We start from the raw sequence: 906,082 nt of genomic DNA, 5'->3' as shown, positions 1-906,082 counted from the left end.
AGCAGGGCGACGACCGGTGCGCCCTCGGCGAGACGGACGTGCACGCACGCCGGCAGGTAGCGCAGCACGTTGCGCTCGGCGGCCAGGCCCGACACGTCGGCGGCGGTGCCGAAGAGGTCGCGCCACGCCACGGCGTCGCTGGTGAGGGCGCGCTCCAGGTCGAGCCCGTCGGCGGCGGACCGCAGATCGCGCGAGGCGGCGAGCAGCTTCTCGGCCTGCGGGGCCAGCGCCGTCGATGCCTGGGTCGCCGGGGCTGACGTCCACGAGCCGAGGCCGACCAGGTAGTTCGGACCACCGGCCTTGTAGCCTGCGCCGACCGCCGACTTCTTCCACCCGCCGAAGGGCTGACGCCGCACGACGGCCCCCGTGATGCCGCGGTTCACGTAGAGGTTGCCCGCCTCGACCTGCCCGAGCCAGGCGCCCACCTCGCCGGGGTCGAGCGAGTGCAGGCCCGCCGTGAGCCCGTAGTCGACGTCGTTCTGGATCGCGATCGCCTCGTCGAGCGACGCGGCCGTCATGATCGCCAGCACCGGCCCGAAGAATTCGGTCAGGTGCGCGGTGGCCCCGCGCCGGACGCCCTCGCGGATGCCGGGCGACCACAGACGTCCGTCGTCGTCGAGGCGGCGCGGCTCGACGAGCCAGCTCTCGCCCGGCGCCAGGGTCGTCAGAGCCTCGAGCAGCTTTCCGCGGGCCGGCTCGACCAGCGGACCGACCTGGGTGGTCGGGTCGGACGGCAGGCCGACCCGCATCGAGGTGACGGCGTCGACGAGCTGGTTGCGGAAGCGCTGCGACGTCGCGACGCTGCCCACCAGGATCACGAGCGAGGCGGCCGAGCACTTCTGCCCGGCATGGCCGAACGCGGAGTGGGCGACGTCCTTCGCGGCGAGGTCGAGGTCGGCGCTCGGGGTCACGACGATGGCGTTCTTGCCGCTCGTCTCGGCCAGCAGCGGCAGGTCGGGACGGAACGACCGGAACAGCGCGGCGGTCTCGTAGGCGCCGGTGAGCACGACCCGGTCGACCCGCGGGTCGGAGACCAGCCGGGTGCCGAGGTCGTCCTCGCTCAGGTGCGCCAGGTGCAGGACGTCGCGGGGCACGCCGGCCTGCCACAGCGTCTCGACCATCACCGAGCCGCAGCGGGCTGCCTGTGGCGCGGGCTTGACGACGACGGCCGAGCCGGCGGCGAGCGCCGCCAGGGTCGAGCCGGTCGGGATCGCCACCGGGAAGTTCCAGGGCGGCGTCACGACGGTCAGGCGGGCCGGCACGAACCGAGCCCCGTCGACGTCGTCGAGCTCGCGCGCCAGGTGGGCGTAGTAGCGGGCGAAGTCGATCGCCTCGGAGATCTCGGGATCCGACTGGTCGAGCGTCTTGCCGGTCTCCGAGGCCATCACCTCGGCCAGGTCGGCGCGGCGCTCCTCGAGGCGCTGGGCGACGCGCTCCAGCACGTCGGCTCGCTGCGCCCCGGTGAGCGCCCCCCAGGCCGCGCCGGCCGAGGTGGCGGTCGCGACGACCCGGTCGAGGGCGTCCGCAGTGGTCACCGTGTGCGCGTCGACCAGGCCGGCGCCGAGCGTGGAGTCGGCGATGCGCGAGATGATCGCCCGTCCCCAGCGGCGGTTGGCCGGCAGCGACGAGTCGGTGTCGGGAGCGTTCTCGAAGTCCGGGCCGGACGGCGGGGTGGGGGCCGCGAGGCGGTCCTGCGTGCGTCGGGGGAGCGGCACCGAGTCGTCGAGCGCCGCCAGCGACGCCAGGAAGCGTCCCTTCTCGCGCTCGAACAGCGTGGCGTCCTCGTGCAGGTCGAACACCGCCGACATGAAGTTGTCGTGGCTGGCACCCTCTTCGAGGCGGCGGATCAGGTAGGCGATCGCGACGTCGAACTCGCCGGGGTGCACGACCGGCGTGTAGAGCAGCAGGCCGCCGACGTCGCGGCGGATGACCTCGGCCTGACCCTGGGCCATGCCCAGCAGCATCTCGAACTCGATGCCGTCGCGGACCCCGCGGCGGCCGGCCAGCAGCCAGGCGAAGGCCAGGTCGAACAGGTTGTGCCCCGCGACGCCGATGCGGACGTTCTGGACGCGCTCGGGCGTCAGCGCGTAGTCGATGACGCGCTTGTAGTTGGTGTCGGAGTCCTGCTTCGAGCCCCAGGTCGCCAGCGGCCAGTCGTGCAGCGACGCCTCGACGCGCTCCATCGGCAGGTTGGCGCCCTTGACGACGCGCACCTTGATGCCGGCGCCGCCTGCCGCCCGGCGCTCGGCCGCCCAGGTCTGCAGCCGCATCATCGCGTCGACCGCGTCGGGGAGGTAGGCCTGCAGCACGATGCCGGCCCCGAGGCCTCGCAGGTGCGGCTCGTCGAGGATCGTGGTGAACACCGCGATCGTGAGGTCGAGGTCGCGGTACTCCTCCATGTCGAGGTTGATGAACTTGGGCGTCGGGTACGACGCGGCCCGCTCGAACAGCGGGGTCAGGCGGTCGACGACGTGCGCGACGGCCTCGTCGAAGGCCCACACCGAGTGGGGCGCGACGGTCGACGACACCTTGATCGAGACGTAGTCGACGTCGGGACGGGCCAGCAGCCGATGGGTGCCCTCGAGCCGTCGAGCCGCCTCGTGCTCGCCGAGCACGGCCTCGCCGAGGAGGTTGAGGTTGAGCCGCACGCCGCGGCGGCGGATCGCGTCGATCGCGCGACCGAGCCGGCGGTCGCGGGCGTCGACGATCAGGTGGCCGACCATCGAGCGCAGCGCGCGACGGACGATCGGGATGACCAGGCCCGGTGCGACGCGGCCGACCGCCGCGCCGACCCGGACGCCCGCGCGCAGGTGCCACGGCAGGAAGCCGGGGACGTCCTTGGCGAGGGCGGCGAAGTTGCGGGCGGCCACGGCGTCGTCCTCGGGCCGGATGACGCCGTCGATGAAGCCGACCGTGAACGGCAGGCCGCGCGGATCCTTCAGCAGGCCCGCGAGCTGGGCGGCCGAGGAGTCGGCGGGCACCTGGGCGGCATCGGCGAGCCACCGGCGGACGAGCTCGACGGTCTCGTCGGCCAGGTCGTGCACGGACTCGAGCGACGGGGTGGTGCCAGCGGTGTGGGTCATGTCCTGCCTTGCGGGTCGGGGCCTCGGTGACGTCCAGTCTGCGGAACCGATCGGTTAAGGTAAAGCGATGTTTTTCGACGAATAATGATCAGATCTGCTGACCGAAAGGCCGCACATGCTCGACGTCCGTCGGCTCCGTCTGCTGCGCGAGGTCGAGGTCCGCGGCACCTTGGCCGGGGTGGCCGCTGCGCTGCACCAGAGCCCGTCCTCGATCTCGCAGCAGCTGACCCTTCTCGAGCGCGAGGTCGGCGTCGAGCTGCTGCGCAAGTCCGGTCGCGGCGTCCAGCTGACGCCACAGGCCCAGATCCTCGTCGAGCACACGAGCGCGGTGCTGCAGCGGCTCGAGCAGGCCGAGACCGACCTGGCGGCATCGCTCGACGAGGCCACCGGCACGGTGCGCATCGCGGTCTTCCAGACGGCGGCGCTGGCCCTGATGCCCCAGACGCTCACCCGGCTGGCCCTCGACCACCCTCGGCTGCGCGTGACGATGACGCAGCGCGAGCCGGAGTCGGCCCTGCACGAGACGTGGGCGCGCGACTTCGACCTCGTGGTCGCCGAGCAGTACCCCGGGCACGCGGCACCTCGCCACGACGAGCTCGACCGTGTCGCGCTCACGACGGACGCCGTCCGGCTGGCCGTCCCGCCGGTCTCGGTCGCCGGGCCCGAGATCGTCGACCTGGCCGGGGCCTCGCAGCTGCCGTGGGTCATGGAGCCGCCCGGGGTCGCTTCACGACACTTCGCCGAGCAGGCGTGCCGGGTGGCGGGCTTCGAGCCCGACGTCCGCTACGAGACGGCCGACCTGCAGGCCCAGATCCGCCTGGTCGAGTCGGGCAACGCCGTCGCCCTCCTGCCCGACCTGCTCTGGACGGGGCGCGAGCCGGCGGTGCGGCTGATCGACCTCGAGGGTGCGCCGCGGCGGACGATCTTCACGTCGGCGCGACGGGCGTCCGCGCAGCAACCGGCGATCGTCGCCTGCCGCGCCGCGCTGCAGGCGGTGGCCGAGGCGGGCACGGCACCGCCGGCTTAGGCCCGACGCGGGTGGGTACGGCAACAGCTCACTCCCGACCGACGACCCAGGAGCACCTGTGATCCCCACCATCGTCAAGATTCCCGTCTCCCTCGCCCAGCAGCTGGCCGGCGGCGCCCTGCGCGCCGGCGTCGGGCTGGCGTCCGGTGTGCTGCACCGGGTTCTCCCCGGTGGCGAGGGCGCGGACGGCCCCGAGGCGCGCACGTCCTCAGAGCGTCCTGACGCGTCGGCCGACGCCACCGTCATCGACATCACGCCGCCCAGGCCGACGGTCGACGCCGAGCCCGTGCGGCAGCCCGCAGCCCCCGAGCCGTCGCCCACCCCCGGAGCCACGACGACGATCGCCGACCCTGCTCCGGCGACGGCCAACCCCGCCACCCGCTCGACCGCCAAGCGAGCCACGGCACGGCAGGGCCCTGCCAAGAAGGCGACGGCCAAGAAGCCCGCCAGCGGTGCGACGGCCGCCAAGAAGGCCGTCGACAAGAAGACCCCCGCCACCAAGGTCAAGCCCACCAAGCCGGCGTCCACGCTGGACGAGCCCGCCGCCCCGGTCGACGACGACCCCGTCGTCTACAGCACCGGCCCCGAGTAGCCCCCGAGCCCCCGGGTCCCCGGTCCCCGGTCCCCGGTCTTGCGAGTGGTGCGCACTGGACGTTCTGGGACGGCGTGTCTGTCCGCTGCGCACCACTCGCGGCTCGGTTCGCACCACTCGTCGGGCACCGGCCGTCTGGAGCGACCCCCGAACGCACCGAAGTCCCCGACCGGGTGGTGACGGCGGGGACTTCTGCGTGCACCGGAGGCTGCGTTGCCCTCCGACTCGTGACCGACTCTAGACCGGCCGGACGGACGCCGAGGCAACCACAGGCCAACACCGGGTGAACGATCGGACGAGGCGCTAGCGTGGCGCTGTGTCCGTCCTCGAGATCGTGCTGGCCGTGCTGTGCGGCGCGCTCGCGGTGCTCGTGGTCGTGCTGCGGGCGATGCTGGGTCGTGCCCGCAGGCGCATCCGCTGGCTCGAGGACGAGTCGTCGCGTCCGCGCCTGAGCGTGCCGACGCCGTCCGAGGCGGTGCGGGGCGTGGTGGGCACGGCGATCAAGATGCGCGACCACGGCGTCAAGGGAGTGATCCGCAGCTCGATCGACGACCTGGCGCTGTGGGCCGACGTCGAGCGCCCCGACCTCGCTCGTCTGGCGGCCGGCGACGGCACCGTGACCGTCATGTTCTCCGACATCGAGGGCTCGACCGAGCTCAACCACCGTCTGGGCGACCGCGGCTGGGTGCAGCTGCTCGCCAAGCACGACCGCATCCTCACCCGGGCGATCGAGCGGCACGGCGGTCAGGTCGTCAAGACCCAGGGCGACGGTTTCATGGTGGCGTTCGCCGAGGCGTCCGAGGCCGTCGCCGCCGCGTGCGACATCCAGCGCGCCCTGGCGAAGGTCGGACGCGGCAGGCTGGCCGGGGTGCGGGTGCGCATCGGTGCCCACCGGGGCTCGGCGGTGCACCGTGACGGCGACCTGTTCGGCCGCAACGTGGCCTTCGCCGCCCGCGTCGCGGCGCAGGCCGACGGGGGCGAGGTGCTCGTGAGCGATGCCGTGATGGACGCGCTGGACGACGACGTCGCGACGGTGGTCGAGGTGCGCGAGGCCGAGCTGAAGGGCGTCCCGGGAACCCAGCGGCTGCACGTGCTCGACTGGGCCTGATCGACTAGGCCTGACCGGCTAGGGCCGTCGGCGGCGCCGCGGCGCGGGATGACCGAAGTCGCAGGCGCCGGCCACCGACCCGGAGCCGTGCCCGTCGCTGACCAGGGTCGGCACCGCCAGGCCCGACCGGACGACGATCGGCCGCAGCGCGGCGTCGTGCACGAGCAGCTGAACCCCCTCGCGCCGCGCGACGGCGCCGAGCCGGTCGGGGGTCGCGTCGATGTCGACCAGCACCAGGCGCGCGTCCACCCACTGGACGGCCAGTGCCGCCTGGGCGAAGCCGGCGTGATCGCTGCACAGCAGCCCGACGGTGCTGCCACGCCCGATGCCGCGTGCGTGCAGGACGCCGGCCAGCAGCCGCACCCGCGCGTACAGCTCGGCTGCCGTGACGACCTGGGCGCCGTCCGTCGCGGCCGGGCTGTCGGGCGTGCGACGGGCGGCGCGCACCAGCTGGGCCAGGGGCGATCGGTCGCGCGCGAGGCGGGCCCACAGGCGTCCGGCGCCGGGCGTGCGCATCGGCAGGGTCAGCGGCTGGCCGCCGAGGGGCAGTGTGGCGTAGGTCACGTCCATCCCCGGACGGTACCGGCTATCGGGCTAGCCGCGCCAGGGGTCGCGGCCCGCGGTCACGGCACGATCGAGTCGACGTAGCCGCCGTCGACCCGCACCGCGGCCCCCGTCGTGGCCGAGGCCAGGGGCGAGCTGAGGTAGGCCACGAGGTTGGCGATCTCCTCGGGCTCGATGAGCCGCTGGATCAGCGACTGCGGGCGGTGCGTGCGCATGAACTCGCGCTGCGCCTCGTCCCAGGGCAGGTCGTCGCCGACGAGCGAGCGCACGAAGTCCTCGACGCCGCCGGTGTGCGTGGGCCCCGCGATGACGGAGTTGACCGTGACGCCGGTGCCCGCCGCCTCCTTGGCGAAGCCTCGCGACACCGAGAGCAGCGCCGTCTTGGACGTGCCGTAGTGGATCATCTCGTGGGGGATGACGATGGCCGAGTCGCTCGCGATGTTCTGGATGCGTCCCCACCCGCGCTCCGTCATGCCGGGCAGGTAGGTGCGGATGAGTCGGACGGCGCTCAGCACGTTGACGTCGAAGTAGCGGCGCCAGTCGTCGTCGGTGATCTCGAGGGCGGGCTTGGCCTCGAAGATGCCGAGGTTGTTGACGAGCACGTCGACCGCGGGCAGCGCCTCGGCGGCAGCCGCCGCGCCGTCCTCGGTCGTCACGTCGGCCACGACCGCCACGAGGTCGGCGTCCGGCCACGCCGAACGGATCTCGTCGATCGCGGCGTCGACCCGGGCGGCACCGCGTCCGTTGATCCCGACCCGCGCGCCGGCTCCGGCGAGCGTCGAGGCGATCGCCAGGCCGATGCCCTGGGTCGAGCCGGTCACGAGGGCGGTCCTGCCGGTGAGGTCGATGCGCATGACGCCCACTCTGGCAGGGGGCACCGAACCGCCGGTCAGAACTCGGGCAGCCTCGGCACGTAGGGGGACTCGAGGGCCGCGAGCTCGTCGGCGTCGAGCACGAGGTCGACCGACGCGATCGCGTCGTCGAGGTGCAGCGGCTTGGTGGCGCCGACGATCGGGGCGGTGACGACCTCCTGCTGGCGCACCCAGGCGAGGGCCACCTGGGCCCGCGAGACTCCGCGTGCGGCGGCGACCGAGCCGACGGCCGCCGCGATGGCGCGGTCGGACTCCTCGGCCTGCCGGTAGAACCTCTGCGTGACCTGGTCGGACCCGCTGCGCTCCGTGCTGAGGTCGTCCCACTCGCGGGTCAGCCGCCCCCGCGCGAGCGGGCTCCACGGGATGACGCCGATGCCCTCGTCGAGGCAGAACGGGTGCATCTCCCGCTCGTCCTCGCGCTGCACGAGGTTGTACTGGTCCTGCATCGACACGAAGGGCGTCCAGCCGTTGAGGTCGGCGGCGTGCTGGGCCTGGGCCAGCTGCCACGCCCACATCGACGACGCCCCGATGAAGCGGGCCTTGCCCGACCGCACGACGAGGTCGAGCGCCTCCATCGTCTCCTCGATCGGGACCTCGGGATCCCAGCGGTGGATCTGGTAGAGGTCGATGTAGTCGGTGCCGAGGCGGCGCAGGCTCTCGTCGATCTGCCGGGCGATCGCCGCCGCCGACAGGCCGCCCGAGGCAGGATCGCCGCCCATCGGGAAGTACACCTTCGTCGCGATCTCGACGTCCTCGCGGCGTGCGAGGTCGGCCAGCGCTCGCCCCAGGATCTCCTCGCTCGACCCGTCGGAGTACATGTTGGCGGTGTCGAACGTCGTGATGCCGGCCTCGAGAGCCCGACGGATGAACGGACGGCTGTCGTCCTCGGTCAACGACCACGGATGCGTGCCGCGGCCAGGATCGCCGTAGCTCATGCAGCCGAGGATGATCTCCGAGACCTCGAGGTCGCTGTCGCCCATCGCCGTGCGTCGCATGGGCTCATCATGCCGGTCGCCGGACGGCTCGGCCGGCTGCCGGTGCGCAGGTCGGCCGAAAAGGTGCCGCCGGGCCCCCGTTCCACTAGAGTGCGCAAAGTCAGAGGGAGCTGCAGCACCTGCAATCACGGTCGCACTCATCGATGGGAGCCCGCCGCGGCGGAGTTCGATGAGCACGTGACGTGAGTCGGCACGACAAGGGGTCGCGGTCGACGAAGAGGGGCTGTTCGGTACGAGGTTCTCCTGGCAGTGATCTGTCGACAGGGGAGCAGCAGATGCACCGCACAGAAGAGGTTCGTCCGTTCTCGGATGCTTCCGGTCGCCGCGAGGCGACGTCGTGGTGTGGTCCGCTCCTGCGACTCGTCGCCGTCTCGGTGGTCGCGACGGCGCTGATCGTCGGACCCGACACGCTGTCGACGCCCGTCGACGCCGCTCCGTCGCCCGTCACCATCCGGACGATCCCCGCCAAGGTCGTCGCTCCCGGCGCAGCCGCCGTCGTCCGGCCGATGTTCACCAAGCGCTCCGGTGTGTCGGTGCGCAAGACCTCGATCGACGTCCGTCGCGGGGCGTCGTGGGTCGGCCGGGGGATGCGGTCGGCGCATCTGACGGCGGGCAGCTATCGGGTGACGACCAAGGTCACGTACCGTGACCGCGGCACGAGTCGCCAGCGCACCGCGCGGCGCACGCAGGTCGTCCGCGTCACGACGGCAGCGGCGTCCTCGGGAGCACCGGTGTCGGTGCCCACCCCCGCACCGGTCGTCAGCCCCACCCCCGACGTCACGCCCAGCCTGGCGCGCACCAGCACCGCCTGCGACGACACCCAGCTCGTCAAGCCCGACGGCACGCCCTGGACCTGCACGTTCTCCGACGAGTTCGGCGGCACCCGGCTCGACCGCACCAAGTGGCTCCCCCAGACGACGGCCGCGAGCGGCTACCAGATCGGCGCCGACTGCTACGTCGACGATCCGGACAACATCTCGGTCGGTGGCGGCAGCCTCGCGCTCACGGTGCGCAAGGAGGCCGAGCCCGTCGCGTGCCCCGGAGCGCGCAAGGGCGACGAGACCGTCGACTACACCGCCGGATCGGTCAGCACCTGGGGACTGTTCACGCAGGCCCGCGGCCGGTTCGAGTTCCGTGCGGCGTTCCCTGCCATGAAGAAGGCCCTCGACGACGGCGTCGCGGGTCCGCACAGCGCGCTGTGGCTGTTCCCGGCCGAGGCCGCCAGCACCTTCCCGTTCTCGGGCGAGATCGACGTCCTCGAGCGCTACCCGCAGTGGCCCGACCACGGCGTCCCGTACATCCACTACCAGCCCGACGCGTCCGATCAGTCGGTCACCAACGCCTGCCGCATCACCGATCCGTCGCAGTTCCACACCTACACGCTCGAGTGGACGCCCACGACGTTGTCGATCGCGTACGACGGCGTGACCTGCGTGTCGCACGTCATCAAGAAGCTCGATCCCGCGTACGGCCCTGCACCGTTCGACCGGGCCTTCATGCTCGTCCTGACCCAGGGGCTCGAGGCCGGCGCCGCGACGTCCGCGACCCCCACCACCGGCACCACCAAGGTCGACTACGTCCGGGTCTGGAAGTAGGCGGCGGAATATCCCGCGCCGGGGCCTGATTGACCTTGGTATGACTTCGACACCCTCGGCCACCCCGTCCGGAACCTTCCAGCTCGGCGGTGACCTGCCCGTCACGCGCTTGGGCTACGGCGCGATGCAGATCACCGGCGACGGCGTGTGGGGCGAGCCCCGAGACCGCGCCGAGGCGATCGCCGTGCTGCGTCGTGCCGTCGAGCTGGGTGTCACCTTCATCGACACCGCCGACTCCTACGGCCCGAACGTCTCCGAGGAGATCATCCGCGAGGCGCTGCACCCCTACGCCGACGACGTCGTCATCGCGACCAAGGCGGGCCTGACGCGCACCGGCCCGGGGGAGTGGATTCCCGTCGGTCGTCCGGCGTACCTCAAGCAGCAGGTCGAGCTGAGCCTGCGCAAGCTCGACGTCGAGCGCATCGACCTGATCCAGCTGCACCGCATCGACGCCGAGGTGCCGGTCGCCGAGCAGGTCGGTGCGTTCAAGGAGCTGCAGGACGCCGGCAAGGTGCGCCACATCGGCCTCAGCGAGGTCAGCGTCGCCGAGCTGAAGCAGGCGCAGGAGACCGCCGAGATCGTGTCGGTCCAGAACCTGTTCAACCTGACCGACCGCTCGGCCGAGCAGCTGCTCGACCACGCGACGTCCGAGGGCATCGCCTTCATCCCGTGGTTCCCGCTCGCGACCGGCGGCCTGGTCAAGGACGGCGGCCCGCTCGAGAAGCTCGCCGCCGAGCACGACGCGACACCGTCGCAGCTGGCGCTGGCCTGGCTGCTCAAGCGTTCGCCGGTCATGCTGCCGATCCCCGGCACGTCGACCGTCTCGCACCTCGAGGACAACGTCGGTGCCGCCGGCATCGAGCTGACCGACGAGCAGTTCGCGGCACTCGACGCGATCGCCTGATCGGGTCGACGGCAGGTGGACGACGATGCACGGTGAGTACAAGGTCCCGGGCGGCAAGCTCGTGGTGGCCGACCTGGAGGTCGTCGACGGAGCCATCCGCGACGTCGTCCTGAGTGGCGACTTCTTCCTGGAGCCCGACGAGGCACTGGGTCACATGTCCGATGCGCTCGAGGGCCTGCCCGCGGACGCGAGCCTCGGCTCGTTGGTCGAGGCGGTCGACCACGCACGGGGCGACGCCGTCATGGTGGGCTTCGATCCGCCCGCCGTGGCCCATGCGGTGCTGCGGGCGCTCGGACGTTCGACGGCGTGGCACGACCACTCGTTCGAGCTGCTCGAGGCCGGACACCAGCACCCGGCGATGCAGATGGCGATCGACGAGGTCGTCGCGCGCCAGGTCGGTGACGGCCTGCGGAGCCCGACGCTCCGGGTCTGGGAGTGGGCGTCGAACGCGGTCATCATCGGCTCGTTCCAGTCGTTGTCCAACGAGGTCGACGTCGACGCGGCGACCCGCCACCAGGCGACGGTCGTGCGGCGGATCTCCGGTGGCGGCGCGATGTTCGTCGAGCCCGGCAACACCATCACGTACTCGCTGTACGTGCCGGCGACCTTGGTCGAGGGGCTGTCATTCGCCGACTCGTACGCCTTTCTCGACGCCTGGGTCATCCGGGCCCTGCGTGAGCTCGGGGTCGAGGCGACCTACGTCCCGCTCAACGACATCGCATCGCCGCTGGGCAAGATCGGCGGGGCCGCGCAGAAGCGGCTCGCGAGCGGTGTCGTCCTTCATCACGTGACCATGTCGTACGACATGGACGCAGCCGCGATGCTCGACATCTTGCGCATCGGCCGTGAGAAGCTCAGCGACAAGGGGCACGTCAGCGCCGCCAAGCGGGTCGACCCGATCCGCAGCCAGACCGGCATGAGCCGCGAGTCCGTCGTGTCGGCGATGCTCGGCCACTTCGAGGCCAGCTACGGTCTGACCACGGTGCAGATCGACGACACCACGTTGGAACAGGCGAGCGCGCTCGCCGTGTCGAAGTACCAGGACCCGAGCTGGACGGCCCGAGTCCCCTGACGTCTCCCGCAGGCTGCCGGCTCAGTCGATGAGCTGGGTCTCGAGCACCGAGTTGGGGTGGAAGGCGACGGGGTCTCCCCGGCGGGTCGGACGGATGAGGTCGAAGCCGCCCGTCGTGACGAGCGCCCACGTCAGCGGTGCCTCGACGTGCCCGAGGTGGCGTCCACCGATCGGTGCGAACACCTCGAGCGCCTCGTGGGCGCACTCGAGGTGCACGGGCGGGAATGCGAACAGCTCGGCATCGGCCTCGTCCGAGCCGCCGATGAAGGCGACCGGACGCGTCAACGGATCGCCACAGATGCCGCACACGCGGCTCAGGGCGCACCGGATGGCGCGACGCTTGACCACGACGGAGTGGTCGAGCGCACCCCCGTCGTCCTCGCAGGCGAACGGCACGGGGAGCCCACCGAGCGACGGACGCCCGGCGAGCCCCGCCGTCACACCGACGCCGCGCCCGACCACTTGCCCAGCTCCGAGCGCCGGGTCGGACGCTCGTCGTCGCGCAGGCGTCGCTTCTCGCGAGGCGTCACCGGTGCCGGGTTGTCGCTGGTGCGACGGTTCGGCAGCGACAGCTTCATGATCGTGCGCAGGGTCTGGCCGTACTGCTTGTAGAGCGGTCCGGTCGTGTACGGGATGTCGTACCGCTGGCAGATGTCCTTGACCTTCACGGAGATGGCCGCGTAGCGGTTGCTGGGCAGGTCGGGGAACAGGTGGTGCTCGATCTGGTAGCCCAGCTGGCCGCTCATCAGGTGCAGCAGCTTGCCGCCCTCGAAGTTGGCGGAGCCGAGCATCTGGCGCAGGTACCACTCGGCGCGCGTCTCGTCCTCGAGCTCCTCCTCCGTGAAGTGCACGGCGCCGTCGGGGAAGTGCCCGCAGAAGATGATCATGTACGACCAGACGTTGCGCATGATGTTGGCCGTGAAGTTGGCCGTCAGCGTCTGCAGGAAGAACGGTCCGGTCAGGGCCGGGAACATGACGTAGTCCTTGAGCGCCTGCTTGCCGATCTTGTCGCCGATCTGCTTGAGCTGCTTCTTCAGCAGCTTCGGGTCCTTCTCGCCCTTGCGGATCGACTCGATGTCGAGGTCGTGCAGCGCGACCCCGTACTCGAAGAAGGCCGCGAGCATGAAGTTGTAGATCGGCTGGCCGAGGTTGTACGGCGTCCACTTCTGGTCGCGCGACATGCGCAGGATGCCGTAGCCCACGTCGTTGTCGTGGCCGAGCACGTTGGTGAACTGGTGGTGGATGTAGTTGTGCGAGTGCTTCCACTGCTCGGCGGGCTGGGTCGTGTCCCACTCCCAGTTGGAGGAGTGGATCTCGGGGTCGTTCATCCAGTCCCACTGGCCGTGCATCGTGTTGTGGCCGATCTCCATGTTCTCGAGGATCTTGGCCGAGCCGAGCATCAGCGTGCCGAGCAGCCACGCCGGCGGGAAGAAGCTGGCGAACAGCGTGATGCGACCGGCCGCGGCCAGGCGACGCTGCAGCGTGATGACGCGCGTGACGTAGTCGCGGTCGTCCTGCCCGCGTGAGGCCTCGATCTCGCGGCGGATCTCGTCGAGCTCGGCGCCGATGGCCTCGATCTCGTCGTCGGTCAGGTGGGTGTACTCGCGGACGTCTGAGAACGCCATGATGTGGTTCTCCTTCGGTGGGTGGGAGTGCGGTCGTGCGTGAAGTGGGGGAGGGAGCCGGTCAGAGCGACAGCGTGCAGTCGCCGGCGGCGACCGAGATGCAGGTCTGGATGTACTCGCCCGGCTCGCCGTGCTCGTCGCCGCTGCGCAGGTCGCGGACGCGGCCGGACGCGAGCGGCACGTCGCAGGTGTGGCAGATGCCCATGCGGCAGCCGAAGAGCATGTTGACGCCGGCCTTCTCGCCGGCCTCGAGCAGCGTCGTGGCGCCGTCGACGTCGACCGTGGGCCCGCCGACGCCGAACGTGACCTCGCCGCCGGCCGCGGAGCCGCCGGCCGCGGCGAGCGTGAAGCGCTCGACGTGGATGCGCTCGGCGAGCCCGTATGTCTCGTAGTGCTGCGTGAAGGCGTCGAGCATGCCCGCGGGGCCGCACGCCCAGGTGGTGCGGTCGGCCCAGTCGGGGCACACGTCGTCGAGCTGGTCGGGGGTCAGGATGCCGTCGGCGTCGGTGAACCGCTCGTAGAACGTGAAGCTGGCGTAGCGCAGGGCCAGCACGCGCAGCTCGTGGACGAACATCATGTCGTCCTCGTTGCGCGCGGAGTAGACCAGCACGGCGTCGGGGATCGAGTCGCGGCGGTCGAGCGTGCGCAGGATCGACATGACGGGCGTGATGCCGCTGCCGCCGACGAGGAACAGCATCTTCTCGGGCGGCGGGTCGGGCACCGTGAAGTCACCCTGCGGCGCGGCCAGGCGCACGATGGTGCCCGGCTCGAGGCCGTTGACGAGGTGGTCGGACAAGAAGCCCTCGGGCATGGCCTTGACCGTGATGCTCACGGTCTTGCCCTCGACGAGGGGCACCGACGACAGCGAGTACGAGCGCCAGTGGAAGCGTCCGTCGATCTCGACGCCGATGCCGATGTACTGGCCCGGTGCGTGGTCGAACGTCCAGCCCCAGCCGGGACGGATCACGAGTGTCGCGGCGTTCTCGGTCTCGGGGACGACCTTCTCGACGCGGCCGCGCAGCTCGCGCTGCGACCACAGCGGGTTGACGAGCGCCAGGTAGTCGTCGGGCAGCAACGGCGTCGTCATCGCCTTGCCCAGGCGGCGCAGCTGCCGGAGCGCCGACGAACGCTCGATGAGTGGTTCGGTCATGGGCGCCTCCTTCGGTGCACAAGTGTTCACTGATTCTGTAACTCAGAGTGACACTTTGGTCATGGGGATGCAACAGGACCTGGGTCACGTTTGAGGGCGATGATGGAATCATGCGCTCGCCCCACCCCCTCCGCGACCTGAACGAGCAAACTCTTCGCCGTCGTACCAGCGTCAAGTGGCAGGAGCACCCCGCCGACGTGCTGCCGCTCTGGGTGGCCGAGATGGACGTCGTCCCCGCCGAGGCGATCAGGACCGCCCTCACCGCCGCCATCGAGTCGGGCGACACCGGCTACCCCCATGGCAACGACTACGCCGAGGCGCTGGCCGAGTTCGCCGCCGCCCGGTGGGGCTGGCACGGCCTCGACCCCGCCCGCACGGCCTACGCGGCCGACGTCATGACCGGCATCGCCGAGGTCGTGCGCCTGGTGTCGGGGCCCGGCGACCCCGTCGTGGTCAACCCGCCGGTCTACCCGCCGTTCTTCGACGTCGTCGAGCACGTGGGACGGGTCGTCGTCGAGGCGCCCCTGGGCGAGGACGGCCGGCTCGACCTCGACGCGCTGCAGGAGGCCTTCGTGCGGGCACGGTCGACGGGTGGCTCGGTCACGTACCTGCTGTGCAACCCCCACAACCCGACCGCCGTGGCGCACACGCGCGACGAGCTCGGGGCCGTGGCGGCACTGGCTCACGAGCACGGGGTGCGCGTGGTCGTCGACGAGATCCACGGGCCGCTCGTGCCGCAGGGGTTCGTCCCCTACCTGAGCGTGGACGGCGCCGAGGACGCCTTCGTGGTCACGTCGTCGGCCAAGGCCTGGAACCTGGCGGGGCTCAAGGCGGCGGTCGTCGTCGCGGGGGAGGGGGCAGCGGCAGACCTGCGGCGCCTGCCCGAGATCGTCTCGCACGGGCCGAGCCATCTCGGGATGCTGGCGCACACGGTCGCCCTGCGCGAGGGGGGCGCCTGGCTCGACGCCGTGCTGGCCGATCTCGCCGACAATCGGCGGCTCCTGGGCGACCTGCTCGGCGAGCACCTGCCGCAGGTGCGTTGGCGGCACGGATCGGCCACCTACCTGGCCTGGCTCGACTGCCGCGAGCTGGGTCTGGGTGACGACCCGGCGGCGGTGTTCCTGCAGCGCGGTCGGGTCGCCGTCAACTCGGGGCCGACGTTCGGAATCGGTGGTGCAGGTCACGTCCGACTCAACTTTGCGACGTCGCCGAGCATCCTGACCGACGCGATCAGCCGAATTGCTCACGCGGTGGACGTCACTTCGGACTAGCCCTCCTGGCCCGGACGGGTCATTTGGGCGGAACTCCTCCCGTCAGGCGCCGGAACGCTCCTAGGATCGGTGCAGGGAGAGATGCATGGAGCTGATGTTGTCGCGGCTGGTCACGTCGCTGCGCGAGCTGCCACCGCTGACCGCGGCCACGGCGGCGATGTACGGCAGTGGTGCCGTGCTGCTTCTGGCGGGTGCCGCGACCTGGGAGCCGGGCAAGAACCCCCGGTGGGTGATCACCTCGCTGGCGGTGCTCGCGACAGCGATGTTCGTCTGGACCTTGGCGAGGGGGTCGCGGTTCACCCCGCGCGAGGCGCTGGCGATGACGGTCGTCCAGCTGTTCGTCGTCGGGTGCCTGACGTGGACGACTCACCTGATGCTCGGCGCGTTCGCCAACGGCACCGTGCTGCCCATCGCGGGCGTGTACGTGATCTGGTTCCTGCACCCCGTCGCCGGCAGGGTCGTGCTGTACCTGGGCGCGTCGTGGTGGATCGTCGCGATCGTGCACCACGAGCGGGCCAGCCTCGTGACGTTCGCTGCCTCGGTGGTCGCGCAGACCGTCGTCGCCACCGAGGTGTTCGCTCGCATCAAGCAGCGCATGGACCGCGTGGCGCGCACCGACCCGCTGACCGGCACCCTCAACCGCCGCGGCATCACCGAGGTGCTGCAGCGTGAGCTCGAGCGTGCCCAGCGGCGCGACCGCCCGATCTCGGTGGTCGCGATCGACATCGACGGCCTGCGCGAGGTCAACAACACGCGAGGTCATCGGGCGGGTGACGAGATGCTCGCGTCGGTGAGTCGCCACTGGATCGAAGGCGTCCGGCGACACGACGCGATCGGTCGCACCGGAGGCGACGAGTTCCTGCTCGTCCTGCCCGGCACGTCGCTGGAGCAGGCTCGAGCGATCGTCCGCCGCCTGATCGACGAGTCGCCGGGCCGCTGGTCGGCGGGTGTCGCGATGGCCAAGCCGCAGGACTCGGCCGAGTCGATGCTCGACCGGGCCGACACCCGCCTGTACGAGGCCAAGTCGGCGCGGCAAGGCGTCTGAGGTGCCCCGGCCGGCGAACCGGCCTAGCGTGAAGGCATGAGCGACGGACCCGATGCGCGGCACGTACGACCCCCCGACGTCAGCGATGCGACGGTCGAGGCCCTCGGCAAGCTGAGCGAGGCGCTGGAGACCGTCGAGGAGGCCCGCGGGCACCTGTACGCCTTCCACCGCCGTTGCGGTACGGCCGACCTGGCTCTCGGCGAGGCCGTCGACCTGCTGCGCGAGGCCGGGCACGATGCGATCGCCGACGCCGTCGAGACCGATCTGGTCGGCCGCAACATCCTCGAGGGGCGCTGGTCGTTCCAGGTCGTCGAGGAGTACGACGCCGGCTACTACGCCGCCTTCAAGGACCACGAGCGCTCCGCGCGCGACGAGCTGGTCGGCGGTCGTCCCCACCTGTTCGAGGCCGAGATGAAGGAGGACCGGCGCACGTACGGGCGCCGGCACCACGAGGCCACCCCGGGGGATCCGACCCCGCCGTCCTGAGAGCGTGGTCTCGGGCCACGGTTTCTCGAAGCCCGTCTTCTTGGGCAAAATCTCAGGAAACGGCGTGCATGACGTCGAGCACGAGGGGTACCCGCCGGACAGTCGACGAAAGGAGCCCCCCATGGGACTCGGAGACAAGATCAGCAACGCGGCCGAAGATGCCAAGGGCAAGATCAAGGAAGCCACGGGCAAGGCGACCGACGACGAGTCGCTCGAGGCCGAGGGCAAGGGCGACCAGACCAAGTCCGACCTGAAGAGCGCCGGCGAGAACGTCAAGGACGCCTTCAAGCACTGAGCACGATCCCGCGAGGGGCGCGCCGACCACACGCTGGTCGACGCGCCCCTCGTGCGTCCAGCCCCCCTCAGCGGGTGCGGAGCGTCTCGAGCAGCTGCAGGGTGAGCGACCACGCACGCGAGCTCGGGTCGATGACGACGAAGTGGTCGCCCTCGACCGCGGTCAGCTCGGCATCGGCGCCGGCGGCCCGGGCCCGGGCGACGTAGTCGGTCGACTGGCTCAGCGGCACGGTGGTGTCGGACGTCCCGTGCACGCAGCGGACCGGCACCGACAGGGGGATCGCAGCACTGGGGTCGGCCAGCGCGTAGCGGTCGTCGACCGTGCCGCCCATGAAGCGCTGCACGGCGCCGTCGCCCAGGTCTGCGGCGATCGCCGCTGCGAGGTCGAGCACCCCGGCGTGCGAGACGGCTGCCGTCACGGGGACGGCGGGGGACGCCCACGGCGAGCCGGAGAGCTGAGGACGTGCTGCCGCCCACACCGCGAGGTGGCCGCCTGCGGAATGCCCCAGCGTCACCACGGTCGACGTGTCGAGGTCGTCGACGTCGGCCAGGGCGTCGATCGCCGCGGCGACGTCGTCGAAGGTCTGCGGCCAGCCGCCGCCGTTGCCGACGCGGCGGTACTCGATGTTGAACGCCGTCCAGCCCTCGTCGGCCAGCGACGCCGCCAGCGGACGGCCGAGCGACAGGTCGTACTGGTCGCGCCAGAAGCCGCCGTGGATGACCACCACGACACCCTTGGACGTGCCGGCGGGGCGGGTGAGCTCGCCTTGCTGCGACGGGTCGTCGCCGTACCGGATCGTCTCCACGCCGTCCTCCTGTCGCTCCGGGTCCGCGTCGCCCCGGGCGGTCTGCTGCTCGCGCGTCGTGCACGCGGCCAGCACGCCGGCCGCCATGAGGGTCAGTGCGCTGCGTCGGTCCACGATGCCAGCCAATCCGAGGGCCGTGCCCACCGCCACTCGAACCGGTCGGGGGGAGGCGGTGCGACCGATAGAATCGGGGCTCGGTCGAGCCCACGGAAGGAGTCTCAGTGGACGTCCATGATCTCGACCGGTACCTCCTGGTCGGCTCGGGGGTGCTGATCCTCGCGATCCTCGCGGTCCGCCTGTCCGTCAGCATCGGCCTGCCGTCGCTGCTGGTGTACCTGGGTCTCGGCCTGCTGCTGGGCAGCTCTGGCCTGGGCATCGAGTTCGCCGACGTCGAGCTGGCGCACGCCCTGGGCTTCGGCGGCCTCGTGCTGATCCTGGCCGAGGGCGGTCTGACGACCAAGTGGGAGCACGTCAGGCCCAACCTGGGCTACGGGCTGCTGCTGGCGACCCTCGGCTCGGCGATCAGCGTGCTCGTGGTCGCGCTCGGCGCCCATCTGCTGCTCGGGATGGAGTGGGAGCTGGCCGTGCTGATCGCGGCCGTGCTGACCCCCACCGACGCTGCCGCGGTGTTCTCGGTGCTGCGCACGGTGCCGCTCAAGTCGTCGGTGACCGGATCGCTCGAGGCCGAGTCGGGGCTCAACGACGCGCCCATCGTGGTGCTGGTCGTGGCGATCAGCGCCGGCGAGGTCGCCGACAAGGGCGTCGGGTACCTCGCCGGGCTGATCGTCTTCGAGCTGGTCGTGGGCGCGCTCATCGGCATCGCGATCGGCTGGCTGGGGGCCTACCTGCTGCGGCAGGTCGCTCTCCCGGCCTCGGGCCTCTACCCGCTCGTGGTCTTCGCGTTCACGGTGCTCGCCTACGGCGCCGCCGCCGGGGTCCACGCCAGCGGCTTCGCGGCGGTGTACGTCGCGGCCCTCATCCTCGGCAACGCCGAGCTGCCCCACCGCACCGCCACCCGGTCGTTCGTCGAGGGCATCGGCTGGCTGGCGCAGATCGGGCTGTTCGTGATGCTCGGCCTGCTGGCGAGCCCCGACGAGCTGCAGTGGTGGCACGTCTGGCACGGGCTCGTGGTGGGCGCGATCCTGACCTTCGTCGCCCGGCCCCTGACCGTCATGGCCTGTGCGGTGTGGTTCGGACGCAGCGCTCGCGAGCAGGTCTTCGTGGGCTGGGCCGGCCTGCGCGGTGCGGTGCCGATCGTCCTGGCCACCATCCCGCTCTCGGCCAGCGTGGCGGGCTCGCGCGACCTGTTCAACGTGGTGTTCGTGGCGGTCGTGATCTACACGCTCCTCCAGGCGGCTCCGCTGGCGCAGCTGGCCGCGGCCTGCGGCGTGCTCACCGACGCCGCGCGTGACGTCGAGGTCGAGGCGGCACCGCTCGAGCGGGTGTCCGCCGACCTGCTGCAGATCCGGGTGCCGGCGGGGTCCCGCCTGGCGGGGGTCGAGGTCGGCGAGCTGCGGCTGCCGGTGGGCGCGTCCATCTCGCTGATCGTGCGGGACGACCGCACCTTCGTGCCGCACCGCACCGACCGCATCGCGGTCCGTGACGACCTGCTGATCGTGGCCGAGCGGTCGGTGCGCGAGGAGGCCGAGGCCCGGCTGCGCGCCGTCGGCCGGTTCGGCCGGCTGGCCGGCTGGGGCCGCGACTCCCGCTAGCGGCCCTCCGGCCGCGCGTGGGGGCTAGGCGGCGGGGACGGCCGGGACGACCGGCACGCAGACCGTGATGTCCTTGTCGCTGGTGGTCGAGGTGGTGGCGTCGGTCTTGACGCCGCGGTACTCGTCGCCGACCACGACGACGATGCCGTCGGCGACCGAGATGTCGGGGGCGGCGTACTGCACCTTGTCCTTGAACTGCGAGGCGACGAGCGCCACGCGGGGATCGTTCGGGTCGTTGGTGAGGATCGCGACGCGTCGCGGCTTGGTGGCGCTCTCGCTGTTGCCGATCTGCCCGCCGCGGAAGCCGTTCTTCTGCAGGTCGAGCTGGGCGCGGTTGGCCAGGCCCGAGCGCGCCGAGGCGTTGAACACGTTGATCGTGACGACGTTGCTGGGGATCGGGCTGCCGGCCGCGATGACCTCGTCCTTGCAACCCGGTGTCGCCGGGGCAGTCTCACCCGTGCCGGCCGTCAGCAGGTTGAAGCCGACCACACCGCCGACCAGGAACACGGCGAACGCGACGGCCAGCGTCAGGAGCCTCATGCCAGTCCTCATGCGTGCTTGCCGATCGTGTGCACGCGGGCGTGGAGCATGTTGCGCTGCTGCAGGGCGGCTCGCAGCGCGCGGTGCAGCCCGTCCTCGAGGAAGAGCTCGCCGCGCCAGCTGACGACGTGCGCGAACAGGTCGCCGAAGTAGGTCGAGTCGTCGTCGAGCAGGTGCTCGAGGTCGAGCGTGGTCTTGGTGGTCGTGAGGTCGTCCAGACGCACCTGGGAGGGGGAGATCTCGGCCCACGAGCTCTGTGCCAGCCCGTGCTCCGGATAGGGGCGCCCCTCGCTCACCCTCCTGAAGATCACCGGATCAGTGTAAGCAGTCGCCACCGCGTCCGGCGGTAGCCTGACGACATGACCACGAGCGACGACGCAAGGGCCGCTGCGGACGAGGCGGCGCGGGCGGCCGCAGAAGCGCTGGCGGCGGCGCAGGCGGCCCAGCAGCGCGCCGACGAGCTGGCGGCCGTGGCCGCGGACGCCGCCCGGGCCTCGTCCGCCGCCCCGGCCGAGGTGGCTCCCCCTGCCGACGCGGGCCCCCGCAGCGAGATCGTCGACGTCGTCACCGCCGGGTACGCCTTCGAGGGGGCGGTCATCGAGATGGGCGCCCTGCTCGACGGCACCCCGCCCGATCTCGCACCCGTGCCCTCGGCCCAGATCCGCATCCCGCTCGCGATGCTCAACCGGCACGGGCTGGTGGCCGGGGCCACCGGCACCGGGAAGACCAAGACCCTCCAGGTGCTCGCCGAGCAGATCTCGGCCCACGGGGTGCCGGTGTTCGCCGCCGACATCAAGGGCGACCTGTCGGGCATCGCCACGGCAGGCGTCGCCGACGACAAGCTGCTGGCGCGCACCAGCAGCATCGGCCAGCAGTGGCAGCCGGCCGCCTCGCCCACCGAGTACTACGCCCTCGGCGGCATCGGCACGGGCCTGCCCGTCCGCGCCACGGTCGAGGCGTTCGGGCCCACCCTGCTGGCCAAGGTGCTGGGCCTCAACGCGACGCAGGAGTCGTCGCTGGGGCTCGTGTTCCACTACGCCCGCACCGCGTCGCTGCCACTGGTCGACCTGGCCGACCTGCGGGCCGTCCTCACCCACCTCACGAGCGATGCGGGCAAGGCCGAGCTGAAGGGTCTCGGCGGGCTGTCGTCGGCGACGGTCGGCGTCATCCTGCGCGAGCTGATCGGCTTCGCCGACGAGGGCGCCGACGAGTTCTTCGGCCTGCCCGCGATCGAGGTGTCCGACTTCCTGCGCACCGCGCCCGACGGACGCGGCATCGTCTCGCTGCTCGAGGTCCCCGGCGTGCAGGACAAGCCTGCCCTGTTCTCGACCTTCCTGATGTACCTCCTGCGGCGGCTGTTCGACGAGCTGCCCGAGGTCGGCGACGCCGACAAGCCGCGGCTGGTCTTCTTCTTCGACGAGGCGCACCTGCTGTTCGCCGATGCGTCCGACGACTTCCTCGAGACGATCACGCAGACCGTCCGGCTGATCCGCTCCAAGGGCGTCGGCATCTTCTTCGTGACCCAGACCCCCAAGGACGTCCCGGGCGACGTGCTCGCCCAGCTCGGCTCCCGGGTGCAGCACCAGCTGAGGGCCCACACGCCCGACGCGGCCAAGGCGCTACGGGCGACCGTCTCGACCTATCCCACGACCACGTACGACCTCGAGGAGGTGCTGACGTCGCTCGGCATCGGTGAGGCGATCGTCACAGTGATGAGCGACAAGGGTGCCCCCACGCCGGTGGCCTGGACCCGCCTGCGGGCGCCGCAGGGGTCGATGGAGCCGACCCCGTCCGCGCAGATGGACGCCGCGGTGGCCGGGTCCCCGCTGGCCGCCAAGTACGGCTCGGCCACCGACCCGCGCTCCGCCAGCGAGATCCTGGCCGAGCGGGATGCCGCCGATTCCGCCGCGTCACAGCAGGCTGCCGACGACGCTCGCGTCCGCAAGGAGGCCGAGCGGATCGAGAAGCAGGCCCCTCGCCGGGCGCCCCGCACGACCCGACGTTCGCAGAAGATGTCGCCGGTCGATCGCGCTGTCGGCGAGGCCAGCCGGACGCTCGCCCGCGAGCTCGTCAAGAATCTCTTCCGCCGTCGGAGGTGACAGGCAGTATCGTGTCCGGAGTCGCGGCTCCTGAGGCCTCAGGGAAGAATTCAGGGTGAACACTGGTTGCGACAGCCGAGCAGTGATCCGGACAATGACACCGGGCGGTCTACCTGGACGCCGTCCGACGGTGATGACCAGGAGCCCACAGGAGGTGCGATGACGCGGACGACGCAGGTGACGCAGCAGGCCGAGCGCGTCGACCGTTCCCGCGCGGCGGCGCTGCTGCCGGTCGTCGGACGCGCCGGTGTCGAGATCGCCCTCATCGCCATCCTCTACGTCGGCTACGTGGTCTCGCGGACCTTCGCCGACACGGCCTTCGCGCCGGCGCGCGGCCGTGCGCTCGACATCCTGACGTTCGAGAAGTCGTGGCGCATCGACATCGAGTCGTGGCTCAACCAGATCTTCTTCGACCACCAGTGGATCGGCGTCGCGAGCAGCTACTGGTACGCCACGACCCACTACTTCGTCACCCTGGGCGTGCTGGTCTGGCTCTACCGCCGCAGCCGCCCGCAGTACGTGACGGCTCGTCGGGCCCTGGTGGGGGCCTCGCTGATCGGCCTCGCGTTCTACCTGCTGATGCCCACGGCACCGCCGCGCCTGGTGCAGTACGGCTACCACGACATCCTGAGCATCCACTCCAACATCGGCTGGTGGAGCGCCAACGGCTCGGCCCCCAAGGGCATGGGCGACATCACCAACGACCTGGCGGCCTTCCCGTCGCTGCACGCCGGGTGGTCGTTGTGGGTCGCGATCGTGCTGATCCTGGCCGGTGTGCCCAAGATCGTCCAGCTGATGGGGCTCGGCTACGCCTTCATGATGTCGGTCGTGATCATCGGCACCGGCAACCACTGGGTCGTCGACGCCGTCGTCGGCTGGATGGTCGTCCTTGTCGCGTTCGGCCTCGTCATCGCGTGGGAGCGCGGTCGCTCGAGCGGCACCCACGAGGACGTGGCGCCTACGTGAGCTCTGCCGTTAGGCTGTCTCATTCCTGCCAGTCGATGAGAGAGCACTTGTGCGCATAGCTGTTGTCAACAATTTCTTCCCTCCTCGACCCGGCGGATCCTCACACCTGTCCGACCACCTCGCACGGCGGTACTCGCAAGCCGGTCACGAGGTGCTGGTGCTCACGGCTGGCTACAAGGACGCACCCGACGACGAGACCGTCGACGGGGTCCGCATCGTACGGGTGCCGGCGTGGACCCTGCCCAAGACCCGCTTCGCTGCCAACTTCGACATCGGTTTCACCATGTCGCCCGGTGTGCGCCGCCAGGTGTTCCGGCTGCTCGACGACTTCGCTCCCGACGTGGTCCACCAGCACGGCCAGTTCTTCGACCTGACCTGGTTGAGCGGGTGGTGGGCCCGCAAGCGTGGCGTGCCCACCCTGCTCAGCATCCACACTCGGCTCGAGAGCCCGCTGAGCCGGTTCAACTCGTTCGTCTACGCGACAGCCGACCGCTTGCTGGTGCGTCCGCTCATGCGGCTGCACCGCCCACGCCTGGTGGTCATGGACCGACTCATGAACGACTACATCAAGGCCCGCTACACCGGCGCGCACCGCGACACCGTCGCGATCCCCGTCGGTATCGACCCGACCACGATGGACGGCGGCACACGGTCGGTCGTGCGCGACCAGCTGGGCCTCGGCGACCGACCGATGGTCGTGTCGATCGGACACGTCATCCCGCAGCGAAGCCGTATCGCGCTGGCGCGCGCCCTGCCGACGATCCTGGCCGCGGTCCCCGATCTGGCCGTCGTGGTGGTCGGTGGTCTCTACCACGACGAGTTCCTCCACATCGCCGACGAGCTGGGCGTCCGCTCGAGCATCATCACGGTCGGCGCGCAGCCGCAGAGCTCGATCCCCGACTACCTGGCGGCAGCGGACGTCGAGGTGCACGAGCTCGAGGGAGAGGGCTTCGGCACCGCGAGCCTCGAGGCGCTGGCGGTCGGTACGCCGGTCGTGGCGCGCGTCGAGACCGAGAACTTCATCGGGCTCCACCTGGTCGACGGCGTCCACATCTTCCAGACGCCGCCGATCAGCTCGTCGGACCCGAAGGCCGAGCCCGCGGCGCTGGCAGCCACGCTGATCTCCGTGCTGTCCGACCCCGAAGCCGCCCGTGCTCGCGTGTCCGACAACGCTCGCGAGCTGGTCGCCGGGCACTTCACGATCGAGGCCGTCGCGGCCAGGCACCTCGAGGTGCTGGCCGAGATGGCCGGCGAGCGGCCGACCGTCAGCTGACCGTGCCGGCGGCGTCGGCGATGTGGGTCGCGATCTCGAGCGCGCTCGTGGCCGCGGGCGACGGCGCGTTCAGCACGTGCACCTGGCGCGGTGCCTTCTGGATGATGAAGTCGTCGGCCAGCGAGCCGTCACGCCGCACGGCCTGGGCGCGGACGCCCGAGCCGGAACGCACGATGTCGTCCTTGGTGATCGCCGGCACCAGCTGGGCCAGGCTGGCCGCGAAGCGTCGGCGGGAGAACGAGCGCAGCACCTCTTGGGTACCGGTGCGCACGTTCTTGCGGGCCAGGCGGGCCAGGCCCGGGTACAGCACCGACTCGCGGGTGTCGCGCCACGAGACGTCCCGCCAGGAGTAGCCCTCGCGGGCCAGGGCCAGGACGGCGTTCGGCCCGGCGTGCACCGAGCCGTCGATCATCTTCGTCAGGTGGACGCCCAGGAAGGGCAGGTCGGGGTCGGGGACGGGGTAGATCAGGCCCTTGACCAGCGACGAGCGCTGCGGTGTCAGCTCGTAGTACTCGCCGCGGAACGGGATGATGCGCACCTCGGGGACGAGGCCGGCCAGCGCGGCGATGCGATCGCTGTGCAGGCCGGCGCAGTTGACCAGGACGTCCGCCTCGACCCGTCCGCGGGTGTGCTCGACGGTGACCCGCCCGGACGTGCTCGAGACGGCCGTGACCTCGCTGTCCAGCACGAGCTCGGCTCCTGCGCTCTCGGCGAGCTCGGCGAGCCTGGCCGAGACCGCGGAGTAGTCGATGATGCCGGTCGACTCGACCCGCATCGCCTGCACGGCGCGGACGTTCGGCTCGTACTCCTTGGCCTCGGCGGCGGACACGAGCCGCGCCGGGGTGCCGTTGGCCTCGGCGAAGGACATCAAGCGGTGGAGGCGCGGGATCTCGTCCTCGGACGTCGCGACGATCAGCTTGCCGCAGATGTCGTGCGCGATGCCGTGCTCCTGCGCGAAGCGGGTCATGGACGTGTTGCCGGCCAGGCACATCGTCGCCTTGAGCGAGCCGGGCTTGTAGTAGGGGCCGGCATGGATGACGCCGGAGTTGTGGCCGGTCTGGTGAGCGGCCCACCTCGGTGACTTCTCGATGACGGTCACCTGATGGCCGCGGGAGGTCATCTCGCGCGCGGTGGCGAGGCCGACGATCCCTCCTCCGATGATGACGACACGCGGAGAGGTTGTCATGAAACGGCCTGTCCTCGACCGTCGCAAGTGCGCGGACGATAGTTCTGTGCGTGAGCACGGGGGTCGGGCATGGGAATCCGGCCGGGTCGAAGCGGTAGGGTGTCCAACGGCGCACACAGGCGCAGACAACCGCACTCTCGATCGAACGAGGCCTAGACGTGACCGACACCGTAGCACTGGGGCAGCCGACCGTAGGGGCGGAGGAGCTCAGGGCGATCGAGGCGGTGTTCGCCTCGGGATGGCTCTCGGGCGCGGGGCCGACGTGCAACGCCTTCGAAGAGCGGTTTGCCGCCGTCGCGGGCACGCAGCACGCGTTGGCGACGAGCAACTGTGGCGCGGCACTGCACCTCGGCCTGACGGTGCTGGGCGCCGGAGCCGGCGACGAGGTCATCGTCGGCGACTACACGTTCCCGGCCACGGGTCACTCGGTCATGTGGACGGGCGCACAGCCGGTCTTCGCCGACATCCGCCCCGACATCTGGAGCATCGACCCGGCCGTCGTCGAGTCGCTCATCACGCCGCGCACCGTGGGCATCCTGGCGGTCGACGTGTTCGGCCAGCCGGCCGACTACGCCGAGCTGCGCGCCATCGCCGACCGTCACGGACTGTGGCTCATGGAGGACGCCGCGTGCTCGTCGGGCGCCTCCTACCAAGGACGTCCCGCCGGCAGCCTCGCCGACGTGGCGACCTTCAGCTTCCACGGCCGCAAGGGCATCACGGCCGGCGAGGGTGGCGCCCTGACCACCGACGACGCCGCCTTGGCCGAGCGCGCCCGCAAGCTGCACACCTACGGCATCCTCCCGGCCATCACGCGTGAGGGCAGCACCGATCTTCCGCTCCCGAGCTTCGACGAGGCCGGGTACAACTACCGTCTCTCCGACGTCGCCGCGGCCATCATGCTGGCCCAGCTCGACCGCCTGCCCCAGCTGCTGGCCAACCGCCGGGCCAGCGCCCAGCACTACGCCGAGCGTCTCGCCGAGATCGAGCGCGTCACCGCACCCGTCGCCCTCGACGACCGCGAGCACCCCTGGCAGTCGTACGTCGTGACGCTCGACGAGGACGTCGACCGCGGCGCGGTCGCCACCTACCTGAAGGCGCACGGCGTCCAGTGCAACTTCGGCACGTACGCATCGCACCAGCAGCCCGTGTACGGCGGCCGGCAGCAGCTCTCGGTGTCGGCCGACCTGTTCCGGCGTCACCTGGCCATCCCGATGCACGCCAACCTGACCGTCGACGAGACCGATCGCGTCGTCGACACCCTCGCTGACGCCCTCGCCTCCCTCTGACCGGGTCGTCCACGCGGACGGCCTTCATCGACCCTGCAAGGAGAACTACACCTATGACTGCCAAGAAGGTCTTCATCACCGGCGGCGCCGGCTTCATCGGCCACCACGTCGTCACGCAGCTGCTCGAGAAGGACTACGAGGTCGTCATCTTCGACAACATGGTCCGCGGCGACCGTGACCGCGCCAACGCGCTGGTCTCGACCGGACGGGTCACCGTCATCGACCAGGACGTGCGCTACGGCGGCGCGGTGCACGCGGCGATGGCCGGCTGCGAGTACGTCGTCCATCTCGCGGCCGACTCGATCAACAAGAGCCAGGCCGATCCGTACGGCTCGGTGTCGGTCAACATGGACGGCGCCCACAACGTGTTCGCCGCCGCCGCCGATCATGGCGTCAAGCGCGTGGTCTTCGCCTCGAGCGCCTCGGTCTACGGCGATCCCGAGAAGCTCCCCATGCACGAGGACGACAAGCTCAGCCCGCTGACGCCCTACTGCATCGGCAAGCGCACGGGCGAAGACCTGCTGGGGTACTACCAGCGCAAGACCGGCCTGTCGTGGATCGCGCTGCGCTTCTTCAACGTGTACGGCGAGGGCCAGAAGGTCACGGCGTACTACACGTCGGTCATCAATCACTTCGTCAACCGGCTCAAGAACGGCGAGGCGCCCGTCATCGACGGCGAGGGCAAGCAGTCGATGGACTTCATCCACGTCGTCGACATCGCGCGTGCCGTCGTCATGGCGCTGGAGTCGGAGCAGGCGAACGTCCCGATCAACGTCGGCACCGGCATCGACACGTCGATCGCCGAGCTCGCCGAGATCCTCATCGACGCGGTGGGCGTCGACGTCAAGCCGCAGTTCAACCCGCGTGATGTGCTGGTGTCTCGTCGTGCCGCCGACGTCACCCGTTCGCGGGAGATTCTGGGCTTCGAGCCGACCATCGCCGTCGGCCCGGGCATGAAGCGCCTGATCGAGAACTCCTGATCGGTGGGCGTCAACGCCTCGGGGCTTCCGGAGAATCCGTACCACCAGCTGGCATGGATCATCGGTGAGCCCGAGATCGGCGAGGGCACCTGGATCGGTGCCTTCGCCCTCGTCGACGGGTCCGGCGGCCTCACCATCGGTGCCGGTTGCGACGTCTCCGCCGGCGCCCACATCTACACGCACTCCAGCGCGATGCGATGCGTCAGCGGACGACGGTACGACGCCGTCGACCGCAGCCCGGTGACGATAGGCGACCGCGTCTTCATCGGCGCCAACGCGGTCGTGCAGATGGGTGTCACCATCGGCGACGAGGCGGTCGTCGGTGCCGGTGCGGTCGTGACCAAGGACGTCCCGCCCCGCACCGTCGTTGCCGGTAACCCGGCACGTCCGATCGGGAGGGTCGTCCTGGACGACCCTCAGCGTCCCACCGTCGACCGATCTGTCTGAGGCCCTGCTGCCGGTCGGCGGTCCTCAGCGGTGCTTGACAGCGTCGACGATGCGGTGGGCCGGCAGGATCGAGCGCCGCTCTGCCTCGGCGTCCACACGGCCCTCGATGAGGCCGACGAAGTGTTCGAGCTGACCCACCAAGGGCTCAGTGCCCGTCACCAGCTCGGGGATCTCGATGACTGTCTGGTGACGGTACCCGCGGCCCTCGACGTCAGCAGGCTGGTCCGACACGTGGCGATAGACCGTGACGTCACGCCTGAGCAGATCGACCTCGACGAGCTTCTCGGAGTCGTGGATCGACATCTCGCGGATCTTGCGCTGACCGATGCGGCTGGCCGAGACACGCGCGATCTTGCCGCCGGGGTACTCGATCAGAGCCTCGACGACGTCCTCGGCGCCGGCCAGGGACGACGGGTGGTACTGCCCGAGCTTGCCGGTGATGGACGTCGGGTCGCCGCCGAGGAACATCGAGGCGAGGTCGACGTCGTGCACCAGCAGGTCCCAGCTCACGCCGGTCTTGATGCGTGGAGCGTAGGGGGAATGGCGGGTGCACGTGACGTAGAAGGGGTCGTCGACGAGGGCCTTCGCGGTCAGGACGGCTGAGTTGAAGCGCTCGAGCAGCCCGCACATCACGGGGACGTCCTTGGCCGACGAGGCCGCCAAGATCTCCTGGGTGCGCTCGAGGCTGTCGGCGAGCGGCTTCTCGACCAGCACCGGCACACCTGCCTGGATGACCGACATGGCCAGTGCGTGGTGCGCCTCGGTCGCGGCGGCGATGACGACGCCTTGGATGTCCGTCAGGTCGTCGGGTACGTCGGCGAGCCACCGAGTGCCATGCTTGCGCGCAAGCGCCTGACCCTCGTCAGGGCGAGGATCGACGATGGCGGCCAGCTCGGCCTGGGGTGATTGCGCGATGACGCGAGCATGGAGCGCGCCCATGTTGCCGGCGCCGATGAGCAGGATGTTGGGGTTGGTCACGCGTGGTCCTTCCGGACTGGATCAGCCACGTGCAGCGGCACTGGCCACCGCCGCGACGATGTGGTCGAGCTGGTCGGAGGTCAGGTGCGGGTGCACGGGTAGCGACACGACCTCGCGCACGACCCGCTCGGCGACCGGGTACGTGCCGATGTGCACGTCGTCGCGCCCGCGGTAGCAGTCGTAGTCGAACACCAGCTTGGGGTAGTAGATGCCGGCGCCGACGCCTTCGCTGTGCAGGTGCTCGACGAAGGCCTCACGGTCGATGCCTGACGTGCTGTCGACTCGGATCGTGTACTGGTGCCAGACGTGCTTGCGGCCGTCGGCGACGGCGGGAGGCGTGATGCCCTCGATGCCGGACAATCCCTCGCTCAGGCGAGCCGCGTTCGCCTGACGGCGGGCCACGACGTCGGCGTACCGGTCGAGCTGCGGGAGCACGAGGGCCGCCTGCAGGTCGGTCAGTCGGTAGTTGTGGCCGGCGACCTCGTACTGGTAGCGCGCGCGCATGCCCTGGTTGCGCAGGACACGGAGACGATCGGCGAGATCGTCGTCATCGGTCGTGATCATGCCTCCTTCGCCGGTCGTCAGGTTCTTGGTCGCATAGAACGAGAAGGTGCCGATGCCGAAGCTGCCCGCGGCCTTGCCCTCGACGGTCGCGCCGTGGCTCTGCGCGGTGTCCTCGACGAGTGCGAGCCCGCGCTGGCGAGCGAGTGCAGCGATCGGCGCGGTGTCGGCGGCCTGACCGTAGAGGTGGACCGGGAGAAGCACCTTGGTGCGGTCGGTGAGGGCCTCGGACAGCGTGGCGGCGGTGACGTTGTAGTCGGTCTCGTCGATGTCCGCGAACGTCGCGGTGGCCCCAGCTTCCAGGATCGCGTTCAGCGTGGCCACGAACGTGAAGGGGCTCGTGAGGACTTCATCGCCGGGGCGGAGGTCGAGGACCTCCATCGCCGCAACCAGGGCCGTGGTGCCGTTGTTGACCGCGATGGCGTGCTTGGTGCCGATCAGCGAGGCGAAAGCCTCCTCGAACCGTGCGACCACGGGCCCCTGAGCCACGCTGCCGGACCGAAGGACCTGCAGGACCAGCTCTTCCTCCTCGGTTCCGAACTCGACAACGGTGATAGGTATCATGTGACTCGCTTAGTCTTGAAGTGTCGGGGCTGGCGCTCGTCGACGCGCTGGGACGTTCAGCATGCTATCAATGGTCCGGCCGTCCTCTCGCGGTGATGTTGACGGGCTGTCCGAGCACGAGGTCAACCAACGAGACGAGGTCATGGGTGAGCATCCGCCGTCCGAGCCTGCCCACCTTGATCCTGCTGGTCCGGTACCTCCTGGTCCTTGCCGTCGTCGCGTTCGCGGTCTACTACCTGCAGTCCCAGTGGGACGAGGTCTCCGAAGCCATCTCGACGATATCGGCCTTGTCGATCGTGGTGTCGTTCCTCGTCCTGCTCCTCGGACTGGCGGCCGGCACGATGAGCTGGGTCTCGCTGCTCAACGGACTCGGGCCCCGAGTCACGGTGCCGCGCGCTGCGCAGGTGATGCTCGTCGGCCAGCTCGGCAAGTACGTGCCGGGCTCGGTGTGGTCGTACCTGCTGCAGATGGAGCTGGGACGGCAGTACGGCATCTCTCGTCCGAGGGTGCTCATCTCCAGCCTCTACGTGGCCGGCATCGGGGTGGTCTCGTCCTTGGTGCTCGGTGGCCTGGCCCTTCCAACGGTTCTCCGCGGCCACCGAGAGCTGTTGTGGCTCTTTCCCCTCCTGCCGATCGGTCTGATCTGCCTCCACCCCCGGGTGATGACCGCTGTCGCTGACGTGGTCCTGCGCATCTTTCGGCGTCCGCCCCTCGACCACGTGGTGTCCTCTCGGGCCGTCGCCCAGTCCTTGCTGTGGTCCGTAGCGTCCTACCTCCTGTACGGCTTCCACCTCTGGCTGCTGGTGAACTCTCTGATCGACCCCAGCCTGAAGTCCTTGATCCTGCTGACCGGCGCCATGTCGCTGGGGTTCTCGGCGGGCCTGTTCGCGTTCATCTTCCCGTCGGGCGTGGGCGTGCGTGAGGCCGTGCTGATCGGTGCGATGACCGTGCTCGTCACAGTTCCCCAAGCCACGGCGCTGAGCGTCGTCTCACGCGTGATGTTCACCGTGGCCGACCTGGTGGCTGCCGGTGGCGCGGTCCTGATCGTCATGGTGCTCCGCAGGGCTCACGTCGAGCCTCCTGTGGTGGAGGATCCGACGCTGACCGAATCGACGCACCGCCCGTGAACGCGATCCACCCGAGCGCGGTCGTCGGTCCCGAGGTCACCATGGGCACCGGCAACGTCATCGGGCCGTTCGCGGTCCTGGTGGGCCGGGTCGAGCTGGGTGACCACAACTGGATCGGATCGGGAGTCACCATCGGCGCACCCCCCGAGGTGCGTGGCTGGGATCATCCCACGAGCTGGGACAGCGTCGATGGCGGTGGCGTCCAGATCGGGCACCGCAACGTGCTGCGGGAGGGTTGCCAGATCCACCAGGGGTGGAAGGCGGTCACGAAGCTCGGCGACGACGGCTTCATCATGAACCAGGTCTACGTCGCCCACGACTGTCGTCTGGGCAGCCACGTCACGATGGCCTCGGGTGCGCGGCTCGCCGGCCATGTCGTGGTGCAGGACAGAGCCAACCTGGGCATGGGAGCACTCGTGCACCAGCGAAGGGTCATCGGGGCCGGCGTCATGGTGGGGATGGGGTCCGTGGTCACCCGCGACGTCCCGCCGCTGGCGCTGGTCATGGGCAATCCGTCCCGCATCTCTCGCTCGAACAGGTATCAGGCCGAACGCATCGGGTTGTCCGCCGAGGACTGCGACCGGCTGGACGCCGCCTACCGCTCGGATCTGTCGGGCGTCGTCGCCGTCGAGCTGCTCGCCTCGACGGCGGGCGCGTCGTCGCTCGTCGAGGAGTGGGTCAGCGCCCGAGGTTGATCCGTGATCCGCTCGTCGCGCGCTCGACGATCATGCTGGCGGACTGGCACGACGACGTCGTCGTCCCTCATGGACAGGGCGATGACGACCACGACTGCGAACGCCAGGGTGCCGACGGCCCAGACCATCATGGGGCCGACGGAGGTGTCCCACCACCACTCCTTGCGTGCGTCCAGGTTGAGTCCGCCGACGTCATTGCCAGTCACGTAGCGGCGCAGGTTGACGTGCAGCGCCAGAGACTGTGCGCCGATGAGAGCAGCTCCGACCAGGCAGCGCTGCGAGAGATTGAGTGCACGTGCGCGCCCATCCACCTTGAGCAGGCTGATGCCCGCCAGCAGGACGATGATCGGCAGCACGTACCTCGGCTGGACCGCGACGCCCACCGCGTTGCGATTCTGCGCGAGGATGGCCAGCGGAAAGGCGACCAAGCACAGGGCGACCCCTGCGAGGGCAACCGCTTTCGGACGGCTCATGCTCGACAGTCCCGCGAAGACAGCCACCGCGGCGGCCAGGAGCGATGTGTAGAAGGCGAGGGCCGGCATGGGTGTGTCGAGCCAACCCAGCCCGCCTGCTCCGGGCGCGCCGAAGACGCCGAGCAGCAGCGTCGGGAGCTCGAGGACGTTGTGGACGGTCACGGCCAGATTCGAGACCTCGGGGCCGAAGGAAGGCGGGGTAGGAAGGCCCTGCGACGCGGTGTTGGCCTGTCCGGAGGACAGGAACAGGGCTGCTGAGGCAGCGATCACCCCGGCGCCGATCAGGACCGGACCTCGGTTGCGTCGTAGGGTGCCCCAGCGCAGCACCAGCACGGCGGTGATGGCGAGCGCCGAGTACAGGCACGCATCGCCGCGGGCCCCCGAGCCCATGAGCGCCGTCACCGCGACGGCCACGCCCAAGGCCACCCGCCGCCGGCCACTCGCCTCGAACAAGGCGTAGTACGCAACCCACAACGTGCCGGCACTGAGGATGGCCCATGCGCTCGGGTTGTCGGATGCGAGCACGAACATCGTCAGGGGAACGCAGGTAAGCACCATGGCCCACACCATCGTCCGTCTCAAGGCAGCCGGGACGAGCAGCGCGACAGCGCCCATGACGAGCACGGCGAGAGCGGCGTTGACCGCTCGTATGGTCAGCACCGACGTCGTGACGTCGTCAGTGACGAAGGCGCGCATCGTCGCGTAGTAGACCGGGGGGTACAGGCCGACGAAGTTGCCCCAGCGGGAGACGTCCGTGCTGGGCTGACGTGCGAGGTCTGCCTTGCACGTTCCGGACTTGTTGCTGTCGAAGGCGAAGCACGAGGGGTGAGTCACCTCGAAAGGGACGCGTCGAGCGTCTGGCTCGGCGACCTTCTCGCACAGGTTGCCGCTGTTGCCCCAGGCGCACCAGATGCTCGACAGGTGGAAGTCGTCGTCGGGGCTCGATCCCACGGGCGATGAGACGGCCCAGGCGAGAAGACTGACGAAGGACGCGACCGCCAGGACGATGCCGGCTGTGCGCCGTCCCTTGTGCGACCTGGGCGAGCGAAGAGGCGGTATCACGCGATGACTCTACTGGTCGGGCTGCTGGCGCCCGTCGATCGGCGCGTCACCACGTGATGCCTCTGGTCACGTCGCGGTCGCAGCGTGGCACATCCACCGACCGAGCCACTCGGTAGACGGTGACGCCATTTTGGTCGAAGACCGGGGTGAACTGGCGGTGTCGATCGAGCACCGCCTTCTCGATGCGTCGCTCACCCTCCAGGATGCGGGCATCGTCGTAGTACACGTAGCCGACGCGGTACTTCGCCAGCAAGGCGTCGACGCAGGGATCGTCCGCGACGTCATCGAGGTGCCGGATCAGCCACAGCCTCTCCTTCCACGACTTCGGCGCAGCGCCCAGGTAGGGGGAGTTGCCGAACAGGGGCGGCACCCCGTAGTCGTCGTACATCCACAGCGACCCGGAGGCCCGGCGGTCGTCCATGACGACCTCGCCGGGCCGGATGTCCTCTTGGAGGTACTCGAAAGCAGCGCGCGAGTCGGCGTCGGCCGGTCCGAACAACACGTGGAGCTCGAGATTGGTGCGTGCCGTGTCGGGGAGGGCCGTGAGAATCAGACCGCACGCTGCGGCGACGGTCACCACCGCAAGACCTGTCCGGCTGTAGTCGCGTCGGACGGCCCGGTGGCGACGGTGCCGGCCGATGGCGCCTGCGAGCCGGCCCACGCATTCCGCGACCGCAACCACCGCGACGGCAGCCGGGATCGCGGTCAGCACGGGGAAGGTCCACGCGAGGCGGTTGAGGTCTCCGTACCAAGGTGAGGCGACGACCTGCAGAGGGCCGAGCGACTGTGTGAACAGTCCCACCATGAGAGCTGCGATCAGGCCGTAGGCAAGCGTGGTGGAGAGGTAGGCGCGGAAGCCAGGGAGCAGCAGCGTGGCCAGCAGGCCGATGCCCAGCAGGATCTGCAGCACGGGCAGAGAGTGCGCATTCCGGTCCCATCCCAGCGTCAGCATCTGCGAGACAGCATCGCGAAGATCGATGCCGGGGCCGGCAGTGCCGATCGCTCCCTCGCGCGAGGACGATGCGGAGAGAATGGTCGGCTCGAGCACCACCAGGCAGACGATCGCCGCGACGACGGACGCCGCGACCACCACGATTCGGCACCGGAACACGTCGAGCCTGCGGGAACGGACCACGTCGACCACGGCGATGCTGGCCGCCATGATCAGGGCGACGGGCATCTCGGACGTGTGGATGCCGATGATGCCCACGACCCCCAAGGCGCCGACGGCCACACCCGCCCGGGTGCGGGCTGCCAACAGGGCCAGCGCCGTGCCCAGGGTCAGTGCCAGGCCGAGGACGGTGTTGTCGCGCCCCGTCCCGATCAGTGCATAGGTCGACAGGGACAGGGGGGCAATGAATGCCGCCAGGCCAGCCACGAGCGGCCGGCCGGGATCGATGCGTCGAGCGAGCGCGTAGACCGTGACAGGGAGGAACACGGCGCCTGTCGTCGCGATGCCGGCGAACATCACCTGCGAGACCGCCGTCCCGCTGACCTGCTCGATGACCGCGATGCAGAGGTTGAACAGCAGTGGGTAGAAGCTGTCGGGCGCTGTCTCGCCGGAGGCGGACGGTGCGAGCACGACCGACCCGTCCAAGGTCTGGTGGTCCAAGATCTGCCGCGTGAAGTACCCGTGGTGCATCGCGTCCCAGCCAGGTGGGAACGCGAGGCCCTTCATCGTGGCAATCCAGGTCATGGCGCCGAGAACGACGGCGCCGCCGAGGAGTGCGTACGACACCCAGTGGGGCATCGAGAGGGCGGCGAGACGGACGCGCGCCTCGCGCGCAGCTGCTCGAGTCGCGGTGCGCCGCCTACAGAGACGAACGACCTCGGCGATCGCCCCGAGGCAGGTCACGACGACCACGGCGGCGACGGCCACGTCGACCACGGGAGCGCCGAGCCTGCTGGCAGCAAGGCCAACGACGTAGAGCGCCCCGAGTCCGACGGTCGGCGCTGCGGCGAGAGTCGTCCAGAAGCCCCACCGGCACCCGGCAGTCCGTATGAGGACCGTGCCCGGGACGATCGCCAAGCCGAGCCACAACAGCACAGCGGTGATCACGGATGAGCAACTCTCGGATTCGTCCTCGTCGTCGCCCTCTGTGGCTCACACGACCCAGAGATCCTACCTCACCGCCGTGCCGGCTCCCGTGCGCGCGATGAGACCCCACCGGGCTGACGCCGGGTGGGGTCTCGCGTCTGGTGTCGTGGCGGAGGCGCTGGGACGGTATTCCAACCCCGGTGAGACAGGGGCGAAGGTGCGATCGATGCGAGACCAAGTGGCCAAGGATGTTCGAGACGAGCCTTGGAAGGTGCCCGAGCTAACGGGTAGGAGCCGGACTCGATGGGTCCTGTCGGGGCATGAGTCTTCCGTCCGCGCCGACTACGAAGCCGGCATGGGATCGGTGTCTTTGTCGACGAAGTACGGCGTCCCAATGAGCACCCTGTTGGACTGGCTGCGACGGGAGGGCATCGAAATCCGAAGCGGCGGGAAGCTCTCGACCGAAGACATGCTCGAGGTCAGACGGCTTCGCTCGGATGGTTGGAGCCACCAGCGGATCGCTGAACAGTTCGGAGTGACTCGGTCGGCGGTGTCGCTGCGGTTGAGTCGTGAGCGATGACCCAAGGTAGATCCCTGAACGATGTCGGGAGTCCGCGAGGTCACCTCGCGAACGAAAGAACCCATCTCGCCTGGATGCGGACGGCGCTGACTGTCGTCGTGCTCGGACTTGCCGTGGCCCGCTTCGGAGACGACGGCACTGTGTCTGCCGGTAGCGTCCTGGCGGGCGGGATTCTTGTGATCGCCGGTGGGGCGTCGTGGTGTACGGCAGCTTCAGGTATCGAGCCACTGCGTGAGAGCTGGAAGATGGGCGCTTCGAGACAGGGCGGTCGACCTCCGGTCCGGTGATGGCGGCCGCCGTACTGACCATCTCCATCCTCCTCACGCTGCTCATTCTGCTGCTCGTCGATCTCTGATCTAGGCAGTTCAGGCTGACGTGAGGAGGCGGCAAGGTCCTCGACGCCGTGCCCTCAGTCGGACTCCTCGCTGGTGCCGCCCGAGGTGATGTCGGCTTCGGCGATAGCCAGAGCCATTCCGATGACGGCGCTCAAGCCGGCCAGGGCGAGCCCGATATAGGTCCACGGGAGGGCTTGGAGCGTGTCGTTCTGCGCCAGGACTAGGAGCATGAGTCCGCAGATGAACATGGCGGCGACGACCACGACGCCGACGGACCATTCGATCGTGCTCTTACGGGGCGTCTTCATCAGGGCTTCCCTTTCATCGGAGGTATGGGCCTGCCGGAGTTCAGGGCTTCTTGAGCAGCTTCCCAGAGTGCACGCCGCGAAGGGTGCGGACGGCAACGACGGCCCAGGCGCTGAGAAGGAGGACGAACAGTGCGCCGGCCGCGACCTGGAGCACGTGGTTGCCGGTCAGCTGAGCCAGCCCCGAGGTGCCGGTGACCACGGTGCCGACCGGGAAGGTGAAGGACCACCACGTCAGGCTGAATGGAAGTCCTTCCTTGGCGGTGCGGGCGGTGAGGGTGGCGGCGATCGCCAACCACAGCATCGCGAATCCCCACATGGGAATGCCGTAGACGAGGGCGAAGGCGTGGAACGCGGTGCCGTAGGGGCTGTCCAGCACGTCGGGGGTCACGTTGCCGAGGTGGTGGGCCGCAGTGATCGACTGACCGACGGGACCGAGGACGATCCAGAGGGTGGGCACGGCGCCGGCGGCTCCGATGCCGTGGCGCAGAAGCCGGTTCCAGATGAACGCGATCATGACGATGCTGCACATGAGAGTGAGGCCGAAGAACATGTAGCAGGCCAGCAGCATGGTCTGCTGGGCCTGGCCGGCCGGCAGGTGCGGGATGAGGGCAGCGCCGGTGGCGGCACTGACCATGGGCGGGACCACGGGCATGAGCCAGCCGCCGAAGGCGGAGTCCTCGTGGACCTCGTGCGAGGTGAAGGCGCGGATCGGCACCAGCACGGCCGTGGTCAGACCGAGCAGGGTCCCAGCGGTCCACAGCACCCAGTCCAGCGTCAGCGCGGCAGTCATGCCGATCAGGTGGTGTCCCACCAGCACTGCGCCGGCACCAACGGTCATGAGTCCCATCGCGGGCGCGCCGTAGAAGTGCGACATCACCGGATCGTCCAGGTGACCGCGGGCCACCTCGCCATGCAACGTCCAGTGGCCGGCAGTCGCCACGACCACGACGACGAGCAGCAGGAGGGCGAGGACCCAGACGGTGGTGGCGAAGACCGTGATCCCCGGGACGGAGAAGGGCAGGGAGGCGGCGGCGACTGCGACGATGCCGGTGCCCATGACCGAGGCAAACCAGTTGGGTCCGATGAAGCCGAGAGCCGGAGCGCCCTCGAGCTCGCGGAGCCGGCCCGTTCGGTCGCGGGTGCTGCGGGCGGCGTGCTCGCTGGTCGTCGTGAGGTGTGCGGTGGTCATGACTCCACTGTGGTCTCGATGCGGGGTTGCCGGTAGAACCCGTCACCCTGTGGCTCCACAGGGCAGACCTGTGGAGGACGGGTAGTCTAGGCAGATGCGCAACATCCCCGATCTGGCTGCTCTTCAGCTGCTGGTCGACGTGGCCACTCATGGCAGCATCGGCGCTGCGGGCCGAGCGAACGGCATCACCCAGCAATCGGCATCCGAACGGCTCAGAGCCGTCGAGGCCCAGACGGGACTGACCCTCCTGCGTCGTGCTGCCGGAGGATCGACGCTCACCGAGTCCGGTGTCCTGATGGTCGGCTGGGCCGCACGTCTGATCGATCTCGCTCAGGAGATCGACGAGTCGATCGCGACCTTGCGCGAGGGCCGGACGCACCAGCTGAGCATCGTGGCGAGCATGACCGTGGCCGAGTACCTGCTTCCCCTGTGGCTGGTCCGGCTTCGCCAGCAGCACGACACCGTCGTCAGCCTGATCGCCACCAACAGCGAGCACGTGCGGACGGCCGTGGCGGACGGGTCGGCCGACATCGGTTTCGTCGAGGACGGTGCGGACCCCGGCGACCTGGCGTCACTGGTCGTCGCTCGCGACGAACTGGGCCTGTACTCGGCACCGCACGACCCGTGGGCCAAGCAGGACTCGCCGCTGACTCCAGATGAGCTCGTCACACGGCCTCTGACGTGGCGTGAGCAAGGGTCAGGCTCCCGTCGCGTCGTCGACGACGCGCTCGCAGGGCTAGGCTTGACCGCCATGGCGCCAGCCGTCGAGCTGACCACCACGTCCGGCATCCGATCGGCGGTCAGCGCCGGAAGCCCGCCAGCGTTCATGAGCCGACGTTCGGTGCGCAGCGACGTGGAGGCGGGCCGGCTCGTCGAGGTACCGATCACCGGGTTGGACCTTTCGCGCGACCTCACCGCGCTGTGGGTCGGCAGCGGCCGCCCGCCGGCCGGTCCGGTCCGCGATCTGCTGGCAATCGCCACGAAGGCCCGCACAAGATGAGCACCGATCGCCGGTCGCGAGTTGACGAGCCGCACGTCTTCGCGCTCAATGCGCTGGTCCGTGCGTGGCGTGCGGCGGTCGACGAGCAGCGGTTCGTCCCGTGGTTCGACCCGGACGGTCCTGGCGTGAACGCGAGGATCCTGGTGCTGATGGAGTCGCCCGGCCCTCGCACGGTTGCCGCAGGTGACCTCGGGTTCAGCACCGAGGACAACGACGACCCGACCGCGGCCGCGCTCCGTGCAGCGCGAACTTCTGCGGGCATGGCCCGTGACGGGTACGTGAGATGGAACGTGGTGCCGTGGCCCACATACGACGCTACCGGCCATCGAAGGCCGCCACTGGTGCGAGACCTTGAGGAGGCGCGTCCGGCAATGAAGGAGCTGTGGGCGGCTCTGCCCGACCTCCAAGTCGTCGTCGCCGTCGGCATGCCGGCACTTCAAGGTGTTATGCGGCTGATGACGATCGATGAGACAGCCCGGGTTGTTCCCGTGCTGGCTGTCCCGCACCCGTCACCACGCAACGCCCACGCCCGCGCAGAAGCAGTCAGGCGCCTGCGTGTGGCTCTCGAGCGGTCCCAGAAGATCGCCCGTTTGAGAGCGTGAAGACGGCCTCGATTCATGTCCGCCACCGACCCTGTCGCACCCGGTCCACGCCCAGCTGTCGTTGCGCCGTGCTGCAGGCCGGACCTGGAACACGGACGTTCTGGGTCTTGCCGCGCAGATCATCGCCGCCCAGCAACCGGAGATCGACACCATGTCGGGTTGGTTGAAGTCCTGGGACAAGGAGGTCCCGGCTGATTCCAGCGACATGGGCGAGATGGAAGGGATGGACCACGGATCGTCGTCGGACATGCCCGGAATGATGAGCGATGAGGACATGGCGTCTCTCGAAGCATCGTCCGGCTCGGCGTTCGACGAGCAGTTCCTCACGATGATGTTCGCGCACCACAAGGGCGCCATCGAGATGGCGTCCCAGGAGGAGGTCGACGGAACGTACAACCACGCCGTCGATCTGGCGAAGAGGATTCGGGCGGATCAGACGGCCGAGATCTCGACGATGCAGAAGCTGCTCAGTTCCTGATGCCCGGCAGCCCGTCGCTGTTCTTCGTCGCCGCTGCCCTCCAGCCGCGTTCCTTCACTGGCTCTGCTGTGACGAGCCATCCGAGCCGAGCAGTTTCTCGACAATCGTCAAGTGCCCAGTGCTGGACACCGGGAGGAACTCGGTCAGCCCCTCGACTGCTCCCAGTAGTGCTGTCTGCAAGATGTCCATGAGGCCAATTCCTTCGTGAGCGGGAGGGTCGGATCGCGCGCCTGCCCATGGCATCCCACACAGTTCGCCGGTATCATCGACCTTGGCGATGGACCCCGCCTGAGTCTCAGACTCGAACCGCATTGCGCTGATGGCTCCTGCTATTCGCAGGAGAAGTGTGTCTATATTCGATGACCAGCCCATCGATCCGGACGTCGAACCGTCTGGTCGTCTCGTCGGTTCAATCGGGACAGTGCATCACGTGCGCTTGGTCGCGCAGGTGCTCCGTGAGCGATGGGACATCCTGAGCGTGATCGCCGCCGGCGGCGCTGCAGGCGCGGCAGGGCGATGGTCGTTGCTGGATTTGTTCCCGCACCGGCTCGGTGAGCTGCCGTGGACGACGGTGGCGATCAACGCGAGCGGATCGCTGTTATTGGGCGTCCTCATGGTCGTGGTGGTCGATGTGCTGCCGGATCAGCGCCTGCTGCGACCGTTCCTGGGCGTCGGCGTCCTGGGCGGGTACACGACTTTCTCGACCGCAGCGTTGGACGTGCACGAACTGCTGCGGACTGGGCATGTGGCAGCTGCCGCTACCTATCTGGCGTTGAGCGTCTCCTTGTCGTTGCTGGCGGTATGGGTCAGTCTTGTCTCCACCCGATCGCTCGTCCGCCGAATGGATCGCGTGGTCTCGCGATGACGGTTCTCGTGGTGGCCCTGGGCGCAGCGGTAGGAGCGCCGACCCGGTACCTGGTCGATCTGTTCGTCCAGTCTCGCCATTCGTCGTCGTTGCCATGGGGCACTATCACCGCCAACGCGACAGGTTCACTCGTCATCGGCTTCATCGCTGGACTCGCGGCCGGCTCGGATTTCGACCAAGCAGTAGTGGCTCTGATCAGCACCGGCTTCTGCGGGGCGCTTACGACGTTCTCCACGTTCAGCTTCGAGACGGTCAGACTCATCGAGCAACAGCACCTGACAGCGGCCGTGCTCAACCTCGGTCTGAGTCTCGTGCTCACTATCGTCTTGTGCCTTGGTGGGTATGAGCTTGCCGCGTACCTCATCACGGCCCCATGAAAGGGAGATTTTCCATGAACGACAATTCACCCGAAATTCCCAGCAGGCGCCTCCAGCTTCGTGACGGCGATACCTCCACCGGCGGGTTGGTCGTCGGATTCGACCGACGTGAGGCGTCCACAGCCGCACTGAAGAGCGCGGCAACGTTGGCAACCCGGCTGTCGATCATCGTCCATGTCGTGCACGCGGTCGATCTTCGCGACTACCCGATCGATCCAGACGGTCCCGACTGGGAGGAGGAGGCAAGAGCGACGTTGCGGGACGAAGAGCGCACCGTCCAGGATGTCCTCGACCCCTTCGGCTGCGCATGGACCTACCAAGCCGGACGACATGACCCGGCCGATCTTCTGACGGCGGTCGCGGTGGAGACCAAGGCCCTGATGATCGTCGTCGGCAGCCACGGCCAAGGCATGGGCAATGCTCTGGCTCACCTGTTCGAGGGTTCGATCGAGCACCGGCTGCTCAGCGGAAGACCACCCTGCGGGGTGCTCGTCGTACCGAGCAGATGAGGGACTAGCCGAGCCTCGATCATGAGGCATCCCGCGCGTCGCCAGGTTGGAATAGCATCTTCAAGGGGTCAGATTGGCGGAGGATAGGGGATTCGAACCCCTGAGAGCTTTCACTCAACCCGCTTTCCAAGCGAGCGCACTAGGCCACTATGCGAATCCTCCGTCGTCGAGGTTACCGGTCGTGCCCGGCTTGGGTCTCACCGGGCCACGTCCGTATGATGTGAGGCAGCCCCTCGCGTGGCGACACATCACCCAACTCCCCCAGGGCCGGAAGGCAGCAAGGGTCAGTGAGCTCTGTCGGGTACGCGAGGGGTCCTTCGCGTCCGGACCCACCGACGACGAGGGGCGGTGCGCCAGCGTCCACCCCGGTCGAGCAGGTGGACGCCGGCGCACCGCCCCAGGCGGTCGCGCTCGGATCAGGGCAGCGGCTCGAGCACCTCGTGGTCGTCGAGGGTCTCCGAGAGCGCCGAGAGGTGGTAGCGACCGTCGCCGAGGGCGTGGTCGATCGCGGTGAGCCGGCTCGTGTAGTGACCGACGCTGTACTCGGCGGTCATGCCGATGCCGCCGTGCAGCTGGATGGCCTCCTGGCCGATGTGACGGCCCGCCTTGCTGACCTGCAGCTTGGCGCGTGAGGCGGCCTCGAGGGTCGCGTCGGCGTCGGCGTCGAGCAGCACCAGCGTCGCCCAGGTGACGGTGCTGCGCGCCAGCTCGAGCGACACGTACATGTCGGCCGCGCGGAAGGTCAGCGCCTGGAACGTCATCAGCGGGACGCCGAACTGCTTGCGCGACTTGAGGTACTCCGTCGTGGTCTCGAGCGCGAACGCCATCGCGCCCAGCGACTCGTGGCCGTAGGCGATCTGCGCCGCGGCGACGACCTGCGCGATGACGGCCGACTGGTCGGCGCCGGGCTCGCCCAGGGGCGTGGCGGGCGTCGAGTCGAATGCCGCGTGCGCCGCGCGTCCGCCGTCGAACGTCGTGTACGACGTGCGCGTCAGGCCCGAGGCGTCGGGCTGGACGAGGAACAGTGCCGTGGCGCCGTCGACGTCGGCACTGACGACGAGCAGATCGGCCCGCGCGCCACCCAGCACGGGCTCCTTGACGCCCGAGAGCGTCCAGGCGTCGCCGTCCTTGGTCGCCGTGACGGCGTACGCGCGCTGACCGTAGCGGCCCTGTGCCTCGGTGTGCGCGAAGGCCGGCACGAGGGTGCCCTCGGCCAGGGCGCCGATGATCTCGGCACGCTGCTCGGCGGTGCCGGCGGCGGCGACGAGCCCACCGGCGAGCACCACGGCCTCGACGTAGGGCTCGGGCGCGATGACGCGTCCGATCTCCTCGGCGACGATCGAGACCTCGACGGGGCCGGCGCCGAAGCCGCCGTCCTCCTCGGCGAACGGGAGCCCGAGGGCACCCATCTCGGCCAGTCGCTGCCAGGTCTTCTCGTCCCAGCCCGGATCGGTCTTGGTGACGGTGCGGCGGTCCTCGGACGAGCCGTAGGCCTTGCCCAGCAGGCCGCGGACGGCGTCGCGCAGCGCGGTCTGCTCGGAGTCGAGTGTGAAGTCCATGTCAGCCCCTCAGTCCCAGGATCGTCCCGGCGATGATCTGTCGTTGCACCTCGTTGGAACCGCCGTAGATCGACGCCTTCCGGTAGTTGAGGTAGTTGGTGGTGGCGGTGCGGGCGAGGTCGGGGACGTCCGAGCCGTCGCCGGCGCCGGTGGCCAGGGCGTTGGGCCCGGCCAGGTCGACCCAGAGCTCGGTGACGGCCTGCTGCAGCACGGTGCCCTGCAGCTTGAGCACCGACGACGCCGGGTGCGGCTTGCCGTCGGCGGAGTTGGCGACGACGCGCAGCGCCGTCAGCTCGAGCGCGAGGAGGTCGTTCTCGAGCTCGACGATCTGGGCCGCCACGAGCGGGTCGTCCAGCAGCGAGGTACCGCCGGGGCCGGCCGTCTTGGCGTACTCCTTGGCCTGCGCGAGCGTGCGCTTGGTCGAGCCGACCGGGGCGACGCCGACGCGCTCGTTGCCGAGCAGGAACTTGGCGTAGTCCCAGCCCTTGTTCTCCTCGCCGACGAGGTTCTCGGCCGGCACGCGGACGTTGTCGAAGAAGACCTCGTTGACCTCGTGGCCGCCGTCGATCAGCTCGATGGGCCGCACCGTCAGGCCGGGCGACGTCATGTCGATCAGCAGGAACGAGATGCCCGCCTGCTTCTTGACGTTCGGGTCGGTGCGGACGAGCGTGAAGATCCAGTCGCCGTACTGGCCGAGGGTCGTCCACGTCTTCTGGCCGTTGACGACGTACTCGTCACCTTCGCGGACGGCGGTGGTGCGCAGCGAGGCGAGGTCGGAGCCGGCATCGGGCTCGGAGAATCCCTGCGACCACCAGATGTCGAGGTTGGCGGTCTTGGGCAGGAAGCGCTCCTTGATCTCCTGCGAGCCGAAGGCGGCGATGACCGGTCCGACCATCGAGGCGTTGAAGGCCAGCGGCGGCATGACGCCGGCCAGCTGCATCTCCTCGTGCCAGATGTGGCGCTGGAGGGGGGTCCAGTCCTTGCCGCCCCACTCGACGGGCCAGTTGGGGACGGCGATGCCGGCGGCGTTCATCGCCTGCATCGAGCGGACGATCTGGTCCTTGGACAGCTCGCGACGGGCCGTGACCGTGTCGCGGATGTCCTGCGGGATCTGGGTGGTGAAGAACGTGCGCATCTCATCGCGGAATGCCACGTCCTCGTCGGACAGCTGCAGCTTCATGGGTCTCCTCGGCCTACTGGCAGGTAACAGCCCATTCCTACCACCCGAGTGGACACGCGGCCCGTCAAGGACGCAGCAACGACGAGCGGTGGACTACTTGCGCTTGGCGCGGGCGCGGGCGCGCAGCGGGCCGACGAGTCGCGGGCCGGCCAGGCGCTGCTCGAGGCGGCGGGCCTCGCGTCGCAGCGGCTGGGCGACGTACTCGCCGAGGATGACGCCGGCGGCCAACGAGATCGCGACGGCGATCGCCGTGATCATCGCGAGGATGCCGGCGAGGTCGTCGGCCGCCAGCAGCCCCAGACCGCGGTAGATCGAGACGCCCGGCAGCAGGGGCACGATCGCCGCCGTCACGATCACGAGCGGGGGGACGTTGACGCGTCCGGCCACGCTGTAGCTGATCAGACCGATGAAGATCGCGGCGACGGCGGCCGGCCAGGCTCGTCCGACGTCGCGCTCGGCGATCAGCAGGTAGATGGCGGCGGCGGCGCCCGCGATGGCGGCGATGGGCAGCAGCACGCGGCGCGGCGCGTACGCGGCGAAGGCGAACGCAGCGGCGGCGATGGCGGCGCCCGCGACCATCAGGGGCAGCCGCGACAGACCGGACGCTCCCGGCTCGACCGTCAGCTCGATCCCGACGAGGCGGCCGAACGTGAGTCCGCCGCTGACCCCGACGATCACGCCGATCGTCGACATCATCACCTCGAGCACGCGGGCGTTGGCCGTCACGTAGAAGTTGGTCAGCGCGTCCTGGATGGCACCGATGAGCCCCAGCCCGGCCAGCAGCATCACGATGCTGGCGGTGATGACCAGCGACGAGTCGGCCTGGACGTGCGAGGCGGCCACGCCGACGGCGAGCAGGGACGCGAACAGACCGCCCGCCGCCTGGGCGTAGAAGTGCGGCAGGCGCAGGCGGGAGATGTACCGCTGCAGCACCTCGATGCCCATCGCCGCGACGGCAGCGATCAGGGTGACCGTGAGGTCTCCGCCGATGAGCAGGGCGATGCCGGCACCGACGACGCCGGACGCCAGCGTGACCGCCCAGCGGGGCGCCCGGTGGCCCGTCGACGAGATCTGCGCCAGCCGGATGCGGGCCTCGTCGAGGTCGATCTCGTCGTCGAGCAGGTCGGCGACGAGATGGTCGACGCGGGTCAGGTCGTCGAAGTCGGTCTCGCGGTGGGTGACGTGGCGCGTCAACGACAGGGGAGGCTCGTCGAAGGACTCCTGGTGGCTCAGCGTCAGCGTGGTGAACGTGACGTCGACCGTCACCTGGCGCATGCCCAGGTGGTGCGCGACCGACGACATCGTGGCGGTGACGTCGGCGGCTCCGGCCCCGTTCGACAGCAGCATCTCGCCCACGCGCAGGGCGAGGTCGAGGGTCTGGTGCATCTGGCGCAGGCTCGTCACACCCCCATGATGGAGGTCGGCAGCCGCGGACCCAACCGCGCGTCCGCCGAGGTACCCGTAGGGTTCGGATGTCGGCCCGCGAGCGCAGGAGAAGCACATGACACGGTGGGAGCCAGACCTCCTCGGTGACGGATACGAGCGGCGCACGATCCCGCTCGGCGACGACCCGGACGGCGAGGGCGTCGTCGAGGCGACGCTGGTGCGTCGCACGGCACCGGCCGACGTCCGCGGGGCCGTGATCTACGTGCACGGCTTCAGCGACTACTTCTTCCAGAAGGAGATGGCCGAGTTCTTCACCGAGCGCGGTCACGCCTTCTACGCGCTCGACCTGCGCAAGTGCGGGCGGTCGCGGCGCGAGGGGCAGACCGGGCACTACGTGTCCGACCTCGCGCTCTACGACCGCGAGCTCGACGAGGCGCTGGCGATCGTCCGCGACGAGACGGGCGACGTGCCGGTGCTGCTCTCGGCGCACTCCACGGGCGGGCTGATCCTGCCGCTGTGGCTCGACCGGCTCAATCGGCGTCCGGGCGGCTCACGGGGCGCGGGCATCGCCGGGCTGGTGCTCAACAGCCCGTGGTTCGACCTGCAGGGCAAGCCGTGGATGCGGACGATCGGCACGCAGGTCATCGCCGCGGTGGCCAAGGTCAAGCCGACGACCATGATGAAGCTGCCCGCCACCGACGCCTACGGCACGAGCCTGCACGTCAGCGGGCACGGCGAGTGGGAGTTCGACACGGTCTTCAAGCCGCTCAACGGGTTCCCGGTGTCGTACGGATGGCTGACGGCGGTGCGCCGGGGCCACGCCCAGCTGCACCGCGGCCTCGACGTGGGCGTGCCCTCGCTCGTCCTGCGGTCGACGAAGTCGTGGTTCGCCCGCGAGTGGTCGCCGCAGGTCGACGAGGCCGATGCTGTGCTCGACGTCAAGCAGATCGCCCGGTGGTCCGGATGCCTGGGCGACGCCGTGACGGTCGTCCCGATCGACAAGGCCCGGCACGACGTCTTCATCTCAAAGCTCGAGCCGCGCGAGGCGGCGTACGCCACGGTCGACGCCTGGATGGGGGCCCAGGGCCTGCTCGGGGGTTGACCGGCGGGTCTCCCGGCCATATATTCATCACGTGTTGAATATTCCTGCTGTCGAGGTCGCCGCGCTGTCGGTCGTGCGGGGCGGCCGGTCCGTCCTCTCCGACGTCACGTTCTCGGTCCCCACCGGACAGATCGTGGGGCTGCTCGGGCCCAGCGGCTGCGGCAAGTCGACGCTGATCCGTGCCGTCGTGGGTGCCCAGCGCATCGAGGCGGGTGACGTCCGGGTGCTGGGAGAGCCTGCAGGGTCGGCCTGCACCCGGAGGTCCGTCGGATACGTCACCCAGGCCAGCTCGGTCTATCCCGACCTGACCGTCCGGCAGAACCTGCGCTACTTCGCCTCGCTGTCGGACGCCGACGACGAGGCGACGGAGGGGGCTCTCGACGAGGTGGGCCTGCGCGCCCGCGCCGACGCCCTGGTGCGTGACCTGTCCGGCGGTCAGCGCACCCGCGTGTCGCTGGCCGCCGCGCTGCTGGGCGATCCCGACGTCTACCTCCTCGACGAGCCGACCGTGGGTCTCGACCCGGTGCTGCGACGCGATCTGTGGAAGCTCTTCGCGCGGCTGGCCGACGACGGCCGCACGATCCTCGTGTCCAGCCACGTCATGGACGAGGCGGGACGCTGCGACCGGGTCCTGCTGATGCGAGAGGGGCGGATCATCGCCGACGCGACGCCTGACGAGCTACGCCGGCGGACAGGGCAGGACGACCTCGAACAGGCGTTCCTGGTGCTCGCCGAGGAGGTCGCGGCATGAGCCGGACCCTGGCCACCGCCAAGCGGGTGCTGCAGCAGCTGAGCCACGACCCGCGCAGCGTCGCCCTGATCGTCGTGCTGCCGTCCCTCCTCCTGCTGCTCTTCCGGTACGTCTACGACGGCAGCCCCGCCGTCTTCGATCGCGTGGGGCCGCAGATGCTCGGCATCTTCCCGTTCATCATCATGTTCCTCGTGACGTCGGTGACCATGGTGCGCGAACGGACGTCCGGCATGCTCGAGCGTCTGCTCACGACGCCGCTGCGGCGCGGCGAGCTGATCGCCGGATACGGGCTGGCCTTCGGCGCCGCGGCGCTGCTGCAGTCGCTCGTCAGCTCGGCGATGGCGATCTGGTGGCTCGAGCTGGACGTCAGCTCCCCGTCGGCCGTCGTGATCCTCGCCGTGACCGACGCGGTGCTCGGGACGGCGCTGGGCCTGATGATGTCGGCCTTCGCGGCCACCGAGTTCCAGGCCGTCCAGTTCATGCCGCTCGTGGTCATCCCCCAGCTGCTGCTGTGCGGTCTGCTCGCCCCGCGCGCCTCGATGCCCGAGGTGCTCGAGCGGGTCTCGGACGTCCTGCCGCTCAGCTACGCGACCGACGCCTTCTCCGACCTCGGTACCGGAGCGACCAGCACGGGCTTCCTGGCCGCCGATCTCGGGGTGCTGGTCGGCTGTTCGGCGCTGGCCCTCGTCGGCGCCTCGCTGACGCTCCGTCGGAGGACGTCGTGAGCGACGCCCGTGCCCGGGGCCGCCCTCGCCGTGCCGATGCCGTCGACCGGCGCGCGGCGATCCTCGGCGTCGCCCGCGGCGAGTTCGCGGCGAAGGGCTTCGCCGGTGTGTCGATGCGTGCCGTCGCGCGAGCCGCAGGGGTCGATGCCAGCCTCGTGAGCCACTACTTCGGCAGCAAGGAGGGACTGCTCGTCGCGACGATGGACCTGCCGGTCGACCCGGTCGCCAAGATCGCCGCGGTGGTCGCGAGTGGGCCCGACGGTCTCGGGGAGCGGCTCGTGCGCACGTTCGCGACCTCGTGGGACCCGCACCGGGACGTCTTCAGCTCGCTGGTGCGCACCTCGCTCGGCTCGGGCGACGGCGACACGCCCGTGGCGCAGGTGGCCCGTGAGGTGCTCGGCACGCAGCTGGTCGACGTGCTCGCCGGTGACGATCGCGAGCTGCGAGCGGCGCTCGTCGCGAGCCAGCTGATCGGTATGGCCACGTTCCGCTACGTGGTCCGTCTGCCGGCGGTCGCCGACGCCAGCGTCGACGACCTCGTCCGCTGGTACGCACCGGCCGTGCAGCGGCTCGTCGACTCCTGACCGCCCGCACCGATGGGTTCACCGCGCGATCCACGATGTCGGGATGGGTGGCTAGTCTCTACGTGTGGATGCCCCCCTCGCGCTGTACCGCCGCTACCGGCCGGAGACCTTCGCCGAGGTGATCGGCCAGGAGCACGTCACCGATCCGCTGCGTCACGCCCTGGCCGCCAACAAGGTCAACCACGCCTACCTGTTCTCGGGCCCGCGCGGCTGCGGCAAGACCACCAGCGCGCGCATCCTCGCCCGCGCCCTCAACTGCGAGAAGGCGCCGATCTCCGACCCGTGCGGCGAGTGCCAGAGCTGCCGCGACCTCGCGCGGGGCGGCCCGGGCAGCATCGACGTCATCGAGATCGACGCGGCCAGCCACGGCGGCGTCGACGACGCCCGCGACCTGCGCGAGCGCGCGTTCTTCGCGCCCGTCAGCAGCCGCTACAAGGTCTACATCATCGACGAGGCCCACATGGTCTCGCCGCAGGGCTTCAACGCGCTGCTCAAGCTCGTCGAGGAGCCTCCGCCGCACCTCAAGTTCATCTTCGCGACGACCGAGCCCGACAAGGTCATCGGCACCATCCGGTCGCGCACCCACCACTACCCGTTCCGCCTCGTCCCGCCCAAGGCCCTCGGCGACTACCTCATGCAGCTGTGCGCGGCCGAGGGTGTCGCGCTCGCCCCCACCGCGCTGCCGCTGGTCGTCCGGGCGGGCCAGGGGTCGGTGCGTGACACGCTCAGCGTGCTCGACCAGCTGCTCGGCGGCGCCGGGCCCGAGGGCGTCACCTACGAGCTCGCCGTGGCCCTGCTCGGCTACACCCCCGACTCCCTGCTCGACGAGGCCATCGACGCCTTCGCGGCAGCCGACGGCTCGACGGTGTTCGGCGTCGTCGACAAGGTCATCGAGTCGGGGCAGGATCCCCGCCGCTTCGCCGAGGACTTGCTGCAGCGCCTGCGCGACCTCGTGATCGTCGCCGCGGTGCCCGATGCCCTCGACAAGGGCCTCCTCGACGTGCCGGGCGACCGCGCCGAGCGGCTCGTGACGCAGTCCAACGGCTTCGGGCCGTCCGAGCTGACCCGCGCGGCCGACATCGTCAACGCGGCGCTCATGGAGTTCCGCGGAGCCACCGCCCCGCGTCTGCTGCTCGAGCTGATGTGCGCGCGCATCCTCGTGCCCGGCGCCGATAACTCCACGCAGGGCTTCCAGGCGCGGCTCGACCGCGTCGAGCGGCGGCTCTCGATGGATCATGAACGTCCCGCCGGGCCGCTGCCGACCGCCCCCGCGCCTGCGGCTGCTCCGCCCGTCGAACCGGCCCCGCCCGTCCAGCCTGCTCCGCCCGTCGAGCCTGTCGAGGCGCCGGCCCCTCCGACAAGCTCACGGGGCGAAGCGCCGGTCGAGCCCCCTGTGCCGGTCGAGCCTGTTGAAACCCCCACCCCGTCCGTCGAGGCCCCGGTCCCGCCGGTCGAGACCCCGACCCCTTCGACAAGCTCGAGGGGCGAGGTGCCCGGCTCGAGGGGCGAGGCTCCGGCCGCGCCCGTCGAGACACCCGCTCCGGCCGGTCAGCTGACGATCGCCGACGTCCGCCGGCTGTGGCCCGAGATCCTCGACAAGATCCGCGACATGCGGCGCTTCGCCTGGATCATGCTCAGCCAGAACGCCCAGGTCATGGCCCTCGACGGCCAGGTGCTCACGATCGCGCTGGTCAACACCGGTGCCCGCGACTCCTTCCTGAGCAGCGGCTCCGACGACTACGTGCAGCGCGCGCTGCACGAGGTGCTCGGCGTCACGTGGCGCATCGAGGCGATCGTCGACCCGGGCGCGCAGCCCGGGGTCCCCGACGACCGCGACGACGAGCGCCCACCGGCGCCCGCCCCCGCGGCGCCGTCCGCTCCGGCGGTCGCGGTGCCCGACTCGGTCCGCGCGGCGCTGCGCGAGTCGCACTCGCCCGAGCGCCGCGAAGACCCCGACGCCTCGGCCGACCGCGACGACCCGGTCGTCGAGGTCGAAGAGCTCGACGCCGAGGCGCTGCTGAGTCGCGAGCTGGGCGCCGAGATCATTGATACGCCACGCGGCGACTGACATCGCGAGGCGGCGCCTCGACCTCACGGCCGACCCTCTCGACGTCCTGCGCCGGTTCCGCGACCGAGACCGTCTGGTCGCGCTCACGGGTGCCTGGCACCACGGCGAGGCCCTGATCGCCTTCGACCCCGTCGAGGTGCTCGAGGGCGATCCCTTCGCCGGCATCGACGTCGACGCGATCCCGGCCGGGCAGGGCTTCGGCGGCGGATGGATCGGCGCGTGGGGCTATCAGCTCGGCCGGCTCGTCGAGCGGCTGCCCGAGCCGCCGCACCGTCCGTCTCCGCAGCCCGATCACCGGCTGGCGTTCTACGACCACGTGCTGCGGCTGTGCGACGGCACGTGGTGGCTCGAGTCGCTGACGCCCGACGCCGGCCGTGACCGACGGATCCTCGACGCCCTGGCCGAGCCGGCACCCGCGCCCCGCCACCACGAGGTCGGCACCTTCGAGATGACACCGTCGCCCGGCGAGCACCGGGCGGCCGTCGCACGCGTGCTCGAGCACGTCGCAGCCGGCGACATCTTCCAGGCCAATGTCTGCGCGCGGCTCGAGGCGCCGTTCGCAGGTGATCCGCTCGACGCCTTCTGCGCCGGGGTCGAGCGGCTCCGGCCTGCCTACGCGGCCTACGTCGCCAGCCCGGAGGGGGCGCTGGTGAGCTTCTCGCCCGAGCTGTTCCTGCGGCGCACGGGCGACGACGTGCTGACGTCGCCGATCAAGGGCACGTCGCCGCTCGACGCCGATCCCGACGAGCTCGTCGCCTCGGCCAAGGACCGCGCCGAGAACGTCATGATCGTCGACCTCATGCGCAACGACCTGGGGCGGGTCTGCGTGCCGGGCTCGGTGCGCGTGCCGTCGCTCGCCCGCGCCGAGCGCCACGCGGTGTGGCACCTGGTGTCGGACGTCGTCGGGTGTCTCGACGCGGGCGTGCGCGACTCCGACCTGCTGCGCGCCACCTTCCCGCCCGGGTCGGTGACGGGTGCCCCGAAGGTGCGCGCGATGCAGATCATCAACGAGGTCGAGGCCACGGGTCGCGAGGCCTACACCGGAGCGATCGGGCACGTCAGCCCCTCAGCCGGGCTCGAGCTCAGCGTCGTCATCCGGACGTTCGAGTTCTCGGCGGGCCTCGACCGCGTCTGGCTCGGCGTCGGCGGCGGCATCGTGGCCGACTCGACGCCCGAGGCCGAGTACGCCGAGTGCCTGGTCAAGGCGCGGCCCCTGGTCGACGCGATCGGCGGCGTGCTCGACCTGCGCGCCGACGTCCCCGCCACCGAAGGGGATGTGCCGGTCCGCGTGGTGCCCGACGCGCCGGAGGCCGACGAGCGGCTGGGCGTCTACGACACGTTGCTCGTGGTCGACGGTCGCGTCGTCGACCTCGATGCCCACCTGGCACGGCTCGACGCGAGCGTCCGCGCGGTCTACGGCCACCCCCTGCGCGGCGGTCTCGACCAGGCGGTGGTCCGGCGCGTCGCGGGCCTGCGCGGCCGCCACCGGTTGCGCATCGACGCGGTGCCGGCCGATGGCGACGTGACCGTCTCGATGGCCGTCCGTCCCGTCGACGACGCCGGCGACACGTGGACGCTCGCTCCGCGGGCGATGCCCCGAGGGCTCGGGCAGCACAAGTGGGCCGACCGTCGGGCGGTGGCGCACGAGGGGCCGCCCGACCACGACCTGCTGCTCGTCGCCGACGACGGCGCGGTGCTCGAGACGGCCCGCGCGTCGGTGTTCGTGGTGCACGACGACGCCGTCCTGACGCCGCCCACCGACGGTCGCATCCTGCCCGGCACGGCCCGCGAGCGAGTCGTCGAGCTGTTGCGCGAGGCGGCGGTCCCGGTGTTCCAGCGCCGCGTGACGCTCGACGACGTCGCAGCCGCCACCGAGGTCTTCGCGACCAACGCGGTGCGGGGCGTCGTGCCGGTCAGGTCGGTCGAGGGCGTCGGGTCCTGGCCCGTCGGCCGCACGACGACCTGGCTCCGCGACGCGCTGCAGACCCTCTGGGGCGGTGACCCTGCGACCCATCAGGGGCCGCGACAGGTCGCAGGCTCACCGCCCAGCCCGGCGCGGGTGCTGTTCATCGACAACTACGACTCGTTCGTCTACAACCTGGTGCAGTACGTCGGCGAGCTGGGCGCGACGGCCGAGGTCGTCCGCAACGATGCCGTGGCGGTCGACGAGCTCGTCGCGGCCCGTGCCCGCGGCGACTTCACGCACCTGGTCGTCTCTCCCGGCCCGGGCACCCCCGCCGACGCGGGCATCAGCACGGAGGCCATCCGCCGACTCGGCCCGTCGACCCCGACGCTCGGTGTGTGCCTCGGTCATCAGGCCATCGCCGAGGTCTTCGGCGCCGAGGTCGTGCGCGCCGCCGAGGTCGTCCACGGCAAGCCCTCGCTGGTGCACCACGACGGGCTGGGCGTCTATGCGGGGCTGCCCACGCCGCTGGTGTGCGCGCGCTACCACTCGCTCGTCGTCGACCCGGCGACCGTGCCAGACCAGCTCGAGGTGACGGCCCGCACGGCATCGGGCGTCGTCATGGGCCTGCGGCACCGGCAGCACCCCGTCGAAGGGGTGCAGATGCACCCCGAGTCGGTGCTGACGTCCCACGGCCACCAGATGCTGCGGTCGTTCCTCGAGCAACCACGCCCCTGAGCCTCGCGCCGACCGCGAGTGGTGCGTCGTGGTCTTTCCGAGACGGCGTGTCGGTCCGATCCGCACCACTCGCGACCGGGTCTGCGCCACTCGGTGGTCCGGACCCCTGGACATAGCGAGTGATCGCTCGCTATGTTCGACGTCAACGTGACGGAGGCCACATGAACGAGCTCGATCTCATCATCCGCGGCGGCACCTACTTCGACGGCACGGGCGCTCCCGGCGTGGTCGCCGACGTCGGCGTGACGGACGGACGTGTCACGGTCGTCAGCCCCACCGCCCTGACGCCGGGCCCCGGCACGCGTGTCGTCGAGGCGGCCGGGCAGTGGGTCATGCCGGGTTTCGTCGACGCCCACACCCACTACGACGCCGAGGTGCAGGTCGCGCCGGGGCTCAACGAGTCGGTGCGCCACGGCGTCACCACGGTGCTGGTCGGCAACTGCTCGCTGTCGACCGTCTACTCGACCCCGCTCGACATCGCCGACCTGTTCAGCCGGGTCGAGGCGCTGCCGCGGACCCACGTGCTGGGCGCGCTCGAGGAGGCCAAGACCTGGTCGACGCCGCAAGGGTGGGTCGACGCCCTCGAGCGGCTGCCGCTCGGCCCCCACGTCGCCTCGTTCCTGGGGCACTCCGACGTCCGCGCGAGCGTCATGGGCATGGGTCGCTCGACCGATCCGGCGCAGTCGGCGTCGCGCGGCGAGCAGGCCGAGATCGAGCGCCGGCTCGAGGACGCCCTCGACGCCGGCTTCCTCGGCATCTCCACCATGACCAATCCCTGGGACAAGCTGGACGGCGACCGCTACCGCTCGCGCTCCCTGCCGTCCACCTACTCCAGCTGGAAGGAGTTCCGCGGTCTCAGTCGGGTGCTGCGGCGGCGGGGGCGGGTGCTGCAGGGCGTGCCCAACCTCAACAAGAAGTACGACATCGCCTTCTACCTCGCGACCGCGATGGGTCGCGTCCGCAAGCCCCTCAAGGTCTCGCTGCTCGCGGCGGCCGACACCAAGGCCGAGCCGTGGGTGCAGCGCATCTTCGCGCCGCTCGCGTTCATCGCCAACAAGATCGGCGGCGGGCAGTTCACCTGGCAGCACCTGCCGACGACGTTCCGCGTGTGGGCCGACGGCATCGACCTCGTGGTGTTCGAGGAGTTCGGCTCCGGACGCGAGGCGCTGCACCTGCGCGAGGAGATGGGTCGCAACGAGCTGCTGGACGACGAGGCGTACCGCCGCTGGTTCCGCCACGACTTCGACAAGCGCTTCAGCCCTCGGGTCTGGCACCGCGACTTCGACGACGCCGAGATCACCGAGTGCCCCGATACCGAGCTGATCGGGATGATGATCGGCCAGGTCGCCCGCGACCGTGGCGTGCATCCCGTCGACTGCTACCTCGACCTGGTCGTCGAGCACGGCACGAAGCTGCGCTGGAAGACCAACATCGCCAACACGCGCCCGAAGGTGCAGGACCAGCTGGTCAACCGCTACGGCATCACGATCGGCTTCTCCGACGCCGGCGCGCACCTGCGCAACATGGCGTTCTACAACTTCGGCATCCGGCTGCTCAACCGCGTCCACCAGGCGCAGGTCACGGGCAAGCCGTTCATGACGGTCGAGAAGGCCGTCTTCAAGCTGACCGGCGAGCTCGGCGACTTCTACGGCATCGACGCCGGACGCATCCAGGTCGGCGACCGTGCCGACATCGTCGTGGTCGATCCGGCCGGGCTGAGCGACGACGTCGACGGCTATCACGAGGCGCTGATGCCGGCGTTCGGCGACATGAGTCGCATGGTCAACCGAAACGACGCGGCGGTGACGGCCACGATCGTCTCGGGCGAGCCGGTCTTCGAGCGCGGAGAGTTCGTCGAGGGCTACGGCACGACGCTGGGCACCGGACGCTTCCTGCGCGCGGGCGAGCCCCGCGGGACGGTCGCGCCCGTGCGGCGGGCCGAGCAGCTGGTGGCACAGTAGGGGCGTGACCGCACCCGCCCGACGCACGCAGGCCGAGCGCCGGGAGGGCACGATGACCGCGGTCGTCGATGCGGCCGTCGAGGTGCTGGGCGAGGTCGGCTACGCCCGGGCGACCACGGCCGAGATCGCGCGGCGTGCGGGGGTGTCGCAGGGTGGGTTGTTCCGGCACTTCGGCGCGCGGCTCGACGTCATGCTGGCCGCGGCCGATCGCATCAGGTCGCGTCAGCTGGTCGACTTCAGCGAGGGGCTGGGCTCGCTCGACGGCACCGACCTGACCGAGGTCGTGCACCGGCTGCGCCGAGCGACCCGGGCCCCGATCAACGCCGCCTGGTACGAGCTGGTGCTCGCCGCACGGGCCGACGCCGAGCTGCGGGCGGTGCTCGAGCCGCTGGCCGAGCGCTACCACGGCGAGATCCTGGCGCTGGGTCGTGCGCTGCCGATCGCCGAGCGTCTCGCGCCGGTCGAGCTCGACACCATCGTGCTGAGCATCGTGCACCTGCTCGACGGCGAGGCACTGATGGCCTCGCTGCTGCCCCACCCCGAGCACGAGGACGTCCGGGTCGAGCAGCTCGTGCGCATCCTGTCGGGGAGGCCGCTCTACTGACCCGAGTGGTGCGTTCCCGTGCCCGCGTGGTGCGGAGTGGACCGACACGCCGTCCCATAACGTCCAGACCGCACCACTCGCGGGTTGGGGCGAGTCGCCGAGGCGGGACGTGGACGCACGACATAGGTTGATCCCTGTGTATGACGGCGTGATCCAGGATCTGATCGATGAGCTCGGGCAGCTGCCCGGCATCGGTCCCAAGAGCGCGCAACGCATCGCCTTCCACCTGCTCGACGCCGACCCCGAGGACGTCCGCCGGTTCGCCGCGACGCTCGTCGAGGTCAAGTCGAAGGTCCACTTCTGCTCGATCTGCGGCAACGTCACGGTCGACACCGAGTGCCGCATCTGTGCCGACCCGCGGCGCGACCTCAGCGTGCTGTGCGTCGTCGAGGAGTCCAAGGACGTCGTCGCGATCGAGCGCACGCGGGAGTTCCGCGGCCGCTACCACGTGCTGGGCGGCGCGATCTCGCCCATCGCCGGCGTCGGGCCCGACCAGCTGCGCATCAAGGAGCTGCTGCAGCGGCTGCAGGACGGGGTCGTCACCGAGGTCATCATCGCGACCGATCCCAACCTCGAGGGCGAGGCCACCGCGACCTACCTCATCCGGATGCTGTCGCCGTACGGCCTGCGGGTCAGCAAGCTGGCGAGCGGCCTGCCCGTCGGCGGCGACCTCGAGTACGCCGACGAGCTCACGCTCGGCCGGGCCTTCGAAGGACGCACGACGATCGGCTGAGGCTCGTCGAGCACGTCCCGCACGATTCGAGACGCGCCGTATCCTCTGATACCTTCGCGGCATCGAGGGCGGCTGACCGACGGTCGCTCATCACCTATCTGGGGGAACAGATGAAGACTCGTTCACGCATGTCCGGCGTCGCGCTGGCGCTGGCGCTCTCGCTCGGCGGCACGCTGGCGGCCTGCGGCGGAAGCGACGGCAGCGACGGCAGCAGCGACAAGGCCGAGTCGACGCCGTCGGCGACCGCCTCCGAGCCTGCCGCCACCGAAGAGCCCACCGCCTCGGCCGCGCCCGAGGGCGACACCGGCGACAAGCCCAGCAAGGAGGACGTGGTCGCGGGCTACACCAAGGTCCTCAAGTCGACGGCCGGCGCCAACCTGCCCGAGGACATCGTCAACAAGGTCGTCACCTGCTTCGCCGACGAGCTGTACGACACGGCCTCGACCCAGACCCTGCAGGCCATCGCCGACGCCCAGCCGACCAACGTCAACCCCGCCGACATGCAGGCGTTCACCGACGCGTCGACGGCGTGCACCAAGAAGATCTCCGGACAGTAGGTCCGTCCGCAGCGCGGCCCCGCACCCCGACGGGTGCGGGGCCGTCGTGCTGTCCAGGGAGCCGTTCGCATACTCGCGGTATCCTCCCGGGATGGAGCTCGAGCTGCGCCATCTGAAGGTCGTGTGCGCCCTCGCCGACGAGGGCAGCGTCACGAAGGCGGCTGCGAGCCTCGGCCTGGCGCAGCCGGCCCTCACGGCCCAGCTCAACCGCATCGAGAAGTCGCTCGGCGGCACGTTGTTCGAGCGCGACCACCGGGGCGTGCGCTCCACCGCGCTCGGTGATCTCGTGCTGGCGCGCGCCCGGGTCATGCTGCCGGCCATGTCAGGCCTCAAGGAGGAGGCGGCCCGGCTCGCCAGCAACGAGCGCCGTTGCGGCGGCACGCCGTCGCACGTCAGCATCGGCTCGTCGACCAGCGTCGTGCTGGGCCGGCTGATCAGGTCACTCGCGCTGGAGCATCCCGACGTGCAGGTGACGACGCACGCCACGTGGTCGTCCGACGGGCTCGCCGAGATGGTCGTCGACGGACGGGTCGACTTCGCGGTGGTGGGCGTGTGCGCCGACGCCCCGCCGCCGGCCCAGCACGGGCTGTCGTGGCACGTCGTCACCAGCGACCCCGTGTTCGTGCTGCTCCCCGAGCAGCACCGCCTGGCCTCCTGTGCGGAGGTCGATCTGTCCGAGCTGGCGCACGAGGACTGGGCGGCCATCCCGGTCGACGGTTGCTTCACCGGATGCTTCGCCGCCGCCTGCGCCCGGGCGGGCTTCACGCCCCGGACGCTCTACGAGGCCGACGCAGCCAGCTGCATCGACCGGGTGGCCTCGGACCACGCCGTCGCGCTGTGCCAGGCCACCCGCGACCTGCCCGGTCTCGTGACGGTGCCGATCGCCGACGCGCCCCTGCGCTGGAACCATGTCGTCGGCTGGCGCCCCGACGCCGCGGCGGCAGGGTTCGCGAGCGAGATCGTCCGGCTGACGACCGACGCCTTCGCCGGGCTGATCGTCGAGAGCCTGGTCTACGCCGCGTGGTTGCAGGGCAAGAAGGGCTTCGGCATTCAGCCGCTTCCGCCGGTCAGCCCCGCGGTATGACGCAATTGGTATGCCCCTGGCCGGCGTCGCCGGCACTAGGTTTCTGGCATCCCCTCGGGGGGATCACGACGACTAGGGGGATCACATGGAACGACGGATGCGTGTCTTGACCGGTGCCGCGGCCGTGGCGGCCGCTGCCGCTGCGGTGTTCGGGCAGCAGGCCGGAGCCGCTGAGCCGGGGCCGGGCACCACGCCCGACCGGACGTCGATGGCCGGCGCGATGCAGCGCGACCTCGGCCTCAGCGCGTCCGAGGTGGACGCCCGGCTGGCTGACGAGAAGGCCGCGACCCGGAGCGAGAAGAAGGCGCGTGAGCAGCTCGGCGCCAGCTTCGGCGGTGCCTGGTTCGACGCCGCGAGCGGCAGGCTGGTCGTCGGCACGACGGGTGAGGCGGCCTCGTCGCTGTCGTCGTCCAGCACCCAGGTGCGGCAGGTGGCCCGGTCGGAGCAGCAGCTGACCGGCTACCAGGCCAAGCTGGACGCCACCAAGGCGAGCGCTCCGGCCAGTGTGCCGGGTTGGTACGTCGACGTGACGACCAACAAGGTCGTCGTGCAGTCGCGCGCAGCCGGTGTCGCCCAGGCGAAGGCCTTCGTGAAGAAGGCCGGCGTGCCTGCCAGTGCGGTGACGGTCGAGGTGTCGTCCGAGGCGCCGCGTGCCCTCGACGTCGTGGGCGGCAACGCCTACTACATCGGCGGCGCGCGCTGCTCGGTCGGCTTCGCGGTGACCGGCGGCTTCGTGACGGCCGGCCACTGCGGGACGACCGGCAGCACCACCAGCTCGCCCAGCGGCACCTTCGCCGGCTCGAGCTTCCCGGGCAACGACTACGCCTACGTCAAGACCCCGGGCCAGGCGCTGATCGGGGCGGTCAACGACTACGCGGGCGGCACGGTGCGCGTGCAGGGATCGTCCGACGCGCCCGTCGGCTCGTCGATCTGCCGCTCCGGCTCCACCACGGGTTGGCGCTGCGGCACGATCCAGGCCCGCAACGCGTCGGTGACGTACGTCGAGGGCACCATCACCGGGCTGATCCGCACCAGCGCCTGCGCCGAGCCCGGTGACTCGGGCGGCTCGGCGATCTCGGGCACCCAGGCGCAGGGCGTGACGTCCGGCGGATCGGGCAACTGCTCGGTCGGCGGCACGACGTACTTCCAGCCCGTCAACGAGATCCTCGGCGCGTACGGCGTGAGCCTGATCACGAGCTGATCTGGACGGCTTCCGATCCGGCGCTGCGCGACCGCTAGACTTGCGGTCGCGCAGCGTCGCGCGTCCGTACGTCTCCACAGGTAGGAACTAACCGTGGGCATTGTCGTCCAGAAGTACGGCGGCTCCTCGGTAGCCGACGCCACCAGCGTCAAGAGGGTCGCCCAGCGAGTCGTCGCGACCAAGAAGGCCGGTCACGACGTCGTCGTCGTGGTCTCGGCCATGGGCGACACCACCGATGACCTCATCGACCTGGCCAACCAGGTCTCGCCGCTGCCGCCCGCCCGCGAGCTCGACATGCTGCTGACCGCCGGCGAGCGCATCAGCATGGCGGTGCTGGCGATGGCGATCGGCAACCTCGGCCAGGAGGCGCGCTCGTTCACGGGCTCGCAGGCCGGTGTCATCACCGACTCCGAGCACGGTCGCGCCAAGATCATCGACGTCACGCCGGGCCGCATCGAGACGGCGCTCGCCGAGGGCGCCATCGCGATCGTCGCCGGCTTCCAGGGCGTCTCGCAGACCACGAAGGACATCACGACGCTCGGTCGCGGCGGATCCGACACCACCGCCGTCGCCCTGGCCGCAGCGCTGGGCGCCGACGTCTGCGAGATCTACACCGACGTCGACGGCATCTTCACCGCCGATCCGCGCATCGTGCCGAACGCCCGCCAGGTCCCACGCATCTCGTACGAGGAGATGCTCGAGATGGCCGCCAACGGCGCCAAGATCCTGCACCTGCGGTGCGTCGAGTACGCCCGCCGCAACGACATGCCCATCCACGTCCGCTCGTCCTTCTCCGACAAGGTCGGCACGTGGGTCGTGCGAAGCGAAGACGTCACCCTGGAAGGCCAGCCCATGGAACAAGCGATCATCTCCGGCGTCGCGCACGACCGCAGCGAGTCCAAGATCACCGTGGTCGGCGTGCCCGACAAGGTGGGCTTCGCCGCCGCCATCCTGCAGGCGCTCGCCGATGCCCAGATCAACATCGACATGGTCGTGCAGAACGTCTCGGCCGCCGCGACCAACCTGACCGACATCTCGTTCACGCTGCCGCGCGCCGACGGCCAGACCGCCATGACCGCCCTGGCACGGCTCAAGGACGAGGTCGGATACGAGCGGCTGCAGTACGACGACAGCGTCGGCAAGGTCTCGATCGTGGGCGCCGGCATGCGCTCCGAGCCCGGCATCACGGCCAGGTTCTTCCGCGCGCTGGCCGATGCGGGCATCAACATCGAGATGATCTCGACGTCCGAGATCCGCATCTCGGTGGTCGTCACCGAGAGCCAGGTCGACGCCGCCGTCAACGCCGCCCACACCGCCTTCGACCTCGGCACCGACGAGGTCGAGGCGGTCGTCTACGGAGGTACCGGACGATGACTCGGTCCACGACCCTTGCCGTCGTCGGCGCCACCGGCCAGGTCGGCGTCGCCATGCGCAGCATCCTCGAGGAGCGGAGCTTCCCGGCCGACCGGGTGCGCTTCTTCGCATCGCCGCGATCGGCGGGCAAGACGTTGCCGTTCCGCGGCGAGGACGTCGTCATCGAAGACGCCGACACCGCTGACCTCTCGGGCATCGACATCGCCCTGTTCTCGGCCGGCGCCACGACGTCGCGCGCCCAGGTGCCTCGGTTCGCCGAGGCCGGCGCGATGGTCATCGACAACTCGTCGGCGTTCCGCAAGGACCCCGAGATCCCGCTGATCGTCAGCGAGGTCAACCCCGAGGACATCGCGCTCGCGCACCGCCGCATCATCGCCAACCCCAACTGCACCACGATGGCCGCGATGCCGGTGCTCAAGCCGCTGCACGACGAGGCCGGCCTCGTCCGCCTCGTGGTGAGCAGCTACCAGGCGGTCTCGGGCTCCGGCATCGCCGGCGTCCGCGAGCTGCACGGCCAGGCACAGGCCGTCGTCGAGAAGGCCGACGAGCTGGCCTATGACGGCTCGGCCCTCGAGTTCCCGGCTCCGCAGGTCTACGTCGACTCGATCGCGTTCAACGTGCTCCCGATGGCCGGCTCGGTCGTCGACGACGGCTCGTTCGAGACCGACGAGGAGCAGAAGCTGCGCAACGAGAGCCGCAAGATCCTGCACATCCCCGACCTGCGGGTCGCGGGCACGTGCGTGCGCGTGCCGGTGTTCACGGGGCACTCGCTGTCGATCAACGCCGAGTTCTCGTCCGAGATCACGCCGCAGCGCGCCACCGAGATCCTCGGCACGGCCGCCGGTGTGCGCCTCGTCGACGTGCCCACGCCGTTGCAGGCCGCCGGCACCGACCCGAGCCTCGTCGGACGCATCCGCCAGGACCAGTCGGTCGAGGGCAACCGCGGCCTGGTGCTGTTCGTCAGCGGCGACAACCTGCGCAAGGGTGCCGCGCTCAACACGATCCAGATCGCCGAGCTGCTGGTCTGACGTCGCGGGCCGCGACGGGACGCACGATCCGCCGACGTCTGAGAACTTGTCACGAGCATGACAAGTTCTCACGGATTCTCTCAGGGCCCCTGTCCGCGGGTCGCTAGGTCGCGTTAGTTTCCGAGGGAGACGACGCTACGAGCGAGGGGGCGGCAGCATGCCGAGAGCGATCCGTAGACCGACCCGTCGGCATCGACGAGCAGGCATCGCAGCCGTGATCGGGGCGACGGCGGTGCTTGCGAGCGTCTCCGTCGCCGACGGAGACGGGCTCGACGTCACGGGTACGACCACCACCTCTGGAGCGGTGCGGCTGTCCGCTGGCCGGCACACGTTCGGTTGCACGTCGGTCAAGCTTGACTATGCGCTCGACCCGGGCGCCAAGACGCCTACCGGCATGGTGCTGGGACGAGTGAGCTCATCCACCTGGAACGGGTGCACCGGACCCGGCGGAAGTCTTCCACTGAAGCAGGTGGGGGTGTGGTCGGTCGAGGCTCGATCGGGCCTGGTCGGCGGGTCCGGAAGCGTCGCCGTCGGCGACATCGTGGTGACGTTGACGTCTCCTGCGTGCAAGCTCGAGGTCAGGGGCTCGGCGCGGGCGACGTTGAACGTCGACGACAAGACGGTCACGGTCGCCAGCCCGGAGTCCGATCTCGTGACGTCCAACGTGGTCGGTTGTCTCGGACAGGTCAAGAACGGCGACGCAGCAGCGCTCGGCGGGACGTTCGCCCTGTCGTAGGCGGTCTTGCGGCTCAGGCGCTGGTGCCCACCAGCGCTGACGCGACGACGACGCAGACGCCCACGACGGCGGCGGCCACGGGTCCGCCCAGGCCCGTGGCTGCCACCGCGAGGCCCGCGATCCCCAGGGCCGCGGTGACCGTGCGTGCGCGGCGGATGCGCCCGACCGTGCCGCGCCCCAGCGAGAGCGCGTCGGCGATGCGAGCGGGGGAGCAGTCGTCGACGACGATGGCCGGGCGGTCGCCGGCGGAAGTGGTCAGGGCCAGCGCCTCGTCGTGACCGGGCGTCAGGCCGGCCGTCGCCACCCGGCGGCCGGCGTGCGTGAGCTCGCGCACGACCGCGGCGGCGTCGTCGGTGACGTGGACCGTCTCGATGCCGGCCAGCTGGGCCACGTGATGCGTGCGCGCCTCGCTGTCGGCCGAGACCAGCACGAGCTCGAGACCCAGCGCGCGCAGGCGTCCGACGTCGCGGACGAGGTCGGGCCGGACGTCGTCGGCGACCGTGATGCTGCCGAGCCGGCGACCGTCGACCTCGACACCCACTGTCGTCCAGATCGTCGGCTCGGCCTCGAAGCCGATCCAGTGCGGCGAGCCGACGCGCACCGGATGCCGGTCGACCGATCCGCTCACCCCGAGCCCGTCGACGACCTCGACGTCGGTGAGCCGTCCGCGCGCCGACAGGGTCGCGACGGCCCGGTCGACGCGCTGGTCGGAGGCCTTGGCGAGGGCGCCGGCGAACCACCGCAGGTTGCGGTCGTGATCGGGCTCGACGGGGTCGACCGAGATGACGGTGAGGTCGCCGGTGGTGACGGTTCCGTCCTTGGCCAGCACGAGGGTGTCGACGACCGTCGTGGCCTCGAGGACGGCGAGCTCGGTCACCTGCACGCCCGAGCGCGCGGCCCGGGACGCTCCGGTGCGAAACGCCAGCGGCACCGCCAGCATCGCCGCGGCCGGCCCGGAGGCGACGAGAGCGGCCACCCCCACCCCGGCGCCGTCTGCGGGGTGGTCGACCACGCCCCACCAGACCGCTGCTGCGGCCGCGCCCAGCAGCACGACGGGCACGAACCACGGCGGCAGCACGGGGGTGCGCGACGGCAGCCCGCTGCGCGAGCGGACGATGGCAGCGGCGATCGTGAGCACGACCGTGGACGCGGCGGGCACGGCCTCGAGCGCCGAGCGCCCGTCGACCAGCGAGGCGACGGCCCACGCGGTCGACACGACGACGGTCAGGCCGACCAGCAGGTCGGGCCCGACCAGCCACCACGGCGACGGCCGGGTCGAACGCTCCATCAGGCGCTCTCCTCCTCGCGGAACCGCTCGAAGTCGCTCTGGTCGCCGGCCTGCCACAGCGGCACGCTGGCCTTGAGCAGCATCGTGATCTGCACGATGAACTCGGGGTCGTGCAGGTCGTCGCCGAACAGCTCGTTGATGCGCTTCCAGCGGTAGCGCACGGTCTGCGCGTGCACGCCCAGGTGGGCCGCGATGGCCGGAGCGCTGTCGCGGGTCTCGAGCCACACGAGGAGCGTCTGCGAGAGGATCTCGCGCGAGTTGGGGGTCTCGGCCAGCAGGGGCTTGAGCATGTCCTGGCACATCCGCTGCCTCAGGGCCGGCTCGGAGTGCAGCCAGATCTGGGTGCGGTGGTCGCGGCACTCGATCAGCGGCTGCTCGGGGATGACGCCGCGGCGCACGAGGTCGAGCGCCCGGCGCGCCCACCGGTACGCGGACGGGACGAGCTTCGGGCCGACCGGCCAGCTCACGGCGGCCCGCGTGCCAGCGGCCTCGAACGCGGCCGTGACGGCGAGGGTCTGCTTGGCGTCGGCGATGACCGCGACCCGCTGGTCGTGGCGCACCACGAGGTGGTCGAGCGCCAGCGTCGCGACGTCGATGCTGCGCTGCTCGTCGGGCTCGGAGACGACGACCACGACCCACTCGGGTGGCGCCCAGACCTGCGGATCGACGGCGTCGAGCGGGCCGCGATGGCGACCCGTGAGCAGCTTGTCGGCGAGGCGGGCCCGCGCCTGCCCACGGTCGTTCTGGATGGCCCGGCGCCCCGCAGCGAAGCCCTTCTCGGCCTGCTCGACCAGGTGGTCGATGTAGCCGAAGAGGCCGTCGGCCAGCTGACCCCGCGTCTCGTCGGTCAGGGGTTGCTCGGGATTGGCCCGGCGCAGGTTGTCCCACGTGACGGTGGCCGCCAGTCGCAGGGCGGCGCGCATCGCGGCGAGGTCGCCGGAGTCGGATGCCTCGGCCCGGCCCATGGCCTGGAACATCTCGTCGACGCCCCGGTCGCGGTGCGGCAGACCGTCGAGGGTGTCGAGGAACCGGTGCGTGGCCTGCTCGACGGCGTGGGCGATGACGTCGCGGCGGCGGCCGTCGGGCTCACCGGCGTAGGCCGGGACGTCGGTCTGGATGCGGTCGGCCACGTCGGTGGCGAACGCCGCGACCAGGGGCCGGAGCGCTCGCGCATGATCCTGCACCGACATCGGCCGGCCCGGTGGAGTCCGGTCGGTCACGTCGCCGACGAGTGACCGGAGCCACGCTCCCTCATCCCCCATGCGCCCCCCTCAAGGCTGGTGATGTGTGAGCGCATCGTACCTGTCCTTGGGTCGGGGGGAAGGGGTCGCGGACGACAGGAGGATCGCCGACGGTCGGGATCGGGTGGAGGGAGACCCCGGCCGCCGGCGAGTGTGGCTACCGTGACACGCGCGCTCGGCGAACACCATCGAATCGGGACGTATACCGGTCGCGACAGGCATGGATTGTCATGCGCGTGACAACTTTTCCGACTCACGGCGGCAGAGCCACGATCGACCTCGGTCAACGGCACGTCGTCGGGTGCTCGGTCCCAGTCGACCGTCGAGTGACCGACGGAATCGGCTGTCAACGATGCCGACCGGTGCTGGGTTATCACCCGCATGACAATTTTTGGGCCTCTTTCAGGTTTCTCGGCCTCAACGGTTGCCCGTCCGTCGCTCGGTAGGACTCAATGGCGACGTCATCGCGATTGTGTCCCACGTCACCACCCGGGTCGGGTCGCGTCAGCTCGAACCGCAGGGGAGTCCCATGAACACACTCAACGCGTCGCGTCGGCGGCGGACCACGATCGGAGGCCTCGCTGCCGCTCTCGTCGCCGTGGCCGTGTCGGCCGGATCGCCCGCCCAGGCCGCCGATCCCGACCCGAACCACCTGACGGTCATCTACGACGTGGCCGGCTCGGCGCACATCGGCGCGCAGATCAACTCCGACCTCGAGCTCGGCCCGACCACCATCAAGGTCACGATCGACACCGCCGCCGCGCTCCCGACGCCGATCATCGACGGCTCGATGGTGATCCCGCCCAAGGTGCTCAACTTCAGCATCCTCGGCATCCCCGCCCGCGCGAAGGTCACGATGACGCAGGTCGGCCCGATCACCGGCACGCTGACGAAGCTCCCCGCCCCGCGGCAGGCGCTCGACCTGAAGTCGAAGGTCAAGTACGACATCAGGCTCAGCGACGTCGAGGTGAAGATCGGCGCATGGTTCCCGCTGGCGGTGGGCAGCAGGTGCCACACCAAGGACCCGGTCACGATCAACGTCGGCAGCCCGCTCAGCGACACCACGCCGCCGACCGGCTTCTTCACGATCAACGCAGGCGGCCCGGCCACCGGCAACTTCACGATCGGCCAGTTCACCGGATGCGCCGCGCTCAACTTCCTCGACATCCCGGGGTTCTTCCCCTGGTTCGGGTCCATTCCGATCAACTCGCTGGTGCCCGGCAGCAACAACTCGGTCAGCCTCACCCTGAGCAACCCTCAGCCCGGCAACTGACCCGCACGTCCTTCTCCACCCTTCATCACCATCACTCACAGAGGAGCAACTCATGAAGAAGTTCAACAAGGGAATGTTCGCCAGCGCCGCCCTCGCGGCAGCGGTCATCGGTGGCACGGCCGTGGCAGCCCAGGCGGCCACCACCTACACGCCGACCGGCACGTCGCTCAACTTCGTCAAGACCACGGGTCTCACGGCTGTCAGCTTCACCGACATCGAGGCAGGACAGACACTGTCCTGCTCGACCTTCTCGCTGGCCAATGCCAGCTCGACCGCGGTCATCAGCTCCGGCACGAGTCGGGCCTACGGCGCGGCCGGCGCCACCCTCCCGACGATCACGTCCAGCGGATGCACCAACCCGCTCGCGGGCGCCACCACGGTCACCCCGACCGGCACCTGGGGCGTGACGGTCACGGGTGACAAGGTTGGGACGGTCGTTCCCGCCCGTCTCACGAGCGTTGCTGCGAACCTGAGCGCGGCCAACTGCAACTTCTCGATCGGCGGCGTGGTCAACGGCAAGTTCGACACGTCGAACCAGAGGTTCACCCCCAACACGGGTGCTTCCGGCCTGACCATCACCAACATCCCGGCGGGCACCCCGTCGGCGCCGCAGACCATGTGCACCACGCTCGACCTGGTGGTGGGCGACACCATCTCGGTCAGCGGCTCGTGGACCAACAGCGGTGGTGCGCTGGCCGTCACGACTCCGTGATGCCGGTCGCCGGCTGAGCCTGTGCCGGTGGTGTCGGTCGCCTCGTGCGATCGACACCACCGGCCTTGGGCGTTGAGTGGCATATCGCTCACTCACTGCTTGCTCGATACCGGCACCTCGACACAGCCCTTGTCTCGATCCGCGTCGCCTGAAGAGGAGAAACACATGAAGCTCCGCAGAAAGCTGGTTGCTGGTTTGATCGCCGCGACCGCAATCATCGGCAGCGCGACGGTGGCGGCTCAGGCAGCGACCGCCTACACGCCGACCGGGTCGACGGTCACCTTCGCCAAGACCGCCGGTCTGAGCAACATCACCTTGACTGAGATCGAAGCGAACCAGATGTTCCCCTGCTCGACGTTCAGCATGGCTGGCTCGGTCGTCAGCTCTGGCACGAGCCGCTCCTACGGGGCGAACGGACTCGCGCTGCCATCGACGACGACCGGTGGCTGCACGAACTGGTGGTCGGCCTTCACGGTCACCGCGTCGGGTAGCTGGGGCATGACGGTCGTGGGCGACACGGTGGGAACAGTCGCGCCCAGTCGTCTGACCAACGTCTTGTTGACGGTGACCATGCCCCAGTGCACGTTCTCGATCGGTGGCGTGGTCAACGGCACGTTCGACACCGCCACTCAGCGATTCACCCCCGTTTCGGGGGCCTCGGGTCTGACGCTCACCAACATCCCCGCCCCGACTCCCAGCCGGCCACAGACCCTCTGTGCGACCCTCGACTTCCAGGTGACCGACACCATCGCCGTCGGGGGATCGTGGACCAACACGGGTCCGGCCGTCGGTGTCGCCAACCCATGACCGCGTCGAGTCACGGCGCAACGGCGCCATCAGTCTTCACTCAGTTCTCTCGGAGGTCCTAGATCATGATGTATGTCCGCCGTCGGCCCGTCGGCCCGCACAGGCGCCGCGCCGTTGCCGCCTCGTTGTTGGCTGCAGCGTTGTCCCTGCTGCTGATCGCGCCGAGCAGCAGTGCACCGGGCGATCCGGTCCCCGGTCAGGACGATCTGCCAGCAGCGCAGTCGATCAGCCTCACCGAAGGTGCTGTCTCGCTGGCGCAGGTAGCCACAGTCCGTGGATCAAAGATGTTCATCAACATCGGCGGTGACGGCCACCCGGCGTTCGGAGTGCTCTACAACAACCTGTTCAACACGCCGGCTGCCGACCCGACCTCGTACGTGGCTCAGTGCATCCGCAACCGCCCGTGTGTCCCGGACCCGTTCCACCAACCTGAGTGCGCCACCGACGATCCGGCCACGCGTCACTCGGCGGCCTTCTTCAAGGCCAGGATGTACCCAGCCACCCAGCTGAAGGACGGGGGCGCGGACGTCGGCCTGCTGGCCGAGCTACCAGTGAGGATGGTGGCTTTCGGATCCATTCCCGCCGTTGCGACCCTCACGTTGCGCGCCTCACGAGTCGACGGCAAGGTCAAGCCGTTCGAAGCGTACGTCTGGGACACCAAGAGCAACGGGTGCGACCCGGAGGCGCCGCAGCATGCCGATACGGTCGTCGTGGGACAGATCGACGTCGCTCTCAGCAACTTGACCGTGGACGGCGTCCCTGTCGACATCGGTTCCGCGTGCCGCACTGTCCGGTCGGCCGACATACAGCTTCGCAACACGTCGGTCTACACCCCGGCCGGTGGCGGCACGTTGGGGGCTTACGACGGTCTCGGCCCAGCGTCGCTTGGCCCGCTGCCGTCTTCGCCGTTGTACGGAGACCTGAGCGGCTGGCAGATTCCCGCGACGACAGGCATCACCATTCCGCCGTTCGAAGGCTGCGGAAATGGCAGTGACGACTTGAGCCCGCTGGTCACCGCCATGGCGTCGGGTCCCAACAACCCCGTCACCGTTCGGCAGAGCCCCCTCTTCCAGCACTATCCGGGTGTGGACCTGGACCAGCTGGGCACCATCTGCACGCCGGAGCCACCGTCGTGCCCGTTGCCTGGGCCGGACCTTCCTGAGCGCCCCCCGTTGCCCGCGGGGGATGAGTAGTCAGATGGTCGTCACCATCGTGTCGTCGCGCAGCGACGCGCAGGACCCGCCAGACTGAGGAGAGCACCATCGTGAAGATGCCCAGGAGAGCGACCGCGGCGATGGCCGCGTCGTGCGCGATGCTGGCGGTGACGGCGGTCGACGCACAGGCATCGACGACCTACAGGCCGACCGGCACGACGATCAACCTTGCCAAGACGTCGGGGTTGGTCGCTATCGGCCTGACCGACATCGAGGCGGGGCAGACGTGGTCCTGTGCGCAGTTCGGCATGGGCGGGTCGGTGGTGGGCTCAGGCGCGTCACGCGCATACGGATCGGCGGCGAGCGCCCTGTCCGGGGTGTCGATCACCGGCTGCAGCAATCCGGTCATGGGATGGATGACGACGACCACGAGCGGCAGCTGGTCGCTGGACGTCGTGGGAGACCCCACGGGCACGAGCTACCCAGCTCGTATCAGTGGTGTCCAGATCGCCGTGGGCATGGCCAACTGCGATCTCACCGTGTCGGGATCGATCAGCGGCTCCTTCGACACCGCCACGCAGAGCTTCACGCCGGTCTCCGGCGCCAGCGGCTTGACCATCAACGACATCCCCGGGCCCACACCGGGGCATCCCCAGACGATGTGCCTGACGCTCGACTGGTTGGAGGGCGACACCATCGCGGTGGGCGGCAGCTGGACCAACACGGGACCGGCGGTCGCCATCGCCAACCCGTAAGGGGGAACCGGAGCTGATCTGTCAGCGCCGCAGGTGGTCGCGCAGCACGTGCAGGGCCTGCATGAGCTCGAGGGCGTGCTCGGGCTGGTCGAGCGTATCGCCGAACATCGCGCGGATGCGGCGCAGGCGGTTGCGCACCGTCTGGTCGTGCACCCCGAGCTGAGCCGCCAGGGCCGGGGCGCTGCCGCGGGTCTGCAGCCACAGCAGCATGGTCTGGCTGAGGGCCTCGCGCTGCGCGGGCGTCTCGGCCAGCAGGGGAGCGAGGACGTCGATCATCAGCTGCCGGCCCAGCACCGGGTCGGCGTGGCGCAGCAGCTCGGTGCGGTAGTCGTGACATCGCACGACGCGCGACGCCGGCACCTCGATCTCGTGACGACGGGCGAGGCGCAGCGCGCGGGTCGTCCAGCGCCAGGCATGCGACGCCTCGGTGGGCTCGACGCCCCAGCTGACGGCCACGGGGGAGAGCGTGTGTCTCGCCAGCTCGACGGCGATCTCGTCGATGACGGCCGCGTCGGCGACCACGACCAAGCGGTCGTGGCGCACGCCGCTGACCGCTCCGCGGATGGCGGTCGCGCACTCCAGCGCGGCGTGGGTCGACTCGGTCGTCGCCACGGCGACCCGCCCGGGGATCGGCCACCGGCTGCCGGCCAGCTGCCGGAGCCGGGCCAGGGGCGCGCCGCCGAGCAGCGCGTCCAGCAGGGGTGCCTGAGGGTCGGGACCCTTCTGTGCCTCGACGAAGCCGGCAGCGGCTCGGTCCTGCAGCGACTTCTGGTACTGCATGACGGCGTGAGCGAGGCGGTGGTGGGCCGTGGGCGACAGCCCGAGATCGACGACCAGCGTGTCGAGCTCGGACCACACCTCCTGGGTCGCGACGTGGTGGGCCGCGCGCATCGCATCGAGGTCGTGACCGGACTGGGCCTCGGCCCGACCGAGCCACCAGTAGTAGTCCGACACGGTGTGTCCGCGCGCGGGGGCACCGGCCAGTGCGTCGACGAACAGGTCGACCGCGGCCCCGATGGCGCGGCTGACCAGGCCCGCGAGGCCCGGGTCGGCGAAGCCGGCCACCTCGTGGCAGACGCGATCGGCGATCCGCCGCACCAAGGCGTCCTTGCGGGGGCGGTAGGTGCGCACGAGCTGCGGCGTCAGACCGGGCACGGGGCTGGGCAGCACCAGGTGCTCAGGGCCCGGCCGGGCCTCGTGGCCGGCGGCCGCGCGGACGTGCTCGTGGTTCAGCGACGTCACGACATGCCTCCCTACAGCCCGGTGCTCCCTCCCGGCTGACCACAGTCAAGGCGCGCAGGCAGGCTGCGTCCAGACGATGGCCGCCGTCGGTGGTCTTGGGGCGCCGAAGTTGTGACGTGGGTGACAACTTCCGCCTGCGCGAGGAGCCGCCGGGTCAGTCGCGCAGCAGGTCGAGCGCCGGCACGCCGAGGCTCGCGGCGAGCTGCTCGACCGACGCGAGGGTCAGGTTGCGCTCGCCGCGCTCGACCGACCCCAGGAAGGTGCGGTGGTAGCCCAGGCGCTCGGCCATGGCCTCCTGGCTGAGCCCGAGCGACTCGCGCTGCTCGCGGAGTCGCCGGCCCACGATCTTCTGCAGCTCGGACGTCACACGAGCCACTGTGACGGACGTGCTACTCATCGGTCTACACACTGATGAGTAGCAGGAGGAGCGTCAGCCGGACTGGGTGAGCAGCGCCGTGAGTGCGCCGGTGACGCGGGCCGCGCTGTCGCGCGTCAGGTAGAGGTGCTGGCCGTCGCGCTCGGGCTCGCCGACCAGCACCCAGTCGTCGAGCTCGCCGCAGCGGCGTGACATCACCAGCACCAGGTCGGTGCTGTCGGCATGGCTCGGGCCGGGCCCGAGCGTCGCCGGGACGTGCATCGTGATGCTGTCGTGATACCGGTCGTCGACCGGATCGCCCTCGGCGTGCTCGACGACGCACCAGGGCGGGCAGGTGTCGCGCTGCCACGAGGGGCGCGAGGTCGAGTGTGCAGTCATGGGATCCCTTCATCGCACGGCGTGCGACTTCTCAATCCGACGGTAGGGACAGCCCCGGACACGACCGGAGGGGCAGAGGAGGCTCTGTGGACGACCACAGTATTGCGACTCATGAGTAGCGGCGGAAGCGCCCCGGGCCGAGAGAGCGAGAACTTGTCAGGCGCATGACAAGAAACCGAGAAGATTGCGCTCGATCGCGCTCGATCCGGGCCAAGGGGTGGCGTCGTGACGCGCAACACACCTAGGTTCTGCGGAGGCACCCCCGCCAGGGGACGGGCGGTGCCGCGAGCCGAACCAGCGAACGCGAGGGACATCATGGGTGGAAGTGTCGAGGTCAGCGGACTGACCAAGAGCTACGGACGTCAGAACATCTGGCGCGACGTCTCGCTGACGTTCCCGCCCGGCGAGATCACGGCCCTGCTGGGTCCGTCGGGCACCGGCAAGTCGGTGTTCCTGAAGTCGATCATGGGCATCGTCGAGCCCGAGGCGGGCACGATCCTGATCGACGGCGAGGACATGGTCGCGGCCAAGGAGTCGCACCGCCTCGAGATGCGCAAGAAGTTCGGCGTCCTGTTCCAGGACGGCGCGCTGTTCGGCTCGATGAACGTCTACGACAACGTCGCCTTCCCGCTGCGCGAGCACACCCGCAAGAACGAGACCGAGATCCGCGAGATCGTCATGGAGAAGCTCGAGATGGTCGGCCTCGTCGGCCAGCACCACAAGGTGCCGGGCGAGATCTCCGGCGGCATGAAGAAGCGTGCCGGCCTGGCCCGCTCGCTCGTGACCGACCCCGAGATCATCCTGATCGACGAGCCCGACTCGGGCCTCGACCCCGTCCGCACCTCCAACCTCGCCCAGCTGCTGGTCGAGGTCAACACCGCCACGGACGCGACGATGCTGGTGGTCACCCACAACATCGAGCTCGCCCGCACGATGCCCGACAACCTGGGCATGCTCTACCGCCGCGAGCTCGTGATGTTCGGTCCGCGCGAGGAGTTCCTGCTCACCGACCACCCCGTCGTCTCGCAGTTCATGAGCGGCGACCCGGACGGACCGATCGGCATGAGCGAGGAGACCGATCACCGCAGCAGCGAGCTGTTCGACGCCCCCGTCGACTACTCCGCCGGCCCCAGCGGCACGGCGGTCATGTCCCGGCACGCCGGAGCGCGTGCCATCGAGGTGCTGCCTCGCCAGCTCGAACCGCGCTCGGGGGCGGTTCGAGCCGGGCAGCAGCGGCACCGCGAGCGGGTCGCCTCGGGCGGCGCGCGGCTCTACGTCGCCGATGACGACGACAAGGAGCGAGTGGCGGGCGTACCGCTCCTGGGAATGCTCGCTCGAGGCCTGACCATCGTCGGCGACGTCTTCGCCCTCGGCCTCGACACCGCACGGGCGTCCGTCCGGCGTCCGTTCGCGGCCCGCGAGGTGCTCGAGCAGTTCTGGTTCGTCGTCAGCGTCTCGTGGATCCCCGCGATCCTCGTCGCGATCCCGTTCGGCGCCGTCATCGCGCTGCAGCTCGGCACGCTCACGGTGCAGGTGGGCGCGCAGTCGTTCACCGGCGCGGCCAGCGTGCTGGCGGTCATCCAGCAGGCGGCACCGATCGTCACGACCCTTGTCATCGCCGGAGCCGGTGGTGCCGCGATCTGCGCCGACCTCGGCTCCCGGCGCATCCGCGACGAGATCGACGCGATGCGGGTCATGGGCGTCTCGCCCGTGCAGCGGCTGGTCGTGCCACGCGTGCTGGCCTGCATCGGCGCCGCGGTGCTGCTCAACGGCCTGGTCTCGGTCGTGGGCGTGCTGGGCGGCTACTTCTTCAACGTCATCGTGCAGGGCGGCACGCCCGGTGCCTACCTGGCCAGCTTCACGGCCCTCGCGCAGATCCAGGACCTCTACGTCGGCGAGTTCAAGGCCGTCATCTTCGGCTTCATCGCCGGTGTCGTGGCCTGCCACCGTGGGCTCAACACGGCCCCCGGCCCGAAGGGCGTCGGCGACTCGGTCAACCAGTCGGTCGTCGTGACGTTCCTGATGCTGTTCTTCGTCAACTTCGTGATCACCACGCTGTACCTCCAGCTGGTGCCGGGCAAGGGAGCCTGACATGACCGACATCGCACCCCGCGACCCTCACTGGTACGACAAGCCCATCGACTCGCTGGCCGGCATGGGCGAGGACATCCGCTTCCACGGACGCGTGCTGGCCTGGATCCCCGCGACGCTGCGGCGGTACCCCAAGGACGTCCTGCGCCTGCTCTCGGAGGTCAGCTTCGGCTCCGGTGCGCTGGCCGTCATCGGCGGCACGATCGGCGTCATGCTCGGCATGACGCTGTTCGTCGGCAGCGTCGTCGGCATGCAGGGCTACGCGGCCCTCGACCAGATCGGCACCGCGACTCTCAACGGCTTCATCTCGGCGTACTTCAACACCCGCGAGATCGCCCCGCTGGTGGCGGCGCTGGCGCTGTCGGCCACGGTCGGCTCGGGGTTCACCGCCCAGCTCGGCGCGATGCGCATCAACGAGGAGGTCGACGCGCTCACCGTCATGGCCGTGCCGAGCGTCCCGTACCTCGTGACCACCCGCGTCATCGCCGGCTTCATCGCGATCATCCCGCTGTACGTCATCGGCCTGCTGACGTCGTACGCCGGGGCGCGCTTCGTCACGATCTTCCTCTACGGGCAGTCGCCGGGCACGTACGACCACTACTTCAACCTGTTCCTGCCGCCGATCGACATCCTGCTGTCGTTCATCAAGGTGCTGATCTTCTCGGTGCTGATCATCCTGATCCACTGCCGGCTGGGCTTCAAGGCGTCGGGCGGTCCCGCGGGCGTGGGCATCGCGGTGGGCACGGCCGTCCGTCGCAGCATCGTGACCGTCGCGGTGCTCGACCTGCTGCTGTCGATGGCGCTGTGGGGCACCACGACGACCGTCAGGATCGCCGGATGAGCCGACGCCTCGTCGACGCCGTCCTCGGCGTGGGCTACCTGGCGCTCGCCGTGGGTCTCGTCGCGGTGGCGCTGCTGACCTACAACCGCACCTTCGTGTCGAGCACCGACGTCGACCTGCGCACCGGCCCGGTCGGCAACGCGCTGCAGAAGGGGTCGGACGTCAAGCTCAACGGCGTGCCCGTCGGCACCGTCGCCCAGGTGTCGTCCGACAAGGACGGCGCCGTCATCAGGCTGGCACTCGACCCCGACACGTCCAAGAAGCTGCCGCGCGACACCACGGCCCGGCTGCTCCCCAAGACGCTGTTCGGCGAGCGGTACGTCTCGCTGGTCACCCCGGCGTCGGCTCCCGAGACGGGCCTGTCGTCGGGCGACACGATCGTGCAGGACACCAGCGACGAGTCGGTCGAGCTCGAGCAGGTCTTCGACCAGCTGCTGCCCGTCCTCAACTCGATCCAGCCCGAGAAGCTGTCGGCGACGCTGGGCGAGCTGTCGACGACGTTGCGCGGCCGGGGCGAGCAGATCGGCGACACGCTCACGACCTTCGGCGACTACGTCGAGAAGCTCAACCCGCTCGTGCCGCAGATGACCGACGACCTGGCCTCGCTCGGCCGGGTGGCGGACGTCTACAGCGACGCGGCGCCCGATCTGCTCGACGCCCTCGACACGCTGACCACGACGTCGCGCACGCTGGTCGACCAGCAGACGACGCTCAAGGACGTCTACGCCACGGTCATCGGCTCGGCCGACGCCACGCGCGGCTTCGTCGGCGACAACCAGCAGACGATCGAGGTGCTGGCCGACGAGAGTCGCGACGCCCTCGAGGCGGTCGCGCCGTACGCCAAGCAGTTCCCGTGCCTGTTCAAGTCGGCGCGCGAGTTCATCCCCGCGATGGACAAGGTGCTCGGCAAGGGCACCGACGAGCCGGGCCTGCACGTGCGGCTCAACGTCGTGCCGAGCCGGGGCAAGTACCTCGCCGGCAAGGACGCCGTGAAGTTCGCATCGGGCAAGACCGCGCGCTGCCCGTACGTCACGGGTCGCGTCGGCACCACGCCGGTCAAGAGCACCGACGCCGACGCCGGCGCCGCGACGTCCGCCGCGAGCGACGAGCCCGAGACGATCGCGCCCCCGCGCAGCAACCTGCCCGAGCGCATCGGCACGGGTGACGGGCTCGGCCAGGCCAACTCGCCGGCCGAGAACCAGCTCGTGGCCGAGATCGTCGCCCCGTCGCAGGGGCTCGCCCCCGACGACTACCCCTCATGGAGCAGCCTGCTGCTCGGACCGTCGCTCCGCGGCACTCAGGTGGTGCTGAAATGACCAAGCTGCTGATCAAGAGCATCACGTTCATCCTCGTGACGGTGCTGGCCACCGTCGCGCTGGCGGCCACGATCCGCAACGACACGGGCGGCTCCACGCGTCAGTTCCACGCCGTCTTCACCGACGCCACGAGCCTCAACAAGGGCGACGACGTGCGCATGTCGGGCGTCAAGGTCGGCACGGTCACCGACGTCGCCGTCACCAAGAAGCGGCTCGCCCGGGTCACGTTCACGGCCTCGCGCACCGCGCCGCTGGTCGACGGGACGATCGCCGAGCTGCGCTTCCGCAACCTGATCGGACAGCGCTACATCTCGCTCGAGCCGCCGACCGGTTCTGCGCCGGCCCTGCGCCCGGGCTACACCTTCGACACCGACCACACCAAGCCGGCGCTCGACCTGACGATGCTGTTCAACGGGTTCCAGCCGCTGCTGCAGCTGCTGTCGCCCGAGGACGTCAACAACCTGAGCGGCCAGATCGTGGCGGTCTTCCAGGGCGAGGACGCGACGGTCGACGGACTGCTGTCGAGCACCGCGAGCCTGACGTCGACCCTCGCCGCCAAGGACGAGGTCATCGGCAAGCTCATCACGAGCCTCAGCTCGGTGCTGCAGGTCGTCAACGACCGGTCGAGCCAGCTCGACACGACGATCGTGACGCTCCAGCAGCTGGTCAGCGGGTTGGCCGCCGACCGCAAGACGATCGGCAGCACGCTCGACGGGCTCGGCGACCTGACGACGTCCGTCGCCGATCTGCTCGACGACGGACGCGAGCCGCTCAAGGGCTCGATCACGGCGCTCGACGGGCTGGCCGGCAACCTCTCGAAGGCCGAGCCGCAGCTCGACTCGTTCTTCGAGCAGCTGCCCACGAAGCTCGACCGCATCGGCCGCACGGGGTCGTACGGATCGTGGATCAACTTCTACGCCTGCTCGATCGAGGGCAAGATCCCCCGGCCCGAGGGCTACTACGGAGACCTGGGCGCCCAGCCCATAGCGCAGAGGTGCCGCTGATGACCAAGACGTTCCCCACCGCCTTCGCCGAGCGCAACAAGATCGCGATCGCGCTGATCGGCATGACCGCCATGGCCGTGCTGTGCCTGCTGACGTTCAACGCCGCCTCGTTGCCCTTCATCGGCGGCGGCAAGGTCTACTCGGCGCAGTTCGCCGAGGCCGGCGGGCTCAAGGAGGGCAACGAGGTGCGCGTCGCGGGCGTCAAGGTCGGCAAGGTCACCGACATCTCGCTCGACGGCGCCGTCGTCACCGTGAAGTTCCGCGCCAAGGTCGACGAGCTCGGCAACCAGACGACCGCCTCGGTCAAGGTCAAGACGATGCTCGGCCAGAAGTTCCTGGCCGTCGACCCGCTGGGCTCCCGGCAGCTCGACGGTCCCATCCCGCTGGCCCGCACCACCACGCCGTACGACGTCAACGAGGCGTTCTCCGACCTGTCGGACTCGATCGAGACGATCGACACCGATCAGCTCGAGGCCAGCTTCACCGCGCTGAGCGACGCGTTCCGCAACACCCCCGACTCGGTGCGCACGATGGTGACGGGGCTGACCGACCTGTCGCGCACCATCTCCAGCCGCGACGACGAGTTGACGCAGCTGTTCGCCGCGGCGAGCAAGGTCAGCGGCACGCTGAAGGACCGCAACGCCGAGTTCGCCAAGATCATCACCGACGGCAGCTCGCTGCTCGACGAGCTCGAGCAGCGACGCGACACGGTCTCCAAGATGCTCGACGGCACGGCGCGTCTCGGCGTCCAGCTGCAGGGGCTGGTCAAGGACAACGAGAAGGCGCTCAAGCCGGCCCTGGCCAAGCTCGACGACGTCTCGCGCATCCTCCAGGACAACCAGGACAACCTCGACGCCGCGCTCAAGCGGCTCGGACCCTACTACCGGGTGCTCTCGTCGGCGCTCGGCAACGGCACCTGGGTCGACTCGTACGTCTGCGGACTGTTCGGCGACGACAAGAAGCCGTTGCTCGAGAACGACGTCGCCAGGAACTGTGCACCGGCCAAGGGAGGCGGACGATGATCTCGACACGCAGGACGCTCGGAGCCGCCGTGGTGGCGCTGCTGGTGGTCGCGGCCATCCTGGCCTGGCGCTCGTCCACGGGCGGTGCCACCAAGGTCGACGCGCTGTTCGAGTCGACGGTCGGCCTGTACCCGGGCTCGGAGGTGCAGGTGCTGGGCGTCAAGGTCGGCAAGGTCACCGAGGTGCAGCCCGAGGGGCCCGTCGTCCGGGTCTCGATGGAGCTCGAGCGCGGTCAGCACGTCGAGGCCGACACGGCCGCGGTGATCGTCGCCCCCACCCTCGTCAGCGACCGCTTCGTGCAGCTGACCAAGCCCGACACCGGCGGTGCCAGGCTCAAGGACGGGGCCGAGATCCCGCGTGACCGCACCGCCGTGCCGGTCGAGATCGACGACCTCTACAAGAGCCTCACCGACGTCTCGACCCAGCTCGGGCCAGACGGAGCCAACCGCAAGGGGGCGCTGTCCGACCTGCTCGATGTCGCCGCGCGCAACCTCGACGGCAACGGCGAGGGCATCAACCGCACGATCGACGAGTTCGGCCGCGCCACCGGCACGCTCGCCTCGTCCAGCGACGACCTGTTCGCCACGATCGCGAACTTCAAGGAGTTCAACGACATGCTCGTCGCCAACGACCAGAGCGTCGCCGACGTCAACCGGCAGTTCGCCGCGGTCACCGACTACCTCGCCGACGACCGCGAGGACCTTGCCGACGCGATCACGAACCTCGGCGACGCGCTGGCGATCGTCGACGACTTCATCGCCGACAACCGCACCAACATCAAGACCAGCGTCGACAACCTGCTGGGCCCCACGCAGGTGCTGGTCAAGCAGAAGGACTCGCTGGAGGAGTCGGTGCGCCTGGTGCCGGTCGTGCTGCAGAACTTCCTGCGCTCGTACAACGCGCAGAACAACACGATCGACGGACGCGCCAACCTCAACGAGACCTCGATCTGGGCCGACAACGGCCTGTCGAAGAAGTCGTCGGAGTCGGCTCCGCCGCTGCTGCTGCCGGGCGCGGGGAGCGACCGATGAGGCGCGTCGCGGCGTACGCCGTCGTGTCGGCCGCGGCGCTCGCGCTCAGCGGGTGCGGGTTGCTGTCCGGAGGCGTCTACGAGACGCCGCTGCCCGGCGGCGCCGACGTCGGCTCCAAGCCGATGCGCATCACCGCCGACTTCGAGGACGTCCTCGACCTCGTGCCCCAGTCGAGCGTCAAGGTCGACAACGTGTCGGTGGGCCGGGTCCAGAAGATCACGCTGAACAAGGACGGCCGCAGCGCGCGCGTCGAGCTCGTCGTGAACCGCTCGGCCGATCTTCCGGCCGGCACCACGGCCCGCCTGCAGCAGACGTCGCTGCTCGGCGAGAAGTACGTCGGCCTCGTGCGTCCCGAGACGCCGGTCGCCGGCCCCCGCATCGAGTCGGGCGCCCGGCTCGGCCTCGCCGACACGTCGCAGGCCGCCCAGGTCGAGCAGGTGCTCGGATCGCTGTCGATGGTGCTCAACGGAGGCGGCATCGGGCAGTTCCAGGAGATCTCGCGCGAGCTGCAGAAGGTCTCGGCCGGACGCACCAGCGACGTCAAGAAGTCGTTGCGGCAGATCGAGACCTTCGTCTCCAGCCTCGACGACCGCAAGGAGTCGATCACGGCGGCGCTCGACGGGCTCGCCCGGCTGTCGACGACGCTCGACGCCGACAAGACCAAGATTGCCTCGGCCCTCGACGGGCTCAGCCCCGGCATGCAGGTGCTGGTCGACCAGCGCAAGCAGCTGGTGTCGATGCTGCGGTCGCTCGACCGGCTGTCCTCGGTCACGGTCGACACCCTCGACGCGGCGCAGGACGACATCGTGGCCGATCTCAAGGCACTCGAGCCGATCCTCCAGCAGCTCGCGAAGTCGGGTCAGGACCTGCCGGACTCGCTGCAGATCCTGTTGACGTACCCGTTCCCCGACTCCGTGATGGGGGCCATCAAGGGCGACTACCTCAACGTCTTCATCGAGACCAACTTCCGCACCCTGCCCAGCGGTTGCGACGCCATCGGCTGCTCGTGGCCCCAGGTCGAGAACCCGAACGGCTCGGCTCCCACAGGGCAGAGCCGCCGGCTGCCGTCCGCCAAGGCGCCGTCGCCGTCGTTCCTGCCGCCGACCGACTCGGCCATCCCGGGGCTCCCGACGCCGACCGTCCCGGTGCCGTCGACGTCGGCGCCCACGGGCTCGCCGTCGACGCCCAAGCCGACGCCCACCCAGCCGTCGCCGTCCGCCTCGCCATCGGCGTCCCCGACTCCCACCCGTGAGGAGCCGGGCTCGACCCCGACCTCCACCCCGACACCGAAGGATGGTGGTGAGTGATGCTGACGACCGGTATCAAGGCCAAGCTCATGGTGTTCGTGGTGGTGGCGCTGCTCGCGACCGCCTATCTCGGCGCACGCTACGTCGGCATCGACTTCACCCGGTCGAGCTACTCGGTGACGGTCGACCTGCCCGACGCCGCCGGCTCGTTCGAGAACGGCGAGGTCACCTACCGCGGCGTGCCGGTGGGTCGCATCGCGTCGCTCACCGCGACCCCGGAGGGCGCCGAGGCGGTGCTGCGCATCGACGGCGGTGCGGCCGACATCCCGGCCGACGTGTCCGTCAAGGTCGCCGACCGATCGGCGATCGGCGAGCAGTACATCGACCTGCGCAGCGACTCGAAGGGCGGTCCGAAGCTCGCCGACGGCGACCGGCTGACCGCGGGCGGCGACTCATCGCCGCCGCCGGTCGAGGACGTCCTGCGCAGTGCCCGCGACTTCGCAGGATCGGTCGACACCGACTCGTTGAAGACCGTCATCGACGAGTCGTACGACGCGACGCAGGGCGCGGGGCAGAACCTGTCACGGCTCCTCGACACCTCGCAGACGTTCATCAAGGCCGCCGACACGAACTTCCTGGTGACGTCGCAGCTGATCCAGAACTCCAGCCGGGTGCTGGCCACGCAGGAGGCTGCGGCCGGCAGCATCCGCGGGTTCAGCCAGGACCTGAAGACCATCGCCTCGACGCTCAAGAGCTCCGACGGCGACCTGCGAGCCCTCATCGAGAGCACGCCCGCCGCGGCACGCGAGATCGACAAGCTCTTCACGCAGGTCGGCACCCCGCTGGGCATGCTGATGGGCAACCTCGTCTCGACGGCACAGATCTTCGGCACCAACGCTGGCGGCGTCGAGGACGCCCTCATCACGATCCCGACGGCGTTCAGCATCGGGTGGGCCGTCAACGGGTCCCAAGGCCTCAACCTGGGCCTGGCGCAGTCATACTTCGACCCGCTGCCGTGCACCAGCGGCTACGGAGGCACCTCGGTGCGGCCCGGCCTCGAGACCAGTGGCGGCAGCCCGTTCAACACCAAGGCCGGCTGCACGGCGTCGCCGTCGTCGGGCACCAACGTCCGCGGGCCGGGCAGCGTGCCCAAGAAGCCGGGATCGACGGCGCCCGTGGGTGACACGTCGGTGGGCGACAATGGGCGCGCCGGCGCGGCACCGACCAAGGTCGGGGTGGCCGACTCGCTGAGCGATCTCATGGGGGGAGCACGATGACGAGCCAGGTGGAAGCGCCGGTCGAGACGGCCGAGAGCGACGAACCGCAGGTGCCGTCCGACACGGAACCGACGACGACGGCCCGCAGCCGGGGGCCATGGGTGCTGCTGCTCGTGGCGGCGCTCGTGGCCGCCTCGGGAGCCTTCATGTGGTGGCAGGCCGACCACGACCCCGACCGGGCCGCCGCGCAGACCCGCGACACGGTGCTGATCGAGGCCCGTCAGGCCATCGAGACGATGAACACGCTCGACTACCGGTCGGTCGACAAGGGAGTGAAGGCGTGGTCGCAGGTCACGACGGGCACGTTGCGCGACCAGCTCGCCGGTGTCAGCGCCGACGACCGCACGCTGCTGGCCGAGCAGAAGAAGATCTCCACGGGGCGGGTGGTCGATGCGGCGGTGATCGATGTCGACGACGGCTCGGCCACCGTGATCGCCGCGGTCGAGGTGACGGTGCGCGACGCCGCGAAGCCCAACAGCGAGCCGACCGTCAAGCGCAACCGCTTCTCGGCCGACCTGGTCAAGGTCGGCGGGCGCTGGAAGCTCGAGTCGCTGCAGCAGGTGGCGGTGAGCCTCTCATGACGACATCGACATCGACATCGACTCCTACGGCGTCCCGCCGCACGGCGATCGTCCGCCGTGCCGTGCCGCTGGCGCTGGCCACGATCCTGCTGGCGGTGGGGCTCGTCGGATGGTGGACCTGGTTCGACCTGCGGTCCGACGATCCGTCCGACAACGGCGCGATCATCGACAGCAAGGTCACCGCCCAGGTGCAGACGAGCGTCTCGCAGGCGCTCGGACGCGTCCTGACGTACGACTACCAGGACCCGGCCACGACCGAGGCCGCCGCCGACGACGTGCTCGCGGGCAAGGCTCGCACGGAGTACGACACGCTGTTCGCCTCGCTGCAGCAACGTGCGCCGGGGCAGCAGCTGAAGCTCACGGCGCAGGTCCAGGCGATCGGCGTCAAGGAGCTGCGCGGCGACAAGGCCACGCTGCTGGTCTTCCTCGACCAGTCGAGCCAGCGGGCCGCCGACCAGGAGTCCAGCGTCTCGGCCGCGCAGCTCGCGGTCACCGCCGAGAAGAAGGGCAGCACCTGGAAGATCACCGGCCTCAAGCCGTTGTGAGGCGGACGCCGGTACGCCACGCGGTACCGTGCCGGTGTGCTCCAGAAGGCCGATGCCCGCGATCCGCGCCACGTCGCGGTCCCGTTCGCGGGCTTCGTCCACGCCCTGGTGGCCGAGGGAGACGTCGTCGCGGCGGGCCAGCCCGTCGCGACGATCGAGGCGATGAAGATGGAGGCTGCCGTCACCGCGCCGATGGCCGGGACCGTCGCCCGCCTCGCCATCGCCGGCCCGCAGAACGCCGAGGGCGGCGACCTCCTGCTCGTCCTGGAGTAGGCGCGACCTTCTCACGAAGTTCACGGTCTTCGGCCGCCCGCGGAGGTCTCGGTCGTGTCACACTCGAAGGGCACGTCTCGCCGCGGCCGTTCCGGTCCTTCGAGCGACCAGCCCGAGAGGGGCGGCCGATGACGACTCAAGCGGACTCCGCGACCACCGAACGAGCGACGCGACCTGACGTCTACGTCAGCCACTTCACCGATCTCATGCGGACGGTGAAGGACGAGGGTCTTCTCGAGCGCAAGCACGGTTACTACTGGTGGCAGATCGCGGTGCACGTCGGTGCGTTCTTCGCGATCTGGGCTGGCTTCTTCTGGCTGGGCAACTCCTGGTTCCAGCTGATCCTCGCTGCGGCCTTGGGCGTCATCGTGACGCAGTTCGGCTTCCTCGGCCACGACGCGGCCCACCGCCAGATGTTCGCGTCGGCGTCGTGGAACTCGTGGACCGCGCGCATCCTGGCGGGCGGCTTCGCCGGGCTGAGCTTCGCGTGGTGGCGCGCCAAGCACAACATGCACCACAAGGGTCCCAACCTCGAGGGCTACGACCCCGACATCGGTCCAGGCGCCATCGCCTTCACCCCGGGCATCGTCGCGCAGCGCACGACCGGGTTCGCGGGCTGGTTCGTCAAGCGTCAGGGGTGGCTGTTCTTCCCACTGCTGACGCTCGAGGGCCTCAACCTGCACGCCGAGAGCATCCGCGCCGCGCGCGACAAGACCTCCAACCAGCCGTGGCGCCGCACCGAGCTGTGGCTCGTGGTGGTGCGATTGGCCGCGTACGTCGCGGTGCTGCTGGCGTTCCTGCCGATCGGCAAGGCGGCCGCGTTCTTCGCCGTGCAGATGGCGGTGTTCGGCTTCTGCCTCGGCGCCTCGTTCGCGCCGGCGCACAAGGGCATGCCGATCATCCCGCCCGAGATGAAGCTCGACTTCCTGCGCCGCCAGGTGATGGTGTCGCGCAACGTGCGGGGCAACCCCGTCGTCGACTGGGCGATGGGCGGGCTGAACTACCAGATCGAGCACCACCTGTTCCCGAACATGCCACGGTGCAACCTGCGCAAGGCGCAGCCGTTCGTCAAGGCGCACTGCGAGAAGATCGGCGTCGACTACATGGAGGTCGGGCTCTTCCAGTCCTACGCCATCGTGGTCGACTACCTCAACAACGTCGGCATCCGCGCCCGCGACCCGTTCGACTGCCCGCTGGCCGCGCAGCTGCGCGGCTGAGAGCCCGCCGTTGCACGGGCGGTGGCTCGAGAACGCGGCGCGGCGCGGCGTCGCCCGCGCGACGATCGACGACATCGTCCGACGCCACGACATCGGACCGGCCGACTTCGCGGTGCTGGACGGGCTCGACGAGATCACCGACCCTCTCGGCGCGTCGTTCTTCGTGCTGCCGGCCGACATCGGACCCGTCGACGCCCGGCGTGCCGTCCTGATGACGTACGTGCTCGACGCCGGCACCGGCTACGGCGCGACCAGCCCGGTCAACGACGTCGAGGAGACCCCGTACTCGGCCGCCGAGGTGCAGCGCATCCTCGAGCGCCAGGCGGTCAACGACTGGACGTACGCACGCCTCGTGCCACTCGTGCACCGCGCCGGCGGACGCATGGTCACGACGCCTCACGGGACGCTGATGGGCCTGGGCGGCAACCGGTTGCTGGGGCTCTTCGCCCAGAGGGGCGGCACGACGTACGGCGACCTCTTCCTGCTCAACATCCGCGGCCTCGACGACCCCGTGGCGGAGCTGCGCGAGGTGGTCGTGTCCGGAAGGTCTCGCCACCAGCGCAAGGACAGCACGACGTACGCGGGCCGGCTCGCCCTCGGCCGGTTGCTGCACCACGAGGAGCGCCACTCGCAGCAGTGGGGCGACGCGGGTCCCATCCGCTTCGTCGTCTCGTACGCGTGGGAGCGCGTCAGGCGCAGGAACGACACCGAGGAGGATGCCGGTCTGGGCGACGGCGGCTACCGGTGAGCTGACCGCGCGGGACGACGACCAGGGCACCTCGCCCAGTACGGTGGCGTGGTGTCGAGCTCGAGCGTGACCAGCAAGGTGTTGGCGATGCTCGGCGCCTTCGACGCCGATCACGCCGAGCTGACGCTCAGCGAGCTCGCGCGCCGCGCCGGCATCAGCGTCCCCACGGCGCACCGTCGGGCGGCGGAGCTGGTCGAGTGGGGCGCCCTGGAGCGCGTCGGGTCGGGTCGCTACCGGATCGGCCTGCGCCTGTGGGAGGTCGGCTCGTTGGCCCCGCGGGCCCCGGGCCTGCGCGAGTCGGCCCTGCCGTTCATGGAGGACCTGTACGTCGTCACCCGGCAGAACGTGCAGCTGGCGGTCCGCGACGACCTCGAGCTGGTGTTCGTCGAGCGCATCGCCGGGCGCCAGGCGGTGCCCGTGCTGACACGGGTGGGCGGACGCTTCCACCTGCACGCCACGGGGGTCGGCCTGGTGCTGCTGGCCCACGCGCCGGCCGAGATCCAGGAGCAGGTGCTGGCCGGACCCCTGCCGCGCTACACCGCCGGCACGGTGGTCGAGCCCGATCGCCTGCGGCGGGTGCTCGCCGACGTGCGCCGCCGCGGCTACGCGGTCTCCGAGCAGGCCGTCACCGACGACGCCACCTCGGTCGCGGCCCCGGTCCGCGACCGGGCCGGCGACGTCGTCGCCGCGGTCTCGATCGTGGTGCAGGCCCGATCGGCCAAGCCGCGCGAGCTGGCACCGTACGTGCTGACCGCCGCGCAGGGCATCTCCCGTGCGCTCGGCGCGGGTCCGCCGTCCACTGAGTGACGATCCTTCCAGTCAATGAAAAACGCGTGGTCCGTGTCACACGCGCGGAAGGAGACTGAGGAGCCGATTGAAGGAGGCCCCATGTCGCTCGAGACCCACGAGACCGTCACCGCCAAGATCTTCCCCCACCCGCTCAACGCCTGGTACGCCGTGGCGTGGGACCACGAGGTGACGGCGAAGGAGCCGATGTCGCGGACGATCGCCGGGAAGTCGATGGTGCTCTACCGCACGACCGACAACCGTCCCGTGGCCCTCGCCGACGCCTGCTGGCACCGCCTGGCGCCCCTCTCGATGGGCACGCTCGTCGGCTCCGACGAGATCCAGTGCCCGTACCACGGGCTGCGCTACAACTCCACGGGTCGGTGCACCTCGATGCCGGCGCAGCAGACGGTCAACCCCAGCGCGATGGTGCCGTCGTACCCCGTGGTCGAGCGCTACCGCTACCTGTGGGTGTGGCCGGGCGACATGACCCTGGCCGATCCGGACCTCATCCCCGACATGAGCCAGATGTCGTCGCCGGAGTGGGCGGGTGACGGTGAGACGATCCACGCCGCCTGCAACTACCAGCTGATCCTCGACAACCTGATGGACCTGACGCACGAGGAGTTCGTGCACGGCGCGAGCCTCGGCCAGGCCGAGCTGAGCGAGTCGGGCTTCCACACCAAGCTCGAGGACGACGGCAGCGTCACCGTGACCCGGTGGATGCACGAGGTCGAGCCGCCGCCGTTCTGGCGCAGGAACATGCGCGACAAGTTCCCCGATTTCGACGGCCTGGTCGACCGGTGGCAGATCATCCACTACTACGCCCCGTCGACGATCTGCATCGACGTCGGCGTCGCCAAGGCCGGCACGGGCGCCGACCAGGGCGACCGCAGCCAGGGCGTCAACGGCTACGTCATGAACACCATCACGCCCGAGACCGACCGGTCGTCGCACTACTTCTGGGCCTTCATGCGCAACTACAGGCTCGAGAGCCAGACCATCACGACCCAGCTGCGCAACGGCGTCCACGGGGTGTTCGGCGAGGACGAGGTCATGCTCCAGGCGCAGCAGGCGGCGATCGACGCCAACCCGGACCACGAGTTCTACAGCCTCAACATCGACGCGGGCGGCATGTGGGTGCGCCGCATCCTCGACCGGATGCTGGCGGCCGAGGAGCGGGGCGAGGATCCGCTCAGCGCCCGTGACCTGACCGGCATCGGAGCGGCCGAGCGATGAGCTCCGACCCCCGTCCTGCCTGGACCACGGCACGGGTCGTGGAGTCCCGTCCGGTCACCGACCGCATCCGGCGCGTGACGTTCGAGCGACCGGCTGGCCGCAGGGCCGCCCCCGGCACCCATGTCGACGTCCGCGTGCGCACGCCCAAGGGCGAGGACGTCCGCTCGTACTCGATCGTGGAGTCCAGCGCCGACGGCTCGCGCCTGACGGTGTCGGTCATGCGTGCGCAGGCCTCGCGTGGCGGGTCGGTCTTCATGCACGGACTCGTCGAGGGCGACGAGATCGAGTGCACGCAGCCGCTGCAGAACTTCGAGCTGCGGCACGGCGCGCACCGCTACGTGGTGCTGGCCGCAGGCGTCGGCATCACCGCCGTCATCGAGATGGGCCGGGTGCTCCACCGCCTGGGGCAGGACTACCGCTTCGTGTACGTGGGGCGCTCGCGCGCTCAGATGGCGTACGTGGACGAGCTCGCCGCGCTGCACGGAGACCGGCTCGAGCTGCGGGTCGACGACGAGGGCACGGGGCTCGACGTCGAGTCGCTCGTGGCGGACCTGCCGGACGACGGCCGCGCCGAGGTCTACATGTGCGGCCCGATCCGGCTCATGGATGCCGTGCGACGCTCCTGGCTCTCGCACGGCAGGCCGATCGCCGACCTGCGGTTCGAGACGTTCGGCAGCAGCGGGTGGTTCGAGCCCGAGGCGTTCGAGGTCGAGATCCCCGAGCTCGGGCTCAGCACGGTGGTGGCGTCCGACGCCAGCCTGCTCGAGGCGCTGGCGGCCGCCGGCGCCGACATGATGTACGACTGCCGCAAGGGTGAGTGCGGTCTCTGCGAGGTCACGATCTCGTCGGTGCGAGGCCGCGTCGACCACCGCGACGTCTTCCTCAGCGACGACGAGAAGGCCACCGACGAGACGCTGTGCATCTGCGTCTCGCGGATCGCCGCACCCGAGGACGGCGACGCCGGGACGGGGCGTCTGACGCTCACGCTCTGACCTCGACCAGCGTGGGGGCGCGTGTGGAGGCGACCCTCAGCCGGTGACGTCCTGCGCGGCCAGGTCGGCGCCGATCGCGGCGGCGCTCTCCAGCAGCGGGGTCGTGGCCGCGGCGATCTGCGGGGTGCCGTCGACGGTCGCCGTCGAGACGTTGAGCGCCGCGACGGTGCGCCCGGTGCCGTCGACCACGGGGGCGGCCAACGACGTGAGACCGCGCTCGAGCTCCTGGTCGACCAGGGCCCACCCCTGGGCGCGCACGTGGTCGATCTCGCGTCGCAGCGCCGCGGGGTCGTGGATCGTGCGGGGGGTGAGCGGCCGCAGGTCGGCCGCGGAGAGATAGGCCTCGAGGTCGTCGCCGTCGAGCGCCGCCAGCAGCACGCGGCCCATCGACGTGGCGTACGCCGGGAAGCGGGTGCCCACCGCGATGCCGACGCTCATGATGCGCCGGGTCGCGACGCGGGCGATGTAGACGATGTCCGTGCCGTCGAGCACGGCGGCCGAGGTCGACTCGCCGAGCCGGGCGGACAGTCGTTCGAGGTGTGGCTGGGCGATCTGGGGCAGGCCCAGGCCCGACAGGTACGCGGTGCCGAGCCGCAGCACCTGCGGGGTGAGGCTGAAGGTCTTGCCGTCGGTGCGCATGTAGCCGAGCTCGACCAGCGTGTGCAGGAAGCGCCGGGCCGTGGCCCGGCTGTAGCCCGTGCGCGTCGCGACCTGGGCCAGCGTCATCTCGGGGTGCTCGTCGTCGAACGAGACGATGACCTCGAGGCCACGTGCGAGCGACTGCACGAACTGGTCGCCCGGCGCGGCTCGTTCGGTCATGGGATCACCGTAGTGAGGTGAGTCATGCGTCGCCGGTCTCGGCGAGCACCTCTTGGGCGATGCGGAAGGCGCTGTTCGCATCGGGAACGCCGCAGTAGATCGCCGTCTGGAGCAGCAGCTCGCCGATCTCGTCGGGGGTGAGCCCGTTGCGCCGGGCCGCGCGGACGTGCATCGCCAGCTCGTCGTGATGCCCTCGGGCGACGAGCGCCGTGAGGGTGATGAGCGACCGGCTGCGACGGTCGAGGCCGGGACGCGTCCAGATGCTGCCCCACGCGTACTGCGTGATGAGCTCTTGGAAGTCGGCCGTGAACGGCGTGGTGGCGGCCACCGCGCGGTCGACGTGCGCGTCGCCGAGCACCTCGCGGCGGACGACCATGCCGGCGTCGTGGACCTCTCGGGTCGTGCGCGGCTGCTCCGTCGCGGGCTCGTTCGTGGGCTGCTCAGTCATGGGTGCGTCCGCCTCCGGCGTGGTCGATCAGGAGCCGGGCCACCTCGTGGGGGGCCTCGGCAGGGGCGAGGTGGGCGACGTCGTCGAGCACGACGAGTCGGCCGTGCCGCACGCCGTCGGCGACGGTGCGAAGGCTCGACGGCGGCGTGGGCACGTCGCGCTCGCCGGCGACGGCCAGCACGGGCGCGGAGATCTCGGGCAACCGCTCGGTCACGTCGAAGGCGGCCAGCGCCTCGCACACCAGCGCGTACGACTCCGCGTCGGCGCCCTGCAGGGCGTGGAGCAGGGCCGAGCCGCGAGCGGGCTCGCGGTCGAGGAAGCCGGGTGCGAACCACCGCTGGGCCGAGCCGGCCACGACGGCACCGGTGCCAGAAGCGCGCACCGTGGCCGCGCGCTCGTGCCAGGTGTCGGGGGATCCGATGCGGGCGCCGGAGCACAGCACCGCCGCGGTGAGCACGCGTGAGGGCGCGTCGAGCGCGAGCTGCAGCGTGACGGCACCTCCGACCGAGTCGCCGGCGAGGTGGAACGCACTGTCGCCGGCGAGCTCGTCGGCCAGCGCGAGCACGCCCCGGGCCAGGTCGGCCATCGTGAAGGGGACGGAGGTGGGCGCCCCGTGACCGTGACCGGGGAGCTCCCAGCCGACGACCCGGAAGTCGGCTGCCAGCGCGTCGGCGGCTGCTGCCCACAGGGTCGTGGCCGAGGTGCCGAGGGACGGGCCGAGCAGCAGCAGCGGCGCGTCTGCCCGTCCGCCGAGGGCGACGCCGGTGATCGTCGGGATGCTCATGCTCCCTCCTCCGGTGCGGGGCGCACGGCCTGCCGGGCCCGGGTCACGGCGGCGTCGACGACGTGGTGGGCGGCGCCGAGGTAGTCCGGCGCCGGGGCCCGACCGGTGAGCGCGGCCATGCTCTGCTGCTCGGCGTCGGTGCCCTGCGCCGCGGCGAGCGTGCGCGACATGGCGCCGGGGTCGACCTGCAGGCCTGCGAGCAGCTCCGATGCCTGTCCCGCCGCGACGACGCTGCGACGTCCGAGGTCGCGCAGCGTGGCCCACTCGGCGTGCCAGGCGCCGTCCGGACGCTCGTCGACCGCGGCGCCGGCCGCGACGTGAAGGGTCGAGGACAGCCCAGGCGCGGCGAAGGCATGACGCCGCAGCAGCACCGACAGCACGGGATTGCTCTTGTGCGGCATGGTGGACGACCCGCCGCCAACGCCCTCGCGCACCTCGCCGATCTCAGGCCTCGAGAGCGTCGCGACATCGGCGGCGAGATGGCCCCACGCGTCCGCCAGCGTGGTGAGGGCGTCGCCGGTGCGAGTCATACGGGTGCGCGAGGTGTGCCACGCCGGCGCCGGCGGCAGATCGAGCGCCGCGGCGGTGCGGTCGACGAGGTCGAGTGCGGTGTCGATCGACCCGGTCAGCTCGACGGAGGCCGCGAGCGTCCCGGCGGCTCCGCCGACCTGCACCGCGAGGCCGTCGCGGGCGCCCACGACGGCGGTGCGGGCGTCCACCAGGCCGTCGATCCACGAGGCCGCCTTGGTGCCGAACGTGATGGGGACGGCGTGCTGGGTGAGCGTGCGGCCGACCATGACGGTGTCGCGGTGGTGGTGCGCGAGGTCGGCGAGCAGGACGAGCTGCCGGTCGAGATCGGTCAGCACGCGGTCGACGGCCTCGCGCAGGCACAGCACGAGAGCGGTGTCGACGACGTCCTGGCTGGTCAGGCCGCGGTGCAGCCACCGTGAGGTCTCGCCGGTCGTGCGGTCTCGCAGCAGGGCCACGAGACCGATCGCGGGATTGCCGCCGGCTTCGGCGCCGGCCGACAGCGCGGACGCATCGGCGGCCCCGACCGCGCCCGTCAGGTCGGCGGCCGCCGACGCCGGGGCGACCTGCGCCGACACGAGGGCGTCCAGCCACGCCTGCTCGACCGCGACCATCGCCGTGAGCAGTGCGCCGTCGTCGAGCAGGCCGTCGGCGCGCTCGTCGCCGGGCCAGAACAGGTCAGCCATGCGATCAGTGTCCTGGATAGGTCAGGAACACGGTCTCGTCGGCTCCTTGTAGACGGACGTCGAACCGGTATCCCGTGGGCTCGGCAGCCGCGATCAAGGTGCTGCGACGCTCGGCGGGCACACCGGCCAGCAGCCGGTCGCCCTCGAGCGCCGCCTGGTCGTGGGGCAGGTAGGCGCGCGTGAAGAGGCGGTTGGTCAGCCCGCGGGCGAACACCGTGATCAGGAAGAACGGCGCCGCTCCCGGTTCGGTGGCCCCCGGCCGGACCGTCGTGAACGAGTAGCCGCCGGCGTCGTCGGTCGCGCACCGGCCCCACCCCGTGAACGTCCAGCCGTCGCGCCGCAGCGAGCCCGGCCTCTGGGGCACCGAGCCGTCGGCGTCGGCCTGCCACACCTCGAGCAGCGCGTCGGGGACGGGGGAGCCGGCGCCGTCGGTGACGACGCCGTGCAGGCGCACCGCATCGGGACGACCTGGGGGGACGAGGTCGGCATCGGCCTCGAACGGCAGCGCGTAGCCGTAGAAGGGGCCGATGGTCTGGCCCGGCGTCGCGGTCAGGTGGGGCATCAGTGGTCGTCTCCCAGGTCGTCCTCGTGGGGCGTGCGGTGGCTGCCGGTGAGCACGATGTCCCAGCGGTACCCGGTGGCCCACTCGTGCGTCGTGACGTCGTGGTCGTAGGTGGCCACGAGGCGCTCGCGGGCTCGCGCGTCGGTGATCGACTGGTAGATCGGGTCGAGCGCGAAGAGCGGATCCCCCGGGAAGTACATCTGGGTGATCATGCGCTGCGTGAAGTCGGTGCCGAACAGCGAGAAGTGGATGTGCGCGGGGCGCCAGGCGTTGTGGTGGTTCTTCCACGGGTAGGGGCCGGGCTTGATGGTCGTGAAGCGGTAGGTGCCCTCGTCGTCGGTCAGGCAACGCCCGACGCCGGTGAAGGCCGGATCGAGCGGAGCGGGGTGCTGGTCGCGCTGGTGCATGTAGCGGCCGCCCGCATTGGCCTGCCAGATCTCGACGAGCTGCCGCCGGACGGGACGGCCGTCGCCGTCGACGACGCGTCCGGTCACGACAGTGCGCTCGCCGATCGGCTCGCCGACGTGCTGGATCGTCAGGTCCGCCTCGAGCGAGCTGACGTCGCGCTCGCCGAAGCAGGGCGCCCACCGCTCGATCGTCTCGGGGTCGGCGAGCTGCAGGGCCTTGGTCGGGTGGCGCAGCAGGCTGCTGCGGTACGGCGGGTAGTCGAGCCGTGGTTGCGTCTCCTCGTGGTCGGAGGCTCGGTAGGCGGACTCGATCGCGGCGATCTCCGCGCTGAGCTCCGCCTGGCTCGCGGCCGCGGAGTCGGCGTGCTGGTTGGTCGTTCCCATGGTCGTGGAACGTACGTGCCCTCAGCTCGCGTGTGGAACACTGGACTTTCGCCCAGCGGAAGGATCTCATGGCCGGCAACACCTCCGCGCCCGGCGTCACCGTGACGTCGCGCGTCCTGGCCCTGCTCGGTGCGTTCGACGAGCACCACCGCGCGCTGACCCTCACCGATCTGGCCCGGCGCGCGGGCGTCCCCGTCCCGACGGCCCACCGGCTGGTTGCCGAGCTCGTCGCGGGAGGTGCGCTGGCCCGTCGTCCGTCGGGGGAGTACGTCGTCGGCCGCCGGCTGTGGGACGTCGGCCTGCTCGCGCCCGTCGAGATCGGCCTGCGCCGCGTGGCCGAGCCTTTCTTGCACGACATCCACGCCGCGACCCGGGCGACGGTCCACCTGGCGGTGCGCGACGGCAGCGAGGTGCTCTACCTCGAGCGCATGCGCGGACGCGCCTCGGTGCCGGTGGTCAGCCAGATCGGCTCGACCCTGCCGATGCACTGCACCGGCGTCGGAAAGGTGCTGCTCGCCCACGCCCCGGACGAGGTGCAGCGCCAGGTGCTGCAGTCGCTGCAGCGCGTCACCCGCTACACCGTCACGCAGCCCGGGCTGCTGCAGCAGCAGCTCGAGGGCGTGCGGCGTGACGGGGTCGCCACCACCAGCGAGGAGATGACGTTGGGCGCGTGCTCGGTCGCCGTGCCGGTGATGCGCGACGACGAGGTCGTCGCCGCGATCGGCGTGGTGGTGCGCAGCCTCAAGCGCGACCGCGCCGGGCTCGTGGCGGCGCTGCAGGTCGCGGCCCAGGGCATCGGCCGCTCCCTCGGCTGACGCCCTACAGCGGGTAGGCGCCCGGCTCGGCCTGCATCGTGATCCACCGGGTCTCGGTGAACGCGTCGATGTTGGCCGCGGCCCCGCCGTGACGAGAACCCGTGCCGGACGAGCCGACGCCTCCGAAGGGGCTGTTGGCCTCGTCGTCGACCGTCTGGTCGTTGATGTGGACGATGCCGGACGGGATGCGGTCGGCGAGCGCCAGGCCCCGCATGGGCTGCCGGGTGACGATGCCCAGCGACAGGCCGTAGTCGCCGGCCCCGGCCAGCTTGACCGCCTCGTCGTCGTCGGCGAACGGCACGACCGAGGCCACCGGGCCGAAGACCTCCTCGCAGTAGGCGGGGGCGTCGAGCGGCGGCGACGCGAGGACCGTCGGTCGCACGAACAACCCCTCGGCGGTGCCGCCCGCGCGCAGGTCGGCGCCCATCTCGACGCTGCGCTGGATCAGGTCGAGGATGCGGCCGCGCTGCCCCGCGTCGATGACCGGTCCGAGGTGCACCTGACCGGCGGCCGGGTCGCCGACGACCATCGAGTCGGCCTTCGCCGCGAGCTTCTCGACGTACTCGGCGTAGAGGCTCTCGTGGACGAGGTGGCGTCCGATCGACATGCAGATCTGACCCTGGTGCAGGAAGGCGCCCCAGGTCGCGAGGTTGACGGCCTGGTCGACGTCCGCGTCGTCGAGCACGAGGAAGGCCGAGTTGCCGCCCAGCTCGAGGTGGGCCCGCTTGAGGTGGCGGCCGGCGAGCTCGCCGACGCTGCGGCCGGCCCGGGTGGAGCCCGTGAACGCGATGACCTGGATCTCGGGGTCGGTCACCATCGCCTCGCCGACGTCCGCCCCGCCGGGCAGCATCTGCAACAGGCCGGCCGGCAGTCCGGCCTCCTCGAAGATGCGCACCATGGCGACACCGCCCGTGACGGCGGTGCGCGGATCGGGCTTGAGGATCACGGCGTTGCCCAGCGCCAGGGCCGGCGCGACCGCGCGGATGCCCAGGATGATCGGCACGTTGAACGGCGAGATGACCCCGACGACGCCGACCGGTACGCGTGACGCGAACGCCAGGCGCGGCTTCTCGCTGGCCAGCAGCTCGCCGCGCGGCGCGGACGGCAGGGCCCCGGCCTCGCGGCACTCGGCCGATGCGACGTGCACCGCGAATCCGGCCATGGGGCCGATCGCCCCGACCTCGCGGGTGTTCCAGTCCATGATCTCGGCGGCGTGCTGCTCCCACAGGTCGGCGGCGCGGTGCAGGACGGCAGCGCGCTCGGGGTGTGGCAGCGCGGCCCAGGCGCGCTGGGCCACGGCGGCGGTCTGGGCCGCGTCGTGGACGTCCTCGGGCGAGGCGCCGCCGATGCGTCCGAGGACCTGGCCCGTGGCGGGCTCCGTGACGTCGATCGACGCGCCTCGTCCGGGGACCCAGGCGCCATCGCGATAGACGGCGTTGTCGAACTGGTGGGCGTCGATGAGCGTCATGGGGGTCTCCTCGGTGAAGTGCGGTCCTCCGACGGTAGGTGATGGGGGTCACGCATCTCAGCACCGGCTTTCGTCCAGTGGAAGACTTTATTTCCCTCGCGGGTGCCTCGCCGGTCCAATGAGCCCATGACCTCACCCAGCCACACGCTCCGCACCGATGTCGTCATCGTCGGAGGCGGCCCCGCCGGCATGCTGCTGTCCCACCTCCTCGCCGCGGACGGCGTCGAGTCGATCGTCGTCGAGGCGCGCTCCCAGGAGTACGTGGGTGCGCGCGTGCGGGCCGGGATCCTCGAGCACTCGAGCGTCGAGCTGCTGCGCGGCGCCGGCCTCGGCGAGCGGCTCGACCGCGAGGGCGACGAGCACCGCGGCATCTACCTGCAGTGGCCGGACGAGCGGCACCACCTCGACTTCGTCGACCTGACGGGCCGCAGCGTGTGGGTCTACGGGCAGACCGAGGTGCAGAAGGACCTCGTCTCGGCACGTTCGGCAGCCGGGCAGGAGGTGTACTACGAGTGCGCCGACGTGGCTCTCCACGAGGTGGAGTCGGACCGGCCGGCCGTCACCTTCACGCACGAGGGACGGCCGGTGCGGATCGAGGCGCGCGCCGTCGCGGGCTGCGACGGATCGTTCGGTCCGAGCCGTGGTGCCGTGCCGGACGCCGTGCGCAGCATCTGGGAGCGCGTCTACCCGTACTCCTGGCTGGGCATCCTCGCCGACGTCGCGCCCTCGACCGACGAGCTGATCTACGCCTGGCACCCCGACGGCTTCGCGATGCACTCGATGCGGTCGGCCAGCGTCAGCCGGTTGTACCTGCAGGTGCCCAACGGCACCCCCGTGGAGGAGTGGAGCGACGACCGCATCTGGGACGCGCTCGCGACCCGGCTCGGGCACGGCCAGGACGGCTGGCGGCTCGAGCCCGGCCCGATCACCGAGAAGAGCGTGCTGCCGATGCGCAGCTACGTGCAGACGCCGATGCGGCACGGCTCGTTGTTCCTGGCCGGCGACTCGGCCCACATCGTCCCGCCCACCGGGGCGAAGGGTCTCAACCTGGCGATCGCCGACGTCGCCCTGCTGGCCCCGGCCCTGGCGGACCTGGTGCGCCGCGACGACCGGATGCTAGCGGAGGCGTACTCGGACACCGCGCTGCGCCGCGTGTGGCGGTGCACCCACTTCTCGTGGTGGATGACCACGATGCTGCACACCAGCGAGGATCCGTTCGACGCCCAGCTCCAGCTCTCGCAGCTGCGGTGGGTCGCGTCGAGCGAGGCCGGGCGGACGGGGCTGGCCGAGAACTACGCGGGGTTGCCGATCGGGTTCTGAGCTCGCACGCGGGTAGCGTCGGGGGTAGGTTCCTCGTCGAGCCGCACGTCGGCACGCACCTCCGAAAGGACGGACCCATGGCACGGCTCGGTCTCGGCCTCGCGGCCCTCGGACGTCCGGAGTACCTGACGACAGGGCACGCGGACGCCGTGGCGGGACGCTTCGACCCGGCCGAGCTCGAGCGTCACTGCCATGCGGTGCTCGACGCCGCCTGGCACGGGGGAGTGCGGCACCTCGACGCCGCCCGCTCGTACGGTGCGGCCGAGCGGTTCCTCGGCAGCTGGCTGGCGCAGCATCCCGGTCGCCGCGACGAGCTGGTGATCGGGTCGAAGTGGGGTTACGCCTACGTGGCGGACTTCCAGCGGGGGGCCGAGGTGCACGAGGTCAAGGAGCACTCGACCGCCCGGTTGGCCGAGCAGTGGCCGCAGACCCTGCGCGACCTGGGTGGACTGCCCGACCACTACCTGGCGCACAGCGTCACGCCCGACAGCCCGGCCCTGCACGACGCCGAGCTGCTCGACCGCCTGCGGTCGCTGGCCGGCGAGGGCGTGCGCGTCGGCATCAGCACGAGCGGGCCGCAGCAGGCGCAGGTCGTGCGTGCCGCGCTCGATCTCGACGTGTTCACGTCGGTGCAGTCGACCTGGAACCCGCTCGAGCCGTCCGTCGGTCCTGCCCTGGCCGAGGCGCACGCTGCCGGCTGGTTCGTGGTGGTCAAGGAGGGGATGGCCAACGGCCGGCTCGTGGTCGACGACACTCCCCTGGGCACCGCGGCCGATGCGGCCGGGGTCGGCCGGGACGCCCTGGCGCTCTCCGCGGCCCTCGCCCAGCCGTGGGCCGACGTCGTGCTGTCGGGTGCGGCCTCGGTGGCGCAGCTGGAGCAGAACCTGGCCGCGCTCGAGGTGGGTGCCGACGTCGTCGCCGGCCTGGAGCCGATGGCGGAGCCAGCCGAGCAGTACTGGGCCGCCCGATCGCGCATGGCGTGGACGTAGCTCGACTTCTGTAGACCTTCGGGTCGTCCTGGCGACCCGAAGGTCTCAGGCTCCGACAGCCTCGGCCACGGCCTCGAGCCAGATGACCACGGCGCGCGCGCCCGGGTCGGGGGTGCCGAGCGCGCGGTCGCCCACGTAGCTCGAGCGGCCCACGCGCGCGGTGACCGAGGCGGTGCCGGCCGTACCCTCGCGGGCTGCCTCGAGCGCCTCGGCGACCGAGCCGCCGTTCGTCCACGCGCGGGAGAACGGGATCAGGGCGTCCAGCATGGTGCGGTCGCCCTCGGACGCGCCGCCGACCTCGCTGATGCCGGCGATGCCGGCGGCCAGCGCCTCGGCCCAGGGCTGCTCGCCGTCGGCGTCGTCCCACGCAGCGGCCGCCCGCAGGAACAGGATCGAGTAGAGCGGGCCGGACGTGCCACCGATGACCCGGCGCAGGATCGCGGCGACGTGGCGCAGCGCCTCGGCCGGTTCGGCGGGAAGGCGGTCGAGCTCGGCGAGCACGGCCTGCGAGCCGCGGTCGAGGCTGGTGCCGAGGTCGCCGTCGCCGACGGCGGTGTCCATCTCGGTGAGCTCCGGCTCGGCGGCACGCAGCGCCTCGCACGCCGCACGGACGGCGCTCGCCACGGGGGAGTCGGCCGCGGCGAACGGGCCGTCCGACCCGGCATCCTCGACGGCCGGCGCGGGCAGGTGCGCGCCGTCTCCGGGACGTCCTCGGCCGTCGGCAGGCCAGGCGCTCGTGCTGGTCGCGGCGTCGAGCGCGGTGAGGCGATCGTCGTCGACCGACATCAGCGAGATCGAGCACCCGGGCATGTCGAGCGCGGTCAGGAAGGTGCCGCACCAGAGCCGCTCCACCACGAGCCCCCGTCGCTCGGCCGCGCCCACGGCCTCGGCCGCGACGATGTCGAGCTCGCTCGGCGGGGTCGCACCGAGGTTGTTGACGAGCAGGGCCACGCGGTCGCCCGAGGTGAGGCCGAGATCGTCGCTCACGGTCGCGACGAGCCGCTCGGCGACGTCGTGCGCCGGCACGATGGTCGAGCGCTCGATGCCCGACTCGCCGTGGATGCCGAGACCCCACTCGATCTCGTCGTCGTCGAGGTGGAAGCCGGGCTTGCCGACGGCCGGAACCGTGCACGCGCCGAGCGCCACGCCCATCGTGCCGACGGACGCTGCCGCGCGCCGCCCGGCCTCGGCGACCTCGGCCAGCGATGCGCCGGACGCCGCTGCGGCGCCGACCACCTTGTGGACGAGGACGGTGCCGGCGATGCCGCGACGTCCGGCGTGCTGCCCGTCGCTCGCGAGGGCGACGTCGTCGCTCACGACGACCATCTCGACGGCGTGCCCGCGCGCGCGGGCGATCTCGGCGGCGAGCCCGAAGTTCAGCCGGTCGCCGGTGTAGTTCTTGACGACCAGCAGCACACCGGCCGGTCCGCCGACGGCCTCGATCGCGGTGAGCACGGCATCCGTGGACGGCGACGTGAACATGTCGCCGACGACGGCGGCGGTCAGCATCCCGTCGCCGACGTAGCCCGCGTGTGCGGGCTCGTGCCCCGCGCCTCCGCCCGAGATGATCGCGACGGTGCCACGCTCGGCGAGGTCACGGTGGTCGCGGCGGGCAACGATGGTCTGCCCGTCGAGCACGGCGATGCCGGGGTTGGCGCGCACCAGCCCCTCGAGCATCTCGGGCACCACCGTGCCGACGGCGTTGATCAGCTTCTTCATCGCGTTCTCCCTCGTCCGGCAGGTCGAGTCGCGGCTGCCCGTCTCGACGGTCGCGCCTGCGCTTGCGACGATACCCGCGCGACGCAGTGGGTCACGGGGCGAAGCGGGCCGCCTCGGCGGAGTCGAAGTACTCGTCCAGGCGGGTGATGCGACCGTCCTGGACCGCGATGACGACGCACGCGTGCAGCGCGACCTGCTCGCCCGTCGACCGGCGGGTGCCGCGCAGGACGTGCTGCTGCACCGCACCGCCGTCGAACGCCGTCACGCGGCGGTCGGTGTAGCGGCGGTCGGTCACGAAGCGGTCCATCGCCTCGAGCACCTTGGCGTTGCGCGCGACGTCCTGCGTGCGGTCGTCGGTGTTGTGCCAGATGAGGGCGTCCTCGGCGTAGATGTCGAACAGGTCCGAGGCGTCTCCGGCCTCGGCGGCGGCGATGATGCGGTCGAGCAGCTGGACGTTGGGGTGGTCGTGGTCGATGGTCATGGTGGTCCTCCGTGGGTGGTGGTGGGGCGGGTCAGAGTGGTTTGACGAGCGCTTCCTGCGCGACGTGGCCGAGGCTCGTACGGTGCTCGTCGAACACCGCGGCCTCGATGAGGGCGCGCCCCGACTGCGCCATCGGGGTGGTGTGCTCGAAGAGCATCCACCCGTCGGCGCGGGGCGTGCCGCGGAACCACACGGCGTGGTCGAGCGAGACGGCGTTCCAGGTGCGGGCCAGCGAGCGCTCGTGGCCCGACACGTGGCCGTGGGGCGTGACCGCGGTCGACATGAGCATCAGGTCGCTGGCGTAGGCCAGGGCGGCGCGGTGGACGACGGGGTCGTCGGGCAGCGGGTGCACCGACCGCATCCAGACGCCGTTGGCCGGCGACGCGGAATGGGCGATCGGGCCGGGAACGTCGGGCGCGAGACGGACCTCGATCGAGGCGAAGTCGTCCCAGAACTCGCCCAGCCCGCCGTCCGCGGCGGCGACCTCGCGGATGTCGGGGCATGCGTCCGGGTCGGGCGTCGACGGCGCGGGCCGGCTGTGCGACAGGCCCTCGGCCGGCGCGGCGCACGACACGACCGACCGGCACAGCAGCCGGTCGCCCTGCCACGCGTTGACCTCGCGGGTCGAGATCTGCCGGCCGTCCCGCAGCCGCTCGACGCGGAGGGTGACGGGCACGCCCGACGCGCCCGCGCGCAGGAACGTCGTGTGGACCGAGTGGACGTCCTTGTCGTCAACGCTGTGACCCGCCGCGACGACCGACTGCGCGACGAGCTGGCCGCCGAACAGCTGGGGCAGGCGCACGCCGTCGGTGCGACCGACCCAGGTGTCGTCGTCCTGGCGGTCGAGGTCGAACAGCTCGGCCAGGCCGATCAGGCCCTGCATCAGGACGCGGTGCCGGCCCCGGAGGGCTGGCGCTTGGGGGGCAGCGGGAAGAAGCCGCTGGTCTTGGCGACGTAGGCGTCGTAGGCCTCGCCCTTGCTGCGGCGCATGCCCCGCTCGAGCAGCGCCTTGCCGCTGAAGCTGACGAGCAGCTTGGTCATGATGATCGGCGAGACGATCGTCAGCAGGCCCCAGGCCGAGCCGAGCGCCAGGACGAACAGGCCGGTCCAGACCGCGGCGTCGCCGAAGTAGTTGGGGTGGCGGGTCCAGGCCCACAGGCCGCGGTCCATGACCTTGCCGGCGTTGGCGGGGTCGGCCTTGAAACGGGCCAGCTGCCAGTCGCCGACGGCCTCGAACAGGAAGCCGATCAGCCAGATCGCGATGCCGATCGCACCGATGACGCCCAGCGGCTCGCTCTCGTACATCGCGAGCTGCACGGGGATCGAGATGACGATCATGAGCCCGCCCTGGAGGCCGTAGATCTTGCGGATCAGGAAGCCGATCAGCGAGCCCTGCTGGTGCCGCATCAGGGCGGTGTACCGCTTGTCCTGGCCGTGGCCCCGGTTGCGGTTGCCGATGTAGAGACCGAGTCGCAGGCCCCAGACCGACGTCAGTGCCAGCACGACGAGGCGGCGCGTGTCGTCGCCTCCGGAGCCGGACGAGACGAGGTACGAGACGACGGCTGCGACGACGAAGCCGGGGCCCCAGAAGATGTCGATGATCGACTGGTTCTGGATCTTGATCGCTGCGGCCATGATCAGGCCGATGAACACGATGATCGCCGCGGTGACGGCGACGACGTTGAGGGCGATGTCGCCCCAGGGCAGGTCGTTCATGGAGGGTCCTTGGGTGAGGGGTGGCAGAGGAGGAGGATCAGGCGAGCTCGGCGGCGAAGTCCTGGAAGGCTTCTTGCGCGTGCTCGTACGTGTGGAAGGGGCCCGATCGGCTGCGGCCGAGCAGCTCGGCGAGCTGGGCGCCCGTCAGGGTCGGTGAGTCGGGCAGCAGGACGGTGCCGCCCTCGACGGCATCGGCCACCCGGAGCCCCGCCCCGGCGGCGACGACGACCTGGCCGTTGAGGGTCGACGCCGGGTCGACCAGTGCGCCGACCACGGGCGCGACGAGCTCGGCGCGCATCGACGCGGCGAAGCGGGGGTCCATGTTCTGCTCGGTCATCTGCGTGGTCGCGTAGGGGAGCAGGACGTTGGTGAGCACGCCGCGCCGGGCACCCTCGGCGGCAGCGGTGCGGCCCAGCGCGATGACGGCGCCCTTGCTGGCGGCGTACGCCGACACCGTCGGCTCGCCGTGCAGGCCCGCGGTCGACGCGACCATGACGATGCGTCCGTGGCCGGCCGCGCGCATCACGCGCATCGCGGCACCGGCGACCAGCGCCGTCCCCGTCACGTTGATCGCCATGACCTGGGCGAAGTTCTCGGCCGTGGTGCTGTGGAACATCTGCGGCGCGCTGACGGCAGCGCTCGTGACGCAGATGTCGAGCCTGCCCCACGTGTCGAGCGCGGCGGCGACCAGCGCCTCCGACGTCGCAGGGTCGGACACGTCGCCGTGGTCGGCCACGGCACGTCCGCCGGCGGCGACGATCTCGTCGACGACGTGGTCGGACGCACTGCGGCCGTCGGCGTCCACGACGCGGTGGCGGTTGTTGACCACGACGGCCGCCCCGAGCGAGGCCAGGTGCAGGGCGAAGGTGCGCCCGAGCCCCTTGCCGCCTCCCGTGACGATCGCGACCTGCCCGTCCAGGCGCTCGCTCATGACGCCACTCCCGCAGGAGAGCAACGGTACGAGAGCGGCGACATGATGATCTGTTGATTCGCTCGCTGGCGCTCGCTCATGACGCGATCCGCTCGACCAGCACCGCGACGCCCAGCCCGGCGGCGCCGCTGACCGCGGCGACGCCGTAGCGTCCGTCGCGGCGCTCGAGCTCCTCGACGCAGCTGCCGACGAGGATCGCGCCGGTCGCGCCGAAGGCGTGGCCCATCGCCATCGTGCCGCCGTTGGGGTTCATGCGGTCGGGGCCGGCGTCGAGGTCGCGGCGGAACCGCATGCACAGCGCCGAGAAGGCCTCGGCGAACTCGAAGACGTCGATGTCGTTCGCGGTGAGCCCGGCGCGGGCGATGACCTGCTCGACGGCGCTCTGCCCGGCGGTCAGCATCACGACGGGGTTGACCGACGTCGAGGCCGATCCGATGATGCGGGCCCGCGGGGCCAGCCCCGCGCGCTCGGCCGCCTCGGCGTTGCCGAGCAGCAGGAGGGCCGACGCGTCGGCCATCGCCGGCGACGTGCCGACGGTGTGCAGGTGGTCGATGGACGGCACGCCCTCTCCGGGGCTCGCTGCCAGTGCGCCGAGCGCGATGGCGTCCTGCCCGCCCGCACCCAGCTCGGCGAAGGCGGGAGGCAGCGCGGCGAGACCCTCGAGGGTCGTGTCGGGACGGACGAGCTCGTCGTGGTCGAGCCCGGGACCGTCGCCCTTCGGGGGCACCGGCACGAGCGAGCGCGCGAACGCCCCGTCGGCGCGGGCCTTGGCCGCCTTGAGCTGAGTCTCGAGCCCGTAGGCGTCGAGCTGCTCGCGGGTGAAGCCGTCCATCGTGGCGTTGAGGTCGGCGGCGATGCCCATGTGCACCGAGCCGATCGTCCGGATGATCTCGGCATCGGCCCACAGGGGGCCGCGGTCGACGAACATCGGCACCCGCGAGACGCTCTCGACGCCACCGGCGACCGCCAGCCGCAGGTCGTCGGCACGGATGCGTGCGGCGGTCTGGCCCACGGCGTCGACTCCCGAGGCGCAGAAGCGGTTGATCGTCCCGCCGGGCACGCTGTCGCCCCAGCCGGCGAGCAGCGCGGCGGTGCGGGCGATGTTGGAGCCCTGCTCGTCGACCTGCGAGGCGCAGCCCAGCGTGACGTCGTCGATGGCCTCGACGTCGAGGCCGTTGCGCTCGACGAGGGCGTTCTGCAGGTGCACGACCAGGTCGAGCGGCGAGTGCGACGACAGCGAGCCCTTGCGGCTGGCCTTGCCGCGCGGCGTGCGCACGTAGTCGAGGACGAAGGCTTCGGACGGTGCTGGCATGGGGTTTCCTCATTCAGCTGGTGGAGATACTCTGTTAGTTGTAGTACGTTTCGTGTGACCTACGCAACCCCCACGACGATCAGGAGAGCAGCGATGAGCGAGAACATCTGGGTGCTCGGCGGGTACCAGAGCGACTTCGCCCGCAACCTGACCCGCGAGGGCAAGGACTTCGCCGACCTCACGTCCGAGGTCGTCGACCACACCCTCGAGAGCTCGTCGGTCGACGGCTCCGACATCGGCGTCGTGCACGTCGCCAACGCCTTCGGCCAGCTGTTCGCGGGGCAGGGGCAGCTCGGCGCGATGCCCGCCACCGTCCGCGACGACCTGTGGGGCCTGCCCTCCTCGCGCCACGAGGCCGCCTGCGCGTCGGGCAGCATCGCGGTGCTCGCCGCGATGGCCGATCTACGCGCCGGCAACTACGACAGCGCGCTGGTCGTGGGCATCGAGCTGGAGAAGACCGTCAGCGGCGACCAGGCCGCCGCCCACCTCGGTGCCGCCGCGTGGGTGGGGCACGAGGGGCAGGACGCGACGTTCATGTGGCCGCACATGTTCAGCGAGGTCGCCGACGAGTACGACGAGCGCTACGGCCTCGACGACGTGCACCTGCGGGCGATCGCCCAGATCAACTTCGCCAACGGCCGCCGCAACCCCAACGCCCAGACGCGCGGGTGGGACATCCCCGACCTCGTCGGCGGCGTGGGCCGCGACGGCGCGATCAACCCCGTCGTCGAGGGACGCATGCGGCGCTTCGACTGCAGCCAGGTGACCGACGGCGGCGCCGGCGTCGTCCTCGTCAACGACACGTGGCTGCGCGACCACCCCGGCGCCGCGGTGACCCCGCTGGCCCAGGTGCTCGGCTGGGGCCACCGCACGGTCGGCCTCGGGCTCGACCAGAAGATCGAGCGCGACCGCGGCAACCCCTACGTCCTGCCGCACCTGCGCCAGGCCGTGCTCGACGCCTTCGGCCGTGCCGAGGTCACGCTCGACGACCTCGACGGTCTCGAGACGCACGACTGCTTCACGCCGAGCGAGTACGTCGCGATCGACCACATCGGGCTGACCGGCCCGGGGGAGTCGTGGAAGGCGATCGAGAACGGCGAGATCGAGATGGGCGGCACGCTGCCGATCAATCCCAGCGGCGGGCTCATCGGCGGAGGCCACCCCGTCGGGGCCAGCGGCGTCCGGATGCTGCTCGACGCCTCCAAGCAGGTCAGCGGCACCGCGGGCGACTACCAGGTCGAGGGTGCCTCGACCTTCGGCACGCTCAACTTCGGCGGCAGCACCGCCACGACCGTCAGCCTCGTGGTCGGCGCGGCGCCCGCCGCCTGACCACCCACCCTCTCCAGCACAGTCCCTTCAGCACAGCCCCAGCAGAGCACCAGGAGACCACCCATGGACGTTGAAGTCGTCGGAAGACTGTTGTCGACGCTGCCCGCGGACGACGACCACCCCTACCGCACCGGGCCCTGGCAGCCGCAGACGACCGAGTGGAAGGCCGACGACCTGCAGGTCGTCGAGGGCGAGATCCCGACCGACCTCGACGGCGTCTACCTGCGCAACACCGAGAACCCCGTGCACCCGTCGCTGAAGAACTACCACCCGTTCGACGGCGACGGCATGATCCACGTGGTCGGCTTCCGCGACGGCAAGGCCTTCTACCGCAACCGCTTCATCCGCACCGACGGCTTCCTGGCCGAGCAGGAGGCCGGTCAGGCGTTGTGGGCCGGGCTCGCCGAGCGTCCGTCGAGCTCGAAGCGCGACGAGGGCTGGGGCGCGCGCACCCGCATGAAGGACGCGTCGAGCACCGATGTCATCGTGCACCGCGGCCAGGCGCTGTCGACGTTCTACCAGTGCGGCGACATGTACCGCATCGACCCGATGTCGGCCGAGACGATGGGCAAGGAGACGTGGAACGGCAAGTTCCCGTTCGAGTGGGGCGTCTCGGCGCACCCCAAGGTCGACGACCGCACCGGCGAGATGCTGTTCTTCAACTACAGCAAGGAGGCGCCGTACATGCACTACGGCGTCGTCGACGCCAACAACGACCTGTCGCACTACATCGACGTCCCGCTGCCCGGACCGCGCCTGCCGCACGACATGGCGTTCACCGAGAACTACGCGATCCTCAACGACTGCCCGCTCTACTGGGACCCCGAGGCGCTCAAGGCAGACGCCCACATCGCGCGCTTCCACCCCGAGACCCCGCTGCGCTTCGCGGTCATCCCGCGCAAGGGACAGACGTCCGACATCCGGTGGTTCGAGGCCGAGTCGACGTACGTGCTGCACTTCGTCAACGCGTACGAGGAGGGCGACGAGATCGTCGTCGACGGCTTCTTCCAGGGCGATCCCGAGCCCGCCGACAACGGCATGGGCAACCACTGGCAGCGGGCGTTCCGCTTCCTCGCCCTCGACCGCATGCAGTCGCGGCTGCACCGCTGGCGCCTCAACCTGGTCACCGGTCAGGTCAAGGAGGAGCAGCTCAGCGACTCGATCACCGAGTTCGGCATGATGAACGGCTCCCACGCCGGTCAGAAGTACCGCTACGCGTACGCCGCCACCGGCAAGCCGTCGTGGTTCCTGTTCGACGGCCTGGTCAAGCACGACCTCGAGGACGGCACCGAGGAGCGCTACTCCTTCGGTGACGGCGTCTACGGCAGCGAGACCGCGATGGCCCCGCGCGTCGGCAGCACCGCCGAGGACGACGGCTACCTCATCACGCTGACCACCGACATGAACGACGACGCCTCGTACGCCGTGATCTTCGACGCGGCCCGCGTCGGCGACGGCCCGGTGTGCAAGCTGAGGCTGCCCGAGCGCATCTCCAGCGGCACCCACTCCACGTGGGCGCCGGGTGCCGACCTGCGGCGCTGGCAGACCGCCGACACGGCCGCGGACGCGGTGGGGCTGTAGCCATCGACGTCCCCGACGTCTCCTCCGAGCGGGAGACCCGACCCACCGAGCTCGAGCCGGGCGCGACCAACGCGATCGGCCGGACGCTCGGGCTGCTCGGCGACGAGTGGACGCTGCTCATCGTCCAGCAGGCGTTGCAGGGCGTCGGGCGGTTCGGGCAGCTCATGGCAGCACTGCCGATCTCCAACTCGGTGCTGACGAGCCGGCTCAACCTGCTGGTGCGTGAGGGCCTGCTGCGCCGGCACATCTACCAGACCAACCCCCTGCGGGCCGAGTACGTCGTGACCGACCGCAGCCGCGCGCTGTGGCCGTTCATGCTCGCGATCTGGGAGTGGGAACGGCGCTGGGTGGCCGAGCACGCCGAGCACCTGCCGACGATGCACCACGAGGCGTGCGGCCACGACTTCGCGCCGGTGCTGTCGTGCGGCGCGTGCGGCAAGCCCGTCGAGGCCAAGGACATCGACGGCGACTGGGGGCCGAGCGGCTCGTGGGAGCGGTCGGTGCCGGAGTCGGTGACGCGTCGACGGTCGGACTCCGACGCGGCGCGGTCGTCGGCGGGTCTGTTCCCCGAGACGATGATGGTCTTCGGCAACCGCTGGGCGTCGGCCCTGCTCGGGGCGGCCTTCCGCGGCGTGACCCGCTTCTCCGACTTCGAGGCCAACCTGGGCGCACCGCCGACGCTCGTGGCCGAGCGCCTGCGGGCGTTCGTCGCGATCGACGTGCTGGTGGCCACGCAGAACGCGCAGCGTCCCGACTGGGCCGAGTACCGGCTGACCGAGAAGGGCCGCGCGTTCTACCCGGTCATCGCGGCATCGCTGCAGTGGGGGCAGGAGTGGTTCCGGGCGCCCGAGGGGCCGGCGATCGTGCAGCACCACCGTGCGTGCGGCGAGCCGTTCGAGGCGACGTTCCGCTGCGACCAGTGCCACGAGGTCCTCACGGGCCACGACATCACCATCGTCGGTCGGTCCGACCGCACGACCGCTGGAGAGGAAGACCGATGACCACCACCCCCGTCCCCGCCGCCACGCGCACGACCTTGGCGGACGTCATCCGCACGAACGGCGCCGACTTCGCCGACGTCCCCGCGATCGTGGGCGAGGGACGCACGACGACGTACGGCGAGCTGTCGTCGCGGTCGGACGCCGTCGCGAGCGGGCTGGTCGCCGCCGGGCTGGGCGTCGGCGACCGCGTGGCGTACCTGGCGCGCAACGCGACCGAGTACTGGGAGCTGTTCTTCGCCGCGGCCAAGGCCGGCGTCGTCATCGTCCCCCTCAACTTCCGGCTGTCGGCCGAGGAGATCGGCTGGATCCTCGGCGACGCCGATCCGTCGGCGATCCTGGTCGAGGACCACCTGACGTCGCTGGTGCCCGCCGAGTGGCGCGGCCTGCGGCTCGTGTTCTCGCAGGAGGGTGATCCGTCGGTGCCGGCCGGCTGGCAGGCCTACGAGCAGTGGGCGGCCTCGCAGCCAGGCGACGACCCGCGCCGCGACCTGGGCGGCGACGCGCTGGCGTCGATGATGTACTCGTCCGGCACGACGGGGCGGCCCAAGGGAGTCACCACGACGGTCGGCGGCTTCCTGTGGGCGGTCGACGCGTTCGGTGCGCTGTTCGACGTCTCGCCGGCCTCGGTGAGCCTGGTGCCGACGCCGTACTACCACATCGCGGCCGGGGGCTGGTCGCTCATCGCCCTGGCCGCGGGCGGGCGGATCGTGCAGTTCACCGAGGTCACGCCCCAGAACATGCTGGGCCAGCTGGTGGGCTTCAAGGCCACCCACGTGATCATGGTGCCGACCGTGATGCAGCTGTTCATCACGAGCCCCGAGGCGTCGGCGGCCGACTACTCCAGCGTCGAGCACGTCGTCTACGGCGGGTCGCCGATCTCCGAGACGGTCATGCTCGGGGCGCAGAAGACGTTCGGCGCCCAGCTGTCGCAGAGCTACGGCCTCACCGAGACCGTCGGCGTCACGACCTTCCTGCGTCCCGAGGACCACGTCGTCGGACCCGACAGCAAGCTGCGCTCGGCCGGACGCGCCGTGCCCGGTCTCGAGGTCGCGATCTTCGACCCCGACACCGGCGCGGAGTGCGCGACCGGCGAGGTCGGCGAGGTCGTCACGCGGGGCCCCGGCGTCACCACGGCCTACTGGCGCAACCCCGAGGCCACCGCGGCCGCGTTCTGGCCCGGCGGCTGGTTCCGCACCGGCGACGCCGGCTACATGGACGCCGAGGGCTACGTGTTCCTCAAGGACCGCATCAAGGACCTGCTCATGAGCGGCGGCGAGAACATCTACCCCGCCGAGGTCGAGAACGCGATCATGGCGCACCCGGCCGTGCAGGAGGTCGCCGTCATCGGCGTGCCGTCCGAGCGGTGGGGCGAGACGCCGCTGGCGGTGGTCGTGCCCAAGGCCGGCCAGACCGTCGACGGCGACGAGCTCATCGCCTTCACCCGCGAACGGCTGGCGCACTACAAGTGCCCCACGGCCGTGCAGGTGATCCACCAGCTGCCCCGGAACCCGTCCGGGAAGGTGCTCAAGCGCGAGCTGCGCGCTCCGCACTGGGCAGGACACGACAGGAGCATCGGATGAAGCACGGAACGTTCCCCATCATTCGCCAGGTCATCATCGGCGCCGGTGACATGGAGAAGGCAGGCCAGCAGATGCGCGAGGCCTTCGGCCTGGCCAGGGGCTTCGCTGACCCCCTGCTCGAGGGCATCAACATGGACGACGAGACCTTCCGCGTCGGAGGCGAGTCGCACCTCGAGCTGGTGGGCGCGCTGACGCCCGAGGCGCCGATCGCGAAGTGGTGCGAGAAGGTCGGCGGCGGTGGCGGCTACGGCCTGGCCATCCAGGTGCCCGCGCTGGGGCCGTTCATGGAGCGTGCCGAGTCGATCGGCGCGCGCACGATCGAGGACATCGTGGTCTACGACCGTCGCATCGTGCAGCTGCACCCGGGCGACCTGGGCATCCTGGTCGAGCTCGACGAGATCCCCGAGGCCGAGCAGTGGTTCTGGGACGACGTCGAGGCCGACGTGTCCGAGAACCCCGTGATCGACGACGTCCTCGCGGTCGAGATCAGCAACCCCGATCCGTCGGCGCTGGCCCAGAAGTGGTCGACGCTCTTCGACGTCCCGGTCGAGACGGTCGACGGCGTGCTGCAGGTCTCGATCGGCGCCCGCACGGCCCGCTTCGTCGAGGGCGACGTCAAGATGATGACCGGTTGCGAGGTGCAGGTCGCCGAGGGTGTCTTGCCCGACGCCCGCGAGGTCACGGTCAGCGGAGTGGCGTTCACCCTGGTGTGAGCGGGGCCGGGCGGTTCGGATGGACCTGTGGGCGCTCACGTCGCGCGTGCTGGGCGTTTACAGCAACGATGCGCCCAGCAGCACGATCACGATGACCAGCACGGCGACGGCCGGGAGTGTCCAGCGTCGACGGGGTTGCTCCTCGACGACGGCCGCGCGCATGCGGCGGCCGAGCTCGGCGACGTCGTCGGGGTCCATCCGTCCAGCCTAGGCGTCGAGGCCCTGGGCGCCGAACGCGACGATCCGGCTCCAAGGCCAGTCGCTGCTGGTGATCCATGTACCCGCGGACGTGTCGTGGGCGGCTCGCAGGAACATGGCAGCGAGGCTACTGATCGAGCGAACGGAGCCGGGACTCGTCGTCGGATCTCGGCTCGGCCGTGTAGACGATCAGGCGGACGTCCGAGCCGGCGGGCACGAACACGTCGCCGTCCAAGGTCATGGGGCCGACGACGGGGTGGTCGATGTGCTTGCGTGCGCCTGCGTAAACCGCGGGTCGTGCGCTGCGCCAGCGCTCGGTGAATTCGTCGCCGGTGTCGTGCAGCGCCGCGACGAGGTCGTCGAGCTCGGGGTCGCCGGGGTGCGCGAGGTGGGCCAGGCGGAGGTCGGCGACGAGAGCATCGCGGAACTGCTCGCGCTGGAGCGGGTCGAGCCACACGTCGGACGTGTCTTCGGTCATTTCGAAGTAGGCCTGGTTGCGCGACCAGCCGTCGAGCCGGAGGGGGTCGCCGAAGAGGGCGGCCCAGGCCGGGTTCCAGCGCAGCAGCCACCAGTCGGCGGCGTAGACCGCGGCCGGCCAGCCGTCCGCCCTGGCCAGCAGGCGCTCGACGCCGGGGGGCACCTCGCGGTCGACCGCGGAGGCGGGCGCGGCGAGCCCCGCCGACTGGTGCAGCACAGCGGCGTCAGCGCGCTTGAGACCCATGGCGCGCACCAGTGCCGCGACGACGGAGCCGGATGGATTGGCGGCGCGGCCCTGCTCGAGCTGCACCAGGTAGTCGACCGAGATACCGGCCATGATCGCGAGCTCTTCGCGGCGCAGGCCGGGGGAGCGGCGCGAGCGGGTGCCCGTGCGGCCCGGCACGGGGGCGCTGCGGTCGCGCCACTCGCGCAGCAGCGCGCCGAAGCCGGGTGGCTGGGCGCGATCGGCGGCTCGCTGGTCGACGGACATCCGTCCAGTCTGCCCCTCGCGGGCGACGGTCGGGAGGGTGGCGCTGTCAGTCCTACCGACCAACGGCATCTTCCGCAGTGCTCCCGCGCGTCCTAGCGTCGAGGGCATGGACACCATCACCCTGATCACCGGAGCCAACAAGGGTCTCGGCCGCGAGACCGCCCGCAGCCTGCACGAGCTGGGCCACACCGTCGTCATCGGCGCCCGAGACCCCGAGCGCGGCCAGGCGGCCGCCGACGGGCTGGGCGTCGACTTCGTCCAGCTCGACGTCACCGACCAGGCCAGCGTCGACGCCGCGGCCGAGCACGTGCGCACGACGTTCGGACGGCTCGACGTGCTGGTCAACAACGCCGGCATCACCGGCACGTTCGCACCGCTCGAGCAGACGACCGCCGTCGACGCCCAGCAGGTCATCGACACCAACGTGCTCGGCGTCCTGCGGGTGACCAACGCCTTCGTGCCCCTGCTCGAGCTCTCGGACCACGCCCGCATCGTCAACGTCTCGTCGGGGGTGTCGTCGCTGCACGACACGATCGAGAACGACTACTTCGACTGGACGATCATCCCGCCGATCTACGCGATGTCGAAGACCGCTCTCAACATGCTGACCCTCAAGTACTCCCGCGCCCTGCCCGGCATGCGCGTCAACGCCGCCGACCCCGGTTACACCCGCACCGACCTCAATGCCGGCAACGGCGCGCACGACGTGAGCGAGGGTGCCGAGGAGATCGTCCGGTTGGCGACTCTTGCTGCCGGTGGTCCGACCGGTGTCGTGAGCAACAGTGCGGGCCCGCTGAGCTGGTGAGGGTGGCGCGGACTCGGCGATCGTGTCACTCCGCTCGGGCCATTCCACCGCGAATGACCGACACGGTCCGACGCCCTGTGCTTCTCTCGCAGAGATCTCGCACCGTACGACGACAGATTCGAGTTGCGCTTGCTGCTCGGCGGTCATGATCATGGGCACGGAACCGCCACCAGTCCGTCGTACAGGAGATGCCCGTGACCGAGAACGAGTGGCCGGAGTTTCCCGACGGGGACGACCTGCCGAAGTACGACCAGTACATGACGCGCGACGAGGCCCGGGCGGTGTTCGAGTCCCACCTCGACCTGATCCGTCCGTTCGCCGACCACCCGAACCCTGAGGTGCGGGCGGTGGTTGCCGAGCGCACCGCCGCTGCCGAAGCGGCCTTCCAGAACATCGACGGGTTCTACGAGATCGGTGCACTGCCGCGGCACCGCGACCTGCCGGACACCGCGCACCGGGAGATCCGCGCCCGCAACCTGGGGCACGCGCCCCCGAAGCCCTCCTTGTGGGCTCGCCTCACCGGCAAGGCCTGACACGGATGTCGGGCCTGACTGGCCAGCCGTCCACGACGGAGTGCGGGTGCACCCCGGACGAGCTGGTCTGCGCGCACCACCTGAACCTGCTCGCCTACAAGCGGGCGTTCGCCGGCACAGCGACCTCCGCCTTGCCGCCCCTCGTCCTGCGGCCCACGCTCAAGACGTTCTGGTCCGAGTTCGACGCGTGGCGCAAGCTCTACCTCGCGATCCTCGTCATCGGTCTGCCGGCCGGTGCCTACTTCGGCGGTGCTGAGGGCAAGTGGGTGCTGCTGTTCGCCGCCGTGCTCGTCGGGCTGTGCGGGGTGATCGTGCTGACGATGTTGGTGAAGACGGTGACGCTCGACCCGGCCGACCGTGTGGTCAGGGCTCGAAGCTGGCGCGGAAGGACCGCCACGCTGCACGTGGACGACGAGATGCGCGCTGCGGCGTTCCAGTACCTCGGGTACGGCGTGACCTCGTTCACCGCCAACCTCGTGCTCTGGACTCCCACGGCGCACACGCGACTCGACTCGCGACAGTGGGGCGTCGACCAGCTCGACTCGATCGCGTTCGTGCTGGGCGTCCACGTCGGTGGTCTCTACGGCGACGCCGACATCGCCGAGGCATTCCCCGGTGTGGTTCCGAAGTCGGTCAAGCACCCCGTGAGGACGGCGCTGGTGATCCTGGGCGTGCTGCTTGCCCTGGTGATCGGCCTCGCCGCGCTGTTCATCATGCTGACGCAGGACGACGACGATGACGCCGGCGACGAGAGACCCCAGCTCACGTCCGTCGAGGTCAACGGCCCGAAGCCGTCGTCGCTGCCCGCCGACGTGACGGCCAGGCAGGACGCCCTCGACGAGTCGCTCAAGAAGGTCTTCGCGTCCGACGTGGCGTGGACGTCCGCGAGCACGATCCGGCCGTGTGACGAGCAGCCGGGATGGCAGCGGGAGAACTCGTACTCCGTGCAGGAGGGTGCACGACTGCCGGACGACGCACTGGCCGACGCGTTCGACACGACCGTCGAGAAGTTCGGCCTCGTGCCGGTCGCCGATGACCGGGCGAGCGGTCTCCGCCTCGAGCCGCGCACGGAATACGGGAGCAGGAGTGGTGCCGGCGCGCGGGCCTACATCCGGGGCTTCGAGGCGACCGATTCGTATGCCGCGTTCGCGTCGGCCAGCATCTACACGCAGAGCGACTGCGTCATCACCACGGGCTGACCATGCCCCGGTGCATGACCCGGTCCCCGACGACGCCGTCGTGGTCGGCCCGGTGCATGACGCAGCGGTTGTCCCACATCACGACGTCGCCGGGCGACCAAGCGTGACGCAGCAGGTTGGCCTCGGTCGTCGAGTGGTCGACCAGGTACTGGACGAGGTCGACGGCATCCGACTCCGACATCCCGCTGATGCCGGCGCAGCGCGCAGGTGTCGTCACGAACAGCGCGGTCCGGCCGGAGATCGGGTGCACTGCGAGCAGGGGGTGCTTCGCCGACGAGTCCTGGTCGGAGTCCACGCCGGTGACGCGATGGGTCATGGTCCGCCCGGCGAGGTCGTTCTTGACGTCGTCCGGAAGGGTCTCGAACGCCGTGTACTGGTTCGAGAACACGGTCTGCCCGCCGACCTCGGGCACCTGCACGGCGAGGAGTGCCGTGTACGCCGGCGGCGACGTCACGTAGGTCGTGTCGACGTGGAACGACGACTTCGGCGGGGTCGTCCGGCCGACGTTGCTGATGATGTTGAGATCCGGGAAGCCGGGCACCGGCGTCTCGCCCTCGGTGAACGTCAGCCGTCCGAACGACTCGAGGAAGCCCACGAACGTCGCGTCGTCGACCTCCTGGTCGGGCAGCACGACGACGCCGTGCTCGGCGAGCACGGCCGGCAGGCCGGACGTGTCGGACCACGCGATGTCCAGGTTCGTGACACGCGCGCCGACCGGGGCGAGGGGTTCGATTCTCACAGCAGCTCCTTCAAGGCGATGTCGAACAGGTCCACGACGTCGATCCCGGCGGCCGCAGCCATGACGGCCACGACGCTCGACGGCGAGTACGAGCAGTAGAGGCTCGCCTCGAGGAAGAACGGCACGCCCTCGGGATCGATCCGGAAGTCGAAGAGGCTGTAGTGCCGGCAGCCGAGCGCCTCGTGGCACGCCCGGGCAGCCGCCCACACGCGCTCGGTCAGCGGATCGTCCACCGGCACGATCCAGGCGCGCGTCCGCTCCTTCGCGACCAGGTAGAGGTCGCCGTCGTCGGTGCGGTCGAGCTTGTCGGCGGGCGTGCGGATGTCGTCGACCGCGTACTCCTCGAGCGGCAGGCAGACGAGCTCACCGTCGCGGACGAGGATGCCGCAGCGCACCTCCCGCCCGAGCGGCACGAACGACTCGACCAGCGCAGCGTCCGAGTGCTGCAGGGCTCCGGCGACCGCCCGGTCGAGGTCGGCCGCGTCGGGCACGAGCGTGACGCCCGCCGAGTTGTCGGCGTCCAGCGGCTTGACGACGGCGGGGAGCAGGTCCGTGTCGACCGGATCGCCACGACGGACGACGACACCCCTCGGCACGTCGACCCCTGCGGCGGAGACGATCGCGCGAGCGCGGCTCTTGTCCGCCGTCAGCGCCATGAGATCGGGCCCGTTGCCGACGTACGGGATGCCGATCAGGTCGAACAGGCTCCGGTAGGTGGTCATGCCCGGCAGGCAGAACATCTGCGGCACCATGACGTCGAAGCCTCCCTCGGCCATGGTGCGGACGGCCTCGGCGACCGGGACGGCCGGCGCCGCCGCGACGTCGGCCGGCTCGAGCCCGTCCGGGAAGCGCCAGTCTCCTCCCGGATCGACCCAGGCGACCTGGAACCGGTGAGAGGTGCCGGACATGGCCGAGAGGAAGCCCGATGCGTAGACCCGCGAGAGGTCGCCGTGGAACTCGTCGACGGGAGAGCCGGCGAGCACGAGGACGGACAGGGACGCGGACATCAGTCGCCACCGTCCTCGACGAGCTTGCCGATGTTGAAGTCGATGCGTGACCACGTCGCGCGCCGGCGGAGGCTGTCGACCAGCAGCGACGGGATCTGGAGGTGGTGGACCAGCAGGTAGGGCATCGGGTCCCAGCCGGTGAGGATCGCGTCCTTGCCGGACCAGATCGTGCGGAGCCGTTCGGCGCGTGCTGGTTCGGTGAGCAGCCGCCATGCCTCGTGGTACGTCCAGTACGTCGGCCGCGACCCGGCGAGCGGCTCGATGACCGGGTGCCCGTCGTCGAGGTACGCCGCCGCGACGTCCGGGTGGTCGTGGAACATCGTGATCGCCGAGTGGGTCCGCGGGTTGCACTCGATCGCGTAGACCTCGCCGTCCCGCGCCGACTCGATGAAGTCGAACGACAGCTGTCCGCTGACGCCGAGGGCGCCCACGAACTCCGTTACCCATGCGCGGATGCCCGGGTGGTCGACCATCTCGTAGTTGACCTGGAACGCCGACGACTCGCAGCAGCCGTACACCTGCAGGTGGCCGTCCCGCACCGTGCCGTGCGTGCAGTACTCACGACCTGCGATGAACTCCTGCAGGATGAACGGGTCGTCCTCGCTGATGCCACGACTGCGTGCGGTGGCGCTGTTGCGCTCGGGCGTCTCGGCGGTCAGCCGGGTGAGGTCCATCCGCCCGACCGGGTCGTACGCGATGCGCTTCAGGATGTACTCGCGTCCGGGCAGGAACTCGAACTCCTCGACCTGGCGCGGATCGGTGACGCGGAGCCAGTCGGGCACGCGGAGGCCCAGCGATGCCGCGTACTCGGAGAACTGCGACTTGTCGTCGAGCAGACGGACGACGTCACCGTCGCCGTGCAGCACCTCGCAGTACCCGTCGAGCACCTGTCGCGCGTCGGCGTCGTGGATGCTCGCCGCCGGGCTCGCGACCGGCACGAGGACGTCGACCTGCTCGTGGAGCACGACGTCGAGCAGTGCGTGGGCGTAACCCGGGTCGTCGGGGTCGGGGACGACGTGGAAGGCGTCGACCGCTCGCGAGAACCGGTGTCCGGTCCAGCGGTACCGGGCAGACTCGACCAGCACGACGCGGTGCCCCGCGAGGTGGAACGACCGGGCGAGCTGCAGTGCCTTGGTCATCTTGCCGCCGGTGAGCAGCACCGTGCGGGGGTGCGGAGACGGCTTCGTCGCGGGCCGGCCGCCCCAGGCCGCCACGACGGCGACGGCCGCGAGGTCGAGCGGTGCCGTGGCGGCCAGGCCTGCGAGGGCCGCCACGGTGCGCAAGGTCCCGGGCATCGTCACGTCCTGCGGATCAGGGTCACGCCGTCCCGCAGCGGCACGAGCACCTGCTCCACGCGCGGGTCGTCGGCGACGACCTGGTTGAACTCCGCGACCGCCGCCCCGTTCACGGTCGGGTCGGCGGCCCACGGCTGCCCCTGCAGCAGCGTGTTGTCGACCGCGATGACACCGCCGTCGGCCAGCAGGTCCGAGGCGAGCAGGAATCGGTAGTAGTCGAGGTACCCGGTCTTGTCGGCGTCGATGAAGACGAGGTCGAAGGGCCCGTCCAGCCGTTCCAACGTCTCGAGCGCCGGGCCGACCTCGATCATCACCGTTGCGCCGGCCGTGGAGCGGCTCAACCAGTCGAATGCGAGCCCGGCGACGTAGGGGTCGACCTCGCACGCGACGACCTCGCCGCCGGGGGGCAGGGCCTCGGCCATCGCGAGGGCCGAGTACCCCGTGAACATCCCGATCTCCAGCACGCGGCGGGCCTTCAGCATGCGCACGAGGAAGGCGAGGAAACGTCCCTCGACGTGACCCGAGAGCATCTCCTGCTCCAGCGGTCCCGATCCGGAGACGACCTCGCGGGACGCCCACGGCGCCTCCTGCGTCCGGCGTGCGACCTCGGCGAGCGCCGGTGACTCCGGTGAGGTGCACGCGGCGACGTACGGGTCGAGGCCTGCGGCAAGGGCGGTGACCCGCCGCAGGCGCTCGGCCAGCTCAGGCTCCACGGACGGACCGATCAGCTCGGCGACCTCGGCCAGCTCGCGCGCGAGGATCGTCGTCGGCGTGACCGGCCGCGGCGACGACACGACGGCGTCCGTCACGAGACCGCCGTGAACATGTCGAGACCGGCGCCCTCGCGCGGGAGTCCCTGGCAGACCTTCTTGTGCAGCGACAGCGCATCCGCGAGCTCGCTGACGTCGAGGTCGTTGAGGAAGCGGCACGCGCCGATCGGGTCGGGGACGGCCGCTCGCAGCAGGCCGTCGCGCGTCTTGAGGATCGACGCCGTGGCCTCCTCCAGCAGCTCGACGGTCAGGTACGGGCTGTCGAGCGCGAGGCCGAGGTTGCTCATGACGCTCAGCACCCGGTCGCGGTCGGCCGTCGACAGCAGGCCGCGGTGCTCGGCGACGGTCGTCGACAGCGCCATGTCGATGTTGATCGCGTGGCCGTGGAAGAACGGCTCCGGCGGAGTCAGCTCGAGCGTGGGGCTCCACGTGTGGCCGAACGCGATGACGCGGTCGAGGTCGATCTCGTGCAGGTTGGGCGACTCCAGCTCCAGCATCGTCTCGATCGCCGCGTACGTCAGCCGGTGCGAGACCTCGCGCAGCCTCTCGGTGCCGTCGAGGTGGCCGAAGCGCGTGCGGAGCAGCTCGGGTCCGTGCTGCTCGAGCAGCTCGAAGATCTCGCGGTTCCCGACGACGGCGATCTTGATGAGCTCGGCCATCCCGTTGCGGACCTGGTCCTCCGGGAGCGTCGCCAGGAAGGAGAAGTCGAGCAGCACCGACGACGACGCGTGGTACGCGCCGAGCCGGTTCTTGTGCTTGCCGAAGTTGACCGCGACCTTGATCGACACGCTGGCGTCGATCAGACCGATCAGCGTGGTCGGGATGCGGATGTACGGGGTGTTGCGCCGGTAGCTCGCGCACGCGTACCCCGCGACGTCCGTCGTGAGTCCGCCGCCGACGACGAGGACGGGCTCGGTGCGGACGAGCCCGAACCGATCGAACGCCGCGACGATCTGCTCGAAGGTCTCGAGCGACTTGGCGGTCTCGCGGATCTGCACGGGGACGAGGGTCAGCTCGATGTCGTGGTGCGCGAAGTAGGCGTCGATCCGGTCGCGGTACAGCTCGAGCACGGTCTCGTCGACGACCATGAGGGTGCGGCCGTACGGGCGGTAGGCGTCGGCGAGCTGGGGGTTGGCGACGTCGAAGACGCCGTCGACGTAGACGAGGTCGTACTCGATGCGCTCGTAGCCCTCGACGCGGAACGAGCGGTCGTCCGCGGTCACGCGGGCCTGGAGGTTGCTCATGAGGATTCCTTCCGGAGGGCGTCAGCCGGCGATCAGGGCGCGGACGCCGGCAGGGTCGAGGGTGGACACGGTCTCGGCCACGGGACCGAAGTCCGCGTCGGCGGTGTTCTCGTTCGGGAAGGCCACGCAGGTCACGTCGGCCGCTGCCGCCGCGCGGGCGCCGCCCGGGTTGTCCTCGATCGCGACGCAGTCGGAGGCGCTCTCGCCGAGGGCCTCCAGCGCGTGGACGTACGAGGCGGGGTCGGGCTTGCCGGCCGGGACCGACGAGGCGTCGACGATGACGTCGAACGAGTCCGCGGTCACCGCGGGCGCGAGTGCGCCGAGCAGCGCGTCGATGTTGTCGCGCGACGTGGTCGTCACGAAGCCGACCTTGACGCCGTCAGCCCTGGCGGCCTCGATCGTCTCGGTGACGCCCGGACGTGCCTCGACGCCGGACTCGCCGAGCAGGCGCTGGAAGACCTCGGACTTCGTCGCGTGGACGGCGTCGGCGTCGACCTCGACGCCGCGCGAGGCCGCGTACTGGGCGATGCGGTCGGCACCGCCATTGGAGCCGAGCATCGCGACGTAGTCGTCGCGACCCCAGGTCCAGTCGAGGTCGTGGGCGCTGAAGGCCTCGTTGAACGAGCGGCGCTGCAGCTCGGAGGTGTCGGCGAGCGTGCTGATGGATCCGAACAAGATGGCGGACATGGTGGCCTTTCGGTGGCGTGGAGCCGGGTCGCTGGACTTTAAGTACGCAACTGAACGATATGTCCACTAGGGGATGACGGCATGTTCTAGTAACTTCACTCGGACGAGCCGTCCGGAGGTGGAGCGAGACATGGCCCAGGAGCCGCAGTCAGCGTCGGACGACGACGTCCGCGTCGCGCGCACACGTCGCGACGTCGGTCGGGCCGCGCTGCGGGTCCTCACCGAGGCCGGCGGACGGTCGTTCAGCCACGCCGAGGTCGCTGCCGAGGCCGGCTACTCCAGGACCACGCTCTACACGCACTGGCCCACGAAGGTCGACCTCGTCACGCTCGCCCTCGAATCCGTCGGCCGGATGCCGCACGGCGAGCCGACCGGCGATGCCAAAACCGATCTTGTCCGAGAGCTCCGTGCCTTCCGGCAGGCGTTCGTCGACGTCAAGCTCGACCAGATCCTGATGGCGCTGGCGCAGTGGGGCACCACGGTCGACGAGATCGCTGCGATCCGCGACAGCATCGTCGAGGACGGCGAGGGGGTGGCGCGCGCGATCCTCGCCGACGTCGCGTCGGGTGACGAGCTCGAGGCGGCGGTCGCGATGCTGTCGGGCGTCGTGGTGTGCCCGGCGCTGATGTACGGCCGCGTGCCGTCGGACGACGTGATCGACCAGGCCGTCACGATCGTCCTGAGGGCCTTCGGCGTCCCGAGCGAGGGCTAGAGCATGAATCGACGAAGGATGTCCACCAGCGCCGCGGGCTGCTCGAGGGGGATGATGTGGCCGCAGTCGTCGACGGACGCCTGGTGCAGGTCGTCGGCGACGGTCGTCAGCTGCGCGCCGATGGCGGCCCCCACGACGCCTCCGCTGACGGCGAGGGTGGGCATCGTCAGTCGTGACGTCCGCAGTGCGGCGGAGACGGCCTGCGCATTGGCCGATCCTGCCCGGTAGAGCTCGAAGCCGGCCCGCAGCGCGGCCCGTCCGGTGTAGGCCTGCGTGAACGCATCGCGCGCATCCGCCCCGATGTCGCGGCGGATGCTCGGCCCGGTCAGGAAGTAGGCGAGGTACTCGGCCTCGCGGCCTTCGAGGACGGTCTCGGCGAGCTCGGGGACGGAGTGGAATCCGAACCACCACGGCGGTCCGTTCCCGAGGAACTCCTCGGCGCCGCTCACGCCCGGCAGGAGGCCCTCCATCAGCACCAGGCGACTGACCCGCTCGGGGTGGGTCAGTGCCGCGAGGAAGGCAGGCGCCACGCCGGCGTCGATCGCGACGACGCCGGCGTGCGGCAGCCCGAGGGCGTCGAGCACGCCGATGACGTCGCCCGCGAGCGTCGCGGCGTCGCGCCCGCCGTCGGTCGGCTCGCTCGCCCCGATCCCGCGCATGTCCGGCGCGAGAACGGTGAACTGGTCGGCCAGGCCCGCAGCGACCTCGTGCCAGACGAATGATGTGTGGGGCCAGCCGTGCAGCAGCAGGACAGGCGGGCCGTCGCCGCTGACCTCGACGTTCACGCGAGCTCCGGGCACCGAGACGAGCATGGTTCCGACCTTTCACCAGGTATACGTTGGTTACCTTCACCGTGGTCCATCGACGCCACAGTCACAAGGAGGCACTTTCGTGAAAGAAGGTGAGCGCCAGGTGACCGTCCCCGATCGCCGGGGGGATCTGTTCAGCCCGGACTGCCCGACGCGTCAGCTCCTGGACCGCATCGGCGACAAGTGGACGTCGATGGTGATCAAGGTCCTGGCCGAGCGCCATCCCGAGACGGTCAGGTTCGCGGACCTGCGTCGGGCGATGCCGGGCATCAGCCACAAGATGCTGTCTCAGACCCTCCGGAAGCTCGCGGCAGACGGGCTGGTCACCAGGCGCGTCGACGACACTCTTCCGCCGTCGGTGCACTACGGGCTGACGTCGCTCGGTCGCTCCCTGGAGGAACCGCTCGCAGGCCTGCGCGAGTGGGCCGAGTCGCACATGGCCGAGATCGACGACCACCGGGTCTCGTCCGAGCCGCACGCTTCCTGACGAGACGACGCCGCCGTCACCGGGCTACGGGACGATGACGACCTTGCCGCGCAGGGTCCCGTCGGCTGCAGCGGCGTGAACGGCCGGCAGCTCGCGCAGCGGCACGCGGTGGGCGACGTCGACGGTCAGCTCGCCGCGGTCGACGCGCTCGACCAGTCCGGCCAGCTGGGCGGCGTCGCTGGCGACGTACATGTCGACGCCCCGCACGCCGCGGGCCTCGTCACTGGGGGCCGGCATCCACACGGTCGTGTTGACCACCACGCCGCCGTCGCGGACGTTCGTCGCCAGGGCCGCGAACGTCTCGGGGTCGATCGGAGCCAGGTTGAGCAGCGCGTCGACCGGCTCGCCGACCACTGCGGTCGCGCCGGCGGTGACCTGCCCGACGACCTCGTGCGCGCCGTGCGTCCGGGCCTGGTCGGCGCCGCCTGCACTGGTGGAGGCGATCACGTGCGCCCCGGCTGCCGCGGCGAGCTGCACCGCGTAGCCGCCCACCGCTCCCGCAGCGCCGGTGACGAGGATGCGCTGACCGGCCTTCAGGTCGGCGTGGACGAACAGGGCCTGCCAGGCCGTGAGCCCGACGAGCGGGAGGGCGGCGGCGTCGGCGAGCGGGATGGACCTCGGTGCTCGTGCCAGGCCGTCCGCGGCGGCCAGCACGTACTCTGCCGCCGCGCCGTCGACGGTGAAGGGCAGGAAGCCGACGACCTCGTCACCCGCTGCCCAGTCGGTGAACCCGTCGCCCACCTCGTCGACGGTCCCTGCGACGTCGAGGCCGGGTGTGTGCGGCAGCGTCAGCGGCATCGGCTCCTGCATGAAGCCGGCGCGGATGTTGCCGTCGACGCTGTTGAACGACGTGCCCGCCACGCGGATGCGGACCTGGCCCGCGGCGGGGGTCGGAAGGTCGACGTCTGCGTACTGCAGGACGTCGGGGGTGCCGTACTCGTGGAACTGGATGGCCTTCATGGCGGACTCGCTCTCGGTCAGGTGATTCGAATGTGAAGCACACGAGAAAAGTAGCAGTGCTTTGAATCCGAAGCAAGTGCTTCGAAGATGAATTACTAGGTAGGCTGGAGGCATGGCCAAGAACCCGTCCGGACTGGACGCCGCTCAGCTCCGTGCCTACTTCGCCCTCATGGACGTCGCAGGACTGCTCAAGCACGGCGTCGAGCAGCAGCTGCGCGACGCCGGTGACCTCAGCTACGTCCAGTTCCAGCTGCTGGCGCGCCTGGCCCTGAACTCGGAGACGGGCAGCGAGCGGATGACCGACCTCGCCGACGGCGTCGTCTACAGCCGCAGTGGTCTGACCTACCAGGCCGGACTGCTCGAGAAGGCCGGCCTCGTCAGCCGGGCTCCGTCCGTCGAGGACGAGCGGGGTGTCACGGTCAGCATCACCGACGCCGGACGCGAGCGGATCGCGACGGTGCTGCCCGGCCACGGCGAGGTCATCAGGCAGCAGCTGTTCGAGCCGTTGTCGGCCGCCGATGCCGAGACCCTCGCCGACCTGCTGTCGCCGGTGCGCGACCACATGCGGTCGGCACCTCCGCGGTCGGCGGCCCCGCGCAAGAAGCGCTGAGGACGCTCAGGTCAGACCCGCAGCACCCGCCGCCAACCCGAGTGCTGCCGAGGCGAGCACGGGGAGGATGCCTGGCGTGCTGGCGCTCGTCCGGGCCTCGATCCACCCCGCGATGGAGATGTAGCCCCACGACGCAACGCCGAACAGGATCGCCAGGGGCAGGATGTCGTCCGCGAACCACCACGAGCTCTGGAACACTGCCCGGGCCACCCAGTACCCCACCAGTGACACGCAGAGCCCGCCGCCGATGTCGACCCACGACCCGAGGTCGGCCTTGTCGTCGGCATCGTCGAACCGGGGCCGGACGAGGGCGAACGCCGCCATGTGGGCGATGGCGGCGGCGACGCCGATGATGGCGAGCACTACGGCGGTCGGCGCCATGTCATCCTCTCGTCGGTGTGGACGCGCCGTCAGAACGAGCGGTCGCGCTGGGTCTGGGGGAGCGACTGGTAGGCGGTCCAGTCGGTGGTGATGGCCTCGGCGGCGGCGAGCAGCAGCGGCAGGTAGTCGTCGAGCAGGGTCGACACGGGCGTCTCGGCGGCGTGCACCGTCACGTTGAGCGAGGCGAACGCACGTCCGTCGCGCCCGCGCACGGGGGCGGCGATCGACCGGATGCCCGGTGCCAGCTGCTCGTCGGTGAGGGCCCAGCCCTGGGCGCGCACCTCGTCGAGGGCCGCGACGAGCTCGTCGTGGCTGGGGTGCCAGCGCGGGGTGACGCCCGACCGGCTCGGCTCGGCCAGCACCGCGCGCAGCTCGTCGTCGGACAGATCGGCCAGCAGCGCCTTGCCGAGCGAGGTCTGCGGCGCCGGGAACCGGGTGCCGATCGAGACGCCCAGCGCGATGATCTTGGGCACCGCCGCGCGGGCGACGTAGACGATGTCGGAGCCGTCGAGCTGGGCCATCGACGACGAGTTGCCGGTGGCCGCCGAGAGGCCCTCCATGTGCGGACGCGCGATGTCCCACAGGTTCATCGCCTGCAGGTAGGTCATGCCGAGCTCGAGCACGCGCGGGGTCAGGGCGTAGCTGCCGTCGCTCGATCGCACGTAGCCGAGGCTCTCGAGCGTGTAGAGGATGCGGCTGGCCGTCGGACGGGCGAGGTCGGACGACTCGGCGATCTCACGCAGCGTCATGGTCGGACGCGCCGAGCTGAACGCGCGCAGGACGTCGAGACCGCGGGCGATGGCCTCGATGAAGTCCCGACTCTCGTCGCGGCGTGCCATGGACGTCCTCTCGTGGGCTGGCTCTCCGGGACCGGTGAGCACCTCACCCTAGTTGTTCGACGGCAGGTGACGGCGGTCACAGGTCGTGCTACATTGAAGCAGTTGCGGACAGGTGTCCGCACAGCGGACAGGAGAAATGTGCAGCAGCAGAACAGTGCAGGCCCGCTCGCCGGACTTGTCGTGGCCGACTTCTCGCGCATCCTCGCGGGCCCGTACGCGACGATGCTGCTCGCCGACATGGGCGCCGAGGTCATCAAGGTCGAGAGCCCCATCGGCGACGACACGCGCACCTGGATGCCGCCGGTCCGCGACGAGGTGTCGACCTACTACCTGAGCATCAACCGCAACAAGAAGTCGATCGTCCTCGACCTGAAGGACGCCGACGACCTGGCCGCGGCGCAGCGCCTCGCCGCACGCGCCGACATCGTCATCGAGAACTTTCGTCCCGGCCTGATGGCGCGCTTCGGCCTCGACTACGAGACCGTGTCGGCTGCCAACCCCGCCGTCGTCTACGCCTCGATCAGCGGCTTCGGCACCGGCGCGGGCAAGGACTACCCGGGCTACGACCTCATGGTGCAGGCCATCTCCGGGCTCATGAGCCTCACGGGATCGCCCGACGGACAGCCCTACCGCGCCGGCATCTCGGTGTTCGACGTCATGACCGGCATGCACGCGACGGTCGGCATCCTGGCCGCCATCAACGCACGGCACGCATCGGGCGAGGGCCAGCACGTCGAGGTCAACCTGCTGGCGTCCGCGCTGTCGGGGCTCGTCAACCAGACCGGCGCCTACGTCGCGGGCGACGTCGTGCCGACGCGCATGGGCAACGCCCACCCCAGCCTGTTCCCGTACGAGCCGCTGCCGGCGTCCGACGGCGACATCATCATCATCGCCGGCAACGACGTGCAGTTCGCGCGCCTGTGCACGGCCCTCGGCGTCCCCGAGCTGATCGACGACGAGCGCTTCGCGGGCAATGCCGACCGCACGAAGAACCGCGAAGAGCTGCGGCCCCTGCTCGAGGCCGAGCTGGCCAAGCGCACCAAGGCCGAGTGGTTCGAGGTGCTGCTCGCCGCCGGCGTGGCGTCCGGCCCCATCAACACGATCGCCGAGGGCGTCCAGTTCGCCGAGGGGCTCGGGCTCGAGCCCGTCGTCGAGGTGGGCGAGGGCGACGCGATGGTGCCGTCGGTGCGCAACCCGATCACCTTCTCGTCCAGCGAGGTGCGCTACGACCTGCCGCCGCCGACGCTCGGCGAGCACACCGACGAGATCCGCGCCTGGCTCGAGGCGGCCGACGACCGGAAGGACGACGCATGAGTGACAACGAGATCAGCTACCCGTCCTCGCTGGGGCGCTCGACGCGCACCACCATCACGCTGTTCGACGAGCAGATCCAAGACCTGATGGGCAACGTCGGCTTCGGCGAGCTCGCCTTCTGGCTGGCGGCCCGCAGGCGTCCGACGCCCGAGCAGGTGACGCTGTTCGAGGCCTGCCTCGTGGCGCTGGCCGACCACGGCTTCACGCCCACGGCGATCGCGACGCGCATGACGTACCTCAGCGCGCCCGACTCGATCCAGGGCGCGTTGGCGTCCGGTCTGCTCGGTGGCGGCTCGCGCTTCCTCGGCGTCACGGAGGACTGCGGCAGCTACCTCGCCGCGGCCGTCGACGCGTCGGGGCTGGGCCCCGACTCGACCGACGACGACTGGGACGAGCTGGCGCGCCGGCTCGTCACCGAGGCGCGCGAGACCAAGCGCTTCATCCCCGGCCTCGGCCACCCCAACCACAAGGACGGCGATCCGCGCACCCCGCGCATCTACGAGATCGCCGAGCAGACGGGCACGTACGGGCCGCACCTGGCGCTGTTCGCCGCGATCGGCCGCGTCCACCCCGACATCATGGGCCGCACCCTGCCGCTCAACGGGGCGGGCGTCTGCGGTGCCGCGCTCGCCGACCTCGGCCTGCCCGTCGACCTGCTGCGCGGATTCGCGCTGCTGGCCCGCACCGCGGGGCTCGTCGGCCAGATCGCCGAGGAGAAGCTGCACCCGATGGCGATGGACGCGTACCTGCACATCGACCGTCACTCCACGTACATCGACCCCGCGACAGATCCGCAGTAGGAGGCACGCCATGGCATACGCGACCGAGGACAACATCACCCAGCTGGCCGTCGAGCGCTGGGCGACGGCGAAGGACCCGCGCCTGGCCGAGCTGATGACCGGCCTGGTCACGCACCTGCACGACTTCGCCCGCGAGGTGCGCCTCACCGAGCAGGAGTGGATCACCGCGATCGGCTGGCTCACCCAGACCGGCCAGATCAGCGACGAGAAGCGCGAGGAGTTCATCCTGGCATCCGACGTGCTGGGGCTCAGCATGCTCGTGGTGCAGATGAACAACAGCTTCGTCCCCGAGGCCACGCCCGCGACGGTGCTCGGCCCGTTCCACATCGACGGCTCGCCCGCGGCGCCGTACGGGTGGGACATGTCGGACGACATCGCCGGCACGCCGTTCTTCATCGGCGGCACCGTCCGATCGACCGAGGGCACGCCCGTCCCCAACGCCGTGCTCGACGTCTGGCAGGCCGACGCCGACGGCAACTACGAGGCCCAGCTCGGCTTCGACGAGGCACGGCTGCGGGCCAAGTACCAGGCGCGCGAGGACGGCACCTACCTGCTGCGCAGCATCGTGCCGCTGGGCTACGCCATCCCGATGGACGGGCCGGTCGGCGACCTGATCGCGCGCACCGACATCAGCTACTTCCGTCCGGCGCACATCCACTTCCTGTTCGAGGAGCCCGGCTACGAGCGGCTCGTCACGCACCTGTTCGCCGAGGGCACGCAGTACCTCGAGGACGACGTCGTGTTCGGCACCAAGGCCGAGCTGATCACCCCGTTCGTCCTGCACGACGGTGGGGTGGCCCCCGACGGCACGACGATCGACGGTCCGTTCGTCACCGCCGAGTACGACTTCGTCCTGCAGCCGGTCTGACCATGGACCAGACGGACGTCGGCCTTCTGCTGCTGAGGATCGTGCTCGGCGGGCTCATCGCGGGGCACGCGCTGCAGAAGAGCGCCGGCTGGTTCGGTGGCGGCGGACGCAGCCAGACCGCGCCGGTCTTCGAGTCGTGGGGCTTCCGTCCGGGCCACGTCATGGTCGCCGTCGCGGCCGTCTCCGAGCTCGCCGGCGCGATCTTGATCGTCACCGGCCTCGCGTTTCCCTTGGGGTGCGCCATCGTGCTCGGGACGATGATCGTCGCCGCCTCGCCCAACGCCAAGAACGGCCTGTGGGCGCAGCAGGGCGGGTGCGAGGTGCCGGTGTTCTACGGCCTGCTCGCCGCCTGCCTGGCCGTCACGGGCCCGGGCGAGGCATCGCTCGACCACGTCCTCGACGTCCCCCTCGACCACTGGTGGGTGCCCGTGGCAGCCATCGTCCTCGGCGTCGTTGCCGCCGTCCCACCCATCGTGCGCAGCCGCCGGCTGCTGTCACCGATCGCAAAGGATCCATCGTGAACCAGCCCGCTCCGAGCCAGCCCATCGTCTTCCGGGGCGGCACCGTCCTGACCATGGACGACGCCGGCACCGTCCTGACCAATGCCGACGTGCTCGTCGTCGACGACGCGATCGTCGCGATCGGCGAGGGCATCGAGGTGCCCGAGAACGCGTTCGAGATCGATGCCACGGGCGGCATCGTCATGCCCGGCATGATCGACACGCACCGCCACATGTGGCAGACGGCGATGCGCGGCTACGGCGCCGACTGGACGCTGACGCAGTACTTCGTCTGGAACTACCTCGAGCACGGCAAGCACTTCCGTCCGCAGGACATCTACGCCGGCAACGTGCTCGGCGCGCTCGAGGCGCTCGACGCGGGTGTCACCACGACGGTCGACTGGTCGCACGGCCTGCAGACCATCGAGCACGCCGAGGCGGCCGTCGACGGCCTGCTCGAGACGGGCGGACGGTTCGTGCTCGGCTACGGCAACATCCACCAGGCGCCGTGGGAGTGGGCGACGTCGCCCGACCTGCGCTCGTTCGTGGAGCGCCGCATCCCGCGCAACGACATGCTGGGCTTCCAGCTGGCGTTCGACGTGACGGGCGACCCCGAGTTCCCCGAGAAGGCGGCGTTCGAGGCGGCCCGTGAGCTGGGCGTCTCGGTGACGACCCACGCCGGCGTGTGGGGCGCGACGGACGACGGCTCGATCAAGCTGATGGCCGACAACGACTGCATGGCGCCCGGCACGGTCTACGTCCACGCGGCGACGCTGTCGGAGGACTCGTACCACCGCATCGCAGCGTCGGGCGGCGTCGCGTCGGTGTCGGCCGAGAGCGAGTCGACCTGCGGCCAGGGCTACCCGTCGAGCTGGGCGCTGCGCCGCCACGGCATCCCGATCTCGCTGTCGATGGACACCAGCGTCTGGTGGAGCGCCGACATGTTCTCGGCGATGCGCGCGACCCTCGCGTCCGACCGCGCCCGCGAGCACCAGATCGCGCACGAGTCGGGCGACACGGTCACCAACATCGGCCTGCGCTGCGAGGAGGTCGTCCGCTGGGCGACCCGCGGCGGCGCGGACGCCCTGGGCCTCGGCTCGACGGTCGGCCAGCTGAAGCCTGGCATGAAAGCCGACATCGTCCTGATCAAGAACGATCACTCGCCCGTCATGCTGCCGATCCTCAACACCTACGGCCACGTCGCCTTCCAGGCCCAGCGCGCCGACGTCCAGACCGTCGTCGTCAACGGCAAGCTCGTCAAGCACGACCACAAGCTGATCGGCGACGCCCTCACCAAGGCCCGCACGGCCGTCGAGCAGACCGTCGAGCACCTCGAGTCGACCCTCGGCCCCGACGAGTGGGAAGCCGGCAAGCACCCCGACATCCCCGAGTCCAAGGTCCTCGACAACCCGTACATGTACACCGACTACGTGGGGGAGTAGGGCTTCGGCTCCTGCGCCCGATCAACAACGCAACGTCCGACCTGCCTCTGAAGGCTGGTCGGACGTTGCCGTGTCACCTGGGGCATTCCGCCAAATTGACACACTGGTGCTGGCGCCGCCTAGGTGGATTTCACGCCCCTTGGCGTCACACGGTTCCCGTGGATAACGATGGTGACTACGCGGCGGGGCTTGCCTCCGGAGATGGGCACCTCTTGAACCCAGACGGACTCATCCAGGGAAGGTGTACCGCGGGACTGGTCTGTCAGGTCCAGAACCATCTCGAGCGAGACGGAAGGGCCCGTAATTGAGTACGCGGCGGCTTGCCCTCCGTACGCCTTTAGAAGCGCGGCGCGTGAGACATCGACGAGGTCGCGCTTCACCTCGATGGTGAACTTGTGGGTCTGCGTGACGGTGACGTCGGCCCGGCCGGCCGCGACGTCATGCTGCTCCATCGCGACAAAGGTGCGTAGGGGTGTTGCCTTGAGCCAGGTTGCTACGTCGCGTTGGAGGAAGTCCTCGGTGAAGGCTTTCCCGTCTTCCGGCTCGAAGAGGTAGTAGACAGTGGGACCGCCGTTCATCCGTCCGATGTTGGCGCGATCGGCCGCGAACTTCAGGATGCAGGTCAGCATCTCGATGAATTCGGCCAATGCGGTGCCATCCAATCCGGGGCACCCGTCGAGGCCGGTCATGACTCGGCCAAGGAGCCTGTCAACGATTGGGTCGGATTCTCGTGCCTTGAGTCGTGCTCGAGTTTTCGCTTCGCTGTTCAGTGCTCGGAGCAGGTTGGGTGAACTATCGCTGGCCGCGACCAGTTCCGCGGCGATCACGGCGTCGAGGTCTTCACCAAGTTCTGCGGCTAGGTCGGGCGCCGCCGCCCGGGCTTTTCCCGACACATCACCGCCGGCGGGACTACTGCGCGTGGTGATGACGTCAATGAGGTGGCGCGCGACCTCAAGGTCTTCGGCCGGGAGCCCTTCGTCCGCGACAAGTCCTCGGAGGTGGTAAACGAGTCCTTCGTAGCGGAGGAACGCGGCCTCCACGGTGGGTTCAAGCACTACGTGGAGGCCGTCGCCGGTCATCACAGTGACGGACCGGGATGCTCGGTAGGCGGCGAGGACTCGTGACAGGGTCTCGCCGGGGGCGTTCCACGAGGGTTCTTGGAGCGGGAGGGTGGCTGACCGCAGAGTTCGTGCAAGTGCGTACCACTCCACCTCGGCCTGTCGACGGGGCGCCGCCCAGCTCCCGAGGTCGCTGCGCGTGGTCATCGCAGCGCGGTGGTCGATGGCTGTGGTCAGCGCCTTCACAGTCGCGGTTTCTTCTATGCTGTCGCCGCCGGCGACGAAGGAGACGGTGAGGTCGAGGGCGCACCGGTACAGGGTCGCGTCCTCGCGCGCCTCTTCGAGGCTCTCAACGGTCGTGAACTGGTCCCGGGCGGAGGTCAGCCCAGCGAGCACGTCGTCGAAGGTCGATGCTTGGAGTGCGTCGCGAAGGGTCAGTTGAGCGAGCTCGTACGCGGCGTCAGCGCGGGTTGCGTCGTGCTCGAGGAGCATGCTGAGTCGGTCCCGGAGGCCGCCCTCGTTCCAGCAGTCGAGAGCGAGCCCGATGAGCTTAGGTAGGCGTTCCAAGAGGTCATCGGGGTCGTCGAGGCCGAGGGTGCTGAGGTGCTCCAGCGCTCGGTATCGAGCGGTGTCGTCGGTGAACCCGAGCCTGGTCAGAGTCTCTAGATATGCGTAGGCCTGGAGGCCGGAGGTGTCCTTCGTTTCCCCTACGCGGTCGTAAAGGGCGAGGGCAAGGGTGCGTCCCTTGGTTCTTAGCAGGAGGGGGCTGTTGAGCGCCACGTCCGCTGAGTCGAGGAAGACGAGATTAGTGAGCGTTGGCAATGCCGCGGTTGCTGCTTCGAGCAGAGCGTCGGCGTGGGTGTTGTCTGCGCGAGCGGCGGCCTCTGCGAGCGCGATGAACTCGGGAGAACACTCGGTGGCTGCCTTAGTGACGGCTGCGGCGTCGTTGAGGTCGGCGAGGTCTACTGACGCGAGGAGTTGGTCTCCGTATGCCTCAAGTTCTCCGGGAAGGCTCGCGTCGGGAACGCCGAGTGCGCTCAGGGCTTCTAGTAGTCCGGGCATTGGCGGCCTCCTCTAGTGGCTGGTCACGAACCTTGGCTCATCTCAACAGCAATTGGGTGTCTATCCCAGAACCATCGGGGTCGTGAGGGTGATGTTCCTTCGGACCGCAGACAGGTACTTGGGAGGGGGCGGGCGGCGTGCGGGTCACCAGAGCGGAGTTCCGTCGACGCTTGCGTAAATGTGGTCTTCAGGAAGGTGGCCCTGCACAGCCCTCGGCTCGTCGGATGCGACGAGCACTTGGAGGGTGGGGAGTTCGTCCTTGAGGGAGTCGAGCTCGGTCAGGAGCGTGGATTCGGCTTCGACGGTGAGTTCGTCGCCGGGCGAGTCGAGGAGGATCAGCCCGGGGTGGCTTCCTACGCCTGAGCGGTGTCCTACACGCAGAAGCGCCGCGATGACGGCGACGCGGAGGCGGACGCGTTCGCCTCCGCTGAGGTTCTTGAAGGCTTCTTCGACACCGGCGGTGACGACACTCATGCCGCCGTTGCGGTTGAGTTCGACGGAGTCGAGGTTGTCGATGCCGAGCTTGCGGCCAATTGTGAGGATCTCGTCGTCGAGTTCGGTGAAAAGCTGGCCGGCCGCTTCTACCGTGACGTCCTTAAGCACTTCGAGCGCAGCTTCTAGGACTCGGACGGTTTCGCTGGGTTCGGAGGTGATTTGCCCATCCGGGAAGTTCTCAAGGCGCCCGCTGAGTCGAGACTGCTCAAGTTGGATCTGGAGTCGATCGGTGAACTCGTCGGCTTGGCTTGCGGTGGTGAGTTCGGCCGCAAGGGCGACGACTAGGTCGCGGGAGTCCGTTGCTGCATTCGAGGCGGCGGAGGCAGATTCCTTCGCTGCGTCCTCTGCTGTTTGGAGTGCTTCGAGGGCGTCGGCAGCGTCTTCGTTGTCGTCGGTGCCGTCGTCGTCGTGTTCCTTGCCACTTGGGATGTCCTTGGTGCAAACGGCGCATTCGTGATCGCTGAGTTCACGTTCGGTGCGTTTGGCCTCGAACTTCTGCTCGCATCGGGGGCAGTGGGCCGGGTTGAGGCCTTGGAAGAGGACTTCGGCAAGCTCTGTTTCGCGTTCGCGGCTGGCGCGGAGAACTTCTTCCTGTCGTGCTGCCCTGGCTTCCTCGTAGGTGCGCCCGGCCTCGCGGCTCTCAGCAATGGCGGTGTCGAGGTCCCGTTCTGCTTGACGCAATTCGGCGGAGACGACGGCAAAGGAGCGACCGGTCTCCGAGGGGAGGGCGTCTAGCTTGATGACGAGCGCGTCGAGTTCGGCCTGGATTGTGGCCCGTTCACCGGCGCGAGCGGTGGCGTCTTCGGTCGCTCGGCGGGCAATGTTGGCTTCGTCTTGGCGTTGGACACGTGTGAGGGTGTTGATGCGGATGTAGGTGCCCATTAGGGGGACGTTGCAGTACATCTGGAGGATGCGGGCAGGGAGGCCGGCGAACACAGTGTCGCCGAAGAGGAGGTCGGAGTTCCTGGGGAGATGGATGCCGCCGTAGTACGCGGGCCAGGTATTTGTTCGTGCTGCGCCTTGGTCGCTCCCCTTGTGCTTCTGGAAGTTGGTAATCGGGTCGAAGCCGAGGAGCGACATCATCGTTTCGTCCTGGAATGCGGCGAACTGATTCTCGGAGAGTCCGGAAGCGACGACGTTGACGACGGCCGGGTCAGCCTTTCCGGTGAGGTAGGAGCGCAGGGTTGTTGCGTCTGTGGCGCGGATGACGTCTGCGACGAAGCCGGTTTCCTCCCTAGTGAGAATGACGGCCATCGGGATGCCGTTGATGGCGTACTCGAGGGTGACGCGGTCGAACCAAGGTTGAACGTCGCTACGGAGGTCCCTGGGTTTGCCGCGCAATGCCCAGGTGACCAGTTCGAGGACAGATGACTTGCCGCGGAGGTTCTCGTTGGTGATGAACGCCGTCACCCCGTAGGAGAAGTCGATGGTTTTATCGAACGGTCCGTCCCATTCGGTGTTCGTTCGGGTGCCGTTGAACGTGAGTCGGGTGATGTCGATGGACCGATTTACCGGCGGAACGGGCACGAGAGAGACGCCTTGACCGGTGAGCACTTCTTCCACCTTGGTCAGGGACAGTCCGGCCTTCTCGGCGATGGTGGACTTCAGCTCGTCTTGGGTCGGAACGCTCATGCCTGCTGCCCTTCCAGGGTCGCCCTGATGTCAGCCAACCGGCGGCGTGCTCGGTTGGTGATGCTGGGGATGCGGACGCCGTGTTTGGTGTTGATGTACTCATCGACGAGGTACTGGCGGTCCTTGAGGGTGGTAGCGCCTTGACCGTCGGCGAGGAGCACTACAAGTGCCGCACGGGTGGAATACCAGGCGAGGTCGGGGTAGTCCTTGCGGATGCGGGCGGCAATGTCTTGTCCCGCTCGGGTCAGGTAGTAGTCGGTGCGGGTGACGTAGCCAGGTCGTCCCTTCTTGCGGCGGATGACAAGGTCGGCCTGCCGGAGTACGGACAGTGCGTCCTCAAGGTCTTCGTAGGCACCGAAGAGGTACCGGAGCATGGGATACCTACGAATCTCCGGCTCTTCGCTGTCGAGGATTTCACCTGCCATCTGGAGCAGCGAGGGATCCTGGTCGCCGTCCTCGTAGTCGTTGAGGAGTTCGTTGGCGAGGTAGTCAGGGTTTCGCACCCAAAAGTCGAGCTTCTGCAGGCGCACCTGCGTACGGACCACGCCGACAGCGGTTGCGAGCGGCGGGTCGGCGGCAGCCAAAGTTGTTCCATCGACAGGCTCGGCAGCCTGGTCGATCAGCATGAGGATGCGCACTGCATCTTGCATTCGCGTCGTAGGTTTGGACATCACTCGCTCTCTGTCGCACAAGATCACCTCGACGACGCCCCCGCGATCATCACAGTTGGATACATGAAACCAGAAGGTTCGCCGCTCGGGCGTCCACCAACACGGCCGTGCGCCGTTCCGCCGCGGTTCTAGCGATGTCCGTCGAGATCTCCGTGCGGAGTTAGACGGCGAGCTTCAGGCCACTGCGAGCGAGGACCTGCACTTGACTGAGGTACTCCTCTTCGTGGCGCATCAGGATGCCAAGTCGGACAGTTAGAGCGGCCTGTTCGGCGGGTGTCCACAGGAGGTCCAGGCGATAAATGGCGTCGATGGCCGTGAGTCGAGTCGTGCCGACCGTGCGGACCTGAACCTCCCTCACGTCGAGGAGGCTAGGTGTGACGTCGGCCGTCCTTTCACGGGGAGCCAGTCCTGGCGGTTCCCAGTCCCAAAGATCGCGCCGAAGGTCATGGTCAGGGTCGCCGCCTCCGTAAGAGGCGGTTTGCGCGATCGCATTGAGTACGTCATCGCTGCCGGCGACATCGGGGGCCGCGTCCGCGTGGGAGCTGAGTCGGTCGATGACCGCCGCCACTGAGGGTAGGTAGCGAAGGTTCGGCGGCGCTTCTGCCATCAGTTCGGCATGGAGCCCAGAGGTGTCCTCGTATCGGAAGGTGCGATCTGCGCTGACGAAGAATAATTGCGAAGGTGCGATGCGACGGGCCTGAGCTGTGGCCGTGAGCCAGATGACAACGTCGCGCCCTTCGCCTCCAGTGGTTGATGCGGGCCGGAGGCGGTTCACTTCCCGCCGGTGAGCTTCATCAGATGCGCCTTCGGGGCTTGGCAAGATGCCGAACACCTTCCGAAGGGCAGCATCTCGGTACTTCAAAGCCGTTGTGAGGTTCGGCATGTCGGTGCTGGTGCCCTGGACGACATCGACTCGCCCGAGCCAGGACGGTACGACGGTCAAGATTTTGTCCGTCGCACCGGCATCAAGGTGTTTCTGTACCGACCGACCGTAATTGGCCAGGTCCTCCTCGAGGACCAGTTGAGGAAGAGCCAACGGGTGACCGCACGCGGATGAGAGTCCGCGCAGCAGGCTGGCGTTGCACGAGGCACCAAAACCTTCGCCGCGCAGAGCGTTCGTGTCGAGAACTATCACGCCGGAAGCGTAGTTGCCCCGGTTTCCCCTAATGACGTGTGTCACTTGACCACTTCGCCTCGCACTACGCCGCAGGCAGCGCAGACTGGCGTCCGTCGTCCCACCTAGCCGCCAGAGAACTGCGTGCCTGCTAGCTCCTTGGCCGGGGGGCCTAGTTCAAGCCGTTGAGGTACTCGAGCATCGGTGCGTTGCCTCGAAGCCAACCTGCGGCGCCTGTCATGCCGACCCGCGGACTACCGAGCATTACGATCGGGCGCGCAACAATCCCGATCGTCACGGTGTCCACCTTCTCACGGCGTACGTCGCTGGTGTCTGAACGATGCCACCTCTTTGCGCCACTTGACGGAAGGGGATCTGATCGGCTCGTGGCGATCTGGAGGCCACTAATACACCCTTGACCACCTCGACGAAGACGCACCAAAGGGCCAACGGGCAGCGACAGTCGACTGTGTCATCATCGTCTGATGGAACTAGTAACGACGAAGGGGCCCCGGCATTGCCCGACGTGCAGTGCTGTGACCACCCACGACCTCATCACGAAGGTCCTGCCCGACGGTGGGTACGAGGAGGATTCGGTCTGTTGCGAGGACTGCGGGACACGCAGGCTGCCTGACCATCGCCCCCACGAGTGACGCAGCTGGCGTCGGCACGCCGCTAGGCATACTGCGCCCTTGCGGCGAAACACTGCGGTAGGGCCCAGCCTGCGGTGGCGAGAGTGTCGGCCGTTTCAACTAGTTTTACGGCATGGCGATGTTCATCACCGGAATCCATCATTGTCCGGATGGGACTGCTGCACGATCAGGTGACATCTGAACTGTGGTGCTGAGTGCGCCACTGGAAGGATGTTCATATGCCCAAGCCATTTCCCCGTGAGTTTCGCGAGGACGTTGTTCGTGTGGCCCGTAACCGTGAGTCAGGCCGGCGCCTGGCCGATATCGCCAAGGACTTCGGAATCAGCGAGACGTGCCTGTCGAACTGGTTGAGGACCGCTGACGTCGAGGACGGGATCAAGCCCGGCGTGACGAGAGAACAGAACGCTGAGCTGCGTGAAGCCAAGAAGCGGATCCGTCTGCTCGAGCAGGAGAACGAGGTGCTGCGCCGTGCAGCGGCGTATCTGTCCCAAGCCAATCTGCCGGGAAAAGGCTCTACCCACTCGTGAGCGACCTGGCCGGCGACAAGATCCCGGTCACCGTCAGCTGCCGCGTGCTGGGGCTGGCCCGCCAGCCTTACTACCGGTGGCTGGCCGAGCCAGTCACTGGCGGCGAGTGGGACGAAGCCCTGTTGTGGGATGCGATCTTCGACGCCCACCGAGACGACCCGGAATTCGGTTACCGCTTCGTCGTTGACGAGGTCCGCGCCGCCGGGTTCGCGGTGGCCGAGCGGACGGTGTGGAAGATCTGTTCCACCAACGGCTGGTGGTCGGTGTTCGGCAAGAAGCGCGGCCGCAACGGCAAGAAGCCCGGGCCACCGGTCCACGACGATCTCGTTGAACGGAACTTCACCGCCGACCAGCCCGATCAGCTGTGGCTGGCCGACATCACCGAGCATTGGACGGCCGAGGGCAAGCTGTATCTCTGCGCGATCAAAGACGTCTGGTCCAACCGGATCGTCGGCTACTCGATCGACTCACGGATGAAGTCCTCACTGGCCGTGGCGGCCTTGGAGAATGCCGTCAGGCGACGTGATGACGTGGCCGGCACGATCTGTCACAGCGACCGCGGAAGCCAGTTTCGATCCCGCAAATTCGTCCGCGCCCTCAATCGCCACGACATGGTCGGATCGATGGGCAAAGTCGGCGCCTGCGGCGACAACGCAGCCATGGAATCGTTCTTCGCGCTGCTGCAAAAGAACGTCCTCGACAGGCGCGCCTGGAGAACACGCGAGGAGCTCCGGATCGCGATCGTGACCTGGATCGAGCGGACCTATCACCGACGCCGAAGGCAAGCAGCCCTCGGACGTTTGACCCCCATCGAGTACGAGACCATCATGACCCCACAGGCAGCGTCTGCTGCCTAACCCGATCTGTCACCTGATCGTGCAGCAGTCCCTGCTCGGTTAAGGCTGTACTCTGCCGCGGCAATGATGTGGGTCCCGCTTTACCCACCGCCAAAGTCTGGTCTGAGGTCGTGTTCGATGCGGTCGTACTTTCCAATTGCCCGGTAGCGCTTCTGTCGTATCGGCGTCAGGGTGGATCAAACTCAGGGCTCGTCCGAGACTCTAGTGGGTCAGCTGCAGGCACTCGGGCCCTACGCAAAGAGTGTCGAAGACGCGACGCGTACTTACGTCATTCCGCCGCCAAAGACGCCCTCATTGAGGCGACCGCGGCGTGCCGAGCTCCGCGTCATCCATTCCACACATACAGCGGCATAGCTTTTGGTGCCTCCGGATGGGCACCCTCGTCCGCCTCCTGTAAATGCTCCTCCCAGCCGTGCTGCTTGCGCCAGAAGCCCTCAGCCTTCTCATTCTTGGCGAGTGCAATGATCGGGGCCCCGTATTCGGCGACAAGCAGTGCGAGCGCCTGGCCGCCGATTCCTCCTCCCCGGAGGCTGTCCTTCACAGCGATCAGGTCGATCTCGGTGACACCCCCTTCCCGCCGGTCCCAAGTGGGGTACGCCGACCCTGTTCGAGATCTCAACTTGATCTGGGCACGTGCTACCTCGCCATCGCCGTCCCGAACGAACGACGCGAACGCGACGGGACCAGCACACTGGCCAACCCACCATGTGCGGTCGAATGCTTCGGTATCCACGAATGGCTTCTCGACCCACTCGTGGCCCAAGGGGGTCCCATCGACGAAATTGAGAGTCAAGTTCACAGGAACATACTCCCAGGCTGCAGCAACGAGGTCGGTTAGTCACGGCTCGCATGCGACGGGCCACGGGTCGGTCGCCTTGCTGAGCGACGTGACCCCCGCGATCGAGATTCACGATTGAAGCCACAGTGGCGCAGTAAGTCACTGCCGACCCTCTGTAGTCATCCACCCAGATTTGGTTTGCGACGGATCAAGGCTGCCTTGCACGCCAGTTTCTGACGAGCCGCGCCATGTTGGCCTCAAGCGCCGCCGAGCCTACGCCGCCAGGGATGCTGTCGTCGAAACATTCACTCGATCGTCGAGCAAGCAATCTCATCAGGTTCGTTGCCCCCGTGGACGGGAAGGCCAAGGAAGACTTGGGATGACCAAGCTCCGTTGCCAGCCCAATAAAGCTTCGTCCAATGCCGATACCGGGTGATGCGGAGTAGTTTTTTGCCTCAACCGAGGCGATAACTCCAGACTTCCGCGGGTGCACGGTCCCGGTCCTGCTGCGCTGCGCTTCGCGTTCCTCGAGTATCGCGATGTCGCACTCGTGAGCGACCCCGGACTCGCCGACGACTTTCACACCTAGGTGGATTTCGCACCGTCGCCGAGTCGTAGCAAAGCGGACCTCCGCGTAGGTGAAATCGCCAATCCAAAGACTCCCTGGATGCCGGCGAAAGGTTGGAAGCGGTGCCCCATTCGCAGCCGTGGGCCCCCGAAGATCGACGCTAGTGGCTCCAGCAACTCTTGTGGCATCGGTCGCCAACACCCATAAGGCCGCTTCATAGAGATCAGAAGGTGCGGCAGATGCCTGGTACGTCGCACTGAGCATCCCAATTTGTGTCGTCAGGTGGTTGATCAAATCAGTTGTATTCATCTTCGCCGTCTAATGCAGCTAGGGCCGCGTCGATCGCTTCTCGATTGATGGGCTCACTCTCATAGCGAACATCGAAGAACGAACTTCGTGATCGACTATCGCTGCGCTCTTCGTCAAGAGGTACGTTTTGGGCGCTCGTCCGCTCGGTCCGAAACTCTTCGCCAGGGTTGATGAAAGTAAAGTGGTCTGCGCCGTACTCGCTGGCAAATCGAGACAGGATCCCAGCGGATCCGTTGTACGTGTCCGTCTCAACACTGATGGCGCGAACTAGCACCATCAGACGTTCCTCGGGCGTTAACTCCACAGACGCGAGGTCGGCGTCCGAAAGTTTCCCGAGACGCTGACTGGTCAGGTCGCGGTCTCGTCTTGCCTTCTCGCTGCCAAATATCTCGCTTGCGTTGAGTTCGCGCCCTCTCTCAACCTCAGCAATTACCTGTGCAGACAAACTAGGCAGCTCACTCTGAAGTTGGGCTAGCACGGTCTCGTACGCCACCTCCGCGTCAATTTCGGACACTAGACGCCCCTAATATGTTTGCCAGCGCGAAGTCGGATTGTAGCGCTACGCAGTCTACCTTTGTATAGGTTTCTAATTTAAAACGTCGCGCTGCGTAGTCTGTGACTAGACCAGCCGCAGAAGGATCCAGCCGAGCGGACGCGTTCGGCTCGACCGTATCGCGGTCGATGACTCGCGGTTGATGATCGGGGTCCTCACGCTTGAGTCGCCCCGTGGGCAATCACGCCCGCCAACCCTTGCGTCTTTGCCCGCTGAGAGAACCGGGCCACCAGATTGCACAGTGGAGACTCGCACTCGCAACGTTCTGCAAGGCAGGCAGTGAGGCGCGTCATTCCACCGCAAGTGACGTGACGCTTCCGCGATGCGTCGAGCTACCTCCATTCGGCGAGCTCCTTGAGGTGGAGAAGTTGCTTGCGCGCCATGACGAGGTCGCCGACTGCGAAGAGCGGTCCGAGGACGCGGCCGTTGCGGGCGGCGAGCTTCAGGAGGAGTCGGGTGGACTGGCCGGCGTCCACCAGGACGTATGACATGTACGCGCCGGCGAGCTTCGCCGTCAGGTGGACTCCGGCCTCGACGGACACGACCTTGCCGATCGGGCGTCCGGCGGTGGCGGTGAACGGGTCGCCAACCCGGGGGTCGGGCAGTCCTTGGAGCTCGCGGGGTGAGCGTCGTCCGAGGTTGTCGATCCAGTCGTACGAGTAGGGCGCCAGGCGGAGCTGGACGATCCACGGCCACACCGCGTCCGGAGGGGCGTCGACGGTGACTCCGCGCCAGGCCTGCCACGCGGGTTTGGGGACGAAGTCGTCGCACGGGTAGTGCAGGCGCGTCTCGGCGTCCGTCGCGCCCCAGCGGTCACCGATCATCTGTCGAGCGTAGGCGTGCCCCGTCCCCGTGTGCGGCTGAGATGGTGCGTACCGCAGCCCTATCTAAGCTGTCGCGACGCGAGTACGGTGGCGATCCATGAGGACGATCAAGGTCGGCCTCGTCGCCGATCCCGCATTCCCGTCCGAGGTCGCTCGCAGCCTGGGTGACCTCGACCCACCGCGCGAGGACGGTCATGACGCGTGGTCCGTCGAGATGGTCAGCGAGCCCTTCACGACGGGCAGCGAAGACGTCGAGACAGCGATGTCGCGCCTGCGTGACGCGGCCCGCCAGCACGAGTGGGACCTCGTGCTGGGGCTCACCGAGCTGCCGCTGCAGGACGTTGACGGTCGGCACCTCCTGGCCAAGACGGACGACGACCAGCGGGTGGCCGTGGTGTCGCTGCCCGCGCTCGGCGGTGTGCGGGTGCGCGCCCGTGCCCGCGGCGTCGTGCGATCGCTCGTCGAGGGGATGGCCGATCCGGACGCCGCGGTCGACAGTCGCGTCACCATCTCCCGAAGCGCCGCGCGGTGGCGGTTGCTGATGGGCATGGTGATCGCCAATCGTCCGTGGCTCCTGGTGCCCGGCCTCAAGTCCGCACTCGTGGCGGCGCTGGCCACGGGAGCGGTCGCCACCGTCAACTCGACCGTGTGGGAGCTCGCCGCGTCCCTCTCAACCTGGCGGCTCGTGGTGGCGACGGTGGTCTCGATCGCGCTGGTCGTGGGCTGGCTGATCATCGACGGCAACCTCTGGGACCGCCGCGACGACGACTCGGCCGAGGCTCGACAGAGATCTCGGCTCTACAACGCCTCGACGTTCGTGACGCTCACCGTCGGGGTGCTCATCTGCTACCTGGTGCTGTACGTGGTCAACGTCGTCTGGGCGTTCTTCGTGCTCGACCCCTCGGTGATGGCCGGCTCCGTGCGCTCACCGCTCGACCACAGCGACCTTTTTTTGCTCGCGTGGTTCGTGGCCTCGGCAGCGACGGTCGGGGGAGGGCTCGGGTCAGGCCTGGAGTCCGACGAGGCGATCCGCGCCGCGGCCTACTCCAAGCGCGAGGAGGAGCGCCGCAACCGCATCGCGGACGAGCAGGCCTAGGGGCTCCGCCTTCTAGCTGGCGGGCCAGGCCGCGCCGGTCACCTGGCGAACCCGAAGTGGATCGTGCCGGTGCGCACCTCGTGCCACCGCTGCCGGCAGGTGCGGGGCTGTGAGTAGCGAACCATCCACGAGAGAGTCCTCAGCAGGTGGCCGCGGTAGTAGTTCTCGTTCGTCATCAGGCGCGACTGAAGCTCCAGGTGAGCGGCCGACCACGGCACGCCATGTGTGTTGCTGATGTGTCGCAGCTGGCCCTTCACCTCGCGGTAGGGGAGGTCCGAGGCTCGTGCCTGCAGCGCCGCGACCGCCGCGTTGTACTCCTTCATCGGCCCTTTCGGATCGGCGGCGATCTCCTCGGCGACGCGACGGCGATCCGCTTCGTACTCCCTCTCGAACTCGGCATCGGCCTCATCTGCGCGTGCCACCAGCTCAGGGGTGCGCTCGAACGGTTGCCAGTCGGGGTCGCGGGCTTCCTGCTTCCGGGGCGCGCGGACGTTGCCCTCGCGCTGGTTGTAGGGACGATCATCAGACAGGTACGCGTGCTGGGCGTGGACGAGCGTCTGCCCGTTGGGGCCGCTGAACTCCCAGGGCTCGAGACCTTCGTCCTCCCAGCAGCACACAGGGCACAGGTCGTAGTCGCGTCGACCAGGCAAGGTCCGGTAGCCGCAGCACGGGCACGGGTGCATGGACACGATTCTGTCCCCCCAACCCTTATAACCCACCACCCGCCGACCGAGCGGGATCGGGGAAGACGGCCGGTGCCGCCTCGTCGGGCTCCTCGTCTCACGAGTGCGAGTGCAGCAGGCATCGCGGCCGTCCCCCGAGGCGTCAGGATGACGTCGGGAAGGACGTGCCGGTCATCTCCTCCGACAGAGCCCAGAGGCGCTCTGCGTCCTCGGCACTGCGGAAGGGCTTCCACAGCTTGTGCTCCCCGGGCCGTCCCGAGGTGTTGCCGAGCCCTTGCGGTCCGTAGAACCGACCGGCGCCCGTCGGCGCGGTGGACGCCATGAGGCCGGGCAGCGCCGCGCTGTCGACGGTGCCGACGAGCATGCCGCGCCTGGAGAGCCAGCGGATGACCCGGACCTCGCGGGTGTCCTCGGCCCTGCCCACCTCGGGGCGCGCGGCGAGCAGGCTGGTGGGGGCGACACCGGGGTGCGAGATGTTGCTGGTGATGCCCCAGGCAGCCTCCTTGCTTCGCCGGTCCAGCTCCAGCCCGAAGAGGCCGACAGCGATCTTCGACTGCTTGTAGGCGGGCATGACGTCGTAGGTCTGCTCCCAGTTCAGGTCGTCCCAGTTGAGGGAGCCGGAACGCGCGGCGACGCTGGTCTGTGACGTCACCCGGGCCTGCCCCGCCCTGAGCAACGGCAGGAGATGACTCGTGAGCGCGAAGTGCCCGAGGTGATTGGTGCCGAGCTGGATCTCGAATCCGTCAGCGGTGGTCTGACGCTGCGGTGGGCTCATGACGCCGGCGTTGTTCACCAGCAGGTGGATCGGTGCCCCCTCGGCGCGCAGCACCTCGCCGAGCTCTGCCACCGACGCGAGGGACGACAGATCGAGGTCGTGCGTCGTCACCTTCGCCTGGGGATGGTGCTCGCGGATCTGCTGCGCGGCCCGTTCGCCCTTGGCACGGTTGCGAACCGGCATCATCACCTCGGCGCCTGCCGCAGCCAGACGCGTCGCGATCGCGAGTCCGATGCCGTCGCTCGCGCCGGTCACCACCGCGCGACGGCCGGTGAGGTCAGGGACGGTGATGTCGACGTTCTTGCGTGGCATGGGCTGATTCCTTCGTCGTGTGGCGTGGCTCCGGACCGGAGCACGTGACGACCATCGCGCGTGTGTGGATCGTTATCCACGGCCTGACGATCCGTGGATAAACGACGCGCCGTCGGTCAGGATGGGCGCATGATCGATCGGGCCGGGCTGGCACAGTTCCTGCGCGCCAGGCGGGAGTCGTTGCAGCCGGAGGACGTCGGGATGCCTCGGGGGCAGCGTCGGCGGACCAGCGGTCTGCGGCGCGAAGAGGTCGCGGTGCTGTGTCACATGTCGACCGACTACTACGCGCGGCTCGAGCGCGAACGCGGCCCGCAACCGTCGGAGCAGATGATCGCGTCGATCGCGCAGGGCCTGCACATGACGCTGGACGAGCGGGACCACCTCTTCCGGCTCGCCGGCCATCGGCCCCCGGTCCGTGGCGTCGACAGCGACCATGTCAGCCCAGGCATGCTGCGGATCTTCGACCGGCTCGGTGACACTCCCGCCGAGATCGTCACGGAGCTGGGCGAGTCGCTGCGCCAGACACCGCTTGGTGCCGCGCTGGTCGGCGACATGAGTGAGCGCGTCGGACCGTCGCGGAGCCTCGGATATCGGTGGTTCACCGAGCCGAGTGCCCGCGAGCTACACCCGCCCGAGGACCACGACTTCTACTCGCGCATGTACGTCTCCGGCCTGCGCGCCATCGCAACCCTCCGTGGGCCTGGGTCGCGTGCCCAGCACCTGGTCGACCTCCTCGCGGAGTCCAACGTCGAGTTCCGCAGCCTGTGGAGCGAGCACCAGGTCGGCATCCGGCCCAAGACGGTCAAGCGGTACCAGCACCCGGCCGTGGGCCTGCTCGAGCTCAACTGCCAGATCCTGCAGGATCCCGAGCAGTCCCACTCGTTGCTCGTCTACACGGCCGAGCCCGGGTCGGAGAGCTACCAACGGCTCCAGCTGTTGTCAGTCGTGGGCGTCGGGGCCTGAAGGTCGTGGGTCGGCTGCTTCGCCGCACCCAGTAACCTCACCGATGGTCATCCCACCCGAGCGAGAGGTACCCCCACCCATGAAGAACGTGTTCACCGAAGGCGGTCACGACAACCTCCACGCGGCTCTCGTCGGTCTGGCCCTGGCGTTGTTCGTGGTCGGCATCCTTGCCGGCTTCCACCTGTTCATCAAGGGCAACTCGCGCGCGGCGGGGGCGGTGGCGTCGCTGGCGATCGCCGGAGCCGTGGTCTCGTTCATCTGCTCGACCGACGCCGTGCTGGTCGACTCGGACGCCCGGGTCGACGCCTTCGTCAGCGCTGCCAAGTCCTCGTACGGCGTACCTCTCACGCACGCGGATGGCGAGAAGGCCTACCGCGCCTACCGCTCGGGCGACGACAAGTTCGAGGCGAACATCCAGGGCAGCGAGTACCTTTTCGGCCTGTCGAAGAAGGGCGACAACCTCGTGCTGCTGATCCTCGGCGCCGAGCCCCGCACCAGCTGACGTTCGATCTGAACCACACGAAGGCCGGGATCTTCACGATCTCGGCCCTTCGTGATGGTACTGTCATTGATTGGCTAACTGTGTTAGCGTAAGGCTAAGAGAGTTAGCCAAGCGGAGGACGACATGACCGAGCACCTGACCATCGATGGCGGCACCCTCGCCTACGACCTGACCGGAACCACCGGCCCGCTGGTCGTGCTCGCGCACGGCATGGGCGACAGCCGCGAGGCCTACCGGTTCCTGACGCCGTTGCTGGTGGACGCGGGCTACCGCGTGGCGGCGGTCGACCTGCGCGGCTGCGGCGAGTCGAGCGTCGACTGGGCGTCGTACTCGCGCACCGACATCGCCGGCGACCTCGTCGCCCTGGTGCGGCACCTGGGTGGCCCGGCGGCGCTGGTCGGTCACTCGATCGCCGGCGGCGCCGTCACGATCGCGGCGGCAACCGCCCCCGAGCTGGTCACGGCTGCCGTCGAGCTCGCGCCCTTCACGCGCAAGCAGTCGGTCGGCCTGGGCGACCTCCGTTCAGCCCCCTTCCGCCGAGGCATGACCCGGTTGCTGGGGACGGCCGTGCTGGGCAGCACGAAGCAGTGGGCCAAGTACCTCGACCTCGCCTACCCCGGCATCAAGCCCGCCGATTGGGACGTGCGCCTGGCGCAGGTGACCGCGATGCTCGAGCAGCCCGGACGCATGAAGGTGCTGCAGAAGATGGGCAGGACCACCCCGATCGACGCCGGTGAGCAGCTGGCCAACGTCCGCTGCCCCGTGCTGGTGGTGCAGGGCAGCGCCGACCCCGACTGGGCCTCGCCGCTGGCCGAGGGCGAGGCGGTCGTCGCCGACCTGCCGGACGGACTCGGCCGGCTCGACGTCATCGACGGCGCCGGCCACTACCCCCACGTCCAGTACCCTGCCGAGGTGGCTGCCTCGATGCTGACGTTCCTGGAGGGCGTCCGTGCCTAGGGTCGGGCTCGACACCGACACGGTCGTCGCTGCTGGAGCCGACCTCGCCGACGAGATCGGCTTCGCCCACCTCACGATGGCCCGGCTGGCCGAACGGGTCGGCGTCCGCACCCCGTCGCTCTACAAGCACGTCGCCAGCCAGGACGACCTCGTCCGTCGCATCGCCGCACTCGGCATGAGTGGCGCCGGCGACGCGATCGGCTCAGCCATCCAGGGCCGCTCCGGTCGTGACGCCCTGAGCGCCGCGGCCCGCGCCCTGCGCGACTTCGTCCTGGCGCACCCCGGCCGCTACGCCGCCACGATCGGCCTCGAGCCCACCGGCCCGGACGACCCGCTCGCCGTCGCCGCCGTCAAGGGCATGGAGCCGTTCACCGCCGTGCTGCGCGGCTACGACATCGCGCCGGACGACATGACCCACGCTCTCCGTGCCCTCCGCAGCGCCTTCCACGGCTTCGCCACGATCGAGTCGGCCGGCGGCTTCCAGTGGTCGACGGGCACCGACGAGAGCTTCGAGTGGCTCGTCGACCTCATCGACACCGGTCTGCGCGCGAAGCCTGCGGGGTAGGCCCGGTCGGACGTCATCCGACGCCGAGGGCGCGAAGGATGGCGGTAGTGCCCGCTGCGACCACGACGACGACCACCAGTGGAGCGCGCAGCGCGGCGGCAGCCGTCCCGGCCGACACTCCCGCCACGCGAGCCCACCCAGCGAGATCGGCCCCGTCGTAGAGCATCGCCGTCGAGCCGACTCCAGCCAGCAGGGTGATGACCGCCAGGTTGCTCTAGTGCTCTGCCCGTGGCGAGATGTGGGTTCCGCCGAGCTGCACGCCGACGAGGCGGAACGCGAACGTGCCGGCGGCGAGGAGGAAGACTGCCAGGAGCAGATCGCTGTCAGGCACGCTTCTCTCCGTTCGTGCTGGCGGCGAGTCCGAGGAGGCTCAACACAGGTGCCAGGCCGGCCGCCACCACAGGTGTCGCCGCGATGGCGATGAGGGCTCCTGACGCCGCCGGCACCGCGCTCCTGCGGTTGACGAGGCCTAGCAGGATCGCCATGAAGACCGTCGGGAACGCGGCGTCGAGCCCCAGGCGGTCGGGGTCGGGCACGATGTGGCCGAGGAGTGCACCGACGGCAGCACCGGTCGGCCACGCCACGAGGATCGCGAAGCCGACGAGCCGGAACGCGCGCAGTCGCTCAGCCGGGTCGTGTTCCGCCATCGCGAAGGCGACGCTCTCGTCGTTGACGAGGTGCGCGTGCAGCGGCCGGGCCAGAGGGCCGCGGGGGAGGAAGGCACCGACGGAGAGGCCATAGAGGATATTCCGCACGTTCACGATGAGCGCTGCGCCAGCCGCCACGAGCGGCAGCCCGCCCGCGGCGATCACCGCGATGAACAACAGCTCGGCCGAGGCGCCGAGGGCTGTGACGGCTGTCAGCACGATGAGCCACCCCGGAACACCGGCAGCCGCGGCGGCCGTGCCGTAGGCGACGCCGACCACCGCGACGGCCGCGCCGATCGCCGCCGCGGCGGACGGGGATCCCGATGATCGTTGTGGTGAACGCATGGTCGTTATGGTGAACGCCGCGCCCGCGTTCTGTCAAACCGATCAAGCGTTCTGTATGGTGAACGTTGTGGACGACATGGCCGTCAGGATCGGCGCAGCGGTGCGCCGCGAGCGCTCGGGGCTGGGCCTGACCATCTCCGAGCTCGCCCGTCAGGCAGGGGTCTCGAAGGCGACGATCTCGCAGCTCGAGGCGGGCGTCGGCAATCCCAGCGTGGAGACGATGTGGGCGCTCGCGGGCGCCTTGGGAGTCCCGTTCGCCTACCTGGTCGATGAGCCCCCCAGTCCGTTGACGGTGATCCGGGCGGGTGACGCGCCCGGCATCGCCGCATCGGCCGGCAGCTACACGGCAGCGTTGCTCGCAGCCAGCCCTCCCCATGCCCGACGAGACCTCTATGTGGTCCACGCCGATCCGGGCGTCGTCAAGACGTCGGACCCTCACACCAGGGGCACCGTCGAGCACGTCGTCCTCATCGCCGGCTCTGCGCGAGTGGGACCGGTGGCGACGCCTGTCGAGCTGGCTCCGGGCGACTACGTCGCCTACGCGGGCGACGCGTCCCACGTCTTCGAAGCGCTGCAACCGCAGACGAGTGCCGTGCTGATATCGGAGATTCGGTGAGCGCCGACGAGACGTGACCGGCTGAGCATGACGTATTCGGGATGTTCTCCACAGCCTCTGATTGCAGTCAAAAGGGGTGTCGGTGGTGGTGTCTAGGTTGGATGTATGGCCACCACGACAACCGATCCGATCGACGTCTTGACCGACGTTGCGCGGGCTCGTGCGCGGGGTGAGTTTCGTGAGCTGGCGGCGATGCTGGAGTTCCGTGATGCCGAGCTGGAGCGGATCGAGGCCGAGGGTGAGTCGCCGGTGAGGCGGTTCTTCGAGCGGGGTGCGATCGCGTTGGCGGTCGGTGAGGCCATGGGGTTCAGCGAGGGGCAGGTGCAGCACCGGTTGTCGTTCGCCGACACGGTCCGCGACCAGTCACCGACCACGTGGGCTGCGTTCGGTGAGGGACGTGTCGATCTGGCGCGGGTGCGCGAGATCGGGCACACGATCGGTCAGCTGAAGCGGGCCGAGTCCGTGCACCGCCTGGATCGCCGGGTGGTCGAGTACGCGCAGACGCACACGGTGGCTGAGCTGCGGGCCTGGTTGAAGCAGTTCGTGCGGCGGGTCGAGGCCGATCTCGCAGTTGAGCGAGCCGAGGACGAGCGGGCCAAACGGCACGTGAGCTTTCAGCACGGTGATGACTCGATGGGATTCATGGGCGCCTACGCCCCTTCGCACGAGATCGCTGCTGTTGAAGACCGCATCCGCAAAGCCGCCCGCAGGCCTGTCGACGCCGATGATCAGCGCACGGTCGCCCAGCGTGAGGCCGACCTGCTGATGGCGTGGCTCCTTTCGACAAGCTCAAGGGGCGAGGGCGTGATCGACGCCAACATCGCCGTCACCGTCGACGCGGACGTGCTCGCGGGCGCGAACCCGGGGTTCGCGGAGTCCTCGGACGGGCGCTGGGGCGTCCCGGCCACCTGGATCGCCGATGTCGTCGGGTCGGGCAGCACCTTCTGGCACCGGATCGTGGTCGACCCGGTCGGCGACGACATCCTGGCTCACGAATACGTCGGCAGATTCGCGCCGGATGTCTTGAACATCGCCCTCAGATTCCTCTACGGAACGTGCCAAGGCCCCGGATGCATGGTCCCCGCAGAACGGTGCGACATCGACCACCGAACACCATTCCCCGAAGGCCCCACCCGGGGCGACAACCTCGGACCACTGTGCCGAAGACACCACACCTACAAAGGCCACGGCATCCTGCACTGGAGCACCAGACCCGAGCCGGCCACCCCGGCAGCCTGAACGACGACTTCCACCGCAGCGCGAGGTGGAGAGCTCGGCCGTGCCGACTCGCCGGCGACACGGTGGTGTCATTTGCTAGCGTCGGCAGTGAGGGCCACCGCGCCGACCCCACCGACGAGCACCGCCTCCGACGTGATCGCGAACAAGAGGTCTGTCATGTCCCACCCCACCCCCTCACCGGCGGCTCCTGGTCGCATCGCGGCGACCATCCCGGTCACGGACGTCGATCGCTCGCTCGAGTTCTACCGGAGGTTCCTCGGCCTGGAGGCCACGTTCGTCAACGGTCAGCCCGTGGGCTTCGCCATCGTGCGGAACGGGCCCGCCGAGCTGCACCTCACCCTGGTCAAGCAGCATCGTCCCGCAGCCCACAACGTCGCCCACGTGCTGGTGGACGATGCGACCGGCCTCTACGAGGCGATGGATGCGGCAGGCGTCCGGATCGTGAAGGGGCTGCGCGACGCCGACTACGGCCTGCGGGGCTTCGTGTTCTGCGACCCGGACGGGAACCGGATCGACGTGGGGCAGGCCCTCAGCTGAACTGCTCGCGCAGGCTCCGCTTCAGCAGCTTGCCGCTCGCGTTCAGCGGGAGGGCATCGACGAAGGCGACGGCGGTCGGGCACTTGTAGTGCGCGAGGCGCTCGCGGGCCCATGAGATCAGCTCGGCCTCGGTCACCTCGGCGTCCGGAGCCTTCACCACCACGGCGAGGGGCGATTCGCCCCAGCGCTCGGACGGGACGCCGACGACGGCGACCTGCGCGACGGCGGGATGCTCGGTCAGCAGGCTCTCGACCTCGGCGGGGAAGATGTTCTCGCCGCCGGAGACGATCATGTCCTTGATGCGGTCGTGCAGGTAGAGGTAGCCGTCAGCGTCGATCGAGCCGCCGTCGCCCGAGCGCAACCACCCGTCCGGGGTGATCGCGGCGTCCGTCGCCTCCTCGTTGCGCCAGTAGCGCTTCATGACGTGGGCGCCGCCGATCCACACCTCGCCGCGCTCGCCGACGGCCTTGTCCTCCAGCGTCACCGGGTCGACGATGCGGATCGGGATGTTCGGCATCGGACGTCCGACCGAGCGGAGTCGCTGTGCCGTCTCGGGCGTTGGACGGTGGTCGTCGGGGGTCAGCATCGTGACGCCGCCGGTCGACTCGGTCAGCCCATAGCTCTGCAAGAACTTGCAGCCCAGCAGCGCGGTGGCCTCGCGCAGCACGGGCTCGGGCATGGGCGACGAGCCGTAGACCATGTACTTCAGCGCCGACCAGTCCGCCGTCTGTGCCTCGGGGATCGCGATCAGGAACTGGATGACGGTCGGCACCGCGACGGCGTGCGTGACCTTCTCCTCTTGCAGGATCTGGCAGAGGTCGGCCGGCGACGTCGGGTTGCGCAGCAGCAGCGCGCTGCCGTTGACGTTGCTGACCAGCGCGAGCCCCAGGCCCGAGACGTGGAAGAACGGCACGGGCGCGAGCGCGATCGACGTGGTGTCGAGCTCGAGCACGTAGTGCATCGCCGCGATGGCCTTGCCGAGGTTGGGCCCGGTCAGCTCGATGCCCTTGGGGCGCCCGGTCGTGCCGGACGTGTAGAACATCAGCGCCGTCTCGTCGGGCCCGCGCGAGTAGCCGGGGTCGTCGTCGGAGACGCCGTCGAGCCACGCGTCGTACGCGACGCTGTGGGGGCCGGCCTCGACCGTCACGACCGTGCGGACGCTCGGCACCGCGGCAGCCGCCTCGGCGAGGCGCTCCTCGCCGCGTCCGAGCACCACGACCGCGGGCTCGCCGTTGCCGAGGATGTACTCGATCTCGGGCACCGCCAGACGGAAGTTGAGGGCCGTCGGCACGGCGCCCATCTTGGACGCGCCGTAGAGGACGGCGAGGAACGACGGCGCGTTCTCGCCGATGTAGGCCACCCGGTCGCCGGCCTGCACACCGTCGCGCAGCAGTGCCTGGCCGACGCGGCTGGCGTGCCGGTCGAGCTCGGCGAACGACGTCACCCCGGACGGCTGGATGATCGCGGGCAGGTCGGGCGTCGCCGCCGCGCGTCGTCGCGGGACGTCCTCGAGCCGCTCGACCCGCGAGCCGTCGGCGTGCAGGGCGTACTCGGGGTCGCGGTACTCCGGCGGGACGGGGACCGTGACCTGACCGACCTGCTCGTGCGTGGGAGTGCTCATCAGTCCTCCATCCTGAACGGCGCGAACACCGGCGGCTCGAAGATGCCGGGCGGCGCCTCGACGACCGGTCGGATGGCGCGCAGCGCGGGCCCGGCGGTGACGTACTGACCCGCGGTGGTGCGGCTGCCGGGCTCGTCCGGCTCGACCAGGTTGAGCGTCACGACCATCTCGGGCTTGCCGTAGAAGTGGATCGTCCACTCGTCGCGACCGGCGTACTCCGGCAGGTCGGGCTCCATGGTCCAGATGATCGCGAGCGTCAGGAACGGCTTGCCGCCGACCATCGCGTGCCAGCGCCACTCGGTGCTGCCGACCGTGCCGGCCGGGATGTGGCCGGCGGCGACCTCGAGGTCGCGGCTGGCGGGGACGACGCGGTGGTCGGGCACGACCTCGTCGTACGTGACGCCCATGCGCTCGCACATGAACGCGATGGTCTCGAGGTAGAGCGACGCGTACAGCGTCGGCAGCGGCCCCGACCCGTCGAGCTTGGCGGGGTCGGAGCCCATGCCCATGACGGTGAACGCGAAGTCGGGATCGGGCATCTTGCGGGCGTCGAGCACCTCGTCGATCGTGATGGCGTCGAGCTGCATCGAGGCGCCGGTCAGGCCCAGCGCGAGTCGCTCGCCGATGATGCCGGGGCTGACGCCGATGCCGAACAGCGTGCTGCCGCCCTCCTCGCACGCGTCGAGGAACATCCGCTCGCGCTTGCTGCCGTGAGCGCGCGGGAAGTGCTGGCCCGCGGTCGTGATGACGTTTATGCCGGCGCGCAGCAGCTTCGTGAGGTCGGCGTCGTGCTTCTCGTACGGCACCTGCAGGCGCGGCGCGTGCATCAGCACGTCGGGGCGCGTGGCGATCAGCTCGTCGACGTCGCGCGTCGCGACGACGCCCGTGGGGTCCCGGCGGGCGATGTCGCCGGCGTCGCGTCCGACCTTCTTGTCGCCGTAGACGTACAGGCCCACCAGCTCGAGGTCGGGACGGTCGATGATGCCGCGCAGGATCGTCTTGCCGACGGCTCCCGTCGCCCACTGCGCGACGCGGATGCGCTCGGTCATGCCTTGGTGCTCAGGTCGGACATGAACAGGAGCTTGCCGAGGCCGGTCTCGTACCGCACCGGGTCCATGGCCAGGCGGGCCCGCGACTCGACGGCCATCCGGTCGGTGTCGCACGTCCACTCGCCGCGCTCCATCGCCTTGAGGCCGGCCTTCGCGATGTCGAGCGGGTCCTCCTTCTTGCCCTCGACGTGCGAGGCCATGCGCGTGTCGACCGAGCCGACGATCAGCGACGTGCAGGTGATGCCGTCGGGCCCGAGCTCGGCGCGGGTGATGCCGCCGAGGTAGAGCGTGGCGGCCTTGGCGGGGGAGTAGCCCCCCATGAAGGCGGTCGGCGCGATGGCCGCGACCGACAGGACGTTGACGATCGAGCCGCCGCCGTTGGCCGCGATGACCGGGGCGAAGGCGCGGGTCAGGGCGAGCGGGGCGAAGTAGTTGACCTCCATCTCGCGGCGGGCGGCATCGGGATCGGTGGCCTTGACCAGCCGGTCCTGGGCGTGGAGCCCGGCGTTGTTGACCAGCACCGTGGCGTCGGTGCAGTGCGCGGCGGCCGCGGCGATGTCGTCGGCGCTGGTCACCTCGAGCGCGATGATCTCGGCGCCGGTCTGGCGCAGCTCGTCGGTGACGTCGTCGACGTCGCGCACGCCGGCGTAGACCTTGGCGGCGCCGCGGCTCAACGCCTCGCGCACGAAGGCGAGACCGATGCCGCGGTTGGCGCCGGTGACGACGACGACGGAGCCCTCGACGCGGGCCCCTCTCAGCTGACTCATGTGGTGCTCCGATCGAGGTCCTGCGGGGGTGGTCCGAGCGTTGACGACTCGCTCTGTTTACTGTAGTAATGTGTATCACACTGTTAACTGAAGTGTCACGAGGTGAGCACGAGATGGCAAGTACCCGCGGGCTGCATCCGGCCGACAAGGTCGAGGACTACACGTCGAGGGGATGGTGGACCGACGAGACCGTCGACCAGCTCTTCGCGCACCAGGTCGCCACGCGCGGCGACGAGCTCGCGATCGTCGACCCGGCCAACCGGCAGGCGCTCACCGGCGGCGCTCCGCGACGTCTCACCTGGAACGAGGTCGACGCCGAGGCGACGGCCCTCGCCGACCGGCTGCTCGGGCTCGGACTGAGGCGCGGCGACGTGCTCGGCGTCCAGATGCCCAATGCGATCGAGCTCGCCGAGGTCTACGTCGCGGCCTGGATGGTCGGCATCATCATCTCGCCGCTGCCGATGCAGTACCGCGAGAACGAGATCGTCGGCATGGCCAACCAGGCCGAGTTCGCGGCGTTCGTGACCGTCCCGACGTTCGGCGGCCGGTCGCCGGTCGCCGACGTGCACGACGCGCTCGACCGCCTGCCCTCGCTGAACTACCTGATCGCCTACGGCCCGGACGAGGAGGCGAGTGGCGGCCTTCCCGAGGGAGTGCTGAGCATCGCGCCCACCCCGGCCACGGCCGAGCAGCGCGACCGCGTCGCCGCCCGGATGGCCGCCGACCCGAACGACCCCAACGACTGCCTCACGATCTGCTGGACGTCGGGCACCGAGAGCGAGCCCAAGGGCGTCCCGCGGTGCCACTACGACTGGATCGCCGTCAGCTGGGCCACCGTCGAGCTGCCGTCGATCACCCACGACGACGTGCTGCTCAACCCGTTCCCGATGGTCAACATGGCCGGCATCAACGGGATGTTCCTGCCGTGGCTGCGCAGCGGGTCGGTGCTCGTCCAGCACCACCCGTTCGACCTGCCGACGTTCCTCGCGCAGATCGCCGACGAGAGGGTCACCTACACCGTCGCGCCGCCCGCCCTGCTGTGGACGCTCCTGCACAACGAGGCCCTGCTCGCCCAGACCGACCTCACGAGCCTGACCCGGCTGGGCTCCGGCTCCGTCCCGCTGCAGCCCGTCATGGTGCGCGGCTGGCAGGAGAAGTTCGGCATCGGCGTCATCAACTTCTTCGGCTCCAACGAGGGCATCGGCCTGCTGTCGAGCCCCGAGGACTTCCCCGATCCCGACGAGCGCGCCCAGTACTTCCCGCGGTACGGCACGCCCGGTGTCACGTGGTCGGGACGCATCGCCGACTGGATGCGGGTGCGCCTGGTCGACGTCGTCACCGGCGAGGACATCGAGGAGCCCGGACGCAGCGGAGAGCTCTACATCACCGGGCCGTCGGTGTTCGCCGGCTACCTGCACGGCGAGCGACGTCCGAGCCCGTTCGACGAGCAGGGCTACCTGAAGACCGGCGACCTGTTCGAGATCGCCGGCGACAAGAACCAGTACCTGCACTACCTCGACCGGGCCAAGGACCTCATCATCCGCGGCGGCATGAACATCGCCCCCGTCGAGCTCGAGGGCCTCATCGGCGACCACCCCGCGGTCGTCGACGTCGCCGTGATCGGCGACCCCGACGAGGTGCTGGGCGAGCGCATCGCCGCGATCGTCACGCTCGCGGCGGGCACCAGCCTGACGCTCGACGAGCTCGTCGAGTTCCTGCGGGCCAAGAAGATCGCGTCGTTCAAGCTGCCCGAGCGCCTGCAGGTGCTCGACGCGATGCCGCGCAACCCCGTCGGCAAGATCCTCAAGCGCGAGCTGCGCCTGACCACCCAGAGCCCGACCACCCCAGAAGGAGCCACCGCGTGAGCACCATGACCGACGACCAGAAGCTCGACCTCGCCCGCCGCATGTTCGAGGCTTGGGACACGATGGACTGGGACGGCGTCGTCGACATGTTCGCCGACGACGGGGTGCTGCACAGCGTCATGCAGGAGCCCGTGGTCGGCCGTGCCGCGATCGCCGAGCGCATGGCCATCCTCGGCAGCAAGGCCGAGCGCATCACGCTGCACATCAAGGCCCTCGGCATCATCGACGGGCGTGTGTTCGTCGAGCGGGTCGACGACTTCGACTTCGACGGCCACCACGGCGAGGTGCCGGTCGTCGGCATCCTGCGCATGGCCGACGGCACGATCACCGAGTGGCTCGAGTACTACGACCGCCCGACCCTGCTGGCCGGCATGGGCATCACCGACGACTTCGGCCACTGACGGCGGTCAGAACTCCGGCTCGGTCCACCAGGGGTAGGAGGCGGGGGCGTCGGCGGGGAGCGTGCCGGGGAACCGGGGCGGACGCTTCTCGAGGAACGAGGTGATGCCCTCGACGACGTCGGGGGTGGTGCCGAGCTCGTAGTTGAGGCGCGAGTCGACGCGGTGGGCGTCCATCGGGTGGTCCGTGCCGGCGAAGCGCCACAGCATCTGACGGATCATGCCGACCGCGACCGGCGAGGTGTTCTCGACGATCTCGCGCGCCAGCGCGTAGGCCGCCGGCAGCAGCTCGTCGGCGGGGTGGACGCTGCGCACCAGCCCGGCGTCGAGCGCCTCGGACGACGAGACCATGCGGCCGGTGTAGAACCACTCGGCAGCCTTCGACAGGCCGACCTTCTTGGGCAGGAACCACGTCGAGCACGCCTCGGGCACGATGCCGCGCTTGGCGAACACGAAGCCGAAACGGGCCGACTCCGCGGCCAGGATGAAGTCCATCGGCAGCAGCATCGTGGCGCCGAGGCCGGCCGCGACGCCGTTGACGGCGCCGATCACGGGCTTGGTCGACGCGAAGATGTTGAGGGTGATGAGGCCGCCGCCGTCGCGGAAGTCGTCGACCTCCTCGGCCCAGCCGCGCTCCTCGGCGTCGAGGGACTTCGATCCGCCCGAGAGGTCGGCACCGGCGCAGTAGGCCTTGCCGCGGCCGGTGACGACGACGGCGCGGACGTCGGGGTCGTCGTTGGTCTGGGCGAACACCGCGACCAGCTCGTCGACCATCAGGCTGGTGATCGAGTTGAGCTGCTCGGGCCGGTTCAGCTCGATCGTCGCGACGTGGTCGTCGACGGTGAGGACGAGCGTCTCGTAGGTCATGGTGCTCCTGGGGTGAGGGCGGCGAATCGGTCGCCCGCCGCACGGTACTCGCGCTCGAGCCGGTCGACGACGGCACGGACTGGCTCGATCTCGCGGATGGTCTGCAAGCCCTGCCCGGCGGCCCAGATGTCCTTCCACTTCTTGTTGGGCGATGCCGACGAGTCGTAGTTGCGCTCGGTCGGGGCTGTCATGTGGTCGGGGTCGAAGCCGTTGGCGACCAGGCTGGGGCGCAGCCACGACGCATCGGTGCCGGTGACGCCGGAGCTGACGACCAGGTCGTCCGGGCCGTGGTCGACGACCATCTGCTTGTAGGCCTCGGGCGCCAGGCTCTCGGTCGTCGGCAGGAAGCGGGTGCCCATGTAGACCAGGTCGGCGCCGGACGCGATCGCGCCCGCGACGCCGTAACCGTCGCTGATGCCACCGCCGACCGTCACGATGCCGTCGAAGAACTCGCGCACCGCCGAGACGAAGGCGAACGGCGACAGGTGCCCGGTGTGGCCGCCCGCTCCGCTCGACACGCAGGCCAGGCCGTCGACGCCCAGGCTCGCGGCCTTGTGGGCGAGCTTGAGGCTGACGACATCGGCCACGACGATGCCGCCGTAGCCCTTGACGACGTCCATGACCGGCGCCGGCGAGCCGAGGGCCGTGATGACGATGGGCGGCCGGTGCTCGGCCACGAGGGCGAGGTCGTCGGCCAGCCGCGCATTGGTGCGGTGGGTGACCAGGTTCAGGGCCCAGGGGGCGATGATCGCGCTCGGGTCCGAGTCGGCGGCGTTGCGCAGCGCGTCGTTGATCGTGCCCATCCACCGGTCGAGCTCGTCGGTGGTGCGGCAGTTGGGCGCCGGGAAGGAGCCGACCACGCCGGACGTGCACGCCGCGACGACGAGCTCGGTGCCGGAGATCAGGAACATGGGCGCCGCCACGACGGGCAGGCGGAGCGGCTGGATCGAGGGGCGGGTCATCGTGTCCTTCGGGAGGAGGGGCTAGAGCGGGTGGGAGAGCCCGCGGAAGTGCGGGGTGCGTCGTTCGACGAAGCTGGCGACGCCCTCGCGGAAGTCGTCGGACGACAAGAAGTCGTCCAGCACCGCGTCGACCTCGACGACGGTCTCGTCGAGGGTGCGGCTGCGGCTCGTCCAGAGCCGCTGCTTGATGTGGGCCATCGACGTGGGCGAGCAGCGCGCGGCCATGTCGTGGGCGAGCTCGAGGGCGCGGGCCAGGGGAGCGTCGACGGCCTCGTGGGCGACGCCGAGCCGCAGGGCCTCGGTGCCGTCGAAGGTGCGCCCCGTCAGCAGCAGCTCGTGGGCGGTGGCTGCGCCGGCGATGCGCTCGAGCAGCCACTCGCCGCCGTGCATGGCCGGCAGCCCCCGCCGGACGAAGGCGGTCGACAGGCGGGCGTCGGGCGCGACGACGCGGATGTCGCACATCAGCGCCTGGACGAGGCCGATGCCGGCGCACGGGCCCTCGACGGCCGCGATCATCGGCTTCGGCACGGTGCTCGGGAACCATTCGGGCTGCTCGATCCGTGCCGCGAGCGGATTGGTCGTGCCGGTCTGGGAGTACGTGTCGAGGGCCTGGGTGTCGGCTCCTGGGCAGAACGAGCCGCCTGCCCCGGTCACCACGACGACGCGCACGTCGGGGTCGGCCGACGCGGACGCGAGGGCGTCGTAGTAGCCGGCCTGCATCTCGACGGTCCAGGCGTTGCGACGCTCGGGGCGGTGGAGCGTGATGATCGCGACGCCGTCGTCGCGCTCGGTGTGCACCACCGACGAGGTGCCACTATCTCTGTTGAAGAGACTCACGCTTGCTCCTTGCCGATCCGAGGGGTGAAGTGATGTCACATGGGCTGTGAGGTGACCATTGTGCCGGGACGGACGAGAAATGAACAGTCACTTGCTATCTAGTAGTTTTGAGATCTCTGTTCTACGATGAGCCGCGTGCAGCTGTTCCCAGAAGAGGTCGCCGAGAGCTTCCGTGCCGATGGGTGGTGGACCGGCACGACGTGGTCCGACCTCCTGACCGGGCACCGGGGCGCCATCGGCCACCGGCTCTCGTTGGTCGACGCCCCCAACCGCTCCTCCTTCATGGCCGGCGAGCCGCGCCGGCTCACCTGGGACGAGGTCGGCGACCAGGTCGACCGCATCTCGCGGGTGCTGTTCGACCACGGGGTGCGGCGCGACGTCGTCGTCGGCGTGCAGCTGCCCAACAGCGTCGAGCTGCCGCTGGTGCTGCTTGCCGTGGCCCGGCTGGGCGCCATCGTGACGCCGTTCCCGGTGCAGTACCGGCGGCACGAGCTGAGCGGCATGGGGACGGCCGCCGGCGCTCAGGTGTTCGTGACGGCCACGCAGGCCGTCGGTCGTCCGCTCGCCGCCGACGCCGTCGGGCTGCGCGACGACGTGCCGACGCTGCAGGCCGTGCTGGCGTTCGGGCCGGACGCGGTGGACGGCGTCGAGCCGCTCGACGACCTCGTCGCGTCCGCCGACGCCGACTCGTCCGAGCTCACCGAGCACCTCGCCTCCCTCGACCTGGGCTCCAACGACTGCGTGACCCTGGTCTGGACGTCGGGCACCGAGGGGACGCCGAAGGGCGTGCCGCGGGCCTACGGCGACTGGGAGGTGCTGGGCACGGCCTGCGCCCAGGCGCCGCGGCTGGGCGCCGACGACGTGCTGCTCAACCCGTTCCCGATGGTCAACGGCGGCGGGCTGGCCGGCATGTTCATGCCCTGGATCGCCTTGGGTGCCACGCTGGCGCAGCACCACCCGTTCGACCTCGACGTCTTCGTCGGGCAGGTCGAGAGCGAGCGCGTCACGTACACGTGCGCGCCTCCGCTGGTGCTCGACACCCTCGTCGCCGACGACACGGCCTTCGAGCAGCACGACCTGTCGACCTTGCGCGCGGTCGGCTCGGGGTCCGCGCCCCTCTCGGGCTGGATGATCGCCCGCTGGGAGCGCGACCACGGCGTCGAGGTGCTCAACCTGTTCGGCTCCAACGAGGGCGGCGTGCTGTTCGGCGATCCCGAGACCGTCCCCGAGCCGGCCGATCGAGGACGCCTCTTCCCGCGGTACGGCGTCGACGACATGCCGTACCGCGTCGACGTCGCGCACGCGATGCAGGCCCGACTCGTGAGCCTCGACGACGGCGACGAGGTCACCACCCCGGGCCGGGCGGGCGAGCTGCGGCTGAAGGGCCCGACGATCTTCGCGGGCTACTGGAACCGGGGCCGGCACGGATTCGACGCCGACGGCTGGTTCTGCACCGGTGACGTCTTCGAGATCAGCGCCGACAGCCCGTCGTACCTGACGCACGTCGACCGGGCCAAGGACCTGATCATCCGCGGCGGCTTCAAGATCTCGGCCGCCGAGGTCGAGGCGCTCGTGATCGCCGACGACCGCGTCGCCGAGGTGGCCGCCGTCGCGATGCCCGACGACCGGCTCGGCGAGCGGGTCTGCCTGTTCGTGGTGCCGCGGGACGCCGCCGACGCACCCACGCTCGACCAGCTCGTCGGACGCCTGCGCGACCAGCAGGTCGCCACGTTCAAGTGGCCCGAGCGTCTCGAGGTCGTCGAGGCGCTGCCGCGCAACGCGATCGGCAAGATCCTCAAGCGCGAGCTGCGCGCCCAGCTGTCCGCGACCGTCCCAGCGCCCTAGGAGAGACATGTCCGTCCTGCCCCGTATCCGTCAGGTCGTCCTGCTGGTCCCCGAGCTCGACGAGGCGATCGCGCAGTGCCGCGACGCCTTCGGCAACACCAGCGGCACCCGCGACCCCGAGTCGATGGCCGAGCTGGGGTTCGAGCACGAGGTGCTGACGTTCGGCGACACCTTCCTCGAGCTGTGCGCACCGATGACGGCGGACTCCTCGCACGGACGGCTGGTCGAGCGCAAGGGCGCCGTCGGCTACATGCTCGTCGTGCAGGTCGCCGACCAGCAGGCCGTCATCGACCGCGCCGCCGGCCTGGGCATCGAGCCCCTGTTCGCGCAGGACTTCGAGGGAAACCGCATCTCGCAGTGGCACCCCAGGTCGCTGGGCACCCTGGCCGAGGTCGACCAGGTCGACCCGCCCGAGAGCTGGCACTTCGCGCCACGGGTCTTCGACGCCGCCTGCACCGACGTCGTCCGCGACATCGTGGGGGCCGAGCTCGCCTCGCCCGACCCCGAGGCACTGGCCCGCACCTGGTCGCAGGTGCTCGACGTGCCGCTGACCGACGCGACCACCCTCGACCTGCACGACACCGTGCTGCGGTTCGTCCCCTCGCACGACACCGCCGGTCTCGTGGCCTTCGACGTCTCCGCCGCCGACCCGGCTCGCGTGGGCGAGAGCCTGCGCCTGTGCGGCGTCGACGTCCGCTTCGTCGCCGACGCGACGGCGGCGACGGCATGAGCGACCTGGTCCGCTACGCGGTGCAGGACGGGGTCGGCATCATCACGATCGACCGCCCCGAGAAGCGCAACGCCCTCAGCTACGTGATGCTCGCGACCATCCGCGACCTCACGCTGGCGGCGCAGGCCGATGCCGCCGTGAAGGCCATCGTCCTCACGGGCACGCCCGGTCAGTTCTGTGCCGGCACCGACCTCACCGAGCTGCACGACGTCGAGCCCGGCACGAGGGGCGAGGACCGCACGCAGCACACCGATGGCCAGCACTGGTTCCTGCACGACGCGAGCAAGCCGGTCATCGCCGCCGTCGACGGTCCGGCGGCAGGTCTCGGCATCGAGCTGGCCACGCAGTGCGACTTCCGCATCGCCTCGACGCGCGCCCGGTTCTCGTGGATCTTCGTGCAGCGCGGGCTCGTGCCCGACACGGGCGCCGGCACCTGGCTGCTACCGCAGCTCGTCGGCCTGCAGACCGCCAAGCGGCTGGTGTTCTCGGGCGAGTTCATCGACGCCGCCGAGGCCGAGCGCATCGGCTTCGTGCTCGACGTCACCTCGCCGGACGACCTGATGGACGCCGCCCTGGCGCTGGCCGCCCGGGTCTCGAGCGGGTCGCCGTTCGCGATCGAGCGGGCCAAGCGGCTGCTCAACGCGTCCAGCGCCCTGTCGCGCGACGAGCACCTGGTCGCGCACGTCGCCGCGATGACTGAGTGCCAGCTGTCGGACGATCACCGCGAAGGCGTCGCGGCCTTCCTCGAGAAGCGGTCCGCGGTGTTCACGGGGCGGTGAGGTACCTGTCGCGGAGGCGGCGCTTGTAGAGCTTGCCGGCGGGGGAGCGGGGCATCTCGTCGATGACGTCGATGCTGCGGGGCACCTTGTGACGCGCGAGGCGACTGCGCGCGAAGTCGCGCAGCGCGGTCGTGACGAGCCCGTGGTCGTCGGTCGGGTCGGTCAGCTGCACCACGGCCTTGACCTGCTGGCCGAACTCGTCGTCGGGGATGCCGAACACGGCCACGTCCATCACGGCGGGATGCTCGATCAGGACGTCCTCGACCTCCTGGGGCGAGATGTTCACGCCGCCGGAGATGATCAGGTAGTCGGTGCGGTCGGTCAGGTACAGGTAGCCCTCGCGGTCGAGGTGCCCCACGTCGCCCAGCGTCGTCCACGTCGGGTGGTCCGGGTGCCGGGCGCCGGCGGGGGTGCCGGCTGTCTCGAAGTAGACGACGCCGTCGACGCCCGCGGGCCGCTCGTGCCCCGCGACGTCGCAGACGTGGACGGTGCAGCCGGGGCTGGCGGTGCCGACCGAGCCGGGGTGCTCGAGCCACTCGTGCGAGTCGATGAGCGTCGATCCGTTGTCCTCGCTGCCGGCGTAGTACTCGTGGATCACCGGCCCCCACCACTCGATCATCGACCGCTTCACGCTGGTGGGGCACGGGCTGGCGCCATGGATGACGTAGCGCAGCGAGCTCACGTCGGCCGCGGCCCGGGTGGCGTCGTCGAGCCGCAGCAGCCGGATGAACATCGTCGGCACCATCAGGGCGTGCGACGGCCGGTGACGTGCGACGGCGTCGAGCGCTGCCGCGGCCTCGAACGTCTCCATCAGCACGATCGTGCCGCCGATCGACGAGATCGCGGCGCACAGCGACAGGGGTGCCGAGTGGTAGAGCGGCGCCGGGCTGAGGCACACCGTGTCGGGGGTGACGTCGTAGACGGCGTGGATCCAGGCCCGGAGCGCCTCGTTGCCCTCCGAGACGTGCTTGCCGCTGAGGCTGCGGGTGATGGCCTTGGGCTTGCCGGTGCTGCCCGAGCTGTAGAGCATGTGCGCGCCCAGCGGCTCATCGGCCAGCGGCTCGGCCGGGTGGCCCGCGACGGCGGTCGCGTAGTCGTCGTAGCCGGGCAGCGCGCCGTCGAGGCTGAGCCGTACCCGCAGCGGGACGTCGGCGAGGGCCGCCGCGGTCTCGGCGAGCCGTGCGTCGACCACGAGCGCGGACGCCTCACAGCTCTCGACGACGTAGCGAGCCTCGGAGCCGGTCAGGTAGGCGTTGACGGGCGTGAAGTACAGGCCCGACCGCATCGCCGCCCAGTAGATCTCGAGGAACGACAGGTGGTTGCCCAGCACGACCGCGAGGTGGTCGCCGGGGCGCAGACCGGCGGCGTGGAGCAGGCGGGCCAGCCGCATCGAGCCCTCGTCGAGCTCGCGATAGGTCATCGAGTCGCCCGAGCCCGCCATCACGACGGCCGCCTTGTCGGGGAACGACCGTGCGTGCGTGGCCGGGTAGGTCACAGCCCCACGGTGGTGGCGGGGTCGTCGACCTGGTCCCACTGCGGCAGGTCGGCGCCGGCGGCCCACGTCGAGTGCGTCCCGCTGGAGATGCGCTCGGGCAGCCGCAGCGTGCAGACCGGTCCGGCCGTGATGTCGGCCGCGTCGAGGACGACGCAGAACGAGGCGTCCTGGTTCATGTCGGTGGTCAGCGTGATGAGGTAGCCGTCGTCCTCGGCGGCGCTCCCGACGCGCGGGGCCATCGCGGACTCGCTGCCGTAGACGTTCTCCTCGAAGCGGAAGTGCTGCTCCTGGCCCGTCCACGTGTCGTGCTTGACGAGCCCGTCGAACAGGAACCATGCGGGCTTGCTCGTGGCGGCGTACGCGTAGCGGTACTTCCGGCCGGCGTGGGAGCCGTTCATCATGCCGAACTCGCTGATGGTGTCGGTGAGCGTCTCCTCCTTGACCAGGCCGGTGACCATGTTCAGGCGCCAGCGGTGCAGGCGCGGCTGCATGCGGTCGTTGGCGAGGAACCGGAACGCCCGCTGCCACTTGTCGCCCATGCCGTTGTCGGCCGGCGACGGATCGCTCTCGAAGAAGCCGTCGACGACGACCTCGTCGCCGTCCTCGTAGGCGTTGACCCAGTGCAGGACGAACGTCGACTCGCAGTCGAACCACCGGATGTCGTCCGGGCCGCCGCGGCGCGGGATGACGCCGAGGCGCATCGGCATGTCGCGGTGGAACCGGGCGGCGTACGCGCCCTGCGCAAGGCCCTCCGGCTCCCAGAACAGCGGGCAGTCGTTGAGGATCGCGTAGTTCTCGGTGAACGCCATGTCGTGGGGCAGGCGGGGACCGGGCAGCGGGACGGGCGTGTAGTGGACGAGCTCGTTGTTCGCGTCGACCACGCCGTAGTTCATGTACGGGGCCTCGGTGCTGTAGTTGAAGAACAGCATCTCGCCGGTCGCGTCATCGATCTTGGGGTGGGCCGACACGCCCCAGTCGAACGGGAACGCCCCGCCCCAGGTCTCCTTGCCGAGCGTCCGGGTCGTCATCGGGTCGACCCGGTAGAGGTCGCCGCACTGGTAGAACGACGTCAGGGCGACGCCGTTGTGCACGACGACGTCAGTGCTCGACGCGTCCTTCATGCGTCCGCGCGCACCCCACCCGTGGTCCATCAGCGACTGGCTGGGGCGCTCGGCCAGGCCCGCCCACAGGCTCCGGCCGGCGTCCTGCTCGGCCACCAGCCCGTCGGTGCGCACGAAGCTGTTGCGGTAGAAGGCCGTGCCGTCGCGGAAGCCGACGACGTGCACCATGCCGTCGCCGTCGAACGGGTGGTAGTTCTGGATCGCCGGGTGCAGCGGGTTCTCGGTGTTGCGCAGGTAGACGCCGTCGAGGTCGGCGGGGATCTCGCCCTGCACGACCTGCAGGTCGTCGGCCTTCCACTCCGTGGTCTGCGGCTGCCACGGACCCGTGCGGTACGGGTGGTCGTCGTCGGCGGGCAGCGTCGACAGCATGCGTCCGACGACGTCGAGGTCCATCGCGCTCACGCCCCCGTCTCGACGACGAACGCGACGGCGGTGGTGAACGAGCCGCCGACGTTGACGGTCACCACCCGGCGTGCACCGTCGACCTGGACGGCCCCGGCGCGCCCGGTCACCTGACGGGTCGCGTCGAGCACCATGCGGACGCCGGTCGCGCCGACAGGATGGCCCGCGGCGAGCAGCCCGCCGCCGGGGTTGACGGGCAGCCGCCCGGTGCGCTCGATCGTGCCGTCGTGGACCACCTCGCCGCCCTTGCCGCCGGCGACCAGGCCGAGGTGCTCGAGGGTGACGAGCCCCGTGATGCTGAAGCAGTCGTGCATCTCGACGACGTCGACGTCGTCGATGCCCGACAGGCCCGCGCGCCGGTACGCGTCGTGGATCGTGCCGTGCAGGTGCGGGAACAGGTGGTCGGTGCCGCGGGACGCGTCGAGCTTGTCGGCCAGCAGCAGCGTGTCGGTGCGGTGGCCGAAGCCCGAGAGGCGCGGGATCTGCTCGAGGTCGAGGCCGCGGGCGGCCGCCCACTCGGCGGCGTAGTCGGGGCCGGCGAGGACGACGGCCGCCGCGCCGTCGGTGATGCGGCCGCAGTCGGTCTTGCGGAGCCGTCCCTCGACGAGCGGGTTGACGTCGTCGTCCTCGGCGAACGAGCCGGCGGGGAACGCCCAGTCGCGAGCCTGCGCGAGCGGGTTGTCGGCGCCGTTGGCGAAGGCGATCTCGGCGAAGCGTCCGAGCACGGCGTGGTCGAGGCCGTAGCGGGCCTCGTACTCGTCGGCGACCTCGGCGAAGAGCGCGGGCCAGGCGTACTCGGCGTCGACGGCCTCACGCCCTGCCCACGCCGCGGTGCCCAGGTGGTCGGCGGCCTGCTTGGCCGACACGTTGCGCATCAGCTCGAGGCCGACGACCAGCGCGACGTCGTAGCGTCCGGAGGCGATGTCGGCGCCGGCGGCCACGAGGGCCGTGCTTCCCGAGGCGCACGCGGCCTCGTGGCGGGTCGAGGGCAGCCCGACCAGGCCGGGATCGGCGGCGGCGACCAGGCCGCCGAGCTGGGCCTGTCCGGCGAACAGCTCGCCGGCGAGGTTGCCGACGTGCACGACCTGCACCTCGGACGACTGCACCTGGGCGTCGGCGAAGGCCGCCGGGAGCACCTCGGTGAGCATGTCGAGCAGGCCGAGACCCTCTTTCGCCCAGTTGCGGGCGAAATCGGTCTGGGCGCCGCCGAGCACGTACAGGTCGTGGGCCATGGGTTCCTCCGGGGTCGGTCGCGGGCAGTCGCTGCCACTTCATTACTACAACGTGAAAAGTGACCTGTCAACGGATATGCGCTGTGCTGCGGGCGCTCCGGCCGGCTGTACTACGCTGAGCGGCGTGACCGAGACCGCCTCCCCGCTCGGTCGTGCGCTCGTGCTCCTCGGCGACATGTGGACGGTGCGCCTGGTCCGCGCGATCTTCACCGAACAGCGCCGCTTCCAAGACCTGCGCGACTCGCTCAACATCTCCGATCCCGTCCTGTCGCGCCGCCTGCGCGGCCTCGTCGACGACGGCATCCTGCGCACCCGCGCCTACCAGTCCAACCCGCCCCGGCACGAGTACCTGCTCACCGACGCCGGCATCGACCTGTGGCGCGTGATGATCGCGCTGTGGGCGTGGGACCGCACCTGGGCCGGGCCGCACCACGCGAATGCGTCGCTCCGCCTGCGCCACCACACGTGCGGGCAGTCGACCCGGCCCGTCTTCGGCTGCGGGCGCTGCGGGGCGATCGGTCTGACGGCGCGCGACGTCAAGGGGAGCGTCGACGACCGTCTGCTGCTCGACGTCGTCAGCCGGCGGTCGCGCCGGTCGCCGGCGATGAGCTCGCCGATCGACGCCTCGGGCGTGCTGGGCGACCGGTGGTCGACCATGATCCTGTCGGACGCCCTGATGGGCAGTCGCCGGTTCGGCGAGTTCCAGTCGCACCTGCAGATCTCGCCGGTCACCCTCACGCACCGGCTCGAGCTGTTCGTCGGCACCGGCATGCTCAGCCGTGAGTCCGTCTCGGTCGGCGGCAAGCGCCAGGAGTACCGGCTCACGCCGAAGGGCATCGACTTCTTCTCGGTGACCGCGACGATCAACAGCTGGGCCGGCACCTGGCTGTCCGCCGACGGGCAGTCGGGTCTCTCGCTGGTCCACTCCGCGTGCGGCGCCGAGCTCGAGCCCCGCTTCACCTGCAACTCGTGCAACGGCGCGCTGGCCCGCCGCGAGATCTCCTTCGAGGGCGCCTAGGACTGCACGGTCTCGATCGCGTGGCCGCGCAGCGGCTCGTGGCACTCGCTGCAGGTGAGCAGGACGTGCAGCGGTGACGAGCACGTCATGTGCTCCATGACGAGCGCCGGTCCGTCGGGAGCCCGGAACCACCGGTGGCCCCACTGGATCATGAGCAGCACCACCGGCAGGAAGGCCAGGCCCTTGGCCGTCAGGTGGTACTCCATCCAGTCGGCCCGCTCGCGGGTCGGCACCTGCTCGAGCACGCCGAGGTCGGCGAACGCCTTGAGCCGGTCGGCGATGATCGTCGGCGAGGCCGAGAGCCTCTTCTGGAACTCGCTGAAGCGCGTGACCCCCAGGAACGACGCACCGAGGATCGCGATCGACCACCGGTTGCCGATCAGCTCCATGGTCTCGTTGACCACCTCGCTGGGGCGCTTGTCGTTGCGGGAGCGTTGGCGCCGGGCCGTGATCTGCAGGTTGCGGGACCAGTCGCCGCTGGGGCCCATCTCGCCCTTGACGTCGCGCCAGCGGATGGTCTCGCGGCACGACCCGCAGGTGAGGACGGGGTCGAAGAATCCGCCGCAGGTGGTGTGCAGCATGCGGGGCAGGTCGACCTCGGGATCGTCGACCCAGCCCTTCTCCCACGACCACATCGAGATCAGGATCGGCCACACCTGGCGGCCGCGGTCGGTCAGCAGGTACTCGTGGCGCACCGGCCGGTCGCTGTACTGGTGCTTGGACAGCACGCCGGCCGTGACCAGCGCCGAGAGGCGCGTCGTGAGGGCTGATCCCGGGATCGGGCCGAGGTTGAGCCAGTCGGTGTAGTGGGTCGCGCCGCGCAGCGCCTGCCGCACGATCCACAGCGACCACTCGTCGGCCAGCACGCCGTTGGCGACGGCGATCGAGTTGGGCCCACCGGCCTCGAGGGCGGTCACCCCGTCGTCGCCGACCGGGCCCTGGACGTGGCTGGTCATGGGTCATCCCTATCAGGTCGGACGGTCATGAATCAGGCCTCTCCAGGCCGTTGACCGGCCGATCCCGATGGGGTATAACTTAGTCACGTTGCTAACTATAGTGACGGGGATCACGCCTGGCAAGAGGCTGTGATCCCAGGCAATTCGAGCAGGAAGAGAGGGCCGAACGGTGCTGGAGATATCCGATCTGGTCATGCGCTTCGGCGGCGTGACGGCACTGGACCGCGTGGGCTTCACGGTGGCCGACAACGAGATCTGCGGGCTCATCGGCCCCAACGGAGCCGGCAAGACCTCGCTCTTCAACTGCATCACCCGCATCTACCGCCCCGAGGAGGGAGCGGTCCGCTTCAACGGCACCGACCTGCTCTCCCTGCGGAGGCACCAGATCGTGCGGCACGGCATCGTCCGCACCTTCCAGAACCTCGCACTGTTCCCGACCTTGTCGGTGCTCGACAACACCGTCGTCGGCGCCCACAGCACCAGCACGCCGCACCTCGTCCCGTCGCTGCTCGGCTGGCCGACGACGCGTGCGGCGCGCCGCCGGGTCGAGGCCGACGCATGGGAGCTGCTCGAACGACTCGAGCTCACCGACCTGGCGTTCCACCCGGCGGCCGGCCTGCCCTTCGGCACGCTCAAGCGCGTCGAGCTGGCGCGTGCGCTCATCAGTCGTCCGTCCCTGCTGCTGCTCGACGAGCCGGCCGGTGGCCTGACGCACTCCGAGGTCAACGAGCTCGGTCAGCTGATCCTCGGGCTTCGCGACGACTACGGCTTCAGCGCCCTGCTGGTCGAGCACCACATGGGACTCGTCATGGGCATCTCCGACCACGTGGTCGCCATGGACTTCGGTCGCACCATCGCCGACGGATCACCGGCCGAGGTCCAGCGCGACCCGGCCGTGGCCGAGGCCTACCTCGGGAGGACCGCATGACCGACGCACCGCTGCTGGAGGTGCGCGGACTGCGCGCCGGCTACGGCCAGGTCAACGTGCTCCACGACATCGACCTGTCGGTCGGGACGGGTGAGGTCGTCGTCGTGCTGGGCGCCAACGGCGCCGGCAAGTCGACGCTCATGAGCGCGATGTCCGGTCTCATCCCGCACTCCGGCGAGATCCTCGTCGACGGCTCGCCCGTCGGCCACCCCCGCCCCGACCAGATGCTAGCCCGCGGCATCAGCCTCGTGCCGCAGGGCCGCGGCACGCTCACCGCGCTCGACGTCACCGACAACCTCCGCGTCGGCGGCACGGGCCTCGGCAGCAAGAAGGACGTCGACGAGGAGATCGACCGGTGGTTCGGCATCTTCCCGCGGCTCGCCGAGCGCGCCGACCAGATCGCCGGCACGCTCTCGGGCGGCGAGCAGCAGATGCTTGCGATCGCCCGGGCGCTCATGAGCCGCCCGCGCCTCCTGCTGTGCGACGAGATCAGCCTCGGTCTGGCGCCGCTCATCGTGCAGGAGCTCTTCGGCACGTTGCGCAGGGTCAGTGCCGAGTCGGGCACCGCGCTGCTGCTGGTCGAGCAGAACGCCGAGCTCGCGCTCGACATCGCGTCGCGCGTCTACCTGCTCGAGGTCGGCGCGGTCGCCTCCTCCGGCACGGCCGACTCGTTCCGCGAGAACAACAACATCCGCCAGGCGTACCTAGGCTATTAGGACTCATTCGATGGACATCTTCCTGTCACGGCTCTTCTCCGGCATGACCGCCGGGTCGATCTACGTGCTGATCGCCCTCGCCCTCGTGGTGGTGTTCCGCAGCTCGTCGACGATCAACTTCGCCCAAGGCGAGTTCGCGCTCTTCACGACGTACGTCGCGTGGTGGCTCACCGAGCGGGGGCTCAACATCTGGGTCGCGATCCCGCCGATCATCGTCCTCGGCTTCGTCATGGGCGCCCTGGCCGAGCGCTTCCTCATCCGGCCGGTGCGCAAGCGCGACGAGACGGCGATCCTGATCGTCGCGCTAGGCCTGTTCACGGGCCTCAACGGCCTGGACGGCTGGATATGGGGCTCGGACGAGAAGGTCTTCCCGGCGATGTTCCCGTCCGGCGAGGACGACTACGTCTCGGTCCTCGGTGCACGCCTGCACTACGACTCGATCCTGGTGTGGATCTTCGCCGCGGCGGTCGTGATCGGGCTGACGGTGCTGTTCAAGCGCACGAGCCTCGGCCTCGAGATGCGGGCCGTCGCCACCAACCCCGAGTCCGCGGCCCTGTGCGGCATCAAGGTCGGTCGCATCCTGACGATCAGCTGGGGCCTGTCGGCCGCGATCGGCTCGCTCGCCGGCGTGATGCTGGTGCCGACCATCCCCCCGGGGCAGCTCAACCTCGCCTCGATGTTCCAGGTGCTCATCTTCGCCTCGGCAGCAGCACTGCTCGGCGGGCTCGACAGCGTGAAGGGTGCCGTCGTGGGCGGGATGGTCATGGGCATCGGCCTGGCGATGATCAACGGCTACGCGACCTTCATCGGCGGCTCGTTCTCGTTGACGTTCGCGCTGATCCTCATCGTCGTGGTGCTGGTCGTGAGGCCCACCGGACTCTACGGAACGCGTCGACTGGAGCGAGTGTGAGTACCGAGATGCTGGAGCCCAAGACCACGCCCGCGCAGGCGCCTGCCTCGACCAAGCGGGGCCCCCGGGTCATCCGGCGCGGCGGCCGCGAGCACACCGTCCTCCTGGGCATCGGTGCCGTCCTCGCCGTGCTCGTCATCCTGTGGGGCGGCCAGCTCGACCCCTTCAACCAGGGCCAGCTCACCCGCGTCGCGATCTTCGCGATCGCGATCGTGGGGCTCAACATCGCGACGGGCTACATCGGGCTGCTGTCGGTGGGGCACTCGGCCTTCTTCGGTCTCGGCGCGTACACGACCGGCGTGCTGGTCGTGAAGTACGAGTGGGACCCGCTCATGACCATCCCGGCCGCGCTCGTCGTGTGCCTGGTCGTCGGCCTGCTGGTCGGCCTGCCCGCCCTGCGTATCCGAGGGCTGTACCTCGCGATGGTGACGCTGGCGTTCGGCGTCGCGTTCCCCGAGATCGTGGCCCACTTCGACGACCTCACGGGCGGTGCCGAGGGCATGACGATCCGTCGTCAGCAGCTGCGACCGCCCGAGTGGTCGGGCTTCACGCTGGGCGAGCGGAGCCAGTGGGTCTACTGGCTGTGCGTCGTCGTGCTGCTGATCGTCATGTGGATCGCCCACAACATGGTGCGCGGCCGCTACGGGATGGCGATGATCGCCGTCCGCGAGAACGAGATCGCCGCGGCGTCGTCCGGCATCAACATCGCGGTCATGAAGGTCACGGCGTTCGGTGTCTCGGGCGCCGTCACCGGAGTCGCCGGCAGCCTGTTCGCGATGTACATCGGCAGCCTGTTCGCTGAGGGGTCGTTCACGCTCCTCGCCGGCATCACGTTGCTGATCGGCCTGGTCATCGGCGGCGAGGCGACCCGCAGCGGGCCGCTCGTCGGAGCGTTGGCCGTCGTGTTCGTGCCGTACTACGCCGCAGAGCTCGGACAGGGGCAGGTGGCAGCGGTCCTGTTCGCCGTCGTCCTGATCTTCGTGATCTTCGTGGCGCCGGCCGGAATCGTCGGGGGAATCGCCAAGGCGGTGCGCAAGGTCGTGGTCGTCACGCCTCGCATCCCGCGCAAGCCGGAAGGAACGCAGCAGAGCTAGACGACCACCACCCGCACTTCATCTAGAAAGGCACGTCATGAAGATCAACCACGTGGCCGGCGCCCGGCGCCTCGCCCTCCCGCTCGTCGCAGCCGCAGCACTCACGCTCGGCGCCTGTGGCGGCGGGGGAAGCAGCTCGGACGGCAGCGCCGACACCGCCTCCGACCCGTCGAAGTTCAGCATCAACCTCGACGACTGCAACGACCCCGCATCGGTCACCAAGCCGATCAAGGGCACCTTCGACATCGGCTACAGCGCGCCGCTGTCCGGTCCCGTCGCCGGTGCCGTCGAGCTCGCCACCGCGGGCTACGACGCCCGCATCGCGGCCGAGAACGAGAAGGGCGGCGTCGACGGCGTCAAGATCAAGGTCACCTACAAGGACGACGCCTTCCAGCCCGACAAGGCCAAGGCCAACGGCACGGAGTTCATCGACAGCCTCAAGGTCGACGCCCTCGCGACGTTCGGCACCGGCCCGCTGAGCGCGATGGTCGACGACCAGAACGCCGCCTGCGTCCCGATGCTCTACCCGAGCTCGTCGACGGCCGACTACGTCGACGTCGAGCAGTTCCCGTGGACGACCACGATCCTGCCGCTGGCCTCGAACGAGGCCAAGTTCCTCGTCAGCCTGATCCAGCAGAAGTTCCCCGACGGCGTCAAGGTCGGCGTCGCCGAGAACCAGACGGCGTCCGGCAAGGTGCAGAGCGAGGCCTTCCAGGCCGCGGCCAAGAAGGCCGACCTGCCGATCGAGGAGGTCACCTCCGACGCCGACCCGGTCGCCGCGGCGACGACGCTGAAGGCCAAGGGCGTCGAGGTCGTCTACCACGGTGGCGTCACCGGCACCTGTGGTGCGTTCGACACCGCCCGCGGCCGCGTCGGCTACCAGCCGAAGCTGGTCCTCAAGCCCAGCAACTGCGTCAACGCGGTCGAGTACATCGCGGCCGGCCAGGCCGCCGACGGTGTCGAGCTGGGCGCCTTCGGCAAGGACCCCAACGCCCCGGAGAACAAGGACGACGCGGGTGTCAAGGAGTACACGGCTCAGATGAAGGCCGCCGGCGTCCCCGACGAGGTGGCCGGCAACGCCGTCGCCGTCTCGGGCTGGACGCAGGCCGACCTGATCATCAACACGATGAAGCAGGCCGCCAAGTCCGAGGACGGGATGACGCGCCTCAGCATCATGGAGGCCGCTCGCGACCAGGACTACGCCTCGCCGATGCTGATCAACGGCATCAAGTGGTACAGCACGCCCAAGCTGCTGACCGGTATCGACGGCTTCCGCCCGATCACGTGGAACGCCTCCGAGAAGCGCTTCGCCCCGGCGGGTGACGTCATCAGCATCAGGCCCTGACACCTCCGAGGGTCTGGACGAGCCGGCCGGCTCGGGAGCATCGCTCCCGGGTCGGCCGGTCTCGTCGGTGGTCCTCGGTCGGTCGTCCACAGCCTCTGATTGCAGTCAAAACGGGTGTCGGTGGCGGCCTCTAGGTTGGATGTATGGCCACCACTGCGGATGCTGCGATCGACGTCTTGACCGACGTCGCTCGGGCTCGTGCGCGGGGTGAGTTTCGTGAGCTGGCTGCGATGCTGGAGTTCCGCGACCTGGAGCTGGAGCGGATCGATGAGCAGCACGAGTCTGCGATCAAGCGGTTCAACGAACGTGGCGCGATTGCTTTGGAGATCGGTGAGGCCATGGGCTTCAGCGAGGGTCAGGTGCAGCACCGGTTGTCATTCGCCGACACCGTCCGCGACCACTCACCGACTACGTGGGCTGCTTTCGGTGAGGGACGTGTCGACCTGGCCCGGGTGCGCGAGATCGGGCACACGATCAGCCAGCTGAAGCGGGCCGAGTCCGTCCACCGCCTGGATCGACGGGTGGTCGAGTACGCCGAGACTCACACGGTTGCTGAGCTGCGGGCCTGGCTGAAGCGGTTCGTGCGGCGGGTCGAGGCCGATCTCGCAGTTGAGCGGGCCGATGATGAGCGGGCCAAGCGGCACGTGAGCTTTCAGCACGGTGACGACTCGATGGGATTCATGGGCGCCTATGCGCCCTCGCACGAGATCGCTGCGGTCGAGGACCGCATCCGCAGAGCAGCACGCAGGCCTGTCGACGCCGATGATCAACGCACGGTCGCTCAGCGTGAGGCGGACCTGTTGATGGCGTGGCTCCTTTCGACAAGCTCAAGGGGCGAGGGCGTGATCGACGCCAACATCGCCGTGACCGTCGACGCGGACGTGCTCGCTGGTGCGAACCCGGGGTTCGCGGAGTCCGCGGACGGACGCTGGGGCGTGCCGGCCCAGTGGATCGCCGACGTCGTCGGCTCCGGCAGCACCTTCTGGCACCGGATCGTGGTCGACCCGGTCGACGATGACGTCCTCGCCCACGAGTATGTCGGCCGATTCGCGCCCGACGTCCTCAACATCGCCCTCAGATTCTTGTACGGAACGTGTCAAGGCCCCGGATGCATGGTGCCGGCCGAACGGTGCGACATCGACCACCGAACACCATTCCCCGAAGGCCCCACCCGGGGCGACAACCTCGGACCCCTCTGCCGAAGACACCACACCTACAAGGGCCACGGCATCCTGCACTGGAGCACCAGACCCGAGCCGGCCACCCCGGCAGCCTGACCGACGTAGACCGTCACGTGTGGCGGTCTACGCCGGAGCGCGCTCGGATGTGTCGGTGGCACGATCAGCATGACCAGTGCAGCCGCAGCGGCGGGGACCGTCAACCACAGCGAGCCCAGCGGCCGGATCAGACCCAAAGTGAAGAAGACGCCGACGAGCGCGTGCTGCTTCCACGACCCTAACCACAGCCACGAAGGATCCTCGTCCCGCGGGCCGGTCATGACCCGCACGTCATCGGCATGCGGGGGCGTCCGGTCGCTTTCGACTAGCTCAGGAGACGGGAGCCGGCTCCCAGCTGGCGAGCAGGGGGACGAGTCGTGCGGTCGTCGAGTCGGGCTGCGAGGTGTAGACGACGAGTCGCTGGTCGGGCTCGTGGGGAGCGCCGACGATCTCGATGTCGAACTGCAGGCGGCCGATCGCCGGGTGGTCGATCATCTTGGCCACCGAGGAGTAGTCGCGGACGCCGTGGTCGTCCCACCAGCGCGCCACGTCGGGGTCGGCCTCGCGCAGCTCGGCGACCAGCAGCTGCAGCCGGCGGTCGTCGGGGTGCTGGCCGCTCTCGCGCCGCAAGGCACCGACCGACGCCTGGGCGAAGTGCTCCCAGTTGACGATGCGCTCGCGGGCCAGTGGGTCGAGGAACAGGTAACGCACCAGCGAGGAGCCCTCGACCAGCGGACGGCCCAGCACGGCGCGCAGCAGGTGGTTGCTGGCAAGGATCTCTCCGCTGCGGCCGAGCAGCAGCACCGGCACGTGCTCCAACATCGTCATCATGCGCAGCAGCCCGCCGTCCGGTCGCTGGGTCGCGAGCGGCGGGGAGGACCGACGAGTGGGTGGAGCCGCCAGCTGGTGCAGGTGGGCACGCTCGACATCGTCCAGCCGCAGGGCGCGGGCCAGTGCGTCGAGCACCTGGGTGGAGACCGTGGCCTGCCGGCCCTGCTCGACGCGGCTGTAGTAGTCGGGGCTCAGCCCGGCGAGCACCGCGAGCTCCTCGCGGCGCAGCCCCGGCACGCGACGCGGACCCGGAAACGCCGTCATGCCGGCCTGGGCAGGGCTCAGGCGGTCACGGCGACTGCGCAGGAACGCCCCGAGGGCGGCGCGGTCGGCAGGCATGTGCCCATCGTAGGAGCGATCGGCCGGGCCTGGCTGGTCATGTCATGCCCAGGTCGAGCGTGATCTGGTGCGGTGCGACAGCCGAGCCCTAGACAGGACACATGACAACCACACGCTCCACTTCCGGACGCCTCGCGTCCCGCACAGCCCTCGTGACCGGATCGACCAGCGGCATCGGCGAGGCGACGGCTCACGCCCTCGCGGCCGAGGGTGCCCACGTGCTCGTCAGCGGACGTGACGCCGAGCGCGGGCAGGCGGTTGTCGACGCGATCCGCTCGGACGGCGGTCGGGCCGACTTCGTCAGGGTCGACCTGGGCGGCTCGTACGACGAGATCCGTGCCTTCGCGGCGGCGGCGACCGAGGTGCTCGGGCACGTCGACATCCTGGTCAACAACGCCGGCATCTACCCCGCCACGGCGACGGCCGACCTCGCGGACGCCGACCTCGACGCGATGCTCGCGGTGAACGTCCGGGCGCCGCACGTGCTGGTCGCGGCCCTCGCCCCCGCCATGGCCGGGCGTGGCAGGGGTGCGATCGTCACGATCGGCTCGTGGATGGCGCAGGTCGGCGTGCCCTTCGCCGCGATGTACGCCGCGACGAAGGCCGCCGACGAGCAGCTGACCCGCTCGTGGGCGGCCGAGTTCGGTCCGCAGGGCGTCCGTGTCAACACCGTCGCACCCGGTGCGACACTCACTCCCGGCAACGAGGACAGCCGCGAGGTGCTCGACGCGATGACGGCCGGCACGCCCGCCGGTGTGGTGGTGCGCCCGGCCGACATCGCCCGCGGCGTGCTCTACCTGGTGTCGGACGACGCCGCGATGGTCCACGGCGTCACGCTCTACGTCGACGGCGGCATCTCGACCACGCGCATGGGGTGAGCGCCTAGGTGCCGAACCGGCGCCTGAGCTCGACGACCGCCGGGTCGCTGGCGAGGCCACGGCCGGTCAGGACGATCGGGCTGTCGCGGGTGACGATGCCGAGTCCCTTGCCGGTGATGACCGACATCTTCGACAGGGGCTCGAGGGCCAGCACGGCGTCGAGGGAGATCGTCGCTGGGGCGGCGCCACCCCCGGCGTCCGTGATCGTCAGGACGTCGCCCTGGAGCACCAGGTCGACCCGTCGTGACGGTGACTGCAGCACCGAGCGACCGCTGCCGTCGAGCGGGTAGACGCGCACGCCGCGACCGTGCCACCAGGCCCGGCCGACCACGATCGCCGTGACGGCCACGACGATCGCAGCGGCCACCAGCACGGCCAGGCTGCTCGACGTGCGCACCCGTGTGGCCAGGATGCCGAGGCCGCCGGACGCGAGCACGGCCACCACCACCTGCGCGACCACGGGACGTCCCAGCGCCTCCGGCTCGGGCGCTCCGGTCAGGTGGTGGCGACGGATCGCGTAGAGCCGACGTTCGGTGCCGGTGCGGGTGAACTCGGCGGCCCGCTGCACCTGTGCGTGCCACATGTCGCCGACCACCTGCACGAAGGGGGCGAACGTGACGAGCCCCGCCACGCCGACCGCCACGGCCCACGGGAGATCGCCGCCCGCACCGAGCGCGGCGGCGATCGCGGCCCCGAGCCCGACCAGCCCGGTGAGCATCAGCACGAACGTCGGCACGACGACCGGCAGTGTCTGCTGCCTCATCTGGTGCCGGAAGGCGATGTCGGACGCTGCCGACTCGTAGTCGGCCCGGTCGCGGACGTCGTGCACCGTGGCGGTCTCAAGGACGACGTCACCGTCGTCGAGCAGGCGCAGCGCGGGGTCTCGGCGCGCGTCGACCCAGGCGTCGACCCGGGCGCCGAGTCGCCGGTTCTCGGCGCAGTACTGCCAGACGCGCAGCGCGCAGATCGCCACCACCGCTGCCCACAGCGCCGTGAACGCGATGCGCGCCGCCGTGTCGTCGACGTTGCCCTCGACGGACGGCATCGCGGTCAGCACCAGCAGGGCGATCGACCAGGCGACGACCGTCAGCGGACGACGGGCGGAGAAGAGATCGCGCTCCGCCTCGGCGATGCCGGCGTCGGCCGCCTGCAGGAGATGGCCTCGGGTGCGTGTCGTGGCCGCGTCCTGGGGCATCACCCGACCCTAGTTCACCTGGCGGTCGTGACCCTTCCAGAACTCCTCGCGCAGCTTGAACTTCTGCAGCTTGCCGGTGGCCGTGCGGGCCAGCTCGTCGCGGAAGTCGATGCGCTTGGGGCACTTGTAGCCGGCCAGGTGAGTGCGGCAGTGCGCGATCAGACCGGCCTGGTCGACGGCGTCCTCGTCGGGGTCGAGCACGACGAGGGCGGTGATGAGCTCGCCCCACTTCTCGTCGGGGATGCCGATGACGGCGACCTCCTTGACCGACGGGTGCGACATGAGGGCGTCCTCGACCTCGATCGACGAGACGTTCTCGCCGCCGGTGATGATGACGTCCTTCTTGCGGTCGGCGATCGTGACGTAGCCGTCCTCGATCGTGCCGCCGTCGCCGGTGTGGAACCAGTTGCCGGCCTGCGCGTCGGCCGTCGCCTCGGGGTTGTCCCAGTACGACGCGAGGTTGTGGTTGGACTGCGCCAGCACCTCGCCGGAGTCGTCGACCATCATCCTCACGCCGACCGCGGGAGCCCCCGCGCGTCCGAGGTTGACGGCCTGCTGGTGCGGGTCGAGGTCGTCCCACTCGGCGCGCATCCGGCTCATCGTGAGCAGGGGAGAGGTCTCGGTGAGGCCGTAGATCTGGATGAACTCCCACCCCAGCTCGTCGCGCACCCGCTCGATCGTGCGGGTCGGCGGCGGCGCGCCGGCCACGATGATGCGCACCCGGTCGCGCCCGGGCACCTCGCCCTCCCACGTCTTGGCGGCGTCGAGCGCGGCCGCCACGACGGCGGGCGCGGCGCACAGGTAGGTGACGCCGTGCCGCTCGATGCGGCGCAGGATCTCGGCGCCGTCGATCTGCCGGATCACGACGTGCGTCGCGCCCATGCCCGTGGCGGTGAACGGGTGGCCCCAGCCGTTGGCGTGGAACATCGGCAGCGTGTGCAGGTAGACGTCGCGGTCGTCGACCGAGGCCTGCCAGCCGAACACCGTCGCGTTGAGCCACAGGTTGCGGTGCGTCAGCTGGACGCCCTTGGGCCGGGCGGTCGTGCCGGACGTGTAGTTGATCGTGGCGGTCGCGTTCTCGTCGCCGTCCCATCGCCGCGGCTCGGCCGACGAGCCCCAGATCTTGTCGTCGTCCTCGCCCAGCACGAAGATGTGCGGGCAGTCGATCTCGTCGACGAGGTGCCGCAGGTCGGGGTCGACCAGCATGACCTCGGCTCCGGAGTGCTCGATGATGTAGCGGATCTCGGCGACCGCGAGCCGGAAGTTGACCGGCACCAGCACGCGTCCCCACCCCGAGACGCCGTAGAAGGACGTCAGCAGACGGGCCGAGTTGTGCGACACGATCGCGACCCGTCCACCGACCGGCACGCCCAGCTCGTCAAGCGTCGCGGCCTTCGCACGGGCGCGCCGGCCCAGCTCGGCGTAGGTGATCTGCCCCCACGAGTCGGCGGGCTGGTCGGGCTCGTCGATCACCGCGACACGATCGGGGTAGACCGTGGTCGCGCGGTCGAGGAAGTCCATGACGGTCAGGGGGTAGAACACGGCGTCCTCCTGCTGTGGCGTGAGTCACCCCATTCTTACCCGCACGACGAATCGCGGGGGAGGGCGGGCGTGCCTACGCTCGGCCCATGGGTCCGTCCGTGTCGCGGGAGATCGCCATTCCGCCCGAGGTGGCGTGGCGGCTGTTGACGCACGTGGCCGAGTGGCCGCGGTGGGGCCCGACGGTCGCAGGAGGCGAGGTGCCCGGCGGCGTCATCGACCCCGGGGCCCGCGGCACCGTGCGCACGGTGGTGGGCGTGAGCCTGCCGTTCGAGATCACCGACTTCGTCCCCGGACGGTCATGGGCGTGGTCGGTGGCGGGGGTGCCGGCCACCCGGCACCGCGTGGCGCCGACGGCGGGCGGTTGCGTCGTGACCTTCGAGGTGCCGTGGTGGGCGCCGGGCTACCTTGCGGTGTGCGCGCTCGCCCTGCTGCGGATCGAGCGTCTGGCCGCCGCGTCGTAGGGTGGGTCGCATGGCCATCATCGCGACGCTCGACCTTCGATTCGACCCGACCAAGCTGGACGACGCGCGGACGGTGATCAACCGGGTGCTGACCGAGACCCGTGCCTTCGACGGCAACCTCGGAGTCGACGTGCTCGTGGACGCGAACGATCCCGCGCACTGGGTCGCGCACGAGACGTGGCAGTCGCCCGAGCACGACGCCGCCTACCGCGAGTTCCGCGCCGGACCGGGGCAGGTCACCGACATGGCGCCCCTGCTGGCCGCCGCGCCCGTGCTGACCTGGTTCGCCGTCGACGACTCGCTCTAGCCTCGGCTCAGTCGTCCTCGGGCGTGGAGACGCGGACGGCCTCGGCCTCGGGGTCCTCGACGCCGCGGAACCGCCTGAAGCTGTAGACGATCGTGGCGAGGGCGATCAGCGACGAGCCGATGAGCGTCGCGCCCGTGCCCCAGCCGCCGACGAGCCACCACTTGTCGGCCAGCGGCCACCACTCGGGCACGTCGGTGCCGATGCCCCAGAAGACGCCGACGGCTGCGAGGGCCAGTGCGCCCGTGACGCTCGCGAGGATGCGCGGCCAGGTCTGCACGCTCTGCGCGGCCGACTTGAGCGCCATGACCTCGACCGGACGCACGCGGCGCTCGGCCCACTCGTACTGCTGCGACAGGATCGCGAGGCCGGCGAACAGGGAGAGCAGGCCCGGCCCCGGCAGGAAGATCGCCGCGATGCCGATCAGCACGAGCCCCCACCCGGCGACCTCGATCGCGATGCGTCGGGCGAACCGGTTCGTCGTCATGCGAAGACGCTACAGGGGGGCGCGTGCCTGCGCCGCGCGGAACGCGGCGCGTGATGGGATGGGCAGATGCGATTCGTGGCCGTGGCTCTGCTGGTCGTCCTGGCAGCGTGCAGCGGGGGCTCGTCCGAGCCGTCGGGGCCCGCCACGTCAACGCCTGCCCCCGGTGTCGTGGTGCCGACCAACCCGCCGCCGACCGGCACGCCCGTGCCCGAGGCGCTCTCGGACTTCCGGTGCGAGGCAGACGGTGCCGGCACCTACACCGCTACCGGTGCGGTCACCAACCGCACCAAGGCCACCGTGACCTTCCAGGTCACGGTCAACGTGGGTCAGCCGTCCGGCACCCCTCAGGCGGCGATGACCAAGCAGCTGGCCAAGGTCGGGGCGGGCGGGTCGGCGACCTTCGAGATCGTCAAGATCCCGGTCGCCGCCGAGGGCGGCACCTGCCACGTGCAGGTCGTCACGACGAAGTAGCGACGTCCGCCTCGGGTCCGCGGGCGATGGTGGCGAGCACGTCGAGGAGCAGCTCGCGGTCGGCGGCACTGACGCCGTCGAGCGCACGGGCCTCGGCGGCGTCGCGGGCGGCTGCGAAGGTCGCGTAGACCTCGCGGCCCTTGTCGGTGATCTGCGGGATGCGGACGCGGCGGTCGGACGGGTCGACGGTGCGGACCACGAGACCCTGCTTCTCGAGCCGGTCGAGCACGGTGATGAGGGTCGTCTTGTCGACGCAGACCACGCGGCTCAGCTCGAGCTGGGTGAGCTGCTGGCCGTCGTCGAGCACCGCGAGCACGAGCCAGTCGCGGGCGTCGTTGAGGCCCATGTCGACGGCAGCGCGGTCGAGGTAGATGGTCACCTGGTTGACGGCCGCGTGCAGCAGCAGCGTGAGGTCCTTCGGGAAGGCGGTGCACATCGCCATGGGTCCTGCCGCCGGCTGATCGGTCCGCAGTACTCCCATGCCCGCACGATATCCGGTCGCCCCCGAACGGTCAACGTCGGATTAGTCACATTCAGATCATCTGGACTCGGACGATCTGGACTCATACGTTGTCGGCATGACTTCTCCCTCCCTCACGACGTCCACGGACGTCGATCCGCGGCGGTGGCTGGCGCTCGTCGTCATCGCCGTCGCCCAGCTGATGGTGGTGCTGGACGCCAGCATCGTCAACATCGCCCTGCCCTCGGCCCAGGAGGCGCTCGGCATCTCCGACGCCAACCGCCAGTGGGTCGTGACCGCGTACGCCCTCGCCTTCGGCGGGCTGCTGCTGCTCGGCGGGCGCATCGCCGACTTCGTCGGCCGCAAGCGTGCCTTCATCATCGGTCTCGTCGGCTTCGGCGTGGCCTCGGCCGTCGGCGGGCTCGCGCAGAACCAGATCGAGCTGTTCGGCGCCCGCGCGCTGCAGGGCGCGTTCGCCGCGCTCATGGCTCCGGCGGCCCTGTCGCTCATCACCGTCACGTTCACCGAGCCCAAGGAGCGGGCCAAGGCCTTCGGCGTCTATGGCGGCATCTCCGGCGGCGGTGCGGCCCTCGGGCTGATCCTCGGCGGCGTGCTCACCGAGTACGCGTCGTGGCGCTGGACGCTGCTCGTCAACACCCCCATCGCCATCGCGACGGCCTTCGCCGCCTTCGTGCTGGTGCGCGAGAGCCGCGCCGAGGGCAAGGCTCGCTACGACATCCCGGGTGTCGTCACCAGCACGCTGGGCCTCGTCGCCCTCGTGTACGGGTTCACCAAGGCGTCCGAGAGCGGCTGGTCGGCCGCGAGCACGATCTCGCTGCTCGTCGCCGCCGTCGTCCTGCTGGTCGCCTTCGTGGTCATCGAGATGAACACGGCCGAGCCCCTGCTGCCGCCGCGTGTGTTCACCGAGCGCAACCGGGCCGCCGCGTTCCTCGTGTCGCTGCTGCTGGGGCTCGCACTGTTCGGCATGTTCTTGTTCCTCGTCTACTACATGCAGGGCACGCTGGAGTACTCCGCCGTGAAGTCCGGGCTCGCCTTCCTGCCGTTCAGCGTCGGCGTCGTCGTCGGTGCCGGAGCGGCGAGCGGGCTGCTGCCGCGCATCGGCCCGCGTCCGCTGATGGTCGGCGGCACGGCGATGGCGGCGATCGGCATGGCGATGTTCACCCAGATCTCGGTCGACGGCAGCTACCTCACGGTCGTGCTGCCCGCGCAGATCGTCATGAGCGTGGGCATGGGCCTGGCCTTCGTCGCGCTCTCGAGCACCGCGCTGGTCGGGGTCGAGGACCACGACGCCGGCGTGGCCAGCGCGCTGGTCAACACCACGCAGCAGGTCGGCGGATCGCTGGGCACCGCGCTGCTCAACACCATCGCCGCGTCCGCGACGGCGGGCTACATCACGGCCAACGGCGTCGCGAGGACGTCCGAGGGGCTCGTGCACGGCTACACCGTCGCGTTCACCTGGGGGCTCGGCGCGCTGATCCTGGCGGCCGTGCTGTCGCTGGTGCTGGTCACCAAGCAGCGTCCCCCCGTCGTGGACGAGGGTGACGAGACGCCCTTCGAGCACGCCGAGGAGCTCGTCGTCATCTGACGAGCGCCCGCGGATCGGGCAGCACGTCGCGCCACGAGTGCTGCGGCTCCCAGCCGAGCACGCCGCGGGCCTTGTCGATGGCGTAGAACGTCTCGTCGCGGCCCATCGGGCGCCGGACCTCGACGCCCGGGTAGAACTCCTCGATGATCTCCTGGGTCGTCGATGCGACAGACACGTCGGCGTTGGCGACGTTGAAGATCTCGAAGCCGAGTCCGTCGACCTCGAGGCAGCGCTGCACCAGCTGCCCGAGGTCGCGGACGTCGATGTACGCGAACAGGTTGCGGCGGCGCTGGGCCGGGTCGTCGAGGAACGACGGGAAGAGCTCCTCGTACTCGTGGGGCTCGATGACGTTGTTGATGCGCAGGCCGTAGATGTCCGCCCCGGTGCGGGCGTGGAACGATCGCGCGGTCGTCTCCGACGCGACCTTCGACATCGCGTACGAGTCCTCCGGCACCGTCGGGTGCTCCTCGTCGACGGGCACGTAGAGAGGCTTGCGCTCTCCCTGCGCGAAGCAGATGCCGTACGTCGTCTCGGACGACGCGAACACGATCTTGCCGATGCCGAGCCGGGTAGCCGCCTCCAGCACGTGGTAGGTGCTCAGCGTGTTGGTCGCGTACGTCGACGCGTCGGACCGCAGACCGATGCGGGGAATCGCGGCGAAGTGCACGACGGCGTCGTACGTGGGCGGCTCGGCGAGGTCGAGCTCGTCGAGATCGGCGGTCCCCGCCATCGCGGAGTAGACGTCGCCCGCGTCAGTGAGGTCGACCGTCAGGTCGACGACCCCAGGATGGCCCAGCGGTGCGAGATCGGCGTTGGTGACGTGGTGCCCGCGGTCGGCGAGATGGGCGACGACGTGCTGGCCGGCCTTGCCGCTGCCGCCCGTGAAGAAGATGCGCATGGGGGTGCCGTACCCCGATCGCGCCGTCCTACGGCTGGACGAGGATGCGGACGGGGCTGCCCTCGCGCTCGTGCAGGATGCGGATGCCCTCGGCGACGTCCTCGAGCGGCACGATGCCGCTGATCGAGCGGCTGAGGTCGAGGCGGCCGGTCGAGACGAGCCGAGCCAGGGTGCCGATGTCGGCCGGCTCGTAGCCGAGGTGGCCCAGCACCTTCTTGCGGCTCAGGTTGAACCACATGCTGGCGCCGAGGCCCCACTCCTCGCCGCTCATGCCGACGCCGACCAGGCGCCCACCGTTGCCGAGCGACGCCATCGCCTGGTCGAAGGTCACCTTGAGGCCGACGGCGTCGAAGGCCACGTCGAGGCCCACGCCGCCGGTGATCTCGAGGATCTTGGCCGCGAGATCGGGATCGCGGGAGTCGAGGGCCAGGTCGGCACCGAGGTCGAGGGCCCGCTGCCGCACGGTCTCGTCGAGGTCGACCGCGACGATCGGGCTCGCGCCGACCAGGCGGGCCAGCTGGACCACGTGGGTGCCGACGCCGCCGGCACCCCAGACGCCGACCGACTCGCCGACCCGCACCTCGCCGGTGTGGACGACCGCGCCGTACGGGGTCGAGACGGCGTCGGCCAGGATCGCCGCCTGCTCCATCGAGACGTTGTCGGGGATGCGCGTCAGGCCGGGCGCCTGGGCGACGGTGTACTCGGCCCAGGCCCCGTCGTACGCGAAGGCCATCAGCTGCAGCGCCGTGCAGTGGCCGTAGTCGGCCCGCAGGCAGGAGTGGCACCGGCCGCACGGCCGTCCGGCTGCCGGCACGACCCGGTCGCCGACGGACCAGCCGTCGACGTCGGGCCCGAGCTCGGCGATCGTGCCCGAGGCCTCGTGCCCCTGCGTGATGACCTGCGGTCCCATCGCCGGGAACGTCCCGTCGAGCAGGGAGAGATCGGAGTGGCAGATGCCGCAGAACGCCACCTTGATCAGCACCTCGCCCGGCCCGGGCGACGGCACGGGGACGTCGGTGACCTCCAACGTCAGGGTCGAGGTGTCGAGGCGCTGGGCCCGCATCGTCCGCGCGGTCACGAGGCCACCTTCTCGGAGCGCGCGGGGGTGACGGGCTTGAGCGTCCTGGCCAGGTCGGTGCGCATCGTCGTGAGCGAGTCGAGCACGTAGTTCTGACGCACGCGCCACGGGCCGCTGTCGCCCTGCCGCGGGAACGCGTCGATCGAGCGCTGGACGTAGCCGGCCGCCAGGTCGAGCAGCGGACGCTCCGTGAGCGGACGGTCGGGGCTCGGCGCGACCGCCGGGTAGCCCTTCTCGTCCATCCAGCCCAGCACCTTGCAGACCAGGCGGTGCGAGAGGTCGGCGCGCAGCGTCCACGACGCGTTCGTGTAGCCGATGCAGACCGCGAAGTTCGGCACGCCGGTCATCATCGCGCCCTGCCAGACGAACTGCTCGGACAACGGCACGGTCTCGCCGTCGACCTGCGGCTTGATGCCGCCGAAGGCCAGCAGCTTGAGGCCCGTCGCGGTCACCACGACGTCCGCCTCGAGCACGCGACCGGACGTCAGGCGGATGCCGTCGGGCACGAACGACTCGATCGTGTCGGTGACGATCTCGGCGTCGCCCTTCTTCAGGCTCTTGAACAGGTCGCCGCTGGGCACGGCGCACAGGCGCTGGTCCCAGGGGTCGTAGGACGGCGTGAAGTGGTCGGCCACCATCTGCTCGTCGCCGAGGATCTTGGTCGTCATGCCGAGCAGCACCTTGCGTGCCTGCTGGGGCCGGCGACGGCAGAACTGGTAGACCGCGGTGCCGAAGGCGATGTTCTTGGCGCGGACGATCCTGTGGGCGACATCGGCCGGCAGGTGGTCGCGCAGCCAGTCGGCCTTCGTGTCGCGGCTCGGCACCGCGCTGATCCAGGTGGGGCTGCGCTGCAGCATCGTGACGTGCTCGGCGCGGCCCGACTGCTCGCTGTCGGACGTCATCGACGGCACGAGCGTCACGGCCGTCGCACCGCTGCCGATGACGACGACGCGCTTGCCGGCGTAGTCGAGGTCCTCGGGCCAGTACTGCGGGTGGACGACCTGGCCCGCGAAGTCGTCGATGCCGGGGAAGTCGGGGCGGTACGTGTCGTCGTAGTCGTAGTAGCCCGCGCAGGAGTAGAGGAAGCCGCACGTCATGGTGGTCTCGACGCCGCCGCGCGCGAGGGTCAGCGTCCAGAGCGAGTCGGCGGTCGAGAAGTCGGCCGACACGACGCGGGTGCCGTAGCGGATGTGCTCGTCGATCCCGAACTCGTCGGCGGTGTCGCGGATGTACTGCAGGATCGTCGGTCCGTCCGCGATCGACTTCGCGTCGCGCCAGGGCTTGAACTGGTAGCCGAGCGTGAACATGTCGCTGTCGGAGCGGACGCCGGGATAGCGGAACAGGTCCCAGGTGCCGCCCATCGTGTCGCGCGACTCGAGGATCAGGTAGCTCTGGTCGGGGCACTCGGTCTGCAGCCGGTAGCCGGCGCCGATCCCGGACAGGCCCGCACCGACGACGACGACGTCGACGTGCTGGGGCAGTGGCAGGGCGGTGGGGTCAACGGTGCTCATGACTCCAGTCTGCTCCGGTGCGCGCCGCAGAACTTGACTCTGCACGACAACTGTTTGATCTTTGACGACATGCCCGTCATCCGCTCAGCCGGCATCCGAGGGTTCCGCGACGTGGTCGTCCAGCTCGGCGGCGACCCGATCGCGATCGCCCGCCGCGCGGACGTCCCAGAGGCCGCGCTCGACGCCGACGACGTCCTGGTCGAGGACGTCGCCCTCGCCCGCGTGCTCGAGATCGCGGCCGCCGAGCTCGGCTGCCCCGACCTCGGGCTGCGGGTCGCGGCACGGCAGGACGTCTCGCTGCTCGGGCCGCTCGCCCTGGCGATCCAGAACGCGCCGTCGATCGGCGACGCGCTCGAGGCCACCTCGCGCTACCTGTTCGTGCACGCGCCCGGCATGCGCATCTGGCTGCACCCCGATCCCGACGGCGTGCGCGGGGTCGACGCGCTGCGCTACGACGTCACACCGGCCGGCATCGACCCGCCCCGGCAGGGCACCGACGTCAGCCTGGGCTCGCTGCACCGGGCGATCGTCTCGCTCGTGGGCGGCTCCTACGGCTTGCGCACCGTCGACCTGCCGCACCAGCCCTTGGCCCCGCGCTCGGCGTACGAGGAGTTCTTCGGCGTGCCGGTGCGGTTCGGCCGGCCCGCGGCGCTGCTGCGCCTGCCGTCGAGCCTCGGTGACCTGCCGCTGGCCGCGCGCGACGAGTCGGTGCGTCAGATGGCGCTCGACTTCCTCGCCCGCCAGTCGCCGGCCGGCGACGTGCTGCTGACGTCGCGGACGCAGGGCGCGCTGCAGCAGCTGCTCGGCACGAGCGCCCCCGGCATCGAGGCGGTCGCGCGGCTGCTCGACCTGCACCCCCGCACGCTCCAGCGCCGGCTCGCCGACGAGGGCACGACGTTCGCGGCGGTGCTCAATGACGTCCGTCGCACCGCAGCGCGTCGCTACCTCGTCACGACCGACCTGCCGCTCAGCCAGGTGGCCGGTCTGCTGGGCTTCTCCGAGCAGGCGGTGCTGAGTCGGGCCTGCCGCCGGTGGTGGGGCCTGACGCCGCGCGAGGTGCGCGGGGGCGAACCGGCGGTGTGACAAGGCCGACGTCACTAGGGTCTGGGGCTGCGGGACCCCTCGAGCGCGTGTTGCATGGAGAGGTCGGACGCCACCGCGTCCGCGCCCCCGACTCCGAAGGACGACCTCCATGCGCGTCAACGCCTATGCCGCCCCCGCCGCCGGCGAGCCCCTCGCCCCCATCACGATCGAGCGCCGCGAGGTCGGCGCCGACGACGTGCTGATCGAGATCGCCTTCGCCGGCATCTGCCACTCCGACATCCACACCGTGCAGGGCGACTGGGGGCCGCAGCAGTACCCGTTGGCCCCCGGTCACGAGATCGTCGGCACTGTCGCCGAGATCGGCTCGAACGTCACCCGCCACGCCGTCGGCGACCTCGTGGGCGTCGGCTGCATGGTCAACTCGTGCGGCGAGTGCGCCAGCTGCACGGGCGGCGACGAGCAGTTCTGCGTCAAGGGGATGGTGGGCACCTACGGCGCCACCGACCGCGACGGCACCGTCACGCAGGGAGGCTACTCGACCCACGTCGTGGTCGACGCCGACTTCGTCCTCTCGGTGCCGGACGGCATCGACCCGGCGGCGGCCGCGCCCCTGCTGTGCGCCGGCATCACGACGTACTCGCCCCTGCGCCACTGGGGTGCCAGCCCGGGCAAGAAGGTCGCCGTCGTCGGGCTCGGGGGCCTCGGGCACATGGCGGTCAAGATCGCCCACGCGCTCGGTGCCGAGGTCACGGTGCTGTCGCAGTCGCTCAAGAAGCAGGAGGACGGTCTGCGCCTCGGTGCCGACAGCTACTTCGCGACCAGCGACCCCGACACCTTCGACCAGCTCGCCGCCCGCTTCGACCTCATCGTCAACACCGTGAGCGCGTCGGTCGACTTCAACGACTACCTCGGCCTGCTCGCGGTCGGCGGCACGATGGTCAACGTCGGCGCGCCGCCCAAGCCGATCGAGATCAACGCGATGTCGCTCATCTCGGGTCGCAAGTCGGTCGCCGGCTCGATGATCGGCGGCATCGCCGAGACGCAGGAGATGCTCGACTTCTGTGGCGAGCACGGCATCGGCTCCGAGGTCGAGGTCATCGGTGCCGAGGGCATCAACGAGGCGTACGAGCGCGTGCTCGCCTCGGACGTGCGCTACCGCTTCGTGATCGACGCGTCGACGTTCGGCGACGCCTGACGGTCGCGCCACTCCTCGGCGAGCAGGGCGTAGACGTACTCGTCCTGCCAGCCTCGCGTGCGGTGGAGCGAGTCGCGGACGTGGTGGGCCTCCCGCCGCATCCCGACCCGCTCCATCAGCCGCCACGACGGACCGTTGGCCGCGAAGCACTCGGCGATCACGCGGCGCAGCCCGAGGTCGTCGAAGGCGAGGCGCAGCAGCTCGCGCACGGCCTCGGTGGCGAGGCCTCGGCCGCCGACGTCGGGGTGCATGGTCCAGCCGAGCACCCCGACCGTGGCCTTCGCCTGCTCGACGACGTCGCGCTGGGCCCACGCGTCCTGCACGCGCAGCATCAGGTCGCCGACGACCCCGCCCTCGTGCAGGATCGTCAGCTGGGTGAGGCCGTCGCCCGGCTCGGCGAACCGCTTCAGCGTCTCGTCGGGGTCGAGCGACCCGCCCAGCCACTGGTTGACGTCCGGGAGCCGCCGGTACGACCAGATGGCGTCGAAGTCGTCGGGCTCGAACGGACGCAGCGCGAGCCGTTCGGTGGTCAGCGGCCACGTCGTCATGGGCCGAGCCTAGGTCAGCGGGTGAGCGCGGGCCCACGCGTCGACGTCGAGCGGCAGATCGTCGCGCGGCACCCGCGCAGCGGCGGCTGCGTGAGCCAGCACGTGCGGGTCGAGCTCGGCGTCCGCCGTGCCGAGGACGCGTCGGTAGTCGGCCGCGAGGGCGTCGGCGACCTGCTGGGTCGTGACGTGCGGGGCGACGTCGGCGATCCCTGCGATCGTCGACTCCTCGAGCTCGTAGCCCAGGGCGGCCGAGACGTCGGCGATCACCTGGCGCACCCGGTCGCCGACGACGACCTGCACCACGGTGCTGAACAGGGCGCCGGTGCCGGTGATGCGCTGGGCCGAGCCGACGACCTTGACGCGTCCGCCGACGTTGACGCTGAACTCGCCGGGGCAGTACTCGCCCTCCACCTCGCCGACCCGGGCGTCGACGTCGCCCAGCGAGCGGATCACGGCCGCGTGCTGCTGCGCGTTGCGCTCGAAGGTGCCGTGACGGTCGGCGGCGCGCGTGAGGTGGTCGACGATCACGGCGCCCGCGTCGTAGGCGACCATCCGGCCGCCGGGGGAGCGGACCGCGGTCTCGAACCCGGCCGCCCGGGCGACCGCCGTGGCCCGCACGATGCCGGGCGAGCGCAGGTCGCGCCGGGTGAACGCGACCGTCGGGCCGTGCGCGACGTAGACGTGCACCAGCTCGGACCAGGGTGCGCCGTCCGCTCGTAGCTGGACGGCGGGGACGGCGAGGTCGGCCGCCGCCGAGCGCACCGCGTCGTCGGGGTGGCCGGTCACCAGCAGCGAGGCGTCGTCACGGGGCACGCGACCAGTCTGCCGGTCGTGGGCCCGGTGCGAGAGACTCGCACCCATGACTGTCGAGACGATCGGCCGCCTGCGCGGCGGCGAGGACGTGCACGTGGTGACCATCGGCCGCGCGCCCGGCCCCGAGCTGCAGGTGCTCGACCTCGGGGCGACGGTGCACCGGCTCGACGTCACGGGCGGTGACGGCGTCCGCCGCAACATCGTGCTGGGGCACCCGACCCCCGAGGACTACCTCGACTCGACCTTCTACCTCGGCGGGACGATCGGGCGCTATGCCAACCGCATCGCCGCCGGCCGCTTCACGCTCGACGGCAGCGAGGTGGCGGTCGGCACGAACGACCGCGGCAACCACCTGCACGGTGGGCCGGACGGCTTCGACCGCCGGATCTGGAGCATCGAGCGCCACGACGAGACGTCGGTCGAGCTGGCGCTGACGAGCCCCGACGGCGATCAGGGCTTCCCGGGCGAGGTGCGTGCCACGGTGACGTACACCGTGCGCGGCGACGGTGTGGACATCGTCATGACGGCCACGACCTCCGCGCCGACCGTGGTCAACATGACCAACCACGCCTACTTCAACCTCACGGGCGAGGGATCGGGCACCGTCGACGGGCACGAGCTGACGGTCCACGCCCAGCGGTACACCCCGGTCGACGACACCGGCATCCCCCTGGGCGACCACGCCGCGGTCGACGGCACGCCCTTCGACCTGCGCGAGCCGGCCGTCGTCGGCGAGGTCGTCCGGTCCGCCCACCCGCAGGTCGTGTCGGCGTCCGGCATCGACCACGACCTCGTGCTCGACGGCGAGGGTCTGCGTCCCGTCGCGCGGCTCGACTGCCCGGCCACCGGCACCCGTCTCGACGTCTCGAGCGACCAGCCGGGCCTGCAGGTCTACACCGGCAACTTCCTCGACGGACGGCACCGCTCGACCTCTGGCGTCCTGCTGCGCCAGGGTGACGGCATCGCCCTCGAGCCCCAGCTGTTCCCCGACTCGCCCAACCACCCCGAATGGCCGTCGGCGACGCTGCGCCCGGGTGAGACCTACACGTCCCGCATCGCCTGGACGGTGTCCGCCCTCGGCTGACCCCGCCCGCGCCGGGCCTCATCGCACTCGAGGGGCCAGGATCACAGGGGATCCCGATATCGATCGTCGGGGGTGATCGGGTGATCGTGCCGCGATGAGCGGGGCATGATCACTCTCTCCGCCCTGTCCCACCTGCTCGCAGGAACCGTGCTCGTCGCATCGGCGGCCGGCGGCCCTGCCGTGTCCAGCACCGACACGCCCCTCATGCGCGCGAGGTCGGACTGTCCGTCCGGCTCCTTCTGCGTCTGGTCGGGCACCAGCTTCACGGGGTCGTTCAAGAAGCTCTCCACGACGAACGCCTACCTGGCGATCGACCTGTCGTCGACCCGCTCGTACTACAACCACCGCTCCCAGCGGACCTGGTTCCACGAGCAGTCGGACGGCTCGGGATCGAAGATCTGCGTCGACCCGGGGGTGAGCCGTGCCAGCACGTCCGGGTGGGCGACCTCCGCGGAGGCGGCCTACCTGGCGACCGTGACGAGCTGTTGAGACACCTTGTGGCGGTACTCTTCAGCGGTGGACGACGAGGAGTTCGGGGCCCTCTACGACGCGCTCAAGCGTCCCGTCCACGCGTTCGCCGCTCGGCGGGTGGGGCCGGAGGCCGCCAAGGACGTGGTGTCCGAGACGTTCGAGGTGGTGTGGCGCAAGCGGGACGAGTTCCCGCCCGACCGCGCGGCCTGGCCCGCATGGGTCGTGGGCATCGCGAAGAACAAGGTGCTCCAAGAGCTGCAGCGGCGCACCCGCAAGCACCACGACAACCGCTTCGCCCAGGACTGGACGGTCGAGCCGGTGACCGACGACACCTCTCACTCCGTCCTCGACAGCGTCGAGAGCCAGCAGATCTACCGCGAGCTCACCCCGGCGGAGAAGCACCTGTTCGACGTCGCCTTCTTCCGCGACCTGCCACCGTCCCAGGCGGCCGCCGTGCTGGGCATCTCGACCAGCGCCTTCACGACCCGCGTCAGCAGGCTGCGCCAGCGCCTCCGCGACCTGAGCGAGGCCACTGGCGTCCCCGGGCCCCGTCCGGTGGCCGACACCGAGGAGAGGATCTCATGAGCACCGGAGGTCGTGACGACCACGCGCACGTGGACGAGCTCGAGGCCTTCCGGCGCGAGGCGGCCGCCCTCGGCTTCGACGACGGCCAGGACGTCGACGAGGCGCGCCTCGAGTCCGCCGACGACTTCATCGCGCGCATGCGCTCCGCGGCGGGCGACGAACGGCCGTCGTCGCGGCGGCGGGCACGCCGGGTCGTCGCGGCGGTCCTGGCCGTGGCCGCGGGGGTCGCGGTGTTCTTCGGCGTGGCCCACCGGCAGGACGCCGCCGTGGCCGAGAGCCTGCCCAGCCTCGACTACGAGTTCGCGTCCGCGGTGCGCATCGCCTACGCGGGGGGAGAAGATCCCCGCACGACGCTCGACTCGCTCGCGGCGGCTGCCGACGCGGACGCCGCCGACCCGGACGAGGGCAGCGGAGCGGTGCAGTACAAGCAGTCCGACAGCTGGTTCGCCGAGGTCGACGAGGACGGCTCGTCGAGCATCGTCCCGCGGGTCAGGGAGGCATGGCTGGCGCCCGATGGATCGCTCACCACGCGCGAGACGCTCGGCGCTCCCCTGAGAGCCGACGGTCGTGGGGCGGCACCCGTCCGGCCCGATCGACCGGACGCCGTCGACGAGCGGCTCCCGGCGGGCACCGTCGACGCCGACTTCGCCCGCTCCCTGCCGACGTCACCGGCCCGGCTCGCCGACGCGCTGCTCGACCACATCGAGTGCGAGTCGCGGGCCGTCGGTCCGGTCCGCTCGATGTGCCTCTACCGCGAGGTCGTCTCGCTGTTCGAGACCCACGTCGTGAGTCCCGAGCTGGCGGCCGCGACGTGGCGGATGCTGCGCGACGAGCAGGGTTTCGTGTCGCTCGGCTCGGTCAAGGACAGGGCGGGACGCGCCGGCCTCGGCCTGTCGATCATCGACCCCGAGAACGGTCGCTACCGCTACATCCTGATCGGCGATCCGAGCGACGGCCAGATGCTTGGAGTCGAGGAGATCCTGATCAAGGACGACCCCTCGCTCGATGCGAAGGCGCCCACGGTGACGGCCTTCACCGCCTTCCTCGAGTCGCGCTACGTCAAGGACGTCCCCGCGGGCTGACGGTGGCGGCGGCGACGCCCGCCGCGGCCAGCACGACGGCGACCGCCGCCTGCGCGACGGTCGCTCCCGGGAAGGTGGCCCGGTCGTCGACGGCGTGCAGGGCTTGGCAGACCACGGCGCCCACCGCGCAGGCGACGAGCCCGAGTGACAGCAACGGCACGCCGGTGACCCAGACGTGCACGGCTGCGACCTGCCGGCGGGAGGCCCCCAGGCGCTCGAGGCCGCGGTAGCGACCGCGGCGGTCGCGGGCGTCGCCGAGGGTGCCGGCGAGCACCGCGAGGACGCCGAGCGCCATGCCGCCGATCGTCGCCACCGTGATCCATTCGGCCTGGGCAGGGAACTGCTGGGCGTCGGGGTTGCCCCGGTCGGTCTCGCCCAGGTCGAGCTGCGCGGTCGGGTCGGCCGCGCTGATCCGTGCCAGCGACTCGTCGACGGACCGACCGTCGACGACGACGAAGAACGTCGAGCCGTCCCGGGAGGGACCTGTGCCGGTCGACGAGGGCACGAACAGCGCGCCGTCGAGAGCCGGCGGGAGGTTCGTCGCCTCGATCGCGGCGCCGTCGGACGGGACGACGTCGGCGTCGCCCACGCGCACGGTGCCGACGGGGTGACGGGTCGGGTCGGCGCCGCGGCCCACGTGGACCCATCGAGGCTGAGCGTCGCAGGCGGTGGCCGGCTCGCCGGACAGCCGCCGCAGGTCGTCGCACGACCCCGTCGCCACCTGCACGGGGCGGCCGTCGCTCGCCTTCGTGCTGCGCACCTGCACCACCGGGGCGCTCCGGACGGCCTCGCGGACGGCGGGCAGCACGAGCTGGCCGCCCAGGTCTGTGACGGTGACGGGCAGGCCGCGCGCGGAGTGCGCCGTCTCGAGCCAGGCCGTCGTCGAGCCCCCGTTGAGGATGTTGAGGAACGAGCGACCGCCCAGCAGGACGATCACCAGGACGCACAGCAGGCTCCCCAGGCGCAGGGGGGTCGAGCTGCCGGCCGCCGTCATCCTCAGCCCGACCAGGGTCGACGCCCTGGCCGCTTGGGGGGCACGTGAGGTCGCGACGCGGGCCACCAGGCCGGGGCCGCTCAGCGCCAGACCGACGGCGACGGCCGCGCAGCCCAGCCACAGCAGGTAGTTGGCCACGGGGCCGACCAGCTCGCGCAGCACCGGGATGCCCAGCAGCGTCGCCAGCCCGGTCACGAGCAGTGCCAACCCCACGGGTGTCGCCCTGCGGCTCAGGCGGGGCGCACGTGACGGTGGGGCGTCGGGCGACATGGCGACGCCGAGGGCGGCGACGACGGCGAGGGCGGCGACGACGGCCGCCACGACGCCTGCTCGTGCCGCCCACGGGAGGGCGGCGTCGGCGGCGAAGAAGGCGATGTCGGTGCCGGGCACGCGTTGGCGGGACGCCAGGAGCGCCGCGACGGCCGTGCCGGCGAGCGCTGCGGGCACGATCACGAGCAGTGCGCCGGACATCTCGATCAGCCGCACCTGCCAGCGGGTCAGCCCCATGAGGCGCAGGGCTCGGGCCCGAGCCTGGTGGGTGCGTCCGCCGAGCCGGGTGACGACCACGAGGAGGGCCAGGGCGGGCAGCCACACGAGGCTCAGCGCCAGCAGCGTCACGACACCGTCGAGCGTGGCTCGGTCGTCGGCCGCGGCGCTGTGCCCCGGAGGGCCGCCGCCGAAGCCCAGCACCTCGGCGAGCAAGGGAGCATCGGGACGCACCCCGACGACGGCCCGCGCCTCGCAGGGGTCGAGGAGCCCGTCGGGTGAGATCGTGCCCACGAGCTCGCGCCCGGTGAAGAGGGCCCTCACCACCGCGTCGTCGGCGATGGCGTCCTGCAGCGCGGGCGAGGCGACGTACTGGCCCGGCGACGGCAGCCGCGCGACGCCGGGCACGTGTCCGCGTCCGGACACGTAGGTGCGGACGACCGGCATCCCGTTCCATCGGCGCTGGGGGACGATCGACGGGTCCGTCATCAGCAACGAGGTGTCGGGCGGGTCGTCGGCGAAACGCAGGGACGGCGTGAGCGCGGCGCGGCGCTCGTCGCGGTGCTCGACCACGCCGAACGAGGCGGCCGTGGCCAGCGCGACGACCGTCGTCAGGGCCACGCCGAGTGCCAGGACGACGTCGAGTCGCACGTCGCGGCCCGCCCGTCGAGCACCGAGCCTGAGTGCGAGCAGCACGGCCCGGCCGGTGTCAGCGATCACGAGGGGTGAGCCGTCCGTCCGACAGCGAGTAGGTGGTCTCGGCCATGTCGGCCACGGACGCGTCGTGGGTGACCACCAGCACCGCGGCGCCCTCGGCCGAGGCCGTCGTCAGGAGCAGGGCCATGGCCTCGCGGGCCGTGGCCTCGTCGAGGGCGGCCGTCGGCTCGTCGGCGAGCACGAGGGCGGGCCGGTGGACGAGCGCTCGCGCGATCGCCGCGCGTTGAAGCTGGCCGCCCGAGACCTCGTCGGTCCCGCGACCGGCCAGGTCGCCGATGTCGAGCAGGCCCAGCACCTCGGCGACCCGGGCCGACGAGTCGGCCGCCGCCGCACCAGACAGGCGCAACGGAAGGGAGACGTTCTCGCCGATGGTGAGCTCGGGCAGCAGCTCGTCGCGCTGGAACACGAGCCCCACGTCGCGCAGACGCGTGCGGGAGCGCAGGGCGTCGCGGGCGTCGTCGAGTCGCACGCCGTTGACCACCACGGCGCCGGAGTCCGGCCTCACGAGACCACAGGCGACCTCCAGCAGGGTCGTCTTGCCGACCCCGCTGCGGCCCATGACGGCCGCGGTCCGGCCGGGACCGAGCGTGAGCTCGATCCCGGCGAGGACGGCGACGCCTCGGCGGGTCAGGACGACGTGGTCGAGGCTGAGCGTTGTCATGGTGATGCCTCTGTAGATGACGGCACCCCGGTGGCGACGTCCTTGAAGACCCGTCACATCCGGAGGCGTTGGATCACCCCGACGGCACGAAAAGTTCTTGACGTCGTGATTGACGTCACAAGCCGATGGCCCTATGTTGAACTGAACAAGGTTCAATTTAGGAGACCGAATGAGGAAATCAGTTCTGCGGCTCGGGGCGCTCGCAGTTGGTGCGGCTCTGACGATGTCGGCCTGCGGTGGAGGCGGGAGCGACAGCGCCAAGGGTCCGGTGAAGGGCGACTGGAAGGCCGTCGTCGCGGCGGCCGACAAGGAGGGCAGCGTGCTGCTGTACTCCAGCCAGAACCCGGTGCGTCTCGACGCGCTCAAGGCGGCGTTCACGAAGAAGTACCCCAAGATCAAGATGGAGTACATCCGTGGCACCGACGCCGAGCTGAACCCCAAGATCGAGGTGGAGAACCGGACGGGCAAGGGCTCGGCCGACGTCCACATGGTCACCGACCCGTCGTGGATCGAGAACGCCGCGGATTCCGGCACGTTCTCGACCGACATCGTCGGCCCCGACTTCGACGCGAAGGAGTTCGACCGCTCGAAGAACGTCATCAAGGACAAGTTCTTCCTCACGAGCGCCGCGGTCTTCGCGATGGGCTGGAACACCAAGGACGTCCCGGACGGATTCGCGACTCCGCAGGACATGCTCGACCCGAAGTACTCGGGCAAGATCGGCATCGTCAACCCGCAGGGCATCGCTGCCTACGTCGACTTCTTCACGTTCTACGAGAAGAACTTCGGTCCCGACTTCCTCGAGAAGCTCGCCAAGCTCAAGCCGCGCATCTACCCCAGCGCCCTCGGCATCGCGCAGGCGCTGACGTCCGGAGAGGTCGCGGCGGCACCGGGAGTCCAGCCGCTCGTCGCCGAGGTCGAGTCCGGTGCGCCGGTCGACTGGAAGCTGCCCGATCCCGCCTGGGGGACGCCCTGGTACTCCCACGTCCTCAGCGCAGCGCCCCACCCCAACGCTGCGCAGGTGCTGGCCGACTTCATGATCACCCCTGAGGGGCAGTCAGCGCTCAACACCGGCTACGCCTCGGTGTTCGGCAAGACCGACGGCGCGGTCGCCGACGCGTCCGACGTGAAGCTGCCCGACCCCAAGGAGCTGACGGCGGAGAAGATCGCCAGCTACCAGCAGAAGTGGGAGAAGCTCTTCCTGAAGTGACTCGACGCAGGCTGCTCGACCGGCGGCGCCGGTGGGATCGATCCCGCCGGCGCCGCCGTGCGTGTCAGTGGTCGAGTGCGATGAAGGCCGCCGAGACGAGGCACATCGCGATGACGATGCCCGTCAGGGCACACGGGGCGATCAGTGGCGCCGTGCCGGAGTGCATCGCGGCAGCGCGTCGAGCGTGCAGACGGGGCAGCACGGTCACCATGAAGCCGGCTAGGCAGACGGAGGTGGCCGCCAGCAGGACGAGGGCCGCGGTCTGGGCGTGCAGGGCGCGGACCGCGAGGACGGTCGTGGCCTCGACTGCCAGGGCGGTCCTGACCCAGGCCATCGTGGTGCGCTCGGCCTGCAGCCCGCGATCGGCGGACGCCCCCGAGTCGCTCACGACAGGATGATCCAGCTGCTCGTCGCGACCGCGACGAGCAGCAGGGCCGCGACCGGCAGCGCGATGAAGGGGATCGGCAGCGGTCGGCGCTGCCTCATCGCGACCTGGACGGCATACCAGCGCTGCAGCGATGCGCCGGTGACGAGGGCCGCCGCCAGCAGCATGGTCAGGGCGACGGGCTTGACGAGATGATGGGGGATCGAGTCCTGGCCGAACGCGTAGACCGCCAGGCCGCCGGCGACGAATCCCAGTGCCGTGCGCACCCATGCGAGGAGGGTCCGCTCGTTCGCCAGGGTGAAGCGAGGATCGGGTTCGTCGCCCGTGCGCAGGGCGCGCACGAAGCGGGTGGTCACCTCGTCGACCCGGCCGGTCGGACCGGGCGGACGGGTGCGGGGATCCAGTCGCCGCTGACGACGTCGGGGCCGGGGGAGTACACCCGCAGCACGAGGAAGAACTCCCCTGCGGGAGCGGGCAGCCAGGTCCCGCCGGCCGGACGCTCATGACTGATCGTGATGGAGTCGCCGGCCGACGTGTCGCGTCCTCCCGACAGGCTGCCCACGCTGTAGCGCCCCTCGGGCGCGTCCCAGAGGTGCCCGGTCGACGCCTCGTAGAGCGTCACGCTCCAGAAGGCGTCCGTCGTCGGCGGCGGGTCGAGCACGAGGCGGTACGAGGCGCCGGCACGTCCGTCCAGCCGGACGCCGTGCTCGTCCACGTAGGTGTTGAAGGAGGTGTTCTCGTCGACGACGTTGGCGGCGAGGCCGACGAAGTTCATGACGGCGCGGTTGAGGTAGTTGTACCCGTGCCGGCCCTTGTCGGCGACGCGCGTCCATCCGGACCCGGTGCGGGTGCCGAGGAGGGGGCGGCTCGCGTCGAGGAGGGCGAGGGCCTCGCGGTAGCCCCGCTCGACGCCGCGGCGGGCGGGCTCGTCGTCGATCGCCGCCAGCTGGCGGAGGCGCATGACGAGTGCGGTCTCCTCGAGCCGATGTCCTTGCAGCCGCAGGGCGGAGTCGAGGGTGGTGAGGAAGGCGTCGGCGTCGTCCTCGACGTCACCGGCGGCGGGCTCGACGGTGAGGACCGACGGGCCGCCGAGCGGCACGAGGGCCACGGCGTCCTGCAGGGCTCGGACCTCGGCGAGGTCGTGGGTGCCGACCTGGATGCGCATGAGCGCCCACGTGACGGGCGAGCCCACGGGCATGGTCACGACTCCGTCCTCGTCGGGAACGTCGGGGCTCCCCGGGCTCTCGGGACTCACGAGCCGGATGCGACGCGCGGCTCCGATCGTCCGGCGGCTGATGTTCTGGGTGTTGCTGGCTGCGTCGAGCAGCTGCACCGTGAAGTAGCGGTCGCCGAAGTCGGGCAGGCAGACGTCGACCGGGCCGGACGTCAGGTCGATCCAGGCGCTGGAGTAGAGCGTGTCGACGTTCGGCACGCGAAAGGCCGCGAAGCCCGGCCGTGCCAGGTCGCGCTCGTGCGAGAACGTGCTCATCGGACGTTCGGCGGCCTCGCGCTGGAGCAGGGCGTGCTGCCACACGATCGGCAGTCCGAAGACGGTCGCCTGGTGTGCGAGGTCGCGGAACCACTGCTCGCGCGCGTCGTCGTCGGCGGGCACCGAGTCGCGCCGGGGGGAGGGCTCCCACGGGGCGTCGGGCTGCCTGCCTGCCGTGCGTCGATCCATCCCGCGCTCCTCGTGTGCTTCGCTACAGTTCCTAATTGAACTTAGTTCAATCTGCGAGGAGGGGCAATGACGACGACTTCGCCGTCGACGGACGACGTCGAGCAGGCGGCTGCGCGGCTGCAGATCTGGGGATTCCCTCTGGTGTTCGCGCAGCGCGTGCGGCTCAACTTCACGCAGCCGGCGGCGCCGGCTGCTCCGCGCCCGCCGACCTCGGCAGGCGCAGCCGTCGGCACGTTCGGGCACCAGCGCGAGCTGTCGAGCCCCGAGCTGCGCGTGGGGGTGGCCCCCAACGTCGACACCCTCTACTCGGTGGCGTGGATCGACCTGGACGCCGGCCCGAGACGACTCGTCATGCCGGACCTCGGCGACCGCTACTACAGCGTGCAGGTGGCGCTGGCCGACGCCAGCAGCCCGTGGGCGCTGGGGCGACGGACCCACGGTGGGCAGCTGCCCCCGGTGACGCTCCGGCGCGGGCCCCTCGCTCGGCGGGAGGGCGACGACGGCGTCGAGCTCACGACGCCGCACCGCTTCCTCATGCTGTGCGTCCGCATCCTCGTCGAGCCCGGCGATCCGTCCGACCTGGAGCGCGTCCACGCGCTGCAGGGCGCGATCGCGCTGACCGACCTCGCGGGCGTGGACGGGCGCGTGTCGTCGACGGGCCAGCGGGACATCGCTCTCGCCGCCGTCGACCGGGCTGCCGAGACCGTCGAACCCTCCGCCTTCGGGAGGGCCATCTCCGCGGTGGTCGCCGACACCGATCCGGGCTCGGTCCCCGCGATCGTGCGTACCGATCTCGTGACCTGCGAGCAGGGGCGAGACGCTGCGGTCGTCGCCGGCCTGCGGTCCGGTCTGGCGCGCATCGACGCCCACGTGCGCACCATGGGCGAGACGGTCAACGGCTGGGCGGTCAACTGGCGGGGGCCCGACTTCGGGGACGACGTGCTGCTGCGGGCCGCGGTCGCCTACTCGCAGATCTTCGTCAACCCGGCGGTCGAGGCGGTCTACCCCGTGTGCGAGACCGATGCCGACGGAGCGCCTCTCGACGCGTCGAGTGCCGACTACGAGATCGTCCTCGACGGAGCGGACCTCCCGCCGGTCCGCTCCTTCTGGTCGTTGACGATGTACCACGCAGCCGGCCTGCTGGTCGCCAACGACGCTGCCCGGTACTCCATCGGCGATCGGACGCCGGGCCTCCGGCGCTCGGACGACGGCTCGATCGTGGTGCACCTGTCGTCGTCGCGACCGTCGCACGCGGGGACGAACTGGCTGCCGGCACCGGACGGCCCGTTCCGGCTGATGCTGCGGCTCTACGGGCCGACGGACGACTCCTGGAGACCGCCACCGGTGCGCCGTCTGACCCGTGACCGGTGATTGACGTCACATGACGGCGTCCGTACACTGAACTGAGATCGGTTCATTTAGGAGAGACACGATGTCGAGCTTCACGGGACGCACCGCGCTCGTCACCGGCGCCGCCAGCGGCATCGGTGCGGCCGCGGCGACCCTGCTCGCCCGGCGGGGCGCGCGGGTGGTGCTGACGGACGTCGACGGTGAGGCCGGCACGCGGCTGGCGGCCGAGCTCGGCTCCGGAGCGCGGTTCGAGGTGCTCGACGTGACGTCCGAGGCCGACTGGGACCTCGTGTGCGACGGCATGACCACCGACGGATCGTTCGACCTCCTCGTCCACTCGGCCGGAGCCGCGTCGAGGTCGACCCTGGTCGACACCTCGCTCGACGAGTTCCGTCGCATGGTCGACCTCAACCTCGTGTCGACGTTCCTGGCGCTCCGCGCCGCCGCACGGTCCATGGCGTCCGGTGGAGCGGTGGTGACGTTGTCATCGCTGCGCGGTGTGCTGGCGACCACCGGGCTCGGTGCCTACGGTGCGTCCAAGTTCGGCGTCCGGGCGCTCTCGCGGGTCGCCTCGCTCGAGCTGGCCGAGCGCGGCATCCGGGTCAACGCCGTGTGCCCCGGCAGCATCGACACGCCGATCACCGACGGCCCCGGCTTCGACCAGACCGACATGGACGCGTACGTCCGCTCCATCCCGCTGGGCCGACGCGGCACCCCGGACGAGGTGGCCTCGGCGATCGCGTTCCTGCTGAGCGACGAGGCGGCGTACGTGACCGGCACCGACTTCATCATCGACGGCGGCACCGCAGCCGGCCGCTCGACCCCGACCAAGACCACGACCTGACCGAAGGTGACACAGATGTCCGGAATCACGATCTCCAACCTGACCAAGCGGTTCGGGAGCAACACCATCGTGGACGATCTCGAGCTGACGATCGACGAGGGCGAGTTCGTCGTGCTGCTCGGCCCCAGCGGCTGCGGCAAGACGACGACGCTGCGCTGCCTGGCCGGGCTCGAGACCCCTGAGGGCGGCACCATCTCGTTCGGCGACCGGACGGTCTTCGACGCCAAGACCCACACCGACGTCGCCACCCATCGACGCAACATCGGCATGATCTTCCAGTCGTACGCGCTGTGGCCGCACATGACCGTCCGCGACAACATCGGCTACCCGCTCAAGGTGCGTCGCAAGAAGGAGGCGCTGCGCAGCGGCGCCGTCGACAAGGCGGCCGCGATGGTCGACACCGGCCACCTGCTCGACCGGTACCCGTCGCAGCTCAGCGGCGGCCAGCAGCAGCGGGTCGCCGTCGCGCGAGGCCTGGTCGCCGAGCCCGACCTGGTGCTGTTCGACGAGCCCCTCAGCAACCTCGACGCCCGCCTGCGCGACCAGGTGCGCACGCAGATCCACCAGCTGCACCAGCGCCTGGGCTTCAGCGCGGTCTTCGTGACCCACGACCAGTCCGAGGCCTTCGCCTTGGGCGACCGCCTGGCCATCATGAAGGACGGACGTCTCGAGCAGTGCGACACGCCTCAGCGCGTGTTCGACGAGCCCGGGTCCGACTACGTGGCTGCCTTCATCGGGATGGGCAACCGCCTCGTCCTGACCCGTCACCACGAGGGATGGCAGACCGCGAACGGCGACGTGCTCGACCTCGGCTCGCGCTCGCCCGAGCGGGGAGGAGCCGACGAGATCATCGCGCGGCTGCGGCCCGCCGACCTGCACCTGCACCGGGCGGTCGAGGACGCACCGCACGGCTCCACCGTCCTGCACGCCACGCTCGTCACCACCGAGTTCGGCGGACGTCACTACGACGTGCTCGTCGACGTCGCCGGCGAGCGGCTGACCCTGCAGGCCGATACCCGCGAGCACGGCGCGTGGCTGCCGACCGCCGAGGAGGGAGCGCCGGTCGTGGTGAGCTTCAACCCCACCGACGTGCGCACCTACGCCGCCGACCCGGCCCGGTCGGCCGAGCGCGAGTCGGTGGCCGTCTGATGGCCGCGGTGCTCGCCGCGCCGATGAGCCGCATCCGCTCGCGGGGATGGGGCGGCCGGATCGGCTACCTGGTGCTCGCCGCCGCGCTGATCTACATGATCGTGCTGCCGCTGTACCGCCTGCAGTCGCTGGCGTTCGCCGACGGGGCCCGGGGATACACGTCGCAGTACGGCCGCGACGACATCGGCGAGGTCATCTGGACGACGGTGCAGCTGGCGTTCTTCTCGCTGGTCATCGCGATGGTGCTCGGCACGATCCTGGCGTTCGCGACCAGCCGCCTGCCGCGGAAGTTCGCCTTCCTGCGCATCGTCCCGGTGCTGCCGATCGTGCTGCCCGCCGTCGCCAACGTCGTGGGCTGGGCCTTCCTGCTCTCACCGGGGCCCGGCTACCTCAACGCCGCGATGCGTCACCTCCCGTGGTGGAACCACCTCGAGAGCGGCCCGATCGACATCTACACGCCCACCTGGATCATCATCCTGACGGGGTTCGGGCTCACCTCGTTCGTCTACCTCTTCGTCAGCGCCGGCATGGCGTCCATCAGCGCCGAGCACCTCGAGGCCGCCCAGACGAGCGGCTCGTCGACGATCGGCGTGTTCTTCCGCGTCGTGCTGCCGCTGCTGCGGCCGTCCCTCATCTACGGCGGCGGCGTGGCACTGCTGCTGGGTCTCGGCCAGTTCACGGGGCCCCTCCTGCTGGGGTCCAACACCGGCGTCAAGGTGCTCACGACCGAGATGTACCGGCGCGTCTCGGAGTCGCCGTCCGACTTCGCGGCCGCCGCGGCAGCCGGCTCGCCCCTCGTGGTGCTGGGCCTGGTCGTGGTGCTCGGGCAGAAGCTGCTGCTGGGCGACCAGACCCGCTTCGTCACGCACGGAGGCAAGGCGTTCAAGTCGGCGCCGGTCCGCTCGCGCTGGGCCGTGGCGACGATCGTCGTCTACGGCATCGTCGCGCTCGTGCTGCCGCTGATCGGCCTGATCCTGGTCGCGCTGACGCCGTACTGGTCATCGTCGATCAGCTGGGGCCTGCTGACGCTCGACAACTTCCGCACGCTCTTCCAGACGTCCGACATCATGGACTCAGTCGTGACGAGCGTCGTGGCGTCGTCCATCGCGGTGCTGTTCTGCGTGCCGATCGGCTTCATGATCGCCAACCTGCTGGTCCGGGGGCGCCGCTATCCCGTGATCCGCCTGGTGGCCGACCTCGTGTCGGCGCTGCCGCTGGGCATCCCCGCCGTGATCTTCGGCGTCGGCTTCCTGCTGACCTACACCGAGCCCCCGATCATCCTCTACGGCACACGGACCGTCATCGTGCTGGTCTACATCGTGCTGATGATCCCGTTCGCGACACGTCTGCAGATGACGGCGCTGCTCGCCCTCGGCGAGACCTACATCGAGGCGTCGGCGACGAGCGGGGCCAGCTCGTTCACGACGAACGTCCGGATCATCCTGCCGCTGATGCGGCCCGCGATCCTGAGCGCGGTCGCGCTCATGTTCATCCTGCTCACCCACGAGTTCGCAGCCTCGCTCTTGGTGCGATCTCCCACGACGCAGGTGATGGGCACCCGCCTGTACGACCTGTGGGCCAACGGCTCGTACCCGCTGGTCGCGGCGATGGCGCTGCTGATGACCGCGGTCACGGGCCTCGGCGTCGCGCTGGCGATGCTGATCGGCGGACGCAACGTGCTCGACAACCTCTGACATGTTCGACCACGCGTTCTCGGGCTTCCGGCTCCGCGGGCTCGAGCTGCGCAACCGGCTCGTCTCGCTGCCGGCCGGGACGAGCCTGGTCGAGGGCGGGTTGCCGACCTCCGGCGACGTCGAGCACGTCGAGCGGCTGGCTGAGGGCGGCGTCGGCCTCATCATCACCGGTGCGGCCGTCGTCCATCCCTCGTCGTACCCGCGGGGCGGCAAGCTCGTCGCGGCCTACCTCGAGGAGGTGGTGCCGCCCATGCGCCACAAGGCCGAGGCCGCCCACCGTCACGGCGCGTTCATGATCGGGCAGCTGGTGCACCTCGGCCGGGAGGGCATCGGAGCCGAGGCCGACGTCCCGTCGGTGGCACCGTCGGCCGTCCGCACCGCTCGTGACGCGTACCCGCCGCACGTCCTGACGTCCGACGAGATCCGCGACCAGGTGGATGCGTGGGGCCTGTCGGCACGTCACCTCGAGCGGGCGGGGCTCGATGGCGTCGAGATCCACGCCGCGCACGGATACCTCGTCGCCCAGTTCATGTCGTCCGCCACCAACCTGCGCACCGACGAGCACGGCGGCGATCTCGCGGGACGCCTGCGGTTCCTCGACGAGGTGATCGACGCGATCCGCCGCGAGACGGGACCCGACTTCGTCCTGGGCGTGCGCCTGAGCGCCGAGGAGGAGGTGTCGGGCGGTACCGGCATCGACCACTGCCTGCTGGTGGCCGAGCACCTGGCGGCCCGCGGAGACGTCGACTACCTGAGCATCACCCACGGCACGCGCGGCTCCTACGTCAAGGACTCGACCGGCCCCGACGCGGTCGCCGTCGAGTCGGCGGCCCGGGTGCGCGCCGCGACGGGGCTGCCCGTGCTGGTGGGGCAGCGCATCCGCGACGCGGGCACGGCCGACACCGTGGTGCGGACGGGCAAGGCCGATCTCGTCGGCATGGCCCGGGCGCTGATCGCCGACCCCGAGCTGCCTGCCAAGTCGCGGGACAGCCGGCTCGACGAGGTGCGCAGCTGCATCGGCGTCAACCAGGACTGCCGTGCCTTCGACCCCCACCTGCACTGCGCCGTCAACGCCGAGGTCGGTCGTGGGCGACACCCGGGGCTGACCACGCCGATCGACCGCCCGCGGGAGGTCCACGTGGTCGGCGCGGGTCCTGCCGGTCTGGAGGCGGCTCGTGTCGCCGCGCTGCGGGGGCACCGGGTCACGTTGTACGAAGCAGCGACCAGCACCGGGGGAGCGCTGCGGCTCGCCGCTGCTGCCCCGCACCGCGCCGCCCTGCTCGACGTCGTCGACCACCTCGAGCGCGAGGTGCGGCGCCTGAGGGTCGACGTCCACCTCGGCGCTCCGATCTCGCGCGACGACCTCGTCGAGATCCACGGCATCGCCGACGACGTCGTCCTGGCGACCGGTGCGGTGCCGGGCCCTGCGCCGGATGCGGCAGCGGGGCGCCGGGTCCTGTCGGTCGAGGACGTCCTCGCGGGCGCGCCGGTCCCCGTCGGCCGTGGCACTGCGCTGGTCTACGACGAGTCGGACGGCTTCTGGCCGGTGTTCAACGCGGCGGAATCGCTGGCGCGGTCAGGATGGTCGGTGCACGTGGCGACGGCGCTGACGGCCTGCGCACCGAGGGTGCCGCACGAGAGCCAGGGGCCTCTGCTGACGCGGTTGGCCTCCGGCGGTGCACGCGTGACGATCGGTCACCGTCTCGAGGCGAGCGGTGACGGCTGGGCCTTGGCGCCGGTGTTCGGCGGTCCACCGGTGGGCGTCGAGCCGGACCTCGTCGTGTGGCACCGCGACCGGGCCGTCACCGACTCGTTCGGCAGCGCCGGTCTGGTGCGCATCGGCGACTGCGTCGCGCCGCGACGCATCGGGCACGCGATCGCCGACGGCTACCGCGTGGGTGCCTCCCTCGGGCTCACTCGAAGCTGATCTCCGGCGTGCGGCAGATCAGCAGGCGACGCAGGTGCCCCGTCGCGGGGTCGATCTGGGCCGTCGCGGTGAACTGTGCCTCGAACTCGCCGTCGCGGGTGGTGCGACCGAGGCACATCTCGACGTCGTCGACCGTGGCGGACGACTGCACCTCGTGCACCAGCACGCTCTTCTCGCGCTGCTGCAGGTAGGCGACCAGCCCGTCCCGGTCGCCGCGGAACTCGGCACTCTGGCCCCCGCCCTTGGAGAACTGGATGGACATCACGAAGTCGTCGGTGATCTGGTCGAGCACGTGGTCGGGGTCGTCGGAGTCCATCGTGGCGAACCAGCGGTCGAGGTGGGGTGTGGCGGTCATGATCGTCCTCGGGTCAGGGGAGCAGGGAGAAGTCGGTGGCGAAGACGACCTGGTAGCGGGCGATGAGTCCGTCGGCCGTCTTGCTCACGGCCGCGGTGAAGTGCCCCGTGGTCGTGACGCCGTCGTCGACGACGGCGCCGTGCACGAACTCGACGTCGTCGACCATCGAGACGCGCAGCGGGACGTGCGCCCGGACGACGTCGCCGCGACCCGTCAGGTAGGCGCGCAGTCCTTCGCGCCCGTGTCCGCGGTTGGTCGTGGCGGGCAGGTGCATCGCGAACTCGACGTGGGGGTCGAGCAGGGACATCGCCTGGTCGAAGTCGCCCGCGTCGACGGCCGCGTAGTACGCGACGAGCGTGGAATCGGTCATGCGACTGAATCTAGTTCACTTTGCATCGAGCGTCCATGGGTGGTCGCGCCTTGTCAGGCGTGGCCGGGCGTCGTAACCTGAAGTGACTTCACTTCTGCCACGGAGGACCATCATGACCGCACTCGTCGCACCCTGGCCGGAGGCCGACCCCTCGATCATGACGCCGTTGGCCGAGCACGCCGACCTGCGCGACATCGCCCGTTCCCTGCTCTCGCGCGCCGCCGACCACGAGCAGGTCCGCGCCGCGGCCGCGTCGAGCCGCGGGTGGTCGGAGGCCCTGTGGTCGAGGCTCAACGACGAGCTCGCCGTCGGCGCCATGCTCGTGCCGGAAACGCTCGGTGGTGCTGGTTTCGGGCTGCGTGACGTCGTCGTGATCCTCGAGGAGGCCGGGGCGGCGTTGCTGCCCGAACCGATCCTGTTCTCGGCCGTGCTGGCCGCCTCGGCGCTCGCTGCGGCCGAGGACCCGGCGAGCGTGGGCGACCTCCTGGCAGGTGTCGTGGCCGGCAGCACCATCGGGACGGTGTGCCTCGGTGCGGTCGACCTGACGGTGGAGGGGCGTCATCTGACCGGGACCCTGCCGCGGGTCGTGGCCGGGGCGGAGGCCGACGTGGTCGTCCTGCGCTCCGGCGAGGGCGTCCACGCCGTGGCCCTGGACGGTGCCGGGGTCGCGGTCCGTCCGCTCGAGGTCATGGACTCCACGCGCCGACAGGCCGAGATCGTGCTCGACGGAGCGGAGTCGGTGCTGCTGTCGGACGGCGCCGGGGCCGAGCGCGAGTGGGGCAGGCTCGCGCGCACCGCGACGATCTCCTCCGCCGCCGAGCACGTCGGCATCATCGGCCGGCAGCTGGCGTCCACGGTCGAGTACGTGGGCCAGCGCCAGCAGTTCGGTCGCGCGATCGGCTCCTTCCAGGCCGTCAAGCACCGGTTGGCCGATCTCGCGGTCGACCTCGAGCGCGCTCGCTCGGCCGTCGCCTACGCCGCAGCCCTGCACGACGAGGACCCGGACGCCGAGCTGCCCGCTGCCGTCGCCGGTGCCGTGGCCACCGATGCGGTGGTCCGCGCGGTCCACGAGGCCGTCCAGCTGCACGGCGGCATCGGCTTCACCTGGGAGCACCCGGCGCACCTCTACGTCCGGAGGGCTCTCGGCGACGAAGGACTGTTCGGAAGCGCGCGTCGCAGACGCGAAGACGTGGCCGCCTTGGTGCTGGGCCGATGAGCGCCTACGTGCTCGTGCACGGAGCCGGCATGGGCGGCGACTGCTGGGACCGCCTGAGCCCCCTGCTCGACGGCGACGTGGTGGCGGTCGACCTGCCGGGCCGTGGGTCGCGCTCGGACGTCGACGTCGCGACGGTGTCGTTGGCGGACTGCGCCGCGGCCCTCGAGGACGAGATCGTCTCGCGCGACCTGCGGGACGTCGTGCTGGTCGCCCACTCGTTCGCGGGGGTCACGGTCCCGCGGGTCATGGAGTCGCTGGCCGGCAGGCTGCGCCACGTCGTCTTCCTGTCGGCGGTCGTGCCCGAGGACGGGACGGCGGTCATCGACCAGATCGACCCGGCCGTGCGGGATGCCGTCATGGAGTCGATCGAGGACGGTGTCTACCACCAGACGCCCGAGGGCGTGCGGTTCATGCTGTGCAACGACATGACGCCGGAGCAGACCGAGTGGACGCTCGGACTGGTCTCGGACGAGTCCGCGGCGCTGCTGATGGAACCGGTGGACCTCTCGGGGCTGGGTGCGGGGGTGCCGCGGACCTACGTGCGACTGTCCGAGGACGCCTGCTACCCACCGGAGCTCCAGGAGCGTTCCGCGCACCGCGTGGGCGGCAACGTCGCACACATCGCCTCGGGTCACATGGCGATGGTGACGCGGGCCGACGAGGTCGCCGCGCTGCTCGGCCAGCTCGGTCGCTGACACATATTTTGAAGTCAGTTCAGTTTGGTCCTTGACGCCGTCCGGGTCGGTGCGCATACTGAATTGAATCCAGTTCACTTGCTTTGCCGAAAGGACCCTCCCATGGTTGTCGAGACCGATCACGTCCTCCTCGAGAAGGATGGCGACGTCGCCCGCGTCTGGCTGAACCGCCCGCACAAGAAGAACGCCGTCACCGTCGAGCTGCTGCACCGCCTCGACGAGATCATCAAGGAGGTCGACGCCGATCCCGATCTCAAGGTGCTCGTGCTCCGCGGTGTCGAGAACCAGTTCTGCTCGGGCTTCGACCTCGACGAGCTGCTCTCGGACTTCATCGGCACCACGACCGCGATGGACGTCGCCGTGCTGTCCGCCGAGGTCTGCGACCGCCTCTACCAGATGAAGACCCCGTCGGTCGCCGTGCTTGAGGGCTACGTCACCGCCGGCGGTTTCGAGCTCATGATCTCGTGCGACTTCGCGGTCGCCTCGGACGACGCCAAGATCGGCGACTTCCACATCCGTCGCGCGCTGTTCGGCGGCGCCGGACCGATCTACCGCCTGCCCCGCATGATCGGTCTGCGCAAGACCAAGGAGCTCATGCTCACGGGAAAGCTGCTCTCGGGCCAGGAGGCCGTCGACTTCGACCTCATCAACGCCTCGGCCCCGGCCGACGAGCTCGACAAGGCCGTCGAGGAGTTCATCGCTCCGCTCGTCGACAAGAGCCCGTACATGATGCGCCTGACCAAGATGGCCATCAACCAGGGTCTCGACGCCGACGTCCGCTCGCTCATGGTCATGGAGCACCTCGCGGTCGGCAACGCCCTGCAGTCAGAAGACGGCAAGGAGGGCGTCCAGGCCTTCCTCGAGAAGCGCGAGCCCAAGTGGGTCGGACGCTGACCGGACGTTGACGAGGAGAGCGAAGTGACTGACGTGCAGCCCCCCGTGCTCGAAGGAAGTCGTTGCGGCGTCTGCGACAACGTGGCCTTTCCCCGGTCGCGGGGCTGTCAGCGGTGCGGCGCCGAGGCGATGCAGGTCATCGACCTCGGCCGCCGCGGAACCGTCTGGGGCTTCACGGTCCAGCGCTTCGCACCCAAGTCGCCGCCGTACGTCCCGCCCGCGGACGGGTTCGTGCCGTTCGCCGTCGGATACGTCGAGCTGCCAGAGGGGGTCAAGGTCGAGGCCGTCCTCGACTGCGACGACGTCGCCGACCTCGAGGACGAGGCGGTCGTCGAGCTGGTCGCGACGACGCCCGTCCCTCGCTTCACCACCACCCGCGTCTTCCAGGAGGTCTGATGTCCGACGTCTCGATCATCGGGGCCGGTCTGTCCGCCTTCGGGCGGCAGCCGGGTGTCAGCGGCCGCGAGATGGCGGTCTCCGCCATCCGCAGCGCCCTCGCCGACGCCCAGCTGCAGTGGGGCGACGTGCAGGTCGCCTTCGGCGGCAGCGACGGCGCGGGCCTGGCCGACACGCTCGTCGCCGACCTCGGGCTGACGGGCATCCCGTTCACGAACGTCAAGAACGGCTGCGCGACCGGCGGCAGCGCGCTCGTCTCGGCGGTCAACGCCATCCGTTCCGGGCAGGCGCAGATCGCCCTCGCCGTCGGCTTCGACAAGCACCCGCGGGGCGCGTTCGACCCCCGTGCCGAGGACTGGGGCCTCGACGCCGGGTACGGCGACGCGGGCCTGATGGTCACCACGCAGTTCTTCGCGATCAAGATCGCGCGCTACATGCGCCGGCACGGCATCACGGACCAGACGTTGGCGCGGGTCGCGGCCAAGGCGTACCGCAACGGCGTGCTCAACCCGAACGCCTGGCGGCGCGAGGCCATCAGCGAGCACGACATCCTCACCGCCGACATGGTCAACGACCCCCTCACGCGCTACATGTTCTGCTCGCCGGGCGAGGGTGGCGCGGCGATCATCGTGGCGTCCGAGGACGTCGCGCGGTCGACGGGACTGCGGCCGGTCCAGCTGCTGTCGGTCGCGACCAAGACCCGCCGCTTCGGCTCGTTCGAGGTGTTCAGCCCGGCGGTCCAGGGCACCGGCGAACCCACCAGCGTCAGCAGCGACGCGGCGGCCGAGGCCTTCCAGACGGCGGGCGTCCGACCTGACGAGATCGGCGTCGCGCAGCTGCAGGACACCGAGAGCGGCGCGGAGATCATGCACCTGGCCGAGTGCGGCTTCTGCGAGCACGGCGAGCAGGAGGAGCTCATCGCCTCCGGCGCCACCGAGATCGGCGGACGCATCCCCGTCAACACCGACGGCGGCTGCATCGCCAACGGTGAGCCCATCGGCGCCTCGGGTCTGCGGCAGGTGCACGAGATCGTCACCCAGCTGCGCGGCGAGGCCGGCGACCGGCAGGTCGCCGGTGCGCCGAAGCTCGGCTTCACCCACGTCTACGGCGCGCCGGGCATCAGCGCCTGCACCGTGCTGGGGGTGTGACATGACCATCGCGATGGACGCGTTCCTGACCGACGCGCGAGCCTGGCTCGACGACGTAGCCACTCCGCGCACGGCGAACGCCTGGGGCGAGGGCTCGGACTCGGTGGCGGTCTTCGAGAGCTGGACCGCCGAGCAGGAGCGGGCCGAGACCGACCGCATCCGGGCCTACGAGCAGGCCAAGTTCGACGCCGGGTTCGGCGCGATCACGTGGTCGTCCGAGTTCGGCGGGCGTGACCTCCCCGTCGCCTACCTCCTGGCCTTCCGCCGCCTGGAGTCCGAGTACGACGTGCCACGGCGCACCGAGATGTTCCCCGTCACGCAGCAGCTCATCGCGCCGACGATCGCGCAGTGGGGCACGCCGGAGCAGCAGGCCACCTACGTCCGAGCGATGCTGCGGACCGACCTGATCGCCTGCCAGCTGTTCTCCGAGACCGAGGCGGGCTCCGACCTCGCGGCCGTGCGCACGAAGGCGGTCCAGCAGGACGACGGCACCTGGCGCCTCGACGGCCACAAGGTCTGGACGTCGGGCGCGCTCGTGGCCGACCACGGCGTCGCCGTGACACGCACCGACGCGACCGTCGCGAAGCATGCCGGCCTGACGGTCTTCATCGTGCCGATGGACGCAGAGGGTGTGACGATCCGGCCGATCCGCCAGATGACGGGCGGTGCGTCGTTCAACGAGGTCTACCTCGACGGGGTCGTGCTGGGCGACGAGCACCGGCTCGGTCCGGTGGGCCAGGGCTGGAAGGTCGCTCTGACGGTGCTCGCGTCCGAGCGGCTCGACTCCGGCTCGCTCGGCCTCGAGAACGCCGACCAGGCCGTCGAGCTGGCCCGCAACCTGGGTCGCGAGCTCGATGCCGTGGAGCGCGACCAGGTCGCCGACCTGGTGACCCGCAGCTACGTGCAGCGGCTCACCGGGATGCGGGTGGCCGCGGCGATCGTCTCCGGGCAGGACCCCGGGCCCGAGGCGTCGGCGGGCAAGCTGCTCGCCACCGACACGATGGCGCGCACGTCCGAGGTGGCCCGCGCGCTGCTCGGACCCGAGCTGACCGCCGACTCCGGCCGGTGGGGCACCTGGGCGTGGGGAGAGCACGTGCTCGGAGCGCCGGGCTACCGGATCGCCGGCGGAACCGACGAGATACAGCACAACATCATCGCCGAGCGCGTGCTCGGCCTGCCGAGGGAGCCGCGCGCATGAGTACGGAGCTCGACGAGACGGTGCCCTACGAGCAGGAGCTCGGCCTGCGCATCGCGGACCACCTGCGCCGCGAGGCGGGCCTGACGGACGTCGGCGACCTCGCCGTCCTGCCGGGGGGACACTCCGGGCTGACCTACCGGCTCAGCACCGCCCCCGGGCGCGAAGCCGTCGTCAAGGCCGTGCCGCGCGGCCAGCGGTCGGTGGGCCGGCACGACATGCTCAAGCAGGCGCGCATCCTCGCCGCCCTCGCCGGCACGGACGTGCCCGTCCCGGCGGTCGTCGCCGTCGACGAGACCGAGCCGGCCTGGTTCGCGGTCGACTTCGTGACGGGCGAGTCCCTCGAGCCCACGCTCGACGACCCGGCGATCGCCCCCGACGTCGCCGCGGCCCGGATGGTCCGGGCGGCCGAGATCCTGCCGCGCCTCCATCGCGTCCCGCTCGACTCGCTGCCGTCCGGCGCCTCGACCTTCTCGCCGGCCGAGGAGCTGGCTCGATGGGCCAGGACCATGGGGGCCGTCCCGGCCGAGCTCGTGCCCGGGGCTGCGATGCTCCAGGCCCGCCTCGAGGCGTCGATCCCCAGCTCGCTCGCGCCGACGCTGGTGCACGGCGACTACCGCCTGGGCAACATCATCTGCGCCGGCCTCGAGCCGGTGGCCGTGATCGACTGGGAGATCTGGAGCATCGGCGACCCACGGGTCGAGCTGGGCTGGTTCCTGGTGTTCGCCGACGGGTCCAACTTCCCGGGCGTGGGCCGTGAGGTGCCCGGCCTGCCGTCCGAGGCCGACCTCCTCGCCGTCTACGCCGACGGCGCGGCCCCGCCCGCCATGGACTGGTTCAACGCCCTCGGCCGCTTCAAGATGGCCGCGATCATGGGCCACAACCTGCGTCGCCATCGCGAGGGACGTCACGACGACCCCGACCAGGAGAAGCTCCCCGACACGATCGTCCGACTCATCACCAGCGGACAGGAACGGCTCGGCTGAGCCGGGCCAGGAGGAACACGATGGACTTCGCACTCTCACCCCGCACGATCGAGCTCAAGGCCGAGCTCGAGCGGTTCATGGACGAGCACGTCTTCCCGGCCGAGGCCGTGTACGACGCGCAGATCGCCGCGAACGACAACCCCCACGAGCAGCCGCAGGTCATGCGCGACCTGCAGGCGATCGCTCGTGAGAAGGGTCTGTGGAACCTGTTCATGGCGCACGGCTCGTGGGGCGCCGGGCTGACCAACCTCGAGTACGCGCCGCTCGCCGAGGTCGTCGGACGCTCGATGATCGGCAACGAGGCGATCAACTGCTCGGCGCCCGACACCGGCAACATGGAGATCCTCGCGATGTTCGGCTCGCCCGAGCAGCAGGAGCGGTGGCTCGAGCCGCTCCTCGCCTGCGAGATCCGCTCGGCCTTCGCGATGACCGAGCCCGACGTCGCCAGCTCCGATGCCACCAACATCACGTCGACCATCCGGCGTGACGGCGACGAGTACGTGCTGAACGGTCGCAAGTGGTACACCTCGGGCATCCTCGACCCCGACTGCAAGCTCATCATCTTCATGGGTCGCTCAGCGCCCACCGACTCGACGTACCGCCAGCAGAGCATGATCCTGGTGCCGGCGGACGCCCCCGGCATCGAGGTGCTGCGCGACCTGCCGATGTTCGGCTACCGCGACCGGCTCGGGCACGGCGAGGTGCAGTTCACCGACGTCCGGGTGCCCGTGTCGAACATGCTCGGCGAGGAGGGTGACGGCTTCGCCATCGCTCAGGGACGGCTCGGGCCGGGACGCATGCACTACGCGATGCGCGCGATCGGCATCGCCGAGCGTGCCCTCGAGCTGCTGTGCCGCCGAGCCACGACCCGCATCGCCTTCGGCGAGCCGCTGGCCCAGCGCGGCGTCGTGCGTGAGTGGATCGCCCGCAGCCGCATGGAGATCGACCAGATCCGCCTGCTGACGTTCCGCGCCGCCTGGCTGATGGACACCCAGGGCAACCGCGCGGCACGGTCCGACGTCGCGGCGATCAAGATCGCTGCCATGGAGACAGCGCACCAGGTGGTCGACCGCGCCGTCCAGGCGCACGGGGCGCAGGGCGTCAGCGACGACACCGTGCTGTCGCGGCTCTACGCCATCACCCGTGCGCTCCAGATCGCGGACGGCCCCACCGAGGTGCACCTGCGGACGATGGCGCGCATCGAGCTCAAGAAGTACGAGGTGAAGGCATGACACGCGAGCTGGACGGCAAGGTCGCCCTGGTCACCGGCGCGACCCGTGGGCTCGGCCTCGCCATCGCCCGCGGCCTCGCCGAGGCCGGTGCTTCCGTCGTGGTCTCGAGCCGCAAGGCCGAGGCATGCGAGACGGTGGCCGCGGAGATCGCCGGCGAGTTCGGTGTCCCGACGCTCGCGCTGCCGCTGCACGTCGGCCAGTGGGACGCGATCGAGCCGGCCGTGTCGCACGTCGTCGAGCAGCTGGGACAGCTCGACATCGTGGTCAACAACGCGGGCATCGCGCCCCTGGCCCCCTCGCTGCTCGAGGTCGGCGAGTCGCTGTTCGACAAGACGATGGACGTCGACCTGAAGGGCCCGTTCCGGCTCATGGCCGTCGCGGGTGCCCACATGCGCGACCGCGGAACCGGCTCGATCGTCAACATCTCCAGCATCGGCGCCCACCGGCCCAGCCCGGCCGAGGCGATGTACGCCGCGGCCAAGAACGGCCTCAACGCGCTCACGCAGGCCTTCGCGCAGGAGTACGCACCTCACGTGCGCGTCAACTGCATCATGCCGGGCGCCTTCGCGACCGCCATGGCCGCCGACTGGGACGATGACTTCATCGGCCTCGTCACGCGCGGCCTGCCGGCACAGAGGCTCGGTCGTCCCGACGAGATCGTCGGGATGGTCGTTCACCTGGCCGGTGACCGTGCCGGGTACACGACCGGGTCGATCATCGCGGTCGACGGCGGCCGCACGGCGGTCTACTGACCGATGGCGACAGGGAGAAGCGCGATGGATCCACGGCAGATGTTCGACCTCACCGGGCGCACCGCGATCGTCACCGGTGCCTCGTCGGGCCTGGGGGAGGGATTCGCCCGCACCCTGGCCGCGGCGGGAGCGACGGTGTTCGCCGCCGCCAGGCGTGTCGACCGGCTGGAGAGCCTCTCGAGCGAGGTGCCGGGCGTCGTCGCGGTGCGCTGCGACGTCACGAGCGCCGACGACCGGGCGGCCCTGGTCGCCAGGGCCTCGGAGTCCGGGCCGATCGACGTGCTGGTCAACAACGCCGGTGCTCCCGGCGCGCCGGACGCCCTGACCGAGCCGCCGGAGGACGTGGAGTCGCTGCTGCGGCTCAACCTCGTCGCCGGACTCGCGCTGGCCACCGAGGTGGTCCGGTCGCTGCCGGAGGACCACCCGGCCTCGATCATCAACGTCTCGTCGGTGATCGGGCTGGTGTCCACCTCGCCGATCGGCGGCGCGGGCTACGCGGCCTCGAAGGCCGGGCTGATCGGCGTCACCCGCGAGCTGGCGGGTCAGTGGGGACGTCGCGGTGTGCGGGTCAACGCCGTGGTGCCCGGCTGGTTCGACACCGAGATGACCGACGGCCTGTTCACCAACGAGCGGTCGGCGACCTGGGTGCGCCGCAACACGATGCTCAACCGTGGGGGCCAGGAGGGTGAGGTCGACGGAGCGCTGCTGTTCCTCGCCTCCGACGCCTCCTCGTACGTGACGGGCCACTCCCTGGTGGTCGACGGGGGCTGGACCGCGCGATGACCGAGACCACGACGTCCGGCACCATGACGGCTCTGCGCCTCGAGGCGTGGGGGCAGGCCCCCGTGCTGCGGCAGGTCCCGGTGCCCGTTCCCGGCGCCGAGGGCGTGCTGCTGCGGGTGACCGCGGCCGGCATGTGCCACTCCGACCTGCACGTCATGGACGCGTCCGCCGGGCAGCTGCCCATGGAGCCGCCCTTCACGCTCGGGCACGAGGTCGCCGGTACGGTCGAGTCCGTCGGCGAGCTGGTCGACGCGGCGTGGATCGGTCGTCCGGTCGTCGTCCACGGCGTGTGGGGCTGTGGACGGTGCCGGCGGTGCCTGAACGGCCGCGGCAACTACTGCCTCGACCGTGGTGCCGCGATCGGCAACGGCCTCGGACGTGACGGCGGCCTGGCCGACTTCATGGCGGTGCCGTCCACGCGCTTCCTCGTGCCGGCCGACGGCATCGATCCCGTGCAGGCCGCACCTCTGACGGACGCGGCGCTGACGGCCTTCCACGCGATCCGCCCGCACCTCGACGGCCTGGCTGCCGGTGCTCCGGTGCTCGTGGTCGGCGCGGGCGGGCTGGGTCACTTCGCGGTGCAGCTGCTGGCGGCCCACGGAGTGTCGCCGGTCGTGGTCGACCCCAAGCCCGAGGCGCGCGATCTCGCCTCCCGCCTGGGTGCGTCGAGGACCGTGGCTGACCTCGCCGAGCTCGCGGCCGGGGACGTCCGCTTCGACCTGGTGCTCGACTTCGTCGGCGCCCAGCCCACGATGGACGCTGCCATCGCGCTCGTGGCGATCGGCGGCGACCTGGTCGTCGTCGGCGGTGCCGGCGGGGTGCTGAGCGTCGGCAAGACGCTCGGGCTGCCCCAGGGGTGGTCGGTCTCGGCGCCCTTCTGGGGACCACGCGAGGACCTCGAGGCAGTCGTCGACCTCGCCCGCGCGGGACGGCTGACGGCGCACACCCAGACCTTCGCCCTGAGCGACGTCCTGGCGGCCTACGACCGTCTGCGTGCTGGCGAGATCGCCGGACGTGCGGTCGTCGTGCCCGGACCGAGCGCGACGTGAACCCCATGCGATCCAGACTCGGCCGACCCAGGAAGGTGCTCCCATGCGTCTACTAGCCCAGGAGTTCGCGGCCCGTGCCGTCGAGCGACCCGATCACGTCGCCGTCGTCGACGCCGACGGGTCCCACACCGCCGGCGACGTGTGGGCGGCCGCCGTCGAGCTGGCCGACGTCGTCGGTGCAGCGGTCGACGGCGAGCCCACCGTGCTGGTGCAGGCCGACAACAGCTGGCGCACCCTCGTGACGACCTTGGCCGTCGGACGGCTCGGTGGCTTCGTCGCCGTCATGAGCGGGCACGCCACCGAGCACGAGCTCGACCTGGCGCTCGAGGACGTCCGGCCCGACGTCGTCATCGCCTCGCCCGAGCTGGCAGGCACGTGGTCGGTCGCGTCCAAGGGCTTCTCCACCGACCTCTCGGTGCTGCGCGGATGGTCGATGCACGCCGTCCCGGGGCCCACCCGGGGCATGGCGCGCTGGAACGGCGGCGTCGCGGTCGCGATGACGTCCGGCTCCACCGGGCGGCCCAAGTGCGTCGTCCAGTCCGAGCAGGCGCTGCGCTTCGCGGGACAGGCCACGATCGCCGCGGTCGGGCTGCGCGAGGGCGACCCGGTCGGTGCGTTCGTGCCGCTCTCGTCGGTGGCCGCGCTGTGCTTCGGCCTCTACCTGCCGGCGATGCTCGGCGGCACCATGGTGTGCCTGCCCCGCTGGAAGCCCACCGACGCGCTCGAGCTGATCCGTGCCGAGCAGGTGCGCTGGACGATGCTGGTGCCCACGATGGCCCTGCAGTTCGCCATGGTGGACGACGCCGAGGGCGGTCTGTCGTCGATGGTGGCGATGACGGTCGGCGGCGGGCCCATGGACGCCGGGGCGTTGCAGCGCGCCGAGGAGTATCTCGGCACGAGGTTCTTGCGGGTCTTCGGCATGTCGGAGTGCCTCGGGCACACGACGCCGCTGCCGAGCGATCCTCCCGAGGTCCGGGTGGGTCGCGACGGTCGACCGTTCCCCGGCATCGACGTGCGCGTCGTCGACGAGTCGGGTGCGCGGCTGCCCGTCGGCCAGGTGGGCAAGGCCCAGGTGAAGGGGCCGTCGCTGTTCACGGGGTACGCCCGCCTCGGCACACCGACGCCGCCGGAGCTCACCGACGACGGCTACTTCGCAACGGGCGACCTGGCTCGCCTCAACGACGACGGCACCATCAACATCATGGGCCGCGAGAAGCAGATCATCATCCGCGGCGGCCGCAACATCGACATCAACGAGGTCGAGGCAGCGGTCGCGTCGGTGCCCGGGGTCGTCCAGGTGTGCGTGGTCCCGGTCCCCGATCCGCTGCTCGGCGAGCGGGCGGCCGCGCTGGTCGTCTCGAAGGAGTCGTCCGTCGACCTCGACGCGGTGCGGGCGCACCTGGACCAGACCGGGGTGCCCAAGCACCAGTGGCCCGAGCTCGTCTTCGCGGTCGACGACCTGCCGCAGAACCGGGTGGGCAAGCTGTCGCGCGACGCCGCAGCGCAGCTGGCGTCCCGGCTGGCGCACCAGGACACCTCGGCCTGAACTGAGGTCAGATCCATTAGAGTCGGTCGTACCGACCGAGGAGGAGCAGTGATGAGCACGCAGACGGTCACCACCGAGGGACCCCGCTCGAAGCGGGCCCTGATCCTGCGCGCCGCCATCGAGAGCTTCGGCGACGACGGCTTCGAGCACACCAAGTGGGCCTCGGTAGCCGACAAGGTCGGCATCGGGCAGACGGCGCTCTACCACTACTTCGAGTCCAAGGTGCACTGCCTGCTCACGATCATGAGCTCCGAGCTCGAGCGCTCCGCCACGGCGTTCGCCGCCGCCGTCGAGGGCCAGGCGACACCCACGGACGAGCTGCGCGCCGCGGTCAAGGCCGCCCTCGACGTCGGGCCCCGTGAGGTGCTCCAGGCGCGGATCCTCCAGAGCCACATGGACCTGCTCGCCTCGCCGCGCCAGTCCGAGCGCGAGGAGGCCGAGCGGCAGCACGCTCGCGAGCTGGTGCGCCAGGTCGAGCACAACTGGCTCGACCTGGTCGAGCGGGGCATCGCCTCCGGCGACTTCGCCGCCCGCGACGCCTTCCAGACCAGCCACATGATGCTCGCGATGATCCTGAGCGTGTGGCGGTGGTACCGCGAGGGCGGGGCGTTGAGCAACGAGGACGTCCGCGAGTTCACGACCGAGGCCCTGCTGAGGCTCGTCCGCGCCTGACACGGCGGGACGATCCCCATCGCAGTCGTGTACCTACCACAGCCAAACCTGATTCAGTTCAAGGAGATGACATGCACAACCTCATCCTGATGGCGTCCAAGCCCGACGACTGGACGCACGAGCAGTTCATCGAGTGGTGGCGCGGCGAGCACGCCGAGATGACCTACCCGCTGCCCGGCCTGCGCCGCTGGCTCCACACGGAGGTGACCGGCGCCTTCGAGGACGCCTCGGCCGGGTGGGACGGAGTCTCGATCCTGAGCTTCGACGACAAGGAGGCGCTCGACGCGGCCCTGGCCAGCGACGAGTGGGCCGCCGCGGTCAAGCACGTCGGCAGGATGCGCGGCCGGCGGATCGCTGTCACCGGCGACGAGCGGGTCATGGTCGGTCCATGACGACGGGGGGCGCCTGGTGGGGTGATCCGGGCTGCTACCCGGTGGCTCGCGGCGTGCACCGCGTCCCGTTGAGCATGCCCAACGACGGCCTCCGGGCCGTCAACGTCTACGTCCTCGAGGGGGCGGACGGTCTGGTGCTGATCGACGGTGGCTGGGCGGTGCCGTCGGCGATGGGCGAGCTCGACGCGGCCCTGGCCACGATCGGACGCTCGGTCGACGAGATCCGCGACGTCCTCGTGACCCACATCCACCAGGACCACTACACGTTCGCGGTCCGGCTGCGCGAGGCCGTGGGGGCGCGGGTGCGCCTCGGACGAGGTGAACGTCCGGGGCTCGCGGCCGTGCGAGAGGTCGCGTCCGCGGTGCCCATCAGCTCCTTGCGAGAGCTGCGTCGCTCCGGGGCTGCCGACCTCGCGGCCGAGATCGAGACGTCCACCGCTCTGCTGCCGTTCGACGCCGACGACTGGGCCGACCCGGACGAGTGGATCGACCCGGGCGTGATCGATCTGGGCGACCGCCGCCTCGAGGCGGTGCCGACGCCCGGCCACACCAAGGGACACATGGTGTTCCACGACGTCGACAACGGCCTGCTGTTCTCCGGCGACCACGTGCTGCCGACCATCACCCCGTCGATCGGCTTCGAGCTGGGGGAGTGGGACCTGCCGCTCGCGAGGTACCTGACGTCCCTCGAGCTCCTGCTCGAGCGACCCGACGCGCAGCTGGTGCCGGCGCACGGCCTGGTCACCCCGTCGGTGCACGAGCGGGTCACCGCCCTGCTGCGTCACCACCACGTGAGGTTCGGGCAGGTGCACGAGGTGCTGCTCCGCGAGGGCGGCGCGCCTGCCCTCGACGTCGCCGCGGGGCTGAGGTGGACACGTCGCGAGACGCCGTTCTCCGCGCTCGACCCGTTCAACCGGATGATCGCGGTGTGCGAGACGATCGCGCACCTCGACGTCATGGCAGCGCGCGGCGAGGTGGCCGTCAGCGACCAGGACGGCGTCGCGCTCTTCGTGCCGTGACGAGCGACCGGCTCAGCGCGCCGTCCAGCCTCCGTCGACCCGGAGCTCGCTGCCGGTCATGTACGACGACTCGTCGCTGACGAGGAACGCGACCACCGAGGCGACCTCCTCGGGACGGCCCAGGCGCCTCATCGGGGTGTTGTCGACCATCGCGCGATGACGTTCCGTGCCCTCGAAGCGCTCGAGCAGCGGCCGGGTGCCGATGAAGCCCGGGTGCACCGAGTTGACGCGCACGCCTCGGTCGGCCCAGTGCAGGGCGGCGTTCTTCGTCAGGTTGGTGACGGCGCCCTTGGCAGCGGCGTAGGCGGCGCTGTTGCCCAGTCCGCCGCCGATGCCCAGGATCGAGCTGATGTTGACGATCGAGCCGCCGGTCTCCTCGACGAAGGCCCCACCGTGCTTCATGCCGAGCCAGACGCCGGTCTGGTCGACGGCCACGACGCGGTCCCAGGTCTCGACCTTCTCCTCGGTGACGTGGCCGAGGCTTCCGATGCCGGCGTTGTTGACGACGGCATCCAGGCGTCCGTAGTGCGAGCGGACGGCGGACACGACGTCGGTCCACGCGTCTTCAGACGTGACGTCGAGCGCCAGAGCGAGGTGGCGGTCGGCTCCGTCGAGCGAGTCGACGAGCGTCGAGCACGCAGCGAGCTCCTGGTCGGTCGCGATGATCGAGGCGCCCTCGGACGCCAGGCGATGGCAGATCGCCTCGCCGAGCCCCCCGGTGGCACCGGTGACCAGGGCGATGGTGTCGTCGAGTCGGGGCATGGTTCCTCCTGCGTGAGCATGGCCTTCGCGTCCTCGTCACTGTACATTGAAGTGAACTCACTTTGAATGCAGCGGAGGTTTGGTTGATGGACGACGTCGTCCCCGAGCGATTCGCCGGCGCCGTCGCTCTCGTCATCGGGGGTGGCTCCGGCATCGGGGCTGCCGTGTCCCGCCGGCTCGCTGCGGAGGGTGCGACCGTGGTGGTCGCCGACCTGACGGATGCCGCGGTGCGCGTCGACGTCGCCGACTCGGGAGACGTCGACGAGATGTTCGCCCGGGTGGTGGCCGAGCACAAACGGGTCGACGTCGTGGTCGTGACGGCAGGCATCGACGATCCTGTCGCGAAGCAGGACATCGGTGCCGCAGCGGCGGCAGGACGCCCCGTCGACGTGCTGACCACGCTCGACGACGTCCGGTGGCGACGGGTCATGTCGGTCAACCTCGACGGCGCCTTTCACGTGCTGCGCGCGGCGGCCCGCGTCATGGTCGGTCAGCGGTCGGGCTCGATCGTCCTCACCGGGTCGTCCGCGGCGTTCGACACCCTCGTCGGGTACCCGCACTACGCGGCCTCGAAGGCGGGGGTGCATGCCCTGGCGCAGGCCGCGGCCAAGGAGCTCGCGCCGCACGGGGTGCGGGTCAACGTCGTGGCGCCCGGACCGGTCGACACGCCCATGGCCGGTCGGACACCCGCTGCGGTGCGGGAGTCGCTGGGGTCCGGCTTCGCCTCGGCCGAGCAGATCGCGGACAACATCCTCTACCTCGCGTCGCCGGGCGCGTCCAACGTCGTCGGAGCCGTGCTGCTGAGCAACGGCGGAAGGTTCACGGTGTGATCATGAGCAACGAGGCGTACGCCCTCCAGGTGTCGAGGTACCCGGTCGGGCAGGTGGGCGCGGACGACTTCGAGCTCGTGCCCGTCGACCTGCCCGAGGTCGCGGACGGGCAGGTGCTCGTCCGCACCACCTGGACGTCGGTGGACCCCGGCCTGCGGCTGAGGCTGAGGGCCGATGCGCCGGAGGGGTACTTCCCGGCCTTCCCGCTCCACCAGCCCATGGACGGGATCGTGACGATCGGCGTGATCGAGGAGTCGCGCGCCGAGGGGTTCCCGGTCGGCGCGACGGTCTGGCACTCGTACGGGTGGCGCACCCACGCCGTGGTCGACGCCGGCGAGGTGGCGATGAACGGCCTGGCGTCGCTGCGGGTGCTCGACGTCGACGGCATCGCGCCCCAGACGTACCTGGGTCCGATGGGTCCGATGGGCCTGACGGCCTACGCGGGGCTCCACGTGATCGGAGCGATCGACGACGAGCCGCGCACCATCTGGGTCTCGGCCGCCGCCGGTGCGGTGGGCGTGCTGGTGTGCCAGATGGCGCGTCAGCTCGGCCATCGCGTCGTCGCCAGTGCCGGCACTGACGAGAAGGTGCGCTGGCTGCTCGACGAGATCGGCGTCGACGCTGCCTTCGACCGGCACGACGGCCCGTTGGGCGAGTCACTGGCCCAGGCGGCACCCGAGGGCATCGACCTCTACTTCGACGCCGTCGGTGGCGACCACCTCGAGGCCGCCCTCGCTGCGATGCGTCCGTTCGGACGGATCGCGCTGTGCGGATCGGTCGGCGACTACGAGCGCGAGCCGGCCGGACCGCGCAACCTGTTCCTGGCGACGTCCAAGAACCTCACGATGCGCGGCTACCGCGGCAGCTCCTACGTCGACCTGCTCGACGAGATGCAGCGGCGTGTCCGAGCGTGGATCCAGGACGGCTCCGTGACAGTGAAGGAGACCGTCTACGACGGTCTCGACCAGGCGCCGCGGGCGCTGGCCGACCTGATGGCCGGCCGCACCACCGGCAAGACCTTGGTGCGCGTCGGCGACTGACCGCCTCGCGGCCGACTCAGCCGAACGTGGCGACGAGGCGTCCGACGACCTCGCCCCGCTCGAGCCGTCCGATGCCCTCGCCGATCTCGTCGAAGCCGATCGTGGTGATCCGCGACGACAGCTTCGCGTCGCGGACGAGGTCGAGCACGGCGGCGCAGTCCTCCTTCGTCCCGGCCTGCGACCCGACGACCTCGATCTCGTTGAGCGTCAACGCCTGCAGGTCGATCTCGCCACGAGCCTCCCCGAGACCGACGAGCACGAGGCGACCGCCGCGCCGCAGAGCACGCATCGCGCCGTCGATCGTCGCGCCGAAGCCGGCGAAATCGAGGACGACGTCGAGGTCTGAGCCAGCCAGCTCGTCCACATCGGCGACGACGCGGTCGACCCCGAGGTCGCGGGCGAATTCGCGTGCGTGCTCGTTCCGCTCGGCGACCACCACCGAGGCCCCGAGCGCGAGGGCGGCCTGTGCGCCGAGCGAGCCGAGCCCGCCGAAGCCCACGATGCCGACGCGAGTGCCGCTCGTGACCTGTCCCTGGACGGCGACGGCGTGGTAGGACGTCAGGCCCGCGTCGGTCGCCGCAGCGGCCTGGTCGAAGGGGACGCCGTCGGGCATGGCGACGACCAGGCGCTCGAGGACCACGACCTCGTCGGCGAAGCCGCCGTTCTTCGAGGTGCCGGGACCCTCGATCGCTGCGGGGACCACGACCTTCTGGCCGACCTCGAAGTCGGTGACGTCCGCTCCTGCAGCCGACACGACGCCCGCGATCTCGTGACCGAGCGTGATGGGACGGAACGGCAGCAGGGGAGTCAGGGTGCCGTCGAGGAATCCCACGTCGCTGTGGCACAGCCCGGCGGCGCGCACGCTGATGCGCACCTCGTCACCGGCCGGGACCGGGGTGGGCGTCTCGGTCAGTGTCAGAGGTGCTCCGAGGTCGGTGAACTGCCATGCGTGCATGCGGAAGGTCTCCTTGCGCTCTCGATGAGGGCAGGAGTGCCCTCCGCCTTTATGGTACGCCGTACCGAAATGATGGTGGCCTACGCTCGCGTCATGACGACCGCCCCTCGCCGCCGTGGTCGTCCGCCGCGGTCGTCGCCGGCAGCGGTCGAGGCGGTCGCTCTCGGGCTCATGCTTCGAGACGGCTACGAGGCCGCGACCGTCGAGGCGATCAGCGACGCCGCCGGCGTGGGTCGCACGACCTTCTTCCGCTACTTCGGTTCCAAGTCCGGGGTGGTGTGGGCGGAGTTCGAACGAGCCATCGAGCGGCTGCGCAACGGACTGGAGGTCCCTGGTGCAGCGACCATCATGAGGACCGTGCAGGCCGCCGTCGTGGAGTCGACCGTGGAGGCGCGTGACGCGTCGGACTCGTGGTTGGCCCGATTCGTCCTGCTGGACCGCGACCCCGCCCTCACGGGCGAGGCCGCCGCCCACTGGCAGGCCTGGGCGGCGACGATCGCGGCCTACGTCGAGGACCGAGGAGCTGCGGCCTCGACCCGCGCCCTGGCCGCGGCCATCGGCGGGGCCGTGCAGGCCGTCTACGTCGTCGTGTTGCGCGACTGGAGCTCATCGTCGCTCGCAGAGGTGGACGTCGACGACCTGAGACTGGCACTGGAGCCCTTGGTGAAGGCCTTCGACGACCTGCTGCGGTCCTAGGGCGTCGCTACAGCGTCGACTGGATGCCGGCCAGCAGCTGCCGTGCCATCACGACCCGCTGCACCTGGTTGGTGCCCTCGTAGATCTGCGTGATCTTGGCGTCGCGCATCATCCGCTCGAGCGGGTAGTCGGACGTGAAGCCGTAGCCGCCGAGCAGCTGGACGGCGTCGGTCGTCACCTGCATCGCGGTGTCGGACGCGAACGCCTTGGCGGCGGCGCCGAAGAACGTGAGGTCCTTGTCGCCGCGCTCGGAGCGTCCGGCGGCCGCGTAGGTCAGCTGGCGGGCGGCCTCGATCTTCATGCCCATGTCGGCGACCATGAACTGCAGGCCCTGGAAGTCGCTGATCGGGTGGCCGAACTGCTTGCGCTCCTGGATGTAGCCCAGGGCGTAGTCGAGCGCGCCCTGCGCGACGCCGACGGCCTGCGCGGCGATCGTGACGCGCGTGTGGTCGAGCGTCTTCATCGCGATCGAGAAGCCCTCGCCGACCTCGCCGATGATGCGGTCGCCAGGGATGCGGACGTTGTCGAGGTAGACCTCGCGGGTCGGCGAGCCCTTGATGCCGAGCTTCTTCTCGGGGGCGCCGAACGACACGCCCTCGTCGGACTTCTCGACGACGAAGGCGGTGATGCCCTTGGAGCGCTTCTCGGGGTCGGTCTGCGCGAGCACCGTGTAGTACTCGGACACGCCGGCGTTGGTGATCCAGCGCTTGACGCCGTTGAGCACCCAGTCGTCGCCGTCGCGGACGGCGCGGGTCTTCTGGTTGGCGGCGTCGGAGCCGGCGTCGGGCTCGGACAGGCAGTACGAGAAGCCCCCCTCGCCGCGGGCGAGCTTGCCGAGGTACTTGGCCTTGATCTCCTCGTTGCCGCCGATCTGCACGGGCAGCGAGCCGAGCTTGTTGACGGCCGGGATCAGCGACGCGGAGACGTCGACGCGGGCGACCTCCTCGATGACCAGCACGGTCGCGAGCGCGTCGGCACCGGCTCCGCCGTACTGCTCGGGCACGTGCGGGGCGTGGAAGTCCGACGCCAGCAGCGCGTCGGCGGCCTCCTGCGGGAACCGGGCCTGCGCGTCGACCTCGGCGGCGAAGGGCGCGATCTTGTTCTCGGCGACGGCCCGGACGGCCTCGCGGATGGCCTGGTGCTCCTCGGAGAGCACGAACATGTCGGCAGCTTCAGTCATCGTCGTTCCGTTCGTCATGGGTGATCAGCCTTCGTATCCGTAGAAGCCCTGGCCGGACTTCTTGCCCAGCAGGCCGGCGTCGACCATGCGGTCGAGCAGCGGCGGGGGCGAGTAGAGGGGCTCCTTGAACTCGTCGTACATCGACGTGCCGATGGCCTTGATGGTGTCGAGCCCGATGAGGTCGGAGAGTGCCAGCGGCCCCATGGGGTGGCCGCAGCCCAGCACCATGCCGCGGTCGATGTCGGCGGCCGAGGCGTAGCCGGCCTCGTACATGCGGATCGCGCTGAGCAGGTACGGCACGAGCAGGCTGTTGACGACGAAGCCGGCGCGGTCGGTGGCGTCGATGGGCTTCTTGCCGAGCGTCTCGGTGACCCAGCCGCGCATGCGGTCGAGCGTCTGCTCCGACGTGGTCAGCGACGGGATCAGCTCGACGAGCTGCATGACGGGGGCGGGGTTGAAGAAGTGCACGCCCATGACGTGCCCGGCGCGGCCGGAGACGGCCCCGAGCTTGACGATGGGGATCGACGAGGTGTTGGACGCCAGGATCGCGTCGTCCTTGTCGAGCACCTGGCCGAGGGTGCGGAACAGCTCGAGCTTGATCTGCTCGTCCTCGCTGGCGGCCTCGACGACGAGATCGCGGTCGGCGAGCGTCTGCAGGTCGGTCTCGAACCGGACCCGACCGAGCACGGCGTCGACCTCGGCCGACTCGATCTTGCCGCGGGACTCGGCCTTGCGCAGCGACGCCTCGACCCGCTGGGCGGCGGCCTTCGCGGCGTCGTCGTTGACCTCGATGCCGATGACGTCGAGGCCGGCGCGGGCCGCGACCTCGATGATGCCCGAGCCCATCAGCCCTCCGCCGATGACTCCGACCTGCTGGATGCCGCTCATGTGATGCCTCCGTGCCGACGCCGCGATTGCCTGGGCGTCACTGATTACTTGGACGTAAAAAGGATTGGTACTCAGTACCGTACTCGCCAGACTCGATACCAACAAGTAGCCTCGGCGCATGTCCACCGTCCCGGCGTCCGCGCGCGACCGGCTCGTGGCCGCGGCGTTCGACCTGTTCGACGTGCGCGGCTTCGACGAGACGACGGTCGACGACATCGCGCGGGCCGCCGGCGTCGGTCGCACGACCTTCTTCCGGCACTTCGGGTCCAAGGAAGCCGTGATCTTCCCCGAGCACGACGAGCTGCTGGCGCGCATCGCCGCGCGGCTCGACGCGGGCGACGCCGACTCGCGCGACTCGGCCGTCACCGAGGCTGCGCGCCTGGTGCTGCGCTACTACGTCGGCGAGGGCGACCGGGCCCGCATCCGCTACCGGCTGATCTCGTCGGTTCCGGTGCTCAAGACGCGCGAGATCGCCAGCATCCGCCAGTACCAGAGCCTGTTCGCGCGGGCCCTGTCCGGTTGGACGGCCGACGACCCCGATGCGGTGCTGCGCGCCGAGCTGCTGGCGTCGGCGATCGTGACGGCCCACAATCACGTGCTGCGTCGCTGGTTGCGCGGCGAGGTCGACGATCCCGAGGACGCCTTCGGCCACGCGATGTCGGTCGTGCTCGAGCCCGTCACCCAGGCCGGGGGCGAGACGACCGTCGTGGTGGTGCGGACGGGCGCGGCTCCCGATCAGGTCGCCGCGGCGGTGCAGCGCGCCCTGCGCAGCTCCTGACGGCGGAACCGCTTCACGACCGCTCGCGTCGCTGCAGCGGCGGCGAAGGCTGCGGCGACACCAGCCAGCACCCAGGGGTGACCGAGGATGCCGCTGGCCCCGATGCCTGCGCCCGCCCCGACCCACAGCGACGCCCAGGCCGCGCCGCCGATGACGGACGCGGCGAGGAACGAGCGGTAGCGCAGGCCCGCCGCACCCGCCACGACCGGCATCACGGTGCGGACGAACGGCAGCATCCGGCTCGCCAGCACGGCCCAGAAGCCGTGGCGCTGCACGAGGTCGGCGGCGCGGTCCCACCGGTCGACGCCGGCACGGGCGATGAGTCGCGACTCGCGCAGTCGTCCGCCGCCGAGACGGCCGATGGTCAGTCCGAGGTGGTCGCCGGCGACGGCGCCGAGCATCACGGCCAGGCCCAGGGAGAGGGTCGGCAGCAGGCCGTCGACGCTCGCCGCCAGCCCCGAGATCGCGACCTCGCCGGGCACGACGGCGCCCAGACCGAGGCCCGACTCGGCCAGGGCGAAGGCGAAGGCGAGCAGCAGGCGTGTCACGAGGACGGCCGTGCTCGGGCGGCGATCCGCCCGGAGACCACGATGCCGACGGCGATCACGACGGCGCCCGCCACGGCGTCCAGCACCCAGTGGTTGCCGGTGGCCACGACGACGATCGCGGTGCCGAGCGCGTAGAGCACGCTGAGCGTCCTGCCCACGACGCCGACGTGACGCCACAGGGCCCACGCGACCCACACCGTCCAGCCGACGTGCAGCGACGGCATCGCGGCCAGCTCGTTGGCCATCTGGCCCAGTCCGTTGGGCAGCGAGGTCTGGCCGCTCCACCAGCCCACGTCCGACGTACTGACGAGCGTGTCGAGATAGGCGCCGCCGGGCATCAGGCGAGGCGGTGCCGTGGGCCACAGGACGTAGCAGACCAGGCCGATCGCCGAGCCGATCACGATCGCGTTGCGCGCGCGGACGTACTCGCCGCGGTGGCGGACGAACAGGAAGACCAGCACCGCCGGGGTCACGAGGTAGTGCAGCGACGCGTACCAGAACGACATGGGCACGGCGATCTGCGAGATCGGCGTCACCGCGTGGTTGAGCCACGACTCGACGTCGAGGTGCAGCAGGCTCTCGAGGTGCAGCAGGTCGGCGGCGCGAGCGCGCGCTGCCGCGAGGTCGTCGCTGGCCACGACGCGGCTGATGGCGTAGGTCGTCCAGAGTGCAGCCAGCAGGATGATCTCGCGCAGTCCGGGCGCCACGACGCCGGACCAGCGCGACGAGGTCGTCGTCGCGCCGGCCCGGCGCTGCAGCTGCCCGCTGTGGATGGACACGGTCAGGTTCTCGTCTCAGTGCGCGAGGACGGGTGCGTCCGGGTTGACGGCGACGGGGCCGGGACGGAACAGGGCCCCGCAGATGACGGCGCCGACGACGAAGACGCCGGCGGCCCACCAGAAGACCGTCGTGTAGCCGTCGACGGCGGCGAGGGCCTGGTCGGCCTTCGAGGGGGCGCGGCCGAGGCCACTCAGGTAGTCGCTGGTCGCCGACGCCGCGAAGGCGCTCAGTACCGCGGTGCCGATCGATCCGCCGATCTGCTGAAACGTGTTGACCGAGGCCGAGGCGACGCCCGCGTGCTCGGCGTCGACGCCCGAGGTGGCGGCGCTGAACGCCGGCGCGATCGACAGGCCGATGCCGAGGCCCGTGATGATCAGGCCGGGCAGGATGTGCAGCGCGTAGGTGCTGTCGACCTCGAGCTGGGCGAACAGCACCATGCCGATCGCGGCGAGCATCATGCCGACGAACACCGGGATCTTCGGTCCGATGCGCGCGACGAGTCCGGCCGAGCCGGTGGCCGTGGCCATGATGCCGAGGATCATCGGGACGAACGAGAAGCCCGTCTTGAGCGGGGAGTAGCCGAGCGTCAGCGACACGTAGTACGTGAGGAACAGGAACACCGCGAACAGGCCGATGCCGACGAAGGCGACGACGAGGAACGAGGCGCCGCGGGTGCGGTCCCACACGATGTGCAGCGGCAGCAGGGGATCGCTCACCCGGCTCTCGATGACGGCGAAGACCGCGAGCAGCGCCAGTCCGGCGCCGATGCAGACCAGGGTCGTGGCGGCGCCCCAGCCGTCCGACTCGGCGCTGGCCAGCCCGTAGACGAACGACACCAGGCCGGCGACGACGACGAGGCTGCCCGGCACGTCGATGCCCTTGACGTCGTCCGGGCGGTGCTGCTTCTTCAGCAGCAGCGCGGCGCCGATCACCGCGATGATCGCGAGGGGGACGTTGACGTACAGGCACCAGCGCCACGAGAGGTACTCGGTGAGCGCTCCGCCGAGAATCAGGCCGATGGCGCCGCCAGCGCCGGAGATCGCACCGAAGATCGCGAACGCCTTGGCGCGCTCGGCGGCGTCGGTGAACGTCACGGTGAGCAGCGAGAGGGCGGCGGGGGCGAGCAGGGCGCCGAAGACGCCCTGAGCGACGCGGGCGCCGACCAGCACCTCGAAGTTCTGTGCGGCACCGCCGACCGCGGACGCCGCGGCGAAGCCGATCAGGCCCGTCACGAACATCGAGCGGCGTCCGACGAGGTCGCTGAGGCGTCCGCCCACCAGCAAGAGGGAGCCGAACGCGAGGGCGTAGCCGGTGACGATCCACTGGCGGTTGTCGTTGGAGAAGCCGAGGGCCTCCTGGGCCGTCGGCAGCGCGATGTTCACGATCGTCGCGTCGAGGACCACGATCAGCTGCGCCAGGGCGATGACGCCGAGGATGAGCCAGCGCGTGGCGTGGTGCGGGTTGTCCGCCGGGCCGGGGGCGGACGGTTCGCGCACCCCGTCCATGGTCGTCGTCTGTGCCATGGGGACCTCAAGATCTGAAAGTGGAAAGAAAGTTCCGTTTCACTCTAGACCCTTAAGCGGAGGCGCTCTTCCGGATCGCATGTGATCTCCCGCACTAACCGGAAACTCTTCTCCGTTCCTGTACCGTGGGCCCCATGACAGCCGAAGCGGACGCGATCGAGGGCGAGCGTCCTCTGCGCGCCGACGCCGCTCGCAACCGCGAGCTGATCCTCGAGACGGCGGCCGAGGTGTTCGCCGAGCAGGGCCTCGAGGCCGGCTACGACGAGATCGCACGACGCGCGGGCATCGGTGTGGGGACGGTCTACCGGCGCTTCCCCCGCCGCGCCGAGCTCATCCAGGCGCTGTTCGAGTCGCGCGTCGCCGAGATGGTCGAGATCGCCGAGCGTGCTGCCGAGCGTGCCGATGCGTGGGACGGGCTCGTGTGGTTCCTCGAGCGGGCGCTCGAGCGGCAGGTCGCCGACAAGGGCCTCAAGGAGGTGATGGCGCGCACGGTCTCCGGCGAGGTCCACAAGGTCATCGGCCGCGAGCGGCTCGAGCCGATCATCCGAGGCATCATCGATCGCGCGCAGGCCGACGGCTCGCTGCGGTCCGACATCGGCCCGACCGACCTCGGCGTGAACCTCATGGTCATCAGCTCGATGACCACCGCCGCCCAGCCCGATCTCTGGCGGCGCTACCTCGCCCTGCTCGTCGAGGGGCTGCGGGCGCGTCCCGGTCAGCGGCCCCTGCCCCTGGCTGCGCCCGGCGACGAGGCGATGCACGACCTGATGTGCAACCTGCAGGGCCGCGATCCCGACTGACCCGCCCCCCTGGGGGCGTCAGGACGTCGAGCGGCGCAGCTGGTCGACCACGACGGGACGCTGGCGCCGGATGGCGTACGAGCTGAACACCAACGTCCGCCGGCCATCGATGACGACCTCGTTGAGCCTGAGCAGGTCGCCGTCCCACTGCTCGACCTGCATGTGCGGGATGCCGTGCACCTCGACGGCCAGGTTGAACGCCGCCCACCAGACGTCGAGGTAGTAGCGTCCGTCCGGCCGCCGCACGACGGCCTGGCGCTCGGGTGGCGGCAGGCCGACCTCGCGTCGGATCTCGTCGAACGAGCGCTCGGGCAGCGACTGGATGCCGCCGGCGGCATCGAGGTACGACTCGACGATCAACGCGCGGTGCCGGCACATGCCACGACGGGCGACCGCCTCGCGGAGGGTGCGCGGCGCGACCACCCGTTTCTGGGCGGCCGACAGGACGATCTCGCGAGCGCGCTTGTCGCGGTGCTCCCACGACGCGACGTCGATGACGCTGCGCGCGGGACGGGTTCGCGGTGGTGTGCGCAGTGGGTGGACGTCGCGCTCATCGAGGTAGACCGACCAGTGGAGGTCGAGGTCGTCGTACGCGACGGGGGTGGCGCTCATCGGTGCCACCATGACCGGCCGCGACGGCCTGGTCGTCACGAAGCCGTCGTGGGCCGGTGTGGCTGACGAACACGCCTCGCGCCGGGCGTGCCCACCGGCCGGACGACACCAGGCGGTAGAGCTGGTGCCGGGTCATGAGCGTCAGCGCCTGCGCTCGGGTCATGACGCCGTGCTGCGCGGCGACGAAGGGGCTTCGGTGGTGGCGAGGAGGGCGGACACCCGGTGAGCCCGCGTCGTCCGCACGGATGCTCGCGACGTCCGTGCCCGACCCTGTGGACAGCGCAACCGCCACGCGGCCCTGTGGACCGACGAACCCCGATTCGTGCGTCCGTTGCGTCAGCTACGCGAGATGCGGACCATCTCGTCGCGGGGGACGACCTTGATGCGGGTGCGGCCCGCGGACTCGCCGAGGTCGATCTCGTGCTGGTCGAGCTTCTCCCAGCCCTCCCACGTGGTGAACTCGATGCCGCGTCCCTCGAGGTAGGCGTCGACGTCCTCGCGGGCCGGGTTGGGCGGGGTCGCGAGACGGTCGACGTCCTCGAGCAGCAGGCGGACGGTCTCGGCGGCGTCGGACTTGGTGTGCCCGATGAGGCCCACGGGCCCGCGCTTGATCCAGCCGGTGACGTACGCGCCGGGCAGCGGCTGGCCGTCGATGTCCATGACGCGGCCGCCGTCGTTGGGGACCGTCGCCGAGTTGTTGTCGAACGGGATGCCCGCCAGGTTGTCGGACCGGTAGCCGACGGCGCGGTAGACCGCTTGCACGGGCCAGTCGACGAACTCGCCGGTGCCGCGGACGTTGCCCGTGCCGTCGAGCTCGGTCACCTCGGTGCGCAGGCCAACGACCTGCCCGTCCTCGCCGAGCACCTCGACGGGGCTCTGGCAGAAGTGGATGTGGATGCGGTGGTCGGCGCCCGTGGGCTCCTTGGCCAGGTAGTTCTGCAGCACGTCGACGACCAGCTTGACGCTCTTGGAGGCGCGGATCGAGTCCATCGACCCCTCGTCGAGCTCGAAGCCCTCGGGGTGGACGATGACGTCGACGTTGGGGGAGTGCGACAGCTCGCGCAGCTCCATCGGCGTGAACTTGACCTGGGCGGGGCCGCGACGCGCGAACACGTGGACGTCCTTGGCGGCATTGGCCTTGAGCCCGTCGTAGACGTTCTGCGGGATCTCGGTGACGAGCTGCTCGTCGGCGGTCTTGGCGAGCATGCGGGCGACGTCGAGGCCGACGTTGCCGACACCCAGGACCGCGACCGACTCGGCGTGGGGCTGGAAGTCCCAGTCGCGCGGGGCGTCGGGGTGGCCGTCGTACCAGTAGACGAAGTCGGCGGCGCCGAACGAGCCCTTCAGGTCGATGCCGGGGATGTCGAGGTCGCGGTCGGCGCGAGCGCCCGTCGCGAAGATCACGGCGTCGTAGAACTGCTGCAGGTGGTCGAGCTTGAGGTCGGCGCCGTAGTTGACGTTGCCGAAGAAGCGGATGTCGTCGTTGGACAGGACGCGCTTGAGCGCCTTGACGATCTCCTTGATGCGCGGGTGGTCGGGTGCGACGCCGTAGCGGATGAGACCGAACGGCGTGGGGTCGCGGTCGAGGATGTCGATCGTGACGCCGGTGACGTCGTCGCCGAGCTCTGACTTGGTGAGGATGTCGGCGGCGTAGATGCCCGCCGGACCCGCGCCGATCACGGCGACTCGCAACTGCCTGCTCATGTGAATGCTCCTGGAGAAGGGCGCTCCCTGGGAGGGAGCCACGCTCTTAGGCAAGCCTAAAGCACCGCGCCACAGGCGCTGAACCGTCAACCGACCCCCGTCCAGCATCCGAACGCGGTACAGGTGACGTGGGTCACTCGACGAGCGGGGTGACGGCTGCGGACTAGGTTGAGGGCATGACCTCTGCCGTCGTGGTGGGCTCCGGGCCAAACGGGCTCTCCGCCGCTGTCGTGCTGGCTCGCGCGGGCGTCGACGTCACGGTGCTCGAGGCCGAGGACGAGATCGGGGGCGGCACCCGCTCGGCCGAGCTCACCGTGCCCGGGGTGCTGCACGACATCTGCTCGGCGGCGCACCCGACCGGCGTCGCGTCCCCGTTCTTCCGGTCGCTGGGCCTCGAGCGCCACGGACTCGAGTGGCTGTGGCCCGAGGTCGACGCCGCCCACCCCCTCGACGGCGGCCGCGCGGGAGTGCTGTTCCGCGACCTCGACCGCACGGTCGAGGCGCTGGGCGACGACGGGCCCGCGTGGCGACGTCTGTTCGGTCCGCTCGCCCGCCACGCCGACGAGCTGATCGGCGAGATCTTCGGCCCGATCATCCACGTGCCCCGCCACCCGCTCCTCCTCGCCGGCTTCGGCCTGCGCGCACTGCTCCCCGCCTCGGTGATCGCCCGCCGGTGGACGACCGACGAGGCCCGGGCCCTGTTCGCCGGCATGGCCGCCCACGCGATCCAGCCGCTCCAGCGGCCCACCACGGGCGGGCTGGGGCTGATGTTCGGCATGACGGGCCACGCCTACGGGTGGCCCGTCGCCAAGGGCGGGTCGCAGGCCATCGCCGCGGCCCTCGCCGCCGACCTGGTCGAGCACGGCGGTCGCATCGAGACCGGCCACCGGGTCACCGAGATGCCGCAGGCCGACATCGTCGTCTTCGACACCACGCCCGCCACGGCGCTCGAGGTGGCCGGCGACCGCATCCCCGCGCGCGTGCGGCGGCCGCTGTCGCGCTGGCGCACGGGTCCGGCGATCTTCAAGGTCGACTTCGCGGTCGAGGGTGGAGTGCCCTGGCAGAACGAGTGGGCGCGCAAGGCCGGCACGGTCCACGTCGGCGGCACGTTCGAGCAGGTCAACGCGGCCGAGAACGAGGTGCACGCCGGTCGCATGCCGACTCGTCCGTTCGTGCTGGTGTGCCAGCAGTACCTGGCCGATCCGCAGCGCTCGGCCGGCGACGTCCACCCGGTCTGGTCGTACGCGCACGTGCCCACGGGCTTCGGCGGGGACGCGACCGAGGCGATCATCGCGCAGATCGAGCGGTTCGCCCCTGGCTTCCGCGACCGCATCGTGGCCCGGACGGTCTCCGGCCCCGCACAGCTCGAGGCGCACAACGCCAACTACGTCGGCGGCGACATCGCCGGCGGCTCCAACGACCCCTGGCAGCTGGTGATGCGGCCGCGGATGTCGCCGAACCCCTACTCGCTGGGGGCCAAGGGCCTCTATCTCTGCTCGGCGTCCACGCCGCCCGGCGGGGGCGTGCACGGCATGGGCGGCTTCCACGCCGCCACGCGTGCGCTCGCCGACCTGTGACCTGTGCGCAGCCTGTGAACGACCGGCCCGGGGAACCTAGCCCGACCGCCGTCCGTTGGTCGTGTTGAACCTTCATCCATCTCGCCGAGCTCAGGAGCCCGACCGATGAACCTGCCTGCCCACAAGAAGATGCTCTCGGCGGCCGCCGCCGTGTCCGTCATGCTCATCACCGCCGCCTGTGGCTCCAGCGAGGGGTCGGACGGCGGATCCACCACGCCTGCCGCCACCTCCGCCGCGCCCACCTCGGACGCACCGTCCGCCGATCCCGCGACCCCCGACGCCGGCGTCGGTGCCGAGGAGGCCGGCTACGCCGACGGCGACTACAGCGCCGAGGGCAGCTACAGCAACCCGGGCGGCGAGTCGACCGTCAAGGTCGCGCTCACCATCTCGGACGGCACGATCTCGAAGGTCGACGTCACCCCCGAGGCGACCAACGGCACGTCGAAGCAGTACCAGACCCAGTTCGCCGGCGGCATCGCCGACCAGGTCGTCGGCAAGAGCCTCGACGACCTCGACGTCTCCAAGGTCGCGGGCTCGTCGCTGACCTCGAAGGGCTTCAACGACGCGATCGACCAGATCAAGGCCGAAGCGGGCGCCTGACGTGCACGCCTGGGGGTTCGAGGCGATCGGCACCGCGTGGCAGATCGACACGCCGGAGCCGCTCGCCTCGGACGTCCGGGCGGCCGTGCTCGACCGCATCGACGCGTTCGACCAGGTCTGGTCGCGCTTCCGTCCCGACTCGCTGGTCAGCCAGATCGCGAGCGAGGACGGGCCGTGGGCGATGCCCGCAGAGGCCGACCGCCTCCTCGGCCTCTACGCCGCCCTGGCCGACGCCACCGACGGGGCCGTCAACCCGTTGGTCGGACGCACGCTGTCCGACCTGGGCTACGACGCCGCCTACTCGCTCGTCGCCGCTGACGCCCCGGCCGACGTCCCCCCGTGGTCGACGCTCGAGCTGGTCGCCGGGAGCCTCCGCACGTCCGAGCCCGTCCTGATCGACGTCGGCGCGGCGGGCAAGGGCCTGCTGGTCGACGAGGTCTCGCGCATCGTCGACCGTCAGACCCACCAGTTCACGATCGACGCCAGCGGCGACCTGCTGCACAGCGGCGTCGCGCCGTTGCGCATCGCGCTCGAGCACCCGCTCGACGCGAGCCGCGCGATCGGCATCGCCGAGATCGCCCCGGGCGACGCGCTGTGCGCCTCGGCCACCAACCGGCGCTCGTGGGGCGACGGGCTGCACCACGTCGTCGACGCCCGCACCGGACGTCCGACCGACGACGTCGTGGCCACCTGGGTCGTGGCCGACTCCTGCATGCTCGCCGACGGCCTCGCCACGGCCCACTTCTTCGGCGACCCCGCCCTCTTGATGGAGCGGTTCGAGCACCAGTTCGTCCGCATGCACGCCGACGGCCGCGTCCAGTGGTCGCCCGACTTTCCCGGAGAGATCTTCACATGAACCCTGTCGCCCCCGTCCGCGACGTCCTCGACCGTCAGCTCGGTCGGGTCACGATGTACCGCCTGGTCACGATCGTGCTGACCCTGCTCGTGGTGGTCTACGCGGTCTTCACGGCCACCGGCGTGATCGAGGGCCTCTCCACCGGCGACAACCTGCTGTCGCTGGCGGTGCTGCTCGTCGCGTCGTACGCCAGCAGCCGTCTGCTGGGCCTGGCCTTCCGCGTGCGGCCGCACGCGGAGTCGGCGATCATCACGGCCCTGCTCCTGTTCTTCCTGTTCGTCCCGATCGTGCCGGTCGGCACCGCCGACCTCGTCTGGCTCGCGATCGCGGCCGTGCTCGCGCAGGCGTCCAAGTACGTCCTGGCCTGGCGTGGGCGGCACGTCTTCAACCCCGCGGCGGCCGGGGCCTTCCTGGTGCTGCTCGCGCAGGAGCTCGTCGGCCGCGAGGACCGCATCAACGCGATCTGGCAGACCGCGGCCACCGAGAAGCTCTTCCCGTTCGTGGTGGTCGGCGCGCTCCTGGTGCTGTGGCGCACCCGGCGGCTCGACATCGGTCTCGTGTTCGTGGTCGTCGCGACCGTGCTGATCATGGTGCGCCTGCTCGACCTGGCCGCCCCCGACCAGTCGTTCGTCGACGTCCTCAAGCTGGCCGCCTACTCCTATCCCATCGTCTTCGTCGCGGGATTCATGCTGAGCGAGCCGCTGACGCTGCCGCCGCGCCGCCGCCAGCAGCTGGCCGTCGCCGCCGTCACGGCCGTCGTGTTCGCCTACCCGACCTGGATCTTCCTGGTCACGGACTCGCCGCCGGACCTGGGCGTCCTCGCGATCTCGCCCGAGCTGGCCCTGCTGATCGGCAACCTCGTGGCCTTCGCCTTCGCGCGCCGCTCCGGCCTCGACCTCGAGCTGGAGGGCAGTCGGCAGGTGGCCGGCGACACGCACGAGCTGACCTTCCGGTCGAGGCGCTCGGTGTCCTTCGTCCCGGGCCAGTATCTCGAGCTGTCGCTGCCCCACTCCGGCATGGACAGCCGAGGTGCACGGCGCACCTTCAGCATCAGCTCGCCGCCGGAGGCCGGACGGGTCGCGGTGACGCTGCGGGTGCCGCAGCAGAAGTCGTCGAGCTTCAAGAAGGCGCTGCTGTCGCTCGAGCCCGGCGCGAGGGTCCGCGGCACGGGCATCGGCGGCGACTTCGTGTGGCCGGCCGATCCGCAGACCCCGCTGCTGCTGGTCGCGGGCGGCATCGGCATCACGCCGTTCCTCAGCCAGCTGCGCCACGAGGGCTCGCGCGACGCCGTCCTCGTGTACGGCGCGGCGTCGGCGGACGAGGTGCCGTTCGCCGAGGAGCTCGCGGGCGTGCGCGTCGTCCTGGTGTGCCCCGGACACCCGACAGACCTGCCGGAGGGCTGGACGCACGTCGAGGCGCCGTACCTGTCCGACCAGATCATCGCCGAGGCCGTGCCCGACCTGGGTGGCCGGCGGGCGTACGTCTCGGGGCCGCCGGCGATGGTGAACGCCGTGCGGTCGGGTCTGCGCAAGCGCGCCAAGAGCCTGAAGACGGACTATTTCTCAGGCTACTGACGGGTAGGGGGCCTTTAGTCCTGCGGGCCCGTGATTCCGGGGCTATTCTCGAAGAACCCTGGTGGGCTGGCGTGCTCTGGCGCCCAGCCGGGGACGGTACCCGGCAGCCCCGATCCGAAGCTCGATCTGGCTGCGCGAGGTGCGTCCGCCCTGGGAGGGTCGCGGCCGCACCGCCCGGCGTCTCAGGGTGAGACGCGTCCACCAAGCGCATCAGCGTCCTCAGATCATTGGAACGGTCGGCTGAGACCTGCGTCGAGGATCCTCACCCACATGCCCGGCTCCGGCTGCGGCTACCGAAGGATCGACCATGATCGCCTCGCACGTCCCTGCGCCTACGCGCCTCGTCCGTCACCACCTCCCCCTGGCCGGTGCCGCGGCCGGGCTCGCCGCCGTCATCGCCGTCGCCGCCGTCTCGATGGCCGGCCCCGCCCGCGCCGCCGGCCCGCCCGACCCGGTCCTCGGCTCGGCTCTCGACTACTCGGTGCTCGCCGGCGAGGGCGTCACCAACACCGGGCCGACGACGGTCGTGGGTCTCGTGGCCTCGGCCGGCATCCAGACCACCGTGACCGACAACGGCGCCATCAGCCCGCCCGGCAACGTGCGCAACGGTGCGAACGCGGCCGTCACGGCAGCGAAGGCCGAGCTGTTGATCGGCTACGGCCAGGCGGCTGCGGCCCCCGTGAGCCCGAAGACGCCGCTCCTGGGCGAGATCGGCGGCCAGACCCTCACCGGGGGCACCTACACGCGGGCCGGCTCGCTCAACTTCACCAGCACGCTGACCCTTGACGGGGAGAACGACCCGAGCTCGGTCTTCATCATCCAGGTCGCGCAGGACTTCGACGTCGCGTCGAGCGCCCAGGTGGTGTTCACGCGCGGTGCGCAGGCCTGCCACCTGTACTGGCAGATCGGCAACGACGCCGTGATCGGGACCGACACGGCCTTCAAGGGCACGATCCTCGCCAGCAACGACATCTCGGCCAAGACCAACGCCACCTTCGCGGGACGCCTGCTGTCGAACGTCGGGGCCATCACGCTCGACTCCAACACGTTCACCGATCCGACGTGCGCCGCCTCCACGCCGTCGACGTCCGCCCCGACCTCGTCGGCCCCGGTGGCTCCCGCACCGACCGCGACGAAGAAGCCCACCCCCAAGCCCAGCAAGAGCACGGGCTCGGACAAGAGCAAGGGCGGCCGTGGCGACGACTCGTCCGACGGCGGCTCGTCAGACGGCGCCGGCGACAGCGACGGCTCGGACGGTGGCGCCGGAGACGCGGGCGGCGGCTCGGACTCGGACGCCGACGGCACGACGTCCACCTCGACCGGCATCCCCAACGCGGGTGGACCGCCGATGTTCCTGGCCCCGGTCGGCGCGATCGCCGTCCTCGCCGGAGCCGGGCTGGTCGTCGCCAGCCGTCGTCGCCGCCCCGGAGCCCACCGGTCCTGATCCGCTCCCGCGGCTTACCACGCCGGCAAGGCGTAGGTGATCCGGGCGCGGCAAACCGGTTCGGGACGCGGCATGCTTGCCGCGCCCCGGACCGGTTTGCCCTGCCGGCGTGGTAAACCGCACCATCGGGAAAGTTGACAGGAATGGACTCAACTTTGTAGGCGTTATATCTGGTGACATCGTTCACACGTCAGGAGCACACCATGGACCTTGCGAAGTTCACGACGCGCAGCCAGCAGGCGCTGGGCAGCGCGATCTCGTCCGCCGCCGCGGCGGGCAACCCGGCCGTCGAGCCGGCCCACCTGCTGCACGCCCTGCTGACGCAGGACGGCGGCACGGCAGCGCCCCTCGTCCAGGCCGCGGGTGTCGCCCCCCAGACCATCACCGCGGGCCTCGCGACCGCCCTGGCACAGCTGCCGAGCGCGTCGGGCAGCAGCGTGCAGAACCCCGGCCTGAGCCGGTCCAGCCACGAGGTGCTCCAGCGCGCCCAAGACCTCGCCGACCAGCTCGGCGACGACTTCGTGTCGACCGAGCACCTGACCGTCGGCATCGCCACCGTCGCCTCGCCCGCCCAGTCGCTGCTGGTCGATGCCGGCGCGACCCCCGACGCCCTGCAGGCCGCCTTCGCCGCCGTGCGGGGCACGTCGCGGGTCACGAGCCCCGATGCCGAGGACACCTATCAGTCGCTCGAGAAGTACGGGGTCGACCTCACCGCGGTCGCCCGCGAGGGCAAGCTCGACCCCGTCATCGGGCGCGACAGCGAGATCCGTCGCGTGGTGCAGGTGCTCAGCCGCCGCACCAAGAACAACCCCGTGCTGATCGGCGAGCCCGGCGTCGGCAAGACGGCCGTCGTCGAGGGCCTCGCGCAGCGCATCGTGGCCGGCGACGTGCCGGAGTCGCTGCGCGGACGCCGTCTCATCTCGCTCGACCTCGCGGCCATGGTCGCCGGCGCGAAGTACCGCGGCGAGTTCGAGGAGCGGCTCAAGGCCGTCCTCACCGAGATCAAGGAGTCCGAGGGTCAGGTCATCACCTTCATCGACGAGCTGCACACGGTCGTCGGCGCCGGCGCGGGCGGCGACAGCGCCATGGATGCCGGCAACATGCTCAAGCCCATGTTGGCGCGCGGCGAGCTGCGGATGATCGGCGCGACGACGCTCGACGAGTACCGCGAGCGCATCGAGAAGGACCCCGCGCTCGAGCGCCGCTTCCAGCAGGTGCTGGTCGACGAGCCGAGCCCCGAAGACACCATCGCGATCCTGCGCGGCCTCAAGGAGCGCTACTCCGCCCACCACGGCGTGCGCATCTCGGACGCCGCGCTGGTGGCTGCTGCGACGCTGTCCGACCGCTACATCCCCGGCCGTCAGCTGCCCGACAAGGCGATCGACCTGATCGACGAGGCCGGCAGCCGCCTGCGCATGGAGATCGACTCCAGCCCGATCGAGATCGACGAGCTGCGCCGCTCGGTCGACCGCCTGCGCATGGAGGAGCTGCACCTCGACAAGGAGTCCGACGACGCCAGCCGCGAACGGCTCGAGAAGCTGCGCGTCGAGCTCGCCGACAAGCAGGAGGCCCTGCGCGGCCTCGAGCAGCGGTGGGAGCGCGAGAAGCAGTCGCTCAACGCCGTCGGCGAGATCACCAAGCGCATCGACGAGGTGCGCAGCGCGGCCGAGAAGGCGCAGCGCGAGGGCGACCTCGAGACGTCCAGCCGCCTGCTCTACAGCGAGATCCCCGGCCTGGAGCGCCAGCTGGTCGAGGCGCAGGCCGCCGAGGCCAACCGCGACGAGGACTCGATGGTGCACGAGGAGGTCGGCGCCGACGACATCGCCGAGGTCGTCGCCGCGTGGACGGGCATCCCGACGGGACGCCTGCTCGAGGGCGAGACCGGCAAGCTCCTGCGCATGGAGGACGAGCTGGGCAAGCGGCTCATCGGCCAGCGTCAGGCCGTCACCGCGGTCTCCGACGCCGTGCGCCGCTCGCGGGCCGGCATCTCCGACCCCGACCGGCCCACCGGCTCGTTCCTGTTCCTCGGTCCCACGGGCGTCGGCAAGACCGAGCTGGCCAAGACCCTCGCGGAGTTCCTGTTCGACGACGAGCGGGCCATCATCCGCATCGACATGAGCGAGTACTCCGAGAAGCACTCGGTCAGCCGTCTGGTGGGCGCGCCCCCGGGCTACGTCGGCTACGACGAGGGCGGCCAGCTCACCGAGGCGGTGCGTCGCCGGCCCTACTCGGTGGTGCTGCTCGACGAGGTCGAGAAGGCCCACCCCGAGGTCTTCGACATCCTGCTGCAGGTGCTCGACGACGGACGCCTGACCGACGGACAGGGACGCACGGTCGACTTCCGCAACGTCATCCTGATCCTGACGTCCAACCTGGGCTCGCGGTTCCTGATCGATCCGCTGCTCGACGACGACGCCAAGCGGGCGGCCGTCATGGACGTCGTGCAGGCCTCGTTCAAGCCCGAGTTCCTCAACCGGCTCGACGAGATCGTCACGTTCGACGCCCTCGGCACCGACGAGCTGGCGCACATCGTCGACCTGCAGGTCGACGCCGTCGCCAAGCGGCTGCAGGCCCGTCGCATCACCCTCGACGTCACGGCGGCGGCTCGCGAGTGGCTGGCCCTCACGGGATGGGACACGGCCTACGGTGCCCGTCCGCTGCGCCGCCTGGTGCAGCAGGCGATCGGCGACCGGCTTGCCCGGGCGCTGCTGGCCGGCGAGGTGCGAGACGGCGACACCGTCGTGGTCGACCGCGACGGCGACGAGCTGACGGTCCGGCCCGCCTAGCGGCCCGGACCGGCGGCTTGCCGGAGCATGGTTCGATGGGGCCCATGAACGACGCCCCCGTGAAGCGCCCGCCGATCCTCGCAGGGGCCTGTTTCTACCTCGGTCTGCTCTCCGCCGTGATCGCGGTGCGCGCCATCACGATGGTGTCGACGTGGAACTCCGAGAACCGTGCGGCCGACGTCGCGCCGGCGCTGCGGGCCCTGCGCGACGCGGGCCTCAGCGCCGACGGGGCCGCCACGTCCTACCGCACGTTCGTGACGGCCGTGGCCGTGCTGGCCGCAGCGGGCGTGGTCTTCGCGATCTTCACCGCGCGCGGAGACCGGGCCAGCCGGGTCGGCATGACGGTCGCGATCGGCATCGCGGGGCTCGCGACGTTCGCCGGCGCGCTCGGGGCCACCTTCTTCATGGCGATGCTGGGCGCGCTGGCGGTCGTGTTCACCCTCCGCCTGTGGACCGGCGAGACCCGCACCTACTTCAGGACGTTGGCCGGCCACCCGCCCCCGCCGCCCAAGACTCCTGCCGTCGGGTCGCCCGCCGTCACGTCGCCGACGCCCGAACCGATCGTGCCGCCGTCGCCGCCGTCCGTGCAGCCGGATCCGTACGCGGCGCAGCGCACCGTGAGCTTCCCCCAGCCACCGGCCGGCCATCCGGGGTGGGCGCCTCGCCGCGAGCCGCTGCCCAAGCCCGTCAGCATCGCCGTCTGGTCGACGCTGGTCGGCTCGGCCCTGGTGGCGACCGTCGCCGGCTTCGTCGTGCTGGGACTGGCGCTGCTGGGCAGCGACGACTACGAGCAGCTGGTGCGCGACAACCCCTTCAGCCAGTCGATGGCCGACCAGTCGGGAGGCGACTTCGACCGGCTGTACCGCGTGTCGCTGACCTTCTTCGCGCTGTTCCTGGCCCTGGGTCTGGCCGGGGTCGCGGCGGCGGTGATCGCCCTGGTCAGGCGGCGGCGCGGCGGCGTGTTCCTGTTCGTCATGACGGTCGTCACGCTCATCACGTCGGCGATCATGTTCCCCGTCGGACTGCCATGGGTCGCGCTGACCATCGTGGTCTGGGTGCAGCTGCGAAAGCCCGAGGCGAAGGCCTGGTTCGCGGAGGTCTGACGCCCTCGGTATGTCCTGACAATCACGGTCGGCGGATGTGCATCGGCCAGGGCCGGAGGACTAGACTGAAGGCATGTCCGAGACCACCGCGTCCGTCCTGAAGCGCCCCCACGTCGTCGTCGTCGGAGGTGGCTTCGGCGGCATCGCAGCCGTCCGCAAGCTCAAGCGCGCCGACGTCGACGTGACGCTCATCGACCGTCACAACTACAACACCTTCAACCCGCTGCTGTACCAGGTCGCGACCGCCAGCCTCAACCCCGGCGACATCACCTGGTTCCTGCGCGCGATCCGCGCCAAGCAGAGCAACGTCCGCTTCCTCAAGGGCACGGTCGAGTCGATGGACCACACGAGCAAGACGCTGCACCTCGACGGTGGGCTCGACGTCAAGTACGACAGCTTGGTCATCGCCGTGGGCGTCACCGCCAACTTCTTCGGCATCCCGGGTGCCCCCGAGCACTCGATGCCGCTCTACCGGCGCTCGCAGGCCCTCGCCGTCCGCGACCGCATGTTCGCCAACCTCGAGGACGCGGCGATCAACGGGCAGGACCGCGACCTGCGCATCATCGTCGTGGGCGGTGGCGCGACGGGCGTCGAGACCGCCGGTGCCTTCGCCGAGCTGCGCAACAACGACATGCCGACGACCTACCCCGAGCTCGACACCAAGCGCATCCACATCACGCTGGTCGAGATGCTCCCGCACGTGCTCGGACCGTTCCACCCCAAGCTGCGCGACTACGCCAAGAAGTCGCTCGAGAAGCGCGACGTCGAGCTGCGCCTCGAGACCGCCGTCAAGGAGGTCCGCGCTGACGGGGTGCTCGTCGAGCACGACGGTCAGCAGGAGTTCCTCGAGTCGTCGATGGTCGTCTGGGCGTCCGGGGTCACGGCTCACGGCACTGTCAAGGAGTGGGGCGTGCCCCAGGGCCGCGGCGGCCGCATCGAGACCGACGAGCACCTGCGCGTCAAGGGGGTCGACGACGTCTACGCCATCGGCGACGTCTCGGTCAGCCCCGACGAGCCCCTGCCGCAGCTGGCCCAGCCGGCCATCCAGGGCGGCAAGCACGTCGCCAAGGTCATCGCCGCGGGCATCAAGGGCAAGGCGCTGCCCAAGCCCTTCAAGTACAAGGACAAGGGCACGATGGCCACGATCGGCCGCAACTCGGCCATCGCCGAGATCAAGTTCCTGCCGCGCCTCAAGGGCTTCCCGGCCTGGATCATCTGGGTCGCGCTGCACGTCGCGACGCTGCTCGGCAACCGCAACCGCTTCGCGACGCTGATCAACCTGACCGCCAAGTACCTGCTCGGCGGCACGCACAACGCGATCGTCGGCGAGACGCCGCCGATCGTGGCGCTCAAGCCCGTCATGGTCGAGGCGCGCTCGACCATCAAGGCGCCGGCCAAGAAGACTCCCGCCAAGAAGACTCCCGCCAAGAAGGCCGCTGCCAAGAAGGCGCCGGTGGGTGCCATGGCCGTCGAGGACGCTCCGGGGCAGAAGTCGTCGACGCCGCCCACCGCCCTCGACCAGTAGCAGGAGCGTCCCATGGCTGCAGTGACCCATGATCTCGTCGACGGCGTCGGACGTCTGGTGCTCTCGCGCGCCGAGCAGTCGAACTCCTTCGACCTCCCGGCGGCCCGCGACATGGCGCTGGCCGTCGAGGCGGTGTCGGCCGACGAGGTGCGGGCGATCACGCTGACGGCCGAGGGCAAGCGGTTCTGCGCCGGCGGCGACGTGACGTCGTTCCTCGCGTCGGACGATGCAGCGGCGTACCTGCTCGAGCTGGCCACCGTGCTCGAAGGCGCGCTGCGAACGCTGGCCGAGCTGGCGACGCCGGTCGTCGCGGGTGTGCGCGGTGCCGTCGCGGGGGCAGGGCTCGCGGTCATGCTGAGCGCCGACGTCATCGTGGCGTCCCGGTCGACCAAGTTCGTGATGGCCTACCCGGGCATCGGGCTGACGCCTGACTGCGGTGCCTCGTACCTCGTGCCACGGGCGATCGGCCAGCAGCGGGCGCTCGACTTCGCGCTCACCGGACGCGTGCTGAGCGCCGACGAGGCGTGCGACTGGGGGTTGGTCTCGTACGTCGTCGACGACGACGAGGTCGAGCAGAAGGTCGACCAGATCGCGCGCACCTGGGCCGACACCGCGCCGCTCGCGCTGGGCCAGGCGCGCCGGCTCATCCGCGGCTCGTGGGACACCACGGCGGCCGAGCAGGGAGCCGACGAGTCGGCGACGATCGCCGCCGCAGTGACGGGCGCCGAAGCACAGCGTCTGGTGGCGGCCTTCACCAGCCGATGAGACCGCCGTTCTCCATGCGCTAAGGTGAGGCTTCCCTTAGCGAGAGGCAGAACGGTCGTGACGAAGAGAGTGCGCTGGCGCGCCGGCATGGCCGTGGTGGCCGCGATGATCGCGCTGGCCGGGTGCGGCGGCGAGTCCGACGACCAGGCCGAGACGAAGACGTCCGGGGGCGCGTTCCCCGTCGAGGTCGACCACGAGTTCGGCTCCACCACGGTGAAGGCGGAGCCGAAGCGCATCGTCGTCGCCGGTCTCACCGAGCAGGACACCGTGCTGCAGCTCGGGTTCACCCCGATCGCCACCACCGAGTGGTACGGCGAGCAGCCCTACGCCGTCTGGCCCTGGGCGCAGGACATGCTGGGCGACGCCGAGCCGGTCGTCCTGAAGCAGACCGACGGGCCCGAGTACGAGAAGATCGCCGGCCTCAAGCCCGACCTGATCATCGCCGTCAACGCCGGGCTCGACCGCGAGATGTACGACAAGCTCTCGAAGATCGCCCCCACCGTCGCGCAGCCGAAGGGCGGCAGCCAGTACTTCTCGCCCTGGGACGAGCAGGCCATCCAGACCGCCAAGGCCCTCGGCAAGGAGGAGGAAGGCCGCAAGCTCGTCGCCGACACCAAGGCCGCATACGCCCAGGTGGCCGCCGAGCACCCCGAGTTCAAGGGCAAGACCGCGACGTTCTCCCAAGGGTTGTCCTACGACGGTCTGCTCTACGTCTACCAGGACGGGCTGAGCACCGAGTTCTTGACCTACCTCGGCTTCACGATCACCCCCGGCCTCGAGAAGTACAGCGAGGGACCGGGCATCCAGGCGGCGATCCCGGAGGAGAAGCTCGACGTCATCGACGCCGACGTCATCGTCTTCGCCACCGAGGAGGCCAAGAACCTCGACAACCTCAGAGCGATGCCGACCTTCGGCACGCTCAAGGCGGTCCAGGACAAGAGAGCCGTCTACACCGACGGAACCGTCGCCGGAGCGCTCTACTTCATCACGCCCAAGAGCCTGATGTACGCCCTCGACAAGCTCACGCCGCAGCTCGAGCGTGCGGTCAAGGGCGAGTCACCGCAGAAGGTGGGCGGCTAGCTCATCCCTGGCGGTGAGCATCGAGGGGCCGTACCAGGTCAGCGAGCGGCCGGAGACGAGGACGGTCGGGGTGCTGGCGAAGGCTTCGGGGCCGTCGTCGGCGGTGAACACGTACGGCTCGTCGGGCAGCAGCACCAAGTCGGCGGCTGCGTCGATGTCGGCGAGCTCGACGTGGGGGTAGCGGTCGGCCGCGTCGCCGAAGGCGTTGACCAGGCCGAGCCGCTCGACGAGGTCGCCGGTGAAGGTGCGGGACCCGACGACCATCCACGGATCGCGCCAGATCGGGATCGCGACGCGGCGACCGTCATCGCGCGGCGGCTCGGCCCACACCCGCTCGGCCTCGACCAGCCACGCGGGCACGTCCCAGCCGAGTGCGTCGACGAACATCCGCCGCATCGACGCGAACGCCTCGTCGACGGTCTCGATGACCGTGACCCACACCGTGACGCCGGCGTCGCGGAGCCGGGTGATGTCGAGCTCGCGGTTCTCCTCGCGGTTGGCGATGACCACATCGGGAGCGAGTGCCTGGATCGCGCCGCGATCGGGGTTCTTGGTGCCGCGCACGCGCGTCACGTCGAGGTCGACCGGGTGCGTGCACCAGTCGGTGGCCCCGACGAGAGCGCCGGGACGGGTCGCCGCGATCGCCTCGGTGAGCGACGGGACGAGCGAGACGACGCGCTGCGCCGGGTGACGCACCTCGACGAGGTGCCCGAGGTCGTCGTTCACCGCCGACGGACCCCCATCGCGCCGCACAGCGGAGCCGGCCAGGGGCGATCGTCCGCTGCGAGCCCGGCGTCGATCAGGGCGGCGACGTCGTCGGGGAAGTCGACCGGACGCCGCTCGGTCATGTCCATGTGGACGGCCGTCGTCTCCATCGTGCAGGCGAGGCGCCGGTTGGTCTCGTCGACGATCAGGCACACCGCGTGCAGCACCTTGGCCGACCGGGCCACGAGCCGCACGCGCACCGACACGTCGTCGCCCTCGAGCAGCTCGGAGTGGTACGTCAGGTGGTGCTCGGCGGTGAACGTCGAGAAGCCGCGCCGCTCGATGTAGTCCTCCGGCATGCCGAGCTCACGCTGGCAGCGCTGCCACAGGGCCTTGCCGCCCAGCTCGAGGTAGCGGCCGATGTTCATGTGGCCGTTGTCGTCGATGAACTCGGCGGGCACCGTGCGCGCGAGGTGGCGGGGCAGCTGGTCGAGCTCGTCGTAGGTCGGCACCCTCACGCGGAGGCCCTGGCGAGCTCGGCACCCATGTGCTCGATCAGCACCTGCATCCCCTTGGTCGGCCGGGCCATGACCGTGAACTCGGTGATGCGCAGGTCGTCGTCCCACTCGATCATGTCGATGCCGTGCACCTCGATGTCGGCGATGGTGGTGGTGAACTCGAGCACGGCCGAGCGCTCACGCCGCCACTCGCGGTGGTATGCCAGGCCCGGGCCGAGCACCGCCAAGGCAGCCGACAGATAGGCCTTGGTGCGCTCGCGACCGACCTGCGGCGTGTGCACGGCCGGCGAGCGGAACACGACGGCGTCGGCCAGCAGGTCGTCGAGCAGGCCGGGATCCTGCGCACGGACGATGTCGTGCCATCGGGCGATAGGGTCGGTGTCGGTCACCCTGCGACCCTATCGCCGCGCCGGTCGCGTCAGGACCGGTGATCCCGGTCGGCGTCCAGCTGGACGTCCGGGTCGACGCGATCGGCCTCGACCAGACGCTCGTCGACCGCGCTGCGGGTGCGGTCGGCCTCGGCCCGGTGCTCCTGGGCCTGGCGCTCGAGCTCGTCGGCGGCCAGGCGCGCCTGCTCGGCGTCGGCAGCAGCGGCGAGGGCGTCGGCCTCGCGACGCTTGACGTCGACGCTCGTGTGAGCCGCGTCCTCGCGCAGCATGGCCGCCTTCTCACGCTGCTTCTCGTCGTGCTCGATGCGGGCCTGCTCCTTCTTGCGGCGCGCTGCACGCGAGCCCGACAGTGCTGCGACGACGACCACGACGACGGCGAGGGCGATCAGGACCCATACCCACCACTGGATGTCCGACATGATGTTCTCCACTCCGGGAGCCGGCGGCACGACCCGGCGGGCCGTGCGCGACTTCCTCGGGGCCGGGTACCCACAACGGCCGCGCCGACGCGTCGTCGCACGTGGCCGGCTCGGTCAGCCGGGGAGGGGACCGAACCGTGCGGCGACGTGGCCGGCGAGCGCGGTGTCGACGCGCCCTCGCATGTCGGCCGACATCTCCGGCAGATCGTCACGGCCGAACCAGCGCGCATCGGTGTTCTCGCCGTCGGCGGGGTAGGGCACGCCCGCGGTCCAGCGCAGGCCGAAGACGAGGTCGACGTACTGCGAGCGGTCGCCGTTGTCGTAGGTGAACATGTCGGTGACGTGCACCCAGGCCAGGCGTTCGACGGTGGCGTGGACGTCGGCCTCCTCGAGAACCTCGCGCACGGCGGCGTCGGACGGCTCCTCGCCGGGGTCGACGATCCCGCACACCGGTGACCACTCGCCCGTGTCGGAGCGCTTGACCAGCAGCACGTCGTCATCGCGCGTCACGACGGCGGTGACGCCGCACAGCCACAGGGGCATGGTGCCGATCTTCTCGCGCAGCGCGAGGATGAACTCCGGGGTCGCCATGGGCCCACGCTAGCCGGACGGGCTCAGGCGCGGTCGTGGAGCGTGACGTGGTAGCCGTCGGGGTCGGCGAAGGTGAACGTCCGGCCGAAGGGGCCGTCGAACGGCGTGGTGACGATGGTGTGGCCGTCGGCCACGAGGGCGTCGTGGATGTGCTGGACGTCCGTCGCGTGCATCCAGATCGCGGCACCGATGCCGGGTTGCGGGGCGGCGTCGAGGTCGGTGCCGGCGACGACGTCGCGCAGCGCGAAGGCGATCGGCGTCGTCTCGAAGACGACGGCGTGCGGGGGACCGGCTGGTGAGCGGACGAGGCCGAGGTAGGTCTCGTAGAACGCCTGGGACGCGTCGAGGTCGCGCGCCTGCAGGGAGATGAAGTCGGGTCCGGTGACGGGCATGGTGGTGGTCCTTCGAGTCGTGTCAGTTGTCTGACACGGCAACGGTATGTCAGGATACTGACATGAGTCAAGACGGAGTCGCCCTGGAGACCTCGCTCGGCTACCTGCTCAAGGAGGCTGCGAGCGCGCTGCGCGCCGCGATGGAGGACGCGCTGCGTCCGCTCGGGCTGACCGTGACGCAGTACGCGTGCCTCGAGCTGCTCGCCCAGTGTCCCGGGCTGTCGGGGTCCGAGCTGGCCCGAGGGGCCTTCGTGACGCGGCAGTCGATGAACGTGCTGCTGCAGGCCATGGAGCGGGACGGCTACGTGACCCGGCCGGCCGAGGCGCCGGTCGGCAAGGTGCTGCCGACGCGCCTCGCGCCGGACGGTCGACGCATCCTCGAGAAGGCCTCCGCGGAGGTCCGCGCCGTCGAGGTCAGGATGCTCGAAGGCATGACGGCCACCGAGCAGTCGGCGACCTTCGCGGCGTTGAGGAGCATGGTGGACTCCCTGCGCGCCGACGGGACCTGACCCACCGGCGCGCAGGAGTCAGACGTTGCGGCGGTACTGCCCGCCCACCTCGAAGAACGCCTCGGTGACCTGCTGCAGCGAGCACACGCGGGCGGCGTCCATCAGCACCGCGAAGACGTTCTCGTCGTTGATCGCCGCGAGCCGCAGGCGCTCGAGCGCCTCGGTCGCCTCGCGGCTGTGCGACTCCTGCCATCCGCGCACGCGTGACAGCTGCGACTCCTTCTCGGACTCCGTCGCCCGCGCCAGCTCGACCGTCGCCGGCTCCTCGCCCTCGACGTGCGGCTTGCGGAACGTGTTGACGCCGATGATCGGCAGCGAGCCGTCGTGCTTGCGGTGCTCGTAGAGCATCGACTCGTCCTGGATGCGCCCGCGCTGGTAGCCGGTCTCCATCGCGCCGAGCACGCCGCCGCGCTCGTTGATCGCGTCGAACTCGGCCAGCACGGCCTTCTCGACCAGGTCGGTCAGCTCGTCGGTGATGAACGCCCCCTGCGTGGGGTTCTCGTTCATCGCCAGGCCCCACTCCTTGTTGATGATCATCTGGATCGCCAGGGCGCGGCGCACCGACTCCTCGGACGGGGTCGTGACGGCCTCGTCGTACGCGTTGGTGTGCAGGCTGCTGGCGTTGTCGTAGATCGCGATGAGGGCCTGCAGCGTCGTGCGGATGTCGTTGAAGTCCATCTCCTGCGCGTGCAGCGAGCGGCCGGACGTCTGCACGTGGTACTTCATCTTCTGCGAGCGCTCGTTGGCGCCGTACTTCTCCTTCATGGCGATCGCCCAGATGCGGCGAGCCACCCGGCCGAGGACGGAGTACTCGGGGTCCATGCCGTTGGAGAAGAAGAACGACAGGTTGGGCGCGAAGTCGTCGATGTCCATGCCACGTGCGAGGTACGACTCGACGTACGTGAAGCCGTTCGACAGCGTGAACGCGAGCTGGCTGATGGGGTTGGCCCCGGCCTCGGCGATGTGATAGCCCGAGATGCTGACGGAGTAGAAGTTCCGGACGCCCTCGTCGATGAAGTACTGCTGGATGTCGCCCATCATCCGCAGGCTGAACTCGGTCGAGAACAGGCACGTGTTCTGGCCTTGGTCCTCCTTGAGGATGTCGGCCTGCACCGTGCCGCGGACGTTCTTGAGCGCGTACGACCGCAGCTCGGCGTGCTCGGCCTCGGACGGCTCGCGACCCTCGCGCTCGCGGAAGGCGTCGACCTGCTGGTCGATCACGGTGTTCAGGAAGAAGGCCAGCACGGTCGGGGCCGGCCCGTTGATGGTCATCGACACCGACGTCGTGGGCGCGACCAGGTCGAAGCCGTCGTACAGCGCCTTCATGTCGTCGAGCGTCGCGATCGAGACGCCGGACGTGCCGACCTTGCCGTACACGTCGGGGCGCGGGTCGGGATCGCGGCCGTAGAGCGTCACGGAGTCGAACGCGGTGGACAGGCGGGTCGCGTCGCCGTCGGACGACAGCAGCTTGAAGCGGCGGTTGGTGCGGAACGGATCGCCCTCACCGGCGAACATGCGGGCCGGGTCCTCGCCGTCGCGCTTGAACGGGAACACGCCGGCGGTGAACGGGAAGTAGCCGGGCAGGTTCTCCTTGCGCCAGAAGCGCACGAGGTCGCCGTGGTCGGTGTAGCGGGGCAGCGAGACGCGGGGCACCTTGTTGCCCGACAGCGACTCGCGGGTCAGCTGCGTGCGGATCTCCTTGTCGCGCACCGTCACGACCATCTCGTCGCCGGAGTACGACTCGACGATCGACGGCCAGGCCTCGATGCGGTCGGTGATCTCGGCGGGGACGGCCTTGCGGGCCTCGGTGACGAGCTCGCCCAGCTCGTCCCTCGAGCCTGTCGAGAGGGTCGCTTCGTCAGCCACCGACGCGATCCGCTGCGCCCGGCTCGCGGCGCCGGCCAGCTTCTCGGTGTCGGCGTGGAAGCCGCGGATGGTCTCGGTGATCTCGGCGAGGTAGCGCACGCGGTCGGACGGCACCACCTGCCGGATGCCGCTGGAGAAGCGGACGTCGACGGGAGGCAGGACTCCCTCGCCGACGGGCAGTCCGCGCTCGGCCAGCGTGTCGCGCAGGTGCTGGTAGAGCGCCGTGACGCCATCGTCGTTGAACGTCGCGGCCGACGTGCCGAAGATCGGCATGTCCTCCGGCTTCTTGCCGAAGGCCTCGCGGTTGCGGACCATCTGGCGTCCGACGTCGCGCAGGGCGTCCTTGGCCCCGCGGCGCTCGAACTTGTTGATCGCGACGGTGTCGGCGAAGTCGAGCATGTCGATCTTCTCCAGCTGCGAGGCGGCACCGAACTCGGGCGTCATGACGTACATCGACATGTCGACATAGGGCACGATCGCTGCGTCGCCCTGGCCGATGCCGGGGGTCTCGACGATGACGAGGTCGAAGCCGGCGGCCTTCACGACGTCGATGACGTCGGACAGCGACTCGGGCAGCTCGTGCGACCCGCGGGTGGCCAGCGAGCGGAAGTACGCCCGCTCGCCGTCGAGGGAGTTCATGCGGATGCGGTCGCCCAGCAGCGCGCCGCCGCCGCGGCGACGGGTCGGGTCGACCGCGATGACCGCGACGCGCAGCTTGTCCTGCTGGTCGACGCGGAAGCGCCGGACCAGCTCGTCGGTGAGCGACGACTTGCCGGAGCCGCCCGTGCCGGTGATGCCGAGCACGGGTGAGCTGTGCGCCGACGCGGCCGCGCGGATGCGCTCGCGGTGGGCGTCGCTGAGCGCGCCCTGCTCGGCGAAGGTGATGGCGCGGGCGATCGCGGCGCGGTCGCCCGCGACGACCGCCTCGACGTCGAGCTCGCCGACGGCCTTCAGGTCGAAGTCGCAATCCGCGACGACCGAGTTGATCATGCCGACCAGGCCGAGGCGCTGACCGTCCTCGGGGGAGAAGATCGTGACGCCGCTGCCCCGCAGGCGCGCGATCTCGTCGGGCACGATGACGCCGCCGCCGCCGCCCACGACGTGGATGTGCCCCGCGCCCTGCTCGCGCAACGACTCGACGAGGTACTCGAAGTACTCGACGTGACCGCCCTGGTACGACGAGACGGCGATGCCCTGCACGTCCTCCTCGATCGCGGCGTCGACGACCTCCTTGACCGAGCGGTTGTGCCCGAGGTGGATCACCTCGGCGCCCTGCGACTGGAAGATGCGCCGCATGATGTTGATCGACGCGTCGTGACCGTCGAACAGGGCCGAGGCGGTGACGAAGCGCACCGGATTGGTGGGGACGTGCAGATCGGGAGCGCTCATGAGACCTCTGTCGTCGCGGGCCGGCAGTTACTAGGAATTAAAATAGTCGCATGTCCAAGTAATTACCAGTCCCGGAGCTGGTGCCCCTACGATGAACGCATGTCCGACGCGCACAGGCTCGAGTTCGACCCGATCGAGCGGGCGGGTCAGATCTGGTCCCGTCGCATCGGCGACCCGACGTCGATGCGGCTCGCGACGTCGATCATGCGCGTGCAGCAGCTCATCAGCTCAGAGCTCGACGCAGTGCTCAAGCCGCTCGGCATCACCTTCGCCCGCTACGAGGTGCTGCAGCTGCTGTCGTTCAGTGCCACCGGCCAGCTGCCGCTGAGCAAGATCGGCGAGCGGCTCATGGTGCACCCCACCTCGGTGACCAACGCGATGGACCGGCTCGAGTCGCAGGGCCTGGTGCGGCGCGTGGCCGACGAGAAGGACCGCCGCCGCACGTTCGCCGAGCTGACCGACGAGGGCGTGCAGGTGCTCGAGCAGGCCACCGCGGCGATCACCGAGATCGACTTCGCCGTGCCGGGGCTCACCCGCGAGCAGCAGGACCAGACGTACGAGCTGCTGCGGCACCTGCGCTCGTCCGCCGGCGACTTCGCCTGAGCGGGACGGTCGTCAGATCCGTCGCGTCTTGATCGTGTAGAACTGCGTCGTGCTCGACGTGCGGGGCACGTAGAGGCGGTAGCGGTACTTCTTCTTGATCGAGGTCGAGTAGGAGCCGTTGCCGCGCGAGTTGAGCTTGATGTTCTTGATGGTCCTCCACTTGCCGCGCTTGAGCTGCTGCAGCTTGACCCGTCGGGCCGAGTCGAAGCGGCCCGAGCCGGGGTTGACCACGACGACCTGGCGGGCCCGGAACTTCATCGTGTTGTTGCGGCGGTTGATCTTCAGCGCGTACCCGTCGCGGCGCGACGTCGTGACCTGCTTGCGCGCGTAGAAGATGTTGCTGACCGCGGGGTCGACGGTGCCGTCGGCGAAGTAGGAGGGACCGACCTGCAGCTGGCCCGGGCCCCACTGGCGAGGGAGCTCGACGCCGCCGTTGCCGACGCCCGGGTACAGCGTGACCCTGCCCATCGGCACGCCGTTGAGCCGGACGTCGGTCTGCACCTGGGTGCCGGCGGGCGCGGAGCCGGTGACGGTTCCGACGAACTGGGTGAGCGGACGCTGGGTGATGATGCCATCGCCCAGCTGCAGCGCCGAGATCGTGCCGGCCGCGCTGACGCCGGACCCGGCGCCGAAGGTGCTGCTGGAGGCCTCGGTGCTGACGGCCCGGCCGGTGGCCGCGCCGGTGTCGTCGGCCGCGGCGGGCCCGACGCCGAGGCCGAGGGTCAGGGCCGAGGCCGTCAGCAGCGTGGCTGCGCGGGCAGAGATGGACATGCGCATAGAGATCCCCCCGGAACGTCGTGATGGTGGGCTCATCCTCCCACAGCGCAGCACGGTGCGGGCTAACGGCCAGAGGCCCCCACCCGACGGGGTGGAGGCCTCTGTGAGGATCGGGATCCGGTGGGATCAGATCTTGTTGCGGGTCTGGAAGACCGTGCCGGCGTACGTCGGCGTGGTGGCGACCACGATGCGGTAGTTGCGCTTCTTCTTGTCGGAGAGCTTGACCGTGCGGGTGCCGTTCTTCTTCAGCTTGACGTTCTTGACGGTCCGCCACTTGCTGCCCTTCTTGGCCTGCAGCTTGGCCTTGCGGACGCCGGTGAGGCCGCCCGCGGCGTTGATGTAGCGAACCTTGACCTTGAACGTGAGCTTCTTGCCACGCTTCTTGATCTGCGCGCCGTCGGACACGTTGACGCCGTATCGCACCGTGAACGCGTTGGACCCGCCCGCGACGGCCTGGCCGGTGGGACCACTGCGGTCCTTGAGCCCGGTCAGCGTCACGACGCCCGCGCCCCACGCCTGCTGGTAGATGAACCCGCTGGACGACACGAAGACGTCTCCGGCCACCGGGACGCCGTTGACGTTGACGGTCGCGTAGACGTACGTGCGGTTGGAGCTGAGTGCGACCGGGATGACCTTCGACGTGGTGCCCTTGTAGCCGTTGAGCGCAGCGTCCTGGACTCCGATGTTGGCGACGTCGCCGGGTGCTGCCTGGGCGCCGGTGACGGTGCCTCCTGCGACGAGAGCAGTCGAGGCCACGGCGATGGCCGCGGCGCGCAACAGGTTCTTCATGTGGTGTCCCCCTGGAACGAGTGTGGATTGGTGGGGACATCTAACCAGATCCTCGCCGCTCTCAGACAATTGTCCCAAGAACGTGGACAGCCCCCGCCCGGACGGGGCGGGGGCTGTCGATCAGCGACGGTGAGTCGTCAGATCTTGGCGGTGCGGGTGTGGAAGCCCTGGTACAGGCTCGTGGGCTTCACGAGCATGCGGTACTTGCGCTTCTTGCCGTCGGTGCGCTTGAACGCGGCACGGCCCTTCGAGTTGAGCTTGACGTTCTTGAGCGTGCGCCACTTGCCCTTCTTGTGGACCTGCACCGTGGCCTTGCGGATGCCGACGGGCTTGCCGATGGTGTCGTCGAAGTAGCGCGCCGTGAGACGGATCGTGAGCTTCTTGCCGACCTTGCGGATGCGGATCTTGGAGGCCGCGTCGGGCCCGTACGGGGCGGCCGCGGCCGAGACGCTGCTCGACGACGAGACGGCGGCAGCGGGAGCGGACGGTGCCGCGTTGGCGACCGTCGCGCCTCCGGCGACGAGAGCGGTGGAGGCGACGGAGACAGCGGCCGCGCGCAACAGGTTCTTCATGGGTGATTCCCCCCGAGGTGTGGTGGACATGATCGGATCTGGCCGCCGGTCCCTGACGGGACGAGGCGACCGGTGAGCCGTCATCGATCGTGACACGGGCCTCCTAGTCGAGCAACATCGCGGCGCCGAGCGTCTCCTCCGGCACGCCGAATCCCTCGATCAGCGTCAGCGTGTGCGGACGCAGCTTGTCGAGCAGGTCGTTGATGAGCGACGTGACGGTCTTGGCGCGGGCGTCCGAGAGGCGGTTGTGGCCCATGAACCAGGCCAGGTCCTCCTCGATCGCCGTGAGCGCGTAGAGCGAGCACACGTCGCGCAGCAGCTCCTGCGCCTCGGGGTCGTCGCAGCGGGCGATGCCGGCCGTGAAGGCCTCGAGCACGATGCGCTCGATGTGCACGCGGCCGGCGCGGATGACGTGGTCCTGGGCGGCGTTGAACACCTCGAACGCCTTGACCTTGTCATCGCCGGCGCGGCGGAGGCGGCGGGCAGCCGTCTCCAGCACGTGCTGCTCGCGGTCCTCGAACAGGTTGAGCTGCGTGCCGCGGTCGAGCAGGTCGTGGTCGTCGTCGCCGCTGCCGGGACGCGCGTCGATGAGGCGCTGGATGAGCTGTGACGCGGCCGTGCGCTCCTTGACGACGTCGGCGACGGTGCCGGCGGCGAACTTGACCATGCCGACGGGGTCGAGCCCGCCGACCTCCTGCGCGTACGACGTCAGCAGCTCCTTGGCGACGAGCTGGAACAGCACGTGGTTGTCGCCCTCGAACGTCGTGAAGACGTCGGTGTCGCCCTTGAGCGTCGTCAGGCGGTTCTCGGCGAGGTAGCCCGCGCCGCCGCAGGCCTCACGGGCCTCCTGGATGGCCTTCGTGGCGTGCCAGGTCTGGGCGGCCTTGAGCCCGGCGGCCCGGCTCTCGAGCTCGCGCTGCTGGTGGGGCGGGGGCGGCTCCTCCGAGCTCTGCACGCGGTCCATGCGGGCCACCAGCTGGTTCTGGGCGAAGCGCATCGCGTACGACTTCGCGATCAGGGGCAGCAACCGGCGCTGGTGCATCCGGTAGTCCATCAGCAGGATCTCGTGGTCGGCGTCGGGCCCGAACTGACGTCGCTTGAGCGCGTACCGGCCGGCGATGCTGAGCGCGACCTCGGTCGCGGCGCTCGCGGACCCGCCGACGCTGATGCGTCCGCGGATCAACGTGCCGAGCATCGTGAAGAACCGGGCGTTGGAGCTCTCGATGGGTGAGGAGTACGTGCCTCCGGCGTCGACCTGCCCGTACTTGTTGAGCAGGTTGTCGCGCGGGATGCGCACGTGGTCGAAGACGATGCGTCCGTTGTCGACCGCGCCCAGGCCGCCCTTGTGCTTGTCGTCGGACGTCGTGATGCCCGGCAGGTCGTTGCCGTCCTCGTCGCGGATCGGCACGACGAAGCAGTGCACGCCGTACGACTCGCCCTTGGTGACGAGCTGCGCGAACACCGCGGCCACGCGGGCGTGCGCCGCGGCGCCGCCGATGTAGTCCTTGCGGGCCGACGGGGTGGGGGAGTGGACGACGAACTCCTCGGTGGCCGGATCATAGGTCGCGGTCGTCTCGAGGCTCTGGACGTCGCTGCCGTGCCCCGTCTCGCTCATGGCGAAGCAGCCGAGGATGTCGAGGTTGATCAGGCCGGGGATGTACTGCTGGTGGTGCTTGTCGGTGCCGAGGTTCTCGATGGCCCCGCCGAACAGTCCCCACTGCACGCCGGCCTTGACCATCAGCGAGAGGTCGAACTGGGCCAGCATCTCGATGCCCGTCACCGATGCGCCGGGATCGCCCGTGCCGCCGCTGGAGACCTTGAACCCGGCCGCCGGGATGCCCGTCGGCACGAGCTTCTTCATCTGCTCGAGCACGCGATCACGTGCCTCGTCGAGCGTCAGGTCGTGGTCGTAGGCCAGGTCGAAGGTGGCCAGCTCCTTGCGGGACTGCTCACGGATGTGGCGCCACTTGCCGTCGAGGGAGATGCGGAGTTCGTCGCTGAGCGTCATGTCCCAACGGTACTGGCGGGACGGGGCTGCGGCAGGTCGATACGGTGGACGGCACCCATCGAGAGGACATCGCGTGTTCACGACTCCTGACCTGTGCGACGACCATCCCGACGAGGTGCGGGTGCTCGCACCCGTGCTGCGGACGTACGGAGGGCGCGAGGCCTTCTGCGGCCGGGCCGTCACGGTGCGGTGCCACGAGGACAACTCCCGGGTCAAGGACCTGGTCGGCACCCCGGGCGAGGGGCGGGTCATCGTCGTCGACGGCGGCGGGTCGACCCGCAAGGCCCTGCTCGGCGACATGCTGGCCCAGACCGCGTCCGACAACGGCTGGTCGGGCCTCGTGGTCTTCGGCGCGGTGCGCGACGTCGAGATCCTGCGCACCATCGACTTGGGCGTGCAGGCGCTGGCCGCGATCCCGCTCAAGACCGAGAAGCTCGGCGTCGGCGACGTGGGGGTGACGGTGACGATCGCCGACGTCACGGTCGAGCCCGGCGACTGGGTCTACGCCGACGCCAACGGCGTCGTGGTGTCGTCCGAGGCCCTCCACGGCGACGCGTGATGTGGGGGGTGTCGCTCTTTCGGGCAATCACCGGTAGGGTTGATCCCAGTTGCACGACGTTGGGCTGTACGAACGAATGAAGTTCCTTCACTGGTGTTGATTTCTTCTCGGTTGGATGTGTGTCGCGACGGCTGCTCACGACAAGCGTGGGTGGCAATTCGCTGAAGGAGAAACATCATGGCTACTGGAACTGTCAAGTGGTTCAACGCTGACAAGGGCTTCGGATTCATCGCGCCCGACGATGGCAGCGAGGACGTGTTCGCGCACTTCTCGGCCATCGCCTCGAGCGGCTACCGCTCGCTCGACGAGAACCAGAAGGTCGAGTTCGACGTCGAGCAGGGCCAGAAGGGTCTGCAGGCGACGAACATCCGTCCCCTCTGATCTACCTGATCTGAACTAGATCTCGCACGTCGCCCCCGGAGCCTGGCTCCGGGGGCTTCGTCGTTCTCGCAGCCGCCTAGGCTTCAGGCATGACCGGACCCGTCACCGTCTCCATCACGCGACGCGTCGACCCCTCGCAGGAAGACCAGATGCTGGCCTGGCTCCGCGCCGGCACCGAGCTGGCCGAGCGCTTCGCCGGCTTCCTCGGCTCGGGCTGGGTGCGCCCCACGCAGGGATCGTCCGACTGGCACATGCTCTACCGCTTCGCCTCGCCCGACGCGCTCGAGGCGTGGGAGCTGTCGGCGCAGCGACGCTGGTGGCTCGACTCGGCGCAGGGCTTCGTCGCCGAGGCGTCGCGTGAGCACCGCACCGGCATCGAGGGCTGGTTCGACGAGCCGTCGAGCATCGACGTGCAGGACCTGCGGCCGGCCGTGCCGCCGCCTCCGCGCTGGAAGCAGATGTGCTCGATCTTCATCGTCTTCTTCCCCCTCAGCCTCGTGGCCAACGAGCTCGGCCGCATCTACCTGAGCGACTGGTGGCTGCCCGCTCGCGTGCTGCTGACGGTGTGCCTGATGACCCCGCTGATGACGTACGTCCTGCTGCCGTGGATCACCCGGCTGCTGGCGCCGTGGCTGCACAAGGCGCGGGCATGACCGGCTCGCTGCTGGTCGCCGGCACCACGTCCGACGCCGGCAAGAGCATCCTGACGACGGGGCTGTGCCGGGCCTTCGCGCGTCGCGGCCTGAAGGTCGCGCCCTACAAGGCGCAGAACATGTCGAACAACTCGATGGTGTGCCTCGGCCCCGACGGCATCGGCGCCGAGATCGGACGCGCGCAGTGGATCCAGGCCCTGGCGGCGCGCGCCACCCCCGAGGCCGCCATGAACCCGGTGCTGCTCAAGCCCGGCGGCGATCGTGCCAGCCACGTCGTGGTGATGGGCCACCCGGCCGGCGAGATCACGTCGGCGGAGTTCATCGGCGGGCGCACGCACCTCGCCGAGGCCGCCCACGCGGCCTACGACGACCTGGCCTCGCGCTACGACGTCGTGGTGTGCGAGGGGGCCGGCAGCCCGGCCGAGATCAACCTTCGCGCCGGCGACTACGTCAACATGGGCCTGGCGCGACACGCCGACATCCCGACGATCGTCGTGGGCGACATCGACCGCGGGGGCGTGTTCGCGGCGATGTTCGGCACCGTCGCGCTGCTCGAGCCGGCCGACCAGCGGCTCGTCGCCGGCTTCGTGGTCAACAAGTTCCGGGGCGACGAGGGACTGCTGGCACCGGGCCTCCAGCAGCTCGAGCGGCTGACCGGGCGCCGCGTGTTCGGCGTGCTGCCGTGGAGCTCTGACCTGTGGCTCGACTCCGAGGACGCCCTCGACCTCGACGGCCGGCGGGCCGTCGATCGCGATGCCGCGCTGCGGGTCGCGGTCATCCGCCTGCCGCGCATCAGCAACTTCACCGACGTCGACGCGCTGGGGCTCGAGCCCGGCGTCGACGTGCTGTTCGCCAGCGACCCCCGCGACGTCACCGATGCCGACGTCGTCGTGCTGCCGGGCACCCGGGCGACGATCTCCGACCTGCGGTGGCTGCGGTCGCGGGGCCTCGACCGGGCGATCCTCGACCACGCCGCCGCCGGACGTCCGGTGCTCGGCATCTGCGGCGGCTTCCAGATGCTGGGTCGCACCGTCAGCGACCCCGACGGGGTGGAGGGCGATGCGGGCGCCGAGGTCGAGGGGCTCGGCCTGCTCGACGTCACGACGACGTTCGAGGTCGACAAGGTGCTGCGGCTGCCGGTCGGCGAGGCGCTGGGCGCATCTGCGGCGGGCTACGAGATCCACCACGGACGCATCGCCAGGGGCGGCGACGAGGAGTTCCTCGGCGGCGCACGGGCCGGGCACGTCTTCGGCACGATGTGGCACGGCAGCCTCGAGTCCGACGGTCTGCGCCGTGCCTTCCTCGCGGCGGCGTCCGAGGTGCTGGGCCGGCCCTACGAGGCGTCCGACGTCAGCTTCGCCGAGCGTCGCGACGCCCGTCTCGACCTGCTGGGCGACCTGGTCGAGCAGAAGCTCGACGTCGAGGCCCTGCTGGCGCTGGCCGAGCACGGCGCTCCCGCAGGCCTCGCCGTCCTGCCGCCGGGTGTCGGATGATCCTGCTGCTGGGCGGCACCGCCGAGGCCCGCGAGCTGGCCGTGCTGCTCGACCGGGCCGGCGTCCGGTTCGTCTCGACGCTGGCCGGACGCGTCGCCCGTCCGCGGCTGCCCGTCGGAGCCGTCCAGATCGGCGGGTTCGGGGGCGTGCGTGGACTGCGGTCGTACCTCGCCGAGCACCGCGTCACGGCGGTCGTCGACGCGACGCACCCGTTCGCGGCCGGCATGAGCGCCCACGCGGCCGAGGCCTGTGCGGCCGACGGCGTCCCGCTGCTGCGCCTCGAGCGTCCGGGCTGGTCCGAGGCACCCGGAGCCGCTCGCTGGCACTGGGTCGACAGCCACGACCAGGCCGCTGAGCTCGCCGCGACGCTCGGCGAGCGTCCGTTCCTCACGGTCGGTCGTCAGTCGCTCGACCGGTTCGTCGGGCCCCTCGCGCACCACCGCGCCGTCGCGCGTGTCGTCGACCCTCCCGGCTTCGTGCTGCCGGAGTCGTGGACGCTCCTGCTGAGCCGGGGTCCGTACGACCTCGACGGCGAGCGCTCGCTCATGGCTCCGCTCGACGTGCTCGTGACCAAGGACTCCGGCGGTGCGCACACGTGGCCGAAGATGAGGGTCGCCGACGAGATGGGCATCCCGGTGGTGGTGGTGCGCCGGGCCGCGCCGGCCGTCGGTGTCGAGATCGTCACCGACGCCGAGGCGGCCGCAGCCTGGGTCACGTCCCGCCGGTGACCCGGATCGTCGTGGCGGTCAGGTACGAGGCGTCCGGCTCGAACAGCCACGCCACCACGCCGCTGATGTCGGCGGGCAGGCCGGCCCGTCCGAGCGGCACGCGCTCGGCGACCCGGTCGGGCCGGCCCGCGTCGCCCGCGTCGGCGTGGATGTCGGTGCGGATCGTGCCGGGGGCCACGCCGACCACCCTGATGCCCTGCGCGGCCACCTCGCGGCCGAGCCCGAGGGTCAAGGCGTCGACGCCCGCCTTGGCCGCCGCGTAGTGCACGTACTCGCCCGGGGAGCCGGTCGTCGCAGCGCCTGACGAGATGTTGACGATCGTGCCACCGGGTGCCATTTGCTGGACGGCACGCTGTGCGCACAGGATCGCGGCGGTCAGGTTGAGGTCGACGACGTCGCGGACGATCTCGGGATCGGTCTGCGCGAGCGGCCCGATGTGCCGCGTCGCCCCCGCGTTGTTGACCAGGCCCGTGAGCGGCCCCAGCCGGGCCGCGGTGTCGAAGAGGACGTCGCGACCGGGGGCCGTGGTGATGTCGGCTGCCACGACGGTCAGCCCCTCGAGCTCGTGCTCGAGGGCACGGGCTGACGCGCGGTCGCGCACGTACGACGCGACCACCTGGTGGCCCTTCGTGACCAGCGCCCGGCTGACGGCCTCGCCGATCCCGCGGGTTCCTCCGGTGACGATGGTGATCATGGGTTCCTCCTGGGGGCGAGTCGGGCGGCGACCACGGCGCTGACCGTCAGCGCGCCCAGGGCGACGGCGTCGGCCAGCCGCACGGAGCGGCCGATGTCGTCGACGACCGGGGCGCGGCCGCTGCCCAGCGTGGGGCGGTGCTCGACGCGCGAGCCGTAGACGTTGGTGCCGCCGAGCTGCACGCCCAAGGCGCCGGCGAAGGCCGCCTCGACGGGTCCGGCGTTGGGGCTGGGGTGGCGGCGGGAGTCGCGGGTCCAGGCCTCGAAGGCGTCGGTGCGGCGTCCGCCGACCACAGGGGCCAGCGCCGCGGCGAGCAGCGCGGACAGTCGGGCCGGTGCGAGGTTGAGGACGTCGTCGAGGCGTGCGGACGCCCAGCCGAACCGCTCGTAGCGCGGGCTGCGGTGGCCCACCATGGCGTCGAGGGTGTTGGCGGCGCGGTAGGCGACGAGCCCGCCGATGCCGCCGACCGCCCCGGCCAGCAGCGGGGCCACGACGGCGTCGGAGGTGTTCTCGGCGACCGACTCGACGGTCGCGCGCGAGATCTCGGCCGCATCGAGCTGCGACGGGTCGCGTCCGACCAGGTGGGTCAGCTGCTGCCGGGCGGCCGGGAGGTCGCCGCGCACGAGGTGCGACTCGACCCGGACGGCCTCGCGGCCCAAGGAGCGTCCGCCGACCACCGCCCAGGTGGCGGCGGCAGTCAGCAGCGACTGGGCGACCGGACGTTGCCGGGTCGCGCGGTCGGCGAGCAGGCCGAGGGTGCCGGTGCCTGCCACCAGCACGGCGGCGTGCCGTGCCCCCGCGGCGCGGTCGTCGGCCCACGTCCTGCGCTCGAGGGCGCCGGCGACGCGTCCGAAGCCGGCCACGGGGTGCAGGCGGGCCGGGTCTCCGAGCAGGCGGTCGGCGGCGAAGCCGAGGACGAGGCCGATCGCACGCGCTCGCATACAGGGCTCCTTCGGGGCTAGGCTCTCGTCGACACTAGCGAGGTGCCATGAAGGTTCTGGTCACGGGCGGCGTGCGCTCGGGCAAGTCGTTCCACGCCGAGTCCCTGCTCGTCGCCGAGCCGCACGTCACGTACGTGGCGCCGGGGCCGCAGGCCGATGTCGACGCCGATCCCGAGTGGGCCGCGCGGGTCGCCGTCCACCGGGCCCGACGTCCCGACCACTGGGGCACCATCGAGACCCACGACCTCGCCGGCGCCCTGCGCGCGTCCGACGGTGCCGTGCTGATCGACTGCCTGGGCACGTGGCTGACGTCCGTCATCGACGAGCTCGACGGGTGGGACCAGCTGCGCGACGACTGGGAGCCGGTGCTGCTCGACCGGCTGGCCGAGACCGCTGCGGCGATCTCGGAGCACCGCGGCACGGTCGTCGCGGTCACCAACGAGGTCGGCATGAGCGTCGTGCCCGAGCACCGGTCGGGCCGGGTGTTCCGCGACCTGCTCGGCGTCGTCAACCAGCGCATCGCCCAGGAGTGCGACGACGTCCTGCTCGTCGTCGCCGGCCGGGCGCTGCGCCTCTGACCCCCCCGGGGCTGCTGGTCTCCCATGAGGCCGTGGGATCCCGGCACGGGTCAGGCGAAGAGGTGGGCCCAGGGGGCGGGGTCGACGTCGGCGAGGCGGGCGGGAGACCAGCGCGGGGAGCGGTCCTTGTCGATGACCTGGGCGCGGATGCCCTCGGCCATGTCGGGCACGCCCAGCAGGTAGGTCGACACGGCGAGGTCCTGGTCGAGGGCGCTGCGCAGGTCGGGCAGGGTCGCCGCCCGGCGGAGGGCCGCCAGGGTCAGGGTGACCGCCGTGGGCGACCGGGCCTCGATGTCGTCCGCGGCCTGACGGGCGTCGTCGTGGTCGGACGCGCGCAGGCGGGCGACGATCGCGGGCACGTCGTCACCCGCGTAGGCGGCATCGACCCACGCGCCGGCCGCGACGAGCGACGACGCGGGCGGATCGACCGACAGGCGGGCCAGGACGTCGTCGGGCGCCTCGGTCTCGAGCGCCTGCTCGAGAGCAGGCAGGCGGTCGCTCGGCACCAGCACGTCGGCCATGCCCAGCGCGATCGTGTCGGCGCCGTCGGCATTCGACGCCGTGAGCGCCAGGTGCGTGCCCAGCTCGCCCGGGGCACGCGCCAGCAGCCAGGGCCCGCCGACGTCGGGCACGAAGCCGATGCGGGTCTCGGGCATCCCCACGGACGTCCTCTCGGTGACGACGCGGTGCGAGGCGTGCGCCGACACCCCCACCCCGCCGCCGAGCACGATGCCGTCCATCAGCGCCACGACGGGCTTGGCGTACGTCGCGATGGCGTGGTCGAGCGCGTACTCCTCGCGCCAGAACTCGACGGAGTCGGCGGTGCCCTCGCGCGCCGAGCGGTACATGCCCTGCAGGTCGCCCCCGGCGCACAGCCCGCGGTCGCCGGCGCCCGTCACCAGCACGGTGGTGACCGAGTCGTCGTCGGCCCACCGGTCGAGCGCCCGCTGAGCGGTGCGGACCATCTCGAGGTCGAGCGCGTTGATGGCGCGCGGACGGTTGAGCGTCAGGACGCCGAGTCGGCCCCGCTGCTCGACGAGCACGGTGTCGGACGGTGAGGTGCTCATGATGCTCCTAGGAGAAGGACGGCCAGCGTGACCTCGATGGCCGCGCCGAAGACGTCGCCCGTGACGCCGCCGAAGCGCCGGACGCACCGCACGGTCAGTGCCGCGCCGACCAGCAGGGCGGCCGCCGCGACGACCGGGCCGCGCCACCACTCGTAGCCGGCCCAGTCGAGCACCCCGTAGGCGGCCGCGCCGGCCACGAGCCAGACGAGCAGGGCAGCGAGCGGGGCCACGGTGCCGGCGTACGACGCCGCCAACCCGTCGCTGCGAGCCGCCGGGACGCCGCGCGCACAGGTGACCACCAGGATCGCCCGCGAGACGCACACGAGCACGGCGGCCACCACGGGGCCGCGCGAGGACGACAGCACCGCGGCGAGGGCGGCGACCTGCACGCCGAGCACCAGCACGAGCGCCGCGGAGCCTGCCGGGCCGGACGTCCCGCCCTTCATGACGTCGAGCGAGCGCCTGGGGTCGTACGAGACCGTCAGCGCGTCGGCGACGTCCGAGAGCCCGTCGAGGTGCAGGGCGCGGCTGCCCATCGCCAGCGCGCCGACCGCGACCGCCGACACAGCCAGGGGTGCCAGCTCGAGCTCGCGCCCGGCCCAGCAGAGCAGGCCGACCAGCACGCCCAGCGGCACGACGGCCAGGGGAGCGAGCAGCATCGCCAGCCCGGTCGTACGGCGATCGACGGTCGACGGGTGCCCGACGCGGACCGCGGTCAGGGTGCCGACCGCCAAGCGCCAGGCGTCGAGCATCACCCGAGGTCGGACAGCAGGGCGACCTCGGCCAGCAGCAGCGCCGCGGACCGGACGACGGGCACGGCCGCGACGGCCCCGCTGCCCTCGCCGAGCCGCATGCCGAGGTCGAGCAGTGGCTCGAGCCCGAGCTTGTCGAGGGCCAGCGACTGGGCCGGCTCGGTCGAGCGGTGACCGGCGACGAACCAGGCGGACGCCCCGGGTGCGAGGCGGTCGGCCATGACGGCGGCCGCGACGGAGATGACGCCGTCGAGCAGGACGGGCACGCCGGACCGTGCGGCGGCCGCCAAGAACCCGGCCGACGCGGCCAGGTCGGCGCTGCCGAGCGCCGTGAGCGTCTCGAGGGCGTCGGACGTCCGGTCGCCGGCGCGGTCGAGGGCCTGCTGCACCACGGCGGTCTTGTGCGCGAGGCCGGACTCGTCGATGCCGGTGCCGCGGCCCGTGACCTCGGAGGCGGGCAGCCCGAACGAGGCGGCGATGAGCGCCGCGGCGGGCGTCGTGTTGCCGATGCCCATGTCGCCGCTGACCAGCAGCTGCGCTCCGGCAGCGATCTCCTCGGCCGCGACAGCCTCGCCCGCCGCGACGGCCCTCAGGGCCTCGTCGCACGTCAGTGCGTCCTCGAGGTGGATCGCGCCGGAGCCACGCCGCACCTTGAAGGCGGTGACGTCGGCGGGCACGCCCTCGAGGTCGTCGTCGACACCCAGGTCGAGCACCCGGACCGCGACGTCGTGCTGCCTGGCCAGCACCGACACGCCGGCGCGGCCCGCGAGGAACGTGCGGACCATGGCGGGCGTGATGGCCTTCGGGAAGGCCGAGACGCCGTGGTCGGAGACGCCGTGGTCGCCAGCGAAGATGACGGCGCGGACGCACTCGACCGGTGCGGGCGGCACCTGCCCCTGCATCGCGGCCAGACGGACGGCCAGGTCGCCCAGGCGCCCGAGGGCGCCGGGGGGCGTGGCGAGCTGACCCAGCCGGGCCGCCGCCGCGTCGCGGGCGGTCACGGACGGCGGAGCGACGGGCGTGCCGGGCGTCGTCACAGGCTCGCCGCCAGGTCGCGGCGTGCGGTCTTCGCGGTCTCCTGCTCGTACAACCTGCCGACCAGGCCGGCCAGGATGATGCCGAGGGCGGCCCACAGGGTCAGGTTGGTCATCAGCGACGCACGCCGGAAGTACCAGAGCGTGTCGCCCGGGAACGTGCCGATCTCGTTGACGGTCGGCAGCAGCAGTCCCGTGACGACCACGATCGCGAGGAACGTGCCGCCGCACACCAGCAGCGTGCGGTAGGTGCCGAGGCCGCTCAGCAGGCGGCGGGCCAGCAGCACCACGCCGATCATCGCGAGGATCGAGACGGCCTGGATGGTGAAGTAGTAGAGCGTCCGGTCGGCCAGGGTGTCCTCGTTGCCGACGGCCGGGGGCGTCGCCGGGTACTTGGTGAACGGCACGAGCCACGCGGCGACGAAGCCCAGCAGCGCGATCACCGCGGTCGACTGGCTGGGGCGCAGGCGTCCGAGGCGTCCGACGGCGAAGGCCGAGATGAGACCGACGACGCCGCCGAACGCGGTGCTGACGGCGAAGATGCCGGTCGCGAGCCCCCAGGTGGACTGGTTGTCGCGCGACACGACGGTGCCGCCCTCGTCGTGCGAGTGCGAGTGGGTGTGGCCGTCGTCGGCCGGGGCTGCGTCGGCGGGAGCCGCGGCGGTGCCGGCCTCCTCGACGGCGATGGCCGCGTCGACCTGCGGCTCACCGACGGTGTACGAGACGGCGAAGGCGAAGATGCCGGCCAGGAAGCCCGCGAGCAGGCCGCGGACCAGGAAGTTGCGTGGGGTCATGAGTGCTGTTCCAGACTGCGCCGCCGTCGCAGAGGCGTCCCGGCGTAGCGCGAGATGACCGGCCGCCGTCAGGCGAGCCGGTTGTGGACGAGGGGGTGTCAGTGGCAGGGGAAGCCGAGCAGGTGGCGTCCGTCGTGGACCCACTCGTGGACGGCGTTGCCCGACGGGATCGACACGATGCCCTGGTCGGCGCTGATGAAGAACAGCACGATGGCGGCGATGAGGAAGACGAAAGCGGCCCAGGGGGCGAGCTGGGCGACCGGGATGGTCGGGATCTCGACCTCGGGGGAGGCGACGGCCTGTGACATGTGAGCTCCTTGTGGGATGAGTGCGTCCCGTGAATGGATGAGTCGCCACTCCGTCGGGTCTGGCTTCGCCTGGTGCAGGGTCTGCAGGAGGCGTCACAGTAGCGCGACTGCGCCGGATTCTCACCGGCTTCCTCGGGGGTGGTGCTGTCATCCTAGGGACGAGTCGTTGCAACGGTCAACGACGGGGCAGGGTGACGGCCACCTCGCGGGTCTCCGGGTCGACGCTCGTGACCGATCCGTTGGCGGCCGGCTCGGGCCTCTGACCGCTCAGCAGGCCCACCGCCAGGCCGATCGTGTCGCCGTGGCTGACGGCGACGGTGTGGTCGGGCAGGTCGCGGTCCAAGACCTGCTGCACGCGGACGAGGACGTTGGTGTAGTTCTCGTCGAGGCCCTTCTCGAGCAGCAGGGGCTCGACCTCGACCTCCAGGCCCAGGTGCGCGGCGATGACCTCCGCGGTCTCGAGAGCCCGGGTGGCCGGAGAGCTCAGCAGCCGGACGACACCACGGTCGGCGAGCGACTCGGCGGCGTCCTGCGCCTGCTCGCGGCCGAGATCGGTCAGCGGGGGACTGAGCTCGTGGCCCTGCAGGCGGTCGAGGACGTTCCAGGTCGACTGGCCGTGCCGCACCCAGAGGATCATCGGCTCGTCCCGTCCGCGTCGTCGACCAGGCCGTCAATGTCGGCGACGTCGCCGATGACGGCGACGGCGGGCGGACGCACGCCGGCGGCGTGGGCGGCGATCGTCGACACGGTCGCCCGGACGACGTGCTGGCTCGACAGGCTGCCGTCGGCGACCACGGCGGCGGGCGTGGAGGGAGCGAGTCCGCCGGTGACCAGGGCGGCGCAGATGGCCTCGAGCGTCCGCACGCCCATCAGCACCACGATCGTGGTGCCGGAGCGGGCGAGCGCCGCGTAGTCGAGGGTGCTGTCGGGGTGGTCGGGCGGCACGTGACCCGAGATGACGGTGAACCCCTGCGTGAGCCCGCGGTGCGTCACCGGGACGCCGGCGAGCGCGGGCGCGGCGATCGCCGAGCTGACGCCGGGGATGACGCGCGTCGCGATGCCGGCGGCGTGGCACGCCAGCAGCTCTTCGCCGCCGCGGCCGAAGACGAAGTTGTCGCCACCCTTGAAGCGGACGACGTGGCGGCCGGCCTTGGCGTGCTCGACGAGCAGCTGGTTGATGTCGTCCTGGCTGGTCGAGCGTCCGCCGGGGATCTTGGCGACGTCAATCAGCTCGACGTCGGGGCGGGCCCAGGCCAGGGCGGCGATCGGCGCCAGGCGGTCGGTCACGATGACGTCGGCCTGCTGGATCGCCTCGCGGCCCGCGACCGTCACGAGGCCTGGGTCGCCGGGTCCTCCGCCGACGAGGGTGACGGAGCCGATGCCGAGGATGCGGTCGGGCTCGGGCGCCCGCGGACGTCCCCTCAGCACGAGGTCGAACCGGTCGAGGTCGGCCGGCTCGACGTCGCGGACCCAGGTGACGAGACCGCGGCCCACGAGGTCATCGATCGTCGCGGTCAGCTCGGGGGCGACGACGGTGACGCTGGAGCCGCCGTCGAGCAGGGCGGCGACCTGCGCCGCGGCCCGGGTGTCGCCGCCGATCACGACGGCGTCGAGACCGGCGACGTCGAACGGCGTCACAGCTCGACCCTCAGGGCGGCGAGCAGCTTGCGCGTCGTGTCGGGGCGGCGCACCGCGATGCGCACCCAGGCGTCGTCCAGGCCCGGGAAGGTGTCGGCGCGGCGCAGCGCGTATCCGGCAGCCCGCAGTTGCTCGTGGGCTCCGCGGCCCAGCTCGGCCAGCACGAACGGGGCCGCGGGAGCCGTGAAGCGCACGCCGAGCTCGGTGAGACCGTCGGTCAGCACGGCGCGGTGCTGCGCGATGCGGGTGACGCGGGTGGCGGCCTCGGCCAGCGCCTGGTCGGACGTCGTGGCGGTCATCGCGGCGATCGCCTGGGCCGACACCGACCACGGCGACTGCTGCGCGCGCAGCTCGGCCAGCAGCTGCTGGCCGCCGATGACGTAGCCCGCCCGCACGCCCGGGATCGACCAGAGCTTCGTGAGGCTGCGGACGACCAGCAGGCCGGGCACGGGCTGCCCGGCCAGGGAGTGCCGCTCGCCGGGCACGGAGTCCATGAACGCCTCGTCGACCACGACGACGCGGTCCGGGCGCAGCAGCATCCGGACGGTCTGCGCGGGGTGCAGGACGCTGGTGGGGTTGGTCGGGTTGCCGATCATCACCAGGTCGGCGTCCGACGGCACCAGGGTGGGGTCGAGCGCGAAGCCGTTGGCGGGGTCGCACAGCACGTGGTGGGGGGTGTGACCCGCGGCGAGCAGAGCGGCGTCGGGCTCGGTGAACTGCGGGTGCACCACGACGGGGCGCTTCCACGGGCGGGCGCGGGCGATCAGGCTGAACGCCTCGGCCGCTCCTGCTGTCGCGAGCACCTCGTCGGTGGCGCGGCCGTGACGTCGCGCGATCGCGTGCTCGGCCTCGCGGGCGTCGGGGTAGGCGCCGACGTCGTCCACGCTCGCGTGCAGGGCGTCGACGAGCCAGGTGGGTCGTGCGTCGTCGTGGATGTTGACCGCGAAGTCGACCAGGCCCTCGCCCAGCTCGGCATCCCCATGGAACGCAAGACCGTTCGCCAGTGACGAGCTCTGCGAGGAACGTGAGGGAGCGCCAGCGACCGAGGCGTCCACGAGAAGTGAGGTCGCCTCGTCTCGCTCACGGTCGCTGCGCTCCGTGTTGCCCGGCTCGTAGGCGTGGACGGCGTCGGCGAAGCGCTGGGCGATGCGAGGGTGGCCGGCCCAGTGGGTGTGCAGGTACGAGGCGTGCAGCGTCTCGGAGCCGATGCCGTGGCCCTCGCCGTCCAGCAACCACGAGGCCGTGCCCTGGTCGACGGCGTCGACGAGCTTGGTGCGGTGAAACTCGTGGCCCGTCACCCGGGTGCCGGCCACGCCCATCAGCTGGTCGGTCGGCACGACGACCGAGCGGTACGACAGCGTCAGCCGCGGGCTCATGACGGCGTCGGCGTCGACCGCGCCCACCATGGGGATGCCGTCGACCGAGCGGCACAGGTAGAGCAGGCCGGCGCACTCGGCGACGGTGGGCATCCCCGACTGCACCGCCTCGCGCAGCGCGGTGCGCAAGGGGGCGTTGGCGGCCAGTCCGGCAGCGTGCACCTCGGGGAACCCGCCGCCCAGGTACAGGCCCGCGGTGCCCTCGGGCAGTCGCTCGTCCGAGAGGGGGTCGAACGTGACGACGTCGCAGCCCGCCGCGCGCAGCAGCTCCTCGGTCTCGGCGTAGCGGAACGTGAAGGCTCGCCCGCCGGCCATCGCGACGAGCGGACGTCGCTCGGACGGCGGGTGCACCTCGGCGGACGGGTCCCACGGCGCCGCGTCGAGATCGGGAGCGGTGCGGGCCAGGGCCAGCAGGTGGTCGAGGTCGATGCGCTCGGCGATCTGGTCGGCGAGCCGGTCGAGGGCGTGCGCGGCATCGTCGCGCTCGTCGGCGGGCACGAGGCCCAGGTGGCGCGACGGGGCCACGATGCCGTCGTCGCGCTGCAGCACGCCGAGCACCGGCACGCCGGTCGACTCGAGCGCGGAGACCACCTCGGTGGCGTGCCGCGCCGAGCCGGCCTTGTTGACGATGACGCCGACGATGCGCACCGACGGGTCGAACGCGACCATGCCCTGCACGACCGCGGCGATCGAGCGGGACGCGTGCGAGATGTCGACCACGAGCACGACGGGGGTCTGGGTGACGGTCGCGACGTGCGCCGTCGACGAGAACCCGTTGCCGCCGATCTGCCCGTCGTAGAGCCCCATGACGCCCTCGACGATCGCGACGTCGGCGGGCCGGTCGCCGCCCACACCGGCTCCGTGCAGCAGCAGCGGGGCGAGCCGGTGCTCGCCGACCATGTGCGGATCGAGGTTGCGGCCGGGCTTGCCCGTGGCCAGCGCGTGGTAGCCCGGGTCGATGTAGTCGGGTCCGACCTTGTGGCACGAGACGTCGTGGCCGGCCCGTGTGAGGGCGGCCATCAGCCCTGTCGCGATGGTCGTCTTGCCGTGACCGGACGCCGGCGCGGCGATCACGAGTCTTGGAAGGCTGACCGCAGCCGGATGATCTTTGCCTACCATTCGATGCCTCGCTGACCCTTCTGACCGTTGTCGAAGGGATGCTTGACGTGCTGCATCTCGGTGACCAGGTCGGCGATCTCGACGAGCTTGGGATCGGCGTGACGTCCCGTGATGACGACGTACTGCCGGCCCGGGCGGTTGCTCAGCGTCTCGACGACGTCGTCGACGTCGACCCAGCCCCACTTCATGGGGTAGGTGAACTCGTCGAGCACGTAGAGGTCGTGGCGCTCCTCGGCGATGCGGCGCTTGACCTCCGCCCATCCCTCGGCGGCGTCGGCGGCGTGGTCGTCGTCCGAGCCCTCCTTGCGCGACCAGCTCCAGCCGGAGCCCATCTTGTGCCACTCGACCGGGCCGCCGACGCCGGTCGTGTCGTGCAGCTCGGCGAGGCGCTCGAGCACGGTCTGCTCGCCGATGCGCCACTTGGCGGACTTGACGAACTGGAACACGCCGATGTCCCAGCCCTGGTTCCACGCGCGCATGGCCATGCCGAACGCGGCCGTCGACTTGCCCTTGCCGGCGCCGGTGTGGACCATCACCAGCGGACGGTTGCGCCGCTGCTTGGTGGTGAGCCCGTCGTCGGGGACGGTGAGGGGGACGCCTTGGGGCATCAGGCCGCTCCCTTCACGACATCGGTGAGGGCCGAGGCGCTGACCTCGCCCAGCGGCACGTACTCGGCCATCAGGTGGTCGGCCAGCTGGAGCGCGAGGCCCATCTTGAACTTGCCGGTCTCGCAGTCGATGACCAGGCTCGCGACGCCCGTCGCGCCCAGGTGCGCGGCCACGCGGTGCGCGCGGCCGATCGCGTCGTCGCCGAACGTCGCGCGACCGTCGGTGATGACGACGAGCAGCGGGCGGCGGCGGGGGTCGCGCACCCGCTCGAGGCGCAGGACGTCGGCGGTCTTGAGCAGCGCCTCGGCCAGCGGGGTGCGCCCGCCCGCGGGCAGGTCGGCGAGGCGGGACGCGGCGATGTCGATCGAGCCGGTGGGCGGCAGGGCCAGCTCGGCCCCGTCCTGGCGGAAGGTGATGAGCCCGACCTTGTCGCGACGCTGGTAGGCGTCCATGAGCAGCGAGAGGATCGCGGTCTTGACCTGCTCCATGCGCCGGCGTGCTGCCATCGAGCCGGAGGCGTCGACGCAGAACAGGATCAGGTTGGACTCGTGGCCCTCCTTGATCGCGAGGCGCAGGTCGGACGCGCGGAAGTCGAGCCCGCGCGAGCCGAGGGCCCGGCCCCGGGCGATCTGGTGCGGTGCCGCGGCGCGGATGGTCTCGGTGAGGTGGATCGAGCCGCCCTGGCCCGTGCGCGGCGCGGCGCCGACGCGGCGGCCGGTCTCGGTGATGGCGCGCGACCGACGTCCGGACTCGCCCGCTCCAGTGCCGCCGACCGTGAACAGCTTGGGACGGAACGGCTGCTGGGCGCCGGCGACGGTGACCTCGTCGGTGCCACCGGGCGTCGAGGTGTCCTCGCTCGTCGAGGTGTCGGTCTCGCTGGTCTCGCTGGTCTCGCTCGTTGAGCTTGTCGAGCCCGTCGAAGCGTCCGACGTCCCTTCGGCAGGCGCCGGGGGCGTGCTCGACTCGTCGCCGGCTGAGCCCTCGCCGGCTGAGCCCGTCGAAGCCTCGCCGCCCTCGTCCTCGTCCCCGTCGGTGCCGTCCGGCGTCGGCGGCTCGGGCTCGTCGTCGCCGAGGATGCGTTCGAGGAGGTCCTCGTCGATGCCGGGCGCGTCGAACGGGTTGCGGCGGCGGCGGTGCGGCAGGGCCAGGCGGGCCGCGGCGCGGATGTCGTCACGCGTGACGGCGGTGCGTCCGTTCCAGGCCGCGTGGGCCGAGGCCGCCCGGGCTGTGACGATGTCGGCGCGCATGCCGTCGACCTCGAACGCGGCGCAGACCTCGGCGATCTTGAGCATGGCCCAGTCGCTGAGGTCGACCTGCTCGACGAGCTTCTGCGCGGCCTGGATGCGGTCGGTCAGCGCAGCCTCGTCGTCGGCGAAGCGTGCCGCGAAGGCATCGGGGTCGGTCTCGTAGGCGAGGCGGCGGCGGACGACCTCGACGCGGACGGCGGGGTCACGCGGCGCGGCGACCTCGACCGTCAGCCCGAAGCGGTCGAGCAGCTGGGGGCGCAGCTCGCCCTCCTCGGGGTTCATCGTCCCGACGAGCACGAAGCGGGCGGCGTGCTCGACCGAGACGCCGTCGCGCTCGACCGTCGAGCGTCCCATCGCGGCGGCGTCGAGCAGCAGGTCGACGAGGTGGTCGTGCAGCAGGTTGACCTCGTCGACGTAGAGGATGCCGCGGTGGGCGCGGGCCAGCAGCCCGGGCTCGTACTCGGTGACGCCCTCGGACAGCGCCTTCTCGAGGTGCAGAGAGCCGAGCACGCGGTCCTCGGTGGCGCCGACGGGCAGCTCGACGAGGCGCACGGCGCGCGTCTCGACGTCCGCGTCGGGGCCGAACGGGCCATCGGGCGAGAGCGGCTGGGCCTCACGCGGGTCGGACGAGAACCGGTCGCCCGCGATGACGTCGATCGGGGGAAGGATCGAGGCGAGGGCGCGCACCATCGTCGACTTGGCGGTGCCCTTCTCGCCGCGCACCAGCACGCCGCCGATGGCCGGCGAGATGGTCGAGAGGGTCAGGGCCAGCGCCATGTCGTCAGATCCGACGACGGCGCTGAAGGGGTAGTGCTGTGGCATGTGGGGCTCCCGCTCGTCTGCCGACGGACGACGGGCACGGCTGCACCCACCGATCAGGCGCGAGGCCGGTCTTCGGACTTCCGGGGTCTGTGCCTCGGTCACCGCAGCGGGCCCTGTGCCGGATTCTCACCGGCTTCCCGATTCTCCCCTCGCGGGGCACCTCGAGCCTTCTGCCCTCAGCCTAACGGTCGTGGTGCTCGGCGCCCCGAGAGGCGCACTCCGGTCCCCGAGTGGCGCACTCCGGTCCCCGAGCGGCGCACTTTCGTGAGACACGCCGTCTCAGTTTCACCGAACTGCGCCACTCGCGGGGTGGGGGCGGCGGGGTGGGAGCGGACGGGCTCGGGCGGGAGGGCGTGGGCGGGATAGCGTAGATGCCCGTGAGCACACGGGTGACGGTCGTCGGAATCGGCGCGGACGGCTGGTCGGGGTTGAGCGAGACGGCGCGAGAGCTGGTCGACGGGGCCCCGGTGGTGCTGGGCGGCCAGCGGCACCTGGCGATGCTGCCGGACGTCCCGGATCAGATCCGCGAGGCCTGGCCGTCGCCACTGCGCGACGCGCTGCCCGCGCTGCTCGCGAGGTTCGACGGCCACGACGTCGTGGCGCTCGCCTCGGGCGACCCCCTCGTCTCGGGCATCGCGACGACGTTGGTCGAGCTGCTGGGCCGCGAGTCGGTCACCGTCGTGCCCGCACTGTCGTCGGTCGCGCTGGCGCGCGCCCGCATGCGCTGGTCGGCCGAGTCGACCGAGGTCGTGACGCTGGTCGGACGCGACCCGCACCTCGTGGCCCGCTCGCTGGCCCCCGGCCTGCGGCTGCTCGTGCTGTCGTCGGACGGCTCGACCCCGGCCGAGGTCGCCGCGCTGCTCACGGCGGCGGGGTACGGCGCGAGCCCCATGAGCGTCCTGTCCGACCTGGGATCGGCCGACGAGGCCCGCGTCGACGGGGTCGCCGCGTCGTGGCGCGACCAGGCGTCGCCCGACCTCAACGTCATCGCGGTCGAGCTCGCCAGCTCGGGCGCCCGTCCGCTGGGATTCGTCGCCGGCCTGCCCGATGACGCGTTCGAGCACGACGGGCAGATCACCAAGCGGGACGTCCGTGCGTCCGCCCTCGCCCGCCTGGCCCCCGTGCCCGGCCAGCTGCTGTGGGACGTCGGCGCGGGCGCCGGCTCGGTCGGCATCGAGTGGCTTCGAGCCCATCCCACGTGCCGGGCCATCGCGGTCGAGGCGCGCGAGGAGCGCGCGGCTCGCATCGCGCGCAACGCCTCGACGCTGGGCGTCCCGGCCCTGGACGTCGTGACCGGGCGGGCCCCCGAGGCCCTCGACGGTCTGGAGGCCCCGCACGCGATCTTCATCGGCGGAGGTGCGACCGAGGACGGCCTGCTCGACGCGTGCTGGGACGCTCTGCTGCCCGGCGGGCGGCTCGTCGTCCACGGCGTCACCCTCGAGACCGAGTCGCTGCTGGCTCACCGCTACGCCGCGCTGGGCGGCGAGCTGACCCGGCTGCACGTCGAGCACGCCGCACCCATCGGCACCTTCACGGGGTGGACGCCGTCGCGCGCCATCATGCAGTGGGCCGTGACGAAGGCGGCGTCATGACCGTCCACTTCGTGGGGGCCGGGCCGGGGGCGGCTGACCTGTTGACCCTGCGGGCGGTCGCGCTGCTCAACCGGGCGGACGTCTGCGTCTACGCCGGCACCTACATCGACGAGGCCGTGCTGGGTCACTGTCCCGAGGGCGCCGACCTGGTCGACACCCAGCACCTGGACCTCGACCAGATCACGGCGCGGCTCGTCGACGCGCACGCCGCCGGGCACGAGGTCGTCCGGCTGTGCTCGGGCGATCCGTCGATCTACTCGGCGATCCACGAGATGACCAAGCGGCTGGACGCCCACGGGGTGCCGTGGGACGTCACGCCCGGCGTGCCCGCCTACGCCGCCGCAGCCGCGCTGCTGGGGGCCGAGCTGACCGTCCCCGAGGTCGTCCAGTCGGTCGTGCTGACTCGCACCCAGGCGCGGTCGACCGCGATGCCCGAGGGTGAGTCGCTGGCCCACTTCGCAGCCTCCGGGGCGACCCTCGTGCTGCACCTGGCGATCACGCGCACCCGGGTGCTGGCCGACGAGCTCGCCGCGTCGTATGGCGCCGACTGCCCCGTCGCGGTCGTCGCCAACGCGACCCAGCCCAGCGAGGTGGTGCTGCGCGGCACGCTCGGCGACATCGCCGACCAGGTCGAGGCGGCCGGTCTGCGTCAGGCGGCCGTCATCCTGGTCGGGCGAGCGCTGGCACCGGACGTCCGGGGTGCCGAGTCGTACCTCTACGACGCGTCCCGCGACAGGTCGGCCAAGCGCGGCATCACCCGACCGTGACGTCGGTCAGTCGGTGACGCCCTGGGCATCGAGCAGCGTCTCGACGGCGCCAAGGGCGGCGTCCGTGGTGCCTCCGCGGACGACGCTGTAGGCGCAGGCCCCGTCGAACATCATGGTCAGCTGCACGCCGAGCGCCTGCGGGTCGGCCGCGCCGCCCGACCGCGCCTGGTCCTCGAAGAACCGGTTGAGCTCCAGCTTGTACCCGAGCGCCGCGACGTTCGCCGGGTGCTCGCGGTCCTTCAGCTCGGTGGCGACGTTGACGAACGGGCACCCGTGGAAGTCGGGTGAGGCCGACATCTCGCGCACCGAGTCGAACACCGCGAGGATGCGGGCTCGCGGTGTGCGGCCCTCGCTGCTCGACCACGCCGCCGCCAGCCGGCCGGCGCGTGCGCGCAGCATCTCGACGATGACGTCGTCCTTGCCGCCGAAGTGCTGGTACATCGATCGCTTGGAGACCTCGGCGACGGCGCACAGCCGGTCGACGCCGATGTGGATGCCCTCGTCGTAGAACAGCGTCTCGGCCGCGGCGAGCAGCCGCTCGCGGGGTGCGGGCTTCGGGACGGTCGTGGGGGGCATGGATCGAGTCTAGGACGGCGCTTGCCAGAAGTAAACCGATCTGTGTACCGTAGCAGAGTACACAGATCGGTGTACCACTCGACCAAGGATGTCGCCATGACCAGCATCGACCAGCAGATCGCCTTCGTGACCGGAGCCAGCCGCGGGCTCGGAAAGGAGCTGGTGACGCAGCTGCTCGAGCGCGGGGCGCGCAAGGTCTACGCAACGGCACGCGACGCGTCGACGATCAACACGACCGACGGTCGCGTGGTCGCCCTTCAGCTCGACGTGACCGACGCGGGGTCGGTGCGACGCGCCGCCGAGGCCGCGCCCGACGTGACCATGCTGGTCAACAACGCCGGCATCGTGACGGGTGCCCGCGTGCTCGACGTCGACCAGACCGACATCCGTCGCGAGTTCGAGACCAACTTCTTCGGCCCGCTGCAGGTCACGTCGGCGCTCGCCCCCGCGATCGTCGCCAACGGCGGCGGCGTGGTGCTCGACATCCACTCGGCGCTGTCGTGGGTCTCGTTCGGCGGGGCCTACGAGACCACCAAGGCTGCCTTCTGGAGTGCGACCAACGCGTTCCGCCTGGCGCTGGCACCGCAGGGCGTGCAGGTCGTCGGCCTGCACGTGGGCTACATGGACACCGACATGGTCGCTGCGATCGACGCTCCGAAGGCGTCGCCCGTCGACGTGGTCCGCCAGGCGCTCGACGCGATCGAGGCCGGTCAGCTCGAGGTGCTGGCCGACGACGTCAGTCGTCAGGTCAAGGCGGGGCTGAGCGCCCCGATCGAGGCGATGTACCCGCAGGTGGCGCCGGCGGTCTGACCGGGCGGGCGAGCCGGGGTCGGCTCTCCGTGACGAGGGACGCCAGCTCGGCCCACCAAGAGAGTCGGTCGGGGCGTCCCCCGTGGTCACGTCGCTGGTTCGCCCCACTGCTGCTGGGCAGGACGAAGGCGTGCGCCCCTGCGAGCGTCCAGCGCTGGCGTCCGAGCGACGGGCGGGGCTCGCCCAGGGCTCGGGCCACGGCGTCGGCACCGACGCGGCCGTTGAAGGCGACCCATCCGGGACCGACCTGCTCGAGCACGCGGAGCAACCCGGCGACGTCGAAGGGGTCGGGGGGCGGGAGCCGCTTGACCAGGTCGACGAGCCCGACGCCGTGCCGGGTCAAGAGGGCCTCGTCGTCCGGCCGGAGCAGCGCGGTCGTCAGTCCGCTGTCGTGCAGGAGCCTCCACGCGGCGTCGCCGCGCTGCGCGTAGTGGTGCCCGCGCTCGGCGGCGCACGGTCCGACCGCCGTGCCGCACAGCACGAGGTCGAGCCCGGGCTCCCAGACGTCCGCCAGCACTCTCACGGGTGGGACGTACCCACGGAGGTGCGCGGCTACCGGCCCATGATCGAGCGGGCGGCGGTCGTGAGCTCGTCGGCGACCTGCTGGGGGGCGAGCCCGAGGTAGCCCGACACCATCGCGCCGTCGCGCAGCATCATGATCTGCTCGGCCCGCGACGCCGCGTGCTCGACGCCGAGCTGGTCGAGCAGCTCGCGCACCTGGCCCGTGAGCCACGCCCGGTGCTCGCGGATGATCGTCCGGCCGGGGTGGTCGGGGTCGGTGATCTCGGCCGCGGCGTTGATGAACGGGCATCCGCGGAAGCCGGGCGTGCACGCGGCCACGCCGACCACCGAGGCGTACCAGCGCAGCACCGCCGCGGGATCGTCCGGCAGCTCCTCGCGCTTGGCCGACACGGCGTCGCGCTCGTCCTCGGCCCGCACGGCGACGTAGGCCGCGACGAGGTCGTCCTTGGTCGGGAAGTGGCGGTAGAACGTCACCTTCGAGACGTGGGCGGCGGCGATCAGCTTGTCGGCGCTGACGGCGCGGATGCCGTCGGAGTAGTACAGCTCGACCGCTGCGTCGAGGATGCGTTCGCGGACCGGCTTCATCTCAATGACGCTCATGGCGCTCCTCTCAGGGGTGGGGTGCTCGGGCTTGGCTGCCTGTGCCACCATGTAGACGTACTAGTCAGTCTACGTCATTTCGAGGAGCATGCCATGCCTGAGTCCATCGCCTACACCGCTGTCGCCACGTCCGACGGCGACGGCCGCAACGGTCACGTCCGCTCGAACGACGGTCTGATCGACACCGACGTCCGCGCGCCCAAGGAGATGGGTGGTGCCGGCGGTGCGACTAACCCCGAACAGCTGTTCGCCGCGGGCTACGCCGCGTGCTTCCACTCCGCGCTGAAGGCCACGAGCAAGGTGCACGGCGTCGACGTCGTCGACTCGGCCGTCACGGCCGAGGTGGGCATCGGCCCCGACGGCAAGGGCGGCTTCGAGCTGGCCGTGACGCTGCACGTCGAGCTCGGCGGCGGCGTCTCGCAGGAGGACGCGCAGAAGGCCGTCGAGGTCGCGCACCAGGTGTGCCCCTACTCGAACGCCACCCGCGGCAACGTCGACGTCAAGCTCGAGGTCGAGACCGCCTAGGTCTCCCGCCCCGGCTGTCCTGCCCGTGAGTCGATCGCCGACTCACGGGCAGATGTGCGAGATACGCTATGCCGTGCGTGGTGCGTCGGCGCACTTTCTCATGCTGGGAGCACATCGATGGATCTTCGTGTCCTGCGCAACTTCGTGGTCGTCGCGCGCACGGGGTCGGTGAGTCGCGCCGCCGACGAGGTGCTCATCACCCAGCCCGCGCTGTCGCGCCAGATGCAGTCGCTCGAGGCCGAGCTCAAGGTCGACCTGTTCGAGCGGTCGCGAGGTCGTCTCGCCGTGAGCGCATCGGGCCGCGAGCTGTTGCCGCACGTCGTCGAGCTGCTGGCCGCCGACGACCGTCTGCGGTCGGTCGCCCGGTCGCTGTCAGCGGGACGACTCGACCAGATGACGATCGCGGCGCCCGCCACGACCGAGGCGGACGTCATCGCGCCGTTCGTCGCCACCCTGGGCCTGTCCGACCCGGTGCCGAGCATCGTCGACCTCGCCGGGCTCAGCGACAGCGCCGCCCTGGGCTCGGGAGCCGACCTCGTCGTCGGCGGAGATCCGCGGAGCCAAGGGCTCTCCCGCATCCGGCTGTGCGAGCTGCCGGTCTGGGCCTACGTGCCCGCCTCGCACGCGTGGTCGTCGCGCACGTCGGTGACGGTGGCCGAGCTGAGTGCCCAGCCGATCCTGGCGCTGGCGCCGCCGTTCCGGGCCCGTCGCATCCTCGACGACGTCGCCCGCGAGCACGACCTGCTGCTGGCGGACGTCATCGAGTGCACGGGCCCGCAGATCGCCCAGGCGCTCGCGGCGGCGGGCCGCGGCGTCGCGGTGCTGACCGACGACCCACGCTTCGACCTGCACGCGCTGCAGATCATGGGGCGCGACGGCCCGATCACCACGACCCTGACGGCCTCGTGGTCGCCCACCCACCACGCCGCCGGCGCCCTGCGCGACGTGGCCACGCGCCTGCAGGCGTTCTGCGTGTCGCGGTACGGGACCAGCTCCTCAGGGTGAGCCGTCGGCGTCGTCGCGGTCGGCCCACTCGAGCAGCGGCGCGAGGTCGAACGGGGCGTCGTCGATCGAGGCGTGCAGGTCGCCGATGCGCGCCAGCCGCTCCGGCACCGTCGCGATCGTGAAGTCGTGCGGATCGAGGTCGTCGATCTCGTGCCACTCGACCGGCGTCGACACGCGGCCGTCGGCGAAGCCCCGCACCGAGTACGCCGCGGCGATCGTGTGGTCGCGGGCGTTCTGGTTGTAGTCGACGAACACCTGCGACGGATCGCGGTCCTTGCGCCACCACGCGGTCGTCACCTCGTCGGTGCGCCGCTCGACCTCGTGCGCGAACGCCAAGGCAGCGCGGCGGACGTCGTCGAAGCCGTGGTCGGGCGGGATGCGCACGTACACGTGCAGCCCCGACCCGCCGGACGTCTTCGGGAACCCGGTGGCACCCAGCTCGTCCAGCACCTCGTGGACGACGTGCGAGACGCGTTGCACCGTGGCGAAGTCGCAGGCGTCGCCTGGGTCCAGGTCGATGCGCCACTCGTCGGGTTGCTCGACGTGACCGCGGCGGCTGTTCCAGGGGTGGAACTCGACGGTCGACATCTGCACCGCCCAGATGACCGCGGCGACCTCGGTGACGCACACCTCGTCGACGTCGCGATCGAACCGGGGGAAGTGGATGCTCACGGTCTCGAGCCACGGAGGCGCCCCGTTCGGCACCTTCTTCTGGTGCACCTTCTCGCCGTCGACGCCCTTGGGGAAGCGGTGCAGCATGCACGGTCGCTCGTACAGGGCGTTGACCAGCGGCTCGCCGACGGCGAGGTAGTACTCGACGAGGTCGAGCTTGGTCCAGCCGTGGTCGGGGAAGTACACGCGGTCGGGGTTGGACACGCGCACGGTGCGTCCACCGACCTCGATCTCGACCGCGGGTGATGCCATGGATCCACGCTAGACCCAGTCACCGGCTCCCGCCTGGCCCAGCAGCACGGGGATCGCGCGACGCCACCGGTCGAGCAGCACCTGCTGCGTGCCGCCGTCGCCGAGCAGCGTCGTCATCGCCGAGCCCGTCAGCAGGTCGATCGTGAACTGCACCAGCGTCGGCACGCGGGGATCGTCGTCGGCGACCACGGCGGCGACGGCGCGGTGCACCGCCTCGAACACCGTCCGCTCGACGGGTGCCAGGGCCGCGCGCAGGTCGGGATCGGTGCGCGCTGCGACCCACAGCTCGAGGACGGCCAGGAACGCGGGGCTCTGCAGGTCGCGCCACACCAGGTCGACCGCGGCGTCCCACCCGCCGGTGCCTGGCGCTTCGGCCAGGACGTGCAGCCGCCGGCTCGCGACGTCCTCGACCACCGCGACCAGCAGGTCGGCGCGGTGCGGGAAGTGGTGCAGCAGCGTGCCGCGGGCGACGCCGGCACGCTCCTGGACCCGCGAGATCGTCGTCGCCGCGTAGCCCAGCTCGATCAGCGACGCGACGGTCGCATCGACGACGCGGGTGCGGGTCGCGGCCGAGCGCTCCTGCTGCGTGCGACGGGGCGACGGGGTCGGCATGGTCACACCTTGCCAGACGGTCGGCGGTCGGCGAGACTTCTCACGCCACAAACAGTCCGATCGTACGGAAAGTTGCCATGAGCCCGAAGAAGTCCGTCCGCCGCCGCGCCCAGCAGGTCACCGGGACGGCGTCCGCCTTGGCCGGGATGGCCCGCAACCCCGAGACGCGCAAGGCGTTGTTGGGGACTCTGCCTTTCGACAGGCTCAAGGGGCGGGGCGCCGGCACGGGGCGGGACGGCTCCGACGTCGTGGCGTCGGTGGAGATCGTCGCACCCGAGGGGCTGGACGACTACGGGCGTCGCAGCGTCGCGGTGGCGTCGTCGCCGACACCGGCGACCGAGCTGGTCGCGGCCCTGGTCGACTTCTCGCGCGCCCCCGACTGGTTCTCGCTGCACTCGGCCTGGCGAGGTGACCCACCCGGAGTCCTGCGGCCCGGCAGCACCTTCGCGCAGCAGATCCTGCTGATGGACATCCCGGCCGAGGTGCGCTGGACCGTCGAGACCGTCACCCGCACGGGCCTGTCGCTGCGCGGCACCGGGCCGATGGGCATCGTGCTGGGCCTGTGGTGCACCGTCGCCCCCGACGGATCGGGCTCGGTCGTGCGGGTCGACGTCGGCATGGACGGCCCCCCGCTGCGGGGCCCCATCGGCACCACGGTCGTGCGCAGCATCGACGCCGCGCTCGCCGCGTCGGTGGCCCGCCTCGCAGGTCTGGCAAGTGGCGGCTCGCGGCCTGGCTGGACGGTGCGCGACGAGCCCGTGCGGCACGAGGCGACCGGCGTGGTGCTCGACCCGACCACCCCGGTCGTCGTGGGCGTCGGTCAGGTCGTCCAGCACGTGGCCGACCCCGACTGCGACCCAGTCGCACTGGCGGCGCGGGCCCTCCGGTCGGCTGCCGACGACGCCGGACCGGGAGAGGCCCTGCTGCAGGCGGCCGATGCCGTCTACGCCGTCCCGAGCGCGTCGTGGACGTACCGCGACCAGGCGGCCCTCGTGGCCGAGGCGGTGGGCGCGACGCCGGGCGAGCGCGTGCAGTCGACCCCTTACGGCGGCGACGGCTCGCAGCTGCTGGTCAACGAGGCCGCAGCCGCGATCGTCAGCGGACGCTCGCGCATCGTGCTGGTCGCCGGTGCCGAGGCGGGCTCCACGCTGGCGGCGCTGCAGAAGGACGGACGGACGCCGCAGTGGCCCGAGCAGGACGCCGACGCGGCGCCCGACCGGGTCGTCGGCGTCGACCGCGTCGCCAACCACGAGGCCGAGACCGCCGTCGGGCTCGGCGCCCCCGTGTTCATGTACTCGCTGATGGAGTCGGCGGTGCGGCGGCGCCTCGGCCACGACGTCGCGACGCACCGGGCAGCGATCGCGCGCCTGTGGTCGGGGTTCTCGCGCATCGCCGCGGCCAACCCGTTCGCGTGGAGCCCGACCGCCGTCGACCCGGACGAGCTGGCGACGCCGACGCCTGGCAACCGCGCGATCAGCGAGCCGTACACCAAGCTGATGTGCGCCAACCTGCAGGTCGACCTGGCGTCGGGGCTGATCGTGACGAGCGTTGCCGCCGCACACGCGGCGGGCATCCCGCAGGAGAAGTGGGTCTTCGTGCTGGCTGGTGCGTCGGCCAGCGACGAGTGGTTCGTCTCGCAGCGTGCCGACTTCTCGCGGTCGCCGGCGATCCGCGCCGCGGGGCGGGCCGCGCTCGACCACGCCGGGCTGACGATCGACGACGTGCGCCACGTGGATCTCTACTCGTGCTTCCCGGCCGCGGTGCAGATCGCGGCGGACGCGCTCGACCTGCCCGTCGACGACCCGGGCCGTCCGCTGTCGGTCACGGGCGGGCTGACGTTCGCCGGCGGGCCCGGCAACGGCTACGGCAGCCACGCGATCGCCACGATGGTGCCGATCCTGCGCGACGACCCGATGAGCACGGGCCTGTCGACGTCGCTCGGGTGGTACGCCACCAAGCACGCGGTGGGGCTCTACTCGGCCACGCCGCCCGACACGGCCTTCGCCCACCTGCGTCCGATGGTGGAGCGGCCGCCGGCGCGCCGGGTGCTGCGCCGGTACGAGGGCGACGTCGTGGTGGAGGCGACGACGGTCCCGTACGGCCGCGACGGCGCCCCGGAGGCGGCGATCCTCAGCACGCTGACCTCGGACGGCGACCGCGTGCTGGTGCGTACCGATGACGCTGACGTCCTCGCGCTCGTGCTGGAGGGTGACCCGGTCGGGCGCACGGTGCGTCTGGTCGGCGGCGCCGTCGAGGTGCTGGACGACGACGTCCGCGCGCTGCCCGACCCTCCGCGTCCCTCGGTCGTGGTCGAGCGTGAGGGTGCCGTCGCCGTCGTGACGCTCGACCGGCCCGAGGTGCGCAACGCGATCGACGTCCGCACCGCCACCGCGCTCGAGCAGGCGATCGACGACGCCGAGGCCGACGTGACGATCCGCGCGATCGTGCTGACGGGCGCCGGGGGAACGTTCTGTGCCGGCATGGACCTCAAGGCCGCCGCCCGTGGAGAGCTCCCCGTGACCGAGCGGAGGGGGCCGCTCGGCCTGACGGGCCAGCCGCCGACCAAGCCGCTGATCGTCGCGATCGAGGGCAGCGCGCTCGCCGGCGGGTGCGAGCTCGCCCTGGCCGCCGACCTGGTCGTCGCAGCCGACGACGCCGTGCTGGGCATCCCCGAGGTGCGCCGCGGCCTGATCGCGGCGGCGGGCGGTGTGGCGCGGCTGCGCGACCGGCTGCCCCGCAACATCGCGATGGAGCTGACGCTGCTGGGCGAACCGATGTCGGCCGGGCGCCTGGCCGAGCTGGGCCTGGTCAACCGCGTCGTCGCACCGGGCACGGCCCTCGAGGTCGCCCTGGGTCTCGCGCACCAGATCGCGGCCAACGCCCCGCTCAGCGTCGCGGTCGGCAAGCAGATCGTCGACGAAGCGCCGGGCTGGAGCCCGGACGAGGCCTTCGAGCGCCAGAGCGTCATGGCCTCGCCGGTGATCCTGTCCGACGACTCCCGCGAGGGCGTCGCAGCCTTCGCGGAGGGACGCGAGCCCGTCTGGACGGGCCGCTGACCCCACCCCCGCGGGGATGTCATCACGGATGCTGCATCGCAGGTACTGATGTGATGACGTCCCCAGAGGACTGTCGGGACGTCATCACGTCGGTCGCGACCTAGGTACTGATGTGATGACGTCCGGAAGCCGCCGAGCGACGGCTCAGTGACCGGTGGGGTCGATGCCTGCCGCGACGATCTGCTTGGACGCCGTCACGGCCAGGTGGGCCACCGATGCCAGGTGCGAGGTGGCCTCGGCGCTGATGCCCGCGGCGGTCGCGCGGTCGGTGTCGGTCTCGATCTGGGTTCGGGCGATGATGCCGGCCTCGGTGATCGCGTCGTCGGCGCCGATCCAGCCCCGCGAGCGCAGCCTCTCGGCCCCGGCCGACCACTCGTCGTCGGTCCAGCCGCGCAGCTGCTGCTGCCCATCCATCGCCATGCCCGCCGCGACCGCCAGGACGTTGGCGGCGACGCCGTCGATGCCGGCGGCGGTCAGCACGGCCAGGTGCGAGTCGCCGCGGTACTCGCGCAGCGCCGAGGCCGCGTGCCAGACCGCGCCGAGGTCGTCTCCCGGCACCGGCAGGGCGACGTGGCCGGCGGCCAGTGGACGCCCGGCCAGGTCGAGACCCGGCAGGCCGGCCTGCAGGCCCGCCGCGAGTACCGACACGTCGACGTCCGCGAAGCCCGGCGCGATCGTCTCGCGAGCCAGCGCGTAGCGGGCGGTCAGGATGTCGTCGCGCGAGGCGAGCTGCCAGGCCGCCGGCAGGGCGCGGTGCACCATGCGCGGCGCGAAGCCGTGGAACGTCGCGACGACGACCTCGGGCGGGGGCGTGCCCAAGGCGACGGCGCGGGATGCGAAGTAGCCCATCCAGGTGCCCTTGAGCCCGACCGCCTCGAACGCGCCCTTCGCGCCGGGGCTGAAGTAGACGACGTGGTGGATGGTCTCGACGGCGTGCCAGAAGCTTCTGCGGAGGGTCACGGCCCCAGTGTGCCTGCCCCCGTGCGCCTGTTCCGGCTCAGGGGCGGGGGACCGCGGTCGGGTTGGGGTACGAGATCGCCCCGGTGTGCTCGAGGGCCCGAGCGAGGCCGACGACGGATGCCTCGACGGTGATCGCGCGGCCCGTCGCCCGCTGGTCGAGGCCGGCGGCGCAGACGCGGTCGGTGGTGTCCTCGATCTGCGCCCGGGCCGCCCGACCGGTGTCGGTGGCCGTCCCGGACGCGTCGACCCAGCCGCGGGTGCCGAGCCGGCCCAGGGCGCGGTCCCACTCGTCGTCGGTCCAGCCGCGGAACGTGCGCTGCTCGGCGGGTGCCAGGCCGGTCGCAACGGCGAGGGCGTTGGCGGCGGCCCCGTCGAGGCCTGCGGCCGTCAGCACCGCGACGTGGCAGTCGCCGCGGTACTCGCGGATGATCGTCGCCGCGTGCCACAGGCGTCCGAGGTCGTCGGCGGGGGCGGGCAGGTCGGCGTGTGCTGCCGCGAGCGGCTTGCCGGCCAGGTCGAGGCCGGCGACCACCTGGGTCAGCTCTCGCGCCACCTGCGCGACGTCGAGGTCGGTCGCGGCGGGCGCGAGGGCGTCGCGAGCCAGCGCCAGGCGGGTGTCGAGGACGTCGTCGCGCGACGCGAGCGCCCACGCGTCCGGTACGGCGCGGCCGATCGGCGACGGGGCGAATCCGTGGAACATGGCCGTGACGAGGTTCGCCGACGGTGTGCCGGCGGCGGCCGAGCGGGACGCGACGTAGCCCATCCAGTAACCCTTGAGCCCGATCGCCTCGTACCGCGCCTTGGCGTCCGGCCGGAAGTAGACGACGTCGTGGATGGCCTCGACCGAGCGCCAGAACGCCCTGCTCTGCGTCATGGCCCCAGTCTCGCCCGTGGAGTCGCCGTGGTCGCGGGTGGGTAGGGTCGGACACGATGACAGACACGACGCACGCCACCCGCATCCTGCTCGCCTCGCGCCCCCACGGCGAGCCCACGTCCGAGAACTTCGAGGTGCAGACCGGGCCGCTGCCCGAGCCCGCGGAGGGCGAGGTGCTGCTGCGCACGATCTACCTGTCGCTCGACCCCTACATGCGCGGACGCATGAGCGCCGCCAAGTCGTACGCGGCCCCGGTCGAGGTCGGCGCGGTCATGGAGGGCGGCACGGTCTCCGAGGTCGTCGAGTCGCGCGATCCCTCGCTCGCGCCGGGCGACTTCGTCCTGGCCTACGGCGGCTGGCAGTCGCACAGCGTCCATTCCGCCGGCCAGGTGCGCAAGCTCGACCCCTCCCGAGCACCCCTCTCCACCGCCGTCGGCGTGCTGGGCATGCCGGGCTTCACGGCCTACGCCGGCCTGCTCGAGATCGGCCGCCCGCAGCCCGGCGAGACCGTCGTCGTGGCCGCCGCGGCCGGGCCCGTCGGCTCGGCGGTCGGCCAGATCGCCCGTCTCAAGGGCGCCCGCGCCATCGGCATCGCCGGTGGTCCCGACAAGGTCGCGTTCCTGCGCGAGATCGGCTTCGACGAGGCCCTCGACCACCGCTCACCCACCTTCAAGGACGATCTCGCCGCCGTCGTGCCGGACGGCATCGACGTCTACTTCGAGAACGTCGGTGGCCACGTCTGGGACGCCGTGCTGCCGCGCCTCAACACCTACGCCCGCGTGCCGGTGTGCGGACTCGTCGCGCACTACAACGACACCGAGCTGCCGCCGGGGCCCGACCGCTCGTCGCGCCTGATGCAGACCATCTTGACCAAGAGCCTGACGGTGCGCGGATTCATCCAGACCGAGTTCGTCAAGACGCACTACAAGGACTTCCAGCGCGACGTCGCGCAGTGGATCGCCGACGGGTCGTTGCAGTACAAGGAGGACGTCGTCGAGGGGCTCGAGAACGCCCCGGAGGCCTTCTTCGGCCTGCTGAAGGGCAAGAGCTTCGGCAAGCTGCTGGTGAGGGTCGGCGACGACCCCACCCTCTGAGGCCCCGATGAGCGACGCGATCGACGCGGACGGTCGCGTCCTCGTCATCGTCCCCACGTACGACGAGCGCGACAACATCGTGTCGATCATCGACCGGACGCTGGCGGCCTCCGAGCGGCACCACGTGCTGGTTGTCGACGACGGCAGCCCCGACGGCACGGGCGACCTGGTTGAGACGATCGCCGCGAGCAACGATCGCGTCGACGTGCTGCACCGCACCGGCAAGCTCGGGCTGGGCTCGGCCTACATCCTGGGCTTCGGCTGGGGGCTCGAGCGTGGCTTCGAGCTGCTGGTCGAGATGGACGCCGACGGCTCCCACGCCCCCGAGTCGCTGCCGGGCATGGTGCAACGCCTCGGCCCCGAGGGCGCGCTGGTCATCGGCTCGCGCTGGGTGAGCGGTGGAGCGGTCGTCGACTGGCCGCTCAGCCGGCAGCTGCTCAGCCGGGGCGGCAACGCCTACGCGCGGCTGGCTCTCGGCATCCACGTCAAGGACGCCACGGCTGGGTTCCGGGTGTACCGCGCAGACGTCCTGCGCCGCATCGACCTGGGGTCGATCGACTCCAAGGGCTACTGCTTCCAGGTCGACATGACGTTGAGGGTCCTCGACGCGGGCGGCTCGATCGTCGAGCACCCGATCACCTTCCGCGAGCGCGAGCGCGGCGAGTCCAAGATGAGCAGGGGCATCGTCGCCGAGGCGATGTGGAAGGTGACGCTGTGGGGCATCGCGCGCCGGTTCAGGCGTCTCGTGCGCCGGCGCTGACGATCCTCAGTCGACGAAGCGCGGCGTCCAGGCCTGACCGGCCGGGGTCGTCCGCGTGCCGCTGGCGCCCACGATGAGCAGGCACTTCATGTCGATCGACTCGGGGTCGAGGTCGCCCAGCGTCGTGACGACCAGCGACTCCTCGGCGCGCCCGACGTCGCGCCCGACGACGACGACGGTCTCGGCAGCACGGTGCTCGAGCAGCACGCGCTGCATGTCGGCCACCTGCGTGGTGCGTGAGCGGGACCGCGGGTTGTAGACCGCCAGGACGAGGTCGGCCTGGGCGACCGCACGCAGTCGCGTCTCGATGAGCTCCCAGGGCTTGAGCCGGTCGGACAGGCTCATGACGGCGAAGTCGCCGCCTATCGGGGCGCCGGCGCGGGCCGCGACGACCTGCACGGCCGACAGGCCCGGCAGCACGCGGATCGGCACCCCTGCGTACGCGGGGTCCTCGGCGGCCTCGAAGACGGCCGCGGCCATGCCGAAGATGCCGGAGTCGCCGCCGGAGACGACTGCGACGCGCTGGCCGTCCAGCGCCAGGTCGAGGGCCGCGCGGGCGCGATCGACCTCGACGGTGTTGCCCGAGGCGTGACGGGTGAGGCCCTCGCGCTGCGGCACGCGGTCGACGTAGGGGGCGTAGCCGATGACGTGCTCGACCTCGGCGAGCGCCTCGGCGACCTCGGGGGTGATCCACCGGTCGGGCCCGGGGCCGAGCCCGACGACGAGCACCTCCGCGGCGGTTGCTCCTCGAGCCTGTCGAAAGGACGTCCCTTCGACAGGCTCAGGGAGCGCTCGGCGGGGCTTGGTGTCGCCGGGGACGACGATGAGCGAGAAGTACGGCACCGAGGTCGGGTCGACGTCGGCGACCGGCATCCACCGCTGCTCGGGCATCGAGGCGCGCTCGACGTAGAGCGCGCCGTCGAGGCGGCCGGCCTGGCGCAGGGCCGAGACGACGGCCGGGAACGTGCGACCCAGCTTCATGATGATGGCGCCGTCGGTGTCGGCCAGGCGGCGCGCGAGCTCGGGCTCGGGCAGCGTGCCCGGCAGGATCGTCAGGACGTCGGTCAGCCGCACGAGCGGCGACGCGACTGCCGCGGTCGCGGCGGCGAAGGCCGGCACACCGGGCACGACCTCGGTCTCGAACCGGTCGGCGAGACGGTCGTGCATGTACATGTACGAGCCGTAGAACAGCGGATCGCCCTCGGCCAGGATGACGACGTCGCGACCCGCCTCGAGATGGTCGCCCAGCCGCGTGGCGCACTCCTCGTAGAACTCGGCCATCGCACCCGCGTAGCCGCCGGGGTGATCGGTGGTGCCGGTCGTGACGGGGTACTGCAGTACCTCCTCGACGACGTCGGCGGGGAACAGCCCGACGGCGATGCGGCGGGCGTTCGACTGCTTGCCGACGCCCTGGTGGTAGGCGATGACGTCGGCCGACTCGATCAGCCGGGCGGCCTTCAGCGTGATCAGCTCGGGATCGCCGGGCCCGAGCCCGACGCCCCAGAGACGTCCGGCGCTCACTCCTTCTCCTGCGCGAGGGCGTTGATCGCCGAGGCGGCCATCGCCGATCCGCCGCGTCGTCCGCGCACCGTCAGGAACGGGAGGTCGAGCCGGCTGTCGACCTCGACGAGGGCCGCGAGCGCGTCCTTCGACTCCGCGGCGCCGATGAAGCCAACCGGCGTGCCGATGATCGCGGCGGGCCGGGGAGCGCCGTCGAGCAGCATCTCGAGCAGGTGGAACAGCGCGGTGGGCGCGTTGCCGAACGCGACGACGGCACCCTCCAGGTGCTCCTCCCACAGCGAGACGGCGGCGGCGGAGCGGGTCGTGCTCCACGCCGCGGCCAGCCCGGGCACGCGCTCGTCGCGCAGGAAGCACATGACGTCGTTGTCCTTGGGCAGGCGGGCGCGGGTGACGCCGGACGCGACCATCGTGGCGTCGGTGATGATCGGGGCGCCCGACTGCAGGGCGCCGCGGGCGGCGGTGACGAGGTGGTCGTGGATCACCAGGTCGGAGGTCAGGTCGACCTGGCCGCACGCGTGGACCATCCGCACTGCCACCTTCTCGGCATCGGCCGGCAGGTGCGACAGATCGGCCTCGGCGCGGATCGTGGCGAAGGAGTCGACGTAGATGGCGCCGCCGTCGTCGACGTAGTCGAAGTGGCGCGAGGGTCGTGTGAGGGTCACTCGGTCTCCAGGTCGGGGATGATGATGCTGCGCCACGGGGTCACGACGACCTCGTCGGCCCAGTGCAGGGCCATGGCGTCGACGAGGTCGCGGGTCAGCAGGCCGTCGGGGACGTCCAGGTGGATGGCCTCGGTGCCGTCCTCCTGCGCGATCATGCCGTGCGGCAGGGGGAGCGAGCGGACGTGGGTGCGTGCGTCGCGGGCGAACGGCCTCGCCACGAGCTCGGCGCCGTGTCGCGGCAGCTCGTCGACGTGCCACGCCGCGGTGTCTCCCGATCCGGCCGACGCGACGAAGGCCAGGGCGAGGTCTACGAGGGCCGGTGCGGCGTCGTCGAGCGGGACGACGGGCCCCCACAGCGTGGCGCCGATGCGCAGCTGGACGTGCCCCGCGTCGACCGCCGTCGCACCGAGGTCGAGGCTGCGGTGGCCGACGTCGCCCCGGCCGTCGTCGAGCACGAACAGGAAGCGGCCGGCGAGCCGCGACAGCTCGGGCTCGGCGCACATCAACCGGTCGAGCAGGCGGGCCGTCGGGCGCAGGTCGGCCAGGCCTCCGGCGCGACCGGTCAACGGCGACACCATGATGTTGCGCACCAGCTCGTGGCTGGGCGAGGGCAGGAAGCCCGCCTCGCCGAGCGCCTCGACGAGGTCGGCCGGGACGCAGCCGTCGTGGTGCGGGATGCCTCGCAGCTGCAGGTTGGTGCGCTTGGTCAGCAGCACGGTGCCGTCGGCGTGCTGCTCGGCGATCTCGACCAGGCGCGACAGAGCCGTGGTGGGCAGGGCGCCGCCCACGAGCCGCAGCCGGACGATCGCGCCGTCGTCGGCGATCCACGGGCGCAGCACCCCGGGGCAGCGGTCGGCGTGGGTGCGCGAGGTCATCCGGTCATGATTTCACGCGGCGGCGACGGGTGCGTCAGTCGCCTGTCGCCTCATCGGACGACGTCAGTCGACCCCGGGCGCGCGCGACGCGGGCCTTGACCCGCTTGGCCTCGTGCTCCTCGGACGTCACGGCGGCACTGAGGTCGGCGTCCTTGAGCAGCACGGGCAGCTCGACGTCGACCGGTGGGTAGGCCTCGACGGGCTCGCCGTGGGCCAGCACGACGTGGACGGGCTCGCCGGCATGGATGAGGCGGACGACCGAGCCCTCGACGACGGTCGCAGCCTTCGCGAACGCCTTGCGGCGCTGCAGCTGCGTCTGCGCCTTCTTGGCGGCGATCTCGGCGGCCGGCCGCCCGGCCTTGTCCCAGGCGACCTTGGCCTGCGGGCCGTACTTGACCGCCTTCTTGGCAGCGGGACCGATCCAGCTCAACGGGACTCCTCAGGTGGTGGTGCCGCCATCGTCCCACCGGACGTCGAGGGTGGCCGATCGGACGGGCTTACTTCTTGCGGGCGGCCTTCTTCGGCTTGGCGCCGGGGCGGACGACCAGCACCGGGCAGGTCGCGCTGTTGAGCACGCGGTGGGCAACCGATCCCATGAGGACGGCTGAGGCCCGCGAGCTCTGGCTCGCCACGACGATCAGGCCGGCGTCCTTGGCCTTGGCGGCCTTGACGATCTCGGAGGCCGGCGATCCGCTGCGGATCTGCTGCGTGACCTTGGGGCCCCAGCCGTCCAGTACCTCGGCCACCTGGGCGGTGGCCGCCTGGGCGGCGGTGCGGAAGGAGAGCTCCTCGATGTCCTTGTGCCCGCTGTCGCTCTCGGTGGCGAACGGCACGGCTGCGAGCGGGCTGATGACCGCCAGCACGCTGACCGAGGTGACCGACTCCGGATCGGCGAACGAGCGCAGGTACTGGGCGGCGTTGAGCGACTGCTTCGATCCGTCGGTGGCGATGACGACGTGCATGGTGGTCCCCCTAGGGCCGAACGGTGAGTCGAACGATGGGTCGATCAGGCGAGGTCGTCCGCCCATGGTTGCGTCGACCACGGATCACCGCAACCCCTGTCTCGTCAGCAGCAGCGGGCCATCGGGGCGTGCTCCACCTGGTCGGCGCGATGACGCTCGAACTCCCTGCGGCTCGCGGGCGTGACGCCGTCGCGCGCACACGCGGCCAGGTAGTCGTCCCAGCGGGACTCGCCGCTGAACGTCCGCAGGTACCACCGCAGGCCCTGCCAGCCCCGCGCGAGCGCGCTCATCGTCCGCTCCTCGCCGGCCGGCGGTCGCGGTGCTCGGCCTCCCACTCCTCGACGGCCCGCTTCTCGTCGGCGGTCGCGATGAAGTCGGCGGGCGCCACGATCTCGGACGGTGTGTGCGGCACCTCGGTGGTGGGCAGGGAGCCGGCGCGGATCGCCCGCACCCAGATGACGACGGCGTTGGCGACCACGATGATCACCAGCACCGCGAACGCCGACTGCAGCACGCCGTTGGTCGTGGAGTTGGTGATGACCTGGTTCATCTGGTCCCGGTCGGCGGCCGGGGCCAGCAGCTCACCGGCGTCGCGGGCATCGCGGTAGCGCGACGCCTGCGCGAAGTAACCGAGTGCCGGGTTGTCGGAGAAGATCTTCTGCCAGCTCGCGGTCATCGTGACGACGAGGTCCCACGCCAGCGGGATGCCGGGCACCCACGCGTAGCGCAGCTTGCCGTGCTTGATCAGCAGCGTGACGCACAACGTCAGGGCGATCGCGGCGAGCAGCTGGTTGGCGATGCCGAACAGCGGGAAGAGCTGGTTGATGCCGCCCAGCGGATCGGTCACGCCGATGTAGAGCATGTAGCCCCATGCGCCCACCGTGATCGCGCTGGCCGACCAGGCGGCGGGACGCCACGAGACGTCGCCGTAGCGCTTCCAGACGTTGCCGATCGTGTCCTGCAGCATGAAGCGCCCGACGCGGGTGCCGGCGTCGACGGCCGTGAGGATGAACAGGGCCTCGAACATGATCGCGAAGTGGTACCAGAACGCCTGCAGGTTGCCGCCGAACGCCTCGTGGAAGACCTGCGAGAGGCCGAACGCCAAGGTCGGTGCGCCACCGGTGCGCGAGACGAGGGTCTGCTCCTCGATCGCGGCGGCTGCTGCGTTGAGCTGGTCCGGCGTGATGGTGTAGCCGAGCGTGCCGACGAACTGGGCCGCGCCCTCGGCCGTCCCGCCGGTCATGGCGGCCGGGGCGTTCATCGAGAAGTACAGCCCCTGGTCGATGACGACGGCGGCGATCAGGGCGCTGATCGCGACGAACGACTCCATCAGCATGCCGCCGTAGCCGATCATGCGGACGTGGCTCTCCTTGCTGATCATCTTGGGCGTCGTGCCCGAGGCGATCAGCGCGTGGAAGCCCGACAGGGCGCCGCAGGCGATCGTGATGAAGACGAACGGGAAGATCTTGCCGGCGAACACCGGCCCGTCGCCGTCGGTCGCGAACGACGTGACGGCGTCGGCCTGCAGCACCGGGGCGGCCACGACGAGCCCGACGGCCAGCAGCACGATGACGCCGACCTTCATGAACGTCGAGAGGTAGTCACGGGGGGTCAGCAGCATCCAGACCGGCAGGATCGAGGCGACGAAGCCGTAGACGACCAGGGCGATGACGAGGTGCTCCTTCGAGATCGTCAGCGCCTCCTCGAGGCCCAGCTGTTCGACGTAGCCGCCGCCGATGATCGCCAGCAGCAGGGCGACGACGCCGATCGCGGTCGTCTCGAGCACGCGTCCGGGCCGCAGGTAGCGCAGGTAGAACCCCATGAACAGCGCGATCGGGATCGTCAGGCCGATCGAGAACACGCCCCACGCCGACTCGGCCAGCGCGTTGACCACGACCAGCGACAGCACCGCCAGGATGATGATCATGATCGCGAAGACGGCGATGAGGGCCGCGGTGCCGCCGACGACGCCGATCTCCTCGCGCACCATCTGGCCGAGGCTCTTGCCGTCGCGGCGCATCGACATGAACAGCACCACCATGTCCTGCACGGCCCCGGCCAGGATGACGCCGACGATGATCCAGATCGTGCCGGGCAGGTAGCCCATCTGCGCGGCCAGCACGGGCCCGACGAGCGGGCCGGCCCCGGCGATCGCCGCGAAGTGGTGGCCGAACAGCACCCGCCGGTCGGTCACCTCGTAGTCGACGCCGTTCTCGAGACGCTCGGCCGGCGTCGCCCGGGTGTCGTCGAGCTCGAGCACCTTCGTGGCGATGAAGCGCGAGTAGAAGCGGTAGGCGATCGCGTACGACGACAGCGCCGCGAACAGGATCCACAGAGCCGAGACGTTCTCTCCGCGCGACAGGGCGAGCACGGCCCAGCACGTCGCGCCGACCACGGCGACGACCGTCCAGATCGCGATGCTCCTGATGCGGCCGCGCGGTGCCGCCGACGTGATGCTCATGATGTGCCCCCGAGGTGTCGATCGTGGTCCGCCGGATCGGACCGTCTCTCACCAGATCACAGGTGTGACGCGCGTCGCCACCCGCGCACGACGAGCGGTCGGTCGGGACGGACGAGCGGTCGGGTGGCGAGGCAGGTGTGACCAGCACCATGTGGATGCCGGCGACTCGCCGCTGCTAGGTTCCGGGTGCCAGTCAACTCAGTGATGAGCCAGGGAACCCGGTGAGAGTCCGGGACTGACGCGCAGCGGTGAGGGTGACGGGCGGAGCACGAGGCCACTGGACCGGAAGGTCTGGGAAGGCGCGCCGCCTGGTTGATCCCGAGTCCGAAGACCTGCTGGCCGCAGACCGACCGGTCGACGTCACCCGCCACCAGGCCTCGCGAACAGGCCTCCGGACCCCGAGAGGGACCTCATGTCATCGCTTCGTCGCACCTCGCCCCTGCCTGCGCTCCTCGCGGGCGTCCTGCTCGTGACCGCCGCGTGCGGCGCCTCGTCGGACGACCCCGACGCGTCCGGCTCGGCCGTCAGCGTCACCAACTGCGGACGCACGGTCGCCCTCGACCGTCCCGCGCAGCGCGCCGTGTCGGTCAACCAGCCGGCCACCGAGCTGCTGCTGACCCTCGGCCTCGCCGACCGCATCGTCGGAGCAGGCCTCGGCGACACGAACGTGCTGCCCGGCCTCGAGAAGGACCTGAAGGGCCTCAACCTGTTCTCCGAAGAGTTCCCGTCGTTCGAGAGCGTCCTCGCGACCGAGCCCGACCTCGTCTACGCGACGTTCGACTTCACCTTCACCGACGAGGGCATCGCCGACCGCAAGAAGTTCGCCGAGCTCGGCATCGACGTCTACCAGTCGCCGAGCGAGTGCGCGGGTCAGGACGCCGAGCAGACGAAGCGGCTGACCCTCGACGACCTCTACGCCGAGATCGGCGACGTCTCGACGCTGTTCGGCGTCGAGCCGCGCGGCGAGGCGCTGGTCTCGGACCTCAAGAAGCGCGCCTCCACGGCAGCCGATGGGCTCGACGCCGACGGCGTGACGATGGCGTGGTGGTACTCGTCGACCAAGACGCCCTACTTCGCCGGCTGCTGCGGTGCGCCCGGCATCATGACGCGCGCCGTCGGCACCACGAACGTCTTCGACGACCTCGACCAGCTGTGGCCCGAGGTGAGCTGGGAGTCGCTCGTCGACAGCGACCCCGACGTCCTCGTGCTGGCCGATCTCACCCGCGGCTCGGAGGGCGACACCGCGGCGGCCAAGATCGCGTTCCTCGAGTCGAACCCGGCCACGCGCGAGCTGACGGCCGTCAAGAACAAGCGATACATCATCCTGCCCGGCACGACGATGGATCCGTCGATCCGCAACGTCGACGGCATCGAGAAGGTCGCCGACGGGCTGCGCGAGCTGGGTCTCGGCTCCTAGCGACCCGTCTCGTCGCCCTCCGTCACGGCAGCGGCCGGACGAGGGGCAGGAAGATCGTGTCGACGATCTCGGCCGCGACCTCTTCCGGCACCGGCTTGAGCGTCATCATCGCCTCGTGCCGGAACAGCGCGAACGGCAGGTCGATGATGCGCGGGGTCAAGCGGTCCGGGTCGACCTCGCCGCGGGCGACGGCTCGCTCGACGGCCTCCTCCGTCCTGCTGCGCGATCCGCCGAGCAGCAGCTCGCGCAGGTCGGCCGGGGAGGTGCCCGACTCCTCGAAGTAGCCACCCAGGTGCACCATCAGCATCGCCGCGAGGTTGAGGCGGTGACGGGAGGCGTACACGAGCTGTTCGATCAGGTCGCCCCGCAGGCTGCCGGTGTCGGGGGCCGGGCGGATGGTCCGGTCGGAGACGTGACGCACGGCCGCGCGCAGCAGCTCGTGCTTGTCGGCCCACCGACGGTAGACGACGGGCTTGCTGGTGCCGGCCCGCTCGGCGACTGCGTCGATCGTGAACGCGGCGTAACCGCCCTGGGTCAGCTGCTCCCACGCGGCGTCCAGCAGGGCGTTCTCCAGCTCCGCGCCACGACGTCGTCTGGCCGGCTGCTCAAGATCCATTTGCGTATCTTATCTGATCGTCCTATCGTGCTAAGAAACCAATCCGTTTCTAAATGAGGACGCTCATGAGCACTCGAACCGCGACGGCGAAGCCGCCCGCCGAACCGATCGATCCAGAGACCAAGCGCATCGCGCTGGCGATCGTCGTGGGCGGGCTGACCGTCATCCTCGACACCACCATCGTCAGCGTCGGGCTGCGCGACCTGGCGAGCTCGCTCGACACCTCGATCGACACGATCCAGTGGGTCAGCACCGCGTACCTGCTCGCGATGTTCGTCTCGATCCCGCTGGCGGGATGGGCTCAGAGCCGCGTCGGCGGCAAGCGTCTGTGGCTCGCTGCGCTGACGGTGTTCATCGGTGCCTCGGCCCTGTGCGCCGTCGCGTGGGATGCACCCAGCCTCATCGCCTTCCGAGCCCTGCAGGGGCTCGGCGGCGGCATCATGATGCCGCTGATGTCGACGCTGGTGATGCAGGCCGCGCACGGCAAGAACCTCGGCCGGATCATGGCGGCAGTCAGCCTGCCGGCGGCCCTCGGACCGATCCTCGGTCCCGTCCTCGGCGGGCTGATCCTCAACGACCTGTCGTGGCAGTGGCTGTTCCTCGTGAACGTCCCGCTCGGCGCGATCGGGCTGCTGCTCGCATGGCGCATGCTGCCGGCGGGGGAGCGCGGTCGGCGGGTGTCGCTGGACGTCGTCGGGCTCGCGCTGGTCTCCCCGGGTGTCGTCGCCGTGATCTTCGGGCTCAGCCGGGTCGCCGACGCGGGCGGCTTCGGCCAGGCGCAGGTGCTGGTGCCCGTGATCGGCGGGCTCGTCCTGGTCGCGGCGTTCGCGGTCTGGGGGCTTCGACGTGGTGACGAGGCGTTGATCGACGTCCGCCTGTTCCGCCACCGGGCGCTGACGATGTCGTCGCTGCTGCTGTTCCTGACCGGTATCGCGCTGTACGGCTCGATGCTGCTCCTGCCGCTGTACTGGCAGGAGGTGCGTGGCCAGGACGCGCTCGGCGCCGGGCTGATGCTGATCCCGCAGGGTGTGGGGGCGCTGGCCTCGCGGGGGCTGGCCGGACGTCTGACGGACTCGGTCGGCGGGCGCTGGGTCGCGGTCGGCGGCTTCGCGCTCATGGCGATCGGCACGGTTCCGTTCGCGTTCTCCACCGAGCACACGAACGAGTGGTGGCTCGGCGCGACGCTCGTGGTGCGCGGCCTGGGGCTCGGGGCCGTCATGATCCCCCTGATGACCGGCGCCTACGTCGGGCTGCAGCGGCACGAGATGCCCGATGCGAGCATCGTGACCCGCGTCGGTCAGCAGGTCGGCGGCTCGTTCGGCGTCGCGGTGCTGGCGGTGATCCTGGCGGCCGGCACGACCGGAGCAGCCTCGACCGGCGATCTCGCAGGCGCGTTCGACCGGGCTTTCTGGTGGGCCACGGGGTTCACGGTGCTGGCAGCCGTGCTGTCCTTGCTGCTGCCGCGCCCCGAGCGGTCCACGGCCCAAGCTCCGGCCCGGTAGGCTGACGGCACTTCCACGACGCAGGAATCCGGTGCGAGTCCGGAGCGGTTCCGCCACTGTGTGCCCTCGCGAGAGGGCCCAGCCAGACACTGCGTGGAGCAACCCACCAGACGGGGCGAGAACCCCGAGGAGGAACATGACGCGCATCGCGCTGCTGTCCACGTCCGACACCGACCTGCTCTCGGCGAGGGCGTCGGGGGCCGAGTACCTGTACGCCAACCCGTCCCGCCCCAACCACACCGAGATGGCCGAGGCGCTCGAGAAGGCCGACCTGATCGTCGCCCGCATCCTCGGCTCGCCGCAGGACCTGTGCTCGGGCTTCTGGCGCATCCGCGACATCGGCAAGCCGATCGTCGTCCTCGGCGGCGAGCAGACGCCCAGCGCCGAGCTGATGGAGCAGTCGACCGTCCCGATCGGCGTCGCGGCCGACGCGCACGTCTACCTCGCCGAGGGCGGGCCCGAGAACCTCAAGCAGCTGCACGCCTTCCTCTCCGACACCGTCCTGCTGACCGGCGAGGGCTTCGAGCCGCCGGCCGTCCTCCCGGAGTGGGGCCTGGCGGCCCGCTTGCCCGTCGAGCCTGTCGAAACGTCGGTCGCGAAGCCCCGCATCGGCGTGCTCTACTACCGGGCGCACGAAGCGTCCGGCAACAGCGGCTTCGCGCACTCGCTGGCCAACTCGATCGACGCGACCGGCGAGGCCGTCGGCGTCCCGATCTTCAGCTCGTCGCTGCGCGCCGCCCCCGACGAGCTGTTCGCCGAGCTCGCCAATCTCGACGCCCTGATCGTCACGGTGCTCGCGGCCGGCGGCACCAAGCCGGGCACCGTCAGCGCCGGTGGCGACGACGAGTCGTGGGACGTCGCGCGCATGAAGGCGCTCGACATCCCGATCCTGCAGGGTCTGTGCCTGACGTCGAGCCGCGAGGACTGGGAGGCGTCCGACGACGGCGTCACCCCGCTCGACTCGGCCAACCAGATCGCCATCCCCGAGTTCGACGGTCGCATCATCACCGCGCCGTTCTCGTTCAAGGAGATCGACGAGGACGGCCTGCCCCGCTACGTCGCCCACGACGAGCGCAGCGCCCGCGTCGCCGGCATCGCGATCGCCCACGCCCGACTGCGGCACCTGCCGGCCGCCGACAAGAAGATCGTGCTGATGCTGTCGGCCTACCCGACCAAGCACAGTCGCGTCGGCAACGCCGTCGGACTCGACACCCCCGCCTCGACCATCCGCCTGCTGCGCGAGATGCGCGACGCCGGCTACGACCTCGGCGCGCCGGGAGAGATCCCGGGCCTCGAGATGGACGACCTCACCGAGGCCGGCGACGCGCTGATCCACGCGCTCATCGCGGCCGGCGGTCAGGACGAGGAGTGGCTGACGCAGGTGCAGCTCACCGAGAGCCACGTGCGCATCCCCGCCGCGCAGTACGCCGGCTGGTTCGAGAACTTCCACCCCGACCTGCGCGGCGCGATGCTCGAGGCCTGGGGCCCTGCGCCGGGCAAGCTGTTCGTCAACGACGAGCAGGAGATCGTGCTGGCGACGATCCGCGCCGGCAACGTCATCCTGATGATCCAGCCGCCCCGCGGCTACGGCGAGAACCCCGTCGCGATCTACCACGACCCCGACATGGCGCCCTCGCACCACTACCTGGCCGCCTACCGCTGGGTCGAGGAGGCGTTCGGCGCTCACGCCGTCGTGCACCTCGGCAAGCACGGCTCGATGGAGTGGCTGCCGGGCAAGAACGCCGCGCTGTCGGCCGCGTGCGGCACCGACGCCGCGATCGGCAACCTGCCGCTGATCTACCCGTTCCTCGTCAACGACCCGGGCGAGGGTGCGCAGGCCAAGCGCCGCGCCCACGCCACGATCGTCGACCACCTCATCCCGCCGATGGCGCGTGCCGAGAGCTACGGCGACATCGCCAAGCTCGAGCAGCTGCTCGACGAGTACGCCAACATCGCCGCGATGGACCCGGCCAAGCTGCCGGCCATCCGCTCGCAGATCTGGACGCACATGCGGGCGGCCGAGATGCACCGCGACCTGGGCCTCGACGACATCCCCGACGAGGACGACTTCGACGACTTCATCTTCAACGTCGACGGCTGGCTGTGCGAGATCAAGGACGCGCAGATCCGCGACGGCCTGCACGTGCTGGGCCAGGCGCCGGCGGGAGAGGCACGGGTCAACCTCGTGCTGTCGATCCTGCGCGCCAGCCAGATCTGGGGCGGCGAGACCGGTGCCGTCCCCGGCCTGCGATCCGCGCTGGGTCTCAAGGAGGGCGACGGCCACATCGGCGCGATCGACCAGATCGAGGAGCAGGCTCGCTCGCTCGTCCTCGCCATGGAGGACGCCGACTGGTCGCCCTCCGCGGCTGCGGCCCTCACCGACGTGCCCGAGGTCGTCCAGGTGCTCGAGTTCGCCGCCACCGAGGTCGTCCCGCGGCTGGCCAAGACCACCGACGAGCTCGACCACGTGCTGCACGCGCTCGACGGGGGGTTCATCCCCGCCGGGCCGTCGGGCTCGCCGCTGCGCGGGCTGGTCAACGTCCTGCCGACGGGTCGCAACTTCTACACCGTCGACCCCAAGGCCGTCCCGTCGCGGCTCGCGTGGGAGACCGGACGCTCGATGGCCGACTCGCTGATCGAGCGCCACCTGAACGACACGGGGGAGTACCCGCGATCGGTGGGCCTGTCGGTGTGGGGCACGTCCGCGATGCGCACGTCCGGCGACGACATCGCCGAGGTGCTCGCGCTGATCGGCGTCGAGCCGCAGTGGGACCCGGCCTCGCGCCGCGTCAACGACCTGCGCGTCGTGCCGCTCGACGAGCTGGGACGCCCTCGCATCGACGTCACGGTGCGCATCTCGGGCTTCTTCCGTGACGCGTTCCCGCACGTCATCGCGATCCTCGACGACGCGATCCGTCAGGTCGCCGAGCTCGACGAGCCCCTCGACCAGAACTTCGTCCGGGCCCACGCGCAGGCCGACCTGGCCGAGCACGGCGACGCGCGCCGGTCCACCACCCGCATCTACGGCTCGAAGCCGGGCTCGTACGGCGCGGGCATCCTGCAGGTCATCGAGGCCGGCAACTGGAAGAACGACGACGACCTCGCCGAGGTCTACACGGCGTGGGGCGGCTTCGCCTACGGACGCGACCTCGACGGCGCCCCGGCGGCCGACGACATGCGCGCCAACTACAGGCGCATCGCGGTCGCGGCCAAGAACATCGACACCCGCGAGCACGACATCGCCGACTCCGACGACTACTTCCAGTACCACGGCGGCATGGTCGCGACGGTGCGCGCGCTGACGGGCCAGGACCCCAAGGCGTACGTCGGCGACTCGACCTCGCCCGATGCCGTCCGCACCCGCACGCTTCAGGAGGAGACGACCCGGGTGTTCCGCGCCCGCGTCGTCAACCCGCGCTGGATCGGCGCGATGCAGCGGCACGGCTACAAGGGCGCGTTCGAGCTGGCCGCGACTGTCGACTACCTGTTCGGCTTCGACGCCACGACCGGCGTCGTCCACGACTGGATGTACGAGACGCTCGCCAACGAGTACGTGCTCGACGAGACCAACCAGGAGTTCATGAAGAAGTCGAACCCCTGGGCGCTGCGCGGCATCATCGAGCGGCTCAACGAGGCCGTCGACCGCGACCTGTGGGCCGAGCCCGACGCCGACGTGCTCGCACGGATGCAGCAGGTGTACCTCGACATCGAGGGAGACCTGGAGGACCGTCAGGCATGACCCGCCGTATCCGCGTCATCGGCATCGGGGCCGGTCACCCCGACCAGGTGACGATCGAGGCCGTCCGGGCGCTGCGCTCGGTCGACTTCTTCGTCACGGCCGACAAGCCGCGCAAGGATGGGGCCGACGACCCGTTGCTGGCGGCTCGCGAGGCGCTGCTGGCCCGGCACCTCGACGTCGTCCCGCCGGTCATCGCGGTGCGCGACCCCGAGCGCGACCGCTCGCCCGACGACTACGACCAGGCCGTCGTCGACTGGCACGACGCGCGGGCCGCGGCCTACGAGCAGGTGCTGCTCGAGCACGAGGGCGACGTCGGCTTCCTGGTGTGGGGCGATCCCGCGTTCTTCGACTCCACGATTCGCATCGTCGAGAAGGTGCTCGCGCGCCGCAAGGTCGAGGCCGAGTGGGACGTCATCCCGGGCATCTCGAGCCTGCAGATGCTCGCCGCGCGCCACCGCATCGTGCTGCACGACATCGGTCAGCCGATCCTGGTGACAACGGGCCGGCGCCTGCACGAGGCCAAGGAGTCCGGCGCCGACAACATCCTCGTCATGCTCAACTCGACGATCGATCTCGAGGGCTTCGAGACGTGGGACATTTGGTGGGGCGCCAACCTCGGCACCGCCGACGAGCGCCTGGTCAGCGGCCCGGTCGTCGAGGTCGCGGTCGACGTGCTGACCGCCCGCATCGACGTCAAGACCAAGGTCGGCTGGATCATGGACGTGTATCTGTTGCGTCAGCGTTCCTAAATCTGTCGGCCCTCGCCGCAGGTGACCATAGCTCGCGGCCGGACCGTCGCTCTATCGGTGCGGCTTATCCAGTCGTACGGGGATCAACAATCCACACGTGCTCTGGTCGGCGCCGCTGGTTGAACCAGAACTGTGCCGGAGATAGACGGTCTCACCGCGACTAAAAATTAGGTGGGGTGGGGTACTCGATTACCACCCCTGCGCTGGTGTGTGACGGTAAACCGCCGTGCGAGGCGCCTGCTCAGTATACCTCTTGCACCCGCTTGTACAGGAGTTCTGCATGAAGGTCTTCTATGTTCCAGTTGGTGAACCATCGATCCTGGCTCTGGCTAACTAGCAAAGCTTCTGCTCGGCTCTTGACTCCATACAGTCTCAAAATTTGGTACTTCGTATCTGCCGAGATGGCTGGCGCGGCTAGCACGTTCAGAACCAGCAAGGGCTGCTCTGCTTCTCGTCGTCCACGGGATTCCAGGTCAATGCAACGTGCAACGATCCAAGCTTCAATCGCGCGAAGTATCGGCATGTATTGGGAATTGCCGGTCACGAACCGAAGTAGGTCGCTTACGATTAGCACGTTGTACCAATCAGGCAAATGAAAGTGGCTGCCGACCGCTGAGATTCCTGCGAAGTCGCACAGTGATGGGAGGCTAATTGCGTACTCGTCGCCAAGTTCTGCGAGTAGTGTTAGCAGATAAAGGCTTTCAACTGATGCTTCCTGGGTCAGCGGATTTCGGTTTAGCTGAATCGTTAGTTCGGTGGATATTAGGTCGTCGAGCCGGCCACGATCATCTAATGAGCATTCGGTCGTCTTGGCCGCCTTTCGGCAAAGCGAGACGAGTCGTGCCAATTTGATCGCGGGGCCCACGCGGGGCGACCCGCCATAGACGTAGAACGCGAATTCAACGGCCGCATGCAGTGCCGCCATAAAGTTTCGACGGTTATAAAACGCGCACCGTTCCCGGTCCGCAGGCGTTGGCACTTTCAGTCGTTGACTGTCGACGTTCAGAAACTTCTCAATCTCGAACTCCAGCCGGGTCTCGATCAGCGCCAAACACGAATTGACTAGATCTAGCGGATTGAGATCCGTCTCACGAAGCGTGGTTTTGTAGGCGGAAATCATACTGTTAGCTGAGGATCGGAAGTCTACGTATCCTTCAATGGATGAGCCGTGCACCACGTCGACGTGCAAGCACAGTCGATCCTCTAGATCTGACCAAAGCCGACCTTTGGCGACTGATAAGGCCGAGATGAAAGGCGTGGTGTTGATTTCTTCTTTTGCTGAGTTGAGGTGGAATCGAAATGGGCGAAGACAGTCCTCAAGTGTTCTGACGATGTGATCCCGTTGGTCGGTATCGCGCATGAACACGAAATAGTCATCCACGTAACGCAAGATCTCGTAGTCCCGACCCTGAAGAATCCCGTCAGCGCGCAAGGACTCTTCGACATCAGAATCGACTCGCTGAAGAATAATCTCAGCGAAGATCCGTGAGACTTCTGGACCGATCAGAATGCCATGCGTCTCGTTATCGTTCATCGCGCGAATCCGGGTATCAAATTCGTCTGCGAATGAGCGCGGGGTGCCCTTCGGCGGATGCTGACGAAGTCCCAGTTTCGAAGAGTTTTTTCCGAAGACTGCCCAAGCTATCGAATGCGTGTAGACGCTATCAAAACACTTTGTCACATCTAGTCGCAACAGGTGGCCAAATTTCTTCTCATGGCGTCGATACTCGGGCGATTCGTAGAATTTGTAAACGTTGTCGAAGCGCCGATACACAAAGTACGAACGTAAACGGGCATACTCCCGATCTTCGGCCTCGACGGACCCTCCAGGCGCCGACTTCAATTCAGAGAAAACGCTGTCGTTGAATGTTGTATAACGCGCGATTCGACTTGGGTGACGGATCGAGAAGGGGCTCGTGCTGGTGTGCAGGAGAAGGAGGCTTCGGAACTGGTCATAGAAGTCGACCAGACCGATTTGCGACGCAGGATGAGCGATGGACAGAGCCCGTGACTGGTTCGCCTTGTGTCTTACCAAGAACTGAAATGGGACAGTCGATGCCTCAACGCTTTTGGTTGGAATCGAGTAGCCACCGCCAGGCAGTGGCTGGACGTCGGTATCAGACCCGAAGATGATTTTGAGCACGACGGCCATCTCTGGATGTGTCCCGCTGAAATGGACGCGTGACTCGTGGCGTTGCATCTTTGCGGCGATAAGGAATTTATAGAGTCCGAGGTTGTCGAATCCCACAGGGACTTCGTAAGGAAGAATCTCGGAGACCACGACCCGGGCAGGCGTATGCTTTACGTCCACGCGATGTTTTCTAGGCATTCCGCCACACCGTCACAATCCCTTGAAGTTGTCTAGGAGAAAAATTGTGGTATCTGCGGTTTTCAATCCCGTCCGCAAATGTGAATGTTCCGAGAGCAGCTTTGGCAGTTTGGTCAAGCGTGAGGTTATTTACGCCCTTGCGAAGATGCTTGTCGAGCCGTACGAATGCCGGCGTCGCCGCCGTGATTAGTGGATTCGAAAAATGGCTTCCTATGAGCGCTTGGCGCTTATTGTTCACAAGCCGTGTATTTCCAGTCAAGAACTTGAGGCGTTCGTGAAGCGCTGGGAGTGCTCGTGGATCCTTGGCGTTGCTCTCAAAGGTTGCAAGCGAAGCATCAATCTTTTCACGGTACCGTTTTGCTCGTTTCTTTGAGATGTCGACCGTTGTACAGCCGGGTTCAAACTCGATTTGGTAGCCCAAGAAGGTCAGGCGTTGTGATGCGCCGGGAGGTCCGGAGGTGGATAGGTAATTCGTTTTTCCGGCATTCATAACGAGTCCTGCGCGCTTCACTGCGTCTCGGACGCCCTTCTTTCGAGACTCAAGGCTCGGATTGAATGAGTCGTTTACGAATATCAGCAGAATGTCATCTACGTAGCGGGCGTAGAGCAACACCCCGCCCATTTTTGCCAGGTCCCGATCCAGAGGGGTGAGGAACGCTTCGGCGAGAGTTGCCGACAGGGCCAGTCCTCGAGGTAGACCGGCAGTCTTGCCTGTTGCAGCCGAGTATTCATCCAAGAGTTGTCGGACCAGTCGTCGAGTCGTCGCCGAGAGACGGCCGGAATTTGTCAAGAACTGAATAAGCGCCTGATGCTGGATGCTCTCGTAGAATTGTCGCAAATCCGTTCGGCCAATTAATTTTGGCGTGCCGTCCTGGAGGGTTCGGACGATCTGCTCGACGATTAAGTTCCTGTTCGCCGGCCGCACATTAAACGCTCTTCGAATGTTCCACTCAACCTGTCGGCTGGTGAAATAGATTGCGGGGTCGCTAAGGTCAATCTGATAGGTCTGACGCCCTCGGACTAGTGCGCCAGTTCGAAGCCGGTATTCGAATGAGCCGTCGTCGATCTGGGCGCTGACCTTGACACTTAGGTCGAGAAGCCGAGCCTTCAGTTCGGAGCGTCTTTGCTTACGCAATTCGCGGATCGCGTCTGCCGTTGCTGTACTGGCGGGACGCGGCCCTCCAGCGATCGTCGCGGATCCAGACGCAACTTGGTGGAGACGTATTTGTTGTGTGAGGCTGGCTACTTCCGGGAAGAAACCCAGAAGGTCTTCACCACGGCGAGTCCGAAGATCCCAGATGCGACGAAAGTTGTCATACGACAAGCTCTGATCCATAAGACCGGGACTCTTTCGGTAGACGTAGCGTTCAATGAGTGGTGGCTCGGGACACGTTAAATCCCCACAACCTACCGCCCGTAGGGTTCACGTTGAGCGCAGTCCTGGAGATATCGGAATTGAGGGACAGCCAGTCGAACGACGTTGGCCCCGCCGCCGATTGGCTCACGCCGTGGCGCGTCCGTGGGCGTCCGCCAAGGTAAATGCCAGTTGCTGATGCACTGCTGGCACGGTGCAGCCGATCGCGGGGATAGGGCTGCGGAGGGGGCAAGAGTGCCAGGAGAACGACTTTCACGTTTGTGCACACTCTCTCGTTGCGGCGGAAAAGGGTGTCGGTGGTGGTGTCTAGGTTGGATGTATGGCCACCACTTCAGCTGTCGCGACCGAGGTCTTGACTGACCTCGTGCGGGAGCGGGCGCGTGCTGAGACGCGGGAGGTCGTGGCGATGCTCGACTATCGCGATGCCGAGCTGGAGCGGATCGCCGCGTCGGACGAGTCGCCGATGAAGAAGCACAACGAGCGCGGGTCCGTCGCGTTGACGATCGCTGGGGCCTCCGCCACGAGCGAGGGGCAGGTGCAGTACCGACTGTCGTTCGCCGGCACGGTCCGCGACCAGTCGCCGACGACGTGGGGCGCGTTCCTCGACGGACGGATCGACCTGGCGCGGGTGCGCGAGATCGGCAGCACGATCGACCAGCTCAAGCGGGCCGAATCGGTGCACCGTCTCGACCGACGAGTCGTCGGCTACGCCGAGACCCACACGGTCGCCGAGCTTCGCGCGTGGTTGAAGGCGTTCGTCCGCCGGGTCGAGGCCGACCTGGCAGTCGAACGTGCCGACGACGAGCGCAAGAAGCGGCACGTGTCAGTCACGCACGGCGACGACTCGATGGGATGGCTCAACGCCTACCTGCCGTCGCACGAGCTCGCCGCCATCGAAGACCGCTACCGCAAGGCCGCCCGCGGCATCACCGATCCCGAGGACGAGCGGACACTTGCGCAGCGCGAGGCCGACCTGCTGGTCGCGTGGTGCACCGAGTCGGATGCTGCATCGTCAGCCATCGACGCGAACATCGCCGTCACCGTCGGCGCCGACGTGCTGGCCGGGTTCGTCCCCGGCTTCGCCGAGTCGGCCGACGGTCGCTGGGGCGTCCCGGCCGCGTGGATCGCCGCCGTTGTCGGCTCCGGCAACAGTTTCTGGCACCGCATCGTGGTCGACCCGATCACCGACGACGTCTTGGCGCACGAGTACATCGGCCGAGTGGCCCCCGACATCCTCAAGATCGCGTTGCAGTTCCTCCACGGGACGTGCCAGAGCCCCGGGTGCATGGTGCCGGCGAAGTTCTGCGACTACGACCACCGCATCCCGTTCCCCGAAGGTCCGACCACGGGAGATAACCTCGGGCCGCTCTGTCGAAGACACCACGGCTACAAAGGCCACGGCCTGCTGCACTGGACCACCAGACTCCAGCCGGAGAGCCCGGCAGCATGATCACCTCAACCGGCGACGGTACCTCTCGGGCGTCGTGCCGAACTCTGCCCTGAACGAGGCGATGAAACCGCTGGACGTCCGATAGCCGACGGCTTCGGCGACCAGATGAACCGGCTCCCCGGCGACGATCAGCGCCGCGCCTGCGTTCAACCGCGCCAGGGTGCGCCACCGCCCGAACGTGCACCCCGTGTCGCGGACGAACGCCCGCATCAGCGTGCGCGCGCTGACACCCGCGCCCGACGCCCACGCCTCGATGCCTCGCGGGTCACCCGGGGCGCGCAGGATCTGCTCGGCCACGGATCGAGCATGCGGATCGGTCGGCAACGTCATCGAGTCGAAGAGGTCGGTGGCGTCGGCCATGAGATCGACGTAGAGGGTCCAGCACAGGTGGCGGCGGCCAGGGTGAGGGGCGTCGTCGGCGAGGTGCTCGACGAGAGCACTCAACAGACGATCGGTGCGCAGCACCCTGGCCCGCGACCACGACGGATCGGCCGGCCGAAGATCGACGTTCGCGTAGAGGCTCAGCAGGTCGGCGCCGGCCCGCAGTGCGACGTCGTGCACGACGCCGGCCGGCACCCACACCATCGCGCCGGCGTGAAGGTTCCAGCGGACCCCGGCGACCGTGATCTCACCCGTGCCCTGGCGCATCCAGGCGAGGTGGTCCTCGGCGTGCGTGTGTGGCTCGAACCACGACTCCGCGGCGACAAGGGAGTGGACCGCCCAAAATTCTGACGGTGTCAGCTGGGCGACATCGTCGAGCCGATCGGGCACGTTGCCGCCTTCAGGTGTCGCTGAGTGGACGCCAAGGTGTCAGTGCAGATGCACTGGCGTCATGTCATCTGGATTGTACAACAGCCTAGGCTTACCTAATCTGGCCGAGACCTCCCCCCGTCGAAAGGCCCCCCGTGTCCCTGCGCTCCCGCCGTCTTGCCCTGCCCGCCGTCGCCACGGGCCTGCTCATGATCGCGTTGTCGGCGTGTGGGTCGAGCGCCTCTGACGACAGGAGTCGTGACGCCGCGTCGGGCTCCGCGGCCTTCAGCTACACCGACGGTCGCGGCGAGACCGTCAAGCTGGACGAGGTCCCGCAGCGCATCGTCGCCAGCGAGCAGGCCGCCGCCGGCCTCATCCCGTACGGCATCCACCCGGTCGGGGTGTGGGGAGCCGGTCCGCTGAAGGACAGCTTCACCCTCGAGGGTCTTGACCTGAAGGGCGCCGAGAGCGTCGGCCAGGCCTACGGAAAGGTCGACGTCGAAAAGGTCGTGGGGCTCAAGCCCGACCTGATCATCACCGGCGCCTACCCCGGCGACTTCCTCGGCGGCCTGGGTGCCAAGGACGCCAAGGTCGTCACCGACCTGCAGAAGGTCGCACCGATGGCTGCCGTCTCTGCCACGGGCACGGCATCGGAGTCGCTCATCGAGTACCGCAAGCTCGCCCAGCTGCTCGGAGCCGACGTGGAGGGAGCCCAGATCGACGCGGACCGCGCCGACTTCGACAAGGCGGTCGCCGACCTCAAGGCCGCGATCGCCGCAAAGCCCGACGTCACAGTGCTGGCCGTCTCGCCCGCGGCCGAGTTCTTCGTGGCCATCACGGACGAGTTCCCCGAGCTGCGCGACTACCAGGACTGGGGGCTGACCTTCATCGAGTCCGACGTCGCCCGCACCCCCGGATCGGGCTCCTTCGCGCCCGTCAGCTGGGAGAACGCCGGAGACTTCGATCCCGACCTGATCCTGCTCGACCAACGGCCGTACGCGTACAGCCTCGACAAGATCCGCTCGGACTACCCGACCTGGTCGTCGATCGACGCCGCGCGGGACGGGCGGATCGTGGGCTGGACGACGGACGCCACGCTCAACTACGCGAGCTACGCGAAGCAGATCCGCGAGCTGGCCGAGGCCATCGAGGGCGTCGACTCCTGACGGTCACCCCCGCGGGTAACCTCGCCTGACCGTCCGGTCGAGGATGCCCAGCGTGCCGCTGAGCGCCGTCTCCGACACCACCGGGAAGACGCCGCTCGCGCGCGCCCGCTCGGTGATGTCGGACCAGTCGTAGAACGACGTCACCCGCGTGCCACCGTCGACGGGCTCGAGCCGGTAGCCGTAGACGTGGCCCATGCCCGGCCTCACCCGTCCGAGGATCGTCCACGAGATCAGCCGGTCGGGCTCGAAGTCGCGGATCGTCACCGTGACGTCGTACTTGCCGTAGTCGGGGATGTCGTTCAACGACTCGCGGTCCATGTGGACGACGAACGTGTCGCCGGCCGCCGTCACGCGATCGCCGTCGGCGTCCTGCAGCATCCCGGTCGCATCGATCGCCACGTGTCCCTGCGGGTCGGTCAGCACCGCGAAGACGTCGGCCGGCGGGGCAGGGATGAAGCGGTCGGTCTCGATGCGGTCAGCCATGGCTCGATCGTGACAGCCGCGCCAAGGCACCCCGGGTGGTTCCGCCGCCTTGCTAGGGTTCAGCCATGCCGACCAGCCTCGAGACCGATCACGATCCGGACGTCATCGCGTCCTCGCCGTGGGAGACCACCGTCGGCTGGGTCATGGCCGTCGGCGGCGCCATCGGCATGTTCGCGGCGTTCGTGCTGTCGGCCGACAAGGTCGGTCTGCTGCAGGCACAGATCGACGGCACGCAGAAGAACCTGGGATGCGACCTCAGCGCCTTCGTGAGCTGCTCGTCGGTCATTGCATCGTCGGAGTCCGAGGCGTTCGGCTTCCCGAACTCGTTCATCGGCATCGCGGGCTTCGCGGGTGTGCTGATGCTCGGCGTGCTCGTGATCGCCAAGGTCGAGCTGCCGCGCTTCATCTGGGCGGGTCTGCAGGTCGGCGTGCTGTTCGGCATCGGCTTCGTCACCTGGTTGCAGTACCAGAGCATCTACGACATCGGGAAGCTCTGCCCCTACTGCATGGTCGTGTGGACCGTCATGATCCCGATCTTCGTCAACGTCACCGCCGCCAACCTGCGCCGCTTCGTGCCCCAGGCCGCGATCACCCGTTTCGTCTCGAACTGGACGCTCATGATCGTCCTGCTCTGGTACGTCGTGATTGCGTCGGCCATCTGGTTCAAGTTCGGCGAGACCCTCTGGGCCTGATCCGGCCTCGGTCTGCTTCGGCTTGACCTGGAGCGCGCTCCAAGGGTCATGCTGGAGTCATGACAGTGACCGAAGCGCCCTCTGAGGGCATGACGATCAGCGCTGCCGCCGAGGCGAGCGGGCTGAGCGTCGACACGCTGCGCTACTACGAGAAGGAGGGCCTGACCCTCCACCGTCCCGAACGGTCCTCGTCGGGGCAGCGCCGCTACACCGAGCAGAACGTCGCCTGGCTCGGCACGCTCGTGATGCTGCGGCGCACGGGCATGCCCATCCGCGACATCAAGAAGTTCGTCGAGCTCTACCGCGTCGACGGCAGCGAGGCCGACCGGCTCGCGATCCTCGAGGCCCATCGGCGTCACGTCATCGAAGAGCTCGCCGAGGTGCAGACGCACCTCGAGGCGATCAATCGCAAGATCGACTACTACAACGAGAAGGTGATGGGTCGATGAAGACCACAGCATGGGGAAGCCAGGGCCTCGAGGCCGGCGTCGAGGGACTCGGCGCGATGGGGATGTCGGCGTTCTACGGCGAGCGCGACGACGAGGAGTCGGCCGCGACGCTGCACCGCGCGCTCGACCTGGGCGTCAGCCTGATCGACACCGCCGAGATGTACGGCCCGTTCCTCAACGAGCAGCTGATCGGCCGGACGATCGGCAGCCGCAGCGACGAGTACGCCATCGCGACCAAGACCGGCGTCGAGATCACCGACGACGGCGAGCGGCGCGGGCCCAACGGCTCGCCGGCCTACCTGCGCACGGCGCTCGAGCGGTCGCTGCGCCACCTCGGCCGCGACACGATCGACCTGTACTACATCCACCGCGTCGACCCGAACGTCCCGATCGAGGAGACGTTCGGCGCGATGGGCGAGTTCGTCACGGAGGGCAAGGTCAAGTACCTCGGCATCTCCGAGGCCGCTCCCGAGACCATCCGTCGGGCCCACGCGACGCACCCGCTCAGCGCGGTGCAGACCGAGTACTCGCTGTTCGAGCGCACTCCCGAGGTCAACGGCGTGCTCGACACGACCCGTGAGCTCGGTATCGCCTTCGTCGCCTACTCGCCGCTCGGTCGTGGGCTGCTGACCGGCGCGATCGCGTCGGCCGACCAGCTCGACGCCGACGACTTCCGCCGCAGCAACCCGCGGTGGGCCGACGACAACCTCGAGGCCAATCTCGCCGTCGTGCAGGGCATCCGCTCGATCGCCGAGGCCAAGGGCGTCACGCCTGGCCAGCTCGCCCTCGCGTGGGTGCTGCACCAGGAGGGCGTCGTCGCGATCCCCGGCACCAAGCGCCGCACCTACCTCGAGGAGAATGTCGCGGCCGCCGACATCGAGCTGACCGCCGACGACCTCGCAGCCCTCGACGAGGTGGCTCCGGTCGGCGTCGCGTCCGGTGAGCGCTACCCGGAGGCGGGCATGAAGGGCGTCAACCTCTAGGGCTCAGGACGCGCGTGACGAAGTCGCGCAGGCGCTCGACGAGCTGCTCCTGGCGGTCGTCGGGTCTGCCTGACACCGACACCTGGTGCTCCTTGAGCGGTTCGCGCACGCGCAGGGAGCAGTCGAAGTCGGTGCAGAGGCAGAGGCCGACGGAGTCGCCCGCACGTCCGCGCGCGCCAGCCCTCGTCGCCACGACGAGGGCTGCGCCGTCGGGCGCGTCGACGCTGTGGCACAGGTCGCACATCGTCTTGCGGGTGCGGCCGCCTGGCGCGCTGGGCAGCCGCAGCTCGATCGCCACGAGCTCGTCGCCTTCGACCACTAGGTAGGCGCGGCGCGGGGCCCTCGGGTCGACCCAGCCGAGGAAGTCGCGATCGTCCGACCGCGGGGGAGGCCAGGCGGCGGGCAGGCTCATGGATGCCGCTCGGCTGCGCGACGTGTTGACGAAGGCACGCCGTACGGCGGCCTGCTCCGGAATCTGCATGTCGCGCCTCTCTCAACTGCTCAAACCTATAGACTTTAGGCAAAGTGACCTCATCTATAGGAAGCGGGCGACATCGTGGCACGAGCAGGACTCTCGCCCGAGCGAGTGACCGCGGCCGCCGCCGATCTGGCCGACGAGGTGGGGCTCGACCAGGTAAGGGTCTCGGAGGTCGCCCGCGGGTTCGGGGTCAAGACCGCGAGCCTGTACTCGCACGTCTCCGGATCGCACGACCTGCGCCTGCGCATCGCGCTGCTCGCGCTGCACGAGATGGCCGAGCTGGTCACCGAGGCGGTAGTCGGACGGGCCGGACGCGACGCGCTCGGCGCCTACGCCGACGTCTACCGCACGTACGCCCGCGCGCATCCAGGTCGCTATGCCGCAAGCCAGCTGCGCCTCGACGCCGAGACCGCCGCCCGCAGCGACGGCGCCCGGCACGCCGCCGTCGCGCGCGCCATCCTTCGGGGCTACGACGTCGAGGGTGACGAGCAGCCCCATGCCGTCCGGCTGCTGGGCAGCACCATCCACGGCTACGTGACGCTCGAGCTGGGTGGCGGGTTCAGCCACAGCGCGCCCGACACCGACGTGACGTGGACGCGCGTGCTGGACGCGCTCGACGCCCTGCTCCGCAGCTGGCCGGAGCCGGCCTAGGCCCGTGCGTGGCGCTGGACCCACTCGACGAAAGGTGTCGCCGCCCGCCAGTCCGCGCGCACCTGCTCGACCAGCTCGGGGGTGTGGATGACCGGCTCGAAGCCGTAGGCCTTGCCCAACGTCATCGACTTGTGGCGCAGCAGCTCGATGCGCGGGTGGTCGGCGTCGTAGCCGCGGGGCGACGTCTTGAGCCGGTCGCCGCCGAGCTCCCACCCGGATGACGTCAGGGTGGCCAGGATGTCCTCGAGCTCGGCTCCCCGTCGCTGCTCGACGATCGCCTCGCGGATGCTCGCGAGCCGCGGACCCGACGCCTCGTAGTAGCCCACCCCGACCCGCACGCCGGGGGCGCCGACTTGCACGTAGTAGCCCGTCGACGGCCCCTTGGCGACGAAGGCGCCCTGGTGCGTCTTGTAGGGCGTCTTGTCCTTCGCGAACCGCACGTCGCGGTACGGGCGGAAGATCTTGGCATCGCCGAACTCGTCGGCCAGCGCCGCCGTCAGCGCCTTCATGGGTGCCGCGACGGCCGTCGCGTAGACCTCGCGGTGGGCCTCCCAGAAGGTCTTGGTGTTGTCCATCTCGAGGTCGTCGTAGAAGTCGAGGGCGGCCTCGGGGAATCCGGAGAACTCGTGCATCGTGACGAGCCTACGACTGCCGATTGCACCCCACCCTCCAGGGCGGTGGATGCGCCACCGTATGAGCCGAGAAATCGCTGTATTCGGTGGAGCACGCACCGCTCGGTCGGGGCGAGGCGGCGTGAGGTCGGGCGCGGGCCGGTGTGAGGGATGTCGCAGGAGGTTGCTCTCCGGCCCAAGTGTCAGGTTAGGTAAGGCTGTCCTAATCGAACTCGGGGAGTCATCGTGCGTCAACACCTGTTCAACGCCACCAACATCGGACGCTACCAAGACGAGATGCATCGCGGCGTCGCGGCGGTGGCCGAGCACGTCGCGGGCGTGCGGGGGCCGTGGACCGGTGCGGACGTGGCCACAGTCGCGGCGAAGGTCGACGACGTCGACCTCGACCGTCCGCTCGACGACATGGCTGACGTGCTCGCCGAGGTGCGCTCGGTCTACCTCGACGACGCGGTCTGGTTCCACGAGCCGCGCTACCTCGCCCACCTCAACTGCCCCGTCGTGGTCCCGGCGCTGGTGGCCGAGGTGCTGGTCTCGTCCGTCAACTCCTCGCTCGACACGTGGGACCAGAGCGGCGGCGGGACGCACATCGAGCGCCGCCTGATCCGCTGGACCGCCGACCGCATCGGCCTCGGCCCGGACTCCGACGGCGTGTTCACGAGCGGTGGCACGCAGTCCAACCTGCAGGCGCTGCTCGTGGCCCGCGGCCACGCCTACCTGGCCGGCACGGCCTCGCGCTTCCGGATCTTCGCCTCGCGCGACAGCCACTTCAGCGTGCAGAAGTCGGCCAACATCCTGGGGCTCGGACCCGATGCCGTCGTCACGATCCCGACCGATCGGCGCCGTCGCATGGACCCCGTCGCCCTCGACCGCGCCGTCTGGAGCGCCCGCGCGGCCGGCCACATCCCGATGGCGGTCGTGGCGACGGCCGGCACCACCGACTACGGCAGCATCGACCCGCTCGCCGAGGTCGCCGACGTCTGCGCCCAGCACGGCGTGTGGATGCACGTCGACGCGGCCTACGGCGGCGGGCTGCTCGTGTCGAGGCGCCGGCGCGACCTGCTCGACGGCATCGAGCGGGCCGACTCCGTGACGATCGACTTCCACAAGACGTTCTTCCAGCCCGTCAGCTCGAGCGCCGTCGTGTTCCGCCAGCGCGACGCGCTGCGGCACGTCACGTACCACGCCGACTACCTCAACCCACGGTCGTCCGCTCATCCCAACCAGGTCGACAAGAGCATGCAGACGACGCGCAGGTTCGACGCGCTCAAGCTCTGGATGACGCTGCGGGCGATGGGCGCCGACGCGATCGGCGACTACGTCGACGCCGTCGTCGACCTCGCGTCGGCGGGCCATCGCCTGATGGTCGAGCACCCCGACCTCGAGGTCGTCACGGAGCCGACGCTCAGCACCCTGGTGTTCCGGTTCCGCCCCGACGGGATGTCCGAGGACGACGCCGACGCGGTCAACCCCGGCATCCGCCAGACGATCGCCGGCAGCGGCTCGGCCGTCATCGCCGGCACGCGCTCGGACGGCCGCGCGTGGCTCAAGCTCACGATGCTCAACCCCGACACGACGCTCGACGACCTGCACGCCGTCCTCGCCCTCGTCACCGAGACCGGACACCACCTGCTCGACGACCACGACGTGCAGGAGGTGCGCTGATGCGCACGCACGACTTCGCCGCGATCGGCCTCGGCCCGTTCAACCTGGGGCTGGCCTGCCTCGCCGAGCCCGTCGACGGGTTCGACGGCGTCTTCCTCGAGTCGCGCGAGGAGTTCAGCTGGCACCCGGGCATGATGCTGCAGGACGCCACGCTGCAGGTGCCGTTCATGGCCGACCTCGTGACGATGGCCGACCCGACGTCCCGCTACTCGTTCCTCAGCTACCTCAAGCAGACCGGGCGGCTCTACCCGTTCTACATCCGCGAGAGCTTCTACCCGCTGCGCGCCGAGTACGACGCCTACTGCCGGTGGGCCGCCTCGCAGGTCGAGGGCGTCCGCTTCGGACGTCACGTCGACCGCGTCGAGCACGACGGCGAAGCGTACGTGCTGACGGCCCGGCGCCGCGACGGCAGCACCGAGACCTACCGGGCCGAGCGCCTGGTGCTGGGGACGGGCACGCGTCCGCACGTGCCGTCGGCGGTCAGCGGGCTCGACGGACCGGTCATCCACTCGGCCGACTACCTGACGCACAAGGACGAGCTGCAGCGCCGCAGGTCGATCACGGTCATCGGCAGCGGGCAGAGCGCGGCCGAGGTCTACCTCGACCTGCTCGAGGACATCGACTCGCACGACTACGAGCTGGTGTGGGCCACGCGCTCGCCCCGGTTCTTCCCGATGGAGTACACCAAGCTGACGCTCGAGATGACGTCGCCGGAGTACACGCGCCACTTCCAGGGGCTCCCGGCGGCGACCCGCGACGAGCTGCTGCGCGAGCAGCGGGCGCTCTACAAGGGCATCAGCCGCGACCTGGTCGACGCCATCTTCGACACGCTCTACCGCAAGCGCGTGCACGGCGACGTCCCCACGCGGCTGCTGACCAACACCGAGCTGGTCGACGCGTCGTGGGACGCGGGTCGTGGACGCTACTCGCTCGGCATGCGGCACACCGAGCTCGACGAGCCGCTCGACCTGCAGACCGAGGGTCTCGTGCTGGCGACCGGCTACCGCTCGCAGGTGCCGGCGTTCGTCACGGGCATCGCCGCTCGCATCCGCTTCGACGAGCAGGGACGCTACGACGTCGCTGCCGACTACACGATCGACCACGACGACCAGGAGATCTACGTGCAGAACGCCGAGGAGCACACCCACGGCCTCATCGCGCCCGACCTCGGCATGGGGGCCTACCGCAACTCGATCATCATCCGCGGCATGACCGGCCGCGAGGTCTACCCCGTCGAGCAGCACATCGCGTTCCAGGAGTTCGGGGTGCCGCTCGACCTGGCCCGCCACCCGGCGGAGGTCGGCCGATGACCGCCGCGGACGTGCTGCTGTCGCGCCAGACCGAGATCGGCCGCATCACGATCGAGCCCGTCGACGTCGACCGCGACGGCGACGTGCTGCATGCCTGGGTCACGCACCCGCGCTCGGTGTTCTGGGGCATGCAGCACGCCAGCTCGCAGGACGTGTGGGACGCGTACGCCGCGATCGTCGCCGACCCGCACCACGACGCCTGGCTAGGGCGGGTCGACGGCACCCCCGCCTTCCTCGCCGAGACCTACGACCCCGAGCACAGCGAGCTGGCCGGCCGCTACGACTGGCGGCTCGGCGACATCGGTATGCACGTGCTCGTCGCGCCCACCGACCGTCCGCGCAGCGGGTTCACCTCGGCGGTGTTCCGCACCGTCATGGAGCTGTGCCTCGACGACCCGCGCCGCCAGCGCGTCGTGGTCGAGCCCGACGTCCGCAACGACCGCATCGCCGCGCTCAACGCCGCAGCCGGCTTCGAAATTCTGGGTCAGGTGGCGCTGTCCGACAAGGTCGCCGCCCTGAGCATCTGCACGCGGGAGGCCTTCGAGGCCAGTGCCCTGGCCGGGGGACGGCGCGGCACGGCCGTGGCCGCCGACCACCTGACGGACGAGCCGATGCGCCGGGCCCACCACCTGCTGGTGGCCAAGGCGATCGGCGAGTTCGCCCACGAGCGGCTGATCGATCCGCGTCCGCTGGGCGCCGACCACGAGCTCGTCTCGCCCGACGGCCGCTCGCACTACGTCTTCCACGCCCACCGGTACGACCTCGACCACTGGGTCGTCGGTCCGTGGACGATCCGGCGCACGGTGGACGGCGAGGCCGCGGAGGTCGACGCCCTCGCGTTCGTCGCCGAGCACGCCGAGGCGTTGGGCATCCCCGACGAGCTGCTGCCCACGTACCTCGAGGAGATCAGCAGCACGCTGGCCGGATCGGCCTGGAAGCACGTGCACAGCACGGTCACGTCGCGCGACCTCGTCGGCGCCGACTTCCAGGCCGTCGAGGCCGCGATGACCGAGGGGCATCCGGCCTTCGTCGCCAACAACGGCCGCATCGGCTTCTCGCTCACCGACTACGAGGCGTACGCGCCGGAGACGGGCTCGCGCTTCGCGCTCGTGTGGGTCGCGGCGCGCCGTGGCCTGGCGCACCTGTCGTTGGGGGAGGGGATGCGCGAGGACTCGTTCTACGCCGACGAGCTCGACGCCGCCACGCGCCGGCGCTTCGCCGCGCGCCTGCGCGAGCGCGGCCTCGACCCGTCCGACTACCTGATGATCCCGGTGCACCCGTGGCAGTGGGAGCACAAGATCGCGATCACCTTCGCGGCCGACCTCGGCCGCGGCGACCTCGTGCTGCTGGGCCACGGCGACGACGAGTACCAGGCGCAGCAGTCGATCCGCACGTACTTCAACACGTCCCGCCGAGAGCGCCACTACGTCAAGACGGCGCTGTCGATCCAGAACATGGGCTTCATGCGCGGCCTGTCGCCCCGCTACATGCGTGCGACCCCGGCGATCAACGACTGGGTGGCCGGCCTGGTCGACTCCGACGACGAGCTCGGTGCCACGGGGTTCGGCGTGCTGCGCGAGCGCGCGGCGATCGGCTACACCGGCGACGCGTACCACCGCCTCGGCACCCCGTCCGCGTACACCAAGATGCTCGCCGCGCTCTGGCGCGAGAGCCCCGAGCAGCGGCTCGCCGGCGAGGAACGACTCGCCACGATGGCCTCGCTGCTGCACCGCGACCGCGACGGCGCGTCGTACGCCGTCGCCCTGATCCGGGCGTCGGGACTCGACCCCCACGCGTGGGTGCGGCGCTACCTGCGCGCGTACGTCCGGCCCGTCGTGCACTGCCTGCACCGCTACGAGCTGGCCTTCATGCCGCACGGCGAGAACCTCATCATGGTGCTCGACGGGCACGTGCCGACGCGGGTGCTGATGAAGGACATCGGCGAGGAGGTCGCCGTGATGGGCGACCTCGAGCTGCCCGCGAACGTCGAACGCATCCGTGCGGACGTCCCGGCCGAGGTCAAGGCGCTCTCGGTGCTGACCGACGTCTTCGACGGCTTCCTGCGCTTCCTGGCCGCGATCCTCGCCGAGGACGGGCTGATGTCCACCGACGACTTCTGGTCGCTCGTCGCCGCGACGATCCGCGAGCACCAGGCCGACCACCCCGAGCTGGCCGAGGCGTTCGAGCGCATCGACCTGTTCGCGCCGGAGTTCGCGCACTCGTGCCTCAACCGGCTCCAGCTGCGCGACACTCGTCAGATGGTCAACCTCGCCGACCAGGCCGACTCGCTGCTCTTCGCCGGCACGCTGGTCAACCCGATCGCGCGGTTCCGACCGTGATGACGTTCGCCAGGGAGCGGAGCGACCGTGAGGGCGGAGCCCGAGGCGAACTCTTGCGATCAGACCTGCGTCACATCGCCTCGCTCCGCTCACGGTCGGCCGCGGGCGGCCTCCCTGGCGACCGGGGTCTGGCGCTGTGACCGTCTCGCGGGACGCCTTCGGGGTGCCGACGATCCGTGGCACGTCGATCGACGACCTGGCCTTCGAGCAGGGACGGGCCACGGCCGCCGACCGCGGCGGGCAGATCGAGCTGGACCGGCTGCACGCCGAGGGGAGGACCGCCGAGGTGCGCGGCATCGCGGGGGCCGACTGGGACGCCTTCGCGCGGCGCTCGCTGCTGGCCGAGACGGCGCGCGAGTGCTTCGGGCGCACCGACACCGCGACGCAGCGGTTCTGTGCGGCCTACGTCGCAGGTGTCGAGGCGGGGCTCGCCCACCACCAGCGCCAGCCCGGCACGTGGGCACCGTGGACCCCGATGGGCATCTTCCTGGTGCAGCACGTGCTGTTCGGCGCCTTCCCGACCAAGCTCTGGCGCGCGCGGGTCGTCGCGGCGCTGGGCGACGACGCGCTCGACCTGATCGGCGGCGAGGGCCCGGCGCTGTCGGGCAGCAACGCGTGGGTCGCGGGCGGGGGACGCACCGCGAGCGGCAGCCCGCTGATCGCCGGCGACCCGCACCGCGTGCTGGAGTCGCCGGGCGTCTACCAGCAGGTGCGGCTGGTCTGCCCGGACGTCGACGTGGTGGGCCTGGCGTTCCCGGGGGTGCCGGGCGTCCAGCACTTCGCGCACGCGGGCGACGTCGCATGGGCCATCACCAACGCGATGGCCGACTACGAGGACCTGTTCGTCGAGCAGCTGCGGCGCACCGGCGACGGGGTCGAGGCCCGCGGGGCCGAGGGCTGGTACGCCGCCGACGTCCGGACGGAGTCGATCGACGTCCGCGGAGCCGATCCGCTGGCGGTCGAGATCGTCGTGACGCGGCAGGGCCCGGTGGTGATCGGCGGGCCCGACCAGGGCGAAGGCCTCAGCCTGCGCACGACGGCCCGCGTCGGCCGCGACCTCGGGTTCGGGGCGATCATCCCGCTGCTGCGCGCGACGTCCGTCGACGACGTCGACCGTGCCCTCGACCGGTGGGTCCTCCCGGTCAACAACGTCGTGACGGCCGACCGCACGGGCCGGGCGCTCTACCGTGTCGCCGGACGCGTCCCTCGGCGGGACGAGCAGCACGCCTGGACGGGCTGGGTCGACCCGCTGCCGTCCACCGAGGTCGGGCCCGGCGAGGTGCTGGTGACGGCCAACGAGCGCCGCGGGCCCGAGAGCGACGCCATCGGCCACGAGTTCGCCCCGCCCCACCGGGCCGAGCGTCTGCGGGCGCTGCTGGACGGCCGTGACGACCTGACGGCCGACGATGCGGCAGCGTTCCACGTCGACACCGAGCTGGCCCCGGCGACGCCGTTGCGAGCGCTGCTCGAGCGCGTCGACGGCCTCGGTGAGGCAGCGCAGCGGTTGCGAGCGGACGTCCTCGCGTGGGACGTGCGCATGGAGGCGGGCAGCCCGGGCGCTGCTGCGTTCGCGGCCGTCCGTGGGGCTCTGGTGCGGCGGCTCGCCGACCAGCCGGCGTTCGCCGCCCTCAGGGAGCCGTCGCCGTACCCGGCGTTGTTCGACCCGTGGGTCGACCTGACCGGCCGCCTCGGGCAGGAGCTCGACCGCCTGCTGGGCCGCACCCCCACGCCGTGGGGCATCGACCTGGCGGCGCTCGCGGGTGATGCCCTCGACGAGGTGGCCCTTTCAGGCGTCCCCGACTCGTGGGGTTCGACGCACGTCTGGGCTCCGGCGGGTGTCCCCGCGGTGGCGATGTCGGGCGACACCGAGTGCGTCCTGTCGACGTCGAGCGTCCCGGGCGTCACCGATAGCGTTCTGCGAGGGCCTGTCGCGCGCTACGTGTGGGACCTCGCCGACCGCGACGCCAGTCGGTGGATCGTCCCGCTCGGGACGTCCGAGGACCCGTCGGACCCGCACCACCACGACCAGCTCGAGCACTGGGTCGCCGGGCGACTCGTGCCCGTGCCGGCCCGAGACGACCCGGCCCGAGACGACCCTGCCCAGGAGACCGCATGACCTTCACGCACCGCCCCGTCGACCCGGTCGCGGACCTCGACCTGCTGCACGCGTGGGTGACGGAGCCGAGGGCCGAGTTCTGGGGCATGACGACGTACACCCGCGACGAGGTCGGCGAGGTCTACACGTTCCTCGACGGGCTGACGACCCACCACGCCTACCTCGTGCATCGCGACGACCTGCCGGTCGCGATCTTCCAGACGTACCAGCCGGCGCACGACCCGGTGGGCGAGACGTACGACGTGCAGGAGGGCGACGTCGGCTGCCACCTGTTCGTGGCCCCAGCGGACGTGCCCGAGCCGGGGTTCACCGGGCGGCTGGCGATGTACCTGCTCGGCGTCGTGCTGGCCGATCCCGCGGTGCGGCGCATCGTGGCCGAGCCCGACGTCCGCAACGCGGCCTCGATCGCGCGGGCCGAGCGGATCGGCCTGCAGCGCGGCGACGTCGTCCAGCTGCCCGACAAGACCGCCCAGCTCGCCTTCATCACCCGAGCCGCGCTGGAGTGACGCCGCAGGAGCGGTGAGTTCTCCACCGAACGCCCGGAGCGGTGCGTCTTCCACCGAATAGCGCGGATTTCGGCGCCATTCGGTGGATCATCCACCGCCGCTCGGGACGAGATCGCGCTAGGGCGTCAGCAGCACCTTGCCGGTCGCGCGACGCTCGTCGAGGGTGAGCAGGGCGGCGGACGCCTCGGCGAGCGGGAACGTCGGGCCGACGACCGGCGAGAGCGCCCCGCTGGCCAGGTGCGGCTCCATTGCGGCCCACTCGCCGGCGATGTGCCCCGGACGCTGGAGCACGTAGGCGCCCCATCCGACGCCCACGACCGACACGTTGTTGAGCAGCAGGCGGTTGACCTTGACGGTCGGGATGTCACCGGCCGTGAAGCCGATCACGAGCAGCCGACCGTCGTCGGCGAGGCACCGCAGCGAGTCGGTGAAGCGGTCGCCGCCCACGGGGTCGACCACGATGTCGACCTTGCCGCCGGCGACGACGGCGTCCTTGAAGCCGTCGGCCAGCACGAACTCGTCGGCCCCGGCCTCGAGCGCCACGGCTCCCTTCTCGGGCGTCGACGCCACGGCCACGACGCGCCCCGCGCCGAAGGCCTTGGCCACCTGGATCGCCGCCGTGCCGATGCCGCCCGCGGCGCCCTGTACCAGCACCGACTCGCCGGGCTGCAGACCGCCGCGCTCAACGAGCGCGAAGTAGGCGGTGCCGTAGTTGAAGATGATCGACGCGCCCTGCTCGTAGCTGACGGCGTCGGGGAGGGCGAAGGTCTCGCCGACGGGTGCCACGGCGAGCTCGGCGAAGCCGCCCAGCAGGCACAGGGCCGCGACGCGGTCGCCGGGCGCGAAGCCCGATCCCTCGGGGGCGGTCACGACCTCGCCCGCGATCTCGGCGCCCGGCGTGAACGGCAGCTCGGGCTTCATCTGGTAGAGGCCGCGCGACTGCAGCACCTCGGGGAACGCGACGCCCGCCGCGCGCACGCGGATCAGCACCTGACCCTCTCCGGCCACGGGCTCGGGGACGTCGAGCAGCTCGAGCGCTTCGGGACCGTCGAGGGACGTGATCTGTATCGCCTTCATGTCGCCGACGATAGCGCATCCCTAAGCGCTTGCTTAGCCTTCTCGACGGTCAGTGCGGCTCGTCGGCGACCCGTGAGTCGGTCAGCATGAGCGCGCCGGCTGCGGCGACGAGTCCCACGACCACCGCGAGCGCCGCGTAGGCGATGCGCTCGCCGTGGAAGTACGAGTCGACCATGTCGGTGCTCCACGTGCCAGCAGGCAGGTGCGACGACACGAGCACCGCGATGAGCGTGCCGATGATCGCGGTGCCGATGCTGGTGCCCACCTCCTGGGCGGTGTCGTTGAGCGCGGCGCCGATCGTCGTGCGGTTGGCCGGCATGGCGCTGACCAGGGCGATGGCACAGATCGTCATGACGGTGCGCAGCCCGACCGTCATCACGACCATGGCCGCGGCGATCGCGAGGTAGCCGTGCTCGACGCCCCAGGCCATCCCGCCGAGCGATCCGCCGAGCAGCACCGCGCCGACCAGGCAGGCGATGCGGTGGCCGTACCGCCGGGCGAGCCACTCCGAGAACGGGGTCGCCGCGATCATCGTGACGATCAGCGGCAGATTGGCCAGACCGGCCCGGACGGGGCTCCATCCGTAGGCGTACTGGAAGTGCAGGATCAGCCCGAACAGCACGCCGGCCATCGCGATCGACGTGCCGATCTGCGCGATCGCAGCACCGCGCACGGGGCCGTTCGAGAACAGTCCCAGGTCGAGCATCGGGGCGGCGGAGCGTCGCTCGTGCCGCACGAACGAGATGGCCGCTGCGACGGCACCGAGGGCGGAGGCGATCGTGGAGGCAGCCAGCCAGCCGTGGTCGACGCCACTGGTCAGGGTGTAGCAGGCCAGGCCGATCGCGGCGATGCTCAGCACGGCGCCCGGAAGGTCGGGGGCGTCGTCGGTCAGGTCCTCCGGGCGGTCGGGCGGCACGCCGAGCCGCACGCCGATGATCGCGATCGCGGCGATGGGCGCGTTGACGATCAGCAGCCACTCCCACCCGACGTGTGCCAGCGCCGTGCCGCCGAGCAGGGGGCCGAGCACGAAGCCCGACATGCCGACGATCATCACGACCGTGATGGCACGCATGCGCAGGGCCTCGTCGTCGAACAGGCGGAAGACCAGCGACATCGTGACGGGCGCCATCATGGCCGCGGCCAGCCCGAGCACGGCGCGCAGGGCGATGAGCTCGCCGGTCGACGAGACCACGATGGCGCCGAGGCTGATGATGCCGAACGCGGTCAGGCCGGTCAGCAGCACCCGGCGACGTCCGAGCCGGTCGGCCGCGGAGCCCGCCGTGAGCAGCAGGCCGCCGAACGTCAGGGAGTAGGCGCCGGTCACCCACTGCAGCGCGGTCGTGCCGCTGCCGAGGTCGCGCGCGATGGTCGGCAGCGCGATCGAGAGCAGGGTGTTGTCGACCATCTCGACGAAGAAGGCCAGGCAGAGCGCGGCCAGGGGGAAGGCTGCGGCGCGCAGCGAGGGGTAGCCGGCCGAGGGCGGGGCGCTCCCGCCGGGTGCGGGTGTGGCTGCGGTCGTGTCACTCATCGCGACACCTCCTTCATCGAACGATGTTCGACTCTCGAACGTCGTTCGAAACAATAGAACACTGTTCGATAATCCGCAACGTCGTGATTGGATGGTGCTCATGGCCCCCCGCAAACGCGTCTCGCACTCGCTCGAGAACGTCGTCGAGGCCACGATCGACCTGCTCGACGAGTCGGGTGAGGGAGCGCTGACGTTCCGCGCCCTCGCCACGCGTCTGGGCGGCGGCGTGGGCAGCATCTACTGGTACGTCTCCAGCAGGGAGGAGCTGCTCGACCGCGCCACCGACGAGGTCATGGGCCGTGTCCTGGCCGAGACGGACGCGCTCGTCGACGGTCCCGACCCGATCGGCAACGTCCGGGCCGTCTCCCTGGCGATGTTCGAGGAGATGGTGCGCCGGCCGTGGCTCGGCAACTACCTGATGCGCAACACCAGCGTCCAGACCAACTCGATCAGGATCTTCGAGCGGCTGGGCCAGCAGCTGATGACGCTCGACCTCAGCCCGAAGCAGAGGTTCCACGCGGTCTCGTCGATCATCAGCTACGTCGTCGGCGTCGCGGTCGACATGGCGCAGCCGCCTCCGCGGGAGTTCTTCGAGAGCGGCCTCGAGCCGGCCGAGTTCATGAAGGCGTTCGCCGACGGGTGGCGTGCCTTCGACGCCGACGAGTTCCCGTTCATCCACCAGATCGTCGACGAGTTCGAGCGCCACGACGACGTGGACGTCTTCCGGTCGGGTCTCGACATGCTGCTGGCCGGGCTCCGCCAGCAGGCGGGGGCCTGACGCTCGTCCGCACGCGCGACAATGGTCCGGTGCCCCGCCTCATCGACCTGCTGCCCAAGACCGGAGCGGCGTACGACGAGGACGCCGTCTACGGCGCGATCACCGAGTGGGTCGACTCGCGCGGGCTGACGATGTACCCCGCGCAGGACGAGGCGATCCTCGAGTGCGTCGCGGGATCCAACGTCGTGCTCGCGACGCCGACCGGCTCGGGCAAGAGCCTCGTCGCGACCGGTGCGATGGCCGCGGCCCTGGCCCGCGGGGAGTGCAGCGTCTACACCGCGCCCATCAAGGCGCTCGTCAGCGAGAAGTTCTTCGACCTCTGCGAGATCTTCGGTGCCGAGAACGTCGGCATGGTCACGGGCGACGCCGCGGTCAACGCCGATGCGCCGATCATTGCGGCGACGGCCGAGATCCTGGCCAACATGGCCCTGCGCGAGGGGGCCGAGGCCGACATCGGGCTCGTCGTCATGGACGAGTTCCACTTCTACGCCGACCCCGACCGCGGCTGGGCGTGGCAGGTGCCGCTGATCGAGCTGCCGCACGCCCAGTTCCTGCTCATGTCGGCGACGCTGGGCGACACGACACGGCTCGAGGCCGACCTGTCGCGGCGCACCGGACGCGAGACGGTCGTCGTCTCGTCCACCGAGCGTCCCGTCCCGCTGGTCAGCGAATATGTCGCGACCCCGGTGCAGGAGACGCTCGAGCAGCTCATCGAGACCGGTCAGACACCGGTCTACGTCGTCCACTTCACGCAGGTGTCGGCCCTCGAGCGGGCGCAGGCGCTGACCAGCATCAAGGTCGCGACGCGCGAGGAGCGCGACACGATCGCCGAGGCGCTCGGCGACTTCCGGTTCTCGTCGGCGTTCGGCAAGACGCTCTCGCGGCTCATCCGGATGGGCGTCGGGGTGCACCACGCCGGGATGCTGCCGCGCTACCGCCGGCTCGTCGAGACCCTCACGCAGCAGGGCCTGCTCAAGGTCGTGTGCGGCACCGACACGCTCGGTGTCGGCATCAACGTCCCGATCCGCACGGTGCTGTTCAGCGGGTTGTCGAAGTACGACGGCACCCGGCAGCGTCAGCTGCAGGTGCGCGAGTTCCAGCAGATCGCCGGACGCGCGGGGCGTGCGGGCTACGACACGATCGGTCATGTCGTGGTCGAGGCGCCCGAGCACGAGATCGAGAACGCCCGGCTCGTCCGCAAGGCCGGCGACGATCCCAAGAAGCTCAAGCGCATCAACCGCAAGAAGCCGCAGGAGGGCTTCGTGTCGTGGGGTCAGGGCACGTTCGAGAAGCTCTCGACCGGCACGCCCGAGCCGCTGGTCTCGCGCATGCGGGTCAGCCACGCGATGGTGCTCGACGTCATCTCGCGCCCCGGCGACGCCCGGGCGTCCCTCGAGCGGCTCCTGCGCGAGAGCGGCGAGACCGAGGACGCACAGGACCGCATGCTCGCGCAGGTCGACGAGATCATCGAGGCGCTGCTCGCCGGCGAGGTCGTCGAGCGCATCGACCCGCCCGACGCCGAGGGACGCACGCTGCGGCTGACGATCGACCTGCAGGCCAACTTCGCGCTCAACCAGCCGCTGTCGCCGTTCGCCGTCGCCGCGCTCGACCTGCTCGACCGCGAGGCGCCGACCTACGCGCTCGACGTCGTCTCGGTCATCGAGGCGACCCTCGACGACCCGCGGCCGATCGTCAACGCCCAGCGGCACCGTGCCCGCGGCGAGGCGATCAACGAGATGAAGATGGACGGCATCGAGTACGACGAGCGCATGGAGCTGATCGAGGACATCACGCACCCCAAGCCGCTCGAGGAGCTGCTCACCGCGGCGTACGAGACGTACCGGGGCGGCCATCCGTGGGTCGCCGACCACGAGCTGCGTCCCAAGTCGGTCGTGCGCGAGATGTGGGAGCGCGCGATGACGTTCTCCGAGCTGATCGGCGACTACCAGCTGGCCCGCTCCGAGGGCTTGGTGCTGCGCTACCTGTCGGACGTCTACAAGACGTTGGGCCGCACGGTGCCCGTCTCGGCACGCGACGAGGAGCTCGAGGACCTCACCGAGTGGCTCGGCGAGCTCGTGCGGCAGACCGACTCGTCGCTGCTCGACGAGTGGGAGGAGCTGATCGCGCCGGGCACCGACCCGCTCGAGGTGCGACCCCAGGCGATGGCCAGCGAGAAGCCACGTCCCGTCACGGGCAATGCGCGGGCGTTCCGGGTGCTCGTGCGCAACGCGATGTTCCGCCGCGTCGAGCTGGCCGCGTTCGGACGGTGGAGCGAGCTGGCGGCGCTCGAGCCGCAGTCGGAGTGGGACGAGCAGGCGTGGATGGACGCGATGGCGGCCTACCGCGAGGAGTACCCGGCGGTCACCGGCTTCGCGACGAACATCGGCACCGGCCCGGGCTCGCGCGGGCCCGAGCTGTTCATGGTCGAGGAGGGCCCGGCGACGTGGACCGTCCGCCAGGTCTTCGACGACCCCGAGGGCGACCGCGACTGGGGCATCAGCGCGACGGTCGACCTCGCCGCAAGCGACGAAGCAGGCGAGGCCGTCGTGACCGTCATGTCGGTCGGCCCCCGCTAGCGAGCGGTCGCCAGCGAGGCCGCTTGCGGCCGAGCGTGAGCGGAGCGAGGCGACAGTGGCGGGCACCATGGGTCGGGTGGGTCCTGGCCCTCACCACGCTTCGCAGCTGACGGCTTCGCCGTGTCACGCTCACGGTCGCTCCGCTCCCTAGCGCGCTCCGACGCTCGGGCGCGGAGCGCCCTCGGTCTACGCGGCCTGCTCCCAGGTGAAGTCGGGCTGGTTGACCTTGCGGGTCTCCCACCAGTACTGGAACGTGAACTTGGGCCAGATGGTCCGGTTCTTGCCGTGGCTGTCGAGGTACCAGCTCGTGCAGCCGCCCTGGGTCCAGATGCCCTTCTCGACCAGGCGCTGGATCTCGGCGTTGAAGGCGGTCTGCGCCTGCAGCGTGGGCTCGGCCGCGGCGGCACCGAGACCGTCCATCTCGTCGAGCAGCCGGATGACGAACTTGGTCTGCTGCTCGATCATGAACACGACCGAGTTGTGGCCCAGCGCGGTGTTGGGGCCGAGCATGAACGCCAGGTTCGGGAAGCCGTTGACCATCATCCCCATGTACGTCTCGACGCCGCCCTCGCGGAACTGCGACGCCAGGTCGACCCCGCCGCGTCCCTTGATGTCGAGGTAGTCGAAGGCGTCGATGACGTGGAAGCCCGTGCCGTAGATGATGACGTCGGCCTCGTGGGTGACGCCGTTGCCGTCGATCACGCCGTCGGCGGTGATCTCGCGGACGCCGTCGGTGCTGAGCTCGACGTTGTCGCGCAGGAAGGTCGGGTAGTACGTGTTCGACTGCAGCACCCGCTTGCACCCGAGGCGGTAGTCGGGCGTCAGCTTGGCCCGCAGCTCGGGGTCGGGGATGGCCTTCTCGAGGTACCGGTTGACGATCTTCTCGGCGAACGGCAGCACGTTGAGGTGGCCGTTAAAGGCGATCGCTCGTGCCTCGAGCCCCCAGTAGAGCGCGTTGCGGTAGGCCCGCTGGGCGCCCGGCACCCGCGCGAAGGCCTTCTTGCGCCACTCGGGCGTCGGCTTGTCCTTCTTGGGCAGCACCCACGGGGGCGTGCGCTGGAAGACCGTGAGCTGCGCGACGTCCTGGGCGATGATCGGGATGAACTGGATCGCGCTGGCACCCGTGCCGATGACGACGACCTTCTTGCCGGTCAGGTCGACCGAGTGGTCCCACTGGGCGGAGTGGAAGCGCGGCCCCGCGAAGGTCTCGGCTCCCGTGATCTCGGGGACGTTGGGGATGTGCAGGCCGCCGACGCCGGCCACGACGAAGCGCGCCTCGTAGTCGTCGCCGCTGGCGGTGCGGACGGTCCAGCGCTGACGGCTCTCGTCCCACGACGCGCCCGTGACCTCGACGCCGAAGTGGATGTACGGACGGATGCCCTGCTCGTCGGCGACGCCGCGCATGTAGTCGTAGATCTCGGGCTGCGCCGAGAAGCTCTTGCTCCAGTCGGCGTTGAGCTCGTACGAGAACGAGTACATGTGGCTGGGGATGTCGCACTCGCACCCGGGATAGGTGTTGTCGCGCCACGTGCCGCCGACGTCCTGGGCCTTCTCGAGCACCACGAAGTCGTCGCGCCCGGCGGCCCGAAGCTTCATGGCCATCCCCATGCCGGAGAATCCTGTACCGATGACGATGATGTCCTTGGTGATCACGGCTCGGATACTATCGGTATCTGAGTACGATGCAAAGGTGTGCCGGGCCACTCCCGGTCCTGCGGAGGAGGAGCAACGGTGACGGTCGACGGAGGGCGGACGACCCGGGCGGAGCGCCAGGCGCAGACGCGCGAGAGCCTCATCGCAGTGGCTCGCGAGATGTTCCTGGCCGACGGCTACGCCGCGACCTCGCTCGACAAGGTGGCGGTGCGGGCCGGATTCTCCAAGGGCGCCGTCTACTCCAACTTCTCCGGCAAGGAGCAGCTCTGCATGGCGGTGCTCGACAGCATCCACGAGGAGCAGATCGCCGGCGTCGTCGAGGCGTTCAGCCGCGACACCGACCTCGACGGACGCATCGAGGCCTTCGCGGCCTGGGCCCGCGAGGGGCTCGGTCAGCCGCGCTGGACGGCCCTCGAGGTCGAGTTCGGCGCGATCGCCCGGCAGAGCCCCTACGTCGCGACCGAGCTGGTCAAGCGGCACCGCGAGATCCGGGCGGCCATCGCGCAGCTGGTGCGTCAGGTGACCGCCGAGGCAGGGCTCGAGGACGTCATCGACGCCGACCAGGCGGCCACGACGTTGCTGAGCCTCGGCATCGGACTCGGCACGCTCCGCTCGCTCGACCACACGATCGACGTCCGGGTCTTCGCCGACACGATGCGCGCGCTGCTGCGCGGCTCGCAGGGCTGAGCCGGTCGGACCGCCTCAGCGTGCCGTGACGCGCAGGATCTTGTCGTCCGCTCCGTTGGACGTGGTCAGGTACAGCGCGCCGTCGGGCCCACGCACCGCCGCCCGCAGACGTCCGTAGGTGCCGTCGAGGGCCGAGGGCTTCCAGGTCTCGCGCAGCGAGCCTCGACGGTCGAACCGCAGCAGCCGCAGCGACGAGTCCTTGAGCGACGAGACGGCCAGCGCGCCGCGCCATCCCTTCCACGAGCGTCCGGAGACGAACGTCCCGCCGCTGGTGGCGAACGTCTGCGGGCCGGACCGCCACGCCGCCGAGCGCTGACGTCCGGGCAGCCGGTGGTCGGTCATGGGGGAGTCGGCGCCCTCGTTGTAAGCGGGGTCTCCCGCCGTGCGCGGCACGGGGTTCCACCCGTAGTTGCCCTTCTTGCGCAGGCGGTTGACCTCGTCGTCGCGATAGCTGCCCTGCTCGACCGACCAGATCGTGCCGTCGCTGCGACGGGCCAGGCCCTGCACGTTGCGGTGGCCGTAGGTGTAGACCCGCTGCTTCATCCGGTTGGTGCTGCGGATGAAGGGATTGGTCTTGATGCCCCGGCCGGTGCGGGCATCGACCCGCAGCACCTTGCCCCCGCCCGACGTCAGCCGCTGGGGGTTGGCGCCGACCGCCGCGTCGCCCGTGCCGATGAACAGCTGGTCGCCCGAGCCGGTGACCAGGGCGCAGCCGCCGTGCCGCCCGCTCGTGGACGGCAGGCCCGTCACGAGGGTGCGCACGCGGGTCGCCTTGGTGGCGGCCCGGTTGAGCCGCCACCGTACGACCCGGACGTCCTGCACGCCGCCGTTGCGGTATCCGTGGCAGGTCATGAACGCGCGGCTCGTGGCGAAGTCCTTGGCCGGCTCGACCGACATCAGACCCGTCTCGCCGCCCGACCACATGTGCTCGGGAGCGGTGAAGATCGTCCGGGTGCGGCCGTCCGGACGGCGCAGCGTGAGCCGCATGCGGGAGCGCTCGGTGACGAGCATCGACCGGTCGGGCAGGAAGGCGAGGTCCCACGGGTGCTCGAGCCCGGACTGCACGACCGAGACCCGCAGGTCAGGCCGCTGGGCGCCCGCCGACGCCGGTGACGTGGCGCTGAGCAGGGAGGCCGGCAGCACGAGGACGGCGGCGATCGCGGGAACGAGACGTCTCATGCGTCCAGTGTGCTCCAGGTCATAGTCGCCCGCACATCCGTCGGCGTCTCAGGGCAGCAGGATCGTCGTCCGCACGAGGTTGTGGTCGGATGCCTGGGTGCCGAGGTAGCGGCGCTGGCGCGTCTTGGCCTCGACCCGCCACGACGTCGAGCCGAGCTGCTGGGGGATGAAGATGCGGTCGATGTGCCCGCCCCAGTACTTCAACGTCTCGACGTCGCGCTGCCAGCCGTTGAAGCTGCTGACGTAGGGCCGCGTGTAGGTCGCGGACGCGTCGAAGGTGTCGGTCCAGCCGCGTGCCGCCATGATCCGCCGCGGCGGGTCGTTGCTGGGGCCGCCGCGGTACGAGTTGAAGTCACCCATGAAGATGACCGGCAGGCCCTCGACGGCCCGCCGGGTCGTGCGGATCAGCTGGCGGGTCTCGCGTCCGCGCAGGATGCCGTCGGCCGTGGTCGGCCCGTGCGAGAGGTGGGCCGACACGAAGGCGTACGTCTTGCCGTCGGCCTTCAGCCGCAGAGCGACCCACACGCCGGTCGCCCCCGTGGCCGAGCCGATGCGGCCCTCCTGCTCGATCGTCTGCTGGCGGTCGCGGCACACCGGCTCCTCGGTGAGCCAGCTGCTCGTCTGGTAGGCGTACCAGCGCTGCGTCGCCTGGTCGAAGTGCCGGGGGAACCGCCAGGTCACGGTGCTGTCGGGCCCGCGGTACGGCTCGACCTCGCAGTGCTGGGCCGGCGTGGTGGCCACCGCCAGCTCGGCCGCCGAGGCGCGGTAGTAGATCGCCTCGTCGACCTTGCGCTCGGGTGCGGCGTAGCGGACGTACCCGTACTTCTCGAGGCGGTCGGCCAGCCGGTCGGCCTTCGTCGTGACCTCCTGGACGGCGACGACGTCGGCCTTCGCACCGACGATGCGCTTGACGATCGCGTTCTCGCGCTTGCGGGTCCAGCGCTTGCAGTTGACCGACACCGCGCAGACGTTGAACGTCGCGACCGAGACCTTGGGGCCGGTCGCCCTGACGCTGCGACGCAGCGTGTAGCTGCACACGGGGGCCGAGCGCTTGCCGGTGCTGCTGCCGCGGACGGCCTTGACGGTGAAGCAGTAGCGGCGGTGAGACCCCAGCTCCTTGACCTTCAACGACGTCCGCCGGCCGTGCGAGCGGTGCACCCGCTTGGTGGTGTGGCTCGCCTTCGAGGGGCTCGACCCCACGTAGACCGAGTAGCGCCGGGCGCCGCTCACGGCCGGCCAGGTGACGGTCAGGGTGTGCGGCGAGGCGGCCGTGACGTACGGGACCGAGACGCGGCCCGGACGCGCCTGGGCAGGCGACATCAGGCCGACGGTCAGCAGCAGCGAACCGAGGGCCGCGACGACGAGCTTCGACAGCGAGGGCACCGGGAGATGCGTCCCCTACGTGAGATGGATCAGTAGCCGCCGTTGTCCTTGAAGCGCGCGTAGCTGGCCTGGATCTCGGCCTCGGCCTCGACGCGTCCGGTCCACGTGGAGCCCTCGACGGACTTGCCGGGCTCGAGGTCCTTGTAGACCGTGAAGAAGTGCTCGATCTCGAGCCGGTCGAACTCCGGCACGTGGTGGATGTCGCGGAGGTGCTCCTGGCGCGGGTCCTTGGCCGGGACGCACAGCACCTTGTCGTCGCCGCCGGCCTCGTCGGTCATGCGGAACATGCCGATCGTGCGGCACGAGATGACGCAGCCCGGGAACGTCGGCTCCGACAGGAGCACGAGGGCGTCGAGCGGGTCCTCGTCGAGACCCAGGGTGTCGTCGATGAAACCGTAGTCCGCGGGGTACTGCGTTGCGGTGAACAGCGTGCGATCAAGACGGATGCGGTGCGACGCGTGGTCGACCTCGTACTTGTTGCGGCTGCCCTTGGGGATCTCCACGGTGACGTCGAAAATCACTGGTGCCTCCGGCGGTTGAGGATGGGTGCGTCGGACCGGGACGTGGCACGACGGGGGTCTCTATAGTCTGGCGCATGTGAGAGCCACGCGAGGACGCAGGGTCGCCGACGGTCTCGTGGCGATCGCGGTGCCGGTCCTGACGCTGGTGCTGGTCGTGGTGCTCGCGACGACGCTGTGGCAGCGCGGCGACCTCAACCGGTTCGTGTGCGACGGAGACTGCGGACCGTCCAACGTCGTCCCCCCGCTGGGGCTCCAGCTGCGGGAAGCGCCTGCCGCGTCCACGCCCGACGGGACGGTCTCGGGCACGGTCGACCCGCGCAAGCTCGAGGCGGTGGTGCGTCCCGCGCTCGACGACACCGTGCTCGGGCCCCGGGTCGGCTTCGCCGCCGTCGCGCCCGACGGCACCCCGCTGTTCAGCTCCGGCCCCGGCACCTACGCGCCGGCCTCGACCACCAAGGTGCTCACGAGCTTCGCCGCGCTCTCGACGATCGACCCGCAGACCCGCTTCGCGACCAAGGTCGTCCGGTCCGGCGACGACCTCGTCCTGGTCGGCGGCGGCGACCCCTACCTGTCGACCAAGCCCGCCCGGCGCGCCGGTGACCGGGTGTTCCAGGCCGATCTCACGACGCTGGCACGGCGCACCGCCGCGAGCCTCAAGGCGTCGGGCACCACGTCGGTGAGGCTGCGCTACGACGCGTCGTTGTTCACGGGGGCCGATGCGAGTCCCGAGTGGGAGCCCGACTACGTGACAGCCAACATCGTCACGCGCATCAGTGCGCTGTGGGTCGACCAGGGCATCAGCGACGGCGTCCGCGCCGCCGATCCTCCGAACGCCGCGGCCCGCACCTTCGCACGCCTGCTCGCCGACCAGGGCGTGACGGTCACCGGCGATCCCTCGCCAGCGACGGCCGAGGCCGGGGCCCCGGTGGTCGGCGAGGTGCGCAGCGCGACGCTCGCCCAGATCGTCGAGACGCTCGTCCGGATCAGCGACAACGAGGCCGCCGAGGTCGTCCTGCGACACGTCGCCCGGGCCGCCGGCGGATCGGCGGACTTCGCCGGCGGCACGGCAGCCGTCGTCGCGGCGCTGGAGGATGCCGGCATCGACACCGACGGGCTCGTGCTGAACGACGGCAGCGGTCTGTCGCGCGCCAACCGCATCAGCCCCGCGACCTTGGTGCAGACGCTGCAGAAGTCGGTCGGGTCGTCGCGGACGTCCGAGCTGCTCGCCGACCTGCCGGTCGCGGGGTTCACCGGGACGCTGGTCGACCGCTTCTCGGGGCTGGCCGGCGCCAGGGGAGAGGTGCGGGCCAAGACCGGCACGCTGACGGGCATCCACTCCCTCGCCGGGTACGCGGTCGACGCCGACGGCAGCCCCGTGCTGTTCGCCGTCATGAGCGACCGCTCCGACCGCGACCAGCCGCTGCAGGCCCAGGCGGCTCTCGACGCCGTCACCGCCGCGATCGCCACCTGCCGCTGCTCGACCCCCGGCTGAGGAACGCGGGTTCTCGTTCGCCAGGGAGCGGAGCTGGGGGTACCTCTCGCGAGCGCAGCGAGTGGGGGCCCGTGAGAGCGGAGCCCGAGGCTAACCAAGCCTGAGGGCTTGCGTCAGTCCCCCTCGCTTCGCTCACGGTCGGCCGCAGGCGGCCTCCCTGGCGGACGCACGCCATCGTTTGCCGGGGAGCCCACAGGTAGCGTGGCTCCATGATCGACTGGAACCTCGCGTTGACGACGGCGACGAAGCTGTCGCGCCCCGGCCCCGAGATGTCGGCCGGCGAGATCGCCGAGGCCGTCGCCGAGCTGCGCGAGGGTGCCGCCCGGTCGGAGGGTCCCGTGCGTGAGTTCAGCCGTCTGCACGCGACGTCCGCCACGGCACCCGTGCTCGTGGTCGACCGCCCGCGATGGGTCGAGGCCAACCTCGAGTCGTTCCAGCTGATCATGCGCCCCATCGAGGCCAAGCTCGCCGCGGCCGGCAAGGCGCCCACGGGCGTGGCCGCGACGATGGGCGCGAAGGTCGGCGGGGTCGAGGTCGGCGGGCTGATGTCGTTCATGTCGTCGAAGGTGCTCGGCCAGTTCGACCCGTTCTGGGACGGTCCGGCGGGCGAGGGCGGACGTCTGCTGCTCGTCGCCCCCAACATCGTCGAGGTCGAGCGCAAGCTCGAGGTGGATCCTCATGACTTCCGCCTGTGGGTCTGCCTCCACGAAGAGACCCACCGCGTCCAGTTCACGGCGGTGCCGTGGATGCGCACCCACCTCAAGTCGCTCCTCGACGAGTTCATCGAGGCCACCGACGTCGACTCGTCCGCGCTGTCGTCGATGATGTCCGACGGCGTCGGCGAGGTCGTCCGCGTCCTCAAGGGCGACTCCGACGCGTCGCTGAGCGAGATCTTCCAGAACGACCGCCAGCGCGAGATCGTGGACCGGCTGACGGGCATCATGTCGTTGCTCGAGGGGCACGCCGACGTCGTCATGGACGGGGTGGGGCCCGAGGTCATCCCCAGCGTCGTCGACATCCGGCGCAAGTTCACCCAGCGCCGCGCCGGCACCAGCCCGCTCGACCGCCTGCTGCGCCGCCTGCTCGGCCTCGACGCCAAGATGCGGCAGTACCGCGACGGCGCGACGTTCGTCCGCACGGTCGTCGACCGGGTCGGCCTCGACGGCTTCAACCAGGTGTGGGCCGAGCCGGCCAACCTGCCGGGACGCTCCGAGATCCTCGACCCGGCGTCGTGGGTCGCACGCGTGCACGGCTAGGCCGAGGCGGACGGGGCTGACGAGATGGGCGGCGCGCTCGACCCTGCGGTGGCGACCGGACGCAACCTGGTGCGGGCGGCTCTCGACGACCTGTCGGCGGGGGCGCGGGTCGTCGTGGGTGTCTCGGGCGGCGCCGACTCGCTCGCGCTCGCCGCGGTCACGGCCTTCGTGGCCCGGCGAGACGGGTACGACCTGTCGGCCGTCGTGGTCGACCACGGCCTGCAGCACGGCTCGGCCGACGTCGCTGATGTCGCCGTCCGGCAGGTGCGGTCGCTGGGCGTCCCGGCGGTGGTCGAGCGCGTCGACGTGGGGCGAGCCGGCGGGCCCGAGGCAGCCGCCCGCGACGCCCGCCTGTCGGTGCTCGCCTCGACGGGAGCCGACGCGGTGCTGCTGGCCCACACCCTCGACGACCAGGCCGAGACGGTGCTGCTCGGGCTGGGGCGCGGCTCGGGCCCCCGCTCGATCAGCGGCATGGCGCCTCGCGACGGGCTCTGGCGCCGCCCGCTGCTGACCGTGCGGCGGGCCGACACCGAGCGCATCTGCCGGGCCTCGGGCCTGGCGTGGTGGACCGACCCCCACAACAGCGATCCCGCGTTCCGCCGCTCACGGCTGCGCGCCGAGGTCATGCCGATGCTCGAGGACGTCCTGGGCGGCGGGGTCGCCGAGGCACTGGCGCGCACCGCCGACCAGGTGCGTGCCGACGGGACGCTGCTCGACCAGCTGGCCGCCGAGGTCTCCGACCCGTCCGACGTGCCGACGCTCGCCGCGCTGCCGCCCGCGCTGAGGTCGCGGGTGCTGCGACGGCTCGCCCTGGCCGCCGGTGCCAGCGCCGCCGAGCTCGCGGCGAGCCACCTGGCCGAGCTCGACCGTCTCGTGACCGACTGGCACGGCCAGCAGCGCATCGAGCTTCCCGGACGGGTGAGCGTGACCCGTGTCAGGACGTCAGGTGGGACTTCCCTGATGTTCGCAGCCACCCCTGTGGGAGGCTGAACCCGTGGACCAGAACCATGTCGAAGGTGACCTCGAGCTCGACCAGACCCTCTACACCGAGGAGCAGATCACGACCAGGCTGCAAGAGCTGGCCCGGCAGATCGAAGCCGACTACGAGGGCAAGGACCTGCTGCTCGTCGGCGTGCTGAAGGGCGCCGTGATGGTCATGGCCGATCTCGCCCGCAGCCTCGAGCGGCACGTCGAGATGGACTGGATGGCCGTGTCGTCGTACGGGTCGGGCACGCAGTCGTCCGGCGTCGTGCGCATCCTCAAGGATCTCGACACCGACCTCAACGGCCGTCACGTGCTGATCGTCGAGGACATCATCGACACGGGCCTCACGCTGTCGTGGCTCATCACCAACCTGCGCTCGCGCGGCCCCGCCTCGGTCGAGATCGCGACGCTGCTGCGCAAGCCCGACGCGCTGCAGATGGACGTCGAGGTCAGGTACGTCGGATTCGACATCCCCAACGCCTTCGTCGTCGGCTACGGCCTCGACTTCAACGAGCGCTACCGCAACCTGCGCTGCATCGGCACCCTCTCGCCGCACGTCTACTTGTAGGCCTGAGTTCGCTCCTGGCGAACTGTTCTCGGGAACGATGGCGGACGACCCGCGCGTTCAACTGAAGAACGGTGCCCCGTGTACCGTTCGACTACCGACCAGCACCCGAGGAGGAGTGGACCCGATCCACGCCGCTACATGAACTTCAAACGCCTTCTCAAGGGCCCGTGGGTCTGGATCGTGCTCATCACGATCGTCGTGATCACGATCGTCTCGGTCTCCTCCTCGGCCGACGGCTACAAGCAGATCAAGACCGCCACGATGGTGACGTACCTCGAGACGGGCAAGGTCAAGGACGTCAAGTTCGTCGACGGCGACCAGCAGATCCAGGCCACGCTCGACAACGGCACCAAGGTCAAGGCCGAATACCTCGGCGACCAGGGCGCTCGCCTCGTGCAGCAGGCCGAGACCGCCGTGGCCGACAAGAAGCTCAAGACGTTCGACGTCAGCGTGCCGAAGCAGTCGTTCATCGGCTCGTTCCTGATCTCGTTCCTGCCGATCCTGCTGATCTTCGGCCTGCTCATCTACTTCCTCAGCCGCAGCCAGGGCGGCGGCGCGGGCGTCATGAAGTTCGCCAAGTCCAAGGCGAAGCTGATGAGCAAGGACACGCCCAAGACCACGTTCGCCGACGTCGCGGGCTGCGACGAGGCGATCGAGGAGCTCGGCGAGATCAAGGAGTTCCTGCAGGAGCCCGCCAAGTTCCAGGCCGTCGGGGCCAAGATCCCCAAGGGCGTCCTGCTGTACGGCCCTCCCGGCACCGGCAAGACGCTGCTGGCCCGCGCGGTCGCCGGCGAGGCCGGCGTCCCGTTCTACTCGATCTCCGGCTCCGACTTCGTCGAGATGTTCGTGGGCGTGGGCGCCAGCCGCGTCCGCGACCTGTTCGAGCAGGCCAAGGAGAACGCTCCGGCCATCGTCTTCATCGACGAGATCGACGCGGTCGGACGTCACCGCGGCACCGGCATGGGCGGCGGCCACGACGAGCGCGAGCAGACGCTCAACCAGCTGCTCGTCGAGATGGACGGCTTCGACGTGCGCGGCGGGGTCATCCTGATCGCGGCGACCAACCGTCCCGACGTGCTCGACCCCGCCCTGCTGCGTCCGGGCCGCTTCGACCGCCAGATCGGCGTCGAGGCCCCCGACCTGGCCGGCCGCACGCAGATCCTCAAGGTCCACTCCCGGGGCAAGCCGATCGCGCCGGGCGTCGACCTCGAGGCGATCGGTCGCCGCACCCCGGGCTTCTCGGGCGCCGACCTGGCCAACGTCCTCAACGAGGCCGCGCTGCTCACGGCCCGCAACGGTGCCAAGACGATCGACGCCGTGGCGCTCGACGAGGCCATCGACCGCGTCATCTCGGGCCCGCAGAAGCGCACCCGCCTGATGAACGAGAACGAGCGGCGCATCACGGCCTACCACGAGGGCGGGCACGCCCTGGTGGCTGCGGCGCTGCCGCAGAGCGACCCGGTGCACAAGATCACGATCCTGCCCCGCGGCCGCGCGCTCGGCTACACGATGGTGCTGCCCGACGAGGACAAGTACTCCCAGACCCGCGCCGAGCTGCTCGACAAGCTCGCCTACATGCTGGGCGGCCGCGCGGCCGAGGAGCTCGTCTTCCACGACCCCACCACGGGCGCCGGCAACGACATCGAGAAGGCCACCAACCTGGCCCGGGCGATGGTCACGCAGTACGGCATGACCGAGCGCCTCGGCGCCGTCCGCCTCGGCGAGAACGAGAGCCAGCCGTTCCTGGGCCGCGACATCGGGCACGCGCGCAACTACTCCGAGAACGTGGCCGCGATCGTCGACGACGAGATCAACAAGCTCATCACCTTCGCGCACCAAGAGGCCTTCGACATCCTCAACGAGAACCGCGACGTGCTCGACGCCCTGGTCACCGAGCTGCTCGAGAAGGAGACCCTCGACAAGGCCCAGGTCGCCGCGATCTTCGAGCCGTTGCGACGTCGCGCCGTCCGTCCGGCGTGGACCGGGTCCGAGACGCGCGTTCCCGACACGCGTCCGCCCGTCGACACGATCCGCGGCCGGTCGTACAGCGGTGAGAACGACAAGAGCACGCCGATCGTCGTCGGCCCCGACGCCGGAGTCGACGCGGGCCCGCCCGCGGGCCCCGGGCAGGCATGACGGTCGATCGGCCCCGGGCCGAGGCGGCGATCCGCGAGCTGCTGATCGCGGTGGGCGAGGACCCCGACCGCGACGGTCTGAAGGACACGCCCATGCGGGTGGCCAAGTCGTACGACGAGCTGCTCGCGGGCCTCGACCAGTCGGCCGCCGACGTGCTCAACATCGAGTTCGCGGTCGGTCACGAAGAGCTCGTCCTGGTCAAGGACATCGAGCTGTGGTCGATGTGCGAGCACCACCTCGTGCCCTTCTTCGGCGTCGCGCACGTGGGTTACATCCCGGCCGAGGGCGGACGGGTCACCGGCTTGTCCAAGCTGGCCCGCCTGGTCGACGTCTACGCCCGTCGGCCGCAGGTGCAGGAGCGGCTCACGACCCAGATCGCCGAGTCGCTCGTCGAGGTCCTCAAGCCCAAGGGCGTGATCGTGGTGCTCGAGGCCGAGCACCTCTGCATGGCCATGAGGGGCGTCCGCAAGGGCGGCGCCAAGACCATCACCAGCGCCGTGCGAGGACAGCTGCGCGACCCTGCCACGCGAGCCGAGGCCATGGGCCTCATCACGGCCCGCTAGGTCGGCGGTGCTCGACCTGGCACGGCTGTCCGACGGGGCGCCCGACCGGTGCCTCGTCATGGGCGTCGTCAACGTCACGCCCGACTCGTTCTCCGACGGCGGTCAGTGGCTCGATGCCGCCACGGCCGTCCGGCACGGGGTCGCGCTGGCCTCCGACGGCGCCGACCTGGTCGATGTCGGCGGCGAGTCGACCCGTCCCGGCGCGCTGCGCATCGACGCCGACGAGGAGGCCCGCCGCGTCCTCCCGGTCATCGAGGGCCTCGCCGCCGAGGGAGTCGTCGTCTCGGTCGACACGATGCGGGCCGCGACGGCCCGGCGGGCGCTCGAGGCCGGGGCGTCGATCGTCAACGACGTCTCGGGCGGCCGCGCCGATCCCGAGATGATGGCCCTGGCGGCCGAGACGGGCTCACCGATCGTGCTGATGCACTGGCGCGAGCACTCGGCCTCGATGCAGAGGCACACCCACTACGACGACCTGGTCGCCGACATCCGTGCCGAGCTCGGGGTGCAGGTCGAGGCGGCCCTGGCCGCTGGTGTCGCCGCCGACCGCATCATCGTCGACCCCGGCCTGGGGTTCTCCAAGACCGGCGAGCAGAACTGGACCGTGCTGGCCCACCTCGACGCCTTCGTCGACCTGGGCTACCCGCTGCTGGTGGCTGCCAGCCGCAAGGGCTTCCTCGGCGAGCTGCTCGCCGGCGACGACGGACCCCGCCCCGCCGGCCAGCGCGACGACGCCACCGCCGCGGTCACCACCCTGGCCGCCACGGCCGGCGCCTGGTGCGTCCGGGTGCACGACGCCCGCTCGTCCGCCGACGCCGTGCGGGTCGTGGCTCGGCTGCACCGGGAGCAGCGATGACCGATCCGCTGACCACCCATCGCCTGTTCTACGACGCGGTCGAGTCCGGCGACGTCGACCTGATGGCCTCGCTGTGGGTCGACGACCCCGGCACCTCCTGCGTGCACCCCGGCTCGGTGCCTCTGCGGGGCACCTCCCAGGTGCTGCGGTCGTGGACCGTGCTGATGGCCAACGTCGGCTACATCCAGTTCTTCCTCACCGACGTCGACGTCGTGACGCTGCCCCGCGGCGCCGACGGTCCCGACACGGCCGTCGTCGTCTGCACCGAGAACATCCTCTCGGGCGAGGGCCTCGACGCCGCAGCGGAGGGCTTCTCGGGAGGCCGCGCCGTGTGCACGAGTATCCTGGTCAAGGCCGGGGGATCCTGGAAGTTCTGGTCCCGCCACGCCTCGCCGATCGCCGAGATGATGCTGGAGGACGACTGAATGGCCATCCCCGACGGCCTCGACCGCATCGACCTGATCGGCATCTCGGCGCACGGGCACCACGGGGTGTTCGACGACGAGAAGAAGAACGGGCAAACATTCGTCGTCGACGTGAGCCTGGGTCTCGACCTCGGCCCGGCGGCGCGCGAGCACGATCTGACCAAGACCGTGCACTACGGCGTCCTGGCGCAGCAGATCCACGATGCCATCGTGAGCGATCCCGTCGACCTCATCGAGACGGTCGCGCTCCGTATGGTGGACTTGTGCCTGGCCGAAGACCAGGTCCGATGGGCTAGCGTGACGGTGCACAAGCCCGAAGCGCCCATCGCGGTGACGTTCCACGACGTCGCCGTCACGATAGAGCGGAGCAGACAGTGACCGAAGCGCCCACCCCGTACGTGCTCGACGCCGACACGATGACGGGCGGCATGCGTCCGATCCGGCAGGCCGTCCTGGCGATCGGATCGAACTTGGGCGATCGCATCGACAAGCTGCAGGGCGGTGTCTCCGCGCTGGAAGACACTCCCGAGGTCACCGTCGTCGCGATCTCGTCGGTCTACGAGACCGAGCCGGTCGGCGGACCCGAGAGCTCGGGCAAGTTCCTCAACGCCGTCGTGCTGATCGACACCACCCTGACGGTGCACACGCTGCTCGACCGCGCACTCGCGATCGAGGACGCCTTCGGCCGTGAGCGTTCCGAGCCCGGAGCCCCCCGCACGCTCGACGTCGACGTCATCGTCGTCGGCAACCGCGTCGCCGAGGACGAGCAGCTGGTGCTGCCCCACCCCCGCGCGCACGAGCGCGGCTTCGTGCTCGTCCCGTGGCTCGAGATCGACCCCGAGGGCGAGATCCCGGGCAAGGGCTTCGTCGCCGACCTGATCGGTGACATCGACACCAGCGGCATCGTCAAGCGTGAGGACCTCGAGATCATCCTGTGACCGCCAAACCGACGTCGGCGTTGTCGGTCGTCGTCCTGCTCGCTGTCGGGATCGTCAGCGGCAGGCTGACACCGCCGCTGATCGTGCGGCTCGACGGCAACCCGCCCCGGCTGGGGTGGGTGGCGCCGCTGGTGCTCCTGGCGGGTGCGGTGGTGGTGGGGATGTTCGCCTACAGCACGTGGCAGACGCTGCATCGCCGTCACGAGCGCATGCCGGTCGACCACGGCATCCGGATGCTGTCGCTGGCCAAGGCGTGCGCGATCGTGGGGGCACTCGTCGGAGGCTTCTACGGCGGCTACGCGCTGGCCTTCTACGACGCGCTCGACGCGACCCTCGGGCGCGAGCGCTTCGTGCGCGGGCTGGCCGCTGCCGCCGCGAGCCTGCTGCTGCTGGTCGCCGCGCTGCTGCTCGAGCGGGCCTGCCGGCTGCCCGACGATGACGACGACGACCGAGCGGATCCCACCCCCGCCTGACGTGTCAGCCTCAGGGGAGGAGGGTCGTGCGGAGGGTTCCGAGGCCGATGCTCCCGACGGAGAGGGCCTGGCGGTGGAACTCCTTGAGGTCCGCCCCACCGGGCCGGCCCGCGTGGACCGCGACCCAGTCGTCGCGCAGCTGCTCCCACATGCGCTGACCCACCTTGTACGACGGCGCCTGGCCCGCCCAGCCGAGGTAGCGGTTGACCTCGAAGCGCACGAACGAGTCGTTCATGTTGACGTGCTGCGCCATGAAGCCGAAGGCGTCCTCGCCCGTCCAGGTGCCGCTGCCGTCGGGCTTGGGCTTGCGCAGGTGCACGCCGATGTCGAGCACGACGCGGGCCGCCCGCATGCGCTGCCCGTCGAGCATCCCGAGCCGGTCGGCCGGGTCGTCGAGGTAGCCGAGGTCGGCCATCAGGCGCTCGGCGTAGAGCGCCCATCCCTCACCATGTCCGGAGTTCCAGTTGAGTCGTCGCCAGCCGTTGAGCTGGGCGCTGTTGTACGTGGCGAGCCCCAGCTGGAGGTGGTGGCCGGGGACGCCCTCGTGGTAGACCGTCGTCAGCTCGCGCCAGGTGTCAAACTCGGTGATGCCCTCGGGCACGCTCCACCACATGCGACCCGCACGCTCGAAGTCCTCGCTGGGCGCGGTGTAGTAGATGCCGCCCTCCTGCGTGGGCGCGATCATGCACTCGAGCCGGCGCATGGGCTCGGGGATGTCGAAGTGCGTGCGGCCGAGCTCGACGATCGCGCGGTCGCTGGTCTGCTGCATCCACGCCTGCAGCGCGTCGGTGCCGTGCAGCTTGCTCGAGGGGTCGCCGTCGAGGTGCGCGATGGCCTCGGCGACACCGGCCCCCGGCAGGATCTGGTCGGCGATCTGCTCCTGCTCGGCCACCATGCGGTCGAGCTCGGCGATGCCCCACTCGTAGGTCTCGTCGAGGTCGATCTCGGCGCCCACGAACGCTCGCGACGCCAGGGCGTAGTGCTCGCGCCCGACCGCGTCGGCCTCGGGCGCGTGAGGCGCCAGGTCGTCCTCGAGGAACCGCACGAGGCGCCCGTAGGCCTCGGAGGACGCCCGTGCGCCGTCGTCGAGGTCGGCCTGCAGCGAGGCGGGGACGTCGGCTCGTGCGGCCAGCTGGGCGAAGAAGCTGTCGGTGCCGGCCTGCTTGCGGGCCTGCGCGGCGACCTCGCGCACCTGACGGATCGCGGGCGCGTTGCCCGCGGCGATGCCGATGCGCAGCGAGTCGACGTAGCCACTCATCGCGGCGGGCAGGTGGTGCAGGCGGCGCGCGACGTGCTCCCAGTCCTCGACCGACGACGTCTCCATGAGGTCGAAGACGTCGCGCAGGCCCTGCGCGGGCGAGGCGATGACGTTGAGGTCGCGCTGCCAGAACCCCGCCTCGATCTGCTCGAGCTCGAGCTCGAGGGTGCGCACCATCTCGGCCTGCGTGACCACGTCGGTCTGGTCGTCGGGGCGGGCGGCGCGCACCCGGGCCAGCATCGCGCGGGCGGCGTCGGCCTGGGCGGCGACGCCGTCGGGGGAGAGGTCGGTGTAGTCGGACTCGCGTCCGGACCGTCCGAGCTGCACGTGCAGCTCGGGGGAGAGCTCGAGCATCGTCTCGAGCCACTCCTCGGCCAGCTCGTCGACGGGCGTGGGGATGCGTTCGTCAGCCATGGCTCGACCCTAGCCCGCGGCTCGGCGGCTACTTGTCGATGTCGCCGACGACGAAGAACATCGAGCCGAGGATCGCGACGAGATCGGCGACGACCGTGCCCGACACGATCTCGGGCAGCACGGCGACGTTGTTGAACGACGCGGTGCGCAGCTTGAGGCGCCACGGCGTCTTCTCGCCGCGCGACACCAGGTAGTAGCCGTTGAGGCCCAGCGGGTTCTCGGTCCAGACGTAGGTCGAGCCCTCGGGCGCCTTCAGGATCTTGGGCAGCCGGACGTTGACGGGCCCCGGCTCGAGCTCGGCGAGCCGCGCCAGGCAGGCGTCGGCCAGGTCGAGCGACACCTTGGTCTGCTCGAGCAGCACCGCGAACCGCGCGTGGCAGTCGCCCTCGGTGCGCACCGGCACGCGCAGGACGTCCTGCAGGTCGCCGTAGGCCAGGTAGGGCTCGTCGCGGCGCAGGTCCATGTCGAGGCCCGACGCCCGCGCGATCGGCCCCGAGACGCCGTAGGCGTGCACCAGCTCGGGCGACAGCACGCCGATGCCGACGGTGCGGGCGCGGAAGATCTCGTTGCCGAGGATGAGGTCCTCGAGCTCGCCGAGCCGTGCGCGGACGGTCGCGATCGCTGCTGCCGTGCGTCCGGTCCACCCGGCCGGGACGTCCTCCTTGAGGCCGCCGACGCGGTTGAACATGTAGTGCATGCGCCCGCCCGAGACCTCCTCCATGACCTCCTGGATGGTCTCGCGCTCGCGGAAGGCGTAGAAGATCGGCGTGATCGCCCCGAGCTCGAGGGGGTACGAGCCGAGGAACATCAGGTGGTTGAGCACCCGGTTGAGCTCGGCCAGCAGCGTACGGATCCAGGTGGCCCGTTCGGGCACCTCCATGCCGAGCATGTCCTCGACGGCCAGCGCGACGCCCAGCTCGGACGAGAACGCGCTGAGCCAGTCGTGGCGGTTGGCCAGCACGATGATCTGGCGGTAGTCGCGCACCTCGAAGAGCTTCTCGACGCCGCGGTGCATGTAGCCGACGATCGGCTCGCAGGCCTTGACGCGCTCGCCGTCGAGCGTCAGGCGCAGGCGCAGGACGCCGTGGGTGGCGGGGTGCTGGGGCCCGATGTTGAGCACCATGTCGGTCGTGTCGAAGCCCGACCCCGGACCGCCGCCGCCACCGATGCTCGCGGTGACCTCGGTCATGACCGGCGGAGCATCCGCTTGAACCAGCGGCCGATGCGCCGCATCGCGATGTACGGCGACCCGCGCTCGACGAGCTCGAGGCGGGCGTAGAGCGTCTCGATCTCGCCGGCCTGGGCCTGCACCTTGGCGTGCAGGCGGGCGTGCCGGCTGCCGGCTCCGCTCCACGTCGGGTGCTCCCACGGCTGCTGGTAGGCCTGGGGGTGGCGGGTGATGTCGAGCACCATGCCGTCGCGCAACCACTGCAGGCGCGACGCGATCTCGTGGCCGTCGCCGGCGATCAGCGGCTGCACGGGCGGCGGGAACGTGGCGGCGGCGAGGTCGGCGTCGAACGTGCCGGTGCCGTTGCCATCGGTGTGGATGTGCTCGAGCCCGTTGCGGTCGAGGAAGGCCGTGAACCGGTCGAACCCGCGGGGCAGCTCGGCGTTGAACTCGGCCATGTCGGTGGCCTCGTACAGCTCGGCCGCGCTGAGGTCGGCCTCGAACGACGGCATCGTCGTGAACGGCATGCGGTGGTACTCGGCGAGCTCGAGGGTGCGCGAGTCGTGGGCCAGCAGGTGGGCCGGCGTGCCACCCAGCAGCGCCGCGACGTTGCCGTGGAACCGGGTGCCGTAGGCGAAGTGCTGCGTCGCCATGAAGTCGTACCAGGGCCACGTGTCGAGGAACAGCCGGATGCGGTCCTGCTGGTAGAGCGGGTGCTCGAGGTGCACCGGCACGAGCGGGTCGTGGACGTGCGGGAACGGGACGCCCCACAGCAGCATGCGCAGGTCGTGGGCGTCCTGCCCGATGTAGGTCAGGTTCGGGTGGCGCTCGGCCTGCGTCGTCGCGAAGGCGCCGATGCCCGGCACCTCGGGCGTCAGGTTGAGCGCGAGGGGGCTGTCGGACGTGAGGGCGTCGACGCGCTTGTCGACCCGGAAGTCGCGGCCGTGCAGGAACAGCGACGGGCACCCGATGACGTCGATCGCGTCGTCGGGGAAGCCGAGGCTCAGCAGGTACGACCGCGTGAACTCGCCGCGCACGCCGATGGACGCCGAGCGGTCGAGCACCAGGCCGACGAACTTCTTGACGGTGTCGTTGACGGGCTCGAGCGCCTCGATGCCGTGGCCGTGGGGCGCCTGCGCGCCGATGCCGGTGACCGTGACGGGGATCGTGACGCCCTCGAGCAGCTCGGCCAGGCGCGCCAGGCGCGGCTCGAACTCGCGGCGGAACGCATTGGCCATGGGGATGACGAAGTGGTCGAACTCGTCGTTGATGCGCGCGGCGTCGCCCGGCTCGGGGGGCACGCGCTCCGACAGCGTCGAGTTGGTGACGAGCTCGGCGCCGTCGACCGACAGCGTCTTCCACATCGAGTGCTGGAAGAGGTAGTTGCCGCTGTTGCTGTTGAAGACGTCCTGCGTCAGCGTCGACTCGGCGACGACGGGGGTGAACGGGTCCTTGCCGGAACGGATCAGCAGACGCGTCATGCCCTCAGTCTTCCACGTCGGAGGAGGCGCTTGAGCGGGCCGTCGGGGCTCAGGCTGCCGCTGAACAGCTCGTGCCGCCAGGCGGAGTTGCGGCTCACCAGCAGCAGCCGCAGCGTGACCGGACGGTCCTGGGTCGTGAGGGTCGCGAGTGCGGCGGCGTCGGCCTGCCCCGTGATCGTCCAGGTGTCGCCGCGCTGCGTGACATCGGCCGGCAGCTCGAGGGGATCGGCCATCTGGTCGGTCCAGGCCTGCCAGCACAGGTGCGTCGAGGCGGGGTCGAGACGGCCGGTGACGTCCAGCCGGGCGTACAGCGTGAGCCCGTCGCGGCGCGACGGGAGCCCGAGCCGGACGTCGTGCAGCACGACGTCGTCGATGCGGGTGCGGTGCGGCTTGCGCTCGATCGCGCCACGGACGACGTCGGCCCAGTCGTCGAGGAAGCGCTCGTGCCCGTGGGCCGCGGCGCCAGCGCGTGCCGGTGCCCGCATCGCGTCGAGGCGGGCCGGGTCGTCGAGCAGGCCCGCGGTGGCGGCGGCGAGCGCCTGCACGTCGCCGTACGGCACGAGCACCCCGTCGACGCCGTCGGTGATCTGCTCGCGGGGGCCGTAGGGCACGTCGAACGACACGACGGGGCACTCGCGCGCGCGAGCCTCGAGCAGGAACAGCGAGTAGCCCTCGAACGCGCTGGTGAGCCAGGCGACGTCGGCGGCCCACAGCTCGTCGGCGGCCCGGGCGACGTGACCGTGGAACGTGACCCGGTCGTCGAGCCCGTGGCCGGCGACCTGCTGCTCGAGGGCCTCGCGCTCGGGACCGCTGCCGTAGACGTCGAGGCGTGCCTGGGGATGCGTCCGTGCGAGGACGGCGAAGGCGTCGACCGCGAGGTCGAGGCGCTTCTGGCTGTGCAGCCGCGCGATCACCACGATGCGTCCGGCCGGCCGCGCGGGACGGGGCTCGGGCACGGGCGGCAGCTCGACGGGATTGGGGATCACGACGAGGTGGTCGGTGTCGCCGTAGCGGCGGGCCACGTCGTCGCGCTGGCGCACGGTCAGGGTGCTGAGGGCGTCGAGCCGGCCGAGGTGCTCCATCGACTCGGCGTACGTCGCGCTGATCTCGGACGTCCAGTGGCGGCGGCCGACGGTGTGGGGGTTGTGCATCTGGTGCAGCACGAAGAAGCGGTCGTCGTCGATCGCGGTGAGCTGCTGGGCGACGAACCGGCTGTCGCTCAGCACGAACACGTGGCCCGTCGACGGCGTCACGAGCTGCGTCCACCAGCACCACATCCCGCCGAGCGTCGGCCAGGTGCCGGCGGCCGAGCCGTCGGGCAGCAGCACCTCGACGGCGCCGCTGCCGCCGTCGACGGGGGTGCGTGCGTACGGCGAGCCGTCGACCCTGACGTACTCGAGCCACGCCTCGCCGCCGTCGTCCGGCGTCATGGTGCGCCGCCACGGACGTCCGTCGCGGTCGGGCTTGTCGGCCGTCTGGTTGGCAGCGGGACGAGGCGTCGCGGGCGTGCCGGCGACGCCCGAGAGGTCGCGCGTGCGCAGGTCCTCGTGCATGTTGAGCACCCGGCTGCCGGGCAGCAGCAGGCCGTCGTCGTGCAGCGACTGCCGGACGCGGTCGTAGTCGGAGCGTGGGTTGAACGTCAGGATCGGCACGTCGATGCCCAGGTGCTGCGCGAACAACCGGTGCCTCAGCAGCAGGACGCGGGTCTGCCCGCCGGCGCCGGGGCGGATGCCTCCGATCACCGAGACGTAGGCACCCTCGGGCATCGCCGTCATGCCGCGTCCCGCCGATCGGTGACGATCCACCAGAAGTCGCCCAGGCCGCCCCGCGAGGTCAGCTCGGCCGCCTCGCCCGCGGCGGAGAGCGCCCGGACGTAGCCGGCCGGGTCGGTGCTGGCCAGGTCGAGGGGCGGGCGACGTCCGTCGACCCCCAGCTCGGCCAGGGCGTCGCGCTGGCGCACGAGGCGTCCGTCGACCGCCGCGGCCACGGCGTCGACCGCCACGTCCGCCGTGACGTCGCGGCTGCCGTCGAGGCGCACGTCGACCTCGCGGCCGTCGGCGTACGAGCGCAGGGTGCCGAAGGGAGGACGGTCGGCCAGCACGTGCCCGTAGTCGATCGCGACCGCGACGCCGTCGACCCGGGCGACGGCATCGGCCCACGCCGCGTCGCGGGGCGTGCCGTCCTCGGCCCGCTCGCCGGGGGCCGCCAACGGCCACCACCGACGCATCCACGGCGAGTCGTGGACGTCGCCGAGCGTCTCGTCGCCCGTGGCAGGGTCGACCAGCACCACGCGGTCGACCCCGTCGTCATCGCGCTCGACGACGGGGCACGGGACGTTGTCGAGCCACTCGTTGGCGATCAGCAGGCCGTCGATGCGGTCGGGCAGCGCAGGAGTCCATGCGACCTCGTCGGGCAGGGCGCCGGGACGCGCGGCCACCTCGACCCCCACGAGCTCGACGTCGGGCAGCAGCGCGTGCAGCGCCGTGAGCAGCTCGCCGCCGCCGGCACCGAGGTCGACGACCGTCGCGGCCCCCGTGCGTCTCGCCAGCTCGGCCACGGCGCGCGCGAACGTCCCGACGTGGGCGCTGGTGCGGAAGTGGTCGGCGGGCCGGACGGTGCGGAAGAAGCCGTCGTCGGCGTAGAGCGCGGCGTCCCACGCCGCCTGCCACGAGACCACGCGTGCCGCCACGCGCCCAATCTAGGGCACGTCCCCCGAGGCGGACCGGCCCTCTCGTTATGCTCGGCGCGTGACGGACACGGGGCGGCGATCGACGGCGCGACGAGCGCTCGGTGCGGCCCGTCGCCGTTGGCGCAACCGCGACAGCCCGCTGCTCAGCGTCGTCGTCCCGGTGTACAACGCCGCCGACCTTATCGAGGAGTCGCTGCAGTCGGTGCTCGACCAGCAGTACCGCAACATCGAGATCGTCGTGGTCGACGACGGCTCGACCGACGACAGCCTCGCGGTGGTGCGCGCCTTCGCTGAGCGGCACCCCGAGGTGACGGTGCTGAGCCAGCCCAACGGTGGCGTGGGCGTCGCCCGGCGCACGGGCACCGAGGCCGCCACCGGCGAGTACCTCACCTACGTCGACTCCGACGACACCGTCACCCGCACGGGCATCCAGGTCGCGATGGACGGCCTGCGCCGCAGCGGGTCCGACGTCGCGGTGATGCCCTACCAGCGCCGCGAGGGTGACGTCGTGCGTCCGCCCGCGCCGTGGATCCGCGCCGTGCACGCGCGTCCGGCCGAGGCGGTCACGCTCGCCGAGCGTCCCGACGTGCTGGTCAGCGCGATCCCCGGCGGCAAGATCTTCCGCCGGGCGTTCTGGGACGAGCACGGCTTCGTCTACCCGACCGTGCTGCTGGCCGGCGACCAGCGCGTCGCGGCCGAGGCGTTCCTGAAGGCCAGGTCGCTCGACATCACGGGCGTCCCGGCCTACACCTGGCGACGCATGGAGACCTCGATCTCGCAGGGGCACGTCACCGCCGCGGCCGTCCACGCCCGCCACGACGCGATGGACGCCGTGCTCGAGATCCTCGAGCCGCTGCCCGTCGCGCGCGACGAGCGCATCCTGCAGTACCTGCGCTACAACATCCCCAACTCGCTGCTCAAGCTCGAGCGCGCCGACGACGACTACCTCGACGCCCTGGTCGAGCGGGTGCCCACGATCGTCCGCGCGGCCCCGGCCGACCGCTACGTCTCCGAGGTGCCCGCGCAGTACCGCGTGCTGCACACCCTGCTCGCCGCGGGCGACCGCGACGCCGTGTGGCGCTTCGTGCGGGCCGAGGGGATGCAGCCCGAGATGCACCCGTCCGGCAGCGAGCCGGCCGGCACCACGGTCTACCTGCCCGGGTGGGGCGTCGACGCCGTCGACCCCGCCGCGTACGTCCTGACCGACGAGCAGACGGCCGCGCGCGCCCTCGTGCGATCGGTGCGGGCGCAGGGTGGCGACCTGGTGCTCGACGTCGCGGCGTGGTTCCCGAACGTCGAGCTCGCCGATCCGTCACTGACGGTCAAGACCGACGGCGACCTCGTCGACGTCACCCCCGGGGCCGAGCCGCACGTCGTCAACTCGCGGCAGGGCGCGCAGCGGCGCTACGTCCGCTCGGGCTGGACCGTCACGCTGCGCGGCGCCGCACGCCGGGCCCCGCGCACGCTGACCGTCACGCTGCACGACGGCGACCGCACCGGCACGGCCTCGGCGTCCATCCCGCGCTGACGTCTCCGTCTGTGACCCACCGCACAGGCCGGCCCCCTGGGCATCCGACGAGTCGGGGATATGCTGAAGAGGTCAATTTGTCTGGTACCCGTCAGGGACTGGAACGCTGTGACACGAAAGTGGGCAACCACCATGAAGCGTCTCTCCATCGGCGTCGTCGGAGCCGGCAAGGTCGGTTCCGTCCTCGCCGCTCGTCTGCGCTCGGCGGGCTACCCGATCGTCGGCGTCAGCGGACGGTCCGAGGCGTCCCGCCTGCGCGCCGACACGCTGCTGCCAGGCGTTGCGGTGCTCGCGCCCGAGCAGGTGGCGTCCGCCGCCGACGTGCTCGTGCTCGCGGTGCCCGACGACAGCCTCATCGCCGTCGCCGAGCAGCTCGCCGCCTCGGGGGCCGTGCGCCCCGGCCAGTACGTCCTGCACACCAGCGGTCGTCACGGGCTCGACGCCCTCGCCTCGCTGACGCGTCTCGGCGCTCGTCCGATCGCGTTCCACCCCGCCATGACCTTCACCGGCACGGCCGTCGACTTCGACCGTCCGCCGGTCTTCGGCCTGACGGCCGCCGACGCCGACAGGCCGCTCGCCGAAGAGCTCGTGGCGGCGCTGGGCGGCGTGCCGATGTGGGTCGCCGAGGCCGACCGCGCGCTCTACCACGCGGCCCTGGCCCACGGCGCCAACCACCTGGTCACGCTGGTCGCGCAGTCGATGGACCTGCTGCGCGCGGCAGGCGCCGACGACCCCGCAGCCGTGCTCCGGCCCCTGCTCACGGCGGCACTCGACAACGTCCTCGCCTACGGCGACGCCGCGCTCACGGGTCCCGTCGTCCGCGGCGACGTCACGACGATCCGCGCCCACGTCGACGCGCTCGCCGCGGCCGACGTCGACGACGCCACGGTCGACGCCTACCTCGAGCTCGCGCGCGCCACGGCCCGCCGTGCAGAGGTCGACGACCGCCTCGACCACGTCACCGCCGGCACCATCCGCCAGGTGCTCGACGAGGCCGACTGGGACACCATGGCGCACATCGCCGCCGGGTTCTGAGCATGGCCGGCCCGATCGTCGCGCGCACGCGCGCCGAGCTCGTCGCGGCCCGCGGCGCGTCGTCGGTCTCGTTCGTGCCCACCATGGGCGCCCTCCACGACGGCCACGTGCAGCTGCTCAAGCACGCCAGGCCCTTGGGCGAGACGCTCGTCGCCTCGATCTTCGTCAACCCGACGCAGTTCGCGCCCGGCGAGGACTACGACGACTACCCGCGCACGTTCGACACCGACCTCGAGCGCTGTGCCGAGGCCGGCGTCGACGTCGTCTTCGCCCCGACCGTCCCCGTGATGTACCCGTCGGGCCTGGTCGACACCGTGACGGTCGACCCCGGTCCGCTCGGTGCGATCCTCGAGGGGGCGTCCCGTCCCACGCACTTCCGCGGCGTCCTCACCGTCGTCGCCAAGCTGTTCGGGCTCGTGCGTCCCGACGTCGCGGTGTTCGGCGAGAAGGACTTCCAGCAGCTGACGCTCATCCGTCAGATGGCGCGCGAGCTCGCCCTCGGCGTGGACGTCGTCGGGTGCCCCACGGTCCGCGAGGCCGACGGCCTGGCGATGAGCTCGCGCAACCGCTACCTGAGCGCCGACGAGCGGGCGACGGCCGCCGCGATCTCGGCCGCGCTGCGAGCCGGCGTCGCCGCAGCCGCGGGTGGGCCGGACGCCGTGCTGGCGGCGGCGCACGCCGTGATCGATCCGGCCGACGTCGACCTCGACTACCTCGTCCTGACCGATCCCGAGCTCGGGCCGGCCGTGCCCGGAGCCGACGCGCGCCTGCTCGTCGCCGCACGGGTCGGCAGGCCCCGACTCCTCGACAACATCGGCCTCACCCTAGGGAGACCCTCATGATCCGCACCATGATGAAGTCCAAGATCCATCGCGCCACCGTCACGCAGGCCGACCTGCACTACGTCGGCTCGGTCACGGTCGACCTCGACCTGCTCGAGGCCGCCGACCTGCTGCCCGGCGAGCTCGTCCACATCGTCGACATCGACAACGGCAACCGCCTCGAGACGTACACGATCGCGGGGGAGCGGGGCTCGGGCGTCATCGGCATCAACGGCGCCGCCGCCCACCTCGTCCACCCCGGCGACCTCGTGATCCTGATCGCCTACGCGCAGCTCGAGGACGCCGAGGCGCGGACGTTCGAGCCCCACGTCGTGTTCGTCGACCGGGACAACCGAGTCATCGGCACGGGGGCAGACCCCGCCGAGGCGCTGCCGGGCTCGGGCCTGGTGCGCGGCGACGTGATCGACAACCCGCTCGTCGCGTCACGATGATCCTGCTCTGCCTCGACGTCAGCAACAGCCACACCACGATCGGGGTCTTCGACGACGACGACCTCGTCGAGCACTGGCAGGTGTCGTCGGACGAGCGCCGCACGGCCGACGAGTGGCAGGTGCTGGTCACGGGCCTGACGGCGCGCGCCGACATCGACGACGTCGACGCCGTCAGCATGTGCTGCACCGTGCCCGCGATCCTGGTCGAGCTGCGGGCGCTCCAGGACCGCTACTACGCCGACCTGCCGTCGTCCGTCGTCGGGCCCGGTGTCAAGACCGGCATCCCGATCCACACCGACAACCCGCGCGAGGTCGGCGCCGACCGCATCGTCAACGCCCTCGCCGCGGCCGAGCTGTACGGCGGCCCCGCGATCGTCGTCGACCTCAACGGCACCGCCACGATCTTCGACGTCGTCGACGCCGACAACCGCTACATCGGTGGCGCGATCGCGCCGGGCGTCGAGCTGTCGCTCGAGGCCCTGTCGCGGCGTGGTGCCCAGCTGCGGAGCGTCGAGCTCGCGGTGCCGCGCGACGTCATCGGCAAGAACACCGTCGAAGCCCTGCAGTCGGGCCTGGTGTTCGGCTTCGCCGGCCTGGTCGACGGCCTGGTCACGCGCATCATCGACTCGCTCGACGCCGATCCCGATCACGTCACGGTGATCGCCACGGGCTCGTTCCCCGAGTCGGTCGTCGAGCACTGTGACACCATCACCACCCGTGACCCGCACTTGACACTGACCGGGCTGCGGCTCGTCCACGAGAAGAACCACGGCTGACCGGTCGCACGGCCGCGCCCCGGCTAGCGGCGCTTCTTGACCTTGATCGTGTTGTTCGCGCCGCGGTTCGAGACCTTGGTGCTGCCCTTCTTGACCTTGACCGTGTTGTTGGCACCCCTGATGACGACCTTCGTGAGCCGCGTCGACCGGACGTCGTTGTTGCTGCCCTTGACGGTGACGCGGGACGCCGATGCTGCCTTGACCGTCGCGTTGGATCCCGTGACGGTGGCGACGGACAGGCGCGACGACACGCGCAGCGCGTTGTTGCCGCCGCCGATCGTGGCCGAGCCGACCTTCCTCGCGACGACCTTGTTGTTGCCGCCCTTGATCGTGACGCGGGAGGCGGAGTCGAGCCGGACCGTCGTGTTGCCGGCGTCGACCACGACCGTGCTGCACGCGCCGGTCAGCTGGACGGTGGTGTTGCTCGTCGTGACCGCGACTGCGCCGGTCGAGCAGTCGATCGACGTGGCGGCGTGGGATGCCGTGGTGCCGGTGGCGAAGAACGCGGTGGCGAGTGCGGTGGTGAGGGCGAGACGGCTGGCGGCCCGAGCGCTGGAGTTCGTCATGCGCCGGACGCTAACACGACGAAAAGTCCTCGGCACTAGGCTTGTCCCTCGTGAGCGACGCGACGAGCACCCAGAGCCCCGAGGACGACCTTCCCGAGCAGATGCGGGTGCGTCTCGACAAGCGCGAGCAGGTCATCGAGCGCGGCGACGAGCCGTACCCGGTCGTCGTCGACCGCACCCACACGCTGCGCGAGATCGTCGACACGTACGACGCCGAGGCGCTGGGCCCCGACACCCTGACGGGTGACGTCGTCACGGTCGCGGGCCGGGTCATCTTCGTCCGCGGCACCGGCAAGCTGGTGTTCGTGGCCCTGCGCGAGGGCGACGGCACCCCGCTGCAGGCGATGATCTCGCTGGACGGCGTCGGCGAGGAGAGCCTCGCGGCGTTCAAGGCCCTCGTCGACATCGGCGATCACCTGGCCGTCACGGGCGAGGTCATCACCAGCAAGCGCGGCGAGCTGTCGGTCATGGCGACGTCGTGGCAGCTCGCGGCCAAGACCGTGCGCCCGCTGCCCAACGAGCACGCGCCGCTGTCGGACGAGGCCCGCAGCCGCATGCGCTACGTCGACCTGATCGTGCGGCCCGAGGCGCGCGACAACGTCCGCGTGAAGGCCAAGGTCATGCAGTCGCTGCGCTCGACCCTCGACCGCCTCGGCTACGTCGAGGTCGAGACGCCCGTGCTGCAGCACACCAACGGCGGTGCCGCGGCGCGGCCGTTCCGCACCCACGTCAACGCGTACGACGAGCCCGCCCTGCTGCGCATCGCGCTCGAGCTGCACCTCAAGCGGGCCCTGGTCGGCGGCATCGACAAGGTCTACGAGATGGCCAAGACGTTCCGCAACGAGGGCGTCGACAACACCCACAACGTCGAGTTCCTGATGCTCGAGGCCTACGAGGCGTACGGCTCGTACGACACCATGGCCGTCCTCACGCGCGAGCTCGTGCTCGACGCCGCCCGCTCGGTGGGCAAGACGGTCGTCCCCGGACGCGACGGCAGCGAGATCGACCTCGAGGCCGAGTGGCGCCACGCGACCGTCCACGGGTTGGTGAGCGAGGCGGTCGGGAGCACGATCGACATCGACACGCCGGTCGACGAGCTGGTCTTGATCGCCGCCCGGCACGACGTGGCCCTGCGTGACGGGTGGGACGCCGGCGAGATCGTGCTCGAGCTGTACGAGAAGCTCGTCGAGCACACCCTCATCCAGCCGACGTTCGTGCGCGACTACCCGGAGTCGGTGCGTCCCCTGGCCAAGAAGCACCGCACCAAGCCCGGCTTGGTCGAGGCGTGGGACCTCATCATCAACGGCGTCGAGCTGGCGCCGGCCTACTCCGAGCTCAACGACCCCGTCATCCAGCGCGAGCGGCTCGAGGAGCAGGCTCGCCAGGCAGCCGCGGGCAACCCCGAGGCCAATGACGTCGACGAGGACTTCCTGCGCGCCCTCGAGTTCGGCATGCCCCCGGCGGGCGGCCTCGGCTTCGGCGTCGACCGCCTCGTGATGCTGCTGCAGGGCATCGGCATCCGCGACGCGATCCTCTTCCCGACGACGAGGAACGAGTCGGAGGGAAGCAGGATCTAGTCCGACGACGAGGAACGAGTCGGAGGGAAGCAGGGTCTAGTCCGACGACGAGGAACGAATAGCGCCCCTACGGTTTACCACGCCGGCGTGGTAAACCGGGTCCAGGCGGGGAAAGCTTGCCGCGCCCGGACGGTGTTTGCCTTGCCGGCGTGGTAAACCGCGGACGGGCCGTGGGATCAGGTGAGGATCGCCCGGACGCGGGCGCGCCCGTCGGCGGGGTCGTCGGCGTCGAGGGCCGCTGAGGCTGCAGCGCGGCACTGCTCGAGCGTGACGGTCGCGAGCATCGCCCCGACGCTGCGGACGGCGCTGGCCGCGCACGACAGGGACGTCACGCCGAGTCCCACCAGCACGCACGCCAGCAGCGGGTCGGCGGCGGCCTCGCCGCACACGCCGACCGGCTTGCCGGCCCGCTCGCCCGCGGCGGCGACGGACGCCACGAGCGTCAGTAGGGCCGGCTGCCACGGATCGGTGAGGTGGCTCAGCGAGGACGCCATGCGATCGGCCGCGAAGGTGTACTGGCTGAGGTCGTTGGTGCCGATCGACACGAAGTCGACGTGCTGCAGCAGGCGGTCGGCGTGCAGCGCCGCCGACGGCGTCTCGATCATGACGCCGGCCGTGAGCCCGCGCTGACGGATGCGCGCGGCGACGTCGACGGCTTCGGAGACGACGGCCACCATCGGCGCCATGACCCACACGTCGGCGGACGACTGTGCGGCGGCTGCCGCGATCGCGTCGAGCTGGTGGTCGAGCAGCTCGGGACGCTCGATCGCGATGCGGAGCCCGCGCACGCCCAGGGCCGGATTGGGCTCGCTGCCCATGTCGGCGAACGCCAGCGGCTTGTCGGAGCCGGCGTCGAGGGTGCGGACGACGACCTTGTGCGGGCCTGCCGCGTCGAGCACGGCGCGGTAGATCTCGGCCTGCTCGTCGACGGTGGGCTCGGACGACCGGTCGAGGAAGCTCAGCTCGGTGCGGTACAGCCCGAAGCCCTCGACGGGCTCGGCAGCGGCGCGGACGGCTCCCGCCGCGTCCTGGACGTTGGCGAGCACCTGCACGGCGTGGCCGTCGCGCGTCGCGCCCGGCCCGGTCCACGCGGCGGACGCGGCACGGCGCTCGGCGTCCTCGGCGGCACGGCGCTCGGCGTCGGCGGCGTCCGGGTCGATCAGCACCTCCCCGGTCGTCCCGTCGACCAGCGCGGTGCCGGCGGATCCGTCGAGGGGCAGGTCGCGGACGCCGACGACGCACGGGATGCCCAGCTGCCGCGCGATGATCGCGGTGTGGCTCGTGGCGCCGCCGAGCCGGATCGCGATCGCGGTGATGCGCTCGGCGTCGAGACCGGCGGTGTCGGCGGGGGCCAGGTCGTCGGCGAACAGCACCGACGGCACGTCGGGGCTCGGCACGCCGGGCTCGGGCAGCCCCAGCACCTCGGCGACGACACGGTCGCGGACGTCGAGCAGGTCGGTGACGCGCTCGGCCATGAGACCGCCCGCAGCCTCGAACATGGTGGCCAGCTCGGCCACGGCAGCGGTCATGGCGGTCGCGGGCCCCGAGGCGTCCGCGTGCTTGGCGACGAAGGTCGCGAGGCCGCGGTCGCGTGCCATCGCCGCGGTGGCCTGCAGGACCTCGGCGGCCGCACCGGACGCGTGGGCCGCTCGCGCCGTCAGCCGGTCGGCGACGACCTCGCTCGCGGCGGCGACAGCGGCGACGGTCGTGTCGTGGTCGACGTGCACCTCGTCGGCGGGGGCCTCGACGCGCTCGGACGTCACGACGACAGGTCCGGTGCCGATGCCGGGGACGACCGGTGTTCCGCTGCTGGTCATGTGCTTCTCCTATGAGCGAGGTCCTGCGGGTCGAGATCCTGGCGGAGTCTGTGAGCGGGGCTACGTGAACGCGAGGAAATCTGACCGAACCCCTTGACTTCGTGGGACGTTACCGCGTAGAACAACAGATATCAACAAAAAACCACACAAATCCACATCGGTGGTGCAGGTCAGACGAGGAGACCGGGTGTACGCAGCAGAACGACGAGCAGCGCTGGCTCAGCGCCTCGAGCAGCACGGACGCGTCAGCGTCCTCGATGCTGCCGCCGAGTTCGGCGTCTCCGGCGAGACGGTGCGCCGCGACCTGGCTGCCCTCGAGCGTCGCGGCCTCGCCCGCCGGGTGCACGGCGGGGCCGTCGCCCGTACATCGGTGCAGGCCGTCGAGCTCGACCTGCGCGAGCGCGAGGCACGTCAGTCACCGCAGAAGCAGCGCATCGCCGCAGCTGCCCTCGCCTTCCTCCCGCCGGTCGACGGCAGCATCATCGTCGATGCCGGCACCTCCACCGCCGCACTGATCGACCTGCTGCCCGACGAGCACACGCTGACGGCCGTCACGCACGGCATCGCCGCCGCGGCCCAGCTGTCGCGGCTCGAGCAGGTCGACCTGCACGTCATCGGCGGTCAGGTGCGCGGAGCCACGGGTGCCGCGATCGGCGCGGGCACCGTCGCGGTCTACGAGACGGTCGGCGTCGACGTCGCCTTCGTCGGCGCCAACGGCCTGTCGGTCGAGCGCGGCCTGACGACGGTCGACTTCGGCGAGGCGGCGGTCAAGCGCACGATCGTCGCGCGGGCCGCCCGCACCGTCGTGCTGGCCGACTCGTCCAAGCTCGACACCGACTACCTCGTCACGTTCGCCCCGCTCACCTCGGTCGACGTGCTGGTCACCGACGCCGATGCCCCTGCCGAGTGCGTCGCCCGCCTGCGCGACGCAGGGATGGAGGTCGTGCTCGCATGATCGTCACCGTCACCGCCAATCCCGCGATCGACCGCCTGCTGACGCTCGACGAGCCGCTCGTGCGCGGCGTCGTCGGTCGCACCGCCGCCCCCGTCGACCAGCCCGGCGGCAAGGGCGTCAACGTCGCACGCGTCGTCGCCGCCGCAGGCCACGACGTCGTCGCGGTCTTCCCGGCGCCGGCCCACGACTCGTTCGTGGCCGCCGTCGAGGCGACGGGTCTCGCGCACGTCGCGGTGCCCACCCGCAGCCGCGTCCGGGTCAACCTGACGCTCGCCGAGGCCGACGGCACCACGACCAAGCTCAACGCCCCCGGCGCCGAGCTGTCGGCCGACGAGCTCGGACGGCTGACGGGCGCGATCGCCGAGTCGGCCGCCGGTGCCGCCTGGGTCGTGCTGTCTGGCTCGCTGCCCCCCGGCGTGCCCGACGACTGGTACGCCGTCCTCACCCGCACCCTGCGGGCCGGGGGAGCGCAGGTCGCCGTCGATGCGTCGGGTGCGCCGCTGCTGGCGACGCTCGGTGCTGCCGGCGCCGCCCCCGACCTGGTCAAGCCCAACGCCCACGAGGTCGTCGAGCTGGTGGGCGGCGACGCCGACGCGATCGAGGCCGATCCCGAGCTCGCCGCCGCCACCGCCCAGCGCGTCCGCCGCGACTTCGGACCCGCCGCGGTGCTGCTGACCCTCGGGGCCTCGGGTGCGGTGCTGGCCACCGCGGACGGCTCGTGGTTCGCCGCGTCGCCCTCGATCGTCCCCGTCAGCACCGTCGGCGCCGGCGACTCGTCGCTGGCCGGCTACCTGCTCGCCGCCGTCGACGGCCTCGACGCGCCCCGCCGTCTCGAGGTCGCGGTGGCGCACGGCAGCGCCGCCGCGTCGCTCGCCGGCTCGACGCCCCCCGCTCCGGCGGACGTGGCGGCACTCGCCGCTGTCGACGCGCGCCAGCTGTCCAGCCCTTCCCTCGATCTTCCTGCCACACCGTCACGCCACCCACAGAAGGACGCCCATGTCATCACTCATCACGGCTGATCTCGTCAGCCTCGACACCGCTCTGGGGGAGGACGCGGCGAGCGTCATCACCGCCCTGGCCCAGATGGTCGCCGGTGCCGGCCGGGCGTCCGACGCCTCGCAGCTCGTCGCCGACGCCCGGGCCCGCGAGGCCCAGTCGGCCACCGGCCTGCCCGGCGGCATCGCGATCCCGCACTGCCGCTCCGAGGCCGTCACCCAGCCGACGCTGGCCTTCGCGCGTCTCGTGCCGGGTGCCGACTTCGGCGCGTCCGACGGCCCTGCCGACCTCGTCTTCCTCATCGCGGCTCCGGCCGGGGGCGGCCAGGAGCACCTGAAGCTGTTGTCGTCGCTGGCCCGCGCCCTGGTGCGTCCCGACTTCACGGCCGCACTGCGGTCGGCGCCCGACGCCGCCGCGATCGTCGCGCTGGTCGACGAGGTCGTCTCCCCGGCGGCGGTCGCCGAGACCGCTCCCGCGGCCCCCGCCGCGCCGACGACGTCCGCGACCGTCACGCGCATCGTGGCCGTCACGGCCTGCCCGACCGGCATCGCGCACACCTACATGGCCGCCGACTCGCTCACCCAGCAGGCCGCGCAGACCGACGGGGTCGAGCTGCAGGTCGAGACGCAGGGCTCGTCGGGTGCCAAGCCGCTCTCGCCCGAGACCATCGCCGCGGCCGACGCCGTGATCTTCGCGACCGACGTCGGCGTCAAGGACCAGGCCCGCTTCGCCGGCAAGCCCGTCGTCGTCAGCGGCGTCAAGCGCGCGATCAACGAGCCCGCGGTCATGATCGCTGAGGCCGTCACGGCGTCCACCGACCCGCGGGCCCGCCGCGTCGAGGGCGGTGCCGTGGCCTCGGAGGCCGCCCGCGCGTCCGACGCCGGCGGATTCGGCCTGCGCCTGCGGCAGTGGCTGCTGACGGGCGTCAGCTACATGATCCCGTTCGTCGCGGCCGGCGGTCTGCTGATCGCGCTCGGCTTCCTGCTCGCCGGCTACGACGTCGCGGGCGACCCGGCCTCGAAGATCCTGGCCGACAACACGCTCACCAACCTGCCCGCTGCGGGCGAGCACGCCCTGTTCGGCAGCGCTCTGCTGACCTACATCGGCGCGCTGCTGTTCCTGCTCGGCTCGTGGGCGTTCGGCTTCCTCGTCCCGGCGCTCGCGGGCTACATCGCCTACGCGATCGCCGACCGCCCGGGCATCGCGCCCGGCTTCGTGATGGGCTTCCTGGCCAACCAGATCGGCGCCGGCTTCCTCGGCGGCATCGTGGGCGGCATCATCGCCGGACTCATCGCGCACCAGATCGCCAAGCGTCCGGCCCCGCGCTGGTTGTCGGGGCTCATGCCCGTCGTGATCATCCCGCTCGTCACGACGATCATCGCCGGCATGCTGATGCTGCTGGTGCTGGGGCGCCCCATCGCCGACATCACCGACGGCCTGACCGACTGGCTCAACGGCCTCTCGGGCGGCTCGATCGTCCTGCTCGGCCTGCTGCTCGGCGCCATGATGGCCTTCGACATGGGTGGGCCGGTCAACAAGGCCGCCTACGTCTTCGCGACCACGGGGCTCACGGCCCAGGCGATCGCCGCCGGCGGCACCGAGGTCAAGATCATGGCCGCCGTGATGGTCGGCGGCATGGTGCCGCCGCTCGCGATGGCGCTGTCGACCGCGCTGCGTCCGGGCCTCTACACCTCGTCCGAGCGCGAGAACGGCAAGGCAGCCTGGCTGCTCGGTGCCGCCTTCATCACCGAGGGCGCCATCCCGTTCGCCGCGGCCGACCCGCTGCGCGTCATCCCGTCGATGATGCTGGGCTCGGGCGTGGCCGGTGCGATCTCGGCCGGTGCGGGCGTGACCCTCGCGGCGCCGCACGGCGGCATCTTCGTGTTCTTCGCGGTCGACCAGGTGCTGTGGTTCCTCGTGGCGATCGCCGTCGGTACCGTCGTCAGCGCCGTCTCGGTGACGGCGCTGAAGCAGCTGGGCGGACGCGGTGGCGATGCCGTCGTCGCCGCCGACGAGGCCGCCCCTGTGCCGGCGCACGTCTGATCATCCGCAGCCCCAACCCACCCCGCACCAGAGGAGCACCCATGCCCAGCAAGACCGTGACCGTCGGCTCGTCCGTCGGACTGCACGCCCGTCCCGCCGGCGTCATCGCCGCGGCCGCCGCCGATCTCGGCGCGCCCGTGACGCTCGCCCTCGTCGGCGGCGACGCCGTCGACGCCGGCTCGGCCCTGATGATCATGACGCTCGGCGCCGGTCACGGCACCGACGTCGTCGTCGAGTCCGACGACGCCGCGGCCGTCGAGACCATCGCCGGCCTCGTCGAGTCCGACCTCGACGCCGAGTAGCCGCGTCGAGCGGGTTACCACGCCGGCACCGGAAGCCCCGTCCGGGCGCGGCATGCTTTCCGCGCCCGGACGCTGTCTGCCCCGCCGGGTTCGTGGGTTTGCCTTGCCGGCGTGGTGAACCGCGTCGAGCGGGTTACGCCCACGGCGAACGAGGGAACGTCTGGACGAGTGTGACGGTTGGATGAAGCAACTGGGCATCCTGCGCGCGGATTTCCAGAGCCGACTAAACTGATCGGATACTCCACCCCAGGGGGAAGAATGTTCGAAAGATTCACCGACCGTGCTCGTCGCGTGGTCGTGCTCGCCCAAGAAGAGGCGCGCATGCTCAGCCACAACTACATCGGCACCGAGCACATTCTCCTCGGCCTGATCCACGAGGGAGAGGGTGTCGCCGCCAAGGCGCTCGAGAGCCTCGACATCTCGTTGGAGGCCGTCCGCGGCCAGGTCGAGGACATCATCGGTCAGGGACAGCAGGCCCCCAGCGGCCACATCCCGTTCACGCCGCGTGCCAAGAAGGTCCTCGAGCTCAGCCTTCGCGAGGCGCTGCAGCTCGGCCACAGCTACATCGGCACCGAGCACATCCTGCTCGGCCTGATCCGCGAGGGCGAGGGCGTCGCCGCCCAGGTCCTCGTCAAGCTCGGCGCCGACCTCAACCGCGTCCGCCAGCAGGTCATCCAGCTCGTCAGCGGCTTCCAGGGCAAGGAGGCCGAGACGGCCGGTGCGCCCAGCGAGAGCCAGCCCAGCTCGTCGGCCGTGCTGGACCAGTTCGGTCGCAACCTCACGCAGGCAGCGCGCGAGGGCAAGCTCGATCCGGTCATCGGCCGTGCCGACGAGGCCGAGCGCGTCATGCAGACACTGTCCCGGCGCACCAAGAACAACCCGGTGCTCGTCGGCGAGCCCGGCGTCGGCAAGACCGCCGTCGTCGAGAGCCTGGCGCAGGACATCGTGCGCGGCGACGTGCCCGAGACGCTCAAGGACAAGCAGATCTACACGCTCGACCTCGGCGCGCTCGTGGCCGGCTCGCGCTACCGCGGCGACTTCGAGGAGCGCCTCAAGAAGGTGCTCAAGGAGATCCGCACCCGCGGCGACATCATCTTGTTCATCGACGAGATCCACACCCTGGTGGGTGCGGGTGCCGCCGAGGGCGCGATCGACGCCGCCAGCATCCTCAAGCCGATGCTGGCTCGCGGAGAGCTGCAGACCGTCGGCGCCACGACGCTCGACGAGTACCGCAAGCACTTCGAGAAGGACGCGGCGCTCAACCGTCGCTTCCAGCCGATCGTGGTCGACGAGCCCTCGGTCAGCGACACGGTCGAGATCCTCAAGGGCCTGCGCGACCGCTACGAGGCGCACCACCGCGTCTCCATCACCGACGAGGCCCTCGTGGCCGCGGCGACGATGGGCGACCGCTACGTCTCCGACCGGTTCCTGCCCGACAAGGCGATCGACCTGATCGACGAGGCCGGCGCCCGTCTGCGCATCCGCCGCATGGCCACGCCGCCCGAGCTCAAGGAGTTCGACGACCAGATCGCCGACGTCCGCCGCCGCAAGGAGGGGGCCATCGACGCGCAGGACTTCGAGGCCGCCGCCTCGCTGCGCGACGAGGAGAAGAAGCTCATCACGGCCAAGGTCGAGCGTGAGAAGGCCTGGAAGTCCGGCGACCTCGACACCGTGGCGGTCGTCGACGAGCAGCTCATCGCCGAGGTCCTGGCCAAGGCGACCGGCATCCCCGTCGGTCAGCTCAGCGAGGCCGAGTCGAGCCGCCTGCTCAACATGGAGGCCGAGCTGCACGAGCGCGTCATCGGCCAGGACGAGGCCATCAAGGCCCTGTCCCGAGCCATCCGGCGCACGCGTGCGGGTCTGAAGGACCCCAAGCGTCCGGGCGGATCGTTCATCTTCGCCGGCCCCTCGGGCGTCGGCAAGACCTGGCTGTCCAAGGCGCTCGCCAACTTCCTGTTCGGCGACGAGGACTCCCTCATCCAGCTCGACATGTCGGAGTACAGCGAGAAGCACACCGTCTCGCGCCTCTTCGGCTCGCCTCCGGGCTACGTCGGCTACGAAGAGGGCGGCCAGCTCACCGAGAAGGTGCGTCGCAAGCCGTTCTCGGTGGTGCTCTTCGACGAGATCGAGAAGGCTCACCCCGACATCTTCAACTCGCTGCTGCAGGTGCTCGAAGAGGGGCACCTCACCGATGGTCAGGGACGCGTCGTCAACTTCAAGAACGCCGTCGTCATCATGACCACCAACCTCGGTGCGCGCGAGATCTCCAAGGGCGTCAACCTGGGCTTCAGCCAGGCCGGCGACACCGCGGGGTCGTACAACAAGATGAAGGAGCGCGTGTCGATCGAGCTCAAGCAGCACTTCCGGCCTGAGTTCCTCAACCGTGTCGACGAGATCATCGTCTTCCCGCCGTTGACGCAGGACGAGATCCTGCAGATGGTCGACATGATGATCGCCTCGCTCGAGAAGCGTCTGGCCGAGAAGGACATGAACATCGAGCTGACGATGGAGGCCAAGGACCTGTTGTCCAAGCGCGGCTTCGATCCGGTGCTCGGTGCTCGTCCGCTGCGCCGCACGGTGCAGCGCGAGATCGAGGACGTCATGGCCGAGAAGCTGCTCTATGGCGAGCTGCACCCGGGCCAGATCGTCCTGATCGGTGTCGAGGGCGAGGGCGTCGAGGCGACGTTCACGTTCGAGGGCCGCAGCAAGGCCGAGCTCGAGCTGGAGATGCCCGACGTGCCGCCGGCCGTCGAGGCAGGCGCGCCCAGCGGCGAGTAGCCACACCACCGGAGCCCCCCGTCGCACCAGCGGCGGGGGGCTCCGTCGTGCCGGCCCGGCTCAGGCGTGCGAGCCCTGCAGGTTGATCAGCACCACACCGGCGATGATCAGCGCGATCGCGACGACCTTCAGGGCCGTGACGGGCTCGTCGAGGAACACGACGCCGACGACCGCGATGGCGGCCGTTCCGACGCCCGCCCAGATGGCGTAGGTCACCGAGACGGGGATCTGCTTGACCACGAGGGTCAGCAGCCAGATCGACAGTGCGTAGCCGCCGACCACCGCGGCGCTCCAGCGCGGGTCGGTGAAGCCGTGGGCGTGCGGCAGTGCTGCGGTCGCCAGCACCTCAGAGGCGATGGCGACGGCCAGGAGAGCAGCGGCGACGAGCACGTTCGGGGTCCTTTCGTCTGTAGCAGGTGCTACGGATAAAACTGTAGCACCTGCTACGTTGATGGCATGGGCAAGCGACAGGAGCTCGCGGAGGCGGCGACCGACCACGCGCTGGAGCACGGGCTGATCGGGCTGAGCCTCCGTCCGCTCGCGGCCGCCATCGGCACGAGCGATCGCATGCTGATCTACCACTTCGGCTCGAAGGACGAGCTCGTCGACGCGGTCCTCGACGTCTCGAACGAGCGGTCCATCGCGGTCATCAGGTCGACGCCGGCCGCCGACTCGGTGGAGGCGGCCGTCACGGCCCTCTGGGACGTCTTCTCGTCGGGTCAGCTGCAGCGGTGCCAACGCATGTACGTCGAGGCCGCCGCGCTGGGATTGTTCGGCCGCGAGCCGTATGCGACGTCGGTGCGCCGTTCCAACGACGTGTGGCTCGCCGCCATCGCCGATCACCTACGAGCCTCGGGTGCCTCCGAGAGCGCTGCACCTCGTCTGGCGTCGCTGGTCGATGCGACCTTCAACGGGCTGATGCTCGACGGTCCGCTGGAGGATGACGCCGTGGCGCGCGCCGTCGTGCAGGATCTCGCGTCAGCGATCGCCGGGTAGCGCGAAGAGTCCGCTGTCGAGCGGCTCCACCAGTCCGTCGGCGACCAACCCGTCGAGGGCCCGCTCCCGCTGCACGGCGTCGGGCCACACGGCGTCGAGCCGCGCCTTCGCCACCGGCCCCTCGGCCTCGCGCAGCACGGCCAGCAGACGGCCGCGGCACTGGCGATCGGTGCCCTCCCACGACTGCCCGCGCCGCACGGGCCCGTCGTGGGCGGGGTAGCCGGACGCCCGCCAGCGGCACAGGTCGGCGACGGGGCACGCCGAGCACTGGGGTGAGCGGGCGGTGCACACGAGCGCGCCGAGCTCCATCGTGGCCGCCGCCCACACGTGGGCGTCCTCGCCGGGCATCAGCGCGGTCGCCAGCTCGCGCTCGGCCGCGGTGACGGCGGCGGCCGGGTACTCGACACCCGAGACGACCCGTGCGAACACGCGGCGGATGTTGGTGTCCATCACGACGGCCCGGTCACCGAACGCGAACGACGCGATCGCGCCGGCCGTGTAGTCGCCCACGCCCGGCAGGGCTAGCAGGTCGTCGCGGCCCGACGGGACCTCGCCACCGTGCCGCTCGACGACGGCTGTGGCGGCGGCGTGCAGCCGCAGGGCGCGGCGGGGGTATCCGAGTCGCCCCCAGGCCCGCACGGCCTCTCCGGCGGGCTCGGCGGCGAGGTCGGCGGGGGTCGGCCAGCGCTGCATCCACGCCTCATAGACCGGCAGCACGCGTGCGACGGGCGTCTGCTGCAGCATGAACTCCGAGACCATGACGGCCCACGGCGAGACGTCGCGGCGCCACGGCAGGTCGCGTGCGGCCGTCTCGAACCAGGCCATCACGTCGTCGTGCAGACGCTCCAGGTCGGCACGTGGGAGCAGGGGAGGCGTCGACATGGCGCGTCGATCTTCGCACGCCCACGTCGCCGCCTATCGTGTGACCGTGAGTCAGCGCAGGTTGCCAGCCGGGATCTACTGGCGTCGACGCCTGCTGCTGCTCGCGGTCGTGATCGCCGTCGTCTGGGCCGTGCTGCAGATCAGGGACGGAGGCGACGACGAGAAGCCCGCGAAGGCGGCTGCCACGCCGTCGAAGGCCTCGTCCAAGCCGTCCGCAGCGCCGACGACCCCTCCTGCGCCGAAGCAGACCGTCGACGGGCTCGTCGACGTGGCGGTGGTCGCCGGCACCACGCCGTGCAACGCCGAGGACGTCCGGATCACGCCGAGCGTGCGGCCCGGGCAGCTCACGAAGGGCCCCGTCGACATCGGTCTGGTCATCAGCTCCACGCAGACGACCGCCTGCACCCTGCAGCCCGCCGATGCCGACACGGTCGCGGTCATCAGCGCCAACGGCACGCCGGTGTGGGACTCCACGGTCTGCAAGGCGTCGCTGCTGTCGGCGCCGGTCGCGCTGTCGCCTCAGTGGTCGACGCTGACGACCGTCCAGTGGACCGGACGCGGCTCGGGCTCGAACTGCACCAGCAACCAGGGCTGGGCGACGGCGGGCAAGTACACCCTCCAGATCGGCACGCTGGGCGGCGAGCCGGGCAAGACGACCTTCTCGCTCGACGCCAGGCCCGCGCCCGCCAAGACGGCAGCGCCGCCCGCAGCGCCGACGACTCCTGCGCCGTCAGCGACGCCGCCGGCCACCACACCGCCCGCGGATCCCGCTGCGCCTGCGACGCCCACCGAGCCGGGTGCCGAGCCGCCGGTCACACCGGCCGACTAGACGTAGCGCTCGAGGATGCTCGACTCGGCCAGCCGGGACAGTCCCTCGCGGACGCCTCGGGCGCGCAGGTCGCCGACACCGCCGACGTTCTGCAGGTCCTCGATGCTCGCGGCGAGCAGCTTCTGCAACGAGCCGAAGTGCTCGATGAGGCCCTCGACCACGGGAATGGGCAGGCGGGGGATGCGGGCCAACAGGCGGTAGCCGCGGGGTGCGAGCGGGCCGTCGAGGGTCTCCTCGGTGCCGATGCGCAGCGCACGGGCGACACCTCCGAGGTCGACGAGGTCGGTCGACTCGATCGCGGCGAGCTCGGCGAGGACGGCCTCGAGCGGACGTGCTCGGCGCCCCGTGGGCATGTAGTCGCGGATGATGAGCTCGCGCTCGGCGTCGACGCCGCCGATGAGCTCTTCGAGCTGCAGCGCCAGCAGGCGTCCGTCGGTGCCCAGCTCGAGCACGTAGGTGTCGATCTCGCCGGCGATGCGGCTGACCATCTCGAGCCGCTGGGCGACGGCCGACACGTCGCGCACCGTCACGAGGTCCTCGATCTCGAGTGCCGAGAGGGCGTCGCTGACCTCGTCGAGCCGGTTGCGGTAGCGCTCGAGCGTCTGCAGCGCCTGGTTGGCCCGCCCGAGAACGGCGCCGGTGTCCTCGAGGACGTGGCGCAGGTCCTCGAGGTAGAGCGCGATGATGTGCATCGACGCCGAGACCGAGATGACCGGGACGTTGGTCTGACGCGCGACGCGGTCGGCGGTGCGGTGCCGGGTGCCGGTCTCCTCGGTGGGGATCGACGGATCGGGCATCAGGTGGACGCCGGCCATGACGATGCGGCTGGCGGCCGAGTCGAGGACGATCGCGCCGTCCATCTTGGCGAGCTCGCGCAGGCCGGTGGCGGTGAACGGGACGTCGAGCCGGAAGCCGCCGGTCGAGATGGCCTCGACGCTCTTGTCGTGGCCGATGACGATCAGTGCGCCGGTGCGACCGCGCAGGATGCGCTCGAGACCCTCGCGCAGCGCGGTGCCGGGGGCGACGGACGACAGCGTCGCGCGCATGCGGGCGGACGCGTCGAGGCTCGCCGCGTGGCGCTCGGCCGCTGTTGCCATGACACGTCCTCCCAGAGCGGTGGCTCGCCCGGCGGTGCTCGCCGGTAGCGGGCTCAGTCTACGGGGCGCGGTGCCAGTGCCGGTGCATCAAGACAGAGCATCGCCTCGCCGATGGTGTGGACGGCCTGGATCGACATCTTGCCGGTGAACGTGTCGAGCCCCTCGGACCCGGCCGGCACGACCGCGCGCCGGAACCCGATGCGCTCGGCCTCGCGCAGGCGGGCAGCCAGGTTGCTGACCTTGCGGACCTCGCCGGCGAGCCCCACCTCGCCGATCGCGATGAGATCGGTGGGGGCCGCGAGGCCGGACACGGCCGAGAGCGTCGCGACCGCGACGGCCAGGTCGACCGACGGCTCGGTGAGCCGTGCTCCGCCGACGGAGGCCGTGTAGACGTCGAGCTGGCCGAGGTTGAGACCGCAGTGCTTGGTGAGCACCGCGAGGATCATCGCGACCCGCGGCGAGTCGAGGCCGCTGGACGTGCGTCGCGGCGAGGGGGTGGACGACGCGACGCTGAGCGCCTGCACCTCGGCGAGCAGCGGTCGGCGCCCCTCCATCGTGACGGTGACGCAGGTGCCCGCCACGGGCTGCTGGTGCCGCGAGACGAACAGCCCGGTCGGGTCGGGCACCTCGATGATGCCGTCGTCGACCAGGTCGAAGCAGCCGATCTCGTCGACGGGCCCGAAGCGGTTCTTGACCGCGCGCAGCAGACGCAGGCGCGAGCTGCGGTCGCCCTCGAACTGCAGGACGACGTCGACCAGGTGCTCGAGCACGCGGGGCCCGGCCACCGAGCCGTCCTTGGTGACGTGGCCGACGAGCAGCGTGGCGATGTTGTCGCGCTTGGCGCGCTGGATCACCGCGGACGCGACCTCGCGCACCTGGGTGACACCTCCGGGGACGCCGTCGATGTCGGCCGAGCCGATGGTCTGCACCGAGTCGACGATGAGCAGCGACGGGGCGACGGTCTCGACGTGGGTCAGCACGCCGCCGAGGTCGGTCTCGGCGGCCAGGTAGAGGTTGTCGTCGACCGCACCGGTGCGCTCGGCCCGCAGGCGCACCTGGGCCGCCGACTCCTCGCCCGAGACGTAGAGGGTGCGGCGCCCGGCGCGGGCCCACCGTGCCGCGACCTCGAGCAGCAGCGTGGACTTGCCGACGCCCGGCTCGCCGGCCAGCAGCAGGACGCCGCCGGGCACGACGCCGCCACCCAGCACGCGGTCGAGCTCGCCGATGCCCGAGCCGACGGACCGGGCCGACTCGACCTGCACCTGGCTGATCGGCACGGCAGGGGACGAGACGGGCGCGGCCTGGGTGCGTCCGGTGCGGGCGGGTGCGGCGACGTCGACCGTGCCCCAGGCCTGGCACTCGCCGCAGCGGCCGACCCACTTGCTGGTCGTCCACCCGCACTCGGCGCAGACATATGCCGGGCGGGCGGTCTTGGTGCTGGCCATGCCGTCAGCCTAGGCGGCGGGTCCGACAGTCCGCCGGCCGCTCGTCAGCTCGTCAGGAACGGCACGACGTGCGGCGCGACGGTCGACGTTCAGCACCGTCAGGTGCTCGGGGAGGGCCAGCGCGAGCGGTGGGGTGACGCCCCGGGTGCAGGTCGCTCCGGCCAGCAGGACGACCGGGGCCCGGCTCCCAGTCGGTCGAGGGGGATCGTCGACCCGTCGGCGGACGTCGTCGTCTCCATCGACCGATGGTAGGCCGACGTGACCTCGGCCGTCAGCCGAGCGGGAGACCCGAGGTCAGCGAGGTGATGTGGTCGGGGACCGTCCCCGCGAAGTCGCCGGTCGTCGCGGTCCCGGTGCGGTCGACCGTGATGATCGATGCCCCGTGGGACGAGGACGGACGGTGCTCCACCCCGCGAGGGACGAGGTAGGAGTCCAGCGCGGACAGCTCGACGCGTCGCTGTCCGTCCTCGTCGCGCAGGTCGATGCGCAGGTGCCCCTCGAGCACGACGAAGAACTCGTCGGAGTCGGGGTGACGGTGCCACACGTAGTCGCCCTCCGCCTTGGCCAGACGGATCTCGGTGTCGTTCACGACGGCGAGCGATCGCGGCTGCCACCGCTCGTCGAACGAGGCGAGCGCGGCGGTGATGTTGCGGGGCTGAGAGGTCATGCACCGACGGTGCCAGTTGCCCACTCACCATGGCGAGTGCGATAAATGACCAGTGTCGAAACGATCCTCTCACCGTCCCCGTGTCGCCGTGCTCGTCGACGACGGCTCCAACCCGTTCGAGCTCGCGTGCATGCTCGAGGTGCTCGGGATCGACCGGCCCGAGCTCGGCGGGCCGCTGTACGACGTCCGCCTCTGCGGCGCGACCCCTCGGGTGCCCATGCGCCAGGACTTCTTCACGATGACGGGGATCGGGGGGCTGGAGACGATCGACGGGGCCGACACCGTGATCGTGCCCAATCGTCCGGACGTCGACCGGCCGCACACGCCGGTGGTGCTGGAGGCGATCGCCCGGGCGCACGACCGAGGCGCACGACTCGTCGGGATGTGCAGCGGGGCCTTCACCCTGGCCGAGGCCGGTGTCCTGGACGGGCGGCGGGTCACGCTGCACTGGATGTGGGCCGATGCCTTCCGGCGCCGGTACCCGGACGTCACGGTCGAGGAGAGCGTGCTGTTCGTCGACGACGGCCAGATCCTGACGTCCGCCGGCAGCTCGTCGGCACTCGACCTGGCCCTGCACGTCGTGAGGACCGACCACGGTGCCGCTGTGGCGACGTCGGTCGCACGCCGCCTGGTGTACTCGGCGCACCGCACGGGAGGGCAGCAGCAGTTCATCGAACGTCCCGTGCCCCGGGGTCGCCGAGGGGCCGCTGGTGCGGGTCACCTCGTGGGCTTCTGAACGGATCGCCGAGCCGGTGTCCGTCGCCGACCTGGCCGAGGTCGGTGCGGTCAGCGTGGCGTCGCTGCACAGAGCATTCCGTGCCGAGCTGGGCACCACCCCGCTCGCGTGGCTCACGGCGCAGCGGGTCGATCGGGCGCGTGAGCTACTGGAGCAGACCGCGATGCCGGTCGAGGCGGTGGCCCGGGCGTCGGGCCTGGGCTCGGCGGCGAACCTGCGTCGCCGCTTCCGCGAGGCGTCCGGAGCGACGCCGACGCAGCATCGCCGGCAGTTCGGCACGACCACCCCGACGCGCGCGCAGCCGTCCGCCGGACGGCAGGCGACCGGTTGACGACTAAACTGCTGGCATGTCGTCTGTCGCCGTAGCCACGCGGTACCCCGCGCCGCCGGTCCTGAGATCCGCTGACATCGCGGCGAAGACGGGTCTGGTGCTGCTGCTGGGCCTCGCGATCCTCGTGCCGGGCTTCGGCAACATGGACGGCAAGGGACTCGTGCCGCGTGCGATCGGCTACCCGGTCGCGGCCTTCGCCATCCCGTTCGTGTGGTTCACGTGGTGGCGTCAACGCGCCTCGTTCCCGTGGGCGGCCGACTTCCTGGTGACGTTCGCGTGCTTCAGCGACATCTTCGGCAACGTCATGAACCTGTATGACTCGGTCGACTCGTTCGACAACATCGTGCACTTCGTCAACACGGGGCTGCTGACGGCGGCCATCATCCTGCTGACGATGCACCGCTCGACGAGCCTCGGCGCCGTGCTCGAGCGCGGGCTGGCCTTCGGCGTCAGCGCCGCGCTGGTGTGGGAGATCGCCGAGTACTTCGCCTTCCTGCGCTGGTCGCCCGAGCGGCTGGGCGCCTACGCCGACACCCTCAGCGACATGTCGCTGGGCGCGCTGGGCTCGGTGCTCGCAGCGTTCTGGGTGCACTCGATGTGGAGTCGCGGACACCTCACCGAGGTCGCGCCGCAGCTCGAGCTGGCGCACCAGACGGGCGCCGGCCGGCGCTAGCCGCACCGCCCGTGGTCGGCGGGCGTCAGATGCGCACGTCGCCGGACGGCGTGCGGAACGTCGCGGCCATGATGCCCGGCAGCCCGTGGGGCGCGGTCCAGTTGACGTCGATCTGCTCGAGCGCGTCGACGGCGGGCTCGCCGAGCCAGTCGGACAGCCGCTGCGGCGACCCGGCGATGTCGAGGGCGATCAGCTCGACCTCGGAGTCGGCCATCTGCGAAGGGTGCTCGGCCGGGTCGATGTCCCACGCGGTGACGTAGGGCAGCTGCGGATCGGCCCGCATGCTGCTGGTGCCGATCTGACGCCACTGCAGGTTGAAGCCGTCGGGACGGCGGCGGTTGCCGGGCACGGCGTGACGGCCGATGCGGCGCTCGACCTCTTCCATGTCGTCGACCGAGACGCACCAGGCCATCCACCCGCCACCGGCGTCGGAGCGCTCGCGCACGGCCTGACCGAAGGCAGCCTTGTCGGATGCTGGGTGGTCGAGCACCTCGACGACCTCGAGGTACTGCCGGTTCTTGAGCGGCAGGATCATGTTGCGGGTGCCGAACCGGGGGTGGGCACCCCCGTCGAGGAACGAGGCGCCGAGAAGCCGGCCGAGCTCGGCGGTGGTGCCGGCGAGACCGTCGGCGCCGACTGCGAACGAGACGTGGTCGAGGTGCATACGGCATTCTGACCCAGCCCCGGTCGGGCTGTCGTCAGGGGGTCATCGGACGGGATCGGCAGGGTGTGGTGTATTGGCCCCACGGGCCTCGTGCTGTCTGCAATACCGGGCCAGCTCGGCGTAGCCGGCCTCGCCCATCAGGGCCGTCAGCTCGTCGCGGTTGGTGACGTAGACGGGCTCGGGAGCGACGTGCGCCTCGGTGTTGGACGAGCAGTACCAGTCGAGGTCGGCACCCCCGGGTCCCCAGCCCTGACGGGTGTACTCGCCGATCAGCGTCTCGGTGTACGTCGTGCCGTCGCCGCGGTCGACGTCGCGGAACTGCCGGCGCAGCGGCAGCTGCCAGCACACGTCGGGCTTGACGGTGTGCGGCTTGAGGTCGTTCTCGAGCGCGAAGGCGTGCAGGGCGCAGCCGTAGCCCCCGACGAAGTCGCGCGAGTTGTGGAAGATGCACGCGCCCTCGAACGCGCGGGTCTTCAGCTCGCCGTCGGCGTCGGTCTCGGTCCAGCCCCCGCGGTGCCCCTCGTCGTGGTGCTGCCAGGTGCCGGGCGTCAGCTGCTCCATGACGGCGCGGGTGCGCTCGGCGTCATCGTCGTCGGAGAAGTGGGCGCCGAGGGTGCAGCAACCCGCATCGGGGCTGCTGGCGTAGATGCCGGGGCAGCCCTGGCCGAAGATGCAGGTCCAGCGCGACGTGAGCCACGTCAGGTCGCAGCGGAAGACCTCGTCGGGATCGGTGGGATGCGCGAACTCGACGAACGTCCGCGGGAATCCGAGCTCGACCTCTGGCACGTCGCCGACTCTACGCCGCGAGCGCGGTCGGTGCCGTGCGCCGTCAGGGCGTGCGGCCGATGCCGGTCGAGCAGTAGGGAGCGTCGTGGAACATCTCGAACGAGAGGTACGCGCCGTCGATGATGGGCTGCACCGATGCCGGCATGGAGTCGCCGTGCCGCACGAGCTCGGCGGCGAGCGCGGCGCACCGTCGGTCGTCGGCGCGAGGCTTCAGCTCGCCGGTGACGATCTCGCGGTGGATCGTGTCGGCGAAGACGGTGGCCGGCTCGGCCCGGTTGAGCTGGGCGCTGACGACGTTGCGCGGGAGGTAGAGCGTCACGCACCCGACCAGCACGGCGGTGAGCGCTGCGTAGGCGCCGATGCCGACCACACGCCGCCGGGAGCGCGCCAGCAGGCGCACCGCGACGAGGCCCAGCAGGGCCAGGGACGCCCAGGTGACGACTCCGCTGCGGTACGAGACCGAGCCCGCGGTCAGCCCCTCGACGGCCCGCTCGGAGATGCCCGTGATGACGGTGCTGCCGACCGCCATCGTGGCCGCCACGACGAGGACGGCGAGCAGCCCTCGCGTGTCGTCGTGCGCGGACGTCGGGTCGTCCGGGGTCTCTCGGTCCGGGGTCTCGCGGCCGCGCCACGTCGACCACAGCACCCACGCGGCGCCGACCGCGAGGACGGCGACCACGAGGCTCGGGACCGACGCGTGGGGGAACGGCACGCCCGCGCGCTCGACCTGCTCGGTGACGAGCGCCGAGTTGTTGCCCGGCAGGGCGCCGACGAAGTTGTCGAGCAGGGTTCGCGGCTCGATCTTGACGACGGTGCCCTCGTAGCAGGAGTCGGTGGCCTGGCACGCCATCTGGCTGATCTGGCGGCGGATCCACCAGAAGACCACGGTGTAGGGGACGGCCAGCGACAAGAACACCGTGGCCCGTCCGCGCCAGCGCCGCCACAGGCCCCCGTCGGGGTGGCCGGAGGGCTGGAGCACCAGCACGACCAACGTCAGGGGGACGATCAGCGCGGTCAGCTCGTACGAGAGGTTGAGCACGAAGCCGATGAAGGCCATCAGGGCGACGACCGGCACGACGCCGCGCGCGTACCGCCGGTCGAGCGTCCTCGACAGCCTCAGCACCAAGGCGGCGGAGAGCAGATAGGCGCTGAAGGCCCCGTAGGCGATCGTCGGGTAGTTGTTCCAGCCGTTGAAGCTGCTGACGTTCTGCGACTTCGCCCCGATCGCGATCGCGACGGGCAGCAGGATCGTCACGAAGGCGATGCTGGACGGCTCGAGCCCGCGCACGACGCCGTCGCGACCCCGGTAGCGGACCTGCCCCAGGAACACGCGCGCGGCGACCAGCATGAGCACGAACAGGGCGATCTTGACGCCGGCCCACACCATGAAGGGCGGGATGGCGAACGTCGTCGCGACCTTCATCGTCGCCATCGCCAGGACGGCTCGCTCGGAGAACGACAGTGCCGTCGAGCGCGGCTGGTTGTCGAAGTCGAAGGCGTGCCGGACGGGCTCCCAGAAGGCCGACACGAACGAGCCGTCGGCCTGGGGGCCCTTGATGAGCAGCCAGTAGCGGTCGTCGGCGCCGACCGACGACAGCAGGACGGGAGCCAGCACCACGAGGATCGTCGCGACGTAGACCGCGGCGGCCAGCGGACGCACGCGGGGCGACGTCAGCAGGCGGGCACGGGTGGCGCCGAGGCCGCGCCGGCTCGGGTCTCGCTGACTCATGGGTTCGCCCTCTCGGGAGCTCGCGGGGACGGCAGGACGTCCCGGAGTCTACGCGCGGCGTCGAGCTGCGCTGCGGCCGTGGGAGGATGGTCGTCATGCGCATGGGCGTCCTGGACATCGGCTCCAACACCGGGCACCTCCTGGTCGTCGATGCGTTCCGCGGAGGCCCCCCGGTGGCGGCCCACTCCTACAAGGAGCCGCTGCGCCTGGCCGAGCACCTCGATGCCGACCAGGCCATGACGCCCGAGGGCGTCAGCCGACTCGTCAAGTACGCCGTCGAGGCCCGTTCGGAGGCCGAGGACAAGGGCTGCACCACGATCCTGGCGTTCGCGACCTCGGCGGTGCGCGACGCGGTCAACGTCGACGAGGTCATCGCCTCGGTCAACCAGGCCAGCGGGCTCGACCTGCAGGTGCTGGCGGGCCCCGACGAGGCGCGCCTGACCTTCCTGGCGGTGCGCCGGTGGTTCGGCTGGTCCGCCGGCCGCCTCGGCGTCTTCGACATCGGCGGCGGCTCGCTCGAGATCGCGGCCGGGGCCGACGAGTCGCCCGACGTCGCGCAGTCGATGGCGCTGGGCGCCGGACGGCTCACGCGCGAGTGGCTCGCTGCCGGGCGCTCCAACGCCGAGCTGCGGCTGCACGTCCGGTCACGCATCGCCGACGAGGCGGGCTTCGTCCTGCGGGGCGGGACGTTCGACCGCGCCGTGGCGACCAGCAAGACGTTCCGGTCGCTGGCCCGCATCTGCGGTGCGGCGCCGTCGTCCGAGGGTCGCTACGTGCGTCGCGTGTTGCGCAAGCACGACCTCTCCGAGCTGGTCGAGCAGCTGCGGACCATGTCGCCGGACGACGTCGGCCGGCTGCCGGGCGTCTCGCTCGACCGGGCCCACCAGATCCAGGCCGGCGCGATCGTCGCGGAGGCGGCCATGGACCTGTTCGACCTCACCGAGCTCGAGATCTGCCCGTGGGCGCTGCGCGAGGGTGTCCTCCTCGAGCACCTCGACGGCCTGTGAGGTCGTCCGTCCTACTCTTGGGGGCGTGCCCGATCCCATCCGCGTCTCGCTGTCGACCTCGTCGGTCTACCCCGGCTCGACGGCCAGCGGATTCGAGGCTGCGGCGCGGCTCGGCTACGACGGGGTCGAGGTCATGGTCGGCATCGACGACGTCAGCGCCGACATCATCGCGATCAAGGCGCTGAGCGCGTTCCACGAGATGCCGGTGGTGTCGATCCACGCGCCGTGCCTGCTGGTGACGCAGCGCGTGTGGGGCTCCGACCCGTGGGAGAAGCTGCACCGCAGCGCCGAGATGGCGCACGAGGTGGGCGCTCAGGTCGTCGTCGTGCACCCCCCGTTCCGCTGGCAGCGCGACTACGCGCGCACCTTCGTCGACGGCATCGCCCAGCTCGAGGATCGGCACGGCATCACGTTCGCCGTCGAGAACATGTACCCGTGGCGCACCGGCAAGCGCGAGTTCCAGGCCTACGCCCCGGGATGGGACCCGGTCGACGACGACTACGCCCACGTGACGCTCGACCTCTCGCACAGCTCCACGGCCGGCAGCGACCCCGTCGAGATGGCCCGCGAGGCCGGTGACCGGCTCGCGCACGTCCACATCGCCGACGGCTCGGGCTCGGCCAAGGACGAGCACCTCGTGCCAGGCCGCGGCACGCAGCCGTGCCAGGAGTTCCTCGAGGTCGTCGCCGCATCGGGCTTCGACGGCGAGATCGTGGTCGAGATCAACACCCGCAAGGCCAAGGACCAGGCCGAGCGCGAGGTCGACCTGCTCGAGGCCCTGGCCTTCACGCGCCTGCACGCGTCCGTCTGAGCACGCCTCGGGACGTCAGCGCACCGCCCTGAGGGTGTCGGGCGGGGCGAGACGGCGCGCGATCACGGCGCCCGTGATGATCTGCATCTGGTGGTAGAGCATCAGCGGCAGGACGATGAGCGCCACCTCGTCGGGCGCGAAGAGCACCGAGGCGATCGGCAACCCGCTGGCCAGCGACTTGTTCGACCCGCAGAACAGCAGGGCCACGCGGTCGGGTCGCGGCAGGCGCAGCACACGTCCGGCCAGCAGGCTCCACCCCATCGCGAGCGCCAGCAACACGGCGCACACCAGGGCCACCGCCAGCACCGACCAGGCACTCTGCGACGACCAGATGTGGGCGTCCGAGGCCTCGCTGAACGCGACGAACACGACCAGCACGATGCTGCCGCGGTCGAACAGGCGCAGCTGCGCGTCGCGCCTGGTCACGAACGAGCCGATGAGCGGGCGCAGCAGCTGCCCCAGCACGAACGGGGCGAACAGCTGCAGGACGATCCGCACGACCGAGCCCGTGTCGACCGTCGCGTCGGCCGACATCAGCAGCGCGACCAGGACGGGCGTCAGGAACACGCCGACCAGGTTCGACATCGAGGCGCTGACGACCGCGCCGGCGACGTTGCCGCCCGCGATCCGGGTGTAGACGATGCACGACTGCACGGTCGAGGGCACCAGGCACAGCAGCAGGACGCCGCTGGCCAGCGTCGGCGTCAGCAGGTTGCCTCCGAGCGGCTGCAGGGCCAGCCCGACGAGCGGGAACGCCGCGAAGGTCGTCGCGAGGGTCACGATGTGCAGCTTCCAGCGGGTCAGCCCGCTGAGGGTCTCGGCCGTCGACAGCCGGGCGCCGTACAGGAAGAACAGCAGGCCGATCGCGATGACGGCTGCCCGCTTCAGGACGTCGAGGACGTCGCCGGTGGCCGGCACGAACGAGGCGACGAGGGCGGCGACCAGGATGGCCGCGATGAGCGGGTCGAGACGGAGTCGCACGACCCGACACTAGTGTGAGGGCCATGACTCAACGGATCGCGATCCTCGGGGCGGGCGTCATGGGCGAGACGCTCCTGTCGGCCATCCTCGACTCCGGGCACCCCGTCGACGCCCTCGTCATCAGCGAGAAGCGGGCCGAGCGCGCCGACGAGCTGCGCAGCACCTACGGCGTCTCCGTCACCGGCAACGCCGAGGCGGTCGCCGACGCCGACGTGGTGCTGCTGGTGGTCAAGCCGCAGGACGTCCCGGCCCTGCTCGACGAGATCGCGCCGTCCGTGCGCCCCTCCGCGACGGTCGTCTCGCTCGCGGCCGGCATCCGCATCGAGGCCATGGCGTCGGCGCTGCCGGACGGGGTCGCGGTCGTCCGCGCGATGCCCAACACCCCCGCCTTGGTGGGGGAGGGGATGTTCGGCGTCTCGCCCGGCCCCGACGTCACCGCCGAGCAGCTCGCGGCCGTCGTGTCGCTGCTCGAGTCGGGCGGACGCGTCGTGGTCGTCGACGAGAGCCGGCAGGACGCCGTGACCGCGGTGTCGGGCTCCGGGCCGGCCTACGTCTTCTACCTCGCCGAGGCGATGATCGCCGGCGGCATGGCCGAGGGACTCGACGCCGAGACCGCCCGCACGCTGGCCGCGCAGACCCTCGTGGGAGCGGCCAAGCTGCTGTCGGAGTCCGACGCGACGGCCGAGGAGCTGCGTCGTCGTGTGACCTCGCCGAACGGCACGACGCACGCCGCGATCGTCACGTTCGACGAGCGCGGGGTCAAGGACGGGCTGGTGGCGGGCGTCGCCGCGGCGGCAGCCCGGTCCGCCGAGCTGTCGGGCCCGGCATAGGCTCTCGGGTATGACCGAGGCCACAGCCGGAGCACCCGACGACGGCGCCGACGTCGGCACCGTCTCCGATCGCGCCTGCATCGTCTACGACGAGCAGCTCATGCAGTACGACTTCGGGCGGACGCACCCGATGGCTCCCGTGCGCATCGACCTGACGATGGACCTGGCGGCCGAGATGGGCATCGTCGACGGCCTCGAGGTCGTCGGTGCCGCTCCGGCCACCGACGACGAGCTGCACCTGATCCACTCCGCCGCCTACATCGAGGGCGTGCACAAGCTCAGCGACCACCCCACCTACACCGATCTGTCGATCGGTCTCGGGGGCGACGACAACCCCGTCTTCGCGCACATGCACGAGGCGAGCGCCTTGGTCGCCGGCGCGAGCGTCGAGGCGGCCCGCCGGGTCTGGACCGGTCAGGCGCCCCGGGCGATCAACATCAGCGGAGGGCTCCACCACGCGATGCCCACGACCGCCAGCGGCTTCTGCATCTACAACGACGTCGCCCTGGCCATCCGGTGGCTGCTCGACCACGGCGCCGAGAAGATCGTCTACGTCGACGTCGACGCCCACCACGGCGACGGCGTCCAGAAGATGTTCTGGGACGATCCGCGCGTCCTGACCATCTCGATCCACGAGGGCCCGCAGACGCTGTTCCCCGGCACCGGCTACTCCACGGAGACCGGCGGCGAGGGGGCCGAGGGCTCGGCGGTCAACATCCCGCTGCCGCCCGGCACGTCCGACGCCGGCTGGCTGCGCGCGTTCCACGCCGTCGTGCCGGCCCTGGTGCGCGAGTTCGCCCCCGACATCCTGGTCACGCAGCAGGGCTGCGACTCGCACATGGACGATCCGCTCACCAACCTGATGCTCAGCGTCGACGGCCAGCGGGCGTCCTACCTGGCGCTCAAGGCGCTCGCCGACGAGGTGTGCGACGGCAAGTGGGTCGCGACCGGTGGCGGCGGCTACGCCGTGATGGACGTCGTCCCGCGCGCCTGGGCGCACCTGATGGCGATCGTCGCGGGCTCGCCCGTCGACCCCATGGCGCTCACCCCGCAGCGCTGGCGCGAGCGCATCGAGGAGATCCGCGGCATGCCCGGGCCGCAGCGCATGACCGACGGCCGAGCGGTCGGCTACCGGGCCTGGGAGCAGGGCTACGACCCCGCCAGCTGGCTCGACCGATCCATCCAGGCCACGCGCACGGCGGCCTTCCCGCTCAACGGTCTCGACCCCCAGCCGTAGGTCCGATCCGGCCTGCGCGGCCGGTGATCGGACAATTCGGGGAACTACTGTCGCGGAAGCCTCGGGAGGCACTAGTCTCTTCCAAGGCACGCGCGCTGTTTCTCTGGTGGGGAAGCCAGAGAGCGCGCGTGCCCCTCAGGAAGCAGGTGGTGGCATGGCACCCGGACCGACGTTCTTGACCGTCGCCGAAGTGGCAGGTCAGATGCGCGTCTCGAAGATGACGGTCTACCGTCTGGTGCACTCCGGCGAGCTCGAAGCCGTCCGCGTGGGCCGTTCCTTCCGTGTCCCCGAGCACGCCGTGCAGGCCTTCCTCGGCAAGTCCTACTTCGAGGCCGGCTGAGCCTCGCGATCCGCGCGACGGTGCCTGCTGCGGGCACCGGTCGGCATCGGCACCCACCGCACCCGACGTGTAGGCTGACGGCTAGCCACGACTGAAGACACGGCCCATCTGGTCCTGTCGTCCTCGCGTGGCGACCAGTCTCGAACGAACACCAGCCGCGTGCGCGCGGCCGACAAGAATTGAGTTGTGACCCGTGGGTTCAGTCATCAAGAAGCGTCGTAAGCGGATGTCGAAGAAGAAGCACCGCAAGATGCTCAAGCGCACCCGAGTGCAGCGTCGCCGTCTGGGCAAGTAAGCCCTCACCCTCATGAGCCGGGTCGTCCTTGTCACAGGCGTGGCTGGCTCGTTCGCGTCCCAGGTCGCTCGCCGGCTCGTCGACCTCGGTGAGGACGCCGGCATCGGCAAGGTCGTCGGGATCGACACGATCCTTCCCGACGCCGATCTCGACGGCATGAAGTTCGTGCGGGCCGACGTCCGCACGCCGGTGATCGGCAAGGTCATCGCGGTCGAGGACGTCGACACCGTCGTCCACCTCGACGTCAACCCCCCGCAGCGCGGCCGCATCGGCGGCAAGGAGCTCAACGTCATCGGGACGATGCAGCTGCTTGCCGCCTGTCAGCGGTCGAGCACCGTGGGCAAGCTGGTGCTCGGCTCGTCGGCCGCGGTCTACGGATCGTCGCCGCGCGACCCGGCGATGTTCAACGAGTCGCTGCTGGCGCGCAACGGCGTCCGGTCGGGGTTCCCCAAGGACATCGTCGAGGTCGAGTCGTACGTCCGCGGGTTCGCCCGCCGGCGCCCCGACGTCATCATCACCACGATCCGGGCCGCCCAGGTGCTGCACGCCGACGTCGAGTCGCCGCTGCGCAACTACTTCAGCAACCCCGTGCTGCCGTCGGTGCTCGGATTCGACCCCCGTCTGCAGTTCCTGTCGCTCACCGACGCCCTCGAGATCTTCGGCCAGGCCGTCGTGCACGACCGTCCGGGCACGTTCAACGCGGCCGGCGAGGGCGTCGTGCCGCTCAGCCAGGCGGCCCGTCGTCTCGGACGTCCGCTGGTGCCGATGCCGCGCCTGGGCTTCGCCTCGGCCGCGCGGCGGTTCGTGCGTGCGATGGGCTCGGACATCCCGCCCGACCTGCACCGCCTGCTGACGTTCGGCCGCGCGGTCGACACGTCGGCGCTGCGCGAGATCTTCGGCTACGAGCCGGCCCTCACCTCCGAGCAGACGCTCGACGAGTTCGCCGCCTCGCTCCGTCCCGGCATCCTGACGGCCATGGGCCTCAGCACCCGGGGTTCGACCACAGCGGGGAGGCGTCAGTGAACGACGAGCGCAAGACCATCGGTTCCGGCGGCACCCCGGGCCGTGGCAACCGGCAGACCTCTCCGTCGGCGGCCGCGCGCTCGCTCGCCGGTGGCGCGCCTGCCAAGAAGGCCGTCGCCAAGCCCAAGAGGGCCGCAGACCCGGCCGGCAAGACGACCGCGTCCGCTGCCGCGCCGGTCGCCGCCAAGAAGACGGCGCCCAAGAAGCCCGCCCCGTCCAAGGCGACGCCCAAGAAGCCGACCGCCAGCAAGCCGGCTGCCGACCGGCCCACCAAGCCGCGTCTGCGGGCCGTCACCGACGAGGACGCCGCGGCAGCCGCAGCAGCCGCCGCCGAGGAGGCTGCCCGCCGCACCCGCACCGCGGGTGCCGCGCCCCTGTCGGCGGGCATCCCCATCGACGAGATCTTCGTCGCCGTCATCGAGGCCGCGCAGCGGGTGCTCGGGTCCGACTGGGAGTCACGCGTGGCGACCCTGCTCGCCACCGTGCGCAAGCGGCTCAGCGGCGACTACGAGATCGACGAGTTCGGCTTCGACCCCGAGATCGCCCAGGTGCTCACGGCCGCTGTCGAGCCGATCGCCGAGAAGTGGTTCCGGCTCGAGGTGCGCGGCATCGAGAACATCCCCGAGGACGGGGGAGCGCTGCTGGTCGCCAACCACTCCGGCACGGTTCCGCTCGACGGTCTCATCACGGGCTACGCGGTCAAGAAGTACTCCGGCCGCAATCTGCGCCCCCTCGGTGCCGACCTCGTCTTCGCGCTGCCCCTGGTCGGGCAGGTGGCCCGCAAGGTCGGTGCCACCCTGGCGTGCCAGGAGGATGCGGAGCGGCTGCTGACCGGCGGCGAGCTCGCCGGCGTCTGGCCCGAGGGCTTCAAGGGCATCGGCAAGCCCTTCGCCGAGCGCTACAAGCTGCAGCGGTTCGGCCGCGGCGGCTTCGTCTCGTCGGCCATGCGCGCCCAGGTGCCGATCGTCCCCGTCTCGATCGTGGGCGCCGAGGAGATCTACCCGCTGGTGGGCAACGTGCCGTCACTGGCACGCCTGCTGGGCCTGCCCTACCTGCCCATCACGCCGTTCTTCCCGCTGCTCGGACCGTTGGGCCTCATCCCGCTGCCGAGCAAGTGGATCATCGAGTTCGGCGAGCCGGTGCGCACCGACGCGTACGAGCCGCAGGCCGCGGACGACCCCATGCTGCTGTTCAACGTCACCGACCAGGTGCGCGAGACGATCCAGCAGACCCTCTACAAGCTGCTGATCGAACGAGGCAACGCGTTCTTCTGAGGCGCGCCGCTCGTCCCTCGCGGCTCCAGCGGCTCGTTCCTCGCCGCTGCCGGGCTTCGCCCGGGCGCCTGCCTTCGCTCGCTGCGCTCGCTCGGCCCTTGGTCACCGCGTTGGGCCGAGTTGCGCTCGCTCGGCCGATGGTCACCGCGTTGGGCCGAGTTGCGCTCGCTCGGCCCTTGGTCACCGTTCGGGCCAGGTTGGGCCTGCTCGCTCTACGGCTTCGGGGTGGTTCCGAGGAGGCCGTTGACGAGGCCCGGCACGAGGCCGACCTGGTCGTCGTCGCCGAGCAGTCCGCCCAGCAGGGGGTCGGTCAGCGGCGCGAGCGGCGACACGGGCGGCGTGGTCGTGGCAGGCGACGGCAGGACGCGGGTCGGCGTGGGCGCCGGGGTCGCGGAGCGCGACGAGCTCGGGGTGGCGGGCGGCGTGATGCGCGGCGACGACGCCGGCGGCGCAGCCCGGGTGGCGGTGTCTCGGGTGGGCACGACGGCAGGGAGGGCCTTGGCCAGGGGAGCGATCGACGACAAGGCGCCCACGTCGGCCGGCTCGCAGCTCGCGCACAGCGTCGCGGCCTGGGTGGCAGCCTCGGTCACGGCCGCGCTGGCCGCCGCGAGGGAGTCGCCGACGCCGTCCGGCAGCTCGCCGGACAGCTCGGACAGGCTGAGGCTCGAGGTGGCGGCGAAGCTGTTGACCTCGCGGACGGACTTCGTGGCCCCGTTGGTCGAGTAGTCGTCGAACAGCTTGCTCGACCCGGTGACGGTCGAGGCGGCGAAGTCGTCGAGGGTCTGGGCGATCAGCTCGGGGGAGCGGCCGTCGGCGCTGAGGGCCCGGGCCTCGGCCAGCCGCTCGGAGGCCTGGGCCAGCTGGAAGGCTCCGCGCGAGGCGTCGCCCCGGTGCAGGGCCAGCTCGGCGGACTCGACGCCTCGCTTGACGGGGTAGAGCATCTCGCCGGGCACGGCCGAGGCGCTGGAGGCCACGAGGCCGACCGCACCGGCCGAGGCCACGAGCACCGCGGTCGCTGTCGCGAGCCGGCGCCGGGCAGGACGATCGGGTGCGCGGTCGGTGGCGATGGGTCGGGGGGCCGGGGAAGCGGGCACCAGCACCGTGGCGGCATCGGCCATCAGCTGCGCCCGCAACGACTCGCGGAACATCGGCGTGGGCTCGACCGTCGCGGCCTCGCACAGGCTCTCGGCGAAGCGCACCAGCTCGGCGACCCCGGCGTCGGTCGGCGTGCGACCGTCGAGCGCGTCGGCGAGCTGCTGGGCGTCGTCGTGGGAGCGACGGCCGATCATGATGACGTCCTGACTGAGAGGCTGAGATAGGAAGAGGGCCTGCCGTCATGGACAACGACGGCGCAGCAGTCAAGGTTACGCGCCGAGGGCGGGACCAAGGTCCTGTTTCGGGTGGTCATCGGATGTCGTCCGGCATCGACTTGGCCAGGCTGCGCACGGCGCGCAGCTGGAGCTGCTTGATCGCACCCTCGCTGCGACCGAGGGCCGCTGCCGTCTGCGCGATCGACAGTCCTTGGATGAAGCGCATCAGGATGCAGTCGCGCTGCTCGGGCGGCAAGGAGGACACCGCGGCGAACAGCATCTCGTTGGAGATCAGCGACAGGACCTCCTGCTCGGGACTCGGTGCGTGGGTCTTGCTCTCGGGGATCGTCTCGGAGACGATCTCGAGGCGCGACCTGCTCGACTTGAAGTGGTCGGCGATCAGGTTGCGCGCGATCGTCGTCAGCCAGGCCCCGAAGTCCTTGCCCTGCCAGTTGAATCGCTGGATCGCGCGGAGCCCGCGCACGAACGTCTCGCTGGTGAGGTCCTCGGCCAGCTGCTGCGAGCCGACGCGGTAGTAGACGAACCGGAAGACGCCGGAGACGTAGTGGTCGTACAGCTGGCCGAACGCATCGGCGTCGCCCTCCTTGGCGAGGTCGACGAGGGCTCGCAGGCGGGTGGCCTCGGGATCGCTGTCGTCGCGCGGCGTGTGGCCGCCGGACGACGGCGCGTAGGCGGGGGAGTCGGCGACGGCGAGCGCCACGAGGAGTGAACGGTCGTCCGGGATCGCCAGAGCCAGCGACACGACGCCGCGCAGCATGCCCCAACGTGAAGTCACAGGCCCTCCCTGGTTCCGAGGATCGTAACCCCGACGGAGGACCTAAGTCAGTGGGTTCGTCGAATCTTTGCGCGCAGGGTGCGCCAGGTGACTCCGGCTGCGACGGCAGCGACGAAGCCCTTGCCGCCGGCCATGGCCACCTTGCGCCCCGTGCGGTAGTCGCGGACGCGCCACCCGTTGGCCTTGGCATGGGCGCGCAGGGTCGAGTCGGGGTTGACGGCGCACGGATGCCCCACCAGCGACAGCATCGGCAGGTCGTTGCTGGAGTCGGAGTAGGCGTAGCAGGCGTCGAGGTCGAGGGACTCCTGCTCGGCGATCTCGCGGATCGCGACGGCCTTGCCCTCGCCGTGGAGCATCTCGCCGACGAGCGCTCCGGTGTAGACGCCGTCGACGTGCTCGGAGACCGTCCCGAGGGCCCCCGTCAGGCCGAGACGGCGGGCGATCACCGCCGCGATCTCGACGGGCGCGGCCGTGATGAGCCAGACCCGCTGCCCGCGGTCGAGGTGCCACTGCGCGAGCGCCCGCGTGCCGGGCCAGATCTTGTCGGCCATGTGCTCGTCGAAGATCTCCTCGCCGATCTCCTCGAGCTCGGTGACGGTGTGGCCGGCGATGAAGGCCAGACCGGCCGCGCGGGCCTTGGCGATGTGCTCGGGGTCCTCGCTGCCGACCACGCGGAACCAGGCCTGCTGCCACGCCGCACGGACGAGGTCGCCGGTCGTGAAGAACTGCCGGCGGTGCAGGCCGCGCGCCAGGTGGAAGATCGAGGCGCCCTGCATGATCGTGTTGTCGACGTCGAAGAAGGCCGCGGCGGTGGGGTCCTGGGCGGCGGTCAGCTCGCGCTCGATCTGCGACGAGGCAGCAGCCGCCTGACCTGCGAGCACCGAGCGGGACTGCAGGTTGCGCTGCCGTTCGGGTCTTGCGTCCCGTGCCATGGGGCCGAGCCTAGCCCGACCGCGTGCCAGCGGCCTGTGGTTGACTCGATGCGTGACGGTGAATGTCAGTGACTACCTGCACGCTGCCGCCTCGAACGATCCTGACGGTGTCGCGCTGGTCGAGCACCGCCCGGCCCGCCGCGAGGTCACGTGGCGCGAGCTCGACGCGGCGGTCGACTCCGTCGCGCGTGCCCTCTCCGGACGCGGCCTGGTCGCGGGTCAGCGCGTCGCGGTCGTGATGGCCAACCGCATCGACCTGCCGATCGCCTACTACGGCATCCTGCGCGGCGGCATGGTGGCCGTCCCGATCAACCCGCGCTCGACGACGCGCGAGATCGGTCGCATGCTCGCCGACTCTCGGGCCCGTGTCGTGCTGTGCGACGAGGCGGGCGTCGCCCAGGTGCGCGATGCCCTGACCGACGACCACCGGGTGGGTGTCGTGGTCGACGGGGCCGCGCCCCTCGAGGGCGAGACGTCGTTCCAGAGCTTCCTGGCCGATGCGTCCGGGGCCGCCCCGGCCGCCCCGCCCGACGCCGAGGCCCTCGCGGTCGTCCTCTACACGTCCGGCACCAGCGGCAAGCCCCGCGGCGCGATGCTGACGCACCGCGCCCTGATCGCCAACACCGAGCAGATCGCCGCGCTGCAGCCGCCGGCCATGACCCCCGACGACATCTGCCTGGGGCTGCTGCCGATGTTCCACATCTACGGGCTCAACTGCGTGCTGGGCCAGGCCGTGCGGCAGGGAGCCACCGTGGTGCTCGTCGACGGGTTCGACCCGTCTCGGCTGCTCGACCTGATCCGCGACGAGGGCATCACCAACCTCCCGCTGGCACCCCCCGTCATCGCGGCCTGGGCGGGGCGCGACGACCTGCGCGAGAAGCTCGGCCACGTCACGACCATCCTGTCGGGCGCGGCAGCGCTCGACCCCGACCTCGCCGAGGCCTTCAGGGAGTCGTCCGGGCAGCAGATCGAGCAGGGCTACGGACTCACCGAGACGTCGCCGGTCATCGCGACGACCCACGGCTCCCCGCGCGACGCCCACGACCGCGTCAAGCACGGCTCGGTCGGCCGGGCGCTGCCGGGCATCCAGCTGCGGATCGTCGAGCCGGGCGGGGGCGACGCGGCTGCCGGCGACCCGGCCGAGATCTGGGTCAAGGGCGACAACCTCTTCTCGGGCTACTGGCCCGACGGGATCGACGGTCCGGACGCCGACGGCTGGTACCCCACGGGCGACGTGGGCTATCTCGACGCCGACGGCGACCTGACGCTCGTCGACCGCCTCCGCGAGCTCGTGATCGTCTCGGGCTTCAACGTCTACCCCTTCGAGGTCGAGGACGTCATCGCCGAGGTCGACGGCGTCGGTCAGGTCGCCGTGGTGGGCCTGCCCGACGAGGAGACGGGCGAGGCCGTCGTGGCCTTCGTCGTTCCGGCCAAGGACGCTCCGGCCGACGAGGCCGTGCTCCTCGAGGCGATCGACGCCCACTGCCGCACCCGGTTGGCGCGGTTCAAGCAGCCGCGACGCACGATCGCGGTCACGGGGCTGCCGCACTCGGCGACCGGCAAGGTGGCGAAGGGACGCCTGAGGGCCCTGGCGCGCAGCGAGACGCTGGGGCTCGACGCCTCGTGATCGCCCACGCCGACGACGCGCGCGTCGTCGTCTACACCCGCCAGGGCTGTCACCTGTGCGAGATCGCCGAGCAGCAGGTCGCCGAGGTGTGCGCGGCCACCGGAGACACGTGGGTGCGGGTCGACATCGACGACGACCCCGACCTGCGGGCCCGCTTCACCGAACAGGTCCCCGTCACGTTCGTCGACGGTGCGCAGCACGACTTCTGGCGTGTCGACCCGACCCGCCTGCAGAAGGCGTTGGCTCGTCGACGGTGACCCGGACGGCCCCACGTCGGCCGTGCGGGCCTGGTGACGTCGGTCACTCCTGGTGCGTCGCCACGACGCGGCGGACGCCTGTGGCGCACCGCGGTGAGCCTGTCACGCACCCCGATCGGTGACCCCGCGGCGTCGCTCGATTTGGTTCCCACGTTCACAAACTCTTAAACTGGGGAAGCACCCGGTGCCCGTCCCGCAAGGGATAATCCCCAGCATCGCGGCGCAGGAGCACCGTGACACTACTTCGCAGCCCTCGGCTCGCCGACGGAACTGCCCGTGGCATCCCCGACGCCACCGTGGCCCGTCTGCCTGTCTACCTCCGTGCGCTCAACGCCCTCGCCGAGCGCGGCGTGCTGTCGTGCGCGTCGGGCGAGCTGGCCGAGCAGGCCGGGGTCAATCCCGCCAAGCTGCGCAAGGACCTGTCGTACCTCGGCTCGTACGGCACCCGCGGAGTCGGCTACGACGTCGAGTACCTGCGCTACCAGATCGCCCGCGAGATGGGGCAGACCCAGGACTGGGACGTCGTCATCGTCGGGGTCGGCAACCTCGGCTCGGCGCTGTCGGCCTACCAGGGGTTCAGCACCCGCGGCATCCGCGTGGCCGCGCTCGTCGACGCAGACCCTCAGCGCGTCGGCACCACGATCTCCGGCATCGTCGTCAGCCCGGTCGACCAGCTGCAGGCCGTCGTGACAGAGCGGCGCATCTCGATCGGTGTCATCGCGACGCCCGGCGAGGCCGCCCAGCAGGTCGCCGACCAGCTGGTGTCGGCCGGCATCACGAGCATCCTGAACTTCGCGCCCGCCATCGTGCAGGTGCCCGAAGGGGTCGACGTCCGCAAGGTCGACCTCTCGATCGAGCTGCAGATCCTGGCGTACCACGAGCAGCGCAAGACCAGTACGACGAGCAGAGCAGTCAAGGAAGTAGGCGCATGAGCGTGTTGGTGGTGGGCATGTCCCACAAGTCGGCCCCGATCGACGTCCTCGAGCACGCCTCGCTCGACGTCGACGCGGCGGTCAAGCTCTCGCACCTCGCGCTCGAGACGCCCTTCGTCACCGAGTCCGTCGTCATCTCGACCTGCAACCGCGTCGAGATCTACGTCGAGGCCGAGCGCTTCCACGGTGCCGTCGAGGAGGTCTCGCGGCTGCTGGCCGAGCAGTCGGGCCTCGACCGGGACGAGTTCGTGCGTCACGTCTACGTCCACTTCGACGAGGCCGCCGTCGCCCACCTGTTCGGCGTGGCCTCGGGCATGGACTCGATGATCCTGGGCGAGAGCCAGATCCTCGGACAGGTGCGCGAGGCGCTGCACTCGGCGCAGGCCGAGTCGACCGTGGGCTCGGCGCTCAACGCCCTGTTCCAGCAGGCCCTGCGCATCGGCAAGCGCGGCCACGCCGAGACCGGCATCGACCGGCTCGCACCCTCGATCGTCACCGCCGGCCTCGACGCTGCCGGCCCGGTCGTCGACGGGGCCGACACGCGCTTCCTCGTCGCGGGCGCGGGCACCATGGCGAGCCTCGCGGTGCGCACGCTGATCGACCGCGGCGTCGAGCCGCACCGCATCATGGTCGCCAACCGCACCTACCAGCGCGCCTATGCGCTCGTCGCGACCTTCGGCGTCAGCGCGGTCCGCTGGCAGGCGCTCGACGTCGAGCTCTCCGCCGCCGACGTCCTGATCAGCTGCACCGGGGCCAGCGGTGTCGTGTTCGACCGCGACCGCATCGCCGACGCGGCGGGCGGACGGCCGATGTCGGTCATCGACCTCGCCCTGCCGCGCGACGTCGACCCCGCGGTGCGCGAGCTCGAGGGCATCGACCTGATCGACCTGGTCGTGCTGTCGGAGGCCGCCGCCAACGCCGAGCTCGCCGCCGACGTGCGGCAGGTGCAGACGATCGTCGAGTCCGAGGTGCGCACCTTCCTGGCCGCCAAGGCCGCCTCGCACATCACGCCCACGGTCATCGCTCTGCGCACCATGGCGACCGACATCGTGGCCGCCGAGCAGGCCCGCATCGAGTCGCGGCTGCCCAACCTCACCGACGACGAGCGTGCCGACGTCCGCAAGGCCCTGCACCGGGTGGCCGAGAAGCTGATCCATGCGCCGACGGTGCGCGTCCAGCAGCTGATCGACGGCCCCGCCGACCTGACCTACGCCGATGCGCTGGCCGATCTGTTCGCCCTCGACCAGTCGGCGGTCGACGCCGTCACGCGGGTCGGTGAGTCGTCATGACGACCGACCGTCCGTCCCTGCGGCTGGGCACGCGAGCCAGCGAGCTCGCGATGACCCAGTCGGGCATGATCGCCGACCGCCTGCGCACCGAGTGCGGCGTCGACGTCGAGCTCGTCACGATCTCCACCGAGGGCGACCGCAGCAGCGCGCCGCTGGCGTCGATGGGCGGTCAGGGCGTGTTCGTCGCGGCCCTGCGGGAGGCGCTGGTGCGCGGCGACGTCGACTTCGCCGTCCACTCGCTGAAGGACCTGCCGACGACGCCCGACCCGCGTCTCACCGTTGCCGCGATCCCGCGTCGCGAGGACCCGCGCGACGTCCTCGTGGCCCGCGACGGCCTCACCCTCGGTGAGCTGCCGCACGGATCGCGCATCGGCACGGGCTCGCCCCGGCGCGAGGCCCAGCTCAACGCCCTCGGGCTGGGTGTCGAGGTCGTCGCCATCCGCGGCAACGTCGGCACCCGCATCGGCAAGATCGCCGCAGGCGACGTCGACGGCGTGCTGCTGGCTCGTGCCGGCCTGCTGCGCCTCGACCGTGCCGACGAGGCCACCGAGGTCATCGATCCCCTCCAGATGCTCCCCGCCCCCGGGCAGGGAGCGCTGGCCTGCGAGTGCCGCGTCGACGACGACGCGACCACCCGCCTGCTCGCGCGTCTCGACGACAGCGACACCCGTGCTGCCGTCACCGCCGAGCGAAGCCTCCTCGCCACCCTCGAGGCTGGTTGCAGTGCCCCGGTGGGAGCCCTGGCCGAGATCGCCGACGGCGATCACGGCGACGAGCTCTGGCTCCGTGCCGTGGTCGGAGACGTCTCCGGCTCGCCCACCATCCGACTGTCCGCGACCGGCCTGCCTTCCGAGGCCGCCGCGGTCGGTGAACGTCTTGCTGTCGAGATGCTCGCCGAAGGTGCCGACGCCCTCGTGGCCGCCGCCCTCTGACCCCCTGACAGACCGAGAAAAGGACCACAGTGACCATCACCACTGCGACTCGAGAAGCCGCGACTCCCGATGCCCCGACCCCGACCCCGAGCGCACGCAAGGCCCCCCGCGGCCACGTGAGCTTCGTCGGCGCCGGGCCGGGCGACGCGAGCCTTCTGACGGTTCGCGCGGCCGAGCTCCTCGCCCAGGCCGACGTCGTCATCACCGAGCTGCCCGAGCAGTCGGCCCTCGTCACCAACGGTGCCGAGATCGTCGACGGGGGCATCGGCGACGACGGCGAGCCGCTGACGCACGCGGCGCGAGGACGTCTGGTCGTCAAGCACGCCAAGACCGGCGCCCACGTCGTGCGCCTCATCGCGGGCGACCCGTTCACCTACGCGACCGGGCCCGAGGAGGCCGCCGCCTGCAGCAAGGCCGGCATCGGCTTCGAGATCGTCCCCGGCATCTCGTCGATCTCGGCGGTCCCGGCCTACGCCGGCGTGCCGCTGACCAACCGGACGCACCGCGAGTACTCGGTCGTCAGCGTGGGCGACTCGACCATCACCTGGGCCGACCACGTCAGCGAGGACACCCTCGTGCTGCTGTCGGCCGTGGCCCGCATCGGCGAGGTCGCGACGGGCCTGATCGACGCCGGTCGCAAGCCCGACACCCCGGTCGCGATGACCCGTGTCGGCACGACGACCGAGCAGACCACCGTCGTCTCGACGCTGGCCGAGATCGCGGCCGACGCCAAGGCGGCCGGCATGACGGCCCCCGCCATCACGGTCGTCGGCGAGGTCGTCTCGATGCGCGAGGCGCTGTCGTGGTTCGAGACCAAGCCGCTGTACGGCTGGCGCATCCTCGTCCCGCGCACCAAGGAGCAGTCGGCCGGCCTGGCGTCGCGCCTGCGCGGCTTCGGCGCGATCTCCGAGGAGGTCCCGACGATCTCGGTCGAGCCGCCGCGCAACCCGCAGCAGATGGACAAGGCCGTCCGCGGCCTCGTCGAGGGCCGCTACGAGTGGGTCGCGTTCACCAGCGTCAACGCCGTCAAGGCCGTGCGCGAGAAGTTCGAGGAGTACGGGCTCGACGCCCGCGCCTTCTCGGGCCTGAAGATCGCCGCGGTCGGCGACAAGACCGCCGAGGCCATCGCCACGTGGGGCATCCGCGCCGACCTCATCCCCTCGGGCGAGCAGTCCGCCCGCGGCCTGCTCGACGACTGGCCGCCGTACGACGACCTGCTCGACCCCATCAACCGGGTGTTCCTGCCGCGCGCCGACATCGCGACCGAGACGCTCGTGGCCGGCCTGATCGATCTCGGCTGGGAGGTCGACGACGTCACGGCCTACCGCACCGTCCGGGCGGCCCCGCCGCCGGCGCCGACGCGTGAGGCGATCAAGACCGGCAAGTTCGACGCGGTCATGTTCACCTCGTCGTCCACGGTGCGCAACCTCGTCGGCATCGCCGGCAAGCCGCACACGTCGACGATCATCGCGTGCATCGGTCCCGCGACGGCCAAGACGGCCGAGGAGCACGGCCTGCGCGTCGACGTGGTCGCCGACTCGCCGTCCGTCGAGGTGCTGGCCGACACGCTCGCCGAGTTCGGTGCGGCGCGTCGTCTGGGCTTCGTCGAGGCCGGCGAGCCCGTCACCAAGCCGTCGCAGAAGCGTCCGTCGACGCGTCGCAAGGTCTGACGCACATGTCGTTTCCTGCCGACCGTCCTCGTCGCCTGCGCTCGTCGCCGGCGATGAGGCGGCTGGTGGCCGAGACGCACGTGCAGCCGTCGCAGCTCGTGCTGCCGATGTTCGTGGCCGAGGGACGCACCGAGGTGCGTCCGATCGCGAGCATGCCGGGCGTCGTCCAGCACACGCGCGACAGCGCGCGGCGGGCGTATGCCGAGGCGGCCGAGCTGGGGCTGGGCGGCGTGATGCTGTTCGGCCTGCCCGAGCGCAAGGACGCCACCGGCTCGGGCGCGCTCGATCCCGACGGCATCCTCAACGTCGCGCTGGCCGACGCACGGGCCGAGGTCGGCGACGACCTGCTGGTGATGGCCGATCTGTGCCTCGACGAGTTCACCGACCACGGACACTGCGGCGTGCTCGACGCACGGGGCCGCGTCGACAACGACGCCACGGTCGAGATCTACGCGCAGATGGGTGTCGTGCAGGCCGAGGCCGGCGCGCACGTCGTCGCCCCCAGCGGCATGATGGACGGCCAGGTCGGCGCGATCCGCGCCGCGCTCGACGATGCGGGCCACGACGAGACCGTCATCCTGGCCTATGCGGCCAAGTACTCGTCGGCGTTCTACGGTCCGTTCCGCGAGGCCGTCGACTCGTCGCTGCAGGGCGATCGCAAGACGTACCAGCAGGACCCCGCCAACGGACGCGAGGCTATCCGCGAGACCCTCCTCGACATCGAGGAAGGCGCCGACATCGTCATGGTCAAGCCGGCCCTGTCATACCTCGACCTGATCGCCGACGTGCGTGCGGCGGTCGACGTTCCGGTCGCGGCCTACAACATCTCCGGCGAGCTGGCGATGGTCGAGGCCGCGGCGGCCAACGGCTGGATCGATCGCGAGCGCGCGATCGACGAGATCATCGTGTCGATCCGCCGGGCCGGCGCCGACATCGTGCTGACGTACTGGGCGGCCGAGCTGGCAGCACGCCTGCGCTGACGCACACGATCACATGACGAGGGGCCCGGTTCGTCAGAACCGGGCCCCTCGTCGTGTGCGTCAGCGCTCAGTGCATGAGGTCGTAGACGCAGGCGTCGAACTTGTCCTTCGGCAGACCGAGGGGGAACTGCAGACCGCAGCGGAGGTTCGCCTCGGTCAAGCCCAGCAAGCCTGTGATGGGCTCGGTGATCGGCGCCAGAGGGGTGTCCTTGACGCCGTCCTGGATGCCGCCCCCCAACGTTCCACTGGGCTTCTTGGTGGGCGACGGCGTCGGGGTCGGCTTGGAACCGTCACCCGAGCCACTGGGGCTGCCGCTGCCTGAACCGCCGCCCGCCGGTGCCTTCGTCGGGTTCGTGCTCGACGGCTTGGCCGTCTTCTTGGGGGCCGCAGCCTTCTTCTCGGCCTTCTTCTGCGACGTGGCGGCGCGGTCGCGCTGGGCCGGGGTCAGCGTCTGGTCCCTCGACGAGGACGTCAGGACCGGCGAGGTCGACATGCCGTCGGGGGACTTGGTGAAGTCGCCGTTGGCGTAGGCCGCCGAGATCTTGAGCACCAGGTCGACGTACGCGTCGGAGTTGTTGTAGCGCTTGACCGCTGCTGCCGCGTCGGAGGTCTTGGCCAGGTCGCCCTCACCCGCGCACAGGTAGATGCCGGCCGACGTGGCCGCGTCGTTGATGCTCTGGGGGTTCTTGGTGCCGTCGTTGTCGGAGTCGACGCCGACGGACTTCCAGGTGCCGGGGATGAACTGCATCGGGCCGACGGCCAGGTCGAAGACCGAGTTCTTGTCGAGGGCACCGCTGTCGGTGTCACCGATCTTGGCCCGCCCGTCGTTGCCGTCGAGCGGCACGCCGTAGATGCCGGGCTGGGCGATGCCGTCGGAGTCGAGCGCGTTGCCGTTGCTGCGGCCGTGGTTGGACTCGACGCGGCCGATCGCCGCGACCAGGTTCCAGGGCAGGTGGCACTTCTCGTCGGCCTTGCCGAGCAGGGTCTCGGCGCGGCGGTAGGCCGACAGGGCCGAGGTGGGGATGCCGTTGGTCGACAGCGTGGCGACGGTGCCGGCGGCACCGGCCTTCTGGTCGACGCCGGCCGGCACGCCGGCAGGGGTCTGCTGGACGCTGGCGGGCTGCTCGAAGGCTGTGGCGGGCACGTCGGGGATGTCGGAGTCGGCGATGCCGTCGGAGGCCGTCGCCAGCCCCGAGTTGCCGAGCGCGGCGCCCCAGGCGACCACGAGCACGCCCATCGGAACGAGTGCGCCGGCCTTCTGCCAGCGCGTGAGCTTGCGAGCCCCCATGTGTCCACCCTCCCAGTTCGACATCCGCGTCCATGCCGAGTGCGTAAACCGATGTTACCGGCGATTAACGTCGGCGGCCACCTCGCCCGTGGCGCACGACACACGATCAACGACCCGGAGCCCCGGGAGGTTACGAGCGGGACGCCGCCGTCGGGCCCGGTTGGGCGGCGCGGGACAATGGAGCCGTGACGTCCTCTCCTGCTTCGCAGCATCTCTTCGAGCGCGCCCGTGCCGTCTCGCCCGGCGGGGTCAACTCGCCCGTGCGGGCCTTCCGGGCCGTCGGTGGCACGCCGATCTTCATGGCGTCCGGCGAAGGCGCCTGGCTCACCGACGTCGACGGGCGTCGCTACGTCGATCTCGTGGGCTCGTGGGGCCCGATGCTGCTGGGCCACGCCCACCCCGAGGTCATCTCTGCGGTCGGTGCGGCCGCTGCCCGCGGCACGTCGTTCGGCACGCCCAGCGAGCCCGAGGTGCTGCTCGCCGAGGAGATCGTCGCGCGCACGTCCGCCGAGATGGTGCGCATGGTCTCGTCGGGCACCGAGGCCACCATGTCGGCCATCCGGCTGGCCCGCGGGTTCACCGGCCGCGACAAGATCGTGAAGTTCGCCGGCTGCTACCACGGTCACGTCGACGCGCTGCTCGCCGAGGCGGGCTCGGGCGTCGTGACGCTCGGGCTGCCCGAGACGCCGGGCGTGCCGGCCCACGTCACCGCCGACACGATCGTCCTGCCGTACAACGACCGGGCGGCGGTCGAGGCGGCCTTCGCCGAGCACGGCGACCAGATCGCCTGCCTGATCACCGAGGCGGCGGCCGGCAACATGGGCGTCGTCCCGCCCGAGCCCGGGTTCAACGAGTTCTTGTCGCAGACGTGCGCCCGCCACGGCGCGCTGTTCATCAGCGACGAGGTCATGACGGGCTTCCGCGTCACGCGGTCGGGCCACTGGGGCCTCGACGGGCAGCGCGAGGGCTGGGCGCCCGATCTCGTCACGTTCGGCAAGGTCATGGGCGGTGGCTTCCCGGCCGCGGCCTTCGGCGGACGTCGCGACGTCATGGAGCAGCTCGCCCCGTCCGGCCCCGTCTACCAAGCAGGCACGCTGTCGGGCAATCCCATCGCGACGACGGCGGGCCTCACGACCCTGCGGCTCGCCGACGACGAGGCGTACGGCCGTCTCGACGCGGCATCGCAGCAGCTGCAGTCGATGGTCACCGAGGCGCTCGTCGAGGCCGGTGTCGCCCACGCGCTGCAGAACGCCGGCAGCATGTTCAGCGTCTTCTGGGGCGTCGACGGGCCGGTGACCGACTTCGCCGGCGCGCAGTCGCAGGAGGCGTGGCGCTACAAGCCCTTCTTCCACGCGATGCTCGACGCCGGCGTCTACCTGCCGCCCAGCGCCTTCGAGTGCTGGTTCGTCTCGGCTGCCCACGACGACCAGGCACTCTCTACAATTGCCGCGGCTCTGCCGAACGCCGCGCGCGCCGCCGCCCAGGCCGTCCCCGCGAGCTAGACCGGCTCCGTCCGAACAGATAGAGGCACCATGTCCGAACGTACGATCGTGCACCTGATGCGCCACGGTGAGGTCCACAACCCCGAGGGCGTCCTCTACGGCCGGCTCCCCAAGTTCGTGCTGTCCGAGCTGGGTCACCAGATGGCGGCCCGCGTGGCCGAGCACCTGTCGAAGAACGAGATCGTGCACATGGTCGCCTCGCCGCTCGAGCGCGCCCAGCAGACCGCCGAGCCGCTCTCGACGCTGCTCGAGGTGCCGATCGTCACCGACGACCGCGTCATCGAGGCCGACAACCTCTTCGAGGGCAAGACCGTCGGCGTCGGCAACGGCGCCTTCACCAACCCGCGCAACTGGTGGATGCTGCGCAACCCGTTGCGTCCGTCGTGGGGCGAGCCCTACAAGGAGATCGCCTCGCGCATGCAGGCGGCCGTCGCCGACGCACGGGACGCCGCGCGCGGCCACGAGGCCGTCATCGTCTCGCACCAGCTGCCGGTGTGGATCGCGCGCCGTGCCTACGAGCAGAAGAGCTTCGTGCACGACCCCCGCAAGCGGCAGTGCACGCTCGCCAGCCTGACGAGCCTGACCTTCGACGGCGACGACTTCGTGGGGTTCACCTACAGCGAGCCCGCCGGGGACCTGCTGCCCGCGCCGTTGCGCGGCAAGGTCGTCGGCGGAGCCTGATCATGTCCCATCGCCCCCTCCGCGCCGTCTCGACCCTCGCCGTCCTGCTCGCGCTGACGGTGCTCGCCGCGTGCAGCGGGGCGGGCAACCGCGGCACCACCAACGGCTTCGTGTCGGGCGACGGGTCGATCACCACGGTCGACGTCGCCGACCGCGAGAAGGCCCCGGTGCTCGAGGGCGAGGGGCTCGACGGACGTCCGCTCTCGACCGCCGACTTCGCCGGCAAGACCATCGTGGTCAACCTGTGGGGCCCCTGGTGCGCCCCGTGCCTCGCCGAGGCGCCCGAGCTCAACGAGGTCGCCACGCAGTACGCCGACAAGGGCGTGCAGTTCGTGGGCGTGCTGACCCGCTCGAAGGATCCCTCGTCGGCCATCGCGTTCAACCGCAACAAGGGCATCACGTACCCCAGCTTCAAGGACGAGGGCGGCAAGCTCGAGCTCGGCTTCAACGACAGCCTGCCCACGCTCGCCATCCCCACCACCTGGATCATCGACTCCAAGGGACGCGTCGCGGCACGCGTGCTCGACAAGGTCTCGGCCTCGACGCTGGCCAACCTGATCGACGACGTCCAGAAGAGCACCGCGTGACCGACTGGTTCCAGGACACGGCCTACTCGGGCAACCTGCTGCTTGCGGTGCCGGTGGCTGCCCTCGCCGGGCTCGTGTCGTTCTTCTCACCGTGCGTGCTGCCGCTGCTGCCCGGCTACCTGTCCTATGTCTCGGGCGTCGCCGCGCAGGACCTCGAGACCGCCCGGCGCGGCCGTCTGCTGGCCGGCGCGGTGCTGTTCGTGCTCGGCTTCAGCGCGGTATTCGTGCTGGGCGGCGCGTTGTTCGGCTTCTTCGGCCAGCGGCTCGAGGAGCACCAGGACACGCTGTCGATCATCGCCGGCGTGCTCATCATCGTGATGGGCCTGGCCTTCATCGGGCTGGTGCCGCTGATGCAGCGCGACATCCGCGTCCATGCCGTGCCGGCCATCGGCCTGGCGGCCGCCCCCCTGCTGGGCTTCTTCTTCGGTGTCGGGTGGGCACCGTGCGTCGGCCCGACGCTGTCGGCCGTGCTGGGGCTGTCGGTCGCCACCGATGACGCGACAGCGTCACGGGGAGCGTTCCTGACGCTGGTCTACTGCTTGGGTCTCGGCATCCCGTTCGTGCTGGCGGCGCTGGGATTCGGCCGTTTCATGCACGCCGTGTCGTGGTTCAAGCGCCACCAGCGGGCCGTCTCGGTCACGGGCGGGCTCGTGCTCATCGCCGTCGGCGTCCTGCTCGTCTCGGGGCTGTGGACCGACCTGGTCGACGAGATGCTGACGTGGGTCCGCGGATTCGAGGCACCGGTATGAGCGAGCGCCAGCGAGCGAGTCATGAGGCAGTGATCATGGCGGCACCTCCGTATCCTTGCTCGTCCTCGGAGGTGTCGGCATGAGCGACAACGCCGTCCCGGCGCTGGGCCGCCGCGAGTTCACGCGGTGGTTCTGGCGCCAGCTGACGTCCATGCGCACGGCGCTGATGCTGCTGCTCCTGCTGGCGATCGCCGCGGTGCCCGGCTCGCTCTACCCGCAGCGCGGCGTCGACGCCCGCGCCGTCGAGACGTACTTCCTCGACCACCCCAAGCTCGCGCCGGTGCTCGACAACCTGGGCATGTTCGCGGTCTACAGCACGCCATGGTTCAGCGCCGTCTACCTGCTGCTGATGGTCTCGCTCGTCGGCTGCATCCTGCCGCGCTCGTTCGTCTACCTGAAGGCCGTCAGAGCTCGTCCGCCCAAGGCGCCGCGCAACTTCTCGCGGCTGCCGGCGTCCACGTCGTTCGAGACCGACCGATCGCCCGACGAGGTCGTGGCGGCGGCCCGCCAGGCGCTGGGGCGTGCCCGCACCGACGTCGTCGACCGTGCGGGCGACGACGGCGAGGTCGTGCGCGAGGTCAGCGCCGAGAGGGGCTTCCTGCGCGAGGCCGGCAACCTGCTGTTCCACGTCAGCATCGTCGTCGTGCTGATCGGCGTCGCGGTCGGGACGCTGTTCGGCTACCGCGGCTCGGTCATCGTCACCGACGAGGGCGGCCAGTTCACCAACCTGCTGCCGCAGTACGACGAGTTCAGCTCGGGCACGCTGTTCACGAGCAGCGACCTGCCGCCGTTCTCGTTGACGCTCGACAAGGTCACGGCGCGCTTCCAGCGCTTCGGCAGCCCGCAGGCCGGCGCGCCCCGCGAGTTCCGCGCGCAGGGCACCTACTCCTCCACGCGCGGGGGCGCCGACAAGCCCTTCGACATCACGGTCAACCACCCGTTGTCGATCGGCAGCACGTCGGTCTACCTGCTCGGCCAGGGCTACGCCCCCGTCTTCAAGATCACCGACGCCCAGGGCGACGTGGTCTTCGACGACGCCGTGCCGTTCCTGCCCGCCGACGCCACCTACACGTCCAACGGCATCATCAAGGTCTCCGAGGCGCGGCCCGAGCAGCTCGGCTTCCAGGGGTTCTTCCTGCCCACGGCCGTCACGCGCGGCGGCCAGGAGCTCTCGACGTCGGCGCACCCGGCCGCGGCCAACCCCCTGGTGGGCCTCAACGTGTGGCACGGCGACCTCGGCCTCGACGACGGCCGGTCGCAGTCGGTGTTCATCCTCGACAAGTCGAAGATGACCCAGTACAAGGACGGCGACAAGAACGTCCGCATCAGCCTGCAGCCCGGCATGACCGCCGACCTGCCCGGCGGCGGGACGATCCAGTTCACCGAGCTGCGGCAGTTCGCGCGGTTCCAGATCGGCTCGGCGCCGTTGGTCAAGGTGCCGCTGTTCGGCATCGTCGCGGGACTGATCGGTCTCATGGTGTCGCTGTCGGTCAAGCCGCGGCGCACGTGGATTCGTACCCGTCGGGACGGCTCACGTACCGTGGTGGACGTCGCCGTGCTCGATCGTGTACCCAGGGACGACCTGCCCGCCGACCTGGATGACTTCCTCGAGCGGTTCAAGGACGCGCTCGGCGAGACCGAGGAGAAGGCATGAGCCCAGAGACCCTGAAGACGTTGGCGCAGGCGTCCAACTACGCCGTGGCGTCGGCCACCGGCGTCCTGGCGCTGGCCTTCGTGGCGTACGTCGCCCAGTGGGGGTTCGCGCGCAAGCTCGCCCCCGAGCGCGAGCTCGTCAACGCGGGCTCCGTCGAGGGCGGCTCCGGTGCCGACGATCCCGCCGAGCGCAGCAACATGGCCGGCGGCATCGGCCTGTCGCTGACGACCCTGGCCACGCTGGTGCTGCTCGTCGGCGTGGCCACGCGCGGGCTGGCCGCGCAGCGCGTCCCGTGGGGCAACATGTACGAGTTCGGCTGCGCCGCGACCCTGGCGGCGCTGATCGCGTACCTCGTGCTGGTGCGGGTGTGGGAGATCGAGTGGGTCGGTCCGATCATCACGGGCTTCGGCACGGTCGTGCTGGGCGCCTCGGCGATGGTCTACGTGCCCGCCGGCCCCCTGGTGCCGGCGCTGCACTCGTACTGGCTCGTCATCCACGTGCTCGGGGCGATGATCTCGGGCTCGGCGTTCCTCGTGGGCGCCGCGGCGTCGGTGCTGTACCTCGTCAAGTCGCGGGCCGAGCGCACGACGCCCGAGGACGAGCGCAGGGGCTTCCTGTGGCGCATCCCCTCGTCGGCCAAGATCGACCAGGTCGCCTACCGGGTCCATGCCTTCGCGTTCCCGATCTGGACGTTCGCCGCCCTGATCGCCGGACCCATCTGGGCGCAGTACGCCTGGGGCCGCTACTGGGGCTGGGACCCCAAGGAGGTGTGGGCCTTCATCACCTGGGTCGTCTACGCCGGCTACCTGCACGCCCGCGCGACGGCAGGCTGGAAGGGCAAGGCCGCCGCGATCCTGGCCCTCATCGGCTTCGCGACGTTCGTGTTCAACTTCGTCGGCGTCAACCTGTGGGTCGGCGGCATGCACTCCTACGCCAAGTAGGGCGCACGGCTCGTCCCTCGCCGCTCCAGCCGTTCGTTCCTCACGGCTGCCGGGCTTCGCCCGGGCGCCCGCCTCGCTCGCTGCGCTCGCTCGGCCCATGGGTGCCATTGGGACGTCATCACATGAGTACGTAGATCACGTCGATCGTGATGACGTCCCGGGGAACGAGCCGGGACGTCATCACATGCGTGGACGCGACGCCACAGTCGTGATGACGTCCCCACAGGGTGTTGGCGCCCGGCTAGGGTTTCGTCTCGTGGGAGTCGAGATCCGGGTCGAGGGGCTCGTCATGACGTACGGCGACGTGCGCGCCGTCGACGACGTCAGCTTCACCGTGGCACCCGGCGAGTTCTTCGGCCTCCTGGGCCCCAACGGCGCCGGCAAGACCACGACGCTCGAGATGATCGAGGGCCTCCGCAAGCCGCAGTCGGGCAGCGTGCGCATCGACGACCACGAGCCGTGGCGACGCGAGCCGGCGCTGCAGCGGCGCATGGGCGTCCAGCTGCAGTCGTCGTCGTTCTTCGAGCGGCTGACGGCCCGCGAGCAGCTCGACACGTTCGGCGCCCTCTACGGCGTCGCGGCCGGGCGCACCGACGAGATGCTCGAGCAGGTCGGCCTGGTCGACAAGGCCGGCGTCCGCACCGAAGACCTGTCGGGTGGCCAGAAGCAGCGGCTCTCGATCGCGTGCGCCCTGATCCACGACCCCGAGGTCGTCTTCCTCGACGAGCCCACCGCAGCCCTCGACCCGCAGGCCCGGCGCAACCTCTGGGACGTCCTGCGCACGATCAACGCGTCCGGCCGCACCGTCGTGCTGACGACGCACCACATGGACGAGGCCGAGGTGCTGTGCGACCGTGTGGCGATCATGGACGCCGGACGCATCCTCGAGCTCGACACCCCGGCGGCACTGGTGCGAGGACTCGACGCCCCCGTGCGCATCAGCCTGGCGCCCGGCACGCTGTCGGTCGACGACGCCCGAGCGATCGCCGGCGGCGACCCCGTGACCGCCGACGACCAAGGCACCACGATCACCACGCGCGAGCCCTCGCGCGTCCTGACCGCCCTCGCCCAGCGCGACGCCCTCGACGGCCTCAGCGTCAAGGGCGCCTCGCTCGAGGACGTCTTCCTCGAGCTGACCGGGCGGGAGTACCGGGCATGAAGCCGTTCACGAGCCTGGCCCGCGCGATGCTCAAGGGCTTCTTCCGCGACAAGATGGCCTTCTTCTTCGCCGTGATCTTCCCGCTGATGTTCCTGGTGCTGTTCGGTGGCATCTTCACCGACCAGGGGGCGTCGCGCACCGACGTCATCCAGGTCGGCTCGGTGCCGGTGCTCGACGAGGCGCCCAAGGAGGTCAAGGCCTATCTCGACGAGAGTCTCGACATCACCAGGTCGTCCGACGAGAAGGACGCCGTCCAGAAGGTCCGCAAGGGCGACGCCGACGCCGTCATCAGCCAGGACGGCGACCGGCTCGTCGTTCGCTACTCGCAGGCCGACCAGGTCAAGGCCGCGACGGTGCAGGGCACCTTCCAGTCGATCGTCCAGTCGGTCAACCTCGCCCAGACCGGCGAGGCGCCGCGGTTCACGCTGACGACCGACCGCGTCGAGGACGACTCGTTGAAGTCCATCCAGTACTACACGCCGGGCCTGATGGGCTGGGCGATCGCGTCGGGCGCCACGTTCGGCGCCGCGACCAACCTCGTGGTGTGGCGCCGCAACGGGCTGCTGCGACGTCTGCGGCTCGCGCCGATCCCCACGCGCTCGGTCGTGCTGGCCAGGGTCGCGGTGTCGATCGCGATCGCGATCGTGCAGGCCGCGATCTTCCTCGGCGTCGGCATCGGGCTGTTCGGCCTGCGCCTGACGGGCTCGTGGCCCATGATCATCCCGCTGCTGGTGTGCGGCACCCTCGCGTTCATGGCGATCGGCCTGCTGGCGGGCGCCGTGGCCAAGAGCGAGGAGGCCGCGGTGGGCATCGCCAACTTCGTGGTGCTGCCGATGGCGTTCCTGTCGGGCTCGTTCTTCCCGCTCGACGGGGCCCCGGGCTACGTCACGGCCATCAGCAAGGTGCTGCCGCTCAAGCACCTCAACGACGGGATGCTCGACACCATGGTGCGCGGCGAGGGCCCGTCGTCCGCGATCGTCCCGATGCTGGTGCTGCTGGGCTTCGCGGTGGTCGTCACGGCCATCGCGAGCCGGCTGTTCCGCTGGGACGACTGAGCCGCGGCGGCGGTCGCCCGCTCGCGCCTCGGTTCAGAGACCGCGCAGGTAGTCGGGATCGTCGTCGGGGCCTCGTGGCCCGGGCGGCGGCCAGCCCCCGGCGCCGCGCTGACGCGGTGGCGGTGCCTGGCGCGCGTGGCCCATGAAGATCCAGAGCAGGGCGCCGACGTAGGGGACGAACAGCAGGACGAACCAGACGATCTTCGGCAGCGCCCGGACCTGCTCCTTGGGGGTCGCCAACAGGTCGAAGATGGCGTACACGAGCAGCACCACCCCGATGACGATCAACAGCGCCTTTCCCATGGGCCCCAACCTATCCGGCACGTCACAACCGGACGGCCGGCGATCTGGTGCGACCGATTAGGGTGGCGGCATGAAGGCTTTCTGGACCTACACGCTGGCACGCCTGGCCGTCTTCGCGGCGTGCTTCGTCGTGATCTGGCTGCTGTCGCAGATCTGGCTCGAGTCGACGACGGTGGCCAACATCTGGGTCCTGCTCATCGCGCTCGTCGTGTCGTCGGTCATCTCGGTGTTCCTGCTCGCGGGGCTGCGCGACCGGCTCGCGCAGGACGTCCACCAGCGGGCCACCCGCATGACGGATCGCATCGAGGAGTCCCGTCGTGCCGAAGACATCGACTGAGAGTCGCGCCTGGATCGCCGAGGCCATCCGGCGCGTCGACGCCGATGCCAACCGCAGCGCCGACACGCACCTGCACGTCCTGCCGATCCCGGTGCCGGGCATCGACCTGTACCTCAAGGATGAGTCGGTCCACCCGACCGGCAGCCTCAAGCACCGCCTGGCGCGATCGCTGTTCCTCTACGCGCTGTGCAACGGCTGGATCGGGCCGGGCTCGACCGTCATCGAGGCGTCCAGCGGCTCGACCGCGGTCAGCGAGGCCTACTTCGCGCGGCTGATCGGGCTGCCGTTCGTCGCGGTCATGCCGGCCACGACGAGTCGCGAGAAGATCGCGCTGATCGAGTTCTACGGCGGTCGCTGCCACCTCGTCGACGACCCCGGCACCGTCTACGACGTCGCGCGCCGGCTCGCCGACGAGACCGGCGGCCACTACATGGACCAGTTCACGTACGCCGAGCGGGCCACCGACTGGCGCGGCAACAACAACATCGCCGAGTCGATCTTCGAGCAGATGTCGGCCGAGCCGCACCCCTGCCCCACGTGGATCGTGGTCAGCGCCGGCACCGGTGGCACGTCGGCCACGATCGGACGCTTCGTGCGCTACCGGCGCTTCGACACCCGCATCGCCGTGGCCGATCCTGAGAACTCGGCCTTCTTCGGGGGCTGGCAGACCGATCGCTCCGACGTCACGACCGGCAGCCCGTCCCGCATCGAGGGCATCGGACGCATGAGGGTCGAACCGTCGTTCGTGGGCGGCGTCATCGACGACATGCTCCAGGTGCCCGATGCGGCCTCGATCGCCACGATGCGGTGGGTCTCGGGCATCCTCGGACGTCCGGTGGGTGGCTCGACCGGCACCAACGTGTGGGCGTCCCTGGCGCTGATCGGCGACATGCGCCAGGCGGGCGAGCAGGGCAGCGTCGTCACGCTGCTGTGCGACGGCGGCGAGCGCTACGAGCACACCTACTACGACGACGCGTGGCTGGCCGAGAAGGGCATCGACATCACGCCGTACGCCGAGGCGCTCACGGAGTTCTCGGCCACGGGCGTCCTGCCCCCGGTCTGACGCGGTTCACCCTCACGGGGTGACCGCGACGATGGTGGCCGAGACGAGGCGGCCGTCGTCGATGACCAGCTGGCCCATCGTGCCGCGGGGCTGACGGCGCTTGTCGGTGGGGGAGCCGGGGTTGAACAGGCGCTGCCCGTCGTGCTCGGTGTCCCACGGGATGTGCGAGTGCCCGAAGACGACGAGGTCGGCGTCGGGGAACCGGCGGCGCATGCGGCGCGCACGCCCGTCCTTGGCGCCGCTGTCGTGGATCATCGCGACGCGCAGGCCGTCGAGGACGATCTCGAGCGTCGGCGGGGCGCCCCACGCCTCGACCTCGGGGCCGTCGTTGTTGCCGGCCACGACGTGCACGGGGGCGAATGTCGCCAGCTCGTCGAGCACCGACGGCAGGCAGACGTCGCCGGCGTGCAGGATGACGTCGACGCCGTCGAGCTGCTCGGCGACCGCGGGAGGCATGGACTTCCAGAAGCGCGGGGCGTGGGTGTCGGAGACGACGGCGACCCGGAGCACGTCAGGCGCCGATCGCCAGGCCGATCGCGAGCCCTGCGGCGTACACGAGCTCGGCCAGGCCGGTGTCGCGCAGGACGGGGATCAGGGCCATGCCCTTGGCGCCCGAGGCCACGACGGAAGCGCCCCGCCCCAGCAGCGGCAGGCAGAGCAGGCCGAGGAGGGCCCACGGGGTGGAGAAGGCCGCCCACACCAGCATCGCGATCGCGACGAAACCGAGGAGCCCGTAGAGCCGGCGGGTGCCCGCGTCGCCGAGGACGACGGCGAGGGTCTTCTTGCCGGTGACCGAGTCGGTGGGGATGTCGCGCAGGTTGTTGGCGACGAGGATGCCGCAGGCGAGCGCCCCGACACCGACGGCGGCCGCGACGGAGACGTCCGTGACGTCCTCGATCTGCACGTACGCCGTGCCGAGCACCGCGACGAGGCCGAAGAACACGAACACGCTGACCTCGCCGAGCGCCCGGTAGCCGTAGGGCGACGGCCCGCCGGTGTAGGTCCAGGCAGCACCCAGGGCGGCGACGCCGACCAGCAGCAGCCACCACGTGGTCGTCGCCGCGAGCGCCAGGCCGAACACGGCGCCGAGCCCGAGGAAGCCGAGCGCGGCGAGCTTGACCGACCGGGCCGGCACCAGGCCGGAGCCGACCAGGCGGAGGGGCCCGACACGGTCGTCGTCGGTGCCCTTGATGCCGTCGGAGTAGTCGTTGGCGTAGTTGACGCCGACCTGCAGGGCCAGTGAGACGCCAAGGGCCAGCAGTGCCTTCCACCACACGACGGCGTCGGCGTAGGCCGCCGCGCCCGTGCCGGCCATGACCGGGGCGACGGCGGCGGGGAGCGTCCGTGGCCGTGCGCCGGCGATCCAGAGCTGGGCGGGCGAGAGCGAAGTGGTCATGGGCCGCAAGTCTGCCACCTGACTCGCTGTCAATTTCAGGTTGACGGCGCTTGAGCGTCAAGCTAGCGTTGACGTCATGAGCATCGACGACGCTGAGTTCTCGGACCTGATCGCGCGAGCCATCGCCCGGCTCGACCCGTCGCTGGAGCGCCGGCTCGACACCGAGCCCGCCGCCCACCTCGACCTCGTCATGCTGACCCGGCGTGCGCACGACGAGACCAACCGGCTCCTGCGCTCCGCCGTGACGTCGGCCCGTGCGGCCGGGTCGAGCTGGGAGGCGATCGGCTCGGCGCTGGGGATGACACGTCAGGCCGCGCAGCAGCGGTTCGGGCACAAGGCGTCCGTCACGCCCGGCACCGAGGAGCACCGCCAGCTCGTCGGCCTGACGGCCTTCAACGAGATGGAGCAGCTCGAGCTGTGGGGGCGGCACGGCTGGCACTCGATCGGGTTCGGGCCCCTGTTCCACGACGTCGAGCGCTCCGAGACCCAGTGGGAGCACAAGCGCGCCGTGGTGGGCAGCCGGCGAGCGCGAGATCTCGAGGCGGACGGCTGGGACCGGATCGGCTCGACCTGGTTCCCGTGGATCTACTTCAAGCGACCGCTCCCGCTGCCGGCCCTGCCCGGCGAGCCCTCGTGACCGCATCGCTGCGACCCGTCGCGGGGCCGGCCCGCGCGGTGCACGCGCTGGTGCGCGACTGGGTGACGTCCGGGGGTGATCCGCTGGTCATCCGGACGTCGGGCAGCACCGGCGAGCCGAAGGACGTCGTGCTGTCGCACGCCGCGGTGACGGCCTCGGCCCGGGCGTCCCTCGACCGGCTGGGTGGTTCCGGCGGATGGCTGCTGGCCATGCCGGTGACCGGTGTGGGGGGTCTGCAGGTGCTGGTGCGCTCGGTGCTGGCAGGGGTGGAGCCCGTGCTGGCCGACGAGCACGACGACCTGGCGGCGGCCGTGGCCGCGATCGGTGGCGACCGGCGGTATGCGTCCCTGGTGCCGACCCAGGTGCACCGGATCGTCGAGTCCGGGGACGTCGACGTGCTGCGCAGCCTCGACGCGCTGCTGATCGGCGGGGCCGCGGTGTCGCCCGAGCTGCTGGCGGCGCTCGACGGCGTGCGGGTGGTGCGCACGTACGGCATGAGCGAGACCAGCGGCGGCTGCGTCTACGACGGGGTGCCGCTCGACGGCGTGCGGGTGCGCATCGACGACGCGGGCCAGGTGCACGTCGCGGGGCCCGTGCTGTTCGACGGCTACGCCGATGCGGAGGCGACCCGGCGGGTGCTGCGCGACGGCTGGTTCGCGACGGCCGACCTCGGCGAGATCGACGCGTCCGGACGCCTGCGGGTCACGGGCCGCTCCGACGACGTGGTCATCAGCGGCGGCGTCAACATCGCGCTGCCCGCGGTGACGGCGGCCCTGCGAGGCCTCGACGGCGTCCGCGACGCGATCGCGCTCGGGGTGCCCGATGACGAGTGGGGCTCGCGGGTCGTCGCCTTCGTCGTGCCGGCCGACGCGGTGTGCCTCGATGCGCTGCGGCTCGAGGCGGTGCGCGACGGCGTCGAGGCGTCCGGACTCGCACGGACCTGGGCCCCCCGCGAGGTCAGGCTCGTCGACGAGCTGCCCCTGCTGCCCGGTGGCAAGATCGATCGCCAGACCCTCCGAGGGCGGTGACCTGGCGACCTGTCCCACCGCGGGGCGGTGACCCGGCGTCGTGTCGACGTCCGGGATGGGTCGCCAGGTCACCGCCTCGGCGGGTGACGGGTCGCTAGCTCACCGCTGCGGCGATGGCGTCGACGATGGGTGTGGGGCCGCTGACGACCTCCCACTGCTGGCGGTGGGTCGCCGGGTCCTCGAGGACCGCCGCGATGACGGCGGCGACGTCGGCACGCGGGATCTGTCCGCGGTCGACCTTCTCGGCCAGCGTCACCGAGCCGGTGCCCGGATCGTCGGTGAGGCCGCCCGGACGGATGATCGTCCAGTCGAGGTCGCTGGCGCGCAGGACGACGTCGGCCTCGCGCTTGGCCTCGACGTAGGCCTTCCACGAGTCCTCGACGTCGTCGCCCAGCGGCTCGTCGACGCTGATCGCCGAGATCTGCACGAAGCGGCTGACACCGGCCGCGGTGGCTCCGGCGATCGACTTGAGCGATCCGCCCAGGTCGACGGTCTTCTTGCGCTCGACGTTGCCGTCGCCGCCCCCGCCGGCGGCGAACACCACGGCCCCGGCACCGGTGAAGGCCTGGGCGAAGTCGGCGTCGTCGGACGCCTCGATGTCGAGCAGGACGACCTCGGCTCCGAGGTCCTGCAGCTCGGCGGTGTGGTCGGGGTTGCGGACGAGCGCGACGGGCTGGTGGCCGGCGTCGACCAGGACGGGGATGAGGAGGCGGGCGATCTTGCCGTGGCCTCCGACGATGGCGATTCGAGTCATGTCTCCAACGTAGGTCGGTGCCGGTAAGTTGCCACTCGTGCAGCCGCGTACCTTCTCGATCCCGATGCCGACGACGTTCCGCGGCATCACGCGACGCGAGGGGATGCTGATCGAGGGCCCCGCCGGCTGGGCCGAGTTCAGCCCCTTCCTCGACTACGACGCTCGCGAGAGCGCGCCGTGGCTGGCCGCGGCGATCGAGTCGGCCGAGCGCGAGTGGCCCGCTCCCTTGCGCGACCGGGTGCCCGTCAACTGCACGGTGCCCGCGGTGGGCGCCGAGCAGGCGGCCGCGATCGTCCGCCGCAGCGGCTGCGGCACGGCCAAGGTCAAGGTCGCCGAGAAGGGGCAGACGCTCGCCGACGACATCGAGCGCGTCGAGGCGGTGCGCGACGCCATCGGCCCGCGCGGACGGGTGCGGGTCGACGCCAACGGGGCGTGGACGGTCGACCAGGCGGTCAGCGCGATCGCCGCACTCAACCTCGCCGCGCACGGGCTCGAGTACGTCGAGCAGCCGTGCGCCTCGGTCGAGCAGCTCGCCGCGGTGCGTCGCCGCGTCGGGGTGCCCATCGCCGCCGACGAGTCGATCCGTCGCGCCGCCGACCCGTTCCGCGTCGTCGAGCTCGAGGCCGCCGACATCGCCGTCCTCAAGGTCGCGCCCCTGGGCGGGGTGCACGCGTGCCTGCGCATCGCCGAGCAGATCGGGCTGCCGGTCGTCGTCTCCAGCGCGGTCGACACGTCGGTCGGCCTCGCCGCGGGCCTGGCGCTCGCCGCGGCCCTGCCCGAGCTGCCGTACGCGTGCGGGCTGGCCACGACCTCGCTGCTCGACGGGGACGTCGTCGCGTCGCCGCTCGTGCCGGTCGGCGGCTCGCTGCCCGTCGGACGGCAGGCGCTCGACCTGGCCGCCTACGACCGCGTGGCCGCCGACGGCGAGACGGACGCCCGCTGGCAGGCTCGCCTGTCCGCCGTCCGGGCGGTGCTGTCATGAGCGAGCAGACCAGTGTGGGCGTAGCGCGGCGCCTCGTACTGCAGCTGCGCATGCGAGGGGTCACCGATGCTGTCCTCGCCCCCGGCTCACGGTCCGGACCTCTGGCGCTGGCGCTCGCCGCCGCCGACGAGCAGGGCCTCGTCCGGCTGCACGTCCGGGTCGACGAGCGCGAGGCGGCCTTCCTGGCGCTCGGACTGGCGAAGTCCGCGCGCCGGCTCGTCCCGGTGGTCACGACGTCCGGCACCGCAGTGGCCAACCTGCACCCCGCGATGCTGGAAGCGCTCCACTCCGGCATCGACCTGCTGGCGGTCACCGCCGACCGCCCGGGACGCCTGCGCGGCACCGGTGCCAACCAAACGACCGACCAGCGCGAGATCTTCCCTGGCGTCCCCTTCACGGACCGGGTCAAGGGCCTCGTGGGGCTGGTGGGGCACGGCGGTCCGGTGCACCTCAACCTCGAGCTCGACGAGCCCCTGCTCGAGTCCATCGAGTGGGACCTGGGCGGAGCCCACGGCACCGGCACCGGCGGCCTCAGGTTCGAGACCGGCGCGACCGCGTCCCTCGCCCTCGGTCCCCGTACCGTGGTGGTGGCCGGCGACGACGCCCGGCAGCCGGCGCGCATCGTGGCCCGCGACGCCCGCTGGCCGCTGCTGGCCGAGCCGAGCTCGGGCTCGCGCAACGGCCAGGCCCTCGTCGCCTACCGGCAGCTGCTGGCCCACTCGCCGCTCGCCGAGCAGATCGAGCGGGTCGTCAGCCTCGGCCACGCGACCCTCACGCGTCCGGTCACGCGTCTGCTGGCGCGCACCGACATCCCCATCGTCCACGTCGGCACGCAGGCGACCTTCCCGGTGCCGGCCGGGCCCAACGTGACCTTCGTCGACAGCGTCGAGGTCGACGGCGCCGACGACGGCGCGTGGCTCGACGCCTGGTCGGCCGCCGACGCGCTGGCGACCGCCGCGATCGACCGCCTCGTGCCCGGCACGCCGTACGAGGTGGCACGAGCGGTCAACGCCGCCGTGCCCCCGGGCGGCCTGCTGTTCGTCGGCTCGTCGAGCCCCGTGCGCGATCTCGACCTCGTCGCTCGTCCCTACCCGGCGGGCGAGAAGCGTCTGATCATCGCCAACCGTGGCCTCGCCGGCATCGACGGCGTGCTGTCGTCGGCCATCGGCGCGGCCCTCGGACGTCCGTCGAGCCGGTCGATCGCGTACGTCGGCGACCTGACGTTCCTGCACGGCAGCAACGGCCTCCTGATCGGTCCCGGCGAGCCACGCCCCGACCTGACCGTCGTCGTGGCCTCCGACGACGGCGGCAGCATCTTCACGACGCTCGAGCAGGGGGCGCCCGACTACGAGGCCGCGTTCGAGCGGGTCTTCGCGACGCCGACGGGCGCCGACATCGGCCGTCTGTGCGCCGGCTACGGCATCGCCCACCGCGTCGTGCCGGCCTCCGATCTCGCCGCCGCGCTCGCTGAGGACGTCGCCGGCATCCGCGTGCTCGAGGTGCCCGTCGACCGGACAGGCCGTCGCGACCTGGACGCGCGCATCGCCGCAGAAGTCCGGGCCGTCCTGCATCCGTGACACCTGTTGTGTCACGGACATACTCGCAGTAGGTTTGTGGCCCACGTCACCGCGGGAAGAGGCACAACATGGCCCATGAGACCTTCGACTACGTCGTCATCGGCTCGGGCAGCGCAGGAGGGGTCGTCGCCGCGCGCCTCACCGAGGACCCTCAGGTCAGCGTGCTCCTGCTCGAGGCCGGCCCGCAGGACGACGACGAGATGATCCACATGCCGCTGGGCTTCTCGACCCTGTTCAAGACCAAGTGGGACTGGAACTACGAGACGACCCACCAGAAGCACCTCGCCGGACGCCGCGCCTACTGGCCCCGCATGAAGGCCCTCGGTGGCTGCTCGTCGATGAACGCGATGATCTACATCCGCGGCAACCACGCCGACTACGACGAGTGGCGCGACGCCCACGGCGCCACCGGCTGGGGCTTCGACGACGTCCTGCCCTACTTCAAGCGCGCCGAGGGCAACACCCGGCTGGGTGATCCGTTCCACGGCACCGACGGTCCCCTCCACGTCGAGGACCGTCGCTACGACCACGAGCTCAGCACCGCGTTCATCGAGGCGGGCGTCTCGGCCGGGCTCAAGCGCAATCCCGACTTCAACGGGGCCGGCCAGGAGGGCATCGGCCTCTACCAGGTCACGTGCAAGAACGGTCGCCGCTGGTCGGTCGCCGACGCCTACATCCACCCGGCCGAGAACCGCCCCAACCTGACGGTGCTCACCGAGGCGTTCGTGACGCGCATCCTGCTCGAGGGCTCCCGCGCGGTGGGCGTCGCCTACACGCGCGGCGGCGAGTCGTTCGAGGTGCGGGTCGAGGCCGAGGTCGTGCTGAGCGGCGGCAGCATCAACAGCCCCCAGCTGCTCATGCTCTCGGGCATCGGACCGGGCTCCCACCTGCGCGAGATGGGCATCGACGTGGCCGTCGAGTCCTCCGGGGTCGGGCAGAACCTGCAGGACCACCCGGTCTCGGGCGTGCTCAGCTACACCAAGGACACCACCGACATCGCCGAGATGCTGGGCCTCGGCAACCTGGTCAAGTGGCGTGCCACCGGCAAGGGCCCGCTGGGCTCCAACGTGGCCGAGACGGGGGCGTTCTTCAGCTCGCGCGACGACCTCGAGCTGCCCGACATCCAGCTGCACGTGGCGCCCACCGGCTTCTACGACAACGGCATGCACGAGCCCACGCGGCGCGCCCTCACGACGGCGGTCACGCTGGTCAACGTCCAGAGCAAGGGCAGCATCACGCTGCGCTCGGCCGATCCCACCTGGCACCCCGCGATCGATCCCGGCTACTTCGACGACCGGACCGACCTCGACGCGATGGTCGGCGGCTACCGCCGAGCCCTGGCCATCCTGCGCGAGGGACCCATCGCCCGCTACCTCGACGAGCCGTGGATGCCAGCCTCGGCCGAGCCCACCGACGACGAGATCATCGAGACCATCGGTCAGCTCGGGCAGACGCTCTACCACCCGGTCGGCACCTGCGCGATGGGCACGATCGAGGGCAGCGTCGTCGATCCGCAGCTCAAGGTCCACGGCGTCGAGGGCCTGCGGGTCGCCGACGCGTCCGTCATGCCGCGCGTGCCCCGCGGCAACACCAACGCCCCCACCATCATGATCGGCGAGAAGTGCGCCGACCTCATCAAGGCCACCTAGGGCCGTGCCGCCTAGAAGCCATTGCCATGCAGTTCCCAGTGCCCATCAACATCAGGAGAAGCGATGACCGCAACGCTGGAGCCGACCGCCGCCACGGATGCGCCGGTCGAGACGTTCGACTCCTTCAACCCCGCCAACGGCGACCTCGTCGGCACGCACGCCGTCAGGTCCAAGGCCGAGGTCGACGCCGCCGTGGCCCGCGCGCGCGAGGCGGCCGCCTGGTGGGGCTCGCTGAGCTTCGACGAGCGCGCCGAGCACCTGCTGACGTGGCGCAGCGTCATCACCCGCCGCATCGCCCAGCTGGCCGACCTGTCGCACCGTGAGAACGGCAAGCCGCACGGCGACGCCCAGCTCGAGATCATCCTGGCGATCGACCACGTCGCGTGGGCGGCCAAGAACGCCAAGAAGGTGCTCGGACCGAGCAAGGTCAAGTCGGGCCTGCTGATGGCCAACCAGGCCTCGACCGTCGAGTACAAGCCGCTCGGCGTCGTCGGCGTCATCGGACCCTGGAACTACCCGGTCTTCACGCCCATGGGCTCGATCGCCTACGCCCTCGCCGCCGGCAACACCGTGGTGTTCAAGCCCAGCGAGTACACGCCAGGCGTCGGCCAGTGGCTCGCCGACACCTTCACCGAGGTCGTCCACGGACGTCCGGTGCTGCAGGTCGTCACGGGCCTCGGCGAGACGGGCAACGCGCTGTGCACCGCTGCCGTCGACAAGCTCGCGTTCACGGGGTCGGGAGCCACCGGCAAGAAGGTCATGGCCGCCTGCGCCGAGAACCTGACGCCCGTCATCATCGAGGCCGGCGGCAAGGACTCGCTGATCGTCGACGAGGACGCCGACATCGCCAAGGCCGCCGAGGCCGCCCTGTGGGGAGGCATGTCCAACGCCGGTCAGACCTGCATCGGCACCGAGCGCGTCTACGTCCACGAGAAGGTCTTCGACTCGTTCATGATCGAGATCCTCGATCAGGCGAAGGGCCTGCGGGCCGGCGCCGACGAGGGAGCCAAGATCGGCCCCATCACGATGCCGTCGCAGCTGAAGATCATCCAGAGCCACATCGACGACGCCATCGAGAAGGGTGCCCACGTCGCGCTCGGCGGATCGGACGCCGTCGGCGAGCGGTTCGTGCAGCCCACGATCCTGACCCACGTGCCCGAGACCTCGACCGAGATCACCGAGGAGACCTTCGGCCCGACGCTCGCGATCAACCCGGTCTCGAGCATGGACGAGGCGGTCGAGCTGACCAACGCGACGTCGTACGGCCTCGCCGGTGCGGTGTTCTCCAAGAAGCAGGGCATGCAGATCGCCCGCCGCATCCGCTCGGGCATGACGTCGGTCAACTCCGTCATCGCCTTCGCCGGCGTGCCGACGCTCCCGTTCGGCGGCGTGGGCCAGTCGGGCTTCGGACGCATCCACGGCCCCGACGGGCTCAAGGAGTTCACCTACGCCAAGGCCATCACCCGGCAGAAGTTCAAGCCCGTCATGATGCTGACGTCGTTCGAGCGCACGGCCAAGGAGGACGGCCGCGTCGCCCAGCTGATGACGCTGCTGCACGGCGGCAAGCAGACGCTGAAGTAGGCCGCGGCCCTCGTGCCTCGGGCCTCCCGCTGCTCGTGCCTCGCAGGCGGCCGGGCTTCGCCCGGGCGCCTGCCGTCGCTCGCTGCGCTCGCTCGGCCCATGGTTGGGACCCTGTCGTCGCTCGCTGCGCTCGCTCGGCCCGGGGGGCCGTAGGGTGCGGGGGTGATCCTGCAGGATCCCGCCGACGTGGCGGCCGACGCCCAGGTGCGGCGACGTCTGCTGGGCGTCGCGGTCAGGGTGCTCGGCTCGTCGGCCGATGCCGAGGACGCCGTGCAGGAGGCGCTGCTGCGCTGGTACCGACTCAGCCAGGCCGAGCGGGACGCCGTCGACGTCCCGCTCGCGTGGCTCACGACCGTCGTCTCGCGCGTGTGCCTCGACGTGCTGGGCTCGGCGCGCCACCGCCGCGAGGCGTACGTGGGGGAGTGGTTGCCCGAGCCGCTGCCCCACGACGCGGTGGCCGGGTCGGCCCTCGTCCTCGACCCGCCCGAGCAGGCGGTGTGGGACGAGTCGGTCCACACCGCGGTGCAGGTCGTGCTCGACGCCCTCACCCCGGCCGCGCGGGTCAGCTATGTGCTGCACGACGTCTTCGCGGTGCCCTTCGCCGAGGTCGCCGAGGTCACTGGCAGCACGCCCGAGGCGGCTCGCCAGCTGGCCGCGAGCGCCCGTCGTGACGTGGCCGCGCGGCGACGGCGAGCCTCGCCGGCCGCCGAGCACCGGCGCCTGGTCGACGCGTTGGTGCTGGCCTGCCGGACCGGTGACGTCGCGAGCCTCGCCGCGCTGCTCGCCGACGACGTGGTGGCCGTCAGCGACGGTGGCGGCCGGGTCAGCGCGGCCCGCCGACCGGTGCGCGGTGCCGACCGTGTGCTGCGGTTCCTGGCCGGCATCCTCGCGAAGCGTCCGGGGCTGGTGCTCGAGCCGGCCGAGGTCAGCGGACGACCGGGCGTGGTGCTGCGCGACAGCAGCGCCTTGGTGGGCGTCGCGTCGGTCGAGGTCGTCGACGGCCGGGCATCCGAGCTGTGGCTCGTCATGAACCCCGACAAGCTGCGCCTCTGGTCGTGATCACGTCTCGGGCGGCTGTGTCGTCAGGAGGGTGAGGGCGCAGGGAGCGCCCACGGAACAGGAGACTTCCATGAGGATCGCGGTGGCCGGTGGGACCGGCACGGTCGGCCGTCACGTCGTCGAGGTGGCCCGCGAGCGCGGGCACGAGACGGTGGTGCTGAGCCGGTCGGAGGGCGTCGACCTCGTCTCGGGCGAGGGAGTGGCCGCAGGCGTCCGTGGGGCCGACGCGGTCGTGGACGTCGCCTCGGTGCAGACCCGCGACTCCGCGGCGTCCGAGGAGTTCTTCGCCTCGGTCACCCGCGGCTTGCTCGAGGCCGAGCAGCGAGCGTCCGTCGGCCACCACGTCGCGCTGTCGATCGTCGGCATCGACGCGGCGCCCGAGGCCTACTACGCCGGCAAGGTGCTGCAGGAGCGTCTGGTCGCCGAGGGCGTCATCCCGTGGACGATCCTGCGAGCGACCCAGTTCCACGAGTTCGCGCAGCAGATCCACGGCGGCGTCACCGTCGGGCCGGTCACCCTGGTGCCGCGGATGCGCTCTCAGCCGGTCGCGGCGCGCGAGGTGGCCGAGCGGCTCGTCGAGCTGGTCGAGGCGGGTCCCTCGGGACGCGTGGCAGACCTCGGCGGTCCGCAGGAGAAGCGGATGGTCGACATGGTGCGGGCCTATGCGCGACGCATCGGGTCGCGGGGACCCGTCGTGCAGGTTCCCCTCCCGGGCGCGTTCGGCAGGGCGATGCGCGACGGCTCCCTCCTGACCGGGGCCGGCGCCGACCACGGTCGCCGGACGTTCGACGAGTGGCTGGCTGCGCTCGGCGTCTGAGGTAGGGCCTGCGACATCTAGGTGGATCGGCCGATGTGGCGCGCCACCTCAGGCCACGACCGTGGGGTCATGATCATCGATCCGCTGTCGTTCGTGACGCTCGAGACCAGTCGTCGCCTGGCCGAGGCACGCGCCGCCCAGGCGGCCCGCGCCCCGGCCCTCGGGGCCCGTCGACGCCGCGGCCGCCGCGGCATCGTCCTGCGTCTGGCGGCGTGGGCGACGGGCCGGGCCGTCCACGCGTGACGACGGTGCCAGCACCGTCCGAGGCGTCGGCCATGATGGACGCCATGGGCAACCACCGGGCACCGTCGACGCGACTCGTCGGGCGCGACGACGAGCTCTACCAGCTGCTGGGGCTGGCCGGGGTCACCGCGCCCGAGGCCCGCGACGTCGTGCTGCTGGGGGGCGATGCCGGCATCGGCAAGACCCGTCTGCTGCGCGAGCTCAGCGCCTCCGCCCGCACGGCGGGGCACCGGGTCATGGCCGGCCACTGCCTCGACCTCGGCGACAGCGCCCTGCCGTACCAACCCTTCGCCGAGGCGTTCTCGAGCCTGTCCGACGACGAGCGCGACGTCCTGGCCGAGCGGTTCCCGGCGCTCGGGCCGCTGCTGCCCTGGCCGTCCGCGGCACCGGGTCCGGGTGTCGAGCGGGCTGAGCTGTTCGCATCGGTGGTCGCGGCGCTCGACTCGTTGTCCGCCGACCGTCCGGTGCTGCTGGTCATCGAGGACGCGCACTGGGCCGACGCGTCGACGCGCCACCTGATCCGCTACGTGCTGGCCCAGGGCTTCACCGGCGCGGTGCACGTCGTCGTCAGCTACCGGGCCGACGACCTGCACCGTCGCCACCCGCTGCGCGAGGCGCTGGCCGAGTGGGTGCGGCTGCCCCGTGTGCGCCGTCTCGAGCTCGAGCCGCTCGCCGATGCCGACGTCGTCGACCTCGCCCGGGTGCGCGCTGAGCACGAGCTGCCGGCCGAGGCGCTCCGCGCGGTCGTGCAGCGCGCCGGCGGAAACGCCTTCTTCGTCGAAGAGCTGCTCGACGCCGGGCTCGACGACCACCGGTCGTCGCTGCCCGAGACGCTCAGCGACCTGCTGCTGGTGCGGCTCGACCGGCTCGACGAGCCGGCCCGCCGCCTGGTGCGCGCAGCGTCGGTCACCGACGGTCGCGAGGGCTTCGCCGCCCTGGCCGCCGCGGCCGGGCTCTCCGACGACGAGCTCGACGCCGCGCTCGTCACGGCCGTCGACCACAAGGTGCTCAGGCGCAGCGGCTCCGACGACTACGTGTTCCGGCACGCGCTGCTCGGCGAGGCGCTGCGCGACGACCTGCTGCCGGGCGAGCGCCGCCGCATCCATGCCGCCTTCCTCGCCGCCCTCGACGACGACGCCCCGCCGGCGACCGTCGCCCGTCACGCCCTGGCGGCGGGCCAGCGCGAGACCGCCTTCACGGCCACGGTGCGCGCCGCCGAGGCAGCCGGACTTGTCGCGGGCTACGACGAGGCCGCGCAGCACTACGAGCGGGCGATCGAGCTGGTCGACGCGGCCCCGCCCGGCACCGACGAGATCGACCTGGTCATCGACGCCGCCAACGCCCTCGTCACGTCCGGCCAGCTCATGCGCGCCCTCGGTCTGCTGCGCGACCACCTGTCGGGCCTGGCGACCGACGTCCACCGCGACTGCCACGGCCGGCTGCTGGTCGCGATCGGCAACACGTGCTACTTCGCCAACCTCGACGCCGAGGCGGAGCAGGCCAGCGTCCAGGCGGCCGAGGTCGTGCCCGACGAGCCGACGGTGCTGCGCGGCGAGGTGGCCGCGCTCCGAGCGCGCGTGCTGGCCAACCGGCGTCGCGACCGCGAGGCCGCCCAGTGGGGCGAGCGTGCGCTGCAGATCGGCGAGACCGTCGAGGCGCAGTCCGTCATCTTCGACGCCAAGGCCACCGTCACGCGCCTCACGGCCCGTTCCGGCGACGACCCGGGGCAGACCATGACGGCGTTCCGCGAGCTCGTCGACGCCTCGCGGGCGTCGGGCCACGTGCTGGGCGAGCTGCGCGGGCTCAACCAGATGGCCTTCGTGCACTTCAACGCCGGCGAGCTCGACGCCGCGGCCGCGGCCTTCGACGAGGGCATGCGGCGAGCGGCCCAGACAGGGTGGTCGTGGGGGCCGTACGGCTTCGACGGACGCTTCTTCGGCGCCCTCATCGCCTACATGCGTGGTCGGTGGCACGAGGCGCTGCAGCTGTGCGACGTCCGCGACGGCGCACCGCCGGAGTTCGAGGCCTACCTGACGGCCGTCTCGCTGCTGGTGCCGGCGGGCCGCGGCGACACCGCGCAGATCGAGCGGACGCTGCCGCAGCGTGCGCTGTGGCGGCACGACCAGGCCTCGGCCATCCACGGCACGTCGGCGCTGATCGAGCTGGCCGGGGTCGCCGGCGACCTCGCCGCAGCGCGCCGGCACCACGACGACCTCGTCGACCTGCACGTGCGGTCGTGGGACGACACCGACTTCGCGGCACGCATCCGGCTGGCCGCGCTGCTGATCGGTCAGTATGCAACCGCCGCGCCCGGTCTCGACCGGGCCGCGCAGCACGATCTCGTGCAGCAGCTGCCGGGCCTGGTCGACGGCGTCGAGCGCGCGGTCGCGGCCACCCAGCCGCTGGGCCCCGAGGGTCAGGCCTGGCACCGTCGCGCCCTGGCCGAGGCGGCGCGCCTCACGTGGTTGAGCTCTGACGGCGTGACCGACGCCGGCGAGCTGGCCGGTCTGTGGCGCGGTGCGCGTGACGGGTTCGTCGGGCTCGACGACCCCTACGAGACCGCTCGGTGCTCCGCACGGCTCGCGGCGGTGCTGCTCACCTCCGGCGACGAGACGGAGGGCGCGGAGCTGGTGGCCGAGGCCCGTGAGGTGGCCGCGCGGCTGGGTGCGCGTCCGCTGCTGGCCGAGCTCGACCGGCTGTCGCCCCGGGCCCCGCGCGCCGCGCGTGCCGACGTCGACCTGACCCCGCGCGAGCGCGAGGTGCTGCAGCAGGTCGCCACCGGGCTCAGCAACGGCGAGATCGGTGCCCGCCTGTTCATCAGCACCAAGACCGTCTCGGTGCACGTCTCCAACATCCTGGCCAAGCTCGGTGCCGCGGGCCGTACCGAGGCGGCGGCCATCGCTCGTCGCCGGGGCCTGCTCGACGACTGAGGGCTAGGCTGGCGCCGTGACGTACCACCGCTTCGTCGCCCTCGGCGACTCGTTCACCGAAGGGGTCGGCGACCCCGACGCCTCCCGCCCCAACGGCGTCCGCGGCTGGGCCGACCGGGTCGCCGCGCAGCTGGCGGGCGACGACTTCGCCTACGCCAACCTGGCGATCCGTGGCCGCAAGCTGCGACAGATCATCGCCGAGCAGATCGAGCCGGCCACCCAGATGGCGCCCGATCTCGTGACGGTCTACGCCGGAGCCAACGACGTCCTGCGTCCGCGGGTCGACATCGACGGCATGGTCGAGGCCTACGACGCCGCGATCGGACGGCTCGCGTCCTCGGGCGCACAGGTCGTCGTGTTCACGGCGTACGACCCCGGTGGCTCGCCGGTCTTCGGGGCGCTGCGGGGCCGGTTCGCCATCTACAACGAGCTGGTGCGCGAGGTCGCCGACCGCCACGGCGCGACGATCGTCGACTTCTGGCGGCTGCGCGACTACCGCGACGACCGCCTGTGGGACGGCGACCGCATGCACCTGTCGGCGGCGGGGCACCAGCGCATGGCGATGGCGGTGCTCGACACCCTGGGCGTCGCGCACGACCTCGAGCCGCTGCCGCTCGACGAGCGACCCGTGCTGTCGGCGGCCGACCGGCGCGCCGCCAACCTCGAGTGGGCGCGCACCCACGCCGGTCCGTGGGTCAAGCGGCGGCTCTCCGGCACGTCGTCGGGCGACGGGCTCTCGCCGCGGTGGCCGACGCTCGCGCCGGTCGCCAGCGCCTGAGGTCGCCGTGGTCCGTCTGCCGAGGCTCGGCCCCAAGCTGGCCGCCCCGCCGACCGACCTCGACGACGACTCGATGGAGCGTCTCGACGAGTTCCTCCGCATGAGCGGCGGCGAGCCGGTCATCGGCACCCGCCGGCTCCTGTGGCTGGCCGTCGTCTTCGCCGGGCCCCTCAAGCTGAAGGACGAGCGGTCGCCGAAGGCATCCGGCGAGGCGGTGGTGCTGCGACCCCACACCGTCGTCATGACCCCGCAGCAGCACGTCGGCGTCGCGAAGGTCAGCTACTACCTGACCCAGCTCGACGCGGGCGAGACGATCAAGCCGGCCAAGGTCTACGAGGTGCACGAGGGCAACGGGTGGTGGCACCTCGACGGCCTGCACCGCCTGCTGGCGGCCCGCATCATGGGCCGTCCGCTCGAGGCCACGGTCTACCGCTGACGTCCCCGCGATCTGTGACGCCTACGGCGTCAACGGGCGCTCGTCACGCCGTGGGCGTCACATCTCGCGGGGCGTCAGGGCCTCGCGGACGGGGATGAGCTTGGCGGTCGACTCGGCCAGCTCGTCGGCGGGCACCGAGTCGGCGACGATGCCGCAACCGGCGAACAGCCTCACGGTGCGTCCGTCGTCCTCGACCTGGGCCGATCGCAGCCCGATGCCCCACTCGCCGTCGCCGCGCGCATCGATCCAGCCCACCGGCCCGGCATAGCGTCCGCGGTCGAGCCGCTCGATCTCGCCGATCAGGCGGACGGCCTCGCGCGTCGGGGTGCCGCCCACGGCCGCGGACGGGTGCAGCGACGCGGCGAGCGTCAGGGCACTGGCGCCGTCCTTCATGACGCCGGTGACGTCGGTGGCCAGGTGCATGACGTTGGGCAGGTGCAGGACGAACGGCGTCTCGGGCACGAACATGTTGGTGCAGTGGGGCGCCAGGGCGTCGGCCACCGAGCGCACGGCGTACTCGTGCTCCTCGAGGTCCTTGCTCGACCTGGCCAGCGAGCCGGCCAGGGCGAGGTCGTGCGTGTCGTCGCCCGTGCGCCGGATCGTGCCGGCCAGCACGCGGGACGTCACGAGCCCGCGCTCGAGCCGCACCAGCATCTCCGGCGTCGACCCGAAGAAGCCGTCGACGTGGAACGTCCAGCAGCTGGGGTAGCCGCCGGCGAGGCGGGCCAGAGGGGCGCGGACGTCGAGGGGCGCGTCGAGCGTGGCGACGAGGTCGCGGGCCAGCACGACCTTGTCGAGGTCGTCGGCCTGGATGCGCTGCACGGCCTCGGCCACGAGCGACTGCCACGTGTCGCCGTCGACCGGCCCGTCGGCGAACGTCGCGCCCGTCGGCACCTGCGGCGGCGCGGCCGGCACGAGGGGCGGCGGGGCGGTGATGCCGGTGCCGATCACGGTGACCCACGAGACGCCGTCGCGGCGACCCACGACCACCTCGGGCACCACGAGGACGCTGCCGTCGGCGTCGTCGGCGAAGGTGAAGGAGCCGAACGCGACCAGGCCCGAGCCGGGGGTGTCGACCTCGTCGCGGATGACGGCGCGCGACGACAGCTCGCGCCACCACGCGGAGGCCTCGGCGAACCGGTCGGCGCCCGCCGTGTGCAGCTCGGTCGCGCGGCCCCAGCCGACCAGTCCGTCGCCCCCGTGCACCCACGCGAAGGCGTCGTCGGGCGGCAGCAGGGCGAGCAGCTCGCCGGGGTCGTCGACCGGCGCCGATCGCACCACGAGGGGCCCGATCCGGGGGGCGACGGCGGGATGGCTCACAACATACGAGCGTACTCGCGGGCGTCACGGCATGCTCATGATGTGTCGCGTCAGACACGGTGCGGGACCGGCCGTCGTGTCGCCTGCACCGGCGGTCGCCGGTGCGTGGCCGTAGGATTCAGCAGTGAGCAGAGCCGGTCTGGACAAGCAGCCCCACGACGTCGCGAAGATGTTCGACGGTGTGGCCGAGAAGTACGACCTGACCAACGACGTGCTGTCGATGGGCCAGGACCGACGCTGGCGGCGGCGCGTGGTCGATCTCGTCGCTCCCCGGCCCGGAGAGCTGATCCTCGACCTGGCGGCGGGCACCGGCACGTCCAGCCAGCCGTTCGCCGACGCCGGGGCCACCGTCGTCCCGTGCGACTTCTCGATCGGGATGCTCGAGGTCGGCAAGCGAGCCCGTCCGGGTCTTCCGTTCACGGCTGGAGACGGCATGCGGCTGCCCTTCGCGGCCGACACCTTCGACGCCGTGACGATCTCGTTCGGCCTGCGCAACATCGTCGACCCCGTCGAGGGCCTGCGCGAGCTGCTGCGCGTCACGCGTCCGGGCGGACGCATCGTGGTGTGTGAGTTCAGCACGCCGACGTGGGGCCCGTTCGACGCGGTCTACAGCAACTACCTGATGCGGGCGCTGCCTCCCGTGGCCCGGGCCGTGTCGTCCAACCCCGAGTCGTACGTCTACCTGGCCGAGTCGATCCGCGCCTGGCCCGACCAGAAGGGCCTCGCGCTGCGCATGGTCGAGGCCGGCTGGGGACGCGTCGAGTGGCACAACCTCTCGGCCGGCATCGTCGCGCTGCACCACTCGACCAAGCCCTGACGTCCCTCTCGTGAAAGGGCGACGGCCCGTTCGTCAGCGGACAGGCTGACTTAGTGTGACCTAAGTTACACGCTGATCCCGGCGGGCGTAGGGTGAGACCGTGGTCACGTTGTGAAGCAATTCACAAGCGCGCGACCTCGATGGTTCTTCGCTCTGTCGGTCCAGCCCCGGGAGGTGCCGTGACGGATTACACGCCGATCCTCGTGCTCGGGGGTCTCGCGGCGCTCTTCGCGATCGGCTCGGTGGCCATCGCCCCGCTGACCGGTCCCAAGCGCTACAACCGTGCCAAGCTCGACCGCTACGAGTCGGGCATCGAGCCGAGCCCGCTGCCCGAGGGCGGCGGACGCATCCCGGTCAAGTACTTCTTCACGGCCATGATGTTCATCGTCTTCGACATCGAGATCGTGTTCCTCTACCCCTTCGCGGTGGCCTTCGACCAGATGTCCTGGTTCGCGGTCTTCGCGATGATGCTGTTCCTCGTCAACGTCACGATCGCGTACGCCTACGAGTGGCGCCGCGGCGGAATGGAGTGGACCTGATGGGTCTTGAAGAGAAGCTGCCGAGCGGGGTCCTGCTGTCGACGGTCGAGGGCCTGGCCGGCTACATGCGCAAGGCCTCGTTCTGGCCCGCGACCTTCGGCCTGGCCTGCTGCGCGATCGAGATGATGACGTTCGGCGCCCCCCGTTTCGACTCCGCACGCTTCGGCATGGAGGTCTTCCGTCCCTCGCCGCGCCAGGCCGACCTGATGATCGTCGCCGGCCGTGTCAGCAACAAGATGGCCCCCGTCGTGCGCCAGATCTACGACCAGATGGCCGGCCCCAAGTACGTCCTGGCGATGGGCGTCTGCGCCAGCTCGGGCGGCATGTTCAACAACTACGCGATCGTGCAGGGCGTCGACCACGTCGTGCCCGTCGACATGTACCTGCCGGGCTGCCCGCCGCGGCCCGAGATGCTGATCGACGCGATCCTCAAGCTGCACGACCAGATCCAGCACACCAAGCTCGGCAGCAACCGCCTGGCGGAGATCAAGGACGACGAGAAGACCGCCCTGCTGGCCACGCCGACGTCCGCGATGAAGGGCCTCATGCGATGAACGAGGCCTCACGATGACCGACCCCAAGGGCGACCGCGACGCGCGCGATGCGGGCACGCAGTCGCAGGACGTCTCGCACGAGTCGCACGACAACCTCGTGCGGGCCGACGTCACCGAGCTCGAGGTCGTCGAGATCCGCGAAGGGGCGTTCGGTGCACACGGCACGGGCGACACCAGCGGCTTCGGCGGGCTCACCCGCCCCGTCGTCATGCCCGGCCCGAGCCAACGTCCGTACGGTGGTTGGTTCGACGAGGTCGCCGACCGCTTCGCCGGCGGTGCCGGGCTGGAGGGTGCCATCGAGAAGGTCGTCGTCGACCGCGGCGAGATCACCTTCTACGTCCGCCGCGAGCTGCTGCTCGAGGCCGTGACGCACCTGCGCAACGACCCCGTGCTGCGCTTCGAGTTCTGCTCCAGCGTGTCGGCCGTGCACTTCCCGCACGAGACCGGGCGCGAGCTGCACGTCGTCTACCACCTGCTCTCGATGACGCACAACCGTCGCATCCGGGTCGAGACCACGACCTCCGACGACGACCGCCACGTGCCCAGCGTCGTCCCGATCTACCCGACCGCCGACTGGCAGGAGCGGGAGGCCTGGGACATGTTCGGCATCGAGTTCGACGGCCACCCCGCGCTGACGCGCATCCTCATGCCCGACGACTGGCCCGGCCACCCCCAGCGCAAGGACTACCCGCTGGGCGGCATACCCGTCGAGTACAAGGGCGCGACAGTGCCCCCTCCGGATCAGAGGAGGAACTACTCGTGAAGGCCCAGCGGCTAGTCGGACACTCCGCTGTCCTGTGCGCTCCGCGCACGGGGCTGGGCGGCATCCCGGTCGAGTACAAGGGCGCGACGGTGCCCCCTCCGGATCAGAGGAGGAACTACTCGTGAAGGCCCAGCGGCTAGTCGGACACTCCGCTGTCTTGTGCGCTCCGCGCACGAGGCTGGGCGGCATCCCGGTCGAGTACAAGGGCGGCACGATCCCGCCCCCGGACCAGCGCAGGAGCTACTCATGACGCAACAGAGCTCGACGGTGGGCAACGATCCCTACGCAGGCACCACCGACTCGTCCGATGGTCCCGTCTTCACCGTCACCGGCCAGGACTGGGACACGATCGACGTCTCCGACCTGCAGGGCGACCGGCTCGTCATCAACATGGGTCCGCAGCACCCCTCGACCCACGGCGTGCTCCGCCTCGTGCTCGAGATCGACGGCGAGACCGTCCGCGACGCCCGCGCCGGCATCGGCTACCTGCACACCGGCATCGAGAAGAACATGGAGTTCCGCACCTGGACGCAGGGCGTGACGTTCTGCACCCGCATGGACTACGTGGCGCCGTTCTCCAACGAGGCCGCCTACGTCATGGCGGTCGAGAAGCTGCTCGAGATCGAGGCGCCCGAGAAGGCACAAGCGATGCGCGTGCTGCTGCTCGAGCTCAACCGCATCTCGTCGCACCTGGTGTGCCTGGCCACCGGCGGCATGGAGATCGGCGCGCTCACGGTCATGACCTGCGGCTTCCGCGACCGCGAGCTGATCCTCGACCTGTTCGAGATGATCACGGGACTGCGCATGAACCACGCGTTCCTCCGTCCCGGCGGTGTCGCCCAGGACCTGCCCGACGGTGCGATCGAGAAGATCCGCTCGACGGTCAAGCTGCTCAAGAAGCGGCTGCCCGAGTACGCCGCGCTGTGCAACGCCAACCCGATCTTCAAGGGACGCCTCAAGGGGGTCGGGCACCTCGAGCTCGCCGGGTGTCTCGCCCTGGGCCTCACCGGACCGGTGCTGCGGTCGACCGGCTACGACTGGGACCTCCGCAAGAAGCAGCCCTACTGGGGCTACGACACGTACGACTTCGAGGTCGTCACGCGCGACGAGCCCGACGCCTACGGCCGGTTCCGGGTGCGGCTCGACGAGATGTGGGAGTCCATCAAGATCGTCGAGCAGGCCACCGAGCGGCTCGCCGGCATGGAGGGCCAGCCCGTCATGGTCGCCGACAAGAAGATCGCGTGGCCCGCGCAGCTCAGCGTCGGCGCGGACGGGCAGGGCAACTCCGCCGAGCACATCAAGCACATCATGGGCGAGTCGATGGAAGCGCTGATCCACCACTTCAAGATCGTCACCGAAGGCTTCCGGGTGCCGGCCGGCCAGGCCTACGGGGCCGTCGAGGCACCGCGCGGCGAGATCGGGTGCCACCTCGTCTCCGACGGCGGCACCCGCCCCTACCGGGCGCACTTCCGCGATCCGTCCTTCGTCAACCTGCAGGGCACGTCGGTCATGAGCGAGGGCGGCATGATCTCCGACGTCATCGTCGCCGTGGCCAGCATCGATCCGGTCATGGGCGGTGTCGACCGATGAGGCGCACGGCTCCTTCGTCGCCGCTCCGGCGGCTCGTTCCTCACCGCCGCCAGGCTTCGCCTGGGCGCCAGCCGTCGCTCGCTGCGCTCGCTCGGCCCATGGGTGCGTTCTCCTGGGAGGGTTCTCGATGACGCTTTCCGACACGACCAAGGCTGAGCTCGTCGAGCTGGGGTCCCGGTATCCGCAGGCTCGCTCCGCTCTGCTGCCGATGCTGCACCTGGTGCAGTCCGTCGAGGGCAACGTCACCAACGAGGGCATCGAGGTCTGTGCCGACATCCTCGGCATCACGGCCGCCGAGGTGTCGGGCGTCGCGACGTTCTACACGATGTACAAGCGTCGCCCGATGGGCCGGCACCACGTCGGCGTCTGCACCAACACCCTGTGCGCCGTCATGGGCGGCGACCTGATCTTCGAGCGGCTCAAGCAGCACCTCGACGTCGGCAACGACGAGACCACCGACGACGGCGCGGTCACGCTCGAGCACATCGAGTGCAACGCGGCCTGCGACTTCGCCCCCGTCATGACGGTCAACTGGGAGTTCTTCGACCAGCAGACGCCCGAGTCGGCGATCGAGGTCGTCGACAAGCTGCGTGCCGGCGAGACCGTCCAGGCCACCCGCGGAGCAACCATCACCAGCTGGCGCGAGGCCGAGCGCGTCATCGCCGGCTTCGAGGACGGACTGGTCGACGAGGGCCCCACGGCAGCCGGCGCCTCGCTGGCCGGCTTCGAGATCGCCCACGAGCGTGGCTGGGCGGCGCCGTCGTACGAGGCCTCGACCAGCTCGGCCGGCGAGGGCGGCTCGGCCGGCACCGACGGCACTGGTGCGCCGGACGGCGTCGCCGACACCAAGCAGGAGGCCGCGGCCCAGGCCGACACCTCACGCGCCGAGACCGAGACCGCGATCGACGACTCACCTGCCGACACGGCTGAGGAGGGCAACGATGACTGACCTGCTGACACCGGTCCTGACGGCCGACTGGGGCACCGACCGTGCCTGGACGCTCGAGGAGTACCGCAAGACCGGCGGCTACGACGCGCTCGACAAGGCACTGAAGATGGCGCCCGCCGACGTCGTCGAGCTGGTCAAGGAGTCGGGCCTGCGCGGACGCGGCGGGGCCGGGTTCCCGACCGGCATGAAGTGGGGTTTCATCCCCCAGGACAACCCCAAACCCAAGTACCTCGTGGTCAACGCCGACGAGTCCGAGCCGGGCACGTGCAAGGACATCCCGTTCATGATGGCGACGCCGCACACCCTCATCGAGGGCGCCATCATCGCGGCGCACGCCATCAACGCGCAGCAGGCCTTCATCTACGTCCGCGGCGAGGTGCTGCACGTCATCCGTCGCCTGCGGGCCGCGTGCCGCGAGGCGTACGAGGCCGGCTACCTGGGCCAGGACATCCTGGGCAGCGGCATCGACATCGACCTGGTCATCCACGCGGGCGCCGGCGCCTACATCTGCGGCGAGGAGACGGCGCTGCTCGACTCGCTCGAGGGACGTCGCGGACAACCGCGTCTGCGGCCCCCGTTCCCGGCCGTCGAGGGCCTCTACGCCAGCCCGACCGTCATCAACAACGTCGAGTCGATCGCCTCGGTGCCGGCGATCGTGCGCGGCGGCCACGAGTGGTTCGCCTCGATGGGCACCGAGAAGTCCAAGGGCTTCGTCATCTACTCGCTGTCGGGCCACGTCAAGCGTCCCGGTCAGTACGAGGCACCGCTCGGCATCACGCTGCGGCAGCTGATCGACCTCGGCGGGGGCATGCGCGAGGGCAGCGAGCTGAAGTTCTGGACGCCCGGCGGCTCGTCCACCCCGCTCCTGACGGCCGAGCACCTCGACATGCCGCTCGACTACGAGTCCGTCGGCGCGGCGGGCTCGATGCTCGGCACGCGCGCGCTGCAGGTCTTCGACCAGACCACGTCGGTCGTGCGGTGCGTGCTGCGCTGGACCGAGTTCTACAAGCACGAGTCGTGCGGCAAGTGCACGCCGTGCCGCGAGGGCACCTGGTGGCTCGTGCAGACCCTGCAGCGTCTCGACCAGGGCCAGGGCAAGGACGGTGACATCGAGCTGCTGCTCGACCTGTGCGACAACATCCTCGGACGCTCGTTCTGCGCTCTCGGCGACGGCGCCACCAGCCCCATCACGTCGGCGATCCAGCACTTCCGCGACGAGTTCGAGGCCGGCATGCACACCCCGTCCAGCGAGCTGTTCCCGCCCGCGGCGTCGATGCTGTTCGGCGATCGCTCCTTGAGCCTGTCGAAAGGAAGCTCCTGATGACTGTGACGGTCCCTTCGACCAGCTCAGGGAGCGACGTGCCCGTCGAGCTCGTCACGCTCACGATCGACGACGTCGAGGTCAGCGTGCCCAAGGGGACGCTCGTGATCCGCGCCGCCGAGCTGATCGGCACCGAGATCCCGCGCTTCTGCGACCACCCGCTGCTCGACCCGGTCGGCGCGTGCCGTCAGTGCCTCGTCGAGATCACCGACGCGGGCAACGGTCGCGGCTTCCCCAAGCCGCAGGCCTCGTGCACGATCGAGGTCGCCGCCGGCATGGTCGTCAAGACGCAGGTCACGTCGCCCGTCGCCGAGAAGGCGCAGCGCGGCACCATGGAGTTCCTGCTCGTCAACCACCCGCTCGACTGCCCCGTCTGCGACAAGGGCGGCGAGTGCCCGCTGCAGAACCAGGCCATGACGCACGGGCAGGGCGAGTCGCGCTTCACCGAGACCAAGCGGACGTTCCCCAAGCCGATCAAGGTCTCCGAGCAGGTGCTGCTCGACCGCGAGCGGTGCGTGCTGTGCGCCCGGTGCACCCGCTTCTCCGAGCAGATCGCCGGCGACCCGTTCATCGCACTGATCGAGCGCGGAGCCCGCCAGCAGGTCGGCATCTACGAGGAGGAGCCGTTCAGCTCGTACTTCTCGGGCAACACGATCCAGATCTGCCCGGTCGGCGCGCTCACCAGCGCCGACTACCGCTTCCGGTCGCGGCCCTTCGACCTCGTGTCGTCCCCGTCGGTCGCCGAGCACGACGCGAGCGGCTCCGCCATCCGCGTCGACCACCGCCGCGGCAAGGTCATGCGCCGTCTCGCCGGTGACGACCCAGAGGTCAACGAGGAGTGGATCACCGACAAGGACCGCTTCGCCTTCGCCTACGCGACGCAGGGCGACCGCGTCACCACGCCGCTGGTGCGGGACGCCGAGACCGGTCAGCTCGAGGTCGCGTCGTGGCCTGCCGCGCTCGCGATCGCCGCGCGGGGGCTCGCTGCTGCCCAGGGGCGCGTCGGCGTGCTCACCGGGGGACGGCTGACGGCCGAGGACGCCTTCGCCTACAGCCGCTTCGCCCGCACGGTGCTGCGCACCAACGACATCGACTTCCGCTCCCGCGCCCACTCGGCCGAGGAGGCCGCGTTCCTGGCCTCCCACGTGGCCGCGACCTCGCTCGACGTGACCTTCGCCGATCTCGAGACGGCATCGGTGGTGGTGCTGGTGGGCTTCGAGCCCGAGGACGAGAACGGCAGCATCTTCCTGCGGCTGCGCAAGGCCGCCAAGACCCGCGGCGTCAGGGTCGTCTCGATCGCGAGCCACGCCACGCGCGGGCTGCGCAAGATGTCGGGCGAGCTCGTCAGCACGATTCCGGGCGACGAGCCGGCCGCCCTGGCCGCCCTCGACCTGCCGGCCGGCGCGATCATCCTGGCCGGAGAGCGACTCGCATCGGTCGCGGGCGGCTTCAGCGCCGCCCTGGCCGCCGCGACGACGTCCGGCGCACGCCTCGCGTGGATCCCGCGCCGGGCCGGCGACCGTGGCGCCGTCGAGGCCGGGTGCCTGCCGACGCTGCTGCCCGGCGGACGTCCGCTGGGCGACGCCGAGGCCCGCGCCGACCTCGCCGCGGCCTGGGGGGTCAAGAACATCCCCGCCACCAAGGGTCGCGACACGTCCGCGATGCTCGCAGCGGCGAGCTCGGGCACGGTCAGGGCCCTGCTGATCGGCGGCGTCGAGATCGACGACCTGCCCGATCCGGCGGCCGCCCGTGCCGGTATCGAGGCCGCATCGTTCGTCGTCAGCCTCGAGGTGCGCCACAGCGACGTCACCGCGATGGCCGACGTCGTGCTGCCGATCGCCCCCGTGGTCGAGAAGCCCGGCTCGTTCGTCAACTGGGAGGGCCGCGTGCGCACCTTCGACGCGGTGCTGCACCAGCCCGCGTCGCTGACCGACATCCGGGTGCTCGCCGGCATCGCCGAGGAGATGGGACGTCCCCTCGGCTTCCGCACCGTCGCCGCGGCACGCCGCGCGATGGCCGAGCTCGGGCCCTGGGACGGTGTCCGCGCGGAGGCGCCTGCGGTCGAGCCCAAGCCCGCGGCGAGGCCCAAGAAGGGGCAGGTCGTGCTCGACACCTGGCGCCTGATGGTCGACGACGGCCGCAACCAGGACGGTCAGGCGCAGTACAAGGCCACGGCCCGCCCGGCCGTGCTGCGCGCCAGCGAGGCGACGCTGCAGGCGTTCGGCATCGACCCCGGTGGTCCGGCGACGATCTCGACGGCTGCCGGCAGCGCGACGTTCTTCACCGAGGTGGCCGGCCTTCCGGGCGACGTCGTCTGGGCACCGACCAACTCCGGGCTGAGCCTGCGCGCCGTCCTGGGTGCGGGCTACGGCGACCGGGTCACCCTGACGGCGGGGGTGAACGCATGAGCGGCCTGTTCGGCAACGAGCCGCTGTGGGTCGTCGCGCTCAAGTCGGTGCTGATCTTCGTCTTCCTGCTGGTCTACACGCTGTTCAACATCTGGTTCGAGCGTCGCGTGGTCGCCAAGATGCAGCACCGCATCGGCCCCAACGTGAACGGGCCGTTCGGCCTGCTGCAGAGCCTCGCCGACGGCGTCAAGCTGGCGCTCAAGGAGGACATCGTGGTCAAGGCGGCCGACAAGGCCGTCTACATCCTCGCCCCGATCCTGGCCGTCATCCCCGCCTTCCTGGCGTGGGCCGTCATCCCGTTCGGGCCCGAGGTGCGCATCCCGTTCACCGACACCATCACGCCCCTGCAGCTGACAGACCTGCCCGTCGCGGTGTTGTACATCCTGGCGGTCACGTCGATCGGCGTCTACGGCATCGTGCTGGCCGGCTGGTCGTCCGGCTCGATCTACGCCCTGCTGGGCGGCCTGCGGTCGAGCGCGCAGGTCATCTCGTACGAGGTCGCGATGGGCCTGTCGTTCGTGTCGGTGTTCATGTACGCCGGCTCGATGTCGACCTCCGAGATCGTCGCCGCGCAGAGCGACATGTGGTACTTCATCCCGCTGTTCCCGTCGTTCGTCATCTACTGCATCGCGATGGTCGGCGAGACCAACCGCGCGCCGTTCGACCTCCCCGAGGCCGAGGGCGAGCTCGTCGGCGGGTTCCACACCGAGTACTCCTCGCTCAAGTTCGCGCTGTTCTTCCTGGCCGAGTACATCAACATGGTGACGGTGTCGGCCCTGGCCACGACGCTGTTCCTGGGTGGCTGGCGTGCGCCGTTCGGTCTCGGGCAGATCAGCGAGGGCTACTTCAACACGGGCTACTGGCCGGTGCTGTGGTTCTTCGGCAAGACGTTGTTCTTCATCTTCGTGTTCGTCTGGCTGCGGGGCACGCTCCCGCGCATGCGCTACGACCAGTTCATGACGTTCGGCTGGAAGATCCTGATCCCGATCTCGCTCGGATGGATCGTGGCCGTCACGTTCATCCGCAAGCTCAAGGCCGAGGACATGCTCGATCGCGACCTGCTCGTGCCGATCGCGATCGTGGTCGGTCTGCTGGCGCTGCTGACGTTCTTCATCCCCGAGAAGAAGCACGAGGCCGAGGTCGACGAGACCCCCTTCGACGCCTTCGCCGGGGGCTACCCCGTCCCGCCGATGCCCGGCCAGTCGGCCGCCCCCCACGACAGCCAGACCACAGAGGTGACCACCCATGAGTAACCCGGTCAAGGAGACGCTCTGGGACCCGATCGCCGGCTTCGGCGTGACGTTCCGGACGATGTTCCGCAAGCCCGTCACCGAGCAGTACCCGTTCACCAAGGTGCCGACGGCGCCGCGGTTCCACGGCCGCCACCAGCTCAACCGCTGGCCCGACGGGCTCGAGAAGTGCATCGGCTGCGAGCTGTGCGCCTGGGCGTGCCCGGCCGACGCGATCTACGTCGAGGGTGCCTCCAACATCGACGACGCCGACGGCTCCGGGCGATTCAGCCCGGGGGAGCGGTACGGCCGCGTCTACCAGATCAACTACCTGCGCTGCATCCTGTGCGGTCTGTGCATCGAGGCGTGCCCCACGCGCGCGCTGACCATGACCAACGAGTACGAGCTGGCCAACGACAACCGCGCCGACCTCATCTGGGAGAAGGACGACCTGCTCGCGCCCCTGCTGCCGGGCATGGTCGAGCCCCCGCACGAGATGATGATCAGCGACGACCACCACGACTACTACCGCGGCAAGCAGCTGCCCATCGTGGGCGTGTCATCGGGCGCCTCGACAGGCTCGACGGACGCAGGGGACGACGAGTGACCCCGTTCTGGATCCTGGCGCCGGTCATGGTGATCGCCGCGCTGGGACTGCTGTTCGCCCGCAAGGCCGTCCACGCCGCGCTCGGCCTGGCGGTCGTGATGATCAGTCTGGCGATCCTGTACGCCGCGCAGGGGGCGCCGTTCCTCTTCGCGGTGCAGATCATCGTCTACACCGGCGCGATCATGATGCTGTTCCTGTTCGTGCTGATGCTGGTCGGCGTCGACAGCTCGGAGTCGCTGCGCGAGACGATCGCCGGCCAGCGGGTCGCGGCCGCCGCCGTGGGCCTGGCGTTCGGCCTCGTCATGGTGACGGTGGTCGGCCAGGCCGTCGCCTCGCCCGTCACGGGCCTCGACCAGGCCAATGCCAACGGCAACGTCGAGGGTCTCGCGGCCCTGATGTTCGGCCCGTACATCCTGGCCGTCCAGTTCACGGCAGCCCTGCTGATCACGGCGGTGCTCGGCGCGATGGTCATGGCCCACCACGAGAGCCTGCTGCCCAAGCGCTCGCAGGCCGACCTCGCGCGGCAGCGGATGCGCGACTACGCCGAGCTGGGCGTCCACCCCGGCAACGCGCCCACCCCCGGCGTGTTCGCGCGGCACAACGCGGTCGACACCCCGGCCCTGCTGCCCGACGGCTCGCCGCTCGAGGAGTCGGTCTCCGAGAGCATCATCGGCCGGGGCCAGGTGCGCTCGGGCTACGACGACGCCGTCGACGACATGGTCAAGCGGCTCGAGACCCCCGAGCAGACCGACGAGGACGGTGACGGCAAGTGAGCGAGTACATCACCCTGTCGATGATCCTGTTCACGATCGGTGCCGTCGGCGTCCTCGTGCGGCGCAACGCGATCATCGTGTTCATGTGCGTCGAGCTGATGCTCAACGCGACCAACCTGGCCTTCGTCAGCTTCTCGCGCCAGCACGGCAACCTCGACGGCCAGCTCGCGGCCTTCTTCGTGATGGTCGTCGCGGCCGCCGAGGTCGTCATCGGCCTGGCCATCATCATCTCCATCTACCGCACGCGGCGGACGACCTCGGTCGACGACGCGAGCCTGCTGAAGTCCTAGGAGTAGAGAGATGCTCGATCTTCAGTGGCTGCTCATCGCCATCCCGCTCGCGTCCGGCGCGCTGCTGCTCGTCTGGGGCAAGGAGTCCGACCGCTTCGGTCACCTGATCGGCACGGCGGCGTCCGCGGCCTCGTTCGTGCTCGGGGTCGTCCTGTTCGTCACGCTGATGGGCGAGGGGGCCGACGACCGCTCGCACGCCGTGTCGCTGTTCACGTGGATCGACGCCGGAACGTTCCACGTCGAGATGAGCTTCGTCTACGACCAGCTCTCTGCCCTGTTCGTCCTGCTGATCACGGGCGTGGGCACCCTGATCCACGTCTACTCGATCGGCTACATGGCGCACGACGAGCGGAGGCGGCGCTTCTTCGCCTTCCTCAACCTGTTCGTCGCCGCGATGCTGACGCTGGTGCTGGCCGGCGACTACCTCGTGCTGTTCCTCGGCTGGGAGGGCGTCGGTCTGGCGTCGTACCTGTTGATCGGGTTCTGGCAGCACAAGCCCAGCGCCGCGGCCGCCGCCAAGAAGGCCTTCGTCGTCAACCGTGTCGGCGACATCGGCATGGCGCTCGCGATCATGCTGATGTTCGCCCAGTTCGGCACCTCGGCGATCGCGGCCGTCAACGCCGCCGCCCCCGGCGCGACCGACACCGTCACGACCTCGCTGGGCCTGCTGCTGCTGCTCGGCGCGTGCGGCAAGTCGGCGCAGGTGCCGCTGCAGAGCTGGCTGCTCGACGCCATGGAGGGCCCGACCCCCGTCTCGGCCCTGATCCACGCAGCCACCATGGTCACCGCCGGCGTCTACCTGGTGGTGCGCAGCAACGCGATCTTCGACGCGTCCGAGGTGGCTCGCACCGCCGTCATCATCGTCGGCCTCGTGACGCTGCTGGCCGGCGCCTGGATCGGCTGCGCCAAGGACGACATCAAGAAGGCCCTGGCCGGCTCGACGATGAGCCAGATCGGCTACATGATGCTGGCGGCAGGCCTCGGCCCGGCCGGCTACGCCTTCGCGGTCTTCCACCTCATCACGCACGGCTTCTTCAAGGCCAACATGTTCCTCGGCGCCGGATCGGTCATGCACGGCATGGACGACGACGTCGACATGCGTCACTACGGCGGGCTCCGCACGATGATGCCGGTGACGTTCGCGACCTTCGGTCTCGGCTACCTGGCGATCATCGGCGTGCCGCCGTTCGCGGGCTTCTGGTCCAAGGACAAGATCATCGAGGCCGCCTTCGGGCAGAACCTGTGGGTCGGGCTCGGCGCGCTGCTGGGCGCCGGCGTCACGGCCTTCTACATGACCCGCCTCATGATCATGACCTTCCTGTCCGAGAAGCGCTGGCGCGAGGACGTGCACCCGCACGAGTCGCCCCGCGTCATGACCTGGCCCCTCATCGGGCTGGCGGCGCTGTCGGCCGTCGGTGGCGTCCTGCTGCTCGGCGACTGGATCGTCGAGTGGCTCGAGCCCGTCGTCGGCCACGCCGAGCACCACGAGCTCGCGGTCCCGGCGATCGTGCTGACGCTGATCATCACGGCGGTCGTCGCGGTCGGCGTCGTGGCGGCGGTCGCGTTCTACCGGCGCGAGCCCATCGCGGGCGAGACCCCCGCCGACGACTCGGTCTCGCTGTTCGCCCGGGCCGGCCGGCACGAGCTGTACGGCAACGAGCTCAACGACGCGCTCGTCGTCCGCCCGACCACGCACCTCACCCGGTTGCTGGTCTGGTTCGACGGCAAGGGCATCGACGGCTTCGTGACCGGGACGGCCGACCGTCTGGGTGACACCTCGCAGCTGCTCCGCAAGCCGCAGACCGGCTACGTCCGTTCCTATGCCCTCATGATGTTCGCTGGCGTCGCCATCGTCGTCCTCTGTCTCCTGGCGGTGACCCTCGCATGATCCTGTCGATCCTCGCCGCGACCCCGATCGCGGGCGCACTCGTCCTCGCGCTGCTGCCGCGCGGCACCTCCAACCACCTGCCGGCCAAGGTCGTCGCGCTCGGCGTCTCGCTGGTCACGCTGGCGCTCTCGCTCGCGGTGCTGGCGCAGTACGAGCCGTCCGACGGCGGCTACCAGCTGACCGAGCAGCACACCTGGATCAAGGCCTTCGGGGCCCACTACGCGGTCGGCGTCAACGGCATCGCCGTGACGCTGGTGCTGCTCACCACGATCCTGGTGCCGATCATCATCCTGGCGTCCTTCGACGACCGCCTGCCCGACCCGAAGGGCACCAATGCCTACTTCGCGTGGATGCTCGCGGTCGAGGGCCTCGCGCTCGGCGCCTTCATGGCCACCGACGCGTTCTTGTTCTACGTGCTCTTCGAGGCCACGCTGATCCCGCTGTACTTCCTGATCGGCACCTTCGGCGGGCCCAACCGGTCGTACGCCGCGGTCAAGTTCCTGATCTACAACCTCGTGGGCGGCCTGCTGATGCTGGCCGCGATCGTCGGCCTCTACGTCGTCAGCTCCCGGCAGGGTGATGCCTCGTACCTGCTGAGCGACCTCAAGAACCTCGACATGGGCCAGAACACCGAACGGCTGCTGTTCCTCGGGTTCATGGCGGCGTTCGCGATCAAGGCGCCGCTGTGGCCGCTGCACACGTGGCTGCCCGACGCCGCCAAGGAGGCGACGCCCGGCACGTCCGTGCTGATGGTCAGCGTCGTCGACAAGATCGGCACGTTCGGCATGATCACGTGGTGCCTCAACCTGTTCCCCGAGGCGGCCGACTGGGCGAGCCCCGTGATCATCACGCTCGCCGTGGTCAGCATCGTCTACGGCGCGCTGCTCGCGATCGGCCAGGACGACATCCGGCGGCTCATCGCGTTCACGTCGGTGTCGCACTTCGGCTTCATCATCCTCGGCATCTTCGCGTTCACGTCCACCTCGATGGCGGGCTCGACGCTCTACATGTTCAACCACGGCCTCTCGACCGCGGCGCTGTTCCTCGTCACCGGCATCATGGTCTCGCGCCGTGGCTCGGCCCGGATCTCCGACTTCGGCGGCGTCCAGAAGATCGCCCCGATCATGTCGGGCGTGCTGCTGCTGGCGGGCCTGTCGAGCCTGTCGCTGCCGGGCCTGGCACCCTTCGTCTCGGAGTTCCTGGTGCTGGCCGGCACGTTCACGGTGTCGATCCCGGCCGCCGCCGTCGCGACGCTCGGCATCGTGCTGGCCGCGCTCTACATCCTGATCATGTACCAGCGCACCATGACCGGGCCGCTGGCGCCGGGGGCGATGGGCGTGACCGAGCTGCGGCCCCGCGAGATCGCGGCCCTGACCCCGGCGATCATGCTGATCATCGGCCTCGGCTTCTTCCCGCAGCCCGTGCTCTCGGCGATCAACCCGGCCGTCGACACCGTGGTCAGCCACCTCGGCAAGAGCGACCCGACGCCCAAGACGCCCACGCCGATCGCTGAGTCCTCAGACCAAGCACCGACAGCAGAGGAAGGCGGTCACTGATGCGTGCATCGCTGATGTCGGCCGAGCTGCCGCCGATCCCGGCCCCCGAGATCGAGTACTCGCTGCTCGCCCCGCTGATGATCATCGCGGGCGCGGCGATCGTCGGCGTGCTGGTCGAGGCGTTCTGGCCCCGCACCACGCGCTTCGCCGCCCAGACGGTGCTCGCGTGCGCCGCGATCGTCGCCGCGCTGGCCGACACCGTGTGGGTCTACACCGACCTCGACCGCATCGAGTCGTCCCTGACGGCGCGCGGACAGATCGCCGCCGAGGGTGCCGTGTCCGTCGATGGTCCTGGCGTCTTCGCCTGGGGCATCCTGCTGGTGTTCGGCCTGCTGAGCATGCTGCTGTTCGCCGAGCGCCGGCTCGACGGGGGGCTCAGCGCCTTCACCGGACGTGCCGCCGACGCACCCGGCTCGGCCGCCGAGGCCGATGCCGTAAAGCGCCGTCTCGAGCACAGCGAGGTGTTCCCGCTGGCGCTGTTCGCGCTGGTCGGCATGATGCTGTTCGCCACGGCCAACGACCTGCTGACGATGTTCGTCGCGCTCGAGGTGCTGAGCCTGCCGCTCTACATCCTGTGCGGGCTGGCGCGTCGGCGTCGCCTGCTCAGCCAGGAGGCGGCCCTCAAGTACTTCCTGCTCGGCGCCTTCTCGTCGGTGTTCTTCCTCTACGGCATCGCCCTGGCCTACGGCTACTCGGGCAGCTTCGAGCTGTCGGCGATCGACACCGCGGTCACCAGCCGCACCGGCAGCGAGACGATGCTGCTGGCGTCGATCGCGCTGATGGCCGTCGGCCTGCTGTTCAAGATCGGCGCGGCGCCGTTCCACACCTGGACCCCCGACGTGTACCAGGGCGCGCCGACCCCCGTCACCGCCTTCATGGCCGCGGGCACCAAGGCCGCTGCCTTCATGGCGCTGCTGCGTGTGTTCTTCGTGGCCTTCGGCGGGTCGTCGTGGGACTGGCGCCCGACGATCGTGGCCATCGCGGTCATCACGATGTTCCTCGGTGCCGTCGTGTCGATCTCGCAGACCGACGTCAAGCGCATGCTGGCCTACTCGTCGATCGCCCACGCGGGCTTCCTGCTGGTCGGCTTCGTCGGCGTCTACGCGGGCGTCGCCGGCTCCGACCGGGTCACGTCGGTGTCGAGCGTCCTGTTCTACCTCGCGGTCTACGGCCTGTCGTCGATCGGCGCCTTCGCCGTCGTCACGCTGGTGCGCGACTCGGGCGGCGAGACGACACACCTGTCGAAGTGGGCGGGGCTCGGCAAGACGTCCCCCGTGCTGGCCGGCTCGTTCGCGGTGTTCATGCTGTCGTTCGCCGGCATCCCGCTCACGGGCGGCTTCATCGGCAAGTGGGGCGTGTTCAGCGCCGCGTACTCCGGCGGCTTCTGGTGGCTGGTCGTGATCGGTGTGCTCGTCAGCGCGCTGGCCGCCTACTTCTACGTGCGGGTCATCGTCCTGATGTTCTTCACCGACCCCGTCGGGGAAGGCCCGACGGTCGCGGTCCCCAGCGTCTTGACTACCGTGGTCATCGGCGTGGCTGTGGTCGGTACGGTCGGGCTCGGTATCATTCCGGGACCGCTGCTGGACCTGGCCCAGCACGCGGGCGCCTTCGTGCGCTGACCGTTCGAGCCGTTCGACGCTGACCGTTCAAGGAGATCCGCGTGTCCACTCTGGGTGTCTCCTTCGCCGATGCCTCTCTCGAGGCGCGGGTGACGGCCGGTGTCGACGAGGTCGAGCGCCAGCTCGGGACGGCCGTCGAGAGCCCGACCCGTCTCGTGGCCGAAGCCGCGTCGCACCTGCTCAACGCCGGGGGCAAGCGCTTCCGTCCCCTGCTGGTCGTGCTGGCCGCCGAGTTCGGCGATCCGGCACGTCCTGAGGTGGCCCGCTCGGCGGTCGTCGTCGAGCTGACGCACCTCGCCACGCTCTACCACGACGACGTCATGGACGAGGCCGCCATCCGCCGTGGGGCACCCAGCGCCAACTCCCGCTGGGGCAACTCGGTGGCGATCCTGGTCGGCGACTTTCTGTTCGCGCAGGCGTCCGACCTGGTGTCCGACCTCGGCCCCGACGCCGTCCGCATCCAGGCGCGCACGTTCTCGCGTCTCGTGCAGGGGCAGATCCGCGAGACGGTCGGGCCCGGCGACGGCGAGGACGCGCTCGCGCACTACCTCGGCGTCGTGGCCGACAAGACCGGATCGCTCATCGCCACCGCCGCGCGCTTCGGCGCGATGATGGCCGGAGCGCCGGCCGACGTGCAGCAGACGCTCACCGAGTTCGGCGAGCGCATCGGCGCGGCGTTCCAGCTCGCCGACGACGTCATCGACGTCGCCAGCGAGACGGGGCAGTCCGGCAAGACGCCCGGCACCGACCTGCGCGAGGGCGTGCCGACGCTGCCGACCCTCATCGCGCTGCGCTCGACCGATCCCGAGGGCGAGCGGCTGCGGGCCCTGCTGTCCAAGCCCCTCACCGACGACGCCGAGCACGCCGAGGCGCTCACGCTGCTGCGCGCGCACCCGGCGCTCGACGAGGCGCGCTCGTACGTCCAGGCCGAGGCCGACGCCGCCAGCGCGCTGCTGGCCACGCTGCCCGACTCCCCGGCCCGCGCGGCCCTCCAGGAGCTCTGCGACACCGTCGCGACCCGTCTCGGCTAGGGCGCGCGGCTCGTTCCTCGCCGCTCCAGCCGTTCGTGCCTCACGGCTGCCGGGCTCCGCCCGGGCGCCTGCCTTCGCTCGCTGCGCTCGCTCGGCCCATGGTCGGGACGCGGACCGGTCTAGATCGCGGCGGCTTCCGCGGTCGTCCTGAGCAGCTTTCGGTGGTTGTTGACGGCGTCGAGGGTGAAGATCACCAGCGCCAGCCACACCAGGACGAACCCGATCCAGCGGGCGCCGGTCATGTCCTCGTGGAAGATCGTCAGCCCGACGATGAACTGGATGATGGGACCCAGGTACTGCAGCAGGCCGATCGTGGTGAGCGACAGCCGCGTGGCCGCAGCCCCGAAGAGCAGCAGCGGGATGGCCGTGACGACTCCGGTGCCCATCAGCAGGACGACGTTGCCCGGCCCCTCGTGCCCGAACGCGAGGTCGCCGCGCACCTGCAGGACGACGAGGAACGCCAGCGCGACCGGGAACAGGATCGCGGTCTCCATGCCGAGCCCCTCGAACGCGCCGAGGTCGGCCTTCTTCTTGAGGAAGCCGTAGATCGCGAACGACGCCGCGACGACCAGCGCGATCCACGGAAGCCGTCCGTAGTCGACCGTCAGGACGACGACGGCCGACGCGCCGATCGCGATGGCGACCCACTGCACGGGTCGCAGCGTCTCCTTCAGCACGAAGACGCCGAGCAGCACCGTCACGAGCGGGTTGATGAAGTACCCGAGGGACGTCTCGATGACGTGCCCGTTGGTGACGCCGTAGATGAAGCCGCCCCAGTTGACCGCGATCGTCACCGAGGCGCCGGTGAGGATCAGCATCAGGCGGCGGTCGCGGGCGATCGTCCGGAAGGCCGGCCACTTGCCCATCGCGGTGATCGCCACGAGCACGAACACCATCGACCACACGAACCGGTGGGCCAGCACCTCGAGGGAGCTCGCCGGGTCGAGCAGCGGCCAGTACAGCGGGAAGAACCCCCAGCACAGGTAGGCGGCAGCGCCGAAGGCCACGCCGTTGCGGGAGTCGTTCACCAGCGCAGCGTACGCCTGGAGGACGATGGGCCGATGACCGACATTCCGCGCTGGTTCACCGACACCAAGGACGGCCACTCAAAGTGGTACGTCGACCGATTTCGCACGCTGGCCGCGCAGGGAGCCGACCTCGGGGGCGAGGCCCGGTTGATCGACGCGATCGTGCCTCCGGGCTCGCGGGTGCTCGACGCCGGATGCGGCCCCGGACGTCTCGGGGCCGTGCTGCACGAGCGCGGGCACACGGTCGTCGGCGTCGACGCCGATCCGGTGCTGATCGCCGCGGCGCAGGACGATCACCCCGGCCCGCGCTGGCTGGTGGGCGACCTGAGCCGCCTCGACCTCGACGAGGAGCCGTTCGACGTGGCCGTCGTCGCCGGCAACGTCATGGTGTTCGTGGCGCCCGGCACCGAGGGGCTCGTGCTGCAGTCGCTGCGACGCCACGTCCGTCCGGGCGGGCGCGTCGTGCTCGGCTTCGCGACCGACCGCGAGCTGTCGCTGGTCGACTTCGACTCCGCCGTCGCGGACGCCGGGCTGGTGGTCGAGCAGCGGTTCGCGACGTGGGACCTGGTGCCGTACGCGGACGACGCCGACTTCGCGGTGACGTTCCTGCGCGTTCCCTAGCCGGACGTCATCACCGATGGGCCGTTGCAGGTACTGGTGTGATGACGCCCGCCCGGTTTCGAGTTGCGCTGGAGTGCGCTCCAGGTCGTAGCGTCGATGGCATGACTGACACGACTGGCAAGACCTGGTTCATCACGGGCACCTCGCGCGGATTCGGACGCGAGTGGGCCGTCGCGGCGCTCGAGCGGGGCGACCGCGTCGCGGCCACGGCCCGCAGCACCGACTCGCTCGACGACCTGGTGCAGACGTACGGCGACGCGATCCTCCCGATCGAGCTCGACGTCAACGACCGCGCCGCCGACTTCGCGGCCGTCCAGCAGGCCCACGAGCACTTCGGCCGGCTCGACGTCGTGGTCAACAACGCGGGCTACGGCCACTTCGGCTTCATCGAGGAGATCTCCGAGGAGGAGGCACGCGCCCAGCTCGAGACCAACCTCTTCGGCGCGCTGTGGATCACCCAGGCGGCGCTGCCCCTGCTGCGCGAGCAGGGCTCGGGCCACATCATCCAGGTGTCGTCGATCGGCGGCATCTCGGCCTTCCCGCTGGTCGGCATCTACCACGCGTCGAAGTGGGCCCTCGAGGGCTTCTCGCAGGCACTGGCCCAGGAGGTCGCCGACTTCGGCATCCACGTGACGCTGGTCGAGCCCGGCGGGTTCTCGACCGACTGGAGCGGCGACTCGGCGTCGCACTCGACGGAGAACCCCGCGTACGCCGCGTTCCGCCAGAAGACCATGGAGCAGCGGGCGTCCCGCAACAGCACGCCGGGCGATCCCACGGCGTCGGCCGCCGCGATCCTCGACGTCGTCGACGCGGCCGAGCCGCCGCTGCGCGTCTTCTTCGGCAGTGCCCCGCTCGGCATCGCCAAGGCCGACTACGCCCGGCGCATCGAGACGTGGGAGCAGTGGAACCACGTCGCCGAGAAGGCCCAGGGTTGACCCGGGCGGCCGGCGGCGAGCAGCCGCGGGGGACGTCGGCGATGGGCTAGCCTCGCGGCATGACGCTGGCGGCGGACCACCGGTTCGAGACCTACGGGACGTCGCACCTGACCGTGCTGGCCGTGTTCGCGGTCGGCGTGGTCGTGGCGATCGTCACCGGGCGTCGGTTGAGCGGCGGTGCGTCCGAGCAGGCCGTGCGCCGGACCTTCGCCGTGGTGCTGCTGTGCGTCACGATCCCGCTGCAGGCGCTGCAGCTGACGCCCGACGAGTGGAACCTTCGGACGTCCCTGCCGTTCCAGCTGTGCGACCTGGCCTGGATGTTCGCGGCGCACGCGCTGTGGACCCGCCACCGGCTGACGTCCACCATCACGTACCTGTGGGGCATCACCCTCACGACCCAGGGGATGCTGACGCCCGACCTGGCCTCGGACTTCCCCGAGCCGCGGTTCCTGATGTTCTGGGGCATGCACGTGCTGATCGTGTGGGCGTCGTTCTTCCTGGTGCTCGGGCTGCGGGTCCTGCCCACCTGGCAGACCTACCGCCGCACCGTCGCGATCACGCTGGGCTGGGCGGTCGCGGCGTACGTCTTCAACGTCGTGGCAGGCACCAACTACGGCTACCTGAACCGGCTGCCGAGCAGTGCCTCGCTGCTCGACCACCTCGGGCCGTGGCCGCTGTACGTCGTGCTGGAGATCGCGATCGTCGCCGGCGTGTGGGCCCTGCTGACCTGGCCGTGGACACGACCGCGACAAACAGTCGCGACCTGAGGCATCCGCTGGCAGGATGTCGGTCGACCCAGGGGGAATCACCATGACCGACCACGAGCCTCGACCCGAGGCGTCCGCATCCGCACCGCCACCACCGCCGCCTCCGCCGCCGCCAGCAGCGCCGCCTGCCGCGGCCGGGCCGCCCCCGCCGCCACCCGCGCCGGCAGCCGCTGCCGCACCGCCGCCGGCTTCCACGCCCGCTCGAGCGGACGTCTTCACCAGCCTGCAGGTGACCCCGGACGGCGTCGTGCGAGCCCTGCGGATCGGCGCGCTGGCGTACGTCGCCACGTGGCTCGCGAGCCTGGTGTGCCTCGCGCTGGCGCTCGTGCTGGCGCTCGTCGAGGACGTGTCCGACGACCTCTCCTGGTGGTGGTTGCTCACCGGGCCCGGGCAGCTGGTGGCGATGGCGTTCCGGAGCCCCGCCGAGATCTCGGTGCCGGGCAGCGGCGAGGGCATGGCGGCGACGAGCAGCTTCTCGGCCACCGGACCGGTGCTGGTGATCCTGGCGGTCGCCGTGGTGACGGTGCTGCTCCTGTCGCGTCGCGACGAGACCGCGTCACCGAACCGCTCCACCACGGGCGCGGTCACGCTGGCCGTCACGGCGGCGGCCACGTTCGTGCTGATCGCGCTGGCGGTCGCCCTCGTCGTGCCGGTCACGCTGGCCGAGGACGGGGACTCGGCCGAGGTCGGGGCGGCAGGGTTCGAGCTCGTCGCCTTCGGCCTGATCGGCGTGAGCATCGCTGCCCTCGTGGGTCGTCGGCGCTGGACGACGTGGTCGATGGCGGCCTCGGTGCCGCTGGCGGTCCGCGCCGCGTGGCGTGGCCTGTTGGCGCACCTGGCCGTGTTCTCGGTGCTGACGGTGATCGCCACGATCGTCTGGGTCATCGTGCAGGGCGGGGCGTCGACGCTGCTGGTGCTGCCGGTCGTCCTCGGCAACCTGCTCGTCTACGCCGTCACGCTCGGGCACCTCGGCGCGCTGAGCTACGGCAATGCCGGCTCGTTCGTCGGCCAGAGCTCGGGCACGTCCGACACCGTGTGGCTGTTCAGCTCCGGCGCCGACAAGGTCCTCTGGCTGCTGCTGCTGTTCGCCGTGGTCGGGACGCTGGCCTCGGCCGTCGTGCTCCGGCGCGCCGACGCCGGCCCTCGCACGTCGTCGCACTGGGTGTGGACGGCCGTCGTCTACGCCGTGGCCGGAGGCGTGCTGATGTTCCTCGGCCTGGCGAGCTCGGACTTCGGCTCCGGCTACGGCACCGGCACGGCCTCGTTCGGGCCCGAGCCGTGGTTCTTCGCGGTGTTCGCGGCGTGGGGCCTGCTCGCCGAGCTCGGCGCCCGCTCGGTCGGACCGGCTCTCGCCGGGCTCGTGCCGGCCGCGTGGCTCGACCGCGCGGTCCGCGGCGTCGACCAGGTGCCGGTCGCCGGCGTCACGCCGACCCCGGCCCCCGTGGCCGCGACCTCGGCGGTCGGCGCGGCACCGTCGCCGACGTCGGCGCCGATGGACGCGCGCTCGAAGCGGATCCTGGCCGTGGTCGGAGGTCTCGTCGTGGCCGGCGTGCTGGCGGTCGTGGGCGTCTCGGTCGCAGGCTCGATGTTCTTCGGCCCCGACAAGCCCGTCGAGAAGTACTTCGCCGCGCTCGGCGACGGCCGGGCCTCGGACGCGCTCGAGCTCGTCCGCCTCGACTCCCCGGCCGACGAGCGGCTGCTCCTGACCGACGAGGTGCTCGGCGACAGCGACGCCCGGATCGAGGACGTCCGCATCGGCGACGTCCAGCGCAGCGGCAGCGTCGCGACCGTCACCGTCGAGTACACGATCGACGGGGCCCAGCAGAGCCAGGACGTGACGCTCACCAAGTCGGGCTCGCGGTTCGTCGTCTTCGACGACTGGAAGATCGTCGACCCCGACCTCGGCGCGATCGAGGTGAGGGCTCCCGGTGCCGCCGGGGTCGAGGTGAACGGCCGTGCGATCGATGTCGACGGGCTCGACGACCGCGTGCGCCTGTCGGCCTTCCCGGGCACCTACGAGATCACGCCCGGCTCGGGCTCGAAGTACCTGTCGTTCGAGTCGGAGAAGGTCAGCGTCGGCACCGACGAGGAGTCGGCCGACTTCGAGGTGACGCCCACCGACGAGCTGCTGGCGGAGGTGGCGTCGCAGGCCGACCAGTTCGTGGCAGCCTGCATCGCTCGCACCGAGGCTGATCCGGCGGGCTGCCCCAACCGGACCTACGGCTACCGGCTCCAGGACGTCCGCTGGACGCTCGACGCCAAGCCCACGTACGACCTGAGGTCCGACTACGACGGGGGCTGGCGATTCTCGACCAAGACCCCGGGTCGGGCATCGGTCACGGCCAAGCAGAAGTCGTACATCGACGACGAGAAGCCGAGGGACTTCACCGACCAGGACACCATCGACCTGTCCGGTGACGTCACGATCGACGGCGACACGGTCACGGTCGACATCAAGAACTTCTTCTGACCACGACGCCGGGACCGTCCGCCGGTGGACGGTCCCGGCGTCCCCGTTCCCCCTACAGTGGTGACCATGACCGACCGCCTCGACGCCTACTTCGACGGCTACGTCGCGGTCGGCGCCATCGTCGTGGCGGGACTGCTGCTCGCGACCGCGATGCTCGGGGTCAACCGGCTCATGCGTCCCCGCGCGGCCTCGGTCGCCAAGCTGACGACGTACGAGTCGGGCGTCGACCCCGTCGGCCAGGGATGGGCGCAGTCGACGGTGCGTTACTACGTCTTCGCGTTCCTCTACGTCATCTTCGCGGTCGACGCGGTGTTCCTGTTCCCGTGGGCCGTGGTGCTCGACGAGATCGGCCGGGCGGCGGCGGTCGAGATGGGCGTGTTCGTCGGCATCCTGGCCATCGGACTCGGCTACGCGTGGCGCAAGGGGGTGCTGTCGTGGACGTGACCGGAGCCGTCGACCTCCCCATGCCCAGCCTCGCCCCGCCATCGCTCGGGGCCGGCTCGCAGCATGCGCCCAAGGCGGCCCGCTACCTGCTCAACTGGGGCCGCACGTACTCGTTGTGGGTGTTCAACTTCGGGCTGGCCTGCTGCGCGATCGAGTTCATCGCGACGTCGATGTCGCGGCACGACTTCATCCGGCTCGGCGTCATCCCGTTCGCGCCGGGCCCCCGGCAGGCCGACCTGATGGTCGTCTCGGGCACCGTCACCGACAAGATGGCGCCGGCCATCAAGCGGCTGTACGACCAGATGCCCGAGCCCAAGTACGTCATCAGCTTCGGCTCGTGCGCCAACTCCGGGGGCCCCTACTGGGACTCGTACTCCGTCACCAAGGGCGTCGACCAGATCATCCCCGTCGACGTCTACGTGCCCGGCTGCCCACCGCGCCCCGAGGCACTGCTCAACGGGATCGTCACGCTGCAGGACAAGATCGCCGGCGAGAACCTCGCCGAGCGGTACGCGCGTCCGGCGACGTCCCTGCTCAGCCCGCGCATCACCGCGCCGCGTGCCCCGGAGGCGCAGGCGTGAGCCTCGAGGCCAACCAGTTCGGACCCCCGCACCGCCTCGTCGAGGCGGCGGCGTGGCACGACGAGGTCGCCGCGCTCAAGGCCGACGGCTACACGTTCTTCGACTGGCTCTCGGCCGTCGACGAGCACCCCGAGGGCTTCCGCCTGGTGCTGCACGTGGCTCGGTTGACGCCCGCCCTCGACCACCTGCTGCTGGCCACGTACCTCGACCGCGGCGCGCCCACGGCCCCGTCGATCGCGGACGTCTACGCGGGCGCGGCGTGGCACGAGCGCGAGACGCACGAGATGTTCGGCCTGACCTTCGTCCGGGCGGGCGAGCCGGTCGACGACGAGCCCCTGCTGCTGCCCGACGGCTTCGAGGGCTATCCGCTGCGCAAGGAGTTCGTGCTCGCGTCGCGGGTCGCCAAGGCGTGGCCGGGGGCCAAGGAGCCCGGCGAGAGCGACGCCGACTCGGCGCGGGCGCCGGGCCGCCGCCGCGTCAAGCCCCCGGGCGTCCCCGACGACTGGCTGCAGCCCACCACGCCTGGCCCAGATCGGGAGGCGGGCGATGAGTGAGGTCGCCGACGTCCTCGTGCGGTGCCTGGTCGTGGTGCTGGCGTTCCTGACCCTGCCCCTGCTCGTCGGGCAGATGGAGCACAAGGCCATGGCCCACATGCAGGGACGGGTCGGACCGATGGCTGCGGGCGGCTTCCACGGATGGGCCCAGCTCGTCGCCGACGGCGTCAAGTTCGTCCAGAAGGAGAGCATCACGCCGGTCGCGGCCGACCGCCGGGTCTTCGAGCTCGCCCCCGCCGTGGCGCTGGTGCCGTACCTGGTCGCGATGCTCGCGATCCCGCTCGGTCCGTTCTTCGGCCACGGCGTCCTGATCGGGCACGACCTCGACCTCGGCCTGTTCTTCGTGCTGGCCGCCATGAGCGTCGGCGTGCTGGGCACGTTGATGGGCGGGCTCGGCAGCGGCAACAAGTACTCGTACATCGGTGGCATGCGCGTCGCGGCGCAGCTGATGTCGTACGAGCTGCCCATGGTGCTGGCGGCGGCCAGCGTCGCGATGCTCGCCGGCACGCTCTCGCTGGTCGGCATCGCGGACGCCTTCGAGCCGTGGTGGCTGCTCGTGCAGCTGCCGGGGCTCGTCGTGTTCTTCGTCGCGGGGCTGGCCGAGCTGCAGCGCCCGCCCTTCGACGCCCCGCTGGCCGATGCCGAGCTCGTCATGGGACCGCTCACCGAGTACGGCGGCATGCGCTTCGCGATGTTCCTGCTGGCCGAGTACGCCGGCATCGTCGTGCTGGCCGCGCTGACGACGGTGCTGTTCCTCGGTGGCTGGGCCGGCCCGTGGTCCGACCACCTGGGCTGGGCCTGGACGCTGCTCAAGATCGCCGGCGTCTCGTTCCTCGTCATCTGGGCGCGCGTCGCCTACCCGCGGCTGCGCGAGGACCAGGTCAACGTCCTGGCCTGGAAGGTGCTGGTGCCGCTGGCCCTGGCGCAGGTCACGCTGACGACCCTGGTGGTGGTGTGGTGAAGATGTACGGCAAGGGGTTGTGGCAGGGGCTCGCGGTCACGTGGCGCAACCTGACGCGGCGCAGCGTCACGGCCGGCTACCCCGACGTCGAGCCCGAGCTGCCGCCGCGCAGCCGAGGCGTCATCGCGCTGCAGGAGGAGAACTGCACCTCGTGCATGCTGTGCGCCCGGGAGTGCCCGTCGTGGTGCATCACGATCGACTCGCACAAGGAGGTCATCCCGGCGCCGACCGAGGGCGGACGCGATCGCAGCCAGAACGTGCTCGACCGCTTCGACATCGACTACTCGATCTGCATGTACTGCTCGATCTGCATCGAGGTGTGCCCCTTCGACGCCCTGCACTGGTCGCCCGAGTTCGCCTACGCCGAAGGCGACCTGAAGGACCTCACGCACGACATGAACCGGCTGCGCACGTGGATGGACACCGTGCCGCCGCCGCAGGCCCTCGACCCGGGTGCCGACCAGGGCAAGGAGCTTCAGGCGTACGAGCTCACGCGGGCCACCGAGGAGGGCCTGTGAACGCGACGGAGGTCGTCTTCGTCGTGCTGTCGGTGCTGGCGGCCGGATCGGCGCTGCTGGCGATGACCAGCCGTCAGCTGGTGCACGCCGCGCTCTGGCTGGTGGTGACGCTCGGCGCCGTGGCGGGCTGCTTCGTGCTGATGACGGCCGAGTTCATCGCCTGGGTGCAGGTGCTGGTGTACGTCGGGGCGGTCGTGGTGCTGGTGATCTTCGCGCTGATGCTGACGCGCCAAGGACGAGAGCAGGGCAGCGGCACGACGGCCGAGGTCACCGGCAACCGGTGGATCGCCGCCGTGCTCGGGGTCGTCGCGGCCGTCGGCCTCGGGGCGACGACGATCGCCGGGTTCGGGGGAGAGCGCATCGAGGGACGCCGCATCGGCACGGCCGCATCGATCGGCGATGCGCTCTTCACCGACTGGGTGCTGCCGTTCGAGATACTCAGCGGGGTGCTGCTGGCCGCGCTGGTCGGCGCGATCGTGCTCTCGCGGTCGGGGTCCGATCGCTGATGTCGCTGCTCTACCCCCTGCTGCTGTCGTCCGCCCTCTTCGGCATCGGGCTGTACGGCGTGCTGGCGCGTCGCAACGCCGTGCTGATGCTGCTCGGCGTCGAGCTGATGCTCAACGCCGTCAACCTCAACCTCGTGGCCTTCGACGCCTGGTTCGCCGACCGGATGCACACGGGCCAGGTGCTGACGCTGTTCACGATCGCGCTGGCCGCCGCCGAGATCGGCCTCGGGCTCGCGATCGTGCTCGCCCTGTTCCGCGCGGTGCGCACGGTCGACGTCGACGAGGTGGGGCGATGATCCGGCGGTGGGGGTACGTCGGGATCACGGCGGTGCTGGCGGTCGTCGTGGCGATCTGGGCGGTCCCCGAACTCGGACGCGACACCGTCACGTTCGTGACGATCGGGCAGACCGGCCCAGACGGTGGCCCGCCGTTGCCGTCGCTGTCGCCCGATCTCCTGATATACCCGGGCACGGCTCAGATCCTCCTGCTGGCGGTCGGCGTCGGCCTGCTGGTGCAGATCTACTCGACGGCCTACCTCGGGCACCACCCGCGCTACCGCTCGTACGCCCTGGTGATCGTGCTGTTCCTGATCGCGATGATCGCGGTCGTCGGCACCACCAACCTGTGGGTGCTGCTGGTCGGCTGGGAGGTCATGGGCCTGTGCTCGTACCTGCTGATCGGGCACGAGTGGGAGTCGCCGGTGGCCCGGGCCGGCGCGGCCAAGGCCTTCCTGGTGACGCGGATCGCCGACCTCGGGCTCGTCATGGCGATCATCGTGATCGGCGAGACGTACGGCACCTACGACATCGTCGGCGCGCAGGTCGCGCAGTCGGAGCAGCCGCGCCACGCGACCCTGATCGGCCTGCTCGTGCTGGTGGCGGTGGTCGGCAAGTCGGCCCAGTTCCCGCTGCACACCTGGCTGCCCGACGCGATGCCCGGCCCGACCCCCATCACCGCGCTGATCCACGCAGCGACGATGGTCGCGGCCGGCGTCTACCTCGCCGCCCGTCTGTTCCAGCTCTACGCCGACTCGCAGGTCGTCCTGACCGCGATGGCGGTCGTCGCGGCGATCACGATGCTGATGGGCGCCCTGTTCGCCTGGGTGCAGACCGATCTCAAGCGCGCCCTGGCCTGGTCGACCGTCAGCCAGCTGGCCCTGATGCTCGCGGCCGTCGCAGTGGGCGACCCCGAGGCCGGCACCGACCACCTGCTCGCGCACGGGGTGTTCAAGGCCCTGTTGTTCCTGGGGTGCGGATGCGTGATGCTCGCCGTCGGGTCGAGCGCCCTGTCGTCGATGGGCGGTCTGCGCCGCCGGATGCCGGTGACGTTCTGGACCATGACGGCCGGGTTTGCGGCCCTCGCCGGACTGGTGCCGACGGCCGGCTTCTTCACGAAGGACTCGGTGCTGCACGCGATCGAGCGGGCCACCGACGGCGACCGCGGCCTCGCCGCGGGCACGGCCTGGGTGCTGCTCGTGGTGGCGCTGGTGACGACGTTCGTGACCGCCGCGTACGCGACCCGCCTGTGGGTGCTGACGTTCTTCGGCGCCGGCCACGGCGCTGGCCCTCACGGCACGCTCGGCCAGGACGTCCGTGAGGCCCCGCTCGCCATGGCCGGGCCCCTGGTCGTGCTGGCCGTCGCGACGTTCGCGCTGTCGGTCGGGCAGCCGCTGCACCTCGGCACGGGCCTGCTCAGCACCGTGATCGCCGTCGCCGGCGTCGCCGCGGTGCTGGTGGCGGCCCGCCGCGGCTCGACCCTGGCCTGGGCGCCGCGGCCCCTCGCGGCCGAGCTGTGGCTCGATCGTCCGTTCTCGCGCTGGATCCTGGCGCTCGGCACCGGGGCGTCGCGCGTCGTCGTCGAGCTCGACCGAGAGGTGGTCGACGTCTACCCGCGGGGCGGGGAGTCGCTCGCCGCGACGATCTCGCGCGGTCTCGGTCTGGCGCAGTCGCGCAACGTCCAGCGGTACGCGACGGTGCTCGCCGTCGGTGTCGTGATGCTCGTCGTGATCGGGGTGGTGGTGTCGTGATCGTCGTCGCCCTGGCCGTCCCGTTCGCCGTCGGCGTGCTGTTGGTGCTCGCCCGCCGCTTCGTGCCCTCACGTGTCGCTGCGTGGGCCGGAGCCGCCGCCATGGCGGTGACGCTGGCGCTCTATGCGCTGGTCTGGGAGGGCAGCGAGGGAGTCTCGGGCCGGGTGGACGCCCCCTGGATCGAGCCGCTCGGCGCCCGCCTGCAGCTCGGCGTCACGGCCGTGTCGTGGCCGTTCGCACTGATGACGGCGTTCATCGGCCTGCTCTGCTGCCTGTGGCTCGTCGCCGACGACACCGCCCCGGCCTTGGTCGGGCTGGTGCTCGTCGTCAGCGCCTCGGCGCTCGGCGTGTTCAGCTCGCTCGACGCGCTGCTGCTGTTCGTCTTCTTCGAGCTGGCCCTCATCCCGATGTGGTTCGTGATCGCGCTGTGGGGCACGGGCGACGCCCGACGGGCGGCGACCCGCTTCCTGCTGTTCACCGTCACCGGCTCGGCCCTGCTGCTGGTCGGCATCGTGATCGGCGCGGTCCGCGGAGGCAGCCTCGAGCTGATCGACATCCGCCCCGACGCCGTCGCGGTCGTGCTGATCACGCTGGGCTTCGCGGTCAAGACGCCGATCGTCCCGCTGCACACCTGGCTGCCCGATGCCCACAGCGCCGCCCCGACCGTGGGCTCGGTGCTACTGGCCTCGGTGTTCCTCAAGCTCGGCACGTACGGCCTGCTCGTGTTCGTGGAGCCGTCCGACCACATCGGCGTCGTGGCGCCCTACCTCGCGGTGACCGGGGCGTTCGGCATCGTCTGGTCGGCGCTGGCCTGCTACGCCCAGGACGACCTCAAGCGGCTCATCGCCTACTCGAGCATCGGGCACATGGGCTTCGTCGTGCTGGCGGTGGCGACCCGCAGCGACGTCGGTGTGGCTGCCGCGGTGTTCGGGTCGGTGGCGCACGGCGTCGTGACGGGGCTGCTGTTCTTCGCCGCCGGCTCGATGAAGGACCGCTACGGCACCACCTCGATGACGCGCATCGGCCGCGGCCTCTACGCGCGCACGCCGTGGCTCGCCGTGACGTTCGTGCTGGCGGCGGTGGCGACGCTCGGTCTGCCCGGCCTCGCCGGCTTCTGGGGCGAGGTGCTGTCGCTGCGCGCCGCCTACGACGTCGGCGAGGTGCTGAGCCGTCCGGTCGCCTGGACGGGCCTGGGCCTGGCACTGCTGGGCATCGCCCTCACGACGGCCTACGTCGTGCGCGCGGTGCGCCTGCTCGCCCAGGGTGAGCCGGTCCCGTCCGACGCCGACCGCGACCTCGAGGTGCGCGAGGCCGTCGTGATGGGCGCGCTCGTCGCCGCTGTCGTCGTCCTCGGCCTCGCGCCCCAGCTGCTGCTCGACGTCGTCCAGCCGCTGTCCGCCGGGGTGCTGCGATGACCATCCCTGTCGACTGGACGGTCGCCGGCCCCGCGACCGTCGTGATGATCGGCGCCCTCGTGGCGCTGGTCGTCGACGCCTCCTACTCCCGGCGCACGTGGCTGGGCTCGGGCCTGCCAGCGACCGCGGCGGTGCTGGCCGGCATCGCCGAGCTGCTGCGCGAGGACGCCACCGGGGCTCCGTTCGCCTTCTCGCTCGTCGTGCTGCTCGGCACGCTGTTCGTCGTCGTGGCGTCGAACGTCATGAACTTCGAGAACGCCATGCCGCCGGGGGAGTACCACTTCCTGCTCATGAGCGCGTCCGCCGGAGCCCTGGTGGTGGTGAGCGCCCGCGACGTCGTGACCCTCGTGGTGGCGCTCGAGCTGCTGTCGCTGCCGTCGATCGCGCTGGTGGGGCTGCGCCAGGGCGACCGTGCCGCGATCCGGTCGGCGTGGACCTTCTTCCTGGCGTCGGTGGTCTCGACGGCGATCACCCTGATGGGTGTCTCGCTGCTGTACGGCGTCACCGGCACGCTCGAGTACGCCGGGCTGCGCGAGGCGCTGGTCGACCCGGACGTGCCGGGCAGCGTGGTCTCGGTCGCGGTCGTGCTGACCGTCGTGGGCCTGCTGTTCAAGCTGGGTGCGGTGCCGTTCCACGCGTGGGTCCCCGACGCCTACGGCGGCACGTCGGTGATGGTCGCGGGCTTCCTGTCGGCGGTGTCGAAGGCAGCCTCGCTCGGGGCGCTGCTCGTGCTGCTGGCCGAGGCGCTCCCCGGGGCCCACGACGCGTGGGGCCCCGTCGTCGCGGTCGTCGCAGCGGTCACGATGACGATCGGCAACCTCGGTGCGCTGCGGCAGGACGATGCGGTCGGCCTGCTGGCCTGGTCGTCGATCGCCCAGGCCGGCTTCATGCTGGCGCCCGTGGTGGCGGTCTCGGGACCGTACGGGCTGTCGGCGCCGGTGCAGTACGTCGCGGTCTACGCCCTGGCGAACCTCGTGGCGTTCGCGGCCCTCGCCGTCGTGCTGCGGCTGCGCGGCAGCACCCGCCTGGCCGATCTGCGCGGCATGGCCCGCAACGACCCGTGGATGGGCATCCCGCTCGTGCTCGCGGCGCTGACGCTCGCCGGCTTCCCGCCGGCCGTGATCGGCCTCGTGACCAAGGTCGTCGTGATCCGTCCGGTCGTGCTCGACGACCACGTGTGGCTCGCGGTGGTGATGGGCGTCAACGTCATGCTCGGGCTCGCGTACTACCTCCGGCTCGTCGTCACGCTGTGCGGCCGCGCCGAGGGAGAGCCGTACGTCAGCCCGTCCCCGCCGATCTCCGTCCGGTTCGCCAAGTCGACGGTGCTGATCGGCAGTGCGACGCTGGTGGTGCTCAGCGCGTGGCCCGACCTGTTGCTCTCGCACCTGCCGTGACCTCGGTCCCGAGCACAGACCCACCCCGATCGAAGGAAGCCCCATGACCGCCTCGTCTCGCCGCACCTTCTCCGTCAGCGACCCCGCCGGCATCGACCTGGTGCTGAGCCAGCAGGAGCGCGACGTGCGCGACGCCGTCCGCCGGTTCTGCGACGACCGCGTCGAGCCGCACGTCGCGACGTGGTTCGAGCAGGGCGAGCTGCCGGACGTCCGCGAGCTGGCCGTCGAGCTGGGCACGCTGGGCGTGCTCGGTATGCACCTCGACGGCTACGGCTGCCCCGGCATGACGGCCACGGAGTACGGCCTCGCGTGCCTCGAGCTCGAGGCGACCGACTCGGGCCTGCGGTCGCTGGTGTCGGTGCAGGGCTCGCTGGCGATGTTCGCGATCCACCACTGGGGCTCCGAGGAGCAGAAGAACCAGTGGCTGCCCGAGATGGCGGCCGGGCGGGCGATCGGCTGCTTCGGCCTGACCGAGCCCGACTCGGGCTCCGACCCGGTCTCGATGCGCAGCCGTGCCCGCAAGGACGGCGACGACTGGGTGCTCGACGCCCGCAAGATGTGGATCACCAACGGCTCGGTCGCCGACGTCGCGGTCGTGTGGGCCCAGACCGACGAGGGCATCCGCGGCTTCGTCGTGCCGACCGACACTCCCGGCTTCAGCGCCCCGCTGATCAAGCACAAGATGTCGCTGCGCGCGTCCGTCACCAGCGAGCTCGTGCTCGAGGGTGTCCGCCTGCCGGCCGATGCCGTGCTGCCCGGCGTGGTCGGGCTCAAGGGACCGCTGACGTGTCTCAACGAGGCCCGCTACGGCATCGTGTGGGGCTCGATGGGTGCCGCCCGTGCATCGCTGCAGTGCGCCCTGGAGTACGCCGGGCAGCGCAGCCAGTTCGGCAAGCCGATCGCGGGCTTTCAGCTGACGCAGGCCAAGATCGCCGACATGACCCTCGAGGTCGTCAAGGGCACCCTGCTGGCGCTGCACCTCGGCCGGGCCAAGGACGCCGGGGGCCTGCTGCCCGTCGAGGTCAGCCTGGGCAAGCTCAACAACGTCCGTGAGGCCCTCGACGTCTGTCGCACGGCCCGCACGATCCTCGGCGCCAACGGCATCAGCCTGGAGTACCCGGTGATCCGGCACATGAACAACCTCGAGTCGGTGCTGACCTACGAGGGGACGTCCGAGATGCACGCGCTGTCGATCGGTCAGGCGATGACGGGGATCCCCGCGTTCCGCTGAGGTGCAGCGCAGGCCCGCGCGCGCCTCAGCGCACGCCGGCGCGCAGGTCGTGGACCAGCAGCGCGAGACCCAGCGACATCGCCGACTCGGCGTCGTCCAGGTCGACGCCGAGGATGCTCTCGATGCGGCGCAGGCGTCCGTACAGCGCCTGACGGCTGAGGTGGGCGTGCTCGGCCACGGCCGCCTTGTTGCCGCCGAGCCGCACGAACGACCTCAGCACCGCGAGCAGGTCGTCGCGGCTCGTGCCGTCGTGCGCCAGGAGGGGTCCGAGCTCGGACTCGGTGAACGCCACGACCCGGTCGTCGTCCTGCAGCTGGGCGACCAGGCCCCGCAGGCGGACGTCGGTCGATCGGTACCAGGGGCGCGTGGTGCCGGGCAGCAGGTGCCCCGCGGAGGCGATGTGCATCGTGGTGCGCAGCTGCGCCGTGGCGGCGACGAGCGAGGACGACACCGGACCGACGCCCAAGGTGGCGGGCTGACGCGTGCCCTGGCGTGACCCCAGGGCCCTCGACAGGGCGTCGAGGGTGGCGTCCTCCGCGGTGGCCGACCGGAGCGCGACGACCAGGCCGACCTGACCGTCGGCGACGCCGCCGGCGACGACGTCGATCCTCGCCGTGCGGGCTGCCTCGCTGATGGCCTCGAGCTGTGCGCGGGCCCGCCGCTGCCGGACGATCTGGTCGGCCGCCGCGGTGGCGCCGAAGTGAGCGACGACCGGCAGGTACGACGGCTGCGGCGACATCCCCAGGGCACGTGCGCGGGCGATCGCGTCCACCTCGTCGGTCACGCGCGACTCCATGAGGTCGAGCAGCAGCGACTCCCTGGCCTGGAACTGCAGCCCGGCCACGTCGCGCTGCACGAGTCGCGAGAGCTGGAGGGCCTGGGCGGCGCGTTGCAGGACGACGGCGGTCTCGACGGGATCGGCGGCACCTTGGGGCGCGACGAGCCGTCCCCAGGCCGATCCGCGCAGGCCGACGGGGCAGGTCAGCCAGTGCTCGGGCCCCGTGGTGCCGGGGCGGTCGAGGACGGGTGCCGCACGGGATCGCTCCGCCCACCGCGCCAGCACGTCGCGGGGAGGGCTGTCGTGCGACGCCACGGCGACGACGCGCCGGCCGGCGTCCTCCAGCACGACGGGCTCGTCGATGAGCGTGGCGGCCCGCGTCACGATCGTCGCGGAGTCGGCGCTGTCGAGGCTGAGCTCGGTGAACACCTCGTGCGTCTCCTGGGCGAACGCCAGGCCGCGGTACTGCTCGCCGACGATCACCCGGTGGACGGCCTCGGTGACCTCGACGAACTTGATCGGCGCGTGGAGCGCGATCAGGGGCAGGTCGAGTCGGCGCGCCTCGGCGACGACCTCGCGCGGCACGGACGGCAGCTGGCTTCCCAGCTCGACGACCAGACCGCGTGCCTCGGCCTCGACCAGCTGACGCACGAATCCGGACGGATCGGCGTCGTCGGCCGTGAAGGGCAGGCCCGTCGTCAGCACCACCTCGTGCCCGTCCAGCAGGTCGCGCATCACCGCCACCTCGGCCACGTGGACCCACCGCACCGGACGGTCCAGGCCCGGTCCGCCGACCACGATCTCGGGCTGACCGGCCGCCAGGGCCGGCATGGCCAGCATCGTGCGAAGGGTGGGGGCGCTCACGCCGCGAGCCTACGACACCGGTTGACACTGTGTGTCGAGATCGACGATTCGCACGACACAGTGCGTGTGTCGCTCGACGGTGTCCTCGCCCAGACTGGTCAGGTGACTACTCAGCCCGGCACGAAGACGACCCACTGGATCGACGGCGCCGCGACGCCCGGAACGGGCGACCGCACCGCCGACGTGACGAATCCGGCGACGGGAGAGGTGACCTCGACCGTCGCGCTGGCCGCCGCCGACGACGTGCAGGCAGCGGTCGCTGCCGCGAAGGCGGCGTTCCCGGGGTGGCGCGACACGTCGCTCGCGCGGCGGGTGCAGGTCATGTTCCGGTTCCGCGAGCTGCTCAACGAGCGGGCGCCCGAGCTGGCGGCGATCATCACGTCCGAGCACGGCAAGGTGCTGTCGGACGCGGCCGGCGAGGTCGCTCGAGGCCAGGAGGTCGTGGAGTTCGCGTGCGGCATCCCGCACCTGCTCAAGGGCGGCTTCACCGAGAACGCCTCGACCCAGGTCGACGTGCACTCGGTGCGTCAGCCGCTGGGGCCGGTCGCGATCATCAGCCCGTTCAACTTCCCGGCGATGGTGCCGATGTGGTTCTTCCCGATCGCGATCGCGGCCGGCAACACGGTCGTGCTCAAGCCGTCCGAGAAGGTGCCGACCGCCGCCAACTGGATCGCGCAGCTGTGGAAGGACGCGGGCCTGCCCGACGGTGTCTTCAACGTCCTGCACGGCGACAAGGTCGCGGTCGACGGGCTGCTGACCCACCCGGACGTCAAGAGCGTCTCGTTCGTCGGCTCCACCCCGATCGCGAAGTACGTCTACGAGACGGGCACGGCGCACGGCAAGCGCGTCCAGGCCCTCGGCGGCGCGAAGAACCACATGATCGTGCTGCCCGACGCCGATCTCGACCTCGCCGCCGACCAGGCGATCAACGCGGGCTTCGGCTCGGCCGGAGAGCGGTGCATGGCGATCTCGGCGTGCGTCGCGGTCGGCGACATCGCCGACGAGCTCGTCGCCAAGATCCGTGACCGCGCCGAGGCGCTGCGCACCGGCGACGGCACCCGTGGCTGCGACATGGGCCCTCTGGTGACCGCCGCCTCCCGCGACCGCGTGGCGGGCTTCGTCGACGCCGGCGAGGCCGCCGGGGCCACGCTGGTCGTCGACGGTCGCAACCCCGAGACCGACGCCGACGGCGAGGGCTTCTTCGTCGGCCCGACGCTGTTCGACCACGTCACGACCGACATGAGCATCTACACCGAGGAGATCTTCGGCCCCGTGCTCGCCGTGCTGCGCGTCGACACGTACGACGAGGCCGTCGCGCTGATCAACGCCAACCCCTACGGCAACGGCACGGCGATCTTCACCAACGACGGCGGAGCCGCACGGCGGTTCCAGAACGAGGTCGAGGTCGGCATGATCGGCATCAACGTCCCCGTCCCGGTCCCGATGGCGTACTACTCCTTCGGCGGCTGGAAGAACTCGCTGTTCGGCGACAGCCACGCCCACGGCACCGAGGGCGTCCACTTCTTCACCCGTGGCAAGGTCGTCACGTCCCGGTGGCTCGACCCCAGCCACGGCGGCATCAACCTCGGCTTCCCCCAGAACGCATGAGCAGGCAGGACACATGAGCAAGCACTCCACCGTCTTCGAGCGGAACGCGCCGACCGCGAAAGCCATCGACGAGTCGTTGCGGTCGACCAAGCAGTCGGTGTTCTGGCTCGAGGACGTGCAGCAGTCGTCCTACCCGCAGCTGACGGCGGCGCACGCAGCAGACCTGACGATCGTCGGCGGCGGCTACACCGGGCTGTGGACGGCCGTGCTGGCCAAGCGGCGCGACCCGTCCGCCCGCGTCGTGCTGCTCGAGGCGCAGACGATCGGCTGGGCCGCGTCGGGCCGCAACGGCGGGTTCGCCGAGGCGAGCCTGACGCACGGCGAGGAGAACGGACGCACGCGCTGGCCCGACGAGTTCGACACGCTGGAGCGGATGGGCCTGGAGAACCTCGACGCGATCGAGCGAGACGTCGCCGAGCTCGGCATGGACGCCCAGCTCGAGCGCACCGGCACGCTGTCGGTGGCCTACGAGCCCCACCAGGTGGAGTGGCTGCGCGAGGCCGACGAGGGCGAGTACCTCGACGGCGACGCCGTCCGGACGGCGATCAACAGCCCGATCTTCGCCGCGGGACGCCGGGTCGGGCACCACTGCGCCCTGGTTCACCCGGGCCGCCTGGCGTCCGAGCTGGCGCGCGTCGCGTCCGAGCTCGGCGTCGAGATCTTCGAGCACTCCGCCGTGACGGATCTGCGCACCCGCACGTCCCTCGTCGACGTCGAGACCGCGCGCGGCGTCGTGCGCAGCAAGAAGGTCGCGCTGGGCACCAACGTCTTCCGGCCGCTGCTGCGGCGGTCGCGCCTGTCGACCGTGCCGGTGTACGACTACGTGCTGATGAGCGAGCCGCTCAGCGACGCGCAGATGGCCGACATCGGCTGGCACGGCCGCGAGGGCCTCAGCGACCTGGCCAACCAGTTCCACTACTCGCGCCTGACCGCCGACAACCGGATCCTCTACGGCGGGTACGACGCGGTCTACCACGCCGGCCGCCGGGTGCGTCCGGAGTACGAGGACCGCGAGCAGTCGTACCGGACGCTGGCGTCACACTTCCTGACGACGTTCCCGCAGCTCGAGGGCCTCGGCTTCAGCCACCGGTGGGCCGGCGCGATCGACACGTCGACGCAGTTCTGCGCGTTCCACGGCCTCGCCCGACGCGGCCGGGTGGCGTACGCCGCCGGCTTCACGGGCCTGGGCGTGGCGGCCACCCGCTTCGCCGCCGAGGTGATGCTCGACCGCCTCGCGGGTGCGGACACGCCGCGCACGCAGCTCGAGATGGTGCGCAAGAAGCCGTTGCCGTTCCCGCCCGAGCCGTTCGCCAAGATCGGTATCGAGGCCACCAAGTGGTCGCTCGACCGCGCCGACCACCGCGAGGGGCAGCGCAACCTGCTGCTCCGCACGCTCGACCGGCTCGGGCTGGGGTTCGACTCATGACGACGACCGAGCTCGCCGCCGACCGGCTGCTCGTCCAGGACGCCTCCGCGGCCCCGGTGGAGCACGCGCCCGTCGACGCTGCGGACGTGCTGGGCGGACGTCCCACCATGGGGGCGCTCCCGCTGGCGGACGACGCCGGCGTCGAGCTCGGCATCTGGGAGATCACGTCGGGCGTCGTGACCGACGTCGAGGTCGACGAGGTCTTCGTCGTGCTGTCGGGGCGTGGTCGGGTCGAGTTCGAGGACGGCTCGAGCATCGCGCTGGCCGCCGGCACCGTGGCGCGCCTGCGCGCCGGCGACCGCACACACTGGATCGTGTACGAGACCCTGCGCAAGATCTACGTCCTGCTGCCCGACCACGAGGAAGCCACGTCATGACAACAGCACCCATCACGGACGTCATCCAGAACTACGTCGACGGCGCCCTGGTCGACTCGGCCGCGACGGACTTCATCGAGCTCGTCGACCCCACCACGGGACGCCCCGACGGTCGGTCGCCGATCTCGACCGCCGACGAGGTCGACGCGGCGTTCGCGGCGGCCCTGCGCGCCTCGAAGGCCTGGAAGCGCACGACGCCCAAGGCGCGCCAGCTCGCGCTGCTGCAGATCGCGGACGCGGTCGAGGCCGCGCGTGACGAGCTCGTCGAGCTGCAGTCGCGCGACACCGGGCAGGTCAAGGTGCACATCGCGACCGAGGAGATCGACCAAGGCGTCGACCAGCTGCGCTTCTTCGCCGGTGCCGCACGGCTGCTCGAGGGCAAGGCGACCGCCGAGTACGTCGAGGGGCTGTCGTCGAGCATCCGCCGCGAGCCGATCGGCGTCGTGGCCCAGGTGACGCCGTGGAACTACCCGTTCGCGATGGCCATCTGGAAGATCGCTCCCGCACTCGCGGCCGGCAACACGATCGTGCTGAAGCCCAGCGACACGACGCCGCGCTCGACCGTCCGGCTGGCCGAGATCGCCGGCGAGATCCTGCCCGCGGGCGTCTTCAACGTCGTCAACGGCAACGCCGACACCGGACGCCTGCTGGTCGAGCACCCGGTGCCTGGCCTCGTCGCCATCACCGGCTCGGTGCGCGCCGGCATCGAGGTCGCCGTCTCGGCGGCCAAGAACCTCAAGCGCGCCCACCTCGAGCTGGGCGGCAAGGCGCCGGCCGTGGTGTTCGCCGACGCCGACCTGCAGGCCGCGGCCGAGGGCATCGCGGTCGGCGGCTTCTTCAACGCCGGCCAGGACTGCACCGCGGCCACGCGCGTCATCGTGCACGAGAGCGTCCACGACGAGCTGCTGCGGTTGCTGGTCGAGCAGGCGAAGGCCTCCGTGCCGGGAGCGCCCGACGACGAGTCGGCCGCCTACGGCACGCTCAACAACGCCGGCCACCTCGCGTCCGTCGAGCGGATGATCGCCGGCCTCGGCGACCACGCCACGATCGAGACCGGCGGCTCGCGCCTCGAGGGCGACGGCTTCTACTTCCAGCCCACCGTGATCTCGGGAGTCCGCCAGGACGACGCGGTCGTGCAGCAGGAGGTCTTCGGACCCGTGCTGACCGTGCAGCCGTTCTCGACCGACGAGCAGGCCCAGGAGATGGCCAACGACGTGCCCTACGGCCTGGCCGCCAGCGTGTGGACCAAGGATCACGGACGAGCCCTGCGGATGACCGCCGATCTCGACTTCGGCTGCGTGTGGGTCAACACCCACATCCCGTTCGTCTCGGAGATGCCGCACGGCGGTTTCGGGGCCTCGGGGCACGGCAAGGACCTGTCGGCGTACGGGCTCGAGGAGTACACGCGGGTCAAGCACGTCATGAGCAACGTGGAGGCATGAGGATGAGCAGCGAAACGATGGACGTCGTCGTGGTCGGAGCCGGCGCGACCGGACTGTCGGCGGCGCACGCACTGAAGCGGGCCGGACGCTCGGTCGTCGTGCTCGAGGCGCGCGACCGCGTGGGCGGGCGGCTGTGGACCGACGAGGTCGACGGGGTCGACCTCGAGCTCGGCGGTCAGTGGGTCTCGCCCGACCAGGGCGAGCTGCTGCGCGTGCTCGACGAGCTGGGCCTCGAGACGTTCTCGCGCTACCGCGAGGGCGAGTCGGTCTACATCGGCATCACGGGGGAGCGCCGCACCTTCGAGGGCGAGCAGCTGCCCGTGCCGGAGGCCGTCGAGAAGGAGATGGTGCGGCTCACGGAGCTGCTCGACTTGCTGGCCGCTCAGATGGACGCCGACCGTCCGTGGGACGCGCCGTTCGCCGACGAGCTCGACCGCGTGAGCTTCGCGGCCTGGCTCGACGAGCAGTGCGACGAGCAGGAGGCGATCGACAACATCGCGATGTTCATCGCCCAGGCCATGCTGACCAAGCCCGCGCACGCCTTCTCGGCGCTGCAGGCCGTGCAGATGGCCGCGAGTGCCGGCAGCTTCAGCCACCTCGTCGACTCCGAGTTCATCCTCGACAAGCGGGTCGTCGGAGGGCTGCAGCGCGTCCCGCTGACACTGGCCGAGCGACTGGGCGACGACGTCCGGCTCGGCGTCGACGTCGAGAAGGTGCGCTGGAGCGACGCGGGTGTCGAGGTCACGGCCGGCGACCTGACGGTGTCGGCCCGCCAGCTGGTGGTGGCGGTGCCGCCGACCGCAGTCTCGCGCATCCGGTTCGACCCGCCCCTGCCCACCGAGCAGCGCGAGGCGCGCCAGCACCAGTCGTTCGGGCAGGTCATCAAGCTGCACGTCACCTACCCCGAGCCGTTCTGGCGCGCGGCGGGCCTGTCCGGCACGGTGTTCAGCCCGTACCAGCTGGTGCACGAGGCCTACGACAACACCAACCACGGCGACACCCGCGGCACGCTCGTGGGATTCGTCTCCGACGAGCGTGCCGACGAGGTGCGTCGCCTCACGGCCGAGCAGCGACGCGGCGCCGTCCTGGAGTCGCTGGCGAGCTACTACGGTGATGCGGCCTTGTCGCCGTCGTCGTACTACGAGAGCGACTGGACGTCCGAGGAGCTCGGCCAGGGCGCCTACGCCACCAGCTTCGACCTCGGAGGGCTGACGCGGTTCGGTCCCTCGCTGCGGCAGCCGGTCGGCCCCATCCAGCTCGGCAGCTCCGACGTCGCCGGCCTCGGCTTCCAGCACGTCGACGGCGCCCTGCGCGTCGGGGCCGAGCTGGCCCACCACATCATCGCCACCGACACACGAGAGGTGTGAGCATGACCGTCGCCCCCAACCCGCAGCACGACCGCCTGCAGCAGTCCGCCAAGGACAACCTCATCCTGCACTTCTCGAAGCAGGAGATCGACGACCTCCTCGTGATCGACCGTGCCGAGGGACCGTACGTCTTCGACACGAAGGGCCGGCGCTACATCGACGCGCTGTCGAGCCTGTTCTGCTCGCAGCTGGGCTACTCGTACGGCCAGGAGATGGCCGAGGCGGCGACCCAGCAGCTGACGACCATGGCGTTCAACACCAGCTGGGGCACGGCGCACCCCGCCACGATCGACCTCGCCGAGAAGATGAGCGAGCTGGCCCCCGCCGACGACTACCGCGTGTTCTTCACCGGCGGGGGGTCGGAGTCGGTCGAGTCGGCGTGGAAGATGGTGCGCGAGCACTTCATCGCGATCGGGCAGCCTCAGCGCACCAAGGCGATCGCCCGCGACCGCGCGTACCACGGCGTCACCCTCGGAGCGTTGTCGTTCACGGGCGTCCAGCCGTTCAAGGAGGGCTTCGGCACGCCGCCGGTCGAGGTCACCAAGGTGTCGAACACCAACCGCTTCCGCGCCGACGACGGCCACGACGAGGCGGCGTTCTGCGCCCGCCTGCTGGCCGAGGTGGAGGAGGCGATCGTCGCGGCCGGTGCCGACGAGGTCGCCCTGATCATCGCCGAGCCGGTGCAGAACGCGGGCGGCTGCTTCACGGCGCCGGCCGGCTACTGGACGGGCCTGCGCGCGATCGCCGACAAGTACGGCGTGCTGCTGATGGCCGATGAGGTCATCACCGGGTTCGGACGCATCGGCGAGTGGTTCGCGTCGTCGCGCGAGGGCGTGGCCCCCGACCTGATCAGCGTCGCCAAGGGGCTGACCTCGGCCTATGCGCCGATGGGCGCGATGCTGGCCCGCGAGCACGTCGTCGCACCTCTGGTCGCGCACAGAAAGGTCTTCCGTCACGGCATCACGTTCGGCGGTCACCCGCTCAGCGCTGCGCTGGCGTCCAAGAGCATCGAGATCATCGAGCGCGACCAGGTGCTCGAGAACGTCCGGGCGCAGGCTGACCCGCTGCAGGCCCGCCTGCAGCACCTGCTCGACCTGCCCATCGTGGGCGACGTCCGCGGTGCCGGCTTCTTCTGGGCCATGGAGCTGGTCAAGGACGACGAGGCGACCCGCTTCGACCAGGCCGAGCGTGACGACCTGCTGCGCGGGTTCCTGCCGCGCCGGCTGCGCGAGGCCGGGCTGATCGCCCGCTGCGACGACCGCGGCGACGCCGTGCTGCAGATCGCCCCGCCGCTGATCAGCGACGCCGCCCTGCTCGACGACATCGTGGCCGGCCTCACCGACGTCCTGCGCGACGCCGGCAAGCACATGGGTCTGTGACGCGCCGAGCCCGAATCGCCACGATGTGTGACGCCGACGGCGTCATCCGACCGGGATGACGCCGTAGGCGTCACACGTCGCGGGTGAGGTCGTCGAGCTCGGCTCAGCGGTAGTTGGTGAACTGCACCGCGAAGTCGAGGTCGGCACCCTTGAGCAGCGCGATGACCTCCTGCAGGTCGTCGCGCTTCTTGCTGGTGACGCGCAGCTCGTCGCCCTGGATCTGCACCTTGACGCCCTTGGGGCCCTCGTCGCGGATCAGCTTGGAGACCTTCTTGGCCTGCTCCTGGCTGATGCCCTCGCCGAAGGTGCAGTTGATCTTGGTGTCCTTGCCCGACTGACGGGGCTCGCCGTCCTCGAGGGCCTTGAGCGAGATGCCGCGCTTGATCAGCTTGTCCTTGAACACGTCGAGCACGGCCAGCGCGCGCTCGTCGGCGTTGGCGGTGATCTCGATGCCCCACTCGCCGCTCCACTTGATCTCGGCGCCGGTGTTCTTGAAGTCGTAGCGGGTCTGGATCTCCTTGACCGCCTGGTTGAGCGCGTTGTCGGCCTCCTGGCGATCGATCTTGCTCACGATGTCGAAGGACGAGTCGGCCATGAATGCTCCTCGGTGCGGCGTGCGGTGGGTCTGATTTCACTCAGCCTAATCGGCTGCGCTAGGCTTGCTCGTCGTTGCCCCGGCAACACCCCCGGCAGGTTGCCCGAGCGGCCAAAGGGATCTGACTGTAAATCAGACGGCTCAGCCTACGCAGGTTCGAACCCTGCACCTGCCACAGCACGACATCAGCCCCCGACCAGCGGAAACGCGGGTCGGGGGCTCGTTGCTGGTGCGGAGCTGCGCACCGGATCGGCGCCCGACAATGGTGCGCAGCTCCGCAGATGTGGGCGTCACCCCTCGGTGTCGGGGTACCTGTGTCCCGTGCTCCCGTTCCCGCAGGACCCCATGCTGGCCAGGCCCGTGGACGCCCTGCCGATCGGCGATGCCATGACCGGCGGGTGCCTGTACGAGCCCAAGTTCGACGGGTACCGGGCCCTGCTGTTCGTCACGGCCGACGGGTGCCGGGTGCAGTCACGGCGCGGCCACGACATGACCGAGGCGTTCTCGGACGTCGCCGAGGCCGCAGCGGAGTCCCTCCCGGACGGTGTGGTCGTCGACGGCGAGCTCGTCGTGTGGGCCCGTGACGCGCTCGACTTCAACGAGCTGCAGCGCCGCTTCGCGTCGGGACGCTCCAAGGGGCCGGTCAGGGCCAGGCCTCCGGCGTCGTTCGTGGCCTTCGACCTGCTGGCCGCCGAGGGCGTCGACCTGCGGCAGCAGCCGCTCAGCGCCCGCCGCGCCCTGCTCGAGACGGTGTTGGACGGCGTGCCGCCACCGCTCCAGCTGGTGCCGCAGACCGATGACGCCGACGAGGCCCGCGCGTGGCTCGCCGAGTACGCCGAGAACCCCGTCGGCATCGAGGGAGTCGTCGTGAAGGGCCGGACGTCGACGTACCTGTCCGGCCGGCGTGAGTGGGCCAAGCTGCGCATCCGCGACACGGTCGAGGCCGTCGTGGCCGGCGTCACCGGCTCGCCGGCGGCGCCCGACCGCCTCGTCCTAGCGCTGGCCGAAGAGGGCGGAGGGCTGGCCTTCGCGGGCACGACGACCGAGCTCGACCGCCATCAACGGGCCGAGGTCGTGGCCCTGCTCGAGGACGTCGAGGAAGGTCGTCCGCACCCGTGGGCGGACGGCCGCCCCGACGGCGAGGTCGCGCGCTGGGGGAGGAACGCCCGCGCCGCCGTCCACCTGATGCGTCCCACGCTGGTGGTCGAGGTGTCGACCGACAGCTCGGTCGACCGCGGACGCTGGCGGCATCCCGTGACGTTCGTGCGGGCCCGACCCGACCTCACCCCGTCGGAGACCACAGGGGCCTAGGCGGGGCTCGGTCGGGTGGGCCGGGCGGGCGTCAGCCCACGTGATCAGCCCAGTGCGACGGCGATCTCGTTGGGCGTGCTGTCGAGCGTGACCGACGCGGTGGTCTTTCCGGTGGTCAGGTCGACCGAGTGGACGGTGTTGCTGGCGGGCTCGGTGACGTAGGCGATGTCGCCGTCGACGCTGATCGCGGGGTGCGCGTCCTGCCACTCCGCGGGCCCCTCCCACGGCTCGACGACCGGGAACTCGTCGACGAGCTTGCCGGTCGCCGGGTCAAGCACGTGGATGTTGCCGTCGGTCGACAGGATGTACGCCCGGTCGCCCGGCCCGCGGGCCACGTCGCGGAACGTGTACTGCACGTCATCCGGCAGGTCGACGACCTCCAGGCTGCGATCGGCCGTGTCGATCAGGGTGACGGCGTTGAGCAGGTAGCCCTCGGCGTCGGGGTCGGTCTTGTAGTCGCCGACGACGATCGGGCTGGTCTCGGACACGTACGCGTTGCCCATGCGGCCGAACTCGTCGGGGGCGTCGAGCTTCTCGAAGGCGCCGTCGACGTAGAGCAGGGCGCCGTCCTCGCAGCCGAAGACGACCGCTTCGCCCTTCGCGGTGCCCTCGCCGTGGATGCCGGGGCACTCCTTGTTCGAGGCGATCTCGGTCCAGTCGTCGCCCTCCTTCTTCATCGCGGCGGCGCCCGAGCGGGAGGTCTCGTCGCCGATCGTGGTCAGCAGGGTGCCGTCCTCGAGGACGATCGAGACGCCGTGGTGGGCGGCGGGGGCGGTGTAGGTGCTGGCGGGCTCGGGGGCGCCGTCGACCTTCGTGAGGTCGGCGGTCTCGAAGATCGAGGTCGTGCCCGTGCCGTCGTCGAACAGCACCGTCTTGTCGGCGTGGCGGACGACGTGTCCGGCGGTCGTCGCGGGGACGACGGCGTCGGTCAGCCTCGGTGCGACGGTGTCGAGCAGCTGGAAGCCCTTCGACGTCGTGACGAAGACGTGCTGGCCGTCGCCCGCCGCGTTGAGTCGGGTGAACTCCTCGGTGGTGAAGTCGTCGACGACGTCGAGGGTCTTCGCGTCGAGCACGCTGATCCCTCCGGGGGTGCTGACGGCGACGCGTCCCGCCGACGACGTGCTGATCTCCTTGGGGGCGGCGGGCGACGCGGCGTCGGTGCCGTCCGAGCCCGACGAGCAGCCGGTGACGAGCAGGGCCAGCCCGGTGACGGTGGCGACCCCTCCGAGCCGGGTGGTGCGTCCGAACATGTGCAACCTCTTTCGTGGTGATGGGTGGTGGTGCATGGGTCTGTGTGCGGGGGTGGTCAGCGGGTGAGGCCGGCGGAGATGCGCTCGGTGTTGGCGCGCATCATGTCGAGGTAGGTCTCGGCGCCGCCGCCCTTCTTCGTCAGCGACTCGGTGAACAGCTCGACCACGTCGACGTCGAGGCGGGCCTCGTCGGCGAGCACCTGGACGAGCCGGTCGGGCTGGGACGACTCGGCAAAGATCGTCGACACCCCCGAGGTCGAGATCGCCTCGCTGAGGTCGCGCAGGTCGGCCGCGCTGGGGGCGGCGAGGGTCGTGCCGCCCGGGATGACGGCGCCGACAACGCGGAAGTCGAAGCGGTCGGCGAGGTAGCCGAAGACGTGGTGGTTGGTCACCAGGGCGCGACGCTCCGGCGGGATCGCGGCGAACGCCGTCGTCATCTCGGCGTCGAGCGCCGTGAGCTCGCCGCGGTACGCCGCTGCGTCCCGCCCCAGCCGGTCGACGTCGATGCCGTCGACGTCGGCGGCCTTCTCCTCGAGCGCGTCGACGACGTCGACCATCGTGGCCGGGTCGGTCCAGAAGTGCGGGTCGTCCGCGCCCTCGGCGTCGCCCGACGCGTAGGGGACGACCTGGACCTCGTCGCCGGCCACGAGCATCGGCACGCCGGCGTCCTCGGCGCGGTCGAGGTGCTGCTGCAGCCCCTCCTCGAGGCCGAGGCCGCTCGAGACGATCAGGTCGGCGTCGCCCATCATGGCGGCCTGCTGGGCCGAGATCTCCGACGAGTGGGGGTCGGAGTCAGGCGGCATCAGCACCGTGACGTCGGCCTGGTCGCCCAGCACCTGCTCGACGACGTCGCCCAGGATGTTGGTCGTCACGACGACCTGTGGGCGGTCGGACCCGCTCACGGACGAGCAGGCCGACAGTGCGACGGCCGCGCCGACGGCTGCCAGGACGAGGCGCCTCATCGTCCGGTCTCCGCGACGTGGGCCGGACGGGTGGGTGTGCGCAGCGAGCGGGCGACCCGGGCCCCGTCGGCGTAGTCGATCTCGTGGACGACGCCGTCGGCGGCCGCGTTGACGTAGGCGCGCTGCGCGTCGACCGTCAGCGTCACGCCCGGCGCGAGCTGCGGGTCGGCCAGCGTGGAGGCGAGCAGCGGGTCGGTCGCGGCCAGCTGGTCGCCGGACGTCCCGTCGTAGACCTGCACCGTGCCGTCCTCGCCCAGGGCGACGACATGCGTGTCGGCGTCGTCCGCGGCGGCCGCCGCGACGACGGGCGAGGCGGTCTCGATCCACTGCCAGGAGCGCTCGCGGGTGTCGAGCAGCCAGATGCCCGAGCCGTCACCCAGGCCGGCGACGGTGGGTCGACCCTTGCGGGCGGCGAACGACGTCGCGGGCGCGGCTGCGCCGTCCGGGTACGCGATGCGCTCGAGCACGGGCTCGTCGCCGTCGAGCGTCGCCAGCACGGCACCGTCGGCGCACCCGACCACCAGGCCCACGCGGGTCGTGATGGTGCCGGAGGCCCGGGCGCACGCGGTGCCGCCGATCGTCCGGCCCTCCGCGTCGACCACGCGCAGGCCGGCGGGACGTCCTTGCGCGTCGGGCTCGCTGACGACGGCACCGTCGCCCAGCGGGGCGACGAGGCCGTCGTGCGGGCCGACGTCGAGCCGCAGCGTCTCGTCGATCCTCCCGCGGCTCAGCGCGGCGTTGTCGAGCAGCACCGCCTCGCCGGAGTCGGGGAAGAACACCCCGGTGCCGTCGGCGGTCGACAGCAGCCCGCTCGAGATCGTCGCCCGGCCCTCGCCGTCGACGCGTCCGACCGTGCGGGGGGCGGCGCGGTAGTAGTGGAAGTGGTCGGTGTGGTCCCAGGTCCAGACACCGCTGTCGACGACGTCGACACCGGTCTCGTCGGCCGCGAAGACGTATCGTCCGTCGCTCGTGACGGAGTCGGGCGGCGTCACCGAGCCGAGGTCGGTCGTCTCGTCCGTCAGCAGGTCGAGCATCGAGGTCGCACCTCGATCGTCGATCGACACGACGTGCAGCTGCGGCTCGGCGACCTCGGCGGCGCCTGCCACGGCACCGTGGCCCTTCGACGCCGGCGGCGAGGCCGGTGCGCCGGCGTCGGACGTGGCGGAACACGCGGTCGTCGTCATCAGTGCGGCCGCGAGCAGGGCGACGCGGGTGAGGCGAGTCATCGTGACCTTCCGGATCGAGGGAGCGGGGTGACGGCCTGGGCGGCGAGCGACGAGAGGGCCGCGAGCGCGATGGCGGTGGCGGCGATCGACGCACCGGCGGCGGTGTCGGCGTGCCACGAGCAGAGCAGGCCGCCCAGCACGGCGAGCCAGCCGAAGCCGACGGCGACGACCATGCGGGCGGGGATGCTGCTGGTCCACGGGCCGGCAGCGACGGAGGGTGCCAGCAGCAGCCCGACGACCAGCAGCGAGCCCACGGCCTGGTACGACGCGACCACGGCGAGCGTCACGAGGGCGACGAGCGCCAGCTGGGCCAGCTGGGGTCGCAGGCCCAACGTCGCGGCGATGCGGCGGTCGAAGGCCGCGGCGACGAACGACCGGTGCAGGGTCGCAGCGACCACGAGCGCGACGACGGCGGCCACGAGCAGCGCCACGAGGTCGGCCCGGTCGATCGCGAGGACGTCGCCGAACAGGATGGCGGTCGCGTCGGTCGCATAGCTGCGCGAGTGCGACACGATGATGACACCGAGCGAGAGCATCGCGACGAACAGCAGGCCGATGCTGGTGTCGTACGAGAGTCGGCCGCGTCGTTGCAGGACGCCCACCAGCGCGCTCATGGCGATGGCGCTCGCGGCGCCACCGAGCATGACGGGTGCTCCGACGACGGTGGCCAGGGCGACACCCGGCAGCATGCCGTGGCCGATCGCCTCGCCCAGGAAGGCCATGCCGCGGATCACGACCCACGTCCCGACGACGCCGCAGACGACCGCCACGAGCGCACCGCCGAGCAGTGCGCGCATCACGAAGTCGGCGGAGAAGGGGTCTGTCAGCCAGGGCACGCCAGGACCGTACATGGAAGCGAGAATCATTATCAAATCGGTTAGGGTGATCGTCATGACGCGTCAGAACGCCCTCCGCGCCCGTGGGCTGCACTTCTCGTACGACCGCTGCGAGGTCCTCCACGACGTCGACGTCGACCTGCCGTGGGGCACCGTCACGGCGATCGCCGGGCCCAACGGTGCCGGCAAGTCGACCCTCGTCGAGATCCTCGCGGGCGTGCGGCGGCCGCAGCTCGGGTCCGTCGACCGCCCCGACGAGGTGGCGCTCGTCGTCCAGCGACCGGCCGTGCCCGACTCGTTGCCCGTCACCGTCCGCGAGGTCGTGGCGATGGGGACGTGGAGCACCCGGACACCTCGTCGCGAGCGTCCCGGGCGCGCAGCGAGGGGGGCGAGGGTCGACGAGTCGCTGCGGCTGGTCGACCTCGCCGACCTGGCGTCGCGACCGTTCTCGACCCTGTCGGGCGGTCAGCGTCAGCGGGCCATGCTGGCGCAGGGTCTCGTGCGCGGCGCCCAGGTCTTCCTGCTCGACGAGCCGGCCGCCGGTCTGGACGCCGCGAGCCGGGCGCGGACCCGGCGGCTGCTGGCCGACGCCGCCCGCGACGGCGCGGCGGTGGCCTGCGTGACGCACGACGACGCGTCGATCGACGAGGCGGATCTCGTGCTGAGGCTCGAGGGCGGACGTCGCGTGGGCTGAGGTCGGGCGGTCCCAGCCGGTTGGCGAGCCGCGCCGCGGGTACCTGTCGCCATCGGGTGCAGAAGGCCGCCCTTCGTCACGTCTGCAGGGATCCTCATCGTGTTGCGCTCGAACCTCACCCCCCCGCCGCCGGCGCCAGCGCCGCTGTCGCCGCCGTCGCCGCCGTCGGTCATGCCGATCCGGGTCGCCTCGGTGCCGGCTTCGCACGTGTACGTGCGCCACCTGGCCCCTCCCGACGGTGTGGACGACGGGGTGCGCCGTCTGCCCGACCCGCCGACGTCCGGACGGTCAGAGCAGTCGCAGTGGTGGCCGCCGCGCATGCTCGACGCCGAGTGGGTGCGCCGCCACCACGACGAGTTCGACGTCTTCCACGTGCACTTCGGCTTCGATGCCAAGACTCCCGACGAGCTGCGCGAGCTGATCGGTGCACTCGAGTCGTGCGGCAAGGCGCTGGTGCTGACGGTGCACGACCTGCGAAACCCGCACCACGTCGATCGCCGTGAGCACGACGCGCAGCTCGACGTGCTGGTGCCCGCGGCCCGGGGGCTCATCACGCTGACCGACGGCGCCGCCCGTGAGATCACGGCCCGGTGGGGCAGGCGGCCGACCGTCATCCCGCACCCGCACGTGCTGGAGCTCGACGACATGGGACGGCGCCAGGCGCGGCGGGACGACCGCGGAGGTCGACCGGCCCGCGTCGGGCTGCACCTCAAGAGCGTGCGGGCGGGCATGGCGCCCACCGTCGTGCTCCCGGCGCTCGTGCGCGCGGTCGAGGCCCTCGACGGCGGCGCGGTGCTGCAGGTCAACGGGCACGCCGAGCTGCTGGAGCCCGGGGGAAAGGTCTACGACCCCGACCTGGCCTCGCTCGTGCACGGGCTCGGCGACCGCATCGACCTGCGGGTGCACGAGTACCTCACGGACGACGAGCTGTGGGACTACCTGGCGTCGCTGGACGCGTCGGTGCTGCCGTACCGGTTCGGCACGCACTCCGGCTGGCTCGAGGCCTGCCGCGACGTGGGCACGGCCGTCGTCGCGCCGTCGTGCGGGTACTACGCCGACCAGGGGCCGGTCGAGACCTACGTCCTCGACGAGGGCGTCTTCGAGGAAGCGTCGCTCGGCGAGGCCGTCCGGCGGGCGCTCGCGTCGGACGCGCCGACCGTGTCGGTCTCGGAGCGGGAGCGCCAGCGGCTCGAGGTCGCCGTCGCGCACCGCCGTCTGTACGAGTCGCTGCTCGGCTGAGGGGGCCGTCTAGGCGTCGGCGGGGTCCTCGCCGGCCCACGTGGACGGCGGATCGCTGGTCGGGAAGGACTCCTCCGACATCTCGTCGACGAGGTCGTCGTCGTCCCAGCCGCCCTCGGGGGCGTTCGGCCCGGGCTCCCAGGGCTGCGAGGGCTGCGAGCCCTCATCGGTGGCGGGGCGGTCTGCTGCTTCGGTCATCGGATTCCTCCCGGTCGACAGGACCCGACCGAGCGTATCGGTCGGGTCCTGCCGGGGACTCGCTCAGGCGACGATCGAGGCCTGGTCGGAGGTGCTGCTCAGCGCGATCTTGCGCGGACGCGCCTTCTCGCTGAGCGGGATCGTCAGCGAGAGCACGCCGTGGTCGTAGGCCGCCGAGATGCGTTCGGTGTCGACGCCGTCGCCCAGCGTGAACTGCCGCATGTAGCTGCCGGTGCGGCGCTCCTGCGCGATCCACTGCGCGCCCTCGTGCGTGGCCGCGGTGCGCTCGGCGCGGATCGTCAGCACGTGCCCGTCGAGGTCGATGTCGATCGATCCCGGGTCGACGCCCGGCAGGTCGGCCGTCAGGACGTACTGGTCGCCATCCCTCAGCAGGTCGACCGGCACGGCGCGTGGGCCGGTGCGCAGCGGGGTGCGTCCACGGGTGAGGTGGTCGCCGGCGAGGCGGTCGAGCTCGACGAGAGGATCAAAGGTCATCGCGTTCATGTCAGATCTCCTTCCTGGTCGGTGAGTTCTCGAGGTTGAGTCGATGTGACTCAACCTCGAGACTTTTATAGGTACCGACTGCGGGGCGGTTCAAGGCCCGAGGCCAAGAAATTCCTGAGAGTTCGACATGTGCGGGGACGCACCCCGGCGATCGGGTTCGGACCGCGGGCTTCGGGTACGCACGGCTCATGAGTGTCAACAAGCGCACGATCAACACGACCCCCCAGCGGGTGTGGGACGTCCTGACCGACGGCTGGACCTATCCGCTGTGGGTGGTCGGCGCGTCGCGGGTGCGCGAGGTCGACGACTCGTTCCCCGCGGTCGACTCCCGCGTCCACCACTCGGTCGGCGTGTGGCCCGCGCTGATCGACGACACCACGAGCGTGACCGAGCTGGACCCGCAGCGGCTCATCCGGCTGCGTGCACGCGGATGGCCGCTGGGTGAGGCCGACGTGCAGATCGAGCTCACCGCCGTCGGCGCCGGCACCGAGGTCACGATCCGCGAGCAGGCCGTCGCCGGACCGGGCGTGCTGGTGCCGGAGCCGTTCAAGGGCCTGACGCTGAAGTGGCGCAACACCGAGACGCTGCGCCGGCTGGCCTACATCGCCGAGAACCGCCCGACCACCCCGAGGAGCATCGTATGAAGGCACTGACCTGGCAAGGCACCGAGAAGGTCTCGGTCGAGGACGTCCCCGACCCCCGCATCGAGCAGCCCACCGACGCCATCATCAAGGTCACGTCGACCGCGATCTGCGGCTCCGACCTGCACCTCTACAAGGTGCTCGGCCCGTACCTGCACCCCGGCGACGTGCTGGGCCACGAGACCATGGGCGTCGTCGAGGAGGTCGGCGCGGAGGCGGGCGACCTGAAGGTCGGTGACCGCGTGGTGGTGCCGTTCAACATCTCGTGCGGCCACTGCTGGATGTGCTCGCGCGGGCTGTTCGCGCAGTGCGAGACCACGCAGAACACCGAGCACGGCAAGGGAGCGTCGCTGTTCGGCTACACCGACATGTACGGCGCGGTGCCCGGCGGGCAGGCTGAGTACCTGCGGGTGCCGCAGGCGCAGTTCGGGCCGGTCAAGGTGCCCGAGGGCGTCGCGGACGAGCGGTTCCTCTACGTCTCGGACGTCATCCCGACCGCGTGGCAGGCCTTCGCCTACGCCGACGTCACCGAGGGCCAGACGCTCGCGGTCTTTGGGCTGGGGCCCATCGGCCAGATGACGGCTCGCATCGCCAAGCAGGCCGGTGTGCGCGTCATCGGCGTCGACCGGGTCGCCGAGCGACTCGAGCTGGCGCGCGCGTGGGGCTTCGAGGTCGTCGACATCGACCAGGTCGACGACGTGCCGGCCGCGCTCCTCGACCTGACGGCCGGACGCGGTGCCGACGGCACCGTCGACGCCGTCGGCATGGAGTCGCACGGCAACCCGATCGCCGAGAAGGCCATCTCGGCCGCGGGGCTCCTGCCGGACGCCGTCGCGAAGCCCGTCATCGATCGGTTCGCGATCGACCGCCTGGACGCCCTGACCACCGCCATCAAGTCGGTGCGGCGCGGGGGCACGGTGTCGGTCAGCGGCGTCTACGGGGGAGAGGTCGACCCCCTCCCGCTGATGGAGATGTTCGACCGCGGCATCACGATGCGTCTCGGCCAGTGCCACGTCAAGCGCTGGACCGACGACATCGTCAAGGTGCTCGAGCAGGACGCCGACGTGCTCGGCACCGAGTCGCTCGCGACGCACCGGCTGCCGCTCAGCGAGGCGCCGGGGGCCTACGAGATGTTCCAGAAGAAGCAGGACGGCTGCATCAAGGTCGTGCTGAAGCCGTGACGGGTGCCGCACGCGTCATCGTCGTCACCGGGGCCTCGAGCGGTATCGGCCGGGCGACGGCGGTCCAGGCCGCCGAGCGCGGTGACCACGTCGTGCTCGTCGCTCGCGGCCGGGCAGCCCTCGAGCTCGTCGCGCAGGAGTGCCGCGATCGGGGGGCCGCCTCGGCGATGGTCGTGCCGACCGACGTGGGTGACGACGCCGCCGTGGCCGCCTGCTTCGCGCAGGTACTCGCCGAGCACCCCGTGATCGACGCCGTCGTGAACTCGGCCGGGGTGGTGGCCTACGGTCGCTCCGAGGAGATCCCCGCGGAGGTGTTCGACGGGGTCCTGCGCACCAACCTGATCGGCTCGGTCAACGTGGCGCGTCACGTGATGCCGGTGCTGCGACGCCAGCAGGCGGGCACCCTGGTGCTGATCGGCTCGTTGATCGGGCACATCGCGGTGCCGTCGATGAGCCCGTACGTGCTCAGCAAGTGGGGAGTCCGGGCGCTGGCGCGCCAGCTGAAGGTCGAGAACCGCGACCTGCCCGACGTGCACGTGGCCTACGTGTCCCCGGGCGGCGTCGACACGCCGATCTACGAGCAGGCGGCGACCTACGACGGCTACCTCGGGCGTCCGCCCCCGCCCGTGGCCGGTCCCGACAAGGTGGCCCGTATCGCGCTGCGCCGCCTCGACCACCCCCGCGCCCGCACGCAGGTCAACCTCTCGAACGACCTGATCCGGTTCGGCTTCAGCGCGCTCCCGGGCGTCTTCGACCGGCTGGTGGGTCCGCTGTTCCGCCTCGCCGCGATGGAGGGCACGACGCGCGTCGATGCGACGGAGGGCAACGTCCTGACCTCCGTCGAGGCCGGCAACCAGCCGCGTGGCAGCCAGGGCAACCCCCTCGTCGGCATCGCGCGCAACGCGTCCGCCCTGGTCAGGGGAGCGACGAAGAGGTCGGCCGCGTGAGGGCGCCGGGTCACGACGCGGTCGTGATCGGCGCCGGACCCAACGGCCTGGTCGCCGCGAACCACCTCGCCGACGCCGGTTGGTCGGTGCTGGTGCTGGAGGCCCAGGACGAGGTGGGCGGGGCGGTCAAGAGCGCACGCGACGTCCACCCCGACTTCGTCCACGACACGTTCAGCGCCTTCTACCCGCTGGCCGAGGAGTCGCCCACGATCAGGTCGTTCGGGCTGGAAGAGCACGGCCTCACCTGGGTCCATGCTCCTGCCGTGCTCGGGCACCCCCTGCGCGACGGCGGGTGGGGGATGCTGCACCGCGATCGCGAGGTCACGGCCGGCCTGTTCGACCAGGCGCACGTCGGCGACGGCGAGGCCTGGCTCGAGCTGTGCGCCCAGTGGGACCGCATCGGCGACCAGATGGTCAAGGCGCTCCTGTCGCCCTTCCCGCCGGTCAAGAACGGCGTGGGGGCGCTCGCGCGGCTGCGCAGCGTCGGCGGGCTCGACTTCGTCAAGACCATGCTCACCCCGGCGAACGAGGTCGGCCTGTCGCGCTTCGGCGGCGTCGGGCCCCGCCTGGTGATCGCCGGCAACGCGGGTCACGCCGACATCCCGCTCAACGCCCCTGGCTCGGGACTCATGGGCATCTTGATGTCGATGCTGGGGCAGACGGTCGGATTTCCCGTGCCGCAGGGCGGAGCGGGCGAGCTCGCCCACGCGCTGCGACGTCGCTTCGAGTCGCTGGGCGGCGAGATCAGGTATGCCGCCGAGGCCGTGCGCATCGAGGTCACGGACCGCCGGGCCACGGCCGTGCTGACCGCCGACGGCGAGCGCTTCGCGGCCGGACGTGCCGTCGTCGCCGACATCGTCGCGCCGCACCTGTACGGGCGGCTGCTGTCGCCGGACGACCTGCCGGCCCGCACGCGGTCGGCGATGCGGTCGTTCGACCTCGACCCCTCGACGGTGAAGGTCGACTGGGCGCTCGACGGTCCCGTGCCGTGGGCGTCGGCACCTCCGTTCGCGCCGGGGACGTTCCACGTGGCCGACTCGGTCGAGCAGATGACCCAGGCGCACGGCCAGGTGTCGGCCCGCATGGTCCCCGAGGCGCCGTTCATGCTGGCCGGCCAGATGACGACGTCCGACCCGACACGCTCGCCCGCCGGCACGGAGTCGCTGTGGGCCTACACCCACGTCCCGCAGCACTCGGTCGGCGACGCCGGCGACGGATCGGTGCGGGGCGAGTGGGACCGCGACGACTGCGAGCGCTTCGCCGACCGCATGCAGGCGCGCATCGAGGCGCTGGCACCGGGCTTCGGCTCACGCGTGCTGACCCGGCGCGTGCTGGGTCCCCGCGAGCTCGAGGCGCGCGACGCCAACCTGATCGGCGGGGCGATCAACGGCGGCACGTCGCAGCTGCACCAGGAGCTGGTCTTCCGGCCCGTACCGGGGATGGGACGGGCCGAGACGCCCGTGCGCGGGCTCTACCTGGGCTCGGCCTCCGCCCATCCGGGCGGCGGTGTGCACGGTGCACCGGGGATGAACGCGGCTCGAGCCGCCCTCGCCCACAGCCGGGTGCGCCGACTGACCGGCGGCCTCCTGCGCTGACGCGTCCTCGCCCCTCGAGCGTGTCGAAAGAGCCTTTCGACGAGCTCAAGGGGCGAGCCCGGGTCAGGCGTCGGCGTCGGTCGACCCTCCGGGCGGGACGGGTGCCTCGGGTCCGGTCGCCGGTGCGCCCTCCTGCACGGGGTCGACCGGCTCGTTCTGGCCCTCGTCGGCGGCCGGGTTGACGGACTCGTCGGGCGTCTCGCTCATCGTGCGCTCCTTCGATCGGTGGTGCGTGCTCGCTGGTGGTACCCGCTCGCGCCGGGACGAACCCCGGGCGCGAGTCCTGCGCCGTCATGGGGTGAGGTCCGACGACTCTGCACCGGCGACAGGAGACCCATGACCACACCGGCACCCGGCACGATCGAGGCGCGCCTCGACCTGCGCAGCAACTCGCTCAACGCGATCCGGCTCGTGCTCGCGACCGCGGTCATCGTGTCGCACGCGTGGCCCATCGGCGGCTTCGGCGACGACCCGGCCATCGGCGACGTCAACCTGGGCCATCTCGCGGTCGGGGGCTTCTTCGCGATCAGCGGCTACCTGATCGCGCAGAGCCGGCTCGTCAACCGTCCCGGCATGTACGCGGCCAAGCGGGCGATGCGCATCCTGCCGGCCTTCTGGGTGTGCCTGGCCGTGACGGCCTTCGGCCTGTCCGCGGTCGCCGCCACCCGGACCGGCGGCTGGACGTGGGCCGACGGCCGGCACTACGTGCTCAGCTGGGCCGACCTGTGGAACGGCGACTGGGGCATCGGCTCGACGCTCGACCGCGCTCCGTTCGCGACGGCCTGGAACGGCTCGTTGTGGACCCTGCCGAGCGAGGTGGCCTGCTACACGATCCTCGGGGTGGGCCTGGCCATCGCACCCGTGCGACGCTCGCCGTGGTGGTCGCTCGCGGCCTTCGTGGGCGCGACCGTGGCGGCCATGAACGTCCCGCACGGCACGCCCGGCCCGATCCAGGACCTCGCCTTCCTCGCGCCCGCCTTCGCGGCCGGCACGATGCTGCTGTTCTGGTCGTCCCGGGTGCGCGTCGACGGGCGGTTGGCCCTGCTCGCCGCCATCGCCTTCGTGGCGCTCGCCGTGGCCGGGCACGGCCAGCCGCTCGGCGCGCTTCCGCTGGCCTACCTGTGCCTGTACGCCGGCATCACCCTGCCGGCGGCCGTCCGGCGCATCGGCTCGGTCAACGACATCAGCTACGGCATGTACCTCTACGGGTTCCCCGTCGCGCAGCTGTTGGCCGTGTTCGACGTGCAGCGCGCCGGCGTGCTCGTGTTCGTGCTGGCCTGCGTCGCGGCCACGGTGCCCCTCGCCGCCGCCAGCTGGTGGTTGGTCGAGCGGCCGGCGATGTCGCTGCTGCGCCGGCGCACCCGGCAGCAGGTCGTCGTCCCGGCTGCCTAGTCGCCCAGCGCGGTCGGGTCGAGACGCGCGGCGGTCCACCGACCGCCGATCTGCTGGAACAGCGTCCACCCGTCCGAGGCACCGTAGACCTGGGCTCAGGCGTCCGCCGTCTCGAAGGAGTCGAACGACTCCTCGGCGATGACGGCTCCGTCGGTGTCGCGCAGCTGGTAGCGGCTCATAGATCGTCCTTCGTGTCGTCGCCGGCGTCGCGGCGGATGGCGCGGGCATCGGCGACGTCCTTGCGGTGCTTGTCGGCAGCCTTCTCGATGGTGCGGGTGTCGCGGGGCGGGAGCTGGATCGTCTCCTCGGCGGCGATCCCCGCCTGCAGCTGGCGACCGCGCTCGAGCTCGGCGTCGAGCTCGGCACCGAACAGCAGGGCCACGTTGGTCAGCCAGAGCCACAGCAGGAACACGATGACCCCGGCCAGGGAGCCGTACGTCTTGTCGTAGCTCGAGAACATTGCGACGTAGAGGCCGAAGGCCGCCGACGCCAGCATCCACACGACGATCGCGAAGACCGCGCCCACGCTGATCCAGCGGAACTTCGGCTGCTTGACGTTGGGGGTCGCGTAGTAGAGCAGCGCGACGATGACGATGACGACGCCCAGCAGCACGGGCCACTTCGCGATGTCCCACACGAGGATCGCGGTCGAGCCGAGGCCGATCTGGTCGCCGACCGCCTCGGCGACCGGGCCCGTCAGCACCAACCCGGCAACGGCGACGGTGACCAGGACGAGGCTCGCGAGGGTCACGAACAGCTGGACGGGGCGCAGCTTCCAGACCGGCCGACCCTCGCCGATCTCGTACACGCGGTTCATGGCTCGTCCGAAGGCCCCGACGTAGCCGGACGCCGACCAGAGGGCGCCTGCCAGGCCGAGCACGAGCGCGAGTCCTGCACCCTGCGACGTGGTGAGACGCTCGATCGTCGGCCGCAGGCTGTCGACTGCGGAGTCGGGACCGAGCTGGTCGACGATCTTCAGCAGGGCGTCCACGGTGGACGGTCCCTGCCCGAACACCCCCAGCAGCGACACGAGGGCGACGAGCGCCGGGAACAGGGCGAGCACGGCGTAGTAGGTAAGGGCGGCCGCGAGGTCGGTGCACTGGTCATTCGAGAACTCCCGCACGGTCTTGCGGACGACGTACGCCCACGACCGCTGGTGCAGGTCGGCGGGGGAGTCGGGCTTGCGGTCGTCGTCGGGATCGGCGTCGACGCGCGCGGCGGTGTCAGGCATGCGCGACGCCTACCCGCGGCGGCGCCGGCGAAACCGTCGGCGGCGGCCACTCGAGGACCAGGGCGACTCCCATGTTTGGGCCGGCGGCAGGCGGGTAAGGAGGGGTCGGTCGCGAAGATCGTCCCACCGGTCCGACGCACCACCCGCACACGAGGACGGCGGGCCTCCGGCTCACGCAGACGGACGCGCCCGCCCTCCTCATGTCGCCGTAGCCGCGCCGCTCTCCGGGCATGCCGTGCGCACGGGCCGCGAGGTCGGCATAATCATGGCCAGGCGTGAAGCAGTCGCGCCGGCCGGCAGGCCAGGGCATCGAGGCGATCGGACGGCGACACCAGCATGCGCAGCACCTGGACCTCCAGCGAGGTGGGCCGCGACCTCGAGGCCGTCGACTGGGCCTCGACCCCCCTGGGTGATCCCGACGGATGGCCCGTCAGCCTCAAGGCCGCCGTGCGCATCCTGTTGACCTCCAAGTTCGCGATGTGGATGGCGTGGGGTCCCGAGCTGACCTTCTTCTGCAACGACGCGTATCGCCGCGACACGCTGGGCGACAAGTACCCCTGGGCGCTCGGGCAGCCGGCGTCGGACGTCTGGTCCGAGATCTGGGACGACGTCGAGCCACGGGTGCGGACCGTGATCGAGACCGGCGAGGCCACGTGGGACGAGTCGTTGATGCTGTTCCTCGAGCGGCGCGGGTTCCTCGAGGAGAGCTATCACACGTTCTCGTACAGTCCGCTGGCCGACGACGAGGGCCGCGTCGAGGGCATGCTGTGCGTCGTCAGCGAGGTCACCGAGCAGACGGTCTCGACCCGTCGCATGACGACGCTGCGCGATCTCGGCGCCCGCACCACCGGCCGCCACACCGAGGACGAGTCCATCGCGGCCGCCTGCGAGCAGATCGAGGCCGATCCGCTGTCGCTGCCGTTCGGCATCGTCTACCTCGTCGACCGTGCGCAGCGACGCGTCGTCCGGGCGTGCGGCGCCGGTGTCGACGACGACCACCCGTTCGCCCCCGCCTCGATCGACCTCGACGAGGCCTCGCCCGTCTGGCCGGTCGCCGAGCCGCTGGCCGGTCGCCAGGTGCTCGTCGACCTCTCGACCGTTCCGCACGAGCCACCCGTCGGGCCCTGGGGCCAGCGCCCGGTGCACGCGTTGCTGGTGCCGTTCGTCGATCCGGCGACGACCGAGCCGTACGGCTTCCTGGTGGCGGGCCTCAGCCCCTTCCGTCCGGTCGACGAGGCCTACACGGGCTTCGTCGACCTGTTCGCGGGCCAGCTGTCGGCGGCCATCAACGCGGCCCGCACCTTCGACGGCGAGAAGCGGCGCGCCGAGACGCTGGCGCGGCTCGACCAGGCCAAGACCGACTTCTTCACCAACGTCAGCCACGAGTTCCGCACGCCGCTGACCCTGCTGCTCGGGCCGACGTCCGACGCCCTCAACGATCCGAGCCTCGCGGCGGACGACGTGCAGCGGCGCCGCTTCGACGTCGTCCACCGCAACGGCCAGCGGTTGCTCGAGCTGGTCAACAGCCTGCTCGACTTCTCGCGTCTCGAGGCCGGTGGCATCACGTCGCAGTTCGAGGTCGTCGACCTGGCGCGCGTGACCGAGCCGCTCGTCATGATGTTCGAGTCGGCCGCCGAGCAGGCCGGGTTGTCGCTCGAGTTCGAGGCCGAGCCCCTGTCGGGCGTATGCTACATCGACGTCGAGCACTGGGCCAAGATCGTCCTCAACCTGATGTCGAACGCCTTCAAGTTCACGTTCGTCGGCGGCATCGCGGTGACGCTGCGCGACGAGGACGGGCAGGCGGTGCTCACGGTGCGCGACACCGGATCGGGCATCGCGGCCGACGACCTGCCGCACCTGTTCGAGCGCTTCCACCGCGGACGCAACCAGGCGTCGCGCACCCACGAGGGGTCGGGCATCGGGCTGGCTTTGGTCGCCGAGCTGTCGCGTCTGCACGGCGGCGAGGCCAGTGCCACCAGCACCGAGGGGATCGGCACCGAGATGACGGTGCGCATCCCGTTCGGCCGGGCGCACCTGCCGTCCGCCGAGGTCACCGACAGCGCGCAGCCGCGCACCGCCGGCGCCACGGCGCCCACCGCGCTCGTGTCCGAGGCGCGGCGCTGGCTCGCACCGGAGACCGACACCGCCGCCGACCAGGCCGGTCGGCCGCCCGGCGACGTCGCGCGAGTCCTGGTCGTCGACGACAACCTCGACATGCGCACGTACGTGGCCGACCTGCTGCGCGACCGCTACGAGGTCGCCACGGCGTCCGACGGCATCGACGCCCTCGAGCAGATGCACCAGGGGCAGGTGCCCGACCTGGTCGTCACCGACGTCATGATGCCGCGGCTCGACGGCTTCGGTCTGCTCGAGCGCATGCAGGCCGACCCGCGCACCACGAGCGTCCCGGTCGTGATGGTCAGCGCCCGCGCCGGTGAGGAAGGCACGGTCGAGGGGCTCGAGGCGGGCGCGGCCGACTACCTGGTCAAGCCGTTCGCGGCGCGCGAGCTGCTGGCCCGGGTCGCGGTCAACCTCGAGCTCGACCGGGTGCGTCGCATCCGCGCCACGCTCGAGCGCAGCGAGGCACTGCTCGACCAGGCGCAGCGACTGGCCAAGGTGGGCAGCTGGGAGGTCGACCTCGAGCGCCAGACCGTGACGGGGTCCGACGAGATGTTGCGGCTGATGGGCCTGTCCCGCACGGAGTTCGAGGCGATGGGCTACCCCGACGTCATCGACAGCGTCGTCCACCCCGACGACGCCGACCGGGTCGGTCACGCCCTGGCGTCGTTGCGGGTCGGTGGACTGGCCTCCTTCGACCAGCGCATCGTCCGCCCCGACGGCACGGAGAAGCTCGTGACGGTGCGGGCCGCCCTGCTCGGCGACGACTCGGGCGCTCCGCGCACGTTGCAGGGATCGATGCAGGACATCACCGAGCAGCGTGCCGCCGAGCAGGCGCTCGCCGAGGTGCGCGCCCGCGATGAGGCGGCCCAGCGCGAGCACTCGATCGCCGAGGCGCTGCAGCGCAGCCTCCTGCCGGCCGAGACCTTCGAGATCGACCACCTCGACGTCGCGACCTACTACCGGGCCGGCGTCGAGGGCACGTACGTGGGTGGCGACTGGTACGACATCATCGACCTCGGCGGCCACCGCACGGCCCTGGTGATGGGCGACGTGATGGGACGCGGCGTGCGGGCCGCTTCGGTCATGGGCCAGCTGCGCTCGGCCGTGCGCGCCTTCGCGACGCTCGACCTGCCGCCGCACGAGGTCATGCAGCACCTCGACGAGCTGGTGCAGGACCTCGCCGGCGACCAGATCGTCACCTGCGTCTACGCCGTGCACGACCCGATCGCCGAGACCGTCCGCTACGCCAACGCAGGCCACCTGCCGCCGCTCGTCGCAGCGCGCGACGGGCAGGTGCGACGGCTCACCGCGGGCGGCCCCCCGCTGGGCGCGGGCTACGGCGACGTGCCGACCGAGGAGGTCTCGCTGCCGGCCGGTGCGACGATCGTGTTCTACACCGACGGCCTGGTCGAGCACCGCGGTCGCGACATCGACGAGGGCATCCTCGCGCTCGAGCGGCACATCGACTGGCGCGGCACCTCGTCGCTGGTCGGCGTGCCCGAGTCGGTCGTCGACGCGCTGCTGCCGCTGGGGCCAGACGACGACGTCGCGATCCTGATCGCCCGGGCGGTCGTCGACGACGACGAGGTCTCGATGTCGATGCACCGCGACACGGGCCGGGCCACGGTCGCCGAGGCGCGCCACTTCGTCCAGGCCAGCCTCAAGCGGTGGGACGTGCCCGACACCGTCACGCGCGACCTGGCTCTGGTCACCAGCGAGCTGGTCACCAACGCGATGGTGCACGGCGGGGCGCCGGTCGACCTGAGGCTGCAGCGCAGCGGCACCCGCGTGCTGCTGGAGGTGCGCGACGACGCGGCCAGCAGCCTGCCGCGCCCCCAGGACCCCGATGACGACGACGAGCACGGACGGGGCCTGCGCATCGTCGAGACCCTGTCGGACGAGTGGGGCATGCACGAGACCGACCGGGGCAAGTGCGTGTGGAGCGCGCGGACGTGGTCGTCCGCCGAGAGGACGAGATCATGACCGAGCTGACGTTCACGCACGACGAGGCGGCGGGCCGGACGGTGCTGGCGGTGGCCGGCGAGATCGACACGCAGACCGCCGACGAGCTGCGGGGGACGGTCGACGAGCTCGACGTCTCGCACCGCACCCTCGTGCTCGACCTGCACGGGGTCGAGTTCGTCGACTCCAGCGGCCTCGGCGCGCTGCTCGGCATCAAGAAGCAGCAGGACCGAGGCGGTGGAGCGCTGCAGCTGACCCGGCTCTCGGACGCGGTCGCGCGCATCATCGAGATCACCAAGATGGACCGCGTCTTCGAGATCGTGTAGCCAGCAGCACCGAGCCCAGATCTGCGGAGTCGCGCACCTCTTCTCGTCCGAGTTCGGTGCGCAACCCCGCAGATCTGGGCTGGGGTCGGGCTGGGTCCGGGCCGGGGGTCAGGCCGGGAAGCGTTCCCAGACGCGGTGGCTGCCCAGCAACGTCACGAGGTGGGCGATGACGTCGCCCGCGTCGTCGCCGACGTAGACGCCCTCCGGCGCGGCCGGCAGACCGCTGGTCTCCAGCGCTGAGACGGTGTCGCCCCATCCGCCGATCGCCTTGGCGTGGCGGTAGGCCTCCGACAGCAGCAGCGCCGCACGCGGGTCGAGCACGCCGTCGCTGGGTGCGCCGGCCTTCGCGTCGGCCGACGGGTCGGCGTCGGGGGCCGCGATCGGCGCCCCGGCCAGGACGACCGCGTCGAGCTCGATCGACCGGACGGTCACCCAGGTGCGCTGCACCGCGACGGGGTCGCCGTGGCCGTCCTCGAGCACGCCGCCGTGCGAGGCGATGACGAGCGGGACCATCTTGGCGGCGAAGACCGCGTCGCGGACCTCGCGGACGCCGCTCAGGTCGTCCACGCCGTCGGGGACGACGATGCCGATCATCCGGCCGTCGATCGGCCACGTGTCGCCGATCTGCGACAGCGCCGGGCTGGGCACCTCGTCGCCGAGGGGGATCGTCGGCTCGGGAGCCGGCAGGCCCAGGGCGTCGGCGACCTTCTGGCACAGGTCGGCGTCGATGTTGGCCAGCGCCACCAGCTGACGCTCCTTGATCGCCTGCTCGTAGCACTTGCCCAGCTCGAAGGCGTACGACTGCTTGACGTGGGCCTGCTCGACGGGCGACAGGCTCAGGTAGAACAGCCGCGCCTGGCTGAAGTGGTCGTCGTACGACGCGGGCGCCTCGCGCACCTTGCTCGAGGCCTCGACAGGCTGCGGCACGTCGATGAACGCGCTGACGTCCTCGCCGGCCAGGAACGGGCACCCGCCATCGAGGCTGTTCGGCTTGTACGGGGCGATGCCGGTGTGCACGGCGTCCTGGTGCAGGCCGTCGCGCAGCATGTCGTTGACCGGGGCGTGCGGCCGGTTGATCGGGATCTGGTTGAAGTTCGGCCCGCCCAGGCGCGACAGCTGCGTGTCGAGGTACGAGAACAGGCGACCCTGGAACAGCGGGTCGTCGGTCGCGTCGATGCCCGGCACGAAGTGACCCGCGTGGAACGCCACCTGCTCGGTCTCGGCGAAGTAGTTGCCCGGGTTGGCGTTCAGCGTCATGGTGCCGATCACCTGCACGGGCGCGAGCTCCTCGGGCACGAGCTTGGTCGAGTCGAGCAGGTCGATGCCCTCGAACATCTGGTCGGCGGTGTCGGGGAAGACCTGCACGCCGAGGTCCCACTCGGGGTGGGCGCCCGACTCGATCGCGTCGGCGAGGTCGCGACGGTGGAAGTCGGGATCGACGCCCGCGGCGATCTGCGCCTCCTCCCACGTCAGCGAGTGCACCCCGAGACGCGGCTTCCAGTGGAACTTGACCAGCGTCGTCTCGCCGCCGGCGTTGACCAGGCGGAACGTGTGGACGCCGAAGCCCTCCATCATGCGGTACGAGCGCGGGATGCCGCGGTCCGACATGTTCCAGATCGCGTGGTGCTGTCCCTCGGTGTGCAGCGACACGAAGTCCCAGAACGTGTCGTGGGCGCTCTGCGCCTGCGGGATCTCGGTGTCGGGGTGCGGCTTGCCGGCGTGGATGACGTCGGGGAACTTGATCGCGTCCTGGATGAAGAACACCGGGATGTTGTTGCCGACGAGGTCGAAGTTGCCCTCGGTGGTGTAGAACTTCACGGCGAATCCGCGGGTGTCGCGCACCGTGTCGGCCGAGCCGCGCGAGCCCAGCACCGTCGAGAACCGCGTGAACACGGGAGTGGTCGCTCCGTCGGCGAGGAAGGCGGCGCGGGTCAGCGTGGTGGCGGCCCCGTTGGACCGGAACACCCCGTGCGCCGCGGCCCCGCGGGCGTGGACGACGCGCTCGGGGATGCGCTCGTGGTCGAAGTGCATGATCTTCTCGCGCAGGTGGTGGTCCTGCAGCAGCACGGGCCCGCGGGGGCCGGCCTTCAGCGAGTGGTCGGTCTCGCGCAGCGGCACGCCCGTCGCCGTCGTCAGGTAGGCGCCCTGCTGCGCCGCGGCGAGCTCGTCGTCCGCGGACGGTGCACCGGTCGGCGAGTGGGGGACCGGCCCGTGCTGGGCGGGCTTGGGCGGCAGCGGGTCGTGCGGCTCGGTGGGCTCGGCGACCGTGGGCGTGCCGCTGCCGGGCGTCCCCGGGATGAGGGGGGCGGCCCCGCTGACGGCCGACGAGATCTCGTCCACCACCTCGGCTGCTGCGTCCTTGGCCTTGCCGATGATCCCGGTGGGCTCCTGCTGGGTCATGGTGCTCCTCTCGACGTCCGCCGTGTGCAGACGTCGGTGCATACCCGGCGGAGCTGCCGGCAAACGGAGGCGGGCGGGCCGAGGTTCAGGCGACCGGGCCCCCCACCTCGTCCGGTCCGAGGTCGGGACGCACGCGGGTCAGCTCGAGCTCGGGCCAGCCAGAGGACAGCACCTCGACCTGCCCGGCGGTCTCGACGACCAAGGTCGGCTGCACAGGATGCACCTCGAGTCCGGCGGCCGCGGCCGCCAACCGCTGGTCGAGCGTCTGGTCAGTCTCCGGGCGCGGCACGACCAGCTCGGCGACGTCGCGCTGGTGCTTGGCGACGAGCGGGAGGGTCCAGCCGACGAGGTCGTACCCCGTCGCGGCCGGCACGCCGAGGACGAGCCGCTCGGGCTGCTCGAGCGGACCGACGATCGAGCACACGACGGCCTCGGACGTGTCCTGGAACCGCAGCTTGAGCCAACCGCGCTCGCCCGACGCGTAGACGGTGTCGAGGCCCTTGACGACGAGCCCCTCGATGCCGACGTCGTGGCGGCTGTACTCGACCATCCAGTCGGCGGCCTGCGCGCGGTCCGTCGTCTGCGGCACCACCTGGAAGGGCATCATGTGGTCGACCAGCACCACCTCGAGCATCCGCCGCCGGTGCGAGAGCGGATGCCCGCGCAGGTCGTCGTCGTCCCACATCAGCAGGTCGAAGGCGATGAACGAGGCGGGGCTGAGGCCCAGCACGCGAGGAGGGCCCGTGATGCGCTTCTGCACCTGGATGAACTCGTACGCGTCCTCGCCCCACACGACCATCTCGCCGTCGACCACCACGCCGTCGGGCAGCTCGATCTCGGCGGCCGCGACGATGTCGGGGAACGCTGCGGTGATGTCCTGGCCGTGACGCGACTGGATGCGGCACCGCCCGCCGGTCATGTAGAGCATGGCCCGGTAGCCGTCGAACTTCGGCTCGTAGACGCAGCCGCCGGGCAGGTCGGACTCGTCCGGGAGCGCCGGGACGGGTCGTGCGAGCATCGGCACCTGGCCGAACTCCAGCAACGGCACGACGTCCTCCTCAGCGGCGGTCTGCTCCACCGGCACGCACGATCGTCACACATGGTCGATGCGGTCGGACGACCGCACCGGGGGTCAGAAGACAGGCTTGCCGCCCGTCACCCCCAGGACCGTGCCTGACACGTAGCTCGCCTCGGCCCGCGACGCGAGGAACACGAAGGCCGGCGCGACCTCGGCAGGCTGACCGGCGCGGCCGAGGGGGGTCTCCTGGCCGAAGACCTCGAGCTTCTCGGTCGACTGGGTGGCCGGCTGCAGGGGCGTCCAGATGGGACCCGGCGCCACAGCGTTGACGCGTATGCCGCGCGGGCCGAGCTGGGCGGCCAGGTTGACCGTCAGGTTGTTGATGCCGGCCTTCGTGGCGGCGTAGTCGAGCAGCGCCGTCGACGGGCTGAACGCCTGGATCGACGAGACGTTGATGATCGACGCTCCCTCGCCGAGGTGGGGGACGGCTGCACGGCACATCCACAGCAGCGCCTCGAGGTTGGTGGTGAGGGTGCGGGAGATGTTCTCGTCCGTCAGGTCCTCGACCGCCTCCTCGCGGGCCATCTGGTAGCCGGCGTTGTTGACCAGCACGTCGAGACCGCCGAGGGCCTCGACCGTCTCGGCGACGACCTGGTCGCAGGCCGCGCTCGTGCGCAGGTCGGCCTCGATGGCCCGGCAGGTCACTCCGGCGGCCTCGACGAGCTCGGTCGTCCGGTCGGCGTCCGGCTTCTCCTCGGGCAGGTAGGTGAAGGCGACGTCGGCGCCCTCGCGGGCATAGGCCAGCGCCACGGCGCGTCCGATGCCGGAGTCGCCCCCGGTGATCAGCGTGCGCAGACCCTGCAGGCGCCCGTGACCCTCGTAGCTGTCCTCGCCGTGGTCGGGCAGCGGGTCCATGTCGGACGTGAGTCCGGGAGGCTGCTGCTGCTGGGGCGGGAAGCCGTTGCGGAGCTCTGGGCGATCGGTGTCGATGGTCATGGCGTCATCGTGCCCACCTGCCGCGTCGCCAAACGCCCGTGCGTCAGGCGGCGCCGACGATCGCCGAGCCCTCCCGGATCTTGGCCAGGACCGAGGCGAGCCGCCGTGAGACCTGCATCTGGCTGACGCCGATCCGCTCGGCGATCCCCTGCTGGGTCAGGTCGTCGTAGTAGCGCAGGCGCAGCAGGTGCTTCTCGTCCGCGGTGAGCTGCGCGCACCCGGCCGCAGCCGTCATGAGGTCGTCGGCGGCCGTGAAGTCGTCGCCGTCGCCCACGACCGTCTCGACCAGCGGACGTCCGCTGGCACCGGAAGGGGCGTCGAGCGACTGGGGCGAGAAGTGGCCGGAGGCCGCCAACGCCTCGGTGACGACCTCGCGGGGGACGCCGAGGTGTGCGGCGATGACGGCGCCGGTCGGCTCCTCGCCGCGCTCGAGCAGCTCCTCGCGGGCCTGGCGGACCCGGGGCTGCATCTCCTGCACCGACCGGGTGGGCCTGATCATCCAGCAGTGGTCGCGGAAGTGCTTCTTGATCTCGCCGAGGATCGTGGCCACCGCGAAGCCGTGGAACGTCCCCCGGGAGGGCTCGAACCTGCGGACGGCGTTGACCAGCGCGAGGTTGGCCACGGCCACCAGGTCGTCGAGCTCGGCGCCGCGGTCGCGATAGCGACTGGCCAGCCGTTCGGCCAGCGGCAGGCACTGGCGCACGAGCTGGTCCTCGAGCACGTCGCGCTCGTGGCTCGAGGTGGTCCGGTCGATCGCCGCGAGAAGCTCGGCGACTCGTCGGTCGGAGACGTCATGTGAATGGTCCATGAAGGAACCTTCGGGAAGTCGCACGTACGCGGCTGGTTCCTCAACCGTCTGATTGATCTCAGCCTGACACGCCGTCGCCGAAAGCGCACCTGCTGGGACGAAGCGGTTGGCAGGGCGACATCGGGGTACCGCTCATGAGAGTGCTGAAGGTCGCTCAACTCGCACCTCCCGAAGGACGCCATGCCGCACGCGGCCCGTAGTCATCCGTCGTCACGCCGAGCCACCCCGTTCTCGCGCTGTGTGTCGAGCGCTGTCGAGCGCGCATGAGGGTCTGTCTCATCGCGTCGAGCCGGTTCCCGATCCGCGAGCCCTTCCACGGGGGCCTCGAGGCGCACACCGCGTCGCTCGCCGAGCAGCTCGTCCGCCGTGGGCACCAGGTCAGCGTCTTCGCGGCACCCGGGTCCGATCCGCGGCTGGACGTGCAGGAGCTCGCGGTCGACCGCTACGTCCCGAGCGACGCGGCCCGTCAGGACGTCGGGGCCACGCCCGACGACTGGATGCGCGAGCACCACGCGTACCTCGCGCTGATGATGGAGCTCGCCCGCACCGGTGCCGAGCGCTTCGACGTCATCCACAACAACTCGCTGCACCACCTGCCCATCGCGATGGCCGAGCTGGTCGACGTGCCCGTCGTCTCGACGCTGCACACCCCTCCCGTCCCGTGGTTGGAGTCGGCCCTGCAGGTGTGCCGGGGGGACACGCGGTTCGTCGCGGTCAGCCGGCACACCGCCGCCGCCTGGGCCCACGCGGTGTCGGCCGAGGTCGTGCTAAACGGCGTCGACACCGATCGCTGGCGCGAGGGCCCGGGCGGGCCGCGGGCCGTGTGGAGCGGCCGGATCGTGCCCGAGAAGGCACCCCACCTCGCCGCGCTGGCCGCGATGCGGGCCGGCATCCCGATCGACATCGCCGGTCCGCGCATGGACGACGACTACTTCGAGCGCGAGATGCGTCCCCTGCTGGGGCCGGACGTGCGACACGTCGGCCACCTCGACTCCGGCGCCCTGGTCGACCTCGTGGGGCGAGCAGCGGTCGCGATCGTCTCACCGATGTGGGACGAGCCGTACGGGCTGGTCGCCGCCGAGGCGATGTCGTGCGGCACCCCCGTCGCCGCGTTCGACCGCGGGGCGCTCGGCGAGATCGTGGTCGACGGCACGGGTGCCCTGGCGCGGGCCGGAGACGTCGACGCGCTGGCGGCGGCCGTCGCGACGGCCCGCTCGGCCGACCGCGCGACCGTGCGGCGCCACGCCGTGTCGCACCTCGGCGTCGACCGGATGATCTCGGCCTACGAGGACGTCTACCAGCGCGCCCGGCTGGGGGCGGCGGCGTGATCGGCTACTACGTGCACCACCACGGCCGGGGCCACCTGCACCGGGCGCTGTCGGTCGCGGCGGCCACCGACACCGTCGTGGTCGGGATGAGCTCGCTGCCCCGTCCGCGCGAGTGGACGGGACCGTGGATGGAGCTGCCGCGCGACGACGAGGGGCCGGCCCCGGTCGACGCCAGCGCCCACGGCCGCCTGCACTGGGTGCCCGAGATGGACTCCGGGCTCACGGCTCGGATGGCCGAGATCTCGTCGTGGATCGCCGACGTCGAGCCGGCGCTGATGGTCGTCGACGTGTCGGCCGAGGTCAGCCTGCTGGCCAGGCTGCACGGCACGCCCGTCGTGACGATGGTGCTGCCCGGTGACCGACGCGACGCCGCCCACGACCTGGTGCACTCGGTGGCCCGCCGCATCGTCGCCGCTTGGCCCGACGACGTGAGGGGGATGGTCAACGGCCTCGACGTGCACCGCGACCGGCTCACGTGCGTCGGCGGGCTCTCGCGCTTCGACGGTCTCCCCGTGGCCGACGCCCCGTCCGCCCCGTCCGCCTCGGAGCGAACGGTCGTGGTGCTCACCGGTCTGGGAGACACCGACGGATGGGACCTCGAGGAGGCCCGCGAGCAGACGCCCGGGTGGACGTGGCAGGTGCTCGGCCCCGGGGCCGCCTGGGTCGACGATCCGTGGCAGACCCTGTGCTCGGCCGACGTCGTGGTCACGCACGGCGGGCAGAACGCGATCGCGGAGGTGGCGGCCGCCCGGCGCCCGGCGGTGGTGGTTCCGCGTCCGCGCCCGTTCCGCGAGCAGGACGCGATGGCGTCGGTGCTGGCGACGGACGGGCGGTTCCCGGTGTCGGTGTGTCCCGAGCTGCCGGCGGACGGGTGGGACGCGCTGCTCACCCGCACCGCGGCTCTCGACGGGGCCGGCTGGTCGGCCTGGAACGACGGCCAGGGCGCCCGCCGCGTCGCCGACGTCATCCACGAGGAGCTCGCGCGCATGCCGGCGGGACGGTCATGAGCGTCGTCGTCGTGACGATCGTCCACGGCCGCGACGAGCACCTGGCCCGGCAGCGCGAGGGCCTGCGCCGGTCCACCCGGGTGCCCGACCGGCACGTCGTCGTGGCGATGGACGATCCGTCGGTCGAGGCACCGGGCGACCTGCCGTTCGGCACGACCGTGGTCGACGTCCCGCGGACGGACGGTCTGCTGCCGCTGGCACGAGCCCGCAACCTCGGTGCCCGCACGGCCGTCGAGGCGGGGGCGACGCTGCTGGTCTTCCTCGACGTCGACTGCATCCCCGCTCCGGGTCTCGTCGCCGCGTACGCGGAGGCGGCGGCCGGCCCCGTCACGAGGGACGACCTGCTCTGCGGTCCGGTGGCGTACCTGCCGCCGGCGACGGCAGGCGGCTACGACCTCGACGCGCTCGACGGTCTCGCCGATCCGCATCCCGCCAGGCCGGCCCCCGCGGTGGGCCGGGTCGAGCGCGACGCCGCCGGCCACGACCTCTTCTGGTCGCTGTCGTTCGCGGTGACCCCCTCGACGTGGGAGACCGTGGGCGGCTTCGACGAGCGCTACGCGGGCTACGGCGCCGAGGACACCGACTTCGCGCGCCGGGCCGCGGACGCAGGCAGGGCCCTGGCGTGGGTCGGCTCGGCGAGGTCGTTCCACCAGCACCACCCGGTCAGCTCGCCGCCGGTCGAGCACGTCGTCGACATCGTCCGCAACGCCGGCATCTTCCACGACACGTGGGGCCAGTGGCCCATGCGCGGCTGGCTCGACGCGTTCGAGCGGGACGGCCTGGTGGGACGCCGGGACGACGGGCGCTACGTCGTGCGCCCGGATTGCGTCCCGACGGGGCGATGAGATGCTGATGACCTGGTTGTGCCGTAGCCAGGCTCCTGTGCCTATTGCGAGGACATCATGACCGGGTCGACCGGACGAGCACCGATCGAGACCGCCGACGTCCGCGCCCACATCGGTGGGCCGTGGCCGGTGCCCGGCGGTGGCGAGACGTGGCGGCGGTGGCAGCTTCTCGCCGCCCTCGCGGCCGACGACCTGCCGCTGGCCAAGCTCGTCGAGCCGCACCACGACGCCGCGGCGATCCTCCACGAGCTGCACGCACGGCCTCCCGCCCCCGGCGAGATCTGGGCCGTGTGGGCCGCCGAGCCGCCCTTCGCCGTCCTGACCGCGACCGCGGGCGGGCAGGGCTGGCGCCTGTCGGGTTCCAAGGCGTTCTGCTCGGGCGCCCACCTGGTCACGCACGCGCTGGTGACGGCGGAGGCGCCCGACGGCCCTCGACTGTTCGCCGTCGACCTGGCCGCCGACGGCATCCGCGACGGCAGCGGGCCGGTGTGGGCGGGGGCCGGCATGAGGCGTGCCGGCACCCGCACGCTCGACCTCCTCGACGTCGCGGCCGAGCCCGTCGGGGGGCCGGGCGAGTACGTCGACCGTCCGGGGTTCTGGATGGGGGCGATCGGCGTGGCCGCGTGCTGGTGGGGCGGCGCGATCGGCGTGGCGGCGACCCTCGAGCAGCGGTCGTCCCGCCTCGACCCCCACGGCCTGGCGCACCTCGGGGCCGTGAGGTCGGCGCTCGACGTCGCGGGCCTGGCCCTCGAGTCGGCCGCGGCTCGACTCGACCGGCGCGGTGCCGAGGTGTCGTCCGAACGGCTCGCCCATGCGGTGCGTGCGCACGTCGCCGGCGTCGTCGAGGCGACCGTCTCGCACGTCGGCCGCGCCCTCGGCCCCGCCCCGCTGGCGTTCGACGCACGGCATGCCGAGCACGTCGCCGACCTCGAGGTGTTCGTGCGACAGCACCATGCCGAGCGCGACCTCGAGCGCCTGGGCGCGCTCCACGACTCCGGCGGGCAGGGGCGAGGGACCGGCGATGAGTAACCTCTGGCGCGGCCACCTCGAGGGCATGCCCCACGACCCTCCGCACGATCCCGGCGGACAGGTGGTCGTGCTGTCGGCGCACCCGGACGACGAGGTGCTGGCCGTCGGTGGGTGGCTGGCGGGGCAGACCGATCGCGACGTCGTGTTCGTGACCGCCACCGACGGCGAGGCGTCCCACCCCGGCAGCCCCAGCATCACGCCGGACGAGCTGCGGGCCCGCCGGCCCGGCGAGCTGGTCGAGGCTCTGCGTCGCCTGGGCTTCGTCGCCCCCGACGTCCGCCGCCTCGGTCTGCCCGACGGCGGTCTCGAGCGACACCGCGACGACCTGCGCGGCCTCGTCGAGCCGCTGCTGCGCGAGGCGTCGTTGGTGCTCGCTCCCTTCGCGCACGACGGGCACCCCGACCACGAGGCGCTGGGCCGGGCGGTGCTCGACGCGGTGCCGGCGTCGGCCGTGGTCTGGCAGATGCCGATCTGGACGTGGGCCTGGACCGAGCCCGACGAGCAGCCGTGGAGGCCGTCGCTGCGGCGGCTCGAGTGCACCTCGCCGGGGCGCCACCGCAAGCGCCGGGCCATGGCCGCGTTCGAGACGCAGGTCAAGCCGCTCAGCGATCATCCCGCCGACCTGGCGGTCGTCGACGAGGCCTTGGCCCGTCACGCCGCCTACGCCCCCGAGGCGGTGATCGTGTGACCGACCCCGGCTACTTCGAGCAGCTCTACGCCGACTCCGACGATCCCTGGCAGCTGGCCGAGCGCCACTACGAGCAGCGCAAGTACGACCTGACGCTGGCCGCCCTGCCCCGTGTTCGGTACGGCCGCGCCTTCGAGCCCGGCTGCTCGATCGGGGTGCTGACCCGGCTGCTGGCCGGCCACTGCGACGAGCTGGTGGCCACCGACCCGGTCGCCAAGGCGCTCGAGAGCGCCCAGGCCACGGTCGACGCGCCCCACGTGGCGTTCGGGCGGGGCCGGGTGCCGGACGACTGGCCTGACGGCTCGTTCGACCTGATCGTCCTGTCCGAGCTGCTCTACTACCTGTCGGCGCCCGAGCGGCTCGAGGTGCGGGCCGCCGCGGTCCGCAGCCTCGCCCCCCACGGGCACCTGGTGCTGGTGCACTGGCGCCACCCGTTCGAGGTCGCGACCTGCACGGGCGACCAGGCCCACGCCGAGATGCGCGTGGGCGACGACCTCGTGGCGGTCGTCGAGCACGTCGAGACCGACTTCCGCCTCGACGTGCTCGCCCATGCCTGATCGAGGAGCCGGGGCGGCGGACGAGGTCGACCGGGTGGTCGTGGTCGTCCCGGCCAGGGACGAGCGGGCCACGGTCGCCGAGGCGGTCCGGGCCGTGCTCGAGTCCGCCGCGGTGGTGCGGCCCCGCGTGCGGGTCGACGTGGTCGTCGTCGCGGACGGCTGCCGCGACGACACGGCCGCCCAGGCTCGGTCGGCCGGGGCCGCGGTCGTGGAGATCGCCGCCGCCAACGTCGGGGCCGCTCGACGGGTCGGGTGCCGGTGGGCGTTGCGGCGGACGGACGATCCGCGACGGCTGTGGATCGCGACGACCGATGCCGACAGCCTCGTGCCGCCGGGCTGGCTGGCCGCGCACCTCGACGCCTCGCGACGCTCCGACGCCTTCCTCGGGACGATCGAGCTGCTCGGCGCCGACCGCGACCGGCACCTCGCCTGGGCTGCGGAGTACGCCTCGCTGGCGGGTCGTGGCTCCCACGAGCACGTCCACGGAGCCAGCCTCGGTGTGCGCGCCAGCGCCTACCTCGCGGTCGGCGGCTTCCACGAGCTCACGGCCCACGAGGACCGCGACCTCGTCGACCGGCTCGTCGCAACGGGCGTCGAGCCGGTGCGCGACGGCCGCGTGCCCGTCCTGACGTCGGCGCGCCACGACTCGCGGGTCGTCGAGGGCGTCGGGCCCGACCTGGCGGCGTCCGTCGCCGCGGCCCGGTCACGATCGGCATGCATGAAGTCGGCCCCGTCGGGCATGTGACGTCCGTGGTCCGTCGGGGCCACGGCACCACCGACGAAGGAGAGCATCCGTGCGAGCACTGACCTGGCAGGGCAAGAAGAACGTCAGCGTCGAGATGGTCCCCGATCCGAAGATCGTCGAGCCCGACGACATCATCATCCAGGTGACCACGACGGGGCTGTGCGGGTCGGACCTGCACCTGTACGACCCGTTGGGGCCCTTCCTGCACCCCGGCGACATCCTGGGTCACGAGCCGATAGGTCGGGTCGTCGAGAAGGGCTCAGGCGTCACCGAGCTCGCGGTCGGCGACCGCGTCGTCGTCCCGTTCCAGATCGCGTGCGGGTCGTGCTTCATGTGCACTCGCGGCCTGCAGACGCAGTGCGAGACGACCCAGGTGCGTGAGTACGGCATGGGCGCGGCCCTGTTCGGCTACACCGACCTCTACGGCGCGGTGCCCGGCGCCCAGGCGGAGCTGCTGCGCGTCCCGCACGCCAACTACGGCCCGATCAAGGTCGAGGAGGGCCTCAACGACGAGCGCTTCGTCTACCTGTCCGATGTCGCGCCCACCGCGTGGCAGGGGGTCGAGTACTCCGGCGTCCAGCCGGGTGAGACGTTGCTGATCGTCGGTCTCGGGCCCATCGGCGAGATGGCGGCGCGCATCGCGCTCCTCCGCGACGTCAGGGTCATCGGTGTCGACCTCGTGCCCGAGCGGCTGGCCCGCTCGGCCGCGCTCGGTGTCGAGACGATCGACCTCACCGCGGGCGACCCGGTGGCCGCCGTGCTCGAGCTGACGTCGGGCCGTGGCGCCGATGCCGCGCTCGAGGCCGTGGGCATGGAGGCGCACGGATCTGGCGTCGCCGAGGCGGCGCAGAAGGTCGTCGGCCTGCTGCCGAAGGCGCTCTCGCGTCCGTTGATGACCCATGCCAGCACCGATCGTCTCGCTGCGCTCGACCTGGCCTTCCAGGCCGTCCGGCGTGGCGGCACGGTCTCGATCAGCGGGGTCTACGCCGGTGCGGCCGATCCGTTCTCGATGCAGCTGATCTTCGACAAGCAGCTGACCCTGCGGATGGGCCAGGCCAACGTCAAGCGCTGGGTCGACGACATCCTGCCGCTGGCGCAGGACGACGGCGACCCGCTGGGCCTCGAGTCGTTCGCCACGCACCACCTGACGCTGGAGGATGCCCCGGCCGCGTACGAGATGTTCCAGCAGAAGCAGGACGGGGCCATCAAGGTCCTGTTCAAGCCGTGACGCGCGACGAGGGCGGCCCGCTTGAGGGGTCGACCTACCGTGGACGTGTGCCGACGATCGACTCCCAGACCGCTGTCCTGCTCGCCGTCATCGGAGTCGCGGTGGCTCTTATGGGCATCGCCTTCCTGCTGGTCGGCGTGTGGGTGCCGGGCACCGTCATCATCGCGCTCGGGCTGGCGTCCGGGAGCGTCGGCTACCGCGCCGTGCGCTGACCGTCCGGGGCGCCCTCACCCGTCGCCGTCGAGCAGGTGAAGGTCGCGCCGTGCTCGGTCGACCGCGCCGCTCGCGGTGCGGCGCCGGCGCTCGGCCGTCTGCTTCTCGCCGGCGGCGCGGCGCCTCAGTGCCGCCGCGTCGCGGATCTCCTGCTCGACGCCCGTGAGCCGGCGGCGCAGCTCAGCGAGCTCCTGCTCCAGGCGCGCCGTGTGCGCCTCGGCCGCCGAGGCGCTCTCGGCGGCGGTCGTCGCCTCGTCCTCGGCCTGCCGCAGCACCTGCTCCGCGTGCTGCACGCGCTGGTGTGCCCGGTCGAGCGCCGCATCGTCGCGCGCCGGCTCGTCACCAGCACCAGCACCAGCACCAGCGCCAGCACGAGACGCCCGGCGACGAGGCGTCAGTGACGGCTCGACCTCGACGACGACCTCGACCGCCGAGGACCCGGTCGTGTCGACCGCGCCGAAGCCGGACGGCGACAGCGGACGCACGAGGCATCCGGCACGTACCGCGGCGAGGGCGCCGGCATCGACCGCTGCCGCCCAGAACGTCTGCTCGACCTCGCGCAGCGACGTCGACGACGCACGAGACCCCCATGTGCCGGCCACCTCGGCGGCCGCCTCGACGCACCGTCGCACGACCGAGCGGCGGTCGGCGTCGGCGGCGCGGAGGTCGGCGGGACCCGCCTCGGCGTCGCCGATCGCCGCCCTCAGCCGTCGCCCCACGGCGGCCACCTCGTCGACGAGCTCGGGCCGGTGCCGGACGACGGCGTCGACCAGCGCCGCCGCCACGCTCGGCCGCCGCAGCGACATGACGTCCTTGGCCACCTGTGCGTGGCCCGCCTCCCGCAGCCGTCCGGCCTCGGCCCGGCGCTCGGCGACGAACGTCGCGGGGTCGACTCCGTAGAGGCGCCGTGCCGACGTGTCGACCGTGGGCTCGGCGGTCACGACCCGACGACCGTCAGCCCTCGGGCGCCGGCTCGAGGGCGAAGGCCGATCCCGTGCTCACGGCGTCGGCGTAGTCGGCCAGCTGCTCGCCCGTGAGCTGGACGCCGATCGTCGCGAACGCCCGCTCGGCCTGCTCGGCGATCGTCGGGACCGGCTGGCCCGTCAGCTTGGCCCGCACCTCGGCATCGACCTCGCCGAGACTCGGTGCGGCGGGGTGGACCGTCGTGCCGGGGTCGGGGGATGTCGGTGCGTCGCGCGTCATGTCGTCCATGGGCTGACGTTACCCCTGCTCGCGACCTGCCAAACGGACCCCGGCGACGCTGGGATGTGACACGGGCGATGTCACGACGACCGCCCGGGTGAGGTCTCTCGTGACAGAATCAGGTGGCACGACCTGACGGGATCGCGCGAGGGAGACGGACGCTGATGTTGGACACGACCACCCTGCGGGTGTCGTTCGGCATGGTGGCCCTGACGTTGCTGGTCCTGTTCTACTTCGTGGCCTACCGCAGCAGCCGATCGGCGTACTGCGGATGGTGGTGCGTCGCCCTCGGGCTCTTCCTGGGCGGCTCGGTGGCGTACCTGTTCGACGGCACCTCGCAGCAGGTGTGGACCAACCCGCTGGGCAGCACGCTGCTGGTCGCCGGCGCGTCCAGCGTCTGGGCCGGCACGCGCGCGCTGAGGATGCTGACGTTCTCGTGGCCGTGGTTCCTGGCCGCGCCGGTCGTCACGGCGGTGGCCGCCGCGATCGACGACCCGGCCGACAACACGTGGGCCGGGGGAGCGGTGTTCCTCGCCCTGATGTCGTTCATGGTGGGCCTGGCGTCCCGCGAGCTGTGGCTTGTGCGTCCGAGCCCCACCGACCTGTTGCGACGCGAGGCGACGTTCTCCCCGTCCGTGCGCGTGCTGTCGGTGCTGTCCGGCGGCTTCTCGGTGTTCTACGCGGCGCGGACCATCGTCTTCGTGGCGGTCGGGCCCGATGCCGTGGCGTTCGACCGCTACCTCGGGTCGGAGGTCACGACCCTCGTGACGACGGTCCTGCTCGCAGCCGTCTCGTTCGGGATGACGTCGCTCAGCTATGAGCGCGAGACCGAGGAGCTGCGCACCCGGGCGACGCGCGACGGTCTGACCGGCCTGCTCAACCGCACCGAGTTCATGCGGCAGGCTGCTGCCGAGTGGCGCAGCAAGCACCGCAGCGGTGCCCATGGATCCTTGATCCTGGCCGACCTCGACTTCTTCAAGACGGTCAACGACACCTACGGTCATCCGGCGGGCGACTACGCGCTGCAGACGTTCGCCGCCACGTGTCGTGGCATCGTCCGCTCCAGCGACCTCGTCGGGCGCTACGGCGGCGAGGAGTTCATCATCTTCCTGCCCAACCTCCCGGCCGAGCGGGCCGAGCAGATCGCCCGCAGCATCAGCGAGCGGCTGCGCGCGACGGCCACGCCCAACGGCATGGCGTTCCCGACCGTCAGCTACGGCATCGCGTCGGCCTCGGCCGACTCCGACCTGATCGATGCGATCGACCGGGCCGACCGGGCGCTCTACGAGGCCAAGTCGCTGGGTCGCGACCGGGTGATCCTCAGCGACGACGGACGACCCGCGACCTGACGGTCGTCAGCGGTGCGGCGGGTTCTCCGCGGGATTCGGAGGGGTGACCGGATTGCCCTCGGTGTCGGGCGACGTCGGCGGAGTCGAGGGATCGCCTGGGCGAGGGGCGGGAGTGGTCTGATCGGGCTGGGTCGTCATGATGACGTGGTTCCCAGGCGCAGCCCCGGCAAACCTCGCGTCAAGGAGACAGGGCTGGGTACCGCCCTCGGTGACGTCGAACCGGACGAGAAGGAGTCACGATGCCCACCAAGAAGAACCCCAGCGTGAAGAAGCCAGACCTGTACGAGGAGCTGCGCGACCAGGGCGCCTCGAAGGAGAAGGCGGCGCGCATCTCCAACGCGGCGGCGCAGAAGGGCCGCTCGACGTCGTCGGTCGCGGCCAAGGGCGGCGCGTCCGGCTCGTACGACGACTGGACGGTCTCCGACCTGCGAGCCCGTGCGAAGGAGCTCGGCCTGAGCAACTACTCGGACAAGAAGAAGTCCGAGCTCATCGAGGCTCTGCGCAACCACTGACGTCGTCGTGGCCGGCTCGAGGGTCCCGATCGCCTCCGCGGAGCGAAGGGCGAGGGTTGGGCCTCCCGCGGCGGGGTAGACAGACACTGCGCCCGCGGGCAGCAGCGGGCCGCCGGCGCGCCAGGTCGTGGGGACGCCAGATCAGGAGACTCAGCATGGGCGCAACGACCATCGACTTCGGCGGTTTCGACATCGCCTTCGACGATCGGGTGCTCCGTCCCCGCGAGTGGACGCTGGCGCAGTCGCGCTGGGCGGGCGACGTGCTGGCCGTGGCACCACCGGGCCCCGTGCTCGAGCTGTTCGCCGGGGCCGGCCACATCGGGCTCGCGGCCGTCGCCGGCACCGCGCGCGAGCTGGTGATGGTCGACCTCAACCCTGCGGCGGTCGAGCTCGCGCGCCGGAACGTCGAGGCGGCCGGGATGTCGTCGCGCGTCACGGTCCGGGAGGGTCGCATCGACGAGGTGCTGCGCACCGACGAGCAGTTCGCCGTGGTCGTGGCCGATCCGCCGTGGGTGCCCAGCGCCGGGATCGACGAGTTCCCCGACGATCCAGCCATCGCGATCGACGGCGGCGACGACGGGCTCGACCTCGCGCGCAGGTGCTGCGACGTCGTGGCGCAGCACCTCGTCCCGGGCGGAACCGCGATCGTCCAGGTCGGGACGGTCGATCAGGCCGATGCCCTCGAGCACCACCTGCGCGCCACAGGCGCCGGCCTCAGCCGGGGCGAGACGCGGATCTTCGAGCGGGGCGTGCTGGTCGAGCTCGTCAGGGACGCCGCTGCTTCGGGATGAGCTTGTGGGTGCCGTCGCACCACGGCTGCGAGGCCGACTTGCCGCAGCGGCAGACCGCGCTGATCGGACGCACCGTGCGGTGCTGCGTCCCGTCGGCGTCCTCGATGACGTGGTCGCCGCGCAGCAGCATCGGCCCGCCGGCGCACAGGATGACGTCGGGGTGGTCGTCGTGGCCGCTCATGCCGCCCACGCCTCGAGCATGCGCCGCGCGAACCGGTCCTCGAGGTCGAGGCACGTGAAGGCGCCGAAGAACATGTCGTCGCGCAGCTGGGGCTCGTCGTCCAGCAACGACCCGCAGATCGTCCGTACGGCCAGCTGCTCGTGGACCGCGTCGGCCTCGACGTGCTCGGTGTAGTACTCGACCATGGCGGCGGGGAGACCGAGCCGCGTCAGCCCCTGCGCGATGCGGCGCGAAGGGATGCTGCTGGTGACCTCGAAGGCAGCGAGGTGGCCGAGCGAGGCGCCCCGCAGGCGACGGTTCAGCCCGAACAGCGACATCGCGTTGTTCTCCTCGAGCACCTCGAGCGGCACGTCGTCGATGTAGGCGCCGTACTCGGGACGCAGCCCGCACTCGTCCATCCCGCGAGCGAACAGGGCGGCATGGAGCCGGTTGGGGTCGCCGCACCCGTACTCGTCGAACTGCAGCTCCATGAGGGCCGCCTTGGCCCGCACCGGCAGCCGAGGGACGACCCAGGCCGTCGGGTCCGACTCCTTGAGGTGGTAGATCGAGCGCATGCGCAGCAGCTCGAGCACCTGCTCGTGGTCGGCGTCGCGCTGGACGTGACCGGCGAGCGACGGACCGTCGTGATCGGCGACGAACGTGAAGAAGGTCTCGGCGAAGTCGGGGTCGTCGGGCCAGGTCTCGGGGGCACGGTCGCGCAGAGTCTGCTCGAAGCTGTGCTCCAGCGAGCGACGCAGCTCGATCAGCTCGGGCTGCCACTCGAGCGCGTCGTCGACGTCCTCGAATCCCCGGTAGTGCAGCTCGTGCAACGCCCACAGGGTGATGTGCAGGTCGTCGTCGTCGTCCGGCAGCGTGCGCAGCACGTCGCGCCAGACCGGGGACGACGACCGCATCGCCTGGAAGGCCGTCTCGCTGAGCGTGCCGCGCCCCTTGGGGGTCAGCACGTCGCGCCTCGGGATCGGGTCGCGGCGGCGCTGGAGCAGGTGAGGTCTCGCATGAGGATTCTCCTCGAGGTCGGGCGGCTCCGGCCGTGTGCTCGACTGGGCACCGCAGGTGTACCCGGAAACGGGACGGTTAACCGCGCGACCGCTTCCGACGCGGTGTCTCAGGGGTGGGCGAGTGGGTACGGGGACAAGCGGGTCGGTGTTGAGCACACAGCGGCGGCCTGGCACCAAGCGGGCAGGGGTCGCGCGGACTAGGGCGCGGCCTCTGCCCGCGTGAGCAGAGCCGTCAGGAACGCATAGGATCGGCACCTGAGAGTCGGCAGTGGTCGGCCAGCCGGCCAGGAAGCGGGGAATGACATGGACGGTGCTCGGATGTTGGCCGACATGGCGCTCGAGCTCGAGCAGGACCGCAATCCGGACACGATCCTCGAGCGGGTCAGCCACTACGCGCGACTCGTCCTCGACGCCGACGACGCCGGCGTCATGCGCACGGTCACGCGCTCGCAGATCGAAACCCCTGCGGCCACGACACCTCGCGTCGACCAGGCGCACCAGCTGCAGGCGCGCTTCGACGAGGGGCCGTGCCTCGACGCCATCGAGGGTCGCGCCACCTACGTGACCAACGACGTGGCCCACGACTCCCGCTGGCCGAAGTGGGGTCCGGCCGCGGCCGAGCTCGGCATCCTCAGCGCCGTCGGGGTCCGGCTGGCCACCCGCGACCGCGGGTACGGCTCGCTCAACGTCTACGCCGACCGCAAGGACGCCTTCACGTCGGCCGATGTCGAGCTCGCCGAGATGCTCGCGGCGCACGCCACCACGGCCTTCGCGGCCGCCGAGCGCGCGGCCGGGCTCGAGACGGCCCTCGACTCGCGCACGACCATCGCGCAGGCCCAGGGCATCTTGATGCAGAAGTTCGACATCGACGCCGACGCGGCGTTCGACTTCCTTCGACGCATCTCGCAGCACGAGAACCGCCGGCTGTTCACGGTCGCCGAGGCGATCGTGGTGCAGCGCACCGCCAACGCCCGACCCGAGTAGGTCGGTCGCCGCTCGCAGGTCTGCTAGGACGGCCGGGTGCGGCGCACGACGTCGTCGACGACGGCCGACAGGTCGGTGTCCGCTCCGGCGGCGGCGCGCTGACGCTGGGCGCCGTCGCCTTGGCGCAGCAGGCGGGCCACGCCGTCGCGCACCACGGCGGTGTCGCCGTTGGCCTCGAGAGCGGGCTCGATCGCGTCCAGCAGGGTCCCGATCGCCTCGGCCGCCGCGACGGTGCGCCTGCTGACGGGGTCGATCAGCGAGCCGGCGAGCCCGTCGCGGCTGGCCCGCCACCGGGCCGCGCGCAGCAGCTCGACACGCCACGGCTCGGCATCGGGCTCGCCGCCCCGCTGGCGGGCGCACAGGTCGACCAGCGCGCGCACCACGGCCGCGACGACGACGGCGTCCTCGCGGTCGGTGCACACGTCGGCGACCCGTACCTCGACGGTCGGGAAGCGGCGCGCCAGCCGTGCGTCGAGGTAGATCATCCCCTCGTCGAGGGCCGCGCCGGACGCGATGAGTGCCTCGACGGCCCGGCGGTAGGCATCCGGCGACCCGAAGGGCTCGACCGGGCCTGCCGAGGGCCAGGCGTCCCACACCTGGGCCCGCCAGCTCGCGTAGCCCGTGTCGGCGCCGAGGTTGAACGGTGAGTTCGCCGAGAGCGCCAGCACGAGCGGCAGCCACGGCCGCAGCCCGTCGACGACCGCGACGGCCTCGTCGTCGTCCCGCACGTCGACGTGCACGTGCATGCCGCACACCAGCGCTGTCCGCCCGACCTGCCCGAAGCGGGTCGTCATGGTGTCGTACCGCTGCTTGGGGGTCGTCTCGCCGCCGGCGTCGGACATGACCGGCGCTGCCGTGGCGGCCAGGCGGGTACCGGTCGCATCGGCCGCGAGCGCTGCCTGCTGTCGGGCGGCGCGCAGGTCGGCGTCGAGGGCGGCGAGGTCGCGGTGCGGCCCGGTCTGGATCTCGACCTGCTGCAGGAACAGCTCCTGCTCCACCTCGCCCGGGGAGTCGGGATCGGCGGCACGGTCGGAGGCGGCCACGAGACGGCGCGATGCGGGGTCGACCAGGAACAGCTCTTCCTCGACCCCGATCTGGCGCACGTCCACGGCTCCATGCTGGTGCGCGACCGCGGGGCCGGCAACACGGGGGTCGAGGTGGTTGACCGAGCGGCGCCTGGGTAGGTGGACGCCATGGCTCCCCGAACCCGTAGACAGCAGCGCCACGTGCTCAACCGGCGGTGGTCGATCGGCCTGGTGGTCTCGGTGGCGGCGGTGGTGATCGCCGTCGTCGGCATCGTGCTGGTCCAGACCGAGGTGCTCGCCGACGCCTGGGTCTACCCGTTCTTCATGGTCGGGGCCATCGGTGCGCTGAGCGCCGGCGTGCAGACGATCGTCCGTGCCAAGGCCGGTGACGACATCGATGAAGCCAAGCTCTAGCTCGACCACGTCGCTGTGGCGCGACCGGCCCGGACCCATCGCCGACGACGTGCTGGATCCGAGCGCGCGGCTCGACGACCTGGTCGTCGGCGCGGGCATCACGGGCCTGACCACGGCCCTGCTGCTCGCCCGGGCCGGCCGCCGGGTCGCGGTGCTCGAGGCCGGGGACGTCGGATCGCTGGCGAGCGGCAACACGACCGCCAAGGTCTCGCTGCTGCAGGGCACCAAGCTCTCGCGCATGCTCTCGCACCAGAGCCTCGAGGTCGTGCGCGCGGTCGACCCACCGTCACTCTCGAGGACGGCACGAGGTGCTCGGCCGATCAGCTGGTGCTGGCGACGGGCGCCCCGATCATCGACCGAGGCCTCTCCTTCGCCACGATCGAGCCCATGCGCTCCTACGCCCTGGCGTTCGACGTGCCACCCGCGCTGGTGCCGCGAGGCATGTACCTGTCGGCAGGCAGCCCCAGCCGGTCGGTCCGCGACGTACCGCTGACCGGCGGCGGGTCACGACTCGTCGTGGGCGGCAACGGCCACGACGTCGGTCGGACGTCGTCGGAGCGCGCCCTCGTCGACGACCTGCGCGCCTGGACCGCCGAGCACTTCCCGGGCGCGACCGAGACCCACGCCTGGTCGGCGCAGGACTACCGGTCGTACGACTCGATGCCGCTCATCGGCCCGTTGCCGCGAGGCGGAGGGCGCATCCAGGTCGCCACGGGTTTCGACAAGTGGGGGATGGCCTCGGGGGCCATGGCGGCCCGAAGCATCGCCGGACGCATCCTCGGTGCCGAGCCGTCGTGGCAGCAGGCGCTGTCGCGGCGGTCGATCCGGCCCTCCGGTGCGGCCCGGGCCGTCCTCCTCAGCGCCGAGGTGGCCGTCGCGGCGACGACGTCCGCCGTGGGCGCTGCCGTCCGCCGGGCTCCCACGTCGCCGCCGCCGGGCGCCGGTGCGGTGGGACGGCGGGGCCTGCTGCCGACGGGCGTGTCGGCGACCGAGACGGGGACCTGCGCCGCGCACGCGATCTGCACGCACCTCGGCGGCGTCCTGCGCTGGAACGACAACGAGCGGTCGTGGGACTGCCCGCTGCACGGCTCTCGCTTCTCGGCCGAGGGCGAGGTCATCGAGGGCCCGGCGACACGCAACCTCCGCCGGGCCGCGGACGACTAGGAGACGTCGTCGTTGTCGGTGTCGGTCGCGGGTCCCTCGGTGGCGGCGCCGCCCTCGGACGACCAGTCGGTCGAGTCGCCGTCGTCGAGCGAGGGATCGCTCTGGGTGTCGGGCGCCACGGCCGGGGTGTCGTCGGTCTGGACGTCGGTGGTCTGGGGATCGTGCGAAGGTTCGGTCATGCCGCGAACGTACCCCTGCGGCGGTGGCGTGAAACCGGCCGGTCAGGCGCCGACGTACCTCGCGAGGTGCTGCCCCGTGAGTGTCGAGCGATCGGCCACGAGCTCGCGCGGGGTGCCCTCGAAGACGATGCGGCCGCCGTCGTGGCCGGCACCGGGGCCGACGTCGATGATCCGGTCGGCATGGGCCATGACGGCCTGGTGGTGCTCGATCACGACGACGGACGTGCCGGAGTCGACCAGGTCGTCCAGCAGCCCGAGCAGCTGCTCGACGTCGGCGAGGTGCAGCCCCGTGGTGGGCTCGTCGAGCACGTAGACGCCGCCGTCGTCGGCCATCCGCACCGCGAGCTTGAGCCGCTGGCGCTCGCCGCCGGACAGGGTCGTCAGGGGCTGGCCGATCGTCAGGTAGCCGAGTCCTACGCGGGCGAGCCGGGCGAGGATGCGGTGGGCGGCAGGGACGCGCCCATCGCCCTCGCCGAAGAAGCGCTCGGCCTCGTCGACCGACATCGTCAGCACCTCGTCGATGTTCCGGCCACCGAAGCGGTACGCCAGCACGTCGGCCTGGAAGCGCCGGCCCTCGCACGCCTCGCACGGCATCGGCGCAGCCGCGACGATGCCGAGGTCGGGGTAGATGGCGCCGGCACCGTTGCACACGGGGCACGCGCCGTCGGAGTTGGCGCTGAACAGCGCGGGCTTGACGCCGTTGGCCTTCGCGAACGCCTTGCGGATCGGCTCGAGCAGGCCCGTGTAGGTCGCGGGGTTGCTGCGCCGCGACCCCTTGATGGGCGCCTGGTCGATCACGATCACGTCCTCGCGTCCCAGCAGGGAGCCGTGCACCAGCGAGCTCTTGCCCGACCCCGCGACGCCGGTGACGACCGTCAGCACCCCGAGCGGGATGTCGACGTCGACGTCGCGCAGGTTGTTGGTCGAGGCGCCCCGCACCTCGATCGCGCCGGTCGGGGTGCGCACGTCGTCCTTCAGCGCCGCCCGGTCGTCGAGGTGACGTCCGGTCAGGGTGCCGCTGCCGCGCAGGCCGTCGAGCGTCCCCTCGAAGACGATCTCGCCGCCGGCCGGGCCGGCGCCCGGCCCGAGGTCGACGACGTGGTCGGCGATCGCGATCGCCTCGGGCTTGTGCTCGACCACCAGCACGGTGTTGCCCTTGTCGCGCAGCTGCAGCAGCAGGCGGTTCATCCGCTCGATGTCGTGGGGGTGCAGCCCGATCGTGGGCTCGTCGAAGACGTACGTGACGTCGGTCAGCGCCGAGCCGAGGTGCCTGATCATCTTGGTGCGCTGGGCCTCGCCCCCCGACAGGGTGCCGGACGGCCGGTCGAGCGACAGGTAGCCCAGCCCGATCTCGACGAACGAGTCGAGGGTCGCCGCGAGCGCCTCGAGGAGCAGCTCGGCGCCGGGGGCCTCGGTCTCGCGGATCCAGGCGGCGAGGTCGCTGATCTGCATCGCGCACAGGTCGGCGATGCTCCTGCCTCCGATGGTCGACGACCGGGCGAGATCGCTCAGCCGCGTGCCGTCGCAGTCGGGGCACGTGGTGAAGGTGACGGCGCGCTCGACGAACGCCCGGATGTGCGGCTGCATCGCCTCGACGTCCTTGGACAGGAACGACTTCTTGATTTGCGGGATGACGCCGAGGTACGTCAGGTTGATGCCCTCGACCTTGACCTTCAGGGCCTCGTGGTGCAGCAGCGCGTCGAGCTCCTTGGCGGTGAACCGCGCGATGGGCTTGTCGCAGTCGAACAGTCCGACGCCGCGCAGGATGCGCCCCTGCCAGCCGTCCATGCTCCAGCCGGGGATCGTGAGTGCGCCCTCGTTGATGCTCTTGGCGTCGTCGTAGAGGGCCGTCAGGTCGACGTCGTTGACCGATCCGCGCCCCTCGCAGCGCAGGCACATGCCGCCCGTGATGCTGAACTCGGCGCGCTCCTTGACCTGGCGGCCGCCCTTCGCGCTCGTCACGGCACCTGCGCCGGTGACCGAGGCGACGTTGAAGCTGAAGGCCTGCGGGCCGCCGACGTGCGGCTCGCCCAGGCGGCTGTAGAGGATGCGGAGCATCGCGTTGACGTCGGTCGCGGTGCCGACGGTCGAGCGGGGGTCGGAGCCCATGCGTTCCTGGTCGACGATGATCGCGGTCGTCAGTCCGGTCAGCACGTCGACGTCGGGCCGTGCCGCCGACGGCATGAACCCCTGCACGAAGGCGCTGTACGTCTCGTTGATCATGCGCTGCGACTCGGCCGCGATGGTCGCGAACACCAGCGAGCTCTTGCCCGAGCCGGAGACGCCGGTGAACACCGTCAGCCGACGCTTGGGCAGCTCGACGCTGACGTCCTTGAGGTTGTTCTGCCGGGCGCCCACGACGCGGATCAGGTCGTGGGCGTCGGCGACGTGCGGCACGGTGTCGGTGGGCTCGGTCACGTCGACATGCTGCCACGACGGCCTCGCCCCGCGGGCCCGTTCGCCGCCTCGGTCGTCAGGCAGGCCGCCTGCGGCCGACCGTGAGCGGAGCGACGCGACACACCCGGGGGAATGCTCTGCGGATACGCTGCGGACGTGGTCTACCGTGCCTTCTTCGACGCCGTCTTCCGCTCGATGGATCCCGAGAAGGCGCACGAGCGCGGCTTCCTCGCGATCCGGGCGGGCCGCCCCGTCGCCCGCCACGTGTTCGCCCGGACCCGCGCGCCGCGCACCGTCATGGGCATCGAGTTCCCGCACGCCTTCGGCCTGGCCGCGGGCTTCGACAAGAACGCCCGCGCCGTGCCGGGCCTGCTGGCGCTGGGCTTCGGTCACGTCGAGATCGGCACGGTCACGGCCCGCCCGCAGCCGGGCAACCCGAGGCCGCGCCTGTTCCGCCTGATCGACGACCGCGCCGTCGTCAACCGCATGGGCTTCAACAACGACGGCGCCGCCGTGGTGGCCTCCCGTCTGCACCGCCTGCGCCGCACCGCGGCAGGCCGCGATGCCGTCATCGGGGTCAACATCGGCAAGACCAAGGTCGTCGAGCCTGCCGACGCCGTCGCCGACTACGTCGAGAGCGCGCGCCTGCTCGCCCCGTACGCGAGCTATCTCGTGGTCAACGTCTCCTCGCCCAACACCCCGGGCCTGCGCGACCTGCAGGCCGTCGACGAGCTGCGGCCCCTGTTGTCAGCCGTCAAGGACGTCGCCGACCGCAACCCCGGGCGCCGGGTGCCGCTGCTGGTCAAGATCGCGCCCGACCTCGCCGATGCCGACGTCGACGCGGTGGCCGACCTGGCGGTCGAGCTGGGGCTCGACGGCATCAGCGCGACCAACACGACCATCGCGCGTCCGTCGTCGCTGCTGACCGACCGCGCGGTCGTCGAGGCCGCGGGGGCGGGCGGGTTGTCGGGGCCGGTGCTGGCCGAGCGGGCCACCGAGGTGCTCGTGCGCCTGAGGGCTCGGGTCGGCGAGGCGCTCGTGATCATCGCGGTCGGCGGGGTCACGACGCCGGACGACGTCAGGGCGCGGCTGGCGGCCGGAGCCGACCTCGTGCAGGGCTACACGGGCTTCATCTACGAGGGCCCGGCGTGGCCCTCGCGGCTCGCGGCGGCGGCCACGTGAGGCCCGGTGCGGGCCCGGAATCGGCCGGGGTTGCAGGCGCTGCACGAGGCCGCCGCGAGACGGCACCCCCCGATTTCACGTACGGGCCGATCACCCTGTATGTTTGAGCGTCGGCACGCCCCTTTAGCTCAGTCGGCAGAGCGTTTCCATGGTAAGGAAAAGGTCTACGGTTCGATTCCGTAAAGGGGCTCTGGAGTCGCAGCGTCGCTTCGAGCGGCGCGGCGAGTCCGTCGGGCAAGAGGCAACTCGCGTCCGTGGCTGGGTAGCTCAGTCGGTTAGAGCACACGACTCATAATCGTGGGGTCGCGGGTTCGAGTCCCGCCCCAGCTACCGCACGATCACACCGGCACTGCGACAGACCGGCAACACGTCAGCGACATCGATCAAGAAGAGGCACCCCGTGGCCAGCAAGAGCTCAGACGTTCGTCCCAAGATCACCTTGGCCTGCACCGAGTGCAAGGAACGCAACTACATCACCAAGAAGAACCGCCGCAACGATCCCGATCGCATGGATCTGATGAAGTTCTGCCCCCGCGAGAAGCGCCACACGCTGCACCGCGAGACCCGCTGACCTCTCACGTGTCCCACGAAGACCCCCGCTGCCCACGGCAGACGGGGGTCTCGTCGTTCCCTGCTAGCGTCGCGGCCATGCGCCTCGCCGACCTGACGACCCTGCGCCTGGGCGGCCCGGCCCGAGCCGTCATCGACGCCACGACCGAGCAGCACCTCGTCGACACCGTCCGCGTCGCCGACGAGGCCGGCGACGCGGTCCTGGTGGTGGGCGGCGGCAGCAACCTGGTCGTGGCCGACGACGGCGTCGACGCGACGGTCGTGCGCGTGCTCACCCGGGGCGTCACGGTCGATGCCGATGCGTGCAGCGGCGCGATGGTGACGGTCGCCGCGGGCGAGCCCTGGGACGCCTTCGTGGCCCATGCGGTGGGCCAGGGCTGGGTCGGCGTCGAGGCGCTGTCGGGCATCCCCGGCTCGACCGGAGCCACCCCGATCCAGAACGTCGGCGCCTACGGCCAGGACGTCTCGCAGACCATCGCGTCCGTGCGCACCTACGACCGGTACGACCGCCGCATCCGCACCTTCGCCGCGGCCGACTGCGGCTTCTCGTACCGGCACAGCCGCTTCAAGGCCGAGCCGCAGCGTCACGTCGTCCTGTCGGTCACGTTCCAGCTGGCCCTCGGCGACCTCGGCGCGCCGATCGCCTACGGCGAGCTGGCCCGTGCCCTCGGCGTGGCGGTGGGCGACCGCGCGCCGGCCGCCGACGTGCGCGACGCGGTGCTGGGCCTGCGCCGGGGCAAGGGCATGGTGCTCGATCCTGACGATCCCGACACCTGGAGCGCCGGCTCGTTCTTCACCAACCCGCTGCTGTCGCCCGAGCAGGCCGCGGCCCTGCCGGCCGACGCGCCGCGCTTCGAGCAGCCCGACGGATCGGTCAAGACCAGCGCGGCCTGGCTCATCGACCACGCCGGCTTCGCCAAGGGACACGGCGGCACCGACGTCTCGCTGTCGACCAAGCACACGCTGGCGCTGACCAACCGGGGGAGCGGCACCACGGGCGCCCTGCTCGAGCTGGCCCGCGAGGTGCGCGACGGGGTGCAGCGCGCCTACGGCATCACGCTGGTCAACGAGCCCGTGCTGGTCGGCTGCACGCTCGACAGCAGCGCCCCCAGCACCGAGTCGTAGCTGCTGTCGTCGTCCCAGAAGTCGGGCTGGGTGTACGTCAGCACGACGAGCAGCACGATGCCCGCGACGGCCAGGGCCAGCAGCGCCGTGCCGACGATGCCGAGCACCTTTCCGGCGGTCGCCTCGCTCCGTCCGCTCAGCGCCCCCGCGCTCGCGTCGATCTCGCGCTCGGCCTTGGCGCCGAGGTACCAGGCGAACGGCGCCATGAGCACCGGGATGCCGCAGACGAACAGGCCGGCGACCGCGACGATGCCCATGACCATCGACGTCGTGGCGTCGGTGTGCTTGGGCGGCACGGGGTACGGGTAGTAGTAGCCGGGCGGGGGCGTCGCGCCCTGGCCGGCACCGTGCTGGGGCGGCGGGTACGCCGAGCCCCAGTTGGGCTGGTGCTCGGGGGACGACGGCCCGCCGGGCGGGGGTGTCTCGCTCATGGCGACAGCCTCGCACAGGAGGCGCTCAGCGGTCGCGCCTCGGCGGCGCCCGTCGCTACCGCCCCGCGGGAGCGTCCAGCCACGCGTCGACGCGCGAGAGAGCGCCGTTCACGAGGTCGGACGGCGCGTACGACCGGCGGATGGACATGCGGGCCAGCTCGGCGAGCTCGGCGTCGCTGAAGTCCTGGGCGGCCCGCAGGACCGCGTACTGGCCACCGAGGCGCGAGCCGAACAGCAGCGGGTCGTCGGCACCCAGGGCGACGTCGATGCCGGCCGCGGTGAGCGTGCGCACCGGCACCTCCTCGAGGGTCGCGTAGACGCCGAGCGACACGTTGGACGTGGGGCACACCTCGAGGGCGACCCCGCTGGTGGCCAGGCGGTCGAGCACGGCCTCGCTCTCGGCCGCGCGCACACCGTGCCCCAGGCGGTGGGGGTGCAGGTGGTCGAGGCACTGGGTGACGTGGGCCGGGCCGCGCAGCTCGCCGCCGTGGGGCACGAGCGCCAGCCCAGCCCGCTCGGCGATCGCGAAGGCCGGTCCGAAGGCGGTCGTGTCGCCGCGGCGCTCGTCGTTGGACAGCCCGAACCCGATCACGCCGCGGCCGGCGTACTGCGCGGCCAGACGGGCGAGCGTCCGCGCGTCGAGGGGGTGCCGCGTGCGGTTGGCCGCGACGACCAGGCCCATGCCGATGCCGGCCTTCTCGCCGGCCTCGCGCACCGCGTCGATGACCAGGTCGGTGAACGCCGTGATGCCGCCGAACCGGGCGCCGTAGCCCGAGGGGTCGACCTGGATCTCGGTCCAGACCGAGCCGTCGGCCGCGTCGTCGAGCGCCGCCTCGAGCACCAGGCGGCGCACGTCGTCCTCGGTGCGCAGCACCGACCGCGCGACGTCGTAGAGCCGCTGGAAGCGGAACCAGCCCTTCTCGTCCATGGTGCTGAGCTCGGGCGGCCACTCGTCGGTCAGCGAGCTGGGCAGGCGGATGCCGTCGCGCTCGGCCAGCTCGACCAGCGTGCCGTGGCGCATCGACCCCGTGAAGTGCAGGTGCAGGTGGGCCTTGGGCAGTCGCGCCAGGGGCCGCGATGCATCGGGGCTGGTCGCCACCTCGGGAGCGTCGCCGCTGTGGTCGCGCATCTGCCCCTGCTCCATCCGGCCATCCTGCCAGCCCGCCCGCCGGCGCTCACCGCGCCTCGGTTCGACGGGGCCACGTCGCACCACGTACACTGGGCGGACCGGTGAATATTCACTCTCAATCGTCATGCCCGCACGTGGGTCCGGCGACGAGCGAAATTGACTGAGGGCACTAGCTCAACTGGCAGAGCATCGGTCTCCAAAACCGAAGGTTGGGGGTTCAAGTCCCTCGTGCCCTGCGACACAGCACCAGAACACCGCACGACCACGAGCAGCACGACCACGCTGCGACACGACGAGAAGTACGAAGGAGTCCCGTGAGCGACCGTCACGAGCTGGCCGGCACGTCCGGCAAACGCACGTCGCCGATCACGTTCTACCGTCAGGTGATCGCCGAGCTGCGCAAGGTCGTCTGGCCCACGCGTCCGCAGGTCATCAACTACTTCTGGGTCGTCCTGGTGTTCGTGCTCGTCATGATGGCGATCGTCGCAGGACTCGACTACGGCTTCGGCCAGCTGTCGTTCAAGATCTTCGCCTAGCCGGGGCCGACGCCCCGCACACCTGCCTCACGGCACCCACCCGCATCAAAGGATCACAGTGACTCAAGGTTACGAAGAGAACGTCGACGAGCAGACGGACGACTCGTCCGACGTCGACGCGCCCGACGCACCCGTCGAGGAGACCGACGTGGTCGACGCGACCGAGGACGCCGAGCCCGTCGTCAGCGACGACGACGCGATCGAGGCCTCGGCCGACGACGCCGAGGGCGACGACGAGGCCTCGGCCGACGACGCCGAGGAGCCCGTGGTCGACGCGCTGCAGGAGTTCAAGGACCGTCTGCACAACCAGATCGGCGACTGGTACGTCGTCCACACGTACTCCGGCATGGAGAAGCGCGTGAAGTCCAACCTCGAGAACCGCGTCACCTCGCTCAACGCCGAGGACTACATCTTCGAGGTCGTCGTGCCGACCGAAGAGGTCGCCGAGATCAAGAACGGCCAGCGCAAGCTCGTCAAGCGCACCGTCCTGCCCGGCTACGTCCTGGTCCGCATGGACCTCACCGACGAGTCGTGGGGCGTCGTTCGCCACACCCCGTCGGTCACGGGCTTCGTGGGCAACTCCCACCAGCCCGTCCCCCTCAGTCTTGCCGAGGTCGAGAGCATGCTCGCCCCGGCAGTGGAGGCCGAGGTCGCAACTGCGGCCGACGCCCCCGATCAGCAGCAGACGAAGGCCGCCAAGGTCGAGTTCTCCGACTTCGCCGTCGCCGACTCCGTCATGGTCGTCGATGGACCGTTCGCCACGCTGCACGCGACCATCACCGAGATCAACATCGACGCACAGAGGGTCAAGGCCCTCGTGGAGATCTTCGGTCGCGAGACTCCGGTCGAGCTCAGCTTCACCCAGATCCAGAAGGTCTGAGCAGACCGCACGCGCCATCAGCACCACTCATCGCTCTACCGCTACAAGTCAAGGACCCGAGAAATGCCTCCCAAGAAGAAAGTCGCAGCCATCGTCAAGGTGCAGCTGCAGGCCGGTATGGCCAACCCGGCACCGCCCGTCGGTACCGCGCTCGGCCCCCACGGCGTCAACATCATGGAGTTCTGCAAGGCCTACAACGCGGCCACGGAAGCCATGCGCGGAAACGTCGTCCCGGTCGAGATCACGATCTACGAGGACCGCACGTTCAGCTTCATCACCAAGACGCCGCCCGCGGCCGAGCTGATCAAGAAGGCCGCCGGTCTGCAGAAGGGTTCGGCCGTCCCGCACACGGACAAGGTCGGCAAGATCTCGAAGGACCAGATCCGCGAGATCGCCACGACCAAGCTGCCCGACCTGAACGCGACCGACATCGACGCCGCCATGAAGATCGTCGAGGGCACCGCGCGCTCGATGGGCGTCACGACGGACTGACGTCCGCTCCACCTGCACCACACACCGCACCACTAGTGGCAGGGCCGGCTGGGCCCGCACAGACCACGACTGGTCCACACCAAGAAGGAACACCAGAGATGGCACAGCACAGCAAGGCGTACCGCCAGGTCGCCGAGAAGATCGACAAGGACAGCCTCTACTCGCCCCTGCAGGCGACGACGCTGGCCAAGGAGTCGGGCAGCAAGAACTACGACTCCACCGTCGACGTCTCGGTCCGCCTCGGCGTCGATCCCCGCAAGGCCGACCAGATGGTGCGCGGCACCGTCAACCTTCCGCACGGCACGGGCAAGACCGCACGGGTCCTGGTCTTCGCCACCGGCGCCAACGCCGATGCCGCTCGTGAGGCCGGCGCCGACTTCGTCGGTGCCGACGAGCTGGTCGACAAGGTCAACGGCGGATGGCTCGACTTCGACGCCGTCGTCGCGACGCCCGACATGATGGGCAAGGTCGGTCGCCTGGGCCGCGTGCTCGGCCCGCGCAACCTGATGCCGAACCCCAAGACCGGCACCGTCACGCCCGACGTGGCCAAGGCCGTCGGCGACATCAAGGGCGGCAAGATCGAGTTCCGCGTCGATCGTCACGCCAACCTGCACTTCGTGATCGGCAAGGCCTCGTTCTCGGCCGAGCAGCTCGCCGAGAACTACGGCGCCGCGCTCGACGAGATCCTGCGCATCAAGCCGGCCAGCTCGAAGGGCCGCTACGTCAAGAAGATCACGGTCTCCACGACCAACGGTCCCGGCGTCCCGGTCGACCCGAGCCGCACCAAGAGCTACGCGGTCGACGAGGCCTGACACCTCCCGATCGACGCCCCCGCAGCCGTCCGGCTGCGGGGGCGTCGTCGTCCGGGCGCGCACGGCCACCGGATTCCCACGGCCCCATGGTGTTCTGTCACCCGACGCGATTTGGTCGCGAGGTGCCCGTGCCCTATCCTGGAACTGCCGAAGACCGCTGGCTGGCGACTCACGAGTCGCTCGAAGCGCCCGAAGGGGCGGCCCGCGCAGGATCACGAACCAGATGCAGCAATAGCGTCCCGTGGCCCTGTGCCCGGGACGTTTCTTCGTGTCGGGCCCGTGTACGCACATGGGATCGCAGTCGAGGTACGGACCCATGTGCTGGAAGGAGACCCATGGTCAACGCGGAAAAGATTGCCGCCGTTGCCGAGCTCGCAGACAATTTCCGTGAGTCGAGCGGCGCAGTTCTCACCGAGTACCGCGGTCTCACCGTGAAGCAGCTGCAGGAACTGCGGCGCTCGCTCGGTGAGGACGTGCACTATGCCGTCGCCAAGAACACGCTCACCAAGATCGCCGCCAAGGACGCAGGTGTGGAGCTCGACAACGAGCTGCTCGTCGGTCCGACCGCGATCGCCTTCATCAAGGGCGATCCGGTGCTGGCAGCGAAGAGTCTGCGTGACTTCGCGAAGGGCAACACCCCCCTCATCATCAAGGGAGGCTTCCTCGACGGGAAGATCCTCTCCGCTGAGGAGATCAACAAGCTGGCCGACCTCGAGTCGCGCGAGGTCCTCCTCGCCAAGCTCGCAGGTGGCATGAAGGCCAGCCTGTCCGGCGCAGCGTCGCTGTTCGCCGCCCCGCTGTCGCAGGCCGCCCGTGTGCTGGGTGCCCTGCAGGCGAAGGCCGCAGACGACCCGTCGATCCTGGCAGCGGGCCCCGAGCCCGTCGCCGGAGCCGCCGAGGAGGCCCCCGTGGCCGACGAGGCGACCGATTCCCCGGCCGAGGCACCCGCCGACGCCGCTCCTGTCGAAGCGTCTGCCGACGCCGAGACGTCCGAGGGCTGAACGCCCGATTCACATCGGGACCCCCTCGGGGTCTCATAACGGAAGGACGCCACCATGGCGAAGCTCAGCACCAGCGACCTGCTGGACGCATTCAAGGAAATGACCCTCATCGAGCTCTCCGAGTTCGTCAAGGAGTTCGAGGAGACGTTCGACGTCACCGCGGCCGCTCCTGTTGCCGTCGCCGCGGCTCCCGCCGCCGGTGGCGCTGCTGCCGGTGGCGACGCCGCCTCCGAGCAGGACGAGTTCGACGTCATCCTCGAGGGTGCCGGCGAGAAGAAGATCCAGGTCATCAAGGAAGTTCGCACGATCACCGGTCTCGGACTCAAGGAGGCCAAGGACCTCGTCGAGGGTGCGCCGAAGCCCGTCCTCGAGAAGGCCAACAAGGAAGCTGCCGACAAGGCCAAGGAGGCCCTCGAGGCCGCCGGCGCCAGCGTCACCGTCAAGTGACACGTAGCTGACTGCACGCTCAGGGCGCTTCTTCTTCGGAAGGGGCGCCCTTTGCCGTGCCCGGCGCAGCCGGAGACGGTGTCGATCGTCGATTCGCCCAGCCCCCAGGACGATCGTCCCGTAATCTGTCGGTGACCCCGGTCACGTTTGTGACTCGGAGTTACCTGCGGTATGTTCCCTAGGTCCGCGATTGTTACTCGTGAGTCACGATCGGACACAGAGGCGTAACCGCAGGTGGTGTGTCTCGTTGTGTCTGTGTCCGCGATCACGTTGTCGCAGGCGTCGTAAGTCCTGCCGGCGTTGCCGGCATCCGCGGGAAGCAAGGAGGGGCCGTCCGTGGGCGTAGAAGTCGTCGTCGAAGGTCTGACGAAGAAGTTCGGTAGCCAGACGATCTGGAACGACGTCACGTTGACGCTTCCGGCCGGCGAGATCTCGGTGATGCTCGGGCCGTCGGGCACGGGCAAGTCCGTGTTCCTGAAGACCCTCATCGGTCTGCTCAAGCCCAACTCGGGTCACGTGTTCATCGAGGGCGTCGACATCGCCAACTGCAAGGAGAAAGAGCTCTACGAGATCCGCAAGCTCTTCGGCGTGCTGTTCCAGGACGGCGCGATGTTCGGCTCGATGGACCTCTACGACAACGTCGCCTTCCCGCTGCGCGAGCACACCCGCAAGTCCGAGTCCGAGATCCGCACCATCGTCATGGACAAGATGGAGCTGACCGGTCTGGTGGGTGCCGAGCGCAAGCTGCCCGGCGAGATCTCCGGCGGCATGCGCAAGCGCGCCGGCCTGGCCCGTGCCCTGGTGCTCGACCCCGAGATCCTGCTGATCGACGAGCCCGACTCGGGTCTCGACCCCGTGCGCACCTCGTACATCAACCAGCTGTTCATCGACCTCAACGCGCAGATCGACGCGACCTTCCTGATCGTCACGCACGACATCAACACCGCACGTCGCGTGCCCGACAACATCGGCCTGCTCTACCACAAGCACCTGGCGATGTTCGGTCCGCGCGAGATGCTCCTGACGTCCGAGGAGCCCGTCGTGGCGCAGTTCCTCAATGCGCAGACCGTCGGCCCGATCGGCATGAGCGAGGAGAAGGACGCCGACGAGCTGGCCTCCGAGGCCGGCATCGCGATGCCCGCGCTGCCGCCCGTCCCGCTGCAGCTCGAGACCTCCGACGGACGCCCCCGCCGCGGTCAGCGCGATCCCGGTGCGTGGTGCCGCGACAACGGCGTCACCCCGCCGCCGGGCTCGTTCGCCCGCGACGCCGACCAGGCTGTCACAGCGTGAGCCTCAGCATCGTCACGGGACCCGCCAGGGTCTCGGGCAACCTGTTCGCCTTCGCGCTCGACGTGCTCGTGGCGCTGTTCCGCCGGCCGTTCCAGCTCAAGGAGTTCCTGGTCCAGGCCTGGTTCATCGTCAAGGTCACGATCGTGCCGACGGCCTTCGTGGCCATCCCGTTCGGCGCCGTGATCGCCCTGCAGACCGGCGGGCTCATCAAGCAGTTCGGTGCCCAGTCGTTCACGGGATCGGCAGCCGTGCTGGCCGTGGTCCAGCAGGCCGGTCCGATCGCGACGGCCCTGCTCATCGCGGGCGCGGCCGGCTCGGCCATCGCCGCCGACTTCGGCGCCCGCCGCATCCGCGAAGAGCTCGACGCCATGATGGTGCTGGGCATCGACCCCATCCAGCGGCTCGTGGTGCCCCGCGTGCTCGCCACGATGCTGGTGGCGGTCTTCCTCAACGGCATCGTGACGGTCGTGGGTGTCGCAGGCGGCTACGTGTTCAACGTGGTGCTGCAGGACGGCACGCCCGGTGCCTACCTGGCCTCGTTCACGGCGCTCGCGCAGCTGCCCGACATGTACCAGGGCATGGTCAAGGCCCTCATCTTCGGCTTCCTCGCGGCGATCGTCGCGTCCTACAAGGGCATGAACGCCAAGGGCGGCCCCAAGGGCGTCGGCGATGCCGTCAACGAGGCGGTCGTCATCACCTTCACGCTGCTGTTCGTCGTGAACTTCTTCATCACGGCGGTCTACATCCAGCTCGTCCCGCCGAAGGGGATGTGATCGTCATGGCCAGCTTCGCGTCCATCTACACCAAGCCCGCCGGTGCGCTCGACAACCTCGGGCGCCAGATGCTGTTCTACATCCGGGTCGTCAAGTCGATCCCGCGCACGGTCAAGAACTACAAGAAAGAGGTGCTCCGCCTGCTGGCCGAGGTCACCTTGGGCTCCGGCTCGCTGGCCGTCATCGGCGGGACGATCGGCGTCATCGCCGCGATGTGCTTCTTCACCGGCACGTCCGTCGGCATCCAGGGCTATGCGGCCCTCGACCAGCTCGGCACGGCTGCGCTGACCGGATTCATCTCGGCCTACTTCAACACCCGCGAGATCGCTCCGCTCGTCGCCGGCATCGCGCTCGCCGCCACGGTCGGCTGCGGATTCACCGCCCAGCTGGGCGCCATGCGCATCAGCGAGGAGGTCGACGCCCTCGAGACGATGGCCATCCCGTCGCTGCCCTTCCTCGTCACCACGCGCGTCATCGCCGGTCTCATCGCGGTCGTCCCGCTCTACATCGTCGGGCTGCTGGCGTCGTACTTCGCGACCCGGCTGGTGGTCACCCAGATCAACGGGCAGAGCTCTGGCACGTACGACCACTACTTCAACACCTTCCTGCCACCCAGCGACGTGCTGTGGTCGTTCGCCAAGGTGCTGATCTTCGCGATCGTCGTGATCTTGATCCACTGCTACTACGGCTACTACGCCTCGGGCGGCCCGGCCGGCGTCGGCGTGGCCGTGGGCCTGGCCATCCGCACCTCGATCGTGGCGATCAACGTCGTCGACCTGCTCGCCTCGATGGCGATCTGGGGCACCAACGTGACCGTCAGATTGGCGGGCTGACCCATGGCACGCACCCCCGTCCTCGAGCGAGGCTCCTCGCTGAAGGTGCTCGGCGCGCTCTTCGTGGCCATGGTCGTGTTCTTCGTCTGGGTCACCTACGCCTTCTTCACCAAGGCATTCGTCGACTACGACAACGTCACCCTCACGACCGACACCACGGGCGTCAACCTGCCGCGCAACGCCGACGTCAAGCTGCGAGGCATGATCGTCGGCGAGGTCCGCAAGGTCCAGCCCGACGGCGACGGCGTCAAGCTGACGCTCGGCATGAACCCCAAGCTCATCGGCGACGTCCCGAAGGACGTGACGGCGCAGCTCGTGCCCAAGACCCTGTTCGGCGAGAAGTACGTCGCCCTCATCCCGCCGACCGGCGGTGCCGGCGGCGACGCGCTGCAGGCCGGCGACACGATCGCCAAGGCCAACGTGCCGATCGAGGTCGAGACGTTGCTCAACGACCTCTACCCGTTGCTCGAGGCCGTCGACCCGGCCAGCCTGTCGTACACGCTCAGCGCGGTCTCGTCGGCGCTCGACGGCCGCGGCAAGCAGCTGGGCGAGACGCTCGTGACGCTCAACAGCTACCTCAAGAAGCTCAACCCCGAGGTGCCTCAGCTCGTGACCGACGTCAACAAGCTCGGCACGGTCTCTGACGGGTACACCGCGGCGCTGCCCGACCTCGGACGGGTGCTGCGCAACACCGTCGTCACCGGCAACACGCTGGTGGCCAAGAAGGCGCAGCTCGCGGCGTTCTTCGACGAGGGCACCCGCCTGGCCGACACCCTGACCACCTTCACGCGCGACAACGGCGACAACCTGCAGCGGCTGGCCAAGGAGACGCGACCCGTGCTCGAGACGGTGGGCGACTACTCCGTGACCTTCCCGTGCTTCCTGAGGTCGATGTCGACCCTCATCCCGCGACTCGACAGCGCCTACCGCGGCGGGACGCTGCACATCGACGTCGAGCTCATCAAGCAGCCCGATGCCTACAAGGCCAACGAGAACACCGATGTCTCCAAGGCCGACCTCGACCGCGCCTCCACCGGTCCGTCGGCCAAGAACGGCAAGGACGTCAACGCCAGCAACGCGGCCGCCCCCACGTGCCTCGACCTCAACGAGATCAACAAGGGTCGCGCCCAGCAGGAGAAGTACTCGTCCCAGGCCAACCCGTTCACGGTGCCTGCCGATGTCTACAAGCTGGTCGGCGTCAAGAGCAGCCACACCAAGTTCGGCTCCGACAGCGACTTCTCCAAGAACCGCACCGCCGCCAACAGCCTCGAGCTCCAGGACCTCGTCCAGCCCAGCGCGATCGGCATCGACTCCGCCGACGAGCGTGAGGAGCTCAACGTGTTCCTCGGGGCCTCGCTCGGGATGTCGCCCAGCGACGTGCCCGACATCGGCTCGCTCATGATCAGCCCCGTGATGCGCGGATCGGCGGTGACGGCCCGATGAAGCAGCTCGATCGCGAGTCCATGGGAGCGGCCCTGAAGCTGGGCTTCTTCTTCGCCTTCACCGGCCTGGCCACCCTCGTGCTGGCCCTCACCCTCAGCAACGGGTCGTTCGGCGACCGCAACAAGTACAAGGCGATCTTCACCGACGTCACCGGCATGGCCAAGGGCGACGACGTGCGCATCGCCGGCGTCGCGGTCGGGTCGGTCTCCGACATCAAGATCATCGACCGCGACAAGGCGCAGGTCACCTTCGGCGTCGACTCCGACGTGCCCCTGACCGCCAACACCAACGCCACGATCAAGTTCCGCAACCTGGTGGGCCAGCGCTACATCGCTCTCACCCAGGGCGCGGACGGTGCCACGACGGTGCTCAAGCCCGACAGCACGATCCCCGAGTCGCGCACCAAGGAGGCGCTCGACCTCACCGTGCTGCTCAACGGCTTCAAGCCGGTGTTCCAGGCGCTGTCGCCTGAGGACACCAACAAGTTCGCCTACGAGATCGTGCAGACGTTGCAGGGCGAGGGCGGCAACGTCCAGAACCTGCTGGCGCGCACGGCCTCGCTCACCAGCACGCTGGCCGGCCGCGACCAGCTGATCGGCGACGTCATCACCAACCTCAGCACGGTGCTCGACACGGTGGGCTCGCGCGACCGAGAGCTGACCGACACGATCGACACGCTGCAGCAGTTCGTGACCGGCCTCAAGGACGACCGCAACGCGATCCTCGACTCGGTCGACTCGATCTCCGACCTGACCGACGAGACGTCCGACCTGCTCGTCCAGGGCCGGCCGGCGCTCACCGAGGACATCAAGCAGCTCAACGCGCTGACCAAGAACCTGTCGTCCGACCGCAACCTGGCCACGATCTCCAGCGCCATCCAGATCCTGCCGATCAAGACGTCCAAGCTCGGCACGGTCGCCTCCAGCGGCAGCGAGTTCAACTTCTACCTGTGCTCGATCAAGGGCACCTTGACGATCCCGCCGATCAAGCTGCCGGGGCTCACCCTGCCCGCGACGCCGATCGACCTGACCGGGCCCGATCCGGTGAAGATCGGCAACGACCGCTGCGACCAGCCGGGGTACGACCGATGAAGCCCTTCCGCGAACGCAACCCCGTCATCATCGGCGTCATCGGCCTGGCGCTGATCGTGGCCATGATGCTCGGTGCCTTCCGCGCCGACCGCCTGCCGATCATCGGCAGCGGCGACGTCTACCACGCCGAGTTCGCCGAGATCGGCTCGCTGAAGTCCGGCAACGAGGTCCGCGTGGCGGGCGTCTCGGTGGGCAAGGTGCAGGACATCGCGCTCGACGGCAACAAGGTCAAGGTGACGTTCCGGATCGACAAGGGAACCAAGTTCGGGGCCGAGACCGGGGCCGACATCCGCATCCGCACGCTGCTGGGTGCTGAGTTCCTGGCGCTCACCCCGAAGGGCAAGGGCCAGCTGCCCGAGGGCAGCACGATCCCGCTCGAGCGGACGATCGCGCCGTACGACGTCGTCCAGGCCTTCTCCGACCTCAGCCGCACCACCGACCAGCTCGACATCCCCCAGCTGTCCGAGGCGCTCACCACGCTCGGCGACATCTCCGAGCAGACGCCGGCCGAGTTCCGTGCGGCGATCAAGGGCGTGTCCGACCTGTCGCGCAACCTGGCCGCCCGCGACGAGCAGATCAACACGCTGCTCGTCAGCCTCAAGAAGGTCTCCGGGGTGCTCAACAGCCGCAACGACGAGCTCGTGACGCTGTTCAAGGACTCCGACACGCTCTTTCGCGCGATCAGCGAGCGGCGCGACTCGATCCACCGGCTGCTGGTCTCGACGCAGACCATCTCGACCCAGCTGCGGGGCCTTGTCAAGGACACGCGCTCCGACCTGCTGCCGGCTCTCCGGCAGCTCGACAAGGTCACCGACATGCTGCGCAAGAACGAGGCCAGCATCGACGAGGCCCTGCGGGTGTATCCCGGCTTCACGACGGTCTTCGCCAACGCGCTCGGCACCGGGCCCTGGTTCGACACCTACCTGGGCGGCCTGACGTCCTTGGGCGGAGTGACGCAGCAGCTGACCGATGCACTGACACCGAAGGGGGCAGCACAGTGAGCGGTTCCATGGCTCAACGGTTCGCCGGCTTCTCCAAGGTCCTGGCCGGCGTCGTCGTCCTGCTGCTGATCGCGGCGACCTTGCTGTTCCTCAACAACGGCGACGACAAGCGCTACCTGACCGTCGACTTCGACCAGACCAACTCGGTCTACAAGGGGTCCCAGGTCAAGATCCTCGGCGTCGAGGTCGGCACCGTCGAGAGCCTGACCCCGCGCGGCAAGGTCGTCCGGGTCAAGATCGGCTACGACGGCAAGCAGAAGCTGCCGGCCGACGTCAAGGCCGTCGTGGTCTCGCCCTCGATCGTCGGCGACCGCTTCATCCAGCTCGCGCCGGCCTACGACGGCGGTGCGGTCCTGAAGGACAACGCCTACCTGCCGGTCGATCGCACGGCCGTGCCGGTCGAGCTCGATGCGGTCTACCAGTCGCTCGACGACCTGTCGGTCGCGCTCGGCCCCAAGGGGGACGACGCGCAGGGGCCGCTGAGCAAGCTCGTCGACGGCGCCTCCGAGCAGCTCGGCGGTCAGGGCGCGCAGGTCAACGAGACCTTGAAGAACTTCGGCAAGCTCAGCTCGACCCTCTCGGACAACAAGGACGAGCTGTTCGGCAGCCTTCGCGAGGTCAACCAGTTCGTCTCGCTGCTCAAGACCAACGACTCCTCGGTGCGGGCGTTCAACGACAGCACCGCGCAGGTCTCCGAGGTGCTGGCGGGGGAGCGCGACGACCTCGCCGCGACGTTGGCCGCGCTCAGCAAGGCCCTGGTCGACGTCAACGGCCTGGTCAAGGAGAACCGCTCGGCGCTGCGGGGCAACGTCGACAACATCGCCTCGCTGGCCAACGTGCTCGCCAAGCGCAAGTCCGAGCTCGAGAAGATCACCGTCTCGGCACCGACCGCGCTGTCCAACGTCGCGCTGGCCTACAACGGCACGTCCGGCACGCTCGACACGCGCGCCGACATCCCCGAGTTCCTCGCCGGCTCGTTGGGCGATCCCGCGGGCCTGCTGTGCAACCTGCTCGGGCAGACGCCCGTCGAGGGCGGCTGCAAGGACCTCACCAACCTGCTCGGAGGCCTGACCGGCGGGCTCACCGACGGGTTGACCGGTGGGTTGACCGGTGGCGGCGACGCCGCCAGGCCGCGCGCCGCGGCCGCGAGCGGGCTGCCCGCGCCGACGATCGAGAAGGTCAACTCCTCGGTGGCCGAGATGCTGGCGGTGCAGTGATGAGATCCAGGACGACCGGCGCCATCGTGGCCCTCGCGAGCGCGCTCGCCCTCAGCGGCTGCGGCTTCTCGCCCTACCAGCTGCCCCTGCCCGGAGGCGCCGACCTCGGAAGCAAGCCGTACAAGGTCACGATCCAGTTCCGCGACGTGCTCGACCTGGTGCCGCAGAGCGCCGTCCGCGTCAACGACATCGCGGTCGGCAAGGTCAAGGACATCAAGCTCGACGGCTGGACGGCCAGCGTCACGGTCGAGGTCAACCGCGACGCGAAGCTGCCCGACAACGCCGTGGCCACGATCCGCCAGACCAGCCTGCTGGGCGAGAAGTTCGTCTCGTTGGCGCCGCCGGCCACCGGCGCCACGGGGCGCCTCGGCGACGGCGACAAGATCCCGCTCGAGCGCTCCGGACGCAATCCCGAGATCGAGGAGGTGCTGGGCGCGGCCTCGCTGCTGTTCAACGGCGGCGGCCTCGAGAAGACCAACACCATCGTGCGCGAGCTCAACAACGCGCTCGGTGGCAACGAGCCCGAGGTCAAGGAGCTCCTGAACACCACGTCGGACTTCATCGGCCAGCTCGACGCCAACAAGGAAGAGCTGCTGACCTCGCTCGAGAAGGTCAACCGGCTCGCGATCGCGGCCAACGACCAGACCGATGCCATCACCGGCGCGCTCGACGACCTGCCCGAGGCGCTGCGTGTCGTCAACGACCAGCGCGACGAGCTCGTCGGCCTCCTGCAGTCGCTCGACCGCCTGGGCGACGTGGCGACCGGCGTCATCCGCAGCTCCAAGGCCGACACCGTGGCCGACCTCAAGGCGCTCACACCGACGTTGACCAACCTGGCCCGGGCCGGTGACGACCTGGCCACGTCCACCCAGGCGCTGCTGAGCTTCCCGTTCACCGACGGCTTCGTCGGCGGCAGCGTCGCCTCGGCGACGGGCCGTTGCCAGGACGCCGGCAACGGCCAGAAGGAGATCAAGGAAGGCGCCTGCTTCGGCGACTTCGCCAATCTCTCGGTCAAGCTCAACCTCGGCGTCGAGCAGCTCACCAACATCCTGGGTGACTTCGACCTCAGCGACCAGGTGCCCACCCCGAGCGGCTCGACCGCACCCAGCACGTCCGACGTCCCGCAGGGGTCCGACGGCGTGCCGGCGCCGCAGGCCGTGCCGGGCGCCGACCCGACCGCCGATCTGCGCGACCTGGTCAACAGCCTGATCCCGGGCGGCTCGCCGTCCGGGTCGGCGCCCTCCGGTCGCAGCGGCACCGGTCAGCCCAGCGGGGTCCCTGCGGGCGGTGCCGCGGCCTCTCCCACGCCGGCGCCGGCCACGACGACCGCTCCGTCGCGAGGCTTCCTGTGCTCGCTGCTCGGCTCGTGCCGTGCGCCGGTCAGCAACGCAGCGTCCGCCGACCTGGCATCCCTCTTCCTCGAACCGGCGGTGGCCCCGTGATCACCCGACTCACCAAGATCCAGCTGATCATCTTCGCGATCGTCACCGTGATCGGTGGCGCGTTCGTGGGTGGGCGCTACGCCCAGGTCGACCGGCTCGTCGTCGACCGCAGCTTTCCCATCACGGCGCAGTTCACCGACTCCGGCGGCATCTTCGCCGGGGCCCAGGTGACGTATCGCGGCATCGCCGTCGGCAAGGTCAGCAAGCTGCAGTTCGACGGCGCCGGCGTGCGCGCGACGCTCGACATCGAGGACGACGCGCCCAAGATGTCGACCGACGTCATGGCCGTCGTGGCCAACAAGTCGGCCATCGGCGAGCAGTACGTCGACCTGCAGCCGCAGTCGGCCTCCGCGCCCTACCTCAAGGCCGGGTCGAAGATCCCGGTGGCACGCAGCCGCATCCCGATCGACACCACCACGCTGCTGGTCGACGTCAACAACGTCGTCACCTCGGTCGACACCGACAACCTGCGCACCGTCGTCGACGAGCTCGGGCAGGCCTTCGACGGAGCCGGACCCGACCTGGCGCGGATCCTCGACACGTCGTCGGAGTTCATCCGGGCCGCCGACGACAACATCGGCGTGACGCGCGAGCTCATCCGCGACTCCGACAGCGTGCTGCAGACGCAGATCGACAAGCGCGGTCAGCTCTCGACGTTCTCCAAGAACCTCGCCCTGCTGTCCGAGACGCTGGTCGACGCCGATCCCGACCTGCGTCGCCTGCTCGACAAGGGCGCGGGCAGCGCCGCGACGGTGCGCAAGGTGGTCGACGAGAACTCCGCCGACCTCGGCAACGCCGTGCGCGACCTGGTGGTCGCCAACAAGCCGCTGGCCGACAACGTCCTGGGCCTGCAGGCGATCTTCATCCTGTACCCGTACCTGCTCGAGGGCTCGTTCACGGCGCTGGCGCCCGACACGGCCGGTGGCAAGGAGACCGGACAGTACAACGCCAAGTTCGGTCTCGTGCTCACCGACACCACGAAGACGTGCACGTACTCGCAGGACGGCGGCGCCGCGTCGGGCTACCGCAAGAAGCGTCCCGAGAACGTGATCTCCGACGCTCCGTTCGACGTGAACACGGACTGTAAGGTCAAGAACAACATCGCGAGGCAGCCGACCAAGACCGTGCTGCGTCGCTCCGCCGCGGGAAGCGTCACGTACGACGGCCCCACGGCAACTGGAAAGGACTCCTGGAAGTGGCTGTTGAGCGATCCGGTGACCAAGTAGCCAGCTGGTCGCGTCGTCCCCTCGTCATCAGGATCCTCGCGGGAGTGTTCGTCCTGGGCCTCGTGCTCGTGATGGTCGCGACGCTGGTGCTGCCGAGGCTCGGCGACGACGACGAGGCCGAGCGCAATGCCGTCATCTCGCGGGCCAGCGACTTCGCGGCCGCCTACAACACGTACGACGTGGCCGACCTCGCCGACTACCAGAAGCGGCTCAAGGGACTGCTCACGCCGTCGTACAACCGCGAGTTCGTCAAGATCACCGACGCGGTCTTCGGTGCCCTCAAGGACAAGAAGCAGCGCAGCGGCGACGCCCAGCTGCAGGGGGTCGCGATCGACAGCATCGACGACGACTCCGCGACGGCGATCGTCGCGGTCGACTCCAAGATCACCAACACCGACAACCCGGCCGCGGTCGAACGCCGCTTCCGCTGGAAGGTGACGTTCAGCAAGGACAAGGGGAAGTGGCTCGTGTCCAACTTCGAGAGCGTCGCCTCGGTCGATGCCCAGACCGCGCCGGCGGCGTCCGCCCCAGCCCCGACCGAGCCGGCCGCGACCGAGCCGACCCCGACCGATGGTGCAGGTGACGCCCAGTGAGCGACTCGACCGGTCCCGTCCGCCGTCGCCGCATCGCCGGCGAAGCCGCTCCTGCCGCGCCCGCGCCGGCAGCGAAGGCCCCGCTGAGGAAGGCGCGGGCCAAGAAGGTCGCGCGGCCCGAACAGGCGGCGCCGTCAGCCACCGCCCCGGTCGCGAAGAAGACGGCCCCGGTCGCCAAGAAGTCCGCCCCGGTGGTCACGAAGACCGCGCCGGTGGCCAAGAAGGCCCCGCCGGTGATCAAGACCCCCACGGTGGCGACTGCCGCCGCGCGCACGCGCGACGACGTCCGGCCCGAGCGTGCCCCCGGTTCACGACCGTCACGGCGCGACCTGGCCTGGCTGGTGCCGGCCACGCTGCTCGCGCTCGCCTCGTTGGCGGCCGGCGTGTTCCTCATGGTCAGCCCGCCGGGATCGGGCGACGACCTCGACAGCTCGCGCAGCCAGGCGTCGTCGGCGGCAGCGGGTGCGGCCGAGACCATCTTCTCGTTCCGCTACGACCAGCTCGACCAGCACCTGAAGGCGTCCAAGGCGCTCATGACGCCGGCCTTCGCCAAGCAGTTCGACTCGATCGCACCGGCGCTGACCGAGCTGGCGCCGCAGCGCCAGATCGTCGTCAAGGCCGCGACCCGCGAGGCGGCGGCGCTGCCGTGCGGCAAGGACTGCTCGTCGAAGCAGGCCGATGTGCTGGTGTTCGTCGACCAGGCCCGCCTGGTGGGCGATGCGGCCCAGCCCACGGTCTTCGCCAACCGCATCAAGGTGTCGATGGTCAAGGGCGCCGACGGCTGGCGCGTCGCCAACATCCGGGCGCTCTGAGCCTGCCGCCGTCAGGGCGACCAAGGACGATCGTCCCGGCGACAGGCTGCGGCGGCCCGGCCGAAAACGTTGCCGTTGCAGCACGGAACTGTCACGACGCTCACGAAAAGCCAAATAGCGTCACCTATAAAGCCCTCGTTGTCAAGGCCCGCCCTTGCTTCGGCGTGGCTCCCGCGTTACACTGAACTTTCGCGCTCGCCTTGTCCTGCCCATCTGCTGGTTGAGATGGATTGGCGCCCCTTGACCGGGGTCGATTGGCGTGCGCGGAGCACGACCTCTCGAGCCACCCGCCTGCGAGCCCTTGGAAGGACCCCTCTTGGCCGCCTCGCGCACCTCCGCATCTGTTCAGCCCCGCCGTATCTCGTTCGCCAAAATTGCAGAACCCCTCGAGGTCCCTGAGCTTCTCGCTCTGCAGACCGACAGCTTCGCTTGGCTGATCGGCGACGAGAAGTGGCAAGAAGGTGTCGAAGCCGCTCTTGCAGCCGGCCGCACCGACGTGTCCACCAAGTCCGGTCTGGAGGAGATCTTCGAGGAGATCTCCCCGATCGAGGACTTCTCCGAGACGATGAGCCTGTCGTTCCGCGACCACCGGTTCGAGCCTCCCAAGTACTCGGTCGACGACTGCAAGGACCGCGACGTCACCTACGCCGCGCCGCTGTTCGTCACCTCCGAGTTCATGAACAACGAGACCGGCGAGATCAAGAGCCAGACCGTGTTCATGGGCGACTTCCCGCTCATGACCGACAAGGGCACCTTCATCATCAACGGCACCGAGCGTGTCGTCGTCTCGCAGCTCGTCCGCTCTCCGGGCGTCTACTTCGAGCGCACGCCCGACAAGACGTCCGACAAGGACATCTACACGGCCAAGGTCATCCCCTCGCGCGGAGCCTGGCTCGAGTTCGAGATCGACAAGCGCGACATGGTCGGCGTCCGCCTCGACCGCAAGCGCAAGCAGAGCGTCACGGTGCTGCTCAAGGCCCTCGGCTGGTCCGAGGCGCAGATCCTCGAGGAGTTCGGCCAGTACGAGTCGATCCGCCTGACCCTCGAGAAGGACAACACGGTCGGCCAGGACGACGCCCTGCTCGACATCTACCGCAAGCTGCGTCCGGGCGAACCGCCGAGCCGCGAAGCTGCCCAGACCCTTCTGGACAACTACTACTTCAACGCCAAGCGCTACGACACGGCCAAGGTCGGTCGCTACAAGATCAACAAGAAGCTCGGCGTCGACGAGGCGTTCGACCAGCAGACGCTGACGATCGACGACATCGTGTCGACGATCAAGTACATCGTCGCGCTGCACGCCGGCGAGACCGAGCTCGAGACCGCTGCGGGCTCGACGATCGTCGAGGCCGACGACATCGACCACTTCGGCAACCGCCGCATGCGGTCGGTCGGCGAGCTGATCCAGAACCAGCTCCGCACGGGCCTGGCCCGCATGGAGCGCGTCGTCCGCGAGCGCATGACGACCCAGGACGTCGAGGCCATCACGCCGCAGACCCTGATCAACATCCGCCCGGTCGTCGCGGCGCTGAAGGAGTTCTTCGGAACCTCGCAGCTGTCGCAGTTCATGGACCAGAACAACCCGCTCGCGGGCCTGACGCACAAGCGTCGTCTGTCGGCCCTCGGACCGGGTGGTCTGTCGCGTGAGCGTGCCGGCTACGAGGTCCGCGACGTCCACCCGTCGCACTACGGCCGCATGTGCCCCATCGAGACCCCCGAAGGCCCGAACATCGGTCTGATCGGCTCGCTGGCGTCCTACGGTCGCATCAACTCGTTCGGATTCGTCGAGACGCCGTACCGCAAGGTCGTCGACGGCACCGTCACCGAGCAGATCGACTACCTGACCGCGACCGACGAGGACCGCTACATCGTCGCTCAGGCCAACTCGGTCCTGACCGAGAAGTCGACCTTCGCCGAGGACATGGTCCTGGTGCGCCAGAAGGGTGGCGAGGCCGAGCTGCGTCCCGCCGCCGACGTCGACTACATGGACGTCTCGCCGCGCCAGATGGTGTCGGTGGCCACGGCCCTGATCCCGTTCCTCGAGCACGACGACGCCAACCGCGCCCTCATGGGCTCGAACATGCAGCGTCAGGCCGTCCCGCTGATCCGCAACGACGCGCCGCTCGTCGGCACCGGCATGGAGTTCCGTGCCGCCGTCGACGCCGGTGACGTCACGGTCGCCAAGGTCGCCGGCGTGGTCAACGAGGTGTCGGCCGACGCCATCGAGATCATGCAGGACGACGGCTCGTACTTCACGTACCGCCTGGCCAAGTTCAAGCGCTCCAACCAGGGCACCTGCACCAACCAGCGCCCGCTGGTGGCGCACGGTCAGCGGGTCGAGGTCGGCACGCCGCTGGCCGACGGTCCCTGCACCGACGAGGGCGAGATGGCGCTGGGCACCAACCTGCTCGTCGCCTTCATGCCCTGGCAGGGTCACAACTACGAGGACGCGATCATCCTGTCCCAGCGCGTCGTCCAGGACGACCTGCTGACCTCGATCCACATCGAGGAGCACGAGGTCGACGCCCGCGACACCAAGCTGGGCCCCGAGGAGATCACGCGCGACATCCCCAACGTCTCCGAGGAGATGCTGGCCGATCTCGACGAGCGCGGCATCATCCGCATCGGTGCCGAGGTCGGCAACGGCGACGTGCTGGTCGGCAAGGTCACGCCCAAGGGCGAGACCGAGCTGACGCCCGAGGAGCGGCTGCTCCGCGCGATCTTCGGCGAGAAGGCGCGCGAGGTGCGCGACACCTCGCTCAAGGTTCCGCACGGGGAGTCCGGCACCGTCATCGGCGTCCGCGTGTTCGACTCCGCCGAGGGCGACGAGCTCTCGCCGGGCGTCAACCAGCTGGTCCGCGTCTACGTGGCCCAGAAGCGCAAGATCTCCAACGGTGACAAGCTCGCCGGCCGTCACGGCAACAAGGGCGTCATCTCCAAGATCAACCCGGTCGAGGACATGCCGTTCCTCGAGGACGGCACGCCCGTCGACATCGTCCTGAACCCGCTCGGCATCCCCGGACGCATGAACGTGGGACAGGTCCTGGAGACGCACCTCGGCTGGGTCGCCAAGACCGGCTGGGACATCACCGACATGAAGGACGAGTGGGCCGACCGCCTGCGCGCGATCGGTGCCGACCGTGCACCGCGCGACAGCAACGTGGCCACACCGGTCTTCGACGGTGCCCGCGAGGACGAGATCCAGGGACTCCTGGCCTCGACCCTGCCCAACCGCGACGGTGAGCGCATGGTCAAGCGCGACGGCAAGGCGAGGTTGTTCGACGGTCGTACCGGCGAGCCCTTCCCCGACCCCGTCTCGGTCGGTTACATGTACCTGCTCAAGCTGCACCACCTGGTCGACGACAAGATCCACGCACGTTCCACGGGTCCGTACTCGATGATCACGCAGCAGCCCCTGGGCGGTAAGGCGCAGTTCGGCGGACAGCGTTTCGGTGAGATGGAGGTGTGGGCCCTCGAGGCCTACGGAGCGGCGTACGCGCTGCAGGAGCTCCTGACCATCAAGTCCGACGACATCCTCGGACGCGTCAAGGTCTACGAAGCCATCGTCAAGGGCGAGAACGTCCCGGAGCCGGGTATCCCCGAGTCCTTCAAGGTTCTCGTCAAGGAGATGCAGTCGCTGTGTCTCAACGTCGAGGTGCTCTCGAGCGACGGAACCGCTGTCGAGATGCGCGACGCCGAAGAGGATCTCTTCCGCGCCGCCGAAGAGCTCGGCATCGACCTGTCCCGGCGCGAGCCCTCCAGCGTGGAAGAAGTCTGAGCCTCGCGAGGGGCCGTCGTCCGCGACGGCCCCTCGCACCCAGACATCACCTTCCGCCACTTAGCAAGAACCTCTGAAAGGGAAAGAAGACCAACGTGCTCGACGTGAACTTCTTCGATCAAATCCGGATCGGTCTCGCGACCGCCGACGACATCCGCGGATGGTCGTTCGGCGAGGTCAAGAAGCCCGAGACGATCAACTACCGCACGCTCAAGCCCGAGCGCGACGGACTCTTCTGCGAGAAGATCTTCGGTCCCACACGGGACTGGGAGTGCTACTGCGGCAAGTACAAGCGCGTGCGCTTCAAGGGCATCATCTGCGAGCGCTGCGGCGTCGAGGTCACGCGGTCCAAGGTGCGCCGTGAGCGCATGGGCCACATCGAGCTCGCCGCTCCCGTCACGCACATCTGGTACTTCAAGGGCGTGCCCAGCCGCCTGGGCTACCTGCTCGACCTGGCGCCGAAGGACCTCGAGAAGGTCATCTACTTCGCCGCCTACATGATCACCAAGGTCGACGAGGACGCGCGTCACGCCGACCTGTCGAGCCTCGAGGCCAAGATCGAGCTCGAGCGCAAGCAGCTCGAGAGCCGCCGCGACAACGAGGTCAACGAGCGCATGCAGAAGCTCGAGGAAGACCTCAAGGCTCTCGAGGACGAGGGTGCCAAGGCCGACGCCAAGCGCAAGGTCAAGGACTCCGCCGAGCGCGAGGCCAAGCAGCGTCGTGACCGCGCCCAGCGCGAGATCGACCGCCTCGACGAGGTCTGGAGCCGCTTCAAGAACCTCAAGGTCCAGGACCTCGAGGGCGACGAGCTGCTCTACCGCGAGATGACGTACCGCTTCGGCAAGTACTTCGAGGGCTACATGGGCGCCATGGCGATCCAGAAGCGTCTCCAGGACTTCGACCTCGACGCCGAGCAGGAGTCGCTCAAGGAGATCATCGCGACCGGCAAGGGCCAGAAGAAGACCCGCGCCCTCAAGCGTCTCAAGGTCGTCGAGGCCTTCCGTGGCAGCAGCAACGCCCCGGCCGGCATGGTCCTCGACGCGGTCCCGGTGATCCCGCCGGAGCTGCGTCCCATGGTCCAGCTCGACGGTGGCCGCTTCGCCACCTCCGACCTCAACGACCTGTACCGCCGCGTGATCAACCGCAACAACCGCCTCAAGCGTCTGCTCGACCTCGGTGCGCCCGAGATCATCGTCAACAACGAGAAGCGGATGCTGCAGGAGGCCGTCGACTCGCTGTTCGACAACGGTCGTCGTGGCCGTCCCGTCACCGGGCCGGGCAACCGTCCGCTGAAGTCGATCTCCGACATGCTCAAGGGCAAGCAGGGTCGCTTCCGTCAGAACCTGCTCGGCAAGCGCGTCGACTACTCGGGCCGCTCGGTCATCGTCGTCGGCCCGCAGCTCAAGCTGCACCAGTGCGGTCTGCCCAAGCAGATGGCGCTCGAGCTGTTCAAGCCGTTCGTCATGAAGCGTCTGGTCGACCTCAACCACGCGCAGAACATCAAGAGCGCCAAGCGGATGGTCGAGCGTGCTCGTCCGGTCGTGTGGGACGTCCTCGAAGAGGTCATCACCGAGCACCCCGTGCTGCTCAACCGCGCGCCCACGCTGCACCGTCTGGGCATCCAGGCGTTCGAGCCGCAGCTCATCGAGGGCAAGGCCATCCAGATCCACCCGCTCGTCTGCTCGGCCTTCAACGCCGACTTCGACGGTGACCAGATGGCCGTGCACCTGCCGCTGAGCGCCGAGGCCCAGGCCGAGGCACGCGTGCTGATGCTGTCGACGAACAACATCCTGAAGCCGTCCGACGGTCGTCCCGTCACGATGCCGACCCAGGACATGATCATCGGCCTGTACTTCCTGACGCTCGAGCGTTCGGGTCACATCGGCGAGGGCCGTGCGTTCAGCTCGGTCTCCGAGGCGATGATGGCCTTCGAGCGTCACGAGATCTCGCTGCAGAGCCACGTCAAGATCCGCATCGGTGGTCAGACCCTCGACACGACGCTGGGTCGGGCGATCTTCAACGAGGCCCTGCCCGACGACTACCCGTACGTCAACGAGCAGATCGGCAAGTCGCAGCTCGGCGTCATCGTCAACGACCTCGCCGAGCGCTACTCCAAGGTCGACGTCGCCAACGCCCTCGACAACCTCAAGGACACCGGCTTCCACTGGGGCACCCGCTCCGGCGTGACGGTCTCCATCGAGGACGTCGTGACGCCTCCGCGCAAGCAGGAGATCCTGGGTGGCTACGAGACCCAGGCCGCCAAGGTGCAGACGCAGTTCGACCGCGGTCTGATCACCGAGGACGAGCGTCGTCAGGAGCTCATCGAGATCTGGACCCAGGCCACGGCCGAGGTGTCCGCCGAGATGGAGAAGGGCTTCGACGAGGACAACCCGATCTGGATGATGGTCCACTCGGGAGCGCGCGGAAACATGATGCAGGTGCGTCAGATCGCCGGTATGCGTGGTCTGGTGGCCAACCCGAAGGGCGAGATCATCCCTCGTCCCATCAAGGCCAACTTCCGTGAGGGCCTGTCGGTCGTCGAGTACTTCATCGCGACGCACGGTGCCCGCAAGGGTCTGGCCGACACGGCTCTGCGCACGGCCGACTCGGGCTACCTGACGCGCCGGCTCGTCGACGTCAGCCAGGACGTCATCATCCGCGAGGAGGACTGCGGCACCGAGCGTGGTCTCAAGCAGGTCATCGCGACCAAGCTCGACGACGGCCGTCTGACCGCTGCCGAGAACGTCGAGACGGCGGCCTACTCGCGCACGGCGGCGACCGACGTCACGGGCGCCGACGGCGATGTCCTCATCCCGGCCGGCGGTGAGCTCGGCGACGTCGAGATCGCCCGCCTGATCGCCGAGGGTGTCGAGGAGATCAAGGTCCGCACGGTCCTGACGTGCGAGGCCAAGGCCGGCACGTGCGCCAAGTGCTACGGACGCTCGCTGGCCACCGGCAAGCTCGTCGACATCGGTGAGGCCGTGGGCACCATCGCGGCCCAGTCGATCGGTGAGCCCGGCACGCAGCTGACCATGCGCACCTTCCACACCGGTGGTGTGGCCGGTGACGACATCACGCACGGTCTGCCTCGCGTCGTCGAGCTGTTCGAGGCGCGTCAGCCGAAGGGCAAGGCGCCGATCACCGAGTCGGCCGGTCGGGTCGTCATCGACGACTCCGACAAGACGCGCAAGCTCGTCGTCACCCCCGACGATGGCTCGGACGTGCTCGAGTACCCGGTCACCAAGCGTGCTCGCCTCCTGATCCAGGACGGCGACCACGTCGAGGTCGGTCAGATGCTGACGCACGGAACGCCCGATCCGCAGGAGGTCCTGCGCATCCTCGGCGTCCGCCGTGCCCAGGAGCACCTCGTCGACCAGGTGCAGGAGGTCTACCGCTCGCAGGGCGTGGCCATCCACGACAAGCACATCGAGATCATCGTGCGCCAGATGCTGCGCCGGGTGACGGTCATCGAGCAGGGCGACGCCCAGCTCATCCCCGGTGACCTCGTGGACCGTTCGCGGTTCGAGGAGGAGAACCGTCGCGTCGTGGCCGAGGGCGGCACCCCCGCCTCCGGTCGTCCGGTGCTGATGGGCATCACGAAGGCCTCGCTGGCCGTCGAGTCGTGGCTGTCGGCCGCCTCCTTCCAGGAGACGACGCGCGTCCTCACCGACGCGGCCATCCACGGCAAGTCGGACTCGCTGCGCGGTCTGAAGGAGAACATCATCATCGGCAAGCTCATCCCGGCGGGTACCGGTCTCGACCGCTACCGCAACATCCGGGTCGAGCCGACCGAGGCCGCTCGTCAGGCCGCCTACGCCGTCACCGGCTACGGCGACTACGACTACGGCTTCGGCGATGCGGGTGCTGCACCCGTCCAGCTGGACGACTTCGACTTCACGTCGTACGAGAACAGCTGACCGTCTGATCGATTGCGAAGGAGCCCCCGGCCACTGGTCGGGGGCTCCTTCGCGTCCGGGGGCTCACACGCCGTTGGCGCGGAGCACCCGGTCGAGCCGGGCGGCGGTGATCTCGGCGGTCGCCGGTCGCTCGTAGAAGTGCTTGTGGGTCGGCGACTGGCCGGTGCCGGGTGCGCCCCGGTCGTTGCAGATCGCGTCGCCGGCGACGCAGAAGCTGATCGCCGTGCGGCGGAGGGCGGCCGGGATCGGCGGGCCCGCGCCGAGCCGGCCGTGGCCGCTCGTCGGCTCGGAGGCGTACGACCACCGGGTGATCTGGTCGTCGGGGTTGTTCGCGGGGTCGGCGATCATCGCGACGAGCGCGACGCGGGACGTCAGCGACGACGGCACGGCCATCGCGGCGGTGTGCACGACATGGGCGCCCTGGCTGAAGCCCACGAGCGCGAAGCGGCTCGACGGGCACCGCGCGGCCAGGGACGTCAGGCGGCCGAGGGCGAGCGTCCCGCCGGCCGCGGTGTTGCGCAGGAAGCCCGCAGCGGTCGGTGTGGGCGAGGAGTCGTAGAGCACGGGCTCCACGTGCACCGAGACGTGGGAACGCTGCTGCAGCCGCCGCGCCAGCTGCTCGACGGTGACCCGCACCTCTGTGCCGACGCCGAGGTTGAGGCCGGCCCGCTGCATCGAGCCGCGGGCCCCGATCACCACCAGGTCGGCGCACGTGCGGTCGGTCAGCACGGAGGCCGTCCGAGGGCGGTCAGGACCGTCCGGGTGCGCGGAGCACCCGCCGAGCCCGAGGAGCACGGCGACGGCGGCGGCTGCACGGGTCAGCCGCGGGGTCACGGCGCCTTGACCGGTGCCTGCGTCGCGCCCTCGGCAGGTGCCGCGGCTGTGGCAGCCTCGATCGATGAGACCGGGACGCGGACCGAGGGCGGCTCGGCCTCGCGGAACAACCACGTCAGGCGGGGCTCGAACAGGGGACGGAACAGCGTGGCCACCGGCCTGGTCATCAGGAGGTTGGCCACCACCACCGCCACCACGATGCATCCGACCACGGACGCCGCGCCGTACTGCTCGAGGCGCTGCCACAGGTCGAACTGGCGGTCGAGCAGGATGATGATGAAGCCGTGCAGCAGGTAGCAGTAGAACGTCCGTCCACCGAGCGTCGTCGTGATCGACCGCCCGCGCGGGATCAGCGACAGCGTCGCGAAGGTCAGCAGCGCTCCGACCAGCAGCAGGCTGCCCCGGGTGACGATGCCTCCCCAGGGCGACGCGTCGAGCGGGTCCTCGGAGTAGCGGTCCTTCCACAGCAGCCACTGCGTCGTCCAGGTGCCGGCGTAGACCTGGCAGACGACGAACGACGTGACGAGGACGACGACAGAGGCGATGCGGATGCGCAGATCGCCCAGCCGCATGAAGATCTCGCGGTTCATGTGCAGGCCGATGACCCAGAACGGCAGCAGCGCGAGCACCTTCGGCAGGGCCAGCACGTTGGGGATCTCGATGAGCCCGGCCAGCAGCGAGATGACGATCGAGGTGGTGACGGGGTACTTCAGGGCGCGCCAGATGGGCGTCGTGATGCGCCAGATGAACAGCGCGGCCAGGAACCAGCCGAGCCACTGGGGCGACAGGATCATGAGGTTCTTGGGCGAGCCGTCGTAGTGCCGGGTGATGAGCTGCAGGCTCAGCTCGACGAGCAGGTACGGGACGATGAGGGTGCTGACGATCCGGCGGATCTGGCGGAAGTCGCCGATGTAGTGCCGGGCCGTGTAGCCGGAGATGAGGATGAAGAACGGCATGTGGAACGAGTAGATCCACGTGTAGATGCCGCGGGCCGAGTCCATCACGACGAGCTCGGTGAGCGAGTGGCCGATGACGACCAGCAGCATGACCCAGTAGCGGGCGTTGTCGAGATACGCCACGCGCTCCTTGGGTGGGGAGGTGGCGACGGGAAGCGGGTCGAGGGCACTCATCGAGGACGACTCTAATAGCCTGGCCCGAATCCGACGCGCCCACGGTGCGTCCCCGACGACCCCCGGAGGGCGAGTGCCCGACATGATCCGCACCCAGCGGCTCGGTGCCTACGCCGTGGTCATCGTCGACGACCGCATCCTGCTGACGCGCATCTCCCCGGCGGGCTACCCGGCGGGCACGTGGACCCTCCCGGGCGGCGGTGTCGACCACGGCGAGTCGCCCCACGACGCCGTCGTCCGCGAGCTCCACGAGGAGACGGGCCTGCGAGCGCTGTCGTCACGGCTGGTGGACGTCCACGACGTGCACGTGGTCGCGCCGGGCCGGGGCGACCGCTTCGAGGACTATCACGGGGTGCACCTGCTCTACGCCGTCGAGGTCGACCCCGCGGTCACGCCTCACGTCGTCGAGCTCGACGGCACCACGGACGTCGCGTGCTGGGTCGCGATCGCCGACGTGGGCACGCAGGTCGGGCCGGTGCTACCGATGGTCGAGCACGCTCTCGCGCACGCGGATCACTTCTCGGCGGGCGTGTAGAACAGGGCCGTGTAGTTGCCGCGCGCCGACAGGATGTAGACGGCGCGGGCGACGGCGCCGCCCTTGCCGCGCGCCGAGTACATCGTGCTGACCGAGTTGAGGTCTTCGACGACGTCCTTGGTGATGGCGCCCTTGCGGCTGTTGGCGAGCGCGAACTGCTCGGCGATCTGGTCGGCGTCGACCGCGCGCTCGGCGGTCATGGCGACGAACTGGGGCTGGTAGCCGCTCAGCAGCAGCGTGACCGACGGCGGGGCGACCCAGCCGTTGACGAGCGGGGTGGTGAGGTCGGCGTCGAGGTCCATCTTGGGCCAGATCAGCCCCGAGCGGTCGGGCATCTTCTCGATGTCGGCGACGTCGCCGAGCTTGCCGGTGTCGCGGCCCAGCTGCCCGGCCCGCGGATCGCCGACGTACTCGACCGTGAGCTGCATGACCGGCCGGGTGAGGGCACCGGGCGGTGCCGTGCGGGTCGCCAGGTTGCCGGTGTCGACCGACAGCGACACCCGGATCTCACGCTTGCCCTCGGTCGCACCGCTGGCGACGACCTGGCAGCCGGTGATGCGACGCTCCTCGGAGGTGCAGTACGTCGAGAGGTCGTCGAGGACGAGGCCGGCGTCGGGGATCGCGGCGTCGATCTGCGCGAGCATGCGGCGCACGACGTCGGAGGGATCGCCGTCGATGCGCATGAGCGAGATCGAGGTGTCGGGGCGCGGGGCCTCGTCGCCGATCAGCTTGAACGTGTCGGGGCTCGGCCGGGTCGTCGGCGTGGGGGTGGGGGTCGGCGAGGGGGTGCCGTTGGCCTCGTCCTCGGCAACCTTCGCCGCGGCGTCGGCGGCGCGCTGCGCCTCGATGGCCTGCAGCTCGGGCTGGTAGGCGGCGATCAGGGCAGCGCTGCGGTAGCGGAACAGCGGGCCCAGCTGCGTGGCGCCGGCAGGCACGAAGAGTCCGTAGGCGATGGGGCTCTCGGGACCCGACTCGTGATCGGACAGGTTGGGAGCAGCCGTCGTGCTCGCCGTGGCCGCGGGGGTCGTGCCGTTGGTGCCGGAGGTGCCGTCGCACGCGGCGAGGGCGATGAGCGCCACAGCAGCCACCGCCACCCGGAAGGTCCGAGCCATCATGAGATCCCCTCGTCGTGGTCCGCGCGGGTGCCCCGCCGCCGGACGTGCCGTGCATGCGCGCGTCGGTCGGCCAGCGACGTCGTCCCGCGCGCCAGAGCAACACGATATCGTTTCGTGCCAAGGCCCATGCGGCAGACAGGTCGCCAGCACGTCCGCGACGCGACGGCGGGGGAGAGGGTCACGGTCAGCATGACGCGCACCACGACCACCGATCGCGTGTTCGACTCGCTCCGGGAGTCGATCGTCAGCGGCGAGTTCCCGCCCGGGTCGTTGCACTCGATCTACCGCCTGGCCGACCTGCTCGAGGTGTCGCGCACGCCGGTCCGCGAGGCCGTCCTGCGGCTCGCCGACATCGGGCTGGTCTCGGTCGAGCGCAACCGGGGCGTGCGCATCCGGGGCGTGACGGCCGCGGACGTCCGCGAGGTCTTCGAGCTGCGTCTGCTGCTCGAGGTGCCGGCTGCTGCCCACGCCGCGGCGAACGCCGACGCCTCGACGGTCGCCGCGATCGTCGGCGAGCTCGACCGCATGCGCGAGCACGCCGACGCCGACGACGAGGTCCAGTTCACCGAGCACGACCGCGCGCTCCACCAGGCCGTCGCCGGGGCCATGGGCAATCCGAGGCTGCAGGCCGAGATCGCGACGCTGCGCGACTCGATCCAGTCGCGGGGGGCGTCCACGATCCGCCGGTCGCGCGGCATGGTCGAGCTCGCCGGCGAGCACGCGCCCATCGTCGAGGCCATCGCGATGCGCGATCCCGCCGCCGCGGCCGCCCACATGGAGGCGCACCTCGTCCGCACGGCGACGCTGCTGATGGAGCAGGTGGCGGTCGACGGTGTCGAGGTCGTCGACCCGGCGTGGTCCGAGGCATTGCGCGGCCACCTCTACCTGCCAGCCCGGCCGACGACGAGCGAGCCCCCGACGCAGTAGCATGCTAGTCTCGGCGGAGTCCGCAACGTCCAAGGAGCGCACATGTCGGTCTTCCAGCCCCAGCACCCCGAATCGGTCTTCACCTACGGGGCTCCCGGCCTAAAGTTCGGGGTGGGAGCGCGGCACGAGCTCGGCCACGACCTCGCCCAGCTGGGCGCCCGCCGCGTGCTGGTCGTGACCGACCCCGGCGTGTTCGCGACCGGTGCACCCACCGAGATCGCCGAGTCGCTGGGCGCGGCCTCGATCGAGGCGGTCGTCTTCGACCGCTCGCGGGTCGAGCCCACCGACGCGAGCCTCGAGGAGGCGATCGCCTTCGCGCGGTCCGAGGGGCCGTTCGACGCGATCGTCGCCGTCGGTGGTGGCAGCAGCATCGACACGGCCAAGGCCGTCAACCTGCTCACGACCAACGAGGGCGAGCTGATGGACTACGTCAACGCACCGGTCGGACGCGCCCGAGCCCCCCAGAACGCCCTGCTGCCGCTGGTCGCCGTCCCCACCACGACCGGCACGGGCAGCGAGAGCACCACGATCTGCGTGCTCGACGTCGTCAGCCAGCACGTCAAGACCGGCATCTCGCACGCTCGTCTCCGGCCGACCCTCGCCGTCGTCGATCCCGAGCTGACGCTCACGCAGCCCGCCGGCGTCACGGCCGCGTCCGGGCTCGACATCCTGTGCCACGCGCTCGAGAGCTACACCGCACGACCGTTCACGTCCTACGAGCGCAAGCAGGCCGACCAGCGGGTGCCCTACTGCGGCTCCAACCCGATCGCCGACATGTGGTCAGAGAAGGCGCTCAGCCTGATGGCCGGCTCGTTCCGCACGGCCGTCCGCGACGGCGACGACCTGGCGGCCCGCACCGAGGTGGCCATGGCCGCGACGTTCGCCGGCCTCGGCTTCGGCAACGCCGGCGTGCACGTCCCGCACGCCAACGCCTATCCGATCGCCGGCCAGGTGCGCGACTTCCGTCCCGAGGGCTACGGGGCCGACCACGCGATGGTGCCGCACGGTATGGCGGTCTCGCTGACGGCCCCCGCCGCCTTCCGGTTCACGTTCGAGGCCTCGCCCGAGCGCCACCTGCGTGCGGCCGAGCTGCTGGCTCCCGGCGCGGCACGTCCGGACGACCCGGCCGAGTTCCTGCCGCAGGTGCTGACACAGATCATGCGCGACGTCGGCATCCCGGCGGGCATCGGAGCCGTCGGCTTCGACGAGAGCGACATCGACTCGCTGGTCGAGGGCACCATGAAGCAGCAGCGGCTGCTCGCCACCGCGCCGCTCGAGGTCCGCGAGGACGACGTCGCGACGATCCTCGGCCAGTCGATCGAGCTCTGGACGTGACGATCCTCGAGACCACCACCGATGTGGTCGGCGAGCTGCGTCGCCTCGGTGTGACCGACGTCGACGACTCCAGCCTCACACGTGCCCTCTACAGCACCGACGCCTCGCTCTACCGGGTCGTCCCGCAGGTCGTGGTGCGACCGCGCAGCACCGAGGAGGTGCTGGCGACCGTCGAGGCGTGCCGCGTCACCGGCACCCCGCTGACCTCCCGCGGCGCTGGCACGTCGATCGCCGGCAACGCCGTCGGCACCGGCGTCGTCATGGACCTCACACGGCACCTGCACCGCGTGCACGAGATCGACGTCGAGGCCCGCATCGCCCGGGTCGACCCGGGCGTCGTGCACGCCGTGCTGCAGAAGGCCGCGACGCCGCTCGGGCTGCGGTTCGGACCCGACCCGTCGACGCACACGCGCTGCACCGTCGGCGGGATGATCGGCAACAACGCCTGCGGCTCGCGAGCCCTCGCCTACGGCCGGACCGCCGACAACGTGGTCGGTCTCGACCTCGTGACGATGGCGGGCGAGCAGCTGACGGTGGGACGCGGCGCAACGCCCACCTCGGCGACGCTCGACGACCTGCGCGAGCTGGTCGGCGCCAACCTGGCGACGATCCGCACCGAGTTCGGCCGGTTCGGTCGCCAGGTGTCGGGCTACAGCCTCGAGCACCTGCTGCCCGAGAACGGCTTCGACGTCGCGACGTTCATGGCGGGCACCGAGGGCACGCTCGCGACGATGACCTCGGCCACGGTGCGGCTCGTCGAGGACCCGCCCGTGCGGCAGATCCTCGTGCTCGGCTACGCCTCGATGGCCGAGGCCGCCGACGATGTCCCCGCGCTCCTGCCGTTCGGCCCCACGGCCTGCGAGGGGCTCGACTCGCGCATCGTCGACGTCTACCGGTCGCACCGTGGGTCGGTCCCCGACCTCCCGCGCGGCCAGGGCTGGCTGTTCGTCGAGATCTCGGGCGAGCAGGTGGGCGAGGTCGCCGGCACCGTGGCACGCGCCTCGCGCGCGGCGTCCGCGGTCGACCACCGGGTCGTGACCGACGGCGGCGAGCAGGCCGTGCTGTGGCGCATCCGCGAGGAGGGCGCCGGACTGGCGACCCGCACGCTGCCGGGCAAGGCGCTCTCGGGGTGGGAGGACGCCGCGGTGCCTCCCGAGAAGCTCGGCACCTACCTGCGCGAGCTCGACGCCCTGCTCAAGGACCGTGGCCTCGACGGCGTCCCGTACGGGCACTTCGGCGACGGCTGCGTGCACATCCGCATCGACTTCCCGCTCGACGCCGAGGGCGGGCACGACGTGTTCCGCCGGTTCCTCGTCGACGCAGCGACCCAGGTGGCGTCCCTCGGCGGCTCGCTGTCGGGCGAGCACGGCGACGGACGGGCGCGCTCCGAGCTGCTGCCCCTGATGTACTCGGGCGAGGCCATCTCGCTGTTCGAGCAGGTCAAGGCGATCCTCGACCCCGACGACCTGCTCAACCCCGGCGTCCTCGTGCGTCCGGCCGCGGTCGACGCCGACCTGCGCGGGCCCGAGTCGATCCACTCTCCGGGGCGCGAGCAGCTGTCGCGGCGCCTGGGACTGCGCCTGCTCCACGACGAGGGCGACCTCGGCAAGGCCGTGCACCGCTGCACCGGCGTCGGCAAGTGCATCGCCGACAACTCCGGCTCGAACGGCGTCATGTGCCCGTCGTTCCAGGCCACGCGCGACGAGAAGGACAGCACGCGCGGACGCGCGCGGGTGCTGCAGGAGATGATCGACGGGCGGCTCGTGACAGGCGGCTTCCGCGCGCCCGAGGTGCACGAGGCCCTCGACCTGTGCCTGTCGTGCAAGGGATGCCTGAGCGACTGCCCCACGGGCATCGACATGGCCAGCTACAAGTCCGAGGTGCTGCACCAGTCGTACAAGGGGCGCCGGCGGCCGCGCAGCCACTACGTGCTCGGCCGGTTGCCGTTCTGGGCCCGCGTGACCTCGCCGATCGCCCGGCTCGCCAACCTGGGGCTCCGCACCCCGGGCGTCCGCTCGATCGCGCGGTGGGTGGCCGGCGTCGACCAGCGGCGCAGCCTGCCGATGTTTGCGACCAGGCGGTTCACGCGCCTGGCCCGTCCCGCCCTCGCGCCGGGACGCGCCAAGGTCGTCGTGTGGGCCGACTCCTTCACGGAGTTCTTCTCCACCGCCGGGGGAGAGGCGGCGCTGCGCGTGCTCGACGGCGCCGGCTACGACGTCGAGGTGCTGAGCCGCCCGCAGTGCTGCGGGCTGACGTGGATCACGACGGGCCAGCTCGACACCGCCCGCGAGATGATCGGCCGGGCCGTCGAGCAGCTGCACCCCTACGTCGCGGCCGGCATCCCGGTCGTCGGTCTCGAGCCGTCGTGCCTGTCGGTGCTGCGGTCCGACGCCGTCGAGCTGGTCGACGACCCCCGCGCGGTCGACGTCGCGGCCGGGGTCTTCACGCTGTCCGAGCTGCTGACACGCACCGAGGGCTGGACGCCGCCCGACCTCACGGGCACGACCCTGGTCGTCCAGCCGCACTGCCACCAGGCCTCGGTGCTGGGCTTCGAGGCCGACATGGCGATCATGACCGCCACCGGCGCGACGATCGACCGCGTGTCCGGCTGCTGCGGGCTCGCCGGCAACTTCGGGGTCGAGATCGGGCACTACGAGGTGTCGGTCGCGGTCGCGGAGCAGCAGCTGCTGCCGGCGGTCCGCCGGGCCCCCGAGGGCGCGATCGTCGTGGCCGACGGCTTCTCGTGCCGCACCCAGCTCGACGACCTGGTCTCGGTCGACGCCCAGCACCTCGCTCAGCTGCTCGATCCGCGTCCGAGATGATGAGCGCATGAGCGGCCTCCACCTCGACCACCTCGCCCTGCTCCAGGAGACGACGACCCGTTTCGCGGCCCTCGTGCGTGAGTCGTCCGGCGACGAGGCGGTCCCGGCCTGCCATCCGTGGCGGGTGCGCGACCTCGTCGAGCACGTCGGCACGGTGCACCGGTGGGCCGCGTCGATCGTCCTCAGCGGGCAGCGCGTCGCCGACCCCCGGCCGCTCGTGACCGGTGACCCGGCCGACTGGTACGCGGGCACCGCGGCGGCGCTGCTTGCCGCGCTGCGTGCGGTCGACCCCGGCGAGCAGGTGCCCAACTTCTCGCGCCTCGACGAGACGGCGGCGTTCTGGCCCCGCCGGCAGCTGCACGAGGTGACGGTCCACGTGGTCGACCTGCTGCAGGCCATGGGTCGCGACGAGTCGCAGTGGGACGTCCCCGCCGAGCTCGCCGCCGACGGCGTGGGCGAGGTGCTGCGCATCTTCTTCCCGCGGATGAGCGCCGGCGGCTCGGCGCCGGACGTCCGGTCCCGCATCCGCCTCGTGGCCGACGACCTCGACCTCTCCTGGGTCGTCGCGCCGACCGACGACGCCGGACCTCCCGTGCAGCTTCCGGCGACGGCCGAGGCCGACGCGGTGGTCACGGGCTCGGCCGCCGACCTGTACCTCGCACTGTGGCACCGGGTGCCCCGCGAGCGACTGCGGTTCGAGGGCGACGACGGCGTCGCGCTGTTCGACGGGCCCACCACGCCGTGAACGCGGCGTGAACGTCCGAGGCGATCGACGGGTGAATTTGTTTCCGGGTGGGGGAGACCGGTAGTATTTTCCTCTGTGCCTGAACTCATCAGGCCGATGCACGCATCCTGCCGGAATCCACGGTGGCGAGTGCATCACGACTCATGGCTCGCGCCAGCCAGAAGAAGGAAGTTTGTAGTGCCCACGATCAACCAGCTGGTCCGCAAGGGCCGCCAGCGCAAGGTCGTCAAGACGACGACCCCCGCGCTCAAGGGTTCGCCTCAGCGACGCGGTGTCTGCACCCGCGTCTACACCACGACCCCGAAGAAGCCGAACTCGGCGCTTCGCAAGGTCGCCCGCGTGAAGCTGTCCAGCGGCACCGAGGTCACTGCATACATCCCCGGCGAGGGCCACAACCTGCAGGAGCACTCGATCGTGCTCGTGCGCGGTGGCCGTGTGAAGGACCTTCCCGGCGTTCGCTACAAGATCATCCGTGGCGCCCTCGACACGCAGGCCGTCAAGGGACGCAAGCAGGCTCGCAGCCTGTACGGCGCCAAGAAGGAGAAGAAGTAATGCCTCGTAAGGGTCCCGCGCCCAAGCGCGTCGTCGAGACCGATCCGGTCTACGGCAGCCAGCTGGTCACCTCGCTGATCAACAAGGTCCTGGTCGACGGCAAGAAGCAGGTCGCCCAGCGCATCGTCTACACCGCCCTCGAGGGCACCCGTGAGAAGTCGGGCACCGACCCGGTCATCACGCTCAAGCGCGCGCTCGACAACGTCAAGCCCGCCATCGAGGTCAAGAGCCGCCGCGTCGGCGGCGCGACGTACCAGGTCCCGATCGAGGTCCGCGCGGTCCGCCAGAACACCCTGGCCCTCCGCTGGCTCGTCAGCTACGCCGGCTCGCGCCGCGAGAAGACGATGGCCGAGCGCCTCATGAACGAGCTCCTCGACGCCAGCAACGGCCTCGGCGGCGCGGTCAAGAAGCGCGAGGACACGCACAAGATGGCCGAGGCCAACAAGGCGTTCGCGCACTACCGCTGGTAAGTCAGCACCACCTCCACCTCCCGCCCCACCCGCCGGTCACCGGCGGTCGCGGCACCCGCATCAAAGGAAGCGATCTCACTCGTGGCAACCGACATCACCACCGACCTCAACAGGGTCCGCAACATCGGCATCATGGCGCACATCGATGCCGGCAAGACCACGACGACCGAGCGCATCCTGTTCTACACCGGCATCAACTACAAGATCGGTGAAGTCCACGACGGCGGCGCCACGATGGACTGGATGGAGCAGGAGCAGGAGCGCGGCATCACGATCACGTCGGCCGCGACGACCTGCTGGTGGAAAGACAACCAGATCAACATCATCGACACCCCCGGGCACGTCGACTTCACCGTCGAGGTCGAGCGCAACCTGCGCGTCCTCGACGGTGCGGTCGCCGTGTTCGACGGCGTGGCCGGTGTCGAGCCGCAGTCCGAGACCGTGTGGCGCCAGGCCGACAAGTACGGCGTCCCGCGCATGTGCTTCGTCAACAAGCTCGACCGCACCGGTGCCAGCTTCGAGTACTGCGTCAAGACCATCCGTGAGCGCCTCGGCGCCACGGCCCTCGTCCTGCAGGTGCCGATCGGCGCCGAGGGCGACTTCATCGGTGTCGTCGACCTGATCGGCAACCGCGCGCTGGTCTGGCGCGGCGAGACCGCGATCGGCGAGGACTACACCGTCGAGGAGATCCCCGCCGATCTCGTCGACACCGCCGCCGAGGCGCGCACCGAGATGATCGAGACCCTGGCCGACCAGGACGACGAGTTCGCCGAGGCCTACCTCGACGGCGCGGAGATCACCCCCGAGCTGCTCAAGCCCGCCATCCGTCGCGCGACGCTGGCCGCCAAGCTCAACCCGATCCTGTGCGGCACCGCGTTCAAGAACAAGGGCGTGCAGCCCCTGCTCGACGCGGTCATCGACTTCCTCCCGTCGCCGATCGACGTCGGCGCCATCACGGGCCTCGACCCGCGTGACGAGACCAAGACCGACACGCGTGAGCCCAAGGAGAGCGAGCCGTTCGCGGCCCTGGCGTTCAAGATCGCGTCCGACCCGCACCTGGGCAAGCTGACCTACCTGCGCGTCTACTCCGGTCGCCTGGAGGCCGGCTCCACGGTCATCAATGTGACCAAGGGCCGCAAGGAGCGCATCGGCAAGATCTACCAGATGCACGCCAACAAGCGCGCCGAGATCGCCTCGGTCGGTGCCGGCCAGATCGTCGCCGTCATGGGCCTGAAGGACACCACGACCGGCGAGACGCTCGCCGATCCGCATAACCAGATCGTGCTGGAGTCGATGACGTTCCCGGCTCCGGTCATCCAGGTGGCCATCGAGCCCAAGACCAAGAGCGACCAGGAGAAGCTGGGCACCGCGATCCAGCGCCTCGCCGAGGAGGACCCGACGTTCCAGGTCCACACCGACGAGGAGACCGGCCAGACGATCATCGCCGGCATGGGCGAGCTGCACCTCGACATCCTCGTCGACCGCATGAAGCGCGAGTTCAACGTCGAGGCCAACGTCGGCAAGCCCCAGGTCGCGTACCGCGAGACCATCAAGCGCAAGGTCGAGAACGTCAGCTACACCCACAAGAAGCAGACGGGTGGCTCGGGCCAGTTCGCCAAGGTCATCATCTCGATCGAGCCCACGGGTCCCCTCGCCGGTGGCGAGGGCGGCTACGAGTTCGACAACGCCGTCTCCGGTGGCCGTGTGCCCCGTGAGTACATCCCCTCGGTCGACCAGGGTGCGCAGGACGCCATGCAGTTCGGTGTCCTCGCCGGCTACCAGATGGTCGACGTCAAGGTCACCCTGGAGGACGGCGCGTACCACGACGTCGACTCCTCGGAGCTCGCCTTCAAGCTCGCCGGTTCCATGGCGTTCAAGGAGGCGGCACGCAAGGCCGATCCGGTGATCCTCGAGCCCGTGTTCGCGGTCGAGGTCACCACGCCCGAGGACTACATGGGCGACGTGATCGGCGACCTCAACTCTCGCCGTGGCCAGGTTCAGGCCATGGAGGAAGGGATGGGCGGCGTCAAGATCGTCAAGGCGATCGTCCCCCTCTCCGAGATGTTCGGGTATGTGGGCGACCTGAGGTCCAAGACCTCGGGCCGTGCGTCATACTCGATGCAGTTCGACTCCTACGCGGAGGTTCCCAAGAACGTCGCGGAAGAGATCATCAAAAAGGCCCGCGGCGAGTAACAGCGGACCATCTCATAAGATGGCCTGAGGTACTCGTGCCGCGAGTATCCGACGGCGTTCAACAGCAACCAATTCGAAGAAGGAGCCCCACGTGGCTAAGGCGAAGTTCGAGCGGACCAAGCCGCACATGAACATCGGCACCATCGGTCACATCGACCACGGTAAGACGACTCTTACCGCGGCGATCACCAAGGTGCTGCACGACAAGTACCCCGACCTGAACGAGGCCTCGGCCTTCGATCAGATCGACAAGGCGCCTGAAGAGAAGCAGCGCGGCATCACGATCTCCATCTCGCACGTTGAGTACCAGACCGAGAACCGCCACTACGCGCACGTCGACTGCCCGGGTCACGCGGACTACGTCAAGAACATGATCACGGGCGCGGCCCAGATGGACGGCGCGATCCTCGTGGTCGCCGCCACCGACGGTCCCATGCCCCAGACGCGCGAGCACGTCCTGCTGGCCAAGCAGGTCGGCGTGCCCGCGATGGTCGTCGCGCTCAACAAGTGCGACATGGTCGACGACGAGGAGATCCTGGAGCTCGTCGAGCTCGAGGTCCGCGAGCTGCTCAGCGAGCAGGACTTCGACGGCGACAACGTTCCCGTCGTCAAGGTCGCGGCCGTCCCGGCCCTGGCCGGCGACGCCAAGTGGGGCGAGTCGGTCCTCGAGCTCATGCAGGCCGTCGACGACTACATCCCGATGCCCCCGCGCGAGACGGACAAGCCGTTCCTCATGCCCGTCGAGGACGTCTTCACGATCACCGGTCGTGGAACCGTCATCACCGGTCGTATCGAGCGCGGCATCGTCAAGGTGACCGACACCGTCGACATCATCGGCATCCGCGAGACCAAGCAGACCACCACGGTCACCGGTATCGAGATGTTCCGCAAGCTGCTCGACGAGGGCCAGGCCGGCGAGAACGTCGGACTGCTCCTGCGCGGTACTAAGCGCGAGGACGTCGAGCGCGGCATGGTCATCATCGCGCCCGGTTCCACGACTCCCCACACGGAGTTCGAGGGCCAGGTCTACATCCTGTCGAAGGAGGAGGGCGGCCGTCACACGCCGTTCTTCAACAACTACCGTCCGCAGTTCTACTTCCGCACGACGGACGTCACCGGCGTCGTCACGCTGCCCGAGGGCACCGAGATGGTCATGCCCGGCGACAACACCGAGATGAGCGTCGAGCTCATCCAGCCCATCGCCATGGAGGACGGACTCCGGTTCGCCATCCGCGAGGGTGGTCGTACGGTCGGCGCAGGACGCGTCACGAAGATCAACAAGTGAGCTAGCACCACTCAGCTCTCTGGCAAGGGCCCCGTTCCAGCTTCGGCTGGGGCGGGGCCCTTCGCCGTCCCGGCTCCTCGGTGCCGCGCCGGGAGTGGTTGTCAGTGGCGTCCTCCTGCTGGACACGTGCGTCGCTCTTGACGTCACGACCGCATAGCCTTGTTGCCATGGGACACGATCACGCGCACGGCAGCGGAGTGCAGCACCGCGGCCGACTGGCCATGGTGCTGGGGCTCACCGCGATCGTGCTGCTGGTCGAGGCCGTCGTCGCGGCGTTCACCGGCAGCCTCGCGCTGCTGGCCGACGCCGGACACATGCTGGGTGACTCGTTCGGCATCGTCATGGCCCTCGCGGCCATCACGGTGGCGCAGCGCGGGGGAGCGGAAGGATCGCGACGCACCTTCGGGTACCAGCGCACCGAGATCCTGGCTGCCGGGCTCAACGGCCTGATCCTGCTGGGGCTGTCGGCCTGGGTGGCCGTCAGCGCGATCCGCCGCTTCGGCGATGCGCCCGAGCTCGACGGCGGGCTCATCCTGGTCGCCGGTGCCATCGGCCTCGTGGTCAACCTGATCGGGCTCGTGCTGTTGCGCGGCGGGTCGTCGGAGAACCTCAACGTGCGTGGCGCCTACCTCGAGGTGCTGGGCGACGCGCTCGGCTCGGTCGCGGTGATGGTCTCCGCCACCATCATCCTGCTCACCGACTGGTACGCGGCCGACGCGATCGCCTCGCTGGTGATCGCGGCGATGATCGTGCCCCGCGCGCTGTCGCTGTTGCGCGAGGTCGTCGAGGTGCTGCTCGAGTCGACGCCGGGTGACGTCGACCTCGCCGACCTGCGAGCGCACATCATCGGCACCGACGGTGTGCGTGACGTCCACGACCTCCACGTCTGGACGATCACGTCGGGCATGCCGGTCATGAGCGCCCACGTCGTCGTCGACGACGACGTGATCGGCATGGCCGAGGCGCACGCGGTGCTCGACCGGCTCCGCGGGTGCCTGGCCGACCACTTCGACGTCGAGCACTCGACCTTCCAGATCGAGCCCGCGGGTCATCGCGAGTCCGAGCACCACGTGCACCACTGAGCGTCACGCAGCAGGGCCCGGTCTCCTCGCGGGAGACCGGGCCCTGCTGCGTACGGGTGGACGTCAGGACGTCGGCAGCTCGATCTTCCAGATCTTCTCGGGGATCGGGTCGCCCCCGCCGATGACGCTGGCGGCGAGACGCTTGTACTGGAGCTGGTAGGCGTCGGCCCGGGTGTTGACCTGGAACGCGACCCAGCCCTTGGTCTGCTCGCCGGCACTCGCCGTCTCCCACGGGGTGAAGCCCGCGGCGGTCATGTCGTCGTCGATGATGCCCGTGGTGGAGCCGGCCAGCTCGCCATCGGTCTGGTACAGCGTGAAGCCGCCCTGGACGCCGCCGCTGAACTTGTCGCCGGCCTTGGTGTCGAGCTCGAGCAGCACCCACTCACCGCCGCCCTCGGGGATGTTGGTGCGCGACGGCGCCTGGAAGTCGCGCACCATGCCGGTGATCTTGATGGTGTCGCCCAGCACGTCGTCCTGGATCGTCTGGTCGACGGCGAGCTTGGTCTGCTCGGCGGCGGGAGCGTCGGTGGTCTCGGGTGCGGCCGGCGTGGTGGCCGACGTCTCGGGATCGGCGGCGGGGGCGTCACCGTCGCTGCTGTCGGATCCTCCGCAGGCGGACAGGACGAGCATGGCGGCTGCGGTGGCCGTGGCTAGGGAGAGTCGGACGGTCTGGCGCATGTCGGGCTACCTCGTTCGTTGGTCGCACCGGGGTCCTTTACCCCCGTGCAGGACCCTGACAGCCTCTCAGGTCGGCCAGGCGGCCGCGAATCGGCCCTCAGCAGATGCTGTCGTCCGAGCGGGGCACCGACAGGCCGAACAGGGGGCGGAGCTTGAGGCCGACCCAGGTGCCGGCCAGGGCGACGACCCCCCAGATCCAGCCCGAGAGGCTGCCGGTCGAGATGCCGCCGAGGTACGCACCGATGTTGCAGCCCGAGGCGAGACGGGCGCCGACGCCCAGCAGGATGCCGCCGATGAACGCCGCGGCGACCTCCTTGCCGGTGAACCGGTGCCGGAAGGTCCAGACGCCGGCCAGCGTCGCCGCCACGGCCGCCCCCAGGATGATGCCGATGTTGGTCAACGAGTTCTTGTCGGCCAGCACGGAGCCCGCCAGCTGCTCGGCCTGGCCGGGCTGCTGCCAGAAGGCCCAGGTCTCGGGATGCATCCCGGCCACCTGCAGCAGCTTCGCGCCCCACAGGCCGAAGGCGCTCGTGACGCCCCAGGTGCCGCCCGAGACGAGCAGCACCCCGGCCGCGAGCACGGCCAGCACCACGGCCCCGGCGAGCATGGGCCACGATCCGCGCCAGAGGCGTGCGACACCGGCAGCGGAGGGCGGACGCCCGGCGGGCGGGGGATTGCGTCGTGCCTGGTACGCGCGGCTGCCTGCGACGATCGCCAGCAGCGCGGCGATCGTGACGACCCAGGCGCCGCCGTAGCCGACGTGGTCCTGCAGCAGCACGGGCTCGAACGTCGGCAGGTCGTCGACGAGGTCGAACTGCCACGTGTAGAGCACGGAGCCGACGATGAAGCCCAGCAGCGTCACCAGCACGCTCGACTGGCCCGATCCGACCGCGAAGAGCGTCCCGGACGCGCACGCGCCACCCAGCTGCATGCCGAGCCCGAACAGGAACGAGCCCAGCAGCAGGGCGACGCCGATCTGCCCGCCCGACGGCTGGGGAGTCGAGCCGAACAGGCCCGTGCCCGACGCCAGCAGCACCATGCAGAGGGTCGCCGCGGTGCCCAGCAGGAGGGCATGGGCCCGGACGCCCGCGCCGTTGCCGACCGCGACCAGCTGGCGCCAGCCGGACGTGAAGCCGAACCGGGCGTGGAACAGGGCGATGCCGAGCCCGAGGCCCAGGGCGAGCAGGACCGCGAACTTCGCGCCGTGCTGCGAGCCGACGACCACCAGCAGGGCCGCCGCGACGGCCGCGACACCGACGAGCGGACCGCGCTGGACGGGTGGGGCCTCTTCCGGCGGGGGAGGCAGGGCGCAGGTGGGTGCGGGTCCGAGAAGAGCGGTCATCGATCCACCGTAGGCAGCGCAGCGCCGACCTCGTGACGCATACCGAGACGTGAGACGGGGTCGATTTGTCTTTCACCGCACGGGTCTGTCAGAATAGTTCGGTTGCTCCGGCTCGATCGCTGGGGTGTCGTCTGTCCGGCCTCTCACGCCGATCACGACGCGGCACCGAAACTGAGATCGAGCTTGTCCCGGCCCTCGCAGGAAGCTGTCGAGTGCGGGTCCAACCACCTAACTCGACACGTGTGTGACGCATGCTCTTCAAACGGCCGCGACACGCCCGACCTCGGGGGTCGGCGGTGGGGAGGAGCCCTTCTCCCTCGATCCGGGGCGAGACTGCGAAGCGAACGAACGAAAAGGACAAGCGAGAGCATGGCGGGACAAAAAATCCGTATCCGGCTCAAGGCCTACGATCACGAGGTCATTGACTCGTCGGCGCGCAAGATCGTCGACACGGTGACGCGCACGGGTGCCAAGGTCGCAGGACCGGTGCCGTTGCCCACCGAGAAGAACGTGTTCTGCGTGATCCGTTCGCCGCACAAGTACAAGGACAGCCGCGAGCACTTCGAGATGCGCACGCACAAGCGTCTCATCGACATCATTGACCCGACGCCCAAGACAGTCGACTCGCTCATGCGTCTCGACCTGCCGGCCGGCGTCGACATCGAGATCAAGCTCTGAGGGGAGCCAGCGACCTATGAGCGACACCAGCACAGCCACCACGCGCGGCCTCCTCGGCCGCAAGCTCGGCATGACCCAGGTCTGGGATGCCGACAACAAGATCATTCCCGTCACGGTCATCGCTGCCGACACCAACGTCGTCACGCAGATCCGTACGCGCGAGACCGACGGCTACTCCGCCGTCCAGCTCGGCTTCGGCGAGATCGACGGCCGCAAGGTCAACAAGCCGGTCAGCGGCCACTTCGCGAAGGCCGGCGTCACGCCGCGTCGTCACGTCGTCGAGATCCGCACCGAGGCCATCGGCGACTTCACCCTGGGACAGGAGATCTCCCCGGAGATCTTCGCCACGGGCGACGTCGTCGACGTCACCGCCACCAGCAAGGGCAAGGGCTTCGCCGGCGTCATGAAGCGTCACGGCTTCCACGGCGTGGGCGCCTCGCACGGTGCGCACCGCAACCACCGCAAGCCCGGCTCGATCGGTGGCTGCGCCACCCCGGGTCGCGTCTTCAAGGGTCTGCGCATGGCCGGTCACATGGGTGCCGAGCAGGTCACCACCCAGAACCTCAAGGTCCACGCGGTCGACACCGACAAGGGCGTCATCCTGATCAAGGGCGCGGTTCCCGGCCCCAAGGGTGCTCTCGTCGTCATCCGCTCTGCAGTGAAGGGAGCCTGACACCATGGTCAAGACCATCGATGCTCAGCTGCCCGTCGACATCTTCGACGTCCAGACCAACATCCCGCTGATCCACCAGGTCGTCGTCGCGCAGCTCGCGGCGGCTCGCCAGGGCACGCACAGCACCAAGTCGCGTGGCGAGGTGTCCGGTGGTGGCAAGAAGCCGTACCGCCAGAAGGGCACCGGTCGCGCCCGTCAGGGCTCGATCCGCGCACCCCAGTACAACGGTGGTGGCATCGTGCACGGCCCGACGCCGCGCTCGTACGACCAGCGCACGCCCAAGAAGATGAAGGCCGCCGCCCTGCGCGGTGCCCTCTCCGACCGGGCTCGCACGGGTCGTCTGCACGTCGTCGACAGCATCGTGGGCGGCGACAAGCCGTCGACGAAGCTGGCGATCGCCACGCTGCTCGAGCTGACGCCGCGCCCCCGCGTGCTGATCGTCGTCGATCGTGACGACACCATCACCGCGCTGAGCCTGCGCAACCACGACAGCGCCGCGATCCTGACGTTCGACCAGCTCAACACGTACGACGTGCTGAAGGCCGACGACATCGTCTTCACGCAGAACGCCTTCGACGCGTTCGTGGCGGCCCGGTCGGCCGAGGGCAGCGAGACCGTCGCCCTCAGCGCGCTGGCCACCGAGGTGTCCGCGAACGACAAGGCTCCGGCTGCCAAGAAGGCCCCGGCCAAGAAGGCTCCGGCCAAGAAGGCCGCTGCTGCCGAGGTCGTCGAGACGCCGGCCGCCGAGACCGACGAGGCTCCGGCTGCCAAGGCCGACAAGCCTGCCGGCGCCACGGCGACCCAGCCCTACGGCCCCGGCTCGAAGGCTCCCCTCAAGAGCGGCAACGCTCCCAAGGGCCACGAGGTCAAGGGCAACGAGGACTCGATGAAGTACCACGAGCCCGACACCCAGTGGTACGACTCGACGGTCGCCGAGGTCTGGTTCGACTCCGCCGAGACGGCTGAGGCCGCCGGCTTCACGAAGGCAGGAGACGCCTGATGAGCACGATCTACAAGGACCACCGCGACATCCTGATCGCGCCGGTCGTCAGCGAGAAGAGCTACGGCCTGCTCGACGACAACAAGTACACGTTCGTGGTGCACCCAGACGCCAACAAGACGGAGATCAAGATCGCCGTCGAGAAGATCTTCGGCGTCAAGGTCACCGCGGTCAACACGCTCAACCGCAAGGGCAAGACCCGCCGCACCAAGTCGGGTCTTGGCAAGCGCAAGGACACGAAGCGAGCAATCGTCAGTGTCGCTGCCGGTCAGAGCATCGACATCTTCTCGACGCCGAGCGCCTGAGGACTGAGGACACATGGCTATTCGCAAGTACAAGCCGACCACGCCGGGCCGCCGAGGCTCCAGCGTCGCCGACTTCGCCGAGATCACCCGCACCACGCCGGAGAAGTCCCTGGTGGAGCCGCTGCCCAAGAAGGGTGGCCGCAACAACCAGGGCCGGATCACGACGCGGCACCAGGGTGGCGGACACAAGCGCGCCTACCGCATCATCGACTTCCGTCGCTACGACAAGGACGGCGTCCCCGCGAAGGTCGCTCACATCGAGTACGACCCCAACCGCACGGCGCGCATCGCGCTCCTGCACTACGCGGACGGCGAGAAGCGCTACATCATCGCGCCCGAGGGTCTGAAGCAGGGCATGACCGTCGAGGCCGGCGTCGGCTCCGACATCAAGGTCGGCAACAACCTGCCGCTGCGCAACATCCCCGTCGGCACGCTGCTGCACAACATCGAGCTGCGTCCCGGTGGCGGTGCCAAGATGGGCCGTTCGGCCGGTGTGCGCGTCCAGCTCGTCGCCAAGGAAGGCGCCAAGGCTCAGCTGCGTCTGCCGTCCGGCGAGATGCGCTACGTCGACGTCCGCTGCCGCGCCACGATCGGCGAGGTCGGCAACGCCGAGCAGTCCAACATCAACTGGGGCAAGGCAGGCCGCAACCGCTGGAAGGGCAAGCGCCCGACCGTCCGTGGTGTCGCCATGAACCCGGTCGACCACCCGCACGGTGGTGGTGAGGGCAAGACGTCCGGTGGACGTCACCCCGTCTCGCCGTGGGGCAAGCCGGAGGGCCGTACGCGCAAGCGCAAGGCCAGCGACTCCCAGATCGTCCGCCGCCGCAAGTCCGGCCGCTAAAGAGGATTGGTTCACTAATGCCACGCAGTTTGAAGAAGGGCCCGTTCGTTGACGGGCACCTCGAGAAGAAGGTCGACGTCCAGAACGCGGCCGACACGCACACCGTGATCAAGACCTGGTCGCGTCGCTCGATGATCCTGCCGTCCTTCATCGGACACACGATCGCCGTGCACGACGGCCGCAAGCACGTGCCCGTGTTCATCACGGACTCGATGGTGGGTCACAAGCTGGGCGAGTTCGCCCCGACCCGCACGTTCCGCGGTCACGAGAAGGACGATCGGAAGGCGAAGAGGCGATGAGTGCAGCTACCCGTGAGAGCGTCAGCGCTCGCCGCGAGCGTCTGCTGGGCGACGAGCCCGGCGCGTTCGCCGTGGCCCGCTTCGTTCGCGTCACCGCGCAGAAGTCGCGCCGCATCGGCGACCTGATCCGCGGCGAGTCCGTCGACAACGCGCTGGCCACCCTGCAGTTCGCGCCGCAGGCCGTCGCCGAGGTGTTCTACAAGCTCGTCGACAGCGCCGCTGCCAACGCCGAGTCCACCGAGGGCCTCGACCGGTCGTCGCTGATCATCACGACGGTCCACGTCGACGAGGGTCCGACGATGAAGCGCTGGCGCCCGCGCGCCAAGGGTGCGGCCAACCGCATCCTCAAGCGCAGCAGCCACCTGACCGTGGTCGTCCAGCCGGCTGAGTTCGTCGAGGGCAAGCGCCTCGCCGCAGCCACCAAAATCTCCAAGAAGAAGGGCGGGAACCGATAGTGGGACAGAAGATCAACCCGCACGGGTTCCGACTGGGCATCTCGACGGATCACAAGAGCCGTTGGTACGCCGACAAGCTCTACAAGAGCTACGTCGGTGAGGACGTCCAGATCCGCAGGATGCTCACCAAGGGCATGGACCGCGCCGGCATCAGCCGTGTCGAGATCGAGCGCACGCGTGAGCGTGTCCGCGTCGACATCCACACGGCTCGTCCGGGCATTGTCATCGGCCGCCGTGGCGCCGAGGCCGACCGCATCCGCGGCGACCTCGAGAAGCTCACGGGCAAGCAGGTGCAGCTGAACATCCTCGAGGTCAAGAACCCCGAGATGGACGCGCAGCTGGTCGCCCAGGGCGTCGCCGAGCAGCTCTCCGGTCGCGTGCAGTTCCGTCGCGCCATGCGCAAGGCCATGCAGTCGACGATGCGCTCGGGTGCCAAGGGCATCCGTATCCAGTGCTCGGGCCGCCTCGGTGGTGCCGAGATGTCGCGCTCGGAGTTCTACCGCGAGGGCCGCGTGCCCCTGCACACGCTTCGCGCCGACGTCGACTACGGCTTCTACGAGGCCAAGACGACCTTCGGCCGCATCGGCGTGAAGGTCTGGATCTACAAGGGCGAGGTTGCGGGCACCCGCGCCGAGCGCGAGGCCGAGGCGGCCAAGCGTGCGGCCGCTCCCGGCAGCAACCGTCGTCCCGCCCGTGGCGGTGCCGCCGGTGGCGCGCGTCGTCCCGAGCGTCCCGCTCGCGACGAGGCCGCTCCCGCGACCGACGCCGCTCCGGCGACCGAGGCCGCTCCGGCCGAGGCCGTTGCCGCCACTACTCCTGCAGGGGAGGCTTCCTGATGTTGATGCCCCGAAGGGTCAAGTACCGCAAGCAGCACCACCCCGCTCGTCGCGGCGCCGCCAAGGGCGGCACCGAGCTGGCGTTCGGTGACTACGGCATCCAGTGCATCACGCCGGCCTACGTGACCAACCGTCAGATCGAGTCCGCTCGTATCGCCATGACGCGTCACATGAAGCGTGGCGGCAAGGTGTGGATCAACATCTACCCCGACCGTCCGCTCACCAAGAAGCCTGCCGAGACCCGCATGGGTTCCGGTAAGGGTTCGCCCGAGTGGTGGGTCGCCAACGTCAAGCCCGGCCGCGTCATGTTCGAGCTGTCCGGTGTCGACGAGAAGACCGCCCGTGAGGCCACGCGCCTCGCGATCCACAAGCTGCCCATGAAGGCACGCTTCATCTCCCGAGAGACAGGTGAGCTGTGATGGCCGCAGTGACCACCGCCGCAGAGCTGCGCGCCGTGAGCGCCGAGGACCTGGCTGAGAAGCTGGCCGAGTCCAAGGAAGAGCTGTTCAACCTGCGCTTCCAGAACGCCACGGGGCAGCTCGACAACACCGCCCGTCTGCGTGCCGTCCGCAAGGACATCGCCCGTATCTACACCGTCATGCGCGAGCGCGAGCTCGGCATCGTCGAGGGGGCTGAGGCATGACCGACAAGAAGACTAATGAAGGCGAAGCAGTGACTGAACGCACCGCACGCAAGACCCGTGAGGGTCTCGTCGTCAGCGACAAGATGGACAAGACCGTCGTGGTCAACGTCGAGGACCGTGTCAAGCACGCCCTCTACGGCAAGGTCCTGCGACGCAACATCAAGCTCAAGGCTCACGACGAGTCCAACGCTGCCGGCATCGGCGACCGGGTCCTGATCATGGAGACCCGTCCGCTCTCGGCGACCAAGCGCTGGCGCATCGTCGAGATCCTCGAGAAGGCCAAGTAGGAGACGACAGATGATTCAGCAGGAGTCTCGACTCAAGGTCGCCGACAACACCGGTGCGAAGGAAATCCTCTGCATCCGTGTCCTCGGTGGCTCGGGCCGTCGTTACGCGGGCATCGGTGACACCATCGTCGCCACCGTGAAGGACGCCATCCCCGGCGGAAACGTCAAGAAGGGCGATGTCGTCAAGGCTGTCGTCGTGCGCACCGTCAAGGAGCGCCGCCGTCCCGATGGTTCGTACATCAAGTTCGACGAGAACGCAGCCGTCATCCTCAAGGCGGACGGAGATCCGCGCGGTACGCGCATCTTCGGCCCCGTCGGCCGTGAGCTTCGCGACAAGAAGTTCATGCGCATCATCTCTCTCGCACCGGAGGTGCTCTGACATGGCCCGCAAAGGCACCGTCAGCATTCGCAAGGGTGACCAGGTCAAGGTCATCGCTGGCAAGGACAAGGGCGTGACCGGTTCGGTCATCGAGGTCCTCGCCGAGCACGATCGCGTCATCGTCGAAGGCGTCAACCGCGTCAAGCGCCACACCAAGCCTTCGCAGGCCGGTGGCGTGGGCTCGGGCGGCATCATCACCAGCGAGGCGCCGATCCACATCTCGAACGTCATGCTGCTCGCCGACAAGGAGCCGACGCGTGTCGGCTACCGCCGCGACGACGTCACCAAGACGCGTCCCGACGGCTCGACCTACTCGGCCCAGCGCAGCGTCCGCATCGCCAAGAAGACCGGAAAGGAGATCTGACATGGCTGACGACACCACCACCACGGCCACGGCCCCCCGTCTGAAGACGCGGTACCGCGAGGAGATCCTCCCGGCCCTGCGCGACCAGTTCGACTACGACAACGTGATGCAGGTTCCCGGCCTCACCAAGATCGTCGTCAACATGGGCGTCGGCGAGGCCGCGCGCGACGGCAAGCTGATCGAGGGCGCGATCCGCGACCTCACCGCGATCACCGGCCAGAAGCCGCAGGTCACCAAGGCCCGCAAGTCCATCGCCCAGTTCAAGCTGCGCGAGGGCATGCCGATCGGCACGCACGTCACGCTGCGCGGCGACCGCATGTGGGAGTTCCTCGACCGTCTGCTGACGCTCGCGCTGCCCCGCATCCGCGACTTCCGCGGCCTGAGCCCCAAGCAGTTCGACGGTCGCGGCAACTACACCTTCGGTCTGACCGAGCAGGTCATGTTCCACGAGATCGACCAGGACAAGATCGACCGCTCGCGCGGCATGGACATCACGGTCGTCACCACGGCGACCAACGACGACGAGGGGCGCGCGCTGCTCAAGCTGCTCGGCTTCCCCTACAAGGAGAACTGACATGGCGAAGACTGGTCTCAAGGTCAAGGCCGCGCGCAAGCCTAAGTTCGCGGTCCGCGGCTACACCCGCTGCCAGCGGTGCGGCCGTCCGCGCTCGGTCTACAAGAAGTTCGGCCTCTGCCGCATCTGCCTTCGCGAGATGGCGCACCGCGGCGAGCTGCCGGGCATCACCAAGAGCTCCTGGTAGTCACTACCTTCATCCCCACCACGTCGTAGGTCCCTTCCCACTCGGTGCACGAGCACTCGAAGACGAAGACGAAACCGCGGCGAGAACGGAACACCAGCAATGACAATGACCGATCCGATCGCAGACATGCTCACGCGTGTCCGCAACGGCAACCAGGCGTACCACGACAGCGTGGCCATGCCCTACTCCAAGCTGAAGGCCGGCGTCGCCGAGATCCTGAAGCAGGAGGGCTACATCACCTCGATCGACGTGGCCGAGCCCAAGGAGGGCGAGGTCGGCAAGACGCTGACGATCACCCTCAAGTACGGCCCGCACCGCGAGCGCTCGATCGCCGGCATCCGCCGCATCAGCAAGCCGGGCCTTCGCGTGTACGCGAAGTCGACCGGCCTGCCCAAGGTGCTCGGCGGCCTCGGCGTCGCCATCATCTCGACCAGCCAGGGTCTGCTCACGGACCGCCAGGCCAACCAGAAGGGCGTAGGCGGAGAAGTCCTCGCCTACGTCTGGTGAGAGGGGCCTGAACACATGTCACGCATCGGCAAGATTCCAGTCACGATCCCGGCAGGCGTCGAGGTCACCATCGAGGGCCAGGACGTCCGCGTCAAGGGTCCCAAGGGCGAGCTGACGCACACCGTCGCCGAGCCGATCACGGTCGCCAAGGCCGAGGACGGCGTGCTGTCGGTCGAGCGTCCCAACGACGAGCGCAAGAGCAAGGCCCTCCACGGCCTCTCGCGCACGCTGATCAGCAACATGGTCGTCGGCGTCACCGAGGGCTACGAGAAGAAGCTCGAGATCGTCGGCGTCGGTTACCGCGTCGCGCTCAAGGGCCCCACCGAGCTCGAGTTCGCACTCGGCTTCAGCCACCCGGTCGTCGTGAAGGCCCCCGAGGGCATCACGTTCGCCGTCGAGAAGCCGACCGCGTTCTCGGTCATCGGCATCGACAAGCAGGCCGTCGGCGAGGTCGCCGCGAACATCCGCAAGATTCGCAAGCCCGAGCCCTACAAGGGCAAGGGTGTCCGTTACGCCGGCGAGCACGTTCGTCGCAAGGTCGGAAAGGCTGGTAAGTAGTCCATGGCTATCTCGATCAGGCACAACAAGAGCGTCAAGGGTCGTACGGCATCGCGTCTGCGTCGCCAGATCCGCGGTCGCAAGAAGATCCACGGATCGGCCGAGCGTCCGCGTCTCGTCGTCACGCGCTCCAACAAGCACCTCGTGGCCCAGGTCGTCGACGACCTCCAGGGACACACGCTGGCATCGGCGTCGACCATGGAGGCCGACCTGCGCGGGCTCGACGGCGACAAGACGGCCAAGGCCAAGCGCGTCGGCGAGCTCGTGGCCGACCGCGCCAAGGCTGCCGGTGTCGCCACCGTGGTCTTCGACCGCGCCGGCAACAAGTACGCGGGACGGGTCGCGGCTCTGGCCGACGGCGCTCGCGAGGGCGGACTGGAGTTCTGATGACCATCACCACAGACATTTACTCAATCGTGAGGAGTGCCGCATGAGCGGGCAGCAGCGCCGCGGAGGCGGAGGCGGACGGGGCCGTGACAACGGTCGCGGCGCCGAGAAGTCGCAGTACATCGAGAAGGTCGTCACGATCAACCGTGTCGCCAAGGTCGTCAAGGGTGGTCGTCGCTTCAGCTTCACCGCCCTGGTGATCGTCGGCGACGGCGATGGTCAGGTCGGCATCGGCTACGGCAAGGCCAAGGAAGTTCCCACCGCGATCGCCAAGGGCGTCGAAGAGGCCAAGAAGTCCTTCTTCCGCGTCCCGCGCATCCAGGGCACCATCCCGCACCCCGTGCAGGGCGAGAAGGCGGCTGGCGTCGTGTTCCTGCGCCCGGCATCGCCCGGTACCGGCGTGATCGCCGGTGGCCCGGTGCGCGCCGTGCTCGAGGCTGCTGGCGTCCACGACGTGCTGAGCAAGTCGCTGGGCTCGTCCAACGCGATCAACATCGTCCACGCGACCGTGGCGGCCCTGCGCCTGCTCGAGTCGCCCGAGGACGTCGCATCGCGTCGTGGCCTGACGGTCGAGCAGGTCGCTCCGGCGGCCCTGCTGCGCGCCGGCAAGGAAGGCATCGCCGAGGCCAAGGCCAAGGCTGACGCCGGGGCGGGTGTCTGATGGCCAAGCTCCAGGTGACCCAGACCAAGTCCGGCATCGGACGCAAGCAGAACCAGCGCGACACCCTGCGCTCGCTCGGTCTCAAGAAGATCGGCGACGTGGTGGTCGTCGAGGATCGTCCCGAGCTCCGCGGCATGGCTGAGTCCATCCCGCACCTCGTGGACGTCAAGGAGGTTAACTGACATGGCGCTCAAGCTGCACCACCTGCGCCCCGCCCCCGGAGCCAAGACCGCCAAGACCCGCGTGGGTCGCGGTGAGGGCTCCAAGGGAAAGACGGCCGGACGCGGAACCAAGGGCACCAAGGCCCGCTACCAGGTTCCTGCCGGCTTCGAGGGTGGACAGGTTCCCATCCACATGCGTCTGCCGAAGCTGAAGGGGTTCAAGAACCCGTTCCGCGAGGAGTACCAGGTCGTGAACCTGGACCGCATCGCCGAGCTCTACCCCGATGGCGGTGACATCGACGTCGCGTCGCTGGTCGCCAACGGCGCGGTCCGCAAGGGCCGTCCCGTCAAGGTCCTCGGCCAGGGCGAGATCTCGGTCAAGGTCCAGGTCACGGCAGACAAGTTCTCCGCCTCGGCCAAGAGCAAGATCGAAGCAGCCGGCGGGTCCACCACCGTGCTGTGACCCCATGAACGGCGGGATCCTCCGATCGGAGGGTCCCGCCGTTCTCGGTGGCTGTTAGAGTCACACCGCGGGCGAGAGCCCGCTTTTGTCCGTTCTACCCACGCACGCCACGTGCACGAGGAGGATCACGGTGCTCAGCGCCTTCGTCCACGCCTTCCGGACGCCCGACCTGCGGAAGAAGATCCTCTTCGTCCTGTTCGTCATCGTCCTGTTTCGACTCGGTTCGACGATGCCCGCACCGGGCATCAACGTCGGCAACGTCCAGGCCGCCGTCACGGCCGCCTCGTCGGGTGAGAACAGCAGCCTGTTCGCGCTGATCAACGTCTTCTCCGGCGGCGCGCTGCTGCAGCTGACGGTGTTCGCGCTGGGCATCATGCCCTACATCACCGCGAGCATCATCCTGCAGCTGCTCGTCGTGGTGATCCCGCGTCTGGAGGCCCTCAAGAAGGAGGGCCAGGCCGGGCAGACCAAGATCACGCAGTACACGCGCTACCTGACGCTGGGGCTGGCCATCCTGCAGGCCACCGGCATCGTCGCGCTGGCTCGCAGCGGCAACCTGTTCGGCGGCGCCGAGCAGGGTCGTCCGCTGCTCTACAACCCCGACAGCATCCTGTCGTTCCTGCTGATCGTGCTGACGATGGTCGCCGGCACGGCCGTGATCATGTGGCTCGGCGAGCTGATCACCGACCGTGGAGTCGGCAACGGCATGTCGATCCTGATCTTCACCCAGGTCGTCGCGACGTTCCCCGGGGCCATGTGGCAGATCAAGCAGACCAAGGGCTGGGCGACCTTCGTGGCCGTCATCGCGATCGGCCTGGTCATCGTGGCCGCGGTGATCTTCATCGAGCAGGCCCAGCGCCGCATCCCCGTGCAGTACGCCAAGCGCATGGTGGGACGCCGCATGTTCGGCGGCTCGTCGACGTACATCCCGCTCAAGGTCAACCAGGCCGGCATCATCCCGGTCATCTTCGCCTCGAGCCTGATGTACCTGCCGGCCCTGATGGCGCAGTTCAACTCGGGCGCCCCGTGGGCCACGTGGATCAACGACAACTTCGTGAAGGGCGACCACCCGCTCTACATGGCCACGTTCTTCATGCTGATCGTGTTCTTCACGTACTTCTACGTCTCGATCACGTTCAACCCCGAGGAGGTCGCCGACAACATGAAGAAGTACGGCGGCTTCATCCCGGGCATCCGCGCCGGACGGCCCACGCAGGACTACCTGGGCTACGTGCTCAGCCGCATCACCGCACCGGGTGCGCTGTACCTCGGCCTGATCGCCCTGATCCCGATGATCGCGATCGCTGCGATCGGTGCCAGCCAGAACTTCCCGTTCGGCGGCACCACGCTGCTCATCATCGTCGGCGTCGGCCTCGACACCGTCAAGCAGATCGAGAGCCAGCTGCAGCAGCGCAACTACGAAGGGTTCCTCAAGTAAATGCGACTCCTCATCATGGGTCCGCCCGGGGCGGGCAAGGGAACGCAGGCCGTCAGCCTGGCCGAGCGCATCGGTGGGGCGCACATCTCGACGGGTGACATCTTCCGGGCCAACGTCCGCGACCAGACCGAGCTGGGCCGCACGGCGCAGCGCTACATGGACGCCGGCGAGTACGTGCCCGACGAGGTCACCAACGCGATGGTCAAGGACCGCTTGGCCCAGGACGACGCCAAGGACGCCTTCATCCTCGACGGCTACCCGCGCACGGTCGACCAGGTCGCGAAGCTCGACACGATCCTCGCCGAGCTCGGGCAGAGGCTCGACGGCGTCATCGAGCTCGTGGTCGACCCCGAAGAGCTCATCCAGCGGCTGCTGAAGCGCGCCGAGACCAGTGGCCGGGCCGATGACACCGAAGAGGTCATCCGGCACCGCCAGGAGGTCTACACGGCGGAGACCGCACCGCTGCTCGAGGTCTACGGATCGCGGGGCCTGCTGTTCGAGGTCGACGGTGTGGGCGAGGTCGACGAGGTCGCTCGGCGCATCGACGCCGTCCTGCCGTCCTAGCCCCGGTCACCTGATGTTCGACCGCGGCATCGAGATCAAGACGCCCGACCAGATCGCCTCGATGCGCTCCGCCGGGCTGGTGGTCGCACACACGCTCGAGCTGCTGCGGCGCGAGGCCCGGGCGGGCGTCACCACGGGTGAGCTCGATGCCATGGCGCACGAGCACATCGTGGCGTCCGGCGCCACCTCGAACTTCCTGAACTACGGCGCCCACGGCCCGTCCGGCGAGGGCGGGTTCACGGGTGTCATCTGCACGTCGGTCAACGACGAGGTCGTGCACGGCATGCCGGGCTCGCGGGTGCTGCGCGACGGCGACATCATCTCGATCGACTGCGGCGCGATCGTCGACGGCTGGCACGGCGATGCCGCGATCACGGTGGCGGTCGGCGAGGTCCCCGACGAGATCACCGCGTTGCTGCAGGCCACCGAGGACGCCATGTGGGCCGGCATCGCGGCGGCGGCGCTCGGCGGCCGGGTCGGCGACATCAGCCACGCGATCGAGACCTCGGTCGTCGCCGCGGGCGACTACGGGATCGTCGAGGGCTACACGGGCCACGGCATCGGCTCCGCGATGCACCAGCCGCCCGACGTGCCCAACTACGGGCGCCCGCGTCGCGGCGCCAAGCTGGTCGAGGGTCTGGCCCTGGCGGTCGAGCCCATGGTCACCCTGGGCACCGGCAGCACCCGCACGCTGGCCGACGACTGGACGGTCGTGACCACCGACGGCTCGTGGTCGGCGCACGTCGAGAACACCTTCACCCTCACCGACACCGGCACGTGGGTGCTGACGTCCCTCGACGGTGGTCGGGAGCGTCTTGCTGCGCTCGGCGTGCCGTATGGGGGAGACTGACGTCATGAGGCTCCTCGTCGCAAGTGCTGCGCTGCTGCTGGTCGCGGCCTGCGGCTCAGGAGGCGGGGCGGGCTCAGGCAGCCCCGAGGGCGCCGTGAGCGACCTCATGGCCGCGCTCGAGAAGGGCAGCTGCACCGACGTGAAGAGCGTCGTGGTCACGCCCGACGACATCGACTGCGAGATGATCGGCACGCTCAAGGGTGACTACGCCGCCGACGGGGTCGACCTCGACGCGATCGAGCTGTCGGCCGACGAACCGGTCGATGGCAGCGCGACCGTCACGGTCGACCTCGGCACCGACGAGGACGACCAGACGTGGCAGGTGCAGCAGGTCGACGGCTCCTGGAAGGTGCTGTTCGACTCCGAGGCCTGACGGCCGGGTGGTGCCTCAGCGCACCGTCGCGGACTTGGTCTTGGTGCCGGTGGCGACGGTCGACGATCCGCCGTAGGTGATGCGGTAGGTCTGTCGTCCGGTGGGCTGCCCGGTCACCGTGAGGACCGTTCTGCCCTTGACGAGCTTGGCGGTGCGCGTGCGACCGGCCGGGTCGACGACCGACACGGATCCGGTCGGCACGACGCCGCCGGCACCCTTGACGCGGATCGTGAGCGCGACGCGGCCGGCGGCCGGCGAGGTGGCCTTGACCGAGAGCGTGGCGGCCGACCGCGTCCTGCGCGCGGCGGCGGTCGTGACGGTGCGGGCCGAGTAGCCCGACACCTTGTAGGTGACGGTGGCGGACAGCCGGCGCCCGACGTCGCCGGGCGACACCTTGCGCGTACGGCTGGTCGCCCCGCTGATGGCCTTGCCGTCGCGCATCCACTGATAGCGCACCGAGGCGTTGGCAGGGGAGTAGGTGCCCGGGTCGATCGTCAGGACGGCACCGGCGCTCGGCGACCCGGCGATGCGCGGGCCCTTGGCGACGTCGATGCGCCCGGTGCCGACGGCCGACGTCGCCGCGGAGGTGGCAGTCGCGGAGGTGTAGCCGGCACGACGAGCCGTCACGCGCACCGTGATGGTGGCGCGACGCTCGCGGGCGGTCGGCCGGAAGGTCTGTGCGGTGGCGCCGGCGACGGCCCGTCCGTCGGCGTACCACTGGAAGGTCGTGGTGGCCGCCGGTGACCACGTGCCCGGCGAGGCGGTCAGGGGCGCACCGACCCGCGGGGTGCCCGTCACCGATGGGCCGGACCTGCGGACCAGCGTGCCGCCAGCGACGGAGGCCGTGGAGGCCGACGTCGAGGTCGCGGGGGTGAAGCCCGCGCGGCTCGCGGTGACCCGGACCGTCAGCGGCTGACCCACGTCGGCTGCCTGCGCCGCGTAGGTGGCACTGGTGGCGCCGGCGATCGAGTTGGCACCCGAGAACCACTGGTAGGTCAGCGCCACGTCCGTGCGCGACCAGGTGCCGCCCGTCGCACTGAGGCGCTGCCCGATCTTGGCGGTGCCGGTGACCACCGGGCGTCGGGAGGCCGTGAGGGTGCCAGGCGCGACGACAGCCGGCGGCGAGACGGCCCGCACGGTGGCCGATCCCGTCCGGATGCCGCTGACCTGCACCGTGAGGTTGCGGTAGGCGGTGACCGGCGTCGGCGTGTAGGTCTTGGCGGTCGCGCCGGTCAGCGGCGCACCGTCGAGCATCCACTGGTACTGGAAGCTCGCAGGCGCCGGGTTCCAGGTGCCGGTGGACGCGGTGACGGCGGCGCCGACGGTCGGGGAGCCGACGATCGCCGGCTGCGTGGAGCTGACGGGCGCCGGAGGCGTGAAGTGGATGATGCCGTCGGGCCAGCCGCCGCCGGACTTGGTGATCTTGCGCCAGTCGAAGGCACCGCTCCAGTTGGACTCCGAGACCCAGATCTCGCTGCTGGAGACGACCTTCTCGATGTACGCGACGTGGTTGCCGGTCTTGCCCCACCACGCGACGGCGCCGACGGCGGGCGTCGCATTGGTCACCGAGGCCATCGCGGTGCCCCAGTCGCGGGCGTTGCCGACGCCGGGCGCGGGCCGCTTGGTCGACAGGCCGTTGGTGGTGATGAGCCGGTAGGCGACGTAGTTGGTGCAGTTGGTGCCCGTGTACATGCCCCAGTAGCTGGTGCCCTTGGCCGACGCGTAGCCCGCGTGCGAGTACCCCTGGTTGCTGCACCCCGTGTAGGTCGTGCAGAGGACGGTCGACGCCGCGTGAGCAGGAGCCACTGGCACCAGGAGGGCGGCGAAAAATAGCACGACGAGTGCGATCCGAGACTGCGACACGCCGACACTCTACGTGACAGATGGGGCTCGTGTGACTCGATGGGCTCAGATCGTCCGCGAGCGGGAGTCGGCGGGCCTCAGCGGTGCAGCTCCATCGTGCAGCACTTGACGCTGCCGCCGGACTTGACGAACTCGCCGAGGTCGACCGGCACGGGCGTGTACCCGCGCTGCCGGAGGTCGGTCGCCAGCGCGGTGGCGGCCGACGGCAGGACGACGTGGCGTCCGTCGCTGACGGCGTTGAGGCCCAGCACGAGGGCATCGGCCTCCGAGCACAGGATCGCGTCGGGGAACAGGTCGCGGAGCGTCCGCTGGCTGTGCCGGCTGAAGGCGCCGGGGTAGTAGGCGATGTCGGCGGGGGCGGAGCCGTGCCCGTCGTCGAGCACCGCGATCGCCACGTCGAGGTGGTAGAAGCGGGGATCGACCAGCTCGAGCGAGACGACCGGACGGTCGAGGGCGTCGGCGGCCTCGATGTGCGCCTCGAGCGACGTGCGGAAGCCCGTGCCTGCAAGGATCATCGATCCCAGCGCCAGGAAGTCGCCCTCGCCCTCGTTGGTGCGCGACGGCTCGACCACCTCGTAGCCGTGCTCGGTCAGCCACGAGGCGTACGCCCCGCCCTCGGCCGCGCGCTCGGCGAAGCGGAACTTGGCGCCGTACGCGCGGCGGCCGATGACCAGGCCGCCGTTGGCGGCGAAGACCATGTCGGGCTGGCCCGGCAGCGGGTCGATCAGGTCGACGCGGTGGCCGAGGCTCAGGTACGTCTGACGCAGCACCTCCCACTGCAGCCGGGCGCGCGCGGTGTCGACGGGGTTCTCGACGTCCATCCAGGGATTGATGGCGTACGTGACCTCGAAGTGGGAGGGCGTGCACATCAGGTAGTGCCGGGTGCGGCTCAGGCGGTCGGCCTGGTGGTGCGGGGCGGCGGTGGCGCGGGTGTCGAGAACGGTCAAGGTGAGGCCTCCGGGGGTGAGCTCAGGCAGTGACTCTGCACGATGACCAACACTAGGCGCGGCCCTGCGCCGTCAACGAATCCGAAATCGCCGTTCCTGCGGTCATTTCTTGCGCTTGTGTCGTCCCAGCGGCGATTTCTTGCGAGACTGTGTGCATGGACGATCTCGACCGTCAGCTCATCGGATGCCTGCTCGAGGACGGCCGCGCCAGCTATGCGGCGATCGGCGACCGGATCGGCCTGTCGTCGCCGGCCATCAAGCGCCGGATGGACCGGCTGGTCGAGGACGGTGTCATCGCCGGGTTCACCGCGATCCTCGACCCGCAGCTGCTCGGATGGACGACCGAGGCCTACGTCGAGGTGCACTGCCAGGGCACCATCTCCCCGGACCGGCTGCGCGACGCCTTCAGCCGGGTGCCGGAGGTGCACGCGGCCGCCACGGTCTCGGGTGCCGCCGACGCGATCCTGCACATCGTCGCCAAGGACGTGCGTGACCTCGAACGGGCGCTCGAGCGCGTGCGGGAGGAGACGGCCAGCGTCGACCGCACCGAGACCGCGATCGTCCTGTCGCGCCTGATCGACCGGTACGGTCCCGGCCAGACCGAGTTCCGCCCGCCGTCGTGATGCCTGGCGCAGCCGGGGGCGATTTGAGTCTGCCGGCCCCGAGGGCGTAGAATCGGGAGTCGGCCTTTTCAGGTCTGCTCACCCATGTCACGGCACCCGCTCCGGCGGTGTGCGGGGTGCGTCCCGGCCGGAGCAACACATCATCACGTGACATCACATGCAGTGCAACCAAAGAAGAGGTCATGGCGAAAAAAGAAGGCGTCATCGAGATGGAAGGTGCCGTGGTCGAGGCTCTTCCCAACGCGATGTTCCGTGTGGAGCTGGCCAACGGTCACAAGGTTCTCGCGCACATCAGCGGCAAGATGCGTCAGCACTACATCCGCATCCTCCCCGAGGACCGGGTCGTGGTCGAGCTCTCGCCGTACGACCTCTCCCGCGGTCGCATCGTCTACCGCTACAAGTAAGTCCCGCTACACCTCAACATCCACGCATCGATCCCCAAGAGAGAGAATCTCGATGAAGGTCAACCCGAGCGTGAAGAAGATGTGTGACAAGTGCAAGGTGATCCGTCGCCACGGCCGCGTCATGGTGATCTGCGAGAACCCGCGGCACAAGCAGCGCCAGGGCTGAACAGACACATCGGCTTCACAGCAACAGCAGCACGCAACATCTGATCGCTCCCGTCGAAGACAGCCACACGGCTGGCCGCGGCGGGTCACCCCCGGAAGCGTAGGCCGGGGCCCGGTTCCAGGTCATCTGACTTGGGAGGCAACCGGGACGCATCGGATGACCACACCTCGCACAATGGAAGGAACTGCCTAGATGGCACGCCTCGTAGGAGTCGACCTCCCGCGCGAAAAGCGCATCGAGATCGCACTCACGTACGTATTCGGAATCGGCCGCACCCGCGCCACCGAGACCCTCGCGGCAACCGGCATCAGCCCGGACAAGCGAGTCCACGAGCTCGACGACAACGACCTCGTAGCGCTCCGCGATCACATCGAAGCGAACTACCAGACCGAGGGCGACCTGCGTCGCACGGTCACGGCAGACATTCGCCGCAAGATGGAGATCGGCAGCTACCAGGGCCGTCGTCACCGTGCGCACCTGCCCGTCCGTGGCCAGCGCACCAAGACCAACGCGCGCACCCGCAAGGGCCCCAAGCGCACCGTCGCCGGAAAGAAGAAGTGATAGCGCATGCCTCCTAAGTCAGCTGGCAAGAAGGTCCGCCGCAAGGAAAAGAAGAACGTCGCCGCGGGTGAAGCCCACATCAAGAGCACGTTCAACAACACCCACGTGACCATCACGGACCCCACGGGCGCCGTGATCTCGTGGGCCTCCGGCGGAACCGTCGGATTCAAGGGCTCGCGCAAGTCGACCCCGTTCGCGGCCGGCATGGCCGCCGAGTCGGCCGGTCGTCAGGCCATGGAGCACGGGATGAAGAAGGTCGACGTCTTCGTGAAGGGCCCCGGTTCGGGCCGCGAGACGGCGATCCGGTCGCTGAGCGGAGTCGGCCTCGAGGTCGGCACCATCTCCGACGTGACCCCCAGCCCCCACAACGGCTGCCGTCCCCCCAAGCACCGTCGTCTCTGACGTCGCTGCCCTGAATCAGACACAGTCCTAGGAGTTATCAACCATGGCCCGTTACACCGGACCTCTCACCAAGAAGTCGCGCCGTCTCGGCATCGACCTCGTCGGTGGTGACGCTGCATTCGAAAAGCGTCCTTACCCTCCCGGCCAGCACGGCCGTGCGCGCGTCAAGGAGTCGGAGTACCGCAACCAGCTGCTCGAGAAGCAGAAGGCGCGCTACACCTACGGAGTGCTCGAGAAGCAGTTCCGCAAGTACTACGAGCTCGCCTCGCGTCGCCCCGGCAAGACCGGCGACAACCTGCTCCAGATCCTGGAGTCGCGTCTCGACAACGTCGTCTACCGTGCCGGCTTCGCCCGCACGCGTCGTCACGCCCGGCAGCTCGTCAACCACGGGCACTTCATCGTCAACGGCGTCAAGACCGACATCCCGTCGTTCCAGGTGAGCAAGCACGACATCATCGACGTCAAGCCCAAGTCGCTGGAGACCACGCCGTTCATCGTCGCGCGTGAGACCCACGACAAGGACACCGTCCCCGGCTGGATCGACGTCGCGCCCGACCGCGGTCGCATCCTCGTCCACTCGCGGCCCGTCCGCGAGCAGATCACGGTTCCGATCCAGGAACAGCTGATCGTGGAGTTCTACTCCAAGATCTGATCCCCCCTGCGCCGGCCACCCCCACGGGTGGCCGGCGCGCGACCCGGGCCTTCAAATAGAGGTCGGTCCGGAAAGGAAGAAACCCATGCTGATCGCCCAGCGCCCCGCCCTGTCCGAAGAGGTCGTCGACGAGTTCCGTTCGCGGTTCGTCATCGAGCCCCTCGAGCCCGGCTTCGGCTACACCCTCGGCAACTCGCTGCGTCGCACGCTGCTCTCGTCGATCCCGGGTGCGTCCGTCACCTCGATCAAGATCGACGGCGTGCTCCACGAGTTCTCCACGATCCCCGGCGTGACCGAGGACGTCACCGAGATCATCCTGAACCTCAAGGAGCTCGTCGTCTCGTCCGAGAACGACGAGCCCGTCGTGATGTACCTGCGCAAGGAGGGTGAGGGCAGCGTCACCGCCGCCGACATCCAGCCTCCCGCCGGTGTCGAGGTCCACAACCCCGACCTGCACATCGCGACGCTCAACGCCAAGGGCAAGATCGAGATCGAGCTCGTCGTCGAGCGTGGCCGCGGCTATGTCTCGGCCGTGCAGAACAAGTCCGGCGACGAAGAGATCGGCCGCATGCCGGTCGACTCGATCTACTCGCCGGTGCTGAAGGTGACGTACAAGGTCGAGGCCACCCGCGTCGAGCAGCGCACCGACTTCGACAAGCTCGTCATCGATGTCGAGACCAAGAAGTCGATCCTCCCGCGCGACGCCATCGCGTCGGCCGGCTCGACCCTGGTCGAGCTGTTCGGTCTGGCCCGCGAGCTCAACGTCGAGGCCGAGGGCATCGACATCGGTCCCAGCCCGGTCGACGAGCAGCTCGCTGCCGACCTGGCCCTGCCGATCGAGGACCTCAACTTCACGGTGCGGTCGTACAACTGCCTCAAGCGCGAGGGCGTCCACACCGTGGGCGAGCTCATCACGCGCTCGGAGCAGGACCTGCTCGACATCCGCAACTTCGGTTCGAAGTCGATCGACGAGGTCAAGGCCAAGCTCAGCGAGATGGGTCTGGCGCTCAAGGACAGCCCGGCCGGGTTCGACCCGTCCGCGGCCATCGACGCGTACGACGACGACGCCAGCTTCGCCGAGGACGAGCAGTACTGACGTACTGCACGACCACGGCAACCCAGCCCGATTGATTCTGGAGACCAACCATGCCCACCCCCACCAAGGGACCCCGCCTCGGCGGTAGCCCGGCTCACCAGCGCCTGATCCTGGCCAACCTCGCGCAGAACCTGTTCGAGCACGGCAAGATCACCACGACGGAGGCCAAGGCCCGCCGTCTGCGCCCCTACGCGGAGTCGCTCATCACCAAGGCCAAGAACGACACGGTGGCCAACCGCCGCCAGGTCGTCAAGGTCATCCGTGACAAGAGCATCCTGCACACGCTGTTCACCGAGATCGGTCCCGCCATGGCGACCCGTCCCGGCGGATACACGCGCATCACGAAGGTCGCGCCGCGCAAGGGCGACAACGCCCCCATGGCCGTCATCGAGATCGTGGAGGCCAAGGCCTTCGGCGCGCAGAACCAGACGCCGAAGAAGTCCGCCACCGCCCCGGCCGCTCCGGTCGAGGCCGAGCAGACGCCAGCCGTCGATCCCGAGGACGCTCCGTCCGACGACCTCGGAACCGACGTCGACGTGGTCGAGGCCACCGAGGACGCCCCCGAGGCGGCCGAGACGGTCGAGAGCTCGACCGACGACGAGGCCACCGAGGCCAAGTAGTCCCAGCCGCACCACGCACGCCCGTCACCGTCTGGTGGCGGGCGTTCGTGCGTCAGGACGCCCGACGCACCTCCAGGACGCGGAAGCCCTTCTCGCTGCCGAGGCGCGCGGTGGGCCAGCCCTGGTCGACCAGCCAGCGCTGCAGCGAGTCCGAGCCGAGGTTCTTGCCCACGACGAGCAGCGCCGTCCCGCCCGGCGCCAGCCGTGGGAGCCACAGCAGCAACAGCTCGTGCAGGGCCTGCTTGCCGACGCGGATCGGCGGATTCGACCAGATCTGGTCGAACACCACGTCCGTCGGCACCTCGGCGGGCAGGGCGGCGTGCACCTCGACGCCCAGGTGCTCGGCGTTGAGCCGAGTCAGCTCGAGGGCCCGCTCGTTGACGTCGACCGCCCAGACGGTCGCGGCCGGGGACGCCGAGGCGATGGAGCACGCGATGGGCCCCCAGCCGCAGCCGAGGTCGAGCACCGTGCCGCCGGACGGGGCCGTGCCGGTGCGCAGCAGCACCGCCGTCGCCTTGTCGAGGCCGTCGTGCGAGAACACGCCGCTCGAGGTGGTGAACGTCAGCTCACGGCCCCACACGACAGCGGTCACCTCGTGGCGGCGGTCGTCGCTGGCCGGAGCCGGATCGAAGTAGTGGTCTGCCACGCCGCCAGTCTCGCAGTGCGCGCGTCGAGAAAGTTCAGCGGATCGTCAACGCGGACGCTGTCTGCTGGGTATACCCCTGTGAGGCCGGCACCGTCGCCGTCCCGGACATCGGAGGAACTCATGCGCCAGCGAACACGTCATCTCGTCGCTCTCGGAGCGGTCACGGCCCTCACGGCAGGCAGCGGCCTGGCCGCGATCGGCTCGGCCGAGGCAGCCACGGTCCCCAAGACGGCCATCGGCCTGTCGTCGAACGGCAAGAACCTCACGGTCTTCAGCCTGACCACGGGCAAGCGCACCAAGGCGCTCGGACAGGCCAAGGGCCTGTCGGGCGACACCCGGCTGGTCGGCATCGACGAGCGTCCGGCCGATCACAAGATCTACGGCGTGGGCAACAAGGGCGGCATCTACGTCGTGTACCGGGCCGACGGCAAGGTCCGCAAGGCCTCGCAGCTGAGCGTCCCGCTCGAGGGCACGCACTTCGGCGTCGACTTCAACCCCGCCGCCGACCGGCTGCGCATCATCAGCGACACCGGTCAGAACCTGCGCCACGACGTGAGCCAGAAGGCGCCCACGACCGCCGTCGACGGAGCGCTCAACTACGAGGGAGCGGTCGCCACCGGCGTGACGGCCGCGGCGTACACCAACAGCGACAACGATCCGTCGTCCGGCACGACCCTGTTCGACCTCGACACGGTCCGCGACCAGGTCGTGCAGCAGGTGCCGGCCAACTCCGGCAACCTGCTCGTCTCCGGACGCTTCGGGCCGCGTCAGGGACCCGTCGCCGGCTTCGACGTGGTCGGGTCCAACTCGGGCACGCGCACGGCCGACAACGTCGGCTTCGCCTCGCTGCGTCCCACCAACGGCGGCGCGGCGACGCTCTACCGCGTCAATCTGCTGAGCGGCAAGTTCACGAAGGTGGCACAGTTCGACAAGGACATCGCGGACATCGCGATCGCGCAGCCCCGATGATGCTGCGCACGCCCTGACCGGGTGACGTCCGACCCTCGTCGACGCAGAGGAGCAGCGCTGGTGGTCTCACGGCGGACTGCCCGGCCTGCTCGCGACGTCGGCGAGGGTGGACGTCTCGCGCCGGACGCCCTGGCGCGGGAGGGGTACGAGCGGCACGGCGCCGAGCTGTACCGCTACGCCCTCGCCCGGCTCGCGGACGACGCCGCGGCCCAGGACGTCGTGCAGGAGACCATCGTGCGGGCCTGGCGGGCCGGCGACCGCTACGATCCAGCCGCTGCCTCGCTGCGCACCTGGCTGTTCGCCATCGCGCGCAACGTCGTCGCCGACATCCTGACCGCGCGCCGGCGGGCCGCTGAGCTGCCCGCGCTCGTCCACGACCTCCGGAAGGACCACATGAGCGACCACAGCGCGGGCGTCGCCGACGCCGACCTGGTCACCTGGGCGCTCGGTCTGATCAGTCACGACCACCGGACGGCGATCGTCGAGACGTACCTGCGTGACCGCTCCTACGCCGACGTCGCCGCCGACCTGGGCGTGTCGGTCAGCACGCTGCGCAGCCGCGTGTTCCACGGGCTGCGTCAGCTCAGGCAGGCGACGAGCGAGATGGTGACCGACCGATGACGTCCGTCGGCAACGTCCACGACGAGCTGCGCGAGGCGCTCGGTGCCTACGCGCTGGGTCAGCTCGACGAGGGCCTGCGCCGCGACGTCGACCTCCACCTGGCGACGTGCGAGACCTGCCCGGCCGAGCTGGCCGAGATCGGCCCCGTGGTGCGGGCGCTGCGCACCGTCGACGTCGAGACCATCTCCGACGCGGCGTGGTCGCGCGAGGTGCCGCCAGGGCTCGACGAGCGCATCCGACAGGCGCTGCCGCGGCGTGGCGGCGCGACGCACCGACGACGTCGTGTTGTGGGCGCGGCCGCGACAGCGGTCGCCGTCGCCGCGGCGGTCGTCATCACGGCCGTCGTCGTGCGTGACGACCCCGGCCCGACGGTGATCGCGGTGCCCCAGGTGACGACGGCACCCGGCGTCACGGCCGCCGCAGGCCTGGTCGACCACTCGTGGGGGGTCGAGGTGAAGCTGCGGGCCTCCGGGCTGGCCGCGGGCGAGCGGTTCCGCATGTGGGTCGTCGCCGACGACGGCACCAGCCGTGAGGCGGGGGAGTTCGTCGGCGTCGCCGGCACCGAGATCGTGTGCGACATGAGCTCGTCGGTGCTGCTGGATCACGCCACGGCCTTCCGCGTCACCGACGACGAGGGCACCGAGGTCATCTCGGCCGCCATCGGGTCGTGAATCAGCAGGTGCGCGACACGTGGTGCCGCGAGCCGCGGGGCACGACGTCGCGGTCGCGCAGCAGGATCGACGCATGGCCCGACCGCTTGACGCATGCGCGGGCGAACGCCCGTCGGCCGTTGTCGGAGTACTCGATCTCGATCAGCCGCGTGCCGTACGTGCGGGTGTAGGCACCGCACTCGCGGTAGACCTCGCACTCCTCGGCGACGGCGAAGTCGAATCCCAGGCCGAGCCTGCTGAGCTGTGGCGCGTTCTTCTGGGCGATCGCCGTGCCCGAGGCATGCGCCTCGCGGACCAGCCGGCGGGCGAGGCTGACGGCGTGGCGCTTGCGGAGCAGGCCCTTCGACCGCGTCCACGAGTCGAGGTTGTCGGGCTCGACCGCCTGGAAGCCCCGGCGTTGGCACTGGTCGAACCAGGCCCGGTTGACTCGTGCGACCGCCGCACGGCGAGCGGGCGTGCGGATGTCGAGCAGCACCTCGTCGGGCCAGCCTGGATCGCGGACGAGCCGCCCACGGGCATCGCGCAGCAGCAGCGAGGGGTGCTTGGCCCTCCACCATCGCAACGTGCCGGGCTGGGTCTGGAACGAGTTGACGTAGCAGATCGAGTAGCGGCCGGGCGCGGGCGCCTCGGACCGGTCGCGGGTCACGATCTGCACGTTCGCGGCCGGCTGGTACGCCCCGCCGAGCTGGTAGTCGGCGACACCGGCGGTCGGAGGCAGGGTCACGGGAGTCGCGGTCAGCGCGACGACGGCGGCGATCGCCGCGAGCAGGCCGCTCATGCGTCACGCTCGGCACGGAGCCTCGCCGGGGCGACGAGGTGCCAGGCGTCGTCGACCAGCTCGAACAGCTCGTCGGCGTCGACCTGGTCGAGATCGATCAGCACGTAGTCGTACCCGTCGTAGTGGGAGGTGGTGAAGAACGCCGGGTCGTCGCCCTCGACCAGGGCGGCCTTGTCGCTCGCGGAGCAGCGCAGGACGAGCGGGCCGTCGGACTCGGTGCGCAAGCGTCCGATCAGCTTTCCGGCGACCTTGACCGCCGGCGTGCCGTACGACGTCGACTCGGCGACCTCGGGCAGCGTCGAGGCGAAGGCCACCAGATCGTCCCACGTGGCAGGCATGGCACCAGTGTGGCAGGGCAGGGGCCTCACGACGACGGGGTGCGGTGCACGAACTGCAGCTGTCGGCCCCAGCGCGGATGCATCCACTCGCCATCGGGGACGAAGCCGGCCTTGGTGACGACGCCCACGGAGGCCTCGTTGTCTGGCGCGATGCGGGCGATGACGCGGTCGACGAGTGGCTCGTGGCGCGCCCGGTCGAGCAGCAGCGTCACCGCGACCACGGCGAGCCCGCGACGGCGGTGGGCGGACGAGATGCGGTAGCCGAGCTCGACCTGGCCGTCGACCGGCGCGCCCTTGAAGCCGGCGTTGCCGACGATGACGCCCTCGGCGACCACGGCGTTCATGAGCCAGTCGGCATGGGCCGGGTCGTCGCGCAGCAGCCGCAGCATGAACGTCCAGATCTCGACAGGTGCCTGGAACTCGTCGGGCACGGGCGCGCCGATCAGCTGCTCGGCGACGACGCGATCGCCCGCCTCGAGCGCGCGGAACGCCTGCGGGTCGAGGGGCTGGAGGCGGACGGTCATGCGTCGCGCCGCCGTCGTGCGGCCACGGCGCGGGCGGCGAGGCCGTCGTCGTCGGGGTAGGTGACCTGCTCGAGCACCAGCCCGTGGGCGGGCATCACGGTGACCCTGGCGTCGCGGGCCGCCGTGGCCAGCACCCGGCCCGACCAGGCGGGCTCGAAGCGCCCCTCGCCCACGGCGACCAGGGCGCCCATCAGGGCTCGCACCATCGAGTGGCAGAACGCGTCGGCGCGCACGGTGGTCTCGATCAGGTCGCCGGAGCGCACAGCCGTCAGCTCGAGCAGGGTGCGGATGGTGGTCGCCCCCTCGCGGCGCTTGCAGAAGGCGGCGAAGTCGTGCTCTCCGAGCAGGTGGGCGGCCGCGGCGTTCATGGCCTCGACGTCGAGCGGTCGGCGCCACCCGACGACCGTGCCGCGCACCAACGGGTCGGGGCCGGCGGGGGAGTCGCACAGGCGGTAGACGTAGCGGCGCTCGAGAGCCGCGAAGCGGGCGTCGAAGCCGTCCGGGGCGATCGACAGCGACCGCAGGCCGATGTCGTCGGGAAGCAGCCGTCGAAGCCGCCGCTCGAGGGTCGGCGGGTCGACGTCGTCGAGGTCGACGTGGGCCACCTGACCGCGCGCGTGCACGCCGGCGTCGGTACGGCCGGCGCACGTGAGCGGGGGAGGGTGCTCGATCCGCAGGATCGTGGCGAGGGCCGTCTCGATCTCGCCCTGGACGGTGCGCAGGCCCGGCTGGACGGCCCAGCCGCGAAAGGCGGTCCCGTCGTAGGACAGGTCGAGTCGCAGGCGCACGACGTCACGCTATCGGGACGCCCGTCCGCGGGCGATGCTCGCCCGGTCCGGACCGGGCGAGCGAGCGTTCGGCAGAGTGGTCACGTGAACACACGACGTGGTCGGGCGGTCGTCCCACTGGCAGCTGTCCTGGTCATCACCCTCGCGGGGTGCTCCGGGCGAGACGGCGATCCCGCCGACGTCCTGCAGAGCGTCTCGCCGCCCGGGGCCGGCTCGACGGCGTGGCGGTACGACGTCGAGGCGCTGAGCGAGGTCGCCGGCGACGACTACGAGGAGGTGCGCGGCCAGGTCGCCGTCAGCGGCGCAGGGGCCGACGAGCGGGGCCCCGCCGGCGGCGATCGCTACGCCGCGGGATGGTCGCGCACCGTCGCGCAGAGCACCTCTGACGATGCCTGTGACGACCTCGCCGCGTGGTTCAGCGACAACGCCCAGCACCTGCCGGGCGATCTGGACGAGTCGCTCGGACGGGTGCCGTCGGTGCGCACGATGCATCGACGGTGCGTGCAGGCGGCTTCTGTCCGGGCGCCTGACGGAGGCAGCACCTCGGACGTGTTCCTCACGTACCCGAACAGCGAGCACGACGGCTACCGGTACGGCATGTTCGCGGAGATGCGCACGCGGGGAACCGGCCACCGTCTCGCGGCGGTGTTCATGGCGGTCAAGCAGCCGTGAATGCCGACGCCCCCACCCCGCCGAGGCGGGACGGGGGCGTCGAACAGGTCGGTCAGGACCAGCGCTGCTCGGCCGACGTGAAGTCGAGACGACGGTCGCCGGTGTAGATCTGCTTGGGGCGGGCGATCTTCTGCTCCTTGTCGTCCACCAGCTCGATCCACTGCGCGAGCCAGCCCGACGTGCGCGGGATGGCGAACAGCACCGTGAACATCTCGGGCGGGAACTGGAGCGCCTCGTAGATCAGGCCCGAGTAGAAGTCGACGTTGGGGTAGAGCTTGCGGCTGACGAAGTACTCGTCCTCCAGCGCGATGCGCTCCAGCTCCTGGGCGATCTCGAGCAGCGGGTTGACGCCGGTGACCTCGAAGACGTCGTCGACGGCCTTCTTGATGATCGTGGCGCGCGGGTCGAAGTTCTTGTAGACGCGGTGACCGAAGCCCATGAGCTTCTCGTCACCCTTCTTGACGCCCTCGATGAACGCGGGGATGTTCTCGGGCACCTTGATGCGCTTGAGCATCTTGAGCACGGCCTCGTTGGCGCCGCCGTGCAGCGGGCCGTAGAGGGCCGCGATGCCGGCGCTGACGGCCGAGTACGGGTCGACCTGGCTCGAGCCGACCGAGCGGACGGCGTTGGTCGAGCAGTTCTGCTCGTGGTCGGCGTGCAGGATGAACAGCACCTCGAGGGCCTTGGCCAGGCGCGGGTCGGGGTTGTACTTCTGCTCCGACATCTTGAACAGCATCGAGAGGAAGTTCTCGGTGTAGGTCAGATCGTTGTCGGGGTATACGTACGGCTTGCCCTGCGCGTGGCGGAACGACCAGGCGCCGAGCGTCGGCATCTTGGCGATCAGGCGCACGACCTGGTCGTGACGGATCTGGGGATCGCTGATGTTGCGGGCCTCGGGGTAGAACGTCGACAGCGCGCCGACGCTCGACAGCAGCATGCCCATGGGGTGCGCGTCGTAGCGGAAGCCCTGCAGCTGCGACTTGAGGTTTTCGTGCACGAAGGTGTGGAACGTGATCTCGTGCACCCACTGGTCGTGCTGCTCGCGCGTCGGCAGCTCGCCGTGGATCAGCAGGTACGCGACCTCGAGGTACGTCGACTTCTCGGCCAGCTGCTCGATCGGGTAGCCGCGGTACTCCAGGATGCCCTTGTCGCCGTCGATGTAGGTGACGGCGCTGCGGGTGCTGGCGGTGTTGGTGAAGCCCGGGTCGTAGACGGCCAGGCCCGGCTCGTCGTCGGTCTTGCCGATCTTGGCGAAGTCGCCGGCACGCACGGTGCCGTCGGTGATGGGGAGCTCGTACTCCTCACCGGTACGGTTGTCACGGACGGTGAGGGTGTGGTTCTCGGTCACGATGGGTCTCCTGTGACGTGAAGGAACGAAGCGGCTGCGATGTTGTGGGGCGGCTGCGATGTTGCCGGTCTCCTCTCAACCTAGACGTGAGGAGGGCCTCATCCTCACGTGGGTCCGTCCCGGGGCCGTCCTGGCCCGTCGCGCGGCACCTCGTTTTGACCTTCTCGGTCGTGGCCGGTTAACCTAGTGTGTCGTTGTGCCCAGCCGTTCGAGTCCGGGCGCCGACCACCGCATCGCTGGATGCAGATCACCAGCCACCACCCCCAAGAACGAGAAGGTCACGCCGTGCGCACGTTCAGCCCCAAGCCGTCTGACATCACCCGTCAGTGGCACGTCATCGACGCCGAGGACATCGTCCTGGGCCGTCTCGCCGTCCAGGCTGCGACGCTGCTGCGCGGCAAGCACAAGCCGACCTACGCCCCGCACGTCGACGGTGGCGACTTCGTCATCATCGTCAACGCCGAGAAGGTCGCCCTGTCGGGCAACAAGCGCACCGACAAGCTCGCCTACCGTCACAGCGGCTACCCGGGCGGACTCAAGTCCATCGCCTACGGTGACCTGCTCGACAAGGACGCCCGCAAGGCCATCGAGAAGTCGGTCCGCGGCATGCTCCCCAAGAACCGTCTGGGTGATCAGCTGATCACGAAGCTCAAGGTCTACTCCGGCCCCGAGCACCCGCACACCGCCCAGAAGCCCCAGCCGTTCGAGATCACGCAGATCTCCCAGTAAAGAGTAGGTAAGCGTCATCATGGCTGAGACCGCCACCACCGAAGAGACCACCGAGTTCCAGACCAACTCCGAGGGTGTCGCGTACACCTCCGAGTCCGCTGGTGCCTCCGAGACCTCCAGCAAGCCGGCGACGATCGCCCCCGGTGCTGCCACGGGCCGTCGCAAGGAGGCCATCGCTCGCGTCCGCATCGTGCCGGGCACCGGCGTCTGGACCGTCAACGGCAAGCCGCTCGAGGAGTACCTCCCGAACAAGCTGCACCAGCAGATCGCGAAGGAGGCGTTCGCCGAGACCGGTCTGCAGGATCGTTTCGACGTCATCGCCCGCGTCACCGGTGGCGGCATGACCGGTCAGGCCGGCGCCCTGCGTCTCGGCGTGGCCCGCTCGCTCAACCAGATCGACGAAGAGGCCAACCGCCCCGCCCTGAAGAAGGCCGGACTCCTGACGCGCGACTCGCGCATCAAGGAGCGCAAGAAGGCCGGTCTCAAGAAGGCACGCAAGGCGCCGCAGTACAGCAAGCGCTGATCCCACCGTGGGCCGCATCTTTGGCACCGATGGCGTTCGGGGGGTCGCGAACCGCGACCTGACCGCCGAGCTCGCCGTCGACCTCGCCGTCGCCGCGGCCCACGTGCTGGGCGAGGTCGGTGCGTTCGCCGACCAGCGCCCCACGGCAGTCGTGGCCCGCGATCCCCGTGCCTCCGGAGAATTCCTGGAGGCCGCGGTGGTCGCGGGTCTTGCATCTGCCGGGGTCGACGTGCACCGGCTCGGCATCGTCCCGACGCCCGGAGCCGCGTACCTGACGTCGCACCTCGCCGCCGACATGGGCGTCATGATCTCGGCGAGCCACAACGCGATGCCCGACAACGGCATCAAGTTCCTGGCGCGCGGCGGTCTCAAGCTCGACGACGACATCGAGCGTCTCATCGAGGAGCGTCTCGAGGAGCCGTGGGACCGGCCGATCGGGGCCGACGTCGGCCGCATCGGCGACAGCCACGCGGGCGTCGCCGCCTACGTCAAGCACCTGGTCGACTCCACCCCGGTCCGTCTCGACGGCCTCACGGTCGTCCTCGACTGCGCCAACGGCGCGGCGCACCGCGTCGGGCCCGAGGTCTTCGAGCAGCTGGGCGCCACGGTCGTGGCGATCCACGCCGATCCCGACGGCCTCAACATCAACGAGAACTGCGGGTCGACGCACCTCGACGACCTGCAGAAGGCCGTCGTCGAGCACGGGGCCGACGCGGGCTTCGCCTTCGACGGCGACGCCGACCGGTGCCTGGCGGTCGACCAGACCGGGGCGGTCGTCGACGGCGACCACATCCTGGCGATCCTGGCGCTGTCGGCCCGCGACGCCGGCCGGCTGGCTGACGACACCGTCGTGGCCACCGTCATGAGCAACCTGGGCTTCGTGCAGGCCCTCGAGGCTGCCGGCATCACCGTCATCCAGACCGCGGTCGGCGACCGGTACGTGCTCGAGGCGATGCGCGCCGGCGCCTTCTCCATGGGCGGCGAGCAGTCGGGGCACGTCATCATGGGCGACTACGCCACCACGGGCGACGGCGTGCTCACCGCGGCGCACCTCGCGGCGCGCATGAAGCAGACGGGGTCGTCGCTGTCGCAGCTCGCGTCCGTCATGCGACGCCTGCCCCAGGTGCTGGTCAACGTCCCCGACGTCGACAAGTCGCGGGCCGACACCGACCCCACGCTCCAGGGCGAGGTCGCGATCGCCAGCGCCAGGCTCGGCGACGCCGGGCGGGTGCTGCTGCGACAGTCCGGCACCGAGCCGTTGGTGCGCGTCATGGTCGAGGCCACGACCCACGAAGAGGCCTCAGCCGTCGCGCAGCACCTCGCCGACGTCGTCCGCACCACCCTCGGCCGCTGAGCCTCCCGCCCCACGGCTCGCGAGTGGCGCAGTTCGGTGATTCTGGGACGGCGTGTCGCACGAGAGTGCGCCACTCGGGGACGCGAACGCGCCACTCGCGCGCGTCCTAGGCTGGGCCCATGACCACGGTCCGCGTCGTCGACCTCGCCGATGCCGCATCCTTCGAGCCCTTCTACGACGTCTACCGCCGCTCGTCGGGACGTCCGTTCGATGCCCCGTGGCTGGCGGTCGAGAAGCGGGTCAACCTGACCGACGACGCCTACGGCACCAAGGTCGCGGTGATCGGCCGCGACGACTCCGGTCTCACCGTGGCGGCCGGCTGGTGCGTCATGCCGCTCAGCGACAACACGGCGTTCGCCTTCGTCGAGGTCTTCGTGCCGCCGGAGCACCGCCGTCGGGGCCATGGCACCCAGGTGCTCAGCCACCTGCTGGGCATCGCGCGGTCGCACGGCCGTACCACGGCGTTCTCGATGCCGGCGTGGGCCGTCGACGTCGAGGGCGATGCCGGCCGGTGGTTCGCCGAGGCACACGGCTTCGAGCTGGACATCCTCGACGCGGTCCGCGAGCTCGTGCTGCCGGCGACGCTCCCACCCCTGCAGGTGGCACCCGGCTACGCGCTCGAGACCTGGCGCGGAGCCTGCCCCGACGAGTGGGTCGACGAGTACGCCGACCTGCGGCGCATGCTGACGTCCGAGGCGCCGAGCGGCGACGCGGGGCTCGAGGACGAGCACTGGGACGCCGCCCGCGTGCGCAAGGACGAGGCCGACCTCGTCCGCGTCAGGCGCGAGATGCAGGTCGTGGTGGCGCGAGCGGCGGGCGGCGGGCTCGCCGGCCACACCCAGCTGGCGTTCGCCGGCGACGGCGTCGAGGTCTACCAGTGGGACACCCTGGTGCGTCGCGAGCACCGCGGCCACGGCCTGGGGCTGGCGATGAAGATCCGCGCGATGCAGGCCTCGGCCGACCTGCTGGAGGGGCGGCGGCGCGTCACGACCGAGAACGCCGCGAGCAACCAGCACATGATCGCCGTCAACGAGAGGCTGGGCTTTCGTCAGACGGCCTGGACCGGCGAGTACGTCCGGCCGATCTGACGTCGCGCGAGCGGCGCCTCACGGCTCCCGAGTGGCGCATTCCTGCGGGAAACGCCGTCTCAGATACGCGAGACTGCGCCACTCGCGGAAAGGGGGCGGGCGGGGCCGCCTGGGGAGGGGTCAGATCTTGCGGAGGCGGACCCAGTCGACCGCGTGGTCGGGGCCCTTGCGCAGCACGAGCGAGGCGCGGCCCCGCGTGGTGGCGATGTTCTCCTTGAGGTTGGGCGCGTTGATCGTGTCCCACAGCTCGCCGGCGCGCTCGACGGCCTGCTCGTCGGTGAACGAGCTGTAGCGGTGGAAGTACGACTCGGGATCGGCGAAGGCCGTCTTGCGCAGCGCGAGGAAGCGGTCGACGTACCAGCGGCGGAGATCCTTGCCGGAGGCGTCGACGTAGATCGAGAAGTCGAAGAAGTCGCTGACCGCCAGGCCCGGCGACCCGTCGCCTCGGGGCCGTGCCGGGGCCAGCACGTTGAGGCCCTCGACGATGACGATGTCGGGTGCCTTGACCGTGACGACCTCGTCGGTGCGGTCGTAGGTCAGGTGCGAGTAGACGGGCGCGGTGACGACCTCGACGCCCGACTTGACCTCCATGACGAACCTCAGCAGCGCCTTGCGGTCGTACGACTCGGGAAATCCCTTGCGCCCCAGCAGGTCACGTCGTTCGAGCTCGGCGTTCGGGAACAGGAACCCGTCGGTCGTGACCAGCTCGACGACGGGATGGTCGGGGGACTGCGCCAGCAGCTCGCGCAGCAGGCGCGCGGTCGTCGACTTGCCCGCCGCGACCGAGCCGGCGATGCCGATGACGAACGGCGTGCGGCGCGACTGCGGTGCGTGCAGGAACTCCTCCGTCGCCTCGTACAGAGCCCCGGCCAGGCGGACGCGCATGCTGATGAGCTGCGTCATCGGCACGTAGACCTGGCGGACCTCCTCGAGGTCGAGCTCGTCGCCGAAGCCCCGAACGCGCTCGACCTCGTGCGGCTTGAGGGGCTGCGGTGCGTCGCCCGCGAGCCCGGCCCACGCTGCCCTCTCGAGCTCGACGTACGGGGAGTGGTCGCGGGTCATGACGACCATTGTCACGTCACCGTCGTCCGAATGGTGCACGCGGGCCTCCCGCGCGCCGGTCGACGGCGGCCTGACCCGGCCGCGGAGCCGTCGCCGTTAGACTCGACCCATGTGCGGAATTGTCGGATATGTCGGTCAGCGGTCCGCCCTCGACGTCGTCATGGGCGGTCTCAGGCGGCTCGAGTACCGCGGCTACGACTCGGGAGGCGTGGCGCTCGTCGGCGACGGCACCATCTTCTCGGCCAAGAAGGCCGGCAAGCTGCTCAACCTCGACGCCGAGCTGGCGGCTCGACCCCTTCCCGTCACCCACACGGGCATCGGCCACACCCGGTGGGCCACCCACGGGGCCCCCAACGACGTCAACGCCCACCCGCACCTCGACGAGACGCGGCGCGTCGCCGTCGTGCACAACGGCATCATCGAGAACTTCGCGGTGCTGCGTGCCGAGCTCGAGGCAGCGGGGCACGAGCTGGTCTCCGAGACCGACACCGAGGTCGTCGCCCACCTCCTGCACGACGTCCTCGCCGGCACGCCCGACCTCTCGGACGCCGTGCGCGCCGTGTGCCAGCGGCTCGAGGGTGCCTTCACGCTGGTGATCTGCGACGCCGACCAGCCCGACGTCGTCGTCGGCGCGCGCCGCAACTCGCCGCTGGTGGTCGGGCGCGGCGACGGCGAGAACTTCCTCGGCTCCGACGTCGCGGCGTTCATCGAGTACACCCGCGACGCCGTCGAGCTCGGCCAGGACCAGGTCGTCACGATCACCCCCGACGAGATCGTGGTCACCGACTTCTTCGGCGCTCCCGCCGAGACCAAGGAGTACCACGTCGACTGGGACGTCTCGGCCGCTGAGAAGGGCGGTTATGAGTGGTTCATGCTCAAGGAGATGGACGAGCAGCCCCAGGCCGTCGCCGACACGCTGCTGGGCAGGCACTCCCAGACCGGTCAGCTGCAGCTCGACGAGATGCGCCTCAGCGACGACGAGCTGCGCGAGGTCGACCGCATCGTCATCATCGCGTGCGGCACGGCGTCCTACGCGGGCCTCGTCGCCAAGTACGCGATCGAGCACTGGACGCGCATCCCGTGCGAGGTCGAGCTGGCCTCGGAGTTCCGCTACCGCGACCCGATCCTCGACAAGAGCACGCTGGTGGTCGCGATCAGCCAGTCGGGCGAGACGATGGACACCCTCATGGCCATCCGGTACGCCCGTCAGCAGAAGGCTCGGGTGCTGTCGATCTGCAACACCAACGGCTCCACCATCCCGCGCGAGTCCGACGCGGTGATCTACACGCACGCCGGTCCCGAGGTCGCGGTCGCCTCGACCAAGGGCTTCTTGTCGCAGGTCGTCGCCTGCTACCTCCTGGCGCTCTACCTGGCCCAGGTCAAGGGCACCAAGTACGGCGACGAGATCGCCAGCATCCTCGCCGAGATCGACCGGGTGCCGGCGGGCATCCAGCGGCTGCTCGACGAGGGCGACCAGGTGCGCAAGCTCGCTGCCGACCTGTCGGGGTCGCGGTCGATCCTGTTCCTCGGTCGCCACGTCGGCTACCCCGTCGCGCTCGAGGGGGCCCTCAAGCTCAAGGAGCTGGCCTACATCCACGCCGAGGGCTTCGCGGCCGGCGAGCTCAAGCACGGCCCGATCGCGCTGGTCGAGGACGGGCTCCCGGTGTTCGTGGTCGTACCGCCCAAGGGGCGCGACCAGCTGCAGGAGAAGACCATCAGCAGCATCCAGGAGATCCGGGCGCGTGGGGCCCGCACGATCGTGCTCGCCGAGGACGGCGACGACGACGTGGTGCCCTACGCCGACCACCTCATCCGCCTGCCGAAGGTGCCGACGCTCCTGCAGCCGCTCGTCGCGACGGTCCCGCTGCAGATCTTCGCCACCGAGTTCGCCGACCAGCTGGGTCACGACGTCGACCAGCCCCGCAACCTGGCCAAGTCGGTCACGGTCGAATAGGGCGCGCGGCTCCTTCGTCGCCGCTCCCGTCGCTCGTTCCTCGCGCCGGCCGCGCTTCGCGCGGACGCCTGCCTTCGGTCGCTGGCGCTCCCTCGGCCAGTGGTGGGGGCGACGATAGGCTGAGCAGCATGGCAATCGTCGGGATCGGGGTGGACGTGGTCGATTTGGTCCGATTCGCGGCGTCCCTCGAGCGGACGCCGACCCTGCGCGACCGGCTGTTCACCGCGGCCGAGGCAGATCTGCCGCTCGAGTCGCTGGCCGGACGCTTCGCGGCGAAGGAGGCCTTCGTCAAGGCGTGCCGGGCGCCGGCGGGGATGTCGTGGCAGGACATCGAGGTCGTCGCCGACGCCGTCGGGGCGCCCGTCATGACCCTGACCGGCGCCGCTCTCGACCGCGCGACCGAGCTCGGCATCACCACGACGCACCTGTCCATCTCGCACGACACGATCGTCGCGACGGCCTTCGTGGTGGCCGAGTGCTGAGGGCGCACGCCGTCGCCGACGTGCGGGCCGCCGAGCACGCCCTCGCCGCCGGCCTGCCGAGCGGCGAGCTGATGCGACGGGCGGCCCGCGGGCTCGCCGACGCGCTCGACCACGTCCCGGCCGGCGAGGTGCTGGTGATGCTGGTCGGCCCGGGCGACAACGGCGGCGACGCGCTGTACGCGGCGACCCACCTGCTCGACGGCGGGGTGCGGGTCGACCTGTGCCTGCTCGACCCCGACAAGGCCCACGCCGCCGGCCTGGACGCCGCGCTGGCGGCCGGTGCCCAGGTCGTCGACGCGCCCTCGCAGCAGCGTCACTGCCTCGATGCGCTCTTCGGCATCGGCGCACGGCCGGGGCTGAGCGGCCGCGCCGCCGAGTGGGCCGAGTGGATCGCCGGCACGCGACCCCGCACCGTCGCGGTCGACGTGCCCTCGGGCGTCGACGTCGATGGCGCGACCCTGCCCACGTCGGTGCACGTCACGGCCGATGCCACGGTGACGTTCGGCACCTACAAGAACGCCTTGCTGGTCGGCCCGGCCGCCGGAGCCGCCGGGTGGGGCGATGCCTCGATCGCCCAGCTCGTCGACATCGGCCTCGGCCCGCACCTCCCGCAGGCCAGCGTCGAGGCGATCGAGGCGTCCGACGGCCACCTGCTGGTCGAGACGTTCGCGTGGCTGCGCGAGCCGGCCAGCCAGAAGTACTCGCGGGGGGTCGTGGGCATCGCGGCCGGGTCGTCGCAGTACGCCGGCGCGGCGCACCTGTGCGTCGCGGGGGCACTCACCGGCATGGCCGGCATGGTCCGCTTCGTGGGCGACGCCGAGCTGAGCCGCCGGGTCGTCGATCGCGCACCCGAGGTGGTCGCAGGACGCGGACGCGTGCAGGCGTGGGTCGTGGGCCCGGGCGGGGGCGACGATGCCGAGCAGCAGCTCACGGCCGCCCTCGACGACGGTGTCGCCGTGGTCGTCGACGCCAGCGCGCTGCAGCACCTGCCCGACTCCTTCGACGTCCCGGCCCTGCTGACGCCTCACGCCGGCGAGCTCGCCGACATGCTGGGCACCCGACGCGACGCGATCGAGGCCGAGCCGCTGCGCCACGCCACCGCCGCGGCCGAGCGCTGGGGCGCGACGGTGCTGCTCAAGGGGGCGCGCACCCTGGTGGCCACCCCGGGCCGCACGACCCGCGTCAACCTCACCGGGTCGCCGTGGCTGGGCACGGCCGGATCGGGCGACGTCCTCGCGGGCCTGGCGGGCTCGCTGCTGGCCTCCGGCGCCGATCCGCACGACGCGGGTTCGATCGCGGCATTCCTGCACGGGGCGGCCAGCGTGCGCGCCAATCGCGGCGGACCGGTCACCGCATCGGCCGTCGCCCAGGCGCTGCCCGCGACCCTGGCCGCCTTCCACGACGGCGAGCTCGACGACGTCCGCGACTGGAGACGATGATGCCCACTCCGCAGATCGAGGCCGTGATCGACCTCGACGCCTTCGGTGCGAACATCGCCGCCTTGGCGGCCTGCGCCCCGTCATCGGCCCTGATGACGGTCGTCAAGGCCGATGCCTACGGCCACGGCAGGGTGCGCATGGCACGGGCGGCGCGTGCGGCGGGCTCCACCTGGCTCGGCGTCGCGACGATCGACGAGGCCCTGGCCCTGCGGCAGGCCGGCGACTCCGGTCCGCTGCTGTGCTGGTTGGCCGTCCCCGGCGCCGCCTACGGCGCGGCGGTCGAGGCAGGCATCGAGCTCACGGCGTCGTCGGTCGAGCAGCTCGACGAGATCGTCGCCGCCGCGGGCCGGCGCCCGCGGGTACAGCTCAAGGTCGACACCGGCCTGTCGCGCAACGGCGCCCGTGGCGACGAGTGGACCGCGCTGGTCGCCGCGGCTGCCTCGGCCCAAGCCGCGGGCCGTGTCGAGATCACCGGCGTCTGGTCGCACCTGGCCTGCGCCGACGAGCCGGACCACCCGGCCAACGACGTCCAGGAGTCGGTGTTCCGGGCCGCGGTCGACGAGCTGGCCGCCGCCGGGCTGTCGCCGGACCTTCGGCACCTCGCGAACTCCGCCGCGACCCTGACGCGTCCGTCGACGCACCTCGACCTCGTGCGGGTGGGCATCGCGGCGTACGGCATCCCGCCCGCCCCCGACCTGGGCTACGAGACGACGCTGACCCCCGTCATGACGCTGCGCACGCGTCTCGCGCAGGTCAAGCGGGTGCCGGCAGGAGCAGGCGTCTCGTACGGGCACCAATGGGTCGCCGATCACGAGACCACGCTCGGGCTGGTGCCGATGGGCTATGGCGACGGCATCGCGGTCGCCGCGTCCAACCGGGCCGAGCTGCAGGTCGGTGGCGCGCGGGTGCCGCTGGTCGGGCGGGTCTGCATGGACCAGCTCGTCGTCGACCTCGGCGACGCCCCGGCCGGCCGGGGCGACCTGGTGACGTTGTTCGGCCCCGGTCATGACGGCGAGCCGACTGCGCAAGACTGGGCGGCGGCGACCGACACGATCGCCTACGAGGTCGTCACCCGCCTGGGTGGCCGCACCGTGCGGACCTACCGGGGTGGCGAGGCATGAGCAAGACGATGAGGCTGGCCGGGACGGCAGGAGCATTCGTGGCTGCGGGCACCGTGGCGACGCTGCTCAACGGACGGGTGCGCACGCACCGTCGCCGGCGGCGGGGCGAGGACGTCGAGTTCGGCTCGGTGCGCAGCGACGGCACCACGGTGGTCTCGACCGACGGCGTGCCGCTGCACGTCGAGGTCGACGAGGCCGAGCGCAAGACGCCCACGCTGGTGTTCCTGCACGGCTGGGTCGAGAACATCGACGTGTGGCACTACCAGCGCCTGGCGCTGCGCGGCCAGGTGCGGATGGTGTTCGTCGACCTGCGGTCGCACGGGCGCTCGGGCCGCGCCACCAGCAAGAAGTCGACCTTCGCCGAGCTCGCCGACGACATCGTCTCGGTGATCCAGCAGCTCGTCCCGCGGGGGCCGATCGTCCTGATCGGGCACTCGATGGGCGGGATGGCGATCATGCAGCTCGCCGGCACGAGGCCCGAGCTGTTCGGCTCGCGGGTCAAGGGCGTCGTGCTGCTCGGCACCAGCTCGGGACGGCTCATGCGCAGCAGCCCCGGTCTGCGCTACCTGATCCCGATCCTGCGGGCTGGGGCGCCCGTGCTCGACTGGGGCCGGCGCTTCAACAGCTACTCGATCATCCGCCGCTGGGGCCTGGGGCCGGGCGCGCACGAGCGGCACGTCGACATGGCCAACGAGATGATCCTCGAGGCACCCACGCACGTGCTGACCGACTTCTACCCCAACTTCGTCGGGCTCGACCTGACGGCGGGGCTCGAGGCGCTCGGCCGGGCCCGCACCACCGTGGCGGGCGGCACGGCCGACCTGCTGACGCCCGTCAAGCACAGCCGCCGGCTCGCCGCGGCGATCCCCGGTGCCGAGCTCGTGGTGCTCGACGACGTGGGGCACATGCTGATGTTCGAGGAGCACGAGGCCGTCACCGCGATCATCGAGGACGTGCTCGACGACGTGAAGGAGGCCATGTCATGACGTCCAACGCCCTGAACGTCATCGATGCCGGACCGGAGCACGCGGCGGTCATCGTCGACATCATCCACCGCTCGTTCGGAGCCCGTCCCACCCTCGACCCGCCGTCGACGGCGCTCGACGAGACCGTCGAGTCGGTCGCCGAGACCTTGCGGACGGCCGGCGGCCTGCTGGTCGAGCGCCGCGGGCTGCCGATGGGCGCGCTGCTGTTCGACGAGTCCCGTCCGGGGCAGCTGGGCCTGCGCAGGGTGTGCGTCGATCCCGACATCCAGGCGCGTGGCGTGGCCTCGGCCATGGTGGGCGTCGCCGAGGACACCGCCGAGGAGCGCGGCAAGGACGGCATCTGGCTCGACGTGCGCGAGGAGCTGCCCGACACGGTGCAGTTCTGGTCGCGGCGCCTGTACGTCCCCGTGGGGCGGGACGAGCCGTTCATCGAGTTCGGCAAGACGTTGTGGCTGGCCCGCGAGGTGCCGACCCCCGAGGAGATGCAGGCTCTCGCGTCGCGCCTGGCGCCGCTGCTGCGGGCGGGCGACCTGCTCGTGCTGTCGGGTGACCTCGGCGCCGGCAAGACGACGTTCACGCAGGGCCTCGGCGAGGCGCTGGGCGTGCGCGGCCCCGTCACGTCGCCCACCTTCGTCCTGGCCCGCACGCACCCGTCGTTGGTCGACGGGCCGCCGCTGGTGCACGTCGACGCCTACCGGCTCGGCGACCTCAGCGAGCTCGACGACCTCGACCTCGACTCCACCACCGAGTCGGCCGTGACGGTGGTGGAGTGGGGCGACGGCATGGCCGAGCAGCTCGCCGACAGCTGGCTGCACGTCCGCATCGAGGTCCGCGGGCCGCGGCCCATCGACCCGCTCGGCACACCGCACGACGGCGAGGTCGGCGAGCTGCCCGACGAGGTCGACCCCCGCGTCGTCACGATCAAGCCGCACGGCGCGCGCTGGGTGGGCGTCCCCCTGCGGTCGACGCTGTTGGGCTCGACGCCGACGGGCTCGTAGGCTTCAGCCGTGCTCCTCCTCGCCTTCGACACCGCCACCCCGGTCATCACCGTCGCCGTCCACGACGGCACCCGCGTGGTGGGCCAGGCCTCCGGTGAGGGGGCGATGGCCCACGGCGAGCTGCTGGCCCCGGCGATCCGCGACGCGATGGCCCAGGCGGGTGCCGCGATGGGCGACCTCACCGACGTCGCCGTCGGCGTCGGGCCGGGCCCGTTCACCGGCCTGCGGGTCGGCGTCGTCACGGCGCTCACGCTCGCGTCCACCTTGGGGCTGACCGCTCACGGCGTGTGCTCGCTCGACATCGTCGCGGCCGACGTCCAGGTCGAGGGCGAGTTCCTCGTGGCGACCGATGCTCGCCGCAAGGAGGTCTACTGGGCGCGCTACGGGGGAGACCACCTCCGTCTCGACGGCCCCCACGTGCTCAAGCCGGCCGACCTCGCGGCGCTGCACCCAGACCTCCCGGCGTTCGGACAGGGCGCCCACCTCTACGACGGCGTGCTGCGCGCGGCGGGCGAGGTCGGTGCCCCGCGGGCGTCGTCGCTGGCGCAGCTGGTGGTGTCCGGACGCGCGGTCGAGCTGCCGCTCGAGCCGCTCTACCTGCGCCGGCCCGACGCCGTGCCCCAGGTGTCGTCGAAGCGCGCATGACCCGCCGCGCGACGCTCGACGACGTCGCCGCCATCGCGGCCGTCGAGGCGGCGTGCTTCGGGTCGTCGGCGTGGAGCGAGACCCTCGTGGCCGACGAGGTGCGGGGCGAGCGCCACGTCGTGCTCGTGTCGGACGACCTCGAGGCCTACGGCGCGATCTCCGTGGCCGGCGACGTGGCCGACCTCGACCGCATCGCGGTGATCCCGGCTGCCCGCGGACGCGGCCTGGCCCGCGACGTCCTCGCCGAGCTCGTCGACCTGGCCCGCGACCTCGACGCCGAGCGGATGCTGCTCGAGGTGGCCGCCGACAACGTCGCCGCGATCGGTCTCTACGAGGCGCACGGCTTCGACACGATCGCCACCCGCCGGGGCTACTACGCCGGCGGGATCGACGCGCTGGTCATGCAGCTCGACATCCAGGAGTGGCGATGAGCCGGCGACCCGCCGGACGAGTGACGAGACTCCGCCCACGGGACCCTGCCCCTGAGAAGGAACGTCAGCTCCCGCAGTCCGTACGAGGACGTCGTCGGCTGCTCGTGGGCGGTGCGGCCGGTCGCGACGATGGTGCAGGTCACGGCCTTCGCGCACCCCGACCACCTCGTCGAGATCGAGGTCGAGGCTCACCGTGCGCCTCAGGGCTGGCGTGCGAGGCTGGGTTCATGACCGAGACACCTGACACCTTCCCCGAGGACGATCAAGGCCCCGACCAGGACGCGATCTTCGACGACCCCGACGCGACGCTCGACTCCGGCTACTCGCCGCCCGAGGCGTACCGCGGCGAGGGCTTCGGCACGACGGCCGACGAGCAGCTGCAGGGCGAGTCCCTCGACGAGCGCCTGCGCCAGGAGGAGCCCGAGCCCGACCCCTACGCCGAGGCCGGCGAGGACCTCGACGACGGCGAGGTCGGCGGTGAGCGGGCCGGTCGCCTGGTCGACCCCGACGGCGGCATCGGCGAGGACGTCGAGAAGGACCTCGTCGGCGACGACGTCGGCATCGACGGGGCCGCGGCCAGTGCCGAAGAGGCCGCCGTGCACATCGTCCCCGAGGACTGAGCGCACGACCCCACGTACGTCCCGAGCCTCGCTCGTGCACCCGGCCGGCTCGACCCGCCGGGTGCACGCGTGTGCACTACCCTGACCGGATGCGCGACCTCACGTACCCGGCCACGATCGTCACCGCCAAGACGCTCTTCAAGGTCCTCGGCATGAAGTTCCAGATGTCGGGCACCGAGCACATCCCGCGCGAGGGCGGCGCGATCCTGGCCGCCAACCACATCGGCTACGTCGACTTCGTCTTCGACGGCCTCGCGGCGCAGCCGAGCGGCCGGCTGGTGCGCTTCATGGCCAAGAAGGAAGCCTTCGACCACCGGGTGTCGGGGCCGATCATGCGCTCGTTCCACCACATCTCGGTCGACCGCGACAACGGCCAGCAGTCGTACGACGACGCCGTGCGGTACGCCCGCGAGGGCGAGATCGTCGGCATCTTCCCGGAGGCGACGATCAGCCGGTCGTTCGAGATCAAGGAGCTCAAGACCGGTGCGGTCAGGATGGCTGCCGAGGCGGGCGTGCCGCTCATCCCCATGGTCACGTGGGGCACCCAGCTGCTCAAGACCAAGGACCACGAGCCGGACCTGAAGGGCCGCGGCAAGACGATCGGCCTGCACGTCGGCGCGCCCATCGCGGTGACGGGTGAGGACCCGGTCGCCGAGACGGCGGTGCTGCGCGACGAGATGTCGAGGCTGCTCGACCACGCGATCGCCGAGTACCCGCTGCGTCCCGAGGGCCAGTGGTGGGCACCGGCCCGCCACGGCGGCACCGCGCCGACCTTGGCCGAGGCTGCCAGACTCGACGAGCAGGAGTACGCGGCCCGCGCCGCCCGACGCGCCGCGAAGAACACCGATCGCTAGGAGCAGCGCATGAAGGCCGTCATCGGATCCACCGTCGTCGCCGACGCACCCACCGACCAGCTCGTCACGATCGAGGGCAACTGGTACTTCCCGCCGTCCAGCCTCACCGAGGGCGCGTTCACCAAGAGCCCCACCGCGTACCACTGCCCCTGGAAGGGCGACGCCCAGTACTTCGACGTCGGCACGGGCGACGACGTGGCCAAGGACGGCGGCTGGTCGTACCCCGAGCCCATCCCGTCGTCGTTCGACCGGGTCGGCCAGGACTACAGCGGCTACGTCGCCTTCGACAAGAGCCAGGTCACCCTCTCCGAGTAGCCCCGTCCCCGCGGCTAGTCGCCCGTCGACCCGTCGGCGAGCTCGCGCAGGATGTCGAGGTGGCCGTTGTGGCGGGCGGTCTCCTCGATCAGGTGCAGCAGGATCCACCGTGCCGTCACGGGTTGTGCAGGCAGCTCGCCCTGGCGCACCAGGTCGAGGTCGACCTCGGCGAACACCGCCCGGGTGCGGGCCGCCTCCTGCTCGTAGAGCTCGATGACGTCCTCGATCGGCAGGGTCGAGCCTTCCTCCATCTCGGCGTCCGGCCTCTCCTTCGTCCACGGCCGGTCGTCCACCCCGCCGAGCAGGTCGGCGGTCACCCACGACCGCTCGACCCAGCGCAGGTGGTTGAGGACGTTGGCCGCGCTCATCAGCGGCGAGGTCGGCAGGGGAGCGGCCCGGGCCAGCTCCTGGCTCAGGCCGCTGACCTTCATGACCGCCGTGTCCTGCGTGTAGTGCAGCATCTGCAGCAGCACGCTGCGCTCGTCGTAGGCCTCGGGGATGTCGTCGGTGCGGGTCATGCCGACGACGATGGCAGACTGTCAGGCGTGAGCGAACCCCTGGTCCTGGGCATCGAGTCGTCGTGCGACGAGACCGGTGTCGGCATCGTCCGTGGCACCGAGCTGCTGGCGCACGCCCTCAGCTCGAGCATGGAGCAGCACGTGCGCTTCGGCGGCGTGGTGCCCGAGGTCGCCAGCCGTGCGCACCTCGAGGCGATGGTGCCGACGCTCGAGCAGGCCTACGCCGAGTCGGGCGTCCGGGTGCAGGACGTCGACGCGATCGCGGTGACCAGCGGGCCCGGACTCACCGGCGCGCTGCTGGTGGGCGTCGCGGCCGCCAAGGCCCTCGCGCTGGCCCACGACAAGCCGCTCTACGGCGTCAACCACCTGGCCGCGCACGTCGCGGTCGACCAGCTCGAGCACGGCCGGTTCGGCGAGCGGGTCGCCGCCCTGCTGGTCAGCGGCGGGCACACCGAGCTGCTGCTGGTCGACGACATCGTCACCGACATCACGCTGCTCGGGCAGACGATCGACGACGCCGCGGGCGAGGCCTTCGACAAGGTCGCGCGCCTGCTCGACCTGCCCTACCCGGGCGGTCCGCACATCGACCGCGTGGCGCGCGACGGGGACCCGTCGGCGATCGCGTTCCCGCGGGGGCTCACGACCGGTCGCGACGTCGAGAAGCACCGCTACGACTTCTCGTTCTCGGGGCTCAAGAGCGCCGTCGCGCGGCACGTCCAGCACGAGCAGCGCATGGGGCGGACGTTCGACGTCGCCGACGTGGCCGCGTCGTTCCAGGACGCGGTCTGCGACGTGCTGACCAAGAAGGCCGTCGCCGCGTGCCGCGAGCACGACGTCGACACCCTGATCATCGGGGGAGGGGTCGCGGCCAATGCGCGGCTGCGCCACTATGCCGAGGAGCGGGCGGCCAAGGCCGGCATCACGCTGCGCATCCCCCGTCTGGGCCTGTGCACCGACAACGGCGCGATGGTCGCGGCCCTCGGCGCCGAGGTCGTCCGTCGCGGCATCGCCCCGTCGTCGCTCGACCTGCCTGCCGACTCGGGCCTGCCCGTGACGCAGGTCGTGGCCGCCTAGTGACGGCACCCACGCGCCACCGGTCACGCACGCGCACCGCCGCCACGGTCGTCCTCTCGGTGCTCGTCGTCATCGGTGCCGTCGGCTGGTGGACCCGCCTCGCCCCCGAGGGCGACGGCGGCACCGACCGGGTGGTCGGCGGCGGGGGCAGCACCCCCGCGCCGTCCGAGCCGGCGAAGAAGGCCGGCTGGGCCCCGACGTCCGCCGAGCGCGCGAAGGCCACCAAGCTCGCCGACGCCCTGCCGCTGGAAGACCTCGCGGGTCAGCTCATCATCGCCCGCAGCTTCTCGAACGAGCAGTCGCTGGCCTTGGTGCGCGACAAGCACTTCGCGGGCGTGATGGTCACGGGGCAGCAGATCCTCGACGTGACGACCGACGACCCGCTCGACGACGTCAAGACGTTCAACCGGCAGCTGCAGGAGGCCGGCGCAGGCCGCGGCTTCCCGGTCATGGTGCCGATCGACCAGGAGGGCGGGCTGGTCGCGCGGCTCACCGATCCGCTGACGACGTTCCCGACGTTCATGTCCGCCGGCGCCGCGATCCTCGGGCACGGCGAGCGGGGCGCAGCGGCCGTGACGGCGGCGACCCGCGCGTCGGGTGCCGAGCTGCGGGCGGCCGGCTACAACACGGTCTTCGCCCCCGACGGCGACATCACGATCGGCCCGGCCGACCCCATCATCGGCAGCCGATCGGCCGGCTCCGACCCCGAGACCGTGGCCGAGGCGGTCGTGGCGGCGGTCGACGGCTACTCCGAGGCGGGCGTGATCTCGGCCGTCAAGCACTTCCCGGGGCACAACGTGTCGACCGACAGCCACAAGGGCCTGCCCGTGCTCGACAGCGATCGAGCCCGGCTCAAGTCGCACGACCTCAAGCCGTTCGAGGCGGCCGTCGCCGATGCCGCGCCCGGCATCATGACGGGCCACCTCGACGTCTCCGCGATCGACAAGGGCGTCCCGGCGTCGATGTCGCGCAAGGTCATCACCAAGGGCCTTCGCGACAACCTCGGCTTCGACGGGCTGGTGATCAGCGACTCGCTCGGCATGGGTGCGGTCATGCAGCGCTACCCGGGCGGCGACTCGACGGTCGCGGCGATCAAGGCGGGCAGCGACCTGGCCCTGATGCCGGCCGACAACGAGCAGGCGTACGACGCGGTGCTCGCGGCTCTCAAGTCCGGCGAGATCCCCGAACAGCAGGCGCGCGACTCGGCGGCGCGCACGATCGCCTACCTGCTGCACGCGCAGGCCTCGCCCGAGCTGCCGGGCGAGCCGGGCAGCCACGCCGAGCAGTCGCAAGAGCTCAGCACGATGGCCGCGACCGTGGTCGCCCACCCGTGCCCCGTCCCGCGCATCACGTCGGTCACGCCCACTGGCTCGTCAGAGGCCGTCGCCGCGTTCCGCACCGCCGCCCAAGAGGCGGGCCTGCCGCTGGGCGGCGACACCACCGTGGCGCTGCTCGGGTCCGGCGTGCCGGCCGCCAGCGCGGACGTGGTCGTGTCGACCGACACGCCGTACGGCCTGGCCCGCAGCTCGGCGCCCACCAAGGTCGCGCTGTACGGCCGCGACGTCCCGGCCATGCGAGCGCTCGTGGCTGTCCTGACTGGCAAGGCCCGGGCCCTCGGCCAGCTGCCGGTCGACATCGGCGTCGCGCCTCCCGCCCGCTGCTGACCCGTCCGCGAGTGGCGCAGTCTCGCGATTCTGAGACGGCGTGTCCCGCCGATCTGCGCCACTCGGGGAGGGGTTCGCGCCACTCGCGTGGTGTGCGTGAGGGTCAGGCGCGTCGGTGCAGCCGCACGGAGTCGCCGGGCCGGACCTGCGCCAGCCGGTCGGTGTGGGAGTCGACGACGACGGCGATGACGGGATAGCCCCCGGTCACGGGATGGTCGGGTCCGAAGACGACGGGCTGGCCTGCCGTCGTGACCTGGATGCTGCCGCGCACGACCGGCTCGCTGGGCAGCTCGGCGAGGACGCTGCGGTCGAGCCTGCGGCCGTCGAGCCGTAGGCCGATGCGGTCGGAGGCAGCCGAGAGCGTCCACGCCGTCTCGAGCAGCCGGCGGACGGCCTCGACGGTGAACCAGTCGTCGCGGGGGCCAAGCACCACGTCGACGTCGACACCGCCCGATCGGATGAGCGGGGGGACGTCGTCGAGCGCGGGGATCGTGCGGCGGGCACCGGTCGTCACGGTCTGACCGGCGACGAGTCGCGGCGGTCCCAGGCCGCTGAGCGTGTCGGACGACATCGATCCCAGCTCGGCACGGGCGGCGAATCCCCCCGACACGCCCAGGTAGACGCGCATGCCCGTCGTGGGCAGCCCGACGGCGAGCCGCTGACCCGCCGCGACGGGCACGGCCCGGCCGTGCGGCACCGGTCGTCCGTCGAGCAGCACGGGACCGACGGCACCCGTCACGGCGATGACGTGCGGCGCACCGGCCAGCAGTGTCAGGCCACCGTACGTCTCGACCGCCGCGTCGCCCGGTGCGTTGCCCAGCAGTGCGTTGACCTGCCGGAGCGCATCGCGGTCGAACGCGCCCGACGGGCCGACGCCGAGGTGGCCGCTGCCGGGTCGTCCGCGGTCCTGCAGGGTCGAGCCGAGGCCCGCGCTCTCGACGGCGAAGGTCATGGGTCCACCTCGCGGTCCGCCACGAAGCGGACGGTCGTCCCGGCGACGAGCAGGGCGGGCGGCTCGCGGTCGATGTCCCACGTCGGCAGGGTCGTCCGGCCGATGAGCTGCCAGCCTCCCGGCGACTCGCGGGGGTAGACGCCGCTGAACTCGCCCGCGAGCCCGACCGACCCGGCCGGCACGCGGGTGCGCGGCGACGACCGGCGTGGCACGTGGAGCCGAGGGTCCCCGCCGACGAGGTACGAGAAGCCGGGTGCGAACCCGCCGAACGCGACGGTCCAGGCCGTGCCCGTGTGCGCCGCGACGACGTCGGCCGCCGACATCCCGGTGAGCCCGGCCACCTCCGCGAGATCGGCTCCGTCGTACGTCACGGGGATCTCGACGACGGGGCCGGCCTCGACCGCGGACGTGGACGGATCGGTGCGGGCGATCAGCTCGCGAGAGGCTCGCAGGTCGCCTCGCACCAGCACGGTGCGAGCCCCCAGAACGACCTCGGCGTGCTCGCGCAGCGCTGCGAACCACGTCTGCGCCTCGTGCAGGGTGTCGCACTCGATCAGCACGGCGCGATCGCCGCAGGGAAGGATGTTCACGCCGTGCTCGCCAGCGACGCGCCGGCCTGCGCCAGGGCCGCGCGCACGGCCCGCGCGAGGCCGAGGGCGCCGGGGGAGTCACTGTGCACGCAGATCGAGTCGACCTGGCCCAGCAGACGAACGGCCTGGGCGGCGACCTCGGACGGCTCGTGCAGCACGGCGCCGGCCTCGGTGCGCGGCACGAGCCGCCCCTGGGGCGTGTACGCACGATCGGCGAATCCCTCGCGGACGGTCGGCAGCCCGGCGTCGTCCGCGAGGTCGAGCACCCGCGACCCCGGCAGGCCGAGCAGCGGCAGCGGACGGTCCAGCACACGCAGCGCCTCGACGACCGCCGCGGCCTGCGCCTCGTGGTGGACGATCGCGTTGTAGAGCGCGCCGTGCGGCTTGACGTAGGTGACCTCGCCGCCGACCTCGTGGGCCGCCTCGTCGAGGGCGCGCACCTGGTGGACCACCTCGTGCGTCAGGTCGGCGGGGGCCAGGTCGACGAACACGCGTCCGAACCCCTCGCGGTCCCGGTAGCCGACCTGGGCGCCGATCGCGACGCCGCGCTCGACCGCGGCCTCGCACGTGCGCCGCATCAGCTCGGCGTCGCCGGCGTAGGCGCCGCAGCAGACGTTGGCCGAGGTGACGACGTCGAGCAGGAGCACGTCGTCGCCCGAGCGCCAGCGATCCCACGACTCGCCGAGGTCGGCGTTGAGGTCGACACGCATGAGCCCACCCTAGGGCGACGGTCAGAGGCGCTCGACGAGGAAGGCCCGGCCCTGGCCCTGCACCCGGGTCATGATCACCAGCGCCTTCTGCCGGCCCTTCAGCTTCATGCGACGCACGACCTCCTCGGGCACGATGTCGACGCCGCGCTTCTTGATGGTCAGGGTGCCGACGTCGCGGGCCTGGAGCGCGGCCTTGAGAGGCTTCTCGCGGAACGGCAGCTCGTCGACGACGCGGAAGCCCCGGGCCAGCGGCGTGGCCTCGGCCCGGTCGGAGCCGACGTAGGCGATGTGCGAGTCGGGCAGCCAGCCGCCGATCGTGGCCGCGAGCTCGCCGACCAGGCCGGCACGGATGACGGCGTCGTCGGGCTCGTAGAGGAAGGCGCCGACGTCCGCGACGTCGGGGGAGTGCCCCTGGGCGACCAGCCCCTCACCGGACGGCAGGACCGTCGCGCGGCGGTTCGTCGAGGCGAAGGGGACGCCCCACAGGCAGGCCTCGACCAGGTCGCCGCCGTCGCTGACCCACTCGGCCTCGACACCGTCCGGCACCGCGTCGTGGGCCAGGCCGGGCATGACCTTGGCGACGGCTCGACCCGTGAGCAGCCGGCACACCCAGTCCCAGGGCGGCTGCAGGTCGGCGGTCGAGAACGTCCGTCCGCGGGCGTCGCGGCGTGCGGGGTCGACGAAGACGACCTCGTCGTCGCCCACCGTCACCTCCTGCGCATCGGCGCAGAGCACCTCGCCGGCCAGACCGAGGGCGCGCAGGTTGGCCGCGGCGACCGCCGCGCGGACGGGGTCGCGCTCGACCCCGCGCACGGCCAGACCCGCCCGTGCCATGGCCACCAGGTCGCCGCCGATGCCGCAGCCGAGGTCGACCACGGACGTCGCGCCGCTCGCCGCCAGCCGCGACGCGCGGTGGGTCGCGACCCGCATCCGCGTGGACTGCTCGAGGGAGTCGTGCGTGAAGTACAGGCGGGGCGCGTCGTCGCCGAACTTGGCGGCTGCCTTGCCCCGCAGGTGGTTCTGCGTGACGGCGGCGGCGACGAGGTCGGGCGCGTGCTTCTTGCGCAGCCGGGTGCCGAGCCCGAGGTCGCTCTCGACGCCTGCCCGGGCCGCCACCTCGGACAGCAGCTCCTGTCCCTCGGGTGCCAGCAGTCGCTCGAACGTCGCCAGGTCCATGGGGAGAAGTCTGCCGTGTCGCCCGCAGGGCGTTCGCCGAGCGCGAAACCTCTGGCAGTCCCTTGGGCCGAGTGCCAGCCTCGTGCTACGTTTCGTATTGGCACTCTCCTCCTGAGAGTGCTAAAAATCCGGTGAGAACGACCCCCGCGACGGCGTCCTCACCACCGTCCAACGTTCACCCGTTGAAAGGGGAGGTCGACACGTGTCGGTCACCATCAAGCCGCTCGAAGACCGCCTGGTCATCCAGGTCGTCGAAGCAGAGCAGACCACTGCGTCCGGACTCGTCATCCCGGACACCGCCAAGGAGAAGCCGCAGGAGGGCATCGTCGTGTCCGTGGGCCCCGGTCGGGTCGACGACAACGGCAACCGCGTCCCCCTGGACGTCGCCGAGGGCGACAAGGTCATCTTCAGCAAGTACGGCGGCACCGAGGTCAAGTACGCGGGCGAGGAGTACCTCATCCTCTCCGCGCGCGACGTCCTCGCTGTCGTTTCGTGATCTGACGCCCCGGTGCCCCCTTCGTCGGGGCGCCGGGGCTCTCACGCTCCCCCGCAGCACTTATCTGACTCTGTGCACCCATTGATTTCTGAAAGAGGCTGACATGCCCAAGATCCTCGAATTCGACGAGAACGCCCGCCGTTCCCTCGAGCGCGGCGTCGACAAGCTCGCCAACACCGTCAAGGTGACCCTCGGTCCCAAGGGCCGCTACGTCGTGCTCGACAAGAAGTGGGGCGCCCCCACGATCACCAACGACGGCGTGACCGTCGCGCGCGAGGTCGAGCTCGACGACCCGTTCGAGAACCTCGGCGCCCAGCTCGCCAAGGAGGTCGCCACCAAGACCAACGACGTCGCCGGTGACGGCACCACCACCGCGACCGTCCTGGCGCAGGCCATGGTCCACGAGGGCCTGCGCGCCGTGGCCGCTGGCGCCAACCCGGTCGGCCTGAAGAAGGGCATCGAGGCCGCCGTCAAGGCCGTCGTCGAGCAGCTGCACTCCGTCGCCCGCGAGGTCGACGACATCAAGGACATGACCGACGTCGCCACCGTGTCGTCGCGTGACGCCCACATCGGCGAGCTCATCGCCGAGGCCTTCGACAAGGTCGGCAAGGACGGTGTCATCACGGTCGAGGAGTCCAACACGATGGGCACCGAGCTCGAGTTCACCGAGGGCATGCAGTTCGACAAGGGCTACCTGTCGCCGTACATGGTGACCGACACCGAGCGCATGGAGGTCGTCCTCGACGATCCCTACATCCTGGTCAACCAGGGCAAGATCTCGTCGGTCAGCGACCTCCTGCCGATCCTCGAGAAGGTCGTCCAGGCCGGCAAGCCGCTGTTCATCATCGCCGAGGACATCGAGGGCGAGGCGCTGTCGACCCTGGTCGTCAACAAGATCAAGGGCACGTTCACCTCGGCCGCCGTCAAGGCGCCCGCGTTCGGTGATCGCCGCAAGGCGATGCTGCAGGACATCGCGACCCTCACGGGCGCCGAGGTCGTGACGCCCGACGTCGGTCTCAAGCTCGACACGATCGGTCTCGAGGCGCTCGGCACGGCGCGTCGCGTCGTCATCACGAAGGACGACACCACGATCATCGAGGGCGGCGGCGACAAGGCCGGCGTCGACGGTCGCGTGGCCCAGATCAAGGCCGAGATCGAGAACACCGACTCCGACTGGGACCGCGAGAAGCTGCAGGAGCGCCTGGCCAAGCTGGCCGGCGGCGTCTGCGTCATCCAGGTCGGCGCGGCCACCGAGGTCGAGCTCAAGGAGAAGAAGCACCGCATCGAGGACGCCGTCTCGGCGACCCGCGCGGCCATCGAGGAGGGCATCGTCGCCGGCGGCGGTTCCGCCCTCGTCCACGCCGTGTCGGTGCTCGACGACAACCTCGGCCTGACCGGTGACGAGGCCGTCGGTGTCCGCATCGTCCGCCTCGGCGCCGACGCCCCGCTCGAGTGGATCGCCCGCAACGGCGGCGTCTCCGGCGAGGTCGTCGTCAACAAGGTCCGCGAGAGCGGCGACGGCTACAACGCGGCCACGGGCGAGTACGGCGACCTGGTCGCCCAGGGCGTCCTCGACCCGGTCAAGGTCACGCGCTCCGCGCTGGCCAACGCCGCATCGATCACCGCGATGCTGCTGACGACCGAGACGCTGATCGTCGAGAAGCCGGCCGAAGAGGCCGACGACGCGCACGCGGGTCACAACCACTGATCCAGCCCGACCGCTGATCAGCGCACGACCGTAGCGGGTCCCACCTCCGGGTGGGGCCCGCTTCGTCGTCCCGGGCTCGGCTCGAGCGACGCACGGCGGGGGAGCGCCGGCCGGGGTACGTTGCACGACGTGCCCCACGACTTCGCGGCCCTGCGCGCCGAGCTCGACCTGCCGGCGCCCGACGACTCCGACGTGTTCCCTCCCGACGTGCTGGCCGAGGCCGAGCAGATCGCCCACCGAGCGATGCCGGACGTCGAGGACGCCACCGCGATCCCGTTCGTCACGATCGATCCACCGGGCTCGCTCGACCTCGACCAGGCCATGCTGCTCGAGCGCGTCGGGGACGGCTTCACGGTGCACTACGCGATCGCCGACCTGGGCTCGGTCGTGGCACCGGGCGGTGCGATCGACCAGGAGGCCCGGCGTCGGGGCCAGACGATCTACCTGCCCGACGGGCGGGTGCCGCTGCACCCACCCGTGATGTCGGAGGGGGCGTGCAGCCTGTTGCCCGACCAGGTCCGTCCTGCCGCGGTCTGGACGATCGAGGTCGACTCGACGGGCGCGACGGTTGCGGCCTCGGTGCGCCGAGGCCTCGTCAGGTCGGTGGCCCGGCTCGACTACGAGGGCGTGCAGGCATCGTTCGACGCAGGTTCGCCGCATCCGTCGGTCGAGCCGCTCGCCGATCTCGGTCGCCTGCGCCTGGCGCTGAGGGCCTCGCTGGGGGCGATCGAGCTCGCGCTGCCCGAGCAGGAGGTGGTGCGCACCGCGGACGGGTGGGCCGTGCAGCTGCACCGGCGCACCGGTGTCGACGCGTGGAACGCGGAGATCTCGCTGCTGACGGGCATGGCGGCGGCGCAGCTCATGCTCGACGCCGGCATCGGGCTGCTGCGCACGCTGCCCCCGGCCGAGGACGAGGCACGAGCGGCGTTCCTGCACGCGGCTCGCGCCCTGGGGGTGGTGGTGCCGCCCGACGCGACACCGTCCGAGGTGCTGGCAGGTCTCGATCCCCATCAGCCGCTCTCCCTTGCACTGATGCGCGACGCGACGGGCCTGCTGCGAGGAGCGGGCTACGAGGCCTTCGACGGGGCACCCCCTGAGCAGCCGACCCACGCCGGGATCGGTGGACCGTACGCGCACGTCACGGCTCCGCTGAGGCGCCTGGCCGACCGCTTCGGCACCCAGGTGTGCCTCGCGGTGTGTGCCGGGGCCGAGGTCCCTGCCTGGGTGCGCGAGGCCCTGCCGTCGCTGGGCGACGTGATGCAGGCATCCGACCGTCGGGCGTCCGCGGCCGACCGTGCGGCGATCGACCTCGCCGAGGTCTGGCAGCTGGGCGGCCGGGTGAGCGAGACGTTCGACGCGATCGTCCTGCGCGCGGACGACGACGGCGGCGAGGTCATGCTCGTGGAGCCTCCGGTCGTCGCCCGGTGCTCGGGTGCGGGCCTGCCGGAGGGGCATCACGTCACGGTGCGGCTGACGGGCGTCGACGAGGAGCGCCGGAGCATCCAGCTGACGTATGAGAAGGGTCACGAAAAAGGTTAGCCTGACCTACGTTAGGGTCACCTTATGCGAAAGCTCGTAGGTGCCCTTGCGGCCGTCGCCGCCATGGCGGTCCTGACGGCCTGTGGCTCGTCCGAGTCCGACGCGTCCGGCGGCGGACCCTGGACGTTCACCGACGGACGCGGCGAGAAGATCTCGCTCGACAGTGCGCCCACCCGCGTGGTGGCCCAGTCGTCGATCGCCGCGGCGCTCGCCGATCTCGGCGTCGAGGTCGTCGGCACGTTCGGGCCCCTCAAGCTGCCCGACGGATCGGTCGACCCTCAGGCCGCAGGGCTCGATCCCGCCACGGTGACGGACGTGACGGGCGGCGGCGAGTACGGCACCCTCGACCTCGAGAAGCTGGCCGAGCTCGAGCCCGACCTCGTGATCACCAACATGTACCAGAAGCCCGAGCTCTGGTACATGAACGACGACACCGCCGAGAAGGTCGACAAGGTCGCCCCGATCCTGGCGATCAACTACCAGGGGCTCGACCTCGTCCAGACGCTCGACGCCGTCGAGAAGGTCGCCGGACGACTCGGCGCCGACCTCGAGTCCGCGAAGGCCGTGACGGCGCGCCAGCAGTTCGCCGACGCGAGCGCCCGGTTGACCGCCTTGGGTCGGACGATGGGCGACCGCACGGTGCTGCCGGTCTCGACCACCGCCGACCTGCTCTACGTCGGCGACCCCGCCCAGTTCCCCGACATCGCGTACTACCGGTCCATCGGCCTGCCGATGGCGGAGGTGACCCCGGCCAAGGACTCCTACTGGGACGAGCTGAGCTGGGAGAAGTCCGACACGTACGACGCCGACATCGCGCTGTGGGACGACCGCATCGGCGAGGCCGGCCTCGCCGACCTCAAGAAGCAGCCCGTCTTCGGCACCATCACGGCCGCCAAGAACGACGCCTACGTCCCGTGGGCGGCCGTCACCCCGGCGGGATACTCCGCCTACGCCCGCGTCATCAACACCCTCACCGACAACCTGGAGAAGAATCTGTGAACCGACGTATCGGCGCTGCCCTCGTGGCCGCCGTCGCCCTGCTCATCCCTGCTGCCTGCGGCTCGTCCGACTCCGGCGGCGACGCCGGCGACAAGGCCGCGTTCTCGTTCACCGACGACCTCGGCACGAAGATCACGCTCGACGAGATGCCCGACCGTCTGGTCGTGCAGTCGTCCATGGCGGCCGCCCTGACCGACCTCGGGCTCGGCGACAAGATCGTCGGCGTGTTCGGCCCGCTCAAGGGCGATGGCGAGGCCGCGCAGGTCGCCGGCCTCGACGTCGACTCCGTCGAGGACGTCACGGGCGGAGGCGAGTACGGCGACGTCGACGTCGAGAAGGTCGCCGCGCTCAAGCCCGATCTCGTGATCACGAGCCAGTACCTGGCGCCCGATCTGTGGTACCTCAACGCGGAGTCGGCCAAGGCCGTCAAGAAGCTCGTCCCGATCCTGGTGGTCGACTTCGACGGCAAGACCCTGCCTGAGCTGCTGGACGGCACCGAGCGCGCGGCCAAGGCCCTCGGCGCCGACCTCGGCTCGAGCAAGGTCAAGGCCTCGCACGCGGCGTTCGACGCGGCGGCCGGCCGGGTCAAGGAGACCGCGCAGAAGCTCGGCGACCGCACGATCCTCGCGGGCTCGAGCTCGACCGACCTGTTCTACGTGTCGAACCCCAAGGTCAGCCCCGACCTGTCGTACTGGGTCGACGAGCTCGGTCTGCCCATCACGGTGCCCGACAACCCCGACGAGGGCGGCTACTTCGAGAGCCTCAGCTGGGAGAAGGCCGACAAGTACCCGGCCGACATCTTCCTGTACGACGACCGGGTTGGCGAGGCGGGGCTCAAGCAGCTCGAGGGCGAGAAGGTCTTCGGCACCCTCGAGGCGGCCAAGAACAAGGCGTACGTCCCGTGGACGTCGGTCGCGCCGCCGAGCTACCAGGCCTACGCCGACCTGATGGACCGCCTGGCCGACGACCTCAACACGTACGTCTGACCCGATGGGACGCACGCTGAGGCTCATCGCCGACCGGGTGGACGCGCAGTCCATCCCGACGGTGGTCGTGGAGCACGAGTCGCTGGGGGCCAACCTCACCCGGCTCGTGCTCTCGAGCCCCGCGTTCGCGTCCGCGACGACCGATCCGTGCGACGTCACGGCGTTCCGGGTGTCGCGCACCGACTTCCGGCACTACACGCCGGCCGTGCTCGACCAGGGGCGCCGCGAGCTGACGATCATCGTGCACCGTCACGGCGAGGGGCTCGGCGAGGAGCTCATCGCCGGCTGGTCGGTCGGCGACGACGTCAAGGTGTGCCAGTGGTCGTCGACCCGGGGCTTCCGCTGGCACGACACGACCGACCCGGTGGTGCTGCTCGGCGACGCCACGGTGATCAGCCTCGCGATGGCCTTCGCCGGCCGCGTCGCGCTCGAGGGTCGGCGGGCGCTCACCGTCCTGGAGGTCGACGCCGCCGACGTCGTTGCGACCCGGCACCTCGTCCCGGACGCGACGGTGATCGCGGCCGGTCACGAGCCGGGTTCCGCACTCGACGCGTGGCTGACGGGCCACGCGCACGAGATCGGTGCGCTGCCGCGCCCGGCGGTCTACCTGGCCGGGCACGGTCAGTCGATCCAGCGTCAGCGCGCGTTCCTGCGCGAGTCGTGCGCGCTCGACCGGCGACGCATCAGCACCCAGCCCTACTGGGCGACCGGCAGATCAGGCCTGTAGCTACGAGCTACGAGGTCGGCTCGAGGCGACGCGCCGTGAGGCCGGCGATCACGACGTCGAGCTTGCGGTCGTACATACCTCGGCCGCTCCACACCTCGTCGTTGTCGTACTCCTTGAGCACCGGCATGTCCTCGCGCTGCAGCTCGCTGCGGTCGACGCGCGCCAACCGGGCCATCTGCGCCGAGCAGTCGAGAGCCAGCGAGATGACGAACTCGACGGCGACGGCGGCGTCGACCGCCTCGAAGTCCTGATCGCGCAGCGACGTCACCCAGGCGTCCATCATCGTCAGCAGTGCCGGCGACGACCGGTGGGCCATCTGCGAGGCGCGGTCGAGACCGGGGTGTGCGTCGCACGCACGCCAGACCGCGTTGCCGATCTCGCGCAGCAGGTCGGCCCACGGCAGGTCGCCGGACGGCCACGTGGTACCGAGGAAGGCTCGGTCGAGCGTCTGGACGAGGAGGTCGTCACGATCGGTGACGTAGCGGTACAGGCCGGAGTGGGCGACGCCGAGGCGTCGGGCCACGGAGGGCATGCTGAACGTGGCGATGCCGTCTTCGAGCGCCGCAGCGGCGATGACGTCGACGGTGAGGGCTCGGGGGCGCCCTGGCTTGCGATCCATGGTCGCAGCGTACTCCCGCGACCTGTGGTCGGCAGGACGAATTCGATCGGGGGTCGACGAAGCCGAGCGGCGTCGGTCGACGTTGGCGGGAGCGATACCATGATCGCATGGATCAGACCGGTATCCCCGACAAGTTCGCGCCTCTCGGATTGACCTACGACGACGTGCTCCTGCTGCCGGGATACTCCGACCTGAATCCCAGCGAGATCGACATGACGTCGCGCCTGACGCGCGAGATCTCGCTGAAGGTGCCGCTGGTCAGCGCGGCCATGGACACCGTCACCGAGTCGCGCATGGCCATCGCCATGGCCCGCCAGGGCGGCCTCGGGGTGCTGCACCGCAACCTGTCGCTCGAGGACCAGGCCTACCAGGTCGACCTCGTCAAGCGCACCCAGACCGGCATCATCTCCAACCCCGTCACGATCGGTCCCGACGCGACGCTCGAGGACCTCGACCGCATCTGCGGCGAGTACCGCGTCTCGGGCCTGCCGGTCGTCGACACCGACAACCGCCTGCTCGGCATCATCACCAACCGCGACCTGCGGTTCACGCCGCTCGCGGAGTGGGCCACGACGAAGGTCGACGAGATGATGACGCCCATGCCGCTCATCACCGGCGACGTCGGCATCTCCCGCGAGGACGCCACGCTGCTGCTGCGCAAGCACAAGCGCGAGCGGCTCCCGCTGGTCGACGGCGACGGGCGCCTGGCCGGTCTCATCACGGTCAAGGACTTCGTCAAGGGCGAGCAGTTCCCCGATGCCTCGTACGACGCCGACGGACGCCTCATGGTGGGCGCGGCGATCGGCTACTTCGGCGATGCGTGGCAGCGTGCCACGACGCTGATCGAGGCCGGCGTCGACGTGCTGGTCGCCGACACCGCCCACGGGCACGTGCGGATGCTGCTCGAGATCGTGCAGAAGCTCAAGACCGACCCGGCCACCCGCCACGTCCAGGTCATCGGCGGCAACGTCGCCACCCGCGCCGGTGCGCAGGCCTTCGTCGACGCGGGTGCCGACGCCGTCAAGGTCGGCTTCGGCCCGGGCTCGATCTGCACCACGCGCGTCGTCACCGGGTGCGGCGTCCCGCAGATCACCGCGGTCTACGAGGCGTCTCTGGCGTGCGCGCCCGCGGGCGTCCCCGTCATCGCCGACGGCGGCCTGCAGCAGTCCGGCGACATCGCCAAGGCCCTGGTGGCCGGCGCCGAGACCGTCATGATCGGCTCGATGCTCGCCGGTGTCGAGGAGTCGCCCGGAGAGGTCATCTTCGTCAACGGCAAGCAGTTCAAGGCCTACCGGGGGATGGGCTCGCTGGGCGCGATGAGCAGCCGCGGCAAGAAGTCGTACTCCAAGGACCGCTACTTCCAGGCCGAGGTCACCAGCGACGACAAGATCGTCCCCGAGGGCGTCGAGGGGCAGGTCGCCTACCGCGGCCCGCTGTCGGCGGTCGCGCACCAGCTCGTCGGCGGCCTCCAGCAGTCGATGTTCTACGTCGGCGCGCGCACGATCCCCGAGCTGCAGGCCAACGGTCGCTTCGTCCGCATCACGTCGGCGTCGCTCAAGGAGAGCCACCCCCACGACATCCAGATGACCGCCGAGGCCCCGAACTACTCGAGCCGCTGACTCGACGTGGCGAGGTGACGGGACACCTCCACCGCGACTACCGTTGCTCCGGTGACCAACCGCAACGTGGCCGTGTTCATCGACGCCGAGAACCTGTTCAAGGGCTACGGCAAGCTCGAGATCCCCGACATCTCGATGGAGCAGATCCTCGAGCAGCTCGAGACCGCCGCGGCGCGTGAGGCCGGGGCGGGCAGCATCGCGCTGGCCCGGGCCTACGCCGACTGGGGCGCGCTGGGTCTGGAGGACTACCGGCGCGACGTCGAGCGGGCCGGTGTCGAGACGGTGCAGGTCTTCTCGGTCAGCAAGGCCGAGAAGAACGCCGCCGACATCGTGCTGGTGGTCGACTGCCTGCGGGCCGCCGGCGACCTCGACCAGCTCGAGGTCTTCATCCTGGTGTCGGCCGACGGCGACTTCGTCCCGCTGGTGCGTCGCCTCCACGAGCTCGACAAGTACGTGATCGGCGCGACGCTGGCCGATCACCCCGTCAACAACGTGCTCGAGCGGGAGGTCGACCAGTACGTGCCGCTGAAGGTCAAGCCCGTGCCGCCGGCCGCCGCGCTGCAGCCGATCTTCTCCGGCGATCCCTCGTCGGCCGCCGTGCTGCCGCGCCAGCCCGCCCGCGTCGCGCCGGTGGAGCCGCGCGCCGACCGCAAGGGGGAGAAGCAGGGTGAGCAGGGTCGGCCCGACCGCCGGGGCGAGCCCGACAAGAAGGTCCACGACAAGAAGACCGACAGGACCGACGACAGGAAGGGCGAGTCGAAGAAGGCTCCCCAGCGTCACGAGCAGACCAAGAAGTCCACGACCTCGTGGCACGACCTGGCCAAGGAGATCGAGGTCGTCCACGACGCACCGGCCTCGTCGCCGGGCGAGTACAAGCAGATCGTCGAGAAGGTGCTCGCCGACGCCACCGTGCGCAGCTTCAGCGACCAGCTCGCCAGCCAGGGCGGCCCTCTGCCGATGCTGGCGATGGCGCTCAAGGCCGCAGCACCCCGGCTCAGCCCGTCGGACGCGCGCGTCAGCTCGCTGTCGCGCGCGCTGCGCTTCGCCCTGGCCGACACGCCGTACGCCCTGGCCCGCGAGAGCGACGACGTCCAGCCTGTGCTGGTGCTGCGCTCGACCGATCCGTCGGGCATGCTCACCGACCTGTCGCTCGACGACATCCAGCGGGGGGTGCAGTAGGTCACAGGCCGTCCGGGCCTCGCACTAGGCTGTACGGCATGGCAGACATCGAGATCGGCACGGCCAAGCGCGGCCGCCGAGCGTACTCCTTCGACGACATCGCGATCGTCCCCAGCCGGCGCACCCGTGACCCCGAGGAGGTGTCGACGGCCTGGCAGATCGACGCCTACCGCTTCGACCTGCCGGTGCTGGCCGCGCCGATGGACTCGGTCATGAGCCCCGACACGGCGATCGCCCTCGGACGGCACGGCGGTCTCGGCGTGCTCGACCTCGAAGGTCTGTGGACGCGCTACGAGAACCCCGAGAGCCTGCTCGACGAGGTCGCCGGCATCGAGGGCCCGTTGGCGACCAAGCGCCTGCAGGAGATCTACGCCGAGCCCATCAAGGCCGAGCTCATCACCGCACGCCTGCGCCAGGTGCGCGAGGCGGGGGTGACGGTCGCCGGTGCCCTGTCGCCGCAGCGCACCAAGCAGTTCGCCGACGCCGTCGTCGACGCGGGCGTCGACCTGTTCGTGATCCGTGGCACGACGGTCTCGGCCGAGCACGTCTCGGGCCAGACCGAGCCGCTCAACCTCAAGGAGTTCATCTACGAGCTCGACGTCCCGGTCATCGTCGGAGGCTGCGCCACCTACCAGGCGGCGCTGCACCTGATGCGCACCGGAGCGGCCGGCGTGCTGGTCGGCTTCGGCGGTGGGGCGGCCCACACGACCCGCTCGGTGCTGGGCATCGCGGTGCCGATGGCCTCGGCCGTCGCCGACGTCGCGGCCGCGCGCCGCGACTACCTCGACGAGTCGGGCGGTCGGTACGTCCACGTCATCGCCGACGGGTCGATCGGCCGCAGCGGCGACATCGCCAAGGCCATCGCCTGCGGCGCCGACGCCGTCATGATCGGCTCGCCCTTCGCCCGCGCCGTCGAGGCGCCGGGTCGAGGCTTCCACTGGGGCGCCGAGGCGTGGCACCCCGACCTGCCGCGGGGCGGGCGTGTCGACATCGGCACGGTCGGCGACCTCGAGTCGGTGCTGTTCGGCCCGTCGTCGGTGCCCGACGGCACGATGAACCTGATCGGGGCGCTGCGTCGCGCGATGGCCACGACCGGCTACACCGACCTCAAGGAGTTCCAGCGGGTCGAAGTCGTTGTCGGCTGAGCGTCGTCGGTCGAGCCCGTACCGACTCGACCGGGTGCCGTTCGAGCACCCGGACGCCGTCGAGCTGCGCGACGAGCACGTCAGGCTCGGCAACCAGCTGTACGCCGACGACCCGGCGGCCGTCCACCGGGGCGGCTCCGAGGGCATCGCCCCGTCGTCGGTCGTCGCGACCTTCGTGGCCTACGACGGCGACCGGCCGATCGGGCACGCGTGCCTGCGCCGGCTCGACGGCGACATGGCCGGCGAGCTGGAGATGAAGCGCCTGTACGTCCGCGAGGACGCGCGGGGCAGCGGCGTCGCCGATGATCTCCTCGTCGCCGTCGAGCAGGTCGTGCGCGACGAGGAGGAGGCGCCGCGCATCGTGATCCACACCGGCGACCGCCAGCACGCGGCGCTGACGTTCTACGGCCGGCGCGGCTACACCCCGATCCCGGTGTTCGCGCCGTACGAGGCGGTCACGTACTCCCTGTGCTTCGAGAAGGTCTTCGCCGGCGCCTGATCCTTGTCGGGCCGGGGTGCCCGAGGCCGCCGGCCGTAGCGCCGGTGCACGTCACACGACTGGTCGCTGTTCGGCATGTCAGGCGTGCCTTAGCATGGTGAGGCTAGCCTCATGTGCGGCCGGCCTCGACGCAAAGGATCACCATGAACAAGCTTCTCGCCTCGATCAGCATCGGCGCACTCGCCACCGTCAGCCTGGCCGCCTGCGCGTCCGACCCGTCCGAGACCAAGACCTCGTCGGGCGACCTCACGGTCAAGGCCACCGACTCGCAGTGCAGCGTGTCGGCCACGAAGCTCAAGGCCGGTCCCTCGACGTTCAAGGTCACCAACGCCGGCTCGAAGGTCACCGAGTTCTACGTCTACGCCGACGGCGACCGCATCATGGGCGAGGTCGAGAACGTCGGGCCCGGCCTGACCCGCAACCTGATCGTCGACCTGCCCAAGGGCACGTACGAGGGTGCCTGCAAGCCCGGCATGATCGGCGACGGCATCCGTCAGACGCTGAACGTCACGGGTGAGGCCGCTACGCCGCTGTCGGACTCCGACGAGCTCAAGGCCGCCGCCACCAGCTACGAGCGCTACGTCAAGTCGCAGTCCGACACGCTCATCGTCAAGACCACCGAGTTCGTCGACGCCGTCAAGGCCGGCAACGTCGACGAGGCCAAGAAGCTCTTCCCGATCGCCCGCACCTACTGGGAGCGCATCGAGCCGGTCGCCGAGAAGTTCGGCGACCTCGACCCGATCACCGACGGGCGCGAGCCCGACGCCGTCGCCGAGGGCGTCGACTTCACCGGCTGGCACCGCATCGAGAAGCAGCTGTGGGTCGAGAACAACACCGACGGCATGGACCCCTACGCCGACCAGCTGCTCGCCAACGTCAAGAAGATCGTGGCCCTCGGCCAGGATGCCCCGCTGACCGCGCTCGAGCTCGCCCAGGGCTCCAAGGGTCTGCTGGACGAGGTCGCGACCGGCAAGATCACCGGCGAGGAGGACGAGTTCAGCCACACCGACCTGTGGGACTTCAAGGCCAACATCGAGGGCTCGCAGGCGGCCATCTCGGCCCTGCGTCCCGTCCTGGTCAAGCAGGACCCCGCGCTCGTCAAGGACCTCGACGCCAAGTTCGCCGCCGTCGACACCGAGCTCAACCAGTACCAGGACAAGAGCACGGGCGACTGGACGTTCTACGACAAGCTGACCGACCAGCAGGTCAAGCAGCTCTCCGACGCGGTCGCCGCGCTCAGCGAGCCCATCAGCAAGGTCGCGGCCGTCGTCGCGAAGTCGGCCTGACGGCAGGCCTGCGGTGACCCCCGACGACGTGACCCCCGACGACGTGCAGCCGTCAGGAGTCTCCCGCCGGCGCCTGCTGGGAGCGGCCGGTGTCGGGGCGATCGCGGCCGGTGCGATCGGCGTGGGGGCCGGCTACGCGGTCGGCGACAAGCCCGTCCCGGTCGTGCCCGACAAGGACGCGCTGCCGGTCGGGTTCGACGGACGGCACCAGGCCGGCATCATGACGCCGGCCCAGGACCGCCTGCACTTCGCCGCCTTCGACATGACCGCCGCCGAGCGCGACGACCTGATCTCGCTGCTCAAGGACTGGACCACGGCCGCCCGGCAGATGGCGCAGGGCAACGACATCGGCGACTTCGGCGCCGTGGCCGGTGCCCCGTACTCGCCGCCCGAGGACACCGGTGAGGCGCAGGGCCTGCCGCCGTCCGGGCTGACCATCACGATCGGTTTCGGTCGCAGTCTGTTCGTCGATGCCAAGGGCGCCGCGCGGTTCGGCCTCGACGGTCAGCTGCCCGAGCGGCTCATCGAGCTGCCCGGATTCTCCGGCGACCGCCTCGACCCGGCGATCAGCAACGGCGACATCGCGATCCAGGCCTGCGCCAACGACCCCCAGGTCGCGGTGCACGCGATCCGCAACCTGGCACGCATCGCCTTCGGCCGGGCCTCGGTCCGCTACTCGCAGATGGGCTTCGGCCGCACGTCGTCCACGTCCACCGCCCAGGTCACGCCTCGCAACCTGTTCGGCTTCAAGGACGGAACGGCCAACATCAAGGCCGAGTCCGAGAAGGACGTCGAGGACTTCGTCTGGGTGCAGGACGGCGACGGGCCGGCCTGGATGACGGGTGGCTCGTACCTCGTCTCGCGCAAGATCGACATGCGCATCGAGACGTGGGACCGTGAGCCGCTCAACGGCCAGGAGGCCATCATCGGTCGTGCCAAGGGGTCGGGTGGCCCGCTGTCGGGCGGCGACGAGTTCGCGACGATCGACTTCGAGGCCAAGGACGACGCCGGGCAGCCCAGGATCGACCCCAAGTCGCACCTGCGGCTCGCGCACCCCGACGTCAACAACGGGGCCAAGCTGCTGCGTCGCGGCTACAACTTCGTCGACGGCTCCAACGGCCTGGGGCAGCTGTCGGCCGGGCTGTTCTTCATCGCGTACCAGCGCGATCCCGCGAAGCAGTTCGTGCAGATCCAGGGCTCGCTGGCGGGGCTGCAGAACGATCTGCTCAACGAGTACATCGTGCACGTCAGCTCGGGTCTGTTCGCGTGCCCGCCCGGGGTCGGCCCGAAGGGCTACTGGGGCGAGGGCCTCTTCGCCTGACCAGGCGGCGCGTGTGTCTCTCGTTACTCACCAGTAGCGATGTGACATCGCCAGTGTCATACTCGGAGTATGAGTGCCCGTGACACGACCTTCGACTACGACGTCCTGATCATCGGCTCCGGCTTCGGCGGGAGCGTGTCGGCCCTCCGGCTGACCGAGAAGGGCTACAAGGTCGCGGTGCTCGAGGCCGGCAAGCGGTTCGAGGACGCTGACTTCGCGAAGAGCTCGTGGCGGCTGCGCAAGTTCTTGTGGATGCCGCAGCTCGGGTGCTACGGCATCCAGCGGATCGACAAGCTGAAGGACGTCCTCATCTTGTCGGGGGCCGGTGTCGGCGGCGGTTCGCTGGTGTACGCCAACACGCTGTACGAGCCGCTCGACCCGTTCTACCAGGATCCCGCCTGGGGCCACATCACCGACTGGCGCTCCGAGCTCGCGCCCTACTACGACCAGGCCAAGCGGATGCTGGGCGTGACGGTGTACCCGTACGTGTCGCCGGCCGACGAGGTCGTCAAGAAGGTCGCCGAGCGGATGGGCGTGGGTGGCACGTTCCACCAGACGCCGGTCGGGGTCTACTTCGGCCAGCCCGGAGAGAAGGTCGCCGATCCGTTCTTCGGTGGCGCCGGGCCCGACCGCAACGCCTGCCTCAACTGCGGCGAGTGCATGACGGGGTGCCGGCACAACGCCAAGAACACCCTCGTCAAGAACTACCTGCACCTGGCCGAGTCCGCCGGCGCCGAGGTCCACGCCCTCACGACCGTCACGGCCGTGCGTCCGCGGGAGGGTGGCGGCTACGAGATCGAGACCCGCCGCACGAACAAGCGCTTCCGCCCCCACCGCACCATCACCGCCGAGCAGGTCATCTTCTCGGCGAGCACGATGGGCACCCAGAAGCTGCTGCACCGCATGCGCGACCGCGGCAGCCTGCCGAACGTCTCGCCGCGCCTCGGCCTGCTGACCCGCACCAACTCCGAGGCCCTGCTCGGCTCGATCGCCGACGGCAAGGACGTCGACTACAGCGAGGGCGTCGCGATCACGTCGTCGTTCCACCCCGACGAGTACACGCACATCGAGCCGACCCGCTACGGCAAGCGCTCCAACGCGATGTCGCTGATGCAGACGGTCCTGACCGACGGCAGCACCGACACGCCTCGCTGGCGCGTGTGGCTCACGGAGATGTGGAGGCAGAAGCGCAACCTGTTCAAGCTCTACGACCTGCGGCACTGGTCGGAGCGCACGATCATCGCGCTGGTCATGCAGACGCACGACAACTCGATCACGACCTACACCAAGCGCGGCATCACGGGGCGGCGCCGGCTGACCTCGCGCCAGGGCCACGGAGCTCCCAACCCGTCCTTCATCGAGCCCGGTCACCGCGCCGTGCAGATGATGGCCGAGGAGATGGGCGGCACCCCCGGCGGCACGATCGGCGAGCCCTTCAACGTCCCCCTCACGGCGCACTTCATGGGGGGCTGCGCCATCGGCGACTCGCCCGAGACCGGCGTCGTCGACCCGTACCAGCGGCTGTACGGCCACCCCGGCCTGCACGTCGCCGACGGATCGACCATCACCGCCAACCTCGGCGTCAACCCGTCCCTGACCATCACGGCCCAGACCGAGCGGGCCATGTCGTACTGGCCCAACAAGGGCGAGGCCGACCTGCGTCCGTCGATGGACGAGCCGTACCGCCGCATGGAGCCGGTCGCCCCGAAGAACCCCGTCGTCCCCGACGACGCGCCGGCGGCCCTGCGCCTGCCCATCGTCGGCGTCAGCTGACCCACCACAGGCCGAGCGAGCGCAACGCACAAGGACCCGGCCGGGAGGGAGCCACGGGCCGGGTCCTTGTTGTGCCACGAGGAGCAGCACGTGATCTGACGGGAGGGAGTGTTGCCAGATCCACCCTGTAGAACGAGGCTCCGGCACCGGGGTTACGAGGTTGTCCGAGGGATTTTTTCCACGCGGCGGCGGGCCGATAGGGTGGCACCCGTGACCCCCGATCATGACCTTGTCCTCGTCGTCGACTTCGGGGCGCAGTACGCCCAGCTCATCGCCCGTCGGGTGAGGGAGGCGCGGGTGTACTCCGAGATCGTCCCGCACACGATGCCGGTCGACGAGATGCTCGCCAAGAACCCGACCGCGATCATCCTGTCCGGGGGGCCGTCGTCGGTCTACGAGACCGGTGCACCGCAGCTCGACGCCGCGCTGTTCGACGCGCAGACCCCCGTGTTCGGCATCTGCTACGGCTTCATGGCGATGGCCCAGGCCCTCGGCGGAACCGTCGCGCACACCGGTCAGCGCGAGTACGGTCGCACCTCGGTCAGCGTGCTCGAGCCGGGCACCCTGCTGGCCGACCTGCCCACCTCGCTCACGTCGTGGATGTCGCACGGCGACGAGGTCGTCGCCGCGCCCGAGGGGTTCGTCGTCAACGCCCGCTCGCCCCGGGCCACGGTCGCCGCCTTCGAGCACACCGACCGCCGCCTCGCCGGCGTGCAGTGGCACCCCGAGGTGCTGCACAGCGAGCACGGCCAGCGGGTGCTCGAGACCTTCCTCGTCGACATCGCGGGCTGCCGCCAGACGTGGACCAGCAGCAACATCGTCGACGAGCAGGTCGAGCTGATCCGCCAGCAGGTCGGTGACGCCCGCGTCATCTCGGCGCTCTCGGGTGGTGTCGACTCCGCGGTCTCGACGGCCCTCGTGCAGCGCGCCATTGGCGACCAGCTGACGGCCGTGTTCGTCGACCACGGCCTCCTGCGTCAGGGCGAGGCCGAGCAGGTCGAGAAGGACTACGTCGAGGCCACCGGCGTCGACCTCAAGGTCGTCGACGCGCGCGAGCAGTTCCTGGGCTTCCTCGCCGGCGTGTCCGACCCCGAGGAGAAGCGCAAGATCATCGGGCGCGAGTTCATCCGCGTCTTCGAGGCCGCCGAGCGCGAGGTGCTGGCCACCCCGGGCCCGCCCGTCAAGTTCCTCGTGCAGGGGACGCTGTACCCCGACGTCGTCGAGTCGGGCGGGGGAGCGGGCGCGTCCAACATCAAGAGCCACCACAACGTGGGCGGGCTGCCCGAGGACCTCGAGTTCAGCCTGATCGAGCCCCTGCGCACGCTGTTCAAGGACGAGGTGCGCGACGTCGGACGCCAGCTGGGCATCCCCGAGGCCATCGTCGGACGCCACCCGTTCCCGGGCCCCGGCCTGGCGATCCGCATCGTCGGCGCGGTCGACGAGGAGCGACTGACGATCCTGCGCGAGGCCGATGCGATCGTCCGCGAGGAAACCACCGCCGCGGGCCTCGACGGCGAGATCTGGCAGTTCCCGGTCGTGCTGCTGGCCGACGTCCGCTCGGTGGGCGTGCAGGGCGACGGTCGCACCTACGGCCACCCCATCGTGCTGCGTCCCGTCTCCAGCGAGGACGCCATGACGGCCGACTGGAGCCGGCTGCCGTACGACGTGCTCGAGCGCATCTCGACCCGCATCACCAACGAGGTCGACGAGGTCAACCGCGTCGTCCTCGATATCACCAGCAAGCCCCCGGGAACCATCGAGTGGGAGTGAGCCGGGCCCTCGCCCCTTGAGCCCCCACCCGCCCCTTGAGCTTGTCGAAAGGGCAACCTGACGACACCGCGCGGGTGACGGTGTCGCGTTGGTCATGCAGCCGGTCGTGCCGGCTGGGGTCTGGTGGTCCAGTGCAGGATGCCGTGGCCCTTGTAGGTGTGGTGTCTTCGACAAAGGGGCCCGAGGTTGTCACCGCGGGTCGGGCCTTCGGGCCACGGTTGTCGATGATCGATGTCGCACCGTTCGACCGGGACCATGCAGCCGGGCCCTTGGCAGGTCCCGTACAGGAATCTGAGTGCGATGCTGAGGACGTCGGGGGCGAATCGGCCTACGTATTCGTGGGCGAGGACGTCGTCGCTGACCGGGTCGACGACGATGCGGTGCCAGAAGGTGCTGCCGGACCCGACGACATCGGCGATCCAGTTGGCCGGGACGCCCCACCGTCCGTCGGTGGACTCGGCGAAGCCCGGGTTCGCGCCAGCGAGCACGTCCGCATCGACGGTCACAGCGATGTTCGCATCGATCACGCCCTCGCCCCTTGAGCCTGTCGAAAGGTCATCGCCCCTTGAGCTTGTCGAAAGGCACCACGCCACCAGCAGGTCGGCCTCGCGCTGAGCGACCGTGCGCTGATCATCAGGATCGACGGGACAACGGGCTGCTCTGCGGATCCGGTTTTCGATCGCAGCTAGCTCGTGCGACGACAGGTATGCCCCGAGGAATCCCATCGAGTCGTCGCCATGCTGAAAGCTCACGTGCCGCTTGGCCTGCTCGTCGTCGGCCCGCTCGACAGCCAGGTCGGCCTCGACCCGCCGCACGAACCGCTTCAACCACCCACGCAGCTCAGCCACGGTGTGTGTCTCGGCGTACTCGACGACCCGGCGATCGAGACGGTGCACCGACTCGGCCCGCTTGAGCTGGCTGATGGTGTGCCCGATCTCCCGCACGCGGCCTAGGTCGATGCGGCCTTCGCTGAAAGCGGCCCATGTGGTGGGTGAATGGTCGCGGACGGTGTCAGCGAACGACAACCTGTACTGCACCTGCCCCTCGCTGAAGCCCATCGCCTCACCGATCGCCAACGCGATCGCGCTACGTTCGTTGAACCGCTTCATCGGAGAATCGACCTGCATCTCGATGCGCTCGAGCTCGCGGTCACGGAACTCCAGCATCGCGGTCACCGCACGCGCCTCAGCCCGAGCCTGCTCACGAGCGACGTCAGTCAAGACGTCGATCGGATCAGCAGTCGAGGTGGCCATACATCCAACCTAGAGGCCACTACTGACAGCCCTTTTTGCCGCGATAGCAGCCTGTGGAGGTCCGAATCGAGTCGTGCTTCCGGTGTGATCGGGACAGACAATCGCGGTGAATCGACTCACTATCGATGGCTGGACCACAGGCGGGACTCACCGCTGATCTCGCAACGACGAACCCCTCACCCCGCCGGCGCCTCCCACAGCTCGATCGCGTTGCCCTCGGGGTCGTGGACGCGCGCGAAGCGGCCCGTCTCGGGGGAGTCCCACTCGTCCTTGGTGACGACGTCGACGCCGGCGGCACGCAGTGACGCCAGCAGCTCGTCGAGCTCGCTGACCCGCAGGTTGAGCATGACCTGCTTGCTCTCGTGCCAGTAGTCGGTGTCGGCGGCGAACGGGGCGAACACGATCGGGCCGCCCTGCACCTGCCACGACCACTCGTCGGCCTCGTCGGTGCCGGGCGCTGCACAACCCGCGCCGACGCCCAGGTGCTCGCGGTACCAGGCGCTGAGCGCGTCCGGGTCGCTCGACCTGAAGAAGATCCCACCCACCCCGAGCACCGGCACGATCGTCCTCCTTCGTCGACGGGCCTCCATGCTAAGCCGCCCCGGGGCCGGTTGTTAGGCTCGAATGCAGTCGATCGGAAGGCATCACCGTGAGCCAGTCCGCATTCCCGCGGAGCAAGTACGTCGCCATCGCCATGACCGTCCTGGTCGTGGCCGGCGTGATCGCCGTGGCGGTCCTCCGCCTGGGCGGCGACGACGCCGAGCCCCGGGCGGCCGCGACGCAGACCACGTCCGCCGCGCCGACGACTCCCACGCCGACGCCCGAGCAGACGACGTCGTCCCCGACGCCGAGTCCCACGCCGACGCCGACGTCGACCGCCTCGTGCGAGGGTCCCGACACGATCTACAACGAGGACGGCACCGAGCAGGACTCGCTGCTGCCCGACTGCGGCATCGCGCCCGTCACGCAGCCCGAGCAGGAGAAGTCGGGCCTCAGCCTGGCGTGCGGCGGCTCGTACCCCGTCATCCTCTACAAGACGACCACGACGGGCGCCAAGACGTCGATCTGCGGCCGTGACAGCTCGGGCGCCGACTTCCGCCTCGTGACGCAGCCCAAGGGCGGCGGCCCGGTCGTCGACCTCAAGGGCACCTACGAGTCCCAGCTCGACGCCTTCGTGGCCAAGGACGGCTCGACCACCTATTCGGTGCAGGCCTACGACGGCACCCTGCTCGTCGACAAGGGCGGTCGCACGAGCAAGCAGAAGTCGTCCGACTGGATCTCGCTCGACAACGAGCCCGACAGCGACTGATCTCGCTGAAGGACGACAGGTGTCGCCCGAGCGCTGAGGGGTACCCACACGGGGTCCCCCATCGAAAGGCACATCGTGGATCTCGGCATCACAGGACGTATCGCACTCGTCACCGGCGGCGACTCCGGCATCGGCTGGCACACCGCCCGGCTGCTTCTCGAGGAGGGGGCGACGGTCGTCCTGTCCGATCGTGACCAGGACTCCCTCGACGAGGCCGCCGCCAAGCTCGACGCCCCCAAGACGCGTCTGCACGCCATCGCCGCCGACCTCGACTCGGTCGAGTCGATCTTCACACTGCGCGACGCCGTCACCGAGGCCGTCGGCGACATCGACATCCTCGTGCAGTCGGCCGGCGTCACGGGCGCCCAAGGCCTGTTCCACGAGATCGACGACGCCGGCTGGGTCGACACGCTGACGACCGACCTGCTCGCGCCCATCCGCCTGACCCGCGCCTTCCTGCCCGCCCTGCGCTCCGGTGGCTGGGGTCGTGCGGTGTACCTGGCGTCGGAGGACGCCGTGCAGCCCTACGACGACGAGCTGCCGTACTGCGCGGCGAAGGCCGGCATCCTGGCGTTCGCGAAGGGTCTCTCGCGGACGTACGCGAAGGAGGGCCTGCTCGTGAACTGCGTCTCGCCGGCGTTCATCAGCACCCCGATGACCGACGCGATGATGGAGAAGCGGGCCAAGGAGCTCGGCACCGACACCGACCAGGCCATCGAGAGCTTCCTCGACGAGGAGCGTCCGTACATGGAGCTCGGCCGCCGCGGCGAGCCCGAGGAGGTCGCCGCGGTCGTGGCCTTCCTGTGCTCCGACCTGGCCAGCTTCGTCAACGGGTCGAACTACCGCGTCGACTCCGGCTCCGTCGCGACGATCTGACACCGCCGTGACCGTCCCCGTCCTCCACCACGTCGACCACGGCGGGGACGGTCACGTCGTGGTGCTGCTGCACGCGTTCCCGCTCGACTCGGGGATGTTCGACGACCTCGTGCCGCTGCTGACCGGCGCGGCCCGGGTCGTGACGATCGACCTGCCGGGCCTGGGCCGCAGCCCGGTGCCGCGGCAGGAGCCGTCGATGGACGCCGTCGCGCTGGCGGTGCTCGGCGTGCTCGACGAGCTGCAGGTCGAACAGGCCGTGGTGCTGGGCATCTCGACCGGCGGCTACGCGGCGCTGCAGCTGGTGGCGCGGTCACCCGAGCGGGTGTCGGCCCTCGTGCTCGGCAGCACGACGGCGCAGCGCATCGAGCCCGACGTCCCCCGCGAGCGTCGGCAGGTCGCCGACGAGGTCGAGTCGTCACACTCGACCGCCGCGGTCGCCGACAGCGCCGACGAGGGGCTCGGCGAGACGGCGCACCGCGAGCGGCCCGAGCTCGTCGAGCGGTTGCGGCGGACGATCTCCGCGGCCGACCCGGACGGCGTCGCGTGGATGGCGCGGGCGATCGCGTCGAGGGCCGACACGACATCCGTGCTGCGCGACCTCGACCGCCCCGTCGTGCTGCTGTTCGGTGCCGAGGACGAGGCGACGCCGCCTCGGCGGGGCGAGGAGATGCTGGCCGTCCGCGGCGAGCGTCCGACCCGTCTGGTCGTGCTCGGGTCGACCGGACACCTCACGGCGCTGGAGGCGCCGCACCAGGTCGCCGACGTGGTCGCCGACCTGGTGCGGGGGCTCGACTGAGCCTCGCGCTCAGATCAGGTCGTCGAAGGAGTCGGGGATCGTGTGCGCTGCCAGCACCTTCTTGGCGGGCTCGACGCCGTCGCCGACCTTCCACAGCAGCACGCCGACGACCTCGTCGTCGCCGACGTAGTAGACGACCTTGCCGCCGTCGGGCTTGTCGACGACCTCGGTGCGCAGGCTCGCGTCGAGCGTGCCGACCGCCTCGTACCAGGCGTCGAACAGGTCGGAGTAGAACATCGGCGTGTGGTCGTAGACCTCGTCCGACCCGGCCAGGATGCGACCCGCGGCAGCACCCATCTCGTTGGCATTGTCGACGTGCTCGACCCGGCGGCGTCCGAGGATGTGGTCGGGGTACTCGGCGACGTCGCCCGCGGCGAGCACGTCGGGGTCGGCGGTCGTGAGGTGCTCGTCGACGACGATGCCGCCGTCCGACGAGGTGTCGAGCCCGGAGCGCCGGGCCAGCACGCCGGCAGGCTCGATGCCCAGCCCGATGACGGCCAGGTCGGCCAGGACGGTCGTGCCGTCGCTCAGGTCGAGCCGCACGCCCGCGGGCGTCGTCGAGCCGCCCTCGACCTTGGCACCGCCGTGGACCGTCACGCCGGCGTCGGTGAACATCGTGTCGACCTCGCGGGCGACGACATCGGGGAAGGTGCGCGACCCGAGCACGTCGTCGGGGTGGACGAGGGTCACGCTGCTGCCGTTCTGCACCAGGGCTGCCGCGATCTCGGTGCCGATGTAGCCGCCACCGACCACCGCGACGTGGGGATGGTCGGCCGTCGCCGCGCGCAGGCGGTGGTAGTGCTCGAGCGTGCGGTAGTAGATGACCCGGGCACTGGGGGCCAGCCCCGCGATCTGCCGCGGGTGACCGCCCGTGGCGATCAGCAGCCGCCCGTAGCCGTACGACTGGCCGGTGCTGGTCGTGATGGTCTTGGCCTCGCGGTCGATCGTGTCGGCGCGGGCCCCGAGGTGCAGGGTGGCCCCGGTCTCGTCAGCGGTGCCGAGCGCGGCGTCGTCCTCGGTGAAGTCGGGGTCGGTCCACAGCTTCTTCGACAGCGCCGGTCGTGGGAAGGGGGCGGTCGACTCCTCGCCGATGATGCCGATGGTGCCGTCGGCGTCCTTCTCGCGAATGCCCTTGGCGGCGGCGTCGGCCACCATCCCACCGCCGATGATCAGGTAGTCGTAGTCATGACTCATGCGCGCGGGGTACCCCCGACGCGGCTCGACAATCTCCCGTTGCGGCTCAGGCGCAGGTGCCTACGCTGGCAGCGTGGCCACTGACACCAAGACATCCGAGTCCGATCCCGACACGTCGGCGGGCAAGACGCCCTCACCGCACGTGTTCGTCCTGTTCGGCGCGACCGGCGACCTCGCCAAGCGCAAGCTCTTCCCGGGCATCTACCGGCTCGCCGCTGCGTCGCGGCTGCCCGACGACTTCGCGATCATCGGGTCGGGCCGTCACTCGCCGGGCTCGGACGACGAGTTCCGGCAGAAGATCCGCGAGGCGCTTGAGGAGTTCGTCGACGACCTCGACGACGGCGTCGCCGACGACGTGCTGGGCCGGCTGACGTTCCAGACGTCCGACGCCGACGACGGCAAGGACCTCGCGACGGCGGTCGACGAGGCCTTGAAGGGCCTCGGCGACGACGCCAAGAAGCTCATCTACCTGTCGGTCCCGCCCTCGGCGATGGAGCCGATGATCGGGATGCTCGGACGCGAGGGCCTGGCCGACGACGCCCGCATCGTCATCGAGAAGCCGTTCGGCACCGATCTCGAGACCGCGCGCGAGCTCGACGCGACGCTCAAGGACGTCGTCACCGAGGACCAGGTCTTCCGCATCGACCACTTCCTCGGCAAGGAGGCGGTGCAGAACATCCTGGCCCTGCGGTTCGCCAACGGCCTGATCGAGCCCGCGTGGAACCGCGACCACATCTGCTCGGTGCAGATCGACGTGCCCGAGGAGCTGACCGTCGAGGGTCGTGGCAGCTTCTACGAGTCGACCGGCTGCTTCCGCGACATGATCTCCACCCACCTCAGCCAGGTGCTGGGCTTCGTCGCGATGGAGCCGCCGGTGCACCTCGACGCCCTCGCGCTGCGCAACGAGAAGTCGAAGGTCTTCGCGGCCATGCGTCCGCTCGACCCCGATCGGGTCGTGTTCGGCCAGTACGAGGGCTACCGCGACGAGGAGGACGTCGACGCCGACTCCGAGGTCGAGACGTTCGTGGCGCTCGAGGCCTACGTCGACACCGAGCGCTGGCAGGGCGTCCCGTTCTACCTCCGCACCGGCAAGGCCCTCGGCGCGACCCGTCGCACCATCACGCTGACGTTCCGGACGCCCCCGATGGGCCGCTTCGGCGACAGCGCGTACGGCCCCAACGAGCTCGTGCTCGAGCTGACCGACTCGCCGAAGGTCACGGTGGACCTGCATGCCAAGCGTCCCGGTCCGACGATGGAGCTGATGGACTCGTCGCTGCACCTCGACCTGTCGCAGGACGATCCCGACGACACGCCCCTCGAGGCCTACGAACGTCTGCTGCTCGACGTCATGCGCGGCGACCAGACGCTGTTCACACGCTCCGACGAGGTCGACCGGCTGTGGCAGATCTGCCAGCCGGTGCTCGACGCGCCGCCGACGACGCAGCCGTACGCCCAGGGCTCGTGGGGCCCCGACGACGCGCTCGCGCTGCCCGGCGAGCGCGGCTGGCGGCTGCCGGATGCCTGATGGCCACACCGCCGACTGGCCCGGGATCGCCGACCACGGCCTGATCGGCGACCTGCGCACCGCCGCACTCGTCGGCACCGACGGCACGATCGACTGGTTCTGCGCGCCGCGCTTCGACTCGCCGAGCATCTTCGCCTCGATCCTCGACCGCGAGAACGGGGGGTCCTGGAAGATCTCACCCGTGGACGGCACGGTGCGCACCCAGCAGTTCTACTTCCCGGAGTCGGCGGTGCTGGCGACCCGGTTCCTGACCGGCACCGGAGTCGTCGAGGTGCACGACTTCATGCCGGTGCTGCAGGCCGGCGACCCCGATCACCGCCAGCGCGTGGTGCGCCGCGTCATGGCCGTCCGCGGGTCGACGGCGGTCCACATGCGTCTCGACGCACGTCCCGACTACGGCCGCGCGACGTGCGAGGCCGAGACGCTCGAGCACGGTGTCGTCCTGACCGGCGACGGTGTCCGCCTCGGGCTCAGCGCGACGTCCGACCTGACGGTCGACGGCGGGTGCGTGACGGCCGATGTCGAGCTCCGCGAGGGCGACACCGCCCTGTTCGTCCTGGAGGTGCTCGACGACGACGACCCCTTGGACGACGCCGATCTCGACGACACCGCCTCGCTGTTCGAGGCGACGCTCGCGTACTGGCGCACCTGGTTGTCGCAGTCGACGTACCGCGGGCGGTGGCGCGAGACCGTCAACCGCTCGGCCATCACGCTGAAGCTGTTGACGCACGAGCCGTCCGGCGCGATCGTGGCGGCACCCACCACGAGCCTGCCCGAGCTGATCGGCGGCGACCGCAACTGGGACTACCGGTACGTGTGGATGCGCGACGCCGCCTTCAGCCTCTACGCGCTGCTGCGGCTCGGGTTCACCGAGGAGGCCAAGTCGTTCATGGTGTGGCTCTCCGAGCGCCTGGGCGAGGACAAGGACCACGGCCTCGGCCCGCTGCGCGTCCTGTACGACATCGACGGCAACCAGCCGCAGGAGGAGATCACCCTCGACCACCTGACGGGCTACCGCGACTCCGGGCCGGTGCGCGTCGGCAACGCCGCGGTCGACCAGCTGCAGCTGGACATCTACGGCGAGCTGATCGACTCGGTCTACCTGTTCAACAAGTACGGCGACGGCATCAGCAGCGACGCGTGGGCCGACGTCACCCGCGTCGTCGACTGGGTCTGCGAGAACTGGGACCGCGAGGACGCCGGCATGTGGGAGACCCGCGCCGGGTCGCAGGCCCACACGACGTCCCGGCTGATGTGCTGGGTCGCGGTCGAGCGGACGATCCGCATGGCTCGCCAGCGCGGTCTGCCCGGCGACATCTCGGCCTGGGCCGCGGTGCGTGACGAGATCTATGAGCGCATCATGAGCCGGTCGTGGAACAGCGAGCTGAAGGCGTTCACGCAGACCGAGGACGGCGACGCCCTCGACGCCGGCGTGCTGCTGATGCCGATGGTCAAGTTCCTGTCGTCGGCCGATCCCAAGTTCTTGTCGACGCTCGACGCGGTCGAGGACCGGCTGGTCGTCGACAGCCTGGTGTTCCGCTACGACCCGTCCGTCAGCCCCGACGGGCTCGAGGGCGAGGAGGGCACGTTCTCGCTGTGCTCGTTCTGGTACGTCGAGGCCCTGACGCGCGCCGGGCGGCTCGAGGACGCACGACTGGCGCTCGAGAAGATGTTCACGTACGCCAACCACCTGGGGCTCTATGCCGAGGAGGTCGGGGCCACCGGCGACCAGCTCGGCAACTTCCCGCAGGCCTTCACCCACCTGGCGCTCATCAGCGCGGCGACCAACCTCGACAAGGCGCTCGGGGGCTGAGCGATCAGTCGGCGCGGTCCGAGCCACCCTGGCTGAAGCCGAGACCGAGACGACCGTCGACGACGTCGCGTGCGACGGCGCCGAGCTCCTCGCCGCGGGAGAACGCCAGGGCGCGCAGCAGCGCGAGGGCGTCCTCGTAGCGCACGTCGGCCTGCAGGCCGAGGACGTCGGTGGCCTGGTGGACGACGTCGCGGTCGGTCAGCACCTCGGCGAACACGTGGCTCTGAGCCCCGATCGCGGGGTTCTGGAGCACCGCGGTGCCGATCGCCGTGCCGAGGAAGCGAGCGTCGACGTCATCGGTGTCACGCAGTCCCCCCTCGCGGTGCGCCAGCAGGACGCCGCGCAGCGCCAGCTCCGACCGCAGGGGGATCGCGACGAGCGTGCCCGCGAATCCGAGCGCTGCCAGCTCGGGTCGCAGGGCGGGCCATCGCTGGTCGGCGGGGTCGGAGAAGTCGCCGACCACGACCTGACCGGTCTCGAGCGAGTCGATCAGCGGCCCCTCGCCCGTCACGTCCTGCAGCGACTCGAGCCGGCGGGACAGCAGCTGTGTCCAGCCCACCGTGGTGCGGCCGTCCGGCACGGTCTCGCTGGTGATCACCACGCCGTCGGCGGCGAGCATGACCCTGCTCGCCTCGCACAGGCGCTGCTGCAGGGTGTCGAGGGCCTTCACGGACGCGAGAACGGCGGTGAAGCGTGTCAGCGCGTCGTCATAGATCATTTCCGTACATTCCCCCGACGGCCTTCGCCAAACATCCGAGGTGCGCCGCGGCCCCGGCCAGATAGCCTTCGCGGGTGCCCGACGTCTCCATCGCCGCCCCCAACGAAGCCTCCGCCGACGCGGGCGAGCAGGTCGCGCGGGGCGGCGGCAACGCCGTCGACGCGGCGCTGGCCGCAGCCCTCGTGACGATGGTCAACGAGGTCGGGCTCGTGTCGATCAGCTCGGGCGGCTTCGTGACGGTGCAGCCGTCCGACGGCGGCCCGCCCCAGACCGTCGACGGCTGGATGGACATGCCCGGTCGCGGCCGATCGCTCGGCGGCGGCACCTGGGACGTCGACACCGACTACGGCGGCGGGGTGACGGTGACGATCGGTGCCGGCTCGGTCGCGGCGCACGGCTCGATCGCGGCGTTCGAGGAGGCGCACCGGCGCTGGGGCAGCGTCCCGTGGCGCGAGCTCGTGGCGCCGGCGATCGACGTCGCCCGCCGCGGGTTCCGGCTCAGCTCGGCGTCGCGCTACTACCTCGACTACGTCCACGACGACATCTTCGGGTGGGACGAGCAGAGCCGGGCGGCCGTGCACGACGACGCCGGCGCGATGGAGCGGGGCTCGATCGTGCTGCCCGACCTCGCGGCCTCGCTCGAGCTCATCGCCGCCGACGGTGCGTCCGCCCTGCACACCGGCGAGCTCGCGCGACTCATCAGCGACGACGTGATCCGCCGGGGCGGCATCCTCGGCGCCGCCGACCTGGCCGACTACCGTCCGGTCGTCCGACCGTCGCTGATCAGCCGTGTCGGCGACTGGACGTTCGGCACCAACCCGCCGCCCTCGGTCGGCGGTGTCTGCGTCGCCGCGATGCTGCGCCTGCTCGACGGTCGTCCTCAGGGCGACTGGGACGCGGCCGACGTCGAGCACCTGGTGCGGGTGCAGCGCGCCGTGCTCGGTCACCGGCTCGACGTGCTCGACGTCAGCGACGACCTGGCCCACGACGCCGGGGCCTTCCTCGCCCTGGTCGACCGCGATCACCTGGCCGTCCTCGAGTCGGGGTCGACAGCGCACGTGTCGGCGACCGACAGCGACGGCGGGGCCTGTTCGGTCACGGTGTCGTCGGGCTACAGCTCGGGCATGATCGCCCGCGGCACCGGCATCTGGCTCAACAACTGTCTGGGCGAGCCCGAGCTCAACCCTCGCGGCCTGCACGGCCTCGCGCCCGGCACGAGGCTGTTGTCGAACATGGCGCCCACCGTCGGCCACCACGTCGACGGGTCCGCGCTGGCGATCGGGTCGCCGGGAGCCGATCGCATCACCACGGCGATCGTGCAGGCCCTCGCGGGCTTCGTCAACGGCGGGATGGGCCTGCAGCAGGCGATCGACCACCCGCGCGTCCACCTGCACCGCGCTGGGCGGCCGGACGAGGTGGTCAAGACCGAGACCGAGCTGTCGATGTACTACGGCGGTGTCGCGGCGACGCTCCGACGTCCCTCTCCGGGCGTCGGTGGCGACGAGACCATGGTGGCCGCCGCCGATCCGCGCCGCGATGGTGCCGTACGTCTCGTCCGCGGATCGACACCGAGGCCTCCTGCTGCGCTTTGATGGACGGGTGTCCTCTCCGGCGACCCCCATCGTGATCGGCCACCGCGGAGTGCCCGGCGAGCGGCTCGAGCACACGCGGCCCTCGTACCTCCGGGCGGTCGAGCAGGGCTGCGACTACATCGAGCCCGACGTCGTGGCCACGAAGGACGGACAGCTGGTCGTCCGGCACGAGAACGAGATCAGCGGCACGACCGACGTGGCGAGCCGCCCGGAGTTCGCGGGCCACAAGACGGTCAAGTTCATCGACGGCGTGGCGTACTCGGGCTGGTTCACCGAGGACTTCACCCTCGCCGAGCTGAAGACCCTGCGGGTGCGCGAGCGCCTGCCGCAGCTGAGGCCGCAGAACATCCCGCTCGCCCGCACCGAGCAGATCCTGACCCTCGACGAGGTGATCGACATCGCCGAGCAGGCCTCGGCCACGCGGGAGGAGCCGGTCGGCGTCTACGTCGAGACCAAGCACCCCACCTACTTCGCCGGCCTCGGGCTCGACCTCAACGACCTGCTGATCGACGTGCTCGAGCGCCGAGGCCTCAACCACCGCGGCGCCAAGATCGTCATCCAGTCGATGGAGACCGGCAACCTCAAGGCGCTGCGCGACCGCACCCCGCTGACGCTGGTGCAGCTGATGGACCGCCAGGGCGCGCCTTACGACCTGGTCGCCGCCGGGGACCCGCTCACCTACTGGGCGATGCGCAAGCCTCCCGAGCTGGAGAGGATCGCTGCCTACGCCGACGGCATCGGCCCCAACAAGAGCCTCGTCATCAAGCGCGACCTGCGCGCACGGCTGGCCAAGACCACCAAGCTCGTGCGCCGCGCCCACGCCCTCGGCCTCGTCGTGCACATCTGGACGATGCGCAGCGAGAACAACTTCCTGCCGGCCGATCTGCGCACCAGCCGCGACAAGGCCGCTCACGGCGATGCCGTGGGCGAGTACCTGGCGTTCTTCGACGCGGGCGTCGACGGGGTGTTCTCCGACTTCACCGCCACGGCGGTGCAGGCCCGGTCGCTGTGGCTGGGGCGTCCGTAGGCGCCGGTTCATCGAGCCGACGTTGCCCCTCCGCGCCGGTCGACCCACGGCAGCGACACGACCATCCGCTGCGCGTCGGACGGGTGGTCACCGTCGTAGCGCATCGCGACGGTGTCGCCGACACGTGGCACGTCGGCGACGTCGAGGTGCCCGGCCAGCTCGGCCCATCGCGTGGTGCCGGCGGTGTCGACGAATCGTAGGGTCACCCGGACCAACGAGCGGATCGGTGGTCCGTGCTCGCCGTGCTGCAGCTGCTGTGCGAGCACGTCGGCCGCCGTGACCGTCGCGGCGGCCGCGACGCCCGAGACGGCGATGCGTTGCAGGGTTGCCTGAGCGTCACGGCGGCGTCGCCAGGTCAGCCAGGCCCCCACGAGGAGGACGGCCGACACGCCCGCGAGCGCCGGCGGACCCCACGACGCGAAGCCCCACCAGCCCTCGGATCCGGCCGCGCCGGCAGGCCGGTCGCCCCACTCGCGAGGCGAGAGCACCAGGGCGACGGCGGCGACCCCGAGCAGCAGCGCCGTCCTGACCAGCACAGCGGCCGCAGGCCCGATGCGGGACGCGAGCGAGATGATCAGGGCCAGGCCGAGGCAGATGACGGCGGGGACGGACAGAGCCGCGACGACGGGCTGCCAGGTCAGGTCGTCGACATCGGGCCCGGTGCTGAGCGTCGTCCCGATGCCGAGCCCCAGGACGGACCAGGTGAAGGCCGCGTCGACCAGCACCGTCAGGGGCAGCACCATCGTGAACAGGCGGGTGCGTCGACGTCGGGCAGCTCGCTCGGCGCGTGCCGTCCTCGCGATCGAGGGATCCTGCAGTGCCACGGTGCCTCCCGATGGTGGTCGTGCGGTGCTCGGGAGACATCGTGACACATCGCTCTCGCCGGCTCAGACGACCGGATCGGCCGCCGTCACGCTGACCGTGTCGTGGCGGTCGCGCCGGGGCATCAGCACCCAGGCGACGACGTAGCCGACGATCAACGAGCCGGCTCCGAGGATCGTGCAGACGACGAGGACGAGCCGCACGACGGTGGCGTCGATGCCGGTGTACTCGGCGATGCCGCCGCAGACGCCGGCGATCCACCGGTCGTCACGGGAGCGGGTGAGCTTCTTCATGGGAGTCTCCTTCGACGGTGGGGGTGGTGACGGTGGGGGCGGGGGAGGGGGAGGTCGTGGACGGACGTGCGCCGCGCAGCGTCGCGGCGATCCCAACGATGCCGAGCACGATCAGGACACCCGCGGCGGACAGGCTGAGCTGGCGGGGCGTCAGCAGGTCCTCGTGCCAGACCGCCCAGCTGCCGACGGCGGCGAGGAGGACGATCCCGAGGGTCAGCTCGAGCCAGCGGAAGGGATGACGGTTCATCGGCTGGTCACCTCCACGTGCCCGATCTTCTGGTCGATCGTGATCGTCAGGGGCTCGCCGTCCGGCGGGGGAGCGCCGGTGCCGTCAGACGTGGTGCTGCCGTCGGACGCCGAGACGTCGACACCGGCGAGCTCACGTCCGAGCACCTCCACCTGCCCGGCGTCGAGGTGCGCCTCGACCCGGACCCTCAGCCCCCCGGGGACGATCACCCGGGTCTCGCCGATGCCCGCACGGATTGCAATCGTTCGCCCTTGCAGCTGGTCGGGGTCGGTCACCCCCGTGAGGTCGAGCGCGAACTCGCCGATGCCGTGCCTGTAGGCGTCGGCGACGTCGGCGGCGACGGTCGGCGAGGGCGTCTGCTGACCGATCCGGCCGCTCGGGAACACCGATCCGACAGCCAGAGCGACGGCCAGCAGCACGCCGATCGCCATCAGCCAGCCGGCGTCACCGAGGACCGTGCCGATCAGGATCCCGAGGGCGACGATGCCGAGGGCCACCGCGACGTACGCGGTCCAGTGCACGTCGTGCCGTGTCTCGTCGTAGATCCACGTGACGGCCAGAGCGATCGCCGTGATCGACGACGTCAGCACGAACAGCGCCGGCGAGCGACGTCTGCGCGGCGTGCGCGTGACGGCGCCCGTGAGTGGTGCGCCCGGGTGCGTCGCCTCGAAGACCGGGGTGCCGCCTGTCGCCCGGGCGTCCGCGGACGACCGTGCCGCGCGACGCTGGCGCGGACGCACCCAGACCAGGTAGAGCAGCAGGCCTACCGGGACGATCCACCACGAGGTGTCGCCCCACCACGCCCAGCTGCTGTCGCCGATGAACGACAGGGCGGCCACCGCGACCGCCGTGACCAGCCCGATGACCCGCACCTGTCGTTCGTTGCGGTCGAGGTTGAACCAGTCGGCCGCGACGCTTCGCTCGGCGTCGTCCGCCGGCAGGAGCAGCCACGCCGCGAGGTAGAGGATGACCCCGGCGAAGCCCGCGATCATCAGCACCGCGATGATCACGCGCACCACGATGGGATCGATGTTTAGGTAGCGGGCGGCACCTGCGCAGACACCCGCGACGACGCGGTCGTCGGACGAGCGGCGCATGTCGGCGATGGTGCGAAGGCGGTGCGGGTCGAAGTCGTCGTCCGCCCCCGGAGGCGGGGGCGGCAGCTGCTGGGTGTCGTTCATGTCCCCATCGTCGCGCCCTGCGGGTACGTCGCGCATCGGGCAGGACCCTGATCCTGACCCTGCACGTCTCGGGGGGTGGCCGGGGTCGATGCCTGGTGGCGGCCGCCGGTAGACCCGTGTGACGATCGTCCGGTGACCTCCTACCGCCGCGCGTACCGACCGGCCGAGCACCGGCTCGTCGGTGGCGTCGCAACGGGTCTGGCCGAGCACCTCGGCGTCCCCGTGGTCTACGTGCGCGTGGCCTTCGTGGTCGCCACCTGGTTCCAGGGCGTCGGCGTGCTGGCCTACCTGCTGCTGTGGCGGCTGCTGCCGCTGCGCCGCCCCGACCTGTCGCCGGGGCTCGAGTCGGCGACACGTCGCGGCCTCCGGGGCTCCGGCCGCGCGGGTGCTCGTGAGATCGTCCAGACCGCGGCCGTCGGATCGGTCGGCATCGGCGTGCTGCTGGTCATCCAGGCCACGGGGCGCGGCATCGACGACCACGTGTTCGGCCCGCTGCTCGTGGCTGTCATCGGGGTGGCCGTCGTCTGGCGACAGCTCGACGACGTGACGTGGAGCCGGTGGATGCGCGACACCAGCGGCTGGGCGTTCGCGTCGCGCGTCGCCGCCGGGGGCGTGCTCATCGCCGTGGCAGCGGTCTACTTCGTGTCGAAGGAGGGCGGCTGGAGCGCTGCCGTCAACCTGGCCTCCGCGCTGGTGGTCGCCGTGCTGGGGCTGGGGCTGATCCTCGGGCCGTGGATCGCGCGCCTGACCAGAGACCTGACGGAGGAGCGCCGCGAGCGGGTGCGGTCGCAGGAGCGCGCCGACGTCGCCGCCCACCTGCACGACTCGGTGCTGCAGACCCTGGCGCTGCTGCAGAAGAACGCCGGCGACGCCTCGGCCGTCGCCACCCTCGCCCGGCGCCAGGAGCGCGAGCTGCGCGACTGGCTGTACGGCAACGACGAACGCCCCGGCGACTCGCTGCTGGCCGCGCTCAAGGCGGCGGCCGCCGAGGTCGAGGACGTCCACCGAGTGCCGGTCGAGGTCATCGCCGTCGGCGACGTGCCGCTCGACGCCGACATGACCGCGCTCGCCAGGGCCGCACGCGAGGCGATGGTCAACGCGGCCAAGCACGCCGGCGTCGACCGCATCGACGTGTACGTCGAGACCGACGGCCGCAGCGCCGAGGTGTTCGTGCGCGACCGGGGTGCGGGCTTCGACCCCGCGACGATCGCCATCGACCGCATGGGCGTCCGCGCCTCGATCATCGCCCGCGTCGAGCGGCACGGCGGCACCGCCACGATCCGCAGCGCGCCGGGCGAGGGCACCGAGGTGGCGCTGCGGGTGCCGGTCCGGGGCCCCGAGGGCGAGCCCGTCCCCACCCCCGGCACCACCCGCACCGCCACGGAAGAGGTCATCCCATGACGAAGCTCCGCGTCGCGATCGTCGACGACCACGCGATGTTCCGCACCGGCGTCCGCGCCGAGATCGACGGGCCCGTCGAGGTCGTGGGGCAGGCCGAGGACGTCGAGTCCGCCGTCGCGATGATCGTCGAGGCAGCACCCGACGTCGTGCTGCTCGACGTCCACATGCCCGGCGGCGGGGGTCTCGAGGTGATCCGCCGCCTGCACCTGCGGCACCCCGAGACCAAGTTCCTGGCGCTGTCGGTCAGTGATGCCGCCGAGGACGTCATCGGCATCATCCGTGCCGGCGCCCGCGGATACGTCACCAAGAACATCTCGGGGCCCGAGCTGCTCGACGCGATCGACCGGGTCGCGGCCGGCGACGCGGTGTTCTCGCCCCGCCTGGCCGGCTTCGTGCTCGACGCCTTCGCGGGGACGATCGAGGTCGCGCAGGTCGACGAGGACCTCGACCGCCTGACCGAGCGCGAGCGCGAGGTGATGCGCCTGATCGCCCGCGGCTACGCCTACAAGGAGGTGGCCAAGGAGCTGTTCATCTCGATCAAGACCGTCGAGACCCACGTCTCCAGCGTCCTGCGCAAGCTGCAGCTGTCGAGCCGCCACGAGCTCACCCGGTGGGCCAACGACCGACGGCTCATCTGACGCCGACCGGTCAGCGGTGCAGCGGTGCGCCCTTGAACGTCTTGTCGACGGCGTTCTTGGGGCCGTGCACCGCGATGCCCACGAGATCGAGGTCGTCGGTCGCGACGGCTCGGACAGCCGCCCGGTTGTCGCGGTCGTTGCCGGTCGAGAACATCTCGCGCACGTAGACCGACATCGCCAGCCCCCGCGTCACGGCCTTGGCGTGGGTCGCCGTCAGGCGCTCGGCGTCGCCCTCGAACACCACGATCGGCTGACGGATCATCGCGAGGTACACCGTGCCGTCGGCGTCCTCGTACGGGCCGCCGATCAGCTCGGGGTCGTGGGCCGCGATGCCGCTGACGAGGAACGCGGTGACGTTCAACGCCTGCCAGGGCTCGAGGTCGTCGCGCAGCAGCACCGCGACCTTGGTGTCGAATCGGATCGGTTCGGGGGTCTCCATGCGACCAGCGTCGGCCACGACCGTGCGCAGGGTCTTGTACGTTTCTGACATGGCCATCGGCGAGCACGTCCGCGCGTGGCGGCCGGCCGTCCCGGGCGTCGGCGAGGTGCTGCACGCGCACTTCACCGAGCACGCCTACCCGGCGCACACGCACGACCTGTGGACCGTGCTGCTGGTCGACACCGGCGGCGTCTCGTACGACCTCGAGCGCCATGCCCACGGGGCCCCGGCCCGCTCGCTGACGTTGCTGCCGCCGCACGTCCCCCACGACGGACGCGCGGTGGCGACGTCCGGCTTCGACAAGCGCGTGCTCTACCTCGACGAGACCTGGCTGCCGCTCGATCTCGTCGGGGCCGCCGTCGCGCGACCGTCGGTGCGCGACGACCAGGCACGCCGGGACGTCGCGGCCCTGCACGACGTGCTCACGGCCCCCGGCGACGAGCTCGAGGCGGAGTCGCGGCTGGCCGTCGTCGCCGAGCGTCTGGTGCAGCACCTCGGCCGCACGGCCCCTGCGCCCCGCACCGGGCGCGAGCCGCGGCTGGCACGGCGCGTGCGCGATCGTCTCGACCGCGACGTCACCGACGTCCCGACGCTCGGCACGCTGGCCGGTGACCTCGATGCCCATCCCACGCAGCTCATCCGCGCCTTCAGCCGTGAGTTCGGGCTGCCGCCGCACCGGTACGTCACGGGCCGACGGGTCGACCGCGCGCGGCGGCTGCTGCTCGACGGGATGCCGGCGGCCGAGGTGGCGGTCGAGGTCGGCTTCCACGATCAGGCCCACCTCATCCGGCACTTCCGGCGCACCCTGGGGGTCACCCCCGGCGCCTACGCCCGGCCCAGGTCCGGGCTGGACGCCCCATGACCCGGGTGCAGGTCGACGTCCTCGGACCGCTGCGGGTGTGGGTCGACGACCACGAGGTCGACCTCGGCGGCGCGCGCAGCCGTGCGCTCGTGGCCCGCCTGGCGCTGGCCGGCAACCGCCCCGTCAGCGCTGCGGCGCTGGTGGCCGACCTGTGGGGCGACGACCTGCCGGCCGGGGCGACCAACGCCTTGCAGTCGGTCGTGTCGCGCACCCGGCGACGGCTGCCGGAGGGATCGCTCGAGCTGACACCGGCGGGCTACGTGCTGCGCTGCGACCGGGTCGATGCGGCCGAGTTCGAGCGGCTCGTGGGCGACGGACGCGCCGATGCCGGCCTGGCGCTGTGGCGCGGCGAGGCGCTGGCCGACGTCTCGGACGCGCCGTTCGCCGCCGCCGACGCCCGGCGACTGGCGGAGCTGCGCCTCACGGCGGTCGAGGCGAGCCTGTCGCCGCGCGTGCACGGCGACCCGACCGTGGTGGCCGATCTCGACGAGCTGACCGCCGCCCACCCGTACCGCGACGGTCTCTGGCGCCTGCTGCTCACGGCTCTGGCGTCCCACGGCCGGGCCAACGAGGCGCTGGCCCGCTACGAGCAGCTGCGCGCGATGCTGGCCGACGAGCTGGGCACCTCACCGTCGCCCGAGCTCCAGCAGCTGCACGTGTCGATCCTGCGCGGCGACCACGAGCCCGTCCGCCGGGTTCATCGGTCGCTGCCGGCCGGCCTGACGTCGTTCGTGGGCCGCGAGGGCGCGATCGCCGACCTCGCGGCCGCGCTCGTCGACCACCGTCTCGTGACGATCCTCGGCCCGGGGGGTGCCGGCAAGACCCGCCTGTCGATCGAGACGGCCCGCTCGACGTCCGACCGGTTCGAGCACGTCTGGCTGGCCGAGCTGGCCGCCGTCACGGGCGACGACGGGATCGTCCCGGCCGTCGTCGCCGCGATGGGCCTGCGCGAGGTCGTCGTGCTCGAGCGCCCGTCCGCCGCGCCGCGCCCCGACGAGCGGACGCGACTCGTGGAGGCGGTCCGTGACGTCGAGGGGCTGCTGGTGCTCGACAACTGCGAGCACCTGGTGGACGGCGTCGCCCGGCTCGTCGCCGACCTGCTGGCACACGCCCCGTCGATGCGGGTGCTCGCGACCAGCCGTGAGCCGCTGCGCATCATCGGCGAGTTCTCCTACCAGGTCAGCCCGCTCACCATGCCGGCCGCGGACGACGCCGTCGAGGACGCGCTCGCCCACAGCGCCGTGCAGCTGTTCGTGCAGCGCGCCCAGGCCGTCGACCGCGCCTTCGCGCTGACGCCGGAGACCCTGCCAGCGGTGCGCGAGATCTGCGTGCGGCTCGACGGACAGCCGCTCGCGATCGAGCTCGCCGCCGCCCGTCTGCGCACCCTGACGGCGTCCCAGGTCGCCGCCCGCCTGTCCGACCGCTTCCAGCTGCTGACGGGCGGCAGCCGCACCGCCCTGCCGCGGCACCGCACGCTGAGGGCCGTCGTCGAGTGGAGCTGGGACCTGCTCGACGACGACGAGCGAGGCCTCGCCGAGAGCCTCGCCGTGTTCCCCGGCGGGGTCACGCTCGAGAGCGCCGCGGCGGTCCACGGTGGGGCGGAGCGCACCGAGGAGCTCGTCGAGTCGCTCACCGACAAGTCGTTGCTGGTGGCGGTCCGCGGAGGCACCCCGCGCTTCCGGATGCTCGAGACGCTGCGCGAGTACGGTCTCGAGCGACTCGTCGAGCGAGGCGTCGTCGGCGAGGTCCGCCAGGCGCACCTCGAGCACTTCCTCTCCGTGGCCGAGGCGGGGGCCGTCGGGCTGCGTGGATCGGGCCAGCTCGAGGCGCTGGCGCGGCTGGACGCCGACCTCGGCAACATCATGGCGGCGCTGCGCTTCGCGATCGACGGGGGCGACCGTGCGCGCGCGGCGCGGTTCGTGACGGCGCTGGGGTGGTTCTGGTCGATCCGCAGCCAGCACCAGGAGTCGTTCGACTGGGCCACGACGGTGCTCGGGCTGCCCGGCACGGCCGACGCCGCCAGCGAGATCTGCACCGAGGCGCTCGGCATCGCCGGCATCCTCGCGGCGAGCCAGTTCGACACCGGTCCCGACGCCGCGTGGCGCGAGCCGGTCGGCCGCGTCCTCGCCCTCTGGGACGAGCACGAGCCCGATCATCCCGTCGTCCACGTCGTGATGGCGGCGATCGACTTCTTCGGTGTCGCGGGCGGCCGCACGCTCGACCGACGCGACGACCCGTGGACACGCGCGATGATCGACCTCCTGCGCATCGTGATGCTCGACAACTCCGGACGGCTGAGCGAGTCGGTCGAGCTCATCGACCCCGTCATCGAGGCGTTCCGCGAGATCGGCGAGCGGTGGGGCCTGGCGATGGGGCTGACGCAGCGGGCGACGATCCAGTCGATCGACGGCGATGTCGAGGCGGCGCTGGCCTCGTGGCAGGAGGCGCTTCCGCTCCTGGCCGAGCTGGGGGCGGCCGAGGACGTCGACTTCTCGTCGATGCGGGTCACGGCCCTGCGGGTGGCGCGAGCGACGGAGGCCGAGCTGCACGACCTGCGTCGCGAGCTGGAGGCCGTGCACGAGCGTGCTGTCGCGACGGGCAATCGTCGCCACGAGGCGGTGACACGCATGAACATGGCGGTGCTCGAGCACGTCATGGGCCACGACGCCGAGGCCGTGGTCCACCTCGAGCACGTCCTGGCGCACCGCGACCCGACGTCGGAGTTCGGCAGCGGGCAGATGGAGTCGCTGGTCCGCTCGCAGCTGGCCGTGGCGCGGCTCGGCGTCGGCGACGCCGCCGGTGCCGCCCGCGAGCTGGCCGCCGCCGCACGCGTCGGTCTGCAGACCAAGGACATGCCGGTGCTGGCGGAGGTCGCCGGTGCCGCAGCCTTCCTCGCGCACGGACGCGGTCACGACGAGGACGCCGCGCGGCTGCTCGGCGCCGCGGTGGCCATCCGCGGTCGCGCCGACCGGTCCAACCGCGACGCCGCCGAGCTCGCCGAGGCGCTGCGACGCAGCCTCGGCCCGAGTGCGTTCGAGCGGCTCCGCGCGGAGGGGGCGGCCCTCGACCAGCAGGCTGCCGCCACCCTGGCACTCGCCGACACAGGCCTGACGACCTGAGCCATGATGGGACGATGACGTCTCTCGGGATCTGGTCGCTGTCCGTCGCTCTGGTCGCCCCGCTGGCGACCGTGGCCGTCGCCGGCTCGCCGGCGGCCGCCGATGCCAGACGACCGGCCGTCGTCGAGACCCGCGTCATCGGGCACAGCGTCAAGGGACGAGACATCGTGGCGTGGCGGCTGGGCGAGCCGTCGTCGACGAAGAAGGTGCTCCTGCTGGCCGCGATGCACGGCGACGAGAAGGGATCCGTCCAGACGCTGCGCAACCTCCGCGACGGGCGGGCCATCAAGGGGGCCGACATCTGGGTCGTCCCGGTCGTCAATCCCGACGGCTATGCGCGCAACACACGCCAGAACGCCCACGGCGTCGATCTCAACCGCAACTTCGGGGCCAAGTGGCGCAAGATCGGCGGGGCCACCAACTCGGGTCGGCGGGCGTTCAGCGAGCCCGAGACCCGGGCCGTCCGCGACCTCGCCGACGAGATCGACCCCACCTACACCGTGAGCTACCACCAGCCGCTGGACGGCATCGACATCCGCGACACCGGCAACCGGAGGTGGGCCGAGCGGCTCGCCGCGCGGGTACGCCTGCCCAAGAGGGCGTTCGACTGCTTCTCGCGGTGCTTCGGGACGTACTCGATGTGGTTCAGGGCCAAGCACCGTTCCGGTGCCGTCATCACCGTCGAGCTGCCGAGGAAGCCGTCGAGGGCGTACCTCCGCGAGGTCGCCCCGCGGGCGATCCTCGGCAGCATCGGTGCCAGGCGCTGACCGGGCGCGTCAGGCCTTGGTGCGGTAGGCCCGGACGGCGAGGGGTGCGAAGACTGCGAGGATCAGTGCGCTCGTGCCGAGCGCGATCAGGGCGTCCTGCGCGACGGGTCCGCCGGTCAGCAGGCCCCTCATGGCGTCGGTCAGGTGCGTCACGGGGTTGATCTTCACCCAGGCCTGCAGCCACCCCGGCATCGTGTCGGTCGCGGCGAACATGCTGGAGCCGAACGTCAGCGGGAACAGGGCCAGGAAGCCGATGCCCTGCACCGAGCCGGCCTCGCGCATGATCATGCCGAGCCAGATCGCGATCCAGCACATGCACCACGCGAAGAACAGCACCAGCAGCATCGCCGCGGCCACCTTCGCCGGCGAGGTCGAGGTGCGAAAGCCCATCACGAAGCCCGCCACCATCGTGACGCCGATCGTGATGGCGTACCGCAGGCACTCGGCGATCGTCGCGCCGACGAGAGGCGCCGACCGGGGGATGGGCAGCGACCGGAAGCGGTCGAAGACGCCCTCCTTGATGTCGGTGTTGAGGTTGACGCCGATCGCGATGGTGCTGAACAGCACCGTCTGGATCAGGATGCCCGGCAGCACGAACTGCAGGTAGTCCTGCGTCGATCCGGCGATCGCGCCGCCCAGCACGTACACGAAGATGATCAGGAACAGCACGGGCTGCAGCGTGACGTCGAAGAACTGCTCGGGGTGGCGCAGCATCTTCCTCACCGACCGGCCGGCCAGCGACAGCGAGTGCCGCACCCACGGCAGCGACGAGGCGGGCCGCGGCTGCGGCACCTGGGGGACGGTCATGGTCGTCATACGAGCTCCTTGGTGGTGGCCGGCGCGGACGCGCCCTGGCCGGTGAGGGTGAAGAAGACCTCGTCGAGGCTCGGCAGGCTGAGCGAGATCTCGGTGACGGGGATGCCGCGCGAGGCGAGGTCGACGACGACGTTCGTGAACTGCTGCTCGTCCTCGATCGGAGCGGTCAGCAGGCCCCTGATGGGCTCGCCGACCGGCCGTCCGGTGATGCGGCTGAGGACGGCCCGGATGTCGGCGGTGTCCCGGACGTTCTCGGGACGGACCTGCAGCGAGCGGCCCCCCACGATCTGCTTGAGCTCGGACGCCGTGCCGTGGGCGATGACCTTGCCCAGGTCGATCACGGTGATGGCATCGGCGAGGGCGTCGGCCTCCTCGAGGTACTGCGTCGTCAGGAGCACCGTGGTGCCCTCGGACGTCAGCAGTCGGACCATGTTCCAGACGTCGTCGCGCTTGCTCGGGTCGAGACCCGTGGTGGGTTCGTCCAGGAAGATGACCGCCGGGCGGCCGACGAGGCTCGCGGCGAGGTCGAGGCGCCGGCGCATGCCGCCCGAGTACGTCTTGGCGCGGCGGTCGGCCGCCTCGGCCAGCCCGAACTGCTCGAGCAGCTCGGCGGCGCGCGCCCGGGCGTCGGGACGGGTGAAGTCGAGCAGCCGGGCGAACAGCTCGAGGTTCTCGCGTCCGCTCAGCTGCTCGTCGACCGAGGCGTACTGGCCGGTCAGGCCGATCGACCGGCGGACGGCGTTCGGGTCCTTGACGACGTCGTGGCCGGCGACCGTCGCCCGGCCGGCGTCCGGACGCAGCAGCGTTGCGAGGATGCGGACCGCCGTGGTCTTGCCGGCACCGTTCGGTCCGAGGACCCCGAGGACGGTTCCTTCGGGGACGGTGAGGTCGATGCCGTCGAGTGCTGTCGTGGCGCCGTAGTGCTTCGTGAGCCCCTCGGCATGGATGGCGTGGTTGGTCATGACGACCATGGTCCGACGGTCCGCTGGCAGGGCGCTGTCATCGTGCTGACGGCGCTGACAGGTGGTGACAGCGACTTCTCAGCGAGCAGTGGCACGATCGGCGCCATGGACCTCACGATCTTGGGCGTGCTCGCCCTGACCGTCATCGTCGCCGCCTCCGTGCTCGCTCCGAAGGTGGGGGTCGCGGCCCCGCTCGTCCTCGTCGTCGCCGGGGTGCTGCTCGCTCTCGTGCCGGGCGTGCCCCGCATCGAGCCCGAGCCCGAGCTGATCCTCGCGGGCGTCCTGCCGCCGTTGCTGTACGCCGCCTCCGTCAACATGCCGGCGATGGACTTCCGCCGCGACCTCAAGTCGATCGGCTGGCTGTCGATCGTCGTCGTCATCTCCTCGGCCCTCGCGATCGGCTGGGTCGTCGAGATGTTCGTCCCCGGCCTCGGCTTCGCCCAGGGCGTCGCGCTGGGTGCGATCGTGAGCCCGACCGATGCCGTCGCGACCTCGATCGTCAAGAGGACGGGCGTCGCACCGCGGCTCGTGACGGTGCTCGAGGGCGAGAGCATGATCAACGACGCCTCGGCCCTCGTGCTGCTGCGGTCGGCGGTCGCCGCCACCGGTGCGGTGTCGGTGCTCGACGTGTCGATCGACTTCGTCGTCTCGATCGTCGTCGCGGCGCTGGTCGGGGTGCTCGTCGGCGCCGCCAGCGTGGCGGTCCGCGCCCGCCTGCACGACGCGACGATCAACACCGCGATCTCGTTCGCCGTCCCGTTCATCGCCTACGCCCCGGCCGAGCATCTCGGGGCGTCCGGCCTGGTCGCGGTCGTCACGACAGGTCTGGTCACGGGCTACTGGGGGCCGTCGGTCCTGCGGGCGCAGGACCGCCTGGCCGAGGCGGTCAACTGGCGGACGATCGCCTTCCTGCTCGAGGGCGGCGTCTTCCTCCTGATGGGCCTCGAGCTGGGGCCGCTGCTCGAGGACTTCCGCGCCGAGGACGGTGACGTCGGCCGTCTGGTGCTGCTCAGCGCGCTCTGCCTCGGCATCCTGCTGCTGGTGCGCGGCCTGTACGTGGTGGCGTTGTTGTGGAGCCTGCTGCAGGATCGCAAGGATCTGCACCGGTGGGAGCCACGGCTCAACCGGGTGCGCGACTACCTGGCGTCGGACGAGTCGAGTGCGTTGTCCGACCGTCGCCTGCAGCGCATCCACCTGATGGTGACGCGTCGTGAGGCGGACATGCGGTTCTACGAGGACGAGAAGCTCGACCGGCGCGCCGGCGCGATCCTCGTGTGGGCGGGCATGCGGGGCAGCGTCACCCTGGCCGCGGCGCAGACGCTGCCCACCGGCTTCGAGCAGCGCGAGCTGCTGATCCTCGTGGCGTTCACGGTCGCCGTGACGTCCCTGCTGGTGCAGGGCGGCACCCTGGCCTGGGTCGTGCGCCGGCTCGGCGTGCAGGCGGACCGTCACGACTCCGACCGGCAGCAGCTGACCGCCCTGTCGGCGATGCTGGCCGACGTGGCGGCGTCCCGGTGCTCCGAGGTCGCCGACGAGGGACTCGACGGGCGTCCGCTCGAGTCGCTCGTGATCGAGCAGGTGCAGGACGACAGCCACGTCGACCGGGCGACGCGGTGGGCGGGCGACGGCGACGAGAGCCGACAGCGACTGCGCGACTACGTCGAGCTGCGGCGCGCCGTGCTGGCCGACCAGCGGGACGCCCTGATCGACGCCCGGTCGTCCGGGAGGTTCGACTCCGAGAACCTCAACCGCGTGCTGCGGCGGGTCGACGCCGGCGACATGTCGATCGACCGGGTCGACTGAGGGCCGGCCGTGCCCGGAGTTCACCCCCGCGCAACCTCCCGGGTCTAGCCTGATGCCATGAACGAGCCTCACCTGATCGTGCTGTTCGGCGCCACCGGCGATCTCGCCCGGCGCAAGCTGCTGCCCGGCATCATGCACCTGCTGCAGTCGGGTCTCGTGCCCGACTCGCGCATCATCGGGGTCTCGCTCGACGACTTCGACGACGAGTCGTTCCGCGACTTCGCCGAGAAGGCCTATCGCGAGTTCAACACCCGCACGGTCGACGACGAGCAGTGGGCCGCGTTCGCGCCCAAGCTGTCGTACGTCAACGTCGCGGCCGGTCCCGAGGCGCTGGCCTCGGCCGCTGCCGCGCTCGAGCAGGAGCTGGGCGGCGAGCCACGCCGGCTGCACTACCTCAGCGTCCCGCCGAAGGCCGCGCTCGACGTCATCCACACGCTCGACCAGGCCGGGCTGGTCGAGCGCTCGCGCATCATCATGGAGAAGCCCTTCGGCACCGACCTGGCCAGCGCGAAGTCGCTGAACGCCGAGATCCACCAGGTCTTCGACGAGCAGCAGATCTTCCGCATCGACCACTTCCTCGGCAAGGAGGCGGCGCTCAACATCCTGGCCTTCCGCTTCGCCAACGGCCTCTTCGAGCCGATCTGGAACCGCAACTTCATCGACCACGTGCAGATCGACGTCCCCGAGACGCTGTCGCTCGATGGTCGCTCCGGCTTCTACGAGGGCACGGGCGCGTTCAAGGACATGGTCGTCACCCACCTGTTCCAGGTGCTGGCGTTCATGGCGATGGAGCCGCCGACGTCGCTCGACTCCGACTCGATCTCGGAGGAGAAGAACAAGGTCTTCCGCTCGATGCTGCCGCTCGACCCGAAGTTCGTCGTGCGCGGCCAGTACCAGGGCTACCGCGACGAGAAGGGTGTCGCGGCCGACTCAGAGACCGACACCTTCGTCGCCCTCAAGGCCGAGATCGACAACTGGCGCTGGGCCGGCGTCCCGTTCTACCTGCGCACCGGCAAGCGGATGGCCGAGGGCGCCCGCATCATCTCGATCGCGTTCCGCGAGCCGCCCAAGAGCATGTTCCCGACCGGCTCGGGCGTCGGCCTGGCCGGCCCCGACCACCTGACGTTCGACCTGGCGGACGCCTCGCGCATGTCGCTGTCGTTCTACGGCAAGCGCCCGGGCCCGGGCATGCGGCTCGACAAGCTGAGCATGCAGTTCGCGATGCAGGAGACCGAGCGCGCCGGTGAGGTGCTCGAGGCGTACGAGCGGCTGATCTACGACGCCATGCGCGGCGAGCGCACCCTGTTCACCACCGCCGAGGGCATCGAGCGGCTGTGGGAGATCTCCGAGCCGCTGCTGGGCGACACACCGCCCGTGCGGCCGTACTCGCCGGGCACGTGGGGACCCAACGCCATCCACCAGCTGATCGCGCCCAAGGCGTGGCGGCTGCCGTTCGAGCGCAGCTGGCGCAAGCCCAACACGAACGCCGAGTAGCGCTAGGGCTGGTCGGGGTCCTTGCGCCGGGCGAGCTGCTCCTGCACGTCGTGCCCCGGCATGCGCGGGGGCTTCTCGTGCGAGCGGTCGGGGCTGCCGTAGCCGCTGACGGCCAGGCCGATGAGGGCGACGCCGGCGATGAGCAGCAGCAGGAGGACGATCTCGAAGGGCACAGCGCCACGCTAGTCCGTCCGCCCAACCCGTCGGCCGGTCGTCCTGCGCGGACGCCGTCAGGCCCAGTGCCTCTCGAGCAGCCGGACCGCCTCGTCCTTCGACAGCCCCTGGCGACGTGCCGCGAGCACGAAGGCCTGAGCGGCTGCGTCGGTGGTGCCGTCGGGCGTCGTGCGCGACGCGACGAACGTCCCTGCACGGCCCCGTGTCTCGATGACCCCGTCGATCTCGAGGGCCCGGTAGGCCTTGGCGACGGTGTTGGTCGCCAGGTCGAGCGCCTCGGCGAGGGCCCGGACGGTCGGCAGCTTGTGCCCGGCCGGGAACGCCCCGGAGGCGGCTCCCTCGGCGACCTGTCGTCGTACCTGCTCGAACGGCGGCTCGCCGCTGAGGGCGTCGATCTCGAGCCTCATCGCTGCAGCACCACCATCGGGTAGGGACGCCCGGCGGCGTCGGTCTCGCGGCGCAGCACCTCGACGAAGCCCTGCGACCGGTAGAAGCCGACGCCCACCGTGTTGTCGGCGTAGACCTCGACGCTGCGGGCCCCGGCCGGTCCGACCTCGGCGAGCAGCCGGGTGCCGAGTCCTCGGCCGTGCATCGCCGGGTCGACGTAGAGCAGCTCGACGTGCACCCCGTGCGAGCCGACGAACGCGACCGCCTCACCGTCGGTCTCCGCCAGGCGCACGAGCATCGAGGGCAGGTACGCGTCACGCATGAACGGCCGCAGCTCGGCGAAGTCGTCGGCGTCCATGAACCCGTGCGACGACCTGGCCGCCCGCTCCCACACGTCGGTCAACGCGTCGAGGTCGGCCTCGTGGGCCGTCCGGATGCTGACGACGGGCTCCATGGCAGGGGAGTCTACGTCCGGGCGAACCGACGAGGACGCTGTCCGTCACGGCGACTAGGCTGGACGACACGATGACCCTGCCGTTCCCCGTGCCCCAGATGGGCTCCCCGACCGCCGGAGACGCTGCCGTCCCGGGCGCCGCCGACCGCCGACGTCCGCGGTCCGACAGCCTGCTCGACGGCCTCAACGAGGCCCAGCAGGCCGCCGTCTCCCACCCGGGCGGCCCTCTGCTGGTCGTCGCGGGCGCCGGCTCGGGCAAGACCCGCGTCCTCACGCGGCGCATCGCCTGGCTCATCGCCGCGCGCGGCGCGCACCCCGGGTCAATCCTGGCCATCACCTTCACCAACAAGGCCGCCGCCGAGATGCGCGAGCGCGTGGCCGACCTGGTCGGTCCCCGGGCCCGCATGATGTGGGTCTCGACCTTCCACTCGGCCTGCGTGCGCATCCTGCGTCGCGAGGCGACGAGGTTCGGCTTCACGTCGTCGTTCACGATCTACGACTCCGCCGACCAGCGCCGGCTCATGACGCTGATCTGCCGCGACATGGACCTCGATCCCAAGAAGATCAACCCGCGGGCCGTCCTCAACTGGATCTCCAACCTCAAGAACGAGCTGGTCGACCACGAGTCCGCCGGCAGCAAGGCCGAGAACCCCACCGAGCAGATCTACGCCGAGATCTACACGACGTACCAGGCGCGCCTGCAGGCCGCCAACGCGATGGACTTCGACGACCTCATCATGAACACCGTCCACCTGCTGCAGGGCTGGCCCGACGTGCGCGAGACCTACCGCCGCCGGTTCCGTCACATCCTGGTCGACGAGTACCAAGACACCAACCACGCGCAGTACCAGCTCATCAAGGAGCTCACCGACGCCGACTCCGACCTGCTGGTGGTCGGCGACTCCGACCAGTCGATCTACGCCTTCCGCGGCGCCAACATCCGCAACATCCTCGAGTTCGAGGACGACTTCCCGAACGCCGCGACGATCCTGCTCGAGCAGAACTACCGCTCGACCCAGACGATCCTGTCGGCGGCCAACGCCGTCATCAGCCGCAACGAGGGCCGCAAGGACAAGCAGCTGTGGTCGGCCGAGGGCGATGGCGAGAAGATCGTCGGCTACGTCGGCGACGACGAGCGCGACGAGGCACAGTTCATCGCCGACGAGATCGACCGGCTCGTCGACGGCGGCGACATCGCGTCGAAGGACGTCGCGATCTTCTACCGCACCAACGCGCAGAGCCGCATCTTTGAAGAGGTCTTCATCCGCGTCGGGCTGCCCTACAAGGTGGTCGGGGGCGTGCGCTTCTACGAGCGCAAGGAGATCAAGGACGCCCTCGCGTACGCCCGGGTGCTGGTCAACCCGCGCGACACCGTCTCGCTGCGGCGCATCATCAACGAGCCCAAGCGGGGCATCGGCGAGCGCGCGGAGGCCTCGATCCAGCGTCTCGCCGCGCTGCACGACCTCAGCTTCTGGGACGCGCTCATGCGCGCCAACGAGGCGAACGACCTGGCCACGCGGTCGCTCAACGCCATCCAGGCCTTCACGACCGTGATGTCCGACCTCATGGCGATGGCCGACACGGGGGCGGCGGCCGATGCCGTGCTCGAGGCGGCGCTGACCCGCAGCGGCTACCTGGCGGCGCTCGAGCAGAGCACCGATCCGCAGGACGAGACCCGGGTCGAGAACCTCGCCGAGCTCGTGGCGGTGGCTCGCGAGTTCGTGGTCGGAGCCAGCACCGTCGACGACGAGGGCGACGACGCCGACGACGAGGCACCGTCCGAGGCCGTCGCGGCCATCCCCGACGAGCCGGCGCTGGGTGCCGGGTCGCTCGCCGCGTTCCTCGAGCAGGTGGCCCTGGTCGCCGATGCCGACCAGATCCCCGACGACGGCGACGGTGTCGTCACGCTGATGACGCTGCACACCGCCAAGGGCCTGGAGTTCCCCGTCGTGTTCCTCACCGGCCTCGAGGACGGCGTCTTCCCGCACATGCGGTCGATGGCCGACGTCAAGGAGCTCGAGGAGGAGCGCCGGCTCGCCTACGTGGGCATCACCCGTGCCGAGAAGCGTCTCTACGTCACGCGCGCCACCACGCGCGCGGCCTGGGGCGCGCCGGCCTACAACCCGGCGTCGCGCTTTCTCGACGAGCTGCCGGAGTCGCTCGTCGACTGGCGCCGTCTGGCCTCGCCCCCCACGCAGTGGACGCCCAGCCAGCCGTCGGCCACGGCGCAGTCCTCGTTCCGCTCGTCCAACGTCGCGGCGCGCTCGAAGAAGGCCGATCGCGCCGTCGTCTCGCTCGAGGCCGGCGACCGGGTCGTGCACGACAGCTTCGGCATGGGCACCGTCGTGTCGGTCGAGGGCCAGGCCGAGAAGTCCGTCGCGTCCGTCGACTTCGGCTCCCAGGGCGTCAAGCGCCTCCTGCTGCGCTACGCCCCCGTCGAGAAGCTCTGACGTCCCCTCCCCGTCCCCGCGATGTGTGACGCCTTGCCCCGATCTGAGCCGGGGACCGGGGCAGGACGTCACACATCGCGGAGGGTGCGGAGCCGGACGGAATCGAGTCGTGGCGCGGGGCCCCGGTAGCCCGCAGAGACCATGGCGTCCCAGATGCGTCCGACCAGGCTTGCGACGTGCCGCAGGTCCTCCGCCGTGACGATGATGACTCGCCACCCGGCCGCCTCGAGCCGCTCCCGACGGAGGATGTCGCGCCGGCGTTGATCGGCCGACCGCTCATGGTGCCAGCCGTCGTACTCGATGACGATGCGCAGCTTGTGGTAGACCAGGTCGCCACGTGCGAGGAAGCGACTCCGGCCCTCCATGATCGTGCCGTTGACCTCGGGCTCGGGCAGTCCGCTCGCCACCAGCACGAGCCGGACATCGGTCTCCTTGACCGAGTCAACTCGCGACCGCACGAGGGGAGTGGTGCGTCGTGCCAGCACCACCCCGTCGAGGTGCCTCTCGCGGGCGTACGTCCGCAGCACGTCCGGGTCCGTCAGCCCGAGCCGCACCAACCAGTCGCCTGCGCGGACGAGGTCGTGCGGGTTCAGCTGCGTGGCGCAGTCGACGAGCGTCCGATCGGGACCGAGCACAGGGACGCCATGCACGATCCGTGACGACAGGCGACCGCGGCGCCGGTGCAGCTGCACGCCGCTGAGGCGGGTCTGCGACGTGGTGTTGGTCGAGTAGTGGCGCAGCGGGCTCGCTCCGACGGTCACGCCGTACCAGTGCAGCGCGGTCACATGGCTCACGCACGCATCTGGGGGGAGGACGAGCAGGTCGGCACCCACCATCACCGCCAGGGTTCGCGGCAGGTTCGTCCACGCATAGACGCCGCGGTGCACCATCGTGTACGAGGAGCCCTGCAACATCCGCCGCGTGACGCCCAGGGCCGCAGCCCGATCGGCTGTGAAAGCCGCAGAGCGCAGCTCGGCAGGGACGGGACGCGGTCGACTCATGCAAGCACCGTGCTCGCCCCGGTGTCCTCGACGCCATGCGCTCAGGGGGCGCTGTGGACAAGAGCGGCGCCGTCGGCGCCTGTGGATCGGGATATGTGACGGATCGCCCCGGTGATCAGCATCAACGAGTGCAGAGCGTCACACATCGCGGGGTGCGTCCGCCGGATGGCGAGGACGCCGGGGGTTACGGGGTGACGTCGTGCTTGATGAGCTCGCCGTACGGGTCGACGGGTGCGCCGCCGGCCGGGTGCACCTCAAGGTGCAGGTGGGGGCCGGTGACGTTGCCGGTCGACCCCGTGAAGCCGATGGGCTGGCCCGGCGTGACCTGCTCGCCGACCTTGACGCCGAACTGGCTCTGGTGGCAGTACCAGATCTCGGTGCCGTCGTTGAGCTGGATGATCGTGCGGTTGCCGTAGGCACCCTCGTAGCCGGTGGAGACGACGGTGCCGGCCGCGACCGAGACGATCGTCGAGCCGGACGGACCGGCGAAGTCGAGGCCCGTGTGGACGGTCGACCAGAGCCCGCTGCGCTGGCCGAACCGCGCGGTCAGGTGGTACCCGGTGACCGGGAGGACCCACTTGTTGAGCTCGATCTTCTTGGCTTCCTTGCCGACGGCGGCCGTGAGCTGCTCGTTGGCGGCGATCTTCTGCTGCGCCTGCGCGGTGGCCTGCTTGCTGAAGGCGGCTCGATCGAAGCTGCGGCTGACGTCGGCGCTGGGCTCGTCGGCGCGGGTGTAGGTCTGGTTGACCGTCTGGTAACGGTCGGCCTTGAGCGAGTTGGCATCGGTGGCGTTGCCGACGACCGCAGACCCGAAGGCGGCGAGGATGAGCGCGAACGCGCCGGCCATGGCCGGGGTGGGGGTCAGCGAGCGAGCACGGCTGCGACGACGCTGGGCGACTCGCTTGCCCGCGGCCCGGGAAGGGGTCTGCGAGCGATGGTCGAGTCGGCGTTTAGGCGCAGACGATGACACGCAGATGACCTCCAAGAGGCGACGACAGGACCTCACGAGACTAGCCGAGGATCGGCCTCCAGAGAAACCGAATTCGAATTCTGGGTGAGGTCGGGACGTCGGTCCCGTGGCAGATCGCCGCTTCGTGTGACAGCACTCACGTGTGGCACGATCGGCCCATGGCGGCTGATCGCATCGTGGTGGGATCCGCGGGCGACGACACCGGTGCCCGGACGATCGCCCGGCGTCTGCGCGACGAAGGCCACGAGATCGTGTTCGTCGGCGGACGCCAGTCGCCCGAGCAGCTGGCGGCCACGGCCGTCGCCGAGGACGCCGTGCGGGTCGTCGTCGACGCGGGCTCGTCCGACGCGCAACGGGTGAGAGACGCGTTGCACGCGCTGGGGGCCGGCGACATCACCGTCGAGCCCGCGGTGTGACGTAACCGACGCGACTTAACATCGCGTTAACGGATACAGTCGCAACGGCCTGTTCGTGGCGGCCTCCTGCCGGACCCGACCAGGGCAGAACTCCAACCCAAGGACGGACACCACCGTGGATCTGATGGAATACCAGGCGAAGGAGCTCTTCGCCAAGCATGGCGTCGCGACGACGCTCGGCGTCGTCGTGCAGACCGCCGAAGAGGCCAAGGCAGCCGCCGAGCAGATCGGTGGCGTGACCGTCATCAAGGCACAGGTCAAGGCCGGCGGTCGCGGCAAGGCCGGCGGCGTCAAGCTCGCGAAGACGGCCGACGAGGCCTTCGAGCACGCCTCCAACATCCTCGGCATGGAGATCAAGGGCCTGACCGTCAACCGCGTGCTCGTCACGCCGGCGACGCCGCCCGTCGAGGAGTACTACTTCTCCTTCCTGCTCGACCGTTCCAACCGCAGCTACCTCTGCATCGCGAGCGTCGAGGGCGGTGTCGAGATCGAAGAGGTCGCCAAGACCAACCCCGAGGCCGTGCGCCAGATCCCGATCGACGCCGGCACCGGCGTCGACGAGGCGAAGGCCCGCGCGATCGTCGAGGAGGCCAAGTTCCCGGCCGAGCTCGCCGACCAGGCCGTGGCCATGGTCCAGGCTCTCTGGAAGGTGTTCGTCGAGGAGGACGCGACGCTGGTCGAGGTCAACCCGCTGGCACGCCTCGAGGGCGACAAGCTCGAGGCTCTCGACGGCAAGGTCTCGCTCGACGAGAACGCCTCCGAGGTGCGCCACCCCGAGCACGAGGACTTCGTCATCCACGAGGAGGCCGACCCCCTCGAGGCCAAGGCCAAGGCCAAGGGCCTCAACTACGTCAAGCTCGACGGTGAGGTCGGCATCATCGGCAACGGCGCGGGGCTCGTCATGAGCACCCTCGACGTCGTGGCGTACGCCGGCGAGAAGCACGGCAACGTCAAGCCCGCCAACTTCCTCGACATCGGCGGAGGAGCGTCGGCCGAGGTCATGGCCAACGGTCTCGACGTCATCCTCAACGACCCGCAGGTCAAGAGCGTCTTCGTCAACGTCTTCGGCGGCATCACGTCGTGCGACGCGGTCGCCAACGGCATCAAGGGCGCGCTCGAGCTGCTCGGCTCCGAGGCGTCCAAGCCGCTGGTCGTGCGCCTCGACGGCAACAACGTCGACGAGGGACGCGCGATCCTCGACGAGCTCAACCACCCGCTCGTGACTCAGGTGGACACCATGGACGGCGCGGCCGACAAGGCCGCCGAGCTGGCGAACGGCTGAAGGGGCTGACATGTCGATCTATCTGAACAAGGACTCCAAGGTCATCGTCCAGGGCATCACCGGCGGCGAGGGCTCCAAGCACACCGCTCGCATGCTCGCCGCCGGCACCCAGGTCGTCGGTGGCGTCAACGCCCGCAAGGCCGGCACCACGGTCACCCACACCGACGCCTCCGGCGCCGAGGTCGAGCTGCCCGTGTTCGGCTCGGTCGCCGAGGCGATCGAGAAGACCGGCGCCGACGTGTCGGTCGCCTTCGTGCCGCCGGCGTTCACCAAGGATGCCGTCGTCGAGGCGATCGATGCCGAGATCGGTCTGCTCGTCATCATCACCGAGGGCGTGCCGGTGCAGGACAGCGCCGAGTTCTGGGCCTACGCCCAGGGCAAGAAGACGCGCATCATCGGCCCGAACTGCCCCGGCATCATCACGCCGGGCGAGGCGCTGGCGGGCATCACGCCGGCCAACATCGCGGGCAAGGGCCCCATCGGCCTGGTGTCGAAGTCGGGCACGCTGACCTACCAGATGATGTTCGAGCTGCGCGACTTCGGCTTCTCGACCGCCATCGGCATCGGCGGAGACCCGATCATCGGCACGACGCACATCGACGCCCTCGAGGCGTTCGAGGCCGACCCCGACACCACGGCGATCGTGATGATCGGCGAGATCGGCGGTGACGCGGAGGAGAAGGCCGCGGCCTACATCAAGGAGCACGTGACCAAGCCGGTCGTCGGCTACGTCGCGGGCTTCACCGCTCCCGAGGGCAAGACGATGGGCCACGCCGGCGCCATCGTGTCCGACGGTGCGGGCACCGCACAGGGCAAGAAGGAGGCCCTCGAGGCCGCCGGGGTCAAGGTCGGCAAGACGCCGTCCGAGACTGCCGAGCTCATGCGCGAGATCCTGAAGGGTCTGTAGGACTCAGCTCGACGAAGCCCCACCACTGATGTGGTGGGGCTTCGTCGTTCCTGCGTGCGCTGACGAGTCTGTTGCGGCCCTCCGACAAGCCCAGTCATCCTGAGGCGTGCGTCAGTCTTCGAGCTCGTCGGAGGGCCGCAACGCCGACTCCTCAGCTCATGTGCGGGCGGTCGTCAGTCGGTGGCGTACTTCAGGCGGGTGGCGGCGCGCTCGGCGATGGCCTTGAAGGCGTCCTGCGAGATGTCGTACTCACCGGCCGGCGTGAAGGTCACCTGCGCGACGTCGGCGCCGCGCCGGACGATCGCGGTGCGGTAGTAGACCTTCTTGTCGCCCTCGACCTCGAAGCCGACCCGCCAGACCGTGCCGGACGCATCGGGCACCGAGACCTTGCTCTTCTGGTCGACGCCGGCGGACAGGATCTTGTCCTTGCAGCCGTCGATGCGCCGCGAGAGCTTGGCGACGAAGTCCTTGGCCTTCGTGGCGGACGTGAACCGGGCTGTGGTCTCGGCGACGCCGAACTCCGGCGGCAGCTCGGTGGCCTCGTAGAGCACGTAGACGCGCGAACCCGCCTTCTTGACCGAGCTGCCGGTGAACGAGGCCGTGTCGCACTGGGTGGCTGCGGGGTTGGTCTGCGCCGGGAAGTCGGTGCCCGCCCAGACCTTGTCGATCGCCGCGATGGGAGGCAGGTCGACGATGCCGAGGAACGAGGGCGCCTCGGTCGTCGGGGGAGGATCGGACGGCAGCACCTCGATGGCGTCGGAGCAGCGGCCGCCGCTGTCCTTGCAGACCTTGGAGACCGAGTCGTCGAGCGTCTGCGCGAACGACTCGATGCTGGGCCCGGTGGGGCCGTCGACCTCGTGGACGAGGGTGCTGGTGATGGTGCCGGAGTGGCTGAAGCCGACGGTGAAGGAGCGCTCGGGGGAGCGGTTGGACCGCAGCGACAGGATCTGGAAGTCGCCGAACGGTCGCTTGACGGTGTAGGACGCGACGAGCTGGGTGCGGGGGTGCTCGCAGTCGGAGTACCACTGCACGAGGCGCTGGTAGGCCTCGGTGGCGACCCTGTCGCTGCGGGAGACCTCGATCGCCTGGGCGACGCGCGCATTGCCCGGGCCGTCGCCGTTGAAGGTGCGCACGAACACCTTGAGCGGGTCGGAGTCGGCGAACCGCTTGGTGGGGCAGGTCGCGTACGGGGTCTTGTTGGTGACGTCGTCGTCGGTGCTCGCGGTCGTCCAGGTGCGGGTGCCGTCGAGCGTCGCGAGCTGCTTGGGCGCGAGCAGGTTGCCGGCGTCGATCTTCTGGGCGTCGAGGACGACGTCGGGTCGCTCGGCACCGATCTTCTCGCGGCGGGGCAGGTCGCCGCTGGTGGCGAGCGCGTCACCGTCGGTGGCCACCAGCCCGCCGCCCAGGATCAGGGCGATCGCCGCGGCGACCAGCAGCACGGTGTTGCGCCGTCGTCCGCGCCGGGCCGCGGTGCGGACGTCGCCGGCGGGGGGCATGTCGAGCGCGTCGGTGGCCGACGACAGCGCGTGCATGCGGCGCTCGATGGCGTCGATGCCCTCGCCGAGCTTGGTCTCGAGCGTCGCGAGGGCCGTCGTGACGTTCTCGATGCCCTCCTCGGCCGGCTGACCGACCTCGCGCGACGCCTCTTCGAGATCGGTGTTGCCGAGCGTCATGAGGACGATCAGGCGGCGGTCGTCGACGGGCAGGTCGTGCAGGGCGGAGAGCAGCTCGGTGTCGCTGTCCTCTTCGTGACGCCGGCGCAGCGGGTGGGCGCCGCGGCTGAGGCCCGTGATCTTCCAGGCCTCGTTGCGCACGTACGACAGCGGGTGCCGGTCGCGGATCTTGGACCAGTCGCGCCACGCGCGACGGTAGGCGTCGACCGTGGACTCGAGGGCCACCTGCCGGTCGCCGCACAGCGCGTACGTGACCTGCACGGCATCGCGGAAGGTGGAGGAGTAGAAGCTGTTGAACTCGTCGACGCGAGTCATGATCCAGCCTCCTTCGACGTCGGGCGTGCCAGCGTGCCTTCGTGCAACGCGGCAACTTTACAGGGAGGATGAACCGGTGCCCGCGCCTGCTGAGACCTCCTACCTGCGGCCTGCCTTCCTCACCGCCGTCGTCGCGGCGATCCTGTCGTGGACGGTGGCCGCGGTCGTCGTCCTGATCGCGCGGGGACCGTCCGGCGTGGAGCCGGGCCCCCTGGCACGCACCACGATCCGCACGTGGCTGGTCGCGCTCGGGTCGGGCATCGAGGCGGGCAACGTCTCGATCGGCCTGATCCCCGTCGGCGCAACGCTGCTGTGCATCGCCCTGGTCGCCCGCGCCGCGGTGTGGGTCGTCGCCGATCCGCTCGAGGAGCACGCGGCGTTCGCGGCCTCGGCGGCCGGGGCCTTCGGTGCCATCGCCGCGATCGCGTCGGCGGCGACCAACGTCGGTGACGTGCACACCTCGGTCGTCCGCTCGGCCGCCGCGGGCTTCGTCGTCGGGGGTCTCGGTGCCATGTGGGGAACGGTCCAGCGGCACGGCGACGGCGACCGCTGGTGGTTCACGACCCCCGCGGACGTCCGCGCCGTGGTGCGGGCCGCCGTGCCGGGCGCGCTCGTCGTGCTGGGCGCTGCCGCGATCGTCGTGACGGTGCTGCTGGTCACGAGCGTCGATCGGGCCGGCGACCTCTGGGCGCTGCTCGACCCGGGCGTCGGCGGGGGCGTGGCCCTCGCGATCGGTTCGGTGCTGGCCGTGCCGACGCTCGTGCTGTGGACGGCGTCCGCGCTCATCGGCCCCGGGTTCGCGATCGGCACGGGCACGAGCGTCGACCTGACCGGCTCACAGCTCGGTCAGGTGCCGGGCTTCCCGCTGCTGGCCGCCCTGCCCGAGCCAGGGGAGTTCCCCGACTGGGTGTTCGTCCTGGGTCTGGTGCCGCTGCTGGCCGGCGTCGTCAGCGGATGGCGCCTCGGACCGGTCGAGCGCGACGGCCTGGTTCCGCGCCTGACCCTCGGCGCCGCCGCCGGCGCACTCGGCGGATTCGGGCTCGGCGTGCTGGTCGGCCTGTCCGGTGGCGCGATCGGGCCGGGGCTCCTGGCCGACGCCGGTCCGCCCCTGCTGACACCGCTGCTCGTCGTCGTGCCCGTCATGGCACTGGGCGGCGCGCTGGGCGCCGCACTGTCCCACTATCGTGGTGGCCGTGCCTCCCGCCCCTCGGACACCAGCGCGCCTGGTCGTGCTCGTCTCTGGAAGCGGCACCAACCTGCAGGCGCTGATCGACGCGTCGACGGAGCCTGACTACGGCGTCGACATCGTCGCGGTCGGCGCCGATCGCGACGGAATCGAGGGTCTGGCCCGCGCCGAGCGGCACGGCATCGAGACGTTCGTGCTGCGGACGTCGCAGTTCGACGACCGGGCGGCCTGGGACGTCGCGCTGGCCGAGCGGGTCGCGGCGCGCGAGCCCGACCTGGTGGTGCTGGCAGGCTTCATGAAGCTGACCGGACCGGCCTTCCTGGCCCTGTTCGGCGGGCGCACGCTCAACACCCATCCCGCCCTGTCCCCCTCGTTCCCGGGCATGCACGGACCCCGCGACGCCCTCGCCTACGGCGTCAAGGTCACCGGCGCCACGCTCTTCGTCGTCGACGCCGGCGTCGACACGGGCCCGATCGTCGCCCAGGTGGCGGTGCCGGTGCTCGACACCGACGACGAGGCCGCGCTGCACGAGCGCATCAAGACCAGCGAGCGCGCCATGCTGGTCGAGTGGGTCGGCACCCTGGCGCGCCACGACTTCCACATCGACGACCGTGCCGTCCGGCTCGGCAGACCAGCCAACGACCAAGGACCCGCATGACCGACACCGCCACCACCCGTCCGCTGCGCCGCGCCCTCGTCTCGGTCTACGACAAGACCGGGCTCGAGCAGCTCGCGTCCGATCTGCACGCTGCCGGGGTGTCGATCGTGTCCACGGGCTCGACGGCCAAGACCATCGAGGCCGCCGGCGTGCCCGTGACCCCGGTCGAGCAGCTGACGGGCTTCCCCGAGTGCCTCGACGGGCGGGTCAAGACGTTGCACCCCCGCGTGCACGCGGGCATCCTCGCCGACCTGCGCCTCGACGACCACGTCGCCCAGCTGGCCGACCTCGAGATCGAGCCCTTCGACCTCGTGATCGTCAACCTCTACCCGTTCCGCGAGACCGTCGCCTCGGGCGCCACCCCCGACGAGTGCGTCGAGCAGATCGACATCGGTGGGCCGTCGATGGTCCGCGCGGCCGCCAAGAACCACCCGAGCGTCGCGGTCGTCGTGTCGCCCTCGGCGTACGACGACGTGCGCGCGGCCCTGTCGGGCGGCGGCTTCACCCTGCAGCAGCGCAAGCAGCTGGCCGCCCAGGCGTTCGCGCACACGGCCGCGTACGACGTCACCGTCGCGTCGTGGTTCGCCGGCGACTATGCCGGTGACGGCGGATGGCCCGAGTTCGGCGGCTCGACGCTGACCCGCCAGGCCGTCCTGCGCTACGGCGAGAACCCGCACCAGCAGGCCGCCCTGTACTCCGACGGCACCGGCGGACTGGCCGCCGCCGAGCAGCTGCACGGCAAGGAGATGTCGTACAACAACTACGTCGACACCGATGCCGCGCGCCGGGCCGCGTACGACTTCGCCGATCCGGCCGTCGCGATCATCAAGCACGCCAATCCCTGCGGCATCGCGGTCGGCGCCGACATCGCGCAGGCCCACGCCCGGGCGCACGCGTGCGATCCCGTCTCGGCCTTCGGCGGCGTCATCGCCAGCAACCGTCCGGTCAGCGTGCAGATGGCCGAGCAGGTCGCCGAGGTCTTCACCGAGGTCATCGTCGCGCCCGACTACGAGCCCGGCGCCGTCGAGGTGCTGCAGGGCAAGAAGAACATCCGCATCCTGCGCTGCGCCGCCGACGAGCAGGTGACCCCGTACGAGTTCCGCGGCATCTCGGGCGGCGAGCTGGCCCAGGAGCGCGACCACGTCGACGCCGAGGGCGACGCTCCCTCGTCGTGGACGCTCGCGGCCGGCGAGCCCGCCGACAGCTCGACCCTCGCCGACCTGGCCTTCGCGTGGACCGCCTCGCGCGCCGTCAAGTCCAACGCGATCCTGCTGGCCAAGGACGGTGCCTCGGTCGGCGTCGGCATGGGCCAGGTCAACCGGGTCGACTCGTGCCGTCTCGCGGTCGAGCGGGCCGGTGCCGAGCGGGCGACCGGCTCGGTCGCCGCGTCCGACGCGTTCTTCCCGTTCGCCGACGGCCTGCAGGTGCTGCTCGACGCCGGGGTGAAGGCGGTCGTGCAGCCGGGCGGATCGGTGCGCGACGACGAGTCGATCGCCGCGGCGCAGGCCGCCGGCGTCACGATGTACTTCACCGGCACGCGGCACTTCTTCCACTGACACCTCGATGCCCGCCACCGCGCGCCTGACCGGCGCCCTGCTGGTGGCGCTGTCGGCCGCGGCGTTCGGGTCGATGGCGATCTTCGGGGTGTGGGCCCAGGACGACGGCGTCGACACCCCGGCGCTGGTCTTCGTCCGGTTCGCGCTGGCGGCGGTCGTGCTGATCGGTGTCATGCGGGTGCGGGGCGTCGCCGTGCCACCGCTGCGCAGGTGCCTGCCCGTCGCGGCGATGGGCGGCGTCGGCTACGTGGGCCAGTCGTACTGCTACTTCCTGGCCCTCGAGCACGCCCAGGCCAGCCTCGTGGCCTTGCTGCTCTACCTGTTCCCGGCCTTCGTGGCGGTGCTGGCGGCGGTCTTCCTGGGCGAGCGGATCGCGCTCGTGACCGCGGCTGCGCTGGTGCTGGCCCTCGTCGGCACGGCCCTCGTCGTCGGAGGGGGATCGGGACGGCCGCTCGGCATCGCCCTGGGCGTCGGTGCGGCGGTCGTCTACTCGATCTACATCACGGTCGGGTCGGTCGTGACGGGCGGCATGGACGTCGTCGCGGTGTCGACGATCGTCTGCGTCGCGGCGGCCGTGGTGTGCGGCGCGGTCGTCGCGGTGCTGGCGGTGATCGGGCGTCCGGCGGCCTTCCCGTCGTCCGGCAGCGGGTGGGGCACGCTGCTGGCGATCGCCCTGATCTGCACGGTCGTCGCGATCCTGGCCTTCTTCGGCGGCATGGCGCGGCTCGGCCCGACCGCAACCTCGGTGCTGTCGACGCTCGAGCCCGTCGTGACGGTCGGGCTGGCCACCTGGCTGCTCTCGGAGTCGCTCACGGCCCTGCAGGCGGTCGGGGGGCTGCTCGTGCTGGCGGCGGTCGTGTGGCTGGCGATCGCGCACCGTGCCCCGGTCGAGACCGCCCCGCCGGTCTGACCGCGCTAGGCGGGGGTGCCGAGCCCGTCGAGCACCACGACGCCGGGCAGCTGGCCGAGCACCGCCCCGGGCAGCACGAGCTTGGACCGGCGCAGGCCACTGCCCACCACCACCCAGGCCTGCTGCGTGACGGCGCGGTCGACGAGGATCGGCCAGGCCTCGGGCAGGCCGACCGGCGTGATGCCGCCGTGCTCCATGCCGGTCTGGGAGACGGCCCAGTCCTGCGGGGCGAACGAGCACTTGCGGACGTCGAGGGTGCGGCGCACCAAGCCGTTGACGTCGGCTCGCGTGCTCGAGAGCACGACGCACGCAGCGGGACGCTCGTCGGCGCCGCGGCGGCCCATCACGACAACGCAGTTGGCGCCGAGATCGGCGTCGAGACCGAAGGCGTCGTTGAGCGCCTGCGTGTCGGCGAGGGCGGGGTCGATCTCGGCGACGTAGGCGCGGGCGGCCAGCTCGGACGCCGACAGCAGCGTCGCGACGGGCGGCGCGACCAGGTCGGGCCGGTAGGGCTCGAGTGGCAGCGCGCCCAGCGTGGGGGTCATGCCGTCGCCGTGCCCAGGCTGTCGATCGCCGAGGCGACGGCCTCCGGCCCCAGCGCGTAGGCCGCGACGAGGCTGCGCAGCGCCATGGCGAGGAATCGTGCCTCGTCCTGCTCGGAGTACAGGCCCGACTGGCGCCGCAGTGCCGTGCCGGCGATGAGCGCGACCATGGCCGCGGCGACGTCGGCGGCATCGGTGACCCCGACCTGGGCGAGCAGGACGTCGGCCAGCCGCTCGATCGACCGCAGGGCATCTCCGGCGACGTCGTGCAGCTGGGGGTCGCGCGCGGCGGCGAGGAAGATCGACACCTCTGTTGCGGCGACCTCGGGCCCGCGCGCGGCGAAGATGCTCGAGATGAACGCGGCGGTGTCGTCGAGGCTCACGGCCGTGCTCATCTCGACCGAGGCGAGGGCGTCCAGCTCGCTGCTCCACCGGGTGACGTGGGCGCCGAGCGCCTCGCGGATCAGCTCGTCGATCGACTCGAAGTAGTACGTCGTCGTGGCCGATGGCAACCCTGCTCGGGCGGCCACGGCGCGGTGGGTGATGGCGCGGGCGCCTCCCTCGGCGAAGAGGGCGATCGCCGCCGCCAGCAGCTCCTCACGGCGCAGACGGCTGCGCTCCTGGGTGAGCTGGGCGCGAATGGCCATCGGGGTCCTTCCGGAGGTCTGGGCGTGCCGTCGTGCGCGGTGGGATCCCCCCGGTGACGCCCGTCAGGGAGAAGTCTATGCGCCCTGCGCCAGACGCCTGCGCGGACGTGAAAGACTCGACTCGTGACTGCGCAGATCCTCGACGGCAAGGCGGCCGCTGCCGCGATCAAGAGCGAGCTCCGCGAGCGGGTGACCGCCCTGCGCGCCCAGGGCGTGGTGCCGGGTCTCGGCACGATCCTCGTCGGCAACGACCCCGGCAGCCAGTGGTACGTGGCCGGAAAGCACCGCGACTGCGCGGAGGTCGGCATCGAGTCGATCCGCGTCGACCTGCCCGAGACCGCGACCCAGGCCGAGGTCGAGGCCGCGATCGACCGGCTCAACGCCGATCCGACCTGCACCGGCTACATCCTCCAGCTCCCGCTGCCCAAGGGACTCGACGAGAACGCCGCGATCGGCCGCATCGACCCGCTCAAGGACGCCGACGGCCTGCACCCCACCAACCTCGGGTGGCTCGTGCTCGGCAAGCAGGCCCCGCTGCCGTGCACGCCCCGCGGCATCATCGAGCTCCTGCGTCGCCACGACGTCCCGATCGCCGGTCAGCACGTCGTCGTGGTGGGCCGCGGCATCACCGTCGGACGTCCGATGGGTCTGCTGCTCACGCGGCGCAGCGAGAACGCGACCGTGACGCTGTGCCACACCGGCACCACCGACCTGGCCGCCGAGGTGCGCCGGGCCGACATCGTGATCGCGGCGGCCGGCGTCCCAGGCATCATCTCGGCCGACATGGTCAAGCCCGGGGCCGCGCTGCTCGACGTGGGTGTCAGCCGTGACGAGAACGGCATCGTCGGTGACGTCGATCCGGCCGCCTACGAGGTCGCCGGGTGGGTCTCGCCCAATCCTGGCGGCGTCGGACCCATGACCCGTGCCCTGCTGCTGGCCAATGTCGTCGACACTGCCGAGCGCCTGAACCCGTGAGGCACCGTCGGTGAAGGCGCCGCGCAGCCGGGGGTCGCAGTTCTACCTGCTGCAGCTGCTCGCGGTCGTCGTCGGTCTTGCGCTGGTCGGAGCCGGCCAGTGGCGTCTGGGCATCGGTGCCATCGGCATGGCCTTCGTCGCCGGGGCACTCGCCCGCGTGGTGGTCCCGATCGACCACACCGGGATGCTGCGCGTGCGCGGCAAGGTCTTCGACGTCGTGTGGATGTCGCTGCTGGGCACCGCGCTGATCGTGCTGCCGATCCTGATCCCCAACCAGCCCGGCTGACCCGGACCGGCCCGCGGGGCGGGGAGGCTCAGATGAGGCCGAGCTCCTTGACGGCGTCGCGCTCCTCGATGAGCTCCTGCGCGGTGGCGTCCATCTTGCCGCGGGAGAACTCGTCGATCTCGAGGCCCTGCACGATCTGCCACTCGCCGTTCGACGTCGTGACGGGGAACGAGTAGATCAGTCCCTCGGGGATGTCGTACGAGCCGTCGGAGCAGACCGCCATCGAGGCCCAGTCGCCCTCGGGCGTGCCCGTGAGCCAGGTGCGCGCTGCGTCGATCGTCGCCGAGGCCGCGGACGCGGCCGACGACGCGCCGCGCGCCTCAATGATGGCGGCGCCGCGCTGCGCGACCGTTGGGATGAACGTGTCGGCGATCCAGCCCTGGTCGCCGACGACCTCGGCCGCGTTCTGGCCACCGATCTCGGCGTGGAAGATGTCGGGGTACTGGGTGGCCGAGTGGTTGCCCCAGATCGTCAGCTTCTTGATGTCGGTGACCTTCGAGCCGGTCTTGGTCGCCAGCTGCGACATGGCCCGGTTGTGGTCGAGCCGGGTCAGCGCCGAGAAGCGCTCGCGCGGGATGTCGGGTGCGTTGCTCATCGCGATGAGCGCGTTGGTGTTGGCCGGGTTGCCGGTCACGCCGATGCGGACGTCGTCGGCGGCGTGGTCGTTGAGGGCCTTGCCCTGGCCGGTGAAGATCGCGCCGTTGGCCGAGAGCAGGTCACCGCGCTCCATCCCCTTGGTGCGCGGGCGCGCGCCGACGAGCAGGGCCAGGTTGACGCCGTCGAAGATGTGGTTCGGGTCGTCGCCGATCTCGACCGAGTCGAGCGTCGGGAACGCGCAGTCGTCGAGCTCCATCACGACACCCTCGAGGGCCTTGAGCGCCGGCGTGATCTCGAGCAGGCGCAGCTGGACGGGCGTGTCGGGGCCGAGCAGGGCGCCGCTGGCGAGGCGGAAGAGCAGGCTGTAGCCGATCTGACCGGCGGCACCGGTGACGGCGACCTTGACGGGGGATGTGCTCACGAGTGTGTTCTCCTTCGGCGACGCTGCAGAAAGTGACGGGCAACACTTACGAAACTAGCGCAGACGTGCCCGGAGGACTCGTCGGGGCGACGCGCGGGCCCAGATGCCAGACGCGGGGGCCGGTGGCCAGCACCCAGGGACGCGCTCCCGCCCGCCGGTCGCGCCCCCAGCGTGCCCGGCGGCGGTACACCCGCTCGACCGACCGGATCGACGCGAACGGCTCGGGCAGCACCCCGTCGTCGTCGGTCACGAAGTCGACGACGTCGTCGTGGGCGCACCCCGTGCGCGGGTGGGCGGTGGCCCAGCGGTCGAAGCGCTCGGCCAGGTGCTCGACCTCGACGAGTGCCGGCACCGCCTCGAGAGCGTCGCTGCGGCGCTTGACGCGCAGCACCCGCACGGTGAGCCCGGCCGACCGTGGGTCGAAGCCGTCCGGCACCTCGCCGCGCAGCAGCGCCCCGAGCACGAGCTCCTGCCGCTGCTGCAGCTCGCGGCGGCTCATGCCCGGACCGCCGCACCGGCGACGGCGTGCCGGACGCGCCGGAGCTCGGCCCGGACGACCGCCCCGTCGACGTCGGTGTCGCGCTCGAGCAGCACCGGCGGACCGGCCGGGCCGAGGAGCCCGACCACGTAGGTCAGCAGGTGCAGGACGTCGTCGGTCATGTCGTGCGCGTGGGTGTCCCAGTAGACCCCTTGGGGGTCGGTGAACCCGCCGGCGACGTGCACGTAGGCGACGTGGTCGAGCGGCATGCGGTCGAGCAGGTCGCGGGGATCGCCCCCGAGCGCCGAGCACGTCGCGTGCAGGTTGGCGACGTCGAGCAGGAACAGGCACCCCGTCGCCTCGGTCAGGGCGGTCAGGAAATCGGCTTCGTCCATCGATGTCTCGGGCCACGAGAGCGTCGCGGCGATGTTCTCGAGCGCGAGTGGCACCGGCAGGGCTCGCTGGGCGAGCCGCACGTTGTCGACCAGCACGGCCAGCGCGTCGGACGTGCGGGCCGCCGGAACCAGATGACCGGCCTCGAGCACGTCGGCGTGCAGCTCGTCGGTGCCGTCCGTGGCGGGCCCGGCACGGACGAACGCGACGTGCTCGCTCACGAGCGGTGAGCCCGTGGCGGCGGCGAGCGCGGCGAGGTGGTGGAGGCGGGCAGGGTCCGGAGGCGTTCCGCCGGCCAGGCCCAGCGTCACGCCGTGCGGCACGACCGTGAGCCCTGCACGCAGCGCCTCGACGAGCAGGGGTGGCAGATCACCGGGTCGGACGTTCTCGGCGACGACCTCGGAGAACGTCATCCCCTCGCGCGCCAGGTCGAGGAGGTCGTCGGCGACCGACGGCCGCCAGCCGGCACCGACGCCCAGCCCGGCGACGGGGGAGAGCGGCATCAGCTGCCGCCGCCACATCCTCCGCCGCCGCAGCCTCCACCTCCGCCGCAGCTGGTGCCGCCACCACAGGAGTGGCCGCCTCCGCAGGAGTGGTGGGTGCCGCCGGTCCCGCTGCCACCGCCGCTGGAGCCGAAGTAGGTGCCGCCCCCGCCCATGGCGCCGTAGCGGCCGGCGCGACGGCCGGTCCGTCCCGGCCGACCGGACTGGTCAGGGGTGAAGAAGGCCCACCACGCCAAGCCCGCGAGGGCGAGTGCGACGCCGGTGAGGACAGCTGCTGTGACCATGAGAACCTCCAGGATCGAGATGAACCGGAGTCCGTCGCCGTTGACGTGACGTGTGACACAGATCGTCCCACACGCACGCCCGGCGTGGAAGCAGGTGCCTCGCTCTACGAGCCAGTAGCGGTGCCCGGGTCGTCGATCCCCGTCGTCGGGGGACCCGCGCGGCGGTCAGCCCGCGTGCGTGGAGTCCTCCACCACGGGATCGGATGCAGCCTCCTTGGCGGCATCGTCGTCCCCGCCGGGGTTGGGGGCCCCGGCGCCGGCCCGCGTGGCCTCCTCGATGCGGCCCCCCGTCTCCGCGTCGACGTGCTTCCAGTAGTCGAACGCCCGCTCGAGCACCTCTCCCTCGACGCCGCCCAGCAGGTGCCCCGTGACGGTCGCGACGAAGTCGTCGCGCTGCTGGTCGTCCCAGACCTCGCGAACCAGCGCGCCGGCCTGCGAGAAGTCGTCGTCGTCCTCGCGCAGCGTGTACGCCGAGCGCACCATCTGCCCGTCGGCCTCCCACCCCTCCTCCGAGGGGCCGGTCTGGTCGGCGTACCCGCGCCCCATCGAGTTGGGCGCGTACACGGGGGCGTCGCCCGTGTGGTCGTACGCCATCGGACCATCGAACGTATACGTGTTGGCGCCCTCGACGCGGTGCCGGTTGACGGGAAGCTGGTGGTAGTTCGGCCCGATCCGGTAGCGGTGCGCGTCGGCGTACGACAGCACCCGCCCGAGCAGCATCTTGTCGGGGGAGAAGCCGATGCCGGGCACCACGGAGGACGGCTCGAAGGCCGCCTGCTCGATCTGGGCGAAGAAGTTGTCGGGGTTCCGGTCGAGCGTCATCGTCCCGACCTTGATGAGCGGGTAGTCGGCGTGCGACCACGTCTTGGTCAGGTCGAAGGGATTGATGCGGTAGGTCGTGGCGTCCTCGTACGGCATGACCTGGACCGACAAGGTCCACGACGGGAAGTCGCCGCGGTCGATCGACTCCATGAGGTCGCGTCGGTGGAAGTCCGCGTCCTGGCCGGCGATGCGCTCGGCATCCGCGCCGCTCAGTCCCTCCACACCCTGGTCGGAGTGAAAGTGGTACTTGACCCACGACCGCGTGCCCTCGGCGTTGATCCACATGAAGGTGTGCGAGCCGTAGCCGTTCATGTGCCGGTACGTCTTCGGGATGCCGCGATCGCCCATCAGGTACGTGACCTGGTGGGCCGACTCGGGGTTGAGGCTCCAGAAGTCCCACTGCATGTTGTTGTCGCGCAGCCCCGTGCCGCCGCGGCGCTTCTGGGAGCGGATGAAGTGCGGGAACTTCATCGTGTCGCGGATGAAGAAGACGGGGGTGTTGTTGCCGACGAGGTCGTAGTTGCCCTCGGTCGTGTAGAACTTCAGCGAGAAGCCGCGGGGGTCGCGCCACGTGTCGGGGCTGCCGAGCTCGCCGGCGACGGTCGAGAAACGGGCGAGCATGTCGGTCGTGACTCCGGGCTGGAACAGCGCGGCCTTGGTGTACTGCGAGACGTCCTCGGTGGTCTCGAAGCGCCCGAAGGCGCCTGACCCCTTGGCGTGGACGTTGCGCTCGGGCACCCGCTCGCGGTTGAAGTGCGCCATCTGCTCGACCATGTGGACGTCGTGCAGCAGGATCGGGCCGTCCGCCCCAAGCGTCAGCGAGTTGCGGTCGGATGGCGCGGGGGCGCCCGTCATGGTGTGCGAGCCCTCCTGTGCCTCGGGCGTCGGTGAGGTCGCGACCGAGGTCTCGTCGGACGGTTGGGGCACGGTGCTGGCCATGGAGGCTCCTTCGAGAAGGCGTCGCGGGGAGAGTGGGACGTCGCCGTACCCAGTGACGTGCACCTCACCCCTCCTCCCTCCGGAAACCTCGACGACGGGCCGCGTCCGACCCCGAGGGGTGGGTTATCTTGATGTCAAAAGATTTCTCACCCGTCCCGACGGGACGCCCGTCCCGATGGGATCAGTCGGGCATCCACACGTAGGAGCTGCCGCACCCATGGCCAAGATCATCTACACCCACACCGACGAGGCGCCGGCCCTGGCGACCTACTCGTTCCTCCCCGTCATCGAGGCGTACGCCTCGACGGCCGGCGTCGAGGTCGAGACGCGCGACATCTCCCTCGCGGGGCGCATCATCGCCCTGTTCGGCGACCGCCTGACGCCCGAGCAGCAGATCGGCGACGCCCTCGCCGAGCTCGGCGAGCTGGCCAAGAAGCCCGAGGCCAACATCATCAAGCTGCCCAACATCAGCGCATCGGTGCCTCAGCTCAAGGCGGCCATCGCCGAGCTGCAGGGCCAGGGCTACGACCTGCCCGACTACCCGGACGACCCGCAGACCGACGCCGACAAGGACGTCCGCGCGCGCTACGACAAGGTCAAGGGCAGCGCGGTCAACCCCGTCCTGCGCGAGGGCAACTCCGACCGTCGTGCGCCGCTGTCGGTCAAGAACTACGCCCGCAAGCACCCGCACTCGATGGGTGCGTGGAGCAGCGACTCCAAGACCAACGTCGCCACGATGGGCGAGAACGACTTCTTCTCCAACGAGAAGTCCGTCGTCATCGACGCCGACACCACGATCTCGATCCAGCACGTCGACGCCGACGGCACCGCGACCGAGCTCAAGGCGGCCTTCCCGGTGCTCGCCGGCGAGATCGTCGACGGCACCGTGCTGCGCGCCGCTGCGCTCGACGCCTTCCTGGCCGAGCAGGTCGCCCGGGCCAAGGCCGAGGGCGTCCTGTTCTCGGTGCACCTCAAGGCCACCATGATGAAGGTCTCCGACCCGATCATCTTCGGCCACGTCGTCAAGGCGTTCTTCGCGGACGTCTTCGAGCGCTTCGGTGCCGACCTCGAGGCCGCCGGCCTCAGCGCCAGCAACGGCCTCGGCGGCATCCTCGCCGGCCTCGACACGCTGCCCAACGGGGCCGAAATCAAGGCCGCGTTCGAGCAGGGCATCGCCGAGGGTCCGGCCCTCGCGATGGTCGACTCCGACAAGGGCATCACCAACCTCCACGTGCCGAGCGACGTCATCGTCGACGCCTCGATGCCGGCCATGATCCGCACGTCGGGCCACATGTGGGGTCCCGACGGCAACGAGGCCGACACGCTGGCCGTCATCCCCGACAGCTCGTACGCGGGCGTCTACCAGACCGTCATCGACGACTGCCGCGCCCACGGCGCCTACGACCCGACCACGATGGGCTCGGTGCCCAACGTGGGTCTCATGGCCCAGGCCGCCGAGGAGTACGGCAGCCACGACAAGACGTTCGAGATCTCGGCGCCCGGCACCGTCCAGGTCGTCGACGCCGCCGGCACCGTGCTGATCGAGCACAGCGTCGAGACCGGCGACATCTGGCGCGCCTGCCAGACCAAGGATGTGCCGGTGCGCGACTGGGTCAAGCTGGCCGTCACCCGCGCCCGCGCCTCCGACACGCCCGCGATCTTCTGGCTCGACGAGACCCGCGCGCACGACGCCAACCTCATCGCGAAGGTCAACGCGTACCTGCCCGAGCACGACACCGACGGCCTCACGATCGAGATCATGGCGCCGGCCGAGGCCACGCAGTACTCGATCGACCGCATCCGCAAGGGTGAGGACACGATCTCGGTCACAGGCAACGTGCTGCGCGACTACAACACCGACCTGTTCCCGATCCTCGAGCTCGGCACCAGCGCCAAGATGCTGTCGATCGTCCCGCTGATCAACGGCGGCGGCCTGTTCGAGACGGGTGCCGGCGGCTCGGCCCCCAAGCACGTGCAGCAGCTCGTCAAGGAGGACTACCTGCGCTGGGACAGCCTCGGCGAGTTCCTGGCCCTGGCGTCGAGCTTCGAGCACATGGCGACCACCACCGACAACGCCCGTGCGCAGATCCTCGCCGACACGCTCGACCGCGCCACCGGCACGTTCCTCGACGAGAACAAGTCGCCCGGCCGCAAGCTCGGCACGATCGACAACCGCGGCAGCCACTTCTACCTGTCGCTCTACTGGGCGCAGGAGCTCGCGAAGCAGACCGAGGACGCCGACCTCGCGGCGGCCTTCGCCGACGTCGCGGGCGAGCTGGCCTCGAACGAGCAGACGATCGTCGACGAGCTGCTCGCGGTGCAGGGCAAGCCGGCCGACATCGGCGGCTACTTCCACCCCGACAGCGAGAAGGTCAACGCCGTCATGCGTCCCTCGGGCACGTTCACGAAGGTCCTGGCCGACCTGCAGTCGCGCGTCGTCTGATCTCGCGTCATGAAGCCCCGGCCGGCACCTCTGCACAGGTGCCGGCCGGATCGTGACGTGACCGCCGGCGACAGACGCGTCGTGGATGAAGGTGGCTCGTGAAGAAGCTCGTTGGTGCGCTCGGGACGATCGGGGTCGTCGTGGCCCTGCTCGTCGGTCCTTCCGCCACGCAGCAGGCGGTGAGCGCCGGCGTGCCGCAGGTCACCGTCTCGGGCACTCCGGCAGTCGGGTCCGAGCTCACCGCGGTGGGCGCCGACTGGGGCGCCACCCCCGACAGCGACACGTTCGAGTGGCTGCGCGACGGCGAGGGCGACGTGCTCAGCCGCCAGGCCACGTACGTCCCGACCGAAGCCGACCTCGACCACACCCTCGTCGTCGTCGAGCGGGTGCGCATGGGCGACGAGCAGGGCGACTCGTCGTCCACCCCTCTCGAGGTGGGCCCGGCGCAGGCGGTGTCCCCGCCGGCGGCGGGCGGCTCGGGTGCGGCGCCCGCACCCGCCCCCGCGGCGATCGTCCCGGCGGTCAACACCAAGGCGCCGACCGTCAAGGGCACGGCCAAGGTCGGCAAGCGGCTCTCGGTGCGCTCCAAGGGCCGGTGGACCGCCCCTGGTCACTCGTTCAGGTACCAGTGGCTGCGCAACGGCAAGAAGATCCCCAAGGCGACCAAGACGTCCTACCAGCTCACCAAGAAGGACCGCAGGAAGAAGATCACCCTGCGGGTGTCGGCCGTCCGCAGCGGCTACCCCACGGTGACGGCGACCAGCCGCGCTACCAAGAAGGTGCGCTAGCGGGTCGCTGCGTCGCCCGGTGTGACCGAGCCCGCAGGCGCTCGATGGAAGGTTTGTCGCGCCCAGGCACTTGAATGGTGACGTGACTGCCGCAGAGACGACCCCCCGCCCGCGCACCCGACACGTGTCGCTGGCCCTGGTCGCGCTCGCCCTCGGCGGGTTCGCGATCGGCACGACGGAGTTCATGACGATGGGCCTGCTCGAGGAGATCGCCGACGGGATCCACCGGACGAATGCCGAGACGGGCCACATCATCACGGCGTACGCGTTCGGCGTGGTCGTCGGCGCCCCCGTCATCGTGTCGCTGGGTGCCCGGCTCCCGAAGAAGGAGCTGGCGATCGGCCTGATCCTGGCCCTGGGCATCGGCAACGCGATCACCGCGGTGTCGAGCGGCTACCTGCCCGTGATGGTGGCCCGCTTCGTGGCGGGTCTGCCGCACGGCGCCTACTTCGGTGTCGCGTCGCTGCTCGCGGCGTCGCTGGTGCGGCCCGAGCTGCGCGGACGGGCGATCAGCTCGGTGATGCTGGGCCTGTCGGTCGCGACCGTCGCCGGGGTGCCGGCCAGCACGCTGCTCGGTCAGCACCTCGGATGGCGTAGCGCCTACTGGGCCGTGCTGGTCATCGCCATCGCCGCCGCGGTGATGATCCTGCTGTTCGTCCCTCACTCGCCGGCCAACACCGAGGCCTCCCTGCGCGGTGAGCTGTCGGCGCTCAAGCGTCCGCAGGTGCTGTTCGCGGTGTCGGCGGGCATGGTCGGCTTCGGCGGGTTGTTCGCGATGTACAGCTACATCGCGCCGATCGTCACCCAGGACATCGACCTCTCCGAGGGGTGGATCGCGGTGTTCACGCTGGCGTTCGGCATCGGGTCGGTGCTCGGGTCGTGGGCCGCGGGCCTCCTGGCCGACTGGGACGTCGAGCGCTCGATCATCGGCGGGTTCGTTGCCACGGTGGTCGTGCTGGTCGCCTTCTACTTCACGGCGTCGTACGTCGTGCCGGCGCTGCTGCTGGTGCTGGCGGTCGGCGCCCTCGGGTCGGTCGTGGCCATCAACCTGCAGGTCCGGCTCATGGACGCCGCCGGTGACGCGCAGATGCTGGGCGCGGCACTCAACCACTCGGCCCTCAACATCGCCAACGGGCTGGGTGCCTTCTTCGGCTCGGTGATCATCTCGGCCGGCTACGGCTACCGCGCCACGAGCTGGGTGGGCGTCGTGCTGGCGAGCCTCGGCCTGGTGATCTTCCTGGGCGGTGTCGCATACCAGCGCCGCTCGGCCGGCGTGACGGCCGAGCCGCTCGAGGCGTCCGTCAGCTGACGACCGACTCGGCGCCCGCCCGTGGGCGCAGCCACACCTGCGCGCCCTCGTGCAGCTGCAGGGCCGTGGCCTCGGTACGGGTCACGATGACCTGCACCGGATCGGGGTGCAGCACGTCGTCGGGGGTCACCTCGAGGCGGATCTCGAACCCCACGCGCGTCCAGCGGGTGATGCGGCCGGTCGCGGTCGCGGCGTGCTCGTACCGGGTGATGTCGATGTCGTGGGGCCGGATGAGCTTGTCGCCCAGACGGGTGACCGGGCCGAGGAACGACAGCACGAACTCGCTCGCGGGACGGTCGTAGAGGTCGTCCGGCGTGCCGATCTGCTCGATGCGTCCCTCGTTGATGACGACCAGGTTGTCGGACACCTCGAGGGCCTCCTCCTGGTCGTGGGTCACGAACACCGTCGTCACGTGCACCTCGTCGTGCAGCCGTCGCAGCCACTCGCGCAGCTCCTTGCGCACCTTGGCGTCGAGAGCGCCGAAGGGCTCGTCGAGCAGCAGCACGCTGGGCTCGATGGCCAACGCGCGGGCCAGCGCCATCCGCTGGCGCTGGCCGCCCGACAGCTGCGACGGCAGACGGTGCGAGAACTGCTCGAGGTGCACGAGGCGCAGCAGCTCGGCGACCCGGCGCTTGACCTCGTCCTTGGGCTTCTTGCGGATCTCGAGCCCGAAGGCCACGTTCTTGGCGACCGTCATGTGCTTGAAAGCGGCGTAGTGCTGGAACACGAAGCCCACGTTGCGCTTCTGCGCCGGCAGCCCCGTCGCGTCGAGGCCCTCGATCTCGATCGTGCCGCTGTCGGACGACTCCAGGCCCGCGATGATGCGCAGCAGCGTCGACTTGCCGCCTCCGCTGGGACCGAGCAGCGCCGTCAGCTGCCCGCTGGGGATGCTCAGGTCGATGTCCTGCAGGGCGACGAAGTCACCGAAGTTCTTGTTGACGCCGCGGATCTCAATCCCCATCAGTACTCAATCCCCATCAATATCGTCCTTGGGTCGAAGGATGGTCACGACGACGAGCGCCGCGACCGCGATCAGTGCGAGCAGGAACGAGGTCGCGTACGCCGATCCCTGCTCGAAGTCCTGGTACTTCTCCTCGACGACCAGCGTGGCCGTCTGGGTCTGCTGGGCGATGTTGCCCGACACGACCTTGACCGCGCCGAACTCGCCGAGGGCACGGGCCAGGCTCAGCACGACGCCGTAGACCAGGGCCCACTTGATCGACGGCAGCGTGATGCGCCAGAACGTCTGCCACGGGCCGGCACCCAGGCTCTTGGCGGCCTGCTCCTGCTCGGTGCCGATCTCGTGCAGGACGGGGACGATCTCGCGGATCACGAGCGGCAGGCTGACGAACGCCGTCGCCAGGACGATGCCGGGCGTCGCGAAGGCGATCTGCAGGCCGGCGTCCTCCAGGGCGGGGCCGAAGGTGCCGTTCGTGCCGCCGTAGGCCAGCAGCAGGGCCAGTCCGACCACGACGGGGGAGACCGACAGCGGCAGGTCGATCAGGGCGGACAGGACGCGACGTCCCGGGAACTCGTAGCGCACCAGCAGCAGCGAGATGCCGACGCCGAAGACGGTGTTGATCGCGACGGCCCACAGGGCCACGACGACGGTCAGCTGGAGCGCGTCGGTGACGACGGGATCGGACAGGGCCGTCTGCAGGTTGTCGAGGCCGCCGTCGAACGTCTTCTGGACGACGAGCGCGACGGGCCAGATCACGAGCAGGAACAGGTAGCCGATCACGAACAGCCGGCGGACGTAGGTGCCGGCGGTCTTCGGCTGGGCGAGGCGGCTAGCCACGGCGCGCCACCCGGCTCGACAGGACCTGCAGCAGGACGATCGCGGCCAGGGCCACCAGCAGCAGGATCGTGGCGACGGACGCCGCGGCGGCCTCGTTGCCGTTCTCGATGTACGTCAGGATGCGCACCGAGGCGACCTCGGTCTTGAGCGGCAGGTTGCCCGAGAGCAGCACGAGCGATCCGTACTCGCTGATGCCGCGGGCGAACGACAGGGCCGCGCCGGCGGTGATGGCGGGTGCGAGGCTCGGCAGGATGATGCGGCGCAGCGTCGTGAAGCGGCTGGCGCCGAGCGAGGCGGCGGCCTCCTCGACGTCTCGGTCGAGCTCCATCAGCACGGGCTGCACGGTGCGGACGACGAACGGCAGGGTCACGAACAGCAGGGCCAGGAAGACCGATCGGCCGGTGTTGGCCACGTTGATGCCCAGGGGGCTGTCGGGCCCGTAGAGGCTCAGCAGCACCAGGCCGGCGACGATCGTGGGCAGGGCGAACGGGATGTCGATGACGACCTCGAGCAGGCGCTTGCCCGGGAACGAGTCGCGGACCAGCACCCAGGCGATCAGGGTGCCCATCCCCACGTTGATCGCGGTCACGTACACCGCCTGCAGGACCGTGAGACGCAGGGCCGCCGCGGTCTGCGGGTTGGTCAGCGTCTGCCGGAACGTCTCCCACCCGCCGTCGACGGACTGGATCACGACGAGGCACAGGGGGATCAGGACGAGCAGGCTGAACCACGTCAACGCGATGCCCAGGCCGAGGCCCGAGGATCGCGTCAGGGTGGTGCGGCTCCGGGCACGGCGCTTGCGCGCGGTGCCCGGAGCCAGGGGTGCGTCGACCGTCACGACTTGCCGGACGCCGCGATGATCTTGGTGATGATGCCGTCGTTCTCGTCGAAGAACTTCTTGTTGGTGGCCTCCCAGCCGCCGAAGGTCTCGTCGATCGTGGCCAGGTCGTCGATCGCCGGGAAGGGGTCGGACGGGTCGTTGGCACCCTTGACGTCGCCGATGTCGACGCCGCTGACGCCCTCGACGGGCCGGAAGCCGTGCTGCGCGAAGATCTTCTGGCCCGCGGCGCTCTCGCCGAACGCCAGGAACTTCTTGGCGGCCGCAGGGGCCTTGGTCGTGACGGCACCCGGGTTCTGGATCAGGAGGTTCTTCTTCGGGATGACGTAGTCGATGTCCTCGCCCTGCTGGCGCGCGAAGATCGCCTCGTTCTCGTACGACAGCAGCACGTCGCCGGTGCCGCCCTGGAAGGCGGTCGTGGCGTCGCGTCCGCTGCCCGGCAGCGCCTTGACGTTGGCGAACACCTTCTTCAGGTAGGCCTCGGCGTCGGCCTCGCTGGCGCCGTTGGCGATCTGCTCCTGGTAGGCCGCGAGGATGTTCCAGCGCGCCGATCCCGAGGAGCCGGGGTTCGGGGTCACGATGCCGATGCCGGGCTTGGCCAGGTCGGCGAACGACTGGATGTTCTTGGGGTTGCCCTTGCGCACGATGATCGACACGACGGACGTCGACAGGATGCCCTTGGTCGAGGTCTGGTCCCAGTCCTTGGCGACGAGGCCCTTGTCGACGAGGCGCGTGGTGTCGGGCGTCAGCGAGAAGTGGGTGATGTCGGCCTTCAAGCCGCTGACGACGGCCCGGCTCTGGTCGCCCGACGCGCCGTACGACTCCTTGAAGGTCACGCCCTTGCCGTCGGCCGTCTTCGCGAATGCCTTCTCGAGGGCGCCGTCGGCCGCCTTGGGCACGGAGTACGCGACGAGCGACAGCTGCGTGGAGCCACCGGCCGTGTCGCTGCCTCCGCCGCAGGCGCCCAGCACCGCTGCGCTCACGGATACGGCGACGGCCGTCGCGATGCTCGTGCGGGAGAAGATCCTCATGGTGCTTCCTCGGGTCCAGGGCACGCCACCGTGCGCGCTCCGGGTCTCAAACTAGGTGAGCCGGGAGACCGTCCGAACACATCTCAGGATGTGGGACGATCCGACGCATCCTGAGACGACTGACGGTGCCGAGCCATGATCTTGTCGATCACGACCCCCACGATCAGCGCGAAGACGATGGCCGCAGCCGCACCCAGCAACGGGTTGTCACGCACCCACGAGCCCGCCACGACCCCGATGCCGATGTTGTAGGCGGCCCACGAGACCGCCGCCAGCACGGCCAGGGGCAGGAAGCGCCGGTACGGGAACCGGGTCGCACCGGCGGTGACGTTGACCGCGACGCGTCCGACGGGGATGTACCGGGCCGTGAGGATCAACGTGGCGGCTCTCTTGTCGAGCTCGCGCTCGGCGCGCTCGATGAGCTCGACGGCCTTGGGCTTGCGCAGGATCGCGAACCGGTCGGTGCCCAGCCGCCGTCCGATGCCGTAGGCGGTGTTGTCGCCGACCAGCGCGCCGGCGACCGCGACGAGTCCGAGCAGCAGGAGGTCGGGGTCGCCCGACGACACCGAGACCGCGGCGAGCGCGACGAGCGCCGACTCGCTGGGGACGGGCGGCACGAACGCGTCGACCGCGACGAACGCGAACACCACCAGGTACACCCACGGGGACCCGGCCAGGTCGAGGATGACGTCGTTGACCCCGTCGAGCACGTGGTCCCTCTCGTTGCGTGCGGCTGCCTCTCGGCACGAACCTCGAGCCTAGGGGGAGGGGCCTGATCGCGCCCGACGAGCTCGTTCACCGGCAGTTCACGCGGCCTGCCTACGCTCCCAGCGTGAGCACCGACTTCCTGGCACCCACCGGCATCGACCTGGCCAAGCTGCACGGTTACACCGTGGTGGACGTGGACGACGACGACCCGCTCCTGCTCGACACCAGCGGACGTCCCGTCGACACCTGGCGGGAGGGCTACCCGTACGGCTCCCGCATGGACGTGCGCGAGTACGACCTGCAGAAGCGGCTGCTGCAGATCGAGCTGCTCAAGCTGCAGAACTGGATCAAGACCCGCGGCGAGCGGCTGGTGGTCGTCTTCGAGGGCCGGGACGCGGCCGGCAAGGGCGGCACGATCAAGCGGTTCACCGAGCACCTCAACCCCCGCGGCGCTCGCGTCGTCGCGCTGGAGAAGCCCAGCGAGCGCGAGTCGACCCAGTGGTACTTCCAGCGGTACGTGCAGCACCTGCCGGCCGCCGGCGAGATCGTCATGTTCGACCGCTCCTGGTACAACCGGGCCGGCGTCGAGCGGGTCATGGGCTTCTGCACCGACGAGCAGTACGGCGAGTTCATGCGGCAGGTGCCGCAGTTCGAGCGGATGCTCGTGGGCGATGGCGTCCACCTGGTCAAGTTCTGGTTCTCGGTGTCGTCGGCCGAGCAGCGCACCCGCTTCGCGATCCGCCAGGTCGACCCGGTGCGGCAGTGGAAGCTGTCGCCGATGGACCTGGAGTCGCTCGACAAGTGGGAGGCCTACACCGCGGCGAAGGAGGCGATGTTCACCCTGACCGACACGCCTGACGCGCCGTGGACGGTCGTCAAGAGCAATGACAAGAAGCGCGCGCGGGTCGAGGCGATGCGTCACGTGCTGTCGCAGTTCGACTACGACAACCGCGACGACGAGATCGTGACCGAGGCCGATCCGCTCATCGTCGGGCCGGCCGCCGAGATCTTCAAGGACGCGGCGGACTAGTCGCTGGCCGAGGCTCGAAACCACCCGGGCCTGATGGCTCACCGGGTCTCGACAGGCGGGCGGCTTCGCCGCGTCACGCTCAACCTGATCTCGGGCCGCTCGCTCGCCTCAGTCGAACACGACGGTGCGGGCGCCGTTGAGGAGCACGCGCGACTCGGCGTGCAGCTGCACGGCCCGTGACAGGGTCTGGGCCTCGACGTCGCGGCCGGCGCGGGCCAGGTCGGCGGCCGTGCGCCGGTGATCGACGCGCAGCACGCCCTGCTCGATGATGGGCCCCTCGTCGAGGTCGGCCGTGACGTAGTGGGCCGTGGCGCCGATGAGCTTGACGCCGCGGTCGTGGGCCTGCTGGTAGGGCCGGGCGCCCTTGAAGCTCGGCAGGAAGCTGTGGTGGATGTTGATGGCGCGTCCGTCGAGGCTGCGGCACAGGTCGTCCGACAGGATCTGCATGTAGCGGGCCAGCACCACCAGGTCGACGTCCAGCTCGGTCACCAGCTCGAGCAGCCGGGCCTCGGCGGCCGGCTTGTCGCCGGCGGGCACGTGGTGGAACGGGACCTCGTACGACGAGGCGAGGCGCTCGAGGTCGCGGTGGTTCGACACGATCGCCGGGATCTCGATGTTGAGGGCGCCCGCGCTCTGCCGGTAGAGCAGGTCGTTGAGGCAGTGGCCCTCCTTCGAGACCATGACGAGCGCCCGCAGCGGCTGCTCGGCCACCACGAGGCGGTAGGTCATGTCGTGCTCGGCGGCCACCGCGTCGAAGCCGCTTCGCACCTCGTCGAGCGAGCGGGGGACGACGACGTCGAAGTGCACCCGCAGGAAGAACTCGCCGTCCGTCGTGTCGCTGAACTGCTGGCTGTCGAGCAGGTTGCCGCCGGACTCGGCGATCCACCGGGTCACGGCGTAGACCAGGCCGGGTCGGTCGGGGCAGGACAGGGTCAGGATGAACGTCGAGGGCACCCGCCCACTCTAGGAGAGGACGGGTGCCCCTCGATCAGGACGCCGCGAAGGGCTCCGACGTGGCAGCGGACCGGGCCCCGCCGTGGCCTGCGTGCGTCGGCTTGGCCAGGAACAGCACCAGGACGATGCCGACGGCGAACGCGACGACCGGCAGGTAGAGCGTCTGGGACATCGCGTCGGAGAACGCGGTCTGCACCGGGGCGGGCATCGGACCGCTCGCACCCTGACCGGCCTCGGTGGCGCCCGCGAGCCCGTTGGCCGTCAGACGTGCCTGGATGAGGGCGGCGATCGCCGCGCTGCCCAGCACGGCACCGATCTGGCGCGTCGTGTTGTAGACGCCGGCGCCCGATCCGGCCGAGGCCATCGGCAGGTTGCGCGTGGCGGTGGCGCTCAAGGGCGCCCACAGGCAGGCGTTGGAGATGCCGAACAGGGCCATCGGCAGGCACAACATCCAGACCTTCGTGTCGGGCGCGATGAGCTGCGACAGCCAGAACATGGCGATCGCGGCCGTGCCGAACCCGACGAGCGTGATGTTGCGCGGGTGCGTGCGGTCGACGAGCTTGCCGACGAGCGGTGACAGCGCCATCAGGACGACCGCCATGGGTGCCATGAGCAGCGCCGACTCGGTGGGGCTCCAGCCGCGCACGCCCTGGGCGTAGAAGAAGAACGGCAGCGACATCGACGTGATCGCGAGCGACACCAGCGCGATGCCGGCGTTGCCGAGCGAGAAGTTGCGGTCGCGGAACAGGCCGAGCGGCACGAGCGGCTCGGCCTTGATGCGGCTCTGCCACCAGATGAAGAGACCGAAGACGATCACGCCGCCGGCGATCAGCAGCGGGACGCTGATGGCTCCGGTGATGGTGCCCCAGTCGTACTTCTCACCCTCCTGGATGCCGAACACCACGAGGAACACGCCGATGCCGCTGAGGGCGACGCCGAGCCAGTCGAAGGAGTGGGAGTGCGTCGGGAGCACCGGCACGAGGCGCACGGCCAGGATGAAGCCGATGATGCCGACGGGGACGTTGACGATGAAGATCCACTCCCAGCCCAGCCCGTCGACGAGCACGCCGCCGAGGATCGGACCGACGAGCGTCGCGACACCGGCCGTCGCGCCCCACAGCGCCATCGCGCCGCCGCGCTTGGCGGCGGGGAAGGTGCGGGTGATGACGGCCATGGTCTGCGGAGTGATGAGTGCGGCACCGAAGCCCTGGACGACGCGGGCGACGATGAGCATCTCGATCGATCCCGTCAGGCCGCACCACAGCGAGGCGAGCGTGAAGATCGTGAGGCCCAGCAGGTACATGTTCTTGGGGCCGAAGCGGTCACCCAGTCGCCCGGTCACGAGCAGCGGCACGGCGTACGCGAGCAGGTAGGCGCTCGTGACCCAGATGACCGAGTTGTAGTCGGTGCCGAGGTCGTCGCGGATCGCAGGCGTCGCGACCGACACGATCGTGTTGTCGACGAGGATCATGAAGAAGCCGATGACCATGGCCCAGAGGGCGGGCCACGGGTTGTAGGTGGGAGGCAGGTCGGTGCTCACGGGTTGTCGGGTTGCCATGTGAAGTCCTTGGTCTCGATGCGGGTGATGAGGGTACGGATCCAGTCGCGCTGGGCCGTGGTGCTGTGCAGCAGGTAGTCGCCGCCCAGGAGGTAGGTCTCCTCGGCGCCGCGTGCGCGGGCTGCGTCGAGCAGACCGCCGAGCTCGGCGATCTCGTGGTCGAGGTGGTCGGCATACGTCGTGAAGGCGCTGACCGCCTCGTGGGCGGGGAGGTTGTGGGCCTCGCTGAGGGCGTGCGTGAACAGGGGGTACTCGCGGACGGGGGTCGTGAGGAGCTCGGTGACGCGCTGCCGGAGGGCCGTCCGCCCCTGCTCCGTCAGCGCATAGGTGGTGCGCTCGGGCCGGTTGCCCTCGCGCTCGGTGCCGGTGACCTCGACGAGCTCGTCGGCGTGGAGTCGCTCGACCGCGTGGTAGAGCGAGCCGGGACGCACCTTGACCATCCGGTCCTCGTGGCGTTCCAGCAGCAGCTGGTACATCTCGTACGGGTGCATGGGCCTCTCGGCCAGGAGCGCGAGCGCGGCGACGCCGAGCGGCTTCAATGTCATGTGTCCTCCTTATGCTCCGTCCGAACTATTCCAGTTGGAATATATGCAGATTCGTCGCACGACGCAACTGTCGTCGTGACGGGCGACAGAATCGGGGTCGGCCGGCGCCGAGGCGGGGCTCCGCCCCGCAGGACGTCAGCGGACGAGCTCGTAGCCGTTCAGGTCGTCGAACGATCCGTCGCCCAACCGCTCGGCGACGCGCTGCGTGCCGAACCGGTCGAATCCCGCGGCCACGGCGACGGCGTTGCTGGCGGGGTTGTCGACGGCGGCATACAGGGCCAGCCTGCGGCGGTCGAGGCCGTCCGGGTCGAGGGCGTGCGCCACGACCATGCGGGTGGCCTCGGTCATGAGACCGCGACCGCGGGCGTCCGGGTGCAGCCAGTAGCCGATCTCGCCGTGGTCGCCGGCCAGCCCCAGCAGGTCCATCACCGCGATGTTGCCGAGCAGCTGGTCGGTGGTGCGGTCGGCGATCGCCCAGGTGGCCTTGGCACCGGTCGCCGCCTGCCACAGGCAGTCGTCGACGTAGGCGCGAGCCGTGGCGGTCGTGTAGGGCTGGGGGAGCGCCGACAGGAAGTGCCGCGAGACCGGGTCGGAGCAGGCCTCGGCGATGCGGGGCAGATCGGCCTGGGTGAATCGCCGCAGCCGCAGGCGGTCCGACTCCAGCGTCGGCGACTCGGCCCACGGCGTCCGTGCGTAGGGTGCGTCGCCGAAGCGGATGGAGCCCGTCCACGCGTCCAGCACCTGACCGCGCTCGAGCAGCATGCCGGGGGTGGTCCCGTGCAGGGTGAACCCCGTGGCGTGGGCGACCCGCAGCGACGGCTCGTTGCCGACGTGCGAGCGCCAGTGCACGATCTCGACGCCGCCCTCGGTCAGCGCCCAGTCGACGGCCAGTCGCACCGCGCGGGCCATGATGCCGCGCCCGCGAGCCCACGGGTGCAGGGCGAAGCCGATGTCGGCGATGGGCTTCTGGCGGATGTCGACGTTGCCCGCGAAGCGCGCGCGCCCGTCGTCGTCCACGGCTTCGATCGCCCAGCCGCGGTGCGTGCCGTCCTCCCAGCCCCGAGGGATGATCGTGAACGCGAACTGCTCGCTCATGGCCCGGGTGTGCGGCGCAGGGATCGCGGTCCAGCGGACCATCTCGGCATCGTTGGCCATCTCGAGCAGCCCGTCGACGTCGCCGGGCACGTGCGCACGGATCGTCACCTCCCCGTCACTGAGGACGGGGACCACCAGCGGCCACCTCATCGCGTCGAGGCGCGGGACGGATCTGCCGGGTACACCCCGAGCATCGTGACGTCGGTCGTGAAGAACGCCAGCTCCTCGAGCGCACGGGCGACCGGCACGTCGTCGGGATGCCCGTCGACCTCGGCGAGGAACTGCGTGGCGCCGGTGAAGGTGCCGTCGACCATGTAGCTCTCGAGCTTGGTCATGTTGACGCCGTTGGTGGCGAATCCGCCCAGGGCCTTGTAGAGCGCGGCGGGCAGGTTGCGGACGTTGAACACGAAGCTCGTGACGACGGGCCCGCGTCCGGCCTCGGCCCGCCGGGGCTCGCGCGACAGCACGACGAAGCGCGTCGTGTTGTGCTCCTCGTCCTCGATGTCGGACGCCAGCACGTCGAGGCCGTAGATCTTCGCGGCCAGCGGCGGCGAGATCGCGGCCTGCGTGACGTCGCCGGCCTCGGAGATCTCGCGGGCCGCGCCGGCCGTGTCGCCCGAGATGACGGTCGTGAGCCCGTACTCGCGGATGATCTTGCGGCACTGGCCCAGCGCGTGGACGTGGCTGTGCACCGTCCTGATCGTGTCGAGGGTCGCGCCGGGCACGCCCAGCAGGCTGAACTGGATGCGCAGGAAGTGCTCGGCGACGATGTGCAGGCCCGACGTGGGCAGGAAGTGGTGGATGTCGGCGACGCGTCCGGCGATCGAGTTGTCGATCGGGATCATCGCGAGATCGGCCTCGCCCCCGCTCACGGCGGCGAAGACGTCCTCGAACGACGCGCACGGCACGGTCTGACAGTCGGGGTAGTGCTGCTGGCACACCATGTCGGAGTTGGCGCCGGGCTCGCCCTGGTAGGCGATACGTCGAGAGGTCACCCGTCCAGTCTGGCACCCGGCGCCGGCACCCGGTGGGCGCCGTCCGCGGCGTGCACGACGAAGACCTCGGGGCGAGACCACTGGTGCAGCGCATAGCGCGACTCGACGCGTTCGCGCAGCGCCTGCACCTTGTCGGGCTCGACGAGCGCGATCGCGCTGCCGCCGAACCCGCCGCCGGTCATGCGGGCACCGAGGGCCCCGGCCTCGAGCGCGGCCTCGACGGCGACGTCGAGCTCGGGGCAGCTGACCTCGAAGTCGTCACGCAGCGAGGCGTGCGACGCCGTCAGGATCGTGCCGAGCTGCGGCCAGGCCCGGCGGCCGACCGCCGTGACGGCGCTGCGCACCCGAGCGGTCTCGGTGAGCACGTGGCGGGTGCGAGCCTTGAGCGTCTCGTCGGCCAGCATCACGGTGGCGTCGAGGCCTGCCTGCGCCAGCCACTCCAGACCCAGCTCGGCGGCGGCCCGCTCGCACTCCTCGCGGCGTGCGGCGTACTCGCCGTCGGCGAGGGCGTGGTGGGCCCCCGTGGCGATGACGGCCAGCACCAGGCCGTCCGCCTCCCACCCGAGAGCGACGGGCCTGGTGGTGTGGGGCGTGACGGCGGTGTCGATCAGGACGGCGTGGCCGGCGGTGCCGTGCAGCACGGCCAGCTGGTCCATGAGCCCGACGGGTGCGCCGACGAATCCGGCCTCGGCCCGTTGTGCGACGAGTGCCACCTCGGCGGTGTCGAGGCCCAGCCCGAACAGCTCGTCGAGCGCCGAGGCGACTCCGCACGTCGTGGCCGCCGACGACGACAGGCCTGCTCCCGAGGGCAGCCGCGACTCGATGACCAGGTCGGCGCCGGGGATCGTCAGGTCGCGCTCGGCGAGGCTCCAGATCGTGCCCGCGACGTACGTGGCCCACCCGTCGACGTCGCCGGGCTGGACCGTCGTCGCGAACGAGACCTTGCTCGCGTCGGGCAGGTCGCTCCAGACGTTGACCGCGCCGTCGTCGCGTGCGCGGGCCTTGACCGTCACGCTGCGGTCGATGGCCAGCGGCAGCACCGGCCCGCCGTTGTAGTCGAGGTGCTCGCCGATCAGGTTCACCCGGCCGGGCACGTCCCACCGGCACACGTCAGTCACGTGCGTGACACTACCGATGCTCGCGGCACGTGAATCGCTCCATCCACCTCGAGCGGCATCGTCGCGGCCGTGTCGACGTCGTCCGAGATGCGATCGGGCATGCGCACACGGTACGGCTCGGACCGGCTGGCAGAATCGTCCGCATGCCTGCTGAACGCCGACCACGCGTGCTGTCCGGGGCCCAGCCCACGGCCGACTCGTACCACCTGGGCAACTACTTCGGCGCGTTCAAGCAGTGGGTCGCCCTGCAGGACGAGTTCGAGGCGTTCTACTTCGTGCCCGACCTGCACGCCATCACCGTCGAGTACGACCCCGCCCTGCTGCGCGAGCGCACGTACATCGCGGCGGCCCAGTTCCTGGCCGCCGGCGTCGACCCCGAGCGTAGCGCCCTGTTCGTCCAGAGCCACGTGCCCGAGCACGCGCAGCTCGCCTGGGTGCTGGGCGGCATCACGGGCTACGGCGAGGCCAGCCGCATGACGCAGTTCAAGGACAAGAGCGCCAAGGGCGGGCAGGACTCGTCGAGCGTGGGCCTGTTCACCTACCCGATCCTGATGGCCGCCGACATCCTGCTCTACCAGGCCGACAAGGTGCCGGTCGGCGAGGACCAGCGCCAGCACGTCGAGCTGACCCGCACCCTGGCGCAGCGGTTCAACCACCGCTTCGGCGAGACGTTCACGGTCCCCGAGCCGCACATCGTCAAGGCCACCGCGAAGATCTACGACCTGCAGGACCCGACCAAGAAGATGAGCGGCTCCAACCAGTCGCACGCCGGCGTCGTCGACCTGACCGACACCCCCAAGCAGGTCGCCAAGAAGCTGCGGTCCGCCGTCACCGACTCGGGCAGCGTCATCGCGTTCGATCGTGACGAGAAGCCCGGCATCTCGAACCTGCTGTCGATCTACTCCGCGCTCACGGGCGACCCGGTCGAGGCCATCGTCGAGGAGTTCGAGGGACGTCAGTACGGGCACCTGAAGGTTGCCCTCGGCGACCTGCTGGCCGAGTTCGTCGGCGCCTTCGGCGACCGAACCCGTGAGCTGCTCGACGATCGCGCCGAGCTCGACCGCGTCCTCGCCCAGGGCGCCGAGCGGGCGCGTGAGGTCGCCGCCACCACGCTCGACCTGGTGTACGAGCGCTCCGGGTTCGTGCGGGGCGTCCGCCCGTGACGATCATCGGCGTCGCGATCCCGGTCCCCGATCCGTATGGGTCGATGCTGCGGGAGAAGCGGGCCGAGTTCGGTGACCCGATGGCCGAGACGATCCCCAGCCACGTCACGCTGATGCCGCCCACCGACGTCGCCGACGCCGAGCTCGAGATCGTCCGCGACTCCCTCGAGCGCGCCTCGACGGCCCTGCCCCCGTTCCCGATGCGGCTGCGTGGCACCGGCACGTTCCGCCCGGTCTCGCCCGTCGTGTTCGTCGCCGTCAGCGAGGGCATCTCCTACACCGAGATGCTGGCCAAGTGCGTCCGAGACGCCCTCGACAGCCCCGAGCCGGAGTTTCCGTACCACCCGCACGTGACGGTCGCGCACAACCTCGACGACCCGAGCCTCGACCGTGCCTACGAGGAGCTGGCCGACTTCGAGTGCGAGTTCACCGTCAGCGAGTTCGCCCTCTACCACCACCAGGACGAGTCCGGCTGGGTCCCGCAGCAGGCCTTCTCCCTCGGTCGCTGACCGACGGGCTCAGACCAGGTCGAGGTCGCCGTCGGCGAAGGTCGTCAGGTGGTCGAGCAGCTCGGCCTTGAACGCCTGGGCCGCCAGCGGCAGCGCCTCGGAGCTGCGGTGCGCCAGCGCGATGACCCGGTCGAGCGGCGGGTTGCCGAGCTGCGACGACCGCAGCTGCGGACGGGCCGACAGCACCATGCTGGGCACCACGGCGTGACCGAGGCCTGCCTCGACGAAGCGCAGTACCGCCGACATCTCGCCGCCCTCGACCGCCAGCCGCGGCTCGAACCCGGCCTGGGCGCAGGCTCGCAGCGTGACGTCGCGCAGGTCGTAGCCCTCGCGGAACATCACGAGCGGCAGGTCGCGCAGGTCGCCGACGTCCATGTGCTCGGGAGCGTCGGAGCCCGGGGGGCTGGCCAGCACCAGACGCTCTCTCAGCACGGGAGTCGTCTCGATGTCGGGCTCGTCGCTGTGCAGCGGGATGATCAGCAGCGCGACGTCGATGCGTCCTTGCGCGAGCTCGCGCGTGAGCAGGCGCGAGCCCGCCTCCTGGACCTCGAGGTCGATACCGGGGTACATCTCGTGGAAGCGGGTCAGCGCCCGCGGCAGCAGGCCGTCGCACAACGAGGGGGTGGCACCGAGCCGCACCCGTCCGCGCCGCAGGCTGGCGACCTCGTGCACCGTGCGCTCGGCGCTCTCGACGTCGATCAGGATGCGCTGGGCGTGCGGGAGCAGCGCCTCGCCCGCGCTGGTCAGCTCGATGCCGCCGCGGTGCCGGACGAACAGGGGAGTGCCGAGCGAGTTCTCGAGCACGCGGATCTGCTTCGAGAGCGTCGGCTGCGACACGCCGGTCAGGTCGGCGGCCCGGGTGAAGTGCCGGGTGCGGGCGACGGCGACGAAGTAGGTGAGCTGGTGGATCTGCACACGATCAGTGTGTCATAGCCGTTGGCTATGAAGGTTGCCCTCAACAAGACTTAGCGCGAATCGTCGAAGCGACCTACTGTGTGATCGTGGCAACTACCCAAACTGTGAAGCGGCCGTCGGCGAAGCGCTCGACCGTCGCCCTGAAGTATTCGATGGCGGTGTCGGGGCTCATCATGCTCGGCTACCTGCTGGTCCACATGTACGGCAACCTGAAGTTCTTCCAGGGCCGCGACAAGTTCGACCACTACCTCGAGGGTCTCGACGACATCCTCTACCCGTACCTGCCTCACGAGGGCGCCCTCTGGATCATCCGGGTCGTCCTCACCGCGGCACTGGTCGTCCACGTCTACGCGGCGGTCACGCTGTGGCGGCGCAACAAGGCGGCGGCCGGCTTCGTCGGCAACACGCGCTACCACACCAAGCAGAACAAGACCGGTGTCCAGCGCAGCTACGCCTCGTTCACGATGCGGTGGGGCGGCATCATCCTGCTGCTGTTCATCATCGGCCACGTCGCGCAGATGCTGCCCAACTGGCTCTCGCCCGGCGGCGCCTCCGACAGCAAGTACGACCGCGTCGTCAACGGCTTCGAGATCTGGTGGGTCGTCCTGCTCTACACGATCGGCCTCGTCGCGGTGGGCTTCCACCTCGCCCACGGCTTCTGGAGCGCCCTGACCACCCTGGGCCAGAACCACAGCTCGACGCGCAAGTCGTCGCGCATCACCGCGGTCTCGATCGGCCTGGCCGTCATCATCGCCGGCGGCTTCCTGACCGTCCCCTTCGCCATCTTCTTCTTCGGAGCTGGATCATGACCATCACTGAGCCCTACAAGAACCCGTCGGAGCAGTTCCACGCCGTCGGCGACGACATCCACGACGCCAAGGCGCCGACCGGCCCCATCGAGAAGCGCTGGGACGACCGCAAGTTCAACGCCAAGCTGGTCAACCCCGCCAACCGCCGCAAGCTCAGCGTGCTGGTCGTCGGCACCGGCCTGGCCGGCGCCTCGGCCGCCGCGACGCTCGGCGAGGCCGGCTACCACGTCAAGAGCTTCTGCTACCAGGACAGCCCGCGTCGTGCGCACTCGATCGCCGCGCAGGGTGGCATCAACGCCGCCAAGAACTACCGCAACGACGGCGACAGCATCTACCGGCTGTTCTACGACACGGTCAAGGGCGGCGACTTCCGTGCCCGCGAGTCCAACGTCTACCGCCTCGCGCAGGTGTCGGTGAACATCATCGACCAGTGCGTCGCGCAGGGCGTCCCGTTCGCCCGCGAGTACGGCGGACTGCTCGACAACCGCTCGTTCGGCGGCGTGCAGGTCTCCCGCACGTTCTACGCCCGCGGCCAGACCGGCCAGCAGCTGCTGATCGGCGCCTACCAGGCGCTCGAGCGGCAGATCGCGGCCGGCACCGTCGAGATGAACACGCGCCACGAGATGCTCGAGCTGATCATGGTCGACGACCGGGCCCGCGGCATCATCGTCCGCGACATGGTCACCGGCGAGATCGAGACCCACACGGCCGACGCCGTCGTGCTGGCCTCGGGTGGCTACGGCAACGTGTTCTTCCTGTCGACCAACGCGATGGGCTGCAACACCACGGCCACGTGGCGCGCGCACCGCAAGGGTGCCTACTTCGCCAACCCCTGCTACACGCAGATCCACCCCACCTGCATCCCCGTGTCGGGCGACTACCAGAGCAAGCTCACGCTGATGAGCGAGTCGCTGCGCAACGACGGACGCATCTGGGTGCCGAAGAAGATGAACGACGAGCGCCTCGCCAGCGAGATCCCCGAGGACGAGCGCGACTACTACCTCGAGCGCATCTACCCGGCCTTCGGCAACCTGGTGCCCCGCGACATCGCCTCGCGTGCCGCCAAGTACCAGTGCGACGCGGGCAAGGGCGTCGGTCCCGGCGGGCTCGGGGTCTACCTCGACTTCGCCGACGCGATCGATCGCCTGGGTCGCCCGGCCGTCGAGGCCAAGTACGGCAACCTGTTCGACATGTACGCGCAGATCACCGGCGAGGACCCGTACTCCGAGCCCATGCGCATCTACCCGGCCGTGCATTACACGATGGGCGGTCTGTGGGTCGACTACGACCTGCAGAGCAACCTGACCGGCCTGTTCGTGACGGGTGAGGCCAACTTCTCCGAGCACGGCGCCAACCGCCTCGGCGCCTCCGCGCTGATGCAGGGCCTGGCCGACGGCTACTTCGTCCTGCCGTACACGCTGGCCAACTACCTGGCCGACGGTCCGTACGACAAGGTCGACCACGACCACCCCGCCGTGGTCGAGGCCAAGCAGGCCGTCGAGGAGCGCATCACGACGCTGCTCGCGATCAACGGCACCCGCACGGTCGACTCCTACCACAAGGAGCTCGGCCAGATCATGTGGGACTACTGCGGCATGGAGCGCACCGAGGAGGGCCTGACCAAGGCCATCGGCATGATCCGTGACCTCAAGACCGACTTCTGGGCCAACGTCAAGGTCACCGGTGTCAACGAGGAGCTCAACCAGACCCTCGAGCGGGCCGGCCGCGTCGCCGACTTCTTCGAGCTCGGCGAGCTCATGTGCATCGATGCGCTCAACCGGCGCGAGTCGTGCGGCGGTCACTTCCGCGCCGAGAGCCAGACCGAGGACGGCGAGGCGCTGCGTCACGACGACGAGTTCGCCTACGTGTCGGCCTGGGAGTACGGCGACAAGCAGCCCACGCTGCACAAGGAACCACTCGAATACGAGTACGTCGAGATGAAGTCGAGGAGCTACAAGTGAACATCACCGTGCGTGTGTGGCGTCAGAAGAACGCCGACGACAAGGGCAAGATGGTCACGTACGGCGTTGAGAACGTCAGTGAGCACATGTCGTTCCTGGAGATGCTCGACGTCCTCAACGAGCAGCTGACGCTGAGCGGTGACGACCCGATCGCCTTCGACCACGACTGCCGCGAGGGCATCTGCGGGGCGTGCGGCGTCGTCATCAACGGTCAGGCCCACGGGCCGCAGACCACCACGACGTGCCAGCTGCACATGCGCAGCTTCGAGGACGGTGCCGTCATCGACATCGAGCCGTGGCGCGCGGGAGCCTTCCCGGTCGTCAAGGACCTCGTCGTCGACCGCGGTGCGTTCGACCGCATCATCCAGGCCGGCGGCTTCATCTCCGCGCCGACCGGTTCGGCGCCCGAGGCCAACAACCTGCCGGTGCCGAAGGAGGACGCCGACCACGCGTTCGAGTCCGCCACCTGCATCGGCTGCGGCGCCTGCGTCGCGGCGTGCCCCAACGGCTCGGGCATGCTGTTCACGGCGGCCAAGATCACGCACCTGGGGCTGCTGCCGCAGGGTCAGCCCGAGCGCGACTCCCGCGTCATCGGCATGATCGAGCAGCACGACCACGAGGGCTTCGGCGGCTGCACCAACATCGGCGAGTGCACCTCGTCGTGCCCCAAGGGCATCCCGCTCGACACCATCAGCCGCCTCAACCGCGACCTCCTCGGAGCGCTCGCCAAGGGCAAGGCGTAGGGCGCGCGGCTTCGCCGCATCCGCTGTTCGTACCTCACAGCGGCCAGGCTTCGCCTGGGCGCCTGTCTTCACTCGCTGCGCTCGCTCGACCCATGGTCGGTGCGCGGGCGAAGGAAGGCCGACGCGTCTACGCTCGCTGCATGACTTCACCACCCACGTCCTCGCTCGAGGGGTGGGTGGTGTCGTCGTTCACGGGCGGCGGGCTCACCCACGACTGCTACGAGAAGGGCAGCGGGCCCGGTGTCGTCGTGATCCCCGAGATCCCGGGCCTGACGCCGGAGGTGCTGGGCCTGGCCGACCACCTCGTCGACCAAGGCTTCACCGTGGTGGTGCCGTCGCCGTTCGGCACACCGGGCCGCGAGATGTCGGCCGGCTACACGGCCGGCGTGGTGGCGCGGCTGTGCGTGTCGTCGGAGTTCCGGGCGTTCGCGACGCGCTCGGCCAGGCCCATCAGCGGGTTCCTGCGCGCCGTGGCCCGCGACCTCGACGGACGTACTCCCGGATCCGGCGTCGGCGTCATCGGCATGTGCTTCACGGGCGGGTTCGCGCTCGCGGCCGCCGTCGACGACTCCGTGACGGCGCCCGTCATGAGCCAGCCGTCGGTGCCGTTCCCGGTCGGCGGTGCCAGGCAGGCCGATGTCGGCCTGTCGCCCGACGAGCTGCAGACGATCAAGCGGCGGGTCGCCGACGACGGCCTGTGCGTCATGGGCCTGCGGTTCAGCGAGGACAAGGCGGTCTCGCCCCGGCGGTTCGCCGCGCTGAGCCAGCACCTGGGTGACGCCTTCGAGGTCATCGAGCTCGACTCGTCCGAGGGCAACGCCGGGGGCTTCTCCAAGGGCGCGCACTCGGTGCTCACGCACGAGGTGCGGGAGGGCAACGAGGCCATGGCCGCCCGCGACCGGGTCGTCGCCTTCCTCCACGAGCGCCTGGGATGACGATTTGGTTAGCATAGGTAATTTGCTATGCTAACGATATGCCCACGGATGCCCACCAGATCGCGCGTGCGGTGGCGCGTCTCAACCGCCGTCTCCGCCAGGAGCGCCACAGCGACCTCACGCCCACCCAGATGTCGGTGCTCGGCGCGATCCGGCAGCTCGGCGAAGCCACCCCGAGCGCCATCGCGGCCCTCGAGCGCGTGCAGCCGCCGTCGATCACCCGCACGCTGACGTCGCTGGTCGATGCCGGCATGGCGACCCGCTCGCCGCACCCCGACGACGGGCGGCAGGTGCTGATGGCGGTCTCCGAGCGCGGTGAGGCCGTGCTGGCCGAGGAGCGCAGCCGCCGCGACCTCTGGCTGTCGCACCGGCTCACCGAGCTGACCCCCGCCGAGCGCCGGACCCTGAAGGAGGCTGCCGCGCTGATGGAACGGCTGTCCGGCCTGTGAGCCCCACGTTCAGTGCCCTGGCGGTGCGCAACTACCGCATCTACATCCTCGGCGCGATCGTCTCCAACACCGGCACCTGGATGCAGCGCATCGGTCAGGACTGGCTGGTGCTGCAGCTCACCGACAGCGGCACCGCACTCGGCATCACGACGGGCCTGCAGCTGCTGCCGGCCCTGCTGTTCTCGCCGATCGCGGGCGTCGTCGCCGACCGCGTGCCCAAGCGGACGGTGCTGAGGTTCACCCAGGTGGCCATGGCCGTGCCCGCCCTGCTGCTGGGCATCCTGGCGGTCACCGGCGTCGTGCAGACGTGGCAGGTGTTCGTCCTGGCCTTCGTCTTCGGCGTCGGGACGGCCTTCGACGCCCCGGCCCGCCAGTCGTTCGTGGTCGAGATCGTCGGCCCGAAGGACCTCGCCAACGCGGTCGGCCTGAACTCGGCCTCGTTCAACCTCGCGCGCATGATCGGCCCGGCCGTCGCCGGACTGCTGATCGCCGCTCTCGGCTCGGGCGTGCGCGCGGCGGGCTGGGTCATCCTGGTCAACGCGGTGAGCTATCTCGCGGTGCTGACGTCGCTGCAGCTGCTCGACCCGCGGCGGCTCACCCCGTCCGAGGTCACCGGCACGCGCAAGCACGCGGTCCGCGACGGCATCACGTACGTGCGGTCGCGGCCCGACCTCGTCCTGATCCTCACGTGCGTGTTCTTCGTCGGAACGTTCGGCATGAACTTCCAGATGACCAGCGCCCTGATGGCCACCCAGGTCTTCGGCAAGGGGGCCGGCGAGTACGGCATCCTCGCCTCGATCATGGCGCTCGGCTCCCTGGTCGGTGCGTTGATGGCCGCGCGCCGCGCCCGACCGCGCCTGCGGTTCGTGGTGCTCGCCGGTGCCGCCTTCAGCGTCACCGAGATCGTCGCGGGCCTCATGCCCACCTACGTCACCTTCGCCGCGGTGCTGCCGGTGCTCGGCCTGTGCGCGCTCACGATGGTCACGTCGGCGAACGCCACGATCCAGATGACGGCCAGCCCGATGATGCGCGGACGGGTCGCCGCGCTCTACCTGATGGTCTTCATGGGCGGCACGCCGGTCGGTGCACCGCTGGTGGGCTGGGTCGGGCAGACCTTCGGCGCCCGGTGGATGCTGCTGGGCGGAGGCGGCGTGACGCTGCTGGGCATCGCCGCGGCGACCGCGTGGTTCTTCCACACCCAGGACGCCGAGCGCGAGGAGTTGCGGCGCGCCCTGCGCGACCTACGGTGGAGGAATGCACGTCGAGCGGACCTTCACGGTGTCACGGTCGATTGAGGACGTCTTCGACTACCTCAGCGACTTCGAGAACACCAACGAGTGGGACCCGGGCACCATCGACACCCGCCGCACGGGCGGCGACGGCGGTCTTGGCACCACCTACGCCAACACGTCTCGGTTCGCCGGCCGCGAGGTCGAGCTGACGTATGAGACGATCGGCCACGACCGGCCGACGTTCTTCTCGGCCCGCGGCACCAACGCGCAGTCCACCGCGACCGACTCGATGACGTTCACGCGCGACGGCGACCGCACGCAGATCCGCTACCGCGCCGACTTCGAGTTCCGCGGCCTCGTCAAGTACCTGGCCCCCTTCGTCGTCAAGCCCAAGCTCTCGGCGCTGGCCGACGAGACGGTCGAGCAGATCCGCGCGTCGCTCGAGCGCAGCGCCTGACGCCGCTACTCGAGCACGTCGGGTCGCAGCGTCAGGACCTCCACGCCGTTTTCGGTGACGGCGACCGTGTGCTCGCTGTGGGCCGTCAGGCACCCGGTGGCGCTGCGGAGGGTCCATCCGTCGGGATCGGTGACGAGCTCGTCGGCGTCGGCCATGACCCACGGCTCGAGGGCCAGCAGCAGCCCCGGCCGCAGGCGGTAGCCGCGACCCGGACGGCCCGTGTTGGCGACGTGCGGGTCCTGGTGCATCGTCGAGCCGATGCCATGCCCGCCGAACTGCAGGTTGACGCGGTAGCCGTCGCCGAGCAGCACCTCCCCGATCGCGTGCGACAGGTCGCCGATGCGTGCACCCGGCCTGACGGTCGCAATCGCGGCCGCGAGCGCCCTCTCGGTGACGTCGATCAGGGCGAGGCACTCGGGCGGACGCGTCGGTCCGACGACGAAGCTCAGCGCGGAGTCGGCGGCGATGCCGTCGAGCACCACGGCCAGGTCGAGCGTCAGCAGGTCGCCGTCCGCCAGGGCCCGGTCGTGGGGGAGGCCGTGCAGCACCGCGTCGTTGACCGCGGTGCAGATGTGGTGGCCGAACGGCCCCCGACCGAACGACGGCGCGTAGTCGACGTAGCACGAGACCGCCCCGGCGTCGTCGATCATCGTGCGGGCCCACTCGTCGATCTCGAGCAGGTTGGTCCCCGCCACGGTGCGCCGGCGCAGGGTCTCGAGGATGCGGCCGACCAGACGTCCGGCGGCGCGGGCGCCGGGGAGCTGTGCCGGGCTCAGGATCTCGATCACGGTGTCGCCTCTCGTGGGTGAGCAATAACTATACCGGCCATGTCATACCGGTACTATCATTGGCCTCATGGTCCGCCTGCCGCTCACCCCAGCCGAGATCGACCGTGGACGCCGGCTCGGAGCCTTCCTGCGCCGAGCCCGCGCCGACCGGTCGATGCTCGACGTCGCCCTGGCCGCCGACGTCTCGCCCGAGACGCTCCGCAAGATCGAGACCGGACGTGTCGCCACGCCGGCCTTCCCGACCGTGGCGGCGATCGCGGACGTCCTCGGCATCTCGCTGGACGAGGTGTGGGCCGAGATGAGGCCCCGCGAGGTGGCGGAGGCGTCCCACGGAGCGACGAGCCGGCGCGTGTCGCCGCGGAGCGGGCTAACCTGAGGGAATGTCCACGTCCCTCGTCGAGTCGCTCGCCCGTTCCATCGACGTGGTCACCCCCGACCTGATCGAGGTGCGCCGCGACCTGCACTCCTACCCCGAGCTGTCGTGGCACGAGGAGCGCACGACCGACGTCGTCGCGATGTGGATGGACAAGATCGGCATCCCGTACGAGCGGTTCGAGGGCACGGGGTTGATGGCCGAGATCGGTCCCGACGAGGGGCCTATCGTCGCGCTGCGCGCCGACCTCGACGCCCTGCCGGTGATCGAGACGTCGCAGGACCCTTGGAAGTCCACCGTCCCCGGGGTGTCGCACTCGTGCGGCCACGACGTCCACGTGTCGGCGCTGCTCGGCGCGGCCGTGGCCCTCGCCGACGCCCACGCCGAGCACCGGCTGCCCGTGAGGGTGCGGCTGATCTTCCAGCCCGCCGAGGAGGTCATGCCCGGTGGCGCCCTCAAGCTGCTGGCGGCCGGCGCGCTCAAGGGCGTCTCGCGCATCTTCGCGCTGCACTGCGACCCGTCGCTCGACGTCGGCCAGGTTGGCCTGCGCGAGGGGCCGATCACCGGTGCGTCCGACCACATCACGGTGCACCTCAGCGGTCGCGGCGGGCACACCTCGCGGCCCCACCTCACCGAGGACCTGACCTACGCCCTCGGCAGCCTGCTCACGCAGCTGCCGGCCGTGCTGTCGCGACGCTTCGACCCGCGGGCCGGGGCCAGCATGGTGTGGGGCCAGATCCGCTCGGGCAACGCCGCCAACGTCATCCCGTCCACGGGCGAGCTCAGCGGCACGCTGCGGATGCTCGACGCCGCCGCCTGGCACCAGGCCGAGCACCTCGTGCGCGGGCTGATCAGCGACATCATCGAGCCCTTCGGCGTCAGCGCCGACGTCACGTACGTGCGCGGCGTCCCGCCGGTCGTCAACGACTTCGGGGCCACCGAGATCCTGCGCCGGGCCGTCTCGCAGGCGGTGGGCCCCGGGGGAGTGGCGTCGACCGCCCAGAGCCTCGGCGGCGAGGACTTCGCCTGGTACGTCGAGGCCGTGCCCGGCTCGATGGGACGCCTCGGCACCCGCACGCCCGACGGGCCCACCTACGACCTGCACCAGGGCAACCTCCGCGTCGACGAGCGCGCGATCGCCGTGGGCGCCAAGGTGCTCGCGCTGGCTGCCGTCAGCTGACGCGGGCAACCATCTCGCGTACTTCGGTGAAGATACGGTTACAGCGCCCGGCAATCCCCGCGACGGCCTGCCGAACGGCGTGATCGGACACTAGGGTCTGTCACGAGTGCCGGGCTTCCCGGCTCCGTACCGAGGAGGAATTTTGCGTCGATTGACCAAGCTTTCCGCTGTCGCAGCTGTGGCCGCGCTCGCTCTGGCGGGCTGCGGAGGCAGCGACAGCAAGGGTGGCGGAGGCGACAAGCCCGCTGCCGGCGACGATGTCTGCAAGACCGCTGACGGCGACGGACCCAAGATCGGCCTGGCGTACGACGTCGGCGGACGCGGCGACCGCTCGTTCAACGACTCGGCCTACGCGGGCCTGGAGAAGGCCGTCGGCGAGTTCGACGCCACCTGCATCGAGGGCGAGGCGACCGACGGCGAGGCCGAGTCGGCCCGTGAGGACCGCCTGCGCAACATGGCCGAGAACGGCGCCACCGCCATCGTGGGCGTCGGCTTCGCCTACAGCGAGTCGGTCAACGCCGTCGCGCCCGACTTCCCCGAGGTCAACTTCGCGGTCATCGACGGCTTCGACCCCGACGACCAGGCCAACGAGAACGTGGCCTACCTCGGCTTCGCCGAGCAGGAGGGCTCCTTCCTCGTCGGCGTCGCCGCTGCCGAGAAGAGCAAGTCCGGCACGATCGGCTTCGTGGGCGGCGTCAACAACGAGCTGATCCAGAAGTTCGAGGCGGGCTACACCGCGGGCGCCAAGGCCGCCAAGCCCGACATCAAGGTCGAGGTCGCCTACATCCAGGAGTCCGACCTCAAGGGCTTCGGTGACCCGGCCGGTGGCAAGGCCGCCGCGGCGGGCGAGTTCGACAAGGGCGCCGACGTGGTCTACCACGCAGCCGGCGGCTCGGGCTCGGGCGTCTTCGACGCCGCTGTCGAGGCCGGCGAGGGCAACTGGGCGATCGGTGTCGACTCCGACCAGTACCTCACCGCCACGGCCGAGCAGAAGCCGTTCATCCTGACCTCGATGCTCAAGCGCGTCGACGTCGCGACGTACGACTTCGCCAAGTCGGTCGACGCGGGCAAGCCGCTGACCAGCTTCGTGACGTACGACCTGAAGCAGGACGGTGTCGGCTACTCCACGGCCAACAAGACGGCCATCGACGGTCTCACCACGACGATCGACGACTACAAGGCCAAGATCATCGCGGGCGACATCAAGGTCCCCACGAAGCCGTAGCACCACCAGCAGCACCAGCAACGCCCCAGGACGAACCTGGGCTGGCGCGGTAGCGTCTAGCCCAGGTTCGTCCTTTCCGTCCAGGACCCAGGTCCGCCACGAGTGTCGTACGTAGGGAGTGTCCGTGCCGTCAGAGGTCGATGCGGTTCAGCTGCGGGGGATCGGCAAACGATTTCCCGGTGTCGTCGCCAACCACGACGTCGACGTCACCATCCGGCCGGGGACCGTCCACGCCCTGATCGGCGAGAACGGCGCCGGCAAGTCGACGCTGATGAAGATCCTGTACGGGGTCCAGCGTCCCGACGACGGCACCATCACGATCGAGGGCAAGCAGGTCGTGCTGAAGTCGCCGACCGAGGCCATCGAGGCCGGCGTGGGCATGGTGTTCCAGCACTTCATGCTGGCCGACAACCTCACGGTGCTCGAGAACATGGTGCTCGGTGCCGAGAAGCTGCACGGCATCGGCGACGGGGCCCGCACCGAGATCCGCCGCATCTCCGAGCGCTTCGGCTTCGACCTCGACCCCGACGTGCTGGTCGAGAAGCTCGGCGTCGCCGCCCGTCAGCGCCTCGAGATCGCCAAGGTGCTGTATCGCGGCGCTCGCATCATCATCCTCGACGAGCCCACCGCGGTGCTCGTGCCGCAAGAGGTCGACGCACTGTTCGAGAACCTGCGCGAGCTCAAGGCCGCCGGCAACTCGGTGCTGTTCATCTCGCACAAGCTCGACGAGGTGCTCGCGATCGCCGACGACATCACGGTCATGCGCCGCGGCACCACGGTCGGCACCGCTGACCCGGCCACTGCCACCAAGCACGAGCTGGCCGAGCTGATGGTCGGCTCCGAGCTGCCGTCGCCCGAGACCGAGGAGTCGACGGTCACCGACACCGTTCAGCTGTCGCTGAGCGACGTCACCCTCACCGACGAGTTCGGCCGCAACCTGCTGACCGACCTGTCGCTGACCATCCGCCGGGGCGAGGTGCTGGGCATCGCCGGCGTCGAGGGCAACGGCCAGGCCGAGCTGGTCGAGACCATCATGGGCATGCGCATCCCGACGTCCGGTCGCATCATGCTCGGCGACCAGGACGTCACCCACTGGCACACGCGGCAGCTGCGCGAGGCCGGCATCGGCTACATCCCCGAGGACCGCCACCGCCACGGCCTGCTGCTCGACGCGCCGCTGTGGGAGAACCGCATCCTGGGCCACCAGACACGTCCGCCGAGCTCGAAGGGCATGTGGATCAACCGCAAGGGTGCCCGCAAGGACACCGAGCGCATCGTGGCCGACTACGACGTCCGCGCGCCCGGCATCGACACCCCCTCGCGGGCTCTGTCGGGCGGCAACCAGCAGAAGCTGATCGTCGGACGCGAGATGAGCGGCGACCCCGTGCTGCTCATCGCCTCGCACCCCACCCGCGGCGTCGACGTCGGCGCGCAGGCGGCGATCTGGGACCACATCAAGCGCGCCCGTCGCAACGGGCTGGCCGTGCTGCTGGTCTCGGCCGACCTCGACGAGCTGATCGGCCTGTCCGACACCATCCAGGTCATCCTCCGCGGACGCTTCGTCGGCACCTTCGATCCGTCGAGCGTCACCCCGCAAGACCTCGGTACCGCGATGACAGGAGGGGCGGCATGAACGGCCGTCTGAAGTCGGTGGGTCTGGCGTTGCTGGCACCCGCCATCGCCATCGTGCTCAGCATCCTCGTGACGACCCTGGTCATCGCCGCGGTGGGCAGCTCGCCGGGCGAGTTCTGGTCGACGATGTTCGAGGTGCCCAAGCCGCGCCTGCGCGTCGACATCGTCAACCAGACCGCGATGATCTACATCGCCGCGGTCGCCGCGGCGATCGGCTTCCGCATGGGGCTGTTCAACATCGGCCTCGAGGGTCAGTACACGATCGCCTCCTTCTCGGCCGCGACGTTCGCCGGTGCCGCGTACCTCGGCGGGTTCGCCAACGTGGCCGCCTCGCTCGTCGTGGCGATGGTCGTCGGCGCTGCCTGGGCCGGCATCGCGGGCGTCCTGCGCGCCACGCGCGGCGTCAGCGAGGTCATCTCGACGATCATGCTCAACGCGATCGCCGTGACGCTGGTCGGCTACTTCCTCAACAACTACGGGGTCAAGGAGGGCAACAGCGTCCACACCAAGAACCTGCCCTCGGGCACCACGCTCGGCGGATGGTCGCCGTTCGAGGACCGCGACGGCGACATCTGGGCGCTGGCCATCGTCGCGGTGCTGGTCGGCGTCGGCTTCTGGGCGCTGCTCAACAAGACGCGCTTCGGCTTCGACCTGCGGGCCAGCGGCCAGTCCGAGAGCGCCGCCCTCGCCAGCGGCATCAACCCCAAGCGGATGATCGTGATCTCGATGATGCTGTCAGGTGCCGTCGCAGGTCTGATCTGGATGCCGGCGCTGTTCGGCGGCGCGCGCAACTACGGCACGTCCTTCCAGGTCGGCCTGGGCTTCCTCGGCATCGCCGTGGCGCTGCTCGGCCGCAACCGTCCGATCGGCATGCTGTTCGGCGCCCTGCTGTTCGCCTTCCTCTCGGTCAAGTCCAACGACCTCACGTTCGGCACCGACGTGTCGCCGAGCATCGTCCAGATCACCCAGGGAGTCGCCGTGCTGGCGGTCGTCGTCACCTACGAGGTGGTGCGCCGCTGGCGCACGCGCCTCGAGCAACGAGCGGTCAGCCGTGAGCTGACCGCCACGACGGGAGCGACGGCATGAGCGCCGCGACCGCGCAGCGGAGCACGATCGTCGAGCGGCTCACCAAGAGCTGGCTCTACATCGGCCTGATCGGCATCGGCGTGGTGTCGTTCGTGCGCATCATCACCGACACCGACGACCTGACGGGCGCCGGCACGATCCGCGCGGCCATCATCGCGACGTGCCCGATCCTCGCCGCGGCGCTGGGCGGTCTGTGGGCCGAGCGCGCCGGCGTCGTCAACATCGGCCTCGAGGGCCAGATGATCCTCGGCACGTGGGGCGCGGCGTTCTTCACCTACCACTACGGCCCATGGGTCGGCATCCTCGGTGCTGCTCTGCTGGGCCTCGTCGGTGGCCTGCTGCACGCCATCGCGACGGTCACGTTCGGCGTCGACCACATCGTGTCGGGCGTCGCGATCAACCTGATCGGTGCCGGCGCCGCGACGTACCTCGCCGAGGCGGTCTTCCCCGAGTACGAGGGCGGCGGTCCCCGCCAGCTCAACGGGCTCGAGGCTCCGGCGCAGGTCACGATCCCGGGCGTCTCCGACCTGGCCAACACGATCTCCGACCAGCACTGGTTCTTCGTCTCCGACGTCGCCTCGGTCATCCAGGCGCTGACGACGAACATCTCGACGCTGAGCCTGCTGATCTTCGCGCTCGTGATCATCTCGGCCCTCGTGCTGTGGCGCACCTCGTTCGGCCTGCGCCTGCGCTCGTGCGGTGAGAACCCGCAGGCCGCCGAGACGCTCGGCGTCAACGTGTACCTCTACAAGTACGTCGCGGTGCTCATCTCGGGAGCCCTGGCCGGCATCGGCGGCGGCTTCCTGGCCCTGGTGGCGTCCAGCGGCTTCAGCACGGGGCAGACCGGCGGTCGCGGCTACATCGGCCTCGCGGCGATGATCTTCGGCAACTGGCGCCCCGGCGGTCTGCTGGCCGGCGCGCTGACGTTCGGCTACACCGACTCCCTGCGCCTGCGCGACACCCAGTCGGTGCACTCGCTGCTGCTGCTCGTGGCGATCGGCCTGCTGATGTTCGCGGCCTGGCGGGCCTGCCGCAAGCAGGTCAAGGGTGCGCTCGTCGTCGCGGCGGCAGGGGCGCTCGTCATGGCGTGGTTCCTGCTCACCGACAGCGTGCCGCGCGAGTTCACGGTCATGACGCCGTACGTCACGACGATGTTCGTGCTGGCGCTCGGATCTCAACGACTCCGCATGCCGGCCGCAGATGGCAAGTCATATCGACGAGGGAGTGCTGGCTGATGGCGACGAGCGTGGGAACACTGGGCATCAACGGTCCGGGCGACCCGGTCGACTGGGCGGCCCTCACCAAGTACGCCACCGAGGTGATGGGGCGCGCCTACGCGCCGTACTCGGGCTACAAGGTGGGTGTCGCGGGCCTGGTCGACGACGGCCGGGTCGTGCTCGGCTGCAACGTCGAGAACGCCGCCTACGGCGTCGCGCTGTGCGCCGAGTGCGGCATGGTCTCGGCGCTGCACTCCACCGGCGGCGGTCGTCTGGTCGCGGTGGCGTGCGTCGACGCGCAGGGCGCGGCCCTGATGCCGTGCGGTCGCTGCCGCCAGCTGCTGTGGGAGAACGGCGGGCCCGAGATGCAGCTCATGACGCCCAGCGGCGTCAAGACCATGAACGACGTGCTGCCCGACGCCTTCGACGCGAGCGACCTCGCACAGTGACGCAGTACGCCGTGCAGCTCGACCCCGGGGCTCCGGCCTTCATCGACGATCCCTACCCGGTGCTGGCGTCGCTGCGCGAGAGCGGTCCGGTGCTGTGGCACGAGCCGATGGGCACGTGGCTCGCCACGACGCACGACTCGGTCAGCCAGGTGCTGCGCAACCGCGCGTTCGGACGCCTGTGGACCGACTGGGAGCCGGCCTCGCAGATGGAGCCGTTCAACGCCCTGCACCGCAACCAGATGATGGAGAACGAGCCCCCGACGCACACGCGGTTGCGTCGCCTGGTCGCGGCAGCCTTTGGCCGCGGGCACGTCGAGCGCATGCGGCCACGCATCGAGGCGCTGGCGGCCTCGATGGTCGCCGACCTGCCGGGCGACCCGGGCGAGACGTTCGACCTGCTCGGCGACTACGCCGAGCCGATGCCGGTGTACGTCATCGCCGATCTGCTGGGCGTGCCCCGCGACGACCACGCGAAGCTGCGCGACTGGTCGCAGGCCATCGTGCACATGTACGAGCCGGGCGTCGGCGCCCTCACCAAGGCCGCGGCGATCGAGGCCAGCACGGCGTTCTCCGACTACGTCCGCGGTGTCGTCGAGCAGCGACGCTCGTCGCCGGGCGACGATCTCATCACCGATCTCATCGAGGCGCGCGACGAGGGCTCGAAGCTCAGCGACGACGAGCTCGTGGCCTCGGTCGTCCTGCTGCTGAACGCGGGGCACGAGGCGTCGGTCAACGTCTTCGGCAACGGCTTCCACGCGCTGCTCGAGCACCCCGACCAGATGGCCTGCCTCACGTCGGGCGAGGTCTCGGTCGAGACGGCGCTCGAGGAGCTCATCCGCTTCGACGCGCCCCTGCAGCTGTTCGAGCGCACCGCGACGTCCGACGTCGAGGTGTCGGGCCAGCTGGTGCAATCCGGCCAGAAGATCGCGTGCCTGATGGGCTCGGCCAACCGCGACGCCGCGGTCTTCACGGACGCCGACGTCTTCGACGTCGGCCGCGACCCCAATCCCCACGTCGGCTTCGGCATGGGCCTGCACTTCTGCCTGGGCGCCCCGCTGGCCCGCCTCGAGCTGCAGATCAGCATCCGTGCCCTGCTCGACCGGTTCCCCACGCTCACCCTGGCGGGGGAGTCGCCGCGTCGCCCGACCTGGGTGCTGCGCGGCTACGAGAGCATCCCCGTCTCTTCCTGACCCCGGAGGTCCCCATGACCACAGGCTCCACCAGCACCGAGGCCTTCGACGCCGTCGAGGTCATCGCCGCCAAGCGCGACCGGCACGCCCTGACCGACCCCCAGATCGACTGGGTCGTCGACGCCTACACCCGCGGCGTCGTCGCCGACGAGCAGATGGCCGCGCTGGCCATGGCGATCCTGCTCAACGGCATGGACCGCCGCGAGATCAGTCGCTGGACGGCCGCGATGATCGCCAGCGGCGAGCGGATGGACTTCTCGTCGCTGTCGTGGCCGACGTCCGACAAGCACTCGACCGGCGGTGTCGGCGACAAGATCACCCTGCCGCTCGCCCCGTTGGTGGCGGCCTGCGGCGTCGCCGTCCCGCAGCTGTCCGGACGCGGGCTAGGGCACACCGGCGGGACGCTCGACAAGCTCGAGGCCATCCCCGGCTGGCGCGCCGCGCTCACCAACGACGAGATGATGGCGCAGCTCGAGGACGTCGGTGCCGTCATCTGCGCTGCGGGTGCGGGCCTGGCCCCGGCCGACAAGAAGCTCTACGCGCTGCGCGACGTCACGGGCACCGTCGAGGCCATCCCCCTGATCGCCAGCTCGATCATGAGCAAGAAGATCGCCGAGGGCACGGGGTCGCTGGTGCTGGACGTCAAGGCCGGCACCGGTGCGTTCATGAAGGATCTCGAGCAGGCCCGCGAGCTGGCCGAGACCATGGTGGCGCTCGGCACCGACGCCGGTGTGCGCACCGTCGCGCTGCTCACCGACATGTCCACGCCGCTCGGCCTCACCGCCGGCAACGCCTGCGAGGTCGCCGAGTCGGTCGAGGTGCTCTCCGGTGGTGGCCCCGCCGACGTCGTCGAGCTGACCGTCGCGCTGGCCCGCGAGATGCTGGCCGCCGCCGGGCGCGACGACAAGGACCCGGCCGACGTGCTGGCCTCCGGGGCGGCGATGGACGTCTGGAAGCGCATGATCTCGGCCCAGGGCGGCGACCCCGACGCCCCGCTGCCGACGGCCAAGGAGACCCACGTCGTCACGGCGCCCGCGTCGGGCGTCCTCACGCGCCTCGACGCCATGAGCGTCGGCGTCGCCGCCTGGCGCCTCGGCGCGGGCCGGTCGCGGCCCGGCGAGCAGGTGCAGGTCGCGGCCGGTGTCGTGATGCACGCCAAGCCGGGCGACGCCGTCACGGCCGGACAGCCGCTCATGACGCTGCACACCGACACGCCCGAGCGGTTCGACCGCGCCGTGGCGGCCCTGCAGGGCGGTTACGACATCGGCGAGGCGTTCGGCGGCACGACGGGTGTGGTCCTCGACCGGATCGGTTAGGTTCGAGCGATGCGCATGTTCAACGACAGCACCGAGATCGCCGCGGCAGTGGGGGAGGAGCTCGGCGTCAGCGAGTGGATCGGCATCACGCAGGATCGCATCGACATGTTCGCCGACGCGACCGGCGACCGGCAGTGGATCCACGTCGACCCCGAGCGCGCGGCCGACGGCCCGTTCGGCGCGACGATCGCCCACGGCTACCTCACGCTGTCGCTCATCCCGTTCCTCGGCGCCCAGGTGTTCGCCTTCGCCGGCGACATGGCGCGCGTCAACTACGGCCTCAACAAGGTGCGGTTCGTCTCGCCCGTGACGGTGAGGTCGAAAGTGCGCAGCAGCGTCGCGATGCTCGACGTCACCGACATCGAGAAGGGTCAGCAGGTCACGCTGCAGCACACCATCGAGATCCGCGGCACCGACAAGCCGGCCTGCGTCGCCGAGACCGTCACGTTGCTCATGACGTCGTGACGGTCCCGGCGAGGCGGTAGCGGCTCAGTACGACGAGCCGCCGGTCAACGAGACCGCGCCGACCGGGTGCCACACGGTCTTGGTCTCGAGGAAGGCCCGCATGCGGGCGGTGCCGGGCGTCGCCGTGAAGTCGGGCGCCCGGTGCGGCGCGTGCACCCGCGTGACGGTCTGGGCGGCGGCGACCTCGAGCTGCTGACGCTCGGCGGCCGGGACGCCCGTGAGGTCGAGACCGTCGACGTCGGCGTGCGACGCCAGCCACGGCATGATCTCGCCGTGGCGTCCGGTGAGCACGTTGACGACACCGGCCGGGACGTCGCTGGTGGCCAGGATCTCGGCGAACGTGACGGCCACGCACGGATCGGCCTCGGAGGCCACCACGACGACGCTGTTGCCGGCGGCCAGTGCCGGCAGCACGACCGACACGAGCGGCAGCAGCGGCGATTCGTCGGGGGCCGCGACGGCCACGACGCCGCACGGCTCGGGCGCCGAGTAGCTGAAGTAGGGCCCGGAGACGGCGTTGGCGCCGCCGAACACCGCCGGCAGCTTGTCGGTCCAGCCGGCGAAGTGGACGACGCGGTCGATCGACGCGTCGACCTCCGACCGGGCCTGCGCGGCCGACAGGCCTCGCGACGAGACGATCAGGTCGACCAGCTCGCTGCGCCGTGCCTCCATCATCTCGGCGATGCGGTAGAGCACCTGGCCACGGTTGTAGGGCGTCGCCCCCGACCAGCGGCCGAAGCCGGCACGAGCGGCCACGACGGCGTTGCGGGCGTCCTTGCGAGATGCCAGGGCGGCATTGGCCATGAGCGTTCCCTTCTCGTCACGAACCTGGTAGGTGCGGCCCGACTCCGATCGCGGGAAGGCACCTCCCACGTAGAGCTTGTACGTCTTGATCACGGCCAGCCGCGCCATCAGCGTGCTCCCTCGTCGTCGGTGTCGAGATATGCCGCGAGGCCGGACGGGCCACCCTCGCGACCGAAGCCGGACTCGCCGTAGCCGCCGAAGGCAGCCGTCGGGTCGAACCGGTTGAAGGTGTTGTCCCAGATGACGCCGGCCCGCAGGCCGGCGGCCATGCCCATCGCGCGCGACCCCTTCTCGGTCCACACGCCGGCCGACAGCCCGAACGGCGTGTTGTTGGCCTTGGCGAGCGCCTCCTCGGGGGTGCGGAAGGTCAGCGTCGTGAGCACGGGACCGAAGATCTCCTCGCGCGCGATGCGCATCGAGGCGGTGGCGTCGGTGAAGATCGTCGGCGCGACGAACCAGCCCTTCTCGGGCAGCGGGCAGCTGCTGGTCCAGGCCGTCGCGCCCTCGTCGGCACCCACCTCGGAGAGCTGGGTGATCTTGTCGAACTGCATCTGCGAGTTGACCGCGCCGACGTCGGTGTTCTTGTCGAGCGGGTCGCCGACCCGCAGGGTCTCGACGCGCTTCTTGAGCCGCTCGACGAACTCGTCGGCGATCGACTCCTGCACGATGAGGCGCGAGCCGGCGCAGCACACCTGGCCCTGGTTGAAGAACACGCCGTTGACGATGCCCTCGACGGCCTGGTCGACTGCGGCGTCGGCGAAGACGATGTTCGCGCCCTTGCCGCCGAGCTCGAGGGTCAGCTTGCGACCGGTGCCGGCGAGCTCGGACTGGATACGCTTGCCCACCGGCGTGGAGCCCGTGAAGGCGACCTTGTCGACGCCGTCGTGGCCGACGAGCGCGGACCCGATGTCGCCCGCACCGGGCAGGATGTTGACGACGCCCGGCGGCAGCCCGGCGTCGGCCAGGATCTCGGCCAGCACGAGCGCCGTCACCGAGGTGGTCTCGGCGGGCTTGAGCACCACGGTGTTGCCCGCGGCGAGAGCCGGCGCGATCTTCCAGGCCGCCATCAGCAGCGGGAAGTTCCAGGGGATGACCTGGCCCGCCACGCCCAGCGGACGCGGAGCGGGGCCGTAGCCGAGGTGCCCGAGCTTGTCGGCCCAGCCTGCGTGGTGGAAGAAGTGCTGCGCGGCGGTCGGCACGTCGAAGTCGCGGGACTCGCGGATCGGCTTGCCGTTGTCGAGCGACTCGGCGACGGCCAGCTCGCGCGAGCGCTCGGCGATCGCGCGGGCGATGCGGAACAGGTACTTGCCGCGCTCGGCACCGCCCATGCGCGACCACGGGCCCTCGAAGGCCTTGCGGGCAGCCGCGACGGCGCGGTCGACGTCCTCGACGGACGCCGAGCTGATGGTCGTCAGGGGCTCGAGCGTCGCGGGGTTGATGCTGACGATGTCGTCGCCGCGACCATCGACGAACTCGCCGTCGAGGTACATCTGGTAGCGCGGCTTGATCGCGCCGATCGCGGCCGACTCGAGCGCGGGCGCGTAGGTCAGGTCGATGTCCATGCTGGTGGGGTTCTCCTGGTTCATGATCAGTCGACGCTCACGTAGCGGGCGCCTGAGTAGTGGCCGTCGCGCTGGGTGCGGCGCTGCATGACGAGGTCGTTGACCACGCCGGAGGCGCCGAAGCGGAACCAGTGCGGGTCGAGCCACTGCGGCCCGGCCACCTCGTGCACGAGCACCAGGTAGGCGATGGCGTCCTTGGTGGTGCGGATGCCGCCGGCGGGCTTGACGGCGCGCTGGACGCCGGTCAGGTCGTGCAGGTCGCGCACGGCCTGCAGCATCACCTGGGTGACCGGCAGCGTCGCGGCGGGGGCGATCTTGCCGGTCGAGGTCTTGATGAAGTCGCCTCCGGCCAGCAGCGCGAGCCACGAGGCGCGGCGGACGTTGTCGTAGGTGCCGAGCTCGCCGGTCTCGAGGATGACCTTGAGACGGGCGCCGCCGCAGGCGTCCTTGACGGCGGCGATCTGCTCGAACACGGTCGAGTAGTCGCCGGCCAGGAAGGCGGCGCGGTCGATGACCATGTCGATCTCGTCGGCGCCGGCGTCGACGGCCAGGCGGGTGTCGGCGACCTTGACCTCGAGCGAGGAGCGTCCGGCCGGGAAGGCGGTCGCGACGGAGGCGACCTTGATGCCGGTGCCCTTCAGCACCTCGACGGCGGTCGCGACGCGGTCGGGGTAGACGCAGATGGCGGCTACCGACGGCGTGTCGGGGTGCTCGCGGTCGGGGGCGATGCCCTTGCGGCACAGGGCCCGGACCTTGCCGGGGGTGTCGGCGCCCTCGAGGGTCGTGAGGTCGACCATGCTGATCGCGAGATCGATCAGCGCGCGCTTGGTGTCCTTCTTGATCGAGCGGCTCGCGAGCTGCGCGGCGCGGGCCTCGAGCCCGACCGGGTCGACGGCCGGCAGGCCGTGCAGGAAGCTGCGCAGGGCGGCCCCGTCGGTGGCGGTCAGGCCGAGCGAGACCCGCAGGTCGGCGGACGAGGCGGGGACGGGTGCGCTGGGGGTGGGCGCACTCGGTGTGGACGCGGTGGGTGTCGCGCTCATCGGATGTCCTCCTGGACGGTGTGGGGCGTCTCCTGGACGGTGTCGGGCGGTGGTGGCGGCGACCCCTGGGGTCGCCGCCACCGGTGGCTTCAGTATCAGCCAATGTCCTTGCAGGTCGAGGCGTCGCCCTGCTCGGTCAGGAAGGTGCAGAAGGTCGAGACCTTGTCCTTGGTGACCAGCTGGCCCTCGAGCACGGTGTTCTTCTCCACTGTGTCACCTGCGGCCACCTTGAGGCTGAGCTGGACGACCTTCTTGCCCAGCACGAACGGCGACTCGGCGTGGGTCGAGTACATCGTCCCGTCCTCGATGGCCTTCAGGGCGTCACCGATGCCGTCGTTGCCGACGACCTTGACCTTGCCGGCGAGGTTGCGCGACTTGAGCGCCGCGACGACGCCGAGCGCCATCTCGTCGTTGGCGGCGTAGACGCCGTCGATGTCGGCGTTGCCCTGCAGCACGTTGGTCATGACGTCGAGCGCCTTGCCGCGGTCGAAGTCGGCGGCCTGCTTGGCCACGACCTGGATGTTCGGGTATGCGGCGATGCCCTCGTTGAAGCCCTTGCTGCGGTCCTGGGCGACGTTGGTGCCCAAGATGCCCTGGATCTCGACGACCTTGCCCTTCTCGCCGATCGACTCCGCGAGCGACTTGGCGGCCTCGCGGCCGGCCTGGATCGCGTCGTAGCCGATGAAGCTGGCGAGCTCGCCGCTGTCGGGCTCGCGGTCGAAGGCGACGACGGGAACGTCCGCCCCGTTGGCCGACTTGGTCATGGTGCCGCCCGACTCGCTGCCGACGGGGTCGATGATCAGGACGTCGGGCTTCTTGGTCAGAGCCGTGGTCGTGGCGTTCAGCGCGGTCTGGTCGCTGTTGTTGGCGTTCTGGACGTCGAGCTTCGCGCCGGCCTCCTTGGCGGCCTCCTTGGCGCCGTCGGCGACCGAGACGAAGAACGGGTTGTTCAGGGTGCTGATGACCAGGGTCGCCTTCACCGCCTCCTTGCCGTCGCCGGCCGAGTCGCCGCCGCGTCCGCACGCCCCGAGGGTGGTGACGAGCACGAGCGCCGAGGCGAGGGCCGCGGTCTTCTTGACGGTCTTGATGGATGTGGTCACGGGGTTCCTCCAGTGGTGGTGGGTGATGTCGTTGCGGTGCTTGCGTGGGTGCCCGAGCCAGGCCCTCGCGGGGGGCGTACCAGGCGCGCCAGCGCCCGGACACGATCGGAGTTGCGATCCAGGAAGATCGCGATGAGGATCACGAGACCCTTGACGACTCCCTGCAGGAACGGCGAGACGTCCAGCAGGTTGAGTCCGTTGTCGATGACGCCGAGCAGCAGGGCGCCGATGAGCGTCCCGGCCAGTGCGCCGCGTCCGCCCGCCAGGCTCGTGCCGCCGATGATGACGGCGGCGATCGCGGCGAGCTCGAGGCCGGTGCCGGCCGTGGGCTGAGCGGTGCCGAGGCGTGCGGCGAGGATGAAGCCGGCCGTGGCCGACAGCACGCCGCTGATCACGAAGGCGAGGATCTTGACGCGGTGCACGTTGATGCCGGCGAGCCGGGCGGCGTCGGCGTTGTCGCCGACGGCGTAGACGTGGCGGCCGAAGCGCGAGCGGGCCAGCAGCACGCCGAACACGACGAAGCTCGCGAGCATGATCCAGACCGGGGTCGGCACGCCGAGCACGCGCGACTGGCCGATGTCGATGAAGCCGCCGTTGTCGATCGAGACGGGGTTGCCCTGGCTGAACTGCAGCGTCAGCCCGGCGAGCACCGACATCATCGCGAGCGTGGCGATGAACGAGGGCATCCGCAGCTTCGTCACGAGCAGGCCGTTGACGAGCCCGGCGACGGCGCCGACGCCCCAGCCGGCCAGCAGGCCGACGACCAGGGGCTGGTCGCGCAGCACGAAGGCCGTCACGATGCTCGAGATGCCGAGGATCGCGCCGACCGACAGGTCGATCTCGGCCAGGATGATGACGTACGTCTGACCGGCCGCCAGCAGCGCCGTGACCGAGGTCGCGAGCAGCACGTTGAGCAGGTTGTCGCCCGTCAGGAACAGCGGTGTCGCGATGAACAGGACGACGCAGACGAACAGCAGCATCCACACCGCCCGCAGCTCGCGGTTGAGGGACGTGATCGCGGACTTCATGAGGCACTCTCCAATGCGTGTTCGAGCAGCTTCTGCTCGCTGAGGTCGTCGTCGGTGAGCTCGGCCACGACGCGGCCCTGTCGCATCACCAGGAGCCGGTCGGACATGGCGACCAGCTCGGGAAGGTCGGACGACACGAGGATGATCGCGACGCCCAGGGCGGCTTGCTCGTTGATGATGCGGTAGATCTCGGCCTTGGCGCCGACGTCGACGCCGCGGGTGGGCTCCTCCATCAGCAGGACGCGAGGGGCCGTCATGACCCAGCGACCGAACAGGGCCTTCTGCTGGTTGCCGCCCGACAGCGTGCCCACCTCGGACGTGCCGGACCGGGTGCGGATCGACAGCTGGTCGATGACCTCCTGCGTCGCGACGCGCTCGCGCCCGCGGCTCACGAAGGGGCCCGTGGTGAATCCGTCGAGGCTCGCGAGCGAGATGTTGTCCGACACGGACTGCTGCAGGCACAGGCCCTCGGCCTGGCGATCGGGCGGGATGTAGCCGACGCCCGCGTCGATGGCGCGCGCCGGGCTGGCGGGCGTGAAGTCGGTGCCGGCGATCGAGAGGTGCTCGGCGACCGACGGCACCAGGCCGAACAGGGCGCGCAGCACGCTGCCCTTGCCGCAGCCGAACACGCCGCCGATGCCCAGCACCTCGCCGGCGCGGACGTCCAGCCCCACCTCGAAGAAGTCGGCACCGGTGAGCCCGGTGCAGCTCAGGACGACGTCGCTGCGTCCGTGCGACTCCTTGGGGTAGAAGTCCTCGATCGTGCGGCCGACCATGGCCGAGACGACCTCGCGCTCGGTCAGCGACGAGGTGGGCGCCTCGAGCGCCACGGTGCCGTTGCGCAGGACGACGACCCGCTGCGAGAGGCGGAAGACCTCCTCGAGCCGGTGGCTGATGTAGACGATCGCCACGCCGGAGGCCCGCAGGCGCTCGATCTGCTCGAAGAGCCGCTCGGACTCCTGCTCGTCGAGGGCCGCGGTGGGCTCGTCGAGGATCAGCAGGCGCATGTCGTGTCCGGCGGTCTTGGCGATCTCGAGCATCTGCATCTGCGCGACCGACAGGCGGTCGACCGGCGTGCTCGGGTCGATGTCGAGGCCGATGAGCTCGAGCAGCTCGCGGGCGCGGGCGGCCATCTTGGACTTGTTGACGAAGAAGCGGCCGAACTCGGCCTGCTCGTCGAGGGTGAACAGGTTTTCGGCGACGCTGAGGTGCGGGAAGATGTTCTGCCGGAACTCCTGGTAGATCACCTGGATCCCGTGCGACATGGCGTCCTGCGGCGTGTCGAGGCTGACGGGCGTGCCGTCGACCGTGATCTGGCCACGGTCGGGCTGGTAGGCGCCCGAGATGACGCGCGTCAGCGTCGACTTGCCGGCACCGTTCTCGCCGACCAGGGCGATGACCTCGCCGCCCTCGACCGTGAGGTCGACGCCGGAGAGCACCCGGGTGTCCCCGAAGCTCTTGTGGATGTCGTTCAGCTGGAGTCGCATGGCGGGCCTCAGTACGCCACGCCGGCGTGCAGGATGACGTTGGCGTAGGCCGTGAACTCGCCGGACCGCACAGCGGCGCGGGCACCGTGCGTGGCGGCCTTGAACTCGACGTGAGGGACGAACTCGATCGTCACGCCGAGGGGGATCAGCCGTGCCTCCAGCTGGTCGAGCAGCTGGGGGCTGTGCTCGCGGATCTCCTCGGAGACCGTCGCGCCCTCGACGACCATCTCGTCGAGCACGGTGTCGAGCAGGTCGAGGAACGACGGCAGCCCGGGACGGACCGCGAGGTCGACGCGCTCGACGCCGAGCGGGATCGGCAGGCCCGCGTCGGTGACGACGATCAGGTCGGTGTGCCCGGTCTCGGAGATGATCCGGGACAGCTGCCCGTTGAGGGTGGAGGAGTTCTTGCGCATCAGTGGGTCGTTCCGATCTCGTGGGTGGTCGCGGCGGTGTGGTCGGTCAGCAGGAAGGCGTCGACGTCGGCGCCCGCGGGGAGGCTGGGCGACGCGCCGCGGCGGGTGACGGCGATCGCGCCGGCGGCCATGGCGCGGGGGAGGGCCGCATCGATCGTCAGCCCGGCCGCGAGCCCGGCGCCGAGGTAGCCGGCGAAGGCGTCGCCGGCCGCCGTGGTGTCGACGGCGACGACGCTCGGTGCCGCGTGGTGCACCGCGCCGTCGGCGTTCACGACCACGACGCCCTGCGACGCGAGCGTGACGACGGCGTGGCCGACGCCCCGGTCGACGAACCACCGTCCGGCCCGCATCGCGGAGTCGACGTCGACCACCGCGATGCCGGTGAGCGTCGCGGCCTCGGTCTCGTTGGGGGTGACGATGTCGATGCCGGCCCACACGGCGTCGTCGAGCGGTGCGGCGGGAGCGGGGTCGAGCACGACCGTCATGCCGGCGGCCCGCGCCGACGCGACCGCGTGCTGCATGACGTCGAGGGGGGTCTCAAGCTGGGTGAGCAGCACCGACGCGCGTCCGGCGGCACCGGCCACCCCGGAGTCCACGTCGGCCAGGCCCAGGCTCTTGTTGGCCAGCGGCACCATGACGATGTCGTTCTCGCCCGAGGCGTCGACGCGGATGTGGGCGACGCCGGTGGGGCCGTCGACGATGCGCACGGCCTCGACGTCGACGCCGTGGTCGGCCAGGCCGCCGAGGGTGAGCGGCTGGAACGCGTCGGTGCCGACGCAGCCGACCATCTGGGTGGGGGCGCCCGCGAGGGCTGCCGCGACGGCCTGGTTGGCGCCCTTGCCGCCGAGCACGAGCGTCAGGTCGTCGCCCAGCAGCGTCTCGCCGGGGTGGGGCAGGCGCTGGGAGAACGACGTGACGTCGGCCGTGATGCTGCCGATGACGAGGACGCCGGCGGGGCGTGGCGTGAGGGGAGCGGGGGTCATGCGGGGGAACCTTCCGGGAGGGCGGGGGCGGCGATGGTGGAGCCGCGGACCACGAGCTCGACCGGCAGGACGAGGCTCTGGGTCGGGTGGGGTGCGGGGGAGGGCTGGCCCGGCTCGCCGAGGCGCTCGACGAGCAGGCGTGCGGCCGCGGCGCCTTGGTCGACGTCGGGGCGCGCGATGACGGTCAGCGGCGGGTCGAGCAGGGCAGCGAGCGGCAGGTCGTCGAAGCCCACGACCGACAGGTCGGACGGCACTCGCACACCCATCTCCATCAGGGCCGTCAGGGCGCCGGTGGTCATCAGGTTGTTGGCCACGAACACCGCGGTCGGACGCTGCGGAGCGGCCCAGATCTCCTGGATCGCGGCGCGTCCGCTGGCCTCGCGGAAGTCGCCGATGCGCAGCAGCGAGTCGTCGGCGGCGATGCCGTGGTGCTCGAAGCTGCTCAGCAGGGCCTCGTGGCGCATGCGGCCCGGGGTCGAGTCGAGCGGTCCGCTGATCGCGGCGATGCGCGTGTGGCCCAGACCGACCAGGTGGTCGACGGCCTGACGGACGCCGGAGGCGTTGTCGACCAGCACGCGGTCGACGTCGGGGCCCGACGAGATGTCGCGGTCGACGAACACCAGGGCGATGCCGGTCTTCATCAGCGCGAGGGGGATCTCGTCGTTCTCGGTGAGCGGCGCCATGATGATGCCGTCGGTGCGCTGGGAGAGCTCGCGGACGAGGGCCTCCTCGCGGCCGGCGTCCTCGTCGCTGTTGCCGAGGATGACCTGCATGCCGTGGGGCCGCATCTCCCGCTCGACGCCCTTGACGAGGGCGGCGAAGAACGGGTTCGAGATGTCGGGCACGATGACGCCGATCGAGTCGTGGCGGCCGGTCTTGAGGCTGCGCGCGACGTGGCTGGGCCGGTAGCCGAGCTCGTCGATCGCCTGCTTCACCGCGTCGGCGCGACGGATGGTCTGGCCCGCGAGGTAGCGGGTCACCGATGCCGTCGAGACGCCTGCGGCCTTGGCCACGTCTTGGATGTTGGTCATGTCTCCCTCAACTGTTATCGATACCAGTGTTATCGATGACAGTGACCGTAGTCACAAGATCGCGAGGAGTCAAGCCTGGGCCTGTCACCACGCCGTGCCACGATGGCCCGATGACTCTCACCACCGAACAGATCGCCCGTGCCCCCAAGGTCGCGCTCCACGAGCACCTCGACGGTGGAGTCCGTCCCGCCACGATCGTCGACATCGCCGACGAGATCGGTCACGACCTGCCGGCCGAGGGGGCCGAGGCGCTCGGTGCGTGGTTCGAGGAGGCGTCCAGCTCGGGCTCGCTGGTGCGCTACCTGGAGACCTTCGTCCACACCGTCGCGGTGATGCAGCGGCCCGAGGACCTCGCACGCGTGGCCCGGGAGTCGGTTGTCGACCTGGCCACCGATGGGTGTGTCTACGCCGAGCTGCGCTGGGCGCCCGAGCAGCACCAGTCGGCCGGCCTCTCGCTGCGCGAGGCCGTCGAGGCCGTCCAGGCCGGCATCGACGCGGGCCGCGCCGAGGCCGAGTCGCTGGGTCACCCCATCGTGGTGGGCCAGCTGCTCACGGCGATGCGGCACGCCAAGCGCGGCATGGAGATCGCCGAGATCGCCGTCGAGTACCGCTCACGCGGCGTCGCGGGCTTCGACATCGCCGGTGCCGAGGACGGCTTCCCGCCGATCCTGCACCTCGAGGCGTTCGAGTACCTGCGGCGCGAGAACGCGCACTTCACGATCCACGCGGGCGAGGCGTTCGGGCTGCCGTCCATCTGGCAGGCCATCCAGCGGTGCGGTGCCGAGCGTCTCGGCCACGGCGTCCGCATCGTCGACGACATCGACTGGGACGCTCCGGGCGGGCCCGTCCTCGGCGACCTCGCGGCCTACATCCGCGACCGGCGCATCCCGCTCGAGATGTGCCCGTCGTCCAACCTGCAGACGCACGCGGTGCCCGGCATGACCTCGATCGCCGACCACCCGATCGGCAGGCTCAAGGACCTCGGCTTCCGCGTCACGGTCAACTGCGACAACCGCCTCATGAGCGGCACGTCGATGACGCGCGAGTTCGAGCTGCTCGTCGACGCCTTCGGCTACGACCTCGACGACATCCGCTGGTTCACGATCAACGCCATGAAGAGCGCCTTCCTGCCGTTCGACCAGCGACTGGCCCTGATCAACGACGTCATCAAGCCCGCCTACGCGGCACTCGCCTCGACCCCGGGGGTCAGCGGCGCCTGACCACCATGGCGCTGCCGCCGCCGCGGCGCTCGGGCTCGGCGACGGCCGTCATCCGTCCGTCGCGCCCCACCTCGACGGTGGCCGCGGCGCCGATCTCGGCGGCCGACGTGAACGTGTCGCCCGACGGGGTCAGCTGCTGACCGAACCGCGCGAGCGCCTTGCCGTACCTGGCGATGAAGGCCGGCTCGGCGGGCGTCGCCGCCACGTTGCGCTGCGACGCGCGGGGTGCGGCGACGGCCCGGGGCAGGCTCATGCCGAGGTCGATCCGGTTGACCAGGATCTGCAGCACCGTCGTGATGATCGTCGCGCCGCCGGGGGAGCCGACGACGAGCCGGACCTTGCCGTCCTTGGTGACGATGGTCGGCGCCATCGACGAGCGGGGACGCTTGCCGGGAGAGATGCGGTTGGGGTCGTTGCGGTCGTACACGGCGGTGAAGTCGGTCAGCTCGTTGTTGAGCAGGAAGCCGCGACCCGGCACCGTCATGCCCGATCCGCCGGTCTGCTCGATCGTCAGCGTGTAGGCCGCGGCATTGCCCCACCGGTCGACGACCGACAGGTGCGTCGTCGAGATGTTCTCGGTGTCGGGCTTGGCCTGGCTCGTGACGGTGGCGCAGCCGCGTCCGCGCAGCGCGCCGGCCGCGACGGGACGGGGCGCGGCCTTCTCGTCGTCGATCGTGCAGCGGCGGGAGTTGGCGAAGCGCTGCGAGGTCAGGCGCTTGGTCGGCACCTTGGTCAGCCGCGGGTCGCCGACGTACGCGGCCCGGTCGGCGAACGCGCGAGCCGACGCCTCGAGGTAGAGGTGCAGGCTGCGGGCGGTGCGCTTGCCGCCGCCCAGACGGTAGGTCTCGAGGATGTTGAGCGCCTCGCCCACCGACGTCCCACCCGACGACGAGGGCGCCATGCCGTAGACGTCGAGCCCGCGGTAGCGCACGCGGGTCGGCTTCTGGTGGCGGACGCGGTAGCCGGCGAGGTCCTTGGTCGACAGCGTGCCGGCGGGAGCGGGCAGCGTGGAGCTGGGGGCCTTGCGCGGTGCCCGCACGACGCTGGAGATCTCGCGGGCGAGCGGGCCGCGGTAGAACGCCTTCGGGCCCTTGTCCGCGATGGACGTCAGCGTGCGCGCCAGCTCGGGGTTGCGGAAGCGGGTGCCGACCTTCGGGGCGTCTCCGCCGGGCAGGAAGAGCTTGGCGGTGTCGGGGAACGCGGCGAACCGCTCGGCGTTGTCGAGGGTCTGGTCGCGGAACGTCTTGTCGACCTTGAAGCCCTTGCGGGCCAGGGCGATCGACGGCTTGAGCGTCTGCTTGAGCGACCGGGTGCCGAACCGCTCGAGCGCGGCGTCCCAGGTGGCGACCGTGCCGGGCACGCCGACCGCCACGCCTGACGACACGAGCTGGGGCGTGAACGGGTACGGCTTGCCCGTCGCCGGGTCGTTGAAGGCGTTGGCGCGGATGCCGGCCGGCGCGGTCTCGCGACCGTCGATCGTGCTGACCTTCTTGGTCTTGGCGTCGAAGTAGACGAAGTAGCCGCCTCCGCCGATGCCGGCGCTGTAGGGCTCCGAGACGCCGAGGCCCGATGCCATGGCGACCGCGGCATCGGCCGCGTTGCCGCCCTGGGCGAGCACCTCGCGGCCGATGCGGCTGGCGTTGACGTCGACCGACGACACCGCGCCACCGGTGCCGCGGGCGGTGGACCCCGACGGCTTGGAGGTCTTCGCCGATGCGCTCGGCGGGCTCGCCGTCACCAGTGCTCCGGCGACGGCGACCGCGCTGGCGGCGGCGATCAGACGGGTGCGGCGTGCGTGCTGCTGGACGACGGGCTCGATCATGGGCTTCCCCCCGGAAGACGTTCGGCGTCTGCTCACCGTACGGCGTCCACGGCGGCCCCACCAGCCGTCGCGGCCTGAGATGATGAGTGGGTGGAGACAGCCCTGACCCTCGTCACCCTGCTCGCGATCGTGGTCGCCGTCAGCGCGCTGGCTGCCAAGGCGCGGATGTCGGCACCCCTGGTGCTGATCGTCGTCGGCATCGCCGGGTCGTACGCCCCCTTCGTGCCCGACTTCGAGCTGACCCCCGAGATCGTCCTGGTGGGGTTGCTGCCGCCGCTGCTCTACGCCGCGGCGATCCGCACGTCGCTGATCGACTTCCGGGCCAACAAGCGCCCGATCATCCTGCTGAGCGTCGGGCTCGTGCTGTTCACGACGATCGGGGTCGGGCTGCTCGTGTGGTGGCTGCTCGGGGTGCCGTTGGCGGCGGCCTTCGCCCTCGGCGCGGTCGTGGCACCGCCCGACGCCGTCGCCGCCACCGCCATCGCCCGCCGCGTGGGCCTGCCCCGCAAGGTGGTGACGATCCTCGAGGGCGAGAGCCTGGTCAACGACGCGACCGCCATCGTCACGCTGCGCACGTCGATCGCCGCGATCGGCGGCACGGTCAGCGTCTGGCAGGCCGGCGCGGGCTTCATCGTGTCGGCGGCGGGCGGTGTCGCGATCGGGCTGCTCGTCGCGTTCGTGGTGGGCCGCATCCGCCGGTTGATCGAGGACGAGGTCACCGATGTCGCGGTCTCGCTGCTGACGCCGTGGATCGCCTACCTGCCGGCCGAGGAGATCCACGTCAAGGGGCTCGACTCGCAGCCGTCCGGCGTGCTGGCGGTGGTCGTGGCCGGCGTCATCCTGGGGCACAAGTCGCCGCTCATCCAGTCGGGTGCGTCACGTCTGTTCGAGCGCACCAACTGGACGACGATCTCGTACGTCCTCGAGAACGCGGTCTTCCTGCTGATCGGCCTGCAGATCCGCACGATCGTCAACGACCTCGACCAGAGCACGCTCTCGGCGACCCGCATCGCGGTCGCGTGCGTCGCGGTGCTGGCGGCGGTCATCGTGCTGCGGTTCGTCTGGGTCTTCCCGGCGACGTACCTGCCGCGGCTCGTCCCGCGCATCGCGGCGTCCGAGCCACGGCCCGAGCCCAAGACGATCTTCATGGTCGCGTGGACGGGCATGCGCGGGGTGGTGACGCTCGCAGCGGTGTTCCTGCTGCCGCCGAACGTGCCCGAGCGCGAGGTGCTGGTGCTGATCGCGTTCGTGGTCACGGTCGGCACGCTGATGATCCAGGGGCTGACGATCCCGACGCTCGTGCGCGTGCTCAAGGTGCCGGGGCCCGACGTCCACGAGGACCACCTGCAGGAGGCGACGATCTACCAGGCCGTGACCGACGCCGGCAAGGCCTACCTCGACGAGGAGGTCGCCGGGACGGTCGGCGACGACGTCATGCACCGCCTGCGCGAGCGTGCGACCGACCGCACCAACGCGGTGTGGGAGCGACTGGGTGGCCTCGAGACCCCGAGCGCCCAGTACTCCCGGCTGCGAGCCAGCATGCTGCACCAGGAGCGCGAGGAGCTGTTGCGCATCCGCGACCTGGGCAGCGTCGACCAGTCGATCCTCCAGCGCGTCATGAACGCCCTCGATGTCGAGGAGTCGATCCTCGACCGGCTCTCCGAGAACGAGACGACGGCGGACCGCGAGACCGACCTGCGTCCGCCCGTCGACCCCGACGGGGCGTGCGAGCACCTGCGCGTGGCGTGCGAGTACCCGCCGCCGCTCACCCCCACCGGGTGCGAGGAGTGCCTGCGCGACGGGTCGACCTGGGTGCACCTGCGGCTGTGCATGACGTGCGGCCACGTGGGGTGCTGCGACTCGTCGGTCGAGAAGCACGCGACGCGTCACTTCGAGGAGACCGGCCACCCGGTGATGCGCAGCTTCGAGCCGGGCGAGGCCTGGCGCTGGTGCTTCGTCGACGAGGTCACCGGCTGACCGCGAGGCTCAGCGGCGGGGCGCACTCCTGGAGTCGCCGAGGATGCGCAGGGTGATGACGGCCAGGGCGAGCACCTGGCCGACGACCAGCGTCAGCCCGTGGTCGAGGGTCGCGGCGATGAGGCGCGCCGCGGTGCCGGCATCGGCGGCCATGCCCTCGACGCGGATGGCCGACGGCTGGAACAGGCAGACCAGCAGCAGGCTCGCGATCAGCAGCACCGACGGCAGCACGCCGGTGGCGAACATCTGGCGGACGCCCACCGCCAGGGGAGCGGTGACGACGATCAGCACGAAGCCGACCGAGTAGAGCAGGTCGAGGCGCGAGTCGATGAGGTCGAGCAGCACGATGGCCGTCATGGCCAGGCAGGCCGCGACGATCGCCTGGCGGGCGGACAGATCGCGCCGCGCCGTGCGAGGGGGTGTGGTGCGCACCGCCTGCGTCATAGCACCGACGGTAGTTCATCGACCAGCTCCGGAGCGGTCATTGACCGTGGTGTCGACTCGACGAGCCGGGGCGACTCGACGGGCGTGTCGGAGACGTGCAGGGCGTTGAAGCGCCGCGCCGTGACCAGGAAGCGCGACTCGATCGAGCTGACGGCGTCGTTGTACGACCGGATGGTGCTCTCGAGCGAGCGGCCCAGCTTGTCGACGTGGCCGGCCACGGTGCCGATGCGGTCGTACATCTCACGGGCGATGGTCTGGATCTCGCGGGCGTTGGCGGCCAGCTGCTCCTGGGTCCAGGCGTAGGCGACGGTGCGCAGCAGCGCGATCAGCGTCGTCGGCGTGGCGAGCACGACCTTCTTGGCCGATGCGTGCTCGAGCAGCGTGGGCTCGGCCTCGAGCGCGGCGGAGAGGATGGACTCGCCGGGCACGAACAGCACGACGAACTCGGGCGTCTGGTCGAACTGCGACCAGTACGACTTGGCGGCCAGCTGGTCGATGTGGGTGCGCACCTGCTTGACGTGACGGCGCAGGTGCTCGGCGGCCTCGGCCTCGGTGTCGGCCTGCGCGGCGTCGAGGTAGGCGTCGAGGGGCACCTTGGAGTCGACGACGACCCGCTTGTCGCCGGCCAGGCGCACGACCATGTCGGGGCGCAGCACCGAGTCGCCGTGGGTGCTGACCTGCAGCTCGAAGTCGCAGTGGTCGAGCATGCCGGCCAGCTCGGCGGTGCGCTTGAGGTGCATCTCGCCCCAGCGTCCGCGTACCTGCGGACGTCGCAGCGCGGTCGCGAGCGAGGCGGTCTCCTTGCGCAGCGAGTCGCTGGTGAGCCGCACGGCGTCGACCTGCTCGCGCAGCTGGGTGTGCCACTCGATGCGGCTGGACTCGAGCTCGCGCAGCCGCTGGCCGAAGCGGTCGAGGCTCTCCTTGACGGGTTCGACGGCCTCGGCGGTCGCGGCGCGCGACAGCGTCAGGTCGTGGGCCGTCGCAGCCGGCGCGCGCTGGCCGCCGAGCAGGTAGCCGATCGAGAGCCCGGCCAGGAGGGCCAGCAGGGCCGTGAGCAGGAGGGGGAAGACGTCCATGGCCTCACTGTGCCCGGCGCCACCGACACTTCCGCCTCGGACGAAGGGGCGTCAGCCCTTCGAGCCGCCGGCGATCTCGTAGTTCCAGACCTCGCTGTGGGTCGACACGGGCTTGGGCGCCTCGCCGCCGGCGCGCTCGACGGCGGAGCGGTGCCCCTCCGCGAACGACGGCGAGCTGACCCAGGCCTGGAAGTCGTCCTCGCTGGCCCAGCGGGTCAGCACGAGCCACTGGGTGCGCTCGTCGGTGGGCTTGAGCAGCTCGAACCCCTCGAAGCCCTCGGCTCCGTCGACGGCACCCGCGCGAGCGGCGAAGCGGTGGGCCAGCTCGTCGCCCGACCCCTCAGGCACGGTGATGGCGTTGATCTTGATCACGGTCATGCCTCGAGCCTACGGACCGCGGCGGCAGTGCAGATCGTCTGCGATAGTTTCGGGCTCCGCACGAGTGAACGGACCGTCCATGCTTCCCGCCCACAACGCCGCCGCCTTCGCCCTCGCCGCCCTGGCCTTGATCGTGATCCCCGGTCCCAGCGTGCTGTTCGTCATCGGACGGTCGCTGTCGCTCGGTCGCACGGGTGGCTTCCTCAGCGTGCTCGGCAACGCCCTCGGCATGATCCCTGCCGTCATCGCGGTCTCGTTCGGAGTGGGTGCGCTGGTGGCGCGGTCGCTCGTCCTGCTCTCGGTCGTCAAGGTGCTCGGCGGGATGTACCTGGTCTTCCTCGGCGTGCAGGCGATCCGTCACCGGCACGACCACACGGACGCCGGACCGAGCCTGCCGTCCGCGCGGCCGTCCGCCCTGCGACTCCTCGGCGAGGGATTCCTCGTCGGCGTCTCGAACCCGAAGACGATCGTGTTCTTCGTGGCCGTCCTGCCGCAGTTCGTGAGCTACGAGTCCGGGGCCGTCCCGGTGCAGCTCGCGCTGCTGGGCGGCATCTTCTTCGTGATCGCGCTGTCGTGCGACAGCGTGTGGGCGTTGGCCGCGAGCACGGCTCGGACGTGGTTCGCGCGCGACCCGAAGCGTCTGAGCCGCATGAGTGCGGGCGGTGGGGCCATGATGATCGGGCTCGGCGGCGCGCTGGCCGTCACCGGCAACAAGCAGTCCTAGCTCGGGTCGATCTTCAAGGTCACCGTCGCGCGCACGCGGGCGTTCTGCGCGTCCGTGAACGCCACGGTGAACGGGCTGGTGCCCGCCACTGTTGGCGTACCGGCGAGCACAGGGCCGTTCAGCGTGAGGCCGGGCGGCAGCGTTCCGGACATGAGCGACCACGTGCCGGCACGTCCGCCCGACAGGGTGTCGGACAGGACGAACGTGTGTGAGTACGGCTGCCCGACGACTCCTGCCGGGAGTGCGTCGCCGGCCCCGTTGATCGACAGACCGTCGTGCGACCCGGTGCTCACCGTCACGGCATTGCTGCGGGTGTATCCGTTGTAGTCGGTCGAGCGCAGCACGCTGGCCCGGACGCTCCACCGCCCCATGAGCTGGCGCGAGAACGAGAAGGTCCCGTCGGGGCGAACCGCGATGTCGTCGTAGTCGGGACCGATGCCGGCATACATCGCGCTGCCGTCCTGAGGCACGAGCTCGACCTGGACGACACGTCCGGTGCCGACCGGCGAGACCCGACCGGTGAAGGTCGTCCGCTCGTCCGAGTAGGGGGTGCCCTGGACCTCCAGGGACGCCGTCGACCGCCGGTCGACCGTCGAGGAGTCGTCGATGAGCGCGATGGTCTTGAGCTTGCGCAGCGCCTTGAACTTCTTCGACTTGTCGATCTTGCAGCGGTAGACGAGCGGGCCCGCGGTCTTGAGGACGACCTTGACCTTGAAGTTGCCGTGCGAGTTCGTGCGGCCCTTCGCCACCTTGACCCAGCGACCAGAGATCTTGCGCTGGATCGTGACGGTGATGCCCTTGACCGGCTTGTCGCGGCCCTTGGCGTTCGTGGTGAAGACACTGGCCCTGACCGGACGCGTGGTGCCTTCGAGCCAGTGGTCGGCCGGCGTCCCGCACAGCGCCCACAGGCGCGGCTTCTTGGGCGCGGCGGACGCGGGGGTCGTCGCACCGGCGATCAGGGCGGCGATCAGCGACAGGCCGATCAGCATCAGCACGAGTGGGCGCGATCGGCGCGGCGACGTCAGTGGGTGCACCGCCAGAAAGTAGCACCGAGAACGCTGCGAGCGCGGCGATTCCGCGGAATGCCTGCGGCCCGTTCTCACGGTGACCTGGCACGATCGAGTCGTGCCTTCCGTCAAGACTCCAAGACTCACCCTGCGTCCGTTCACCCTCGACGACACCGACGCGCTGTTCGACCTGATGAGCCGCCCCGAGGTCGCGCGCTGGAGCGGTCGCGGCGTGCCGATGGTCGACCGGCAGGAGGCCGTCGAGCGCATCGAGCGCATGCCCGTCCGCCGGGGAGACCACCCGGCCGCCGACGTGTTCGCGGTCGTCCCGCACGACGTCGAGGCGCCGGTCGGCATGGCCGTGCTCGTGCCCGTCCCGTCCAGCGAGGGGTTCGACCGGGACGACCACGAGATCGGCTGGCACCTGCACCCGGACGTCTGGGGCCGCGGCTACGCGACGGAGGCGGCGAAGGCCCTGGTGGAGCGCGCGTTCACGGCCGGCATCCCCGAGCTGTACGCGGTCACCAACCCCGACAACGTCCGGTCGCAGGCGGTCTGCGCGCGGCTGGGGATGACCGACCTCGGTCTGCGGCACGACTGGTACGACCGGGAGCTGCGGGCGTTTCGCCTCGACCGCCCCTGACGACGTAGGATCGTCCCTCGTGGCTCTCAGCATCGGCATCGTCGGACTCCCCAACGCGGGCAAGTCGACCCTCTTCAACGCACTGACCAAGAACGACGTCCTCGCGGCGAACTACCCGTTCGCGACGATCGAGCCGAACGTCGGCGTGGTCGGCGTCCCCGACTCGCGCCTGCCGAAGCTCGCCGAGATCTTCGGCTCGGAGAAGATCCTCCCGGCGACGGTGCAGTTCGTCGACATCGCGGGCATCGTGCGCGGCGCCTCCGAGGGTGAGGGGATGGGCAACAAGTTCCTCTCCCACATCCGTGAGTCCGACGCGATCTGCCAGGTCACGCGCGTCTTCCGCGACGAGGACGTCACGCACGTCGACGGTGACGTCAACCCCGCCAACGACATCGAGACGATCTCGATCGAGCTGGCACTGGCCGACCTGCAGACCCTTGAGAACGCGCTCCCGCGCCTCGACAAGGAGTCGCGCAAGGACAAGTCGCTCGTGCCCGCGTTCGAGGAGGCCAAGAAGGCCAAGGACGCGCTCGAGGCCGGCACCGGCGTGCTCAAGGCGGGGCTCGACCTCGAGCTGCTGCGAGACCTGCACCTGATGACGTCCAAGCGGTTCATCTACGTCTTCAACTGCGACGCCGACGAGCTGAACGACGACGCGCTCAAGCAGCAGATGCGCGATCTCGTCGCCCCGTCCGAGGCGATCTTCCTCGACGCGAAGGGCGAGGCCGAGCTGGTCGAGCTGGGCGACGACGAGGATGCCGAGATCATGCGTGCCGAGATGCTCGCCGACATGGGCGTCGACGAGCCCGGCCTCGACGCCCTCGCGCGCGTCGGCTTCGCGACCCTCGGCCTGCAGACGTACCTGACCGCGGGCCCCAAGGAGTCGCGTGCCTGGACGATCCCGCAGGGCGCCACGGCGCCCCAGGCGGCCGGCGTGATCCACACCGACTTCGAGCGCGGCTTCATCAAGGCCGAGATCGTCTCGTTCGACGACCTCGTCGAGGCCGGTTCTATGGCCGCTGCCAAGAGCGTCGGCAAGGTGCGCATGGAAGGCAAGGACTACGTCATGGCCGACGGCGACGTCGTCGAGTTCCGCTTCAACGTCTGAATCGCCCGCCCGATTCGTGACGCCCACGGCGTCATTCGACCGTGGTGACGCCGTGGGCGTCACAGATCGCGGGCGCCGTGGCTTCACCCGCGTCTGCGAGACGCGTGAGGATCAGGCGCCGTCGGACGCGATGAAGTCGCGCAGCACGCGGGCGAAGCGGTCGGAGTCGTCCAGGTGTGGGAAGTGGCCCGCGCCCTCGAAGATCTCGACCCGGCACTCCGGCAGTGACTGCTCGACGCTCAGCGCGTGAGAGGCGGGGATCATGTGATCCTGCGAGCCCCACACGATCAGCGTCGGGATGGGCAGCGAGCCCTCGAGATGGTCGTGGGCGCTGATGCTCTGCCCACCGATGTCGATCACGGCGCGAGTCGTGGCCAGGAACGCCTGCCGGCTCTCGCGGTCGCCGAGCGAGCTGAAGCCCTTCCAGATCGCGGCGAGGTCGGCGCTGGGTCGCCAGCCCACCTTCGACGCGACGCGCCCCAGGGCCTCCACCCGCGAGAGCACCGGCGCCGAGGCCACGACACTCAGCACCTGCGCGGCCCCGGGCAGGGTCGCCGAACGGAGGGCCACGTTGACCTCGCGGCCGAGACCGCCGCTGGAGACCAGGACGAGGCGTTCCACCCGCTCGGGGAAGAGGTAGTAGAACTGCATCGCGATGCCACCGCCGAGCGAGTGACCGACGAGGGTGACGCGCTCGACCCCGAGGTGGTCCAGCAGGTCGCGCATCGTCGCGGCGTGTGAGCTGAGCGAGTAGTCACCCATCGGCTTGGCGGACTCGCCATGACCGAAGAGGTCGGGCAGGACCACACGGTGGTCGTCGTCCATCCGGTCGACGAGGTGCGACCACTGCTGCTGCGAGCCGAGGATGCCGTGGATGAAGAGCACGACCGGTCCGTCACCGCGGTCGGCGTAGGAGAGCTCGTGTCCGTGGAGCACGACCTTCTGGGGTGCGGCGTGCGACATGGTGGTCATCCTCGACGTGGTCGGTGAGCCCGGCACGCCCACGGTAGCCCGTGGCGCACACCCGTGAGTTCCCTTCAACGCGTGGATCGACCCGAGATGTGACGCCCACGGCGTCATCCGGCCGTCGTGACGCCGTGGGCGTCACAGATCAGGGCCGGTCTACATTCGAGGCATGTCCGAGGGTGTCTTCAGCCGGATGCCCGGGTGGATCCCCACGGTCGTCCGCGACGACGGCGGGTTCCGGCTCGAGCTCGGCGCGGGCGCTGACGCCCTGCACCAGCCGCGGACCTTCTCGTTCCCGATCACCGAGGCGCACCTTCGCGTGATCCAGGATGACCTGGCGCGGCACCTGCTGCTGTGGGTCGCGGTGCTGCCGCTGTGCGACGCGGCAGGCACCAGGGGGTCTCTCGACGAGGACGCAGCCGTTGCACTGCTCGACCCGATCCTGCTGGCAGCGCCGGACGACGTCGACGCCTTCTTCCGCACGATCCCCGCGCAGACCGACATGCTGGTCGCGCACGGCGCGGACGTCCCGCTGCTCGAGCGCGGGCAGCTGCTCGACTCGCTCCACTCCGCGACCGAGGAGTCCGACATCCGACGGATGCAGACCTACGCGGCCGACCGCCGCCGCGGCCTGCGGGGCGTACGACTCGCGCCGCTCGACGAGGCGGTGCTCAGGTACGTCGGCCACTACGTGCACAGCTCGACCCGCCCCGGCCGCCACCCCGACGACGTCGATCCCGCGCTGCTGCCCCAGGTGCTGGACGTCATCGCGACCGCCGAGGCCGCGCGAGGACGGACGCGCCTGCCCACCAGCAGGGAGAAGGAGCGGGCCGTCGAGCGCAAGCACGCGTGGAAGAGGCTCGAGAAGGACGTCGGCAGCGCGGTACGTCGCGCCCATCCCCACCTGGTCGGCGACGCGGTCCGCTCCGTCACCTTCCTCATGTGCTCCGAGGCCGCCGGTCCGGACCTCAGCGAGGCGGTCGCGCTCTTCCTCAAGCGCTATCCCGGCAAGAACGACGACGAGTTCCGGTCGAGAGTCACCGATCCCGCCCTTCAAGAGGCCGTCCGCTCGCTCCTCGACGAGACGATGACGATCCAGGTCGACTGGGACGTCCGCACGACGCTGCCCGACATCGGCGACGAGGTGCGAGACGTCGTGCGACAACGCCACCCCGACCTCTCCGATGCCGCGGTCGACAACCTCGCAAGCTACTTCACCTACCTCGTGAAGTGACGGACGCCTCGACGAAGAGTGACGCAGCAGACCTGTCGCGAGGGGTTGGCGCACCCCTAGGATCGTGACGCCCTGTTCGCGACAGAAGGACTCATCGTGGTCGACCACGCTCAGATCGCCGCCCGCCTCACCTCGCCCGAAGGGTTCCTCGCCCTGTGCGACGAGTCCGGAGTCGTGGGAGCCAAGAAGAAGGCCAAGGCCGCCTTCGATCTCTGGAACCAGGCCGACCAGACGTACGTCGGCGCCTACCGCGGCATCCCCGCCCCCGGCGGCAAGGGAACGGGTTTCGTCATCCGCCTGTTCTGGGACCCGTCCACGACCACGCCCGACCTCGGGGCGATCGAGGCCGCGATCAACGGTGCCGTGCCGGTCGACCTGATCCAGGCCGACGAGAAGGCCACCTACAAGCAGCGCGACAAGAAGCAGGGCCCGTTCTTCCACTGGCAGGGCATGAGCTCGCGTCCGCTGTCGCAGTGGTTCGGCGAGCGCTTCGGCGTCGGCGCGTGCGCCACCCAGCTGTTCGACCGCTCCGACCTGACGCAGGACGTAGCGGCCGTCGCGGTCACCGGCGGCGTCGACCACCTGTGGTCGTTCACCGCCCCGCAGTGACCGTGGGCCGGGCCGCCCGCAACGCCGGCGGCTGGCTGCTGACGGCCGTGGGTGTCGTCGTGATCATCGTCGCGACGACGGCCGACTACCGCTTCTCGGGCAGCGCAGGGGTCCTCATCGCCGTCGCCGCGGCGGTGAGCACCCTCGTCCCCGTGCTGGTCGGTGCCGCCTACCTGGCCGTCCGCCGCCGCAACCGCACCACGGAGGCGGTGGAGGGCGCGACGGTGTCGCCGCGGGCCCGAGCCGTGCAGACGTCGCTGGCGTCCGTGCTCGACCGTGTGAACGACTCGACCGACGACGCCCTCGGGCTGCACCGCGTCGTGCTGGGCGACCGGCTCAAGCTGACCGCTGCGGCGCTGCTCGAGGTCGGCGACCGGTGGGATGCGCTGTCGTTCATCTGGTTCGTCCGCCCTTCGCAGGCCGGCGACTTCCCGCGGTCGCAGCACCTGCGCAACCTGCCCGCATGGGCGCAGGACGCGGTGGTGCTCCTCGACCTGCGCCGCGAGCTCCAGCTGCGCGGCACGGAGTCGGCGCTGTCGGACGAGCCCGGCTTCTACCGCCACGGCTTCGCCCGCGTGTGCGAGGCGGCGAGGCGCACCGGGAGCAGCGAGCTGGTCGACGCCCTGCTGGCCGCCCGACGAGACGTCGGTCAGCCTCAGCGGCTGCTCGAGCTGCTGGACGACGTCCAGGTGTGGGGCGGGCTGGCTCAGCTGCCGCCGGGCAGCGCGCGGTAGCGGGTCGCGTGATGCTCCGAGGGGGTGGGCGACACCTCGGACTCGGGCAGGTCGTCGGGATCGTCGGCGCTGATCGCCACCCCCTGGGCCCGGCATCGGGCGACAGCCGCGGTGTAGTCCTCGAGCGACCACTGGCCGAACTCGTCGGTGAGGGCCTCGCTGAGCGTCGCCCTCGGAGCAGCTCGAACTGCCCCTCGGTGTCGAGGACGACCAGCGGCGCGGCGTCGAGGGGAAGATCATCCGGCCCGCGCCAGTAGCCGAAGGCCACACCCTCGTCGTCGTTCTCGGCGACCCAGGTGATGAGGGCGGCAGTCTCGGCGATCGCATGGGTGTTGGCGGCGACGTCGGGGTCTGCGAGCTGCTCGGCGGTGAGGTAGCTGGTGTCGAGGGCCGCCGGCACCTCGCCGTCGCCGAGCAGGCGCAGGCTCTCCGACCAGGGGTTCGGCTGACCTGCGTCCTGCAGGCGGCGCCACACGGCGAGATCTTCTGGAATCGTCGACATGTCCGTCATTGTGTCGCAGGCGGACGGATCGCGAGGAGCCCCAGCGCGACGGCGACGGAGCTGGCCAGCGCCAGCACCGGCGGCAGCCAGAAGAGCGGGCTGCCGATCTCGTCCGACCGGATGCTCATGCATACCAGGGCAAGGGACGAGAACACGGTCGTGCCGAGGGCGATGCCGATCGACCGGCGGACCAGACGTCCGCCGTCGTGCCGGCCCAGCGACCACTGCTCGCTCATGTTCAGCGCAGCCAGGCCGTAGCAGGCGGCCACGACCCACACGCCGGTGTCGGCGTCGAAGATGTAGGAGCCTCGCTCGCCGGAGTAGAGCTTGAACTCGTCCTCGCGGGTGTAGGTGAGCGGCGAGATCCACAGCCAGCCCCAGGTGGTCGCGATCGACGCGAGGACCGTCAGCACGCCCGTCGGGTCCATCTTGCGGTACATCGAGAGCAGGCTCGGAAGGGGCTTCGCCCCCTCGGCCTGCGTCTGCGCGACCCGCTCTGCCCGGCGCGCGGCGATCTGCTCACGCAGGCACTGGTGCATGTAGTCGAACGCCTCGGCGTCGGTGGTGAACGACCGGCGGGTCGTCTCGATCACCGCTGCGGCGCCGTCGGTCGCGAAGACCGTCCACGCGCCGGCGTGCGGGGTGAAGACCACGGCGTCCGGCTCGACGTCGTCGCTCTCGTCGAGGAACAGGGCCGTGCCGTAGCCGCGCGCCGCGACGCCCTTCGACTTCAGCTCGGCGCGGTCCACCGTGGGGCCCTCGTCATCGTCGAGCCTTCGTGCGGGGACGCTTGCCGCGGGGCGTCCACTTCCACCAGGGGTAGTGGTACTCGCCCTCCTGGACGTCGAAGACCCGACCGCAGTCGGTGCACTCGCAGACGCGCTTGGGCCGGTCGGGGAATCCCTTGTCGGTGACGACAGGGATCTCCTCGACGATCCGCACGAAGCCGTACGACTCCTCCTTGGCGGGCTCGTAAAACAGGTGGTCGGCGTACGCCGCACAGAGGCACTCGCCGTCGGCGAAGAGGCGCAGGCGCTCCATGGCGTGGCCCACGTGCTGGGCGTTGGACGCGAGGGCGCCACCGAGCTCGATGTCGTCCGTCGCGCGGTCGATGCGCCGGAGCTCCTTCGCCAGCGGCGCCAGCACCTCGGGGTCCCGGGTGCGGAACACCTCCCAGACGGCATGCATGATCCGTCCGCGGTCCTTCGAGACGAAGTCGTCGAGCAGGGTCATGCGACCCATCCTTCACTCCTGCGTGGACAGACCGTCCAACCAGGCCTGCCAGGCCGGCGTCTGCTCGTGCACGTAGGCAGCGGCGTCGGGGGAGAACAGATAGGCCCTGACGCCCGCGACGGTGCGGTCGCCCGCGTCGTGCGTGAAGATGCTCAGCAGACCCGGGACGGGTCCGGTCACGCGCACCAGCGTCTGCTGGTCGCCGGTCCGCTCGACCGTGCCGGTGAGCCCGCGCACGTCGACGGCGGTTCCCACGGCGCCGAGTCCCAGTCGCTCGTGCATCGTCGACCACAGGTCCTGCGCAGTGCCGGACAGCGAGGCGGACACGTCGAGCTGAGTGGCCTCCTGGCCCGGAAAGTGCGTCATGTAGAGCCGCAGGTTGTCGAAGAACGGCTTCCAGTTGGCGCCCATGTCCTCCCAGAACTCCGCCTCCCAGTCAGCCCCCGTGCCGAACCCGCTGGTGGTGACGCGGACGACACAGGTGCCGCCGGCCTGCGCCTCGACGACGAACTCGGACGTCAGCGCGCTGAGCGCATCCGGTTCCTGGCCCATCATGGCCGCCCAGTCCTCCTCGTAGGCCAGGCGTCGCGGCGGTTCCCAGCCCGTCACGCGGCCCTCGGAGTCCATCTCGGGGCCCATGTGGAAGCGCACCGAGCCGCCTTCGCGCTCGTCCATCTCGGTCGGGAGGAACCACGCGCTCATGCCGCGGGCGGTGGCGATGGCCTCCCAGACCTGTTCGGGCGTGCCCGGCACCTCGACGCTGAACTCGAGCCGGTACGGGACGTCGGGTGTCGTGCTCATCGGATCTCCTCGGGACGGGGGTGGGCGGCGACGACCAAACGGTGCGGACGTCCGTCGTCGTGGTGGTAGCGCGCGGTCAGGTCGAGCACCGCCTGAGTCAGGTCGTCGGCGAAGGCGGCCCGGTCGGCGGCCGAGCGGAAGCCGATCGTCGTGTCGATCGTCAACGTGGGCAGACGCTGGCCGGACGCGCCGGCTCGACGGGCGAGGGCGCCGACCTCGCGGACCATCCGCCCCGCCAGCGAGACCAGGTAGGCGGCCGAGAGGTGGTCGGGGTTGGCGCCCGGGTCTGCGGCCGATGCGCTGACGGCTGCGGGGGAGACGACGTACGACGCCGCCGACGCCTGCAGCACCCGCTCGGTGATGCCCCCGTGCTTGCGCTCCTCGGACAGCCCGACGAGGCCGTGCGCCTCGAGCGCCTTCAGGTGGTAGTTGACCTTCTGCCGCGCGAGGCCGACCTTCGCGGCCAGCCCCGAGGCGGAGGCCGGGACGGCCAGAGCGTCGAGCAGCCGGGCTCGCACCGGATCGAGCGCGGAGGCGGCTGCCTCAGGGCTTTCGATGACCTCGACGTCGTGCATGGCGTAAACGATGGCCGTTGACAACAATATCTGTCAAGAGTTCTGGGCGGTGGGTCGATGACGTCATGGCTAGCACCCGCTCGCGCGTCCACAAATCTGCTGATGTCGTCCGACGGGTACGCCGCCGGCGACCACGTGACGGCCGACCAGGCGCTCTTCAGCATGTGGGGCCAGGGTGTCGGGGCCGAGATCATGGGTCGCCGCAAGTTCGGGCCGCAGACAGGGGAGTGGCCCGACGACGGCTGGCCGGTCTGGAGGAACGCTCCGCGGTGGAGTCGATCACGACGTCCAGCGATCCCCACAACCGGTTGACGCTCGTGGCGGGCACCGACGTCGGCAGGCCGGCCAGCAGCACCGCCATCCGTCCGACATTGCGGTTGTCCTCGCCCGCACCGTTCACGTTGCCCCAGAACACGTCGCCGATCCGCGGACGGATCCAGGCCGGGCGCCTTCGAGAGGACGCCGGTCAGTGCCGTGGCCGCCAGATCGTCCGGACGCACGCCGGCCAAGGCGCCGCCGAACCTCGAACGGCGTCCGCGAAGCGGCGAAGAGGTAGGAGCTGGTCATGCGTCGTCTTGTTCGTGAGGTGGTGCGGGCAGGTCGGAAGGGTCGTGAGAGAGATGGAGCTCGATCATGCGGCGCTCGCCCTCGAGGCCCCATGGCGGACGGGTGCCCGGCCGGTAGACCACCCCGCGGCCCGTCATGTCGTCGGCGTCGAGGTGGCCTGCGTCGAGCAGCGCCTGTACACGCTCGTGCCGTGCCCGGATCATGACTGCGTGCCGGTCGAGCGCTGTCTCGAATGCCGCCCGGCCGACGACGTGGCCGCGGTGGTGGAACGTCGTGTACACCTGCGCGTCGATCTCGCGCACCGCCCTGAGCGACGCGATCGTGTCGACGAGCGAGGCCGTCGCGTCGCCGTAGTACGGGCCGAAGCTCGAGAGGTCGATGTCACCGAGGTACAGGACGTGGTCCGGCTCGACGAGGAATCCGCAGTGCCCCGGCGTGTGACCGGGGAGGTGGACGGGCGTCACGGTCACGCCGCCGAGGTCGATGGGACGTCCTGGTGTCAGCGTCTCGGCGCGCGTCATGGCCCGCCACGAGAACTGCGTCGTCACCAGCTCGTGCCACGCGGGATCGGTGTATCCGGAGGCGTCGGCGAACCCCTGCCACGATCTCACCGCCGACAGGTCGTCGGCGTGGACGAGGACAGGCAGGCCGGAGGCGGCGACGCCGACCACGTGGTCCTCGTGGAAGTGGCTGAGCAGGAAGCCGTCGTGGTCCGTCGGGACGACGTCGAGCGACGAGTCGATCGCCATCCGCCCTTCGCGGCCGGTGACGACGAGCGGAGCTCCCGAAGGGTAGGCGCGATGGTCGGCGTGCCACTGCTCGACGTGCGGCCCGAGACGGACGATGTCGAGGGACCTCCCGCCAGACGTCATGGTCGACCGGGCTCAGACCTGGGGGTCCGCGGCGAACCGCTGCTGCCCCCACTGGACGGCGTCGCTGAACGACCGCGGCCGCTCGAGGACGGCGTCCGCCGCCATGCGGCCGATGGCGGGGGACAGCTGGATGCCGTTGCCGCCGGCACCCAGCGCGCACACGACGGTGGGGTCGTCGGCGTGCCGCCCGACGACCGGTCTGTGGTCGGACGACATGGGGTAGATGCCGGTCCAGCTGCGACCGATGCGCATGTCGTCGACGTCGTGCAGACGTTCGGTGAGCGCGAGGGCGATCCGCTCGACGGTCTCACCGTCCATCGAGCCGAGCTGGACGTCGGGGGCGACCCCGTGGTGCAGGACCTCTTCGGTGTGCAGACCGGCGATCAGCTGGTCCTTGCGCTCGGACCGGAAGTACACCCCCTCCGACCCGGCGCCCGGCACGTAGTCCATGACGAACGGCGTGAAGGGCTTCTCGTCCGGCAGCTCGATGGCGACCGCGCCGTGCAGCTGGGGGATCAGCGTCACGGGCGCTCCGAGCAGGTCGGCGACGTGCCCCGCCCAGGGGCCGGCGGCGTTGACGACGACGTCGGCCTCGAACGTCCCGTTCGTGGTCTCGAGCCGCCACGAGCCCGAGCGGGTCGCGTCGACGAGTTGGCTGTTGGACCGGACGTGACCGCCCGACTCGCGGACGAGTCGCGCCAGCAGCTGGGTCACCTCGTAACCGTCGACGTAGCCGTCCCACGCGCCGAAGAGCCCGGCGGACACGTCGGCCGTGACGAGCTGCGGCCAGCGGCGGGCGATTTCGGCAGGCAGCAGGATCTCGGCATCGGTGATGCCGGCGGCGGCCTGCGCGGCGATGCTGCGCTCGAACTGTGCGATGTCGTCGTGGGAGTGCCCCAGTCGCAGGTAGCCGCCGTGGACGAACGGCAGCGCGTGCTCGTCGATCAGGGCGGAGTAGGCCTTGCGGCCGAACGCGCGGACCTCGACGTCACCCGCGTCGACGTACTGCGTCTCGATCATGCCGACGGAGCGCCCTGACGACCCCACGCCGGGGTGCCCCGAGTCGATCACCTCGACGCTCACCGACGGGTCGGACACCAGCTCCATCGCGGTGAACAGACCCAGCACACCCGCTCCGACAATGACGACTCGCTGCTGCTTCACGGTGCTCCAGATCTCGGTGAGTGACCGGCAGGCCCGGATCGAGAGCAAACATACAGTTCTGTCGTTTTAAGGTCAACGAGGTGGTGTCAGCCGGTGGTGGCGTCCAGCGACGCCACGGTCCAGCCCAGGCCGAGCACGTCGGCCGTCTCGCCTGCGCTCCAGGACGGCAGGGCCGCCAGGCGGACCCCCGTCTCGATGTCGGGCTCGGTGGAGCAGACCGCGCGTCCCTCGCCGTCGATCAGCACGGCGGGTGCCGCGGAACGCAGGACGTCCTCGACGGCCTGCACGTACGCGCGGGCGTTGAGGTCGACCGCCACCACGGCGGTCACCTCTCGTGCGGAGTCGCTGCCAGGGACGAGGACGGCTGCGGTGACGGTCAGGTCGTCGGTGCCCCACGAGTCGATGTAGGGCGCGATGAGCGTGTTCGTCCCGCTCGACGCCGGCAGCGTGAACCACCGCAGGTTGCTGAAGTCGTAGTACGAGTCGGATGCCGGGTTCAGGACGTGCCGCTTGGTGACCACGGCGCCGTCCCGCAGGATCCACCAGTGCATCACCCCGTCGCTGGACGTCTCGCCGGCCGTGGCGGCCATGCCGGCACCGCTCACGAGATCGAGCGTCTGCACGGTCTGGACGGCGAGCGACTCGACGACTGCGGCGTCGTGGTCGTCGAGGCGTCCTCGGCCGACGGCCTGGCGCAGGTCGAGCGCCGAGACCTCCTGGGCGAGGGCCTCGAGCCGCGCGAAGACGGGTTGCGTCAGGTCGGCAACCGCCCGTGCGACCGCCTCGAGCGAGTCGTGCTGGTTGGGCGTGGTCATGCGTGCTTCCATCCGTTCGCTCGGAGTGAGGCCGCTCGCGAGGCGACGAGGTCGACGACGCGTGCCGCCGTGAGGCCCGCGGCCTCGACGTCTGCGTCTTGAACGGCGGTGGTCAGCGTCGTCAGCAGGGCTGCGACGTCCTCGCGCGTTCGTGCCTCGGCGTACGTCAGGGTCAGCACGGGCGCGTACTCGACCTGAAGCCTGATGGAGGCGGCGCTCAGCTGGGACGACTGGGAGGCTGCGGCCAGCTGGATGAAGTAGCGGCTGTCGGCGCGGCGGGCCGACACGGCGTCCGTCGCCGAGCGGGCGTTGGCCGAGCCTCGCTCGAGCAGCCCGATGTCCTCGCGGGACGCCCGTCGCGCCGCGAGGCGGGCGGCCTCGACGCTCACGGCACGTCGCCAGTCTGCCTGGTCGCGAAGGTCGATGCTCGACAGTCCGGACACCTGGTCGAGGAGGACGCGGCGCTGATCGGGAAGGGGGCCGCTGACGACCGTCCCGCCGCCGCGCCCGCGCCGCGTGGTCACGAGTCCGTCGGCGCGCAGGGCAGTGAGCGCATCGCGCAGGGTGACCGGCGAGATGTTGAATTGCGCGGCGAGCGTTGTCTCGGACGGCAGCTGCTCGTTCTCGGCGAGGATGCCGAGGGTGATCGCCGTGCGGAGGCGCTCGGCGACCGCGCCCGCACGTCCGTGGTCCGCCAAGGGGGCGAACAGGACGCGGCGCGTCAGGGTCGAGAGAAGGTCGATGCCTTCATCGGGTCGGGTCGTCATGTGCCAGCGATCCTAGCCGCGGCACGTGTTTCACGTTGTTTACATGAATGGCTAGAACTTAAACCGACAGATGTGTATGTTTACGACGTCGTGTCCGTGAGTCCTAGATCACCAAGGGCCGCACGAGTGGATCAGGGAGTTTCATGTCGTCGTCGAAGGTCAACTACTCATCAACGTCGCTGGGTGACGAGGTGCTCGACGCGCGGTTCGAGGATGCGCTGAAGGAGCTGCGTGCCGTCGAGTCGCCGATCGAACCGCACCTGGTCGGTGACCGCGTCGTCGAGGACGGCAACCTGATCGAGCGGTTCGACCCGTGCGTGCCCGGCGCGCGGGTGTCGGCGGCACGCGCCGGCTCCGTCGAAGTGGTCCAGGCCGCCGTCGCCGAGGCGCGCGCGGCCTTCCGGGGCTGGCGGGCGATGCCGTATGCCGAGCGCACTCGTGCGCTGCGCGCCGTGGCTGCCGAGACCAGCGAGCGCATCGCCGAGATCGCCGCCATCGTGTCGGCCGAGACGGGAAAGACGCGCCTCGAGGCCGTGGGTGAGACGCAGGAGGTTCTCGACATGATCGAGCACTACTGCTCGCTCATGGAGGACAACGACGGCTACCACGCCGTGCAGAAGTCGACCGACACCGAGAAGAACTACGACGTCCTCGTCCCCTACGGCGTCTTCGCGGTCATCTCGCCGTTCAACTTCCCGGTCGCCCTGACCGTGGGGATGATGACCGGAGCCCTGGTCACGGGCAACACCGTCGTGCTGAAGCCCTCGGACAAGACGCCGAGGTCGACCGCCGAGATCGCCCGCATCTTCCACTCCCACCTGCCGTCCGGCGTCGTGAACATCGTGCACGGCGGTGCCGACACCGGCCGGGCCCTGGCTGCCACCGACGTCGACGGCATCGCGTTCACCGGCTCGGCACAGGTCGGCTGGGACCTGGTCGAGACCCCGTCGCCGACCGGGATCCCGCGGCCCGTGCTGGCCGAGATGGGCGGCCAGAACCCCGCGATCGTGGCGGTGTCGGCCAACCTCGACGACGCCGCGGAGGGCATCGTTCGCTCCGCCTTCGGCCTGTCGGGTCAGAAGTGCAGCGCCTGCCGGCGCGTCGTCGTGGTGGACGAGGTCGCCGAAGCGCTGGTGGAGAAGATCGTCGCGCGCGCCGAGGCGCTCGTCGTGGGCGACCCGCTCGACACCGCCACCAACATGGGGCCGGTCATCGACGACGCGATCGCCCGGCGTGTCGACGACGCGATCGAGGTGGGACGCCGGGACGGCACGATCCGCACCGGCGGACGCGTGCCGGACCGCGAGGGCAACTTCTTCGCGCCCACCGTCGTCACCGACCTGCCCGACGGGCACCCGCTGACCCGCGACGAGCTGTTCGCGCCGTTCCTCGCGATCACTACCGTGCCGGACTTCGCCGCAGCGCTCGACGAGGCCAACGCGGTCGAGTACGGACTGTCGGCCGGCGTCTTCAGCCGCGACGAGGACGAGGTGCAGCTGTTCCTCGACGACATCGAGGCGGGAGTCGTCTACGTCAACCGGGCGGCCGGCGCGACCACCGGCGCGTGGCCGGGCGTGCAGTCGTTCTGCGGCTGGAAGCGCAGCGGCTCGTCGGGCAAGGGCGGCCTCGGCCTGTGGTACCTGCCCGGCTTCATGAAGGAGCAGAGCCGCACGATCGTCCGGGCGGTCTGACGATGTCCGGTCCGCACCCGTCCGACTACCGCCAGCACCCGCTGGCGCAGCGTGCTCGCGAGGTCATGCCTGCGGGCAACACCCGCACCACGGTCTTCGTGCCGCCGTCGCCGCCGTTCGCGGTGTCGGGGTCCGGGGCGTGGGTGACCGACCAGCTCGGCCACCGCGTCATCGACTGCAACAACAACTACACGGCCCTGATCCATGGCCACGCCGATCGACACGTGCACGCGGCGGTCATGGACGTCATCGGTACAGGTACGGCCTTCGGGCTGCCGACCGAGACGGAGGTGGCGCTGGCCGAGCACCTGAGACAGCGCACGTCGATCGAGCGCTGGCGGTTCTCGAACTCGGGCACCGAGGCAGTCATGACCGCCATCCGAGGCGCTCGGGCCTACACGGGCCGCGACGTGATCGTCCGCTTCGCAGGCAGCTACCACGGCACGACCGACGCCGTCGCGGACCGGGCCGCTCCTGGCGTTCCTCGCTCGATCGGGGCCTCCGTCGTCGTGGTCCCGCAGGGCGACCGGCGCGCTCTCGACGCGGCACTGGCCGAGCATGCCGACGACCTGGCCGCCGTGTTGATCGACCTGATGCCCAACCGTGCCGGCCTCGTGCCCGCGGAGCAGGACTTCGTCCGGCACGTCCGCGAGGCGACGACCGCCCGTGGGGCCCTGCTCATCGTGGACGAGGTCATCAGCTTCCGTCTGGCGGTCGGGGGTCTGCATCGCTCGTACGGCATCGAGCCCGATCTCGTGACGCTGGGCAAGGTGATCGGAGGCGGGTTCCCGGTGGGAGCGGTGGGTGGACGCGCGGACGTCATGGCGGTCTTCGACCCGACGCGGGGTGGCGCGGTCGGGTGGGGCGGGACCTTCAGCGCCAACCCCATCACGATGACGGCCGGTCTCGCAGCCCTCGACTGCTTCGGCGAGGACGAGGTCAGTCGTCTGAACGCCCGCGGCGATGCTCTGCAGGGCCGCCTGAAAGATCTTGGGGTCGCGGTGAGCGGTCGCGGGTCGCTGCTGCGGATCCGCGAGTCCGTCGATCTCGGCGTCCTGTGGTGGCACTTGTACCGATCCGGGGTATTGGCCGGTACCAACGGCCTCATCGCCCTGTCGACCCCCATGACGGACGACGACGTCGCCACCGTCGCCGACTCCGTGGCGGTGGCCGTGGCCCAGACCAAGAACGAGGAGACCGGTTCATGACCGAACCACTCACCAGTCCAGCACGACCCATCCTCAGCATCGAGGGATTGAGCAAGCAGTTCGGTGACCACACCGCCGTGGACGACGTCTCGCTGGACGTCCGGCCCGGGGAGGTCGTCGCGATCATCGGGCCGAGCGGGTCCGGCAAGAGCACCCTGCTGCGCTGCATCAACCTGCTGGAGTCGCCGACCACGGGACGCATCACGGTCGGCGGCATCCCGACCGAGGTCGATGGCAAGGTGAGCCAGCGCGAGCTGGTGGCACTACGGCGCAAGGTCGGCATGGTCTTCCAGTCGTTCAACCTGTTCCCGCACCTGACCGTGCTGCGCAACATCTCCCTGCCCCAGGAGCGCGTGCTGGGGCGCAGCCGGGCAGAGGCGGACGCGCGATCGATGGCGCTGCTCGAGCAGGTCGGACTGGCCTCGAAGGCGTCGTCGCACCCGCCCAGGTGCTCCGGCGGTCAGCAGCAGCGGGTCGCCATCGCGCGCGCCCTCGCGCTCGACCCGAGCGTCATGCTGTTCGACGAGCCGACGTCGGCGCTCGACCCAGAGCTGGGCCTCGAGGTGTTGTCCGTGATGCGGCAGCTGGCCGACGAGGGCATGACAATGATCGTGGTGACCCACGAGATCCACTTCGCCTCGGACGTCGCCGACCGGCTCATCGTCATGGCCGACGGCCGGATCATCGAGCAGGGCGACCCCAAGACGGTCATCGACGACCCGCAGGTCGAGCGCACGCGCACGTTCCTCTCGGCCATCAGGGATCGCTGATGGACCACCTCGGCGTCGTCCTGGGCGGTGTGCCGACGACCTTGCTCGTCACCGCGACGTGCTTCGGTGTCGGTGCGGTGCTCGGGCTGGTCCTCGTGACGGGGCGCCGCTCCGGCTCGGTCGTCGTGCGCGGGCTGTCGCGCACGATCATCGACCTGCTGCGCGGCATCCCGCCCATCGTGTTCTTGTTCATCGTGTTCTTCGGCATCGGCAGCGGAGCGATCAGGCTGAGCCCTTTCGTGGCCGCCGTCATCGGTCTCGGGCTGATCTCAGCCGCGCACCTCGCGGAGATCTACCGCGGGAGCCTCCTCGCGGTGCACCGCGGGCAGTTCGAGGCGGCGCAGGCGTTGGGTCTCGGCCGCGTCACGACGTACACCCGCGTCGTGGGTCCCCAGGCGGTCCGGGTCGCGATCCCGGGCATGGTCACGTGGGCCATCAGTCTGCTGAAGGACTCGGCTCTCGTGTCGACCATCGGCGTCGCGGAGATCATGTCCGTCACCAATCAGGACGCGCGGTCCAGCGGCAGCAGCCTGACGCCCTTCGTCATCGCCGCCGCGATCTACATCGCGCTGGGCTCGCCGCTCGCTTATCTGTCGCGCTACCTCGAGCGCAAGCTCAGCCTGAAGGGAGCTCGATGACATGTCGACCTCACTGATCAACGACTGGGGCGAGTGGCTGCCTCGGCTCTGGGACGGGCTGCTCGTCAGCCTGCAGGTCACCGGGCTGAGCCTGGTCCTCGGCTTCGTCATCGGCCTCGGCTTCGCCCTGCTGTCGTCGGCTGGCTCGGGACTCGTGCGGTGGCCGGCCATCCTGCTCGTCGAGATCGGTCGCGGCATGCCCGCACTGGTCATGCTGCAGCTCGTGTACTTCGGCCTTCCCGGCGTGGGCATCACGTTTGACGCCTTCCCGGCAACCGTGGTGGCGCTGACGCTGACGACCGCGGCCTACACGAGCGAGATCATCCGAGCCGGTCTGCGGGCGGTCCCCGCCGGCGAGCTGGAAGCCGCGGACGCCCTCGGCCTCTCTCACGTGGACGCGATGCGGTTCGTCGTCATCCCCCAAGGCCTGCGCATCGCGCTTCCGACCCTGATGGGCTTCGCGATCCTGATCTTCCAGGTCAGTGCCCTCGCGTACTCGCTGGGCCTGCCGGAACTTCTCGGACAGGCGTACTCCATCGGCGCGGCGACCTTCCGGTACCTGGACGTCCTCGTCCTGGCCGGTCTGCTCTACCTCGCCATCACGATCCCTGCGAGCTGGCTCGTAGACCGACTCGAACGGCGCTTGTCCAAGCACCTGGGCTGAGTCACCACCACAACACAAGGAGAAGGCAATGAAGACACAGGCAATGCGACGCCTCGGCGTGGTCATGGTTGCCGCGCTCGCGCTTGCTGCGTGCGGCGGCTCGGGGGACGACGAAGGATCGGCGGTCGACGCATCGTGCAAGCCGGCGCACGACATCAAGACTGTGAAGAAGGGCGTGCTGACGGTGGCCCTCACCAACACCCCGCCCTACTCGTTCGAGGAGAACAAGAAGATCGCCGGCATCGACAGTGCGATCGCGACCGACCTGGCCAAGCGTGAGTGCCTGAAGGTCGAGTTCGCGCCGTACACGTACGCGACCGCCATCCCGGCGGTCAAGACGGGTCGTGCCGACGTGGCCGTCGGAGGGTTCTACCGCACCGCGGAGCGTGCGGAGCAGGTCACGCTGAGCGAGCCTGCCTATCTCGACGAGATGACTGTCATGTCCGACGACGGCGCCTCGACGGTGGACGACTTCTCGGGCAAGAAGGTCGGGACGGTCGAGGGCTATCTCTGGGTCGACGCGCTCAAGAAGCTCGACGGCGTCGAGACCCGGGTGTACCCCGACTCGGGCAGCCTCGCCAACGACCTCAAGTCGGGTCGCCTCGACATCGGCATCGACGGCTACGGCGCGGCGTCGATCTCGGCCAAGGGGACGGACCTGAAGCTCGAGGTGCTCGAGGAGGACCCGCGCGTGCCGGCGACCAGCGAGCCGTCGCAGACCGCGATGCTCCTCGATCCGAAGAACGACGCACTCGCCTCGGCCCTGAACGATCTGCTCGAGAGCCTGCGCTCGGACGGCGGACTCGCCAAGATCCTCAAGGCGAACGGCCTTCCGGCCTCTGCCGCCGACGTCGGACCGGCGCGACTCATCTGAGCCGGCCGGTGGCCGCCTCGTCCGTCGAGGCGACCACCGGCACGCTCGCGGCCATCGAGAGGACGACATGCAGAACGACAGGGCATCGGCCATCACTGACGCGCTCGCGCAGCTGAGCGACGCGGCATCGGCTCTCGGGCTCGACGACGGGGTGCACGCGATGCTGGCTGCCCCGCGTCGCGAGCTGACCGTGAGCATTCCGCTGCGGCGCGACGACGGATCGGTCGAGGTGCTGACCGGCCATCGCGTGCAGCACAACTTCTCGCGCGGCCCCGCCAAGGGCGGCCTGCGCTACAGCCCGGACGTCGACCTCGACGAGGTGCGGGCGCTGGCGATGTGGATGACGTGGAAGTGCGCGCTGCTCGACGTGCCGTACGGCGGTGCGAAGGGCGGCGTGCGGGTGGATCCGCGCGTCTACAGCAGCGGCGAGCTCGAGCGCATCACCCGCCGGTACACCAGCGAGATCCTGCCGATCATCGGTCCGATGCAGGACATCCCCGCCCCTGACATCGGCACCGACGAGCAGACCATGGCGTGGATGATGGACACCTTCTCCGTCAGCCAGGGCCACACGGTGCCGGGTGTGGTGACCGGCAAGCCCATCAGCCTCGGCGGTTCGCTGGGGCGGGCGAGCGCGACGTCCCGCGGGGTCGTCCACGTCTCGCTGGCCGCGATGCGCGCCGCCGGGCTGGACCCGTCGACCGCGACCGCCGCGGTGCAGGGCTTCGGCAAGGTGGGACGCGACGCGGTGCGGTTCCTCGACGAGGCCGGGTGCCGCGTGGTGGCGGTGAGCGACCAGTACGGCGCGGTGCAGGACCTGGACGGACTCGACGTCGAGGCGCTGTGCCGTCACGTCGACCTGCACGGCAGCGTCGTGGGCCTGGGCGGGGCGGACGTCGTCACGCACGAGGAGCTCCTCGCCGCCGATGTCGACCTGCTGGTGCCGGCCGCGGTCGAGGGCGTGCTGCACGCGGGCAACGCCCACGACGTCCGTGCCTCGATCGTCGTCGAGGGCGCGAACGGTCCGACGACCCGGGAGGCCGACCGGGTGCTGGCGGCCTGTGGGGTCACCGTGGTGCCGGACATCCTCGCCAACGCCGGGGGAGTGCTCGTGTCGTACTTCGAGTGGGTGCAGGCGAATCAGGCCTATTGGTGGGGCGGGGACGAGGTCGAGCAGCGCCTGGAGGAGCGCATGGTCGCGGCGTGGGAGACGGTCGACCGGAGGTCCAAGGACGACGGGATCACGCTGCGCGAGGCAGCTACGCGGCTGGCCGTCGCGCGAGTCGTCGAGGCACACCGCACCCGCGGGCTGTACCCCTGAGCCGCCAGGACAGCGGTGCGGGGTGGACGCTCGCGGCCACGTCTGCCCTGGCCTTCGCGCTGACGGGTCCGCTGGCCAAGGCGATCCAGCAGTCGGGCTGGTCCGTGCCCGCGACCGTCAGCGCACGGTGCTTGCTGTCCGTGCTCGTCCTCTTGCCCTTCGTCGCGCGGGGGCACCCGGGTCAGGTGACGCGCCTGGCGCGCCAGTGGCGGCACGTCGGGTCTTACGGTGCAGTCGCGATCGGGGGCACGCAGCTGTGCTTCTTCGCCGCGATCCAGCACGTCCCCGTAGGGGTCGCGCTGCTGATCGAGTACCTGGCACCCGTGCTGATCCTGCTGCTGGGTTGGGTGCGAGGGACGTCCGCGTTCAGCGTCGTGACGCTCGCGGGCGCACTTTGCTGCCTGGCCGGGCTGGCGCTGGTCGTCGACCTCGGCTCGGGATCGACCATCGACGCGCGCGGCGTGGCCTGGGCGCTGGCTGCTGCGGTGTGCCTGGCGTTCTACTTCGTCCGGTCGTCGACCGTCACGGTCGGGCTCGATCCCGTCGCGGTCGTCGCGGGAGGCATGCTGGTGGCCGGCACGATGATCCTCGTCCTCGCGGTGGTGGGTGCTCTCCCGTGGCAGGTGTCGTCGGCGCCGGCACTCCTGGCCGACCACCGGATGCCGATCGCCGTTCCGCTCGCCGGGCTCGTGCTGGTCTGCACGGTCGCCGCCTACGTGACGGGCGTGATGGCGGCCCGCGTGCTCGGCGCGCGACTGGCCTCGTTCGCCGGGATGCTCGAGGTCGTTCTGGCGGCGCTGGTGGCCTGGCTGCTGCTCGACGAGGGGATCTCCTGCACCCAGGCGGTCGGCGCCGCGGCCATCCTGACCGGCGTCGCGACCGTGCGTTGGCGCGAGGAACGAGCAGTGGATCTCACGGCCGGAAGGCCTGGACAGTAAAACAACAGATTTATAGGTTTTGAGCACGCGCTACGGCATGCAGCCGCTCCGCATTCGCACGACGAACAGGAGGGCTCGATTGGACGAGCCACACGACTGGCAGCGGGTCTCGCCGCTGCACTGGTGATCGCGCCGCTGGGCCCGATCGTCGTCCCGACGCCTATCGACGACGTCATCACGTTCGGTGACAGCTGGAGCTCGGCCAACCACGTCTTCGGGTCGAGCCCGGGCGGCGCCTGGCCGCAGATCCTGGCGCAAAAGCTGGGGTCGACGCAGACCGCGGACACCGACGGGGGCGAGAACTACGCTCGGGGCGGCGCGTGGGTTGTCCCGATCGAGGCGTACTACTCCAGCGAGTCGCCGACGCCCGTGAGCCAACAGATCGACCACTACGTGACGAAGCACCGCACGTTCGACGCCGACGACCTGGTCACGCTGTGGGTCGGCGGCAACGACCTGTTCGCCTACAGCGGCAGTGGCGAGTCGGACACCACCCCGTTCTACCGAGGCACCCAGACGCCGGCCCAGCTGAACAAGCTGACGTCCGACATGTCGGTGGTCGCAGCCACCGAGGTCGACGCGCTGAAGCGGGTGCTGTCGGTGCGCGCAAGGTCGCGGTGCTCGACATGGTCGACTTCGGCCTCACGTCCAACGACCCGTGCCTGACGCCGGCCGGAAACGCCGTGGTGGGCGCCATGAGCGAGGTCCACAACCTCGCGCTCTACAACGCGCTGTCGACATCGGGTCTGCTGGACGACGAGCGGGTCGACTTCGTCCAGATCAGCAGGTTGTTCGACGCGATCGCCGATCGCCCGGCCGACTACGGCTTCTTGGTCGTCGACGGCGACCCGTGCCCGGGATGGGATCGGTGCGACCCGGCGTCCTGGCCGACCCTCGATGCCGGCCGGACCTACGTTTTCGGGCAGTGGGGGCACTTCAACGCCGGGACTCGTGAGCTGATCGCGCAGACGGTGTACGACTCGGTGACGTCTCGATGGGCCGCCAACCCAGGCACGGTGAGCATCTCGGGCACGGCTGCGGTCGGCCGCCGGGTGACCGCGACCGTCGGGCCCTGGAGCCCCGCAGCGATCCTGACCTACGCCTGGTTCGTGGACGGCAAGGCCATCAAGGGTGCGACGGCGCTGACGCTCACGCTGCCGGCGTCGACGGCGCGCAAGTCACTGACGGTCGTCGTGACCAGTCACCGGACCGGTCAGGCCGACACCGCGGTGACGTCCGCCCCGGTCCGGGTCGGGAAGGGTTCGCTCGACGCTCCTCGACCGAGGATCAGCGGTGCTGCCAAGGTCGGCAAGGTCCTGAAGGTCAGGACGGGCACGTGGAAGCCGAAGGCCGCGCGCGCCTACACCTGGTACGCGAACGGCGAGGCCGTCCGGGGAGCCACCCGCTCGTCCATCAGGCTCACGCCGTCCCTGAAGGGCAAGAAGATCGCGGTCCGCGTCACCGGACGTCGCGATGGCTACGCCACGACCCATGTGACGTCGCGCCCGACGCGTCCGGTGCGGCGCTAGCGGTCCAGGAGGCGGGTCGAGGGGTTGAGGTCCCCCGCCCCGCCTCCGCAGGCCCGCCGTCGGGGCCGGTGACCCCAAGGATCGCTACGGTCTCCGCCATGAGTGACGCCCTGCCCGCGGACGAGAAGCGAATGCGGCTGAGGTTCGCCGGGACGTGCCGGGTCTGCGGGGCCGATCTGCCCGCCAGGACGCTGGCGGTCTACGAGCGGCCGACCAAGACGGTCCGCTGTCTCGAGCACGTCGAGCACGTCGAGCCGCAGGCGCCGGACGAGCCCGTCGACGTAGGGACGCCAGGCGCTTCGGCCCGCCGGGAGTTCGAGCGACGCAGGGCGAGTCGCGAGAAGCGGGTGCGGGCGAAGCACCCCCGGATCGGCGGTCTGCTGCACGCATTGTCGGACGAGCCGCAGACGACGGAGGCGTGGAACACCGGTGCGGTGGGGGAGGAGCGGCTGGGTGCCAGGCTGAACGAGCTGTCGTCCGACCGCCTTCGCGTGCTGCACGACCGTCGCGTCCCCGGCAGGCGCGCCAACATCGACCACGTCGCGGTGACGCCGACCGGCGTGTACGTGATCGACGCGAAGAAGTACGCCGGGCGGCCGCGCCTGAAGGTCGAGGGAGGGCTGCTGCGTCCCCGCACGGAGAAGCTGCTCGTCGGCTCTCGCAACTGCACGAAGCTCGTGGACGGCGTCCTGAAGCAGGTCGACGTCGTGAGGTCCGTGGTTGCCGACGACGTGCCGGTGCACGCCGTCCTCTGCTTTGTCGAGGCCGACTGGCCGTTGATCGGTGGCGCCTTCGAGACTCGTGGAGTCTCGGTGCTGTGGCCGCGCAAGCTCTATCCGGTCCTAGCCGAGGAGGGGCCCCTGACGGCGGAGTCGATCGACGCGATCCATCGCGCCGTGGCAGCGGGGCTGCTCAGGGCGTGATGGTCGTCGGTCAGGCTGCCGGGGTGGCCGGCTGGGGTCTGGTGGTCCAGTGCAGGATGCCGTGGCCTTTATAGGTGTGGTGTCTTCGGCACAAGGGGCCGAGGTTGTCGCCGCGGGTCGGTCCGTGAGGGAACGGGACTCGGTGGTCGATGTCGCACCGTTCTGCGGGGACCATGCATCCCGGCGACTGGCAGGTTCCGTAGAGGAATCTGAGGGCGATGTTGAGGACGTCGGGGGCGAATCGTCCGATGTATTCGTGAGCGAGGATGTCGTCACCGACCGGGTCGACCACGATCCGGTGCCAGAAGGTGCTGCCTGAGCCGACGACGTCGGCGATCCAGGTGGCCGGGACGCCCCAGCGCCCGTCGGCGGACTCCGCAAACCCGGGGTTTGCACCAGCCAACACGTCGGCATCGACGGTCACGGCGATGTTGGCGTCGACGACGGCCTCTGCGGCGTCGGACTCGGTGCACCACGCGACCAGCAGGTCGGCCTCCCGCTGAGCCACCGTCCGGTCGTCATCAGGATCGACATCTCGGCGTGCGGCTTTGCGGATGCGGTCTTCGACCGCAGCAAGCTCGTGCGCCGGCAGATAGGCGCCGAGGAATCCCATCGAGTCGTCACCGTGCTGAAAGCTCACGTGCCGCTTGGCCCGCTCGTCGTCGGCCCGCTCGATCGCGAGGTCGGCCTCGACCCGGCGGACGAATCGCTTCAGCCAGGCTCGCAGCTCAGCCACCGTGTGCGTCTGCGCGTACTCGACCACCCGGCGATTCAGGCGGTGGACGGACTCGGCCCGCTTCAGCTGGCTGATCGTGTGCCCGATCTCGCGCACCCGCGCCAGATCGACACGACCCTCACCGAACGCCGCCCACGTCGTAGGTGACTGATCGCGCACGGTGTCGGCGAACGACAACCGGTGCTGCACCTGACCCTCGCTGAAACCAATCGCCTCACCGATCTCCAAAGCAATCGCGCCACGTTCGTTGAACCGCTTGATCGCAGACTCGACCTCGGCCTCGATCCGCTCCAGCTCCAGGTCGCGGAACTCCAACATCGCCGCCAGCTCACGAAACTCACCCCGAGCACGATCCCGCGCGACGTCAGTCAAGACATCGATCGGATCGGTTGTCGAGGTGGCCATACATCCAACCTAGAGGCCACCACCGACACTCCTTTTGACTGCAACGAGAGGGTGTGGAGAACGATCGAAACTGCCGGAGACGTCCGTCCATCTCCCTCTTCAACGCGACGCCGATAGCCTGCACGGGCCGGTATGGACGCATCGCTCCCCGGGACGGCTCATGCTCAAGGCGCGCACGATCGTGGCTGTCACCGCAGGAACGATCCTCTCGATGACTGTCGCGGCCTGTTCGTCGAGCGAAGGATCCGATCCTTCGACCAGCTCGGCAACGTCCGGGTGGGCACGCTGTTCGCCGGCGCGCTTCTGCAGGTGTCTTGGAAGTTCCCAGCGTCGTACGAACAGGCACACGGCGACACGATGAGGGCGTACAGCAAGGACGAGCACTTCCGTATCTCGGTCTAGGCCGGGCCAGGCGACCAGGCGAGGGCGGCGTCGGCCATGGCGAACGCGCAGCGCCAAGCCAAGGCGAAAGGTCAGAAGACGTCGCTCCACACCGTCAGCGTGAAGGGCCGGAAGTTCGCCGTGCTGGTGCAGGACACGCCCGTGGCCGCGATCCTCGCCTAGGCGCACGCACCTACCCGCACGCACCCGAGGGCGACTCGACGTTCTACATCGTCCAGCTCGCCGCCGACACCAGCCTGGCCGATGTCCTGAAGAAGCAGCTCGACGCCTTCCAGCAGACGCTCGGTTCGCTGGAGTTCGAGCGAGGCTGGCCGCTGCGAGCTCGGTCGCTGTCCGGCCTCACGAGCGGATCTGGTCCCGGCGTGCAACGATCTGCGACGGGGGAACGACCAAGGAGGCCACATGTCCGACACCGAGGCTCCACACCCGGAGAGGGTCGAGCCTGGCTCCGGATACCCGCTCGGCCAGGACATGCTGCGAGCCACCTTCGCGTTGCTGCGTCAGGACAAGCAGATGTTCGCGCTGCCGTTCATCGGCATGGTGTTCGGCGTGATCGCTGCCGTCGCGCTCTTCTTCCCCGGTTACGGCATCGGCTGGTTCGTGAACGACCAACACCACAGCAAGCTCGCTTACTACACGGGTGCGGCACTCTCCGGGTTCGGGGCGACCGTGGTCTCCGTGTACTTCCAGGTCGCTTTGGTGATCGGCGCCAACCAACGCGCGGACGGCGGAGAGCCCACCGCGACGTCGTGCTTGCGTGACGCCCGCACGTACTGGAAGAAGATCGTCGCCTGGTCGTTGGTGACGGCGACCGCCGGTCTCGTGCTGCAGGTCATCCATGACAAGCTCGGCTTCCTCGGGTCCGTCCTCAACTTCGTGGGAGGACTCGCGTGGGGCATCGCCACCTACGTGGTGGTGCCGGTTCTGGTGACCGAGGACGTCGGCCCGCTGACGGCGGTGAGGCGATCCACCCGCGTGCTCCGCGACACGTGGGGCACCAGCCTGCGCACCGCCGTCAAGGGCAACATCATCGCCTTCGGGTTCTGGCTGGTGCCGGGCGCCGTGCTGGTGTTCGCCGCCGTGCTGGTGTTCACGGGCCCTCCGGCGCTGGTCGTGATCGGCTTCGTCCTCGCGGTCGTGTCCGGCGCCGCGCTCATCGCCGTGGCAAGCGTGATCGGTGCTGCGGGCACGTACGCCCGGGCGCTGATCTACCGCTACGCCGTCGCCCTGCCCACGCCGGGTATCGACACCCGCGTGCTGGCGGACGCCTTCAGGTCCAAGGGTTGAGCGTCTGATCGTTCAGGCTTGCGGTTCACGGTATTCGCTGTGATGGGATGCGCTCGGTCCACGACGGGAACGATGCATCGCACCACAATTCTTGGCGACGGCAACTGGCACGTGCCGGTGCAAGCAGGCACGGTGGGTGCATGACGACCTCGATCCTGCCCGTCGTCGTGCTGGTGGCGATCGTCGGATACATCGTCTATGACTGCGCGCGACGTCTTCCGAGGGGCGGGATGGGCCTGCAGGTCGGCTACGTCCCTCGGCGGCTTCGGTCCGCCGTCAATCGACTCTTCATCCGGCGAGGCTGGCCCGTGCCGTTCGACGACGACGGCAACCGCAGGCCGACGTAAGACCTAGTCGCTCACGGCTTACCGACAGGCTGCTGGCTACTGCTGATGCCAGCCGACGACGCGCTCGGCAACGACGCCGTTGAGCCGTGCGCCCTTGAGCCGGGCACCGGTCATGACCGTGACACCGTTGGAGCCGCCGGTGTTGACGTAGGTCAGTGTCGAGCCGGTGAGATCGCAGTTCGTGAGGTTCGCGTCGGTGAAGTTGCATCCGGCGAACGTCGCCCCGCGCATCGACGCGCCGGTCAGGTCGGTCCGGCTGAAGTCGCAGAAGAAGAAGTGACGCCGATCGAGCGTCGCGAGTCGAAGGTCCGCAGCACAGAAGTCGCAACGGTCGAACCCGTAGTTACCTGGTTCGAGGCTCACGAGGTCTAAGCCGGCGAAGTTCTCGTGCTTGATCGTGGCTGTCGCCGAGAGGCCCTGCAACCGGTCTCTCCAGCTCGTCTCCATGGCACCAGTGTCGACGATCGACGGGGCAGCCGCCGGACGTTCGCCAGGCTAGTGAAGACCGTGCCTGCGCCGACCGACTGTCAGGCCCGGCGCGTAGGTTCGCGGCATGTCGATCGACGAGGTGCTGCAGGCGTTGCGGGGGTCGTGGGGGCCGGACACGTGTGCGCCCGAGGACGTGTCCGACTGGCGGCCGGACAACCCGGCGCGCGGGCAGTGCGCCACCACCGCGGTCCTGCTGCACGACTACTTCGGCGGTTGCCTGGTGCGGGGCGAGGTGCGCGTCGATGGGCGGCAGGTCGACTTCCACTGGTGGAACCGGTTCGCGGACGGCCAGGTCGTCGATGCCACGATCGAGCAGTTCGCGCCGCACGAGGTCGTCGTCGGTGGCACCGACGTCGAGCGGCCGACCGGGCCGACTCGCATGGACGTCCAGTACGAGCTGCTGGCCTCGCGGGTCGCGGCACTGCTCGCCGACTCGACGTAGACGGTCAGCCCGCGGAACGCGCCACGTCCGCGGCGAGGACGGTCGGCCAGGTCTCGAGGTCGGCTCGGGTCGAGGCCACCGCGAGCGTGGCGGACGGCAGGATGTCGAGCAGCGCCTCGGCGGTCGACAGCGGATGGGACGGGTCGTCGACCCAGGCCAGAAGGGCTACCGGCACGTCGATGCCCGCAATGGCGTCGGGCGACGGCAGATCCGTCGCCCCGGCGCCGCGGAACAGCGACGGCAGCAGGCTCACGTCGACGTCCGGCTGCGTCTCGGGCAGGCCTGCGGTCGCCGGCGGGACGGGCTGCAGGCGTCCTGCCTCGAGGAAGACCTCGAGGCCCTGCTGCTCGATCAGCGAGGCAGCGGCCCGGTAGTCGTCGGCCTTGGCGACACGCGTCTCCCAAGCCGTCGGCGGCACGAGCAGGGTCAGCCCGCTGAAGCGGTCGGGCTCGCGGACGGCCGCATGCAGCAGCGTCGCGGTGCCCATCGACGGCCCCACCCCGTGCACGCGCTCGCCGGGAAAGTACGCGTCGAGCAGGCGCAGCAGGTCGTCCGCGAGGTTCTCCCAGCGGTAGTCGTCGGGCTCGGCGCGGCCCGTCGAGCGTCCGTGCCCGCGGGCGTCGTAGCGCAGCAGGCGCGTGCCGCTGAGACCGCGACCCAGGTCGAGGTCGAGCAGGCGGTCGCGCGACCGGCTCGACGTCAGCCCGTGCAGCTGGACGACCGGATGGCCGCCCTCGTCACTCAGCCCGAGGGCCAGGTCTGCGCCGGGGACCGCGAAGGTGCTCACCGTCGTCCTCCTCGCGTCACGTGGGACGGCTAGGGTATCGGCCATGCGACTGACCAACGTCGCCCATCTGCGCCTCCCCTTCGGACGATTGATGGGGTACGACGTGAGGGTCTCCGCGCCGGGCCGCCCGCTCACCGTGTCGTTCGACCAGCGGCGCCACGTCCACGCCGGCGAACGCCCCGGTTCGTGGATGGCGATCTCGTTCCGCCTGCCCGAGCCGGTCCCGCGGGACGCGCTCGCGACGGCCTGGCTCGCGGTCATCGCCCGGCACGGCACCCTGCGGTCGGTCTTCGTGCCAGGCGACGACGGCGAGCCGCGCCTGCACGAGGTCGAGGTGTCACCCGGCGCCTGGACCGAGCACGACATCGCCCCCGGCCAGTCGGTCAACGACGCGCTGCGCGACCAGCTGGACGCGGCGTGCACCCCGTACTCGCGGCCGTCGCACCGGCTCAGCGTGCTGGAGACCGCGACCGGCCCGACCGTCGTCATCGCCGCCGACCACGCGCACGTCGACATGTGGTCGATGCTCGTGATCGTCCGCGACCTGTTGGCCGGCCTCGGCGACATCTCCGCCGGACGCGACCCCGAGCTCGGCGAAGCGCCCTCGTTCGCCGACCACTCAGCAGCGCTGCGCGACCGACCGCCCGCGCCCGACGAGGTGCACCGGCGGTGGCGCGAGGTCATCGAGAGCAGCGGCGGCACGATGCCGCGCTTCCCGCTGCCGCTGGGCGAGCCGGCCGCCCACGCCGAGCGCGTCGAGGTGCGGGACGTGCTCGACGTCGACGACAGCGCCGCCTTCTCGGCACAGGCCTCTGCCGACGGCGTCTCGACGCTCGCGCTGGCCGTCTCGGCGATGACCGGCGTCACGCGCGAGCTGGCGGGCACGTCGCTGCGAGCGGTCTTCCCGGTGCACAGCCGCTACGAGGCGACGTGGCACGACTCGGCGGGATGGTTCATCACCAACTCGGTGCTCGAGTCGGCCGACGCCGATCCCCGCGCCTGCGCAGCCTCGGTCAAGGAGGCGGTGCAGCTGGGCTCGTGGCCGCTCGCGGACATCCTGAGCCCGTGGGGCGGGATGCCCGAGGCGCCCGGCATGTTCGCGATCTCGTGGCTCGACCTGCGACGCCTGCCCGTGCGCGTCGACGCCGCCGGGCTCGAGGCGCAGTACATCAGCGCCGCGATCCGCACCGACGGCGTGATGCTGTGGTTCATCCTCGACGAGAGCGGCCTGCACCTGCGCTGCCGCTACCCCGACACCCCGGACGCACGGCAGCACGTGGGGCAGTGGCTCGACCGGCTCGTCGAGCGCCTGCGGCGCCTCGCCCGCGCCTCGGCCAGCAGCAGGCTCGCGGTCGGCGACCGCGAGTACCGCGTGCAGCGGGCCACGCGCTCGGACGTCCCCGCGGTCGTCGCGCTGCTGGCCGACGACGAGGTGGGCGGATCGCGCGAGGACCCGCGGGCGGCGAGGTACGAGACGGCCTTCGACGTCGTCGCCCGCGACACGTCGCAGTACCTCGCGGTCGTCCGCGACGAGTCCGGCCGCGTCGTCGGCACGATGCAGCTGACGATCATCCCGGGCCTGCTGCGCGCCGGCACCACCCGGTTGCAGATCGAGGGCCTGCGCGTCGCGGCGGGGGAGCGGTCGCACGGCGTGGGTGCCGCGATGCTCGCGTGGGCCCACGAGCACGGACGCGCCCGGGGTGCGTCGTTGGCGCAGGTGACCACCGACGAGGGACGTGAGCGGGCCCGCGCCTTCTACGAGCGCCTCGGCTACGAGACCAACCACGTGGGACTCAAGCGTCCGCTCTGACGTCACCGCGACGCCGGACGTCGGTGATCGAGGACTGAGGGGTCAGAGCCCCAGCGACTCGTCGTCGAACGTGTCGCGCGCCTGCTGGATCTCGGGCATGTGCGCATCGGCCCAGGTGAGGAGAACCTCGACGGGGGCGCGGAAGGTCTTGCCGAGCGGCGTGATGGCGTACTCGACCGCGACCGGCCGCGAGGTCAGCAGCCGGCGCTCGACGAGTCCGTTGCGCTCGAGACGTCGCAAGGTTGCCGTGAGCGACTTCTGGGTCACGGCGGGGATCGAACGACGCAGCTCGTTGAACCTGCACGGGCGTTCGCAGAGCTCGTTCATGACGCTGAGCGACCACTTGTCGAGGATCTGGTCGAGCAGCTCTCGATGGGGCAGGGCGATGACGAAGTCGTGGGCGGTATCCGGCATGAGACCTGGTTTCGTTGAAGTGTCCTGCGACTACTAGGTATCAAGGATATACCAACCGAATCGACACGAAGGAGCCACCATGGCCGTCCAGTTCCTCACCCCCGATGGTCTGTCCGCCGAGACCCCGTACCACCACGTCGCGATCGGCACGGGTGCCCGGCACGTGCACGTGAGCGGGCAGATCTCCCGCCTCGAGGACGGGACGCCCGTCGCAGCGGGAGACCTGGCCGGGCAGGTCGCACAGGCGCTGCGCAACACGGCCGCAGGTCTGAGGGGCGCCGGTGCGACGTTCGCGGACGTCCTGCGCCTCACGTTCTACGTGACGGGGTGGAGCCCCGAGAAGATCGACGACCTGATGGCCGGGCTCGAGCAGGTCGCCCCCGAGGTCGGCCTGTCGCTCCCGCTGCCGCCGGCCTCGCTCATCGGCGTCGACTACCTGTTCGAGCCCGACGTCCTGGTGGAGGTCGAGGCGACGGCGATCCTCGACTGACGGTCGTCGACGACGCTGCCGTCTCGGCTGGGACGATGGTGAGGCGCCGGTCGAGCGGCGCGAAGCACATCATCGTCGTACGCAGGAGGTCGAAGACGTGGGTCCCGCAACTCGTCCAGCGGTGGAGTCCGATCTGGAGCCCGCCGCGCGCGTGCTGGCCGGAGCCTTCGACAGCTACGCGTGGACGCGATGGGCGCTGCCCGACGAGGACTACCGAGGTCGGCTGCACCAGGTCCAGCGCCTCTACCTCGGCCACGCGCTCGAGCACGGCATCGTCGTCGTCGACGAGCACGTGCGTGCGGTCGCGGCCTTCCTGCCGCCGGATGCCTCAGCACCCGGCGAGCAAGTTCGACGGCAGGTGGCCGAGCTGCACGGATCACGGCTCGAAGCGCTGATGCAGGTGGCGTTGCCCCAGCCGCCTGCCGGGTCGTGGACGCTCGAGACCGTCGGCGTCGACCCGGCGCACCAAGGGGCAGGGCTCGGCACCGCCGTCACCTCCGAGGGGTTGGCCACGATCGACGCGGGCGGCGTGCCGGTCGCGCTCGAGACCTCCGACGGCCGGAACGTGCGCCTGTACGAGCGGCTGGGCTTCGCGGTCGACGCGACGACGACGATCCCGGACGGTCCGGTCGTCTACTCGATGAGCCGCCGCGCCACGAAGCCCGGCCAGGGCACGCCCTAGGGTCGGACCATGGCTGGACGGGGCAGGGGCAAGGACGTCACATCGGGCTTCGCGCCATGGGCGGCACCGGAGTCGCTGACACGACTCGAGACGATCCGGGCCGACGTCGAGCGCGAGGTGAGCACGCTCAAGGGCTTCCGCCGGCGCGTTCGCCAGCGCGGGGAGTGGTCGCTGCTGCCGCTGCTCGTCGGCGGGCCGATCATGGCGTGGGAGGTCTTCCGGTGGGGCGGGACGCTGATCGCCGATGCCGATGGCGACGTGGGCCTGACGTGGCGGTGGTTCGTCGACTCGCCGTCGGTGTGGTGGGCCGCGGTCGCCGTCGTGCTGCTGGCGATCGCCCGCGTCTCGATCGTGACGCGCATCCGGCGTGAGTTCCGGCGGTTCCGCCGCGAGGGATGGGTGGCGTTCCAGGCGCCGTCGGGCTGGGTCAACCTCAACACCGACGGCCCGAGCCACGTCGTCCACGACCACCGGTCGGTCGGCGGAGCGGCCCAGTACCGGGCCCGCGACCTCGGCGAGCCCATCGTGCTCGTCTCGGCACCCGGCATGCGGGCGGACGCCTTCGTCGCCGTGCTCGAGCAGGTGCGCGCCGACATCGTCCGCCGTGTCCACGCCAAGGACCAGATCGAGGTGTTCAACCAGGAGCGCAAGACGCTCCGCGCGGCCCCCGCGGCGCGGTGGTTCCCGGCGGCAGCCGGCTGCCTGCTGGGGGAGGGCGACGACCGCATCCTGACGGTCGCCGTCCCGGCTCCCTCCAAGGGCGGACGGCGCACGCGACTCGGCAGCATCAAGCTCACCCGGGACGAGGCCCAGGCCCTCGAAGGGGGCTCGAGCGCCGCTCGATGACATGCGGACCATGCCGTCTAGTCCCTTGTGATGGTTTTCGATTTTCCGTGCGATCTTGGCAGTTACTCAGGGTTACGCTTCTCGCGCGTCACCGAGGGGATCGGTGATTCGGTGGGGTGTCGTGCGGTCTTCCGCGGCCACTGGACGCGTCCCTGAACGGTGAGCATTCGGCCGGGAATCTCTTCCCGCTAGAGGAAGAACTCACCATGAAGACCGTCAAGACCTCTCGCGCACTCGCGCTCGGCGTCACCGCCGCGCTGGCTGCCTCCGCCTTCTCCTACTCGCCCGCCAGCGCTGCGCCCAGCCTGACGCTGGACGCCCGCTCCCAGGACGGGAAGGCCTTCCAGGTCGCCGACTACGCCGACGGCGACATCACGGTCCAGGTCACGGACGGCACCGACGCCGTCGACGTCGACGACAGCCAGGACCTGCGCTACTCGTGGACCGTCACGCCGTTCGCGCCGAACGCTACGCCGGTCACCCTCCCCGCCATGGGCGCGGACGTCCAGGCCACCGACGTCAAGGGCGCGTTCGTCGTGCCGCTGCCCATCAGCCAGGGGCCGGGCACCTACAAGCTCACGGCCGTCCTCGACGAGCCGGCCGGCACCATGGGCGCCCCGACGGCGACGCTCGACCTGGCCGTCGGCACCAGCACCGCGACCATCGACGGCCTGGGTGCCAGCACGCCGGGTCTCGTCCAAGAGGGCACGTTGACGGTCACCGCCCCCGACAACACCTTCGGCACCGATCTCGACAGCCAGCCCGACCCGGTCGCGGGCCAGGCCTACTCCCTGACGGTCGACCACGGCTTCTTCACCGGCGGCGAGGCCACTCCCAGCCGCATCGGCGACGAGGCAGGAAACCTGACGAACCTCGGCACCCGCCTCACCGGTGTCACCGACGCCAACGGCGTGCTGAAGTTCGACGTCGGCATCGCCCGCGACGCCGGCTTCGACGACGACGGACGCGTCGCCGCGACGGTCAAGCTGAGCGGCAGCCTGGCGGCCTCTGACGTCGTCGACTGGTCGACGGACGACACGCTCAACGGACGGGTCGCCATCCGCACCTCGCCCACGAGTGAGCAGACGAACCCCGTCAACCCGACGCTCGCCGGCAACCAGACGTACTACGACGTCTTCGCGCTCGACCAGTTCGGCAACCCCGTCGACGACCAGACGATCTACCTGGACTACACGGGACGCCTCAAGGACTACATCGCCGACGACACAGAATTCCAGTCGAACTTCGACACCATCGGCGACATCTTCGTGGTCTCGAACGTCGCCGACCGGATCACCGTCACCGGCACGTGGGAGTCGGCGCCGTCGTACCGCTACATCAACAACCAGGGTGGTGCGGCCCGCGTCACCGATCCTGCGGCCCGCCCGGACGCGGTCGGCAGCACCGCCACCACGACGTACGAGATCGACTTCAACGCCTCCCGCTACTCGATGTCGTCGTCGGTGAGCGACACCGTCCGCGTCGGCACGACCGTCACGCAGACGGTCCGCGCCGTCGACCAGCAGGGCAACCCGATCGAGGGCTTCCAGGTGCGGTTCCTGCGCTTCGGCCCCGACGCCACCAACGGCGACGTCGTCGCGACCAAGTCGACCAACGCGCTCGGCGAGGCCACCTACTCGTTCATCGGGACGCGTCGCGGTCGGGCGCTGATCACCGCCGAGGTCACCGACGGCAACCGGCGCAAGGAGCTCAACGGCTCGGCCGCGTTCGGTGCCGCCGTCAACGCCCGCCTGGCCCGCACGAAGGGCAAGTCCTCCGGCGGTCGCGTCGACCGCCTGACGGTCTCGGCGACCAAGCTGGCCAAGGGCGCACGCGTCAACCTCTACAAGGTCGTCAAGGGCAAGCAGAAGCTCGTCGGCAGCAAGAAGCTGGGCAAGACGGGCACCGCAGCCTTCGCGATCCGCGACCGCAACAAGAAGGCCAAGACGAAGTACGTCGCCGTGGTCCGATCGACGTCGACGTCGATCGCCGACCAGTCGCGCGCCGTCAACGTCCGATAACTCAATAACTTCCGAACAGAAGGACCACCGTGAGCTCTCTGCGGCTTCTCCAGCTCAACCCTCGTCGTAGGGCCACGGTCGCCAGCGTCGCCGCGCTGTCGATGCTGGTCCCGCTGCTCGGACAGTCCCCGGCGTCGGCGGCTCCCGCCGAGCTGCCGAAGGACGTCTCGTCGGTCCGCATCGGGCTGATCAAGCTCGGCAGCGCCCTCGCGGCCGCTGCCGAGCAGCCGGCACTGTCGGACGACCTGCCGCTGACCGACACGTCGGTCCGCGACGTCCTGTCGCTCGACACCGCGATCGGGACGCTCGTCGACGACGCGCTGTCGGCCGACTCCGACACGACGCTCGACACGCTGGGCGAGGCCTTCCCGGCCGACGGCCCGCTGACCGTCAAGGAAGTGCCCCCGCTGGCCGACGCCCCCGCAGGCAGTCGCGAGTGGACCATGAAGGTCGCGCTCAGGGCCGCCCGTCCCGTCGCGCTGACCTACCAGGACGACCAGCTGCAGTTCGGCACGGCGACGCTCGACGGCAAGCTGGCGGCGTCGCTCGACACCACCATCCGGTTCCGCTACGACAGCAAGGCCCTCGAGCTGCGCAAGTTCTCGGTCGTCGGCGCCCCCGACCTGACGACCCACGTCTGGACGAGCAAGACGGGCACCGGCACCGACGTCGACCAGGTCGACGTTCCGGACTTCAAGGCCGTCGACGGCTTCGTCGAGGTCGACGCCTCCGGCACGGCGAAGGTCGACAGCACCACCGTGCTGGCGCTGCGCGACCCCAACGGCCGCGGCCAGATCACCACCGAGGACCTGGAGTTCAGCAGCGCGTCCGAGCTGTTCAACACCACCACCACGCCGGGCGCGGACGATGTCGCGATGGACATCGGCCTCAGCACCCCGATGGAGAGCAGCGCCACGGGCACCGTCACGGTCGGCACCCGCGACGCCAAGGCCAAGGGCAGCTACGCCGAGCCGAAGGTCGCGCGCGAGACCGCCCTGAAGGACCTCTCCTCGCTGACCCGTCTGCAGGCGATCTCCGGATTCACGCAGTACACCAGTGCCATGCAGGCGGTCGAGGCATCGGTCGACCAGTCGTTCCCCCTGCTCGACCGCAAGCTGACCGACCTGTTCTCGCCCGCCAACCAGCTGGTCGACCTGCTGACCGAGCAGGCCACCGCCTCGATCGTGTGCGGCGCCGCCGACACCTCGCCCCCGTCGGGTGCTCCGCGCCCCGGCGAGGTCCGCTACTGCCAGGCGACCACCACGAGCTTCGAGCCGAAGGCCGGCGCCGACATCACGTGGTCGTCGCCCGATGACGGCGTCAAGATCTCCGGCAGCACCGCCGGCACCCTGAGCCGTGCACCGTCCAAGAACGTCGCCGTCTCCGGTGGTGACGGCTTCCCGACCCTGCGCGTCTCCTTCACGGCCCAGGACGGCAGCAAGCACGTCGCGCGCTCGGCCGTCACCTCGATCCAGGACCTCGGCCAGGCCATCGACAAGCTGGGCCTCGACGGCACGGTCGGCTACGACCCGACCAAGAAGTCGCTGCAGATCGCCGTGCGCGAGCAGGGCGACGACCCCGACGAGGACGGCACCAGCGTCCCCACCGGTGGCAACGGCAACCTCGCCCCGCTGACCGGTCTGTCGGGCCTCTGCCAGGCGGTCAAGAACAGCGCCCCCCGCGTCTGCCGCCCCACCGGCGACCAGGCCGACGGCACCACCGTCACCCCCGAGGAGGGTGCCGCGTCGGTCAAGCTCGACGGACGCACCTTCGCCGCCGACTTCGGCATCGGCCTGACCAAGCCGGTCGAGCCGGTCGCGGGCCAGCAGGCCCCCGCCGATCCGACGTTCTACGTGGTGCCGGGCGACGACGGCCTGATCTACCAGGTCGACGACGCCTCGGCGAAGCTGACCAAGGACGCCCAGATGGTGGCCCGCATCGGCTTCCTGCAGGCCGACGTGGACGTCACCGACTACTCCGTCTCGCAGAGCGGCAAGGCCGCGTCGGTGTCGGTGCCCACGGGCTCGGTGACGCTGCCCAGCACCGAGAGCGTCGGCGACGCCGTCACGGTGGCCAGTCTGCTGACCCCGACGAAGGACGCCTCGAAGGCGCCGTCGGTGACCCGCGGCCTGTCCGCCAAGGCGACGCTCAAGGTGCAGGACTCCCAGCAGACCGCCGCCGCGGACTCCCGGCCCATCAAGTCCACCGGCACCGTCGAGGCGTCGTGGAGCGACCTGACGCCTGCCGCCCTGCCGAAGGTCACGACCGGTGGCGACTTCGACAAGCTGCGCCTGCTCGACATCGTCCCGGCCCGCCAGTCGACCATGACGGCCGGATCCGGCGACGGCATCATCAAGGACTCGAGCGCCGACTTCGTCAAGCAGTTCGGCCTGGCCGACGTCGCTGCCGCCGACCGCGTCGTCAATCGTCCGCTGTACGACCTGGGCGGCGAGGCGAGCAGCACGGTCTGCACGCAGTACCTCGTGATCGACGCGCAGCAGCTCAAGTGCACCGAAGGTCCCCTGAAGGACGGCGTGGCCAAGGCCGGCCACCCGTACGTCATCGAGGGCGACCAGAACGCGATGCGCGACATCGTGGTCGAGGACCTCGCCGCCGTGCTCAACACGTTCACCACGCCGTCGGACAAGCTCGGTGCCGACCGCACGTTCCCGCTCGTCGACGTCCTGCCGACCGAGATCAGCGCCGCGCGCGACGGGCTCGGCAAGGTCATCAACGACATCCAGGGTCAGATCGACACCGACGTCTCGGCACCCGGCACCACCTCGATCCCGCGGGTGTCGACGATGCAGGAGTTCGCCAAGACGTTCACCACGCTGATGGGCGAGCACGTCAACGGTCAGGACACCGAGGACAAGAGCGGCCGCGAGCTCAAGTTCACCTTGAGCACGAGCGGTTCCGGCAAGCTCGTCCTCGAGTCGGCCCTGAAGACGACGGGTCAGCGCCAGGCGCCCCTGCGCATCGCCGTCGGCGACAGCGACGTCAAGGTCTACGACGACTCCGACGCGGTGGCCAAGCTTCCGGTCAAGGTCGCCTCGCAGGCCCGGTTCGTCATCGGCGTCGACCTCGCGGACGCCAGCTCGTCCGTGCGTGCCGACACCGGCACGTCCGAGAAGATCACGGGCATCGACGGTGACCTCGGCAACGTCCGCCAGCTGTTGGCCGACCGCCCCACCGACTACGGCTCCGCGCGCGTCACCTCGGGCGCCAAGGACGACATCCAGGTCGGCATCGGCGTCGGCTCCGTCACGAGCCCCGCCGGCTCGGACGAGACGTGGATCCCGATCACCTCGCTGGCCGACAAGATGGAGCAGACACGCTCGGTCGACGGCAGCGCGCAGGGCTGCGGCAGCACCCCCAAGTCCGCCAAGGTGGCCGCCTGCTTGAAGCTCCCCATCGTCAGCACCCCGGCGACCGACGCGCTCGACGTGGCCCTCGAGGCCGACCAGAGCTCGGGCGGCAGCGGCGGCTCGATGAAGCCGCAGCCGATCGCCTACCGCTTCCTGGCCGAGGGCCTCGGCGCCCTGAACTCGACGCTGGTGGACGCCCTCGACGGCGACCAGCTGCTCGAGAACGAGACGATCCCGATGAGCCTCCCGCTGGTGGGCACCGACCTCGACGCCGGCACCGACGTCCCCGCCGACGTCAGGACCTACGTCTCGGCCGCCCGGGCCGCCCTGGCGCCGGTCGAGAAGTCCGTCGCCGAGACCGACAAGGTCTCCAAGCTCGCGACGGACCTGAAGGCGGCACTGACGAAGCTCAACACGAGCGCCGACGGCAAGAAGCTGACGTCGACCTCGGGCGACCCGGTCATCACCTGCGGCACGGCGTGCACCGACTCGTCGACCGTCGCGGACGTGCAGAACATCGAGGTGCCGATGAGCCTGAAGGGCAAGGCGCCGACGACCAAGGACGTCCCGTTCCACGTCGGCCCCATCGGCTCGACCATCATCACCGACCTCACGGTGCCCGCGACGGCGTCGTACGACCTGCAGCTCACGATGGGCGTCGCCCGCGGCAAGGGCTCGTACGTCACGCTGAACCACTCCACCGACACCGACCCGCTGCTCAAGGTCGAGGTCGACGCCAACCTGGGCGCCTACACCAAGGAGCGCTGCTCGGAGTGGACCCGGTCGACCGAGTGGACCAAGCAGGTCGGCAGCGGCCTGTCCCGCTCGACGATCCAGCCGTTCGCCAGCGCGAGCTCGGACAAGACCGAGTGCATCGACGCCTACGTCGGCAAGTTCCCCTCGGTCATGGTCGACCGCCGCGACGGCACCAACCGCTCGACCAAGCTCGACGCGACGACCGTCGTCAACGTGACCGCTCCGCCCGCGACCGAGAACGGACGCATCTTCGTCCCGGCGCTGGCCGACAAGGGCGCCGCGTTCACCCGTGACGTCACGGGCAACGGCAAGGTCTCGACGTACTTCGAGTCGTTCGCCGGCAAGGTCGGCTTCTTCGACATCGTCGGCGGCATCGACTACTCCTGGGAGAACGGCACGTACCTCGACCCGGGCGTGGCCTACAGCAAGCTCAAGCTCGACGTCGGCACGCTCAACGAGGCCGTGCTGCCGGGCTTCAAGAAGGCCCTGGCCTGGACCGCGCCGCTCAACCCGGCGGTCGACCAGCTGTCGAAGCCCATCCCGGTCGTGAGCCAGCTGTCCGAGCTGGTCGGCAAGGGCCCGACGACCCTGCTGACGCTGCTGCAGAAGAAGGACACGCCGATCAACCTGATCATCAACCTGCTGCAGCTGCAGAACGTCGCGGCCTACACGCCGGACGGCTCGATCGACCTGCGTGACATCGGCGCCGGCGACATCGGCGGCTTCAAGGTGGCGCCCTACAAGACGGGCGTCGCGGGCAAGTGCACCGAGACCGGCACGGCCGCCGGCAAGGAGTTCAAGCGCGAGAACGGCGGCAAGGGCGACACGGGCCGCTGCAAGCTGGGCAACTTCGACAAGATGAAGCAGTACGTCAAGGGCGAGAAGCCCGAGAAGGACCCCGCCGGCCTCAAGATCGACAAGACCGTCACGAAGTCCCCCTACATCAGCCTGCCGAGCGTCTCGCTGCCCGTGCTCCAGGACACCAGCCAGATCTTCAACCTGCTGCAGGACACCGGTGACGCCACGATGCTCTACGTCGACCTCGGTCACGCCGGCATCAAGGGTCAGATCGTCAGGAGCTTCGGCCCGTTCGCGGTCGGCCCGATCCCCGTCACGGCCACGATCGGCGGCACCGTCGGCTTCGACGGACGGTTCGCCTTCGGCTTCGACACCAGGGGTCTGTCGCGCAAGATCGAGGGCATGGACACCGGCGACGTCGGCGGCTTCCGCTCGCTGATCACGCAGGGCACCAAGCCGTCCCTGTTCAGCGACGGCTTCTACATCGACGACCTCGAGAAGGGCGCCGACGTCCCCGAGATCCAGCTGACCTTCACCGTCACGGCGGGCGCGGCGATCAGCATCGGCATCGTGTCGGCCGGCATCAGCGGCGGGGCCACGCTCGACCTCTCGCTCGACGCCTTCGACCCCAACGGCGACGGCAAGATCTACACCGACGAGTTCGCCGGCTCGGCCACCGGTCCTGCGTGCGCGTTCAACGTCTCGTCGGGCATCTCGTTCGTGCTGTCGTTCTACTTCATGATCGAGCTGATCTTCTACACGGTGCACGAGTCGTTCGACATCGTCCGCAGCCCGCGCATCAAGCTGTTCGAGTTCAACTGCTCGGTCGACGAGCCGGTGCTGGCCACCCAGCGGACGATCGACGGCAAGAACAACCTGGTGCTCACGATGGGCAGCGAGCGGAGCAACCGCAAGGGCTTCGACGAGGAGCGCGCCGAGAAGTACACCGTCCGCCAGGTCGGTGCGCCCAAGAACGGCAAGATCCAGCTGCAGGTCAGCGCGTTCAACCTCGTGCAGAACTACGAGGTGCCCGAGGGCACGGTCGTCAAGGCCGACGCGGGTGACGGCTCCGACACGATCCGCATGTACCCGATGCCGGCCGTCACCGAGGACGCCGATGGCAACGCGGTCATGCTCGGCCCGGACGACGAGGGCTACGTGGCTCCGAAGTTCACGGCCGACAGCGTCGTGACGGGCGGGTCGGAGTCCGACACGATCGAGACCAGCGACGGCAACGACGTCGTGGCCGGCGACGAGGGCGACGACTCGATCCGCACCGGGCTGGGCGACGACGTCGTCACCGGCGGCATCGGCATGGACCAGATCGACGGCGGACAGGGCCAGGACCGTGTCGCAGGCGGCGACGGCGACGACCGCGTCAACGGCGGCCCGGGTGCCGACGAGGTGCGTGGCAACGGCGGCAAGGACGTCCTCGACGGTGGCATCGGCGCCGATCCGGGCGGACAGTTCCAGCTGTCCGCCAAGGACCGCATCCGTCCGCTGCTCGACTCCGGCGACCTCGTCGTCGGTGGTGACGGTGCCGACTCCGTCACCGGCGGAGACGGCTCGGACGTCGTCGTCGGCGGCGAGTACGCCTCGGCCGGCGCGACCTTCGCCGACACCGGCGAGGTCACGGTCGTGGGCACGAGCCCGACCGGTCAGCTGCTCGACGTGAAGGTCGACAAGATCCCGACCGTCGCGCTGCCCACGACCGAGCAGGTGGCCGCGCAGTGCGCCAGCCCGGGGGCCAGTGGCGAGGTCGGCCCTGACGTCGTCACGGGCGGCAACGACCTCGACATCGTCATCGGTGGCGCCGGCAGCGACACGCTCTCCGGCGGCGGCGGGGCCGACCGCGTGTGCGGTCGTGCCGGCGACGACGTCCTCGACGGCGACGGCACCGATGTCGCCGAGGACCTGCAGGGCGACGACATCGTCCGCGGTGGGCCGGGTCGCGACCGGGTCTACGGCTCGGGCGGCCAGGACGACCTGCAGGGCGACGACGACGACGACCTCGTGCGCGGCGGCACCGGCGCCGACACGATCGCCGGCGGCGCAGGCTCCGACCTGCTGCTCGGCGAGTCCGGCGTGGACGTCGTCGACGGCGACAACGCCGATGGCAAGACCGAGGTGGCTGCGGCCACCGCCGACGCGACGGCCACCGGCCGCAGCATCGTCTGCTCGACGTCGACCAGCGTGGTCGGCGGCAAGATCGACCTCGACGGCGACCTGGCCGGCAACGACACGGGCCAGCTCGAGGGCATGTCGGTCGTCGACGGCGTCGTGACGACCTCGACGGGTGCCGGCTTCACCGGCATCGTCTCGGACGTCGTGTTCGACGACGGCAAGGTCGACCTCGACGGCAACGGCAAGATCGAGGCCCGCACCACGACCAAGCTCGGCGACACCGGCTCGATCCCGCTCGCGGGCATCACCGGGGCCGAGGGCAACGGTGACTGCGTGCTCGGCGGTGACGAGGTCGACACGCGTCTGGCCGGCGGCGCCGGAGCCGACTACGTCGACGCCGGTGGAGGAGACGACCGCAACGTCTTCGGCGGGCCGGGCAACGACCTGGTCCGCGGCGGCGACGGCGACGACCTGGTGCACGGCGACTCCGGTGACGACCTCGTGGCCGGCGACGCGGGCGACGACGTCTTGTTCGGCAACGCCGACGCGGACGTGCTGCGCGGCGGATCGGGCAGCGACCTGCTGGCCGGCGGCAGCGCCGAGAAGGATGCCGTGGACGGCCGCGACGAGGTGTTCGGCGACGGCGGCGACGACGTCGTGCTGGGTGGCAACGGCACCCTCGAGCGCACCTCGCTGCCCGAGGACGAGGACCCGTCCCCGATCCGCAACGTCGCGGTGACGCTGCTCGACACGAAGCCCACTGCGGACGCCGCCACGCGCGACGACCTGGTCTACGGCGGAGTCGGCAACGACTGGGTCTTCGCCCAGAGCGGCAACGACGAGGCCTACGGCGGCCCCGACCAGGACGTCGTCGAGGGCGGCCCGGGATCGGACCGCGTGCAGGGCGACGACGGTGACGACCTGGTGGTCGGCGGCTCGTCGACCACCGGCGAGGTCACCAAGGACCGCACGGCCGCGGGCACGCCGGACGGCGACGACACCGTGGTCGGCGACGACGGCGTCGACGGCGACGACGGCTCGGACGTCATGGTCGGCGACAACGCCCGCCTGCAGATCGACCGCACGAAGATCCGTCCTCGGTGGCAGAACGTCCGCAGCGAGGTCGCGATGACCCTGTTCGACGTCCCGCTGACCAAGGACGCGGCTCCGAGTGCCGAGGCGAGCGGCGACGACACGATGTCGGGCGGCGGCGAGGACGACCTGATCGTCGGTCAGAGCGGCGACGACGTCATCGAGGCCGGAGCCGGCAACGACGCGGTCGAGGGTGGCGCCGGTGGCGACACCGTGAGCGGCGGCGACGGGAACGACCACGTTCTCGGCGGCTCCTGGACCGCGGCCACCGCGGACCAGGCCGACGTCCTGCACGGCGACGGGGGAGACGACGTGCTCCTCGGCGACAACGGCACCACGCCCACCGCGTACTCGCTGTTCGTGAACCTGCTCGACGCCCCGGCGCCGGGCGCGAACGGACCGGGCGGTGTCGCAGGTGGCGACACGATCGTCGGCGGCGCCGGCGACGACCGCCTGTTCGGTCAGGGCGGCGACGACCGCGTCTCGGGCGAGGCGGGAATCGACGTGCTCGAGGGCGATGCCGGCACCGACACGCTGTCGGGCGGCGAGGACGACGACGTCCTCACCGGCGGCAGCTCGTCGCAGGACGGCGTCATCTCACCCAGCCGCAGCGGCGCCGGACAGCTCGACACGAACGACACGCTCTCGGGGGGAGCGGGCGACGACGTGCTGGCCGGCGACAACGCCCGCCTCGACACCACGACCCTGACCCGGGTCGACGGCACGCGGCTGCGGTCGGTGCTGCTGTTCGACCTGGCGACCGCCACGTCGAGGGCTCCGCGGGGCACCGGCGGCGACGACTCGCTGAACGGCGACGAGGGACGCGACCTGGTGTTCGGCCAGACCGGCAACGACGGCCTGGCGGGTGGATCGGGCGACGACTACCTCGAGGGCAACGACGGTGCCGACAGCCTCGTCGGCGGCGCCGGCGAGGACGATCTCGTCGGCGGCGGCTCGAGCCGCACCGGTGCGGTCATCACGGCGTCCGGCGGCTCGGTCGACGACCGGCTGCTGACGGCACCGGCCAAGCTGACCGACGCGTCGGCGTCCGGCCTGCTCGACGGCAACGACGCGCTCGACGGCGGCGACGCCCGCGACGTGCTGCTCGGCGACAACGGTCGCGTCACCCGCGGTGGACCTCTCGCGGTCCTCGGCGGCGGCGCCTCGGGCCCGCACGCCGTGCGCAAGGTCGCGATGGCCGACTCCAAGCCCGGGGTCTGGGCCGGCAGCGACCAGCTCGTCGGAGGACAGGGCGACGACGACCTGTACGGCCAGTTCGACAACAGCGGCACCCGCCGTCCCGCCCAGCAGATCGGCGGTGTCGCGGTGCGCGGCGACGTCCTGGCGGGCGGCGCCGGCGACGACGCCATCATCGGCGACCAGGGCGTGGACGTGCCGACCCCGGCGGCCTCGCTGGGTGCGGTCAACCGCACGGTGAAGAGCAAGGGCAAGAAGCCCTTCATCCGCGAGGTCGTCCGTCCGCGCGGCACCCTCGTGCGGGTCGTCACCACGACCCACGCGCGGCTCGGCGGCGACGACGTGATCCTGGGCGACGACGGCGGGGACTCGATCCACGCCGGAGCAGGCCGTGACGTCGTCAACGCGGGGGCGGGCAACGACGTCGTCTTCGCCGGTGACGGTGCGGACGCGATCTGGGGCGGGGTCGGCCACGACCGGATGTTCGGCGGCGAGGGCAACGACCTGCTCGACGTCAAGCGCCGCGCCCGTGACGCCGCGCTGTGGAAGCTGGTGGCTCCGAGCCAGGACACCGACACGCGTCGCCGCACGACCAACGGCGGCGACCTCCTGTACGGCGGATCGGGCGCGGACGGCCTGCAGGCCGACGAGGGCGACACGGGCAGCAGCCGTCGCCGCGCGCAGGGCGACCGGTTGATCGACTGGAAGGCCAAGGCCAACGCGTTCAAGGTCTGCCGCACGGGCCGGGGCACCGGCAAGGTCATGGACGAGTCGGACTCGTCGATGGTCAAGGCGCTGCGCGAGCTGGCGGCGGCGTCCGGTGCGGTGGGCTCGAGCGAGCTGGCCGTCCCGATCCGCGAGCGCATCACGAAGTTCCCGGGGCGTCCCGGCTTCGTGTGCGAGCGCTGACCTGACGAACGACGAAGGCCCCCACCGCACGGTGGGGGCCTTCGTCGTCGCCGGAGCGTGGGGTGTCGCGGCTACTCCGCGAGCACCGGGGCAGCGGCGCCTGTCGGCGGCGCCACCTTGTTGACGCGGATGAGTGCCAGGGACGCCACGAGCGCGAGGGCCGTGACGACGATCGCCGCCTGGAAGGCGTGCTGCTGGCCCGCCACGAACGCGTCGGCCTGGCCGGCGGCGCTGCCGGCGCGATCGCCGAGCTCGGCGACCCGGTCGCTCGAGGCGTGCGCGAAGACCGTCCCGAAGACGGCCAGGCCGATGGCCCCACCGACCTGCTGACCGGTGTTGAGCAGCGCCGACGCGAGCCCGGTCTCGTGCGGTGCGACACCGTTGACGGCGGTCATCGTGAGCGGGACGAAGCTGCATCCCATGCCGACACCCAGCAGCAGGATCGAGCCGAGGAACGGCCAGTAGCTGCTGCTGGCGTCGAGCTGCGAGAACGAGAGCATCGCGGCGATCGCCAGGATCGGGCCGACCGTCAGGAACGGACGGATGCCGAGGCGGGGGATCAGGCGGCGCACGACGACGATCGACATGAACATGATCGTCGCCGGCATGGGAAGGAAGCCGATGCCGGTGTGCAGGGGGCTCCAGCCGTGCACGTTCTGCAGGTACTGCGCCAAGAAGTAGAACGTCGTGAACAGCGCCGCCGCGAGGAACAGCATGATCAGGTACGCGCCGGTGCGGTTGCGGTCGCCGAAGATGCGGAACGGCATCAGCGGGTGCTGGGTGCGGTGCTCGATCAGCACGAAGGCCACCAGCAGGGCTGCGGCCACGGCGAGCGTCACGATCGTCGTCGTCGAGCCCCAGCCGTCGTCAGCGGCCTTGGTGAGCCCGTAGACCAGCGTCGACATGCCGGCCGTGACGGTGATGGCGCCCGGCAGGTCGAGCTTGGTGTCGGAGCCCTGCGACTCGTTGAGCACGCGGGGCGCGAGGAACAGCACGATCGCACCGATGGGCGCATTGATGAACAGCGCCCAGCGCCAGCTGGCGTAGTCGGTCAGCACGCCGCCGAGCAGCAGGCCGAGCGCGCCGCCCGATGCTGCCATCGCCGCGAACAGCCCGAACGCCTTGGCCCGTGCGGCCGGCTCGGTGAACGTCGTGGCGAGCAGGGCCAGAGCGGTGGGAGCGGCGATGGCGCCACCGGCACCCTGGGCGGCACGGGCGATGATCAGCATCGCCTCGCCGTTCGCGAACCCGCCGACGAGCGACGCGACCGCGAAGATCGCGATGCCGATCATGAACATGCGTCGACGCCCGAACAGGTCGCCGGTGCGTCCGCCGAACAGCAGGAGCCCGCCGAAGGCCAGCGAGTAGGCCGTGACGACCCACGTGAGGTTGTTGGCCGAGAAGTCGAGATCGGCGCGGATGCTGGGCAGCGCGACGTTCACGACGGTGGCGTCGAGCACGACCATGAGCTGCGCCACGCAGATCACGGCCAGGGCGAGCCCGCCGTTGCGGGTCGCGTGCGAGGGGGGAGCTTCAGTCATGGGGTCTCTCCGTGGGGGGTGGGGGAGGAGGGGCGTGGGGGCAGGCCGAGCACCGGCAGCAGCACGCTGCCGACGACCTTCTCGGCGTAGGCGCGTCCGGCGGGCTGACCGGTCATCAGCACCCGTTGGAGCATGAGCGACGGGACGATGCTCGCGGCCATGTCGATGTCGACGTCCTGCCCGAGCTCGCCGCGGCGGCGGGCCCGCTGGAGGATCGCGGTGATCGCCTCGATACGCGGCTCGGTGAAGCGCGACCGGAACGCCGCGAGGAGCTCCGGCTCGCGCGGGAGCGCCGAGCAGATGCTCGCCATGATCTGCAGGAGCCGCTGGTTGGGCGGGCTGCACGACGCCGCGACGATCAGGTCGACGTCACCGTCGAACGACCCGGAGTCGATCGAGTCGATGACGGGCTTGACCGTCGCCATGGAATCGATGACCAGCTCGGCCTTGTTGCTCCAGCGCCGGTACACCGTCGCCTTGCCGACGCCGGCCAGGGCAGCGACGGCCTCCATCGAGAGCCGGTCGTATCCGTCGCGCACCAGCAGGTCGAGCGCGGCGTCGATGATCGCCTCGTCGCGGGAGGGGTCGCGAGGGCGTCCCTTGGGTGTCTCGTCGGACGTGTTGGTTGCATCGTGCACCCGAAAACCGTAGCACGAAACGGAACGGGTCCGTATCGTAAGAGTCATGTGCCCCGGGTCACTCCGTGCCGGTGCCGGCCTTTCCCGCGTCGGCGTAGGACGTGACGATCGAGGTCGTCAGCGGGAAGTCGATGGGCAGGTCGCGGAACAACAGCGCCGACGCCGTGGCAGCGGCCTGCTCCATGAGCGAGACGACGTCGTCGGCGAGGCTGGCGGGCGCGTGCACCACGACTTCGTCGTGCAGGAAGAACACGAGGTGCGGACGCTCGACGAGCGATCCGGTGGCCCCCAGGTTCCACAGTCGGTTGCGCAGGTCGGCGATCCAGCACAGGGCCCACTCGGCGCCGGTGCCCTGCACCACGAAGTTGCGGGTGAAGCGTCCGTAGGCCCGTCGGTCGCGGGCTCGGCCCGCGGGGTCGACGGCCGGGTCGTCGGGGTCGACGTCGTCGGTCTCGCCGAGCCGAGGGGCGCCACGGCCCAGCAGCGTCCGCACGACCTCGCCGCGCTCGCCGGCACGAGCCGCCTCCTCGACCAGCCCGAAGGCGGCGGGGTAGCGCTCGGTCAGCGCGGCCACGAGTCGTCCGCTGCCGCCGCTCGTGGCCCCGTACATCGCACCCAGCAGGCCCATCTTGGCCTCGATCCGGCTCGCGACCGCGCCGTCATCGGCCATCGACTGGTACAGGTCGGCTCCGCGAGCCGACGCCGCGAGCGCTCGGTCGCCGCTCATGCCGGCGAGGGCTCGCGGCTCCAGCTGGGCGACGTCGGCGACGACGAGCCGCCACCCGTCGTCGGCCACGGCGGCCGGGCGCACCTGGGCAGGCAGCGACAGCGCACCCCCGCCGTTGGACGACCAGCGTCCCGTCGACGAGCCGGCCGGCTGGTAGGACGGCCGGAAGCGCCCCGCTGAGATCCACTGGTCGCTCCACGCCCACCCGTTGGTCTTGGCCAGCTGCGCGAGGTTCTTGTAGCGCAGCAGCACCTCGACGACGGGGTGGTCGACCGCGCGCAGGGTCGACGCGCGCACGTCGGGGACGTCGATCCCCGTGCGCCGCAGGGCCGACAGCAGGTCGGTGCGGGAGTCGGGGTTGAGGTCGGGTGACCTCAGGGCCTGTCGGACCTGGTCGGCGAGGTCCTCGAGCAGGCGGGGACGCATGCCGCGCAGCGGTCGCGGCCCCAGCAGCTCGGTGAGCAGCCGGTCGTGGACGTCGGCCCGCCACGGCACGCCCGCGAAGGTCATCTCGGCGGCGACCAGCGCGCCGGACGACTCGGCCGCCAGCAGCAGGCGGAGCCGCGACGCCTCGCCGCTCGCCCCGACGACCGCGAGCTGGCGGGCGTCCTCGAGGTCGGCGCGCAGGTGCTCGGCGGGGTCGTCGGACGCGAACAGTGCCGGCGCGGTCGGCGTCGTGGGCCCGAGCCGGTCCCACAGCTCGGACTGCTCACCGCTCAGCAGGGCCTGGTCGGCGGCGGGCGCGCGTCGCAGCAGGTGATGGGCCAGCCGCAGGTCGTGGCAGCGTCCGATGCGCACCCCGGACGCGAGCAGCGGCGGGTACCAGCGCGCGGTGTCGTCCCACACCCAGCGCGGCTGCTCGGCCTCGCGCTCGTCGACGAGCCCTGGCAGGTCGGTCGCGGCGATCTCGACCCGCGCGTCGCCGTCGACGACCAGCACCCGGTCGTCGGGCAGGCGGGACAGCGACAGCCGGTTCACGGACGTCCTTGCGGTGGGGGCGCGGGCGGGACGGAATCTACCCGTCGCCACGGACACCCCGGCCGAGGCACGGTGGCGGTGAGGGAGTGGGCCACCGCCTTCGGAACCCCGGTTCGGCCCACGTCAGACGAGATCGCGCAGACGCGCCTCGAGCGAGTCCTTCACGGCTTGCGTCACGGCTTTCTCGACGCGGCCGTCGAGGGCCGACGGGTCGTCCAGGTCGTCCAGCAGGGCTCGGACGTCGAGGTCGTCGATCGTGCGCACCAGGACGTCGTCGGTCGAGAGCGCCCTGTCGATCACCGAGTCGGGCAGGGCGCGGATGATCCGCTCGAGCAGGCCGTTGAGATCGGCCGAGTCGAGCACCTCGTCGACCAGCGCGGACGCCTTGGGCAACGAGCCGTCGGCCTTCATCCTCGCGACGGCCGACAGCAGGCCCTCGCGCAGCGCGTCGACCTGCTTCGTCGTGGGGTCGCCCGACTGGCGGGCCAGCTGCAGCGTGAGGGCCTCGCGGCTCGTGCGCAGCGTGCAGGCGGCCTCGTCGAGACCGATCAGCACGAGCCGCTCGGTCAGCCCGTCGATCCCGGTCGCGCGAGACGTGACCGAGCGCTCGACACAGGCATCGGCGGGGCGCAGCGGCTCGTACGTGCCTCCGCCGTGGGTCAGCTGCACGGTGATCGTGGCGACGACGAGCACGACGGCGACCACCGGCAGCCCGATCCACCGCCGCACCTGGCTGACCTGTCCGCTCATCGGGGCCTCCGCCGGCCAGGACGCACCAACGTCAGCAAGGCGGCCAGCGCGAGGCCGGCACCGATCAGGAACGAGTCGCGGAAGGCCCGGTTGGCGGCCCGCTCGAGCTGGTCGTCGAGATCGCGCTCGAGCCGGGCGAGGGCCGGGCGGTCGGCCGCGGCGACGTCGAGGGAGGCGAAGGCCGGCGCCAGGTCGGGCACCTGGCCCCGCTCGTCCGCCAGGGCGCGACCGAGGGCCTTGGCCACGGCGATCTTGTCCTGCGGGTCGAGCGGCGCGTCGATGACCAGGGCGGTGACCGCCTGCTGGGCCGGCTCCTGGGCGTCGCGCAGGTCACCGGTGAACACCGGCGTCAGGATCGCGAGGCCGACGACGACGCCGAGGTGGCGCGCACTGATCGTCCAGCCGGCATGGGTCGCGCGGGGCAGGCGCAGCCGCATCGCCTGCGACGTGAGCCGGTCGACCGTCAGCCCGAGCCCCAGGCCGACGAGCACCTGTGGCGCGACGGTCCAGGCGAGGTTCGACGACGGCAGCAGGGCCAGCCCGGCCAGGCCGCCGGCCACCAGGAAGCAGCCGACCGCAACCTCCACGTCGGCGGGAGGACGGAAGGCGCGGGCCAGCCACGGGGCCGCCACGGCAGCGACCGCGACGACCGAGACGGTGACGGCGGCGGTCGCGGGCGAGCGTCCCCATCCCTCGACCAGCAGCAGCACCAGCAGGAACAGGGCTGCGGTCAGGGCCGCCGACATCAGCGCCAGCGTCAGGTTGGCGCGCACGGCGGGGCGGTGCCGATCGGCTGACGGCGCGGGGGCCGTCGTCGCCCGCGCGGCGAGCGCGGCGGGCACGGCGAGTGCGGCGAACGGCACCTGCACCACGAAGATCGCCTGCCACGAGATGGCCTGCGTCAGCAGGCCACCGGCGACGGGGCCCGCCGCCGTGCCGATGACGCCGGCCGTGACCCACGTGGCCACGCCGCGCCTCTCCCCGCGCGCGGCGACGAGCTGCTCGAGGCACCCCACCAGGGCCAGGGCGCCGCCGAGGGCCTGGATGCAGCGTGCCGCGACCAGCACCTCGATCGAGCCCGCCACCGCGCACCAGGCCGAGGCTCCTGCGAACACGGCGATGCCGGCGGCGCTGAACAGGCGCGGCTCGGCCCGCCCGAAGGCCATCGCGGCCGGCACCGCCGCGAGGCCGAGCACCAGGTTGTACGCGATCAGCACCCACGCGACCTGGCCGACGGACGCGTCGAGGTTCTGCAGGATGTCGGGCAGCGCCAGCGTCACGACCGCCGAGTCGGCCAGCACCAGCGCCACCGTCACGGCCAGCAGGGGAGTCACGGCACGTCGCACCCGTCCATCCTTCCAGGCCACTCGTCCGAGGGAGATCCGGCCGAGCCGTCGTCAGTCGTCCTGCGCCGGCGAGCCGTCGGCCGCGATGACGGAGAAGTCGCTGTCGCCGAGGCCGGCCTCATGGGCGGCGAGCAGCCGTGCGCGGGTCGTCTCGGTGACCGGCAGCGGGGCGGCGGCGTCGAGCACCAGCCCGAGGTCCTTGGCCAGGGCGTCGACCGTGAACTGGGCGTCGTCGAAGTCGCCGTCGACGACCGTGGCGCCCTTCGCGGCGGCGATGCCGGCCAGTGGTGTCTTGACCAGCAGGTCCATGACGTCCTGGGCCGTCATGCCGACCGACGCGCCGACGCGGATCGACTCCGTGAGCGCCTGCATGGTCACGGCGAGCCCCAGGTTGACCGCGAGCTTTCCGGCGGCGGCACGTTCAGGAGACGCCAGCGGGAACACGCGCTCGGGGTCGGCCCACAGGTCGGTGACCGCGCGGGCGGCCTCGACGTCGTCGGGGGAGCCGCCGAGCAGGACGCCGAGGGCGCCGGCGCGCGCGGGCGCGAGGGTGCCGAGCACCGGAGACTGGACGTAGCGGACGTCGCGCGCCGCTGCCCACGCGGCCTGAACGGAAGCATCGCCCGGCCCCACGGTCGTCACGTCGATCCACAGGGCACCGGCAGCGAAGGTGTCGACGCCGTCGAGCACGACCTCGCGCACGGTCTCGGGCCCGAACAGGACGGTGACGACGATCTCGGCGCCGGAGACGGCCTCGGCGGCGGTCGCGGCCCGGGACGCCCCCTGCTCGACGGCAGGCGAACAGGCCTCTGGCGAGCGGTTCCAGACCGTGACGTCGTGCCCGGCGTCGATGACGTGGCGGACGAGCTCGCGGCCCATCCGGCCGAGCCCGAGGACGGTGATCTTCATGGGCAGCCTTCCGTGGCGGTGGCGCCGGCCGTGCGGCCGGGGTCGAGGCGGTCCCGTGGTCAGGGCGCCGGATCCACGGTATCCGCGGGACGGCGGGCCGGCTCGCCGGCGAGCAGCCGCACCACCTCGACCTGCCGCACCAGGAAGGTGCGCTCGTCGAGCTTCTTGCGGCGCATCCACGTCGTGACCTCGAGGTTGCACTTGCTGGCGTTGCAGGAGGCGCAGGCCGGCACGACGTTCGCCAGCGTGTAGCGGCCCCCGCGCGAGATCGGCAGCATGCAGTCCTTCTGCAGCGCCGCCCCGTCGCCGCCGCAGTAGGCGCAGCCGGACCAGGCGTCCATCAGGTCGTGCCACTGGTCGTCGGTCAGGTCGTGGTCGACCAGAGACATCCGGCGCTTGCGGCGGCGCGCGTACGTCGCTGACTTCGTCCGGCTGGTCACGGCCCGATCGTACGACCGTCGACGCGCCCGGTGGGGGAGGACTAGCCTGCCGTGATGCACCGCATCTTCACGACGAGCGTCGCATCGGTCTACCCGCACTACGTGGCCAAGGTCGAGCGCAAGGGGCGCACGAAGGACGAGCTCGACCAGGTCATCGCATGGCTGACCGGATTCGACGAGCTGACGCTGGCGGCGCACCTCGAGGCCGGCACGACCTTCGAGGACTTCTTCGCCGACGCCCAGCTCAACCCGAGCACGTCGTCGATCACGGGCGTCGTGTGCGGCGTGAGGGTCGAGGACGTCGAGGACCCGCTGATGCAGAAGATCCGCTGGCTCGACAAGCTGGTCGACGAGCTCGCCAAGGGCAAGGCACTCGAGAAGGTCCTGCGGAGCTGAGTCGCTCGCCGCGAGTCGCTGCGCGGGTGAGGCGGCCGGGGCGGCAGGATGGTCCGGTGAGCACCGAGCCAGTCATCATCCACACCGACGGCGGATGCACGCCCAACCCGGGCCCGGGGGGCTGGGGCGCGGTGCTGCGGCAGGGCGATCACCTGCGCGAGATGTTCGGCGGCGAGCCCACCGCGACCACCAACAACCGCATGGAGCTGACCGCGCCGATCATGGCGCTCGAGGCCCTGACGCGGCCCGTCACGGTGCACCTGCACACCGACAGCACCTACGTCCGCAGCGGCATCACCCAGTGGGTCGCGGGCTGGGAGAAGAACGGCTGGCGCACGGCGTCGAAGCAGCCGGTCAAGAACGTCGACCTGTGGCAGCGGCTCAAGGCCGCGTGCGAGCGCCACGAGGTCGAGTGGTTCTGGGTCAAGGGGCACTCGGGCGTGCCCGACAACGAGCTCGCCGACGTGCTCGCCACCAAGGGCATGGTCGAGGCGATGGGCGGGGCGGGCTGACCGTCCGACTCAGTCACACCAGCAGCGCGGCGGCGAGCGCGACGGCGGTCGCCAGCAGCCGGGCGCGATCGGCTCGCAGCAGCCGGACGATCTCGGCCCGGTCGGGCCCGTCCGAGCCGGCGCGGCCGAGACGTCCGTGCGACGGGGCCGCGACGGTCGCCGTCACGCCGGCGGCGACCGCGTGGCCGGCGACCGACACGAGCGCCGCAGCCGAGTGCGGCCCGGCCACCAGCACCCACAGGCAGGCTGCGGCGATCGCGAGGTACAGCGGCCCGACGACCAGGCTGATGCGTCGCGAGTGCGCGGCATGGACGGCGTCCCAGTCGGCGGCTCGCGTGGTGGCGAGCGCGGGGTAGACCACGACCGTGACGACGGCCTGGAAACCGAGGTGCAGTCCGCCGGCGACGAGCAGGGCGGTCTCGGGAGTCACCGCCCCATTGCACCGCCTGCGTCGACGTCGCGCACGCCGGAGCGGAGTACGACGACCGTGAACGGGTACAAGGCCTGCATGACCTCAGATCCCACGCACGCCCGCAACGACAACGACGACAGCACCACCGACGAGGACGGCCAGCTGGCCAACCCCGGACCCGTCCCGGTCGAGGCCGAGGACGCCTCCGACACCGGCGAGGGGCGCCCGGGCGACCTCACGGCCGAGGCCGGGCCCGACCAGGACGCCCACCCCGACCGCTGACCCACGCCCGGCGGTGCGTCAGGCGCGGTCCTCGAGAGCCTCGGTCAGCATCGCGATGAGGGCCTCGAGCTGGACGTCGGCCGATGACGAGATCTCCTCGTCGGAGCCGTCGAGCGCTCGGGCGGCGAGGCTCGCCTTGCTGTCGATCAGCTCGGCGATCTTGCCGTCGATGGTCTGCGCGGCGATGATGCGCCACGCGGTGACGGGCTCCTCCTGGCCGATGCGGTGCACGCGGTCGATGGCCTGCGTCTGCTCGGCATCGGTCCAGGAGAGCTCCGCGAGCACGACGTTGGACGCGACCTGCAGGTTGAGGCCGACGCCCGCGGCGCTCAGCGAGCACACCACGATCTCGACGTCCTCGTCGTTGACGAAGGCGTCGATGTTGGCCTGGCGCACCTTGGCGCTCTGGTCGCCGCGGATCGAGGAGTACCGGATGCCGCGCTTGGTGAACGTCTCCTCGGCGACGTCCATGACGTCGATGTGCTTGGCGAAGAACACGACCTTGCCGACGTTGCGCGACAGCTGGGCCGCGTAGTCGGCGGCGAGACCGGCCTTGGCCTGCCCGATGCGGCGCATCATGCCGAACACGTTCTGGCCTGTCTTCTCGTCGTCGGCGTCCTCGCGCTCCCAGCGCGCGACGCTGCGGACGAGCTCGTGGTCGATGCCGTCGACCGTGCGTCCCGACGACCGGTTCTCGAGCGCCGAGTCGTAGCGGGCGACCAGCCGGCGGGCCAGCTCGGCCTCGGCCTCGCGGATGGAGCGTCCGACGGCGTCGTCGAGCTCGACCGGCAGGTCGGCGACGCGGCGCGCGGGGATGTCGGCCGCCACGTCGACCTTGCGGCGCCGGACGATGCCCATGGAGATAACGCTGGTGCGGGCTGCGGCGTAGAAGCCCTTGTCGGCCGGCGTGAGGCCGGTCTCCTCGAGACGGTCCATCAGCTCGGCCAGCGGCTTCTTGTCGTCGATCCAGCCGAGGAACTGCCAGATCGCGCGGAAGTCCTCGATGTCGTTGATCAGCGGGGTTCCGGTGAGCGCCATCAGCAGCGGACGCACGGTGCGGTGCCGGATGCGCTCGGAGAGCTCGAGCGCGTGCTTCGAGCGCTGCGACGAGCGGTTCTTGATGAAGTGCGCCTCGTCGACGACCATGCCGCGGAAGCCGAACTCGCCGAGCCAGCCGACGTGCCGGTCGAGCACCTCGTAGTTGACGATCACGATGTCGGCGAAGCCGTCGATCGAGTCGCCGTCGCCGTGGATGACCGTCGCCTTGCGGCTGGGCGTCCAGAGGTCGGCCTCGCGTGCCCAGTTGGTCTTGACGACGTTGGGCACGACGACGAGCAGCGGGTAGGCGTCGGCGGCGTGTGCGGCCAGCAGGGCCTGTGCGGTCTTGCCGAGGCCGGGCTCGTCGGCCAGCAGGAACGTCCGGTGGCCCTCGGCGGCGGCGCCGACGACCTGCGCCTGGTGCGGCATCAGCTCGAGGCCTCCGGGCGTCATCAGGAACCCGGGCGGGGGGAGCGGCATGCACGACGACGCTCCGCCGTACTCGAATGCGCGGAACAGGGGGCCGAGCAGCTCCCACTGCGACAGGCGCTTGGGGCTGGCGGGCTTGTGCTCGACGGCGGAGAAGTCGGGTGCCAGGAAGGGGTTGGCGAGCTGGCGGGCGACGACCGACTGCGGCACGACGCGACGCTCGACAGCCGCGGGGGCGGCATCGGACGAGGCTGCGGCGGGCGCCTCGATCCCGGCGGCCTGCAGCATCTCGCTGCGCAGGGTGTCGGCCGCGTCGGTGAAGACGGCGTTCTCGTCGAGCAGCGGGTAGACCGTCGGGTCGAGCGCGACGGTCTGCGCGAGGATCGTCGCGACCCCGTCGAGGCGCTTGAGCTGCTCGGCGCGGTGGGCCTCGGGGGCCTCCTTGTCGGCCTTGACCCGGGTGCGCTCCTCGCGGACGAGCAGGGCGACGACCTGGAACTTGGTGCGTCCGGCCGGCGTGAGCGGGCCGCGCTGCGCCTTGGCCTCGACCTCGCGGACAGCGCGCGCGAGGACGCGGATGATGTCGCCCTTCTCGAGGGGACGGGCACTGCGCTGCTGCCGTGGGGCAGTGCGGGTCGTGCCGGACTGGCGCTGGCCTCGTCGAGCCAAGGGTTCCTCCTGGGGAGTGCCGGGCGTGAGCCCGACGGTGCGGCGGCACCGGGCCTGCTCGTGGACCGTGACGCGAGACGTGCCGGATTCGTGGCCGGTGCGTCACCCGTTCGTCGACCACCGGGAATGTTGCGTCCGGCGGAGATCGGCCGTGCGGTGAGCCCTGCTGACGGACTTCGCACGACGGCCCGTGAGCAGTCGTCGTCCCTTCGAGAAGGACGCTGCGGGTCGGTGTGCCTCCATGCTACCCCCGGGCCGGGTCGTGTGCCGCAGAACCTCGCCGAACCCAATCCGGCTGCGTGGCGCGGGCGCGGATCAGCGTCCGGCGGGTCCCGCGTGGCTGCCACGCGGCCGCGGTGTCTGCCCGTCGTCGGCGGGGGCGGTGCGCGGCGGCGCCAGCCAGACCGCGAACAACGTCGTGATCGGCACCGCCAGCACGAGGCCGATGGCTCCGACGAGCGTGCGGACGATCTCCTGCCCGATCTCCTCGGTCGTGGCGAGGTCGGCGAGCCCGCGCTGGTAGGCCGTCGCCAGCAGCAGCACCGTCATCGCCGACCCGGCATAGGCGAACACCAGCGTGTAGACGCTCGACGCGATGTGGTCGCGTCCGATCCGCATCGCCGAGCCGAACAGCTCGACGCCGCGCGCCGCGGGCTTGAGCGCGCGCATCTCCCAGACCGCACTGGCCTGCGTGACGGTCACGTCGTTGAGCACGCCCAGCCCCGCGATGACCATCGTGCCCGCCACGATCGCCGACAGCGAGATGTCGGGCACCGTCGCGATGAGGCGCTGGTCGTCCTCCGAGCCGACGCCGCTCAGCTGTGACCAGCCCGTGGCCGCCAGGCCGATCGCCGCCGTGATCGCGATGCCGACCAGGGTGCCGAACAGGGCCGATGTCGTGCGGATCGAGATGCCGTGCGCCAGGTACAGCACGACGATCATGATGACCGTCGAGCCGACCACCGCCACGGCCAGCGGCGACTCCCCGGCCAGGAACGCCGGCAGCATGAACTTGGTGACGGCCAGCAGGGTCACACCGATGCCGACCAGGGCGAACAGCCCGCGCCACCGGGCGATCGCCACGACCAGCACGGCGAAGATCGCCGCGAGCGCCACCAGGGGCACCCCGCGCTGGAAGTCCAGGAACTCGTACGAGGCCTTCTGGCCCTCGGGGTGCAGGCGGATGAGCCGGATGTCGTCACCGGGATCGATGCCCGCCTTGTAGCGCGACGCGTCGAGCTCGAAGGTTCCGGTGCCGCCGGGGACGTCAGCGGTCACGCGGGCGCAGTCGCCGGCCAGCTCCACGGTGCCGTCAGGGCCCTCGCCGCCGCTGCCGCAGTCGAACGGCACGACCTTGGTGACGGTCGCGTCGACGGTGCTGACGCCCGGGCCGCTGTAGGGGTTCTGGTCCTTCGGCACCTGGTCGGCGTCGGGCCACAGCAGGATCATCGCGACGACGGCTGCGGTGGCGATCGTCATGACGACCATGGCCAGGCTCACCGCCAGCGTGCGGCGGGGTGGCCCCTCGGGCATCGGCGAGTGGGAGTGCGAGTGCGAATGTGCCACGATGACAGCGTGCCAGAGGACGCAGAACACCTCCCGGGTGCGGTCGGCGGAGTCACCCGGGTCGGACGCACCGTACGTCGTCCGACCGGCCCGTGGACGCCCGCGGTGCACGAGCTGCTGACCTTCCTCGACCACGAGGGCCTGCGCGGCGTCCCGGCGCTGCACGGCCTGGACGCCGAGGGTCGCGAGGTGCTCGAGCACGTCGAGGGCCGCGGCGTGCCGATCGACCGCGAGGTGGTGCTCGACACGGTCCTCGAGGAGGCCGTCGCCTGGCTGCGCGACTACCACGACCTGGTCGAGGGCTTCCGGCCGTCCGGTCGTCGCACGTGGCGCGGGGGAGAGGCCGAGCTCGCCGACGGACAGATCATCTGCCACAACGACCCGGGTGCCTACAACTGGATCATCCAGGGCGGCCACTTCGTCGCGATGATCGACTGGGACATGGCCGGGCCGGGGCGGGCGATCGACGACCTCGCGTTCCTGGCCTGGACCGCCGTCCCGCTCTACCGCGAGATCCCCGCGGCCGACGTCGCGCGCCGTCTCGACATCCTGGTCGACGCGTACGGCGAGTGGGGTCCCATGACGGTGCTCGACGCCGTGGTCGAGCGGATGTCGACGGCGGCCGACCGCATCGAGGCCGGTCAGGCCCGCGGCGACCAGGGCTTCGTCAACCTGGGGCTCCTGGGCGAGCCGCAGCGCACCCGTGACCGCGTCGCGGCGTTCCGCGAGCGCATCCCGGCCATCGAGGCCGAGCTGTGACCCGGCGGCCTCCGCTGGCCGAGACGCTCGACCTGCAGCCGCACCCCGAGGGCGGTTGGTATCGGCGCACCTGGGCGTCGGACGTGGAGGTGTCGCTGCCCGATGGCCGGGTGCGGCCGACGGCCACGGCGATCCTGTTCCTGCTGCCGGCGGGGGAGTCGTCGGCCTGGCACCGCGTCACGTCCGACGAGGTGTGGATCGCGCAGCGTGGCTCGGTGCGGCTCGAGCTGGGCGGCACGCATGGGCGTCCCGAGGTGACGGCAGCCCTGGACGTCGGCACGGACCTCGACCTCGGCGAGGTGCCGCAGGTCCGGGTGCCCGCCGGCACGTGGCAGCGCACCGTCCCGTCGTCGGCGGACGCGCTGGTCAGCTGCGTCGTGTCGCCGGGGTTCGACTTCGACGACTTCGAGCTCGACGTCGATCGATGACGTTCCTCGACGAGCCCGCTTCGGTCGCGGCCAGGCGCCACGGCCGCTGGCAGATGGTGCTGGTGATCGTCTCGCTCGTCGTCATCGGCGCCCTGCTGGTGGTCGACCCCCGCGCAGTCGGCGCGTCCGACGGTCGCCTGACCCGCGAGCTCAACCCGTGGTCCGCGACCCTCGTGACCGTCGTGACGCTCTGGGCAGCGGCGCTCCTGGGCCTGGTCGTACGCCACCGTGCTGCGATCCGGGCAGATCGGGCCGCGCGCAACGCGTTCGCGACGGCGTCGGTCGTCATGGCGGTCTTCCCTCTCGTGCCAGGTGTGCTGCTGTGGTTCTGCTTCGGTCTGCCGGCGAGCGTCATCGGCCTGGTCTGCCTCGTCGTCACGGTCTCCTTGAACCCGCCCAGCCGTCCGTCCCTCGAGGACGACCGATCGACGCAGGCGCTGGCCAGGCTGCACACCGGCGGGCTCATGGTCATCACCTCGGCCGGATTCCTCTGCGTCGCTGCCGTCGCGCTGACCGTCGAGGGCGCCGACGACGCGTGGTCGCGGATCCAGGCCTTGACCGCGCTCGTCGGGGTGCCGCTCGCCCTGTGGGCGGTTCTCCTCGTCGTGGTGCTCGTCCGTCGGCGTCGCGACGTCGCCCACGACCTCGTGGACAGGTCGGCCGTGAGGGGCGCGGGCTGGATGTCGGTCGTTCTCTCGGCCCTGTCCGCCATGGCGTTCACGTGGTGGGCCGTTCCGGGCTTCGTGGCGGGCGTCGTGGTGGTGGCCGCGACCTACCGACCATTCGTGCGCCGGGGCTGAGCGACCGTCACCCTCTGACGAGCCGCGGCATCCCGAAGGCCGTGCGCACGCCGCGGGAGTGCAGCACCGAGTCGGGCTCGCGGTCGACCAGGCCCGGGAGGCCCGCGGCGGCCACGAGGTCGTCGTCGAGGTGCTCCAGCTCGGCGTGACGCAGCGGCCACGGCTCGTGGTGGTTCGGGATCCACAGCGTCCGCCCCATCCACCGCGTGTGCAACCCGAAGCGGGCGGTGACGAACTCGTCCACCGGAGTGGGGTCGGCGATGGCATCCCTGACGCGGACGCGCATCGTGCCGCCGGCGCCGCGTGGTCGCGGCCAGCGGCGGCGGGTCGTGTACTCGATGGTGTCGCCCGACTCCTCGATGCGCATGCGGGCCCACGTGTAGGGCGTCGCGAACGCGAGCCTCGCGCCGATCGCGACCGCGAGCCGCGTGGTCTCCAGCGATCGGAACACGACGCCGTGGTGCCCCTCGGCGTCGACGGAGTACAACCGCACGTTGGTCTCGGCGAAGTCGCCGAAGAACGGGACGGCCGGGCCACGTCCGAAGCCTGCGCGCTGCATGTCGAAGGGGATCAGGCCGACGTAGGTGACGCCGTCGAGCACGTCGGGGCGGGTCAGTGGTGGCAGGAGGGGCGCCACCAGCGCAGGGTCGACGGCCCAGTGGACGAACGAGATGCGGTTCCAGTCCTGCTGCATGATGCGCGGACCGGTCAGGGTGGGCGCCACCGAGTTGAACGTGTTCACTTTCTGAGTATGCGTCCGCGAGGGCTTCACGGCGAGACGAACGCATGGCGACCACGTCACACCGCTTCGGCGCCGCTCACCCGCCCACCCGCCCAGGACGTCATCACGTTCGTGCCGGTTCACGCACAGGTGTGATGACGTCCCCGGATGACGGTCTGGACGTCATCACGGCTGTACCTGCGGATGCGCCGCCGTGATGACGTCCGACGCATGAGGTAGGTCGGTGCTCAGATGTCGAGCCAGCGGTCCGTCAGCTCGTTGGCGAACGTGCCGGCGGGGTCCCAGCGCTCGACCAACGCCCTGAACTCGGGCAGCCGCGGGTACGCGGCCAGCAACCGCTCGGGCGTCGACGAGAACACCTTGCCCCAGTGCGGACGCGCCGCGAACGGGGCAAGGGCGTCGTCGAGCGCCGGCAGGAACGCCTCGACGCCGGGCACGTCCATGCGCCACGTGAAGTGCAGCGCCACGCAGTCGACGTCGTGGCTGGGGCTGAGCCACAGGCCGTCGCCCTTGATGGTGCGGATCTCCGAGACCAGCAGGATGTCGGCCAGCTCGTCGCGCAGGCCGCGCACCGCCCGGATCGCGTCGAGCGCGTGCTCGCGCGGCACGAGGTACTCGGTCTGCAGCTCGTCGCCGTCGCTGGGGGTGAACTCGAGCCGGAAGTGCGGCAGGCGGTCCCACCACGGGCCGGGCACGCCGAGCTGGCGGGTCGTGGCGCCGGCGTCGACACCGGGCAGCGGGTGCATCTCACGGGTCGCGAGGGTGGCGCCGAACAGCTCGCCGACCGGGCCGTCGTCGGTGCGCGACTTGGTCCACACCTGGTGGGGGCCCGACTCGCTCCAGTCGGTGAACATGCTGACGCTGTAGGCGCTCGACGTGACGGCGTCGAGGTGCTGCTCGACGTCCGTCCACGGGAGGTGCTCGAACAGGTCCTGACGCACCTCGAACGTCGGCACGACGTCGAGCGTGACGCTCGTGAGCACGCCGAGACGTCCGAGCGACACGACCGCGCCCTCGAACTCGGCGTCGCCGCGCCGCACGTCGACGAGCTCGCCGTCTGCGCGGACGAGCCGGATCGCCGCCACCGCCGCCGCGAGGCTGCCGTTGCGGTCGCCCGAGCCGTGGGTGCCCGTGGCGATGGCGCCCGCGACGGAGATGTGCGGCAGCGAGGCCAGGTTGGGCAGCGCCCATCCGGCAGCGTCGAGCTGCTCGACGAGCTCGCCGTAGCGCAGCCCGGCCGACACCGTCACGAGACGGGCCGGCTCGTCGACGTCGACGACGACGGGCAGGTCGGCGACCGACACCTGCGCCTCGTCGGTGTCGGCGATGCGGTTGAACGAGTGCCGTGAGCCGACCGCGCGCACACGGCTCGCGTCGCGCACGATGTCGCGCAGCTCGTCGACCGTGGTCGGACGGTGGAGGGTGTGCGCGCCGTACGTCAGGTTGCCGGCCCAGTTGGTCATGGTCATGCACCCAGTGTGCGGCCAGCCCGGTGAGCGGTTTACTGGACGTCATGGCCAGACGGTGGGAAGCGCACGAGCTGGGCGGCCCCGACACGTGGTCGCTGGTCGACCACGAGCCGGCGGATCCCGGCCCGGGACAGGTCACGATCGAGGTGCGGGCGGCCGGGATGAACCCCGCCGACGCCAAGCACGTCTCCCCGGGTACCGACCCCGGACGGCTGCCGGTCGCGATCGGCTACGAGGTCGCGGGCGTCCTGACCGCCGTCGGGCCCGGCACCGTCATCGCGAGCGGCGCCGCCTCCGTGGGCGACGAGGTGCTGGCCTTCCGCATCAGCGGGGGCTACTCGTCGGCCGTCACCGTCGCGGCGTCGGACGTGCTCGCCAAGCCCGCCTCGCTGGGCTTCGCCGAGGCCGCCAACCTGCTGCTGGCCGGATCGACCGCCGCCGACATGCTGCGCGCGGCGCGGGTCGGTCGCGGTGACACGGTGCTGCTGCACGGCGCGTCCGGTGCGGTGGGCGTCAGCGTGCTGCAGCAGGCGCGACTGCTGGGAGCAGCGGTCGTCGGCACCGCGAGTCCCGGACGGTTCGACGTCGTCGAGCGGTTCGGCGGCGTGCCGGTCGCCCACGGAGACGGGCTCGAGCAGCGTGTGCGCGCCGCAGCGCCCCGCATCGACGCCGCGCTCGACGCGGTCGGCACCGACGAGGCGATCGACGTGTCGCTGGCGGTCGTGGCCGATCGCGGTCGCATCGTCACGATCGCCGCCAAGCAGCGCGCGCAGCGCGAGGGCTTCGCCGCGCTGGCCGGCTCCGACCCGGAGAGCGCGCGCTTCCGCGACAGCGTCCGTGGTCGATTGGCCGAGCTCGCGGGCAGCGGCGACCTCGTCGTCCCGGTCGCCCGCACCTACCCGCTCGACCAGGCACCGACGGCCGTCGCCGAGCTGATGGGCGGGCACCCGGGCGGCAAGCTGGCGCTGGTGCCCTGACGCTCCGAGCCCGCCTCGTCTCACACCTCGATGCGCCGGGTCAGCCCCACGTCGTCGAGGAAGCGCTCATCGTGACTCACCACGATCAGCGCGCCCTCGTACGACCTGAGCGCCTCGACGAGGTGCTCGATGCTCGGCAGGTCGAGGTTGTTGGTCGGCTCGTCGAGCATCAGGAGCTGAGGTGAGGGCTCGGCCAGCAGCAGGCACGCCAGCGTGGCCCGTAGGCGCTCGCCGCCCGACAGCGTCGAGGCCGGCTGGTCGGCGGCACGCCCGCGGAACAAGAAGCGGGCCAGGCGCGACCGGCGCTCGGTCTCGGTGGCCTCGGGCGCGATGCGCGCGATGTTCTCCGCGACCGTGAGCGTGTCGTCGAGGACGTCCATCCGCTGCGGCAGGTAGCGCGTGGGGACCGACACGGTGACCGTGCCGTCGGCGGGCTCGGCCAGACCGACGACGGTGCGCAGGAGCGACGTCTTGCCGCTGCCGTTGGGTCCGGTCAGCCCGATGCGCTCGGGCCCCCGCACGTCCAGGTCGAGCACGGCTCGTCCGTGAGCCGGGCGCAGCCCCTCGGCCACGAGCACGACACGGCCGGGTGGCACCGCCGTGCCGGGCAGGTCGACCCGGATCTCGCGGTCGTCGCGCAGCCGCGCCTCCGCCGCGTCGAGGTGGCCCGTCGCCGCCTCGAGCCGTGCCTGGTGCAGGCCCGTCAGGCGTCCCGCCGACACCTCCGCGCGGCGCCTGTCGTTGCCCATCGTGATCTTGGGCTGGCGTTTCTCGGCGAAGGCCTTCTCGCCGTACTTGCGGCGGTGGGCCAGCTTGGTCTGCGACTCGACCAGGTCGCGCTTCTGCGCCCGCAGGTCCGACTCCGCGGCCCGCACGGCGCGGGAAGCGGCCTCCTGCTCGACGGACACGGCGGCCTCGTAGTCGTCGTAGGTGCCGCCGTACCAGGTCACCCGCCCGCCGCGCAGCTCGCCGATGTCGTCCATGACGTTCAGCAGCTCGCGGTCGTGGCTGACGACGAGGAGGGTGCCGCGCCAGCTCGTGACGACGTCGATCAGGCGGCGTCGCGCCGCGACGTCGAGGTTGTTGGTCGGCTCGTCGAGCAGCAGCACGGCGGGGCGGCGCAGCAGCAGGGCGGTCAGCGACAGCAGCACCAGCTCGCCACCCGAGGCCGTGCCGATGGGTCGGTCGAGGCCGACGTGGCCCAGCCCGAGCCGTGACAGCTCGGCCTCGGTCCGCTCGGCCACGTCCCAGCCGTCGCCGTCGGCCAGCAGGTCGAGGTCGTCCTGCCGCACGTCGCCGGACTCGACCCGCGCGAGCGCCGCGAGGGTCGCCGAGACGCCCAGCACGTCGGCGACGGTGCGGGTCGGGTCGACGCCGGGGTCCTGGGGCAGGTAGCCGAGCCCGCCGTCGACGACGACGGAGCCGTCGTGCGGCGTCAGATCACCGGCGGCGAGACGCAGGAGGGTCGACTTGCCGCAGCCGTTGAGGCCGACGAGGCCGTGGCGTCCGGGACCGACCGACAGGTCGAGACCGTCGAGGACGGTCGAGCCGTCGGGCCAGCTGAACGAGAGATGGTTGATCGACAGAGATGCACGCATCGGATGCTCCATGAGGTCGGCGGGATCGCGCGCACCGTCGTGGACGGGTGCGGGCGGGGACGGACCTCAGAGCTTCAACGGACTGGTGACCTCGTCGTCGGGGGCAGATGCGCAGCCATCCTACGATGTGGCCATGGGTGAGGTCTACTTCGACGAGGACGGCGACGCGGACGAGCTGGTGTCGGCCCTCGAGGCCGAGGGCTACGCGACGACGCTGCGCCGCGAGGCCTTCGCCGGCGAGGAGGACTGGGACGACCGCGGCTGGGTGCTGGCGGTCGAGCCGTTCGACGCCCGAGCAGCCGAGCTGGTCGACGTCCACGGCGGTTGGCTCACCGGAGACAGCCGCCCGGCCCCGGAGCCCCCTCCGCTGCCCCAGCAGCCGAGGCGCTGAGCCTCGGTCGGGTTCAGGCGTTCAGGTGCTCCTTCAGGAAGCCGACCTGCAACAGCTTGAGGTTCTCGGCCACGACCTCCTGCGGCGTCATGTGGGTGACGCCCGACAGCGGCAGGACGGTGTGCGGCTTGCCGGCCGCCAGCAGCGCCGACGACAGGCGCAGGGTGTGCGCCGCCACGACGTTGTCGTCGGCCAGGCCGTGGATCAGCATCAGCGGACGCTCGAGCTGCGAGGCCAGGGGGATCAGCGAGTTGCGGTCGTAGACCTCCGGCTGCGTGCGGGGGTCGCCGAGGTAGCGCTCGGTGTAGCAGGTGTCGTAGAGCCGCCACTCGGTCACCGGTGCACCGGCTACCGCGACGTGGAAGACGTCCGGACGCCGCAGGACCGCGAGGGCGGAGAGGTACCCGCCGTACGACCAGCCCGTCATGCCGACGCGCGACGTGTCGACGTCGTCGGGGTACGCCTCGGCGACGGCGTGCAGCGCGACGACCTGGTCGTCGAGGGTCACGCCGGCGAAGTCGTGGTGCAGCATGCGCTCCCAGGCGGGACCGCGGCCCGGGGTGCCGCGACCATCGGCGACGACGACGCAGAAGCCCTGGTCGGCGAGCCACTGCGCCTCGAGGAACGCCCTCGCGGACGCCAGCACGCGCTGGGCACCGGGGCCGCCGTACGGGTCCATCAGCACCGGCAGACGCCGCGAGCCCGGCTGGTGGTCACGCGGGAACAGCACCGCCGTGCGGATGTCGTCCTCACCGGCACGCAGCATCGTGACCCGGGGATCGAACGGTGCGGGCTCCGAGACGACGGCGATCGACGCCGGCTCGGCGACGCCCTCGCGGTGCACCGTCACGGTGGTGCCGACGGCGTCGAGCGCCGACCGCACGACGACGGTCGTCGGGCCGCCGACCACGGCGTTGTGCACGGCCTCGCCCTCGGTGAGCGAGGTGACCGATCCGTCGAAGCCGAAGCGGACGACCTGCACCTCGGCCGGCTCGTCGGACGCCGTCGCGACGACGCAGTCGTCGTAGGTCTCGACGATCGAGCGCACCTGCCACCCCTCGGGCGTCACCGGCACCTCGTCGACCACGACCCGCCACGACGAGTCGGCCTCGACCGTCACGAGCCGGCCGTCGGGCGTCCACCGCGGTGCGGCGGTCAGCTCGACCCACGCGTCGGAGGCGAGGGCGCGCAGCGCCGACGTGGCCCCCGTGGAGACGTCGACCGACAGCACCTGCGACGACGTCTGGTCGCGGGTCAGCACCTGCAGCAGCGGGTCGCCGTGGGGAGTCCACGAGACGCGGCCCAGGTACTCGTAGGCGTCGTGGTCCCAGACGACCTCGGTACGGCTGCCGTCGAGGCCGACGTGCCACAGGGTGACCACGGCGTTGTCGGTGCCGGCGGCGGGGTAGCGCTGGGCGACGGGCTCGCGCTCGGGGTTCTCGGGGTCGGCGACGAACCACGTCTCGACCGGCGCGACGTCGTAGCGCTCGACCAGCAGCGACTTCCCGTCGGGCGCCCACCAGAACCCGCGGTGGCGGTCCATCTCCTCGGCGGCGATGAACTCGGCCTGCCCCCACACCTCGGTCTCGGACTCCGGCGACACCAGGGCCCTCTCGTCCTCGCCGTCGACGCCGATCACGCGCAGCGCGCCGCCCGAGGCGTACGCGATGCGGCGGCCGGTCGGGTCGAGGTGGGGGTCGATGACGGCGCCGACGCTCGGCAGCGCCGTGACGGCCTTGGCTCCCAGGTGCACGGCCCACAGGCGTCCGGAGAGCGCGAAGCACGCCCATCGTCCGGTGGCGTCGACGTCGTAGGCCACCAGGCCGGCCGCCGACTCGCGACTGCGCTCGCGCCGCGAACGCTCCTCGGCCGACAGCTGCTCACCTGCGTCGCCGAGCAGCTCGACGGGGTCGACGAGCACCGTCTCGACGCCCGTCGCGACGTCGTGCTCCCACAGCTGTCCGGTGCGGGTGACACCGTCGGGGGTGCGGATGTAGCGGACGGTGGCGCCGTCGGGCGACACCGTGATGGAGCGGGGGATCCCAAGGGTGAAGCGCAGCGTCCGGGCGGCCAGGCGGGGGTACGAGACGGTCATGCCCCGAGTCAATCATTGTCGCCGTCGGCCGACGCGTCCCGGCCAGTAGCCTTGCTCCATGACCTCCGCCGACCGCCGCCTGCTGCTCGTCCACGCCCATCCGGACGACGAGTCGCTCAACAACGGCGTGACCATGGCCAAGTACGTCGCCGAGGGCGCCCACGTGACGCTGGTGACCTGCACGCTGGGCGAGATGGGCGAGATCCTGGTGCCCGAGCTCGAGCACCTGGCGGCCGATCGCGACGACGCCCTGGGCGAGCACCGCGCCGGCGAGCTGGCCGACGCGATGGCGCAGCTGGGCGTCACCGACCACCGTCTGCTGGGCGGCGCCGGACGCTTCCGCGACTCCGGCATGAAGTGGGACGAGAACGGCCACGCGACGGCCGCCGACGAGATCCACGACAACGCCTTCTGGAACGCAGACCTGCGCGAGGCGGCGGACGAGCTGGTGGCGATCATCCGCGAGGTCCGCCCGCAGGTGCTCGTGACGTACGACGACTTCGGCAACTACGGCCACCCCGACCACGTCCAGGCCCACCGCGTCGCCCACTACGGCGCCGACCTGGCGGCCGCCCGCTCGTACCGTCCCGACCTCGGCGAGGCGTGGGACGTCCCGAAGATCTACTGGATGGCGATGTCGGCGGCGAAGTTCCGCGAGAGCATCTCCGCCATCCGGGCCTCGGGCGACACCACGACGTTCGAGGGCGTCGAGGTCGACAACCTGCCCCCGTTCGCGATCGAGGAGGATCAGCTCGACGCCGTCGTCGAGTCGTCCGAGCACGTGCAGGCCAAGCTCGCCGCCATGAAGGCGCACCGCAGCCAGATCACCGAGGACGGCATGTTCTTCGCCGGCGGCATGGACATGGCCGCCGTCGTGTGGGGCAGCGAGCACTACCGCCTCGTGAAGGGGGCCCGTGGTCCGGTGGGCGAGAGCGGGCTCGAGGAAGACCTCTTCGCGGGGCTGTAGGCCGTCGTGCTGCGGGCGGCCCTCGTCGTCGTCGGGGCCTACCTCTGCCTGCTGGGCGCCGTCGTGCACCGGCAGGTGTGGGTCGCGGGCGGCGTCACGTGGCCGTGGGGGCTCGTCGCGGTCGTCGTGGTCACGGCGCTGGTCACCGTCGCCGCAGGCGAGGTGATGCGCATCGGCGGGGCCTGGCTGGCACTCGGCTGGGCGGGTGCCCTGCTGATCCTGCAGTGGTCGCAGGGCGACAGCTACCTGGTGGCGTCCGACTGGTTGGGCCTGGTCTTCACGGCCGCGTCGTTGGGGGTCATCGTGCTCGCGGTGGCGGCGCGAACTAGGCTCGGGCCATGATCGCGTCGGGGGACGCACAGCTTTTCGGGGCCCGCACCGCCGCTGAGCTGCCGGGATCTCGCGCGAGACGATCATCCAGGGGAGAGATAGATGACCGACGAGAAGCCCGATCGGCCGAGCGAGGACGCTGACGATCAGGCGCCTCCGCACGAGGTGACCGTCGACCCCGAGACCGGGCTGGTCGTCGAGACCGACGAGCTCGACCTGACCGGCGATGAGGTGTCCGAGCCCGAGCCCGAGCCCGAGCCGGAGCCGGAACCCGAGCCGGAGCCGGAACCCGAGCCAGAGCCCGTCACCCCGGACGAGGCGCAGCCCGCCGCGTCGCACGCCGACCGCGACGACTTCGTCATCCCCGCCCACGCCGTGAGCGACAACTGGGACGACCGTCCCGCCCCGGCCGTTGCCCCCGTGGCGTCCGACGAGACCCCGGCACCCGCCGACGCCGACTCCAAGACGTCTCGCCACGTCGGCCGCTACCTGCTGCTCGCCGTGCTCGTGCTGGTCGGCGGCGCCTACGTCGCGGGCTACTTCCTCACCGGCAGCCGTCTGCCCGCAGACACCACGATCGGTGGCGTGGACGTCTCCGGCGCGTCGCCGGCCGAGGCGCGCCGCACCCTCGAGTCGACCCTCGGACAGCGCACCGATCGCGAGATCGAGCTGACGTACGGCAAGAAGACGTTCACGATCAAGCCGGCCGACGCGGGTCTTGCCCTCGACGTCGACCGGTCGGTCGCCGAGGCCGGGGGAGCGCGCAGCTGGGACCCCCGCGACATGGTCGCGCTCCTCACGGGCGGCAAGGACCACCCCCCGGCCCTCGACGTCGACGAGCCGGCCCTCGAGAGCGCGATCGCGGCCATCAGCGAGAGCGTCGACCAGGAGGTCGTCGAGCCGCAGATCACCTTCCCGGACGCCACGCCCAAGGCCCGCCAGCCGAAGGCCGGTCTGGTCGTGACCCGCTCCGACACCGCCGACGCCGTCCGGGCCGCCTACCTCGTCAGCGACGAGCCGGTCGAGGTGCGCACGGCGCCGGTCGAGCCGACCGTCGACGCCGACGGCCTGGCCGCGGCGATGACGCAGATCGCCGAGCCGGCCGTCAGCGGTCCCGTGACGCTGCAGGTGGGTGACACCTCGGTGCCACTGCCCGTCACCGCCTACGCGCCGGCGCTGACGGTCCAGGTCGTCGACGGCTCGCTCGCGCCCGTCCTCGACCCCGAGAAGCTGGCACAGCCGTTGACCGACTCCACCACCGGCATCGGCACCAAGGCCGTCGACGCCACGGTCGTCATCAAGGACGGCAAGCCGGTCGTCGTGCCGGGCAAGGAGGGCCTCGGCCTGCAGCCCGAGGAGATGGCCACCGCGCTCGTCCCGGCGCTCACCCGCACCGGAGCCGAGCGCTCGGTCACGGTCGAGGCCAAGGTCGTCCAGCCGCAGTTCACGACCGCCGACGCCGAGGCGCTCAAGATCACCGAGAAGGTCGGTGAGTTCACGACCACCTTCCCGTACGCGGAGTACCGCAACATCAACCAGGGCCGTGCCGCCGAGCTGATGGACGGCACCCTGGTCAAGCCGGGCGAGACGTTCAGCTTCAACGACGTCGTGGGCGAGCGCACCGTCGCCAACGGCTTCACGACCGGCACCGTCATCAACGGCGGGGTCTTCCGCGAAGAGCTCGGTGGTGGCGTCTCGCAGGTCGCGACGACGATGTACAACGCCGGCTTCTTCGGGGGCATGGACGACGTCGAGCACCATCCGCACGCCTTCTACATCGACCGCTACCCGGTCGGCCGCGAGGCCACGGTCTACTTCGGCAGCCTCGACCTGCGCTGGAAGAATCCCACCGACTACGGCGTGCTGGTGCGGTCGTACGTCAAGAAGAGCACCCCGTCGTCGGCCGGCGAGATGCACGTCGAGCTGTGGAGCACCAAGGTCTGGGACAAGATCGAGGCCGGCGCGTCGCCGCGCCGCAACGGCCGGGCGCCCGGCACCCAGTACGACGACACCGACCGGTGCGTGCCGCAGGGGCCGGTCGCGGGCTTCGACATCGACATCTACCGCACGTTCTTCAAGGACGGCAAGAAGGCCAAGTCCGAGACCGACACCGCCAACTACCAGGCCGCCGACCGCGTCGTCTGCGGCAAGAAGCCCAAGCCCAAGGACGACTAGCCCCGGCACGCCGCAAGGACGACTAGCGGCCCGGCTCGCGGTAGAGGTAGTCGTGGTGGTCGACGAAGCCGAACGGCCGGTACAGCGCCAGCGCCGCCTCGTTGCTGCGCATGGTCTGCAGGTACGCCTTGTCGGCTCCGTGCTCGACCGCCCAGGCGAGCGACGTCTCGACGATGCGACGGGCCAATCCCTGCCGCCTGGCCTCCGGCACGACCTCGACGGCCGACAGGCCGGCCCACTCGCCCGTGACGACGACGCGTCCGATGGCGACGACCGGCGAGCCGATCGAGACGAAGCCGACCCGCGCGGGCGCCTCCATGACGGCACGCGCCGCCCGCGGGTCGTCGACGCGTCCGTAGTGGGAGAGCCACTCGTCGTCGGCCGTGGACGAGACGCGCGCCTCGGGGTCGACGGGGTACGACGCGTCCAGGTCGGCGACCTGCACGACGGCGCCGCCGTGGTAGCCGGCCATCGGCGTCCAACCGGCCTCGTCGAGCCGGCGGTCGTTCTCCGATCCGACGACGACCTGCGCGAGAGCCGGGGCCGAGCGCTCGCGGTAGAACTCGACCACGCGCGTCAGCGCCTCGGCGAGCGGCAGGCCGGGGGACCCGGTCATCGCGATGGAGTTGGCGCGACCGGTGAAGCGTCCGGCCGAGCGCAGCTCCCACTCGCCCAGGAGGCGCGACTCGGTCGCGGGCCAGCCGCGTGACGTGATGCGGGTCAGCTCGTCGGGATCGATCGCCACCGCGCGGCGCCGCCGTGTGGGACGGTCGGGAACCGTCTTCCACGTCACCACCGTGGCCAGCTCGACCACGCGCGTGCGTCCGTCGCGCTGCTCGATCGTGACGGACGAGGCATCGACGGCCAGCACGTGTCCGACGACGTCGGTCATCTGCGGCCCGCCGGTCGGCCCGACGCCACCCGTCTCATGCCGCACGACGATGCGTGAACCGACCGCGGGAGCGTCTAGAGTCATGGTTCAAGACTTCCATGCCGTTGAGGCGAACCTAACTGCCGGCTGCGTCCGCCCGGGCGCGATACTGGTCAGGCTCGCCGAGCCTCGTCGAAGGGGAACAGACAGTGACGTACGTGATCGCCCAGCCGTGTGTGGACATCAAGGACCGCGCGTGTGTGGACGAGTGTCCCGTCGACTGCATCTACGAGGGCAAGCGGATGCTCTACATCCACCCCGACGAGTGCGTCGACTGCGGTGCCTGCGAGCCCGTCTGCCCGGTCGAGGCGATCTTCTACGAGGACGACACGCCGCCGGAGTGGAAGGACTACTACGACGCCAACGTCAACTTCTTCGACGACCTCGGCTCGCCCGGCGGTGCGGCCAAGCTCGGCGTGATCGACAAGGATCACCCGATGATCGACGCGCTGCCCCCGCAGAACCAGGAGTAGTCGCACGTGGGCGTGACGGACACATCCGGAGTGTCGGCGCGGTTCCCCGAGTTCCCGTGGGACACGCTCGCCGGCGCCAAGCAGCGAGCGGGCGAGCACCCCGGCGGCATCGTCGACCTGTCGATCGGCACCCCCGTCGACCCGACGCCCGACGTCGCCCGCGACGCCCTCGTGGCGGCCGCGGACGCTCCCGGCTACCCGACGGTCTTGGGCCCCGAGTCGTTGCGCCAGGCCGCCGTCGACTGGCTCGAGCGGCGCTTCGGCATCACGGGGCTGAGCGCGTCCCAGGTGCTGCCGACCGTCGGGTCGAAAGAGCTCATCGCCAACCTGCCGACGCAGCTGGGCCTCGGCCCGGACGACCTCGTGGTCTTCCCCGAGCTGGCCTATCCCACCTACGAGGTCGGGGCGCGCTACGCCCGCTGCCAGGTGCTGGCCGCCGACTCCACGGTCGCGATCGGTCCTCGGCGGCCCGCGCTGATCTACGTCAACTCACCGGCGAACCCGCACGGGCAGATCCTCGGGGCCGACCACCTGCGCAAGGTCGTCGAGTTCGCCCGCGACTGCGGCGCCCTGCTGGTCTCCGACGAGTGCTACCTCGAGTTCGCCTGGGAGGGTGAGCCCGTGTCGGTGCTGCACCCCGACATCTGCGGCGGGACGTTCGACGGCCTGCTGGCCGTGCACTCGCTGTCGAAGCGGTCGAACCTGGCCGGCTACCGCGACGCCTTCGTCACCGGTGACCCGGCCGTCGTCGCCGAGCTGCTCGCGGTGCGCAAGCACCTGGGCTTCATGCTGCCCACGCCCGTGCAGGCGGCGATGACCGCTGCCCTGGCCGACGACGAGCACGTCACGCAGCAGCGCGAGCGCTACGCGTCCCGTCGCGCCGACCTGCGGGCCGCCCTCACGTCGGCGGGGTTCACCGTCGAGCACTCCGAGGGAGCGCTCTACCTGTGGGTGACGCGCGGCGAGCCGTGCCGCGACACGATCGCGTGGCTGGCCGAGCGGGGCATCCTGGCCGCGCCCGGCGACTTCTACGGCCCCGCAGGCGCCCGCCACGTGCGCATCGCGTTCACGGCCACCGACGAGCGGGTCGCCTCAGCCGTCCAGCGCCTCACCGCCTGACGACCGCCGCCCCGGGCCGGCGAGGGCTCAGTTGGTGGAGACGCGGACGACCGTCGACGACGCGGCCGAGTCGTCGACCCAGCCCTTGGCCGAGTCGGTGGACGTCCACCGACGGCCGTCGAACGACACCTCGCTGATGCCGAGCGACGAGGCCTGGCCGACCAGGTACTGCGCGATGGCCCAGCCGCGGGCGTCGACGTCGGCCGCCCGGCCGCTGAGCGGGTACGACGCCTCGTCGCCGTCGCGGACGACCCGGATGTCCCCGAAGGCCTTCTCGACGTCCTCGACGACGGCCGTCGTGCTCCCGATGCTGGTCGGGTTGACCTGGCAGGTGAACGCCGCCGGGCTGTAGCCGCGCAGGGCCGAGGCGAGTGCGCGGGCGTAGTCCTCGTGCTGGGCGTACGCCTCGGGGAACCCCGACCGCTGCACGAGCTGGGCGGCATCGTTGATGTCCATGTCCTGGTAGCCGTCGACCTTGACCAGGGCATCGTAGAACTCGCCGATCGCGTAGTGCGGGTCCATCAGCTGCGCCGTGGTTCCCCAGCCCTGCGACGGACGCTGCTGGAACAGCCCGACCGAGTCGCGGTCTCCGTAGTCGATGTTGTGGATCTTCGACTCCTGGAACGCCGTCGCGATCGCGATCGTGGTGGCGCGCGGCGGAAGCCCCCGCTGCTGCGCGAGCGCGGCCATGAGCGAGACCCAGCGGCCCTGCTCGAGGTCGAGCTGGGCGCGGGTGTCGCCGACCTTCGCGACGCAGAACTCGGCACGCAGGGGCGCGCGGTCGCGCACGACGGTGCCGAACAGCACCGCCGCGACGACGAGGCCGAGCACGACGAACCAGCGCAGCCTCACGCCGGCGCCCTAGTTGGCGTGCAGCGCCGCATTGAGCTCGATGCCGGTACGACCGCCGCGGGGCCGTGCCTCGAGCACGCCGGTCTGGCTGTCGACGATGAACAAGATGCCGTCCTGGCCGGACAGCTCGGACGCCTTGACCACCGATCCGTCGGGCGTCGTGACCTTCGACCCGGCCGTGACGTAGGTGCCGGCCGCCACGACGCAGTCGTCGCCGAGCGAGATGCCGATGCCGGCGTTGGCGCCGATCAGGCAGTTCGCGCCGACCCGGATGACCTCCTTGCCGCCGCCGGACAGCGTGCCCATGATCGAGGCACCGCCGCCGACGTCGGAGCCGTCTCCGACCACGACGCCGGCCGAGATGCGTCCCTCGACCATCGCGTGCCCGAGCGTGCCGGCGTTGAAGTTGACGAAGCCCTCGTGCATGACGGTCGTGCCCTCGGCGAGGTGAGCGCCGAGGCGCACACGGTCGGCGTCGCCGATGCGCACGCCCGTGGGGATGACGTAGTCGGTCATCCGTGGGAACTTGTCGACGCTGGTGACCTGCACGTGCTGGCCCGCGGCGCGCGCCCGGGCACGGGTGGCCTCGAAGTCGGCGACGGCGCACGGACCGATCGACGTCCAGACGACGTTGGCGAGCAGGCCGAACTGCCCGTCGAGGTTGAGCCCGTGGGGCCGGACCAGGCGGTGCGACAGCAGGTGCAGCCGGAGCCAGACGTCGTACGCGTCGGACGGGGCGGCCTGCAGGTCGTCGATGCGGGTGAGCACGACGGCCTTGGTGACCTGGCGGACGTCGTCGCGACCCTCGAGCACCGTCAGCTCGGCCGGCTCGAGCTCGCGCTCGGGGGCGGGGCCGAGCCGCGGCTCGAGGTACCAGACGTCGAGGACGGTGCCATCGTCGGTCAGCGTCGCCAGGCCGTAGGCGTGCGCGCCGGGGTTCTGGTCAGCGGGGGAGTCGTCGACTGAGGTCATGCGTCACAACCTATCGAGCACCTGGTGGCCGCCGGGCGGCGACCACGAGGACCGCCACGGCGACTACTTGGGCAGGCCGTCCTTGGTGCACAGCGAACCGATCTGGTCGCTCTGGTCCTTCGCGATCAGGTCGAACATCTTGGGGGCGCGCTGCGGGTCCCACGTGACCGCGAAGTCACGCAGCGGGACCGTGCAGTTGAGCCCCTTGCCGCCCATCGAGGACGACAGCGCCAGCGCGAACCTGCCGAGCGAGATCGGTCCGACGTCCTCACCGATCGTCAGCGACCCCGAGGCGCCGGAGGCGACCTTGGCGTAGCGCAGCGGGTTGAGCACGGTCCACGGCGACTTGGCCTCGCCGGCGATCGAGCCCAGCACCTCGCGCTGGCTCTGGACGCGCTGGATGTCCTGCGTCGCGTACGAGTGGCGGTTGCGCGAGTACGCCAGTGCGGTGCGGCCGTCGGCGGTCTGGCAGCCCTTCTTGACGTCGAGACCGGAGTCCTTGTCCTTGATGTCCTTCGTCGGGCAGATCTCGACACCGCCGAGGGAGTCGACGACCTTGACCAGGCCGCCGAAGCCGACCTCGACGTAGTCGTCGACCCGGATGCCGGTGTTGTCCTCGATCGTCTTGACCAGCAGCTTGGGCCCGCCGTACGCGTAGGCCGCGTTGATCTTGGTGCGGCCGTAGCCGGGGATCTGCACCAGGGAGTCGCGGGGGATCGACATCAGCACGTCGGGCCCGGCTCCCGTGTGCAGCAGCATGATGGTGTCGGTGCGTCCGCGTCCTCCGCCGTCGCCGCCGGTCGACAGCTCCTTCTGCTCGGCCTTGGTGAGACCGCGCCGGCTGTCGGAGCCGACCATCAGGTAGGTCGTGCCCGGCTGCTCGGCCGGACGGTCGCCGCCCGGATCGGCGTCGACCTTCTCGATCTTGCCCCAGGCCCACACGGGCACGGCGACGAGGAACACGATCCAGGCCAGCACGAGGATGCCGGCGACGCGCCGCTTGGTGCGTCGCTTCTTGGGACGGGGCGGCTCGTCGCCCGAGGTGGGGGCAGGCCCTCCGCCGCGGCGCCCGGGCGGCGGCAGGTCGGGCGGCGGGAGCTGGGACGAGGGTCGTTCGGACGGACGCGCGGAGGCACTCGTGCTGGGCGTCGCGCGCGTGGTCTCGTCCTCGCCGTAGAGCCACCCGTAGTTGCCCTGGGGGCGCTGGTCTGACATGCAGACGACCGTACCGGACCGTGCCCGCCGCCAGCCGCAGCCCGAGGCCGGGCCGCGCGGGAAAAATCGACGGCGCGTCGCGGCGCGCCCTCAACCTCCGATTGAGGGTTTGTGTGAATACTGAGACCACCTCAGCTTCTTCCCCATTTCTTCGCGAGGACCCCATGTCTGACGTCCCCACGAGTGTCCTGGGCGGTTCGTACGACCGTCCGGCCGACACCTCGGCCCGCATCCAGTTCCGCCGCGCCCTGACGCTCATGGCCATGACCCTCGTCATGCCCGGCTCGGCCCAGCTCGTCGCCGGCGACAAGCGCGTCGGACGCATCAGCCTGCGCGTCTGGCTCGGCTTCCTCGTCGCCGGCCTGGTGCTGCTGGTCGTCTCCCTGACGTCGCGCACCGGCCTGTTCTCGCTCATGACCAACTCGACGCTGCTGACCCTCGGGCGGTGGACGCTCATCGCCGGCGCGATCGCGTGGGTCGCGCTGATGATCGATGCCTGGCGCCTCGGCCGCCCGCTCGAGATGGGCCGCCGCCACCGCCTGTGGATGACGGGCCTCAACAGCGCGCTGTGCTTCGTCACAGCCGGTGCGATGTTCTTCGCGGCTCACATGGTCAGCACGTCGCAGTCGTTCGTCGGCACGGTCTTCTCGGCCAGCACGACCTCGGCCCCCGAGTCGGGCCGCTACAACGTCCTGCTGCTCGGCGGCGACTCCGGCCCCGACCGCAGCGGCGTGCGCCCCGACTCGCTGACGGTGGCCTCGATCGACAAGGACACCGGTCGCACGGTGCTGATCGGCCTGCCCCGCAACCTGCAGGACGTCCCGTTCAAGCCCGGCACGGTCATGGACAAGGAGTTCCCCAACGGCTTCGACTGCGAGGGCTGCTACCTCAACTCGGTCAACACGTGGGCGAACGACCACGCCGACCGCTACGGCACCAAGTCGCCGGGCATCAGGGCGACGATGGACGCGGTCGAGGAGATCACGGGCCTCAAGCTCAACTACTACGCGATGGTCAACATGAAGGGCTTCGCCAAGCTCGTCGACGCCGTCGGCGGCGTGACGATGAACGTCCGCGAGCGCACCGCGATCGGCGGCATCGGCTCGCCGATCCGTGGCTACATCAAGGCCGGCAAACAGAAGCTGACCGGCGACCAGGCGCTCTGGTACTCGCGCAGCCGCGTGCAGAACAACGACTTCTCGCGCATGGGCCGCCAGAAGTGCGTCATGAACGCGATGATGCAGCAGCTGAGCCCGAAGAAGGTGCTGCTCAACGTCGGCAAGATCGCCAGCTCGGGCAAGGAGCTGCTCAGCACCGACATCCCCCAGAAGGACCTCGACGTCTTCATGGACCTCGCCCTGAAGGCCAAGTCGCAGAAGGTCTCGACCGTGTCGCTCGTGCCGCCCGTGATCTACACCGGCAACCCCGACTACGTGAAGGTCCGCGACATGATCGACGCCGCGATCGACGAGGCCGAGGGCACCAACGCGGCCGCGAAGTCGCACCTGGCGACCGCTGCCCTGGCCATGCCCGCGACCGCGGAGCAGAAGGTCGAGCAGAAGGCGGCCGAGCAGAAGAAGGATCCCGTCCAGGCCAACCAGAGCTCGGATCTGGCCTCCGCGTGCTGACGGCCTCGCTGAGGACTGCCTGAGATCTGCCGTGGGGTTCGTCGTTGCCACCGGCATCAGGGATAATGGGAGTCTCGCCCGGCGACGACCGCCCGCCGGCCACCACGACGAGGAATCATGACGCATCGGGCCACCCTGCTGGGCCGCGGCTACCAGGACCGCCACCTGGACTCGCCGCGTGTCCGGTTCCGCCGCGTCCTGACGCTGTGCCTGATGACCATGGTCGTGCCCGGCTCGGCCCAGGTCGCGCTCGGCAAGCGGGCGATCGGATGGACCGCGATCGTCGGCTGGCTGGCCGCGATCGGCGGCGCCGCGTACGTGTTCGCCACGTTCCGCAGCGACCGCGCGCGCGTGCTGGGATGGTTCACCGATCCCGACGTGCTGCTCGGCACGAGGGTCGCGATGGTCGTGCTGGTGCTGCTGTGGCTCGTGCTGTTCGTCGATGCCTGGCGGCTCGGCTCACCTGTGCGCCTGACGTTCGCCCGCGCCGCGGTCGTGACGATCGTCAACCTGGCCATCATCGGCAGCGTCGCCGGCTCGACGGCGTTCGCGTCACAGCTCATCCAGGTGCAGCGCAGCGTCGTGCAGGAGGTCTTCCCCGAGACCAAGACGTCCGAGCCCCTGGCGGGCCGCTTCAACATCCTGCTGCTCGGCTCCGACGCCCGTGAGGACCGCACCGGCATCCGTCCCGACTCGATGACGGTGCTGAGCATCGACGCCGACACCGGCAAGTCGGTCATGGTCTCGCTGCCGCGCAACCTCGAGAACGTGCCGTTCCGCAAGGACTCGCCGCTGGCCAAGGTCTACCCGTACGGCTACAACTGCGGCGACGAGTGCCTGCTCAACGCGGTGCACACGATGGCGCAGGACCGCAAGGACCTCTACCCCGACAGCAAGGATCCGGGCCTCGACGGCACGATCGACGCGATCGAGGGCGCCACCGACCTGACGATCAACTACTACATCATGGTCAACCTCAACGGCTTCAAGGGACTCGTCGACGCCGTGGGCGGCGTCGAGATGGACGTCAAGAGCCGCATCGCGATGTTCGGCCACGACGACGCCTACAAGAACGTCTACATCGAGCCGGGCCAGCAGAAGCTCAACGGGCAGAAGGCGCTCTGGTACGCCCGCAGCCGGGTGCAGTCGGACGACTACGCGCGCATGGGGCGCCAGAAGTGCCTGATGGCGGCCATGGCCGACCAGCTCAGCCCCGCCAAGGTGCTGACCAACGCCACGAAGATCGCCAGCTCGGGCAAGCAGCTGCTGAGCACCAACATCCCGCAGAGCGAGCTCGGCCGCTTCGCCGACCTGGCCCTGAAGGCGCGCGGCAAGCAGATCCGCACGGTCTCGATCGTCCCGCCGCAGTTCAACACCCAGACGCCCGACTTCGACGCGATCCACGCCGCGATCAAGACCGCGATCAACGAGTCGGAGGGCGACGCCAAGAAGCCGGCCGCCGGTGCCGCCAGCAGCGGTGCCCCGTCCGCGACGACGTCCACACCGACCACGCCCCCGCCGACGACACCCACGACCCAGTCGCCCACCGAGGGCCGCGCGGCCAACAACGCCGAGGACCTGCAGACCGCCTGCTGAGGCGCGCGGCTCCTTCGTCGCCGCTCCAGCCGTTCGTTCCTCACGGCTGCCAGGCTTCGCCTGGGCGCCTGCCGTCGCTCGCTGCGCTCGCTCGGCCCGTGGTCGGGTCGAGGTGCCCAGCGAGCTCAGCGCGCTGGGGTTATTTGTCCTGGGCCTTGTGGTACTCGCGGATGACCTCGTCGGGATCGCCGTCCATGATCAGCGTGCCCTGGTCGAGCCAGATGACGCGGCTGCACGTGTCCTTGATCGACTGCATCGAGTGGCTGACGAGGAACACCGTGCCCGCGTTGTCGCGGATGTCGCGGATGCGTGCCTCGCTGCGCTGACGGAACTTGCGGTCTCCGACGGCCAGGGCCTCGTCGACGATGAGGATCTCGTGCGTGGCCATGCTCGCGATCGCGAACTTGAGTCGTGCGGTCATGCCCGATGAGTAGGCACGCATGGGCAGGTCGATGAACTTCTCGATGCCGGCGAACGACACGACCTCGTCGTAGCGCTCCTCGATCTCCTCCATGGTGAAGCCCATCGCGAGGCCGCCGAGGATCACGTTGCGCTCGCCCGACAGGTCCTTGAGCAGCGCGGCGCCCACGCCGAGAAGGCTGGGGCGGGACTGGGAGTAGATCGCTCCGCTGCTGGTGGGGGTGAGCCCGGCGATGGCTCGCATGAGGGTCGACTTGCCGGAGCCGTTGGTGCCGATGATGCCGATGCTGTCGTTCTGCTTGGCCGTGAACGACACGCCCTTGAGCGCGTGCACGGTGCGCATCTGCTTGCCGCGTCCGCGCAGCTTCAGCGACTTGCGGTCGGCAGCGGACGGACGCTTGCCGGTGGCGAAGACCTTGTACTCGACGTGCACGTCGTCGACGATCACGACGGGTGCTCGGTCGCCGGTCGGCTTGACCGGGGGCGGCAGACGTGGGCCGACGTCGTCGAGGGACCTGAACTCGTCGTGGGACTCAGTCGACACGTCCGTACCTTTCCTCGGCCCGCCAGAAGAACCAGACCCCGAAGGAGAACAGGAGCACGGTCCACAGCGTGGCGTACAGCCAGTAGGCACTGTTGGTCTCGTAGGTCGGCCCGTCCAGCAGGGCTGACCGGACGAGGCTCAGGAACTCGTGCACGGGCTGGTAGTCGGTCAGCGTCACGAGCCACGGATGCCCGGGCAGGCCGTCGGGGTGGGCGGCCGACGGCGGTTTGGGGCCGAACCGCTCCTCGATGCTGAAGAAGATGCCGGTCGTGTAGAAGAAGAACCGCGTGATGAACGGCAGGAAGTTGTTGAGGTCGCGCCAGTGCACGCACAGGCGTGCCGTCACGAGCACGAGCCCGCAGGTGAAGACGAAGAACAGCGCGATGGCCGGGATGATGAGCAGCCAGTGCCACGAGATCGGGTTGCCCGTGACGATCAGGAACACCAGCATGATCGCCACGGTCGGCAGGAACTTCAAGAACCGCTCGACGACGGCCGCGAGCGGCAGCACCATGCGGGGGAAGGCCAGGCTCTGCACCAGGGCCGAGCTGCTCGTGATGGCCTTGCCGCCAGCCGTCCACGACTGCGAGAAGAACTCGAACACGAAGATGCCGATGATCAGGAACTCGACGAAGTGCGGCGGACGACCGCCCGGGCCGATCAGCACGCCGAAGACGGCGCCGTAGACGAGGGCGTTCAGCAGCGGCTTGAGGATGACCCAGAACATGCCGAGGGAGTTCTGCTGGTTCTCGGACTCGATCTTGAAGCGGGCCAACGAGTAGATGAAGACGCGCCGGTTCCACACCTCCGTGACGTACTCGCGCAGCGGCGGTCGCCCACCGACCTTGGTGAGGCCAGCGCGCGCAGCGTCGTCGGCGATTGTCATAGCGTGTCGAGTCCCTACTGTTCAGACGATCGTGGCCCCGGGACGTGCCGCGTCAGCCTCGGACGAGTGTAGAGGATCGGGCTAGGCCGGGATGCCGCCCTCTTGCTGCGCCACGCGAGCCATCTGCTCGGACGTGGCGGACGCCACGACGACCAGCGAGCCGCCCCCGAGGCAGGCGCCCGCGAGCAGGTCGACGTCGCGGGTCAGCGCACCTGGCACGACGACCAGGCGGTCGCGGACGGGGCTGGCCGACGCGAGCACGTCGGCATGCGTGCGGCGGACGCCGCCGAGGTCGACCGCGAGCGTCTCGGGGGCAGGAGGGTCGAGCGGCACGAAGTGGTCGCCGTGCCCCGGCACCTCGGCGCCGAGGTCGACGAAGCCGGCAGGCGGCTCGGCGAACCGTCCTCCGAGCGGGCGCAGCGAGGCCGCGAGGCGGTGCTCCTCGTCGGCCCGCAGCTCAGGCCCGCTGACGCCGATCGCGGCGTCGTGGTCGACGATCGCGGCGCCGACGTTCCAGGCCGACAGGATCCACACCATCGTCAGCCAGTGGCTGGGCAGCCCGATGCGCACCCGCGCGCCCGGCTCGACGTCGAGCTCGTCGACCAGGAAGTTGCTGGTCTTGGCCACCCAGTTGGCCGTGGTCGTGGTGCTGAGCTCGACGCGCTCACCGGTCGCCATGTCGTAATAGGTCACGAGCGGCTGGGACGGGTCGGCGGCGGCACGCAGCAGCTGGTCGAGCGTCCTCATGCGCCGGCCCCCTGACGGATGCGGGCGACCACGGCGGACACGTCGGCCGGCACGGAGTCGGGCGAGCCCGGGTCGTCGGCGCGCAGCCCGGCGACCCGCACCAGGTCGGCCGGGGCGGTGTCGGCGTGGTCGACGACGATCACCCGGACCGAGTCGGGCAACGCCTCGAGCAGGGCCGGCGTGCGCAGCACGGGGTCGACCGCGAGCGTCCGGCTGGACGGGCCGAGCACCAGGACGTCCGTCTCGCGCAGCTGGGCGACCACCGACGGCGAGACCGTCCAGGCCTCCGCGACGAGCACCGTCTCGGTCGGCGTGTAGGCGCCGGGGTCGGCCAGGTACTCGCCGACGTGCACCGCTCGCGGCTGCTTACCCTCGACGACGACGTGCAGCTCGGCGCGGTCGTCGCTCATCGGCAGCACCCGGTAGCCCAGCCCACTGCGGGTCGCGGCCGCCAGCGTGGCCTGCGAGAGCGAGTAGCCCGTGCCGATCAGCTCGGTCCGGACGAGGCGGGTGGCGACGGTCTGGTCGCTCGTGCGCTGCCACGCGGGGGAGTAGTCGATCGCCCGCAGGCGGTCGGCCACGGCGTACGTCGGGGAGGTGTCCGCGGGCTCGAGCAGGGCGTCGAGGTCGGGGCAGGCCTTGAGCCAGGCCGACCAGTGGTCGCGGACGATCGGCGCCACGACCGTCAGCTCGTCGGCGGCGCCGAGAGCGCCGGCAAGGTCGCGGGCGAAGGCGACGCCGTCGGCGCCGGTGATCAGCGTGATGCGCATCCGCCCATTGTGGCGCGGAGTGCGTCCTCACCCTGCGGCGGGCAGCGGAGCGCCGCGGCGACACGCCGCAGATTCCGTGGATCTTGTCATTCGGCTTGACATGTGAGAGGACACAGGACTGTAATTCCATCTATGTCATTCGATCTGGAACTGTCGCACGAGCCCGATGAGGAACTCATGTGGCAGGAGCGTGCGCTGTGCGCCCAGACCGACCCAGAGGCCTTCTTCCCCGAGAAGGGCGGCTCGACCCGCGAGGCCAAGAAGGTCTGCCTCACGTGCGACGTCCGCGGCGAGTGCCTCGACTACGCACTGGCCCACGACGAGCGCTTCGGCATCTGGGGCGGGCTTTCCGAGCGGGAACGCCGCAAGCTCAAAAAACGCGCTTAGCGCGGCGTCGCATCCCGGCCGGCGGCGTTGCTCGTCGGTCGGCGTACAAGACCGGTACGCCTTCCCTCCGGCGCCTTGCCTGCCGGGCGCGACCCCACGCTAAGTCAGGTCGGGTTCTCGTCCCGCGATCGAGCGCTCCATTGCGACCAGGGGTTGGGTGAGATGGCCTAGGGTTGCCCGTTGTGGACGAGGCAGGGACGGACGAGGCGCAGACGGGCCGTCATTGGCTCGACGATCCGCCGACCGTCGGTGCCGTTCTCGTCGCTCACAACGGAGCGCGCTGGTTGCCCAAGGTGCTGTCGTCGCTGACGCACATGTTCCACGCCCCCACCGCGTGGCAGGCCGTCGACGTCGGGTCCACGGACGGCAGTGGTGAGCTGCTCGCCGACTTCTTCGGGCCCGAGCGGGTCACGCAGGCCCCGGCCGGCACGGGCTTCGGCGACGCCGTCCGGATCGGCCTGGCCGAGCTGCCAGACACGGCGTGGATCTGGCTGCTGCACGACGACGCGTCGGTGCTGCCCGGCACCCTGTCCGGGCTGCTCGACACCGCGACGTCCGAGCCCGACATCGCGATGGTCGGGCCCAAGATCCGCGAGTGGCCGTCGCTGCGCCGCCTGCTCGAGGTCGGCCTGACCGTCACGTCCACCGGCGCCCGCGAGACCGGGCTCGAGACCGGCGAGCCCGACGCCGGGCAGCACGACCGGCCCCGCGACGTGCTCGCCGTCAGCACGGCCGGGATGCTCGTGCGCCGCGACGTCTGGGACGAGCTCGACGGCTTCGACCCCGACCTGCCCCTGCACTTCGACGACATCGACCTCGGCTGGCGCCTCGCCCGCGCCGGGTACCGCGCGCGGACGGCGCCCACCGCGGTGCTCTTCCACGCCGAGTCGAGCCGCCGCGGCACGCGTCCGCACGCTCCCGGAGACCGTCCGCACTGGGAGCAGCGTCGTGCGGCGCTCTACACGCTGCTGGCCAACACGCCCATGCCGCACTTCGTGTGGCAGTACGTCCGCCTGTTCGTCGGCTCGCTCGTGCGCGTCATCGGCCTGCTCGTGGGCAAGGACCCCGAGGCAGCCGGCGACGAGCTGCTCGCCCTGCGGTCGACGTATTTGCACCCGCTGCGGCTGCTGCGCGCACGACGCCGCCGGGCCCGCACGCGGCGGCGCTCGCACAAGGCGATCCGCGACCTCTTCCCGCCGTACTGGCTGCCCTACCAACACGGCTACGACGTGCTGCGCGACACCGTCACGGCCCTCGTCAAGCCCGAAACGGTCTCGTCGCGCGGTCGCCGGTCGACCGCGCTCGACCAGGCACCCGACGACGCCGTCGACCTCGACGACGGGCCGTCGCTGCTGCTGCGCCGGCCGTGGCTCGTCGCCGTGGTGGCCCTCGTGCTGCTCTCGGTCGTCGCCGGACGTGGCCTGCTCGGCGGCGGCCTCACGGGCGGCGCGCTGCTGCCGTCCCCGTCGACCGCCGGTGGGTGGTGGGGCCTGTGGTTCGAGGGGCACCACGACATCGGGCTCGGCAGCACCTCGCTGCCTCCGCTGTTCGCGCTGCCGCTCGCCGTGGTGTCGACCCCGGTGTGGTCGAGCCCGTCGCTCGTCGTGACCGCCCTGATGGTGTTCGCGGTGCCCCTGGCGGCGATGACGGCGCACCGCCTGGGCCGCCAGATCAGCCCGCACCGCATCCCGCGCCTGGTGTGGGCGATCGCGTACGCGATGGCGGTCGTCGCCACCGGAGCGGTGGCACAAGGACGCCTCGGCACGGTCGTCGCGCTGGTGGTGCTGCCGATCGTCGTCAACACGGCCTGGCAGCTCGCCGAGCGCCCGGGGTGGCAGCTCGCCCTGCGGCTCGGCATCTGGCTGGCGCTGGCGTCGGCCTTCGCGCCGATCGTGCTGGTGCTCGGGCTGGCGGGCCTGCTGGTGCTGTGGTGGTCGGAGGGACGATGGGTCAGCCGGCAGCTGGTCGTCGCGCTCGTGACGCCCCTGGTGCTGCTCGGGCCCTGGCTCGCGCAGCGCGCCCTGCGTCCGTGGCAGATGTGGTGGGAGGCCGGGCTGCCCACTCCCGGCACCGCCGCGGTGCACGACGTCGTCCTCGGGCGCGCCGGGGGCCCCGGTGCCGCTCCCGGCTGGCTCACCGTCGGGCTGCTCGTGCTGGCCGTTCTGGCCCTCGTGCCGTCCGCCACCCGCGGCGGCGTGCAGCTGGCCTGGACCGTCGCGCTGATCGGTCTCGGGGTCGCGCTGGCCGGCACGGTCGTCACGTACTCGCCGGCCGCGGGCGCCGTCGACGTCGCACCGTGGGTCGGGGTGCCCACCGTGCTGTGGATCGGAGGTCTCGCGACCGCCGTGCTGCTCGCGGTGCCGGCCGTCGCCGACCGCGGGCGTCCTCTGGTCGCCGCTGCGGTCGTGGTGGCGCTCGTGATGCCCCTCGGCACGGCCGCCTGGTGGCTCGCGCGCGGATCGAGCGATCCCCTCGACGACCAGCCGCGCGAGGTGGTGCCCGCCTTCGTGGCCGACCGGCCCGGTGACACGGTGGTCGTGACGGGCAGGGTCGCCTCGGGCATCGAGCTCGAGGTCGTCGCCGGCGACGGACCGTTCCTCGGTCAGGAGGCGGTCTCGGCGTCCACGCGTGAGGTCGACCGGGTCGGCGCGGCGGTGCGGCGGATGCTGGCGCAGTCGACCGAGTCGGCGGTCGCGACGCTCAGCGCTGCCGGCATCGATGCGATCTATGCGCCTCGTGCCGACCCCGAGCTCGTCCGCCGCATCGACGCGACGCCCGGCCTCGAGCAGTCCGGCAGCGACGACCCCGACTCCCGCGTCTGGACGGTGACGGCCGCGCCGTCCGCCGACCAGGCCTCGGCGCCGTGGTGGCACCGCCCGCTCGCGAGCCTGCAGGTGCTGCTGTGGCTCGTGGCGATCGTGCTCACGGCCCCGGTCCGTCGTCGCGCGGATCCTGCCCCCCTCGCCGGCGACGTCGAGGAAGAGGTCACGCCATGAGGATCCTCGACATCGGCCGCGCCGCCGCCTTCCCGCTCGTCGCCGTGCTGCTGGTGGCTGCCGCGACCGTCGTGCCGCGGGGCAGCGACGCCGACGAGTCGCGTCCGCCCACGTCGGTGCCCGTGACGCAGTCGTCGTACGCCTGCCCGGCGGGGCCCGTCATCACGGTCGCCTCGGGGCAGGTCGCCCCCGGGACGTCCGCCACGGCCACCGCGCTCCCGTCCCGCACCCCCGACCAGTCGCTCGGGGACGCCGGCGCGTGGCGCACGGGCGTCGTCGACGGGCAGGGCGTCGTGGTCGACCAGCAGGGCCGCGGCTCGGGCGCCGTCGGCTACTTCGCGGGCACGGCACCGAAGTCCGGTGGCGGCGGCCTGGTGGTCGGCTCGTGCACGGGCGTCGTCGACGACGCCTGGCTCATGGGCCTCGGCTCGGGCAACGGGCACTTCTCGACCCTGATCCTCACCAACCTGGCGAGCACCCCCGCCGCCGTCGACCTGTCGCTGTGGGGGCCGCAGGGCCCGATCGATGCCGTCGACGCCGACGGGATCGTCGTGGAGCCGTTCTCGGTGCGTCGCATCCGGCTCGACTCGCTCGCGGCGGGGGAGTCGGAGATCGCGGTCCACCTGCAGCGACGCCGCGGATCCTTGTCGGCGGTCGTCAACGACACGTCGACGGCGACGTTCAAGGGCACCGAGCCGATCTCAGCAGCCCTGTCGCCGCGCCGGACCCAGGTCGTCGGCGGACTGGTCGGCGGGGCGTCCGGTCGCACGCTGCTCGTGCTCAACCCGGGACGCTCGACGGCGCGCGTCGGGGTCGAGGTGATCGGCAAGGACGGCACCTTCACCCCGACCGGTCTCGAGCAGGTCACGGTCAAGGCCGGCACGGTCCAGGCCGTGACGGTGCCCGACAGCGCAGGCGCCGACGAGCAGGCGCTGCGACTGACGTCCGACCGACCGGTCGCGGCAACCGTCCGCATGGCACCGACCGCCGACGACTACGCGTACGCCGAGCCGGGTGCCCCGCTCAGCGGTCCCGCCGTGGTGCCCGTCGACCTGGGGTCCGTCCGCGCGGCGCCGAGCCTGGTCCTGACGGCTCCGGGCGGTGCAGCCGAGGTCGAGGTGCAGGGCTTCGACGCGTCCATGAAGCCGCTGGCGTCGTCGACCGTCACGATCGCCGCGGGCACCACCTCGGCGGTCCGCCCCGAGGTCGACGGAGCCGCCTACCTGGTGCTGCGGCCGACGGGTCGCGTGGTGGCTGCCGCGACGTATGCCGACGGCGACGCCCTCAGCTCGCTGGCACTGTCGGCCGCGCCCGTGTCGGTGCAGGCGCCGCAGGTCCGGCCCGCGGGCTGACCGGCGCGCGGGACGTCAGCGCGGGCGCGGGTCGAGGTCGTCGGGCGACATGTGCCACACCTCGGCGAGCCGGTCGAGGATGACCGACCACACGACGTCCTCGAGATCGCGATCGGTCAGGCACCGGTGCGTGATGGGGATGCGGAACAGCAGGATGCGATGCCCCTCCGCGGTGGCGGCGGCGATGCTGAGCGGCACCTCGTCGGTCCACTCCGGCGGCAGCAGGGGCGCCTCCTCGACCACGACCTCGACGTGGTCGGGCTCGACGGTGAAGTGCTGCTCGAGCGCCTTGAGCACCTCGCCGACCAGCAGGTCGAACGACTCGCGGGACGGGCGGTGGGCCGGGACGCTGCGCGGTGACAGGGGCCCGGGCAACGCCATGGGTCCGCGGGCTCCGCGACCGCGTCGGTCGCGCATCCTGCCGGGGCGCGGACCGCTCACGACGCCGCCCCAGCGCGACGTCGTGCCGGCGTCCCTGCGGTCGTCCATGCGGTGAGCCTAACGCGGTCGTGCGGCACGTCCCGCTAGCCTCGCCACGTGGGAACAGTGAGACGGTGCACGCGCTCGACGTGCTCGCAGGCCGCCGTGGCCACGCTGACGTACGTCTACGCCGACCAGACCGCGGTCCTCGGCCCGCTGGCCACCTACGCCGAGCCGCACACGTACGACCTCTGCGAGCTGCACGCCCAGCGGATGTCGGCTCCCCAAGGGTGGAGCGTGCTGCGCCTCGCCCCCGACCCCCACGCGGCCGAGCCCAGCCGCGACGACCTGCTCGCCCTGGCCGACGCGGTCCGCGAGGCCGGCAAGCCGCCGCCCCCCGCGCCCGACGGACCTCCCTCCCTACGACTCGTGAGGCCCGAACCGTGATCGATCCCCGCCTCGAGCAGGTGGTCAAGGCGTACGACGTGCGCGGCCTCTCGCCCGAACAGCTCGACGCCGATCTCGCCCGCGCCCTCGGCGCGGCCTTCGCCGTCGAGACCGGCATCGACGGCGGTCGTGGTGCCGCGGTCGTCGGGCACGACATGCGCGACACGTCGCCCGCCCTGGTCGAGGCGTTCTCCGAGGGCGTCCGCACGCAGGGCGCCGACGTCATCGGCATCGGTCTGGCCTCGACCGACCTGCTGTACTTCGCCTCCGGAGACCTCGACGTCCCAGGCGCGATGATCACCGCCAGCCACAACCCGGCCGAGTACAACGGCATCAAGCTGTGCCGAGCGGGCGCCAAGCCCATCGGCTACGACACGGGCCTGTCGGCGATCGCCGAGCACGCGACGACGCTGCTGCGGGGCGCCGGTCTTCCCGAGCCGAGCGGCTCGTACGAGCAGCGCGACGCGCTGACCCGCTACGCCGAGTACCTGCACCAGATCGTCCCCGTCCCCGCGGGCCGCCGCCTGAAGGTCGTCGCCGACGCCGGCAACGGCATGGCCGGTCACACCGTGCCGTCGGTGTTCGCCTCCCTCGACGTCGACCTCACGCCGATGTATTTCGAGCTCGACGGCACGTTCCCGAACCACGACGCCAACCCGCTCGACCACGCGACGCTGGTCGACCTGCAGGCCACGGTCCGCGAGACGGGCGCAGACATCGGCCTGGCGTTCGACGGCGACGCCGACCGGTGCTTCGTCGTCGACGAGCTGGGGGCCGTCGTGTCGCCGTCGGCCATCACCGGTCTGATCGCGCACCGCGCCCTCATCGCCTCGCCCGGTGCCACGATCCTGCACAACGTCATCACCTCGAAGGCCGTCCCCGAGATCGTCGCCGAGAACGGCGGCACGGCTGTGCGCACACCGGTGGGCCACTCGCTCATCAAGGCCGAGATGGCGCGCACGGGTGCCGTGTTCGGCGGGGAGCACTCGGGCCACTTCTACTTCAAGGACTTCTTCCTGGCCGACTCCGGCATGATCGCGGCGCTGCACGTCATGGCCGCCCTCGCCGAGACCGACGGCACGGTGTCGCAGCTCATGGCCCAGTACGAGCGCTACGCCGCCTCGGGCGAGATCAACAGCACGGTCGACGACGCCCCGGCGATCCTCGAGCGGCTGACCACCACGTACGCCGACCTCGAGCACGACACGATGGACGGCCTCACGGTGACGGCCGACACGTGGTGGTTCAACGTGCGCGCGTCCAACACCGAGCCGCTGCTGCGCCTCAACGTCGAGGGCGACGACGAGGCCACGATGGCCGCCGTGCGCGACGACGTCCTCGCGATCATCCGCGGAGGCTGAGCGAGCTCTGCGAGCGAACGCCGGAGCGCGCCAGGGAGCGCAGCGACCGTGAGCGTCGCGCGGCGAAGCCGCCGGACGGCGAGGCGTGGTGGCAGATCGGGGTCGAGCGATCCTGGCGTCCTGGGTGGTTCGCCTCGCTGCGCTCGCAGTCGGCCGCTGGCGGCCCCCTTGGCGAACGAGGCCCGGTAGCCGCCAGCGGCCCCCCGGCGACCGCGCCCACTAGGCTGGCGTCATGAACCTCGACCCTGCGCTCCTGGAGATCCTCGTGTGCCCGCAGTGCCGGGCCACCTTGTTCGTCGACGACGACGCCAGCGAGCTCGTGTGCAACGCGTGTGCGCTGGCCTATCCCGTGCGCCGCGACATCCCCGTCATGCTCGTCGACGAGGCGCGCTCGCTGGCCTGACCGCAGCGCGACGATCCCTGAGGGACGAACGAGCGAGCCGCGGCGAGGTTCCGCTGCCACGACGCGCCGTTTCTCACACGCAGGAGCCCGTTCTGATTCGGCCATAGCAGCCGCTCGGCGTTAGGCTAGGGGCATGGATTACAACGTCGCAGACCTCTCCCTCGCGGAGTACGGTCGCAAGGAGATCGACCTCGCCGAGCACGAGATGCCGGGCCTGGTGGCCATGCGTGAGCGCTACGGCAAGAGCAAGCCGCTCGCCGGAGCCCGCATCGCCGGCTCGCTGCACATGACGATTCAGACCGCCGTGCTGATCGAGACCCTCGTCGAGCTGGGCGCCGACGTCCGCTGGGCCACCTGCAACATCTTCTCGACCCAGGACCACGCTGCCGCCGCGGTCGTCGTCGGTCGCGACGGAACCCCGGACGATCCCAAGGGCACCCCCGTCTTCGCCTGGAAGGGCGAGTCGCTGGCCGAGTACTGGGACGAGGCCGAGAAGGTCTTCGACTTCGCCGAGGGCGGACCCAACGTGCTGCTCGACGACGGCGGCGACATCACGATGCTGCTGCACCTGGGCGTCGAGTTCGAGAAGACCGGCGTCGTCCCCTCGCAGGACAGCACCGACAACGAGGAGTTCAAGGAGGTGCTGCGCGTGCTGGCCCGCTCGGTCGCGAACAAGCCGCAGCACTGGACGAACATCGCCAAGGACATCAAGGGCGTCTCGGAAGAGACCACCACCGGCGTCCTGCGCCTCTACGACCGCTTCCGCGAGGGCACGCTGCTGTTCCCGGCGATCAACGTCAACGACTCGGTCACCAAGAGCAAGTTCGACAACAAGTACGGCTGCCGCCACTCGCTGATCGACGGCCTCAACCGCGCCACCGACGTCATGATCGGCGGCAAGGTCGCCGTCGTCTGCGGCTACGGCGACGTCGGCAAGGGCTCGGCCGAGTCGCTGCGCGGCCAGGGTGCGCGCGTCATCGTCACCGAGATCGACCCCATCTGCGCGCTGCAGGCCGCGATGGACGGCTACGAGGTCAAGCGCCTCGAGTCGGTCGTCGAGACCGCCGACATCTTCATCACCACCACCGGAAACTTCGACATCATCACGGTCGAGCACTTCCAGAAGATGAAGCACCAGGCGATCGTCGGCAACATCGGCCACTTCGACAACGAGATCAACATGGCCGGCCTGGCCAAGATCCCCAACATCGTCAAGGACGAGATCAAGCCCCAGGTCCACCAGTGGATCTTCGAGGACGGCAAGAAGATCATCGTGCTGTCCGAGGGTCGCCTGCTCAACCTCGGCAACGCCACCGGCCACCCGTCGTTCGTCATGTCGAACTCGTTCACCAACCAGGTGCTGGCGCAGATCGAGCTGTTCACCAAGGCCGACGAGTACGAGCTCGGCGTCCACGTGCTGCCCAAGCACCTCGACGAAGAGGTCGCCCGCCTGCACCTCGACGCCCTGGGCGTCGAGCTCACCGAGCTCACCAAGGAGCAGGCCGCGTACTTGGGCGTCCCGATCGAGGGACCGTTCAAGTCCGATCTGTACCGCTACTGAGCACGAGAACGACCCCATCACGAGCGCCGAGGACCCGTCCTCGGCGCTCGTGCCTGTTGCGGCTCCGTATGATGGAGTGCCTATGAGCGAGCAGGGCGCATGAGCTATCGACGGACGAAGCGCGACCGTGTGCTGGTCGTCGACGACGACGCTTCGCTGGCCGAGATGCTGACGATCGTCCTCGAGGGCGAGGGACTCACCACGGCGGTGTGCCGGTCGGGCGATCGCGTCATGGCGGCGTTCGCCCAGTTCAAGCCCGACGTGGTGCTGCTCGACCTGATGCTGCCGGGGCTCGACGGCATGAGCGTGTGCCGGCAGATCCGCGCGACGTCGGCCGTGCCGATCATCATGCTGACGGCCAAGGCCGACACCCCCGACGTCGTGGCGGGGCTCGAGGCCGGCGCCGACGACTACATCACCAAGCCCTTCAAGAACACCGAGCTGGTGGCGCGGGTGCGGGCCCGCCTCCGGCGCTCCGACCAGCTGGCCGAGCCGCTGGAGTTCGGCGACATCGTGCTCGACCCGGCCGGCCACACGGTCTCGCGCAACGGCGAGCCGTTCGAGCTCACGCCGCTCGAGTTCGACCTGCTCGCCTGCCTGCTGAGCGATCCCTCTCAGGTCTTCACCCGCGAGACCCTGCTGCAGAAGGTGTGGGGCTACCACCACCCCGGCGACACCAAGCTCGTCAACGTCCACATGACCCGTCTGCGCTCCAAGATCGAGGACGACGCCGAGAACCCGCGGGTCATCCGCACCGTGCGCGGCGTCGGCTACCAGGCCATCCTCCCCGGCTCATGACGGTGGTCTGATGGGCCGTCTCGTGCGGATCTGGCGTCGGTCCATCCAGACCAGGGTCGTCACCAGCACGATCGTGCTGAGCACCCTGGTGGTCGCCTTCACGGGCTGGGCCCTGCTGCGCGACGTCGCCGACGGGCTGGCCGACGGCCGCCGCGAGGCCGCCGTCTCCGAGGCTCGCTCGGGCTTCGACTACGCGCAGACGCAGCTCGATGCCACCGTCGAGACCGAGCAGTCGACCCAGTCGCAGGTGTTGACGCAGATGGTCGACTCGCTCACCCGCACGCGAGGTGCCCAGCGCACCTACGAGCTCGTGCTCGAGGGGCCGCTGCTGACCGACGACGGCCAGGTGCCCGTCAGGTCGTCGGCCGCCGTCGAGCCCGGCTCGGTGCCGGCCGACCTCGCCGACGCCGTGCGGTCGGGCTCGGGGACGTTCTGGCGCTACTCCGACCTGGCGCTGCTCGGCTCGTCGTCGACCCAGCCGTCCGTCGTGGTCGGCAGCCAGCTGCGCGCGCCCGGCAGCGGCGACACCTATGCCTTGTTCTACCTGTTCTCGCTCGAGGACCAGCAGGAGACGCTCGACCTCGTCCGGCGCGCCCTGCTGCTCGGCGGCCTGGCGATGGTCGTGATGGTGGGCGGCGTCGCCTGGCTGGTGTCGCGCCAGGTGCTCGACCCCGTGCGACTCGCGCGCCGCATCGCCGAGCGCTACGCCAGCGGCAACCTCGAGCAGCGGATGCACGTCCGCGGCGAGGACGACATCGCCCGTCTCAGCACGTCGTTCAACCAGATGGCCGCCAGCCTGCAGAGCCAGATCAGGCGCCTCGAGAACCTGTCGCGCCTGCAGCAGCGGTTCGTGTCCGACGTCTCGCACGAGCTGCGCACGCCCCTCACCACGGTGCAGATGGCCAGCGAGGTGCTCTACGACTCGCGCGAGCGGTTCGACCCCCAGACGGCGCGATCGGCCGAGCTGCTCAAGCGAGAGCTCGACCGCTTCGAGAGCCTGCTGTCCGACCTGCTCGACCTGAGCCGGTTCGACGCCGGCGCCGCACGCCTCGAGCTCGACCCCGTCGACCTGGCCCAGGTGGCTCGCGACGCGGCCCGCAGCCCGCTGCTGGAGCGCGCCGGCATCCGCGTGCGTCTCGTCGGTGCCGACACCCCCGCGGTCGTCGAGGCCGACATGCGGCGCATCGACCGGATCGTGCGCAACCTGCTCGCCAACGCCGCCAAGTACAGCGGGTCCGACGTGGTCGAGATCGAGGTCGCCCAGAACGCCGAGTCCGTGTCGCTGGCCGTCCGCGACTTCGGTGTCGGCCTCGACGGCGACGAGAACCTGCGCGTCTTCGACCGGTTCTGGCGGGCCGACCCGGCACGCACGCAGGGCGGCACCGGGCTGGGCCTGCCCATCTCGCGGGAGGACGCCACCCTGCACGGAGGCACCCTCCAGGCCTGGGGGCGGCCCGGCGAGGGCAGCGAGTTCATCCTCACGGTGCCGAAGCCCGACGGCTCGGCCAAGCACCCGGCGATCGACTCGGTGTACGCATGAGCCGCGCGAGGGTCACGACGGCCAGGGCGGTCGGGGTCGTCGTCGTGGCACTGGTGCTGTCGGCGTGCGCCGGCATCCCGTCGTCCGGACCGGTCACCAAGGTCGCCGCCGCCGACGACCTCGGGCAGAGCGCGGTGCGCTACACGCCGGCGCGACCGTTGGCGGGCGCCTCGCCCGAGCAGATCGTGCGCGGCTACCTCGACGCGATGCTGGCGTTCCCGGCGTCCTCGCGCACGGCCGCGTCCTTCCTCACTCCGCAGGCCGCTCGTGGCTGGAAGCCGGCGACGCAGGTGCGCATCTACTCCCAGCCCGAGGTCGCGGGTGTGCAGGCCGCTCCCGACGGTGGCTCGGCCGCCGGTTCGGACGGGTCGGTCACGGTGCGCCTGGGGTTCACCGACGACGCGCGGCTCGACCGTCAGGGCCGCTACACGGGGGTCGAGGCTCCGGGGTCCATCACCTACACGCTCGAGCAGGTCGACGGACAGTGGCGCATCGCCGACCCGCAGGACGGCCTGCTGGTCAACCAGAAGTTCTTCACCGACTACTTCCGGTCGTTCGACCTCTACTTCTTCGACCGGCCCGGACGCCGTCTGGTCCCCGATCCGGTCTACCTCGTCGTCGGCGACCAGCTGGCGACGACGTTGACGGCGAGCCTGGCCGGCGGACCTGCCGCCGACGCCCAGACCGCGACCCGCACGTTCATGCCGGCCCGCACGGCCTTGAGGCCCTCGGTGCCCGTCTCGTCGCAGGGCGTCGCCGACGTCGAGTTCACCGACGACTTCTCCGACCTGTCCACCTCGTCGCAGGACCGGCTCTCGGCCCAGCTGGTCTGGACGTTGCGTCAGGTGCCGGGCGTCCAGGCCGTGCAGGTCGTCGGCGGGTCGACGGCCCTGACGGCCGGTGGCGACGAGGTGCAGCCGGTCCAGGCCTGGGGCGGCTTCGGGCCCAGCACGGCACGGGATCGCGCCTACGCGGTGGTCGACGACCGGGTCGTCGAGGCCGACGACGGCGAGGTCGAGCCCGTCAGCGGCGCCTGGGGCCAGGACGCCCGGGGCGCCGAACGCATCGCGGTGGCCCAGTCGGGCATCGCCGGCGTGCTGCCGGGCGGTGACGCGGTGCGCCTGACGTCCCGCCAGGGCAAGCAGGCCCGCACGATCCGCGGCGACGGATTCGTCGGGCCCGACTGGGACTCCGACGACCTCCTGTGGCTGGTCGACCGCCCGTCGGGGCAGGTGCGGGTGAGGGTCGCCGAGGACGACGACGTGACCGTGGTCCCCGCGCCGGGCCTGGCCGGTCTCGGCATCACCGACTTCAAGCTGTCGCCCGACGGGGCGCGCTACGCGGTCAGCACGAGAGGCCAGGACGGTCGGGCGCTCTACGTCGGACGGGTCGTGCGCGACGCCACCGACCGGATCGCCTCCCTGCAGGACCCCGCGCGGGTCGCGACCACGGCGCGGTCCCCGCGGTCGGCGTCGTGGGCCTCGACGACCGAGCTGGCGTTCCTCGGCGACAGCGAGGTCGGCGCACAGATCTACCAGGTCACGATCGACGGCTCCGAGACGACCAGCCAGGTCTCCCGCAGCGGATCGCTGCTGCCCGACGTCGGCGCCGACACCCTGGCGATCGGCCAGGACCGGTCGCCGCTGCTCTACGTCACCGACCGGCGCAGGCGCCTGTGGTTCCTGCCGCCCGGAGGGTCGTGGCGGCTGCTCGACACCCCGCCGACCACGGCGCTGACGATCGGGCGCTGAGTCCACAGCCGACGTCGGGGCGCTGGCGCGGCCCACGGCGGGCGGGGAGGCTCGAGGGGTGCGAGAGCTCATCGTCCCGGCCGCCGACCTGCTGCTGGGCGCCCGCTGCGCGGGGTGCGGGGGCCCCGCCCTGATGCTGTGCCGAGCCTGCGGCCTCGAGCTGCGGCCCGACCCGGTGCCGGTCCGACCCGCCGTGGTGCCGCGGGCGCTCAGGCATCCCCGGGAGATCGGCGTCGTGGCGGCGGGCGCCAACGGGGGAGCGCTGCGCCGCACGATCCTGGCCTGGAAGGAAGAGGGGGTCTCGCGGCTCACCGACGTGCTGCGGCACCACCTGGCCGCGGCCGTGGTGCCGCACGTCCGCGGCGCGCTGCCGGTGGCGCTGGTGCCCGTCCCGACGTCACGACGCAGCAGGCGGGCGCGAGGCGCCGATCTGGTCGACGAGCTGGCGCGGGCCTCGGCGGCGCTGCTGCGTGGTGCCGGCATCGACACCGTCGTGGTGCAGGCGCTCGGCTACACCCGCACGACCGAGGACCAGGCCGCGCTCGACGCCGAGGGGCGTCGCGCCAATCTCGACGGCGCCTTGGTCGCGCGTCGGCGCAGCGGCTCGTCGCCGCGCCAGATCGTGGTGGTCGACGACATCTGGACGACCGGCGCGACCGCCTCCGAGGCGGTCAGGGCGCTGACGGCGGCGGGGCGACGGCCGGTCGGCATCGCCGTGATCGCTGCCACGCCGCGTCGTTCCTGAGACGTGCGGATGAACTTCGGGCCAAGACTGGTCTCCGGCAACGGGGTGGACTAACGTCCTAGACATGGCATGAAGCAGCGCTCCAGAAGCGTGACAACGACACAAGGAGTCCACATGGAAATTGTCGTCAACGGTCGCAACAGCGAGATCTCCGAGCGCTTCCGGGAGCACGTCGAGGAAAAGCTCCTCCGGCTCGAGAAGTACGACTCCCGTCAGAAGATCAACCGGGTCGAGGTCGAGGTCACCCACGAGAAGAACCCCCGCCAGCACGACAAGGCCGCCAAGGTCGAGATGACGTTGCGCTCCCGCGGCCCCGCCGTCCGGGCCGAGGCGTGCTCCACCGACCAGCACTCGGCCCTCGACGCCGCGATCGACAAGCTCGAGTCGCGGCTGCGCAAGGCCGTCGACCGCAAGCGCATCCACCACGGTGACAAGCGGCCCATCTCGGTGTCCGAGGCCACGGCCTCCCTGCCGGTCGAGGACCTCGTCACCGACGAGTCGTCGTCCGACGAGGTGCCGTGGACCAAGGCCGGCCCGATCGACGTCCAGGGCGAGAGTCCGCTCGTGGTCCGCGAGAAGACTCATCAGGGCACGCCCATGACGCTCGAGCAGGCGATGTACGAGATGGAGCTCGTCGGCCACGACTTCTACCTGTTCCTCGAGAAGGACTCGATGCGACCCAGCGTCGTCTACCTGCGCAGGGGCTACGACTACGGCGTGATCCACCTCGACGTCGTCGAATGAGTCAACGCGCGCATCTGGGCCTGCTCCGTGGCATGATCAGGGCGTGACTTCCCGGGCCGACAGCATCCGCGTCCTGCTGGTCGACGACCAGGAGCTGTTCAGGCGTGGCGTCAAGATGGTCCTCGGCGCCGACGACACCCTCGAGCTCGAGGAGGTCGACGACGGCGACAAGGCCCTCGAGCTCGTCGCCGAGAACCCGTTCGACGTCGTCCTGCTCGACGTGCGCATGCCTGGGCGCAGCGGGGTCGAGGTCTGTGCCGCGATCAAGCAGATGTCGCCGACCACCGGCATCATCATGCTGACGGCGAGCGACGACGAGTCCGATCTGTACGAGTCCATCCGCAGCGGCGCCTCGGGCTACCTGCTCAAGGACGGTTCGACCTACGAGCAGGTGGCCGAGGCGGTGCGGCTGGTCGCTTCGGGGCAGTCGCTCATCAGCCCCAGCATGGCCACCAAGCTGCTCGACGAGTTCGTCCAGATGTCCAAGAGCCCGGCACCCACCACCAACCTCACCCCGCGCGAGCTGGGCGTGCTGCGCCACGTGGCACGGGGCCTCAGCAACCGAGAGATCGCCGAAGAGCTGTTCATCAGCGAGAACACGGTCAAGAACCACATCCGCAACATCCTCGAGAAGCTGCAGATGAAGTCGCGCATGGAAGCGGCGATGTACGCCGTGCGCAGCAAGCTCGTCGACGACATGCCCTGACAGGCGCCCCGTCGTGACCCAGCACCTCTCGGTCCTGCAGGCCCGCCGTGTCGCACTGGCGGCCCAGGGATTCACCCGTCCGCGGCCCGGTGTCGACGGCGACGTCACGGCTCGGCACGTGGCGCGCGTCGTCGAACGCCTCGGCTTCTTCCAGATCGACTCGGTCAACGTGCTGCAGCGCGCGCACTACATGCCGCTGTACTCGCGGCTGGGGGCGTACGACGTCGAGCTGCTGCACCGGGCCTCGTCCCGCCCACCGCGCCGCCTGTTCGAGTACTGGGCCCACGAGGCCGCGCTGGTCGACGTGCGCCTGTGGCAGGCGTTCCGGTTCCGCATGGACACGGCCGACACCAAGGCGTGGGGCGGGCCGCGACGCATCGGCCGCGACAAGCCCGAGCTCGTCGAGTGGGTGCTGCACGAGGTGCGCGACCGCGGCCCGCTGACCGCCCGAGAGATCGAGCACGACGTGCCGCGCGAGACGGGGCACTGGGGCTGGAACTGGTCCGAGGTCAAGATGGCGCTCGAGTACCTGTTCTTCAAGGGCGAGGTCACCGCGGCCCGGCGCAACGCGGCCTTCGAGCGGGTCTACGACGTTCCCGAGCGGGTCATCCCGCCGGCTCAGCTCGACGCGCCGCCGATCGACGACGCGCAGGCCCACCGGCTGCTGGTGGCGCACGCCGCGTCGGCCCTGGGCGTGGCCACGCCTCAGTGCCTGCGCGACTACTTCCGCATGGACCCGGCCCCCACGCGGGCCGCCATCGCCGATCTCGTCGAGAGCGGCGAGCTGCTGCCGGCCACGATCGCCGGCTGGAACCGGCCCGCCTACCTGCACCGCGATGCGGTGCGGCCGCGCGCGGTGCGGGCCCGGGCCCTGCTCAGCCCGTTCGACCCGCTGGTCTTCGAGCGGACACGCGCCGAGCGGCTGTTCGACTTCCGCTACCGCATCGAGATCTACGTGCCCGAGAGCCAGCGGGTGCACGGCTACTACGTCCTGCCGTTCCTGCTCGGCGACCGGCTCGTCGCGCGGGTCGACCTCAAGGCCGACCGGCGCGCCGGGGTGCTGGTCGTCCACGGCGCGTGGGCGGAGTCGCACGCGCCCGACCACACCGCGGCCGAGCTCGCCGCCGAGCTGCGGCTGATGGCTGGATGGCTCGGTCTCGACGCCGTCCGACCGCCCGTCAAGGGTGATCTGGCCGGGGAACTCACGACCTGCCTGACCTCTGGCCTAGACTGACAAGGCTTATCCGTCCGCATCAGTTGCCGCTGTGTGGCCACCGCCGTTCCAGGAGTGCATTTCGTGCCCAAGGTCATCGACAAGATCCTTCGCATGGGCGAAGGCAAGGTCCTCAAGCAGCTCGAGGCCATCGCCAAGCAGGTCAACGCGATCGAGGACGAGTTCCGCGCGATGACCGACGACGAGCTGCAGGGGATGACCCAGGAGTTCCGCGACCGTCTCGCCGCGGGCGAGACCCTCGACGACCTCATGCCCGAGGCCTTCGCGACGGTGCGCGAGGCCGCGTTCCGCGTGCTCGGCCAGCGGCACTTCGACGTCCAGATCATGGGCGGTGCAGCCCTCCACCTCGGCAACATCGCCGAGATGAAGACCGGTGAGGGCAAGACCCTCGTCTCGACGCTCCCGGCGTACCTCAACGCCCTCTCGGGCAAGGGCGTCCACGTCGTGACGGTCAACGACTACCTGGCCAAGTACCACGCCGAGTGGATGGGCCGCGTGCACCACTTCCTCGGCCTGAGCGTCGGGCAGATCCTGCCCAGCATGACGCCCAGCGAGCGCCGCGAGTCGTACGCCGCCGACATCACGTACGGCACCAACAACGAGTTCGGCTTCGACTACCTGCGCGACAACATGGCCGACGACATCGAGGACTGCGTGCAGCGCGGGCACAACTTCGCCGTCGTCGACGAGGTCGACTCGATCCTGATCGACGAGGCGCGCACCCCGCTCATCATCTCGGGACCCACCGAGGACGAGGTCAAGTGGTACGGCGAGTTCGCCAAGATCGTCGGCGCCATGACGATCGACGTCCACTACGAGGTCGACGAGAAGAAGCGCACCATCTCGGTCACCGAAGAGGGCATCGACAAGGTCGAGGACCAGCTCGGCATCGACAACCTCTACGACGCCGTCAACACCCCGCTCATCAGCTTCCTGAACAACGCCATCAAGGCCAAGGAGCTGTTCAAGAACGACAAGGACTACGTCGTCATCGAGGGCGAGGTGCTGATCGTCGACGAGCACACCGGCCGCATCCTCGACGGGCGTCGCTACAACGAGGGTCTGCACCAGGCGATCGAGGCCAAGGAGGGCGTGCGCATCCGCGAGGAGTACCAGACCCTCGCCACGATCACGCTGCAGAACTACTTCCGCCTCTACGACACGCTCAGCGGCATGACCGGAACGGCGCTGACCGAGGCGTCCGAGTTCGACAAGATCTACAAGCTGGGCGTCGTGCCCATCCCCACCAACCGCACCGTGGCGCGCATCGACCAGCCCGACCTGGTCTACCGCACCGAAGAGGCCAAGTTCAACGCGGTCGTCGAGGACATCGTCGAGCGTCACGCCACCGGCCAGCCCATCCTCGTCGGCACCACCAGCGTCGAGAAGAGCGAGCGCCTGTCCAAGCACCTCACCAAGCGCGGCATCCCGCACGAGGTGCTGAACGCCAAGCAGCACGACCGCGAGGCCGCGATCGTCGCGATGGCCGGGCACAAGGGTGCCGTCACGGTGGCGACCAACATGGCCGGCCGAGGCACCGACATCATGCTCGGCGGAAGCGTCGAGTTCCTGGCCGACGCCGCGCTGCGCAAGAGGGGCCTCGACCCGCTCGAGGACTCCGAGGCCTACGAGGCGGCGTGGCCCGAGACCCTGAAGCAGATGGAGCAGCAGGTCAAGGACGAGAAGGTCGCGGTCGCCGACGCCGGCGGACTGGCCGTCATCGGCACCGAGCGCCACGAGTCGCGCCGCATCGACAACCAGCTGCGCGGACGCTCCGGGCGTCAGGGCGACCCCGGTGAGACCCGCTTCTACCTCTCGCTCGAGGACGACCTGATGCGCCTGTTCAAGGCCGACTGGGTCAACTGGGTGCTGCAGACCATGAAGATCCCCGACGACGTGCCGATCGAGAACAAGCGCGTCACGGGAGCCATCGCCTCGGCGCAGGCGCAGGTCGAGGCGCAGAACTTCGACACCCGCAAGAACATCCTCAAGTACGACGACGTCATGAGTCGCCAGCGCGAGGTCATCTACGCCGAGCGTCGCCGGGTCCTCGAGGGCGAGGACATGAACGAGTGGGTCCGCTCGATGATCGGCGAGGTCACCGGCGCCTACGTCACGGGCGCCACCGAGGGCTTCCCCGAGGAGTGGGAGCTCGGCCAGCTGTGGACCGCTCTCGGCACCCTCTACCCGGTCGGCGTCACGATCGAGCAGGTCGAGGACGAGGCAGGCGGCCGTGAGGGTCTCAGCCGCGAGTCGCTGACGGCCACGATCGCCGAGGACGCGCTGAAGGCCTACGAGAGCCGCGAGTCCGAGCTCGGCCCCGAGGTCATGCGCGAGCTCGAGCGTCGCGTCGTGCTGAGCGTCCTCGACCGCAAGTGGCGCGAGCACCTCTACGAGATGGACTACCTGCGCGAGGGCATCGGGCTCCGGGCGTACTCGCAGCGCGACCCGCTGGTCGAGTACCAGCGCGAGGGCTTCGAGCTGTTCTCCGCCATGATGGAGGGCATCGCCGAGGAGTCCGTCGGCTTCTTGTTCAACCTCGACGTCCAGGTCGAGGAGACCGACGACGATGACGCCGACGAGACGATGCAGCTGTCGGCCAAGGGCCTCGGCGTGAAGTCCGCGCCGCAGAACCTGTCGTACTCGGCACCCAGCGAGGACGGCGACGTCGAGGTGCACGGCGAGACGATCGAGGACGAGTCGCCCGAGACCGAGGCGCGCCGCGTGGCCAACGCCAAGAACAAGGCGCGTCAGAAGACCAAGCAGCAGCGCAAGTCCCGCAAGAACAACCGTTGAGGCGCGCGGCTCCTTCGTCGCCGCCTCCGCTGCTCGTACCTCGCAGCGGCCAGGCTTCGCCTGGGCGCCTGCCTTCGCTCGCTGCGCTCGCTCGGCCCATGGTCACCTCCATGGGGCGGGCGGGCTAGCGTGCTTTCTCTCACGCCCAGACGAGGGCGGTGCACTTCCAGGCCTGCTGGCCGCGGTGGGTGGTCTGCAGCTCGAGCCTGACGGCGATGGCTCGCGAGCGTCCGCGGTGGACCATGCGGCCGGCGATCTCGGCGGCCTCGTCGTGGACCATCGCGACGTGCACCGACACGACGCGCGCGCCGCGGCCCGACCGGGCCCGCAGCGGCACGCGGGCGTGCAGCGTGAGGCGAGCGGTCAGCTGCGCGTAGACGTCGGGCGCCATCCATGCGGCCATCTGACGCACGGGCCGCTCGCCCGACAGCACCTCGACGAGCGCCTGCATGAAGCGCGCCGAGCGTTCGCGGATCACCCGCGCGTCGCCACGCTCGACCGGTGCGGGCAGCACCGGTGCCATCCCCGGGAACGGGAGCGGGATCTGCCCGGCAGCCGGCTCGACCGGCTCGGCCTGGGGGCCGGTGAACGGGGTGATCGTGGCCGGGGCGAGCAGGTTGGTGGCGATCTTCATGGCAGGTCCTTTGCTGACGGAGGCGCGAGGAGCTGATCGGGGACGACGAGATCGGGGTCGTCCCCGATGACCTCGCGGTTGGTCCTGTGCCAGGTCGCCGTGGCCGAGGCGATCTCGGCGGTCGTGGCCCCGGGCGGCAGGCTGCGTCGCGCGATGGCCCACAGCGTGTCGCCCGGGCGCACCCGCACGTGGTCGGCCGTGTCCCGTCCTGCGAGAGGTGCGCTGGCGGGCGGGCGGGAGGATGCGCCCTCGGGCCGGTCGGGCAGCGAGAGACCCGCGACGCTGTGCGGAGAGCTGTCGGGTGCGGCCCGCTGCTCGGCGTGGGCCGGAGCGATCGTGAGCGCGCCGGCGGCGCCGACCAGCAGGGCGCGACGCAGGGCGACCGGGGTGATCGCCGCGACGAGTCGCGACGAGGCACCCAGCACGACGGCGGCGGCCACCAGCAACGACCACGAGGCGAGGGCCAGCACCAGCAGGGACGCCCCGGCGAGCGCGGCGTCCGGGAACGAGGGTCCGATCAGCTGATGGGCGAGCGACGGCACGTCGGGTGCGAGCAGGACGGCCGCGGCTGCCGACAGCCCGCCGAGCGCCCAGCCGGTGCAGGACAGTCGCATGATGGCCTCTTGATGACGTTTGGTGACGTTTGACTACATCGAAGTCCCTTCTCTGACATGTGTCAACGGATCATCCGGTCACCTGTGGACGGTGAGATACCGTGCGGCTGTGCGATGGGACAGGTTGTTCGACGATCTCGAGGGCCAGGCCGACGAGCTGGAGCGCGAGGAGCGCGACGCGCTCGTCGACGAGCTCCGCGACGGCACCTGGGCCGAGACCGGTTGGCGACAGCTGCTGGGCGGCCGAGTCGCTCTGGAGATCCTCGGAGGTGCGCGGGTCGAGGGCGAGGTGACGCTGGCCAACGACCACGTGGTGCAGATCAGCGCAGAGCGCGGCGACCACGTGGTGTCGGCCGATGCCGTGCTGGTCGTGCACGCGTCCGGGCGTCGCTCGGACGACCCCGGGCGGGTGGCGGCGTCACTCGGCTGGGGGCACGTGTTCCGTGCGCTGCGCGACGCCGGAGAAGACGTGGTCGTCCGGCTGGTCGACGGCAGCTCGCGCGAGGGCACGGTCGCCGCGGTGGGTGGCGACTTCGTGCGCCTGGCGACGCCGTCGGGGCGAGCTCAGGACGTCGTGTGGACGGCGATCGTGATGGTCAGCGGTCGGACGTGACGTCGTCGTCGGCCGAGGTGTCGAGCAGCTCGCGGGCGTCGTGGTCGGCCCGGGCGTACTGGCGGGAGATGTAGTCCTCGAGCTGGTCGTTCTCGATGCGCCACTGGCCGCGACCGCCGATCTGGATGCCCCGTAGCTCGCCGGAGCGCACGAGCGCGTAGACCTGTCGCACGGTCACGTTGAGCACCTCTGCGACGTCCGCCAGCGTGAGGAAACGCGGGCCGGGGGAGGTCATGGGTCCAGTTTCCCATGCGCCGGTGTCAGTCGTTCCAGAGGTGCTGGCATCTGTGGACAAGGTCGAGGGGGTCTGGACGGCGGGCGGAGGAATCGGTAGAACCGTGCCATGACGAACTGGCGGGGGCCTGCACGGTCAGGCGGAACGACATCGCGGCTGCGCATCCGGCCGTGGCGAGACCCGAGACTCATCCTGGGCGTGATGCTCGTGCTCGTGGCCACGGTGCTGGGTGCGCGACTCGCGGCTGCGGGCGACGACCGGGTCGAGTACTGGTCGGTCAGCTCCGCTGCGACCCCCGGTGACGCGGTGTCGCGCGACGACCTGCGTCCGGCCAAGGTGCGGCTGCCGTCCGGCTCGGCCGACAGCTACCTGCGCACCGACGACGAGCTCGACGCGCCGCTCGACGAGCTGGTGTGGGCGCACCCGTTGACACCGGGTTCCCTCGTGAGCAAGGAGTCGCTGGTGCCCCGCGCCTCGTCGTCGCACGGCCAGCTGCCGCTCAGCGTGGCGGCGGGCGCGGCACCGACCGACCTCGCGAAGGGTGACGTGGTCGACGTCTGGGTGGGGCCGGGGCCTGGTGACGAGCCCGGTGGCCAGGCCGTCCGCGTGCTCGAGGGCGTGCGCGTGCTCGGCTCGGGCGACGAGGGCGCCGCGGCGGGCGGCTCGCTGTCGCAGACCGTCCTGGTCGACGTCGACGAGTCGCAGCTCGGCACCGACGTGGTCAGCACCGTCGCGACGGGCCACGTCACTCTCGTCAGGATCGCGTGACATGGACGTCGTGATCGCGGCCGGCGGTGCCGCGTGGGAGGAGGCGGCCATCCGCGAGCTCGAGGCGTCCCCGGTGCTCAGGCTGGTGCGCCGCTGCGTCGACGTCGCCGACCTGCTGGCGGTCGCCCACACCGACGTGGCCTCGGCGGCGATCATCTCGGCCGAGCTCGCAGGCCTCGACGTCGATGCGGTGGCCCAGCTCGAGCGAGGCGGCGTGCAGGTGGTGGCCGTCGGTGCCGAGGCCGGGCGGTGCGAGGCGCTGGGCATCCGCCGCAAGCTGCGACTGGGCGACCTCGACCGGATCGCCCGTGAGACGTGGTCGCAGCCCGAGCCGGTCGCCGACCGTCGTGCGCCCCTCGTGGCGGTCTGGGGGCCGGCGGGGGCGCCCGGACGCAGCACGGTCGCGCTGGGCCTGGCATCGTCCGCGGCGGCTCGCGGCATCGAGACCGTGCTGGTCGACGCCGACACCTACGGCGGCACGCTCGGCCAGCTGCTGAGCGTGCTCGACGACGTCAGCGGGCTCGTCGCGGCCTGCCGGGCCGTCAACAACGGCCGGCCCGGCGAGGTCGTCGAGCACCTGCTCGAGATCGATCCGTCGCTGCGGCTGCTGACCGGGCTCCCGCGGGCCGACATGTGGCCGCAGGTCAGGTCCAGCGCCCTGCAGGGTGTGCTCGACGAGCTGCGCGGCCGCACCCGGCTGCTCGTGGCCGACGTGGGCTCACCGCTCGAGCCGGCCGCCGGGCCAAGGCCCTCACGCAACCAGACGGCCGTGCAGGTCGTCGAGTCGGCCGATGCCGTCGTGGTCCTGGGGCGCCCCGACCCGGTCGGCCTGTCGCGGCTGGTCAGGGCCGTCCACGACCTGGCGACGGTGGTGCCCGACGTGAGGCCGGTGCTGGCGATCAACATGATGCGCTCGTCGCTCGGATGGAACGAGCGCGAGGTACGTGCGACCGTCCTGCGGCTCACCGGCGTCGAGCCGGTCGTCCACCTGCCGTACGACCGTGCCGGGCTCGATCTCGCCGTGATGAGCGGACGCACGCCGCGCGAGGCGGTGCCGTCGTCGCCGTTCGTGGCCCGCGTCGAGGTGCTGGCGTCGCACCTGCTCGACTCGGTCTCCGTGCCCGACGCGCTCGCGGGGTCACGCCACTGACCCGGTGGTAACTTCTCTGGCAAGTCGTCTTGAGGAGAGTCATGCAACGGTTGAGCCCGCTGGACGCGATGTTCCTTCAGCAGGACACCCCGACCGTGCCCCGCCAGGTGGCCTCGCTCGCGATCCTCGAGGCCGGCGACCAGCCGCTCGACTACGACCGCCTGATCCACGTCATCAACGAGCGCATCGACCTGGTGCCTCGCTACCGCCAGATCCCGCGATCGGTCCCGGGCGCGCTGGGCACGCCTGTGTGGATCGACGACGAGAACTTCGACATCTCGCTGCACGTCCGACGCTCGGCGCTGCCGCGCCCCGGCACCACCGACTCCCTGCACGAGCTGGTCGGACGCCTGATCGCGCGCCGGCTCGACCTCGACCGTCCGCTGTGGGAGCTCTACCTCATCGAGGGGCTCGAGGGTGGACGCGTCGCGCTGCTGTTCAAGTCGCACCAGGCGCTCGTCGACGGGTCCGAGACCGTCGACCTGGCGCAGGTGCTGCTCGAGGACAGCGCGCACGAGCGCGACATCCCCTACGAGGAGTGGAACCCGCGGCCCCAGCCCCACGGTGCCGAGCTGCTCGTCGACACCGTGAGCCACAACGTCCGCCACCCGGCCGAGGCGCTGCGCGTCACCGAGCACAACCTGGGCCGCCTGGCCCGCAAGCTGCCGGTCGTCGGGGCCGACGGGCAGGCGCCCAGCAGCGTCCTGTCGACCGAGCTCAGCCGTCACCGCCGCTTCGCCTCGCTGGCCGTCAGCCTCGACGACCTGCGCCGCATCCGCGACGAGCACGGCGGCACGGTCAACGACGTCATCCTGGCCTGCATCGCCGGCGGCATCCGCGGCTGGATGCTCACCCGGGCCGAGGCGGTCACCGCCAAGACGAGCTTCCGGGCGATGGTGCCCATGTCGGTCGTGGCCAAGGACGGCCTGCCCACCTCGTTGGGCTCCAAGGTGCGCGGGCACCTGCTGTCGCTGCCGGTGGGGGAGTCCAACCCCGTCGTGCGCCTGCACCAGGTGTCGTATGCGCTGAAGGACCACCGCGAGACCGGTTCGGCCGTCGCCGCGAACAAGCTGGCGGCGCTGCCGGGCTTCGCGACGTCGACGTTCCACGCCGTCGGGGCGCGGGTCGCCGATGCCGGCGCGGGTCGCAACCACCAGATCGTCATCACCAACGTGCCGGGCCCTCAGGACCCGCTGTACCTGGCCGGTCATGCCGTGGCCGAGGTCTACCCCTGCATCCCGCTCAGCGGACGTCGGGCGGTCGCGATCGGCGTGACGTCCTACCACGGTCAGGTGTTCTTCGGCATCGTCGCCGACCGCGAGGCGATCCCCGACGTCGACGTGCTGGCGCAGTGCATCGAGGACGCCCTGGCCGAGCTGGTGACGTCGGTCGACGACCGGCGCAGCCGTGCTCCGCGGGGCCGTCAACGACCCGCGCGCACGTGACATGGTTCGACTGACCGACGAGAACGTGAGAGGGCGAGCATGAGGGTCTATCTGGGGTTGAGCGCCGACGAGCTGGCCGCGCTGGCGGCCGGCGAGGCGGTCACGCCCGCCGAGGCGTTCGTCGCGGCGTCCACCGACGAGGAGGACGAGCTGGCAGCGCTCGAGGAGGCTGCCGAGCACGGAGTCGTGGCGGCTGCGGCCGAGGTCGACGACCCCGACGGGCCGGTGTCGCTGGTCGACGTCGCGTCATTGCACGTCGACCTCGACGACAGCGGCGACCTCGCGTGGTTCGCCACGCAGGAGATCGCCGCCGTCATCGAGCTGGTGCGTCGCTAGAGCTTCGACATCCCGTACTCGACCTCTTCGCGCAGCGATGCGCGGATGGCCTTGGCGACCTCGGGCTCGATCTTCCTGCCTAGGAACGGGATCTTGACCGTCACGTCGCCGTCGACCGTGAAGTCGGCGCCGCCGTCCTTGGCGAACAGCTTGGCCTTGCCGACCATCTCGGCCGGCTGACCGATGATGCTGACCTTGACGTCGGCCGTGCGGTTGCCCGACCCGTCGGGGCCGCTCCACACCTCGGTCTGCTTGACCTTGACGGTGCTGCCGGTGAGCTTCTTGACGAAGTCGGGCATGTCGGCGTCCTGGGTGCGGACGATCGTGACGGTGGCGCCCTCGCCCGACGGCACGACCGTCACCTCGTAGTCGGTCGCGCCCTGGTTGGCGCACGACTCGGTGCGGAACGCCTGGTCGACGAGCAGGCCGTAGACCGCGTCGACGTCGGAGCCTTGGTAGGAGAACTTCTCGGACAGCTTCATGGGGTGATCCTCTGGTAGCAGCGGGTCGGCGTCATTCGGAGATCGACGACTGGTTGCCCGAGGCGAGCGCCTTGAGCTCGGCCAGACGGGCCTCGACCTCGGTCTGGGTCGAGTCGCCCTCGAGCTCGGCGAACTGGGCGTCGAGGCTGGACGACGCCAGCTCGGCCTGACCGGCGACCTGCGCCTCGTCGCGGCGGACCTTCTCCTCGAAGCGCGACAGCTCGCTGGTGGGGTCGAGGACGTTGATCGACGAGACGGCGTCCTGCACCTTGGCCTGGGCCTCGGCGGTCTTGGCGCGGGCCACGAGCTGGTCGCGCTTGCCCTTGAGCTCCTCGAGCTTGCCCTGCATGTTGATGAGGCCGGCCTTGAGCTGCTCGACCGTCGCGTTCTGAGCCGCGATCTGGGGGGCGGCGGTCTTCGCCTCGTTCTCGAAGCTGATCTGCTTGCTCAGGGCGACCTTGGCGAGCGAGTCGAACTTGTCTGCCTCGGCCGTCTGGCCGGCGGCGCGCATCGAGTCGGCCTTCTGCGAGGCGGCGATGGCCTTGCTGCCCCACTCCTTGACGGCGGCGACGTCCTCGGCGTGGTCGGCCTCGGCCAGACGCAGGTTGCCGATGGTCTGGGCGACGGCGTCCTGGGCCTCGGCGATCGACGACGTGTAGTCGCGCACGAGCTGGTCGAGCATCTTCTCGGGGTCCTCGGCCTTGTCGAGGAGGGAGTTGATGTTGGCGCGCGTCAGCTGTCCGATGCGCCCGAGAATGGACTGTTTCTGTGCCATGGTGCGTCACTTTCGCTCAGTCGGCGGTCTCTAGGGGATGCCGTCGTCCTCGATCTTGCTGCATCGCCGGTGACGAGACAACAGATCGGTGGTCGGCAGCCGGCGGAAGACGCCTCGTAAAAGCCTCTGAATTCGCCGTCTTGTGGGTTCGGCTCGAATCGAGACGGTCGTCCATAAACCGGCGCTGGCTATTTCGCTACATCGTGTCGATAACGCCACAATGGGGTCGGTGTAAGGCGTGTTTGGGGCTCAGCGTCTGCTCGCGAATATCGGCGTCGGCCGATTTCTCAGCACAGTCGTCGGTTGTCGTCGCTGGCAGAATGACGGGCCACATCCCCAGTGACGGCGCGGTACGAGGGGGCTGGAGAGGCGTGACGGTGATCGAACAATGGCGGGTATAACCCTGGCGTGAGATATCGAGGAGGACGGGGTCCCGGGACCCTCGATATCGCGCCCCTATACTGCGATGAAGACAATCGCGAATCACAAGGAGAAAAGCCGTGGCGAAGAAGACCATCGAAGTCATCACCAGTGACCTCTCGGGCGAAGAGCTCGAGCCGGGCCAGGGTGAGACCATCCGGTTCTCGATCGGGGGATCGGACTATTCGATCGACCTCACCGACGCCGAGGCCGACGAGCTCCGCTCCACCTTCGACAAGTACGTCAAGGTCGCCTCGCGCGCCAGCTCGCGTGGCACGCAGTCCACGTCGCGCAAGCCGTCGGGCTCCGGCCGCACGCCCGAAGAGCTCGCGCACATCCGCGCCTGGGCCAAGGAGAACGGTCACACCGTCAGCGAGCGCGGACGCATCAAGTCCGAGGTGCTCGAGGCGTTCGACGCCGCGCAGAACTAGAGCGCCGCACAGAACTAGCCAGGGCTGACGGCCGTCAGCGGGAGTAGGGCTTCGTGCCGCCCCCGCTGTCGCAGGTGTCGCCGGCCAGTCGCGACGGGAATGCGTACCGGTGGAGGGTTGCGCAATCGACGAGCGACTGGCCCGACCATGCCTCGGTCCACGAGCTGCCCGACTTCGCCCACAGGGCGCCGGAGCCGCCGCAGCCGGGGATCGAGTAGCTGCCGCGCGCCCAGCCGTTGGTGTCGATCTGCGTGACGTAGATCAGCGGTGCCTCGCTGCACCCGGCGGTGCCGCTGGCCGCCTGCTTCTCGATCAGCGTGCCGACGAACGCCTTGAAGTCGGTGGGCGCGCCCGTCAGCTTCTTGGTGTCGGCGGCCGCCGCGATGCGGATGCCGTCCTCGTTGATCGCCTCGTAGTCGATGTAGGTGCCGGGCTTGGCCGGGGTGTTCGAGGGCGTGGGGGTGGGCGACGTCGTGGGCTTGGTCGACGGCTTCGAGGTCGTCGGTGCCCCGCTCGACGCGGCTTCGCCGGGAGTGGCGCTGGTCGTCGCCGACGGGTCTGCCGCGTCGTCCTTGCCGCCGTCGGACCCGCAGCCGCCCAGCAGGAGCGCTGCCGAGGTGACGACGGTGAGGGCGAGCAGTCGTGTACGCGTCATGAGCACATGATGCCTCGTCGCGCCGACGTGTCGTGCGAGGCTCAGCGGCCGGTCGCCCCGTCGATGGCCTCGCGCAGCAGATCGGCGTGACCGTTGTGCCGGGCGTACTCCTGCACGAGGTGGATGTAGATCATCCGCAGCGACATGTCGTGGCCGTGCACGTCGACGGTGTGGTCGAGGTCGGTGAAGGCCACGGCCCGGTCGGCCAGTGCGCTCTCGTCGCGCAGCTGCTCGACGGCGACCGGTGCGTCGGCGGCGTCGATCTGGTTGAAGTCGGTGTCGTCGCGGGCCTCGAAGTTGTGCAGGTGCTCGACGTCCTCGCCGGCGACCCGCTTGCGCAGCCAGATGCGCTCGACCTTCGCCATGTGCCGCACCAGGCCCAGCAGGCTCAGATTGGAGGTCGCGAGAGGGCGCAGGGCGAGCTGCTCGGCGGTCAGGTCGGCACAGATGTTGAGCAGCGTCCGGCGCTGGTGGGCGAGCATGCCCTCGAGGATCGGGCGTTCGGCACCCGCCATCGGGCCGTCGACGGGGTCAGGGACGGGGGAGAGCCAGGTCATGGGGTGAATCGTGTCATCACATTCGGCGGCCAGTTGTCACGCCCGTGACAAGTTCTCCACATGTCATGGCGTCAGCCCTTCACAATCCCGGCCGGATCCGAGATTCTTCCCCCAAGCACTCTTTCGGGGGAAAGGGCTCGGGCATGGAGTCGTCGACGTCGGCACTGACCGATCGCGTGCGCGACCTGGTGCGTCAGCGACGCATCGATCCGCGCACCGACGCGGGCTCGGTGCGACGGGCGGCGCTCGACGCGATCGCCGAGCACGAGGCCCGCAGCCTGACCGGTGCCGTCGCCCGCTCGACGAGCCGGAGGTCGTGGTTGGGCAGATCGTCGCCGACGTGTCGGGGTTCGGTCCGCTGCAGGCATTGCTCGACGACGACACCATCGAGGAGATCTGGGTCAACGAGCCCTGTCTGGTTCGGTAGACCTAGCCTACTGCGCGACAGACGTATCGGGGTCGGTGGGCGGGACTACTCTGGACAGTTCGGGTCTTCGGCGACCCAACGGTAGCTGTCGATGATGCCGTCGCGTATTTCAGCACGTTGGACCTTGCCGGGCTTTGGCTTGTCCAGTCCCTGCACGAGGGCGTGCGCTTCGTTCAAGCGCTTGTCGACAGGGTCGTCCCCGGGAGATATCACAACTCGAGCCAGCTCGGGTTGCACGGACACCACGGGGAACTCAATAGCGTGATGCGTGTCCCAATCGCAGATCGCGTCGCGGGGCACCTCAGAGTCGGCTCGTCTGGCTTCGCTATGAACAGACATACCGTCATCGTCAAAACCCAGCGACGCCGCGTGAGGCTCCAGTTTGCCGGTCACGGAGTTCGTGACGGTGTGAGTTGGGATCTTTCGGATGCGACGAAGCAGGCTGTCGTTTTGCTCCGCCAACGGCGGGTCGTCGCTCACCGTTCGGTGAACTCGCGACCGGACCTAAAGAGCGCTCGCCATCCGGGGTTGGCATTCGACACGTAAGCGGTGAAATCACGCAAGTGGCGCCGGAGTTCCGAGAGCGACTCGCCGCGATACAGAAGTTGCCCCTTGGCCCCGTGGACCGATATCAGGAGGTCTCCATCACTGTCAACGTCCACGGTTATCCGGCGCATGTCTGCCCGCCACTCCGCCACCAAGCCGCCCATCTGATCGTCAGCGATCGTCGGGTAGATGGTGTCAACTGCCAAGCCTTGACGCAGTGCGTGCATCAACTCCGCACGAGCTTCCGAGGTTGGCACGGTGTCACCTGCGCTGCGCAACTGCCTGGTGAGGCGCGCCAACGTCTGAGAGGCGTAACCGTAGGAAGGATCGTCTCGCCAGTCGACGTCCTTGTGTCGATGGTGCCGGCTGATCGGACGCTTCCGCGGGCCGAAGGTCTGAACGAAGTGGACAGTGTTCGCAGGAGCCCAAATTGAGGAGCGTCCTCGTGCGTACGCAGTCACTGCCTCTCCCACCTTTTCTGCATAGCATCGCTCGTGTACTCGAGAAATTTTCTAATCAGTTGGTCATGGGCAACCTGAAGCCCACCCAACGGAAGCTGCTCGTCGACCTCCAAATCGCGCTCGGAGTCTAGAGTCAGCGAAGGTCCGTCATCGTCTACGTCCACGCTGAGGGTGACGGAGCATCCCTCCATGTCTTCGTCTGTGCAAAAGTGCATGCGTACGCCCGCGTACTGAGTATGTAAGGCTGTGACGGACGACATTCCAGACCACCGAGTCAGTACTCCTACGGCTAGCTCTTCGCCCGAAACCTCGGTGATCGCGTTGCGGTACACGCACTCGGAGCCGGAGAACGAAACTTCTTGTCCAGTCTCGCGCCGAACCGTGGCAATGAACTGATCGAGTTTGGACTCAAGGTCCTGAGCCAGCGCATCGAAGCCTGGATAATCGTTGACGCCCTCTGAAAAGGACCAGGACACAACGAAGCGGTCGCTTTGGAAGCCGAGGGTGCCGCGGTCGTCCTCGCGTGTGAAGTTGAGGTAGGGAAGCGGCCATGCCTGGGTGATCGGAAAAATTGACGACTCGTCTCCAGCGCGGTTGTGCGGGCGCATCGGAGGAAGCTCGTTGGTTGTGGGGTACTCCTCGCGCCATGCTTCGCGTAGCGACGAGAAATGGCTAACTTGGAGCGCTTCAAGAGGGTCCAAGTAGACAATCAAGTCGACGTACTGGACCGGTGGACTACCGAAGCGCACAACAGACTGGATGTCAGGGCTGGTTGGACTAACACGGGATCCCACCTCGTAACCGTAGCGCAGCGTACGAGGCGAAGCCCCTTAAGTCGCAGATGTGTCGTAAGTGATACATCGCAAACGGCGCACGACCCTCGTGAGGAGGTCTCGCGCCGCTCGCCGTGGCACCTGTTACGACGCAAGTGCGGACTGTGGGGTTCTCAGGGCAGGCGGGCCAGTCCCTCGCGGATGTGCTTAGGCGGTGTAGTCGAGCTTCGGTCCTTCGACGGCTGATCTGCTGCCTGAGGTAGCCGTGGTGACCGGGCGGGTTGCTCCGCCCGTCGAGCGGGCTTCTCGTCCTGCGCGGGCGTTCTTCCGATCAGGTCTTCGTAGTCGTCGGTCGCCTCAACCGTCGGAGCTGGCAGCGGTTCGGTGATTTCGGCATCCGTGAGCGCGTTGGGGTCGTCGAGGATGGTGCGGAACAGCGCCTCGATCGGGTCTTCGGTAACCGGCATGATCTTGTGGACTTGGGCAGCGACGATCCCATTGCGGTCCAGCAGGTCTTGCGCGACCTTGATCCGTTCGCGGGTGTCCACCGACGGGTCGTTCATCCAGGCAACGAGCTTGCTGGCTGCCTCATCTGCTGTGAACAGGATGCGCTCGGCAGCTCGGCGGCGGACCTGTCCGGCTGCGCCGCCGTGCTGGTCGCAGACGATTGATCCATCTTCGGCCACACGACGGCACTGCTCCCCGGTCGACTTGTAGGTGCCATTGCATCGGAGCACGTGCGGCGGAGCCTGGGTGGCCCACCAACTCTCCGAGTGCGTGACGCTCTTGCCGGCCATGGTCAGCGCCAGACCAGTCCGCTGAACTCGTAGCTCAGCACCCTGCGGCAGTGGTTGCAGCAGACCAGCTCGACCACCGACGCACCCGACGGCACCCAGAGGCGGTGGTTGGGCTGGGCGTTGGTGCTGCACCGATCGCAGTGCTTGCGGTACTCGCGCTTGCCGTCGATCAGCACGTCCAGCAGCGGGCGAGCTGTACGGTCGGGGTCGCAAGAGCGCAGCAGCGGCACGCCTGCGCAGTCCGGGGGCGTCGAGCCACCAAGGGCAGCGAGGACGGCGTGCTCGGCCCAGTCGTCCTCGAGTGCGATGGTGTTCGGCTCGGCCCAGCGGACGAGGTCGCCGCCGTCGCGCATCGCGTTCATCAGCATCAGAATGCCGTCGGCGCAATGTAGGTGGACGACGCCACGACCTGCATGACGGCAGCCGCTCCGCGGTGGCGGACGCCGACCCCGAACCCATGCGTGTAGTAGCTGTCGATCAGCGGGTAGTTGGGCGTGCTGCCCGGGATCAGCTTGAGGCCCTGGTACGAAGGCTGCGAGTGCTCGCGGAAGCCGATCGGGTTGCGGTCGCTGTTGGAACCGCCCGACGCCAGGGAAGCGAGATACGCGACAGGCATCAGCGAGTTCTCCACGATGAGTGCGCGCCCGTAGGAGCCCGCGACGCGCATGCCCTGGAAGGTTCCGGCCGGACGGTTGCCGACCAGGGTCTCTGCGGTGAGGTAGGCGGGCGCGTCGGTGCTAGGGATGAAGTCGAACTTGGCGCCGTTCACTCCGACGCGGTACCCGGCGATGACGTCGGCCTGGATGGGGTGGGCGAGCACGACGATCTGCGATCCGTCGTCGTCGCCATAGCCGTGGTGCAGCACCGTGTCGATGAGGATCTCCACGTCGGCCGGGTCCAGCGTTGCGGTCCCGGTCGTCAGGTAGTGGTTGTGGGTTTCGAAGAAAGTGTTGCCGTTGTACTCGGGCGGCGTCTGACCGTCGGTGCCGTTCCAGAGGCCGTACACGGTTGTGCCGTCCTCGTTCGTCTCGTTCACCGGGTTGAACAGCCGGCGCATGACGCCCTTGAAGGTCAACAGGTTGTCCGCCGCCAGTGCTGCGCTGTGCAGCGCTTCGACCTGGGACGCCGGGGCATCGACGAGGTAGCGCCAGGTCATGCGTTTGGCGAGGTCGAACCACTTGAACGTGTAGCCCATCGGCAGCACGTCCGCCGCGAGCCGGAGGCCCTGCGGGACGCCGTACTCCGACGCTTCCTCGAACTCGCTGATTCCCGACGGGCTCTGCAGGACCGAGTCGCCCTTGCGGCTGGTGCGGAAGGTGAATAGGTCCACGAGCGCCGAGCGCTGGTCGTTCTGCAGCTTGACCGCTGCGATGAACTCGTCCCAGAGGGCGTTGGGGTCGGTGCCGTCTGCGAGACGGGGGAGGACGTCAGCCTGCGCGTTGTAGCCACGTGCCATGAGAGTTTTCCTGCTTTCGAGAGAGTGTGAACTGGATGCGCCCGCGCCCTCTCGGCTCGTGGCGGACGTTCGACCCTCTCGGTCTCGCTGTCAACGCGATAGGACTCTCCGGCTCGTCCTCGGCTCTCGTCGTCTGGGCTCGCAGCCCTCACGCCGTCAAGGTCGATAGTACCTGTAAATGGGAACGGGTCTCAGCTGCTTCTCCATCTGGGGAGAACGCCAGACACAAGCTGTCTCGCTCGATACGGTTCGGTGGTGATTCGACCCTTGCTGAGATTTGCCGCGCCCCTCGTCCTCCTCGCTGCCCTCGCCGCGTGCGGCGGTGAGGCTGATGTCGTGGACCAGGATTCCTCGTCCAAGGCGGACACTGCCAAGGCGGATGGGAAGCCTGCGAAGGAGCAGGGATCAATCGTGGAGTCCGGCTTTGGCCAGGGCGACGACCAGTACGTGTGGGTTACGGCTCTAGTTGAGAACAAGTCAAAGAAGGTCGGGCAGACAGTCACGGTCAGCTTCAACGTGAAGGACGAAGCCGGAGAGCTTCTAGCAACGACGGACCAGGTCGAGAGCTTCAGCTCGACGGGGCAGCTGCTTGCGCTAGGGACGCAAGTCGACGTCGGCGACGGCGCGAAGGCTGCATCCGTAGAGGCCACGCTTCTTGTCGAAGATGAGGGCGCGTTCGAAGGGGGGCCAAGTCTCGGCACGGCTGACGCGGAGGTTTCAGACAGCGAATTTGGCGGGCAGGAAGCACGGTTTGTTGTGAAGAACCCGACCGACAAGCCGTTGAAAGACCCGCGTATCGGCGTGATCTGCAAGGACTCCGCCGGCAAGATCAACGGCGGCACCTCAGAGTTTCCCGAGTTAGTCCCGCCGTCAGGCGAGATCAAGGTCAAAACGAACTTCATGACCCTGTCCGGCGAGGCTAAGACCTGCACCGCATACATTGCCCCGGGGTTCTGACCGTGTTGCACGATGTCTGGGATGCCTTCGGGGGCGCGAAGGGGTACGTCGTCGGCGCGGTGGTCACGGCTCTGGCGCTCATCGTCAACAATTTGATCTCATGGGCTCTCGACGGGTCGCGGGCGAAGAGAACTGAGAAATCAGCGGTGAACGCTTGGAATCGAGAGCGTGAGGCACGTTTCCAAGAGCTGCGTCGAGAGACGTATGCGGAGGTCGTCTCTATCTGCGAGCGACGGTACTTTCGCAAGGATCAGACGCGAGATGAGCAGTTGCAGGCGATAACGGCCTGGTACGGAGCACGAGCGAAGGTCAGGTTTGTTACTGATAGGCGCGACGTGATCGAAGCTGCGGACGCCATGATTACGGCGGCGGGCGCGCATCCGAGGGTCCGCGGGACGTTTCGAACGACACGGACAAACTTCGTGACGGTCAGCCGTGAAGAACTGGGTCTAGCCCGGCTGCCGCTCGCGACAACGCTTCCAGTGTCCTCCGCGGTTCCGCCACCCCAGACGCCGCCAGGATCGGCAGCACCGACACCCGGAAGAGTCACTCAGCCCTAGGAACTTCTCGCTTTCCCGTAGGCGCGGCGTACCACAGACTCATGCCAAGTCGTCCGGCCTGTGGGGGACAGGACTCCGGCCACCGACAGGTCCGTAGCGATGGAGGCAAAGCTCCGGCCTTCTTCTCGTTCCTGCACGATGCGGCGGCGGACGTCGGCAGGAATGCCAGAGGGCCGACCGAGCTGTTTGCCCTTCGCCTTCGCAGTCGCCAAGCCGTCGCGTGTCCTGCTGCGGATCATCTCCAACTCCAGCTCGGCAAAGACCGACAACATCTGCGCCATCGCCTTCCCACTCGGTGTAGAGAGGTCCATGCCGAGGTCCAGCACGATGAGCGACCATCCCTGGTCCTGCGCCGCCTGCATGACGTCGGCAGCGTTGTAGACGGAGCGAGCAATGCGGTCCATCTTCGTTACGACCAGGGCATCAGCCTGCTTCGTCCGGAGGAGTTCGAGGGCTTCTCGCAGGCCGGGGTTCACCTTGCTACCAGTCGCGCCCTCGTCGGCCCTCCAGTCGACTGTCCAGCCCTTCCTCGCCGCGTGCTCGGCTATCGCGTCGCGTTGGGCGTCGAGGCTGTGGCCTGAGCTGGCCTGCTCCTGGGTCGAGACCCGTCGGTATCCGATGACGTGCACATGTCCTCCTGCGGTCGGGTGAGGCGTAAATGACCGTCAACGCTTTACGCCTGGCCCGAAACGTAACTCGAACATCGTTCGATACCTAGTTCGAGCTGGGGCTCAAGGGCACGTCTCGCGCGCTCGCGCGTTTGCGGTCCTGATGCAGACAGGAGTGGCTTCTCGGGCTGTTCCAGCGTCATCGTCGGAGAGATGGGCGACGCGGGCGTTGGGCTCGTTCAACAGCCGCGAGGCTGTTAAGGATGTCTGCGCGTTGCTCCGGTGGAGCATCGGACATGACGATCCTGAGCGCCCTGAGATACGTCAAAGATTTGATGAGAGCGACAAGCACCACGGGCCATCCGACCAGTGCGAGTGCAGACCAGCTGAGCACGGTTCCTCCTGAGGCTGGGCGCGCAGCACTCTGCTGGGCCGAACCATGTGGAAAGCTCCTAACGGTCTCCTCAGGGATTTGTGCTGGTCATCCCAAGATATCAGCGACCCCGACGGATCTGGCGCGCTGACGAAGTTCGTCCGAGTATCCCGACCAGTCAGACACTGAACGACAGCAGCCCGGGTGCTTAGACCGGGCTGCTGGTGTTTTCAGAGTTCTCTTTTTCTGGGTTTCAGTGCGGGCCGCGCCACCGCGCCGCCCCCTTAGAGGGAGGGGGCGGCGGCGCGGTGGCAGCAGTGGCCGATTTGATGGGGCGCGCCGTACCGCGCCGTTCTGAAACGGCGCGCCTCTTGCGTACTCTGATCAGCGGTTTCATCCCTTCGAGCCCTCACCGCGCCGTACCGCGCCGTCTTTCGTCGGCGCGGTGTCTTCTTCGGCGCTGGTCGTGAAGGCGCGCCGCACCTCAACGGCGCGGTTCTGCCGCAGCTTTACTGCATCCCGAATCACGGTTCTCGGAAACTCGACCTCCGAATCCTTGAGAGCTGCGGCAGCCTTTCGTTCTCCTGCTTCGTTCGGTACGGCCATTTCGTCCAGAACTCGCACGCACGCTCTCGTTCTGGAATGCGGCGCGGCGCTCTGGTCAGAGTGGAAGGTGGTCCGCTCGTCCTCGACTCGCACACGCAGCGTCATCGCGGAGACGCCCCGCTGGCGAGCCTTGCCGGTCTTGATGTCGATGAAGTCGCCACGTGACTCCATCAGGTACTCGATGTCGACGTCGTCGCGCTTGCCAGACGAGCCGCGCGCTCCGCGGCTGGCGTCCTTACCGGTGTTGTCGGTGCGGACCACGGTCAGCCCGCGAGCCTTGAGCGCCATGCCGGTATGTCGGTAGTAGCCGCGAGCCGTGTCGGAGTCGTTCTCCCCGGCCTCGGTGATGCGCTGGTACGAATCCAGCACGACCATGTCTCCGGGCTCCAGACCGAACGAATCGACGGCCTCCGTGAACTCCCTGCCGCCCTTGGCGCTGTCGAGTGGGTCCATGCTCGGCAACGACAACAGGATGAAGCGGTCGAGCTGGTCGCCGGGGGTGACCCCGAACGACAGGAGTCGCTCCCGCAAGTCGTCCTCTGTGTTCTCCATATCGACGTAGAGCACCCGCCGACCCCGGGGGATAGCCATGCCGGCGAAGTCCTCATCGCCGCGAGCTACCGCCAGCGCGATAGCCAGCAGCACGAGCGACTTGCGGGCTCCGGCTGGCGCCACCAGCGACACCGACGAGCCCGCCGCAATCATCGGTTCGACCACGTACTCACGCGGCGGACGGTCAGGGTCCAGAAGCTCCGCCAGGTTCATCCGCTGAAACCGCTTGATCGGACCCGCCGTCGCTTCGGTTACGGCACCGTCCTCATCGCGAAAGTCGTCTGCGGCAGTCTCAATGTAGGGCCGATCCGCACCGTCCCTGTTGGCGTAGACCCAGGCTGACTCGCTGGTGTTTTCGTACTCATCGCCGATGCCCGCCTTGGCTGCCGCGCTACGCATCCGCTCTTCTACCTCCGCCTCGTCCAGGCACTCACCCAGCACGAACTGATAGAGCTTGGGCAACAGCCGGATAAGGGTGTCGTTGCGGCTGCCCTCTTCCGCGTCAAACATCTGCTTCTCGGCCTTGGCGAGCACCGCAGCGGCCTTGCGTACCTCGTCGGCGCTCGGGGGGCTGGAGAGATCTATCTCGGCCTGCTCCCTGGTGGCGACGGGAGTCCTGTATGCGCGCACCGCGTCGGCCAGGGCTGCGCTGGTCGGGTCCGCGCCGATCAAGTCCAGAGCATCCAGATCTGGAGGCATGTCCCACTCATACGCGACGACCTCCTCGCTGACCTTGGACTTCCGCACGGTCGGGGCGAGGAACACGAATCCGCGGCCGTGCCCGTCCGAGTCGCCAGCCTGCAAGTCGACCCCAGGCCTGAAGTTGGTGAGCTTGCGGACGCCGAGCGCGGACACAAAGTCATGCGTGCCGCCGGACGGTGTGCGCTGCCGCCCGTAGCTGTTCGGCATCAGCCCCTCTGCCCGCATACGGGCAAAACCCTCGTCTCCGTCGTTTCGCGGATCTACATCAATCACGTCAACGCCCTGACCAGTCACGGCGCAGATCGCTACGCCCGGCTCCCAATCGTCCAGAACCCGCGAGTCCGCGACCGTCTGCTGCCATTTGGACTGGGGCAAGTGGTAGCCGAGTCCGTCTGTGCCACCGGTCGGGTCCCACTTGCCTTCTTGCGTGAGGGCCGGCGGCGCGAGGAACACGGGCATGCCGTGCTCTACAAGATGCCGCGCGTATTCGAGCGCGAACTTCTGCTCAGGCGTAGGTTCCGCGGCGCTCACCGCTGGATGCCCAACTCGGCGGGGTCGACGGCGAGGGTCTCTCGCAGCCTCCGGGTCATCGTGAAGGTCTGGTCGAGCGAGAGCAGGTAGTCACGCCCAGGCAGCCCTTCGCTGCGGCCGTGCAGGCCCGACAGTGCGCGGCGGACGGCCTCGTTGACGTGCTCGATCCTGGTCCGCTTCCACTTCTTGCCGTCCCAGCGCATCCAGCCGAGGGAGACCGCCCAGCAGTACCGCCCGCCGAGCCCGACGTAGACGAGCCAAGGGACGAGCTGGCGGTTCTCGTACAGGTTGGTCAGCTCGGGGATCGGCCGCGTCGGGGCGAACGGCCCATTTTCGGGGACGGCAAGCGCCTCGCCGGTCAACGCAGCTTCGTGCCGCAGCGGGCATGCCCGGTCGTGGAACACCTTTGCCCCGCGGGGCCTGGCTCCGCAGCGGGCGCACGACACCCTTGTTCTCATGCTGCTACCGACCTTCCAGCAGCGGCCGACCGCAGCAAGTGCGCAGCGTTCTCGCGCTGCTCGTCGGTCAGTGCGGGAGCAGCATCAATAGCTGCGCGAACGGCACGTTCAAGCCGCTCCGCTGCGGTCTGGTCGGCGCTCATACGAGCCCGCCCGGGGTGTCGAGCAAGCCAGCCAGGTACTCAACCTGGGCGGGGTGGAGCGTGGGGGAGATCGCCAGCGTCTCTCGGACGCACTTCTCGATACGAGCAGTGGCAAGTTTCTGCCGGACCACCATCTCGACCTCAGGGTCGGGGGTCTTGCCGTTCGCATAGAGCTGAGCCACCTGCATTGCGGCTCGACGGACTCCTTGACTGTCGTAGGACATCGCGCGCACCCTTCAGTGCTGCGACGGCTCCCTAGAAGCGCCCCTGGAACGAGACGTCTAGGCGATGTCACCTAAGCCCTACGCCCACTCGTCGGAGTGGATTCGCTTTCGGGGTTTGTCCGGCGGGACGTTCCGTTTCCCGCTAAGCCCTCACGCATTCCCGAAGGTTGGCAGCGCTTCGTGGCTGGGGCCAACTGTACCCCGGGTCACGTGTCCGTGACTTGCTCCTGTCCATCTGGCTAGAAGCTCCTGGGCGTTGGCTACGGCAGTGTCTCGGCCAGCTTCTCGTCGCTCATCTCGCGGAGCTGGCGACGCAGTTCGGTCACCTCAGCACCACCCTTGGCGTCCTCGTCGTCTTCGCGCAGCTTGAGCCACTCCCAAAGCTCACGTGCTGAGTTGACGGTGGCCGTCTCGTCCTCGCGATGGTGATAGGCATCGATGCCGTACGGCTCGACAGAGACGACCAGCAGACCTTGCCCCTCCCAGCCGAACAGCCACGCGTAGTCGCCATCTTCCCCGACGTACAGCGCCCACCCTGCGCGTCGGTGCAGCACGTCGCTGGTCATCTGCCAGAGGGCGGCGGTTGCGGGGGAGCTCGCGACGAGCCTTGCGATAGCTGCGTCGGTATCGGGACCGGACTCAATCTTCTTGGAGTTGATCATGGGTCAATTGTCCTCGTCGGACATGAAACCCTTGCCCGTCGTGATCCTGTCCCACTCGGCTCGAAGCATAGTCTCGCGCTCGCCGTCGATGACCTGCATCAACTGAAGAAACGCATCTACACGGCCTCTCGCCCAGGACGCCTGGTTGCGATCCACATCGTCTGCGCGGTGCTTCTCGAACACGTCGTAAGTCATCGGCAGCTGCCGTGTCATGAACTCTGCCAGCTCTTCGATCGTGATCTTCTCGTCGCTCATAGCGAGCGAGCGTAGACGGGCCTGTAGGCGGCCGCCAGAGGCTTAGGGCCAGGTGATGCTCACTGAGTCCGGATCGTAATCTCGCCCGTTCCCGGCACCTACGCGCTTGATCGTGATCGTCATACCCAGCAGCCGGATTAGCCGCTTTTTCGTCTCGACATCTGCGGCACGCCAAGCCTGCGCAACTTCGGGTCCGGTGTACTCCGCGAGGGACGCCTCGGGTTGAGCCGACGAGAGATGGACGCGCTCGGCGGCGAGCTGCGGCCGGAGCCGCTCGGTAATGCGCTTGAGCTGCTCGCCGGTGATCACGTCATCGGCGAACTGGTCAGCCGTCAGCGCCAGCTTTGCCTCCAGCGCCTCGATCCGCTCTCGCGCCTCCTCGGCGGCGAACTCGTCACCGCCTAACAACCTCACCCCGTCACGCTCCAGCACGCCGACGACCACCCTCTCGACGTGCTCATCTACGTCGGCCATGCGCCGCTGCACCTTCATGCATCCGGCATGTGGGCATTTGTAGGCATGGGGGTATACGCGGGTGCGTCCGTTCTTCAACTCGTACTTGAATTCGTTGGTACCGACCACATACCCGTTGCACGCGCCGCACCGGGCCAGCGACGTCAGCAAGTACTTGGCTGCGGTGCCCCGATTGTTGCTGCGGCGCGCTGGGTCCGTGAGTGTTGCCAGCACCCGGTCATGAGTCTCCCGATCGATGATCGGCTCCCACTGACCCTTGTAGAGCTCGACTTTCCCGGACGGCTTGCCGTTCTTGCCCAACGGCTTATGGGACCGCATCCCATGATTGCGGTCGCGCAGCAGCACCCGGCGCAATACCTGCGTTTGCCACCGCTTGCCCGTGCTGGTCGGGATGCCTCGGGCGTTCAGGTCGTTGACGAGCTTCCAGAGACCCTCCCCAGCCAGCACCCGCTTGACCAGCTCGCGGAGGACTGCGGCCTCTGCCTGGTTGATTACGAGTCGCTGGTCCGCCTTCGTGCCCACGATGTCCCAGCCGAACGGACGCGGACCGTTGTGTCGTCCTGCCTGTGCCAACTCGAGCTGCTTGCGGCGAGCACGCTCTGCCGTGCGGTCGGCCTCGCTTGTGTCCACGGTGCCGCCGAACCTGAAGCTCGCCTGTCCGTCTGCCGTCGTGAGGTCGGGCCGACCAGACACGTGGGTCATGAGGCCGATACCAAAATCCTCGGCCAGCTCAATGATGTCCTCGCGCTCCCTGGGGCGACGAGTTAGGCGGGACGTCGAGTAGGCCAGGATCACGTCGAACTTGCCTGTCTCCGCGTCGTCCAGCATGCGCGTCCACTCGGGGCGAGGCTTGCGGCTGCTACGCGATGCGCTGATGTCGTTGTCGGTGTAGACCTCGGCGATCGTGAGTCCCTCGGCCTTGGCCAGCTCGCGGCAGTCGGCCTCCTGACGAGCGACACCCAGCTCCTTGCCTTCCTTGTCGTCGGAGATGCGCGTATAGATGGCGGCGCGGGCGGGGGACTTGGCCATGAATAGTTCCTCTAATCGCTTATCAGGGCAAGGCTACCTCTAGGCCACCTATGACCCGTCACGGGTCTTCGTCGCACGTGAGGGCCGGCACGAGCTGACGTCGCTGATCCTGACGGCCGAGCAGGTCCGCGAGCTGGTCGAGCGGATGCTGTCGTCGTCGGGGCGCCGCCTCGACGTCAGCCAGCCGTTCGTCGACGCGATGCTGCCGGGCGGGCACCGCCTGCACGTGGTGCTCGACGGCATCTCCCGGGGCTTTGCTGCGGTCAACATCCGCAAGTTCGTGGCGCGCGCCCACTCGCTGGACGACCTGGTGGCGCTGGGCACGCTCGACGGGCCCAGCGCTGCGTTCCTCGACGCGAGCGTGCGCGCCGGGCTCAACATCATCGTGTCCGGCGGTACCCAGGCGGGCAAGACGACGCTGCTCAACTGCCTCACGGCCTCGATCCCGGGCTCGCAGCGACTGGTGTCGGCCGAGGAGGTGTTCGAGCTCAAGACCGGGCACCCCGACTGGGTCGCCATGCAGACGCGTCAGGCGGGCCTCGAGGGCACCGGCGAGATCGACCTGCGGACGTTGGTCAAGGAGGCGCTGCGCATGCGTCCGTCGCGCATCATCATCGGCGAGGTCCGGGCGGCCGAGTGCCTCGACCTGCTGCTGGCGCTCAACGCCGGCCTGCCGGGCATGGCCAGCATCCACGCCAACTCGGCCCGCCAGGCGCTCGTCAAGCTGTGCACGCTGCCGCTGCTGGCAGGTGACAACATCGGCTCGAGGTTCGTGGTGCCGACCGTGGCCGCCTCGGTCGACCTCGTGGTCCACACGGGTCTCGACGCCGACGGCAGCCGAGCGGTGCGCGAGATCGTCGCCGTCACGGGGCGGGTCGAGAACGGGCTCATCGAGTCCGAGCCGGTCTTCGTCCGGCGCTCAGGCGTGCTCGAGCGCGGCCACGGCGTGCCTCTTCGTCGCGACGCCTTCGAGCGAGCGGGCGTCGACCTCGACGAAGTGCTGGGGGTGGGTCGATGGGCGCCCTGATCGGCTTCCTCGCAGGCACCGGCCTGCTTCTCGTCGCGTGGACGTTCGTCGACCCCCACTGGCGTCTCGAGCGCAGGCCGCGCCAGGGGCCCGGACGTCTCGCCGACCTGCTCGCGCGGGCCGGGGTGCAGGGCATCGCGCCCGGCCAGCTGCTCGGTCTGTGTGCTGTCGCGTTCGTGCTGGCAGCCGTCGTGATGACCGGCGTGTCGGGCGTGGCAGCGATCGGTGTCGTCTTCGGGCTCATGGCCGCGGGCGCTCCCGTCGCCGTCCTGCACGGGCGTGCTGCCAGGCGTCTGCGCGAGCATGCCGCAGTGTGGCCGGACGCCGTCGACAACCTGACCTCTGCCGTGCGCGCGGGGCTGTCGCTGCCCGAGGCGCTGATCCAGCTGGGCGAGCGCGGACCCGAAGGACTGCGCGACGCCTTCGCTGGCTTCGGACGCGACTACCAGGCCTCGGGCCGGTTCCACGAGTCGCTCGACCTGCTCAAGGACCGGCTCGCCGATCCTGTCGGAGACCGCGTCGTCGAGGCCCTGCGCATCGCGCGCGAGGTGGGCGGCGGTGATCTGGGCCGCATGCTGCGAGCGCTCTCGGGCTTCCTGCGCGAAGACCTCCGTACCCGAGGTGAGCTCGAGTCGCGCCAGTCGTGGACGGTCAACGGGGCCCGGCTGGCCGTGGCCGCGCCGTGGCTCGTCCTGCTGCTGATGTGCCTGCAGGGCGAGGTGGTCGGCCGGTTCGCGACCGGTGCAGGTCTCGTCGTGCTGCTGACCGGCGCGGGGATGTGCGTCCTCGCCTACCGGCTCATGATGTGGATCGGCCGGTTGCCCACGGAGCGGCGGATCCTCGCATGACCGGGGCCCTGATCGGCTTCTGCCTCTCGAGCGGCCTGCTGCTCACGGTGACGGGCTGGGTGCGTGCGCGCAAGCCGTCGCTGGAGCAGCGGGTGCTGCCGTACATCCGCGACGTGCACCCGCAGCTGCCGACGGTGGCACGTCCCGCCACGGTCGTCGAGGCGGTCTTCGGCCCGTCGGTGCGTCGCGTCGCCGAGCTGGTCGGCGAGGTGCTCGGCGGCAACGCCAGCGTCTCGCGCCGGTTGACCCGCCTCGGTGCGTCCACCACGGTCGACGACTTCCGGGTGCGCCAGGTCGTGTGGGGTGCGGCGGGGCTCGGGGCTGGCGTGGTGGTGTCGGCTCTGCTGTGGTCGGCAGGACGCGCTCAGGGGCCGGTGTTGCTGGTGCTGTGCGCGATCGCCTTCGTCGGCGGTGTGCTGTGGTGCGATCAGCACCTGTCGGCCCGGGTGATCGCGCGAGAGCGGGCGATGCAGGAAGAGTTCCCGGTCGTGGCCGACCTGCTCGCCTTGGCGGTCGCGGCGGGGGAGAGCCCGGTGGCTGGCCTCGACCGCATCATGCGGGTCTGCCGTGGCGCACTGGCCGACGAGCTCGGCGGGGTCATCGCCGACATCCGCACCGGCACCCCGATCTCTGGCGCCTTCGACGCCCTCGCCGCGCGCACGGGCGTGAGCAGCATCGCCCGCTTCGCCGAGGGGCTCGCGATCGCGGTCGAGCGAGGCACCCCGCTGGTCGACGTCCTGCACGCCCAGGCCGCCGACGTCCGGGAGTCCGCACGCCGCGAGCTCATGGAGGCCGGCGGCCGCAAGGAGGTCGCCATGATGCTGCCCGTCGTGTTCCTCATCCTGCCCGTCACGGTCATCTTCGCGTTCTTCCCCGGATTCATCGGACTGCACCTCACCTCAGGCACCTAGGAAAGGAACGCTCATGTCGCGCATCAGATCGCACCGCCATGACGAACGGGGAGACGTCCCGGGCTGGGTCATGATCACGGTCATGTCCGCAGGCCTCGTCGCGATCATCACCGCTGTCGCAGGCCCACAGCTGCGCAGCATGCTGACGCAGGCGTTGTCGGCGGTCGGCGGCTGAGCCGTGGCCGATCGCGAGCGCGGCGCTGCTGTCGTCGAGTTCGTGCTCGTGATGGCGCTGCTGGTGCCGCTGGTGCTCGGCATCGCCCAGGTGGCGATGGTGCTGCACGTCCGCAACACGTTGGCAGCGGCCGCGTCGGAAGGCGCACGAGCGTCCTCGCCGCTGGGAGCCACGCCCGCGGACGGTGCGGAGCGGACCCGCTCGATGATCCGTGCGGCCCTCGACGACCGCTACGCCGAGCACGTCACGTCGTCGTGGACGACCGTCGGCGGTCTGCCGGGCGCGCAGGTCGAGGTGCGCGCCCGGGTGCCCGCGCTGGGCCTGTTCGGGCCGTCCGTGCCCGTCGCCGTCTCGGGTCACGCGATCCGCGAGGTGGAGCCATGAGCCGCCGCGAGGAGGGCACAGCGACCATCGAGTTCATCTGGTTGTCGCTGCTGCTCCTGGTGCCGCTGGTCTACGTGCTGGTTGCAGTGTTCGACACCCAGCGAGCGGCCTACGGGGTCTCGACGGCCAGCCGCGCGGCCGCGCTCGCGTTCCTGCAGTCGCCCGATCCGGCTTCCGGCGAGCAGCGGGCCAAGGCGGCGGCCGGCGTCGCGCTGGACGACCAGGGGTTGGACGGTGCGAGCGTCCGCGTCTCGTGCCTTCCGTCGCCGGCAGACTGCTTCGAGCCGGGGTCGTCCGTCCGGGTCGTGGTGCGCGCCACCCAGCCGCTGCCCCTGACGCCGAGCGCGCTGGGCCGGCAGCTCGGCGGCATCACGGTCGACAGCACGCACACCGAGCCGTTCGGCAGCTATCGGGCGGCGCGATGAGGCAGGGTGCAGGCCGCGAGGAGGGCACCATCACGGTCATGACGATCGGCTTCCTGCTGTTCCTCGGCCTGCTGTCGGTGGTGGTCATCAACTCGTCGGCTGCCTTCCTGCAGCGGCAGCAGCTCGACAACGTCGCCGATGGTGCTGCGCGATCGGCTGCCGATGGGTTAAGCCGTGAGGCGTTCTACCGCAGGGGAGAGGTCGAGCTGGACGCCTCGCAGGCGCGGCAGCTGGTCGACGACTACGTCAACAGCCCCGGCACCCGCATCGCCCTCGTCCGCGCCACCGGCGACCGCGTGCAGGTGCGGCTCGAACGCTCGGTGGGCCTGGCCCTCGTCCCGCCCGGCTGGCAGTCGCGCACCACGATCGTGTCGGAAGCGACCGCGGAACTCAGGACGACGCAGTGACTGGGTCAGCCGGCGCACTGCCCCACGTCGCTGCCGAAGTGATTCCTCCACATCAGCGACCTTGTGACGCGAAGCCATCTCTGAGGGCTAGGGTCGCGTGATGGGCCCCATATCGGCCAGCGAGCTTGTCGCGGAGCTGGAACGCCGGAGGCGTGAGGACCCGGTCCATCGCGCGGAGCTCGAGCGCATCGAGGCGGAAACCGCGGAGCGCAGGCGGCTACTAGCGATCGCAGAGCAAGCTCTCGTCGAGGACCTCCATGCAGTCGGCATCGATGTGAGCAGCATCTGGGATCTGCACAAGGTCCTCGACGCACGTCCGAAAGCCATCCCCGTTCTCATGGAGCATCTCGCGCTCGACTATCCGGACCGCGTGCTGGAGGGGATCGGCATCGGACTCGACCACCGCTCAGTTCGAGCGTGGTGGAGCAGTCTCCGCGAGATGATGCTCACAACTGATCGGGACGTGGTGCGCGACTGACTCGCAGCCGTGCTGAGCAGTCACGCGGTACGCGAGCACTACGACGACCTGCTCGCCTTCATTCATGACGAGGATCTTGGGGAGTGTCGTGTCTATTTCGTGCGGCCGATCAACCGCATCGGCAACCGGATGAGCGCCGGAGCGGGGCGGGCCGTCATCGAAGCCCTTGCGAATGATCCGGTTCTGGGTCGTGAAGCGACGGCGGTCCTCCGGGGACGAGGCCACAACCAGTAGTGCCAGGTCGCCGCGCATCCACGTGCCTTTCCGGCCAGTGCCTCGTCGCGCAGGGACTTTCCCACGCGCGACCGAGGTGGCTCCTGCCCAGCAGCTCGACAGGGCACCAGCGACCGTGCCCACGTCAACAGCGCGGAGCTCAGGACGACGGAGTGACGACTCAGTCCACTCGCTCGACCACGACACCGCCGAAACGGGCCTCGCCGATGGTGCACTCGATGCCGTCGATCCAGCAGCGTCCGGTCTCGATCACCTCGCTGGCGATCTCGGTCTGCCGTCCGGTGGGGGAGTCGGCGTAGAAGGCGATGAAGCCGCCGCCCAAGCCCTCGTTGTAGCCGAGGATGGGGCGCCCGTCGCGGTCGGTGACGCGCGACGCGCAGTCGGGGCACACCGAGGCGGGGTAACGGTCCTGGTGCACGGTCGGACGTCCGCAGATCGGGCACGGGTGGGTCGGGCGCGCCGGCTCGGTGGCAGGTGCGTCGACGCCGTACTGGTGACGCTGCTCGGCGAGCCACCCGATCACCAGCGTCTCGATGGTCTCGCCCGACAGCTCGAGCACGCTGGTCTGGTAGCCGCCGCGGTAGCCGATCACGGCACCGCTGTCGCCGGCGACGAACGCGAAGCCGCCGCACAACGGGTCGCCCTCCAGCTCGGGGTCGACGTGCGGCTCGACGTCATCCGCCCCCAGCACCTGGCGTGCCTTGGCGGCCGCCTCGTCGCGGGTCATCGTCATGCCAGTGCCTCCCGGATGGTCGTCGCGAACGTCTCGGCCTCGCCCTCGTCGTACTTCGTGCGCGGCCAGAAGAACCCGCGCAGCCCGTCGCCCTTGGTGCGGGGCACGACGTGCACGTGCAGGTGCGGCACGCTCTGCGACACGACGTTGTTCATCGCCACGAACGTGCCTTGAGCGCCGAGCCCGGACGTCAGGGCGTCCGCGACCCGCTGCGCGGTGGAGAACAGCGGCACGATCAGCGGCTCCGGCAGGTCGGGCAGCGTCACGACGTGCTCGCGCGGCACCAGCAGCACGTGCCCCTTGAAGACGGGCCGGACGTCGAGGAACCCGACCACGTCGGGGGTCTCGACCACGCGGTGCGCGTCGGCCTCGCCCGACACGATGCGGCAGAACGGGCAGTCGACGCTCATGGGTCGATCACATCATGAGGCGTGGCGCGAGCGCTTGTGCTGGTACATCTTCTGGTCGGCCGCCAGCACCAGGTCGTCGATCGAGGCGTCCGGAAGATCGGCCGTCGACGCGGTGCCCACGCTGGCCGACAGCGGCAGACGCCCCCGACGGTCCAGGTTGACGGCATCGAGCCGCGCGACGAGCCGGTCGCGCAGGCCGTGCTGGTCGCGCGGCGGATCGACCACGAGCACGCAGAACTCGTCGCCGCCCAGCCGCGCCACGACGTCGTGCGGGCGCGTGACGGCACGCAGGGCGTGGGCTACCTGCACCAGCACCTCGTCGCCTGCGACGTGACCGCTGCCGTCGTTGACCGTCTTGAGCCCGTCGACGTCGATGAACGCGACCAGGCACGAGCTGCCGGTGAGCCGTGCGCCGGTGAGCAGCGCCTCGGCGGAGTCGAAGAAGCCGCGCCGGTTGAGCAGCCCCGTCAACGAGTCCGTGGCCGACAGCGTGCGGATGTCGGCATTGGCCCGCTCGAGGTCGGCGGTGCGGTCGACGACGCGTCGCTCGAGCTCGGCGTAGACCGCGATGTTCTCCATCGCGACGGACGTGGCGTCGGCCAGCGCCTGCAGCAGCCGGATCTCGTCGCCGGACGCCACGTGGCCGTCGGCCCAGTAGTTGCCGATCGCACCGATGGGATCGAGGCTGCGGATCGGCACCATGGCCAGGCTCTTGACGAACGTGGGCCGGTAGGCCTCGTGGGGGATGCGGTCGTCGACGTAGATGTCCTCGATGACGGCGGTCTGCCGGTTCAGCATCGCCCAGCCGCTGATGCACGTCTCCATCGGGAAGCGGCTGCCCTTCCAGAGCGGCTCGATCGCGTCCTCGTCGGCGTAGTAGCACTGGCCGGAGTCGCGCAGCACGAACGTGGCGCCGTCGCTGCCGGCCAGCTCGCGGGCCGTGGTGCGCACGATCTGCTGCACCTGCGGCAGGTTGCGGGCCATCGACAGCTCCTGCACGGCCTGCACGAGGCGCTCCATGCCGCGGACGTACGTGTCGGTGCGGACGTCCTGGTCGTCGATCAACACGTTCCCTCCGTCGCCGTGGACCACCAGGATGGCAGAGGCCAGCGGGTGACAGGTGGGGTTGTCAGAAATCGTGGGCCCCTCGACGTCGGCGCCTGGAGGGCTAGGGTGGGGTCATGGCTGACATCGAGGGAACCCCGACCGGCGCTGACGGACAGAAGGCCGACATGAAGGCCAAGTTCCGCGAGGCGCTCGACAAGAAGAAGAACCAGACGCACGCGACGGCCGAGGGCGCCGAGCACGACGGCAGCGAGAAGTCGCACGGTGCGACCGGCCCCACGACGTCACCGGAGTTCCGCCGCAAGAGCGTGTGACCTGACGCGGTAGCCTCGACAGGTGGCAGCACCCGATTTTGCAGAGCAGACCAAGGCCCTCTCGGCGACCCTGACGTCGATCGAGAAGGTGCTCGACCTCGACGCCGTCCGCAAGGAGATCGACGACCTCCAGGTCGAGGTCGGCGACCCGGCCCTGTGGGACGACCAGGCCAACGCCCAGCGCGTCACGAGCCGGCTGTCGACCCTGCAGGCACAGGTCGAGCGCGTCACGGGCCTGCGCAGCAGCCTCGACGACCTCGCGATCATGCACGAGATGGCCCTCGAGGAGAGCGACGCCGAGACGTCCGCCGAGGTCGACCGCGAGCTCGCCCGCGTGCAGAAGGCCATCGAGTCGCTCGAGGTGCGCACCCTCCTGTCGGGCGAGTACGACGAGCGCGACGCCATCGTGTCGATCCGCTCGGGCGCCGGTGGCGTCGACGCCGCCGACTTCGCCCTGATGCTGCAGCGCATGTACATCCGCTGGGCCGAGCGTCATGGCTACACCGTCGAGATCTACGACGTCTCGTACGCCGAGGAGGCGGGCATCAAGTCGACGACCTTCGCCGTCAAGGCGCCCTACGCCTACGGCACCCTGTCGGTCGAGTCGGGCACCCACCGCCTGGTGCGCATCTCGCCGTTCGACAACCAGGGCCGCCGCCAGACGTCGTTCGCGGCGATCGAGGTCGTCCCGGTGCTCGAGCAGACCGACGAGATCGACGTGCCCGACGAGGACATCCGCGTCGACGTCTACCGGTCGTCCGGCCCCGGCGGCCAGAGCGTCAACACGACCGACTCGGCCGTGCGCCTGACGCACATCCCGACCGGCACGGTCGTCAGCTGCCAGAACGAGAAGAGCCAGCTGCAGAACAAGGCCAGCGCGATGGTCATCCTGAAGGCGCGGCTGCTGGCGCTGAAGAAGGCCGAGGAGCGCGCCCACCTCGACGAGCTGCGCGGCGACGTGCAGGCGTCGTGGGGCGACCAGATGCGCAACTACGTCCTCAACCCGTACCAGATGGTCAAGGACCTGCGCACCGAGCACGAGAGCGGCAACACCCAGGGCGTGCTCGACGGGGAGATCGACGACTTCATCGAGGCCGGCATCCGCTGGCGTCGCAACCAGCAGACCGCCGCGTAGTCAGTCGCGGTAGCCCTCGGCGGCCTGCTTGTCCTCGACGCGCTGACGGATGCGGCCCATGCCGGGGATCTTGGCGATCATCTCGTTGAGCTCGTGCATCGTGTCGAGCATGTCGTGGATGTCGGGCGCGACGCTCTGCATGTTCTCGACGATCGGCAGGACGTCGGAGATCATCCGGTCGACCAGCTCGGGCAGGTGGTCGATGAGCCGGACGACCGCCTCGACCTCCTCGGGGCTCGTGCTCTTGGCCAGGCGGTCGAGCGTCGGCTGGAGCAGCTCGAGCGAGGGGGCGAACGAGTCGAGCAGGTGCTGGGCGCGGGCGACGGTCGGCTCGATGCTGCCGACCAGGCCTGCGGCCCGCAGCACGAGCTTGTCGGACGTCGTGATGGTGCGGTCGATGCGCTCGATCTGCTCGTCGGCGCTCGTGTTGGTGGCGTCGATCTTGGCGATGGCCGCATCGGCCTGGTCGATCGTGCGGTCGACGCGCAGGACGACGTCGTCGGCCGAGCGTCGCGTGGCGTCGATGCGGTCGATCAGCACGTCGGCGCGAGCGACGAGCGCCTCGGCCTGACCCAGGAGGGTGAGGGCCCGGGGGAGCACGCCCGTGACGTCCTCGACGAGCTGGCGCACCTGCCCGACGAGTGTCACGGCATCGCGGGGGTCAGGCAGGGGCAGTCGCATTCGTCCACGCTATCGGCGGGCTCGCAATCCCGCTGGTCGCCGTCCATCGCCGGTTCACCACGCCGGCAGGGCAAGCCCCGTCCGGGCGCGGCAGGCTTGCCGCGCCCGGACGAGGTTTGCCCCGCCGCGCGCCCCGGTTTGCCCTGCCGGCGCGGTAAACCGGGGCGGGTGGGTCAGGACGTGGTGCTGAAGGCCGCGTCGAAGGCGGCGGTCGGGGCGTCGAACAGGTTGGCCTTGACGAAGGCCAGGGCCTCGGGCGCGCCGAGCAGGCGGTCCATGCCCGCGTCCTCCCACTCGATCGACACGGGGCCGTCGTAGCCGATCGTGTTGAGCATCCGGAAGCACGCCTCCCACGGGACGTCGCCGCGCCCGGTCGAGACGAAGTCCCAGCCGCGTCGCGGATCGGCCCACGGCAGGTGCGAGCCGAGACGTCCGTTGCGCCCGTTGCCGACCTGCTTCTTCGCGTCCTTGCAGTCGACGTGGTAGATCCGGTCCTTGAAGTCCCACAGGAAGCCCAGCGGGTCGAGGTCCTGCCACACGAAGTGCGACGGGTCCCAGTTGAGGCCGAACGCCTCGCGGTGGCCGATCGCGTCGAGGGCAGCGTGGGTCGTCCAGTAGTCGTAGGCGATCTCGCTGGGGTGCACCTCGTGCGCGAAGCGCACGCCCTCCTCGTCGAAGACGTCGAGGATGGGGTTCCATCGGTCGGCGAAGTCCTGGTAGCCGGCAGCGATCATCGCCTCGGACGCCGGCGGGAACATCGCGACGTACTTCCAGATCGACGAGCCCGTGAAGCCCACGACGGTGTCGACGCCGAGCATGCGGGCGGCCCGGGCGGTGTGCTTCATCTCTTCGGCCGCGCGCTGCCGGACGCCCTCGGGGTCGCCGTCGCCCCAGACCCGGGCCGACAGGATGTCGTGGTGGCGCTGGTCGATGGGGTCGTCGCAGACGGCCTGGCCCTTGAGGTGGTTGGAGATCGCGTGCACCTGCAGGCCGTACGTGTCGAGGATGTCGAGGCGCGTCTGGATGTAGCCGTCGTCCTCGACCGCGGCCCACGGGTCGAGGTGGTCGCCCCAGCAGGCGATCTCGAGGCCGTCGTAGCCCCAGCCGGACGCGAGCTTGGCGACCTCCTCGAACGGCAGGTCGGCCCACTGGCCGGTGAACAGGGTGATCGGACGAGTCATGCGGTGCTCCTGGAGGTCGGCGCGGCAGGGAGTCAGAGGGTCTGGGTGGTGCCGGAGGCGGCGGACGCCTCGACGGCCGCGAGCACGCGCTGCACGGCGAGTCCGTCGGCGAACGACGGCGCGGGGTCGGCGCCCTTGGCGATGTCGGTGACGAGGTCGACGACCTGGTGGGTGAAGCCGTGCTCGTAGCCGAGCCCGTGGCCCGGGGGCCACCAGGCGGCGACGTACGGGTGGCTGGCCTCGGTGACCAGGATGCGGCGGAAGCCGGCGACGGACGGGTCCTCGGTGGCGTCGAAGAACTCCAGGACGTTCATGTCCTCGAAGTCGAACGCCAGCGATCCGAGCGTCCCGTTGATCTCGAGCCGCAGGGCGTTCTTGCGGCCCGTGGCGAACCGGGTGGCCTCGAAGACGCCGATGGCGCCGCCGACGAAGCGGGCGGTGAAGGCGGCCGCATCGTCGACGGTCACCGGTCCGCGCTCGGCATCCTGCGAGGCGTGCCCCCCGAGCGTGGTGTGGTCGCCCCCGATGGGGCGGGTCTGGACGAACGTCTCCATGAGCCCGTTGACGGACGCGATCGAGTCGCCGGTCACGAACTGGGCCATGTCGATGATGTGGGCGCCGATGTCGCCGAGGGCGCCGGAGCCGGCGAGCGACTTGTCGAGGCGCCAGCTGAGGGGCGCGTTCTCGTCGGCGAGCCAGTCCTGCAGGTACTGCCCGCGGACGTGGCGGATCGTGCCGAGCCGTCCGGACGCCACGAGCTGGCGTGCGAAGGCGACGGCCGGGGTGCGCCGGTAGGTGAAGCCGACCATCGAGCGCACGCCCTGCTGGGCGGCGGTGGCAGCCGCGGCCGCCATGGCCTCGGCCTCGGCGACGGTGTTGGCGAGGGGCTTCTCGCAGATGACGTGCTTGCCGGCCTCGAGCGCGGCGATCGCGATCTCGGCGTGCGTGTTGCCAGGGGTGCAGATGTCGATGACGTCGACGTCGTCGCGGGTGAGCAGGGCGTGCCAGTCGGTCTCGACCGACTCCCACCCGAAGCGGCGGGCGACCTCTCCGGCGGCGTCCTCGTTGCGTCCGCACACGGCGCGCAGGCGGGGGAGGAGGGGCAGGTCGAAGAACGCCGGCGCCGTGCGCCAGGCCTGCGAGTGGGCGGCGCCCATGAAGGCGTAGCCGACCATCCCGATCCCGAGGTCGGGGCGTGTGTCGCTCATGCTGGGGTCCTCATGCTCGTGTCGTACGTGGAGGGGGTGGGGGCCCGCGGCCGGCGGTGCGACCGCGGGCCCCCTGTCAGTCGATCAGGCGATCAGGACCGGAACGCCGACGGCAGGTACGTGTCGACGTTGTCCTTCGTCACGACCGGGGCGGCGAGCTTGAGCTGGCGCGGCACCTCGATCTCGGCGAGGTCGGACATCGACTTGTTCTGCACCAGCAGGCGGGCCAGCTTGACGCCGTCGGCGGCCTGCGTCGACGGGTAGACGACCGTGGCCTTCAGCACCGAGTTGCCGGCCTTGATGGCGTCCATGACGTCGGCCGATCCGGCGCCGCCGATCATCGTGAACTCGTCGCGGTTGGCGTTCTTGATGGCCGCGAGCACGCCGACACCCTGGTCGTCGTCGTGGTTCCACAGGTAGTCGATCTTCGGGGCGGCCTGCAGCAGGTTGGACGCCGCCTCCTCGCCCGACTCGACCGTGAACTCGGCGGCGACGCGGTTGTCGACGTCGAGGCCGCACGACTTGAGCGCGTCCTTGAAGCCCTTCGAGCGCTCCTGCGTGAGCGGCAGCGAGTCGATGCCGGCGATCTCGGTGACGACCTTGTCCTTGGCTCCCTTGGCGTCCTCGCAGACGAAGGTGCCGGCCGAGACGCCCATGCCGTAGTTGTCGCCCAGCACCGTGGTGCGCGCGGCGAACGGCGAGTCGAACTCGCGGTCGACGTTGATGACGGTGATGCCGGCGTCCATGGCCTTGCGGGCCACCGAGGTCATCGCGGCGCCGTCGAACGGCAGCAGGACGATCGCGTCGACCTTGTCGTTGATGAAGGTCTCGACCTGCGAGATCTGCAGGTTGACGTCGTTGGTGCCCTCGGCGACCTTCAGCTCGACGTCGTCGTACTTGTCGGCCTGCGCGACGGCGGCCTTCGTGATGGCACCCATCCAGCCGTGGTCGGCCGCGGGGGCCGAGAAGCCGATGACGACCTTGTCGCCGCTCTTGTCGTTGTCGGTGTTGCTCTTGGTGACTGAGGCGCTGGTGTCGTCGTCGCTGGAGCTGTTGGTGCAGGCGCCGAGGACGAGTGTGGCGGCCGCGAAGGCTCCCGCCACGGCATAGGCCCGACGGCGGCGAGGATGGGTCGTGGACATGTGTACTCCTGGTGGGGGTGGGGGTGCTGGTCGTGCGGGTGGTGCGGGGTGGTGCGTCGTGCGGGTTACGTCTTGCGGTTCGCGATGCGCTGCTGCAGGAGCACGGCGATCACGATGATCACGCCCTTGGCGACGTTCTGGGTCGACGTCGACAGGTTGTTGAGCGTGAAGACATTGGTCAGCGTCATGAAGATCAGGACGCCGAAGAGGGTGCCGATGATGGTGCCCCGGCCACCGCTGAGCAGCGTCCCGCCGATGACGACGGCCGCGATCACGTCGAGCTCGAGGAGCGTGCCGTGCGTCGACGATCCGGTCGTGGTGCGCGACATCAGCATCACGGCGGCGATGCCGCACGTGGTGCCGAGCAGCGTGTAGAGGTAGACCGTGTGGCGCTGCACCTTGATGCCCGCCAGGCGAGCGGCCTCGGGGTTGCCGCCGACCGCGAACGTGCGGCGGCCGAAGGTCGTGCGGTTGAGCAGGAACCAGCCGGCGACGGTGACGAGGGCGAAGATGATGACGATGACGGGGATGCCGAGCGGCTCGGCGGCGAAGAAGTCGGTGAAGCCCTGGTTGCGGATGATCTGCGTCTTGCGGTCGGCGATGACCTCCGCGAGCCCGCGCGCCGACGCGAGCATCGCGAGGGTCGCGATGAACGGGACGATCCGTCCGTAGGCCACGAGGAGCCCGTTGATGGCGCCGCAGGCCGCGCCGACCAGGATCGCGCTGAAGACCATCGCGACCCAGCCGATGTTGTCGGCCATCGCCTGCGTGCCGGTCGTGGTGGCCCACACCGACGAGAGGGCGACGATCGCGCCCACCGAGAGGTCGATGCCTCCGCCCGTGATGACGAACGTCATGCCGACGGCCACGATGCCGGTGACCGTGGCGAGACGCAGGATCGTCAGGACGTTGTCGGTGCTGGCGAAGCGGTCGCCCGCCGTCACGACGCCGACGATGCACAGGACGACCAGCGCGATGACGAGGCCCAGGTTGCGGGCGATGCCGATCGATCCGCGGGGCTCGCCCTTGGGCGGTGCCGGGACGGTCAGCGAGGGATCTTGCAGGGAGGCGCTCACGCGACTTCACCCTTCTGCTCGGTGGGGGATGCGGTGTGTTCGTGGGAGGCGATGATGCGGTCGAGGACGCCGCCGGCGTCGATGGCCTCGCTGGGGCCGTCGTGGACGACCGCGCCGTCGGCGATCACGAGGATGCGGTCGGACAGGCCGAGCACCTCGTCGATGTCGCTGGAGACCACCAGCAGCGCCACGCCGGAGTCGGCGAGCTGGCGGATCAGGGCGTAGATCTCGGCGCGTGCGCCGACGTCGACGCCGCGGGTCGGCTCGTCGAGCAGGAGCACCTTGCACGACCGCAGCAGCCAGCGGGCCAGGACGGCCTTCTGCTGGTTGCCGCCCGAGAGTGTGCGGATGATCCGTTCGGGGGCGTCGGGCCGGATGTCGACGGAGCGGGCCGCCTCGTGGGCGGCCTGCTTCTCGGCGTCGTCGGTGGACACGCCGAACCGGGAGAACCGGGAGATGCTGGCCAGCGACACGTTGCGGTAGACGGCGTCGTCGAGGATCAGGCCCTGCGACTTGCGCTCCTCGGGGCACAGCCCCAGGCCGGCGCGCACGGCGGTGTCGACCGATCCGTTGCGCAGCGCCCTGCCGTCGACCGTGACGCTGCCGGCCGAGGCGCGGCGGGCGCCGTAGATCGTCTCGACGATCTCGCTGCGTCCGGCGCCGACGAGACCGGCCAGGCCGATGATCTCGCCGGGGCGCAGGTCGAAGGAGATGTCGGAGAACTCGCCGACGCGGGCGAGCCCGTCGACCGACAGCACGGGCGCCGTGGCGGGCAGGGGGATGGTGCGGCGGGGGTAGACCGACGACACGGTGCGTCCGGTCATCAGGGTGATGAGCTCGGCCGTCGGGGTGTCCTTGGCCGAGAGGTCGCCCGCGACCGTCGCGCCGTCCTTGAGCACGGTGAGGCGGTCGCCGATGCGGCGGATCTCGTCGAGGCGGTGCGAGATGTAGATGACGGCGGTGCCGGACGCGCGCAGGTCGTCGACGACCCGGAAGAGGCCGTCGACCTCGTCGGGGTCGAGCACGGCGGACGGCTCGTCCATCACGATGATGCGTGCGTCGCGCGACAGCGCGCGGGCCATCGACACGATCTGCTTGCCGGCGGCCGACAGGCTGCCGACCTCGCGGGTCGGCCGGATCTCGGAGTGGCCGAGGCGGGCGAGCAGCTCGCGGGCCTTGCGGTTCATCGTGGCGTCGCGGGTGATGCCGCCGCGGGCGCTCTCGTGGCCGAGGTAGATGTTGTCGGCGACGCTGAGCCCGTCGACGAGGTCGAGCTCTTGGTAGATCGTGGCGATGCCGGTGGCGAGGGCGGCCTGCGGGTTCGCGAACGACACGGGCTCGCCCTCCCACAGGATCGTGCCCTCGTCGACGCCGTGGGCGCCGGCCAGGACCTTGATGAGCGTGGACTTGCCGGCGCCGTTCTGGCCGAGCAGGCAGTGGACCTCGCCGGCGCGCACGACGAGGTCGACGCCGTCGAGGGCGCGGACGCCGGGGAACTTCTTGACGATGCCGCGCATCTCGAGCAGCGGGGCGGAGGGGTGTGACATGGCCGTGACACTAGTCACACGTTCTGTCGGCCGTCAAGCAAAAGTCAGATGTTCGCCGACATACTTGGAAAGCCAGCGCGTCGAAAGGGGGTCTGGTTAACTCATGGCCATGACTGCTGTGTCCGTCGGGCTGCCGCCGACCCTCGTCGGCACCGGCGACCTCTTCCAGCTGATGCGCGACGGCCGGCCCCGCACCCGCGGCGAGCTGGCGCAGCTGTCGTCGTTGGCCCGATCGACCATCACGGCCCGGGTCGACGCCCTGCTGCTGTCGGGGCTGCTCCAGCCGGTGGGCGAGGCCGCCTCCACCGGTGGGCGCCCTCCCACGCGCTTCGCCATCAACCCCCACGACCGGGTCGTGCTGGCCATCGACCTCGGGGCGTCGCACGCGACGGTCGCCATCACCGACATGTCGGGCGAGGTGCTGGGCCAGCGCACCGTCGACAGCGACATCGCCGACGGTCCCGTCACGGTCCTCGACCGCGTCGCCGCGATCGGCGTCGATCTGCTCGGCGAGCACGACCGGTCGATCGACGAGGTCGCCGGCGTCGGTATCGGGGTTCCCGGCCCGGTCGAGCACGCCACGGGGCGTCCGGCCAATCCGCCGATCATGCCCGGCTGGCACGACGTCGACATCCCCGCGCACCTGAACCGCCACTTCCCGGGGCCGGTGCTCGTCGACAACGACGTCAACCTGATGGCCCTCGGCGAGTACGTCACGTCGTGGGAGTCGTCGCGCCACCTGCTGCTGGTCAAGGTCGCCACCGGCATCGGGGCCGGCATCGTCGCCGACGGACGTCTGCTGCGCGGCGCGCTCGGGTCGGCCGGAGACCTCGGGCACGTCCAGGTCGCGGGCGCGCCCGACGACGTCGTCTGCCGCTGCGGCAACGTCGGCTGCCTCGAGGCCGTGGCGGCCGGACCCGCCATCGCGGCCAAGCTGCGCGCCGGCGGCCTCGACGTCGAGGGTTCGCAGGGCATCGTCGACGCGGTGGCGGCCGGCGAGATCGCGGCGCTGCAGGCCGTGCGCGAGGCGGGACGCGACCTCGGCACCGTGCTCGCCACGTGCGTCAACCTGCTCAACCCGTCGGTCATCGTCATCGGGGGCAAGCTGTCCGAGGCGGGGGAGTACCTGTTGGCCGGTGTGCGCGAGGTCGTCTACCAGCGCTCGCTGCCGCTGGCGACGCACGACCTGCGCATCGTCAGCACCGCGGCCGGCACCCAGGGCGGCATCCTGGGGGCCAGCGCCATGGTGATCGACGCCGTGCTGTCGCCGCGTGCGGTCGACGCGTACGTGGCGCAGCGCACGGCCTAGACATCCCGGTTGGGGCTCGACGTCCCACCTCAGCGGGGATCGGCTGCCTACAGTGGCTCAGTGATTCGATTCGACAAGGTCACCAAGACCTATCCCGGCCAGAAGCGTGCCGCGCTCGACGGCGTCGACCTCGAGATCGAGAAGGGCGAGTTCGTCTTCCTCGTCGGCGCCTCCGGCTCCGGCAAGTCGACCTTCCTGCGGCTGATCCTGCGCGAGGCCCGGCCCACCAGCGGCCGCGTCTACGTCGCCGGCAAGGAGATCAACAAGCTGTCGAGCTGGAAGGTGCCCAAGCTGCGCCGTCAGGTCGGCACGGTCTTCCAGGACTTCCGGCTGCTGCCCAACAAGACCGTCACCGAGAACGTGGCCTTCGCGCTGCAGGTCATCGGCAAGTCGCGCGCCGAGATCAACACCCTCGTGCCCGAGACGCTCGAGATGGTGGGCCTCGAGGGCAAGGGGCACCGCATGCCCGACGAGCTGTCGGGCGGCGAGCAGCAGCGTGTCGCGGTCGCTCGCGCGTTCGTCAACCGTCCGATGATCCTGATCGCGGACGAGCCCACCGGAAACCTCGACCCCACCACCAGCGTCGGCATCATGAAGCTGCTCGACCGCATCAACCGCACCGACACCACCGTCGTCATGGCCACCCACGACTCGTCGATCGTCGACCAGATGCGCAAGCGCGTCATCGAGCTCGAGTCGGGGCTCATCGTCCGCGACGAGGCCCGTGGCATCTACGGCTACCAGAACTGACTCGGCGAAGAGGACCACATGCGTAGCACTCTCAGCGAGCTGGGCCAGAGCCTGTCTCGCAACAAGTCCATGACCATCTCCCTCATCGTCACGATGACGGTGTCGCTGCTGCTGGCCGCGCTGGGTCTGCTGATCCTGGCCCAGTCTCAGCGCACCGAGAAGTACTTCGGCGACAAGCTGCAGCTGCAGGTCAACCTCTGCACCAAGAACTCCCTGGCGCCGACGTGCATCGGCGGTGTCGCGACCGACGACCAGCAGACGGCCGTGCAGGAGGCCCTGCGGGGCAATGCGCAGGTCAAGTCGTTTGACGTCCGCACGCCCCAGCAGAACTACGACCAGGCGCGGGTGCTGTTCGGGCAGTCCGAGACCGGACGCAAGCAGCTCGAGACGTTGAGCCCCGACTCGTTCCCCGTCTCGTACTTCGTGACGCTCAAGGACCCGCAGAAGTACGACGCTGTCGTCAGCCAGGTCTCCGGCATGGACGGCGTCGGCAACGTCAGCTCGCTCAAGGAGCTGCTGGGCCCGCTGTTCTCGGCGCTCGACAAGCTGCGCAACGGGGCGCTGGCCATCTCGGCGCTGCTGATCTTCGCCGCGGTGCTGCAGGTGTCCAACACGATCCGCATGACGGCGTACGCCCGGCGACGCGAGATCGGCATCATGCGGCTGGTCGGCGCGTCGAGCTGGCACATCCAGCTGCCGTTCATCCTCGAGTCGATGATCGCGGCGCTGATCTCGGCGGCCCTGGCCGCGGGAGGGCTCGCGGCCTTCGTCCACTTCGTCGTCTACGGCTACCTGCGCGACACCCTCGGCAAGATCACGACGTGGGTCGGCTGGGGCGACGCGGTGCAGGTCGTGGGCATGACGACGGCCCTCGCGCTGGTGCTGGCACTGGTGCCGACACTCTTCCTGACCCGCAAATACCTGGACGTGTGACGTTCGTAGCCTAAAGTCAGGCTTGATACTTTCATCGCACACGTCACGGCACGCTCATCGACATGTTCTCCGGGTCCGCCCGGGGATCCTTCCCCCAAGGTCGAGGTCATGTTTTCCCTTCCCCGCACTGCGCTCACCGCTGCGCTGCTGTCGGCCGCGCTCGTCGCCGGCCTGACGGCTCCGTCGTTCGCCGACAAGAAGCACGACCTCGAGCAGCAGAAGAAGGAGGCGAACAGTCGGGCCCGCGACGCGCAGAAGGACCTCGACGCCTCGACCAAGCAGTTCGCCGACGCCGCGGCCGCCCTCAAGGAGGCCGAGGCCAAGCTGGGTGCCGCCCAGACGACGCTCGACCAGACGCGGGGCAAGGTCGTCGTGGCCGAGGCCTTCGACGCCGAGATGCAGGGCAAGCTGGAGAAGAGTCAGTCCGACCTGAGATCCGCGCGCAAGCAGCTGGCCAAGGGTGAGGAGCAGCTCGTCTCGTCCGAGAAGTCGGTCGAGGAGTTCGCGGTGCAGGACTACCTCGAGGGAGACCGCGGGCTGCGGGCCGTCAGCGGGCTGCTGCAGGGCGAGGACCCCGCCGCGTACGGCGAGAAGGTCAGCCTCAACGGCGCCGTGAGCGACGACCAGGTCGCCACGATGCAGCGGCTCGAGGCCTCCCGGGTCATCCTCAAGCTCAAGCGCCAGAAGGTGCAGAAGCTGCGCGACAAGGTCAAGGTGCAGCGCGCCGAGGCCGCGGCCAACCTGGTCGAGAAGAAGCAGCTCGAGGTCGCCGCCGAGCAGCAGACCGCCGTGGTCGCCAACCTCGTGACGGCACGTCAGGGTGCGGCCGACACCGCCGCCACCGCCAGGGCCGAGGACGAGCGGCTGCTGCAGGAGTTCCAGGCCGAGTCGAACCGCCTCGAGACCGAGCTGCAGAAGGTCGTCGCCGAAGAGCTGCGCAAGGAGCGCGAGCGCGCGGCGCGCGAGGCCGCCCGCAAGGCGGCGGGCGGCGGCGGGCAGGACGACGATCCGGAGCCGCCTGCCACCGGCGACAGCGGCGGCACGTTGTCGCGTCCGGTGTCGGGTCCCATCACGTCGCCGTACGGCATGCGGGTGCACCCCATCACGGGCGTCTACAAGCTGCACGACGGCATGGACTTCGGCGTGCCGTGCGGCACCCCCGTCCGGGCCGCCGCCACCGGCACGATCCTGCAGCAGTACTTCAACGGCGCCTACGGCAACCGCATCATCCTCAACAACGGCGTCAAGCGGGGCGTCAGCGTCGTCACGACGTACAACCACCTCTCGCGCTTCGCCCTGAAGGCCGGCGCCAAGGTGCAGCGCGGCCAGGTCATCGGCTACTCCGGCACGACCGGCTACTCGACCGGCTGCCACCTGCACTTCATGGTGCTGACCAACGGCTCGACGGTGAACCCCGCCGGCTGGCTGTGACGCCGTGACACGCGTCGAGTCGAGCGTCGTGGTCGACGTCGACCCGGCGACGGCCTTCGCCGTGTCGCAGACGTCGGGCGAGACGCGGCTGCGGTGGGACCCGTTCATCCACGAGCAGCACTTCCTCGACGGTGCTTCGTCGCCGGGCAAGGCTGTCCGCACCGAGACGCGTCACCGCTCGCGGCTGCGGATGGTCAGCGAGTACGTCTCGTTCAACCCGCCGACCAACGTCGGCATGAAGATGACCGAGGGGCCGTGGTTCTTCGCCTCGTTCGCGGGCGGCTGGCGGTTCGCGCCCGAGCCGGGAGGACGGTGCCGGGCCACCTGGCGCTACAGCTTCCGGTGCCGGCCGGCGTGGCTGGCCCCGCTCGCCGAGCGCATCGGCGCGGTCGTCCTGCGCCGCGACATCGACCGGCGCATCGCCGGCTTCGCGCGTGGGTGTGCCGACCCGGTGGTCGTGGCCGCGGTGCGTCATCCGCAGGCGTGACCCGACCTGGGCGAGGCGTGACACAATAGGTCGGTGGCCAAGGAGACCGGGCGCAAGCTCGTAGCGCAGAACAAGAAGGCGCGCCACGACTATCACATCGAGGACACGTTCGAGGCCGGCATGGTCTTGACCGGCACCGAGGTGAAGTCGTTGCGTGCGGGACGCGCATCCCTCGTCGACGGATTCGGCGAGATCGAGCGCGGCGAGGCCTGGCTGCTGGGCGTCCACATCCCCGAGTACACGCAGGGCACGTGGACCAACCACGAGACCCGACGCCGGCGCAAGCTGCTGCTCAACCGCTCGGAGATCGACCGCATCGAGCGGCGCACCACCGAGAAGGGCCTGACGATCGTCCCGCTCTCGCTGTACTTCAAGGACGGCCGGGCCAAGGTCGAGATCGCCCTGGCACGCGGCAAGAAGACGTACGACAAGCGCCACGCGATCGCCGAGCGCACTGCGACCCGCGAGGCCGAGCGCGACCTCGGGCGGCGGCTCAAGGGCATCCACTAGTGGCGCCCCGCCACCCGTGAGCGGGGGGTTGCAGGACGCCGACCTGCCGGGCTTGACCACCGAGCTCGGCATCCCCGGCCTCGTCGACGTGCACACGCACTTCATGGCGCCCCAGCTCATGCAGAAGGTGTGGGCCTACTTCGACGCCGCCGGGCCCCTGCTCGGACGGCCGTGGCCGATCACCTACCGCTGGAGCGACGACGATCGCGTCGCCCACCTGCGCTCGATGGGCGTCCAGGCGTTCTCGGCACTGTCGTACGCGCACCGTCCGGGCGTCGCCGGCTTCATGAACGACTGGACGCTGGCCTTCGCCGACCGCACCCCGGGCGTGCTGCGGTCGGCGACGTTCTACCCCGAGCCGGAGGCCGCCACGTACGTGCCCGAGCTGCTCGACCGCGGCGTCGAGGTGTTCAAGGTGCACGTGCAGGTGGGCGACTTCGCCCCCAACGACCCGTTGCTCGAGCCGGTGTGGGGCACGCTGGCCGACAGCGGCACGCCGATCGTCCTGCACGCCGGGTCCGGCCCGGCACCGGGCCACCACACCGGCCCGGCCGGCGTCGCCGACGTCCTGGCGAGGCATCCCGACCTGGCCCTGGTGATCGCCCACCTCGGCATGCCCGAGATCGACGAGTTCCTCGACCTGGCCGAGCGGTACCCGAACGTCCGCCTCGACACGACCATGGCGTTCGTCGACTTCTGGCAGCAGCCGGTGCCCGACGGCGTCCCGGCACGGCTGGCGCAGCTGCAGGACCGCGTGCTGTTCGGCACCGACTTCCCGAACATCCCGTACGCGTACGCCCACCAGGTCGAGGTGCTGCAGCGGCTCGACCTCGGCGACGACTGGATGCGCAGCGTGCTGTGGCGCAACGGGGCCGGGCTGTTCGGCGTCGCTCCGTGAGCGCCGACGCCGGCACGATCCGGCTGGCGACCGCGCAGGGGCGGTGGCTGCTCGCCGCGATGATCCTCGGGTCCGGCATGGCCTTCCTCGACGGCTCGATCGTCGGGCTGGCGCTGCCGGCCATGAGGTCCGACCTGCAGGCCAGCGCGGCGGGCGTGCAGTGGATCGTCAACGGCTACACGCTGACGCTGGCTGCGCTGATCCTCGTCGGCGGGTCGTTGGGCGACCGTCTCGGACGTCGTCGTGTCTTCGTGGCCGGCGTCGTGCTCTTCGCCGTGTCGTCGGTGGCGTGCGCCGCGGCGCCGACGATCGAGGTGTTGGTCGCGGCCCGTGGGATGCAGGGCGTCGGCGCGGCGCTGCTCACGCCCGGCAGCCTGGCGATCATCTCGGCGTCGTTCGCCGCGGAGGACCGCGGACCGGCGATCGGGCTGTGGTCGGGGCTGTCGGGCGTCACCTCGGCGATCGCGCCCCTCCTCGGCGGATGGCTCGTCGACACGACCGGGTGGCGCGGCATCTTCTGGATCAACGTCCCCCTCGCGATCGCCGTCGTGTGGCTGGCGGTGCGTCACGTGCCCGAGACCACGGGCGAACCGGGCCCGATCGACTACGGGGGAGCGGTCCTCACGGCGGTCGGGCTGGCCGCGCTGACGTACGGGCTGGTCGACGAGTCCTGGCTCTGGGGCACGGTCGGCGTGGGGCTCATGGTCGTGTTAGTCGTGCACCAGAAGGTCACGCCGCACGCGCTCGTGCCGCTCGGTCTGTTCGCTGATCGCGTGTTCACGGCCGCGAACATCTGCACGTTCGCGATCTACGGCGCGCTCGCCGCCTCGGGCTTCCTGCTCGTGCAGCAGCTGCAGTACGTGTCGGGCTTCTCGCCGCTGGTGGCCGGGCTGGCCAGCGTCCCCATGACGGTCATCATGCTGCTGTTCTCGTCGTGGGCCGGTGCGCTCGGCTCGCGCATCGGGCCCCGCTGGCCCATGACGTTCGGTCCGCTGATCGCGGCGGTGGGCCTGCTGCTGATGCTGCGGATCGGCGAGGGTGCCAGCTTCTGGACCGACGTGCTGCCGGCCTCGATCGTGTTCGGCGCCGGCATCACGGTGCTGGTGGCGCCCCTGACGACCGCGGTGCTGGCCGCCGCGCCGATGCAGCAGACCGGCATCGCGTCGGGCATCAACAACGCCGTGGCCCGCACGGCCTCGTTGCTGGCCGTGGCCGCGATCCCGCCGATCGCGGGCATCGCCGGCCAGGACTTCGCCGACCCGGACGTCTTCGGCCCCGGTTTTCGCACGGGCACGCTGATCTGCATCGGCATGCTCGTGGTCGCCGCGCTGTGCGCCGCCGCGCTCATCCACGGCAGCAAGGTCTCCCCCAGCCCCGCCTCCGGCGCCCCCTGACCCGCGAGTGGCGCAGATCGGTGATTCTGGGACGGCGTGTCGCGCGAGAGTGCGCCACTCAGCGGCGGGAATGCGCCACTCGGGTCCGGGGTTGAACAGGAGTAGGATGATGACGCGGCCGTGATGGGGCCGTGGTTGACAACTCAAGAGGGGCTGATCGGTTTCGACTAAGGTCGTTCGATTCAGGTGAAGCGGGTAGAGGATCCAGGGTTATCTCTTTAACGATCTCTGGAAACCAACAAGTGCCGATTCCAAGCGCACTGACTTCGCTCTCGCTGCTTAAGCGATAAGTGAAGGGCTGGCCCGGGGGCGTCTCCGCTCCGGATCGCCAGTCTCATCAAGGAGACTTGCTGGTCACACGGCGTCACAGCGTGTGATCGGGACTTTTCTGTGACTGAGCCCGTCGGCGACGCGTCTGTCCGAGCGCCGGGGCTGAGAAAAGCGACTAGACGGACTGCACCCGGAGAAGCCCTGACTCAGCGCCGTAGGACCGGGGTTCGATTCCCCGCAGTTCCACTGCATGACAGAGCCCTCGTCGTCCCCGTTCCTGGGATGACGAGGGCTCTGTCATGCAGTTCATCAGCCGAGCGAATCGAGTGGGCCCCTCGTCCGCAGCACCGTCCCGTGGCGGAGCCGCCCGTCCGGTGCCGCCGACCAAGGGATCCCCGCAGCGCCCCGTGAGAGAGCGCCCGACCCACCTACAGCTGCGCGATGACGCTCACGAGGCGGCCGTCGCCGTCGGCGTAGCCCGGGGGATCGTCGACGAACGCGTCGCCGGCGACCTCGAGGTCGACGATCCGGTCGAGCGTGAACATCGTCCAGAACGGCGGCGGGCGCGAGTTGCTGCGGCCGCCCGTCTGGTAGCCGCGCAGGGTGATCGCGTCCGTGATCACGTGGCTGCCGAGGGCTGCGGGCTGGACGACGCGGGGCTGCCCCTCGTAGACGAACCGGACGTGGAGCCGGTCGGCGATGGCGCGCCGCAGGTCGTCGAGGCCGGCATCCAAGCGTCGGCCCCGGCCGCGTGGGTGGGTCGGTGAGGTCGGTGAGGTGTTCACACCCTCTCGTCCCACTCGCGCACGGATTCTTACAGCGAGGACCCGTCGGATAACCTGTCCGGGGCCCGACGGGCACCACCGCACGCCTGCGCAGAAGGGGATGTCATGTCGACCGGTCAGCATCGCTCGGTCGACACACCCCTCACCAAGCCCGATCACGGACGCACGATCCGCCTCGACATCGAGGGCATGCGGACCATCGCGGTCGGCTCGGTGCTGGTGGCCCACGCGGGCGTGCCGTTCGCCGCCGGCGGTTTCGTCGGCGTCGACGTGTTCTTCGTCCTGTCGGGCTTCCTGATCACGGGGCTGCTGGCGCGGGAGGTGTCGCGGTCGGGCCGCGTGAGCCTGTCGCGGTTCTGGGCCCGACGCATGAAGCGTCTGCTGCCGGCCAGCGCCACGGTGCTGGTGTTCTCGGCGATGGTGACGTACTGGTTCCTGCCGATCACGCAGCGCAAGGACTTCGGCGGCGACATCGTGTCCGCAGCCCTGTACGTCGTCAACTGGCGGCTCGCCGCTCGAGGGGTCGACTACCTGGCCGAGGACGTCGGTCAGTCGCCGGTGCAGCACTACTGGTCGCTCGCGGTCGAGGAGCAGTTCTACGTCGTCTGGCCGATCCTGATGCTGGTGATCGGGCTGATCGCGGCGCGGCGCTGGAAGGTCGGGGCCTTCGCGGTGCTGGGCGTGGTCACGGTGGCCTCGTTCGCCTACTCCGTGCAGCAGACGGCCGACAGCCCCGCAACGGCCTACTTCGTGTCGGCGACTCGCATCTGGGAGCTCGGCATCGGAGCCCTGCTGGCCTTGGCCGCGTCGCAGGTCGAGCGCCTGCCGGACGTGCTGCGGGCGGCCGGCGGATGGGCCGGCCTCGCGCTGGTCGCCTACGCGGTGCTGGTGTTCGACGACAAGACGACCTGGCCCGGTGCGCACGCGCTGGTGCCGACGGTGGGCGCGGCGCTGATGATCGCGTCCGGTCTGCGACCCACGCCCGGATCGCCCCAGCGGCTGCTGAGCATCGCGCCGATGGTGTGGGTGGGCGGGCTCTCGTACTCCATCTACCTGTGGCACTGGCCGATCCTGGTCGCCGCGCAGGCCCACTGGCCCGACATCCAGCTGCGCTGGGTCGTGCTGCTGATGGCGGCGTCGGTGGTCCCGGCCTACCTCTCCAACCGGTTCATCGAGAACCCCATCCGGTTCGGCACGACGTTCAAGCCCAACGGCCGCGCGATCGGCATGGGCCTGGCGCTCACGGGCCTCGGCGTGGGGGTCGGGCTCGGGCTGTCGGCCTCGGCGTCGGCCGGCGTGGACGAGGCCGCGACGTCGAAGAGTCCCGGCGCTGCGGCACTGCTCGACCCCGCGAACCAGGACGTCGACTGGGCCGCGATGCGCTCGGTCGAGGCGATGCGTCCTCTCGCGACCGAGGCCGTCGCCGACCGTCCCACGTTCTACGACGACGGCTCGGGCTGCCAGGTCAGGGACGGAGACCCCGTGCCCAAGCCGTGCACGTCGGGCGACACGTCGGCCGATCGCACGGTCGTGATCGTGGGCGACTCGAAGATCGCCCAGTGGCAGCCCGCGATCGCGGCGATCGGCCGGCGCGAGGGCTTCAAGGTCGTGCAGTTCACCAAGTCGGCGTGCTCGTTCACCGACGTCGACCTCGACCGCAAGAACAACCCCGACTGCCGCGCGTGGGGCCGCACGGTGCTCAAGGACGTCGTGAAGCTCGACCCCGACCTCGTGATCGCGTCGCACCGCCAGGGCAAGGCGCTGCCGAAGGGGGCGACCGAGCGCAGCCAGGAGACCGAGGACGCCATGGTCGACGGCCTGGTGTCCTACTGGCGCACCTTCACGCGGTCCGGCATCCCGGTCGTGGCGCTGCTCGACAACCCGGCCCCCTCCGACCAGCCGGTGTACGAGTGCGTCGCGCAGAACCCGAAGAACCTCGACCGCTGCGCGTTCGACCGCGAGCAGGGCGTCGCCGCCTCCGGGGCGCCCGCTGCGCGTCGGGCGGCCGCCGAGGTGCCGGGTGCCTCGGTCGCCGACCTCACCTCGACGATCTGTCCCGACGGCAACCGCTGCTCTGCCGTCATCGGCAACGTGCTCGTCTACCGGCAGACCACGCACCTCACGACGTCGTTCGTCGAGAGCGCCGAGGCGCAGCTGTCGGCGGCCCTCTTCGGTGCGACCAAGGGAGAGTTCGGCGAGGCCCTGCCGAACGACTGAGGTCCGCACGCTTGCGCGCCAGGGACGCAGGGATAGCGTGAGGAGATGACGTCCTACACCGATGCCCAGATCGAAGAAGCGCTCAAGGGCCTGCCCGGCTGGTCGCAGGAGGGCGAGGCACTCGTGAAGTCCTTCGAGTTTGCCGACTTCACCGCCGCTATCGCCTTCGTGGGGCGCGCGGCCGGCCCGATCGACGAGATGGACCACCACCCCGAGTGGACCAACGTGTACAACCGGGTCGACATCCGGCTGAGCAGCCACGACGTCGGGGGCGTGACCGATCGGGACGTCCAGCTCGCCCGCGTGCTCGAACGGGTCGCCGAGGCGTCCTGATGGTCGCTGCGCGGTCGTCCACATGCGCCCGGCGGGGTGCTTGACGACCGCTACTCATCCGTGTCATCTTATCGCTACTCATCAGTGGCGCGACACGGTGTCGCGTCCGGGGGTCGCGAGACGCTCGGGGGTCCATGGGCACCGGCAGGTGCCTGGGCGCCCGGCGCGGGTCGACGTCGGTGAGCCACCCGTGAAGGAAGTCCACGATGTCCGATCACTCATCGCTCCACCCATCCGCCGCACGACGCTGGGTCGCTCGCTCAGCCGTCCTCGCCGCCATCTCGCTCGGGCTGGTCGCCGTGGCGCAGCCGGCCATGGCCGTGGCCTGGGGCAGCTCGTCGAGCCCTCTGACGGCGTACCACAAGAGCGCCTCGTCCGGTCAGAAGCAGGCTCAGGCCTACGGCGACTTCTACAACCAGGGCGGGTCCTACGCGCGCAACTCCTCGCAGCAGAAGGACAGCAAGCCCGGCGGCGACAGCGTCTACGTCGAGACCAGGTTCCAGTTCTACTTCCAGGGGGCGGGCCAGTCGTCCCCCGCCTGGAACACCAACAAGAACGACCAGACCGGCCGCACCAGCTCGGGGTCGTGGAAGTCCGACTACACCCGCACGACCCTGTACGGCACCGCCGACAAGGCGCGCGGACAGATCCACGTGTGCGAGGACCAGAACCTCGCACCGGACGACTGCTCGGTGTGGGCCTACACGACCTTCGCCTACTAGGCGCGCACCATCACCTCGGTGCTCGAGGTCCGGTCCCTGTCGGTCGAGCGAGGACGTGAAGAGATCCTTCACGACATCTCGTTCGTCGCGGGGGCCGGAGCCCTCGGTCTGCTCGGCGTCAACGGTGCGGGCAAGTCCACGCTGCTCCGGTCGTTGGCCGGTCTGCTGCCTCCGCGGTCGGGCAGCGTGCTCATCGACGGAGCCGACGTCTACGAGGGCCGGCGCCGCGCCGCCGCCTCCCGGCAGGTGGCCCTGGTCCCGCAGGACTTCGACTTCCCCGGCACCTTCACGGTGCGCGAGTTCCTGTGCCACATGGCATGGATGCGCGCCGTGCCTCGCAGGTCGTCGGCCGCTCGGGTCGACGCGGCGCTCGAGGCGGTCGACCTGCAGCGGCAGGCCGGGCGGCGACTCAACACGCTGTCGGGCGGCATGGCGCGCCGGGCCGCGATCGCCCAGGCGCTCCTGGCCGACCCCGCTGTCCTGCTGCTCGACGAGTCGACCACCGGGCTCGATCCCGTGCAGCGAGCCGAGATCCGGCTGCTGCTGCGCTCGTTGGCCGCCTCGCGGTGCGTGGTGCTCGCGAGCCACATCGTCGAGGACATCGAGCAGCTCGCGACGCGGGTCGCGGTGCTGCACCACGGGCGCCTGCTGTTCGACGGCGCGACGGCCGACGTCGCGGGCCCGTCCGGCGACCCGGCCCGCGCCGGCGGTCTCGAGGCAGGGTTCATCTCGCTGATCGGCGGTGACACCGCGTGAGGACGCTGATCCGTCGCAGCTCCACGGTCGGATTCGTCCCGGTCCTCGTCGTCGTCCAGGCCTTCTGCCTGCTCCAGCGGGGCACGCCGTGGCTGGGTGAGTGGGACTGGACGGCCGACTGGGCCGGTGGGGTCACGGTGGTGACGGGCCCCTTGCTGGCCGGATGCACGGCCTTCGAGGTGCTGAGGTGGCGTACGGCGGCGACGTGGTCGCTGCTGCGCCAGACGCCTCGAGGTGGTCACGCCGCATGGCTGTGCGCGCTGCCGGTGCTGGTGATCGGGGTGGTGGTGCACGTCGTCGCCACGGCATCGGTGCTGGTGGCGACCGCCATGGCCGGGGGCGAGCCGCGCATCGACACCGGGTTCGTGCTGGTCGTGGTGCTGCCGGTCGTGGCCCTCGCCGCTGCGGCGTCCATCGGCGCTGCCACCGCCGCGTGCTGGCGCAGCCTGCTCGCGGTGCCCCTGGCCGCAGCCATCGTGTTCGGCCTGACGGCCTTCCCCGACCGCCTGATGCTGCCCGACGTGCTCAAGGTCGGCGGCACCACCGGCAGCCTGGTGGGCCTGACGTGGGACTCACGCCAGCAGGCGGCTGCGCTGGCGGTGCTGGTGATGGTCTCGGTGTTCGCGGTCGTCGTCATGCACGCGCGCGACGCGGTCCGCCGTGGCCCGGCGTCGCGATCGATCGTCGCCGCGTCGGCCGTGGCCCTGGTCGCAGCGGTTGTCCTGGCCCAGTCCGTGCCGTCGTCCCGGTTGCGGCCGTCCGGCGCACCCATCCGCTACGCGTGCACAGCCGCATCGGGCACCACGGTGTGCCTGGCCTCCCAGACGTCACGGCAGCTCGCCTGGCTCGCCGCGCAGATCATCCGGCAGTCCGAGCCGCTCGCCGCGATCGGGGTGAGGCTGCCGCGCCGCTACCAGCAGGTCGTGCCGTACCGCCGTCAGCCCGACGGCGTCGCGCCGATCCTGCTCGAACCCGACTCGATCAACGCGCGACGCGGTGACGCCCGGCGTGTCCCCGACCTGCTCGCCATGCCGGCGCTGTGCGCCGCCGACACCGGCGAGGTGCCGCCGCCCGACGAGGTGTTCGTGGCTCGTTCGGCGATCTCCGCCTGGCTCTCGGTCCGCAACGGCCTGTCCGAGACGTCCGACTACCGGGTCGAGGTGTTCGGCGAGTGGCTCGGCCAGACCGCTCCGGACCAACAGGCATGGATCCGCACGACCTACGCCCAGCTCACGGCCTGCGCGTACGCCGACGTGAGGCTGCCCGAGTCGGTGGTCCTGCCCTGAGCGGGGCCCAGGCCTGGATGCTGGTCCGGCGGTTCCACGCCGCCCGCGCCGTCATCGTGTCGCTGCTGTGGTGCGGCGGACTGCGCCTGGTGATCGGTCCGGTGGTCGCGCTGCCGTTCGGACCTGTGGTGGCCCCGGTCTGGCTCTTCGCGATCTTCGGGGCCGCGATGATCTGCCTGCCGATCGTCTCGTCGAGGCTCGTGACGTGCGAGGGTCAGGCGGTGCGCTCCGGCCGGAGGCTCCGCGCCGGTCGCGCTGCCGCGTTCACGGTCGTCTACGGCGTCGCGCTGAGCACGTTCGCCGCCGGCCGCCTCACCGTCGCCCTGCTGGTGGTCGCGTTGGCCTGCGCCGGTCTGTGCCTCGTGCTCGCAGCCGTGCTGGGCGATGCGGCCGTGGTGGTGGTGCTGGCGGTCGGCCTGGTGGTGGTCTTCGCGTCGACGTACCCGTGGTTCGCCCAGCCCCTGGCGGCGGCGGGCTCCTGCTCGTTGGGCATGGCCACTGCGCTGGTGGCCCTGGGAGCCGTCGCATCGGTCGCGGGGCGTGGGTGACCCCAGGTGGCGGGCCCGGTCGTCAGGTCTGGCAGTGCGGGCACCAGAAGACGTCGCGCTCGGTGGTGGGCCGATCGCCCAGCTTGCCGCTGCGCAGCCGCGTGCCGCACCGGCGGCAGCGGGCCCGCTCGCGGTTGTAGACCCAGCGGTCCTCGCCGGTGCGGGTGCTGCCGGTGAACGAGCGCTCGACGCGGGCCTTGTTGACGTCGAGCATGCGCTGACCACGCGAGATGACCCGCGTGAGGTCAGGCACCTCGCCGACCGGCCGGGTGGGCAGCAGCCCCATGATGAACAGCAGCTCGTTGACGTACTCGTTGCCGAACCCCGCGAGGTTGCGCTGGTCGAGCAGGGCCAGGAAGACGGGCCGCTCCGGATCGGCCGCCGTGCGGCCCACCGCCAGCTCGAGGTCCCAGTCGGGGCCGAGCAGATCGGGGCCCAGGTACCCGACGACCGACGGCTCGTCGTCGAGCTCGACGACCTCGAGGATGCCGAGCGAGTAGCCGATGGCCTGCCACTCGTCGTTCTCGAGCACCGCGCGGGCCGAGTGGGCGGGACGACGCCACGGCGACTCGAGCCGCTGCACGTGCCATGCGCCCTCCATCTTGAGGTGCGAGTGGATCGAGTGCGTGGGCGTGCGCACCAGCAGGTGCTTGCCGCGACTGACCACCTCGTCGACCGGCGAGCCCGAGAGGTCGAGGGTCGCGAACGCGGGCACCCGGAAGTCGGTGCGGGTCAGCACCCGACCCGCCAGTGCCTCGTGCAGGTGGTGGGCGGTGCGCCAGACGGTGTCGCCCTCAGGCATCGAGCCGCACCCCCTTGATGGTCTGCTCGAAGCCGGCCTCGAGCAGTGCGTCGCCGAGGGGTGACGAGCCGACCGGGCGTCCGTCGGCGGTCTCGATGGTCAACCGGCTCATGCGGCGTGCTCGCACCAGGGTGACGAGGGACCGTGCGGCCGCCGCCAAGCGGGCGGGGTCGTCGTCGAACACCAGGGCCTTCTTGCCGCCGCGCTCGAGGTAGAGCACCAGGTGCCCGTCGTGCATGACGACCAGGGAGCCAGCCTTGCGTGCGGGTCGGTGCCGGGTGCCGCCGTCGTCGACGACCCGGTCGGGCCAGGGCAGGGCAGCGCCATACGGATTGGCCGGGTCGGTGGCGGCCAAGGTGACGGCGGCCGCGTCGGTGGGTCGCTCGTCGTCGAGGACGAACGCGCGCATGCGGTCGACGGTGGCCGGCGCCGCGAACTGCGCGGCCCCGAGGGTCTCGATGTAGTAGCCGCGCAGCACCGACCCGGTCTGCTCGAGCTCGCGCAGCACCCGGTAGATGGCTGCGAAACCGCCCGGTGTCTGCTCGGCCATGACCGAGCCGCGCGTCACGACGCCGTAGCGGCCGACGAGCGACTCGGTGCGGGCGAGCTGCAGGCTGGTGGCATCGTCGGCGGACTCGGCGAGCGAGAACCATCGTCCGCTGACGGTCGGCGGCCCCTGCAGGGCGGTGCGCGGCGAGCGGACCCTTCGGCCGTGCAGCCTGGCACGTGGAGCGGGGCGCTGCGTGCGGTGCGCACCGCCGCGGCCCACCAGGGTGCGGACCGGGGCGAAGGTGTCGTTGCTGATGCGACCGGACCACACGAGGTCCCACAGCGTGGTCGCGACGTCGGCGTGGTCGACGGTGCCCGGGCCCTGAGCCGTGAGCACGTCGATGAGCTGACGGAACAAGAAGGCACCGCCGCCGTCGAGGGCGGTGGCGATCGTGGCGTGCAGCGAGTCTGGGTCGAGCGGGTCGACGGCCTGCGCGCCGGCCGCGCGCAGCACGAAGTCGGCCGGGTGCAGCTGCACCCATCCGTCGTTGCCCGGCAGCGACCCTGCCCCGGACCAGACGACCTCGCCGGCCGAGGTCAGCTCGTCGAGCATCGCGGGGGAGTAGTCGCGCACGCGGGCCGGCAGCACGAGCGACTCCCAGGCCGACGCGGGCAGGGCCACGCCCGCGAGCTGGTCGATCGTGGCGAGCACGCCCTCGGGGCCGCGCACCGTGCCGCCGACACCCTGCCACGACGGCAGGAAGCGGGCGAAGGTGAGCGGGTCGACGGGCTCGACCTGCTGGCGGGCCGCCGCCAGCGATCGCGACCGCAGGCGCCGCAGCACACCGGGGTCGACCCACTCGCTGCCGGTGGCCTGGGGCCGGAACTCGCCCTCGGTGAGACGTCCGTCGCGCGACAGCCGCCGCAGCACCTGGTCGGCGACCGCGACGCCGATGCCGAAGCGTGAGGCGACGTCGGCGCTGGTGAACGGGCCGTGCGTGCGAGCATGGCGCGACACGAGGTCGAGCAGCGGATCGGCGACGACCTCGAGGTAGGCGTCGGGCACACCCATGGGGACGACGACGCCCAACGCGTCGCGCAGACGTCCTGCGTCCTCGACGACGGCCCAGCGGATGTCGCCGGCGACGGCGACCTCGATGGCGCGGCGGGCGCCCTGCAGCTCGGTGAGCCAGCCGGCTGCCTCGCCGGCCAGGTCGGGCTGCACCCGGGCGCGCACCTCGTCGCTCGACAGCGGCCCGAGCAGGCGCAGCAGGTCGGCGACGCCCTCGACGTCCTTGACCTGACGGTCGTCGGTGAGCCGTTGCAGCTCGAGCTCGATGTGCTCGAGCACCTCGGGGTCGAGCAGCTCGCGCAGCTCGGCGCGTCCGAGGAGCTCGGCCAGCAGGGTGGGGTCGAGCGTGAGCGCGGACGCCCGGCGCTCGGCCAACGGGGTGTCGCCCTCGTAGAGGAACGCCGCGACGTAGCCGAACAGCAGGTTCTGGGCGAATGGCGACGCCCGCTCGGTGGTGACCTCGGCGATCTGCACCTCGCGCGAGGCCAGGCGCTGAGACAGCGCGGTGAGCGCAGGGAGGTCGTAGACGTCTTGCAGGCACTCGCGGGCCGTCTCGAGCAGGATCGGGAACGACGGGTACTTGCGAGCGACGTCGAGCAGCTGCGCCGAGCGCTGCCGCTGCTGCCACAGCGGAGCACGGGACCCGGGGTTGCGGCGCGGCAGCAGCAGGGCTCGCGAGGCGCACTCGCGGAACCGCGACGCGAACAGCGCCGAGCTGCCGACCTCGGCGGTGACGATCGTGTCGAGCTCGTCGGTGTCGAAGACGAACAGCTCGGCCCCGGGCGGCTCGGTCTCGGTGTCGGGGATGCGGGCGACGATGCCGTCGTCGCTGGCCACGACCGAGCCGTCCATGCCATAGCGCTCGACGATGCGCGCACCGACGGCCAGGGCCCACGGTGCGTGCACGCGGCGGCCGAAGGGGGAGTGCAGGACGACCCGCCAGTCGCCCAGCTCGTCGCGGAACCGCTCGACCAGCAGCGTGCGGTCGGACGGGACCTGGCCGGTCGCCTCCTTCTGGTCGCGCAGGTAGGCGCCGAGGTTGTCGGCCGCGCGCCGGTCGAGCCCCAGCCCGGCGGTGCGCTCGGCGAGCGCCTCGGGAGCCAGGGCCGAGGCCTCGCGCACGAACGCGCCGATGGCCTCGCCGAGCTCGTACGGACGACCGATGGCGTCGCCCTTCCAGAACGGCAGCCGCGCGGGCTGGCCGAAGGCGGGCGTGACGTTGACCCGGTCGTGGGTGATCTCCTGGATGCGCCAGCTGGTCGCGCCCAGCGCGAAGACGTCGTTGATGCGCGACTCGTAGACCATCTCCTCGTCGAGCTCGCCGACCTTGCGCGGCCCGCTCTCCTCGGCACCGGCCGCCAGGAACACCCCGAACATGCCGCGATCGGGGATGGTGCCGCCGCTGGTGACGGCCAGCCGCTGCGCGCCCGGGCGGCCCTCGATGGTGCCGGCGTCGCGGTCCCAGACGATGCGAGGACGCAGCTCGGCGAACTCGTCGGACGGATACCGACCCGACAGCAGGTCGAGCGTCGCGTCGTACGCCGACCGGGGCAGCGTGGCGAAGGGGGCGGAGCGGCGGACGGTGTCGAACCACTCCTCGACGTCGAGGCTCTCGAGCGCGGTGGCCGCGACGGTGTGCTGGGCCAGGATGTCGAGCGGGTTGGCGGGGATGTCGAGACGCTCGATCAGCCCGGCCTGCATGCGCGAGGTGGTGACCGCGGCGCCGAGGAGGTCGGGCCGGGAGGTGGGGTAGGTGACGCCCTGCGAGATCTCGCCGACCTGGTGGCCGGCGCGCCCCACCCGCTGCAGGCCGCTGGCCACCGAGGGCGGCGACGACACCTGGATGACGAGGTCGACCGCGCCCATGTCGATGCCCAGCTCGAGGCTCGACGTGGCCACGACGCAGCGCAGCCGCCCCGACTTGAGGTCGTCCTCGATGAGGGCGCGCTGGTCCTTGCTGACCGAGCCGTGGTGGGCCCGGGCCAGCACGGTCTCGGCGTCGTCGCCCGCGGCGGGCCTGGCGGCGGCGCTGCCGCCCATGATCTGCGCCGGGGTGCGTCCGGCCGGGGGAGCATCGGGATCGGTGAGGCCGAGGTGGTCGGCATAGGCCTCGTTGAGGCGGGCGGTCAGCCGCTCGGAGACACCGCGCGAGTTGACGAAGATGATGGTCGAGCGGTGGGCGAGCACGCGGTGCATGATCGCCTCCTCGACGTGCGGCCAGATGCTGCCGCGCGGCTGGTCGTCCTCGCCCGGGGCCAGCGATCGGGCGCCGCTGCCCTCGTCGCGCGGCGGTGCCGGGATCTTGGTCATGTCGTCGACCGGCACCTCGACCTCGAGCGCGAGGCGGGTGGTGGCCGTCGGCGCCACGACGCTGACGCGTGCCGAGCCGGCCAGGAACCGGGCGACCTCGTCGTGCGGGCGGACCGTGGCGCTGAGGCCGATGCGCCGGGCCGGTGCCTCGAGCAGGGCGTCAAGCCGCTCGAGCGAGACGGCCAGGTGCGCTCCCCGCTTGGTGCCGGCGACGGCGTGGATCTCGTCGATGATGACGGTGTCGACGGTGCGCAGCGTGTCGCGCGCCGCCGAGGTGAGCATCAGGAACAGCGACTCGGGCGTCGTGATCAAGATGTCGGGCGGACGCGACAGCAGGGATCGCCGGTCGCGCTGCGAGGTGTCGCCGGACCGCACGCCCACCGTGACGTCGCGGAAGGAGTCGCCCCGGCGGGCCGCTGCCTGGGTGATGCCGACGAGGGGCGAGCGCAGGTTGCGCTCGACGTCGACCGCCAGCGCCTTGAGCGGCGAGATGTACAGCACGCGCGTGCCCGGCACCGGCTCGTCGGCCGGGACCTCGGCGTGCATGAGGCGGTCGATGGCCGAGAGGAACGCCGCCAGCGTCTTGCCCGAACCGGTCGGGGCGACGACCAGGACGTGCTCGTCGCCCTCGACCCCGCGCCAGGCACCCTCTTGCGCCGGGGTCGGCCCGTCGAACGACTCCGCGAACCACGTGCGCGTGGCGGGGGCGAAGCGATCGAGGGCCGAGGGCATGCGTCCATCGTCCCAGCCGGCACCGACATGTGCTGGAGACGACATGTCCGGGCGCTGGTGGTGACCGGTACGGTGGACCTTCGTCGTGCCGATCTAGCCGAGAGACCTCGCTCCGTTGTCCGACTCCCACCCCGAGCGCCCTGCTGCGCAGCTGCGACGACTGAAGGTCCTCGTCGTGGCCGTCGCGACGTGCCTGGCCGCCGTCGTCGTCGCGGGCGCCGTGCTGGGGTCGCGGTCGGTGGCCACCGACCTGGGTGACCGCTCGCGCACCGCGCTGGCCGCCGCCGACCTGGCCGACGTCCAGGTCAGCTTCAGCGGCCGCGAGGCCGAGCTGAGCGGCGGCAACGACGTCGAGGCCAGGCTGGCCGCCTCGTTGGTCGAGGCGCTGCCGGGCGTCCGCCGGGTCGATGTCGAGCGTCCGTCGCGGCACCGCACGCCCGGTGCTGCCTGGCTCGAGCTCGACCGGGCCGGTGACGACGTCCAGATCCGCGGCGACGTGCCGTCCGCCGACCAGGCTGCCGCCCTCAAGGTGGCCGTGGCCACGACGCTGCGCACGACCGTCACCGGCGACGTCGCGGTCGACGGCTCGGTGGGTGCGGCTCCATGGGCCGACGCCGTGCCGGCGGTGCTCGAGATCGTCGCCGGCGTCGAGGCCCTCGACCTCGAGGTGCCGGGCGACGGCACGGTGCGCCTGGGTGGCCAGGTGGCCGACGCCACCACGCGGACGCGGGTCGTCGAGCAGGTGGCCCAGGCGGTACCCGGTCTGCGCCTCGTCGAGTCGCTGCGCCTGGCGACCGTGCCGCGGAAGGGGGCGTGACCGTGTCGGGCTACACGATCGGCGAGATCGCCGTCTGGCTGCTGCTGGCCGCGGCGCTCGGATTCGTCCTCGGCTGGCTGGTGCGCGAGCTGGTGCTCCGCACGCGGGCCGCCCCGGCACCGGGACTCCCGCCCGAGCCCGAGCCGGTACCCGATGCCGAGCCCGAGCCGGCACCCGAACCCGCCCAGGCACCCGAGCCCGTGGCCGAGCGGGCCGCCGAGCCGGCGCCCGAGCCGGCACCCGAGCCCGTGGCCGAGCGCGCCGCCGAGCCGGCACAGGTCGTCCCCGGACCTCACCCGGGGTCGGCCCTGCCACTCGCCGACGGCGCCGCGCCGTCGCCCGACTACGTCGTCAAGGTCAGCCGCAGCTCGAAGATCTTCCACGCCCCCTCGAGCCCGGCCTATGCGCGCACCACGGCGGCGGTCTGGTTCACGAGCCCCGAGGCCGCCGAGGCGGCCGGGTTCCGCCGGCCCAAGAACGGCTGAGCCGCGGCAGACGGCTGGTCGTCGTCAGGAGTGGCACCGCTGCGACAGCACCTCGGTGAGGCATGCTGGCCGTCATGAAGCTGCGCATGATCGCGGCGGTGTCCGCCGCTGCCCTGACCCTGACCGCCTGCTCGTCGTCGTCCGACGACACCAAGAAGGCCGATGCCCCCGACGCGACCGCCTCCCCGGCGGCCCCGGTCGTGCCGACGTCGCCGCTGACGGGTCTCGAGATGCGCAAGGGACGTCCCGGCAACCCCGTGTTCGTCGTCAAGATCGAGAACACCTCGGCGGGCGCGCCGCAGTACGGCCTCGACAAGGCAGACCTGGTGCTCGAGGAGCTCGTCGAGGGCGGCCTGACGCGCCTGGCGGCGTTCTTCTACTCCAGCATCCCGTCGAAGGTCGGCCACGTGCGCTCGCTGCGCACCAGCGACATCGGCATCGCCGGCCCGGTCGGGGGCCAGCTCGTCGCGTCGGGCGGTGCCGCCGGCGCCTACAACAAGGTCGAGAAGGGCGGCATCACGGTCTTCTCCGAGGACGCCGGCTCGCCCGGGTTCAGCAGCGACCCGGCCAAGTACCGCCCGTACAACCGGCTGATCAACCTCAAGACCGTGGCCAAGGAGGCCAAGGGCAGCAAGGTCAAGCGCTCGTACCTGCCGTTCACGAAGGCGGGCGCGGCGCCGAGCGCGGCCACCGGCAAGCCGGCCCAGGCCGCGACGGTCCGCTTCTCGAACTCGACGTCGACCTCCTGGAAGCTCGACGGCGAGCAGTGGGTGCGTACCAACGGGCACGCCGCCCCGGGCAAGGACTTCAAGGCCGACACCATGATCGTGGTGTTCGCCCGCGTCGGCGACGCCGGCTACACCGACCCCGCCGGCAACCCCGTGCCCGAGACGGTGTTCAAGGGCGAGGGCGAGGCGATGGTGTTCCACGGCGGCCAGGTCGACACGGTGACCTGGAAGAAGCCGAGCCTCAACAAGGCGCTGACGTTCACCGCGAGCGACGGTTCGGACTACACGATCGACCCGGGCAAGGTCTTCATCGAGCTGGTGCCCAAGGGCGCAGGCTCGGTCACGCTCGGCTGACGGCAGAGCGCCAGGCTGACCGGTCGGGCACCGCTCAGGCGGCCGGCTCGTCGAACGGCGGCATGAGCCGCAGGCCGGTCAGCAGGGCGCCGATCGTGGCCTGCACGTCGTCGCTGGCGGCATCGGGATCCTCGGCGTCCGAGACGTACTCGGACGCCGAGCGGATCGCGCCGTAGAACACGGCCGTGAACGCCTCGCCGAGCTGGTCGGCGCCGCTGCCGAGATCGGCCAGCAGCTCTTCGACGATGCCCTGGACGATGCCGTACGACGAGGCCTTCTCGGCCTCCTGCCACCGCTCGTGGCCGAGGGCGACGGGTCCCTCCTGCATGCAGATGCGACGGAACTCGGGCTGGCGGCAGACCTCGAGGAACTTCTCGAGACCGGTCTGCGCTCGCTCCCAGGGATCTTTCGAGGTGTTGATGGCACGACCGATCTCGGTGGTCGTCTCCTCCTGGACGCGCAGGAAGACGTTCTCGAACAGGGCCAGCTTGCTGGGGAAGTGGTGGTACAACGCGCCCTTGGTGACGCGGGCGGCAGCGACCACCTCGTCGAGGGACGTGCCGGCGTACCCGTGATCGGTGAACAGGGTCGTGGCGCTGTCGAGCAGAGCGCGCTTGGTGCTGGACGAGTAGTCCTGCCGGCGTGAGGTCTTGGTGGTCTTGCGGGCGGTGCGCAGGACGTTCTTGGTCACGCGTGCGGGGTGGGACATGAGCCCAAGTCTACGGTGACGCCGCTCTCGTGCGCCGAATCACATAGCAGCGGTTTGCCGTAGGGCGATCCAGACAACATACTGAGAGTACGTACCGAGGGTATGTCACCTCGCACCCTGATCGACGGACCAGAAAGGAGCACACCATGACCTGGGATGCTTACCACCGTCGCAAGAACGTTCTTCGCGAGATGCTCGCGGTCGCCGACCGGCGCCCCGACGTGACCCTCGCCGAGCTGCTCGACACCGTGACCGACGCCCGTGAGGCGTTCCCGACCGAGACCGACGCCCTGTTCGACCTGCAGATGGCCTGGTTCCAGCGGCTCGGAGGCCAGATGGACCGGCTCCTGGCCGACGAGACCGAGTCGCCCGAGCTCGTGCCGGTGACGGCCTGGGTCAGCGCGGCCGCCCAGATGCCTGGTGCCCGCGCCCTGCTCGACGCGCACCGCGACGCCCCGGCCCTGCGCAAGGCCGTCGCCAAGGAGCAGGCCTACCTGGCCATGTCGGCGGGGGTGCCGTCCAGCAGCCCCGAGCTGACCAGCCACGGCCGTCGCATTCAGGAGTCCGCGCGCGACGAGCTGGCGGCCCTGCCGCCCGCACCTGTCGTCGAGGTCCCGCGCCCGGGCATCATCGCCCGTCTGCGCAGCGCCATCGCCGCCTGAGGCGGCTGCGCCCCCCATTCGTCCCCGTCCGGCACTGCTCCCTCCCTCCCACGTGCCGGGCGGGGATTCGCGCGTCGCGGGCCGGCTGCTATCGCTGCTGCGAGGCCAGGCCGGTGATCTGCTCGCCGATCTCGGTGTCGATCGACTGGCGGAACTCGCTGCGGAAGACACCCAGCGTGACCTGGCTGGCGATCGGCAGCAGGCCGTCGACCAACGACAGGATGCGGTCCCAGTCGTCCTCGGGGAATCCTGCGTCGATGAACGGCTGGATCAGCTCGTTGACGACATCGCGCACGAAGGTGTCGGTGATGGCCCGCAGGTGCGTCTGCAGGGTCGGGAAGAGGCCGATGACGGTCGCCGGCGCGAGGCCCATCGTCACGGCGGCGGCGCCGGCCCGCACGACGGCCGGCTCGACCAGTCGCACGCGGTCGCCGTCGAGCGCCTCGACCAGCCCCAGCTCGACCAACGACTCGATCAGCGTCGCGTCGCGGGCGACGCCCGCGAGTGCCGCGAGATCGTCGCGGGCCATGACCTCGGCCTCGTCCTCCTCGGGCAGGTCGAGGATCGTCATGAGGTCGAGCGTGTGGCCGGCCGCGCCCTGGGGCGTGCTCTGCACGGCCTTCTCGATCGCGGCGAGCGTGAAGCCGCGCTCGAGCAGCTGACGGATGAGCTGCAGCCGCTGCAGGTGCTCGCGGTTGTAGTAGCCCGTGCGCCCGACGAGCCGAGGCGCGTCGATGAGGCCGCGACCGGCGTAGGCCCGCACGTTGCGCACCGTCATCTGCGCCCGGGACGCCAGCTCGTCGACCGTGAACTCCTCGGGAGCTGTCGCGTCGGCGGCTGCGGGTTCGGCGGGCATGCACGAATCATAGGCCGGACGCCGGTTCCCGCCGCGCGAACCGTCGCGGCGGGGGCATGATGGGAGCCATGGAGGAGCTCAGCGGCCGCCTGCTGGTGGCCACCCCGGTGATCGAGTCGGGTCCGTTCCTGCGCAGCGTCGTGTTCGTGCTCGACCACGACGCCGACGGCACGCTCGGCGTCATCGTCAACCGGCCCCTGCCGTCCGACGTCGAGGACGTCCTGCCGGGATGGATCGGTCTGGTCAACGCGCCCGGCTGCCTGTTCGACGGCGGCCCCGTCGGCGTCGACTCCGCACTGGCGCTCGGCCTGGTCGCCGACACGACGAGCGAGACCGGGCCGCCCCCGGGGTGGCGCCACATGACGGGCCGGGTCGGGCTGGTCGACCTCGAGGGTCCCGTGCCCGGCGACCGCACGCTGGTGGGCCTGAGAGTGTTCGCCGGGTACGCCGGATGGGGCCCGGGGCAGCTGGCCGGCGAGCTCGACGAGGGGGCGTGGCTGGTCGCCGACGCGCTCGACAGCGATCTCATCTCGCCTCGTCCCGAGCAGCTGTGGCGCGAGGTGCTGCGACGCCAGGCCGGCGACGTCAGGTTCTGGACGACGTTCCCCGACGACCCCTCGGCCAACTAGGAGGGACGGCTCCGGGTCGTTAGACTTCCGACGTGGCTTTCTTCCAGCGTGGTTCGCAGACGGCTCTCGACGAGCGCACCGACGAGCGCGTCGACCAGCGCACCGAGGAGGGCGATCACGAGAAGTTCTCGCACTACGTCCCGAAGGACGAGCTGACCGAGGCGATGGTCATGGGAACGCCGGTCATCGCCCTGTGCGGCAAGGTCTGGACGCCCAGCCGCGATCCTCAGCGGTTCCCGGTCTGCCCCGAGTGCAAGGACATCTGGGAGAGCATGGACAAGGGCGACGAGGGGGACGGCTCGGGTGACGCGTAGCCAGCACCTCCGGGTCTGGCAGCAAGAGGCGTTCGACCTCTACCAGCGCAAGCAGCCGAGTGACTTCCTGACTGTCGCCACGCCCGGCGCCGGCAAGACGACCTTCGCGCTGACGATCGCTGCCGACCTGCTCGCCCGCGGTGTGGTCGAGCGCATCGTCATCGTCACGCCGACCGACCACCTCAAGACCCAGTGGGCCCTCGCGGCGGCCGGCATCGGCATCGCGATCGACCCGACGCTGCCCAGCCGCGGCGTGCTGGGGTCGGGGTTCCAGGGCTTCGCGGTCACCTACGCGGGCATCGCGGTCAACCCCAACGCCTACCGCAACCGCATCGAGCACCGCGCGACGATGGTCATCATGGACGAGGTCCACCACGCCGGCGACGCCCTCACCTGGGGCGACGGCGTGCAGGAGGCCTGCGAGCCCGCCGTCCGTCGTCTCGCGCTGACGGGCACGCCGTTCCGCTCCGACGACAACCCCATCCCGTTCGTCACCTACGCGCCGCAGACCGACGGCTCGAAGGTCAGCATCGCCGACTACTCGTACGGCTACGGCCACGCGCTCAAGGACGGCGTCGTGCGGCCCGTGCTGTTCATGGCCTACTCGGGTCAGATGCACTGGCGCACGCGGGCCGGCGACGAGGTCGCCGCACGGCTCGGCGAGCCGCTCGACCGCGCGGCCACGGCGCAGGCGCTGCGCACCGCGCTCGACCCCAACGGCTCGTGGATCCCCGAGGTGCTCACGGCGGCCAACACGCGTCTGGGCGAGGTCCGCCGCCACGTCCCGGACGCCGGCGGGCTGGTCATCGCCAGCGACCAGGACAGCGCCCGCGCCTACGCCGGCGTGCTGGCCGAGATCACCGGCACCACGCCCACCGTGGTGCTCTCCGACGAGGCGGGCAGCAGCGCCAAGATCGCCGAGTTCTCGGCGGGCATGGACCCGTGGATGGTCGCGGTCCGCATGGTCAGCGAGGGCGTCGACATCCCGCGCCTGTCGGTCGGCGTCTACGCCACCACGACGTCCACGCCGCTGTACTTCGCGCAGGCCGTCGGCCGCTTCGTCCGGGCCCGCCGCAAGGGCGAGACGGCGTCCATCTTCGTGCCGAGCGTGCCCCGGCTGCTGGCGCTGGCCTCCGACCTCGAGACCCAGCGCGACCACGTCGTCGGCCGGCCCGTCAAGGACGAGGACGACCTGTTCGCCGCCGAGGCCGAGCTGATCGCCAAGGCGCAGGAGGACCAAGGGGCGTCCGAGAACCTGCTGGGCGAGTACCGGGCGCTGGCCAGCGACGCCGACTTCGACCGCCTGGTCTACGACGGCGGCGAGTTCGGCTACGACTCGCTGTCCGACGACGAGGGCGAGCTCGACTTCCTCGGCATCCCCGGTCTGCTCGACCCGAGCCAGGTCGCCGAGCTGCTGCGCACCTCGCGCGCCAAGCGGGCCCGTGACAAGGCCAGCGCGACACCCGCCTCGGACGAGCCCGCTGCCGACGTCGCCTTCGAGAAGCGCGGCGAGCTGCGGCGCGAGCTGCAGGCCCTCGTGGGGGCGTGGCACCACCGCACGGGTGCTCCGCACGGCGTGACCCACAGTCGCCTGCGGGCCCAGTGCGGCGGGCCGGCGGCGGCGCAGGCCTCGACCGAGCAGCTGCAGGCGCGCATCGACGCCATCCGCACCTGGGCGCTGAAGGCCTCGGGCTAGGCCGACCCTCCGCCCGGCGCGGTGGATCTGCCACCGTCCGGGACGATTGGGCGCCTCTTGCGGTGGAGAGATCACCGTTCGGCGGGCACCCCGGGCTAGGCTCCCAGCCGTGACCTCTTCGATGGCCCTGCGCACCCGCATCTTCGGACGCCTGCTCAAGCTGACCGAGACCGGCATCGAGGAGGTCGCCGACCTGCCCGCCCACCGTGCCAAGCGTGCGAAGCTGCAGCGGTCGGCGATCGGCGGGCTGATCTTCGGCCGGCCCGACCCCGCGGCGTCCGTCGACGAGATCGTGCTCGGCACGGGGGAGCGGGCCCTGGTGCACCGACCGAAGGACGCGATCGGGCCGTTGCCGTGCGTCGTGAACTTCCACGGCGGCGGATGGGTGCAGGGCAATCCGGAGCAGTCGGCCTGGCTCGCCAGCCGCATCGCGGTGCGCAACCGGGTGGTCGTGGTGTCGCCGGCCTACCGGCTGGCCCCGGAGGCTCCGTTCCCGGCCGGGGTCGACGACGCGCGCGACAGCCTGGCCTGGGTCGTCGAGCACGCGGGCGACCTGGGCATCGACCCCCAGCGACTCGCCGTGATGGGCGACAGCGCCGGTGGCAACCTCGCGGCCGTCGTGTCGCTGCTCGCGCGCGACGCCGGCGGTCCCTCGATCCGTGCCCAGGTGCTGATCTACCCGGGGGTCGAGATGTACGACCGGTGGCCGTCCGAGGACCGCAACGCCGACGCGCCCGTGCTCACGTCGGCCAACATGCGGGCCTTCGCACGGCTGTACCTCGGCGACGCCTACGGCACGGAGGACTTCCGCGCCTCGCCGATCCGGGCGACGTCGCACGCCGACCTGCCGAAGGCCTTCATCCTGACCGCCGAGCAGGACCCCCTGCTCGACAACGGCAGCCGCTACCGGGACGCCCTCGTCGAGGCGGGCGTGCCGGTGCGCTACGTCGAGTACGACGGCGCGATCCACGGCTTCATGAGCCTGCCCGGCGTCGTCCCGGTGTCGGGCCGGGCGCTCGACGACATCGTCGACTTCCTGCGCGAGGTGCTCTGAGCCGATCCGCTCGAGGCATTGTGACAGTGCCACTGTCACGGTAGTGTCCGGGCATGAGGCGACGTCACTGGCAGCAGCAGATCGCACGGCTCGACCCCGACAGCGAGTACGAGCAGATCGCGCGGATCACCGCGATGCACGAGTTCGCCTGGGACTCCCAGCAGGCTCTGAGCTTCGCCCTGTTCCGCACGTACGCCGTGCCGACGATCGGGCGGCTGCTGCACGACACGGGCGAGTTCACGGGCGCGGTGCAGAAGCGCCACGACGACACCGTGATCATCCTCGAGACCATCGCCGCCGAGGGGATGGAGTCGCCGCAGGGCCGCGCAGGCGTGCGGCGCATGAACCAGATGCACGGCCGCTACGACATCTCGAACGACGACATGCGCTACGTGCTGGCCACCTTCGTCGTGACGCCCGTGCGCTGGATCGAGCGCTACGGCTGGCGCCCCCTCCTGGACGCCGAGCGCATCGCGGGGGTGCGCTACTACCAGCGGCTCGGCGCGCTGATGGGCATCGCGGACGTCCCCGCCGACTACCAGGGGTTCTCCGACCTGATGGATGCCTACGAGCGCGAGACGTACGTCTTCGACCCCAAGGCGCGGGCCGTCGCCGACTCGACGCTCGACCTGTTCGTCACCTTCTACCCGCGGCCGCTCCGACGGGCCATGCGACGTTTCGCGATCGCCCTGCTCGACGACCACCTGCGCGAGACGTTCGGCTATCCCCGTCCGTCGCGAGCGATGTCAGCGCTGGCGCACGGCTCGCTGGTGGCCCGAGGCCGACTCGTGCGCCTGCTGCCGCCGCGGCGGCGACCGTCCCGCCTGAGCGACACCCATCGCGTCCGCTCGTACCCGGGCGGCTTCCTGGTCGAGCACCTCGGGACGTTCCCGGACGAGCCGGCAGAGCAGGCCGCGCAGGCTGCGGGGAAGGGAATCGCGCGATGACGCGTTGACCTCGAGGTGAGGCTCTCCGTGCTCGATCTCGTCCCCGTCCGCTCCGACCAGACGACCGGTGACGCCGTCGCGTCGTCGATCGCCCTGGCCCAGGTCGCCGATCGCGCCGGCTTCACCCGCTTCTGGGTCGCCGAGCACCACAACATGCCTGCGGTCGCGGCGACGTCCCCGCCGGTGCTGATCGGCATCCTCGGCGCGCACACCGATCGCATCCGGCTGGGCTCCGGAGGGGTGATGCTGCCCAACCACGCGCCCCTGGCGGTAGCCGAGCAGTTCGCGCTGCTCGAGGCCGCGACGCCGGGTCGCATCGACCTCGGCATCGGTCGCGCGCCCGGCTCCGACCCCGTGACGTCGATGGCGCTGCGTGGTGCGGCCGGCCGCGACGACACCGACATCGAGAACTTCCCGCAGTACCTGGACGACGTCGTCGCGCTGATGGGCGCCGACGGCGTGCGGGTCGCGGTGCCGCGACAGGAGTACATCCTGAAGGCCACGCCGGCCGCCGCCTCCGAGCCGCGGATGTGGCTGCTGGGCTCGTCGATGTACTCGGCGCACCTCGCCGCGGCGAAGGGCCTGCCCTACGTGTTCGCCCACCACTTCTCGGGTCACGGCACGGCCGAGGCGCTCGAGGTGTACCGCTCGGAGTTCCGTCCCAGCGACCTGGCCCCCGAGCCCGTCACGTTCCTCACGGTGAACGCGGCCGTCGCCGACACCGACGACGAGGCGAGGGCGCTCGCGCTGCCCAACATGCAGATGATGTCGCAGCTGCGCACGGGTCAGCCGCTCACGGCACTCTCGACGGTCGAGGACGCCCAGGCCAAGCCCACCCATCCGCAGCTGCAGGCGATCATCGACGACGGGTACGCGCGCGCCGTCGTGGGCACGCCGGCCGACGCCGCCGACCAGCTGCGGCGCTTGGCCGACCAGTTCGGCGTCGACGAGGTCATGGTCAACCCGATCGCCTCGGCGCACCAGGGCACCGATCCGCACACGGCCCCGGGCCGCGAGCGCACGCTCGAGCTGCTGGCCAAGGAGCTGCTGGCGTAGCGCTCGTCGACATCACGGTGCTGCGCCGAGTCGTCGACGTCCTGTCGACGGCTGTTCACCCGCTGGTGGGCGCGCGGACGGTCGGTGCCGACATGGTCTGACCATGTCGCATGCCTCCCCCCAGCCGCGCCCGTCCCGGCTCTCGTCCGTCGTCCGCTCGGTGAGTCGCCCGGCCCTCGTCGGCGTGGTCGCCGGGGCCCTCGCCGCCGCCGTCGTCCCCGTCACGCAGGCGTCCGCCGACGACGGAGCCGAGAAGAGCTTCCACCGCACCGCCACGTACCCGGTCTACAAGAACCTGCCGAAGGACGTCAGCGCGTCGTCCGAGACCGTCGCCGAGATCTCCGACGTCTCCAAGGACGGCAGGACGCTGGTCTACACCGATGCGCTCGGCAAGCGGATCGGCTTCCTCGACATCAGCGACCCGAAGGCGCCCGAGGGCGCCGGCAGCCTCTCGCTGGCGCAGCTCGGCGACACCGACGACCAGCCCACCTCGGTGGCCGTGGTCGGCACCTACGTCCTCGTGGTGGTCGACACCAGCGCGAGCTTCACCGAGCCGTCCGGACGTCTCGACGTCGTGCGCCTGGCCGACTCCAAGCGCGTCGCCAGCATCCCGCTCGACGGGCAGCCGGACTCGATCGACGTCAGCCCCGACGAGAAGTACGTCGCGATCGCGATGGAGAACCAGCGCAACGAGGAGCTCGCGCCGGCGGGCAAGCAGAAGGGCGACCTGCCGCAGCTGCCGGCCGGCTTCGTGCAGGTCGTCGACCTTCAGGGCGCGCCCACCACCTGGAAGCCCAGCAGGATCGACCTGGTCAACCCCGACGGCACCGCACTGCCGTCGTTCGTCGACGCCAAGATCGTCGAGCCGACCGACCCCGAGCCCGAGTACGTCTCGATCAACAGCAAGAACAAGCTGGCCCTGACGCTGCAGGAGAACAACGGCATCGTCGTGATCGACCTGCCCAGCCGTGCGATCGAGAAGGTCTTCTCGGCCGGCTCGGTCACGGCGACGGGATTCGACACCAAGAAGGACGGCAAGATCTCGCTGACCGACTCGCTGACCGGCGTCGTCCGCGAGCCCGACGCGATCGGCTGGGTCGACGACACGCACGTCGCGACGGCCAACGAGGGCGACTGGAAGGGCGGCACGCGCGGCTGGTCGGTGTTCAGCACCGTCGACGGCAGCGTGACCTGGGACGCCGGCAGCAGCTTCGAGAAGCTGGCGGTCGCGCACGGCCTCTACAACGACGACCGGGCGGCCAAGAAGGGCCCGGAGGCCGAGGGGCTGGCGATCGCCACGGTCGGCGGCACGAAGTACGCCTTCGTCGGCTCCGAGCGCAGCAACTTCGTCGCGGCGTACGACATCAGCGACCCGTCGGCACCCGTGTTCAAGCAGCTGCTGCCGGCCACCAACGGCCCCGAGGGCATCCTGCCCATCCCCGGACGCAACCTGCTCGCGGTGTCGAGCGAGACCGACGTGCCCGCCTCCAACGTGCGCGCGAGCGTGAGCCTGTTCGAGCTCGGTGACGGGCCGGACACGTTCCCGTCGATCGTGTCGGACGACGTCGACGGCCAGCCCGTCGGCTGGAGCGCCCTGGGCGCGCTGAGCGCCAAGCCGGGCGACGCCGGCACGATCTACGCGGCCGCCGACACGGTGCTCAAGCCCGGCCAGATCTTCACCGTCGACGTCACCCGGAAGCCGGCCCGCATCACGTCGGCGCTCACCGTCACGAAGGGCGGCGCCGGGGCCAACCTCGACATCGAGCGGCTGTTCGCGCGCCCGCAGGGCGGGTTCTGGCTCGCCAACGAAGGTGCGACGGGCGCCGAGAACGTGCTGCACCGCACCGACGCCGCCGGCGCGATCCAGGAGACCGTCCAGCTGCCGACGTCCATCACCGACCACGTCAAGAACTGGGGTCTCGAGGGCGTCACGGCGACCAACGACGCGCGCGGTGAGCACGTGTTCGTGGCGCTGCAGCGTCAGCTGTGGACCGACGTCAAGGACCAGACCGAGACCGTCGACGGCGACAACATCGTGCGGATCGGTCGCTACGACGTGGCCGACAAGAGCTGGCACTGGTTCGGCTACGAGCTGGAGAGCCCCAAGCGCGACGGCAACGACTGGGTGGGGCTGTCCGAGATCACCGCGGTCGACGACGACACCTTCGCGGTCGTCGAGCGCGACAAGCTGAACGGCCCCAGCGCCCGCAACAAGCGCATCTACACCGTCGACATGCCGGCGACGGACCCGAAGGGCGACGAGCTGCCGATCCTGACCAAGAGGCTCGCGCTCGACGTCCTGCCGGCGCTGCGCGCCACGAACGGCTGGACGCAGGAGAAGCTCGAGGGCTTCACGATCGCCGCCGACGGTGCGCTGTACGGCGTCACCGACAACGACGGGCTCAAGGACGCCACCGGCGAGACGGTCTTTATGCGACTCGGCCGGGCCACCGACGTCTTCGCCGACCGTCTGAGCAGCACGACGACCTTGTCGCTGCCGAGCGGGGCGGCGGCCTACGGCGAGAAGCCGACGGCCACCGTGAAGGTGACCGGCGGTGCCGGTGTGGTCCCGTCGGGGACCGTGCGCATCACCGACGGCGGCACGGTCGTCGGCCGGGCGACCGTCGAGGGCGGATCGGCCCAGGTGACGCTCAGCGGGCTGCGCGTCGGGACCCGGCGGTTGGTCGCCGAGTACACCGGCGACGCCCGGGCCGGTGCGGGCACGAGCGCGCCGGTCACGCTGACGGTGGCCAAGGGCGGCACCTCGACGTCGCTGTCGATCGCCAAGACGTCGGCGCGCAAGGGTCAGAAGGTGACGGCCAAGGTCCGCGTCGTCGGCGCCGGCTTCACGCCGACGGGACGCGTGCAGATCAAGGACGGCTCGCGCGTCGTCAAGACGTTCCACGTCAGCGGCGCGACCCGGTCGGTGACGGTCAAGCTGACGAAGACGGGGCGCCGCACCCTGAAGGCGTACTACGTCGGCTCGGACGTGGCTGCGCCGTCGACGTCCAAGGTCGACACGGTGCGGGTGCGCCGGTGACGCTCCCGATCGGGGGCGACAGTCGCTAGAACCAGGTGCTGAGGAACGGCTCGACGGGGGAGCGGAACATCTCGTCGAGCCGTTCGGCGTCTCCGGACACCGAGCCCGCCGCCGTCAGCGTGCGGGCGCTGACGCCGCCCAGCAGCAGCGATCCGAGCGCGTTCACGGTGACGGTGGCGTCGGGTGCGTCGTCGGTGACGGCGACGGTGGCCTGACCGGCGGCGTCGACGTCGAGGGCGAACGTCCCAGCGGCGAGGCCCAGCGGGTCGTCGACGCGGAGGACGACCCGTCCCGGTGCCGCGTACGTGCGGGACCGCAGCGAGGTGGCCACGTCGAGCACGCGCACCCACAGGTGGTCGACCTCGTCGACGTGCACGGCGCGGAAGTCGTCGATCATCCACCGCAGCGGCTCGTCGACCGGGCGGAGGTGGGCCGTGACGGTCGCGACCAGGTCCATCTCGAGCACAAAGCGCCACAGGCCGGCGTAGGCGTCGGTCGTCGCGGCGACGAGGGTGTGCAGCTTGAGGGTGTGGTTGCTGAAGTCGGCCTCGTCCTCGACCAGCTGGTAGACGGCGAAGCCCTGCGGCGTGCCAGCGATGTCGTCGTAGCGGACGAGGCGCAGGTTCTTGGCGTTGTCGTCGCCGATGCCGAGCCCGATCTGCCGCAGCCAGAAGTTGCTGGTGGCGGCGTAGCCCACGTCACCGGGGAGCGTCGCCCGCACCCGCTCGACGATCGGGTGGCCTTGGTCGCGCAGCTGCTCGGGCGTGACGTGGTGCACGCGACCGGTGGGCTCGGGGCCCGTCCAGCGGACTCGCCGTGTCGAGACGGTCAGGTTGCGGGCGAGGGCCGCGGGGGAGAAGCCGAAGCGGGCGTAGATCGTGGACTCCGACACCGTCAGCATCGCGATCGGCAGGCCCAGCGACACCGCCGTGCGCAGCTCAGCCTCGATCAGGGCGCGGGCGATGCCGCGGCGGCGATGCGTCTGCGAGACCGTGACGCCGCTGATGGCCCACGACGTGACCGTCCGGGCACCGGGCAGGGTCAGCTCGGCGGGCCAGCAGTGCGTCGTGGCGACCGGCTCGGCCGGCACGGCGGCGGTGGGGTCGTACACGCCGACCAGACGGTCGTGCTGCACGTGGGCGCGGCGTGCCTCGGTCTGCTCGGCCGGCGCGGCGGGTCCGAGGAATCCACGGTTGACGGCGTCCGACCACGCGGTGTGCTCGGCCGCGTCGCTCGTGTCGACGACGCGCAGGTCGAGGCCCTGCTCGGCGAGGCGTGCGCGGGAGGTCTCGTCGATGGGGAGGTCGAGGTGGGATGAGGTCACCGAACCAACCTACGACGACCTCACTCGGCCAGCGTGACGCCTGCCTGCGCCCACTCGTGGCGGACCGGCTCGAGCCCGTCGGGCGAGACCGCGGCCGTCAGGGACTCGAGCACCCGCACCGCGAAGCCCTCACGGGCCCCGTCGAGGGCGGTCGCCCGGACGCAGTGGTCGGTGGCGATGCCGCACACGTCGATCGCGTCGACGCCGTGCTGACGCAACCAGTCGGCCAGGCCCGTGCCCGAGGCCGAGGAGCCCTCGAAGCCGGAGTAGGCGGCCTCGTACTCGCCCTTGAAGAACGTCTCGTCGAACAGGCCCGGCTCGAGAGGTGCGCGCAGCTTCTCGCCCTCGGTGCCGACGACGCAGTGGCGAGGCCACGAGTCGACGAAGTCGGGTGTCTCGGAGAAGTGCGTGCCGGGGTCGATGTGGTGGTCGCGGGTCGCGACGACGGTGTCGTACGTGCCGGACGCGATGAGCGCGGCGACGTCCTCGGCGACCTTCGTGCCGCCGACGACGGCGAGCGAGCCGCCCTCGCAGAAGTCGTTCTGGACGTCGACGACGACGAGTGCGGTGGTCATGGGGTCTCCTGCTCGTAGATCGTGTCGAGGACCGGGTCGCCCTTCGACAGCTGGCGCGCGGCCGCCGGGAGCTCGCGGAGCGCCGACTGCAGGCGGTCGCGGGCCGCCTCGAGCGGCTCGTCGTGCACGCGCTCGCCGTCACGCACCAGCTCGACCAGCAGCGGCCGGTCGTCCCCGTCGTGCCGCGGCGCGGCGCCGATGCCGAGCACCTCGGCCTGGGCGCGGCCCGTCGCGTCGAGGCGGCGCAGGGCGTGCTTGCGCCCGCCCACCGACACCTTGTCCTGGCTCTTCTTGGCGACCGGCACCATCTCGCCGTCGTCGCCGGCGCGCGACACCAGCTTGTAGACGAAGCCGCTGGTGGGGACACCCGACCCCGTGACGAGCGAGGTGCCGACGCCGTAGCCGTCGACCGGCGCGACGGCGAGCGCCGCGATGGCGTGCTCGTCGAGGTCGCTCGTGACAGTGATGCGGGTCGAGGTGGCACCGAGGTCGTCGAGCTGCTTGCGCACCGTGTGGGCCAGCGACACGAGGTCTCCGGAGTCGAGGCGGACGCCGCCGAGCTCGGCGCCAGCCAGGTCGACCGCGGTGCGGATGGCGTCGGGGATGTCGTACGTGTCGACGAGCAGCGTCGTGCCTGGGCCGAGCGACGCGATCTGCGCCTCGAAGGCATCGCGCTCGGTGTCGTGCAGGAGCGTGAACGAGTGGGCGCTGGTGCCGGTGGTGGGGATGCCGTAGGTGCGTCCCGCCTCGAGGTTGGACGTGGCGGAGAAGCCCGCGACGTAGGCGGCGCGGGCGGCGGCCACGGCCGAGGCCTCGTGGGTGCGGCGCGAGCCCATCTCGATGCACGGACGTCCCGCTGCCGCGGTGACCATGCGCGACGCGGCGGTCGCGATGGCGGAGTCGTGGTTGAGCACCGACAGCAGCAGGGTCTCGAGCACGACGCACTCGGCGAACGTCCCCTCGACGACCAGGACGGGCGACTGCGGGAAATAGACCTCGCCGTCGGGGTAGCCCCAGATCGAGCCGGAGAACCGGTAGTCGGCCAGCCACTGCAGCGTCTCGGCGTCGACGACGTCCTCGTCGCGCAGCCAGGCCAGCTCGGCCTCGCCGAACCGGAAGTCGGCGAGCGCGTCGAGGGCACGCCCGATGCCGGCCACGACCCCGTAGCGGCGTCCGCCGGACAGGCGACGGGCGAACAGCTCGAAGACCGAGTGCCGGTCGGCGGTGCCGTCGCGCAGCGTCGCCTGCAGCATCGTCAGCTCGTATCGGTCGGTCAGCAGGGCGGTGCTGCGCGGTGCGGTCACCCGTTCAGCGTAGGACAGGGCGGTGGGGGCGGCGCGGGCGTTGGCCGTGTCAGGAGCCTGGGTCACAATGGGACCGTGAGCACCACGTCCCCCGTCGAGATCGCCGAGCCCGACGTCGACCACGTCGTCGAGCTCGAGGACCCGTGGGTCACGATCGTCTGGAACGACCCCGTCAACCTCATGTCGTACGTCGCCTACGTGTTCCGCACGTACTTCGGCTTCACCGACGAGAAGGCGCACGAGCTGATGCTCGAGGTGCACCACGACGGCAAGACCGTGGTGTCGAGCGGACGGCGCGAGCAGATGGAGCGGCACGTGCAGGCCATGCACGAGTACGGGCTGTGGGCCACCCTCGAGCGGCAGGACGCATGAGACCTTTCAGGAAGCGACGACGCGGCGGCATCTCGGCGACGTTCGAGATCGGCGAGGCGCACCTGCTGGCCAACCTCGCCGGGCAGGTCGTCGAGCTGCTGCGCGACCGCAACGGAGCCGAGGAGTCCCACGCCGATCCGCTGGCCGCTCAGCTGGGCATGGGCGGGCCGTCGTTGCCGCCCGACGACCCGGTTCTGCAGCGACTGCTGCCCGACGCCTACCGCGACGACGCCGACGACGCGGGTGAGTTCCGCCGGTTCACCGAGCGTTCGCTGACGTCCGCCAAGGTCGCCAACGCCGAGACGCTCATCGGGTCCTTGGTCGACGGCGGCCTGACCTTCGGCCAGCTGCCCGACGAGCTCGACGACGGCGACCGGGTCGAGGTCGAGCTCGACGACGCCGAGGTGCAGGCGTGGCTCAAGGCGCTCACCGACGTCCGCCTGTCGCTGGCGGTGCGGCTCGGCATCGAGACCGACGACGACGCCGAGCAGGTCTCGCAGTCCGACGACGACGCGACCGCCGCGATGTCCGACATCTTCGAGTGGCTCGGCTACGTCCAGGAGACCTTGGTCGCAGCCCTCGACTGAGCCCGTTGCCGGAACACCACGGTCTCGTGGTGTTCGGCGGCGGGGCGTCTCGCGGGACGGCCGGCGCGGCGGGCGTCGTCGTGCAGCCGATAAACTCGCGGCGTGCTGACCATCGACCGGGCCACGCATGACGCGATCATCGCCCATGCCCGCCGCGACCACCCCGACGAGGCGTGCGGTGTCGTCGCCGGGCCCGCCGGTTCCGACCGCCCGGCCCGTCACGTCCCGATGCTGAACGCCGCGATGTCGCCGACGTTCTACGAGTTCGACTCCGGCGACCTGCTGAGGCTCTACCGCGAGATGGACGACAACGACGAGGACCCGGTCGTCATCTACCACTCGCACACCGCCACCGAGGCCTATCCGTCGCGCACCGACGTCAACCTCGCCGGAGAGCCCGGGGCCCACTACGTGCTGGTCTCGACGCGCGACGGCGCCCACGAGAGTGGCCCGGTCGACTTCCGGTCGTACCGCATCGTGGACGGCGAGGTCACCGAGGAAGAAGTTCGCGTCGTCGACCGTTATGACGACGAGGCACCCATCACCCAACAGAAGGCAGAGCACTGATGGCCATCGAGGTCCGCATCCCCACGATCCTGCGCACGTACACCGGCGGAGAGCGCGTCGTCGACGGCGCCGGGTCGACGGTCACCGAGGTCATCGACCAGCTCGAGGCCGATCACGCCGGCATCAAGGAGCGCCTGATCGAGAACGGCGAGGCGCGCCGCTTCGTCAACATCTACGTCAACGACGAGGACATCCGCTTCACCGGCAACCTGCAGACGCCGGTCGCCGACGGCGACACCGTCGTCATCCTGCCGGCCGTCGCCGGTGGCTCCGCGGGCGTCTGATCCGCCCCGCATGCGCTTCGACTCGCTGATCGACTCCGTCGGCGGGACGCCTCTCGTCGGCCTCCCGTCGCTGTCGCCGTCCCCGGACGTGCGGCTGTGGGCCAAGCTCGAGGACCACAACCCGACCGGGTCGATCAAGGACCGGGCGGCGCTCAGCATGATCCTGCGCGCCGAGAAGGAGGGCCGGCTGCAGCCGGGGGCCACGATCCTCGAGCCCACCAGCGGCAACACCGGCATCTCGTTGGCGATGGTCGCCCGCCAGCGCGGCTACCGCATCATCTGCGTCATGCCCGAGAACACGTCGATCGAGCGCACGCAGCTGCTGACGATGTGGGGGGCCGAGATCATCCCGTCGCCGGCGGCCGGTGGCTCCAACGAGGCGGTGCGGGTCGCGAAGGGACTGGCGGCCGAGCACCCCGACTGGGTCATGCTCTACCAGTACGGCAACCCGGCCAACGCCGATGCGCACTACGAGGGCACCGGCCCCGAGATCCTGGCCGACCTGCCGGAGGTGACGCACTTCGTGGCCGGCCTCGGCACGACCGGCACGTTGATGGGCGCCGGGCGCTTCTTCCGCGAGCACAAGCCGGAGGTGCGCATCGTCGCCGCCGAGCCGCGCTACGGCGAGCTGGTCTACGGGCTGCGCAACCTCGACGAGGGCTTCATCCCCGAGCTCTACGACGCCTCGCTGATCGACTCGCGCTTCTCCGTCGGTCCGCGCGACGCCGTGCGCCGCGTGCGCGAGCTGGTCGAGCAGGAGGGCATCTTCGCGGGCGTCTCGACCGGCGCGATCCTGCACGCCGCGCTGGCCCAGGCCGCCAAGTGCGTCAAGGCGGGCGAGAAGGCCGACATCGTCTTCATCGTGTGCGACGGCGGCTGGAAGTACCTGTCGACCGGTGCCTACGAGGGCACGCTCGACGAGGCCGAGGACAAGCTTGACGGCCAGCTCTGGGCCTAGGGACGCCAGGACGTCATCACCGATGCGGTGACGCAGGTACTGACGTGATGACGTCCGAGGGGGCGCGTGTCGACGTCATCACCGATGCGGTGACGTAGGTACCGATGTGATGACGTGCACCAGCGCCATGCCGTGCCCTCGGCCGAGGTCGTAGTCGGTTTTGAGCCAGGCGAGGATGTCGCCGGACTTCGTCGTGTCGTCGAAGCCCTAGGCCCGAGCCTCGTCGACGAGCTCGCGGGGGGGGGGGGGGGGGGGGGGGGGGGGGGTCAGGGGGGGGGGGGGGGGGCGGGGGGGGGGGGCGGGAAACCCCGGGGGGGGGGGGGGGGCGGGCCTGGGGGCCCCCCCCCCCCCCCCCGCCCCCCGCCCCCCCCGGGGGGGGGGGGGGGGGGGGGGGGGGGGAGGGCTGGCCCGGCTCGCCGAGGCGCTCGACGAGCAGGCGTGCGGCCGCGGCGCCTTGGTCGACGTCGG

General features: G+C 70.6%; 903 protein-coding genes, 5 tRNA genes, 2 other RNA genes, 5 pseudogenes and 4 riboswitches (1 of these 919 cut by a window edge). Of the genes and pseudogenes, 571 read left to right on the top strand and 344 right to left on the bottom strand.

All coding sequences use genetic code 11. From position 1 onward, the window contains the following. A protein-coding gene (locus DX116_RS04530) for a bifunctional proline dehydrogenase/L-glutamate gamma-semialdehyde dehydrogenase (RefSeq protein WP_119702982.1) crosses the window boundary here: on the bottom strand, nt 1–3,083 show its 5' portion. The gene continues 358 nt to the left of window position 1, outside the view; the window shows 3,083 of its 3,441 coding nt (coding positions 1–3,083); its start codon is at nt 3,081–3,083; its stop codon lies beyond the left edge, outside the window. A gap of 115 nt (nt 3,084–3,198) precedes the next feature. Between DX116_RS04530 and DX116_RS04525 the strand changes: the two genes are divergently transcribed. From DX116_RS04525 to DX116_RS04515, 3 genes are all read left to right on the top strand, one after another. Further along, on the top strand, nt 3,199–4,110 hold the full coding sequence (locus tag DX116_RS04525) for a LysR substrate-binding domain-containing protein (protein ID WP_119702981.1): 912 nt from the start codon (nt 3,199–3,201) through the stop codon (nt 4,108–4,110). A 58-nt stretch (nt 4,111–4,168) separates the two neighbouring features. Next, the gene (locus tag DX116_RS04520) at nt 4,169–4,702 is read left to right on the top strand and encodes a flagellar biosynthesis protein FlhF (RefSeq protein ID WP_119702980.1); all 534 of its coding nucleotides are present in this window, start codon (nt 4,169–4,171) and stop codon (nt 4,700–4,702) included. A gap of 316 nt (nt 4,703–5,018) precedes the next feature. Next, nucleotides 5,019–5,810, top strand: a complete 792-nt coding sequence (locus tag DX116_RS04515) for an adenylate/guanylate cyclase domain-containing protein (protein WP_199715927.1) — start codon at nt 5,019–5,021, stop codon at nt 5,808–5,810. An 18-nt stretch (nt 5,811–5,828) separates the two neighbouring features. Here the strand turns inward: DX116_RS04515 and DX116_RS04510 are convergent, their stop codons facing one another. Genes DX116_RS04510 through DX116_RS04500 form a run of 3 tightly spaced genes read right to left on the bottom strand, consistent with a single transcriptional unit; the run spans nt 5,829 to nt 8,241 of the window. Continuing rightward, nucleotides 5,829–6,380: an AMP-binding protein gene (locus tag DX116_RS04510; RefSeq protein WP_119702979.1), complete on the bottom strand. Its 552-nt coding sequence runs from the start codon at nt 6,378–6,380 to the stop codon at nt 5,829–5,831. Between the two features lie 53 nt (nt 6,381–6,433). Continuing rightward, nucleotides 6,434–7,228, bottom strand: a complete 795-nt coding sequence (locus DX116_RS04505) for an SDR family NAD(P)-dependent oxidoreductase (RefSeq protein WP_119704122.1) — start codon at nt 7,226–7,228, stop codon at nt 6,434–6,436. A gap of 35 nt (nt 7,229–7,263) precedes the next feature. Beyond that, nucleotides 7,264–8,241, bottom strand: a complete 978-nt coding sequence (locus DX116_RS04500; protein WP_119702978.1) for an aldo/keto reductase — start codon at nt 8,239–8,241, stop codon at nt 7,264–7,266. Nucleotides 8,242–8,516: 275 nt separating this feature from the next. Between DX116_RS04500 and DX116_RS04495 the strand changes: the two genes are divergently transcribed. The 3 genes from DX116_RS04495 to DX116_RS04485 are packed head-to-tail and all read left to right on the top strand — an operon-like array spanning nt 8,517 to nt 11,812. Continuing rightward, nucleotides 8,517–9,836 (top strand): glycoside hydrolase family 16 protein, encoded by a 1,320-nt coding sequence (locus DX116_RS04495; protein ID WP_119702977.1) that lies wholly within the window; start codon nt 8,517–8,519, stop codon nt 9,834–9,836. A gap of 40 nt (nt 9,837–9,876) precedes the next feature. After that, on the top strand, nt 9,877–10,740 hold the full coding sequence (locus tag DX116_RS04490; RefSeq protein WP_119702976.1) for an aldo/keto reductase: 864 nt from the start codon (nt 9,877–9,879) through the stop codon (nt 10,738–10,740). A gap of 25 nt (nt 10,741–10,765) precedes the next feature. Further along, nucleotides 10,766–11,812 carry a lipoate--protein ligase family protein gene (locus DX116_RS04485; protein ID WP_119702975.1) on the top strand — a complete coding sequence of 349 codons (1,047 nt, stop codon included), beginning with the start codon at nt 10,766–10,768 and terminating at the stop codon, nt 11,810–11,812. A 21-nt stretch (nt 11,813–11,833) separates the two neighbouring features. On the opposite strand, the gene DX116_RS04480 is transcribed toward DX116_RS04485, so the two are convergent. The 3 genes from DX116_RS04480 to DX116_RS04470 form a co-directional block, all read right to left on the bottom strand. Then, nucleotides 11,834–12,253: a hypothetical protein gene (locus DX116_RS04480; protein WP_147393576.1), complete on the bottom strand. Its 420-nt coding sequence runs from the start codon at nt 12,251–12,253 to the stop codon at nt 11,834–11,836. Further along, a complete protein-coding gene (locus DX116_RS04475; protein ID WP_119702973.1) occupies nt 12,250–13,437 on the bottom strand; it encodes a fatty acid desaturase family protein in 1,188 nt (395 codons plus the stop codon). The genes DX116_RS04480 and DX116_RS04475 overlap by 4 nt, the downstream gene beginning before the upstream one ends. Before the next feature lie 61 nt (nt 13,438–13,498). Next, the gene (locus tag DX116_RS04470) at nt 13,499–14,587 is read right to left on the bottom strand and encodes a ferredoxin reductase (protein WP_119702972.1); all 1,089 of its coding nucleotides are present in this window, start codon (nt 14,585–14,587) and stop codon (nt 13,499–13,501) included. A 110-nt stretch (nt 14,588–14,697) separates the two neighbouring features. Between DX116_RS04470 and DX116_RS04465 the strand changes: the two genes are divergently transcribed. The 4 genes from DX116_RS04465 (at nt 14,698) to DX116_RS04450 (ending at nt 17,684) form a co-directional block, all read left to right on the top strand. Then, the gene (locus DX116_RS04465) at nt 14,698–15,858 is read left to right on the top strand and encodes a MalY/PatB family protein (RefSeq protein ID WP_119702971.1); all 1,161 of its coding nucleotides are present in this window, start codon (nt 14,698–14,700) and stop codon (nt 15,856–15,858) included. Between the two features lie 85 nt (nt 15,859–15,943). After that, nucleotides 15,944–16,903, top strand: coding sequence for a GGDEF domain-containing protein (locus DX116_RS04460; protein WP_119702970.1), 960 nt, complete (start codon nt 15,944–15,946; stop codon nt 16,901–16,903). A 36-nt stretch (nt 16,904–16,939) separates the two neighbouring features. Next, nucleotides 16,940–17,389, top strand: coding sequence for a hypothetical protein (locus tag DX116_RS04455; protein ID WP_119702969.1), 450 nt, complete (start codon nt 16,940–16,942; stop codon nt 17,387–17,389). Between the two features lie 121 nt (nt 17,390–17,510). After that, entirely contained in the window at nt 17,511–17,684 is a 174-nt protein-coding gene (locus DX116_RS04450) for a CsbD family protein (protein WP_119702968.1), read from the top strand. Between the two features lie 67 nt (nt 17,685–17,751). Here the strand turns inward: DX116_RS04450 and DX116_RS04445 are convergent, their stop codons facing one another. Beyond that, complete coding sequence (locus DX116_RS04445; RefSeq protein ID WP_199715926.1) at nt 17,752–18,603, bottom strand: alpha/beta hydrolase family protein; 852 nt, start codon at nt 18,601–18,603, stop codon at nt 17,752–17,754. Nucleotides 18,604–18,710: 107 nt separating this feature from the next. Here DX116_RS04445 and DX116_RS04440 point away from each other — a divergent pair, with 107 nt between their 5' ends. After that, nucleotides 18,711–20,201: a potassium/proton antiporter gene (locus DX116_RS04440; RefSeq protein WP_119702967.1), complete on the top strand. Its 1,491-nt coding sequence runs from the start codon at nt 18,711–18,713 to the stop codon at nt 20,199–20,201. Nucleotides 20,202–20,225: 24 nt separating this feature from the next. On the opposite strand, the gene DX116_RS04435 is transcribed toward DX116_RS04440, so the two are convergent. Beyond that, nucleotides 20,226–20,741, bottom strand: a complete 516-nt coding sequence (locus DX116_RS04435) for a LytR C-terminal domain-containing protein (protein WP_158591890.1) — start codon at nt 20,739–20,741, stop codon at nt 20,226–20,228. Nucleotides 20,742–20,749: 8 nt separating this feature from the next. Next, nucleotides 20,750–21,052 (bottom strand): type II toxin-antitoxin system VapB family antitoxin, encoded by a 303-nt coding sequence (locus DX116_RS04430; protein WP_119702965.1) that lies wholly within the window; start codon nt 21,050–21,052, stop codon nt 20,750–20,752. A gap of 48 nt (nt 21,053–21,100) precedes the next feature. Here DX116_RS04430 and DX116_RS04425 point away from each other — a divergent pair, with 48 nt between their 5' ends. The 3 genes from DX116_RS04425 to DX116_RS04415 all read left to right on the top strand — a co-directional run bounded on the left by DX116_RS04425 (nt 21,101) and on the right by DX116_RS04415 (nt 25,079). Continuing rightward, complete coding sequence (locus tag DX116_RS04425) at nt 21,101–22,840, top strand: helicase HerA-like domain-containing protein (protein ID WP_119702964.1); 1,740 nt, start codon at nt 21,101–21,103, stop codon at nt 22,838–22,840. Between the two features lie 159 nt (nt 22,841–22,999). Continuing rightward, complete coding sequence (locus DX116_RS04420) at nt 23,000–23,806, top strand: phosphatase PAP2 family protein (RefSeq protein WP_119702963.1); 807 nt, start codon at nt 23,000–23,002, stop codon at nt 23,804–23,806. A gap of 49 nt (nt 23,807–23,855) precedes the next feature. Beyond that, nucleotides 23,856–25,079, top strand: a complete 1,224-nt coding sequence (locus DX116_RS04415; protein WP_119702962.1) for a glycosyltransferase family 4 protein — start codon at nt 23,856–23,858, stop codon at nt 25,077–25,079. On the opposite strand, the gene lhgO is transcribed toward DX116_RS04415, so the two are convergent. Beyond that, complete coding sequence (gene lhgO / locus DX116_RS04410; RefSeq protein WP_119702961.1) at nt 25,072–26,265, bottom strand: L-2-hydroxyglutarate oxidase; 1,194 nt, start codon at nt 26,263–26,265, stop codon at nt 25,072–25,074. The genes DX116_RS04415 and lhgO overlap by 8 nt on opposite strands. Before the next feature lie 158 nt (nt 26,266–26,423). Here lhgO and DX116_RS04405 point away from each other — a divergent pair, with 158 nt between their 5' ends. The 3 genes from DX116_RS04405 to DX116_RS20535 are packed head-to-tail and all read left to right on the top strand — an operon-like array spanning nt 26,424 to nt 28,978. After that, nucleotides 26,424–27,551: a DegT/DnrJ/EryC1/StrS family aminotransferase gene (locus DX116_RS04405; RefSeq protein ID WP_119702960.1), complete on the top strand. Its 1,128-nt coding sequence runs from the start codon at nt 26,424–26,426 to the stop codon at nt 27,549–27,551. A gap of 53 nt (nt 27,552–27,604) precedes the next feature. Further along, nucleotides 27,605–28,531: an NAD-dependent epimerase/dehydratase family protein gene (locus tag DX116_RS04400; RefSeq protein WP_119702959.1), complete on the top strand. Its 927-nt coding sequence runs from the start codon at nt 27,605–27,607 to the stop codon at nt 28,529–28,531. A gap of 3 nt (nt 28,532–28,534) precedes the next feature. Further along, the gene (locus DX116_RS20535) at nt 28,535–28,978 is read left to right on the top strand and encodes an acyltransferase (protein ID WP_119702958.1); all 444 of its coding nucleotides are present in this window, start codon (nt 28,535–28,537) and stop codon (nt 28,976–28,978) included. A 24-nt stretch (nt 28,979–29,002) separates the two neighbouring features. Here DX116_RS20535 and DX116_RS04390 read toward each other — a convergent pair whose 3' ends face one another. Further along, on the bottom strand, nt 29,003–29,956 hold the full coding sequence (locus tag DX116_RS04390) for a Gfo/Idh/MocA family oxidoreductase (protein ID WP_119702957.1): 954 nt from the start codon (nt 29,954–29,956) through the stop codon (nt 29,003–29,005). Between the two features lie 21 nt (nt 29,957–29,977). Further along, nucleotides 29,978–31,081 carry a DegT/DnrJ/EryC1/StrS family aminotransferase gene (locus tag DX116_RS04385; RefSeq protein ID WP_119702956.1) on the bottom strand — a complete coding sequence of 368 codons (1,104 nt, stop codon included), beginning with the start codon at nt 31,079–31,081 and terminating at the stop codon, nt 29,978–29,980. A 146-nt stretch (nt 31,082–31,227) separates the two neighbouring features. Here DX116_RS04385 and DX116_RS04380 point away from each other — a divergent pair, with 146 nt between their 5' ends. Together DX116_RS04380 and DX116_RS04375 are read left to right on the top strand one after the other, a co-directional pair. Beyond that, nucleotides 31,228–32,208, top strand: a complete 981-nt coding sequence (locus tag DX116_RS04380; RefSeq protein ID WP_158591889.1) for a lysylphosphatidylglycerol synthase domain-containing protein — start codon at nt 31,228–31,230, stop codon at nt 32,206–32,208. After that, on the top strand, nt 32,205–32,903 hold the full coding sequence (locus DX116_RS04375) for an LbetaH domain-containing protein (protein WP_119702954.1): 699 nt from the start codon (nt 32,205–32,207) through the stop codon (nt 32,901–32,903). Before DX116_RS04380 ends, DX116_RS04375 begins: the two co-directional genes overlap by 4 nt. Here DX116_RS04375 and DX116_RS04370 read toward each other — a convergent pair. Next, a complete protein-coding gene (locus DX116_RS04370; protein WP_119702953.1) occupies nt 32,804–34,438 on the bottom strand; it encodes a DUF2142 domain-containing protein in 1,635 nt (544 codons plus the stop codon). The two genes, DX116_RS04375 and DX116_RS04370, sit on opposite strands and share 100 nt — an antisense overlap. A gap of 46 nt (nt 34,439–34,484) precedes the next feature. Beyond that, on the bottom strand, nt 34,485–36,497 hold the full coding sequence (locus DX116_RS04365; protein WP_147393573.1) for a DUF6541 family protein: 2,013 nt from the start codon (nt 36,495–36,497) through the stop codon (nt 34,485–34,487). Between DX116_RS04365 and DX116_RS20505 the strand changes: the two genes are divergently transcribed. Beyond that, nucleotides 36,439–37,056 carry a helix-turn-helix domain-containing protein gene (locus DX116_RS20505; protein WP_119702951.1) on the top strand — a complete coding sequence of 206 codons (618 nt, stop codon included), beginning with the start codon at nt 36,439–36,441 and terminating at the stop codon, nt 37,054–37,056. The two genes, DX116_RS04365 and DX116_RS20505, sit on opposite strands and share 59 nt — an antisense overlap. Beyond that, nucleotides 37,053–37,343, top strand: a complete 291-nt coding sequence (locus DX116_RS20500) for a YidH family protein (RefSeq protein WP_119702950.1) — start codon at nt 37,053–37,055, stop codon at nt 37,341–37,343. The genes DX116_RS20505 and DX116_RS20500 overlap by 4 nt, the downstream gene beginning before the upstream one ends. A 122-nt stretch (nt 37,344–37,465) precedes the next feature. On the opposite strand, the gene DX116_RS04350 is transcribed toward DX116_RS20500, so the two are convergent. Together DX116_RS04350 and DX116_RS04345 are read right to left on the bottom strand one after the other, a co-directional pair. Then, nucleotides 37,466–37,699, bottom strand: a complete 234-nt coding sequence (locus DX116_RS04350; RefSeq protein ID WP_119702949.1) for a hypothetical protein — start codon at nt 37,697–37,699, stop codon at nt 37,466–37,468. A 40-nt stretch (nt 37,700–37,739) separates the two neighbouring features. Further along, nucleotides 37,740–38,888 (bottom strand): TDT family transporter, encoded by a 1,149-nt coding sequence (locus DX116_RS04345; protein WP_119702948.1) that lies wholly within the window; start codon nt 38,886–38,888, stop codon nt 37,740–37,742. Between the two features lie 94 nt (nt 38,889–38,982). Between DX116_RS04345 and DX116_RS04340 the strand changes: the two genes are divergently transcribed. The 3 genes from DX116_RS04340 (at nt 38,983) to DX116_RS04330 (ending at nt 40,968) form a co-directional block, all read left to right on the top strand. Further along, nucleotides 38,983–39,888 carry a LysR family transcriptional regulator gene (locus DX116_RS04340; RefSeq protein ID WP_119702947.1) on the top strand — a complete coding sequence of 302 codons (906 nt, stop codon included), beginning with the start codon at nt 38,983–38,985 and terminating at the stop codon, nt 39,886–39,888. After that, on the top strand, nt 39,885–40,490 hold the full coding sequence (locus tag DX116_RS04335; RefSeq protein ID WP_119702946.1) for a uracil-DNA glycosylase family protein: 606 nt from the start codon (nt 39,885–39,887) through the stop codon (nt 40,488–40,490). Before DX116_RS04340 ends, DX116_RS04335 begins: the two co-directional genes overlap by 4 nt. Nucleotides 40,491–40,551: 61 nt before the next feature. Further along, nucleotides 40,552–40,968: a DUF305 domain-containing protein gene (locus DX116_RS04330; protein WP_199715924.1), complete on the top strand. Its 417-nt coding sequence runs from the start codon at nt 40,552–40,554 to the stop codon at nt 40,966–40,968. Nucleotides 40,969–41,046: 78 nt separating this feature from the next. Here the strand turns inward: DX116_RS04330 and DX116_RS04325 are convergent. After that, a pseudogene (locus DX116_RS04325) lies at nt 41,047–41,157 on the bottom strand (undecaprenyl-diphosphate phosphatase); the annotation flags it as partial. Nucleotides 41,158–41,232: 75 nt separating this feature from the next. Further along, nucleotides 41,233–41,304, top strand: a riboswitch (Fluoride riboswitch). A 94-nt stretch (nt 41,305–41,398) separates the two neighbouring features. On the opposite strand from DX116_RS04325, the gene DX116_RS04320 reads away from it, so the two are divergent. Genes DX116_RS04320 through DX116_RS04310 form a run of 3 tightly spaced genes read left to right on the top strand, consistent with a single transcriptional unit; the run spans nt 41,399 to nt 42,719 of the window. Next, nucleotides 41,399–41,833: a fluoride efflux transporter FluC gene (locus DX116_RS04320; RefSeq protein ID WP_199715923.1), complete on the top strand. Its 435-nt coding sequence runs from the start codon at nt 41,399–41,401 to the stop codon at nt 41,831–41,833. Then, the gene (crcB, locus tag DX116_RS04315; RefSeq protein ID WP_119702943.1) at nt 41,830–42,210 is read left to right on the top strand and encodes a fluoride efflux transporter CrcB; all 381 of its coding nucleotides are present in this window, start codon (nt 41,830–41,832) and stop codon (nt 42,208–42,210) included. Before DX116_RS04320 ends, crcB begins: the two co-directional genes overlap by 4 nt. 14 nt (nt 42,211–42,224) lie before the next feature. Further along, nucleotides 42,225–42,719: a universal stress protein gene (locus DX116_RS04310; RefSeq protein ID WP_158591888.1), complete on the top strand. Its 495-nt coding sequence runs from the start codon at nt 42,225–42,227 to the stop codon at nt 42,717–42,719. Between the two features lie 74 nt (nt 42,720–42,793). On the opposite strand, the gene DX116_RS04305 is transcribed toward DX116_RS04310, so the two are convergent. Next, nucleotides 42,794–42,881 (bottom strand) — tRNA-Ser (locus DX116_RS04305). 62 nt (nt 42,882–42,943) lie between these two features. Here DX116_RS04305 and ffs point away from each other — a divergent pair. Further along, nucleotides 42,944–43,040: signal recognition particle sRNA small type (gene ffs / locus DX116_RS04300), an RNA gene on the top strand. Between the two features lie 95 nt (nt 43,041–43,135). On the opposite strand, the gene DX116_RS04295 is transcribed toward ffs, so the two are convergent. From DX116_RS04295 to DX116_RS04285, 3 genes are all read right to left on the bottom strand, one after another. Further along, entirely contained in the window at nt 43,136–44,278 is a 1,143-nt protein-coding gene (locus tag DX116_RS04295; RefSeq protein WP_119702941.1) for an acyl-CoA dehydrogenase family protein, read from the bottom strand. Nucleotide 44,279: 1 nt separating this feature from the next. Then, nucleotides 44,280–45,458, bottom strand: coding sequence for an acyl-CoA dehydrogenase family protein (locus tag DX116_RS04290; protein ID WP_119702940.1), 1,179 nt, complete (start codon nt 45,456–45,458; stop codon nt 44,280–44,282). A gap of 93 nt (nt 45,459–45,551) precedes the next feature. Further along, the gene (locus tag DX116_RS04285; RefSeq protein ID WP_119702939.1) at nt 45,552–46,862 is read right to left on the bottom strand and encodes a threonine/serine exporter family protein; all 1,311 of its coding nucleotides are present in this window, start codon (nt 46,860–46,862) and stop codon (nt 45,552–45,554) included. Between the two features lie 97 nt (nt 46,863–46,959). Here DX116_RS04285 and DX116_RS04280 point away from each other — a divergent pair, with 97 nt between their 5' ends. From DX116_RS04280 to DX116_RS04210, 15 genes are all read left to right on the top strand, one after another. Continuing rightward, entirely contained in the window at nt 46,960–47,946 is a 987-nt protein-coding gene (locus DX116_RS04280; protein ID WP_119702938.1) for an alpha/beta hydrolase, read from the top strand. Nucleotides 47,947–47,977: 31 nt separating this feature from the next. Next, on the top strand, nt 47,978–48,697 hold the full coding sequence (locus DX116_RS04275; RefSeq protein ID WP_119702937.1) for an ABC transporter ATP-binding protein: 720 nt from the start codon (nt 47,978–47,980) through the stop codon (nt 48,695–48,697). Then, the gene (locus DX116_RS04270; RefSeq protein ID WP_119702936.1) at nt 48,694–49,422 is read left to right on the top strand and encodes an ABC transporter permease; all 729 of its coding nucleotides are present in this window, start codon (nt 48,694–48,696) and stop codon (nt 49,420–49,422) included. The genes DX116_RS04275 and DX116_RS04270 overlap by 4 nt, the downstream gene beginning before the upstream one ends. Then, nucleotides 49,419–50,006: a TetR/AcrR family transcriptional regulator gene (locus tag DX116_RS04265; protein ID WP_158591887.1), complete on the top strand. Its 588-nt coding sequence runs from the start codon at nt 49,419–49,421 to the stop codon at nt 50,004–50,006. The genes DX116_RS04270 and DX116_RS04265 overlap by 4 nt, the downstream gene beginning before the upstream one ends. A gap of 64 nt (nt 50,007–50,070) precedes the next feature. Then, a complete protein-coding gene (locus tag DX116_RS04260) occupies nt 50,071–52,074 on the top strand; it encodes a DNA polymerase III subunit gamma and tau (protein ID WP_119702934.1) in 2,004 nt (667 codons plus the stop codon). Beyond that, nucleotides 52,052–54,715: an aminodeoxychorismate synthase component I gene (locus tag DX116_RS04255; protein WP_119702933.1), complete on the top strand. Its 2,664-nt coding sequence runs from the start codon at nt 52,052–52,054 to the stop codon at nt 54,713–54,715. The genes DX116_RS04260 and DX116_RS04255 overlap by 23 nt, the downstream gene beginning before the upstream one ends. Nucleotides 54,716–54,876: 161 nt before the next feature. Then, a complete protein-coding gene (locus DX116_RS04250; RefSeq protein ID WP_119702932.1) occupies nt 54,877–56,676 on the top strand; it encodes an N-acyl-D-amino-acid deacylase family protein in 1,800 nt (599 codons plus the stop codon). Nucleotides 56,677–56,680: 4 nt separating this feature from the next. Further along, nucleotides 56,681–57,280, top strand: a complete 600-nt coding sequence (locus DX116_RS04245) for a TetR/AcrR family transcriptional regulator (RefSeq protein WP_233556561.1) — start codon at nt 56,681–56,683, stop codon at nt 57,278–57,280. A gap of 136 nt (nt 57,281–57,416) precedes the next feature. Continuing rightward, nucleotides 57,417–58,013, top strand: coding sequence for a recombination mediator RecR (gene recR / locus DX116_RS04240; protein ID WP_119702931.1), 597 nt, complete (start codon nt 57,417–57,419; stop codon nt 58,011–58,013). 110 nt (nt 58,014–58,123) lie between these two features. After that, the gene (locus DX116_RS04235; protein WP_147393572.1) at nt 58,124–58,570 is read left to right on the top strand and encodes a hypothetical protein; all 447 of its coding nucleotides are present in this window, start codon (nt 58,124–58,126) and stop codon (nt 58,568–58,570) included. A 91-nt stretch (nt 58,571–58,661) separates the two neighbouring features. Continuing rightward, entirely contained in the window at nt 58,662–59,654 is a 993-nt protein-coding gene (locus tag DX116_RS04230) for a LysR family transcriptional regulator (protein WP_119702929.1), read from the top strand. A 97-nt stretch (nt 59,655–59,751) separates the two neighbouring features. Further along, nucleotides 59,752–60,855 carry a S1 family peptidase gene (locus DX116_RS04225; RefSeq protein WP_233556560.1) on the top strand — a complete coding sequence of 368 codons (1,104 nt, stop codon included), beginning with the start codon at nt 59,752–59,754 and terminating at the stop codon, nt 60,853–60,855. 93 nt (nt 60,856–60,948) lie between these two features. Continuing rightward, the gene (locus DX116_RS04220; protein WP_119702927.1) at nt 60,949–62,229 is read left to right on the top strand and encodes an aspartate kinase; all 1,281 of its coding nucleotides are present in this window, start codon (nt 60,949–60,951) and stop codon (nt 62,227–62,229) included. After that, nucleotides 62,226–63,257, top strand: a complete 1,032-nt coding sequence (locus tag DX116_RS04215) for an aspartate-semialdehyde dehydrogenase (protein ID WP_119702926.1) — start codon at nt 62,226–62,228, stop codon at nt 63,255–63,257. The genes DX116_RS04220 and DX116_RS04215 overlap by 4 nt, the downstream gene beginning before the upstream one ends. A 214-nt stretch (nt 63,258–63,471) precedes the next feature. Continuing rightward, a complete protein-coding gene (locus DX116_RS04210; protein WP_119702925.1) occupies nt 63,472–63,993 on the top strand; it encodes a hypothetical protein in 522 nt (173 codons plus the stop codon). A 13-nt stretch (nt 63,994–64,006) separates the two neighbouring features. Here the strand turns inward: DX116_RS04210 and DX116_RS04205 are convergent, their stop codons facing one another. Together DX116_RS04205 and DX116_RS04200 are read right to left on the bottom strand one after the other, a co-directional pair. Next, a complete protein-coding gene (locus DX116_RS04205) occupies nt 64,007–65,281 on the bottom strand; it encodes an HAD family hydrolase (protein ID WP_119702924.1) in 1,275 nt (424 codons plus the stop codon). Then, complete coding sequence (locus DX116_RS04200) at nt 65,281–66,543, bottom strand: helix-turn-helix domain-containing protein (RefSeq protein ID WP_119702923.1); 1,263 nt, start codon at nt 66,541–66,543, stop codon at nt 65,281–65,283. The genes DX116_RS04205 and DX116_RS04200 overlap by 1 nt, the downstream gene beginning before the upstream one ends. A gap of 508 nt (nt 66,544–67,051) precedes the next feature. Here DX116_RS04200 and DX116_RS04195 point away from each other — a divergent pair. The 5 genes from DX116_RS04195 to DX116_RS04175 all read left to right on the top strand — a co-directional run bounded on the left by DX116_RS04195 (nt 67,052) and on the right by DX116_RS04175 (nt 71,223). Then, nucleotides 67,052–67,795, top strand: a complete 744-nt coding sequence (locus DX116_RS04195) for a hypothetical protein (RefSeq protein WP_119702922.1) — start codon at nt 67,052–67,054, stop codon at nt 67,793–67,795. 52 nt (nt 67,796–67,847) lie between these two features. Then, entirely contained in the window at nt 67,848–68,507 is a 660-nt protein-coding gene (locus tag DX116_RS04190) for a hypothetical protein (protein WP_119702921.1), read from the top strand. A gap of 165 nt (nt 68,508–68,672) precedes the next feature. After that, nucleotides 68,673–69,314 carry a hypothetical protein gene (locus tag DX116_RS04185; protein ID WP_147393571.1) on the top strand — a complete coding sequence of 214 codons (642 nt, stop codon included), beginning with the start codon at nt 68,673–68,675 and terminating at the stop codon, nt 69,312–69,314. Between the two features lie 140 nt (nt 69,315–69,454). Further along, nucleotides 69,455–70,507, top strand: coding sequence for a hypothetical protein (locus tag DX116_RS04180; RefSeq protein ID WP_147393570.1), 1,053 nt, complete (start codon nt 69,455–69,457; stop codon nt 70,505–70,507). Nucleotides 70,508–70,584: 77 nt separating this feature from the next. After that, the gene (locus DX116_RS04175) at nt 70,585–71,223 is read left to right on the top strand and encodes a hypothetical protein (RefSeq protein WP_147393569.1); all 639 of its coding nucleotides are present in this window, start codon (nt 70,585–70,587) and stop codon (nt 71,221–71,223) included. Between the two features lie 21 nt (nt 71,224–71,244). Here DX116_RS04175 and DX116_RS04170 read toward each other — a convergent pair whose 3' ends face one another. From DX116_RS04170 to DX116_RS04160, 3 genes are all read right to left on the bottom strand, one after another. Beyond that, a complete protein-coding gene (locus DX116_RS04170) occupies nt 71,245–72,465 on the bottom strand; it encodes a helix-turn-helix domain-containing protein (RefSeq protein ID WP_119702917.1) in 1,221 nt (406 codons plus the stop codon). Between the two features lie 154 nt (nt 72,466–72,619). Beyond that, nucleotides 72,620–72,832 (bottom strand): helix-turn-helix domain-containing protein, encoded by a 213-nt coding sequence (locus DX116_RS04165; RefSeq protein ID WP_233556559.1) that lies wholly within the window; start codon nt 72,830–72,832, stop codon nt 72,620–72,622. 63 nt (nt 72,833–72,895) lie between these two features. Continuing rightward, nucleotides 72,896–73,219, bottom strand: a complete 324-nt coding sequence (locus DX116_RS04160) for a DUF6907 domain-containing protein (protein ID WP_119702915.1) — start codon at nt 73,217–73,219, stop codon at nt 72,896–72,898. A gap of 315 nt (nt 73,220–73,534) precedes the next feature. Here DX116_RS04160 and DX116_RS20530 point away from each other — a divergent pair, with 315 nt between their 5' ends. From DX116_RS20530 to DX116_RS04080, 16 genes are all read left to right on the top strand, one after another. After that, complete coding sequence (locus tag DX116_RS20530; RefSeq protein ID WP_119702914.1) at nt 73,535–75,310, top strand: ABC transporter permease; 1,776 nt, start codon at nt 73,535–73,537, stop codon at nt 75,308–75,310. A 1-nt stretch (nt 75,311) separates the two neighbouring features. Continuing rightward, nucleotides 75,312–76,151, top strand: a complete 840-nt coding sequence (locus DX116_RS04150; RefSeq protein WP_119702913.1) for an MlaE family ABC transporter permease — start codon at nt 75,312–75,314, stop codon at nt 76,149–76,151. After that, nucleotides 76,148–77,467, top strand: coding sequence for an MCE family protein (locus DX116_RS04145; RefSeq protein WP_147393568.1), 1,320 nt, complete (start codon nt 76,148–76,150; stop codon nt 77,465–77,467). Before DX116_RS04150 ends, DX116_RS04145 begins: the two co-directional genes overlap by 4 nt. After that, nucleotides 77,464–78,471 carry an MCE family protein gene (locus DX116_RS04140; protein WP_119702911.1) on the top strand — a complete coding sequence of 336 codons (1,008 nt, stop codon included), beginning with the start codon at nt 77,464–77,466 and terminating at the stop codon, nt 78,469–78,471. Before DX116_RS04145 ends, DX116_RS04140 begins: the two co-directional genes overlap by 4 nt. Next, entirely contained in the window at nt 78,471–79,493 is a 1,023-nt protein-coding gene (locus DX116_RS04135; RefSeq protein ID WP_119702910.1) for an MCE family protein, read from the top strand. Before DX116_RS04140 ends, DX116_RS04135 begins: the two co-directional genes overlap by 1 nt. Further along, the gene (locus tag DX116_RS04130) at nt 79,490–80,524 is read left to right on the top strand and encodes an MCE family protein (RefSeq protein ID WP_119702909.1); all 1,035 of its coding nucleotides are present in this window, start codon (nt 79,490–79,492) and stop codon (nt 80,522–80,524) included. The genes DX116_RS04135 and DX116_RS04130 overlap by 4 nt, the downstream gene beginning before the upstream one ends. After that, the gene (locus tag DX116_RS04125; RefSeq protein WP_119702908.1) at nt 80,521–81,831 is read left to right on the top strand and encodes an MCE family protein; all 1,311 of its coding nucleotides are present in this window, start codon (nt 80,521–80,523) and stop codon (nt 81,829–81,831) included. Before DX116_RS04130 ends, DX116_RS04125 begins: the two co-directional genes overlap by 4 nt. Then, nucleotides 81,831–83,048: an MlaD family protein gene (locus DX116_RS04120; RefSeq protein ID WP_119702907.1), complete on the top strand. Its 1,218-nt coding sequence runs from the start codon at nt 81,831–81,833 to the stop codon at nt 83,046–83,048. Before DX116_RS04125 ends, DX116_RS04120 begins: the two co-directional genes overlap by 1 nt. Beyond that, the gene (locus DX116_RS04115) at nt 83,045–83,629 is read left to right on the top strand and encodes a nuclear transport factor 2 family protein (RefSeq protein WP_147393567.1); all 585 of its coding nucleotides are present in this window, start codon (nt 83,045–83,047) and stop codon (nt 83,627–83,629) included. Before DX116_RS04120 ends, DX116_RS04115 begins: the two co-directional genes overlap by 4 nt. Next, a complete protein-coding gene (locus tag DX116_RS04110) occupies nt 83,626–84,174 on the top strand; it encodes a hypothetical protein (protein WP_147393566.1) in 549 nt (182 codons plus the stop codon). Before DX116_RS04115 ends, DX116_RS04110 begins: the two co-directional genes overlap by 4 nt. A gap of 36 nt (nt 84,175–84,210) precedes the next feature. Continuing rightward, nucleotides 84,211–84,447 (top strand): biotin/lipoyl-containing protein, encoded by a 237-nt coding sequence (locus DX116_RS04105; RefSeq protein ID WP_119702904.1) that lies wholly within the window; start codon nt 84,211–84,213, stop codon nt 84,445–84,447. A gap of 128 nt (nt 84,448–84,575) precedes the next feature. Beyond that, on the top strand, nt 84,576–85,664 hold the full coding sequence (locus tag DX116_RS04100; protein WP_119702903.1) for a fatty acid desaturase family protein: 1,089 nt from the start codon (nt 84,576–84,578) through the stop codon (nt 85,662–85,664). Nucleotides 85,665–85,674: 10 nt separating this feature from the next. Beyond that, entirely contained in the window at nt 85,675–86,412 is a 738-nt protein-coding gene (locus tag DX116_RS04095) for a hypothetical protein (RefSeq protein WP_119702902.1), read from the top strand. A 51-nt stretch (nt 86,413–86,463) separates the two neighbouring features. Further along, nucleotides 86,464–87,219, top strand: a complete 756-nt coding sequence (locus tag DX116_RS04090) for an IclR family transcriptional regulator (protein WP_233556558.1) — start codon at nt 86,464–86,466, stop codon at nt 87,217–87,219. An 81-nt stretch (nt 87,220–87,300) separates the two neighbouring features. Next, nucleotides 87,301–88,437 (top strand): aromatic ring-hydroxylating dioxygenase subunit alpha, encoded by a 1,137-nt coding sequence (locus DX116_RS04085; protein ID WP_119702901.1) that lies wholly within the window; start codon nt 87,301–87,303, stop codon nt 88,435–88,437. Continuing rightward, nucleotides 88,434–89,429, top strand: a complete 996-nt coding sequence (locus tag DX116_RS04080; RefSeq protein ID WP_119702900.1) for a PDR/VanB family oxidoreductase — start codon at nt 88,434–88,436, stop codon at nt 89,427–89,429. The genes DX116_RS04085 and DX116_RS04080 overlap by 4 nt, the downstream gene beginning before the upstream one ends. Nucleotides 89,430–89,465: 36 nt before the next feature. Here the strand turns inward: DX116_RS04080 and DX116_RS04075 are convergent, their stop codons facing one another. From DX116_RS04075 to pcaH, 6 genes are read right to left on the bottom strand one after another with little or no spacing between them, the layout of a single operon-like run. Next, complete coding sequence (locus DX116_RS04075; protein WP_119702899.1) at nt 89,466–90,248, bottom strand: IclR family transcriptional regulator domain-containing protein; 783 nt, start codon at nt 90,246–90,248, stop codon at nt 89,466–89,468. Between the two features lie 22 nt (nt 90,249–90,270). Then, nucleotides 90,271–90,696, bottom strand: coding sequence for a 4-carboxymuconolactone decarboxylase (gene pcaC, locus DX116_RS04070; protein WP_119702898.1), 426 nt, complete (start codon nt 90,694–90,696; stop codon nt 90,271–90,273). Next, a complete protein-coding gene (locus DX116_RS04065) occupies nt 90,689–91,480 on the bottom strand; it encodes an alpha/beta fold hydrolase (protein ID WP_119702897.1) in 792 nt (263 codons plus the stop codon). Before DX116_RS04065 ends, pcaC begins: the two co-directional genes overlap by 8 nt. After that, nucleotides 91,477–92,694, bottom strand: a complete 1,218-nt coding sequence (locus tag DX116_RS04060; protein WP_119702896.1) for a lyase family protein — start codon at nt 92,692–92,694, stop codon at nt 91,477–91,479. The genes DX116_RS04065 and DX116_RS04060 overlap by 4 nt, the downstream gene beginning before the upstream one ends. Nucleotides 92,695–92,698: 4 nt before the next feature. Beyond that, nucleotides 92,699–93,256 (bottom strand): protocatechuate 3,4-dioxygenase subunit alpha, encoded by a 558-nt coding sequence (gene pcaG / locus DX116_RS04055; protein WP_119702895.1) that lies wholly within the window; start codon nt 93,254–93,256, stop codon nt 92,699–92,701. Further along, nucleotides 93,256–94,047: a protocatechuate 3,4-dioxygenase subunit beta gene (gene pcaH / locus DX116_RS04050; protein ID WP_119702894.1), complete on the bottom strand. Its 792-nt coding sequence runs from the start codon at nt 94,045–94,047 to the stop codon at nt 93,256–93,258. The genes pcaG and pcaH overlap by 1 nt, the downstream gene beginning before the upstream one ends. Nucleotides 94,048–94,115: 68 nt before the next feature. Here pcaH and DX116_RS04045 point away from each other — a divergent pair, with 68 nt between their 5' ends. Next, nucleotides 94,116–94,862 (top strand): IclR family transcriptional regulator, encoded by a 747-nt coding sequence (locus DX116_RS04045; protein WP_119702893.1) that lies wholly within the window; start codon nt 94,116–94,118, stop codon nt 94,860–94,862. A gap of 4 nt (nt 94,863–94,866) precedes the next feature. On the opposite strand, the gene DX116_RS04040 is transcribed toward DX116_RS04045, so the two are convergent. Then, a complete protein-coding gene (locus DX116_RS04040) occupies nt 94,867–96,330 on the bottom strand; it encodes an aldehyde dehydrogenase family protein (protein WP_119702892.1) in 1,464 nt (487 codons plus the stop codon). Between the two features lie 126 nt (nt 96,331–96,456). Here DX116_RS04040 and DX116_RS04035 point away from each other — a divergent pair, with 126 nt between their 5' ends. Both DX116_RS04035 and DX116_RS04030 read left to right on the top strand, forming a co-directional pair. Further along, a complete protein-coding gene (locus tag DX116_RS04035; RefSeq protein ID WP_119702891.1) occupies nt 96,457–97,650 on the top strand; it encodes a 4-hydroxybenzoate 3-monooxygenase in 1,194 nt (397 codons plus the stop codon). Between the two features lie 77 nt (nt 97,651–97,727). Beyond that, nucleotides 97,728–98,639 carry an aldo/keto reductase gene (locus DX116_RS04030; RefSeq protein WP_119702890.1) on the top strand — a complete coding sequence of 304 codons (912 nt, stop codon included), beginning with the start codon at nt 97,728–97,730 and terminating at the stop codon, nt 98,637–98,639. A gap of 45 nt (nt 98,640–98,684) precedes the next feature. On the opposite strand, the gene DX116_RS04025 is transcribed toward DX116_RS04030, so the two are convergent. The 6 genes from DX116_RS04025 to DX116_RS04000 all read right to left on the bottom strand — a co-directional run bounded on the left by DX116_RS04025 (nt 98,685) and on the right by DX116_RS04000 (nt 104,798). After that, entirely contained in the window at nt 98,685–100,358 is a 1,674-nt protein-coding gene (locus DX116_RS04025) for a dihydroxyacetone kinase family protein (RefSeq protein ID WP_119702889.1), read from the bottom strand. A gap of 91 nt (nt 100,359–100,449) precedes the next feature. After that, nucleotides 100,450–100,839, bottom strand: a complete 390-nt coding sequence (locus DX116_RS04020) for a nuclear transport factor 2 family protein (protein WP_119702888.1) — start codon at nt 100,837–100,839, stop codon at nt 100,450–100,452. Nucleotides 100,840–100,870: 31 nt separating this feature from the next. Further along, nucleotides 100,871–101,722, bottom strand: coding sequence for an acyl-CoA thioesterase (locus DX116_RS04015; protein ID WP_233556557.1), 852 nt, complete (start codon nt 101,720–101,722; stop codon nt 100,871–100,873). After that, nucleotides 101,722–102,555, bottom strand: coding sequence for a DUF1295 domain-containing protein (locus tag DX116_RS04010; RefSeq protein ID WP_119702887.1), 834 nt, complete (start codon nt 102,553–102,555; stop codon nt 101,722–101,724). Before DX116_RS04010 ends, DX116_RS04015 begins: the two co-directional genes overlap by 1 nt. A gap of 37 nt (nt 102,556–102,592) precedes the next feature. Further along, a complete protein-coding gene (locus DX116_RS04005) occupies nt 102,593–103,486 on the bottom strand; it encodes an SDR family NAD(P)-dependent oxidoreductase (RefSeq protein ID WP_119702886.1) in 894 nt (297 codons plus the stop codon). A gap of 76 nt (nt 103,487–103,562) precedes the next feature. Next, complete coding sequence (locus tag DX116_RS04000; protein ID WP_119702885.1) at nt 103,563–104,798, bottom strand: acetyl-CoA C-acyltransferase; 1,236 nt, start codon at nt 104,796–104,798, stop codon at nt 103,563–103,565. Between the two features lie 93 nt (nt 104,799–104,891). On the opposite strand from DX116_RS04000, the gene DX116_RS03995 reads away from it, so the two are divergent. The 5 genes from DX116_RS03995 (at nt 104,892) to DX116_RS03975 (ending at nt 111,002) form a co-directional block, all read left to right on the top strand. Then, nucleotides 104,892–106,127, top strand: a complete 1,236-nt coding sequence (locus DX116_RS03995) for an acetyl-CoA acetyltransferase (protein WP_119702884.1) — start codon at nt 104,892–104,894, stop codon at nt 106,125–106,127. A gap of 63 nt (nt 106,128–106,190) precedes the next feature. Next, the gene (locus tag DX116_RS03990) at nt 106,191–107,708 is read left to right on the top strand and encodes a carotenoid oxygenase family protein (RefSeq protein ID WP_119702883.1); all 1,518 of its coding nucleotides are present in this window, start codon (nt 106,191–106,193) and stop codon (nt 107,706–107,708) included. Next, a complete protein-coding gene (locus tag DX116_RS03985; RefSeq protein WP_233556556.1) occupies nt 107,639–108,709 on the top strand; it encodes a winged helix-turn-helix transcriptional regulator in 1,071 nt (356 codons plus the stop codon). Before DX116_RS03990 ends, DX116_RS03985 begins: the two co-directional genes overlap by 70 nt. Further along, entirely contained in the window at nt 108,706–110,289 is a 1,584-nt protein-coding gene (locus tag DX116_RS03980; protein WP_119702882.1) for a long-chain-fatty-acid--CoA ligase, read from the top strand. The genes DX116_RS03985 and DX116_RS03980 overlap by 4 nt, the downstream gene beginning before the upstream one ends. Continuing rightward, nucleotides 110,286–111,002: a VOC family protein gene (locus DX116_RS03975; protein WP_119702881.1), complete on the top strand. Its 717-nt coding sequence runs from the start codon at nt 110,286–110,288 to the stop codon at nt 111,000–111,002. Before DX116_RS03980 ends, DX116_RS03975 begins: the two co-directional genes overlap by 4 nt. Before the next feature lie 57 nt (nt 111,003–111,059). On the opposite strand, the gene DX116_RS19840 is transcribed toward DX116_RS03975, so the two are convergent. Then, complete coding sequence (locus tag DX116_RS19840) at nt 111,060–111,200, bottom strand: hypothetical protein (RefSeq protein WP_158591886.1); 141 nt, start codon at nt 111,198–111,200, stop codon at nt 111,060–111,062. Nucleotides 111,201–111,327: 127 nt separating this feature from the next. Next, nucleotides 111,328–112,167, bottom strand: coding sequence for a helix-turn-helix transcriptional regulator (locus tag DX116_RS03970; RefSeq protein WP_119702880.1), 840 nt, complete (start codon nt 112,165–112,167; stop codon nt 111,328–111,330). A 106-nt stretch (nt 112,168–112,273) separates the two neighbouring features. On the opposite strand from DX116_RS03970, the gene DX116_RS03965 reads away from it, so the two are divergent. From DX116_RS03965 to DX116_RS03955, 3 genes are all read left to right on the top strand, one after another. Beyond that, complete coding sequence (locus tag DX116_RS03965; protein WP_119702879.1) at nt 112,274–112,972, top strand: SDR family NAD(P)-dependent oxidoreductase; 699 nt, start codon at nt 112,274–112,276, stop codon at nt 112,970–112,972. 194 nt (nt 112,973–113,166) lie between these two features. After that, nucleotides 113,167–113,505, top strand: coding sequence for a hypothetical protein (locus DX116_RS03960; protein ID WP_147393565.1), 339 nt, complete (start codon nt 113,167–113,169; stop codon nt 113,503–113,505). Between the two features lie 5 nt (nt 113,506–113,510). Further along, complete coding sequence (locus DX116_RS03955) at nt 113,511–114,704, top strand: hypothetical protein (protein ID WP_119702877.1); 1,194 nt, start codon at nt 113,511–113,513, stop codon at nt 114,702–114,704. On the opposite strand, the gene DX116_RS03950 is transcribed toward DX116_RS03955, so the two are convergent. Genes DX116_RS03950 through DX116_RS03925 form a run of 6 tightly spaced genes read right to left on the bottom strand, consistent with a single transcriptional unit; the run spans nt 114,691 to nt 120,446 of the window. Continuing rightward, on the bottom strand, nt 114,691–115,443 hold the full coding sequence (locus DX116_RS03950) for a TauD/TfdA dioxygenase family protein (protein WP_119702876.1): 753 nt from the start codon (nt 115,441–115,443) through the stop codon (nt 114,691–114,693). The two genes, DX116_RS03955 and DX116_RS03950, sit on opposite strands and share 14 nt — an antisense overlap. Beyond that, nucleotides 115,440–116,450: a D-alanine--D-alanine ligase family protein gene (locus DX116_RS03945; RefSeq protein ID WP_119702875.1), complete on the bottom strand. Its 1,011-nt coding sequence runs from the start codon at nt 116,448–116,450 to the stop codon at nt 115,440–115,442. Before DX116_RS03945 ends, DX116_RS03950 begins: the two co-directional genes overlap by 4 nt. Beyond that, nucleotides 116,450–117,745 (bottom strand): ATP-grasp domain-containing protein, encoded by a 1,296-nt coding sequence (locus tag DX116_RS03940; RefSeq protein ID WP_119702874.1) that lies wholly within the window; start codon nt 117,743–117,745, stop codon nt 116,450–116,452. The genes DX116_RS03945 and DX116_RS03940 overlap by 1 nt, the downstream gene beginning before the upstream one ends. A gap of 2 nt (nt 117,746–117,747) precedes the next feature. After that, entirely contained in the window at nt 117,748–118,554 is an 807-nt protein-coding gene (locus DX116_RS03935) for an O-methyltransferase (protein ID WP_119702873.1), read from the bottom strand. Continuing rightward, nucleotides 118,551–119,759 carry a sedoheptulose 7-phosphate cyclase gene (locus DX116_RS03930; RefSeq protein WP_119702872.1) on the bottom strand — a complete coding sequence of 403 codons (1,209 nt, stop codon included), beginning with the start codon at nt 119,757–119,759 and terminating at the stop codon, nt 118,551–118,553. The genes DX116_RS03935 and DX116_RS03930 overlap by 4 nt, the downstream gene beginning before the upstream one ends. Before the next feature lie 21 nt (nt 119,760–119,780). Then, entirely contained in the window at nt 119,781–120,446 is a 666-nt protein-coding gene (locus DX116_RS03925; protein ID WP_119702871.1) for an HAD family hydrolase, read from the bottom strand. 130 nt (nt 120,447–120,576) lie between these two features. Between DX116_RS03925 and DX116_RS03920 the strand changes: the two genes are divergently transcribed. Then, a complete protein-coding gene (locus DX116_RS03920; RefSeq protein WP_158591885.1) occupies nt 120,577–121,158 on the top strand; it encodes a TetR/AcrR family transcriptional regulator in 582 nt (193 codons plus the stop codon). On the opposite strand, the gene DX116_RS03915 is transcribed toward DX116_RS03920, so the two are convergent. Continuing rightward, nucleotides 121,155–121,970, bottom strand: coding sequence for an alpha/beta fold hydrolase (locus DX116_RS03915; RefSeq protein ID WP_119702869.1), 816 nt, complete (start codon nt 121,968–121,970; stop codon nt 121,155–121,157). The two genes, DX116_RS03920 and DX116_RS03915, sit on opposite strands and share 4 nt — an antisense overlap. Nucleotides 121,971–122,049: 79 nt before the next feature. On the opposite strand from DX116_RS03915, the gene DX116_RS03910 reads away from it, so the two are divergent. Next, complete coding sequence (locus DX116_RS03910) at nt 122,050–122,454, top strand: winged helix-turn-helix transcriptional regulator (protein ID WP_233556555.1); 405 nt, start codon at nt 122,050–122,052, stop codon at nt 122,452–122,454. Nucleotides 122,455–122,478: 24 nt separating this feature from the next. Here the strand turns inward: DX116_RS03910 and DX116_RS03905 are convergent, their stop codons facing one another. Beyond that, on the bottom strand, nt 122,479–123,414 hold the full coding sequence (locus tag DX116_RS03905; RefSeq protein WP_119702867.1) for an NADP-dependent oxidoreductase: 936 nt from the start codon (nt 123,412–123,414) through the stop codon (nt 122,479–122,481). A gap of 112 nt (nt 123,415–123,526) precedes the next feature. Between DX116_RS03905 and DX116_RS03900 the strand changes: the two genes are divergently transcribed. Further along, entirely contained in the window at nt 123,527–124,024 is a 498-nt protein-coding gene (locus DX116_RS03900; protein ID WP_119702866.1) for a MarR family winged helix-turn-helix transcriptional regulator, read from the top strand. A 6-nt stretch (nt 124,025–124,030) separates the two neighbouring features. Here the strand turns inward: DX116_RS03900 and DX116_RS03895 are convergent, their stop codons facing one another. Together DX116_RS03895 and DX116_RS03890 are read right to left on the bottom strand one after the other, a co-directional pair. After that, a complete protein-coding gene (locus tag DX116_RS03895) occupies nt 124,031–124,405 on the bottom strand; it encodes a hypothetical protein (RefSeq protein WP_119702865.1) in 375 nt (124 codons plus the stop codon). A gap of 29 nt (nt 124,406–124,434) precedes the next feature. After that, nucleotides 124,435–125,244 carry an IclR family transcriptional regulator domain-containing protein gene (locus tag DX116_RS03890; RefSeq protein WP_119702864.1) on the bottom strand — a complete coding sequence of 270 codons (810 nt, stop codon included), beginning with the start codon at nt 125,242–125,244 and terminating at the stop codon, nt 124,435–124,437. A 138-nt stretch (nt 125,245–125,382) separates the two neighbouring features. On the opposite strand from DX116_RS03890, the gene DX116_RS03885 reads away from it, so the two are divergent. Genes DX116_RS03885 through DX116_RS03865 form a run of 5 tightly spaced genes read left to right on the top strand, consistent with a single transcriptional unit; the run spans nt 125,383 to nt 130,168 of the window. Then, nucleotides 125,383–126,558, top strand: a complete 1,176-nt coding sequence (locus DX116_RS03885; RefSeq protein WP_119702863.1) for a CaiB/BaiF CoA transferase family protein — start codon at nt 125,383–125,385, stop codon at nt 126,556–126,558. Then, nucleotides 126,555–127,358 carry a citryl-CoA lyase gene (locus tag DX116_RS03880; RefSeq protein ID WP_119702862.1) on the top strand — a complete coding sequence of 268 codons (804 nt, stop codon included), beginning with the start codon at nt 126,555–126,557 and terminating at the stop codon, nt 127,356–127,358. Before DX116_RS03885 ends, DX116_RS03880 begins: the two co-directional genes overlap by 4 nt. Before the next feature lie 10 nt (nt 127,359–127,368). Continuing rightward, entirely contained in the window at nt 127,369–128,226 is an 858-nt protein-coding gene (locus tag DX116_RS03875; RefSeq protein WP_119702861.1) for a dioxygenase family protein, read from the top strand. A 2-nt stretch (nt 128,227–128,228) separates the two neighbouring features. After that, nucleotides 128,229–128,747, top strand: a complete 519-nt coding sequence (locus DX116_RS03870; RefSeq protein WP_119702860.1) for a DoxX family protein — start codon at nt 128,229–128,231, stop codon at nt 128,745–128,747. Then, entirely contained in the window at nt 128,744–130,168 is a 1,425-nt protein-coding gene (locus DX116_RS03865) for an amidohydrolase family protein (RefSeq protein WP_199715922.1), read from the top strand. The genes DX116_RS03870 and DX116_RS03865 overlap by 4 nt, the downstream gene beginning before the upstream one ends. 119 nt (nt 130,169–130,287) lie before the next feature. Here the strand turns inward: DX116_RS03865 and DX116_RS03860 are convergent, their stop codons facing one another. From DX116_RS03860 to DX116_RS19730, 4 genes are all read right to left on the bottom strand, one after another. Further along, complete coding sequence (locus DX116_RS03860; protein WP_119702859.1) at nt 130,288–132,288, bottom strand: hypothetical protein; 2,001 nt, start codon at nt 132,286–132,288, stop codon at nt 130,288–130,290. Nucleotides 132,289–132,432: 144 nt separating this feature from the next. Then, nucleotides 132,433–134,415: an ATP-binding protein gene (locus DX116_RS03855; protein WP_119702858.1), complete on the bottom strand. Its 1,983-nt coding sequence runs from the start codon at nt 134,413–134,415 to the stop codon at nt 132,433–132,435. Beyond that, entirely contained in the window at nt 134,412–135,053 is a 642-nt protein-coding gene (locus DX116_RS03850; protein ID WP_199715921.1) for a hypothetical protein, read from the bottom strand. The genes DX116_RS03855 and DX116_RS03850 overlap by 4 nt, the downstream gene beginning before the upstream one ends. Nucleotides 135,054–135,246: 193 nt before the next feature. Beyond that, nucleotides 135,247–136,221: a PIN domain-containing protein gene (locus DX116_RS19730; RefSeq protein WP_147393564.1), complete on the bottom strand. Its 975-nt coding sequence runs from the start codon at nt 136,219–136,221 to the stop codon at nt 135,247–135,249. Nucleotides 136,222–137,071: 850 nt separating this feature from the next. On the opposite strand from DX116_RS19730, the gene DX116_RS03840 reads away from it, so the two are divergent. Next, nucleotides 137,072–138,237, top strand: a protein-coding gene (locus tag DX116_RS03840) for an IS3 family transposase (RefSeq protein WP_119702856.1) whose coding sequence is annotated in 2 segments (ribosomal slippage) — nt 137,072–137,356 and nt 137,359–138,237 — 1,164 coding nt in all. Because the reading frame shifts where the segments join, the coding sequence is not laid out codon by codon here. 325 nt (nt 138,238–138,562) lie between these two features. Here the strand turns inward: DX116_RS03840 and DX116_RS03835 are convergent. The 3 genes from DX116_RS03835 to DX116_RS03830 form a co-directional block, all read right to left on the bottom strand. After that, complete coding sequence (locus DX116_RS03835; protein ID WP_119702855.1) at nt 138,563–139,036, bottom strand: GNAT family N-acetyltransferase; 474 nt, start codon at nt 139,034–139,036, stop codon at nt 138,563–138,565. Nucleotides 139,037–139,878: 842 nt separating this feature from the next. Further along, nucleotides 139,879–140,406: a hypothetical protein gene (locus DX116_RS19725; RefSeq protein ID WP_147393563.1), complete on the bottom strand. Its 528-nt coding sequence runs from the start codon at nt 140,404–140,406 to the stop codon at nt 139,879–139,881. A gap of 371 nt (nt 140,407–140,777) precedes the next feature. Beyond that, nucleotides 140,778–141,269, bottom strand: coding sequence for a polyketide cyclase (locus DX116_RS03830; RefSeq protein ID WP_119702854.1), 492 nt, complete (start codon nt 141,267–141,269; stop codon nt 140,778–140,780). 97 nt (nt 141,270–141,366) lie between these two features. Between DX116_RS03830 and DX116_RS03825 the strand changes: the two genes are divergently transcribed. After that, entirely contained in the window at nt 141,367–142,365 is a 999-nt protein-coding gene (locus DX116_RS03825) for a hypothetical protein (protein WP_119702853.1), read from the top strand. 38 nt (nt 142,366–142,403) lie between these two features. On the opposite strand, the gene DX116_RS03820 is transcribed toward DX116_RS03825, so the two are convergent. Both DX116_RS03820 and DX116_RS03815 read right to left on the bottom strand, forming a co-directional pair. After that, complete coding sequence (locus tag DX116_RS03820) at nt 142,404–143,087, bottom strand: CPCC family cysteine-rich protein (RefSeq protein WP_147393562.1); 684 nt, start codon at nt 143,085–143,087, stop codon at nt 142,404–142,406. A gap of 103 nt (nt 143,088–143,190) precedes the next feature. After that, a complete protein-coding gene (locus DX116_RS03815; RefSeq protein ID WP_119702851.1) occupies nt 143,191–144,135 on the bottom strand; it encodes an SDR family oxidoreductase in 945 nt (314 codons plus the stop codon). 129 nt (nt 144,136–144,264) lie between these two features. On the opposite strand from DX116_RS03815, the gene DX116_RS03810 reads away from it, so the two are divergent. The 4 genes from DX116_RS03810 (at nt 144,265) to DX116_RS03795 (ending at nt 147,122) form a co-directional block, all read left to right on the top strand. Next, nucleotides 144,265–145,098 carry a helix-turn-helix transcriptional regulator gene (locus DX116_RS03810; RefSeq protein WP_119702850.1) on the top strand — a complete coding sequence of 278 codons (834 nt, stop codon included), beginning with the start codon at nt 144,265–144,267 and terminating at the stop codon, nt 145,096–145,098. A 79-nt stretch (nt 145,099–145,177) separates the two neighbouring features. Beyond that, entirely contained in the window at nt 145,178–145,600 is a 423-nt protein-coding gene (locus DX116_RS03805; RefSeq protein WP_119702849.1) for a hypothetical protein, read from the top strand. A gap of 123 nt (nt 145,601–145,723) precedes the next feature. Next, nucleotides 145,724–146,557, top strand: coding sequence for an alpha/beta fold hydrolase (locus DX116_RS03800; protein ID WP_119702848.1), 834 nt, complete (start codon nt 145,724–145,726; stop codon nt 146,555–146,557). After that, nucleotides 146,550–147,122 carry a TetR/AcrR family transcriptional regulator gene (locus tag DX116_RS03795; RefSeq protein WP_119702847.1) on the top strand — a complete coding sequence of 191 codons (573 nt, stop codon included), beginning with the start codon at nt 146,550–146,552 and terminating at the stop codon, nt 147,120–147,122. Before DX116_RS03800 ends, DX116_RS03795 begins: the two co-directional genes overlap by 8 nt. A gap of 323 nt (nt 147,123–147,445) precedes the next feature. Here DX116_RS03795 and DX116_RS03785 read toward each other — a convergent pair whose 3' ends face one another. Further along, nucleotides 147,446–148,114 (bottom strand): AzlC family ABC transporter permease, encoded by a 669-nt coding sequence (locus tag DX116_RS03785; protein WP_119702846.1) that lies wholly within the window; start codon nt 148,112–148,114, stop codon nt 147,446–147,448. A gap of 10 nt (nt 148,115–148,124) precedes the next feature. Here DX116_RS03785 and DX116_RS03780 point away from each other — a divergent pair, with 10 nt between their 5' ends. From DX116_RS03780 to DX116_RS03770, 3 genes are all read left to right on the top strand, one after another. Continuing rightward, nucleotides 148,125–148,730, top strand: a complete 606-nt coding sequence (locus DX116_RS03780) for an XRE family transcriptional regulator (protein WP_233556554.1) — start codon at nt 148,125–148,127, stop codon at nt 148,728–148,730. A gap of 105 nt (nt 148,731–148,835) precedes the next feature. Further along, nucleotides 148,836–149,969, top strand: coding sequence for an HNH endonuclease signature motif containing protein (locus tag DX116_RS03775; RefSeq protein ID WP_119702845.1), 1,134 nt, complete (start codon nt 148,836–148,838; stop codon nt 149,967–149,969). Between the two features lie 156 nt (nt 149,970–150,125). Beyond that, nucleotides 150,126–150,506, top strand: a complete 381-nt coding sequence (locus DX116_RS03770; RefSeq protein ID WP_119702844.1) for a VOC family protein — start codon at nt 150,126–150,128, stop codon at nt 150,504–150,506. Here the strand turns inward: DX116_RS03770 and DX116_RS03765 are convergent. From DX116_RS03765 to DX116_RS03755, 3 genes are read right to left on the bottom strand one after another with little or no spacing between them, the layout of a single operon-like run. After that, nucleotides 150,499–152,127, bottom strand: a complete 1,629-nt coding sequence (locus tag DX116_RS03765; protein WP_119702843.1) for a long-chain-fatty-acid--CoA ligase — start codon at nt 152,125–152,127, stop codon at nt 150,499–150,501. The two genes, DX116_RS03770 and DX116_RS03765, sit on opposite strands and share 8 nt — an antisense overlap. Next, nucleotides 152,127–153,176, bottom strand: a complete 1,050-nt coding sequence (locus tag DX116_RS03760; protein ID WP_119702842.1) for an NAD(P)H-dependent amine dehydrogenase family protein — start codon at nt 153,174–153,176, stop codon at nt 152,127–152,129. Before DX116_RS03760 ends, DX116_RS03765 begins: the two co-directional genes overlap by 1 nt. Beyond that, entirely contained in the window at nt 153,173–153,943 is a 771-nt protein-coding gene (locus DX116_RS03755) for an SDR family oxidoreductase (RefSeq protein WP_119702841.1), read from the bottom strand. The genes DX116_RS03760 and DX116_RS03755 overlap by 4 nt, the downstream gene beginning before the upstream one ends. Before the next feature lie 113 nt (nt 153,944–154,056). Between DX116_RS03755 and DX116_RS03750 the strand changes: the two genes are divergently transcribed. Both DX116_RS03750 and DX116_RS03745 read left to right on the top strand, forming a co-directional pair. Beyond that, entirely contained in the window at nt 154,057–155,808 is a 1,752-nt protein-coding gene (locus DX116_RS03750) for a class I adenylate-forming enzyme family protein (protein ID WP_119702840.1), read from the top strand. A gap of 5 nt (nt 155,809–155,813) precedes the next feature. Beyond that, entirely contained in the window at nt 155,814–156,209 is a 396-nt protein-coding gene (locus tag DX116_RS03745) for a nuclear transport factor 2 family protein (RefSeq protein ID WP_199716013.1), read from the top strand. Between the two features lie 6 nt (nt 156,210–156,215). Here DX116_RS03745 and DX116_RS03740 read toward each other — a convergent pair whose 3' ends face one another. The 3 genes from DX116_RS03740 to DX116_RS03730 are packed head-to-tail and all read right to left on the bottom strand — an operon-like array spanning nt 156,216 to nt 158,872. Further along, entirely contained in the window at nt 156,216–157,073 is an 858-nt protein-coding gene (locus tag DX116_RS03740; protein ID WP_119702838.1) for a crotonase/enoyl-CoA hydratase family protein, read from the bottom strand. Then, nucleotides 157,070–158,035, bottom strand: coding sequence for an NAD(P)H-dependent flavin oxidoreductase (locus DX116_RS03735; protein WP_119702837.1), 966 nt, complete (start codon nt 158,033–158,035; stop codon nt 157,070–157,072). The genes DX116_RS03740 and DX116_RS03735 overlap by 4 nt, the downstream gene beginning before the upstream one ends. Before the next feature lie 21 nt (nt 158,036–158,056). Continuing rightward, nucleotides 158,057–158,872: an enoyl-CoA hydratase-related protein gene (locus tag DX116_RS03730; protein ID WP_199715920.1), complete on the bottom strand. Its 816-nt coding sequence runs from the start codon at nt 158,870–158,872 to the stop codon at nt 158,057–158,059. A gap of 135 nt (nt 158,873–159,007) precedes the next feature. Between DX116_RS03730 and DX116_RS03725 the strand changes: the two genes are divergently transcribed. From DX116_RS03725 to DX116_RS03715, 3 genes are read left to right on the top strand one after another with little or no spacing between them, the layout of a single operon-like run. Then, nucleotides 159,008–160,717, top strand: coding sequence for an AMP-binding protein (locus tag DX116_RS03725; protein ID WP_119704113.1), 1,710 nt, complete (start codon nt 159,008–159,010; stop codon nt 160,715–160,717). 7 nt (nt 160,718–160,724) lie between these two features. Beyond that, nucleotides 160,725–161,447 (top strand): VOC family protein, encoded by a 723-nt coding sequence (locus tag DX116_RS03720; RefSeq protein WP_119702835.1) that lies wholly within the window; start codon nt 160,725–160,727, stop codon nt 161,445–161,447. Then, nucleotides 161,444–162,226 (top strand): enoyl-CoA hydratase/isomerase family protein, encoded by a 783-nt coding sequence (locus tag DX116_RS03715; RefSeq protein WP_147393561.1) that lies wholly within the window; start codon nt 161,444–161,446, stop codon nt 162,224–162,226. The genes DX116_RS03720 and DX116_RS03715 overlap by 4 nt, the downstream gene beginning before the upstream one ends. Here DX116_RS03715 and DX116_RS03710 read toward each other — a convergent pair. The 3 genes from DX116_RS03710 to DX116_RS03700 are packed head-to-tail and all read right to left on the bottom strand — an operon-like array spanning nt 162,213 to nt 166,476. Beyond that, on the bottom strand, nt 162,213–163,721 hold the full coding sequence (locus DX116_RS03710; RefSeq protein WP_119702833.1) for an AMP-binding protein: 1,509 nt from the start codon (nt 163,719–163,721) through the stop codon (nt 162,213–162,215). The two genes, DX116_RS03715 and DX116_RS03710, sit on opposite strands and share 14 nt — an antisense overlap. Continuing rightward, on the bottom strand, nt 163,718–165,235 hold the full coding sequence (locus DX116_RS03705; RefSeq protein WP_119702832.1) for a carotenoid oxygenase family protein: 1,518 nt from the start codon (nt 165,233–165,235) through the stop codon (nt 163,718–163,720). Before DX116_RS03705 ends, DX116_RS03710 begins: the two co-directional genes overlap by 4 nt. A 5-nt stretch (nt 165,236–165,240) precedes the next feature. Beyond that, nucleotides 165,241–166,476, bottom strand: a complete 1,236-nt coding sequence (locus DX116_RS03700) for an acetyl-CoA acetyltransferase (RefSeq protein ID WP_119702831.1) — start codon at nt 166,474–166,476, stop codon at nt 165,241–165,243. 124 nt (nt 166,477–166,600) lie between these two features. Between DX116_RS03700 and DX116_RS03695 the strand changes: the two genes are divergently transcribed. Continuing rightward, nucleotides 166,601–167,494, top strand: a complete 894-nt coding sequence (locus DX116_RS03695) for a winged helix-turn-helix transcriptional regulator (protein WP_233556553.1) — start codon at nt 166,601–166,603, stop codon at nt 167,492–167,494. Here DX116_RS03695 and DX116_RS03690 read toward each other — a convergent pair. After that, complete coding sequence (locus tag DX116_RS03690; protein ID WP_119702829.1) at nt 167,491–168,450, bottom strand: winged helix-turn-helix transcriptional regulator; 960 nt, start codon at nt 168,448–168,450, stop codon at nt 167,491–167,493. The two genes, DX116_RS03695 and DX116_RS03690, sit on opposite strands and share 4 nt — an antisense overlap. A 169-nt stretch (nt 168,451–168,619) precedes the next feature. On the opposite strand from DX116_RS03690, the gene DX116_RS03685 reads away from it, so the two are divergent. The 6 genes from DX116_RS03685 to DX116_RS03660 all read left to right on the top strand — a co-directional run bounded on the left by DX116_RS03685 (nt 168,620) and on the right by DX116_RS03660 (nt 174,720). Further along, entirely contained in the window at nt 168,620–169,378 is a 759-nt protein-coding gene (locus DX116_RS03685; protein ID WP_199715919.1) for an ABC transporter ATP-binding protein, read from the top strand. Then, complete coding sequence (locus tag DX116_RS03680) at nt 169,375–170,094, top strand: ABC transporter ATP-binding protein (protein WP_119702827.1); 720 nt, start codon at nt 169,375–169,377, stop codon at nt 170,092–170,094. Before DX116_RS03685 ends, DX116_RS03680 begins: the two co-directional genes overlap by 4 nt. A gap of 10 nt (nt 170,095–170,104) precedes the next feature. Beyond that, complete coding sequence (locus DX116_RS03675; RefSeq protein ID WP_119702826.1) at nt 170,105–171,004, top strand: branched-chain amino acid ABC transporter permease; 900 nt, start codon at nt 170,105–170,107, stop codon at nt 171,002–171,004. Continuing rightward, nucleotides 171,001–172,098, top strand: coding sequence for a branched-chain amino acid ABC transporter permease (locus tag DX116_RS03670; protein ID WP_119702825.1), 1,098 nt, complete (start codon nt 171,001–171,003; stop codon nt 172,096–172,098). The genes DX116_RS03675 and DX116_RS03670 overlap by 4 nt, the downstream gene beginning before the upstream one ends. A 37-nt stretch (nt 172,099–172,135) precedes the next feature. Further along, nucleotides 172,136–173,443: an ABC transporter substrate-binding protein gene (locus DX116_RS03665; protein ID WP_119702824.1), complete on the top strand. Its 1,308-nt coding sequence runs from the start codon at nt 172,136–172,138 to the stop codon at nt 173,441–173,443. A gap of 143 nt (nt 173,444–173,586) precedes the next feature. Continuing rightward, entirely contained in the window at nt 173,587–174,720 is a 1,134-nt protein-coding gene (locus DX116_RS03660) for an HNH endonuclease signature motif containing protein (RefSeq protein ID WP_119702823.1), read from the top strand. Between the two features lie 270 nt (nt 174,721–174,990). Here the strand turns inward: DX116_RS03660 and DX116_RS03655 are convergent, their stop codons facing one another. Further along, a complete protein-coding gene (locus DX116_RS03655; RefSeq protein ID WP_119702822.1) occupies nt 174,991–175,830 on the bottom strand; it encodes a helix-turn-helix transcriptional regulator in 840 nt (279 codons plus the stop codon). 101 nt (nt 175,831–175,931) lie between these two features. Between DX116_RS03655 and DX116_RS03650 the strand changes: the two genes are divergently transcribed. Beyond that, the gene (locus DX116_RS03650) at nt 175,932–176,708 is read left to right on the top strand and encodes an SDR family NAD(P)-dependent oxidoreductase (RefSeq protein ID WP_119702821.1); all 777 of its coding nucleotides are present in this window, start codon (nt 175,932–175,934) and stop codon (nt 176,706–176,708) included. Between the two features lie 4 nt (nt 176,709–176,712). Here DX116_RS03650 and DX116_RS03645 read toward each other — a convergent pair whose 3' ends face one another. Next, complete coding sequence (locus DX116_RS03645; RefSeq protein ID WP_119702820.1) at nt 176,713–177,903, bottom strand: hypothetical protein; 1,191 nt, start codon at nt 177,901–177,903, stop codon at nt 176,713–176,715. A gap of 9 nt (nt 177,904–177,912) precedes the next feature. After that, on the bottom strand, nt 177,913–179,445 hold the full coding sequence (locus tag DX116_RS03640; protein ID WP_119702819.1) for an AMP-binding protein: 1,533 nt from the start codon (nt 179,443–179,445) through the stop codon (nt 177,913–177,915). A gap of 86 nt (nt 179,446–179,531) precedes the next feature. Here DX116_RS03640 and DX116_RS03635 point away from each other — a divergent pair, with 86 nt between their 5' ends. Further along, the gene (locus DX116_RS03635; RefSeq protein WP_119702818.1) at nt 179,532–179,906 is read left to right on the top strand and encodes an SRPBCC family protein; all 375 of its coding nucleotides are present in this window, start codon (nt 179,532–179,534) and stop codon (nt 179,904–179,906) included. Between the two features lie 10 nt (nt 179,907–179,916). After that, complete coding sequence (locus DX116_RS03630; RefSeq protein ID WP_119704112.1) at nt 179,917–180,213, top strand: putative quinol monooxygenase; 297 nt, start codon at nt 179,917–179,919, stop codon at nt 180,211–180,213. Between the two features lie 7 nt (nt 180,214–180,220). On the opposite strand, the gene DX116_RS03625 is transcribed toward DX116_RS03630, so the two are convergent. Beyond that, nucleotides 180,221–180,697, bottom strand: coding sequence for a PGPGW domain-containing protein (locus DX116_RS03625; protein WP_119702817.1), 477 nt, complete (start codon nt 180,695–180,697; stop codon nt 180,221–180,223). Between the two features lie 66 nt (nt 180,698–180,763). On the opposite strand from DX116_RS03625, the gene DX116_RS03620 reads away from it, so the two are divergent. After that, nucleotides 180,764–181,168 (top strand): hypothetical protein, encoded by a 405-nt coding sequence (locus DX116_RS03620; protein ID WP_119702816.1) that lies wholly within the window; start codon nt 180,764–180,766, stop codon nt 181,166–181,168. Here the strand turns inward: DX116_RS03620 and DX116_RS03615 are convergent. Then, on the bottom strand, nt 181,155–181,649 hold the full coding sequence (locus DX116_RS03615) for a MarR family winged helix-turn-helix transcriptional regulator (protein WP_119702815.1): 495 nt from the start codon (nt 181,647–181,649) through the stop codon (nt 181,155–181,157). The genes DX116_RS03620 and DX116_RS03615 overlap by 14 nt on opposite strands. Before the next feature lie 97 nt (nt 181,650–181,746). Between DX116_RS03615 and DX116_RS03610 the strand changes: the two genes are divergently transcribed. Next, on the top strand, nt 181,747–183,234 hold the full coding sequence (locus tag DX116_RS03610; protein WP_119702814.1) for an MFS transporter: 1,488 nt from the start codon (nt 181,747–181,749) through the stop codon (nt 183,232–183,234). Here the strand turns inward: DX116_RS03610 and DX116_RS03605 are convergent. From DX116_RS03605 to DX116_RS03595, 3 genes are read right to left on the bottom strand one after another with little or no spacing between them, the layout of a single operon-like run. Next, nucleotides 183,227–184,132: an NAD-dependent epimerase/dehydratase family protein gene (locus DX116_RS03605; protein WP_119702813.1), complete on the bottom strand. Its 906-nt coding sequence runs from the start codon at nt 184,130–184,132 to the stop codon at nt 183,227–183,229. The genes DX116_RS03610 and DX116_RS03605 overlap by 8 nt on opposite strands. Before the next feature lie 28 nt (nt 184,133–184,160). Continuing rightward, on the bottom strand, nt 184,161–185,195 hold the full coding sequence (locus DX116_RS03600) for a zinc-binding dehydrogenase (protein WP_119704111.1): 1,035 nt from the start codon (nt 185,193–185,195) through the stop codon (nt 184,161–184,163). A gap of 11 nt (nt 185,196–185,206) precedes the next feature. After that, entirely contained in the window at nt 185,207–186,721 is a 1,515-nt protein-coding gene (locus DX116_RS03595) for a flavin-containing monooxygenase (RefSeq protein ID WP_119702812.1), read from the bottom strand. A 69-nt stretch (nt 186,722–186,790) separates the two neighbouring features. Here DX116_RS03595 and DX116_RS03590 point away from each other — a divergent pair, with 69 nt between their 5' ends. Together DX116_RS03590 and DX116_RS03585 are read left to right on the top strand one after the other, a co-directional pair. Next, a complete protein-coding gene (locus tag DX116_RS03590) occupies nt 186,791–187,804 on the top strand; it encodes an AraC family transcriptional regulator (RefSeq protein WP_119702811.1) in 1,014 nt (337 codons plus the stop codon). A gap of 109 nt (nt 187,805–187,913) precedes the next feature. After that, entirely contained in the window at nt 187,914–188,960 is a 1,047-nt protein-coding gene (locus DX116_RS03585) for an NAD(P)-dependent alcohol dehydrogenase (protein WP_119702810.1), read from the top strand. On the opposite strand, the gene DX116_RS03580 is transcribed toward DX116_RS03585, so the two are convergent. Continuing rightward, on the bottom strand, nt 188,918–189,508 hold the full coding sequence (locus tag DX116_RS03580; protein ID WP_119702809.1) for a GNAT family N-acetyltransferase: 591 nt from the start codon (nt 189,506–189,508) through the stop codon (nt 188,918–188,920). The genes DX116_RS03585 and DX116_RS03580 overlap by 43 nt on opposite strands. Nucleotides 189,509–189,517: 9 nt before the next feature. Continuing rightward, nucleotides 189,518–190,321, bottom strand: coding sequence for a lipoyl protein ligase domain-containing protein (locus tag DX116_RS03575; protein WP_119702808.1), 804 nt, complete (start codon nt 190,319–190,321; stop codon nt 189,518–189,520). 46 nt (nt 190,322–190,367) lie between these two features. On the opposite strand from DX116_RS03575, the gene DX116_RS03570 reads away from it, so the two are divergent. The 4 genes from DX116_RS03570 (at nt 190,368) to DX116_RS03555 (ending at nt 193,543) form a co-directional block, all read left to right on the top strand. After that, complete coding sequence (locus tag DX116_RS03570) at nt 190,368–191,405, top strand: aldose epimerase family protein (RefSeq protein ID WP_199715918.1); 1,038 nt, start codon at nt 190,368–190,370, stop codon at nt 191,403–191,405. A gap of 105 nt (nt 191,406–191,510) precedes the next feature. Further along, nucleotides 191,511–191,894, top strand: a complete 384-nt coding sequence (locus tag DX116_RS03565) for a peptidase inhibitor family I36 protein (RefSeq protein WP_119702807.1) — start codon at nt 191,511–191,513, stop codon at nt 191,892–191,894. 27 nt (nt 191,895–191,921) lie between these two features. After that, entirely contained in the window at nt 191,922–192,461 is a 540-nt protein-coding gene (locus DX116_RS03560; protein WP_158591884.1) for an RNA polymerase sigma factor, read from the top strand. Further along, on the top strand, nt 192,458–193,543 hold the full coding sequence (locus DX116_RS03555; RefSeq protein ID WP_119702805.1) for a CU044_5270 family protein: 1,086 nt from the start codon (nt 192,458–192,460) through the stop codon (nt 193,541–193,543). Before DX116_RS03560 ends, DX116_RS03555 begins: the two co-directional genes overlap by 4 nt. On the opposite strand, the gene DX116_RS03550 is transcribed toward DX116_RS03555, so the two are convergent. Together DX116_RS03550 and DX116_RS03545 are read right to left on the bottom strand one after the other, a co-directional pair. Further along, nucleotides 193,521–195,743 carry an FtsX-like permease family protein gene (locus DX116_RS03550; RefSeq protein WP_119702804.1) on the bottom strand — a complete coding sequence of 741 codons (2,223 nt, stop codon included), beginning with the start codon at nt 195,741–195,743 and terminating at the stop codon, nt 193,521–193,523. The genes DX116_RS03555 and DX116_RS03550 overlap by 23 nt on opposite strands. Continuing rightward, the gene (locus DX116_RS03545) at nt 195,733–196,401 is read right to left on the bottom strand and encodes an ABC transporter ATP-binding protein (protein WP_119702803.1); all 669 of its coding nucleotides are present in this window, start codon (nt 196,399–196,401) and stop codon (nt 195,733–195,735) included. Before DX116_RS03545 ends, DX116_RS03550 begins: the two co-directional genes overlap by 11 nt. A 169-nt stretch (nt 196,402–196,570) precedes the next feature. Here DX116_RS03545 and DX116_RS03540 point away from each other — a divergent pair, with 169 nt between their 5' ends. Then, nucleotides 196,571–197,611, top strand: a complete 1,041-nt coding sequence (locus DX116_RS03540; RefSeq protein ID WP_119702802.1) for an ABC transporter substrate-binding protein — start codon at nt 196,571–196,573, stop codon at nt 197,609–197,611. 64 nt (nt 197,612–197,675) lie between these two features. On the opposite strand, the gene DX116_RS03535 is transcribed toward DX116_RS03540, so the two are convergent. From DX116_RS03535 to DX116_RS03525, 3 genes are read right to left on the bottom strand one after another with little or no spacing between them, the layout of a single operon-like run. Continuing rightward, the gene (locus tag DX116_RS03535) at nt 197,676–197,999 is read right to left on the bottom strand and encodes a DUF202 domain-containing protein (RefSeq protein WP_119702801.1); all 324 of its coding nucleotides are present in this window, start codon (nt 197,997–197,999) and stop codon (nt 197,676–197,678) included. Further along, the gene (locus tag DX116_RS03530; protein ID WP_119702800.1) at nt 197,996–198,352 is read right to left on the bottom strand and encodes a YidH family protein; all 357 of its coding nucleotides are present in this window, start codon (nt 198,350–198,352) and stop codon (nt 197,996–197,998) included. Before DX116_RS03530 ends, DX116_RS03535 begins: the two co-directional genes overlap by 4 nt. Further along, nucleotides 198,349–199,674, bottom strand: a complete 1,326-nt coding sequence (locus DX116_RS03525) for a DUF1254 domain-containing protein (RefSeq protein WP_119702799.1) — start codon at nt 199,672–199,674, stop codon at nt 198,349–198,351. The genes DX116_RS03530 and DX116_RS03525 overlap by 4 nt, the downstream gene beginning before the upstream one ends. Before the next feature lie 66 nt (nt 199,675–199,740). Between DX116_RS03525 and DX116_RS03520 the strand changes: the two genes are divergently transcribed. The 5 genes from DX116_RS03520 (at nt 199,741) to DX116_RS03500 (ending at nt 206,638) form a co-directional block, all read left to right on the top strand. Next, on the top strand, nt 199,741–201,045 hold the full coding sequence (locus DX116_RS03520) for a DUF1214 domain-containing protein (RefSeq protein WP_119702798.1): 1,305 nt from the start codon (nt 199,741–199,743) through the stop codon (nt 201,043–201,045). 61 nt (nt 201,046–201,106) lie between these two features. After that, nucleotides 201,107–201,868, top strand: coding sequence for an SDR family oxidoreductase (locus DX116_RS03515; RefSeq protein WP_119702797.1), 762 nt, complete (start codon nt 201,107–201,109; stop codon nt 201,866–201,868). Between the two features lie 15 nt (nt 201,869–201,883). Next, nucleotides 201,884–203,017: an ABC transporter ATP-binding protein gene (locus DX116_RS03510; RefSeq protein ID WP_119702796.1), complete on the top strand. Its 1,134-nt coding sequence runs from the start codon at nt 201,884–201,886 to the stop codon at nt 203,015–203,017. Then, nucleotides 203,017–204,711 (top strand): ABC transporter permease, encoded by a 1,695-nt coding sequence (locus DX116_RS03505; RefSeq protein ID WP_119702795.1) that lies wholly within the window; start codon nt 203,017–203,019, stop codon nt 204,709–204,711. Before DX116_RS03510 ends, DX116_RS03505 begins: the two co-directional genes overlap by 1 nt. Before the next feature lies 1 nt (nt 204,712). Beyond that, nucleotides 204,713–206,638: an oxidoreductase gene (locus DX116_RS03500; protein ID WP_119702794.1), complete on the top strand. Its 1,926-nt coding sequence runs from the start codon at nt 204,713–204,715 to the stop codon at nt 206,636–206,638. Here the strand turns inward: DX116_RS03500 and DX116_RS03495 are convergent. After that, entirely contained in the window at nt 206,625–206,993 is a 369-nt protein-coding gene (locus DX116_RS03495; RefSeq protein ID WP_119702793.1) for a hypothetical protein, read from the bottom strand. The genes DX116_RS03500 and DX116_RS03495 overlap by 14 nt on opposite strands. A 13-nt stretch (nt 206,994–207,006) precedes the next feature. Next, on the bottom strand, nt 207,007–207,363 hold the full coding sequence (locus DX116_RS03490) for a nuclear transport factor 2 family protein (protein WP_119702792.1): 357 nt from the start codon (nt 207,361–207,363) through the stop codon (nt 207,007–207,009). 112 nt (nt 207,364–207,475) lie between these two features. On the opposite strand from DX116_RS03490, the gene DX116_RS03485 reads away from it, so the two are divergent. The 15 genes from DX116_RS03485 to DX116_RS03415 all read left to right on the top strand — a co-directional run bounded on the left by DX116_RS03485 (nt 207,476) and on the right by DX116_RS03415 (nt 221,338). Then, nucleotides 207,476–208,579, top strand: coding sequence for an acyl-CoA dehydrogenase family protein (locus DX116_RS03485; protein WP_199715917.1), 1,104 nt, complete (start codon nt 207,476–207,478; stop codon nt 208,577–208,579). Further along, entirely contained in the window at nt 208,576–209,274 is a 699-nt protein-coding gene (locus DX116_RS03480; RefSeq protein WP_119702791.1) for an alpha/beta fold hydrolase, read from the top strand. The genes DX116_RS03485 and DX116_RS03480 overlap by 4 nt, the downstream gene beginning before the upstream one ends. A 102-nt stretch (nt 209,275–209,376) precedes the next feature. Beyond that, nucleotides 209,377–210,168, top strand: a complete 792-nt coding sequence (locus DX116_RS03475) for an enoyl-CoA hydratase/isomerase family protein (protein ID WP_119702790.1) — start codon at nt 209,377–209,379, stop codon at nt 210,166–210,168. Nucleotides 210,169–210,192: 24 nt separating this feature from the next. Continuing rightward, entirely contained in the window at nt 210,193–210,564 is a 372-nt protein-coding gene (locus DX116_RS03470) for a Zn-ribbon domain-containing OB-fold protein (protein ID WP_119702789.1), read from the top strand. After that, entirely contained in the window at nt 210,564–211,712 is a 1,149-nt protein-coding gene (locus DX116_RS03465; protein ID WP_119702788.1) for a thiolase family protein, read from the top strand. The genes DX116_RS03470 and DX116_RS03465 overlap by 1 nt, the downstream gene beginning before the upstream one ends. Nucleotide 211,713: 1 nt before the next feature. Continuing rightward, the gene (locus DX116_RS03460; protein WP_199715916.1) at nt 211,714–212,910 is read left to right on the top strand and encodes an acyl-CoA dehydrogenase family protein; all 1,197 of its coding nucleotides are present in this window, start codon (nt 211,714–211,716) and stop codon (nt 212,908–212,910) included. After that, nucleotides 212,907–213,893 (top strand): phosphotransferase family protein, encoded by a 987-nt coding sequence (locus DX116_RS03455; protein WP_119702787.1) that lies wholly within the window; start codon nt 212,907–212,909, stop codon nt 213,891–213,893. The genes DX116_RS03460 and DX116_RS03455 overlap by 4 nt, the downstream gene beginning before the upstream one ends. A 20-nt stretch (nt 213,894–213,913) precedes the next feature. Next, on the top strand, nt 213,914–215,125 hold the full coding sequence (locus DX116_RS03450) for an acyl-CoA dehydrogenase family protein (RefSeq protein ID WP_119702786.1): 1,212 nt from the start codon (nt 213,914–213,916) through the stop codon (nt 215,123–215,125). Further along, nucleotides 215,122–215,877, top strand: a complete 756-nt coding sequence (locus DX116_RS03445; RefSeq protein WP_119702785.1) for an SDR family NAD(P)-dependent oxidoreductase — start codon at nt 215,122–215,124, stop codon at nt 215,875–215,877. Before DX116_RS03450 ends, DX116_RS03445 begins: the two co-directional genes overlap by 4 nt. Nucleotides 215,878–215,901: 24 nt before the next feature. Further along, nucleotides 215,902–216,660 carry an SDR family NAD(P)-dependent oxidoreductase gene (locus DX116_RS03440; protein WP_119702784.1) on the top strand — a complete coding sequence of 253 codons (759 nt, stop codon included), beginning with the start codon at nt 215,902–215,904 and terminating at the stop codon, nt 216,658–216,660. Beyond that, a complete protein-coding gene (locus tag DX116_RS03435; protein WP_199715915.1) occupies nt 216,657–217,709 on the top strand; it encodes an alcohol dehydrogenase catalytic domain-containing protein in 1,053 nt (350 codons plus the stop codon). Before DX116_RS03440 ends, DX116_RS03435 begins: the two co-directional genes overlap by 4 nt. Before the next feature lie 43 nt (nt 217,710–217,752). Continuing rightward, the gene (locus tag DX116_RS03430; protein WP_119702783.1) at nt 217,753–219,255 is read left to right on the top strand and encodes a class I adenylate-forming enzyme family protein; all 1,503 of its coding nucleotides are present in this window, start codon (nt 217,753–217,755) and stop codon (nt 219,253–219,255) included. A gap of 51 nt (nt 219,256–219,306) precedes the next feature. Further along, nucleotides 219,307–219,927, top strand: a complete 621-nt coding sequence (locus DX116_RS03425) for a TetR/AcrR family transcriptional regulator (RefSeq protein ID WP_119702782.1) — start codon at nt 219,307–219,309, stop codon at nt 219,925–219,927. 71 nt (nt 219,928–219,998) lie between these two features. Beyond that, complete coding sequence (locus tag DX116_RS03420) at nt 219,999–220,319, top strand: EthD family reductase (protein WP_119702781.1); 321 nt, start codon at nt 219,999–220,001, stop codon at nt 220,317–220,319. After that, nucleotides 220,316–221,338, top strand: a complete 1,023-nt coding sequence (locus DX116_RS03415) for an MBL fold metallo-hydrolase (RefSeq protein WP_119702780.1) — start codon at nt 220,316–220,318, stop codon at nt 221,336–221,338. The genes DX116_RS03420 and DX116_RS03415 overlap by 4 nt, the downstream gene beginning before the upstream one ends. Nucleotides 221,339–221,350: 12 nt before the next feature. On the opposite strand, the gene DX116_RS03410 is transcribed toward DX116_RS03415, so the two are convergent. Then, entirely contained in the window at nt 221,351–222,100 is a 750-nt protein-coding gene (locus DX116_RS03410; RefSeq protein ID WP_119702779.1) for an SDR family NAD(P)-dependent oxidoreductase, read from the bottom strand. Between the two features lie 86 nt (nt 222,101–222,186). Between DX116_RS03410 and DX116_RS03405 the strand changes: the two genes are divergently transcribed. Both DX116_RS03405 and DX116_RS03400 read left to right on the top strand, forming a co-directional pair. Further along, nucleotides 222,187–222,930, top strand: coding sequence for an SDR family NAD(P)-dependent oxidoreductase (locus DX116_RS03405; protein ID WP_119702778.1), 744 nt, complete (start codon nt 222,187–222,189; stop codon nt 222,928–222,930). Between the two features lie 2 nt (nt 222,931–222,932). Beyond that, nucleotides 222,933–223,970, top strand: a complete 1,038-nt coding sequence (locus DX116_RS03400) for an NADP-dependent oxidoreductase (protein WP_119704107.1) — start codon at nt 222,933–222,935, stop codon at nt 223,968–223,970. Between the two features lie 16 nt (nt 223,971–223,986). On the opposite strand, the gene DX116_RS03395 is transcribed toward DX116_RS03400, so the two are convergent. Then, nucleotides 223,987–224,925, bottom strand: a complete 939-nt coding sequence (locus DX116_RS03395) for a zinc-binding dehydrogenase (RefSeq protein ID WP_119702777.1) — start codon at nt 224,923–224,925, stop codon at nt 223,987–223,989. Between the two features lie 93 nt (nt 224,926–225,018). On the opposite strand from DX116_RS03395, the gene DX116_RS03390 reads away from it, so the two are divergent. Next, a complete protein-coding gene (locus DX116_RS03390) occupies nt 225,019–225,621 on the top strand; it encodes a TetR family transcriptional regulator (protein ID WP_199715914.1) in 603 nt (200 codons plus the stop codon). 7 nt (nt 225,622–225,628) lie between these two features. On the opposite strand, the gene DX116_RS03385 is transcribed toward DX116_RS03390, so the two are convergent. Continuing rightward, nucleotides 225,629–226,801 carry an acyl-CoA dehydrogenase family protein gene (locus DX116_RS03385; protein WP_119704105.1) on the bottom strand — a complete coding sequence of 391 codons (1,173 nt, stop codon included), beginning with the start codon at nt 226,799–226,801 and terminating at the stop codon, nt 225,629–225,631. Between the two features lie 24 nt (nt 226,802–226,825). Then, nucleotides 226,826–227,680, bottom strand: a complete 855-nt coding sequence (locus tag DX116_RS03380) for a 3-hydroxybutyryl-CoA dehydrogenase (protein ID WP_456047848.1) — start codon at nt 227,678–227,680, stop codon at nt 226,826–226,828. A gap of 127 nt (nt 227,681–227,807) precedes the next feature. Between DX116_RS03380 and DX116_RS03375 the strand changes: the two genes are divergently transcribed. Next, complete coding sequence (locus DX116_RS03375; RefSeq protein WP_119702775.1) at nt 227,808–228,467, top strand: TetR family transcriptional regulator; 660 nt, start codon at nt 227,808–227,810, stop codon at nt 228,465–228,467. Here DX116_RS03375 and DX116_RS03370 read toward each other — a convergent pair. The 3 genes from DX116_RS03370 to DX116_RS03360 are packed head-to-tail and all read right to left on the bottom strand — an operon-like array spanning nt 228,425 to nt 231,318. Beyond that, nucleotides 228,425–229,015, bottom strand: coding sequence for a DedA family protein (locus DX116_RS03370; protein WP_119702774.1), 591 nt, complete (start codon nt 229,013–229,015; stop codon nt 228,425–228,427). The genes DX116_RS03375 and DX116_RS03370 overlap by 43 nt on opposite strands. After that, the gene (locus tag DX116_RS03365) at nt 229,012–229,794 is read right to left on the bottom strand and encodes a phosphatase PAP2 family protein (RefSeq protein ID WP_158591883.1); all 783 of its coding nucleotides are present in this window, start codon (nt 229,792–229,794) and stop codon (nt 229,012–229,014) included. Before DX116_RS03365 ends, DX116_RS03370 begins: the two co-directional genes overlap by 4 nt. 15 nt (nt 229,795–229,809) lie before the next feature. Continuing rightward, on the bottom strand, nt 229,810–231,318 hold the full coding sequence (locus DX116_RS03360) for an MFS transporter (protein ID WP_119702772.1): 1,509 nt from the start codon (nt 231,316–231,318) through the stop codon (nt 229,810–229,812). Nucleotides 231,319–231,452: 134 nt separating this feature from the next. Here DX116_RS03360 and DX116_RS03355 point away from each other — a divergent pair, with 134 nt between their 5' ends. Next, entirely contained in the window at nt 231,453–232,118 is a 666-nt protein-coding gene (locus DX116_RS03355; RefSeq protein ID WP_119702771.1) for a TetR/AcrR family transcriptional regulator, read from the top strand. A gap of 18 nt (nt 232,119–232,136) precedes the next feature. Here the strand turns inward: DX116_RS03355 and DX116_RS03350 are convergent, their stop codons facing one another. Genes DX116_RS03350 through DX116_RS03345 form a run of 3 tightly spaced genes read right to left on the bottom strand, consistent with a single transcriptional unit; the run spans nt 232,137 to nt 234,434 of the window. Continuing rightward, nucleotides 232,137–232,730, bottom strand: coding sequence for a hypothetical protein (locus DX116_RS03350; protein WP_147393560.1), 594 nt, complete (start codon nt 232,728–232,730; stop codon nt 232,137–232,139). Continuing rightward, on the bottom strand, nt 232,669–233,022 hold the full coding sequence (locus DX116_RS20490) for a type IV toxin-antitoxin system AbiEi family antitoxin domain-containing protein (protein WP_378018826.1): 354 nt from the start codon (nt 233,020–233,022) through the stop codon (nt 232,669–232,671). Before DX116_RS20490 ends, DX116_RS03350 begins: the two co-directional genes overlap by 62 nt. A 44-nt stretch (nt 233,023–233,066) precedes the next feature. Continuing rightward, nucleotides 233,067–234,434, bottom strand: a complete 1,368-nt coding sequence (locus DX116_RS03345; protein WP_119702769.1) for an FAD-dependent oxidoreductase — start codon at nt 234,432–234,434, stop codon at nt 233,067–233,069. A gap of 176 nt (nt 234,435–234,610) precedes the next feature. Between DX116_RS03345 and DX116_RS03340 the strand changes: the two genes are divergently transcribed. The 10 genes from DX116_RS03340 (at nt 234,611) to DX116_RS03295 (ending at nt 247,744) form a co-directional block, all read left to right on the top strand. After that, nucleotides 234,611–236,011 (top strand): phytoene desaturase family protein, encoded by a 1,401-nt coding sequence (locus tag DX116_RS03340; protein WP_119702768.1) that lies wholly within the window; start codon nt 234,611–234,613, stop codon nt 236,009–236,011. A gap of 105 nt (nt 236,012–236,116) precedes the next feature. Continuing rightward, nucleotides 236,117–236,611, top strand: a complete 495-nt coding sequence (locus DX116_RS03335) for an FMN-binding protein (RefSeq protein ID WP_199715913.1) — start codon at nt 236,117–236,119, stop codon at nt 236,609–236,611. Between the two features lies 1 nt (nt 236,612). After that, nucleotides 236,613–237,467 (top strand): FAD:protein FMN transferase, encoded by an 855-nt coding sequence (locus DX116_RS03330; RefSeq protein WP_119702767.1) that lies wholly within the window; start codon nt 236,613–236,615, stop codon nt 237,465–237,467. Continuing rightward, nucleotides 237,464–239,041, top strand: a complete 1,578-nt coding sequence (locus DX116_RS03325; RefSeq protein ID WP_119702766.1) for an FAD-dependent oxidoreductase — start codon at nt 237,464–237,466, stop codon at nt 239,039–239,041. The genes DX116_RS03330 and DX116_RS03325 overlap by 4 nt, the downstream gene beginning before the upstream one ends. Before the next feature lie 307 nt (nt 239,042–239,348). Next, complete coding sequence (locus tag DX116_RS03320; RefSeq protein WP_119702765.1) at nt 239,349–240,485, top strand: ice-binding family protein; 1,137 nt, start codon at nt 239,349–239,351, stop codon at nt 240,483–240,485. A gap of 203 nt (nt 240,486–240,688) precedes the next feature. Continuing rightward, nucleotides 240,689–243,271 carry an ATP-dependent chaperone ClpB gene (clpB, locus tag DX116_RS03315; RefSeq protein ID WP_119702764.1) on the top strand — a complete coding sequence of 861 codons (2,583 nt, stop codon included), beginning with the start codon at nt 240,689–240,691 and terminating at the stop codon, nt 243,269–243,271. A gap of 44 nt (nt 243,272–243,315) precedes the next feature. Then, entirely contained in the window at nt 243,316–244,374 is a 1,059-nt protein-coding gene (locus DX116_RS03310; RefSeq protein WP_119702763.1) for a hypothetical protein, read from the top strand. 73 nt (nt 244,375–244,447) lie between these two features. Continuing rightward, complete coding sequence (locus tag DX116_RS03305) at nt 244,448–245,899, top strand: NAD(P)/FAD-dependent oxidoreductase (protein WP_119702762.1); 1,452 nt, start codon at nt 244,448–244,450, stop codon at nt 245,897–245,899. A 12-nt stretch (nt 245,900–245,911) separates the two neighbouring features. Continuing rightward, a complete protein-coding gene (locus tag DX116_RS03300) occupies nt 245,912–246,664 on the top strand; it encodes an enoyl-CoA hydratase/isomerase family protein (RefSeq protein ID WP_119702761.1) in 753 nt (250 codons plus the stop codon). A gap of 57 nt (nt 246,665–246,721) precedes the next feature. Continuing rightward, the gene (locus DX116_RS03295; protein ID WP_199715912.1) at nt 246,722–247,744 is read left to right on the top strand and encodes an iron-siderophore ABC transporter substrate-binding protein; all 1,023 of its coding nucleotides are present in this window, start codon (nt 246,722–246,724) and stop codon (nt 247,742–247,744) included. Here the strand turns inward: DX116_RS03295 and DX116_RS03290 are convergent. From DX116_RS03290 to DX116_RS03265, 6 genes are all read right to left on the bottom strand, one after another. After that, the gene (locus tag DX116_RS03290) at nt 247,721–248,470 is read right to left on the bottom strand and encodes a helical backbone metal receptor (RefSeq protein ID WP_119704102.1); all 750 of its coding nucleotides are present in this window, start codon (nt 248,468–248,470) and stop codon (nt 247,721–247,723) included. The two genes, DX116_RS03295 and DX116_RS03290, sit on opposite strands and share 24 nt — an antisense overlap. After that, the gene (locus DX116_RS03285; RefSeq protein ID WP_199715911.1) at nt 248,467–248,967 is read right to left on the bottom strand and encodes a thioesterase family protein; all 501 of its coding nucleotides are present in this window, start codon (nt 248,965–248,967) and stop codon (nt 248,467–248,469) included. The genes DX116_RS03290 and DX116_RS03285 overlap by 4 nt, the downstream gene beginning before the upstream one ends. Next, nucleotides 248,964–249,356, bottom strand: coding sequence for a nuclear transport factor 2 family protein (locus DX116_RS03280; protein WP_119702760.1), 393 nt, complete (start codon nt 249,354–249,356; stop codon nt 248,964–248,966). The genes DX116_RS03285 and DX116_RS03280 overlap by 4 nt, the downstream gene beginning before the upstream one ends. Before the next feature lie 29 nt (nt 249,357–249,385). Further along, nucleotides 249,386–249,775: a hypothetical protein gene (locus DX116_RS03275; protein ID WP_147393559.1), complete on the bottom strand. Its 390-nt coding sequence runs from the start codon at nt 249,773–249,775 to the stop codon at nt 249,386–249,388. A gap of 114 nt (nt 249,776–249,889) precedes the next feature. Next, the gene (locus DX116_RS03270; protein ID WP_119702758.1) at nt 249,890–250,366 is read right to left on the bottom strand and encodes an NUDIX hydrolase; all 477 of its coding nucleotides are present in this window, start codon (nt 250,364–250,366) and stop codon (nt 249,890–249,892) included. 23 nt (nt 250,367–250,389) lie between these two features. After that, nucleotides 250,390–250,758: a VOC family protein gene (locus DX116_RS03265; RefSeq protein ID WP_119702757.1), complete on the bottom strand. Its 369-nt coding sequence runs from the start codon at nt 250,756–250,758 to the stop codon at nt 250,390–250,392. Between the two features lie 62 nt (nt 250,759–250,820). Here DX116_RS03265 and DX116_RS03260 point away from each other — a divergent pair, with 62 nt between their 5' ends. After that, the gene (locus DX116_RS03260; RefSeq protein WP_119702756.1) at nt 250,821–251,267 is read left to right on the top strand and encodes a MarR family winged helix-turn-helix transcriptional regulator; all 447 of its coding nucleotides are present in this window, start codon (nt 250,821–250,823) and stop codon (nt 251,265–251,267) included. A gap of 18 nt (nt 251,268–251,285) precedes the next feature. On the opposite strand, the gene icmF is transcribed toward DX116_RS03260, so the two are convergent. Continuing rightward, nucleotides 251,286–254,522 (bottom strand): fused isobutyryl-CoA mutase/GTPase IcmF, encoded by a 3,237-nt coding sequence (icmF, locus tag DX116_RS03255; RefSeq protein WP_119702755.1) that lies wholly within the window; start codon nt 254,520–254,522, stop codon nt 251,286–251,288. 99 nt (nt 254,523–254,621) lie between these two features. Between icmF and DX116_RS03250 the strand changes: the two genes are divergently transcribed. After that, complete coding sequence (locus DX116_RS03250) at nt 254,622–255,125, top strand: MarR family winged helix-turn-helix transcriptional regulator (protein WP_119702754.1); 504 nt, start codon at nt 254,622–254,624, stop codon at nt 255,123–255,125. 12 nt (nt 255,126–255,137) lie between these two features. On the opposite strand, the gene DX116_RS03245 is transcribed toward DX116_RS03250, so the two are convergent. The 4 genes from DX116_RS03245 to DX116_RS03230 form a co-directional block, all read right to left on the bottom strand. Beyond that, a complete protein-coding gene (locus DX116_RS03245) occupies nt 255,138–255,896 on the bottom strand; it encodes a hypothetical protein (protein ID WP_119702753.1) in 759 nt (252 codons plus the stop codon). A gap of 132 nt (nt 255,897–256,028) precedes the next feature. Continuing rightward, on the bottom strand, nt 256,029–256,691 hold the full coding sequence (locus DX116_RS03240; protein ID WP_119702752.1) for a hypothetical protein: 663 nt from the start codon (nt 256,689–256,691) through the stop codon (nt 256,029–256,031). A gap of 137 nt (nt 256,692–256,828) precedes the next feature. Continuing rightward, on the bottom strand, nt 256,829–257,263 hold the full coding sequence (locus DX116_RS03235; RefSeq protein WP_119702751.1) for a hypothetical protein: 435 nt from the start codon (nt 257,261–257,263) through the stop codon (nt 256,829–256,831). 103 nt (nt 257,264–257,366) lie between these two features. Then, on the bottom strand, nt 257,367–259,271 hold the full coding sequence (locus DX116_RS03230) for an acyl-CoA dehydrogenase family protein (protein ID WP_119702750.1): 1,905 nt from the start codon (nt 259,269–259,271) through the stop codon (nt 257,367–257,369). 73 nt (nt 259,272–259,344) lie between these two features. On the opposite strand from DX116_RS03230, the gene rraA reads away from it, so the two are divergent. From rraA to DX116_RS03205, 5 genes are all read left to right on the top strand, one after another. After that, on the top strand, nt 259,345–259,830 hold the full coding sequence (gene rraA / locus DX116_RS03225; protein ID WP_233556551.1) for a ribonuclease E activity regulator RraA: 486 nt from the start codon (nt 259,345–259,347) through the stop codon (nt 259,828–259,830). 177 nt (nt 259,831–260,007) lie between these two features. Next, nucleotides 260,008–260,211 (top strand): transcription antiterminator/RNA stability regulator CspE, encoded by a 204-nt coding sequence (gene cspE / locus DX116_RS03220; protein ID WP_056605450.1) that lies wholly within the window; start codon nt 260,008–260,010, stop codon nt 260,209–260,211. Nucleotides 260,212–260,300: 89 nt separating this feature from the next. Then, nucleotides 260,301–260,864, top strand: coding sequence for an antibiotic biosynthesis monooxygenase (locus DX116_RS03215; protein WP_119702748.1), 564 nt, complete (start codon nt 260,301–260,303; stop codon nt 260,862–260,864). Next, nucleotides 260,861–262,357 (top strand): cobyric acid synthase, encoded by a 1,497-nt coding sequence (locus DX116_RS03210; RefSeq protein ID WP_119702747.1) that lies wholly within the window; start codon nt 260,861–260,863, stop codon nt 262,355–262,357. Before DX116_RS03215 ends, DX116_RS03210 begins: the two co-directional genes overlap by 4 nt. Then, nucleotides 262,354–263,085 carry a cobalt-precorrin-6A reductase gene (locus tag DX116_RS03205; RefSeq protein ID WP_119702746.1) on the top strand — a complete coding sequence of 244 codons (732 nt, stop codon included), beginning with the start codon at nt 262,354–262,356 and terminating at the stop codon, nt 263,083–263,085. Before DX116_RS03210 ends, DX116_RS03205 begins: the two co-directional genes overlap by 4 nt. Here the strand turns inward: DX116_RS03205 and DX116_RS03200 are convergent. Both DX116_RS03200 and DX116_RS03195 read right to left on the bottom strand, forming a co-directional pair. Beyond that, nucleotides 263,069–263,779, bottom strand: a complete 711-nt coding sequence (locus DX116_RS03200; RefSeq protein WP_119702745.1) for an SDR family NAD(P)-dependent oxidoreductase — start codon at nt 263,777–263,779, stop codon at nt 263,069–263,071. The genes DX116_RS03205 and DX116_RS03200 overlap by 17 nt on opposite strands. After that, nucleotides 263,776–264,720 (bottom strand): cobalamin biosynthesis protein, encoded by a 945-nt coding sequence (locus DX116_RS03195; RefSeq protein ID WP_119702744.1) that lies wholly within the window; start codon nt 264,718–264,720, stop codon nt 263,776–263,778. Before DX116_RS03195 ends, DX116_RS03200 begins: the two co-directional genes overlap by 4 nt. 47 nt (nt 264,721–264,767) lie before the next feature. Here DX116_RS03195 and DX116_RS03190 point away from each other — a divergent pair, with 47 nt between their 5' ends. Beyond that, on the top strand, nt 264,768–265,298 hold the full coding sequence (locus DX116_RS03190; RefSeq protein ID WP_119702743.1) for a bifunctional adenosylcobinamide kinase/adenosylcobinamide-phosphate guanylyltransferase: 531 nt from the start codon (nt 264,768–264,770) through the stop codon (nt 265,296–265,298). A gap of 50 nt (nt 265,299–265,348) precedes the next feature. Here the strand turns inward: DX116_RS03190 and DX116_RS03185 are convergent, their stop codons facing one another. The 11 genes and pseudogenes from DX116_RS03185 to DX116_RS03145 all read right to left on the bottom strand — a co-directional run bounded on the left by DX116_RS03185 (nt 265,349) and on the right by DX116_RS03145 (nt 276,063). Further along, nucleotides 265,349–266,365, bottom strand: coding sequence for an enoyl-CoA hydratase/isomerase family protein (locus DX116_RS03185; protein ID WP_199715910.1), 1,017 nt, complete (start codon nt 266,363–266,365; stop codon nt 265,349–265,351). Beyond that, on the bottom strand, nt 266,362–267,117 hold the full coding sequence (locus tag DX116_RS20050; RefSeq protein WP_199715909.1) for an adenosylcobinamide-GDP ribazoletransferase: 756 nt from the start codon (nt 267,115–267,117) through the stop codon (nt 266,362–266,364). The genes DX116_RS03185 and DX116_RS20050 overlap by 4 nt, the downstream gene beginning before the upstream one ends. Next, entirely contained in the window at nt 267,117–268,154 is a 1,038-nt protein-coding gene (cobT, locus tag DX116_RS03180; RefSeq protein WP_119702742.1) for a nicotinate-nucleotide--dimethylbenzimidazole phosphoribosyltransferase, read from the bottom strand. Before cobT ends, DX116_RS20050 begins: the two co-directional genes overlap by 1 nt. Beyond that, nucleotides 268,151–268,945 (bottom strand): CbtA family protein, encoded by a 795-nt coding sequence (locus DX116_RS03175; protein WP_119702741.1) that lies wholly within the window; start codon nt 268,943–268,945, stop codon nt 268,151–268,153. The genes cobT and DX116_RS03175 overlap by 4 nt, the downstream gene beginning before the upstream one ends. A 98-nt stretch (nt 268,946–269,043) precedes the next feature. Then, nucleotides 269,044–269,253 carry a CbtB domain-containing protein gene (locus tag DX116_RS03170; protein ID WP_119702740.1) on the bottom strand — a complete coding sequence of 70 codons (210 nt, stop codon included), beginning with the start codon at nt 269,251–269,253 and terminating at the stop codon, nt 269,044–269,046. Nucleotides 269,254–269,428: 175 nt separating this feature from the next. Further along, nucleotides 269,429–269,890 (bottom strand): histidine phosphatase family protein, encoded by a 462-nt coding sequence (locus DX116_RS03165; RefSeq protein WP_119702739.1) that lies wholly within the window; start codon nt 269,888–269,890, stop codon nt 269,429–269,431. Next, nucleotides 269,887–270,642, bottom strand: coding sequence for a uroporphyrinogen-III C-methyltransferase (cobA, locus tag DX116_RS03160; RefSeq protein WP_325048615.1), 756 nt, complete (start codon nt 270,640–270,642; stop codon nt 269,887–269,889). Before cobA ends, DX116_RS03165 begins: the two co-directional genes overlap by 4 nt. A 45-nt stretch (nt 270,643–270,687) precedes the next feature. Next, nucleotides 270,688–270,891 (bottom strand): annotated as a pseudogene (locus DX116_RS20465) (NAD(P)-dependent oxidoreductase); the annotation flags it as partial. Continuing rightward, nucleotides 270,888–273,386 (bottom strand): cobyrinate a,c-diamide synthase, encoded by a 2,499-nt coding sequence (locus DX116_RS03155; protein WP_119702737.1) that lies wholly within the window; start codon nt 273,384–273,386, stop codon nt 270,888–270,890. The gene DX116_RS03155 and the pseudogene DX116_RS20465, both read right to left, overlap by 4 nt. Continuing rightward, nucleotides 273,380–273,994: a cob(I)yrinic acid a,c-diamide adenosyltransferase gene (gene cobO, locus DX116_RS03150; RefSeq protein ID WP_119702736.1), complete on the bottom strand. Its 615-nt coding sequence runs from the start codon at nt 273,992–273,994 to the stop codon at nt 273,380–273,382. The genes DX116_RS03155 and cobO overlap by 7 nt, the downstream gene beginning before the upstream one ends. Then, nucleotides 273,994–276,063, bottom strand: coding sequence for a magnesium chelatase subunit D family protein (locus DX116_RS03145; RefSeq protein ID WP_119702735.1), 2,070 nt, complete (start codon nt 276,061–276,063; stop codon nt 273,994–273,996). Before DX116_RS03145 ends, cobO begins: the two co-directional genes overlap by 1 nt. Nucleotides 276,064–276,109: 46 nt before the next feature. Continuing rightward, a riboswitch (cobalamin riboswitch) is annotated at nt 276,110–276,242 on the bottom strand. Nucleotides 276,243–276,440: 198 nt separating this feature from the next. Between DX116_RS03145 and cbiE the strand changes: the two genes are divergently transcribed. After that, nucleotides 276,441–277,655 carry a precorrin-6y C5,15-methyltransferase (decarboxylating) subunit CbiE gene (cbiE, locus tag DX116_RS03140; RefSeq protein ID WP_233556549.1) on the top strand — a complete coding sequence of 405 codons (1,215 nt, stop codon included), beginning with the start codon at nt 276,441–276,443 and terminating at the stop codon, nt 277,653–277,655. Beyond that, nucleotides 277,652–278,422, top strand: a complete 771-nt coding sequence (gene cobM, locus DX116_RS03135; RefSeq protein WP_119704099.1) for a precorrin-4 C(11)-methyltransferase — start codon at nt 277,652–277,654, stop codon at nt 278,420–278,422. Before cbiE ends, cobM begins: the two co-directional genes overlap by 4 nt. 6 nt (nt 278,423–278,428) lie before the next feature. On the opposite strand, the gene DX116_RS03130 is transcribed toward cobM, so the two are convergent. Beyond that, a complete protein-coding gene (locus DX116_RS03130; protein WP_119702733.1) occupies nt 278,429–278,998 on the bottom strand; it encodes a TetR/AcrR family transcriptional regulator in 570 nt (189 codons plus the stop codon). Nucleotides 278,999–279,094: 96 nt separating this feature from the next. On the opposite strand from DX116_RS03130, the gene DX116_RS03125 reads away from it, so the two are divergent. After that, the gene (locus tag DX116_RS03125) at nt 279,095–279,808 is read left to right on the top strand and encodes an SDR family oxidoreductase (protein ID WP_119704098.1); all 714 of its coding nucleotides are present in this window, start codon (nt 279,095–279,097) and stop codon (nt 279,806–279,808) included. Here DX116_RS03125 and DX116_RS03120 read toward each other — a convergent pair. Together DX116_RS03120 and DX116_RS03115 are read right to left on the bottom strand one after the other, a co-directional pair. Then, nucleotides 279,747–280,331, bottom strand: a complete 585-nt coding sequence (locus DX116_RS03120; protein ID WP_119702732.1) for a mismatch-specific DNA-glycosylase — start codon at nt 280,329–280,331, stop codon at nt 279,747–279,749. The two genes, DX116_RS03125 and DX116_RS03120, sit on opposite strands and share 62 nt — an antisense overlap. Nucleotides 280,332–280,360: 29 nt before the next feature. Next, a complete protein-coding gene (locus tag DX116_RS03115; RefSeq protein ID WP_119702731.1) occupies nt 280,361–280,930 on the bottom strand; it encodes a TetR/AcrR family transcriptional regulator in 570 nt (189 codons plus the stop codon). A gap of 93 nt (nt 280,931–281,023) precedes the next feature. Between DX116_RS03115 and DX116_RS03110 the strand changes: the two genes are divergently transcribed. Next, entirely contained in the window at nt 281,024–281,455 is a 432-nt protein-coding gene (locus tag DX116_RS03110) for an organic hydroperoxide resistance protein (protein WP_119702730.1), read from the top strand. Between the two features lie 117 nt (nt 281,456–281,572). Next, entirely contained in the window at nt 281,573–282,460 is an 888-nt protein-coding gene (locus DX116_RS03105; protein WP_119702729.1) for a LysR family transcriptional regulator, read from the top strand. On the opposite strand, the gene ligD is transcribed toward DX116_RS03105, so the two are convergent. Beyond that, nucleotides 282,452–283,384: a non-homologous end-joining DNA ligase gene (ligD, locus tag DX116_RS03100; protein ID WP_119702728.1), complete on the bottom strand. Its 933-nt coding sequence runs from the start codon at nt 283,382–283,384 to the stop codon at nt 282,452–282,454. The genes DX116_RS03105 and ligD overlap by 9 nt on opposite strands. Nucleotides 283,385–283,393: 9 nt before the next feature. Beyond that, nucleotides 283,394–283,996, bottom strand: coding sequence for a TetR/AcrR family transcriptional regulator (locus DX116_RS03095; protein WP_119702727.1), 603 nt, complete (start codon nt 283,994–283,996; stop codon nt 283,394–283,396). Nucleotides 283,997–284,073: 77 nt separating this feature from the next. Here DX116_RS03095 and DX116_RS03090 point away from each other — a divergent pair, with 77 nt between their 5' ends. Then, a complete protein-coding gene (locus DX116_RS03090) occupies nt 284,074–287,052 on the top strand; it encodes a type II toxin-antitoxin system Rv0910 family toxin (RefSeq protein WP_119702726.1) in 2,979 nt (992 codons plus the stop codon). 144 nt (nt 287,053–287,196) lie between these two features. On the opposite strand, the gene DX116_RS03085 is transcribed toward DX116_RS03090, so the two are convergent. Together DX116_RS03085 and DX116_RS03080 are read right to left on the bottom strand one after the other, a co-directional pair. After that, the gene (locus DX116_RS03085; protein ID WP_119702725.1) at nt 287,197–288,012 is read right to left on the bottom strand and encodes an SCO6745 family protein; all 816 of its coding nucleotides are present in this window, start codon (nt 288,010–288,012) and stop codon (nt 287,197–287,199) included. 37 nt (nt 288,013–288,049) lie between these two features. Continuing rightward, entirely contained in the window at nt 288,050–288,886 is an 837-nt protein-coding gene (locus DX116_RS03080) for an SCO6745 family protein (RefSeq protein WP_119702724.1), read from the bottom strand. A gap of 56 nt (nt 288,887–288,942) precedes the next feature. Between DX116_RS03080 and DX116_RS03075 the strand changes: the two genes are divergently transcribed. Together DX116_RS03075 and DX116_RS03070 are read left to right on the top strand one after the other, a co-directional pair. Beyond that, nucleotides 288,943–289,980, top strand: a complete 1,038-nt coding sequence (locus DX116_RS03075; protein WP_119702723.1) for an NADP-dependent oxidoreductase — start codon at nt 288,943–288,945, stop codon at nt 289,978–289,980. A gap of 7 nt (nt 289,981–289,987) precedes the next feature. Continuing rightward, the gene (locus DX116_RS03070; protein WP_119702722.1) at nt 289,988–290,740 is read left to right on the top strand and encodes a polyprenol monophosphomannose synthase; all 753 of its coding nucleotides are present in this window, start codon (nt 289,988–289,990) and stop codon (nt 290,738–290,740) included. A 6-nt stretch (nt 290,741–290,746) separates the two neighbouring features. Here DX116_RS03070 and DX116_RS03065 read toward each other — a convergent pair whose 3' ends face one another. From DX116_RS03065 to DX116_RS03035, 7 genes are all read right to left on the bottom strand, one after another. Beyond that, nucleotides 290,747–292,261 carry a precorrin-2 C(20)-methyltransferase gene (locus DX116_RS03065; RefSeq protein WP_119702721.1) on the bottom strand — a complete coding sequence of 505 codons (1,515 nt, stop codon included), beginning with the start codon at nt 292,259–292,261 and terminating at the stop codon, nt 290,747–290,749. After that, nucleotides 292,258–292,923 carry a precorrin-8X methylmutase gene (locus tag DX116_RS03060; protein WP_119702720.1) on the bottom strand — a complete coding sequence of 222 codons (666 nt, stop codon included), beginning with the start codon at nt 292,921–292,923 and terminating at the stop codon, nt 292,258–292,260. Before DX116_RS03060 ends, DX116_RS03065 begins: the two co-directional genes overlap by 4 nt. After that, complete coding sequence (locus DX116_RS03055; RefSeq protein ID WP_119702719.1) at nt 292,920–293,798, bottom strand: sulfite reductase subunit beta; 879 nt, start codon at nt 293,796–293,798, stop codon at nt 292,920–292,922. Before DX116_RS03055 ends, DX116_RS03060 begins: the two co-directional genes overlap by 4 nt. 34 nt (nt 293,799–293,832) lie before the next feature. Beyond that, the gene (locus DX116_RS03050) at nt 293,833–294,228 is read right to left on the bottom strand and encodes a hypothetical protein (protein ID WP_119702718.1); all 396 of its coding nucleotides are present in this window, start codon (nt 294,226–294,228) and stop codon (nt 293,833–293,835) included. Nucleotides 294,229–294,295: 67 nt separating this feature from the next. Continuing rightward, complete coding sequence (locus tag DX116_RS03045; protein WP_119702717.1) at nt 294,296–294,760, bottom strand: universal stress protein; 465 nt, start codon at nt 294,758–294,760, stop codon at nt 294,296–294,298. A gap of 104 nt (nt 294,761–294,864) precedes the next feature. Next, nucleotides 294,865–295,050, bottom strand: a complete 186-nt coding sequence (locus tag DX116_RS03040; RefSeq protein ID WP_119702716.1) for a YbdD/YjiX family protein — start codon at nt 295,048–295,050, stop codon at nt 294,865–294,867. Then, complete coding sequence (locus DX116_RS03035) at nt 295,047–297,221, bottom strand: carbon starvation CstA family protein (protein WP_119702715.1); 2,175 nt, start codon at nt 297,219–297,221, stop codon at nt 295,047–295,049. The genes DX116_RS03040 and DX116_RS03035 overlap by 4 nt, the downstream gene beginning before the upstream one ends. A 173-nt stretch (nt 297,222–297,394) precedes the next feature. Beyond that, nucleotides 297,395–297,575, top strand: a riboswitch (cobalamin riboswitch). 58 nt (nt 297,576–297,633) lie between these two features. On the opposite strand from DX116_RS03035, the gene DX116_RS03030 reads away from it, so the two are divergent. Beyond that, nucleotides 297,634–298,638 carry an ABC transporter substrate-binding protein gene (locus tag DX116_RS03030; RefSeq protein WP_119702714.1) on the top strand — a complete coding sequence of 335 codons (1,005 nt, stop codon included), beginning with the start codon at nt 297,634–297,636 and terminating at the stop codon, nt 298,636–298,638. 22 nt (nt 298,639–298,660) lie between these two features. On the opposite strand, the gene DX116_RS03025 is transcribed toward DX116_RS03030, so the two are convergent. Continuing rightward, nucleotides 298,661–299,254 (bottom strand): TetR/AcrR family transcriptional regulator, encoded by a 594-nt coding sequence (locus tag DX116_RS03025; protein ID WP_119702713.1) that lies wholly within the window; start codon nt 299,252–299,254, stop codon nt 298,661–298,663. A gap of 65 nt (nt 299,255–299,319) precedes the next feature. Between DX116_RS03025 and DX116_RS03020 the strand changes: the two genes are divergently transcribed. The 3 genes from DX116_RS03020 to cobF all read left to right on the top strand — a co-directional run bounded on the left by DX116_RS03020 (nt 299,320) and on the right by cobF (nt 305,244). Continuing rightward, a complete protein-coding gene (locus tag DX116_RS03020) occupies nt 299,320–300,756 on the top strand; it encodes an MDR family MFS transporter (protein ID WP_199715908.1) in 1,437 nt (478 codons plus the stop codon). A gap of 21 nt (nt 300,757–300,777) precedes the next feature. Further along, nucleotides 300,778–300,848, top strand: a riboswitch (cobalamin riboswitch). Nucleotides 300,849–300,892: 44 nt separating this feature from the next. Next, complete coding sequence (gene cobN, locus DX116_RS03015; protein WP_119702711.1) at nt 300,893–304,495, top strand: cobaltochelatase subunit CobN; 3,603 nt, start codon at nt 300,893–300,895, stop codon at nt 304,493–304,495. Then, a complete protein-coding gene (cobF, locus tag DX116_RS03010) occupies nt 304,492–305,244 on the top strand; it encodes a precorrin-6A synthase (deacetylating) (protein WP_119702710.1) in 753 nt (250 codons plus the stop codon). The genes cobN and cobF overlap by 4 nt, the downstream gene beginning before the upstream one ends. 241 nt (nt 305,245–305,485) lie before the next feature. Here cobF and drt3b read toward each other — a convergent pair whose 3' ends face one another. Both drt3b and drt3a read right to left on the bottom strand, forming a co-directional pair. Continuing rightward, the gene (gene drt3b / locus DX116_RS03005) at nt 305,486–307,573 is read right to left on the bottom strand and encodes an antiviral reverse transcriptase Drt3b (protein ID WP_119702709.1); all 2,088 of its coding nucleotides are present in this window, start codon (nt 307,571–307,573) and stop codon (nt 305,486–305,488) included. Next, nucleotides 307,566–308,897 carry an antiviral reverse transcriptase Drt3a gene (gene drt3a, locus DX116_RS03000; RefSeq protein WP_199715907.1) on the bottom strand — a complete coding sequence of 444 codons (1,332 nt, stop codon included), beginning with the start codon at nt 308,895–308,897 and terminating at the stop codon, nt 307,566–307,568. Before drt3a ends, drt3b begins: the two co-directional genes overlap by 8 nt. 370 nt (nt 308,898–309,267) lie before the next feature. On the opposite strand from drt3a, the gene DX116_RS02995 reads away from it, so the two are divergent. Further along, on the top strand, nt 309,268–310,398 hold the full coding sequence (locus DX116_RS02995; protein ID WP_119702707.1) for an HNH endonuclease signature motif containing protein: 1,131 nt from the start codon (nt 309,268–309,270) through the stop codon (nt 310,396–310,398). On the opposite strand, the gene DX116_RS02990 is transcribed toward DX116_RS02995, so the two are convergent. Further along, nucleotides 310,399–311,169 carry a helix-turn-helix transcriptional regulator gene (locus tag DX116_RS02990; RefSeq protein WP_147393558.1) on the bottom strand — a complete coding sequence of 257 codons (771 nt, stop codon included), beginning with the start codon at nt 311,167–311,169 and terminating at the stop codon, nt 310,399–310,401. Nucleotides 311,170–311,303: 134 nt separating this feature from the next. On the opposite strand from DX116_RS02990, the gene DX116_RS02985 reads away from it, so the two are divergent. Continuing rightward, complete coding sequence (locus DX116_RS02985; protein ID WP_119702705.1) at nt 311,304–312,314, top strand: ABC transporter substrate-binding protein; 1,011 nt, start codon at nt 311,304–311,306, stop codon at nt 312,312–312,314. Nucleotides 312,315–312,317: 3 nt separating this feature from the next. Here DX116_RS02985 and DX116_RS02980 read toward each other — a convergent pair whose 3' ends face one another. Continuing rightward, nucleotides 312,318–312,797, bottom strand: a complete 480-nt coding sequence (locus DX116_RS02980) for an SRPBCC family protein (RefSeq protein ID WP_119702704.1) — start codon at nt 312,795–312,797, stop codon at nt 312,318–312,320. A gap of 65 nt (nt 312,798–312,862) precedes the next feature. Between DX116_RS02980 and DX116_RS02975 the strand changes: the two genes are divergently transcribed. The 3 genes from DX116_RS02975 to DX116_RS02965 are packed head-to-tail and all read left to right on the top strand — an operon-like array spanning nt 312,863 to nt 314,921. Further along, complete coding sequence (locus DX116_RS02975) at nt 312,863–313,489, top strand: vitamin K epoxide reductase family protein (RefSeq protein ID WP_119702703.1); 627 nt, start codon at nt 312,863–312,865, stop codon at nt 313,487–313,489. Nucleotides 313,490–313,548: 59 nt separating this feature from the next. After that, complete coding sequence (locus tag DX116_RS02970; protein WP_119702702.1) at nt 313,549–313,938, top strand: MerR family transcriptional regulator; 390 nt, start codon at nt 313,549–313,551, stop codon at nt 313,936–313,938. Further along, on the top strand, nt 313,935–314,921 hold the full coding sequence (locus DX116_RS02965) for an aldo/keto reductase (protein ID WP_119702701.1): 987 nt from the start codon (nt 313,935–313,937) through the stop codon (nt 314,919–314,921). Before DX116_RS02970 ends, DX116_RS02965 begins: the two co-directional genes overlap by 4 nt. On the opposite strand, the gene DX116_RS02960 is transcribed toward DX116_RS02965, so the two are convergent. After that, nucleotides 314,911–315,402, bottom strand: coding sequence for an FBP domain-containing protein (locus DX116_RS02960; protein ID WP_119702700.1), 492 nt, complete (start codon nt 315,400–315,402; stop codon nt 314,911–314,913). The two genes, DX116_RS02965 and DX116_RS02960, sit on opposite strands and share 11 nt — an antisense overlap. A gap of 75 nt (nt 315,403–315,477) precedes the next feature. Here DX116_RS02960 and DX116_RS02955 point away from each other — a divergent pair, with 75 nt between their 5' ends. Further along, entirely contained in the window at nt 315,478–316,050 is a 573-nt protein-coding gene (locus DX116_RS02955; RefSeq protein WP_119702699.1) for a TetR/AcrR family transcriptional regulator, read from the top strand. Here DX116_RS02955 and DX116_RS02950 read toward each other — a convergent pair. Beyond that, nucleotides 316,047–316,682, bottom strand: coding sequence for a DUF2461 domain-containing protein (locus DX116_RS02950; protein ID WP_119702698.1), 636 nt, complete (start codon nt 316,680–316,682; stop codon nt 316,047–316,049). The genes DX116_RS02955 and DX116_RS02950 overlap by 4 nt on opposite strands. Nucleotides 316,683–316,907: 225 nt before the next feature. Here DX116_RS02950 and DX116_RS02945 point away from each other — a divergent pair, with 225 nt between their 5' ends. The 5 genes from DX116_RS02945 (at nt 316,908) to DX116_RS02925 (ending at nt 324,615) form a co-directional block, all read left to right on the top strand. After that, complete coding sequence (locus tag DX116_RS02945; RefSeq protein WP_199715906.1) at nt 316,908–318,344, top strand: pyridoxal phosphate-dependent decarboxylase family protein; 1,437 nt, start codon at nt 316,908–316,910, stop codon at nt 318,342–318,344. Continuing rightward, entirely contained in the window at nt 318,344–319,654 is a 1,311-nt protein-coding gene (locus DX116_RS02940) for a lysine N(6)-hydroxylase/L-ornithine N(5)-oxygenase family protein (RefSeq protein ID WP_119702697.1), read from the top strand. The genes DX116_RS02945 and DX116_RS02940 overlap by 1 nt, the downstream gene beginning before the upstream one ends. Then, a complete protein-coding gene (locus tag DX116_RS02935; RefSeq protein WP_119702696.1) occupies nt 319,651–321,993 on the top strand; it encodes a GNAT family N-acetyltransferase in 2,343 nt (780 codons plus the stop codon). Before DX116_RS02940 ends, DX116_RS02935 begins: the two co-directional genes overlap by 4 nt. Before the next feature lie 136 nt (nt 321,994–322,129). Continuing rightward, complete coding sequence (locus DX116_RS02930) at nt 322,130–324,109, top strand: penicillin acylase family protein (RefSeq protein WP_119702695.1); 1,980 nt, start codon at nt 322,130–322,132, stop codon at nt 324,107–324,109. Further along, nucleotides 324,106–324,615 carry a GNAT family N-acetyltransferase gene (locus tag DX116_RS02925; RefSeq protein ID WP_119702694.1) on the top strand — a complete coding sequence of 170 codons (510 nt, stop codon included), beginning with the start codon at nt 324,106–324,108 and terminating at the stop codon, nt 324,613–324,615. The genes DX116_RS02930 and DX116_RS02925 overlap by 4 nt, the downstream gene beginning before the upstream one ends. Before the next feature lie 117 nt (nt 324,616–324,732). Here the strand turns inward: DX116_RS02925 and DX116_RS02920 are convergent, their stop codons facing one another. Beyond that, nucleotides 324,733–325,692, bottom strand: coding sequence for an NADPH:quinone oxidoreductase family protein (locus DX116_RS02920; protein WP_119702693.1), 960 nt, complete (start codon nt 325,690–325,692; stop codon nt 324,733–324,735). Between the two features lie 49 nt (nt 325,693–325,741). Next, nucleotides 325,742–327,220, bottom strand: a complete 1,479-nt coding sequence (locus DX116_RS02915; protein WP_119702692.1) for an MFS transporter — start codon at nt 327,218–327,220, stop codon at nt 325,742–325,744. Between the two features lie 100 nt (nt 327,221–327,320). Here DX116_RS02915 and DX116_RS02910 point away from each other — a divergent pair, with 100 nt between their 5' ends. Together DX116_RS02910 and DX116_RS02905 are read left to right on the top strand one after the other, a co-directional pair. Beyond that, on the top strand, nt 327,321–327,998 hold the full coding sequence (locus DX116_RS02910) for a TetR/AcrR family transcriptional regulator (RefSeq protein WP_119704096.1): 678 nt from the start codon (nt 327,321–327,323) through the stop codon (nt 327,996–327,998). Between the two features lie 29 nt (nt 327,999–328,027). Next, nucleotides 328,028–330,574 (top strand): DEAD/DEAH box helicase, encoded by a 2,547-nt coding sequence (locus DX116_RS02905; protein WP_199715905.1) that lies wholly within the window; start codon nt 328,028–328,030, stop codon nt 330,572–330,574. A 186-nt stretch (nt 330,575–330,760) separates the two neighbouring features. Here DX116_RS02905 and DX116_RS02900 read toward each other — a convergent pair whose 3' ends face one another. Beyond that, the gene (locus DX116_RS02900; protein WP_119702691.1) at nt 330,761–332,227 is read right to left on the bottom strand and encodes a flavin-containing monooxygenase; all 1,467 of its coding nucleotides are present in this window, start codon (nt 332,225–332,227) and stop codon (nt 330,761–330,763) included. Between the two features lie 78 nt (nt 332,228–332,305). On the opposite strand from DX116_RS02900, the gene DX116_RS02895 reads away from it, so the two are divergent. After that, the gene (locus DX116_RS02895) at nt 332,306–332,914 is read left to right on the top strand and encodes a TetR/AcrR family transcriptional regulator (protein ID WP_233556548.1); all 609 of its coding nucleotides are present in this window, start codon (nt 332,306–332,308) and stop codon (nt 332,912–332,914) included. 15 nt (nt 332,915–332,929) lie between these two features. On the opposite strand, the gene DX116_RS02890 is transcribed toward DX116_RS02895, so the two are convergent. From DX116_RS02890 to DX116_RS02880, 3 genes are read right to left on the bottom strand one after another with little or no spacing between them, the layout of a single operon-like run. Continuing rightward, nucleotides 332,930–334,093: a PQQ-dependent sugar dehydrogenase gene (locus DX116_RS02890; protein WP_119702690.1), complete on the bottom strand. Its 1,164-nt coding sequence runs from the start codon at nt 334,091–334,093 to the stop codon at nt 332,930–332,932. 48 nt (nt 334,094–334,141) lie between these two features. After that, complete coding sequence (locus tag DX116_RS02885; RefSeq protein ID WP_119702689.1) at nt 334,142–335,476, bottom strand: endonuclease/exonuclease/phosphatase family protein; 1,335 nt, start codon at nt 335,474–335,476, stop codon at nt 334,142–334,144. Nucleotides 335,477–335,505: 29 nt separating this feature from the next. Further along, nucleotides 335,506–335,997, bottom strand: a complete 492-nt coding sequence (locus tag DX116_RS02880; protein WP_056605648.1) for an inorganic diphosphatase — start codon at nt 335,995–335,997, stop codon at nt 335,506–335,508. 76 nt (nt 335,998–336,073) lie between these two features. On the opposite strand from DX116_RS02880, the gene dacB reads away from it, so the two are divergent. The 11 genes from dacB (at nt 336,074) to DX116_RS02825 (ending at nt 345,688) form a co-directional block, all read left to right on the top strand. After that, nucleotides 336,074–337,489 (top strand): D-alanyl-D-alanine carboxypeptidase/D-alanyl-D-alanine endopeptidase, encoded by a 1,416-nt coding sequence (gene dacB, locus DX116_RS02875; protein WP_158591881.1) that lies wholly within the window; start codon nt 336,074–336,076, stop codon nt 337,487–337,489. Nucleotides 337,490–337,698: 209 nt separating this feature from the next. Beyond that, nucleotides 337,699–338,745 carry a zinc-dependent metalloprotease gene (locus tag DX116_RS02870; RefSeq protein WP_119702687.1) on the top strand — a complete coding sequence of 349 codons (1,047 nt, stop codon included), beginning with the start codon at nt 337,699–337,701 and terminating at the stop codon, nt 338,743–338,745. A 24-nt stretch (nt 338,746–338,769) separates the two neighbouring features. Then, nucleotides 338,770–339,735 (top strand): tRNA lysidine(34) synthetase TilS, encoded by a 966-nt coding sequence (tilS, locus tag DX116_RS02865; RefSeq protein WP_119702686.1) that lies wholly within the window; start codon nt 338,770–338,772, stop codon nt 339,733–339,735. Between the two features lie 4 nt (nt 339,736–339,739). Continuing rightward, nucleotides 339,740–340,297, top strand: a complete 558-nt coding sequence (gene hpt / locus DX116_RS02860) for a hypoxanthine phosphoribosyltransferase (RefSeq protein WP_119702685.1) — start codon at nt 339,740–339,742, stop codon at nt 340,295–340,297. A 138-nt stretch (nt 340,298–340,435) separates the two neighbouring features. After that, nucleotides 340,436–342,433 (top strand): ATP-dependent zinc metalloprotease FtsH, encoded by a 1,998-nt coding sequence (gene ftsH, locus DX116_RS02855; protein ID WP_119702684.1) that lies wholly within the window; start codon nt 340,436–340,438, stop codon nt 342,431–342,433. Beyond that, nucleotides 342,430–342,996, top strand: a complete 567-nt coding sequence (folE, locus tag DX116_RS02850; protein WP_119702683.1) for a GTP cyclohydrolase I FolE — start codon at nt 342,430–342,432, stop codon at nt 342,994–342,996. The genes ftsH and folE overlap by 4 nt, the downstream gene beginning before the upstream one ends. Nucleotides 342,997–343,003: 7 nt before the next feature. Then, nucleotides 343,004–343,852, top strand: coding sequence for a dihydropteroate synthase (folP, locus tag DX116_RS02845; protein ID WP_325048597.1), 849 nt, complete (start codon nt 343,004–343,006; stop codon nt 343,850–343,852). Further along, on the top strand, nt 343,849–344,277 hold the full coding sequence (locus DX116_RS02840; protein WP_119702682.1) for a nuclear transport factor 2 family protein: 429 nt from the start codon (nt 343,849–343,851) through the stop codon (nt 344,275–344,277). Before folP ends, DX116_RS02840 begins: the two co-directional genes overlap by 4 nt. Next, nucleotides 344,278–344,655, top strand: a complete 378-nt coding sequence (folB, locus tag DX116_RS02835) for a dihydroneopterin aldolase (RefSeq protein ID WP_119702681.1) — start codon at nt 344,278–344,280, stop codon at nt 344,653–344,655. After that, complete coding sequence (gene folK / locus DX116_RS02830) at nt 344,652–345,215, top strand: 2-amino-4-hydroxy-6-hydroxymethyldihydropteridine diphosphokinase (RefSeq protein WP_119702680.1); 564 nt, start codon at nt 344,652–344,654, stop codon at nt 345,213–345,215. Before folB ends, folK begins: the two co-directional genes overlap by 4 nt. After that, nucleotides 345,212–345,688 (top strand): DUF3180 domain-containing protein, encoded by a 477-nt coding sequence (locus DX116_RS02825; protein ID WP_119702679.1) that lies wholly within the window; start codon nt 345,212–345,214, stop codon nt 345,686–345,688. The genes folK and DX116_RS02825 overlap by 4 nt, the downstream gene beginning before the upstream one ends. A 10-nt stretch (nt 345,689–345,698) precedes the next feature. Here DX116_RS02825 and DX116_RS02820 read toward each other — a convergent pair whose 3' ends face one another. From DX116_RS02820 to DX116_RS02800, 5 genes are read right to left on the bottom strand one after another with little or no spacing between them, the layout of a single operon-like run. Next, nucleotides 345,699–347,360 (bottom strand): DUF885 domain-containing protein, encoded by a 1,662-nt coding sequence (locus DX116_RS02820; RefSeq protein WP_119702678.1) that lies wholly within the window; start codon nt 347,358–347,360, stop codon nt 345,699–345,701. A gap of 28 nt (nt 347,361–347,388) precedes the next feature. Next, nucleotides 347,389–348,549 (bottom strand): NADH-quinone oxidoreductase subunit D, encoded by a 1,161-nt coding sequence (locus DX116_RS02815; protein ID WP_119702677.1) that lies wholly within the window; start codon nt 348,547–348,549, stop codon nt 347,389–347,391. Further along, nucleotides 348,546–350,009, bottom strand: coding sequence for a polysaccharide pyruvyl transferase family protein (locus DX116_RS02810; RefSeq protein WP_119702676.1), 1,464 nt, complete (start codon nt 350,007–350,009; stop codon nt 348,546–348,548). Before DX116_RS02810 ends, DX116_RS02815 begins: the two co-directional genes overlap by 4 nt. Further along, nucleotides 350,006–351,784, bottom strand: a complete 1,779-nt coding sequence (locus DX116_RS02805) for a glycosyltransferase (protein WP_119702675.1) — start codon at nt 351,782–351,784, stop codon at nt 350,006–350,008. Before DX116_RS02805 ends, DX116_RS02810 begins: the two co-directional genes overlap by 4 nt. After that, a complete protein-coding gene (locus DX116_RS02800) occupies nt 351,781–352,698 on the bottom strand; it encodes an SAM-dependent methyltransferase (RefSeq protein ID WP_119702674.1) in 918 nt (305 codons plus the stop codon). The genes DX116_RS02805 and DX116_RS02800 overlap by 4 nt, the downstream gene beginning before the upstream one ends. Before the next feature lie 58 nt (nt 352,699–352,756). On the opposite strand from DX116_RS02800, the gene DX116_RS02795 reads away from it, so the two are divergent. Genes DX116_RS02795 through DX116_RS02775 form a run of 5 tightly spaced genes read left to right on the top strand, consistent with a single transcriptional unit; the run spans nt 352,757 to nt 357,310 of the window. Beyond that, on the top strand, nt 352,757–354,226 hold the full coding sequence (locus tag DX116_RS02795) for a glycosyltransferase family 2 protein (RefSeq protein ID WP_119702673.1): 1,470 nt from the start codon (nt 352,757–352,759) through the stop codon (nt 354,224–354,226). 60 nt (nt 354,227–354,286) lie between these two features. Continuing rightward, nucleotides 354,287–355,261, top strand: coding sequence for a Rossmann-like and DUF2520 domain-containing protein (locus tag DX116_RS02790; protein WP_119702672.1), 975 nt, complete (start codon nt 354,287–354,289; stop codon nt 355,259–355,261). 2 nt (nt 355,262–355,263) lie between these two features. Beyond that, complete coding sequence (gene panC, locus DX116_RS02785) at nt 355,264–356,103, top strand: pantoate--beta-alanine ligase (protein ID WP_119702671.1); 840 nt, start codon at nt 355,264–355,266, stop codon at nt 356,101–356,103. Then, nucleotides 356,100–356,534, top strand: coding sequence for an aspartate 1-decarboxylase (gene panD, locus DX116_RS02780; protein ID WP_119702670.1), 435 nt, complete (start codon nt 356,100–356,102; stop codon nt 356,532–356,534). Before panC ends, panD begins: the two co-directional genes overlap by 4 nt. Beyond that, nucleotides 356,531–357,310 carry a type III pantothenate kinase gene (locus DX116_RS02775; protein ID WP_199715904.1) on the top strand — a complete coding sequence of 260 codons (780 nt, stop codon included), beginning with the start codon at nt 356,531–356,533 and terminating at the stop codon, nt 357,308–357,310. Before panD ends, DX116_RS02775 begins: the two co-directional genes overlap by 4 nt. 23 nt (nt 357,311–357,333) lie before the next feature. Here DX116_RS02775 and DX116_RS02770 read toward each other — a convergent pair whose 3' ends face one another. After that, nucleotides 357,334–357,876 (bottom strand): DUF3060 domain-containing protein, encoded by a 543-nt coding sequence (locus DX116_RS02770; protein WP_119702669.1) that lies wholly within the window; start codon nt 357,874–357,876, stop codon nt 357,334–357,336. A gap of 101 nt (nt 357,877–357,977) precedes the next feature. Between DX116_RS02770 and lysS the strand changes: the two genes are divergently transcribed. Further along, nucleotides 357,978–359,453 carry a lysine--tRNA ligase gene (gene lysS / locus DX116_RS02765; RefSeq protein ID WP_119704091.1) on the top strand — a complete coding sequence of 492 codons (1,476 nt, stop codon included), beginning with the start codon at nt 357,978–357,980 and terminating at the stop codon, nt 359,451–359,453. A gap of 176 nt (nt 359,454–359,629) precedes the next feature. Here the strand turns inward: lysS and ptsP are convergent, their stop codons facing one another. Then, entirely contained in the window at nt 359,630–361,270 is a 1,641-nt protein-coding gene (gene ptsP / locus DX116_RS02760) for a phosphoenolpyruvate--protein phosphotransferase (protein ID WP_119702668.1), read from the bottom strand. Nucleotides 361,271–361,457: 187 nt separating this feature from the next. Here ptsP and DX116_RS02755 point away from each other — a divergent pair, with 187 nt between their 5' ends. From DX116_RS02755 to DX116_RS02735, 5 genes are all read left to right on the top strand, one after another. Next, the gene (locus DX116_RS02755; protein WP_119702667.1) at nt 361,458–362,225 is read left to right on the top strand and encodes a DeoR/GlpR family DNA-binding transcription regulator; all 768 of its coding nucleotides are present in this window, start codon (nt 361,458–361,460) and stop codon (nt 362,223–362,225) included. Continuing rightward, nucleotides 362,222–363,244: a 1-phosphofructokinase family hexose kinase gene (locus DX116_RS02750; RefSeq protein WP_119702666.1), complete on the top strand. Its 1,023-nt coding sequence runs from the start codon at nt 362,222–362,224 to the stop codon at nt 363,242–363,244. The genes DX116_RS02755 and DX116_RS02750 overlap by 4 nt, the downstream gene beginning before the upstream one ends. Then, entirely contained in the window at nt 363,222–365,264 is a 2,043-nt protein-coding gene (locus DX116_RS02745; RefSeq protein WP_119702665.1) for a PTS fructose transporter subunit IIABC, read from the top strand. The genes DX116_RS02750 and DX116_RS02745 overlap by 23 nt, the downstream gene beginning before the upstream one ends. A 41-nt stretch (nt 365,265–365,305) precedes the next feature. After that, entirely contained in the window at nt 365,306–365,566 is a 261-nt protein-coding gene (locus DX116_RS02740; protein WP_119702664.1) for an HPr family phosphocarrier protein, read from the top strand. A gap of 258 nt (nt 365,567–365,824) precedes the next feature. Then, nucleotides 365,825–368,344, top strand: coding sequence for an ATP-dependent Clp protease ATP-binding subunit (locus tag DX116_RS02735; protein WP_119702663.1), 2,520 nt, complete (start codon nt 365,825–365,827; stop codon nt 368,342–368,344). Between the two features lie 60 nt (nt 368,345–368,404). On the opposite strand, the gene DX116_RS02730 is transcribed toward DX116_RS02735, so the two are convergent. Continuing rightward, on the bottom strand, nt 368,405–368,734 hold the full coding sequence (locus tag DX116_RS02730) for a DMT family transporter (RefSeq protein ID WP_119702662.1): 330 nt from the start codon (nt 368,732–368,734) through the stop codon (nt 368,405–368,407). A 66-nt stretch (nt 368,735–368,800) separates the two neighbouring features. Here DX116_RS02730 and DX116_RS02725 point away from each other — a divergent pair, with 66 nt between their 5' ends. Next, complete coding sequence (locus tag DX116_RS02725) at nt 368,801–369,340, top strand: TetR/AcrR family transcriptional regulator (RefSeq protein WP_119702661.1); 540 nt, start codon at nt 368,801–368,803, stop codon at nt 369,338–369,340. Here the strand turns inward: DX116_RS02725 and DX116_RS02720 are convergent. Next, nucleotides 369,323–370,222, bottom strand: a complete 900-nt coding sequence (locus tag DX116_RS02720; protein WP_119702660.1) for an HhH-GPD family protein — start codon at nt 370,220–370,222, stop codon at nt 369,323–369,325. The genes DX116_RS02725 and DX116_RS02720 overlap by 18 nt on opposite strands. A 46-nt stretch (nt 370,223–370,268) precedes the next feature. Here DX116_RS02720 and DX116_RS02715 point away from each other — a divergent pair, with 46 nt between their 5' ends. Continuing rightward, nucleotides 370,269–371,051, top strand: coding sequence for a hypothetical protein (locus tag DX116_RS02715; protein WP_147393557.1), 783 nt, complete (start codon nt 370,269–370,271; stop codon nt 371,049–371,051). Here DX116_RS02715 and disA read toward each other — a convergent pair. The 3 genes from disA to DX116_RS02700 form a co-directional block, all read right to left on the bottom strand. Continuing rightward, nucleotides 371,048–372,148, bottom strand: a complete 1,101-nt coding sequence (gene disA / locus DX116_RS02710) for a DNA integrity scanning diadenylate cyclase DisA (protein WP_119702658.1) — start codon at nt 372,146–372,148, stop codon at nt 371,048–371,050. The two genes, DX116_RS02715 and disA, sit on opposite strands and share 4 nt — an antisense overlap. Nucleotides 372,149–372,201: 53 nt before the next feature. After that, nucleotides 372,202–373,593 (bottom strand): DNA repair protein RadA, encoded by a 1,392-nt coding sequence (radA, locus tag DX116_RS02705; RefSeq protein ID WP_119702657.1) that lies wholly within the window; start codon nt 373,591–373,593, stop codon nt 372,202–372,204. A 271-nt stretch (nt 373,594–373,864) separates the two neighbouring features. After that, a complete protein-coding gene (locus tag DX116_RS02700) occupies nt 373,865–374,260 on the bottom strand; it encodes a cupin domain-containing protein (RefSeq protein ID WP_119702656.1) in 396 nt (131 codons plus the stop codon). 88 nt (nt 374,261–374,348) lie between these two features. Between DX116_RS02700 and DX116_RS20250 the strand changes: the two genes are divergently transcribed. The 3 genes from DX116_RS20250 to DX116_RS02690 are packed head-to-tail and all read left to right on the top strand — an operon-like array spanning nt 374,349 to nt 376,000. Then, nucleotides 374,349–374,996 carry a GlxA family transcriptional regulator gene (locus DX116_RS20250; protein ID WP_233556546.1) on the top strand — a complete coding sequence of 216 codons (648 nt, stop codon included), beginning with the start codon at nt 374,349–374,351 and terminating at the stop codon, nt 374,994–374,996. Further along, the gene (locus DX116_RS20245; protein ID WP_233556545.1) at nt 374,971–375,327 is read left to right on the top strand and encodes a helix-turn-helix domain-containing protein; all 357 of its coding nucleotides are present in this window, start codon (nt 374,971–374,973) and stop codon (nt 375,325–375,327) included. Before DX116_RS20250 ends, DX116_RS20245 begins: the two co-directional genes overlap by 26 nt. A 16-nt stretch (nt 375,328–375,343) precedes the next feature. Further along, nucleotides 375,344–376,000, top strand: a complete 657-nt coding sequence (locus tag DX116_RS02690) for a hypothetical protein (RefSeq protein WP_119702655.1) — start codon at nt 375,344–375,346, stop codon at nt 375,998–376,000. 25 nt (nt 376,001–376,025) lie between these two features. On the opposite strand, the gene DX116_RS02685 is transcribed toward DX116_RS02690, so the two are convergent. The 3 genes from DX116_RS02685 to DX116_RS02675 are packed head-to-tail and all read right to left on the bottom strand — an operon-like array spanning nt 376,026 to nt 379,179. Next, nucleotides 376,026–376,664 carry a VOC family protein gene (locus DX116_RS02685; protein ID WP_119702654.1) on the bottom strand — a complete coding sequence of 213 codons (639 nt, stop codon included), beginning with the start codon at nt 376,662–376,664 and terminating at the stop codon, nt 376,026–376,028. A 42-nt stretch (nt 376,665–376,706) separates the two neighbouring features. Then, on the bottom strand, nt 376,707–377,450 hold the full coding sequence (locus DX116_RS02680) for a hypothetical protein (RefSeq protein ID WP_119702653.1): 744 nt from the start codon (nt 377,448–377,450) through the stop codon (nt 376,707–376,709). Between the two features lie 43 nt (nt 377,451–377,493). Further along, a complete protein-coding gene (locus DX116_RS02675; RefSeq protein ID WP_119702652.1) occupies nt 377,494–379,179 on the bottom strand; it encodes a hypothetical protein in 1,686 nt (561 codons plus the stop codon). Between the two features lie 95 nt (nt 379,180–379,274). On the opposite strand from DX116_RS02675, the gene DX116_RS02670 reads away from it, so the two are divergent. Both DX116_RS02670 and DX116_RS02665 read left to right on the top strand, forming a co-directional pair. After that, complete coding sequence (locus DX116_RS02670) at nt 379,275–380,186, top strand: Ppx/GppA phosphatase family protein (RefSeq protein ID WP_119704090.1); 912 nt, start codon at nt 379,275–379,277, stop codon at nt 380,184–380,186. 25 nt (nt 380,187–380,211) lie between these two features. Beyond that, nucleotides 380,212–380,997: a sugar phosphate isomerase/epimerase family protein gene (locus DX116_RS02665; RefSeq protein ID WP_119702651.1), complete on the top strand. Its 786-nt coding sequence runs from the start codon at nt 380,212–380,214 to the stop codon at nt 380,995–380,997. A 15-nt stretch (nt 380,998–381,012) separates the two neighbouring features. Here DX116_RS02665 and DX116_RS02660 read toward each other — a convergent pair whose 3' ends face one another. Next, entirely contained in the window at nt 381,013–381,978 is a 966-nt protein-coding gene (locus tag DX116_RS02660) for a bile acid:sodium symporter family protein (RefSeq protein WP_119702650.1), read from the bottom strand. Between the two features lie 23 nt (nt 381,979–382,001). Between DX116_RS02660 and proC the strand changes: the two genes are divergently transcribed. From proC to DX116_RS02630, 6 genes are all read left to right on the top strand, one after another. Next, nucleotides 382,002–382,808, top strand: a complete 807-nt coding sequence (gene proC / locus DX116_RS02655) for a pyrroline-5-carboxylate reductase (RefSeq protein WP_119702649.1) — start codon at nt 382,002–382,004, stop codon at nt 382,806–382,808. Nucleotides 382,809–382,818: 10 nt separating this feature from the next. Continuing rightward, complete coding sequence (locus DX116_RS02650; RefSeq protein WP_119702648.1) at nt 382,819–384,045, top strand: acetoin utilization protein AcuC; 1,227 nt, start codon at nt 382,819–382,821, stop codon at nt 384,043–384,045. A gap of 154 nt (nt 384,046–384,199) precedes the next feature. After that, entirely contained in the window at nt 384,200–384,385 is a 186-nt protein-coding gene (locus DX116_RS02645) for a helix-turn-helix domain-containing protein (protein ID WP_119702647.1), read from the top strand. 193 nt (nt 384,386–384,578) lie between these two features. Then, on the top strand, nt 384,579–384,680 hold the full coding sequence (locus DX116_RS02640) for a 30S ribosomal protein bS22 (protein ID WP_019143756.1): 102 nt from the start codon (nt 384,579–384,581) through the stop codon (nt 384,678–384,680). A 12-nt stretch (nt 384,681–384,692) separates the two neighbouring features. Further along, the gene (locus DX116_RS02635) at nt 384,693–385,703 is read left to right on the top strand and encodes an NAD-dependent epimerase/dehydratase family protein (RefSeq protein ID WP_119702646.1); all 1,011 of its coding nucleotides are present in this window, start codon (nt 384,693–384,695) and stop codon (nt 385,701–385,703) included. Beyond that, the gene (locus tag DX116_RS02630; RefSeq protein WP_233556543.1) at nt 385,700–386,977 is read left to right on the top strand and encodes a lysophospholipid acyltransferase family protein; all 1,278 of its coding nucleotides are present in this window, start codon (nt 385,700–385,702) and stop codon (nt 386,975–386,977) included. The genes DX116_RS02635 and DX116_RS02630 overlap by 4 nt, the downstream gene beginning before the upstream one ends. 212 nt (nt 386,978–387,189) lie before the next feature. On the opposite strand, the gene DX116_RS02625 is transcribed toward DX116_RS02630, so the two are convergent. The 3 genes from DX116_RS02625 to DX116_RS02615 form a co-directional block, all read right to left on the bottom strand. Further along, on the bottom strand, nt 387,190–388,266 hold the full coding sequence (locus DX116_RS02625) for a DUF5667 domain-containing protein (RefSeq protein ID WP_119702645.1): 1,077 nt from the start codon (nt 388,264–388,266) through the stop codon (nt 387,190–387,192). A 115-nt stretch (nt 388,267–388,381) separates the two neighbouring features. Further along, on the bottom strand, nt 388,382–389,083 hold the full coding sequence (locus DX116_RS02620) for a sigma-70 family RNA polymerase sigma factor (RefSeq protein WP_233556542.1): 702 nt from the start codon (nt 389,081–389,083) through the stop codon (nt 388,382–388,384). A gap of 47 nt (nt 389,084–389,130) precedes the next feature. Continuing rightward, complete coding sequence (locus DX116_RS02615) at nt 389,131–390,015, bottom strand: HAD family hydrolase (protein ID WP_119702643.1); 885 nt, start codon at nt 390,013–390,015, stop codon at nt 389,131–389,133. A gap of 52 nt (nt 390,016–390,067) precedes the next feature. Between DX116_RS02615 and DX116_RS02610 the strand changes: the two genes are divergently transcribed. The 7 genes from DX116_RS02610 (at nt 390,068) to hemB (ending at nt 397,702) form a co-directional block, all read left to right on the top strand. After that, complete coding sequence (locus tag DX116_RS02610; protein ID WP_233556541.1) at nt 390,068–391,642, top strand: class I adenylate-forming enzyme family protein; 1,575 nt, start codon at nt 390,068–390,070, stop codon at nt 391,640–391,642. Beyond that, nucleotides 391,639–391,899 (top strand): glutaredoxin family protein, encoded by a 261-nt coding sequence (locus DX116_RS02605; RefSeq protein ID WP_233556540.1) that lies wholly within the window; start codon nt 391,639–391,641, stop codon nt 391,897–391,899. The genes DX116_RS02610 and DX116_RS02605 overlap by 4 nt, the downstream gene beginning before the upstream one ends. 233 nt (nt 391,900–392,132) lie before the next feature. After that, on the top strand, nt 392,133–392,831 hold the full coding sequence (locus tag DX116_RS02600) for a redox-sensing transcriptional repressor Rex (RefSeq protein ID WP_119702641.1): 699 nt from the start codon (nt 392,133–392,135) through the stop codon (nt 392,829–392,831). Next, nucleotides 392,828–394,120 (top strand): glutamyl-tRNA reductase, encoded by a 1,293-nt coding sequence (locus DX116_RS02595; RefSeq protein ID WP_119702640.1) that lies wholly within the window; start codon nt 392,828–392,830, stop codon nt 394,118–394,120. Before DX116_RS02600 ends, DX116_RS02595 begins: the two co-directional genes overlap by 4 nt. Beyond that, nucleotides 394,117–395,052 carry a hydroxymethylbilane synthase gene (hemC, locus tag DX116_RS02590; protein WP_119702639.1) on the top strand — a complete coding sequence of 312 codons (936 nt, stop codon included), beginning with the start codon at nt 394,117–394,119 and terminating at the stop codon, nt 395,050–395,052. The genes DX116_RS02595 and hemC overlap by 4 nt, the downstream gene beginning before the upstream one ends. 29 nt (nt 395,053–395,081) lie before the next feature. Next, nucleotides 395,082–396,722 (top strand): bifunctional uroporphyrinogen-III C-methyltransferase/uroporphyrinogen-III synthase, encoded by a 1,641-nt coding sequence (locus tag DX116_RS02585; protein WP_119702638.1) that lies wholly within the window; start codon nt 395,082–395,084, stop codon nt 396,720–396,722. Nucleotides 396,723–396,727: 5 nt separating this feature from the next. Then, the gene (gene hemB / locus DX116_RS02580; RefSeq protein WP_119702637.1) at nt 396,728–397,702 is read left to right on the top strand and encodes a porphobilinogen synthase; all 975 of its coding nucleotides are present in this window, start codon (nt 396,728–396,730) and stop codon (nt 397,700–397,702) included. A 67-nt stretch (nt 397,703–397,769) separates the two neighbouring features. On the opposite strand, the gene DX116_RS02575 is transcribed toward hemB, so the two are convergent. After that, nucleotides 397,770–398,990: a lytic transglycosylase domain-containing protein gene (locus DX116_RS02575; protein ID WP_119702636.1), complete on the bottom strand. Its 1,221-nt coding sequence runs from the start codon at nt 398,988–398,990 to the stop codon at nt 397,770–397,772. A 185-nt stretch (nt 398,991–399,175) separates the two neighbouring features. Between DX116_RS02575 and hemL the strand changes: the two genes are divergently transcribed. The 8 genes from hemL (at nt 399,176) to DX116_RS02535 (ending at nt 407,318) form a co-directional block, all read left to right on the top strand. After that, the gene (gene hemL, locus DX116_RS02570; protein ID WP_119702635.1) at nt 399,176–400,492 is read left to right on the top strand and encodes a glutamate-1-semialdehyde 2,1-aminomutase; all 1,317 of its coding nucleotides are present in this window, start codon (nt 399,176–399,178) and stop codon (nt 400,490–400,492) included. Nucleotides 400,493–400,522: 30 nt separating this feature from the next. Next, entirely contained in the window at nt 400,523–401,173 is a 651-nt protein-coding gene (locus DX116_RS02565; RefSeq protein ID WP_119702634.1) for a histidine phosphatase family protein, read from the top strand. 2 nt (nt 401,174–401,175) lie between these two features. Next, the gene (locus DX116_RS02560) at nt 401,176–401,760 is read left to right on the top strand and encodes a TlpA family protein disulfide reductase (RefSeq protein WP_119702633.1); all 585 of its coding nucleotides are present in this window, start codon (nt 401,176–401,178) and stop codon (nt 401,758–401,760) included. Then, a complete protein-coding gene (locus tag DX116_RS02555) occupies nt 401,757–402,509 on the top strand; it encodes a cytochrome c biogenesis CcdA family protein (protein ID WP_119702632.1) in 753 nt (250 codons plus the stop codon). The genes DX116_RS02560 and DX116_RS02555 overlap by 4 nt, the downstream gene beginning before the upstream one ends. A gap of 79 nt (nt 402,510–402,588) precedes the next feature. Beyond that, the gene (gene resB, locus DX116_RS02550) at nt 402,589–404,163 is read left to right on the top strand and encodes a cytochrome c biogenesis protein ResB (protein ID WP_119702631.1); all 1,575 of its coding nucleotides are present in this window, start codon (nt 402,589–402,591) and stop codon (nt 404,161–404,163) included. Beyond that, the gene (ccsB, locus tag DX116_RS02545) at nt 404,160–405,104 is read left to right on the top strand and encodes a c-type cytochrome biogenesis protein CcsB (protein WP_119702630.1); all 945 of its coding nucleotides are present in this window, start codon (nt 404,160–404,162) and stop codon (nt 405,102–405,104) included. The genes resB and ccsB overlap by 4 nt, the downstream gene beginning before the upstream one ends. Nucleotides 405,105–405,360: 256 nt before the next feature. Continuing rightward, on the top strand, nt 405,361–406,263 hold the full coding sequence (locus DX116_RS02540) for an ABC transporter ATP-binding protein (protein ID WP_199715903.1): 903 nt from the start codon (nt 405,361–405,363) through the stop codon (nt 406,261–406,263). Beyond that, nucleotides 406,260–407,318: an ABC transporter permease gene (locus DX116_RS02535; protein WP_119702629.1), complete on the top strand. Its 1,059-nt coding sequence runs from the start codon at nt 406,260–406,262 to the stop codon at nt 407,316–407,318. Before DX116_RS02540 ends, DX116_RS02535 begins: the two co-directional genes overlap by 4 nt. Before the next feature lie 33 nt (nt 407,319–407,351). On the opposite strand, the gene DX116_RS02530 is transcribed toward DX116_RS02535, so the two are convergent. Next, on the bottom strand, nt 407,352–407,621 hold the full coding sequence (locus DX116_RS02530) for a PLDc N-terminal domain-containing protein (protein ID WP_199715902.1): 270 nt from the start codon (nt 407,619–407,621) through the stop codon (nt 407,352–407,354). Between the two features lie 70 nt (nt 407,622–407,691). On the opposite strand from DX116_RS02530, the gene DX116_RS02525 reads away from it, so the two are divergent. Together DX116_RS02525 and cds1 are read left to right on the top strand one after the other, a co-directional pair. Beyond that, nucleotides 407,692–407,958: a DUF4229 domain-containing protein gene (locus tag DX116_RS02525; protein WP_119702627.1), complete on the top strand. Its 267-nt coding sequence runs from the start codon at nt 407,692–407,694 to the stop codon at nt 407,956–407,958. Then, the gene (gene cds1 / locus DX116_RS02520) at nt 407,939–409,021 is read left to right on the top strand and encodes an L-cysteine desulfhydrase Cds1 (RefSeq protein WP_119702626.1); all 1,083 of its coding nucleotides are present in this window, start codon (nt 407,939–407,941) and stop codon (nt 409,019–409,021) included. The genes DX116_RS02525 and cds1 overlap by 20 nt, the downstream gene beginning before the upstream one ends. 12 nt (nt 409,022–409,033) lie before the next feature. On the opposite strand, the gene DX116_RS02515 is transcribed toward cds1, so the two are convergent. Continuing rightward, entirely contained in the window at nt 409,034–409,531 is a 498-nt protein-coding gene (locus DX116_RS02515; RefSeq protein ID WP_119702625.1) for a metallophosphoesterase family protein, read from the bottom strand. Between the two features lies 1 nt (nt 409,532). Further along, the gene (locus DX116_RS02510) at nt 409,533–410,417 is read right to left on the bottom strand and encodes a 1,4-dihydroxy-2-naphthoate polyprenyltransferase (RefSeq protein WP_119702624.1); all 885 of its coding nucleotides are present in this window, start codon (nt 410,415–410,417) and stop codon (nt 409,533–409,535) included. A gap of 76 nt (nt 410,418–410,493) precedes the next feature. On the opposite strand from DX116_RS02510, the gene DX116_RS02505 reads away from it, so the two are divergent. Together DX116_RS02505 and DX116_RS02500 are read left to right on the top strand one after the other, a co-directional pair. After that, nucleotides 410,494–411,054: a hypothetical protein gene (locus DX116_RS02505; RefSeq protein WP_199715901.1), complete on the top strand. Its 561-nt coding sequence runs from the start codon at nt 410,494–410,496 to the stop codon at nt 411,052–411,054. Beyond that, complete coding sequence (locus tag DX116_RS02500; RefSeq protein WP_233556539.1) at nt 411,051–412,082, top strand: AMP-binding protein; 1,032 nt, start codon at nt 411,051–411,053, stop codon at nt 412,080–412,082. The genes DX116_RS02505 and DX116_RS02500 overlap by 4 nt, the downstream gene beginning before the upstream one ends. 94 nt (nt 412,083–412,176) lie before the next feature. Here DX116_RS02500 and DX116_RS02495 read toward each other — a convergent pair whose 3' ends face one another. Beyond that, nucleotides 412,177–412,836, bottom strand: coding sequence for an SDR family oxidoreductase (locus tag DX116_RS02495; protein WP_119702623.1), 660 nt, complete (start codon nt 412,834–412,836; stop codon nt 412,177–412,179). 37 nt (nt 412,837–412,873) lie between these two features. Here DX116_RS02495 and DX116_RS02490 point away from each other — a divergent pair, with 37 nt between their 5' ends. The 10 genes from DX116_RS02490 to DX116_RS02445 all read left to right on the top strand — a co-directional run bounded on the left by DX116_RS02490 (nt 412,874) and on the right by DX116_RS02445 (nt 424,888). Beyond that, a complete protein-coding gene (locus DX116_RS02490) occupies nt 412,874–413,818 on the top strand; it encodes an o-succinylbenzoate synthase (RefSeq protein WP_119702622.1) in 945 nt (314 codons plus the stop codon). Further along, a complete protein-coding gene (menD, locus tag DX116_RS02485) occupies nt 413,815–415,395 on the top strand; it encodes a 2-succinyl-5-enolpyruvyl-6-hydroxy-3-cyclohexene-1-carboxylate synthase (protein ID WP_119702621.1) in 1,581 nt (526 codons plus the stop codon). Before DX116_RS02490 ends, menD begins: the two co-directional genes overlap by 4 nt. A 68-nt stretch (nt 415,396–415,463) precedes the next feature. Beyond that, entirely contained in the window at nt 415,464–417,044 is a 1,581-nt protein-coding gene (locus tag DX116_RS02480) for a GMC family oxidoreductase (protein ID WP_119702620.1), read from the top strand. 63 nt (nt 417,045–417,107) lie between these two features. Next, nucleotides 417,108–418,625 (top strand): aldehyde dehydrogenase family protein, encoded by a 1,518-nt coding sequence (locus DX116_RS02475; protein WP_119702619.1) that lies wholly within the window; start codon nt 417,108–417,110, stop codon nt 418,623–418,625. Between the two features lie 162 nt (nt 418,626–418,787). After that, nucleotides 418,788–419,684: an RNA polymerase sigma factor SigJ gene (gene sigJ, locus DX116_RS02470; protein ID WP_233556538.1), complete on the top strand. Its 897-nt coding sequence runs from the start codon at nt 418,788–418,790 to the stop codon at nt 419,682–419,684. Nucleotides 419,685–419,754: 70 nt separating this feature from the next. Then, nucleotides 419,755–420,501, top strand: a complete 747-nt coding sequence (locus DX116_RS02465; RefSeq protein ID WP_119702618.1) for an SDR family oxidoreductase — start codon at nt 419,755–419,757, stop codon at nt 420,499–420,501. Nucleotides 420,502–420,570: 69 nt separating this feature from the next. Continuing rightward, on the top strand, nt 420,571–420,744 hold the full coding sequence (locus DX116_RS19835) for a hypothetical protein (RefSeq protein ID WP_158591880.1): 174 nt from the start codon (nt 420,571–420,573) through the stop codon (nt 420,742–420,744). After that, complete coding sequence (locus tag DX116_RS20460) at nt 420,741–423,674, top strand: helix-turn-helix transcriptional regulator (protein WP_158591879.1); 2,934 nt, start codon at nt 420,741–420,743, stop codon at nt 423,672–423,674. The genes DX116_RS19835 and DX116_RS20460 overlap by 4 nt, the downstream gene beginning before the upstream one ends. Nucleotides 423,675–423,690: 16 nt before the next feature. Further along, entirely contained in the window at nt 423,691–424,452 is a 762-nt protein-coding gene (locus DX116_RS02450) for an SGNH/GDSL hydrolase family protein (protein WP_119702615.1), read from the top strand. Between the two features lie 7 nt (nt 424,453–424,459). Continuing rightward, the gene (locus tag DX116_RS02445) at nt 424,460–424,888 is read left to right on the top strand and encodes a hypothetical protein (RefSeq protein ID WP_119702614.1); all 429 of its coding nucleotides are present in this window, start codon (nt 424,460–424,462) and stop codon (nt 424,886–424,888) included. 57 nt (nt 424,889–424,945) lie between these two features. Here the strand turns inward: DX116_RS02445 and DX116_RS02440 are convergent, their stop codons facing one another. Further along, complete coding sequence (locus DX116_RS02440; protein WP_119702613.1) at nt 424,946–426,208, bottom strand: isochorismate synthase; 1,263 nt, start codon at nt 426,206–426,208, stop codon at nt 424,946–424,948. A 124-nt stretch (nt 426,209–426,332) separates the two neighbouring features. Here DX116_RS02440 and DX116_RS02435 point away from each other — a divergent pair, with 124 nt between their 5' ends. From DX116_RS02435 to DX116_RS02360, 16 genes are all read left to right on the top strand, one after another. Beyond that, the gene (locus DX116_RS02435) at nt 426,333–427,025 is read left to right on the top strand and encodes a demethylmenaquinone methyltransferase (protein ID WP_119702612.1); all 693 of its coding nucleotides are present in this window, start codon (nt 426,333–426,335) and stop codon (nt 427,023–427,025) included. A 179-nt stretch (nt 427,026–427,204) separates the two neighbouring features. After that, nucleotides 427,205–427,564 (top strand): NADH-quinone oxidoreductase subunit A, encoded by a 360-nt coding sequence (locus DX116_RS02430; RefSeq protein WP_119702611.1) that lies wholly within the window; start codon nt 427,205–427,207, stop codon nt 427,562–427,564. After that, a complete protein-coding gene (locus DX116_RS02425) occupies nt 427,564–428,118 on the top strand; it encodes a NuoB/complex I 20 kDa subunit family protein (RefSeq protein WP_119704083.1) in 555 nt (184 codons plus the stop codon). Before DX116_RS02430 ends, DX116_RS02425 begins: the two co-directional genes overlap by 1 nt. Before the next feature lie 13 nt (nt 428,119–428,131). After that, nucleotides 428,132–428,881 (top strand): NADH-quinone oxidoreductase subunit C, encoded by a 750-nt coding sequence (locus DX116_RS02420; RefSeq protein ID WP_119702610.1) that lies wholly within the window; start codon nt 428,132–428,134, stop codon nt 428,879–428,881. 246 nt (nt 428,882–429,127) lie between these two features. Next, a complete protein-coding gene (locus tag DX116_RS02415) occupies nt 429,128–430,471 on the top strand; it encodes an NADH-quinone oxidoreductase subunit D (protein ID WP_119702609.1) in 1,344 nt (447 codons plus the stop codon). A 127-nt stretch (nt 430,472–430,598) separates the two neighbouring features. Beyond that, on the top strand, nt 430,599–431,420 hold the full coding sequence (gene nuoE, locus DX116_RS02410; RefSeq protein WP_119702608.1) for an NADH-quinone oxidoreductase subunit NuoE: 822 nt from the start codon (nt 430,599–430,601) through the stop codon (nt 431,418–431,420). Next, a complete protein-coding gene (nuoF, locus tag DX116_RS02405) occupies nt 431,413–432,741 on the top strand; it encodes an NADH-quinone oxidoreductase subunit NuoF (protein WP_119702607.1) in 1,329 nt (442 codons plus the stop codon). The genes nuoE and nuoF overlap by 8 nt, the downstream gene beginning before the upstream one ends. After that, the gene (locus DX116_RS02400) at nt 432,741–435,149 is read left to right on the top strand and encodes an NADH-quinone oxidoreductase subunit G (protein WP_119702606.1); all 2,409 of its coding nucleotides are present in this window, start codon (nt 432,741–432,743) and stop codon (nt 435,147–435,149) included. The genes nuoF and DX116_RS02400 overlap by 1 nt, the downstream gene beginning before the upstream one ends. Continuing rightward, nucleotides 435,146–436,402: an NADH-quinone oxidoreductase subunit NuoH gene (gene nuoH, locus DX116_RS02395; protein ID WP_119702605.1), complete on the top strand. Its 1,257-nt coding sequence runs from the start codon at nt 435,146–435,148 to the stop codon at nt 436,400–436,402. The genes DX116_RS02400 and nuoH overlap by 4 nt, the downstream gene beginning before the upstream one ends. Further along, the gene (gene nuoI, locus DX116_RS02390) at nt 436,395–436,985 is read left to right on the top strand and encodes an NADH-quinone oxidoreductase subunit NuoI (RefSeq protein ID WP_119702604.1); all 591 of its coding nucleotides are present in this window, start codon (nt 436,395–436,397) and stop codon (nt 436,983–436,985) included. Before nuoH ends, nuoI begins: the two co-directional genes overlap by 8 nt. Beyond that, on the top strand, nt 436,982–437,758 hold the full coding sequence (locus DX116_RS02385; protein WP_119702603.1) for an NADH-quinone oxidoreductase subunit J: 777 nt from the start codon (nt 436,982–436,984) through the stop codon (nt 437,756–437,758). Before nuoI ends, DX116_RS02385 begins: the two co-directional genes overlap by 4 nt. After that, nucleotides 437,755–438,048 (top strand): NADH-quinone oxidoreductase subunit NuoK, encoded by a 294-nt coding sequence (gene nuoK, locus DX116_RS02380; protein ID WP_119702602.1) that lies wholly within the window; start codon nt 437,755–437,757, stop codon nt 438,046–438,048. Before DX116_RS02385 ends, nuoK (DX116_RS02380) begins: the two co-directional genes overlap by 4 nt. Nucleotides 438,049–438,058: 10 nt before the next feature. Beyond that, nucleotides 438,059–439,936: an NADH-quinone oxidoreductase subunit L gene (nuoL, locus tag DX116_RS02375; protein WP_119702601.1), complete on the top strand. Its 1,878-nt coding sequence runs from the start codon at nt 438,059–438,061 to the stop codon at nt 439,934–439,936. Beyond that, nucleotides 439,933–441,492 carry an NADH-quinone oxidoreductase subunit M gene (locus tag DX116_RS02370; protein ID WP_119702600.1) on the top strand — a complete coding sequence of 520 codons (1,560 nt, stop codon included), beginning with the start codon at nt 439,933–439,935 and terminating at the stop codon, nt 441,490–441,492. Before nuoL ends, DX116_RS02370 begins: the two co-directional genes overlap by 4 nt. Then, complete coding sequence (nuoN, locus tag DX116_RS02365) at nt 441,492–443,111, top strand: NADH-quinone oxidoreductase subunit NuoN (RefSeq protein ID WP_199715900.1); 1,620 nt, start codon at nt 441,492–441,494, stop codon at nt 443,109–443,111. The genes DX116_RS02370 and nuoN overlap by 1 nt, the downstream gene beginning before the upstream one ends. A gap of 41 nt (nt 443,112–443,152) precedes the next feature. Continuing rightward, a complete protein-coding gene (locus DX116_RS02360) occupies nt 443,153–444,142 on the top strand; it encodes a polyprenyl synthetase family protein (protein WP_119702599.1) in 990 nt (329 codons plus the stop codon). 119 nt (nt 444,143–444,261) lie between these two features. On the opposite strand, the gene rarD is transcribed toward DX116_RS02360, so the two are convergent. Beyond that, nucleotides 444,262–445,170, bottom strand: coding sequence for an EamA family transporter RarD (rarD, locus tag DX116_RS02355; protein ID WP_199715899.1), 909 nt, complete (start codon nt 445,168–445,170; stop codon nt 444,262–444,264). A gap of 33 nt (nt 445,171–445,203) precedes the next feature. On the opposite strand from rarD, the gene DX116_RS02350 reads away from it, so the two are divergent. The 15 genes and pseudogenes from DX116_RS02350 to DX116_RS02280 all read left to right on the top strand — a co-directional run bounded on the left by DX116_RS02350 (nt 445,204) and on the right by DX116_RS02280 (nt 459,593). Continuing rightward, a complete protein-coding gene (locus DX116_RS02350) occupies nt 445,204–445,791 on the top strand; it encodes a class I SAM-dependent methyltransferase (RefSeq protein WP_119704080.1) in 588 nt (195 codons plus the stop codon). Nucleotides 445,792–445,892: 101 nt separating this feature from the next. Next, entirely contained in the window at nt 445,893–446,726 is an 834-nt protein-coding gene (locus DX116_RS02345; protein ID WP_119702598.1) for an SDR family oxidoreductase, read from the top strand. 59 nt (nt 446,727–446,785) lie between these two features. After that, nucleotides 446,786–447,493 (top strand): YwaF family protein, encoded by a 708-nt coding sequence (locus tag DX116_RS02340; RefSeq protein WP_119702597.1) that lies wholly within the window; start codon nt 446,786–446,788, stop codon nt 447,491–447,493. A gap of 229 nt (nt 447,494–447,722) precedes the next feature. Beyond that, complete coding sequence (locus DX116_RS20045; protein WP_199715898.1) at nt 447,723–449,963, top strand: hypothetical protein; 2,241 nt, start codon at nt 447,723–447,725, stop codon at nt 449,961–449,963. Nucleotides 449,964–450,029: 66 nt separating this feature from the next. After that, entirely contained in the window at nt 450,030–450,407 is a 378-nt protein-coding gene (locus DX116_RS02330; protein WP_119704079.1) for an NADH-quinone oxidoreductase subunit A, read from the top strand. Continuing rightward, the gene (locus DX116_RS02325) at nt 450,398–450,988 is read left to right on the top strand and encodes an NADH-quinone oxidoreductase subunit B family protein (RefSeq protein WP_325048594.1); all 591 of its coding nucleotides are present in this window, start codon (nt 450,398–450,400) and stop codon (nt 450,986–450,988) included. Before DX116_RS02330 ends, DX116_RS02325 begins: the two co-directional genes overlap by 10 nt. Beyond that, nucleotides 450,985–451,542 carry an NADH-quinone oxidoreductase subunit C gene (locus tag DX116_RS02320; protein WP_119702596.1) on the top strand — a complete coding sequence of 186 codons (558 nt, stop codon included), beginning with the start codon at nt 450,985–450,987 and terminating at the stop codon, nt 451,540–451,542. The genes DX116_RS02325 and DX116_RS02320 overlap by 4 nt, the downstream gene beginning before the upstream one ends. Next, the gene (locus tag DX116_RS02315; protein ID WP_119702595.1) at nt 451,535–452,503 is read left to right on the top strand and encodes a complex I subunit 1/NuoH family protein; all 969 of its coding nucleotides are present in this window, start codon (nt 451,535–451,537) and stop codon (nt 452,501–452,503) included. Before DX116_RS02320 ends, DX116_RS02315 begins: the two co-directional genes overlap by 8 nt. A 155-nt stretch (nt 452,504–452,658) precedes the next feature. Continuing rightward, nucleotides 452,659–452,850, top strand: a pseudogene (locus DX116_RS20455) (4Fe-4S dicluster domain-containing protein); the annotation flags it as partial. Between the two features lie 167 nt (nt 452,851–453,017). After that, nucleotides 453,018–453,527 (top strand): NADH-quinone oxidoreductase subunit J family protein, encoded by a 510-nt coding sequence (locus DX116_RS02305; RefSeq protein ID WP_119702593.1) that lies wholly within the window; start codon nt 453,018–453,020, stop codon nt 453,525–453,527. Further along, complete coding sequence (gene nuoK, locus DX116_RS02300; protein WP_119702592.1) at nt 453,527–453,823, top strand: NADH-quinone oxidoreductase subunit NuoK; 297 nt, start codon at nt 453,527–453,529, stop codon at nt 453,821–453,823. Before DX116_RS02305 ends, nuoK (DX116_RS02300) begins: the two co-directional genes overlap by 1 nt. Further along, a complete protein-coding gene (locus DX116_RS02295; RefSeq protein WP_119702591.1) occupies nt 453,820–455,553 on the top strand; it encodes an NADH-quinone oxidoreductase subunit 5 family protein in 1,734 nt (577 codons plus the stop codon). The genes nuoK (DX116_RS02300) and DX116_RS02295 overlap by 4 nt, the downstream gene beginning before the upstream one ends. Continuing rightward, nucleotides 455,550–456,968 carry a complex I subunit 4 family protein gene (locus DX116_RS02290; RefSeq protein ID WP_158591878.1) on the top strand — a complete coding sequence of 473 codons (1,419 nt, stop codon included), beginning with the start codon at nt 455,550–455,552 and terminating at the stop codon, nt 456,966–456,968. The genes DX116_RS02295 and DX116_RS02290 overlap by 4 nt, the downstream gene beginning before the upstream one ends. After that, nucleotides 456,965–458,362 (top strand): NADH-quinone oxidoreductase subunit N, encoded by a 1,398-nt coding sequence (locus tag DX116_RS02285; protein WP_119702589.1) that lies wholly within the window; start codon nt 456,965–456,967, stop codon nt 458,360–458,362. Before DX116_RS02290 ends, DX116_RS02285 begins: the two co-directional genes overlap by 4 nt. Before the next feature lie 43 nt (nt 458,363–458,405). Beyond that, a complete protein-coding gene (locus DX116_RS02280; RefSeq protein ID WP_119702588.1) occupies nt 458,406–459,593 on the top strand; it encodes an acyl-CoA dehydrogenase family protein in 1,188 nt (395 codons plus the stop codon). Nucleotides 459,594–459,618: 25 nt separating this feature from the next. On the opposite strand, the gene DX116_RS02275 is transcribed toward DX116_RS02280, so the two are convergent. Continuing rightward, nucleotides 459,619–461,235, bottom strand: coding sequence for a PucR family transcriptional regulator (locus tag DX116_RS02275; protein WP_119702587.1), 1,617 nt, complete (start codon nt 461,233–461,235; stop codon nt 459,619–459,621). Between the two features lie 102 nt (nt 461,236–461,337). On the opposite strand from DX116_RS02275, the gene DX116_RS02270 reads away from it, so the two are divergent. Genes DX116_RS02270 through DX116_RS02245 form a run of 6 tightly spaced genes read left to right on the top strand, consistent with a single transcriptional unit; the run spans nt 461,338 to nt 468,834 of the window. Then, nucleotides 461,338–462,843 (top strand): CoA-acylating methylmalonate-semialdehyde dehydrogenase, encoded by a 1,506-nt coding sequence (locus DX116_RS02270; protein WP_199715897.1) that lies wholly within the window; start codon nt 461,338–461,340, stop codon nt 462,841–462,843. A gap of 13 nt (nt 462,844–462,856) precedes the next feature. Beyond that, nucleotides 462,857–464,269 (top strand): NAD(P)/FAD-dependent oxidoreductase, encoded by a 1,413-nt coding sequence (locus DX116_RS02265; protein WP_119702586.1) that lies wholly within the window; start codon nt 462,857–462,859, stop codon nt 464,267–464,269. Beyond that, nucleotides 464,266–464,646: a cupin domain-containing protein gene (locus tag DX116_RS02260; protein WP_119702585.1), complete on the top strand. Its 381-nt coding sequence runs from the start codon at nt 464,266–464,268 to the stop codon at nt 464,644–464,646. Before DX116_RS02265 ends, DX116_RS02260 begins: the two co-directional genes overlap by 4 nt. Then, nucleotides 464,643–466,088 carry a gamma-aminobutyraldehyde dehydrogenase gene (locus tag DX116_RS02255; protein WP_199715896.1) on the top strand — a complete coding sequence of 482 codons (1,446 nt, stop codon included), beginning with the start codon at nt 464,643–464,645 and terminating at the stop codon, nt 466,086–466,088. The genes DX116_RS02260 and DX116_RS02255 overlap by 4 nt, the downstream gene beginning before the upstream one ends. A 2-nt stretch (nt 466,089–466,090) precedes the next feature. After that, nucleotides 466,091–467,455 (top strand): flavin monoamine oxidase family protein, encoded by a 1,365-nt coding sequence (locus DX116_RS02250; RefSeq protein ID WP_119702584.1) that lies wholly within the window; start codon nt 466,091–466,093, stop codon nt 467,453–467,455. Between the two features lie 2 nt (nt 467,456–467,457). Continuing rightward, nucleotides 467,458–468,834, top strand: a complete 1,377-nt coding sequence (locus DX116_RS02245; RefSeq protein WP_119702583.1) for an aminotransferase class III-fold pyridoxal phosphate-dependent enzyme — start codon at nt 467,458–467,460, stop codon at nt 468,832–468,834. A 103-nt stretch (nt 468,835–468,937) separates the two neighbouring features. Here the strand turns inward: DX116_RS02245 and DX116_RS02240 are convergent, their stop codons facing one another. Beyond that, on the bottom strand, nt 468,938–469,429 hold the full coding sequence (locus DX116_RS02240; protein WP_119702582.1) for a YajQ family cyclic di-GMP-binding protein: 492 nt from the start codon (nt 469,427–469,429) through the stop codon (nt 468,938–468,940). Nucleotides 469,430–469,522: 93 nt separating this feature from the next. Here DX116_RS02240 and DX116_RS02235 point away from each other — a divergent pair. Further along, nucleotides 469,523–469,604: transfer RNA gene (locus tag DX116_RS02235), tRNA-Tyr, on the top strand. A 146-nt stretch (nt 469,605–469,750) separates the two neighbouring features. Beyond that, nucleotides 469,751–470,740: an ATP-dependent DNA ligase gene (locus DX116_RS02230; protein ID WP_147393555.1), complete on the top strand. Its 990-nt coding sequence runs from the start codon at nt 469,751–469,753 to the stop codon at nt 470,738–470,740. A gap of 44 nt (nt 470,741–470,784) precedes the next feature. Here DX116_RS02230 and aztD read toward each other — a convergent pair whose 3' ends face one another. Genes aztD through aztB form a run of 4 tightly spaced genes read right to left on the bottom strand, consistent with a single transcriptional unit; the run spans nt 470,785 to nt 475,014 of the window. Next, nucleotides 470,785–471,990 (bottom strand): zinc metallochaperone AztD, encoded by a 1,206-nt coding sequence (aztD, locus tag DX116_RS02225; protein ID WP_119702580.1) that lies wholly within the window; start codon nt 471,988–471,990, stop codon nt 470,785–470,787. A gap of 56 nt (nt 471,991–472,046) precedes the next feature. Continuing rightward, complete coding sequence (gene aztC / locus DX116_RS02220) at nt 472,047–472,952, bottom strand: zinc ABC transporter substrate-binding protein AztC (RefSeq protein ID WP_119702579.1); 906 nt, start codon at nt 472,950–472,952, stop codon at nt 472,047–472,049. Beyond that, a complete protein-coding gene (locus tag DX116_RS02215; protein WP_119702578.1) occupies nt 472,949–474,178 on the bottom strand; it encodes an ABC transporter in 1,230 nt (409 codons plus the stop codon). Before DX116_RS02215 ends, aztC begins: the two co-directional genes overlap by 4 nt. Then, nucleotides 474,175–475,014 carry a zinc ABC transporter permease AztB gene (aztB, locus tag DX116_RS02210; RefSeq protein ID WP_119704075.1) on the bottom strand — a complete coding sequence of 280 codons (840 nt, stop codon included), beginning with the start codon at nt 475,012–475,014 and terminating at the stop codon, nt 474,175–474,177. Before aztB ends, DX116_RS02215 begins: the two co-directional genes overlap by 4 nt. 55 nt (nt 475,015–475,069) lie before the next feature. Between aztB and aztA the strand changes: the two genes are divergently transcribed. Together aztA and DX116_RS02200 are read left to right on the top strand one after the other, a co-directional pair. Beyond that, nucleotides 475,070–475,708 carry a zinc ABC transporter ATP-binding protein AztA gene (gene aztA / locus DX116_RS02205; protein WP_119704074.1) on the top strand — a complete coding sequence of 213 codons (639 nt, stop codon included), beginning with the start codon at nt 475,070–475,072 and terminating at the stop codon, nt 475,706–475,708. Nucleotides 475,709–475,807: 99 nt separating this feature from the next. Then, complete coding sequence (locus DX116_RS02200; protein WP_233556537.1) at nt 475,808–476,947, top strand: glycosyltransferase family protein; 1,140 nt, start codon at nt 475,808–475,810, stop codon at nt 476,945–476,947. Nucleotides 476,948–476,956: 9 nt separating this feature from the next. Here DX116_RS02200 and DX116_RS02195 read toward each other — a convergent pair whose 3' ends face one another. Continuing rightward, nucleotides 476,957–477,145, bottom strand: coding sequence for a hypothetical protein (locus tag DX116_RS02195; protein WP_119702577.1), 189 nt, complete (start codon nt 477,143–477,145; stop codon nt 476,957–476,959). A gap of 63 nt (nt 477,146–477,208) precedes the next feature. Continuing rightward, nucleotides 477,209–477,649 carry an Hsp20/alpha crystallin family protein gene (locus DX116_RS02190; protein ID WP_119702576.1) on the bottom strand — a complete coding sequence of 147 codons (441 nt, stop codon included), beginning with the start codon at nt 477,647–477,649 and terminating at the stop codon, nt 477,209–477,211. Between the two features lie 188 nt (nt 477,650–477,837). Here DX116_RS02190 and DX116_RS02185 point away from each other — a divergent pair, with 188 nt between their 5' ends. The 4 genes from DX116_RS02185 to DX116_RS02170 are packed head-to-tail and all read left to right on the top strand — an operon-like array spanning nt 477,838 to nt 482,013. Continuing rightward, a complete protein-coding gene (locus DX116_RS02185; RefSeq protein WP_119702575.1) occupies nt 477,838–478,293 on the top strand; it encodes an SRPBCC family protein in 456 nt (151 codons plus the stop codon). After that, complete coding sequence (locus DX116_RS02180; protein ID WP_119702574.1) at nt 478,290–479,471, top strand: zinc-dependent alcohol dehydrogenase; 1,182 nt, start codon at nt 478,290–478,292, stop codon at nt 479,469–479,471. Before DX116_RS02185 ends, DX116_RS02180 begins: the two co-directional genes overlap by 4 nt. Next, nucleotides 479,468–480,418 carry an SDR family NAD(P)-dependent oxidoreductase gene (locus tag DX116_RS02175; RefSeq protein ID WP_158591877.1) on the top strand — a complete coding sequence of 317 codons (951 nt, stop codon included), beginning with the start codon at nt 479,468–479,470 and terminating at the stop codon, nt 480,416–480,418. The genes DX116_RS02180 and DX116_RS02175 overlap by 4 nt, the downstream gene beginning before the upstream one ends. Next, nucleotides 480,415–482,013 carry a phytoene desaturase family protein gene (locus tag DX116_RS02170; protein WP_199715894.1) on the top strand — a complete coding sequence of 533 codons (1,599 nt, stop codon included), beginning with the start codon at nt 480,415–480,417 and terminating at the stop codon, nt 482,011–482,013. The genes DX116_RS02175 and DX116_RS02170 overlap by 4 nt, the downstream gene beginning before the upstream one ends. 63 nt (nt 482,014–482,076) lie before the next feature. Here the strand turns inward: DX116_RS02170 and DX116_RS19830 are convergent, their stop codons facing one another. After that, a complete protein-coding gene (locus DX116_RS19830) occupies nt 482,077–482,220 on the bottom strand; it encodes a hypothetical protein (protein ID WP_158591876.1) in 144 nt (47 codons plus the stop codon). A gap of 129 nt (nt 482,221–482,349) precedes the next feature. Here DX116_RS19830 and DX116_RS02165 point away from each other — a divergent pair, with 129 nt between their 5' ends. Then, nucleotides 482,350–483,405, top strand: a complete 1,056-nt coding sequence (locus DX116_RS02165; protein WP_119702572.1) for an acyltransferase family protein — start codon at nt 482,350–482,352, stop codon at nt 483,403–483,405. A gap of 175 nt (nt 483,406–483,580) precedes the next feature. Here the strand turns inward: DX116_RS02165 and DX116_RS02160 are convergent, their stop codons facing one another. Next, on the bottom strand, nt 483,581–484,636 hold the full coding sequence (locus tag DX116_RS02160) for a YihY/virulence factor BrkB family protein (protein ID WP_119702571.1): 1,056 nt from the start codon (nt 484,634–484,636) through the stop codon (nt 483,581–483,583). Between the two features lie 336 nt (nt 484,637–484,972). On the opposite strand from DX116_RS02160, the gene DX116_RS02155 reads away from it, so the two are divergent. Next, a complete protein-coding gene (locus tag DX116_RS02155) occupies nt 484,973–488,740 on the top strand; it encodes a SpoIIE family protein phosphatase (RefSeq protein ID WP_119702570.1) in 3,768 nt (1,255 codons plus the stop codon). Further along, nucleotides 488,737–489,045 carry an STAS domain-containing protein gene (locus DX116_RS02150; protein WP_147393554.1) on the top strand — a complete coding sequence of 103 codons (309 nt, stop codon included), beginning with the start codon at nt 488,737–488,739 and terminating at the stop codon, nt 489,043–489,045. Before DX116_RS02155 ends, DX116_RS02150 begins: the two co-directional genes overlap by 4 nt. A gap of 108 nt (nt 489,046–489,153) precedes the next feature. On the opposite strand, the gene DX116_RS02145 is transcribed toward DX116_RS02150, so the two are convergent. The 4 genes from DX116_RS02145 to DX116_RS02130 all read right to left on the bottom strand — a co-directional run bounded on the left by DX116_RS02145 (nt 489,154) and on the right by DX116_RS02130 (nt 494,267). Beyond that, nucleotides 489,154–491,445 (bottom strand): catalase, encoded by a 2,292-nt coding sequence (locus tag DX116_RS02145; RefSeq protein WP_119702568.1) that lies wholly within the window; start codon nt 491,443–491,445, stop codon nt 489,154–489,156. Between the two features lie 85 nt (nt 491,446–491,530). Next, entirely contained in the window at nt 491,531–492,529 is a 999-nt protein-coding gene (locus DX116_RS02140) for an ATP-dependent DNA ligase (protein WP_147393553.1), read from the bottom strand. A 48-nt stretch (nt 492,530–492,577) separates the two neighbouring features. Then, a complete protein-coding gene (locus DX116_RS02135) occupies nt 492,578–493,459 on the bottom strand; it encodes an SDR family oxidoreductase (protein ID WP_119702566.1) in 882 nt (293 codons plus the stop codon). A 43-nt stretch (nt 493,460–493,502) separates the two neighbouring features. Further along, nucleotides 493,503–494,267 (bottom strand): sigma-70 family RNA polymerase sigma factor, encoded by a 765-nt coding sequence (locus tag DX116_RS02130; protein ID WP_119702565.1) that lies wholly within the window; start codon nt 494,265–494,267, stop codon nt 493,503–493,505. 263 nt (nt 494,268–494,530) lie between these two features. On the opposite strand from DX116_RS02130, the gene DX116_RS02125 reads away from it, so the two are divergent. The 9 genes from DX116_RS02125 to DX116_RS19825 are packed head-to-tail and all read left to right on the top strand — an operon-like array spanning nt 494,531 to nt 501,906. Beyond that, the gene (locus DX116_RS02125; RefSeq protein ID WP_119702564.1) at nt 494,531–495,595 is read left to right on the top strand and encodes a glycosyltransferase; all 1,065 of its coding nucleotides are present in this window, start codon (nt 494,531–494,533) and stop codon (nt 495,593–495,595) included. Further along, a complete protein-coding gene (locus tag DX116_RS02120) occupies nt 495,592–496,602 on the top strand; it encodes a glycosyltransferase (protein WP_119702563.1) in 1,011 nt (336 codons plus the stop codon). The genes DX116_RS02125 and DX116_RS02120 overlap by 4 nt, the downstream gene beginning before the upstream one ends. Beyond that, complete coding sequence (locus tag DX116_RS02115) at nt 496,599–497,447, top strand: glycosyltransferase family 2 protein (RefSeq protein ID WP_119702562.1); 849 nt, start codon at nt 496,599–496,601, stop codon at nt 497,445–497,447. Before DX116_RS02120 ends, DX116_RS02115 begins: the two co-directional genes overlap by 4 nt. A 57-nt stretch (nt 497,448–497,504) precedes the next feature. Beyond that, nucleotides 497,505–498,476: an acyl-CoA dehydrogenase family protein gene (locus tag DX116_RS02110; protein WP_199715893.1), complete on the top strand. Its 972-nt coding sequence runs from the start codon at nt 497,505–497,507 to the stop codon at nt 498,474–498,476. After that, nucleotides 498,469–499,164: a PIG-L deacetylase family protein gene (locus tag DX116_RS02105; RefSeq protein ID WP_158591875.1), complete on the top strand. Its 696-nt coding sequence runs from the start codon at nt 498,469–498,471 to the stop codon at nt 499,162–499,164. The genes DX116_RS02110 and DX116_RS02105 overlap by 8 nt, the downstream gene beginning before the upstream one ends. Then, complete coding sequence (locus DX116_RS02100) at nt 499,161–499,721, top strand: class I SAM-dependent DNA methyltransferase (RefSeq protein WP_119702560.1); 561 nt, start codon at nt 499,161–499,163, stop codon at nt 499,719–499,721. The genes DX116_RS02105 and DX116_RS02100 overlap by 4 nt, the downstream gene beginning before the upstream one ends. After that, nucleotides 499,714–500,466, top strand: coding sequence for a glycosyltransferase (locus DX116_RS02095; protein ID WP_119702559.1), 753 nt, complete (start codon nt 499,714–499,716; stop codon nt 500,464–500,466). Before DX116_RS02100 ends, DX116_RS02095 begins: the two co-directional genes overlap by 8 nt. A gap of 49 nt (nt 500,467–500,515) precedes the next feature. Then, nucleotides 500,516–501,694 (top strand): alcohol dehydrogenase catalytic domain-containing protein, encoded by a 1,179-nt coding sequence (locus DX116_RS02090; protein ID WP_119702558.1) that lies wholly within the window; start codon nt 500,516–500,518, stop codon nt 501,692–501,694. Nucleotides 501,695–501,741: 47 nt separating this feature from the next. Beyond that, nucleotides 501,742–501,906 carry a hypothetical protein gene (locus DX116_RS19825; protein ID WP_158591874.1) on the top strand — a complete coding sequence of 55 codons (165 nt, stop codon included), beginning with the start codon at nt 501,742–501,744 and terminating at the stop codon, nt 501,904–501,906. A 15-nt stretch (nt 501,907–501,921) separates the two neighbouring features. Here the strand turns inward: DX116_RS19825 and DX116_RS02080 are convergent, their stop codons facing one another. Both DX116_RS02080 and DX116_RS02075 read right to left on the bottom strand, forming a co-directional pair. Beyond that, the gene (locus DX116_RS02080; protein ID WP_119702556.1) at nt 501,922–502,848 is read right to left on the bottom strand and encodes a hypothetical protein; all 927 of its coding nucleotides are present in this window, start codon (nt 502,846–502,848) and stop codon (nt 501,922–501,924) included. Between the two features lie 13 nt (nt 502,849–502,861). After that, nucleotides 502,862–503,119, bottom strand: coding sequence for a hypothetical protein (locus DX116_RS02075; RefSeq protein ID WP_119702555.1), 258 nt, complete (start codon nt 503,117–503,119; stop codon nt 502,862–502,864). Nucleotides 503,120–503,274: 155 nt separating this feature from the next. Between DX116_RS02075 and DX116_RS02070 the strand changes: the two genes are divergently transcribed. The 3 genes from DX116_RS02070 to DX116_RS02060 all read left to right on the top strand — a co-directional run bounded on the left by DX116_RS02070 (nt 503,275) and on the right by DX116_RS02060 (nt 505,762). After that, the gene (locus DX116_RS02070) at nt 503,275–504,459 is read left to right on the top strand and encodes a sensor domain-containing diguanylate cyclase (protein ID WP_199715892.1); all 1,185 of its coding nucleotides are present in this window, start codon (nt 503,275–503,277) and stop codon (nt 504,457–504,459) included. A gap of 239 nt (nt 504,460–504,698) precedes the next feature. After that, a complete protein-coding gene (locus tag DX116_RS02065; RefSeq protein WP_119702554.1) occupies nt 504,699–504,971 on the top strand; it encodes a DUF7218 family protein in 273 nt (90 codons plus the stop codon). Nucleotides 504,972–505,126: 155 nt separating this feature from the next. Beyond that, entirely contained in the window at nt 505,127–505,762 is a 636-nt protein-coding gene (locus tag DX116_RS02060; protein ID WP_119702553.1) for an RsmD family RNA methyltransferase, read from the top strand. Here the strand turns inward: DX116_RS02060 and DX116_RS02055 are convergent. After that, on the bottom strand, nt 505,737–505,943 hold the full coding sequence (locus DX116_RS02055) for a CDGSH iron-sulfur domain-containing protein (RefSeq protein WP_119704069.1): 207 nt from the start codon (nt 505,941–505,943) through the stop codon (nt 505,737–505,739). The two genes, DX116_RS02060 and DX116_RS02055, sit on opposite strands and share 26 nt — an antisense overlap. Then, nucleotides 505,940–506,887, bottom strand: coding sequence for an iron-containing redox enzyme family protein (locus DX116_RS02050; RefSeq protein ID WP_119702552.1), 948 nt, complete (start codon nt 506,885–506,887; stop codon nt 505,940–505,942). The genes DX116_RS02055 and DX116_RS02050 overlap by 4 nt, the downstream gene beginning before the upstream one ends. A 372-nt stretch (nt 506,888–507,259) precedes the next feature. On the opposite strand from DX116_RS02050, the gene DX116_RS02045 reads away from it, so the two are divergent. Further along, nucleotides 507,260–507,925: a GAF and ANTAR domain-containing protein gene (locus DX116_RS02045; RefSeq protein ID WP_158591873.1), complete on the top strand. Its 666-nt coding sequence runs from the start codon at nt 507,260–507,262 to the stop codon at nt 507,923–507,925. 23 nt (nt 507,926–507,948) lie between these two features. On the opposite strand, the gene DX116_RS02040 is transcribed toward DX116_RS02045, so the two are convergent. Beyond that, entirely contained in the window at nt 507,949–509,034 is a 1,086-nt protein-coding gene (locus DX116_RS02040) for a carboxylate-amine ligase (protein ID WP_158591872.1), read from the bottom strand. An 84-nt stretch (nt 509,035–509,118) separates the two neighbouring features. Here DX116_RS02040 and DX116_RS19820 point away from each other — a divergent pair, with 84 nt between their 5' ends. Genes DX116_RS19820 through DX116_RS02035 form a run of 3 tightly spaced genes read left to right on the top strand, consistent with a single transcriptional unit; the run spans nt 509,119 to nt 510,528 of the window. Next, nucleotides 509,119–509,364, top strand: coding sequence for a hypothetical protein (locus DX116_RS19820; RefSeq protein WP_158591871.1), 246 nt, complete (start codon nt 509,119–509,121; stop codon nt 509,362–509,364). Further along, nucleotides 509,348–509,857 (top strand): FAD-dependent oxidoreductase, encoded by a 510-nt coding sequence (locus DX116_RS20485; protein ID WP_199715891.1) that lies wholly within the window; start codon nt 509,348–509,350, stop codon nt 509,855–509,857. The genes DX116_RS19820 and DX116_RS20485 overlap by 17 nt, the downstream gene beginning before the upstream one ends. Then, on the top strand, nt 509,752–510,528 hold the full coding sequence (locus DX116_RS02035) for a Rieske 2Fe-2S domain-containing protein (protein ID WP_199715890.1): 777 nt from the start codon (nt 509,752–509,754) through the stop codon (nt 510,526–510,528). Before DX116_RS20485 ends, DX116_RS02035 begins: the two co-directional genes overlap by 106 nt. Here the strand turns inward: DX116_RS02035 and DX116_RS02030 are convergent. Further along, nucleotides 510,525–510,707 (bottom strand): hypothetical protein, encoded by a 183-nt coding sequence (locus DX116_RS02030; protein WP_119702550.1) that lies wholly within the window; start codon nt 510,705–510,707, stop codon nt 510,525–510,527. The two genes, DX116_RS02035 and DX116_RS02030, sit on opposite strands and share 4 nt — an antisense overlap. Nucleotides 510,708–510,749: 42 nt before the next feature. Then, nucleotides 510,750–513,125: an ATP-binding cassette domain-containing protein gene (locus DX116_RS02025; protein ID WP_119702549.1), complete on the bottom strand. Its 2,376-nt coding sequence runs from the start codon at nt 513,123–513,125 to the stop codon at nt 510,750–510,752. A gap of 135 nt (nt 513,126–513,260) precedes the next feature. Here DX116_RS02025 and DX116_RS02020 point away from each other — a divergent pair, with 135 nt between their 5' ends. The 5 genes from DX116_RS02020 to DX116_RS02000 all read left to right on the top strand — a co-directional run bounded on the left by DX116_RS02020 (nt 513,261) and on the right by DX116_RS02000 (nt 515,981). Beyond that, nucleotides 513,261–514,286: a quinone-dependent dihydroorotate dehydrogenase gene (locus tag DX116_RS02020; protein ID WP_119704067.1), complete on the top strand. Its 1,026-nt coding sequence runs from the start codon at nt 513,261–513,263 to the stop codon at nt 514,284–514,286. A gap of 117 nt (nt 514,287–514,403) precedes the next feature. Then, nucleotides 514,404–514,476: transfer RNA gene (locus DX116_RS02015), tRNA-Thr, on the top strand. 66 nt (nt 514,477–514,542) lie between these two features. Then, nucleotides 514,543–514,616 (top strand) — tRNA-Met (locus DX116_RS02010). Nucleotides 514,617–514,686: 70 nt separating this feature from the next. Beyond that, nucleotides 514,687–514,857 carry a 50S ribosomal protein L33 gene (gene rpmG, locus DX116_RS02005; RefSeq protein ID WP_119702548.1) on the top strand — a complete coding sequence of 57 codons (171 nt, stop codon included), beginning with the start codon at nt 514,687–514,689 and terminating at the stop codon, nt 514,855–514,857. A 77-nt stretch (nt 514,858–514,934) separates the two neighbouring features. Beyond that, nucleotides 514,935–515,981, top strand: a complete 1,047-nt coding sequence (locus DX116_RS02000) for a UDP-N-acetylmuramate dehydrogenase (protein ID WP_119702547.1) — start codon at nt 514,935–514,937, stop codon at nt 515,979–515,981. Here the strand turns inward: DX116_RS02000 and DX116_RS01995 are convergent. Next, entirely contained in the window at nt 515,903–516,412 is a 510-nt protein-coding gene (locus DX116_RS01995) for a DUF4190 domain-containing protein (protein ID WP_119702546.1), read from the bottom strand. The two genes, DX116_RS02000 and DX116_RS01995, sit on opposite strands and share 79 nt — an antisense overlap. 55 nt (nt 516,413–516,467) lie before the next feature. Beyond that, nucleotides 516,468–517,556: an adenosine deaminase gene (locus DX116_RS01990; protein ID WP_233556536.1), complete on the bottom strand. Its 1,089-nt coding sequence runs from the start codon at nt 517,554–517,556 to the stop codon at nt 516,468–516,470. 148 nt (nt 517,557–517,704) lie between these two features. Between DX116_RS01990 and DX116_RS01985 the strand changes: the two genes are divergently transcribed. The 20 genes from DX116_RS01985 to DX116_RS01890 all read left to right on the top strand — a co-directional run bounded on the left by DX116_RS01985 (nt 517,705) and on the right by DX116_RS01890 (nt 541,125). Then, a tRNA-Trp gene (locus DX116_RS01985) sits at nt 517,705–517,777 on the top strand. A 78-nt stretch (nt 517,778–517,855) separates the two neighbouring features. Continuing rightward, nucleotides 517,856–518,077 (top strand): preprotein translocase subunit SecE, encoded by a 222-nt coding sequence (gene secE, locus DX116_RS20035; protein WP_199715888.1) that lies wholly within the window; start codon nt 517,856–517,858, stop codon nt 518,075–518,077. Nucleotides 518,078–518,135: 58 nt separating this feature from the next. Continuing rightward, complete coding sequence (gene nusG / locus DX116_RS01975; protein WP_378018827.1) at nt 518,136–518,957, top strand: transcription termination/antitermination protein NusG; 822 nt, start codon at nt 518,136–518,138, stop codon at nt 518,955–518,957. A 63-nt stretch (nt 518,958–519,020) separates the two neighbouring features. Then, nucleotides 519,021–519,449 carry a 50S ribosomal protein L11 gene (rplK, locus tag DX116_RS01970; RefSeq protein ID WP_119702544.1) on the top strand — a complete coding sequence of 143 codons (429 nt, stop codon included), beginning with the start codon at nt 519,021–519,023 and terminating at the stop codon, nt 519,447–519,449. Nucleotides 519,450–519,547: 98 nt separating this feature from the next. After that, on the top strand, nt 519,548–520,261 hold the full coding sequence (gene rplA / locus DX116_RS01965; RefSeq protein WP_119702543.1) for a 50S ribosomal protein L1: 714 nt from the start codon (nt 519,548–519,550) through the stop codon (nt 520,259–520,261). A 335-nt stretch (nt 520,262–520,596) separates the two neighbouring features. Next, nucleotides 520,597–521,262 carry a 50S ribosomal protein L10 gene (gene rplJ / locus DX116_RS01960; RefSeq protein WP_119702542.1) on the top strand — a complete coding sequence of 222 codons (666 nt, stop codon included), beginning with the start codon at nt 520,597–520,599 and terminating at the stop codon, nt 521,260–521,262. A 54-nt stretch (nt 521,263–521,316) separates the two neighbouring features. After that, nucleotides 521,317–521,709, top strand: a complete 393-nt coding sequence (gene rplL / locus DX116_RS01955; protein WP_119702541.1) for a 50S ribosomal protein L7/L12 — start codon at nt 521,317–521,319, stop codon at nt 521,707–521,709. A gap of 336 nt (nt 521,710–522,045) precedes the next feature. Beyond that, nucleotides 522,046–522,999 carry an ABC transporter ATP-binding protein gene (locus DX116_RS01950; protein WP_119702540.1) on the top strand — a complete coding sequence of 318 codons (954 nt, stop codon included), beginning with the start codon at nt 522,046–522,048 and terminating at the stop codon, nt 522,997–522,999. Beyond that, the gene (locus tag DX116_RS01945; RefSeq protein ID WP_119702539.1) at nt 522,996–523,772 is read left to right on the top strand and encodes an MlaE family ABC transporter permease; all 777 of its coding nucleotides are present in this window, start codon (nt 522,996–522,998) and stop codon (nt 523,770–523,772) included. Before DX116_RS01950 ends, DX116_RS01945 begins: the two co-directional genes overlap by 4 nt. A 5-nt stretch (nt 523,773–523,777) precedes the next feature. Then, nucleotides 523,778–524,605, top strand: coding sequence for an MlaE family ABC transporter permease (locus DX116_RS01940; RefSeq protein WP_119704064.1), 828 nt, complete (start codon nt 523,778–523,780; stop codon nt 524,603–524,605). Nucleotides 524,606–524,608: 3 nt separating this feature from the next. Then, nucleotides 524,609–526,048: an MCE family protein gene (locus DX116_RS01935; RefSeq protein ID WP_119702538.1), complete on the top strand. Its 1,440-nt coding sequence runs from the start codon at nt 524,609–524,611 to the stop codon at nt 526,046–526,048. Beyond that, nucleotides 526,045–527,139: an MCE family protein gene (locus tag DX116_RS01930; RefSeq protein WP_119702537.1), complete on the top strand. Its 1,095-nt coding sequence runs from the start codon at nt 526,045–526,047 to the stop codon at nt 527,137–527,139. The genes DX116_RS01935 and DX116_RS01930 overlap by 4 nt, the downstream gene beginning before the upstream one ends. Further along, nucleotides 527,136–528,140 carry an MCE family protein gene (locus DX116_RS01925; protein ID WP_119702536.1) on the top strand — a complete coding sequence of 335 codons (1,005 nt, stop codon included), beginning with the start codon at nt 527,136–527,138 and terminating at the stop codon, nt 528,138–528,140. The genes DX116_RS01930 and DX116_RS01925 overlap by 4 nt, the downstream gene beginning before the upstream one ends. An 8-nt stretch (nt 528,141–528,148) precedes the next feature. Next, complete coding sequence (locus tag DX116_RS01920) at nt 528,149–529,357, top strand: MCE family protein (protein WP_119702535.1); 1,209 nt, start codon at nt 528,149–528,151, stop codon at nt 529,355–529,357. After that, the gene (locus DX116_RS01915) at nt 529,357–530,799 is read left to right on the top strand and encodes an MCE family protein (protein ID WP_119704063.1); all 1,443 of its coding nucleotides are present in this window, start codon (nt 529,357–529,359) and stop codon (nt 530,797–530,799) included. Before DX116_RS01920 ends, DX116_RS01915 begins: the two co-directional genes overlap by 1 nt. Continuing rightward, complete coding sequence (locus tag DX116_RS01910) at nt 530,796–532,025, top strand: MCE family protein (protein WP_158591870.1); 1,230 nt, start codon at nt 530,796–530,798, stop codon at nt 532,023–532,025. Before DX116_RS01915 ends, DX116_RS01910 begins: the two co-directional genes overlap by 4 nt. Before the next feature lie 44 nt (nt 532,026–532,069). After that, entirely contained in the window at nt 532,070–532,618 is a 549-nt protein-coding gene (locus DX116_RS01905; RefSeq protein WP_119702533.1) for a hypothetical protein, read from the top strand. Then, nucleotides 532,615–533,430 (top strand): hypothetical protein, encoded by an 816-nt coding sequence (locus DX116_RS01900; RefSeq protein ID WP_119702532.1) that lies wholly within the window; start codon nt 532,615–532,617, stop codon nt 533,428–533,430. The genes DX116_RS01905 and DX116_RS01900 overlap by 4 nt, the downstream gene beginning before the upstream one ends. A 316-nt stretch (nt 533,431–533,746) precedes the next feature. Continuing rightward, a complete protein-coding gene (rpoB, locus tag DX116_RS01895; RefSeq protein ID WP_119702531.1) occupies nt 533,747–537,208 on the top strand; it encodes a DNA-directed RNA polymerase subunit beta in 3,462 nt (1,153 codons plus the stop codon). Between the two features lie 95 nt (nt 537,209–537,303). Continuing rightward, complete coding sequence (locus DX116_RS01890) at nt 537,304–541,125, top strand: DNA-directed RNA polymerase subunit beta' (RefSeq protein WP_119702530.1); 3,822 nt, start codon at nt 537,304–537,306, stop codon at nt 541,123–541,125. 63 nt (nt 541,126–541,188) lie between these two features. Here DX116_RS01890 and DX116_RS01885 read toward each other — a convergent pair whose 3' ends face one another. Further along, on the bottom strand, nt 541,189–541,959 hold the full coding sequence (locus DX116_RS01885; RefSeq protein WP_199715887.1) for a cutinase family protein: 771 nt from the start codon (nt 541,957–541,959) through the stop codon (nt 541,189–541,191). Then, nucleotides 541,956–543,089 carry an acyltransferase family protein gene (locus DX116_RS01880; protein WP_158591867.1) on the bottom strand — a complete coding sequence of 378 codons (1,134 nt, stop codon included), beginning with the start codon at nt 543,087–543,089 and terminating at the stop codon, nt 541,956–541,958. The genes DX116_RS01885 and DX116_RS01880 overlap by 4 nt, the downstream gene beginning before the upstream one ends. An 82-nt stretch (nt 543,090–543,171) precedes the next feature. On the opposite strand from DX116_RS01880, the gene DX116_RS01875 reads away from it, so the two are divergent. Continuing rightward, on the top strand, nt 543,172–543,624 hold the full coding sequence (locus tag DX116_RS01875) for an NUDIX hydrolase (protein WP_147393551.1): 453 nt from the start codon (nt 543,172–543,174) through the stop codon (nt 543,622–543,624). On the opposite strand, the gene DX116_RS01870 is transcribed toward DX116_RS01875, so the two are convergent. Then, nucleotides 543,603–544,736, bottom strand: coding sequence for a hypothetical protein (locus DX116_RS01870; RefSeq protein ID WP_147393550.1), 1,134 nt, complete (start codon nt 544,734–544,736; stop codon nt 543,603–543,605). The two genes, DX116_RS01875 and DX116_RS01870, sit on opposite strands and share 22 nt — an antisense overlap. A gap of 192 nt (nt 544,737–544,928) precedes the next feature. On the opposite strand from DX116_RS01870, the gene DX116_RS01865 reads away from it, so the two are divergent. The 9 genes from DX116_RS01865 (at nt 544,929) to DX116_RS01825 (ending at nt 556,150) form a co-directional block, all read left to right on the top strand. Beyond that, a complete protein-coding gene (locus tag DX116_RS01865; protein ID WP_158591866.1) occupies nt 544,929–545,666 on the top strand; it encodes a GntR family transcriptional regulator in 738 nt (245 codons plus the stop codon). A 42-nt stretch (nt 545,667–545,708) separates the two neighbouring features. Beyond that, a complete protein-coding gene (locus DX116_RS01860; protein ID WP_119702525.1) occupies nt 545,709–547,001 on the top strand; it encodes a hydroxyacid-oxoacid transhydrogenase in 1,293 nt (430 codons plus the stop codon). After that, nucleotides 546,998–549,823, top strand: a complete 2,826-nt coding sequence (locus tag DX116_RS01855; RefSeq protein ID WP_119702524.1) for an FAD-binding and (Fe-S)-binding domain-containing protein — start codon at nt 546,998–547,000, stop codon at nt 549,821–549,823. The genes DX116_RS01860 and DX116_RS01855 overlap by 4 nt, the downstream gene beginning before the upstream one ends. A 7-nt stretch (nt 549,824–549,830) precedes the next feature. Continuing rightward, nucleotides 549,831–550,568, top strand: a complete 738-nt coding sequence (locus DX116_RS01850; protein ID WP_119702523.1) for a maleylpyruvate isomerase family mycothiol-dependent enzyme — start codon at nt 549,831–549,833, stop codon at nt 550,566–550,568. Between the two features lie 177 nt (nt 550,569–550,745). Further along, a complete protein-coding gene (gene rpsL, locus DX116_RS01845) occupies nt 550,746–551,120 on the top strand; it encodes a 30S ribosomal protein S12 (RefSeq protein ID WP_056606137.1) in 375 nt (124 codons plus the stop codon). Continuing rightward, the gene (gene rpsG, locus DX116_RS01840; protein ID WP_119702522.1) at nt 551,120–551,590 is read left to right on the top strand and encodes a 30S ribosomal protein S7; all 471 of its coding nucleotides are present in this window, start codon (nt 551,120–551,122) and stop codon (nt 551,588–551,590) included. Before rpsL ends, rpsG begins: the two co-directional genes overlap by 1 nt. Nucleotides 551,591–551,671: 81 nt before the next feature. Continuing rightward, entirely contained in the window at nt 551,672–553,783 is a 2,112-nt protein-coding gene (fusA, locus tag DX116_RS01835) for an elongation factor G (RefSeq protein ID WP_119702521.1), read from the top strand. A 91-nt stretch (nt 553,784–553,874) separates the two neighbouring features. After that, the gene (tuf, locus tag DX116_RS01830; RefSeq protein WP_119702520.1) at nt 553,875–555,068 is read left to right on the top strand and encodes an elongation factor Tu; all 1,194 of its coding nucleotides are present in this window, start codon (nt 553,875–553,877) and stop codon (nt 555,066–555,068) included. 167 nt (nt 555,069–555,235) lie between these two features. Beyond that, entirely contained in the window at nt 555,236–556,150 is a 915-nt protein-coding gene (locus DX116_RS01825; RefSeq protein ID WP_119702519.1) for a cation diffusion facilitator family transporter, read from the top strand. 63 nt (nt 556,151–556,213) lie between these two features. Here DX116_RS01825 and DX116_RS01820 read toward each other — a convergent pair whose 3' ends face one another. Next, a complete protein-coding gene (locus DX116_RS01820; protein WP_119702518.1) occupies nt 556,214–556,828 on the bottom strand; it encodes a hypothetical protein in 615 nt (204 codons plus the stop codon). 97 nt (nt 556,829–556,925) lie between these two features. Further along, a complete protein-coding gene (locus DX116_RS01815; RefSeq protein ID WP_119702517.1) occupies nt 556,926–558,170 on the bottom strand; it encodes a YeeE/YedE family protein in 1,245 nt (414 codons plus the stop codon). A gap of 369 nt (nt 558,171–558,539) precedes the next feature. Between DX116_RS01815 and rpsJ the strand changes: the two genes are divergently transcribed. The 25 genes from rpsJ to DX116_RS01690 all read left to right on the top strand — a co-directional run bounded on the left by rpsJ (nt 558,540) and on the right by DX116_RS01690 (nt 571,653). Further along, the gene (gene rpsJ, locus DX116_RS01810) at nt 558,540–558,848 is read left to right on the top strand and encodes a 30S ribosomal protein S10 (protein ID WP_012923688.1); all 309 of its coding nucleotides are present in this window, start codon (nt 558,540–558,542) and stop codon (nt 558,846–558,848) included. A 16-nt stretch (nt 558,849–558,864) separates the two neighbouring features. Continuing rightward, the gene (rplC, locus tag DX116_RS01805; RefSeq protein WP_119702516.1) at nt 558,865–559,521 is read left to right on the top strand and encodes a 50S ribosomal protein L3; all 657 of its coding nucleotides are present in this window, start codon (nt 558,865–558,867) and stop codon (nt 559,519–559,521) included. A gap of 4 nt (nt 559,522–559,525) precedes the next feature. Further along, entirely contained in the window at nt 559,526–560,521 is a 996-nt protein-coding gene (rplD, locus tag DX116_RS20450) for a 50S ribosomal protein L4, sunset domain variant (protein WP_119702515.1), read from the top strand. Next, nucleotides 560,521–560,826: a 50S ribosomal protein L23 gene (gene rplW, locus DX116_RS01795; protein WP_119702514.1), complete on the top strand. Its 306-nt coding sequence runs from the start codon at nt 560,521–560,523 to the stop codon at nt 560,824–560,826. Before rplD ends, rplW begins: the two co-directional genes overlap by 1 nt. 13 nt (nt 560,827–560,839) lie before the next feature. Beyond that, a complete protein-coding gene (gene rplB, locus DX116_RS01790) occupies nt 560,840–561,667 on the top strand; it encodes a 50S ribosomal protein L2 (protein WP_056606170.1) in 828 nt (275 codons plus the stop codon). Nucleotides 561,668–561,684: 17 nt separating this feature from the next. Further along, entirely contained in the window at nt 561,685–561,966 is a 282-nt protein-coding gene (gene rpsS, locus DX116_RS01785; RefSeq protein ID WP_056606173.1) for a 30S ribosomal protein S19, read from the top strand. Beyond that, nucleotides 561,963–562,421, top strand: coding sequence for a 50S ribosomal protein L22 (gene rplV, locus DX116_RS01780; RefSeq protein WP_119702513.1), 459 nt, complete (start codon nt 561,963–561,965; stop codon nt 562,419–562,421). The genes rpsS and rplV overlap by 4 nt, the downstream gene beginning before the upstream one ends. After that, nucleotides 562,421–563,257, top strand: a complete 837-nt coding sequence (gene rpsC, locus DX116_RS01775) for a 30S ribosomal protein S3 (protein ID WP_119702512.1) — start codon at nt 562,421–562,423, stop codon at nt 563,255–563,257. Before rplV ends, rpsC begins: the two co-directional genes overlap by 1 nt. After that, nucleotides 563,257–563,676 carry a 50S ribosomal protein L16 gene (gene rplP, locus DX116_RS01770; protein WP_119702511.1) on the top strand — a complete coding sequence of 140 codons (420 nt, stop codon included), beginning with the start codon at nt 563,257–563,259 and terminating at the stop codon, nt 563,674–563,676. The genes rpsC and rplP overlap by 1 nt, the downstream gene beginning before the upstream one ends. After that, the gene (gene rpmC / locus DX116_RS01765) at nt 563,676–563,900 is read left to right on the top strand and encodes a 50S ribosomal protein L29 (protein WP_056606182.1); all 225 of its coding nucleotides are present in this window, start codon (nt 563,676–563,678) and stop codon (nt 563,898–563,900) included. The genes rplP and rpmC overlap by 1 nt, the downstream gene beginning before the upstream one ends. Then, a complete protein-coding gene (rpsQ, locus tag DX116_RS01760; protein WP_119702510.1) occupies nt 563,897–564,187 on the top strand; it encodes a 30S ribosomal protein S17 in 291 nt (96 codons plus the stop codon). Before rpmC ends, rpsQ begins: the two co-directional genes overlap by 4 nt. Before the next feature lie 10 nt (nt 564,188–564,197). Further along, nucleotides 564,198–564,566, top strand: coding sequence for a 50S ribosomal protein L14 (rplN, locus tag DX116_RS01755; protein WP_056209423.1), 369 nt, complete (start codon nt 564,198–564,200; stop codon nt 564,564–564,566). Between the two features lies 1 nt (nt 564,567). After that, on the top strand, nt 564,568–564,930 hold the full coding sequence (gene rplX, locus DX116_RS01750; protein ID WP_056606188.1) for a 50S ribosomal protein L24: 363 nt from the start codon (nt 564,568–564,570) through the stop codon (nt 564,928–564,930). A 1-nt stretch (nt 564,931) separates the two neighbouring features. Further along, nucleotides 564,932–565,504, top strand: coding sequence for a 50S ribosomal protein L5 (rplE, locus tag DX116_RS01745; RefSeq protein WP_119702509.1), 573 nt, complete (start codon nt 564,932–564,934; stop codon nt 565,502–565,504). A gap of 1 nt (nt 565,505) precedes the next feature. After that, nucleotides 565,506–565,691 (top strand): type Z 30S ribosomal protein S14, encoded by a 186-nt coding sequence (locus DX116_RS01740; RefSeq protein ID WP_056209415.1) that lies wholly within the window; start codon nt 565,506–565,508, stop codon nt 565,689–565,691. Nucleotides 565,692–565,790: 99 nt separating this feature from the next. Further along, nucleotides 565,791–566,198, top strand: coding sequence for a 30S ribosomal protein S8 (gene rpsH, locus DX116_RS01735; protein WP_119702508.1), 408 nt, complete (start codon nt 565,791–565,793; stop codon nt 566,196–566,198). Nucleotides 566,199–566,213: 15 nt separating this feature from the next. Then, complete coding sequence (gene rplF, locus DX116_RS01730) at nt 566,214–566,756, top strand: 50S ribosomal protein L6 (protein ID WP_119702507.1); 543 nt, start codon at nt 566,214–566,216, stop codon at nt 566,754–566,756. Between the two features lie 3 nt (nt 566,757–566,759). Then, a complete protein-coding gene (gene rplR / locus DX116_RS01725; protein WP_056606200.1) occupies nt 566,760–567,143 on the top strand; it encodes a 50S ribosomal protein L18 in 384 nt (127 codons plus the stop codon). Nucleotides 567,144–567,186: 43 nt separating this feature from the next. Further along, the gene (rpsE, locus tag DX116_RS01720) at nt 567,187–567,804 is read left to right on the top strand and encodes a 30S ribosomal protein S5 (protein WP_119702506.1); all 618 of its coding nucleotides are present in this window, start codon (nt 567,187–567,189) and stop codon (nt 567,802–567,804) included. Next, the gene (gene rpmD, locus DX116_RS01715; RefSeq protein WP_119702505.1) at nt 567,804–567,986 is read left to right on the top strand and encodes a 50S ribosomal protein L30; all 183 of its coding nucleotides are present in this window, start codon (nt 567,804–567,806) and stop codon (nt 567,984–567,986) included. Before rpsE ends, rpmD begins: the two co-directional genes overlap by 1 nt. A 1-nt stretch (nt 567,987) precedes the next feature. Then, nucleotides 567,988–568,428, top strand: a complete 441-nt coding sequence (gene rplO / locus DX116_RS01710; RefSeq protein WP_119702504.1) for a 50S ribosomal protein L15 — start codon at nt 567,988–567,990, stop codon at nt 568,426–568,428. Nucleotides 568,429–568,558: 130 nt separating this feature from the next. After that, complete coding sequence (secY, locus tag DX116_RS01705; protein ID WP_119702503.1) at nt 568,559–569,866, top strand: preprotein translocase subunit SecY; 1,308 nt, start codon at nt 568,559–568,561, stop codon at nt 569,864–569,866. Next, nucleotides 569,867–570,430 (top strand): adenylate kinase, encoded by a 564-nt coding sequence (locus DX116_RS01700; RefSeq protein WP_119702502.1) that lies wholly within the window; start codon nt 569,867–569,869, stop codon nt 570,428–570,430. 13 nt (nt 570,431–570,443) lie between these two features. After that, a complete protein-coding gene (gene map / locus DX116_RS01695; protein ID WP_199715886.1) occupies nt 570,444–571,280 on the top strand; it encodes a type I methionyl aminopeptidase in 837 nt (278 codons plus the stop codon). Between the two features lie 4 nt (nt 571,281–571,284). Then, the gene (locus tag DX116_RS01690; protein ID WP_199715885.1) at nt 571,285–571,653 is read left to right on the top strand and encodes a hypothetical protein; all 369 of its coding nucleotides are present in this window, start codon (nt 571,285–571,287) and stop codon (nt 571,651–571,653) included. 15 nt (nt 571,654–571,668) lie between these two features. Here the strand turns inward: DX116_RS01690 and DX116_RS01685 are convergent, their stop codons facing one another. Further along, nucleotides 571,669–573,516: a CHAP domain-containing protein gene (locus tag DX116_RS01685; protein ID WP_147393549.1), complete on the bottom strand. Its 1,848-nt coding sequence runs from the start codon at nt 573,514–573,516 to the stop codon at nt 571,669–571,671. A gap of 77 nt (nt 573,517–573,593) precedes the next feature. Next, nucleotides 573,594–574,463, bottom strand: a complete 870-nt coding sequence (gene ddaH / locus DX116_RS01680; protein WP_233556535.1) for a dimethylargininase — start codon at nt 574,461–574,463, stop codon at nt 573,594–573,596. A gap of 155 nt (nt 574,464–574,618) precedes the next feature. Between ddaH and DX116_RS01675 the strand changes: the two genes are divergently transcribed. From DX116_RS01675 to rplQ, 8 genes are all read left to right on the top strand, one after another. Continuing rightward, entirely contained in the window at nt 574,619–575,086 is a 468-nt protein-coding gene (locus tag DX116_RS01675; protein ID WP_119702499.1) for an Lrp/AsnC family transcriptional regulator, read from the top strand. A gap of 182 nt (nt 575,087–575,268) precedes the next feature. Continuing rightward, on the top strand, nt 575,269–575,490 hold the full coding sequence (gene infA, locus DX116_RS01670; RefSeq protein ID WP_007078610.1) for a translation initiation factor IF-1: 222 nt from the start codon (nt 575,269–575,271) through the stop codon (nt 575,488–575,490). A 52-nt stretch (nt 575,491–575,542) separates the two neighbouring features. Further along, on the top strand, nt 575,543–575,656 hold the full coding sequence (rpmJ, locus tag DX116_RS01665; RefSeq protein WP_056606235.1) for a 50S ribosomal protein L36: 114 nt from the start codon (nt 575,543–575,545) through the stop codon (nt 575,654–575,656). Nucleotides 575,657–575,848: 192 nt separating this feature from the next. Next, nucleotides 575,849–576,217: a 30S ribosomal protein S13 gene (gene rpsM, locus DX116_RS01660; RefSeq protein WP_056606237.1), complete on the top strand. Its 369-nt coding sequence runs from the start codon at nt 575,849–575,851 to the stop codon at nt 576,215–576,217. Between the two features lie 6 nt (nt 576,218–576,223). Then, complete coding sequence (gene rpsK / locus DX116_RS01655) at nt 576,224–576,619, top strand: 30S ribosomal protein S11 (RefSeq protein ID WP_056606241.1); 396 nt, start codon at nt 576,224–576,226, stop codon at nt 576,617–576,619. 43 nt (nt 576,620–576,662) lie between these two features. Continuing rightward, the gene (gene rpsD / locus DX116_RS01650; RefSeq protein WP_119702498.1) at nt 576,663–577,271 is read left to right on the top strand and encodes a 30S ribosomal protein S4; all 609 of its coding nucleotides are present in this window, start codon (nt 576,663–576,665) and stop codon (nt 577,269–577,271) included. 85 nt (nt 577,272–577,356) lie between these two features. Further along, on the top strand, nt 577,357–578,367 hold the full coding sequence (locus tag DX116_RS01645) for a DNA-directed RNA polymerase subunit alpha (RefSeq protein WP_119702497.1): 1,011 nt from the start codon (nt 577,357–577,359) through the stop codon (nt 578,365–578,367). A 50-nt stretch (nt 578,368–578,417) separates the two neighbouring features. Further along, nucleotides 578,418–578,987, top strand: coding sequence for a 50S ribosomal protein L17 (gene rplQ / locus DX116_RS01640; protein WP_119702496.1), 570 nt, complete (start codon nt 578,418–578,420; stop codon nt 578,985–578,987). 52 nt (nt 578,988–579,039) lie between these two features. On the opposite strand, the gene DX116_RS01635 is transcribed toward rplQ, so the two are convergent. Then, nucleotides 579,040–579,633, bottom strand: coding sequence for a class I SAM-dependent methyltransferase (locus DX116_RS01635; protein WP_119702495.1), 594 nt, complete (start codon nt 579,631–579,633; stop codon nt 579,040–579,042). A gap of 120 nt (nt 579,634–579,753) precedes the next feature. Here DX116_RS01635 and DX116_RS01630 point away from each other — a divergent pair, with 120 nt between their 5' ends. From DX116_RS01630 to DX116_RS01620, 3 genes are read left to right on the top strand one after another with little or no spacing between them, the layout of a single operon-like run. After that, nucleotides 579,754–580,602 (top strand): DUF4394 domain-containing protein, encoded by an 849-nt coding sequence (locus DX116_RS01630; protein WP_119702494.1) that lies wholly within the window; start codon nt 579,754–579,756, stop codon nt 580,600–580,602. Nucleotides 580,603–580,662: 60 nt separating this feature from the next. Next, nucleotides 580,663–581,223 carry a sigma-70 family RNA polymerase sigma factor gene (locus DX116_RS01625; protein WP_233556534.1) on the top strand — a complete coding sequence of 187 codons (561 nt, stop codon included), beginning with the start codon at nt 580,663–580,665 and terminating at the stop codon, nt 581,221–581,223. Next, nucleotides 581,220–581,894, top strand: a complete 675-nt coding sequence (locus tag DX116_RS01620; RefSeq protein ID WP_119702493.1) for an anti-sigma factor family protein — start codon at nt 581,220–581,222, stop codon at nt 581,892–581,894. Before DX116_RS01625 ends, DX116_RS01620 begins: the two co-directional genes overlap by 4 nt. Nucleotide 581,895: 1 nt before the next feature. On the opposite strand, the gene DX116_RS01615 is transcribed toward DX116_RS01620, so the two are convergent. From DX116_RS01615 to truA, 4 genes are read right to left on the bottom strand one after another with little or no spacing between them, the layout of a single operon-like run. Continuing rightward, entirely contained in the window at nt 581,896–582,672 is a 777-nt protein-coding gene (locus tag DX116_RS01615) for an endo alpha-1,4 polygalactosaminidase (RefSeq protein ID WP_119702492.1), read from the bottom strand. After that, nucleotides 582,669–583,010, bottom strand: a complete 342-nt coding sequence (locus DX116_RS01610; RefSeq protein ID WP_119702491.1) for an MmcQ/YjbR family DNA-binding protein — start codon at nt 583,008–583,010, stop codon at nt 582,669–582,671. The genes DX116_RS01615 and DX116_RS01610 overlap by 4 nt, the downstream gene beginning before the upstream one ends. A gap of 26 nt (nt 583,011–583,036) precedes the next feature. Then, on the bottom strand, nt 583,037–583,534 hold the full coding sequence (locus DX116_RS01605; RefSeq protein WP_119702490.1) for a GNAT family N-acetyltransferase: 498 nt from the start codon (nt 583,532–583,534) through the stop codon (nt 583,037–583,039). Next, a complete protein-coding gene (gene truA, locus DX116_RS01600) occupies nt 583,531–584,322 on the bottom strand; it encodes a tRNA pseudouridine(38-40) synthase TruA (protein ID WP_119702489.1) in 792 nt (263 codons plus the stop codon). Before truA ends, DX116_RS01605 begins: the two co-directional genes overlap by 4 nt. An 84-nt stretch (nt 584,323–584,406) precedes the next feature. On the opposite strand from truA, the gene DX116_RS01595 reads away from it, so the two are divergent. Then, nucleotides 584,407–584,994: a hypothetical protein gene (locus tag DX116_RS01595; RefSeq protein WP_119702488.1), complete on the top strand. Its 588-nt coding sequence runs from the start codon at nt 584,407–584,409 to the stop codon at nt 584,992–584,994. Between the two features lie 52 nt (nt 584,995–585,046). Here DX116_RS01595 and DX116_RS01590 read toward each other — a convergent pair whose 3' ends face one another. Beyond that, on the bottom strand, nt 585,047–586,342 hold the full coding sequence (locus DX116_RS01590) for a citrate synthase (RefSeq protein WP_119702487.1): 1,296 nt from the start codon (nt 586,340–586,342) through the stop codon (nt 585,047–585,049). A gap of 285 nt (nt 586,343–586,627) precedes the next feature. Between DX116_RS01590 and rplM the strand changes: the two genes are divergently transcribed. From rplM to DX116_RS01570, 4 genes are all read left to right on the top strand, one after another. Beyond that, a complete protein-coding gene (gene rplM, locus DX116_RS01585) occupies nt 586,628–587,071 on the top strand; it encodes a 50S ribosomal protein L13 (RefSeq protein ID WP_056606281.1) in 444 nt (147 codons plus the stop codon). A gap of 19 nt (nt 587,072–587,090) precedes the next feature. Continuing rightward, on the top strand, nt 587,091–587,594 hold the full coding sequence (gene rpsI, locus DX116_RS01580; protein ID WP_119702486.1) for a 30S ribosomal protein S9: 504 nt from the start codon (nt 587,091–587,093) through the stop codon (nt 587,592–587,594). Between the two features lie 7 nt (nt 587,595–587,601). Continuing rightward, nucleotides 587,602–588,948 carry a phosphoglucosamine mutase gene (glmM, locus tag DX116_RS01575; protein ID WP_119702485.1) on the top strand — a complete coding sequence of 449 codons (1,347 nt, stop codon included), beginning with the start codon at nt 587,602–587,604 and terminating at the stop codon, nt 588,946–588,948. Between the two features lie 119 nt (nt 588,949–589,067). Beyond that, nucleotides 589,068–590,036, top strand: a complete 969-nt coding sequence (locus tag DX116_RS01570; protein ID WP_119702484.1) for a GNAT family N-acetyltransferase — start codon at nt 589,068–589,070, stop codon at nt 590,034–590,036. Between the two features lie 120 nt (nt 590,037–590,156). Here the strand turns inward: DX116_RS01570 and coaA are convergent, their stop codons facing one another. Further along, nucleotides 590,157–591,107, bottom strand: a complete 951-nt coding sequence (gene coaA / locus DX116_RS01565; RefSeq protein WP_119702483.1) for a type I pantothenate kinase — start codon at nt 591,105–591,107, stop codon at nt 590,157–590,159. Nucleotides 591,108–591,207: 100 nt separating this feature from the next. Between coaA and glmS the strand changes: the two genes are divergently transcribed. From glmS to DX116_RS01510, 11 genes are all read left to right on the top strand, one after another. Beyond that, nucleotides 591,208–593,052, top strand: coding sequence for a glutamine--fructose-6-phosphate transaminase (isomerizing) (gene glmS, locus DX116_RS01560; protein WP_119702482.1), 1,845 nt, complete (start codon nt 591,208–591,210; stop codon nt 593,050–593,052). A gap of 128 nt (nt 593,053–593,180) precedes the next feature. Further along, nucleotides 593,181–593,534: a holo-ACP synthase gene (locus tag DX116_RS01555; RefSeq protein ID WP_119702481.1), complete on the top strand. Its 354-nt coding sequence runs from the start codon at nt 593,181–593,183 to the stop codon at nt 593,532–593,534. Further along, nucleotides 593,528–594,973, top strand: coding sequence for a bifunctional ADP-dependent NAD(P)H-hydrate dehydratase/NAD(P)H-hydrate epimerase (locus DX116_RS01550; protein ID WP_119702480.1), 1,446 nt, complete (start codon nt 593,528–593,530; stop codon nt 594,971–594,973). Before DX116_RS01555 ends, DX116_RS01550 begins: the two co-directional genes overlap by 7 nt. Continuing rightward, nucleotides 594,973–596,094, top strand: a complete 1,122-nt coding sequence (alr, locus tag DX116_RS01545; RefSeq protein WP_233556533.1) for an alanine racemase — start codon at nt 594,973–594,975, stop codon at nt 596,092–596,094. Before DX116_RS01550 ends, alr begins: the two co-directional genes overlap by 1 nt. Then, on the top strand, nt 596,091–597,080 hold the full coding sequence (locus DX116_RS01540; protein WP_119702478.1) for an alpha/beta fold hydrolase: 990 nt from the start codon (nt 596,091–596,093) through the stop codon (nt 597,078–597,080). Before alr ends, DX116_RS01540 begins: the two co-directional genes overlap by 4 nt. Then, nucleotides 597,077–598,078 (top strand): tRNA (adenosine(37)-N6)-threonylcarbamoyltransferase complex ATPase subunit type 1 TsaE, encoded by a 1,002-nt coding sequence (gene tsaE / locus DX116_RS20390; protein ID WP_119702477.1) that lies wholly within the window; start codon nt 597,077–597,079, stop codon nt 598,076–598,078. The genes DX116_RS01540 and tsaE overlap by 4 nt, the downstream gene beginning before the upstream one ends. Before the next feature lie 9 nt (nt 598,079–598,087). Further along, nucleotides 598,088–598,723 (top strand): tRNA (adenosine(37)-N6)-threonylcarbamoyltransferase complex dimerization subunit type 1 TsaB, encoded by a 636-nt coding sequence (tsaB, locus tag DX116_RS01530; protein ID WP_119702476.1) that lies wholly within the window; start codon nt 598,088–598,090, stop codon nt 598,721–598,723. Next, complete coding sequence (locus DX116_RS01525) at nt 598,720–599,154, top strand: GNAT family N-acetyltransferase (protein ID WP_119702475.1); 435 nt, start codon at nt 598,720–598,722, stop codon at nt 599,152–599,154. The genes tsaB and DX116_RS01525 overlap by 4 nt, the downstream gene beginning before the upstream one ends. Nucleotides 599,155–599,381: 227 nt before the next feature. After that, on the top strand, nt 599,382–599,774 hold the full coding sequence (locus tag DX116_RS01520; protein WP_119702474.1) for a DUF5709 domain-containing protein: 393 nt from the start codon (nt 599,382–599,384) through the stop codon (nt 599,772–599,774). A gap of 89 nt (nt 599,775–599,863) precedes the next feature. Continuing rightward, the gene (locus DX116_RS01515; protein WP_119704058.1) at nt 599,864–600,628 is read left to right on the top strand and encodes a lysophospholipid acyltransferase family protein; all 765 of its coding nucleotides are present in this window, start codon (nt 599,864–599,866) and stop codon (nt 600,626–600,628) included. Between the two features lie 9 nt (nt 600,629–600,637). Then, nucleotides 600,638–600,943 (top strand): DUF427 domain-containing protein, encoded by a 306-nt coding sequence (locus DX116_RS01510; RefSeq protein WP_119702473.1) that lies wholly within the window; start codon nt 600,638–600,640, stop codon nt 600,941–600,943. Nucleotides 600,944–600,957: 14 nt separating this feature from the next. Here the strand turns inward: DX116_RS01510 and DX116_RS01505 are convergent, their stop codons facing one another. Continuing rightward, on the bottom strand, nt 600,958–601,461 hold the full coding sequence (locus DX116_RS01505) for a DinB family protein (RefSeq protein ID WP_119702472.1): 504 nt from the start codon (nt 601,459–601,461) through the stop codon (nt 600,958–600,960). A gap of 27 nt (nt 601,462–601,488) precedes the next feature. Here DX116_RS01505 and tsaD point away from each other — a divergent pair, with 27 nt between their 5' ends. Together tsaD and DX116_RS01495 are read left to right on the top strand one after the other, a co-directional pair. Then, nucleotides 601,489–602,535, top strand: a complete 1,047-nt coding sequence (gene tsaD / locus DX116_RS01500) for a tRNA (adenosine(37)-N6)-threonylcarbamoyltransferase complex transferase subunit TsaD (RefSeq protein WP_119702471.1) — start codon at nt 601,489–601,491, stop codon at nt 602,533–602,535. Further along, nucleotides 602,535–604,199 carry a glycoside hydrolase family 3 N-terminal domain-containing protein gene (locus DX116_RS01495; RefSeq protein WP_158591865.1) on the top strand — a complete coding sequence of 555 codons (1,665 nt, stop codon included), beginning with the start codon at nt 602,535–602,537 and terminating at the stop codon, nt 604,197–604,199. Before tsaD ends, DX116_RS01495 begins: the two co-directional genes overlap by 1 nt. A gap of 103 nt (nt 604,200–604,302) precedes the next feature. On the opposite strand, the gene DX116_RS01490 is transcribed toward DX116_RS01495, so the two are convergent. Genes DX116_RS01490 through DX116_RS01475 form a run of 4 tightly spaced genes read right to left on the bottom strand, consistent with a single transcriptional unit; the run spans nt 604,303 to nt 607,627 of the window. Further along, a complete protein-coding gene (locus DX116_RS01490) occupies nt 604,303–605,151 on the bottom strand; it encodes a 5-oxoprolinase subunit C family protein (RefSeq protein ID WP_119702469.1) in 849 nt (282 codons plus the stop codon). Further along, nucleotides 605,148–605,741 carry a 5-oxoprolinase subunit B family protein gene (locus DX116_RS01485; protein ID WP_119702468.1) on the bottom strand — a complete coding sequence of 198 codons (594 nt, stop codon included), beginning with the start codon at nt 605,739–605,741 and terminating at the stop codon, nt 605,148–605,150. The genes DX116_RS01490 and DX116_RS01485 overlap by 4 nt, the downstream gene beginning before the upstream one ends. Next, nucleotides 605,738–606,451: a LamB/YcsF family protein gene (locus tag DX116_RS01480; protein WP_119702467.1), complete on the bottom strand. Its 714-nt coding sequence runs from the start codon at nt 606,449–606,451 to the stop codon at nt 605,738–605,740. The genes DX116_RS01485 and DX116_RS01480 overlap by 4 nt, the downstream gene beginning before the upstream one ends. A gap of 21 nt (nt 606,452–606,472) precedes the next feature. Further along, a complete protein-coding gene (locus tag DX116_RS01475; protein ID WP_119702466.1) occupies nt 606,473–607,627 on the bottom strand; it encodes a class I SAM-dependent methyltransferase in 1,155 nt (384 codons plus the stop codon). Between the two features lie 202 nt (nt 607,628–607,829). On the opposite strand from DX116_RS01475, the gene groES reads away from it, so the two are divergent. The 6 genes from groES (at nt 607,830) to DX116_RS01445 (ending at nt 614,082) form a co-directional block, all read left to right on the top strand. After that, nucleotides 607,830–608,123, top strand: coding sequence for a co-chaperone GroES (groES, locus tag DX116_RS01470; RefSeq protein ID WP_056606353.1), 294 nt, complete (start codon nt 607,830–607,832; stop codon nt 608,121–608,123). A 103-nt stretch (nt 608,124–608,226) separates the two neighbouring features. Further along, the gene (gene groL / locus DX116_RS01465) at nt 608,227–609,831 is read left to right on the top strand and encodes a chaperonin GroEL (RefSeq protein WP_119702465.1); all 1,605 of its coding nucleotides are present in this window, start codon (nt 608,227–608,229) and stop codon (nt 609,829–609,831) included. Between the two features lie 129 nt (nt 609,832–609,960). Next, nucleotides 609,961–611,370, top strand: a complete 1,410-nt coding sequence (locus DX116_RS01460; RefSeq protein ID WP_233556532.1) for an RNB domain-containing ribonuclease — start codon at nt 609,961–609,963, stop codon at nt 611,368–611,370. Nucleotides 611,371–611,394: 24 nt separating this feature from the next. After that, on the top strand, nt 611,395–612,369 hold the full coding sequence (locus DX116_RS01455; RefSeq protein ID WP_119702464.1) for an ABC transporter substrate-binding protein: 975 nt from the start codon (nt 611,395–611,397) through the stop codon (nt 612,367–612,369). Next, nucleotides 612,366–613,355, top strand: coding sequence for an ABC transporter substrate-binding protein (locus tag DX116_RS01450; RefSeq protein ID WP_119702463.1), 990 nt, complete (start codon nt 612,366–612,368; stop codon nt 613,353–613,355). The genes DX116_RS01455 and DX116_RS01450 overlap by 4 nt, the downstream gene beginning before the upstream one ends. A gap of 4 nt (nt 613,356–613,359) precedes the next feature. Beyond that, complete coding sequence (locus DX116_RS01445; RefSeq protein WP_119702462.1) at nt 613,360–614,082, top strand: siderophore-interacting protein; 723 nt, start codon at nt 613,360–613,362, stop codon at nt 614,080–614,082. A gap of 7 nt (nt 614,083–614,089) precedes the next feature. Here DX116_RS01445 and DX116_RS01440 read toward each other — a convergent pair whose 3' ends face one another. Continuing rightward, the gene (locus DX116_RS01440) at nt 614,090–614,701 is read right to left on the bottom strand and encodes a TetR/AcrR family transcriptional regulator (RefSeq protein ID WP_119702461.1); all 612 of its coding nucleotides are present in this window, start codon (nt 614,699–614,701) and stop codon (nt 614,090–614,092) included. Between the two features lie 107 nt (nt 614,702–614,808). Between DX116_RS01440 and guaB the strand changes: the two genes are divergently transcribed. From guaB to guaA, 8 genes are all read left to right on the top strand, one after another. Further along, complete coding sequence (guaB, locus tag DX116_RS01435; RefSeq protein ID WP_119702460.1) at nt 614,809–616,320, top strand: IMP dehydrogenase; 1,512 nt, start codon at nt 614,809–614,811, stop codon at nt 616,318–616,320. A 51-nt stretch (nt 616,321–616,371) separates the two neighbouring features. Continuing rightward, nucleotides 616,372–617,499 carry an NYN domain-containing protein gene (locus DX116_RS01430; protein ID WP_119702459.1) on the top strand — a complete coding sequence of 376 codons (1,128 nt, stop codon included), beginning with the start codon at nt 616,372–616,374 and terminating at the stop codon, nt 617,497–617,499. Between the two features lie 38 nt (nt 617,500–617,537). Beyond that, the gene (locus tag DX116_RS01425) at nt 617,538–618,644 is read left to right on the top strand and encodes a GuaB3 family IMP dehydrogenase-related protein (RefSeq protein ID WP_119702458.1); all 1,107 of its coding nucleotides are present in this window, start codon (nt 617,538–617,540) and stop codon (nt 618,642–618,644) included. A gap of 34 nt (nt 618,645–618,678) precedes the next feature. Beyond that, complete coding sequence (locus tag DX116_RS01420) at nt 618,679–619,143, top strand: GNAT family N-acetyltransferase (RefSeq protein WP_158591864.1); 465 nt, start codon at nt 618,679–618,681, stop codon at nt 619,141–619,143. Between the two features lie 143 nt (nt 619,144–619,286). After that, nucleotides 619,287–620,429 carry an iron uptake system protein EfeO gene (efeO, locus tag DX116_RS01415; RefSeq protein WP_119702456.1) on the top strand — a complete coding sequence of 381 codons (1,143 nt, stop codon included), beginning with the start codon at nt 619,287–619,289 and terminating at the stop codon, nt 620,427–620,429. Nucleotides 620,430–620,442: 13 nt separating this feature from the next. Continuing rightward, complete coding sequence (gene efeB, locus DX116_RS01410; protein WP_233556531.1) at nt 620,443–621,750, top strand: iron uptake transporter deferrochelatase/peroxidase subunit; 1,308 nt, start codon at nt 620,443–620,445, stop codon at nt 621,748–621,750. Nucleotides 621,751–621,819: 69 nt separating this feature from the next. Further along, the gene (locus DX116_RS01405; RefSeq protein ID WP_119702455.1) at nt 621,820–623,523 is read left to right on the top strand and encodes a GMC oxidoreductase; all 1,704 of its coding nucleotides are present in this window, start codon (nt 621,820–621,822) and stop codon (nt 623,521–623,523) included. A 210-nt stretch (nt 623,524–623,733) separates the two neighbouring features. Then, on the top strand, nt 623,734–625,293 hold the full coding sequence (gene guaA, locus DX116_RS01400) for a glutamine-hydrolyzing GMP synthase (protein ID WP_119704055.1): 1,560 nt from the start codon (nt 623,734–623,736) through the stop codon (nt 625,291–625,293). 92 nt (nt 625,294–625,385) lie between these two features. On the opposite strand, the gene DX116_RS01395 is transcribed toward guaA, so the two are convergent. Both DX116_RS01395 and DX116_RS01390 read right to left on the bottom strand, forming a co-directional pair. Beyond that, the gene (locus tag DX116_RS01395; RefSeq protein WP_119702454.1) at nt 625,386–626,546 is read right to left on the bottom strand and encodes an HNH endonuclease signature motif containing protein; all 1,161 of its coding nucleotides are present in this window, start codon (nt 626,544–626,546) and stop codon (nt 625,386–625,388) included. Between the two features lie 176 nt (nt 626,547–626,722). Next, nucleotides 626,723–627,106 (bottom strand): VOC family protein, encoded by a 384-nt coding sequence (locus DX116_RS01390; RefSeq protein WP_199715884.1) that lies wholly within the window; start codon nt 627,104–627,106, stop codon nt 626,723–626,725. Between the two features lie 89 nt (nt 627,107–627,195). Between DX116_RS01390 and DX116_RS01385 the strand changes: the two genes are divergently transcribed. The 3 genes from DX116_RS01385 to DX116_RS01375 all read left to right on the top strand — a co-directional run bounded on the left by DX116_RS01385 (nt 627,196) and on the right by DX116_RS01375 (nt 629,527). Then, on the top strand, nt 627,196–627,855 hold the full coding sequence (locus tag DX116_RS01385) for a hypothetical protein (protein WP_119702453.1): 660 nt from the start codon (nt 627,196–627,198) through the stop codon (nt 627,853–627,855). 75 nt (nt 627,856–627,930) lie between these two features. Next, complete coding sequence (locus tag DX116_RS01380; RefSeq protein WP_119702452.1) at nt 627,931–628,731, top strand: SDR family NAD(P)-dependent oxidoreductase; 801 nt, start codon at nt 627,931–627,933, stop codon at nt 628,729–628,731. 7 nt (nt 628,732–628,738) lie between these two features. Beyond that, on the top strand, nt 628,739–629,527 hold the full coding sequence (locus DX116_RS01375) for an alpha/beta fold hydrolase (RefSeq protein WP_119702451.1): 789 nt from the start codon (nt 628,739–628,741) through the stop codon (nt 629,525–629,527). A 9-nt stretch (nt 629,528–629,536) separates the two neighbouring features. Here the strand turns inward: DX116_RS01375 and DX116_RS01370 are convergent, their stop codons facing one another. Continuing rightward, entirely contained in the window at nt 629,537–630,721 is a 1,185-nt protein-coding gene (locus DX116_RS01370) for an NAD(P)/FAD-dependent oxidoreductase (RefSeq protein WP_119702450.1), read from the bottom strand. 73 nt (nt 630,722–630,794) lie between these two features. Here DX116_RS01370 and zwf (DX116_RS01365) point away from each other — a divergent pair, with 73 nt between their 5' ends. Beyond that, nucleotides 630,795–632,246 carry a glucose-6-phosphate dehydrogenase gene (gene zwf, locus DX116_RS01365; protein ID WP_233556530.1) on the top strand — a complete coding sequence of 484 codons (1,452 nt, stop codon included), beginning with the start codon at nt 630,795–630,797 and terminating at the stop codon, nt 632,244–632,246. Beyond that, nucleotides 632,239–634,059: a glycoside hydrolase family 15 protein gene (locus DX116_RS01360; protein WP_119702448.1), complete on the top strand. Its 1,821-nt coding sequence runs from the start codon at nt 632,239–632,241 to the stop codon at nt 634,057–634,059. The genes zwf (DX116_RS01365) and DX116_RS01360 overlap by 8 nt, the downstream gene beginning before the upstream one ends. A 4-nt stretch (nt 634,060–634,063) precedes the next feature. On the opposite strand, the gene DX116_RS01355 is transcribed toward DX116_RS01360, so the two are convergent. Beyond that, nucleotides 634,064–634,777, bottom strand: a complete 714-nt coding sequence (locus DX116_RS01355) for a GAF domain-containing protein (RefSeq protein ID WP_119702447.1) — start codon at nt 634,775–634,777, stop codon at nt 634,064–634,066. A gap of 74 nt (nt 634,778–634,851) precedes the next feature. Here DX116_RS01355 and DX116_RS01350 point away from each other — a divergent pair, with 74 nt between their 5' ends. Further along, nucleotides 634,852–636,369, top strand: coding sequence for a gamma-glutamyltransferase (locus tag DX116_RS01350; protein WP_119702446.1), 1,518 nt, complete (start codon nt 634,852–634,854; stop codon nt 636,367–636,369). 7 nt (nt 636,370–636,376) lie between these two features. Beyond that, nucleotides 636,377–637,396 carry a glycerophosphodiester phosphodiesterase family protein gene (locus DX116_RS01345; protein ID WP_233556529.1) on the top strand — a complete coding sequence of 340 codons (1,020 nt, stop codon included), beginning with the start codon at nt 636,377–636,379 and terminating at the stop codon, nt 637,394–637,396. Between the two features lie 8 nt (nt 637,397–637,404). On the opposite strand, the gene DX116_RS01340 is transcribed toward DX116_RS01345, so the two are convergent. The 4 genes from DX116_RS01340 to DX116_RS01325 form a co-directional block, all read right to left on the bottom strand. Further along, complete coding sequence (locus DX116_RS01340; protein WP_119702444.1) at nt 637,405–638,220, bottom strand: hypothetical protein; 816 nt, start codon at nt 638,218–638,220, stop codon at nt 637,405–637,407. A gap of 63 nt (nt 638,221–638,283) precedes the next feature. Next, on the bottom strand, nt 638,284–638,511 hold the full coding sequence (locus DX116_RS01335; protein ID WP_119702443.1) for a PspC domain-containing protein: 228 nt from the start codon (nt 638,509–638,511) through the stop codon (nt 638,284–638,286). Continuing rightward, nucleotides 638,486–638,758 carry a hypothetical protein gene (locus tag DX116_RS01330; protein ID WP_119702442.1) on the bottom strand — a complete coding sequence of 91 codons (273 nt, stop codon included), beginning with the start codon at nt 638,756–638,758 and terminating at the stop codon, nt 638,486–638,488. Before DX116_RS01330 ends, DX116_RS01335 begins: the two co-directional genes overlap by 26 nt. Beyond that, the gene (locus tag DX116_RS01325; RefSeq protein WP_158591862.1) at nt 638,755–639,939 is read right to left on the bottom strand and encodes a PspC domain-containing protein; all 1,185 of its coding nucleotides are present in this window, start codon (nt 639,937–639,939) and stop codon (nt 638,755–638,757) included. Before DX116_RS01325 ends, DX116_RS01330 begins: the two co-directional genes overlap by 4 nt. Before the next feature lie 132 nt (nt 639,940–640,071). On the opposite strand from DX116_RS01325, the gene DX116_RS01320 reads away from it, so the two are divergent. Both DX116_RS01320 and DX116_RS01315 read left to right on the top strand, forming a co-directional pair. Then, nucleotides 640,072–641,340 carry an ATP-binding protein gene (locus tag DX116_RS01320; protein WP_119702440.1) on the top strand — a complete coding sequence of 423 codons (1,269 nt, stop codon included), beginning with the start codon at nt 640,072–640,074 and terminating at the stop codon, nt 641,338–641,340. Continuing rightward, a complete protein-coding gene (locus tag DX116_RS01315) occupies nt 641,337–641,978 on the top strand; it encodes a response regulator (RefSeq protein WP_119702439.1) in 642 nt (213 codons plus the stop codon). The genes DX116_RS01320 and DX116_RS01315 overlap by 4 nt, the downstream gene beginning before the upstream one ends. Nucleotides 641,979–641,988: 10 nt before the next feature. Here the strand turns inward: DX116_RS01315 and DX116_RS01310 are convergent, their stop codons facing one another. Then, a complete protein-coding gene (locus DX116_RS01310) occupies nt 641,989–642,474 on the bottom strand; it encodes a DUF2000 family protein (RefSeq protein WP_233556528.1) in 486 nt (161 codons plus the stop codon). On the opposite strand from DX116_RS01310, the gene DX116_RS01305 reads away from it, so the two are divergent. The 3 genes from DX116_RS01305 to DX116_RS01295 are packed head-to-tail and all read left to right on the top strand — an operon-like array spanning nt 642,467 to nt 647,165. Next, complete coding sequence (locus DX116_RS01305; RefSeq protein WP_119702438.1) at nt 642,467–643,279, top strand: AraC family transcriptional regulator; 813 nt, start codon at nt 642,467–642,469, stop codon at nt 643,277–643,279. The genes DX116_RS01310 and DX116_RS01305 overlap by 8 nt on opposite strands. Further along, complete coding sequence (locus tag DX116_RS01300) at nt 643,276–646,398, top strand: BTAD domain-containing putative transcriptional regulator (protein ID WP_119702437.1); 3,123 nt, start codon at nt 643,276–643,278, stop codon at nt 646,396–646,398. The genes DX116_RS01305 and DX116_RS01300 overlap by 4 nt, the downstream gene beginning before the upstream one ends. 14 nt (nt 646,399–646,412) lie before the next feature. Continuing rightward, nucleotides 646,413–647,165, top strand: coding sequence for a DUF2817 domain-containing protein (locus DX116_RS01295; RefSeq protein ID WP_119702436.1), 753 nt, complete (start codon nt 646,413–646,415; stop codon nt 647,163–647,165). 9 nt (nt 647,166–647,174) lie between these two features. Here the strand turns inward: DX116_RS01295 and DX116_RS01290 are convergent, their stop codons facing one another. Both DX116_RS01290 and DX116_RS01285 read right to left on the bottom strand, forming a co-directional pair. Further along, nucleotides 647,175–647,981 carry an ABC transporter permease gene (locus tag DX116_RS01290; protein ID WP_119702435.1) on the bottom strand — a complete coding sequence of 269 codons (807 nt, stop codon included), beginning with the start codon at nt 647,979–647,981 and terminating at the stop codon, nt 647,175–647,177. Further along, nucleotides 647,978–648,943, bottom strand: a complete 966-nt coding sequence (locus DX116_RS01285; RefSeq protein ID WP_119704052.1) for an ATP-binding cassette domain-containing protein — start codon at nt 648,941–648,943, stop codon at nt 647,978–647,980. Before DX116_RS01285 ends, DX116_RS01290 begins: the two co-directional genes overlap by 4 nt. A 105-nt stretch (nt 648,944–649,048) precedes the next feature. On the opposite strand from DX116_RS01285, the gene DX116_RS01280 reads away from it, so the two are divergent. Together DX116_RS01280 and zwf (DX116_RS01275) are read left to right on the top strand one after the other, a co-directional pair. Further along, nucleotides 649,049–650,746, top strand: a complete 1,698-nt coding sequence (locus DX116_RS01280; protein WP_119702434.1) for a cation:proton antiporter — start codon at nt 649,049–649,051, stop codon at nt 650,744–650,746. Nucleotides 650,747–650,803: 57 nt separating this feature from the next. Beyond that, nucleotides 650,804–652,240 (top strand): glucose-6-phosphate dehydrogenase, encoded by a 1,437-nt coding sequence (gene zwf / locus DX116_RS01275; RefSeq protein WP_119702433.1) that lies wholly within the window; start codon nt 650,804–650,806, stop codon nt 652,238–652,240. Between the two features lie 2 nt (nt 652,241–652,242). Here the strand turns inward: zwf (DX116_RS01275) and DX116_RS19815 are convergent, their stop codons facing one another. Genes DX116_RS19815 through DX116_RS01265 form a run of 3 tightly spaced genes read right to left on the bottom strand, consistent with a single transcriptional unit; the run spans nt 652,243 to nt 653,255 of the window. Further along, on the bottom strand, nt 652,243–652,413 hold the full coding sequence (locus DX116_RS19815) for a hypothetical protein (RefSeq protein WP_158591861.1): 171 nt from the start codon (nt 652,411–652,413) through the stop codon (nt 652,243–652,245). 57 nt (nt 652,414–652,470) lie between these two features. Next, nucleotides 652,471–652,821, bottom strand: coding sequence for a GntR family transcriptional regulator (locus DX116_RS01270; protein ID WP_119702432.1), 351 nt, complete (start codon nt 652,819–652,821; stop codon nt 652,471–652,473). Next, nucleotides 652,818–653,255, bottom strand: coding sequence for a GNAT family N-acetyltransferase (locus tag DX116_RS01265; protein WP_119702431.1), 438 nt, complete (start codon nt 653,253–653,255; stop codon nt 652,818–652,820). Before DX116_RS01265 ends, DX116_RS01270 begins: the two co-directional genes overlap by 4 nt. Nucleotides 653,256–653,326: 71 nt before the next feature. Between DX116_RS01265 and pcrA the strand changes: the two genes are divergently transcribed. Then, complete coding sequence (gene pcrA / locus DX116_RS01260) at nt 653,327–655,705, top strand: DNA helicase PcrA (protein WP_119702430.1); 2,379 nt, start codon at nt 653,327–653,329, stop codon at nt 655,703–655,705. A gap of 68 nt (nt 655,706–655,773) precedes the next feature. Here the strand turns inward: pcrA and DX116_RS01255 are convergent, their stop codons facing one another. Both DX116_RS01255 and DX116_RS01250 read right to left on the bottom strand, forming a co-directional pair. Then, nucleotides 655,774–656,706, bottom strand: coding sequence for a DUF559 domain-containing protein (locus DX116_RS01255; RefSeq protein ID WP_119702429.1), 933 nt, complete (start codon nt 656,704–656,706; stop codon nt 655,774–655,776). Nucleotides 656,707–656,890: 184 nt separating this feature from the next. Further along, the gene (locus tag DX116_RS01250; protein WP_147393547.1) at nt 656,891–657,676 is read right to left on the bottom strand and encodes a M23 family metallopeptidase; all 786 of its coding nucleotides are present in this window, start codon (nt 657,674–657,676) and stop codon (nt 656,891–656,893) included. 158 nt (nt 657,677–657,834) lie between these two features. Here DX116_RS01250 and DX116_RS01245 point away from each other — a divergent pair, with 158 nt between their 5' ends. The 3 genes from DX116_RS01245 to sucD all read left to right on the top strand — a co-directional run bounded on the left by DX116_RS01245 (nt 657,835) and on the right by sucD (nt 660,281). Beyond that, entirely contained in the window at nt 657,835–658,092 is a 258-nt protein-coding gene (locus tag DX116_RS01245; protein WP_119702427.1) for a cobalamin B12-binding domain-containing protein, read from the top strand. Nucleotides 658,093–658,207: 115 nt separating this feature from the next. After that, on the top strand, nt 658,208–659,374 hold the full coding sequence (gene sucC, locus DX116_RS01240) for an ADP-forming succinate--CoA ligase subunit beta (RefSeq protein WP_119702426.1): 1,167 nt from the start codon (nt 658,208–658,210) through the stop codon (nt 659,372–659,374). 10 nt (nt 659,375–659,384) lie between these two features. Continuing rightward, nucleotides 659,385–660,281 (top strand): succinate--CoA ligase subunit alpha, encoded by an 897-nt coding sequence (gene sucD / locus DX116_RS01235; protein WP_119702425.1) that lies wholly within the window; start codon nt 659,385–659,387, stop codon nt 660,279–660,281. A 173-nt stretch (nt 660,282–660,454) separates the two neighbouring features. On the opposite strand, the gene DX116_RS01230 is transcribed toward sucD, so the two are convergent. Next, on the bottom strand, nt 660,455–662,269 hold the full coding sequence (locus DX116_RS01230) for a SigE family RNA polymerase sigma factor (RefSeq protein ID WP_119702424.1): 1,815 nt from the start codon (nt 662,267–662,269) through the stop codon (nt 660,455–660,457). A gap of 76 nt (nt 662,270–662,345) precedes the next feature. Between DX116_RS01230 and DX116_RS01225 the strand changes: the two genes are divergently transcribed. The 4 genes from DX116_RS01225 to DX116_RS01210 are packed head-to-tail and all read left to right on the top strand — an operon-like array spanning nt 662,346 to nt 666,579. After that, the gene (locus DX116_RS01225) at nt 662,346–663,560 is read left to right on the top strand and encodes a cell division protein PerM (RefSeq protein WP_119702423.1); all 1,215 of its coding nucleotides are present in this window, start codon (nt 662,346–662,348) and stop codon (nt 663,558–663,560) included. Beyond that, nucleotides 663,499–664,113, top strand: coding sequence for a phosphoribosylglycinamide formyltransferase (gene purN / locus DX116_RS01220; RefSeq protein ID WP_233556527.1), 615 nt, complete (start codon nt 663,499–663,501; stop codon nt 664,111–664,113). Before DX116_RS01225 ends, purN begins: the two co-directional genes overlap by 62 nt. Then, nucleotides 664,110–665,669 (top strand): bifunctional phosphoribosylaminoimidazolecarboxamide formyltransferase/IMP cyclohydrolase, encoded by a 1,560-nt coding sequence (gene purH, locus DX116_RS01215; protein WP_119702421.1) that lies wholly within the window; start codon nt 664,110–664,112, stop codon nt 665,667–665,669. The genes purN and purH overlap by 4 nt, the downstream gene beginning before the upstream one ends. A 7-nt stretch (nt 665,670–665,676) precedes the next feature. Next, nucleotides 665,677–666,579 (top strand): DMT family transporter, encoded by a 903-nt coding sequence (locus tag DX116_RS01210; RefSeq protein WP_119702420.1) that lies wholly within the window; start codon nt 665,677–665,679, stop codon nt 666,577–666,579. 5 nt (nt 666,580–666,584) lie between these two features. On the opposite strand, the gene DX116_RS01205 is transcribed toward DX116_RS01210, so the two are convergent. Together DX116_RS01205 and DX116_RS01200 are read right to left on the bottom strand one after the other, a co-directional pair. Further along, complete coding sequence (locus DX116_RS01205) at nt 666,585–667,124, bottom strand: YbaK/EbsC family protein (protein WP_119702419.1); 540 nt, start codon at nt 667,122–667,124, stop codon at nt 666,585–666,587. Next, on the bottom strand, nt 667,121–667,768 hold the full coding sequence (locus DX116_RS01200) for a TetR/AcrR family transcriptional regulator (protein WP_119702418.1): 648 nt from the start codon (nt 667,766–667,768) through the stop codon (nt 667,121–667,123). Before DX116_RS01200 ends, DX116_RS01205 begins: the two co-directional genes overlap by 4 nt. 123 nt (nt 667,769–667,891) lie before the next feature. Here DX116_RS01200 and DX116_RS01195 point away from each other — a divergent pair, with 123 nt between their 5' ends. Continuing rightward, nucleotides 667,892–668,743 carry a bifunctional methylenetetrahydrofolate dehydrogenase/methenyltetrahydrofolate cyclohydrolase gene (locus DX116_RS01195; protein ID WP_119702417.1) on the top strand — a complete coding sequence of 284 codons (852 nt, stop codon included), beginning with the start codon at nt 667,892–667,894 and terminating at the stop codon, nt 668,741–668,743. A gap of 10 nt (nt 668,744–668,753) precedes the next feature. Then, nucleotides 668,754–669,029: a DUF3017 domain-containing protein gene (locus DX116_RS01190; RefSeq protein ID WP_119702416.1), complete on the top strand. Its 276-nt coding sequence runs from the start codon at nt 668,754–668,756 to the stop codon at nt 669,027–669,029. 28 nt (nt 669,030–669,057) lie between these two features. Here DX116_RS01190 and DX116_RS01185 read toward each other — a convergent pair whose 3' ends face one another. The 5 genes from DX116_RS01185 to DX116_RS01165 form a co-directional block, all read right to left on the bottom strand. Next, nucleotides 669,058–670,047, bottom strand: coding sequence for a malate dehydrogenase (locus tag DX116_RS01185; RefSeq protein ID WP_119702415.1), 990 nt, complete (start codon nt 670,045–670,047; stop codon nt 669,058–669,060). 46 nt (nt 670,048–670,093) lie between these two features. Next, nucleotides 670,094–670,546 carry a hypothetical protein gene (locus tag DX116_RS01180; protein WP_119702414.1) on the bottom strand — a complete coding sequence of 151 codons (453 nt, stop codon included), beginning with the start codon at nt 670,544–670,546 and terminating at the stop codon, nt 670,094–670,096. Then, nucleotides 670,543–671,421 (bottom strand): multinuclear nonheme iron-dependent oxidase, encoded by an 879-nt coding sequence (locus DX116_RS01175; protein ID WP_119704051.1) that lies wholly within the window; start codon nt 671,419–671,421, stop codon nt 670,543–670,545. Before DX116_RS01175 ends, DX116_RS01180 begins: the two co-directional genes overlap by 4 nt. Next, the gene (locus tag DX116_RS01170; RefSeq protein WP_199715882.1) at nt 671,421–671,705 is read right to left on the bottom strand and encodes a hypothetical protein; all 285 of its coding nucleotides are present in this window, start codon (nt 671,703–671,705) and stop codon (nt 671,421–671,423) included. The genes DX116_RS01175 and DX116_RS01170 overlap by 1 nt, the downstream gene beginning before the upstream one ends. A gap of 165 nt (nt 671,706–671,870) precedes the next feature. After that, on the bottom strand, nt 671,871–673,382 hold the full coding sequence (locus tag DX116_RS01165) for a catalase (RefSeq protein WP_119704050.1): 1,512 nt from the start codon (nt 673,380–673,382) through the stop codon (nt 671,871–671,873). Between the two features lie 301 nt (nt 673,383–673,683). On the opposite strand from DX116_RS01165, the gene DX116_RS01160 reads away from it, so the two are divergent. The 3 genes from DX116_RS01160 to DX116_RS01150 all read left to right on the top strand — a co-directional run bounded on the left by DX116_RS01160 (nt 673,684) and on the right by DX116_RS01150 (nt 678,006). Next, nucleotides 673,684–675,909 carry an NADP-dependent isocitrate dehydrogenase gene (locus tag DX116_RS01160; RefSeq protein ID WP_119702412.1) on the top strand — a complete coding sequence of 742 codons (2,226 nt, stop codon included), beginning with the start codon at nt 673,684–673,686 and terminating at the stop codon, nt 675,907–675,909. Between the two features lie 98 nt (nt 675,910–676,007). Continuing rightward, nucleotides 676,008–676,697 (top strand): hypothetical protein, encoded by a 690-nt coding sequence (locus DX116_RS01155; RefSeq protein WP_119702411.1) that lies wholly within the window; start codon nt 676,008–676,010, stop codon nt 676,695–676,697. A gap of 82 nt (nt 676,698–676,779) precedes the next feature. Further along, nucleotides 676,780–678,006 (top strand): MFS transporter, encoded by a 1,227-nt coding sequence (locus DX116_RS01150; protein WP_233556526.1) that lies wholly within the window; start codon nt 676,780–676,782, stop codon nt 678,004–678,006. Here the strand turns inward: DX116_RS01150 and DX116_RS01145 are convergent. The 5 genes from DX116_RS01145 to DX116_RS01125 form a co-directional block, all read right to left on the bottom strand. Beyond that, nucleotides 677,999–678,967 carry a sulfate/molybdate ABC transporter ATP-binding protein gene (locus tag DX116_RS01145; protein WP_119702410.1) on the bottom strand — a complete coding sequence of 323 codons (969 nt, stop codon included), beginning with the start codon at nt 678,965–678,967 and terminating at the stop codon, nt 677,999–678,001. The two genes, DX116_RS01150 and DX116_RS01145, sit on opposite strands and share 8 nt — an antisense overlap. A gap of 6 nt (nt 678,968–678,973) precedes the next feature. Beyond that, the gene (locus tag DX116_RS01140) at nt 678,974–679,804 is read right to left on the bottom strand and encodes a sulfate ABC transporter permease (protein WP_119702409.1); all 831 of its coding nucleotides are present in this window, start codon (nt 679,802–679,804) and stop codon (nt 678,974–678,976) included. Beyond that, nucleotides 679,797–680,642 (bottom strand): sulfate ABC transporter permease subunit CysT, encoded by an 846-nt coding sequence (cysT, locus tag DX116_RS01135; protein ID WP_233556525.1) that lies wholly within the window; start codon nt 680,640–680,642, stop codon nt 679,797–679,799. The genes DX116_RS01140 and cysT overlap by 8 nt, the downstream gene beginning before the upstream one ends. Further along, nucleotides 680,639–681,673 (bottom strand): sulfate ABC transporter substrate-binding protein, encoded by a 1,035-nt coding sequence (locus DX116_RS01130; RefSeq protein ID WP_119702408.1) that lies wholly within the window; start codon nt 681,671–681,673, stop codon nt 680,639–680,641. The genes cysT and DX116_RS01130 overlap by 4 nt, the downstream gene beginning before the upstream one ends. An 83-nt stretch (nt 681,674–681,756) precedes the next feature. Next, the gene (locus DX116_RS01125) at nt 681,757–682,383 is read right to left on the bottom strand and encodes a DedA family protein (protein ID WP_119702407.1); all 627 of its coding nucleotides are present in this window, start codon (nt 682,381–682,383) and stop codon (nt 681,757–681,759) included. 122 nt (nt 682,384–682,505) lie between these two features. Between DX116_RS01125 and ppk2 the strand changes: the two genes are divergently transcribed. Beyond that, nucleotides 682,506–683,411, top strand: coding sequence for a polyphosphate kinase 2 (ppk2, locus tag DX116_RS01120; protein ID WP_119704047.1), 906 nt, complete (start codon nt 682,506–682,508; stop codon nt 683,409–683,411). A 108-nt stretch (nt 683,412–683,519) separates the two neighbouring features. Here ppk2 and purU read toward each other — a convergent pair whose 3' ends face one another. The 6 genes from purU to galK all read right to left on the bottom strand — a co-directional run bounded on the left by purU (nt 683,520) and on the right by galK (nt 689,676). Further along, complete coding sequence (purU, locus tag DX116_RS01115; protein WP_119702406.1) at nt 683,520–684,365, bottom strand: formyltetrahydrofolate deformylase; 846 nt, start codon at nt 684,363–684,365, stop codon at nt 683,520–683,522. A gap of 34 nt (nt 684,366–684,399) precedes the next feature. Beyond that, nucleotides 684,400–685,923, bottom strand: a complete 1,524-nt coding sequence (locus DX116_RS01110; RefSeq protein WP_119702405.1) for a DHA2 family efflux MFS transporter permease subunit — start codon at nt 685,921–685,923, stop codon at nt 684,400–684,402. Continuing rightward, nucleotides 685,902–686,468, bottom strand: coding sequence for a PadR family transcriptional regulator (locus DX116_RS01105; protein ID WP_119702404.1), 567 nt, complete (start codon nt 686,466–686,468; stop codon nt 685,902–685,904). Before DX116_RS01105 ends, DX116_RS01110 begins: the two co-directional genes overlap by 22 nt. 135 nt (nt 686,469–686,603) lie before the next feature. After that, nucleotides 686,604–687,698 carry a GNAT family N-acetyltransferase gene (locus tag DX116_RS01100; protein WP_158591859.1) on the bottom strand — a complete coding sequence of 365 codons (1,095 nt, stop codon included), beginning with the start codon at nt 687,696–687,698 and terminating at the stop codon, nt 686,604–686,606. An 11-nt stretch (nt 687,699–687,709) separates the two neighbouring features. After that, nucleotides 687,710–688,558: a prephenate dehydratase gene (locus DX116_RS01095; RefSeq protein ID WP_119702402.1), complete on the bottom strand. Its 849-nt coding sequence runs from the start codon at nt 688,556–688,558 to the stop codon at nt 687,710–687,712. Further along, on the bottom strand, nt 688,555–689,676 hold the full coding sequence (gene galK, locus DX116_RS01090) for a galactokinase (protein ID WP_158591858.1): 1,122 nt from the start codon (nt 689,674–689,676) through the stop codon (nt 688,555–688,557). Before galK ends, DX116_RS01095 begins: the two co-directional genes overlap by 4 nt. Before the next feature lie 143 nt (nt 689,677–689,819). On the opposite strand from galK, the gene trpS reads away from it, so the two are divergent. Together trpS and DX116_RS01080 are read left to right on the top strand one after the other, a co-directional pair. Next, nucleotides 689,820–690,839 (top strand): tryptophan--tRNA ligase, encoded by a 1,020-nt coding sequence (gene trpS / locus DX116_RS01085; RefSeq protein ID WP_119702400.1) that lies wholly within the window; start codon nt 689,820–689,822, stop codon nt 690,837–690,839. Beyond that, a complete protein-coding gene (locus tag DX116_RS01080; protein WP_119702399.1) occupies nt 690,836–691,348 on the top strand; it encodes a 2'-5' RNA ligase family protein in 513 nt (170 codons plus the stop codon). Before trpS ends, DX116_RS01080 begins: the two co-directional genes overlap by 4 nt. Nucleotides 691,349–691,357: 9 nt before the next feature. On the opposite strand, the gene DX116_RS01075 is transcribed toward DX116_RS01080, so the two are convergent. Then, nucleotides 691,358–692,263, bottom strand: a complete 906-nt coding sequence (locus DX116_RS01075) for a LysR family transcriptional regulator (RefSeq protein WP_119702398.1) — start codon at nt 692,261–692,263, stop codon at nt 691,358–691,360. An 86-nt stretch (nt 692,264–692,349) separates the two neighbouring features. Here DX116_RS01075 and DX116_RS01070 point away from each other — a divergent pair, with 86 nt between their 5' ends. The 7 genes from DX116_RS01070 (at nt 692,350) to DX116_RS01040 (ending at nt 698,849) form a co-directional block, all read left to right on the top strand. Then, a complete protein-coding gene (locus tag DX116_RS01070) occupies nt 692,350–693,072 on the top strand; it encodes a succinate dehydrogenase cytochrome b subunit (protein WP_233556524.1) in 723 nt (240 codons plus the stop codon). Further along, a complete protein-coding gene (locus DX116_RS01065) occupies nt 693,069–695,033 on the top strand; it encodes a fumarate reductase/succinate dehydrogenase flavoprotein subunit (protein ID WP_119702397.1) in 1,965 nt (654 codons plus the stop codon). Before DX116_RS01070 ends, DX116_RS01065 begins: the two co-directional genes overlap by 4 nt. Then, on the top strand, nt 695,030–695,776 hold the full coding sequence (locus DX116_RS01060) for a succinate dehydrogenase/fumarate reductase iron-sulfur subunit (RefSeq protein ID WP_056606575.1): 747 nt from the start codon (nt 695,030–695,032) through the stop codon (nt 695,774–695,776). The genes DX116_RS01065 and DX116_RS01060 overlap by 4 nt, the downstream gene beginning before the upstream one ends. 140 nt (nt 695,777–695,916) lie before the next feature. Beyond that, nucleotides 695,917–696,711, top strand: a complete 795-nt coding sequence (locus DX116_RS01055) for a dienelactone hydrolase family protein (protein ID WP_119704045.1) — start codon at nt 695,917–695,919, stop codon at nt 696,709–696,711. A gap of 38 nt (nt 696,712–696,749) precedes the next feature. Continuing rightward, a complete protein-coding gene (locus DX116_RS01050; protein ID WP_119702396.1) occupies nt 696,750–697,160 on the top strand; it encodes a MarR family winged helix-turn-helix transcriptional regulator in 411 nt (136 codons plus the stop codon). Continuing rightward, nucleotides 697,157–698,455 carry an MFS transporter gene (locus tag DX116_RS01045; RefSeq protein WP_119702395.1) on the top strand — a complete coding sequence of 433 codons (1,299 nt, stop codon included), beginning with the start codon at nt 697,157–697,159 and terminating at the stop codon, nt 698,453–698,455. The genes DX116_RS01050 and DX116_RS01045 overlap by 4 nt, the downstream gene beginning before the upstream one ends. Next, on the top strand, nt 698,415–698,849 hold the full coding sequence (locus tag DX116_RS01040) for an SRPBCC family protein (protein WP_119702394.1): 435 nt from the start codon (nt 698,415–698,417) through the stop codon (nt 698,847–698,849). The genes DX116_RS01045 and DX116_RS01040 overlap by 41 nt, the downstream gene beginning before the upstream one ends. Nucleotides 698,850–698,854: 5 nt before the next feature. Here the strand turns inward: DX116_RS01040 and map (DX116_RS01035) are convergent, their stop codons facing one another. Continuing rightward, entirely contained in the window at nt 698,855–699,637 is a 783-nt protein-coding gene (gene map / locus DX116_RS01035; protein ID WP_119702393.1) for a type I methionyl aminopeptidase, read from the bottom strand. A 67-nt stretch (nt 699,638–699,704) separates the two neighbouring features. Here map (DX116_RS01035) and DX116_RS01030 point away from each other — a divergent pair, with 67 nt between their 5' ends. The 10 genes from DX116_RS01030 (at nt 699,705) to DX116_RS00985 (ending at nt 709,770) form a co-directional block, all read left to right on the top strand. After that, the gene (locus DX116_RS01030) at nt 699,705–700,013 is read left to right on the top strand and encodes a helix-turn-helix transcriptional regulator (RefSeq protein ID WP_119702392.1); all 309 of its coding nucleotides are present in this window, start codon (nt 699,705–699,707) and stop codon (nt 700,011–700,013) included. A gap of 4 nt (nt 700,014–700,017) precedes the next feature. Further along, nucleotides 700,018–701,190, top strand: coding sequence for an amidohydrolase (locus DX116_RS01025; protein ID WP_119702391.1), 1,173 nt, complete (start codon nt 700,018–700,020; stop codon nt 701,188–701,190). Between the two features lie 178 nt (nt 701,191–701,368). Next, complete coding sequence (locus DX116_RS01020) at nt 701,369–702,415, top strand: BMP family lipoprotein (RefSeq protein ID WP_233556523.1); 1,047 nt, start codon at nt 701,369–701,371, stop codon at nt 702,413–702,415. Nucleotides 702,416–702,539: 124 nt separating this feature from the next. After that, on the top strand, nt 702,540–704,048 hold the full coding sequence (locus DX116_RS01015) for an ABC transporter ATP-binding protein (protein WP_199715880.1): 1,509 nt from the start codon (nt 702,540–702,542) through the stop codon (nt 704,046–704,048). Next, nucleotides 704,045–705,133 (top strand): ABC transporter permease, encoded by a 1,089-nt coding sequence (locus DX116_RS01010; protein ID WP_119702388.1) that lies wholly within the window; start codon nt 704,045–704,047, stop codon nt 705,131–705,133. Before DX116_RS01015 ends, DX116_RS01010 begins: the two co-directional genes overlap by 4 nt. Then, complete coding sequence (locus DX116_RS01005; RefSeq protein ID WP_119702387.1) at nt 705,130–706,368, top strand: ABC transporter permease; 1,239 nt, start codon at nt 705,130–705,132, stop codon at nt 706,366–706,368. The genes DX116_RS01010 and DX116_RS01005 overlap by 4 nt, the downstream gene beginning before the upstream one ends. Beyond that, a complete protein-coding gene (locus DX116_RS01000) occupies nt 706,368–706,799 on the top strand; it encodes a cytidine deaminase (protein WP_119702386.1) in 432 nt (143 codons plus the stop codon). Before DX116_RS01005 ends, DX116_RS01000 begins: the two co-directional genes overlap by 1 nt. Beyond that, nucleotides 706,796–707,989: a cytochrome P450 gene (locus DX116_RS00995; protein ID WP_199715879.1), complete on the top strand. Its 1,194-nt coding sequence runs from the start codon at nt 706,796–706,798 to the stop codon at nt 707,987–707,989. Before DX116_RS01000 ends, DX116_RS00995 begins: the two co-directional genes overlap by 4 nt. Before the next feature lie 14 nt (nt 707,990–708,003). Continuing rightward, nucleotides 708,004–709,305, top strand: coding sequence for a thymidine phosphorylase (locus DX116_RS00990; protein WP_119702385.1), 1,302 nt, complete (start codon nt 708,004–708,006; stop codon nt 709,303–709,305). A 9-nt stretch (nt 709,306–709,314) separates the two neighbouring features. Next, complete coding sequence (locus DX116_RS00985) at nt 709,315–709,770, top strand: MaoC family dehydratase (RefSeq protein ID WP_119702384.1); 456 nt, start codon at nt 709,315–709,317, stop codon at nt 709,768–709,770. Nucleotides 709,771–709,794: 24 nt separating this feature from the next. On the opposite strand, the gene DX116_RS00980 is transcribed toward DX116_RS00985, so the two are convergent. From DX116_RS00980 to DX116_RS00940, 9 genes are all read right to left on the bottom strand, one after another. Then, entirely contained in the window at nt 709,795–710,682 is an 888-nt protein-coding gene (locus DX116_RS00980; RefSeq protein ID WP_119702383.1) for an aldehyde dehydrogenase family protein, read from the bottom strand. Then, a complete protein-coding gene (locus DX116_RS00975; protein ID WP_233556522.1) occupies nt 710,682–712,160 on the bottom strand; it encodes an aldehyde dehydrogenase family protein in 1,479 nt (492 codons plus the stop codon). Before DX116_RS00975 ends, DX116_RS00980 begins: the two co-directional genes overlap by 1 nt. 2 nt (nt 712,161–712,162) lie before the next feature. Further along, complete coding sequence (gene deoC / locus DX116_RS00970) at nt 712,163–713,176, bottom strand: deoxyribose-phosphate aldolase (protein ID WP_119702382.1); 1,014 nt, start codon at nt 713,174–713,176, stop codon at nt 712,163–712,165. Between the two features lie 95 nt (nt 713,177–713,271). After that, complete coding sequence (locus DX116_RS00965) at nt 713,272–714,276, bottom strand: substrate-binding domain-containing protein (RefSeq protein WP_158591857.1); 1,005 nt, start codon at nt 714,274–714,276, stop codon at nt 713,272–713,274. Continuing rightward, nucleotides 714,273–715,304, bottom strand: a complete 1,032-nt coding sequence (locus DX116_RS00960) for an ABC transporter permease (protein WP_119702381.1) — start codon at nt 715,302–715,304, stop codon at nt 714,273–714,275. The genes DX116_RS00965 and DX116_RS00960 overlap by 4 nt, the downstream gene beginning before the upstream one ends. Beyond that, nucleotides 715,301–716,791 (bottom strand): sugar ABC transporter ATP-binding protein, encoded by a 1,491-nt coding sequence (locus DX116_RS00955; protein WP_119702380.1) that lies wholly within the window; start codon nt 716,789–716,791, stop codon nt 715,301–715,303. The genes DX116_RS00960 and DX116_RS00955 overlap by 4 nt, the downstream gene beginning before the upstream one ends. Nucleotides 716,792–716,799: 8 nt before the next feature. After that, nucleotides 716,800–717,204 (bottom strand): D-ribose pyranase, encoded by a 405-nt coding sequence (rbsD, locus tag DX116_RS00950; protein WP_119702379.1) that lies wholly within the window; start codon nt 717,202–717,204, stop codon nt 716,800–716,802. Next, the gene (locus DX116_RS00945) at nt 717,204–718,187 is read right to left on the bottom strand and encodes a ribokinase (protein WP_119702378.1); all 984 of its coding nucleotides are present in this window, start codon (nt 718,185–718,187) and stop codon (nt 717,204–717,206) included. The genes rbsD and DX116_RS00945 overlap by 1 nt, the downstream gene beginning before the upstream one ends. After that, a complete protein-coding gene (locus tag DX116_RS00940) occupies nt 718,184–719,218 on the bottom strand; it encodes a LacI family DNA-binding transcriptional regulator (protein WP_119702377.1) in 1,035 nt (344 codons plus the stop codon). The genes DX116_RS00945 and DX116_RS00940 overlap by 4 nt, the downstream gene beginning before the upstream one ends. A gap of 110 nt (nt 719,219–719,328) precedes the next feature. On the opposite strand from DX116_RS00940, the gene DX116_RS00935 reads away from it, so the two are divergent. Then, a complete protein-coding gene (locus tag DX116_RS00935) occupies nt 719,329–720,438 on the top strand; it encodes an adenosine deaminase (RefSeq protein ID WP_119702376.1) in 1,110 nt (369 codons plus the stop codon). On the opposite strand, the gene ggt is transcribed toward DX116_RS00935, so the two are convergent. Beyond that, nucleotides 720,425–722,260, bottom strand: coding sequence for a gamma-glutamyltransferase (ggt, locus tag DX116_RS00930; protein WP_119702375.1), 1,836 nt, complete (start codon nt 722,258–722,260; stop codon nt 720,425–720,427). The genes DX116_RS00935 and ggt overlap by 14 nt on opposite strands. Before the next feature lie 90 nt (nt 722,261–722,350). Between ggt and DX116_RS00925 the strand changes: the two genes are divergently transcribed. Continuing rightward, entirely contained in the window at nt 722,351–724,237 is a 1,887-nt protein-coding gene (locus DX116_RS00925; protein WP_119702374.1) for a Na+/H+ antiporter, read from the top strand. A gap of 9 nt (nt 724,238–724,246) precedes the next feature. Here the strand turns inward: DX116_RS00925 and DX116_RS00920 are convergent, their stop codons facing one another. From DX116_RS00920 to DX116_RS00910, 3 genes are read right to left on the bottom strand one after another with little or no spacing between them, the layout of a single operon-like run. Continuing rightward, a complete protein-coding gene (locus DX116_RS00920) occupies nt 724,247–724,681 on the bottom strand; it encodes a DUF6542 domain-containing protein (RefSeq protein ID WP_119702373.1) in 435 nt (144 codons plus the stop codon). Beyond that, on the bottom strand, nt 724,678–725,757 hold the full coding sequence (locus DX116_RS00915; protein WP_119702372.1) for a DNA recombination protein RmuC: 1,080 nt from the start codon (nt 725,755–725,757) through the stop codon (nt 724,678–724,680). The genes DX116_RS00920 and DX116_RS00915 overlap by 4 nt, the downstream gene beginning before the upstream one ends. A gap of 51 nt (nt 725,758–725,808) precedes the next feature. Then, nucleotides 725,809–726,135 carry an antibiotic biosynthesis monooxygenase family protein gene (locus DX116_RS00910; protein WP_119702371.1) on the bottom strand — a complete coding sequence of 109 codons (327 nt, stop codon included), beginning with the start codon at nt 726,133–726,135 and terminating at the stop codon, nt 725,809–725,811. A 79-nt stretch (nt 726,136–726,214) separates the two neighbouring features. On the opposite strand from DX116_RS00910, the gene DX116_RS00905 reads away from it, so the two are divergent. Further along, nucleotides 726,215–726,859: a LysE family translocator gene (locus tag DX116_RS00905; protein ID WP_119702370.1), complete on the top strand. Its 645-nt coding sequence runs from the start codon at nt 726,215–726,217 to the stop codon at nt 726,857–726,859. On the opposite strand, the gene DX116_RS00900 is transcribed toward DX116_RS00905, so the two are convergent. Next, nucleotides 726,856–727,893 (bottom strand): Ig domain-containing protein, encoded by a 1,038-nt coding sequence (locus DX116_RS00900; protein ID WP_147393546.1) that lies wholly within the window; start codon nt 727,891–727,893, stop codon nt 726,856–726,858. The two genes, DX116_RS00905 and DX116_RS00900, sit on opposite strands and share 4 nt — an antisense overlap. 91 nt (nt 727,894–727,984) lie before the next feature. Between DX116_RS00900 and DX116_RS00895 the strand changes: the two genes are divergently transcribed. Beyond that, nucleotides 727,985–728,509: a GNAT family N-acetyltransferase gene (locus DX116_RS00895; protein ID WP_199715878.1), complete on the top strand. Its 525-nt coding sequence runs from the start codon at nt 727,985–727,987 to the stop codon at nt 728,507–728,509. Nucleotides 728,510–728,528: 19 nt separating this feature from the next. Beyond that, complete coding sequence (gene ychF / locus DX116_RS00890; RefSeq protein ID WP_119702367.1) at nt 728,529–729,617, top strand: redox-regulated ATPase YchF; 1,089 nt, start codon at nt 728,529–728,531, stop codon at nt 729,615–729,617. Between the two features lie 111 nt (nt 729,618–729,728). Here the strand turns inward: ychF and DX116_RS00885 are convergent, their stop codons facing one another. Further along, a complete protein-coding gene (locus tag DX116_RS00885; RefSeq protein ID WP_119704041.1) occupies nt 729,729–730,580 on the bottom strand; it encodes an alpha/beta fold hydrolase in 852 nt (283 codons plus the stop codon). Between the two features lie 172 nt (nt 730,581–730,752). Here DX116_RS00885 and DX116_RS20030 point away from each other — a divergent pair, with 172 nt between their 5' ends. From DX116_RS20030 to DX116_RS00870, 3 genes are all read left to right on the top strand, one after another. Further along, nucleotides 730,753–731,817, top strand: a complete 1,065-nt coding sequence (locus DX116_RS20030) for a DUF6357 family protein (protein ID WP_199715877.1) — start codon at nt 730,753–730,755, stop codon at nt 731,815–731,817. A gap of 96 nt (nt 731,818–731,913) precedes the next feature. Beyond that, nucleotides 731,914–732,426: a hypothetical protein gene (locus DX116_RS00875; protein ID WP_119702366.1), complete on the top strand. Its 513-nt coding sequence runs from the start codon at nt 731,914–731,916 to the stop codon at nt 732,424–732,426. Beyond that, complete coding sequence (locus tag DX116_RS00870) at nt 732,423–733,160, top strand: hypothetical protein (protein ID WP_119702365.1); 738 nt, start codon at nt 732,423–732,425, stop codon at nt 733,158–733,160. Before DX116_RS00875 ends, DX116_RS00870 begins: the two co-directional genes overlap by 4 nt. Nucleotides 733,161–733,667: 507 nt before the next feature. Here the strand turns inward: DX116_RS00870 and DX116_RS00865 are convergent. The 9 genes from DX116_RS00865 to DX116_RS00820 all read right to left on the bottom strand — a co-directional run bounded on the left by DX116_RS00865 (nt 733,668) and on the right by DX116_RS00820 (nt 740,456). Next, nucleotides 733,668–734,411 (bottom strand): hypothetical protein, encoded by a 744-nt coding sequence (locus DX116_RS00865; protein WP_119702364.1) that lies wholly within the window; start codon nt 734,409–734,411, stop codon nt 733,668–733,670. A gap of 13 nt (nt 734,412–734,424) precedes the next feature. Beyond that, on the bottom strand, nt 734,425–734,895 hold the full coding sequence (locus tag DX116_RS00860) for a hypothetical protein (protein ID WP_119702363.1): 471 nt from the start codon (nt 734,893–734,895) through the stop codon (nt 734,425–734,427). Between the two features lie 12 nt (nt 734,896–734,907). Further along, nucleotides 734,908–735,696 carry an SRPBCC family protein gene (locus DX116_RS00855; protein WP_119702362.1) on the bottom strand — a complete coding sequence of 263 codons (789 nt, stop codon included), beginning with the start codon at nt 735,694–735,696 and terminating at the stop codon, nt 734,908–734,910. Then, nucleotides 735,693–736,271, bottom strand: a complete 579-nt coding sequence (locus DX116_RS00850) for an ArsR/SmtB family transcription factor (protein WP_119702361.1) — start codon at nt 736,269–736,271, stop codon at nt 735,693–735,695. Before DX116_RS00850 ends, DX116_RS00855 begins: the two co-directional genes overlap by 4 nt. A gap of 190 nt (nt 736,272–736,461) precedes the next feature. Further along, nucleotides 736,462–736,686 (bottom strand): hypothetical protein, encoded by a 225-nt coding sequence (locus DX116_RS20445; RefSeq protein ID WP_199715876.1) that lies wholly within the window; start codon nt 736,684–736,686, stop codon nt 736,462–736,464. 148 nt (nt 736,687–736,834) lie between these two features. Then, complete coding sequence (locus DX116_RS00835) at nt 736,835–737,710, bottom strand: MBL fold metallo-hydrolase (RefSeq protein ID WP_119702360.1); 876 nt, start codon at nt 737,708–737,710, stop codon at nt 736,835–736,837. A 12-nt stretch (nt 737,711–737,722) separates the two neighbouring features. Next, nucleotides 737,723–738,874 carry an NAD(P)/FAD-dependent oxidoreductase gene (locus DX116_RS00830; RefSeq protein WP_147393545.1) on the bottom strand — a complete coding sequence of 384 codons (1,152 nt, stop codon included), beginning with the start codon at nt 738,872–738,874 and terminating at the stop codon, nt 737,723–737,725. Between the two features lie 86 nt (nt 738,875–738,960). Then, nucleotides 738,961–739,689: a PDC sensor domain-containing protein gene (locus tag DX116_RS00825; RefSeq protein ID WP_119702358.1), complete on the bottom strand. Its 729-nt coding sequence runs from the start codon at nt 739,687–739,689 to the stop codon at nt 738,961–738,963. Beyond that, complete coding sequence (locus tag DX116_RS00820; RefSeq protein WP_119702357.1) at nt 739,686–740,456, bottom strand: GntR family transcriptional regulator; 771 nt, start codon at nt 740,454–740,456, stop codon at nt 739,686–739,688. The genes DX116_RS00825 and DX116_RS00820 overlap by 4 nt, the downstream gene beginning before the upstream one ends. A 143-nt stretch (nt 740,457–740,599) precedes the next feature. On the opposite strand from DX116_RS00820, the gene DX116_RS00815 reads away from it, so the two are divergent. From DX116_RS00815 to DX116_RS00765, 11 genes are all read left to right on the top strand, one after another. After that, complete coding sequence (locus DX116_RS00815; RefSeq protein ID WP_119702356.1) at nt 740,600–742,147, top strand: aldehyde dehydrogenase family protein; 1,548 nt, start codon at nt 740,600–740,602, stop codon at nt 742,145–742,147. A gap of 2 nt (nt 742,148–742,149) precedes the next feature. Then, a complete protein-coding gene (locus tag DX116_RS00810; protein WP_119702355.1) occupies nt 742,150–743,355 on the top strand; it encodes an aspartate aminotransferase family protein in 1,206 nt (401 codons plus the stop codon). Then, complete coding sequence (locus DX116_RS00805) at nt 743,352–744,125, top strand: amino acid ABC transporter ATP-binding protein (RefSeq protein WP_119702354.1); 774 nt, start codon at nt 743,352–743,354, stop codon at nt 744,123–744,125. Before DX116_RS00810 ends, DX116_RS00805 begins: the two co-directional genes overlap by 4 nt. Continuing rightward, complete coding sequence (locus DX116_RS00800; RefSeq protein WP_119702353.1) at nt 744,125–744,763, top strand: amino acid ABC transporter permease; 639 nt, start codon at nt 744,125–744,127, stop codon at nt 744,761–744,763. The genes DX116_RS00805 and DX116_RS00800 overlap by 1 nt, the downstream gene beginning before the upstream one ends. Nucleotide 744,764: 1 nt before the next feature. Then, nucleotides 744,765–745,427, top strand: coding sequence for an amino acid ABC transporter permease (locus DX116_RS00795; protein WP_119702352.1), 663 nt, complete (start codon nt 744,765–744,767; stop codon nt 745,425–745,427). Nucleotides 745,428–745,455: 28 nt separating this feature from the next. After that, the gene (locus DX116_RS00790; RefSeq protein WP_119702351.1) at nt 745,456–746,301 is read left to right on the top strand and encodes an ABC transporter substrate-binding protein; all 846 of its coding nucleotides are present in this window, start codon (nt 745,456–745,458) and stop codon (nt 746,299–746,301) included. Nucleotides 746,302–746,368: 67 nt separating this feature from the next. Then, a complete protein-coding gene (locus DX116_RS00785) occupies nt 746,369–747,622 on the top strand; it encodes a Glu/Leu/Phe/Val family dehydrogenase (protein ID WP_119702350.1) in 1,254 nt (417 codons plus the stop codon). Next, the gene (locus DX116_RS00780; RefSeq protein WP_119702349.1) at nt 747,505–748,560 is read left to right on the top strand and encodes an EamA family transporter; all 1,056 of its coding nucleotides are present in this window, start codon (nt 747,505–747,507) and stop codon (nt 748,558–748,560) included. Before DX116_RS00785 ends, DX116_RS00780 begins: the two co-directional genes overlap by 118 nt. Nucleotides 748,561–748,683: 123 nt before the next feature. Continuing rightward, entirely contained in the window at nt 748,684–749,226 is a 543-nt protein-coding gene (locus DX116_RS00775) for an SGNH/GDSL hydrolase family protein (protein WP_119702348.1), read from the top strand. Beyond that, nucleotides 749,187–750,089, top strand: coding sequence for a hypothetical protein (locus DX116_RS00770; RefSeq protein WP_147393544.1), 903 nt, complete (start codon nt 749,187–749,189; stop codon nt 750,087–750,089). Before DX116_RS00775 ends, DX116_RS00770 begins: the two co-directional genes overlap by 40 nt. A 98-nt stretch (nt 750,090–750,187) precedes the next feature. Continuing rightward, nucleotides 750,188–751,012 carry a nuclease-related domain-containing protein gene (locus tag DX116_RS00765; RefSeq protein WP_199715875.1) on the top strand — a complete coding sequence of 275 codons (825 nt, stop codon included), beginning with the start codon at nt 750,188–750,190 and terminating at the stop codon, nt 751,010–751,012. Between the two features lie 10 nt (nt 751,013–751,022). Here the strand turns inward: DX116_RS00765 and DX116_RS00760 are convergent, their stop codons facing one another. Further along, nucleotides 751,023–752,066 carry an HNH endonuclease signature motif containing protein gene (locus DX116_RS00760; protein WP_158591856.1) on the bottom strand — a complete coding sequence of 348 codons (1,044 nt, stop codon included), beginning with the start codon at nt 752,064–752,066 and terminating at the stop codon, nt 751,023–751,025. 525 nt (nt 752,067–752,591) lie between these two features. On the opposite strand from DX116_RS00760, the gene DX116_RS20385 reads away from it, so the two are divergent. The 3 genes from DX116_RS20385 (at nt 752,592) to DX116_RS00750 (ending at nt 754,189) form a co-directional block, all read left to right on the top strand. Further along, nucleotides 752,592–752,717, top strand: coding sequence for a hypothetical protein (locus DX116_RS20385; RefSeq protein ID WP_267897677.1), 126 nt, complete (start codon nt 752,592–752,594; stop codon nt 752,715–752,717). Between the two features lie 240 nt (nt 752,718–752,957). Then, nucleotides 752,958–753,842, top strand: coding sequence for a DUF6159 family protein (locus DX116_RS00755; RefSeq protein WP_119702344.1), 885 nt, complete (start codon nt 752,958–752,960; stop codon nt 753,840–753,842). A gap of 140 nt (nt 753,843–753,982) precedes the next feature. Further along, nucleotides 753,983–754,189 (top strand): hypothetical protein, encoded by a 207-nt coding sequence (locus DX116_RS00750; protein ID WP_119702343.1) that lies wholly within the window; start codon nt 753,983–753,985, stop codon nt 754,187–754,189. 36 nt (nt 754,190–754,225) lie between these two features. On the opposite strand, the gene DX116_RS00745 is transcribed toward DX116_RS00750, so the two are convergent. Continuing rightward, a complete protein-coding gene (locus DX116_RS00745; RefSeq protein WP_119702342.1) occupies nt 754,226–754,636 on the bottom strand; it encodes a pentapeptide repeat-containing protein in 411 nt (136 codons plus the stop codon). A 106-nt stretch (nt 754,637–754,742) separates the two neighbouring features. Between DX116_RS00745 and DX116_RS00740 the strand changes: the two genes are divergently transcribed. Then, complete coding sequence (locus DX116_RS00740) at nt 754,743–755,120, top strand: YunG family protein (protein WP_119702341.1); 378 nt, start codon at nt 754,743–754,745, stop codon at nt 755,118–755,120. Between the two features lie 4 nt (nt 755,121–755,124). Here DX116_RS00740 and DX116_RS00735 read toward each other — a convergent pair whose 3' ends face one another. After that, nucleotides 755,125–755,907: an alpha/beta fold hydrolase gene (locus DX116_RS00735; RefSeq protein ID WP_119702340.1), complete on the bottom strand. Its 783-nt coding sequence runs from the start codon at nt 755,905–755,907 to the stop codon at nt 755,125–755,127. A gap of 43 nt (nt 755,908–755,950) precedes the next feature. Here DX116_RS00735 and DX116_RS00730 point away from each other — a divergent pair, with 43 nt between their 5' ends. After that, a complete protein-coding gene (locus tag DX116_RS00730) occupies nt 755,951–757,717 on the top strand; it encodes a GNAT family N-acetyltransferase (RefSeq protein ID WP_119702339.1) in 1,767 nt (588 codons plus the stop codon). Between the two features lie 42 nt (nt 757,718–757,759). On the opposite strand, the gene DX116_RS00725 is transcribed toward DX116_RS00730, so the two are convergent. Continuing rightward, a complete protein-coding gene (locus tag DX116_RS00725; RefSeq protein ID WP_119702338.1) occupies nt 757,760–758,131 on the bottom strand; it encodes a winged helix-turn-helix transcriptional regulator in 372 nt (123 codons plus the stop codon). Nucleotides 758,132–758,210: 79 nt separating this feature from the next. On the opposite strand from DX116_RS00725, the gene DX116_RS00720 reads away from it, so the two are divergent. The 5 genes from DX116_RS00720 (at nt 758,211) to DX116_RS00700 (ending at nt 772,414) form a co-directional block, all read left to right on the top strand. After that, the gene (locus tag DX116_RS00720; protein ID WP_119702337.1) at nt 758,211–758,621 is read left to right on the top strand and encodes a RidA family protein; all 411 of its coding nucleotides are present in this window, start codon (nt 758,211–758,213) and stop codon (nt 758,619–758,621) included. Between the two features lie 121 nt (nt 758,622–758,742). Continuing rightward, nucleotides 758,743–759,303, top strand: coding sequence for a GNAT family N-acetyltransferase (locus DX116_RS00715; RefSeq protein WP_233556521.1), 561 nt, complete (start codon nt 758,743–758,745; stop codon nt 759,301–759,303). 9 nt (nt 759,304–759,312) lie between these two features. Continuing rightward, the gene (locus tag DX116_RS00710) at nt 759,313–760,149 is read left to right on the top strand and encodes a hypothetical protein (protein WP_119702335.1); all 837 of its coding nucleotides are present in this window, start codon (nt 759,313–759,315) and stop codon (nt 760,147–760,149) included. Between the two features lie 206 nt (nt 760,150–760,355). Then, the gene (locus DX116_RS00705; RefSeq protein WP_119702334.1) at nt 760,356–762,170 is read left to right on the top strand and encodes an Ig-like domain-containing protein; all 1,815 of its coding nucleotides are present in this window, start codon (nt 760,356–760,358) and stop codon (nt 762,168–762,170) included. A 29-nt stretch (nt 762,171–762,199) separates the two neighbouring features. Next, nucleotides 762,200–772,414 (top strand): calcium-binding protein, encoded by a 10,215-nt coding sequence (locus DX116_RS00700; protein ID WP_119702333.1) that lies wholly within the window; start codon nt 762,200–762,202, stop codon nt 772,412–772,414. A gap of 71 nt (nt 772,415–772,485) precedes the next feature. Here the strand turns inward: DX116_RS00700 and DX116_RS00695 are convergent, their stop codons facing one another. The 7 genes from DX116_RS00695 to DX116_RS00665 all read right to left on the bottom strand — a co-directional run bounded on the left by DX116_RS00695 (nt 772,486) and on the right by DX116_RS00665 (nt 779,743). Next, a complete protein-coding gene (locus DX116_RS00695; RefSeq protein ID WP_119702332.1) occupies nt 772,486–773,955 on the bottom strand; it encodes an MFS transporter in 1,470 nt (489 codons plus the stop codon). After that, on the bottom strand, nt 773,952–774,593 hold the full coding sequence (locus DX116_RS00690) for a TetR/AcrR family transcriptional regulator (RefSeq protein WP_158591855.1): 642 nt from the start codon (nt 774,591–774,593) through the stop codon (nt 773,952–773,954). Before DX116_RS00690 ends, DX116_RS00695 begins: the two co-directional genes overlap by 4 nt. Nucleotides 774,594–774,651: 58 nt before the next feature. After that, entirely contained in the window at nt 774,652–776,298 is a 1,647-nt protein-coding gene (locus tag DX116_RS00685) for a bifunctional 3'-5' exonuclease/DNA polymerase (RefSeq protein ID WP_199715873.1), read from the bottom strand. A 123-nt stretch (nt 776,299–776,421) separates the two neighbouring features. Beyond that, nucleotides 776,422–777,048, bottom strand: a complete 627-nt coding sequence (locus DX116_RS00680; protein ID WP_119702330.1) for a hypothetical protein — start codon at nt 777,046–777,048, stop codon at nt 776,422–776,424. Next, complete coding sequence (locus DX116_RS00675; protein ID WP_119702329.1) at nt 777,045–778,394, bottom strand: MFS transporter; 1,350 nt, start codon at nt 778,392–778,394, stop codon at nt 777,045–777,047. Before DX116_RS00675 ends, DX116_RS00680 begins: the two co-directional genes overlap by 4 nt. Nucleotides 778,395–778,445: 51 nt before the next feature. Then, complete coding sequence (locus DX116_RS00670) at nt 778,446–779,303, bottom strand: NAD(P)-dependent oxidoreductase (protein WP_119702328.1); 858 nt, start codon at nt 779,301–779,303, stop codon at nt 778,446–778,448. A 59-nt stretch (nt 779,304–779,362) separates the two neighbouring features. Further along, entirely contained in the window at nt 779,363–779,743 is a 381-nt protein-coding gene (locus tag DX116_RS00665; protein WP_233556520.1) for an HNH endonuclease, read from the bottom strand. A gap of 54 nt (nt 779,744–779,797) precedes the next feature. On the opposite strand from DX116_RS00665, the gene DX116_RS00660 reads away from it, so the two are divergent. Further along, nucleotides 779,798–780,139: a DUF2200 domain-containing protein gene (locus tag DX116_RS00660; RefSeq protein ID WP_119702327.1), complete on the top strand. Its 342-nt coding sequence runs from the start codon at nt 779,798–779,800 to the stop codon at nt 780,137–780,139. Nucleotides 780,140–780,195: 56 nt separating this feature from the next. Beyond that, nucleotides 780,196–780,651, top strand: coding sequence for a ribonuclease HI (gene rnhA / locus DX116_RS00655; protein WP_119702326.1), 456 nt, complete (start codon nt 780,196–780,198; stop codon nt 780,649–780,651). A 13-nt stretch (nt 780,652–780,664) separates the two neighbouring features. Here the strand turns inward: rnhA and DX116_RS00650 are convergent, their stop codons facing one another. Continuing rightward, nucleotides 780,665–781,081: a hypothetical protein gene (locus tag DX116_RS00650; protein ID WP_119702325.1), complete on the bottom strand. Its 417-nt coding sequence runs from the start codon at nt 781,079–781,081 to the stop codon at nt 780,665–780,667. A 78-nt stretch (nt 781,082–781,159) separates the two neighbouring features. On the opposite strand from DX116_RS00650, the gene DX116_RS00645 reads away from it, so the two are divergent. Beyond that, the gene (locus DX116_RS00645) at nt 781,160–781,345 is read left to right on the top strand and encodes a hypothetical protein (RefSeq protein ID WP_147393543.1); all 186 of its coding nucleotides are present in this window, start codon (nt 781,160–781,162) and stop codon (nt 781,343–781,345) included. Nucleotides 781,346–781,363: 18 nt separating this feature from the next. On the opposite strand, the gene DX116_RS00640 is transcribed toward DX116_RS00645, so the two are convergent. Together DX116_RS00640 and DX116_RS00635 are read right to left on the bottom strand one after the other, a co-directional pair. Next, a complete protein-coding gene (locus DX116_RS00640) occupies nt 781,364–783,481 on the bottom strand; it encodes a DEAD/DEAH box helicase (protein ID WP_119702323.1) in 2,118 nt (705 codons plus the stop codon). Nucleotides 783,482–783,796: 315 nt separating this feature from the next. Then, nucleotides 783,797–785,047 (bottom strand): YibE/F family protein, encoded by a 1,251-nt coding sequence (locus tag DX116_RS00635; protein ID WP_147393542.1) that lies wholly within the window; start codon nt 785,045–785,047, stop codon nt 783,797–783,799. A gap of 9 nt (nt 785,048–785,056) precedes the next feature. On the opposite strand from DX116_RS00635, the gene DX116_RS00630 reads away from it, so the two are divergent. Genes DX116_RS00630 through DX116_RS00620 form a run of 3 tightly spaced genes read left to right on the top strand, consistent with a single transcriptional unit; the run spans nt 785,057 to nt 787,034 of the window. Then, nucleotides 785,057–785,806: a phosphotransferase gene (locus DX116_RS00630; RefSeq protein WP_233556519.1), complete on the top strand. Its 750-nt coding sequence runs from the start codon at nt 785,057–785,059 to the stop codon at nt 785,804–785,806. Then, nucleotides 785,803–786,234 (top strand): cupin domain-containing protein, encoded by a 432-nt coding sequence (locus DX116_RS00625; protein WP_119702320.1) that lies wholly within the window; start codon nt 785,803–785,805, stop codon nt 786,232–786,234. Before DX116_RS00630 ends, DX116_RS00625 begins: the two co-directional genes overlap by 4 nt. After that, a complete protein-coding gene (locus tag DX116_RS00620) occupies nt 786,231–787,034 on the top strand; it encodes a hypothetical protein (protein ID WP_119702319.1) in 804 nt (267 codons plus the stop codon). The genes DX116_RS00625 and DX116_RS00620 overlap by 4 nt, the downstream gene beginning before the upstream one ends. 7 nt (nt 787,035–787,041) lie before the next feature. Here DX116_RS00620 and DX116_RS00615 read toward each other — a convergent pair whose 3' ends face one another. Both DX116_RS00615 and DX116_RS00610 read right to left on the bottom strand, forming a co-directional pair. Then, nucleotides 787,042–787,776, bottom strand: a complete 735-nt coding sequence (locus DX116_RS00615) for a YqjF family protein (RefSeq protein WP_233556518.1) — start codon at nt 787,774–787,776, stop codon at nt 787,042–787,044. A 227-nt stretch (nt 787,777–788,003) separates the two neighbouring features. Continuing rightward, nucleotides 788,004–789,245 carry an FAD-binding protein gene (locus tag DX116_RS00610; RefSeq protein ID WP_119702318.1) on the bottom strand — a complete coding sequence of 414 codons (1,242 nt, stop codon included), beginning with the start codon at nt 789,243–789,245 and terminating at the stop codon, nt 788,004–788,006. Between the two features lie 44 nt (nt 789,246–789,289). On the opposite strand from DX116_RS00610, the gene DX116_RS00605 reads away from it, so the two are divergent. Beyond that, complete coding sequence (locus DX116_RS00605; RefSeq protein WP_119702317.1) at nt 789,290–790,222, top strand: NADP-dependent oxidoreductase; 933 nt, start codon at nt 789,290–789,292, stop codon at nt 790,220–790,222. Between the two features lie 20 nt (nt 790,223–790,242). Here the strand turns inward: DX116_RS00605 and DX116_RS00600 are convergent, their stop codons facing one another. After that, nucleotides 790,243–791,820, bottom strand: a complete 1,578-nt coding sequence (locus DX116_RS00600; protein WP_119704036.1) for an ABC-F family ATP-binding cassette domain-containing protein — start codon at nt 791,818–791,820, stop codon at nt 790,243–790,245. 133 nt (nt 791,821–791,953) lie between these two features. Here DX116_RS00600 and DX116_RS00595 point away from each other — a divergent pair, with 133 nt between their 5' ends. Next, entirely contained in the window at nt 791,954–792,211 is a 258-nt protein-coding gene (locus tag DX116_RS00595) for a hypothetical protein (protein WP_119702316.1), read from the top strand. A 13-nt stretch (nt 792,212–792,224) separates the two neighbouring features. Here the strand turns inward: DX116_RS00595 and DX116_RS00590 are convergent, their stop codons facing one another. Next, nucleotides 792,225–794,306 carry a S9 family peptidase gene (locus DX116_RS00590; RefSeq protein ID WP_119702315.1) on the bottom strand — a complete coding sequence of 694 codons (2,082 nt, stop codon included), beginning with the start codon at nt 794,304–794,306 and terminating at the stop codon, nt 792,225–792,227. A 58-nt stretch (nt 794,307–794,364) separates the two neighbouring features. Between DX116_RS00590 and mshB the strand changes: the two genes are divergently transcribed. The 3 genes from mshB (at nt 794,365) to DX116_RS00570 (ending at nt 797,778) form a co-directional block, all read left to right on the top strand. After that, a complete protein-coding gene (gene mshB / locus DX116_RS00585) occupies nt 794,365–795,273 on the top strand; it encodes an N-acetyl-1-D-myo-inositol-2-amino-2-deoxy-alpha-D-glucopyranoside deacetylase (protein WP_119702314.1) in 909 nt (302 codons plus the stop codon). 6 nt (nt 795,274–795,279) lie between these two features. Further along, nucleotides 795,280–795,615 (top strand): hypothetical protein, encoded by a 336-nt coding sequence (locus DX116_RS00580; RefSeq protein WP_119702313.1) that lies wholly within the window; start codon nt 795,280–795,282, stop codon nt 795,613–795,615. A gap of 90 nt (nt 795,616–795,705) precedes the next feature. Further along, complete coding sequence (locus tag DX116_RS00570) at nt 795,706–797,778, top strand: VanW family protein (RefSeq protein WP_158591854.1); 2,073 nt, start codon at nt 795,706–795,708, stop codon at nt 797,776–797,778. Between the two features lie 22 nt (nt 797,779–797,800). On the opposite strand, the gene DX116_RS00565 is transcribed toward DX116_RS00570, so the two are convergent. After that, the gene (locus tag DX116_RS00565) at nt 797,801–798,754 is read right to left on the bottom strand and encodes a GNAT family N-acetyltransferase (protein ID WP_119702311.1); all 954 of its coding nucleotides are present in this window, start codon (nt 798,752–798,754) and stop codon (nt 797,801–797,803) included. 104 nt (nt 798,755–798,858) lie between these two features. Between DX116_RS00565 and fdxA the strand changes: the two genes are divergently transcribed. Both fdxA and dapC read left to right on the top strand, forming a co-directional pair. Then, nucleotides 798,859–799,182: a ferredoxin gene (gene fdxA / locus DX116_RS00560; RefSeq protein ID WP_056611057.1), complete on the top strand. Its 324-nt coding sequence runs from the start codon at nt 798,859–798,861 to the stop codon at nt 799,180–799,182. A 12-nt stretch (nt 799,183–799,194) separates the two neighbouring features. Next, nucleotides 799,195–800,301: a succinyldiaminopimelate transaminase gene (dapC, locus tag DX116_RS00555; RefSeq protein WP_199715872.1), complete on the top strand. Its 1,107-nt coding sequence runs from the start codon at nt 799,195–799,197 to the stop codon at nt 800,299–800,301. A 27-nt stretch (nt 800,302–800,328) separates the two neighbouring features. On the opposite strand, the gene DX116_RS00550 is transcribed toward dapC, so the two are convergent. The 3 genes from DX116_RS00550 to DX116_RS00540 form a co-directional block, all read right to left on the bottom strand. Further along, on the bottom strand, nt 800,329–801,153 hold the full coding sequence (locus DX116_RS00550) for a hypothetical protein (protein WP_119702309.1): 825 nt from the start codon (nt 801,151–801,153) through the stop codon (nt 800,329–800,331). 9 nt (nt 801,154–801,162) lie between these two features. After that, nucleotides 801,163–802,125, bottom strand: coding sequence for a 2,3,4,5-tetrahydropyridine-2,6-dicarboxylate N-succinyltransferase (gene dapD / locus DX116_RS00545; protein WP_119702308.1), 963 nt, complete (start codon nt 802,123–802,125; stop codon nt 801,163–801,165). Nucleotides 802,126–802,188: 63 nt separating this feature from the next. Then, nucleotides 802,189–803,340, bottom strand: coding sequence for an LCP family protein (locus tag DX116_RS00540; RefSeq protein ID WP_119702307.1), 1,152 nt, complete (start codon nt 803,338–803,340; stop codon nt 802,189–802,191). Nucleotides 803,341–803,504: 164 nt separating this feature from the next. Between DX116_RS00540 and DX116_RS00535 the strand changes: the two genes are divergently transcribed. Beyond that, nucleotides 803,505–804,968, top strand: a complete 1,464-nt coding sequence (locus DX116_RS00535) for an LCP family protein (RefSeq protein WP_119702306.1) — start codon at nt 803,505–803,507, stop codon at nt 804,966–804,968. A gap of 117 nt (nt 804,969–805,085) precedes the next feature. Then, nucleotides 805,086–806,564 carry an LCP family protein gene (locus DX116_RS00530; RefSeq protein WP_119702305.1) on the top strand — a complete coding sequence of 493 codons (1,479 nt, stop codon included), beginning with the start codon at nt 805,086–805,088 and terminating at the stop codon, nt 806,562–806,564. A gap of 139 nt (nt 806,565–806,703) precedes the next feature. Here the strand turns inward: DX116_RS00530 and DX116_RS00525 are convergent, their stop codons facing one another. The 4 genes from DX116_RS00525 to DX116_RS00510 all read right to left on the bottom strand — a co-directional run bounded on the left by DX116_RS00525 (nt 806,704) and on the right by DX116_RS00510 (nt 809,931). Continuing rightward, nucleotides 806,704–807,528 carry an ABC transporter ATP-binding protein gene (locus DX116_RS00525; protein ID WP_233556517.1) on the bottom strand — a complete coding sequence of 275 codons (825 nt, stop codon included), beginning with the start codon at nt 807,526–807,528 and terminating at the stop codon, nt 806,704–806,706. Then, complete coding sequence (locus DX116_RS00520) at nt 807,518–808,414, bottom strand: ABC transporter permease (RefSeq protein ID WP_119702304.1); 897 nt, start codon at nt 808,412–808,414, stop codon at nt 807,518–807,520. Before DX116_RS00520 ends, DX116_RS00525 begins: the two co-directional genes overlap by 11 nt. A gap of 81 nt (nt 808,415–808,495) precedes the next feature. Beyond that, complete coding sequence (locus DX116_RS00515; RefSeq protein WP_119702303.1) at nt 808,496–809,161, bottom strand: TIGR03089 family protein; 666 nt, start codon at nt 809,159–809,161, stop codon at nt 808,496–808,498. Beyond that, nucleotides 809,158–809,931 (bottom strand): 2-phospho-L-lactate transferase CofD family protein, encoded by a 774-nt coding sequence (locus DX116_RS00510; protein ID WP_119702302.1) that lies wholly within the window; start codon nt 809,929–809,931, stop codon nt 809,158–809,160. The genes DX116_RS00515 and DX116_RS00510 overlap by 4 nt, the downstream gene beginning before the upstream one ends. A 132-nt stretch (nt 809,932–810,063) precedes the next feature. Here DX116_RS00510 and DX116_RS00505 point away from each other — a divergent pair, with 132 nt between their 5' ends. The 3 genes from DX116_RS00505 to DX116_RS19810 all read left to right on the top strand — a co-directional run bounded on the left by DX116_RS00505 (nt 810,064) and on the right by DX116_RS19810 (nt 814,666). Beyond that, nucleotides 810,064–810,318: a WhiB family transcriptional regulator gene (locus tag DX116_RS00505; RefSeq protein ID WP_119702301.1), complete on the top strand. Its 255-nt coding sequence runs from the start codon at nt 810,064–810,066 to the stop codon at nt 810,316–810,318. A gap of 182 nt (nt 810,319–810,500) precedes the next feature. Then, nucleotides 810,501–813,314, top strand: coding sequence for a glycosyltransferase family 2 protein (locus DX116_RS00500; protein WP_158591853.1), 2,814 nt, complete (start codon nt 810,501–810,503; stop codon nt 813,312–813,314). Further along, the gene (locus DX116_RS19810; protein WP_158591852.1) at nt 813,311–814,666 is read left to right on the top strand and encodes a DUF5719 family protein; all 1,356 of its coding nucleotides are present in this window, start codon (nt 813,311–813,313) and stop codon (nt 814,664–814,666) included. The genes DX116_RS00500 and DX116_RS19810 overlap by 4 nt, the downstream gene beginning before the upstream one ends. Nucleotides 814,667–814,681: 15 nt before the next feature. Here DX116_RS19810 and DX116_RS00490 read toward each other — a convergent pair whose 3' ends face one another. Beyond that, entirely contained in the window at nt 814,682–815,155 is a 474-nt protein-coding gene (locus DX116_RS00490; protein WP_119702299.1) for a metallopeptidase family protein, read from the bottom strand. A gap of 48 nt (nt 815,156–815,203) precedes the next feature. Between DX116_RS00490 and DX116_RS00485 the strand changes: the two genes are divergently transcribed. The 12 genes from DX116_RS00485 (at nt 815,204) to secA (ending at nt 829,172) form a co-directional block, all read left to right on the top strand. Then, entirely contained in the window at nt 815,204–815,533 is a 330-nt protein-coding gene (locus DX116_RS00485; protein WP_119702298.1) for a DUF3499 domain-containing protein, read from the top strand. Further along, entirely contained in the window at nt 815,530–816,894 is a 1,365-nt protein-coding gene (locus DX116_RS00480; protein ID WP_199715871.1) for a phosphomannomutase/phosphoglucomutase, read from the top strand. The genes DX116_RS00485 and DX116_RS00480 overlap by 4 nt, the downstream gene beginning before the upstream one ends. A gap of 232 nt (nt 816,895–817,126) precedes the next feature. After that, complete coding sequence (locus DX116_RS00475; protein ID WP_082556339.1) at nt 817,127–817,297, top strand: Trm112 family protein; 171 nt, start codon at nt 817,127–817,129, stop codon at nt 817,295–817,297. A 133-nt stretch (nt 817,298–817,430) separates the two neighbouring features. Next, on the top strand, nt 817,431–818,858 hold the full coding sequence (ahcY, locus tag DX116_RS00470; protein ID WP_119702297.1) for an adenosylhomocysteinase: 1,428 nt from the start codon (nt 817,431–817,433) through the stop codon (nt 818,856–818,858). Between the two features lie 99 nt (nt 818,859–818,957). Continuing rightward, complete coding sequence (gene mtrA, locus DX116_RS00465; RefSeq protein WP_119702296.1) at nt 818,958–819,656, top strand: MtrAB system response regulator MtrA; 699 nt, start codon at nt 818,958–818,960, stop codon at nt 819,654–819,656. Between the two features lie 10 nt (nt 819,657–819,666). Next, complete coding sequence (gene mtrB, locus DX116_RS00460; RefSeq protein ID WP_119702295.1) at nt 819,667–821,196, top strand: MtrAB system histidine kinase MtrB; 1,530 nt, start codon at nt 819,667–819,669, stop codon at nt 821,194–821,196. Continuing rightward, nucleotides 821,193–822,947, top strand: coding sequence for an LpqB family beta-propeller domain-containing protein (locus DX116_RS00455; protein WP_119702294.1), 1,755 nt, complete (start codon nt 821,193–821,195; stop codon nt 822,945–822,947). Before mtrB ends, DX116_RS00455 begins: the two co-directional genes overlap by 4 nt. 58 nt (nt 822,948–823,005) lie before the next feature. Then, nucleotides 823,006–823,692: a ComF family protein gene (locus DX116_RS00450; protein ID WP_199715870.1), complete on the top strand. Its 687-nt coding sequence runs from the start codon at nt 823,006–823,008 to the stop codon at nt 823,690–823,692. Nucleotides 823,693–823,806: 114 nt separating this feature from the next. Next, nucleotides 823,807–824,436 carry a ribosome hibernation-promoting factor, HPF/YfiA family gene (gene hpf, locus DX116_RS00445; RefSeq protein ID WP_119702293.1) on the top strand — a complete coding sequence of 210 codons (630 nt, stop codon included), beginning with the start codon at nt 823,807–823,809 and terminating at the stop codon, nt 824,434–824,436. A 43-nt stretch (nt 824,437–824,479) separates the two neighbouring features. Then, a complete protein-coding gene (locus tag DX116_RS00440) occupies nt 824,480–825,142 on the top strand; it encodes a response regulator (RefSeq protein ID WP_233556516.1) in 663 nt (220 codons plus the stop codon). Between the two features lie 13 nt (nt 825,143–825,155). Beyond that, entirely contained in the window at nt 825,156–826,376 is a 1,221-nt protein-coding gene (locus DX116_RS00435; protein ID WP_119702292.1) for a winged helix-turn-helix domain-containing protein, read from the top strand. A gap of 63 nt (nt 826,377–826,439) precedes the next feature. After that, nucleotides 826,440–829,172 carry a preprotein translocase subunit SecA gene (gene secA / locus DX116_RS00430; RefSeq protein ID WP_119702291.1) on the top strand — a complete coding sequence of 911 codons (2,733 nt, stop codon included), beginning with the start codon at nt 826,440–826,442 and terminating at the stop codon, nt 829,170–829,172. Nucleotides 829,173–829,311: 139 nt separating this feature from the next. Here the strand turns inward: secA and DX116_RS00425 are convergent, their stop codons facing one another. Both DX116_RS00425 and DX116_RS00420 read right to left on the bottom strand, forming a co-directional pair. Then, nucleotides 829,312–829,806, bottom strand: coding sequence for an Rv3235 family protein (locus DX116_RS00425; protein ID WP_119702290.1), 495 nt, complete (start codon nt 829,804–829,806; stop codon nt 829,312–829,314). Further along, on the bottom strand, nt 829,803–830,420 hold the full coding sequence (locus tag DX116_RS00420; protein WP_119702289.1) for a LysM peptidoglycan-binding domain-containing protein: 618 nt from the start codon (nt 830,418–830,420) through the stop codon (nt 829,803–829,805). The genes DX116_RS00425 and DX116_RS00420 overlap by 4 nt, the downstream gene beginning before the upstream one ends. Before the next feature lie 109 nt (nt 830,421–830,529). On the opposite strand from DX116_RS00420, the gene DX116_RS00415 reads away from it, so the two are divergent. Continuing rightward, the gene (locus tag DX116_RS00415; RefSeq protein WP_147393541.1) at nt 830,530–831,033 is read left to right on the top strand and encodes a hypothetical protein; all 504 of its coding nucleotides are present in this window, start codon (nt 830,530–830,532) and stop codon (nt 831,031–831,033) included. Here DX116_RS00415 and DX116_RS00410 read toward each other — a convergent pair. Beyond that, entirely contained in the window at nt 831,017–831,268 is a 252-nt protein-coding gene (locus tag DX116_RS00410) for a helix-turn-helix domain-containing protein (protein WP_119702287.1), read from the bottom strand. The two genes, DX116_RS00415 and DX116_RS00410, sit on opposite strands and share 17 nt — an antisense overlap. A 201-nt stretch (nt 831,269–831,469) precedes the next feature. Between DX116_RS00410 and DX116_RS00405 the strand changes: the two genes are divergently transcribed. From DX116_RS00405 to DX116_RS00390, 4 genes are read left to right on the top strand one after another with little or no spacing between them, the layout of a single operon-like run. Continuing rightward, nucleotides 831,470–832,036: a hypothetical protein gene (locus tag DX116_RS00405; RefSeq protein WP_119702286.1), complete on the top strand. Its 567-nt coding sequence runs from the start codon at nt 831,470–831,472 to the stop codon at nt 832,034–832,036. A 1-nt stretch (nt 832,037) separates the two neighbouring features. Further along, nucleotides 832,038–833,186: an AAA family ATPase gene (locus DX116_RS00400; RefSeq protein ID WP_119702285.1), complete on the top strand. Its 1,149-nt coding sequence runs from the start codon at nt 832,038–832,040 to the stop codon at nt 833,184–833,186. Between the two features lie 41 nt (nt 833,187–833,227). Continuing rightward, entirely contained in the window at nt 833,228–834,631 is a 1,404-nt protein-coding gene (locus DX116_RS00395; RefSeq protein ID WP_119702284.1) for a WS/DGAT/MGAT family O-acyltransferase, read from the top strand. 39 nt (nt 834,632–834,670) lie between these two features. Continuing rightward, nucleotides 834,671–834,967, top strand: a complete 297-nt coding sequence (locus DX116_RS00390) for a hypothetical protein (protein ID WP_119702283.1) — start codon at nt 834,671–834,673, stop codon at nt 834,965–834,967. Here DX116_RS00390 and DX116_RS00385 read toward each other — a convergent pair. Both DX116_RS00385 and DX116_RS00380 read right to left on the bottom strand, forming a co-directional pair. Then, nucleotides 834,964–835,449, bottom strand: coding sequence for a DUF2505 domain-containing protein (locus DX116_RS00385; RefSeq protein ID WP_119702282.1), 486 nt, complete (start codon nt 835,447–835,449; stop codon nt 834,964–834,966). The two genes, DX116_RS00390 and DX116_RS00385, sit on opposite strands and share 4 nt — an antisense overlap. 31 nt (nt 835,450–835,480) lie before the next feature. Further along, nucleotides 835,481–836,224: a PspA/IM30 family protein gene (locus DX116_RS00380; RefSeq protein ID WP_119702281.1), complete on the bottom strand. Its 744-nt coding sequence runs from the start codon at nt 836,222–836,224 to the stop codon at nt 835,481–835,483. A 500-nt stretch (nt 836,225–836,724) separates the two neighbouring features. On the opposite strand from DX116_RS00380, the gene DX116_RS00375 reads away from it, so the two are divergent. Further along, nucleotides 836,725–837,075, top strand: coding sequence for a histone-like nucleoid-structuring protein Lsr2 (locus DX116_RS00375; RefSeq protein WP_158591851.1), 351 nt, complete (start codon nt 836,725–836,727; stop codon nt 837,073–837,075). A gap of 34 nt (nt 837,076–837,109) precedes the next feature. Here the strand turns inward: DX116_RS00375 and DX116_RS00370 are convergent, their stop codons facing one another. The 7 genes from DX116_RS00370 to DX116_RS00340 all read right to left on the bottom strand — a co-directional run bounded on the left by DX116_RS00370 (nt 837,110) and on the right by DX116_RS00340 (nt 842,747). Continuing rightward, nucleotides 837,110–837,730, bottom strand: a complete 621-nt coding sequence (locus DX116_RS00370; protein ID WP_147393539.1) for a hypothetical protein — start codon at nt 837,728–837,730, stop codon at nt 837,110–837,112. Between the two features lie 41 nt (nt 837,731–837,771). Beyond that, nucleotides 837,772–838,287, bottom strand: coding sequence for a DinB family protein (locus tag DX116_RS00365; RefSeq protein WP_119702278.1), 516 nt, complete (start codon nt 838,285–838,287; stop codon nt 837,772–837,774). Nucleotides 838,288–838,759: 472 nt separating this feature from the next. Beyond that, nucleotides 838,760–839,107, bottom strand: a complete 348-nt coding sequence (locus tag DX116_RS19720) for a hypothetical protein (RefSeq protein ID WP_158591850.1) — start codon at nt 839,105–839,107, stop codon at nt 838,760–838,762. 610 nt (nt 839,108–839,717) lie between these two features. After that, nucleotides 839,718–840,329 carry a hypothetical protein gene (locus tag DX116_RS00355; protein WP_119702276.1) on the bottom strand — a complete coding sequence of 204 codons (612 nt, stop codon included), beginning with the start codon at nt 840,327–840,329 and terminating at the stop codon, nt 839,718–839,720. A gap of 338 nt (nt 840,330–840,667) precedes the next feature. Further along, nucleotides 840,668–841,291 (bottom strand): hypothetical protein, encoded by a 624-nt coding sequence (locus tag DX116_RS00350; protein WP_119702275.1) that lies wholly within the window; start codon nt 841,289–841,291, stop codon nt 840,668–840,670. A 2-nt stretch (nt 841,292–841,293) separates the two neighbouring features. Further along, nucleotides 841,294–841,653 (bottom strand): hypothetical protein, encoded by a 360-nt coding sequence (locus DX116_RS00345; protein ID WP_147393537.1) that lies wholly within the window; start codon nt 841,651–841,653, stop codon nt 841,294–841,296. A 5-nt stretch (nt 841,654–841,658) separates the two neighbouring features. After that, complete coding sequence (locus DX116_RS00340) at nt 841,659–842,747, bottom strand: hypothetical protein (RefSeq protein ID WP_119702273.1); 1,089 nt, start codon at nt 842,745–842,747, stop codon at nt 841,659–841,661. Nucleotides 842,748–843,002: 255 nt separating this feature from the next. On the opposite strand from DX116_RS00340, the gene DX116_RS00335 reads away from it, so the two are divergent. Continuing rightward, nucleotides 843,003–843,704 (top strand): hypothetical protein, encoded by a 702-nt coding sequence (locus tag DX116_RS00335; protein ID WP_147393536.1) that lies wholly within the window; start codon nt 843,003–843,005, stop codon nt 843,702–843,704. 556 nt (nt 843,705–844,260) lie between these two features. Here the strand turns inward: DX116_RS00335 and DX116_RS00330 are convergent. From DX116_RS00330 to DX116_RS00300, 7 genes are all read right to left on the bottom strand, one after another. Continuing rightward, nucleotides 844,261–844,893 (bottom strand): recombinase family protein, encoded by a 633-nt coding sequence (locus tag DX116_RS00330; RefSeq protein ID WP_119702271.1) that lies wholly within the window; start codon nt 844,891–844,893, stop codon nt 844,261–844,263. Between the two features lie 745 nt (nt 844,894–845,638). Continuing rightward, nucleotides 845,639–847,636 (bottom strand): AAA family ATPase, encoded by a 1,998-nt coding sequence (locus DX116_RS00325; protein ID WP_119702270.1) that lies wholly within the window; start codon nt 847,634–847,636, stop codon nt 845,639–845,641. Then, entirely contained in the window at nt 847,633–847,998 is a 366-nt protein-coding gene (locus DX116_RS00320; protein ID WP_119702269.1) for a hypothetical protein, read from the bottom strand. Before DX116_RS00320 ends, DX116_RS00325 begins: the two co-directional genes overlap by 4 nt. Nucleotides 847,999–848,233: 235 nt before the next feature. Next, nucleotides 848,234–848,461, bottom strand: a complete 228-nt coding sequence (locus DX116_RS00315) for a hypothetical protein (RefSeq protein ID WP_147393535.1) — start codon at nt 848,459–848,461, stop codon at nt 848,234–848,236. 260 nt (nt 848,462–848,721) lie between these two features. Then, nucleotides 848,722–849,123: a hypothetical protein gene (locus DX116_RS00310; protein ID WP_147393534.1), complete on the bottom strand. Its 402-nt coding sequence runs from the start codon at nt 849,121–849,123 to the stop codon at nt 848,722–848,724. A 3-nt stretch (nt 849,124–849,126) separates the two neighbouring features. Beyond that, nucleotides 849,127–849,378 carry a hypothetical protein gene (locus DX116_RS00305; protein WP_119702266.1) on the bottom strand — a complete coding sequence of 84 codons (252 nt, stop codon included), beginning with the start codon at nt 849,376–849,378 and terminating at the stop codon, nt 849,127–849,129. Nucleotides 849,379–849,420: 42 nt separating this feature from the next. Further along, nucleotides 849,421–850,881 carry a recombinase family protein gene (locus tag DX116_RS00300; protein ID WP_119702265.1) on the bottom strand — a complete coding sequence of 487 codons (1,461 nt, stop codon included), beginning with the start codon at nt 850,879–850,881 and terminating at the stop codon, nt 849,421–849,423. A 61-nt stretch (nt 850,882–850,942) separates the two neighbouring features. Here DX116_RS00300 and DX116_RS00295 point away from each other — a divergent pair. The 9 genes and pseudogenes from DX116_RS00295 to DX116_RS00260 all read left to right on the top strand — a co-directional run. Next, nucleotides 850,943–851,908, top strand: a pseudogene (locus DX116_RS00295) (CpaF family protein); the annotation flags it as partial. Continuing rightward, nucleotides 851,896–852,756 (top strand): type II secretion system F family protein, encoded by an 861-nt coding sequence (locus tag DX116_RS00290; protein WP_119702264.1) that lies wholly within the window; start codon nt 851,896–851,898, stop codon nt 852,754–852,756. The pseudogene DX116_RS00295 and the gene DX116_RS00290, both read left to right, overlap by 13 nt. Next, on the top strand, nt 852,753–853,667 hold the full coding sequence (locus DX116_RS00285; RefSeq protein ID WP_119702263.1) for a type II secretion system F family protein: 915 nt from the start codon (nt 852,753–852,755) through the stop codon (nt 853,665–853,667). Before DX116_RS00290 ends, DX116_RS00285 begins: the two co-directional genes overlap by 4 nt. Before the next feature lie 13 nt (nt 853,668–853,680). After that, on the top strand, nt 853,681–853,842 hold the full coding sequence (locus DX116_RS20020) for a hypothetical protein (protein ID WP_199715869.1): 162 nt from the start codon (nt 853,681–853,683) through the stop codon (nt 853,840–853,842). 3 nt (nt 853,843–853,845) lie between these two features. Continuing rightward, nucleotides 853,846–854,226 (top strand): TadE family protein, encoded by a 381-nt coding sequence (locus DX116_RS00280; RefSeq protein WP_119702262.1) that lies wholly within the window; start codon nt 853,846–853,848, stop codon nt 854,224–854,226. Beyond that, on the top strand, nt 854,223–854,651 hold the full coding sequence (locus DX116_RS00275; RefSeq protein WP_119702261.1) for a hypothetical protein: 429 nt from the start codon (nt 854,223–854,225) through the stop codon (nt 854,649–854,651). Before DX116_RS00280 ends, DX116_RS00275 begins: the two co-directional genes overlap by 4 nt. Then, nucleotides 854,648–855,058, top strand: coding sequence for a pilus assembly protein TadG-related protein (locus DX116_RS00270; RefSeq protein ID WP_119702260.1), 411 nt, complete (start codon nt 854,648–854,650; stop codon nt 855,056–855,058). The genes DX116_RS00275 and DX116_RS00270 overlap by 4 nt, the downstream gene beginning before the upstream one ends. 100 nt (nt 855,059–855,158) lie before the next feature. Next, nucleotides 855,159–855,536, top strand: a complete 378-nt coding sequence (locus DX116_RS00265; RefSeq protein ID WP_147393533.1) for a hypothetical protein — start codon at nt 855,159–855,161, stop codon at nt 855,534–855,536. A gap of 9 nt (nt 855,537–855,545) precedes the next feature. Beyond that, complete coding sequence (locus tag DX116_RS00260; protein WP_119702258.1) at nt 855,546–855,770, top strand: hypothetical protein; 225 nt, start codon at nt 855,546–855,548, stop codon at nt 855,768–855,770. A gap of 160 nt (nt 855,771–855,930) precedes the next feature. On the opposite strand, the gene DX116_RS00255 is transcribed toward DX116_RS00260, so the two are convergent. The 3 genes from DX116_RS00255 to DX116_RS00245 are packed head-to-tail and all read right to left on the bottom strand — an operon-like array spanning nt 855,931 to nt 857,981. Then, nucleotides 855,931–856,503, bottom strand: a complete 573-nt coding sequence (locus DX116_RS00255; protein ID WP_147393532.1) for a hypothetical protein — start codon at nt 856,501–856,503, stop codon at nt 855,931–855,933. After that, complete coding sequence (locus DX116_RS00250) at nt 856,500–856,913, bottom strand: HIT family protein (RefSeq protein ID WP_119702256.1); 414 nt, start codon at nt 856,911–856,913, stop codon at nt 856,500–856,502. The genes DX116_RS00255 and DX116_RS00250 overlap by 4 nt, the downstream gene beginning before the upstream one ends. Nucleotides 856,914–856,925: 12 nt before the next feature. Continuing rightward, the gene (locus tag DX116_RS00245) at nt 856,926–857,981 is read right to left on the bottom strand and encodes a GGDEF domain-containing protein (protein WP_233556515.1); all 1,056 of its coding nucleotides are present in this window, start codon (nt 857,979–857,981) and stop codon (nt 856,926–856,928) included. Between the two features lie 113 nt (nt 857,982–858,094). Here DX116_RS00245 and DX116_RS00240 point away from each other — a divergent pair, with 113 nt between their 5' ends. Beyond that, complete coding sequence (locus DX116_RS00240) at nt 858,095–858,292, top strand: DUF5302 domain-containing protein (RefSeq protein WP_119702255.1); 198 nt, start codon at nt 858,095–858,097, stop codon at nt 858,290–858,292. 22 nt (nt 858,293–858,314) lie between these two features. Then, nucleotides 858,315–859,427 carry a peptide chain release factor 2 gene (gene prfB / locus DX116_RS00235; RefSeq protein WP_119702254.1) on the top strand — a complete coding sequence of 371 codons (1,113 nt, stop codon included), beginning with the start codon at nt 858,315–858,317 and terminating at the stop codon, nt 859,425–859,427. Here the strand turns inward: prfB and DX116_RS00230 are convergent, their stop codons facing one another. From DX116_RS00230 to DX116_RS00205, 6 genes are all read right to left on the bottom strand, one after another. Next, nucleotides 859,428–860,108, bottom strand: coding sequence for a hypothetical protein (locus DX116_RS00230; RefSeq protein WP_119702253.1), 681 nt, complete (start codon nt 860,106–860,108; stop codon nt 859,428–859,430). Between the two features lie 173 nt (nt 860,109–860,281). Further along, complete coding sequence (locus tag DX116_RS00225; protein WP_119702252.1) at nt 860,282–861,289, bottom strand: sugar phosphate isomerase/epimerase family protein; 1,008 nt, start codon at nt 861,287–861,289, stop codon at nt 860,282–860,284. A gap of 32 nt (nt 861,290–861,321) precedes the next feature. Next, nucleotides 861,322–862,497, bottom strand: coding sequence for a Gfo/Idh/MocA family protein (locus tag DX116_RS00220; RefSeq protein ID WP_119702251.1), 1,176 nt, complete (start codon nt 862,495–862,497; stop codon nt 861,322–861,324). A 92-nt stretch (nt 862,498–862,589) separates the two neighbouring features. Continuing rightward, nucleotides 862,590–863,639 (bottom strand): substrate-binding domain-containing protein, encoded by a 1,050-nt coding sequence (locus tag DX116_RS00215; protein WP_119702250.1) that lies wholly within the window; start codon nt 863,637–863,639, stop codon nt 862,590–862,592. A gap of 65 nt (nt 863,640–863,704) precedes the next feature. Beyond that, on the bottom strand, nt 863,705–864,715 hold the full coding sequence (locus tag DX116_RS00210) for an ABC transporter permease (protein WP_119702249.1): 1,011 nt from the start codon (nt 864,713–864,715) through the stop codon (nt 863,705–863,707). After that, nucleotides 864,712–866,262 (bottom strand): sugar ABC transporter ATP-binding protein, encoded by a 1,551-nt coding sequence (locus tag DX116_RS00205; protein ID WP_199715868.1) that lies wholly within the window; start codon nt 866,260–866,262, stop codon nt 864,712–864,714. The genes DX116_RS00210 and DX116_RS00205 overlap by 4 nt, the downstream gene beginning before the upstream one ends. 109 nt (nt 866,263–866,371) lie before the next feature. Here DX116_RS00205 and DX116_RS00200 point away from each other — a divergent pair, with 109 nt between their 5' ends. From DX116_RS00200 to ssrA, 9 genes are all read left to right on the top strand, one after another. After that, on the top strand, nt 866,372–867,571 hold the full coding sequence (locus tag DX116_RS00200) for an ROK family protein (protein ID WP_119704029.1): 1,200 nt from the start codon (nt 866,372–866,374) through the stop codon (nt 867,569–867,571). 60 nt (nt 867,572–867,631) lie between these two features. Continuing rightward, nucleotides 867,632–868,321 (top strand): cell division ATP-binding protein FtsE, encoded by a 690-nt coding sequence (ftsE, locus tag DX116_RS00195; protein WP_119702248.1) that lies wholly within the window; start codon nt 867,632–867,634, stop codon nt 868,319–868,321. 18 nt (nt 868,322–868,339) lie between these two features. Further along, nucleotides 868,340–869,254 (top strand): permease-like cell division protein FtsX, encoded by a 915-nt coding sequence (ftsX, locus tag DX116_RS19805; RefSeq protein ID WP_158591849.1) that lies wholly within the window; start codon nt 868,340–868,342, stop codon nt 869,252–869,254. A gap of 108 nt (nt 869,255–869,362) precedes the next feature. After that, on the top strand, nt 869,363–870,685 hold the full coding sequence (locus DX116_RS00185; RefSeq protein WP_119702246.1) for a M23 family metallopeptidase: 1,323 nt from the start codon (nt 869,363–869,365) through the stop codon (nt 870,683–870,685). A gap of 4 nt (nt 870,686–870,689) precedes the next feature. Then, nucleotides 870,690–871,172 carry an SRPBCC family protein gene (locus DX116_RS00180; protein ID WP_119702245.1) on the top strand — a complete coding sequence of 161 codons (483 nt, stop codon included), beginning with the start codon at nt 870,690–870,692 and terminating at the stop codon, nt 871,170–871,172. 33 nt (nt 871,173–871,205) lie between these two features. Next, nucleotides 871,206–871,682, top strand: a complete 477-nt coding sequence (gene smpB / locus DX116_RS00175; RefSeq protein ID WP_119702244.1) for an SsrA-binding protein SmpB — start codon at nt 871,206–871,208, stop codon at nt 871,680–871,682. Between the two features lie 16 nt (nt 871,683–871,698). Further along, nucleotides 871,699–872,580, top strand: a complete 882-nt coding sequence (locus DX116_RS00170) for an amidohydrolase family protein (protein WP_233556514.1) — start codon at nt 871,699–871,701, stop codon at nt 872,578–872,580. Then, a complete protein-coding gene (locus tag DX116_RS00165) occupies nt 872,577–873,974 on the top strand; it encodes an MFS transporter (RefSeq protein WP_119702242.1) in 1,398 nt (465 codons plus the stop codon). Before DX116_RS00170 ends, DX116_RS00165 begins: the two co-directional genes overlap by 4 nt. Nucleotides 873,975–874,123: 149 nt before the next feature. Continuing rightward, nucleotides 874,124–874,493, top strand: a transfer-messenger RNA (tmRNA) gene (gene ssrA / locus DX116_RS00160). A gap of 179 nt (nt 874,494–874,672) precedes the next feature. On the opposite strand, the gene DX116_RS00155 is transcribed toward ssrA, so the two are convergent. Then, a complete protein-coding gene (locus tag DX116_RS00155) occupies nt 874,673–874,978 on the bottom strand; it encodes a WYL domain-containing protein (RefSeq protein WP_119702241.1) in 306 nt (101 codons plus the stop codon). A gap of 156 nt (nt 874,979–875,134) precedes the next feature. Here DX116_RS00155 and DX116_RS00150 point away from each other — a divergent pair, with 156 nt between their 5' ends. From DX116_RS00150 to DX116_RS00125, 6 genes are all read left to right on the top strand, one after another. After that, nucleotides 875,135–877,246, top strand: coding sequence for an acyltransferase family protein (locus tag DX116_RS00150; RefSeq protein WP_119702240.1), 2,112 nt, complete (start codon nt 875,135–875,137; stop codon nt 877,244–877,246). Nucleotides 877,247–877,291: 45 nt separating this feature from the next. Further along, nucleotides 877,292–877,579 carry a 4a-hydroxytetrahydrobiopterin dehydratase gene (locus tag DX116_RS00145; RefSeq protein WP_119702239.1) on the top strand — a complete coding sequence of 96 codons (288 nt, stop codon included), beginning with the start codon at nt 877,292–877,294 and terminating at the stop codon, nt 877,577–877,579. Between the two features lie 206 nt (nt 877,580–877,785). Next, the gene (locus tag DX116_RS00140) at nt 877,786–878,301 is read left to right on the top strand and encodes a hypothetical protein (RefSeq protein WP_119702238.1); all 516 of its coding nucleotides are present in this window, start codon (nt 877,786–877,788) and stop codon (nt 878,299–878,301) included. A gap of 18 nt (nt 878,302–878,319) precedes the next feature. Then, nucleotides 878,320–879,057: an ABC transporter ATP-binding protein gene (locus DX116_RS00135; protein WP_158591848.1), complete on the top strand. Its 738-nt coding sequence runs from the start codon at nt 878,320–878,322 to the stop codon at nt 879,055–879,057. Further along, nucleotides 879,054–880,343, top strand: coding sequence for a hypothetical protein (locus DX116_RS00130; RefSeq protein ID WP_119702236.1), 1,290 nt, complete (start codon nt 879,054–879,056; stop codon nt 880,341–880,343). The genes DX116_RS00135 and DX116_RS00130 overlap by 4 nt, the downstream gene beginning before the upstream one ends. 17 nt (nt 880,344–880,360) lie before the next feature. Then, complete coding sequence (locus DX116_RS00125) at nt 880,361–880,891, top strand: hypothetical protein (RefSeq protein ID WP_119702235.1); 531 nt, start codon at nt 880,361–880,363, stop codon at nt 880,889–880,891. Nucleotides 880,892–880,913: 22 nt separating this feature from the next. Here DX116_RS00125 and DX116_RS00120 read toward each other — a convergent pair whose 3' ends face one another. Together DX116_RS00120 and DX116_RS00115 are read right to left on the bottom strand one after the other, a co-directional pair. Beyond that, nucleotides 880,914–881,693 carry a DNA-formamidopyrimidine glycosylase family protein gene (locus DX116_RS00120; protein WP_119702234.1) on the bottom strand — a complete coding sequence of 260 codons (780 nt, stop codon included), beginning with the start codon at nt 881,691–881,693 and terminating at the stop codon, nt 880,914–880,916. Then, nucleotides 881,686–886,296 carry an ATP-dependent helicase gene (locus DX116_RS00115; RefSeq protein ID WP_119702233.1) on the bottom strand — a complete coding sequence of 1,537 codons (4,611 nt, stop codon included), beginning with the start codon at nt 886,294–886,296 and terminating at the stop codon, nt 881,686–881,688. Before DX116_RS00115 ends, DX116_RS00120 begins: the two co-directional genes overlap by 8 nt. A gap of 115 nt (nt 886,297–886,411) precedes the next feature. Here DX116_RS00115 and DX116_RS00110 point away from each other — a divergent pair, with 115 nt between their 5' ends. The 3 genes from DX116_RS00110 (at nt 886,412) to DX116_RS00100 (ending at nt 888,680) form a co-directional block, all read left to right on the top strand. After that, a complete protein-coding gene (locus tag DX116_RS00110; protein WP_119702232.1) occupies nt 886,412–887,113 on the top strand; it encodes a hypothetical protein in 702 nt (233 codons plus the stop codon). Beyond that, nucleotides 887,110–887,598 (top strand): sunset domain-containing protein, encoded by a 489-nt coding sequence (locus DX116_RS00105; RefSeq protein WP_119702231.1) that lies wholly within the window; start codon nt 887,110–887,112, stop codon nt 887,596–887,598. The genes DX116_RS00110 and DX116_RS00105 overlap by 4 nt, the downstream gene beginning before the upstream one ends. Nucleotides 887,599–887,672: 74 nt before the next feature. Beyond that, on the top strand, nt 887,673–888,680 hold the full coding sequence (locus DX116_RS00100) for a DUF3048 domain-containing protein (RefSeq protein ID WP_158591847.1): 1,008 nt from the start codon (nt 887,673–887,675) through the stop codon (nt 888,678–888,680). A 34-nt stretch (nt 888,681–888,714) separates the two neighbouring features. Here the strand turns inward: DX116_RS00100 and DX116_RS00095 are convergent, their stop codons facing one another. Continuing rightward, nucleotides 888,715–889,389: a TetR/AcrR family transcriptional regulator gene (locus DX116_RS00095; RefSeq protein WP_119702229.1), complete on the bottom strand. Its 675-nt coding sequence runs from the start codon at nt 889,387–889,389 to the stop codon at nt 888,715–888,717. A 146-nt stretch (nt 889,390–889,535) separates the two neighbouring features. On the opposite strand from DX116_RS00095, the gene DX116_RS00090 reads away from it, so the two are divergent. After that, entirely contained in the window at nt 889,536–890,051 is a 516-nt protein-coding gene (locus DX116_RS00090) for a hypothetical protein (RefSeq protein WP_119702228.1), read from the top strand. 88 nt (nt 890,052–890,139) lie between these two features. Here the strand turns inward: DX116_RS00090 and DX116_RS00085 are convergent, their stop codons facing one another. Next, on the bottom strand, nt 890,140–890,907 hold the full coding sequence (locus tag DX116_RS00085) for a MerR family transcriptional regulator (protein ID WP_119702227.1): 768 nt from the start codon (nt 890,905–890,907) through the stop codon (nt 890,140–890,142). A 68-nt stretch (nt 890,908–890,975) separates the two neighbouring features. Here DX116_RS00085 and DX116_RS00080 point away from each other — a divergent pair, with 68 nt between their 5' ends. The 7 genes from DX116_RS00080 to DX116_RS00050 all read left to right on the top strand — a co-directional run bounded on the left by DX116_RS00080 (nt 890,976) and on the right by DX116_RS00050 (nt 899,643). Continuing rightward, nucleotides 890,976–891,536 (top strand): YqgE/AlgH family protein, encoded by a 561-nt coding sequence (locus DX116_RS00080; protein ID WP_119702226.1) that lies wholly within the window; start codon nt 890,976–890,978, stop codon nt 891,534–891,536. A gap of 32 nt (nt 891,537–891,568) precedes the next feature. Next, the gene (locus tag DX116_RS00075; RefSeq protein ID WP_119702225.1) at nt 891,569–891,850 is read left to right on the top strand and encodes a DUF3039 domain-containing protein; all 282 of its coding nucleotides are present in this window, start codon (nt 891,569–891,571) and stop codon (nt 891,848–891,850) included. Then, nucleotides 891,840–893,546: a DEAD/DEAH box helicase gene (locus tag DX116_RS00070; RefSeq protein ID WP_119702224.1), complete on the top strand. Its 1,707-nt coding sequence runs from the start codon at nt 891,840–891,842 to the stop codon at nt 893,544–893,546. Before DX116_RS00075 ends, DX116_RS00070 begins: the two co-directional genes overlap by 11 nt. A gap of 109 nt (nt 893,547–893,655) precedes the next feature. Continuing rightward, nucleotides 893,656–894,600 carry an alpha/beta hydrolase gene (locus DX116_RS00065; RefSeq protein ID WP_233556513.1) on the top strand — a complete coding sequence of 315 codons (945 nt, stop codon included), beginning with the start codon at nt 893,656–893,658 and terminating at the stop codon, nt 894,598–894,600. A gap of 53 nt (nt 894,601–894,653) precedes the next feature. After that, on the top strand, nt 894,654–895,547 hold the full coding sequence (locus DX116_RS00060; protein WP_119702222.1) for an oxygenase MpaB family protein: 894 nt from the start codon (nt 894,654–894,656) through the stop codon (nt 895,545–895,547). A 27-nt stretch (nt 895,548–895,574) separates the two neighbouring features. Beyond that, the gene (locus DX116_RS00055; protein WP_233556512.1) at nt 895,575–896,603 is read left to right on the top strand and encodes an LLM class flavin-dependent oxidoreductase; all 1,029 of its coding nucleotides are present in this window, start codon (nt 895,575–895,577) and stop codon (nt 896,601–896,603) included. A gap of 103 nt (nt 896,604–896,706) precedes the next feature. After that, nucleotides 896,707–899,643 (top strand): esterase-like activity of phytase family protein, encoded by a 2,937-nt coding sequence (locus DX116_RS00050; RefSeq protein WP_119702220.1) that lies wholly within the window; start codon nt 896,707–896,709, stop codon nt 899,641–899,643. A gap of 25 nt (nt 899,644–899,668) precedes the next feature. Here DX116_RS00050 and DX116_RS00045 read toward each other — a convergent pair whose 3' ends face one another. Genes DX116_RS00045 through DX116_RS00035 form a run of 3 tightly spaced genes read right to left on the bottom strand, consistent with a single transcriptional unit; the run spans nt 899,669 to nt 902,846 of the window. Continuing rightward, the gene (locus tag DX116_RS00045; RefSeq protein WP_119702219.1) at nt 899,669–900,967 is read right to left on the bottom strand and encodes a GNAT family N-acetyltransferase; all 1,299 of its coding nucleotides are present in this window, start codon (nt 900,965–900,967) and stop codon (nt 899,669–899,671) included. 20 nt (nt 900,968–900,987) lie between these two features. Next, nucleotides 900,988–901,542 carry an isochorismatase family protein gene (locus DX116_RS00040; protein ID WP_119702218.1) on the bottom strand — a complete coding sequence of 185 codons (555 nt, stop codon included), beginning with the start codon at nt 901,540–901,542 and terminating at the stop codon, nt 900,988–900,990. Further along, a complete protein-coding gene (locus tag DX116_RS00035; protein WP_199715867.1) occupies nt 901,539–902,846 on the bottom strand; it encodes a nicotinate phosphoribosyltransferase in 1,308 nt (435 codons plus the stop codon). The genes DX116_RS00040 and DX116_RS00035 overlap by 4 nt, the downstream gene beginning before the upstream one ends. 75 nt (nt 902,847–902,921) lie before the next feature. On the opposite strand from DX116_RS00035, the gene clpS reads away from it, so the two are divergent. From clpS to DX116_RS00010, 5 genes are all read left to right on the top strand, one after another. Then, nucleotides 902,922–903,218 (top strand): ATP-dependent Clp protease adapter ClpS, encoded by a 297-nt coding sequence (gene clpS, locus DX116_RS00030; protein ID WP_119704028.1) that lies wholly within the window; start codon nt 902,922–902,924, stop codon nt 903,216–903,218. Next, the gene (locus DX116_RS00025) at nt 903,215–903,805 is read left to right on the top strand and encodes a DUF2017 domain-containing protein (protein WP_119702217.1); all 591 of its coding nucleotides are present in this window, start codon (nt 903,215–903,217) and stop codon (nt 903,803–903,805) included. Before clpS ends, DX116_RS00025 begins: the two co-directional genes overlap by 4 nt. 102 nt (nt 903,806–903,907) lie before the next feature. Continuing rightward, nucleotides 903,908–904,372, top strand: coding sequence for a Mov34/MPN/PAD-1 family protein (locus DX116_RS00020; protein ID WP_119702216.1), 465 nt, complete (start codon nt 903,908–903,910; stop codon nt 904,370–904,372). Next, entirely contained in the window at nt 904,372–904,656 is a 285-nt protein-coding gene (locus tag DX116_RS00015; protein WP_119702215.1) for a MoaD family protein, read from the top strand. The genes DX116_RS00020 and DX116_RS00015 overlap by 1 nt, the downstream gene beginning before the upstream one ends. A gap of 10 nt (nt 904,657–904,666) precedes the next feature. Further along, the gene (locus DX116_RS00010; RefSeq protein ID WP_119702214.1) at nt 904,667–905,614 is read left to right on the top strand and encodes a PLP-dependent cysteine synthase family protein; all 948 of its coding nucleotides are present in this window, start codon (nt 904,667–904,669) and stop codon (nt 905,612–905,614) included. A 78-nt stretch (nt 905,615–905,692) separates the two neighbouring features. Here DX116_RS00010 and DX116_RS20210 read toward each other — a convergent pair. Further along, a pseudogene (locus tag DX116_RS20210) lies at nt 905,693–905,794 on the bottom strand (DUF4287 domain-containing protein); the annotation flags it as partial. Between the last annotated feature and the right edge of the window lie 288 nt (nt 905,795–906,082).

The organism is Aeromicrobium endophyticum, assembly GCF_003586285.1.
GTDB lineage: Bacteria > Actinomycetota > Actinomycetes > Propionibacteriales > Nocardioidaceae > Aeromicrobium > Aeromicrobium endophyticum.
The sequence above is the reverse complement of the archived record's forward strand: the minus strand, read 5'-3'. Positions and strand labels throughout refer to the sequence as shown.

Bases quoted from the DNA above. Each gene is read 5' to 3' on its own strand.
- DX116_RS04525 (WP_119702981.1), top strand. From the start codon at position 3,199: ATGCTCGACGTCCGTCGGCTCCGTCTGCTGCGCGAGGTCGAGGTCCGC.
- DX116_RS04510 (WP_119702979.1), bottom strand. From the start codon at position 6,380: ATGGACGTGACCTACGCCACACTGCCCCTCGGCGGCCAGCCGCTGACC.
- DX116_RS04505 (WP_119704122.1), bottom strand. From the start codon at position 7,228: ATGCGCATCGACCTCACCGGCAGGACCGCCCTCGTGACCGGCTCGACC.
- DX116_RS04500 (WP_119702978.1), bottom strand. From the start codon at position 8,241: ATGCGACGCACGGCGATGGGCGACAGCGACCTCGAGGTCTCGGAGATC.
- DX116_RS04495 (WP_119702977.1), top strand. From the start codon at position 8,517: ATGCACCGCACAGAAGAGGTTCGTCCGTTCTCGGATGCTTCCGGTCGC.
- DX116_RS04490 (WP_119702976.1), top strand. From the start codon at position 9,877: ATGACTTCGACACCCTCGGCCACCCCGTCCGGAACCTTCCAGCTCGGC.
- DX116_RS04485 (WP_119702975.1), top strand. From the start codon at position 10,766: ATGCACGGTGAGTACAAGGTCCCGGGCGGCAAGCTCGTGGTGGCCGAC.
- DX116_RS04475 (WP_119702973.1), bottom strand. From the start codon at position 13,437: ATGGCGTTCTCAGACGTCCGCGAGTACACCCACCTGACCGACGACGAG.
- DX116_RS04470 (WP_119702972.1), bottom strand. From the start codon at position 14,587: ATGACCGAACCACTCATCGAGCGTTCGTCGGCGCTCCGGCAGCTGCGC.
- DX116_RS04465 (WP_119702971.1), top strand. From the start codon at position 14,698: ATGCGCTCGCCCCACCCCCTCCGCGACCTGAACGAGCAAACTCTTCGC.
- DX116_RS04460 (WP_119702970.1), top strand. From the start codon at position 15,944: ATGGAGCTGATGTTGTCGCGGCTGGTCACGTCGCTGCGCGAGCTGCCA.
- DX116_RS04455 (WP_119702969.1), top strand. From the start codon at position 16,940: ATGAGCGACGGACCCGATGCGCGGCACGTACGACCCCCCGACGTCAGC.
- DX116_RS04450 (WP_119702968.1), top strand. From the start codon at position 17,511: ATGGGACTCGGAGACAAGATCAGCAACGCGGCCGAAGATGCCAAGGGC.
- DX116_RS04435 (WP_158591890.1), bottom strand. From the start codon at position 20,741: ATGAGGCTCCTGACGCTGGCCGTCGCGTTCGCCGTGTTCCTGGTCGGC.
- DX116_RS04425 (WP_119702964.1), top strand. From the start codon at position 21,101: ATGACCACGAGCGACGACGCAAGGGCCGCTGCGGACGAGGCGGCGCGG.
- DX116_RS04420 (WP_119702963.1), top strand. From the start codon at position 23,000: ATGACGCGGACGACGCAGGTGACGCAGCAGGCCGAGCGCGTCGACCGT.
- lhgO (WP_119702961.1), bottom strand. From the start codon at position 26,265: ATGACAACCTCTCCGCGTGTCGTCATCATCGGAGGAGGGATCGTCGGC.
- DX116_RS04400 (WP_119702959.1), top strand. From the start codon at position 27,605: ATGACTGCCAAGAAGGTCTTCATCACCGGCGGCGCCGGCTTCATCGGC.
- DX116_RS04385 (WP_119702956.1), bottom strand. From the start codon at position 31,081: ATGATACCTATCACCGTTGTCGAGTTCGGAACCGAGGAGGAAGAGCTG.
- DX116_RS20505 (WP_119702951.1), top strand. From the start codon at position 36,439: ATGAGGACCGTGCCCGGGACGATCGCCAAGCCGAGCCACAACAGCACA.
- DX116_RS20500 (WP_119702950.1), top strand. From the start codon at position 37,053: ATGACCCAAGGTAGATCCCTGAACGATGTCGGGAGTCCGCGAGGTCAC.
- DX116_RS04350 (WP_119702949.1), bottom strand. From the start codon at position 37,699: ATGAAGACGCCCCGTAAGAGCACGATCGAATGGTCCGTCGGCGTCGTG.
- DX116_RS04345 (WP_119702948.1), bottom strand. From the start codon at position 38,888: ATGACCACCGCACACCTCACGACGACCAGCGAGCACGCCGCCCGCAGC.
- DX116_RS04340 (WP_119702947.1), top strand. From the start codon at position 38,983: ATGCGCAACATCCCCGATCTGGCTGCTCTTCAGCTGCTGGTCGACGTG.
- DX116_RS04335 (WP_119702946.1), top strand. From the start codon at position 39,885: ATGAGCACCGATCGCCGGTCGCGAGTTGACGAGCCGCACGTCTTCGCG.
- crcB (WP_119702943.1), top strand. From the start codon at position 41,830: ATGACGGTTCTCGTGGTGGCCCTGGGCGCAGCGGTAGGAGCGCCGACC.
- DX116_RS04310 (WP_158591888.1), top strand. From the start codon at position 42,225: ATGAACGACAATTCACCCGAAATTCCCAGCAGGCGCCTCCAGCTTCGT.
- DX116_RS04295 (WP_119702941.1), bottom strand. From the start codon at position 44,278: ATGGACTTCACACTCGACTCCGAGCAGACCGCGCTGCGCGACGCCGTC.
- DX116_RS04290 (WP_119702940.1), bottom strand. From the start codon at position 45,458: ATGAAGCTGCAGCTGTCCGACGAGGACGTGGCATTCCGCGATGAGATG.
- DX116_RS04280 (WP_119702938.1), top strand. From the start codon at position 46,960: ATGACACGGTGGGAGCCAGACCTCCTCGGTGACGGATACGAGCGGCGC.
- DX116_RS04270 (WP_119702936.1), top strand. From the start codon at position 48,694: ATGAGCCGGACCCTGGCCACCGCCAAGCGGGTGCTGCAGCAGCTGAGC.
- DX116_RS04250 (WP_119702932.1), top strand. From the start codon at position 54,877: ATGAACGAGCTCGATCTCATCATCCGCGGCGGCACCTACTTCGACGGC.
- DX116_RS04235 (WP_147393572.1), top strand. From the start codon at position 58,124: ATGAAGACTCGTTCACGCATGTCCGGCGTCGCGCTGGCGCTGGCGCTC.
- DX116_RS04230 (WP_119702929.1), top strand. From the start codon at position 58,662: ATGGAGCTCGAGCTGCGCCATCTGAAGGTCGTGTGCGCCCTCGCCGAC.
- DX116_RS04225 (WP_233556560.1), top strand. From the start codon at position 59,752: ATGCGTGTCTTGACCGGTGCCGCGGCCGTGGCGGCCGCTGCCGCTGCG.
- DX116_RS04215 (WP_119702926.1), top strand. From the start codon at position 62,226: ATGACTCGGTCCACGACCCTTGCCGTCGTCGGCGCCACCGGCCAGGTC.
- DX116_RS04205 (WP_119702924.1), bottom strand. From the start codon at position 65,281: ATGGAGCGTTCGACCCGGCCGTCGCCGTGGTGGCTGGTCGGGCCCGAC.
- DX116_RS04200 (WP_119702923.1), bottom strand. From the start codon at position 66,543: ATGGGGGATGAGGGAGCGTGGCTCCGGTCACTCGTCGGCGACGTGACC.
- DX116_RS04195 (WP_119702922.1), top strand. From the start codon at position 67,052: ATGAACACACTCAACGCGTCGCGTCGGCGGCGGACCACGATCGGAGGC.
- DX116_RS04190 (WP_119702921.1), top strand. From the start codon at position 67,848: ATGAAGAAGTTCAACAAGGGAATGTTCGCCAGCGCCGCCCTCGCGGCA.
- DX116_RS04185 (WP_147393571.1), top strand. From the start codon at position 68,673: ATGAAGCTCCGCAGAAAGCTGGTTGCTGGTTTGATCGCCGCGACCGCA.
- DX116_RS04175 (WP_147393569.1), top strand. From the start codon at position 70,585: ATGCCCAGGAGAGCGACCGCGGCGATGGCCGCGTCGTGCGCGATGCTG.
- DX116_RS04160 (WP_119702915.1), bottom strand. From the start codon at position 73,219: ATGACTGCACACTCGACCTCGCGCCCCTCGTGGCAGCGCGACACCTGC.
- DX116_RS20530 (WP_119702914.1), top strand. From the start codon at position 73,535: ATGGGTGGAAGTGTCGAGGTCAGCGGACTGACCAAGAGCTACGGACGT.
- DX116_RS04150 (WP_119702913.1), top strand. From the start codon at position 75,312: ATGACCGACATCGCACCCCGCGACCCTCACTGGTACGACAAGCCCATC.
- DX116_RS04145 (WP_147393568.1), top strand. From the start codon at position 76,148: ATGAGCCGACGCCTCGTCGACGCCGTCCTCGGCGTGGGCTACCTGGCG.
- DX116_RS04140 (WP_119702911.1), top strand. From the start codon at position 77,464: ATGACCAAGCTGCTGATCAAGAGCATCACGTTCATCCTCGTGACGGTG.
- DX116_RS04135 (WP_119702910.1), top strand. From the start codon at position 78,471: ATGACCAAGACGTTCCCCACCGCCTTCGCCGAGCGCAACAAGATCGCG.
- DX116_RS04130 (WP_119702909.1), top strand. From the start codon at position 79,490: ATGATCTCGACACGCAGGACGCTCGGAGCCGCCGTGGTGGCGCTGCTG.
- DX116_RS04125 (WP_119702908.1), top strand. From the start codon at position 80,521: ATGAGGCGCGTCGCGGCGTACGCCGTCGTGTCGGCCGCGGCGCTCGCG.
- DX116_RS04120 (WP_119702907.1), top strand. From the start codon at position 81,831: ATGCTGACGACCGGTATCAAGGCCAAGCTCATGGTGTTCGTGGTGGTG.
- DX116_RS04115 (WP_147393567.1), top strand. From the start codon at position 83,045: ATGACGAGCCAGGTGGAAGCGCCGGTCGAGACGGCCGAGAGCGACGAA.
- DX116_RS04110 (WP_147393566.1), top strand. From the start codon at position 83,626: ATGACGACATCGACATCGACATCGACTCCTACGGCGTCCCGCCGCACG.
- DX116_RS04100 (WP_119702903.1), top strand. From the start codon at position 84,576: ATGACGACTCAAGCGGACTCCGCGACCACCGAACGAGCGACGCGACCT.
- DX116_RS04085 (WP_119702901.1), top strand. From the start codon at position 87,301: ATGTCGCTCGAGACCCACGAGACCGTCACCGCCAAGATCTTCCCCCAC.
- DX116_RS04080 (WP_119702900.1), top strand. From the start codon at position 88,434: ATGAGCTCCGACCCCCGTCCTGCCTGGACCACGGCACGGGTCGTGGAG.
- DX116_RS04075 (WP_119702899.1), bottom strand. From the start codon at position 90,248: ATGACCGAACGAGCCGCGCCGGGCGACCAGTTCGTGCAGTCGCTCGCA.
- pcaC (WP_119702898.1), bottom strand. From the start codon at position 90,696: ATGACTGAGCAGCCCACGAACGAGCCCGCGACGGAGCAGCCGCGCACG.
- DX116_RS04065 (WP_119702897.1), bottom strand. From the start codon at position 91,480: ATGAGCATCCCGACGATCACCGGCGTCGCCCTCGGCGGACGGGCAGAC.
- DX116_RS04060 (WP_119702896.1), bottom strand. From the start codon at position 92,694: ATGGCTGACCTGTTCTGGCCCGGCGACGAGCGCGCCGACGGCCTGCTC.
- pcaG (WP_119702895.1), bottom strand. From the start codon at position 93,256: ATGCCCCACCTGACCGCGACGCCGGGCCAGACCATCGGCCCCTTCTAC.
- pcaH (WP_119702894.1), bottom strand. From the start codon at position 94,047: ATGGGAACGACCAACCAGCACGCCGACTCCGCGGCCGCGAGCCAGGCG.
- DX116_RS04045 (WP_119702893.1), top strand. From the start codon at position 94,116: ATGGCCGGCAACACCTCCGCGCCCGGCGTCACCGTGACGTCGCGCGTC.
- DX116_RS04040 (WP_119702892.1), bottom strand. From the start codon at position 96,330: ATGACGCTCATCGACGCCCACCAGTTCGACAACGCCGTCTATCGCGAT.
- DX116_RS04035 (WP_119702891.1), top strand. From the start codon at position 96,457: ATGACCTCACCCAGCCACACGCTCCGCACCGATGTCGTCATCGTCGGA.
- DX116_RS04030 (WP_119702890.1), top strand. From the start codon at position 97,728: ATGGCACGGCTCGGTCTCGGCCTCGCGGCCCTCGGACGTCCGGAGTAC.
- DX116_RS04025 (WP_119702889.1), bottom strand. From the start codon at position 100,358: ATGAAGAAGCTGATCAACGCCGTCGGCACGGTGGTGCCCGAGATGCTC.
- DX116_RS04020 (WP_119702888.1), bottom strand. From the start codon at position 100,839: ATGACCATCGACCACGACCACCCCAACGTCCAGCTGCTCGACCGCATC.
- DX116_RS04015 (WP_233556557.1), bottom strand. From the start codon at position 101,722: ATGCAGGGCCTGATCGGCCTGGCCGAGCTGTTCGACCTCGACCGCCAG.
- DX116_RS04010 (WP_119702887.1), bottom strand. From the start codon at position 102,555: ATGAACGACCTGCCCTGGGGCGACATCGCCCTCAACGTCGTCGCCGTC.
- DX116_RS04005 (WP_119702886.1), bottom strand. From the start codon at position 103,486: ATGAGCGAGCGCCTGGACGGGCAGGTCGCGATCGTCACGGGAGGCGGC.
- DX116_RS04000 (WP_119702885.1), bottom strand. From the start codon at position 104,798: ATGCCAGCACCGTCCGAAGCCTTCGTCCTCGACTACGTGCGCACGCCG.
- DX116_RS03995 (WP_119702884.1), top strand. From the start codon at position 104,892: ATGAGCGAGAACATCTGGGTGCTCGGCGGGTACCAGAGCGACTTCGCC.
- DX116_RS03990 (WP_119702883.1), top strand. From the start codon at position 106,191: ATGGACGTTGAAGTCGTCGGAAGACTGTTGTCGACGCTGCCCGCGGAC.
- DX116_RS03980 (WP_119702882.1), top strand. From the start codon at position 108,706: ATGACCACCACCCCCGTCCCCGCCGCCACGCGCACGACCTTGGCGGAC.
- DX116_RS03975 (WP_119702881.1), top strand. From the start codon at position 110,286: ATGAAGCACGGAACGTTCCCCATCATTCGCCAGGTCATCATCGGCGCC.
- DX116_RS19840 (WP_158591886.1), bottom strand. From the start codon at position 111,200: ATGGACCCCGACGACGTCGCCGAGCTCGGCCGCCGCATGCGCGCGGCC.
- DX116_RS03970 (WP_119702880.1), bottom strand. From the start codon at position 112,167: ATGTCCGTCGACCAGCGAGCCGCCGATCGCGCCCAGCCACCCGGCTTC.
- DX116_RS03965 (WP_119702879.1), top strand. From the start codon at position 112,274: ATGGACACCATCACCCTGATCACCGGAGCCAACAAGGGTCTCGGCCGC.
- DX116_RS03955 (WP_119702877.1), top strand. From the start codon at position 113,511: ATGTCGGGCCTGACTGGCCAGCCGTCCACGACGGAGTGCGGGTGCACC.
- DX116_RS03945 (WP_119702875.1), bottom strand. From the start codon at position 116,450: ATGTCCGCGTCCCTGTCCGTCCTCGTGCTCGCCGGCTCTCCCGTCGAC.
- DX116_RS03940 (WP_119702874.1), bottom strand. From the start codon at position 117,745: ATGCCCGGGACCTTGCGCACCGTGGCGGCCCTCGCAGGCCTGGCCGCC.
- DX116_RS03930 (WP_119702872.1), bottom strand. From the start codon at position 119,759: ATGAGCAACCTCCAGGCCCGCGTGACCGCGGACGACCGCTCGTTCCGC.
- DX116_RS03925 (WP_119702871.1), bottom strand. From the start codon at position 120,446: ATGTCCGCCATCTTGTTCGGATCCATCAGCACGCTCGCCGACACCTCC.
- DX116_RS03920 (WP_158591885.1), top strand. From the start codon at position 120,577: ATGGCCCAGGAGCCGCAGTCAGCGTCGGACGACGACGTCCGCGTCGCG.
- DX116_RS03915 (WP_119702869.1), bottom strand. From the start codon at position 121,970: ATGCTCGTCTCGGTGCCCGGAGCTCGCGTGAACGTCGAGGTCAGCGGC.
- DX116_RS03905 (WP_119702867.1), bottom strand. From the start codon at position 123,414: ATGAAGGCCATCCAGTTCCACGAGTACGGCACCCCCGACGTCCTGCAG.
- DX116_RS03900 (WP_119702866.1), top strand. From the start codon at position 123,527: ATGGCCAAGAACCCGTCCGGACTGGACGCCGCTCAGCTCCGTGCCTAC.
- DX116_RS03895 (WP_119702865.1), bottom strand. From the start codon at position 124,405: ATGGCGCCGACCGCCGTAGTGCTCGCCATCATCGGCGTCGCCGCCGCC.
- DX116_RS03890 (WP_119702864.1), bottom strand. From the start codon at position 125,244: ATGGCACGCCGCGACGAGAGTCGGGACTTCATCGAGGCCATCGCCCGC.
- DX116_RS03880 (WP_119702862.1), top strand. From the start codon at position 126,555: ATGAGTGACAACGAGATCAGCTACCCGTCCTCGCTGGGGCGCTCGACG.
- DX116_RS03875 (WP_119702861.1), top strand. From the start codon at position 127,369: ATGGCATACGCGACCGAGGACAACATCACCCAGCTGGCCGTCGAGCGC.
- DX116_RS03870 (WP_119702860.1), top strand. From the start codon at position 128,229: ATGGACCAGACGGACGTCGGCCTTCTGCTGCTGAGGATCGTGCTCGGC.
- DX116_RS03860 (WP_119702859.1), bottom strand. From the start codon at position 132,288: ATGCCCGGACTACTAGAAGCCCTGAGCGCACTCGGCGTTCCCGACGCG.
- DX116_RS03855 (WP_119702858.1), bottom strand. From the start codon at position 134,415: ATGAGCGTTCCGACCCAAGACGAGCTGAAGTCCACCATCGCCGAGAAG.
- DX116_RS03830 (WP_119702854.1), bottom strand. From the start codon at position 141,269: ATGATCGGTGACCGCTGGGGCGCGACGGACGCCGAGACGCGCCTGCAC.
- DX116_RS03825 (WP_119702853.1), top strand. From the start codon at position 141,367: ATGAGGACGATCAAGGTCGGCCTCGTCGCCGATCCCGCATTCCCGTCC.
- DX116_RS03815 (WP_119702851.1), bottom strand. From the start codon at position 144,135: ATGCCACGCAAGAACGTCGACATCACCGTCCCTGACCTCACCGGCCGT.
- DX116_RS03810 (WP_119702850.1), top strand. From the start codon at position 144,265: ATGATCGATCGGGCCGGGCTGGCACAGTTCCTGCGCGCCAGGCGGGAG.
- DX116_RS03805 (WP_119702849.1), top strand. From the start codon at position 145,178: ATGAAGAACGTGTTCACCGAAGGCGGTCACGACAACCTCCACGCGGCT.
- DX116_RS03800 (WP_119702848.1), top strand. From the start codon at position 145,724: ATGACCGAGCACCTGACCATCGATGGCGGCACCCTCGCCTACGACCTG.
- DX116_RS03785 (WP_119702846.1), bottom strand. From the start codon at position 148,114: ATGCGTTCACCACAACGATCATCGGGATCCCCGTCCGCCGCGGCGGCG.
- DX116_RS03775 (WP_119702845.1), top strand. From the start codon at position 148,836: ATGGCCACCACGACAACCGATCCGATCGACGTCTTGACCGACGTTGCG.
- DX116_RS03770 (WP_119702844.1), top strand. From the start codon at position 150,126: ATGTCCCACCCCACCCCCTCACCGGCGGCTCCTGGTCGCATCGCGGCG.
- DX116_RS03765 (WP_119702843.1), bottom strand. From the start codon at position 152,127: ATGAGCACTCCCACGCACGAGCAGGTCGGTCAGGTCACGGTCCCCGTC.
- DX116_RS03760 (WP_119702842.1), bottom strand. From the start codon at position 153,176: ATGACCGAGCGCATCCGCGTCGCGCAGTGGGCGACGGGAGCCGTCGGC.
- DX116_RS03755 (WP_119702841.1), bottom strand. From the start codon at position 153,943: ATGAGTCAGCTGAGAGGGGCCCGCGTCGAGGGCTCCGTCGTCGTCGTC.
- DX116_RS03750 (WP_119702840.1), top strand. From the start codon at position 154,057: ATGGCAAGTACCCGCGGGCTGCATCCGGCCGACAAGGTCGAGGACTAC.
- DX116_RS03745 (WP_199716013.1), top strand. From the start codon at position 155,814: ATGACCGACGACCAGAAGCTCGACCTCGCCCGCCGCATGTTCGAGGCT.
- DX116_RS03740 (WP_119702838.1), bottom strand. From the start codon at position 157,073: ATGACCTACGAGACGCTCGTCCTCACCGTCGACGACCACGTCGCGACG.
- DX116_RS03735 (WP_119702837.1), bottom strand. From the start codon at position 158,035: ATGACCCGCCCCTCGATCCAGCCGCTCCGCCTGCCCGTCGTGGCGGCG.
- DX116_RS03720 (WP_119702835.1), top strand. From the start codon at position 160,725: ATGTCCGTCCTGCCCCGTATCCGTCAGGTCGTCCTGCTGGTCCCCGAG.
- DX116_RS03715 (WP_147393561.1), top strand. From the start codon at position 161,444: ATGAGCGACCTGGTCCGCTACGCGGTGCAGGACGGGGTCGGCATCATC.
- DX116_RS03705 (WP_119702832.1), bottom strand. From the start codon at position 165,235: ATGGACCTCGACGTCGTCGGACGCATGCTGTCGACGCTGCCCGCCGAC.
- DX116_RS03700 (WP_119702831.1), bottom strand. From the start codon at position 166,476: ATGGCCCACGACCTGTACGTGCTCGGCGGCGCCCAGACCGATTTCGCC.
- DX116_RS03690 (WP_119702829.1), bottom strand. From the start codon at position 168,450: ATGACCAGCCACGTCCAGGGCCCGGTCGGCGACGACGGGGTGACCGCC.
- DX116_RS03680 (WP_119702827.1), top strand. From the start codon at position 169,375: ATGACCGACGCACCGCTGCTGGAGGTGCGCGGACTGCGCGCCGGCTAC.
- DX116_RS03675 (WP_119702826.1), top strand. From the start codon at position 170,105: ATGGACATCTTCCTGTCACGGCTCTTCTCCGGCATGACCGCCGGGTCG.
- DX116_RS03665 (WP_119702824.1), top strand. From the start codon at position 172,136: ATGAAGATCAACCACGTGGCCGGCGCCCGGCGCCTCGCCCTCCCGCTC.
- DX116_RS03660 (WP_119702823.1), top strand. From the start codon at position 173,587: ATGGCCACCACTGCGGATGCTGCGATCGACGTCTTGACCGACGTCGCT.
- DX116_RS03655 (WP_119702822.1), bottom strand. From the start codon at position 175,830: ATGCCTGCCGACCGCGCCGCCCTCGGGGCGTTCCTGCGCAGTCGCCGT.
- DX116_RS03650 (WP_119702821.1), top strand. From the start codon at position 175,932: ATGACAACCACACGCTCCACTTCCGGACGCCTCGCGTCCCGCACAGCC.
- DX116_RS03645 (WP_119702820.1), bottom strand. From the start codon at position 177,903: ATGCCCCAGGACGCGGCCACGACACGCACCCGAGGCCATCTCCTGCAG.
- DX116_RS03635 (WP_119702818.1), top strand. From the start codon at position 179,532: ATGGGTCCGTCCGTGTCGCGGGAGATCGCCATTCCGCCCGAGGTGGCG.
- DX116_RS03630 (WP_119704112.1), top strand. From the start codon at position 179,917: ATGGCCATCATCGCGACGCTCGACCTTCGATTCGACCCGACCAAGCTG.
- DX116_RS03625 (WP_119702817.1), bottom strand. From the start codon at position 180,697: ATGACGACGAACCGGTTCGCCCGACGCATCGCGATCGAGGTCGCCGGG.
- DX116_RS03620 (WP_119702816.1), top strand. From the start codon at position 180,764: ATGCGATTCGTGGCCGTGGCTCTGCTGGTCGTCCTGGCAGCGTGCAGC.
- DX116_RS03615 (WP_119702815.1), bottom strand. From the start codon at position 181,649: ATGGGAGTACTGCGGACCGATCAGCCGGCGGCAGGACCCATGGCGATG.
- DX116_RS03610 (WP_119702814.1), top strand. From the start codon at position 181,747: ATGACTTCTCCCTCCCTCACGACGTCCACGGACGTCGATCCGCGGCGG.
- DX116_RS03605 (WP_119702813.1), bottom strand. From the start codon at position 184,132: ATGCGCATCTTCTTCACGGGCGGCAGCGGCAAGGCCGGCCAGCACGTC.
- DX116_RS03600 (WP_119704111.1), bottom strand. From the start codon at position 185,195: ATGCGGGCCCAGCGCCTCGACACCTCGACCCTGACGTTGGAGGTCACC.
- DX116_RS03595 (WP_119702812.1), bottom strand. From the start codon at position 186,721: ATGAGCACCGTTGACCCCACCGCCCTGCCACTGCCCCAGCACGTCGAC.
- DX116_RS03590 (WP_119702811.1), top strand. From the start codon at position 186,791: ATGCCCGTCATCCGCTCAGCCGGCATCCGAGGGTTCCGCGACGTGGTC.
- DX116_RS03585 (WP_119702810.1), top strand. From the start codon at position 187,914: ATGCGCGTCAACGCCTATGCCGCCCCCGCCGCCGGCGAGCCCCTCGCC.
- DX116_RS03580 (WP_119702809.1), bottom strand. From the start codon at position 189,508: ATGACGACGTGGCCGCTGACCACCGAACGGCTCGCGCTGCGTCCGTTC.
- DX116_RS03570 (WP_199715918.1), top strand. From the start codon at position 190,368: ATGACTGTCGAGACGATCGGCCGCCTGCGCGGCGGCGAGGACGTGCAC.
- DX116_RS03565 (WP_119702807.1), top strand. From the start codon at position 191,511: ATGATCACTCTCTCCGCCCTGTCCCACCTGCTCGCAGGAACCGTGCTC.
- DX116_RS03555 (WP_119702805.1), top strand. From the start codon at position 192,458: ATGAGCACCGGAGGTCGTGACGACCACGCGCACGTGGACGAGCTCGAG.
- DX116_RS03545 (WP_119702803.1), bottom strand. From the start codon at position 196,401: ATGACAACGCTCAGCCTCGACCACGTCGTCCTGACCCGCCGAGGCGTC.
- DX116_RS03540 (WP_119702802.1), top strand. From the start codon at position 196,571: ATGAGGAAATCAGTTCTGCGGCTCGGGGCGCTCGCAGTTGGTGCGGCT.
- DX116_RS03525 (WP_119702799.1), bottom strand. From the start codon at position 199,674: ATGGATCGACGCACGGCAGGCAGGCAGCCCGACGCCCCGTGGGAGCCC.
- DX116_RS03520 (WP_119702798.1), top strand. From the start codon at position 199,741: ATGACGACGACTTCGCCGTCGACGGACGACGTCGAGCAGGCGGCTGCG.
- DX116_RS03515 (WP_119702797.1), top strand. From the start codon at position 201,107: ATGTCGAGCTTCACGGGACGCACCGCGCTCGTCACCGGCGCCGCCAGC.
- DX116_RS03510 (WP_119702796.1), top strand. From the start codon at position 201,884: ATGTCCGGAATCACGATCTCCAACCTGACCAAGCGGTTCGGGAGCAAC.
- DX116_RS03505 (WP_119702795.1), top strand. From the start codon at position 203,017: ATGGCCGCGGTGCTCGCCGCGCCGATGAGCCGCATCCGCTCGCGGGGA.
- DX116_RS03500 (WP_119702794.1), top strand. From the start codon at position 204,713: ATGTTCGACCACGCGTTCTCGGGCTTCCGGCTCCGCGGGCTCGAGCTG.
- DX116_RS03495 (WP_119702793.1), bottom strand. From the start codon at position 206,993: ATGACCGCCACACCCCACCTCGACCGCTGGTTCGCCACGATGGACTCC.
- DX116_RS03490 (WP_119702792.1), bottom strand. From the start codon at position 207,363: ATGACCGATTCCACGCTCGTCGCGTACTACGCGGCCGTCGACGCGGGC.
- DX116_RS03485 (WP_199715917.1), top strand. From the start codon at position 207,476: ATGACCGCACTCGTCGCACCCTGGCCGGAGGCCGACCCCTCGATCATG.
- DX116_RS03480 (WP_119702791.1), top strand. From the start codon at position 208,576: ATGAGCGCCTACGTGCTCGTGCACGGAGCCGGCATGGGCGGCGACTGC.
- DX116_RS03475 (WP_119702790.1), top strand. From the start codon at position 209,377: ATGGTTGTCGAGACCGATCACGTCCTCCTCGAGAAGGATGGCGACGTC.
- DX116_RS03465 (WP_119702788.1), top strand. From the start codon at position 210,564: ATGTCCGACGTCTCGATCATCGGGGCCGGTCTGTCCGCCTTCGGGCGG.
- DX116_RS03460 (WP_199715916.1), top strand. From the start codon at position 211,714: ATGACCATCGCGATGGACGCGTTCCTGACCGACGCGCGAGCCTGGCTC.
- DX116_RS03455 (WP_119702787.1), top strand. From the start codon at position 212,907: ATGAGTACGGAGCTCGACGAGACGGTGCCCTACGAGCAGGAGCTCGGC.
- DX116_RS03450 (WP_119702786.1), top strand. From the start codon at position 213,914: ATGGACTTCGCACTCTCACCCCGCACGATCGAGCTCAAGGCCGAGCTC.
- DX116_RS03445 (WP_119702785.1), top strand. From the start codon at position 215,122: ATGACACGCGAGCTGGACGGCAAGGTCGCCCTGGTCACCGGCGCGACC.
- DX116_RS03440 (WP_119702784.1), top strand. From the start codon at position 215,902: ATGGATCCACGGCAGATGTTCGACCTCACCGGGCGCACCGCGATCGTC.
- DX116_RS03435 (WP_199715915.1), top strand. From the start codon at position 216,657: ATGACCGAGACCACGACGTCCGGCACCATGACGGCTCTGCGCCTCGAG.
- DX116_RS03430 (WP_119702783.1), top strand. From the start codon at position 217,753: ATGCGTCTACTAGCCCAGGAGTTCGCGGCCCGTGCCGTCGAGCGACCC.
- DX116_RS03425 (WP_119702782.1), top strand. From the start codon at position 219,307: ATGAGCACGCAGACGGTCACCACCGAGGGACCCCGCTCGAAGCGGGCC.
- DX116_RS03420 (WP_119702781.1), top strand. From the start codon at position 219,999: ATGCACAACCTCATCCTGATGGCGTCCAAGCCCGACGACTGGACGCAC.
- DX116_RS03415 (WP_119702780.1), top strand. From the start codon at position 220,316: ATGACGACGGGGGGCGCCTGGTGGGGTGATCCGGGCTGCTACCCGGTG.
- DX116_RS03410 (WP_119702779.1), bottom strand. From the start codon at position 222,100: ATGCCCCGACTCGACGACACCATCGCCCTGGTCACCGGTGCCACCGGG.
- DX116_RS03405 (WP_119702778.1), top strand. From the start codon at position 222,187: ATGGACGACGTCGTCCCCGAGCGATTCGCCGGCGCCGTCGCTCTCGTC.
- DX116_RS03400 (WP_119704107.1), top strand. From the start codon at position 222,933: ATGAGCAACGAGGCGTACGCCCTCCAGGTGTCGAGGTACCCGGTCGGG.
- DX116_RS03395 (WP_119702777.1), bottom strand. From the start codon at position 224,925: ATGCACGCATGGCAGTTCACCGACCTCGGAGCACCTCTGACACTGACC.
- DX116_RS03390 (WP_199715914.1), top strand. From the start codon at position 225,019: ATGACGACCGCCCCTCGCCGCCGTGGTCGTCCGCCGCGGTCGTCGCCG.
- DX116_RS03385 (WP_119704105.1), bottom strand. From the start codon at position 226,801: ATGACTGAAGCTGCCGACATGTTCGTGCTCTCCGAGGAGCACCAGGCC.
- DX116_RS03375 (WP_119702775.1), top strand. From the start codon at position 227,808: ATGTCCACCGTCCCGGCGTCCGCGCGCGACCGGCTCGTGGCCGCGGCG.
- DX116_RS03360 (WP_119702772.1), bottom strand. From the start codon at position 231,318: ATGGCACAGACGACGACCATGGACGGGGTGCGCGAACCGTCCGCCCCC.
- DX116_RS03355 (WP_119702771.1), top strand. From the start codon at position 231,453: ATGACAGCCGAAGCGGACGCGATCGAGGGCGAGCGTCCTCTGCGCGCC.
- DX116_RS03350 (WP_147393560.1), bottom strand. From the start codon at position 232,730: ATGAGCGCCACCCCCGTCGCGTACGACGACCTCGACCTCCACTGGTCG.
- DX116_RS03345 (WP_119702769.1), bottom strand. From the start codon at position 234,434: ATGAGCAGGCAGTTGCGAGTCGCCGTGATCGGCGCGGGTCCGGCGGGC.
- DX116_RS03340 (WP_119702768.1), top strand. From the start codon at position 234,611: ATGACCTCTGCCGTCGTGGTGGGCTCCGGGCCAAACGGGCTCTCCGCC.
- DX116_RS03335 (WP_199715913.1), top strand. From the start codon at position 236,117: ATGAACCTGCCTGCCCACAAGAAGATGCTCTCGGCGGCCGCCGCCGTG.
- DX116_RS03325 (WP_119702766.1), top strand. From the start codon at position 237,464: ATGAACCCTGTCGCCCCCGTCCGCGACGTCCTCGACCGTCAGCTCGGT.
- DX116_RS03320 (WP_119702765.1), top strand. From the start codon at position 239,349: ATGATCGCCTCGCACGTCCCTGCGCCTACGCGCCTCGTCCGTCACCAC.
- clpB (WP_119702764.1), top strand. From the start codon at position 240,689: ATGGACCTTGCGAAGTTCACGACGCGCAGCCAGCAGGCGCTGGGCAGC.
- DX116_RS03310 (WP_119702763.1), top strand. From the start codon at position 243,316: ATGAACGACGCCCCCGTGAAGCGCCCGCCGATCCTCGCAGGGGCCTGT.
- DX116_RS03305 (WP_119702762.1), top strand. From the start codon at position 244,448: ATGTCCGAGACCACCGCGTCCGTCCTGAAGCGCCCCCACGTCGTCGTC.
- DX116_RS03300 (WP_119702761.1), top strand. From the start codon at position 245,912: ATGGCTGCAGTGACCCATGATCTCGTCGACGGCGTCGGACGTCTGGTG.
- DX116_RS03275 (WP_147393559.1), bottom strand. From the start codon at position 249,775: ATGTCGGACATCCAGTGGTGGGTATGGGTCCTGATCGCCCTCGCCGTC.
- DX116_RS03270 (WP_119702758.1), bottom strand. From the start codon at position 250,366: ATGGCGACCCCGGAGTTCATCCTCGCGCTGCGCGAGAAGATCGGCACC.
- DX116_RS03265 (WP_119702757.1), bottom strand. From the start codon at position 250,758: ATGCCCGTCACCGGACCCGACTTCATCTCCCTGCAGGCGCGCGACCTC.
- DX116_RS03260 (WP_119702756.1), top strand. From the start codon at position 250,821: ATGAGTCAAGACGGAGTCGCCCTGGAGACCTCGCTCGGCTACCTGCTC.
- icmF (WP_119702755.1), bottom strand. From the start codon at position 254,522: ATGAGCGCTCCCGATCTGCACGTCCCCACCAATCCGGTGCGCTTCGTC.
- DX116_RS03250 (WP_119702754.1), top strand. From the start codon at position 254,622: ATGTCCGACGCGCACAGGCTCGAGTTCGACCCGATCGAGCGGGCGGGT.
- DX116_RS03245 (WP_119702753.1), bottom strand. From the start codon at position 255,896: ATGTCCATCTCTGCCCGCGCAGCCACGCTGCTGACGGCCTCGGCCCTG.
- DX116_RS03240 (WP_119702752.1), bottom strand. From the start codon at position 256,691: ATGAAGAACCTGTTGCGCGCCGCGGCCATCGCCGTGGCCTCGACTGCT.
- DX116_RS03235 (WP_119702751.1), bottom strand. From the start codon at position 257,263: ATGAAGAACCTGTTGCGCGCGGCCGCTGTCTCCGTCGCCTCCACCGCT.
- DX116_RS03230 (WP_119702750.1), bottom strand. From the start codon at position 259,271: ATGACGCTCAGCGACGAACTCCGCATCTCCCTCGACGGCAAGTGGCGC.
- cspE (WP_056605450.1), top strand. From the start codon at position 260,008: ATGGCTACTGGAACTGTCAAGTGGTTCAACGCTGACAAGGGCTTCGGA.
- DX116_RS03215 (WP_119702748.1), top strand. From the start codon at position 260,301: ATGACCGGACCCGTCACCGTCTCCATCACGCGACGCGTCGACCCCTCG.
- DX116_RS03210 (WP_119702747.1), top strand. From the start codon at position 260,861: ATGACCGGCTCGCTGCTGGTCGCCGGCACCACGTCCGACGCCGGCAAG.
- DX116_RS03205 (WP_119702746.1), top strand. From the start codon at position 262,354: ATGATCCTGCTGCTGGGCGGCACCGCCGAGGCCCGCGAGCTGGCCGTG.
- DX116_RS03200 (WP_119702745.1), bottom strand. From the start codon at position 263,779: ATGATCACCATCGTCACCGGAGGAACCCGCGGGATCGGCGAGGCCGTC.
- DX116_RS03195 (WP_119702744.1), bottom strand. From the start codon at position 264,720: ATGCGAGCGCGTGCGATCGGCCTCGTCCTCGGCTTCGCCGCCGACCGC.
- DX116_RS03190 (WP_119702743.1), top strand. From the start codon at position 264,768: ATGAAGGTTCTGGTCACGGGCGGCGTGCGCTCGGGCAAGTCGTTCCAC.
- DX116_RS03185 (WP_199715910.1), bottom strand. From the start codon at position 266,365: ATGAGCACCTCACCGTCCGACACCGTGCTCGTCGAGCAGCGGGGCCGA.
- DX116_RS20050 (WP_199715909.1), bottom strand. From the start codon at position 267,117: ATGCTCGACGCCTGGCGCTTGGCGGTCGGCACCCTGACCGCGGTCCGC.
- DX116_RS03175 (WP_119702741.1), bottom strand. From the start codon at position 268,945: ATGACCCCACGCAACTTCCTGGTCCGCGGCCTGCTCGCGGGCTTCCTG.
- DX116_RS03170 (WP_119702740.1), bottom strand. From the start codon at position 269,253: ATGTCACAGGCCGTCGCCTCCCCCGAGGTCGAGATCCCGACCATCCCG.
- DX116_RS03165 (WP_119702739.1), bottom strand. From the start codon at position 269,890: ATGATCCTCTGGGTGCGGCACGGCCAGTCGACCTGGAACGTCCTCGAC.
- DX116_RS03155 (WP_119702737.1), bottom strand. From the start codon at position 273,386: ATGGTAGGCAAAGATCATCCGGCTGCGGTCAGCCTTCCAAGACTCGTG.
- cobO (WP_119702736.1), bottom strand. From the start codon at position 273,994: ATGCCCCAAGGCGTCCCCCTCACCGTCCCCGACGACGGGCTCACCACC.
- DX116_RS03145 (WP_119702735.1), bottom strand. From the start codon at position 276,063: ATGCCACAGCACTACCCCTTCAGCGCCGTCGTCGGATCTGACGACATG.
- cobM (WP_119704099.1), top strand. From the start codon at position 277,652: ATGACCGTCCACTTCGTGGGGGCCGGGCCGGGGGCGGCTGACCTGTTG.
- DX116_RS03130 (WP_119702733.1), bottom strand. From the start codon at position 278,998: ATGCCCCCCACGACCGTCCCGAAGCCCGCACCCCGCGAGCGGCTGCTC.
- DX116_RS03125 (WP_119704098.1), top strand. From the start codon at position 279,095: ATGACCAGCATCGACCAGCAGATCGCCTTCGTGACCGGAGCCAGCCGC.
- DX116_RS03115 (WP_119702731.1), bottom strand. From the start codon at position 280,930: ATGAGCGTCATTGAGATGAAGCCGGTCCGCGAACGCATCCTCGACGCA.
- DX116_RS03110 (WP_119702730.1), top strand. From the start codon at position 281,024: ATGCCTGAGTCCATCGCCTACACCGCTGTCGCCACGTCCGACGGCGAC.
- DX116_RS03105 (WP_119702729.1), top strand. From the start codon at position 281,573: ATGGATCTTCGTGTCCTGCGCAACTTCGTGGTCGTCGCGCGCACGGGG.
- ligD (WP_119702728.1), bottom strand. From the start codon at position 283,384: ATGGCATCACCCGCGGTCGAGATCGAGGTCGGTGGACGCACCGTGCGC.
- DX116_RS03095 (WP_119702727.1), bottom strand. From the start codon at position 283,996: ATGCCGACCCCGTCGCCCCGTCGCACGCAGCAGGAGCGCTCGGCCGCG.
- DX116_RS03090 (WP_119702726.1), top strand. From the start codon at position 284,074: ATGAGCCCGAAGAAGTCCGTCCGCCGCCGCGCCCAGCAGGTCACCGGG.
- DX116_RS03080 (WP_119702724.1), bottom strand. From the start codon at position 288,886: ATGACGCAGAGCAGGGCGTTCTGGCGCTCGGTCGAGGCCATCCACGAC.
- DX116_RS03075 (WP_119702723.1), top strand. From the start codon at position 288,943: ATGACAGACACGACGCACGCCACCCGCATCCTGCTCGCCTCGCGCCCC.
- DX116_RS03070 (WP_119702722.1), top strand. From the start codon at position 289,988: ATGAGCGACGCGATCGACGCGGACGGTCGCGTCCTCGTCATCGTCCCC.
- DX116_RS03055 (WP_119702719.1), bottom strand. From the start codon at position 293,798: ATGACCTCGCGCACCCACGCCGACCGCTGCCCCGGGGTGCTGCGCCCG.
- DX116_RS03045 (WP_119702717.1), bottom strand. From the start codon at position 294,760: ATGCACGTCGTCATCGCCACCGACGGATCGAAGCAGTCGCTCAACGCC.
- DX116_RS03040 (WP_119702716.1), bottom strand. From the start codon at position 295,050: ATGAGCGCGCTCGCGCGGGGCTGGCAGGGCCTGCGGTGGTACCTGCGG.
- DX116_RS03035 (WP_119702715.1), bottom strand. From the start codon at position 297,221: ATGAGCATCACGTCGGCGGCACCGCGCGGCCGCATCAGGAGCATCGCG.
- DX116_RS03030 (WP_119702714.1), top strand. From the start codon at position 297,634: ATGTCATCGCTTCGTCGCACCTCGCCCCTGCCTGCGCTCCTCGCGGGC.
- DX116_RS03025 (WP_119702713.1), bottom strand. From the start codon at position 299,254: ATGGATCTTGAGCAGCCGGCCAGACGACGTCGTGGCGCGGAGCTGGAG.
- DX116_RS03020 (WP_199715908.1), top strand. From the start codon at position 299,320: ATGAGCACTCGAACCGCGACGGCGAAGCCGCCCGCCGAACCGATCGAT.
- cobN (WP_119702711.1), top strand. From the start codon at position 300,893: ATGACGCGCATCGCGCTGCTGTCCACGTCCGACACCGACCTGCTCTCG.
- cobF (WP_119702710.1), top strand. From the start codon at position 304,492: ATGACCCGCCGTATCCGCGTCATCGGCATCGGGGCCGGTCACCCCGAC.
- drt3b (WP_119702709.1), bottom strand. From the start codon at position 307,573: ATGCCTAGAAAACATCGCGTGGACGTAAAGCATACGCCTGCCCGGGTC.
- DX116_RS02995 (WP_119702707.1), top strand. From the start codon at position 309,268: ATGGCCACCACTTCAGCTGTCGCGACCGAGGTCTTGACTGACCTCGTG.
- DX116_RS02980 (WP_119702704.1), bottom strand. From the start codon at position 312,797: ATGGCTGACCGCATCGAGACCGACCGCTTCATCCCTGCCCCGCCGGCC.
- DX116_RS02975 (WP_119702703.1), top strand. From the start codon at position 312,863: ATGCCGACCAGCCTCGAGACCGATCACGATCCGGACGTCATCGCGTCC.
- DX116_RS02970 (WP_119702702.1), top strand. From the start codon at position 313,549: ATGACAGTGACCGAAGCGCCCTCTGAGGGCATGACGATCAGCGCTGCC.
- DX116_RS02965 (WP_119702701.1), top strand. From the start codon at position 313,935: ATGAAGACCACAGCATGGGGAAGCCAGGGCCTCGAGGCCGGCGTCGAG.
- DX116_RS02960 (WP_119702700.1), bottom strand. From the start codon at position 315,402: ATGCAGATTCCGGAGCAGGCCGCCGTACGGCGTGCCTTCGTCAACACG.
- DX116_RS02950 (WP_119702698.1), bottom strand. From the start codon at position 316,682: ATGCACGAGTTCTCCGGATTCCCCGAGGCCGCCCTCGACTTCTACGAC.
- DX116_RS02940 (WP_119702697.1), top strand. From the start codon at position 318,344: ATGCGCACGCACGACTTCGCCGCGATCGGCCTCGGCCCGTTCAACCTG.
- DX116_RS02935 (WP_119702696.1), top strand. From the start codon at position 319,651: ATGACCGCCGCGGACGTGCTGCTGTCGCGCCAGACCGAGATCGGCCGC.
- DX116_RS02925 (WP_119702694.1), top strand. From the start codon at position 324,106: ATGACCTTCACGCACCGCCCCGTCGACCCGGTCGCGGACCTCGACCTG.
- DX116_RS02920 (WP_119702693.1), bottom strand. From the start codon at position 325,692: ATGAAGGCGATACAGATCACGTCCCTCGACGGTCCCGAAGCGCTCGAG.
- DX116_RS02915 (WP_119702692.1), bottom strand. From the start codon at position 327,220: ATGAGTGACACGACCGCAGCCACACCCGCACCCGGCGGGAGCGCCCCG.
- DX116_RS02910 (WP_119704096.1), top strand. From the start codon at position 327,321: ATGGCCCCCCGCAAACGCGTCTCGCACTCGCTCGAGAACGTCGTCGAG.
- DX116_RS02890 (WP_119702690.1), bottom strand. From the start codon at position 334,093: ATGAGACGTCTCGTTCCCGCGATCGCCGCCGTCCTCGTGCTGCCGGCC.
- DX116_RS02870 (WP_119702687.1), top strand. From the start codon at position 337,699: ATGATCGACTGGAACCTCGCGTTGACGACGGCGACGAAGCTGTCGCGC.
- tilS (WP_119702686.1), top strand. From the start codon at position 338,770: ATGGGCGGCGCGCTCGACCCTGCGGTGGCGACCGGACGCAACCTGGTG.
- ftsH (WP_119702684.1), top strand. From the start codon at position 340,436: ATGAACTTCAAACGCCTTCTCAAGGGCCCGTGGGTCTGGATCGTGCTC.
- folE (WP_119702683.1), top strand. From the start codon at position 342,430: ATGACGGTCGATCGGCCCCGGGCCGAGGCGGCGATCCGCGAGCTGCTG.
- DX116_RS02840 (WP_119702682.1), top strand. From the start codon at position 343,849: ATGACCGATCCGCTGACCACCCATCGCCTGTTCTACGACGCGGTCGAG.
- folB (WP_119702681.1), top strand. From the start codon at position 344,278: ATGGCCATCCCCGACGGCCTCGACCGCATCGACCTGATCGGCATCTCG.
- DX116_RS02820 (WP_119702678.1), bottom strand. From the start codon at position 347,360: ATGGCTGACGAACGCATCCCCACGCCCGTCGACGAGCTGGCCGAGGAG.
- DX116_RS02815 (WP_119702677.1), bottom strand. From the start codon at position 348,549: ATGACCGAGGTCACCGCGAGCATCGGTGGCGGCGGCGGTCCGGGGTCG.
- DX116_RS02810 (WP_119702676.1), bottom strand. From the start codon at position 350,009: ATGACGCGTCTGCTGATCCGTTCCGGCAAGGACCCGTTCACCCCCGTC.
- DX116_RS02805 (WP_119702675.1), bottom strand. From the start codon at position 351,784: ATGACGGCGATGCCCGAGGGTGCCTACGTCTCGGTGATCGGAGGCATC.
- DX116_RS02790 (WP_119702672.1), top strand. From the start codon at position 354,287: ATGCTGAAGAGGTCAATTTGTCTGGTACCCGTCAGGGACTGGAACGCT.
- panC (WP_119702671.1), top strand. From the start codon at position 355,264: ATGGCCGGCCCGATCGTCGCGCGCACGCGCGCCGAGCTCGTCGCGGCC.
- panD (WP_119702670.1), top strand. From the start codon at position 356,100: ATGATCCGCACCATGATGAAGTCCAAGATCCATCGCGCCACCGTCACG.
- DX116_RS02775 (WP_199715904.1), top strand. From the start codon at position 356,531: ATGATCCTGCTCTGCCTCGACGTCAGCAACAGCCACACCACGATCGGG.
- DX116_RS02770 (WP_119702669.1), bottom strand. From the start codon at position 357,876: ATGACGAACTCCAGCGCTCGGGCCGCCAGCCGTCTCGCCCTCACCACC.
- lysS (WP_119704091.1), top strand. From the start codon at position 357,978: ATGCGGGTGCGTCTCGACAAGCGCGAGCAGGTCATCGAGCGCGGCGAC.
- ptsP (WP_119702668.1), bottom strand. From the start codon at position 361,270: ATGACCAGCAGCGGAACACCGGTCGTCCCCGGCATCGGCACCGGACCT.
- DX116_RS02750 (WP_119702666.1), top strand. From the start codon at position 362,222: ATGATCGTCACCGTCACCGCCAATCCCGCGATCGACCGCCTGCTGACG.
- DX116_RS02745 (WP_119702665.1), top strand. From the start codon at position 363,222: ATGTCATCACTCATCACGGCTGATCTCGTCAGCCTCGACACCGCTCTG.
- DX116_RS02740 (WP_119702664.1), top strand. From the start codon at position 365,306: ATGCCCAGCAAGACCGTGACCGTCGGCTCGTCCGTCGGACTGCACGCC.
- DX116_RS02735 (WP_119702663.1), top strand. From the start codon at position 365,825: ATGTTCGAAAGATTCACCGACCGTGCTCGTCGCGTGGTCGTGCTCGCC.
- DX116_RS02725 (WP_119702661.1), top strand. From the start codon at position 368,801: ATGGGCAAGCGACAGGAGCTCGCGGAGGCGGCGACCGACCACGCGCTG.
- DX116_RS02720 (WP_119702660.1), bottom strand. From the start codon at position 370,222: ATGTCGACGCCTCCCCTGCTCCCACGTGCCGACCTGGAGCGTCTGCAC.
- disA (WP_119702658.1), bottom strand. From the start codon at position 372,148: ATGGCAACAGCGGCCGAGCGCCACGCGGCGAGCCTCGACGCGTCCGCC.
- radA (WP_119702657.1), bottom strand. From the start codon at position 373,593: ATGGCCAGCACCAAGACCGCCCGCCCGGCATATGTCTGCGCCGAGTGC.
- DX116_RS02700 (WP_119702656.1), bottom strand. From the start codon at position 374,260: ATGACCTCTCAGCCCCGCAACATCACCGCCGCGCTCGCCTCGTTCGAC.
- DX116_RS02690 (WP_119702655.1), top strand. From the start codon at position 375,344: ATGTCGTCTGTCGCCGTAGCCACGCGGTACCCCGCGCCGCCGGTCCTG.
- DX116_RS02685 (WP_119702654.1), bottom strand. From the start codon at position 376,664: ATGCACCTCGACCACGTCTCGTTCGCAGTCGGCGCCGACGGTCTCGCC.
- DX116_RS02675 (WP_119702652.1), bottom strand. From the start codon at position 379,179: ATGAGTCAGCGAGACCCGAGCCGGCGCGGCCTCGGCGCCACCCGTGCC.
- DX116_RS02670 (WP_119704090.1), top strand. From the start codon at position 379,275: ATGCGCATGGGCGTCCTGGACATCGGCTCCAACACCGGGCACCTCCTG.
- proC (WP_119702649.1), top strand. From the start codon at position 382,002: ATGACTCAACGGATCGCGATCCTCGGGGCGGGCGTCATGGGCGAGACG.
- DX116_RS02650 (WP_119702648.1), top strand. From the start codon at position 382,819: ATGACCGAGGCCACAGCCGGAGCACCCGACGACGGCGCCGACGTCGGC.
- DX116_RS02645 (WP_119702647.1), top strand. From the start codon at position 384,200: ATGGCACCCGGACCGACGTTCTTGACCGTCGCCGAAGTGGCAGGTCAG.
- DX116_RS02635 (WP_119702646.1), top strand. From the start codon at position 384,693: ATGAGCCGGGTCGTCCTTGTCACAGGCGTGGCTGGCTCGTTCGCGTCC.
- DX116_RS02625 (WP_119702645.1), bottom strand. From the start codon at position 388,266: ATGATCGGCCGTCGCTCCCACGACGACGCCCAGCAGCTCGCCGACGCG.
- DX116_RS02615 (WP_119702643.1), bottom strand. From the start codon at position 390,015: ATGGCACGGGACGCAAGACCCGAACGGCAGCGCAACCTGCAGTCCCGC.
- DX116_RS02595 (WP_119702640.1), top strand. From the start codon at position 392,828: ATGAGCGTGTTGGTGGTGGGCATGTCCCACAAGTCGGCCCCGATCGAC.
- hemC (WP_119702639.1), top strand. From the start codon at position 394,117: ATGACGACCGACCGTCCGTCCCTGCGGCTGGGCACGCGAGCCAGCGAG.
- hemB (WP_119702637.1), top strand. From the start codon at position 396,728: ATGTCGTTTCCTGCCGACCGTCCTCGTCGCCTGCGCTCGTCGCCGGCG.
- DX116_RS02575 (WP_119702636.1), bottom strand. From the start codon at position 398,990: ATGGGGGCTCGCAAGCTCACGCGCTGGCAGAAGGCCGGCGCACTCGTT.
- DX116_RS02565 (WP_119702634.1), top strand. From the start codon at position 400,523: ATGTCCGAACGTACGATCGTGCACCTGATGCGCCACGGTGAGGTCCAC.
- DX116_RS02560 (WP_119702633.1), top strand. From the start codon at position 401,176: ATGTCCCATCGCCCCCTCCGCGCCGTCTCGACCCTCGCCGTCCTGCTC.
- resB (WP_119702631.1), top strand. From the start codon at position 402,589: ATGAGCGACAACGCCGTCCCGGCGCTGGGCCGCCGCGAGTTCACGCGG.
- ccsB (WP_119702630.1), top strand. From the start codon at position 404,160: ATGAGCCCAGAGACCCTGAAGACGTTGGCGCAGGCGTCCAACTACGCC.
- DX116_RS02535 (WP_119702629.1), top strand. From the start codon at position 406,260: ATGAAGCCGTTCACGAGCCTGGCCCGCGCGATGCTCAAGGGCTTCTTC.
- DX116_RS02530 (WP_199715902.1), bottom strand. From the start codon at position 407,621: ATGGGAAAGGCGCTGTTGATCGTCATCGGGGTGGTGCTGCTCGTGTAC.
- DX116_RS02525 (WP_119702627.1), top strand. From the start codon at position 407,692: ATGAAGGCTTTCTGGACCTACACGCTGGCACGCCTGGCCGTCTTCGCG.
- DX116_RS02510 (WP_119702624.1), bottom strand. From the start codon at position 410,417: ATGACCACTTCGCTCTCGCCCGCCCAGCTCTGGATCGCCGGCGCACGG.
- DX116_RS02505 (WP_199715901.1), top strand. From the start codon at position 410,494: ATGAGCATCGACGACGCTGAGTTCTCGGACCTGATCGCGCGAGCCATC.
- DX116_RS02495 (WP_119702623.1), bottom strand. From the start codon at position 412,836: ATGACTCGAATCGCCATCGTCGGAGGCCACGGCAAGATCGCCCGCCTC.
- menD (WP_119702621.1), top strand. From the start codon at position 413,815: ATGAGCGAGCAGACCAGTGTGGGCGTAGCGCGGCGCCTCGTACTGCAG.
- DX116_RS02480 (WP_119702620.1), top strand. From the start codon at position 415,464: ATGGCCCATGAGACCTTCGACTACGTCGTCATCGGCTCGGGCAGCGCA.
- DX116_RS02475 (WP_119702619.1), top strand. From the start codon at position 417,108: ATGACCGCAACGCTGGAGCCGACCGCCGCCACGGATGCGCCGGTCGAG.
- DX116_RS02465 (WP_119702618.1), top strand. From the start codon at position 419,755: ATGAGGATCGCGGTGGCCGGTGGGACCGGCACGGTCGGCCGTCACGTC.
- DX116_RS19835 (WP_158591880.1), top strand. From the start codon at position 420,571: ATGATCATCGATCCGCTGTCGTTCGTGACGCTCGAGACCAGTCGTCGC.
- DX116_RS02425 (WP_119704083.1), top strand. From the start codon at position 427,564: ATGGGTCTTGAAGAGAAGCTGCCGAGCGGGGTCCTGCTGTCGACGGTC.
- DX116_RS02420 (WP_119702610.1), top strand. From the start codon at position 428,132: ATGACCGACCCCAAGGGCGACCGCGACGCGCGCGATGCGGGCACGCAG.
- DX116_RS02415 (WP_119702609.1), top strand. From the start codon at position 429,128: ATGACGCAACAGAGCTCGACGGTGGGCAACGATCCCTACGCAGGCACC.
- nuoE (WP_119702608.1), top strand. From the start codon at position 430,599: ATGACGCTTTCCGACACGACCAAGGCTGAGCTCGTCGAGCTGGGGTCC.
- nuoF (WP_119702607.1), top strand. From the start codon at position 431,413: ATGACTGACCTGCTGACACCGGTCCTGACGGCCGACTGGGGCACCGAC.
- DX116_RS02400 (WP_119702606.1), top strand. From the start codon at position 432,741: ATGACTGTGACGGTCCCTTCGACCAGCTCAGGGAGCGACGTGCCCGTC.
- nuoH (WP_119702605.1), top strand. From the start codon at position 435,146: ATGAGCGGCCTGTTCGGCAACGAGCCGCTGTGGGTCGTCGCGCTCAAG.
- nuoI (WP_119702604.1), top strand. From the start codon at position 436,395: ATGAGTAACCCGGTCAAGGAGACGCTCTGGGACCCGATCGCCGGCTTC.
- nuoL (WP_119702601.1), top strand. From the start codon at position 438,059: ATGCTCGATCTTCAGTGGCTGCTCATCGCCATCCCGCTCGCGTCCGGC.
- DX116_RS02370 (WP_119702600.1), top strand. From the start codon at position 439,933: ATGATCCTGTCGATCCTCGCCGCGACCCCGATCGCGGGCGCACTCGTC.
- nuoN (WP_199715900.1), top strand. From the start codon at position 441,492: ATGCGTGCATCGCTGATGTCGGCCGAGCTGCCGCCGATCCCGGCCCCC.
- DX116_RS02350 (WP_119704080.1), top strand. From the start codon at position 445,204: ATGACCGACATTCCGCGCTGGTTCACCGACACCAAGGACGGCCACTCA.
- DX116_RS02345 (WP_119702598.1), top strand. From the start codon at position 445,893: ATGACTGACACGACTGGCAAGACCTGGTTCATCACGGGCACCTCGCGC.
- DX116_RS02340 (WP_119702597.1), top strand. From the start codon at position 446,786: ATGACGCTGGCGGCGGACCACCGGTTCGAGACCTACGGGACGTCGCAC.
- DX116_RS02330 (WP_119704079.1), top strand. From the start codon at position 450,030: ATGACCGACCGCCTCGACGCCTACTTCGACGGCTACGTCGCGGTCGGC.
- DX116_RS02315 (WP_119702595.1), top strand. From the start codon at position 451,535: ATGAGTGAGGTCGCCGACGTCCTCGTGCGGTGCCTGGTCGTGGTGCTG.
- nuoK (WP_119702592.1), top strand. From the start codon at position 453,527: ATGTCGCTGCTCTACCCCCTGCTGCTGTCGTCCGCCCTCTTCGGCATC.
- DX116_RS02295 (WP_119702591.1), top strand. From the start codon at position 453,820: ATGATCCGGCGGTGGGGGTACGTCGGGATCACGGCGGTGCTGGCGGTC.
- DX116_RS02285 (WP_119702589.1), top strand. From the start codon at position 456,965: ATGACCATCCCTGTCGACTGGACGGTCGCCGGCCCCGCGACCGTCGTG.
- DX116_RS02280 (WP_119702588.1), top strand. From the start codon at position 458,406: ATGACCGCCTCGTCTCGCCGCACCTTCTCCGTCAGCGACCCCGCCGGC.
- DX116_RS02265 (WP_119702586.1), top strand. From the start codon at position 462,857: ATGAGCAAGCACTCCACCGTCTTCGAGCGGAACGCGCCGACCGCGAAA.
- DX116_RS02260 (WP_119702585.1), top strand. From the start codon at position 464,266: ATGACGACGACCGAGCTCGCCGCCGACCGGCTGCTCGTCCAGGACGCC.
- DX116_RS02255 (WP_199715896.1), top strand. From the start codon at position 464,643: ATGACAACAGCACCCATCACGGACGTCATCCAGAACTACGTCGACGGC.
- DX116_RS02250 (WP_119702584.1), top strand. From the start codon at position 466,091: ATGAGCAGCGAAACGATGGACGTCGTCGTGGTCGGAGCCGGCGCGACC.
- DX116_RS02245 (WP_119702583.1), top strand. From the start codon at position 467,458: ATGACCGTCGCCCCCAACCCGCAGCACGACCGCCTGCAGCAGTCCGCC.
- DX116_RS02240 (WP_119702582.1), bottom strand. From the start codon at position 469,429: ATGGCCGACTCGTCCTTCGACATCGTGAGCAAGATCGATCGCCAGGAG.
- aztD (WP_119702580.1), bottom strand. From the start codon at position 471,990: ATGTTCGGACGCACCACCCGGCTCGGAGGGGTCGCCACCGTCACCGGG.
- aztC (WP_119702579.1), bottom strand. From the start codon at position 472,952: ATGAGGCGCCTCGTCCTGGCAGCCGTCGGCGCGGCCGTCGCACTGTCG.
- DX116_RS02215 (WP_119702578.1), bottom strand. From the start codon at position 474,178: ATGACTCGCCTCACCCGCGTCGCCCTGCTCGCGGCCGCACTGATGACG.
- aztA (WP_119704074.1), top strand. From the start codon at position 475,070: ATGACGCGTCAGAACGCCCTCCGCGCCCGTGGGCTGCACTTCTCGTAC.
- DX116_RS02195 (WP_119702577.1), bottom strand. From the start codon at position 477,145: ATGACCGAAGCAGCAGACCGCCCCGCCACCGATGAGGGCTCGCAGCCC.
- DX116_RS02190 (WP_119702576.1), bottom strand. From the start codon at position 477,649: ATGAACGCGATGACCTTTGATCCTCTCGTCGAGCTCGACCGCCTCGCC.
- DX116_RS02185 (WP_119702575.1), top strand. From the start codon at position 477,838: ATGAGTGTCAACAAGCGCACGATCAACACGACCCCCCAGCGGGTGTGG.
- DX116_RS02180 (WP_119702574.1), top strand. From the start codon at position 478,290: ATGAAGGCACTGACCTGGCAAGGCACCGAGAAGGTCTCGGTCGAGGAC.
- DX116_RS19830 (WP_158591876.1), bottom strand. From the start codon at position 482,220: ATGAGCGAGACGCCCGACGAGTCCGTCAACCCGGCCGCCGACGAGGGC.
- DX116_RS02165 (WP_119702572.1), top strand. From the start codon at position 482,350: ATGACCACACCGGCACCCGGCACGATCGAGGCGCGCCTCGACCTGCGC.
- DX116_RS02160 (WP_119702571.1), bottom strand. From the start codon at position 484,636: ATGCCTGACACCGCCGCGCGCGTCGACGCCGATCCCGACGACGACCGC.
- DX116_RS02155 (WP_119702570.1), top strand. From the start codon at position 484,973: ATGCGCAGCACCTGGACCTCCAGCGAGGTGGGCCGCGACCTCGAGGCC.
- DX116_RS02150 (WP_147393554.1), top strand. From the start codon at position 488,737: ATGACCGAGCTGACGTTCACGCACGACGAGGCGGCGGGCCGGACGGTG.
- DX116_RS02145 (WP_119702568.1), bottom strand. From the start codon at position 491,445: ATGACCCAGCAGGAGCCCACCGGGATCATCGGCAAGGCCAAGGACGCA.
- DX116_RS02135 (WP_119702566.1), bottom strand. From the start codon at position 493,459: ATGACCATCGACACCGATCGCCCAGAGCTCCGCAACGGCTTCCCGCCC.
- DX116_RS02130 (WP_119702565.1), bottom strand. From the start codon at position 494,267: ATGGACCATTCACATGACGTCTCCGACCGACGAGTCGCCGAGCTTCTC.
- DX116_RS02125 (WP_119702564.1), top strand. From the start codon at position 494,531: ATGAGGGTCTGTCTCATCGCGTCGAGCCGGTTCCCGATCCGCGAGCCC.
- DX116_RS02115 (WP_119702562.1), top strand. From the start codon at position 496,599: ATGAGCGTCGTCGTCGTGACGATCGTCCACGGCCGCGACGAGCACCTG.
- DX116_RS02110 (WP_199715893.1), top strand. From the start codon at position 497,505: ATGACCGGGTCGACCGGACGAGCACCGATCGAGACCGCCGACGTCCGC.
- DX116_RS02105 (WP_158591875.1), top strand. From the start codon at position 498,469: ATGAGTAACCTCTGGCGCGGCCACCTCGAGGGCATGCCCCACGACCCT.
- DX116_RS02095 (WP_119702559.1), top strand. From the start codon at position 499,714: ATGCCTGATCGAGGAGCCGGGGCGGCGGACGAGGTCGACCGGGTGGTC.
- DX116_RS02075 (WP_119702555.1), bottom strand. From the start codon at position 503,119: ATGGACGACATGACGCGCGACGCACCGACATCCCCCGACCCCGGCACG.
- DX116_RS02070 (WP_199715892.1), top strand. From the start codon at position 503,275: ATGTTGGACACGACCACCCTGCGGGTGTCGTTCGGCATGGTGGCCCTG.
- DX116_RS02065 (WP_119702554.1), top strand. From the start codon at position 504,699: ATGCCCACCAAGAAGAACCCCAGCGTGAAGAAGCCAGACCTGTACGAG.
- DX116_RS02060 (WP_119702553.1), top strand. From the start codon at position 505,127: ATGGGCGCAACGACCATCGACTTCGGCGGTTTCGACATCGCCTTCGAC.
- DX116_RS02055 (WP_119704069.1), bottom strand. From the start codon at position 505,943: ATGAGCGGCCACGACGACCACCCCGACGTCATCCTGTGCGCCGGCGGG.
- DX116_RS02045 (WP_158591873.1), top strand. From the start codon at position 507,260: ATGTTGGCCGACATGGCGCTCGAGCTCGAGCAGGACCGCAATCCGGAC.
- DX116_RS19820 (WP_158591871.1), top strand. From the start codon at position 509,119: ATGGCTCCCCGAACCCGTAGACAGCAGCGCCACGTGCTCAACCGGCGG.
- DX116_RS20485 (WP_199715891.1), top strand. From the start codon at position 509,348: ATGAAGCCAAGCTCTAGCTCGACCACGTCGCTGTGGCGCGACCGGCCC.
- DX116_RS02035 (WP_199715890.1), top strand. From the start codon at position 509,752: ATGCGCTCCTACGCCCTGGCGTTCGACGTGCCACCCGCGCTGGTGCCG.
- DX116_RS02030 (WP_119702550.1), bottom strand. From the start codon at position 510,707: ATGACCGAACCTTCGCACGATCCCCAGACCACCGACGTCCAGACCGAC.
- DX116_RS02000 (WP_119702547.1), top strand. From the start codon at position 514,935: ATGCGCCTCGCCGACCTGACGACCCTGCGCCTGGGCGGCCCGGCCCGA.
- DX116_RS01995 (WP_119702546.1), bottom strand. From the start codon at position 516,412: ATGAGCGAGACACCCCCGCCCGGCGGGCCGTCGTCCCCCGAGCACCAG.
- DX116_RS01990 (WP_233556536.1), bottom strand. From the start codon at position 517,556: ATGGAGCAGGGGCAGATGCGCGACCACAGCGGCGACGCTCCCGAGGTG.
- rplK (WP_119702544.1), top strand. From the start codon at position 519,021: ATGCCTCCCAAGAAGAAAGTCGCAGCCATCGTCAAGGTGCAGCTGCAG.
- rplA (WP_119702543.1), top strand. From the start codon at position 519,548: ATGGCACAGCACAGCAAGGCGTACCGCCAGGTCGCCGAGAAGATCGAC.
- rplJ (WP_119702542.1), top strand. From the start codon at position 520,597: ATGGTCAACGCGGAAAAGATTGCCGCCGTTGCCGAGCTCGCAGACAAT.
- rplL (WP_119702541.1), top strand. From the start codon at position 521,317: ATGGCGAAGCTCAGCACCAGCGACCTGCTGGACGCATTCAAGGAAATG.
- DX116_RS01940 (WP_119704064.1), top strand. From the start codon at position 523,778: ATGGCCAGCTTCGCGTCCATCTACACCAAGCCCGCCGGTGCGCTCGAC.
- DX116_RS01935 (WP_119702538.1), top strand. From the start codon at position 524,609: ATGGCACGCACCCCCGTCCTCGAGCGAGGCTCCTCGCTGAAGGTGCTC.
- DX116_RS01930 (WP_119702537.1), top strand. From the start codon at position 526,045: ATGAAGCAGCTCGATCGCGAGTCCATGGGAGCGGCCCTGAAGCTGGGC.
- DX116_RS01925 (WP_119702536.1), top strand. From the start codon at position 527,136: ATGAAGCCCTTCCGCGAACGCAACCCCGTCATCATCGGCGTCATCGGC.
- DX116_RS01920 (WP_119702535.1), top strand. From the start codon at position 528,149: ATGGCTCAACGGTTCGCCGGCTTCTCCAAGGTCCTGGCCGGCGTCGTC.
- DX116_RS01915 (WP_119704063.1), top strand. From the start codon at position 529,357: ATGAGATCCAGGACGACCGGCGCCATCGTGGCCCTCGCGAGCGCGCTC.
- DX116_RS01880 (WP_158591867.1), bottom strand. From the start codon at position 543,089: ATGAGTGCCCTCGACCCGCTTCCCGTCGCCACCTCCCCACCCAAGGAG.
- DX116_RS01875 (WP_147393551.1), top strand. From the start codon at position 543,172: ATGATCCGCACCCAGCGGCTCGGTGCCTACGCCGTGGTCATCGTCGAC.
- DX116_RS01870 (WP_147393550.1), bottom strand. From the start codon at position 544,736: ATGGCTCGGACCTTCCGGGTGGCGGTGGCTGCTGTGGCGCTCATCGCC.
- DX116_RS01865 (WP_158591866.1), top strand. From the start codon at position 544,929: ATGACGCGCACCACGACCACCGATCGCGTGTTCGACTCGCTCCGGGAG.
- DX116_RS01860 (WP_119702525.1), top strand. From the start codon at position 545,709: ATGTCGGTCTTCCAGCCCCAGCACCCCGAATCGGTCTTCACCTACGGG.
- DX116_RS01850 (WP_119702523.1), top strand. From the start codon at position 549,831: ATGAGCGGCCTCCACCTCGACCACCTCGCCCTGCTCCAGGAGACGACG.
- rpsG (WP_119702522.1), top strand. From the start codon at position 551,120: ATGCCTCGTAAGGGTCCCGCGCCCAAGCGCGTCGTCGAGACCGATCCG.
- DX116_RS01825 (WP_119702519.1), top strand. From the start codon at position 555,236: ATGGGACACGATCACGCGCACGGCAGCGGAGTGCAGCACCGCGGCCGA.
- DX116_RS01820 (WP_119702518.1), bottom strand. From the start codon at position 556,828: ATGCGCCAGACCGTCCGACTCTCCCTAGCCACGGCCACCGCAGCCGCC.
- DX116_RS01815 (WP_119702517.1), bottom strand. From the start codon at position 558,170: ATGACCGCTCTTCTCGGACCCGCACCCACCTGCGCCCTGCCTCCCCCG.
- rpsJ (WP_012923688.1), top strand. From the start codon at position 558,540: ATGGCGGGACAAAAAATCCGTATCCGGCTCAAGGCCTACGATCACGAG.
- rplC (WP_119702516.1), top strand. From the start codon at position 558,865: ATGAGCGACACCAGCACAGCCACCACGCGCGGCCTCCTCGGCCGCAAG.
- rplD (WP_119702515.1), top strand. From the start codon at position 559,526: ATGGTCAAGACCATCGATGCTCAGCTGCCCGTCGACATCTTCGACGTC.
- rplW (WP_119702514.1), top strand. From the start codon at position 560,521: ATGAGCACGATCTACAAGGACCACCGCGACATCCTGATCGCGCCGGTC.
- rplB (WP_056606170.1), top strand. From the start codon at position 560,840: ATGGCTATTCGCAAGTACAAGCCGACCACGCCGGGCCGCCGAGGCTCC.
- rpsS (WP_056606173.1), top strand. From the start codon at position 561,685: ATGCCACGCAGTTTGAAGAAGGGCCCGTTCGTTGACGGGCACCTCGAG.
- rplV (WP_119702513.1), top strand. From the start codon at position 561,963: ATGAGTGCAGCTACCCGTGAGAGCGTCAGCGCTCGCCGCGAGCGTCTG.
- rplP (WP_119702511.1), top strand. From the start codon at position 563,257: ATGTTGATGCCCCGAAGGGTCAAGTACCGCAAGCAGCACCACCCCGCT.
- rpmC (WP_056606182.1), top strand. From the start codon at position 563,676: ATGGCCGCAGTGACCACCGCCGCAGAGCTGCGCGCCGTGAGCGCCGAG.
- rpsQ (WP_119702510.1), top strand. From the start codon at position 563,897: ATGACCGACAAGAAGACTAATGAAGGCGAAGCAGTGACTGAACGCACC.
- rplN (WP_056209423.1), top strand. From the start codon at position 564,198: ATGATTCAGCAGGAGTCTCGACTCAAGGTCGCCGACAACACCGGTGCG.
- rplX (WP_056606188.1), top strand. From the start codon at position 564,568: ATGGCCCGCAAAGGCACCGTCAGCATTCGCAAGGGTGACCAGGTCAAG.
- rplE (WP_119702509.1), top strand. From the start codon at position 564,932: ATGGCTGACGACACCACCACCACGGCCACGGCCCCCCGTCTGAAGACG.
- DX116_RS01740 (WP_056209415.1), top strand. From the start codon at position 565,506: ATGGCGAAGACTGGTCTCAAGGTCAAGGCCGCGCGCAAGCCTAAGTTC.
- rpsH (WP_119702508.1), top strand. From the start codon at position 565,791: ATGACAATGACCGATCCGATCGCAGACATGCTCACGCGTGTCCGCAAC.
- rplF (WP_119702507.1), top strand. From the start codon at position 566,214: ATGTCACGCATCGGCAAGATTCCAGTCACGATCCCGGCAGGCGTCGAG.
- rplR (WP_056606200.1), top strand. From the start codon at position 566,760: ATGGCTATCTCGATCAGGCACAACAAGAGCGTCAAGGGTCGTACGGCA.
- rpsE (WP_119702506.1), top strand. From the start codon at position 567,187: ATGAGCGGGCAGCAGCGCCGCGGAGGCGGAGGCGGACGGGGCCGTGAC.
- rpmD (WP_119702505.1), top strand. From the start codon at position 567,804: ATGGCCAAGCTCCAGGTGACCCAGACCAAGTCCGGCATCGGACGCAAG.
- rplO (WP_119702504.1), top strand. From the start codon at position 567,988: ATGGCGCTCAAGCTGCACCACCTGCGCCCCGCCCCCGGAGCCAAGACC.
- DX116_RS01700 (WP_119702502.1), top strand. From the start codon at position 569,867: ATGCGACTCCTCATCATGGGTCCGCCCGGGGCGGGCAAGGGAACGCAG.
- map (WP_199715886.1), top strand. From the start codon at position 570,444: ATGTTCGACCGCGGCATCGAGATCAAGACGCCCGACCAGATCGCCTCG.
- DX116_RS01690 (WP_199715885.1), top strand. From the start codon at position 571,285: ATGAGGCTCCTCGTCGCAAGTGCTGCGCTGCTGCTGGTCGCGGCCTGC.
- DX116_RS01675 (WP_119702499.1), top strand. From the start codon at position 574,619: ATGGACGATCTCGACCGTCAGCTCATCGGATGCCTGCTCGAGGACGGC.
- infA (WP_007078610.1), top strand. From the start codon at position 575,269: ATGGCGAAAAAAGAAGGCGTCATCGAGATGGAAGGTGCCGTGGTCGAG.
- rpmJ (WP_056606235.1), top strand. From the start codon at position 575,543: ATGAAGGTCAACCCGAGCGTGAAGAAGATGTGTGACAAGTGCAAGGTG.
- rpsM (WP_056606237.1), top strand. From the start codon at position 575,849: ATGGCACGCCTCGTAGGAGTCGACCTCCCGCGCGAAAAGCGCATCGAG.
- rpsK (WP_056606241.1), top strand. From the start codon at position 576,224: ATGCCTCCTAAGTCAGCTGGCAAGAAGGTCCGCCGCAAGGAAAAGAAG.
- rpsD (WP_119702498.1), top strand. From the start codon at position 576,663: ATGGCCCGTTACACCGGACCTCTCACCAAGAAGTCGCGCCGTCTCGGC.
- DX116_RS01645 (WP_119702497.1), top strand. From the start codon at position 577,357: ATGCTGATCGCCCAGCGCCCCGCCCTGTCCGAAGAGGTCGTCGACGAG.
- rplQ (WP_119702496.1), top strand. From the start codon at position 578,418: ATGCCCACCCCCACCAAGGGACCCCGCCTCGGCGGTAGCCCGGCTCAC.
- DX116_RS01630 (WP_119702494.1), top strand. From the start codon at position 579,754: ATGCGCCAGCGAACACGTCATCTCGTCGCTCTCGGAGCGGTCACGGCC.
- DX116_RS01620 (WP_119702493.1), top strand. From the start codon at position 581,220: ATGACGTCCGTCGGCAACGTCCACGACGAGCTGCGCGAGGCGCTCGGT.
- DX116_RS01615 (WP_119702492.1), bottom strand. From the start codon at position 582,672: ATGAGCGGCCTGCTCGCGGCGATCGCCGCCGTCGTCGCGCTGACCGCG.
- DX116_RS01610 (WP_119702491.1), bottom strand. From the start codon at position 583,010: ATGCCTGCCACGTGGGACGATCTGGTGGCCTTCGCCTCGACGCTGCCC.
- DX116_RS01605 (WP_119702490.1), bottom strand. From the start codon at position 583,534: ATGACCGTCCGCCTCCAGCCCCTCGACCCGCAGGCGTTCCGCGCGCTC.
- rpsI (WP_119702486.1), top strand. From the start codon at position 587,091: ATGGCTGAGACCGCCACCACCGAAGAGACCACCGAGTTCCAGACCAAC.
- DX116_RS01570 (WP_119702484.1), top strand. From the start codon at position 589,068: ATGACCACGGTCCGCGTCGTCGACCTCGCCGATGCCGCATCCTTCGAG.
- coaA (WP_119702483.1), bottom strand. From the start codon at position 591,107: ATGGTCGTCATGACCCGCGACCACTCCCCGTACGTCGAGCTCGAGAGG.
- glmS (WP_119702482.1), top strand. From the start codon at position 591,208: ATGTGCGGAATTGTCGGATATGTCGGTCAGCGGTCCGCCCTCGACGTC.
- DX116_RS01555 (WP_119702481.1), top strand. From the start codon at position 593,181: ATGGCAATCGTCGGGATCGGGGTGGACGTGGTCGATTTGGTCCGATTC.
- alr (WP_233556533.1), top strand. From the start codon at position 594,973: ATGCCCACTCCGCAGATCGAGGCCGTGATCGACCTCGACGCCTTCGGT.
- DX116_RS01540 (WP_119702478.1), top strand. From the start codon at position 596,091: ATGAGCAAGACGATGAGGCTGGCCGGGACGGCAGGAGCATTCGTGGCT.
- tsaE (WP_119702477.1), top strand. From the start codon at position 597,077: ATGACGTCCAACGCCCTGAACGTCATCGATGCCGGACCGGAGCACGCG.
- DX116_RS01525 (WP_119702475.1), top strand. From the start codon at position 598,720: ATGACCCGCCGCGCGACGCTCGACGACGTCGCCGCCATCGCGGCCGTC.
- DX116_RS01520 (WP_119702474.1), top strand. From the start codon at position 599,382: ATGACCGAGACACCTGACACCTTCCCCGAGGACGATCAAGGCCCCGAC.
- DX116_RS01515 (WP_119704058.1), top strand. From the start codon at position 599,864: ATGCGCGACCTCACGTACCCGGCCACGATCGTCACCGCCAAGACGCTC.
- DX116_RS01510 (WP_119702473.1), top strand. From the start codon at position 600,638: ATGAAGGCCGTCATCGGATCCACCGTCGTCGCCGACGCACCCACCGAC.
- DX116_RS01505 (WP_119702472.1), bottom strand. From the start codon at position 601,461: ATGACCCGCACCGACGACATCCCCGAGGCCTACGACGAGCGCAGCGTG.
- DX116_RS01490 (WP_119702469.1), bottom strand. From the start codon at position 605,151: ATGACCTTCGCCGTCGAGAGCGCGGGCCTCGGCTCGACCCTGCAGGAC.
- DX116_RS01480 (WP_119702467.1), bottom strand. From the start codon at position 606,451: ATGCGTGTCGACCTCAACGCCGACCTCGGCGAGTCGTGGGATCGCTGG.
- DX116_RS01475 (WP_119702466.1), bottom strand. From the start codon at position 607,627: ATGGACCTGGCGACGTTCGAGCGACTGCTGGCACCCGAGGGACAGGAG.
- groL (WP_119702465.1), top strand. From the start codon at position 608,227: ATGCCCAAGATCCTCGAATTCGACGAGAACGCCCGCCGTTCCCTCGAG.
- DX116_RS01455 (WP_119702464.1), top strand. From the start codon at position 611,395: ATGCGAAAGCTCGTAGGTGCCCTTGCGGCCGTCGCCGCCATGGCGGTC.
- DX116_RS01445 (WP_119702462.1), top strand. From the start codon at position 613,360: ATGGGACGCACGCTGAGGCTCATCGCCGACCGGGTGGACGCGCAGTCC.
- DX116_RS01440 (WP_119702461.1), bottom strand. From the start codon at position 614,701: ATGGATCGCAAGCCAGGGCGCCCCCGAGCCCTCACCGTCGACGTCATC.
- guaB (WP_119702460.1), top strand. From the start codon at position 614,809: ATGGATCAGACCGGTATCCCCGACAAGTTCGCGCCTCTCGGATTGACC.
- DX116_RS01425 (WP_119702458.1), top strand. From the start codon at position 617,538: ATGGCAGACATCGAGATCGGCACGGCCAAGCGCGGCCGCCGAGCGTAC.
- efeO (WP_119702456.1), top strand. From the start codon at position 619,287: ATGAACAAGCTTCTCGCCTCGATCAGCATCGGCGCACTCGCCACCGTC.
- DX116_RS01405 (WP_119702455.1), top strand. From the start codon at position 621,820: ATGAGTGCCCGTGACACGACCTTCGACTACGACGTCCTGATCATCGGC.
- DX116_RS01395 (WP_119702454.1), bottom strand. From the start codon at position 626,546: ATGGCCACCTCGACTGCTGATCCGATCGACGTCTTGACTGACGTCGCT.
- DX116_RS01370 (WP_119702450.1), bottom strand. From the start codon at position 630,721: ATGAGTCATGACTACGACTACCTGATCATCGGCGGTGGGATGGTGGCC.
- DX116_RS01360 (WP_119702448.1), top strand. From the start codon at position 632,239: ATGCCTGATGGCCACACCGCCGACTGGCCCGGGATCGCCGACCACGGC.
- DX116_RS01355 (WP_119702447.1), bottom strand. From the start codon at position 634,777: ATGATCTATGACGACGCGCTGACACGCTTCACCGCCGTTCTCGCGTCC.
- DX116_RS01335 (WP_119702443.1), bottom strand. From the start codon at position 638,511: ATGAAGAAGCTCACCCGCTCCCGTGACGACCGGTGGATCGCCGGCGTC.
- DX116_RS01330 (WP_119702442.1), bottom strand. From the start codon at position 638,758: ATGAACCGTCATCCCTTCCGCTGGCTCGAGCTGACCCTCGGGATCGTC.
- DX116_RS01325 (WP_158591862.1), bottom strand. From the start codon at position 639,939: ATGAACGACACCCAGCAGCTGCCGCCCCCGCCTCCGGGGGCGGACGAC.
- DX116_RS01315 (WP_119702439.1), top strand. From the start codon at position 641,337: ATGACGAAGCTCCGCGTCGCGATCGTCGACGACCACGCGATGTTCCGC.
- DX116_RS01305 (WP_119702438.1), top strand. From the start codon at position 642,467: ATGGCCATCGGCGAGCACGTCCGCGCGTGGCGGCCGGCCGTCCCGGGC.
- DX116_RS01310 (WP_233556528.1), bottom strand. From the start codon at position 642,474: ATGGCCATGTCAGAAACGTACAAGACCCTGCGCACGGTCGTGGCCGAC.
- DX116_RS01300 (WP_119702437.1), top strand. From the start codon at position 643,276: ATGACCCGGGTGCAGGTCGACGTCCTCGGACCGCTGCGGGTGTGGGTC.
- DX116_RS01295 (WP_119702436.1), top strand. From the start codon at position 646,413: ATGACGTCTCTCGGGATCTGGTCGCTGTCCGTCGCTCTGGTCGCCCCG.
- DX116_RS01290 (WP_119702435.1), bottom strand. From the start codon at position 647,981: ATGACGACCATGACCGTCCCCCAGGTGCCGCAGCCGCGGCCCGCCTCG.
- DX116_RS01285 (WP_119704052.1), bottom strand. From the start codon at position 648,943: ATGACCAACCACGCCATCCATGCCGAGGGGCTCACGAAGCACTACGGC.
- DX116_RS01280 (WP_119702434.1), top strand. From the start codon at position 649,049: ATGGACCTCACGATCTTGGGCGTGCTCGCCCTGACCGTCATCGTCGCC.
- zwf (WP_119702433.1), top strand. From the start codon at position 650,804: ATGAACGAGCCTCACCTGATCGTGCTGTTCGGCGCCACCGGCGATCTC.
- DX116_RS01270 (WP_119702432.1), bottom strand. From the start codon at position 652,821: ATGAGGCTCGAGATCGACGCCCTCAGCGGCGAGCCGCCGTTCGAGCAG.
- DX116_RS01265 (WP_119702431.1), bottom strand. From the start codon at position 653,255: ATGGAGCCCGTCGTCAGCATCCGGACGGCCCACGAGGCCGACCTCGAC.
- pcrA (WP_119702430.1), top strand. From the start codon at position 653,327: ATGACCCTGCCGTTCCCCGTGCCCCAGATGGGCTCCCCGACCGCCGGA.
- DX116_RS01255 (WP_119702429.1), bottom strand. From the start codon at position 656,706: ATGAGTCGACCGCGTCCCGTCCCTGCCGAGCTGCGCTCTGCGGCTTTC.
- DX116_RS01245 (WP_119702427.1), top strand. From the start codon at position 657,835: ATGGCGGCTGATCGCATCGTGGTGGGATCCGCGGGCGACGACACCGGT.
- sucD (WP_119702425.1), top strand. From the start codon at position 659,385: ATGTCGATCTATCTGAACAAGGACTCCAAGGTCATCGTCCAGGGCATC.
- DX116_RS01230 (WP_119702424.1), bottom strand. From the start codon at position 662,269: ATGACTCGCGTCGACGAGTTCAACAGCTTCTACTCCTCCACCTTCCGC.
- purH (WP_119702421.1), top strand. From the start codon at position 664,110: ATGACCGACACCGCCACCACCCGTCCGCTGCGCCGCGCCCTCGTCTCG.
- DX116_RS01210 (WP_119702420.1), top strand. From the start codon at position 665,677: ATGCCCGCCACCGCGCGCCTGACCGGCGCCCTGCTGGTGGCGCTGTCG.
- DX116_RS01205 (WP_119702419.1), bottom strand. From the start codon at position 667,124: ATGACCCCCACGCTGGGCGCGCTGCCACTCGAGCCCTACCGGCCCGAC.
- DX116_RS01200 (WP_119702418.1), bottom strand. From the start codon at position 667,768: ATGGCCATTCGCGCCCAGCTCACCCAGGAGCGCAGCCGTCTGCGCCGT.
- DX116_RS01180 (WP_119702414.1), bottom strand. From the start codon at position 670,546: ATGAGCCGCCGCGAGCTGCAGCAGCGGCAGGAGCTCGTGCTCGGGGCG.
- DX116_RS01175 (WP_119704051.1), bottom strand. From the start codon at position 671,421: ATGCCGCTCTCCCCCGTCGCCGGGCTGGGCGTCGGTGCCGGCTGGCGG.
- DX116_RS01170 (WP_199715882.1), bottom strand. From the start codon at position 671,705: ATGGTCACAGCAGCTGTCCTCACCGGCGTCGCACTCGCCCTCGCGGGC.
- DX116_RS01165 (WP_119704050.1), bottom strand. From the start codon at position 673,382: ATGACGGGCGCCCCCGCGCCATCCGACCGCAACTCGCTGACGCTTGGG.
- DX116_RS01160 (WP_119702412.1), top strand. From the start codon at position 673,684: ATGGCCAAGATCATCTACACCCACACCGACGAGGCGCCGGCCCTGGCG.
- DX116_RS01145 (WP_119702410.1), bottom strand. From the start codon at position 678,967: ATGGGGATTGAGATCCGCGGCGTCAACAAGAACTTCGGTGACTTCGTC.
- DX116_RS01130 (WP_119702408.1), bottom strand. From the start codon at position 681,673: ATGAGGATCTTCTCCCGCACGAGCATCGCGACGGCCGTCGCCGTATCC.
- DX116_RS01110 (WP_119702405.1), bottom strand. From the start codon at position 685,923: ATGGCAACCCGACAACCCGTGAGCACCGACCTGCCTCCCACCTACAAC.
- DX116_RS01105 (WP_119702404.1), bottom strand. From the start codon at position 686,468: ATGACATTGAAGCCGCTCGGCGTCGCCGCGCTCGCGCTCCTGGCCGAG.
- trpS (WP_119702400.1), top strand. From the start codon at position 689,820: ATGCCTGCTGAACGCCGACCACGCGTGCTGTCCGGGGCCCAGCCCACG.
- DX116_RS01065 (WP_119702397.1), top strand. From the start codon at position 693,069: ATGACCATCACTGAGCCCTACAAGAACCCGTCGGAGCAGTTCCACGCC.
- DX116_RS01055 (WP_119704045.1), top strand. From the start codon at position 695,917: ATGACTTCACCACCCACGTCCTCGCTCGAGGGGTGGGTGGTGTCGTCG.
- DX116_RS01050 (WP_119702396.1), top strand. From the start codon at position 696,750: ATGCCCACGGATGCCCACCAGATCGCGCGTGCGGTGGCGCGTCTCAAC.
- DX116_RS01040 (WP_119702394.1), top strand. From the start codon at position 698,415: ATGCACGTCGAGCGGACCTTCACGGTGTCACGGTCGATTGAGGACGTC.
- DX116_RS01030 (WP_119702392.1), top strand. From the start codon at position 699,705: ATGGTCCGCCTGCCGCTCACCCCAGCCGAGATCGACCGTGGACGCCGG.
- DX116_RS01025 (WP_119702391.1), top strand. From the start codon at position 700,018: ATGTCCACGTCCCTCGTCGAGTCGCTCGCCCGTTCCATCGACGTGGTC.
- DX116_RS01010 (WP_119702388.1), top strand. From the start codon at position 704,045: ATGAACGGCCGTCTGAAGTCGGTGGGTCTGGCGTTGCTGGCACCCGCC.
- DX116_RS01005 (WP_119702387.1), top strand. From the start codon at position 705,130: ATGAGCGCCGCGACCGCGCAGCGGAGCACGATCGTCGAGCGGCTCACC.
- DX116_RS01000 (WP_119702386.1), top strand. From the start codon at position 706,368: ATGGCGACGAGCGTGGGAACACTGGGCATCAACGGTCCGGGCGACCCG.
- DX116_RS00990 (WP_119702385.1), top strand. From the start codon at position 708,004: ATGACCACAGGCTCCACCAGCACCGAGGCCTTCGACGCCGTCGAGGTC.
- DX116_RS00985 (WP_119702384.1), top strand. From the start codon at position 709,315: ATGCGCATGTTCAACGACAGCACCGAGATCGCCGCGGCAGTGGGGGAG.
- DX116_RS00980 (WP_119702383.1), bottom strand. From the start codon at position 710,682: ATGGCGCGGCTGGCCGTGATCAAGACGTACAAGCTCTACGTGGGAGGT.
- DX116_RS00975 (WP_233556522.1), bottom strand. From the start codon at position 712,160: ATGAACCAGGAGAACCCCACCAGCATGGACATCGACCTGACCTACGCG.
- deoC (WP_119702382.1), bottom strand. From the start codon at position 713,176: ATGAGCGCGACACCCACCGCGTCCACACCGAGTGCGCCCACCCCCAGC.
- DX116_RS00960 (WP_119702381.1), bottom strand. From the start codon at position 715,304: ATGAAGTCCGCGATCACGTCCCTCAACCGCGAGCTGCGGGCGGTGTGG.
- DX116_RS00955 (WP_119702380.1), bottom strand. From the start codon at position 716,791: ATGCGACTCCAGCTGAACGACATCCACAAGAGCTTCGGGGACACCCGG.
- rbsD (WP_119702379.1), bottom strand. From the start codon at position 717,204: ATGCGCAAGAACTCCTCCACCCTCAACGGGCAGCTGTCCCGGATCATC.
- DX116_RS00945 (WP_119702378.1), bottom strand. From the start codon at position 718,187: ATGACCCCCGCTCCCCTCACGCCACGCCCCGCCGGCGTCCTCGTCATC.
- DX116_RS00940 (WP_119702377.1), bottom strand. From the start codon at position 719,218: ATGACCAACATCCAAGACGTGGCCAAGGCCGCAGGCGTCTCGACGGCA.
- DX116_RS00935 (WP_119702376.1), top strand. From the start codon at position 719,329: ATGACTCTCACCACCGAACAGATCGCCCGTGCCCCCAAGGTCGCGCTC.
- ggt (WP_119702375.1), bottom strand. From the start codon at position 722,260: ATGATCGAGCCCGTCGTCCAGCAGCACGCACGCCGCACCCGTCTGATC.
- DX116_RS00920 (WP_119702373.1), bottom strand. From the start codon at position 724,681: ATGACGCAGGCGGTGCGCACCACACCCCCTCGCACGGCGCGGCGCGAT.
- DX116_RS00915 (WP_119702372.1), bottom strand. From the start codon at position 725,757: ATGGACGTCTTCCCCCTCCTGCTCACGGCCCTGCTGGCCCTCCTGGCC.
- DX116_RS00910 (WP_119702371.1), bottom strand. From the start codon at position 726,135: ATGACCGTGATCAAGATCAACGCCATCACCGTGCCTGAGGGGTCGGGC.
- DX116_RS00905 (WP_119702370.1), top strand. From the start codon at position 726,215: ATGCTTCCCGCCCACAACGCCGCCGCCTTCGCCCTCGCCGCCCTGGCC.
- DX116_RS00885 (WP_119704041.1), bottom strand. From the start codon at position 730,580: ATGTCGCACGCCGCACCCCAGAAGGTCGTGCTCCACGGACACGAGCTC.
- DX116_RS20030 (WP_199715877.1), top strand. From the start codon at position 730,753: ATGTCCGAGGGTGTCTTCAGCCGGATGCCCGGGTGGATCCCCACGGTC.
- DX116_RS00860 (WP_119702363.1), bottom strand. From the start codon at position 734,895: ATGACCCTGCTCGACGACTTCGTCTCGAAGGACCGCGGACGGATCATG.
- DX116_RS00855 (WP_119702362.1), bottom strand. From the start codon at position 735,696: ATGAGCACGACACCCGACGTCCCGTACCGGCTCGAGTTCAGCGTCGAG.
- DX116_RS00850 (WP_119702361.1), bottom strand. From the start codon at position 736,271: ATGCACGACGTCGAGGTCATCGAAAGCCCTGAGGCAGCCGCCTCCGCG.
- DX116_RS00835 (WP_119702360.1), bottom strand. From the start codon at position 737,710: ATGACGTCTGGCGGGAGGTCCCTCGACATCGTCCGTCTCGGGCCGCAC.
- DX116_RS00825 (WP_119702358.1), bottom strand. From the start codon at position 739,689: ATGACCACGCCCAACCAGCACGACTCGCTCGAGGCGGTCGCACGGGCG.
- DX116_RS00820 (WP_119702357.1), bottom strand. From the start codon at position 740,456: ATGACGACCCGACCCGATGAAGGCATCGACCTTCTCTCGACCCTGACG.
- DX116_RS00815 (WP_119702356.1), top strand. From the start codon at position 740,600: ATGTCGTCGTCGAAGGTCAACTACTCATCAACGTCGCTGGGTGACGAG.
- DX116_RS00810 (WP_119702355.1), top strand. From the start codon at position 742,150: ATGTCCGGTCCGCACCCGTCCGACTACCGCCAGCACCCGCTGGCGCAG.
- DX116_RS00805 (WP_119702354.1), top strand. From the start codon at position 743,352: ATGACCGAACCACTCACCAGTCCAGCACGACCCATCCTCAGCATCGAG.
- DX116_RS00800 (WP_119702353.1), top strand. From the start codon at position 744,125: ATGGACCACCTCGGCGTCGTCCTGGGCGGTGTGCCGACGACCTTGCTC.
- DX116_RS00795 (WP_119702352.1), top strand. From the start codon at position 744,765: ATGTCGACCTCACTGATCAACGACTGGGGCGAGTGGCTGCCTCGGCTC.
- DX116_RS00790 (WP_119702351.1), top strand. From the start codon at position 745,456: ATGAAGACACAGGCAATGCGACGCCTCGGCGTGGTCATGGTTGCCGCG.
- DX116_RS00785 (WP_119702350.1), top strand. From the start codon at position 746,369: ATGCAGAACGACAGGGCATCGGCCATCACTGACGCGCTCGCGCAGCTG.
- DX116_RS00770 (WP_147393544.1), top strand. From the start codon at position 749,187: ATGGTCGACTTCGGCCTCACGTCCAACGACCCGTGCCTGACGCCGGCC.
- DX116_RS00765 (WP_199715875.1), top strand. From the start codon at position 750,188: ATGAGTGACGCCCTGCCCGCGGACGAGAAGCGAATGCGGCTGAGGTTC.
- DX116_RS00760 (WP_158591856.1), bottom strand. From the start codon at position 752,066: ATGTTGGAGTTCCGCGACCTGGAGCTGGAGCGGATCGAGGCCGAGGTC.
- DX116_RS20385 (WP_267897677.1), top strand. From the start codon at position 752,592: ATGGCGAACGCGCAGCGCCAAGCCAAGGCGAAAGGTCAGAAGACGTCG.
- DX116_RS00755 (WP_119702344.1), top strand. From the start codon at position 752,958: ATGTCCGACACCGAGGCTCCACACCCGGAGAGGGTCGAGCCTGGCTCC.
- DX116_RS00750 (WP_119702343.1), top strand. From the start codon at position 753,983: ATGACGACCTCGATCCTGCCCGTCGTCGTGCTGGTGGCGATCGTCGGA.
- DX116_RS00745 (WP_119702342.1), bottom strand. From the start codon at position 754,636: ATGGAGACGAGCTGGAGAGACCGGTTGCAGGGCCTCTCGGCGACAGCC.
- DX116_RS00740 (WP_119702341.1), top strand. From the start codon at position 754,743: ATGTCGATCGACGAGGTGCTGCAGGCGTTGCGGGGGTCGTGGGGGCCG.
- DX116_RS00730 (WP_119702339.1), top strand. From the start codon at position 755,951: ATGCGACTGACCAACGTCGCCCATCTGCGCCTCCCCTTCGGACGATTG.
- DX116_RS00725 (WP_119702338.1), bottom strand. From the start codon at position 758,131: ATGCCGGATACCGCCCACGACTTCGTCATCGCCCTGCCCCATCGAGAG.
- DX116_RS00720 (WP_119702337.1), top strand. From the start codon at position 758,211: ATGGCCGTCCAGTTCCTCACCCCCGATGGTCTGTCCGCCGAGACCCCG.
- DX116_RS00710 (WP_119702335.1), top strand. From the start codon at position 759,313: ATGGCTGGACGGGGCAGGGGCAAGGACGTCACATCGGGCTTCGCGCCA.
- DX116_RS00705 (WP_119702334.1), top strand. From the start codon at position 760,356: ATGAAGACCGTCAAGACCTCTCGCGCACTCGCGCTCGGCGTCACCGCC.
- DX116_RS00695 (WP_119702332.1), bottom strand. From the start codon at position 773,955: ATGACTGAAGCTCCCCCCTCGCACGCGACCCGCAACGGCGGGCTCGCC.
- DX116_RS00680 (WP_119702330.1), bottom strand. From the start codon at position 777,048: ATGAGCGGACAGGTCAGCCAGGTGCGGCGGTGGATCGGGCTGCCGGTG.
- DX116_RS00670 (WP_119702328.1), bottom strand. From the start codon at position 779,303: ATGAAGATCACCGTCCTCGGGCTCGGCCGGATGGGCCGCGAGCTCGTC.
- DX116_RS00660 (WP_119702327.1), top strand. From the start codon at position 779,798: ATGCACCGCATCTTCACGACGAGCGTCGCATCGGTCTACCCGCACTAC.
- DX116_RS00645 (WP_147393543.1), top strand. From the start codon at position 781,160: ATGACCTCAGATCCCACGCACGCCCGCAACGACAACGACGACAGCACC.
- DX116_RS00620 (WP_119702319.1), top strand. From the start codon at position 786,231: ATGACGTTCCTCGACGAGCCCGCTTCGGTCGCGGCCAGGCGCCACGGC.
- DX116_RS00610 (WP_119702318.1), bottom strand. From the start codon at position 789,245: ATGACCATGACCAACTGGGCCGGCAACCTGACGTACGGCGCGCACACC.
- DX116_RS00605 (WP_119702317.1), top strand. From the start codon at position 789,290: ATGGCCAGACGGTGGGAAGCGCACGAGCTGGGCGGCCCCGACACGTGG.
- DX116_RS00600 (WP_119704036.1), bottom strand. From the start codon at position 791,820: ATGCGTGCATCTCTGTCGATCAACCATCTCTCGTTCAGCTGGCCCGAC.
- DX116_RS00595 (WP_119702316.1), top strand. From the start codon at position 791,954: ATGGGTGAGGTCTACTTCGACGAGGACGGCGACGCGGACGAGCTGGTG.
- DX116_RS00590 (WP_119702315.1), bottom strand. From the start codon at position 794,306: ATGACCGTCTCGTACCCCCGCCTGGCCGCCCGGACGCTGCGCTTCACC.
- mshB (WP_119702314.1), top strand. From the start codon at position 794,365: ATGACCTCCGCCGACCGCCGCCTGCTGCTCGTCCACGCCCATCCGGAC.
- DX116_RS00570 (WP_158591854.1), top strand. From the start codon at position 795,706: ATGACCGACGAGAAGCCCGATCGGCCGAGCGAGGACGCTGACGATCAG.
- DX116_RS00565 (WP_119702311.1), bottom strand. From the start codon at position 798,754: ATGACTCTAGACGCTCCCGCGGTCGGTTCACGCATCGTCGTGCGGCAT.
- dapD (WP_119702308.1), bottom strand. From the start codon at position 802,125: ATGACCTCAGTCGACGACTCCCCCGCTGACCAGAACCCCGGCGCGCAC.
- DX116_RS00540 (WP_119702307.1), bottom strand. From the start codon at position 803,340: ATGTCAGACCAGCGCCCCCAGGGCAACTACGGGTGGCTCTACGGCGAG.
- DX116_RS00535 (WP_119702306.1), top strand. From the start codon at position 803,505: ATGTCTGACGTCCCCACGAGTGTCCTGGGCGGTTCGTACGACCGTCCG.
- DX116_RS00530 (WP_119702305.1), top strand. From the start codon at position 805,086: ATGACGCATCGGGCCACCCTGCTGGGCCGCGGCTACCAGGACCGCCAC.
- DX116_RS00520 (WP_119702304.1), bottom strand. From the start codon at position 808,414: ATGACAATCGCCGACGACGCTGCGCGCGCTGGCCTCACCAAGGTCGGT.
- DX116_RS00515 (WP_119702303.1), bottom strand. From the start codon at position 809,161: ATGAGGACGCTCGACCAGCTGCTGCGTGCCGCCGCCGACCCGTCCCAG.
- DX116_RS00510 (WP_119702302.1), bottom strand. From the start codon at position 809,931: ATGCGCATCACGCTGATCACCGGCGCCGACGGCGTCGCCTTCGCCCGC.
- DX116_RS00505 (WP_119702301.1), top strand. From the start codon at position 810,064: ATGTCATTCGATCTGGAACTGTCGCACGAGCCCGATGAGGAACTCATG.
- DX116_RS19810 (WP_158591852.1), top strand. From the start codon at position 813,311: ATGAGGATCCTCGACATCGGCCGCGCCGCCGCCTTCCCGCTCGTCGCC.
- DX116_RS00490 (WP_119702299.1), bottom strand. From the start codon at position 815,155: ATGGACGACCGCAGGGACGCCGGCACGACGTCGCGCTGGGGCGGCGTC.
- DX116_RS00475 (WP_082556339.1), top strand. From the start codon at position 817,127: ATGAACCTCGACCCTGCGCTCCTGGAGATCCTCGTGTGCCCGCAGTGC.
- ahcY (WP_119702297.1), top strand. From the start codon at position 817,431: ATGGATTACAACGTCGCAGACCTCTCCCTCGCGGAGTACGGTCGCAAG.
- mtrA (WP_119702296.1), top strand. From the start codon at position 818,958: ATGAGCTATCGACGGACGAAGCGCGACCGTGTGCTGGTCGTCGACGAC.
- mtrB (WP_119702295.1), top strand. From the start codon at position 819,667: ATGGGCCGTCTCGTGCGGATCTGGCGTCGGTCCATCCAGACCAGGGTC.
- DX116_RS00455 (WP_119702294.1), top strand. From the start codon at position 821,193: ATGAGCCGCGCGAGGGTCACGACGGCCAGGGCGGTCGGGGTCGTCGTC.
- hpf (WP_119702293.1), top strand. From the start codon at position 823,807: ATGGAAATTGTCGTCAACGGTCGCAACAGCGAGATCTCCGAGCGCTTC.
- DX116_RS00425 (WP_119702290.1), bottom strand. From the start codon at position 829,806: ATGAAGATCGCCACCAACCTGCTCGCCCCGGCCACGATCACCCCGTTC.
- DX116_RS00420 (WP_119702289.1), bottom strand. From the start codon at position 830,420: ATGCGACTGTCCTGCACCGGCTGGGCGCTCGGCGGGCTGTCGGCAGCC.
- DX116_RS00410 (WP_119702287.1), bottom strand. From the start codon at position 831,268: ATGACCTCCCCCGGCCCGCGTTTCCTCACGCTGGCGGACGTCGCAGAG.
- DX116_RS00405 (WP_119702286.1), top strand. From the start codon at position 831,470: ATGCTCGTGCTCGTGGCCACGGTGCTGGGTGCGCGACTCGCGGCTGCG.
- DX116_RS00400 (WP_119702285.1), top strand. From the start codon at position 832,038: ATGGACGTCGTGATCGCGGCCGGCGGTGCCGCGTGGGAGGAGGCGGCC.
- DX116_RS00395 (WP_119702284.1), top strand. From the start codon at position 833,228: ATGCAACGGTTGAGCCCGCTGGACGCGATGTTCCTTCAGCAGGACACC.
- DX116_RS00390 (WP_119702283.1), top strand. From the start codon at position 834,671: ATGAGGGTCTATCTGGGGTTGAGCGCCGACGAGCTGGCCGCGCTGGCG.
- DX116_RS00385 (WP_119702282.1), bottom strand. From the start codon at position 835,449: ATGAAGCTGTCCGAGAAGTTCTCCTACCAAGGCTCCGACGTCGACGCG.
- DX116_RS00380 (WP_119702281.1), bottom strand. From the start codon at position 836,224: ATGGCACAGAAACAGTCCATTCTCGGGCGCATCGGACAGCTGACGCGC.
- DX116_RS00370 (WP_147393539.1), bottom strand. From the start codon at position 837,730: ATGACGCGTACACGACTGCTCGCCCTCACCGTCGTCACCTCGGCAGCG.
- DX116_RS00365 (WP_119702278.1), bottom strand. From the start codon at position 838,287: ATGACCTGGCTCTCCCCCGTCCCTGACCCCGTCGACGGCCCGATGGCG.
- DX116_RS00355 (WP_119702276.1), bottom strand. From the start codon at position 840,329: ATGCGCCCGCACAACCGCGCTGGAGACGAGTCGTCAATTTTTCCGATC.
- DX116_RS00350 (WP_119702275.1), bottom strand. From the start codon at position 841,291: ATGGCCGGCAAGAGCGTCACGCACTCGGAGAGTTGGTGGGCCACCCAG.
- DX116_RS00345 (WP_147393537.1), bottom strand. From the start codon at position 841,653: ATGAACGCGATGCGCGACGGCGGCGACCTCGTCCGCTGGGCCGAGCCG.
- DX116_RS00340 (WP_119702273.1), bottom strand. From the start codon at position 842,747: ATGGCACGTGGCTACAACGCGCAGGCTGACGTCCTCCCCCGTCTCGCA.
- DX116_RS00315 (WP_147393535.1), bottom strand. From the start codon at position 848,461: ATGTCCTACGACAGTCAAGGAGTCCGTCGAGCCGCAATGCAGGTGGCT.
- DX116_RS00310 (WP_147393534.1), bottom strand. From the start codon at position 849,123: ATGATCAACTCCAAGAAGATTGAGTCCGGTCCCGATACCGACGCAGCT.
- DX116_RS00305 (WP_119702266.1), bottom strand. From the start codon at position 849,378: ATGAGCGACGAGAAGATCACGATCGAAGAGCTGGCAGAGTTCATGACA.
- DX116_RS00300 (WP_119702265.1), bottom strand. From the start codon at position 850,881: ATGGCCAAGTCCCCCGCCCGCGCCGCCATCTATACGCGCATCTCCGAC.
- DX116_RS00290 (WP_119702264.1), top strand. From the start codon at position 851,896: ATGGGCGCCCTGATCGGCTTCCTCGCAGGCACCGGCCTGCTTCTCGTC.
- DX116_RS00285 (WP_119702263.1), top strand. From the start codon at position 852,753: ATGACCGGGGCCCTGATCGGCTTCTGCCTCTCGAGCGGCCTGCTGCTC.
- DX116_RS20020 (WP_199715869.1), top strand. From the start codon at position 853,681: ATGTCGCGCATCAGATCGCACCGCCATGACGAACGGGGAGACGTCCCG.
- DX116_RS00275 (WP_119702261.1), top strand. From the start codon at position 854,223: ATGAGCCGCCGCGAGGAGGGCACAGCGACCATCGAGTTCATCTGGTTG.
- DX116_RS00270 (WP_119702260.1), top strand. From the start codon at position 854,648: ATGAGGCAGGGTGCAGGCCGCGAGGAGGGCACCATCACGGTCATGACG.
- DX116_RS00265 (WP_147393533.1), top strand. From the start codon at position 855,159: ATGGGCCCCATATCGGCCAGCGAGCTTGTCGCGGAGCTGGAACGCCGG.
- DX116_RS00255 (WP_147393532.1), bottom strand. From the start codon at position 856,503: ATGACGATGACCCGCGACGAGGCGGCCGCCAAGGCACGCCAGGTGCTG.
- DX116_RS00250 (WP_119702256.1), bottom strand. From the start codon at position 856,913: ATGAGCGTCGACTGCCCGTTCTGCCGCATCGTGTCGGGCGAGGCCGAC.
- DX116_RS00240 (WP_119702255.1), top strand. From the start codon at position 858,095: ATGGCTGACATCGAGGGAACCCCGACCGGCGCTGACGGACAGAAGGCC.
- DX116_RS00230 (WP_119702253.1), bottom strand. From the start codon at position 860,108: ATGCGACTGCCCCTGCCTGACCCCCGCGATGCCGTGACACTCGTCGGG.
- DX116_RS00225 (WP_119702252.1), bottom strand. From the start codon at position 861,289: ATGACTCGTCCGATCACCCTGTTCACCGGCCAGTGGGCCGACCTGCCG.
- DX116_RS00220 (WP_119702251.1), bottom strand. From the start codon at position 862,497: ATGAGCGACACACGCCCCGACCTCGGGATCGGGATGGTCGGCTACGCC.
- DX116_RS00215 (WP_119702250.1), bottom strand. From the start codon at position 863,639: ATGTCCACGACCCATCCTCGCCGCCGTCGGGCCTATGCCGTGGCGGGA.
- DX116_RS00205 (WP_199715868.1), bottom strand. From the start codon at position 866,262: ATGTCACACCCCTCCGCCCCGCTGCTCGAGATGCGCGGCATCGTCAAG.
- DX116_RS00200 (WP_119704029.1), top strand. From the start codon at position 866,372: ATGACTGCTGTGTCCGTCGGGCTGCCGCCGACCCTCGTCGGCACCGGC.
- ftsX (WP_158591849.1), top strand. From the start codon at position 868,340: ATGCGTAGCACTCTCAGCGAGCTGGGCCAGAGCCTGTCTCGCAACAAG.
- DX116_RS00185 (WP_119702246.1), top strand. From the start codon at position 869,363: ATGTTTTCCCTTCCCCGCACTGCGCTCACCGCTGCGCTGCTGTCGGCC.
- DX116_RS00150 (WP_119702240.1), top strand. From the start codon at position 875,135: ATGTCGACCGGTCAGCATCGCTCGGTCGACACACCCCTCACCAAGCCC.
- DX116_RS00145 (WP_119702239.1), top strand. From the start codon at position 877,292: ATGACGTCCTACACCGATGCCCAGATCGAAGAAGCGCTCAAGGGCCTG.
- DX116_RS00140 (WP_119702238.1), top strand. From the start codon at position 877,786: ATGTCCGATCACTCATCGCTCCACCCATCCGCCGCACGACGCTGGGTC.
- DX116_RS00125 (WP_119702235.1), top strand. From the start codon at position 880,361: ATGCTGGTCCGGCGGTTCCACGCCGCCCGCGCCGTCATCGTGTCGCTG.
- DX116_RS00120 (WP_119702234.1), bottom strand. From the start codon at position 881,693: ATGCCTGAGGGCGACACCGTCTGGCGCACCGCCCACCACCTGCACGAG.
- DX116_RS00115 (WP_119702233.1), bottom strand. From the start codon at position 886,296: ATGCCCTCGGCCCTCGATCGCTTCGCCCCCGCCACGCGCACGTGGTTC.
- DX116_RS00100 (WP_158591847.1), top strand. From the start codon at position 887,673: ATGAAGCTGCGCATGATCGCGGCGGTGTCCGCCGCTGCCCTGACCCTG.
- DX116_RS00095 (WP_119702229.1), bottom strand. From the start codon at position 889,389: ATGTCCCACCCCGCACGCGTGACCAAGAACGTCCTGCGCACCGCCCGC.
- DX116_RS00090 (WP_119702228.1), top strand. From the start codon at position 889,536: ATGACCTGGGATGCTTACCACCGTCGCAAGAACGTTCTTCGCGAGATG.
- DX116_RS00085 (WP_119702227.1), bottom strand. From the start codon at position 890,907: ATGCCCGCCGAACCCGCAGCCGCCGACGCGACAGCTCCCGAGGAGTTC.
- DX116_RS00080 (WP_119702226.1), top strand. From the start codon at position 890,976: ATGGAGGAGCTCAGCGGCCGCCTGCTGGTGGCCACCCCGGTGATCGAG.
- DX116_RS00060 (WP_119702222.1), top strand. From the start codon at position 894,654: ATGAGGCGACGTCACTGGCAGCAGCAGATCGCACGGCTCGACCCCGAC.
- DX116_RS00050 (WP_119702220.1), top strand. From the start codon at position 896,707: ATGTCGCATGCCTCCCCCCAGCCGCGCCCGTCCCGGCTCTCGTCCGTC.
- DX116_RS00040 (WP_119702218.1), bottom strand. From the start codon at position 901,542: ATGACCACCGCACTCGTCGTCGTCGACGTCCAGAACGACTTCTGCGAG.
- DX116_RS00025 (WP_119702217.1), top strand. From the start codon at position 903,215: ATGAGACCTTTCAGGAAGCGACGACGCGGCGGCATCTCGGCGACGTTC.
- DX116_RS00015 (WP_119702215.1), top strand. From the start codon at position 904,372: ATGGCCATCGAGGTCCGCATCCCCACGATCCTGCGCACGTACACCGGC.
- DX116_RS00010 (WP_119702214.1), top strand. From the start codon at position 904,667: ATGCGCTTCGACTCGCTGATCGACTCCGTCGGCGGGACGCCTCTCGTC.